This window comes from Glaciihabitans sp. INWT7 (genome assembly GCF_014217685.1).
Lineage (GTDB): Bacteria > Actinomycetota > Actinomycetes > Actinomycetales > Microbacteriaceae > Lacisediminihabitans.
On the sequence record NZ_CP043653.1, the window covers coordinates 732,205 to 1,641,905 of the forward strand.

Sequence of the window (909,701 nt, forward strand, 5' to 3'; positions counted from 1 at the left end):
CCTCCTCGGCGCTGGAGTAGACGCCGGCGAGCATGCCGATCGGGCGCTCGTGCTGCGCCTCGATGTGCAGCATGCCGCCGGGGTACACCGCGTGCACCTCGTCGATGCGATCGACGAGCGCGTCGCCGCTGACCTCCACGTGGAAGTAGCGGTCGGGGTAGACCTTCTGCAGAAACTCGATCGGGTGGTTGTAGGACATCATGCTGATCCTCATCGTGGCCTGCGCGCCTTCACGCACGTCCTCGACCCGGCCCGCGGCCGATTCGACCAGGGCCGTCGCCGCGGCGACCGTCGAGAGATCGAGGATCGCCCGCAGGCTCGCCCGGTCGGCGGGAATGGCCGGATCCGGCGGCAAGGCGTTGGCCAGGGTCGCCAGGTCCGCCGAGACCAGGCGGGGCGTGGGTTCGAGCGCGCCGATCTCCCGGATCACGGAGATCGCCTGCTCGAAGGTGTCGAAGCTCGCGAAGAATCCGCGCCAGTCCTGCAGCGGTTCGGTGACGACGGTGGCCCGGGCGATGATCCCGGCGGTGCCGTAGTTGTGCACGTAGGGCTGGGCGGCCTCACCGGCGACGTGCACGAGCGAGGCATCCTCCACCGCGTGCACCACGTCGAGGGCGGCGACGAAGCCCTGACTGTTGGAGCCGTGCTTGATCGATCCGGTGCCGCCGGAGCCCCCGGAGAGGAAGCCACCGAGCGAGGAATTGGCCGTGGACGGATACATCAGGATCTGCTGGCCGGCCTTGTTTGCCGCCTGTTCGAGCGCTGCCATCGATGCGCCGGCCTCCGCGGTGATGAACCCGTCGCCGACCTCGGTGATCGCCCGGGCGCGGGACATATCGAGCACGAGTCCGCCGGCCATCGGGATGGCCTGGCCGTAGTTGCCGGTGCCCTTGCCGCGCGGGGTGATCGGGATGCCGTGGCGCACGGCAGCCGCGACGGTCGCGGCGATCAGCTCCGCGCTGGCCGGGTAGGCCACGAGCTCCGCGAGCCCGAGAGGCAGCTGCTCCTTGATCACGGGGGAGAGGTGTGCGCCGTCGGTGGAGGCCCGCTGCCGTGCGGCCAGTTCGACGCTGACGCCGCGGTCGCCGAGCAGTTCGCGCAACTCGGCCTCGAGTGCGGCGATGGGGGAGTCGTTCATCAGTGGTCCTTCGGATCGAATGTCAGTGCAGGTTCACAGTCAGTGCATGACCATTCCGCCGGTGACGTTGATCGCCTGTCCGGTGAGATAGTCGGCGTCGGGGGACGCGAGGAACAGGGCGACGCCCGCGACATCCGCGGGCTCGCCGAGTCGGCCGAGCGGGGAGTATCCGCACCAGGTGGCGATGTCCTCGTCGGTGCGGGTGGCGGCACCCATGTCGGTGAGCACGTAGCCGGGGCAGAGGGAGTTGACCGTGATGCCGTGGGTTCCCCACTCCAGCGCGGCCACGCGGGTCAGCGCGACGACAGCGGCCTTCGAGGCGGCGTAGTGACCTTCGCCGGCTCCGCCGGTCTTCGCTGCCATGCTGGCGAGGTTGATGATCTTGCCCCCGCAACCGGCCGCGATCATCGCCCGGGTGGCCACCTGCATGGTGGTGAGCATGGCGCGGGCGTTGACCGAGAACATCTCGTTCCAGTCGGTCACGGTCACCTCGAGCAACGGGGAGAAGCGCAGGATGCCGGCGCTGTTGACGAGGATGTCGACGCCGCCGAGGTGGTCGATCGCGCGGGCGGTGGCGTCTGCCGTGTCCAGGGGGTCGACCAGATCGACCGGGATGAAGGTGCCGCCGACCTCGGAGGCCAGCCGGGTGCCCTCCTCGACCAACCGGTCGAGAACGACGATCCGCGCACCCTCCGAGGCGAAGCGGCGCGCGATCTCGCCGCCGATTCCCCGAGCGCCACCGGTGACGACGACACGCTTCGTGAGAAGTCGCTGTCCGGCGAGCCGCGCGGGGCGGGCCAGGGTCGTCGTCACCAGTGGATCACTCATGGGTGGTTCAGAATCCGATCGATGTGTCGAGGAATTCGTTGGTGAAGAGGTCGGCCGCCTTGAGGCCGGTCTTCGGCGCGGAACCCGAGGCGGTGAACAGCGGGGTGTCGATGTCGATGACCTTCTGCACGCGGGCCTCATCCATGTCGCCGACATAGGCGTTGGATCCGTTCGAGGCGATCTTGAGCTTCTTCATCTGGCTCACGCCGAAGTCCGCGACCTTCTCGGAGTAGACCCAGCCGTTGTTGAACGCCGTCACGAGGTCGGTGACCAGCTTGTTGGTGGCGGCAGGCTTGGAGATGTAGTCCACATCGGCCTGCTGCAGCACCGGCACGAGCTTCTTGAGGCACGGGCTGAGGGTGGAGAGCTCCGACGAACGAACCGACATCGCCTCGGGATAGATGGGGTATCCGGTGTCGTTGATCAACTGGAAGTTGACGGGCTTGCCCCAGGCCGAGACCTCGTTCTGGTAGATGTACGGCTCGGCGGTGGCGAAGCCCTGCTGGCCGTCCTTGCCCTTGGCGGTGACGAACTTCGCCGGGGTGCCGTCGTAGGCGCCATCGGTCTGGGCCTCGGGAAGGATGCCCGATCCCTGCAGGTAGCCCATGTACGCCGCGCCCTGGAAGTAACGCACGACTCCGCCGTCATCCTTCAGCGCGGTGGCGAGATCCTTGATGGTCTTGACCTTGGGGTAGGTCGCCGGGTCCCACATGATCATCTGCGGGGAGATGTCGTTCTCGGCGAAGACCGCGGTCGTCGGCAGGCTCGCGGACAGCTGCACGGCCTCGTCGGTGGAGACGTAGCCGAGGGTGATGTCCTTGTCCTTGTACATCTCCGAGCTCACCGTCGAGAATCCGATGGCCGGTCCGCCGGACCGGATCTCCACCTTCACGCCGGTGGACTTGCCACTGGCGTACAGGTCGCCGCTCACGGACTTCTTGTCGGCGTTGATCACCGGGTTCGGTCCGAGCAGCTGGTAGAGGTGACCGTGGTCGGCCTCCGGGTTCCAGTCGGTCTGGATGGTGACGGTGGCCGGGCAGACACCGGAGAGGTCGACGGCGCCTGCTGCGGCGGTCGGGGCTGTACTGCTGCTCGGCGACGCACTGGCACAGCCGGCCAGGGCGATTCCTGCAGCGAACACCATGCCGACGGCGATGGTGGAGCGGACTGCTGTTTTGTGCATTGGGACTCCTCGTGTGCTGTGTGATTCTGCGGGTGATTGCGAACGGTGGTGCGGGTGGAAATCTGTGGGCGGATCAGCCGAAGTCGTACCACTTGCCGATGGCCAGTCGGCTGAGCCATCCGAAGAGCAGGAAGACGGCGACGCCGAGCAGCGATGCGGTGAGGATGGCCGCGTAGGTGCCCGCGCCGTTCAGTCGGGAGGTCGAGACCTGGATCAATACGCCGAGCCCGGGCGTTCCCCGCTGGAAGAACTGGTCCCCGACGATCGCGCCGATGACCGAGAGCCCCGCGGCGTTGCGCAGCCCAACGAAGATCGACGGGAGGGCCGCCGGAAACTGCAGCTTGGTGAGGGTGGTCCACTTGCTCGCGCCCTGGAGCTTGAACAGTTCGCGCTGGGCGAGATCCGTCGACTGAAGTCCGAAGAGCGTGTTCGACACCATCGGGAAGATCGAGATCATCACTGTCACGATCACGCGGGAGAGGAATTCGTAGCCGAACAGTGCGCCGATCAGCGGCACCAGCGCGAGGATCGGGATGCACTGCAGGATCACCGCATAGGGGAACAGGGATCGCTCGACCCACTTGGCTTGCGCCATCAACGTCGCCCAGACGACACCGATCACGATCGCGATCACGAGCCCGGTGAGGGCGACCTGGGTGGAGTTGCCGAGGTCGGCCACGAGCTGCGGGGTGAACAGTGGGTCCGCGAACGCGGCCTTCACCACGAGGTGCGGGTAGGGCACGAGGAAGGCGAGCTGCTGGCTGGCGTAGTAGTTCGCCACGAGATACCAGAGCCCGACCAGCACCGCGAGAACGGCGAGCGGCGGCCACCATTGATTGGCGCGCCGGGCGTAGACCCGGTTGATGCGCGCCTGCCGGAGCGCACGAGGGGAGAGAGAATTTCCGGCGCCCGCGCCGGAAGCGATTCCCGAGCCTGCGACAGACATCAGTGGTGCCCCTCTCGCAGCGCGTGGGACACTTCGCCGACCAGCTCCGCGAACTCCGCGGTGAAGCGGATGTCCGGATCCCGCGGCATCGGGAACGGCACGTCGAAGGTGCCGACGATCGATCCGGGGCGGCCGGACATCACGATGACCTTGGTGGAGAGGTAGACGGCTTCTGAGACCGAGTGGGTGATGAAGAGGCCGGCGAACTGCTTCTCGACGAAGAGCTTGAGAAGCTCGTCGTTCAGTCGCTCGCGGGTGATCTCGTCGAGGGCGCCGAATGGCTCGTCGAAGAGGAACAGCTCCGGCTCGAGGGTGAGAGAGCGGGCGAGCGAGGTGCGCATCTTCATCCCGCCGGAGAGCTGCTTGGGCAGGTTCTTCTCGAAGCCAGAGAGGCCGACCAGTTCGATCGCCTCTTTCGCCTTCGCCTGACGTTCTTTCGGCTTCACGCCGTTGAGTTCGGCGAGAAGCTCGACGTTGTCCTGCACCGTGCGCCAGGGAAGCAGCGTCGCGTCCTGGAAGACATAGCCGATGCGCTTCGTGTCGACCTCTGCCGTGCCCTCAGAGGCGGTTTCGAGACCGGAGGCGATTCGCAGGAGGGTGGATTTTCCGCAGCCGGAGGGTCCGACGACGGTGACGAACTCCCCCCGGTTCACGGTGAGGTCGATGCCGCTGAGGGCGACGGTGCCGTTGGGGAACTGCATCGCGACATTGCGGAAGTCGAGCAGTGTGCCACTGGATGCAGCGCTGCGAGACGGTTTCATGAGTGCTGGGGCGGACATGCTCAGCATCACCTCGTTTCGGCTAGGGAGGGGGCGGGGGAATCTACGGCGACGCGAGGCGCGGCAACGTCGTAACTGACGGTGCTCTGCGCCACGAGACGGCCGGCGTGGATGACGAAGCGGTCCGCTGAGGCGTTGGCGATGACATCCGAGAGGTTGGTCCCGCGCACGGCGAGGAGCTCGGCCGCTGCGCCGACCTCGACCCCGGCGAGAGGAAGCGACATCACCGAGCGAGCCCCGGAGCTCACGGCCGCGTACGCCTCGTCGAGCGTGAGGTGCCCGGCGGAGACGAGCAGTGAGGCGGTCTCCAGCGCATCGCTGCGCCCCACCGGGTTGAACGGATCGCGCACGTTGTCGGCTCCGGCCGCGACGCGCACCCCGGCATCGAGCAGTGCCCGCAGCGCGGTGAGCCCGCGCGGGGTGCCGACCGGATGCTGCCAGCCCTGCAGGTAGAGGTTGGTGATGGGCAGCGAGATGATGCCGAGATCGCTCGCGAGCACCTCGGTGATGACGGCGGCGAGTTTTGTCGGTTCGAGAGTGCCCAGGCGCACGCAGTGGCCCGCGGATGCCGGCACCGTCCAGTCGCGAACGAGCCGCGCGTACTCTCCGAGGGTCGGTGCGCCGGTGAGGCTCTCGTCGGTGTGGATGTCGCTGCCGACACCGCGTCGCTCGGCGATGGCGATGAGGCGGCGGAGGTCGGCGAGCGGATCTTCGGCCAGGTGCGGGGCGCCGCCCACCAGGTCCACGCCGAGGTCGAGGGCTTCATCGACGAGTTCGCTTGGCACGAACGGCCCGGCGAGCGCGACGAGTTCGATGTCCATCAGGTCGCGGAGTTCCTCGCGCACGCGCACGAGCGCGCGCACTCCGCGCATCGGGTTGTCGCCCACGAGCATGTCAACATGCGTGCGCACCGCGGTGGTACCCTGTCGCAGAAGCAGCATCGCCGCCTGGCGAGCCCGCTCGGCGATGCTCTCGACCGTCATCACCGCGGTGTAGTCACGCCAGGATTCGATCGCGAGCTCCAGGTCACCCATCGGCGGATCGATGAGATCCCACGACAGGGCCTTGTCGAGGTGTGCGTGGGGTTCGGCGGGAGCCGTCAGCAGCAGGAAGCCGGTCAGGTCGAGTGTCGAGCCGTCATTCTGGATCTCGGTGCTGTCGGCGAGAGTCGCCGCGGGGAACACGCCGCTCACCGTGCCGCCCTCGAGCGTGACATCCACTCGCGAGCCATCGGGAAGAGTTGCATTCGTCAGCTGGCGGATGCTGCGGGGCAGGGATGACACGGTGCGGCACCTTCCTCGAACGACGGGGGTGGGCGACCATCGCACCGGTGAGTTGGTCGCTGAAAAATGTTGATATCGTCAACATCATCGAATCTAGGGATGCCCCGTTTCCGACATGTAACGGCATCGTTTCCATCTATTAAGCCTGAGTCCGTCGGGTTGCCCGGGCCGCTCCCGTCCTGCAAGATCGCTAGCGCTCTCACAGTGAGGAGGACCCCGTCACTACCGTCGATTCCGCGATTGACCTGCAAGCCGAACGAATCGGCATCCGCATCCGTCAACTGCGTCGAGCCAGAGGACTAACTTTAGTCCAGCTCGCGGTGAGCGCAGACCTGTCGCACCCCTTCCTGAGCCAGCTGGAGCGCGGCCGGGCGCGTCCGAGCATGACCTCGCTGGAGAAGATCGCCCGCGCCCTCGGCAGCAGCCAGCTCGAGCTCATGGCCGCGGCGGAGGATGACGCGGCCGACCAGTCGGACATCGTGGTGGTGCACGCCGACCAGGGCACGCGAGGCCCCTACGGCGACGGGGAGGGACGCCTGCTCGTGCACGGCCGGCGACGGTTCCACCCCATGGAGTTCCGCGGCTCCAACCAGGTGCCCGGCGAGTTCTACGAGCACGAGGGCGACGAATTCCTTCATGTGGTCTCCGGGGTCGTGATCGTGGATTTCGAGGGTCGCGAATCTTCGGTGCTGAGCGCCGGCGACTCCGTCTACTTCGCGGGCGGCATCCGTCATCGGTGGCATGCCGCCGAACCGGGCGGCTACCGGCTGTTCGTCGTGAAAGAGAAGCCGGAGTCGCGATGAGTTCGCACGAGACAGAGTTCGACGCCATCGTGGTCGCCCGCACGCAGGTCGCCGACTCGATCGACGTCTTCGAAATCGCGCGCTCCGATGCCTCATCGCTGCCGCACTGGCAACCGGGCGCGCACATCGACCTCGTGCTGCCCTCGGGCGACGAACGCCAGTACTCGCTGCTTCCTGCGCCGGTGCCGGATGCCCCGACGTGGCGCATCGCCGTATTGCGGGAGCCGACGGGCCGGGGCGGTTCGGTGTGGCTTCACGACGCGCTCGCGGTGGGTGACACGATCCGGGTTCGGGGTCCGCGCAATCACTTCGAATTCTCGCCGTTCCCCGGCTCTCCCGTGCTGCTGCTTGCGGCCGGGGTGGGCATCACGCCGATCGCGTCGATGGCACGCGCGGCTGCGGCCTCCGGCATCCGCTACGAGCTGCACTACTCGGGGCGATCCCGGTCTGCCCTCGCACTGCTCGACGAGATCGGGGAGGCGACGCTCCATCTCAGCGACGAGGGCACGCGCGTGGATCTCGCGGAGCTGCTCGGCTCGCTCGACCCGATGGCCACGATCTACGCGTGCGGGCCCACCCGGTTCATCGAGGCTGTCGAGGCCGCCGCGGGCGGGCATCCGCTGCACGTCGAGCGCTTCGAAGCCAAACCGCTGGCGGCTCCGGTGTTCGAGGGCGCCTTCGAGGTGGAGCTTGCCCTCAGCGGCGAGACCCTCACCGTGCCGCCGGACCGGAGCATCCTCGAGGTGGTGGAGGAGGCTGGCGTGTTCGTGCTGTCGAGCTGCCGCGAGGGCACCTGCGGCACCTGTGAGACGCCGGTTCTGGAGGGCGAGGTCGACCATCGCGACTCGATCCTCACGCCCCTCGAGCAGGAGCAGAATTCCGTGATGTACATCTGCGTCTCGCGGGCGGCCTGCCCGAGGCTGGTGCTGGAGCTCTAGCCTCCGCTGGTCGAGTAGGTCGCTTTCGCGAGAGTGGGCCTACGCGACCGGCACCCGCTCTGCCAGCGCCGCCACTAGTTCGCGTTCGTCGGCATCGACCAGTTGGTAGTCCCTAACGACCACCCGTCCGGCCACGACCACGTGTTTCGGGCGGCGCCCGGGATTCGCCCACAGCAGGCCGGCCACGGGATCCGCGACGCCGGAATCGGCGACCCCCGACACGTCCCAGACGCACAGATCCGCGGCGGATCCGGCACGGAGGGTGCCGAGCTCGGCACGGCCGAGCCCGGCGGCTGAGCCAGCCATCGCCATGGCCAGCACCTCTCGCGCCGCGATCGGCGGCCCGACGAGGGGCGCGACCTGCATGGCGAGCCGGGCATCCGCCAGCAGGTGTCCCGCATCGTTGCTCCCGCCGCCGCTGGTGCCGAGGCCCACGACGATGCCGGCGGACCTCAGCGCCGCGACCGGCGCGATCCCCCACCCCATCGGAAGGTCGCAGCCGGGCGCGTGGGTGGCCGTGATGCCGGATGCCGCGAGCCGCCGGATCTCCTCGCCGGTCACGTCGCAGAGGTGGGCGAGTGTCACGCCCGGCTCGAGCCAACCCCAGTCCTCGAGCAGGTCGATCGGTCTTCTGCCGTACTTCTCCAGGGCGATCGCGACATCCACCTGCTCGTTGGCTTGCGTGCGCCGCCGCAGCCCGTGCTTCGCGGCGACCTCGGCGAACAGCTCGAAGGTCTCCCGACTGTCGCTGTGCACTCCGGCCGGACCGACGGCGAGCTGCAGCATCCCTTCGCCGGTGCGGGGGAGCAGCGCCTGCACGATGGCCTCGGCCGAGCTCGCGGCCTCCTGCGGATCGTCCCGCGCGGATCCCCGCACGAAGACCAGCCGGCCGCCGAGGGCGCGTGCGGCGTCCGCTGTCGCGGTGGCGATGGCCACCGAATCTGCGCCGCTCGGCCAGGTGAGGTGATGATCCGCGACCGTCGTGACGCCGCAGAGCAATCCTTCGGCAACGCCCACGGACGCCGCGACCGCTGCGAGCTCGGCGTCGACGCCCGCTCGGCCGTAGGCCGCTGCCATGGTGGGCAGCCAGTCGCGCATCGCCACCCCACGCGTGCCGGGCAGGGTGCGGAAGGCGGACTGCAGCAGGTGGTGGTGCGCATTGACGAGTCCCGGCGTGACGACGCATCCGCTCGCATCGAGGGTCTGGGCGTTCTCGCCCGGCATCGGTTCATCGGTCGCGACCACGCCGTCTCGCAGCACCAGGTCGCCATGACGTTCGGTCGCTTCGTCGACGAGGATCCGGGTCGCGCCGGTGATTGTGAGCATGGTGATTTTCTAGCACCCGCGTGTGTCCGGCACGTGACATCCCGCCGGCACCGCCGTGCCCTGTGGCATAACTCCTGCAATCTGCCTCCCGGCGAGGAGGATTGGGTCGGAATCGGCCCTGTGCCGGTCAATTGCAGGAGTTATGCGGCGGAAGTGGGGCAGACCATACCGGCGGCGGACGCCCAGCCCGCCGTAACCGGCGCGTCACGCGGCTGTGTCATCCTGAAACCATGTTCGAGATCGCGGATCGCCTGCTCGCCGCCGTGGCCGCCGGGAGTCGGCTGGCCGTGGCGACGGCCGTCTCGATCGACGGCAGCGCGCCCCGCACCGTCGGCACCTCGATGGCGTTCGACGGCATGTCCGTCATCGGCAGCATCGCGGGTGGATGCGTCGAGGGCGCGGTCGTCGACACCTGCGAGCTCGTCCTCGCCGACGGCGTCACGCGCACCGTCGAGTATGGCGTGAGCGACGAGACCGCCTACTCGGTCGGGCTCACCTGCGGGGGCCGGCTGCGCATCCAGGTGCAGCTGCTCACCGACGATCTCGTGGAGGCGCTGCGAACCCGGCGAGAGATCGAGGTCTGCTCGGGATTCACCGAACGGCCACCGGTCGAACGCCACCTGATCGTGTTCGGTGCGATGGAGTTCTCCGCCGCCCTGTCGACGGCCGCGCAGGTGCTCGGCTACCGGGTGACGGTCTGCGACCCCCGACCTCTCTTCATGACGCCGGAGCGATTTCCGGGAGCCGACGTCATCGTCGCCTGGCCCACGGCCTGGTTCGAGACCGCGGAGGTCGATGCCCGAACCGTGATCTGCGTTCTCAGCCACGATGCCCGGTTCGATGCCGAGCTCGTCGCGCTCGCGCTCGCATCGCCCGCGGGATTCGTCGGGGCCATGGGCTCCCGCCGCACGCACGACCGCCGCGTCGCCTCGCTGCGCGAGCGCGGGGTCGCCGAGGAATCGATCGCGCGACTACGCTCGCCGATCGGTCTCGATCTCGGCGGCAGCACAGTGGAAGAGACCGCTGTGGCGATCCTCGCCGAGGTGATCGCGGCCCGGTCCGGGGCATCCGCGCTGCCGCTGTCTGCGACCTCGGGCACGATCCACCGCCTAAGTCTGCTGGTCGAGTAGGCCGCCCGCGGCCGTGTCGAGACTGTGCGGCGAGTCTCGCTACTCGACCGGCAGCGACCCCGCCAGCCGCCAGAGCCGTTCGCGCGACATCGGCAGTTCGTGCGGCCGCACGCCGAGGGCATCCCGGATCGCGTTGGCCAGCGCCGGCGCAACCGGGTTATATGGCGCTTCGCTCATCGATTTCGCTCCGAGCGGCCCGAGTGCATCGAAGGTCTCGGCGAAGAACACCTCGGTGTCGGGGATGTCCGCGAAGCGCGGCACGTGATAATTGCGGAACGCTGTGGTCGTGACTCGCCCGGCGCCATCGAGACGCATCTCTTCGTAGAGCGCTGTGCCGATGGCCTGGGCTGTTGCTCCCTCGATCTGACCGCGCAGCTGCTCGGGGTTGAGCACCGTGCCGGCGTCCGCCGCCTGCACGGACTGCAGGATGCGTACCTCACCGGTGGCCGGATTCACCGCGACACGGAAGCCGTGCACGTTGAACGCCACCGACCGAGGAGTGCCATCGTGACGCCCGGTGGCCGTGAGGGCACCCTCCGCGAGGAGCTCTGAGGCTGACACGACGTGCTCTTCGAAACGAACGCCGCCGTGCTCGACGACTCCCTCGGAGAGCGAGGTCATCGAATATGCCCGCTCGAGCATGAGCTGCTGAAGCGCCGATGCGGCGGCGAGCAGGGCCTTGCCGGCGACGACCACCCCGGCAGACCCGAAGGCCCCGGTGTCGTAGGCCACGACGTCCGTGTCCGACTGGCGGATGCGCACCCGATCGACGGTCGTGCCGAGGGCGGATGCCACCAGCTGCGCGTGCACGGTGGTGGTGCCGTTGCCGAACTCGACGGTCCCCACCCCGATCTCGATGTCGCCGGAGCGAAGCAGGGTGACCGTGGCATCCGCATAGTGTCCACGGGGAGGGAGGGACGCGATCATTGCGAGGGCCATCCCCGAGCCGATGGCCCAGCCGGGATCGGCATGGGGCGGTGGGACGGCGAGTGCCCCCTGCACCAGGTCGAGGCACTGGTCCAGCCCGTACGAGCCGTAGATGAGGTCGGTTTCGGCGTGCGGCTCGACGACAACCATGTCGTCTCCCGGCACGACGACATTGCGTCGACGAAGCTCGAACGGATCAATGCCGAGGGTGCGCGCGAGCTCGTCCATCGCCGATTCGATGGCGAAGATCACCTGGCCGAGGCCGTAGCCGCGGAAGGCTCCTGAGGGCAGGTTGTTCGTGTAGACCGACTCGGCGTCCACCCGCTTGTTCGCGCAGCGATACACACTGATCGACTCGTGGACGCTGTGGAACATCACGCCGATGCCGTGATTGCCGTAGGCGCCGGTGTCCATGAGTTCGTCGATCGCCATGGCGGTGAGGGTGCCGTCGGCGGTCGCCGCGAGCGTCACCGACACGCGCATCGGATGCCGCGGAGCAGCAAGCGTGAACTCGTCCTCCCGAGTGAACTCGTATTGCACCGGCCGCCCGGTGTGCAGCACTGCGAGGGTCACGAGATCCTCGGTGAAGAGCTCCTGCTTGCCGCCGAAGCCGCCGCCCACCCGGGCGGTGAACACACGCAGTCGGTCGGGCGACAGGTCGAAGATGTGGCAGAGCTCGTCCCGCACCAGGTAGGGGACCTGGGAGGAGGTGCGCAGCACCAGCCGCCCGTCGGAGTCGAGCCAGCCGCGCGTCGCGTGGGTCTCGAGGGCGGCGTGGTTCACCCGTTGCGTGCGCCAGGTGCCGGTGGCGACCGCATCCGCTGCGGCGATCGCCGCATCGACGTCGCCCATCTCCCCGTGCATCTGGGCGAGCACGTTCCGTTCGGGAGCCGACACGCGCTGCTCTGCCCCCTTCTCCGCGTGCAGCAGGGGGGCGCCGGGTTGGCGCGCGAGCTCCGGATCGAAGACGCCGGCAAGCACCTCGTACTCCACCTCGATGAGAGCGAGCGCGCGCTGGGCGATCGCGACCGTGTCTGCGACGACGGCGGCGACCCGCTGTCCGATGAACCGCAGCACCGGATCGAGCACCAGGGTGTCATCCGGATCGTCGGTGCGCATCTCGTGACGTCCGGTCGAGAACAGCGTCGTGGGGGAGTCGCGGTGGGTGAGGACGGCGTGCACGCCTTCGGCGGCGAGCGCGCGGGAGGTGTCGATGGAGAGGATGCGCGCATGGGCGTGCGGACTCTTCAGCACCGCGAGATGCAGCAGCCCGGTGGTGCGGAAGTCGAGGGTGAATTGCTCCTCACCGGTGGCGATGCGCATCCCGGCCGGAGCTCGCACCGACTGCCCGGCGGCCTGGCCAGGGGCAGGGGTCTGGGTATTCGAGGTGCCGCAGATGGCATCCCGGATCGACCGGTAGCCGGTGCAGCGGCAGATGTTGCCCTTGAGCAGGCGCGGAAGGTCGTCGAGGTCTTCCTCATCGAAGGTCGACGCCGTCACGATCATGCCGGCGGTGCAGAATCCGCACTGGAATCCCGCGGCATCGACGAAGGACTGTTGCAGGGGATGCGGATGCTCCGCGGTCCCGAGACCCGCAACCGTCGTGATCTCGGCCCCCTCGAGGCGGTGGGCCGGGTAGAGGCACGAGTGGATCGGGTCGCCGTCGAGAAGCACCGTGCAGGCACCGCAGTCGCCGCTGTCGCAGCCCTTCTTCACATCGAACTCATCCAGGTCGCGCAGCACAGTGCGCAACACCTGCCCGGCAGCCGGGGTCGCCTCGACCGGGGAGCCGTTCACCGAGAACTTCATGCCAACTCCTGCCGCAGCTGCTCCGCGAATCGCCCGCTCATGGCGCGCCTCCAGTCCGATGACCCGTGCGCGTCGTCATACCAGCAGTCGATCGCGCTCACGCCGTCGCGCAGCAGAGCCGCGGTCGGCGGCTGGGCGAACCTCAGCTGCACGGGATGCGAGGTGCCCCCGGTCACGGTGAACACCGTTTCCCCGGTCGCGGTGCGCCTCGCGATCACGAGCGTCCCGGTGCGGCCGAGGTCGTTGAGCGCGATACGACGGAATCCGGTGCGCGACTCGAGCGAGGTGAGGGGGATGACGACCTCGCGCAGCACCTCGCCGGGCATGAGCGCGGTCTTCATGACACCGGTGACGAGCTCGGCGACGGGCATCCGGCGCTCACCGCCCCCGGGCATCCAGATCACCGCCTCAGCGTCGAGGCTCGCGGCGAGAGAGATCATCGGGCCGGCGGGAAGGGCGAGGGCGATGTTGCCGCCGACCGTCGCGACATTCCAGATCTTGAACGAGGCGAGAAAGGAATTCGCGCACTGCCAGAACAGCGCGAGCGGATCGGAGTGCGACTCCAGCCCGCGACCGGCACGCACCGGGTCGGTGCGCAGGGCTGGCGGGGTCAGCCGGGAGAGCTCCGCGACCGTGCAGGTCGCCGCGATCACGAGGGCGGAGTCGGTGCGGGTCACCGGCGGCCAGCCGAGGCGGGTGATGTCGATGAGGCCGGTGAGACCGGTCTCCAGAACGGAGAAGAGCCAGGTTCCGCCGGCGAGGATCTTCTCGCTCGGCCCCACGGAGATATCCGACCGGGTCGCAGGCACCCGGATCTCCTGCACGTCGATGAGATCCATTGTCTACTCAGTAAACCGCACGAATGTGACAGGTATATGACAACGCCACGGCGGTAGACACCCCGGTACAATCGCTAGACATGAGCAACAAGACCGCTGTCCATTTCGGAGCCGGCAACATCGGCCGCGGTTTCGTCGCCCAGTTCCTCCACGCGAGCGGTTACGAAGTGATCTTCGCCGACGTCAACGACGACATCATCGCGGAGCTGCAGGCCGCAGACAGCTACCACGTGCACGAGGTAGGGGAGAACTCGAAGTCGAGCGTCGTCGACAACTTCCGAGCCATCAACAGTCGCACGCATGAGGCTGATGTCGTCGCCGCCATCGCTTCGGCCGACGTGGTGACCACGGCCGTCGGTGCACGAATCCTGCAGTTCATCGCCCCGGTGATCGCCAAGGGACTCGATTCACGCCACAGGGATGCGCCCAAACTCACGGTCATCGCCTGCGAGAACGCGCTGGGTGGCACCGACATCCTTGCCGAGCACGTGCGCAAGCACGCACCGGCCCACAACGCCGTCTTCGCCAACTGCGCGATCGACCGCATCGTGCCGGAGCAGGACGGCGGGCTGGATGTCACGATCGAATCGTTCTTCGAGTGGGTCGTCGACCGCACGCCGTTCCTCGGCCGCGACGGTACCGGCTCGACTCCCGAGATCTATGGCATCACCTGGGTGGACGACCTCGCGCCCTATATCGAACGCAAGCTGTTCACCGTGAACACCGCGCACGCCGCCGCCGCCTATCACGGCATCGATCGCGGCTGGGTGTCCATCCGCGAGGCGCTCGCCACTCCGGAGCTGCAGGCCGAGGTGCGGGCTGCGCTCGCCGAGACCAAGGCGCTCATGGTGGTCAAGCACGAATTCGACGCCGACGAGCAGCAGGCGTACATCGAGAAGACCCTCGTGCGGATCTCCAACCCGCACCTTCCCGACACCTGCGAGCGGGTCGGCCGAAACCCCATGCGCAAGCTGAGTCGCAATGAACGATTCATCGGGCCAGCGGCCGAGCTCGCCGAACGCGGGATGCCCGCCTGGGACCTGCTCAATGCCGTCGGCGCCGCTCTGCGCTTCGATGTGCCGGCAGACGAAGAGAGCGTGCAACTGCAAGAGCTGCTCTCCAGCGGCCTCCCGGCCGACGAACTCGCGGTGGCGATCACCGGCGTCGAGCCGGATCATCCCCTGTTCCCGCACCTCGTCGAGGTCATCCAGCTGCGACTGAATCGCTGAGCCCATGGCGACAGAACCGGATGACGCAGGCCTCAGTTGGGGCGATGAGACCGACCCGACCCATGTCGACGCTCCCGTCGTCGACGAACCCGGAGACGGCACCTCGCCCGGCGAACCGGGAACGAGTTCGGCTCTGCTCGTGACGCTTGGCGTGTTCGGCGGAATCTTCCTTCTTTTCACCGTGGGTTGGATCATCGGCGTGCAGCGCAGCACCGTGCCATCCACCGGCCTGTTCTTCGTCTTCATGTACCGGCTCGGCCAGGTGCTCGCCGTCCTGGCACCGGCGGCCTGGTTCGTCGGCGTGCTCGTGCTGGCCCGCGATCGCCGGTCCGGGGTGCGCATCCTCTTGCTCCTGCTCGGAGTGGTGCTGCTCGCGCCGTGGCCCTTCATTCTCGGACTGGGAGCCTGATGACCGACCCGACCCCCGTAGACCCCGTGTCGCCGGCCCCGGAACCGGATGCCGCCCCGCGTCCGGCCGCCACATCGGGCCGCGCGCGCATCGGGTGGCTCAGCCTCAGTATCGCGATCCTGTTCGGACTCTTCTACGTCTACGACCTCTTCGAGGCGATCTCGAACGTCGTGGGCGTGACGTCGCAGATCAACCTCTACAACGAGGCGCGTGCCGTCGTGAAGCTCGACCCGGTGCCGATCCCCTGGGGATGGCTTGTCATCGACGTGCTGCTGGCGCCGGTGGTGTTCGCCATCGCCTTCATCATCGGGCGACGCAAGTCCGTGTTGCTCAAGGTGCTGCTCTTCGTGATCGGGCTCACCCTCGTGGCCGCGACGACCCTGTCGGTGGAAGCCCTCGCCTGAGGTGGCCTCCCGCTAGCGGGGAACGGTCACGATCGAGACCAGGATTATCGCGATGAGGACCAGCTGGGCGATGTAGCGCGGCCAGAACGGAATGGCTGCCGCGCCGAACTTCTCCGGATGCTCCGAGGCGAGGTGATTCGCGGGGAACACCGCGACGAGAAACACCACGAGCATGATTCCGGCGAGAAATGTCGTCACCGGCACGAGCAACCCGATCCCTCCCGCGATCTCGCAGACGCCCGTGAACCGCACGAGGGTCTTCCCGCTGATCAGGCCGCCCCGGGTGAAGTACTCCGGAATCATCGCCGCCATGCCTCGGGCCGGTCCCGGGCGGAAGTGGTTGATGCCCATCCCCACGAAGACGATCGCCAGGAGGATGCGGAACACGAGCTGCACGGTCTCGAAGGCGGTCATCCGTCCATTGTCCCAGCCGTCGGCTTCGCATAACTCCTGCAGAATCCCGGCCAGAGCCCCTTCCGCCGGGATTCTGCCCCCACAGCCGGCGGGCTGCAGGAGTTATGCAGGCAGGCGACGGCGGTTCTGGTCGGTTCGCCGCGCGGCGTCACACGGCGGAGCGGGCCGCAGGCGGTGGGATAAAGTTCAAGGGCCGAAGCGTCCCTCGCGACGCGGCATCTCCCCTTTCCCAACCGAAGGATCCGATTCGTGGCAAAGCCGATCGTTGTGATCGCTGAAGAGCTCTCTCCCGCTACCGTCGAGGCCCTCGGCCCCGACTTCGACGTGCGTTCCGTCGATGGCACCGACCGGCCGGCTCTGCTCGCCGCTCTCGCCGAGGCCAGCGCCGTGCTCATCCGCTCCGCCACCCAGGTGGATGCCGAGGCGATCGCCGCCGCGAAGCAGCTGAAGGTCGTGGCCCGCGCGGGCGTCGGACTCGACAACGTCGACATCAAGGCGGCCACGGAGGCGGGTGTCATGGTCGTCAATGCGCCGACCTCGAACATCATCTCCGCCGCGGAGCTCACCGTCGGCCACATCCTGAGCCTCGCCAGGCACATCCCGGCCGCCCACGGTGCTCTCGCCGACGGCCAGTGGAAGCGCTCCAAGTACACCGGCGTCGAGCTGTTCGAGAAGACCATCGGCATCATCGGGCTCGGCCGCATCGGCGCCCTCATCACCGCGCGAATGCAGGCTTTCGGCACCAACATCGTGGCCTACGACCCCTACGTCACCGCCGCGCGGGCCCAGCAGCTCGGAGTCACCCTCCTCAGCCTCGACGAACTGCTCGCCCAGAGCGACTTCGTCACCATCCACATGCCCAAGACGCCGGAGACCACCGGCATGATCGGCGACGCCCAGTTCGCCCTCATGAAAGATACGGCGTTCATCGTCAACGTCGCCCGCGGCGGACTCATCGACGAGGATGCCCTCTATCGTGCCCTCACGACCGGCACGATCGCCGGGGCCGGCCTCGATGTCTTCGTGCACGAGCCGCCGGTGGGTTCTCCGCTGCTCGCGCTGCCGAACATCGTCGTCACCCCCCACCTCGGCGCCTCGACCGACGAGGCTCAGGAGAAGGCCGGGGTCTCGGTCGCGAAGTCGGTGCGGCTCGCCCTCTCGGGCGAACTCGTGCCCGACGCCGTCAACGTGGCCGGTGGCGTCATCGATCCGACGGTGCGCCCGGGTATCCCGCTCATGGAGAAGCTCGGGCAGGTCTTCGCGGGCCTCGCTTCGAGTCCGATCACTGCCGTCGATGTCGAGATCCGTGGCGAGATCGTCGAGTTCGACGTGAAGGTATTGAAGCTCGCCGCTCTCAAGGGCATCTTCACCAATGTGGTGAGCGAATCCGTGAGCTACGTCAACGCACCGCTGCTCGCCGAGCAGCGTGGCATCACCGTGCGCCTGACGACGGATGGCGTGAGCGACGAATACCGCAACCTGCTGACCATCCGTGGCACGCTCAGCGACGGCAGCCAGGTCTCCGTGTCGGGCACCCTCACCGGACCGAAGCAGACGCAGAAGATCGTCGAGATCAACGGCTACGACGTCGAGGTGCCGGTCGCCCAACATCTCATCGTGATGGTCTACACCGACCGCCCGGGAATCGTTGCCGTCTACGGCAAGGAATTTGGGGAGGCCGGCATCAACATCGCGGGCATGCAGATCAGCCGTCGCGAAGCGGGCGGCCAGGCGCTGAGCGTGCTCACCGTCGACTCCCCGGCTCCCGACGGCCTGCTCGAGACGGTGCGCGTCGCCATCCAGGCCGACCTGCTCTGCGAGATCGACATCACCGACTAGGTTCTCCGGCAGCGCGAGCGAGCGGATCCGCACAGGCCGCCCGCAGAACGCAGCCCATCCCGAACGCCGCCCACCCCGAACACCGCACCCGGAGTATGGTGCCAGCAACGAATCCGCCACCGGTTTCGATTTCGGCGAGGCTCGTTCGTCGTAGGGGAAAGGGTCGGCCGTCACGGAGGTCGGTCCGCCAACGCATAGGGAGCGATCATGTCCGATAAATACCTCATCCTCATCATCGAACCGACCTGGGACCCGAACAACGTTCCGGAGGGCGGCCTGGAAGAAGCCGGTCGCGCGCACGGGGCGTTCTCCGCCGCGGTCGCTGCAGCCGGAGCCAAGATCCTCGGTGGAGAGGCCCTCCAGGGGCCGACGTCGGCGGTCGGAATCGTGCCGGCAACAGACGGGAAGCCCGCGGTCTTCACGAACGGGCCCCTCGCCGAGACCACCGAGGTCGTCAGTGGCTACTACCTGATCGAGACCGAGACGCTCGATCAGGCCAAACAGCTCGCGGCACTCTGCCCGACCAGTGACAGGCTCGAGCTGCATCCCATCTGGGACATGGCCGGCATGTAACCCGAACGGCAGGCGGAGGTGCCGCACCAGAATGGACGCATGGATTCCGCGCTCGAGACGGCCTTCGCCGAAGAATGGCCCCGTGTCGTCGGGGCCATTCTTCGCGCGTCCGGGAGTGTGGATGTCGCGGAGGAGAGCGCGCAGGAGGCCTTCGCCCGCGCGGCCGATCGCATAGCGGCGGGGGAACGGACCCAGAACATCGGTGCGTGGGTGACCACCACGGCGCGGCACGTCGCGATCGACATCCTGCGTCGGGAGGCGGTCTTCCGCCAGAAACTGCCGCTGCTCGCCGAGCCGGAGACTTGGGAGGACGCGGTCGAGGAGCAAGACGACCGGCTCGGCCTCGTCTACGTTGCGTGCGATCCACTGCTGTCGCCCGAGCAGCAGATCGCCCTCGCCCTGCGGATCGTCTGCGGCGTGCCGACCGCCGACATCGCCGACTTCTTCGGCACCTCCCCCGCCACCATCGCGGCGCGGCTCACCCGCGCGAAGCAGGCGATCGCCCGCTCGGGTGAGAGATTCGCCTGGCCGAGCCCGGCAGACCGCAGCCAGCGCCTCGGAGTCGCACTCACCACGATCTACGGGGTCTGCACGCTCGGGCACACGGCCGTGGCCGGAAGCGGGCTGATGGATCCCCGGCTCTCCGCGCTCGCCCTGCTGCTGGCCCGCTCGATCGTCGCGGAGTACCCCGCAGACTCCGAATCCCTCGGCCTGCTCGCGTTGATCGAGCTCGGCGAGGCTCGCGGCGTCGCGCGCACCACCGCCGATGGGATGCCGCTCACCCTCGCGGAGGTCGACCGGTCCGCGTGGGGGCGGCAACGCATCCGGCGTGGGCTCGACCTCGCCGCCCAGGCGCTCCCGGGCGGGGGACGGTTTGCCCTGCAGGCGGGCATCGCCGGATTGCACAGCTCGGCCGAGACGTGGGAGCAGACGGACTGGGCCGCGATCTCGACCCTCTATTTCGGCTTGACTCGGGTCTGGCCGGCTCCGGTCGTCACCCTGGGATCCATCATTGCGCGCAGCCATCTGGGGGCATCCGAGCTCGACGCCGCCGTCGACGAGCTGAGGCAACTCCTCGGCCGGCAGAGCGAGGAGTTCGACCGGCGCATCTTCGCAGCCCTCGCGGATGTCGAAGAACGGCGGGGCGCGCGGCAGGCGGCCAGGGAGGCACTGCAGCGGGCATCCCGCGGCGAGAAGAACGAAGCGGTGTTGCGACACTACGGCCGGGTGGCCGAACGGCTCAGCGAGCGGCCGCTCAACTCGACGCGCTGAATCGGACGCTCGCGTCGAGCCCGCCTCCCGGTCGATCGTCCAGGTGCACCGTCGCTCCGCTCGCCGAGGCGAGTTGAGCCACAATCGCAAGACCCAGACCATTGCCCGCGCCGTCGGGTCGTCCCCGCCAGAACCGCTCGAAGGCCTGCGCGCGCTCTTCCGGCGGCATCCCCGGACCCTGGTCGAGCACGTGAAGCACCACCGAACCGTCACTCTCCTCTGTCTGCACCACGATCGTGGTGCCGGAGGGGCTGTGCGTCAGGGCGTTGTCGAGGTAGTTGTCGATGATCTGGTCGGCGGCCGTCGCAACCGCGGAGATCGTGGCCGACCGAGGCCCACGGAAGTCCAACGCGACTCCGGATTCCTGCGCGAGCGGCAGCCAGTGGTCCACCCTCGCCCGGGCGACCGCCGCGAGATCGACGGTCTCGAGGGGAGCGGAACTGGATTCCGTGCGACTCAGCAGCAGCAGCCCCTCGATGATCTCGCCGAGCCGTTCCGCTTCGGCTTCCGCCGTCAGCATCCGGTCGGCCGCACCGGCGGGATCGGTGTCGATCAGAACCCGCGCGGACTCGAGGCGCAGCCGGAGGGCCGTGAGCGGGGTGCGCAGCTGGTGGGATGCATTGGAGGCGAAGGTGCGCTGCTGTTCGAGTAACGCATCCAACCGCTCCGCCATCACATTGAAGGAGCGGGAGAGGGATCGGAGCTCGGGGGCGCCCGTGCGGTCATCCGCCCGCACGTGCAGCCGCCCTTCCGCCAGATGCCCGGTCGTCTCCTCGAGCTTCTCCAGGGTGCGAGTGATCGTGGTGGAGAGCACGAGCCCCACGATTCCGGCAAGGAGCACGGTCGTCAGCGCGACGAGCCACAGGGTGAGCAGCCGCTGGTTGAGGGTATCCGTCAGGACCTGGGCCGGATAGGTCAGGCGCACCGCACCGAAGATCCTCGCGCCGCTGAGCACTGGCACCGTCACGTAGAGAAGCTGTTCGTCGAGGGTGTCGGAGAACCGCTCGCCCGTCGCGATCTGACCGGTCAGCGCCGTGGCGATCTCGGGTCGCGACAGGTAGGAGGCGCCAACCGACGCGCTGTCGTCATCGCTGGTGACCAGGGCGGTGCCCGAAGAATCGACGATCACGACCCGGGAACCTCCCGCCGCTCGATACTGTCGTGCGAGCTCAGCGATGACGGCATGGTCGGTGTCGGTCGCGGACTCCAGGGACTCCTCGCTTCGCCCGGCGAGGATGAACGCGTCCCGCTCGAGGGAGGTGATGATGCGATCCCGCTCGACCACTCGTAGTTGTGCGCTCAGGGGGATGTCCTGAACGAGCACGACGATGAGCGCGACGATCATGAGGATCGCGGTGAAGCGCCACTTCACGCCGGCACGCCGCACCGAAAACCGACTCCTCGCACCGACTCGATCCAGCGCGGATCGCCCAGTTTCTTGCGGATGGACGCGATGTGCGTGTCGAGCGTCTTGGTGGTGCCGTACCAGTTGGTGTCCCAGACCGTGTGCAGAATCTCGGATCGCCGGAAGACCGCCCCCGGATCCTGGGACAGGTAGGCCAGAAGCTCGAATTCCTTCGGCGTGAGGTAGACCTCCTCGCTCCCGACCGTCACCTTCTGTGCGCGGAGGTCGACCGACAGTGGACCGAAGTTCTTCGTCTGGGATGTGGGCGCCGGGGCTGCGGTATCCGCTGCGCCCGTGCGCCGAAGCACCGCTCGCATCCGCGCGACGAGCTCGCGCATGCCGAAGGGCTTGACGACGAAGTCATCCGCTCCCATCTCGAGCACCACGACCCGATCGATCTCGTCGCTGCGCGCACTCACCACGATGATCGGGGTGAGGTGGTCGCGTCGGATGGCGCGGCACACGTCGGTTCCGTCCATGTCGGGCAGGCCGAGATCGAGCAGGATCAGATCGGGGACGAAGGCACCGAGCTCTGCGAGACAGTCCGCGCCGGTCGCGACGACGCGCGATTCGATGTTGGCGAGGCTGAGGCCGTCCACGATCCCGCCCGCGACGGCGGCATCGTCCTCGACCACCAGTACCCGCATGGCCCAATTCTGGACCCCACCGGGGGAACTGGCGTGGATGTCGTGTCGAGTAGTTCAATCTTTGACAGTTCTTGGATTTGCGCGGGTCGAACGTGTAGCGATCGATTCCTAGTCTGAAGACATGAAATCTCCCGCAATCACGATCCTCACGGTCATCGCGGTGCTCGGCACCGCGGGAGCCGCGATGGCGGTCAATTCCGGCACGCTCTCGCTCGTCTCCTCCTCGACCCCCACGGGTGCGACTTCTGTACTCATTCCCACGCCGACTCCCAGTGCCACGCCGGCCACGGCGCCGACCTCGACTCCGGCGACTGAAGTCGGAGATGCGCCCGCCGAGCCCGCCGAACCCGCTCATGCGGTGACGAAACCCGGGCCCGTGAGCCAGACGCCTCCCGCCGAGACCCACGAGTCGGAGACCCACGAGTCCGAGACCCGCCCGTCATCCTCGACGACCCCGACGCCCAGCCCCACCCGCACGCACGAACCCGAGGGCGATGACTCTCACGATGGCGGATCGGGACACCAGGATGACTAGTCCCATTCATCCCGCCCAGCGCGCACGTACCTTCACCGGGGCTGCCTCGATCGTCGCGCTCGTGGGCATCGTTGCCGGTCTCCAGCTCACCGCGAACGCGCAAGGCGCCGAGTCCACGGGCGCGACCCCCGCGTCCGGCACTACGCCGTCTGCGACCACGCCGGCACAGTCTCCCGCAACGGGTGGCACGACGAATCCGACCGCTCCGGTTCCCGCCGCGGCAGTGCCTGCCCCGGCGGCTCCGGCCGCGGCCGCACCGGCCGCCGCTCCCGCTGCGGCTCCTGCCGCCGCGAAGGCAGCTGCGGCTGCGCCCGCCCCGGCACCTGTCGCCGCCGCTCCTGCTCCCGCAGCGCCTGCTCCGGCTCCGGCTCCCGCACCTGCCCCGGCGCCCGCTCCCGCACCCGTGAACGGGTCCACCGGCGGTTCTGGGGGCTGATCGAGTGGGGGCTCGTTCGATCTCGGGGGATGCCGTTCGAGCAGTCTTCGACATGACCGGAACAGAACCGGTGACGAAGATGCGACGCGAGCCGCACATGGGAGGCCACAGCACGATCACCGTGGTGGGCGGAGCGTCGACCACGCTCGATTCCTGCTTCGCCCTCGCCCACCGGTGTGAGCAGCTCTGGAGCCGGTTCCTCCCGGCAAGCGACATCACCCGGCTCAATTGGGCCGAGGGCGCCCCGATTGACGTCGATCCGCTCACGGTGAGGCTCGCGACCGCGATGCTCGCGGGATTCGCGCGAACCGGTGGGGACTTCGACCCCACGCTCCTGCCAGAGCTGCTCGAAGCGGGCTACGTCAGCTCCCGCGTCGATCCCGAGCGATCCACCTCCCTGCCCGCCTCTGCCCGCGCGCCCGGCGAGATCGGCGGAATGGTGATCGAGGGCGACGCCATCTCTCTTCCGCGGGGCACCACACTCGACCCGGGCGGCATCGGCAAAGGACTCACCGCCGACCTGGTCTGCGAACTCGCGCTCGCCGACGGCGCCTGGGGTGTGATGGCCGAGATCGGCGGTGACGTCGTCGTCGCCGGAGATGCCCCGGGGGCGCAGGGGTGGCGCATCGGGCTCGAAGATCCTCACGTCGATGGCGAATACGCGGCGATCATCCGGCTCGGCGCCGGGGCGATCGCGACCTCGAGCCAGCTGAAACGTCGCTGGGGTTCCGGACACGGCGAACTGCACCATCTGATGGATGCCACCACCGGCACCAGTGCGGTGAGTGACGCGCACACCGTTTCGGTGATCGCCGCCTACGGCTGGTACGCGGAGACGCTGACCAAACCCGGCTTCCTCAGACCCACCCCGGAATACCTGTCGTGGCTCCCCTCCGTCGGGGCTGCCGGATGCGTCATCGATCGCGACGGAGCCCTTCACGCCTCACCGAACTGGCAGGACTACGCATGAACTCTCCCCACCTGTGGTGGTACATCACCCGGGCCAGTGCGATCGTCGCGTGGGCTCTCATGACGCTGTCTGTCGTGTGGGGCACCCTGCTCTCCACGCGGGTCCTGCGAAAGGTCGACAACCCCTCGTGGCTGCAAGACCTCCACCGCTATCTCGGAGGCACGGCGATCGTGATGGTGGTGATCCACATGGTCACGCTCATGCTCGACGGATGGCTGCACTTCTCCGTCGCCAATGTGCTCGTGCCGTTCTCCTCGGACTACCGTGCCCTGCCCGTCGCGATCGGCATCCTGGGGTTCTATCTGCTCGTGGCCGTGCAGGGCTCCTCGTTGCTCATGCGCTGGCTTCCGCGGCGGTTCTGGAAGGCCATTCACTATTCCAGCTACCTGATCGTCGTGTTGGTGTCGTTCCATGCCGGCCTCACGGGAACGGATGTCACGGCCCTCTGGTATCGCATCGTGGCGATCTCCATCATCGGTCTCTCGGTCGTTGCGGTGCTCGTTCGAGTGCTGGCCGGCACGAAGGCAACTACAAGCCGGGGTAGCGCGTCGGTGCGAAGTGTCCCAGACACCACGGTGTCGGACACGACCGTGCGTTCGGGTGACGGTCTCGCAACAGGGTCCGCCGCGCTACCCCTCGTTCTCGACCGCACGACCATGCGGGTGGCCGCGACATTCCGCGTCTCAGACGAAGTACTCGGTCTTCGGCTGGTGCCGACCACCACCGATCTGCTGCCGGTCTGGCACCCCGGGGCGCACATCACCCTCGCGCTCCCGAATGGTCTCGAGCGCCAGTACTCGCTGTGCGGGGATCCGGCAGACCGCTCGCATTTCGACATCGCGGTGCTCCAGACCCAACCTTCGCTCGGGGGCAGTAGCTGGATCCATGCCAATGCGCGTCCCGGCCTGGAGCTGGAGGTGACCGCACCGCTCAATCGTTTCGAGCTGGAGCCGGCATACTCCTACACCTTCATCGCCGGCGGAATCGGTATCACTCCCATCAAGGCCATGATCGAGTCCCTTCCCCAGCGGCGTGACTGGCACCTCGTCTACGTCGGTCGCAGCCGCAAGTCGATGGCCTTCGCTGATGAGCTGGTCGCCCGCTATCCCGGCCGTGTGCTGGTGCACGCCTCAGACGAGAACGTCGCGGCGCTCAACTTCGAGAAGTTCTTGCAGACTGTGCAGACGGATGTCTACTGTTGCGGCCCCGAGGCCCTCATGGTGCGGATCGCGGCGGCTGTGCCGCGCGAACGCCTGCACCTCGAGCGCTTCCAGCCCGTCGAGCGCGCGGCGATCGGTGGTCCCCAGCCGGTGATGGTGAGCTGCCGCAAGAGCAAGAAGAACTTCGACGTGCCCGCAGGCCAGAGCATCCTCGAGGCCCTCGAACAGAACGGACTTCCTGTTCTCGGTTCTTGCCGCAAAGGGGTGTGCGGCACCTGCGACGTGCGAGTGGTGAGCGGGCTTCCCGACCACCTCGATTCTGTCGTCGACGACGAGGAGAAGGATCGCGTCGGCATCATGTACCCGTGCGTCTCGCGGGCGACCACCCCGGATCTCGTTCTCGACCTCTAGCTCCGCGAACGATGACGCGCCCCCGTCCGAACCCGAATCGGAAGGGGGCGCGTCGGTTCGTGTGGGGGACTAGATGACGTCGCCCCGAGTCTCCTGGCTGGTGATCTTCTCGTTGCCCGTCGGGTCCACCGCGGTGCGAGTGGTCGACACCGTAGAACGCTTGCGCGAAACCATGATGATCGAGATCAGGAAGACGACGACGCCGGCTCCCATGAGGAGATATCCGATGAGGTGCAGATCGACCCCCGGAACGGTGAGGCTGATGGCGAATGCGACGATCGCGCCGACGACGAAGAGGAAAATGCCTGTACCGATGCCCATGATGAGTCCTTCCGGTGCTGCCCTGATTGGTGAAAGTGTGCCGAGAGGCGGCACACATCACCAGTGTCCACTTGCAATCGTAGCCGTCTGCCCCCTGAAAGGGGGGTAAGATTTGCGATAATCTCCTGCCGGTACGCTGGGAACGGGCCCGAATCAACCGGAACGCCTCGTTCACCAGCTCTCTTCCCCTGGAGTCATCCCATGCCCCGCAGCATCGCCCTCGCCCTCATCCCCGGTGACGGAATCGGTCCGGAGGTGGTCGGTGAAGCGGTGAAGGTCCTCGAGGCCGTGATCCCGGCGGACGTGGAGCTCACCACCACGCCGTTTCCATTCGGTGCCGCGCACTACCTCGCCACCGGTGAGATTCTGAGCGATGCCGGTCTCGATCAACTCAAGACTCACGACGCGATCCTGCTCGGTGCCGTTGGCGGGGATCCCCGGGACCCGCGTCTCGCCGGCGGCCTGATCGAGCGTGGGCTGCTGCTCCGTCTTCGTTTCGCCCTCGACCACTACGTGAACCTGCGACCGACCCGTCTCCTGCCGGGCATCGTCTCGCCGCTCGCCGATCCCGGCATCGTCGACTTCGTCGTGGTGCGGGAGGGCACCGAGGGGCCCTACGTGGGCAATGGGGGTGCGATCCGCGTCGGTACGCCGCACGAGGTGGCGAACGAGGTGTCGGTGAACACGGCCTTCGGCGTCGAGCGCCTGGCGCGCTATGCCTTTGCCGCGGCATCCGCTCGACCGCGCCAGAAGCTCACGCTCGTGCACAAGACCAACGTGCTCACCCACGCCGGCAGCCTGTGGCAGCGCACCGTCGACCGGGTCGCGCCCGAGTATCCGGGCGTTACCGTGGACTACCTGCACGTGGACGCCGCGACGATCTTCCTGGTGACAGACCCGGCTAGGTTTGACGTGATCGTCACAGACAACCTCTTCGGCGACATCCTCACCGACCTCGCGGCCGCGATCAGTGGCGGTATCGGACTTGCCGCTTCGGGCAACATCAACCCCGACGGCACGTACCCGTCGATGTTCGAGCCGGTGCACGGCTCGGCTCCCGATATCGCCGGGCAGCAGAAGGCCGATCCGACCGCGGCGATCCTGTCGGTCGCGCTCCTGCTCGATCACCTGGGACTGCCGGATGCCGCGGCGCAGGTCACCGCGGCGGTCACCGCCGATCTCGCCTCGCGCGGGGCGGCATCACGCAGCACCTCGCAGGTCGGCGACGCCATCCGCTCGCAACTGCCGCACACTTAAGACCTGCCAGAATTTTGGTTCGTCAGAAATAGGGACTCCATGAAAAACCTGCTCGCTCCGGCAACACTCAACTTCACCCGTCGGCTCAACCCCGAGGCGCTCGCCGAGCTCGAGCGCACCGAGATCCTCTCCGATCCGGGGTTCGGAAAGCACTTCACCGACCACATGGTGGACATCTGCTGGTCTGCGCGCGGGGGCTGGCACCGCCCGCGGGTGCAGCCCTATGGTCCGATCGAACTCGACCCCGCTGCGGCCGTGCTGCATTACGGGCAAGAGATCTTCGAGGGGCTGAAGGCCTACCGCCACGCCGACGGCTCGATCTGGAGTTTCCGGCCCGAGGCCAATGCGGCGCGCATGCAGCGCTCCGCTCGCCGCCTGGCCCTTCCCGAGCTGCCGACCGAGTACTTCCTCGACTCGCTGCGGGAACTCATCGCGGCCGACGGCGACTGGGTGCCGACGGCGCCGGACACGAGCCTCTACCTCCGGCCATTCATGTTCGCCAAAGAGGCATTCCTCGGCGTGCGCCCGGCAGAGAAGGTCAACTACTACGTGATCGCGAGCCCGGCCGGGGCCTACTTCAGTGGCGGTCTCGCTCCCGTGTCCATCTGGCTCTCGACCACCTATTCGCGCGCCGGTAAGGGTGGCACGGGTGCCGCGAAGACCGGCGGCAACTACGCCTCGTCGCTCATCGCCCAGGCAGAGGCCTACGAGCACGACTGCGCCCAGGTGCTCTTCCTCGACTCGGAGGAGGAGAAGTTCCTCGAAGAGCTCGGTGGAATGAACATCGTGCTCGTGAAGAAGGACGGCACGTTGCTCACCCCGGCGTCCGACAGCATCCTCGAGGGCATCACGCGCGACTCGATCCTGCAGCTGGCCGAGGACCGCGGCCACACCGTCGAGCGCCGGCGGGTGACCATCGACGAGTGGCGGGAGGGCGCGGCATCCGGCGACATCGTCGAGGCCTTCGCCTGCGGCACGGCGGCAGTCGTCGCGCCGATCGGCCTGCTCAAGTCCGAGGGATTCGAGATCAGGCACGAGAGCACGGAACTCGCGTTGTCGCTCCGCGAGGAACTCACCGGCATCCAGTACGGCACGGTCGAAGACCGGCACGGGTGGATGATGCGGCTCGACAGCGAGGATTCGGCGACGGCTTCGGATGCGGCTGCACAGTGAAAATCGCGCGCTTCTCGGTCGACGGCGGGGATCCCCGCTACGGCGTCCTCGACGGTGACGACTATGTCGTGCTCTCCGGTGATCCCATGTTCAGCGGATTCGGCACAACGGGGGAGCGCGTCGCCGCGTCCGACGTCAAGCTGTTGGCCCCGGTCATCCCTCGCTCGAAGGTCGTCTGCATCGGCCTCAACTACGCGGCCCACCGCGATGAGCTCAAGAATGACGCGGCCTCTCCCGAGGCGCCGCTCATCTTCCTCAAGCCGAACACCGCGGTAGTCGGACCGGGTGACACGATCCAGATGCCGCCCGTCGAGGGGCGCATCGTGCACGAGGGCGAACTCGTGATCGTGATCGGCAAGATCGCCAAGCGGGTGAAGGCCGCGGACTATGCGGACGTGATCTTCGGGTACACCATCGGCAACGACATCTCCGCCCGCGATCAGATGTTCGCCGACGGACAGTGGGCCCGCGCGAAGGGCTACGACACCTTCGCTCCGCTCGGTCCGGTGATCGAGACCGAGCTGGACTGGTCGAACCTCGAGATCCAGACCTACGTGGATGGCGAGCCTCGCCGGAACGGCAACACCAGGGACATGCTGCACAAGATCCCCGAGATCATCGAATACGTCTCGGATGTCTGGACTCTTCTTCCCGGCGACGTGATCATGACCGGCACACCGGCCGGCCTCGGCGGGTTCCTCGACGGCCAGACGATCGACATCACGATCGAGGGGATCGGCACGCTCAGCAATCCGGCGAAGAACCGAGTGTGAGTCGCACCGCGCTCGGTCCAGGATTCGACTCGGCACTGGTTGCGGCCCCGATGCCCCCTCAGCCCGCAGCTCCTCCCGGCTCGATCCGGCATCCGGATTCTGTGGAATTCGAGTCGCGAGAACCTGCGACCGGTGATGGAGCGGAGTGGCATTCAGTCCCGACTCGACGGGATGCTGGCGCGATTCAGGCGCGAAACTCGCCGGCTCACGCCGTGCGAGGCTCGCGTCGTGTTGCACTGGATCCGCCCCTGCCCCCGACCGGCGGCGCCAACACGCTCGGCCACCGCCGCGCCCGACCGGTGTCTTCCCCCGTGACCTGCGGGTCGGGTAGCTCGCTGCGCGACCGTATCGAGACCCGTATCGAGACCCGTATCGAGACCCGTCTCTCATGACCCGCCTCCGCTGGCTCCCCGGACTCGCCCTCGCGGCCGCAGGCGCGGCCGCCGGCTTCGGGCTGCACCTGCTGCTCCCCGGCCTGCCCTGGCTCACCGCCGCGCTCATCCTCGGTGTGATCGTCGGTTCGATCCCGCCATTCCGTCCCGGCTTGGACGGTGCGCTCGCCCCCGGACTTGCCGTCGCGAGCCGTCGGCTGCTGAGGCTCGGCATCGTGGTGCTCGGACTCAAGCTCAGCCTCGTCGACATCGCCCGCCTCGGCTGGGTCGCGATTCTCGCCATCGTGGCGCTCGTCGTCGTGAGCTTCGTCATCACCTGGCTGATCGGACGCGCGTTCCGGCTGGAGGGTGACCAGGCCGTGCTCATGGCGGCGGGATTCTCCATCTGCGGGGTGTCGGCGGTCGGCGCGATGGCTGCCGCTCGGCGGTCCCCGGAGAAGGACACCGGCACGCCGATCACTCTCGTCACCCTGTATGGCACGCTGGCGATCGTCGTGCTGCCGGCGCTGGCTGCCCTGTTCCAGCTCGACGCCCGCCAGTTCGGGCACTGGGTCGGAGCGAGCGTGCACGACGTCGGCCAGGTGGTCGCCACCGCCCAGACCGCGGGTGCCGCGGCCCTCGCCGTCGCGGTGGTCGTCAAGCTCACCCGGGTACTGATGCTCGCTCCCATGGTCGCGATCGCGTCGATCCAGACCCGGCGGCGGGACGCGGCGGCCGATGCCTCATCGCGCACCTCCACGAAGAGACCGCCGATCGTGCCGCTGTTCATCATCGGATTCCTCGTCGCCGTTCTGCTTCGGTCGTTCGTGCCGCTGCCGGATACCGTGCTGGCGATCGCGGACGTCGTGCAGTCCGCGCTCCTCGCTACCGCGCTCTTCGGCATCGGCGCCTCGCTGCGCGTCGAGCAGCTCGCGCGCTCTGGCCTGCGGGCGGTCGCGGCCGGCCTCGTGTCGTGGGTCGTCATCCTCGGCCTCGCCCTTGCCGCCGTGTTCCTCTCCTGAGCAGCGATTCGTGATTCGGTGCAGGGTTTCCGTTCATCAGGAATGGCCGGCGGGAGCGCTCCCGGCGGTCGGAAGAGCCGTCGGGCCATTTGCACTAGTGTGCGAGACAAGCTAGCGTGTGATGCATGACAGTGGATGTGGGTGCGCAGCTCCGCAAGGGAGTGGTCGAATACTGCATCCTGGGGCTGCTGGCCGCGGAGCCCACGTATGGCTGGCAGCTCTCTGAGGCCCTCGTCTCCCGAGGGCTGATCGCCAGCATCGGCACGCTCTACCCGATCCTCGGTCGGCTGCGCACCCAGGGTCTCGTCAGCGGATTCGATCGACAATCGGACGCCGGCCCCTCCCGTCGCTATTACCGCGTCACCGAAACCGGACATCTCCAGCTCGCTGCCTTCCGTGAGCAGTGGGGACCGTTCGCCCGCACCGTTCAGGAACTCGTCGGAGAGGACACCCCATGACAGAAGCCGAGACCCCCCAACTGGTGAGCGGCTACCTCGCCGACCTCGACCGCGAGCTGGCCGATGTGCCCGCGGAGGTGCGGCAGGGCATCGTGGCCGGTATCGCGGAGGAGCTGCAAGGCCTGGATGCCGCGTCCGCCGCCTCCCGCATCGATTCCCTCGGCGATCCCGCGTTCATCGCCGCAGAGGCCCGTGCGGGCGCCGAGGTGCCGACAGCGAACCTGCCAGCCGCGACTCAGACGGCCGCGAACCAGGCTGTCCCGACATCGGCGACCCCGCGCCTCGCCCCACCCCGGGCATCCGAAAAACGCTGGTATGTCGTCGTGACCACAGTGCTCCTCGAATTCGGCGGGCTGGTAGTGCCGCTTGCCGGTTGGGTGGCGGGCATCATGCTGCTGTGGGCATCGCCTCTGTGGACCCGTCGCGAGAAGCTCATCGCGACCACCGCTCCCGCGGCCGTCGGACTGGTGTTGTTCGGCCTCCTCGCGCTCGTCGGATCCGACTTCGCGGTGTGGCACGCCCTCACCCTGGTCGCGCTCGGCGGCACTATCATCGCCTCCATCGTGATCGGAATCGTTCTCAGTCGTCGGGCGTGGGACCGCGCGCGCTGACGCATCCGGCACCGATTCCGGCGTGTGACAACACTCGCTGGAGCAAAACCACTCCCCGGTAGGATTGACGCGCCATGTCACCCTCCTTCAACACAGCCACCGGAGCCGACGTCCGCGTCCGTTTCTGCCCTTCGCCCACCGGAACCCCGCACGTGGGGCTCATCCGCACGGCCCTCTTCAACTGGGCCTACGCCCGCCACACCGGCGGCAAGCTCGTGTTCCGCATCGAGGACACGGATGCCGCGCGCGATAGCGAGGAGAGCTACCTGCAGCTTCTGGATGCGCTCAGCTGGCTCAACATCGAGTGGGATGAGGGAGTGGGGGTCGGCGGCCCGAACGAGCCATACCGCCAGTCCCAGCGCGGCGAGATCTACGCGGACCTGATCGAGCGACTTCGCGCGAGCGGGCACCTCTATGAGAGCTTCGCCACGGCGGAGGAGATCGAGGCCCGCAACATCCAGAACGGGCGCGATCCTAAACAGGGCTACGACAACTTCGAACGCGATTTGAGCGAGGAAGCAAAGGCCGCTTATCGCGCCGAGGGTCGCTCGCCGGCCCTGCGCCTGCGGGTGCCGGATACCGAGCTCTCGTTCGACGATCTGGTCCGTGGCGAGATCACGTTCCCCGCCGGGTCGTTCGTCGACTTCGTGGTCGTTCGACCCAACGGTGCCCCGCTCTACACCTTCGTGAACCCGGTGGACGATGCGCTGATGGGCATCACCCACGTGCTGCGCGGTGAGGACCTGCTGTCGTCGACGCCGCGGCAGATCGCGCTCTATCACGCACTCATCGAGATCGGAGTGGCGAGCGCCATCCCGCGCTTCGGTCACATGCCCTACGTCATGGGGGAGGGCAACAAGAAGCTCTCCAAACGGGATCCGGAGTCGAACCTGTTCCACCACCGCGAACGTGGTTTCATCCCCGAGGGCCTGCTCAACTACCTCTCGCTCCTCGGCTGGTCGCTGAGCCACGACCGCGATGTCTTCAGCATGGACGAGATGGTCGCCGCCTTCGACATCACGGACGTGAATCCCAATCCGGCCCGCTTCGACCTGAAGAAGGCGGAGTCGATCAACGGCGACCACATTCGTCTGCTCGCTCCGGAGGTGTTCGTGGAGCGCCTTCTTCCCTACCTGAACGGGCTCGTCTCCGATCCGCCCACGGGCACTGAGCAGGCGATCTTGCGTGAGGCCGGCCCGCTCGTGCAGGAGCGCATGCAGCTGCTCGGCGAGGCACCGGCGCTGCTCGGATTCTTCTTCGCCGCGGATGATTCCATCGAGGTGGACGCGGACGCGACGCCCCCGGCGGGCTCGGCCGAGATCCTCGATGCCGCGGTCGGTGCGCTCGAACAGCTGAACGACTGGTCTCACGCTGAGATCGAGCGGGTGCTGCGTGCGGAGTTGATCGACGGCGGCGGTCTCAAGCCTCGGATCGCCTTCGGCCCCCTGCGCACTGCGCTCTCGGGCAAGCGGATCAGTCCTCCGCTCTTCGAGTCGATGCAGCTGCTCGGCAAGGAATCGACGCTCGCGCGACTTTCCCGCCTGGCTGCCTCGCTGGTCGAGTAGGCCGCTCGCGCGAGTCACGAGAAGCGTACGTCGCGTGCAGGATCTCGATGTGCTCACCGGCGCTCACTGCTCGACAGGCGCGTCTACTCGCGCGGACCCCGCAGGTGCTCCCGGGTGAGAGCGTCCATCTCTTCGTCGGTCAGCGCGTCCAGCGCCTTCGCCTCAGACCGGTCGACGCGCGACCAGCGCAGGAACATGAGGATCAGCACCGGCACATCCGCGACCTCCGCGATGAACCACAGCAGGTCGCCCGAGAGATGCTGGTCGTGATACGCCGAGGGGAACCAGGCGGGCAGTGATCCGGTCACCTGGCCGACACCGTCGAGCACCTGGTTGTTCAAGCGCAGCAGGATGCCCGGAATCGCGTCGACCACCAGCTCGACGAACACGAAAAGAAACTCCACGGTGATGAAAAAGCTCGTGCGCTGCGTGGTGTTCTCCACGATCGGCAGCACCATGAGGAGGCCCACCAGGGGCACCGCCACCGTGAGCGCAGCACCCGCGAACGCATTCTCGCGCAGGCCGCCCGCCAGTGGAGTGAGGAACACCGAGAAGGCCACCAGCGCGAACAGGGGAGCGAATACCGCATTGCCCGCCAGCCGTACCGGCCAGGAGCGCATCACGGCATCCATCCGTTCGAGTGAGCCGCCGGTGAGTACCAGCCTCGCCAGCGCGACGGGCGCGCCGAGGCTCAGCAGGCCGGGAACGGCGAAGAGCAGGAGCGCGATCCTGGTCGTGAAGGCCCAGCGGAGGTCCATGCTCCAGGCGCCGAGAAAGCCCAGATTCACGACGGCGAACGAGCCGAGCCCCAGTGCGATGAACCAGACGGTGCGGATGCGCGGCCACGGCACTGCCCGCCGACGCAGTGCCAGCACGCCCGCGGCGTAGAGGGCTGCGGCCAGCACGATGACCCCCACGGACACGGCGTCGAATCGCCACGTGGTGAGGAAGGTGAGGGGGGAAGGCGTGGCGGGCTCGATTCAGCGAAGCGGGGAGATCTGCGGGAGGTTCGAACGAATTCTGTCACGCCTCGCCGGGAGCTCGGCCCAGCATTTGGGCGACCCCCTGCCGGTAGGTTAGAGTGACTAGTCGGCTCGGGTTCGTCCGGAGTGCGGTGGGGTATGGTGTAATTGGCAACACGGAAGATTCTGATTCTTTTGTTCTTGGTTCGAGTCCAGGTACCCCAGCACTAAATTCGGCGAGAAACCGCGGCTAAACAGCCCATTCGCCCTGACCTCCGGTCACCCCAATCTGGTGTCGATAGCCAGATTCCTTACCAAAAACCCTCCCACAGGGCCTGTTCGAGGCCTTCTCTGCTGGCAGATGCGGGGAAGTACCGGACGCTCCTGGCAGGCGCGGGTCTGTCTCACGTACCTGACCTGTATGGATGATTCGCAGTCTCAGACGCCGGTGTTCCTCACGCAGAGCCAGGTTGCAGAGCTTCTGAGGTTGCCGGTCCGCACGGTGGAGAGCTGGCGGCTGACCAGGTCGGGTCCGTCCTGGGTGAAGCTTGGGCGGCATGTGCGGTACGAGCAGGGTGAACTGCTCGCCTGGGTGAAGGGGCGCCGTCATGGGTAGGCCCCGCATCCGCGCCGGCGAGTTCGGCGCGATTCAGATCACCCGCCTTGCCGCGGGCAGCTACCGTGCCCGAGCGCGGGCGCGGGACGACGCGGGAAAGCTGCATCAACTCGTGGTCGTAGCCGACACCGAGGATGCCGCGCGGCTCGCGCTCCAGCGCAAGGTAGAGGCGCTGAGTACGTCGACGTTCGCGGGGGTCACCGGGGCGAACACGATCGCCGAGGTCGGGGCGTCCTGGCTGGAGCAGGTGCGCGCCCGAGCGATCGCCGGGTCACTTACGTTCTCCACCTACGAGTCCTACGAGACCGTCGTGCGGTGCGTCCTGCTGCCGCAGTGCGGCGGGATCACCCTCGACGCGTTGACCGTGGGGAGATGCGACCGAATCATCCAGGCGATCATGCTGCAACGCAGCGTCTCCGCCGCCCGTCGAGCCCGCGTTGTGTTGGGACAGATCTGCGGATACGCGGTGCGTGACGATGCCATCCGCTACAACCCTGTCCGGGATGTGCAGCGGCTGCCCTTGGGCGAGAAGAAGACCTCAATCCTCATCCCGGCGCAGATCGTCGGCATTCGTGAACTGATGCAGCACTGGCGGGAGACACCCACGAACGGGCCACGCCCGGACTACCGGGCACTCATCGACGGCATGGACATCATGCTCGGAACCTCCGCCCGCGTGGGGGAGTGCATCGGGCTGCGCCGGTGCGATGTGGACATGACCACGGCCCCGCCGACACTCCTCATCAACGGCACCATCGTGCAGACGAAGGAACACGGGATCACCCGGAAGGACTCGCCCAAACGCACCCGTCAGCGCCGCCGGGTGTCACTTCCGGCGCTGGCTGCCGCCGCGGTGCGCCGTCGACTCGCACTGGCGGAATCAAGCAAGGACGCGCTGCTGTTCGCCACGAAGAATGGGAACCCGATCAGCGTCAGCAACTATGAACGGCTGCTTCGGTCCTTCATCGACGACAACTTCGAGGAACTGGAAAAGCTCGACGTGGAGGTGGGGCATTACAGCACTCACATCTATCGCCGCACCACCGCCACCCTTGTGGAGCGCGCGGTGGGGCTAACGCTCGCGTCCCGGCTGCTTGGGCACGCGAGCGAGCAAATCACCCGGACCAGCTACGTCGTCAGCGCCGAACAAGTCGACCCCATCACGGTCGGCGTTCTCGACGGGTTGTTAGGAAGCTGACTGGCCCTGTCGCGCTCGTTGCGGTCTTCGCGAACCTGGCTGGGTGCACTGGTTCGACCAGAACCACCTGCTCCTCGATCGGCGATCGGCAGTGATTCATGCGGTGCCCGGGGAGGAGTCGCCCACCTTTGTAACTCAAAGAACCGGTTTTACCGCCGCATCTTTAAAGAATGTCTCTTCCGCTGCTCTTCGAGCGGCGAAGTCGTCTTTCATAAACTGGGCGAAGTCTTCCTCGCGGTTAATGATCGCAAGCTCTTCCTGGATGGCGGCTGGCGTCTCTCCGGGCCAGGTTGTTTGGCGGGTAGGGCGGTCGCTGTCGAGTTTGGTGCCGGCGATTGCTGTCCAGTCTCGGAGTCGTTCGCGGGCGGCCGCGAAGTCGGCGTGCCATGCCACGGGGGCTGAGCCTTCCTGTTCCGGGTCGTATGCGCCGAGCCAGTGGAGGTGGAGCGCGGCGAGTTCCCAGACCAGTTCTGGGTGTCGGTGCCAGTACGGGGGGATGATGGTGACTGGGAGACCGTAGCTGCGACGCAGCCAATTCACCCAGCCGTCGAGGGCGAACCACTCTTGGACCGCTTCCTCCGCCGTGAGCACGTTCCAGTTGACCGGGTGCGGAGGTTCTGGTCTGAACAGTTCTTCCTCGGACGCGCCAGCGAATTCGTCATCCCCTGCTTCGGGCTCGTCCAATTCCGGCACATCGATAGGAAGTGTGGGGTGGTCATCCATGGTCATGCCCTCGATGCTTACGTCCGGGAAATGGGGTGCTGGTAGCGGGGGGAAGGGTGTCAAGGTTTGGCCTCGGCCGCCACCAGCAAGTCGGGCTCTTTCCTTACAGGGATAGAGCGTTTGATTGCGCGGGTGCGCTCCGGTGGGGGTGTTTCGTGCTGATGTCGGCGAGCTGTTCGCGCCGCTCCGAACTGCCACGGGCAGCAGCAGCCCGTGCCGACACAGGGGTTGGTGCGGTCGTGGCGGGGAGTTCTCCGGCAAGTCCGCTGGCCGCGATGCTCTCCGGGCCTGCGGCACTGCCGACGGGTGCTTTGCGGTTCACGTTGTAGCTCTGGCGTGCGGCATCGTGACCCATTTTCTTGGCCACGAACTCTTCTCCTGCCTGGACCTGCCCGTCGACCTCGTGGTCGTATTCGTGGACGTATCCTTCGGCGATGAACTTGTCGCCTTTCTGGAAGTGCTCGTAGGAGCGTTCGGCGGCTTTGCGATATTGGACGAGGTTGTGGAAGCTGGACTCGAGTTGAGTGAAGGACCCGTCGTCGTTGCGTTGAAAGTGTTCCTGCCCGACCTTGACGTATAAGCGGGCCTCTCCTTTGCTGGTCATGGTCAGTTCGGGGTCGGTGACGATAAAGCCGGAGAGGGACTGTTGGGTGCGGATAGTCATGGGACTGCTCCTTCAATATGTTTATGAAACGACGCGGCCTCATGGCTTGCCACAGGTAAGGAGCGATGGCCGCGCCACAAACGGGTTCCGGTCGCCCCCTCGCGTCCGATGGTGGGCTCGATGGCTTGCTGGTGTTCCGTTTGGCTCATAGCCCGAGCGGCCCGTTGTCCCGTCGTTTCGGTGGAATGTGGTGGGGGCGGGCTGGCGCGGTGAGTGTATTTCGGCCGGCGGTGACGCGGAGGGCGGACCGGATCGTTGTCGCGGCCTCCCGTGCGGTGAGTCCCGCCTTCTCGGCCGCCGCACCGAGGACCGCATGCAGCTGGTCAGGTTGAGTCCCGGTTTCAGCGGCGCGGCATGCCGCCCAGAACAGGGCTCTGTTCCGCTCACCCTCACCGCGGCCCGCAACCCAGGCAGCCAGTCCTTCAATGTTGACCGGTTGGAGACGGCGCGGACGAGGTGGTGCGGCGGGGAGCGGCTCGAGGAATGAGCGGAGCGCGCCAGCATTGATGGCTGCCCCTTGCTGGTTCGCTGTCGCGATCACCGTATACTCGTGCGCGTTTGATGCGGTCCCAGCAATTGAGGGTGGGGCGAGGATGTAGCCGCCGACGCCGCGAAAGTCGATGTGTGCGGAGGGTGCTTGCCAGGACTGCTGCGGGTGATCGACGTCGGTGGGGTAGTAGGCGTGGATGCCACCCGAGGGGGTGCGGATCAGCGCTTCCCAGCGGGCGGTGATCCTGGAGCGACGTGCTCGTTCGAACGCGGCGAACCCGGAGTGTTCCGGACGCCGGTCGATATCGACCACGTCGATCCCGGAGGAAGCTCCGGTGGGGATTCCGATGTTCGCCGTCGGCCACTTGTCCCACCAAGCGCGCACAGTTCGCAGGTTGGTTGTGGCGTCGTGAAAACCGTGGGCGGTGAGCGGCCGTTTCTCGCCAGGTACGCACGGAAACACGGGCACCCCTTCCGCGGCATAGCGGGCAGCCGACTGCGGCAACGGCAAGGCGGCGACCTCCGCAAGGATGGGGACAATTCCGTTCACAGCGCAGGCATCCCCGACGATGCGTTGCCCTGCCGGAGAGAGGTCACACGGTGGAAGGGCACCGGTGGGCGCACCGACTGCTGGGCTGAGGGTGCTCCTCGGACCAGTCCTGGCGGGTCGCCGTCTCCGATCTGCGCGGTGGTTAGGTTGTCCAGGATGCAGACGGCGGCCGCGCGGACGCGTTCCCCGGTTGCCTGTACCACCTCGGCTGGGGTTTTGCCTTCCACAGAACTGGCCCAGGAGCTGACGTAGGGGATGGTGTAGCTGCTGGTGTCGAGGTTGTGGGCGGCACCGATCATCATCGCCACCGATTCGGCCTCGACCTCACCGATGCCGCGGTGGGCTGTGGCGTCGAGGTTGTCGGGGCCGTGCAGCATCACATGGGCCAGTTCGTGGGCGAGGGTTTTTACTTGGGCGGCGTCGTCCATGTTGCCGCGCACTGACACGGTCTGGCTGGTGTAATCGGTGAGCCCGTTCGCCCCGCGGATGGCCCGTTCGTCCAAGACCTGTTGGATCCTGAAACCGTGATCGTGAAGTTGGGAAGCCAACCCCTCCCACAACCCGTCCGGCGCGGCCCCGCGCAACAGCACGGCCGACGGGCGTTCCGGGACGGGGTCGCCTGCGGTTTGGGATAAGTCCCACACGTAGGCCGGCTTCACGCCGATCATCCGGGAGCGGACAACCTCCCCAAGCCGCGGTTTCTCCGCTCGACTGAGTCGTCGCCACGATTCCGCAATCTGGGGTGTTGTGGTGGCGAACCGGGCCGTCACCGGGGCCTGAATCATGTACCCGGACTGTCCTTTGGCGACGGCCCGGCCGAGTTGCTGCCACTGTCTGAACCCGGCCACATACGAGGGCATCGGCTCGGGTACCCGCCCGGCCTCGTATGCGGCGGAATGCTGTACAAAGATCAGCAGGGTGTTACCGAAGGATCGGCCCCGGAACCGGGCAGCGAATTCCATCGCTCGACGCCAGTCATCGCTGGACACCAAACCATCGACCGCGGCAACTAACTGTTCGTGCAGCTGAGCAATTCGCTCGTCGCGAGAGGAACCTGACTGATCTGAATCCGACATCCCGCTTCCTCTCCGACTCCCCGTCACGGCAGTGCTCGACACAGGAGAGGTGCGCCACGGATCCCATGGCGGGAACCGAGGCTTCGGGTTGTCGGTCAGGGTGTTCGGAGTTGCTCTTCGAGGTTGGACCGTTCGGTCTGAAGTTGACGGGCATCCCGCCGGGCGGTCCAGGGGCGGAGGTCGGTGATGATGGGGCGTGCCGTCCGCAGCATGGTCACGCTGATTCCGAACGGCAAGGTTCGCAGCACGTTGGGTGGCATGACCGGGACACGGCGCAGGGAGCGCTGGGAGGAGTAGCCGCCGTACTGGTCGGTTGAGACGGAGCTGGTTTGTTCATCGCGGTCGCCGATGAGGGTGGAGAGGTCTTGGAGGTCGCGGCTGTTGGAGGCGCCGCCGAGAATGATTTTGACGATCGAGGCGTCCCAGATGGCGTTTGCGTTGTTGTCGCCCCATTTCTCCCGCGCCTGCGCCAACGACTGCAGGACGGGCATGGTGGTAATTCCGGTGCCGCCTCCTTCTGCCATCAATGTGGGCAGGGAGGGGAGGGGAGGGGTGCGAGGTTTCCGATCTCATCCAGTGCCATCAGGAGCGGTGGGTCGAGGCGGGCGCCGGGGGAGCGGGCGGCAAGCTTCCGCGCCGTTTCGACTAGGTCTTCGATGAACGCTGCGACGAGGCCAGCGGATGCGCCGGCTCCGGCCCCTGTGGCGAGCAGGTAGAGGGTGCCGCGGCGGGTGAGGAAGTCGGCTGGGTCGAATTCTTTACCGTCATCGGGGGTGACGGCGGCCAGGACGCGGGGGTCGGCGAGAGCCTGGAAGGCAAGTCCGACGCCTTGCCAGATCGAGTCTCGGGTTCTCGGGTCGGATTGGATCATCGAGTCCAGGGAGTCCGCCCACCCGTATGCCGCACCGGGGTCGGTTTGCAGGATCCGCACCGCGTCCCCCGCTGCTGCGGGGCTGAGCGCCCACTGGTAGACGGTGCGGGCGTCCCGACCGTCGAGGGCGGCCGCGTGCAGCAGCGATTGGATGGCTGCCCGGGTTTTGCCTTCCCAGAACGACCCATTCTCGACCTGGTTACCACCCAGCCCGGTGCCGGCGGCGAGTCCGGTCGCTCGGATCATCGCGGTCAACGGGTCCTGGCATCCCCGCACCGGGGACCACCGCAATCCGACCGGCAGTCCCGGGGCAAGTTGCTGCGGATCGAACACCGCAACCGGTCCGAGTCGTTGGCGGGCGGTGAGGGTGGCGGTGAGGTTGTCGGGTCTGGTGCTGGTGCTGATCACCGCGCCGGGCGCGTCGAGGATCGCGTTGATGACGATGTGCAACCCTTTTCCGCTGCGTGGCGGCCCGATCAGAAGGATGGAATCCTCAACGGTCGCCCACACCTGTTGACCGCGCGCGGTCCCCAGAAGGTAGCCGACATCCTTTGCGGTCGGCTGCGCCACCGACGGCCGAACTGTTGGTGCCAATTTGACGAGCTGCCCGGCCGAGGCGAGCCGGCGTATTTCCGCTGTGGTGGCCGTGCCTTCCAGCTTCCGTGGATCAGTCTTGCTGCGATTAGTGCGGACCTTCGCAACCACCCACACCGTCGGGACGATGACGACGGTGAAGATCACGGTGACGAGTGCCCAATACAGGACCCAGTTCAACCCGTGAACACCAAGAGGGATCCCGGGCTTGAGGGGATGGGCAAACACCCCTAGGCCGGAACCTGTCCCTCCGGTCGGGGCCGGCAGCCCGGTCAGCAATGCCGTGGCCGTGCCAGCACCCCGCAGGATGAGAGCGAATGCGACACCTCCGCCGAGGGCACCTAACCCGAGGTTCAACAGCTGGTCGTTGACGGGTCGACCCTGCTGTCCGCTCACCAGGTGCCCCCGCGGACCAGAGTGCCAGAGCTCGTCCCGAACAGGATCACATCGGTTGTCCCAGGGATCTGCTCGAGCATGACATTAAGGTGTCCGTCTGTTGCTGCTCGGCGCTCCCCGAGAATTACGGCGATGGCGACGTTCTCGCCCGGCAGGAATCCTTCACCAATCATTTCCTGCACATCGACGGCACGGTCGCCTTCGCGCACCTCAAGGCGAATCGGATCTCCGTGCTGTTCAGCGATGCAGCCGACCAACTCGCGGATCAGGTTCCGCCCGAGCGGACCAGCCAGGAACAAATCACCATCGAGGGTTGAGTGGACCGTGCCATCCTTCCTGATGGTGAGGACGATGTGGGGGACTGACTGGTGGGCCCAAAACTGTTGCACTGTGCTCCCGGGTTGCGAAAAGGCGGTCGTATGTTTCTCGAAGGAGCGCGGTGTTCCCCGAGACCGCTCGCGATCCGCCTCACTCCAGGCGCAGGAAGACCAAGTCGGTCGCGGGACCGAAGATGTGGGGACCCTCATATCGCCGGAAAGCCGCGACTGGGCTGAACGGCTCTCACCCCACGCTGCCCGGCACCGAACGTTCCGAACTTTCGCTTAGTTGTAGCGGGGCTGGCGTTGGCGTTTCGGACCGCCGAGCGCGGGATGGTTAGTGCCGCCAGCGCACGACGCCGTGCCTCCGCCTCCAGGCTCGCGTAGGGCTGTGTGCCTCGCTGGGTGCGCGCGACGGAGTCCAATCGGACCTCCTCCCGCAGTCGGGCACCCTCGTCCGTTGCAAGCATTTGGTTTGTCAGTGCAGCGATTCGGGTAGGTAGCCTCGCGTCCGCTCGGATTTGGGCTGCGAGTTCCGAAGCCCAGAAAGCGTCCGAGGTGAGGGACGCCGCCGCCCGCACCTCCGCCTGCTTTTGGAGAAGCGCTCTCACCTCGGCTGGGCTGTGTCGTCGGGAGAAGAAGGCGCTGGCTGCTGCCGCGTTCGCTTCACGCTCCTTGATGGTGGCACGATGCGGAGGACGCGGCGGGAGACCCAGCTGTCGTCGGCGGCGTTCACGTCGGCGGCGTTCGTTCTGCTCCTGGTTGAGCTTGTCGCGAACTTCCGGATCAGCGCGGCGAACCCTTTGTCCTGCGTTTCGAACGTCGCTGCGTGCCGCCTGGTATTCGCGTTCGCGTTCACGCTGCACAGGATCCTTCCGACGTCGCAGGTTCTGTTCGCGGGCCGCTCGCTTTCGCTCCTCGGAGTTGCGCTGGTAGTAATTGCGCTGCAGTTCCCGCAGTCGCTCCGGGTGCTGTTCACTCCATGCCTCCCGCTTAGCGCGCGCCCGCTCAGGATTGGCTGCGGCCCAATCCCTCGCACGCTGCCGATTCTTGGTTTGCCACGTTTCCTCCGCCTTGAGACGTTCCCGCCGGCGTTGCTCGTAGTCGCGCCTATCTTGACGGACCTTCTCCGGGTTAGCAGCCTGATATTCAGCACGCCGTTCCCTCTCCCTCTGCCGATAGTGCTTGATCAGCTCCGGGTTTGCCGCCCGCCAACGCTGTTGCCACCCCCGTGCCTTCGCGCGCGCCTGCGTGCGTTCCCGCTCGCCCGTCATGACCAGGCCACGGCAACCCGCCGAGTAGCAACGCCGCCGGACGACCGGGTGAGCCGCTCTGCGGTGGTGTTCGGCCAGATGCGCATGCCTCACAGGTGCGCGCGGACCACCGCGACTCGTTGGCTCAGCGGTACGGGACGGCCGGGGCGATCTATTTAGGCAATCAAGGACTTATGGAAGTCTCCACGCGTCGAAGTTCTCCGTTCGGTTTTAAGGGGTAATGTGCCATTTCCCTTGCCGCTACAGGTTCCTCAGCGTCCTGGCGTCCGATGACTAGCCGTCACTGTGGATGACGGTTAGTCGGTGGCATCGACGCATGATCGGCCGTGTGAACCGGAGACTCCATGAGGCTCGTTGCGCTGCGTAGCGGTGCTGCGGATGGGTCGGGTCGTCTTGTCCTGCCTGGGATGCCGGGTCATACGCCACATGTGCGCCGACGAGCCGGCGGTGGTCAGTAGACGGGAAGCTGGTCGATCAGCCGTTCGCTCATCGCGAGCATCGTCCGCGCCTGGGCCTGCGCACGGCGGGCGTCGTCATCGGTCGCCACCGGCTGGTCGAGCGAGGGATACTCGGTCGTGTTGCGCAGGCGCCGCATCGAGGCGAAAGGCCGGATGGTCTCGATCATGACGCCGGTGCCGAACTGTGCCAGCACGGCGTCGTAGACGGCGATATGGCCGCCGGACGACGTCGGGCGCAAGCCCTGCATCAGCAGCAGGGAAGCCAAGGCCTTCCGGGCCGCATCGTAGGCGAGCTGGAACGAGCCGATCGGGTCGCGCTCGACGTTCGCCTCGGACACGTCGAGATGCGCGCGCGACTGGTCGAGATACGAGTGCGCGAGCTCGGCGTTCGCCGGCACGCGTTGCAGCCGGTTGTCGGCGAGCAGTCCATCGATGAGAGCCCGGCCCTGCTCCCAGCGAAGGATCATGGCTTGTCCGCCTCGATTGGGATCGCGATCAGGGGCCGCTCATGCAGGTGCCGCAGGAACAGGTCTTCCCGTCTCTGCCACGCCCGGCGGGTGACGACGCGCGGATTCACCTCCCGGCCGAGCGCCTTCCGGGCGACCTCGGCGGCATCATCCAGCGCGGTGGCATCGACAGCGTCGCCGATAACGAGCACGTCGATATCCTCCGGATTCGGCCCCGACTCGCCGGACAGCCGCGCCGCCCAGGAGCCGTAGACGTAGGCCTCCTCCACTCCCGGCACCGCTGCCAGCAGGGGTCCGAGGACGGCGAGCGGACCGTAGGCGTAGCGGACGATCTCCGACACCGGCCGGTACAGCGGGTGTAGCTCGTTGACCCGTATGTAACGGTTGCGGCCCGAGGCGCGGGCGAGCAGAAATCCGGCATCGACCATCCGGCTCAGCTCCCGGGAGGCATTTGGCAGGGTCGTGTCGGCCCGGCGGGCCAGCTCAGTCGCCGTGCGCTCCTCGTCGGGGTGCAGGTAGAGTTCCGCTAGAAGCCGGCCCTGCGTGTCAGACCGCAGGAGCGGGGCGAGCACCGGCACCAAAGGTTTCACAAAACTTACGTTATCTTGCGCTTATTGCAACTGTCAAATTTTCCTGCGGTGAAGGTGAAACGCCCACGAACGCACATCGCAGGTCTTCAGCGACATCAAAGCGTTCGATGGCGAACTCTCGGACCAGCTCATCCAGGCCATCGAGTGCGCTCCACGAACCCGCCACCAAAGACCTCGACATCCGAGAGCGACATCCCCTGCGGCCAGTACCCGGACGTTCCGCGAACTTCGACATCCGCGTAGCCCGTACTGGCTCAGGACGTTCAAGTTCCCGCGAAAACCCTCAAAAATCCGGCGAACGGGACTGCCCCGAGTTCAGTTGACTCGGTGGGTTAGTGGTTTCACGCGGCGTTGAGGGCCATGTTTATTGTCTCAAACTCGATCGGGGTGAGTTTGCCGAGGCGGCGTTGCCGACGCTTGCGATGGTAGGTTCGCTCGATCCAGACCACGATCGCGAGGCGTAGCTCTTCCCTCGTGGCCCATCGTTGCCGGTCGAGGACGTTCTTTTGCAGGAGGGCGAAGAAGGACTCCATCGCGGCGTTGTCGCCGCATGCGCCGACGCGGCCCATCGACCCGGTGATGGCGTTGTTCTTCAACACCCGCACGAAGGCGTTGGAGCGGAATTGAGAGCCGCGGTCGGAGTGCAGAATCGTGCCGGCGATGTCGCGTTGCCCGATTGCGTTGCGGGCCGCAGCGACCGCCAGGGATGCTTTCATTCGGGAGTCGATGGAGTAGCCGACGATCTTGTTCGACCACACGTCCTTGATCGCGCAGAGGTAGATTTTGCCTTCGTCGGTGCGATGCTCGGTGATGTCCGTCAACCACAGCTGGTTAGGGCGTGTCGCGGTGAAGTTCCGCTGGACATGGTCGTCATGCACGGGCGGGCCGGCTTTGCCCCTCAGGCCGCGTTTCTTCGCGAACACGGACCAGAGCCGCTGCTGGGAGCAGAGCCGCCAAACCCGGTTCTCGCCCGCCTTCAGGCCAGCCTGGTTGAGTTCGTCGCTGATGAACCGGTAGCCGAACGCGGGGTCGTCCCGGTGGGCGTCCCACGCCGCGTTGGTCAGGTGAGCGTCGTCCCAATCACGTTGCGAGACGGGGTTTCGGAGCCACTGATAGAAGGCTTGTTTGGAGAAGCGCAATACCCGGCAGGTCACCGTGACGGGGACTCCGTCGACGGCCAGTTCGCGGACCAGCGGGTACATCATTTTGGGTTGACATCCCGGGAGAGGTAGGCGACGGCGCGGCGCATTACCTCGGCTTCCTGCTCCAGCAGCCGGATCCGTTTCCGCGCCTCCCGCAGCTCAGCCGACTCCTTCTCCGTCACGCCAGGCTTCACCCCCTCTTCGACGTCGGCTTTCTTCAGCCAGTACGCCAGACACGACTCCGAAATTCCGAAGTCCTTCGCGATCTGGTTCAGCGGGGCTTCGTGCTTGCGAGCGACCGCGACAACATCGCGGCGGAACTCGGGCGGGTAGGGCTTGGGCATGGTGACATCCTTCCAGCGGAGACGAATCTCCACAGGTCAAGAGTCAACCAAACCGGGGGCAGTCCCGATCGCCTGCCCGGTTCGCTGATAGCAGCGCCTTTTCAAGCCCGGGGCGGGAGGCAAGCTTGCCCGACGCGGAATCTACGAACACGACCTCACACCCTGCCGCCGAGAGCGCGTCACGCTGCCCGTCAACATGCTGATCCCGTGTCGATACCCGCCCATAACCCACCCGCATAACTGAACCGTATCAGAGACAGGGGAAAGCGTGACATAGGCGGATACACGACAACCGTTACACCGCTGCCCTCGCAGCGACGCGGCTGACGACGCGAAGGCGGGAGTGTCTCGCGAACGATCGTTACCGGCCACCTGCGCATCCGCATGTGGCAGACGGACGACGAGAGCGGCACGAACGTCCAGATTGAAGTGCTCCTCAGTCCGACCCCCCGCGCGAGTCATAGCCCAGCCGAAGGTCAGCGCTATTTCGCCAGCCGCGCCTCCCGGAAGAAAGCGGTGTAGCCCACCATCCCCATGAACCAGAGTGCGATCGCCACGGTCCAGGATGCGGCTGAGTTGGTGTCGAACATTACGAAGCCCCAAAATTGTCCGCCAAGATCCGGTCGCGGAAATACGACGACCGGCAGTAGCACGAAGACGATTGGCACGATGCCGGCGATCCGTCGATCGAGGATCATCGTTGACAGAAGACCTACGCCGATGAGGCCAATCTCTGCACGGACCGGGGCGAAGATGCCCAGTGACCCCGGGGCGCCTATCCGGAGTGACTCGAGCGCGCTGAGGCCGATCATGAGTGAGCTCAACGTCAATGCGGTGATGCATCGCAGTATCCAGATTCGGCGCGCAGATGTGGCCTCGATGCCTGCTCCGCTTGTGCCCAGGCCGTAAAGGCAGAAGGCCACGGGCAGGAACTGGAAGATGACCAGTAAAGGAATTTCCGAGACGTCGTTTCCGTGGGTGATCACGATCGCCGGAGTCGCAAATGCGCCAAGAAGTAAGTCGATGATCACGACGGCGAGGATTGTCCACCCGAAGGTGCGGCTCCGTAGATAGCTCAGCACTACTGGAAGTCTGTGTTGGAGAGAGTGCAGCTCGTATACTCGCGCGCGTGTTTTGCGAACCACTCACGGCCCTCGGCGGGCGACAAGTTGAAGAGGTAGTTGATGTTGTCCCTAGTTTGGGCGATGCCGATGGTTGTCCCTTGTTGGCTACGGACGTCCTGCAGCCAGAAGTTGACCGCGATATCGTTGCTGATCCCTTGCTGGGTGGAGTCGCTTTTGGTGGAACAGATGTCGATGTCGGTTAGCGCGCTTTGAATTGAATCTTCCGCTGGGTCTGTCGAGGACGGGTTGAGGTAGAGGCGGCCGAATCTCGGCGCGGCGTCACCATGGTTGTCGGGAACTTGTTCGAGGTGATCGAACGCCAGGGGGCTTTTGCTGGTGATCGCCGCCAGGCGGCTCCATCGTCTGAGCAGGTCTTGGCTGATGGGTTTGTACTGGGGAAGTATCTTGACGGTAAGGAGAGGCTTTCCACCGGTTATTGTGATTTCGCCGGCTTGGCTCATTGGCTCTTGCACGCTGTAGCGAGCTTGCTGTCCGGCCACGATGCCGAGTCCGAGCGCTAAGACGGCCACACTCAGCGCTGCTCCGCATGTGGCGAAAAGACGGTTATCGCGAGATGCGAGGGTGATTCCTGTGACAAGAAGAGCTGGCGCAGCAATCGCCACGAGAGCCTGACCGAGAAACATCGCGGTGTTCGGCAGGTTGTAGTCGATCGAGACGTAGCCGTCCAGAGGATTCAGGCCCGGTAGGAAGAATTGGTCTACGCGAACGGCGCTCAGCGCGTAGGCGACCACGCCGAGGGTTGCAGCGATCGGCACTGCCACCCAGTGACGGATCACGGCGGCAAGAACTGAGCCAAGGGCGGAAAAGCCCGCAACAACGGCTAATGCAACGAGCCAGAGGACGGGCGTCGGGGCTCCTGCGCCACCAGCCAAGACTGTGCGAATGGACTCCGCCACGAGCACAACCACGAAGATTGCGACCGCCCACAGTAGATCGGCGATCATCTGAGGTCGAAAGACATCAGACCAGTGTCTCGCGGCGGTCATGAGCAGTGGGGCACCGCGATGCCGGCGCTCCCGTAATCCGTCCCACGCTGAAGCGCCCGCGACAAAGGGGGCAAGGATACTCGCCGAGGCGAACAATGCTCCTGCTGCATCGGGCCAGTAGCCGAGTCGAGGAAAGGAACCATAAATCGCGACCAGCGATCCGAGGATCGCCAGGACCGGCGCGCCGATGACAAACAGAGAGCGGCGGAGGTGGAGCGAAATCACAGGTCGGCCCCCGACCCGTTTTTCAAGACCTCGGTGTAAGCGCGCTCCAAGGGGGTGTCTCCGACGCTTCCTTCGCGGGCCCGGAGCTCGAGGTCATCGACGGATCCATTGAAGGCCAGTCGGCCAAGGCTGAGCACGATGACGTGGTTTGAAGCTGCGCGGACATCTTCGATGAGATGAGTGCTGGTGATGACGCCACGAACTGTTCCCAGATCGCGAATGAGCTGGCGAAAGTTGATCCGCTGCTCGGGGTCTAGGCCGGCTGTTGGTTCATCGAGAAGTAGCAGCTCGGGGCTGTTGACGATCGCTTGTGCGATGCCAGCGCGGCGGCGCATTCCGCCAGATAGGCGACCCAGGCGAACGTCGCGTTGTTCTGTCAGGCCGACGGCGGCGATGGCTTCGTTGATCGCGTTAGCCGGATTTGAGACGCGTTTGAGCCAGGCGACGTACGACACGAACTCGTGAACGGTGAACGACGGTGTGAAGTCAAAATCCTGCGGGAGGTACCCGATGCGGCGTCGCACTTCCAGGAGGCTGGACGTGTCGTGGAGGTCGTGACCCAGCACCGACAGTTGGCCGGCGTAGCGACGTTGCAAGGTCACGAGCGACCTGAAGAGAGTGGACTTGCCGGACCCGTTGGGCCCGACAACGGAGGTCACTCCGTCGCCGAACCCAACGGAAAGGTTGTCGATGGCTGGGGTCTTCTTTCCCCGATAGGCCACCGATAACCCTGTCGCCGATACGTGTTGGATCAAGTGTGGCAGGAGCTCAGGTTGCCTGAGTTGCCGGTGGTCTTGTATTCCTGGCCGTAGAACTGCGCCTGGCCGAAGAACTTCTGCGACGCGTAACCCGGCTGCGTGTCGCATCCCGTCGCGGACGTTGACCAACTCGTGGCGGTCTTCGAAGCGGTCTGCGAACGCAGAACCGTCGGGTTCGTGACACCGAAGCTCTTGTGGACCTCGTACACGAACGCGAAGGTCTTCGCCGTAAGGCACGACCCCGAACCGGACCCGGTGATGTTCACGCCCGACAGGTGCGGGACACCCGGATATACATCGCAGCCATCGGGCTGGCCGGCGAACGCAGCGCTGGCGCCTCCGACGACGCCTCCAAGCGCAAGTGTGGCGGTGATTAGCACCGTCGCTAACTTCCTTTTCAACATCTGACACCCCTTGTCTTAGTGAGAGAAATTCTCTCACTCACATCATTGCGGGTATGACGAATCATCACAGTCCGCTCTTGTGGGGACCTATGAAAAACCTGGATCAGCGCGCCTCTGCCGAAAACGGTGTTAAAAGCCCTGTCGGTAGTAGAAGGTTTGGGCAAAGCTGATTTCGGGCGAATTATTGGACAGTAGTTTAAGCATCTTGTGAACAGCAATTCCGATAAACCTGTCGACCCGTCCTCAAACGATCGTTACTCGACACCACAAATCCTTAGCGTCGGATTTTCTCCGAATTCACGAGCTGCCCCACCATCAGCGGCGCCAAAGCCTCCCGGCCAGGCTTGGATCAAGCCCTCGAGCATCTCCGCGACGGCGACACACTCGTCGTCTGGAAACTCGACCGCCTGGGCCGTTCCGTGAAGAACCTGATCGCGTTCACCGACCAGCTCGAGCACGCCGGGATCGGGTTCCGATCGCTCACTGACCAGATCGACACCACGACCCCAGCCGGGCGGTTCTTCTTCCACGTCATGGCCTCCCTCGCGCAGATGGAACGAGAACTCACCATCGAACGCACCCGCGCGGGGCTGGAAGCCGCCCGGAAGAACGGACGCCCTCCCGGTCGCAAACGCCTCATGACCGACCGGAAGATTGCCGCCGCGAGGCAGCTGCTTGCCCGAGGCACTTCCGCCGCCGATGTGGCCCACAACGTCGGCGTTTCGATCCCGACTCTTTACCGGTGGATTCCCGCTACCGACCGCTAAATCGGAACACCGCCCCAACTGCGCTATTCAGGCCCACAGCATCGGCTTAGCGTGTTATTTATTCCGTTTCGTGAGCTGACCCCGGAACCAGCGTCCAACAAACCGAAACGGACCCTAGTTGAACACGCGGATAGGGTCATGCTTTACGCCTGATTGGGGTATACCCCAGATGGATGGTATGGCGTTACTTTATTCCGGCAGAGAACCAGAGGGGATCTGGACATGTCTTTGTCGCCTTCGCTGCCTTTGCTTGACTGTCCACTTGCCCGCCCAGCTGGGACCAAGCCCCCCACGCCTCCGCGGTACCGTAGTGATCCGAGTAGACCTGTTCGCTCGGCGGCGGCTTTAGTGCGTAATGCAGCCGGGTCAGGCACTTGTAGGCCTCCACCTCGAGGTGGTACATCTGAACGATCTGACCAGGCGACAACGGCGGGGTCTTTCCACTCATAAATGGATCGAACTTATCAACACACTGAGTGATGGCCGCCTGCGTTGCTGTGAGCTGATCAGCCGTAAAAGACGGATGCTTCAAACCCCCGTCTGGCAACGCGGTAAACCCGGGGTATCCCGCTTCGCTCAAACAATCGGCCGTCTTTTGCGCCGCATCATAAAGCGAGGTTTGGTCTAAGGCTCTATAAGCGGTAGCCCATTTGGAGTCGATGCCTGGGGCTTGTGAACAGCCGGCTGTGGTGAGTGCAACTCCCAACAGAGCGACCGATGCCAGAACCCTAATTTTTAACATTGACCTATTCAACTTAAATTAATTTGCTACTAAGAGTAGACAGCTCAGTCTACACTGACCCATACTAGGCATTTTATTGGAAGAAATGATGGGAAAAAAAGGGATGTTGAAAAGGAAGAATATAGCCCTCATCGCTGGGACCCTTGCGCTCGCGGCAGCAATCGGTGGGACAGCTCCAGCCTTCGCGGCGACTACGGGGAACTCATATGGGACTTGTGGAACAACGCGAATCTTAGTGACGCACGGGACCTTTGGAAGCGGTACTAATAACCTCTACGCGAGCCCGTATTCCGATCGATCCGCCGGAACAGGAGTGAGCTATGGGAGCGGAACGCACTATTTGGTGACCCCGTACCATGCAGGTTATTACTGGTTCAGTTACCCCACCTCCATTTCGAACACTGGACACACCTGCGAAACATAGGAACGTAAAAGGAATTGCGGGTGCTACGGCACCCGCAATTCTTTTAACGGGTCTCTCCGCGCCGCTATGAACGCCGGCGCCAGCGAGCCAATAATCCCGGTGGCTAAGGCCAGGATTCCTATTGCCGCAATAAAATCGAACGTCGGTAGTGGATCCTTGGTCGCAACCAGCGCGCTGATAGCAAAACTGCTGCCTACGATGATCCCCACCGAGCTAAGTAGCGCAGTCTGTATGAGCAAGAGCAAAACAATAAGACTCCGGGTGGCTCCGAGTGCCCTTCTTCTGCCAAAATCCTTCCGCCTTAACATGACGAACCCATATTGGACTATGGCGACGAGGAACCCAGTTATGACCAAGACGGCTGAAACGAGGTTTCGGCCGAACCCCCCAAGTTGTGATTGCACGATATTTCTCAGAGCGGCGAGGCCAGCGCTTGTTGAGATATGAATTTTTGCCGGTGCCGCTCCCTCGATCAGCGGGCGAATCGCTGACTCGACGGCGCCGACGCTGCCAGGCCGGGACGCCACCACTACTAGGACGCTAATTTCTTGTCCGCTCTCGACATTATTCAAATCACGCGGAACAAATGCGAGTGGTTCCAAAAATTTGAGAAACGACGGAACTGCAACGCTGTTGACCACGCTGAAGCTGCTTCCCGTTTCGGTTTCTACCCCACCCGTTTTTTCGGACATTCCGAGTTGCGTTAGTGCTTCTGAGGAGGCAAACGCACTTCCGGGTAGGGCCAGGGATCCTCGGGGTAGGAGACGTTGCCAGTCATCGCCCCACGCAAGTCGCGTCGGCACCTTAGTCCCCCCGCGGATCGAGACATTCGACGCGTCATTCGCAGGGCCAACTGCCCCGAACCAGTCGATTCCCTCCAGTCGAGCAATGTCGCCAAGTACTCGGGGACTAATTCCAGCCCCAGGGTCCGCTCGCACAAGGATCGTCTTTGTACCGGCCGAATCGAGCGTGCCAATCACCGCATTTTCGGCGCCGGCCGCCTTTCCGGCAGTGAGAAGAATAGTGCTACACATCGCGGCGATAATCACAATCGTCACGAAGGACATGGCTGCCTGGCTTCGAACAACCAGGAGCGCTTCGTAGACGATCGCGATACTTCGTCGATAAAGACTCATATTTCAATTCTCCGATCGCACTGTGCCACGAGGTTCGGATCATGAGTCGCGACGATAACCGTTGAACCCGAATTGGCCTGGCCTCGAAAGGCTTCCATCACGACGGCAGAAGAAACAGCGTCGAGATTCCCAGTGGGCTCATCGGCGAGGATGATTTTCGGATCGTTCAGGAGCGCCCTACATAGAGCGATCCGCTGCGCCTGGCCCCCGGACACCTGACCGGGTTTGTGGCTTGCGCGCAATGCGACTCCGAATTGTTCCATCAGTTCCAGCGCACGAACTTTTGAACGTGACAGGGACTCTTGTCGGTACATCGATGATTCGATCACGTTGTCCAGCACAGTACGCGTAGGGTCCAACGCTGCGTCCTGAAATACGAAGCCAAACAGAAATGCTCGCAACCGCGCACGCTCCGCATCTTTCAGCTCGCTGGCTGCTCGACCATCCACCAACACGACCCCCGACCGGGGTTTTATCATCAGTCCGAGAATGTACAAGAGCGTGGATTTTCCTCTGCCAGACGGACCAGTTATTGCGATAATTTCTCCTGCGAAAAAATCCCCATTCCAATCGCTCAGAACGCTCGACCCTTGCCCGTACCCAAATTCCAGCCCACGCACGCTAACCAATGACACTATTTTGTACGATCCGTTGTCGCTGGCACTCTCACTCTTAGACCTTCTGGTGGTCCTGAAATCGCAGACATGCCTCCCGCCGTGGCGAGAAGCTTTGCTGAGTGACGAACCCCATCGTCGCTAACAACAAAGACTTTGCCCGCCGCGTCGGACGTGAGGGCAGACGTTGGCACCACAAGTCCTTCGACGGTCTTTGTAGTGATTACTTTCGAAGGAAGTAGCGTCCGACCCACCGTGGGGACTTGATCGCATTGATCCAAGCAAATGCTGCTGTTCCCTTCGCCGCCTAGGATCAGAGTTACACCTCCGTCGGCGTCGACTGTTTGTTCTCCGACGATCGCTTTCCACGATGCGGCGCCACTCGAAATTTCCACTTGCGTTCCCTTCGGAATTAGCGAGGACTGTTCCGCGGAAACTGCCAACGAAAAGGCGGGCGTCGAGGAAAGCGCGGCAACTACTTGCTCACCCCCTGAAAGCTGAGCGCCACGAAACACTTTCGTTGGATCGAGCGTAATTCGTGCGGGTAGTGATGGAACGTATATAACGTCGCCCGGACGGACAATGCCATCCACTGCCACCCCAAGCGACTTCTGCCAGACTTTCACGGCCGACAAGGTCGTGCGATCGAAGATGCCCTTGGGGGAGCCCGCGTAAGTTCCCAGGGTGGCCAGAAAGCGTTGAAGCTGTGCGACGTCTTCTCCTCTTGCACCGAGCGTTAGTGGTTCGAACGCGGGTATCTCTCCTTGAGCTAGCACAGTAGGTCGGAGGTTGACGGTGTATAAAGTTGCGCCGGTCGAGAGGGTTTGTCCTGGCTCAGCGCTGACGGTTGTCACCGTTCCGCCGGCGAGATTCGTGCCGACGTTCGTAGAACTCCATTGGGCGGCAACGTTGAGCGCAATGCTGAATCCCACTTCGCCGCGAGTTACCCGTGCTAAAGCATATTTCTCCGTGGCAATCGGATTCTTTAACGGCGTTAAAACCCGAGCGCTTGCCCAACCAATCGATGCGCCGGCGCCCAGCAAGACAATAACTATTCCGGCCGCCATTAGGAATCGTTTTCGACGAGGCGGATCAAACTTCCCTGAACCCTCCGGCTGAAGGTCTGTCCGCTTCTGACTTGGCTTCATGCGTCAATCATCCCCGATTTGCGGTCGCGCGAGTTGAGCACTCGTGCAGTGGCAGCCCGGAGGTGGTCAGGCGCGATCGCTGCTTTTGTGGTCAAGCTCTCGGGCGTCCGGTTTTCGCAGCTCTGCCGGCATGGGCCCACCATGAGGCGCGGATGACCCGCCAGCACATCACCGGGTAGAGCTAAGAGGCAGAAGCTGAGCGCTCTCTGTCCGCTCCGCGGTGCTGTCTTTTGAGCAACTGTGTTGCTTTTCGTCTGGGGGATTATTCACTGCGGGATCCCGGCGTCAAGCCGTCGTCACAGTTTCGGCAACAAGTGACTCCTCCGCTGCGCTCCTCCGCAACTTCTTGCCTGCCAACCGTTCCTTGGGGCGTGACCCCGGTACCCCTTTCGTGAGGGCGGAAGAACCGCCGAAAGGCAAAAAAATTGGAGGAGAGAGAAATGACCGATTACATCAGTACCAAGGACACCGCCAAGTTGGTTCGCGGGGCATTGAAGAGCGCATTTCCTGGTGTGAAGTTCAGCGTGCGGATGAGCTCCGGCACCGCGTCCGCGTGGATGCGTGTCCAATGGGATGACGGCCCCACAACTCGCGAAGTTGACGCGATCACTACCCGTTTTGAGGGTCGGAAGTTCAACAGCATGACCGACGGTTACGACGACGCCGGAACCGTGCTCGTCGCCGGTCAGGGGGATCAGATGCCCCGCGAGATCCGGTACTCGTGCGACGGGATCAACACTCAACGCGACTACACCGCCGCCGGGTACGCAGCTGCACAAAAGATCATCAGCACCGACAGCGACCACAAAGACCTCGTGCTCTTCACCGCCGAGGGCGAGAAGGTCGCCGGGGCAGTGTTACCCGCCTCGATCTACGCAAACGGGCATTACCACGACTACATTTACAGCCCCGAAAGTATTGCTCAGGCGATCCTCCATCACGTGAATCTTTGCACCGTACGGGCGAGCAAGTGAGGGGCGTGACGATGACAACTGAACGTGACCGGGCCGCTGACCTCGCTACTGATCCGGCGACCGTTGCCCGCCACATCGAGACGTGCGCCCGGAGGATTCGTTTCCGTCTCCGGATCCTCAGCGGTCACGGCTTCACGGTTGGGCATGGTCGCAACCCGCTGGGGCCGGAATGGTACGCCGAACAACACGCCGCACTGGATGACTTCGCCGCGCAACGCACCTACTGGGAAAGCATCAGGGACCAGCAAGCCGCAGAGGCCCACCCGGCGCCAGAGGGGGAGTACATCGTGCCGGTGGATCCGATGGACGATTTACAGTGCGACAGCTGCCAGTAGTCAGGTGCACACAAATACCCCCTATTGTTTGCTAGGGGGGTATTGCATTGCACCGCTAGGGGGGAGTAGCATAGAGTTGTGACCAAGCCGCAGAAGTACCGCGATGTGACGAAGTTTCTCCGCTCGAAGGGCTGGGATTTCAAGCGACAGACGGGAAGCCATGAAGTGTGGGGGCCAGCAGACGGTAGCCAAAGCTTCTCGCTTGTTGAGCACCACGGCGAGGTTTCGACAGGTGTTGTCAGGCAGCTACAGCGGCTGTTCTCGGACACTCCGAGCAAATGGAATTGAGAGGATCACGGGCATGAGCGAATTCACCCCCCGCGCCCTAGAGGCGATCGCCTATCGCGACGGCGGCAAGTGGTGGACCATCGAAATTCCCGAACTCGACACCCCCGGCCCAGAAGGCAAAACCAACCGTGCGATCGGCGGCGCTGTTTCGTTGCGAGAACTCGAAACGGCAGCCCGCGACCTTGCCGCCGTATGGCTCGACGTGGACGTTAACGACGTAGCGGTAACCGTTCGAATTGTTATTCCGGCCGAGGTGCAAAAGCTTTGGGACGACGGCAGCGCCGCCGAGATAACGGCGCGCGAATCCGTGCAGCAAGCGGCACTCTTGCGCCGGGATGCCGTGCGCGCTCTGCGCAATGACGGGTACACCTTCGACGCCGCAGCGGCAGCGCTCGGGGTCTCCCGTCAGCGTGTGCAGCAACTAGCCAACATCGACCCCGCCGCCCTGGCCAAAGAACGCACCAACGTCTAACCCGTGCGCACCAGCGAGCAAGAACGCTTCTGGGCGCACGTCGTAAAAGGGCCCGCCCAAGAGGATTGTTGGATATGGACCGGCGCTATAGCTGATGACGGCTACGGCAGGTTTTGGATCAAAGACGGCGACGGTCAGAAGGTCGTTCGCCCGCAGCGGTTCGCGTACCAGCTCGCGACCGGCCTGCAGCTGCCCGAGTACGTTCTGCTGATGCACTCGTGCGACGTGCCGATATGCGTGCACGCCGTGTAAGATCCGGCAGAGACTTATTTGGTGGAGGGCACCCACCGCACCAATATGCTCGACCGGGCCCAAAAAAACCGCCACGCTAACCGATGGTCAACACTCGGTTCCAACGGCCTGGCACGGGCAGAACGAGCGCAACGCTCACGTGACTTACGAGATGTAATCCTGACCCATGGTTGGAGTCCCGAACGCATGAGCGCCGCCCTGGCTGGTGGAAACACACCCCCGGCTGTTCTAACCGACTCGAAACCTAACGGCTACAACTTGACCGCGACGTTTTCGCTGACCGCTGCTGTCACCGGAGCGGCGCGTTTTACGTCTCGTGTTGTGATGCCGAGACGATCCGCAACCTCTGTGCGCGGCGCACCGAGTTCGAGCATGGCTACGATCACGGCGTCAGCTTTTGCTCGTGCGTCCGCGCTGAGCTGTAGGCCGCGTTCGCGTGCGGCAGCTATCTCCTTTTCAACTGTGGCTTCTATGCCCTCGATTGAGTCGGAAGCAACAAAGTAATCAACGGCGAGCTGTTCGAGCTGATCCTGCTTCTCACGGTACTCCGCCGCTTTTTCACGTGCGCGCTGCCGTGCCGCGGTCTGCTTACCGGACTTGCGAAGTTCAGCCATACCCATGCCCCCTATTTGCGTGGTGACAAGTATGCACCGACACTCACCCGATGGAACACGCGAGGTTGGGAAGATCCACCGGCGAGTGGCGGGTCCGCCGGATCGAGACTGGCTCGGCTGTTGGTTCTCGACCGCCGTTCACTGCACTGCCCTCATTCTTCGGTCCGCTCCGTTCACCCCCCCGGTCTCACACCACAGCCGCGGTCACTTCCGTTCCTGGCCTCCCTCACTCCTCATTCTTCGTCACTCAATCTGTCACACCTCTGGCATTAGTGATGATCGAGGTAAGCTGACCGCGTGATGACCTTGCATATCCTCTCCGCGGGAGACGGGTATGCGTACTACACCAGCGAGACTGAGACAGGGGATGTGAAGCGCGAAGCCGGTCGCGAGCTGGGCGACTATTACACCGATGACGGCAACCCGCCCGGTGTGTGGGTTGGGTCCGGTATCAACGCTTTAGGCGTCTCGGGGATGGTCACTGAAACCCAGATGAAGGCACTGTTTGGTGAGGGCTTACACCCCAACGCGGAACAGATGATCGCCGCAGCTCAGGATGCCGGGATGAGCGCAGACCGGGCATTAGAGTCCGCAAAGCTCGGCCGCAGCTACTACGCATACAGCCAGGGCACGACCGTGTTGCGGGAGAAGATCGAGACCGGTTACGGGGATTTCACCCGGATAAACCACCGCGAACCTAACGCCGACGAGCGCCGCCTAATCCGGGTGCGTGAGGGCGCGCAGGCGTTCTGAACCGCTCTGAGTTTGATGGAGACTCGCGCTATTTGATTTCGACCTCCTGCTGGTGGTCGACTTGTTCAGCATAGAACGCTGTCTCGAATTCGGCGGGAGGGATGTCACCGAGGTAGCCGTGGAGGCGTTGCGTGTTGTGCCAGTGCACCCAGCCGAGGGTGGCGAGTTCGAGGTCTTCGACTGTTTTCCAGGGGCCTGGGCGTGCGGGCCCGCGGACGAGTTCGGTCTTGTAGTAACCGTTCACCGTCTCAGCCAGGGCATTGTCATACGAGTCCCCGACGGTCCCGATTGATGGTGTCGCGCCGATCTCGGCAAGGCGTTCCCCGTAGCGAATGGACGTAAATTGACTGCCTGCGTCGCTGTGGCAACGTAGGTCCTCATGGTGGGTGCCGCGGCCCCAGCGAGCCATCTCGATCGCGTCCAGGACCATCTCGGTGCGCATGTGACTGGCGCACCTCCAGCCGACGATCATCCGGGAGAAAACGTCGATGATGAAGCAGACATACGCGACTCCGGCCCAGGTCGGCACGAACGTCAAATCGGTGACCCAGAGCCTGTTCGGGCCGGGCGCGCTGAACTCACGGTGGACGAGATCCGGGTGACGGGACGCGGCAGGATCAGCCCTCGTTGTCTTGACCCGTTTTGACCGAGTTGCGCCCTCGATGCCAGCGGCGTGCATCAGCCGGCCCGTCTGATCGCGACCGATGTCGATACCGGCCCGACGTGCAGCCTTCCAGAGCTTGCGGACCCCATAGACGCGGTAATTGTTCTCCCAAATCGTCACCAACTCCGGAGTCACGACGGCGTCGCGGACAGCTCGCGCCGATGGGGCGCGATTCTTTGCGGCGTAATAGGTGCTCGGAGCCACCTGCAACAGTGCACAGATGGGCTCGACTCCGAGCGGGCGACCTTCGACGACATCGTCCTTGTTGGCGTCGATGAACGTGACTACCTCCGGTGCTGGCGGTCGAGCTCCGCCCCGAAGAAAGACGCGGCCCGCTTGAGTATCTCGTTGGCCCGCCGAAGTTCCCGATTCTCCTGCTCGAGCTCTCGAACCCGCCGCGCCTCGCCCGTCGTCACACCCGCTATGCGACCCTCATCGACGTCGGCCTGCTTGACCCACATCCGCACCGACTCGACCCCGTAACCGAGCTGCAACGCGACGCGTTGAACAGTCCCGTGCTCAGTCCCCAACTCTGCTCGCAACGTCCGCACCATCCTGACCGCTGAGGCCTTCTCCTCCGGCGAATACCGACGTGTCGTCGGCTTCCCCGCTGATCGTTCTTTCGACATGAACCCATCCTCGTTTCCAAGGTCAGGAGTCTCCAAGAAACCCAGAGCGGTTCAGTGTGATCGCGTGCACACGATCTGGCTTACACCGCCCGCTCGGGGATCCTGGACGCGGCCACAGCGGAATCTCCTGAACCCCTTGACGAGTCGTCTCGTCAAGCTCAGCGAGGCTCGCTTGGGGGTATTCGGGGCTAGACACGTAGCCCGGACGAGTACTGCATTTTTGAACGAGTAGCTCGCGCTTGCCTTAGAGCTTCGACGCTCGTCGAGACTGCACGAACAGTCCAGCGGCGGAGATGACAATGGTGAGTAGCCCGATCGAAATTAGCAACTTCGACTCGACAAGACCCTCCCTCGTCATAGTTCGCATGAGAGGAAGCGCCCCGTCCGCAACAATGTAGGTGAGATTTACGGCTATGGGATAGCCAAACGAAATCGAAAGTGCGCAAAGCGCGGCGCCAATCCATAGCAGCCACCGGTTTCGGCCCCTGACCCCGAGATAGATAGCGCTAAGTGAGCCCAGCATGAAAGGGCCGACAAAGGGGGCAGCGAGGGCGGCGGGGATGAAGAGCAGCAGCGAAGCGAAGGCGACCCTGCCGTAAAGGCCACGAGTGACTTGCTGCCACGGATCCTTGCGATAGATAAGCAGCATCACATAGCAGAGAACGCTTGCAAGGGCCGGGATGGCAAAGAATGCCACCGGATTGCGGTAGTGACCGACCGCGGCCATCGCGATTAGCGAGGCGCCAAGCCAATTCCCATAAGAGCATGTAACCGTGCGCCACGGTATGACGCGACGAGGCGGCCCCACTGCGGTCAAGTCCTTTTGCGTGGTGTATCTGAATCGGTGTGATCTTTCGGTTGGTTATGCGCTGAGGGCGTGGAGTTCTGGGGCCACCTCCTCGGGTTGGTTGGTGCCTACGGCCTGGGATTTGGTGAGTGCGTCGAGGCCGAGGTAGCGGCGGGACTCGGCCCATTCGTCGTGTTGTTCGGCTAGGACAGCGCCGACGAGGCGGATGATCGCGTCACGGTTGGGGAAGATCCCCACAACGTCGGTGCGGCGGCGGATCTCCCGGTTCAGGCGCTCGTTCGGGTTGTTCGACCAGATCTGTCGCCAGAGCTCCTTGGGGAACACAGTGAAGGCGAGGATGTCGGCGCGGGCGGCGTCGAGGTGGGCGAACGCTTTCGGCAGTTTGTGTTCCAACGCGTCGAGGATTCGGTCGAATTGGGCGTGGACCGAGCCAGCGTCGGGTTGGTCGTAAACGGAGTGCAGCAGTGTTTTCACCCATGGCCAAGAGCTCTTCGGGACGGTGCTCATCAGGTTTGCGGCGTAATGGGTTCGGCACCGTTGCCAGGACGCTCCGGGCAGTGTTGCCGCGGTCGCAGCGACAAGGCCGGCGTGGGCGTCGGAGGTAACCAGCTTCACCCCGGTGAGGCCTCTGGCGGTCAGATCGCGGAAGAACGCCAGCCACCCGGCCCCATCCTCCGTGGAGGCAACCTGCAGGCCCAGGATCTCGCGGTGCCCGTCGCCGTTGACGCCGGTGGCGGCCAGCACCGCAACGTTCACGACCCGGCCGCCTTCACGGACTTTCATCGTCAGAGCGTCGCAGGCAACGAACGTGTAAGGGCCAGCATTCAGAGGTCGACTGCGGAACTCGGCAACGTGTTCGTCGAGGTCGCGGGCCATCACCGAGACCTGAGATTTCGATAACGAGGTGATGCCGAGGGAGTCGACAAGTTTCTCCATCCGCCTCGTTGAAACACCGAGCAGGTAGCAGGTCGCCACCACTGTTGTCAGTGCCCGTTCTGCACGACGGCGCCGTTCGAGCAACCAGTCGGGGAAGTAGGTGCCCTGCCGCAGCTTCGGAATCTGAACATCGATCGTGCCGGCGCGGGTGTCGAAATCACGGTGTCGGTAGCCGTTTCGCCGGTTAGTGCGCTCCTCAGAGACAGTCCTGTAATCGGCCCCGCAGACCGCGTCCGCGTCAGCGGATAGCAGCGTGTTGATGAAGGTGGTGAGCATGTCCCGAAGTAAATCCGGGGATGCCTGTTCGAGGTGTTCGTGAAGAAAGCGGGCAGGGTCGATACTGGGTGCGACGGTCATCGTCGTAGTTCCTTTCGAGACGGATTTAGCGGTTCTCTCGAAGGATCACGCGGTGACCGTCGCCGTCTGTGACGACACGCTCACCGGGATCCGATACACCACGTTAAAGGACGCAACCCCCACTGCAATTTCTTGATTCGGGTCCTGTGGCACACTCACACCTAACGATTAGCGGGCTTGCGCTTTGCCGACCCTCCAAAAGGATGATTGACGGGTTTTAGGCGATTCCGTCGGCGCTTACCAAGGATTGATCGTCAAACGCCGATGACCTTATACCTTCACAGCCTAAGCCGCCAAGTCCCAGATTGTGGGGCGTTTACAGAACGTTCTGTGTATGCCAAGCTCTGGCTCAGATCTTCGTTATTCGAGATCTTTCAATGAGGAAGGGCTTTCGAAATCTCATGAAACTAAAATTGATCGCCACCATCTCCAACGATGCCTGGACGCCGATCGAGTACACGGACGCGATCTTCGACGACAGCACCAACACCTGGATCTCCAAGGCCGAGGTCGCCGAGATCCCGTCCACCGCGTTCACCTCGCGAGCAAAGAAAGACCACGTCGCCGGGCGCCTCGTGGTGCGGCGGATCCCGGAACTGAACAAGAAGGACCTCGCCCACCCGACCCTGTTCGACACACACCGGTTCCACGCCTTGTTCACCACCACCGACCTCGACACGGTGACCGCAGACCAGGTCCACCGCCGACACGCGATCATCGAGCAGGTCAACTCCGACCTCAAGGGTTCAGCGTTGGCGCACCTACCCTCCGGGAAATTCACCGCGAACGCCGCCTGGCTTGTCCTTGCCGTCATCGCGTTCAATCTCACCCGCTCAGCCGCAACCATCACCGGGCCTGCCCTGGCCAAAGCGACAACATCAACGATCCGCCGGAAACTTGTCACCGTCCCGGCGAGGATCACATCCTCCGGCCGCCGCATCCGACTGCACCTACCCAACGCATGGCCCTGGGAAGCCGCCTGGAGAGCGCTCTTCGCTCACGCCCTGCCACCACCGCGAAGCTGATCAACCCGCCCACCCAGCCACCCCGGCGCGAGCAGAAACCAGCAGTGGGTCTGTCTCGTTAACGGTGTTTCCGGCGGTTTTCATTTAGTAGGTTTCCGCGGCCGGCCAGCGGTCTTGGAAGGTGATGGCGAACGCGTTCAGCGCGGGCTTCCAGCGCATCGTCCATCGGGCTCGTCCCGCGCCTGTCGGGTCGAGTGATCTGGTGACAAGATACAGGCACTTCAGCGCGGCCTGCTCGGTGGGGAAATGACCGCGTGCTCGCACCGCCCGCCGGTATCGGGCGTTCAGGGATTCGATCGCGTTGGTGCTGCAGATCACGCGGCGAATTTCTTCGTCGTAGTCCAGGAACGGGATGAACTCCTCCCACGCGGACTCCCACAATCTGGTGATGGCACCGTATCGTTTGCCCCATTTCTGGGTCAGCTCCTCGAGCGCCGTCCGCGCGGCCGTCGGGTTCGGTGCCGTATAGATCGGCTTCACATCCCGTTTGAGGGCGTCCCAGTCTTTCTTCGACGCGAGTTTGAAGGTGTTGCGGATCAGATGGATGATGCAGGTCTGCACCGTCGTCAACGGCCACACATTTGAGACAACATCTGGCAGGCCTTTCAGCCCGTCGCAGACGAGGAAGAAGGTGTCCGTCACGCCCCGGTTCTTGATGTCCGTCAGGACACTCATCCAGAACTTCGCCCCCTCACCCCCGGTTCCAGCCCACAAGCCCAGAACCTCCTTCTCACCCTCCAGGCTCACCCCGATCGCCGCATAGATGGGCCTGTTGGCTACTTGCCCGTCACGAATCTTCACCACGATGGCATCGATGAAGATCGCCGCGTAGACGCCGTCCAGCGGACGGTGAGACCATTCGTTCATCTCCTCCGACACCTTGTCGGTGATCCTGGAGATCGTCTCCTTCGATACCTGGGCGTCATAGATCTGCGCGAAGTGCGCACTGATCTCCCCGGTCGTTAACCCGTGGGCATACAGCGAGAGGACCATCTCGTCGACCCCGGTCAGGCGCCGTTGGCGTTTCCGCACAATGACGGGCTCAAAAGTTCCGTCCCGATCCCTCGGCACATCGATTTGGACATGCCCGGTCGCCTCGGTCAACACCGTCTTGGGTCTTGTTCCGTTGCGAACGTTCGAGGACTCACGTTCGGGCTCTGCCCGGTTCTTGTCGTGACCGAGGTGTTCGGTCATTTCCTCATTCAACGCCGTTTCCAGCACGGTCTTGGTGAATTGCTTCAGCAACCCGTCGGGCCCGGTCAGGGACAAGCCCTGCTCCCTCGCCAGACGCACCAGCTCGACCGCCGCAGCCTCCTCAGCAGACGGCTCAGATTTCTTCGATTTCACATCATCAAGTGTCGTCATCATCACGGCACCTTCCCCGCTGAAACTTCGTTCAGCGCGTCAGGCCGGAAACACCGTTTAATACACAGTCCCCCAGCAGTGGAACACCACGGGGTCTTGGTAGTAACGGAACAGGATTGAACGCTAAGCCTGGAAGCCTGTCAGCTCGGCTCGTGTTCTGCGGCTCCGTGGTAGTCGGTCACGACCGCGTGGACGGTGCCGATCGACAGCTTTGTGGCGGTGGCGATGATGCGGATGGATTCGCCGTCGAGGTGGCGGGCGATGATGATTCGGCGTTTGTCGGCGTCGACGACGCGGGGGCGGCCGCCGGTGCGGCCACGGCTACGGGCTGCGTCCAGGCCGTTGCGGGTCTTGCGGGCGATGTCGCGTCGACGGTCTTCGGCGAGGGCGAGTGCCAGGTCGAGGATGAGGCTGCGTTCGGTGTGTTCTCCTGCCGCGATCCCGTCGAGAACCTTTACGGCGATGCCGCGGGAGAACAGATCGGTGAGGACGATGAGGCCTTCGAGGAGGTTGCGGCCGAGCCGGTCGACTTCCTGCACGGTGAGCATGTCTCCGGTTCGGAGGTAGTCGATCGCCGCGGTCAATGCCGGGCGGTCGGCCACGGCGAGCTTGCCGCTGAGCTTCTCTTCGAACACTCGCTCGCAGATGGGGTCGAGCGCGTCGTGTTGCCGCGCGGTCTCCTGTTTACTCGTGCTGATTCGGACCAATCCCACCAGTGTCATGCGACCGCCCATTCTGTTCAGCAAACATGTTCATCAATGCAGGTTCAGCCTAGCGGTTGATGAACGGGTTGTTGAACGCCGAGGTGGGCATTGAGGCTCACTCCGAGTCGCCGGGGTGGGTGTTCAGTAATGGAACGTTTTTTGAACGATGAGAAACGGGTCCCGTCGTCCTGCGAAATGTGGATTTGAACCGCGATGGAGACTACGGCGCTCGATGGCGGCGATCTTTGTGAATCCGGATAGTGGGTTCCGGGCACCTCAGTACCATGCGGTGGTTCCGCCGCGGTAGTCGTCCATAGCGTCGGGGTCTCGATCGCAACCCTCTACCAGTGGAGCCCTGGCCCCGACCGTCAGTAATTTCCGTTTGTCCCCCCGAATGTCCCACGTTTGTGCGACTGCGGTGCCCTCTCACTGGTGTTACTTTTCCGATACGCAGTCAAAATCGACTGTCATTCACTTTCCAAGGCAAGGAATGGGGTCGGATTTATGATCAAAAGCAATAGGCGGACTACGGGAATTGTGTTCGCCGCGCTGATCGCGCTGTTCTCGCTCGGGATGGCGGCCCCGGCTGCCATGGCAGTAGAACCAAGCCAGGACTCCGTCTACCGCCTCGACGTCAACGGCCAACACGCCACCCTTACCGAGGGCGCGACAGCTGTCTTCACGATGCAGCGCATTGGTGGGACTGCGAAGCCCGGAATGATATCCCCTAACGTGGTCTATCCCGGAGACGGTGCCGGGACGATCACCGTCACGGCCTCGGGCGGGGTTTACTACTGGAGTGTCGCGATGGCGATCCCGGCCACCTCCTTCTTGGGAGACTTCAGCATCACAGACACCACCAGCGGTTTCTCGGGTGGTCGGGTCCTTGCGACTTCGTTCTCAGGGTCCGCCCCAACGAGCAAGCTTCGCGGTCACAGGTACATTGGGTCCCTGGCGGGAAAGGCCTTCTTTTTGGGCGTGCCTGTCTCTACGACCGGCCCAAATAACACTGTCTACAAGTACATCTGAGACGGCGACTTGGGAGGAAAGGCTGGTTGGTTGTTACCCTCCAGTCCTTCCTGGTCGGTTTGAAACGAGAAAGAAGGACAGCCATGACGGTGGAGGCACAAAACCCAGCAGAGGAGTTGAGGCGCATCATCTCAGAGGGCCACATCTCCGAGGACGCGCTGCAGGCCATGACGGGTATCCGGCCAGAGAAGCTGCGGACCTACGTCGACGACGCAAAACCAGGGATGATGGCACTCAGCGCGAGCCCGCAGGCGCTCTCCAACGACGAGAGCGGAAGGCTGTCTATTCTTGTGGCGCACCTTACGGAGGGGATGCAGATTGGCGACGACGAACGGCTCATGGCGATCTTTGAATCGTTGACGATCGAGTGCCACCTCACGCTTCAAAACATCGCCCAGTTGACGGGACTTGATATCGAAGACCTTAAGGGCGCCCTGCACGACCCGCGGACCGTTCCGATCAAGAAGAAGTATGAACTCGCGATAAGGGGTTCGTACCTTATCAACGCCGTCAATCGAGCACGCGGTCAATAGACCCGGGATATATAGCTGGAGAAACGTTGCGAGAGGACCATTGCTCTTTGGAGGGCACCTCACTAAATCTCGGTTCTCTCAAACGCCCAATCCCTCGCTTACAGCGGATATTTCACAATCAATCCCGAATAGAACACCACCAAGCCCGCCGAACTTCACAGGTCAGTCTCCGATCACATCCGCGCATTGTTCGCGCAGCGGCCGTAGTCCGTTGGGGGTTCGTCTTGCGGGCATTGGACTCATATGGGACGCCGACACCGTCGGGCACGTTTAGTGCGCGGGTGCGAGGACGATCTTCTGGCCTAGGGCCGCAGCAAGTCGGTTGAGCGTGGCGGTTGTGGGATTCCCGATACCGCGTTCAATGCGGCTGATCTCAGCCTGCTGTATTCCGGTGACGCTGGAGAGTGCAGGCTGAGTGAGATGGCGTGCCTTGCGGGCCTCCGCAAGCATGGTGCCGAGCTCGGCGCGAGCGGTGAGTTCGGCATCGAACGACGCGGTGGCCGCTTCATAGACGCTGCGCGCATCGTCGGACCATTTGGCCTTCGCCTGGTCCGCAATCTCCTTGAAGCTTTTCGACATGATGTCCTCCCTCACTCGAGTATGTGCCAAGACACATAAGTTGTCAATACGTTCTAGTGTTGCCGCTTCCACTGTTTGTGGATCTTGCGCGCCTTTGCAATCTCCCGCTGTTGCCGTTTCTCGGAGGTATCGGTCTTCTTGTTGTAGCCGCTGTAGAGCAGCACGATTTTGCGTCCATGGAAAGTGCAAAAGACTCGTAGGAGCACCTGACGATCGGTGTCAGCGAGATCGGCCGGCAGTTCGGCCCCCGCTTCGGCGAGGATCGCACGCAAGGACCGACGCACGCGAAACTCGTAGAGTCCCTCTCCGAGAGGCTTGCCCCATTCGCCGGAGCAGATATCGATGCCATGGGCCTCAAGGACGTGCTCGATTGCAGCAGTGAGGACTGCCTGCTCGTACTCGGGAAGCGAGGAGAAGAATCGCTCAAATGTTGCCCCCTCGTATTCAATGGACCAAATGGTCAAGGTGCTCCTTCGCGTTGTGCCGCCCGACGAGCCTCGCGACCCGGGCGCTACCGGCTTGACGGATTCGCCAGCTCAACCTAAAATCAACTTTCGTCCCGTTGAGGGTTCCGCTTGCGGGCGGCCGTATCGATCCAAAAGTGGTCTCCAGCGCGTCCTCCTGAGCGCTCAAAATCCCGCCCGGTGATCGTCCCTTTTGCGGACGCCGTGGCCGGACCAAATCCCAAGTTGGGCTGCTTACCATCTGGTCGGCGCACGGGCCGTCGACAACCTTGATGGCGTCGCACCGCTTTCGTTATCTGTCGAAAAGGTTTTCAATTCTGATTGGTCAGGGACAAAGTGATGTAAGCAGCCGCGTCGAGCGAAGGCGTAGTGCCTGCTGAGTAACCGTTGTTGTGCACGTTGACCGCGTACTGGGCGAACCCACCACTCTGGCACCACTCGTCTATCGGAAGACAGTAAGACTTCACCGACGTTACTGATACCGGAGAGCCCGTGTCCCAGCTGATGTGAGTCCAGGATGCGAAAGCGTTTCCTCCACGATGAAAAGCGCCATTATTCGGACTATGGGTGTATACATTCCAAGGCTGGTTGGGCACATACGACGGATCAGCGAGCAACACGATTGACACAACACTCGATCTCCCGGCCGCTGAAATCCCGCCATTTGGAGTTGTTGTCGGGTCCAACGCATTCCCGATCACTTGAGCCCCTTGCGAATACCCAGCCAAAATAATGGGTGAATATGGGCAAATCGAAGCTATGTAGTTGACTTCGGCGACAAGAGCTGCGGTGCCCGCGGCGATGCTGGCGGGGTAAAAATCTGAAGGTTGAGTCGAGATCACTGTCGCGGGATAAACGATCCCCTCGAAAAATGTCGGAATGTTCGGATTGCTAGCTAAGTAGCTACCCACCGCCCCAATCCGCGTGCCCATTCCGCCCGACTGGTAGACGCGCCCGGAATGTTGCGTTAATTGAGGATTCGCCACGGGTTCGAGAGATCCCCGGACGCCGATGAAAACGGCGTTGTAGGCACCCCCACCGCACGGAACAGAAGCTGTCGTCGCGGAGGCGGGCCCGCCAATCATTATGCTCAGCAAGGTTCCGAAGACCACGAATGGAACAGCAAACCGAAGGGCTTTAGTTCGCGAAATCTGATTGACGTGATTTATCTTCATGTTCGTAAGTCCACTTTTCTTTGCAAACCCTGCGGAAATTCAGTGCACAGAAGCCCTCAACGCAATCTTTTCCACGAGACGCGTGCAGACCCCTTGTGTTCGAGCAGACGCTCTTGTTATGTCCTGAACGGACTCACATTGACACCTGCCGCGTTCAGCAGAGTGCTTAGATAAAAAGCCAAGATCACAGCGAAGATACCTACCGTCGGTACCCACCATGTTGGCTTTTGGTTTTCTCTCGATCGGCGACCTACCATCAATACGCCGACGAAAGTGACCAGTGCCACCACCGGCGTCACGAGATCCGAAAGCCCGGTGAGGTAGGCCTGGCATGGCATCGATGCCGTGCAAACCCCCACATTCAAATTGTTCAAGAGCGCAGCGGCAGTCAGGACAATCGACACGAGAATCATGAAGATAAATAAGACGACGAACGAGATACGATCGAGACCTGCACGGGAGCGTGACTTTTCCATCATCATTTCCCGTGCTGCTTCCGTTTAGTTACTGATAGTTGCGCCGCCCTAGCTTGGCCGAGTTTGCGCCGCCGGTGAGCGTTGGCCGGCGACCTGTTGGTTGGGTAAAAGAGACCGAACAGGTTGTGCCACTGGCCCTCGTGAGTCCGATTCTTGTTGATATGACGGATCTTACGACGGCAATGGGAACATAGAATAGTCCTCACTTCTGGGGACTGAAGAGCGAGACCTAATTGTCCGGCGAAAGATCTCAAATAGATCCCGCTGCGCAGGTTCATAACTTCTCGGGACTCGTTGTGGTCACCCGGTGAGAAGACCCCGGCGCCCAAGCGGGAGGGGAGCCGGGGTTGCCCTTGCACACATTTTGATCAGAAGGTGCTCGCTTGGCCATGAGCGCTTCATCGAAATCCGCGACCCCCGCAAAAGATACTGACAGTCGCCCGGATAGCCAGTGCGACCTGGTGCCCCTTGCTGTCGCGATCGCCGTTCCGCTTGCGGCCCGCCGATCCGGGCGAAAGGTGGACCAGAGCAGGCTCTGGCGATGGCGGGAAATGCCGCCCGGTGATGGTTCCCCTTACGGGCGGCCGATTCGTGAAAAAACTGGTCTAGAGCGGGCTCTCGCAATGACGGGAAATACCGCCCGCTGATCGTCCGGCTTGCGGGCATGTCCATCGGAATCGTGGGGTGATCTGTCGAGGACACGCATCGCACTGATTGCTGAGGGGGAGTGAGGGTGGTGATCCAGCGCCCGTTACGGGCGTGGCGCTGGATCACCCTGAGCGGGCACTTGGCCGTCCCCAGGTGGACACATGTGACGCGGTCCCTTTGCTCGGGGGAAGCTGCGGGTCGTCATTTCGGGTATCCCGCCGGATGGTTGGGTAGGTCATCGGCGTAGTTAGAAGGTTATCGGGTGTCCTCCTTTTGGAGGACCAAGTTGGGGACGCGTCTCTACCCCAATTCGGGGGCCTCACCCATCATCGACTAGATGCCGCACGCCGGTCCGCTTGTGGCACCCGGATCATTCCGAGCTCGACGATAAGTGGACACCACTGGTTCCCGGAACTACACCCCTGTTCGGGGACTAGCCCTGCGTGACGGTGAGCGTAGTTTGGAGCTATACCGATTCGAAGGCGTCTAGGGTAAGCAACTCGAATCGATAGGCCCTCACTAGCTTTCGGGTAGCTGGCGAGGGCTTTTTCGTTCCCGGGCCAACACGCCACCGGATATTTCGGGTGGCGCTAACCGACTACTCCCACAAGACGCACCACATCGGGTTCGGCTTCCGGAACGCTCTCCCGGTCAAGATCCAGCCCCGATCGCACTTCCGCGAGCACCTCAAGGGACGTCCGGTGATGGTTCGTGAAAGGCGTCGCTGGGAAGCCTTTCCGGGGCACATTCCCGGCACCTGTTGCCGAAAAGGCGCGAGTGTGTGAATGATGAACCATGAGATCCAGTCATCCGTTGCCCGGCAATCCCTGGCCACACGATATGACAATCACTATTGAAGATTCCCCGACGTTCCTCAGCGAGTTGTTGTTCGTGCGCAGCGCGTGGGGCCTTGAACCGGCTGGTGTTCCGAACCTTGATCGGGAACCGGATCCGGGAACCTCCGCCCGGCCACGCCGGCCTGCAGCCGACGAGTTGGAGCGGCTCTGGCTGAGTGATTGGAAGCGTGCCTGGACCCAATTTCAGGACGACCCCAAGGAAGGGCGAATTCCAGACGAAAACGAATTGCGCCGTATCGCCGAGTCCACGGATGAGGAGCTTCAAGCGTTTTACTCCGCGCGACCCTCAGCGATCTGGTGCACCGGCATGGACAGTGACGCAGCGAATATGTGGCGTACATCATTGGTCGACAACTACCGCACACCGTTGGCTGAGACTCCAGAGTGGCTGGCGCTGCCCGCCCTCATCCAAGCCTGGCACCACGGCATTGACACGATCATCCAGCTGCCCTACCGGGGGCACTACGCCCGGCAGCTCAGCCCTCGACACCTGCTGGTCTCGCGGGAGACAAGACACAACCGAGATCTTTATGCCGAAACGCTGGCCAACGTCTGAGCGAGCTCATCGTCCTCGAACCGGTCTCCTGGCGTCGCGCTCATCGTTCGTCTTACGGGCGAGGGTCCCCTGTTTCAGCCCGAAAGCGGGGTCGCCGTTGTCGGTCGTGGCGAGGATGCTGACGGTCATGAAGCTTTTCCGCTATCGTGCCCCGTCCATCCGTTCCTCGACGGTCTACACCGCGGCGAAACGGCGCGTGAAGCGCGGATTGGGTATCTCGCAGGTCCAAGCGTGGACGAAACCAACTCGGGTGAAGCAGCGCGCAAAGGCGAAGCTCGGCTTGTATTCGCCCACGGCGCGCGTCATCCGCCAGACCGCCAAAGGCAACTTCCCGAGTTTTCTTGGACTCTTCGGTCGCAAACGCTAATCCGTAGGCCTGCCTTGCCTCCCCCTTACGGTATTTGTTTCAGTGCTGCAGGCGGCGGGACTGGAGTCACTGCCAGCAGAGGGCTTGGTCTGGGAAGATGGTCGGCATGCCAGACATGCGTCGAAAGAGTCCTGAGCCATCGCCCGGACCGCCCCAGGTCCAAATGAAGCCTGGAATGGCAGACGAGCTGATGCGGGACCTTGCTCCACTGCTGGCAGAAGACGGCGTCGACATCAATGACCTCACCGATATCGATGCTTTGAACCAGGCGCTTCAGAGGGCGGTCGAACGGCGCAACATGGAATTGTTCACCCCGGTTGGCGCCCGGCGTGACCAGGCGATCGCGCTGCTGATGCTGGTCGTGGCCGCTATCGCAGACGATGACACCAAGCGCGCAGGAATTCTCCTCGACAAAGCGCAGCCAGAGTCACCGGACGATTCCGCCCCGGAAGTATCTAGCTGTATCGGGCTCGCGTTGGGCCTCCTCGACAGCTGGCTTACCGGCCAGGATTCGCAAGCGCCGGTGACGCTGGCTCGAGATACCCGCCTGCCCGCTGGGCATTGGTTCGGGCAGCGTGCTGCGGTCAACGTGCTCGCGCTCGCCCGCAAAGGTCGCGCATTCCAGTCTCTGGGGTCCCTGATCACCAGGCAGGGAAGCCCTCAGCTCCTCGCCGGCGCTTCCCTGACGTTGGCCGCCGCCGTGCTGGCCTGGTCTGGAACAGAGGGCACAGAAGTGGGCAAGCTTCTTCCCGCAGTCATCCGCTAGTTCGCTAAAGGTTCCGCTTACGAGCGGCCGATCCGGGTGAAAAGTGGCCTCAAGCACGTTCTCGCGAGGGCGAGAAATACCGTCCGGTGGTCGTCCGGCTTGCGGACTCGCCCAAGCTGAACTCGCCGATAGGGTCGAGAGCATGAACCGGCACCCATGGAACCGCCTGCTCGCCTGGGTGATCGACTGGCTCTGCATACTCGTCTGGGTAGCCGTTGTTGCTGCCGTCGGCATTCCACTCTATTTGGCTGGGATTACCGGTGGGCTAACGGCCGTCGCTCAGAACATCCTCGCGACGGTCATTCTTGTGGTTCCGGTGACCTTCATGCTCGCCGGGTTTGAATCGTCCGCGCGCGAAGCGTCGATCGGTAAACGCGTTCGCCACCTCCTCGTCGTGAATTCACGCACGGGACAGCGTGTCTCATTTCGACGGGCGCTCGCCCGCAACACGATGAAGGTAGCCGTGCCTTGGACGGTTGGGCATGCGGCCGTTTACAGTATCGTCGCGGCGAGTGCGGCGGATTCCATACCTCCATCGATCTGGGTGATCACGGTGTTCGCCTACGTACTGCCGCTCGTTTACATTGCATCGCTATTCTTCGGCACCGGTCGAACACCTTATGACCGAATTTCCGGCACCACCGCCACCCTGATAGTCCGGTAGTGGTTCCGCGTGCGGGCGTGTTCGATATGGTCGTCTCCGTGAACGAAGAACTGCGCGAGCAAACTCGATCGGCATACGATGCGGTGGCTTCTGACTACGCGACGATAATTCCCGACACAGGCTTCGAGGCGCCGCTTGACCTGGCGATGGTCAATGAGTTCGTAAGCGAGGTTGCCACGCGTCCTGCTTCGACGGTCTTGGACGCTGGATGCGGGGCTGGCCGGATGGTGACCTACCTCCAGTCGCAATCTCTCTCATTTGATGTAGTCGGCATTGATCTGTCGGCGGAGATGATCGCGCTCGCGCAGTCTGCGCACCCGACCGCCAAATTCCGACATGCAGATCTTTCGGACACTCAATTTCCGGACGGTGAGTTCGACGGCATCCTTGCTTGGTATTCGATCATCCACACCGAGCCGGATCAGCTCGCCGAGATCGTTGCTGAGTTCGCTCGAATTCTCCGATCTGAGGGGCTAGTCCTGCTTGGCTACCAAGTCGGTGCCGGCGAACGCCACTTGAACAGGCCGTACGGACACGACGTCAAGCTGCGGGCATTCCTGCACCGAACCGACGACGTCATCGCGACTCTCACCAACGGTGGTTTCGACCTCATCGCGAAGCTGGATCGTGCGCCGCGCACGTCGGAGCGACACGCTCAAGGTTTTGTCCTCGCGCGACGCCAGTAGCTGACGCAGTCACCGTTCCGCTTGCGAACACGAAAACGCTGTGCAGCCGTCGGGCAGTCCGGCGATCCGGCCACCGCTTTCACAACGGTTTACGACCAGAAGAGCTCTGCCCGATCCGCCGCAACCCCGACGGCTAAAGGCTCGCCGGAGAGCGTCTCCTCGCTTGATGGCTCGATCGTCCCCGTGATTGCTGGCGGTGTCGGCGGTATCGCGCTGCTCGTGATCATCGTGCTCGTGATCCTGCTAGTCCGATCGTCGAAGGCGCGGAAACGTGCACTCGCCGAGAAAGTGGGCGCAGACACGGAACGGGTGAAGTCGTGATCGAACCGCCCACACTTTCGGTCCAGAACCTGGCCGTCGACCTCGGGGGGCGTTCTGTGCTTCATGACGTGTCGTTTTCGATTGATGCGGGGGAACTCGTCGGACTCATCGGCCCCAACGGAGCGGGAAAAACGACACTATTGCGTTCACTCCTCGCTCTCGTGCGCAGGCGGGCGGGCGCAATTTCTGTGCTCGGGACACCTGCCAAGCGCGGCCGCAGTTCAGTGGGATACGTACCGCAGCGACACGAGTTCGCTTGGGACTTCCCGATCTCCGTCGAACGAGCTGTGCTCACGGGGCGGGTCAAGCGAATCGGCTGGACACGGCAGCCTGGCCTCGCAGATTGGCGCGCAGTCCGCGACGCCATCGATCGGGTGGGGATAACGGATTTACACACTCGCCCAGTGGAGGAACTTTCGGGAGGCCAGCGCCAGCGCGTGCTCGTGGCGCGAGCCCTCGCTCTCGAACCGACGGTACTGCTCCTCGACGAACCGTTCACCGGTCTCGACGTTCCCACCCAAGAATTATTGACCGATCTGTTTGTCGACCTCGCCCGTGAAGGCGAGGCACTCCTGATGACGACGCACGATCTCGGCTCGGCTGTTGCTACCTGTGATCGTCTGCTGCTGGTGAACCAGACAATCATCGCCGACGCCACGCCGGCCGAGCTCTCGTCCGCGGACGCCTGGAAGAGGACGTTCGGCGTCCGAGATTCAAGTCCTTTGCTGACTTCGGTCGGGGTGCGCTGATGCTGACCCCTCTTGATTTCATCGCGGATTTACTCAACCCCGACCTTCGGTTTCTGCCTAAGGCTCTGGTCATCGCCCTCATGTCGAGCATCGTCTGCGGGGTGATCGGCTGCCACGTGGTGCTGCGCGGGATGGCGTTCATCGGTGATGCCGTTGCGCACGCTGTTTTTCTCGGTCTCGCCGTTGCCTTCGTGTTTGGGGGCAGCCTCATCGTCGAAGGAACAGTCGCCGGAGTCATCACTGCCCTTCTTGTTGCTGTCTTTTCTCAGAATCGACGGTTGAAAGAGGACAGTATCATCGGAATCTTCTTCGCTGCAGCGTTCGCCCCTGGCATCGTGATTATCAGCCGTGCGCCGGGCTACGCCGGCTCACTGCAACAGTTCCTGTTCGGGTCGACCACCGGAATCCCCGACAGCGACCTTGTCGTGGTCGGCGTCAGCGGAACAGTATTGCTGCTCATCGCTTTGCTGTTGCACAAAGAATTCGTTGCCATTGCGGTCGACCGTGAGACGGTGCGCTCACTCGGGCTTCCCGTGTTCTGGCTCGACATCATCCTCTACGTCATGGTGACGCTGGCTGTCGTCATCTCGGTGCAGACGATCGGGAACATCCTCGTATTCGCGCTTCTCATCACTCCGGCCGCGACCGCGCAGTTACTTACCGACCGTCTCGCCATCATGATGCCGCTCGCCCCACCGTCGGTGCCACTTCGGCGCTGGTAGGTCTCTACCTCTCCTGAAGCATCGACCTTCCCGTTGGAGGAACAATCGTGCTCGTCGCAACAGCTGTATTCCTGATCACCTGGATCGCGGCACCACGGCATGGGCTGGCTGCGCGTGCCTTCGGACGAGTCCGCACCCAGCGTTCTTCGTTAATGAGAAGTGAACTCTAAGCGAGTCGTCGGCACTCGAAATCAACGCTGGCCACCCGCGGCTATAGGGCAGCGGGCCACCGAGTTGTAGCCATCGGTTTCCCTCATGCACGTCGGGAACCCGGCACGCTCGCAGATGAAATGCCGTACTCTATTGAGAACAGTTCTCACTGACGCGGCCGCGTCTGGAAAGTACGAAATGACTTCCTCTACACAAGTTCTTGATGCGCTCGTCATCGGCGCGGGGCCAGCTGGTATCGGCACCGCGCTGGCTCTGGCGGCAGTGAAAGGTCTCACCTTCGGCGTGCTCGAGCGGGGACAGGTCGGACAGACATTTCTGGACTGGCCCGAGAATCAGCGTTTCCTGACCCCGTCTTTCACCGGGAATGGCTTCGGTGCGACCGACCTGAACTCGGTGCACCCGGCGACGTCTCCGGCGTTCAGCCTGGGCACCGACTATCTCACCGGGGAGCAGTACGCCAGGTATCTGCGAAGTGTGGTGTCTCACTTTCAGGTCCCGGTTATGGATGATGCGGAAGTGACGGCAGTCACGACGCATGAAGCGGGATTCGAAGTCTTCTCGGATCGCGGTCCTGTCGTGTCCCGATCGCTGGTGTGGGCCGGCGGCGAGTTCCATCATCCGCTCGCTCCGCGCCTCGCGGGTAGCGGTTTCAGCGACCACTCCAGCACGAAAGCCAGTTGGGAGCGGCGCACCGGTGAGCTTGTTGTGATCGGTGGTTACGAATCCGGGATCGATATCGCCTGTCATCACGTATCCACTGGCGTCATCGTAACGGTGGTGGACGCCGAACATCCGTGGGGTGCAGGGTCCGGATCCGATCCGTCGTTCCGGCTTGCTCCGCGATCTCGAATCCGGCTGAACGCAGCCCTGGAGACCGGGCGGCTAACACTCATGGCGGCCCGAGCCGTCGGCATTCAGGCACTGGGGAACGGAGCGGTGATTCGCCTCAGTGATGGCAGCGCCCTCACCAGCAGATCCCGACCGATCGCGGCGGTCGGCTTCGGGCCTGGGCTCGGCCCGGTCGATCACCTCTTTACCGCCCGGCCGGACGGATGGCCGTTGCTCGACACCGACGACCAGTCCACCACTACCCCTGGCCTGTTTCTGTCCGGGCCTGCCATCCGGCACGGGGGTGTCAAATTTTGCTTCGTCTACAAATTCCGCCAACGTTTCGCCCACATTGCCCGAGTCATCGGCGACCGCGCAGGCAAGGACACAACTCAACTTGAGGCCTGGCGGGAGGCGGGGATGCTCACCGAAGACCTGTCCTGCTGCGGCGTGGAGTGCGCGTGCTGAGCGCGAAAAAGACGCGTCTCTTTGGGGGAAGCGCCTCACTAACGACGCTGCTGTTCCTCGGTGCCATCCTCGCTGGCAGCCTTGCCGGCTCGATCGTCCCCGGTTCACGGGAGGTCCTGGGCGGTGTCGTCGATCCGCTTATTCTCCTGCTTGTCGGTTCGCTGTTCTTCACCGTTCGACTCGACGGCCTGCCAGCGCTCCGCAGAGCACCGCGTACAGTACTTCTCGCGCTCTCCATGAACTTCCTGCTCATTCCCGTGATCGCGTTCACGTTGACCCTGCTGCTCCCGGGGGAGGCACTGAGAATCGGGGTGTTGATCTACTGCCTCTTCCCGTGCACCGACTGGTTTCTTGGGTTCACCCGCATGGCCGCGGGCGAAACTTCTATCGGCGCGGCGCTCATCCCCCTCCAGATGACCCTGCAACTGGCCCTCTACCCGGTCTGGCTCGCTGTGTTTACCGGGCACCAGGTCAGCTCCACGATCGGCGCTGTCGCTCCCGCCCTTCTCACCTGGTTCGCTGTGCCCGCGGGAGCCGCCATTGTCGCGCGGGTATTCTTACTCGGTGCGCCTCCTCGCGTGTCGAGACACCGCATCCTCGGGACGGTGGACCGCGCTATTCCGTTCGTCATCTCCGCCGTCATCCTGTGCTTGTTCGCTGCGAACGTGGAGACGATCCTGCACAATCTGGCCGGATTCGCGTGGGTGTTGTTGGTGGTATTTCTCTTCTTTGTCGCCACCTACGTGCTCGGTCAAACTGTCGGTCGCGTGTTCCGGTTACGGTACCCCGAGCATGTGCTCCTCACCATGACGACCTCCGCACGCAACGCCCCACTCATGCTCGCCGTCACAACCGTCGCCCTGCCAAACCAGCCGGTGGTGTACGCCGCGATCATCCTCAGAATGCTCATCGAGTTTCCCCACCTGACCGTAATCACCCATCTGCTGCGGCGGAGAGCTCCGGCACTGACAACCGAGGGAATGGTTGCCGTCGCGAGCTGACAAGTGCGAAGCCACACTGAGGTCGATGCCCGTGTCAGAGAATGTCGCCGCCGAGGGTTACGACCAGCGGAGAGAAACCCATTCTGTTCCAGAATGGGCGAGAGAGACTGTTGTCGTCGACGTAGTGCAACAGCACGTGTTCGATACCGCGTGCGGCGAAGGTTGTGAGTGCCCGCGCGGTGAGTGCCCGGCCGACACCGTGGCCTCGGGCTTCTGCGGTGACGCTCGTCAGGCCGATGTAGCCGTACAGGGCCGGGTAGTAGTTCCGGCCCGGGGATTCTGAGGGCAGCGTGACCGTGTGCAGCGCGATACTGCCCACCACCTGACCCGCCGCGTTCACCGCGACGAACGCGTTGTCGGTGCCGGCCGCCTGATCGTCAATCCATTCCCGCACCGCCCGCCGAGTCGGCCCCACAACCTGGTTAGCGCGCGTGCCGGTTCCCGTGTTGAGCGCATGGTAATCGTGCTCCTCGAACGCAAGACTCACCAGGGCGTCCTCATCGTCTCCCGTCACCGTGCGAATATCGATGTCGTCGCTGACAGCGAGCGGCGGAGTGGAGCGGCGGCCGGCGAGGATGGTGTCGGGCATCAACCCCAACTGCCGCCACAGGCCGCCGGCAACCCAATCGTGGGGCCGGGTCTGAACGAGCAGTCGATGGATGCCCAGTTCGCGAGCGTCTTTCGCGACCTGTTCAACCAGCTGCGGCAGAAATTTTTCTCCGTCGTACGCAGAGGACACACCCCAACACGACAGCGGAACGTAGGCATAGGCCGGGGGCATATAGGTATAGCCGGGATGGTTCTCGTCGGCGAGTTCAAGCTGTGCCGCGAGCACGGCAACAGCCGAACCGGAGTCGTCGAGGGCAACCCAGCCAGAGGAATGGGGTGTCTCGTCGAGATATCGTGCCAGGGCACTTTGTGCCGCGAGGTCCGGATCGAGCGTCGATGCGGACAGGAGTGGGGATGCCTCCTGCCCCGCGATGGAATCGGAAGTGAACCCTATGGCCGCAGCGGCCGCGTCAGCGATCCTCAGCACGGTCATGGATATTCCACTCGGCTTCGTGGCCGAAGGAGGGTCATCCCTGGCGGGCTTTGAATCGTGGGTTCAGTTTGTTGATCACGAAAGTTCTGCCGCGTCGACGCACGATCTGGGCGCCGGGCATTTTCTTCAAAGCTCTGAGGGAGTTGCGAACTTTCACGATCCGACCAATCTTATTGATAGTAGTTATCAACTAGAGTAGTCGTTCTGACAGAGGAAAGGATCACATGATCGACTCATTCCTGTCGGTGATCCTCATCAGCGGGCTTGCTGGGGCGGGGAAGACCACATTGGCCACTGTGCTCACCGGAATCAACCGTGTGCCTGATCTCGAGCTGGGCGGAGACGGTTGGCCAGAAAGTTCGGAGGCCGTAGCGCTTCATCTTGCCGACCGCTTGGGAGAGTTGGCCGACCGAGGTCAACGTGGCAGGGTCGTCGTCGAACTGAACCACCGTGCCGATACGCCGCATGTTGCTCTCATGCTGGAAGCGCTACTCCGCGACCGGGGACCTGCGTGTCGAAGGGTGGTGATCAACCAGCTGTTTACCGTCGCTCGTGTCGAGGACATCGGCCGGCACCTTTTTCGCGACACTCCGTCAGACGCAGATGATTTTGAGACCGCGGAGCGACTGGCCACGCAACTCGAGTTCGCTACCACTGTCGCACTTGTCGGCGTAGAGGCCGCGGCGATGCAGCGACGGAGCGATATCAAGGCGCTCATTGCCCGGTTGAACCCGAAGGCTGCGGTAGGTTTCCTGTCTGCCGCCGGAAAGCTCTCGCAGGTCCTCTCGTTTGCCGGCCTGCGAGGCTCAGATGTGGCGAGAGATGTGGGACGCAGCCAGGGGTGGATGCGAGAACTTGCCGGCCGCGGCACGACGCCGGAACGGGGATCCGCGATCACCTCAGTAGTCTTTCGGGATCCTCGCCCGTTTCATCCGGAACGCCTCGCGGCGGTGCTTGAGGCCTGCCTCGAGCCCGAGGACGTGGGGCTGATCATCCGTTCGCGCGGGTTGATGCAACTGGCGACCCGTGCCGACCGGGTCGGATCATGGTCGAGCGCTGGCACTGTCGTGACGATTGAACCGACCGGGATGGAAAGCTGGGATGCACAGTCGCCGGTCGGCCAGGAAATCGTGTTCACTGGACGGGCGCTTCGTCCGGAACTCATCGCCCGCGCTCTTCGCGCAGCCCTTCTGGGCGACGACGAACTCGTCTCGGGTCCAATGGAATGGGCAACATATTCAGACCCGTTCCCGGAGTGGGTTACCGAGCACGAGCACTGAGTGGGGTGATCGTCGAGACGCTCGACGATCACCCCACTCGCATGAGTTAGTGCTCGTCGTAGTGTTCCGCGTGGACGGCGTGCTTGTGGCCATCGTGGAGGTAGTCGATGTGGTCGTCGTGGGTGACTTGCTCGTGGCCGCAGTCCGCGCCGTGCGCGTGGTCGGCGGGGGAGTGCTCGGCAACACTCTCGTGCTCGTCATAGTGGTCACCATGCTGGGCGTGGTGGTGGGTTCCGTGCACATAGTCCGTATGGCCCTCGTGTTCCACGGCCTCGTGCCCGCAGTCAGTGCGGTGCTCGTGTTCGGTGACGGTGTGCTCGGCGTGGATATCGGTAGTTGTACTCATGATGCTGCTCCTTGCAGTGTTGTTGAGGGAGTTTCCTCGAGAACGTGCGCCACGGCATCGTCGATAACGTGGGCGATGTGATGATCAGCGAGTTGGTAGACGGCATCACGCCCCGCACGCGCGACAGTGGCGATACCGGCATGGCGCAATGTGCGCAGGTGTTGGGACACCAACGGTTGGGACATTCCGGTCGCGGACACGAGCGCCCCGACAGTTCGCGGTTCCGCCGACAGCAACTGTAAAAGCTGCAGCCGGGAGGCAGAGCCGAGAACTTTGAACAAAGCTGCTGCCGCTCCAAGCCCACCATCGTCGATCATTGATCCAGCCAAACACATACATAAAGATATTGCAATGTGTTTATACTACTGATAATGACTCCCAGGGAGAGGATCCACTCATGGACGCAGTGAACAAGCGTCGTACCCATCAGAAAGCTGCAACTCGCACCGCTCTGTCGGGGTCCACCGACTTCATCAGCGCCCAAGACCTGTACGCGCGGATGCGTGAGCAAGGCGGATCCATTGGGCTAGCCACTGTCTATCGCAACCTGAACGAACTGGTCGACGCGGGCGAAGCGGACACCCTTCAAGCCGGAACAGGGGGTCAGCTTTTCCGTTTCTGTGGCACTGACGGACACCATCACCATCTGTATTGCGTGGAGTGCGGACGCACCATAGAGGTTGACGCCCCCATCGAGGCGTGGGTGGCCAGCACAGCAGCCAAGCACGGGTTCACCGAAGTCCGACACGTCCTCGACATGTTCGGCGTGTGCCTCGAGTGCAAAGCTCGGTCCACAACGAGCACGATGGTATAAACGTTCCAAGATCCCCATCCCTAATGAGAATCATTATTTTTTAGCATAGGGTTGTAGCTGCTGACAGCCATACACGCCGCCATGCTGGAAAGACTTCTCATGATCGAATTGTGCCGCACGGCTCAGCTGCAAACTGCTCGAGCGTCCCGCCGCGATGGCGTTGCCCACCACCAAGTCCCACGAGATCACACGAACGGTCTTGGTGCCGTCACCCTCAGCGCGTGCGCCGGGACTGCTGTCGGTTTGATTGACTCCTCGACTGAGGTGGCGTTAGTGCTCGGGATGTGTGCACCCGAACGCCACACGATTGCCCGCATGCTTTCCAGCGGTGGGTCCGGTGCCGTAATCGGCGAGGACGTGCCCGCCGGTGAGGTTGCTGCCCGGCTGCAGACGCTGGTCAGGGATTTCAGAACCTCAAACCGAGTAGTCATCGAATGTCCTTCCGCCACCAGCAGCACCGACCTGATCGCCCGGTTCACTGGCGCCCGTGCCGCTACCGACCCACCGGTCACGTTCGGGCCAATAGTGACGGTGGTAGATGCCAGCCACCTCATGTTTGATCTGGATCGTCGAGACTATGTGGAAGGGGAGGACGGCCAGCCTTTCCCCGTCCCATGGGCGCAGGTGACCGTCACCCAGATTGAGAACGCCACCGTCCTCCCGATTGTCAACTGGCGCCACTTTCCACGCGCGCAGCTCACCGAGTTGCTGTCCCTGTTGTCTCACCTCAACCCGAGCGCTCGGCTGAAACTCGTAGGCAGCGGTTGGGCGCGGCAGGTGAACCTGGATTGGAACCAGCGCGCGACCGTTGGAGGAACCGCTGGCTGGATTCGGATTCTCCGCGATCAGCACGAACCACACGTCCGAGATCCGCGAGTCTCGTCATTCCGCTACGAGCAGCTGCGGCCGCTGCATCCGGGGCGCGTCGCGCAAACTCTTCTCACCCAGTTCGACCGGGAGGAAGTCGGACATATCGTGCGGTCCGTGGGACTGTGCCGGATCGCAAGCCGGCCCGCAATGGTGGGTAAGTGGGAACAGGCTGGCGCAATGATCACCTTCGCCCCGCTCGCGCCAGCGCGCTCCCCGGCAGGCCAAAGCCTCGGGCAAGAAATAGCCTTCATCGGCTTCGATCTGAACCCAGGCCTCATCAGATCTCGGCTGGATTCATGTGCGCTTACCGAGGACGAGTTCACCGCAGGGCCAGCCGCGTGGGTGCACTACCCCGACCCGATACCGCACTGGGATCCCCGGAACATGAACCGCTGAGATCGAGCAACCGTCCGATCACATTGAAGGCGCTGGGGCGGAGGCTTTGCTCAAGTCATTCGGACGCGGCGCAGTCCCGACACCTACCCCGGATTTCGACCTCGCGCGTCTCGTCGAGAAAATCGCCTCGGAGAGTGCGTTGATCAATTCGCGGCAGGGCGCGCACGTTGCCGCACTCAATACACACCGCGCAGGTGCTTCTGGTGTCGGAAGTTTCCAGCAAGTAGCTCGTCCCTGCCGAGAATGAAAACCCGCGCACGATCCCGCGCGCCTCCAAGTCATGCAGGATCCGGTAGACGGTCGCCAACCCCGGAAAGTCGCCCTGTGAGCGGAGAAGAGAATAAATAGTCTGTACTGTCGCCGGTTGACGAGCACGAAGCGCTTCCATCACTCGACCTTCGTGTCGACTGGGTCGGAGTCGCCGAGCGGAATCACCGTTCACCGAATCTGCCATATGCGCCCCTCAGCCCCGCGGGCCGAATCCCAGACGCCCCTGGTTTTGAGAGCGCGAACGAGCCAAATTGACTCGCATTGTCAATAATGATATTCATTAGCTCATAAGAATTCTTCCCCTTTCGTTTGGAGCTCTATGCGCACCCCCACCCGCTCACTTACCGTCGCGGTAGCTGCCGCCGCTCTGGCACTCACCCTCGTCGGCTGCAGCACTCCGTCAAAAAGCTCGCCCGCAGCATCGTCATCCGGGGTTATCGGAGTGGTCGCGGGTGAAAATTTTTGGGGCGACATTGTCAGCCAAGTCGGCGGATCTCACGTGAAAGTCACATCCATCGTCAGCGATCCCAACGCGGACCCGCATGAGTATGAGGCCAGCGCCTCTGATGCCGCTGCACTAGCCAACGCACAGTTCGTGCTCGAAAACGGTCTCGGCTACGACGATTTCATGGCGAAACTTTTGAAGGCGTCACCCAAATCCGACCGGGTTGTCACCTCGGTGGCAAAGATTTTAAAGATCAAGGGCGCTTCGCCGAACCCGCACCTGTGGTATGACATTCCTCGGTTGCCAGAGGTTTCGGCCGCGATCGCTGCCGAGCTGTCCAAACGTGATCCCGCCCACAAGGCTGAGTTTCAGGCCAACGCCCAAAAATTCGACGAGAGTTTGAAGCCGATCACAGATGTCATCGCCAAGATCAAGTCGAAGTATCCCGGCGCGCCCGTCGCCTATACCGAGCGGGTACCGGGGTATCTGCTGACTGCCGCAGGGTTGACCTTGGGGATGCCGGCGTCATTCACCACCGCTGTTGAGCAGGGCAATGACCCGAGCGCGGCCGACACGGCGTCGTTCCTCGAGTCGATCAAAAACAAAGACGTGAAGGTGCTTCTTTACAATGGGCAAGTCACCGACCAAGCCACCGACGACATCAAAAAGACGGCAACGGATGCTGGGGTTCCCGTCGTCGGGGTCACCGAAACGATTCCAACCACCGATAAGGACTTCCAAGCATGGCAACTGCGCCAGGCAACCGAGCTCCTGAAGGCACTCGGCAACTAAATATGGCAGACCAGGCGGTCATCGAGCTGGACTCCGCAGGACTCCGGTTCGGTGACCGCCAACTCTGGTCGGATCTAACCCTGTCTGTTGGCGGCGGTGAGTTCATCGCGATTCTTGGCCCCAACGGCTCCGGTAAGACCTCCCTCATCAAAGTCCTCCTCGGACTGCAGCCTCTCTCCGAGGGAACAGTCACCATTAGCGGAGCGCCGCCCCGCCGCGGGAGCGACCATGTCGGATACGTCCCGCAACAGCGCGGATTCGACAGCGATCTCGGCGCCCGAGGCATTGACCTCGTCGCACTCGGTCTCGACGGCCATAAATACGGGTTCGCGTGGCCCAACAAACAGAAGAAGAAACTCATTCGTGACGTCCTCAACCAAGTCGGTGCCGCACAGTATGCGCACACCCCCATCGGGCTTCTGTCCGGCGGTGAACAGCAACGGCTACGAATAGCCCAGGCCCTCCTAGGCCGCCCGGCTGTCCTCCTTTGCGACGAACCATTGCTTTCCCTCGACCTCGCGAACCAAAAATCGATCGTTGGCCTTATCGATCAACAACGCCACGAGACAGGTTCCACCGTCGTATTTGTGACCCACGAAATCAATCCAATACTGACTGTCGTCGATCGCATCCTCTACGTCGTCAACGGACGGTGGGCCATCGGCACACCGGACGAAGTAATGACCAGCCAACGGTTGAGCGATCTGTATCAAACACACGTGGAAGTCACCCGCGTCAGAGACCAACTTCTCGTCGTCGGCACCACCGGCCCCGGTTCCTCAATAGGCCTACCACCCGACGAGCATCACCAGTGATCATCGAATACCTGCAACTCCCGTTCGCGCAGCACGCTCTCATCGCCGCAACCCTGATCGCCATCATTTCCGGACTCATCGGACCCTTCGTCGCCTCAAGAGACATGGCCTTCGCCGTCCACGGCAGCGCTGAACTCAGCTTCACCGGAGCCGCTGCAGGCCTGCTCATCGCCGGAGATGCCGTGACCGGCGCCCTCGTCGGCTCCCTGTTCGTCGCCACCGCATTCGGGCTACTCGGCGACCGTCCACGAGAGCGAAACTCCGCCATCGGCGTCATATTGGCCGCCGGCCTCGGGCTCGGCGTACTCCTCCTGTCCTTTTATAAGGGCTTCGCCACCGAAGCGACCAACATCCTGTTTGGACAAATCTTCGGCGTCAGCACCCAAGACATCATCATCCTCGGCGCCATCGCAACAGCAATTCTCATCGTCATCGGATTCATCTACCGGCCCTTGCTCTTCTCTTCCCTCGACCCCGAGGTCGCCGTCGCTCGTGGTGTCAACACCCGTTTCGTCGGACTGATCTTTGTGTTCGTGCTCGCAGTAACGGTCACCGAGGCATCTCAAATCGTCGGTACCCTCCTCGTACTCAGCCTTGCGATAACCCCTGCGGCAGCGGCACGGAGGTTCTCTGCCAACCCACGAATAGTGACCGTGCTCTCAATCCTCTTCGCCCTCATCGCCGCGGACGGCGGCCTCCTCGCCAGCCTCCAATTCAGCACCATCAAAGCCAGCGTGTTCATCTCCGGAATCAGCTTCCTGATCTACCTAATCGCCAGACTCGTCCAAATTGTGCCCTCGCGTCGCTCACCGGCTGCCACCAAGTAACTTGCGGCGGCCAAAGGCTTGGGCGTTGTGACCGCTCTTTTGGTTCCACGAAAACGGCTGGGTCACTACAGCGGGGCATAGTAAGCCTCGGACCGAGCGGAACTGCTGTTCACGTTAGAGGGCCAAGCTCTGGCTTTGGCGATCGCTGCACCAGCAATTGGTAGGGAAGAGCGGGATCTATTCATCGTGACACTACTTTGTAATTCGATAAATTAGTCGAGCTAATGCGATTTGTTATCACTAAAGGTTGTGGGCACAAATCCTCTCAGCTGTCATGCAAAATGCTGGTACTTCCCTGGAGCGCGCGGTCCTTGAATCCTGTTCGGTTCTTCGTCGGACACAAAGACGAGTGGGTAAGCGCTCGGTCGGAATTTTTCGTACAGCCGCACTGGAGCGAGGATTTGGGAGGGTTGCCCACGTATGATCTCGCAGGTGGGTACCCGGGTGGCAGAGCGCAGAAAGGTCACCTCCCGACCCGGTTCGGTTGCTCTCGGCGGGGTGGTCGTCGGAGTCGCTGGGATCGTTGGACTTTTCGTCGTTCGCGCTCTGGTGCCGACCCTCGGTCCGTGGTCGTTGCCGAATCATCTGCAGGATCTCCTCACGCTGAGTATCAGCGTCATTGTCGAGTCTCTGCCATTCGTCGTCCTCGGTATCGTGTTGTCGATAGTCGTTCAGGTGTGGGTTCCCGACCGGTGGATCATGCGCGTGCTTCCGCGGAATGCGGTGCTGCGGCGGGCGATGATCTCGTTTCTCGGGATCTTCCTTCCGGTCTGCGAGTGCGGCAATGTGCCCCTTGCCCGTGGACTGATCGTGAAGGGCTTCACGGTTTCCGAGTCGATGACGTTTCTTCTCGCGGCGCCGATCGTCAATCCGATCACCATCCTGACCACCGGCCAGGCCTTTGGATTCGACAGTTGGGTGTTCTTCGCGCGTCTGGTGGGGGGTTTCCTGATCGCGAACGTCATCGGTTGGCTGTTTTCGAAGCATCCGGATCAGGACAGTCTGTTGACTGATCGCTTTGCCGCCGAGTGCCGGTTGCCTGATTCCCACGAACACGACCAGACCCGGTGGCAGAAGAGCGTGGAGCTCTTTACCCGCGAGAGTGGCGTGATCATGCCTGCCCTCTTCATCGGATCGTTGGTGGCCGGCTTTGTTCAGGTAGCGATTCCGCGCTCGGTGTTGCTGAATCTCGGGAGCAATCCGGTCTGGTCGATCCTCGCGATGATGGTGCTCGCGTTCGTCATCTCGGTCTGCTCCAATGTCGATGCCTTTTTCATTCTTCCCTTCGCCAGCACCTTTCTGCCGGGGTCGATCGCGGTGTTCCTGATCTTCGGCCCGATCATCGACATCAAGATGCTGACTCTGATGCGCACGACATTCAGGGCGAAGGTTCTTGTGCAACTCACGGTGATTGTCGGTCTGTTGAGTGCGCTGATCGGATTGGTGGTCAACTATGTGGCGTAGTTTCCGACGCTGGCAGGGCATCACCCTCATTGCCGCGGCTCTCGTTTCGACGATCTGGCTGGCGGTGACGAATCAGCTCATCCTGTATATCCACCCGCGGTATATCGTGTTCACCGTGATCATGGCAGCCCTCGGGCTGATCCTCGCGATCGCCAGTGCGGCGCACAAGTCCGACCATGACCACGACCCGGAACCGACACGCGTCGGTAAGGCGCTGTCCGCTGCCGCGACGGTGCTGACTCTCGTGCTCGCGGTCGGTCTGATCGTCGTCCCGCCGGCAACGCTCACGACGGCGACTGCCGATCAGCGGGTGATCAACAGCACCGGGGTGGGAGCGGGTACCAAGTCCGTCGCCGCCGTCTCCTCCGCCTCCCAGGGAGCGTTCGCGAAGTTCACCGTGCAGGATTGGGCCTCCCTGCTACGCCAGACAACCGATGCCAGCTTTTATCGGGATAAACCGGCCCACATCGTCGGCTTCATCACGAAAGACACAGACGACCCGCAGAATGTCTTCTACCTAACTCGCTTTGTGATCACCTGCTGCGCTGTCGACGCGCAACCGATCGGTGTGCCCGTGTTCATGCCCAATTGGCAGAACAGCTTTACCGCGGATGGATGGGTGCGCGCGACCGGCTCGTTCGAGACGAATCCGAGCAGCAACAGCAAACAGCCGATTGCGCTGGTACCGACGGACACGGTCAAGGTGAAGCAGCCAAGTGAGCCATACCTCTACTGATTTCCGCTCCGAACGTGGCGAAATGACAAGCAGCAGTCGCCCCTTCCGCCGTGCGATCGGCGTGACGGTGACGCTCCTTATCGTTCTCGTTGGGGTATTCGCCGGGCTGAACTATTTCCATGGCCCGAAACTTGCAAGCGGGAGTGTCGATCTGGAGCGGGTGGTGCTCCAGTCGGGTCAGCAACTCCGGCTGTTCGCCAACCAGAACATCAGTACCGTCAGAAAAAGACAGGTCACTGTCACGCCAGCGACTCCCTTCACCGTGAACAGCTCGGGCAAAGTCATCGCCGTGCAATTCACCCATCGATTGCTCTACGGCACGAAATACACCGTTCGGGCCCGTGCGGTGGGAAACGCAGTCCAGCCCGGCACGACTGAATTTCGCTACTCGTTCGTAACCGCACCGGCCCAGATCTACTACCTCGACCGGGCCGACCCCGCCAGCACCGGCCGACAGGTAGACAGGATCATAAAAACTGGGCTTCGCACCGAAAAACGCACGGTGGTGTATTCCGCGCCACACATCGACCAGTTCGTCGCGCTCCCCGGGGCGGTCGCGTTCACGACCCTCGGTGACGACGGAACAACCTCCTTATCGCTCGTCAGCGACAGGGACAGCAGCATCGTCGAACACTTTCTGCTGCCCGGCAGTGGCACCATCGATCAGCTGCAGGTCGCTCCAGAAGGCGGTGTTCTCGGATTTGTCTTCACCAGCAGCGGACCGGCAACCGATGCCCAATATCCCGGCATCCTCATGACGATCAACCTCACCGGCGCCCATACTGCTGTCCCCGCCCTCGACCTCGCCAAGAAGCCGCTCGCCGTCACCGGCTGGTCGTTCATCGCGGGAAGCGCCGATATCGTCGCCCAGAGCATGGACCAGACCGTCCTTCGAATCAACCCGCTCACTCCGGGTGCAGATATCCCCCTCGGCCAATATCAGGGCCTGGGTCGAAGCGCCCCGGACGGTAAATCGATCGTCGTCAGCGATGCGTTCGGCTCTCTCGCCTACTCCCTCGACACGGGCAAGGAAACCCGTCTCCCCTCCCCGCCCATCGCCGGAGCCAGAACCTTCGGCGGCACAACGGCCCTGGTCGGCCCCGGTACCACGCGAGTGCGGCAGGTAACGACCCTCGACCCGAGTGACCGGGGGCGATACACGAGTTCCATCGTTCTGGAGCAGGGAGACCACACCCGAGTCCTGTATCAACCGACCGGCAGAAACGCGAGCATCGAAGGCTTCAGCGTGTCGCCCAACGGACAGTACCTCGCCGTCAACGTCATCCCCGACTACGGCACCAGCATCTCCGACGGATACCTGAACGGTGCACAGTCAACCTCGATCACGACCATATTCATCGACATCGCTACCGGAAGCCTCGTCAGCGGAGTCGCAGGATTCGACGAAAGTTGGCGCTAACATTGCTAACTCTCGCAGCGGTGAACCATAAGCCCAGGACGACGGAACCTCGTCACTAGAAGCGGCTTACCGAGAGCTCGCGGGCGCTGGAATACCGCGGGCATGGTCTGTCGCCATCAAAAATCGTTGACCGCTTGGAAATCAACCCCTCAGCTAGAAAGGGGTCTCAAGTGGGACAGCGTTGGAATACTCGGCCACTCGGTGGATTCGCCACAGATCAGTCGCGCTGACCGTTCCCCTTACGGGCTATTTCGTCTCAGCGGTTGGTCGTGTTGCCTGGTTGTTTTGGTGTGCGCGAGGCGGTAGGAGTCGGTGCCTGTTTCGATGATGTTGCCGCCGAAGGTGAGCCGGTCAACGATCGCTGCACACAGCCGGGGGTCGGTGAATGTCTTCGTCCAGCCGCTGAACGACTCGTTCGAGGCGATCGCGACGCTGTTTTTCTCTTCCCTCTCGGTCAGCACTTGGAAGAGCAGTTCGGCACCGCGCCGGTCTAGTTCCATGTATCCCAGCTCGTCGATCATGAGGAGATCGACGCGGCCGTAGCGGGCGATGGTGCGGGCTAACACTTTCTCGTCGGCGGCCTCGACGAGTTCATTGACCAGGCGGGTTGCGAGGGTGTATTTGACTCGGTAGCCAGCCTCGGCCGCGGCTGTACCCAACCCGATGAGTAGGTGGGTTTTACCGGTGCCGGAGTCCCCGATTAGGCACAGTGGTTGGCCTTTGCGGACCCAGTCACCGGAGGCGAGGGTGTGGACGGTGGCGGGGTTGATGTTCGGGTTCGCGTCGAAATCGAAGTCGCCCAACCATTTGTCCCTCGGGAAGCCGGCTGCCTTGACTCGGCGGACCGAGGAACGGCGGTCACGGTCGTCGCACTCGGCCAGCAATAGCTCAGCGAGGAAACCCTGGTAGGTCAGTTGCTCCTTCTGCGCGGCACCGATAGCTTCCTCCACCACCGCCCGAATTGTCGGCAGCCGCAGGCGCCGACAGGCCTGATCGACGGCAGCATTCGCGGCTTGCTCGGTCATCCCGCGACGGCGGCGCAGCGTCGTCGTGATCGACGTGGTTGTGGGGCTCATGATCCGGTCTCTTCCCTCGCTGGTAATTCTTCGCCTCGTGCCAAGCCGGGTAGATGGAGTAGTTCGTCGTATCCAGCCATCGATGGGATTGGTCGTCGGTCCGGTGGTAGACCCGCGATCACCGCCGCCGGATCCGCCAGACGCCGTTGGGTGAGACTCACCACCCGAGGTTCTGCTCGTTGCTGCTCCACAGATAGGAATCGGACCCGATCACGACTGGAAGATGGCTTGTCGGGTGTTTCGGGGTGTTGTGAGGCGTGCAGGCGGGCTTCGACCGCGACGACATCCGCGGTCACCGCACCGACCGTCACCGCGGCCTGGAGACCCGCAATAACATCAGCGGCGTCCATGGAGCGGTGCAACAACAGGACATCGATCAGCTCCCGGGTGGCGACGGCATCTCCGTCGGTTTTGCGGGCGGCAGCCCAGAATGCTTCATGCGCCGCCGTGAACGATCCCGTGGCCCGCGCGTGTGCGAGAGCGGTCGAGCCAGGCAATGCTCCCGGCTTCAGCTTCAGCACATCGAGGTAGTGGTCCAGATCAACCGACTCCCCGCCGCGGGCGACCACCCGGGCATGCCGGGCGACAATCGTACGACCGTCGAAGACCACCAGCTCCGACGCCCGCAGAGATACTCGCACCTGTCGGCCGATCAGGCGTGCGGGCACGGAGTATTTCGCCATCCGCACGGTGATGAGGCTGGACCGGTCTACCCGTGGTGTCAACGACAGGCCCGGATCGAACCGCTCCAGAGGTAACGGTGCCAGCAGGGGTTGCTCGGTGGTGAAGTCTGCACCTACGGTGCGGATCCTGGTTGCGATGCGCCGGCGGTCGTCGGCTTGATCCCAAGCGCGAATGCGGTCGTTCAGTTCGGCCAGAGAATCGGTCACGGGCATCGGTGAGAGGTGGTTGCGGCGAAACCTGCCAACCTCACCCTCGACGCCACCCTTCTCATGCGCACCCTTGATACCCGGCTCGCAATAGAACGAGTCGAACCCATAGTGCGAGCGGAACAGCACCCAGCGGGGGTTCTCTACCCGGCTGCGACCGAAGAGCACCTTCGTGACGGCGGACGTCAGGTTGTCGTAACGGATATGCCTGGTCGGGATCCCACCGATCGTCTCGAACGCGTCAATATGGCCCTCCAAGAACGCCTCCTGCCCCTGCGTCGAATACACCCGGTGGATGGCCTTACCCGAGTGGGAGAGGCGGAAGACGAACAGGTGGCACTTCGTCTTCACCCCAGCCAGGATCACCCACACCTCACCGAAGTCGACCTCGGCCTCTGCTCCCGGCGCGTGCCCTTGCGGGACGAACGCGTTCACACGGCGGCCGGCCTCGACCTCAATCTCCACCCGACGCACCCGCACATAATCCCGAACCGTCGAATACGACAGGGCTGTTGCCCCGTGCTCCTCTGCCAGCCGGGCCAGGATCCGGGTCGCGGTATGACGTTGCTTCCGCGGAGCATCCAGATCCGCCGTCAACATGGCGTCGATCGCTGCGACGAACGGCTCAAGACGAGGCGAGGATCTCACATGAGCTTTCCGTGCCGGCGGCTGGGCCGATTCCAACGCAGCCCGCACCGTCCGCCGGTGCACATTATGTCGGCGCGCCAGCTCCCGCACCGACAGCCCCTCAATTCGGGCATCCCTGCGGATCTCCGCGAACACATCCACCTTTAACAACCTCATCCTGGCCTCCTCGCCAAAATCATTCAGACGAGACCACGATCAGGTGGGGCCAAATCAAACCGTCACAACCACCCCGGCGAGTCACAAGGTGGGGCCAGATCTAACCGTCACCCCGGGGCCACTTCAGGCTGTCACAGACATCGCTCATTCTCCCGACGCAGCGCCTCGGTCTCAGTCTCAGGTGGTGCGTCTTTCCGTGTGGTGGGTGGCCTACCGCGTCGCTTTGGACTCAGACCGTCGGGCCCTTCGCGCCGGTATTTGCTCGTCCAATTCGCCACCGTGCTCGGAGACGGGAGACCGAACTCCTCTGCAAGAGCACGCCCCGATTCCCCTTTTGTGTGGCGCAGCACGATCTGCAGCTTGGTGTCGAAGTCGTACTGCTTGCGTTCCCTGGTCACCAAAGCCCCTGATCCTCGTAGTTGCCATCGCTGGTACAACATTTGGACTGGAGCCCCGGCAAGGTCAAGAGCCAGGGCCACCGACTTCGCGGTGAAACCCTGCTCGAACATCTCCACAGCCGACACGGCGTCGGGGTGGCTCAACGTGCTTTTCAAATACATCTGACTACTCCTGAAAGAGGGACCCTGAATTAGGTGTCCAACTTTCGGGGACCAGTCCAGTAGCCCATTTATGTTCTCGTTGCTGCCACGCTGCCACGGCGAATGTGGGTCACAGAAATAGATCGGTAACCCGATCGCTTCGGTCACCCCAGCGTGTTGGTGCATCTCGACGCCCTGGTCCCAAGTCAGCGAACCACGCAGCTGCTCGGGCAGGTCACGGAAGAGCCCAATCAGGCCGTCGCGGACATGGTCAGCGCGGTGCTTCGCGTCGGGGATTCGCAGCAGCATCACTTTTCCGCTGCTTCGCTCGACCAGGGTTCCGATTGCTGATTTATTCGCTTTACCGATGATCAAATCCCCTTCCCATGCCCCGGGGATGGTCCGATCTTCCACGAATACCGGCCGTTCAGCGATCAGGGTCATGTTCTGGATCCGGCCGACTCGTCCGGTTGTCTTCCGTCGTCTTTTCCGGGTTGTTCTGCCCGTCCTGACCGCGCTCACGGCACTGCGAGTCAGAGCGGTCCGCGAGCTCGAATACAGCGCCCGGTAGATGGTCTCGTGCGAGACGCGCATCGAGAGCTCGTCGGGATAGTCAACGCGCAGCCGCCCAGAGATCTGCTCAGGCGATAGTTTGCCCTTCAACCCCGCGATCACTTGATCACGCAGCAGCCCTGGCGAGCTGAGTTTGCCAGGGCGTGGCCTCCGGGCAGCATCGAACGCGATTCGGTGAGCAGTAGTCGCCGGGACTGCCCCGAGTTCAGTTGACTCGGTGGGTTAGTGGTTTCACGCGGCGTTGAGGGCCATGTTTATTGTCTCAAACTCGATCGGGGTGAGTTTGCCGAGGCGGCGTTGCCGACGCTTGCGATGGTAGGTTCGCTCGATCCAGACCACGATCGCGAGGCGTAGCTCTTCCCTCGTGGCCCATCGTTGCCGGTCGAGGACGTTCTTTTGCAGGAGGGCGAAGAAGGACTCCATCGCGGCGTTGTCGCCGCATGCGCCGACGCGGCCCATCGACCCGGTGATGGCGTTGTTCTTCAACACCCGCACGAAGGCGTTGGAGCGGAATTGAGAGCCGCGGTCGGAGTGCAGAATCGTGCCGGCGATGTCGCGTTGCCCGATTGCGTTGCGGGCCGCAGCGACCGCCAGGGATGCTTTCATTCGGGAGTCGATGGAGTAGCCGACGATCTTGTTCGACCACACGTCCTTGATCGCGCAGAGGTAGATTTTGCCTTCGTCGGTGCGATGCTCGGTGATGTCCGTCAACCACAGCTGGTTAGGGCGTGTCGCGGTGAAGTTCCGCTGGACATGGTCGTCATGCACGGGCGGGCCGGCTTTGCCCCTCAGGCCGCGTTTCTTCGCGAACACGGACCAGAGCCGCTGCTGGGAGCAGAGCCGCCAAACCCGGTTCTCGCCCGCCTTCAGGCCAGCCTGGTTGAGTTCGTCGCTGATGAACCGGTAGCCGAACGCGGGGTCGTCCCGGTGGGCGTCCCACGCCGCGTTGGTCAGGTGAGCGTCGTCCCAATCACGTTGCGAGACGGGGTTTCGGAGCCACTGATAGAAGGCTTGTTTGGAGAAGCGCAATACCCGGCAGGTCACCGTGACGGGGACTCCGTCGACGGCCAGTTCGCGGACCAGCGGGTACATCATTTTGGGTTGACATCCCGGGAGAGGTAGGCGACGGCGCGGCGCATTACCTCGGCTTCCTGCTCCAGCAGCCGGATCCGTTTCCGCGCCTCCCGCAGCTCAGCCGACTCCTTCTCCGTCACGCCAGGCTTCACCCCCTCTTCGACGTCGGCTTTCTTCAGCCAGTACGCCAGACACGACTCCGAAATTCCGAAGTCCTTCGCGATCTGGTTCAGCGGGGCTTCGTGCTTGCGAGCGACCGCGACAACATCGCGGCGGAACTCGGGCGGGTAGGGCTTGGGCATGGTGACATCCTTCCAGCGGAGACGAATCTCCACAGGTCAAGAGTCAACCAAACCGGGGGCAGTCCCGCCCGGTACCTGTTTCGTGGCATCACATTCCGGCGAAGCTCTCGCGAGATCGTGGAATGCGAGCGGCCCAGCCGGCGACCGATCTCTCGAACGCTGAGGTGTTGTGCGTTCCAGAGCATGATCTCCTGTCGTTCTTCAAACGTCAGCGAACGGCCGATCAGGTTCCGTCCCCAACGCGGCCGAATCCCTCCATGTTCCTCGAGGTGCTCGAACACGGCGCTCTTCTTCCAGCCCAGCAGTGCCGCTATTTCTTCGCCCGTCCGGCCCGCTTGCCGCAAGTCCCAAAGTTCATTAACAACGTCGGGGAGCATCCGCTCGGTAAACCGTCCAGACATATCGATCAACACCATTCAAAAGGTAGGTGGTGCGATCACTGCTCGAATCCGCCCCCTTATTTATTCCGTTTCGTGAGCTGACCCCAGGACGTGCACAGCGCCGCCCCCAGAAACCGGATGCCACAAAGCGGGGCGGTTTGACCTACCAACGATCATCTTCTGCCTTGGTTGGTTAGCTCACTCGCAGCGACTGGAAAGATCCCTGCCCATTCCACATCAGCACGCCGTAATGGCCCGATCCGGACCGCTGCGCCGGGTCATTGTCGGTGTAGTCGATTTGCAGTGCACCGTTCACGTACACCTGGATCCGCCAGCCGGTCGTAACGACTTTGATGTCGTAGGCGCGGCCGGTGAGAACAGGGACGTTGGCCTTAGCGAGCGGGCTCACCGCGGCACTTGCCGCGCTGATGGGAAGGCGGTAAAGCCGCACGACGTTGCCGTTGGCATCGATACCGACCGCGTACCCGCTGGTACCGGCCACGTTCGAGCGGAAGACCAGCGACGGCCATGAGAAGGGCATCGAGGGTTCGACCCGTAGCAACCCCTCGTATGTAAAGTCGGTGCCGGTCTGGGAGGCGACATTGATGGCCGTATTGGTGTCGAACCGTCCCGTGAGGCCGTTCTGGGTGACAGTCCAAGCCGTGTTGGTTGGCGCTCCGGTGAAGGTTAGGTTGGTGTCCAGCGACGTTACGTACACCGGTACTGTGCTCGTCACGGTTGGCGTGCCCGCGGAGGCGACCGTGATGATGGCCCGGCCGGCGGACACCCCTGAGACGGTGGCGCCCGAGGTGCAGCTCGCTGTGACTGTCGCAATCGAGGCATCGCTCGAGGAGCAGGTGAGCGATTGCGACGCGGTGAACGGCTCAATGGCCCCCGTGAGCGTTGTTGTCGCCCCAGTGGCAACATTCACCTGATCAGCGCTCGTGTCGACGCGATCGGGCGTCGTGCCCGTCGTGACCTCATCTCGCCAGATCGAGTGGATGGGCGTGACGGCGATTGCGGTGGCGTTGACGCTTCCGCCTACCGCGTACAAGTCCATTCCATTGGAGGTCGACGTGGGTAACACGAGCGTTGAAAATACGGTCGAACCCTGCCCAGCGAAGACCTCCACCGATGATTCGTCCACGAGCACCGAGAACGTGACCGTGTTGCCGGAAGCTGGCGCCAGCGGCGCGTTCTCTCGATCGGCGAATCCGACGGTGAAGCCGGAGTATCCAGCCACGGTACGGTCGACGAATAGATTTCCCCCTGCGACGTCGTACCCGATGCGCGTGCGCTCCCCATTCCCCGTTCGAACGTCAAGCCCGAATTCAGTGGTGGCTGAGCCGGTAAGGTCAAAGGTTCCGTCGAAACGATAGGTCGTCCCCAGAACGCCCGAGAGCACATTGCCGGTGGTCGCTACTGTCGCGTTAGACCACGTTTGCGGCGACCCTTCGATGGTTGACAGCTGGCCGACGGGAGCCTGGGTTAGCCGCACGCCCACTCCGGGCACTGTCTTCAACGCAAGATCGCGCGGAAATGCCGCGGATGAAAGCCAGGGCGATGTCGGAATCGCACTCGAATAGTCAACATTCGCCATTCGGCCCATCAGCACGCGCTGACCGCCGGGCTCGGCGACGGTCTGGCCGGCATAAAAATCCTTGCCGAAATCAAGGCGAAGCGCCGCAGACGTGGTGGGGCTTGCAGCGGTGAAATTCGATCCGTCAAACGCGCCGATCCAATACTGCACCTCGGAGCGGTGGGTTGTCGCGTCGTCGCCGACGCCGTTGATTAGTACCCACTTCTGGTTCGTTGAGTTGCCGTCGACCGCCAGGGGAAAGAGATCGGGATTCTCCCAGACCGCGCCGGTGAGGCTCGTGCCATTGAATGCGCTTTTGTAGATCCAGGCGAGCAGGTTGGTTGACTGATAGATGGCGACCTTCGGGATGCCAGCGTCCACGATCGCGATAACCATATTCCAGACTCCGGCCTGGGAGTTCCAAAAGACTTTTGGATCCCTGAAGTCCGTCAGATGGTCATTCGGATCGCCAACTGCGAGACCCGTGAGGGAAGGGCCCTCCAGCCAGTGTCGTCCCGCATCAGTGCTATGGGAGATCGACACAGATTGTTTCTTTGTCACGACGTCGAAGTTTGTGTAATACGCGATGAGTCCGCTGTTCATTCCGCCGAAAAGCCCCGACGTGTTGTTCGGGTCGACGACGACGGATCCCGCCCACGATTGTGCGTGCCTGCCGTATCCGATCGCGATGCCGAGACTCTGCCAGTGCACCAAGTCGGTGCTAACCGCGTGTGCCCACTGCCCGTTCTGCTGGTGAAAGAGGTGATATTCGCCCCCGTAGTAAATGAGCTGCTCGTCGTCGGCTGTGCCCGTCGGCGCGGTGTAGTGATACTGCGGGCGCAGCTGTTCGGCATAGTAATCGCGCTCCGCCGTCGCCGTGACGTTTTGAAAGGTCGCTGCGCCGCTGTACACGGCGAGTCCGAAATAGCCGGAATTCGCCGCGGAGTCGGTCACGTCAATTGCCGGAGTGGCGTAGCCATCCACATAGACCTTTATGGAACTGCCTACTGCGACGACCTTCACTCGGCTGGTGCTCGCCATAACGCCGCTCATGGCTCCGGTCGCGATGGTGCCCGCCGATGCATTGCGCAGTGCGACGCGATGGAGATTGGGATCGAAGTCAACAAGGTATCCAGTGGTGGCTGCCGCGTTTGAGCGGAAAGTCAGCGACGCCACGCCGCCCGTCGCTGGAACGGTGACGTCAGCCTGGAAGACGAAGTCCGAACCTTGAGATCGGGCGACGTCTCCAACATGCAGGCCCGAGCCAGCGGCGCCTGTCAGGCCGTCCTGACCGCTCGTCCACGTGCCGCTCAGCGGCGCTAGTGACGCGAGACTGGTGCGAAACCCGACGTCGGTTTGCGCGTTTTGGAAAACGGTCTGGCCGCCCGCCGTGCGCAAGCCAAACTGACCTGATCCGGCCGACAAACTGTTGGATGAAACAACCGGCGGGTTGTCTTGAACGCCGAAGTAAGCGTCGACGTTTGTTCCCTTCACGGTCACGCGAAGTGCGTAGACGTGAAATAGCGCGACACCGCCGGGAGACGAGGTCGCGGTACCCGTCGCAAGAGTCGTGTTGGTCGAAAGGTTGACGAGTGCGACCGAGTTGTGGTCGACATCCACTTGAAAGGCGTAGCCGCTCGTTCCGGCAGTATTCATGCGGAACAGGAGCGAGGCTGTTGTTCCCGAGGTGATCGCTTCGAATGTCGCCGAATAGGTGAAATCAGCCGCTGCCTGCGAGGCGATGAAGGCGGCGCTCGGCGCGGCTCCCGGATTTCCGAGAATGCCTTCGGCGATGTGGCTCCAGCTTCCAGCCGTCGACGTCCATCCGGAGAGAGGTGTGCGGAATTCGTAGAGGTTCACGTTCTGAAAAAGCGAGGCGCCGTTGCGCACGCCAAGGGCGACGACGCCATGGGTATACGCCGCGTCGGTCGCCGTCACCGCCAACGAGCTCCCGAGGTAGACCTGGATCGCCGGCCCGTCTGTGACGACTTTGACCGCATAACCGGTCCCCAGGGCGATAGTCGTGGAGAAGGCGAATCCGATCGTCGCGCCGCTCTGGAGATCGATAAGTCGCGCCTGGTTTGCGCCATGATCGAGGACTACCGCGTATCCAGAGCTGCCGGTCTCGTCGGCGCGGAAGATCAACATGGCTTGGCCCGCCGAACCCGTCGATACCGTCATTGTGGCCTCAATTGTCAGGCTGGCTTCGACGTCGTCGGTCGATACGTAATATCCGCTGCCCGTGGCGCGGGACCCGCTCAGCCCACCGACGGCGCCGTCGTTCCACGTTCCTCCGACGGTCGTGAACCCGTGGATATTGCTTACGAACGTCATGGTTGCTGCAGCCGAGGCAGCCGATATTACTGAGAAAAGTGCGGCCACGGTGAGGAGTGCCAGGGCTCCGAGCAGGGGACGACGCTTCATCACATCGTCTGACTGAGAGTCCACGCGGCGACCGAGACCTGCGTATTGCTGTCTGCTGTTAAGGTGACGGCTGCAGCGCCTTCCGATGGATAGGCCCGCACCGTAAACGCGACGCGGTCGTTCGCGAACACCTCAACAATGGTCTTGTCAAGATAAACCCGGAGCTTCAGCTCCTCGAAATCGCCGGTCAGCGGGGCTGCGAACCGTGTTTCCTGCGACGAGGCGTCGGGCGACGCGGTGGCCCTGTCGACGATGATTTCGCGACGTTCGGGCGAGTATTCGATCGCGACCGAATGGGCACCGTCGGAATCGGCGAAAACATCGAGTCGAACGCCGACGCCGATGGGAGATCGGACGATCACCTCGCCGACGGGCAGCGCCTCCGCGATGACTTCAACAGTTCCCGCAGCCAGACGTCGCAGGCCGGAGGCAACTGTGTCGCCCCGCAACTGCTCGAGTTCGGAGATGGGGCGGATAAGTAAGCCCTGGTCGTCGACGTCCACGTGCCGTGGCACGCTGATCATTCCCGTCCAGCCCTCAGCTTGGGTGGTGGTGCTTCCATCTTCGCGTGACCAGCCCACTACGACTAGGCGGCCGTCGGTGTCTGTCATTGCCGCCGCAGAATAGAAGTCGGGGCCGTGGTCGAAGCGCGCCGGAGCTCCCGGTTCGAATCGCATCCCGGACATTTGACCCCGCAGTGCTGCGACATAGAGAAAGTGATCATCGTGCCAGACCGACGCCAGCAGAAGTCGCTCGTTGCCTAGAACGGGCAGTTGTGGGCACTCCCAGAGCCGACCGGTCCACAGGTCATCGCGCTCGTTAACGGAGCGCTGGTAGACGATACCCTCGTAGGTCCAATCGAGGAGGTCGTGAGAGCTGTAGCCGAGGATGGCGGCTGCCTCGTCGCCCACACTCGCGCCCATGATCATTCGCCAACTGTCGTCTTCGCGCCACACATAAGGGTCGCGGAAGCCGATTGCGTGAAGCTCTGGTGGGGGACCGGCGATGACTGGGTTTACCGGCTCGCGGGACCAGGTGTGCCATTCGGCCGAGCCGCGGGCCACGCTCACCTGTTGGGCATGACCATCGGCAGGGTCGCCTAGCGCGGAGTAGATCAGGGTGGGAACGTTGCCGTCGATGACGGCGCTGCCCGACCAGCAGCCAAAGCCATCCGAGCCGTGACCTTCGGGCACAAGCGCTGGCTCGACAAACTCCCAGTGCACGAGATCATTGCTGATTCCGTGGCTCCACTGGATGTCCGGCTTCCAGTCAACGCCATCCGGCACATGTTGTACGAAAAGGTGGAAGCGTCCTTCGTCATCTTGAATAAATCCGATTGGGTCGTTGATCCAGCCCAGTGCGGGACGGTAGTGGAAAGCCGGAAGAAGTGACATGCGGTCGCCATTCGATCAATTGAGTGGGTGTTGCTCAACTGAGCGTAGCGCTGCACCTAGACCGCGTCAACGGTGAGACTGAATACCGCGCGTCTCGCCGATAAGTTGTAGATTACGAGCCGATTGCATCCCGAAGGCATCACATTCTGAAGCCGGGCAGGGGCTCAGAGCGAGCTACTGGAGGAGGGCCTGTGCGGAAGCCTCATCGGTCACCAAGGTGTTGATCAGGCCACTGAGGACAGTGGCTTTGATCGCCGCGATCTTCTCGGGCCCGCTCGCGATCCCGACTGTAAGTGGTATTGCGCGCAGCTGCGCAGATGTGGTGGCGATCATTCGACGCGAGGCATTGCTCACTATTTCATTGCCGTGGAGGTCGAGGAGCACGCCGCAAACGTCAGCTTGCACTCCCAGCCGATGGCCTTCTTCTACGTCGGCTAGCGGCATCACGTCGACCAATCTAGACGACGGTGGTCGCCATGAGCCCACGGCGAGGATGGCCACATCGATCTCGTCGACCTTACGAAGAGTGCGCGCGATCGAAGCCTCAGACTTTAGACCGCGTGCGGTCGCCTCGTCAGGGACGAGAAGCGGGGCATGCAGGGGAAAAGACCGGCCGCCGGTCGCATTTTTGAAGCGCCGAAGCAACTCACTTGCGTGAAGGGAATTTTCGACCGTCGGGATTTCGCCGATCATCTGCACGACGTCACAGGTCGGCAATCCGCCGAGTGACTCGACGGCCGTTGCAACGCCGTCGAGCGTGCTTCCCCAGGCCACACCAAGCACCGATCCGCTTACGAGCACCTCGGAGACGTAACGAGCAGCCAGTTGCGAAACCCGTTGCTTCGTTCTTCGCGGATCTTCGGAGTCTGACACGGCCGGGGCAACCAGAACCTGGGACAGCTTGTAGCGTCGGCGGACTCGCTCGGAGAGGGCCTCGTCGGTCTCCGACGGGCTGTTGAAGGTGATCGACACAATCCCCGTGTCGATCGCTAAGTCGATCAACTTGGCCACCCGAAACCGGCTGATGCCCAGCTTCTCCGCGATTGCAAGATTTGTTTCGTGATCGACGAAATGCAACCAGGCAACGCGATGCGCGAGCAGCGAGTCGCTCGCTCGAACACTACCTGTGCTCTCCACGAATAGTTCCCTTCCGCGTCTACCGAACGTCATTCCGGATTCTAGTGGTAGGGCCGCAACCTCGCAGACTCTGACGGACGCTGCCACGGTCGTCTATTGCGGCGTCGAGCTCAGCGCGCGTCGGCATCGATTCTGCACCACCGACTCTCATGCAGGTTATCCCCGCGGCGACGTTTGCGCGCCCGAGTAGTCGTACCCATTCTTCAAGAGTTGTTGGCGTAGGGGAACACGCAATATCGCTGAGAATGGACGCCATAAAGCTGTCGCCGGCACCGGTCGAATCCATGGGGAGGATTGGGTTGACGTCAACGGTGGTCAGCTCGCCGTCATGCCAGAGGAGGGTCGGCGAGGCCGCTTGAGTTAGCACCACGGTAGCCCCGCCCAGCTGATGAAGGCGATCAGCCATCGCAGCGGGGCTGCAGAGCGGATCCAGAAACTCGGCGTCCTCAGCGCTCAACTTGATCAGGTCGGAGTGCCCCAAAATTTCGGTCAACGATGCGCGATAGGCGGAAACGTCATTGATCAGGAGAGGGCGAGGATTCGGATCGATGGTTCGATAGCTCTTCGCCATCGAGAACACCTCGCCAACTCGATCGCGAGCAGGCGCGTCGAGAACCGCGGTTGAGCCGGCATGAACGATTGTGTTTTCTCCGAGCAGCTCTTCCGGAAGAGTGGGAAGCTCCAACATAAGCCGGGGGTCACCAAAGAATTCATACCTGACGTGCGGCCCATCCTGAGAAGCGAAGGCAAGGCACGTAGTTGCAACGTCAACGCAGTAGGTCGTTCCGACGCCTTCAGCGGCCAGAAACTGACCTATTCGTTTTCCGAACGAATCAAGGCCGAGCGCGCTGATCAATTCGACAATCGCGCCCAGGCGACTGGAACCCACGGCCACGTTGAGTGGCGAACCCCCGAATCGGGGCCGATACACCGAGGATCCACGGTCATCCGTTCCCTCGATGAGGTCCATGAGGGCTTCGCCCATCACGAGGAGCACACCGGCCACTAAAGGCCCTCCGCCACAGCCGCGTTGTGCTCCTGATGCCTCATTTCGCGAGCCGAAGCCTGTCGGAAGACTCGACGGTTGAGCATCTGTTCGACGGCTGTTTTGATTGCTTGCTCGCCAAGGCCGTAATAGTCGAACAGGTAATCCCTGGTTCCCCCGTGAGTGAAGGTGTCTTGAATTCCGATTCGTCTGAAGTTGGTGCTGATCCCGTTCTCGGCGAGAAGCTCGGCCACGCTTGAACCGAGCCCGCCGCGCACTAAGTGGTTTTCCACCGTGATGACGTTTCGCGCGCTGCGCAACCGCTCGAGAACGAGCGGGTCCGTGAATGGCTTGAGAGTAGAGATGTGCAGATGCCCCGCTTCGAAACCGGCGTGCTCGAGCTCGGCAACAATCCTCATCGTCGTTTCCGTTTGCACTCCAGTAGAAAGAATCAAAACGTCGTCGCCGACGGCGAGCTCACGGGCCTTGTTGAATTGCATCGGTGAATCAAACAGCACCGGTACCTCACCACGCAGCATCCTGCAAAAGACTGGTCCCGGGATGTCGTCCATAACCTCGAGCACCGTACGCGCCTCTATCGCATCCCCCACCTCAAGCACCGTCATGTTTGGCAGCAACGACATCAGCGCAACGTCGTCAATGGACTGATGGGTAACGCCGCCAGGCGTGGTGAGGCCTGGCAGGAAGCCGATGATGCGGACTGGCAGCGCCGGGTAAGCAACCGAGAGTGCGATCTGTTCGTACGGGCGTCGGGTTCCGAACACGCTAAACGTCGGATAAAACGGGACGTAGCCCTCACGCGCCAATCCCGCGAGGGTGCCGACCAGGTTTTGTTCAGCCATTCCGAGAGAAAAATATCGATCGGGGAACCTTTCGCGGAAGCCATCGGCCTCGCTCGAAGCAGTGAGGTCGTTCGTTACGCAAACAACTTGCAGTCGCTCGGCGGCGTAACGAACAAAGGCCGTACCGTATGGCTTTGTGTCGAATGACGCGAGAGCCGGCGCGGCGCTAGTTTCGGATATGGTCATGGTCAGACTCCTTGCAATGCGGAGAGATCACGCCGAAGCGTCTCGACCTCACCTGAACGAAAGCGGATGTAGTGGAGTTGGTGGCGGTCCTTCAGCGAAGGAATACCGCGGTAGGGCTGGGTGCGGCAAACGACAAGACGCGGACGCCCATCACTAGGTTCATTGCCTGCAGCCCACAACTGCTCCGGATCGTGGCCATCCACTTCGATGACGTCCCAACCAAACGCCCTGACCTTTTCTGCGATCGGCTCGATCTGCATGACGTCTTTTACCCAGCCATCGACCTGTAGCCCATTCGCGTCGAGGTATACGGTGAGATTGCCAAGCTCGAAGTTCGACGCGACCTGGAGGGCTTCCCAGGTCTGGCCCTCTTCGAGTTCCCCATCGCTTATCAGCGTCCAGACTCGATGGGGCTCCGCGCGCCGCTTCAGGGCAAGAGCCTGGCCGATTGCTACGGAGAGAGTCTGAGCAAGCGAACCCGCCGTAGTGGCGAAGCCGGGTGAGTGCTCTGCGCCAATCATCTCCAGTGTTGAGCCGTCGGCATTGGCAAGGTTGAGGACGTCGTCTGACAACCGGCCCATCTCGACCAGAGTGGAATACAACCCGAGCGCATAGTGGGCGGGCGATAATAGGAAACGATCGCGATTTCCGCTATAGATCGAACCAATGAGTGCTGGTTCGCCAGGACGAGGGACACCCTCAAATTGCGCTGGCACCATCGGACCCGAGCTGGGCCCCAAATCCATCAGGCGAGAAAAGAGCGTCACGAGAATCTCGGCCGAGCTGCAAACCTGAACGAGGTATCCGCCGTTGTTCGCGATGCAAACCTCGGAGCCCCGTCGACGCACGTTCTGCGCTGTTACCAAAACCTCGTCGATCCAGGAGGTGTCTTCCATTTTATCCTCTTCCTCTTGCATCAATTGAGCGCACTAAACTCACATGAGAATAGAGTGCTCTGCACGAAGGTGTCAAACCGGGAAAGCGCATCGTGCCGGGACTACGACAAGGCGAACTGAGGCGAGAACGACATGGAACCTAACAATTGAGCTACTACCACTCATTTGTTGACAGCTTTATGCAAACCACGTACTGTAGTGACTCACTCGAGGCAGGGGTGCACTAGTCACGCGGGAAGATGGTCATTGGCGACCAGAAAGCGATCAATGATGACGCTCGGAGAATTTATTTCCGTCGCGATATCACAGCCGATCGAATCGCTAGGGATCGTTACAATCGCGTTATTAAGTCACGTCATCCGTGTCTGCCGAGGAGGAAACTCCCCAAGTCAGTTAACGCTGACCCCAGCATGAAAGGAACAGAATGCGACATCAAGCACCGAGGTACCGTCGTCTTGCAGTAATCGCCATCGCCGCCGCCGCCGCCGTAGCGATGAGCGGCTGCGCCGCTACATCCACGCCGAAATCATCGAGCACAATGTTGGCCGTTGCCCGCGAAGACACAGCCACGTTTACCAAAAACTTTAATCCATTCTCACCAAATGCGGTACCAATGACACAGCAGGCTATTTACGAACCAATGTTCGTATACAACCCCGGCAAAGGGAACACGGTTCCGTGGTTGGCAACGGGGTGGTCAATTGCTAAGGACGGTCTCAGCATGACCTTCATACTCCGTGACGGGGTCAAGTGGTCAGATGGAAAGCCATTCACTGCGGCGGATGTCGCCTATACCTTTAATCTTCAACAAAAACTTTTTAGCGGCTACAGCTATGTGTCGTCTGTGACGGCCGTTTCCAAGGAAACAGTAAAATTCACGCTCAACCGCCCATATTCGCCAGGCCTCTTCGAAATCGGTGCTCAGATCATCCTTCCGGAGCACATCTGGAAGAACATTTCGGATCCGACCAAGGACACGAATCCGAATCCCGTGGGGACTGGTCCATATACGCAGGTGAATAGCTTCCAGGCACAATCTTTCGATCTGATGCCGAACCGGCACTACTGGAATCCCAGCGGCCAAAAGATCGCTGGTGTGCGGGTGCTTGCATATGCGGGTAACGACGGCGCGAACCGGGCACTCGTCGGAGGCGACGTCATGTGGGGGGACCAATATTTCCCGGACATCCAGAAAGCTTTCGTTGCCAAGGATCCGGCCCACAACACCTACTGGTTCCCGCCAACAGGCGCCACGTGGTCCCTTGGCTTCAACACCACGAAGAAACCATTCGATAGTGCTGACGTACGAAAAGCGCTGAGCATGGCCATCGATCACCAACAAGTGGTCAAGATCGGCGAGTCCGGCTACACGCATGCCTCTGACTGCACCGGCCTGTCCGACGCTTATAATACCTGGCGAGACAAGCAGGTTGTCGCAAGCTGCAGCTGGACGACTCAGAATGTCAAGGCTGCCGGCGCTCTGCTCGATAAGGCGGGCTTCCCGCTCGGCGCGGACGGCAAGCGCACTTTCAAGAATGGCAGCCCCTTCACCTTTGACATCCTTGTGGGAGCGACATCAACCGACCTGGTTTCGGTCTCTCAGATCATCTCGAAGGGCCTCGCGGCAGTCGGCGTGACAGCCAACGTGAAGTCGGAAGACTGGGGACAGGTGGTGCAGAGCTACCAGTCAGGCGATTTCAGCGCCGGGCTCATGTGGTCCAACCTTGCCTCGACGCCGTATGCCTTCTACAGCGGCACAATGGGATGTTCCACGATAGCGAAAGGCACAGCGCCAGCAAGCGACAACTTCCCTCGGTTCTGTAACGCCGAGGTAGATCCATTGCTGGCAAAGTTCGCCGCAACGCAGGATCCGAAAGCGCAAACGACAGTTGTGAACACGCTTCAGTCGATCTTCGCGAAGGATGCCCCGGTGATCCCACTGTTTCCCTCGCCTGCGTGGGGTGCATACAATGACAAGCTCTTCACTGGATGGCCAACGAAGAATGACCCGTATGCAACGCTCAGTACGCGGTCGCCAACCACAGTCCTCGTCCTAACCTCTTTGAAGCCCCGGTAGCACCGCGTGCAGCAACGGGGCGGAAACTTCCGCGTTCCGCCCCGTTGGCTCGCAACGACCGTTCCAGGGCTTCTCCGTCACGGTGAGCTGTTTTTATTCAGGGAGTTGACTCATGCGTTTCGTACTACGACGATTCGGCTTTTACCTGATCGCGTTCTGGGCATCGCTCACGCTCAACTTTCTGCTGCCACGGCTCATGCCGGGCGATCCCGTCGGACGCATGTTTGCGCAATTGGCCGGGCAGCTCCGACCGGATCAACTGCAAGCACTTCGCAGGCTATTCGGGCTCGATAACCAACCAGTCCTTTTGCAGTACGTGCGCTACATTGGCGACGTCTTTACCGGTCAACTGGGCATCTCCATTTCGCGATTCCCCACCCCCGTCTCCGACGTGATCGGTTCTGAGATCGGTTGGACGATCCTTCTCGGTGCGACGGCTCTCGTCATTGCGGCTATTCTCGGCACAGTTCTCGGAGTCGTTGCGGCCTGGCGCCGAGGCGGCCTCGTCGACTCAGTTTTGCCGCCGACCCTCCTATTCATCGGCTCTTTTCCATACTTCTGGCTTGCGATGGGCGCGCTGTATCTATTTGGAAGTATCCTCAATTGGTTTCCGACGAGCCATTCATTTTCAGCCGGCTCAGTTCCGAGTCTCAGCGGCAGTTTTGTCTGGGATGTGCTCGCGCATCTCGTGCTCCCCGCGCTTACCATCGTCATCGTCTCGGTAGGCGGCTGGATGCTGGGCATGCGAAACACCATGATCGCAACCACGGCCGAGGACTACATCACAATGGCCGAAGCGAAGGGACTGCGCTCCGGCAGGATCATGTATCGCTATGCAGCAAGGAATGCACTGTTGCCGACGATCACCTCCTTCGGGATGTCATTCGGCTTCATCGTCGGCGGCGCGCTCCTCACCGAAGTGGTCTTCGCCTATCCGGGCGTGGGATTCCAACTGTTCTCGGCGGTTCAGTCTTTGGACTATCCGCTCATGCAAGGGATTTTCCTGACAATTACCGCGGCTGTGTTGATTGCCAATTTTCTGGTTGACGTCGTTTATGTCTTTCTCGACCCTCGCGTACGCGTCAATTGATTTGGAGTTTGTGTTGTCATCGATTCCTCTCCCTCTGGAGCCCACTAAAACCGCTCAGCCGGGTCAATCCGACACGCCAGTGGCGCGGATGACCGCCCGAGCCCGCGGCGGACTTTGGCACGGCCTCCTCCGCAGCAGGAAGGCGGTGGTCGGCTTGGTCATCCTCGCCGCCTTTTTGACTGTCGCCGCATTGACCCCGGTTATCTTTCCGGGCGATGCAAGCGCGTACTCCGCAGCAATATCGCAGCCGCCGTCACTTGCACATCTATTCGGTACGACCGCAAAAGGTCAGGATGTACTAGCTCTCACGATGTGGGGCTCAAGGACATCGTTGCTCGTCGGCCTGTCGGTTGGCGTCGCGGCCACGCTCCTCGGAGTTTTGGTCGGCTTGGTTTCGGCGCACTACGGTGGCGCGATCGACGAGATTCTCTCCGTGATCACCAACATCTTTCTGTTGATCCCGGGTCTTCCGCTTCTGGTTGTGCTCGCCGCTTTTTTGCCGCCGGGACTGACGACGATCGTGTTCGTACTTGCAATCACGGGCTGGGCAGGTTCCGCAAGAGTACTGAGAGCGCAAGCGCTCTCCCTCCAAGGCAAAGAATTTGTCGCTGCGGCAAAAGTCACGGGCGAGCGGGGCGCGTCAATCATATTTCGAGAGATTCTGCCGAACATGGCTTCCGTCGTAATGACGACTGTCGTTGGATGCGTCATATTCGGCATAGGCGCCCAAGCTGGTCTCGAGTTTCTCGGTCTCGGCGATGTCAACGTCGTGAGTTGGGGGAGCAACCTCTACTGGGCAAGCAACGACGGTTCGCTTCTGGTCGGGTCGTGGTGGACGTTCATTCCATCGGGTCTATCGATTGCCCTTGTCGCGTTCGCGCTCGCGCTAATCAACTACGGGGTCGACGAAGTCACCAACCCTCGATTGCGCTCCAATCGAAAGGTAAAAGCAAATGGTTAACGGTCGAGCAGCCGCTGCTGAAGCGGCCCGAAATTTCGGCGAGCCTTTGCTCTCGGTCCAGAATCTCACGGTGACGTATGAGAGGGTCGGCCAAACTGTCGTTGCGGTCGATGACGTCAGTTTTGACATCTGGCCGGGCGAAATCTTCGGATTGGCGGGCGAATCCGGCTGCGGCAAGTCGACCGTCGCGAGCGCGATCATGCGGCTCCTCAAATCATCGGGCCGAGTCAGTTCGGGCAGCATTTGGTTCAAAGGCGCGAACGTGTTGGCGATGAACCCGGAGGAGCTACGTCAATTCCGTTGGCAGGAAACAGCAATGGTCTTTCAGAGCGCCATGAATTCCCTCAATCCCGTCATGACGGTCGGTGCACAGATCGCAGACGTTCTATGGACTCACAAAGGCATTCGGCGTCAAGAGGCAGGAATAAGAGGACTTGAGCTTCTCGAACTGGTCGGAATCGATCCGTCCCGAATCGGCTCGTACCCGCACCAACTTTCCGGGGGCATGCGTCAGCGCGCGGTGATTGCGATCGCTCTCGCGCTGAACCCGGCCTTGCTGATCATGGACGAGCCTACGACGGCGCTCGACGTTGTTGTGCAACAGGAGATCCTTCAGAACATTCAGAATCTGAAACAAACGCTCAATTTCGCCGTGTTGTTCATAACCCACGATGTGTCGCTCATGCTGCAGCTGACCTCCCAAATGGCCGTCATGTACGCAGGGAAACTCGTGGAAGTGTCTGCCACTGGAAACATGCTCGACGGCGCGCTGCACCCGTACTCTCAGGCGCTGTTGGCAGCGTTTCCTCCATTGACCGGCCCGCGGTTACCACTGGTAGGCATCCCGGATGCGCCGCCCAATATGGCTCACCCGCCGAGCGGCTGCCGATTCCATCCGCGCTGCCCGTTTGCGTTCGACCGGTGCCGGGAAGAGGTACCAAAGCTCATTGAATCCGAGCACCAGCACGCCGCCGCCTGCCACCTTGTGGGAGACGTCGCCGGGAGCCCGGCATCTATTGGGGGTTCGCGATGAATCGAATTTCTGCCAATGCGACGAGCTCAGAAGCCATTCTCAGCGTTAGGAACGTTTCGAAATCCTTTCCCGTGGGTGGGTTCGGCTCTCGGCGACGGATCGACGCAGTGAAGGATGTCTCGTTCGATCTCAGGCGGGGCGAAATCGTCGGCCTGGTTGGAGAATCCGGTAGCGGCAAGAGCACTATCGCCAGAATCCTGGCGCGGCTGGAACAGCCAAGTGCGGGTGAGATCTTATTCGAAGGAGAGGATCTTCTCAAGTACGAACGTCGCGGTGCGTCTAGGTCGTATCGACGACGCGTTCAAATGGTGTTTCAAGATCCGTTCGCATCGCTTAACCCAGCGAAGCGCGTCGAGCAAATCCTGCAGCGACCGTTGGTCGTTCATCGCAAAGCGAGCGGTCGCACCGAGGTTCACGAGCGCATAATTCAGATAATGGACACGGTCGGGCTGAGCGAAAACATGCTCTGGAGTTTTCCGCACGAGCTCAGCGGTGGTCAGCGGCAGCGGGTGGCAATTGCAAGAGTGCTGGCCGTCGATCCGGAAATCATTCTGGCGGACGAGCCGACTTCAATGCTGGACGTTTCCGTGCGAATCGGGATCCTCAACCTGATCCGCCAAATCTGTACTGAACGCTCCATTTCGATGCTCTACATCACCCATGATCTCGCCTCGGCGCGATACATTGCGGACACTACCATCGTCATGTTGGACGGAAGGTTGATCGAGGGCGGCGAGAGTCTCGAACTAATGACCAACCCAATGCATCCGTACACTCGACGGCTGCTCGCCGCGGTGCCGGATCCTCGGAAGGATCTGTCTCTGGTGCCGAACTTTCATTCCGCGCCCGGATGGCGTGGGGCGCCCACACAGCTTCAATGGTTTTCCTCGGCCCACTGGGCGTCCATGCCTTCCTCGACATTGAGAACATCGCGGTAGTCCATCTCTAACCGATACTCGACGGTAGTGGTGCTCGGATGACCGCGAGCAATCGGTTTTAGACTAGGGCGTGTCTCCCATATGGGCGGGTGTTTTGACGGCATTGTGGTGGGTCCGCAGAACAACTTTGGTCGTCTGCTGGTCGAATATCCGCACCGGATTCAGTGGTGCCGACGAGCGCGGATTCAGTGCCGTGTTGCCTTCGTGGAGGAAGCGGCGCCGAATGTTGTAAAACGACGGCCGGCTGATATTCAAGCGTTGGCAGAATTCGGAGACGCTGGGGCCGTCGGCGGCAAGCGGGTCATATTCGATAATCTGGCGGCGGACTGAAGGAGAGAGGGATCTAGGCACTCCCAATTATCAAAACCGAGGGTTGTGCCAGAAATCCGCAGCCGCCGAATCTGTAATCAAGGTCGTGAGACACCCTGCAAACAAGGTGCTGAGACATGGCGTCAACAAGGTCATGAGAGGGGTTGTAAACACGGTACTGAGACAGCACATACCGCATCGCCAGAACAGCGCTACCCGATAGCGCTACGCGCCAGTCGACCCTCGTGCGCCATTTCTTCCGGTTCAGCAGCTCGATCTGCATCGATGACCAGATCGATTCCATCATCGAATTGTCGTAGCAATCGCCGATTGTTCCGAAGGACGGCATCAGCCCGGAGGCGCGGATCTTGCTCGTGAACGCCCAGGAGGTGAACTGGACTCCGTGGTCGGCATGAACGATCCCGCCAGCGGCAGGTTGGCGATTCTTGATCGCCATGTCGCGGGCATTGAGGACGAGATTCGAGTCCTGTGCGTTGTCGATCGACCAGCCCACGATTTTCCGGGAAAACGTATCCATCACGGCGCAACAGAAGACCTTTCCTTCCCTCGTGGGATGTTCCGTGATGTCAGTGACCCAGAGTTCGTTCGGGGAGAGCCGGTGGAACTTGCGATGAACGAGGTCATCGGCGGTCGCAACCCCGTGCAGCCGCTTCACCTTCGCCGGCCCCGGGAGCCCGGCGATCCGGGCCTGGCTCATCAGGGCAGCGACGAGCCGCTCGCTGAACTGGAGACGATGATCGAAGAGCTCGTTCTCCGGACCGCTCCACAGCTCATCGAGTCGTTCGGCATCGGATCTAACACCGCGGCGGAAATCCTTATCGTCGTCGGCGACAACCCCGAACGGATCCGATCTGAAGCGGCACTGGCGAAACTCGCGGGGATCAGCCCTATCCTCGCATCCTCCGGGATGACCTCCGGGCGGCACCGGATCAACCACGGCGGCCACCGGGAACTGAACGCCGCGATCTATCGCACTGGGCTGCTGCGGGGATCTCGGACAGTGGGCCCTCTTAAAATGAGGGTGTACTGAAAGTAGAGATCAGCATGACCGCAGCACGCCGAAAATTCACCCAGGAGTTCAAAGACGAGTTATGCCGCGAGGTGATCAACACATCCAAACCGATCAAGGACGTGGCTGAGGCCTACGGGGTCGGCCCCGAGACTCTGCGCAACTGGCTGATCAAGCACCGCGAAGCGAACGGCGGCACCGAGACGGAACTGACCGTCCCGGAACGCGCTCGTCTGAAGAAGCTTGAGCGGGAAGTTCAGGAGCTCAAGGCCGAGGCTCAATTCCTAAAAAAAGCGGCCGCTTACTTCGCGCGGGAGCAGCGGTAGTGAGCCGGTACGAGTTCATCGACTCCCAGAAAGCTGAGCCCACCAACCGCAATCCGGTGGCGAGTATGTGCCGCTGGTCGGACGTGTCAACGTCTGGTTTTTACCACTGGCGCACGCGCCCGCAATCGGTGACGTCCGCCCGCCGGCAGGTTCTCGTGGGGCGGATCAAGCACTATTTCGAGGATTCCGAAGGCACTTACGGGTATCGGCGAATCCACGCGGACCTCGCCCACGAGCAGACCAAGTGTTCCCCCGAGTTGGTGCGCCAGATCATGCTCCAGGAGGGCCTCGTGGCCTGCCAGCCACGCCCATTCCGGATCACAACAGAAGCCGACGCGGTGGCTGCGGCGAACATGCCCGACCTCGTGAAACGGGACTTCACCGCCGACCGTCCCGGGGTGAAATTCGTCGGCGACATCACCTACATCCACACATGGCAGGGATTCGTCTACTTGGCCACGGTTATCGACTGCTTCTCGCAAGAAAGTTGTCGGGTGGTCTATCGCCGATCACATGCGCACCGAACTGGTCGAGGATGCGTTGAAGAACGCCGCAGCAACGACCGTGGTCCACCTAGACGCGATCTTCCACTCCGATCGCGGAAGCGTTTACACCTCGGCCGATTTCCGGGCCTTGGTGAGCAGTCTGGGGATGCGATCGTCCATGGGTCGTACCGGCGTGTGTTGGGACAACAGTATGGCTGAATCGTTCTTCTCGATGCTCAAAAATGAACGCGTCTACCGGACCGTTTATGCGACCAAAGCGCAAGCTCGCAGCGACATCATCCGATACATCGAGGGGTTCTACAACAGTCGACGCCGGCACTCAGCGCTCGGTTACCGACGGCCCAACGAAGTCCACTATGGTTATCTGAACCGCTCTGGGTTTCTTGGAGACTCCTGACCTTGGAAACGAGGATGGGTTCATGTCGAAAGAACGATCAGCGGGGAAGCCGACGACACGTCGGTATTCGCCGGAGGAGAAGGCCTCAGCGGTCAGGATGGTGCGGACGTTGCGAGCAGAGTTGGGGACTGAGCACGGGACTGTTCAACGCGTCGCGTTGCAGCTCGGTTACGGGGTCGAGTCGGTGCGGATGTGGGTCAAGCAGGCCGACGTCGATGAGGGTCGCATAGCGGGTGTGACGACGGGCGAGGCGCGGCGGGTTCGAGAGCTCGAGCAGGAGAATCGGGAACTTCGGCGGGCCAACGAGATACTCAAGCGGGCCGCGTCTTTCTTCGGGGCGGAGCTCGACCGCCAGCACCGGAGGTAGTCACGTTCATCGACGCCAACAAGGACGATGTCGTCGAAGGTCGCCCGCTCGGAGTCGAGCCCATCTGTGCACTGTTGCAGGTGGCTCCGAGCACCTATTACGCCGCAAAGAATCGCGCCCCATCGGCGCGAGCTGTCCGCGACGCCGTCGTGACTCCGGAGTTGGTGACGATTTGGGAGAACAATTACCGCGTCTATGGGGTCCGCAAGCTCTGGAAGGCTGCACGTCGGGCCGGTATCGACATCGGTCGCGATCAGACGGGCCGGCTGATGCACGCCGCTGGCATCGAGGGCGCAACTCGGTCAAAACGGGTCAAGACAACGAGGGCTGATCCTGCCGCGTCCCGTCACCCGGATCTCGTCCACCGTGAGTTCAGCGCGCCCGGCCCGAACAGGCTCTGGGTCACCGATTTGACGTTCGTGCCGACCTGGGCCGGAGTCGCGTATGTCTGCTTCATCATCGACGTTTTCTCCCGGATGATCGTCGGCTGGAGGTGCGCCAGTCACATGCGCACCGAGATGGTCCTGGACGCGATCGAGATGGCTCGCTGGGGCCGCGGCACCCACCATGAGGACCTACGTTGCCACAGCGACGCAGGCAGTCAATTTACGTCCATTCGCTACGGGGAACGCCTTGCCGAGATCGGCGCGACACCATCAATCGGGACCGTCGGGGACTCGTATGACAATGCCCTGGCTGAGACGGTGAACGGTTACTACAAGACCGAACTCGTCCGCGGGCCCGCACGCCCAGGCCCCTGGAAAACAGTCGAAGACCTCGAACTCGCCACCCTCGGCTGGGTGCACTGGCACAACACGCAACGCCTCCACGGCTACCTCGGTGACATCCCTCCCGCCGAATTCGAGACAGCGTTCTATGCTGAACAAGTCGACCACCAGCAGGAGGTCGAAATCAAATAGCGCGAGTCTCCATCAAACTCAGAGCGGTTCAATCAGCAGCCAGCCCTGGCAGCGTAGAAGAATCCACTAATTCCGCTGTCCGAAATCCCCGCAGCAGCCCACACCGTGATCGTCCGGATGCGATTCCATCAACCCACAATCGACTACGTCACCCGGCGCACCGCCGAGGACCTCAGCAAACGCGACATCATCCGCTGCCTCAAGAGATACTGACGTCATCCGCGCGGTCTTCCACACCATCAACCCCGCCGAAAACGCGCTCCTGAAAACGAGTTGACAACTTGTGAGCATCAATGCGATGGCAGAGGCCGTCAACAATCTCTACATGACAGAGCTGATCCGTCAGCGCGGCCCCTGGCAGAAGGTCGAGCAAGTCGAACTCGCCACCCTCGAATACGTGTGGTGGTGGAACGACCAACGAATCCACGGAGAGCTTGACATGCAAAACCCGACCGAGATCGAGAGCGCGTACTACATTGACCAAGATTCAGCCCAACCGGCACCCGCCGGATAAGGCTCCCACTAAGAACGAAAGTCGGGTCTGTCAGATTTCTTGTGTAACTGGTCATCGGCTAGTTGAGTCCTAGGCGGTCGCCGTAGGTCATTGCGAGGGTGTTAAGAATAGCTTTCCACCCGTTGATCTCGCCTGTCGGATTGGCCCGGTTGTGGCGTCGTTCGATGATCGCGAGATACATCACTTTCAGTGCGGATTGTTCGTTGGGGAAGTGGCCGCGACGCCTGGTCGCGGCTCTGAATCTCGCGTTCAACGACTCGATCCCGTTTGTCGTATAGATGAGCTTCCTGATCTCTAACGGGTAGTCGAGAAACGGGGTGAACTCACCCCACGACCGCCGCCACATCGCGATCATCGCCGGGTAGATGGGTTCCCATTCCTTCGCAAACTCGTCGAAGCGTTGCTCTGCCGCCTTCACCGTCGGCGCCTGGTAGACCTGCTTCAACCTCTCCGCGATCGGTTTCCAATACTTCCTGGACGCGAACCGCAGGCTGTTGCGCACCAAATGCACGACACAAGTTTGAACGGTCGCCATCGGCCAGGTCGCGAGGATCGAGTCCGGCAGGCCCTTCAGCCCGTCACAACAGACGAACAGGACATCGGCGACGCCGCGGTTCTTCAGCTCGGTGAGCATGTTCATCCATTGCTTCGATCCCTCACCACCGGTCGGTCCAACCCACATGCCCAGAACGTCGCGATGGCCATCAAGATCGATTCCGAGCGCCACATACACGGGTCGGTTGCCGACCTGCCCATCCCGAACCTTCATCACGATCGCGTCGATGAGGATCACTGGATACACCGGATCCAGGGGCCTTGCCTGCCACACCTCCATGTCGGCCACGACCCGGTCGGTGACTTTCGACACCAGCTCCCGGGAGATATCTTGCCCATACACGTCGGAGAGGTGGGCCTGGATATCGCCGGTCGTGAGCCCTTTCGCATATAGCGAGACGACGGCCTCATCGAAGCCCGCGATGCGACGCTGATATTTCGGCACGATCGCCGGCTCGAAAGTTCCCTGCCGATCCCTCGGAATCTGGACCGTCACTTCACCGATCTCGGTCCGCAACGTTTTCGGCGTCGACCCGTTCCTCGAGTTCTGCCCGTTGCGGCCGTCGAAGTCGTGCTTGTCATAACCCAGATGGTCAGACATCTCGACCTCAAGAGCTGTCTGCAACACCTGCCGGGTCAACCCCGTCAGGAGCCCATTCGGCCCAGTCAACTCGATGCCCTGCCCCTTAGCCGACTCGACGAGCTCCGCCGCTAACGCGGCGAAATCGGTCTCCGCCGGCAACGGCCGGCCCGTCTCAGGATCAAAGCGAAGATGCTTCTGAATATCTCTGCTCATGCGTCATTGTTCCCATCCCACAGCTCCCAGCCGCGGATGTCACGCCGAACCAATTACACAAGATTTCTTACAGACCCCGAAAGTCAGGCCGATTCACTGCTGAAACCCAAGGTGATCATAGCTGACGGCGAATTTCGACAGAGGGAGGCGTCGGTTAACGAAGCCTTGCATGTAGATGGCCGCTATAGGTCGGGCGTGGCGGGGTAGCGGAATCGTGAATGCAGAAATAGGTGATCGCCCGCTTTTCGCAGGGTAAGTGGTATTGATGTGGGATGCCGTTCGGGAGTGAATGCTTGACCTTCGATGAGTCCAGGCCTGGCAGTGAGCTCTCCGCCGCCGATCACGACAGGGCTCAGTGTCAGGAATTCGTCGTCGACAAGGTCGGCGGCGATGAATCCGCCGTACACTCGCGGGCCTCCCTCAAGAAGCAGGTTGCCGATACCGTGCTCGCGCCGCAGGACCCGGACCAGCTTGGGGAGATCGACCGCTTCATCGCCAAGTGCGAGCACCGTGAACGGACCTGTCGCCGCAGTTTTTCGCGCCCGCTCGGCCCCCCGCGATGTGGTCGCTACGATGACCGCTAAGTCTGGTCGTTTCAGCGCCTCGCTTCTCGGATCGAGATCGCCCTCAAGTGAGAGGAAAATTTGGGTTGGGTGCCCTGTTCGGCCATCGTTGGCCCGCACCGCTTCGAAGAACGGGAGATCTTCGGGGTAAATGTACTCGGCTGTCCATCGGTGTTCGGGACTTGTGCGCAGGGTGTTATCGCCGACCAGTACCGCGTCGGCTCGTGAACGCAGTAGGGCCATGACCCATCTATCGTGCGCGTTGAAGCCGCTGACTTCGCCGCCTCCGGATTGTCCCGGCTCGTTGAACGAGATTCGGCCATCCCTCGACATGACGAAGTTTGAGAAGATGTATGGCCGTTCGCTGGGGTCGAGCGGCACCCAATCTCCGCCGTAGATGTCTCGTGCAGACTTCGGCAACGACGGCGTGCCGATTGGGTCACCGAACAAAACAGTGAACGGGTCGATCATTGGGGATCACCTTTCGTATGTGAATTTATGCGGCGCGGACAACACGCCCTGACAAGGTCACTTTTCACCCGGCCAGTCAGGGCCCGCGAGGGTAAACGTGTCAATGTCAAGCGCCGGCAGCCAGTGCGGCGCCACCGGCGGCCAAGATAAGCCCCAGTATCTGGTATCGGTTTAGTCGTTCTCTGAGAAGGAGAGCTGCACCGAGCGCTGCGATTCCCGGGGATGTTGCGCCGATAATTGCCACGGTTATCAGCGGGGTGGTGGCAAGGGCTGCGAGAAGAAGCAAATTTCCTGTCACGTCAAGTACCCCCGCAGACAGGGATGTCGCCGACACTTTCCAGGTTGGACGAGTAACTGGTCCGGTGATAAAGGGGAGCGAAACAGCCACAGCGAGTACTGCGGTGCGAGCTGCGACCAGCGACCACGGTCCGTTGTCATCGCGTTGCGCTATTGACATGAGGAAAGTAAATCCGGCGAAGCCGAGCCCGGCGATGATTGCCATCGATACGGCAGAGCGGAGTTCGCTGGTTGGGTCGGCGGTCTCAGCTTTACTGGCTTTCCGGGGTCGTTCAGCGAAAAGCACAATGGCGATGACGGACAACGCCATTCCTGCCCACACGACGAGTGGTGGGGGCCCGTCCGTCACTATTCCCGCCACGCCGAGAGCGACGGTTGAGGTGCACGCGATGACTGAGGCAACTACTCCGATGGGACCGCGGGCGAGCGCTCGATAGGCGACTGGAAGTGCGGCCCCGCCGACGATTCCCGCGACTGTTCCCCAGACAATGCCTGCGACGCTGACGTTCCCTGGTCGTACAAGTGCTGCCACGACGGCCACCAATAGAGCCGCGGGCGAGGCGAGCAGCAGTACCGTCGTGAAATTGCTCATTCTCGAAGCCATTCCCGCCGTCACTTCTCCGGCAGCTGCAGAAATTGCATACCCGGCCGAAAACCAAACACTCATACAGGACTCCGGTGCCGGAAGTGTGACCGAATGGAAGACGCCGCAGGGTTTCGAATACGATTTTCGGGCGGTGGAATTCGAGCCGTCGCGTCTGCGAAGATGACGTCTGCGAAGGTGACGTGTGCGACCAACAGTGTGCTCAATTGTTCACAACGACAAAATGCAGGACTGATACGCCGCCAAAGTGATTGTGGTAATCCAGCCACCGTCTTGTCTCGTCCAAACCACAACCGAATCATCCAGCAGGCTGCGGGTTGTGACAGTCGATACCGGATCACCGATGACGTTTTCCTGCAGTACGCAAAGCACTGTCCGATCGTTCTCGCTCAGGTTCACCAGGCAAAGTCCCGTCTGGGTGGCCCCGCGGCGGACGACGGAGTAGACGTGCTCGTCGTCGCAGGAAATAGCGCTGTAGTCCGAAATCCCCAGAACGAACTCAGGATGTTCCCTCCTTACCCGGTTGATAGCGCGTACCTGGCCTTCGATCGAGACTTCACCGCCGACGAAGGTCATATAGGGGCCGCCGCTGAGGGCGAAGACTGTCATCCATGCGGCGGTGGCTGCAGATCCGAATTGCTCACGCCGCCATTTGCGGCCCGGGAGGGGCCACCAGAACGTGTCGTGGCTGTCGATGTGGTGAGCTGTCATAGATCCAATAGGGAGACTTGCGTCTTTTTCTTCCCACCATTGACCAAGCTCGCGCGCGTTGCGCACCCATTGCGTATTCCCTGCCCCGTTCATCATTACAGCACCGATTAGCCAATGCTCGTCGTAGTTGTAGTTCAGGTCCATCGCCTGACGATGCAGGACGCCCGACGGCTCGGTGTAGAGCAGGGCCTCTGGTTTCAGAGCCTTCAGTTCGACGCGGAGTTGATCGAACAAGGGGAGGCAACCCATAGTGGAGACGGCGGCGTTCTCTCTTGTGCGGCCGGACCAATTGCTGAAGTAGTTGTACGTTGGTGCGTCGAATCGGAATCCATCGATGTCGAGCCGGGTGACAAGACTCAGCGCACTGTCGATGAAATAGCGTTGCCATCCGGGATGTGCGACGTCAAATGCTTTGGTGTAGATGCCGGTAACGTTGCCCTCCGAGTCGCGGCAGAACCATTCCGGATGCTGATCGATGAGCGGGTGATGTTCCGGGGAACCGCCGATCCAATATTGTTCGAAGTCGATGAGATGACGACTCCAGGCGATCAAATAGCTTTCGTCCTCGGACACGTCTAAGGAGAAGTTGTCCAACTGGTCCTCATCCAGACGATTCGCGTAGGGTCCGGACCGGATCGCGTCGATCGCCTGTCGTACTGACTCGCCATCGATAACCCCGTGCAAAAGAATGTCGACAATGACTTTCATGCCGCGCGAATGGGCATCAACTATCAGCGCACGGAGAACCTTCTCGTCCCCGTAGCTGGTGGTGATGTCGTCGAAATCGTGAACGTTGTAACTCGGGTAGGGCTGGCGCGGCATGATCTGCAGCGTGTTGTAGCCGAGGGATTGGATCCGGTCCAAATCTGCCAATAAGTCCTCTGCGGTGGGGTACGGGGAGTATTGGAAGCCTCCGTCGAAGACGGAGAATCCGATTTGCACTTCGTAGATATTTGCCTCCGCAGCCCACGCCGGAACGGCATTTGGTGAGGTAATCCCCATCCTGGCCAAAGCTGCTGGTACTGAAGAGAGGTATGTCTGGAATGAATTCGCGACTAAATCTAGGAACAGCGTTGAACAGGAAAGCGCTGCGCCCTCACCTGGTTGCCCTGCCACATCCGTCTGCCAGTGAACAGACGCCCCCACTTCAGTCGGCAATACGGAGATGTCGCCGATCTCCGTGACGGACAGAGGCCAGACTACGCAGGTGAAAGGAATATCAGTCCGGTCAAATGCCACCAGCCCAATCGAGCCTTTCAGGCCGGCGGCGGGGGAGATAGCAGCCGAATGGGTGAGATCTCTCAGAGGCAGGTTGGTGCGCAGCTGGTTGCCAGGGGAGTGAACGTGCCAGATATCCCGTTCGGTCAACACCGCTCCCAGATCGATGTGAACATTCCGGGCAACTGCGTCGTTGGTTTCGGCAAAAATCTGCAAACTGATTGCGATTCGAGGGGAGTGCTGGCGAAATTCGTATCGCCAGCATGCTGTCCAGGAGGAGGAATCGGAGGTACCCACCGGGACCTCGAACACTCGAGCGCTCAGTTCAACGCGCCCGCGAATCTGTTCCAGCGGTCCGGCCAATGACACGGCAGAGGTAGAGCGATACTCCAATCCTCCGGTCGAACCGCGGTGTTCCGTTCCTCCCGCGACGATTGTGATGGAACATTCGAACACGACCGCTAAATCTGGAGCGCTCACGTCCCATAGTCGGCGCGGGGCGCCAGAGACTGAATCGAGCTCCAAACACAGGCCCGAAAATTCCGAAGTGAGAATGACGGGGGTGGATATGTCTTTCACGGGGCAGACCTCTCGACAGCAGTTACGTCAGGCAGCGCCTCACACCCATTATCTTTACCGGACATACTGGTCTTACCGCAAGTCTTGACTTCCGAAAATCCTCCTCCTAATCTGGCCTTACCAGACAGTCCGCAGGCCACATATTCCGCATTCAAAGGAGAATCGCAATGCGCCACGTTTTTTTCCAACAGCATCCATTGGTCAAACGACAGCACGGGCGCCTGGGCGCAGTGGCGTCGATGGTCGTTGCTGCGAGCCTGGCTCTGACGGCCTGTGCACCGGGAGTTCAGGCCGGAACCACCTCAAACCAAGGAGCAATCAGTACGGCGGTGCCGGCTGATAAGAAAATTACCTTGACCTTGAGTCATTACGAGACAGGTGGCGGTGCGACAGCCATCGACCAACTGGTCAAGGGATATGAGAAGTTGCACCCGAATGTGACCGTCAAAATCGCGTACACCTCTTTCAACGACTACGGCAAGAGAATCAAACTCACCATGTCTTCCGCCTCAGCGCCAGACATCGCTGAAGTCGGCCAGGCGTACGTTATGACTGGACCGCTGGTGAAAGCTGGACTTCTTCGCCCCCTCGACGACTATGCCAAAGCATACGGTTGGGCGAGTCGTTTCAAAGCAGGACTCCTCGACGAAGCCAGATTTCAACCAGATGCCAAAAGCTTCGGCACCGGCAAACTTTACGGCATGGCGCTCGGCGGCAATATGGCGGGAATTTTCTACAATAAGAACGCCATAACGCGGCTCGGGATCACAGTTCCGTTCGCAAATGTCGCAGACTTTGAAAAAGCGTTGAGCACTGCGAAAGCCGCCGGAGATATCCCGATTGCACTGGGCAATTCCGACCAATGGCCGGCTAACCACATCCTGTCCACTCTTATTTCTCAGTACGAGCCGCAGCAGAAAATGTTGGGTTGGATTTATGGCAAAGCCGGCGCCACATTCGATTCTGCTGGCATTCAAAGAGCAACCGAAACTATGGCGTCCTGGTCCGCAAAGCAGTACATCGATCCTGCCGCTAACGGCATCAGCATGGACGACTCTCTGTCCCGATTCGCTAAAGGAACCGGAGTCTTCTCGATAAGCGGCAATTGGAACGTGACCCAGCTCTCTGATCAAATGGGCGACAACGTCGGCTTCACCGCCTTCCCGCCCGCCAAAACAGGTCAGCCGCTACGAGCGACCGGAGCCACCACGTCACCATACGGAATCAGCTCAAAATCCAAAAATCCTGATGTCGCAGCGAACTTTATTGACTACATGACAGCCCCGGCGGCGGCAAAAATACTCACTGCAGGTGGTTACGCCCCGCTCACTTCCAAAGGTCAGACCCCGGCCGATGCGAGCCCGCTGCAAAAAGAGTTCAACACCGTGTGGAGCAAGGTCCTGGCCGATGACGGACTCACTCTCTATCTGGACTGGGCCACCACCAACATGGGCGACACGCTTTTCCCGGCCATCCAAGAGCTGATGGCGGGAAAGATTACGTCGAAGAATCTCATCACTACCGTGCAAAGCGAATGGGTTCGAGCACACCAATGACCACGGCGGTTTTTTCCACCCAGGCTGAATCCCCACCAGCGTAAGGACACGCACAGTGCCAAGCACCCTTGCAGCCCGACGGCCCAGTAACCCTGCGGTTGCTGGTCTGTGGGCGAAGCAGAAGGCAAGCGCGAAGAAACGAAGTCAGCTGGGAGGCCCACCGAGCATTCCCTATCTCTTCGTAGGTCCTGCGATTTTGTTTACCGCGGTGTTTGTCATCGGTCCTTTGCTGCAAACCCTCTGGTTGTCGTTTTTCGAATGGGATGGGGTGTCGCTCGGAAAGTGGGTAGGGATCGCCAACTACGTCGCGGCCCTCCGCAATCCGCAACTCCTTCAAGCGTTCACCCACTCCCTGATCTTCGTGATCACGTTTTGCGCCCTCCCCGTATTTTTGGGGATGGTTCTGGCGGCGATGCTCAGCAGGCAAAAACTGAGAGGGCTTGCGGCATTCAGAACAATACTTTTCCTTCCGCAAGTAATTTCGATGGTGGTGGTCGGAGTCGCGTGGCGTTGGATGTACGCCGACAACGGCACCGTCAACCAGCTTCTACAGCTGGTCGGCATCCGCACCACAACCGCGTGGCTCGGAGACTTCACCTGGGCGCTGCCGTTCATCGCCATCATCGGAACCTGGGTGATGTCCGGACTGTGTATGGTGTTGTTCCTCGCAGGCATCGGAAAAATTGATGGTGAACTTTACGATGCCGCGAAAGTAGACGGCGCCGGACCCATCCGCGAGTTCCTCAGCGTCACATTCCCCGGGCTCCGACAAGAACTCTCTGTTGCCGTGACGATCACCATCATCGCCGCACTGCGCAGCTTTGACCTCGTCTACGTCACCACCGGGGGAGGGCCGGGGACCTCGACCATCGTGCCCGGCACAGAGATCTACCGCTTGGCATTTCGCGCCGGGGAGGTGGGGGCTGCGTCCACCATCGCAGTCCTGCTGACCTTGATCATCTTTGCCGTGGTGTTCGCCATAACTCGACTACTGCGCGAGGAACAATCATGAAAGCTTTGAGAAATATCGGATCCTACGGATTCCTCCTAGTGATGAGCGCGATCGTCATCATTCCCCTGCTCAGCATCCTGTCAGTCGCACTTCAACCCTCAGGAAGTTTCATCGCTGGCCTGACCTGGCCGACCAACCCCCAATGGTCAAACTTTTCGAACGCCTGGACAACCGGATCCTTCGCTACCCTCATGGGGTCATCCGCCATCGTCGCCCTGGGTGTGGTGCCGATTGCAGTAGGTATCTCTGTACTGGCCGGATACGCGTTCGGCATCATGAAATTTCGCGGCTCCAACATCATCTTCTACGCACTCCTCATCGGACTGGTGATGCCCTATGAAGCAACCATCGCACCTCTCTATTACAACCTTCGAGGAGTAGGACTCACCGACAACTACCTGGGCGTCATCCTCCCGGAAATTGCGCTGTTCATCTCCTTCGGAACCTTCTGGATGCGGGCCTTCTTCCTGTCCACCCCTCGCGCTCTCGTAGAAGCAGCGAAGCTAGACGGGGCAACGCCCTTAGGAATTTTGAGCCGCGTACTGCTTCCATTGGCAACACCTGCGATAACCACTCTTGCAGCGTTGTTCTTCATTTGGAGTTGGAATGAATTTCTGCTCGCGCTCGTCATTCTTCAGAGCCCGGAGCTTCAAACCGCGCCCGCAGGTCTCGGTCTATTTGTGGGGCAAAGGTCGACCGATATTCAAGGGCTGGCTGCCGGGGCTTTGATCATCACCATCCCCGTCATCGTCGTGTACATCGTCCTGCAACGGAAAATCATTTCCGGCATGCTCCAGGGAGCCGTGAAGGGGTAACGCGTCGCTGGACCGGAGGTCTAACATCGCGAGGCGCAAATCAAAGGAAACGACGTTTAATGTTGTCAGAGTGCGTACCTAAAGGCGTGTACACCGCGCAACAACTCGATCTTGTGCGGCGTCAAATCTCTTTCTGGGAAACAAACAGTGACACGGCGAGAGGGTCGGCTGACTGGCGGGCTGAGGGAGTCCTCACAGCGCCCAGAGGAGTTCGAGAGGAGTCCGGTGCGCTTGCGGCGGTCGTTGAGACGTGGCATCGATCTTTCCGGGACCTTCACATAGAAATACTCTCCCTCTTCGGCTCCGCCGACGGCGAATGGTTGGCAATTGAATGGACATGGCAAGTCACTAGAAAATCTGACGGGGCCACAGGGACTACTACCGATGCGATCATTGTGGAGCTACACGAAGGCAGAATCGCGAGTTGGCGCGAATATTTCGACACCTTCGGCTCGGTTGAATTCACCTGACGTGCTAGAAACTGTTCCGATTGGTTAACTGAGCGACCCTGTCGATGCCAGTTTTGCGCTTTATCCCATGAGGGGACTGCGGTACAAAGGTGGTGGGACTTGCCGCTGGGGGAGCGGTGTCTGCGACGGCGAACTGGGGCGGGGAGCGGGGTCTGCGATGGCGAAATGGGCCGGGGAGCAACGGAGCGAGAATGAGCTCCAATATCTCCGGATCGACCCGCAACACTAATCTGGTACTACCGGACAGTCCAGCATTCCTAATCCACACAGTTTCGGGAAGCCCCGGGGTGGCCGAGGATGAGAGCGGTCACCGTTGCAGTTGCGGTGCAACTCGTCGCTAGAAAGCCGGAACCGATAACAGGAGGTCATTGTGTTCATTAGCGAACTCGCAGTCCCGGCACGCAAAAACGATATCTCCAACGACCTGGAACACCGAATAATGCAAGCGGCGTGGAGTCCGGGCGACCAACTCCCTTCCGAGCGTCAGTTTTGCATCGCCTACGGTGTGAGCCGACCGGTGATTCGGGAAGTGCTCACCGGTCTGGTTGAACGCGGGTTCATCGATATCCACCCGGGTCGTGGATCATTCGTCCGAGCAGTCGCGGTCGACGACCTCTCGAGCGTGCTTACCCGAGCCGCGACCCGCGCAGGCATCACTGCCCGCGACCTGGTGATTGCCCGAGTTGCTTTGGAGTGCGCAGCTGTCGAATTGGCGGCCCGCCGCACGGAGCGGCCAACCTCCCTCGTCCGGGAGAAACTTGCCACCCATACGCGCGCCGTCAATGTGTCGGAGATGGCTCAGACCGATCTAGAATTCCACGAGAGTATCGTAGCGGCATCAGGCAATCCCGTCCTCATGCTGATGTTTGGTGCTATCCGATCGCAGGTGCATGCACTCATGTTGCGCTCACACAGCGATCCGACAGTGCACAGCTTGGGAGATCCGATCCACCAACACATCGTGGATGCCCTCGCTGACGGACGCGCCGACGAGGCGCGGAGCCTAATGAAGGAACATCTCGAACTCGCGCTCGAACTGTTCGGGCCGGACCTCGACCAACCCATCAGTGATGTCGTGGAAGCCAGGGGACTGAAATCCGCCGCCCCACTTTCGACGGCTGCGACCAAAAATGTCTCGGCATAAAACCATCGACCATTCGGTTGCCCTCCGGCGCCGCTCAGAATCTCGCCGAAGCTCATCCACGACGGAACGATCCCGACCAGCTCCCCAATGTCAGTTTCCGTGTTCGGGCCGGACGGATATCCCATCGCGATGCAGGAGCACCAAAGCGAAGCTAGCTGGTCTGGTCCGTAGATTCGCCGGTGGGGATCGGGTGATCCCCACCGGTGACGCCGCTGGCGCCTGGTCGGCATCGACGGCGTTCAGGCCAGCGTGCCGAGAGTTGATCCGGCATCGACAGTAAGGATGCTGCCGGTCATCGTCGCCGCCGCAGGGGACGCAAGGAACCCGACGGCGTCTGCGATCTGGTCGGCAGTCTGGGGCGCGCCGAGAGGAATAGAGCGTGACGCTCTGGCCGCATACTGCGGCTCGGTCTCGAATTGTGTCTTCGCGAGTCCGGCCATGACGATGCCGGGAGCAACCGAGTTAGAGCGGATGCCGTGCGGTGCCAGTTCCAGTGCCGCTTGTCGCATCAATTGGTCGATCCCGGCTTTGCTGGAACTGTACGCAGCGATTTCGGGCCACGGCCGCGACGCCACCCAGGAGCTGATGAAGATGAGGTGGCCACGACTCGCATCCTTCCGCATCCGGCGCGCTGCGATCTGAGCGGCCAGGAACGAGCCGGTCAGGTTGACGTCGAGCTGAAGTTGCCAGGCCGCATCGTCGATGTCGAGAAAAGGCTGCGCGCTCACCGTTCCAGCACACATCACAGCAAGATCAAGCCGGGGGAGCGTCGCTATCAGGGCAGTGAGAGCCTGGCGCGAGGTGGTGCTGGCCCGGCAGAAAGTGACCGGCGCATTGACGCTGAGAGCGCGAGCCCTGGCCGCACCCGCAGGTTCATCGATGGTGTCGACGATCGTTGTTGTGAAGCCATCAGCCGACAACCGCGCGACGATGGCCCCACCGATATCCCCTGCCCCGCCGGTGACGAGGGCGAACTTCGGTGCAAGATTAGCCATGAGTGTCTCCTTTTCGCCGAGTCCCTGAGAGTTGACGGGTGAGTAAGTCTCTGGCACGATAATACTGGTAATACCAATCAGACCGGATCTCCCGATCTAGATCGGTATTCATTGGTGAATGGTATGGGGAGACAATGACGACCGTTGTAAGCCAGCACCAGACCTACGTTGCCGAGCGAGCCTCGGTGCGGCTCGTTGCGGTGGAAACGGTTCGGATCGCACAGCAGTCGAACGTGCTGTTTGTGCTGGTGCACGCGGCCGATGGCAGCGTCGGTCTCGGCGAGACATTTTACGGGGCTTCAAGCGTGGAGAGCTATATCCATGAAACGGCTTCGCTGGCACTGCCCGGTGTCGGTGACCCATCGCCCGCTGCTGTCGCGCGCCGCCTGGCTAGCTATGTTGGATATTCGGGTTCCGGTGCCGAAGTCCGCGGAAATTCTGCGATCGATATTGCGCTCTGGGACCTGGCGGCCCGCCGTGCCGGGCTTCCCCTCCGCTCGATGCTTGGCGGACCGGTCGTCGACTCGATCGCGGTCTACAACACCTGCGCGGGTAACGATTACGTTCGGGCAGAATCTCGTCAGTCTTCCACCAATTGGGGGGTGAAGCCGGGTTCCGAGAATGAGCGATATGAAGATCTGGCCCGCTTCCTAACCGATCCTGGCGGACTGGCGCGGGACTTGCGGGACGAGGGCTACCAGGGCATGAAGGTCTGGCCATTCGATCTTGCCGCCGAGGATTCGAACGGCGACCACCGGGCCGACCTGCGTTTCGGGCTCAGCGTCCTCGATCGTATCCGCGATGCTGTTGGCTCTGACATGGACCTCTACGTCGAACTGCACTCGCTCTGGCAGCCCAGCGGCGCCGAACGCGTACTGAACGCGATTCGTCCCTACGACGTGACCTGGGCCGAAGACCCGGTGCGGCCCGATCAGTTCGGGGTGCTCGCACGGCTCCGCTCCGCCACCGGTGTGCCGATCGCGGTCGGTGAAAATCTCGGAGCAGGCTACAACTCTTACAAGCCCCTCCTGGATGCGAGCGCGGCCGATGTCGCGATCGTCGACATCGGGTGGAGCGGAGGAATTACCCAGGCGATGAAAACTGCTGCCCTCGCCGAGCAATACGGTGTTCCCATCGCACCCCACGACTGCACCGGTCCGGTGGCCTTGGCAGTCGCCACCCACGTCGTCACTGCGATCCCCAACGGATTCGTGCAAGAGGTGGCTCGCGCCTTTTATCACGGGTGGTACGGGGAAGTCAGCGACGGGATACCTGAGATCACCAAAGGCTTCATCACCCCGTCACCCGCCGCGGGCCATGGTGTCACCCTGCGGCCGGAGATTCTCGCGCACCCCGGCACCCGGCGGCGCCTCACCCGACTTGACCGCTGATGCTCGCGGGGAAGGGTACTCCGATCTTGCTTTCTTCGACGGAGCAGAAGCACTGCAGACAACATGACCTCGTTCCACGGTCGAACGTCTATCTGATCATTAGTCAGACGACCACGCCAGACATTCGAGCAACGGCTTCGCCATCATGCTTTGTTGGTGCCCCATGATTGAGCCCCTTCTCGTCGGCGAACCCTTGCTCGCCGAGATTGCCTCCACCGCCGTTCTTCCGGGGTCGCTCGCGGCGTGGCGGCTCGGCCAGGCTGGCTTCATCTTGAAATTTCCGACAGCGGTCATCGCCATCGACCCCTATTTAGGAAATCACTGCGAGGCGATTCTCGGCTTTCCTTTCGATCATCGCCGTCTCACGAGGAGTCCGCTCGATCCGGCCGAGCTCGACATTCTCGATCTGTTGATTTGTACACATAATCATCCGGATCATCTGGAAGCCCCCACCGTGCGCGCGCTCGGACGCGGAAATGCGAACGCTAGTGTGGTGGCGCCGCCTGCCTGCCGACAGGAACTCGAAGGACTCGGCTGGTCGCCGTCGCGCATCCAGTCGTCAGTTCCGGGCAAACCCATTGTGATCGGTGCTCTGACGGTGACCGGATTCGCTGTGCCGCACGAAGACTTCGAGGACGAAAACGGGAATCCTTATCAGGGTTTTTTGATCAGCGACGGCGAAGTGACTGTGGCGCATCTTGGAGACTTGCTAGACGACATCCGGGTGCGTGAGATCCTATCCGCCGAGCCGATTGATCTGCTGGCCGTGCCGATCAACGGGCGCGACAAGACGCGATCGGGTATGGGATTTGCGGGTAACCTCACCGCGGAGGAGGCCACTGAACTCGCTTGGCACGTCGGTGCAGTAACCACGATCCCGATGCACTACGACATGTTCGCGCAGAATGTGGATTTAGACGCCTTGGCGCGCTTTCGGGTCGCTGCCGTATCGGTCAATCTGACCTTTCAAGTCGCAGAAGTTGGGGAGAAGATTCTCATAACCAGAGCAGCCGGCCGAGCTGAGTGACCTTTTCCAGACAGAACTGTGTGACCGGTGTTGTCGCGTTGAGCCCAGAACACTGGACAGCATTATTAAGCGAGATTGACACGCTGATGGATTGCACTAGTGTTCCTCTCGAGTTCGATTCGGAGAGTGCGCCGCCCGCCCTCACCGATTACAAAGCTCGTCGACGTCGCATCGAAAGGCATCAGGCCGTCGCAGCGCGCTGGTCACAAGAAAGTCGAAGGGGAACATCGTGACTGAGGCTTCTCTTCGTCCTGACGAGGCGACCGCACGCATCCTGAGGCAGAAAGTAGTACCTGTAGTTCGGATGACAAGCGTCGATGCAGCTCAAGAAAACTGCTCGCAGCTCATCGCTGCTGGTCTATCGGTAATCGAGCTGACAACTACGACCCCCGGATGGCGAGAGCTGCTCGGCACTCTGGTGTCGGAGAACCCGACTGCTGTGATCGGTCTGGGTACCGTTACGAACGCCGAGAATGCGGACGCCGCGTGCGAGCTTGGCGCGTCATTTCTAGTGAGTCCGTACCCGGCCCCGGAAGCGCGACGAGTGGCGCGGGATGCCGGCAGGCTTTTCGTCGGCGGCGGTATCACACCGGCCGAAGTTGCAGCGTCAGCCGCCTACGGACTGTGCAAGCTGTTCCCAGCGCATTTGGGTGGAATCGCTTACCTCAAATCGCTGACCGCAATTATGCCCACCGCGATGATCATGCCGACTGGAGGCGTCCGAATCTCTGAAGTTGGCCGCTGGCTTGCCAGTGGGGCCGCCGCCGTGGGTTTGGGTAGCGATCTCTCATCCGCGCCGGACCTCGATGCTGCCATCGGCGAACTGGCTGTGCAGCTGAAGCTGTGCCCCTCATGATTCGTATCGCGGCTGTCGGTGAATGCATGGTTGAGTTCACGCAAAACCCCGACGCAACATTTCGGATGGGCTTTGCAGGGGACACGTACAACACCGCCGTCTATCTCCACCGGGCGGCCCACGGGGGTGCCGAGGTGCATTACGTGACGGCGACGGGGGATGATTGGCTCAGCGAGACGCAACTTACGGCGATGCGATCCGAGGGCCTGATCGTTGATGCGCTCCGCATCGCGAACGCGTCCCCCTCACTCTACTTGGTGAGTACTGACAAGGTAGGGGAGCGTACCTTCACCTATTATCGTGAAGCATCGCCAGTGCGGCGCCTATTTCTTGATGTGCCCCTGCCGTCCGCTGACTCTTTCTTTGCCTCCTTTGACATGGTCTACTTCTCGGCGATCACTCTGCAAATGCTGGCACCGCAGGCACGGGAATTTTTATGGGACGCGCTCGGCGCCGCGCGAGCTTCAGGCACGACCGTCGCTTTTGACAGCAACTATCGCGCGCGCGGGTGGGCGAACGTCACAGAGGCGGTCCAAGCGGTCGACCGATCGATCGCGGTCACAGACATCGCACTTCCCTCGCTATCGGACGAGCAGATGCTTCACTGCGGCTCCACGGGGCAGAGCGTGATCGACCGCTACCGTCAGGGCGGTGTTCGAGAGGTGGTCGTTAAAGACGGGGCGGGCGACTGTCTCGTTTATGCACACGGAAGCACTCACCATTTCCCTACAACGTTGCAAGCGCACCCCGTGGACACCACTGGAGCTGGCGACTCCTTCAACGCTGCCTACCTGCTCGGACGTATCCTTGGCCATTCCGTGGAAAAGTCTGTCGGCAAAGCTCACCGCCTTGCCGGAAGGGTGATCCAGCATCCAGGCGCGATCATATCGCGCAACAAGTCAGGCAAATGAGAACCGATCGTCGGGTCTGTAAGAAATCTTGTGTAATTGGTTCGGCGTGACATCCGCGGCTGGGAGCTGTGGGATGGGAACAATGACGCATGAGCAGAGATATTCAGAAGCATCTTCGCTTTGATCCTGAGACGGGCCGGCCGTTGCCGGCGGAGACCGATTTCGCCGCGTTAGCGGCGGAGCTCGTCGAGTCGGCTAAGGGGCAGGGCATCGAGTTGACTGGGCCGAATGGGCTCCTGACGGGGTTGACCCGGCAGGTGTTGCAGACAGCTCTTGAGGTCGAGATGTCTGACCATCTGGGTTATGACAAGCACGACTTCGACGGCCGCAACGGGCAGAACTCGAGGAACGGGTCGACGCCGAAAACGTTGCGGACCGAGATCGGTGAAGTGACGGTCCAGATTCCGAGGGATCGGCAGGGAACTTTCGAGCCGGCGATCGTGCCGAAATATCAGCGTCGCATCGCGGGCTTCGATGAGGCCGTCGTCTCGCTATATGCGAAAGGGCTCACGACCGGCGATATCCAGGCCCACCTCTCCGACGTGTATGGGCAAGATATCTCCCGGGAGCTGGTGTCGAAAGTCACCGACCGGGTCGTGGCCGACATGGAGGTGTGGCAGGCAAGGCCCCTGGATCCGGTGTATCCAGTGATCCTCATCGACGCGATCGTGATGAAGGTTCGGGATGGGCAGGTCGGCAACCGACCCGTGTATGTGGCGCTCGGAATCGATCTTGATGGCCATCGCGACGTGCTGGGCATGTGGGTTGGACCGACCGGTGGTGAGGGATCGAAGCAATGGATGAACATGCTCACCGAGCTGAAGAACCGCGGCGTCGCCGATGTCCTGTTCGTCTGTTGTGACGGGCTGAAGGGCCTGCCGGACTCGATCCTCGCGACCTGGCCGATGGCGACCGTTCAAACCTGTGTCGTGCATTTGGTGCGCAACAGCCTGCGGTTCGCGTCCAGGAAGTATTGGAAACCGATCGCGGAGAGGTTGAAGCAGGTCTACCAGGCGCCGACGGTGAAGGCGGCAGAGCAACGCTTCGACGAGTTTGCGAAGGAATGGGAACCCATCTACCCGGCGATGATCGCGATGTGGCGGCGGTCGTGGGGTGAGTTCACCCCGTTTCTCGACTACCCGTTAGAGATCAGGAAGCTCATCTATACGACAAACGGGATCGAGTCGTTGAACGCGAGATTCAGAGCCGCGACCAGGCGTCGCGGCCACTTCCCCAACGAACAATCCGCACTGAAAGTGATGTATCTCGCGATCATCGAACGACGCCACAACCGGGCCAATCCGACAGGCGAGATCAACGGGTGGAAAGCTATTCTTAACACCCTCGCAATGACCTACGGCGACCGCCTAGGACTCAACTAGCCGATGACCAGTTACACAAGAAATCTGACAGACCCCCGCTAGCGGTGCTGCTCCGCGAGGGATTCCGGTGGTTCATGGATCAGCTGAACGACGACGCGGCCGTGGTCGGTGAACGCCGTCTCAGCCCAGCGGCCGCGATCGTTCTCTCCCACCTCGATCCCGCCGGCAGCCGACCCGCCGATGTCGCTCGATCGATGGGAGTCAGCCGTCAACACGTGCACACCGTCGTTCGTGAGCTCACCGACGCGGGAGTGGTGAACACCGTGCCGGACCCAGTCTCACGCCGCGATCGATTGGTCGTGCTGACCGCCCATGGCAACGCGCGCCGTCTACGCGCGGTCGCCCGACTCGCGGCCCTCGAGGCCGAAGTCGGACAAACCATTGGCCTGCCCGACCTTGACCGTCTCCACTACATCCTGACCCGACTCTGGGGTCCCGGTCGGACCCCAGATCCCCTGCCACATGACGCGGGAGAGCGCGATAAGGGGTCGCGCCATGAGTAGCAGGGCTGATGCTTCGGTGCGGTTACTTACCCCAGCTCGCCCTCCCACTGGACGTCGCATATCGACTTCTCCACACACAATCCACCTGAACGGCAAGTCCGCCCAATAGCCCGAAACAAGATATGGAGCACATTGTGACAAGCAAGGATTTCAGCCTCGCGACGGAACTTTCACAGCTGAAAGCTGCTGCCGGCGACATCCAGACCGTCTCAGAGGTCGTCCTCTACGAGCGACAGGCGCGCGACCACGGCTGGTGGGATCAGATGAGCGCTAGTTATTGGCCCGACGGCAACGTCTCGCTCCAGTGGTATGACGGTGAGCCAGCCGGATTCATCACCGGTTCACAGCGCATGCACGACGCGGGGTCTCGTCCGCTCCACCACATGTACGCACCAGTGGCCCACGTCAATGGGACGCGTGCGCACGTCGAGGCCGGGGCTGAGACCTGGTCGCAAGGCGAAATTAACGGCATCAGCTGCAACTTCGACGCTCACGTTCGACTCAACTATCGGCTTGAGCGACGCGGAGAAGAATGGCGAATCTTGAAATTCAACGCGATCTATGAGTACTCGAGCGTCTCGCCCGTGGTCCCCGGTGTGTCAATATCGATCCCCGCCGAGGAGCTCGCCGGATTCCGCAGTTCCTATGCGATCTTCGCCTGGTACATGACCAACCAAGGCCTAGCCGCAGATCAGAATCAACTTGGTATCGATCGGCCGGAAGAACTCGATAAGTTCTACGCGGACCTCAAGGAGTGGCTGAACGCCTGAGGCCAACCGGAACATCATCGAGCGGACTCCGGGACCTCAAGAATTGGCGGGCCTCTCCACCCCTTCCACCGAGCACCCAACTTGGATACGACGACCAACTCATCGAAATCGAAGCTGTCACCGCGACGCGAGCGTCCCTCTGACGTTCCGCTTGCGGGCTCTCCTCGAGGTCCAGATGCGGCCCTCAATCCGTGTGCGGGAGCTCCGCGAAATAGTGCATGCTTACCTTCCCGCTCACGGTCGCAGTAGTGCCCCATAAAGTGGTGTAACTCCTGGTGGCCGGCTCGTCGCGAGACGTAAGCGCGGTCACCGTGTGAGACCTTCGAGAAGTCTCTTACCTCTACTCGAAAGGCATCATCACGATGACCGCTCCACATATTGTCGACCCTGCACGCCTTCTTGGCGAAGCCCTCACCGATGCGTCCCCCGATCTGATGCGCAGCCTGCTGCAAACCATGATCAATGCGCTGCTCTCGGCGGATGCCGACGCGGTGATTGGTGCCGAGTGGGGCAAGGCCAGCCCCGATCGCACCGCCCAACGGAACGGTTACCGGCATCGTGACCTCGATACCCGGGCCGGGACGATCGACGTCGCTATCCCGAAGCTACGCTCGGGAACGTATTTCCCGGAATGGCTCCTCGAGCGCCGCAAACGGGCCGAGACTGCGCTGATCACGGTCGTCGCGGACTGCTACCTCGCCGGCGTTTCGACCCGCCGCATGGACAAGCTCGTCAAGACGCTCGGGATCCACTCGTTATCGAAATCGCAGGTGTCTCGGATGGCCGCGGAGCTCGACGAGCACGTGAACGAGTTCCGTCACCGTCCGTTGGGGGATGCGGGCCCGTTCACGTTCGTCGCCGCCGACGCGTTGACCATGAAGGTCCGGGAGGGTGGCCGGGTCATCAACGCGGTCGTGCTCGTCGCGACCGGGGTCAACGCCGACGGGCGCCGCGAAGTCCTCGGCCTCAAAGTCGCCACCTCGGAGACCGGCCCGGCATGGAACACGTTCTTCGCCGATCTCGTTGCACGCGGCCTGACCGGAGTCCGACTCGTCACCTCCGACGCCCACCGCGGCCTGGTCGAAGCGATCGCTGCGAACCTGCCCGGAGCGAGCTGGCAACGCTGCCGCACCCACTACGCCGCGAACCTGATGAGTGTGACCCCGAAGAGTCTTTGGCCGGCCGTGAAAGCGATGCTCCACTCCGTTTACGACCAACCCGACGCTGACGCCGTTCACGCCCAATTCGACCGGCTCTTGGACTACGTCGACGGGAAACTCCCCGACGCCCACGAACACCTCGACAACGCCAGAGCGGACATCCTCGCGTTCACCACCTTCCCCGAAGGACTCTGGCAGCAGATCTGGTCGAACAACCCCAACGAGCGCCTCAACAGAGAAATCCGTCGCCGCACCGACAGCGTTGGGATCTTCCCCAACAGAGACGCGATCACCCGCCTCGTCGGCGCCGTCCTCGCCGAACAGACCGATGAATGGGCCGAAGGCCGCCGCTACCTCGGCCTCGACATCCTCGCCAAATCCCGCCTCACCCTCGTCCCCGACACCGGAAGCGAGGTGACCGAACCAGAACTGGCCCTCAGCGCATAATCCTTAGCTCGAAGGAAAACCGGCTACACCACTACCTGGGACTTGACCACGGTCGCCAACTGGCGAAGGCTGGGGACTGTGTATTAAACGGTGTTTCCGGCCTGACGCGCTGAACGAAGTTTCAGCGGGGAAGGTGCCGTGATGATGACGACACTTGATGATGTGAAATCGAAGAAATCTGAGCCGTCTGCTGAGGAGGCTGCGGCGGTCGAGCTGGTGCGTCTGGCGAGGGAGCAGGGCTTGTCCCTGACCGGGCCCGACGGGTTGCTGAAGCAATTCACCAAGACCGTGCTGGAAACGGCGTTGAATGAGGAAATGACCGAACACCTCGGTCACGACAAGAACCGGGCAGAGCCCGAACGTGAGTCCTCGAACGTTCGCAACGGAACAAGACCCAAGACGGTGTTGACCGAGGCGACCGGGCATGTCCAAATCGATGTGCCGAGGGATCGGGACGGAACTTTTGAGCCCGTCATTGTGCGGAAACGCCAACGGCGCCTGACCGGGGTCGACGAGATGGTCCTCTCGCTGTATGCCCACGGGTTAACGACCGGGGAGATCAGTGCGCACTTCGCGCAGATCTATGACGCCCAGGTATCGAAGGAGACGATCTCCAGGATCACCGACAAGGTGTCGGAGGAGATGAACGAATGGTCTCACCGTCCGCTGGACGGCGTCTACGCGGCGATCTTCATCGATGCCATCGTGGTGAAGATTCGTGACGGGCAAGTAGCCAACAGGCCCATCTATGCGGCGATCGGGGTGAGCCTGGAGGGTGAGAAGGAGGTTCTGGGCTTGTGGGCTGGAACCGGGGGTGAGGGGGCGAAGTTCTGGATGAGTGTCCTGACGGACATCAAGAACCGGGGCGTGACGGACACCTTCTTCCTCGTCTGCGACGGGCTGAAAGGCCTGCCAGATGTTGTCTCAAATGTGTGGCCGTTGACGACGGTGCAGACCTGCATCATCCATCTGATCCGCAACACCTTCAAACTCGCGTCGAAGAAAGACTGGGACGCCCTCAAACGGGATGTGAAGCCGATCTATACGGCACCGAACCCGACGGCCGCGCGGACGGCGCTCGAGGAGCTGACCCAGAAATGGGGCAAACGATACGGTGCCATCACCAGATTGTGGGAGTCCGCGTGGGAGGAGTTCATCCCGTTCCTGGACTACGACGAAGAAATTCGCCGCGTGATCTGCAGCACCAACGCGATCGAATCCCTGAACGCCCGATACCGGCGGGCGGTGCGAGCACGCGGTCATTTCCCCACCGAGCAGGCCGCGCTGAAGTGCCTGTATCTTGTCACCAGATCACTCGACCCGACAGGCGCGGGACGAGCCCGATGGACGATGCGCTGGAAGCCCGCGCTGAACGCGTTCGCCATCACCTTCCAAGACCGCTGGCCGGCCGCGGAAACCTACTAAATGAAAACCGCCGGAAACACCGTTAACGAGACAGACCCGAAGGCTGCAGTGCGAGGTCGTTCGCGGTCTTAAGCGCGGTCGTGGAGGGTTACCTGGTAGCCGTCGAGGTCGGCGAAAGTAAACGTGTGACCAAATGGGCCGTCGATCGGAGCCGAAACGATGGTGTGGCCGTCGGCGACGAGAGCGTCATGAATGGCCTGGACGTCGGTGGCGTGGAGCCAGATCGCCGCGCCGATGCCCGGCTGACCGACAGATGCCAGATCGGTGCCGGGAACGACGTCTCGCAGTGCGAACGCGATTGGCGTCGTCTCGAAGACGACGGCATGAGGAGGGCCCGCCTGCGAGCGGACGAGGCCGAGGTATTTCTCGTAGAACCCCTGCGACGCGTCGAGGTCGCGAGTCTGGAGGGAGATGAAGTCGGGGCCGGTGGCGGGCATGGTGATGCTCCTTCAAGATCTGCAAATTGCGCTGCGTGTCAGTTTTCTGACACGTGACAATCTATGTCAGAATTCTGACGTGAGTCAAGACGGAGCCGGTATCGACCTGGAAACATCACTGGGCTACCTACTCAAGGAGGCCTCCAGCGCTCTTCGCACTGCGATGGAGGCAGTGCTGCGGCCGCTCGGGATGACCGTGACACACTATTCCTGCCTCGAGTTGCTCGCACAACGCCCGGGCTTATCGAATTCCGACCTCGCGCGAGGAGCGTTCGTGACCCGGCAGTCGATGAGCGTGCTTCTGCAAGCCTTGGAACGAGACGGCTATGTGACCAGGCCGGCGGAGGCGCCAACTGGGAAAGTCCTTCCCACACGGCTCACGCCCCGCGGTCGACGGAGCCTGGCGAGGGCGACGGTTGCTGTCCGATCCGTCGAGGCCAGGATGCTGGGCGGCATGATGCAGGACGAGCAGTCGGATGCGTTCAGGGTCCTGCAGAGCATGATCCACTCCTTGCGCGGCAACAACGAGGGTGCGTAAATCGCTCAGGTTCGCAAACTGAGGTCGAGCTATTCGACGAGCGGTGAAGGTTCCGCTTCTGACACACCAGGAGCTTCGGGAAGCAACAGCAGGTTTTGCTCTCGAACTGCGTCGGTGAGGGTCCCGCTTAGGGTCAGGCTGCAGGGGGTTGCAGCGAGAGCGAACCCGGTGGATCGTTCAATCATGTTCATTGATGACAACAGTCCGAATGGGGAGCAGGAGCCTCGACGCTTTAGGCGGTACAAGTACGGTGTTGGTGGTTCCCGACTCGTTCTGCCGGTTGTTGCGTTCCTCGTGGGGCTCATCCTTGTCGTGAGAAACGTGGGAGCACTCACAGGCGGGGTGTCCCGCGAACCGATCATGTTTTTCATCGGGCTTGGGCTCGTCGCCGTCGGCATAGTGATGTTCCTCGTCGGGCTTTGGGAGGGAAAACGCGGGCTGTAGATTTGCCTCCTCACTTCGTCGGGAGCCGCGACCGCGTGTCGGCCGTTTGGGAATACTCGCGAAAGTTCCCCGTCCACTTGCCGTTCCCGCTACGGGCCTATTTGAGGGAATCATTTCAGGAGGTTCTGCTGAGCCAACCGTCAAGGACGAGCGTCAGCGCTGGGAATGCGAAGAGCGCAAATAGCAGGAGGCCAGCCAAGAGACGCGACCGCCCGACGATCAAAACTACGAAGTCGAGAATTACGGCGAGTATCCAAATGGTGCTCGATAGCGCAATAACGACTGAGACGTTGCCCAATCCTCCTGGCAAAGGTCCGCAGTAGACGTCGCAGTTGCTGTTGTCCGTCGTATCTCCTAGGGCCCAGATTAGGACCCAGGCGGCGACGATGGCGACTGCAGAGACAATGATTGCAACCTGTTCGCGAGAGCCGAGTTTTGAACGCATTTTCGACGGTTTTCGTATTGCCACTCTCGGAGAGTAAGCCCAGGAACGCCCTCTCGAAGGAGTTCGCGCGCAAAGACCTTCGCGGGTCTCGCTGGACGAGCGCTCCCACCATGACAACGTGTCGTTCATCGTTCGGCTTCCAGACTCGGTCGGACAATTTCTTTTTGAAGCCACCTCCGGGTCGCTGGAGGTTGATCATGCCTAAAGCGACTTACCCCTTACGCCTGGCCACCTGTGCGCTCATTCGGGCCGCGATGGCGCGGTTTTCAGAAGGTCGGTGATTAGCGAGGTCATGTCGATGGGCTGTGTAGGGGGTAGCTCGATTGCGCTGGGATCAATGATGGACATGGTTGACTCCTTTGACGTCGGTTCCGATGTTGGCGCTGTCAGGGGGTGCCGATTAGGGCTGCTTGCGCGTTCTGGAGTGCTTCCTCGTTGAATTTTTTAGACGGCTGGAGCGCCATCGTGTTGGTGAGCAGAGCTTGTTGGGCGAGCCTCGCGTTGACGGTGTTCGCTCGGCTGATGAAGTTGGTGGACTTCTTGCAGGAGATATCGGTCAGTGCCTGCTGTATTTCTGATTTGGATGCGGGTCCCGCTGCGCGGGTTGGGGCATCGTTGAGCGGGTCGAACATGCGGTACCCGTGGGCGGCCATGCAGTTCGACCAGTCGGATTTGGCCCGAGTGGTTTCGGGGTCGGTCCAGGCTTCGGCCCATGCGGTTACGTCGAGTTCGAAGCCGAGGCTGGCTTGGCCCTGCGGACGTCCCGTGATCTCACCCGTAATCGCCTTGCGGGCGTTTCCGAGACACCCACCAGCCGGGATCTGCTTTCCTCGCGCTGTGCCTGGCGATTGGGTGTCGCTGACTTGTGCCGGGTTCTGTCCGCGCCTCAGCCCCAAGTAGATGAGCCGGAATTCGTCCGTTGTCTCCTCGGGGGGATCCGGGACGAGTGGAATCGTCGCCGGCAAATATCCATACTGAGCGGCCACTATGGGGTCGGTGATTCCGTAGAGGCGGCTGTCTCCCTCAACAAAGCTCGCGGCAAGGTCGTTGTAATTTGCTGGCTTGACAGTGAAGTTGCCGAAGTGCTTCATGCAGTGCGTGCTGAGAACATCCACCGCACGCTGAACGGTGATGAGGACGGTGGGGTCCTGAGCGTAGGCGGCGAGTGGATCAGCGAGTTGGTGCGTCGCCAACAGCGACGCGTTGCTTTCTCGGAGTGGAGCATCGGGTTTCGGTGGGACCGGCGCGCATCCGGAAAGTGCAATCAGTAGACCGATTCCGGCCGCGATTACTGATTTGCGGCGCAGTGATATGAGCATGATCTAACCTCCGTGTGAGATGTGGTGGGACGATTTTGCTTCGGCGGTCTAGGGCGAGGGCGGCTGCTCTATTCGGTGCAGTCTCCGAAGGACGACTGCGATGAGTGCTGTGAATATCAATGGCAGGAGCACAGTGCCGATGATCAAGACAGCGGGAATCGAAATGATCACGGAGGCTTTCCAGAGCAGCGTTCCGAAGTTGGCGCTCAGACTTGAGGAACCTGCGAGGAGAAACCAATTCAATGACCATGCCGATATAGCGAGAAGTCCAACGCCAGCGGCTCGCGTTGCTGTGCGAAGTAGTAGGCCGAGCGCGACGAAGGCCAATACGGAACTGGCGAGGATCGGGAAGCTAGCTCCTGGTTGGGCATTGATCGAGAGGTTGGTTGCTGCTCGCTCCGCAGCGACCAGACCAATTGTTGTCACGAACGTCGCAGCCGCGTACAACACCCACGACAGGCGATGTGTCGACCGTCTTTCCTGTGGCGTCATCGTGGTCGAGCGGAACGCTCTGAACCGACGCATCTCCTGGTCGCGCCACAGCAGGTCTTGAAACGCTCCGCGGATCGCGCGGCTCCGAATTGATCTCGCCACCTCCACTTCCGATCCAGGGTCGGCCGTCATGGTGGCGGACTGCTCCCACAGATCAGAAACAATTTCGTCTCGCCTCACAGCGGAGATCTCCGGGGGAAGCCCTCCCGTGTAGACGTCAACCCACCGTGCGACGAAGCTCATAGCAGCATCAATTCGCCTGCGAGCACTCATGCGAGCGACGTCCTCGACTTCGGCGACAGAACCTCGACAGGCGCTCGTCTCTGCTCGAGGGCAAGGGCCCCGGCACCCGTCACCGTGTAGAGCCGACGCCGGGGCCGACCGGCGAGTTCAGCCTTTTCCGGCGCTTCCCACGAGGCCTCCAACAAGCCGGCTTCCGCCATTCGCGATAAGGCTTTGTATAGGGTGCCGTGCGAGGTCAGCCCCCGGCTGCCTCCCGCGTTCGAAAGCGCCTCCGCCAGAGCGAAACCGTAGAAGGAACCCTCAGCGGCTTGAACATCCAGACCGGCTGACAATATTTCGTATTCGAACGCAAGGATCGTCCCTGATTTTCTCCTAGCCATGGTAAAAGAATAGGAAGATAGCTTCCTTAAGTCAACCTATGTCTCGACGCTTATGCGAAGGGTGGGTGCCGATCGGTGGGCGGGGTGCCCTTGGTATTCATGAACGGATTCCAAGTCCCTGTGCATCGGCATGCCGGGTCATTTGATCGGGGGGTTTTCGCTTGCTTTCCAGGCTGCTTGAAGTGCGAGAATCGTACGGTCGAGGTCGAGGTGGCGTGCGCGAGCTGTTTCTACGAAGTCGATTGCTGAGTCAAGCACTTCTGGGAAGTTGTCTGCTTGCACGCTGACTTTGGTACCAGCGCGCCCCCCGGTGGTCACGAGTCCTTCGGATTCGAGCATCGCGTATGCACGTGCGACGGTTCCCGGGGCGACTCGAAGGTCGGTCGCGAGTTGGCGGACAGGTGGGAGTCGTACTTCGGACGGGAGCGTTCCGAGGAAGATCAAGGTCGCAAGTTGCGAGCGGATCTGCTCGAACGCGGGCATCGGGCTCGTGTCATCTAACGTGATCACGCGTCGACAACTTCCCGAACACGGTCAACTCGCAAGGCTTGATTCGAGGAGACGATCGCAGCGAGCAGGATCGCGAGAGCCGCGGCGACCAGCGTCACCCCGACTGCGGTTTGAACGATTCCTATGGTGAAGGTGGGTTGCGAATACTGTTCGGCGACGGTCTTGCAGATGAATGACCTCGCGTCGAACTGCTGACAGTTTCCTTGAATCGGGAACCGGGCTGCTCCAAGCGTGCTGACTCCAGCAGCCCACTGAAGAGAACCAGACGCCAGCGCGACCGCCGAAATTGCGACCAGCAGAACCGTCCGGGTCAGGACTGAACGGATGCGAATTGCCGCTTCCTGCAGAACAAGAGTTCCCGGATCCGGGGCGCGTGAAATACGGTGCAGGCATAGGCCAAGGAGGAGGGTTAGCCCGATCCCGGCAAGGGTGATCGGGCCCGCCATGTCCCATCCCGGATACGGGGCGCTGCTGTGTGCGGTAGGAAAGCTGACCAACAGTGCGGGGCCGCTGGAGTAGTCCCCGTCTTGGGCCGTCACACCAAACGAAACGACCAAGAGGGCAGTCAAAGCGAGTCCGACTACGAGCGCACCGACGAGACCGCGTTCCCCGTCGCCGCTGCGTCGAACGGAGAGAGCTGCGAGTCGAATCGGCGGCTGCTCATGCTTCGGAACTCCGGGAAATAATGAGATCAACAGCAGAACTGCGGCGGTTGCGACGCCGAAGGCGGATATTTGTCCGATCCCAAACCGTGAAGCTTGCCCGTATGACAGAAACGTTGACGACTCCGCGCCTGAGCCTCGCGTACCGGAGCTGACAGCACTGGCGACCAGGAACACCGATGCAATCCCAGCCGACGCGACCCAAATCATGACAAGTCGATGGCGCACCCGAGCGAGCGCGCGCTCCACCTTCAGCGTACTGTGTGGCGGGCTGGGTAGCTGCAGCACGGCGAACAAACCGTGCCGTCGTGCCAGCCAAACACCAACGATCAAGCTGGCAGAAAACAGCACCGTGATGAAAAGGGGCAAATACGGGACCATTACAACGCCACTCTCTTTGTATCGATGCACCAATACAACTGAAGCAAGATGATTGTGTCAATAGGGCGACACAAAAAGGGATTGAGCCAACTGGCTAGCGAACTGGACCCGTCCACGGCTGCCCGCTTAGCGTTCACCTTCCGGACAGGGATTAACGGGATTACATCCGACGCACCACGAAGCGGAGCGGATTCTGCACGAGCGTTTTGCCCGCGGTGAGATCGATGAAACCGAGTATCTTGCCCGCCGGTCCGCGCTTCGGCGACCGGAATGAAATCGGCGAGGGGGTCGTCCTCTTGGGTGTGGGTGGTCGGCGGAATCCTCGCCACGGTTATCTTCGCTGGCTTGTCGTTGGTGGCGGCAGGAGCGCTAGGAGGTGGGTCGACCCGTGGTGTAGCTGGAGCACCGTCCGGGTCTGGATCCTGCACCGTGCCGAAACTCTCTGGATCGGTAGTGAACATCTCACTGACGAACATGGGCGGGCCGATGATGGGCGGTGGCAGTGCACAAATGTCCGGGGACGCCATGCGTTTGCGGGCGGATCAAGGCACGGTGAAACAGGGGACTACGTCCTTTTTCGTGACAAACAACGGAAGCGTCACCCACGAACTGGTGGTCCTCCCCCTTCCCGAATCTCAAATTGTGGGAACACAGCCTATTGGAGGCGACGGAAAGATCGACGAAACGGGCAGCCTGGGCGAGGCATCCAACACTTGCGGACAAGGCTCGGGCGAAGGGATTCTTCCCGGAGCGTCAGGCTGGGTGACCGTCACGCTTCCATCTGGCCGATATGAGCTGATTTGCAATCTCCCCGGCCACTATGCAGCCGGGATGTACAGTCAACTCACCGTGCGCTGAGAGAAGTTCGAACTTGTCGCGCCGGGTGAGGCGCTTCGTCAAAAGTGCGCGACATCCCTGCCCGAATCCGGCTGAGCATGATACCCTGAGGGGGTATAAAGAAGTTTCTTGGAGTTGGTAATGCGTGGGGGACGAGCAGAACCAAAACGCAACCATCCCACCTCCGCTCCCGAGAAATTCCGACGCCGAATTTCAACGATCATCCAAAGGGAAAGAATCGACATGTGCACCCCCGCAACAGCAACGACTGAACTCGGGCTTACCGACAAGAACCAGGAGTGTGCCTGTGGCAGCGGAGATCATGCCAGCGCAAGCTCCGACGCTGTCGAGGCGGGCACGGCGGGCACAATCCGGGAGCATTACCTTGTCGAGGGCATGACCTGCGGCCACTGCGTCTCGAATGTCACTGAGGAGCTCTCCGCAGTCGACGGTGTCGAGAGCGTCAGCGTGGAGCTGGAACCCGGCGGGGTATCTCGCATCATGCTTGTCAGTTCCCAGCCCGTGCCAGCAGAGAAAGTTCGCACCGCGGTTAGCGAAGCTGGATATTCGCTGGTCAGCGTCTGATCACGGTAGTGAACGGTCCCGCTCATGGGATCGACGGGACGGCAGGTGACCCGAAAGCAGTTCGCATTGACGCCAGCCGGATCCTCTCCACAGTCTCGACGTGCTGGTGAACTCCGTGGAGGAATGAACAATTTGTAGAAGTTGCGGTAGGCGGAGAGAGTGCTTAGTGCCCTCGCCCCCTGTACCGGCTTTCAAGACCGTGAGCTATTGTTTTGCCTGGTTTGCGCGAGCTAGTGAATAACGTGGTGGGAGCGACAGTGATTGAGAGCATGAGTGCCGAACGGTACTTGTTGGCGGCCTCTCTTCGCCGGTTTCTGGTGGCCTCCCTCACAATCTCCTCGATATTGCTGGGACTGGTCGGCATGCACGCACTCTCCGTCGCAGCGGATACTCAGGGAGGCACAATGATGCACTCCCCGATGCTGACGTCACCGACCGTGCCTTCCGGGGTGTCGGAGCAGCGTGGTCTCCCACCAGCAACGATGTCAGGTCCGGCACCGAACGCCTTGGTCACTGCTACTTTTCCGCGCCCCGGCACCAGCATCGGCGAGACGCTCGCTCCGCAGGGAAGCGCTGACATGGGGGCGATGAATTGCCTCCTGCTTGGGATGGTGTGCGTGCTCAGCTCCCTCATCGCGTTTGTTGTCCTGGCGCGCGGAAAACGTCCGCTCCGGCTGATGTCAGACATCCGCCGGATAGCGCGCGTTATTCGTGTTTTCGCATCGCGACTTGCATTGCCTACTCCTCCCTCTCTCGACGCACTTTCCATTAGCAGGGTCTGATCAGACGCACGCGTTCTCTCCCTAATCGGGACATAAAAGAACTCGCTGCACCCGCAGCAATTGTGTTGTCAATTTGTCTATCCACTGATTGGAATTTCCTATGTTCAACTCTCGAAAATTTCTGGTTGTCGCCGCCATCGTCGGCAGCGCGATCACATTGAGCGCATGCTCCACCGCCTCAAATACGGGCTCGACCAGTGCCTCCCTGAGCGCTTCTGCGGCATTCAATAAGGCGGATGTCAGCTTCGCGACTGACATGGCGGCTCATCACCAGCAAGCGGTGGAAATGTCGCAGATGCTCCTCGAGAAGAGCAATGTCGACCCGCGTGTTGTGACCCTCGCCAAAGACATCAAAGCCGCGCAAGACCCTGAGATCAAGCAGATGAAGTCTTGGTTGTCGGACTGGGGTCAGAAGACAGACAGCATGGCAGGAATGGATATGAGCGGAACACTGATGTCAGATACCGATATGAACGATTTGAAGAACTCGGCCGGCCCCGCAGCCAGCAAGCTGTTTCTCACCCAGATGACCGTGCACCACACGAGCGCGCTGGTCATGGCGAAGACGGAAGTCGACTCGGGCAAAAACGCTGATGCTGTGACGCTGGCGAAGAATATCATCTCGACCCAGACCGCGGAGATCACCAAGATGAGCGACCTTCTCGCGTCGCTCGGATAGGACCTTGGACATGCTCGGGACAGGTTTCGCCGCGGCGAGATCTGTCCTGAGCGCGCAGGCACATGGGCGCATATCGTGAAATCACTCGTTCCTTGACGGCCGTGCGCGATCCGTCCGAAGGCACAGACTCTCTCTTGTGGGTACTGCCGCCGCAGCGCCTTGTGATCGCTATCGTAAAGTCCCAGTGGAGGAGGTACGGATGTCGCCCTATCTGAGCGTGCTCATCGTGCTGGGGGCCTGCGTGGCCGGAATCGGGGCGCTCTATCTGGCTGGGCGGGCGGTTGCGGTTTCTGCCGACACCATCGAGGTGTTGCCTTTCCATTCCGGATGGCAGCCTCAGGAACATGCCCTCTCGCGATTTCACGCCCGCTGGTATCCGCTCACCCTGCTCTTCCTTGCCTTCGATGTGGAGATGCTGTTCATGTATCCCTGGGCGCTCGTCGTCGCACGAAATGGCGCCGAAGCGATCATCGAGATGTTTGTGTTCCTGGGGGTCCTTGTGGCCGGCATTATCTGGGCGTGGCGCGAGGGAGCGCTCCGATGGGTGTGACAGCGGCGATCGCGCGGGCGGCCACTCGGCGGGTGCATGTGCTGATTGTCGAAGTGCCTGGACACAGCCTCCTGCGGATGCACGCGCAGGTCGCGATCAGCGAGATGGGATGGGTGGAGGCGATCGGGCCAGCGGACGCGGACGCGCTGTTGGTCTGTGGCTCGCCGACCGGCATTCTCCCCTCGATCATCGATGCCGTCTGGGCTCAAATCCCCTCGCCTCGCCACCGGGTGGTCCTCACCGACACGGTTTCTCTCACCGACGCACTCATCGATATTCCAGTGGCGCTTCGGGATGACAAACAGCAGCGCCGCGACGCCGGCACCCGGCGACTGACGCTCGACGACGCGCGTGGACCCGATCCGGCCGACTCCGCTGACGGCGAGTCGATGCCGAATGAGCATGGTGAAACCCGCGACGCGGACGGCGACATGGACACGGACATGGACATGGACATGGACATGTCGGGACCCGCCGGAATCGCGCTGGCCGGGGGAGACCAGGACCGCGATGGGCTGGAGATGGACGTGACGCACCTGTCCATCGGACCCATTCTCCCCGCGTGGCCCGCAGATCTCATCGTGCACGCCACACTTCATGGCGATGTCGTCGCCGACGCCCGCATCGAGCGGATCCCGCGATCAGCAGAACCGGAACAGCCCCCGGTGCTTGCAACATTGATCGATGATGCGGCGCGCCTACTCGAGGTGGCCGGATGGGAGCCGACCGCACTGTCGCTCGCGCGGATTCGCGGCGATCTCATCACCGGTCGAGACATCGACCGTCTGCGACCACAGCTTCGCCGAACCCTGGTCCGGGTGCGTCGGTCGCGCACTCTGCGGTGGTCTCTGGCGGGAATCGACGCGGTGCAGCGAGGCGCGCTCCGGATACGGTTGCTCGCCTGGTTAGACACCGCTCTGGAACTTCTCGAGAGTCCGCCGAAGGCGAAGAACATCCCAGAAATAATTTCTCAGCGGGTGATTTCGGAAAACGATCTCCGGGTAGCGATAGTCGGGCGGGAGCTGTCGGAAACGCGGCTGATTGTGGCCGGCCTGGGAACCCATCAGCCTCGGCAGAGCGCGGAGGTCACGCATGAGTGACACGTCCATCGCCGCCGTTCTCCTTCTCCCGCTCGGTGTTGTTGCGCTGGCCGGGGTCGCGGCATCCGCGAATGGAGCGTTGGATGCTCGGTCGAAGGGAGCGCCGATGCGATCGGGTTTTGCCGCTCCACTCTGGGACACCGCGCGTCTCTTGCGACAGCAACGCAGAACAATACCGGGAGCCGATTCTCTACTGTGGCGGATCGCCGGTGCCGGGCTGGGTATTGCCGCGGTTCTGAAAATGCTTGTCATCCCGTTCGGTGGCTTCACCTTTGCCGACCTGCCGGTGGGGTTGGTGTGGTTCAACGCGATGGACGTGTTGCTCTGGGCTTTGTGGTGGCTTCTCGGCTGGGGGGCGAACAGCACTTGGTCTCTCGTCGGCGGCTACCGGTTTCTCGCGCAGGCCCTCTCCTATGAGATTCCGCTCATGTTCGCGCTTACTGCGCCGGCCATCGGCGCCGGGAGCCTCCGACTGCTCGACGTGCAGGCCGCGCAGCATCACCTGTGGTTCATCGTCTGGATGCCGGTGGCGTTCGTGGTCTTCGCCGCATCCGTTGTCGCCTTCTCCTCCTGGGGACCGTTCCACACTGCGCTCGGCAAAGACATCAGCGGGGGTGTTCTGTCTGAGCTGAGCGGCATCGACCGATTACTGGTGTTGGGCGGCCGGTACGCCGTCCTGGTCGCGGGCGCCGCGTTCTCGGTGCCACTGTTCCTGGGTGGGGGCGCCGGTCCGTTGCTCCCAGCCAGCATCTGGGTCGTGGTGAAAACGTGTCTGGTCCTTGCGGCGCTCCTGGGACTCCGACGTCTGTTTCCGATGGTCAGGCCCGACCGGCTGGCCGAAATTGCCTGGGTGATCGTGGTTCCGGTGGTCTTGGTGCAACTGGCCGTCGTCGCCGTTGTGGTCGGCGTGAATGGCGGTGCACTGTGATCACGTGCATTCTGTTCGGGTTCTTCGCTGTTCTGGCGATCGCGGGTGGCATCGCCGTGTTCGTCGTGAACTCGATGGCGCGCGCCACCTACGCTCTCGCCGTCTCATTCGTCGCGGTCGGGGCGATGATCGTGATGCTTCACCTTGACTACATCGGGGTGATCACCATCCTGATGATGATCATGGAGATGGCCATAATGGTCGTGTTCATGGTGATGTTCATGGGTATGAATCCGGCGCTGATGCCGATGGATATGACCCACGACAAACGCCGTTCCGCTGTTCTGGCCGTAGTCGTATTCATTGCTCTGGCCGTGGCAATATTCGTCATCCCCTGGCCGGCTCGGACCGGCTCTCCGGCCGCCGATCTGACCCAATCGTTGGGGGACGCGATAATGGGGTCGAAAATGCTCGTCATGTTGACCATCAGCCCGGTTCTTTTCGCCACGATCGTCGCCGGCCTGGTGCTCGCAAACCCCAGAGGACGTTACGACCGGTACGGCGATGACCTCGACCGGGAAACCTCCGATGGCAATGCAGATCCTGAGGATCCGATTCGGGGAGGGATCGGCCGATGACTTTACAACTGGTTCTCCTAGTCGCCGCAGCCCTGTTCGCCATCGGGCTGTACGGAGCGCTATCCCAACAGGTCGTGGTGATGGTCATGATGGGCATCGAGCTGATGATCAACGGTGTGCTGCTCGCCGGGGGAGCTCTGTGGTGGTTCCTCGCACCGACTCCGGATGGGCAAACTGTTCTTCTGGTCGTATTGGCAGCCATGACGGTGGAGATGGCGATGGGATTCGCGGTCGCCACTGTCGTGCACCGATCCCGGAACTCCGACATGACCGACTCCGCGACGGACCTCGCCGGATGAGCGCCGTACTACTCGCAGTGATATTCCTTCCGGCAGCTGCCGGAGTGTCCCTGCTACTGTCCGGACCTCAGGCAAACCGGGCTGCCCCAGCGATATCGATCAGTGTCGCAACAGTGACTCTGATCGCGGCCGTCAGTGTCACGGTGACCCGGCCAGGGGTGTCGCTCGCGTTCATCTCACCGACCGGGGCGACAGTGGCGGTCGATTCTCTGACCGCCGTTCTTTTGCCCACTATCACCGCTGTCACTCTGTTGGTGCTCATTTTCGCCGTTGCGGAGAGGACGCAGCCGGCAGCACGGTTCCACGGGCTGATGCTTGTCTTCGCTGCAGCGGTCATTCTGACCGTGTCATCGAACTCACTGCCATCGCTGCTGGCGGGTTGGGAGATCATGGGGGCCACCTCCTATGCGCTGATCGGCTTCCACTGGAGGCAACCGGCGACAATGCCGGCCGGGTTTGTCGCCTTCACGGTCACCCGTACCGCGGACCTCGGCCTTTATGCGGCTGCCGGAGCGGCGATCGCCGGTGGTGTTGGGTGGAAACTGTCCGATTTGGCAACCGCCCCGAGCCCCTGGGTGAACGTCATCGCCGCTGGCGTGCTGATCGCGGGACTCGGGAAGGCGGCTCAACTGCCGTTCAGCTTCTGGCTGTCCCGAGCGATGGAAGGCCCCAGCCCCGTCAGCGCCCTTTTGCACTCCGCCGCTATGGTCGCGATGGGCGCCTATCTTCTGCTGCGGCTGGAGCCGCTCCTTCAGGTCACTGGTTGGGCCGGTCCGACCGCGGCCTGGGTAGGCGCGGCGACCACGATCGTGCTCGGGGTCATCGCCCTGGCCCAAAAGGACCTCAAACAACTTCTTGCCGCATCCACCGCTGCTCAACTCGGTTTCGTCATCCTCGCCGCAGGCATCGGAGCAACAGCGGGCGGCACCGCACAGCTGATCGGCCACGCTGCGACGAAGGCGCTGCTGTTCCTCGGTGCTGGAGCCTGGTTGACCGCCACCGGCACCAAACAACTCAAAGCCCTTCGCGGCGTCGCCCGCACCTGGCCACTACTCGGAGTGCTGTTTCTGTTCGGAGCAGTGTCCCTGGCCGGGTTGCCGCCCTTTGCTCTGTGGTGGACCAAGGACGCTGTCCTTGCGGGCGCGTTGGCCACTAGCCCCGCCCTCTATACCGCGGGACTGATCGGGGCGGCGCTGTCGGCCGCCTATTCGGCCAAAATGATCGCTACCGTCTGGGCAAAGCCCCACCCTCTCGAACGTAAGCGGATCGAGGATCACGTCTGGGATAGCGAGAAGCGGGGAACCCGCGCCGTCCCACCAACCGTGTTGGCACCGATGATCGTGCTCGCCGGTGGAGCTGCTCTGCTCGGAATTCTCGCTATCCCCGGGGTTTCCACGCCATTCCGGGCACTTCTGGGTGCATCCAGCCAACCGGAATCGACCGTACCCGAACTGGTCGCGTCCGCCGTTATTGCCGCCGCGACGGTTGCTCTGGTCTTCTGGCGGGGCATCCCGCGAATTCCCGGTGGTGTGACCTGGTTCGGCCTCGAACGGATGGCCGCGATCATTGTTGCCGAACCGACTCTCCGCCTCGCTGGAGCGTTATCCCGTTTCGATCGGAAGTTGGATGCGACAGTGGACGGGTCGTTTGCCACCCTCACCCACACGGCGATGGCGATTCAGAGACTCGACCGTGCCGTGGACCGCACAATCGATCGTGGCGCCGGAGGCGTCCGTGGCCTCGGAGCGCTGGTACGAGACCTGCAGACCGGAAAAATCTCTGACTACTACGCGTTCGCAGCGGTCGTCACTGTCGGTGCTGTTCTTCTGCTGATCGTTGTGAGGTAACCGCATGCTGAGTGTTGTCATCTTCCTTCCCGTCGTGGTCGCCATCCTCCTGGCGTCGATCCGCCGCCTCCCGACCGCCATTGCGCGGTGGGTGTGGGTCGCAACCGCCGCCGTCGATCTCCTGCTGACAATGATCATCGCGGTGGCACCCTCGCCCTCGTCTGTATTGCGGGGTGAACAGCGACTCTCCTGGATGCCAGGAATCGGCTCGAGTTACCACCTCGGAGTCGACGGACTATCGCTGCCACTGCTCGTGCTCACCGGAGTTATTTTTCTGGTCTGTGCCATCTGGTCACTTCGGGCGACCGACCGGCCGAGACCCCAGGCTGCACTGTTCCTGTTCCTTCAGAGCACCTGTCTTGGACTGTTCGCCTCCCAGGACCTGATCCTCTTCTTCGTATTCTTCGACCTGTCCATCGTGGGCATGTACTTTGTCATCGCCGGGTGGGGGCACGGTAACGCGCGCCGGTCCGCGCTCAAATTCTTCCTCTACACCTTCCTCGGATCCCTCGCCCTTCTGCTCGGATTCATCGGTCTCTACCTCGGCGCCTCTCCACACACCTTCGACATGGTGGAGCTGTCCCGGACGGGAGCGTTCACCGGCACACCCGTGATGGCAGGCTTCGTGTTGGCAGCGATCGTTGTGGGGCTCGCGATCAAAACGCCCACCTTCCCGTTCCACTCTTGGCTGCCACCGGCGCACACGGATGCTCCGACGATCGGATCAGTCGTTCTTGCCAGTGTCCTGTTGAAGATGGGCACCTACAGTTTCGTCCGTATTGCGATGCCGATGCTCCCCGACACCTGGCGTTCTTACGCCGGCGTGATCGTCGCGGTAGGGATCGTCTCCGTTCTCTACGGCGCGCTGGTCGCGTTGGCGCAGACCGACGTGAAACGGATGATTGCATTCACCTCGATTAACCACATGGGATACGTAATCCTCGCCATCGGTGCGGCTGGAATTGTCGGCCACAATAGCGAACAGGCACAACAACTGGCCATCACCGGAGCGGTCACCCAGATGGTGTCTCACGGGCTCATCACCGGTGCTCTGTTTCTCCTGGCCGGCGTCTTTTACGACCGCACCGGCAGCTACGACCTTCGCGACTACGGCGGGCTCGCCCGCCCGGCGCCCCGCTTCGCGGCGTTCTTCGCGATCGCCGCGTTCGCTTCATTAGGGCTTCCCGGGTTCAGCGGCTTCATCGCCGAGTTCCAGATCTTCACCGGCAGCATCGGCACCACCTGGTGGGCACTGATCGCCCTACCCGGGATCCTGATCACCGCGGTCCTGCTGCTCCGTGCCTTCCAACAGGTGTTCACCGGAGAAACGAAGAATCGCTCCGAAGGATTCCGGGACCTTCTCCCGCGTGAAACGGCATCGCTGGCCATTTTGATGGGCCTCTCGGTGATCATCGGCGTGCTACCGGGGCCGTTGCTGGCGCTCATCCACCCCGCCGTCGATACCGTCATCAAGGCGATGACCGGATGACATCGATGAACATGACCTATGCCTCCCTCATTCCCGAGGTCGTTCTCTTCGCGGCCGCGGTCATCACCCTCCTCGCCGGCAGCTATCTCCCCCGAAACCGGCAGATCTTCACCCGCTGGTTCGCCCTCGGAGCACTTCTGGTCAGCGCCGCCACAGCGCTGGTGGCGGCCTTCCAGCCCGCGACAGAAATCTTCACGGGAACCTACGCGATCGACAGCGCGACGGCGGTCATCCGTATCGCCGCGCCACTCGCGACAGGTGTGGTGATTCTGATCGGCCAGGATGAATTCATCGGCTCGGCTCGGGAAAGCGAGACCTATGCACTTCTCGTGCTTGCTACCCTCGGCACCGTCGTCGTCGCCGGTGCCAGCGATTTGCTGGTCGTCATGGGCGGATACCTTCTGGCCAGCATCCCCCTGTACGCGTTGATTGGCCTGTCCCGCACAAAGCGGGCAGCCGAGGCCACCCTGAAGACCTATCTTTTGGGCGCGATATTCGGAGTTTTGCTCCTCGCCGGCATCACCCTTCTCACGAGCCTCGGTGCGTCCAGCTCCTACGCGAGTCTCACGCGAGGGCTTGAGCACGCTCCGCCGGCTGCGGTCGCGGCGGGATTCGTCGCCGTCATCATCGGGCTTCTCTTCAAAGCAGGCGGCGTGCCCGGGCATTTCTGGATCCCCGACGCCGCGCAATCCTCGGGAACCGCGGTCGCGGCATTCCTCACCACAGTGCCCAAACTCGGCGCCGTGGTGGCCCTCTCTCGCCTGGTGATGGTCGCCCCGGATACCGTGCATCTCCCACTTCTCATCGGAGTGCTCGCTGCGCTCAGCATGACCGTAGGCAACCTCGCCGCGTTGGCACAGACGAACGTTCTCCGTCTCCTCGGTTGGTCCACGGTCAGCCAAGTCGGCTACCTCCTGATGCCCGTCGCCGTCATTACCCTGGCCACACGGGCATCCGCGGCCCTGCTGACCTATCTGGTGCTCTACGCGGTAACTAACCTCGCGGTGTTCGCTGTTGTCGCGTGTTTGCCGCGACGGCAGAGCCTCGCCGACTGGGCCGGGGTCGCGAAAACCCACCCCTGGCTCACCGGGGCTCTTATCGTCGGTTGTCTTAGCCTTCTCGGAACTCCCCCTACCGCGGTGTTCGCGGGAAAACTTGCCGTTTTCACCGCCACGTGGGATGGCGGAATGGCGTGGCTGGTTGTCATCGCCGCAGCGAACTCGGTGTTGAGTCTTGGGTATTACCTGCGATTTTTCATCAGCCCATTTAACGCACCGGCCGCCGCGACGGATGGATCGAGAACAAGTTCTTTTCCTCGGCGCGCATACGTGATACCCGTCGTTTTGGGAATCGCCACTCTGGCTGCCGGCCCTTTGGCCCTCGGCCTCGGGCTTCTGTGACGCTGATCCGTGCATTCACAGCCGCAACACGTTCTCACGATCGACCGACGACGATCACGCAGCCATTGTTACAGAGGGCGATCTGGCCAAGGCTCTGGTGTGTTTGTGACTTGGTCATCGCGCGGTGTGGATTTTGGAAGGAGCAAGCGCACCGAGAAAACCGTCCCAGTGAGGGTTCCCCTGCGGGCACCCCCGGAAACCGAAAACCGCCTCCAAATCCGGCGCGGGGAGCACCATGAATTGCGGCCCGCTGGTCGTCCGGCTTGCGGACGGCCCGTCACTGTCGACGGAATGCGCGGATCAGCGCAAAGATGACGAACACAGTTCCAGCTAGGCCAAGCAGGATAGCGAAGGGCTCAGGACCTTGCGCACAGATGCTCGCTGCGGGATCTAGTGAATCTTGGCACGAACCTGTCTGGAGCCCGACAAGGATGAGCGCACTGAGTAATGCGGCGACTGAGGCGGCGACGAGCCAGCCACCGTGAACTCGGGCTCCTGATCTCATGCAGCTACCTTCGCACAAACATTAGCCGAGACATGAGGAATTTCGATCTTCCAAGGGTGCTGTGCCATTCGGCTGAGTGGCCCTCGAAGAGTCCCGTTGCACCTTCCCCTTACGGGCGGCCAATACGGGCGAATAGTGGCCTAAAGGGGCACATTCGCGAGGGCACAAAATCGTGTGCGATGACCGTTCTCGTGTGAGGTGGCTCACACGCCAGGATGAGCGCTGCCGGCCTTTGCGTTCGGCCGTCTCGCCAGGGGTTCTACTTTCTCGGCAGCGACGGCCGGCGACGGCTATGCCCCTTCGGTGCATAGGCCTGAAGGAAAGATGCCTGGGGCAGCTGTGGGGTCAACCCGAATGAACCCACAGCTGCGTCCCGCGTATTTCAGCAACAAGCCACAAGAACATTCCCCCGAATGCCTTGACACCCTCAAGTGTGGTGCGAGGCTATAAATGCAGAAAGACCCCAAAACGGGGGCGTAGCAAAAGAAAGCGATCCACCGCAACTTTCGGGGGCGTCGCGCCGGATCGCTCTGAAGGGGCCTCAGGCCAACTCCAGTCAGACACGCGTTTTGAGACGACCGCAATGCCCGGGGGAAAGCCGCGTTCGTCACATTCGGGTATCCCACCGACAAGTCGGGAAACTTTATCGGCGTGGGTAACACGTTACCTGATGTCCCCCTTTAGGAGGACCGATTCAGAAATTCGATGCCGACCCCAATTCGGGGCACACAAATCACATCGCGACAGCGCTCAGATAGAAATGTAGAACATTTCGTTTGTGGACGAACGTTCCTCAATTAGGCGAGCATGCCAGCGAACGAACTCGACCAATCTCGACCTCATAAGCAGTGGTATTCAGCCCGAACTTCTCCGCAGGACGTTGCCAAAAAGAGATGCCGATTCTAATGAAATTTCCGCGATTCGGGTGCTGATAATCTCTAATATGTCAATCTAAAGCGGGCGAGCAGTACGCTCCGCGCAGGTCTGCGGTGATAGTTCGCCCGCTCCGTGGGCGGATTCAGGTCCATGGGCTGCGTGGTCCTCGCGGCGACGAGGCACTGAACAGAGAGATGTTCAAGACGGCCGCGGATGCCGTGATCCGCCTGAGTTGGGTGCCAGCCCGGGATGGGCAGCCGGGATGGCATGGGTGCTGGACGACCAGCCGCAATCACCTGAACGTAGTGGCAGAGTCAATCGCCATTCGGGACGGCGAGGTGACGGTAGAGATGCACTACAGCGACACCGAGCAGTGCGACTCTCGCCGTCGAAGGCCCGACTCGGGGTTATTTTCGGCGCGTGGTGCCAGGACTATCCGCCGCTTTACTCGCCAGGCGCTGAGATGGTCGAGAATGCGGCAGCCTGCATGGGTGCCGTGTTCAGCGACGCGATGGCCGCGGGCGTCGAGACCGTCACGCTCGTCGGGCACAGTCAAACGCTTCGGATCCTGATCGCGATCGCCATACTGGCGGGGGATGCGCCCGCGCACCGAAGGCTGTTCCTCGACAACGCCGCGGTCACGAGCGTTTTGTGGGAAGGCGAAACTCCTCGACTGTCGATGCTCAACGGCTCAGCTGCCAGCCGAGGCGACGTGCCGCCGGCCGGCCGGGCACTGTCGCGCTGAGGGCGGCCCGATTTTCGCCTCTGGCGCACTTTGATCACAGTCGGTACGAGGCGGTCAGAGATTCGATGGCGCGACCACCCGCTGAAGTGATCCGCCCAGTCCCCATCGGTTTGAGAGGCCGCCCAGATGAAATCAACCCGGGGACGTCTCACTAGCCCGTGCTCGAAAAACGTATTTTGCCCACCGATTGCCCGCACATGGGCGAGGACCAGTCGTTTTTGTTCGATCACATTGGCGCCAGATCCGTCGCGGGTTCAGGTTCGGTACTCACCGCAAGCTCCTGCTTCGAATCGTCACCGTTTACTCACCGGAATTAGCCGCGACTGACCGGCAAGGACCGGTTACAATCGGAAAAGCGAGCCATCCGGTTCCCTATAAAATCAAGGAAGATTCGTAGGCATCCGCTCTCATACCGGAATAACCCGAAGTTTCGTTGGGTGATCCAGAGGTCGCAGGTTCAAATCCTGTCCCCGCAACAGAGGGTCATTCCGGAAATTCAGGTCGTAATTTCCGGATATTGATCGAAGAAGGACCGGGACGACTGAGAAGTCGTCCCGGTCCTTTTTTTGCGCAGTCAACTTGAGTGATCTTGGCGCTCACTCGCTGCCTTCTCTGGTTAAACAGCAATTCGGCCTGCGTTTGGGCAGGCCGAATTTTGTGGGTTCTTCGTAGGAATTGCAATCTGGACTAGGCGGTTTGCCGGTCAAGTCCCAGGTAGTGGTGTAGCCGGTTTTCCTTCGAGCTAAGGATTATGCGCTGAGGGCCAGTTCTGGTTCGGTCACCTCGCTTCCGGTGTCGGGGACGAGGGTGAGGCGGGATTTGGCGAGGATGTCGAGGCCGAGGTAGCGGCGGCCTTCGGCCCATTCATCGGTCTGTTCGGCGAGGACGGCGCCGACGAGGCGGGTGATCGCGTCTCTGTTGGGGAAGATCCCAACGCTGTCGGTGCGGCGACGGATTTCTCTGTTGAGGCGCTCGTTGGGGTTGTTCGACCAGATCTGCTGCCAGAGTCCTTCGGGGAAGGTGGTGAACGCGAGGATGTCCGCTCTGGCGTTGTCGAGGTGTTCGTGGGCGTCGGGGAGTTTCCCGTCGACGTAGTCCAAGAGCCGGTCGAATTGGGCGTGAACGGCGTCAGCGTCGGGTTGGTCGTAAACGGAGTGGAGCATCGCTTTCACGGCCGGCCAAAGACTCTTCGGGGTCACACTCATCAGGTTCGCGGCGTAGTGGGTGCGGCAGCGTTGCCAGCTCGCTCCGGGCAGGTTCGCAGCGATCGCTTCGACCAGGCCGCGGTGGGCGTCGGAGGTGACGAGTCGGACTCCGGTCAGGCCGCGTGCAACGAGATCGGCGAAGAACGTGTTCCATGCCGGGCCGGTCTCCGAGGTGGCGACTTTGAGGCCGAGGACTTCGCGGCGCCCGTCGGCGTTGACCCCGGTCGCGACGAGCACGACCGCGTTGATGACCCGGCCACCCTCCCGGACCTTCATGGTCAACGCGTCGGCGGCGACGAACGTGAACGGGCCCGCATCCCCCAACGGACGGTGACGGAACTCGTTCACGTGCTCGTCGAGCTCCGCGGCCATCCGAGACACCTGCGATTTCGATAACGAGTGGATCCCGAGCGTCTTGACGAGCTTGTCCATGCGGCGGGTCGAAACGCCGGCGAGGTAGCAGTCCGCGACGACCGTGATCAGCGCAGTCTCGGCCCGTTTGCGGCGCTCGAGGAGCCATTCCGGGAAATACGTTCCCGAGCGTAGCTTCGGGATAGCGACGTCGATCGTCCCGGCCCGGGTATCGAGGTCACGATGCCGGTAACCGTTCCGTTGGGCGGTGCGATCGGGGCTGGCCTTGCCCCACTCGGCACCAATCACCGCGTCGGCATCCGCCGAGAGCAGCGCATTGATCATGGTTTGCAGCAGGCTGCGCATCAGATCGGGGGACGCATCGGTGAGGGCTTCGCCAAGAAGGCGTGCAGGGTCGACAATATGTGGAGCGGTCATCGTGATGATGCCTTTCGAGTAGAGGTAAGAGACTTCTCGAAGGTCTCACACGGTGACCGCGCTTACGTCTCGCGACGAGCCGGCCACCAGGAGTTACACCACTTTATGGGGCACTACTTCGTGGCTGTGGGTTGAACGAAAGGGGACGCGTTTCTGCCCGGGGTTCCGCCTGCAGGATTCGGATGAAAATCCCGCTGTGATCTATCGAATTGCCGAAGTCGCCGAAGAAGTCGGTGGAGTGGTTCGAGCGTCATCCTCTGGCTCTGTTCACCAAGCGGAACCTTTCGCGGGGACCGACCCATCGACCACCTCAGCGCCCCGAACCTTGTCGCAACCGCAAAGACGGTGTGGGAGACGGACTGGTAGGGAGCCCGACCCGGAGGATTTCGCGAGATCCACCAAGGTCATCTCCGAAAGTATCGGCTGGGGACAGCTTGTTGTCTGTCGGTACCCAGCCTGTGGCGACACGAACCCTGCGCGGGTTTTAGTTCAATAACTCCATTTCGAGTGAACTCGTGTCCAAGATTGCGAGGGAGTTCGCTTTGCCGTCCGCATCAAGGACAACGACGCGGGCTTCGAACTCCTGCTTCCCCGGGAATCGTCCCGTCACGTCGTGGAAGAGATGGTAGTGGCCGCCGACGGCCAGCCGAGGCGTCGTCGCAAGGAACGCTCGCAGGAACATGTCTTGACCTGCATCCGCGTACGCGAGGTCAGCCGGCGACCACATCGCCGCGTTGCTGCGCAACCGATCGTTGAGGCTCTGCGTTGGGGGACTGTCGTGGGCGAGGAGTATGTCGGCGTGCTCGGTACCGAGAGACTCGAGGTCCGATTCGGTGATCTGCTCCTGCTGCCACCAAGAAACGCCAATCTTTCGCCGGCTGCGATCGATGGAATTCGCACCACCCATGCTGGCGATGCTGGTTCCGGACGGTGTCGTCGCGCGCCATCCGCGGGGAAGCAATGCAACCCGTCCGCTGAGCCAGCGAAGCCCGTTCGCATCGGGTTCGATCGCGAGTAGCCGGTCGTAGTTTTCATGGTTCCCTCCGGTCACGAGCGCGACGGCTCCGACTTTTTCGAGAACGTCGTCGATCATTCGGAGGACGCGATCTTCTTTGGGTCCACCGCTCCAAACGAAGCCGAAGTCGCCAAGGAAGTGGACCTCAGTTATCCCACGCGCGCCAAGCACTTTGATGGCGTTGCGAGTCACGTTGAGGTTCCCGTGGACGTCACCGACTAGTCCGATTCGACCGGGGGAGAAATGAGCCAAGGAAGTCCCTTCGTCGTGCCTTGGACTCAGACGGCGTTGGCTGAGGCGATCTGACCGGCAGCTCTCAGCACCTCCGCGGTGCGACCCGCATGCAACGCCTCCGCGGGGGTGAGAGTGTCAAACCGTGCGGCTGGCCGGTTCAGCCACAGGGCGCTACCGAGGGCATCCCGGTTGTCGGGATCGATCAGTTTCAACACATCGGCAAGGTGGGGAGGCGCCTCGGCCTTTTCGTTGAACTGCCATGCCGGGTACACGACGGTCCCCGAGGCGGACTTGAGCACTAGTAGTCGCCTCTGCCGGGCTTGCTTGCTGATCGCTTGCCTGGTCACTCCCCTCCATGTGGCCAAATCAGCCGCCCGATAGAACGGCCCAACCAGTCCGTCGGCCTCGCACTTCGTCGAAAACATCGATGCGACCCGAACAGCAACCAGGTCAGCTAGTTTCGCGAGCCCATGGTTGACCGAGGTATCAACGGAGGGATAGACCGCCATCGCGTCGTCAAGGTGAACGGTGCGCGCAATCCGATCGGCGAGCAGCACGGCGAAGACTTCGTCATCCGTCTCGCGGCTATCGGCAGACCCAGCTCCACCTGCAATCTCTGGTTCCCGAAGGAGGCGCTCTGCACTCATTGAACCCTCCTCGCAACATCCGGATGTCGACACCATGATTATCGAACCTTGTCAACCTTGTCAACCCTGCCCGACGGCCGTCGCACTTGATGCAGCTGGCCCTCGGTGTCTTGACCCTCCATCGTTGGCCCGTGGATCTAGAAGCCGTGCCCGAAGATGACCTCAAGGCGATAAGCGTCACGTGCCCAGCCTGACCGGCGCCGAACTTGAGCTCGATCGTCTCCCCGTCACGCGGACACCGGTCCCAGAGAAGGTGTGGGTGTGGGTGCGGTACAGATACGGGGCGAGCTGCATCGAAGCGGACCTGGGTTACGCCGGACCACATGTAGTGCGGCTCGCCATCGGCCTCTCAATCCCTACGATTAGAACTGAACTCTATTAACTCGTGGAATCGACGGGCTGTGTCGTCGGGTTGGCGAATGTGGAGAGAAGTTCTCCGATACGATGCGCACGGTCCAGCGGATGCCGTAGCGGCATAGCCGTGTTGAGCCGGTAGATGTTGCGTCGGCCATCACGTTCCCGCTCGAGGTAGCCGGCCTCCTCCAACTCGGTCACGATGCGTTGCGCTGCCCGCTCGGTGATACCGACCTGTTCAGCCACGTCCCGCAGTCGGGCATTCGGATTGTCCGCTACGCACAGCAGCACGTGGGCGTGATTCGTCAGAAACGTCCAGTGCGCCATCCCTCTATTCTCCCCCAGCGATTCAGGTTCCCCGCATTCTCAATTCCCGATACCCAATACGTGCTATGTTTTTCGTGTTTTGATTAACATGTTTTGAAAGGCCGGTATGTTCACCAGTCGATCGGGCGGTTCGGCCGAGGTTGTCGCCCGCCTCGTGGCGACGATGATTGGTGTCGGATTCGTGGTCGCGGTCGCTGCAATTCCAGTTGTCTTCGCGTCGACCATTGTGTCGGTGGGGGTAGGTCAGACGACTCTTCAGCTGGATGGTCTCGCGGTGGTGCTGTCGGCCCTGGTGCTGGGGCTCACTACCTTGATCCAGGCTTTCGCGATCCGCTACCTTCGCGGCGACACTCGCCAGCTGTGGTTTGTGGCCTCTTCCACCCTCCTGACAGGATTCACCCTGCTGATGGTGTGCGCAGGCTCGGTGGCGGTGTTCGCGGTCGGGTGGATCGGCGCCGGGGGCGCTTTGCTGTTGCTCTTGGCGACGTATCGGCCGTTGGCTCAGGCTCAGCGAGGGGTGCGGTCCACCGCGCTGAGGTTCATCATCGCCGACAGCGCGTTTGTGCTGGCTGTGATCTTGCTGCTTGCGGCATCCGGAGGGGACGTGTCCTGGGCGCAGCTGGCCGCGGTGTTTGCGGCCCTGCCCCTACCGGGTGAGTTGATCGTGGCGGCATTGCTCGTGACGGGCGCGTTGGCGCGCTCCAGCCAGGTTCCGTTCCAGGGCTGGCTGCCTTTTACCTTGGCCGCACCCACACCCGTATCCGCGCTGATGCACGCCGGTGTCGTCAACGCGGGAGCGATCCTGCTGTTCCGATTCGCTCCCGTCATTGCGATGCACGCCTCAGTCATGACGGCGGTCTTTCTGGCGGGAGCCGCGACACTCACCTACGCCGCGGCAGTCCGGTTGGTGCGGGCGGATGTGAAGGGCCGACTGGTTTTTTCGACCATGGGGCAGATGGGATTCATGATCATGGCTTGCGGCCTCGGCTTGTTCGCCGCGGCGATCTTCCACCTGATCGCCCACTCCCTCTTCAAGTCCGCACTATTTTTGGGAGCCGGGATGGGCGTAAACGAGCACGCCATCGACCGGGACCTACCACCCGTCAAACCGCACACACGTGCATCTATCGGTGTATCGATCGTGGTGGGGGTCGTGGTGCCGACCGCAACGCTGCTGGCCGTAAACCTGATTCTCTTCCCCACCACCTCAGCGGCGACGCTCGGGTTGCTCGGATTCGTTTCCCTCACGGCCTCCGTCGCGCTGGCCTTCGCGCTAATCACGAACTTCACCGTGCGAACCTTCGCGGCCGGCATCGGCGCGACCGTGCTTCTCGCGGCCGGTTATGTGGTGTTCCTGCACAGGTTCACCGAAGCTCTTCAACCCGCGTTCCCGATCTCCGCTGCCCCTGCCTGGCTGCTGCTGCTGCCCGCGCTCGGCCTGCTGGGACTGCAATTGCTCGCCAGCACGCGGTGGCTCACCGGCGTCCGCGATCTGCTCTATGTCCGATCGTTGACCGCGACCGTGCCTCGTCCGCCGACTGCCCCAGGAGTTATGTTATGAGTTTGATTCTTCGCGCGCACATCGCCTCCGCCGCACACAACATCATGCCGGGGTGGCCGATCCAGTCGTTCATCGCGGTGAACCCCCTGGCGGGACACGAGCCCATCTCCTTCCACAGCGTCACTGAGCGAAACGTTGCACTCACCCGTGAACATCGCGCGTATCTGGCGGATCTGCGGGAGGGTCGCATCACCGAAGCTGACCTAGAGCAGGCGATCAGCGAACGAATACCGGAACTTGCTCGCGCCACGATCAGCGTGATCGGCCAGGAAGTGGCAGCCGTCCGGATCGCAGTGCTCGACATGACCTCCGTGCAGGGAAGCCCGACCAGGACGGCTGCGCCCGTACCGGCTTCCCGCTCGATGCTGTGGCTTGATGAGTATCTGGCCGCATGGCTCCCTTCATACGTGACCCTCGATCCGCTCTGGCCGATGCCGCACAAACAGAAGGGGCTGTTTGGAGCATGGCGATGGCTGGCAAACCAAGACACGTCCTTGCCACGGGCGGTACGGCGCGCCCTTCGCGATGTGTCGGTGTCGGCAGATGCCGCGCTGGCCTGGGCCCTGGAGCGACTGGCTGTTACGCCCGAACTGATCCGCAGCACTCTCGCCCAAGAACTCGAGCACCTGCCGGGCTGGGTCGGCTACATCAAGTGGCGTGCAGAGAAATACGGCGACATCGACTTGACCTCTTATCTGGCCATCCGTTTCGTGCTTCGCGCGCTGCTCACCATCCCCCTGACACCGTCGCCGATCCCTCCTCTGGCCGATGAGAGGGCGCTGCTGTGGCAGCGCGCCGAACACCTCACAGCTCGTCTTAGCGAACATCCCGCTCGTCAGGACGTCGCGGCCGTCGCCCGCGTGCTGGCCCACCACCGGCCAGACGAACACCGATTCACCTGGCAAAAGGCATACGAACTGAACTACCGCAGCTCCCTCCTCCCGTCACTGAGTTCCACAACACCGCCGATGAAAGCGCGGCCACAGCTTCAGGTGGTGATGTGCATCGACCCCCGTTCAGAGGGAATGCGACGCCACCTGGAAGCCTCGGAAGCGGTGGAGACGTTCGGTTTCGCCGGGTTCTTCGGAGTACCGGTTCGCTTCGCCCGCTATGGCGCCCGGGGAAGCATCGACTCTCTCCCGGCTCTGCTCACGCCACGCCACAGCCTCACAGAACGGCCCGCTCTACCCCTCCAGGCTGAGGAGCATCTCGCGCGCGGTCGCGCCCGAGATGCGGTGCGTCAGGCGGCCCATATTGCGGATACCAGCACCGGGACCCCGTTCGCGTTCGCGGAGACCACTGGCTGGTTCTACGGCGCCACCAGCTTCCTGCGCACCTTCACCCCCACGCTGTACCAGCGCTTGCGCCGCGCCCTCGCCCGCCCTGATCCGCTGCACGGTTCGGTGACGATGGGGGAGGCGTTCACGCTCGAAGAACGGGCTGGGATCGCCGAGACCGCGGTGAGGATGATGGGCCTTTCTGACTTCGCACCGCTGGTGGTACTGGCAGGGCACTTCTCAGAATCCGTCAACAACCTCTATCAGTCCGCTCTGGACTGTGGGGCGTGCGGAGGAAACCCCGGAACCGCAAACGCCCGTGCTGCGACGGCGATCTTCAACGACAGCGCGGTGCGGGCGATGCTTCTCCTCCGCGGGATCGACATCCCGGACGGGACGGTGTTTGTCGCAGCCGACCACAACACCACCCGCGACACCATCACCGTGCTCGACCGGCACCTCATCCCCGACAGCCATCGCAGCCTGATTTCCGACTTCGAGGGATTGCAGCGCGCTGCCGGGAAGAAACTGCTATACGAGCGCGCGGCAGATCTCCCGGGAGCGACAAAACGGCAGTCCGTGCCCCGCCTGAGGGCCAGGGCGGATGACTGGGCGGAGGTGTACCCCGAGCTCGGGCTCGCCGGAAACGCTGCTATGATCATCGGCCCTCGCACTCTCACCCGCGGTGTGGACCTCAGCCGACGCGTTTTCCTGCATTCCTACGACACCGCCCTCGACCGCGACGGGACTGCGCTGGAGACGATCATGACCGCCCCCCTCGTGGTCGCGCAGTGGATCAACCACCAGTACTACTTTTCCGCCCTCAACCCCGACACCCTCGGTGCTGGAACAAAAACGATCCACAACGCCGTCGGCACCATCGGAGTGCTCGCCGGCCACGGCGGAGACCTCCGCCGCGGACTGCCGTGGCAGTCCGTCGGTCTCGGCACGAAACTCTTCCATGAACCGATGCGATTGACGGTCATCATCCAAGCCCCCCTTGACCGGGTCGGCGACATCATCTCCCGCAACCAAGCACTCAGACACCTGCTCGACAACGACTGGATCACCCTCACCGCTCGCGCCCACACCCATGCCCCCTGGCACCGCTACACCTCCTATGGGTGGCAAACGACCACCGCACCGATGAAAGGACAATCAACATGAACAACATGACCCTGATGACCCGACTGGAAGTGGTCGTCCCCGCTCGGGACGCACCCGACATCCGCGAACTGATCACCACTTCCGGCGCCACCGGCTACACGTCCGTCTCGGGAGTGTCTGGCATCGGCCATCACGGCCAGCACTCCGGCGCGCTTCTGTTCAACGAATACGACACCCTCACCATGATCATCACCGTCCTGCCCCCCGACAAAGCCAGCGAGCTCATCGACGCCATCCGCGAACTTCTCAGCACCTCGAGCGGAGTGATGTTCGTCGCCGACACCTACGTCTCACGGCCTGAATATTTCCAATGACCCGACCCCCCGCTGCCTACCTGGGCACTCACATCACCTTCGCCACCATGCACGGCAAAGAACACCTTGCCCGCGAAGCATTCCGGCACATTCTCGGCGCAACCGTCACCGCCCCACCGGACCTCGACACGGACCAGTTCGGCACCTTCGCCGGCGACATCCCCCGCATCCTCACGCCGCGAGATGCTGCCCGGGCAAAAGCCCGCCTTGGCATGCAGATCGCCAACACGCCATACGGGCTGGCTTCCGAAGGAAGCTTCAGCGCACGCTTCGGCCCACAGGTCGAACAGATGGAGATCTTGCTGTTCATCGACGACGACCTCGGACTGGAACTCATCGAAGGCACCCTCACCACTTCGCCCCTCCCCGGGGGAAGCACCATCGCCACTCCGCTCCGAGCGAGCGAATTTGCCCGGGCCCTAGGCTTCCCTGCCCAAGGGGTCATCCTGCAAAGCACGCAAGACGGGCACATCACCGCCCATAAAAACATCACCCACCTTGACGAGCTCCAGCGAACCGCCGAGGCACTACTTGCGAACGGATCGACCGTGACCGTACTGCCCGACTACCGTGCCCACCGCTCGCCCTCCCGAGCCGACACCATCCGCACCCTCTGCAATCACATGGCCAAACGCCTCGCCACGGAATGCCCTCAGTGCCGCACCCCCGGGTTCGGAAAAGTCGACGTGGAACACGGGCTACCCTGCTCACACTGTGGGGAAGCCACCCAGGTCATCGCCGCCGACATTCACGGATGCGGCATATGCCCCCACCGGGCACGAATTGCTCGAACCGAAACAGGCGCCGACCCCACCTGGTGCGACTACTGCAACCCCTAACCCGGCCTCGCAGACAGTCGCCGTCAGGAGCTGGACTGGGTCTTCGGAAACTCGCCCGCAAGCCGGACGTTGATCGCGACAGATCCACCGAACGCTCACCAAAGTCGGGGCAGTGTCGCTGGCGCCGATCGATAGTCAGCGGCACGCATCTATCGCCGATCAGCGGCACGCAACTATCGCCGTGTCCGTAAGACCCGCCCGCAATTAAGTCGCAAAAGGGTAGGTCAACCGCGACACGCTAGTCATCTCTTTGCCCTTTCCCCAGGACCGCTGGCTGTTGGCGATTCGCACCCATAGAGTTCAGCTGGAACTTTTTCAAGCTAAGCCTGGAATCACCAATCCGTCCTTCGGAAAGTGGCCAATCATTCCCGGGCTATATGGATTTCCGGAACCACCCACGAGATCAGAAGGCCCGGAATCATCGAGATTCCGAGCCTTCTGCGTTGGCGGGCAGAGTTGGCGGGCAGATCGCGATAGCGGTCGCACGCACCCTGTGGAAACGTGGGAATGGTTCGCCTGTCCCGCCGAGCAATCAGGCACGGGCCGAGCTTCGGGCACGTCGCTCGCAGCTGCCCTTTCCCCGGCGGGCGATCACGATTGCGGCGGGGGAGGGCGACCTCAGTTGAGGCGATCACCGTTCACTGTCAGGTCGGCGGCCGAGTCGATCTGCATCGCTTCGACGGTGCTGCTTGCGACCAGCTCGTCGATGAGCGCGCGCGTGCCCGCGACGATGGTCGAGTCGAAGTCGACCTCGGTCGCGGATGCCCAGGCGAGGTCTTCCGGCCAGATGATTCTGGGGCCCTCCGCATCCCACGCGTGCCGCACCCACCGGGCTGATTCCGGCCAAGCGGCGGCGGCGAGCTCGCTGACGCCGGCATCGAACATCAGGTGCTTGCGCCACGGGGTCTCGAGAAGACTGCCCTCGTCGGAGCCACCCGGGCGTAACATGCCGCCCCAGCCCTCCCACACGGCGATGATTCCGGCGTGGGGTGTGGAGGTGTGCCGCTCGAGATGCCGGGCGAGCGAGGTGACGGATGCGGCATCCAGGTGCCCCTGTCGAGGTTCGTCGTACCGCCAGTCGTGTGCATCGAGGAAGTGACCGTTGCGATCCGGCTCGCCTGCTCGCAGTCGGTCGAACTGCGCCAAGGGATGCATCGTCGTGCCGAACGCCCTCGCTACGGTCGCCCAGCTCACCCGCTCCTGTTCGATCTCCCCCGCGTGAGTGTCACCCGGCACCCATCCGCGCCAGGTCTCCGGTGCCGCGAGCCTGTCTCGCTTGGCGGGGTGGAAGACGCGCGCGTAGGCATCGAACCCGCTCGGAATGACGAAGTGGATGCTGCCCCAGCTCTCGACGAGACGCTCGCGATACCAGCGACCGCGCTCCACCTCACCCGTCCACCGCATACCGCCACGCTACTGCGCAGGGACCCTTACGACAGCACGTCCCGCAGCAGTTCCTCGTTCACGGAGGTGCGTGCGCGGGAGACGAGGTAGCCGATGCCGAGGAGGGCGAAGGGCAGGATCACGAGCACCCAGCCGATCGCGCTGAGCCCCCAGGGGGTCACGGTGGGGTCGACTCCGTCGGCGACGGTTCCGGCGAGAAGGCCGAAGCGCGACATGAGCAGGTACTCGCCGAGCACGAGTCCGATGGTCGCCAGCACGGGCGCGATGATCGTCTGGAACACGTTCTCGTCGCCCTTGTTGCGGTGGAAGTAGACCATGATCGCGATGCAGACGAGGATCTCGATGAGCACGATCGCCACGACGGACAGGCCGCTGAACCAGTAGAAGAGATTGAGGACCGGGTCGAGCTGGAAGGCGGCGAAGATCACGATGACGATTCCGGTGATCACCGAGGTGACGAGGGATGCCGCCGCCGGCGCTCCGCGACCGTTGACGGTGCCGAGACGGGCCGGAAGCACCCCGCCGCGACCCATCGCGAAGAGGTATCGGCTTGCGGCGTTCTGGAAGGCGAGGAGGCCGGCGAACAGGCTCGAGAGCACCAGGATCGACATGACCGTCGCCATCCACGGCCCGACGTACTGGGTGGCCAGCGAGAACAGGACCTCGGCGGGGGCCGCGAGGGGGACCTTGGCTACCGTCGACAGCTCGACGGTCTTGTCGACGACGTGGGAGGCGCCCATTCCGGTGACCATAGCAAAGGCGGTGAGTGCGAAGAGTACGGTGATCACGACGACCGCGAGGTAGGTGGCGCGCGGCACGACCTTCTTCGGGTCGCGGGACTCCTCCCCGTAGATCGCGGTCGCTTCGAACCCGATGAACGAGGCGAACGCGAAGGCGAAGGCGATGCCGGCAGAACCCGCGAGTCCCCCCGCGACGATCGCCGCCGGGTTGAACGATGCCCAGAAGTTGATGCCTTCCGGTCCGCCGTTCGCAAGGATGACGATGGACGTGATCACCAGCGCCGTGAGTTCGAGGAGCATCAGGCCACCGAGCACCTTCGCTCCGACATCCACTCGGAGAAGCGAGAGCACGGTGACGAGCGCCCAGGCGATGAGCGACCAGGCCCACCACGGCAGGACGCCGACCTGACCGGCCATGACGGCGCCGAAGAATCCGAAGATCGCGAGCTGAATCGCGACGTAGGCGAGGATCGAGACGAAGGCGGAGGCGATGCCCGCATGGCGTCCGAGTCCACGCCCGATGTAGGCGAAGAACGCGCCGGCGTTGGTGACCCGCTGGCTCATCGCGGCGTATCCGACGCTGAAGAGCAACAGGGTGATACCGACGACGAGGTAGGCACCGGGTGCGGCGGCGCCGTTGCCGAGCACGATGGCCACGGGCACGGCTCCGGTCATGCCGACGAGGGGGGCGGCGGCCGCGACGACGAAGAAGACGATGCCGACGGTGCCGAGCCGCCCCTTTTTGAGAGAGGTGTTGGCGTCAGTTTCGGAAGCGGGGGTGTCTTGGGCGAGTGCCATTGCGATACTCCTCATTGAGTTCGGGCTGAAATTCCGGGCGGGTCCGCAAATCGTCCGTATCCGAACGAGTTAGCTAACAATGGCGAACCACAGCCCCGCCGTCAAGTGATTCGGAGAATTTCATTCGGATACGAACAAGCCGGGATCTGGGCTACACTCTGGCGCTATGACTGCTCTGAACGGATTCCTCGCCCCGCTGACCCCCTCCGGAGCGAGCGCGCTCGTGCCGAAGCCGCCGTGGTACTACTCGGGAACGCTGCTGACCGTCGAATATCTCACCGATCCCGCGAACGTGCGTGCCATCCTCCCGCCCGACATCGACCTCGCCCCCGACCGCCCGGGCGCCGTCGCCATCATCTGGGCCGACTGGCAGTCGTGCAGCGAGGGCGGCCTCGAACTCCTCGACCCCGTGCGCGCCCAGTACCTCGAGGCCTTCGTCGTCGTTCGCTGCTCTCATCGGGGGGTCACCTACAGCCGCTGCGTCGCCATCTGGGTCACGAAGGACTTCGCGATAGGACGCGGATGGTTCCAGGGCTACCCCAAGAAGCTCGGTTCCGTGCACGTGACGCGCCTGTTCTCCCACGGCAAGGCGACGCCGCGCCTCGAGGCGGGAGCGCAGATCGGCGCCTCCCTCTCCGCCTACGATCATCGGCTGGCATCCGCCGTCGTCACTCTGCGCGAACCCTCGGAGGACAACGGATTCGTCAACGGACACCGGATGCTGCACAACCGCTTCATGCCGTCGATCAGCCAGGGCCAGGGCCTCTCACTCGACCAGCTCGTGAGCATGGGCGGCACCGACGCCGACCTCGGGCCGGCCTGGCGCGGGGACGCCGAACTCTCGCTCGCGGACTCGCCCTGGGACGAACTGCACTCGATCCTGCCCGTCGACGAGATCCTCGGGGGGTACTACCGCGAACTCGGAGTCACCTTCGCCGGCGGAGACCTGGTGGAGGACCGCTCGCGCGCGGTGTGACGCGCGGACGAGCGAGCTGCCGCTAGTAGTCCTCGAGATACTCGTCGAGCTCCCACCGCGTCACGTCGCGCGTGCTGGGATCCTCGCAGGCCTGCTCGTACCGTTCGACCTCATCACGCTTCAGGATGCTGAACACGTCGACCACAGCGGAGCCGAGCGCCTTGCGAAGCACGGTGTCGGCGTCGAGGGCATCCAGCGCCGTCGCGAGGGTGGTCGGAAGTACGGCGGCCGACTCGTTCTCGTACGACCAGCCGTCCGCGGTCGGGGGCACCTCGAGCTCGCGGGTGAGCCCGTCGAGGCCGGCCGCCAGCACCGCGGCGATCATCAGGTAGGGGTTGGCGGCACCGTCGCCGATGCGCACCTCGAGCCGCGTGCCGGCTCCGCGCTCCGGCGGCACCCGCACCATCGAACTGCGATTGTCGTGGCCCCAGTTTGCCCGGTAGGGCGCGAGGGTGTCGGGCCCGAGCCGCTTGTAGGCGTTGACGGTCGGATTGGTGAACGCCGCGAGGGCGGGGGCGTGCGCGAGGATGCCGGCGATCAGCCGGTTCGACGTGGTCGTGAGTTGCCCGTCCGGCTCGCACATGAGGTTCTTGCCCGAGGCGTCGACGACCGAGAAGTGCAGGTGGAAGCCGCTTCCGCCCTCGTCGCTCCACGGCTTGCCGAGGAAGGTCGCGAGTTTGCCGGTGCGCGCCACGATGTCCTTGATCGCGGTCTTGAACAAGAACGTGCGGTCCGCGGCACGCAGGGCCTCGCCGTGCCAGAGGTTGATCTCGTACTGCGAGGGGCTGAACTCGTGATTTCCGGCGACGACGCCGATGTCCATGCGGTCGAGCATCCGCATCAGGTGGAGGAAGGTGCCGTCGGGGTCCACCCAGGCGCCGGTCGTGTAGACCCGCCCGGTGCGCGTGAGGGCACGCTGCCACTCTCCGGCCTCGCCGCGCTCGGCGATGTAGAACTCCAGTTCGGGGCCGACGACGGGGGTGAGCCCGAGCGCGGCGTACTGCGCGATCACGCCACGGAGCACGGACCGGGGGGCGAGCGCGCTCGCGGACCCGTCGGGCTCGAAGGCATCCGCGATGGCGAAGGCCACCCCGGGCTCCCAGGGCATCATCGTCACGGAGCTCGGGTCAATGCAACTCACGAGGTCCTGGAGGCCGTCAGACATGATGTCGTTGCCGTCGAGCACCCCGCCCCGGGTGGTGGTGACCCAGACGCCCTGGCAGAAGGTGGGGCCGTTGGTGGCCGTGCGCTCGAGCTGGCTGACCAGCAGGTCTTTGGAGCGGGTGATCCCCAGGATGTCGGCATAGATCAGGCGAAGAACGTCGATGCCTTTCGCCTCGAGATCCGTGCGAAGAGCGGCTGCGTCGATAGTCATTGATCCTCCACCAATAAATCGTTCGGCCCTGAACGATTAGTGCGATACTAGGGGTAAATCCGTCTCGACGCCGACATCCGTGACAATCGCGGGCTCCCAATCGACCACGAGTGGGGGAGAGGATGCCGATGCGCGCGCTATTCATCCAGCACGACCATGTGAGCCCCACCGGCCCGGTTTCGGCGCGTCTACGGGAACGCGGATTCGACGTCCACGAGGTACTGATCGTCGATGAACAGCATGCCGGCAGCCCGAATGTGCACTTCGAATTTCCGGATGCCTCCGCCTACGACCTGCTCGTGCCGATGGGTGCCCCGTGGGGCGCCTGGGACGACCGGGGCATCGGTCGCTGGCTCGTGCCGGAGATCAGCTGGCTGCGGAGCGCCCTCGACGCGGACACCCCCGTGCTCGGCATCTGCTTCGGCGGCCAGTTGATGTCGCGGGCTCTCGGCGGAGCGGTCGCCACCGCCAGGCGGCCCGAGATCGGCTGGACTGTGTTGCACAGCGACGATGACGAGCTCGTGGCATCCGGTCCCTGGTTCGAATTCCACTACGACCGCTGGACGGTGCCGGCCGGAGCCCGCGAGATCGCGCGAACGGCGTCGGCCAGCCAGGCCTTCACCTTCGGCAGGAGCCTCGCCGTGCAGTTCCATCCCGAGCTGACCGCAGCGAGCCTCGAGGGCTGGCTGAACGCGGGCGGCGCCGAGAAGGTGCTCGCCGATGGCCAGGATCCGGCTGCCATGCTCGCCCATACCCGCGCGGAGGAGCCGTCGGCCCTCGCCCGCACCGCGTCTCTCGTGGATGCCTACCTCGACCGGGTCGCCCGATTGGAGCCGAGCCGCTAGCGCAGGGTGCCCAGAATCTCGATAACTCGCGCGGCATCCGTCGCCGGGTTGACGAACGCCAGCCGAAGCACCGTCTCCCCGTCGAGGGTCGTCGGAACGCAGAGCATCGTGCCCTCGGCGGCCGTGGTCTGCGACCAGGCCTCGTAGTCGGCGGGTTGCCAGCCGGGACGGTCGAACACGACGACGGAGAGCTCCGGCTCCCGAACGAGCCGCAGATGGTCGGATGCCCGGATCGCCGCCGCGACAGCGCGGGAGGTCTCCAGAGACGCTTCGATCGCATCCCGGTACCGGTCGGTGCCGTGGGTGGCGAGGCTGAACCAGAGGGGCAGTCCGCGGGCTCGCCGACTGAGGTGGAGCGCGAGTTCGCTGGGGTTCCAGGACTCGCGGTCGACATGGTCGAGGTAGTTGGCGTGCTGCGAATGGGTCGCGCGCGCGAGAGCGGGATCCCGGTAGAGCAGTGCACAGCAGTCGTAGGGAGCGAAGAGCCACTTGTGCGGGTCGACGATGAAACTGTCGGCCTGCTCGATGCCGTCGAAGAGCGCGCGAACGCTCGGGGCGGCGAGTCCCGCCCCGCCGTAGGCGCCGTCGACGTGCAGCCAGACCCCGAATTCGTGGGCGACCGCAGCGACGTCGGCGAGGTCGTCCACGAGCCCCTCGTTCGTGGTGCCGGCGGAGGCGACCACGGCGAAGACGTCGGGGGAGCGCTCGAGCACGGTTCTGAGGGCCGCTCCGGTGAGGTGGCCGCGGGCATCCATCGGCACCTCGACGACCTCGACGTCGAGCGCTCTCGCGGCGGAGCGGATGGACGAGTGAGCGTTGGAGGTGCAGGCGAGCTGCCAGCCGCCGGCCGGCCGGCCCCCGCGGCGGGACTTCGCGGTCTCGCGCGCGGTCATCAGCGCGGAGAGATTGCCCGAGGTGCCGCCGGAGACGAAGCATCCGCCCGCGCCCTCCGGCCAGCCGAGCAGGCCGACGATCCAGGCGAGGGCCTCGTTCTCGGCATAGATCGCTCCCGCGCCGGCCTCCCACAACCCGCCGAAGATGTTCGCGGCACTCGTGACGAGGTCGAAGGCGATCGCGGCCCGGGTGGGCGCCGCGGCGATGTACGCGAGGTTGAGCGGATCGTCCTGGGCCCGGGTGGCGGGTTCGAGCACGCGGTCGAAGACCTCGAGCGCGGCATCCGCTCCGATGCCCGTTGCGGTGATCGTCGGTCCGGCCGCCGCCGCGAGCTCGGAGGCCGAACGGGCGGTGGACTGCGGATCGGTCTCCCGCACCAGCCGTCGCGCGGCCCAGTCGGTGGCGAGTTTCACCGTCGCCGTCTCGTCCCCCCACACGGCATGGGAATCGGCCGCGGGGTCGTGTTCGCTCACTTCGCGCTCGCCAGCTCGACTCTCACGGGAAACCGTTTGATGCCGTTGACGAAGTTGCTCCGCAGCTTCGAGACCTCGCCCATGCGCTGCATGCCGGTGATGCGCGGGAGCAGCTCCTCGTACATCACACGGATCTCGAGCCGCGCGAGCGCATTGCCGAGACACATGTGCGGACCGCCGCGACCGAACGACATGTGCTCGTTCGGGTTGCGGGTGACATCCATGCGGTACGGATCGTCGAAGACCAGCGGATCCCGGTTGCCGGCGGCGAACCAGGTGACGACCTTGTCGCCCTCGCTGATGGCCTGGCCGTTGATCTCGGTGTCGCGGGTCGCGGTGCGGCGGAAGTGGTAGACGGGGCTCGCCATTCGCAGGAACTCCTCGACGGCCCAGGGGATGAGTTCCGGCTTCTCCTGCAGGAGAGCCAGCTGGTCCGGATTCTGCATGAGGTAGTCCATCGAGTGGGTGATGGTGTGGCGGGTGGTCTCGTTGCCGGCGACGACGAGCAAAAGGAAGTAACTGTTGAAGTCGCGCTCGCTCAGCGGGATGCCGTCCATCGGGGTCTGGTTCACCAGTCGCGACACGAGGTCGGTGCCGTCGCCGCCGCGGCGCTGCCTGGCGAGCTCGTTGCCGTAGTCGAAGACCTCCTGGGCGGCGGGGGAGCGGAACGGCAGCAGCCGGTATTGCTCACTTTCTTCCGAATGCGCGAGCACGTCGGTGTGCTCCGGGTCGGTGTTGCCGACCATGCGGTTGCCCCAGTCGATGAGCTTGTAGATGTCGGCGTCTGGCACGTCGAGCATGCGGGCGAGCACTCGGATGGGGAAGTCGGCGGCGACCTCGGCCACGAAGTCGAACTCGGTCTTCGCGAACGCCGCGTCGAGGGTCGATGCCGTGAGGCCGCGAAGGAAGGTCTCGTAGCCGGCTACCGCCTTCGGGGTGAACTCGCCCTGCATGAGCCGGCGCAGCGAGCGGTGCCGAACGCCGTCAGTCTCGAGCATGGACTTGCGCGCCTCGATCTGCTCGTCATCGAGCTCCTCGAGGTTGACGGTGCCGCGTTCGCTCGAGAAGGTCTCGGTGTCGCGCAGCACGCCCACGATGTCGTGGTACTTCGTCAGCGACCAGAAGCCGTGGTTCGGGGAGTCCTCTTCGTCCCAGTGCACCGGCGAATTCGCCCGCAGTTCGTCGAAGACCCTCCAGGGGTCACCGGTCTCGAAGAGATCCAGATCGGCCAAGGTGACATTCGTCGTTGAAGTCAACTGAATCCTCGCTATCGGTTCGGGGGATGTTGTTCGGACACGAACAAGTTATACCCGACGATAGGGCATTCGGGCGTGGCGCGACAGGGAGGCGGATCGCGGCGGACGGTCAATTAGAGTGAGCGGAGTCAGCATCGTCTGCGAGAGGGAGTCCCGATGGCCGGAGCGCACACGCTCGCCGAGACCGAGCGCCAGGTCGACGCCCGCCTCGGTGACCTGCGACTCGACTACTCGGCGATGGCGGTCGCCTCCAACCTGTTTCGCGCCGCCAATGCGGTGCGCAATCACTTCGAGCGCACTGTGCTCTCCGAGAACAATCTCTCGTGGACCGCCTTCGTCGTGCTCTGGGTCACCTGGATCTGGGAGCCGATCGAGACCCGCCAGATCGCCCTCGAGGGAGGGTTCTCCAAGGCGACGCTCACCGGGGTGCTCTCGACACTCGAGGGGCGCGGATGGCTCGTGCGCGAGCGGAGCGCGAGCGATGGGCGCCTCGTGGTGGTGCAGCTCACCGCGGCCGGCCGCACCCTGATGAACACGCTCTTCCCGGCGTTCAACCTGCAGGAGCAGCACATCGCTGGCCCGATCGATCCCTCGCGCCGCGACGAGTTCGCCGAGATGCTCCGCCTCGTGACCGCTCACGTGGAGAAGCCGGAGTAAGAGCTGTGGGGGTGGTTGTAGACCCCTCGCGGATTCGCTATGGTCATTCATTAGCATCCGAATGACTTAACGAGGAGTCTTTCGACACGGGAGGCGGCTCGATGACCAGCACCGACAGCGCGACGTCCCACCACATCGAGGTCGCGGGCGTCGCCGTAGACACCCGGCACTACATCGGCGGAGTTCGCGTCGCATCCGCCGAGACCTTCACCAACACCTCTCCCATCGATGGATCGTTCCTCGGCGAGATCGCGCGGGGCACCGAGTCAGAGGTGAAGCAGGCAGTCCGGGCCGCTCGGGAGGCCTTCCCCGGCTGGGCGGCCACCGCACCCACCGCGCGCGCCGCCATCCTGCACCGCATCGCCGACCTCGTCGAGCAGAACGTCGATGCACTCGCCAATATGGAGACTCTCGACAACGGCGGACTGCTGCGCAGCAACCTGCGCGGAGTCATGCCGCGGGTGGCCCACAACTTCCGCTTCTTCGCCGACTGGCTGGTCGACAACCTGAAGCACGAGGACTTCGAGACGCGTGGTCACAGCAACCATGTGAGCTGGGACCCGTCCGGGGTCGCCGCGATCATCACGCCGTGGAACGCTCCGCTGATGCTCGCCACCTGGCGCATCGCCCCCGCGCTCGCCGCCGGAGACACCGTCGTTCTCAAGCCGGCAGAGTGGACGCCGCTCACGGCATCCTTCTTCGCCGACCTCACGAAGCAGGCCGGACTGCCCGACGGCGTCTTCAACGTCGTGCAGGGCTACGGGGCAGAGGCCGGGGCCGCGCTGGTCGCGGATCCCGCCCTCAGCCGCATCTCCTTCACCGGCTCGGTGCCCACGGCCAAGACGATCGCCCGGGCGGCCGCCGAGAACCTCACCCCGTGCAGCTTCGAGTTGGGCGGCAAGAGCCCGTGCATCGTGCTCGCCGACGCCGACATCGAGCTCGCGGCATCCCTCGCGGTGGAGCAGTATGACAACGCCGGCCAGGTCTGCCTTTCGGGCACGCGGCTGCTCGTGCAGGAGAGCATCGCCGCGGAGTTCACTTCGGCCTTCACGCGCAAGGTCGAGTCGCTCGTGCAGGGAGATCCGCGGGATCCCCTCAGCGACATCGGCCCGCAGGTGCATCGCACCCACTTCGAACGCATCACCGGCTTTGTGGAACGGGCGAAGGCGGATGGCGCGACCATCGTGTTCGGCGGCGAACAGAATTCCGGGCTCGGCGGTCTCTACTTCCGCCCGACCCTCGTGGACGAACCGACACCCGGCAGTGAGATCGTGACGCAGGAGGTCTTCGGACCGGTGCTCACCATGCAGACCTTCACCACCGACGAGCAGGTGGTCGAGCTGGCGAACGGCACCGAGTTCGGTCTCGCGGCAGTGGTCGTCTCCGGCGATCGCGATCATGCCGAGGCGATCACGACGCGACTCGTCGCGGGCACCATTTGGGTCAATTGCTTCTTCGTGCGTGACCTTCGGGCGCCTTTCGGTGGCTCGAAGAAGTCAGGGGTCGGTCGCGAGGGCGGCACCTGGTCATTCGATTTCTACGCGGACGTGAAGAACACGGTCGTCGCTCCCAACGGTTGGAAGGAATAGCTCATGGGTGAAGTAGTCGGGGTGGGCCTCATCGCCCATGTGCCCACGATCATGCTGCCGATTGAGACGCGCATGGAACTCAACGAGGGAAAGGACTCCACGCTCGTGTCGGGCCTGGAGAAGCTGAGAGCGGATGTCTTCGAGACTGAGGACTACGACACCGTCATCGTGCTCGACAGCCACTGGGCCTCCACTGTCGAGTTCATCGTCACCTCGCAGGAGCGCCGACAGGGGTTGTTCACCTCTGAGGAGCTGCCGCGCGGCATGCACGGAGTGCCTTTCGACTACCGGGGCGACCCGGAACTGGCGGAGCTCATCGGCGCCCAGGATGAGAAGAACGGCACCTGGATCACCCCGATCGACGACCCCGACCTGCCCGTGATGTACGCGACCATCAACCTCTGGAAGTACCTCGGCGAGGGACTTCCCGATAAGAAGTGGATCAGCGTGAGCCTCTGCCAGACGGCGACCGACGAGGACTTCCTGCGCGCGGGTCGCGCCATCGGCGAGGCGATCGCGAAGAGCGACCGTCGCGTGATCCTGCTCGCCTCCGGCGCGCTCTCCCACACCTTCTACAAGCTCCGCGAGCTGCGCAAGCACGAGATGGCCGATCCGAGCCACATCTTCTCCGAGGCCGCCCGCGTGGCCGACTACGAGCGGCTCGACTGGTTCACCGCCGGCGACCACGCGAAGGTGCTCGAGACGATGCCGGCGTTCCACAAGGTGCGCCCGGAGGGCATGTTCGGCCACTGGCTGCTCACCATCGGGGCGATCGGCGAAGAGGCCTGCACCGCCCCCGGGGTGCTCTACAGCGAATACGAGAACTCGATCGGCACCGGCCAGGTGCACGTCTGGTTCCCGCGTCCCGAGGGTGGATTCCCCGCGGCCAAGGACCTGGTGCTGTCGCGTGAGTGAATCGAGCACGGTCGAGACCCGTCGCATCCTGCTCGACGGATTCGCCACCGAGGTGGTGCGTCAGGGCGACACCCTCGTAGCCGCGGACGGGCGCGAGGTCGGCGTGGATGACGCGCAGCATCTGCCGCCGACGGTGCCGTCGAAGATCATCGCGGTTCACCTCAACTACGCGAGCCGCACCGACGAGTTCATGACCAAGCTTCCCGCAGCACCCACGTACTTCCACAAGCCGGTGACAGCACTCAACAGCCATGGCGGTTCGGTCGTGCGCCCGCAGGGCTGCAAGTGGCTCAACTTCGAGGGCGAGATCGTCATCGTGATCGGTCGCACCTGCCGCAATATCTCCCCGGACGAGGCCGGCGACTACATCGCCGGGTACACGATCGGCAACGACTTCGGGCTTCACGACTTCCGGGATACGGACGCCGGCTCGATGCTGCGGGTGAAGGGCAGCGACACCCTCGCCCCGGTGGGGCCAGGGCTCGTTCGGGACTGGGACTTCCGCGGCAAGCAGATCCGCACTCTCGTGAACGGGGTCGTCAAGCAAGACGACAACACCGCGAACATGGAGTGGGACATGAACTATCTCGTGGCCGACATCGCGCGCACCATCACCCTGAGCCCCGGCGACCTGCTCTTCTCCGGCACTCCCGCGTTCTCCCGCCCGGTCGAGCCAGGGGACGTCGTGGAGGTGGAGGTCGAGGGCCTCGGCACCCTGCGCAACCTGATCGTCACCGGACCCACCGCCATCCGCACGGATGTCGGGGCCCAGCCCACCGAGAGTGAAGAGGTGGTCTCCACCGCGCTCGGAGGCGACTGGGAGTTCCGGGGCATCCGCACCCCATCCAAAGACCTGTATCCGTCGACCGTAAAGGAACAATCGTGATCAAGATCGAAGTCGACATGGATCTCTGCCAGCACTACGGGCAGTGCGTCTTCGAAGCGCCGAATCTCTTCAAACTCAACGACGACGACAAGCTCGAATACCATGCCGAGGCAGATGACTCCGAGCTCGAGAACGTCGAGGCCGCGGTCGACGTCTGCCCGATGCAGGCCATCCGAATCGTCGAGTAACGCGATGCCCGACGCTCTGCCCGTCGTCATCGTCGGGGCGTCGATGGGGGGACTCCGCACCGCAGAGGCCCTGCGCCGCGCCGGCTATTCCGGCCCTGTCACGGTGATCGGCGAGGAGTTGCACGCTCCGTACAACCGGCCGCCGCTGTCGAAGGACGTGCTCTCCACCGGCGTCTCGCACGAAGCCGTCGCCTTCCCCGCACGCGCGGCGACGGCAGACGTGACGTGGATGCTCGGAGCTCGCGCGATCTCGGCCGACCTCGAGGCGCGAACGGTCACGACGGACGACGGCAGGGAGCATCCCTGGCGCGCCCTGGTGATCGCCACCGGACTGCGTGCCCGACGGCTGGACCTCCCCCTGATCGCCGGGCGGCACTGCGTTCGCACCCTCGACGATGCGATGGCGCTGCGAGACGAACTCGTGCCTGGCGCCCGGGTCGTGGTGGTGGGTGCCGGCTTCATCGGCTGTGAGGTCGCGGCGACGGCGCGCAAGCTGGGCTGCGAGGTGACGATCGTCGCGCCGGGGGCCGATCCGCTCATCCGTCCCCTCGGGGCGGAGCTCGGTGCGGAACTCCGCCGGCGTCACGAGGCTCACGGGGTGTCGTTCCAACTCGGTCGCACCGTGGCCGCGATGCTCGGCGAGTCCGCGTTCGAGGGCCTCCAGCTCGACGACGGCACGATCGTGCCGGGAGACGTGCTGGTCGAAGCGATCGGCTCCGAGTGCAATACGCACTGGCTCGACGCCACCGACCTCGACCTCACCGACGGCGTGCTCGCGGATGCCGCGCTCCGCGCCGTGTCGACGGACGGCACGGTGAGCCATGACGTCTTCGTCGTCGGCGACATCGCCCGCTTTCCCAACCTCCTGTTCGACGGCGTCGCCCGTCGCGTCGAGCACTGGAACATCCCCACCGATACCGGGAAGCGGGCCGGCGCGGTACTCGGTGCGGGGCTGGCAGCGGACGGGTCCTTCGACGAGGTCGTGGCCAAGGGGTTCACGCCGATGCCGGCGTTCTGGTCGAACCAGTTCGAGATGAGCCTGCAGGCCTACGGCCTGCCGGGACTCGGCGCTGGCGACATCCGCATCCTCGAGGGAGAGCTGTCGGGGGCGGTCGCCGTCGGCTACTACCGGGCGGAGCGACTCGTCGGAGTCGTCGGTCTCGGTCTCAAGGCCGAGCTGCTGCCCTACCGCCAGGAGATCGCGGCCCACGCGGCGAGCTGACGCCACGACTCACCCATCGCGTGCCTCGCTTGCCGGCGTCGAGGCACGGGCGAATAGGCTGGCGGCATGAGCGACAGAGTGGAACCCCTGGCGATCGCCGTCGCGCAATTCGCCCCCGGCGAGGACAAGGCAGCCAACCTGGAGCACCTGCGCGACCTCGCAACGACCGCGGCATCCCGCGGCGCGAAGCTTGTGGTGTTCCCGGAGTACTCCTCTTACTTCTCGCCCGCGCTCGGGGCGCACTCCGTGGCGGCGGCCGAGACCCTGGACGGCTCCTTCGTCGCCGGGCTCGAAGCCATCGCGAAGGTGCTCGACATCCACATCGTGGCCGGCATGCTCGAGCTGTGCGAAGAAGACGAGAATCGCTTCTTCAACACCCTGGTGGCCCTCGACCCGCACGGCACCCTCGTCGCCAAGTACCGCAAGCTCCACCTGTATGACGCCTTCGGCCAGAAGGAGAGCGACTGGGTCGTGCCCGGGCCGATCGAGGAGCCGGAGACCTTCGCGGCCGGCGACCTCCGGGTGGGGTTGCAGACCTGCTACGACATCCGCTTTCCCGAAGTGACCCGCCGGCTGGTCGATGCGGGAGCCGACCTCGTCGTGCTTCCGAGCGAGTGGGTGCGCGGACCCCTCAAGGAGCAGCACTGGCGCACGCTGGTCACCGCCCGCGCCATCGAGAACACGGTCTACTTCGCCGCGGCCGACCAGGCCCCGCCGATCGGAGCGGGCAACAGCATGATCGTGGATCCGATGGGCGTCGAGCTCGTGACCATAGGCGAGGAGACCGCCGTCGCCGTCGCCTGGATCTCCTCCGCACGCCTCGCGGAGGTGAGGGCCGTGAACCCCGCACTGGGGCTACGACGATTCGGGATTCATCCCGTCACGACGTCGCCGCCGCCCTTAGAGTAGACAGACCAGTAGCGTTCAGGGGGACCGTATGGTCGATCAGCCATATCTCGTGGTCGTCGTGGAAGACGATCCCGATGTCGCGTTCTACACGAAGACCGTGCTCGAAAAGCGCGGCTGCGTGGTCGAGGGCGTGGCCAACCCGCTGCTCGCGCGCGCCGCTGTCCGTCGTCTCGCGCCCGACGTCGTCATCACCGACATCGAGATGCCCGGGATGACCGGGCTCGAGTTGATCGAGGAGATCCGTGCCGAGCGCCCGGGCACCCCGATCGTCGTCATGACCGCGCACGTCTCCATCGACTACGCGGTCGCCGCGCTGCGCAGCCAGGCCGACGAGTTCCTCTCCAAGCCGGTCAGCTCCACCGATCTCTTCGCCGTGGTCACTCGGCTCGCCGGCGAGTTCCGCCGCATGAAGGCCGCCCGCCCGCCGGGGGAGGTCGTGCTGGCGATCGGAGCACATCCCGACGATGTGGAGATCGGTGTCGGCGGAATGCTGGCGGCCCATCGCGCCGCGGGCGACTCGGTCACGATCCTCACCCTGTCGCGCGGGGCACGCGGGGGCGAAGCGGATGACCGCCAGAACGAGTCCCTCGCCTCCGCCGAGCTGCTCGGCGCACGCCTGTTCCTCGAAGATCTCGAAGACACCCACATCAGCAATGCAGATCCGACGGTCGGCATCATCGAGAGGGTGGTCGCGGAGGTCAACCCCACGATCGTCTACACGCACAGCAACCACGACCGCCATCAGGATCACCGGGCCGTGCACGATGCGACGCTGGTCGCGACCCGCACCGTCCGCACCGTGGCGTGCTACCAGAGCCCCTCGGCGACAGTCGACTTCCGGCCGAACCGGTTCGTCTCCATCGACGGCTTCACCGCCACCAAGAACCAGGTGCTCGCCTCGTTCGCCTCGCAGGCGGACATCCGGTGGTATCTCGAGCCGGACTTCGTCGAGGCGACCGCGCGGTACTGGTCGCGCTACGGCGGTGGCAAGTCGAGTGAGCCGCTCGAGATCGTTCGCGAGTCCTCCGATCTCTCCGTCTCGCGCGGGGAGATCGCGGCGGCGGTGCAGGCCGAGAAGGCGCGACTGTCGCGCGACGAGGCTGCGCTCTGATGGAGCGCGTGCTCGTCACCGGGGCGGGCGGTCCGGCAGGTGTCGCGGTGATCCGCTCCCTTCTGAAGCGGGCGGATGTCGAGGTCTACGCCGCGGACATGGACGGCTGGGCCAGTGGCCTCTACCTCGTGCCACCGGAGCGCCGCAGGATCGTGCCACGCGGCGCGGATCCCGAGTTCGTGGCCGCTGTCATTTCCCTCTGCGCTGCCGATAGTCTCACCGTGCTGTTCTCTACCGTCGACGTCGAGCTTCCGCCGCTCGCCGCTCGCCGGTCCGAGCTCGGCGGGGCCGTGCTGGCGGCTGCCTCCGCGGCCACCCTCGACGTCACTTTGGACAAGTTCGCGCTCTCCGAGCGGGTCACCGGATTCGCCCGGGTGCCGACCACCCGCCTCGTCGGCCCGGAGAGTACCGCAGAGGACTGGACCTTTCCCATCATCGTCAAGCCGCGTCGCGGTGCCGGATCGCGCGGCGTGCGGCTCGTGCACGACCGCGCGGCGCTCGATGCCCTCGGCGACGACGAGACCCTCATCGCCCAGGAGCTTCTTCCGGGCGCGGAATTCTCCGTCGACGTATTCGCGGATGCGGCCGGGCACGTGATCGCCGCCGTGCCGCGCACCCGCACCAGGGTCGATTCCGGGGTGTCGATCGCCGGCCGCACCCTCCGTGACGCCGAGCTCGAGTCGACGGCCGCGGATGTCGCCCGGGCCATCGGCCTCACCGGGGTGGCTAACGTGCAACTGCGCTACGACGCCGCCGGTGTCGCCGCCCTGCTCGAGGTCAACCCGCGATTCCCCGGAGCCATGCCCCTCACCATCGCCGCCGGGGTCGACATGCCTTCGCTCGCGCTGGATCTCGCGCTCGGGCGGAAGCTGCCGTCGAAGGTGGAGTTCCGCGAACTCGCGAACGTGCGCTACCTCGAGGACATCTTCGTCGATCCTTCGGAGATCCTACACTCCGACAACGCCGCCCACGATGAGAGCGACGGATGATGTCGCCCCGTGACCCCGCGCTCGCCGGTGACTTCCATGTGCACTCCACCTACTCGGACGACGCGGTCAGCAGCCTGGGCGAGAACATCGCCGCGGCATCCGCCATCGGCCTGACCCAGCTCCGCCTCGTCGACCATGTGCGCTCGTCCACCACCTGGGTGCCGGAGTTCGTGCGCGCGGTCGCCGCCGAGCGTGTGCCGGAAGGACTCACCATCCGCACCGGTGTCGAGGCGAAGATCCTCGACAGTTCCGGCGCGCTGGACATCCCGGCGGATCTCCGCCTGGGCGCCGGCGGCATCGATGCGGTGCTCATCGCCGACCACCAGTTTCCCGGCACCGACGGGCCGTGGTCGCCCCGCACGACAGCGGCGAAGCTCGAGGCCGGTCTCGCCGTCGGCGATGCTCTCGACCTGCTCGTCACAGCGATCGTGGGTGCCATGCACTCGGTCGCCGCCGCCCAGCTGGCACACTGCTTCTCGATCCTGCCGAAGATCGGCTTGGCTGAGGACGACCTCACCGACGAGCACCTGGCCGTCTGGGCCGCCGAGGCGGCGCTCACCGCAACGGTCGTCGAGGTCAACGAGAAATGGGCCTGTCCCGGCCCGCGAGCCCTCGCGGCGGCCCGTGCCGCCGGCGTCGTCCTCGTGGCCTCGACCGACAGCCACGTCGCCACCGACGTCGGCCGCTACTCCACGGTGGCGCGCCTCCTGGCGGTCACTCCGTGAACGCGGGGGAGATCGCAACCCGCGCACTCGAGATCGTGCTGTTGCTCTTCGTCGCCACCGGGGCCTTCCCGGTGCTCACCGCGGCGTACTCCTTCCTCGCCATCCCCTTCCACTCGGTGCGCAACCATTACAGCAAGGCCGCGCCATACTTCCCGCGCGTGGCGATCGTCGTTCCGGCGTGGAACGAGGGCGCGGTGATCGGCACCTCCATCGACCGTCTCATCTCGCTCGACTACCCGCTCGACCGCCTGCGCGTCTACGTCGTCGACGACGCGAGCACGGACAACACCCCGGATGTCGTGCTCGCGAAGGCGGCCCAGTATCCCGGATCGGTGTTCCACCTCCGCCGCGAGAAGGGCGGCGAGGGCAAGGCCCACACGCTCAATCACGGCATCCGCGTGGTGCTCGAAGACGACTGGATGGAGGCGCTGCTCATCATGGACGCCGACGTCATCTATCTGCCGAACTCGCTGCGCCGTATGACCCGTCACCTCGCCGACCCCCAGGTCGGAGCCGTGTCGGCGTATATCCGCGAGGGCAGTGCGGACAAGAACTATCTCACCCGGTTCATCGGTCTCGAATACATCCTGTCGCAGCCCGCCGCCCGGCGCGCGCAGAACGTGCTGGGAGCGCAGGCCTGTCTCGCCGGTGGGGCGCAATTGCATACTCGCGAGAACCTCCTGGCGATCGGCGGGAGGATCGACACCTCCTCGCTGGCCGAAGACACCATCACCACCTTCGAGACGCAGCTCCGGGGGCGAACTGTGGTCTTCGAGACGCTCGCCGTCGTGCTCGCCGAGGAGCCAGGGTCGATCGACGCGCTCTGGAAGCAGAGGCTGCGTTGGGCCAGGGGCAATGTCACGGTCACCGCACGCTACAAAAAGGTGTGGTTCCGCCCGTCCAAGGTGCACAAGCTCGGCACCATCGCCTTCGGGCTCGTCTGGTTCAGCCTGTGGCTGCTGCCTCTCGCGATGATCCTCTCCTCGATCGGACTGCTCGGCCTCCTGCTGATGCAGAGCACCCTTGCCGAGGGCGTGTTCCGCGTGCTCTGGATCTCCGCCGCCTGCACCTACGTCTTCACCCTGGCGCTTGGAGTGCAACTCGACAGCAAGCTCAGCCGGCAGGCGTGGCGGGAAGTGCTGAGTTTTCCGGGCATCCTCTCCATGATCGTGATGCTCACCGCGTTCTTCCCGGGGCTGGTGGAGCGCCAGATCCCGGCACTGTACGGCTCGCGATTCACCGAGTCGGGCATCTTCGCGTTCACCGTCGCCATCTACATCTGGATCCCGTTCTCCATGGTCGGAGCCTGGGCTGCCCGACGGGTGGAGAAGACGCGGGTGGGTCCGTTCCTCGCACCCCTCCTGCTCTACCTGGTCGGCTACGGGTCGCTGCTCTGCGCGATCACCTTCGATTCCTACATCAAGGAACTCCGCCACGCAGAGGCGAAGTGGGACAAGACCGAGAAGACCGGGCGGGTACTGGCATGAAGCACAAGCAGGCAGCGGATGTCGCGTCAGCAGCGCCTCTCTCGGTCAGCGAAACCGAGACCGACGTCGAGGGGCTGGTTGCCCCGACCGACCCCCGCAATCCCGGGAACGAGTTCCTTCAGCGCGAGATCGACGAGAATCGTCGATCCGAATTCTGGCTCATCCCCAAAGCCGTCCTCGCCCTCGCAGTCGTCGCGGTGCTCGTCGTGATCCGAGAGGTGTTCTTCCGATGAGCGTGCCCGTGTATCTGCCCGAGAAGGTCTCGGTGTTGGTGGTCGACGACAGCGACGACCAGCGCGCCTTGCTCCGTCGCTACTTCGAACGCGCCGGCTGCGTGGTGACCACGGTCAAGAATGCGGAGGATGCGATAACGGCCTATACCCGGGCCACCCCGGACCTCGCCGTCATCGACCTCGTGCTGCCGGGCATGAGCGGATGGCAGCTCACCGAACGCCTGCGTGCGGATCTCCCCGACTGCGTCATCGCCGTCACGTCCGTGCTTGACGCGAGCGCGTATCCGCCGAGCGAGGCGACCCTTCCGAAGCCATTCACGGGGGCGCAGATCCGCACCGTGCTTCGTGATTTCGTGCCGAAATGGACCCAGATATGAGTGAGCCGGAGCCTCGCGCGAAATCGCGTGTGGTCATTGCCGATGATGATCCGGACATCCGGGCACTCGTCTCGATCGCCGTGACCCGGGCCGGGCTCGATCTGGTGGCGGTGACCGAAGACGGCGATGCCGCCTGGGAGGCCCTCACCGCATTGCGGCCGGATCTCGCGGTGCTCGACGTCTCGATGCCCGGGATGACCGGACTCGAGCTCTGCGCGCGCGTGCGTGCCGACGATTCCTTCGCTGACACCCGCATCGTGCTGTTATCGGCCGGGGTCGATGATAATGCGCGGGAGGCCGGGCGGGTAGCCGGTGCCACCGACTTCATCGCCAAGCCCTTCAGCCCGCGGGAGCTCGGTGCCCGCCTGGCGGAGCTGATGCGGGCCGACGTCGGAGATTCCGAACCCGCGGCGGGCACGGCGTGAGGCCATGACGAGTCTCTACGGCCTCATCAAGGCACGCATCGCGGTGGATACCCCGTCGCCAGCGCTCAAGCAGATGCCGACGACTGTCGCATTCCTCGTCGCCGTGCTGTTCTGCCTTCTCCTCCCGCAGGAACTGGTCAGCAAGCCACTCGCCATTCTGGGCAGCGTGTTGCTGATCGCGTTCGCCACCGGGCTCTCGTTGTACTTCGGATCTGTGAGGCGCGTCACTCGCTGGACGCTCGTCGTGCCGGGCATCTCCCTCATCGCCATCGGCGTGCTGCGGGAAGGCTCCAACGGCATCGGGTCGATCTTCTCGGCGCTCATCGTGCTGCCGGTGGTCTGGATCGCTGCCGAGGAGGGCCGTCGCTGGGTGGTCGTCGCGACCGCGGGCACCTTCTTCGCGCTGATGCTGCCGTATCTGATCGAGTGGAAACTGCCGCTCGACGCCAGCGAATCTATCCGGGGCATCTTCTCTCCCGCGGTCTTCGGTATCGCCGCGGCCATCATCAACGAGCTCTCCCGCCAGGGCCGCCAGCAGTTGGCCTCGATCAAGCGCCTCGCGCAGGAGGGAGAGGACATGCTGGTGCAGTCTCTCGCCGTGGCGACCCGGCTCAAAGAGAACGAGCTCCAGTTGCACGCTGCCGACCGGCTCACCCGCAGCGTTCTCGACTCGGTGACGGAGCAGTCCGTGATCGGCACGGATCTCACCGGCTTGATCGATGTCTGGAATCCGGGCGCTGCGGCGATGCTCGGTCTCTCGTCGGCCGACACTCAGGGCAAGCGGTTCGTGTTCGATTTCCATGTGGAATCGGAGCTGGAGGACCGCGCCCGCACTCTCAACTACCCGGCCGGGGCCACGGTGCTCAACCCCGGATTCTCGGCCCTCGTCGAATCTGCACGGCTCGGCCGCGCCGAGGTGCGGGAGTGGACGTATCTGCGGCAAGACGGGTCGACGGTATCCGTGTCCGTGGCGGTCACACCCCGGATCGATGACCACGGTGAGACCGTCGGCTACATCTTCGTGGCCACCGACGTGACCCAGGCCCTCGAGGTCGCCCGCCTGAAGGACGAATTCGTTGGGCTCATTTCGCACGAACTCCGCACCCCGCTCTCCTCGATCCTCGGATACCTCGAACTCATGCGGGACGACGACGAGTCGCCTTTGTCTGGCGAGCAGCTGCAATACCTCGGTGTCGCCGAACGAAATGCTCACCGCCTGCTGCGCCTGGTCGGGGACCTGCTCTTCACCGCGCAAGTCAGTTCGGGCAAGTTCCCGCTCGACATCAGCCAGGTTTCGCTCAACGAGGTCGTCACCGCCGCGGTGCTCTCGGCGCGACCCGTCGCGAATGCCGCGGGAGTCACGCTCGTGCTGGAGTGCCCGGACGATCCGATCACCGTTCGCGGCGACACCGTGCGGCTCGGCCAGGGCTGCGACAATCTCATCTCCAACGCCCTCAAGTTCACTCTGCAGGGCGGAGTAGTGACGGTGAGCCTGTCGTCCAGCTCCGACAACGCGATCATCACCGTGCGGGACACCGGCATCGGCATCCCGGCCGCCGAACTCGACCAGCTCTACGCGCGCTTCTTCCGCGCATCGACGGCGACCCGCAATGCCGTGCCGGGAGTCGGCCTCGGCCTCACGATCACCAAGGCGATCGTGACCGCTCACCTCGGGGAGCTCGACGTGCAGAGCGAAGAGGGTGTCGGCACCGCGTTCATCATGTCCCTGCCGCTCGCGAAGGTGCCCGTGGGGGCTCAGCGCGAGAGTTGAGCCAGCTGGGCGGATGCGCGCTCGAGCACTTCCACCTTCTTGCAGAACGCGAAGCGCACGAGCGACGCGTACTCGCTCTTGTGCTCCTCCGTCACGAAGGCGCTGATCGGCACCGCGACGACCCCGGCGAGCGCGGGCAGGCTGCGGCAGAGGTCTGCCGCATCCGTGAAACCGAGCGGCGCGGCATCCGCGACGACGAAGTACGAGCCCTGGGATTCGCTCACACTGAACCCCGCGCGGGTGAGGCCGGCAGAGAGCAGGTCGCGTTTGCTCTGGAGAACGCTCGCCGCCCCGCGGAAGAAGTCGTCGGGGAGGCCGAGTCCGACCGCGATCGCCGGTTGGAAGGGAGCCGCGTTCACATAGGTGAGGAACTGCTTGACCGCGAGCACGGCCTGCAGCAGCTCGTGCGGTCCGGTCATCCAGCCCACCTTCCACCCCGTGGTGCTGAAGGTCTTGCCGGCGCTCGAGATGGTAACCGTGCGATCCGCGGCCCCGGGGAGGGTGGCTATCGGGATGTGCGAGAGCCCGAAGGTGAGGTGTTCGTACACCTCGTCGGTCACGATGAGAGCATCGTGTCGATGGGCCAGTTCGACGATCAGTTCGAGGGTCGGGCGGTCCATCATCGCGCCGGTGGGGTTGTGCGGATTGTTGATGAGGATGATGCGGGTGCGATCCGTTATTGCTCGCCGCAGGTCGTCGGGGTCGGGTTGGAAATAGGGGGCTCGGAGGGCCACCGTGCGGTGCACGGCCCCGCTGAGCGCGATCATGGCGGCGTAGGAGTCGTAGAACGGCTCGAAGGTGACCACCTCGTCCCCGGGCTCGAGGAGGGCGAGGATGGAGGCCGCAAGCGCCTCGGTTGCGCCGGCCGTCACGATCACTTCGCGATCGGGGTCGACGGCGAGGCCATAAAACCGATGCTGATGGGCGGAGATCGCTTGCCGCAGCACCGGGAAACCGAGGCCGGGCGGATACTGGTTCCACCCGTCGCTGATGGCCTGGCGTGCCGCCTCCAGCACCTCTGCGGGGCCATCCTCGTCGGGGAACCCCTGGCCGAGGTTGATCGCGCCGGTGCTCGTGGCCAGGGCGGACATCTCGGCGAAGATCGTGGGCTTGAGTGCGCCGTCGGCACCGAGCAGCATGGCTCCTCGCGCCGCGCTCTGCCATGCTCCGCTGAGTTCCAAGAGTCGCTTTCGTGGTTGGGGGTGGGCTTCGATTCCACCGTAGCTCCTCCCCAGTGCGAGCTCAGCACGGGGTGTGCACCGCTTGTGGAAACTTCTGGCGGCGTACGGGCCCGGTGCCCTACCGTCAGTAGCTATGCGGATCATCCCTCGGATCTTCGTCGCGACTGTTGCCGTGACCCTGATGCTGAGCGGCTGCGTGCCGGCTACACCCTCCGCGTCGACGCCCCCGAAGCCGACCGCTACGCCGGTCTTCGCAAGCGAAGCGGAGGCGCTCGCGGCGGCGACGAAGGCGTATGCGGCGTATTCGGCGGCGTCGGACATGGTGACGTCTCAGGGCGGTGCCAATCCTGAACGAATTTCCCCATTTGTTTCGGTCAACCAGTTAAGTCGCGAACTCAAAGGATTTAAGTATTACGAGGAGAATGCGGTTTCGAGTGTCGGCAATACAAAATTTGACTCTGTTCGAATCGAGACCTATTCCGGGGCGGCACAGAAGGATTTTGAGCTGAGTGTTTTGCTTTGCTCAGACATCTCAGCGATCCGACTCGTAGATTCTTCCGGCACCAACATCACTCCAGCGAACGTTCCAAATCGGTCGCCCCTCGAAGTCGGATTCGAACTTGGAGCGCCGCCAAAGGCCAAATTAATCGTGAGTAGGAGTGATTCGTGGACAGGCACCGACTTCTGTTCTTAGCCATTGCAATCTCGATAGGTTTCGTCTTCGTTGGTCTGCCTACAAGTGCAGCCGCTAGCGGATGCACTCTCGCCGAAAAATTGAGCGGTCAGTGTCCAGATGTAAGCGGCACCGTCAACGGCGACGGCGTAGACATCCGCGGCACGATCGACCTACCCGGGTCCGCCGGCACGAAGGGCGCCGGCGGTCGGGGCGGAAGCACCGCGACGCCGCCGCCGCCCCCGCCGCCGTTGCGCGACGGCTACGGGGTCACCGTTCCTGTCACGCTGGCCGATCTCATCAACTTCAAGCCGGTCGCGGGAATCGACCACATGGAGCCGAACGGGTGGATGGTAGTCGGGCTCGACACCAATTTCTATGCGACTGTCGACTCCGCTGTGCAGACTGGCCTGCTGCTGAACCTGCCGGCGTCGGTCAGATTCACGGCCGAGCGGTACCGATGGTCCTACGGTGACGGCTCGGGCGCCACACGATCCACGAGAGGGTCCAGTTGGGCGGCATCCGGAGCAGGGGAGTTCGACCGCACTCCCACCAGTCACGTCTACCGCAACGCGGGCACGTACACTATCGACCTCGCCATCGAATTCAGCGCCGAATACCAGTACGTCGGAGGTCCGTGGATCCCCGTCACCGGAACGATTCCTGTCGGGGCGAACCGCCTGGTGGCCACGGCGGGTGATGCGGCCACAGTTCTGGTGGGCCACGATTGCGCCCAGCGACCGTCCGGACCTGGATGCTGAGGGCACCGATCCGGATGCGGTGAAGCTTCGGCCCGCTCCCAGCGCGTCCATATAGAGTGCTCAGGTTGGCGGTGGAGGCTTGCACCGCTTGGAAGGAGCAGCCCCCATGACCGACGCACCGCAGGATCCCCACTCCGGCACAGAAAACGGCACCCCAGATGCCACTTCGAATGCCGCCCAGAATTCCGAAACCCTCGATCAGACCGAGGCTCGACTGAATTCCGCCAGTGCTGCGCCCCAGGACGCTCCTCCGACGGCTCCCTATGCACCTCCGGCGTCCCCCACCCAGCCTCTCGATCGTGACTACGCCTGGACGCCCGCGGCTCCCGTCGACATCAAGCGCTCCAACAAAGTGGGCATTATCGCGGCCCTGGCTGTCGGGGCGCTCGTCGGAGGAGTCTCCGGCGCCGGCGTCGCAGCCTGGGCCGTCTCGGCGAACCAGGGCAACAACTCCTCGACCGCTGTGTCGAACAGCGCTCCCCAGAACATCACGGTCAACGACACCTCGAGCGTCAACAACATCACGGCCGTCGCCGCGAAGGCCGCCCCGAGCGTCGTGACCATCTCGGTGACGAGCAAGACCGCCTCCGGCACCGGATCGGGAGTCGTCCTCAGTAAGGACGGCTACGTGCTCACCAATACCCACGTCGTCACGCTCGACGGTGAGATCGCGAACCCGGCCGTGCAGGTCACCACCTCGGACGGTCACCTCTTCTCGGCCACGGTGGTCGGCACAGACCCGATCGCCGACCTCGCGGTCATCAAACTGAAGGATCCGACCGGACTCACGCCCGCCGAATTCGGCGACTCGAGCAAACTCAACGTCGGAGAGACCGCGATCGCCATCGGCGCTCCGCTCGGGCTCAACAACACCGTCACCGACGGTATCGTGAGTGCCCTCAACCGCAGCATCTCGATCGCCTCGTCGGCTGCCCCGAGCACGGGCGGCGATAGCAGCACCCCCAACTCGGGCAGCCCCTTCGACTTCTGGCAGTTCGACAACGGACAGGGCCAGGGTGGCTCGCAGAGCCAGTCCACGACGGCAGCGGCGACGATCTCCCTTCCGGTGATCCAGACGGATGCTGCGATCAACCCCGGCAACTCCGGTGGTGCGCTCCTCGACTCGAATGCCAAGGTCATCGGCATCAACGTCGCCATCGCCAGCGCCGGGCAGACCAGCGCGTCTTCGCAGTCTGGAAGCATCGGTGTCGGCTTCGCCATTCCCGCGAACCTCGCTCAGCGGGTCGCCAACGAGATCATCAAGGACGGAAAGGCCACCCACGGACTCCTCGGTGCCAGCGTCCAGGACGTCTCGGCCACGAGTACGAGCACCGTTGTCGGCGCGAACATCAAGGAGATCACGAGCGGCGGAGCGGCTGACAAGGCCGGACTCAAGTCGGGTGACATCGTCACGAGCTTCAACGGTGTGCCGATCACCAGCAGCACCGACCTCACCGCCCAGGTGCGATTCCTCGCGGCCGGCTCATCGACCTCGCTCAGCTACGTTCGCGGTGGCAACGCGAGCACCGTCGATGTCACTCTGGGAGCGCTCAAGCAGTAATGCCCTTCTGAGTCATCCGAGACGGATGTCCGCGGCCTGAACGCAGGCTGCGGGCATCCGTTTGGCGTCTGTGGGGTGGGAAGTGGTCGACTGATAGGCTCGATCGACTTGGCCGACCTGACATTGGAACCCATGCCCCACGAGGTACCCTCCCCGCTCGGAGTGTCCTACGTCATCCCGGTTCTCAATGAGGTCGCCTACATCGAGACCGCGATCCGCACTGTTCTCGAGCAGGACTATTCGGGCCCGACCGAGCTCATTCTGGCGCTCGGACCTTCTTCTGACGGCACCACAGAGCTCATCCAGCGGCTGGCGCGGGAGGATGACCGCATCCGCGTCGTCTTCAACCCTGCGACCGACATCCCGGTGGGGCTCAACCTCGCCATCCGCGCGAGCACCCACCCGGTGATCGTGCGAGTGGACGCCCACTCGGAGCTGGATCCCAGCTACACGCGCCGCGCCGTCGAGACGCTCGTCCGCACCGGCGCAGCGAACGTCGGCGGGGTGATGAAGGCTCGTGGCAAGACCCCATTCCAATCCGCAGTGGCGCGCGCATACAACAGTCGCTTCGGGCTCGGCGGCGGCAGCTATCACGGCGGGGCCGAGGAGGGGCCGGCCGAGTCGGCCTATCTCGGAGTGCTGCGCCGCGAGGTGCTCGACGAGGTGAAGCTGTTCGACGAGTCCGTTCGCCGCGGCGAGGACTGGGAACTCAACCTGCGCATCCGCAACGCCGGCCATTCGGTCTGGTTCGATCCCTCGCTCGAGGTCACCTACTGGCCGCGGGAGAATTGGCCGAAGCTCGTGCGCCAGTTTGCGGCGACCGGGATCTGGCGTGGGGAGCTGGTGCGCCGCTATCCGGCCCGCAATCCGTGGCGGTTCTTCGCGCCTCCCGCGTTGGTCGCGACCATCGCCCTGAGCATCGTCGTCCTCGCCCTTCAGCTGACCGGCGTGCTCCGCGGTTGGCCGAGCGCGGTGCTGTCCCTGATCTATCTCGGCCCGGCGGCCTATCTCGTGCTGCTCCTGCTGATCTGCTTCTCGCGTGCCGGGGGACCGGGATGGTCGGACCGCTGGAGGTTCTTCCTCGTGCTGCCCACGATGCACGTGAGCTGGGGCGTGGGATTCGTCGTCGGGCTCGTTCGCGGAGCGCGCGACACCGTCGACACCTCTCGCACGGGGATCTGACCGACCACCGACCGCGCCCAGGGCAGGCTAGCCGATGATCCCTTCGTCGAGTAGTCGGCGCACCACCCGGTCGGCCGCGTGTCCGTCGTCGCGCGGGTTGAACCGTTCGCGCCAGGCACTGTACTTCTCGGCGTATCGGCGCAGAACGGCGTCGCGGTCGCGCACCAGCGTCACCAACTCCTCGGCCGTGGAGACGACAGGCCCCGGCGCAACCGGGATCAGGTCGAAGTAGAACCCGCGGAGCTTTCGGGCGTAGTGCGCCAGATCCGGGGTGAAGAAGAAAACCGGTTTGCCGGTGACGGTGAAATCGAACATCACCGAGGAGTAGTCCGTGACCAGCGCGTCGGCCACGAGGAAGAGCTCTGAGACATCCGGGTAACCGGTCACATCGAGCACATTCGGCGCGTGAACGTCCTCGCCGGGCAACAGGGTGCGGGAGTGTCCGCGGATGAGCGTCACGTAGTCATCGCCGAGCATGTCGGCGAAATGGGCCACATCGAGATGATCGACGTGATCCGGCCGATCGTCACGCCAGGTCGGGGCATAGAGGATTACGGTGATGCCTGGGCGGATACCCAGGCGGGCCCGGATCCGGTCGGGATCTCCGGTGAGGAGCACGTCGTCGCGCGGGTAGCCCTCCTCCCACACTCGCCCGGTGAACGCATACGCGCGGCGGAATACACCGCGGCCGTAGGGGTTCTGAGCCAGCAGGATGTCCCAGCGGGCGCGTTCCCGCAGGGTCGCGATCGTCGGCCGCAGCCCGAGTCGCACGCGGCTGAGAGCGAGCTTCTTGAGCATGGTTCCGTGCCAGGTCTGCAGCACGGTCTGGTGCCGCCGGGAGCGATAGCGTTTGCGCAGCCAGTCGTTGACGACGAGCAGCCGGGCCGATCCGCGGATGCGCCACCACTCGGCACTTCCTTCGAGCAGCGCGACCGCGCCGTCCGGCACCGACACCGAGGCATCCGAGACGCTCCAGTAGCGCTCGACGTCCGGGCGGAGCTGCGCGAGTGCGCGGTCGATGGCGAGCGGGTTGCACGAGGCGTTCTGTCCGTAGAAGCTCTCGAAGAAGACCGCGTTCAACGGCTCGTATTCGGTGGCCCGGTAGTCCGACTCGAGCGACGCCTGTTGAAGCCGACCGCGTTCCCGGTCGGACAGCGGAGACGACAGGGTGATCGCCAGCGACTCGTCGGGCGCGGCGAACGATATCCGGGTGATGGCCGGCAGCAGCTGGGATGCGGGCAGTTCCGCGGGCAGGACCACGGGCATCCGCGTTCCGTCTTCGGCCGAGGCGATCACCGCGTAGCGACCGGAGCGGGCCGGCAGAAGCGGGCCGTTCCAGCTGGAGACGAGCAGCGGCACGCGCGCGGACCAGCGCGAGCCGAGGGAGATGAGTTGTGCCGGAAGCACCTGGCGGGAGGCCCGGAGCTGGAATCCGGACGGTGCGACTCCCGGCCCCTCGAACACGATCGCGGGAAGCTGCCCGGTGGTCACGACGACGGTGTCGATGACGAGCGCAGGCGCCAGGGAGGGCAGGGTCATGGGCGCGCCTTCAGGCGACGCACGAGCTCGGAGTACACCCTCTCAGTATTGCGCCCGTCGCGGAAGGCGAAGTGCCGTGACGCCAGCGCGGCCGAATGTGCTCGCACGATCTCCGCCCATTCCGGGTCGGAATCGAAGCGGGACAGCTGGTCGAGGATGCCGCTCCAGCTGCGCACCTCGCGCCCGCCACTGAACTCACGGTAGGGCTCGTAGAGGCCGCGCGACCCGGTATAGGCATCCTGATCCGGGGCGATGAAGAGGATCGGGCCGCCGGTGAGGGAATAGTCGAAGGCCACCGAGGAGTAATCCGTGATGAGGAGGTCGACCGCGTCGAGCACGGGGGTGAGATCGGGCTGCCGGGCGGACGCCAGCAGCTGGATGTTCGGCGAACCGGCGATCCCCGCCGCGTAGTCCCCGACACCGTTCGGATGGGGACGCACGAGCAGCGTCGCCCCGGCCGCGCGAAGCCAGGCATCGATCCGCGCCCACTCCTCCTCGGTCGGCACCGCCGGATCCGCCTCACCGTCGCGCCAGGTCGGCGCATAGAGCACCAGGCGGGATTGCCCCGGATCGGTGTCGAGGGCGGCGCTGAGGGCCTTCCGCGCGCGGCTCGATCGCTCGAGCGTCTCACCGCGGGAGAGCACGTCGTCCCGGGGATCGCCGGTGACGACGACCCGGTCTGCCGGCAGCGCGAACGCCGTGCGCAGGCGTTGGGCGGCAAGCTCCGACGCGGCGGGCATCAGGGCGATGCTGCGGTAGCCGCGGCGATAGAAACGACGCAGCAGCCCGCGCAGCTGGGTGGAGACCACCGGCACCGAGATGCGGGTGGTGGTGGCAGAGTCCAGCTGGATCAGCTTCAGCGGGATACCGTGCCAGAGCTGCACGACGACGGCACCGCTCTGCCCGAATCGATTCACGTCGCCGAATCCGTGGGTCACCACGACGACCCGCGCTCGCAGGGTGAGCAAGAACCCGCGCCGCGATCGCTTCAGCACCGCCGGGATGCCGAGTGAGCGCGCCGCGGCCAGCTCCCGTTCGTCGCGGGCGAGCCAGGTGAGCCGGAGCGCGTCATCGGCCTGCCGCGCATAGCGGAAGAGGGCGAGCGATCCCTCCCCGACTCCCGATCCACACCCGAACACCCAGAGGCCGTCGACCCGGGGCACGAACACGCTCGCGAGGGCACCGAGGGCGTAGAGCGGGAGGGCGGCGAGCTTCTTCGCATTCCCCGACGCAAAGCTGAACCCCGGCACGGGGGGAGCCTAGCAGCCGGTCCATTCTCGTGCCTGCGCCAGGTCACGCATCCCGCAATGGGAGCAACCTCCCACCGGGGGCTGGTTTAATCGAGTGGTGCCCCTCCTCAAGGACGTCAAGACGGCCGCGCGGATAGTGCGGAACCTCGTCAGCTCACGGCGCAGCCGAATCGAGCTGGCGCGACGGCAACCGAGCCTCCCGAAGCCGAAGCCTCACAGCATCCAGATCGCGGTGTATTTCGGGGACAGCGCTGTGAACCTCTATCAGATCCGACAGTGGTACGCCCCGTTGGCGGAGTTGGCGAAGACCATTCCGGTGGCGATCATCTCCCGGTCACCGGGTGCGGCGCTCACCATGTTCGATGAATCCCCGGTGCCGGTCGTCTGCCTGCGGTCGGTGGCCGAACTCGAGGCCTTCGTCGCCGAGCAGGACCTACGCCTCGTCTTCTATGTGAACCAGAACTCGAGGAACTTCCAGATGTTCCGCTATGGCCGCATGTTGCACGTCTTCATCAATCACGGTGAGAGCGACAAGATGTACATGACGACCAACCAGTTCAAGGCCTACGACTACAGTTTCGTTGCGGGCGAGGCGGCACGGGATCGGCTCCGGCACCGGCTCTGGGACTTCGATCTCGACCACCGCACCCTCATGATCGGGCGCCCCCAGGCCGATCACTTCGCCGGCTCCCTTCCCTACACGCCGGATGACCGCACCGTCGTGTTGTACGCCCCGACCTGGGAGGGCGATCGCGATTCGGCCGCCTACGGCTCGGTCGCCTCCCATGGCGAAGCCCTGGTCGGTGCCCTCCTCGCGACCGGAACCCATCGCGTGCTCTACCGCGCGCATCCTCGCAGCGGGGTGATCGATCCCGAGTTCAAGAGGGCGAATGAGGCGATCATCGCCTCGATCGCGGCGGCGAACGGCAGGGATTCCTCGGCGCAGCACGTCTTCGACGACGGGCCGGATCTCGGCTGGCAGCTCGCCGCGGCGGACGTCGCGATCACCGACATCTCCGCGATGGTCTACGATCGCCTCGCCACCGGCAAGCCGCTCATCGTCACCCGACCGGTATCGGCGCACGCCGAGATCGACGAATCGGGATATCTCGGAGCTGCCGAATGGCTGTCATCGTCTGAATCCAGCGACATCGTCTCCATCGTCGATCGCGTACAGCACGACGTCGAGGCGCGACACCGCCTCGAATTCTGGGTGGAGCGCCACTTCGGTGACACCACACCGGGGGAGGCGACGCGTCGCTTCCACGCCGCCATCGACCGGATGTTCGCGATCTGGGAGCGCGAAGCGTCCGTTCATGCCGACGACCTTCGCCCGCGCGAGTCCGATCCCTTCGCGAACGACTCCGACGACGCTGACTGATCACCCGAGGGCCCTTCCGGCCGTCACCAACTGCTCTCCGGGGCCTCCGGGAGGGCATCCTGCGACGGTGGAACGACCCTTCGGGCCGCACCGTTACGGCTTCGGCGGTCGCAGGGCTTTCGGCGGGCGCGGCGTCTTCGGCGTCTTGGAGTCCGCCGTGCCGCTTCCGAACCGTGGCAGGTTGATCCTGGCTCGTCGGGTGAGCACGACGGGACTGCGCACGATCGGCTCCAGCACCACGGGGAACTGCATCGGCGCCGGGCCGAAGGCATCGCGTGAGCTTGACACCACCTTGCGCCCCAGCATGTGGTTGCCTGTGCCTCCGATGACCGCACCGATGCCGAAGGGGATGGCGCGACCGACCACGCTCGCGCTCTGGGTGGCGACGAAGCGTTTGATGAAGGATTTCTTGATGCGATCGCCGATCTGCCCCATCGCCGCCTGCGGCACGCTCTTGGTGACGAGTTCGCCCCAGAAGCGTCCGCGTGTCGGGCCGACACCGGCGGCCTGCCCGGCGAGTTGCTTCACGAGATCGGAACCGGCAGTGCCGAGCATCATCGCCATGACGAGGGTGCGGGCGCGCTCGGGATCCTCCACCGCTATGCCGTGCACCTCGGTCACCGACTGGGCGAAGAGGGCGCTGGATTCGAGGAATCCGGCGGTCTCGACGCCGGAGAGTGCGAGTGAGATGCCGACGCCGACTCCGGGGATCACCGAACTCGCGCCGACGGCGGCTCCTCCGGCGGTGACCGCCGCGAGATAGCGGGACTCGAGGATCTTGATGACCTGGGCCGGCGAGGCATCCGGATTCCGACGACGGATGCTGCGGATGTGCAGCAACACCACGGGTCGTTGCACCGACAGCAGCCGCTCGACGCCCTTCTCCACCTGCGCGGAGTTCTTACGGGGTGGCTTGCCGGGCACGACACTCACGGCTTCACGCCGTACTCGGCGTTGTACCGGTCGAGCACCTCCGCGATGGGGGCGTCGAGAACGAGCGCCCCCTTGTCGAGGTAGAGGCCGCGGGTGCAGAAACGTCGAAGATCTTTTTCACTGTGGGACACGAAAAACAATGTACGCCCACCCGCCAAAAGCTCTTCGATTCGGCGATAGCACTTCTCGCGGAAGGCTTTGTCGCCCACTGCGAGCACCTCGTCGACGAGGATGATCGGCTCCTCGAGGCGAGAGATCACGGCGAACGCGATGCGCACCTTCATGCCGCTGGACAGGTGTTTGTAGGGGGTTTCGAGAAAGTCGCCGATCTCGGAGAAGGCGATGATCTCGTCGAACCGCTCGTCGATCTCCGACTTCTTCATGCCGTGCAGCCCCGCGGTGAGGTAGACGTTGTCGCGCACGGTGAGGTCGTCGACGAAGCCGCCGGTGATCTCGATCAGCGGAGCCACTCCGGCGCCGACCCGAACACTGCCCTCGTCGGCGAAGACCACCTCCGCGACCAGTTTGAGCAGCGTCGACTTGCCTTGGCCGTTGCGGCCAACGACCCCGATGGCTTCGCCCGGTGAGACGGTGAACGACACGTTGCGCAGCGGCCAGAACTCGTCGGGGCGGCTGCGACGTTTCGACCCGGCGAACAGGTCCTTGAAGCTGCGGCGAGAGCGGCGGTTGCGCTTGAAGCGGATGCCGGCATCCGTCACCTCGATGACCGGCGCGATTGTTGTCGGCACAGTCGTCATCAGATCTCCTTCAGCACGGTCTTGATGGTGCGCCGGAAGACGAGGAGGCCGATGGCGAGGATGACGAGAGTGATCGCGGCGCTCGTCGCCACATCGAGCCAGTTCAACTCCTGAGGAAAGAATGCCGATCGGTAGATCGAGAAGATTCCGGAGAGCGGGTTCAGCGCCATGTAGGGCTGAAGCCAGTGCGGCACGAGTTCGAGGCCGTAGACGATGGGGGAGGCGTAGAACAGGAATCGTAAGCCCAGCTTGACCGCACGCTCGAAATCACGGAAGAAGACGACGAGGGGCGCGACGATCAGCCCGACACCGAGGGCGAGCGCCGCTTCGAGGATCACCGCGATCGGTACGAGGAACACCTCCCAGTGCAACTTCGCCGGGTCGGGGGTGGCGAACGTGATGAAAGCGAAGATGGCGATGACAGGGATACTCACGAGAAACTCGATGCCCTTGGACAGCACGATCCTCGACACCCAGATGGTGCGCGGGATCTTGGTCGATCGAATCAACTTCGCCTCCTTCGTGAAGGCGCGCGTGGCATCCGAGATCACCCCGTTGAACCAGGTCCAGGGCAGAAGTGCGGTGAGAAGGAAGATGATGTAGGGCTCTTCGCCGACCTTGCCGCGGTGGAAGATCTGCGTGAAGACCACCCAGTAGATCGCGGCCATGACCAGCGGATCGAGGATCGACCAGAAGTAGCCGAGGAACGACGTGGAGTAGCGCACCTTGAGGTCACGCGTGGTCAGCAGCCACAGGGAGTGCCTGTAGCGCCCGAACTCCGAGCGCTCGGGGCGTGCTTCGAGAACTGCACTCACGCGTTACGGGTCCTTAGCGTCACGCACTCCGCTTGACGTGCGCGGAGGCGTGAACTCAGACGAAGAGGTTCGCCCGCTCGAGGTCTTCCGCGAAGTCAACCTCCACGGCGTAGAGGTCGGAGATGTCTACCGGCTCAAATCGTAGCTTGTCCTGCTCGATTGCCAGCTCAATACCGCGCTCGAAGTAGTCCTGGTCGTCGACGCGACCGAGCTGACGGATGAGTGCGGCCTTGTCGCCGCGAGCGACGTAGTTGATTCCCACGGCCTCGCCGAGTCCACCCTTGACCGTCTTCGACAGCTGGTTGATGTATCCCTCGGCGTCCACCGTGTACTTGACCTCTTCGTCGGAGACCTTCTCGGTGTTCACGGAGACGAAGGACTGGTCGGCGTCGACCATCTTCTTGGCGCGCACGAGGGCCTCGGGGTCGAAGACCACGTCGCCGTTCATCCAGAGCACGCCACCCTGGCCCGAGGCACGCAGTGCGCGCATCAGGCTCTTGGAGGTGTTGGTCTGGTCGTACTGCTCGTTGTAGACGAAGGATGCGGCGGGGAAGGCCTCGATGATGTGCTCGAGCTTGTAGCCGACGACGATGGTCACCTTGGCGCTGGTGCCGAAGGCCTGCTTGATGTTGTCGAACTGCTGCTGCATGATGGTGCGGCCGTCACTGAGTTCGGTGAGGGGCTTCGGCAGGGAGCGTCCAAGACGGCTGCCCATGCCGGCGGCCAGAATTACGATCTGCGTGCTCACGATTTGTCTCCTCAGTTGACTGTGGTCTTGACCGGGGCAGGTATCTGAATCCGATCGATTTTCAATCGTCGTTAGGTTGCGATTGCGAAGAGATTCACCGTTTATTCATCCCCAGACTGTTGCCTGGACACGTCGTTGTGCTTCTCTACCCTACCTTTTCGAGTCAATTTGGCACAGAGGTGGGCGAATGGCGTTCTCAATTCGTGATGAGATGCCCAGTTCTCGCACAGGCATCCCAGTCAGCGTTGGTACGGTTGACGGGTGGATCTAGAACCTGAGGAGAAGCCAGCAGGGGAGCCGGCGGCTCCGAGTTCTGGCGACGATTCCCAGACCCCCGCGAAGCCTGCTTCGACCGCGCCGCGGGCGCGCCGTACGGCTGCCCCACGAGCGAATTCCGGCGCTTCCGCCTCGTCAGCGAAGGCGTCCCCTCGCACTCCCTCACCACGCACACCTCGGCCGCGCACCCCCACGACTCCGTCCAAGAAGCCCGCCGCCTCCAAGCCCGCTGCCACCGGGTCTGCCTCCACTAAGACGGGCGCGGCGCGAGCGACGACTGCGCGGACTGCACGCCCGAAATCGCCCGTCCAGCCGACAACCGAAACAGTGACGTCGACCACCGAAGACCCCACGACCCTTCCGTCGGCCAGTTCCCCGCCAGACGCGCCGAAAACAGACGCGCCGGAAACAGACGCGCCGAAAACAGACGCTCCGGAGACCGAGGTCGCGCAAACAGACGCACAGGAAAGCCGCGAGGCGGTTCCCACCGGAAGTGGAACGGAGGCAGCGGGAACAGAAGCGCCTGCCGAAGCCGACGCCGCGGGGCCGCAAAACGCCGAGACGAAAGTCACCCCGGCGCGGGCGACGACTCCGCGGGCGACGCGACCCCGCTCCTCCATTCCCCGCTCGACCTCGGTGCGCACTCCCGCCCCACCGACCGCCGTCGCCCCGGCGACCGCGCCGCCACAGCCCACGGCGCCGCAGCCCGTGTCGCCCGAGCCGGTGGCGCCCGAGCCGGTGGCGCCCGAGCCGGTGGCGCCGAAACCGGCCGCCGCTCCGGTGGAGCCCCGGCCGGCTGGCCGCACCAAGCGGCTCGATGACACTGAAGAACAGGCGCCGGCCGAGGTGGTGCCGGAAGACGTGCTCACCCCGTCCGCCCCCAGCGCGGGTGCGGCCGTTGCGGTCGGGCAACCTGTACTTGTGGTCTCGGACCTGGTGAAGCGCTTCGCCGACACCGTCGCGGTGGATCACGTGAGCCTCTCGGTGCCCGCCGGCACCATGTTCGGAATCGTCGGTCCGAATGGGGCGGGCAAGACCACGACACTGTCGATGGTGACCGGTCTTCTGCGACCCGATGACGGATCCATCCTCGTGAACGGTGCGGATGTCTGGACGGATCCGGCGGCCGCAAAGCGCGCGATGGGAGTGCTTCCCGACCGTCTGCGTCTCTTCGACCGCCTCTCCGGGAGCCAGCTCCTGTATTACGCGGGGACGCTCCGCGGGCTCGACGCACGAACCGTGAAGCAGCGCTCCACCGACCTGGCGGTCGCGTTCGGCCTCGAGGATGCGCTTGGACGCCTCGTCTCCGACTACTCGGCCGGCATGACCAAGAAGATCGCACTCGCCTGCGCGATGATCCATTCGCCGAGGTTGCTAGTGCTCGACGAGCCCTTCGAGTCTGTCGATCCGGTTTCCGCGGCGAACATCACGACGATTCTGCAGCGTTACGTCGCAGCCGGGGGCACAGTGGTGCTCTCGAGCCACAGCATGGACCTGATCCAGCGCGTCTGCGACCTCGTGGCGATCGTCGTGAGCGGCAAGGTGCTCACCTCCGGCACGATGGAGGATGTGCGTGGCGCTGGCTCGCTGGAGGAGAGATTCCTCGAACTCGCCGGCGGGCGCAAGACAGCGGAGGGCATGGAGTGGTTGCACAGTTTCTCGGACTGAAGCTGCGGCTGCTCGCGAATACTCTTCGCCGTAGTCCGCTGCAGGTGCTCGGAATCTTCGTCGGCCTGCTCTACGCGATCGGAGCGACCGGGATCACGGTGGCCGGCCTCGCGTCCCTCCGCCGCGTGGAACCCGTGCTCGCGGGCGACATCACCGTGGCCGTCGGATCGGCGATCGTGCTGGGATTCCTGCTCGTGCCGCTCGCCCTGGGGGCGGATAACAGCCTCGACCCGAGAGCGTTCTCGCTGTTCGGCATACCCGCCAATCGTCTCGCCGCAGTCATCGCTCTCACGGGGCTCGTCGGACTCCCGTCGGTCGCGATCGCGTCCGTCGCCATCGCGCAGGTCGTCACCTGGGCGCGGAATCCGCTCTCCGTGATCATCGCGCTCTTCTCGGCGCTGCTGATTCTCGCCACCTGCCTGCTCGGCGCGCGGGTCTCCAGCTCGGTCGCCTCGATCCTGTTGACCACCCGCCGCGCTCGAGAACTGACGACGCTCGTCATGCTCGTGGCTCTCGTGCTTCTCGCCCCGGCGATCGCGCTGCTCGCCTCCGTCGACTGGGATCGCGGCGGGCTCAGCGCCCTGGAATCGGTGGCGGATGTCGCGGGCTGGACGCCGATCGGAGCGGCCTGGTCTGCGCCGGCGGAGGCGGCATCCGGAAATGCCGGAGCCGCCGTCTTGAAGCTGCTCATCGCCGCGGCCACCGTCGGGCTGCTCTGGATGGCGTGGCGAGCTCTGGTGGGATGGCTGCTCGTGGCCCCGCAGCGACGCGAGCGGGCCTCGAACTACGTGGGTCTCGGCTGGTTCGGTCGTGTGCCCGACTCTCCGGTCGGCGCGATCGCTGCCCGCAGCATCACCTACTGGATCCGCGATGCCCGCTACCACACGACCCTTCTCGCCGTGCCGGTCGCGCCGCTGCTGTTCGTGGTCGTGCTCGCGGTCGCCGGTGTGCCCGGCAGCGTGCTTGCCCTCATCCCGGTGCCGGTGATGTGCCTTTTCCTGGCCTGGTCGATGCACAACGACGTCGCCAGCGACAGTTCAGCCGTGTGGCTGCACCTCGCCTCGAACACCTCGGGATGGGCGGACCGGCTCGGGCGCATGGTGCCCGCGCTGGTGATCGGCATCCTGCTGATTGCGATCGGGTCTCCGATCGCCGCCGCGATCTCCGGCGACGACGGGGTGCTCCCGTCGCTGATCGGGGTCAGCTCCAGTCTTCTGCTTGCCGGTCTCGGTCTGTCGAGCGTGGTCTCTGCACGCTTCCCCTATCCCTCGGTGCGCCCGGGAGACAGCCCCTACGCGCAGCCCCAGGCCAGCGGCACCGGCGCGGGTCTCATCCAGTCGCTCAGCTTCTTCGCGGCGATCGCCCTGTCGGCGCCCGCTCTCTGGTTCGCCCTGCAGGGCCTGTGGCATCCCGGCGCGACCAGCTGGCCGATGTTCTCGCTGCTGGTCGGGCTGGGAATGGGGCTGGTACTGCTCGCCCTCGGGGTGCTCTGGGGCGGAAAGATCTTCAGTCGTCGGTCGCCGGAGCTGCTCGCATTCAGCCTGCGGCACTGAGCGTGCGCCACTTAGCCTGCGCCACTGCGCGTGCGCCACTGAGCCTTGGTCACGGACTCTTCACCGATTGCGCGCTGGCGCACGCGTAAAATGGGACCATGAGCGGCGACACACAGCAGGGCGGCGGCGGCACGGACACGCTCGACCGCGAACTGGAAGAACTCCTGAATCAGGAGCAGATCGAAGAGGGCGACCACGAGCGCTTCTCCCACTACGTGCAGAAGGAGAAGATCCTCGCATCGGCGCTGAGCGGCAAGCCCGTGATCGCGCTCTGCGGCAAGGTGTGGACACCGGGTCGCGATCCGGAGAAGTTCCCCGTGTGCCCGACCTGCAAAGAGATCTACGACGGACTGAAGAAGTAGCCTCCGCGCCGTCGGGGGCGCGCGCCGGGCGCGGAGAACAGGGTCAGGCGTACCGGGTCGGGATCACCGGGTCGCCGCGACCGAGGCGGAATGCCTCTTCAGGCAATTCTGCGATCGCTGCAGCGCGGTGCTCCCGGGCGAGCCGCGTTCCGGCCTCCCCGCGGTACTTCTCTACGGCGACCCCGTCGATGACCAACGGCACGAGCAGGGGCCGGTGAGCGGATGTCGCGGCCTCGGGCTGCCCGATGTGGATGACCTCGGCACTCGCCGTGCCCGCCGCGGTGAACTCGCGCACGGGAAACTTGCGACCGCCGATCGACACCTTCTCCGGGGATTTCTTCGCGACGGAGATCCAGTCGCCCGCGGCGTCCTTGCGCGCCACGAGCTTGTAGACGAGCCCTGCCGCGGGGGAGCCCGACCCGGTGACCACGGAGGTTCCGACGCCATAGGAGTCGACAGGGGCGGCCCTCAGGGCCGCGATCGTGAACTCGTCGAGATCGTTCGTCACGGTGATCTTCGTGTCGACCGCGCCGAGGGCGTCGAGTTGTCGGCGTACCGCCCCGACCTGTTCCGGCAGGTCGCCGCTGTCGATGCGCACCGCGCCGAGGCCGGTGCCAGCGACTCGCACGGCGAGATCGACCGCGGCGGTGACGTCGTAGGTGTCGACGAGGAGGGTGGTGCCGGGGCCGAGGGCAGCGACCTGGGCGCGGAAGGCATCCTCCTCGGTGTCGTGCAGGAGGGTGAAGGAGTGCGCCGAGGTGCCCATGGTCGGCACGCCCCAGCTGCGGCCGGCCTCGAGGTTGCTCGTCGCCGCGAATCCGGCGATGAACGCCGCGCGGGCCGCGGCGACGGCGCTGCGCTCGCCGGTGCGCCGCGATCCCATCTCCGCGAGGGGACGGCCGCTCGCGGCGGAGACCATGCGGGAGGCGGCCGTGGCCACCGCCGAGTCGTAGTTGAGCACGCTCAGGGCGAGGGTCTCGAGGATCACGGCCTCGGCGAAGGTGCCTTCGACGACCAGGATGGGGGAGCCGGGAAAGTAGACCTCGCCCTCCTGGTAGCCGGAGATGCTGCCGGTGAAGCGGTAATCGGCCAGCCAGTCGAGAGCGCGGTCGTAGACGACGTCGTTGTCGCGCAACCAGTCGAGTTCGCGGTCGGTGAAACGGAAGTCGTCGATGAGATCGAGCAGGCGCCCGGTTCCGGCGACGATTCCGTAGCGGCGCCCCCCGGAGAGTCGGCGAGCGAAGACCTCGAAGACACAGTCGCGATCATGAGTGCCGGCACGGATGGCGGCGTTCAGCATCGTGAGCTCGTAGCGGTCGGTCAACAGCGAAGATACGGCGTCGGTCACGGTAGCCAGCCTAGGCTGCAGGTCGCGCGTGTACGGTGACGGGAATGGAGCGCACCCGTTGGATCTTCGCCGGCCAACTGGGCGACGTCTTCGACGATGGCGGGCGGATGCTGCTGATCGAGGCCCGATCCGCGCTGCGCCGCGCGCCCATTCATCGGGCGAAGGCGCACCTCATCCTCTCGGCGATCCGTCACCGTGCCGCCGAGCTCGGGGACCGGGTGGAGTTCCACCAGGTCGATCGCTACCGGGATGTGGTGGAGGGGCGCGACGACCTCGAGGTGGTCGACCCGACCTCCTACGCTGCGAGGCGCCTCGTGCGATCGGTCGGTGCGATGGTGCTGCCGAGCCGTGGCTTCGTCACGAGCGAGGCGGAGTTCGCGGAGTGGGCGGATGCCCGAAAGGGCCGGCCGATCATGGAGGACTTCTACCGTTGGGTGCGCGGCCGCACGGGCATCCTGCAGGACGGGGACGCTCCGGCCGGCGGCCAGTGGAACTTCGACCACGAGAACCGTCAGCCCCCGCCCAAGCGGGCCGTCACCCTCGGCCTGCCCGAACCCTGGTGGCCGAAGGAGGACGAGATCGACCAAGAGGTGCGCCATGATCTCGATCGCTGGCAGGCCGCCGGAGACATCAGTCTCGTCGGAGACGACGGCGCGCGGAGATTCGCGGCGACACCGGGGGAGGCGCGGCTCGCCCTCGACGATTTCATCGAGAGTCGCCTCGGCGACTTCGGTCCGTTCGAGGACGCGACGCTCACCGGCGACTGGACGATGGCACACTCGCTGCTCAGCGCGCCGCTCAACCTCGGCCTGCTCGATCCGCGTGAGGTGATCGACCGGGTAGAGGCCGAGTATCGCGCCGGGCGGGCGCCGATCGGCAGTGTCGAGGGCATCGTCCGCCAGCTCTGCGGTTGGCGCGACTGGGTCTGGCACCTGTACTGGCGGCTCGGCGAGGACTACGTGAACAGCAATGCCCTCGGTGCGACAGAACCGATTCCCCGCGAGTTGCTGGAGCTCGAGGCATCCGCCATCGAAGCCAACTGTCTGAGCCAGACGATCGGCGGGGTGCGCGAACACGGCTGGGCGCATCACATCCAGAGGCTCATGATCATCGGCAACTGGGCACTGCAGCGCGGCTACGACCCGAAGCAGATGAACGAGTGGTTCATCGGGATGTTCGTGGACGGCACCCCCTGGGTGATGCCCGCGAACGTCGTCGGCATGAGCCTGTTCGCGGACGGGGGGATCGTCGGCACAAAGCCCTATGCCGCCGGTGGCGCCTATGTCAACAGGATGACGGACTACTGCGGCGGCTGCAGATTCGACCCGAAGGTGCGCCTCGGCCCGAACGCCTGCCCGGTCACCGCCGGATACTGGGCGTTCCTCGACCGGGTGGAGCCGCAGATCCGCGGCAACTTCCGCATGGCGCAGCCGCTGGCCGGCCTCCGCCGGCTGAGCGACCGTGAGCAGGTGGTCGACCAGGAACGGCATCGCACCGCGCTGTAGGGCATCCCGCGTAAACTCGGACCCTATGGATGACGCGCCGATCGGGATCTTCGACTCGGGGGTCGGCGGTCTCACGGTGGCCCGCGCGGTGCTCGACCAGCTGCCGAACGAATCCCTGGTCTACGTCGGTGATACCGCGCACTCGCCGTATGGTCCGAAGCCGATCGCCGACGTGCGGCGCTACACGCTCGAGGTGCTCGACGACCTGGTCACCCAGGGCGTGAAGATGCTCGTGATCGCGTGCAACACCGCCTCGGCCGCCATGCTCCGGGATGCGCGGGAACGATACACGCAGGCGCTCGGCATCCCCGTCGTCGAGGTCATCCAACCCGCAGTGCGTGCGGCGGTGCGGCAGACCCGCAACGGCCGGGTCGGAGTGATCGGCACCGTCGGCACCATCACCTCCCGGGCCTATGACGACGCTTTCGCCGCGGCGCCCCACCTCACCCTGTTCAGCGAGGCGTGCCCCCGATTCGTCGAATTCGTCGAGGCCGGGGTGACGAGCGGCCCGGAACTGTTCGAGGTCGCCGAGCACTACCTCGCCCCGCTCAAGCACGCCGGAGTCGATACCCTCGTGCTCGGCTGCACCCACTATCCGCTGATGTCCGCCGCGATCCAGTACGTGATGGGGGAAGACGTCACCCTCGTCTCCAGCGCGGAGGAGACGGCCTTCGACGTCTACCGCACCCTCGTGCGGCACGGAATCGAACGCGACGCGGGTGTCGCCCCCACCCACGTCTTCGAGGCGACCGGCGACTCTCCGCTGGAGTTCACCCGCCTGGTGCGTCGTTTTCTCGGGCCGGAGGTTTCCACGGTCGAACTCGTCGAGACCGGTGCCCTCACCCTCCCCACCCTCAACCAGAAAGGCGGAACCCCATGACCGCATCAGGACCCCGCATCGATGGCCGCGATCTCGACCAGCTGAGGCCGATCACCATCGAGCGTGGTTGGAGCGACCAGGCCGAGGGATCCGCCCTCATCTCCTTCGGGCGCACGAAGGTGCTCTGCACCGCTTCTTTCACCAACGGTGTTCCGCGCTGGATGACCGGAAAGGGCAAGGGCTGGGTCACCGCCGAGTACTCGATGCTTCCCCGCTCCACCAATGACCGGATGGATCGCGAATCGGTCAAGGGCAAGATCGGTGGCCGCACCCACGAGATCTCCCGCCTCATCGGCCGCTCGCTCCGTGCCGTCGTGGACATGAAGGCACTCGGCGAAAACACCATAGTCATCGACTGCGACGTGCTGCAGGCCGACGGCGGCACCCGTACCGCGGCGATCACGGGCGCCTATGTGGCGCTGGCCGACGCACTGGAGTGGGGCCGCACGAAGAAGTTCATCGGCCAGAAGGCCGTGCCGCTCATCGACAGCGTCGCTGCCGTGTCCGTCGGCATCATCGACGGGACTCCGATGCTCGATCTCGCCTACACCGAGGACGTGCGCGCCGAGACCGACATGAACGTCGTGGTCACCGGACGCGGCCTCTTCGTCGAAGTGCAGGGCACGGCGGAGGGAGCACCGTTCGACCGCACCGAGCTGAATGCCCTCCTCGACCTCGCCCTCGGCGGTGGAGCCGACCTGACCAAGCTTCAGGTGGAGAGCCTCGCTCGATGAACACAGCCCTCGTTCCCCTGGTGCTTGCCACCCACAACGCGCACAAGGTCATCGAACTCCGTCGGATTCTCGGGCGCACGCTCGACGGCATCGACCTCATGACCTACGACGGCCCCGAACCGGTGGAGGATGGCGACAGCTTCGAGGCGAACGCGCTGATCAAGGCGCGGGCGGCTTGCGCCCACACCGGTTTCGCCGCGATCGCGGATGACTCCGGAATCGCGGTGGCGGCTCTCGGGGGCGCCCCGGGCATCCATTCGGCTCGCTACGCCGGCACACGCAACGATGCGGATAACGTGCGTCTTCTCATCAGCAACCTCGAGGGGGTCGACGACCGCGGCGCCGAGTTCCTCTGCGCCGCTGCGCTCGTGTTGCCCGACGGCCGCGAGAGAGTCGAGCTCGGCCGCTGGCCCGGTACCGTGCTGCGCGAGCCGGTCGGCGGTGGTGGCTTCGGCTACGACCCCGTCTTCAAGCCGGCCGGCTACAACGTGTCCGCCGCCGAGCTGCACCCGGATGAGAAGAATGCGGTCAGCCATCGCGCCCGCGCTTTCGAATCCCTGATGCCGACGGTCCGTGAGTTGCTCCTGGGCCGGCCCACCTAGAATTAGGGGATGACCGCCACCGCCCGCAGCACCCGCTCGGCGGCCCGGGGGCTCTTTCTTCTCGGCCCTGCTTTTGTGGCGGCGATCGCCTACGTCGATCCCGGCAACGTCGCGGCGAACATCAGCGGGGGCTCGAAATACGGGTACCTGCTGGTCTGGGTGCTGGTGTCAGCGAGCCTCATGGCGGCGCTGATCCAGTACCACTCTGCGAAACTCGGCCTGGTGAGCGGTCGCTCCCTCCCGGAGCTCCTCGGCGACCGGATGGGACACCGCTCCCGTCGATTGTTCTGGGCGCAGGCGGAACTCGTTGCCGCAGCAACCGACCTCGCCGAAGTGATCGGGGGAGCGATCGCACTCAACCTGCTGTTCGGCCTTCCTCTGTTCGTCGGTGGCATCATCGTCGGCGCCGTGTCGCTCGGACTCCTCGCCGTGCAGTCGCGGTACGGGCAGCGGCCGTTCGAATCGGTGATCATCGGACTGCTCGCGATCATCGCAGTCGGATTCCTCGCGGGGCTGTTCATCACCCCGCCGGACGGCCTCGCCGTGCTCGGCGGTCTCGTGCCGCGATTCGAGGGCTCGGGATCAGTGCTGCTCGCGGCGAGCATGCTCGGCGCCACCGTCATGCCCCATGCCATCTACGTGCATTCCGCGCTGGCCAGGGATCGCCACGGGCATGTGACGGACCCGGAGGCGCGACGCCGCATCTTGCGGATCACCCGCTGGGACGTGTTCATCGCCCTCGGCATCGCCGGACTGGTCAACGTGGGGATGCTGCTGCTCGCCGCGGTGAACCTGCGCGGCATCGGCACGACCGACACGATCGCGGGAGCCCACGCGGCCATCGGAGCCGCTCTCGGACCGGGGATCGCCCTGGTGTTCGCCATCGGGCTTCTCGCTTCCGGCCTCGCCTCCACGTCGGTGGGCAGCTACGCGGGAGCCACGATCATGGCCGGGCTGCTCAAGCGCCGCATCCCGGTGTTCGTGCGCCGACTGATCACCCTGGTGCCGGCGGTCGCGCTCCTCGCCGCGGGGATCGACCCGACCTGGGCGCTTGTCGTGAGCCAGGTGTTCCTGAGCTTCGGCATCCCCTTCGCCCTCATCCCCCTGCTGAGACTGACCAACGATCACGCGGTGATGGGCGAGCAGGCCAACCGGCGACCGGCCCGATGGGCGATGTCGCTCATCGTGGTGTTGGTGATCGCGCTTAACCTGGCGCTCATCTGGCTCACGATCACGGGCTAGGCCCCGGGCGCGGTACCGTTGAACCCGCCATGACTGACGATTCCGCATCCACCGTCCAGATCGACGATTCCCCCGGGGATCGCATCACCGCCGCCGTCGCGCGCTTCGGCGAGCAGGTGGTGGTCGACCGTTCCGCCTCGCTGCTCATGGGGGGCAACGAGGGCGAGGAGTTCCTGCTCATCGTCGGTGGGCGTCACGCCCAGGGTGTGCTGGACGGAGCCCCGCCGCTCTACTGGCCGGAAGTCTGGGGTGCGCGCGCCCTCACCTTCGTGTGGGCAGACTCCGCAGCATCCGCCGTGCATCGCGGACTCGGCGACCAGGCCTGGCGGGTGCGGGAGATGTGTGCCCGCGTGGCCTTCATCCGTCGCCTCGACGAGCAGAAGGCCCTCACGGCGATGCTGTCCGACGAGGTGGCGCGAGTACGCGGTGCCGCGGCGCGGGCTCTCGGCGAAGTGGGGGATGCCAGCCACCTTCCGGCCCTGACGCTGCTGCTCAAGGACGACGAGAAGGAGGTGCGCCGCTCCGCCCACGATGCGATGGTGCGCCTCGAGAAGCGCACCACCGCACCGTAACGACTACCCCTAACGCTACTCGTACCGCAAGGACTCGATCGGGTCCTGGCGCGCCGCCTTCGCGGCGGGGAGAGTGCCGGCGACGAAAGCGATCGCCATCACGACGAGGATGATCGTGGCGATCGACGCCGGGCTGAACGCGATCAGCGTGAGACCGGGAAGGGCGGAGAAGACCGATCCCGAGAGCGCCGCGCTCACGCCGGAGCCGACGAGGATGGCGATGCCGGCCCCGATCGCACTGCCGAGGAAGCCGATGAAGACCGCTTCGAAGCTGAAGAGGCCGAACACCTTGCCGCCGCCCATGCCCATCGCCTTCATCAGTCCGATCTCCTTAGTGCGTTCCTGCACCGACATCAGCAGGGTGTTCACGATGCCGAAGCTCGCCGCGAGCAGCGCGATCACCGCGAAGGCGTTGAGCACGAGCACTATCGCGTCGATCACCGTCTTGAATGTGCCGATCTGGTCCGCGACAGTCTGGCCGTCGTAGCCGGCCTTCGTCAGTCGGTCTTTCAGCTGGGTCACCTCTGCCGGGGTCGCGGCGGAATCGAACCGCACGGATGCCTGCGAGTAGCGGTCCTTCGCCGATCCGGTGAGGCCGACGCTCTGGGTATCGAAGAGTTTCTGCGTGAGTGCGGAGTTGGTGGTCGCCGCGTCAGCGACCGCGCCGAGGCTGGCATCAGAGATGCCGACGATGGTCGCCTCGACGGTGGAGGACTTCTGCGCGGCATCCGTCACTCCGATCTTCACCGTCGTGCCGATCGCGGCGGAATTGCTCGACAGCCCCAGGGCTTTCACGTACGACTTCGCCACCACGATCTGGGACTCGCCCGAGGTGGAGCTGGGCTGCGCACCCGCGGCGAGCTGGAGCTTGATGCCGGGCACCGCGCCGCTGGCGTTGAGCGCGTACTTCGTGCCGGATCCGATCTGGATGTAGTTGGGGCTGATGGACAGCGTCGGCTGCACCGACTTCACGCCCTTCAGGGCGGTGATGGTGCTGATGTCGCTCGGCGTCAGCGCCTGCACTGTGCTGCCGGGACGACCGGCGCTGGAGGCGAGGAGGTCGGGGTTGTACTTCTTCGGCCCGGTGGTGGTCGCATCGGTGCCCACCTTGGTGACGGTGAGCACGTCCTGGGCGCCGATGGCCGCGACAGTGCTGTTGATGTAGTCGTTGATGCCCGTGCCGAGACCGTTCGTGATGGTGAGGGTGAAGGCGCCGATGAAGATGGCGATCACCGTGAGCGTGGTGCGGAGCTTGCTGCGGAAGCTGTTCTCGATCGCCGTGCCGATCACATCGATGGTCCTCATGCGGCCACCGCGCTCTCGGCGTCGACCACGAGACCGTCGCGGATGTAGATGCGACGATCACACCGGGCCGCGAGGTCCGCGTCGTGGGTCACCACGATGAGGGTGATGCCCTTGTCCCGGTTGAGTCCGAAAAGGATGTCTTCGACGACCGCGCCGGTGGCGCTGTCGAGGTTGCCGGTCGGTTCATCCGCAAAGATGATGCGCGGATCGTTGACGAGGGCCCGAGCGATCACCGCCCGCTGTTTCTGGCCGCCCGAGAGGTCGCTCGCTTTGTTGGTGGCCTTGTCTTCGAGCTCCAGCTGGGCCAGAGCGGCCCGTCCGCGGCGCTTGCGCTCGCGCGTGCCGATGCCGGCGATCTTCAGGGGGAGGATCACGTTCTCGAGAACCGAGGCGCCCCCGGTGAGGAAGAACTGCTGGAACACGAATCCGAATGTGCGATTGCGGGTGACGTTGAGGGTGCGGCCGGTGAGCAGGAGGGCATCCGATCCGGAGAGCTCGATGGATCCGCCGCTCGGGCGGTCGAGCAGGGCGAGGAGGTGCATCAGGGTGGACTTGCCCGATCCGCTCTTGCCGACGATGGCGACGGATTCTCCCTCGTAGATCTCGAGAGAGACGCCCTTCAGAGCATCGAAGCGACCGGGCCCCCGACCGTAGGACTTGGTGACATCGCGCGCAGCGAGAATCGGTACCGGCATGAGGGAAGGCTCCTTGGTAGGGGGTGTTCCACCAGCCTGCGCCCTCGAGGGCTGCCGTCTGGCATCCCCTGGTACGAATGCCCGCTACTCCCGGGGGCGTAGGACCTGCCGGTCAGTCCTTCTTCTGGTCGAAGTACTTCTGATCGATCGTCACTTCGGCATCGGTGGGTACGGGCACGGTGCCGCCGGAGAGCCGGGCGGCCCTTCGTGCCTTCAGCCTCGACTGGAACAGGTGGAAGAGGGTGGGGATGAGTGTGAGGAGCACGACGGCGAGCAGCACGAGATCCACGTACTTGATCACGAAATCGGCCACGGGCTTGATGTTTCCGAGCAGGAAGCCGAGCGTCGTCACTCCACCGCCCCAGATGAAGGCGCCGATGGCGTTGTACAGCGAATACTTGCGGTAGTCCATCTTTCCTACACCGGCCGCGATCGGTGCGAAGGTGCGCACGATCGGCACGAATCGGGCGAGGATGACGGCAGATCCGCCGAAGCGTTCGAAGAATGCGTTGGTGCGCTTCACGTTCGCGATGCTGAAGAGCCCGGTCTCCTTGCGCTCGAAGATGCGCGGTCCGGCCTTCTTGCCGATGTAGTAGCCGACCTCGCCGCCGATGAATGCCGCCAGCCCGATAGCCAGCGCCACCCACCAGATCTGGATCTGGATGGTGCCGGTGAAGGTGAGCAGTCCGGTGATGAGGAGGAGGGTGTCGCCGGGGAAGATGAAACCGATGAGCAGGCCGGTCTCGGCGAAGATGATCGCGCACACCAAGAGCAGCGCCCACGGTCCTGCCTGATGGATCAGCAGGGTGGGATCGAGCCACGGAACGAGTGCGTTGTGCAGCAAGGCGAGGTACTCCAGTCGTCTGTTGGTGTCAGGGTAGTCGATGGCCACGCCGTGGGGCTGGACGGCGACGACATCGCCTGGGGAACGCTGTGCGGAAGAAGGGACTTGAACCCTCACGCCTTGCGGCACAGGTACCTAAAACCTGCGTGTATACCAATTTCACCACTCCCGCGAGTGCGCCCCAAGTGTATCGGGCCGGGTCTGTGCGGGCCGATTACAGCCTGCGCTGAAAGTCGGTCGAAGAAATCAGTCGGCAGATGTATCTGTAAAGGCTTGCCCCGCTCCTGAGGGGTGATGAGAATTCAATCCATGACCGACAATGACTCCGTCCGCGGCCGACCCGAGGGCCACCGGACGGAGTCGCATGTCATCTGGGATGATTCCGCGGCGGCTTTCAGCCGTTGGCTCTCCGGCGATCCCGGAGCGATGGATGAGTTGGTCCACACCATGACACCCGTTCTCTGGCAGGTCGTCCGCGCCTATGGTCTTGCCCAGGACCAGGCCCAGGATGTCGTTCAGACCACATGGCTGACACTCGTTCAACGCTCCGGGTCGATCGCCGACCCCCACGCCATCGCCGCGTGGCTCCTGACTACCGCGCGCAGGGAGGCCTGGCGGGTCTCCAAACGCAGTGCCGCAAGCATCCCCGTCTCCGACGAGGTGCTCGAAGCGGTGACCGAAGACGAGGCGTCCGCAGAAGACGTGGCGATCGCCCGGGACGGCGAGCACAAGCTGTGGGCCTGCGTTCGCCAGCTGTCCGAGCGCTGTCAACGATTGCTGCGCATCGTGGCTTTCGAGCAGCGGCCCGACTACGCCGCGATCGCGAAGGACCTGGGGATGCCGGTGGGGAGCATCGGTCCGACGCGCGGACGCTGCCTGTCGAAGCTCCGGGATGCTCTCGAGCTGATGGAAGGTGCACGATGACGATGCGCGACGAATCACCGCTCTCGGACGAAGACCTGTTCTCCCGCCTTCGAACGCTGTGGCGCCAGCGCGATCCGATGCCCGCCGGGCTGGTGGACAACGTGCTCGTCGCGCTGGCCACTCGCGACCTGGGTGTGGAATACGCCATGCTCACGATGCTCGAATCGAGCGGGTCAGCGGTCGGGGTGCGCGGCGACTCGGATGTGCAGCTTCTCGAATTCGCCCACGGCACCCGGTCGATCATGTTGCGCGTCAGTGACCTGCGCGATGGCCGACGCCGCGTCGACGGCTGGATCGCGCCCGCCGCGACCTTGTCGGTGAGGCTCGAGCAGGATCATGATGACTTCAATACCACCGCGAGTGCCGAGGGGCGTTTCGATTTCCCCGACATCCCGGCGGGGCGGACGCGCATGTGGCTCCAGCCCGAACTCGGGCAGGATGCCGCGGCTGGGGCGCGACAGGGTTTGACCACGGACTACTTCACGCTCTGATGAGCATGCTGTGCGGAATCGACAAAGAGCAAATCGACCAAGGGCAAATCGACCAAGGGCAAGGAGATCGGGTTGAGTGACAAGGGCGGCAGCGAATCGAGCGGCGGCGTATCCGACGGCAGGTCTCGGCCCCGGCGCCGCTGGGACGAACGGTATCCGGCCCAGGTGGGCAGGATCCTCGATCCGGCGGCGGTCTTGGTAGACGGTATCCGCGCGTATCCCACCTCCTACATTCCCGATCGGATCCTCGTCTCCACTCTCGCCGACGTCGCAGCGAACGCCGAGCGCCTCGGTCGGGTCGCGGGCGAACTCGGTTGGGAGCTGACACGCGACGAGAAGTTCGTCACCTCCCTGCTGCCGGAGCCGGATGCCTCACGCCAGGAGCGCGTGCGCCGATACCCCTGGGCCACCGGGGTGCTCGGCGTCTCGCGATTCCTGATCACCGCGCGGGTAGGCGAAGCGGTGCCGGCACCGGATGCCTGGACGCTTCTGCAACGAGCGCGCGCGTTGCTCGGCCGGGATGCCCTTCAGGGGGTCGGTCTCGATCACCTGCTCACCGTCGACTCGATCGGCGTGAATCCGTTCCACTCGACCAATCCGTTCCATTCGACCAATCCGTTCCATTCGACCAACCCGTTCCACTCGACCAACCCGTTCCATTCGACGAATCCGGCCGGGTCGAGCGTGGACGTTGGAGCGATCGCCAGCTACGGCTCGCAGGGCAGCGGCGGTCTTCAGCCGGTGGCCTATGCGGGCGCGGCGCCGTATCGTCGCGATCGCGCGGCCGGTGATGGTCGACGCCCCGTTGTCGCGACCCTCGACACCGGGTGCGGGCCGCACTCGTGGCTCGACCCGATCGTCGACACGGCGGTTCGGTTGGACGGGGTCGCGATCGGTCAGGTCGGGGCGGCCACCGATCCGGAACTCGATGGCGACCTGGTCGGGCCGATGGATGGAGCGCTCGACGAGGTATCGGGTCACGGAACGTTCATCGCCGGACTCATCCACCAGGCGTGTCCGGAGGCGGACATCGTGGCCTGGCGGGTGGTGGACGCCAACGGCGTGATCGTCGAATCCGAGCTCGTCGCGGCACTCACCGCCATCGCGACGCTGATCGGCCGGGTGGCGCAGGGACGCACCGACGGTTGCGAGATCGACGTCTTCTCCCTGTCGATGGGGTATTACCACGAGACCCCGGAGGACGGGCTTTTCGACCCCACGATGTACGAGTTGCTCGCATCGATGGGGCGGTGGGGAACGGTGGTCGCGTGTTCTGCGGGAAACGACGCGACGGACCGTCCGATGTTCCCCGCGGCGTTTGCGCCCTGGCTGGGCGGGGGAGGGCCGGTGCATCTGGTCGAGGATGCCGTGCCGATCGTCGCCGCCCGGGCCCTCAACCCGAACGGTTCGACGGTCGCGCTGTTCAGCAACGACGGCCCGTGGATCTCCTGCAGTGCCCCCGGAGGTTCCGTCTTCTCGACGATGCCGGCATTCAACGGAGGCGATCAGCCCCTCGCCCGCGTCTCGAGCGACTTCGGCAGTGGCATCCGGGTGCGGGAGTCCGCCGATCCGGATGACTTCCGCGGCGGTTTCGCGATCTGGAGCGGCACCTCATTCGCCGCACCGCTGATCGCGGCGGCCGTCGCATCCGCGCTCGACGACGGGGCGCTGCCGCCGGCCGGATCGCTGTCCGCCGCCGAGCGGGTGAAGTTGGCCTCCGCCGCCGTGCAGAAGGTCACCGCCGCTGCGGGTTGAATAGCGGCCTCGCCGAGCTCAGCACTTCAGCCGAGCTCAGCACTTCAGCCGCGCGCCGAGCGCTGCCGCCGCGGCATAATGAGGCATGCTGTCGGCGGCAGTCCTGTACCAGCGCGGGGTCGCGCACTCGAACGCGGGGCGGCATGCCTCCGCGCGCACGGCCCTCGACGAGGCACTTCGGCGCTCGCCGAATGCCGAGCTCACCGCGCGGATCATCGGCACTGTCGCCTACCTCGAGTCGGAGACCGGTGACCCGGACCGGGGGATCGCCCTCTGCCGGTCGGCACTGGAGGCGCCCGGCCTCAGCGCCCACACCCGAGCGGTGCTCGGCAGCCAGATCGGCCTGATCGAGCTCCGACGCGGCAACGGCGACGCGGCCGTCGATTTCCTCACCGGAGCCATCTCGCTTCTGGACTCGGATCCCGCGCGGTTGGGGGTGGTGTTCCTCAATCGCGGCCTCACCTTTCTCGACCGCCGGGACGTCGTTGCTGCCGGGCGCGATTTCGACGCGGCGGCGGAGGCCTTCCAGCGAGCCGGTGATCCGGTGGAGCTCGCCAAGGCCCGAAACAACCAGGGCTACGCGGCAATGCTCGCCGGGGACCTGATCGAAGCGCTTCACCTGATGGACGAGTCCCGGCCGGTGCTCGCGGCTCTCTCCCCGGTTGCCCTCGCGACCTGTGATGCGGACCGCGCGGAGGTACTGCTGAGCGCGGGGATGACGTCGGAGGCGATCGACCTGTTGGCCTCGGTCGCCCGCACTTACGGCCTGCGCGGACTGCGTCAGGCGCAAGCCGAAGCGGAATTCGCCCGTGCCCGCGCGCTCGTCTTCGAGGATCCACGGGGCGCCGCCGCTCTCGCCCGCCGCGCCGCTCGGCGGTTTCGGGCTCGTGGCAGTGAGAGCTGGGCGCTGAGGGCCGAAGCATTCGCTTTCGGTGCCGTCGTGTCATCCCGTGCGGCCGGCTCGGCGAGCTCGGCGGGCCGGCTCCTGCAGCAGATCGAGCACGCCGCCCTCGCCTTGGACGACCGGCACTTCGAGGGCGATGCTGTGACGCTTCGGCTTCACGGGTCTCGCCTCCGGCTGCAATCGGGGGATGCCGCGGGGGCTCGGTCGGCACTCGACGGTGCCCCGCTCACCCGCGGGAGCACTATCGGCACTCGACTGCTTCATCGCCAGGTGGGTGCCGAGCTTGCCGTGCTCGAGGGGCGGCGTTCCCGCGCGCTGTCGCTGGCCCGCACCGGTCTCGATGAGCTCGCGGAGTGGCAGTCCAGCTTCGGGAGCCTCGACCTGCAGAGCGCGCTTGTCGCCCATGGCACGGGGTTGATCACCGTCGGCATCCGGCAGGCGGTCGCCACCGGGCGGGCGTCCGAGGTATTCGAATGGTCAGAGCGCACGCGCAATCTCACCGGACGGATCGTGCCTCTCCGGCCCCCCGCGAACGCCGCCAATGCCGCCGACCTCGCGGAGTTGCGCCAGTTGCGGGCCGCCGATCCGTCGCCCCTGTCGGCCGACGGACGCGCGGAGGCCGCGCTGAGGTCGGCGATCCGCGCGCGGCAATGGGAGGGGCGCGGCTCCGGCAGCCTCGAGCAGCTGGTCACGCTCGACCGCGTGCAGGCGGTGCTCGGCCCGGAAGACTCCGCGCTTCTCGCCGTGCTCTGGTCGGGCGAGCGGCTGACCGCACTCGCGGTGACCGGCGACACCTCGACCGTGGTGGACCTCGGGCCGCTCGATCCGATCCGCGCCGAGCTCGACGGGTTGCTCGCGGACCTCGACATGGCTGCCGCGACACTGTCGCCCGCGATGCAGCGGGTCGTGGACGCCGGTCTCGCTCACCGTCTCGGTCGACTGGACAGCCTGATCCTCGGGCCCGTTCGCGACCGCATCGGCACCGGTCGGCTGGTCGTGACGCCGCCCGGGGTACTCGCGGGATTGCCCTGGTCGATGCTGCCGGCGCTGCGCGGTCGGCCGCTGACCCTGCCGGTCTCCGCGACGAGGTGGCTGGCCCAGCGCGCACGCGAGCTCTCGCTCGGCACGGTGGGATTCGCCGCCGGGCCGGGAGTCGCGCGCGCCGAGGAGGAGGTGACTGATGCTGCCGCCGGCTGGGCGACCTCGACGGTGCTGATCGGGGCGGCCGCGACGAGCGAGGCGGTTTCCGACCTCGCCACGCGAGTGGATCTCCTGCACCTGTCGGCACACGGCCGGCACTCGGCCGACAACCCGCTCTTCTCCGGCGTGCTTCTCGCGGATGGCCCGTGGTTCGGCTACGACGTGGACCAGCTGCCCGCCGTGCCCACGGTGGTCGTGCTCTCCGCGTGCGAGGTCGGACGGTCCGCGGTGCGCTGGGGGCAGGAGGCCCTCGGTATGTCGCAGGCGTGGTTGCATGCGGGGGTGCGCTGCGTGATCGCCTCTCCCGCCAGCGTGGATGACTCCCTCGCCTGCGAGCTGCTCACCGAGGCCCATGGTCTTCTCGCCTCTGGCGCGGCGCCGGCCGATGCACTGGCGGCCGCCGGAGCGTCCTCCGCGCGTCGGCCGGCGTTCCAGTGTTATGGGGCCGGGTGGTGAGCGCGTTCGCTCGTAGGTCGCCACTCCGTAGCCGGGGGCTTCAGAGCCGGTCGTGCTCCGCGGCCTCGCCAGGGATGAGCGGGATGGCTGCTGCAGGCAACAGCGCGACGGCGGCGAAAGCCAGCGGGTAGCCGACAAGTCCGATCAGGGCCCCGACCGCGGGGCCGACGATGGAGGCCGCCAGGAATTGTCCGGTGTTCTGGGCGCCGAGGGCCCGCCCGGCCCAGGATGCACCGGCCATCTCGGCGACCGAGGTGAACGCGAGCCCGTTGTCGGCCACGGTCACTGTCATCGCGATCACCAGGACAATTGCGGCGGCGCTCCATCTCGGCGCCCCGAAAGCCGCGAGCAACAGCATCACCGCGGAGGCAGAGATCGCGACCCAGCGCAGCGGGCGCACCCGACTGCCTACCCGGTCGCTCAGGATGCCGACGCCGATGCGGCCGATCGCCCCGACGAACTGGGCTGCCCCCACGAGAAGTCCCGCGGCGAGGGCCGGCACCTGCAACTGGGTGACCAGCCAGACCAAGCCGAAGACCGACAGGGTGAACTGCGGGAAGACGAGCAGGAGCGAGACCGCGTGGATCCGCCAGAGGAACCCGCTCGAGCGATAGGGGTTGGGGGTCGCAACCCCGGGCTCCGTGACCGGCCGCGGGGGATCGCGGATACCGATCGCGCAGGCGACGGCGAAGACGCCGGTGAGAGCGAGAGGCACGATGAGGGCGGCGCCGATGCCGCCGGCGGAGGCCAGGGTCGGCACCGTCACGGCGGCGATGGTCACGCCGAGGGGCTGGCAGGTCTGGCGGATGCCCATCGCGAGCCCCCGGCGGTCCTTGGGAAACCAGCCGACGACGACGCGACCGCTCGCGGCATTGGTGCTGGCCGCGGCCATCCCTCCCAGCAGGAAGAAGATACCGAGGGCGACATAGCCGGTGGACAGCAGCGCACCGACGGTGGCGAGAGCCACCAGAGCGAGACCGCCCGCGATGACCCATCGCTCGCCGATGCGGTCGGCCAGTGCCCCCCAGGCGATGAGGGTGAGCACCATTCCGATCGTGGGGGTGGCGGCGAGCAGTCCGGCTTGAGCCAGGTTGAGCCCGCGTTCGGTGTGGAGCAGCGGGATGAGGAATGCCGGCACGCTCACGAACACGGTGCCGGAGGTCTGGGCGGCCACTCCGAGGCTGAGAACCGTCCACGCTCGGCGGGCATCGGGGAAGGGAGTGCTCATCGACAGTGCCTTCCTCATTCATTTCGAGTGTAGGGACAATCCGCAACCGCACAGTCGCCCGCCGTTCATCCGGTGGCCAACTGGAGTCCGCTTCGCCTTCCTAGTCTCGCAAGAACGTGAGATTCGAAGAGCGGAGAAAGTGATGAGCATCGTCGCAGTCATTCCCGCGAGGGGCGGCTCCAAGGGCATCCCCGGCAAGAATCTGCGCACCGTCGCCGGCATCCCGCTCGTGGTGCGCGCGATCGTGGCTGCGCGCTCATGCGGACTGATCGATCGCATCGTGGTCACGACCGACGATCCCGCGATCGCGGATGCCTCCCGCGCTGCCGGAGCGGAGGTCATCGACCGCCCGGCTCACCTCTCCGGAGATCGGGCCACCTCGGAGTCGGCCGTGCTTCACGCGCTGGAGCACATCGAGCCGACCGCCGAGATCGTCGTCTTCCTGCAGCCCACCTCGCCGTTCATCGACTCAGCGGCCCTCTGCGAGGCCATCGAACGGGTGCGGAGCGGCAAGGAAGACGTGGTCTTCTCCGGAGTAGAGACCTTCGCCTTCCTGTGGCAGGTCGACGGCGAGGGGCGCGCGACGGGTGTCAACCACGATCCCTCGGCGCGGCCCCGCCGCCAGGATCGTGACCCGCACTTCCAGGAGACCGGCGCCTTCTACGTCATGAGAGCGGCGGGGTTCAGCCGCGCCCGCTTCCGCTTCTTCGGCCGGGTCGGTGTCGCCATCGTGGATGAGCGCACCGGCATCGAGATCGACACCGTCAATGAGCTGATGCTCGCCAACGCGATCGCCCCGCTCGTCGACACCACTTCCACGCCGCATCCGTCCCACTCCCCACAATTGGAGCACTCATGACAGTCCACATCGGCACCTCAGAGGTCGGCACCGGTTCACCGGTCTACGTGATCGCGGAGATCGGCCTCAATCACAACGGCAGCGTCGATACGGCGATCCAGCTCATCGACGTGGCGGCGGATGCTGGCGCCCAGGCCGTGAAGTTCCAGAAGCGCACGCCGGAGATCTCCACGCCGGAACACATGAAGAACACCCCGCGGGACACCCCCTGGGGCATGATGACCTACCTGGAATACCGCTACCGTGTGGAGTTCAGCCGCGAACAGTACATCGAGATCGGCGACTACGCGACCCTCCGCGGACTCGACTGGTTCGCTTCGCCGTGGGATGAGCCCTCGGTCGACTTTCTCGAGGACCTCAACGTCGTCGCGCACAAGGTCGCCTCCGCGTCGGTCACCGACATCGGGATGCTCCAGGCGCTCGCCGCGACCGGCAAGCCCATCATCCTCTCCACCGGTATGTCAACGCTCGAGCAGATCGACCGCGCGGTCGAGGTGCTCGGCACCGGCAACCTGGTGATCCTTCACGCCACCTCGACCTATCCGCTTCCCGCAGAGGAGGCGAACCTGCGCACCATCACCACTCTGCAGAACCGCTACCCCGGAGTGCCGATCGGCTACTCCGGTCACGAGCGCGGCTTGCAGATCTCCATCGCCGCGGTCGCCCTCGGCGCCGTGGCGGTCGAGCGCCACATCACCCTTGACCGCACGATGTGGGGTTCCGACCACGCCGCGTCGCTCGAACCGCAGGGTTTCGAGCACCTCGTGCGCGACATCCGGGTGATCGGTGAGGCCATGGGTGATGGCGTGAAGCGCGTCTTCCCGGGGGAGCTCGCTCCGCTGGCAAAGCTCCGCCGCGTCACTGCCTGACCGCTGCGGACATGACGATCACCCAGGCTGAACCATCCGGAGCCGCCGAACAGGCAGCGGAGCCCGTGTCGACGGCGGGAGTCACCATCCTCGCGATCGCGGACTCCGACTCCTACGTCAAGTGGGGCGCCACCCTGCTCGGCCAGGTGCCGGACGACTGGCAGCGTTCGCTGATCGTACTCGCGAGCCCGGTAATGCCGAGTGGCGAACAGCTCGCCGCGGCGCTCAACGGCACCGCCGAGACGATCGGCGCGCCGCCCATCCTCGACCTGTCTGCCCTGGCCGTTCGCATCGCCACCCTCAAGCCGGATGTCGTGCTCCTGTCGGTGCGCGGACCTCTCGTCAAGGTGGTGGTGCGCGCGATCGTCGGTGCCTCGGAGGTGCGCCCCGTGATCGTGAGCGGACTGCCCGGCATCTCCATTCCCGCGACCAAGAGGGCGATCTCGCATCGAGCCCAGGTCGACTTCTTCGTGCTGCACTCCCGACGCGAGGTTCGCGAATTCGAAGCTCTCGCAGAGCGGATGGGCATCGACATGCCCTTCGGCCTCGCCACGCTTCCGTTCCTGCCGCGACAGGCGCAGCCGCAGAAGACTCAGGGACGCAACCAGAACGGCGAGGTCATCTTCGCGGCACAGGCGAAGGTGCCGGCCGAGAAGGCGGATCGGCTCGCCCTGCTCGGCTGGCTCGCCGAGTCGGCACGGCGGCATCCGTATCTCCGGGTCGTGGTGAAGGTGCGCGCGGCGCGCGGCGAGCAGCAGACACACGCGGAACGCTACGACTACGCCGATCTCATGGACGAGCTCCAGCCGCGGGCGCCGCACAATCTCGTAGTGGCCGGTGGCGCCATGTCCGACCACCTCGCCGGCGCGGCCGGTCTGATCACGGTGAGCTCGACGGCCGCGATCGAGGCGATCGCCCTCTCCATCCCGGTGATCATCGTCAAAGACTTCGGAGTGAGCGCCGAACTCATCAACACCGTCTTCGAAGGCAGTGGCCTCCTCGGCAACTGCGGCGACCTGGTGGAGGGACGCTTCCGGCACCCGGAGGCGGAGTGGCTCGACGACAACTATTTCCATGGCGCCGAGCAGAACGACTGGCTGCGTCGGGTCGATGAGCTCGTCGCCGTTCGCGCGACCGGGGACTTCCCGCTCAAGGCTCTGCGGCACGGCGCGTTCGGGGGAGTGGTTCGTCGGGCCTGGGACCGCAAGCGCGCCCTCGGTCGGTTCGACCGGTCGTGGAGCGGAATGGTCGCCCTCATGCTCGGCACTCCGGTGCGATACGCGCTCATGGTCGCGCGCGGCGTGCGCAGCCGTCGCGCTCGCACCCGGCTCGCGAACGTGGAGACCGTCGGGGAGCAATGACGGCGGTCAGCGTGCTCGCCACGCGGCCAAGCGCCGCGGTCTCGAGCGGCTTTCGCAGCGACATCCAAGGCCTTCGCGCCGTCGCGGTGATGCTCGTCGTGCTCGGCCACGCCGGCGTGCCGGGTCTCGGTGGCGGATACATCGGTGTGGACGTGTTCTTCGTGATCTCCGGTTATCTCATCACGTGTCACCTCCTCACCGAGCTCGAGAGGCACGGACGCATCCGTCTCGGCCGTTTCTATGTGCGCCGAGCGCGGCGCATCCTTCCCGCTGCGCTCGCCGTGCTCGTGCTCACCGTCGTCGCCTCGCTCGCTCTCGTGCCTCCGCTCCGACTGCCCGAGATACTGAAGGATGCCGCGGCGACCGCCCTGTGGGTGCCCAACGTGCGCTTCGCGATCGACAAGACCGACTACCTCTCCGGCAGCGCCCCGTCTCCACTCCAGCACTACTGGTCGCTCGGGGTCGAGGAGCAGTTCTACCTGTTCTGGCCGCTGCTGCTTCTGCTGATCTTCGTGCTGGCGAGACGATCGAAGCGGATGCTCGGGCTCGCTGTCGCGGTGCTCGCGGTGCTCTCTTTCGCGGCCTGTCTTCTCGTTTCCCCCGTCGCGCAGCCGGTGGCGTTCTTCTCACTTCCGACGCGGGCGTGGGAGCTCGCCGTGGGAGGAGTGGTCGTCTTCCTCGTGCCCCTAGCCCGCCGACTCGCCGGCGGGCACGCCGCACCGCTCGCTGGGGTAGTCGGTTGGATCGGCCTCGCCGCGACCATCGGCGGTGCGCTCCTCCTCGGCACCGAGCCGGGTACCGAGACCGCCTACCCGGGCGTCGCGACCCTCGTGCCCGTTCTCGGCACCGCCCTCGTCATTCTCGCGGGATCGGCGGGGGCAGCACCCGGTCGGTCAGTCGGGCGGCTGCTGGCCGTCCGTCCGCTGCAGTATCTCGGCCGCATCTCGTTCTCCCTCTACCTCGTCCACTGGCCTCTGCTCGTCGTCGCGCACGAGCGCCTCGGCCTTGCCACCCCCCTCCCGTCATGGCTCGGCGTCGCGCTCGCCCTCGTGGCGGTGCCCCTGGCCGCAGCGCTGTACGCGGGGGTGGAGTCGCCGCTGCGCCTCTCGTCCGGCAGCTCGGCCCGATCGACCCCGCTGCTGGCGGTGGCGATTCCCACTGTGATCGCGGTCGCTCTGCTCGCGACGGTTCTTGTGGTCGAGAGCAATCCGCTGCGTTCGAACCGCGCGGCCGGGCCGACGGCCATCACCGCTCCGCCGACCGCGACGGACTTCGTGCCGAGAGACCTCGCGCCGACTCTCGCCGGTGCAGCAGCCGATACCGGCGCGCTGTACAAACGCGGGTGCCAGCAGACTCTGGGGGAGTCGGAACCGCTGCGCTGCACCTTCGGCGATCGTGGCTCACCCGTCGTCATGGTGTTGTTCGGCGACTCGCACGCGGGCAGGTGGGCCTCAGCTCTCGACGAGGTGGCCCGGGCGAGAGGCATCCGTCTCGAGACCTACACGAAGTCGGGGTGCCGCTCCGAGGAGAGGGACAGCCTGTGGGACGACCCGGCGAACCGCTCGTGTACGCAGTGGCGCAAGAACGTGGTGGCCCGGCTCTCCTTAGAGAAACCGGATGTCATTGTGCTGACGAACCATCTGGGACCGACCTCGCCGAGCAACGACGGCGCCGTGCAAGCGGATTGGGAACGCGCCGCCACGAGCACGATGGAGCGGTTGCCGGCCGCCTCCCGCGTCATCACGATCGCCGACACTCCCCAGTTTCCGGCCTCACCCCCCGACTGTCTCTCCGCGCACCTCGCCGACACCTCGACGTGCAGCATCCCGCGCGAGACCGCCTTCAGCACGGCGATCAGCTCGGCGCAGAGCACTGTCGCGGCGCGCACCGGGAGCGGTTTCGTCGATCTCTCTGACTTCTTCTGTTCGCCGACGACCTGCGCGCCGATCATCGGCTCGACACTCGTCTATTCCGACGAGCATCACATGACGGCGACCTTCAGCCGCCTTCTCGCTCCGGCTCTCGATGCCGCCCTCGCCCCGTATTTGTCGGCGGGATGACCGGCGCGACATTCATACCGGCCGGACATTCATACCGGCACGATGTTCACTCCGGCACGACGCCTCGTGCACACCACGCCAGCGCCGAAACCTCGAATGGGGCCGTCGGCACCGACGCCGCACAGCGCATTCTGAGAGCTTCGCGGCGGCCATCCGTCAGCCCACTGACATAGGCTCCGGCGGGGCCGACGCCCAGGGTGTACGGATGCCACCACTCATCGAAGGACGCGAAGTGACGAGTCACGGAGAGGGCCGACGATTCGATGCTGTGCAAGCCGGCGACACTGAACAGCTCGGCGAGGTGCCCCTCCCGCGTGCCGGCGAGTTTTGCTTCGCCGGCGGCCGTCGGGTCGAGGTCGTGCACGGCTCTCCAGAAGGTCGCGAGCGGGCCACGATCGCCCGCGTGGTCCCAGACGCAGGCCGTGACCAGTCCGCCGGACCTCGTGACGCGAGCCATCTCGCGCAGCCCGGCCACGGGATCGGCCATGAAATGCACCACCAGTTGGGCGAGCGCCGCATCGAACTCCCCGTCTCCGAACGGCAGGTGCTCCGCTCCGGCGAGCCGGACATCGAGCCCCGGAACGCGCCGCGTCGTCGCCTCCACGAAGGAGGGCGACGGGTCGACCGCGGCGACGGCTCCCGTGCCGAGTCGCCGCGCCAGTTGTTCGGTGAGCGCGCCGGTGCCGCAGCCCACGTCGAGGGCGCGGTAGTGCGGCTGCAGCTGCGACCAGTCGGCGAAGAGTGGGGCGAGCGGCTCGGAATACTGGCCCATGAATCGGCCGTAGGCGGCCGCCGAGACATCGAAACTCATGGGGGGAACGCTACTCCCGCGGCCACCCCAGTGGGCAGCTTGCGGCACAGCCTAGGGGTTACCGATGTCTTCACTACGGCAGATTTCCGACTGTGTCTCCCTGCGTCCTACTCGCTTGCCCGCGGATGAACGAACCGTGCAGCATGGCCGGATGCCCAACCAGAACTCGCCCCGCCAGATCCGTTTCAACGCCTTCGACATGAACTGCGTCGCCCACCAGTCCTCGGGGATGTGGCGTCACCCCGACGATCAGGCGTGGCGCTACAAAGACCTCGACTACTGGACGGAACTCGCCAGACTCCTCGAGCGGGGCACCTTCGACGGCATCTTCATCGCCGATGTGCTCGGAACCTACGACGTGTACGGCGGGTCCAACGAGGCGGCGATCCGGCACGGCGCCCAGGTGCCGGTGAACGACCCGGTGCTGCTCGTCTCGGCGATGGCGCACGTGACCGAGAACCTCGGGTTCGGCATCACCGCGGGCACCTCCTACGAGCATCCCTATCCCTTCGCCCGCCGCATGTCGACCCTCGACCACCTCACCAAGGGTCGGGTCGGGTGGAACGTGGTGACCGGCTACCTGCCGAGCGCCGCGCGCAACATGGGCCACGACGACCAGCTCGAGCACGACGACCGCTATGACGTCGCCGACGAATACCTCGAGGTGCTCTACAAGCTCTGGGAGGGCTCCTGGGAGGATGACGCGGTGCAGCGCAATCGGGAGACCGGCGTGTTCACCGACCCGGCGAAGGTGCACGAGATCCGGCACAGTGGCAAGAACTTCACGGTCCCCGGCATCCACCTCTCCGAGCCGTCGACGCAGCGCACGCCGGTGATCTACCAGGCGGGGGCCTCGGGCCGGGGCATCCAGTTCGCCGCGGGCAATGCCGAAGCCATCTTCGTCGCCGCTCCCACCAAAGCCGTGCTGAAGACCTCTGTTGCCAAGATCCGCGACGCGCTCGAAGCCGCCGGCCGCGACCGCTACTCCGCGAAGATCTACACCCTGCTCACCATCATCACCGACTCGACCGAGCAGAAGGCGAAGGCGAAGCACGAGGACTTCTTGCAGTACGCGAGTGACGAGGGAGCCCTCGTGTTCATGTCCGGGTGGATGGGAATCGACCTGTCGCAATACGACCTCGACGAGCCCGTGGGCAATGTGAAGAGCAACGCCATCCAATCGGTGATCGCCAACTACGCGGAATCCGCCCAGAATGGCGAGGAGTTCACGGTCAGCGACATCGGCCGGCTCGGGGCCATCGGCGGGCTGGGGCCGTTCATCGTCGGCTCGGGCGAGCAGATCGCCGACCAGCTGCAGGAGTGGGTGGAGGAGACCGACGTCGACGGCTTCAACCTCGCCTACGCGATCACCCCCGGCACCTTCGAGGACATCGTGGAGCACGTCATCCCGGTGCTGCGCGACAGAGGGGCATACCCGGAGGCCTACACCCCGGGATCCCTGCGCCAGAAGTTGCACGGCCGGGGTGACCGGCTGCCCGTCGAGCACAAGGGAGCGTCGTTCCGAATCGGAGGCACCGGCTCGACGTCGCCTCGGTGAGAGCCCCGCTGGGCGCGCCGCGCTCACTCGCCTGTGGATAACCTCGGCGCGGATTCGCTCCACCGATCGATGATGTGGGGATGTCCACCGCCGTCGCCCTCATCACGGAACAGGTGCGAGAGCGCGTGCGGCGCGACGGGGTGGATCTCGGGGGTGACCGGCAGGGCGCGCTGGTCGACCGGTACGTGCAAGAAGAGATGCGGCGCTACTGCGAACGGGCGCTCGGCGGATCCCTGCCCATGTTGCACGATGAGCACCAGGCCGCGCGCGAGATCATGGCCTCGATCACCGGCTTCGGAGCGCTGCAGCCGTTCTTCGACGATCCGGAGATCGAGGAGATCTGGATCAACGGACCCTCGAAGGTCTTCGTCGCCCGCAACGGGGTGCCGGAGCTCACGAGCGTGCTGCTCTCGGACACCGAGGTGCGCGACCTCGTGGAGCGGATGCTGCAGTCGACCGGTCGTCGGGTCGATCTCTCCTCGCCCTTCGTCGATGCCTCGCTTCCCGACGGATCGCGGCTGCATGTCGTGATCCCAGACGTGACCCGGCGGCACTGGGCTGTCAACATCCGCAAGTTCACCCAGCGCATCCGGGATCTGCAGCGGCTCGTCGCCCTCGGTTCGCTCACCCATCAGGCGGCGGAGTTCCTGCGTTTGTGTGTGCTCTCGGGGCAGAACATCCTGGTCTCCGGCGCGACGCAGAGCGGCAAGACCACCCTGTTGAACGCGTTGCTCTCGGGCGTGCGCACCGGCGAGCGCATCGTCACCGTCGAGGAGACATTCGAACTCGACCTCTCGGCGCGGGATGTCGTCGGCCTGCAGTGTCGCCAACCGAGTCTCGAGGGCACCGGCGAGATCACCCTTCGCCGACTCATCAAGGAGGCATTGCGGATGCGCCCCGACCGGCTCGTCGTCGGAGAGGTGCGCGAAGCAGAGTCGCTCGACCTCCTGATCGCCCTCAACAGCGGGCTGCCGGGCATGTGCTCGATCCACGCCAACAGCGCACGGGATGCCCTCGCCAAGCTCTGCACCCTGCCGCTGCTGGCCGGGCGCAACATCGACTCCTCTTTCGTGGTGCCGACGGTCGCCGCATCCGTCGACATGGTCGTGCACTGCGAACTCGCGCGAAACGGCCAGCGACCTATCACCGAGATCCTCGCGCCGAGTGGCTTCGTCACCGGCGGCACGATCGTGGAGGCCAGCCTCATCTTCGCTCTTCAGCGCGGGGTGCTCACCGCCACCGGAAGCTATCCGAGCCGCAGCGGCAAATTCGATGCAGCAGGATTCGACCTCGCCTCGATTCTGGCGGGGGTGGCCGCATGACGCTCACCGTGGTGCTCGGCTTGGTGTTGGGATTGGGGGTCGTGCTCATCGTCTCTCCGTTCGCCTGGCCGGCGACAGGAGAGGCGCGTACGCGATCCCGGAGCGCAGGAGGATTCCTGCGCCAGAGGCTCTCCCAGGCCGGGCTGCCCTCGGTATCGCTGACTGCGGTCGGCGCGGTATGCGTTGTCGGCGGGGTTGCGATCGCGGCGCTCAGTTTCGCCCTCGTTCCGGTCGTGGTGATCTCGTTGATCGCGGGAGTCGGCGCCCTCGCCCTCCCGCTCGCGATGATCCAGTGGCGGGTCCGTTCGCGCCGACGGGCAGCCCGGGTGCTCTGGCCTGACATCGTCGACCATCTCGTCTCGGCGGTGCGCTCGGGACTCGCGCTGCCGGACAGCGTCATGACCCTCGCTCACACCGGGCCGGTGACGACCCGAGACGCGTTCTCGGAGTTCGCGCGGGACTATCGGGCCACCGGGAATTTCGGCCTGAGCATCGACGCGCTCAAGGACCGGCTCGCCGACCCGGTAGCTGACCGGATCCTCGAGACGCTGCGGATGTCGCGCGAGGTCGGGGGGAGCGAGCTGACGACCGTGCTGCGCAACCTGTCGTCCTACCTGCGACAAGAGGCAGCCCTCCGCTCCGAGGTGGAGGCACGCCAGTCGTGGGTGGTGAACGCCGCCCGGCTCGGTGTCGCTGCGCCGTGGGTCATCCTCGTGTTGCTCGCCACCCGGCCCGAGGCGGCCGCTGCCTACAACACCTTCGGGGGTGGGTTGCTGATCGTCGGTGGTCTCCTCGTGACGGTGATCGCCTACCGCCTGATGCTCGCCCTCGGCCGCTTCCCCCAGGAGCGCCGATGGTTCGCCTAGACGCCCTCTCCGGGTGGGCAGTGCTCTGCGGGCTCGGGCTCGGCCTGGGGCTCTGGTCGCTTGCCAGCCTCGTGCCCCGATTGAGCCGGCCGCGGCTCACCGCCAGGGTAGCGCCCTACGTTGTCGACGTTTCGGCGGGTGCCCGGGAGCTCCTCGGCCGCCACACCGTCGATCCCCTTCCGGCGATCGGAGCGCTGTTCGGCCCGGCCCTGGAACGGCTCCGAACCCTGCTCGGCTCCGCACTGGGCGGAGGCGCCACCATCGAGTTGCGCCTGCGGCAATCGTCGTCGCCCCTCACTGTCGAGGCCTTTCGATCCCGCCAGTTGGCGTGGGGCATCGGCGCCGCGCTTCTCGGACTGGCCGCGCCCCTGGCACTTGCTCGAGTGCGCCCGATCGCTCCCGCCCTGCTCGGCGCCATCGTGGTCGTCTCAGCGATATTCGGAATCGTGCTCTGCGACCGGATGCTGCACCGGGCCGCCCTGAAGCGCCTCGCGCGGATCACCGCCGAACTGCCGACGGTGTTGGAGTTCCTCACCCTCAGCCTCTCGGCAGGCGAGGGTATCCTCGATGCCCTCCGGCGCGTCGGCAGGGTGAGCCACGGCGAGCTGGCTGTCGAGTTCGCGGCCGTCGTCACTGTCGTCAACACCGGGGTGCCGCTCGCCGAATCACTCCACGCTCTCGCTTCCGGCATCCGCCTCCCCGCGCTCTCCCGATGCATCGACCAGGTGACCGGCGCGCTGGAGCGAGGCACTCCCCTCGCGGCGGTGCTGCGTGCCCAAGCCCAGGATGCACGCGACGACGCCAAGCGGGAGCTTCTCGAGGTCGCCGGCAAGAAAGAAGTGGCGATGCTGGTGCCGCTTGAACGAGAGTTAGGATACTGCTGTGAAAGACACCAGCAACCCCATCCGCGCCGGCATCTACGCGCGCATCTCGCAGGACACAGCCGGTGACGGCAAGGGAGTAGCCCGACAGCTCGACGAATGCATCGCGCTCGCGGAACGTAAGGGCTGGACGGTCGTCGAGCAGTACGTCGACAACGACGTCAGCGCCACTCGTTCTCGCCTCCGCCCCGAATACGAGCGGATGCTCGAGGCGGCCCGCTCTGGCCACATCGCTGCAGTCGTGGTTTGGAACATCGACAGGCTGACGCGCTCGCCGCGTGAACTCGAAGACGTCATCGACCTCGCCGACCGTAGCGGCTTCAAGGTCGCGAACCTCGGCGGCGACGTCGATCTCTCAACGCCGAGCGGCCGCATGAACGCACGCATCCTGGGCAACGTCGCCCGCGCCGAGACGGAGAGCATGTCCCGCCGGCTCCAGAGCAAGTTCAAGCAGCGCGCATCCGAAGGACACCCCCACGGCTACGCGCCCTACGGGTACCGACGGGTCAACGGTCGTGACGTGGCGGACCAGGCGCTCGCCGAGGTCATCCGGGACCTTGCCGCCAGGACTCTCGCCGGTCACTCGCTACGGTCAATCGCCACAGACCTTACCGCTCGTGGCGTACCGTCACCGGGTGACCACCTCGCCGTCCGCCGTCGTGTCAAGGACGGCGAGACAGAAGCAGCGGCGCTCGCCGCGGTCACGGCTAGCCCGTCCGCCTGGAACTCCACGATCCTCCGCCAGCTGCTCATCCGCCCGACGCTCGCCGGCCGTCGCCAGTACCAGGGCCGCGTCGTCGGCGAAGCGACCACTGAGGCGATCCTTGACGCCGAGACCCACGAGTTGCTCGTCGCGCACCTCACAGATCCCGCGCGGAAGTCGAACCACGTCGGCCCGAAGTACAAGCACCTCCTCTCCGGGCTCGCGATCTGCGGCCGCTGTGGAGCTTCGATGCGCCGCCAAGTTGGGCGGACCATCGATCAAGGCGCGAAGAAGCGACAGCCGCCCTCCTACTGCTGTTCGGGGTGCTTCCGCGTCCGCCGCCAGCAGGTCGCCGTCGACGAGTGGGTCATCGACAACCTCCTCGAGCGCCTCAGCCGCCCCGACGCCGCTGCCGCACTCGCCGCAGTATCAACCGACCCCGCGGCCGTCCGCGACGCCTACGACGACCGCGATCGCCTCACTGACAAGCTCGCGGCCGCCGCCGACCAGTGGGCCGACGATTCGATCACCGACGCCCAGTTCCAACGCCTCACAGCTCGCCTACGCGCCGATCTCGCTGCCGTTGAGCGTCGCCTCGCGACCCTTCATCCGAAGAGCCGCGTCGCCGAACTCACCACGGCCGACAGCCGGACGGTCTGGGAGTCCTGGCCGGTCGACGCGCAGCGCGACGTCATCGAAGCGCTGCTCACCGTCACTATCCACCCCGCCGGCTCCGGCCGCTCCTTCGATACCGAGACGGTAGAGATCCAATGGAATTCCTAACTTCGACCAGCCGCGCTCGCGGCACCGCCCTCGCCTACCGAAGCGAGAAGCGATGAGCACGTCCGCTGCAAACCTCCAGCCCGTGCTGACGCTTCGCTGCCAGGAGGGCAAGCTCATCGCCAGGGCCTACCGCGACGGCGATCGCATCTGGCTCGAAGCGGCGCACGTGCTCGTCGCGTCCGCTGAGCCGTATGGCCTCTACGACATCCGCGCTCTGCCCCGCGGCGAGCGGCCTACCGACACCGTCGCTCCTGTCGTCAACATCGGCCCCGACTCTCGAGTAGCCAACGCCAGCACGCAGCTCGCCTGCGGATGTCGCCAACCTGTCGATATCCACCCCAGCCACATCCGTGCACGGATAGCCGAGCTGGACGCCGACGACGAGATCCGTTCGCTCATACGCAGCACCCGAATCGACGCCGAATTCGCGGAGCGCCGCGAGATGCGCCTTAAGCACGTCGCCCGTTCGCGCTAACGTAACTACTGCCTGGCTTATCGGTAGCCAAAACCACAACTTCCGCATCGGGCCGCGGTCGACAACCTCGAAGAGGTGTCGTCTCCATGCCCATCCTTACACCCGCGTCGCGCAGCCTGAAAGCCCGCGTCGCCCGAGCCACCAATGACCGACGCGTAACCCCCACGGCGCTCGCTGAACTCCGCCGCGAATTTATCGCTTCCGCCCTCGCCGACTACATGGCAGCCAAGCTCGCGGACGCCCCGCAGCTCACGCGCGAGCAATCCGAATCCCTCCACGCCGTGATCCGCCGCCACGCCCGCAGGAGCGGCTCGTGAGCTCCGAGGAACGCGCCGAACGCATCCGCGCCCTGGTCGACGCTGCCCCACCCCTCACGGAGGCACAGGCGGCCGTCCTCCGTTCAGCGATGCGCCGCGCGCGAAGGAAGCCCCCCGAGCCAGAGACTCAGGGGGCGGCGCATCCTCGAAATGGAAACAGCCGCAACCTATCGCCCGCCACTGACAACCCGATCGGCGCTCGCCGGATGCGACCGATCGAGGCCAGCTGATGGGCCGGCGGCTCTCCAAGCAGGCGTGGGAGTCCGACGAATACTTCCAGGTCGGCGCGAACGCGCGCCTGCTGCTGCTCCGGATGGCGCACGTCGCCCTGGACGAGGACCAGAAGGGCAAGACCGGCCGGTGGTACTTCGAGTCCCGTCTGAAGTCCGCTCGCGCCCTGGGCAAGGTCGCCGACGCTCCAAGTGTCGACCCTGATGGCGATGAGCAGCGCAACAAGGCGATGCTTACCGTCCGCCGAGCCGTCGCCGAACTTGTCGCTGCTGGGGCGATCGAACGGCGCAGCGCGGTCGACAAGGAGCATCGGGTCCACACCGGGCGGCAAGAGGAGTACTTCGTCCTGGTCGGCCTCAGCCGGGCGGAGCGCAAGACCTATCTCGCCCGCTGGAGCCCTGTGGAGAATCGCACCGAGCTCTCCGAGCAACGGACAGGAAGTGCACCCCTCTCCGGACAGAAAGTGCACCCCTCTCGGCCGAGTGGGGTGCACTATTCGTCCGCGACTGGGGTGAAGTTTCTGTACCCCCAAGGAACAACTCCAGAGGAACAAGGCAGCGAGGAACAATTTGAGGAACCAGGCAGCTCGCATCCGCGTGGCGCTGTGGACGACGACCGGCTCCGCAATGCCTCGTAGGTGCTCCGAGCCAAACCAGCCCGACGAGTCGTTCGCGGATCCCGTCGACGCGTCGCATGCGGGATCTCCGCGACACCTCTGCCGGCCGCTCTCCTGGTTGACCTCGCTGTCAAAGGCGCGAGGCTCCCGCCATATGCCCGCGCAGGGAGCATCGACTGATGGACGGGACTAGGGGAGTCAAAATCCCAGCACCCGTCCCTCGCGGTGTCGGCGCGGTTAGCGCCGCGCGTGAAGTCTCAGAATGGGGACCCCCCTTGGGCGAGCCTCGAAATCCCGAAATATCAGTGAATAGGAAGGCTGAACAATGACCGAAACCAACCCGGGCGACGATTTTCGTGTTGCTGCAGAGCTCGCCGATGTTGCCTCGTGGGTGCGCGATGCCGAGGCGAACCCGTCGGCTGCCTTCGTTGCGATCCTGCCTCACTTGTCCAGCTACGAGAAGGATGACCTCATTGGCCAGCTCGTCGTGCTCTGCGGCTACGCCATGCTGAAACCCTCGACGATGACGACTGACGAATACCTCTCGCGCCTCATCGTGCTGTTGCGAAGTCAGGAATATCGGCGGGAGCCCTTAGAGTCTGACGAGTAGGGCCAGCGTGCTCTGCCTGGGAAGCCAAAGCGTGAGTGAGCGTGCGGCCGGCCCGAATTAGTGCCAAAGCGACCGGCCGCCAGCGCGCCGCCCGTCAGCCAGGTTCAACACCTCAGTCCGTCAACGGCCAGCGCCCATCGGCCCGCCAGTCGACCTCGAGGACCCTCACTCACCGAGCGTCCACCGGGCGTTCTCTCTCGAAGGATCGAATCAATGAATCCCGCAATCCGACTGCAGCAGATCAAAGACCTGCTCACGCCGATCGCTCGCAAGGCACTAGCCGAGAATCGCAGTTTCACCCCTGGCGAGGAGGCTCAGGTTCGCGCACTGCTCGACGAGGCGGCAACGCTCCGCGACCAGCTCGCCACTACGGCGAAGGCAATCGAGGTGTCTAACGAGATCAAGGCGTTCCTCGGCGGCGACGCCGGAGACGACCGTGACGGGAAGGCCAGTACCTATGACCGCTCCCACGGCGCCTGGACCGAGGCCTTCTCGCGCTCACTGCCCGGCCTGAACCTGGGCCACGGCAGCAAGGGTCTCGTGCTTCCGCCGACGGCGAGCTTCCTCGCTCCGGCACCTCAGCCCATCGCAGCGCAGAACGTGGCCCTGAGTCACCTTCTCGACGTGATCTCGGTGGCGAACAACCTTGCCGGCCCAAGCGTCAGCTACCTCCGCTCGGTCGATCGCGTGCGCGCGTCACGGCCGACCGCACCGGCAACGCTCAAGCCTTCCAAAACGGTCACGCTCGAGAAGGTCGACGCTCCCGCCCGCACGATCGCCGTGATCCTGGAAGATATCAAGAAGCAAGACCTCGACGACTACGCCGACCTGATCAAGTTCCTCGACTTCGAACTCCAGGGCGACGTGCTTGCGACATTGGACTGGGAGATGCTCCTGGGCGACGGCACGGGGGAGCACTTCGAGGGCATCTTCTACGCCGATGGGATCAACGTGCAAGAATTCACGACCACGGCCAGCCAATCACTGCGCCGCGCGATGGCCAGAGTTGAACAGGCCGGTTACCAGAACACCGCGATCGTGCTCTCGCCGCTGGACTTCGCTCTCCTCGAGCTCGAGCTCAACACCGGCGGCGACTACCGGGGCAACCGTGGGCCGGCAGAGCCGGCACCGCGGACCGTCTGGGGTGTTCCGGTTGTGAGCTCGCCGGCCGTCACCGAGGGACTCGCAGCCGTCGGCGACTTCGGCCAAATCGCACTGTGGTTTAGGCAGCAGGTCCAGGTCAACATCACGGAGACCAACTCGGACGACTTCACTAAGAACCTCTACACGGCACGCGCTGAAATGCGGGCCGCATTCGGCGTCCCGACGCCACAGGCACTTTCCCTAGTCGCTCTGAACGGCACGGCGGTATTCCCAGGCACCGGCGCGCCAGTAGGCGGCTAGCAACCAGGCTGCGGCTGCACAGCGGCCACTCGGGTCCAGCGGGCGATGTGCGTCAACCGCTGGGCTTTGCGCTGCCCGGGCTCGCCGATTGTACGGAGGGGCGCGCCTAGTCCCTGTTGGCCCCAGGCTTCGCCCGCCGAGCAGCTGCGTCCCGCACGGACTGCGGAATTAGCGCAGCAAGGCGACTCGTCCGAGCGGGTTTCGTGATCAACTCCTCGACCAGGTCATTGATCGCAACGAACAAGGCATCGATCATTTCAGTGTTCTCCTCGTCGAGGACCAAGACCACCGCCTCATCCGGGGCGTCCTCCACGTGGAGTGACTTATTGCCCACGTGACGTATCAGAGTTAGAAGTTCCCCGAGTCCTGCACTCACCTGGGGGACGACTCGATCGATTCGGTCGGCGAGAGTGGCACCTGCTGGCGCGGCGGTGTCGAAGTCACGCAAGAAGCGTTCAAGCGTCGCGCGAGCGAGAGCTGCACCGGCACGACGCGATACACCGGCGACCTGTCGAGCCTCTTCGTATAGCTCGCGTGCTTGGTCTGGCATGTCCTCGTTTGGTGCAACGACGGTCCCTCCAGAAGGGAACATCAGACGATTTGATCGCCACGTTGCGTTGTCTTTGCAGGCGGAACACTGGCTCATTTTCCAAACGCCGCTGTAGGCGATGGCAACGCTCGTGCTGAATGCCCCGTCTCGCGCTTGTGCCCATCCCCCTGGGGCCTCGTTTCGCCAATAGAGCGAGCGCCAGAGCTGGTTGGCGAAAACGCCACAATGCGGGCAATAGAAAGCAGCCCTGTCTTCGGCGGGAGTGCGTTCCAGATCTGAGGGTCCAGGTGTGGGTCTGTCAGATTTCTTGTGTAACTGGTCATCGGCTAGTTGAGTCCTAGGCGGTCGCCGTAGGTCATTGCGAGGGTGTTAAGAATAGCTTTCCACCCGTTGATCTCGCCTGTCGGATTGGCCCGGTTGTGGCGTCGTTCGATGATCGCGAGATACATCACTTTCAGTGCGGATTGTTCGTTGGGGAAGTGGCCGCGACGCCTGGTCGCGGCTCTGAATCTCGCGTTCAACGACTCGATCCCGTTTGTCGTATAGATGAGCTTCCTGATCTCTAACGGGTAGTCGAGAAACGGGGTGAACTCACCCCACGACCGCCGCCACATCGCGATCATCGCCGGGTAGATGGGTTCCCATTCCTTCGCAAACTCGTCGAAGCGTTGCTCTGCCGCCTTCACCGTCGGCGCCTGGTAGACCTGCTTCAACCTCTCCGCGATCGGTTTCCAATACTTCCTGGACGCGAACCGCAGGCTGTTGCGCACCAAATGCACGACACAGGTTTGAACGGTCGCCATCGGCCAGGTCGCGAGGATCGAGTCCGGCAGGCCCTTCAGCCCGTCACAACAGACGAACAGGACATCGGCGACGCCGCGGTTCTTCAGCTCGGTGAGCATGTTCATCCATTGCTTCGATCCCTCACCACCGGTCGGTCCAACCCACATGCCCAGCACGTCGCGGTGGCCATCGAGGTCGATTCCGAGCGCCACATACACGGGTCGGTTGCCGACCTGCCCATCCCGAACCTTCATCACGATCGCGTCGATGAGGATCACTGGATACACCGGATCCAGGGGCCTTGCCTGCCACACCTCCATGTCGGCCACGACCCGGTCGGTGACTTTCGACACCAGCTCCCGGGAGATATCTTGCCCATACACGTCGGAGAGGTGGGCCTGGATATCGCCGGTCGTGAGCCCTTTCGCATAAAGCGAGACGACGGCCTCATCGAAGCCCGCGATGCGACGCTGATATTTCGGCACGATCGCCGGCTCGAAAGTTCCCTGCCGATCCCTCGGAATCTGGACCGTCACTTCACCGATCTCGGTCCGCAACGTTTTCGGCGTCGACCCGTTCCTCGAGTTCTGCCCGTTGCGGCCGTCGAAGTCGTGCTTGTCATAACCCAGATGGTCAGACATCTCGACCTCAAGAGCTGTCTGCAACACCTGCCGGGTCAACCCCGTCAGGAGCCCATTCGGCCCAGTCAACTCGATGCCCTGCCCCTTAGCCGACTCGACGAGCTCCGCCGCTAACGCGGCGAAATCGGTCTCCGCCGGCAACGGCCGGCCCGTCTCAGGATCAAAGCGAAGATGCTTCTGAATATCTCTGCTCATGCGTCATTGTTCCCATCCCACAGCTCCCAGCCGCGGATGTCACGCCGAACCAATTACACAAGATTTCTTACAGACCCTGATGCGGGGCGCTGAGGCAATCTCCCGCTACTCGCCGATCGACGAGGCGGAGAAGTTCCGCATCGAGTACTGGGCCCTCGAAGAGGCCAAGTTGCAGCGGATGCCGAAGGCCAAGCCCCTCGCGACGCGCGTCGCGCTCGTCACCGGGGCGGCATCCGGAATCGGCAAGGCCATCGCCACCCGTCTCGCCGCGGAGGGAGCCTGTGTCGTGATCGCCGACCTCGACCTCGGGAAGGCCCAGGCCGCGGCATCCGAGATCGGCAACTCTGATGTCGCGATCGGCGTGCAGGCGAACGTCACGGATGAGCTGCAGGTGCAGGCAGCGGTGGATGCCGCGGTGCTGGCGTTCGGCGGACTCGACCTCGTGGTGAACAACGCGGGCCTCTCGCTCTCCAAGAGCCTGCTCGAGACCACCGTCGCCGACTGGGACCTGCAGCACAACGTGATGGCAAAGGGATCGTTTCTGGTCTCCCGCGCCGCCGCGAAGGTGCTCATCGACCAGAAGCTCGGTGGGGACATCATCTACATCTCCTCAAAGAACTCCGTATTCGCCGGCCCCAACAACATCGCCTACTCCGCGACCAAGGCAGACCAGGCACACCAGGTGCGGCTGCTGGCAGCCGAGCTTGGTGAATACGGCGTCAAGGTAAATGGCATCAACCCCGACGGGGTCGTGCGCGGGTCCGGAATTTTCGCCGGAGGCTGGGGTGCCAAACGCGCCGCCGTCTACGGCGTCGACGAGCAGGATCTGGGCAAGTACTACGCCCAGCGGACGCTTCTGAAGCGAGAGGTGCTACCCGAGAACGTGGCCAACGCCGTATTCGTGCTGTGCACGTCGGATCTCAGCCACACCACCGGACTGCACATCCCGGTCGATGCCGGCGTGGCGGCGGCGTTCCTGCGATGACTGAGGCAGTCGCGGCAGTCGACCTCGGCGCGACAAGTGGCAGGGTGATGCTCGGCTTCGTCGGGCACAACGAGTTGAGCGTTCGACCGGTCGCACGCTTCCCCAACCTGCCGGTTCGCACCCCGGACGGCCTGCACTGGAACATCCTCGAGCTGTTTCGCAACGTCACCGCCGGCCTCGCCGCCGCCGCCCGCGAAGAGCCCGGACTCGCCAGCGCCGGAGTTGACTCCTGGGCCGTCGACTACGGGCTCTTGCGCGGCGGACGGATGCTCGGCGCCCCGTTCCACTACCGGGACGACCGCACTGTCGCCGCCGTCGAAACCACCCACTCGGCCGTCTCGGCCGAGCAGCTGTACGCGGCAAACGGACTGCAGTACCTGCCGTTCAACACCCTGTACCAGCTCGAGGCCGAGCGTGACTCCGGCATGCTGGGGTTTGCGGACTCGCTGCTTCTCATCCCCGACCTGATCAACTTCTGGCTCACCGGCGAACACTTCGCTGAGCGCACCAACGCCTCGACGACGGGACTTCTCGACATCACCACCGGGGAGTGGAATGAGACGCTCATTTCCCGCCTCGGCCTGCCCGCAGGACTGCTCGCGCCGCTGGTCTCGCCGGGCTCGTCAATCGGCACGCTACTGCCGTCGATGGCCACCGAGTTCGGGATTCCTGGAAGCCTCAACATCGTCGCCGTCGGGTCGCACGACACCGCGTCGGCAGTGGTCGCGATCCCAGCCGCCACGCCGAACTTCGCCTACATCAGCTGTGGCACCTGGGGGCTCGTCGGCGTCGAGCTGGAGCATCCGGTTCTCAGCGAGTCATCACGGCTCGCGAACTTCACCAATGAGGGCGGCGTCGACGGCCGGGTGCGCTACCTGCACAACGTGATGGGGCTCTGGCTGCTCTCGGAGTCGGTTCGTTCCTGGGAGCGCGGCGGCGACACGATCGACCTCCCGGCGCTGCTTGCGCAGGCATCCGCGGTGACGAGCACCGTTCCCCTGTTCGATGCGAACGACCCGCGATTTCTCCCTCCCGGTGACATGCCAACCCGCATCGCGGAGTGGCTCTCAGAGCACGGTCGGGCGGCACCGCAGTCCCGGCCCGAGTTTGTGCGCAGCATTGTCCAGTCTTTGGCTGCTGCGTTCTCGGATGCGGTGCGCACGGCGTCCGAGCTGTCCGGAATTCGCGTAGACGTGATCCATATCGTCGGTGGCGGATCGCAGAACGAGCTGCTCTGTCAATTGACCGCCACCCTGAGCGGTATTCCCGTCCTCGCCGGCCCGGTCGAGGCGACCGCCATCGGCAACGTGCTCATACAGGCGCGAGCACAGGGGTTCGTCACGGGATCCCTCGAGGCGCTTCGGTCGCTCGTGGCGTCTGCCTTTTCGCCGCAGCGGTTCACCCCGGCTCGCTGAGCCCCGGGCAAAGTTAGGATCATCGGATGTTCGTGCCGTCAGTGTTGCACTCTAGTGAAGGTTGCCCATGAAATTCGCCCGCATCGGAGCGCTCGGCCAGGAGCGGCCGGTCGCGATCATCGACCAGGCCAGCTACGACATCAGCAGTATCACCGCCGATATCACCGGGCAGTTCCTGGAGGCGGACGGTGTCGACCGCGTGCGCGAGGCCCTCGCGGCGGGTATCCTCCCGGTAATCGAGACCGCCGGCGATCGGATCGGGTCGCCCATTGTTCGACCGAGTGCGGTCATCTGCATCGGCATGAATTACGCGGCCCATGCTGCCGAGAGTGGATCGCTGCCGCCCACCATCCCGATCATGTTCCTCAAGACGCCAAACACGGTAGTCGGGCCAAACGACGACGTCGTGATCCCGCGAAAGAGCGTGAAGACCGACTGGGAGGTCGAGCTCGGCGTCGTGATTTCGAAGCGCGCGTCCTACCTCGAGTCGCCCGCGGACAGCATCGATCACATCGCCGGGTTCGTCGTGGCGAACGACCTCTCCGAGCGCGAGTTCCAGCTCGAACTGTCGGGGGGCCAATGGTCGAAAGGCAAGTCGGCTCCGGGATTCAACCCGACCGGACCGTGGCTCGTGACGCCCGATGAGGTCGACTATCGCGCCCTCCGACTGCGAAGCTGGGTGAACGGCGAACCGCGCCAGGATTCGTCGACGGCCGACCTGATCTTCGACGTCGACCACATCATCTGGCACCTGAGTCAGTTCCTCACCCTCGAACCGGGAGACCTCGTGCTCACCGGGACCCCGGAGGGCGTCGCCCTCTCCGGCCGTTTTCCCTACCTGAAGGCCGGTGACGTCTGCGAGATCGAGATCGACGGCCTCGGCCGCCAGCGCCAATTGTTCGTCTGAACCTTCTCACCGCAGCACCGACACAGGAGTCACCATGAGCAAAGCCTCTCGTCCAGAATTCGGTGACCTCGTCGCCGTCGTCACCGGCGGCGCCTCCGGAATCGGAGCGGCCATAGCCCGACGACTGCACGATGGCGGTGCCCAGGTTGCTGTGCTCGACCTCCAGCCGGAGGCAGCGGATGCCGCCTACTTCGCCGTCTCCGCCAACGTGGCCGACGACGCCTCTGTGCGAGCGGCGATCGCCGCAGTCGCCGAGAAGTTCGGCCGCATCGACATCGTGATCAACAACGCCGGTATCGGCGCGCACGGCACGGTGGCCGACAACGACGATGACGAGTGGCTTCGAGTCTTTAACATCAACGTGGTGGGCATGGCTCGGGTCAGCCGCGCGGCACTCCCGTTTTTGCGCAAGTCGCCGTCAGCGGCCATCGTGAACACCGCCTCCATCGCCGCGACCGCCGGACTGCCGATGCGAGCGCTGTACAGCGCCTCGAAGGGCGCTGTACTCTCATTGACCCGCGCGATGGCCGCCGATCACCTTCGCGAGGGCGTCCGGGTCAATTGCGTCAATCCGGGAACCGCAGACACCCCCTGGGTCGGGCGCCTTCTCGACTCGGCGGCCGATCCGGCCGCGGAGCGAGCAGCCCTCGAAGCCCGTCAGCCGCACGGGCGCCTGGTCAGTGCGGATGAGGTGGCCGACGCGGTCGCCTACCTCGCGAGCCCTCGCTCGGGGTCGACGACCGGCACATCCCTCGCGGTCGACGGCGGCATGCAGAACCTGCGGTTACGACCGGAGTAGGCAAGCGGCCTGTCATCGACCCGCCTATGCTGGCGACGCGGACGAGCTGCCGGCATCGGAGCTTGAATACGGCTCCGGCCCGGACGCCCGCAGCTTCGAGCTGGCGGTGCGAAAGACCTCGTTCAGCTGGGTACTGAAGCCGGAAGACGTGTTTGACGGTCCGAGGCAATCCGGCCCAGTGGCGCACCGGCACGTGGATGGTGGCCACGGAAGGCAGAACCGTGGTCGGGGTTTTCCTGTTCAACCGGCTGTGGCAGTTCGGCACCGTATCTACCATTCCTGGTCAAGTCTTTTGTAGTGGTGTATCGATTTTTCTGTGATCCTTCGTGTTGTTATGCGCTGAGGGCGTGGAGGTCCGGGGTCACCTCCTCGGGTTGGTTGGTGCCGACGGTCTGGGATTTGGTGAGGGCGTCGAGGCCGAGGTAGCGGCGGGACTCGGCCCATTCGTCGTGTTGTTCGGCGAGGACAGCGCCGACGAGGCGGATGATCGCGTCCCGGTTGGGGAAGATCCCAACAACGTCGGTGCGGCGGCGGATCTCCCGGTTGAGTCTATCTGTTAACCGGCTCTCGAACGACACGTCCCTCTCGACATTCCCAATGACGAGGGTTCCGCGAGTGTTGGGGTGGAAGCTGGTGGAGACCGACGGACGAAGGAGTTCAGGCTATGACCGTTTCAGCGAGGAAGCTCGAGGACACGTTTCGCATCGTTGGCGATTGGGGCGACGCCGCGTCAGCGAATGCTTTTCTCGGTCACCTCGATTCTCGGGCGTTCAGCCCGAGCACGGTCCGCTCCTACGCGTTCGACATCGTCAACTTCGCCCGGTTCCTGTTGGCGAGAGGCAGCACCCTTGTCGAGGTCTCGCCGATGATAGTTTTCGAATGGATCGACTGGCAGGGCGTTCGTTCACACGGCACATCTGACCGGGCCGAGGAACCTCGGGGCGCAGTGCGCACTGCGGCAGCGGCAACAGCCAATCGCCGGGTCGCGGCGGCAGGGCGTTGTTCGAATACTTGGTCATGGCCGGCACCTGCCCCAGCAATCCCGTGCCGTCTCCGCGACGGCGCAGCATCCCGGGCGCCTCGACCCGGGGCCTGCTGGGGCATCTGGGCGCGGGACGCTCACGCGGCGGGGGCCGGTTGGTGCGTCAGCCCCAGATGCTGCCGGAATCGCTGCCCGTTAGCGACGTCGACCGTTTCCTGCGTTCGCTGGACACGCACCGCGACCGCGCGATCGTGTTGGTGATGCTGCTGGGCGGTTTGCGGGCCGCGGAAGTGCGTGGGCTGCAACTATCCGACGTCGATCTCGGGCGCCGCCGCCTGCGTGTCGTGGGTAAAGGATCGAAGGAGCGCCATGTCCCCGTCGATGGTGCTTTCTTCACCGAGGTTGCCGCCTACCTGCGTTACGAACGTCCCACCGGAGTGAAATCATCGGAGTGTTTCCTCGTGTTGAGGGGGCCAACCACGGGACAACCGTTGACCGAAGCGGGGCTGCGCGGGGTGTTCCGCCGCCACCGGGAGTCATCCGGGGCGATCCGGGTGCGTCCCCACCGTTTGCGGCACACCTATGGCACCGAGCTGGCCTCGGCCGGTATCGACCTGTTGGCACTGCGGGAGCTGATGGGCCACGTTTCCCCGGACACCACCGCCCGATACGTCCACCTGAGTATCGAACACCTTGCCGCCGAATACGGCGCCGCCCGCGCAACCCTCGCCGCCACCTCCCGATGACAATCATCATGCCCACCACATCCCTGCCGCCAGCGCTGACGCTGCGAGACGGCTACCTCGATAATTTGTCGGTTCTCGGGCTTACGCCCAGGGCCATGCGGGACCGCGCTCGGATCGTTGACGCCTTCCTTGGCAATCACCCAGACCTTGTCGAATGGATGAAGCTCCCAGCGTTGTCTCGCTGCGAGGAGCTTGCTCGCACCGGCGCCTGGCCCGTCATCGTCTACGCCGTCGCCCACACAGGCCTGCTACTGGACTTGGAACTGATTGGAGCGAAGAACCTCACAGGCATCGGCGCAGCGATCGAGACGCGCGACCCGGATGGATTCGCCCAGATGCGCGCCGCCGGCATCCAGCTCGGGTGGACATCGAAATGGGTGAAAACACTACTCGGCGAAGGCCTAGCCGTGCTCCTGGCCTGGACGGGTGGAACAACGGCGCAGCTCACCACCGACATCATCGACACGTTCGAAACGGGGCTCATCGCCACGACAACACTGAAGCCGTCGATGCTCCGCGCCTACCGCGCACGGCTGGCAGGGCTGAGAGCAATCCTCTTCGACACCAAAGTGATCGACACGCCACCTCGACGCCGGCCTACCGCGTCGAGTTACGAGGAACGTTTCGCGGCAGTGGAAATGGCGCCCTCGTTGCGCAAGATGTTCCTGCGTTACGTCACCGTCCGCTCCGCAGTGTCCCGCCCCAGCACGGTGGACTGCCTGATCAATGACCTGCTGCCGTTTGCGGAATACCTCACCGCCCACGCCCCGGAGATACGACATCTCCGCCACCTCCGACGCCACCACATCGAGGCCTATCTGATCTGGAACCGCCACCGGCCCTGGCGCGGCCGCCATGCTGGCGCTGGCGCTGGCCGCACCGTCTCGACCGCCGTCGCGCAGGCGGCGGTGTTGACGCTGCGGAACATGCTCGACGACATCACCGACTGGGGCTGGGAGGACGTCCCCACACGCCGGCTGGTATTCCGGGCGGACATTCCCAAGCTCGATCAGCCGCTGCCGCGTGCTCTCGCCCCCGACATCGACGCGGCGTTGATGGCAGCCGTTGACGCCCTCGACGATCCTTTCGCCCGCGTCGCGGTGACAGTACTGCGCCACACAGGGTTGCGCATCGGTGAGCTCCTCGACCTGGAACTGGGAAGCGTCTATGACTACGGCCCCGCCGGCTCCTGGCTGAAAGTCCCCCTCGGCAAACTCGCCACCGAGCGGATGGTGCCCCTGGACGCGACCGCGCTGGCCGCCCTCGACCAATGGACTGGGCAGCGCGGTCCCTCACGGGCACTGCCCCACCCCCGGACCGGCACGGTCACAGACTTCCTCTTCACCAACCACGGCCGACGACTGGGTCCAACCCGGATCCGCAACGCCCTGATCTCCGCTAGCACCGCTGCGGGACTGCGCGGCGCCGATGGGTCTGGCCTGATGGTGACCCCGCATCAACTCCGCCACACCTGGGCCACCGAGCTCGCCAACGCCGGGATGAGCCTGCAAGCGCTGATGGCGCTACTGGGCCACGCGACCGCCCAAATGACCGTCCGCTATGCCACCCTCGCTTCGCCGACGCTTCGAGTCGCCTATGACGACGCCGTCGGAAAAATGCGCCGACAACTCACCCTCACTCCGGTCGGCCGCCCGATCGTTCCCGACAAAGTGGCTTGGCTCAACAGCGAGATGATCAAAACCCGGGTCGCCCACGGATACTGCTCCCGGCACGAAAGCGCCGGCGCCTGTTCCTATGCGAACATCTGCGAGAACTGCGCCAACTTCACGACCGGCCCCGAATTCACCGACGTACTCACCGAGCAGCTCGACGACATCCACGCGCTCAAAGCCGATGCCGAACAACGCGGCTGGGACGGTGAAGCAGCCAGGCACACCACCACCGCGGCAGCCCTCACCAGCCACCTCCGCCAACTCCGACGGTGACACCGAAAACCACCATCCTCTTGACCTGACAACGAGAGCCGGTTAATCGGGACTGTGTATTAAACGGTGTTTCCGGCCTGACGCGCTGAACGAAGTTTCAGCGGGGAAGGTGCCGTGATGATGACGACACTTGATGATGTGAAATCGAAGAAATCTGAGCCGTCTGCTGAGGAGGCTGCGGCGGTCGAGCTGGTGCGTCTGGCGAGGGAGCAGGGCTTGTCCCTGACCGGGCCCGACGGGTTGCTGAAGCAATTCACCAAGACCGTGCTGGAAACGGCGTTGAATGAGGAAATGACCGAACACCTCGGTCACGACAAGAACCGGGCAGAGCCCGAACGTGAGTCCTCGAACGTTCGCAACGGAACAAGACCCAAGACGGTGTTGACCGAGGCGACCGGGCATGTCCAAATCGATGTGCCGAGGGATCGGGACGGAACTTTTGAGCCCGTCATTGTGCGGAAACGCCAACGGCGCCTGACCGGGGTCGACGAGATGGTCCTCTCGCTGTATGCCCACGGGTTAACGACCGGGGAGATCAGTGCGCACTTCGCGCAGATCTATGACGCCCAGGTATCGAAGGAGACGATCTCCAGGATCACCGACAAGGTGTCGGAGGAGATGAACGAATGGTCTCACCGTCCGCTGGACGGCGTCTACGCGGCGATCTTCATCGATGCCATCGTGGTGAAGATTCGTGACGGGCAAGTAGCCAACAGGCCCATCTATGCGGCGATCGGGGTGAGCCTGGAGGGTGAGAAGGAGGTTCTGGGCTTGTGGGCTGGAACCGGGGGTGAGGGGGCGAAGTTCTGGATGAGTGTCCTGACGGACATCAAGAACCGGGGCGTGACGGACACCTTCTTCCTCGTCTGCGACGGGCTGAAAGGCCTGCCAGATGTTGTCTCAAATGTGTGGCCGTTGACGACGGTGCAGACCTGCATCATCCATCTGATCCGCAACACCTTCAAACTCGCGTCGAAGAAAGACTGGGACGCCCTCAAACGGGATGTGAAGCCGATCTATACGGCACCGAACCCGACGGCCGCGCGGACGGCGCTCGAGGAGCTGACCCAGAAATGGGGCAAACGATACGGTGCCATCACCAGATTGTGGGAGTCCGCGTGGGAGGAGTTCATCCCGTTCCTGGACTACGACGAAGAAATTCGCCGCGTGATCTGCAGCACCAACGCGATCGAATCCCTGAACGCCCGATACCGGCGGGCGGTGCGAGCACGCGGTCATTTCCCCACCGAGCAGGCCGCGCTGAAGTGCCTGTATCTTGTCACCAGATCACTCGACCCGACAGGCGCGGGACGAGCCCGATGGACGATGCGCTGGAAGCCCGCGCTGAACGCGTTCGCCATCACCTTCCAAGACCGCTGGCCGGCCGCGGAAACCTACTAAATGAAAACCGCCGGAAACACCGTTAACGAGACAGACCCGGTTAATCTCGTTCGGGTTGTTGGACCAGATGGGTCTGTCAGATTTCTTGTGTAACTGGTCATCGGCTAGTTGAGTCCTAGGCGGTCGCCGTAGGTCATTGCGAGGGTGTTAAGAATAGCTTTCCACCCGTTGATCTCGCCTGTCGGATTGGCCCGGTTGTGGCGTCGTTCGATGATCGCGAGATACATCACTTTCAGTGCGGATTGTTCGTTGGGGAAGTGGCCGCGACGCCTGGTCGCGGCTCTGAATCTCGCGTTCAACGACTCGATCCCGTTTGTCGTATAGATGAGCTTCCTGATCTCTAACGGGTAGTCGAGAAACGGGGTGAACTCACCCCACGACCGCCGCCACATCGCGATCATCGCCGGGTAGATGGGTTCCCATTCCTTCGCAAACTCGTCGAAGCGTTGCTCTGCCGCCTTCACCGTCGGCGCCTGGTAGACCTGCTTCAACCTCTCCGCGATCGGTTTCCAATACTTCCTGGACGCGAACCGCAGGCTGTTGCGCACCAAATGCACGACACAGGTTTGAACGGTCGCCATCGGCCAGGTCGCGAGGATCGAGTCCGGCAGGCCCTTCAGCCCGTCACAACAGACGAACAGGACATCGGCGACGCCGCGGTTCTTCAGCTCGGTGAGCATGTTCATCCATTGCTTCGATCCCTCACCACCGGTCGGTCCAACCCACATGCCCAGCACGTCGCGGTGGCCATCGAGGTCGATTCCGAGCGCCACATACACGGGTCGGTTGCCGACCTGCCCATCCCGAACCTTCATCACGATCGCGTCGATGAGGATCACTGGATACACCGGATCCAGGGGCCTTGCCTGCCACACCTCCATGTCGGCCACGACCCGGTCGGTGACTTTCGACACCAGCTCCCGGGAGATATCTTGCCCATACACGTCGGAGAGGTGGGCCTGGATATCGCCGGTCGTGAGCCCTTTCGCATAAAGCGAGACGACGGCCTCATCGAAGCCCGCGATGCGACGCTGATATTTCGGCACGATCGCCGGCTCGAAAGTTCCCTGCCGATCCCTCGGAATCTGGACCGTCACTTCACCGATCTCGGTCCGCAACGTTTTCGGCGTCGACCCGTTCCTCGAGTTCTGCCCGTTGCGGCCGTCGAAGTCGTGCTTGTCATAACCCAGATGGTCAGACATCTCGACCTCAAGAGCTGTCTGCAACACCTGCCGGGTCAACCCCGTCAGGAGCCCATTCGGCCCAGTCAACTCGATGCCCTGCCCCTTAGCCGACTCGACGAGCTCCGCCGCTAACGCGGCGAAATCGGTCTCCGCCGGCAACGGCCGGCCCGTCTCAGGATCAAAGCGAAGATGCTTCTGAATATCTCTGCTCATGCGTCATTGTTCCCATCCCACAGCTCCCAGCCGCGGATGTCACGCCGAACCAATTACACAAGATTTCTTACAGACCCGACCAGATCTGTCGCCAAAGCTCTTTGGGGAACACGGTGAAGGCGAGGATGTCGGCTCGGGCGGCATCGAGGTGGGCGAACGCTTTCGGCAGTTTGTGCTCGAGGGCGTCGAGGACCCGGTCGAATTGGGCGTGCACCGACTCGGCATCGGGTTGGTCGTAAACACTGTGCAGGAGTGTTTTCACCCAGGGCCAGGAGCTCTTTGGGACGGTGCTCATCAGGTTCGCGGCGTAGTGGGTTCGGCAGCGTTGCCAGGCCGCCCCGGGCAGTGTCGCGGCGGTTGCTGCGACAAGGCCGGCGTGGGCGTCGGAGGTGACGAGTTTCACCCCGGCCAGGCCCCTGGCGGTGAGGTCGCGGAAGAACGCCAACCATCCGGCCCCGTCCTCGGTGGTGGCGACTTGCAGGCCGAGGATTTCGCGGTGCCCGTCGCCGTTGACGCCGGTGGCGACCAGCACGGCGACGTTGACCACCCGGCCGCCCTCACGGACTTTCATCGTGAGGGCGTCGCAGGCCACGAACGTGTAGGGGCCAGCATCCAACGGTCGGGAGCGGAACTCGGCAACGTGTTCGTCCAAATCGCGGGCCATCACCGAGACTTGCGATTTCGACAATGATGTGATGCCGAGGGAGTCGACAAGTTTCTCCATTCGCCTCGTCGAAACGCCGAGGAGGTAACAGGTCGCGACCACTGTCGTCAGGGCACGTTCGGCGCGGCGGCGTCGTTCCAGCAACCAGTCGGGGAAGTAGGTGCCCTGCCGCAGCTTCGGTATCTGAACATCGATCGTGCCGGAGCGGGTGTCGAAATCGCGGTGTGAGTCGCAGCGGTAAGTGGCGTGATTTCCGCACCGTTTAGTGGCCAATGAGCAGGGCTTCTCGGGCGGCGTCCACGACTTCGGGTGTGAGTGCATTGAGGTTGTTTAGCGCCTGGATTCGTTCGATTTGAGTGACCAGCCGGTCGACGAGGCGGAAGTTGCCGCCGGTGATCCGGACGACGGTAGCGATTGCTGTGGCGTGACCGATTCCGCCGTCAGTTGCCGTGTCGCTGGCGGGAAGCCGGCTGGTTAGGACGGCGGTGAGTTCGTCTGGGGTGAGGGGCCGGTATTCGTGGGCGAAGCCGATGCGGCTGTAGAGCTGTGGGTAGCGGGCGAGGCGTTTCTCGATGCCTGGCATGCCGATAAGGATGACGCCCATGTTATGGCGGTCGAAGTAGTCACGGACTTGCTCGAGGCCGGTTGTTTTGAGGCGGTCGGCTTCGTCGATGATGAGCAGTTCTGTGCGTCCGCTGGAGCGGGAGTCGGTGTGGACGTAGGGGTCGACGAGGCCGTGCTCGTGGTAGTCGATGGCGAACGAGATTCGTTGGCAAGCGGTGGGCAGGCCGCGGTCGATTTCCCGGATGGTTGCGGCAACGCTGGGTGTGAAGAAGGCGGTGTGGGCGTCGAGGACGCGCGCCGGGACGGGGCCAAGGTCATCGTCGAAGATGTGCTGCCATTGTTCCCAGTCGTCGGCGCCGGCGTAGTGCCGCGCAGAGAGGGTCTTCCCCACACCGGGTGGGCCCCAGCAGAGACCGATGTAGCGGTGAGCGCGGACGGTGTCCGCGAATTCCGTAAAGCGACGGTGTTCTCGCGTGGTCTGGAATGGGGGCAACCCGGTTTTCCGAACGGGGGTGGTGTTGACCTCACCAACTCTTTCGGTAAGGAACCGGCGGCCGTCGTCGTTGTTGCCGAGGATGCTGCGGCCGGACTCAGTCGGTGGCATAGAGACGCAATCCTGATCGCGGAGCCGGTGCGGGCGGCGGCACGGGCTCAGGTTCGGTGTCTTCGGCGGGTGCATAGCGGGTGTCGTCCGGAAGGGCATCGGCGAGGCTCCGCCGTTGTCGAAGCTGCTTTTTCAGGTCTCGGCGGCGCCGCGCACGAACTGCTTGCAGTTCCTGAAGGGAGACGGAGTCGGCCGCAAGTTCCGGGGCGATGGCGCGGCAGAGGAAGCTGTCATCGAAGTAGACCCGAATCTCGGCGATGTCGCGCGGGTTGAACCTCACCGTGACGTTCTCGCCCACGTAGGCAGCAAGGATCGGTGAGACATACCGGGTCGAGGCGAACTGGATGCCGTCGCGCTGCACCTTCCGTGTCGCCGTCGCAGTAAGAAGGAGAAGATCGAGGTCCTCCGGGTGGGCGGGGCTTCGTGGGATGAACCCGGACGCGGCCCACCGCTTCGAGGGCGCTTCGCCGGTTTGGGAGTGGGAACGTTGGTTGTAGTCGCTGACGATGAACTGTTCGAAGATCCCATCGAGTTGTCTCAGGGTCAGCGTCGGCGCACTGATGGGGTGCCCGCCCGTTCCGTGCGGAATATGGCCGGGGAGGTGCGGGAGCAGCTCGGTGGTGATGGTGCCGTAGAACCGTTCGATCTTGCCGCGGCCCTGCGGGACACCGATCCGGGAGTGGATAAGCCGGATGTGGGTATCGAGGCAGACGCGCTCCAGGCGGGCTGAGGTGAAATCCGATCCGTGGTCGCTGTAAAGCACATCGGGCAGGCCGCAGATGGGCCACGCCGGGTTTGTCTTCCGGTTGACAGCCTGATGCAGGGCAAGCGCAGTCTGCTCCGCTGTCGGGGCGCCGATGAAGACGGTGTAGCCGGCGACACCGCGGGAGTGGTCGTCCAGAACGATGGTCAACCAGGGCCTCACCGGACTGCCTGCCTTATCGAGGATGGCGATGTCGAGGAGGGTGTGGTCGACTTGCCATTGCTCGTTCGGGCGCCCCGCATTGCGGCGGAAGACTACCTCGAACCGGTCCCTGTATGCGGCGTCGCCGTGCTGGGCGAGGGTGCGAAGACCCGGGTCAAGAGCTGCGATCACTGCGCGGACGCTGCTGTAGCTCAGTCCAGGAAGGCTCCGGTCTTGGGCGATGTCGCTGACCCGGCGATGAATGAACGCCGCGGTAGGTTCCGGCCGGCGCAGCGCCAGAGCTTCGATCACCTCGACCAGCTCGGCCGCGATCCGCCTCGTACCACGGTCGACCCGGCGGGAACGCTCCAGCCCATGAGAGGTGGGATCGTTTCGGTCCTTGCTCGCCCACCGAGTGAGCGTGCGAACCGGCACCCCCGACACGGCGGCGATCCGGGTCCAGGGGGTTCCGTCATCGTGTTGGCGTAGGAGGGCAAGTTTCGTCTCGACCGTTCTCTGCACCACGGGAAATCATCGCCTATGCGGGGCTGACATCGTCGCCGAGGTGCCGGTAGATTGTGCCGCGCGAAACCCCGAATGTCTCTGCAATCTGCTGCACCGTGTACGTCTTCTCGTCATACATCGCTCGCGCCTGCCGGGCCTTCGTGACCGTCATCTTCGAGCGACCGCCGCCTTTCCGGCCGCGGGCCCTAGCCGCTGCTAATCCGTCTTTGGTGCGTTCGACGATGAGATCGTGCTCAAACTCCGCGATCGCGGCAAGCATGTGGAAGAACAACCGCCCGCCTGGAGTTGTCGTATCAATTCCTTGGGACAGGGCCTTCAGCCCGACACCTCGCTGCTCGAGCCCGTCGACTACCTCTTTCAGGTTGCGGACAGAACGCCCGAGCCGGTCAAGTTTTGTGACAACAAGAGTGTCGCCATCCCGGAGGTAGTCAAGCGCATCATCCAAGGCCGGTCGTTTCGCCAGAACCCCAGAGGCATGCTCGACGAACACCTTCTCGCATGCAGCGGCTTCGAGGGCATCCGTTTGCGCGTCGAGATTCTGCTCTCGAGTCGAGACGCGTGCGTAACCAACAGATGCCATAGCCAAACTGTACCTCTGAGGTACCTTCCAGTACATAGGTCTCGGACACGGACAATAGAACACAACACGACGATTCGGCGTCTCCGTAACCAAGGTGTCTCGTGGACGGTCGTTCCCGGACAACCTGCGTGAGTAAGAGAGCGTTGCGTCGAGCCCACGGCGGCAGACTTTCAACCCTGCGGGAACGACAGGCTTTCACGTTCACGCCCAAGCTTAAAAGGTGACAGTAGGCCCGCAATTGCAACGCGTTCCTGCCCATCCTCGTCGGACATATATTTGCCTTGTGCACATTGCTATGGGTGGGAAAAGCGATCGAGAACATTTCGACCCTCTGGCGCTTGGGCTCGCAGATATTTTCCAAAGATGGGACCCGATAGGTGTTTTCTGCGGCGAAACCCCAAGCGACGATCCGACCGAATATGACGACCTGGTCATACCGACACTGTGGATGCTCAAATCCGGCGTGGGTGTAGTTCGACTTACCCGAGAACTTCGGCAGGTGCTCATCACCGACTACGGATTATCAGATCCCCCATCGACGTTCGGGGTAGCCCGCGCATGTGTCGCCTGGTGGAAGGCATCAAAGAATGTTCAACGCTCGGAGAGTTCCTCGCCCGGACTGTGAAGGTTTAGGACGCGCGCTACTCAGTTCCGCGTATCAGGAGAACGGTGACTGGGTTGCTCGCGCTCCTCAGCTATCGGGGATGAGGGCGAAGTCGGCGTGCTGTTCGAAACCATCGGGGTACAGGTCTGCGTCCACCTCTACATGCTCAATTCGGAATTGGTGACGAAAGCGGCGAAATCCAGGCGCGAGCCGAAGATCCCGGATGGCCCGGCGGGCTGCACTCTCGGACGCGAAGAGCCCGATGTGTTTGACATCAACAAGAGGCCACGATCTGTGGTCGCCACGCGGCCGCAGATGGGAGACGGAGTACAAAATCACTCTTCTGTCCCTTCTGAATTGTGCGAAAAGAAGCCTCCGCCCCAAGAGGCGTAGTCAATTTCGATGCGATCAATGACAAGGCCGTCGACGTCGTCAACATTTCTCAACTCACCATTGAACCCGGGAAGCTTGGCTGACCGGGTCAAAGCCTCTTCAGCTCGGCTTTGTGATGAGTAGACACCAAGTAGGCGAGGGAACTCAACCTGCTCGTATCCGTTCACCGTTGCCGAGTAGTTGTGCCACAGAGCATAGGCATAAGCCGGGAGTTCATCTTGCGCCCCATGTTCGTCAGTCATTCAGAGCTGCTCCCACTTCACCGTTCTGCAGAGGACACCGTATTCACCCAGTACGCAGCACGTTCATCAGTACGCCCGCGACGTGCCCTCAAGATAGTCGCGAAGATCTGCAAGTGGGAGTGGCACGGACCCTTCGTCGGGCAAAAAGTTACGGACGAAAACGCCACCGTTTGGATCGTTGGCTGCTGCGTCAATTCCTATGCCCAGAGGACGGAAGTCGGAGACGATGTGCGGATCGCGTGCCCCGAGCTCCCGAGCGCGCCGAAGAGCATCGCCCTTGCCAGCAGCGACGAGCCACAACGTGGCGCGTCTCGGTTCGAACAAAGCAAACATGACAACGCGGCGGCCATCACGGAGTAAGTAGCTGTACTGCTCGAACGGCTTCTTCTTCGACGACACAAGCAGACCCTACCGTCGGCAAGAGAAGCTCGATACGTAAACGGCATTCGGATTGCTCGAATCCGCGACCGCCCACGCCATTTATCTCTGCCATAAGCCAGCCATTAACCGTCACCATTCACAGCTGAGCGGGGGTAATCCCGTCTTATAACGCGTCTCATAAGTAATCGCTAAGCTCGACGTAGTAGTAATCCCTTATGAGACACAGGAGTCGAGTGACGAAGCACATCGGTTACGCACGGGTTTCAACTCGCGCGCAAGACAGCGACCGCCAAATAGTTGATCTGAAGGACCCCATGCTCGGGAAAGTGCGCGCCGACGATCTCTACATCGATCACGGCGTCTCAGGTGCCAGGGAGACAAGGCCGGCTCTAGATCAAGCCCTTGCCGCGCTAGAGGCAGGTGACACTCTGGTCGTGGCCACGCTGGATCGCCTCGGAAGATCGACCGAGAACATGCTGAGGCTCGCGGCCGATCTGCGTAATCGCGGGGTGGCCCTGAAAGTCCTCAACCTTGGCGGCGAAGCAATTGATACAAGTACGCCGACCGGGAGCATGCTGTTCACCGTGATGGTCGCTCTTGCTCAAATGGAACTCGACATCAAGAAGGAGCGTGCACTGGACTCCGTGTCCAAGAGGCGGGCAGCGGGCAAGGATCTCGGTGGACGCAGGGCAAAGTTCAGTGAGGGCCTGATCCAAATGGCACGCCAACAGATCGACGCTGGAGGTTCGCCGTCGCAGGTTGCCCGGGATCTGGGGATGTCCCGAGCCACGCTCCACCGCCGGTTGCAACAGAATGCAGAGTCCGTCGATCTCCGGCTAGGCGAACCCCCGGCCGTGTTACCTAGGAAGAGGGAAGCGCGGAAGGGTGGGCTCAAATAGGGAATCTTTGCCCTCTAGGCAGAGAAAAGGCCCCTCACGTTTGTGCTCTCCCGTGAGGGGCCTTGCTCGTTAGAAATAGCTTGCTTGCTAGCTATTTCTTGCCGCCCTTGGGGGCGCCCGAGGGTCCCTCGCTTTTCGCCTTGGCCATGATGTCTCCTCTGTTTGCTTACCGATGCGACGAACTCTTTTCGTCTAGCTCAAGTTTATCAGGAAACATCCAGCGAACTATAAGAAACGGACTCGCGGGATAGAGCGTACTCAGAGCGTGCTCCAGTTCGGAAACAGGTCTCTCGCTTCCTTCGGGGTGACGTTGAACAACTGCGCCAGCCGCCACCAGTTCGGCTCCTCGGCACCGGAGTCGTGCTCCACTTCCTCGAGGAAAAGCTGGATCCCGCTGACTGACATCGATTTGAGGAACTCGGCTCTGCCATCACGGGCCGGCCCTCGACCGACCAAGTAGGCGAGCCGCGCCATGATCCGGTCTGTCTCGGTTGAGCAGTCGACGGGGTATTCAATCAGCGCGGCTATTGGAGCCAGCAGCTCATCGAGTGCTTGGTTGCTGAGCTTGTGGGGGAATTGGGTTTGGGGGCGCATCGTTTCCTCGCGATTGTGAGCTTGAAAGGATGCCGTCGACCCCGGCTTGGCCAGCTTATCTCGACGAAACACGAATCGACGAGGCCCGGAAATTGCCTTCTATCGTCAGTAATAAGAGAGCGCTAACTAGGGGGAATAACATGAACAAACTCGCATCTATCTACAGTTCAGCCGTAGGCATGCTCGCGTTGTGCGGCTTTATGGCGTTCGAATTCAGCCGGATGGTTCCGGACAATCTCGCTGCCATCACAGCGCACGGCGTGAGCTTCTGGCCCGTCGCGTGGCTCATACTGATCGGCTCCGGCGGCGCAACGATGCTGTGGTCCGCCATCATCGTTGGGGTGGAAGTTTTCACCGAACTCCGAACTTCGGAAGACCGATGAGCGGTTCGGCTAAAGATTTCAAACTCTCATACGAAGACATCTCCGCTGCCTCACCAGGTCTCCCTCCAGGCGTCCCAGTCACAGGTACCGCCGTCTGGTTCGTTCGGTATCTTGCTCGGCCCATTCTGAGGGATGTCACCTTCCGTGTGTTCGCCCGACCCAAGCTTCTGGTCAATGGCGTTTCCTGCCAGGGCATGGCAAGCGTTCACGCTCAAAAGGACGGGACAATTCGCGCGCCATTGTTCTTCACGGAAGAGCTTCTAGAGAACCTCTTGATTCACCTCAAACCGCAAATGGAGTGGACAGAAGATGAAAATCGGAGGGCTTGGGGAGCCAGCCACATCGTGCGCCACGAGTGTGCCCATGTCCTTCAGCACGGTGCGTTGGGACTGCCCCCGGTTTGGTTGACTCTTGACCTGTGGAGATTCGTCTCCGCTGGAAGGATGTCACCATGCCCAAGCCCTACCCGCCCGAGTTCCGCCGCGATGTTGTCGCGGTCGCTCGCAAGCACGAAGCCCCGCTGAACCAGATCGCGAAGGACTTCGGAATTTCGGAGTCGTGTCTGGCGTACTGGCTGAAGAAAGCCGACGTCGAAGAGGGGGTGAAGCCTGGCGTGACGGAGAAGGAGTCGGCTGAGCTGCGGGAGGCGCGGAAACGGATCCGGCTGCTGGAGCAGGAAGCCGAGGTAATGCGCCGCGCCGTCGCCTACCTCTCCCGGGATGTCAACCCAAAATGATGTACCCGCTGGTCCGCGAACTGGCCGTCGACGGAGTCCCCGTCACGGTGACCTGCCGGGTATTGCGCTTCTCCAAACAAGCCTTCTATCAGTGGCTCCGAAACCCCGTCTCGCAACGTGATTGGGACGACGCTCACCTGACCAACGCGGCGTGGGACGCCCACCGGGACGACCCCGCGTTCGGCTACCGGTTCATCAGCGACGAACTCAACCAGGCTGGCCTGAAGGCGGGCGAGAACCGGGTTTGGCGGCTCTGCTCCCAGCAGCGGCTCTGGTCCGTGTTCGCGAAGAAACGCGGCCTGAGGGGCAAAGCCGGCCCGCCCGTGCATGACGACCATGTCCAGCGGAACTTCACCGCGACACGCCCTAACCAGCTGTGGTTGACGGACATCACCGAGCATCGCACCGACGAAGGCAAAATCTACCTCTGCGCGATCAAGGACGTGTGGTCGAACAAGATCGTCGGCTACTCCATCGACTCCCGAATGAAAGCATCCCTGGCGGTCGCTGCGGCCCGCAACGCAATCGGGCAACGCGACATCGCCGGCACGATTCTGCACTCCGACCGCGGCTCTCAATTCCGCTCCAACGCCTTCGTGCGGGTGTTGAAGAACAACGCCATCACCGGGTCGATGGGCCGCGTCGGCGCATGCGGCGACAACGCCGCGATGGAGTCCTTCTTCGCCCTCCTGCAAAAGAACGTCCTCGACCGGCAACGATGGGCCACGAGGGAAGAGCTACGCCTCGCGATCGTGGTCTGGATCGAGCGAACCTACCATCGCAAGCGTCGGCAACGCCGCCTCGGCAAACTCACCCCGATCGAGTTTGAGACAATAAACATGGCCCTCAACGCCGCGTGAAACCACTAACCCACCGAGTCAACTGAACTCGGGGCAGTCCCGTTCGCTGACCTTTACAAGAAGTATTTTGCGCCGTACGGACTGCACGAGCAGGAACAGTTCGCAAATGCACTCTCGTGCGTTTTAGGAAGCCGCCCCCATTTCGGCACCTATCATCCGCCGACGTACAGGCAGGTGCTGGAACTCCAGTCTCATCTCGCCTATGTCAGTCACGATCGGCTCGCGAGGCCAAGACGGATCGTCGCTGAGCCAGAGGAGTCTCGGAGCATGCAGTTCTTCGCGCCGACGACCGTGTGCGCATACTGCGTCGACACGGAGGCAGACAGAGCGGCGTAGCTGCTCGGTCGGAGTTCAGCGTCGCCGATGATCACGAGGTAGTAAGTCGATGCTGGCCGCTAGCGGAGTTGCGCTGCTACTTGCCTTGTGTGCGATCGTGGCAGGCCTCATATCGAGGAAACTCCTCAAAGTGGCAGGCGCAGTATTCGACTTCCGTTGGTCCCTCGGTGGCGTGGTGGCCGGGTCCATCGGTGTCCTGCTCGCCGAGCCGGGCTTTGTCATCTCGATAGCCGCCTCGCTATTGACTTAGACCCTCGGTTCGGGATGGGGAATGACATACGCGATGTAGCGACTACTCGAGCTGACCACTTGCGAGAGCAGCGTGGCTCCTCATTTCAGCCCGCCTCGCCTTGCACGGAGCTGCCGTCGTGCCTCTTCGGCCGCCTTTCGCGCATTCACCCTTTCAAGCTGGTCTCGCTCGGCAACATGGAGGGCGGCAAGGGCTTCGTCGATCGAGGGCTCTTCACCGCCTGCGTACCATGGGACGACGCGAAGCTCTTGGAAGTTTCGGCCCCATAGTCTTCGCGTAGGCAGGATTGTGATTCGTCGAATCCGTGCTTTGAAGATGGATCGAAGTTCAGCAATGCGATCAGCGTGGTACTGGTCGCCAGTTTTTTCGGTGAGCCAGTCCCATCTGGTCAGCGAGTCATTGACGGCCGCGTCCCGCGCGGTTTCCTCGGATTGGCGAGCCTCAAGCTTGTCCAACTGGCCAATCCTTTGACGAACTTCACGAACCCGTTTTTCAAGCTCTGCACGGGACATCAGGTTGTCTCCGTACAGGTCGAGCCACTTGTTCTCCAGGGACACAAGCCTGTCCCGCGAATCCTGGTCGGGTAGCGAATTTAACTTGGGGGTTCCAATCTTGAAACCCGGCGACTCGGAAAAGACTCCGCGAAAAATCTCCACGACGTAATCCTCGATCTGGATCGCCGAGATACCCAAACCTGGACACACCAATGAGTTATTCGAGCACTTGTATGACGGCGTCTGCCCCACATATTTTGGCTTTGGCCCCGTATTTTCTTCTTGCACTGGACCGAGGGCCTTCGGTCGGCTGTAAGTGAGAACAGATCCGCACAACTGGCAATAGAGCAATCCAGACAGCATCGATTTTGGCGCTCGGCCTGGATTCTTCCTCTCAGGGTTCGAAAAGAGTGAAACCATCGATCTACTCTCTTCCGGTGAGAAAATCGGGTCCCACTTGGCTTCGAAAAGATGCCCTGGGCGATACTGAAAGTCGTCAAAACGGCTCTTTTTCTCTCTGCGGCGTTGATCCCACTCGTCCCGCTCTGACTGTGGCACGTAGACGCGATACCCTGCGATGGTTGGTGACATCAGTACGTTTCGAAGAGTGCTCGCGGTTAACGTTTCGCGAGGTTCACCGATGTCCCTCAACGCCCCCTTTGCCCACCTGGTTGTGTCCTTCAGGCCGTGGCCCGCGAGGATGCGTCGTCGTGCTTGTCGCAGAATGTCTGCTTCGCCGGAATGAACAACCAGGTTGTGTTTGTCAGTCGGATCGAGGCGGTAGCCGAACGGCACCCTGTTTCCGCTCCAGAGACCAGCGTGAGCCATTTCCCGCGCCTTTGAGACTTGGCGCTCTGCCTTGTGGCGAACCTCGTGCCCTGCCACGGCACCCATAATCTCGGCCATTAGGATCCCGGAGGGAGTGGAGAGGTCAATTTCTCCAGCCTTCACGGTGTAGATCTTGAGGTTCCGATCCTTCACCACTTTCATCAGGACGGCCAGATCTGCCAAACGCCGGTATAGGCGGTCGGGGTGCCAGGCAACAATTCCGTCGATCTCGCCCGATTGAGCGAGCTTCAGGAGTGATTCCCAACTATCCCGCCGTCTGCCGGTGGAGGCAGAAACATCGTTGTCTTCCATCACGTCGACAACCAGGAGAGCGTGCTTCTGGGCGTACTCCCTGCACTCCGTCTCTTGACGCTTCACACCCAGCCGGTCTCCTTCTAGGTCACCGCTCTCCTTGGGTGTCCGACTAATTCGGGTATAGATCGCCACTCTTTTCATTAATGCAGTTTAGTGACAATTCGCCTTCGCGATCTACCCGGGCATCTTCGTGCTGCAATTCGGGCTCTGACAGCGATCACCTCACGAAAGGACCATTCATCATGAACAGACTCCGCGAACGATTCCCGGCTGCGCTCGGGGATGAACGGGGGGATGTCCCGGGCTGGGTTCTCATCACGCTCATGACCGCCGGGCTCGTGATCATCATCTGGGGCCTCGCGGGCCCAGCGCTCAGTGCAGTGTTCCAGCAGGCCATCCAGCGCGTCACCGGCTTCTGACCTGCCGGATCTTAGCCGTGCACCGCCTGGGATCCCTCTCGCGCGACGAGGCCGGTTCGGCTGTCGCAGAATTCGTGTTGGTGGGTGCGCTGCTCACGGTACTGACCCTGTCGGTGATCCAGTTGGCTCTGGCGCTGCACATCCGAAACACGGTGCTCGACGCGGCAGCCGAGGGTGCCAGGTTCGCCGCCCTCGCCGACAGCTCGCTGGGGGAGGGCGCCGCACGATCCCGAGACCTGATCTCCTCGGCCATCGGGCCCGGCTATGCGACTGACGTCACGGCGAGCTACGGACGCTATCTCGGGCATTCGTCGGCGATCGTCACAGTGCGCACGCCCCTTCCGCTCATCGGCCTGTTCGGCATCGACGGCGGGCTGGAGGTGAGCGGTCATGCGGCTGTGGAGACGCTTCGCTGATCGTGTCGGTGCGGAGGACGGCACCGCCTCGCTCGAGTTCATCACGGCCGGCATGATCCTGTTGCTGCCGCTGGTCTACCTCGTGCTGACGATGTCTGCCCTGCAGGCCGCGTCCCTCGCCGTGGAGGGGGCCGCTCGCCAAGCGGTGCGGGTCTATGTGCAAGCGCCCGATACCCGCAGCGCCGAAGCCGAGGCCGATCGGGCGATCCGATTCGCGCTCGCCGACTACGGCATCGATTCTTCGAGCGCGAGCGTCTCGATCTCCTGCTCACCCCGGGCCCGCGACTGCCTTCAGCGCCAGGCCGCTGTCACGATCTCGGTCGAGGTCTCCGTCGGGCTTCCGTTCGTGCCGTCCGCCCTCTCGGTCGGCGGCCCCGCGGCAGTGCCAATCCGATCGACCGCGACCGAGCGGGTCTCCCGGTTCGGGGGTGCGCCGTGAGAGCGCCACTGGGGCGGGTGTTGAAGGGGGAGGAGGGATCGCTCTTGCCGCTCACCATCTTCTACGGCTTCCTCTCACTGCTGCTGATCCTGCTCGTGGTCGCCGCGACCTCCCTCTACCTGGAGCGCAAACGCCTGTTCACGGTGGCGGATGGTGCCGCGCTCGTCGGCGCGGAGGCCTTCGCCCTCGACGACGTGTCGGTCACCGCCGGCGCTCCACGCCCGAGCCTGAGTTCCGCGCAGGTACGGACTGCCGTTCAGGAATACCTCGACACCCTGCCCCACGACCGTCTCGAGTCGTTGCGCCTGGAATCAGCCGGTACTACGGACGGCCGAAGCGCCACTGTAGAGCTGTCCGCGTACTGGCGCCCTCCCGTGGTCTCTTTGCTTCTGCCCGAGGGCATCCGGCTCGATGTGACGGCCGTCGGCAGGTCGGTGTTCGGATGAGGGGACGTCAGTCCGAGCTGCTTCCCACGAACAACACAGCGGCGCCGAGCCCGATCATCATGACGCCGCCGGCAGCTCCCAGCCGGCCGATGCGTCTGGGCGACCGCGCAAACCACTGCCGCACCGAGCCCGCGACGAGTGCCCACACGCTGTCGCTGACCAGGGCGATGGCCACGAAGACCGCGCCGAGGGTCGCGAGCTGCAGCGGGATGCCTCCGCGCGAGTAGTCGACGAACTGGGGAAGCACGGCGACGAGGAAGACGATGGTCTTGGGATTGGAGACCCCCACCACGAAGCCCTCCGCGAGCATCCGTCGGGCGCTGCGCGGTCGGCGGGGCTCCGAGGTCTCGGCGTGCACATCGTTGCGGTGACGGATCGCCTGGATGCCGAGGAAGACGAGGTAGAGGGCGCCGGCGATCTTGATCGCGGTGAACAGCACGATCGACTGCTCGACGATCACGCCGACCCCGAGGGCGACGGCGGCGGCGATCACGAGTGCCCCCGCGGCGTTGCCGGCCACGCTGAGGAGTCCGCCGATCCTGCCGAGTGCTAGCGACCGGCCGATCACGAACAGCACGCTCGGACCGGGGATCAGCATCAGGCCGAGCGCGGCGAGAGCGAAGGCGAGAACGTTGCCAGCGGGGATCATGCTGAGAGCTTAGGGGCGACGCGCTCGACCGGGTTGCGGCTGGGGTACTGTCGGGATTTATGGAGGATGCCGGCGCTCGCGCAACGCGTGATCACGATGCGCCGCCGGAGGTCATCTGGGATGTGCTCGTGGTCGGAGCGGGCCCCGCGGGGTCCTCGGCGGCCCGGGTCGCGGCCGAGGGCGGGGCGTCCGTTCTGCTTGTCGATCGCGCGCGGTTTCCCCGCTACAAGACCTGCGGTGGGGGCCTCATCGGCATCTCCCTCGAGCACCTGCCGCCCTCGGTGCTGACGGTGGTCGAGCAGCGAGTGAGCGAGGTGCGGTTCTCCCTTCGTGGTGGGGCTCAGAAGTCCTATCGCCGTGGCCTGCCGTTTCTCTCCCTCGTGCAGCGCGAGAGTTTCGATGACGCGCTCGTGAAGGCAGCCGTCGCCGGGGGAGTCACGTTTCGCGACGGCGTGGTCGTCAAGTCGGTGGAGGAGACGGATGGGCTCGTCGCCGTGACGACGGACGGTGCCCCGATACGCGCCCGCGTCGTGGTGGGCGCCGATGGAACGAGCGGCCGGATCGGTCGCTACGTGGGGGTGCAGAATCTCGGCACCGACCTCGCACTCGAGGTTGAGCTCACCAAAACGGCACAGGCGCCGGATTACGAGGGGGTGATCGCCTTCGACTGGGGCATCGCTCCCGGCAGCTACGCGTGGGTGTTCCCCAAGGAGAAGGTGCTCACGGTCGGGGTGATCCAGGCCAGGGGCGAACCTCAGCAGACTCGTGACTACCTCGAATCGTGGCTGCGCACCGTGGGGCTCGACGGCCTCGAGACGGAGCGGTCGAGCGGTCACCTCACCCAGTGGAGAGCCCCGGATTCGCCGCTGCGGCGCGGCTCCGTGCTCGTGGCGGGGGATGCCGCCGGACTGCTCGATCCGTGGACCCGTGAAGGTCTGTCCTACGCGCTCCGCTCCGGATGCTGGGCAGGGGAGGCCGCCGCGGCCGCCGCCCACGGCAGTGATCAGGCTCTGCGCCAGTACACCGAGAGGGTCCGCGAGCGGCTCGATCCGGACATCCGGGCCGGAGAGCGCCTTCTGCGGTTCTTCGAGAGGCATCCCCGACTCGTGCACCTCGCACTCGCCCATACCGGCACCGGCATGAGACTCTTCCTCGCCGTCTGCGACGGCACGAAGACTCTCGGGGGCATCCTGTCCCGCCCTCTGCTGAGCCGCGCTCTCCGGGTGTTCGGCTCGTGACCTCGGCCGAAGCCGCCCAGCTGCTCGGCGTGAGCGCGGAGGCGCTGCCGCCGGAGATCGAGCGGGCATTCAAGCAACGGGCGCGGATGTCGCACCCCGACCGATTCACGGGTGCTTCTCCCTCCGAATCGCGCGCGGCCGCCGCCGAGTTCATCCGGGTCACGGAGGCGCGCAACCTGCTGCTGCGCTTGGCGGCGGAACGGGTGGGCGCCGGATCCGCGTCGGCTCCCCGCATCACCGAATCGCTCGTCTACACCTCGGTTCCCGCTCCGCGGTATGTGCCGCGTCGCAGCGGCGCGACGATCATCTGGACGTTCCTTTTGGTCGTGGCCAGCGTGTTCTGTTTCATCGGCGGCACCCTGCCGCTCTCGCCGTGGAACCTGCTCCTGCTCGTGCCCCTCGACTTCTGCGCCATCGCCTACGCCCGCACGAGCAGGCAGGCCGCACTCGTCGGCACCCTCGTCTTCGGTGCGATCAACGCCGCGGTCGCGGTCACGATCGCCTCGTTCGGGTCGCTCGTCGCGCTCGAGATCCTGCTCGCTCCGGTGATCGCGCTGGTAGTGATCGGCCGCAGTCGGCGCGGCAGGCTGCCCGACGGCGCCGCTCAGCGAGGGCGACGCGGGGCGTAGCGCGGCACGTAACGCAGCAGCACGCCCGCCCCGATGAGGCCGACGATCCCCAGGACACCGCTGGCGAAGGCGATCGAGACCGCGGCGGTGAGCGCCGAGAGCGCGAGGGGCGAGACCGCGCTTCCGGCATCTCCGGTGAATCGCCACGCTCCGAGGAACGGTGCCGGATTTTTCTGGTCGGCGAGGTCCGCCCCCAGGGTCATGAGGATGCCGCTTCCGAGCCCATTCGCGATCGACATGAAGAAGGCGGCGGCGATGAACCACGGCACGGCACTGGCGAGGTCATGTGTGACGGCGAGCGCGAGGTGCCCCACGCCGAGTCCGATCATCGAGGGAAGGGCGCTCCACAGTCGACCGAAGCGGTCCATGATCTGACCGCTCGCATAGAAGAGCCCGAAGTCGAGGGCCCCGGCCGCGCCGATGATCAGGGCCGTCTGGGCATCCGGGATCCCGATGCTCACCGCCCAGAGAGGCAGGATCACCTGGCGGCTCGCCCGCATCGCCCCGACAAGCGCCGCTCCGGTTCCGAGCCGCGACAGCACGGCGCGGGAAGCCCAGATCGTGCGGAACAGCCCCGTCGATTCCGCGGCGACGAACGCCGTCCCCGTCCGCTCGGATGTGGTCGTTCCTCGTTCGGTGATCGACTCGACCGGATCCCGCAGCAGTAGCAGTGAGGCTGCCGCCGCGACGCAACACACGATGTGCACCCAGAAGACGGACTGCGTCGAGCCGGAGAGATGGATCACCGCCGCCGCCACGAAGGGGCCGATGAAATAGCCGAGACGGAAGGTTCCGCCGAGAGTCGACAGCGCCCTGGCGCGAAAGGGGCGCGGCACGAAGCTGGTCATGAACGCGTGACGGGCCAGTGCGAAGACGGCGGTCGAGAGTCCGATGGCGAAGATGCCGAGCCCGAGGATCCACGGGTTGGGTGCCGCGAGGGCGGTCACCAGCCCGACGATCGAGAGAAGGGCCGCGTAGATCATGGCGGTGCGTTCGCCGATGCGGCTGACGATCCACCCGCTCGGGATGTCACCGAAGAGTTCGCCGAGCAGGATCATCGAGGCGATGACCCCGGCGACCGCGAGGGACGCCCCGAGGTTATCGGCCACCTGCGGGATGATCGGGATGATCGCACCCTCGCCCACCGAGAAGAGCAGCGTCGGCACGATGGCCGGCAACGCGATCGAGCGGAAACTGAAGTCCGGCTCGCTGGTGCTCATCGCCTCCGAGGCTACCCGCTCAGGGGGCGAAGGCTTGCACCCGGTAGTCTTGACGGCGATATGGACGAGCTCGATTTTTCTGAACAGATCGCCGCACTCCGCTCGACCTTCGCGGACATCCGCGCCGTCGTCGGCGTGGAGAAACTCCAGCGTGAGATCGCGGACCTGAGTGAGCAGGCCGGTGTGCCCGACCTCTGGGACGACACCGACAAGGCCCAGAAGATCACCTCCGACCTCTCTCACCGCCAGGCGGAGCTCGCTAAGATCGTGAGCATCCAGAGCCGGCTCGATGATCTCGAGATCATGGTCGAGCTCGCCAATGAGGAGGAGGATGCTTCGGCCGCAGCCGATGCGGGGGCCGAGCTGTCCAGCATCCAGAAGCTGCTCGGGGAGCTGGAGGTGCAGACCCTGCTCAACGGAGAGTTCGACTCGCGCGCCGCAGTGCTCACCATCCGTGCCGGTGCCGGGGGAGTGGATGCCTCGGACTTCGCCGAAATGCTGATGCGCATGTACCTCCGCTGGGCGGAGCAGCACAACTATCCGGCGAAGGTGCTCGACACGAGCTACGCCGAAGAGGCCGGAATCAAGTCCACGACGATCGAGGTCGACGCGCCCTACGCGTTCGGAACGATGAGCGTCGAGGCCGGCACGCATCGTCTCGTTCGCATGAGCCCGTTCAACTCCGCGGGCAAGCGTCAGACCAGTTTCGCTGCGGTCGAGGTGATCCCGCTGATCGAGACCACCGATGTGATCGAGGTGCCGGAGGGCGACATCCGCGTGGATGTCTTCCGCTCGAGCGGCCCCGGCGGCCAGTCGGTGAACACCACAGACTCTGCCGTGCGCATCACCCACATCCCCACCGGCACCGTGGTGTCGATGCAGAACGAGAAGAGCCAGATCCAGAACCGGGCCGCCGCCATGCGGGTGCTGCAATCGCGGCTGCTTCTTATCGAACGGGAGCGCGAGGCCGCCCAGAAGAAGGAACTTGCCGGAGTGATCACCGCAAGCTGGGGCGACCAGATGCGCAGTTACGTGCTGGCGCCGTACCAGATGGTGAAGGATCTGCGCACGGACTACGAAGTCAACAACCCGACCGCGGTCTTCGACGGGGACCTCGACGGCTTCATCAACGCCGGCATCAAGTGGCGCAAGCGCGACCAGAGCGAGTAGCTCGGCCCGGTCTCGCTGCACTCGCTGGCGCTCGCCGCTCGACCACCGACGCACGCGCCGGTCGAGCCGGTCGCTGAGCGACCTGCTCGACCAGCGCGGTGCATGGCCGACCGCCTCGAGACCTAGGCGGGAAGGGTCTCCGGGGCGTCCCCGAAGTCGTCGATCGGCAGTCGCACCCCGCCCTGCAAGGCAGACTGGTGCGCGACGATGCCGGGGAGGGTGAACCGAGCGGCGACCCAGGCGTTCACCGGGGGGAGCGTTCCATTGACGACCGCGGTGACGAAGTCGTCGGCGAGGAAGTGGTGGCTGCCCTCGTGCCCGTCCGGTGCGCCGAGGAAGCTCTCGGGCAGGCGCGAGGCGTCGTGCACCGGGGCGTGGCCGGAGATGAAGGAGGCGCGCAGCTCCGGCGCGACGTGAGCGAGCGCCGCATCATCCGCATCCATCGTCTCGGCGGTGGCGAGGAGCGCTGTCACGTCTTCGACGCCCTCCTTGTTCTGCCAGACCGATACCTCGGCGAGCTGTTCGAAGCTGCCCTCGGTGCCGAAGAAGCGGAAGCGGGACTCGCGGATGTGCGAGGGATACCCCACCCGCCGCATTTCGTTGATGCGCATCGATCCCCCGCCGGCCAACTCGAAGAGTGCGGTCGCGTTGGAGAAATCGTTGTCGAACATGCTGGTCTCCCGGTCGAAGACGCCGTCTCCGCGGTCATCCGTCACCCCGATGCAACTCACGCTGACGGCGTGGGTGGGGATCGCGCCCAGCACTCCGCCGATGGAATGGGTGGGGTAGAGCATGGGTGGGTAGCTCGCGGTGCGCTTCCACTCGGGTCCGCCGCTGTATTCGTAGGCCGCGTAGAACCCGAGATCCATGTCGTGCACGTAGTCGCCCTCGGCGTAGAAGACCCGACCGAAGGCCCCGTCGGCGAACTTCTCTCGGGCATACACGGTGGCCGGGTTGTAGTAGCTGGTCTCACCCATCATGTAGGTGAGGCCGGTTTCACGCACGGCGTCGATGATCGCGGAGATCTCCTCCTCGGTGATCGCCATGGGCACTGCCGAATAGACGTGCTTGCCCGCCCGCAGGGCTTCGAGCACGAGAGACCCGTGGGTCCACCGCTGGGTGAAGATGGCGATCGCGTCCACATCGGAGGCGAGCATGGCGGCGAAGTCGGTGACGGTGCCATCGAGCTCCTGGGCCTCGTTCAACTCCGTTGCACGCTCCGGAAGAAGGTCTGTCACCAGAACCCGGGAAACCTGGGGGTGGAGTTTGAACAGCTTCGAGAACTGGCCGGCGAACTGGCCGGCGCCGACGACACCGATGGAGATCGACATGGGCAACCTTTCTGGGGGAGAGCAGCATCATCGCTGCGCGGATCTGTACTTCTCAGCCAAATCTACTCGAGTAGGCCCCGTCGGTGCTTTCTGAGAGTCGCGACATCCGGCCTGTCGCTCTTCGCGATTCGGGAGTAGCTCCTTAGAGTCAAACGATCATGATTCGGTTTGATCAGGTAACCAAGCTCTACAAGGGAAACGCGCGCCCGGCGCTCAATGCGGTCACGCTTGAGATCCTTCGCGGCGAATTCGTCTTCCTCGTTGGAGCATCCGGCAGCGGCAAGTCCAGCTTCCTGCGCCTCGTGCTCAAGGAGGAGAACCCCTCCAAGGGGCAGATCCACGTGCTCGGGCAGAATCTCGGGCAGCTCACCAGCCGCAAGGTGCCCTATTTCCGGCGCAATCTCGGCGTGGTCTTCCAGGATTTCCGGCTGCTCCCGCAGAAGAACGTCTTCGACAACGTGGCCTTCTCACTCCAGGTGATCGGCAAGTCCCGGGGATTCATCCAGGAGGCGGTCCCGGATGTCTTGAAAATGGTCGGCCTCGCCGGCAAGACCAACCGTCTGCCGCACGAACTCTCCGGCGGTGAGCAGCAGCGAGTCGCGATCGCGCGCGCCATCGTGAACAAGCCCGCGATCCTGCTGGCGGACGAGCCGACCGGAAACCTCGACCCCTCGACCTCCGCCGGGATCATGACGCTGCTCGAGCGCATCAGCCAGAGCGGCACCACTGTGATCATGGCCACCCACGACGCGGGGATCGTCGATCAGATGCAGCGCCGCGTGATCGAACTTGTCAGCGGCCAGATCGTGCGTGACGAGCGCCAGGGTGGCTATCAGACCCAGGCCATTCCGCTGCAGGGCTTCGGTCCCGCATCCGTCTCCCGCTCCAATCTCGGCATCGCCGGGCAGGCAGAGGAGGTCTCGCGATGAGATTCGGTCTGATCATGTCCGAAGTCGGCAACGGGCTCCGACGCAACATCTCTATGGTCGTCTCTGTCGTTCTGGTCACCTTCATCTCACTCACCTTCGTGGGCGCCGCCATCCTGCTGCAGTTCCAGATCGGGCAGATGAAGGGCTACTGGAACGACCGTGCGCAAGTCTCGGTCTACATGTGCACCGACTCCTCCACCGCGGGTCAGTGCAACCTGGTCGAGGCGACGAAGAGCCAGAAGGCGGATGTCGAGGCCCAGCTCAAGTCGCCGGCCCTGGCCGGTCTGATCAAATCGGTCACCTTCGAGAACCACGACCAGGTCTACAAGAACTACAAGACCTACTTCAAAGACACCACCGGTGCGGACTTCATCACGCCGGCTTTTCTCTCTGAGACCTTCTCGATCAACCTCAAGGACCCGTCGAAAGCCGATGTGATCCGGGAGAGCGTCGCGAGTCTCGCCGGGGTCGAGCAGGTCGTCGACCAGCGGAAGTACCTCGATCCGATCTTCGCAGCGCTCAACGCCGCTAGTCTCACGGCGGTGAGCATCGCGGTGCTCATGCTCGTGGCCGCCGTGCTCCTCATCGCCACCACGATCCGGCTGTCGGCATTCTCGAGGCGACGGGAGCTGGGGATCATGCGCCTGGTGGGCGCGTCGAACCGGTTCATCCAGACCCCGTTCATCCTGGAAGGGGTGATCGCCGCGCTCATCGGATCGGTGCTCGCGAGCCTCGCGGTCGTCTCGATCGTGCGGTTCTTCGTGCAGGGGTACCTGGGCTCCCAGTCCCTCGACACCCCGTTCATCGGTCTGTCGGAGGCCTATATCGTCGTGCCGATCCTCCTCGTGGTCGGAGCGGTGCTCGCCGCGGCATCCGCGAGTTTCGCGATCAGCCGCTACCTGAAGGTCTAGACCCCGTTAGGGTGGAGGGCTGCGCGCGGATCGTCTGCGCGCAATCAATCCAGGAGTGAATCGTGCCGAAGGAACGTGGTCAGAAGGTTGTGGCCACCAATCGCAAAGCGCGCCACGACTACACGATCGAAGACACCTATGAGGCGGGACTGGTTCTCACCGGCACCGAGGTGAAGTCGTTGCGTGAGGGTCGGGCGTCCCTCGTCGACGGCTACGCCTTCGTCGAGTACGGCGAAGCCTGGCTGGATGCCGTGCACATTCCCGAATACAACCAGGGCACGTGGAACAACCATCCGCCCCGCCGCAAGCGCAAACTCCTGCTGCATAAGGCGCAGATCCTCAAGATCCACAACAAGACCAAAGAGGGCGGCTACACCCTCGTGCCGCTGAAGATCTACTTCAGCGACGGACGCGCAAAGGTCGAGATCGCCGTTGCCAAGGGCAAGCGCGAGTACGACAAGCGCCAGGCGCTGCGCGAGCGCCAGGACAACCGCGAAGCGGACCGGGCCATGTCTGCGCGCCGCAACCTCGGCGACTGAGGCCTGCGCACTCGCCTTATGCGGCAGGAGATCAACCGGAGTGCCTCAGCTGGCGATGAACCGCGCGTCGACCACCGCATCGATCTCGATGTCCTCCGGCGTGAGCGAGAGCTCCGGCGCGGACCCGGCGGCCATCATCCGCGACATCGGATGGGGCGCCCCACCCGCGGACGCGCCCACCTGGTCGCCGAGCATGCCCGGATCGGCGAGCGCGACCGCGCGCACGGAGCCGAGCCCGATGCTCTGGGCGTAGACGCTGGCCTTCGCCACGGCATCCTTCACCGCCCGGGACCGCACCTCGGCGATCACGGCCGTCTTGCGCCCCTCCGTCAGAGCCCAGGTGATCGTGCCGACGGTGAGGCCGTCGAGCACGGCCACCCTCTCGATCCACTCCGCCATCACGGCGAAATCACTGAACTTGGCGCTGAATCCAATGCGCGAGTGGAAGACCGGTGGAAGCTGCGCGCCATCCTGGCTCCAGGGTCGGGAACTCCAGACCTGGATGCTGTCGCTAGACCACCAGGTGATCGGACCGGTCGCGGGCGAATGCTGCTTCGCCAGCAGCGAACGTATGGTGGCCGACACGGTGACGGTCTTGGCGAACACCGGTTCGCGGACCGGCCCTTCGAAACCGACCGAGATCTGCACGGTGGCCCGTTCCGGCGGATAGAACGACGAGAATCTGCCCTGCACGGTGATGATGGTGTCGGTCATGATCGTCTCCATTCGTGTTCGGCCGTGCCCTCATCATTCCACGGGCGGTGGATTCTGCCGGGGCATCCGACGTATGCTTGAGGGCTGCCGACAGGCAGTGGGGTTCGCTTGCGGGCCGTGACAATTCAACAGCGCGCGATAGCTGCTCACTCTTCCTGCACGTCGGGAAGGTGCACCTGGGGATGATCGGTTTCGACATTGCCTGCGTGAGTGTGAGAAGCGGGTCGAGGATGCAGGGTTATCTCGTAAACGATCTCTGCAAACAATAAGTGCGAAATCTAACCGCGCTGACTTCGCTCTCGCTGCCTAAGCAAGAGCACTAATGAAGTCCGTCAGTCTGGGGATGCTCTCTAACCGGATCCTGGCGTAATTTAGGGAGATTGCTGCGGTGTTACGTCTCAGGGCGCCGCGGGACTTGAACTGGGACTGGGCTCGTCGGATTGGATGCCAGTGGCAAATTCCGGAGCCGAGTAGAACGCCTTCACTGGATACACCCGTAGAAGGCATATGACCACAGCAGTGGACGGGGGTTCAATTCCCCCCATCTCCACCCTTGCGGCTGTCGCGCGTTGTTGAATGGTCGAAACAGACCTGCCGAATGTGGCATCCGTGGCGCTGAAGGCGGGACATCGACGCATGGCCAGGAAGCGCGAGAAGCGCCCTGTTCCGGGCGCTCCCAAGCTGAGCCGTCCCTACGTGCGCCAGCCCGCGGGGGAGCCGATCTCCCTCGAGCGGGCCGTCGAGGAGGGGCTGCTGATCGCTCGGTCCGCGCTCACCATGGATGTGAAGAATCGCATCATCGTGAGTGCCCTTCGCGATGACCATCGCTTCGACGCGGCGGAGACTGCCTCGTGGGTCGCGCTGGAGTTGACCCACCTCTCGGCAGAGCAGGCCGGGTATGCCACGCGGATGACCGAGTTGGCCAACAGCCTGACCAGCGCCCGCGGCACGACCTCGAAAGAGCACGACTACGGCCCGCGGGACTTCCGCCAACTCACTCGCCGCGGCCTGGCCTACTCGTCCCTCTCCGACGAGCTCGCGCGGCTGGTGGACGACCGGGACTTCGTCGAGAGCGTCACGGAGGATGCCAGAAGCCAGGCCTGGTCGGAGCTCGGCACCGCGATCGAATCGCGGCTCGACCATGGACCGATGCAGAAACCGGATGCCGACTACGAACTCGAACGGGACACCCGTCTGCGAGCCTTCATCGCCATCGATCTCGCCCGCTTGCGTCGGAGCGTCGGCGATATCGATTCGCGCTGAACCGCCTCAGCCCAGCCGCAACCAGAGGAACCGGTGGGCACCGAGAGTGACCCCGCCCGAGAGCGTGACCACGTGTCCCGAGACGAGGTCCATCGCGCGCTCGGGCAGGCCGGACAGTGTCTCGGCCGAGACCTCTTCCGCGCCGTCGGAGAAGTTTGCGAGCACGAGCACCGTGGTATCCGCGCCCGGACGTTGGTATCCGAGCACGTGCGGGTTGTGGGTGCCGAAGGGCACCAGTCGCCCGCCGGCGAACTCGCTGGTGTAGCCGCGCACCTCGATCAGCTGGCGCAGCCCCTGGTAGATGCGACCGGCATCCGTCGTCGGGTCTGCGCGGGTCGCGTAGGCGGATGCCGGGTAGGGCGGACGACCCACCCAGCGACTGTCGTCGGCGTGCGCCGGCACCTCGAGGTACCCGTAGTCGTTGAGCTGACCCACCTCGTCTCCGAGATAGAGCAGCGGGATGCCGCCGGTGCTCAGGATGATCGAGTGGGCGAGCAGGATGCGATCGATCGCGCCGGCGTCGTGCGCTTCCACCCCGGCCAGGGATGCGGTCGTGCCGGAGATGCGGCAGTCGCCGGTGCGGGGATTGTCCTGGAACGGCACCCCGCGGGCGAAGCTTCCCTCGAAGCGGTTCACATAGAACGAGTTGAGGAAACGGCGATGGTCTGACCCGTCGATGCCGAGCTCCGCGGCATCCTCGTCGGCGAAGGTCCAGCCGATGTCGTCATGGCTTCTCACATAGTTGACCCAGGCCGTGCCCGGGTCGATCGCATGTCGACGTTCGAGGGCCTGCGAGAGCAAGCCGACCTCGCGGGTGGCGAGCGAGTTCCAGATGAGTGCCATCTGCAGCGGGTTGTAGCTCAGCTGGCATTCCTCGAGCGAGATGTATTCCGCGACCTGGTCGGGGTGCACGATGGCTTCCGACTTGAAGAGCACGGAGGGCGCGGCGATGCGGCACACGGCATTGAACGCCTGGATCAGCAGGTGCGCCTCCGGCAGGTTCTCGCTGGTCGTGCCGAGTTGCTTCCAGATGAAAGCGACGGCGTCCATGCGAAGAACATCTACCCCGAGGTTGGCGAGGTGCAGCATTTCCCCCGCCATCGCGCGGAAGACGGCGGGATTGCGGTAGTTGAGGTCCCACTGGAAGGAGTGGAACGTGGCCCAGACCCAGCGACCGTCGGGCAGTGGCACGAAGGAGCCGGAATGGTCGTCGGGGAAGATCTCCCGCACGGTGCGCTCGAACTCGTCGGGCATCGTGCGGTCAGGGTAGATCCAGTAGAACGCCTCGTGTTCCGGGTCGCCGGCGAGGGCTTTGCGGGCCCATTCGTGCTCGTCGGAGGTGTGGTTGAAGATGAAGTCGAGCACCAGCGAGATGCCGTTCGCCCGCAGTTCCGCGGCCAATTCGGCGAGTTGAGTCATGGTGCCAAGGCTCGGGCTCACGGCGCGATAGCTCGACACCGCATAGCCGCCGTCCGAGTTGTCCTCCGGGGCGAGGTACAGGGGCATGAGGTGCAGGTAGGTGAGCCCGAGCTCCCGGAAGTAGGGGATGCGCGAGCGCAGGCCGGCGAGATCGCCGGCGTAGAGGTCCACGTAACAGACACCACCGAGCATCCGGTTGGACTGGTACCAGTCCGGCAGGGTGGCTCGGCGGGAGTCGAGGGCTCGGAGGTCGGCGGGGCGACGCTGCCACGATTGGGCGCAGTCGATGGCGAGGAGGGCGAGTTGCTCGCTCGCCGCGGCCCCCTCGCCGTAGATGCGGCGGAAGAGCTCGCCGAGCCGGGGGGACTCGGCGTCGAATCGTTCTTCGAATGCCGCCCAGTCGGCGTCGGTCGTGGTGTCGCGGCGGCTGGCCGAGACTCGGGCGCGGAGAGGAAGCGGCGTCGCTTCCGTCCGCTCGTCAATAGGGGACACGGCTGCAAGTGTAGGTGCCGTGGTCAGCCCCGGCTCGCTGGTGCCGTCGCGATTCGGCGATGAAGAGACGTGGTCTCACCGACGTGGTCTAGTACGCGGCGCACGGTTCTTCCGTCTTCGGCGATAGCGGCCTGGCTGTCGTATGAGGGGATCGTGCGTCCGACACGGGAGCGCCCGTTCGTTTCGCCCCGTCCGTTGGCTCGACGAGAGGAGGATGCTCCGGCCCTCGTCAGTGCGAATTCGCACATCGCAAGTGCGGAAAGAGCCGTTGACCCGACATTTGCGTGCAGGAATACTCAGTAGGTCGGGCTTCGGTCGCGACATTCCTCCAGCGTCGCCAGGAAAGAGAATCGATGAACGACTCGGCAGCACTCCACACCGTTGCCCTCGACGGCGGTTCCCTCGCCGGGTTGCGCGCGCTCGTCACCGGGGGCGCGAGCGGCATCGGAGCGGCCTCGGCCCGCGCGCTCGCGGCGCGCGGCGCCCACGTCGTAGTCGCGGACGTCGATGCCACCGGCGCGGCAGCGCTCGCCGCCGAGATCGGCGGGTCCGTCTGGACGGTCGATCTCCTGGATGCGGGAGCCCTCACCGACGAGGCGCTCGCCACACCGTTGGCCGGCGTCGACATCCTGGTGAATAACGCCGGCATCCAGCGGGTCAGCCCGATCGAGGAGTTCGATCCGGCCGACTTCCATCGCATCCTCGCGCTCATGCTCGAAGCTCCGTTCCTGCTGATCCGTGCCGCGCTCCCGGGCATGTACGCGCGTGGCTTCGGTCGCATCATCAACGTGTCCTCGGTGCACGGCATCCGTGCCTCGGAATTCAAGAGTGCCTATGTCGCGGCCAAACACGGTCTCGAGGGTCTCTCGAAGGTCACCGCCCTCGAGGGCGGAGAGCGCGGGGTCACCAGCAATTGCGTCGCTCCGGGTTACGTGCGCACGCCGCTGGTGGAGAAACAGCTCGTGGAGCAGGCGGCCGCGCACGGCATCCCCGAATCGGAGGTACTGAGTCGCATCATGCTCACCGAGAGCGCGATCAAACGCCTGGTGGAGCCGGAGGAGGTGGCATCCCTCGTCGCCTGGCTCGCCTCGCGGCAGTCGGCGATGGTCACCGGCGCCAGCTACACGATGGACGGCGGATGGTCGGCCCGCTGAGCTGGCGGTATCAGCGACTCGCGAGACCGAGCAGCTCGGCCTCGGAGGCGACCGTGCGATCCCGCAGGGCATCGGCCACGGCCGCGACCGCGGGCTGCCGCAGCGATTCGCTGCGCAACACCATCCAGTAGGGCAGTTGCTCCGCGAACTGGTCCGGGAGCAGTCTCACCAGGTCGGGATGACGGTCGGCCATGAAGCACGGCAGGAACCCGATTCCCGAACCCGCACGCGTCGCCTCCACGTGCACGAAGACGTTCGTGGAGCTGATCGAATCGCGCATGGTCGGCACAAGGCGGCGCGGGGCATCGAGATCGTCCACCTGCAGCATCGAATCGACGAAATAGACCAGCGGATGGGTCATCAGCTCCGCCGCATCCGCGGGGGTGCCGAAGTGGTCGAGGTAGTCTCGCGAGGCGTACATGCCGAGCACGTACTCGCCGAGCTTCACCGCTTCGGCCCGGTGAACCTGCGGCGCGCCGACCACGACCTCGATGTCGAGTCCTGAGCGGTGCTGCATCGCCCGCCGCGTCACCGTGAGAATCTCCACGCTCAGGTGGGGGTGCTGCCGCTGAAGCGCGGTGATGGCCGGAGTGGCGATGTAGGCGCTGAACCCGTCGGTGGCCGACATCCGCACCACACCGCTGAGCTGGCGGGCGTCCTCACCGGTGGCGCCGAGCCCCGCGATCGCCGCCTCTACCTCCTCTGCGGCACGCACGGCTCGCCGACCAAGCTCCGTCAGTTCCCAGCCCCCGACGGTGCGGGAGAGCACCCGGCCCGAGAGTGTCGTCTCCAGCGCGGCGATGCGCCGCGAGACCGTGGTGTGGTTCAGGCCGAGGCTGTCGGCGGCGGAGGTGAATCGCCCCGTGCGCGAGACGGCGAGCAGCACGAGCAGGTCATCGGGATTTGCGGATGTCACGGCGGGCTCGAGCACATCTGCAAGTATGCACACAAAATGTGCGCAAGTGGTCATTGAGGCTCGGGTTGTCTGCAGCAATACTCAGTGAAGCCCCGACCGCTCGCGGTTCAGAACGCGCGGTCCCATCGACAGGTGTCAGAGACGACACTGGAGGAGAGCGACATGAGCGTCAGCAGAAGCGTCGGAACGGCCGAGAGCAGGGGAGTCGCCGGCGGGGACTCGGCGGGTGCGGTGACCAGCACCTCGGGACTTCGCAAGATCGTGGCCGCGTCCATGGCCGGGACGGTCGTGGAGTGGTACGAGTTCTTCCTCTATGCCACCGCCGCCAGTCTCGTCTTCGGCACCTTCTTCTTCCCGAACGCGGGCACCCAGCTCGACGGCATCATCGCGGCCTTCCTCACCTACGCTGTCGGTTTCGTCGCCCGCCCGATCGGCGGGATCGTCTTCGGTCAGATCGGCGACCGACTCGGCCGCAAGCACACTCTGCAGGTGACGATCGTCCTCGTGGGTGTCGCCACTTTCCTGATGGGCTGCCTGCCGGGCTACAACAGCATCGGCTACTGGGCTCCGGCTCTCCTCGTCGCGCTGCGGTTCATCCAGGGCTTCGCCGTCGGCGGAGAGTGGGGCGGTGCCGTGCTGCTGGTCGCCGAGCACAGCCCCGATAAGGCGCGCGGATTCTGGTCGAGCTGGCCGCAGGCCGCGGTGCCGGTCGGCAACCTGCTCGCGACGCTCGTGCTGCTCACGATGTCGTGGATCCTGCCAAACGACCAGTTCCTCAGCTGGGGCTGGAGGGTCGCTTTCTGGCTCTCGGCCGTGATCGTGGTGATCGGGTACTACATCCGCTCGCACGTCAATGAGGCGCCGATCTTCCTCGAGGCACGCGCCAAGGTGGAGGCTGAGAAGGCCGTCAGCTACGGCGTGACGGAGGTGCTCAAGAAGTACCCGCGTGGCGTGCTGCAGGCGATGGGGCTGCGATTTGCGGAGAACATCCTCTACTACATCATCGTGAGCTTCTCGATCGTCTACCTCGTGACGGTGCACCAGTACAACACCAGCCAGTTGCTGCTCGCCCTGTTGATCGCGCACGTCGTGCACTTCCTGGTGATCCCGCAGGTCGGTCGGCTCTCCGACCTTTTCGGGCGCAAGCCGATCTACCTCATCGGCGCCGTGCTCGGGGCCACCTGGGCGTTCTTCGCCTTCCCGATGTTCGACACCCTGAACCCCGTGGTCATCGTTGCCGCCATCACGATCGGACTGATTTTCCACGCGTTCATGTACGCCGGCCAGCCCGCGATCATGTCGGAGATGTTCCCCACCCGAATGCGCTACTCCGGGGTCTCCCTCGGCTACCAGGTCACCTCGATCCTGGCCGGGTCGCTTGCCCCCATCATCGCCTCGGCGCTGCTCCAGCAGTACAAGTCCTGGGTGCCGGTGGCCATCTACATCGTCATCGCCTGCGTGATCACCGCTGTGACCGTGCTCACGCTGAGGGAGACCCGGGGACTGTCGCTGCGCGATGTCGACTCGGCGGATGCCCGCAAGCACGGCCTCGTTCCGGCCGGGGGAAGCTGACACTCTCGCCTCCACCGCGAGTTGCACTCTTCGGCGACCAGGGCCTCGGTCTGACCCGCGGAAGGGTGCAACTCACGCGTTGTCCGGCCTACAGTGTCGGCATGGGTGAATCGCCAGAGCGCCGGTACCTCCTTCTCGAGCTCGATTCCTTCAGCCCACCTCCGCGGATCGCGGTCACTGCGCGGGTGATCGCAGAGGAGCGGTATCCGCAGATCGCGCAGCTCATGCTCGAGGCCTATGCCGGAAGCACCGCGACGAGGGCGGCGACCTCGCCGATGCACTCGACGAATTGGCCGCGGCAGACCGCGGGGACTACGGAGCTCCCCTCCGCCAGCAGTGGCTCGAGGTCGTCCGGCAGGACGGGTCGCCGTGCTCGGCGATCATCTGCACCCGTTTCGGCGGCCGTCCGTTCGTCGCCTTCGTCTTCACGAGTCACCGCGAGGCCGGCCGAGGGCTTGCGACCGCCCTGGTGGCGGAGGTCGCGAGCCGGCTGCGCGCGGAGGGTGAGTCATCCCTCAGCCTCATGGTGACGGTGGGGAATCCTGCAGAGCGTGTGTACGAGCGGCTCGGTTTCCGGGATGCGGAAGAACCGCAGGGCACCGTCTAGGCGAAGATGCGGAAGTCGAGCAGCTTGTAGACCGGCGTCAGCACGGCGAGCAGCGGGGCGAGAAGGCGAAGCAGGTAGGTGATCACGGTCACGTGCACGAAGTCGCCGAAGGCGAACAGCACGATGCCGATCAGGGCGAGGATCACGGCGGCCACGAGACCGTTGGTGGTCTTGAGGAAGGGGGCCGCAAAGCCGACCGAGACGGCGAGGATGCCGATGTCGACGAGGAAGGCACCGGTCTCGGCGTTGGGCGCGAGATGGGAGACCGACCACAGGGTGATTCCCATGGCCCAGCCGAGCACGAAGACCAGGCCGGCGATCGGCTTGGTGAGATCGCGAGATGCGGGCATGAGGAACGCTCCTTCTTCCGAGAGCCGAACGACCGGCTGACGCAAACGATCTTATCGCGCACCCGCCGGGGCTTTTGCGAGGTTGCTCGTCGCCCATGCGGCGAGTTCGTCGAGAGCGGGCAGGAGGGCGAGTCCCGAGGCCGAGAGACGGTAGGTGACAGACACGGGCGGTCCGGCATCCACTGTGCGCTCCACGATTCCTGCCGCGACCAATTCGGTGAGACGCTCCGAGAGCACCGAATCGCTGATGCCGACGACCGCCCTCTTGAGCTCGGCGAAACCGGCCGATCCGGTCTTGAGAGTGCCGAGGATCACCCCGTTCCACCGCTTGCCCAGAAAGTCGAATGCTCGCGCGAGTGCGGTATCGCACATTCGCGGGTCGGATTCGGCACTGATCTGGTCGGGCATGGAATGCAGTCTACCCTGCTACTGTTACACAAGCAGCTAGTTTTATACTAGTAACTTCATCTTTACGATCGGATTGACCATGACCCTTTCTTCCGCTCCCGCCCTCGACGCTCTGAGCGACGCGGGGCGCTCGCTGCTGTTCACGGAGGCGCGCACCGCCAACACCTTCGCAGACATCCCGGTGACGGATGCCGAGCTCACCCAGATCTGGGACCTCGCCAAGTGGGCACCCACCCAGGCGAACCTCCAGCCCCTGCGCGTCGTCTACGTGCAGAGCCCCGAGGCTCGTGCCCGGCTGGTCGAGCACATGTCCGACGGCAATAAGGCGAAGACGCTCGCCGCGCCGGCCGTGGCCGTTCTCGCCCTCGACTCCCGATTCCACGAGCACGTGTCGACGGTGATGCCGTTCATGCCGCAGCTCGAGGAGGTCTTCGAGGGTAACGAGGATGCCCGGATCAGCACCGCTCGCCTCAACTCCGCACTGCAGGCCGGCTACTTCGTGCTCGCCGTGCGCGCGCAGGGTCTCGCGGCCGGCCCGATGAGCGGATTCGACGCGGCAGCCTTCGACGCCGACTTCTTCCCGGACGGGCGGCTCAAGTCCTTCATGGTGGTCAACATCGGCCACCCGGGCGAAGGCGCATTCCGCAACCGTCTTCCGCGTCTCGATGCCGCGCAAGTGGTCGATTTCGCCTAGCCGGCCTCAGGCCAGGGCCGCGATCACGCGATCGTGAAGCAACCCGTTGGTGGCGAGGGCGGAGCCGTGCCACGGCCCGTCTTCGCCCTCGACTGAAGTGAAGGTGCCGCCGGCCTCCCGCACGATCGGCACGAGGGCGGCCATGTCGTAGACCTGCAGGTCGAACTCGCCGGAGACCTCGAGCAGGCCCTCCGCCACCATCATGTACGGCCACATATCGCCGTAGTCGCGGGTTCGCCACACTTGCCGCGTGAGTGCCAGGAGCTGGGGGAGCCTGCCGGCGTTCTCCCATCGGGTCAGGCCGCTGAGGCACATCGAGGCGTCGGCGAGCTCCGACACCTGGGACACATGGATGCGACGGGCTTGGTCGCTGTGGAGCGCACCGAGTTGTTCGTTGACGAAGGCGCCCTGGCCGGTCGCTCCCCACCAGCGTGTGCCGAGGGCCGGCGCGCTCACCACTCCCACGACGGGAACGCCGTCGATCGCCAGCGAGATGAGGGTGGCCCAGATCGGCACGCCTCGCACGTAGTTCTTCGTGCCGTCGATCGGATCGATGATCCACTGCCGCCGGGAGTCGCTGCCCGCTCCCGGTTCGACCCCGAATTCCTCGCCGCGCACGGAGTCTCCGGCCCGGCTGTCCGCGATCGCCGCGCGCAGGGCGGTCTCGACCGCGCGGTCGGCATCCGACACCGGGGTCATGTCCGGCTTGGTGGTGACCACGAGGTCGACGGAGCGGAAGCGGTCCATCGAGATGGCATCCGCCATGTCCGCGAGCTGACGGGCGAAGGAGAGGTCGGACTGCAGGCTGTATTCGGTCACGGCATCAAGGTTAGGTGAGCGAGGCGAGCAGGCGTTGGAATGAGTCGAGTCGCAACTTGCCCGAATCGCCCAGCTCACCGGCGGCGACCCGTTCGTTCATCGCGCAGTCCGGAGCATCGGGCAGGTGCGTGCAGCCGCGCGGGCAGTCTTCGGCGATCGCGGCGAGGTCGGTGAACGCCCGCAGGATGTTCTCGGTGTTCACATGTCCGAGACCGAAGGACCGCACGCCGGGAGTGTCCACCACCCAGCCGCTGCCCACCCGGTACGAGATGGTGGACGAGGAGGTGTGGCGCCCGCGTCCGGTGACGCTGTTGACCCGGCCGATCGCCCGGTTGGCGTCGGGGACAAGGGCGTTGACCAGAGTCGACTTTCCGACGCCGGAGTGCCCGACCGCCACGGTCGTATGCCCCTCGAGCAATGCGGCGATCTCGGCAGTCGGCATCGCCCCGACCCCGCTTCGAACGACAGTGATGTCGAGCCCGGCGAAGTTCGCCAGGAACTCGGTGGGGTCTGCGAGGTCGGTCTTGGTGATGCACAGGATCGGCGTGAGCCCGGCGTCGAAGGCCGCAACGAGGTAGCGGTCTACGAGCCGCGGACGCGGCTCCGGGTTGGCTGCCGCCACGACGATGAGCATCTGGTCGGCGTTCGCGACGATGATGCGCTCGACTTCATCCGAGTCGTCCGCACTGCGCCGGAGCACCGTTGTTCTCGGCTGGATGCGCACGATCCGAGTCAGGGTCCCCTCGTCTCCGGAGGTGTCACCCACCAGGTCGACATAGTCACCCGTGACGATCGGCTGTTTCCGAAGCTCACTAGCTCGGGAGGCGAGCGCGGCATGCTCCTCGGGGGTCCCCTCACCGACGATCACGGAGTATCGCCCGCGGTCGACGGTGAAGACCCGTCCCGTCACGGCATCCGTGTGCTCCGGTCGGATCTTGGTGCGAGCCCGGTTGCCCTTGGGGTTCGGGCGGTTGCGCGCCTCGTAGTCCGCGTACTTGTCGTCGTCGTCATCGTCGACATCGGTGAGCCAGCTCATGCTTCAGATCAGGTCGAGCGGATCGGCGGAGCGGGCGCGGAGGCCGAGCAGGGAGGCGGTCCAGAGCTCGGGGAACTGGGGGAGGGTCTTGGCCGTCGTGGCGATGTCGTTCACGGCCACCCCGTCGACCGCGAGTCCGATGATCGCGCCGGCCGTCGCCATGCGATGGTCTTCGTAGCTGTGCCAGAGTCCGCCGTGCAGCTGACGCGGGCGGATGACGAGACCGTCGTCGGTCTCGGTCACGTCGCCGCCGAGACCGTTGATCTCCGCGGCGAGAGCCGCGAGCCGGTCGGTCTCGTGCCCGCGCAGGTGGGCGATGCCGGTGAGCACGGTCTCCCCCTCCGCGAGGGCGGCGATGGCTGCGATGGTCGGGGCCAGCTCGCTCGCATTGTCGAGGCGGATGCCACGGAGCATGCCCGTGCCCGTGACGGTGAGGTCACCGAGCCCGTCGCCCGTCTCGGCGAACGAGACCTCGCCGCCCATCTCGGTGAGGATCGACGCCATCTCGGCGCCGACCTGCGTCGTGTGGGTTGGCCATCCCGTGACGGTGACCGACCCCCCGGCGACGAGCGCAGCACCCAGGAACGGGCCGGCATTGGAGAGATCGGGTTCGATGTCGATCTCGATGCCTGCGATCTCGCCGGGCGGAACGATCCAGACTCCGGGTTCGGGGTTCTGCACCGCAACGCCGCGGCGGGCGAGGGTTGCGATGGTCATGTCGATGTGCGCGAGGCTCGGAAGCCCGTCCCCGATGTGCCTGAGGGTGAGGCCCTCGGTGAAACGTGCCCCGGCCAGGAGCAGTCCGGAGACGAATTGGCTCGACGCGGAGGCATCGATCTCGATCTCCCCGCCGGCGACGGAACCGGTGGCGTAGAGACTGAACGGGAGCTTCCCGCGGCCGTCGTCGCTGACATCCACCCCCAGCGCCCGAAGCGAATCGATGGTCGTGCGCATCGGGCGTTTGCGGGCGGATTCATCACCGTCGAAGGCGACGGGTCCGAGCGCCAGAGCGGCGATCGGGGGCAGGAAACGCATCACCGTTCCGGCGAGCCCGCAGTCGATCGAGGTGCCGCCGGAGAGTTCCCCGGGGGTGATGAAGAGATCGGGACCGAAGGGGGAGTCTCCCGGCAGCTCGACGATGTCCGTGCCGAGGGCGCGAAGGGCCTGGATCATCAGCGCAGTGTCGCGCGAGTGGAGCGGTGCGCGCAGGGTGGAGGGACCGCTCGCGATCGCCGAGAGCACGAGTTCGCGATTGGTGAGGGACTTCGATCCGGGCAGCGCGAGGCGGGCGGCGAGGGGCCCGGTTGCGAGGGGCGCGGCCCACGGCCCGGGCTCGCCGCCCAGGATCAGCCCCTCGTCGCCGAAAGGGTTGAATTCGGGGCCGGAATACTTGAATACATGCATTGGTTACTAAGGGTATCGGCACCGCACCCAGAAGGGATGCTGCCGAGGAGAGGATGACCCGTGCCCGTTCTGCTCGAGCGCCCCGCCGTGATGGGGCCCGCAGCCCCACTCAGCGGCCAGGCCTCTCGCTGGCGCAGCGAAGTAAGCTTGGCGGCGATGAGCACTTCGAAGGATGACACCGCCACTCCCGCCGACCCGGAAGCCGCGGCATCCGAGGTCGCGACCGCAGAGCCGGAGACGCCAGTAGTGGACGTCCGCACGCTCTTCGAGGCCCAGGCGATCCCCTTCATGGATCAGCTGTACGCCGCCGGCCTCCGGATGACGCGCAACCCGTCCGATGCCGCCGACCTGGTGCAGGAGACCTTCGTCAAGGCGTTCGCCGCCTTCGCCCAGTTCCAGCAGGGAACGAATCTCAAGGCCTGGCTGTACCGCATCCTCACCAACACCTTCATCAACAACTACCGCAAGAAGCAGCGCGACCCCTACCAGGGAACCATCGACGAACTCGAGGACTGGCAGCTCGGCGGTGCCGAATCGGTGACCCAGGGTCGATCCACCCGCTCGGCCGAGGCAGAGGCGATCGATCATCTGCCCGACAGCGCGGTGAAGGATGCCCTTCAGGCCATCCCGGAGGATTTCCGGATGGCCGTCTACTTCGCCGACGTCGAGGGCTTCTCCTATCAGGAGATCGCCGACATCATGAAGACCCCCGTGGGTACCGTCATGAGCCGCCTGCATCGTGGCAGGCGGATGCTGCGGGACCTGCTCTCCGAGTACGCGATCGAACGAGGCATCAACACCTCGGGAACGCGTGCCCAACCTGCCACTGCTGGGAGTAAGAAGAAATGACCGACTGCGGATGCGACAAGGCGAAAGCCGAACTCGAAGAGTACCTGCACAATGAATTGGCCAAGGCGGATGCCGCGGACATCGCCGAGCACATCGCGAACTGCGATGACTGCACCGGTGAAGCGCACGTGGGAATCGTGCTGACGCAGGCCGTGCAGCGTGCGTGCCGCGAGACCGCACCGAGCGACCTGCGCGACCAGGTCCTGCTCACGCTGCGCACCCTGCAGTCGAACCACTGACGTCTCCTCGGCCCGCCGCCCTGGATCCAAGTGTCGATGGGAGACGTGACCCGGAGTCCGCTCTGCACCCTCACGATCGTCGTTTGCGCCCCGACTTCGTGGCCCCGGACACGTGCCCGCCACGTCGCACAGGCCAAGAGCCCGCCACCGGAAGGGGGCGGGCTCTTGGCGCAGAACTCCTATCGAACCGTCAGGGCGTGGTCCATCAGGTCGATGAGCTCCTGAGCGCTGCGCTTGGCTGATCCGGTGGCGGGGCTCGCGGATGCCGGACGAGAGGCGACCGAGATCGTGTGGCCCTCGTCGAGGCGCTTCGCCAGTTCGAGGCAGATGAACGGCCAGGCTCCCATGTTCTCCGGCTCTTCCTGCGCCCACATCAGCTCGGCGTTCGGGTACTGCTCGAGCACGGCCTTCAGCTGCTGCTGCGGCAACGGGTAGTACTGCTCGAGACGCACGAGCGCGACATCCGTCTGCTGGCGCTTCTCCACCTCGGCGAGCAGGTCGTAGTGGATCTTGCCGGCGTGCAGCACGACCCGCTTGACGGCGCCCTTGTCGGTGATCCTCGAATCGTCGATGACCGGCTCGAACTTGCCGTTCGTAAACTCGGCGATGTCGCTCGTCGCCCCCCGCAGTCGCAGCATCGCCTTCGGGGTGAAGACGATGAGCGGTCGACGCGGCCGGGCATAGGCCTGACGGCGCAGCAGGTGGAAATACGATGCCGGGGTCGACGGCCGCGCCACGGTCATGTTGTTCTCGGCGCAGAGCTGCAGGTAGCGCTCGATCCGGGCGGATGAATGGTCCGGACCCTGGCCCTCGTAGCCGTGGGGCAACAGCAGCACGACGCTGGAGCGCTGGCCCCACTTCTGCTCTGCGCTCGAGATGAACTCGTCGATGATGATCTGGGCACCATCGGCGAAGTCACCGAACTGAGCCTCCCAGAGCACGAGCGCGTCGGCTCGTTCGACCGAGTAGCCGTACTCGAAGCCCATCGCGGCGTATTCGCTCAGCAGCGTGTCGTAGATCCAGAACCGGGCCTGGTTGTCGCTGAGGTTGCCGAGCGGCAGCCATTCCTGGCCGTTGAGACGGTCGTGGAGCACCGCGTGGCGCTGCACGAAGGTGCCGCGTCGGGTGTCCTGGCCGGCCATCCGCACCGGGGTGCCTTCGAGCAGCAGCGAGCCGAGGGCCAGCAACTCGCCGAAGCCCCAGTCGATCGATCCGTTCCGGCTCATCTCGGTGCGCTTCTTGAGCAGCTGCTGGAGCTTCGGATGCACCGTGAACCCGGCAGGCGGGTTGTCGTGGGCATCTCCGATGGTGGTGATCACGGCTTCGCTCACCGCGGTGGAGGTGGGCTCGCCGGAACGGTCGTCCTGCTGGGATCCCGGTCGTTCGAGGTCGGAGACGGCGTTGCCGTCCGCGGTGATGATCGGCATCGACCCGGTCTGCGCCGCGTGGGTCTCGGCGAAGGCACGCTCGAGGCGGTCCTGGAAGTCGGCGTGGGCGGCGTCGTACTCCTCCTGCGTGATGTCGCCTCGACCGACGAGAGCCTCGACGTAGAGGGTGCGCACGCCGCGCTTGGCCTCGATGAGGTTGTACATCAGCGGCTGGGTCATCGACGGGTCGTCGCCCTCGTTGTGACCGCGGCGGCGGTAGCAGATGAGGTCGATGACCACGTCCCGATGGAACTTCTGGCGGTAGGCGAAGGCGAGCTCGGCCACCCGGATGACGGCCTCTGGGTCGTCGCCGTTCACATGGAAGATCGGGGCCTGGATGGTCTTCGCGACATCCGTTGAGTAGATCGACGTGCGACCCTCCCCGGGAGGAGTCGTGAAGCCCACCTGGTTGTTGATGTTGACGTGCACGGTTCCGCCGGTGCGGTAGGCGCGCAGCTGGGACATCTGCAGGATCTCGGAGACGATGCCCTGGCCGGCCATCGCGGCGTCGCCGTGCACCATCACCGGCAGCACGCTGAAGGTGCCGATCGGCTTGCGGTCCTGCTTGGCGCGCACGATGCCCTCGAGCACGCCGTCGACGGCCTCGAGGTGGGACGGGTTCGCGGCGAGGTAGACCGGGATCTGGTCGCCCTTCGCGCTCGTGAAGGTGCCCTCGGTGCCGAGGTGGTACTTGACGTCACCGGAGCCCTGCACGGTGCGGGGATCCTGGGTTCCCTCGAACTCGCGGAAGATCTGACCGTACGTCTTGCCCGCGATGTTGGTGAGGACGTTGAGACGCCCGCGGTGGGCCATGCCGATGGCGACCTCGTCGAGGTCGGCTTCGGCAGCGCCCTGGAGCAGAGCATCCAGGAGGGCGATGGTGGATTCGCCGCCCTCGAGGCTGAAGCGCTTCTGGCCGACGTACTTGGTCTGCAGGAAGGTCTCGAAGGCCTCGGCCTCGTTCAGCTTGCCGAGGATGCGAAGCTGTTCGTCCTTCGTGGGCTTCGTGTAGACCTTCTCCACGTGCTGCTGGATCCAGGCACGCTGCTCCGGGTCTTGGATGTGCATGTACTCGATGCCGATGGTGCGGCAGTAGGAGTCGCGGAGCACGCCGAGGATCTCGCGAAGCAGCGCGGCACGCTTGCCGCCGAATCCACCCGTGACGAACTCACGGTCGAGGTCCCAGAAGGTGAGCCCATGGCTCGAGATGTCGAGGTCGGGGTGGGTGCGCTGCTTGTATTCGAGCGGGTCGACATCGGCCATGAGATGCCCGCGCACGCGGAACGAATTGATGAGCTCCTGCACCCGGGCGGTCTTGCCCACCTGGTTGCCGAGGTCGACGTGGATGTCGCTCGCCCAGTGGATCGGGTCGTAGGGGATGCGCAGGTCGGAGAAGATGCCCTGGTAGAAGTCGCGCTGGCCGATGAGCAGCTCGTGCACCTTCTTGAGGAACTCGCCGGAGCCGGCTCCCTGGATGACGCGGTGATCGTAGGTCGACGTGAGCGTGATCGTCTTGCCGATGCCGAGATCGGCGAGAGTCGTGAGCGACATGCCCTGGAACTCGGCCGGGTACTCGAGGGCGCCCGCTCCGATGATGGCGCCGGCCCCCTTCATGAGACGCGGCACGGAATGCTCGGTGCCGATTCCGCCCGGGTTGGTGAGCGAGATAGTGTTGCCGGCGTAGTCCGCGGCGGTCAGCTTGTTGTTGCGGGCGCGGGTGACCACGTCCTCGTACGCTACGAGGAACTCCTGGAAGCCCATCGTCTCGGTGTTCTTGATGCCGGGTACGAGCAGTGCCCGGGTGCCGTCGGGCTTCGGCAGATCGATCGCGATCGCGAGGTTGATGTGCGCCGGTGCGACGACCGAGGGCTTGCCGTCGACCTCTTCGTAGTAGACGTTCTGGCTCGGAAACTCCTTGAGCGTCTGCACGAGAGCCCACGCGATGAGATGGGTGAACGACACCTTGCCGCCGCGGGCGCGCTTGAGGTGGTTGTTGATCACGATGCGGTTGTCGATCATCAGCTTGGCCGGGATAGTGCGCACGCTGGTCGCCGTCGGCACGGTGAGGCTGGCATCCATGTTCGCGGCGAGCGACTTCGACATGCCCTTGAGCGGGGAGACCACGTCCTGTGGCTCGGCGGTCGCGGCATCCGTCGTGGCGATCGGTGCGGTCTGGGGGGAGGTTTCGGGCGCCTGCGCCGGGATCGGCTGCGGCTTCGGCTGAATGGAGGTCGTACGGGCGATGGGCTGGCTGCCGGTGGTCGTGGGCGGCTCAACCGGGGCCGGGGCCGGGGCCGGGGCCGAAGGGGCGGCTTCTACGGGGGCCTGGGGCGCGACGGGCTCGGCGGGAGCCGCGGGCTGCGACGGAGCGCTCGGCTCGGCGGGGGCAGCGGGAGGGGTCGGCGCCGGGGGAGTGGAGGAGGCCTCCACAGTGGTCTGGTGGTAGCTCTCGAGGATCGGCCACCACGACTGGTCTACCGAGTTGCGATCGACGATGAAACGTTCGTACATCTCATCGACGAGCCACTCGTTCGCTCCGAATTCACCGGAGGATCCATCTTCTGATGCCACTCCGGTCACTTGGCTAGACACAGCCGATCGCCCACTCTCTTTGAATCGCTGTTCTCACTGATCTCATCGGTGTGCGGACCGGTGTTCCACGCTGGCCACAGACACTTCAAGCTTAATCGCATCGGAGCGGCCCTCCGTGCCTAGCGGCGAGGGATTACCTTTAAAACCATGGAGTTTTACGAGACGACCCCCCGGCACGACCTCACCTACTCCGACGTCTTCCTGGTGCCAAGCCATTCGGATGTCGGCAGCCGCCTTGCGGTGTCGCTCGCGCCGGAGGATGGCACCGGCGCGACGATTCCGATCGTCTCCGCGAACATGAACTCGGTGACCGGTCCGCGGCTCGCGGCGACTCTCGCGCGCCGCGGAGGGCTCGCCGTGCTACCCCAAGATCTCCACCTGCAAGATCTCGACGCGGCCATCCGCTGGGTGAAGGCACAGCCGGTGGCCTTCGACACCCCCCTCTTCCTCTCGGCGGACCAGACCGTGGCAGAAGCGCTCCGTCAGATCCCACCGATCGGCGGTCACGGAATCGTCGTCACTGACGAGCATGGCGCCTTCGTCGGCTGCATCCCGGCGCTCCGCCTCGGCACGGCGCTGCCCGATGCCCGTCTCGGCGACCTGTTGCACGGCGCGCTCGCGTCGATCGACGCTGATGACGTCACTGACGCACGGGCCGCCTTCGACCTGATGGTCGCCGCGGATCTCGAATTCGCTCCGGTGCTGCACCACGGTGCCGTCGTCGGCACGCTCAGTCGCACCAGCGCGTTGCGCTCCACGCTCTACCAGCCGGCACTCGACGCGAACGGCCGGCTCCGTGTCGCCGCGGCCGTCGGAATCAACGGGGATGTCGCGGGCAAGGCCGCCGCTCTCGCCTCAGCCGGCGTCGACGTGCTGGTGCTCGACACCGCCCATGGACACCAGGAGGGCATGTTGCGCGCGATCCGCGCCGTCAAGGCTCTCGGGCTCAGCGTGCCCATCGTCGCCGGCAACGTGGTGACGACAGCCGCGGTGAAGGATCTCGTGGCCGCGGGGGCTGACATCGTCAAGGTCGGTGTCGGACCCGGAGCCATGTGCACCACCCGCATGATGACGGCCGTCGGACGCCCCCAGTTCTCCGCCGTGCTCGAGACCGCCGAAGCCGCGCGCGAGCTCGGAGCGCAGGTCTGGGCGGATGGTGGCGTGCGGTATCCGCGGGACGTCGCCCTCGCGCTCGCCGCGGGGGCCTCATCCGTGATGATCGGATCCTGGTTCGCCGGAACCATCGAAGCACCCGGCACCCTCGAGACGGATGCGGCCGGTCGGCTCTACAAAGAGAGCTGGGGCATGGCGTCCACCAAGGCCGTGCACGATCGATTCGATCGCCTCGATCCCTACGAGCTCGCCCGGAAGACGCTCTTTGCGGAGGGGATCTCGTCGTCGAAGATCTACCTCGACCCCCTGCGTCCCTCTGTCGAAGACCTCCTCGACATGATCACCTCCGGGGTGCGTTCATCGCTCACCTACGCCGGCGCGGCGAACCTCGCCGAGTTCCACGAGCGGGCCCTGGTCGGCATCCAGTCCGCGGCGGGCTACGAAGAGGGCAAGGCGCTGCCCGTCAGCTGGTAGCACCGGCCATTTGGCAGGTGGCGTCCCGTACACTTGACCGAATAATGGACGACCCCCCTTCATGGCGCCCTGCCCCACTCACTGCTCGCGGTGATGCCCGTGTATGAGTTGATCATGCTCGGCGTCGGTCTCCTGCTCACCGTCGGCACCGGCTTCTTCGTCGCCTCGGAGTTCTCGCTCGTCAATCTCAACCGGTCCGATCTCGAATCCCGGATGGCGCGGGGAGAGAAGCGTCTCGGCCTCACCATCGGTGCCCTCAAGATCACCTCGACGCACCTTTCGAGCGCGCAACTGGGCATCACCCTCACGACGCTGCTCACCGGCTACACGATGGAACCGGCGATCGGAGGGCTCCTGTCGGAGCCCCTTTCCGGCCTCGGGTTGACCACCGCCGTGACGACGGTCATCTCCTCGGTGCTGGCGATCGTGCTGGCCACCCTGCTCTCGATGATCGTCGGTGAACTCGTGCCGAAGAACTTCGCCCTGGCCCTTCCGCTGCCGACGGCCAAACTGGTGATCCCTTTCCAAGTGGGATTCACCGCGGTATTCCGTCCCTTCGTGACGCTGCTCAACAACACCGCGAACGTCATTCTGCGGTCCGTGGGGATCGAGCCGAAAGAGGAGCTCTCCTCCGCCCGCACCGCCGAGGAATTGCGCTCTCTTGTGCGCCGCTCCGCCACCGAGGGGAGCCTCGACCGCGACACCGCGACGCTCCTCGCCCGCACCCTCGTGTTCAGCGAGCACATCGCCGCCGACGTGATGACTCCGCGCCCCCGGGTGTCCAGTGTCGACCGCACGGATTCGGCGCACACCGTGATCGCGCTCGCCCAGCGCACCGGATTCTCCCGGTTCCCGGTGATCGACGATTCGATCGATGATGTCGTTGGACTCGTGCATGTGAAGCAGGCTGTCGCCGTGCCGAGGGAGAAGCGGGCGGATGTGCCGGTCTCCGCCCTGCAGTCCGATGCGTTGCGCGTGCCGGAGACGATGAAGCTCGATGTGCTGCTCGGCGAGTTGCGCGGACGGGGCTACCAGATGGCCGTGGTGGTGGACGAGTACGGCGGCACCGCCGGGGTCGTGACGCTCGAGGACCTCGTGGAAGAGCTCGTCGGCGAGGTGGCGGACGAACACGACCGCACGCTCGCCGGCGTTGTTCGTTCGCGGGACTGGCTCACCTTCCCCGGAATGCTTCGGCCGGACGAACTTCTCGAGCGCGCCGATGTGGTGATCCCGGAAGAGGGGCCCTACGAGACGGTCGGCGGCTTCATGATGAGCGAGCTCGGCAGGCTGCCGCTCGTGGGCGACACCGTGGTGGTGGAGGGCGGCGTGTTCCGGGTCGAGCGTCTCGACGGCCGGCGCATCGACCGCGTGCGCTACACGCCCACCGCAGACCCCTCGGTGATCACGGACGGAGCATCCTCGTGAGCGACACCTGGGGCATCGCCTGGCTGGTGATCCTGCTTCTGATCAACGGCTTCTTCGTCGGTGCGGAGTTCGCCGTGATCTCGGCACGCCGATCCCAGATCGAGCCGCGGGCCGAAGCGGGGAGTCGTGCGGCGAAGTCGACGCTCTACGCGATGGAACACGCCACGATGATGCTCGCCACCAGCCAGCTCGGCATCACGGTGTGTTCGCTGCTCATCCTCAACGTCTCCGAGCCGGCCATCCATCACCTTCTGGAGTATCCGCTCGCCCTCACCCACCTGCCAGAGGACGTGGTCGGCACCATCGCCTTCGTGATCGCCTTGATCGTCGTCTCGTTCCTGCACGTCGTGATCGGCGAGATGGTGCCGAAGAACCTGTCGTTCTCGGTTCCGGATCGAGCGGCGCTCATCCTCGCGCCGCCGCTCGTCTTCATCTCGATGGTCTTCCGTCCGATCATCTACGCCCTCAACGCGACGGCGAACGCGGTGCTGCGCCTCTTCCGGGTGGAACCCAAGAATGAAGCGAACAGCGCATTCACCGTCGATGAAGTGGCCAACATCGTGGCGCAGTCCACGAAGGAGGGTGTGCTCACCGACTCCATCGGCGCCCTCAACGCGGCATTCGAGTTCAGCGCCAAGAAGGTGAAGGACATCGCCGTCGGGATGCCCCACCTGGTGAGTCTCTCCGAAGCCGCGACACCGGCCGACGTCGAGCGCGCGGTGGCCCAGAACGGATTCTCCCGCTACGTGCTGGTCAACGACGAGGGCGAGCCGACGGGTTACCTGCATCTCAAGGACGTGCTCGACCTGGATGAGGTCGGCGAATTCGACGAGCCGGTGCCGCCGAAGCGCATTCGCAAGCTCATCTCGATCTTCCGCGGCATGGACCTCGAAGACGCCCTCGCGGCGATGAGGCGCTCCGGGGTGCACCTCGCGAGAGTCTTCGACGACTCCGGGCAGACGAGGGGCGTGCTGTTCCTCGAGGACATCATTGAGGAGCTCGTCGGCGAAGTGCAGGATGCCACCCGCCGCAGGTGATCTCAGCGCTGCGTGACGACTCTCAGGCCGGCCACTTCGCCCGGAGATACTGGTCTGGCCAGTAGTCCAGTTCGACGCCGAGTTCGTGCGCGGCGCGAAGCGGGAAGTGCGGGTCGCGCATGATCGCGCGGGCCAGCATCACGGCATCGGCCTTGCCGGAGGCGACGATCTCCTCCGCCTGCTGCGCCTCGGTGATGAGTCCGACCGCGCTCACCTCGACCGACGAGGCATGTTTCACGAAGTCGGCGAAGGGCACCTGGTAGCCGGGTGCGAGCGGGATGGTGGTGCCGGAGACGAGACCCCCGGAGGAGATGTCGAAGAAGTCGGCGCCGGCATCCCGTGCCCAGTCGGCGACCGTCGCGGTCTGCTCCCGGTCCCAGCCGCCCTCCGCCCAGTCTGTAGCCGAGAAACGCACGAACAGCGGCACATCCTCGCCCGCTTCGGCTCGAACGGCGGCGATCACGCGGAGCAGAAGGCGGGCGCGGTTCTCGAGGCTTCCCCCGTATTCGTCGGTGCGGAGGTTGGACAGCGGCGACAGGAACTGGTGGAGGAGGTAACCGTGTGCCGCGTGGAGCTCGAGCACGTCGAATCCGGCGTCGAGGGACCGCCGGGTGGCCGCGGCGAAGTCGGCGACGACACCGTCGATGCCGGCCCGGTCGAGTTCGGCGGGAACGGCGTAGCCGGTGAAGGCGACGGCCGAGGGGGCAACCGCCGTCCAGCCTCCCTGCGACAGCGGCACGCTCCCGCGCTCCTCAGCCCAGGGACGCCAGGTGGAGGCCTTGCGCCCGGCGTGCGCGAGCTGGATGCCGGCGACGGCGCCGTGGGCGTGGAGGAAAGAGACGATCCGCTGCCACGCATCGCGCTGCTCATCGGTGTAGACGCCGGTGTCTTCGGGGGAGATGCGACCCTCCGCGCTCACGGCGGTCGCTTCGGTGATCACGAGTCCGGCGCCACCCTTGGCGAATCCACCGAGGTGCACGAGGTGCCAGTCTGTCGGCACCCCGTCGTGCTTCTCCACAGAGTATTCGCACATCGGCGCGACCCAGAGGCGATTTCGCATCGTGACGGAACGCACCGAATAGGGACTGAAGAGAGCGGAATTCGACATGGTCACCTGTCTGAAATGGTCTGGAGGAAGCGGCGCAGCTCGGCGGCTCCGACGACGTGGTGCCCGGTGATGCCGAGCGACACTGCGCCGTCGACGTTGACCTGCTTATTGTCAATGAAGACCATTTCCGCACAGGTTATTCCGAGCTCCCGGGCGACCTCGAGATAGATGTCGGCCTCCGGTTTGAGCTTGAGCATCTCTGCGCTCACGAACATCCGCTCGAAGAAGCGGGCGATCGGGGAGTAGCGGAAGGGACTCGCGAAGTCGAAACCGGCATTGGAGAGGAGCGCGACACGGGTGCCACCGGCGTGCAGCTCGGCGATGACGTCGAAGACGTCGAGGTCGAGACTGATCCAGCCCGTGAAATCGGCAGCCCACAACTCGTGGATGCGTGCCTCCGACCAGTCGGCGCCGGTATCGGCGGCCACCAGCATCCAGTAGTCGCGAATGCTGGTGGTGCCGCGGTCGAGGCCGTCGCGGTGGGCCTCGTATGCGACCCGGAAGCGCTGGGGATCGACTCCGGCGAGGGCTTCGAGAGCGGCACGGGAGGCCTCGCTCGGCGACCGGGAGATGACCTCCCCGTAGTCGAAGACGACGACTCGGTGGGGGATGCTCAGGGCTCGCGCGGTATCGGTCACGTCTTCCAAACTATCGTGAGACCCATGAACACTTTCCTGCCGTGGACAGCTCGCGACGCCGCCGGTCTCATCGCCGTGCCGGCACCGGATGACGACAAGTACTCCCGCGGAGTGCTCGGAGTGGTCACCGGATCGGCCGCCTACCCCGGGGCCGCCGTGCTCGGAGTGGATGCGGCTCTCCACACGGGCGTGGGAATGGTGCGCTATCTCGGAGACGAGAGGGCGACGACATTCGTGCTGCAACGCCGCCCGGAGGCGGTGGCCGCCGCCGGTCGTGTGCAGGCCTGGTTGATCGGATCCGGCATGGATGCCGCGCTGCGCGACACCGCAACGGCAGACCGGCTCGCCACGGCGCTCGAGTCCGGGCTCCCGGTCGTGGTCGATGCGGGCGCCCTCGACCTGCTCGATCGCGCGAGCGGGCCGGCGATCATCACCCCGCACTTCCGTGAGCTGTCCAAGGTGCTGGGAGAATCGGCGGAAGACATCGCCCGAGACCCCGCCGAGACCGCCGCCCGGTCGGCGAGGAAGCTGGGTGTGACGGTGCTGCTGAAGGGACACAGCACCTACGTCGCCGCACCGGATGGGACCTGCCTCGTCGCATCCTCCGCCCCGGCTTGGCTCGCGACCGCGGGAGCGGGGGATGCCTTGGGCGGCATCCTCGGCGCCCTCGTCGCCACCCATTCGAAGCAGATCGCCGCCGATCCTTCGCTGCTCGCCCGGATCGGCGCGACGGCGTCGGTGATCCACGGGCTCGCGGCCACCCGGGCGAGCGCCGGCGGACCGCTGACGATTCTCGATCTCATCGGCGCGGTGCCGGGAGTCATCGTCGAGCTGCTGGAGGACTAGCCGACGAGGCCGGTGAACCGGGAGAGGAAGTCGCGGGTACGCGTCTCACGGGGGGCCCCGAAGAGCTGGGCGGGTGGCCCCTGCTCGGCGATCACCCCCGAGTCGAGGAAGACGACGTGATTCGCGACATCGCGGGCGAAGGCCATCTCGTGCGTCGCCATCACGATCGTGGTGCCGCGGGCGGCAAGGGTGCGCACGAGTTCGAGCACCTCTCCGACGAGCTCCGGGTCGAGGGCACTGGTTATCTCGTCGAGCAGCAGGAGCTCCGGATCGGTGGCGATGGCGCGCACGATGGCGACGCGCTGCTGCTGGCCGCCCGACAGCCGGTCGGGGTAGGCTCCGGCGCGATCCGCCAGCCCCACCTGGTCGAGCAGCTGCCTGGCGGTCTGTTCGGCGGTCGCCCGCGCCACTCCGAGCATCCGGCGGCTCGCGAGGGTCACGTTGTCGAGCACAGTCAGGTGCGGAAACAGATTGAACTGCTGGAAGACCATGCCGATGCGCGCACGGATGACATCGGGGCGCGTCTGGGGGCGGCTGATGTCGGTGCCGCGGAGGAATACCTGGCCGTCATCCACCCGCTCGAGCAGGTTGATCGTGCGCAGCAGGGTGGACTTTCCCGACCCGCTCGCCCCGATCAGCGCCACGACCTGATGGCTCGCCACGGTGAGATCGACCCCGCGCAACACCTCGGTGTCTCCGAACGCCTTCCAGACGTTGTCGAGGCGCAGCACCTCTTCGCGCGGCGTCGCCGCGTCGTCGAACTGGCTCATACGATCGACCCCGCCTGCTCGCGAGCCCGCATTCGTGCCGTGTACCAGTCGGTGAGGCGGATCATGGGCAGCGCGAGCAGCACGAAAAGCAGCCCCGCCAGCACATAGGGGGTGAAGTTGAATGAGGAGGCAGTCTCGATCTGCGCAGCCCGCACGGCATCGATGGCCCCGAGCACCGAGATGAGCCCCACATCCTTCTGCATGGCGACGAAGTCGTTCATGAGCGCCGGTGTGACCTTGCGGATCGCCTGAGGCAGGATCACCAGTCTCATCGTCTTCCCGTGGCTCAGACCGAGGGACCGGGCGGCGAGACGCTGGGAGGGATGCACCGACTCGATGCCGGCGCGGAACACCTCCGAGACATAGGCGGAGTAGGTGAGGATGAGTGCGATGGTGCCCCAGAACTCCGCCGGGAACCGGGGGATATCGAGCCGCAGCCCCGGGATGCCGAATCCCACGAGATAGAGCACGATGATGAGCGGCAGCCCGCGGAACAGGTCGGTGTATCCGGCCACGAGGGCCCGAACGGGGAAGAAGATCGGCCCGCGAAGAGTGCGAAGGGTCGCAAGGATGATGCTGAGCACCAGAACCCCGAGCGCGGCGAAGAACAACACCCTGATGTTGAGCCAGAGGCCGGCGATCACCCGCGGCCAGGCCTTCGCGAGCACCGCCGGATCGAAGAAGGAGTGCTGCACGCGCTGCCAACCGGGGGTGTTGACGATCGCGAACCAGGCGATCGCGGCGAACACCAGAGTGCTGACCACGGCGATGAGCACCGAGCGTGAAGTCTGGCGTCGGCGGAAGCCTCGGCGGTCGAGTTCGACCGCGCTCGGTTCGTGCAGGGCAGTCGTCATCCTTGCAAACTACTTGAGTACGGGGGCATCCGCCGAACTCGCGAGCCAGGTGGTCGCCAGCTTGTCGAGAGTGCCGTCGGCGCGAAGCGCATCGACGGCAGCGGTCACCTTCGTCGTGAGGGGGCTGCCCTTTGCGAGGACGAGGCCGAACTGGTCTCCGGTGCCCGTCTGCTTGGGCAGCTGTCCGATGATCTTGCCGCCGTCGAGCTCCGCACCGGTGAGGTAGAAGGCGGTGGGCAGGTCGACGACGAGCGCGTCGATCGTGCCGCTCTGCAGGGCGAGCTTCGCATCGTCGTTGGAGTTGAAGGCCTGGGCTCCGGCGGTGGGCTTGATCTGCTTCTCGATGGCGTCGAAGCTCGTGGTGCCCGTCTGAGCGCCGACGAGGAGGTTCTTCAGATCCGAGATCGATGTGGCGTTCGCCGCCTTGGAACCCTTGATCGTGATCACGGTCTGCGTGGTCTCGTAGTACGACGAGGAGAAGTCGACGTCGGCCTTGCGTTCATCCGTGATGGAGAACTGCTGCAGGTTGAAGTCGAAGTCCTTGTCGCCCGGCGCGATCGCCTGGTCGAAGGTGGAGCGCACCCAGACGACATCCTTCTTGGCGAACCCGAGCTTGTCGGCGACCGCGTAGGCGACCGCGGACTCGAAGCCCTTGCCCGACTGCGGTTTGTCGTCGATGACCCAGGGGAAGTAGGCGGGCTGGCCCGTGCCGATGGTGAGCTTTCCGGAGGTGACGTAGCCGGACGATCCGCTCGAGGACGACGAAGAGGAGGGGGATGACGAGGCGCAGGCCGCGAGAGCGACGATGAGCACCGCGGCTCCAATGGCGGCGACGATTCGGGAGGCAGGGATTCGGGTCATCCCTCGATCATGGCTTACCGGTGGAGCGCAGGATGGCGCGGACTACGAATTGTTACCGGATACCCTTGCCAGCATGACCACATCGGCTCGGCTGCATTCGCTCGCGCGCAGCCTGGCCCTTGGCAGTCCGATCTTCCTCTGGGCGGCCTTCATCCTCGCGCACCTCTGGCTCGGAGCCCTCAACCTCTACGGTCCCGGTCAGCCCTTCGGCGACGTGACCAGCGTCTACAAGTTCTGGACCGATCAGGCCCTCGAATCGAACTACTGGGTGGGCATCGACGGATCGTGGGTGTACCCGATAGTCGCGCTCGTTCCGATGCTGCTCGCCCGCGTCTTCGGACCGGAGCTGTTCGCCAGCACCTGGCTCGGCCTGGTGCTGCTGCTCGACCTGCTGGCGTTCGGCGCCCTCACCGGTTGGGGACGCACCACCCGCAACAGCGCGGTGGCGTGGTGGTGGGTGGCGTTCCTGGTGCTCCTCGGACCCATCGCCCTCGGGCGCATCGACTCGATCACCGTTCCGCTGGCGATCGTCGGCGTGCTGCTGGTGGCGACTCGTCCGCGTGCCGCGTCCGTGATCCTCACGCTCGCCACCTGGATCAAGGTCTGGCCCGCGGCCCTGCTCGTGTCCATCCTGATCGCGGTTCGCGCGCGCCGGCAGGTGGTGGTCGGTGCGGTGGTCACGAGCCTCGTCGTCGTCGCGATCGCGCTCTCCTTCGGCGCCGGTGCGAATGTCTTCAGCTTCGTCACCCAGCAGTCGGTTCGCGGGCTGCAGGTGGAGGCGCCGATCAGAACCGTCTGGCTGTGGCAGGAGTTCGCCGGGGTGCCGAACACCTTCGTGTATTACGACCAGGGGCTGCTGACCTGGCAGGTCCGCGGACCCGGTGTCGAAGCGGCGAGCATGCTCATCAACCCGCTGATGGCCCTCGTCGTTGTCGCCATCACGATTCTCGCGTTCCTCGCGCTGCGCAGTCGGGTGGCCGTCGCGGATCTGCTTCCTTCGCTGTCGCTCGCCTACGTCGTGGCTCTCATCGCCTTCAACAAGGTCGGCTCGCCGCAGTACATCACCTGGCTCGCCGTGCCGGTGATCCTCGGCCTCTCGATCAACGCCGTGGGTCGCGGCCGCCTCTTCCGCACCCCGGCGATCCTGGTGCTCGTGCTCGCCGCCCTCACCCAGGTGATCTATCCCTACCTTTACGGCTATCTGCTCAGCCTCAACCCCCTCATGCTCATCGTGATCTCTGCCCGAAATCTGCTGTACTTCGTGCTGCTCGGCTGGGCTGTCGTCTCGCTCTGGCGCGCATCCCGCGCCGCCGAATTCTCCGTCGACCCCGATGATCGACCCGGTGACGATCGAACCAGCGTGGATCGGGCCGCGCCCTGGCTTCCCGCGGTCTGGCCGTTCGGTGTGGACCCCACGAGCACCCAGCAGCGTGACAAGCTGGACGAGGCCGGGCCGTCCCGTTAGGCGCTTTCGGCATCGATCAGAGGAGATCCCATGCTCGTCGCATTCTCAGTCGCCCCCAGCGGTGCTCCGGACTCGGATGATTCGGTGCACGACGCCGTCGCAGCCGCCGTGCGCGTCGTGCGCGAGTCCGGCCTCCCGAACCACACCGACTCGATGTTCACGACCATCGAGGGGGACTGGGACGAGGTCTTCGCCGTGGTGAAGCGCGCGACAGAAGCAGTCGGTACCTTCGGAACTCGCGTTTCGCTGGTGCTCAAGGCCGACATCCGTCCGGGGCACTCTGGTGAACTCACCGGCAAGGTCGAGCGCCTCGAGCGCGCACTCGACGCGCAGGGCTGACCGACCGCGCCCGTCATCGCCCTACAGTAGAACTCAGGGAGCGTCGCCGACGCGCCCGACGATGCTCGACGGTGAGTCTTCGCACTCCGTCGATCCCTGAACGGCCCGTCACCTTCGTGAAAACACTTTCTCCCGCCCGCACGCGCCTCGCCCTTCTCGCCCTCGCGCTCGGAGGATTCGGAATCGGATCCACCGAATTCGTCGTGCTCGGCCTCCTGCCCAACATCGCCCACGATCTGCTGCCGCAGCTGTACGCACGCTCGCCGGAGATCGCGAACGCCCAGGCCGGCTGGCTCGCTTCTGCCTACGCGCTCGGCGTCGTGGTCGGGGCGCCGACCATCGCCGCGTTCGCGGCGAGGTTTCCGCGCAAGAAGCTGCTGCTCGTGCTCGCCGCCGCATTCACCGTCGGCACCGTGCTCTCCGCGGTGCTGCCCACCTTCGGTCTCGTGCTCGCTGCCCGCTTTCTCGCGGGGCTGCCCCACGGCGCCTACTTCGGCATCGCGTCACTGGTCGCCGCCTCCCTGATGGGACCCGGCAAGCGGGGGGCCGGTGTCGCCTACGTGCTGTCGGGGCTCACGATCGCCAATGTGGTCGGAGTGCCGGCCATCACCTTCCTTGGCCAGCAGGCCGGCTGGCGGGTCGCGTATTTCGCGGTCGCCGTGATCTTCGGGCTGACCTTCGTCGCGCTCGCGCTGCTGCTCCCGACCCAGCCGGGGGATGCATCGGCGACGATGAAGCGGGAGCTGAAGGCCTTCGGGCGCTCGCAGGTCTGGCTGACGCTGCTCACCGGCGCCATCGGTTTCGGCGGGTTCTTCTGCGTGTACACGTTCATCTCGCCGATCTCGACGGAGGTCGCGGGACTCGGCCCGATCCTCGTGCCGATCGTGCTCGTGGTGGTGGGGCTCGGCATGACACTCGGCAACATCGTCGGTGGCTGGGCCGCCGACAAGAACGTCGTGCGCTCGATCTACTCGTTCTTCGGACTCTTCGTCGTGTCACTCGCCGGGCTCGCACTCACTGCCCACCTCATTCCCGGACTCTTCGTCTTCGTCTTCCTCGTCGGTGTCGCGGCCTCCGGCATCTCCCCGGCCATCCAGACGCGTCTCATGGATGTCGCGGGCGACAGCCAGACGCTCGCCGCGGCGGCGAACCACTCGGCCCTCAACATCGGCAACAGCCTCGGCGCCTACCTCGGCGGACTCACGGTCGCAGCGGGGTTCGGTTACATCTCCCCGGTGTGGGTCGGGTTGATGCTCTGCGCGCCGGGGCTGGCCCTCGTGACGTGGAGCGTGCTGTTGCAGCGCAGCCGCGGAGGGTCGCTCGCGAGCCGTCGCGAGCATCCCATCGTGCCGCTCGCGGCAGAGTAGAGCGCTCCGCGCAGCAGAGCGGTCCGCGCAGCAGAGCGGTCCGCGGAGCAGAGCGGTCCGCGGAGCAGAGCGTTCCGCGGAGCAGGCGATCCGCGCTAGAAGCTGTTCGGCGCGTCCGTCGAGATCAGGATGCCGTCCTGGATCGCGCGCTTGCGCAGCGCCACCTTCGTGCCGACATCGATTCCCGCGACGCGGTACTTCTCGCGGATGCGCTTGAGGTAGCTCTTGGCGGTCTCTTCCGAGATGCCGAGCTGGAAGGCGACGGCCTTCACCGGCTCGCCACCGCCATAGAGCGCCATCACCCGGCGCTCCTGCGCGCTCAACTTCGGCGCGCCGCCGACATCGCCGGCGTTGAGGGCGAGATCCAGTTCTGCGGAGACGAAGGAGTCGCCCTGGGCGGCGGCGCGGATGGCTTCGACGATCATCTCGGCGTCTTCGCTCTTCACGAGGTAGCCGAGGGCGCCGGCGGCAAGGGCTTCGCGCACGACGTTCGGCTCCGAGTAGGTGCTCATGAGCACCGTTTTCACGCCGGTCGTCTTGAGCGTCGAGATCTTCAGCGAGATCGGGATGTTGTCTTTGAGGTCGAGGTCGAGCAGCACCACGTCTACGGGGAACTCGCTGTGGGTCAGCAGGTCAGGCCAGGTGGACACCGCGGCGACCATGTTGATGTCGGATGCGGCGTTGCGGATCCATTCGGTGAGCGCACCGAGCAGCATCTTGTGGTCGTCGACCAGTGCGAGGCGGATTCGGTCGTCAGTGGGGGGGACGGAGCTGTCTGGCACGGGGGCCTTCCATTCTGTGGACGCGTCTCTATCGATGCTATTGGTCAGCGGGGTTGGTGACGATGCACTCGATCTCGACACGCAGGCTCGAATTCTGGGTGGAGTCGAGGAATCTGCCGACTTTGCCGATCGCATCCCAGGTCGCGGGATCCACTCGGCTGCGCGGCACGGCGGTGGTGGTGATGACGAGCGGCACCGTGATGGTCTTCGAACCCGGCTCCGGGATTGCCGTCACCGGTCCGATAGTGAGTTGCGCTGTCGGGCTCGACTTGCTCTGATCGCTCACCAACAGCCAGACGGCGGCGAGCAGGCCGTCACGTTGTTGAGGGGCGAGCAGACCGGCGAGACTTCCCCGATCGGCCAGCGTCACGGACTTTCCCAACTGCTCGGATTCCGTGATCGCATGGTAGAGCCAGGTCTCGCGACGCCCCTCGATCAGGTGCAGCCGGAGCTCGGTGGCGAGGGATGCCGCCGTCGACGCCGTCTTGGGGGAGAGAGGCAGCTTGGTGCGCCCCGTCGCGACGGACTCGAGGAGCTCCTCCGCGGCGAGATCGAGCCTCGCGAGCTCTTCAGATGCGAGCATGCCCACGGCGAAGCGCGGCGCGGAGACGGTGCTCTGTACGAGCACCCGGTCGAGTTCCAACTGCACGATACGGCGGAACCGCCGCACGATGTAGATTCCGAAAACCACCGGCATCACCGCTGTCGCGAGAAGCAGGATCTGGGCGGGAATGCTCTGCGGGGTCAGTTTCGTGGTCAGGAGTATGGCCACCAGCAGGGTCATTCCCAGAATGGCCGCGACGGCGAGCAACTCGCGGCTGCGACGGAGGGTGAGTGCCGCGAGCAGCCCGAAGCCCGCGGATGCGGAGGCGGTGGCGTAACGACCGACGTTATGAAGCGACCAGATGGCGATGAGGTCGAAGGCGACCACGCCGGCCAGGCCGATCAAGAAGGTACCGAATAACCAGTCGGGCATCTGTTCGCCCCGGGTGGCGATGGTGGTGGCGACGCCGACGAGCGCGAGCGCGTACACCACCCACGCCAGCGCCGCGGGCAGGATGTTGGGATACTCCCCGGCGTGGCTCACGAACATCCCGATGCCGTACACCGCTTGGAGAGCGGCGAGCACGCTCGCGCCGACGCCGAGGTAGCCGGTGCCGAGACTCGCTCCGCGCGCGCTGGCCTGGCGCATTGCCCGACCGGCGGTGGAACCGGCCGGCACACCGGCACGGTTGCGCTTGCCGAGGATGACCCCGAGGGTGTTCTCTTCCGGGCGGGCGTAATCGGTCACTTGGGCACCTCGAGCACGACAGTGGTACCGGCGCCCGGGGAGGAGAACAGGCGCGCGTTGCCGCCGACGTCCTTCAGCCGTGCGACCACGGAGTCTTTGAAGCCGAGTCGCGCCTCGTCGATATCCGAGATGTTGAACCCGACTCCGGCATCCGTGACCATCGCCCGCACCGTGGATTCGTCATCGGTGATCGTGACATGCGCATCGGTGACCCCGGCGTGCCGGCGCACGTTCTCCAGGCACTCGGCCAGGGCGAGGAGAAAGGCGTCGAGGACGTCGCTGGGAAGAAGCACCTGGCCGGTGCCGTGCCAGCTGACCTCGAGGCCCATGCGCCCGAATCGCTGCTTGACCGATTCGAGGGTGGTTCCGAGAGCGGTCTCCTCGACCGGTTCCAGGTTGTAGACGCCCGACGACTGGGGAACGGGAGTCGCCCCGAGCCTCAGCTGACGCAACAGCCGCGCGTCTTCGCCGGACTGCTGCTGGAGGGCGGATGCCGCCACCCCGACGCCGGAGTGGGCGAGGAGGGTGAGGGTGGCGAGCACGGTGTCGTGCAGCAGTCTGGCGCCTTGGCGTCGCTGCGCCTCGGTCTCGCTGGCCTGACGCTCGGCACGGTGGGCTCGCCCGATGCTGTAGATGCGACGCGCGGCCCGTGGAATGCTGGCCGAGAGCCAATATCCGAAGACGGCGGCGAGCACCCAGCCGATCATGATCTGTGCATCTTGCACAGAGACGGGTCCGGGGATGGCCAGTTCGGCGAGCACGAGGGTAGCGAGGAACGCGACGACCAACAGGATGATCCGTCCGACGCCAGCGGTGAGGACTACCGCGAACGAGGCGATCGCGCCGGCGGCCAGGGGCATGATCGCCGTGCCGAGCGAGCTGCTCGCCTGGTCTTCGCCGGGCAGTTGCACCACGAACAGGATGCCGAGCCCCGAGAGGATGCCGAGCACGATCCAGACGAGGGATTGGCTCACCCCGACGCGATACAGGCTGAATGCGAGCACGATGAACAGCGGAAGGGCGGAGAGCAGTGTCGCCAGTTGCAGCACTCCCGGCACCGAGAAACAGACAAGGGCCACCGCTGTCGAGCCGAGGCCGATGAAGCGGGCGGATCGCTGCAGAAGCCGATCGCGCTCCTTGGCGATGAGTTCCACAGAGCAATAGTCACACATCGACACCCGCAGTGGGAGCGCGACATCGCCTGCGCCACCACAGTCGAGCGCCATCTACTCCGGGGTGAGCCAGCCTTCGCGAATACCGTGGCGCCTCAGCAGGATCTTGGTCCCGAGGTCGATACCGATGTCCCGATACTTGCGCCGCGCACGTTTGATGTAGGACTTGACCGTCTCTTCGGTCGTTCCCATGTCTCCGGCGACCTCTCGGATGGAACGTCCGGAGGCGTAGAGCATGATCGCGCGAAGTTCCTGGCGCCCGAGCCCGGGGTCGAGTGTCTTGCCGTCGCCGGACAGCGCACCGGCGAGGGGACCGTTCTCGTAACGGTGGCCTGCGGCGGCGGAGTGGATCGCGCGCACCAGTTCATCTGCCGACTCGGTCTTCGGCACGAAGCCGAGGGCGCCGGCCCTGATCGCGCCGTGGACGGAGGAGGACTCCGCGTGGCGACTCATGACGATGGTGCTGGAGCCGGCGGCGTTGAGGGCGCGCACCTTGGCGCCGATCGAGACGTTGTCGTCGAGGTTGAGGTCGAGCACGACCACATCGACCGGGAACTCGGGGTGCGCCAACAGCCCCGCCCAGCTGGACTCACCGATCGCGACATGGATGCCGTGGCGGCGCGAATGCAGGTGCGCGACGAGTCCGTCAACCACGAGCTGGTGATCATCCACGATCGCAACTCGGATGAGGGCAGACTTCTCTCGCTTGTGAATCACTTCGACCGACTTTCCCCCGTGGCACGCGCCAGCTCGGGTGCTGGCACAGACCACTCTGTACACCCAGCATACTCAAACTGACAGTCGCTCGGGTGCCGGGGGATGCCCCCAGAACGCGGCGATATCACCGTCTCGGGGGCTAGGACTCCAGCAATCGAGTGAGCTCCGGGCCGACAAGTGCATCTTCGATGAGGAATCCGTCGTGACCGAACTTGGAGTGGATGACCACGGCCCGGCCGCCGTCGATGTTGCCAGAGACGCCGGCTGCAACGGTGACCTGGTCGGCGAGGGGGAACAGTCTGTCGCTGTCGATTCCGAGCACGACGTTCTTCGCGGTCACGCGGGAGAGGGCGGCCGCCACACCACCGCGGTCCCGACCGATGTCGTGCGAATTCATCGCCTGCACGAGCAGTACATAGCTGTTGGCATCGAATCGCCGGGTGAACTTGTTGCCGTGGAAGTCGAGGTAGCTCTCCACGGCGAACTTGCCCTCGGCGCCGAGGGGGCTCACGCTCGACTGCCAACTGCGTTCGAACCGGTCGTTGAGCTCGGTGGGCGAGCGGTAGTTGAGGAGCGCCATCCGTCGGGCGAGGGAGAGACCGCGGGAGGGGCCGTCGCCATCGGCATTCTCGTAGTAGTCGCCGTCGGCGAACTTCGCATCCATCGTGATGGCTTCGATCTGCACCGAGTTGAGCGCGATCTGGTCGGCGCTCGAGATGGTCGGCGCGGCGATGATCGCCACCCGATCGAGGCGATCGGGATGTCCGATGGCCCATTCGAGGGCCTGCATGCCTCCCATGGATCCTCCGATCACGGCCGCCCAGCGCTCGATACCGATCGCGTCGGAGAGCGCGACCTGTGCGGAGACCTGGTCGCGGATGGTGAGGTAGGGAAACCGGGCTCCCCACTCCCGCCCGTCCGGGGCGAGGGACGCGGGGCCGGTGCTGCCCTGGCAGCCCCCGAGCATGTTCGGGGCGACGACGAACCAGCGGTCGGTGTCGACGGCCTTTCCCGGACCGATGATGCCTGACCACCATCCGGCGGTGGGGTGTCCCGGGGCCGCGGATCCGACCACGTGGCTGTCGCCGGTGAGTGCGTGCAGCACCAGGACGGCGTTACTCCGTTCGGCGTCGAGCTCGCCCCAGGTCTCGTAGGCGATGCGGCCAGAGGGGATGCCGCCGCCGCGCTCGAACTGCTGGGCGCCGATGGAGACGAAGAGGCGGTCGCCGGGGTTGTCGCCGTCTCGCCACGCTCCGGTGGCCGGTGGCTTGCCGATCATGGCCCGCGTGTTCGCTTCGGTCACGAAGCTCGATGGGACCGTGTCCTCGGAAGTCTGCCAATCCATGTCTCAGCAAGTATCGCAAGTTCTGCCGGGGGAGCGGCCTTTGTTACGGTTCGACCGCGTAGGACAGCGGTCGGGCGGTGTGCGTCAGCACACCACCCGACCGCGGCAATCGTTACGCGCTCTGTGCCGCCTTCGTGACGGCGCGAGCCGCCGCGAGCCCTGCGGAGAGGTCGGCGATGATGTCGTCGATGTTCTCGAGACCGACCGAGAGCCGCACCAGACCGGGCGTGACGCCCGAGGTGAGCTGCTGCTCCGGAGTGAGCTGCGAGTGGGTGGTCGACGCCGGGTGGATGATCAGGCTGCGCACGTCTCCGATGTTGGCGAGGTGGCTGAACAGGCTCACACTGTCGACGAGGGCGGCTCCGGCATCCACTCCGCCCTTGAGCTCGAACGACAGCACGGCCCCGACGCCCTGGGGGGCGTACTCGTTTGCCTTGGCGTACCACGGGCTCGACGGGAGTCCCGAGTAGTTGACCGAGGCGACGTCGTCGTGGTTGTCGAGCCACTCGGCAACGGCCTGGGCATTCTGCACGTGACGCTCGATGCGCAGGCTCAGGGTCTCGATGCCCTGGATGAGCTGCCACGCGCTCGCCGGGGCGATGGCGGAGCCCAGGTCGCGCAGCAACTGCACGCGAGCCTTGATGATGTAGGCGATGCCATCTCCGAGCACGGTGGTGTAGCTCGCACCGTGGTACGACGGGTCCGGCTCGGTGAGGCCCGGGAACTTCTCCACGTTCTTCGACCACTCGAACTTTCCGCCATCGACGATGATCCCGCCGATTACAGTGCCGTGACCGCCGAGGAACTTGGTCGCGGAGTGCACGACGATGTCGGCTCCGTGCTCGAACGGGCGGATCAGGTACGGTGTCGCGATCGTGTTGTCGACGATGAGCGGAACGCCGTTCTCGTGGGCGACATCCGCGACCTTCTTGATGTCGAGGATGTTGATCTTCGGATTTCCGATGGTCTCGGCGAAGAACAACTTGGTGTTCGGGCGGACGGCGGCAGCCCATTCTGCGGCGTCGTCCTGGTCCTCGACGAAGGTCGTCTCGATGCCGAGCTTCTTCAGCGTGTACTTGAAGAGGTTGTACGTTCCGCCGTAGATGGAGGATGACGACACGATGTGGTCGCCCGCCTCGGCGATGTTGAGCACGGCGATGGTCTCCGCGGCCTGGCCGGAGGAGACGAGCAGGGCGGCGGTGCCCCCCTCGAGAGCGGCGACACGCTCTTCGACGACGTTCTGGGTCGGGTTCTGGATGCGTGTGTAGATGTTGCCGAACTCCGCCAGGGCGAACAGGTTCTTGGCGTGCTCGGCGCTGTTGAAGACATAGGAGGTGGTCTGGTAGATCGGAGTCGCGCGAGCGTTGGTCACGGGATCGGGCGCCGCACCCGTGTGGATCTGCTTGGTCTCGAACTTCCAGTCGGCCGCGTTGTCGCTCATGGGTCTCTCCTCAAAGTAGTGCGAGCAGGGTAATCGCTCGCAGAGGCGAGCATAGGCACCGCTCCGGCGGGGATCAATGGCGCATGACATCCGGCGTAATAGTGATCGAAAGCGAATTTGACACATGAGACTACTTTTGTGAGAGTACTCAGGTGTCTTCTATCCGCCTCTTCGTGCTCGGTTCGCTTGCCGACCGTGGAGCGATGCACGGTCACGCGCTGCGCGTGCTGGCCGAGCAGGAGCACATCGACGAGTGGACCGACTTCACGGTCGGTGCGGTCTACGGAGTGCTCAAGCGCCTCGCTACGGAGGGCCTCATCGAGGTGGTGCGCACCGAGCGTGAGGGCAACTATCCCGAACGCCAGGTCTACGACGTCACCTCCTCCGGCTCGCTCGCGCTCGACGATCTGCGGCGAGAGGGTCTCGAATTCTTCGAACTGCATCCGGATGCCTTCGATCTCGCGTTCTCGCGCCTCGATCCCGATCGACTCGACGAGCTCGAGGGCATCATCAGCACCCGCATCGCGGCACTCGAGCGCCTGCTCGAGGACACGGCCGCACACCATAAGCAGGTCGACCAGTACCTGTGGAAATCCGAGCAGTGGGCGATGAGCCACCAGCTCGCCAAACTCGAGGGCGAAATCGCCTGGCACCACAGTCTCCTCACGGCGCTGCCCGAGATCATCTCTGACGAACTGACCAAGAGGTCCGCGAAAGGACTCAAATCATGACCGAAACATCCGAGGCGACAGCCAACCGCCCACCGTCTTGGGTTGCGCCACCAGGAGTGACCGACAAGCGTGCCTGGGGATCCCTCGCGGTGCTGCTCATCGGGCTCTTCATGTCTCTCCTCGACACCACCATCGTGAACGTGGCTCTTCCCACCATCCGCGACAGCATCAACGCCAACGAGGCGACGCTGGCCTGGATCATCTCCGGCTATGCCCTCGCGTTCGGCCTTGTGCTGATCCCGGCTGGTCGCATCGGCGACCGATTCGGGCACAAGTGGGTGTTCTTCACGGGGCTCGCGCTGTTCACGGTTGCGAGTCTGTTCGCCGGGCTCGCTCAGAACTCCACCGAATTGATCGTCGCCCGGGTGCTGCAGGGGGCTGGCGGCGGCATCTTCTTCCCGCCGGTCACCGCGTTCATCCAGCTGCTCTTCCCGCCGATGAAGCGGGGCAAGGCCTTCGCCATCCTCGGCGCCGTGCTCGGCGTGTCCTCCGCGCTCGGGCCGGTGGTCGGCGGCCTCCTGATCCAGGCCCTCGGCACGGCCACCGGGTGGCGGTACATCTTCTTCGTGAACCTGCCGATCGGCGTGATCGCGCTGGTCGCCGCGGTAATCGTGCTTCCCAAGCTCGTCGCGGGGGAGAAGGCATCAATGGACATCATCGGCCTCCTGCTGCTTGCCGGCGGTCTCGTCGCGATCCTCGTTCCGCTGATCCAGGGGCAGGACGAGGGGTGGCCGCTCTGGACCTACCTCTCGCTGGCCGGAGGCGCGATTCTGATCGTGCTGTTCGCGCTGTGGGAGCTGAGGCTCGCCCGTCGCGGGTCTTCCCCCCTGGTTCCTCCGCATCTTTTTTCCCACCCGGCCTTCACCGGGGGCACCATCCTCGCGCTGGTGTATTTCGCGGCTTTCACGAGCATCTTCTTCACGATCTCGCTGCTCTGGCAGGCGGGCCTCGGGCACACCGCGCTCGAGTCCGGCCTCGTGTCCATCCCCTTCGCCGTCGCCAACATCGTCGGAGCGTCCCAGAGTGACCGTGTCGCTCAGAAGCTCGGGCGCAACGTGCTGGTGCTCGGTGCCGCCCTGGTGGCTGTCGGCCTCATCGCCCTGTGGATCATCTTCCTCACGGTGAAGCCAACGGACCTCACGAACTGGATTCTGCTCGGCCCGCTCGCCATCGCCGGATTCGGCAACGGGTTCTTCATCGCGCCGAACTCCCGGTTCATCGTGGCGACTGTCGACCGCACAGAGGCGGGAGCCGCGAGCGGGGTCATCGGCACGATGCAGCGCATCGGAAGCGCCATCGGCATCGCCGTCGTCTCGAGCGTCCTCTTCGGGGTGGCTAATCTCTCCGGGCTCAAGACGGAGGTCGCCGACAAGGTGGCCAAGGCGCTGCCCGATGCGATGAAGAGCGGGGACTACGCGACTCCCGCGGCCGCGGCGAAGGCACTCGGGTCCCGGATCTCCCAGTCGAGTCTCGCAACTCACTTCGGGGACGCGGCGACCGTATCGATGCTCGTGAGTGCGATCTTCGCGATCGTGGCCCTCGCGCTCGTCTTCACCCTGCCGAAGCGGGTCAACCTGCACTGAGCCCCGCCGCGACCGTCACCGGTCCCGGGTCGAGCCGGTCGGATCCTTTCGCGAGGGTCCGGCCGGCTTTCTCTCCTTTCCGGTATCGAGCTCGATGAACAACCAGCGCGGCTTCGGCTCGATGATCGGGCGGAAGATGCGACGGATGAGCGGGCTCGCGAGGGCGATCGAGATCGCGATGCCGGCGAGGATCACGGCGACGAGTAGCAGATCGGGGGTCGGATCGTTCTTGAGGATCCCCGTCTCGCGCAGGGGGTAGAGGATGAAACTGTGCAGCAGGTACACGTACATGGTGGCCTGGCCGAAGCCGGTGATCCAGGTCTCCGAGCGGGGCACCAGCACGAAGAAGGCGGCGCTCAGCAGCGTCGCGAGCAGCAGGAATGCGAGTCGCACCAGCCCGGCCCACCAGTCCGTCTGGCCCAGTCCGTCGTAGGAGTCGTCATAGAAGAGCCAGTGCACGTCGATCGACTTCCAGAAGTCGATGAAGAGCACCAGTGAGACCGCCCACGCGGCGAAGACCGCGATCGCGACCCCGCGGATGAGCCAGGTTTGCCGCTCGATGACATGCCACTTCTCTACGAGCTTCCACTGGCGCAACTGCCAGCCGAGCACGAAGAAGGGCAGGATGCCGATGGCTCGCGAGAGCGAGAAGGTGCTGTCGACATTGCTGAAGTACCCCACACCGATGGAAAAAAGCACGGACAAGAGCAGTGGCCAGCGCAGCAGCACGAGGTAGGGCAGCACGAGCCGGAACACCCCGAGGGCGAGCAGGAACCACAGAGTCCAGTGCGGCGTGGTGGGGTTGGCGCTCGTCGTGCCCTCCACCAGGTACTGCACGACGGTCCAGATCGTCTGCATGATCACATAGGGCAGCAGGATGTCGGTGATCACGCGTTTCATCTGCCGGGAGCTCGGCGGGGCGGCGTTCGAGAAGTAGCCGCTGATCAGGGCGAATGCGGGCATGTGGAAGGCATAGATGAACAGGTAGACCACGAGAGCGCGATCGTTGTCGGCGGTGAGCCGCTGCACCCCGTGCCCCACAACGACCAGGGCGACGCAGGCGAACCGCGCGTTGTCCCACAGCGGAACCCGCTGCTTTCGTGGGGCAGGGGCGGTGGCGGTGCTCGTCATGCGATCACCATAGCCGCGCTACGGTTGAAGGGGGCCAACGAGGGAGAGCAGTGACGTCACGACGCGTGGTGGTAACCGGTGCGAGTTCGGGAATCGGAGCGGCGACGGTGCGGCTGTTCCGCTCGCAGGGCTGGGATGTGGTGGGCGTGGCCCGCCGCACCGACCGGCTGGAGGCGCTCGCCGCGGAGACCGGTGCCGACATCTTCACCGCCGACGTCACCGACCAGGCGCAGGTCGACGCACTCCGGGACTACCTCGCCCACCTCGGTCCGGTGCACGCTCTCGTCAACAACGCGGGTGGCGCCTTCGGAATGGCCTCGGTCGAAGAGAGCGATGCCGAGGACTGGGTGCGCATGTTCGACGTGAACGTGGTCGCCGTCAAGCGGGTCACGAGTGCCCTCCTCCCGCTGTTGCGGGCCGCGGCCGCGCTGCCGGATGCCGCGGGCGTCGCCCATGCCGACATCCTCACCGTCACGTCGATCGCCGGCCACATCGCCTACGAGGGCGGTGGCGGATACAACGCCGCGAAATTCGCCGCACACGCCCTGGTCGGCGTGCTGCGGCTGGAGCTCGCCGGCGAGCCGATCCGGGTGCTCGAGGTGGCCCCCGGCATGGTGAAGACCGACGAGTTCTCTCTCGTGCGCTTCGCGGGAGATCAGGCACGGGCCGATGCCGTCTACGACAACGTGGCGAACCCCCTGCATGCCGAGGACATCGCCGAGGCGATCGTGCACGCGATCGAACTTCCCGGATTCGTGAACCTCGACCTCGTCACGATCAAACCGGTGGCACAGGCCGCCCCGCACAAGGTGATCAGGGGAGCTCTCGCACCGAAGCTGTAGCGCCAGAGGGCAGTTCATCGGCCACATCCGCGAAGGCGAGCTTCGGCACGAAGAAGAGCAGAACGGCGGCCACGAGGGCGCCGACGCCGCAGATGATCCACACGGTGAGGTAGCCGCTGAGGCTCGAGGCTGTGGTCGTCGCCGCGGTGAGCACGCCCATGGCGAGCACGATCCCGAAGATCGCCGAGGCGAACGACCCGCCGATCGTCTTGGTCGTGTTGGTGAGCGCTGCGGCGATTCCGGTCTGTCCGCGAGGTGCCGCCGCAGCGGCGGCCGCCGGCATCGCGCCGACCAGTGCTCCGGATCCGATGCCGGCGATGAACATGTTGAGGAACACCTCCCAGGTCTCCAGGTGGAACGGTACGAACAGCAGGTAGCCGGTGGCGACGAGGAAGGCGGCGATGATGAGGGCCACCCGCGGAGAGAGCCAGCGGGACACGAGCGGAAAGAGCAGCGCGCCCCCGATCATCGAGATGAGATACACCCCGATGAGAGTGGAGCGGTCTCCGGAGTCGAGACCGAGGCCGTAGCCGTTGGCCCTGTCCGTGCCCGCATAGGCGCTGAGCGGGGCCTGCGCCCCCAGCAGGCTGATGCCGATGAGGCCGGCGGTGAGCTGCACCGGCCACATGTTCGGCTGGCGAAGCACCCGAAGGTCGATCGCCGGGTCGTCCTGCTTCAGCTCGTAGAGCCCGAACGGCACGAACACCAGCAACCCGAGCACGATGAGGATGTACACCCACCACGCCTCGAGTCCGTTGAGCCGCAGGAAGGTCAGGCCGGAAGTGATCAGCAACAGCCCGATGGTGAGCAGGCTGAAACCGACCACATCGAGGCGTCGCCCCGGCAGCGGAGTCGACTCCGGCACGCCGAACAGCACCGCGAAGAAGACCAGCGTGACGGCGATCGCCGGGATGGCGAGCGTGAGCGGCACGTTCTCTCCGAACCATCCGAAGACCCGTCCGCCAAGCAACGCGCCGACGATCGCCCCGGCCTCGAGCGCTACTACGAGGAAACCCGCGGCGCGTCGCGTCTGGGATGCGCCCCTGCCGGTGCGCCGGCCACGGTCGAAGATGAGTGCCACCTCGAGCGGAAGCCAGACGACGTAGAAGCCCTGAAGGGCCCACGCGATGAGGAAGGTGGTGAAGTTGTCTGCTAAGACGAGAGCCCAGCTCGCCCCGGCCGTGAGCACCGTCGAGACCAGCAGGATGCGCTTGTGCCCGAACATGTCGCCGAGTTTTGCCAGGATCGGCACGACGAGCGCGGAGAGCAGCAGCTGTGCCGCCTCGAACCAGTTGAAGTCGGCATCCCGTATCTGGAGGTATTTCACCAGGTCGCTGATCAGGGGCACGTAATAGCCCTGCAGGATGCCGCTCACGATCTCGACCAGGAACAGGTAGCCGATCAGGCCGAAGGTGATCGCCCCGGCCTTCGTGCGCACGGTTGTCATGATCGGATGTTAGTGGGCGATCGGGGGAGGCAAGAAGCACAGCGCGCGTTCTCCTGAGTACCGGGCAGCCGCTAGCGTGAAGCCATGACAATCGATGAAGAGCACACCCCGGATCGCGAGATCCTGGGCTGGGACGAGTTCGGCGAGGCGAGTCGCGAGCTGGCGGCCCAGGTGCACGGGAGCGGATTCGTGCCCGACATGGTGGTGGCCATCGCCCGCGGGGGCCTGCTGCTCGCCGGATCGGTCGCCTACGCGCTCGATGTGAAGAGCTGCGGCGCCATCAACGTGGAGTTCTACACCGGGGTGGACCTTCGTCTGGCCGAGCCGGTGTTGCTGTCACCGATGCTCGACACGCCCTCCGTCTCCGGGCAGAAGGTGCTGCTGGTCGACGACGTCTCGGACTCCGGTCGCACCCTCGCGATGGTCCTCGAGCTGCTGGTCAAGGCGGGGGCGGATGTGCGCAGCCTCTGTCTGTACTCCAAGCCGCAGACCGTGCTCGAGCCCGACTTCGTCTGGCGGAGGACATCCAAGTGGATCGCCTTCCCCTGGTCGTCCCTCCCCCCGGTCACCGTGTGACCGAGGACACGGGCGCGGGATCGACCCCCTCGGTTCTGACCGGCTCCATCGACCCGGAATGGGCGAGTGCGCTCCGGCCGGTCTCCGGGGTGATCTCGAAACTCCAGGAGTTCCTCGACGGCGAGGTCGCATCCGGTCGCGGGTACCTTCCCGCCGAGGGGAACGTCTTCCGGGCATTCACGTCTCCGTTTTCGCGGGTGAAGGTGCTCATCGTCGGACAGGATCCGTATCCGGGACTCGGGCATCCGATCGGACTGTCCTTCGCCGTCGACCGGGCCGTGCGGCCGATTCCGCGGAGCCTCTGGAACATCTACAAGGAACTGCGGAGCGACGTCGGGGTCACGCCTCCTCCGCACGGAGACCTCAGCGCCTGGTCGGATCAGGGGGTCATGCTTCTCAACCGCGTGCTGACCGTCGAGCCGGGTAAATCCGGATCGCACCGTCGCAAAGGGTGGGAGACCGTGACGGCGACAGCCATCCATGCGCTTGCCGAGCGGGGCGGCCCACTTGTTGCGATCCTGTGGGGGAAGGATGCCATCGCCCTCGAGCCGATGCTCGGCTCGGTTCCCGTGATCAAGTCCGTGCATCCGAGCCCGCTCTCGGCCGGGGGAGGGTTCTTCGGATCGCACCCGTTCAGCCGGGCGAATGCCGCACTCCTTTCGCAGGGAGCCTCACCGATCGACTGGACGATCCCGGCGTAAGCTCGGTTCATGCTCGAGGAGGAATACCAGGCCACCCACCGTCCGCTGGAGGCGCAGCGCAACCTGCCACCGCTCGAGGTGCCCTTCGAGTATTCGATCCGGGATGCGCGACTCGAGGACATGCCGGACGTGCGGGAGATCTACAACCACTACGTGGCCAACTCCACTGTCACCTTCGATGAGACTCCGCTCACCCTTCGGGCTACCCGCTCCAAATTCCAGCACCTGCAGAAGCTCGGGATGCCCTACCTCGTTGCCGAGAGTCCGAGCCAGCAGATCCTCGGCTACGCCTACGTCTACCCGTGGAAAGAGAAGGCGGCGTACCGCTTCACCGTGGAGAACTCGATCTACCTGCGCGCGGCGTCGACCGGCAAGGGGCTCGGCAAGGTGCTGATGGGCGAGTTGATCACCCGTTCGAAACAGGCCGGGCTCAAAGAGATCATCGCCGTCATCGCCGATCGCGGTGCCGAGGCCTCCATCAAGATGCACCAGGACTTCGGCTTCAAAGAGATCGGTCGTATGGGCAAGGTCGGTTTCAAGTTCGAGCGCTGGCTCGGCACGGTGCTCATGCAGAAATCGCTCAAATAACAGCAGACTGCAGGATGTCGCGCAGCGCCGCTTCCACCTCCGTCACCGACTCCGGCTCGCCGCGCCAGAGCATCCGCAGGATCAGCCCGTCGATGGCGAGCGCGACCACCCGAGCTCGGCGTGGATCGGGAACGACGGGGTCGATCGCCTCCTCGAGCGAGCGGTACCAGACATCCGCCGCCTCTCTCAGACCGTCGCGGCGCATGGCGAGGAAGAGGAGTTCGTATTGCGCGATGGCGGAGGCCCGGGAGCCGTACACCCAGTCCCGCAGCACGGTTGCGGCATCGGAGAGGGAACCGGTGTCCAAGTCGGCGAACAGGGCGACCTGCTGCTCGGTGACCCGCAGAAGCGCACTCACCAGCAGATCGTCGATGCTGGCGAAATAGTAGGTGGCCGCGGCGAGGGGCACGCCGGCCTCGGCGGCGACGGCGCGGTGGGTGACCGCACCCGGTCCGCCGATTTCGAGCACTCGGATCACCGCATCCTGCAGGGCGATGCGCCGAGCCTCTCCCTTCGCAGTGGTGGTGACCACGTCAGTGCTTTCCACCGAGTTCGAGCATCGTGACGCCGCCGATCACGAGTACCATTCCGGCGATCTGCACGAGGGTGAGAGGCTCCTTGAAGAACAGCCAGCTGATCACGACAACCAGCACGACTCCCACGCCGGCCCAGATCGCGTAGGCGATGCCGAGAGGCACCCCCTTGGTGAGCGACTGGGAGAGCATGGCGAAGGCGGCGATGTAGCCGACAGTCACTATCGCGTAGGGCACTATCTTGTTCGCGCCGTCCCCGGTGGCGAATTTGAGGGCCGTGGTCGCGATCACTTCGGCCACGATCGCCCCGGCGAGGAAGAGATATCCCATGCTGCACTCCTAAGATTGGTACAAATGTACCAGATTTTAAGAGGCGAGGAGAGCCCGGTGCGGATGGGTCGGCGCTCGGGCGCTACAGTCGGGGGATGCCCGAAGCGCCTCGCAGCCGCCCCGAGAGCTATCTCGTGCTCCACACCCTGAGCGGTCACCTGCGCGCCCGGCCTGCCGCGGTCTTCGCGGCACTCGACGCCCGTTTCCGCCCGAGCGACTCCTCCGACAGCCTCTACCTCGCCGATCCCTCGGCGTTCCTCATCGTGTCCCAGGGTGGCTGGTGGTATCGCGGGGAGTATCGGGTGGTGCCCGACGAACGCGGATCCCACGTGGAGCACGTGATGTTGAATGTGGCGCAGACCGCTCGCTCGCTCGGGCGATTCACCGGGCGCCGGGTCGTGGCTGACGCCCCCGCCGCCTTCGAGACCCTCCTGCGCCAGCTGCGCCTCGAGCTCGAATAGCCGACGCTCGAGAAAACTCAGCCTTTGGCGCGCTGCCCCTTTGTGCAGGTCGCCTGCGCGGCAGTCTGCCCGGTCGCACTGCTCGGAAGGGCGACTCCCGGTGCGGTGGTCGCCGCTCCGCTCGCCGGAGTGGAGGCACCCGGATCCCGAGCCGTCGTCGCCGAAGGATCGTTCGTCGTGCCGTCTCCCGTCTTGCCGGTGAGCGACACCGGCTGGTCGTTCTTCAATGCGGTGAACAGCACCTCGGCGGCGCTGCGGATCGGCAGCACCCCGTTCTGGCCTGCCGCGGAACCATAACTGCCGGGATACTGCACGAAGACCACCTTGTCGAAGCTGATGTCTTTGACCGCGAGAGCCATGCTCACGAGAGTGGTGAGGTTGTTCAGAGAATCCGAGCGGGTGGTGTTGTCGATCACGGCCTTGGCGAGCGCGTAGTCCTTCACCGGGTTGCCCAGGGTCTCGGGTGTCTTTATCTTGCGCACGAGCGCGGAGAGGAAGAGCTGCTGGTTGCTGATTCGGGCGAGGTCGCTGCCGTCGCCGACGCCGTACCGCACCCGCAGGAACTGCACGGCATCCTGGCCGACGAGCGTGCGCTGGCCGGCATCGAGGTCGAAGTGGATCTGCTCGTCATGGATGGCCTTGGCGATGCAGACCGTGACACCGCCGACGGCATTGGAGAGACCGACCACTCCCTGGAACTCGGTGAGCGCGGCATAGGGGATCGTGAGGCCGGTGAGATTCTCGACGGTCTTCACGATGCAGGGCAACCCGCCGTAGGTGAGCGCGACGTTGATCTTATTGGTCTGCGACGGAAAGTTGCCGCCCTTGGGGTTCGGGCAGGACGCGATCGGCACGATCAGGTCGCGGGGGAAGCTCACGACCGTCGCGTTGCTGTGGTCGGCGGAGACGTGAAGGAGCATGGTCACGTCATTGAGGTGTTCGCCGCGCTTTCCATAGGTGCCGACATCCCCGCCGCCGCTGTCGCTCGCGGCGACCAGCACGTTGATGCCTCCCTCGAAACTCCCGATGTCCGGTGGGGGCCCGTCGGTCTGCCCGATGAGTTTCACTCCCGGTTGCACGCTCTTCGCGACGTCGTAGACCGCGAAGCCGGCGACCGCGCCGACGCTGACCAGCACCACCGCAAGCGCAGAAGCGAGGAAAGCGAGCACCGTGACCGCGGGCCGGGAGCGCGGCAGCCGACCGTGGCGGGCAACGGGAGGCATGCGGGTGCTTGGCATAGCACCAGACCCTAGCCGACGACCTAGGCTCGAAGGGTGTTCGAACTCCACCACCTCAGTGCCCAGGAACAATGGGACTGGTTGCAGCGCGGCGAGATCTCTCCCGTCGAACTCACCCGGCACTACCTCGACCGTATAGAACGGCTCGACGAGCATCTCGGCGCCTTCGTGACGGTGACCCCGGAGGCGGCCATCGAACGCGCCGCTTCCCTCGCCGCCCGGGTGCCCAAGACCGCACCGCTCTGGGGGCTGCCGCTCGGCGACAAGGACCTCGTCAACCGGGCCGGGGTGCGCACCGGGTATGGATCACGACTCATGCAGGACTTCGTGCCCGAGCGCTCCGATGCCATCGTGGAGGTACTGGATGCCGCGGGCGCGGTGAGCCTCGGCAAGACCAGCGCGCCGGAGTTCGGGCTCCCTTCCTACACCGAGAGCCTCGTCGCCCCGCCCGCGCGCACGCCGTGGAACACCGCCCTCGGGGCCGGAGGCTCCAGCGGGGGAGCGGCGGTGGCCGTCGCGGCCGGACTGCTGCCCTTCGCCCCCGGTTCCGACGGCGGCGGCTCGGTGCGCATTCCCGCGGCAGCATGCGGCCTGGTCGGCCTCAAACCCTCCCGCGGCCTCGTGCCAAGCGGCACGGGGCTGAGCTCCCTCGGCGGCCTCGTCGTACCGGGACCGCTCGCGCGAACGGTGGCGGATGCCGCGATGCTGCTCGATGCGCTCATCGAGGGCGGGGACTACCCCTTCACCGTGCGGGCGCCCCGCTGGGACGGCGGAGCCCTGCTCAACGCCGCAGTACGCGGCGAGGGTCGGTTCCAGCTCGGCGTGATGACGACCTCGCCCTGGGACGACGCCTACGACATCGAGATCGCGCCAGAAGCATCCGCTGCCCTCGCCCTCGCCGTGTCGGAGCTCGACGCCATCGGGCATGGTATCGAGGACTTCGCTCTCGAACCGGACGACTCTTACGCCCCGAACTTCTGCACCATCTGGCAGGCCGGCGCTGCGAGCATCCCCGCGGAGGGTGAGCAGCTCGAGCTTCTCGAGCCGCTCACGAAGTGGCTGGTGCTGCGGGGAAGGCAGGTGTCGGCCCGGGAGTTGTCGAGCGCCCTCGGTGCCCTCGTCGAGTTCGAGCGGTCGATCATCCGTCAGTTCCGCCGGTTCGACGCTGTAATCACCCCCAGCCTGGCGATGACGCCCCGCCCGGTCGGCTGGTACGACGCGGAGGATGCGGAGCGCAATTTCGCCCAGCAGGTGCAGTACACGCCCTTCACGTCGTTCGCGAACGTGACCGGCCTTCCGGCCATCACGTTGCCGGTCTCGCAGACCGCGGACGATGTGCCGATGGGAGTGCAGTTGGTCGGGCGTCCGGGAGGCGAGCACGTGTTGCTGGCGATCGGTGCGCAACTCGAGCGACGATTGCAGTGGCAGCGGCGGCATCCGCCACAGTGGTGAAGAACCAGCCAGTCACTGTCACAGGGGTTCACGCTGGGTATCCAGCGCTGCGACAGCGGTCACCCGGACTGCGCGTTTCTTGCCCGCGCGCCGCGTCATCCCTAACCTTGGCGCATCACGGAGAACCCAGCCGGCGCACCCTGAGGGCCCGATCCGGCATAGATCGCCAGAGAGCAGCTCGAGGCGGGGCATCCGGGAACAGGCAACGCTCATGAGAGCTCCTTCTTCACTGTTCACCATCGCTTCTGCGGCACTGGCGGTCACCGCCGTCGTGCTCGGAGTCGGTCTGGCCCAGTCCGCGCAGGCGGCGACAGTCGCGCTTCCGCCGGTCAACGGCCAGTTCGATTATCAGATCGGTGGCGCCTACACGCCCTCGGGATCGGTATCGATCGTCGATCGCGACCGCAGTGCGAGTCCGGTCGCCGGCAAATACAACATCTGTTACGTCAACGCCTACCAGACCCAGCCCGATGAAGCATCGTTCTGGACCTCGAACCACAGCAACCTGCTCGTGAAGCGTGCCAACGGCACCAACCTCACGGATCCGGACTGGCCCGGCGAGTTCATCCTCGACACCTCGACCGCAGCGAAGCGCTCGAGCATCGCAACGATCGTGAATGGCTGGATCGACGGCTGCAAGACGAAAGGTTTTCAGGCCATCGAGCCCGACAACCTCGACTCCTGGACCCGGTCCCTCAACAAACTGACCAAGGCGAACAACGTGGCCTATGCGACATTGCTCGCCACCCATGCCCATTCCATCGGACTCGCCATCGCCCAGAAGAACACGTCGGAACTCGGCTCTGCGGGAAAGACCTCTGTCGGTTTCGACTTCGCCATCGCCGAGGAATGCCAGGTCTACTCCGAGTGCGGCAGCTACACGGGGCCCTACGGGAACCACGTCATCGAGATCGAATACACGGACAATGCCCGTAGCGCCTATACAAAGGCCTGCGCGGCCCAGGGCAAGAGCATCTCGGTGATCCTGCGGGACCGTGACGTCGTGGCGAAGGGACAGTCGGCCTACCGCTACGAGTACTGCTAGCAAGGGAATCCCGTGGGTGCCCCGCGAGGGGCCCACGGGTACCCGGTGGACTCCCGGGATCAGGCGAAGAACTCGTAGACCGATTCTCAGGCCGGCAGCCCGACCATCTCGGCGCTCCGCTCCCACAACCGCCGACACAGCTCGGCATCCGAGGCGCTCTTCCGCTCGCGGCCATCCGGCTTCAGGCCGTCGAAGTAGGTGCCGCTCGGCGACGCGATGTCGCGCTCGGCAGCGAGATGGATGAGCGGGGCCGCACCCTGCTCCGGACTGATCCCGAGCGAGCCGCGACTGATGAACTGCCCGAACTTGAGGAGCGCGGAGTCCGCTCCGAACCCGGTGGCCACGAAGCCGGGGTGGAACGAGTACGCATCGACGCCTGAGCCGGCAGTCCTCTGCGCGAGTTCCCGGATGAACATGATCGTCTCGAGCTTGCTGGTGCCATAGGGCAGCCATCCGCCGGCATAGGCGCGACGTTTCCAGTCGAGGTCGTCGAGATCGAGCCGCGAGAACATGTTCGCCCCGCTCGCGGTGGAGATCACCCGGCCGGCACTCTCGGTGAGCCGATCGAGCAGCAGGTTCGTGAGCAGGAACGGTGCGAGATGGTTGTGCTGAAAGGTGCGCTCGTGACCGTCGGCGGAGAGCCCGCGAGTGCTCACCAGCCCGCCCGCGTTGTTCGCGAGCACGTCGATGCGCGGGTAGCTCGCCAGCAGCTCTTCGGCGAGGGAGCGCACCGCTGCCAGGCTGTCGAAGTCCGCGACGAATGGGAATCCGCCCACCCGGTCGGCGACGGCCCGGGTGCGCTCGGCATTGCGACCGACTACCGCGACCGTCGCGCCCCTTGTCGACAGTTCGACCGCCGCAGCACGGCCGAGTCCCGAACTCGCTCCCGTGATCACGATGACCCTGCCACTGAGTTCCGCGCTGGCTCCGCTCATCGGTAGCCCCCTTTCTCTAGTCCTGCTTCTACTTCGAACCTGTTGAGTTCGGCGATTGGTCCCGCGGCGACATAGAGCGGGATAAACGTGAGGCCGTAGCGCCTCCATTGCGCCCGATGCACAGCTTCGTGCTGCAAGACGGTCGGGGAATCGTTGTCATGGGTGAGGTAGACGGCACCGATCGTCGTCCCACCGCGACCGAAGGCCCAGCGGGGGCAGCCCCGGGCGACAATCACTCCGCCCGACCGAGCAAGGCGACCCCGGCTGAGGATGCCGCCCCAGATGAAGCCGCACAGGCTCGCGAACCAGTACCCCGGGCGGGCGACGGGCGGGCTCAGCATCACGAACCGGAGTCCGGGCAGCACCGTGCCGAGATTGACTAGCCGCACCATGGCGCGCTGTATCGCTCGGGTCGTGGTGGGCATGATTCGTTTCTACACCCCTCGAGTGCCCCGCTCGGCCACCGCTCGGGCGGCACCCCTACAGTGTTCCTATGACCGCGGTGTACCCATGACCGACCCAGTGCACCGAGTGGCGCTCGTTTCTATGCACACCTCGCCTGCGGCGCTCGCGGGAAGCGGGGACTCCGGCGGCATGAATGTGTCGTTGCTCGCGACGGCGACGGAGTTGGCGGCACGCGGTGTCGAGGTCGACCTCATCACCCGGGCCACCGGCGAGGCCGCCGTCACCACCCTCGCCGACGGCGTCGTGCTCCACGAGCTGGCGGCCGGGGGCCGGAGAGTGATCGCGAAGGATCGGCTGGGGGAGGTCGCCGACGAGTTCGGCGAAGCGGTGGCGCAGCTCACCGGCCGCGCCGCGCCGCGCTACGACGTTATCCACGCCCACTATTGGCTCAGCGGGCTCGCCACGCTGCCTGTCGCACTCGAACTCGGACTGCCCTTCGTGCAGAGCTTCCACACCCTCGGGGCGATGAAGAATGCGAATCTCGCGCCCGGGCAGGCTCCAGAACCCGAGAGGAGACTGCTCACCGAGATGTATCTCGCGAACCAGGCGAGTGCGATCGTCGCGGGCTCGTCCGCCGAGGTGTCGTCCCTCATCGACATGGTGCGGGCACCCGCCGATCGGGTCTGGGTGATCCCGCCCGGCGTGGACGTCGAACTCTTCTCTCCGACGCGAGCGGATGCGGCGCACTCGCGGGTGCGCCGCGAACTCGGGATCGCCGATGGCAGCCCGATCATCGCCGTCGTGGGACGGGTTCAGCCGCTCAAAGACCAGGAACTCGCGATCCGCGTGCTTGCCGAGTTGCATGCGCTGCGCGACTCCGACGCGGTGCTCGTGGTCGCGGGGGAGGCGACTCCCGGCGACGACGACTACGCGGCATCCCTCCGGTCGACAGCTGCCGAACTCGGCGTGCTCGCGGCGGTGCGATTCGCCGGGGCGCTGTCACGAGAGCGCCTGGCCGATCTCCTCGCCACCGCCACTGTGACTCTCGTACCTTCGCATTCGGAGACCTTCGGCCTTGTGGCACTCGAATCTGCAGCCAGCGGCACTCCGGCGATCGCGTTCCGCGGGGGCGGACTGATCGAGTCGGTCTCGGCCGGGGTGTCCGGGCTGCTTATCGACTCCCGGGACCCCGGCACCTGGGCGCAGGCGACAGCCGCCCTTCTCGACGACGGGACCGACCTTGAGCGACTGTCGGCATCCGCCCGGCATTACGCCGAGGGCTTCACCTGGGCCGCGACCGCCACCGCACTCATCGGGGTGTATGCGAGTCTGGGCCGAGTCGGCGGGTCCGCTCAGGGGCGGCCGTAGGTCTCCAGCAGCCGCAACCAGATCTCGTTCATGGTGGGGTACGCAGGAACCGCGTGCCACAGCCGATCGATCGGCACCTCACCGACGATGGCGATCGTCGCCGCGTGCAGCAGCTCCGAGACATCCTGTCCCACGAAGGTGACGCCGAGGATCACCCTACGCTTCTCGTCCACGACCATGCGGGCCTTGCCCTCGTAGCCGTCGGCTTGAACGGCGGAGCCGGCCACCGAACCGAGGTCGTAGTCGACCACGCGGATGTCGTACCCGGCCTTCTCCGCGGCGGCGGCAGTGAGTCCCACCGACGCCACCTCCGGATCGCTGAAAGTCACCTGCGGCACCATCTCGTGGTCCGCGGTGGCGGCGTGCTTCCCGAAGCGGTTGTCGTGCACTCCGGTGCCGAGGGCGCGGGCCGCGATGACATCGCCCGCGGCGCGTGCCTGGTACTTCCCCTGGTGGGTGAGCAGCGCGCGATGATTGACATCCCCGCAGGCGTAGAGCCAGTCGAAGCCCTTCACCCGCATGGTGTCGTCCACCTCGAGCCAGTCGCCGGGGGTCAGTCCGATGTTCTCGAACCCGAGGTCGCCGGTGCGGGGCACGCGTCCGATCGCGACGAGCACCTCGTCGGCGACGAGAGTCGAGCCGTCGTCGAGCGTGAGGGTGACACCGTCGTCATCGCGGTGGGCGGAGGTGGTCTCCACACCGGTCAGCACCGTCGCTCCGAATTTCTCCAATGATGCCGTCACCAGCTCGCCCGCGAAGGGTTCCTGGGTGCCGAGGAGGCCGGAGCGCGCGACGATCGTGACCTCGGTGCCGAAGCTCTGGTACGCCGTCGCCATCTCCACCCCGACGACTCCGCCGCCGATGATCGCCAGCCGCTTCGGAGCGACCTTCGCGCTCGTGGCATCCCGGCTCGTCCACGGGGAGACCTCCGCGAGGCCAGGGATCTCGGGCAGCAGAGGGTCGGATCCCACACTCACGGCCACAGCGTGCCGCGCGGTGTAGACGGTGCCGTCGACGGTGACCTGCTTCTCGCCGGTGATGCGCGCGTGACCGCGGACGAGCGAGATGCCTGCTCCCTCGACCCACTTCACCTGGCTCTCGTCGTCCCAATCGTGCGTGAAACTGTCCCGACGAGCGAAGGTGGCGGCGACATCCACCCCGCCATTAACCGCCTCGGCAGCGCCGCCGACGGCCTTCGCGGCGCGCAGCACGATACCGGCCCGCAAAAGCACCTTTGAGGGCATGCAGGCCCAGTAGGAGCACTCGCCGCCCACCAGTTCGCTCTCGACGAGCAGGGCGGTGAGGCCGTCCTGCACCGCGCGGTCGGCGATATTCTCGCCGACAGCACCGGCGCCGATCACGATCAGGTCGTAGGTGGTGTCGATCATGTGCGCTCCCAGCGATTCGGTGACAGGGTGGTTTCTACTCTCGCGATCCGAGCCACTCGACGATCTGCGAAGCGTGGTTCTGGGGATCGTCGACGGGAAAGAAGACCCTTTCGATGGTCGACCCGTTCGCGACGATCGTCAAGCGACGGTAGAAAGTTTCTGCGCCAGCCACGAAGGTCGGCAGGTCGAGGGCATCCGCCAGCAAGAGCCCGGGATCCGAGAGCAAGGCGAAGGGGAGGCTCAGACGCTCTACGGCTTCGGACTGGTAGTCGGAATCCTGGGTCGACACCCCGAACACCCGGGTGACTCCCGCCGCGCGAAGCTCGGCGAAATGGTCACGGAACGCGCAGGCCTCCGGCGTGCACCCGCGCGCACCCGGTATCACGTCCCACCCCTCCGGCGCTTCGGTGCCGGGACGTCCGGTACGCGGATAGACATAGAGCACGGTGCGACCGCTGAGGGCGGAGAGGTCGACATTCGACCCGAAGGTGGCCCGCAGGCTCACCGCAGGAAGCCGGGTGAGTTCCCTCACCGGCCGACGAACTCTGCGGTCGTGCGCGTGACGAACGCCGTCATGCCGATCGCGGCATCCTCGCTGTGTACGAGCCGCACGAGTTCGGGTTGGAGCGCGGCCGCGGCCGCGGCATCACCCTCGCGCAGAGCGAGTCGCGCGTTGGAGAGGGCGGCCTGCACCGCGAGTGGGGCCTGAGCCGCGATGCGGTGGGCGAGTTCGAGCCCTCGGTCGTACTGTGTGCCGTCCGGCACGACCTCCTGCACCAGGCCGATGCGATGTGCCTCCGCCGCGTCGAACTGGTCGCCGGTGAGGATCCAGCGCATCGCGTTTCCCCAGCCGACCGCGCGGGGAAAGCGGATGGTGGCGCCGCCGAAGGGCAGGATTCCGCGGGCGACCTCGATCTGCCCGAACCGGGTGGATGCCGCGGCGACCGCGATGTCGCTCGCGAGCATCAGCTCGATTCCGAGGGTGAGGCAGGTGCCTTGCACGGCGATGACCACGGGCTTGCCGAGCTGCCGGCCGGAGACCTGCCAGGGATCGATGCCGCCATCCGGAACGGTCTGCAGGCCCTCCGCTCCGATTCTCGGCGCGACATCGGCGAGATCCAGACCGCCGGTGAAATGCTCACCGTGGGCGAAGACGAATCCGGCCCGCAGCTCCGGATCGCGTTCGAGCTCACCGTAGGCGAGAGCGAGCTCCTGAAGCAGCGCGAAGTCCGCTGCGTTGCGTTTTTCCGGCCTGTTGAACCCGATCAGGAGCACATGCCCGTCTCGCTCCACCGTGATTCGAGGGGATTCGGGGGTGGTGTCGGTCATCGCTGGCCCTTCGGAACGCCGTCGGCCTCGATCGGCCGTTGCTCAATGCTAGGCGCTGTGCCGACAGGCACGAGCTCAGCTCGCGAGCGCCCCGATGATGCGCAGGATGCTGCCGAGATCGTCGGCCGCGTCATCCGCCGATGCCGGGGCGAACTCGGTGACCGCGGCTCCGGCCAGCGGTAGGGCCGCCTTGGCCGCGGCGATCACCGTGAGCAGAGTGGTGAGGGAGACGCCGAACGGCTCGGGGTAGCCGAGAGAGCCGAATTCGGCGGGGTCGAGCACGTCGAGATCCACGTGAAGGTAGACAGAGGTCGCGCCGCTCGCGACCAGGGCGGCGGTGATGGAGTCCGCGTCGAGGGCATCGGGGGCGATGACCGGGATGCCCGCGGACTCGATGTACGCGAGTTCGCCGTCATCCAGCGAGCGTGTGCCGGCGAGGATCACCCGCGCCGCCGAGATCGGCGAGTCGGGTATCAGCGCCACCGGACCATCGCCGAGGAGCGTGCGAAGCACCATGCCGTGGAAGGCTCGCGACGGAGACTCCTCCGGGGTGTTGAGGTCGGCGTGGGCGTCGATCCAGACCACCGCCATCCCCTCGTGCCGTGCTCCGGCATGGTGGATGGAGGCGAGGTCGACGCCACAGTCGCCGCCGATCGTGATCGCCAGGCCGGACACGGTGGCGAGCGCGGCCAACTGCGCATCTCTTATTTGGCGAAGCGAGCTCAGGCGCAATACCTCGCTGCCCTCGTCGGTGCCCGCCTCGGAGGGCACCTCGACGACGATGGTCGCCGACACCGGCAGGTCGCCGCTGATCGCGGAAGCCCCCTCCGCGAGCCTCATGGCACGGGACGAACCCGAGCCTTGCCATTGGGGGACAATGAGAAAAGTGGCGGCCACCTGTCAAGTATGGCCGCCACCGGGTGAAGAGGGAGCGATCAGATCGTGCGGGGTGCCTTCGCCAGGTTCGCCTCGAGCTCGGCGACGTTCTGCCGGCTGCCGTATGCCGGGCGGTCGCGCTCGACGCGCCAGCTCTCGGAGAGCGGCCCGATGTTCACGGTGTCGAAGCCGAATTCGTCGTAGAGCTTCGTCACGAAGTCCGAGGCGTCCGCGAAGTCGGAGGACGTCGCGAGAGCGCGCCGCTTCGGGTCGCCCTTCGGGAAGCCGTCCGCGGTGATGTCGGCGGCGGTGATGTGGTTGAAGCCCTTGGCGACCCGGGAGGTGGGAAGGTGCTCCTGCAGCATGCCGCTGACAGTCGTTTCGCCGGCGTCGAGGGCGTCGATGTGACCGTCGCGCTCGAAGTAGTAGTTGTTGGTGTCGATCACGATCTTGCCGGCGAGCGGCTCGACGGGCACGTCTGCGTAGGCCTTGAGCGGCACGGTGACGACAGCGACGTCCGCAGCCTCGGCGGCTTGGATGGCGGTGCCCGCCGTGGCCTTCGGCCCCAGCTCGGCCACGAGTTCCGTCAGGGTCTCAGGTCCCCGAGAATTGCTGATGACGACGTCATAGCCGTTCTCGACCGCCTTGCGGGCGACCTGGCTGCCGATGTTTCCTGCTCCGATGATTCCAATAGTTGTCATGCGTGAAGTAACCGGGGAGGGGCGGGAATTGTTCCCGGGAGTTCGCGCGGTGTCGAGGAGCTGGGACGGACGACGCGTATCGAGACCCGCTGGGGGTCTCGATACGCGTCGCGGGTGCTCGCCGCTCGACGGGCGGAGGCTACTGCTCGATCGCCGAGGGGGCCGGCGCACCGGCCTTGAGGGCGGCGAGCCGGGCGTCGAGCTCTATCGAGTCGTCCGAGGCATCCAATTGCTCGAACTGGGCATCGAGGCTCGAGGCCGCGAGCTCCTGGCGGCCGAGGACTGTCGCCTCCTGGCGACGGATCTTGTCCTCGAAGCGGCTGATCTCGCTCGTGGGGTCGGTGAGGTCGATGGACTTGACCGCATCCTGCACCTGAGTCTGCGCCTCAACGGTCTTCGACCGGGCGATCAGCTCGTCACGCTTCGACGACAGCTGGCTCAGCTTGGTGCGCATGGCATCGAGGCCGCGTTTGAGCTGGTCGACGACCGCGGTCTGGGAGGCGATGGTCGGCTCGGCGTCCTTCGCCTCCTTCTCCGAGGCCATCTGTCGACCGAGCGCCACCTTCGCCAGGTTGTCGAATTTGTCGGCGTCTGCAGGGTTGCCCGCCGCGCGCAGTTCGTCGCCCTTCTTACTGGCCGCCAGCGCCTTGCGACCCCAGTCCGCGGCGTTGTCGACGTCTTCGGTGTAGTCCTGTTCGAGCAGGCGGAGGTTGCCGATGGTCTGGGCCACCGCGCTCTCCGCCTCGGAGATGCTGCTCGTGTAGTCACGAACCATCTGATCGAGCATCATCTTCGGGTCTTCGGCCGAATCGAGCAGCGCGTTGATGTTGGCCTTGGCCATCTGAGCGATGCGTCCGAGAATTGACTGCTTTGCCATGGTGTTTCCCTTCGTTGTGTCACTGCGAATCTGGATAGCTGGATGAAACGAAAAGCCTGAATGAACTGCCTGGGCGAATTGCCGGTACGACATGCACTAGAACCGGCCGCCGCTCGAGCGGCCGCCACCGCCACCGCCACCACCGAAGGATCCCCCGGAGCTCCGTGAGCTGCCGCCGAACCCGCCGCCGCTGAACCCACCGCCGAACCCACCGCCGCCGCCGCCGAATCCTCCGCCGCCGAAGACGCCTCCGCTATTGCCGCGGCCGCCGCCTCCGCTGAGCATGCCGCCGATGAGACCGCCGAGGATCGCGCCGCCGAGCCCGCCACCGAAGCTTCCCCCCTGCCCGCCACCCTGGCCGCCGCCCGCGGAGTCGACGTCGTTATGGGCGAGGGAGAGTGCCTGCGCGGCCAACGACTGGGCCGCGGCCGCCTCCGCGAGTGCCTTCACCGGGTCAGAGGCCGCGAGGCCGACGGCGGTTTCGAGATGGCGGGTGGCTTCGGAGACCCGCGTTCGCGCAGCACTGCCGACCCCGCCACGGCGCGTCGTGATGAAGTCGTTGGCCGCCGAGATCTGGCTGGAGGCGGCGCTCATGGCGGTCGGAAGCTGTGCGGTCGCGGACTGCACCTTCTGCTGTTGATCCCTCACCGCGTCGAGCACCTGGTCGAGCGCCGCGTTGGCGGTGGTGAGCGAGGCGAGACTCGACAGTGGATCGGCGGGGCCGGTGCCGGTCGTCGCGGCGGCGAGCGCAGCTTCGGCGGCCGCTACCGGCTGACTGAGAGAGCCGGATGCCGTGGCCGGGAGGGCTCGCGCGGTAGCGAGGTCCTGCTGGGTGTCGGCCACCGCGGCGGCGAGCTTGCTTCGGGCATCCGCGAGGCTGGACGCGAGCGTGTCGATCGAGTCGAGCAGCTGCGTGGTCTGGCCGATACTGGCCTGGGCCGCCCGCACATTGATCGCCGCGACGCCGGAGTCTCCGCTGGCGATCGCGGTCTTCGCTGTCGTGCCGGCGCTGCCGATGAACTCGAGGAGTTTGGCAACCTGGTCGGGGTTGCCGGCGATGGAGGACAGCGCCGCAGGAGAGAACGTCGCCTGCAGGCTGGTGAGAGTCGCGCGCGCCGTCGCGAGTCGGGTCGAGACCGCCTCGGCATCCGTCACCACGCTCTCCAGCGCCTGCGGCGCGGTCTTCTCGAGTTTGCGCAGGCCATCGAAGGCGTCGGCCTGGGCATCGAGTTCGGCGTCGGCGGCTTCGCAGAGTTCGATGATGCGGGAGGTCATCTCGCGCTTCTGTTGCGGCGTCTCCGGCACGGAGTCGTCGAGCTTCTGACGCAGGGTGAAAGCCTCGGCCACCTGGGACTTCGCGGTCGCCAGAGAAGCACTGAATGGAGTCGTCGCTTCGGTGCCGAACTGGGCGACGGCGAAACCGAGCTCCTGTTCGCTCGTCTTCAGCGAATCGTCGAGCTGCACGAGAAGGCTTCCCGCCTTCTGGTCGAGCTGCTCCTGGCTCGGGCCGGCGGGAGCGGATGCCGCACCGCCGACGCGCCGCCGTCGCGACCGCACGAAGAACACGATGCCGAGCACGATGAGGGCCAGCAGGATGATCACGATCACCACGGGAAGCGCGGAACCACTTCCGGACGGAGCGGGGGTGCCCGGAGCAGTGGTATCCGACCCCCCGCCCGGTCCGCCGCTGGATTCTCCCGCATAGCCCCTCGCCGCGGCCACCGCCGCACCCACCCAGTCGCTCTTCTTCAGCGCCGGGATGATGTCGTTAGTCTCGACGGCGTCCGTCGTGGAGGAGTCAGGGGACGATGCTCCGTAGGAGATCGAATAGTTGCGATCCACCGTGGCAACCGCGAGCAGGATGTCGTTCGCGCCGAGTCCGTTCTTCTTCGCGACACTCGACGCCCAGGCTGTCTTGTCGGAGACGCCGGTGAAACTGTCGACATAGACCACGAAGAGCTGGAGCTTCGTCGAGGCGTAGAGTGCGTCGGTCGCCGCAGTGATCTCGGATCCGCGCGAACCCACCGCATTGACGGTGTCCACGACGTAAGCCCCACCGAGGTCGACCGGCGACTGGGCCTGGGCACTCAGCGGCGCTGCCAGCGCGGCCACCAGGGCGATCGCGAACGCGGCGACCAGCCGGTAGACCCGGGTCGTGACGGTGACGCGAATGGCAGACTCCTTCGACCGCGGGGGATGACGCTGGCGCTGTCGCCTGCGATTCTACTGAATCCCCCTCAGCGAATGAAGGGCGGTTATCGCAGGATCACCGAGGAGGTAGGCCCGGTCACCAGGTCGGTGCTGAGGAAGGAGCCGTCTGCGCTCTGGCGGCTGAGGTCGAGGGCTGCGGACACCTGGTAGTCACCGGCGGCGAGGTGCGGCAGGTCGTCGCGAAAGCTCGTGGCGCTGTCGTCTTCGGTCGCGCAGGTGACCGGCTCGAACGATGCCGGGTAGGTCAGGGATGCCCCGGGTGCGAGGTCGACGAGGGCGGCCATCGCGATCATGGCGCCGTTGCTGTGCCACAGCACGACTCCGTCGCGCGAGAGGGTGATGGCCGGGGTCGCGGCCGTCGTGCCGGTGATGTGCTGGGTGCCGGAGTTGGTGAGGGTCACGGTGCCGGAGACGCTCTGGGCGGAAGCATCCCCCAGTTCGAAACTGGTCGTGAGCACGAGGCCGTCCGCGTTCGGAGCGACGTCGGCGAGCGCGCCGCCGCAGAGGTTGATCCTGTCGGCGGGAGCGCGCTTGAGCCCGCCATCGGTGGCAGAGCTGCCGAGGGGAGAGTCCCCTTTCGACTCCGGTGCGCTGGCGCTGGTGGCCGACCCCGAGCTGAACGAGGGCACGAGACCGCGGATGCCGGTGAACCCGGCGACCCCGATGCCCGCCACCGCGAGGGTCGTGGCGCTGCCGACCGCGACCTGTTGTGCGACGCGGCGACGAGAGCTGCGGCGCAGCACGCGCGAGAGATCGACGGTGCCGAGGGAGGGGCCCGTCTCGGCGAACAGCTTCTTGAGGTCAGATTCGGTGGACATGGATCGCTCCCTGTGGGTGGGTGGATTGCGGAGTGGATGCGGCGGGCTCGGGTTCGTCGGAGAGCGCGACCGCCATCTTCGCGAGGCCGTCACTGAGGTAGCGCTTCACCGCGCCGGAAGAGATGCCGAGCCACTCGGCGATGTCGTCGACCTTGAGGTCTTCGTAGTACCGCAGCACGATGCAGGCCCGCTCCCGAGGGGTGAGGCGAGCGAGCTCCGCGGTGAGGTCGATACGGCTGTCGGTGGCGGGAGCGGTGGACTCCTGCGCCTCAGGAACGGCGGTGAGGTGCGCGATCCGGCGCCAGCGGGAGGTGCGGCGCCCCCCGTCGAGCCAGGTGTTGAGGATGGCGCGCCGCACATAGGCCTCGGCGCTCGAGACCGTGAAGCCGTTGCGCAGCCGGCCGAAGGTCTTGACCAGGGCATCCTGCACCAGGTCTGCGGCATCATCCGCACTGCCGCTGATCAGCCACGCATAGCGCGTGAGAGCGTCGCCCCGCTCGGATACGAGCGCCTGGACGACCGATTGCCAGCCGCCGTAGGCCGACTGATCTTGTGGTGTTGCCGCGGCCATCCGGTTCCCCTCGCGCGTTCTCTAGAAGAGTGTCTACCTTCTAAGACGCACGAGGGGCAGAAAACGTTGTGACCGTGTGACGATCAGTTCTCGATCGACAGCTTGAGGCGGCGGCGGATGTCGGTGAGCTGGCTCGTGAGGCTCTCCGGCAGTCGATCCCCGAAGGTCGAGAAGAACTGTTCCGTCGCATCGAGTTCGGCGAACCAGGCGTCCGGATCCACCTCGAAGAGCTTGGCGAGGTCGCTGCGGCTCACCTCGATGCCGTCGAGGTCGAGTCCGCCGTCGATCGGCTTCCACCCGAGCGGGGTGTCGATGGCCGGGACGCGTCCGTCGACCCGCTCCAGGATCCACTCGAGAACCCGGGAGTTCTCGGCGAAGCCGGGCCAGAGGAACGAGCCGTCGGCATCCTTGCGGAACCAGTTCACCTGGAAGATCTTGGGCGCTTTCGCTCCGAGAGTCTTTCCGATGTCGAGCCAGTGCGACCAGTGGTCCGCCATGTTGTAGCCGCAGAACGGCATCATCGCGAAGGGGTCGCGACGCAGCTCTCCGAGGGTACCCTCCGCCGCGGCGGTGCGCTCGGAGGATACGGTCGCCCCGACAAACACGCCGTGCTCCCAGCCACGCGCTTCGGTGACCAGCGGCACGTTCGTCGCGCGGCGTCCACCGAAGATGATGGCGTCGATGACGACACCCTCCGGGTCGTCCCAGTCGTCTGCGATCGCCGGGCACTGGGCCGCGGCCACCGTGAACCGGGAGTTGGGATGGGCGGCGGGCGTTGCGGATGCCGGGGTCCACGCCTTGCCCTGCCAGTCGACCAGGCTGTCCGGAGCCGTGTCGCTCAGCCCCTCCCACCAGACGTCGCCGTCTTCTCGAAGAGCCACGTTGGTGAAGATCGTGTTGCCCCAGAGCGTGTCGATGGCGGTCTCGTTCGTCGTACGCCCGGTGCCGGGAGCGACGCCGAAGAAGCCGGCCTCGGGATTGATCGCCCGCAGCCGGCCGTCGGCACCGGGGCGCAGCCACGCGATGTCGTCGCCGATCGTCTCGACCTTCCAGCCGGGGATCGACGGCTTGAGCATCGCGAGGTTCGTCTTGCCGCAGGCGGAGGGGAAGGCAGCGACGACGTGGAAGGCCTTGCCGCGCGGGTTGGTCACCTTGAGGATCAGCATGTGTTCGGCGAGCCAGCCCTCGTCCCGGGCGAGCACGGAGGCGATGCGGAGGGCGAAGGACTTCTTCGCGAGCAGGGCGTTTCCGCCGTAGGCCGACCCGAACGACCAGATCTCTCGGGTCTCCGGGAAGTGGGAGATGTACTTCGTCTCGTTGCAGGGCCACGGCACGTCCTTCGCGCCGTCGACGAGGGGTGCTCCGACGCTGTGCACTGCGGGCACCCACTCGGTCTCCGGGCCGATGAGGGCGAGAGCATCCGCTCCCATCCGCGTCATGATGCGGGTGCTGACGACGACGTAGGGGGAGTCGGTGAGCTGCACGCCCAGCTTGGCGAGCGGGCTTCCGAGGGGGCCCATCGAGAACGGCACGACGTACATCGTGCGGCCGCGCATGCTGCCGGAGAACAGTCCGGCGAGCGTCGCGCGCATCTCGGCCGGTTCGCGCCAGTTGTTGGTCGGTCCGGCCGCATCCTCGGATTCCGAGCAGATGAACGTGCGGGCCTCGACGCGAGCGACGTCGTTCGGGTCGCTGCGGGCGAGGAAGCTGTTGGGGCGGTGCTCGGCGTTGAGGCGCAGGAGGGTTCCGGAATCGACCATCAGATGGGTGAGGCGGTCGTTCTCGGCGAGTGATCCATCGCACCAGACGACGGCGTCCGGGGTGGTGATGGCGGCGATGGAGGCGACCCACGCGACGACGCGGGCATCGGCAGTCGGCGGCACTGCGCCCGCGGAATCCGGTGCGGCGGAGAGGGAGCTCGGTCGGGCTGAGGTGATGGTCATGTCTCGTCCGTTTCGTCTGGGGCGGGGCTGGGTGGCCGCAAATTCCGGCCCTGAATCAAGATTGCGCGGCTTTCTTCGTGATTTCCAACGAATCGGCTGGTAAGAATAGGCTTTCTTTCACTAGTGTCAAATGCATGACCGATCTTGCGACGCTGGGCCAGCGCATCCGACATTTCCGAAACGAGGCGGGCCTCACGCTCGACCAGCTCGGGGAGCGGGTCGGCATCGCGGGGAGTCAGCTCTCCCTCATGGAGAACGGGCGTCGCGAACCCCGGCTCTCCCTGCTGCAGGGGATCGCCGGCACCGTCGGCATCCCGGTGTCCCAGCTGCTCGATGACGCGCCCCCGACGCCGCGCGCCGCTCTCGAGATCGAACTGGACCGGATGCAGAAGGCCGCCGTGTACCAGGGGCTCGGACTCCCTGCCATCCGTCCCTCCCGCACGATGCCGGAGGAGACCCTCCAGTCGCTCGTCGGACTTCACCGCGAGCTCGCCCGTCGGGCACGCGAGGCGATCGCCACCCCGGAGGAGGCCCGCCGGGCGAACACCGAGCTTCGGCAGTCCATGCGCACCAGAGACAACTACATGCCGGAGATCGAAGAGCTCGCCGAGGAGGCCGTTCGCGGCGTCGGCTACGTCGGTGGCGCACTCACCCATCGCGCCGTCAACCTCATGGCGAAGAAGCTCGGCTTCGAGTTGATCTTCGTGAACGACCTTCCACACTCCACGCGTTCCGTCACCGACCTCGCCAACGGGCGGATCTATCTTCCGCCGGCGTCGATCCCCGGCGGGCACGGGCTGCGTTCGATGGCGCTGCAGGCGCTCGCGCACCGACTGCTCGGGCATCAGGAGCCGGAGAGCTACGCCGAATTCCTTCGCCAGCGGCTGGAGATCAACTATTTCGCCGCGGCCTGTCTCATGCCTCTCACCCAGTCGGTGGAGTTTCTCAACCGCGCGAAGGCCGAGCGCAACCTCGCGGTCGAAGACTTCCGGGATGCCTTCGGCGTCACCCACGAAGCGGCGGCGCTGCGCTTCACCAACCTGGCGACGACCCACCTCGGCATGCCGGTGCACTTCCTGAGGGTCGGCGAAGACGGCGCGCTCTACAAGGGCTACGAGAACGACGGCCTGCAATTGCCGACGGATGTCACGGGCTCGACCGAGGGCCAGCTGGTGTGCCGATACTGGAGCGCCCGCACCGCGTTCTGGCGCCCGAACCGCACCAACGAGTATTACCAGTACACCGACACCCCCACGGGCACCTACTGGTGTTCGACCCAGACCGGCACCGCGAGCAACGAGGAGTTCTCGATCACCTTCGGGGTGCCGTTCGCCGACGCGAAGTGGTTCCGCGGTCGCGACACGACGAATCGGGTGACGTCACGCTGCCCCGACGCGAACTGTTGCCGGCGCCCCGACACGGAGCTGTCGAAGCGGTGGGCGCACCAGGCGTGGCCGAGCGCGAAGCTGCACGCTCATATCCTGGCGCCGCTGCCCTCTGGCACGTTCCCCGGCGTCGACGACACCGAGCTCTACGCCTTTCTCGAGGCTCACTCGGGGGAGTGATCCGCGGCCCGGGCGGCGGCTGCTCCGGCCTCCCGCAGCCAGCGGGTGGGGTCGGCCATCGCTGCCGCGGCCGAGCCCGCGACATCCGCTAGCCCGGCTGCCCAGAGCGGGCTGCCGTCATAACCGACCGGCGCCATCGCGAGCTGCCCCGCGATCACCGCGACCGGCACTCCACGCTCGCCCGCCAGTCCGATCAGCGTGCCGACGAGCTTTCCCGTGCTGGATGTCGCGTCGAAGCGCCCCTCGCCGGTGATCAGCAGATCCGCTGCGGCAATAGCCGCCGGCACTCCCGTGAGCGCGCAGAGATACTCGGCACCGGGCTCGATGCGGGCACCCCAGGCCGCGACGAATCCGTAGGCGGCGCCGCCCGCGGCACCGGTTCCCGGTCGTGCGGGATCGGCAGTCGTGACTGTGCCGCCGGTGACGTGGCCGCTGCGGGGGTCTGCACCGAGGAGTTCGGCGAAGTGGGCGAGAGCCGCATCGAGCTGCACGACCTCGGAGGTAGATGCCCCCTTCTGCGGCCCGAAGACCGCGGCGGCGCCGGCAGGCCCGAGCAGGGGAGCGGAGACATCCGTCAACAGCGTGACGCCGCCCGGTGGCGGTGAGCTGAGCTGCGAGCGGTCTAGGGAGCCCAGCGAGGCGAGCGCGGCTCCACCCGCGGTGAGGGTGCCATCGGAGCGAAGGCCGAGGGCGGAGAGGGCACCCGCCGCGCCGTCCGTCGAGGCCGAGCCTCCCAGCCCGATGATGAGCCGCGACGCCCCGGAGTCCAGCGCGCGGCGGATCACCTGGCCGAGTCCCTCCGTCGACGCACCGAGCGGATCGAGACTTCGCATCAGGGGGATCCCCGACATCTGGGCCAGTTCGACCACGGCCGTGCCGTCCGGCAGCGAGAGCCAGGCTCCGGGGGTCTGCCTTCCGTCCGGACCGGTCACCGGACCGGCGTCGTGTCGCCGTGCCCCCGGCACCGAAGACTCGACAGCGTCGAGTGTGCCCTCGCCGCCGTCGGCCAGCGGGATCAGGGTGAGTGAGTCTCCGGGACGCACCGCCGCCCAACCGGCTGCGATCGCCTGGGCGACGTCGAGCGCACTGAGCGAGCCCTTGAACGAGTCGGGCGCGATCACGATCCTCATTCGGCAGCACCAGTCACGCTCCCGATGCTAGCGGGGCGCGTTTGTCAGGGTGTCGCCTCATCCAGCCGGGCGAAGGTGAGCGCGAGCGCGGTGTGCGCCGTCGAGGTGACCTCGACCGTCGCACCCGCGGCTTCGAGAGTGAGCAGAGCGGCGCCGACGATCGGCCGGTCGCGCACGAGGGCTATCCGTGCGAGCGGGCTTCGCAGGCTGAGCTTCTCCTCGATGGCGGCCAGAAACGGCCCGTGTCCCGCGGCCAGCACCCCGCCGCCGAGCACCACGGGAACGGGGAACGAATCCAACTCCAGTCGACGGATGGCCGCACCGGCGAGAGCCACGATCTCCTCGGCTTGGCGGTCGAGGATGAGCCTCGCCGCCGCATCACCGCCGTCCGCGGCATCGAAGACGAGTGGGGCGAGAAGTGCAAGGCTCGCCACGGACAGGCGTGCGAAATGGAGCCCTTCGATCACCGCCCGGATGTCGGGCAACCCGAAGAAGTCCGGGATGGACCGGCTGAACTCTGTGGCAGGCCCTCGGCCGTCGCCCGCCCGGGCCGCATGCCACAGGGCCTGCTCACCCAGTTGGAAACCTCCGCCCCAATCGCCGGAGATGGGGCCGAGAGCGGGGAATCGGGCCGTGGCCCCGTCTGCGCGCACGCCGACGCAGTTGATGCCGGTGCCGCAGATCACGGCGACCGCATCCGCTTGCTGAGTGCCGGTGCGCAGGAGGGCGAACATGTCGTTGTCCACGAGGGGATTGCCGATCGAGGCCCAGGGGAGGTGCGCGACCGCCTCACGGAAGATCTCGATCTCGATCTCCAGGTCGAGGCCGGAGACGAAGACCCCGGTGCCGACGAGGGGGAGCCCGGCACTCTCGAGCACCTCGGTGACGAGCGAGTCGACGACCGCGACGGCGGCGCCGAGCCCCTGCGTCTGCGGGTTGGAGGCCCCGCCACGGGCATGAGCCCGCACGGTGCCGTCGAGGTCTACCGCGACGGCATCCGTCTTGGACCCTCCGCCATCGATCGCGACGATGACGCCCGCATCCGCACTCATCGCGCCCACGCGAGATGTCGGCTGTTCTCGGCCAGCAGCAGGTCGGTGAGCTTCTCGGCGCGATCGAACTGGCGCACGAGCGGATGCGAGACCATCGCCCGCAGCACGCGCTCGCGGCCCCCGTGAAGCGCAGCATCGAGGGCGAGGCGCTCATAGCCTGCGACGTCGGCGATGAGGCCCGCCAGATCGTCCGGGAGCGGGGCGATCGGCAGGGCCGTGAGCCCCGCAGCTCCCACTGTCGCCGGCACCTCGATCACATGGTCGTCGGGCAGGAACGGCAGAGCGCCGTCGTTGCGGATGTTCACCACCTGCACGTCACGCCGGTCCGAGACCAGGGAGGCGATCAGATCCACCGCGGCCTCGGAGTAATAGGCGCCACCACGCTTCTCGAGGATTGCCGGCTTGGTGTCGACGTGCGGGTCGGCGTAGAGCTCCAGCAGTTGCGCCTCGACCTCCATCACCGCTTCCGCGCGGGTGGGGGAGCCGAGCTGCTCCCGGAGGACCTGGTCGTGACTGTAGAAATAGCGGAGGTAGTACGAGGGCACCGATCCGAGCAACGACAGCAGCTCCGGTGCCAGTTCCACCTCTTCTGCGAGGTCTCCCAGGCGCGAGGCGAGCAGCTCGGGCAGGGCATCCCGGCCCGCGACGGTGACGCCGCGCTCCCAGGTGAGGTGGTTGAGGCCGACATGGTCGAGCCGCACCTCGCGGAAGTCCACGTCGAGCATTGCCGCGAATCGGCGCTGGAAACCGATGGCGACGTTGCAGAGGCCGACGGCCCGATGGCCGGCGCCGACCAGGGCGCGCGTGACGATGCCGACCGGATTGGTGAAGTCGATGATCCAGGCATCCGGTTTCGCGTGGGCCCGCACCTTCTCGGCGATGTCCAGCACCACCGGCACCGTGCGGAGGGCCTTGGCGAAGCCTCCCGGTCCCGTCGTCTCCTGCCCGATCACGCCGGCCTCGTGCGGCCAGGTCTCGTCGCCATGTCGCGCGGCCTGTCCTCCGATGCGCAGCTGCAGCAGCACGACGTCGGCGTTCTCCACCCCGGCAACGACATCGGAGGTGGCGTGGATGACTCCCGGATGCCCCGCGCGGGCGAACATTCGCCGCGAGACCCCGGAGACGAGTTCGAGGCGGTGGGCATCCGGATCCACCAACCAGAGTTCCTCGATGGGCAACACCTCCCGCAGGCGCGCGAAGCCGTCGATGAGCTCGGGCGTGTAGGTGGAGCCTCCGCCGATGACAGTGAGTTTCATGCTGTGTGTCCTTAGCCTTTGACGCCGGTGAGCGTGATGCCCTCGACGAAGATTTTCTGTGCGAAGAAGAAGATGATGACCACGGGAACCATCACGAGGATCGTCATGGTCATCGTGATGCTCCAGTCGGTGCCGTGAACACTGCGGAAGCTCGCCAGCCCGTAGGCGACCGGCCAGGCGGCCGAGTTCTCGGAGGTGTAGAGCAGCGGTCCGTAGTAGTCGTTCCACGAGTTGAAGAACATGAACAGTCCGGCCGCGGCGATACCCGGGCGCGCCATGGGCACGATCACCCGTAACAACACGGCCCACTCGCTGCAGCCGTCGATCCGGGCTGCATCGGCGTATTCCTTGGGGATGGTGAGGAAGAACTGCCGCAGCAGGAAGATCGAGAACGCGTCCCCGAGCAGGTTCGGCAGGATCAGCGGCCACAGGGTGCCGGTGAGATGAAGTTGCGACCACATCACGTAGATCGGGATCGCGGTCACCTGAGGCGGCAGAAGCATCGCGACGATGATGCAGAGGAAGAGCGCCCCCGATCCACGGAACCGGATGCGCGCCAGCGCGTATGCCGCCGGCACCGAGGAGAGCAGCATGAATGCCGTCGCAAGCACGGCGTAGAGCGCCGAGTTGCCGAACCACTGCAGGAGGGGCACGGTCTGGAACACACGCAGGTAGTTCTCCCAATGCCAGGTCGTGGGGATCAGTGACGCGGTGAGAGCCTGCTTGTCCGACATGAGGGAGGTGAGGAAGACGAAAGCGACCGGTGCGATGAAGAGCACGCCGATGGCCACGAGGATGGCATGCTCGGCGATCCAGCCGAGCGCCCGGCGCCGGGGCCGGGGCCGGGCAGCGACGGTGACGGTCACGATGCCTCCTCCGGGGTGAAGGCGCGTACCCGGCGCAGCAGCACCAGGAGCACGACGCTCGCCACCACGAACAGCACGACCGCGAGTGCCGAGGCGTAGCCGAGCTGATAATTGCTGAATCCGCGCACGTAGAGCCATTCCGTGTAGGTGAGCAGGGAGTTGTCGGGGTACCCGAGGGTTGCGCCGCCGCCCTCCCCGACGGTCGCCCGCCCGGAGGCGACGCTCGAGGCGACCGCTGCCTCGGTGAAGTACTGCAGGGCGGCGATGACGCCCGTGACCACGGAGAACACCAGCACGGGCACGATCGCCGGCAGGGTGACGTACCAGCCCTTCTGCCAGCTCTTCGCGCCATCCAGCGAGGCTGCTTCGTACAGCTCTTGCGGCACGTCGAGCAGGGAGGCGAGGAAGATGATCATCACGTCGCCGAGCACCCAGACGCCAAGAAGCAGGAGCGAGGGCTTCGACCACGCCGGATCGTTGAACCACAGCGGCCCGTGGATGCCGACGGCCTTGAGGATCAGGTTGACCGGCCCCGTGCCCGGGTTGAACAAAAAGACGAAGGCCACGACAGCCGCAACCGGTGGCACGAGCGCAGGCAGGTAGAACAGGGTGCGCCAGAACCCGGAGGCCTTCTTCGCCCGCACCAGCAGCCAGGCGACTCCGAGGGCCGTGACGATGCGCACCGGCACCAGGATGCCGACGAACCAGAGCGTGTTGCCCGCCGCCTGCCAGACATTCGGATCCTGGGTGAACAGGTAGACGTAGTTGCGCAGGCCGATCCACTGGGGAGCAGAGACCAGGTCGAATCGGGTGAAGGAGTAGTACACGGAGGCGATGAGCGGGTAGACGAAGAAGATCAGCAACCCGAGGATGGCGGGCGCCAGCATCCCGAGCACCGCCCAGCGTCGGGGCCGACGGCGCACCGCGGGTCGCGCCGCTGTCGTGGTCGTCACGCTACGGTCCGGCGGTCAGGGCGATGGAGGCGTCGATGTCTTTGTCCACCTTGGCGAGGCCCGCGGCGAGGCCTGACCCCGATCCCGACTGGTACTTGTGCCAGTAGTCCTCGAACGACTGCTGGTAGCCCGCACCAACCGGGCTCGGGGGAGTGGTGCCGGAGTGTTCGTTGGCCGCGATGTCGAGGAAGGTCTTGAACTGGGGGGTGACCTCCAGGTCGGGGGAGGAGAGGGCCGCGGATGTGGTGGGCACATTCTTGAGTCCGTTGGAAAGCTTCACGATCGCCCCGGTGTCGGTGGTGAGGTATTTGAGCAGCGCCCAGGCTGCTTCGGGGTTCTTTGCCCCTTTGGAGATTCCGGCGATGTTGCCGGTGATGTAGCCGCCACCGTAGAGCGCGGTGTGGTCATCCGCGGTCGGCAGGGGAGCGGTTCCGTACTCCAGGTTGGGAGTCTGGTCGTCGATGAACGCGGTGCGGTACTCGCCATCGAGGTTCATGGCCACCTGCCCGGTTTGGAAGGCGTTGTCTGCCGAGAACTCCTGCCCGAGCCCCGAGGTGAAGGTGTTGAGCTTGTCGTAGCCGATCGCGTCGACGAAGCCCTTCTGCCATTTCATCAGCTCGGTCCAGGCGGGGTCTCCGCCGATGGCGGAGTTTCCGTTCTTCTTGAGCCAGGTCGCGCCGGCGAGCGGGCCGAAGTGCGAGGCGGCGTTCTCGTAGAAGCCCATCATCGGATTGAAACCGAGGGTCTTGATCGACCCGTCGGCGATGTAGGTGGTGAGGGCGATCGCCATCTTCTCGAGTTCGCCGAGGGTCTTCGGGGGCTCCGAATACCCGGCCGCGGCCAGGAGTTTCTTGTTGTAGTAGAGACCGTAGTCGTCGGCGAGCACCGGCATGCTGCAGCGGGTGCCCTTGTACTCCGTGTAGCTGCGCACGGTCCTGCTGAACTGCGTGAGATCGACCTTGTCGCGGGTGATGTACGGCCCGAGATCGCGGAACGCGCCACTGCTGCAGAAGTTGCCGACGATGTCGGTGGAGTACGAGAGTCCGACGTCGACCGAGTTGCCGGCGGCGATGGCCTTCTGCAGCTTCTCGTCATCCTGACCGCTGTGCACGTCGACCTTCACCCCCGGGTTCGCCTTCTCGAAATCGTCCACGACCGACTGCACGACCTTCGCCTCCCGATCCGAGAAGAAGTGCCAGAAACTCACCGTGCCGGTGAGTTTGGCCGGGGCCGTGGCATCGATCGCGGAGTTCGTGGCAGCGGGGGAGCATCCGGTCGCGACCAGCGCGACCGCTGCCGCCATCGCTAAGACGAAGCCGGTGCGACGGGTGGGGGAATGACGATTCATGGTTCGAGACCTTTCTGGTGGGGCGACGGGGTCAGGGCAGGGTGCCGAGTTCGGCGAACAGACGTTGGCGCACCAGCTGCACGAGCGTGTGGCGGGCACCTCGAAGCACCGGATCGCCCGATACCGCCGAGCCGCGAATCCGTGGGCGCCAGGGCTGGTCGCGTTCGATCTCGGCACGCACGAGGGTCGCGAGCTCGTCGCCACCGGCGATCCCGATCGGACCGCCGATCACGACTACCTCCGGATCGAGGATCGCGAGCACCGGCACGACACCCAGAGCGATGCGAGGGGCCATCTCGGCGAAGACGGCGCCTCGGTTCGGGTGGTCGGTGAGGGCGAGCGCGATGCTGCGGGCATCCGTTCCCTCGAGGCCGTGGCGCCTCGCGATGCCGATGATCGCCGGACCGCCGATGAGGTCCTGCAGGTCCGCAGCATCGGGGTCGATACCGGCGGCGACGCGGGGCACGGGGAGGTAGCCGATCTCGCCGGCACCCCCGGCGCTGCCGCGGTGCACCGTGCCGTCGAGGTCGACGGCGAGGCCGAGACCGTCGTCCATCCAGAGCAGTGCGAAGCTGGATGCGCCGGCGCCCGCGCCTTCCGATCGCTCGGCGATCGCGGCGAGGTTCACGTCGTTCTCGATGTGAACGGTGCGGGCGAGAAACGCCTCGAGCTGGCGACGGACCCCGGTGCGCGGCCAGCCCGGGAGCGTGTCGATGAACGAGAGCTCATCGGTGCGCGGATTCACCGAGCCCTGCACCCCCACGCAGACCAGGCGCACCGTCGAAGCGCTCGTCGCGCTGGCGAGGCTTGCGGCCTCGATGGCCCCGCGCAGGTCGGCGACCGCCGAACGGTCATCATCGCCCTGGAGCCGGGTCTCGACGACCGGATGTTCGGCGCCCTGGGCATCCACCACCGTCGACCGGATCACCGACTCGTTGATGTCGACGGCGACCCCGAGCACCCGGTCCGGCCGCACGCCATAGGTGACCGCGTTGGGACCACGGCCGCCCGAGACCTCGCCGACAACCTGGATGAGCCCCGCGGCCTCGAGCCGGGAGACGATCTGCGAGGCGGTGGGTTTCGACAGCCCGGAGAGCTGCCCGATGCCGTTACGGGTGAGCGAGCCGTGCTGGAGAAGCAGGGACAGCGCGGTGCGATCGTTGGTCTCGCGCAGCCAGGCCGGGGTGCCCGGCACGGTTGTCGACATCGGCGCTCCTGGTGTTCGGTGCGAATTCACGCATTCACGAGTGCGCCGAATGTATCAGTAAAGTTTCCTAACAGTAAAGAGCGACGACGGAATTACTTGACGGCTGTGTAGGAAGCTTTCCGCGCGTCGCAACGGCCCGAGCGACCTCGGCGTGAGCCGATTCGAGTCGAACCGGGGGCGTCGTCACGGATACCATCGAGGAATGGCTGACGGTGACGGTGGTACACGCGTCACCGGCACCCTCACCTCGTGGAATGACGATCGCGGATTCGGTTTTCTCACGACGGATGTCGGTGACCGGCGGGTGTTCGTGCACATCTCTGCATTCCCCCGGTCCGCGGCACGCCCGCTCCTCGGCGAGGCCCTCAGCTTCGAGATCGAGACCGCCGATGATGGCCGCTCGGTGGCACGCCGCGTCAACGGAGAGCGGATGGCGCAGTCTGCGAGCTCCCCACCGGAGCCTCCCGCGGCCCCCCGGCGCACGACGATCCAGCGGGTCCTCGCCGGCAGGAGACCAGCCTCCTTCGACTATCTGGCCATCATCGGATTCTTCCTCGTCTACGTCTTCGTGAGTGTGCAATGGCCCATGCCACCCTGGGTTCTCGGGGTATACCTGCTCACCAGCGTGCTCTCTTTCATCGTCTACGCGGTCGACAAGAGGGCCGCGACGAGCGGCGGCTGGCGCATCTCGGAGAGTTCGCTTCTCGCGCTCGGCATCATCGGAGGCTGGCCCGGCGCGATCGTGGGCCAGCAAGTTTTTCGGCACAAGACGCGCAAGCGTGGCTTTCGTTCGGCGTTCTGGGGCACCGTGGTTCTGAACGTGCTCGCCTTCGTGACCTTCAGCGTCGTGCTCTCGGAGCGGTTGCAAGGCACTTTCTAATACCGATCCCGCAGGTGCGGCAGGTAATATCTTCTCCACCACTGCGGTCTGACTCCACCTTTTTCTTTTTCCAGGACGGTTCACTCATGACAATCAACGACGAGAAGCAGGGCACCAGCGTGGGCGAGAAACTCCAGTCTGTCGTCGACCAGGCCGGTGAGCTGTATCAGGCCGGACCGAACACCCTCAATCGCAAGATCAACGAGGTGGACGCGGTGCTCGGCGCCGCAGTGGAGGCGATCCAGGAGCTCGACGAGCGAACTTCCTGACCTCTCACGATCGTGTCTCACCGGGCGGTGCAGGCGCCGTATTCGCTGATCGTCACGTTCCCTCTGCAGTGCTGGTAGGTCCATCGGCGCGGCCCGAACGAATCCCTCGTGGCGTCAACGAACTGGTCGATTCCGTCGATCTCCGGCCCGACGCGGAAATACGAGATGATGGCGTCTCCCTCCGTCGTCGGGGACGAGATAGACAGCTCGGCGCCGGACTTGCCGGCGGCCTCGTCCATGCACCGGATCGCGCCGGGCGGCACCGTGTCGCCCTGAGCGAGCACGATTTCCCCACACGAGACGAGCGGTGACCGGTCGGTGAATTCTGGCGGTGGGCCCGAGCGGATGCTGCATCCCGCCAGAATCAGGACCGCGCCGGCCAGCACGACGGCGGTGCACGGACTGTTGGCGGACATCGGCGAGACCCTTCGACGAGCGCAACGCTAGCGGCGCCCACGCCGACACACCACCCAACGTTTCGGGGTCGTCGATCGTCGGTGAGCGTGACGTGACTCTGCGGCGGCTCCGAAACCGCGACATCCAGACTCCTGGTGTACAAGATGAGGAGGACTATCGGAACGGAAAAACGTCATGCCCCTCGTTCGAATCGATCTCGTCGCCGGACGCGATCACAAACAGATCCACGCCATCGGCGATGCCATTCAGGCGACTCTCGTGCACGTGTACGGGCTGCCCGAACGCGACCGCTTCCAGATCGTCACCGAGCATGCGCCGGGCATGCTCGTGGCTCTGGATGTCGGGCTCGGTATCGAGCGTTCAGAGCTTCTCGTGATCATCCAGATCTTCACCCAGGCGGGACGAACGGATGAAGCGAAGCAGCGATTCTTCTCCGCACTCGCGCACAACCTGGAGGCTGCCGGTGTCGCCGGTTCGGATCTCGTCATCGGATTCGTGGAGAATTCGCCCGCGGACTGGTCGTTCGGCTTCGGTCGCGCCCAGTACCTGACCGGCGAGCTCGAGCGCCCGGGGAGCTGACTGCGAGCCCGATCGGCTGTCGAGCGTTGTCTCGGTCACGGCGATCCGATGTGGCTAGGCTCGGAACATGGCTGAATTCATCGAAGACTGTGACGTTTATGCTGCCTCGTCCTATGCGGTCGCCGTTTCCCACGGGCATCGCATGAAGCAGAAGGTCGACCTCAAGGCACGGGTCGACACCGAAACCGGCGAGGTCACGTTCTACGTGCCTCTGGACAAGATCGACACATTGCGCGACTGACAGTCGAGTTCGCTGTTCAGCGAAGCGGGCGACCCTCAGCGGTCAGTCGTCGGTCGTGGTGAGGTCATCGAGAGATGCCAATTCCACGATGCCTTCGGCTTTCGCTCTCATCCTCGGGTCCACTGATACGAGTGCATCCGCGTGGAGCTTCGCAACGGTGAGGTATTCGGCATCGAAGGTCGAGTCCCAGTCGTGTGCGAGGGCGATCCTTCACGAGGTTCGAGGGGGGACCCGGTCACCGAGGAGGCGCATCTTCAGCTCGGTCATCCGCTCCTGATGGAGTAGGGCGACATCCTCGGTCAGTTCACCGCTCCGCACCGCGGTCGGGAGGATGCCGAGGGCCTGAGACCGGATCAGGGTGGGGCGACGAGGCGGTGTTGCCGACCGACCGTGATGTTGCCCGCCACGAGGTGCACAAGGGTGGGGGCATCGATGGCATACCGAGACCTGCTGGCACCCGAGCCGGGTCTGTTCCTGCTGGGCAATGAGTCGGGAACGGCAGCCTCTTGGCCGGGAGCGTGCCGACCCGATCGGCAGTGCGAGCCCGACCGCCTGAGGTCGATTATTGACAACATGTTGTCAGAGTGGGGTGGTCCCGGCTTGGGATCGCCTCGACCGCCGGACGACGAATGGAGCGAGTTCGTCGTCGCAGTGTTCGCACATAATGGGCTGATCATGGGTGCGGCGGAGGGGATTGCCGGCGTGGTGCGGCAGAGCAGCGAGAAGTGGTGGGTGCTCGGAAGAGCGTTCGAGCCGCAGACAGTGGCGCGGACGCGCGCGCATGCGTCATCGGGGGAGGGCGTCGCTAGCGCGCACTGGTCGAGGAGCAGCGTCTGGCAGGGCCTGCTCAACGGCGGACTCGAGCGCCGCCCCTCGGTCGCGGAAGTGCCCGACCGCGGCTAGCAGGAGCCCCAACGTCGCCCAGCCCGCGAGCACGAGCCACGGGAAGGTCACGTCGGCGGCCGGGAAGTAGGAGAGTTCGCGGAGGAGCGTCGCTGCAGCCCCCGGCGGAAACCCCTGTCCGACGACGCCCCACGGCGCGACGAGGAACTCGAGAGGCTGAGCGGCCGAGGAGATCGGATTGGCCAGGAGCAGAAACAGCACCGGGCCGATCGCGACGCCCGACGGACCGACGAGGGCCGCGAACCCGACGATCACACCTCCGATGCCAAGGAGCGCGAGCGCCACCGCGCCGGCGTTGACGAGGAAGTCTCCCTGGAGTGCGCCGAACCAGCCCTGCAGTATCCCGGTGATGCCGAGTGCGCCGACGCCCGAATACACCAGAAGCGCCGTGACGCGCCGCCAGACTCCCACGATGAGCAGCGAGAGTGCGATGCCTCCGATCATCCCGCCGAGAACCAGGGGAAACGAGGATGTGGCTATGGCGGAACCGCGCGCATCGGTCGACAAGAGGGGAACGACATCCGTCACGGCCACGGTGACGGGGGCAGGAAGGTCAATGCCCTGGGCTGCCGCCGCCGCAGTGAGTTGAGCCTGAAGTGGGGGGGCCAGGCCCGTGAGCAGCTGAGAGACGATGGGGCTGGCTGCAGAGGCCGTGAGCACCTCGGGCTCCTGCCCGATCACGATGGCTCCGTAGGCCGTGCGGTTCTCGATCCGATCCACGGCGGCGGGGCGGCCGGATACAGCGGTGAACCTGAAAGTGCCGGGAGATTTCGTCTCGAATGCCTTCTCGAGCTGGCTCGTCTGCACCGCTGGACCGACGAGCGCGATCGGCAGCCCCTTCACCGAAGCGGTGACGTTGGGCCAGAGGAAGGCGATAAGGAGCACACTCAGCCCGGCGGCAAGCGCAACGCCGATTCCGAGAAGCCGTGACCACGGCGTGTGGAGCGGCCGTGGGGAAATCGATCTGACGGCGTTCATTGCCTTGCCTCTCTAAAACGAATGTTCGTTCTTTTATATTCGCGTCGGCGTGTTCGATTGTCAAGAACGAACATTCTTTTTTATGCTGAGGCATGCCTAAAGTGAGCGAGGAGTACCGCACCGCCAAGCGCGCGGAAATCGCCGGGGCCGCGCTTCGAGCATTCAGCCGCCGAGGATTTCATGCGACATCGATGGCGGACATCATCGCGGAGTCGGGGATGTCGGCCGGCGCGATCTATGGCATCTTCTCGAGCAAATCGGACATCGTGTTCGACGTGGCGAGCAGGGTCATCGGCGGGCGCGTGCACGACATCTCGAGGCTCGCCGACTCCACGCCGATGCCGCCGCCGAGCGAGCTGCTTGGCGTGCTGATGCGGGGCATGATCGGCGAGCTGGGCTCACCGGCGATTCTCGTGCAGCTCTGGGGGGAGGCGGTCACAGATCTGCAGTTGCGAGCGCTCGCATCCGGCGTGTTCGACCGGCTCGTCTCGGCGTACCGCGCGTATATCTCCCTCTGGCAGCAGCGGGAGCACGGGCTCGACCCGAAGGCGGCCGACACCGTCGCTCGGGAGCAGACTCCGTTATTCCTCGCCGCGAGCCAAGGGTTCATCCTGCAGGCGGCCATCTTCCACGATTTCGACCCGGAATTCTTCCTCGACCGAGTGGCGCGCCACCTTCCGCGCTGAGTCGCATCATCGCGGAATCGGACACCCGTCTTGTCGTCCCGGAGGCGACGCGAGATCCGCACGCTCGTCGAGCCGCCCCGATTCGCACGATCGCGCGGCGGAAGGGCGAGCTCGTGCCGGAAGATCAGGGGAAGATCTCGAGGATGTGGTCAGGGTGGCCTGCCATTTGGGTGCGACTAGGCAGAATACGCGCCGGCATCGATGTCTTGGATCAGCGACTGGCCGGTCGGTGTCCACCCCAGCAACCCGCGAGTCGCCGCACTCGTGGCGGTGAGGTCCATGCCGAAGAAGTTGCCGATGAATCCGAAGTGGCCCGCGACATCTGCGGCGGCGACCGAGGCTACCGGGAGGTTGAGCGCACGGCCGATGGCCTCCGCAATCCGGCGGGTCGGGACGGCCTCTTCGGCGACGGCGTGCAGCCGGGAACCGGCGGGGGCATTCTCCAGCCCGAGGCGGACCATCCGCGCGGCGTCGAGACGCGGCACGGCCGCCCAGCTGTTCGTTCCTTCACCCGGGTAGCCCGAGACGCCTTTTTCGCGCGCTGCGGCGACGATATAGGCGATGAAACCGTGATCACTCACTCCGTGAACGGTCGGTGCGAAACGCAGGGCGATGGACCGCACACCGTGTTCGACGAACTCGAACGCGAGGTTCTCAGCCCCGCCGCGCGGCGACTCCGGACCACTGTACGGCGACGGGTCTTGTTCCGTGGACGGTCTTCCCGGAGTGAGTCCGGCCACACCGGAGGCGAAGAGAAATGGCCGGTCGCTGCCTGCAAGCGCGTCGCCGATCGTCTGCACGGATGCCCTCTCGGCCGCGTTGGACGCCGCAGGATTGGACCAGTCGTGCTTGTTCGCGAGGTGGATCACGGCATCCGCATCCTCCGCACCGGCGCGGATGCTCTCGAGGTCATCGAGATCTCCCCGCCGAATCTGGGCGCCCTTCGTGGTCAGGGCAGAGGCCGAGGCGTCGGACCTGGCGAGGCCGGTGACCCCGTGCCCGTGTGAGAGAAGTTCATCGACGATGGCTGAGCCGATCCATCCGGATGCTCCGGTGACAAAAACATGCATGAGACACAACTCCATTTCGCGCGACTGATGTCAGCCGCAGACATCACCGTACACCTCATAACAGTCGCTGTCATCACTAGGATGGAGTCCATGGTGCGCTGGGAACCGGGTGCGAAGGTGCGGCTGCAGGCCGCGGCTCTCGACCTTTTCGCGGCCCACGGGTTCGAGCAGACGACCACCGCTCAGATCGCGCAGTCCGTCGGCCTGACGGAACGAACGTTCTTTCGCCACTTCAGCGACAAACGGGAGGTGCTCTTCTACGGCCAGGAGCTCTTTCTGCAGGCGTTCCTCGATGGCATCGATGCGGCGCCGTCCGACGCCCCAACCATGGCGGTCGTCGCATCGGCGCTCCACGCCGGAACATCCCTCTTTCCCGAAGAGCGCCGACCATACTCCCGACTCCGTCAGACGGTGATCGATGCGAACCCCGCACTCGAGGAACGCGAAACCCACAAGATGTCCGGCCTCGCCACCACGGTCGCCGAGGCCCTGCGTCAGCGGGGGATACCCGAACCCACCGCCACGCTCGCGGCGGAGTCCGGCGGGACCGTGTTCAGGATGGCGTTCGCTCAATGGATTCGCGACGGCGAGACTCGCGCGCTGGCCGACATCGCCACCGACCTTCTGGCGGAGCTGCACAACCTCACCGCCGAAGAGCTCGCACCCCCGGCGTGACGCACGATTCGTCTGGCGTGCGACGCGGCTTCATCGACGCCGCAGACTCCCGCACCGCACTCGTCTGAGTCTGAGTCTGAGTCTGACCAAGACGCGATGCCCTGTGCTCTTGCACGGGGGCTCTTGCATGGGGGCTCTTGCACTGGGTTCCCCGCGCGCCGGGAAGAGTGAAGAGATCGTCCAAGCACAGTCCCCTCTTGCCCGCAGAGAGCCGCGCGAAGAGTCGAAGATTTGCGAGAGCCACGACGTCACATTCGGGGGTGACAGCGACAATCACACGCAGACCGTGCTGGCGATCGAGCATCCACGACGCCGTGCTGGTGACGATGGCGTCTCTGTGCTGCGAGCGGGACGATTCCCGGGCCCGATTGCGGTTGTATCGCTTCAAGCAACTACTTGCAATATTGGCAAGTAGTTGCTTAGAGTGGAACAAAGAAGGGATCGTCATGGAAACCACTCCCACCATCACTGCCTCTGAGGCTCAGCTCCTCCTGGATCGGGCCGACCGGCTGAGCCGCTCGGCGCATAACGCCACTCGCTGGCCATACATCACTTTCATCCTCGCGCTCGGCGTGGCGACCTCGATGGGAACGTTCGCAATGGCGCTGGCGACGGGCACTGCATTCGGCCTCGCCTACTTCGGCACTCTCGTCGTGATGTTCGCGTTGATGATCTTCTTCATGGTGAGCATCCAGGGCCGGTCCGCCTTCGCGCGCAGCCGCCGTTGGGCCGGGTACATCGTGAGCTGGTTCGTCACCTACGCTGCCGCCCTCGCCGTGGTGATCTGGGCGCACGGATCCGTTCTCCTCGCCGGACTGGCCTCTGGCCTCATCCTTATCGTGGCTATGGTCTGCGCGGCGCGCGAGGCGCGCTCGTGACCGCTATCGAACAGCATCCACGACACCGACTCGACGACCACCTCCAGAACCCCGTTCGCTTCTCGATCGTGGCGGCCCTCGATCGTGCCGGCACGCTCGGATTCGGAGAAGTCCGCGATGCGGTCGAGATCACCGATTCTGCGCTGAGCAAGCAGGTCTCGTTGCTCGAAGCCGACGGATATCTCGCGGTCGGCAAGTCCTTCGCTGGAAAAATGCCCCGCACATCGCTCACGCTCACGCGCCAAGGGCGCCGGGCGTGGAGAGCCCATCTCGAAGCACTGCGCGAGATCGCGGGCGAGCCGACTATTTAGGACGGACCATGACGGGCGCGCAGCGGGATGGTCTTCGAAATCGCATACTTCTGGCGGAGGTCGGGGGAGAGGGAGCTCGCTCGGAGGCGTGATTCCACGTCCGGCGAACGACCCCACACCCATTCCGACCAGCGACGGTCGCGAGGATGTCGTCGTGAGCGTGACGGCGAGCCACCCCGGCTCACTCACAGTCGAACAGCGCCTGGCAGTTCGACAGTCCCGCCGAAAGTTCGTCATCGCGTCACGGCCGTCGATTGCGCTTCTCAGCGGGAGGCTGCCCTATGCGGACGGTGAATATGCGCTGAGGAACGCGTGCACTCCCGCGTGCGCTCGTTTCGAGACGCGCTCGCGAGTGGGATGGGAGCCTGAAAAGGTTCCCCGGTCAAGATCGGCGCCCATCACGAGATAGGCGAAGTGTTCGGCGGCGACGTGCTCGTCGGCCACGACGAGTGTTCCCGCCTTTGACATGCTGGCAAACAACGTGGCCAGCGCACCCAGTACTTTTTCGGGTGCGCGCGTGCGGTACTCGGCTGCCAGCTCGGGGAATCGGGCGGACTCCATGATCACGAGGCGGCGGAGGGGCACCGCCGGGCCGAGAAGAGTGGACTCCGCAAGACGAGCCGCAATCGCGGGCAACTCGCTCGCGGGATCGTCTAACTGTCGCAGATCGGTCTCGAGCGACGCAGTGAACGCGTCCGCGATCTCGATCGCACTGAGGATCGTCGCGCGAAAAAGCGAATCCTTGTCGCGGTAGAGGTTATAGATGGTGCGTTTGGCCACCCCCGCTACCTCAGCAATATGATCCACGGTCGCAGCTTGGTAGCCATCTGCAAGGAAGACCTGACGCGCTGCCTCAAGGACGTGGGCACGAGATCTGACGACCCGCGGGTCCTCCTTCTCAGGCATTGCGCTCCTTGGTCGATTGTCACGCTGCTCGCGGGGATGCTACGTTTTCGCCGAGTGCAGTATTGCACTCGAGAGAGCAGGAGATGAAATGGCAGGCAATCCCGACCTCGACGGCGGCGCGGCCGTCACCCGCAGCCTTCTCGGCTAGGGTGTGATCGCCGGTCCGTTCTATGTGATCTTCGGTCTGGTGCTTGCGTTCACCAGGCCCGGGTTCGATCTCAGGCGCCACTCGCTGTCGCTGCTGACGCTCGGTGACCTCGGATGGCTGCAGCGCACGAACCTGATCCTCACCGGCATCATGGCGGTCGTCGCGGCCTTCGGCATGCTTCGCGCCATTCGCAACGGACGGGGCTTGGCCATGGGTGTGCTGGTGATCGTCTACGGCGCGGGCTTGGTGTTGAGCGCCATTTTTGGCCCCGACCCCGTCGAAGGATTCCCCGTGGGATCCGCGGGCGGCACGTTTACACTCAGCGGCATCCTTCACCTCCTGTTCGGCGCCCTGGGGTTCCTTGCGATCGCGGTTGCAGCCTTCGCGTATTCGGCATGGAGCCGCAGTGTCGGGGCGCGAGGTCGGGCGACGGGGAGCATCGTGCTCGGCCTGCTCGTCATCCTCGGATTCGTCGGCGGAGCCGCCCTGTCATCCCAGCCGATCGGCGTGCTCCTGCTGTGGGTCGCCGTACTGGCGCAATTCTTGTGGTTGGGCATCGCATCCGCCCACATTTACGCCCGGTCGCCGCACCCACTTCGATCCCTGCGATAGCGACCGCGTGGAGTGAACGTCAGCAAGCGCTACGAGCGACGCCCACTCCCGGGGTGAGAGTCGCTTTCGGCGAGACGGAAGGCTGCCCGCCCGTCCCACCGTTGGCGCAGCGGGTCGCCATGCCGCGTGGGGACGATATCCACGCCGCTGGTCGCGGAGCGCCCCGACTCACGAGTTGCACCCTCTACACGGAGCGAAACGGGCAACTCGAGGTTGCAGTTCACGGGTCTCCTCTGACCGGGGCGTTATCGGTCGTGGCCGCGCTACCCCGTCAATCGTGATGTCTGACTTTTCGTCGAAGAAGCTGAAGCGCCCGCGAATGCGCTCGCCGGCGCGCCGATGCCTCCAGGCAAGCAAACGCGATCGGCGAAAACACGTCGACCGACGTTCCCCGGATGGCTCACTGCCTGACGAGTTCAGGACTCCGAGGGGACCATGGGAAGCTCGGCGCCGTAGTTCCACGAAAGGATTGCCGGCTGCTCGCGGTAGAAACTGAGCACGGACACTGATCCCGCGTCCAGGGTGATCTGAGCCCCGAAACGGGGGGCCATCCGCAGAAAAACGGCGGTCAGGATACGCAGAAAGTGACCGTGTGCGATCAGGGCGACATCTCCCTCCACCATTGCAGGCAGCACTCGCGTGAGCACGCGCGAGGCGCGCGCGGCGACCTCCTCCACCGTCTCGCCGGGCGTCTGGCCCCGAATCACGCCGTGCGTGAAAGCACTCCAGTTGTAACCGAGCTCGCTGCGGATGTCGCGCGAGGTGCGCCCTTCGTATCCGCCGTAGTCCCATTCGACGAGGAGCGGATCGACGTCGGCATGCAGGCCCGCCAGTTCGGCGGTCCGCTTCGCGCGCTGCAGAGGGGAGCTCAGAACCAGTGAGAAATCGTAGCCAGCGACCAACCGACCTGCGCCGCGGGCAAGCTCCTCACCTCGAGCAGTGAGCGGAACATCCGTGAGGCCGGTGTGGCGTCCTTCCTTGGACCATTCCGTCTCCCCATGGCGCAGCAAGACCAACTTCCCCGAAGGGTTGTCGGGAGCGGGGCGTTCGGGCAGCGGATCGTTTGTGAGCATCCTCTAACCGTAATCGCGTTGGCTCGCAGATGGCCGAGCCAACGGAACAGCGGTCGGGTCGCTGGGCAACCTTCGTCGACAATTCTCTATGCGGACTGCACGGCGATGTTGATGGCATCCACAACGGACCGGGGCTGATCCACGGTGAGAACCAGTCGTGTGTAGTGCTCGTCAAGCAACTCGATCACGACTGTTTCGTTGGGAGCACTGACGTTCCAGAACGACCTGTCGCCGTCCTTACTGAAACTTCCCGCCCATTTGCCCGGTACGGCCAGTCCTGGGGCGCGGAGCCCCTTCGGCTCGTGGTTTGCACCGGGGTCGAATGTCGCACCGCGCACATGGCTGAGGGGTATTTCCAACTTGCGCGTGAATGACCACAGCTTGTCGAGTCCCTGTGGTTCGACAACAAGCATCGTGTCGGTCAGGGTGATGATGTTCATGCGGGATCCTTTGTCGTGGATTCTTCGGTAAGTGTTTCGAGGGCGCGCTCGAGGAGTCGCTCCCCGAGAGACTGTGGGGTGTGTTCGGATGCTCTGCCCGACAAGATGTCGAACGCGATGGCTCGAATTTCGGGGTCCCGCCGCGCGAGCTCCATGAGGGCGACGAGGAGCAAGTCAGTTGCATCATTCGTGGGGATTGCTTGCCCGGCGCTTTGCCTCAGCGCCAAAACGAAGAGACCGCGTTTGCTCCCGAACGCTTTGTACAGACTCCCGCGATGCAGGCCCGTCGCCACGACGAGGTCGTCTATCGACGTTCCTTCGTAACCACCGCTGCGAAACACTTCCGCGCATTGAGCCACGATGTCAGCTTCGATGAATGTTCTGTTCCGGCCCATCCCCTCAGACTACGGATTGGGAAACGATCATTCAAGAACGATCGGTCAACAAAGTGCGGGATGCTTCCCTTAGCGGTGCTTGATTAATTTCAGCCCGTGAGCCTGACGGTGACCGCGGTAGATGTGCCGTCAACCCGCCCAACGTGTGGCGGGCCGAGTCTGCGTCGATTGATGACGGCTTGCGCGAGGCGGATGTTCCCGACGGATAGTGGCGGGAACTGCCCGGTTTGCACACCCGTACGATCGTGCTTATGGAGTGGGTTGCGGGATCGGTGCCGGTCTATGTGGACCGCTGGGCTGTTCAGCCGCACGGCGAAACGGTGACGACGCCTTCCAGCTGGCTGGTTCCGGGGCGCTGGCACGATCGAGACGTCATGCTCAAGGTCGCTCGGATCGCCGAGGAGGGCCGAGGTGGCACGGTGCTGGCATGGTGGTCAGGAGATGCCGCAGCCGAGGTGTACGAAGTCAGTGACCAGGCCGTGCTCATGGAACGGGCATCCGGGCGGCGGGACTTGACCACGATGTGCCAGACAGGTCTCGATGATGAGGCCACCAACATCCTCTGCGCAACCATCTCGTTTCTCCACGGCGCCTCTGCAATTTCGGCGGCGCCCGTGGGGGTCGTGCCATTGTCTCGATGGTTCCAGGACCTGGTCGGCGCCGACGCGGCACGGTTTCAAGCCGGCAGCATGGCGCGCGCGGCGGTCATGGCGCGAGAACTGCTGGAGGTCTCGCACGCAGAAGGCCAGGTGGTTCTCCATGGGGACCTCCATCACGGCAATGTCCTGGATTTCGACGGCCGCTGGTTGGCCATCGATCCTAAAGGCTTGTTTGGTTACCGCGCATTCGACTACGCCAATATCTTCTGCAACCCCACCGCGGACGTGGCGGTATCCAATTTTCACCGCCGCCTGGCGATCGTCAGCGAGCACTCGGGGCTCGACGCAGAGGTGCTGCGGTCGTGGGTCATGGCGTGGTGCGCGCTTTCGGTGACGTGGACCGACAGCAGCGGTGCACAACCATGGACCGCTCACGCCATCTTGAGCGAGTTCGGCTGATACTTCACGGCCGGGCGAAGGTGCCCTCGGGAACATCTCGCGGCCCGTGATTTTTCAGGGCACGTTCCCTGCGCGAGGAGAAGGTCCTGTGGTGACTCCGGAGTTGCCCGACCCGGCGATTACATCACGGTCTTTTTCCCGCAGGGGAAACATCGGGGCCTCATCCCGGTCTAGGGGCGGTGGACGCCCGTGCCCGCAAGCCGGACGGTGAGCGCGACTCCTTTCGTCTCGACAGGGGGTTCCGCTCCCGGCTTCCTGATTCGCGTCAGCTCGGTTCGCTCGTGACTCCGGCGGCTTCGGCCACCTGATGGTGCAGCTCTGCGTGGTCGGCGGCGGTGAGTGTCTCGTTGCCATCGAATGTGTATGGCTGGCCTTTGCCGGTTTCGATGAAGGTTTTGAGGCTCCCGTTCACGAACATGCCCCATGCGTTCGAGCAGATCTCGTAGCATTCGTCTTCGGGCTTGAGGCCGTCGTGGGTGAAGGTGACTCGGGTTCCCTCGTCGGTCTCGCTGATGTCGAATCGGACGGTTGTGCTGGTCCACTCACGCTTGTCGGTGACGAAGTCGAGGTAGCTGCCGGTGACAAACCACGCAATACGACTTCCGGGGGCGAGTTCGCTGACGCGAAAGCCGCTGTAGTGCAGCCCGGGGACGACGTAGACGAACTCGTCGCCCACTGTGGTGGTGGAGCCGGTGATCCGCCCCCACCACCCCGGAACGTCGTTGATCGCGTCGAACGCCTGTCGTGGTGTGGCGTCCACGGTGATCGTCGTGGTGAAGTTCGCGGTCATCTTTGTGCTCCCTTGCTTCCGTCTCAAAAGGAGAGACCTTCCCGGTTTGCGTGAAACACAATGTAGCTCGCGGCACTTGCATCATGCAAGTAGTAGATTCGCACCATGTTGGGTAATTCTTACGACAGCCAGGTGTGCTCGATCGCACGATCACTCGAACTCGTCGGCGAGCGGTGGAGCCTGCTCATCATCCGCGACGCCATGTTCGGTTCCGTAACGCGTTTCGGCGACTTTCAACACAATCTCGGGATCGCGACCAATGTGCTCACCTCCCGACTGGAATCGTTGGTGGCCTGCGGCATCCTGGCGCGCGAAGGTTCAGCCGACTACATCCTCACGACCAAGGGACGCGCGCTTGCCGTTGCGCTCATCGCCCTTACCGAGTGGGGCGACGCGTGGGCCTCTCCCATCGAACCGCCGATCCTGTACCGACACACTGCCTGTGCTGGCGGCGCGGTGCACGCGGTCGCCACGTGCGAGGCGTGCGGCAGAGTGCCCGCAGACGAGATCGGCATCCAACTTGGTCCCGGCATGCCCGCCGAGTACCCCGCAACGCGACGCGGAGGAACCCGCGCGAACTGATCGAACCCGCGGCCGGTCAGATGTGTCGCGAATCAACCCGCCCTCTCGCCACTGGACCGTAACTCGAACCCCTGAGGGAGCGGAATCGGGGCCTCGACGCTGCGCGCGGAGCTCCTTCAATCCTGGAGTTCGCCCAGGTGCACAGTCACTGTGTCCCCGGCGTGCTTGCCGATGGCGTCCTGCAAGGATTTCCTGATCGGAAGCATGTGTCCGCCCTTGTGAGGCAGCATCGACGTGGTGAAAGTATTGCCCTCGACCGTCGCGACGACCTTGATGGCCTTACCCGTCCCGAGAGTGGCCAGCGAGTCCGCCATGATTGCGCAGGTCCAGTTATTGGGCCCCATATTGCCCTGCAACACCGTGGTGAATGTGTGGTCAAGAGGCCGGACATCAGTCATGGGCTCACCCTAGGCGCGACGAGGAATACTGTCCATCGCTGTGGGCTCGACAGCTGGAGGCCAGTGCCTTGACCAGCAATGCCAGCGGTGACCAACCCGGGGGGCGGGACGGTTGGCCCGGTAGGAGGACGTGGCAAGGTTTAGCTCTTGGCGAGTCGTTGGGCGTCCTTGTCGGCGGTCGATATGCCCGCTCGTGGGCGGGTGGCGAAGGAGCCGGCGGCTATGAATGCCACCGCCAGTAACGCCACGACCAGCCAGAACGCGTTCAGGAGGCCGACTGCTTCTGACAAGCTGCCGATGATGGGTGGGCCGGCCAGGTTGGCGAGGTAGCCGATTGAGGCGACTGCGCTGACTCTGGCGGCCCCGTTCGGGCCGCTCTCGGCTGCCGCCGACATTCCGAGGGGAAACCCCATGGAGACGCCCACCGCCCACAGCACTACCCCGGTCAACACCAACCACACAGGGCCGCCGAGGATGAAGATCACCAGGCCCACAACCCCGATGGCGGTCGTCAGCCGGATGGTCGCCACCCGGCCGATTCGATCAACGACGGGACCGCCGGCAACCCGGGCGGCCGTTTCGGAGATCGCGAAGACGGTGAAGAACAATGCCGCGATCGTCTCGGTTTGCCCGTGACCGTCGCTGGCTGAGAGTGACAGCCAACTGTTCGCCGTGCCCTCGCCGAGTTCGGCGCCGAGCATGACGAGGCCGATCAAAAGAAGGCGCGGGTCAAGGAGTCTCCGCACCGATTGTCCCAGGCGCACCCACCATGAGGTGCCGGCCGAGGGGTCGAGCGGTGCCGCCTCTGCGGTAGGAACGTGTAGGTATCGGGTGGCGCCAAGACCCACGATGGCAATGAGGGCAGCCTCTGCGAGGAATTGCCACACGAAGTCGATACTGAGGGCTGCCGCGGCGGCGCCGATCCCGGATCCGACGACGGCTCCAGCGGACCAGGCGGCATGCAGGAGAGGCATCAAGGTTTTGTCGGCGGCCTTTTCCACCGCGGCACCTTGAACGTTGATCATGACGTCGAAGCTTCCGACGCCCAAGCCCACGACGATGAACCCGACGGCGGTGGCAGGCACCGACGCGGCGAATCCCGCGCCAGAACCCACGATGGCGATCCCGGTGGCGATAAGGATCGCGGCGCTTCCGATAGCTCTCTTCGGACCCAGACGCGCCAGAACGTGCGACGACAGTGCAACACCGGTGATCGAACCGATTGTGACTCCCGCCAAGGCGAGACCGACAAGACCGTCTCCGATGTTCAGGGAGTCTCGAATGCTCAGCAGACGGGGGCCCCAGGTCGCGAGCGCGATACCGCCGAGGGCGAAGAGCACCATGACCGCATTTCGCCACGAAGGAACGTCCGGCGATGAAACGGAAAGGGGATTGGTTTGATTACCGTGAACGTTCACGGTTAGGACGCTATCAGAGTGACAGAGGGGTCGTCCAGCCCAGCGGTGCGGGCATTTGAAGTCTGTTGCCTAGTCGCTCAGCCAGAGTGCCGCAGCGTGAGTGTGAGGGGCACGGCGCTGATGGTGGACGAAGTTCCTTGAGGAGAGTCGTCGTGTAGGGCACTAGCGAGAGCGGTCAAAGCAGACGAGGCGAGCCGCGATTTGTCGATAGCGAGGGTGCTCAGCTCCGGGGTTACTGCACGCCCCATGGCCAACCCGTCGATTCCGATGACGGCGATGTCGCTGGGCACGTTCTTGCCCGCTGCGGCGAGGGCTTTAAGGGCACCAAAGGCCATGATGTCGTTATAGACCAGGAGTGCGTCGACGCCGGGCCAGCCTGCCAGCACGTCGCGGGCTGCTCGAGCGCCGCCGTCCAGAGATTCCTCGCCCGCGAACTCTGGCCGGTCAAAGCCCGGAAGACCCATCGCCTCAACGTAATGGCGATAGAGGTTCAGCCTGTCGCGGGGACCTTCCGTGGAGTTGATGAATGCAATGTTCCTCCGCCCAGTTCCATGCAGGTGGTGGAGGGCCTCGGCCATCGCGGGGGCGAGGTCCAGCACGACGCGAGCGTCAAGGCGTGGATGTTCGGGTCCGTCCAGCATGACGATCGGAATTCGAAGCCCCGCGCCTTCTAAGACGTCTTCGGGAAGAAGGGACAGGGTGTCGCTGCGGCACCCGGTGAGTAAAACCGCGTCGACTCCGAGCACCATGGAGGCCACTTGTGCGCGGCCACGGATCGGGTCTGAGCCGACGTCGCAGAGCAGCAAGCTCCAGTCCCGTTCAGCGGCCTGGCGAGAAAGGATCGATGCTAGTTCCGCGAAGTAGGGGTTGCTGAGGTCATCGATGATCAGCCCCACTGTCGTCCGGCGTCCCTGGACCAGACTCTGCGCAGCCCGGTTGGGGCGGTAGTTCAAGGTTCGGGCGGCCGCGATGACGCGCTGTTTTGTGGACGGTTTCACGTCGGCGAGATCGTTCAGTGCACGAGTCACCGTCTGGCGAGAGACCCCCGCAAGCTCGGCCACGTCGATGATTGTGGCCCGAGGGGACGATGAAGGCATACGGCGAGGCTACTTCCCCTTTCGAGATCACCGCTCGCTCCACAGATTTTGGCCCGGCCCCACAGTTCTACAGACCACCGCGCCGGGTGGTCGCTGGTTTCCCAGAGCCATCGCTGAATGCAACCGACGCCGTCGCGCTGCGGTTCTGTCTGCACAGTGTTGTCCGTCCATGGACACCACGCTCATCGATAAGGGCGGTCCCCTGCGGTGAAGGTAGTGAATGCAGGCAAGATGCGCATCGGCACGCCGATGTCCGGGGCAGACGTCTGGCCAAAGCCGATCGCGATGCGTCGAAGGACGCCTCGCGTGTAAGAATCGCTTGCCCAGTCATTCCGAGAAGCGCGTCACGCGTCGAGCGGTAGTCGCCATCGCAGGCGGCTTTGCGTCGCGGTGATTTTTCGCTCCGCCGCGCGCGAGAGTCGTTCGGGAGTCGGTTCTACAGACTAGGCCGCATTCTTAGCGAGGATCGTCTCGAGCTGAGCCACAACGAGGTCGGGCCTGGTGAGGAACGGATGATGACCTGTGGGGATTTCGGCGAAACGTGTCGCCCGGGCGGCGTGGAAGCGTTGCAGCTCGAGTGATGTGCTGCGGTCGTCGCCGCAGATGAGGTAGGTAGAGTCGATATTCTTCCAGCCCGCTTGGGACGTGGGTGTTGCAAACGCTTCGACTCTCTGAGGGGTTACGCGGCGCCACGCTTCCTCCTGGGTCGAACGGTCCCCATCCTGCAAGAACCGCGCGCCGAAGGACACGGCATCGTATCCGGCGATACCGATCAGCCCGGCGCTGACCTCATCGACAGTGACCGGGTTTTGTTCTCCGCTCATGATCGCGCCCTGCGACTGTCCCACCTCCGGCAGATACGAGGAGATGTACAGCAGGTTCGAAACAGACGGGTGGCTCCCCGCCTCAGCGAGGACTGTTCCGCCGTAGGAGTGACAGACCACAATCGCAGCGCCGAGCCGATCGAGCTCGCGGCGAAGAGCCTCGGCGTCTGCGACGAGCCCCCCGGCAGCCTCATCCGGATCCCCTTCGCCACACGACGGCAAAGCGACCGCTCGACTCAAGACCCCCGTTCGTTTTTGCAGGAGGTCGGCCGTCACGCGCCACCACCATGCCCCCTCTCGCACCAAGGCACCGTGCACGAAGATGACATCCATTTTGTTTTCCTTTTTCGATGAGAGTCACATTCAACGGTACACGTAGCGATCGTTACGTGAAAAGATCGTCTCATGGGCCGACACCAGCAGCCGGAGATCGCCGACCGGCTCCTCGATCAATGCACCGACCACGCCCTCGCGCACGGCCTTCCCGACCGCCTTGCGCCGTTTGTCCACGCAACCGGAGCATCCTCGCGCATGCTGCTGTATCACTTCGGCTCGCGAGACGAATTGTTCCTCGCCGTCCTCCGCCACGCCCGGCAGCGGCAGCTCGCCAGCTTCGGGGACCTCTTGCGCGTCGTACCAGACGAGGATTACACGGCCACGCTCGGTAGGGCGTGGGGGAGCATGACCGGCCCGGATGGGCAGTCGTTCCTTCGTATGTTTGGGCAGCTGCGCGAGCAGTCCGAGCGCTCTCTCTGGCCGGGTTTTCGGCGACTAGCCACGACCGACTGGCTGGGTCCCGGTCAAGTCCCAGGTAGTGGTGTAGCCGGTTTTCCTTCGAGCTAAGGATTATGCGCTGAGGGCCAGTTCTGGTTCGGTCACCTCGCTTCCGGTGTCGGGGACGAGGGTGAGGCGGGATTTGGCGAGGATGTCGAGGCCGAGGTAGCGGCGGCCTTCGGCCCATTCATCGGTCTGTTCGGCGAGGACGGCGCCGACGAGGCGGGTGATCGCGTCTCTGTTGGGGAAGATCCCAACGCTGTCGGTGCGGCGACGGATTTCTCTGTTGAGGCGCTCGTTGGGGTTGTTCGACCAGATCTGCTGCCAGAGTCCTTCGGGGAAGGTGGTGAACGCGAGGATGTCCGCTCTGGCGTTGTCGAGGTGTTCGTGGGCGTCGGGGAGTTTCCCGTCGACGTAGTCCAAGAGCCGGTCGAATTGGGCGTGAACGGCGTCAGCGTCGGGTTGGTCGTAAACGGAGTGGAGCATCGCTTTCACGGCCGGCCAAAGACTCTTCGGGGTCACACTCATCAGGTTCGCGGCGTAGTGGGTGCGGCAGCGTTGCCAGCTCGCTCCGGGCAGGTTCGCAGCGATCGCTTCGACCAGGCCGCGGTGGGCGTCGGAGGTGACGAGTCGGACTCCGGTCAGGCCGCGTGCAACGAGATCGGCGAAGAACGTGTTCCATGCCGGGCCGGTCTCCGAGGTGGCGACTTTGAGGCCGAGGACTTCGCGGCGCCCGTCGGCGTTGACCCCGGTCGCGACGAGCACGACCGCGTTGATGACCCGGCCACCCTCCCGGACCTTCATGGTCAACGCGTCGGCGGCGACGAACGTGAACGGGCCCGCATCCCCCAACGGACGGTGACGGAACTCGTTCACGTGCTCGTCGAGCTCCGCGGCCATCCGAGACACCTGCGATTTCGATAACGAGTGGATCCCGAGCGTCTTGACGAGCTTGTCCATGCGGCGGGTCGAAACGCCGGCGAGGTAGCAGTCCGCGACGACCGTGATCAGCGCAGTCTCGGCCCGTTTGCGGCGCTCGAGGAGCCATTCCGGGAAATACGTTCCCGAGCGTAGCTTCGGGATAGCGACGTCGATCGTCCCGGCCCGGGTATCGAGGTCACGATGCCGGTAACCGTTCCGTTGGGCGGTGCGATCGGGGCTGGCCTTGCCCCACTCGGCACCAATCACCGCGTCGGCATCCGCCGAGAGCAGCGCATTGATCATGGTTTGCAGCAGGCTGCGCATCAGATCGGGGGACGCATCGGTGAGGGCTTCGCCAAGAAGGCGTGCAGGGTCGACAATATGTGGAGCGGTCATCGTGATGATGCCTTTCGAGTAGAGGTAAGAGACTTCTCGAAGGTCTCACACGGTGACCGCGCTTACGTCTCGCGACGAGCCGGCCACCAGGAGTTACACCACTTTATGGGGCACTACTTGGGTCCCCTCGAGGAAGGCCTGGCATCCATCGGCCGGGCGGGGTCATCGACGCTGGTCCTCGCGGTCATTCGGGGGCTGATGATGGATCTTGACGCCACCGCTGAGGTCGCCCGCGTGGACCAGGCCTTTCATGAAATGCTGCGCAGCCTCAACCCGGCGGCTCCTGCTCCACCTGGTCGCGGTGCGCTTCTCGAGTTCGATTCTTGACCGGCCGTTCTGGCTCCACAGCTATTGCGCTTGTGGAAGATCGTCAACGCGAATTGGCAGGCAACACCTGCGAATCGTGGCTCCAGATTGATCGCCGTGACCGAATGACCTGCCCGCAACAGATTCGCGATGAGGCGCCTCAATCGTGACGCGGTAGTCGCACCGGATGCGGCGGCAAAAGCGCCTTCGAAGAGGCTTGTCCGGTCTCGGTGTCAAAATCCGAACAGAGTTGGCAGCTGCCAATGTGCCCCCAGGCAGATTCGAACTGCCGCCCCTGCCTCCGGAGGGCAGTGCTCTATCCCCTGAGCTATGGGGGCTCAAGTGCAGGTCTACGTTACCAGCCCGCTGCCAGCCGCACGGTCGGGGCGAAACGTAGGCTGCAGCCATGACCGATGCTTCCTGGCGCGACCGGCTGCGCGCGCTGACCGTCTTCAGCGGACAATTGCCCACCTTCGACACGGATGCGGCCCCCGCCGACCCGTCTGAGCTGCTCACTCAGTGGCTGGGCTTCGCGCTCGACGCCGGGGTTTCGCAGCCCCACGCGATGACCATTGCGACCGTGAGCGCAGAGGGCGAACCATCCGCCCGCACACTCCTGCTCAAAGACGTGACGCCGGAGGGCCTCTGGTTCGCCACGCTTTCCTCGAGCCCCAAGGGTCAGGACCTCGAAGCGCACCCGCGGGCAGCACTTCTGCTGTATTGGCGAGAGCAGGGCCGGCAGATCCGAGTGGTGGGGGATGTGGAGCGCGGGTCGCGCGAATTGGCGCGAATCGACTTCCTGAAGCGCCACCCCAATGCGCGGGCGATTGCCGCGGGTGGGCAGCAGAGCCAGCCACTGCCGGCCACGGAAGCCGAGTACGAGGCCGCAGTGAGCGCGGCTCGAGAGCGGATCGACGCCGATCCGCACTATGTGCCCGAAGAATGGCAGGCCTACCTCGTGCGGCCGGTCGAGTTCGAGTTCTGGCAGGCCGCGCGCGAGCGCGACCAGCTGCGTTTGCGCTACCGCCGCGACGGCGAGGGCTGGATCCGGGACCTGCTCTGGCCCTGAACATCCCGGCGGAGCCTCGCGACATCCCGCGGTAACACTCCTCTGGCAGGATCGTCGCATGCTTCGTAACGTCGCCGCCCACCTCGAACTCGACATCGCCGGTCGCACCAGCATGGTGCTGAGTCTCGCCGTCGCCCAGGGGGCGGCCCTCGCCTCCGAGCGCCTCGACATCAGCCTCGATGGCGTGACCCTCACCCCGGGCGAGCTCGTCGATCGCCACGGCTCTCGCCTGCACCAGCTCATCAGCGACAAAGGTCGCATGACCATCGACTATGCGGCGGAGGTGACCGGACAGTCTCTGCCGGCATCGGCCGACGATCTCGACACCATCATCTACCTGCGGCCCAGCCGCTACTGCGAGTCCGACACGCTGCTGCCCACCGCATCCTCCGAATTCCGTGGACTCAGCGGGCTCGAACTGCTCACCGCCGTCAGCTCCTGGGTGCATGACCGCCTGTACTACGTCCCGGGATCGAGCCGAGTAACGGATGGCGCGGTGGGCACCCTTCTCGCCCGCCAGGGGGTCTGCCGGGACTACGCCCACCTCGTGATCGCACTGCTGCGGGCCATCGACGTGCCCGCCCGCATGGCGGCGGTCTACGCCCCTGGGCTCAGCCCGATGGACTTCCATGCGGTCGCGGAAGCCTTCATCGACGGCCAGTGGCACGTGGTGGATGCCACGGGGCTCGCGCCGCGCCAGAGCCTGTTGCGCATCTCCACCGGCCGGGATGCGGCGGACATCGCCTTCCTCACCAACCACTGGGCCAATCTCACCCTGCTCGATCTGCAGGTTCTGGCGATCGTGGACGAGCTGCCGAGCGATGACTTCCAGCAGCAGGTGCAGCTGCGCTGAGAACTATTTCAGCGCGCCGAGCGCGGCCGTCACGAGTGCGTTCGCGTCCGCGGCGGATCCGAAATAGACGGATGTCGCGACCAGCCAGTACGAGCCGGTGAAGACGTCGACCCGCCCGGCTCCGCCGCTCGTCGAGAAGTAGGCGGCATCCCCGAGCCCCGACGCCGCTGTGCCATTCGCTGCGGTCGCCTTCAGCGAGGCGACCTCGGGCGCGGCGGGCCGGGCCACCGCGATCGCGAAGGTGTCGCCGCTCGTCTGGTTGAGCCAGCTGCACGCCGTGCCCTTGTCCGCTATCGCGGTCGCGCCCGCAGTCCCGGCCTTCGGTGAGAAGGAGCGGTCCAGTCCGAAGTTGGGGTTGAAGTCGTAGACGGCCTGCGCGGAGACGAGGGTGTTGCACGCAATATTCGTCGGCGTGGCACTTGCGGTCGACGACGGAGACGACGTCGGTGACGGGACGACAGACGGTGAAGCGCTCGGCGCAGAGGACGTGCTCGGCGTCGCACCGGTCGAGGATTTCGGCTCAGGCACGCAACCGGCGAGGCCGAGGGTCACGGTCGCGGCGAGTGCGACCACGACGATGGTCGATCGCAGTCGAGTATCGACGATGCTGTTCATGGTGTGAGAAGCCCCCCGGTAAGCGTTCCTCTATCTTCACCCAGTCTCATTCATCGCACCGCGGGGCGCGCCAGCAAGGCGCCCGATGGCGCCCGATAGAATCGTTGCTCGTGACTCCCGCCGAACTCTCCGCCCAGCTGCTCGCCATCGTCACCGGTGCGCTCCAGCGACGGGGAGCTGATGCCTCGGGCCTGTCCCTCGACGACGTGAAGGTCGAACGCCCCAAGAACCGTGACCACGGCGACTGGGCGTCCAACATCGCCATGAAGCTCGCGAAGCAGGTCGGGACCAACCCTCGCGAGCTCGCCCTGGAACTCGCCGACGGCATCCGCTCGATCCCTGGCGTCTCGGCCGTGGATGTCGCGGGCCCCGGTTTCATCAACATCAGCCTCGACGCCGCTGCGGCCGGTGCTCTCGCGAAGGCGATCGTCGAGCAGGGATCCAGCTACGGCAACGGCACCCTCTATGAGGGCGTGATGATCAACCTGGAATTCGTGTCGGCGAACCCCACCGGACCGATCCACCTCGGCGGAGTCCGTTGGGCGGCGGTGGGCGACAGCCTCGCCCGCATCTTCCAGGCCGAGGGCGGGATCGTCACCCGCGAGTACTACTTCAACGACCACGGTGGCCAGATCGACAGGTTCGCGCGCAGCCTGGTGGCGAGCTACCTCGGCGAAGCAACGCCAGAAGACGGCTACGGCGGGCAGTACATCTCCGATATCGCGGCCCGGGTTGTCGAGATCGCTCAGGACGACCTGTCAACACTCCCTCGCGACGACCAGCAGGAGACCTTCCGCGCTATCGGCGTCGATCTCATGTTCGGCGACATCAAGGCGAGTCTCCACGACTTCGGCGTGGACTTCGACGTCTACTTCCACGAGAACGCCCTGCACGAGAACGGTGACGTCGAGAAGGCGATCGAGCGGCTGAACGACCTCGGGCACATCTACGAATCCGAGGGCGCCACGTGGCTGCGCACTACGGAGTTCGGCGACGACAAAGACCGGGTCGTCATCAAAAGCGATGGCGACGGTGCCTATATCTCGGGTGACCTCGCCTACTACCTCAACAAGCGCGAGCGGGGTTTCGAACGCAATCTGATCATGCTCGGCGCCGACCATCACGGCTATGTGCAGCGACTCATGGCCATGACGGCGGCGTTCGGCGACGTTCCGCGGGTGAATCTCGAGATCCTGATCGGCCAGATGGTCAATCTGCTCAAGGACGGCACTCCGCAGCGCATGAGCAAGCGCGCCGGAACCGTCGTCGTGCTCGAAGACCTCGTCGAGGCCGTGGGAGTGGATGCCGCGCGCTATGCGCTCGTGCGCTCCTCCAGCGACTCTCAGCTCGACATCGATCTCGACCTGCTTACCAAACGCACCAATGACAATCCGGTCTTCTACGTGCAGTACGCGCACGCCCGCACGCAGTCGGTCGCCCGAAACGCCGCTGACAGCGGGGTCGACCGCAGCGCATTCGATGCCTCACTGCTGACGCACGAGACGGAGAGCAGCCTGCTCGGTGTGCTCGCCGAATTCCCTCGTGTGGTCACCCAGGCCGCCGAATTGCGGGAGCCGCACCGGGTCGCCCGCTACGCGGAAGAGCTCGCCGGCGCGTATCACCGCTGGTACGACAACTGCCGTGTCACGCCCCTGGGTGACGAACCGGTCACCGACCAGCATCGCACTCGCCTGTGGCTCAACGACGCCACCGGCACCGTGCTGCGCAATGCTCTCGGGCTGCTTGGCGTGTCCGCGCCGGAGCGGATGTAGCCCATGGCGTCACAGGACGGCGAGCAATACGACTGGAACCTCGGCCGGTCGGGGCGTGAGTACCCGGACGACACTGCCGCGGACGAACCGGATCCCTTCCCCTTCGTCGAGACGGAGATCGTGCGCCGGCGCGGGCGCGGATGGATCGGACTCGGCGTCTTTCTCGTGATCCTCGTCGTGATCGTCGTCGCCCTGGACGCGGGGGCCCGATGGTACGCGGGCAACCTGATCGAGGCCAAGGCGCGAAGCTCTCTCTCCATCGCCGACTCGACACCGGTCACGGTCGACATCGCCGGAGCTTCGGTGCTCTACCAGGCGGCGATCGGCAAGTTCGAGCGGGTGGATGTCGCGATCGCCAAGCTCGGTGTCGGCGACGTCAGCGGCAGGGCAACCCTCACGGCCACGGGAGTGCCCCTCAGCCAGTCGAAGCCGCTCGAGAGCGCTCGGCTGGCTGTCGTCACCTCACCGGAGGAGCTGAAGAAGCTGCTCGCGGGATTCACGTCCCTGCCGGTCACCTCGGTCAAGATCGCATCCGGCGCCGTGCAGATCGGCACTTCCGTCACCGCGCTCGGCGTGACCGTGCCGGTCGCGATCGCGTTCACCCCCCGGGCCGTCGACGGCCAACTGGAGTTGACCCCGAAATCACTGGTGGTGAACGGTGCGACGGTGACGCCCGATGGACTGCGATCGACTTTCGGGCCGCTCGCCGACCCGGTGCTCGCGACCCAGAAGATCTGTGTCGCCCGGTACCTGCCCAAGCAGCTCTCCCTCGACTCCGTGACCGTGAAGGGCTCGTCCCTCGAACTGGCGGTCGCGGGTAAAAACGTCACCCTGGGCAGCGCCCTCCTCACGACCAAGGGGGTGTGCGCGTGAGCGCCAATCCGCTGGCGCCCGCGTGGCTCCGCCCGCCCACCGACGCGAATGCGCTGCCCGCGAGCGTCTGGTCGCAAAACGCCGGGCGCGCGGCATCCGGGGTGCTCCAAGTGGCAGGGGTCACGGCATCCGCTCTCGCCGCAGAGTTCGGCACCCCGCTCTATGTGGTGGACGAGGCCGACGTGCGCGCCCGCGCCACCGAAGCCCGGGAGTGCTTCGATCGCGAATTCGCTGCAGTCGGATCGGCCTCGAAGGTCTACTACGCCGGCAAGGCGTTCCTCTCCACCGAGATCGCCCGATGGGTGACCGAAGCGGGGCTGTACATCGACGTCTGCAGTGGGGGAGAGCTGGCGGTGGCCCTCGCTGCCGGAGTCGATCCCTCCCGGCTCGGCTTCCACGGCAATAACAAGTCCCTCGGCGAGATCGACCGCGCCGTGGGTGTCGGCGTCGGTGTGCTGGTGGTCGACAGCCTGATCGAGATCGAGCGGATCGCGGATGCCGCGGCTCGCCACTCTCGCGTTCAGAGCGTGCGTCTGCGTCTCAACAGCGGGGTGCACGCTCACACCCACGAGTACCTCGCCACGGCCCGTGAAGACCAGAAGTTCGGCATCACCCTCGCCGACGCCCCCGACGCGGTCGCTCGCATCCGTTCGCACGAAACCCTGCATTTCCTCGGGCTGCACTCGCATATCGGCTCGCAGATCTTCGAGTCCGACGGCTTCGTCGAGTCCGCGAAGCGACTCCTCGGCCTGCATGCCGAGCTGCTCTCCGGCGGGCCGATCCCCGAATTGAATCTCGGTGGGGGATTCGGTATCGCCTACACCTCGGTCGACACCGCCCTTGCGATGCCCGAGATCGCGGCCCGGTTTGCGGGCATCGTGGCGTCCGAATGCGCGCGGCTCGGCATCCCCGTGCCGATCGTCGCCGTCGAGCCGGGGCGCTCGATCGTCGGGCCGTCGACCTTCACGCTCTACGAGGTCGGAACCATCAAAGACGTCGAAGTGACCGTCAGCGATGCGGTGACTGCCATCCGCAAATACGTGAGCGTCGACGGTGGCATGAGCGACAACATCCGCACCGCCCTCTATGCCGCCGACTACTCGGCGCGGCTGGCGAATCGTGCCTCTGATGCTCGGCCGGCCCTCGTGCGCATCGCCGGCAAACACTGTGAGAGCGGCGACATCGTGGTGCTCGCCGACTACCTGCCGGCCGATATCACGCCCGGGGACCTGCTCGCCGTTCCTGCCACCGGTGCTTACCACTGGGCGATGGCCAGCAACTACAACTACCTCGCCCGCCCCGCCGTCGTCGCCGTGCGCGACGGAGCGGCTCGCGTGATCGTGCGCGGAGAGACCGAGGCCGACCTGCTGTCGCGTGACGCCGGGATACGCCCCAACCCGAACGGAGCACCATGATCGAGTACCGCAACCTGCGAGTGGCCCTCCTCGGCGCCGGATCGGTCGGCGCCCAGGTGGCGGCACTGCTGCTCGAGCACGGCCCGGAACTCGCCAATCGTGCGGGCGCCGGACTGGAACTGGTGGGTGTCGCGGTGCGTGACCTCGACGCGACCCGCACGGCGGAGATCCCCACAGAGCTGCTCACGACGGATGCCGAGTCGCTCATCCTCGGCGCGGACATCGTGATCGAGCTCATGGGAGGCCTCGAGCCGGCTCGCACGCTCATCCTTCAGGCCCTCAATTCCGGCGCCGATGTCATCACGGGCAATAAGGCGCTGCTCGCGACACACGGGCCGGAGCTCTTCGAGGCGGCGGAGCAGGTCGGCGCGCAGCTCTACTACGAGGCGGCCGTCGCCGGCGCGATACCGATCATCCGTCCGCTGCGCGACAGCCTCGCCGGAGATCGCATCAAGCGCATCCTCGGCATCGTGAACGGCACTACCAACTTCATCCTGGATCGCATGGACACCGCGGGGGAGTCCCTCGAAACGGCGCTCGCCACCGCGACCGACCTCGGCTATGCCGAGAAGTCTGATCCCTCCGCCGACATCGAGGGCTACGACGCCGCCCAGAAGACGGCGATCCTCGCCAGCCTCGCGTTCCACACCACGGTGCCCCTCGAGTCCGTTCACCGCGAGGGAATCACGTCCGTCACGCTCGAGCAGGTCGTGGCCGCGAAGAAGGCCGGGTATGTGGTCAAGCTGCTGGCGATCTGTGAGCGACTGACGGATGCCGACGGCGTGGAGGGCGTGTCTGCTCGCGTCTATCCGGCGCTGGTTCCGCGCGACCATCCGCTCGCCGCCGTCCATGGCGCCAAGAACGCGGTCTTCATCGAGGCAGAGGCCGCGGGCGATCTCATGTTCTACGGTGCCGGCGCCGGTGGCATCGAGACCGCTTCCGCCGTGCTCGGCGACCTCGTCTCTGCGGCTCGACGTCACGTGATCGGCGGCCCGGGGGTGGCGGAGTCGACGCACGCCAACCTGCCGATCCTGCCGATCTCCCGGGTGATCACCCGCTACCAGATCACCCTCAGCGTCGTGGATGCTCCGGGAGTGCTCGCCGCCGTCGCCGCACTCTTCAGCGAGCACGGAGTATCGGTCGAAACGCTCACCCAGTCCGTCTACGGTGGCGTAATCACCTCCACGCCCACCGCTACCCTTGTGATAGGCACCCACGAGGCCTCCGAAGCCGATCTCGCGGCGACCGTTCTCGAACTCGAATCGAGCGATGTCGTCGTGCGGGTCACGTCCGTACTGAGAGTAGAAGGATCATAATGGCCCACCAGTGGCGCGGAGTCCTCCGCGAGTACGCAGACCGACTGAACATCTCGGACGCCACTCCGATCATCACGCTCGGCGAGGGCGGCACTCCGCTGATCCCGGCTCCCGCGCTGTCGGCGCGCACCGGCGCCAACGTGTGGGTCAAGTACGAGGGAATGAACCCCACCGGGTCGTTCAAGGACCGCGGCATGACGATGGCCGTCTCGAAGGCCGTCGAGGCCGGCGCAAAGGCTGTCATCTGCGCCTCAACCGGCAACACCTCCGCCTCCGCGGCCGCCTATGCGACGCACGCGGGCATCAAGGCCGCCGTGCTCGTGCCGGAGGGCAAGATCGCGATGGGCAAGCTCGCCCAGGCGATCGCCCACAACGCCGAGCTGCTGCAGATCCGCGGAAACTTCGACGACTGCCTCGACATCGCGCGCGACCTCGCCGCGAACTACCCCGTGCACCTCGTCAATTCGGTGAACAACGACCGCATCGAGGGCCAGAAGACCGCTGCCTTCGAGGTGGTCGAGGTGCTCGGCGACGCGCCCGACATCCACATCGTTCCCGTCGGAAACGCCGGCAACTATACCGCGTACTCGCGGGGTTACGGCGAATCCCTGGCCCGGGGAGACTCGACGAAGCATCCGCGCATGTTCGGTTTCCAGGCCTCGGGCAGCGCTCCGATCGTGCTCGGCAAGATCGTCAAGAATCCCGACACCATCGCCAGCGCGATCCGCATCGGCAACCCGGCCTCGTGGGAGCTCGCGCTCACCGCTCGGGAACTGACCAACGGCTACTTCGGAGCGATCTCCGACACGCACATCCTCGAGGCCTACCGCATCCTCTCGGCCGAGGTCGGCATCTTCGTGGAGCCCGCCTCGGCGATCAGCGTCGCCGGCCTGCTGGAGCGTGCCGCGGCCGGAGAGATCCCCAAGGGATCCACTGTCGTGCTCACGGTCACCGGCCACGGCCTCAAAGACCCGCAGTGGGCTCTCAAGACCGCTGACGGGTCGGATGTCACCCCCACGGTCGTCGCGAACGACACCGACGAGGTCGCCGGCGTGCTCGGTCTCGCCAAAGTCAGCGTGTGAACACAGCCGATTCACCGTCGGCCTCGGTCGAGGGGTTCGCCGGAAGGTCGGTGACCGTGCGCGTTCCCGCGACCACGGCCAACCTCGGCCCGGGGTTCGATACCCTCGGCCTGGCGCTCTCGCTCTACGACGAGCTCACCGTCACGGTGCGGGATGCGCCGGGGGCGACGGTCGAGGTCATCGGGGTTGGATCAGGCGAGGTGCCCACCGACGAGTCCAACCTCGTCGTCACCGCCATCGCCTACACCTTTGCGGCCTACTCGCAACCGCTGCCGGGCCTCGACCTCGTGGCGCGCAACAACATCCCGCACGGCCGGGGTCTCGGGTCGTCTGGCGCCGCGATCGTCTCGGGCATCATGGCGGCGAAGGGCTTGCTCGACGGCATCGTCGACATCGACTCCGGGGCGCTGCTCGCCCTCGCGACCGCTCTCGAGGGGCATCCCGACAACGTCGCACCCGCGCTCTTCGGCGGGCTCACCATCGCGTGGACCACGGATGCCGGACCGCAGCACAAGAAGCTCATCGTGCACCGCGGAGTCTCCCCGCTCATCGCGGTGCCGGAGTCGACGATGTCGACCGAGCTCGCCCGCAGTCTTCGACCGGCCTCGGTGCCCCACGAAGACGCGATCTTCAACGTCTCGCGCTCGGCGCTGCTCATCGCCGCCCTGATCCAGAGTCCCGAATTGCTGCTCGCGGCCACGGAAGACAAACTGCACCAGAGCTATCGTGCTGCCGCGATGCCGGAGACCGAGTCGCTCATCCTCGAACTCCGCTCCCATGGGCTCCCGGCGGTGGTGTCCGGTGCCGGTCCGTCGATCCTCGTGCTGTGCAGCGACCCCGCCCAGCGGCTCGTCGCCGCCGAGCTCATCGCCGCACGATCCGGCTCGCCGTGGCAGTCGCTCCTGCTGGCCGTCGACTTCAAAGGTGCTACAGTGACAATGCATCCGGTAGAAAATTCGGCTTAACCGAAACCCCCGGACAGCACACTCACCAGCAATCGCTTCGTCATTTACCAGTGCTTTCCCGCGCAGTTGCGAATATTCGCACAGGCGCTACCCGAAGCGAAAGCGCCGAACGTCAAACCCTCCCGCAAGGCTCAGTCGCACCTATCAGGTGCGGACCTTGTTCGGGGAAAGGAACCCTCTTAGTGACTGACCTCACTGTCCGTGCCGCAGGTACAGACTCCATCGCCCTCGCCAAACTCCGCCTTCCTGAGCTCCAGGCTCTCGCGGCAGAGCTCGGCCTCAGTGGCTCGTCCAAACTTCGTAAAGGAGAACTCGTGGATGCCATCTCCGAGATCCAGAACAGCAACGCAAGCCCCGTCGCGTCCGGATCGGTCGCTGACGCACCGGTATCTGACGCACCGGTAGCCGACGCAGCGGTCACCGATGCGCCGGTCGTCGACGCACCGGTCGCCAAGAAGCGGGCCTCGCGCCGCGCCAGCACCTCGATCGTGGATGCTGCCGCCGCCGAAGCTCCCGTCATCGAATCGACACAGCGCGAACCGCGCCGGACGGCAGCAGCCCGATCCGCCGGGAAGGCGGAGCCGAAGTCGGTCACCCGCCACGTGAACGGCGCGGCGAGCGGTCTCGACCGCATCCCGGGCCAGGAAGCCGAGCGGGCCGCCGTCGCGGACTCGCAGCAGACGGGCGGACTCGACCGAATCCCCGGCCAGGAAGCCGAGCGCCTCGCTCTGGCCGACGCCGCACTCTCCGCCGGTCTCGACCGCATCCCCGGCCAGGAGGCCGAGCGGGCTGCCGTCGCGGACTCGCAGCAGGCCGATGGTCTCGACCGCATCCCGGGCCAGGAGGCCGAAGCCGAGGCGCAGGCCGATGACTCCCAGCCCTCACGCAACTCGCGCAACCGCAACCGAAACCGCGGCGGAGATCGCCAGCAGGGCGACGCCTCGGGCAACGGCCAGAGCAACCAAGCTGCCCAGAGCAACCAGAGCAACCAGAGCAACCAGAACGGCCAGGCTGCCCAGAACGGTGAGCAGTCCGATGGACAGCGCGCCAACGGTCGCAATGCGAACAACCGCAACCAGCAGAACAACCAGGGTGGTGGCCAGCAGAACGGCAACTCCCGCCAGCAGGGCAACGACCGCCAGCAGGGCAACGACCGCCAGCAGCAGAACAACAACGACCGCAACGGCAACAACGACCGCAACCAGCAGCAGCTGCTCGAGGACGACGACCGCGGCGGTCGCAACCGCTACCGTGACCGCAAGCGCCGTGGCGCCGGCGGTAATGACGACTTCGAGCCCGAGATCACCGAGGATGACGTGCTCATCCCGGTTGCCGGCATCCTCGACGTGCTCGACAACTACGCCTTCGTGCGCACGAGCGGCTACCTGCCGGGCAACAACGACGTCTACGTCTCGCTCGGCCAGGTGAAGAAATACAACCTGCGCAAGGGCGATGCGGTGGTCGGAGCCATCCGCCAGCCGCGCGAGAACGACAACTCCGGTCGCCAGAAGTACAACGCGATCGTGAAGATCGACTCGATCAACGGACTTCCCATCGAGCAGGCCGCGGACCGTGTCGAGTTCGGCAAGCTGACCCCGCTCTACCCCTCGGAGCGCCTGCGCCTCGAGACCGAGTCCGGCAAGCTCACCACCCGCATCATCGACCTCGTGTCGCCGATCGGCAAGGGTCAGCGCGGCCTCATCGTCTCGCCGCCCAAGGCCGGCAAGACGCTCGTGCTTCAGGCCATCGCCAACGCCATCGCCAAGAACAACCCTGAGGTACACCTCATGGTCGTGCTGGTCGACGAGCGTCCGGAGGAAGTCACCGACATGCAGCGCACGGTCAAGGGTGAGGTCATCGCCTCCACCTTCGACCGCCCCGCAGAGGACCACACCACCGTCGCCGAGCTCGCCATCGAGCGCGCAAAGCGTCTCGTGGAGCTCGGTCACGACGTCGTCGTGCTGCTCGACTCGATCACCCGCCTCGGCCGCGCCTACAACCTGGCTGCTCCGGCCTCCGGGCGCATCCTGTCCGGCGGTGTCGACTCCTCGGCTCTCTACCCGCCGAAGCGTTTCTTCGGCGCCGCACGCAACATCGAGGACGGTGGATCGCTCACGATCCTCGCCACTGCGCTCGTGGAGACCGGATCCAAGATGGACGAGGTCATCTTCGAGGAGTTCAAGGGCACCGGGAACATGGAACTTCGCCTGTCACGTCAGCTCGCTGACAAGCGCATCTTCCCGGCCGTCGACGTGAACGCCTCCGGCACCCGTCGCGAGGAGATGCTCATGGGCGTCGACGAGACGAAGATCAACTGGAAGCTCCGTCGGGCACTCGCCGGACTCGAGACCCAGCAGGCCCTCGAACTCGTGCTCACGCAGCTGAAGGACACCTCGTCGAACGTCGAGTTCCTCATGAAGATCCAGAAGTCGCTTCCGGGCGCATCCGGGTCGAAAGAGGACTAATCCCGATGGCAGACTCCGGTGTCTTCGAGTCGGTGAAGACCCTCCTGGTCGAGCATGCGGACCTTCAGGAACAGCTTGCCGACCCCGAACTCCACTCCAACCCGGCAAAGTCGAAGAAGGTCAATCGGCGCTATGCCGAGCTCAGCCGCATCGTCGACGCCTACAACCGGTGGATGGCGCTCACCGACGACTTCGAGGCTGCCACCGAGATGGCGGCAGACGACGAATCCTTCGCGGAGGAGCTTCCGAACATCAAGTCGGAGCTCGACGTGATGGAGGAGCGCCTTCGCCGGCTGCTGATCCCGCGGGACCCCAACGACGGTCGTGACGTGATCATGGAGATCAAGATGGGGGAGGGCGGGGCAGAGTCCGCGCTCTTCGCCGGCGATCTGCTGCGCATGTACCTGCACTATGCGGAGTCCAAGAAGTGGAAGACCGAGATCATCGAGCAGACCTCGAGCGACCTCGGCGGCATCAAAGACGTTCAGCTCGCCATCAAGGGCAACTCGACCGACCCTGCCGAGGGCGTCTGGGCGCACCTCAAGTACGAGGGCGGGGTGCACCGCGTGCAGCGCGTGCCCGCGACCGAGTCGCAGGGGCGCATCCACACCTCTGCAGCGGGCGTGCTCGTGTTCCCCGAGGTGGATGAGCCGGAAGAGGTCGAGATCAGCCAGAACGATCTCAAGATCGACGTCTATCGCTCTAGCGGCCCGGGCGGCCAGTCGGTGAACACCACAGACTCCGCTGTGCGCATCACCCACCTTCCCACCGGCATCGTCGTGGCCATGCAGAACGAGAAATCGCAGCTGCAGAACCGTGAGGCCGGCATGCGCGTGCTTCGGGCCCGCGTGCTCGCACGCCAGCAGGAGGAGATCGACGCCGCGGCATCCGTCGTGCGCAAGAGCCAGATCCGCACGATGGACCGGTCCGAGCGCATCCGCACGTACAATTTTCCCGAGAACCGGATCGCCGACCACCGCACGGGTTACAAGGCCTACAACCTCGACGCCGTGATGAATGGTGCGCTCGAGCCGGTCATCCAGAGCGATATCGAAGCGGATGAAGAGTCGCGTCTCGAAGCCCTGGCCGGAGATGCCGAGTAGTCTCTTCTCGCCCCGCGCCATGACCACTCCAGAAGTCTCCACAGTCTCGACGACGCTCCTAGGCGCCATCGAACTGCTCACCCGTGCGGGTGTTCCCTCGCCAGACGTCGACGCGGAGCTGCTTGTCGGTTTCGTGCTCGGGATGAGTCGGGGTGAGGTGCAGGCGAAGGCCATCACCGGCACCGTGATAGCGGTCGCGGATGCGGCGATGATCACCGCCCTGGTGGAACGTCGCGCGGCCCGGGAGCCGCTGCAGCACATCACCGGGAGGGCGCCGTTCCGGTCTCTCGAGCTCGCCGTCGGACCCGGAGTGTTCGTGCCGCGGCCCGAGACCGAGCAGGTGGCGCAGTTCGCGATCGACGCCCTGCGCTCGGCGGCGACCCCGGAGCCGATCGGCATCGACCTCGGCACCGGCAGCGGCGCGATCGCGCTCGCTCTGGCCACCGAGGTGCCCCATGCCCGGGTCTATGGCGTGGAGAATTCCCCCGAAGCGTTCATCTGGACCCGGCAGAACTTCCGCGAGAGCGGCGCGGAGAACGCTCGCGCTGTGTTCGTGGACCTCGCTGCGGCCCTTCCGGAACTCGACGGCACGGTCTCGGTGGTCATCTCGAATCCGCCCTACATTCCCCTCGGTGCCATCCCGCGCGACCCGGAGGTGCGGCTCTTCGACCCCGAACACGCGCTCTATGGAGGTGAGGACGGGCTGGATGTCGTGCGTCAGGTGTCACACACCGCCCGGCGCCTGCTGCACAAAGGCGGCACCCTCGTGCTGGAGCACGGAGAACTTCAGGCTGCCGCGATTGCGGGCATCCTCGCCTCCGACGGCTGGCGTGCGATCGCCTCCCACCCCGACTTCCTCGGGCGTGACCGCTCGACGACCGCCCTGCGCTGAGCAGCGACTCCGTCATACCCGGCCACTGCGGACACTCCGGGCCGGAATGCCAGTCCGCACTCGCCCGGTTTCGGGCGAGCGGCGCTCCCGAGCGGTAGACCTATTCTTCCGACTCCTCGAGGGCCGCAGTGCACTCCGCGATCGCCTCGGCGGCCCACGTGCGCTGGTCTTCCGTGCCCACGAGGTCGGCCCAGCGGGATGCCTCGGTGAAAGACTCGAGCGCGGCCGCGGGGTCGCCGGCCTCCAGCCAATACCAGCCGAGATTGCTGTGCAGCGACACGAGCCAGCGGCGGGTGCGCGGATCGGGTGACTCTTCGGCTACCGCCGCAGCCTGCGCTGTCCAGTCCTCTGTGCCGTCCGGGTCGACGATCGCGAGCATGTGCAGCGCATCCACCCGCAGGAAGACCAGGTCGGCGCGGTGGGCGATCGACGCGGCCTGGCGGAACAGCCCGGCCGCGGCATCCGGATGCCCGGAGCTGTTCATGAGGCGGCCGGACTCGAGGAGCACCCGCACTCCCACCACGGGAGCTGCGTCATCGAGCTCGATGAGCAGCGCCGCAGCTTCGTCGAAACGCCCCTCCAGGCCGATGGCCCGGGCAAGCTGGGTCGTCAGCTCGGCACGTTCGGTGTCGTCCCAGGGGCCGCCCTGCTCCAGTTCGACCCGGAAGCGCGACTCGGACTGCGCCGGATCGTCGAACAGCCACAGTTCGTCGAGCGTCTCCTGTTCGAGCATGGTCAGTCCTTCCGTGCCTCCGCGAATGCTTCGATCGCGGCGAGGAGCGCGGGAGCATCGGTGAAATGGTGGGCCGTGATCCCGACGCTCGCCGCTCCGTCGATATTCTCCCGCATGTCGTCAGCGAAGAAGGCGTCTCGGGCGTCGATCGAGTAGCGGGCGAGCACGCTCCGGAAGACCTCCGGTTCGGGCTTGCGCGCTCCGTAGTCCGAGGAGGTGAAGAGGTGGTCGCCGAACACCGAAACGAGCTCGGGGGCGAGATCCCGCAGGTATTTGCCGGTCAGGGGGCCGTTGTTCGTCAGCAGCGTGACTTGCCCCAGCTCCGCAGCCCTGCGCACGGCGGCGATCGAATCACGCCAGGGCTCCATCGCGGAACCCCGAATGCGCACCCAGTCGGCTTCGGTCACCTCGAACCCGATCGCGTCGTTGAACGCGGCAAGGTAGACCTCCGCTGAGGCGAAACCACCGGCCTCCGCCGCGATCTCGCCCTCTTCATGCCACCAGCGTTCCCGCAACTGCTCCAGGGACAGGCCGGTGAGTTCTGTCATGCCAGCCATCCGCCGTTGCCAGTCGTAGCCGTACAGCACCTCGTCCATGTCGAAGATGAAGAGCAGCATCAGGCGGTCCTGGTCGTGAAGCGGGTGATCGCGCCATACAGGGTCTTATCGAAATCGAAGAGATACAGGTCCATAGGGCTCCTACCGGTCACACGATTGTCTCAGGCCGCGCTGGGGGTGATGTCAACGCAGAAGCCATCGAACAGCTCGAAGTAGGATGTCTAGCGATATGACGACGATCTATGACTGCTCGGAGCAGGACGAACTTCTCACCGGAATGCGGCTCGCACGGGTCGCCATCGGCCGAGGGGAACTCGTGGTGTTCCCCACCGACACCGTCTACGGCCTTGCCGTCGACGCCTTCAACACCTACGGGGTGCAGCGGCTCCTCGATGCGAAGGGGCGCACGCGGCAGTCGCCTCCGCCGGTGCTCATCCCGGGCATCCCCACCCTGGACGCCCTCGCCGAGACGGTACCGCCGGAGGTGCGCGCGCTCGTGGCGGAGTTCTGGCCGGGCGGTCTCACGGTGATCCTCCCCGCAAACCCCTCCCTCGACTGGGACCTCGGCGAGACCGGGGGAACCGTCGCGCTCCGGATGCCGAACAACCGCCTCGTGCTCGAACTGCTGTCGGAGACCGGGCCGCTCGCGGTGTCCTCTGCGAACCTCACCGGCGAGATAGCGGCCCGCACCGCCCAGGATGCCGAACGGATGCTGGGCGACAGCGTCGAGGTCTACCTCGACGGCGGAGAGGTCGGCCTCGACTACGAAGCGGCCGGACTGGGATCGACGATCGTCGATGCGACCGGCCTGATCGACGGTGGCGTGCTCAAGATCGTGCGACACGGCGTGATCACCGAGGCCCGGATCGAAGCGGTTCTCGAGAAGTACAGCGCCGAGAATGCTCCCGCGGAGGAGACTCCCGAGCCCGAGGCGCCGAGCGAGCCAACCGAGAACGCACCGTGAGATTCATCATCTACGTCGCCGCCGGCGGTCTCTCCGCCGTGGTGACGTTCGTGCTCGCGACAGCGGTCGCGAGGCTGGGCATGAAATACCGGCTTTACCCCGCCATCCGCGACCGGGACGTGCACAAACGCCCCACCCCGCGGCTCGGGGGTATCGCGATGTTCATCGGCATCCTCACCGCCTTCGGGGTCGCCTCCCAGTTGCCCCAGTTCCACCTCATCTTCGCCAAACCGGGCCCCATCTTCGCGATCCTCGGATCGGCCCTCATCATCGTGCTCATCGGTGTCGCCGACGACATCTGGGATCTCGACTGGGTCACCAAACTGGCCGGGCAGATCATCGCAGCCGGCCTCCTCGCCTGGCAGGGCGTGCAGCTGACCACGCTCCCGATCGTCGGGGGAGTGGTAGTGCTCTCGTCCTACACCGGTCTGATCATCACGGTCTTCGCGATCGTGCTCGTGATGAACGCCATCAACTTCATCGACGGGCTGGACGGCCTGGTCGCCGGCGTCGCCATCATCGCCAACGGCGCATTCTTCATCTACAGCTACATCCTCGTGACCCGAAGCGCCGCCGCGGAATACTTCAATCTCGCGTTGCTCATCTCGGCTGTGCTGATCGGAGCCTGCGTGGGCTTCCTTCCGCTGAACTGGCACCCGGCCAAGCTCTTCATGGGGGATGCCGGGGCGCTCCTGGTCGGACTGCTGATGGCCACTTCCGCGATCTCCGTCACCGGTCAGGTGGATCTCGCCGCCCTGCAGTTCACCAAGCAGCTCGTGCCCGCGTTCATCCCGATCCTGCTTCCCCTCGCCATCCTGGTCATTCCGCTGCTCGACTTCGCACTCGCGATCTTCCGCCGCCTTCGGGCGGGCAAGTCTCCATTCAGCGCCGACCGAAAGCACCTCCATCACCGGTTGCTCGACATGGGTCACTCCGACATCCATGCGGTGCTGATCTTCTACTCCTGGACTGCGGTGGTGTCGATCGGGTGCCTGCGGTTCATGTTCTTCGATGCCATCTGGGGCGTGCTGTTCATCATCGTGGGGCTCGTCATCTGTACGGCCTTCACTCTGGCGCCCCTTACCCGTCGAAAGTCCGTCGAGGTCTCCGTTCAGCTCGCCACGGCGGACAACGACGCCGAGGCGGCCGCATCACGGTTCGACCCCCTCGATGAGGCGGCCTACGATGCGGCATCCACCGACACCCCCACGAAGGAAGCATCATGAGCGCCATCCCCATCCTCAAGCGGATCCTGGCCTACGGCGGAGTGCTGGCGCTCGCCATCGCAGTGGTCGGTTCAGTCGTCGGACTCATCTTCGCCGGGGGAATCGGCCTCGTCAGCGCGCTCATCGGCACCGTGATGGCCGTCGTCTTTCTCGGCATCACGACAGCGAGCATCGTGCTGGCCACGAAGGTCGCAAAGGGAGACCTTCTGAGCGTCGCCTTCTTCGGGATCGTCATGGGGGCGTGGCTTGTCAAGCTGATCGTCTTCATCGTGCTGATCGTTCTTCTGAAGGATCAGCCGTGGATCCAGACCCAGGTGCTGTTCCTCACCGTGGTGGTCGCCGTGATCGGAACCCTCGTGGTCGATGTGGTGGTGATCGCCCGATCGCGAATGCCCTATGCGAGCGACGTCAGCCTGCCCACGGATGCCGACGCGACCGCCGACCGACCGCAGTAGAGGTTCGGCCGGCCCCATTCTCTTGATAGAGTTATGACGAACGCCCCCCTTCTTCTCGCCGCGTGACTACACGCCCCGATTCTGGAGTTAGCGCTGCTACCCCACGCTCTTAATCTCATCCTCCCACTCGCCAGCGAAGGCGACGGCGGCGGTAGCTTCGTCGGGCCCAGTATCGGTGAGTTCTTCCCGCCGATCATCGCGTTCGCGGGAACGCCCTTCGAGCTCAACCGGGTCATGCTCGTGCGCATCATCACCACGGTCATCGTCATCGTGGTCTTCTCGCTGCTGACCCGTTCGCTCAAGGTCGTTCCGACCCGCTGGCAGAGCGTGCTCGAATTCGGCACGGACTTCGTGCGCGTCGGCATCGCCGAGGACCTGCTCGGCAAGAAGGACGGCCGGCGGTTCCTTCCGCTGCTCATGACCTTCTTCTTCATGATCCTGGCGATGAACTTCACCGGTGTCGTGCCCTTCGTCAACATCGCCGGCACCTCCGTGATCGGCGTGCCGCTGCTGCTCGCTGCCATCGCCTACTTCACCTGGATCATCGCCGGATTGAGGAAGCACCCCGGAAAGTTCCTGCGCAACGCGCTGTTCCCACCCGGCGTGCCGTGGCCGCTGTACATCATCGTGACTCCGATCGAGCTGATCTCGACCTTCATCGTTCGACCGGTCACCCACACCCTGCGACTCCTGATGAACATGATCGTCGGCCATCTGCTGCTCGTCCTGTTCTTCCTCGCCACCTCGTTCTTCTTCTTCGAGGCGAACGGTTTGTACAAGCTCTTCGGCATCGGGACTATCGCGTTCGGGCTGGCATTCACGGTGCTCGAACTCCTGGTCATCGTGCTGCAGGCCTACGTCTTCACCATCCTGACGGCCGTCTATCTCCAGCTCGCGCTGGCAGATGAGCACTGACCCAACCTGACTGACCAATAACGACCTAGCACGACGCGAGTCGGGCAACCGCCCCTCGCACCATCACGGAAGGAAACACACAACGTGGACACCACTACCGTCGCCGCACTCAGCGGAAACATCGCGACGATCGGCTATGGCCTCGCAGCAATCGGCCCGGCAATCGGAGTAGGAATCGTCGTCGGAAAGACGATCGAGTCCGTCGCGCGCCAGCCTGAGCTCCAGGGCCGCCTGACCGTGCTGATGTACATCGGTATCGCCTTCACCGAGGCGCTCGCCTTCATCGGTATCGCAACGTACTTCATCTTCACCACCGGACAGTAGTCATGAAACCCCTTCTTCTCGCGGCGGCTGCGGAGGCGGATCACAATCCGCTCATCCCGAGTCTTCCGGACATCATCTGGTCGGCACTCTGCTTCATCGTGCTGTTCATCTTCTTCTGGAAGAAGATCCTGCCGAACGTGCAGAAGACCCTCGATGCACGTGCCGAGCTCATCGAAGGCGGCATCAAGAAGGCCGAGAACGCCCAGGCCGAAGCGGCAGCAGCTCTCGAGAAGTACAACGAGCAGCTGGCCGAGGCCCGCGCCGAGGCCGCGAAGATCCGCGACCAGGCCCGTCAGGATGGCACCAAGATCCTGAACGAGCTCAAGGAGCAGGCATCCGCGGATGCCGCCCGCATCACGGTCAACGCGCAGGCGACGATCGAAGCGGAGCGCCAGTCTGCGCTCGTCTCCCTCCGCTCCGAGGTCGGATCGCTCGCGATCGACCTCGCCTCCGGCGTCATCGGGCAGAGCCTGTCGGATGACAAGAACGCGGCGAACCTGGTCGACCAGTTCCTCGCAGACCTCGAGAAGTCAGAAGCGGCAGCCAAGCCGGAGTCGGTGAACTGAGCATGGGATCAGCGACCAGGGAAGCTCTCGCCGCCTCACGGGCGGAACTTTCGTCCATGGGCTCGGCCGACCTGGCCACTGCCGATGAACTGTTCTCGGCCGGCCGGATCATCGGCGGCTCGGCGCAGCTCATCTCGATGCTCACGGACACCGCGACGGGTGCTGCCGACAAGCAGTCCATCCTCGCGGCAGTGTTCGGCACCAACCTCAGCCCGGCGACCCTTCGCCTGCTTGGAACGGCGGTGTCGCACCGCTGGTCCGACTCGGACGACCTGCTCGCGGGTATCGAGGAACTCGGGCTGCGCGCGGCGGCAGAGTCTGCGCCCACGACTGTCAACATCGATGCGGAGCTGTTCGCATTCGGCACGGCCGTCTCATCGAACTCCGAGCTCGAACTCGCGGTGAGCAGCAAGCTCGGCACGCCGGAGTCGAAGGTGGCACTGGTCGAGGCACTCCTCGCGAAGAAGGTCTCCGCTCAGACACTCGCTATCGTGCGCCACTTGATGCAGCAGCCCCGTGGCCGTCGTATCGGCGAGTTGCTGCGCACGGCGGCGTCCATCGTCGCTGACCAGTCCGGACTCGCGGTCGCAACCATCACCAGCGCCACACCGATTCGGGCGGTTCAGCTCGAGCGGCTTCAGAAGGGTCTCGCCGTCAAGTTCGGCCGAGCGCTCAAGTTCAACCTGGTCGTGGATCCAGCCCTCATCGGTGGGCTCCGCGTGCAGGTCGGCGACACGGTCATCGACGACAGCGTCGCATCGAAGATCAAGGACCTCCGGCTCCAGCTCGCCGGATAGCGAACCCTCTCCCTCACAGACCCCCCGAAGCCGTTGGGCTTCGCGAAGACAAGGAAACAACGGAAATGGCAGACCTCACGATCAGCCCGGATGAGATCCGCGACGCACTCAAGGACTTCGTCAAGGCCTACGACCCCGCGTCCGCCTCGACGACCGAGGTCGGTTACGTCATCGACGCAGCCGATGGCATCGCCCATGTGCAGGGTCTTCCCGGCGTGATGGCGAATGAGCTCATCAAGTTCGCCGATGGCACCCTCGGCCTCGCCCAGAACCTGGACGAGAACGAGATCGGTGTGATCGTGCTCGGCGAGTTCGGCGGCATCGTCGAGGGCCTCGAGGTCACCCGCACCGGAGAGGTGCTCTCCGTGCCCGTCGGAGATGCCTACCTCGGTCGCGTCGTCGACCCGCTCGGCGCCCCGATCGACGGTCTCGGCGAGATCAAGGGCGAGAGCCGTCGTGCCCTCGAACTCCAGGCTCCCGGCGTCATGCAGCGCAAGAGCGTCCACGAGCCGATGCAGACCGGCATCAAGGCCATCGACGCCATGATCCCGATCGGTCGCGGCCAGCGCCAGCTCATCATCGGCGACCGCCAGACCGGTAAGACGGCCATCGCGATCGACACGATCATCAACCAGAAGGCAAACTGGGAGTCGGGCGACACGACGAAGCAGGTGCGCTGCATCTACGTCGCCATCGGCCAGAAGGGCTCGACCATCGCTTCGGTGAAGGGCGCGCTCGAGGATGCCGGGGCCATGGAGTACACCACGATCGTGGCGTCCCCGGCCTCCGACCCCGCCGGCTTCAAGTACCTCGCTCCCTACACCGGCTCGGCCATCGGCCAGCACTGGATGTACGGCGGCAAGCACGTGCTGATCATCTTCGACGACCTGTCGAAGCAGGCCGAGGCCTACCGTGCCGTATCGCTGCTGCTGCGTCGTCCCCCGGGACGCGAGGCGTACCCCGGCGACGTGTTCTACCTGCACTCCCGTCTGCTCGAGCGTTGCGCCAAGCTCTCCGATGAGCTCGGCGCGGGATCCATGACCGGTCTTCCGATCATCGAGACCAAGGCCAACGACGTCTCGGCCTATATCCCGACGAACGTGATCTCGATCACCGACGGCCAGATCTTCCTGCAGTCCGACCTCTTCAACGCCAACCAGCGCCCCGCGGTCGACGTGGGAATCTCGGTCTCGCGAGTCGGTGGCGATGCCCAGGTCAAGTCGATCAAGAAGGTCTCAGGCACGCTGAAGCTCGAGCTCGCGCAGTACCGCTCGCTCGAGGCATTCGCGATGTTCGCGTCCGACCTCGACCCGACCAGCCGCCGCCAGCTCGCCCGTGGAGCGCGCCTCACCGAGCTTCTGCGCCAGCCGCAGTACTCGCCGTACCCCGTCGAGGAACAGGTCGTCTCGATCTGGGCCGGAACCAACGGCAAGCTCGACGAGGTGGCCGTCGAAGACGTGCTGCGCTTCGAACGCGAGCTGCTCGACTACCTGGGTCGCAACACCGAGGTGCTGTCGAAGCTGAAGGCCACGAACGTGCTGGATGACGACACGGTGAAGGCTCTCGACGAGGGCGTTGACAAGTTCAAGCTCGAGTTCCAGACCGGTGAGGGCAAGCCGCTCGCTTCGGTCGGAACCGAGGAGTTCGACGCAATCGAGCCGGAGAACATCGCCCAGGAGCAGATCGTCAAGCAGAAGCGCTAACGGGTTTGGACACGGGCTGGTCTCGATACTGGCGCTGAGCGCCCTGCTCGACCAGCAATTCATCAACTGAAGTACGACGAAAAGAAAGCACAAGGACATGGGAGCGCAACTTCGGGTCTACCGGCAGAAGATCAAGTCTGCCCAGACGACCAAGAAGATCACTCGGGCCATGGAGCTGATCTCTGCCTCACGCATCCAGAAGGCGCAGGCAAGGGTCGCGGCATCCGGACCATACTCGCGGGCAGTCACTCGCGCCGTGTCGGCTGTGGCCACCTTCTCCAACGTCGATCACATCCTCACCACCGAGCCGGAGAAGGTGGAGCGCGCCGCTGTCGTGCTCTTCACCTCCGACCGGGGCCTCGCGGGCGCGTTCAGCACGAACGTCGTGCGCGAATCGAGCGAGCTCGTCGCCCTGCTGCAGAGCCAGGGCAAAGAGGTGGTCTACTACCTCGTCGGTCGCAAGGCGGCGGCGTACTTTGCCTTCCGTAAGCGTGCCGCTGAGGAGATCTGGACGGGCGGCACCGAGAAGCCCGAATTCGAGACCGCGCAGAAGATCGGCGAGACTCTCGTAGCCAAGTTCATCCAGCCGGCGAGCGAGGGCGGGGTCGACGAGATCCACATCGTCTACAACCGCTTCGTCAGCGTCGTGACCCAGGTGCCGGAGGTGGTTCGTCTGCTGCCTCTGGAGGTCGTCGAGGGTGTCGAAGCCCCCGCCGACGACGATGTGCTTCCGCTGTACGAGTTCGAGCCGGAGGTCGGCGACGTTCTGGATGCACTACTGCCGGTCTACATCGAGAGCCGCATCTTCAACGCGATGCTGCAGTCCGCCGCATCCGAACACGCGGCCCGCCAGCGGGCGATGAAGTCGGCGAGCGACAATGCCGACAAGCTCATCACCACCTTCACCCGCCTGGCGAACAACGCGCGCCAGTCCGAGATCACCCAGCAGATTTCCGAGATCGTCGGCGGCGCCGATGCCCTCTCGCCCAAGAAGTAAGCGCTGAAGCGCTCAGAAGAAGCCCAGGAGAATCGAGAAGCACATGACTATCACAGCCCCTGCTGACCAGGCCACGGCTCAGCCCGCCGGAATCGGACGCATCGCCCGCGTCACCGGTCCCGTCGTCGACATCGAGTTTCCCCACGACGCCATCCCCGGCATCTACAACGCCCTGAAGACCACGGTCACCATCGGCGAGGACTCCAACGAGATCACCCTCGAGGTCGCACAGCACCTCGGAGACGACCTCGTGCGTGCGATCGCCCTGAAACCTACCGACGGCCTCGTTCGCGGCCAGGAGGTGCGCGACACCGGCGGACCGATCACGGTTCCCGTCGGAGACGCCACCAAGGGCAAGGTATTCAATGTCATCGGCGAGGTGCTCAACGGTGAGCCCGGCGAGACCTACGAGTGGGCCGACCGCTGGTCGATCCACCGCGAGCCCCCGCCCTTCGACCAGCTCGAGTCGAAGACCGAGCTGTTCGAGACCGGCATCAAGGTCATCGACCTGCTCACCCCCTATGTGCTCGGCGGAAAGATCGGCCTCTTCGGAGGTGCCGGGGTCGGCAAGACCGTGCTCATCCAAGAGATGATCCAGCGCGTCGCGCAGGACCACGGTGGAGTGTCGGTGTTCGCCGGAGTGGGCGAGCGCACCCGTGAGGGCAACGACCTCATCGCCGAGATGGAGGAGGCGGGCGTCTTCGACAAGACCGCCCTCGTCTTCGGCCAGATGGATGAGCCGCCGGGGACGCGTCTTCGCGTCGCCCTCTCAGCCCTCACCATGGCCGAGTACTTCCGCGACGTGCAGAACCAGGACGTTCTGCTCTTCATCGACAACATCTTCCGCTTCACGCAGGCCGGTTCCGAGGTCTCCACTCTCCTCGGCCGCATGCCGTCCGCGGTGGGATACCAGCCGAACCTCGCCGACGAGATGGGCATCCTGCAGGAGCGCATCACCTCGACCCGTGGACACTCGATCACCTCACTGCAGGCGATCTACGTGCCGGCCGACGACTACACCGACCCCGCTCCGGCGACCACCTTCGCGCACCTCGATGCGACGACCGAGCTCAGCCGCGAGATCGCGTCCCAGGGTCTCTACCCGGCCGTGGACCCGCTCACCTCGACCAGCCGCATCCTCGACCCCCGGTACCTGGGCGCGGATCACTACCGCGTGGCGACCAACGTCAAGGCGATCCTGCAGAAGAACAAGGAGCTCCAGGAGATCATCGCGATCCTGGGTGTCGACGAGCTCTCCGAGGAAGACAAGATCACCGTCTCCCGCGCCCGCCGTATCCAGCAGTTCCTCTCGCAGAACACATACATGGCGAAGAAGTTCACCGGTGTCGAGGGATCGACCGTGCCGCTCAAGGACACCATCGAGTCGTTCGACGCGATCGTGAAGGGTGACTTCGACCACGTGGCCACCCAGGCCTTCTTCAACGTCGGTGGTATCAACGACGTCGAAGAGCAGTGGGCGAAGATCCAGAAGGAGAACGGCTAACAATGGCCGAGCTTCACGTGAGTGTCGTGTCGGCCGACCACGAGGTCTGGACCGGCACGGCAACGATGGTGGTCGCACGAACCACCGAGGGCGAGATCGGTATTCTCCCCGGCCACGAGCCGCTGTTGGCCATTCTCAGCGCCGGTGAGGTGCGGATCACCACAGTCGCGGGTTCTGCCGCGGTTCGCGCGAACGCCGAGGATGGTTTCCTCTCGGTCGAGCACGACACCGTCACGATCGTCGCCCGCAACGCCGCGCTCGTTCAGGGCTGACTTCTGCCGATGCTGATCGCGATGGCTGGGCTTCCGGCAGCGGGCAAGAGCACCATCGCCGAGATTCTCGGCGGGCGGCTCTCCGCATCGGTGGTCTCGGTGGATCCGATCGAGTCGGCGATTCTCGAAGCGGGGATCGACAGTGACCAGCCGACGGGACTCGCTGCCTACCTTGTCGCGGAGACCATTGCCGCGCTCGTTCTGGAGTCCGGTCACAGTGTCATCGTCGATGCCGTCAACGGGGTCGATCCGGCTAGGGAGCAGTGGGTGCAGCTGGCCAAGTCGCGCGGCGAGACGCTGCGCTTCATCGAAGTCGTCTGTTCCGTCCCGGAACTGCACCGCGAACGTCTGGAAGCGCGCGGGCGCCGCTTCCCCCACGTGAACGAGCCGAGCTGGCACGCCGTCGAGCAGAGCCTCGACGAGTATCTGCCCTGGGCCGGTGCCAGCGCCGCGGTTCCGCGGATCACGCTGGATTCGGCGCAACCCCTCGGCGTGAATGTGGATTCTGCACTCGCGTTCATCACCGGCTAGTGCTGCTGCTGCTGCCCCCTTCCGAAACGAAACGCGACGGGGGTGACGACGACGCGCGACTGGACCTGTCGCGACTGAGTCATCCCTCCCTCACCGCACCCCGGCGGTCGGCCCTCGCCGCGACTCGGGCGCTGTCGAGCAATCGTGCCACCATGGCTGCCGCGTTGAAGCTGGGCGCCAGCCAGCAATTCGAAGTGACTCGCAATCGGCAGTTGCGATCATCGCCAACCACCCCCGCGCTCGAGCGCTACACCGGTGTGCTGTTCGACGCCCTCGACGCCCGCACGCTTTCGACCGCCGGGCGCGCCTTCGCCCGCGATCACGTGCTCATCCACTCCGCGCTGTTCGGCCTGATCGGCGCCGACGATCCGATCCCCGCCTACCGGCTGTCCCACGATTCGAAACTGCCGGAGCTTTCGCTGAAGAAGCTGTGGCGTGGGAGCATCTCTGCGGTGCTCGCCAGCACCGAAGGGGTGATCCTCGACCTGCGTTCGGAGAGCTATGTCGAACTCGGTCCGGCTCCGTCGAAGCCCACGAGCGCCGTCGTACGTGTCGTCTCCGACTCCGGCTCCGGGCCGCGACGGGCCCTCAACCACTTCAACAAGAAGGGCAAGGGTGAGTTCGTGCGCATCCTCTGCGAGGCGGCGATAGATCACCCGAGCATCGATTCACTGCTGGAATGGTCAGTCGCCGCCGGCATCCGCCTCGAGCGTGGTGCGGAGGGCGAACTCGACCTCGTCGTCTGACCACACCCGAACCGCCGGGCTCTGGCGGCGCTGGTTCGGCCGCGCTGGTCCGGCTGCGCTGGTCCGGCTGCGCTGGTAGAGCTGGGCTGATCTGGCGGCTGGTCCGGAGGGCGGATCTGGCCCGCACGGCATCGCGCGTCAGACCGCGCGCCAACATCCCTCGACGTGATCGTCGACCATGCCTGACGACTGCATCAGCGCGTACATGGTGGTCGGCCCGACGAATCGAAGCCCGATCGCCCGCAGCCCCTTGCTCATCGCGGTGGACTCCGCCGTGACCGCGGGGATGTCCCCGAAGCTGGCCGGGCGGGACCGCAAGCCAGGTGCTGGCGCAAAGCCCCACAACAGTCGGTCGAAGGCGCCGGGGTCATCCTGCGCGAGCTGGCGCACGACGACCGCGTTGGAGATCGTGGCCTCGATTTTCGCTCGATTGCGGATGATGCCGGGATCGAGCATGAGGCGCTCGACATCCTGCTCGGTGAACTCGGCCACCCCGTCGATGTCGAAATCGCGGAACGCGGCCCGGAAGGTCTGCCTCCGGCGCAGGATGGTGATCCAGGACAAACCGGCCTGGAACCCCTCGAGGCTCACTTTCTCGAAGAGGGGGCGGTCGCCCCGGAGCTCGACTCCCCATTCCTCGTCGTGATAGCGGCGATACTCTGCGTCGCTGGCACTCCACGCACAACGGCTCACCCCGTCTTCGCCGAGCAGCACGGCGCTCCTCGGCTCGCTCATGCCCGGTGGCCGATGCCCTCGTGGTCGAGCAACCAGATCTTGGTCGGGATGCCGTTGCCGCCGCTGTACCCGGTGATGCGACTGTTGGCGGCGAGCACCCGATGGCAGGGGACCAGGATGGGCACCGGATTGGCTCCGACGGCGCCACCCACGGCCCGGCCGGCGGTGGCGCGCCCGGTGGACAGCCCGAGGTCTCCATAGGAGATCACCTCGCCGAACTGCAGCTGGGCCAGCCGCGCCCATACCGATCGCTGGAACTCCGTGCCACTGAGGGCGATCGGCACGTCGAAGGAGGTGCGGGTTCCGGCGAAGTATTCGGAGAGCTGGGTGGCGGCACGGTCGAGCACCGCGTCGCTGTGTTCCTCCTGCCCGTCATGGGGCAGCACTCCGCCACGTTCGATGGTCAGTGAGACGACGGCGGCACCGTCGCCGACCAGCTCTATGCGGCCGATGGGACTGTCGAGCCGGCGCAGCGCGAGCGACGGAGTGACCGTGATGGCAGTGGGGGTCGTGGTGGGGGAGAGGGTGGTCATGGTTCGACTGTAGTTGCGGTATCCGTCGGTCCTCTCGCGGAAATCGGACATCGGTTCGCAATGGCGAAGCACCCGGGGTTGTGCAGGAAAGGACCGGCCTAGGCTGGTCGCATGGCTGCAATCGACTATCGCGCACTCGGCGACTCCGGGCTCATCGTCTCCACCATCGGCCTCGGCTGCAACAACTTCGGTCGGGCGAACACGGCAAGTGAATCCCAGGAGGGTACGGACGCCGTGATCAACGCGGCGATCGACGCCGGCGTCACGTTCTTCGACACCGCCGACATCTACGGGTCGGAGCGGGGGCTCAGCGAGACCCGCATGGGCCATTCCCTCAAGGCCCGTCGGCACGAGATCGTGCTCGCCACGAAATTCGGGATGGACATGGCCGGCACCAACGGGCCGGACTGGGGAGCGCGCGGGTCCCGCCGCTACGTGAGACTGGCGGTGGAAGCTTCCCTGCGCCGTCTCCAGACCGATTGGATCGACCTCTACCAGTTGCATGTGCCCGACCCGCAGACTCCCATCGAAGAGACTCTTTCGGTGCTCGACGACCTCATCACGGAGGGAAAGGTGCGCTACATCGGGCACTCGAACCTCACCGGCTGGCAGATCGCGGATGCCGAGTACCGCGCGATCCTCGGCGGCCATCCGAAGTTCATCTCGGCCCAGAATGAGTATTCGCTGCTCGTGAGAGACGTCGAAGACGAGGTGCTGCCCGCGGTGATCCATTACGGACTCGGCTTCCTGCCGTTCTTCCCGCTCTACAACGGACTGTTCACCGGCAAGTTCAGTCGGTCCGGCGGTCCGGCAGACAGTCGGATCGTGAACCTGCGGCCACACCTGCTCGAGAGCGCCCCCTGGAACACGATGGAGCGATACGAGGCATTCTGCAGCGAACGGGGCGTCACGATGCTGGCCGCCACCCTGGCCTGGCTGCTGGCCCAGCCCGGTCTCAGCAGTGTGATCGCGGGGGCGACGAAGCCAGAGCAGATCATCCAGAACGCGGAGGCGGCCACCGAGTGGACGCCGTCGACCGAGGAGATCGCGGAGATCTCGACCATGTTCACCGATCCGACCTAGACGGACGCGATCGTTCAGGGCAGGGTGAGCACGATCTTGCCGCGGAGATGGCGGGATTCGAGCTGTTCATAGGCTCCGCGCACCTCGTCGAGCGGGTAGGTCGCCGCGATCGGCAGCAGGATGGTGCCATCGGTCACGAGCCGAGCGAGTCGGCCGAGGTCTTCGGACTTCTTGCCGCCCCCACCGACGTTCGAGATTCCGTATTCGGCCGCGCCCTCGAAGTAGACGATCGAGTTGATGCGTTTCGGATCGACCCCGAGCTCGATCGCGGCTTCCACGGTTTCTCTGCCCGCGTTGTCGATCAGCGCGTCGATCCCTTGCGGTGCGGCGGCACGCAGGCGGTCGACCATCCCCGGCCCATAGGCCACCGGGATGATGCCGAGGCCGCGAAGATAGTCGTGATTGCCTTCGCTGGCCGTGCCGACGACGATCGCCCCCTCGGCAATCGCAAGCTGCGCGGCGAAGAGACCCACGCCGCCGGCCGCTGCGCTCACCAGGACGGTCTCTCCGCGACGGGGCGTGACCGCTCGAGTCGACCGCTCGGCAGTGTTGCCCACCAGGCCGAGGCCGCCGGCGGTCGCCCAGCCGAGGCCGCCGGGCTTCGGTGCGACATGACCGGCAGGCACCACCACGAAGTCTGCCTGCGCGGTGAAGTTGCTCCAGCCGAGCACCTCGTCGCCCACGACGGCGGTCGAGACGCCGTCGCCCAGTTCGTCGATCACTCCAGCGAACTCGGAGCCCTGGCCGCTCGGCAGCACGCGGTGGGGGAGCAGGGCGGGCGACCGACGCACCTTGGAGTCGAAGTTGTTGAGACCGGCCGAGCGCACCGCCACGCGCACCTCGCCGGGGCCCGCGTGCGGCTCGGCCACCTCGACGATGTCGAGCACTTCCGGCCCGCCGTAGCGGCTGTACTGCACGATTCGGGACATACCTCGATTCTATGATCCCGCTTGTGAGTGAGCACTCACTCCGATAATCTGGGCGCATGACGCTGCTCCGGAATTCCCGCGCGAGCCCGTTGTCGGTGGACGACCGCCGAGCGATGATCGTGGATGCCGTGATCCCGCTGCTACTCGAATACGGACGGGACGTCACGACGAAGCAGATCGCCGAGAGCGCGGGCATCGCCGAGGGCACCCTGTTCCGGGCGTTCGGCGACAAGGAGTCGATCATCGCGGCAGCCGTGGAGAAGTTCCTCGATCCGGAGCCCCTGCGCCTGATGCTGCGGGGGATCGATCCCGAGGATCCGATCGAGCGCCAGGTGCACGACCTGATTTTCCACCTGCGCACGCGCTTCGAGGGCATCTTCGGCATCATGGCCGCCGTGGGGATGCACGGTCGACCTCCCGGCTCCGATGGGCGCGCCGAACTCGCCGAGCTCGCCACCGCGGTGCTGTCCGAACACCCCGGCGTCCTGCGGATCGACCCGAGGCGCGCGGCATCCCTGATCCGCCTTCTCGCCTTCGCCTCATCCATCCCCCCGTTCAACGAATCCGCACCCTTCACCACCGATGAGCTCACCGACCTCGTGCTCCACGGCATCCTCCAGCCCGACCAAGGAAAAGACTGACCATGCTCCTCCGCCTCCTGCGCCGATACCTGCGCCCCCATCGCCGACTGCTCGTCGGGGTCATCTTCTTCCAACTACTCCAGTCGATCGCCTCGCTGTACCTGCCGACCCTCAACGCCGAGATCATCGACAGGGGCGTCGCTACCGGAGACACTGGCTACATCCTCAGCACCGGTGCCGTGATGCTCGGCATCACCGTGCTGCAGGTGGCCTGCGCGATCACGGCCGTCTACTTCGGCGCGCGCGTGGCCATGGGGGTCGGCCGCGACCTGAGGGCGGCGGTCTTCCACCAGGTCGGAGGCTTCTCCGAGCGTGAAGTGACGACTTTCGGTGCGGCCTCCCTGATCACCCGGTCCACCAACGACGTGCAGCAGGTGCAGATGCTGGTGCTGATGACGTGCACGATGCTCGTCTCCGCGCCCATCCTCGCCATCGGCGGCATCGTGCTCGCGCTGCAGCAGGACCTCCAGCTCTCCTGGCTCATGGCCGTGAGCATCCCGGTGCTCGTCATCGCGATCGGACTCGTGATCTCCCGGATGGTGCCTCAGTTCCGCCTGATGCAGAAGCGCATCGACACGATCAACCGGGTGCTTCGCGAGCAGCTGTCGGGCATCAGAGTGGTTCGCGCGTTCGTGCGGGAGGATGTCGAGACGGAGCGATTCCGTCGTGCCAACGACGATGTCACCGCCACGGCCTACCGGGTCGGGCGCCTCACCGCGCTGATGTTCCCGATCGTCATGCTGGTACTCAACGTGTCGAGCGTCGCCGTCATCTGGTTCGGGGCCTTCCGCATCGACGACGGATCGATGCAGATCGGCACTCTCACCGCCTTTCTGCAGTACCTCCTGCAGATCCTCATGGCGGTGATGATGGCCACCTTCATGGCCATCATGATCCCGCGGGCCTCGGTGAGCGCGGACCGCATCGGGGAGGTGCTCGCCACTGATTCGACGGTCGTTCCGCCGTCCGATCCGGTCACACAGCTGCGCGAACACGGCACCGTCGAGCTGCGGGATGTCGGCTTCGCCTACCCGGGCGCGGAGCAGCCGGTGCTCACCGACATCCGCTTCTCGGTGCCGGTCGGGCGCACGACCGCGATCATCGGAAGCACCGGGGCGGGCAAGACCACTCTCGTCAACCTGCTGCCGCGCCTCTTCGATGCGACCTCCGGCACCGTTCTGGTCGATGGAGTGGACGTCGCGCGGCTCGACCCCGACCTGCTCTGGAGCCGCATCGGGCTCGTGCCGCAGAAGCCGTACCTCTTCTCCGGCACCGTGGCGAGCAACCTGCGCTATGGCAAGCCGGACGCCACCGACGAAGAACTCTGGGCCGCACTGGCCATCGCGCAGGCCAGCGACTTCGTGCGAGAGATGCCCGAGGGCCTCGATTCGGTGATCGCGCAGGGCGGCACGAATGTCTCCGGCGGGCAGCGCCAACGGATCGCCATCGCACGGGCCCTGGTGAAGCGTCCGGAGATCTACATCTTCGACGACTCCTTCTCCGCCCTCGATCAGACAACGGATGCCCGGCTGCGTCAGGCACTCGAGCGCTCGCTCCCGGAGGCGACCATGGTGATCGTCGCCCAGCGCATCTCGACCATCATCGACGCCGACCAGATCGTCGTGCTCGAAGACGGGAGGGTCGTGGGGCTCGGAACCCATGAGGAGCTGCTCGAGTCCTCGCCGACCTACCTGGAGATCGTGCAATCGCAACTCACCGTGGAGGCGGCAGCATGAGCGACTCGAAAGTCACGCGCACCCCCAACCGACCCCCGATGGGGCGCGGCCCCGGCGGCGGCGGACCCTTCGGCGGAGCGGGTCTTCCGGTCGAGAAGTCGCTGAACTTCGGCCCCTCAGCCAAGCGGCTCGTCGGCAGACTTCGTCCGGAGTCGATGCGGATCGCGGTGGTGACCGTGCTCACGGTCGTCAGTGTGTTCCTCACTGTTCTCGGACCGCGACTGCTCGGCGAGGCGATCAACCTCGTATTCGACGGCTTCATCTCAGCGAAGCTCCCGGCCGGGTCGACAAAGGCCGAGATCATCGCCGGTCTTCGCGCCTCCGGCAACACCGCGCAAGCGGACCTGCTGAGCGGCATGGATCTCACCCCCGGCGTCGGAATCGACTTCAGCGCGATCAGCCGCATCCTGATGATGCTGCTCGCGTTCTACCTGCTGGCTGCGGTCTTCGGATACCTGCAGGGGCTCGTGCTCAACGGAGTGGTACAGCGCACGGTCTACCGCCTCCGCTCAGAGGTGGAGGAGAAGATCAACAGCCTGCCGCTCTCCTACTTCGACCGGATGCAGCGCGGGGAACTGCTCAGTCGGGTGACTAACGACATCGACAACATCTCGCAGAGCCTCCAGCAGACCCTGAGTCAGCTGCTCACCTCGCTGCTGACCGTGGTGGGTGTGCTGGTGATGATGTTCCTGCTCTCTCCCGTGCTCGCGCTGATCGCGCTCGTCACGATCCCCCTCACCCTTGTCATCACCAAGATGATCGCGGGCCGGTCGCAGAAGCTCTTCGTCGCCCAGTGGAAGCACACCGGGGAGCTCAACGGGCAGATCGAGGAGACCTTCACCGGGCATTCCCTCGTGAAGGTCTTCGGCCGGCAGCGTGAGGTGGAGCAGCGCTTCGATCTGAAGAACGAGGAGTTGTTCGCCGCCAGTTTCGGCGCCCAGTTCGTCAGCGGCATCATCATGCCCGCCATGATGTTCGTCGGCAACCTCGTCTATGTGGCGATCGCCGTGGTCGGCGGACTGTTCGTGGCCGCCGGCAGCATGGGTCTCGGCGACGTTACCGCGTTCATCCAATACTCCCGGCAGTTCACCCAGCCCCTCACTCAGCTCGGGAGCATGGCCAACCTGCTGCAGTCCGGCGTCGCCTCCGCCGAGCGGGTCTTCGAGTTGCTCGATGCCGAGCAGCAGTCAGCGGATCCCGCCATCGCGCAGACCCCCGGCGCGACCACTCCCGGCCGGCTCGCCTTCGAAGACGTGTCTTTCCGGTACAGCGCCGACAAGCCGCTCATCGAACACCTCTGTCTCACCGCCGAACCCGGTCAGACGATCGCGATCGTCGGCCCGACCGGTGCGGGCAAGACCACACTCGTCAACCTGATGATGCGCTTCTATGAGCTCGACGGCGGTCGCATCACCCTCGACGGGGTGGACACGGCCTCGATGACGCGCGACGATCTCCGGTCGCGCATGGGGATGGTGCTTCAGGACACCTGGCTGTTCGGCGGCACGATTCGCGACAACATCGCCTATGGCAAGCCGGGGGCGAGCGAGGAGGAGATCCTTGCGGCGGCACGATCCACCTATGTCGACCGTTTCGTGCACTCACTTCCCGACGGGTACGACACGGTGCTGGATGATGAGGCCTCGAATGTGAGCGCGGGAGAGAAGCAGTTGCTCACGATCGCCCGAGCATTCCTCGCCCGGCCGAGCGTGCTCATCCTCGATGAGGCCACGAGCTCGGTCGACACCCGAACCGAGCTGCTGGTGCAACAGGCGATGAGCGCCCTGCGCACCGATCGCACGAGCTTCGTCATCGCTCATCGGCTGTCCACCATCCGGGACGCAGACCTGATCCTGGTGATGGAGGCCGGAAGCATCGTGGAACAGGGCACGCATTCCGAGCTGCTCGCCAGCGAGGGAGCGTATTTCCGCCTCTACAACTCCCAGTTCGCCGAGCCGGCAGTCGAAGAGGTCTAGCCTCCGGAACCGGTCGCGGGAACGGGCGTCGAGAGGGTGGTGCCCGGACCCTGGTTGAGGGCGCTGTTCAGTCCCGCCGTCTGCTCGGAGAGTGCCTTCAGCTCGTCGCGGTCCGCGTTGTACTCCGCGGTCTTCGCCAGGACATCCGCGTACTTCGCGTCGAGGGCGACCTGACGTGCATCGAGGGCGGCTTCGGCGAGATCGATCTGTCGGTTGGAGGTGAAGTCGGTCCGGGCGTTGAAGCGACGGATGTCGGCGTTCAGCTGGGCATATCCGCTCGTGTACGCGGCATACTCCGCATCGATCGTCGAGCGGAGGGAATCGAGGGAGGACGACAGAGCGATCGATCGATTCTCGAGATCGGTGAAGACGGCATCGGTCTTGACCTGCAGGGCGACGATGGCCTGCCGGTCACCGAGCCACTTCGCGTAGTGCGCCTCGAGCTCGGGGGAGATCGAGGCGATCTCGGTGCCGATTATCGAGTGCAGTTCGTTGTCGCGTTCGCCCGGTTCGTTCTTCGCGTAGTACTCGAGTCTGGCCTGGAAGTCGGCATTCCCCGCGAGCTTCGCCGCCTCGTGTTCGAGCAAGGGCACGAGCTGCTGCTGCTGCGCGGTGTTGAGGCGATCCCAGACCGCATGGAGCATCTCGTGGGCGGCGACGACGTCGGTGAGCCCGAGTAGCCGGGGGTCGGTCACGGCGAAGAGGTGGATCGAACGGTTCCGAGGCAGGTAACAGCCCAGGATGCCGCTTCCCTCCTGGTTGCTCGCGCAACTGGAGGCGAAGGTCGTGGATGATTCGATCACCGGCTTGCTCGCGAGGAACTGGAACCGGCCCTCCTCGGTGAGGTGAGACGAATCGATGAGCGCACTGACTTCTGCCGAGGGTCGGAAGGTCCAGACCGTGTACTGGTCGAGAAGGCGCTGGAAACCGAGGAAGGCCAACACTCCGGCGGCCACGAGAATCAGGGCAAGCACGGTGGGGAGCACCCGCGCAAGACGCGAACGACGTCGAGGTGCCGAGGGCAGGGCGTAGGTGTCCTGGTCGAACAGCGTCATGATCCCCCGATCGCTCGCCCGGGGACGGCTCACCGCTCTGGTCGGCTCCGAGAATATTATCAGCGCTGTCGCCCACTGGTCAGTGCCCTGATCGAGGGGCGGCTCTAGGCCGTGCCCCGTTCAGTGGCCGGTGAGAGGAGCCATGAGGCGGGCGGCCAGCGATGCGCGGCCGGTCATCCGCTCTTCCGCATCGGCGATGTTCATCGCGGTCGTCCCGAGGTTCGCGCCGATGAAACGAAAGGGTTCCGGCTCCCACCGAGGGGAGTGGTGATTCACCCAGGGGAGTCGTGAGATCGGCGTATCGCAGTTCAGGATCAGGTCGGTGAGAGTGCGTCCGGCGAGATTGGTGGTGCTGAGCCCGTCACCGACGTAACCGCCCGCCATGGCGATGCCGGTCGCGGGGTCGAGACCCGCTCCGGCGTGCCAGTCGCGGGGCACGCCGAGCGGACCGCCCCAGCGGTGCGTTATCGCCGCCTGGCGGGCGACGGGGAAGATGTCGCCGAGCGTGCGCTCCAGATGGTCGAACACTCCCGGTACGCGGTCGTATTCCGAGCGGATGCTGCTGCCCCAGTGGTACCGTGCACCCCGGCCCCCGAAGGCGAAACGGTTGTCTGCCGTGCGCTGGCCGTAGACGAGAAGGTGCCGGAAGTCCGCGAAGGTCTGGCCGTGCTCGATGCCGATCTCGTCCCAGAGCTCATCGCTGAGCGGCTCGGTGGCGATCATGAGGGAATACAGCGGCAGCACCTGCCGATGGGTTTGCGCCAGGGATGCCGCATAGCCCTCGAGCGCGATGACGATGGTGGCGGCATCCACAGTCCCGTGGTCGGTGGTCACTCGCCCGGACCGCCAGGAGAGCACCTCGGTCCCTTCGTAGATCCGGACCCCGAGTCCCTCGACCACCTTCGCGAGCCCGCGAACCAGTTTCGCCGGCTGGAGTCTGGCACAGGCGGGGTCGAAGGTCGAGCCGAGCGCGCCTGTCGCCCCGCGCGGCGAGTGGGCGGCATCTCTCAACTGGAGGTCATCCACTCCCCACATCGCCGCCTCAGCGACCTCGTTCCGCGCTGCGACGAGCTGGGCGGCACCGCGCGCCAGGCTCACCGTGCCGCCCTTCACGAAGTCGCAGTCGATGCCCTCGGCAGAGGTCACCCGACCGACCTCGTCGACCGTGTCGATCATCGCCTTGCGCATCGCCAGGGCCGCGGCACGACCGTGGCGCCGGGCGAGCGACGCGGTCGAGGCGGGGAACAGTGCGGAGCACCATCCGCCATTGCGGCCGGACGCTCCGAAGCCCGCGATGTGTTTCTCGAGCACCGCGATAGTGAGGCTCGGCTCCGCAGAAGCGAGGTAGTAGGCGGTCCAGAGTCCGGTGAGCCCGCCTCCCACGATGGCAACATCGACGCCGAGATCCCCGGGCAGCGCGGGGCGGGGCCGGAGCTCATCCGTCCCCGCCTCGCCACTACCGGCCGACGACAGGGAGTCGAACCAGAAACTCAGCGCGCGAAAGTCAGCCATTGCTCATCACCAGGTCTTTCTCGGTGCCCCGATCGCGCCCCGGGCTCCTGTCGAATTCGGACATCACAGGGGGTCGCCCCGGGGTCTCCGAGCTGCGCGGAATCGGGTTACAGCCGGGTCCAGGCCTCGGTGAGCACGCTCCGAAGTGTCTGCTCGATCTCGTCGAACTCCGGCTGGCCGATGGTGAGCGGCGGAGCCAGCTGGATCACCGGGTCTCCGCGGTCGTCCGCCCGGCAGTAGAGACCGGCGTCGAAGAGCGCCTTGGAGAGGAAGCCGCGAAGCAGGCGTTCCGACTCGTCGTCGTTGAAGGTCTCCTTGGTGACCTTGTCTTTCACCAGTTCGATGCCGAAGAAGTATCCGGCACCGCGCACGTCGCCGACAATGGGCAGGTCGTTCAGCTTCTCGAGCGTCGCCCGGAATGCGGGGGAGTTGAGCCGCACATTCTCGTTCAGCTTCTCCTCTTCGAAGATGTCGAGGTTCGCCAGTGCGACGGCTGCAGAGACCGGATGACCGCCGAAGGTGTAGCCGTGATAGAACGACGTGTTGCCGTGCTTGAACGGCTCGTAGATACGGTCACTGATGATGGTCGCGCCGATCGGCGAGTACCCGCTGGTCATCCCCTTGGCGCAGGTGATCATGTCGGGCACATAGTCGTAGGCGTCGCACGCGAAGAACTCGCCGATGCGGCCGAACGCGCAGATGACCTCATCCGAGACCAGGAGCACGTCGTACTGGTCGCAGATCTCCCGCACGCGCTTGAAATAGCCGGGAGGCGGGGGGAAGCATCCGCCGGAGTTCTGTACCGGCTCGAGGAAGACGGCGGCCACGGTCTCCGGGCCTTCGAAGAGGATCATCTCCTCGATGCGGTTGGCGGCCCACAGGCCGAAGGTCTCGAGATCCTCCGTGGGGGCACCCATCTCGGCGGCACGGTAGAAGTTGGTGTTCGGCACGCGGAAACCACCGGGGGTCACCGGTTCGAACATCTCCTTCATCGCCGGGATGCCCGTGATCGCGAGGGCGCCCTGAGGAGTGCCGTGATAGGCGACGTTGCGCGAGATCACCTTGTGCTTGGTGGGGCGACCCTGAAGCTTCCAGTAGTACTTGGCGAGCTTGAAGGCCGTCTCGACGGCCTCGCCGCCACCGGTCGAGAAGAACACGCGGTTGAGGTCGCCCGGAGCGTAGCTCGCGAGGCGGTCGGCGAGCTCGATCGCGCTCGGATGCGCATAGGACCAGAGGGGGAAGAAGGCGAGTTCCTCTGCCTGCTTCGCTGCCACCTCGGCCAGGCGACGGCGTCCGTGACCGGCGTTGACCACGAACAGGCCGCTCAGGCCGTCGAAGTACTTCTTGCCGGTGGAGTCCCAGATGTGGTGACCCTCGCCCTTGACGATGATCGGAACGCCCGGTCCGTCCTCCATGACGGACTGGCGGGAGAAGTGCATCCAGAGATGATCCTTCGCCTTCTGCTGAAGTTCGGCCTCGCTGAACTTCGAGGAGCCAACGGTCGAAGGGACGCTGTGCGTGATGCTGTCGATTGTCATTTTTCTTATCTCGTTCCCCAGTTGTAGAACTGCTTCTGCAGTCTCAAGTACACGAAAGTCTCGGTGGACTGCACGCCGGGGATCCCGCGGATCTCCTTGTTGAGCAGTTCGATCAGGTCTTCGTCGTTCTCGCAGACGACCTCGGCCAAGAGGTCGAAGCTGCCGGCGGTGAGCACGACGTAGTCGACGGCCGTGATGCGGCCGAGGGTCTCGGCGACCGTGGTGGTGTCTCCGGTCACGCGGATGCCGATCATCGCCTGGCGATAGAAGCCGAGCTGCATCGGGTCGGTGACGGCCACGACCTGCATGACGCCGGAATCGGTGAGCTTCTGCACGCGCTGGCGCACGGCAGCCTCGCTGAGCCCGACCGCCTTGCCGATCTCGGCATAGCTGCGCCGACCGTCGGCCTGCAACTGCTCGATGATCGCCTTCGACACCTCGTCGAGGTGCATGGGCTTGGGTTTGGGGCTCATGCCCTGATTCTGTCAGTGCCATGGTCTTGTTACAAGTGAATCCGCATCCCTAAGGGTGTTTTGCTGCGGAATCGGTAGTCGACCACATGGTGCCCACTCCGGTCGCTCGCTATGTTGGGACTATGACGACCCCCCGGCTCCGCAACTTCATCGACGGCGACTACGTGGAGGCGACGGGCGAGACGGCATTCGACCTGATCGATCCGGCGACCGAGCAGGTGTACGGCACCTCTCCGATATCCAGCGCGACGGATGTCGACTCCGCCTACCGCGCGGCCGCGGCGGCGTTCGAGCAGTGGGGCGACACAACGCCGGGCGAACGACAGCTCGCCCTGTTCCGCATCGCCGACGCGATGGAGGCGAACGCGGAGAAGTTCGCCGACCTCGAGTCGAAAGACACGGGCAAGCCGCGCGCGACGCTCGTGACCGACGAGATCATGCTGTCGGTCGACCAGATCCGCTTCTTCGCCGGTGAAGCCCGACACCTGAGCGGTATGGCCTCCGGGGAATACCTCAAAGACCACACCTCGCAGATCCGCCGGGAGCCGATCGGCGTGATCGGCCAGGTCACCCCGTGGAACTACCCGCTCAACATGGCGGTGTGGAAGTTCGCTCCGGCGCTCGCCGCGGGCAACACCACGGTGCTGAAACCCTCGGACACGACCCCCTCGGCCACCCTCTTCCTCGCCGAGATCGCTGCGGAATTCCTGCCGCGAGGGGTGCTCAATGTCATCACCGGCGACCGGACCACCGGGGGAGCGATGATCGATCACAAGACCCCGCAGATGGTGTCGATCACCGGATCTGTGCGTGCCGGCATGGAGGTCGCGCGGGCCGCCGCCGTCGATCTCAAGCGCGTGCACCTCGAACTCGGAGGCAAAGCGCCGGTCATCGTGTTCGACGACGCCGACATCGAATCCGCGGTGGAGGGTATCGTCGGCGCCGGGTATTTCAACGCCGGCCAGGACTGCACGGCCGCGACCCGCGTGCTGGTGCAGGCGGGCATCCACGATGAATTCGTCGCCGCTCTTGCCGCCTATGCCCGTCAGAATGCGAAGACGGGGCTGCCCGACGATCCTGCGGCCTTCTTCGGGCCGGTGAACAACGCCAACCAACTCGCCCAGGTCGAGGGATTCATCGACCGCCTGCCCGACAATGCGACGATCGAGCTCGGTGGGCGTCGGCAGGGCACCACCGGATACTTCCACGAGGCAACCATCGTCTCGGGACTGAACCAGACGGACGACGCGGTGCAGAACGAGATCTTCGGGCCGGTCATCACCGTGCAGAAGTTCACCGACGAGGCCCAGGCCCTGGAGTGGGCGAACGGCGTGCAATACGGCCTCGCCTCGAGCGTGTGGACCCAGAATCACGGTCGGGCGATGCGCTGTGCGAAGCGCCTCGACTTCGGCTGCGTGTGGATCAACACCCACATCCCGATCGTCGCGGAGATGCCCCACGGCGGTTTCAAGCACTCGGGTTACGGCAAGGACCTCTCGAGCTACGGATTCGAGGACTACACCCGGATCAAGCACGTCATGAGCTACATCGGTCGCTGAGGTCACGGGCCGAAACTGGGCACACCTCCCACCCGCGGGACAGAATGGTCAGTATGCAGCCGGATGACGAAGATCACACTGTCGTCCGGGCGCGCCCGGAAATCCTCCCGGTCCGGGGGAGTGGGGGCCGCGGAGAGCCAGAGGACATCGAGGCGGATACGGTCATCCGCGGGCCGGAGACGGCACAGGCTGGCCTCGCGCCGGGGAGACCCGCGCCGGGAGCTCCGCCCGCGCTCGTCGAACCTGCGGCTCTCATCGAGCCTCATTCCGACCGAGATTCCGCCGCCGTCGGACTCCCTGCGCTCATCGAACCCCCGCGCGGTCATCCCGTCGTCGTCGAGCGCTCCGTGCGTCCCCGGGAGGGGCTCCCGACCGATCCGAACGGCCTCACCGTGCCCTGGTACCGCATCCGGGTCAACCGGCACGAACCGATCCCGCTCGACGCGCCCGCGTTGATCGGCAGGAATCCGGTCGCTCCGCGCATCGCCATCGGCGGAGTGCCGCGTCTGGTGCGGGTGCCGTCACCGGGTCGGGAGGTCTCGAGCACGCACCTGGAGTTGCGGCAGCAGGGGGCATCCGTCATTGTCACCGACCTGCGATCGACCAACGGAACAGTGGTGTCCATTCCCGGAACCTCGTCACAAAAACTGCGCCAGGGCGAGTCGCTCGTTGTCTCGGCGGGCACGGTAGTGGATATTGGAGACGGCAACCTCGTCGAGATCCTCCCCATCGAGCGCCTGGTCTGACGGATGGACCTCCCCCAATGACCCGCGAAAGGCTACAGTGACCGAGATCGGCACGAGCAGCGCGCGTTTCAGCGTGGACATCCCCGAGCATCCGGATGCCCGACTCGTTCTCGCGTGGGGAGCGGCCACGGACACCGGTCGCCGCCGCGCCCACAACGAAGACAGTTTCCTCGCTCGTGTGCCGATCTTCGCGGTCGCCGACGGCATGGGCGGTCACTCCGCCGGAGACATCGCCAGTGCCGCTGTCGTCTCGCGACTGTCGGAAGCGGTCACCGACCCCTTCACGGATGCCGACACGATCGAGCGGGGGCTGCGTGCCGCGACGGTCGACATCGGGCTGGCGGCCGATGAGAAAGAGCTGGGGGTCGGCACCACGGTCACCGGGGTCGCCCTCTCGTTGCAGGACGACGAGCCGTTCTGGACCGTCTTCAATGTGGGGGACTCGCGGGTCTACCTCTACGAACGGGATGCTCTCGTGCAGGTGACCGTCGATCACTCCGTCGTGCAGGAACTCGTCGACGCGGGTCTCATTCGGGCCGAAGACGCCGAAACCCACCCCGACAGCAACGTGATCACCCGGGCCGTCGGATTCAACGTGGAGGCCGTGCCGGACTACTGGGTCGTGCCCGTGCGCGAGGGACTCCGACTGCTGCTGTGCTCGGACGGGCTCACGAAGGAACTGGATTCCGAGGCGATCCGCCGTCACCTCGCGGCAGGCGGCTCCGCAGAAGCCACCGCGATCGCCCTCGTCGATTCCGCGGTGGAGTGCGGGGGTCGCGACAACATCACCACCATCGTGATCGACGTGCTCGAAAGCTCCGGTCTCGGCGAGTTCGAGAACACGATCCCGCGCACCTCGCCGACTCCAATTCAGTGACCACCCCCAAAGGGGGGACAAAAACAGGCTCTTGACCAGCAGATTTGTCCAACTGGCCCGAATCGAGGCGTGTCTACAATAGGACACCGGGACTCTCCCGGGCTCAGAGCACCGACCGGCCTTCAGCCAGCGTCGTCGAAGGAGGAGAGATGGCACGACGATTGCCCTCCCAGCCTCCCGTGCTGCCCGGATTCTCGACCATCCACGTGCTCGGCTCGGGTGGATTCGCCGATGTCTTCCTCTACGAACAGAACATGCCGCGCCGCCAGGTCGCCGTCAAGGTGATGCTGAGTGAGGTCGTCAACGACCAGGTGAGACAGATGTTCCAGGCCGAGGCGAATCTCATGGCCCAACTGAGTTCTCACCCCTCCATCCTCACGGTGTATCAGGCGAGCGTCTCCTCCGACGGCAGGCCATACCTCGTGATGGAGCTGTGCTCTTCTGCGCTGAGCGAGCGGTACCGGCGCGAGCGGATTCCGGTGCCGGAGGTGCTGCGCATCGCGGTGAAGATCGGCAGCGCGATCGAGACCGCGCACCGGGCGGGTGTGCTGCATCGCGACATCAAACCGTCCAACATCCTCCTCACCGCCTACGGGCATCCGGTGCTCTCGGACTTCGGCATCGCGTCGACCCTCAGCGAGGCGGACACCCACGAATCCGTCGGACTCTCGATCCCGTGGTCGGCGCCGGAGGTGCTGATGGATGAGACACCCGGAAGCATCGCGTCCGAGGTCTGGTCCTTCGCGGCCACCGTCTATTCGCTGCTCGCCGGGCGATCGCCGTTCGAGGTCCCCGGGGAATCCAACAAGTCCGCCGACCTGATCTCCCGCATCAACCGGGCTCGGCCCCAGCCGATCGGCCGTTCCGACGTGCCGCCGAGCCTCGAGAGGGTGCTCGCCCAGGCGATGGCCCGCAAGCCGGAGAACCGACCGGCGAGCGTGCTCGAGCTCGTGCGCGAACTGCAGGCGATCGAGACGGAACTGGGAGTTCCCCAGACTCCGATCGAGGTGGCCATGGACGACTGGGCGCTCGCGACCGTCTCCGACCTCGAGGATCGCACGCGCATCCGCGGGGTGGGGGGAGTCGTGCCGTCGGCACGGGGGCGTCGTCGACGCCGCTCGGCCAGCGCGACCTACGCTCCGGTCGGAACCATGATGCGCCAAACCGCCGGCGCGCAGAACAGTCGCCAGAAGGGCATGGCCCAGAGCAGCGGCACACGTCCGGTCGAACGCGCCAGGGGCATGCGCGTGCTCGCGTGGGGACTCATCGTCAGCGCCGTACTCGTGATCGCTCTGGGCGCGACCGCGACATTCGTGCTCATCCGCGCCAACTCGGACAGCATTCCGCAGGTGACCAACATCTCCGCCAAGGCGGGGACCGACTCGATCAAGTTCAGCTGGGCCGACCCGGGACTCAAGACCGACGACTCCTACCAGGTGACCACGAGCGATGGTCGATCGGCGCTGCAGACCTCTTCAGACTATTTTGCACAGGATGCCAAGGCCGGGGATCGGGTCTGCATCACGGTAGCGGTGAACCGCCAGGGGAAGACGGGGCCTCCGAGTGCGGAGAAGTGCGTCGACTTCGGGGGGTGACGACAGCGCAATGACACTCAAGGATTGGGTCGCGGGCCACCGTTCGCTCGTCGCCACCGCGACGAGCGGTACGGTGATCGCCGCGCTGGTCGCGACCGTGGCGATCGTCTCCTCCGGGTACTCGGCACAGCGCCTCGACCTCAACGACGGCTCCGTGTGGGTGGCCAACGGGAGTTCGCAGGTGATCGGACGCGCGAACACCCAGGTGCTCGCGCTCAACACCGTCGTTGCTTCGAGCGGGGCTGACATCCAGACGATCCAGCGCGGCTCGACCGTGCTGCTCTTCGACCGCACCGACAGCAAAGTGGATATCGTCGATCCCGCCACCTCGAAGGTGCAGGACAGCGTGCCGCTGCCGCCGCAGGATCCCCAGCTGTCGCTTGCGGGAGACAACATCGTGATCGCGGCCGGCGGCACGGGGCAGGTCTGGATCGTGCCGCTCGCCCAGCTCCCCACTTTCGACGCCCAGTCTCCGGCAACCCTCAGCCTCGGCGCGAACGCGGTGACGAGTGTGACGCCGGAGGGAATGCTGTTCGGCTACTCGGCCGATACGCGGCAGGTCTACCAACTGGACGCCGCTCACGCCGACACCGTCGCCGAGTCCACCCGAGCTCGTTTCGGGGGTGCGAGACGGGATGTCTCAGTCACCTCGGTCGGCGGACAGTGGGTGCTGTTCGACTCGGTGAGCCGCACCATCCTCACGGCAAACGGCACCATCGACCTCTCGAGGCAGATCTCCTCCGGAGCGAATGCCGTGCTCCAGCAGGCATCCACCGGGGGTGACACTGTGCTCATCGCCTCGTCGACGGGGCTTTTGAAGGTGCCGCTCGGCGGCGGGAGCCCGGTGACCCTGACCACGAGCGAGGGGGGGATCCCCGCGGCTCCCCGCGTGATGGGGGGCTGCACTTTCGCCGCCTGGTCGATCGGTTCGGCGTGGCGCCAGTGTGGAAGTTCATCCGCCGTCACCCTGACGCTCGACTCGATGCCGGCATCTGCCTCCGAGCTGGCCTTCGTCTCGAATGCTGACCGCCTGGTGCTGAGCGATCCGCGCGGTGGCGGCGTGTGGGCGGTGCAGCAGGCTGGAGAGCTCATCGACAACTGGGCGGACCTCATCACTGTGCGGAAGGACCAGCAACAGGTCGAGCAGAACAACGAGGACACCCCGCCCGATTTCGAGAAGACCCAGGTGCCGCCGGTCGCCGTCGACGACTCCTTCGGCGCCCGGCCAGGTCGCACGAGCGTGCTGCCGGTTCTTCTCAACGACTACGACGCCAACGGTGATGTGCTGGTGATATCGGACGTGACGGCGATCGATGAATCGATCGGTCACCTCGACCTCATCAACGACAGCCAGCAGGTGCAGATCACCCTCGCGCCATCGGCAAGCGGAACTGTTACCTTCGGCTACTCGATCAGCGACGGCCGAGGTGGAACCGCGAGCGCGACGGTGACCGTGGCCGTGCGTCTTCCGACGGAGAACTCGCCGCCGTTCCAGGTGAAGCAGACCAAGGCCCTCGTGGCGGCCGGTGGTCGCGTGACTCAGGACGTGCTCGGAGACTGGGTGGACCCCGACGGCGACGCGTTCTACCTCACCTCGGCCGCGACGGCAGCGCCGGACACGGTGACCTACAAGCCGGAGGGCACCGTCGTCTTCACCGACGGCGGTTCGGGCCCGGGCCTGAGGTCGGTTCCGCTCGTCGTCTCCGACGGCAAGTTGAGCGGCGCCGGCTCGCTGTCGGTCACGGTGAAGGCCATCGGGGCGGTGCCGATCATCGCGGATTCCTACGTCAAACTGGCCTACGCCGGCCAGGAGATCACCCTCTCGCCGCTCGATCATGTGCGCGGGGGGTCCGGAACGCTGCGGCTCGCGAGCGTGCCGGCGAAGAGCGGGGTGACCATCACCCCGAGTCTCGAGGCCGGCACCTTCCGCTTCGTGAGCGACCAGGTCGGCACGCACTACATCGACTACGTGGTCAACGATGGCGACCAGACCGCCAACGGCATCGTACGCATCGACGTCGCCGCGCCGCCGGACGCGAACACCAAGCCCATCACGATTCCGAAGAACATCTTCGTGCAGTCGTTGAGTACCCAGACCATCGATGTCGCCTCCAGTGACAAAGATCCCGCCGGAGGGGTGCTGCTGGTGACGGGTGTCTACAACCTCGCCCCGAACTCGGGGGTGACAGCGGAGGTGATCGAGCAGCGCTCCATCCGCGTGACGCTCACCGCGCCGCTCGAGTCCGGAACGGTCACCTTCAACTACCGCATCACCAACGGCCTCGCCGAGGCCGAGGGGGTGGTGAACGTCGTGGAGATTCCCCGCCCCACCCGCTCCCAGCCACCGATCGCCAACGACGACAGCGTCACGGTGCGGGTCGGCGACGCCATAGACATCCCGGTGCTCGACAATGACGTGCAACCGGATGGGGAACAACTCACGCTCAACCCGCTGCTGTCGACGACCCTCGGGGGCAACTCCGGGCTGCTGTTCGCCTCCGGCAACGTACTGCGCTACCTCGCCCCGCAGAAGACCGGAGATTTCACCGCGGTGTATGCGGTCTCCGATCTGAACGGGCAGAGCGCGCAGGCGCAGGTGAAGATCTCCGTTCGCGAGGCCGTCGAGGCGACCAACAATCCGCCGGTGCCGCAGACCGTGACCGCCCGGGTGATCGCGGGCGAGACAGTGCGCATCTCCATCCCGCTCACCGGCATCGACCCTGACGGGGATTCGGTGCAGCTGCTCGGCCAGGCCACGAACCCGACGAAGGGGTCGGTCACCGAAGTGGGAACCGACTACCTCGACTTCCTCGCCGGTGACTACTCCGCCGGCACCGACACCTTCACCTACACGGTCATCGACGCCCTCGGCGCCCGGGCCACGGGGCTCGTGCGTGTCGGAATCAGCCCGAAGGTCGCGGGCGCTCGCAATCCCGTCGCCGTGTCCGACGAGGTGCGCATCCGGCCCGGCGGCACCGTCTCGGTGCAGCCTCTTCTCAACGACTCTGACCCCGATGGCGGCACCCTCACCATCTCGAAGGTCGAGCCGAACTCGAAAGACATCATCGCCCGCATCGAGGGCGATATCGTGAAGGTGACGCCGCCCACCAAGCCGGGCACCTATGGTCTCGTCTACACGATTGAGAACTCCTTCGGCGGCACCAGTGCCGCCTTCATTACGGTTATCGTGAGCACGGACGCCCCGCGCTCCTTCCCCGAAGTCCACGACACCGTGCTCACGCTCTCCGACGTGCTCGGTCGAGACTCGCTCGACGTCGACGTGTTGAAGAACGTCTTCTTCGCCGATGGGAACGTCTCGACGCTCGGGGTCTCGGTGCTGCCCGGCTATTCGAGCGATGCGACGGTGACGTCGACGAAGCGCATCCAGGTGACGGTGAAGAACAAGAGCCAGATCATCCCCTTCTCCGTCGCGAACCCCGATGACGCGAGTGTGGTCTCCTATGCCTTCGTGTGGGTGCCCGGGCTGAATGACGCCCTGCCCCAGCTGAACCGCAAGGCGCCGCCGCTCACGATCCCGAGCGAGTCGACCCTCTCGATCGACCTCAACGACTATGTGCTCGCGGTCGGCGGCAAGCAGGTGCGCCTCACGGACTCGACCAGCGTGCAGGCCACCCACTCCGACGGGTCGAACCTGGTGGTGAACGATCACACCCTGCGATTCACCTCCGCCGATAAATACTTCGGGCCGGCATCCATCTCCTTCGAGGTGACCGACGGGAGCTCTGCCATGGATCCCACCGGCCGGAAGGCCACCCTGGTGTTGCCGATCAAGGTCACACCGCGGCAGAACCAGCCGCCCGCGTTCGTCGGTGGAGTCATCGACTTCGAGCCGGGCGCGTCGAAAGAACTCGACCTGCTCAAGCTCACCAACTACCCCTACCCGAACGACCTCGCTGAGCTCGCCTACTCCGTACTCACCCCGGCGCCCGAGGGCTTCACGTACCAGCTCACCGGTCAGAAGCTCGTTTTGCGCGCCAACGAGAGTGCGGTCAAGGGCGCATCGACGGCCATTCTGCTGGGTGTGAAGGACAACACGACCACGGGGCTGCAGGGTCAGATCGAGCTGAATGTCGTGGCATCCAGTCGCCCACTCGCCAGGCCGGCGCCGGACTCGGTGCTCGCGCCACGGGGACAGACCACCACGGTGGACGTGCTGGCGAATGACGAAGCCACCAACCCGTTCCCGGGCAAGCCGCTCAAGGTGCTCGCGATCCGCGGGCTCGACGGCGGATCGGTACCGACCGGACTCACCATCTCCCCGAGCGCAGACAACCGAAAGCTGACGATCACGGCGTCGTCCTCGGCGCAGCCGGTCGACACCAATCTGCAGTACGAAGTGGCCGACGCCACCGGGGACCCGGACCGCTACGTCTGGGGTTCGGTCACCGTCTCCGTCCAGGACAAGCCCGACCCGGTGACCGCGCTCAAGGTCACCTCGTTCGGGGATCGCGTCCTCACGGTGCGCTGGAGCCCCGGGGTATCCAACAACTCTCCCATCACCGGCTATGATGTGCTCGTGACCTCGGCGTCCGGAGCCGTGTCCACGACCTCGTGCGCCGTCGCGGTGTGTGACATCTCCACGCCGGGCAACGGGCCGGCGAACGGGGTGCGGGTGGCTGTCAAGGCCATCAATGCGATCGGATCCTCGGATGCGACGGACCTCGGCGCGACCGTCTGGTCGGACATCATCCCTCCCGCTCCGACCGGCCTTGCCGCGAACCCCCTCGATGGCGGTCTGCGCATCTCCTGGAACGCCGTGACGACGCCCTCCGGGGGAAGCGCGGTGAACAACTACCGCCTCGTGGTCGGCGGTGCCACGACGGATGTCGATCCCTCGGCCTGCAGCGGTGGATCCTGTTCCGCCGACGTGTCCGGGCTGACCAACGGCCAGAACGTCTCCGTGTCGCTGAGCGCGCGCAACTCGGCTCTGGCCGCGCTGGCGACCTGGAACTCCACGAGCACGAGCGGCACCCCCGCCGGCAAGCCTCTCTCCGTCTCCTCGCCGACGGCCACCGCGACCGACAGCTCGATCGCGCTCGACTGGGGCGGCGCGTTCACCGACAACGGGCGGGCGATCACCGCCTATCGCGCGATCGCCTACACCGGTGCTCGCCCCACCTGCGCCGCGCCAACCCCCTCTGGGTCGACCACGCAGTCGGCGGGCACCTCGACGGCCGCAACCTTCTCCGGGCTCTCGCGCGAGTCCAGCTACTCGCTGGTCGTGCTCGCCGACAACAGCATCGGCTGCACCTCGAGCCCGGCGGTCTCTGCGCACACGAGCCCGGGGGTCGTCACCGCGATCTCCACGAGCGGCCCCAACAAGAGCGGCGCGACCTACGATTACGCTCTCACCGGAGCCTCCATCGGTACGCCGCTCTCGAGTGACTACAGCTTCTATTACCGACTGCAGGGTGACTCGGTGCCCGCGACCGAGTACGGTCCCGTCAGCTTCGGAGCCCTGCTCACCGCCGAGGGCCAGCAGTACGGCCACGCGATCTCCGTCCAGCTCCGGGCGTGCCGCAACTTCCCGGATGCCGGCGCGGTCTGCCAGCAGAACTGGTCGGCGTCCTTCGCCGTCGGAACCCCCGTCGATCCGCGGATCGGCCCGGTCACCTTCACGCCGGTCGTGAACCCGAACGATCCGAGCGGCACTTTCACCTGGCCGAGCTGGACATCCGCGCCGTACGAGGGCATCCAGTATTCCTGTGGCAACGGGGTGGGGGACACGCTCTTTCCGGGAGACACGAGCCAGGGCGGTCAGTGCGTCGCGCTCGTGCCCCCTGGACAGGACCCCGTGCTCACGATCGTGGTGATCGCCAATGGCGGTAGCACCTACACGATCCAGTACGACAGGAACGGTAATGTCCGATAACGTGCGGAGACCCCCGCTGAACCGAGAGGCACCCGCATGACGATGACACCCGAGCAGGCGACCTGGTTCTCCGACATCTTCAATCGGCTCGTCGCCAATGTCGACCAGGTGCTCCTCGGCAAGACCTTCGTCATCAAGCTGTCATTCACTGCCCTGCTGAGCGAAGGACACCTGCTGCTCGAGGACTTTCCCGGAACGGGCAAGACCTCCCTGGCGCGCGCCATGGCGCAGAGTGTGAAGGGCTCGACCAGCCGGATCCAGTTCACCCCCGACCTACTCCCCGGCGACATCACCGGGGTGAGCATCTACGACCAGGGTGCCGGCGAATTCGAGTTCCATCGCGGACCGATCTTCGCGAACATCGTGCTCGCGGATGAGATCAACCGCGCGAGTCCGAAGACCCAGGCCGCACTGCTCGAAGTGATGGAGGAGGGCCGCGTCACGGTCGACGGTATCTCCCACGATGTGGGGGCTCCCTTCATGGTGATCGCCACCCAGAACCCCATCGAGCAGGCCGGCACCTATCGGCTGCCGGAGGCCCAGCTCGACCGGTTCATCATGAAGGCATCCATCGGCTACCCCGATCATGCCTCGACGGTGCGCATTCTCGAGGGCGCCGGGATCAAGGCTCACGAGACGATCCTGCCTCCCATCGCCACCGACGAGGTCATCGTGGAGATGGGAGCACTCGCTCGCACGGTGCACGTGGACGCGACGATCAACGACTATGTCTCGCGGCTCGTCGAGGCGACCCGTTCGGCTACCGAGGTGCGGCTCGGAGCGAGCGTTCGTGGAGCGCTCGCGCTCATCCGCACCTCCAAGACCCTCGCCGCGGCCAACGGGCGGCACTATGTGATCCCGGATGACGTGAAGGCGCTTGCCGAGCCCGTGCTCGCGCACCGGCTCGTGCTCGACCCCGAGGCGGAGTTCGACGGAGTGACCGCGTCGAGCATCGTCAGCCAGCTGTTGATCGAGACCCCGCCGCCGAGCGACAGGCAAGCGGTGTGAGCGATCGGGGGCAGGTTCGTCAGGCATCGAACAGTCGGCCGGTGCGGGGGCAGTCCGGCCACGTTTCGCGATCCTCCCTGTCGTCTTCGCACTTCGATTCCGCGCACGGCACCGCCACGGTCGGGCTCACCAACGCCCGCACTCGCATCGTCGGCAATCGCACCGGCTTCCTCGCCGACGCGATCATCACCCTCGTTCGCTTCTTCCGCGCCATCGGCGAGGTGCTCTCCGCCTGGTTCCGGCGCGTCTCGTCGGTTGTCACACCGCTCGGTTGGTCGATGCTCTTCGTGGTTCCTGCCGCCTTCGTCTTCGGCTACGGGCTTGGCTGGGTGGAACTGGTGGCTGTGGCGTTCGCCGGTACGGTGCTCATCCTCATCGCGGCCGCCTACCTGATCGGTCGCAACGCCTTCGCCATCGAGCTGACCGTCGCCCACAGTCGGGTGGTGGTGGGGGACCGGGCGACCGGCCTGATCACGGTGACGAATCCGACCAGGCGCCGTCTCATCGGGGTGAAGGTAGAGGTGCCCATCGGGCGCGGCCTCGCCGAGATCGCCATGCCCGGATTGTCCCGCGGCGCCGCATTCCGCCACGAATTCCTCGTTCCGACGACCCATCGCGGTGTCCTGGCCATCGGTCCCGTGCGCACGGTGCGCGCAGACCCGGTGGGGCTTGTGCGCCGTGAACTGGTCTGGACGGACGCCAAGGAGCTGTTCATCCACCCGCGCACCATCGGCATCCCCTCCACCAGCACCGGGTTCGTTCGCGACCTCGAGGGCAATCCCACCAGGGACCTGTCGAACAGCGACGTGTCCTTTCACGCACTGCGTGAATACGTGCCGGGAGACGAGCGACGCTACATCCACTGGAAGAGCACGGCGAAGACGGGCATCTACATGGTGCGCCAGTTCGAGGAGACCCGCCGAAGTCACCTGGTGATCGCCCTCAGTCTCGCGAGCGCGAACTACGCGACCGATGAGGAGTTCGAGATGGCGGTGAGCGTTGCGGGCTCCCTCGGCGCACGCGCGATCCGGGACGCCCGCAACGTCGCCGTCGTCGTCAGTGAGAAGACGCCGGAGTTCGCCAAGCGCAAGGTCCTCGCGGTGCGGCACCTCAACACACTCACCCGCACTCGGCTGCTCGACGACCTCGCGGTCGTCGAGCACGCGGAATCCGCGCTCGGCATCATGGATGTCGCCCGGGTCGCGGCGGACGAGATCACCGGGATCTCGGTCGCCTTCCTGGTCTGCGGATCGCTCGCCACTGCCACAGAGCTGCGCGCGGCATCCACCAAGTTCCCTCCCGGAGTGGAGGTGGTCGCTGTCGTGTGCGACCCGGAGACGATCCCCGGGCTCCGTCGGGTCGCCGGGCTGAGTGTGCTGACCATCGGCTACCTCGAAGACCTCCAGAAGTCCCTCGCCAGGGCGGCGGCCGCGTGAGTACCGGATCGGACAGCATCCGCCGCATCGACAGCAAGCGCCGGTCCCGGGTGGAGAAGCGCCGTCCGGGGCGCCGACGGTCATCCGGTCGCGTGCGCCTGCCGTTCGCCTTCACGGCGATCACGATCCTGATGCTGTGGACCACATCCCTCGTGGCCTCCGCGGCTCTCTGGCCGATCTACCAGTCCGTGCAACTGATCGCCGTTGTAGGTGCGACCATTCTCATCGGATCGGCCATCGCGGTCTCCGGCGCCCTGTACCGCTGGTCGACGCTCACCATCACCCTCGTCTCGATCGGCGTCTACCTGCTGGTCGGAGTGCCCCTCGCCATCCCCGACCGCGCGCTCTACGGCGTTCTGCCGAGCGCTCAGGGCGAGATCGAATTGCTGCAGGCCACCGCGCTGAGTTGGAAGCAGCTTCTCACCATCACACTCCCCGTGGGATCGTACGAGTCCCTTCTGGTCCCGGCGTTCATCCTCGTGCTCATCACCACCGTCGTCGGCCTCTCGGTGGGCCTCCGCGCGCGCTGGGGTGAACTCGGGGTGCTCGCGCCCATCGCGCTCTTCATCACCGCGATCGTCTTCGGCGCGGCCACCGCGACCTGGCCCCTCGAACTCTCGCTCGGACTGCTCGCGACCTCCTTGGCGTGGCTCGTCTGGCGGCGATGGTTCCGGCGCAGAGCCTCCATCCGACTGCTCGCGGCCCAGGCCCTCGACAGCGACGGTCGACCACTCGAGACGGCGAGCGACACCACCTTCGCCGGCTTCCGCACGATAATGAGCGCCGGGCTCATCGTGCTGCTCGCGGCCGGCGCCTCGATCGCCGCCACGCTCTCCCTTCCGCCAACGGTGCAGCGTCACGTGTTGCGCACCGCCATCGTGAAACCCTTCGATCCGCGGATCTACGCGAGCCCTTTGAGCGGCTTCCGGCACTACGAGCAGACCATCGCGGCGAACACCACGATGCTCACCGTCACCGGCTTGCCGATCGGCGGTCGAATCCGCATCGCCACGCTCGACACATACGACGGCATCGTCTACTCGGTGGGCAGCTCCGAGGTCTCGAGCGAGTCGGGTTCCTTCACGCGGGTGCCCTCCACCTTCGACCAGTCCGACACCGTCGGGGATCCGGTCTCCGTTCGTGTGATGGTCGGCGACTACTCCGGCATCTGGCTTCCCACCGTCGGCAAGTTCACGAGCGTGAACTTCGAGGGAGCGGATGCCCCGGAGCTGCGGAACTCGTTCTTCTACAACAACACCAGCGGTACCGCCGCGGTCGTGAGGCCCCTCGCCTCTGGCGACAGCTATTCGCTGACGGCCGTGCAGCCCCGCCAGCCCTCTGCCGAGCAACTCGGGACTCTTCGCCCGGGAAACGCCGCCGTACCACCGACCGCGCAGATCCCAGACCAGCTCTCGTCTACCCTCGACGACTGGACGCGCACCGAGACCGCTCCGGGAGCGCGGCTCGCGGCGATGATCACCGCGATGAAGCAGACCGGCTACATCAGCCACGGAGTGGACCCCGAGCAACCGGCCAGCCGCTCCGGCCACGCCGCGGACCGCATCACTCAGTTGCTCACCGACCAGCGCATGATCGGCGACCAGGAGCAGTACGCCGTCACCGCAGCGTTGATGGCCCGCCAGCTGGGCTTTCCGGCGCGGGTCGTCTTCGGCTTCGTGCCGGAGGTCAACACCCAGGGTCCGACGCAGGTTCTCGGCAAGAACATTTCCGCCTGGATCGAGGTCGACACGGCCCAGTACGGCTGGGTGACGGTGGATCCGACGCCGCCGGTGCGCGACATCCCTGCCGAACTGCCGAAGGATCCGACGACCATCGCCCGCCCGCAGTCGCCCGTGCAGCCTCCCATCGAGGATCCCACCCGTCCCACCGCGCAGCAGCCCCCGGAGGGCACCCAGGACTCGTCCGCGAAGGATAATCCGCTGCTCGCCGTGCTTCTCGTCGTGCTCCAGGTGCTCGCCTGGGTGGCGATCGGCGCGGCGATCATCCTCGCCCCGTTCATCGCGATCGTGGTCGCGAAGCTGAGGCGGCGGATGCTGCGACGGAAGGCGCCGACCGCCATCCAGCGGATCAGCGGCGGGTGGCAGGAGTTCGAGGATGCCGTGATCGATCGTGGTCTCGAACCGCCGGTCTCCCCGACTCGCACCGAAGTCGCATCGACGGTCGGGGGAGTGCAGTCCCTCGTGCTGGCTGCGGTCGCCGACCGCGCGGTGTTCTCACCGGACCAGCCGCGAGACGAGGAGGCCGATCAGGTCTGGCGCGCGGTCGAAGACCTGCGGGCATCCATGAATGACGGCCGCACGCGGTGGCAGCGCATCCGGGCCGCGATCTCCTTGCGATCGCTCGGTGGATATAGTGTCAAGAGACTGTTCAGGCGATAGTCGGATAGTCGGATGTTCGCGGTGGGATGGCAACAGTGGGGAAGGGTGCGGGAAAGATGACGTGTACCTTCTGCGGAACCCCGTTGCCTGCGGGCGCCCTCTTCTGTGGCGAGTGCGGTCGCGCGGTCGTCGGAGTGCCGCTCGTCTCCGCCACTCTCGCAGCGGCGCCTCCGCCTTCCGTCGAGCATCGACAGACCGTCGACTATCCGAACTCTCCCGTGATGCCGACCGTGCAGAACCCGGTTCCCCCGCTGGTCGTGCCGCGGTCGGATGGCGCGGCCACGGTGGTCTGCGAGCAGTGTGGTTCGCCGATGTCGGAAGACGACATCTTCTGCGGTGAGTGCGGCTTCGTCTCCCGGGCCGCCAGCGAGGATTTCGGGCGCTCCCGCGACACCGCCATCATCAATCTCGACCCCCCGAACACCGCGGTCTCACGCCCTCGGCCCGTGCCCGTCGTCGACCACCTACCCGAATTCGTGAGGCCCGCGGAGGCCGTGCCACCGGCGGTCTACTCCGATCCCGCCATTCCCGCGCCTGAGGCGACACCGGGACCGGACGCCCTCGTGACGCCCCCCGAGCCGGCTCGGGCTACACCGCCGACGCCGACGCCGCCGGGAGCCCCGCGTACTGACGTGCCGTTCGACGATTCGGCCGATCTCGAGGCCACCCGCATCTCGCGCCCGGGTCGGGCGGGAGAGCGTTTCGTGCTGCAGTTCAGCACGGGTGAGAGCTTCACGGTCTCCGGCAGCGGGCTCATCGGCCGCAACCCACGCTCGGAGCCCGGCGAGTATTTCGACCAGCTCGTGCGCGTGCTCGACCCGAGCAGATCGGTGTCGAAGGTGCACCTGGAATTCGGCCAGGATGCCGGACGATTCTGGATCATGGACCGCTACTCCGGAAACGGCACGATCGTGCGCGAACCCGAGTCGGAAGCGGTGCGGTGTCAGCCGGAGAAGCGCTTCCGGATCGCCCGCGGCACGCGGGTGGACATCGGCGAGCAGTTCTTCATCGTGAGCTGAGTTCTCTCCTCCTCGGTCGGCCACCCGGAGTGACCGCCGTCCCGAGATCGGCCGCTCCCGCTGAAGGGGAGGCGTGCGGGGTGCTGGGCTTGCCGGGTGACCGATCGCCCGACTCCGCCTTCGACCTCCGCCCGACCGGGCGAGGTGGCGCAACCGCTGCCCGCTCCCCGAGGCCCGGAACAGGCCAGGGCGCAGAGCTTTCCTCTCATTGCCGTTCTCGCGCCGGTCATCGGTTCCGTGCTCATCTGGGCGCTCACCCGCTCCCCGTTCGCCCTGGTGTTCGCTCTCCTCGGCCCGCTCGTGGCGGTCGCCAGTGTCGCAGACGCCCGGCTGCAGTCCCGGCGCGCGGCGCGGCGGGAGTCGGTGCGGTTCGCCGCGGAGGTCGCGGCCACGCGCACCGCGATCGACAGGCGGCATGCGCGGGAGCGGGACCGATTGCTGCGCGAGGCCCCCGGCGCGGTCGGGATTGCCGCTCGGGCATCACACGACCCCGAGCGGTGGCGCGACTCTCCGAGTGCCGGGGTGCCCGTGCGTCTCGGCCTCGGCAACGCGCCCAGTTCGGTGCGGCTCGGCGGGATGGCCGTGGCCGCGCTTCGGGCCGACGATCCAGTGGAGGCCGCGATCGGGCAACTGAACGATCTCGCCTCGACAGTAGAGGCCGCGCCGATCGTGGTCGACGCACGATTCGGAATCGGGGTGTGCGGGCCGGTCGCGCTGGCGCAGTCCGTCGCCCGCGGCATCCTGCTCCAACTGGGGGACCGTCTCGCGCCGGACGCTGGCCTGTTCTCGGCCGGCCCAGAAGCTCTCGACTGGCTGGAGTCGTTGCCGCACCGGTCGGCGATGACGCCGGGTCTGTCGGGCGCCGTCGTCCGCTGGAGTTGTGCTGGCGAGTCCGGCGTGCTGGCCGTCGCTCCCCGGGTGGAGCAGCTTCCCTCGGAGTGCAGAGTGGTAGTGAGGGTCGTCGCTGGTCGGCGAGCGCGGGTGGAGCGGGCTCCGGATGACGCGGGGCTCGACACGCCCGTCGATCTGATCGTCGAGCTCGTGTCGGCCGAGCAGGCCATCGAGCTCGGCGCTCTCCTCGCCGACGCGGCGCGGATCCTCTCCCGGAATGCTCCGCAGCCGGATGAGCCATCCGAGCAGGACTTCGACTCTCTCCCGCCTCCCGAGGGGGCGTTCGGCCAGCCCGGCACCCTCGCCTGCGTGTTCGCCCGGCGCGCCGACGGAGGGGGGATGACAGTCGACCTCGTGGCCGAGGGACCCCACGCGATCGTCGGGGGCACGACGGGAAGCGGAAAGAGTGAACTGCTCATCAGCTGGGTGCTGGCGATGGCACGCATTCACTCGCCCTCGGTCGTCACCTTCCTGCTGGTCGACTTCAAGGGTGGTGCGACATTCGCCGGTCTGAGCGAGCTCCCGCATGTGGTCGGCATCGTGACCGACCTCGACGAGAGAACGGCCCACCGCGCGATGCTGAGTCTGCGAGCGGAGATCAGGTTGCGCGAGCGCGTCATCGCCGACGCGGGAGCCCGGTCGGTGGACGACCCCGGCGTCGACGTGCCCCGGCTCGTGATCGTGGTCGACGAGTTCGCCGCGATGGCCACCGACTACCCCGAGTTGCACGACCTGTTCGCCGACCTGGCGGCGCGAGGACGCTCTCTCGGCCTGCATCTCGTCCTGTGCACCCAACGGCCCGCTGTCGCCATCCGGGATGCGGTGCTCGCCAACGCGACCCTGCGCCTCTCGCTGAGGGTGAACAATCGCGCCGACAGCCTCGCCGTGCTCGGCACGGGGCAGGCCGCGGAGCTCTCGGGCGAGCATCCCGGGCGTGCCTTCGTCTCGATCGCCAGCGGATCCGCGCACGGGGTGCGCGTCGCTCGCGCCACCGAGGCCGACATCGCAAGGGTGATCGGCCGGAGTCCTCGACACCCGACGCCGATCCGCCGGCCGTGGTGCGACGACCTCGCCACCTCCATTCCCCTCGCCTCGCTCGAGCGTCACGGCACGCCGATTCCCTTCGCGATGGTCGACCTGCCAGAGCAGCAGCGGCAGGAGACGGCCCGATACGATCCGTCCCGGCACGGCAGCCTGCTCGTGATCGGAGCGCAGGGCTCGGGCAAGAGCGAACTGTTCGCGACCCTTGCCGCTGCCCCCGGTGTTGAGCAACTGCCGTCGACCCCGGACGCGGCCTGGGATGCCGTCGAGGCGGCGATCGAGCGCGTTCGATCCGCACGGAGGGGGGCACGGCTGATGCTCGCGGACGACCTGGACGCGCTCGTCGGCAGATTCGGGGAGGAGTACCAGCCTGCCTTCGTCGACCGACTGGTCGAACTCGCGCGCGACGGATCTGCGGTGGGACTGCAACTCGGCCTGGCGGTGCGCCGCGTTCCTCCGGGCATACAGACTCTCGCGTCACTCTGCGACGAGCGCATCGTTCTGAGGCTCGCGTCTCGCCAAGACCACCTCATGGCCGGCGGCACCTCACCAGGGTACGTCGCGAATGCCCCGCCCGGAGCGGGCGAGTGGCGCGGATCCCGCATCCAGGTCGCCTGGTCGGTGCCGGCGGCAGGGGGTGACATCGCCGCGGGGTCGGGGGAGTACCCTCCGGTCGAGGACGGTTTCGACCTCGCGGGCTATCCCTTCGTCGCGATAGTGACGACTCGAGTCGCCGAGTTCTCACGTCGTCTCGGCGAGATCCGTCCGCCGCTCGGCGAGCTGGTGCACCTCTCCTCGGCGCCACGTCCCGGCGCACTCGAGGTGGTCGACCCGCGGGGGTCGACGATCCTCATCGCGGATCCGGACAGTTGGCAGGGCAACTGGGCGCTCCTCGGCGCCGCCCGTTCTCAGGGACTCGTGGTGGTCGACCGCTGCAGCGTTGCCGAATTCCGCGCGATCAGCGGTCGTCGGGCCCTTCCGCCACCGATCCGCCCTGGTGCAGACCAGTGCTGGGCCTTGCGGCCCGATGGATCGGTGCGGCGGATGCGGACACCATCCGCCTGACCCTCGGCTGGCGCACACGGGACCGGAGAATCAGGCCAGCACGCTCGCGAGAGTGCGGAAGCCGAGCCCATGCGCCGACGCGACAGGCTCGCTGATGATCTCCCCGGCGTGGGTGTTGAGCCCGAGGGCGAGGGACGGATCGGCCCGCAGCGCCTCGATCCAGCCGTTGTTCGCAATGGCGCGCACATAGGGCAGCGTCGCGTTGGTGAGCGCGTAGGTGGAGGTGTTCGGCACGGCGCCCGGCATGTTTGCGACGCAGTAGAAGAGCGAACCGTGCACCGTGAAGGTGGGATCGGCGTGGGTGGTCGCGTGTGAGTCGGCGAAGCATCCACCCTGGTCCACGGCGATGTCCACGAGCACGCTGCCCGGCTTCATCCGCGACACGAGCTCGTTGCTCACGAGCTTGGGAGCCTTTGCGCCCGGCACGAGCACCGATCCGATGACCATGTCCGCATCCACACAGGCCCGGTCGATCTCGAAGGAATTGGAGGCGATGGTCTTGACGCGTCCGGCGTAGAGAGCGTCGAGTTCGCGCAGTCGCTGCAGGTTCGTGTCGAGCACCGTGACCTCCGCACCGAGCCCCACCGCCACCGACAGCGCGTTGGTTCCGGCGACGCCGCCGCCGAGCACGACGATCCGGGCCGGATGGGTGCCGGGAACCCCGGGCACGAGCAGGCCGGGCCCACCATTGGGTTTGAGCATCGCGTTGGCGCCGACGATCGGGGCGAGTCGGCCGGCGACCTCGCTCATCGGGGCGAGCAGCGGGAGCGCTCGGGAGGGGAGCTGCACGGTCTCGTAGGCGATGCCGGTCACGCCGCGCGCCACCAGTTCGTCGGTGAGTCGGCGCTCGGCTGCGAGGTGGAGGTAGGTGAAGAGCAGCAGGTCGTCCCGGAAATAGCCGTATTCGCTCTCGACGGGCTCCTTCACCTTGAGCAGTAGGTCTGCCGCCGCCCAGGTCGAGGCCGCATCCGGGCTGATGGAAGCGCCGGCATCGATGTAGGCCTCATCCGGAATGGATGACCCGACGCCGGCTCCGCTCTGCACGAGCACCTCGTGGCCGTGCGCGACCAGGTCATGCACTCCCGCCGGGGTTATCGCCACCCGGAACTCGTTGTTCTTGACCTCGGACGGAACGGCGACTCTCATGACACTCCTGGGTGATTGTCGGTGCGATGGTGCCACGACGATGTGGCGACGGGGGACCGGATCATCGGTCCCGCACCCCTCAGCGTAGCGTCGGGAGACGCGTGATTCCGCAACGAAATTGTGCGTCGAGATACTGATTTCGTGAAGTTTGTGTTTCGGGATGGTGGTTTTGCTCTCTTATGCGTGCGCTCGGGCGGTCGGCTGTGCGAGTATCGACCAACGCGGCTCGACCACTGTGGTTCGCCTGGGGGTCCGCCGGTGTCCCGTTTGCATACGTCGTGAAGGAGTCGCATCTCAATGACCAGGTCACTACCAACGGATCCGATGGTCCATCGTCTGATCCGCGAGGCGCGCACCGCCTCCCTCTCCCGTCGCAACGTCCTCACCGGGGCAGGCATCGGCGCTGCGGCACTCTCCCTCGCCGCCTGTTCGACCGGAGGACCGGCCGCAAAGCCCACCGCGGCGGCAGACAAGTCGAGTAGTGACAAGAACATCAAGTGGGACAACTGGGCGGCATACATCGACGAGGATGCGGACGGCAAGACCCACCCGACGCTCGATGCCTTCGAGAAGCAGTCCGGCATCTCCGTGAAGTACGACGTCGCGGTCGACGACAACAACACCTATTACGGCAAGGTGAAAGACCAGCTCGCCCTCGGCCAGGACATCGGCGCCGACCTCGTCTGCCTCACCGACTGGATGGTTAGCCGCCTCATCAACTTCGGTTACGTGCAGAACTTCGATCTCTCGAAGATCCCGAATGCCAAGAACCTCACCCCCTCGCTCCAGGACGTGGATTTCGACCCCGGACGCAAGAAATCCCTTCCCTGGCAGGGCGGCTTCGCCGGCATCTGCTGGAACAAGGACAAGGTGCCCGGCGGCCTCAAGTCGGTCGACGACCTCTGGGACAAGTCGCTCAAGGGTCGAGTCGGAGTGCTCTCGGAGATGCGCGACACGATCGGCCTCATCATGATGCAGGCCGGGGTGGACATCTCATCCAAGTGGGCGGACTCGAAGTTCGACGACGCCATCGACGTGTTCCGCAAACAGGTCAACGACGGCCAGATCCGCAACATCAAGGGCAACGCCTACCTCGAAGACCTCAAGAGCGAGGACACGCTCGCCGCGATCTGCTGGTCGGGTGACATCACGGTGATCAATGCCGAGGCCGGGGACAAGTGGGAGTTCGCCATCCCCGAGGCGGGCGGAACGCTCTGGAACGACAACTTCGTGATCCCGATCGGGTCGCAGAAGAAGTCCGCTTCCGAAGAGCTCATCAACTACTACTACCAGCCGGAGGTCGCCGCAGAGGTCGCGGCCTGGGTCAACTACATCACCCCCGTCGTCGGCGCGAAGGAGGCGATGCAGGCCATCGACCCCACGCTCGCCGACAACCAGCTGATCTTCCCCGATGAGAAGACGCTGTCGAACACCAAGGTCTTCCGCACTCTCACCGGGGCAGAGGAAAGCAAATTCGGCGCCGCCTTCCAGGCCGTACTCCTGGGCTCCTGATGGCCACGGGTGCATTTGCGGAGTCCGGCGCCGACCTGGAGCTCGTCGGCATCCAAAAGCGATTCCCCGGCTTCACCGCCATCGAGGAGATGAATCTGGTCATCCCGGCCGGATCCTTCTTCGCGCTGCTCGGACCCTCCGGCTGTGGGAAGACCACGACTCTGCGTCTCGTCGCGGGCCTCGAGGAGGCCACTGCCGGTCGCATTCTCATCGGCGGCAAGGATGTCACCGACACCAAACCGTTCCAGCGCCCCGTGAACACGGTCTTCCAGAGCTATGCGCTCTTTCCGCACGTGTCGATCATCGACAATGTGGCCTTCGGGCTGCGTCGGCGCAAGATCGCGGATGCCTCCACCAAGGCGCACGAGGCGCTGAAGCTGGTCGAGCTCGACCATCTCGCGGCACGTCGCCCCGCGCAACTCTCCGGCGGTCAGCAGCAGCGAGTCGCCCTCGCCCGGGCGATCGTCAACCGCCCGGCCCTCCTTCTGCTCGATGAGCCGCTCGGGGCCCTCGACCTCAAACTGCGCCGCCAGATGCAACTCGAACTCAAGTCCATCCAGGAAGAGGTCGGCCTCACCTTCCTCCACGTCACCCACGACCAGGAGGAGGCCATGACCATGGCCGATACCGTCGCGGTGATGAACAAGGGTCGCATCGAGCAGCTCGGATCGCCGGAGGTGCTCTACGAGCTTCCGCGCACGGCCTTCGTGGCGAACTTCCTCGGCCAGTCGAACCTGTTCAGCGGCCCGGTCGCCGGCACGACGGCAGCCAGCATCTCCGTCGACATCGAAGGCTGCAAAGTCGTCGTGCCGAAGTCACGCGCTCAGCGTCACTCCGGGGTCGTGACCGTCGGCGTGCGCCCCGAGAAGCTCAGCCTGCACCTCAGCGAGCCGACGGAATCGGCCGGCACCAACATCCTCGGGCCGGGTCGCGTGATCGACGTCTCTTTCAGCGGTGTGAGCACGCAGTACATCATCGCCATCCCGGGTCTCGGATCGGTCGTGGTGTTCGTGCAGAACACCGGAGCCGGGCCGGTCGTCACCGAGGGTGCGGAGTCCTGGGTCTCGTGGAAGGTCGAGCACGGCTTCGGTCTCGAAGACGAAGCTCCGCCGACTCCGCGATTCGCGGCCGACACGGATACCGCATCGATCGCCGTGCAGAAGAAGCGGGCGCTCATGTCGGAGCTCGAGGAAGCCTGAGGCCATGGCATTCTCCGCATTCGCGACCGGCACCGCGCAGGAACAGGCTCCGCGCCGCAAGAGTCGCATCGCCCTGCTTCTGCTTCTGCCGGGCATCCTCTATCTGGTGCTGTTCTTCCTGGTGCCGCTGGTGTCGCTCGTCATCACCTCGTTGCAGGCTCCCTCCGCGCTGGGCGACATCGGGGCGTACCAGACCGCCTTCGACTGGCAGAACTACGTCACCTCCATCACGCAGTACGGCGCCCAGATCGTGCGATCGTTCTTCTACGCGGTGCTCGCCACCGTGTTCGCCCTGCTGTTCAGCTATCCGCTCGCCTACTTCATCGGGGTGAAGGCGCGCCGCTGGCCACTCCTTCAGAACCTGATGCTCGTGTTGGTCATCGCCCCGTTCTTCATCAGCTTCCTGTTGCGCACGCTGGCCTGGAAGTCTCTCCTCTCGGATGAGTCGGCGTTCGTCACCGGGCTCAAGGCGCTGTCTCTGCTGGCCCCGGATGCCCACGTGACCGGCACCCCGGTGGCTGTCGTCTTCGGGCTCACCTACAACTTCATCCCCTTCATGACGCTGCCGCTGTACGCGGCGCTCGAACGGCTCGACACCCGCTACCTCGAAGCGGGAAGCGATCTCTACGCGCATCCGTTCACCGTCTTCCGTACCGTGACCATTCCGCTGTCGATGCCCGGCATCGTCTCGGGGGTGCTGCTCACCTTCATCCCGGCGGCCGGCGACTATGTGAACGCCAGTCGGGAGTTCCTGGGCGGCACCGGCACCTCGATGATCGGAAACGTGATCGAAAGCAACTTCCTCGTCCTGCTCAACTACCCCGCCGCCGCCTCGTTGTCCATCATCCTCATGGTCGTGATCTTGGCGATCGTCACCGTGTATGTGCGCCGGAGTGGAACGGAGGACCTGCTGTGACCCTTCAGGAATCGCGGGCGATCGCGGCGGCAGTGGATGCCCCTCCGGCCCCGCGCGGCCCTCGCGTCCGCTTCAGCCTCGGCAGCTGGTTGCTTCCGGTCTACACGGCGCTCGCGCTCGTGTTCCTCCTGATCCCCATCGCCTATACTTTCATCTTCTCGTTCAACGACTCCATCAAGTCGAACATCTCCTGGCGGGGGTTCACCCTCGACAACTGGACCCATGTCTGTGACGCGCAGGATGTCTGTGCGGCCTTCGGCAACAGCATCCTGATCGGGGTCATCGCGACGGTGGTCGCGACGACCCTCGGTACGATGATCGCGATCGCGCTCGTGCGCTACCGCTTCCGATTCCGTTCGGCGATCAGCCTGCTGCTGTTCCTGCCGATGGCGACTCCCGAAGTGGTGCTCGGCGCCGGCCTCGCTGCGGAATTCCTCGGAGCCGGAGTGGAAAAAGGGCTGGTCACGATCATCATCGCCCACACCATGTTCTGCATCAGCTTCGTGGTGGTCACGGTGAAAGCGCGCGTGTCCAGTCTCGACCCCGCCCTCGAGGAGGCCGGTCGCGACCTCTACGGATCTCCGGCCCAGGTGTTCTGGCGCATCACGTTCCCGCTGCTGCTCCCGGGCATCGTCGCGGCGGCGCTGCTGTCCTTCGCCCTCAGCTTCGACGACTTCATCATCACCAACTTCAACTCCGGATCGGCGACGACCTTCCCCAAGTTCGTCTACATCGCGGCGGCCCGCGGCATTCCGGCGGAAGCGAACGTGATCGCCTCCGCGGTATTCCTCATCGCCATCGTCCTGGTGGTGTCGCAGCAGGTGAGTGCCGCGGCACGCCGGAAGCGACTGGCGAAGGTCGGTTGATGGCCTACGAGGATCGAGCTCGGCTGGCCGGGCTCTGGCAGGCCGAGATCGACCTGTTCCGTGCCCAGCGTCCGCGTTCGGCACAACTCTTCGCGGAGGCCACCCCCCACCTGCCCGACGGCGTGCCGATGCTCTGGATGGCGAAGTGGCCGGGGCCCTGGCCCGTCTACGTGCAGAGCGCATCGGGTTCTCACTTTCTCGACGTTGACGGCATCGACCACGTCGACCTGTGTCTCGGCGACACGGGCGCGATGTGCGGCCATGCGCCCGCGGCCGCCGTGGCGGCGATCTCCGCGCAACTCGCCAAGGGCTCGACCTTCATGCTCCCCACGGCTGATGCCGCTGCTGCCGCTGCACTTCTCGCCGAGCGTTTCGGGGTGCCGGCCTGGCAGTTCAGCCTCTCCGCGACCGATGCCAACCGCAGCCTGATCCGTTATGCCCGCCAGGTGACGGGCCGCCCGAAGATCGTGGTGCACGACTACTGCTACCACGGCACCGTCGACGAGGCCTATGCCACCCTCGACGAATCGGGGGCAGTGGTCGAGCGCCGGGGCACGATCGGGGCGCCGGTACCGCCGAGCCTTACCACGGCGGTCGTGCCCTTCAACGACATCCGGGCACTCGAGATGATGCTGGCGACGGGTGAGATCGCCGCCATGCTCATGGAGCCGGCCCTCACCAACATCGGAATCGTGCTGCCCGACCCGGGCTACCACGCGGCCGTTCGCGAACTCTGCACCCGCTTCGGAGTGATCCTGATCATCGACGAGACCCACACCCTGTCCGCCGGGCCCGGCGGGATGATCGCGCGAGACGGCCTCGACCCGGACGCAGTTGTCGTGGGAAAGAGCATCGGCGGAGGCATTCCCGCGGGAGCATATGGAATGACCGCGTCGTTCTCGGCCCTCGTGCGCGACTCGCTCGAACTGGAGGACATCGACGTCGGGGGAGTCGGCGGCACCCTCGCGGGTAATGCGCTGTCCCTCGCGGGCATCCGTGCCACCCTCTCGCAGGTGTTGACCGCCGAGGCCTTCCCGGCGATGATCGATCGCGCCACCGAATGGACGATCGGCGTGCAGTCGGCTCTCGACGAATTCCACGTGCCCTGGCAGGTCACCCAGCTCGGCGCGCGGGCGGAATACAGCTTTCGGCAGACAGCGCCCCACGATGGCGCAGAGGCGGCGGATGCCGATGACTTCGAACTGCAGCAGTACCTCCACCTGCACGCACTCAACCGCGGCATCCTCATCACGCCGTTCCACAACATGGCACTGATGGCCCCGAGTACTACGGCGGCCGACGTCGAGCGGCACACCGTTGCTTTCCGCGAGGCGGTAGTGAGCCTTTACGCCTGAGCGGGCGGAGCGCGCCTCTCGCTTGGCCCGTGCACTCTGCCTCCTCCCTCGATATCCCACCCCCGAGTTGCACTCTTCTGCGAGCTCGCGCGCACTCTCACCCGCAAAAGAGTGCACCTCGCTTGTGCTGGCGTCAGCGACAGGCAAGCAGCCGACGGATGCGCATCACGAGCTCGGCCGGATCCTTCAGGTCGCCGGCGTTCAACTCCATCACTCGCCAGCCGACGGCCTCCAGCTTCGATCGACGGGTCATGTCTGCCCGCCACTGCCCCTTGGTCGTGCGGTGGTAATCGCCCTGGTACTCGAGCACCAGGCGAAGGCCCTCGAAGATGAAATCGGTGCGGGCGACGAACTCTCCGAATCGGTCCGTCACCTCGCGATTAATCTCAGGCGTCGGGAATCCGGCGTCCTCGACGATCAGACGGAGCCGAGATTCCGGCGGAGATTCGGAGCGCTCGTTGAGGCGCAGTACCGCTCGGGACAGTGCGCGGAATCCACGCCGTCCGCGTCGCAGGCGAAGCGCCTTCTCGAGGGCGACCCTGGTGGTGAAAGGCCTTCGCCAGTGGATGAGGTAGTCGCCCGCGGCGACGAGATCCTCGAACGCGAGCTGGTCCGCGAGGTCGGTCCAGGTGCGCACCGTGGAGGTGACCCGGAGCCCCGACAACATGCTGACATCGGAGGGCACTACTGCCAGCCGGTGCCCCACCACCCCGCTCGCGGAGAGGGCCCGCGACGGCGACGGGACGCCCACGTGAAGCCGATCTGCGTGCTCGAGGGCCCAGGGGAGCGGGATGCCATGGATGAGTGCGGCGGTCGAGTGGCTGAAGAATGCGCGTCCGGGCATCCTCAACTGCAGGAGCGCGCACCTGTCGTGGAGGTCTGCCGGTGGGCTGGTCGCACGAACGCCCCACAGGCTGCGATCGAGGTCTCCCGCACGCAGGCGGCTTGGAGTGACTCCGAAGCCCCGCGCGGTGCCGACAGTGAATCCGTGCGCGGGAAGGCCTGGCGGGAGGGCAGCGGCTCGTGTCATCCGTCGAGGGTGCCAGTACGGGCTCCTCTTCGCGCGAATCGTCCACAGGAGCGCGAGTGAGCGCGATTCCGGGCGCGAGTTGCAGTCTTTTGCGACCTCTCGCTGAAGTGCACCCACAAAAGACTGCAACTCGGCGGGGGGGAGGTTGCGGGCGAGGGAGGTCGCGCGCCAAGCGACGGAGTGCGAAACGAATGGCCGCGCGAGCGGCGTGCTAGTCGATCACGCCGACCCCGAAGCGCAACCCCTGGCGCTAGAGACCCCGCACGAGCTCCGACACGCGGATGGCTCCCACCGGCAGTCCTCCGCCGAGCACCCTCTCGGTGGTCAGGGCGCCAACTCGGTCGGCGTCCTCGAGCGAAATGGCGCCGACCGAGGCCAGCATCCCGAGCCCGACGAGAGAGGTCGCGCGAGCGCTGCCATCCAGCATCTTGAGCGCCACGGCCGTGCCGTCGGGGGCACCCATCACGATGACACCCTCGGCACCGCCCTTGGTGAGCAGGCCGAGCTGTTCGATCACGACGGTGTTGGCGCGACCCGGCCCATCGATCGCCCAGGGCTCGGCCAGCACCGCGGCCGTGAGGAGCGCCGCGGAGGGATCGCGTGACGCCGCGACGCGCCCGACAGCGGTCGCGAGTCCGCGAAGCGTGGTCGCGAACACCGGTGCGCCACAGCCGTCGACGCCGATATGCCCCACCGGTTCACCGGTGAATTCCTCCACCGTGGCGCGGATCCGCTGCTGCAGCGGATGCTCCGGGTCGAGGTAGCTCGCGGTGTCCCAGCCGTTCTCCACACAGGCCAACAGAAAAGCAGCATGCTTGCCGGAACAGTTCATCGTGATGCGCGCGGGGGCGGATGCCGCCGACCGCGACGCGCTGTCGAGCGGCCAATCGACGGGACACTGCAGGGCCTCCACGTCGAGACCGGCCCGCTCGAGAATCGAACGGACCACCTCGACATGGGCTGCCGTGCCCGCATGACTGGCCGTCGAGAGCACGAGTTGCGCCCCGGCGAGGGACACCCCTGAGCGGAGCACGGCGATGGCCTGGAAGAACTTGAGCGACGAACGGCCGTATACGAGGGCATCCACGTCTCCGAGAGAGCGCAGCACAGAGCCATCCGGTGAGACGACGACCGCCGCGCCGAGGTGCCGCGATTCGTCGAGCCCTGATCGCGAGAGGATCGCCAGTTCGACGACGCCGGTGGGGTCGAGGGGGTGGCTCACAGGGCCGAGAGGGCGTCGTCGAGCACCTGGAGCGCCTCGTTCAGCAGCTCGGTCGAGATCGCGAGCGAGGGGAGGAAGCGGATGATGTTGCCGTAGGTCCCGGCACTCAACAGCAGCACGCCATTCTGGGCCGCGAACGCCGTGATCGCGGAGACCGCGGCCGCGTTCGGGGTGTGGGTGCCCGGCTCGACCAGTTCGATCGCGATCATCGCCCCGATGCCCCGCACGTCTCCGATCACCGGATGGCGCTTCTGCATCTCGAGCAGGGCCGGCCTGAGCACGCCCTCGATACGAGCTCCCTCGGCGAGGAGGTTCTTCGACTCGATCTCGTCGAAGACGGCGATGGCGGCCGCCGCTGCGACCGGGTTGCCGGCAAAGGTGCCGCCGAGGCCACCGGGATGTGAGGCATCCATGATGTCTGCCCGGCCGGTCACGCCGGCGATGGGAAGTCCGCCCGCGATGCCCTTGGCGCTCAATACCATGTCGGGCACCACGCCGAAGTGTTCGATGGCGAAGTACTTGCCCGTGCGAGCCATGCCGCTCTGGATCTCGTCGGCGACGAACACGACTCTGTTGGCGGTGCACCACTCGCGAAGGGCGGCGAAGTACCCCTCGGCCGCGACCACGAAACCGCCTTCGCCCTGGATCGGCTCGACCACGAGGCAGGCGAGATCGCTGGCACCGACGGACTTCTCGAGGTACGAGATGGTGCGGGCCGCGGCATCCGCCCCACTCAGTCCGTCGTGGAACGGGTAGGAATTCGGGGCGTGGTGAACATCGCTCGCGAAGGGCCCGAAGCCGAGTTTGTATGGCATCGCCTTGAAGGTCATCGCCATGGTGAGGTTGGTGCGGCCGTGATAGGCGTGGTCGAGCACGGCGACGCCCGTGCGGCCGGTGAACTTGCGCGCGATCTTCACGGCATTCTCGACGGCCTCCGCGCCGGAGTTGAGCAGCACCGTCTTCTTGGCGAAATCGCCGGGCGTGTGCTCGGCCAGCAGTTCCGCCACGCGCACATAACCCTCGTACGGGGTGACGGTGAACATCACGTGGGTGAAAGCGGCGAGCTGGGCGGATGCCGCGGCCACGACCGCCGCGTCGGTGTGGCCGATCGTCATCACTCCGATGCCGGCCCCGAGGTCGATGAACTGGTTGCCGTCGACGTCCACGACGATCGCACCGTGGGCGCGCTCGACGAAGACGGGGATGGCGGATGCGACGCCCACCGGGATCACCGCGAGGCGTCGCGCCTGCAGTGCCTGCGAACGCGGTCCCGGAATCGCGGTGACGATGCGCCGCTCCGGCACGATTTCGGCAGAATCGAGGGTGGGGGCGAGGGTGTCGGTCATGCGAAAATCCTACCGCCGGAGGGCGTAGCGTTCTGAGGGTGAACCACGAACACCACTTCGCCGTGTCCCTGCAATGGACCGGAAACCGCGGCACAGGAACAAGCGGGTACAAGGCCTACGGGCGCGATCACGTTGTGCGGGCCGAGGGCAAGCACGAGATCAGCGGGTCGTCGGATCGGGTCTTCCACGGCGACGCCGATCGCTGGAATCCCGAAGAGATGCTCATCGCCGCCCTCAGCCAGTGTCACCTGCTCAGCTACCTCCATGTCGCGGCGAGCAACGGCGTCGTCGTGACGGACTACACGGATGCCGCGACCGGCGTCATGGAGCAGACGGCGGACGGCGGCGGGCACTTCACTTCGGTGACTCTTCGCCCGGTCGTGACGATAGCGACCGACAATGTCGAGCTCGCGCTCTCCCTGCACCACGAGGCGAGCCTCAAGTGCTTCATCGCCAGTTCGATGAACTTTCCGGTGGAACACCAGCCGCGGGTGGTGTTCCGGGCCGAATAGGGCGACGGATCCGCGACATTCAGTGTTTGGTCAGCTTGATCACTGGGTGTGCCCCCACACTTGTCCGGTGAAGAAAACTCTCTCGGTGAAGAAATCCCTGTCGGTCTTGGCCATCGCCGCGCTCGCCTTCTCTCTGGCAGCCTGCAGCTCATCCACCTCGGCAGACGGTTGCACCCCGACGGCATCCGGCTCCAACTCGAGCAAGGTGAAGGTCACCGGCAAGTTCGGATCTGCGCCGACCGTCAAGTTCACCAAGGGGCTCAGCACCAAGAAGACCGAACGCTCTGTGGTGATCGACGGCAAGGGTGCCGTCGCCAAGGCGAACGGCACCGTCGAGGTCGACTACACCGCCTACGACGCCGCGTCGGGTAAGAAGATCGACGCCACAACTTACAAAAAGGGATCGACCACGTCGTTCCAGCTCAAGGACTCCAGCATCCTGCCCGGCATGATCAAGGGCCTGCAGTGTTCGCCCGCGGGCAGCCGCGTCGTCGCGGTCATCCCCCCGGCGGATGCCTTCAAGGCGGCCGGCTCGGAGGGGCTCGGCGTCAAGGGCACCGACTCGCTCGTCTTCGTCTTCGACGTCGTCAAGGTCGCCGCACCGGTGAAGGTGCTGCCGAAGGCGAACGGTGCGGTCCAGAAACCGGTCGCCGGCCTCCCGACCGTGAAGCTCGCCTCCAACGGCGAGCCGACCATCACCGTGCCGAAGGCTGACGCCCCGACCGACCTGAAGATCGCGGATCTCAAGAAGGGCACCGGCACGACGGTCAAGTCCGGGGACACGGTCACCGTCCACTACACCGGCGTCATCTGGGCGACGGGCAAGGTTTTCGATTCCAGCTGGACCCGCGGCACGCCCGCGAGTTTCGCCACCACAGGCGTCATCCCCGGCTTCGGCAAGGCTCTCGTCGGCCAGAAGGTCGGATCGCAGGTCATCGCGGTCATCCCCCCGGCTGACGGCTACGGCAGCGGTGGGCAGTCCGCGGCGGGTATCAGCGGCACGGACACCCTCGTGTTTGTCGTGGATATCCTCGCTACCGCCTAACCTCCGGCACCGCATCCGGAACGGCTAGCGTAGCCACATGCGTCGCGTCATCATCCTCGGTTCCACCGGCTCCATCGGAGTGCAGGCACTCGAGGTGATCGCGGCCAATCGCGACCGCTTCGAGATAGTCGGCCTCGCCGCGGGGTCCCGCCGTGACGCGGTGCATGCCCAGGCGACCACATTCGGCGTCGAACACGTCGCCCTCGGGGAGATCGAGGCCGAGCAGCTGGTGCGATCGGTCGAGGCGGATGTCGTGCTGAACGGCATCACCGGATCGGTGGGGCTCGGCCCAACCCTCGCCGCCCTCGAGGTGGGAGCGACCCTCGCGCTCGCCAACAAGGAGAGCCTGATCGTCGGTGGCGAGCTGGTGATGGGTGCCGCAGCCCCCGGTCAGCTGGTGCCGGTTGACTCCGAGCATTCGGCGATCGCGCAGGCGCTGAGGAGCGGAACGTCCGCCGAAGTGCGTCGTCTCGTGCTCACGGCATCCGGAGGGCCGTTCCGCGGACGCACCCGCGAGTCGTTGCGGGATGTCTCGCCGCGTGAGGCGCTCGCGCACCCCACCTGGGATATGGGGCTCGTCGTCACCACCAACTCGTCGACCCTGGTCAACAAGGGTCTGGAGATCATCGAGGCTCATTACCTGTTCGATGTGCCCTACGACCGCATCGACGTGACGGTGCATCCGCAGTCCATCGTCCACTCGATGGTGGAGTTCGTCGACGGATCGACCATCGCCCAGTGTTCGCCGCCGGACATGCGGCTGCCGATCTCCCTTGGCCTCGACTGGCCGAACCGGGTTGAGGGGGTGGGGGTGCCGCTCGACTGGACGTCCGCGAGCACGTGGACCTTCGAGCCTCTCGATACCGAGGCCTTCCCGGCCGTCGATCTGGCGAAGCGGGTGGGGCGAGAGGGTGGCACCTATCCCGCCGTCTTCAACGCTGCCAACGAACAGGCGGTCCTCGCCTTCCACGCCGGGCGGATCGGCTACCTCGACATCGTCGACACCGTCACGGCGGTCGTGGACGCGCACTCGTCATCCGGTGCCCTCACCCGCGAGTCCCTCGCCGACGCCGAACTCTGGGCCCGCGCGGATGCCGACCGGCGTATCGCTCTTCGCTAACGGTCCTTGCCGCTGTTGCCTTTACCGGGCTTCTCGGTCTTGCCGGGTTTCTGGTCGGTCTGGGCGGCGACCGCCGCCTCCAGGTCGGCGCGCACGAGAGCCAGGGATGCCGTGATGCTGTCGAAGCGCGAACCGGTCACTTCGCCCCTGGCGCGCGCATCCGCCAGCATCGCGGTCAGCTCGTCCAGTCGCGCGAGCGCGGCGGTCGGGTCGCCGGCGGCGGATGCCGAGGTCACGGCCAGCACGGCGGACTGCAAGCGGGACGCGACCGCAGACGCGTAGGCAGAGGCCGCAGGGGTCTGAACCGGTGCGCCGGTGCCGGCACAGCCGCTGAGCGTGATGGCGAGTACCAGAGCGCCGGTCGCCAGCGTCGTCGCACGCCTCACGGTGCCACGCTCTGCTGCAGTTGGCGCAGGTGCTCGCCCAGGGTGCCGGCCACAACCGGGTACGCGACACTCGATGCGCTCGGCTTCGGAGACGGTGAGGTGCCGGATGCCGCGGGGGCGGTCGAACCGGGGCGGAGCGACACGGCGAGCACTATCACCACGAGCACGACAGCCGCAGCGGCGCCGATGAGCGCGAAACGCCGGCCCGAGCCGGAGGAGGCCGCAACCGGGTTTCCGTCTGGCCCACCAAGCACGACGGTGGGCGCAGCCTCTTCCGACGCGCCGATTACCAGTGTCGGAGCGGGGTCCTCGGGGGCGGACATCCGCTTAGTCTGCTCCCAAAGCTCGGTCGAGGGTTCGGTCGAGGTCGTGGCCTGCAGCGGCACGGTCTGCTCGAGTCCGATCTCGCGCTCGGGCACCTCCATCGTGGACAGGCGCAGAAGAGTCGAAGCGACGCTCGCCGCATCCGGCCGGTCCGCCGGCGCACGCCGGGTCATCGCCGCGAGGAGATCGCGCCAGGAGTCGTCGAGCGTCGGGGGGATCTCGGGATCACGGGAAAGCCGCGCGACGACGGACTCGATCGCGCTGCCCGGAAAGGCCCGCCGCCCGGTCAGGCACTCGAGCAGCACCAAGCCGAGGGAGTACACGTCGCTGGCGGTCCCGACGGTTGCGCCCTCCGCCTGCTCCGGACTCAGATAGGTGGCGGTGCCGATCACGGTGCCGGTCGCCGTCATCCGTGCGTCGTCGAGCAGTCGGGCGATCCCGAAGTCGGCGAGCTTCGCGAGCGGTGCACCCGATGCGGCGGGGTCGCGGGGCAGGAGGATGTTGGCGGGCTTCACATCCCGGTGAACGACGCCCCGGCCGTGGATTTAGGAGAGGGCACCAGCGACATTGCCGCCGATGCGGGCTATCACTGTCGGGTCGGATGTGCCGTCGAGGAGCCGAGTGCGAAGGTCTACTCCGTCCACGAACTCGAGCACGAGGTAGGCGCGCCCGTGGTCACCCACTCCACCCTCTGCAACAGCATCGAAGAGCGTCACCAGTGCCGGGGCATTCAGAGAGGCGAGCAGTTGCACCTCATCGCGCTGCCGGCGCACGTCGTCGGCATCCGCCAGCTCGCTGCGGAAGACCTTGAGTGCGACGGTGCGACCGAGTGACTCGTCCCGGGCGCGATAGACGGTGGCCATCCCCCCGACACCGACCGTCGATTCGATGCGGAACCGATCCCCGACGAGGTCGCCCGGAGCGAGCCCGGAGGGGGAGCCGTTCGAATCGGTGCTCATCACCCCATTCTGCGTCATAGGGAATCCCCGGCAGCCCCACCGACGACCTCCAGCCTCGGGCGGATACGCTGTGCAGCGTGGAAACCGTCCTGCTATACATCCTCGGCATCGTCGTGGTCGTGATCGGCATCGCCCTGTCGATCGGTCTCCACGAGATCGGCCACCTCGTGCCGGCCAAGCTCTTCGGAGTGAAGGTCGCCCAGTACATGATCGGGTTCGGGCCGACGATCTTCTCCCGCAAGAAGGGGGAGACCGAATACGGGGTCAAGGCGATCCCGCTCGGCGGTTACATTTCCATGGCGGGGATGTATCCGCCGGCGAAGAAGGGCGGTCGTCCCCGCACCTCCGGCACCGACGCGTCGTTCCTCGAGGAGGAGTACGAGGCCTCCGGCCGCACCTCCAGCACCGGCTTCTTCCAGACTCTCGTGCAGGATGCCCGCACCGCGAGCGCCGACACCATCACCGTCGGCGACGAGGATCGCGTCTTCTACAAGCTCCCGATCTACAAGCGGGTGATCATCATGCTCGGCGGACCGTTCATGAACCTCGTGATCGCGGTAGTGCTGTTCGCCGTCGTGCTGAGTGGCTTCGGCACCCAGCAGCTCGCCGTGGGAAGCGTCTCCGCCTGTGTGCTTCCGGCGTCCAGCACCGCCGACAGCTGCTCCCCGAGCGATCCGGAGGCACCCGGATCGGCGGCCGGCCTCAAGCCGGGCGACCAGATCATCCGGATCGCCTCGATCGACTACCCGACCTGGGACCAGGTGACCGGAGTCATCCGCACCTCCGCGGGAAAAAACGTCGACATCACCGTGAATCGTGCCGGGCAGACCCGGGTTCTCACTGCCGTGCCGCTCCTCACCGTGCGGAACGTGCTGACCACCAGGGGCGCGGTCGTGAAGGATGCGAACGGCAAGGCCGTCACAGAGAAGGTCGGCTTTCTCGGCATCGGGCCGGATGTCGTGCTCGCCCGCCAGCCGCTCAGTCGCGTGCTGCCGACCCTCGGCACCAATATCGGCGCCGATGTACACCTGATCCTCAACCTCCCGCAGCGTCTGGTTGATGTGGCGAAGGCCGCCTTCGGCACAGAGGCCCGGGACCCAAACGGCCCGGTGAGCGTCGTCGGCGTCGGTCGGATCGCCGGTGAGGTCACCGCGACGCAGACCTCCCCGTTCGCCGAGCGCTTCTCGTTCCTGCTGGGCCTGATCGCCTCGCTCAACGTCGCGCTGCTGGTCTTCAACCTGGTTCCCCTGCTCCCGCTCGACGGCGGACACGTGGCGGGAGCACTGTGGGAGGGAATTCGCCGCGCCTTCGCGAAGCTCTTCAAGCGACCCGATCCGGGGCCTGTCGACATCGCCAAGATGGTGCCTGTCACCTTCGCCGTCGTGCTGGTGCTCGGCGCGATGAGCGTGTTGCTGATCTACGCCGACATCGTCAAACCGATCGCGCTGCAGTAGAGGCATTCAGAAGTCGCTCACGCGGCTCGCGTACAATTCTCGGCGTGCCAGCAATCAACTTGGGTATGCCCCTCGCCCCTCCCGTATTGGCCCCGCGTCGCAAGACCCGCCAGATCTCCGTCGGCAAGGTGAAAGTCGGCGGTGACGCGCAGGTGAGCGTGCAGTCGATGACCACCACGCAGACCACCAACATCAACGCCACTCTCCAGCAGATCGCCGAGCTCACCGCGACCGGATGCGACATCGTGCGAGTCGCGGTGCCCCACCAGGACGACGCGGATGTGCTGCACATCATCGCCAGCAAGAGCCAGATCCCGGTCATCGCCGACATCCACTTCCAGCCTCGCTACGTCTTCACCGCCATCGACGCCGGGGTCGGCGCCGTTCGGGTGAACCCCGGCAACATCCGCAAGTTCGACGACCAGGTCGGCAAGATCGCGGCGGCAGCCAAGGCGGCCGGGGTGAGCATCCGCATCGGGGTGAACGCGGGTTCGCTCGAGCCGAGCATCCTGCAGAAGTATGGCAAGGCCACCCCGGAGGCGCTCGTGGAGAGCGCGGTCTGGGAGGCGTCGCTGTTCGAGGAGCACGACTTCCACGACTTCAAGATCTCCGTCAAGCACAACGACCCCGTGGTCATGGTGAAGGCCTACCGACTGCTCGCCGAGCGCGGCGACTGGCCGCTCCACCTCGGTGTGACCGAGGCCGGCCCGGAATTCCAGGGCACGATCAAGTCGGCTACCGCCTTCGGCATCCTTCTCGGGGAGGGAATCGGCGACACCATCCGCGTCTCGCTTTCGGCTCCTCCGGTCACGGAGATCAAGGTCGGCCTGCAGATCCTGCAGTCGCTCAACCTGCGCGAGCGCAAGCTCGAGATCGTCTCCTGCCCGAGCTGTGGACGCGCCCAGGTGGATGTCTACCAGCTCGCCAATGACGTGACGGCCGGCCTCGAGAAGATGACGGTGCCCCTCCGCGTTGCGGTGATGGGCTGCGTCGTGAACGGACCAGGAGAGGCCCGCGAGGCCGACCTCGGCGTCGCGAGCGGCAACGGTCGCGGCCAGATCTTCGTCAAGGGCGAGGTCATCAAGACGGTGCCGGAGGCGGAGATCGTGCAGACGCTCATCGAGGAGGCCAATCGCCTCGCGGCCGAGATGCCTCCCGGGTCCGTCGGATCGCCCGAGGTAGTCACCGTCTGAGTTTCGCGCCGCTCAGGGGCATGGCCTCAGAGCGCGGTGGTGGACGTGGACCCCGTTCGGGTTGGGGTCCACCTCCAGAAGAGTCATCCGGAATGGACGCCCCCGCGGATTGGTCCGTGGTCGAAATATTTCGTCGCGGGCGCGGCGGCTAAAGTGTCCACGTGCCCACAAGACTCTCCCAACTCTTTGTCCGAACCCTCCGAGAAGACCCCTCCGACGCCGAGGTGACCAGCCACCGCCTGCTCGTGCGCGCCGGCTACATCCGCCGTCAGGGCCCGGGGATCTTCGCCTGGCTTCCCCTCGGACTCCGGGTCAAGCGCCGCATCGAAGCGATCATCCGCGAGGAGATGGACGGGATCGGCGCCCAGGAGGTGCACTTCCCCGGCTTGCTTCCCCGCGAGGCCTACGAGGTCACCGGGCGCTGGACGGAGTACGGCGACGGCATCTTCCGGCTGAAGGACCGCAAAGGTGCCGACTACCTGCTCGCCCCGACCCATGAAGAGGTCTTCACCCTTCTCGTGAAAGACCTGTACTCGTCGTACAAGGACCTTCCGCTGTCGATCTACCAGATCCAGGACAAGTACCGCGACGAGGCGCGGCCACGTGCCGGACTGCTGCGTGGCCGCGAGTTCACCATGAAAGACGCCTACTCCTTCGACTACAACGACGAGGGGCTCGACAAGTCCTACCAGGACCAGCGCGACGCCTATGAGCGCATCTTCGCGCGCCTCGGACTGGAGTACGTGATCGTGCAGGCGGACGCCGGAGCGATGGGGGGATCCCGCAGCGAGGAATTCCTCCACCCCACCCCGGTGGGTGAAGACACCTTCGTGCGCTCCGACGGTGGCTACGCCGCCAACGTCGAGGCATTCCACACCGATGCACCGGCGGCGCGGTCCTTTGACACGCTGACCCCGGCCGAAGTGCTCGACACCCCGGACACCCCCACGATCCAGACCCTGGTGGATGTCGCGAATGCGAAGCACCCGCGCCCGGATGGTCGCGCCTGGACAGCTGCCGACACCCTCAAGAACATCGTGCTGGCGCTCACCGCGCTCGACGGCACTCGCGAGCTCGTGGTCGTCGGCCTTCCCGGCGACCGGGAGGTCGACCTCAAGCGTGCCGAGGTGGCCTTCGCACCCGCAGCGGTCGAGGCCGCCAGCGAGGCCGACTTCGCGCGCCTGGACAAGCAGGAGGGTCGCGCAGGGCTCGTGAAGGGCTACATCGGCCCCTGGAGCGCCGCGGGGGCGGTACTGGGCGAGGAGTCGACCACGGGCATCCGCTTCGTCACGGATCCGCGCGTCTCCAGCGGGTCAGGCTGGATCACCGGGGCCAACGAGCACGGAAAGCACGTCTTCGGCCTCGTGGCCGGGCGGGACTTCGTCTCCGACGGCACCGTCGAGGTCGCGGAAGTGGTCGCGGGCGATCCGGCTCCGGATGGTTCGGGGCCGGTCGAACTGGCGCGCGGCATGGAGATCGGCCACGTCTTCCAGCTCGGGCGCAAGTATGCGGAGGCCCTCGGGCTGAAGGTGCTCGACCCGAACGGCAAGCTGGTGACGGTGACGATGGGCTCCTACGGCATCGGCGTCACCCGCATCCTCGCCGTCATCGCGGAGGCGAACAACGACGGTCGCGGGCTCATCTGGCCCCGCAACGTCGCGCCATTCGACCTGCACGTGGTCGCCGCGACCAAAGAGGTGGAGGTACTCGACGCCGCCGTCTCTCTCGCGGAGGACCTCGAGAAGCGCGGCTATGACGTGCTCGTCGACGAGCGCCCCAAGGTCTCGCCCGGGGTCAAGTTCGGCGATGCCGAGCTCATCGGGGTTCCGCTCATCGTCATAGTCGGAAAGGGTTTCGCCGAGGGGATGGTCGAGCTGTGGGACCGCCGCACTGGCGTGAAGACCCCGGTCGCGCTGGCCGACGTGGTCGAGGCGGTCGCCGCGCTCGACTGAGCACGGGGGCTCTGGGCATGGGGGGCACTGAGCAGCATGCCGCGGCAGCATCGCGGACGGGTGGACTCGGCAGCGGGAGGATGCCCGGGTGCCGGACCGCCCGCCGGCGCACCCTGCTAACTTAGAGAAAGACTTCGAGCGCGCGATCGCGGCGCACGAACGGACAATCGAAAATAGTGGAGGCCCTCAGTGGACATCGACCTGAGCGTGCTGCGTCTCTTGGAGCGCGAGCGCGAAATTCCCTTCGACGAACTCGTCGTGATCATCGAGCAGGCCATTCTCACGGCGTACCTCAAGCACATCGAGACGCCGGAGAACAAGGACGGCAACGCGCACGCGCGAGTGTCGCTCGACCGCAAGTCCGGGCACGTGAGCATCTTCGTGCCAGAGCTGAACGAAGAGGGCGAAGTGATCGGCGAGGCCGAGGATGTGCCGGAGGACTTCGGTCGCATCGGCGCCTTCGCGGCCAAGCAGGTCATCAACCAGCGCCTGCGGGACATCGGTGACGACAAGGTGCTCGGCGAGTTCAAGGGCCGTGAGGGCGACATCATCGCCGGAGTCATCCAGCAGGGTCCGAACCCGCGCATGATCCACGTGGACCTCGGCACGATCGAGGCCATCCTCCCTCCGGAGGAGCAGGTGCCCGGGGAGGTCTATGCGCACGGTTCTCGAATCCGCGTCTACGTCACGAGCGTGAGCCGTGGACTCAAGGGTCCGCAGATCACGGTCTCGCGCACGCATCCGTCGCTCGTTCGCAAGTTGTTCGCGCTGGAGGTGCCCGAGATCGCCAGCGGAGTCGTGGAGATCGTCTCCCTCGCCCGCGAAGCCGGCCACCGCACCAAGATCGCGGTGAAGGCCAACGAGCCCGGGGTCAACGCCAAGGGAGCGTGCATCGGCGAACTCGGGCAGCGTGTGCGCGCGGTCACGGCGGAACTCAACAACGAGAAGATCGACATCGTCGACTACAGCGAAGACCTGGCGACCTTCGTGGGAAACGCGCTGTCCCCGGCGAAGGTCACCTCCTCGTACGTGATCGATGCGTCGACGAAGGCCGTGCGGGCCCTCGTTCCGGACTACCAGCTCTCGCTCGCCATCGGCAAGGAGGGCCAGAACGCCCGACTCGCCGCAAAGCTCACCGGCGCCCGCATCGACATCCAGCCCGATTCGATCCTCGACCAGGACTGATCCCGTTCAGTGCGGTGGGGCGGATGCCTCGGCTCGCGGAATGGCGCGCCTCGGCACGCTGTTGCAGAAGGGGATAAGATGATCTCTGTTAGAACCTGTCTCGGCTGCCGCGAACGTGCTGACAGATCCCTCCTCGTGAGGGTAGTTGCACGCGATGGCGAAGCCGTTGTGGATGTATCCGCAACACTTCCCGGCCGAGGCGCCTGGGTGCATCCGACAACCCGCTGTGCTGAAACCGCGGTCGCTCGTAAGGCGATTGCGCGGGGACTTCGCGCGGAAGGTGCACTCGGCACAACGGGATTCCTGGCAGAAATTGCCGGTCTCACCATGAATGACACAGTCGGCGTTCCATCCGGAACGCCCTAACGAACAGGCTGATTGACCAATGGACAACTAATGAGCGGCTCGAAATGAGACCCGTCCACAATTAAGGCCTTCTCCTCATCGGGAGTCGGCCCGATAAGGAGAACACTGTGGCAAAACCACGCGTGCACGAGATCGCAGCAGAACTCGGCATTGACAGCAAGAAAGCCCTTGAGAAGCTCAAGGAAATGGGCGAGTTCGTCAAGGGACCGTCCTCCAGCATCGAACCTCCGGTAGCTCGCAAGCTGCGCGCCGCCCTCGAGGCCGATGGCATCAAGGCGCCCGAAAAGGCCGCGGCCCCGGCGGCCCCCGCCGCCCCCGCCCGCCCCACTCCCGCCCCCGTCGCCGAGGCTCCTGCGGCTCCGGCACCGAGTCCCGCCCCGGCGGCCCCCGCGGCCCCGGTAGCCGAGACCCCGGCTGCGACCCCGGCCACCCCGGCAGCTCCGGCCGCCGAGGGATCCAGCATCCCGCGCCCCGGAACGGCCAGGCCCGGAAACAACCCCTTCGCGAGCACCCAGGGGATGCAGCGTCCCGGCGCGCCCCGCCCGGGCAACAACCCCTATGCGTCCACGCAGGGCATGAACACCCGTCCGCCGGCCTCGGCGACCGGCATCCCTCGTCCGTCCGCTCCGCGCCCCGGCGCCCCGCGTCCCGGTGGACCGGGCCAGGCGGCTCAGCGTCCCGGTGGATTCGGACAGCGTCCGGCCGGTGCCGGTGGATTCCGTCCCGGTGGAGCCGGTGGGGCACGTCCCGCCGGTGCCGGTGGATTCCGTCCCGGTGGAGCTCCTGCCGGAGCTCCCGGCTCGAACTTCGGCCCGAACCGCCCCGCCGGCGGCGGCGGTCGCGGTCGCGGACCCGGCGGTGGCACCGCTGGTGCCTTCGGTCGCGGTGGCGGCAAGAGCAAGGCGCGCAAGTCGAAGCGCACGAAGAGGGCGGAATTCGAACTCCGCGAAGCTCCTTCGCTCGGTGGCGTCAGCGTTCCCCGTGGCGATGGAAAGACATCCATCCGTCTGCGCCGTGGCGCATCGATCACCGACTTCGCCGACAAGATCGACACGAGCCCCGGCAACCTGGTGACCGTGCTGTTCCACCTCGGCCAGATGGCGACCGCGACCGAATCCCTGGATGAGGCGACCTTCGACATCCTCGGTGAGGAGCTCGGCTTCAAGATCGAGATGGTCTCTCCGGAGGACGAGGATCGCGAGCTGCTCAGCGGCTTCGACATCGACCTCGACCAGGAGCTGGACGACGAGACCGACGACGACCTCGAGGCCCGCCCGCCCGTGGTCACCGTCATGGGTCACGTCGACCACGGAAAGACGCGCCTTCTCGACGCGATCCGCAATGCCAACGTCGTGGCCGGTGAGGCCGGGGGAATCACCCAGCACATCGGTGCCTACCAGGTCATGACGGAGCACGAGGGCATCGAACGCGCCATCACCTTCATCGACACCCCGGGCCACGAGGCGTTCACCGCGATGCGCGCCCGAGGCGCGCAGGTCACGGACATCGCGATCCTCGTGGTCGCGGCGGACGACGGCATCATGCCGCAGACCATCGAGGCCCTCAACCACGCGCAGGCCGCCAACGTGCCGATCGTGGTCGCGGTCAACAAGATCGACAAGGAGGGGGCCAACCCCGCCAAGGTGCGCCAGCAGCTCACCGAATTCGGTCTGGTCGCCGAGGAGTACGGCGGGGACACGATGTTCATCGACGTCTCCGCCCTCAACAAGATCGGCATCCCCGATCTTCTCGAGGCAGTTCTGCTCACCGCGGATGCCGGACTCGACATGCGCGCGAACCCCAACAAGGACGCGCGCGGTGTCGCCATCGAGGCCAAGCTCGACAAGGGACGAGGTGCGGTCGCGACCGTGCTCATCCAGTCGGGAACCCTCGAGGTCGGAGACGCGATCGTCGCCGGAACGGCCTACGGCCGCGTTCGCGCGATGTTCGACGAGAACGGCACGGCAGTCGAGTTCGCCACGCCCGCCCGCCCGGTCTCGGTGCTCGGACTCACTTCCGTTCCCCGCGCCGGTGACACCTTCCTCGTCACCGACGATGACCGCACGGCCCGCCAGATCGCCGAGAAGCGCGAAGCAGCGGAGCGCAACGCCCTGCTCGCCCGCAGCCGCAAGCGCATCAGCCTCGAGGACTTCACCAAGGCCCTCGAAGACGGCAAGGTCGAATCGCTCAACCTCATCATCAAGGGTGACGTCTCCGGTGCCGTCGAGGCGCTGGAAGAGTCGTTGCTCAAGATCGAGGTGGACGACAGCGTGCAGCTGCGCATCATCCACCGCGGTGTCGGTGCGATCACCGAGAGCGATGTCAACCTGGCGACGATCGACAACGCGATCATCATCGGATTCAACGTGCGCCCCGACACGAAGGCGCGCGAGCGCTCGGCCCGTGAAGGTGTCGAGGTGCGCTTCTACTCGGTCATCTACGCGGCCCTCGAGGACGTGGAGAACGCCCTCAAGGGAATGCTCAAGCCCGAGTTCGAAGAGGTGCAGTCCGGTGTCGCCGAGATCCGCGAGATCTTCCGCTCTTCCAAGTTCGGAAACGTCGCCGGTGTCATCGTGCGCAGTGGAACCATCACTCGAAACGCGAAGGCTCGCGTCATCCGCGATGGTGTCGTCGTCGGAGACAACCTCGCCATCGAGTCGCTGCGTCGATTCAAGGACGACGTCACCGAGGTGCGCACGGACTTCGAGGCCGGTATCGGTCTCGGTAAGTTCAACGACATCCAGATCGGCGACGAGATCGAGACGATCGAGCTCAAAGAGAAGATCCGGGTCTAACACCCGTCCGCAGCCGGCTACGGCCGGTGCCCGGACACAGGCGGAGCTCCGCAAGCTCCGCAAGCCTGTTTACCCGGGCACCGGCCTCCGCCGTCCGCTACCAGTTGTTTGAGAAGGAAAAGGGAAGAACAATGGCTGACCCGGCTCGCGCCGCCAAGATGGCGGACCGCATCAAGGTGATCATCGCGAAGACTCTCGAGCGAGGGCTCAAGGATCCGCGGTTGGGATTCGTGACGATCACCGATGTGAAGGTGACGGGCGACCTGCAGCACGCCTCGATCTTCTACACGGTCTACGGCACCGACGAGGAGCGTGCGGATTCCGCGATCGCCCTGAAGTCGGCAACGGGGATGCTGCGCAGCGAGGTCGGCAAGAACATCACCGCGAGGCTCACCCCTTCGCTCGAATTCATCGCCGACGCCGTGCCGGAGAACGCCAAGCACATCGAGGCGCTGCTCGCCGAAGCGGCCAGCCGCGACAGCGAGATCGGCGGGCTGCGCAGTACCGCGAAGTACGCCGGCGACGAGGATCCCTACGTCAAGCCCCGGGTTATCGCAGACGACGACGAAGACTGACCGTCTGGCCCGCGGGTCTCGATGCGCTCGCTGAAGCGGGCTGCTCGCGCTGCCGTCTGGTATTTCCTCCAGGGCCGTATCGAGACCGACTACTTCAACAGGCGTGACAGCACCCGGTCTGCCAGCGGCTTGCCGCCGGTCTGGCAGGTCGGGCAGTACTGGAACGTCGAGTCGGCGAAGATCACCTGACGCACGGTGTCGCCGCAGACCGGGCACGGCAGCCCGGTGCGCCCGTGCACCTGCAGTCCCGACTTCTTCTCCTTCTTCAGCTCGGAGGCGGAAAGCCCCTCCGCGCGGGCGATCGCGCCGCGCAACGTGGACTGCAGCGCCGCGAAGAGCCGCGCTGTCTCATCCTCGGACATCGAGGCAGGTTTGAACGGCGACATCTTCGCCGTGTGCAGGATCTCGTCGGAGTAGGCGTTGCCGATGCCCGCGATCAGGGACTGGCTGCGCAGCACACCCTTGATCTGCGCCCGGCCCGCGCCGGCGAGGATCTGCGCGAAGGCCTCGAGCGTGAAGGCGGGATCGAGCGGATCGGGTCCGAGTCGCGCGACGCCGGGCACCTCTGCCGGGTCGCGGACGATCCAGATCGCCAGGCTCTTCTTCGTGCCGAATTCGGTGATGTCGAGCCCGGACCCGTCATCGAGCACCAGTCTCGCGGCCACCGGCCCCTTGCCGAGGCGCGACGGAGGAGGTGGCGGATCCTCGCGCCAGCGGATCCAGCCGAGCAGGGCAAGATGCATGACGAGGTGGAGGTCACCCACTTCGAGGTCGAGGTACTTTCCGTGCCGTCCCACACCCCGTACGACCTCGCCAGAGAGGGCAGTCGCGGGCGGGTCGAAGGTCTTCATCGCCGCGAACGACAGGGCCTGGAACCGGTCGACGGTGCGCCCCTCCAACCGGGCGGCCAGGTCCGCGACCATCGCATGGATCTCGGGGAGCTCTGGCACGGCTCAAGTCAACTCCCCAAAGACGACCGCGTCTACTGGGGCAGTTCGTAGCCGTGCGCGGGTGACCCCACCACCAGCCCGTCGGCGAGCAGGCCGGCGAGCGCCCGGGAGCGCTGTGCATCATCCGCCCAGACCGTGTCGATCTCGGTGGCCCGCACCGGCACATCCGAGGCCCGCAACTCGGCGAGGATGAGACCACGCACCTGCCGATCTGAACCCTCGAACTTCTTCTGCACCTGCTTTCGCGGGCCTTCGTAGTCCGGGTAGCCTGCCGCTCGCCAGGCACACACCGCCGCAAGGGGGCACTCATCGCACCGGGGCGCGCGAGCGGTACAGACGATCGCGCCGAGTTCCATCGCCCCGGCATTGAAGGTTCGCGCACCCTCGTCGTCGGCCGGCAGCAGCGCCTCCATGGCGGCGAGATCCCGCTTCGTCGACGGAGGACCGGCATCGGCGTTGCCGTCGATCGCGCGGGCGATGACTCTTCGCACATTGGTATCGACAACGGGATGCCGGTCTCCGAAGGCGAAGACCGCCACCGCTCGCGCGGTGTAGTCGCCGATTCCGGGCAACGCGAGGAGCTCTGAGACATCACGCGGCACGATTCCGCCGTGGCGCTCGGTGATGGCCACCGCTGCCGCGTGGAGGTACAGCGCGCGACGGGGATAGCCCAGCCGGTTCCAAGCCCGCACCGCCTCGCCGGAGGGTACCGCGGAGAGCGACGCCGGGTCCGGCCAGCGTCGCAGCCACTCCTCCAATCGCGGGATCACCCGCACCACCGGCGTCTGCTGCAGCATGATCTCGCTCACCAGGGTGCCCCAGGCGCTGAAACCCGCGCGGCGCCAGGGAAGATCCCGCTGGTTGGCGACGAACCATTCGTTGACGGCCGGCGCGATGCTCACCCCTCCACTCTACGAAGCAAAGCTCGTGATGGGCGCCGCGGCGTAGGCTAGCGACCATGGCCAGATGGCAGCCCGAAAAAAAGGATGTGCTCGACGCACTCGCCGCCGAGATCGTCTCCCTCTACGCCGGTGGACGCGTCGTCGTCGCCGTAGACGGGATGGATGGCGCAGGCACAGGCCCGTTCGCCGACGACCTCGCCGTCGCGCTCACCGCAACGGGACGCTCGGTATTCCGGGCATCCATCGACGACTTCCACCGCTCCCAGGCCGAACGTCTGGCGCGCGGCGCCGATTCGCCCGAGGGCTACTACCGGGACTCCTTCGACTACTCGACCTTCCGGCGCGTGCTGCTCGAGCCGTTCCGAATGGGAGGCAGCACGGCTTTCGTGACGGCGGCCTTCGATCGGGCGCGGGACCTCGCCGTGCAGTCGAAGTGGCGCACCGGCCCGAAGGACGCCATCCTCGTAGTCGACGGCGTCTTCCTCAACCGACCGGAGCTCGCCGGGCTCTGGAACTACTCGATCTGGCTCGACGTTCCCCGCGAACTCGCGGAAGAGCGCATGCTTGGCCGCGACGGACCCACCGAGAACGTCGAACGGTATCGCGGGGGTCAGGAGCTCTATCTCTCCGAGACCAGCCCGCGGACGGCCGCGTCGAGCATCATCGACAACCGGGATCTCGAGCACCCGAGACGGGTCTTCGCCGACTCCTGTTAGGGCGTGGACGTCGCCTCGGACGATTGCGGCCAGCACCCGCTACCGGGCGAGGGGCACCGTCATCCTGTCGATGACAGTGGCCACCGGGAGGAATTCTCCGGCACGTTCGACTTCGTGAACCATGGCCACGAGCTCCGCGCTCACCGGCACCGCCACCCCCACGGCTTCCCCGCGAAGCACGACGGCTCCGTTGAGGTAGTCGATCTCGGTGGGCTGGCCGCGACGGATGCTCTGGAGCGTCGATCCCGGGTTCGGTCGCGATCCCATCCGCCGCTTCATCAGCAGGGGAAGCAGTTGCGCGATGACGGGTGGAACTCGGGCGAATGCCGTAAGTCGTGAGTGCGAGAGTCCCTGCAGTGAAGCGAATTCGATGCCGGCGGCCCGCGCCACCCGCACGGCCTCGCGCATCGTCTCGGTCATGATCGCGCGCAGGTCACGGTTGCCGATGACCTCCTGCACGCTCAGGCCCGTGGCGGCTGACAACCCGTTGACATGGTTGACGATGAGCTTCGTCCATTGGGCGCCTTCGAAATTGTCGGTGAGTTCCACCGGCATCACGGCACCGAGGATCTTCGAGGCGTAGAGCGCCGGCAGCACAGGGCCGCCGAGGAATGTCGGCCCTGTCGTGGTGATGGTGATCGTGCCCGGAGACAGATAGGACGCGGCGTAGAGCGCCAGCCCGCCGACGATATCGGATCGGGGAGCCGCTCGCTTCGCGGTCGTGATGGCCTCGAGGCCGTTCTGCACGACGACGACGGGGATGCCGATGAGCAGTTCGGCGTTCGCTCGGAGGGCGACGGCGGCATCCTGCGCCTTGGTGGTGAGGAAGGCGATGTCGGGGGAGATGGTGAGGGCCTCGACGGCGTCGACACGCACCGTGAAGTCGCCCCAACCTCCGGTGAGCCGCAGCCCCGTGTCCGCGAGCGCGGCGAGTTGCTCGCCGCGCGCGACGACCTGCACCTCGTGCCCTGCCCGCGCGAGAAGACCGGCGATGGTGCCGCCGATTGCGCCGGCCCCGATCACCGCTACCCTCATGCCCCGATCCTAGCGATCGGCGCGACGACGCTTCACCGGGGAGGAATCGAGTCCCGCCGGGACGGGAGGAAGAGGGCGACCACGGCCGACCCGAGCAGCACCGCCGCCCCGACGGTGACCGCCGGAATCGCGGCATCCACATAGCCGGTGGGGGTGAGCTGCCCACCAGCGCCGGTGAAGACCGCGGTGAGAACGGCGATCCCGAGGGCGACCCCGATCTCGCGGAGGGTCGAATTGGTGCCGCTCGCCTTGGCCCGGTCCGGCTCGGCGATCCCCGCGAGCACAGCGGTCGACGAGGGTGCGAAGACGAGCCCCATGCCGATGCCGGCGAAGACGAAGGCGCCGACCAGGTTGCTGTAGGAGGCGTCCACACTCATGGTGCGGGAGAGCCAGAACACACCGACCGCCTGGAAGAGGAGTCCGGCGACGATGAGCACCCGGGTGCCGACGCGTGAGGCCGCGAGCCCGGCGAGAGGGGCGACCACCATCGGGGCGAGCGTCCAGGGCATCGTCAACACTCCCGCTTCGAGGGGGGAGTGCCCCTGCACGATCTGGAGGAACTGGATCAGGATGAAGATCGAGCCGAACATGCCGAAGCTGAAGCTGAGCCCGACGAGATTGGCCACGCTGAAGCTTCGGTTGCGAAACAGCCTCAATGGGAGCAGGGGAGCGGATGCCCGCCCCTCCCACCACACGAAGGCGCCGACAAGCACAGCACCTCCCACCAGGGAGCCGAGCACTTCCGCACTGTCCCATCCGGCATCGTTGCCGCGGATGATGCCGTAGACCAGCCCGAGAACCCCCACACCCACGAGGGGCAGTCCGACGACATCGGCCCGAACCCGCGCGCCGAAACCGTTGGGGAGTGCGAGAAGCGCGAGGGGGATGCCGATGATCCCCACGGGTACATTGATCCAGAAGATCGCCTGCCAGTTCCAGCCCTCGACGACGGCACCGCCGATGAGCGGACCGAGCGCGACGCCGAGCCCGGAGATGCCTCCCCAGATGCCGATGGCGAGCGGACGCATTCGCTCGCTCACCGAGCCGACGAGCAGGGTGAGGGACAGGGGCATGAGCGCGGCGGCACCGACCCCCTGAATGGCGCGGGTGACGATGAGCATCCAGGGTTCGGTGCTGACCGCGGAGAGTGCGGAGGCGACGGTGAACAGCGCGATGCCCGCGACGAAGACGGAGCGCCGTCCGAGTCGATCTCCGAGCGCTGCGGCCATGAGCATGAAGGTGGCGAAGCTCAAGGTGTAGGCATTCACGAACCATTGAAGCTCGTCGATGCCCGCATCGAGTTCGGTGCGGATGACCGGCAGTGCGCTGGTCATCACGAGGTTGTCGAGGGTCGCCATGAACATCGGGAGCGATGCGGCGACGATGGCCAGCCAGATCGGGATGCGCTTCTGCGCCGTGCGGATGGGCGGCTCGGCGGCAACGGTGATGGTCATGGGTCCTCCGGATTAAGGCATCGGATGATTACTTAACAGGACCCTAGTTATCGGCTGATAACATGTCAAGAGTGAGCTTCCCCGAGACCGAGACTGATGTGCCCCTGACCAGGATGCGGGCGGGAGAGCGTCGAGAGCTCATCCTCGACGCGGCGATGCGGGTGTTCGGCGATCACGGCTATGTCGGCACCACGACCGCGGAGATCGCGCGGGCGGCCGCGGTAAGCCAGCCCTACGTGGTGAGGATGTTCGGCACAAAGGAGAAGCTCTTCGTCGAGGTGCTGCATCGCGCGCTCGACACGCTGCTCGCTGCTTTCCGGGCGGCGCTCGCCGAGGAATCCGAGGTGCCGGTGTCACGACGGATAGGCCTCGCCTACGTGGGACTCGCGGCGCATCGGGGTCTCCTGCTCTCGCTCATGCACGCTTTCGTGCTCGGCGGGGATGCCGGCGTCGGCCCGGTGGCCCGCGAGGGTTTTCTCCGCGTCTACAGTTTTCTGCGCGACGAAGCGGGCTTCACCGTCGACGAATCGCAGAACTTCCTCTCGGGTGGCATGCTGATCAATACCATGATCGGACTGCGGATGACTGACGAATTCGATCGAGACCCGAGCGCCCGAGAGCTCCTCACGGCGGCCTTCCCCGAGAAGCTCGACCTGATGCGAAGCCTCACGATCCCCGTTTCGGATCCTCCCTCCCCTTCCGCCAGGGACTCGCTCGCGTGACCGAGGCACTCGGCCGCAGCGGCATCCTGCTCATCGACAAGCCCGCGGGAATCACCAGTCATGACGTGGTGGCGCGCACCCGAAAGCGTGCGGGGACGCGCAAGGTGGGTCACGCCGGCACTCTCGACCCGATGGCCACCGGCCTCCTCGTGCTCGGCATCAACAACTCGACCCGACTGCTCACCTACCTGGTCGGGCTCGACAAGGAGTACTTCGCGACCATCCGTCTCGGGGCCGCGACCAACACCGACGATGCGGAGGGGGAAGAGACGGCGGTGGCTGAGCCCGAGGCGGTCGCGAGCCTCACCGAGGCGGCGATCTCCGCCGCGCTCCTGCCGCTGCGGGGGGCGATCAGCCAGGTGCCGAGCAGCGTGAGCGCCATCAGGGTCGACGGCAAACGGGCCTACAGTCTCGTGCGCGAGGGGGAGACCGTCGAGCTGGCGCCGCGCTCCGTGACCGTCTCCGCCCTCGAAGTGCTCGCCTCGCGTCGACACGAGGGCTTCTACGATCTCGATGTGAGAGTGCGCTGCAGCTCGGGCACCTACATCCGCGCGATAGCCCGAGACCTCGGTGCCGCGCTCGGCGTCGGTGGTCACCTGACCGCTCTCCGGCGAAGCATGATCGGCCCATTCAGCGTCTCGGATGCCGCGGAGCTCGAATCGCTCGATGTGGGCGCAGCACTGCTCTCGCCGGCCACCATCGCGGCCGGACTGTTCCCGGTCCTCGCGCTCGACTCCGACCAGGCGGTGGACCTCGGCCATGGAAAGCGACTCGTCGCCGATCGTCCGGAAGGTGCGCCGGGGCCCGTCGCGGCGATCGCGCCGGACGGGCGACTGGTCGGCCTGCTGGAGTTCGCCAATGGCGTCGGCAAGCCGATCGTGAACTTTCCGCCGGACATCCTCACCGCACCGGTCGTGACGTCGTGATCGAGTGGTTCACCTGGGTGCAGGTGTGGATCGCCATCGCCGCCGGCCTGTTCTGCCTCGCGCTCGGCCTTCTCGGCCGACAGCCCAATGACTACTCGCTCGGCGCGACAGCGCTCGTGGAGCTGCTCCTCGTCGCCCAGCTGGTGGTGGCGATCGTGGTCCCCTTCGTCGGCAATCCGCCGCGCGGCAGCCTGCCGGAGTTCTACATCTATCTGGTTTCGGCCCTCCTGCTGCCCCCTCTCGCCGCATTCTGGGCGCTGCTGGAGCGCAATCGCTGGGCGACCGTCGTGCTCGGCGTCGTCTGCCTCGCCGTCGCTGTGATGGTCTATCGCATGTATCAAATCTGGGTCTTCCAGGTGGCCTAATCTTGAAGTGATGTCTGCCAACTCCTCTCCCCGCCCGGCGCGGACCAGATCACTCGGAATCGGGCGGGTGCTCGTGGCCGTCTACGGAATCCTCGCTCTCGCCGCGACGGGTCGCTCGGTGTTCCAGATCATCGACCGCTTCGCCGAGGCACCGCTCGCGTTCTCGCTCTCGGCGCTCTCGGCGGTCGTGTACATCGTCGCGACGGTCGCGCTCGTCGCCCCGGGAGCCGCGTGGTACCGGGTCGCGCGCCTCACCATCGGGTTCGAGCTCGTCGGAGTGCTGGTGGTCGGCACCATCAGCCTCGTCGCTCCCGGGCTGCTCGGCCTGCACAGCATCAATCCCTTCGGTCGGGAGGCCACGGTCTGGTCGGCCTACGGACTCGGCTATCTGCTCATCCCGCTCGTACTCCCGGTGCTCGGCCTGCTCTATCTGCGCGCCCGGCGCCCCACCGCCGTCGAGGCGGATGTGCCGGCATGAAGTTCTTCGCATCCCTCGCCGAGGTTCCTGCCGACTTCGGGCCTTCCGCCGTCACCATCGGAAAGTTCGACGGGGTCCACTCCGGGCACCGGAGCGTGATCGCACGGCTGCGTCTCGAAGCCGCCGAGGCGGGACTCGTCTCGACGGTGCTCACCTTCGACCGGCATCCGCTCGCTCTGTTGAGCCCGGATGCCCGCCCCGAGAGTCTCACGAGCAACGAACAGAAGCGTGAGGTTCTGGAGACCACCGGCATCGACGCCGTCGTCATGATCGAATTCACCCACGACTTCAGCGTGCAGGAGCCCCAGGACTTCGTGACGGATGTGCTGGTCGGCACCCTTCACGCGAAGCTGGTGTTCATCGGTCCCGACTTCAAATTCGGACACCGTGGACTCGGCAGCATCGAATTGCTCGAGCGGCTCGGTCTCGAGTACGGATTCGAGGTGCGGATGATCGAGGCAGTGCGTCCCCTCGGTGACCGGGTGATCTCGTCCACCTGGATTCGCGACCTGCTCGCCGAAGGCCGGGTCGCCGAGGCGGCGTCCCTGCTCGAGCGGTTGCCGACCGTGCGCGGGATCGTGGTGCCGGGGGAGCGCCGAGGTCGCGAGCTCGGATACCCGACCGCCAATCTCGCCCGAGCCGTCGAGGGCTACGTGCCGGCAGACGGGGTGTATGCCGCCTACGCGACTGTCGACGGGCGCACCATGCCGGCCGCGGTTTCCATCGGCAACAATCCGACCTTCGTCGGGGTGCCCGACAAACAGATCGAGGCACACCTGCTCGACGAAGATCTCGATCTCTACGGCAAGACCGTGGAGATCGCCTTCGTCGAATACATCCGCGGCATGGAGAAGTTCGCCAGCGTGGAGGAGCTCGTCACCCAGATGACCCATGACGAGGCCCGGGTGCGCCAGTTGCTCGGGATGCCGGAGCGCACGACTCCGATCGGGCCGACAACCTAGGGATCCGACGCCGGCCGTGGGGAATCGGTCAGCCGACGACCTCGGGGCGGTGCACGAGCGCTGCGGCCCCGATGAGCGGACCGTCGCTCGACAGCCCGGAAGGCACGACCTTCACCTTCGTCACGAAGCCGAACTGCCAGCGGGTCGCGATGGCGGTGCGCATGTGGTCGAACAGCACCGGCGTCACCTGCGAGAAGCCTCCGCCGATCGCGACGATCTCGAGGTCGACGAGGGATGTCGCGGACGCGATGACCTGTCCGATGGCGCGGCCCGAGCGTTCGATGGCGGCGGCGGCGATCGGATCGCCGGCCCGGAAGCTCGCGCCGAGCTCCTCGCCCGTCGTGCCCGTCCAACCCTGGCGCCGCGCCCACGCGACGGTCTTCGGACCAGAGGCGATGGCTTCGACGCATCCGATCCCGCCGCAAAGGCAGGGGTCGTCGAAGCCGGCGACCTCGACGTGGCCGATGTGGCCCGCGTTGCCGGTCGGGCCGGAGACGGTGTTGCCGTGCAGGATGAGCCCGCCGCCGATGCCGGTCGAGACGATCATCCCCATCACGTTGTCGTAGCCGCGACCGGCGCCAACCCAGTGTTCCGCGAGCGCGATGCAGATGCCGTCCATGCGCAGAAGCACGGGCACATCGGGAAGGGCCGCCGCGACCTGGTCGCGAAGAGGATACTCGCGCCACACCCCGAGGTTGAGGGGGGAGACGCGTCCCTCGAGCTCGTTCACCGGCCCCGCGGATCCGATCCCCGCGCCAACGAGAGTCGCACCGACGGGAAGGGCCGCAGCCGCGAGACCGACGACCTCATCGACGGAGAGCGCGAGCCCCGCGGAATCCCGCTCCGCACCGGTCGGCGCCCGAAAGCGGCTGCCCGGGAGCACGACGCCATCGGGATCGACGAGGGCCGCTTCGACCTTGGTTCCCCCGACATCCACGGCGAGGGCGAAGATCGCGCTCACGCGGCTACCCGCGACGCGATGAAGAGCACGAGGTAGTAGAACGCGAACATCGCCACGATGCCGACCAGCGGCCAGTAGAACGCCCACCGCCCGCGCACCTCGAAGAAGATGAACAGGGCGGTGCCGGCGAACCAGGACCCCACGGCGAGGATCTTCGTGAAGATGCCGAACACCGGAAGCAGAAACTGGTCCGCATAGAAACTCGCCAGCGCGAGCATGAAGATGAGGCCGACGAGGCTGAATGCGATCGCGACGATGATGTCGAGGATCACGGCGGGTCGCGGCCGGGATCTGCCGCTCGCGGCCGCAGGGATATTCGGCGTCTTCGTCGTCATGGCACCAGCTTATGGGACGGCTCCCGGCGTAAAGTTGACGGCGTGCCCGCCGCCGAACTGATCTTTCAGCGCACGATCGACCTGCCGCCGGTCATCGTCTGGGACGCCCTTGTCGACCCGGATCTGCTTGCCGGTTGGCTGGGCGAGGTGCGGATGCTCCCCGCGGCTCACGCTGATGAGACGGACACCGAAGTGCTCGCCTTCGAGCTCCGCTGGCCGGGCTCCGGAGCGGGCCAGTCGACCACGGCCACCGTGTCCGAGATCGAGGCGCCCCGGAGATTGCGGGTCGATACCGACAATCGCGGGCGGATCGAGTTCATCCTCGGCAGTATTCCCGGCGGCTTCCGCGGCTCGAGCACCGAACTCGAACTCCGGGTCGACTCTGGCATCGAGCCCGCGTTCGCCACCGCGGTGCGCGGCGAATGGCAGACCAGTCTCGACCGACTCGAGAGGCTGCTTCACGGGCATCCGGTCGACTGGGCGAAGGTCGCCTCGCACTCTGACGGCACCACCGGAGTCGGAGGCACGACGGCCCGTTCGGTGAACTCCCCGGGCTGATGCGCTGCTCGGGTGAGCACTCGACGCAAGACCTCTGCTCACATGAGCAATTGCTGCGCAGATGTTGAAGGACGCTTTCCCAGGGCCTAACGTGGGAGTCAGAGACCGACGGGAGCGCGACATGACGACATCGACAGAGATGCTCTCCGTGCGCGCCGCCGAGCTCTACTACGAGGAGAGCAAGACCCAGGACGAGATCGGCTCCCTACTCGGACTCACTCGCTGGAAGGTCGGCAGACTGCTCACCCAGGCCAGAGAACTGGGAATCGTGCGAATCGAGATCGTTCATCCCCGGGCCCGCAAACTGTCGATGGAGCGCGAGCTGCGCGATCGTTTCTCTCTGGCGGATGCCGTGGTCGTTCCGTCGCCCGCCGACGGGTCGAGCGTGGCCGATCGCGTCGCAGAAGCGGCAGCGGACTACCTGCGGGCCCTCCGGCCGGTGCCGGGCACCCTCGGAGTGAGCTGGGGACGCACGCTCGACTCGATCGCCGAACATCTCCCCGAGGGATGGGCTCGCGGCGTCGACGTCGTGCAGATCAACGGGGGCGTCAGCCTCAACCGTCGTTCGGGCACCGCCGCGTCCACCGCGGTCTCGATCGCGCGCTCCGGGGGAGGGCACGCCACCCTGCTGCCGAGCCCGGCGATCCTCGAGCATCGCGATACCCGCCTCGCCATCGAAGCCGACCGCACGGTCGCGGCGGTGCTCGAGCGAGCCGCCGGGGCAGCGGCCTATCTCTACAGTGCCGGTGTCGCCGACGCGAGCTCGGTGCTCGTGGACAGCGGCTACCTCAGCCGGGAAGACATCGCGATGCTGGTGGCCCGCGGCGCCGTCGGTGACGTCGTCGGACGCTACATCGACGGCGATGGCAACATCGTCGACCACGAACTCGACGGGCGCACTGTGGGCGTCTCTCTCGAGCAGTTGAGGGCTGCGGCCGTCGCGATCGCCGTGATCTCGGGCGAGTCGAAGCACGCCATCGCCCGCGCTGTGGTCTCGAGTGCGCTGTGCTCCGTCCTCATCACCGACGAGGCAACGGCGCGAGCCGTGCTCGATCCGGAAGACTCCAGCACCACGATCAAGGAAAGAAGCTGAACCATGACGATCCACCAGGCGGCACCTCTCGTCGCCGTGCCTCTCGCGCCGGCCGAACGAGCGATCCAGCTCATCGGCGGCGACCTCACCGAGAAGAGCCTCCGGCTTCATCTCGAAGGGCTGACCGGGGTGGATGCCGTCGGCCTCGAAGCCCGCGCCGCCTCTCTCGGCACCCGGTCGATCAAGACCACCTCCAAGGCCTGGGCGCTCGACCGCATCATCGAGCTCATCGACCTCACGACGCTCGAAGGATCGGACACCCCGGGCAAGGTGCAGTCGCTCGTCGCCAAGGCGATGATCCCGGACCCCTCCGATCTGACGACGCCGCGCGTCGCTGCGGTCTGCGTCTACGGCGACATGGTGCCCTACGCGGTCGAGGCGCTCGGGGCCGCCGGGGGTGAGGCGGGCATCCACGTCGCCGCCGTCGCCACAGCCTTCCCGAGCGGGCGCGCCTCGCTCCCGGTGAAGATCGCCGACACGAAGGATGCCGTGCGCTTCGGCGCAGACGAGATCGACATGGTGATCGACCGAGGGGCCTTCCTCTCCGGCCGCTACGGCCTCGTCTTCGACCAGATCGTCGCGGTGAAGGAGGCCTGCCGCCGAGAGGACGGCTCCTTCGCGCACCTCAAGGTGATCCTCGAGACCGGCGAACTCACGACGTATGACAACGTGCGCCGGGTGTCCTGGCTCGCGATCCTCGCCGGAGGGGACTTCATCAAGACCTCCACCGGCAAGGTGGCTCCCGCCGCGACTCTTCCCGTCACGCTGCTGATGCTCCAGGTAGTGAACGACTGGTACCGACTCACCGGCGAGAGGATCGGCGTCAAGCCGGCCGGAGGCATCCGCACCTCGAAGGACGCGATCAAATACCTGGTGACCGTCGCCGAGACCGTCGGCGAGGAGTGGCTGCAGCCGCACCTCTTCCGGTTCGGGGCGTCGAGCCTGCTCAACGACGTGCTGCTCCAGCGCCAGAAACTCAACTCCGGCCACTACAGCGGCCCCGACTACGTAACGGTGGACTAGAACATGACCTTTCTCGACTACGCTCCGGCGCCCGAATCGACGGCGATCCTCAACCTCCGCGAGAGCTACGGCCTCTTTATCGACGGCGAATTCTCCGAGGGGCACGGGGAGTCGTTCCACACCATCTCCCCGGCGACCGAGCAGAAGATCGCCCGGATCGCGAGCGCGGATGTCTCGGATGTCGACCGCGCCGTCGCAGCAGCCCGACGCGCCTACAACCGCACCTGGTCGAAGCTCTCGGGTGCCGACCGCGGCAAATACCTGTTCCGGATCGCCCGTCTCGTGCAGGAGCGGGCGCGCGAACTCGCCGTCGCGGAGAGCCTCGACAACGGAAAGCCGATCAAGGAGTCTCGCGATGTGGACGTGCCGCTCGTCGCCGCGTGGTTCTTCTACTACGCGGGATGGGCCGACAAGCTCGACTACGCCGGTCTCGGGCCGAATCCCCGCTCGCTCGGCGTGGCCGCGCAGGTGATCCCGTGGAACTTCCCGCTCCTGATGCTGGCGTGGAAGATCGCCCCGGCCCTCGCCGCCGGCAACACCGTCGTGATCAAGCCCGCCGAGACCACGCCGCTCACCGCGCTCATCTTCGCGGAGATCCTGCAGCAGGCCGATCTGCCGGCCGGAGTCGTGAACATCATCACGGGAGCGGGGGACACCGGTTCCCTGCTGGTGAATCATCCGGACGTCAACAAAGTCGCCTTCACCGGATCCACCGCGGTCGGTCGCGCCATCGCCCGTTCCACGGCGGGGTCTGGCAAGAAGCTCACTCTGGAGCTCGGAGGCAAGGCGGCGAACATCGTGTTCGACGACGCGCCGATGGACCAGGCGATCGAAGGCATCGTCAACGGGATCTTCTTCAACCAGGGCCACGTCTGCTGCGCCGGGTCGCGCCTCCTCGTTCAGGAGAACGTGAAGGACGAGGTGGTCGATCGGCTCAAGGCGCGACTGTCGACACTGCGGCTCGGTGATCCGCTCGACAAGAACACCGACATCGGCGCGATCAATTCCCGCGCCCAGCTCGACCGCATCCGTGAACTCTCCGACATCGGGGAGCAGGAGGGCGCCGAGCGATGGACCGCGGATTGCGAGATCCCGAAGAACGGATTCTGGTTCGCGCCGACCATCTTCACCAACGTGTCCACGAGCCACCGCATCGCCCGGGAAGAGGTTTTCGGACCTGTGCTCAGCGTTCTGAGCTTCCGCACCCCGGCAGAGGCGATCTCGAAGGCGAACAACACACCCTATGGACCCTCTGCCGGCATCTGGAGCTCCAACGGCAGCCGCGTGCTCGGTGTCGCCGACAAGTTGCGGGCCGGAGTGGTCTGGGCCAACACCTTCAACCAGTTCGATCCGGCCAGCCCCTTCGGCGGGTACAAGGAGTCGGGCTACGGGCGCGAGGGTGGTCGCCACGGTCTCGCGGCGTACCTGGAGTCGACCGGCTGGGATTCCCCCGGTGGTCGGATAGCGAGCGCCCGTGATCGCGGCGAGACCTCGTCGAGCAAGAAAGCAGCAATCAAATGACCCGCCTCGCCGTACCCAAGACCTACAAGCTGTACATCGGTGGCAAGTTCCCCCGCAGCGAGTCCGGGCGGGTCTACGAGATCGCCACCACCAAGGGTGAGTTCCTCGCCAACGCGGCACGCGCATCCAGAAAAGATGCCAGGGACGCCGTGGTCGCGGCCCGCGCCGCGCACTCCGGCTGGGCTGGCGCGACCGGCTACAACCGGGGCCAGGTGCTCTATCGCATCGCCGAGTTGCTCGAGGGTCGTCGTGCCCAGTTCGTGGACGAGTTGCGCCAGAGCGAGGGTCTGTCCGAAGCGGTGGCCCAGAAGCAGGTGGATACCGCCATCGACGTGTGGGTCTGGTACGCCGGCTGGGCGGACAAGTACGTGCAGGTGGCCGGCAACGGCAACCCGGTGAGCGGACCGTATTTCAACATCTCCACCCCCGAGCCGACCGGGGTGGTGGCGATCATCGCCCCGCAGACGTCGAGCCTGCTCGGGCTCGTCAGCGTCATCGCGCCTGCCCTCGTGAGCGGCAACACGGTGGTGGTGGTCGCGAGCGAGAGAGCTCCTCTCTCGGCGATCAGCCTGAGTGAGGTGCTCGCGACGAGCGATGTTCCGGGAGGCGTGGTCAACGTGCTGACCGGATCGGCCGCCGAGATCGCCCCGTGGCTCGCGAGCCACGCCGACGTCAACGCGATCGACCTCGCCGGTGCGGGCGACCTCGCCGGCGAGCTCAGTTGGATCGACCTCCAGATCGCCGGCGCCGAGACGCTGAAGCGGGTGCTGCCTCCGGAGAGTGGCGTGCCCGCGCCATCCGTCGAGCGCATCACCTTTTTCACGGAGACGAAGACGGTCTGGCACACGAAAGGGATCATCTAGCCGCGGTCGTCACAGGCGACGCGCACTGTCTGCCCCCGGTTTGGGGGCGCTTCCGGCGCGGGAGCGCCCCTAGGCTGGGCTGATGGTGCATCGGGGGATAGCGGCTGTCCGGCGCGCGGGGGCGATCCTCGCCGTCGTCACTCTCGCGGGATTCGCACTCACCTTTGTTGGTGTGAGCAGCGCCTCCGCCGCCGAGGCCGACACGATCGCCTCCCTGGTGAACCAGGCCCGGGCGAGCGCAGGACTTCCCGGCCTCATCCACAATCCGGCGATGGATGCCGTGGCGCAGCAGTGGGCGAACCAGATGGGTGCCGCCAATTCGATGACCCACAATCCCGACTACAGCACCCAGATCCCCTCCGGCTGGAGTCGGGCCGGCGAGAATGTGGCGATGGGCCAGCCCACCCCCTCGGCCATGCACACGGCCTGGATGAACTCGCCGGGCCACCGGGCCAACATCCTCGGCGACTTCACCGACATCGGAATCGCGTTCGTGACCGTGAACGGCACCACCTGGGGTGTGGAGGACTTCGGCAAGTACGCCGGACACGCGGGTGCGCCCGCTCCCGCGGCGGCTCCCGCTCCCGCGGCGAAGGCGGCAGCAGCGCCGGCTCCCGCCGCTGCACCTGCTCCTGCGCCGGTGAAGGCTCCGGTTGCGGCGGCACCGGCTGCCACTGCGCCGATCGCTGCAAAGCCGAGCGCTCCAACACCGAGCACAGTCACGCCGGCCGCTGCCGCCCCCGCCACTTCGTCGACGCCGGCTCCCTCCGTCGCATCCACTCCGCAGCCCACCGGGAGCGCGACAGCGACCGCGGGGCGCGCGCAGGCTCCCTCGTTTGGCAGCCCCGAGTCATTCCTGCTCAGTGCGTCCGATTCCGCGGTTCAGAAGCCCTTCCCGATCGGCTATGTCATCGGCGGCATCCTCGTGATCCTCGGCATCGGCGGCGGCATCTACGGCCAGAGGATGCGAATCCGCGGCCGCAAACCACCGGACACCTAGCCCGCGCCGAGGGGCCCGTCAACCCGCCGGTGTTTTCTGCGCTTTTCCAGCCTCTCTCCCTAGGGTTGTGCCATGGCTGAAGCAGCGCAGACCGGCAAGAGAGTACTCGTCACCGGCGCAACCGGGTATATCGGGGGTCGCCTCGTGCCGCGTCTTCTCGAGGCGGGATATCGCGTGCGGGTGTTTGTGCGCAGTCCTCTGAAACTCACCGACGTGCCGTGGATCGACGATGTCGAGATCGCGACCGGTGATCTCGCCGACCCGCGCAGTGTGGCCAAGGCAGTCGAGGGCATCGACGTGCTGTACTACCTCGTGCATTCGATGGGGGCGAAGGGGGAGTTCGAGCAGACAGAACGCTCCGCCGCCACCACCGTCGCCACCGCGGCGAAGGCGGCCGGTGTCTCGCGCATCGTCTACCTCGGCGGATTGCATCCCGACGGCGAACTCTCCCCCCACCTGCGGTCACGCGCGGAGGTTGGCCGCATCCTGCTCGATTCCGGAGTGCCGACGGCGGCTCTCCAGGCCGGCGTCGTGATCGGCTCAGGCTCGACCTCGTTCGAGATGGTCCGCCATCTGACCGATGTGCTCCCGTACATGCCGGCGCCGAAATGGGTGCGCAACTTCATCCAGCCGATCGCGATCCGTGACGTGCTCTACTACCTCGTGGAGTGCGCCGAACTGCCGGACGACGTCAACCGCAGCTTCGACATCGGCGGGCCCAACGTGCTGCGGTACGGCCAGATGATGAACGGGTACGCGCTCGAGGCCGGACTGAAACAGCGCCCGATCGCGTCCCTTCCGGTGCTCACGCCGTGGCTGGCCTCTCAGTGGGTCAACCTGGTCACCCCGATCCCGCGAGCCCTCGCCGTGCCGATCATCGCCTCGCTGCAATACGACTGCGTGGTGCACGAACACGACATCGAGAACTTCATCCCCGACCCCGAGGGTGGTCTCACTCCGTATCGCCGATCAGTGCGGCTGGCGCTCGGCAAGATGAGGGACGGCGCGGTCGAGACGAGCTGGCAGGATTCCGCCGTGCGGGGTGCGCCGAGCGACCGCCTTCCGAGCGACCCGGAGTGGACCGGTCACACGGTCTACACCGACCTGCGCGAGCTCCATTCGACCGCGCCGGCCGATCAGGTCTGGCGCGTGATCGAGGGAATCGGTGGCGACAACGGCTGGTACTCCTTCCCGCTCGCCTGGGCCGTTCGCGGCTGGATGGACAAGGTGGTCGGAGGAGTCGGTCTGCGACGCGGTCGACGCAACGCCGCCCATCTCAACGCCGGCGACGCCCTCGACTTCTGGCGGGTCGAAGAACTCGACCGCGGCCGTTTCCTGAGGTTGCGTGCCGAGATGAAGGTGCCCGGCGGCGCCTGGCTCGAACTGAGTGTGACACCCAACGCGGCGAGCGGCGGATCGAACTATCGCCAGCGTGCGGTGTTCTTCCCCCAGGGCCTCGGGGGCCGCCTCTACTGGTTCAGCATCCTGCCGTTCCACGGCGTGATCTTCGCCGGAATGGCTAGCAAGATCACCCAGACCGCCGAGGCGCAAGTGCTCGCCGATGCCCGAGGCGGTCGGTGACCGGACACGCCGAACGCAGCGCTTCCCTAGCGTTTCCCAGCACCGGAAGGGATGATGGAAGCGTACGCGCTGCTGATCCGGCGCGACCTTGGGAGGTCACACAATGACTGCAGATACGGTAGTTTTTCTCGGCGACAGCCTCACACAGGGCGGCGATTGGGCCGGATGGTTTCCTGATCTGACGGCGGTGAATCTCGGGATCGGCGGCAATACGACCGATGATGTGCTCGGTCGGCTCGACTCCGTCGTGGAGCTCGACCCCGACGAGATCGTGCTCCTGATCGGCACCAACGACCTGGGGATGCGGCGCAACGTCGAGAGCCTCGTTCGCAACATCCAGTCCATTCTCGTGCAGCTTCGCCGTGAGCTTCCGGGGTCGAGGATGCTCGTGCAGTCGATCATGCCGCGGGGGCGGGAGTTCGCCGACCGCATCCGCGACGCGAACATCCACCTGCGCCAGTTCTCGGCGACCGTTCACGCGCAGTTCCTCGACCTCTGGCCGACGATGGCCCTGGAGGACGGCGAACTGAACCCGGCGTACTCGGACGACCGGCTGCACCTCAACGACGCGGGATACGAGGCCTGGCTGTCCGAGCTGCGACCCGCACTCGTGCGGCTGCGCGACCTTCCGCCGATGACCAGCCCGATTCGAGCCATCATGCTCGACGACTACGCGCGTCCCACACCACAGAGCTGAGCGAGAGCGATCCAGAGTCGACGCGGGAGTTGCCGCGCCTCTTCGTCAGAGCCGGCTGATCAGCCGCGTATAGAAGTCGACGCCGCGAAACAGCGTCGACACCTTCATCCGCTCGTCGATCGCATGCAGCGTGCCGCGCTCCTCCGTCGACATCTCGAAGGGGCTGAAACGGTAGACGAACTCGCTGATTCGCGCGAAGTAGCGGCTGTCGCTGGCGGCCATCATCACGTATGGGGTGACGATCGTGCCCGGATAGGTCTGTTCGATGGTCGATCGCACCAATTGCCAAGCGGGACCGCTGGTGGGTGACACCGGGGAGGGCTCGTTGGGGTGCAGCACGTCGAGGCGTACGAGCGGGTCGTCGATGGACCGCCGCACGTGCTCGACGGCATCCGCCACTGAGGAGTCGATGGCGACCCGGATGTTCACGGTAGCCACCGCCCGTTCGGCGAGTGCATTGGCGGCCTGGCTCGCCTGCAACATTGTCACCGCCTGAGTGGTGCGGATCATCGCGCTCGTCTCCGGCCCGAGGCGCCCGAACAGCACGAGAAGCAGCGGTCTGGTCAGCCAGAGATTCGTGAAGATCCAACGCAGGGGCGAGGAGGCGTGGGCGCCGAGCGTGCGGATCATCTCGAGGGTGGTCGGCGTGAATCCGGCGCGGAACGGCCGATTGTTGAGGCGCACGATGGCCGCGGCGAGACGTGCGGTCGCGGAAATCCGCGGCGGGGTGGAGGCATGGCCGCCGTGTTGTTCGACGGTGAGGGTGAGGCTGAGGATGCCCTTCTCGCTCACCCCGACCACCGCGATCGGACCGGACACGCCGGGGAAGATGTCTTCGACGACGGCACCGCCCTCGTCGATCACGAGCGAAGGACGGATGCCGCGGGACTCGAGGAGGTCGACGATCGCGCGGGCTCCGCTGCCCTCGGTCTCCTCGTCGTGGCCGAAGCTCAGGTAGATGTCGGCTTCCGGCTGGTGTCCGGCGGTGACCTGAGCCTCGACGCCCTCCAGGATGCAGGCGAGCGAGCCTTTGTCGTCGAGGGTGCCGCGCCCCCAGATCAGCTGATCGTCGCCCGATCCGACCAGTTCGGCGGCGAAGGGCGGATGGGACCAGCCCTCGTCCGTCGCCGAGACGACGTCGTAGTGCGCCATGAGCACCGTCGGTGAAGCATCGGTGCGCCCTTTCCAGCGGTACAGCATCGAGTGGCCGCCGACCAGTTCCCGGCTGAGCGCGGAATGGGTTGCCGGGTAGAGCTCGGGGAGAAGGGCGATGAGGGCGTCGAACGGTGCCCAATCGGTGTCTGCCGGGTCGAGCCTCGAGATCGTCGCGAGTCGCACGAGAGCCTGCAGGTTGGCGACGGGATCGGGCATGGGTCCATCCTGCAACACCGGGCAGGTTCGCGCAGGCCGCCTGCGAGAGAATGGACCAATGACCTCGTACCCGACACCCGAATTCCGGCGTCCGGCCCTGGCCCCGGGCATCCTCGGGGCCATCGTGTTGATCGCGGGGCTTGCGCTCCTGGACAACCCCGGAGGGTATCTGTTCATCAAATTCGGGGTCGCCATTCTCGCGCTGATCATGTGCGTGTTCGCCTGGCAATCCGGGCAGTGGTGGTGGATCATCGGGCTCGCCGCCATCGCCGTGGCCTGGAATCCGATCTGGCCATTCGCGCTCAGCGGGCAGATCTGGGTGGCGTCGCAGTTCGTCGCGGCGCTGCTCTTCGTCGCCACCGGTCTCCAGGTGAAGGTGGTCAATCCCGAGGATCGCAACCGGTCGAAGGCGGGAGCGCGACGCTGAGTCGTGCTCCTCTCGGCGTCGCCGTTTCATAGCCGGCCCATAGCTGCCTCGGGGCTGATTGGCGGGCGACACCGCGGCCTCGCATAGAGGGCGGCGTCACAGTGGAGCTCGGGGAGAGAAGAACCGTTCGCCCCCGGACCCGTCAGGAGAACGTCATGGTCGACACGACCCCCCAGAGCCAGAACCCCGAGGACCAGAACGCCGAGGACCAGAACGCCGAGCACCAGAACGCCGAGGACCAGAACGCGGAGCACCAGAACGCCGAGGACCAGAACGCGGAGCACCAGAACCCGCAGGTCGGCCCGTCGCAGACGGTTCCGCTGTCAGCCGCGCCCGCCGCAGCTGCGCCACTCGCGGTTGAGCCTGCGGCAGTCGTGGTTCCGTCGGCTGAGCCCGCTGCTGTCTCTGCACCGCCGGCACCTCGGTCGAGACGAGGGCTCGTTCTCGCCGGCACCATCGTGGCGGCGGTCATCGTGGTCGGAGGAATCTTCGGCGGCGGCGTACTCGTCGGCACCTCCGTCGGCGCGAACCACGGGATCACCGATGCGCGGCAGGGCTCCGCGGGCTTCGACAGCCGAAGCGATCGGCCGGATGGTGCGCCCGCCGGAGTCACGCCCGGAAACGTCGCGCCCGGAAACGGCACGCCCGGAAACGGCACGCCCGGAAACGGCACGCCTAGAAACGGCGCGCCCGGAAACGGCACGAAGGCGACACCGCCCTCGGGTACTCGCCCGGACGGCGGGCCTCGTGGAGGTTCCGACGCGACTCAGGGCTCGTCGAACGGCTAGCGCCCGCACAGCTGCTCACCGGCCCCGCCGGTCCTGCGGCAGGGCGGCGGGGGCCGTCTAGGTCCCCGAGCGCTCCACACGCGCTAAAATGGGCGAGGCTGGAAATCCGCGCCTCGCGACGGTGGCGGATCGGGCTCGAACGATTGGGCTCACAGTGACCGAGAAGACGACGAACCAGGGACTCCCGCACGCTCCCGCGCAGCTCGCCGCGCAGGCCAAGGCCCCGGCGCAGGCGTCCGGGCCTCAGGGCGAATCGACCCTGCCCCCGCTCACTCTCCGTTCCGACCTGGTGCTCGCCAAGGGCCGGCTCGCGCTTCTCAACACCGGCGCGACCCCGCAGGAGGCGATGGTCGAAGACCTGCTCTTCGTGCGCTCGGTGCTGGATGTGGCGGGAATCGACTTCCTGCTGGTGCGCGGCAACGACAGCCGTCCCGTTCTCGCGGTCGACTGGCGGGACCGGAAGGTGCTGTGCACCGCACTCGCCCGGGCCTGTGTCGATGAGCCCTTCTACTCCAAGCCGGCGGACGGATCCCGCGGCCAGACCGTCTTGCTCGCCGACGGCCGGCTCGCCACGGACTCGAAGACGCGGGCCGTCGTGCTGTTCCGTCCGCGGATCACCGCCGAGGGAGCCTTGCGCTACGGAGCGGGCACCGGGGTGCGCCTCGAGCTGTGGAAGTCCACCGCGGATGCCTACCTCGCGCCCGACGAGAACGCTCTGATGCGCGTGACGCTGCCCCGCGAGGAGGCGGTGCGGGGCACGGTCTCGCTCTATGGTCAGGACTGGCCGACCCTCGAGGGGATGTTCGCCACCCAGGCGCAGGACATCGACTTCGACATCGACCTGGTCTTCTCGTGGGTGGACGGTGCCGCGATCGAGTGGCAGCGTGCCCGTGCCCGCCGCATGAAGGCCTACGTGGTCGGTGAGGGTGACGACTCGCACGCCCGTTTCCGCCAGCTCGACGAACTGAAGTACGCGCTGCGCTCCGTCTACCTCTTCGCGCCGTGGGTGCGCAACATCTACATCGTCACGGATTCGCCGCGACCGGAGTGGCTCGCCGAGCATCCTCGGGTCACGATCGTGCCGAGTGAAGAATTCTTCGCCGACCCCTCTGTGCTCCCGACCCACAACTCCCAGGCCGTCGAGAGCCAGCTTCACAACATCCCGGGCCTCAGCGAGCACTTCCTCTATTCCAATGACGACATGTTCTTCGGCCGCGCGGTGTCGCCCGACATGTTCTTCTCACCGGGCGGCGTGACCAAGTTCATCGAGGCGACCACCCGCATCGGCATGGGGGAGTCCAATCTGGCGCGCAGTGGATTCGAGAACTCCGCGAGAGTCAACCGGCGTCTCATCCAGGACAGGTTCGGGCGCACGATCACCCGTCATCTCGAACACACCCCGACTCCGCTGCGAAAGTCGGTCATGCGCCAGCTGGAGGCCGAATTCCCCGAAGACTTCCGGCGCACCGCGGCGAGCACCTTCCGCTCGGCGACGGACATCTCGGTCACCAACTCGCTCTATCACTACTACGCGTGGGTGACCGGTCGGGCCGTCGCTCAGACGGATGCCACGGTGAGGTACGTCGATACGACCATGCGCGCCGGCCTCGCCGAGATGACGCTGCTGCTCAAGAAGCGCAACATCGACATGTTCTGCCTCAACGACGGTAGTTTTCCCGAGTTGACGGCCGAGGAACGCGCAGCGGCTGTCAGGTCGTTCCTCGACTCGTATTACCCGATCGCCGCACCATGGGAGCGGCCGGTCGTCGACGCGGACTGACCGCAGCCGGGGCGCACTCCCAGCGCGGTGTTCCGCTCGTCCGCATCAGACGACGGCGAACTCGCGCGTCGGTGGGTGAAGCTCTTCGTCGGTGATCGGCGCCTCCACCGGTGCCGGGCGGGTGCCGCTCGCGGGGAACTCGACTCCGTGGCGGGCGAGGATGAGGGCGGTCTCCGCCGCATCGACATAGGACACCGCGGCATCCTGGCCGAGTGGGACCACCGAGTGGAGCACGGTGTTCTCGTAGACGTGCACGAGATTGAATGCCTGCCCGCCATCGCGGCCGCGGGTGCCTCCGACCGGCACATTGAGATCCTGCGTGTAGCAGGTGGCAGAGGCGACCGAGACGGGTATCCCGGCGAAGGTCGAGTTGGTGGAGTAGTGGAGGTGGCCGGCGATGATGCTGCGCACGTCGGATCCCTGAAGCACCTCGGCCAGACCGGCCTGGTCGCGCAACTCGACAAGCACGGCGAGATCCAGCACACTCGGGATGGGCGGGTGGTGCATCGCGAGGATGGTGCCATGGGGCGCGGGGGAGGCGAGCTCCTCGGCGAGCCAGTCGAGCTGGGCGTCGGTGACCTCACCGTGGTGGTGGCCCGGAACCGTCGAGTCGAGGGCGATGATGCGCAGACCACCCACCCAGTGAACCCGGTCCACCGGAGCGGAGGAGGGATGCTGGCCGAGCAGCGTCTCGCGGAAGGCACCGCGGTCGTCGTGGTTGCCCATCACCCAGACCACCTGTGCGCCGTAGCGCAGGGCGGCCGGTTCGACGATCGCCTTCAGCTCTTCATAGGCCACCGGATCTCCGACATCCGCGAGGTCTCCGGTGATGATGATGGCCTCGGGGGTGGCCCCGGAGGCATCGAGTTCGCAGAAGAGCTGGCGGAGGTGGGTCTCGCTGTCGACCGAGCCTCCGTAGAGCCCCGCGCCGCCGGCAACGAAATGGGTGTCGCTCAGGTGGACGATGAAGTGGTCGGGCCGTGGATATTGGGCCGTGTAACCGGACATGCGCCAATCCCATCACCCCAAGCTGGCCGGGGGGTGAACAAACTGCGGCGATCCCTACCCCAAATCGGGGGAGAGTCGTGCACGGATGGGGCCGGCAACCGCCTAAACTGAGTGCAGCACCCGTTCATCCCGCGTGTGGCCTCGGCCCGGGGTACCTGAGACTTCTCGGCACCCGGTGGCCCGATTCACCACTGTCTGACTCTTCACCGGTCCGACTGAGTTGCCCCTTCGGGTGGCTCCACTCGGGATTGCTCGGTCACCATTGGCACGTCCGCGTGCGGCCACCCGGTCCCTGAATTCGAGGGACACCTCCCCAGAGGGAGATCGGTCGACGCGCAGACGGCGCTCAGAGACGCAGGAGAAGCATGGCTCGGTCCGGCCAGGGACAGTCCGCCCAGAACCAGAGCGCCCAGAATTCGGGTGGCTCGGGTAAGTCGACTCGCCGTTCCTCGGCGAAGAAGCCGACGCAGCAGAAGTCGCAGCAGCGCCGCTCGCGGGGGACCGATGACGCCGGCGTCATCCCTGTGCTTGCCCGCGCCGTGCGTGAGGTCGAGGGGGCCGCCGAGCGCGGCAAGGTCGGACCATCCAACCGCACCAAGTTCCAGGTGATCGCCTTGCTGATGCGCGAAGAGCGTGCGCGGGCGAAGGCAGACCGCGAGGTGACCGATGCCGAGCGCACCGAGGTGCTCAAGCGTCTCGACGGCGTCGCCACGATTCTCGCCAAGACCGCAGCGCGGGACACCTCGCTCATCCAGCTGCTCGCCGAAGAGACCGCCGTCACGGATGCCGCGCGCACGTTGCGTCGAGACATGCTGATCGCGGCGGGAACAGAGCTCTCGCCCGACGAGCTGATCATCGTGAAGGAGCCGGATCCCGTGGCGCCGGCCACCGAACGGCAGGTGGTGCCACAATCGGTGATCGCCCGTCAACTCTCCAACCCCTTCCTCGCTCCTGACTTCAGCCAGAGCGTGAAGGTCGCGCCGGTCACGCACCGACTGGCCAACTGGGAGCTGCTCGAGCCCCTCTTCCGCGCCTTCGAGTACGGCTCCGGTGGACAGGTCGCGAGCATGGACCTCCCCGACCCGACCGCCGCCGACCTGAGGGTTCCGACCGGTCTCGAGCTCTTCCATCACCAGGCCGAGTTCATCGCGAGCGCCCGCGAGGGGCACCGCAGCTATCTGCTCGCCGACGAGCCCGGGCTGGGCAAGACCGCGCAGGCGCTGCTCGCCGCGCAGGTCTCCGGTTCCTACCCGCTGCTCGTGGTCGTTCCCAACGTCGTGAAGATGAACTGGGCGCGGGAGGTCGAGCTCTGGACGCCGCAGCGCTCGGCAACGGTAATCCACGGTTCGGGTGAGAATCTCGACGCCTTCGCCGATGTGGTGATCGTGAACTACGACGTGCTCGACCGGCACATGGGCTGGCTTGGAACTCTCGGATTCAAGGGAATGGTGGTGGATGAGGCCCACTTCATCAAGAATCGCGAATCGCAGCGATCGAAGAATGTGCTTGCCCTCGCCAAGAGCGTGCGGTCGAGATCGCCGCGCGCGCTGATGATCGCCCTCACCGGCACCCCGCTCATCAACACGATCGAGGACTTCCGCGCGATCTGGCAGTTTCTCGGCTGGATCGATGGCGAGAAGCCGACGGCGCGGCTCATGCAGGAGCTCGAGGAGAACGGCCTCACCCCGGCAGACTTCGGCTTCTTCGCGGAGGCCCGCCAGACGGTGATCGACATGGGGATCGTGCGCCGCAAGAAGATCGATGTGGCCGCGGACCTTCCCTCCAAGCGCATCGCCGACCTTCCGGTGGAACTCGATGACGATCTCGGCCGGTCGATCCGCCAGGCCGAGCGCGAACTGGGACTTCGGTTGCTGTCGCGCTACCGCGCCCTGGTCAAGGCACGCATCGAGTCTGCCGACATCCCACATCCGGAGCTCGTGCGGATGGTCGCGAAAGCCGAGCTCGAGGAATCGAAGGCCGCGAAGACCGGCGAGAACGTGTTCACCATGGTGCGCAAGATCGGACAGGCGAAGGCCGTGCTCGCCGCGGACTACACCGCCCAGCTCGCACGCTCCGTCGGCAAGGTCGTGTTCTTCGCGAAGCACATCGACGTGATGGACATCGCCGAAGAGACCCTGGCCAAGCGCGGGCTCACCACGGTGTCGATCCGCGGAGACCAGAGCGCCGCTTTCCGCCAGAAGCAGGTCGATGCGTTCAACAACGATCCGGAGGTCTCCGTCGTCGTCGCCTCGCTCACCGCCGCCGGCGTCGGCCTCAACCTGCAGGCCGCATCGAACGTCGTACTCGCGGAACTGAGCTGGACGAGCGCCGAGCAGACCCAGGCGATCGACCGGGTGCATCGGATCGGCCAGGCCGAGCCGGTGACCGCCTGGCGGATCATCGCCTCTCAGACCATCGACGCCAAGATCGCCGAGCTGATCGACAGCAAGGCCGGCCTCGCCGCCCGCGCTCTCGACGGAGACGACTCCGACGTCGCGGGGGAGTCGAGCGTGCAGCTCGACGCCCTTGTGGCCCTGTTGGAAGACGCGATCACCGCGGCAGACCGCGCCTGAGAAAACTCCCGACCTCGCGCTACAGCTGAGCCGCGGCCGAGGGCTGCTTGCGAAGGCCCGCGTCCGAAGGCCCGCGTTTGGCCACGGGCGGTCCGTGCTCCGGCGTGCTCATCCCCGGGCCGCGACGCGACGCGATGAGACTGCGGCGTTAGGGCGTCGCCGAGCGTTCAATGAGGCGCGAGATCGCGAGGGTGGGGATGGCGAGCCAGCCGGGGCGGTTTCTGGCCTCGTAGACGGCCTCATAGAGCGCCTTGTCGATCTCGAAGGCGTCGAGCACGGCCCGGTGTTCGCGCAGGTCCCGACCGGACCGTTCGATGTAGCCGTCGACGAATGCCCGTCGGCAGGCGGAGGCCCAGGCTGCAGCGGATTCGCCCGGATGCGAGAGGGCGAACGATCCCGCGACGTAGTCGAATGACCGCAGCATGCCCGCGACATCCCTCAGCGGGATGTCCGGCAGCGAACGCTCGCTCATCGGGCGCATCGGTTCACCCTCGAAGTCCAGCACGACCCAGCCGCGGTCGGGTACCGCGAGCACCTGGCCGAGGTGGAAGTCGCCGTGGATGCGCTGAAGTGCCGGCCAGGGGCTGGCTGCGGCCTCGTGATAGACCTGCTCGAGGGCCGGGCGGTATTCCGAGAGACCGGGCACCTCCGCGGCGGCGAGCTCGAATCGATAACGCATGCTCGCGACCGTCGTGGCGATGTCCGAGGGTGTCGTGGCACGGGAGGGGAGTGCCGAGTGCAGGGTCTCGTGCATCTCCGCCGTCGTCACACCGAGGGCACGCGCACGCTCGGTGAAGTCTTCGCCGACCTCGGCCGCGCGCACAGCCACCCTCCAGGCGTCTTCGACCCCGGGCAGGAACTCCTGCGCGAATGCGAGGTGGCCGGTCGCGATGCCCTCCGCCATCCCACTGTCGGTCCAGAGGCCGGTGATGTGACCGATCGACCGTGGAGCGACGGCGCTTCCCGCGGCGCCGAGCGCCTCGGTGAGCGTCACATCCGGATTCTCGCCGTGATGAATGGCCCGGAAGAGTTTGCAGATGATCGGAGTGGATGCCGCGCCGTCGGGGCTCGCCACCTGGAAGATGATCGAGGTGTTCGACTGCTCACCGCCCAGCACGCGGGAGGAGACGAACTGCACCGAGGCGGAGTCGGGAGTGTGATGCCCCCGCGCGACGAGCGGACCGCCGCTGTTGGCGGCCGCCGGCCCGTCGGTCTCGTGCGCTTCACCGTCGTCGAGAATCAACCGCAGCAGCGCCTCGGCGAATGCCGGGTCGTGAGGACCGTCGTAGATGAAGCGGCGACCGTTCTCGACGTCGAAGGAGGCCACCAGCGCGTTCTCGGCGCCCTCGAGCGGTTCGCTGCGCTCCGTGAGCGGCACCTGGTAGAGGAGAGGATGCTCGGCATGATCGAGCACGAGGTAGACGCGGATCACCGCTTCGCCGGTCGGGTCGGCGAGCCCGAATCCGCCGATGACCTGAAGCTCAGGCGCGCGCGACTTGCCGGCGTACCAGCGCTGCCGCGTCATCCAGGATTCGAGATAGTCGGGAACGCCGGCCACGGGCACCTCCAGCGTTTGGTGGCGCTGAGCGCCGAGGAAAGGACTCTCCTTACCCTACGCAGAGCGGAGCGGATCGGGCACCCCTTGACACGCGGGGTACCAGGGTGCCCCCTGTTCGGGGGAACCCCGCTCTGGGGGCAGACACGCGTCTCATCAGCCAATATTGTTCTAACTAGCACCACCGGGGGACACCTGGGTGGCGGCGATTTCGCGAGAGTTGCAAGGCGGGATACGGGGGTATGCCCGATCTTCGGCTCTCGCAGATACGAAGTCGTCGCCCCCATGGACCCCGTCCGGGCACCAGGCTGACCACCCGCCGTTCACCCAACTCGCTGCCTCATAATGAGCACATGATCTCCGTATCCCTCGCTCATGATCTCCGCTCCGCCGGGGTGCGGTGGCGCCCCGTCTCCGGAGATTCCTTCGTGATCACCCGGGAGGGATTCGAGAGTGCTGTCTTCGTCGTGAGCGACATGACCATCGAATCGCACGAGTTCGAGACCGGCACGATCCTCGGCTTCAACGGCACCACCGAGTGGGCGCTCGACTCGGTCGCCATCGAGGATGCCCTCTGGCTTCCACGTGAAGACCAGTTGCGTGAGCTCCTCGGTGGCACCTTCGCCTCGCTCTCGCGCACCGCCACGGGATACACCGTCGCCCTGGTGGTCACCGGGGAACGCACCGAATGGGAAGCCGCCGAGCCGGCTGACGCTTACGCCGCCGCACTCCTTCGCCTGGTGCGCGCAACGGCCTGAGCCGGGAACGCCGGGCCGGAGTCGGCTGCCTGATCTGAGTACGGCGGGGCGAGTTGTGTGGCCTACTCGCGCACCGCGAGCAGGAAATCGTTCATCCCTGCCGTCAACTCCCGGTCGACGGCGAGGTCAAGCCTGTCGAGGCGATTCACGGGTGCGGCCAGCCGCACGCTCGAGGCCAGCCACACGGCATCGGCCGCTGTGAGGTCGGCGGCCGAGGGCTGGGCGATGCCTGTCTGCAGCCCCTGCTGCGCGGCGTAGCGGAAGATGTTCGACTGGGTCGTGCCGTCGAGGATGCCGAGTCTCGGCCCCGGGGTGAGGATGCGGTCGCCCTGCCGGTAGACCACGGTCGAGGTGGGCCCCTCGAGCACGTAGCCATCGCTCGAGACGAAGATGACGTCATCGGCGTCGCGTCGGGCGGCCTCCCGCATCACCGCGCGGTTCACGGCGTAACTGAGAGTCTTCGCCCCGGCGAGCAGCCACGGGGAGGTGGTCTCCACGTCGTGCCGGTACCCACGATCGAGCGTGACCACGGAGATACCGTCGCGCCGCGCCGCGCTATGGTCTGGTGAGGCGCTCGCGAACGCCCAACCGGTGGGGCGGTCGTCGCCCTCGACCCCGCGGCTCAGCACGATCTTCACGGATGCTTCGTCGACCGGGTCGATCGCGGCGATCGCGGTGGTGATCGCCGCCCGCCAGGCCGCGGCATCCGGAGTCGGCAGCTCGAGCAGTCGCGCCGACTCCCCGAACCGCCGGAGATGGTGCTCGAGCGCCTGCGGTGCCCCCTGGCCGACGCCGATAGTCTCGAAGATGCCATCGCCTCGGGTCGCGGCGAGATCGAGCGCACTGAGCACCGGATCGTGCGGATCGAACTGCGTCAGATCGGGTGCGCCGACCCGGTGGGGTTGGGCCGAAGCCGAAGGCCGGTTGAGCAGGAGCAGGGCGGAGGAGGGCACTGTGACATTCTGCCGTTCAGCGCTCGGGGAGGGTGATAGGCATGCTGGCGGTGTTGCCGTATTCGCGGCCGCGGCGGGGGATGAAGAAGGCGACGACCGCACCGACGAGGGCAACGCTGCTTCCGATCGTGAAGATGATGCGGAACGCCTCGCTCGTCGGGATGGCCGTACCGCCGGAGATGACGAGGTGCGCGGAGATGATGAGGCCGACCACGGTGGCGGCGATGGTCGATCCGAGGGTGCGCATCACGGAATTGAGTCCGTTGGCCGCCGCCGTCTCTGTCGGAGGAACGACCCGCATGATGAGCGTCGGCATCGCCGAATAGGCGAAGCCGACGCCGAAGCCGACGATGGTGGAAACGAGGATGACATGCCAGATCTCGCTGTGCAGCCAGATTGCGATCGCGAAGGCCACGGTGATGATCAGGCCCCCGAGGATGAGACTGGTGCGAGGGCCGCGGGCGGCGGACAGCCTCGCGGCCACGGGGGACATCGCGAACATCACCAGTCCGAGGGGCATCAGGCAGAGGCTCGAGACGATGAGCGACTGGCCGAGCCCGACCCCGGTGCTGGTCGGAGCTTCGAGCAGCACCGGCAGCGCCGCCGTGGTGATGAAGAAGGCGAAGCCGACCGAGATCGAGGCGAGGTTGGTGAGCAATACCGGCCGTCGGGCCGCCACGCGCAGGTCGACGAGCGCGTCGGTGGTGCGCAGTTCGACCACGCCCCACACCACCAGCACGACCGCGCCTCCGATCAGCAGGCCGAGCGTCGTCGCGCTGGTCCATCCCCATTCGCTGCCCTTGGAGATGGCGAGCAGGATGCCGACGAGACCGATTCCGAATCCGATCGCGCCGAGGAAGTCGAAGCGCCCGCCCGCCCGCAGCGTCGATACCGGAACGATGGACCCGACGAGCACGATCGCGACGATCGCGAGCGCGGTGGCCAGCCAGAACAGGTAGTGATAGTCGAAGTTCTGGGCGATCAGGGCGGCGACCGGGAGCCCGACGGCCCCGCCGACGCCGAGCGTCGCGCTGACCAGGGCGACGGCGCCGCCGAGGTTGCGGGGGTGGATGACGTCCCGCAGGATGCTGATCCCCAGGGCGATCACCCCCAGCCCGACGCCCTGGAACACCCTCCCGACGATCATGGGGATCAAGGTGTTGGACAGCGCGGAGATGATGGATCCGCCGGCCATGAGCATCAGGAGCACCATGACGACCCGGCGCTTGCCGTACATGTCGCCGAGGCGTCCGCTGATCGGCGTGGAGATCGCGGCGGCGAGGAGCGTGGAGGTCAGAACCCACGTCGCATCAGCTGTCGTCGTGTCGAGGAAGTCGGGCAGGCGCGGGATGATCGGCGTCACGAGAGTCTGCATGAATGCCGCGATGAGCCCCGTGAGAGCCAGGGTCGTGGTGATCGCCCGGTCGCTGGGCCGCCTGCTCAGGCGGGCACGCTCGGCGGTCGTGAGGGAACGGTCCGGGGAAGGGGGCATCGTTTCACCCTAATCCTCAATCTGTGGTGCTCCCACCTCGATGAGCGAGGGTGGACGAACCCCGGCGGGTCAGCGCGAGAGCGGGTCAGCGCGAGAGCGTGTAGATGCCCCAGTCCTCCACGTGCCAGTCGATCCACCCGTTGGTGCGCTGCAGCGAGACCGCGATGGTGAACGGATCGTTCTTCGCATTCGTCGCCGAGCAGGTGAAGGTCTGGCCGATGATCACCGGCAGGTTCTTCGCGCAGTCCACTGTGATGTCCGCGCCGATGATGGAGGCGTCGGAGGCGATGGATTGTTCGGCTTGGGTGGCGAAGACGTTGGGGAGGGCGGAGATGATGAGGCCGGGTACGACGAGGACGGATCCGATTTGGAGGATGCCGAGGGCGGCCCAGACGAGCACGGGGGCGAATCCGAGGGGGCCGACTTTGGAGAGGCTCATGGAGCGGGCGAGGAGGTAGACGGGGGCGGTGAGCAGTGCCCAGGCCCAGCTGGCGCGGTGTTCGTATCCGGCGCGTCCGAGGGCGGCGCGGTCGGTGATGGCGAGGATGACGACGGCGAGGTAGGAGATGCCCCAGATCGCGGGGGTGACCCACATGTTGAGGCTGGAGCCGAAGCCGAGGAGCAGCAGCAGGCTGAAGACGAGCAGGAGCAGGGGCACGAGGGCGATGATCCACACCGGCGCGGTGTAGATCGGCAACCGCGACGCAGAACCACGACGATCATCGCTGTAGCGAGCCTCGCGCCGGTAGGCCCCGTCGTCGAGTCTGATGCGGTCTTCCGCAGCGCTCTCGGCGGTCACCGGCGTTCCGAAGACCGAGCCCTCTGTCGTGCCGAACGCGGTGCGGGGCACGAACACCTCTCGGGCACCCGTGACGTCGTGAGCCCAATCGTCGACCGGTTCATCATCGGCCGGTTCATCATCTACCGGGTCGTGCAGCGGGGCCTTGGCGGTCGGGGCGGTCGCGGGCTCGGAGGTCGGTTCTGCGGAGGACGGCTCTGCGGCTGACGGGAGGGGGGACGCGTCCGCGAGGGAGTCCACGGTCACGGTGTTCTCCACGGTGCTGTTCTCCACCGTGCTGTTGTCCACGGTGCTCACCGCGGGGGGTTCCTCGACTGTCCTGGCGGAGACCGGGGCATCGATCTCCCGCAGGGTCACGCTGGCGGGCGCCCGGCGATCCGTGGCATCCCGCGATTCGCCTTCGTCTGTCTCGAGAGCGGACTGTTGCTCGTCGCGTTCCCGCTGTTCTCGTTGTTGCCGACGGGTGGGCAGCTCCTCGTCGGCGTAGGCCAGACGGGTGGGAACCTGCATCACCAGCGGTGGGCGGGCTTCGGTGGTGAGTTCGGTCCAGGCGTGATTGTTCCACCAGCGGAGCTGGGGCAGACCCATGGGGTCCGGGTACCAGCCGGCCGGCACAGTCACGTCGTCCTCGAACATCTGCCCTCTCGCAGTCGCCTTTATGGCCAGATTAGTGGGAATTCGGTCTTCGGGGCATCCCGCGGATTTTTCTCGATGAACGCGCGGTCGACAGAGTGCGCTCTATCCCCACGCTGAAGCTCAGGTGGTCGGCGCTCCATGCAGGTAGCCCCAGTCGCTGACGTGCCAGTCGATCCACCCGTTGGTGCGCTGCAGCACCACGGTGAGGTCGTAGTGATCCTTGCCGCTGGTCGCCGCGCAATCGAAGGTCTGACCCACGAGCACCGGAAGCGAGGGCGAGCATTTCACCGCGAGGTCGACGCCGATGATGGAGGCGTCGGAGGCGATGGATTGTTCGGCTTGGGTGGCGAAGACGTTGGGGAGGGCGGAGATGATGAGGCCGGGTACGACGAGGACGGATCCGATTTGGAGGATGCCGAGGGCGGCCCAGACGAGCACGGGGGCGAATCCGAGGGGGCCGACTTTGGAGAGGCTCATGGAGCGGGCGAGGAGGTAGACGGGGGCGGTGAGCAGTGCCCAGGCCCAGCTGGCGCGGTGTTCGTATCCGGCGCGTCCGAGGGCGGCGCGGTCGGTGATGGCGAGGATGACGACGGCGAGGTAGGAGATGCCCCAGATCGCGGGGGTGACCCACATGTTGAGGCTGGAGCCGAAGCCGAGGAGCAGCAGCAGGCTGAAGACGAGCAGGAGCAGGGGCACGAGGGCGATGATCCAGACCGGCGCGGTGTAGATCGGCAACCGCGACGCAGAACCACGACGACCGAAGGCATCGGAGTACGCCTCCCGGTCCCCGTCCGATCGCGAGTCTGGCGTCGCCCGCTCCCTCTGTGCGGCGGGATCGTCGCGCACGGGTTCCGCGGAACGAGGCTGGAACAACGCTTCGAAGGACTCGGAAACGCCGGCTGCGGAAGGCCGGGCAGTGAATGCGAGCGGGGAGCCATCGACCGAGTCGACGTTGCCCGAGTCGAAACTACCCGAGTCGTAGCTGACCGAGTCGTAGTCAATCGAGTCGTAGTCGATGGTGTCGACGTTCTCCAGCGGTGCGGTCTGACGCCCGGCAGCCGGTCGAGTGTGCGCAGAGGGAGTCGGATGAGAGGAGGAAGCGCGATCGCCCGGGTCGACAGCGTCGTCCTCGTCTTCGGTGTGATCGTCTTCCGTGTGATCGTCTTCGGTGTGAGCGTGCTCTGTGCGATCGGAGCCCGTCGGTCCGGAACCGGCGTCACCATCCGTCTCATCGTCATCATCGACATCGTCATCGAGCTCGGCGTCGGCGGATGCCGGGGGATCGATCTCCCGCAGGGTCACGTTGAGCGGGGAGTGGGCGGCCGCAGCATCCCTCGCATCGCCTTCGTCGGTGGCGAGGGTGGCGTATTCCTCATCGCGTTCGCGTTGCTCCCGCTGCTGGCGACGGGTAGGCAGCTCGTCATCCGCATAGGCGAGGCGGGTCGCCGTCTGCACCACCAGTGGCGGGCGGGCCTCTGTGGTGAGTTCGGTCCAGGCGTGATTGTTCCACCAGCGGAGCTGGGGCAGACCCATGGGGTCCGGGTACCAGCCGGCCGGCACTGTCACGTCGTCCTCGAACATCTGCCCTCCTGCAGTCGGCTCATTTACCTGGGATCAATGGATGCCCAGTGCGGGCTCTCCGGGGTAACGCTAAACATTCGGGTGTGCTAAACCTATCGCCCGGAACAGCATCTGACCGGGGGTTTCTGATCGTCTGCTGGCCCCAGTTGGGGGCGCAGTCGACGCCATCCTCCGGGTCGAGCCACCGATCCCGCCTGTCGCGAATCGCTAAGCTCTTCTCGGCGGTATTGCCACAAACGATCCGCCGGCGCGACATCTAGCACGGTGCTGGACCGCGGACCGCATCGGACAACGACGCGGTGAACAGCCACGAGGCAATGGAGCCACTGTGAATGCAGGGAATGTGTTGAGCGATCAGTTCGTCGAACAGGGCGCGGAGAAGACGAGGCGAGACGATTCCGTCGCCGATCTGCCAGCCATCCCGGGTATGGACGGGCCGCCCGGGTCACGTATCCGCACGCGGATCGAAAGCGATTCCCTCGGCAGCATGGAGATCCCGGCAGATGCCTATTGGGGCATCCACACCGCCCGGGCGCTCGAGAACTTCCCCATCACTCGTCGGCCCATCTCGGTCTACCGCGACCTGATCCGCGCCCTCGCCCGGGTGAAGCAGGCGGCGGCACGTGCCAACAAGGAACTGGGCGTGCTGGATGCCGAGAAGGCCGACCTGATCGAGCGCGTCTGCGAGGAGATCGTCGGCGGTGCGCTCCACGACGAGTTCGCCGTCGGGGTGATCCAGGGCGGTGCCGGCACCTCAACGAACATGAACACCAATGAGGTGATCGCCAACCGCGGCCTCGAGATCCTCGGCCATGAATTCGGCGACTACTCGCACTTCCACCCGATCGACGATGTGAACCGAAGCCAGTCGACGAACGACGTGTATCCGACCGCGATCAAACTCGCGATGGTCTTCGGGGTGCAGCGACTACTCGAAGAGCACCGCCTGCTCACTCAGTCCTTCGCCCGCAAGGGGGTCGAGTTCGCAGACGTGCTGAAGGTGGGACGCACCCAGATGCAGGACGCCGTGCCGATGACGCTCGGCCAGGAGTTCAGCGGCTTCGCCCACACCCTCGCGGAAGACTACGACCGTCTCGGCGAGATCATCCCGTGGCTCAATGAGATCAACATGGGTGCTACCGCCATCGGCACCGGCATCACCGCCGATCCGCGCTACGCGGAAGCGGTCTGCCGTCACCTGGTGGAGATCACCGGAATCCCGATGGAGACCGCGGCCGACCTGATCGAGGCCACCTCGGACGCCGGCATCTTCATGACGCTGAGCGGCACGCTCAAGCGCGCCGCCGTGAAGCTGTCGAAGATCTGCAACGACCTCCGGCTGCTCTCCAGTGGGCCGCAGGCCGGGCTCGGCGAGATCAACCTGCCGCCTCGGCAGGCAGGCTCGTCGATTATGCCCGGCAAGGTGAACCCGGTGATTCCGGAGGTGGTGAACCAGGTCGCCTTCAGCGTGATCGGAGCGGATGCCACAGTCACCGCTGCCGCGGAAGGCGGCCAGTTGCAGCTCAATGCCTTCGAACCGGTGATCGCCCACAGCATCCTGCAGTCCCTCGCCTGGATGACCAACGCCTGCTACACGCTGCGGGTGAACTGCGTCGATGGCATCAGCGCCAACATCTCTCGGCTTGCTGCGCAGGTGGAGTCCTCGGTGGGGGTGGTGACCGCGCTCACTCCCTACATCGGCTACGCGGCATCCGCCTCCCTCGCGCACACCGCGCTCACGACGAACGCGTCGATCGCCGACCTCGTGGTCTCGGCCGGCCTGATGTCCGCGGAGCAGGTGGCCCATGTGCTCTCGCCGGGGCGCCTCAGCGGCCTCGTGCCGATGACCGGCGTGATCAGCGTGGTGCCCCATGTGGAGACCGACACCGAGTAGCGCCCGCTGGTCGAGTAGCGCCCGCTGGGGCGCGTATCGAGACCCGCCTCCTCCCGACAGCCATCAGCGCCCCGCGGCCCCCCAGAGGTGCATTCCCGCGTAGCTGCGCCACGGCGCCCACCGCGCGCCGTGCGCGGCGAGCGTCCGCGCCGTGGCAGGCAGGCCGAGGCGCGCGGCACTCGCGAGCATCACGAGATCGCTCGACAGCAGCACATCCGGGTTGCCGAGCACGCGCATGGCGAGGTATCCGGCCGTCCACGGACCGATCCCCGGTAGCGCGGTGAGACGGGCGGTGAACTCGTCGGCCGGCATCCCGAGATCGAGCCGCAGCGAGCCCTCAGCGATGGCCCGCGCCGCGCAGAGGATGCTCGCGACCCTCGTCGCCGGGCCCCGCAGGAATTCGGCACCGTGTTCGGCGATCTCGAGGGCGGTCGGAAAAAGTTCGGGAGTCGCAGAGAGCTCCCGGGAGAGCCGTCCCAACACCGTGCGAGCGGAAGCGACGGAGATCTGCTGCCCGATCATGGTGCGGAACAGCGTCTCGTCGGTGTCGAGACTGCCGGGAAGTCGCAGCCCCGGACGTGCGCGCACCAGAGGCGCGAAAGCGGGGTCGGCGGAGAGCGCCTCGTCGATCGCGGCCGAATCGGCATCCAGGTCGAGCAGGCGTCGAACCCGGGAGACCAGGGTCGACAGATCGGCGATGTTCTCGATCCGCGCCGTGCACTGCACCGCGTCGGTGCCGTCGAGACGCAGCTCGAGGTGGGCGACGCCGCGCGGCAGTCGAACGGCGCGGGTGAAGGAGTGCGCATCCGCCGTCTCGATGCCGGAGATCGCGTGAGCGTCGAAGAAGGCCAGAAGTCCCGCACCGTCGAACGGAGCCCGGGCAGGCAGGCGCAGCGAGATCTGGGTTGCCGTCTCATCGGTGGCCCGTGCCCGAGCCGAGGCCCGGGGCGCACCGAGCCGCAGCGCGGTCGGCGTGAGCTCATAGACGGCCTGCACCGTCTCATTGAACTGGCGGATGCTCGAGAAGCCGGCCGCGAAAGCCACGTCGGCGATGGGCAGGTCGGAGCTCACGAGGAGGGTGCGGGCGGTCTGGGCGCGATGCGCCCGGGCGAGGGCGAGCGGCCCCGCACCGAGCTCGGTGACGAGCACACGACCGAGATGGCGAGGGGTGTAACCGAGCCGCCGAGCCAGTCCAGGAACGCCCTCCCGCTCGACCGCCCCATCGGCGATGAGCCGCATGGCGCGAGAGGCGACGTCATCCCGGATGTTCCACTCGGGGGAGCCGGGAACGGCGTCGGGGAGGCATCGTTTGCACGCCCGGAGACCCGCCTCGTGGGCCGCGGCGGCCGTGCGATAGAAGCTGACGTTGGATGGTTTGGGCATCGTCGCCGGGCAGCTGGGTCGGCAGTAGATTCCCGTGGAGTGCACCCCGGTGATGAACTGCCCGTCGAAGCGGACATCCCGAGACGACATGGCGCGATACCGTTCGGCGAACTGGGGATCGGAGCTGGTCACACGGGCGGGGGTCTCGATGATCACTCCACAACCCTCCCATCGGCCACCGACCTCGGCTAGCGGAAATCGGACATCGCCCGTAACGTCTACGCTGGCCAGATGAGCGGCATGGCTTCATGAACGAATCGACGATCGCCCGCAGTGACGTCACGATCCTCGGCAGCGCGAATCTCGACATCGTGTTCGGTGTCGATCGCATTCCCTCCCCGGGGGAGACCCTGCTGGCCGCATCGTCCGAGCGTTACCCGGGGGGCAAGGGACTCAATCAGGCGGTGGCCGCCGCACGGTCCGGGGCATCCACGAGCTTCATCGGAGCACTCGGCAGCGATGACGCGGGCGAGCTGCTCGCGGCCACGATGGCGGAGGCGGCGATCGACAGTGCCCGGGTGCGGCGGCAGAGCGCGCCGACCGGTCAGGCCTTCATCGTTGTGGATCAGTCCGGCGAGAACACGATCATCGTGGCCTCCGGCGCCAATGCGAGTGTCACCACGCTCGAGCCCCAGGACATCGAGTTGCTGTCGAGAACCGACGTGTTGCTCATGCAGCTGGAGCTCCCCTTCTCCGTCGTCACCGAGGCGGCGGCGACTGCCCGCGACCTCGGCTGCGTGGTGATGCTCAACGCCGCGCCCGCCCACGGCCTCTCCGAGGCGGTGTTCGGTTGCCTCGATGTGCTCATCGTCAACGAGTACGAGGCCCGTATCGTCGGGGGCTCGGATGATCTTGCTGAGGCGTCCCGTCGGCTTGCCGCCCGCGTGCCCCGGCTCATCGTCACCCTCGGTTCGGCAGGGTCGGCGCTCTACCAGCACGGTGCCGAGGTCGCTCGGATCGCCGCCCCCCGGGTCACCTCGGTGGACGCGACCGGCGCGGGCGATACCTTCTGCGGTGCATTCGCCGCTGCGATCGCGGAGGGGCAGCCCTTCGAGGCGGCAGCACGCTTCGCCACCGCGGCCGCCGCACTCTCGGTGCAGACTATTGGCGCAGTACCTTCCGTGCCGATGAGGGCGCAGGTCGACGATGCGTTGAATGCGAGTGCAACATGACCTTCCTCGACGAACTCCGCGCGGAGCTCGGTGACGCGGTGTCGACGGATGCCGCGGTGCTGGGTTCGCTCACCGCCGACAAGTCGGGCCACGACTCCCGAAGCACGCCGCTCGCCCTGGTCACGGCGCGCTCGATCGACGACGTGCAGTCAACGCTGCGTCTCGCCTCCCGATTCGGCGTCGCGGTCGTGCCGCGGGGAGCGGGCACCGGTCTGGCCGGCGGGGCGATCGCGAGCGCTGGCGAAGTCGTGCTCTCGACGCTCTCGATGAACCGCATCCTCGAGGTGTCGGTCGCCGACGAACTGGCCGTGGTGCAGCCCGGCATCCTCAACGGCGACCTGAACGCCGCGCTCGCGAGCCACGGGCTCTGGTTCACCCCCGATCCGGCGAGCCGCGCCATCTCCACGGTCGGCGGAAACATCGCAACAAACGCCGGCGGCCTGCTCTGCGCCAAGTACGGCGTGACGCGCGAATCCGTGCTCGCCCTCAAGGTGGTGCTCGCGGATGGGCGGCTTTTGAGCCTCGGACACCGCAGCGTCAAGGGGGTCACGGGCCTCGATCTCACCGCGCTGATGATCGGTTCGGAGGGAACCCTCGGCGTGATCGTCGAGGCGACCGTCCGGCTGCGGCCGCTGCCGACAGCACCGGTCGCGACGATCGGGGCGTGGTTCGGGGATGTCGTTACTGCCGCAGCAGCGTGCGCCGCGATCACCGCCTCCGGCATCCGCCCCGCCGCTCTCGAGTTGATGGATGCCGCCGCCCTCCGTGCCATCGACGCGCATCTCGGCGTGCACCTGTCAGAGCGGGGCAATACCTTCCTCATCCTGCAGACGGATGGCGCGGGCAGTGCCGCCGAGGCCGCGGACGCACTCGAGATCATCCGTCGCGGGGGAGGGGACGCCGAGCTCACGAGCGACCCGGCCGAGGGGGAGGAGCTCTTCGCGATCCGACGCGCCTTCCATCCCGCCCTCGAAGCCCAGGGCACCGTGCTGATCGAGGATGTCGCGGTGCCGCGTAGCGCGCTGCCCCAGATCTTCGCCGAGATCGCGGTCATCGGCGAACGGTTCGGAATCAGCATCCCGACCGTCGCCCATGCCGGCGATGGCAACCTGCATCCCAATTTCGTCTACGAACCCGCCGCCGACGGATCGGTGCCGGAGGTCATCTGGGCGGCCGCGGGAGAGCTCTTCGCCGCGGCGATCCGTCTTGGGGGCACCCTCACCGGCGAGCATGGGGTCGGGCTGCTCAAACGCGCCTGGTTGCGCGACGAGCTCGGAGACGACCAGTTCGAGCTGCAGCAGCAGGTGAAGGCCGTCTTCGATCCCCAGGGCCTGATGAACCCGGGCAAGGTCTACTGAACTCGGCTACTCGGCTGCTCGGGGCCGAGGTCTTCCGAGTCGGCGTGGGCCGACCCTCCCGGCGGTGTCGCCCGCTGTCTTCTAGGCTGTGCGCATGGATTTCCTTCCTCTCACCCGCGCCGACGACCTCGGTTGGCACGCCCTCCGCGACGAGATCGCACCGTGGATCGGGGAGCGTGCTGCCACGCTCTTCTCCTATGCCGTCTCGCACGAGTACGGCTCGGCCGTGACGACGCGCTATTTCCGCGACATCCTCACGGCCGCCGGGGATGACCCGGATCATCCTCAGGTCACGGAGACCGAGCAGCTGATCATCGACTGGGGGCGGCTCATCGTGCAGAGCCCGCGCGACATCCCTGATGCGTTCTATGCCCGGCTGGAAGCGGCATTCACCCCGCAGCGCCGCCTCGCCCTCCTCTCGTTCGCCGCCCGCGTCGTGGCGATCAACCTCGTCAACACCGTCGGGCGTGTTGCCGCCGATGACTGATCCCGTCTTCGAAGCGGCGCCGTCGATCGCGAGGAACGCCGACCCGGTCGTCGCGCAGGAAGGTGACCGCGCCGTCACCACGCCGGTGCGCCGGAAGGGGAGCATCATCGCGCTCGCGGCTCTGGGTTTCGCGGTGCTCACGCTCGTCATGCTGCTCGTGGCGTGGTACCTGCTTGCCGTGCTCGGCCCGACGGCCCTGCTCGTGGCCCTGGTGCTCGCGGCGATCCCGCTCGTCGGCGTGCTGTTCTTCATCCACTGGATCGACCGTTGGGAGCCGGAACCGCGGGGGGCGCTGCTGTTCGCGCTGCTGTGGGGCGCCGGCGCGTCAGTGCTGATCGCCCTCGTCTTCTCCGGCGTCACCCAGCACTACGAGTCACTCGCCGGCCTCACCGGATCCGGAGTCGCCACCTTCTTCGAGACGGTCGTGCAGGCTCCCGTCATCGAGGAATTCGCCAAGGGGCTCGGCATCCTGTTGATCCTGTGGGTGATGCGCCGCACCTTCGACGGGCCGGTGGACGGGGTCGTCTATGCGGCGACCATCGCCATCGGTTTCGCTTTCACCGAGAACCTGCAGTATTTCGGTCTGGCGATCAACCAGGACGGCGGACTGGGCACCGACGTCGCCCAGACCTTCCTGCTTCGCGCCATCCTCTCGCCGTTCGCTCACGTGATGTTCACCGCGTGCACGGGGGTGCTGCTCGGTCTGGCCGCCCGGCGCACCGGTCGTCTCGGGGCGATCGGTTACTTCCTGCTCGGACTCGTGCCTGCGGTGCTGCTCCATGCGTTTTGGAACAGCGCGAGCTATTGGGCCACCGACTGGTTCCGCTACTACTTCGTCGTGCAGGTGCCACTGTTCGTTCTGGCGATCGCCGGCATCACTCGACTGCGTCGTCACGAACAGCGGCTCACTCATGTGCGTCTCTCCGAGTACGCGGCAGTCGGTTGGTTCACCGAATCCGAAGTCAACCTGCTGACAACTGGGGCCGGGCGGCAGCGCGCGATCACCTGGGCGACTCGCCAGGGGCTCGGTCGCCCGTACCGCCGTTTCGTGCGGGACGCCACCCGGCTGGCCTTCGCGAGGGAGCGGCTGGTCAATGGTCGCGAGGGCATCGGAGCGAGCCTCGACGAGGCGGCGCTCCTCGAAGCGATCGGGCAAGACCGGCGCGCACTGGCCGCCCTTCCGCCGCTGCAGTAGCACCGCAACGGTAAGTTGCCCGCGCGCGAACGCGTAAACTTGACTGCCGCATTTCAGCGCGGCGTTCGAGGGGAATTGCCAGTGGTCGACCGTGAACTCCAGCATGAGCAGCAGTATGTAGCCAGCCTGTATGCGCGTCTCGACGCGCTCCAGCGGGAGGCGGAGCAGCAGCTCGACGCGGTGCGTCTTTTGGACGTCGGCGGCAATCACCAGGGGCGGTCCGAGCGAGACACTTTCGCGCGCATCTACGAAGACCGCATCCTGCAACTCCGTGAGGTAGACGAGCGTCTGGCCTTCGGTCGCCTCGAGTTCGAACCCGAGGCCGCCGGGGGAGCGGACGACGGCACCGATGGCTCGGTGTTCCGCTACATCGGCCGCATCGGTCTGCGCGACGAAGACCTCCAACCCCTCTTGCTCGACTGGCGGGTGCCGCAGGCGAGTGCGTTCTACCAGGCCACCGCCGCGACGCCGCTCGGTGCTAGAGCCCGCCGGCACCTCCTCTCCAAGGGGCGCAACATCATCCGGATCGAAGATGAGATCTTCGACTCCGAGCTGCTCGAGAGCGCGAACACCGAGCTGCAGGGCGAGGGGGCCCTCCTCGCCGCGCTCACCGCCCAGCGCACCGGGCGCATGTCTGACATCGTCGCCACGATCCAGGGCGAACAGGACCGCATCATCCGCTCCGAACTCAAGGGAGTGCTCGTGGTGCAGGGCGGTCCGGGCACCGGTAAGACGGCGGTCGCCCTTCACCGCGCCGCCTACCTGCTCTATTCGCATCGCGATCGGCTGCGCAATTCCGGAGTGCTCATCGTGGGCCCCTCCCGATCGTTTCTGCAGTACATCGAGGCGGTGCTTCCCTCGCTCGGCGAGACCGGCGTGGTGCTCGCGAGTGTCGGGCAGCTCTACCCCGATGTGGAGGCGACACGGGAGGACGCCCCCGCCACCGCCGCAATCAAGGGCCGGGCGGCAATGGCCGGGTTGATCGCGCGCGCGGTGCGCTCACGCCAGCGCGTGCCATCCGCCCCGCAGGATCTCGATGTGAACGGCGATCGGGTGACCCTGGATCCCCGTCTCATCGCCAGCGCGATCGGACGAGCCCGCGAGAGCAACAAGTCCCACAACGAGGCCCGGGTCGTCTTCGTGAAGAACGCGCTCGGTGCTCTCTCCCGCCAGTGGCTCACCCAGCTGCAGGACGCCGGCAACTCCATGGATGACACCGACCTGCCGATGCTGCGAGAAGACCTGAGATCGGCCGAAGACGTGCGTGTCGCACTGAACACCGCCTGGTTGCCCTTGACCCCGCAGAAATTCCTGCAGGACCTCTACGCCCGGCCGCAGTGGCTCGCCGAACTGACCCCGGGATGGAGCGACTCCGAGCGGGCGCTGCTCCACCGCGATCGGGATGCCGAGTTCACGATCGCGGATATTCCGCTGCTCGACGAGGCGGCGGAACACCTGGGCGAGTACAGCGTGGCCGACGCCGCCCAGAAGCGCGAGGCCAAACAGCAACGCAAGCGCGACATCGAGAACGCGGAACACGCGATCGAGAACATGCAGGTGGGAGGACTCGTCAACGCCAAGTCCCTCGCCGACAACTTCGCCGAGCTCGGGGATCGGGCGACCACGGCCGAGCGCGCCGCCGCGGACCGCAGCTGGACCTACGGTCATGTGGTGGTGGATGAAGCCCAGGAGTTGTCGCCGATGCAGTGGCGGTTGCTGCTGAGAAGGGGTCCCCAGCGCTCGTTCACCATCGTGGGCGACATCGCCCAGGCCGCATCGGCCGCCGCGGCATCCAACTGGAAGGATGCGCTCGAACCCCTGCTCGCGGACTCTCCGGAGTCCGACCGGTGGCGGCTCGAAGAACTGACGGTCAACTACCGAACGCCGAGCCAGATCGCCGCTGCCGCGGAATCGATGGCGATCGCCAACGGTCTGCACGTGACCGAGTCGCGCGCAGTGCGCTCGAGTGAATGGCCGATCACCGTCGTCGCCGACGCCGTGGAGGCGGTGCGCATCGATCGCGCCGCGGACGGGACCGGCGGCACCCTCGCCGTGATCGTGCTCGAGTCGGGCATCCGCGAGCTGACGGATCGCCTCACGGCCGAGTTCGGCGATGCGGTGGGGCTCGGTTCGATCGGATTGGTCCGCGATATCGCCGTGATCACCCCGCAGGAGGCGAAGGGGCTCGAATTCGACTCCGTGGTCGTCGTGGATCCCGCCGCGATCCTCGCGGCGTCAGAGCGCGGGGCAGGAGCGCTCTACGTGGCGATGACCCGAGCGACCCAGCGACTCACGCTGGTCGCCGAGGGGGAGCTGCCGGCCGGCATCGACCTGCCGTTCGAATAGCGCCGGACTCCGTCGGGGTCGAGGTGCGAGCGCATCGAGACCCTGCCCCCGAAGCGAGCACTCAGGCAGACGGCGCCAGCGCGTCGTACCGCAGGAAGCTCCGCTGGATCCGCGTGAGAAACACGATGAGCACGATGATCACGGCCCCGCCGAGGAGCGGTGGGAGCCAGACCGCTCCGATGGCGGCGATGATGCCGACGTAGATATCGCCGACGCGTGGCCCTCCCGTGACGACGACCGTGAAGACCCCCTGCAGTCGCCCCCGCATGTTGTCCGGCACGGCGACCTGCAGCATCGTCTGGCGGAAGATGCTGCTCACATTGTCGGCGGCGCCGGCCCCGGCGAGCATCACGCTCGCGATGGCGATGGCCGCCAGATTCGCCCGCGTCGGCGAGACCGGCCCGAAGCTGCCGAGGGACATGGCGAGCAGCACCGCTCCGAATCCCACGATGAAAGCGCCGTAGACGACGATCGAGGTGCGGATGGCGCGACCGTGCCAGCGCGCCCCGCCGATGCGCCCGGAGAGGAGGCTGCAGAGCAGGGCGCCGACCGCGCCAGCGGCCGTGAGCACACCCACCGTCACCGCTCCGCCGCCCAGCACGAGCGCGCCGACCGCCGGGAACAGCACGCGGGGTTGCCCGAAGGTCATCGCGATGATGTCGACGATGAACGTCATCCGGATGTTCGGGGCCGACCGCAGAAAGTCGATGCCGTATTTCAGGGATTCCAGTCCCGGGCGTTGCACCGCACCCTCCGGAGCGAGTTTCGGCAACGAGACGATACCGGCGAAAGCGCTGAGAAACAGCACGACATCGGTGGTGTAGGTCCATCCGAACCCGACAGTCGCCACGAGCACTCCCGCGAGAGCCGGACCGAGCGTCACCATCACTCCGATGCTCATCCCGGTGAGAGCGGATGCCGCGGGCATCAGCCGTGCGGGAAGGAGGCGGGGCAACACGGCAGAGCGCACGGTGTTCATCACGGTCGCGGCGACGGCGTTGAGGGTGGTGAGCAGGTAGAACGGCCAGACGATCTCCACGCCAGTCCAGGCGATAAGGGCCAGGGCGATGGTCGACCCCCACGCGACGATCGCGGCGAGCAGCAGGATGAGCCGACGATCGAAGGCGTCGGCGAGCATGCCGCCATAGAGTCCCGCGAAGATCATGGGAACAAGGGCGAACGCACCGACCAGCGAGACGGCGAAGGTGGACTGGGTCAGCTGGTAGATGTGCAGGCCGACGGCGACGATGGTCATCTGGCTGCCGATACCCGAGATCGCGTTGCCAGCCCAGAGCTTTCGGAAGGCTGCGCTCTCCCGCAGCGGGGATAGGTCGATGAGGTGCGAGCGTCTCGTGACGTGCTCGGTGGGGGCCTCGGGTTCAGTACTCACTCACACCATTCTCACCCGGCGGCGGTGGGATGCTTGACGGGTGACGCTTCCGACCGATTCCGTGCTCACCGACGAGCTCCTCGCCCGCATCCACGAGCGGGCACCCGGGTACGACCGGGACAATTCCTTCTTCACCGAGGACCTCACCGAACTCGCCGAGGCTGGCTATCTTCGGTCGCTGGTTCCCCGCGATCTCGGTGGTCGAGGCCTGAGCCTGCAGCAGGTGGCCCACGAGCAGGTCAGGCTGGCGAAGGCCGCTCCGGCCACGGCGCTCGCCGTGAACATGCACCTGGTCTGGACGGGTGTCGCGAAGACTCTTCACGATCGCGGGGATGACAGCCTGGACTTCGTGCTGCGGGATGCCGCGGCGGGCGAGATCTACGCCTTTGCGATCAGCGAAGCGGGCAACGATCTCGTCTTGTTCGACAGCACGACGGATGCCCGCCCGCTGCCCGACGGCGGCTACGCGTTCACCGGCACCAAGATCTTCACCAGCCTCTCACCGGCGTGGACCCGCCTCGGTCTCTTCGGACTCGACACGGTCTCGACGGATGCCCCGAAACTGGTGCACGCGGTGGTCACCCGGGAGGCCCCGGGCATCACCATCGCCCAGGACTGGAACACCCTGGGAATGCGCGCGAGCCAGAGCAACACCACCCACCTCGATTCGGTGGCCGCGACCTCCGACCGCGTCTTCCGACGTCTCGATCCGGGTCCGAGTCGGGACGCCCTGATCTTCGCGATCTTCGCCAACTTCGAGATCCTCATCTCCGCCGTCTACGTGGGAATCGGCGAGCGCGCTCTCGAGCTCGCGGTCGAATCCGCGCGAACCAGAGGGTCACGACGCACCGGGCTCGGTCGGCACCAGGATCCGAACGTGAGATGGAAGATCGCGGATGCCGCTCTCGCGCAAGACGCGCTGCTCCCGCAGCTCGACGCGCTGGCCTCCGACCTCGACGATGGCGTGGATCGCGGCGCGCGGTGGTTCCAAGACCTCGTCGGGCTCAAGTCCCGTACGACCCGGTCGGCCCGCTATGTGGTCGACCAAGCCGTCGCCGTCGCGGGCGGCGCCGCGTTCTCGGCGACCAGCGAACTCTCCCGGCTGTACCGGGACGTGCTCGCGGGAGGGTTCCACCCGAGCAACGAAGACTCGGTTCACTCCACGGTGGCGACCGCACTGCTCGGCCCGATCGACGACTGAGCGCAGCGACAATTACCGCCTGCACCGCGAACTGGCGTCGCCTACCCTGAGTTCATGACGTCTTCGCTCGCCCTGGACCCCTCCGTGATCGTCTGGTCTGTTCCCGAGTCGTCGCGTGCCGCCGAGCTCGCGACACGTCCGCTGCTGGTGCTGATGCACGGCCGCGGTTCGCACGAACAGGATCTCGTCGCTCTGGCGCCGCTGCTGCCGCCGCAATTCGTGATCGCGGCCCTCCGCGCGCCGCTCGAGCTCGCGCCGGGCTCCTATTCGTGGTTTTCCGTGGGGGAGCCCGGGCTGCCGAGCATCGCCGCCGCGGACTCGGCGGTCGCCGCGCTTCTGGCCTGGCTCGATTCGGTGCCGGTTGCGACATCCGTCTCGCTGCTGGGCTTCTCCCAGGGCGGGGCCATGGCAATCCACGCTCTGAGACACGACCCCCGACGATTCGCGGCAATCGTGAATCTCGCCGGATTCGCCATCGCGGGTGACGCGCCCGCCGATGGGGCACTCGAGACGCAACGGCCGCCGGTGTTCTGGGGAAGCGACCCGGCGGATCCCGTGATCCCTGCCGGTGCGATCGCCCGGACCGCGCAGTGGCTGCCATCCCATTCGACTCTGACCCGGCGGCACTATGACGGGATCGGACATTCGATCTCCCGCGAAGAACTGACCGATGTGAACGAGTTCCTGAGGGCTTCCACCGCCTGAGTTGCAGCTGCAGCGACGTCGTAGCTGCAGCGACTCGCGCATTCGGCTGCCCACAGACTCGTCGCCCGGTGCGGCACTTGGTGCGGCTCTTCCGGGCGACGGGTTGTTCTGATAACAGGATACTCCCGTCGGGGGCGTGAGCGCAATACCCCCGTTTGAAATCTGGGCTGTGCTCGCCCGGCTCCTCAGATCGACCGCGCAGGACGCGCCACTCGCAAAGCGCTGTCCAGCTCCGTGAGAAAACGGTCGGCGTCCGCGATGCTGAAGCACAGCGGAGGTCGCACTTTGAGCGTGTTGCGAGTCGCGCCGGATGCCCCGATCAACACACCGTGACGGCGGAGCTCGTTGACCACCACCAGGGTGCTGTTCTCATCGGGCGCCCCCTCGCGAACGAGATCGACGCCGAGGAAGAGGCCGGACCCCCGAACGGCTCCGATGGAGTCGTGGAAGCCGGCGAGCATCCCGAGGCCGGCGGTGAGGTAGTCGCCCACCACCCGCGCATTCTCGATGAGTCCGTCCTCGCGGAGGATGTCGAGCACCGCCCGGGCGGCGGCGATGGATACCGGTGTTCCGCCGAAGGTGGAGAAATACCGTCCGCGGGTGGCGAACTCGTCCACCAGCTCGCGCCGGGCGATGACGGCACCGATCGGCATGCCGTTTCCCATCGGCTTTCCCACGGTCACCAGATCGGGAACGACGGCACCGAGGGCCGAATCGTGACGGGCGAAACCCCACAGGTGGTGCCCGAGGCGACCGAATCCGGATTGCACCTCATCGGCGATGTAGAGCCCGTCCGCATCGTGCACGATGTCGCTGACCCGGCCGAGGAAGGGTGCACTGCCCGGTTGCACGCCGTCCGAGGCGAAGATCGAATCCGCGACCAGGGCGGCGAAGCCGTGCTCGGAAGCCGCGAGCTCTGCGGCCGCGGCGGTGACGGCATCGGCGAACGTCGATCCGTCGCCGGTGGGCGGGTCGACCAGGCGAACCCAGGAGGCGATGCTCTCCTCGCCCCCGAGCGACGGTGAGATCAGCGCCGTCTCGGAAGTGACTCCGTGGTAGGCGTTGCGGGTGACGATCACGCCCCGCTTACCGGTCACGGTCTTGGCGATCCGCAGTGCAAGGTCGTTCGCCTCCGATCCGGTGCAGGTGTAGAGCACGTTGGCGAGCGCCCGGGGAAAGGTGCCGAGCAGCTCTTCGGAATACTCGACGAGGTGGCGATCGAGGTAGCGGGTGTTCGTGTTGACGAGAGCGGCCTGGGCCGCGACGGCGTCGACCACGCGCGGATGTGAATGACCCACGGAAGGCACATTGTTGTACACGTCGAGATACTCGGTGCCCGCGGCATCCCAGAGTTTCGTTCCGAGGCCGCGCACGATCTCGACCGGGTCGTCGTAGAACAGCCGGTAGGCCGCCCCCAGGCTGCGGTTGCGCTGCTCCACCATCAGGCGAGTCGGTTCGCTGAGTTCATCGAGACGGTCATTGCTGAAGTAGGTGCTCGGACCAGGCATGGTCCGACCCTAGTGGCCGAGCGCGCCGTGGGGCGGGGGAGAGTCGCTCAGACGCAGGAATTGTCGCCAGGTCGCGTCGAGATTCCGTGCCGTGTAGGCCGCGTTCTCGGATCGGGTCGCCGACATCCACGACCCCAGCAGCAGTCGCTGGGCGAGACGACCGCGCACGAGCTGCGGCAGCAGCGCGACCTCGTGAGCGGGCAGTGCTATCAGGTCGCGATATCCCGCCGCGAGAGCGATGGCCGCGGTCCAGGGATCGCCATCTCGCGCCGAGGGGGGAATCGCATAGGACATCGCAATGGCCAGATCGGCAGAGCGGTGGGTGCGCACCACATCGCCGAAATCCAGGATGCCGGTGACGAAGCCGCCCGCGCCCGGGTCGACGATGAGGTTGCCCCCGTGGAAGTCGTTGTGCACCGCCTGGCGTGGCGTGAGCCGAAGGGTCGGAAGCGTGTTCGCCGCGAGGTCGGCGAGCAGGCGGCCAACCGCGGAGCGTTGGTCGTCGTGCGGCAGCATCGGCACCAGTTCCGCCAGCTGGTCGAGGTGGGCGAGATCCCAGGCCAGCCAGCGACTGGCCGCCGGATGGTCGAACTCGGCGAGCGCGAGGGCGACGCGAGCCAGCATCCGTCCCACTGCTGCCCACTGTGCCGTGGATGTCGCGGTGTCGCTCAGCAACCGACCGGGGAGATACCGGATCAACCGTGTCGCGCGACCATCGAGCGGAGTCGCGTCGAGCGGAGGCGCGTCGAACGGAGGCGCATCGAGCGGAGTCGCGTCGAGCGGGTCGTACCGGGCACCGGCGCGATGAAGCGCTGGAGGGGGAGCGTGGGGTCGCGCCTCCCGGCATGGGAGATGGCCGCGGACGGGAGGTCGAGCTCGGTCGGGTCGTCGCCGGGAGGCGCGATCTTCAGCACGAAACCGTTCGGGTCCTCTGCCACCCACAGTCGGAACGTCTCATCTCGCTCGGTCGCCAGACGGCGCACTCGGGTGGGTGTGATCCCGTACCGGCGCCGGGCGAGTTCGACGACCCGTTCCTCAGTGCTGCGTTCGAATGGGCGGGCCAGCCCGGCCGAGAGCCGCGCGACCAGCGGCGTCGTGCGATCGTGATCGGGCATGAGCAGAGTCTGCCCGACGGGGGCCCCGGTCGGGGATGAATCGCGGTGCTCCGTGTCCCGTTCGGGGATGACCCCTTCTGGGGAGTTCGGCTGGCCCGGCTCGTCGTTAGCCTCGACTCAGTGGCACCCCGCTCCGAGCACCCCGCGGGCTCGACGCGAGTGCCGCGCGCGATCCGCTCCCGGCGGTCGACCCGATATCTACAGTTGGAGCACGGCATCGTAATCACAGGGGACGAAGGGTCCATCCCGTCGCTGCGGCCCGCGCCGGGCGGCGAGTCGACGCCTGCCGGGCATCCGGTGGCGCCGTTGCAGCGGATGCCGCCACTGTCCGCCCTTCGGGAGTGCCTCTCCTTCCAGGCCGACGAACCCCCGCAGTCTTTTCACTCCCGCCTCTTCGGAGTGCACCCCATCGCTCGAGAGGCGCGACGCAGTTATAGTGGCGCGCTGGCCGAACTGGCCGTGACCGAGTCCCTCTCGGCCCTCGGGAGCGAGTGGACGGTGTTGCATTCCGTTCCGCTAGCCGGGGAGCGGCAGGACGATGACCGCTCGGCGGAGCACCGGGGGATCGACCACCTGGTCATCGGCCCGGCCGGGATCTTCACCCTTTCGGTCGAGAGTCACGCGGGACAGGCGCTTTGGGTCGGTGAGCGCACGTTCATCGCGGATGGCGAACGGCTCGATCACCTCGCCAGGGCCGATGAGACCGGGCGCGCGGTGACTCTATTGCTGGGAAGCGCGCTCGCCGCTGCCGGCATCGCGCTCGAGATCGTCGTGACCCCCTGTGTCGTGGTCGATGCGCCCGCGACGCTGGAGGTGCGCCAGCGGCCCGGCCGCATCCAGGTGGTGACCGCGCGTTCTTTCGCCGCGTGGCTCACGGGTCTGCCACGAATGCTCTCTCCCACAGTCGTCGAAGAGATAGTGGCGGTCGCGGTGGCGGCCTCCAGCTGGCCGAGTGGTTCGCTCGAGCGTCTCGACTCCGGGGCTGACACTCACGAGCGGAGAGCCGAGTTCGAGAGGCTTCGCCTTCGTGTCTCGTCGGCGCGCTTTCGACGGCTGCTCTGGACGGGTCTCGGCGTGGTCGTGAGCTATGGCGCGGTGATCCTCAACCTCGGCGGCCTGACGGCGCTCGAGTTGACGAGCGCGCTCGGGAGGTAGATCCACGCCGGTCCTGCCGCGCCATGTTGCTCAGCGATTCCGTGACATCCGCGTCTCCTGCAAGCGCGGAACCCGGAGCCGACTCAACGTCCCCTGAGCGCCCCCGCGGCCACGATCCGCTTCGGTAGCAGGCCCGAGAGCAGCACCACGAGCTTGTAGCGGATGGTCGGGATCGACACCGCCTTGCCGCGAGCGACATCCCGCAGCGCCAGTCGCACGAGCGTCGGAGCGTCGAGCCAGAGGAATGCCGGCACCCCGTCCTTCGCCACGTTCATGCGGTCGTGGAACTCGGTGTGCACGAACCCGGGGGCGACCGCGGTGACGTTCACCCCGCGGCGCCGGTAGGTGAGGTTGGCCCAGCGGCTGAAGCTCAGGATCCACGCCTTCGACGCGCCGTAGGTGCCGCGCGGCGTGTAGCCGGCCACGCTGGCGATGTTCACGATCGTGCCCGATCCCGATGCGAGCATCTGGCCCAGCGCGGCGTGGGACAGGCGCATCGGTGCGGTCACCAGCAGGTCGAGGAGTCGCTGTTCATCGTCCGCGGGGTTCTCGTCGAAGGGCTTCAGCAGACCGAAGCCCGCGTTATTGACCAGCATCGTGACGCGATCGGCGCCGGATGCCGTGAGGCGGGCTTCTACGCTGGCCAGTCCGACGCGATCCACCAGATCTGCCGGCAATACCTCGACGGATATCCCGTGGGCCGCGCGCAGTTCGACGGCACGCTCCTGCAGGCGGGCCGCGTCGCGGGCGACGAGCACGAGGTCATGCCCGCGGGCTGCGAGCTGCCGGGCGAACTCGGCGCCGATTCCGGCCGTCGCCCCGGTGATGAGTGCGCGAGCGGTGGGCGGGTGCGGTGTGGGCATCCATCAACGCTAGCTGCTGCGATGGCGTGCGGCCGGCGAGCAGAAGACTCTCGATCGGGGGTGGCAAGATCACAGCATGAATTCCGAAACCATCACCCTGCCCATCCCCGCCGCGACCGTCACGGCCCAGGCCGCCGCTGGCGAGCGGGGAGTCACCGCCACCGAGTTCTCCGCCTACGTCACGCATCCCGAGGGTGCTCCCAAGGGAGCCCTAGTGGTCATCCATGAGGTCTGGGGGCTCGTCGAGCACATCACCGGCATCGCGGACCGCTTCGCGGCCGAGGGCTATCTCGTGATCGCACCGGACCTCATGTCGTCGATCGGCATCGAAGCGCAGGTCGGCCTCGAGCTCAACGCGATCATGAAGAGCACCGACGATAAGGTGCGCTCCGAGGGCCAACCCCGACTGCGCGCTGCTTTCGCCGGTATGAACGCTCCGGAGTTCGGCGCCTGGGCGCTGGCCGCCCTCGGCGAGTCTGTGGATTATCTCGAGCAGCAGCCGGGCATCGAGGGCCGTATCGCGGTCACCGGGTTCTGCTTCGGCGGCAGCTATAGCTTCGCGCTCGCTGCAGCGGACAGTCGCATCCGCGCTGCGGTGCCGTTCTACGGCGCTCCGCCGCAGATCGAAACCGTCGCTCACATCGCAGGCCCGGTGCTCGCGTTCTACGGGCGCACCGACACGAACCTCATCGATTCGCTCCCCGAGGTCACGGCGGCGATGCAGGCAGCGGGCATCGATTTCACCTCACACGTCTACGAAGACGCCGGGCACGCGTTCTTCAACGACACGAACGCCTTCATGTATCGAGCGGATGCCGCGGCGGATTCCTGGCAGCGCACCCTCGCATTCCTGAACGGGGCACTGGCCGGCTGACCGCCTCGCGACCTAACCGCGCGTGCAGGTTCCAGAGGACACGGCGGCGCTCAGGCCCTGCGCCTGAGCGACCACCGGGGCCAACTTGTTCGTCGTCATCGCGAATCCGAGATGGCTGGTTGTCGCAGAGCGGGCGAAGATCACCCCGGTGACGCTTCCCGCGGCATCGAGCACCGGTCCTCCGGAATTGCCTTCCTGCACGTCGGCGGCGAGGTAGTAGACCTCGCGGGGGCTCGGGTTGGAGCCATAGATGTCGGGCGATTCGATGGTGGCGACGTTCTGCACCGCCGCCGGGCTGGAAAGGAAAGGTCCACCGAGCGGATAGCCGTCGAACACCGCGGTGGCGCCGGTCTTCAGGTCGGCACCGAGAGGCAGCGGAGGGGTCGGGAGACCGTTCACCGCGATGACCGCCAGGTCCTGCACCGGGTCGAAATAGACGACCCGGCCCGTGTAGGTTCCCCCGGCAGGGGTGAGAACCACCGGCTCGGTGACGCCCGCGACGACGTGGGCGTTGGTGACGACCCGCCCGGTGGAGGAGACGAATCCGCTTCCGGACTGGTTCTGCCCGCACTGATAGGCGTTGCCGGTGATTTTGACGACGGATCGCGCAGCAACTCGTTGCGCGGCGGTCTCCCCGGAGGCGGGCACCGCCAGCGGTGTTCCCGTTCCGAGCGCCTCGAACAGCCGGGGCAGCCCGTCGAGGGCGAAGACCGATCGTACCTTCGCCTCGAGAGCTTTCACCGGATCGGGGGTGACGCGGTCGATCGCGGATACGACGGTCGATGAGCCGATCGCCTGCGAGACGACAGGCACCCCGAGCGACCCGATCCCGAACGCGAGCATGGAGACGACGAGGGCCGCGCCGACGAGAGTGATCGCCGCACCGAAGACCCGGTCGATGGCCCGGAGCGGAGTCTTGTGGACCCGGCGGCGGATGCCGGCACCGAGCGCGGATCCGGCGGCCTGACCGAGCGCGATGAGCGCGACGACCGCGACAAGGACCGCCGGTAGTCGAAACTGCGGGGCGGTGACCCATCCGGTCACGAGGGGTATCGCAAAGAAGGAGGCGACGGCTCCGGCGATGATTCCGGCGAAGCTGCCGAGGCTCAGGATGAACCCGCGGCGGAATCCGAAGACCGCGTAGGCGATGAGAAGCAGCACCAGCAGCAGGTCGAGCACCACGGAGCCGGTCATGCCGCCGTCCCTTCACCTCCCGCGTCGTCTGCCCGGGCACCGCCCAGTGTGCCACGGCAGCCTGTACACCCTTCGCCGCCGCTGTCGAGTGCTGAGGGCGAACCCGTCGATTGTGACAGGGTGGGGGAATGGATGACTGTGATGCGATCGTCGTCGGAGCGGGACCCAACGGTCTCGCCGCTGCCGTTGTGCTGGCCCGCGCCGGACTCTCCGTTCGGGTCTACGAACGGGAGAGCACCATCGGCGGAGGAGCGCGCACCGAGGAGCTGACTCTTCCGGGGGTGCTTCACGACGTCTGCTCGGCGGTCCATCCGCAGGCGCTCTCGTCCGCATTCTTCCGCGCCTTCGAGCTCGACAAGCGGGTCGATTTCGTGATCCCCGAGATCTCCTACGCGAATCCCCTCGACAACGGCCGCTCCGGCATCGCCTGGCGCGATCTCGACCGCACCGCGGACGGCCTCGGCGTCGATGGTGCCGCCTGGAAGAGCCTGCTCCGACCGCTGGTGGAGCGGGCGGACGAGGTGGCCCAGTTCGCGGGCTCCCAGGTACTGCAGCTGCCTCGTCATCCACTCACTCTCGCGATACTCGGCCTGCGGATCCTCGAGCAGGGCACCCGCGGTTGGGATGTGCGGTTTCGCGAGGATCTCGCGCCGGCGATGCTCACGGGTGTGAACGCGCATGCGATCCGACCGGTCCCGAGCCTCGCGACGGCGGCCGCCGGCCTGGTACTCGCCACCGCCGGGCACGCGCGCGGCTGGCCGATCCCGATCGGGGGAAGCCAGTCGATCGTCAACGCCCTCGCGGCCGACCTGCTCGCTCACGGGGGAGAGATCGTCACGCACACCGAGGTGACCTCTCTCGCCGAGCTTCCGAAGGCGAAAGTAGTGTTGTTCGACCTCACCCCGCGGGCCCTGGCGCGCATCGCGGGCGACCGTCTTCCCGCGAGGTACCGTCGCGCGCTCGAGCGCTTCCGTTACGGCAACGCGGTCGCCAAGGTGGACTTCGCGCTCTCCGCGCCCGTGCCGTGGACGGATCCGCGGTTGGCCGAGGCGGCGACCCTCCATGTCGGTGGCACCCGCGAGGAGGTGGAGATCTCAGAGGCGGATGTCGCCGCCGGTCGTCATCCGGCAGACCCCTACGTGCTCGTGTCCCAGCCGACACCCTTCGATCCCTCGCGCGCGCCGAAGGGCACCCATGTGCTGTGGACCTACACGCACGTTCCCCGTGGGTCGACCGAGGACCGGTCCGAGGCGATCATGTCGAAGATCGAGCGCTATGCGCCGGGATTCCGCGACACGATCATCGCCTCGTCGAGCCGCACCGCCCTCGAGGTCGAGCGACACAACCCCAACTACATCGGCGGGGACATCGCCGGTGGAGACGTGACCATCGCGCAACTGCTCGCTCGTCCGGTGCTGTCGCCGACCCCCTGGCGCACTGCGGCGCGTGGCATCTACCTGTGCTCCTCGTCCACCCCTCCCGGCCCCGCCGTGCACGGCCTCGGTGGCTACTACGCCGCGATGACGGCACTCCGGGACGAGTTCGGCGTCACCCGCCGTCCGTACCTCGGACTGGCCTGAGCCGGCGGCCCGGATCGAAGAACGACCCGCGGCTGCACCCGGACCCCGATGCCCGATGTCTCAGATCAGGTCGCGCAACACCTGGTCAGGGCGCACGCCGCGGGTCCGTGCCCGCGCCGACAGTCGTTCGAATTCGGCGGCGCTGAGGGTCACGACCACGTCGACCGTCTCCGCCGGGACCGGCTCATCGAGGTCGAACAGCACCGCGGGAGGGGGCTCTTCCGGCGCCGCTGCCAGAAGCGTGTCTGACGGGCGCGCGACCGCACTCTCCCCCGCACGCACGAAGCCCGGCCCAGAAGGGATCGCTGCCCCGCGCTGGTAGGCCTCGGAGACGGCGCGGGCCCGCGAATCCGCTGCCTCATTGAGGGGATGGTTCGCGTGACCCTTCACCCACTCGAAGCGGTAGCGCCGACCAGGCAGCTCCGCGTCGATCTCCTGCAGAAGCTCGACGTTCATCACCGGTTTTCCGTCGGCCTTTCGCCAGCCCTTTCGCTTCCACCCGGGCATCCACTTGGTCACGCAGTTGATCACATACTGGCTGTCGCAGAGGATGAGCAGGTCGTCGTCCAGGTGCGAGGTCGCACGCAAGAACTGGAGCACCGCCGTCAGCTCAGCCTGGTTGTTGGTGGCATGTTTCCAACCACCGGCGGCCCAGCACGAGTCATCCACGTACCAGGCCCAGCCGGCCGGGCCGGGGTTGCCGAGGGCGGAGCCATCGGCGGCGGCACGGATCGTCATTCAGGCTCCCAGCGGTGTGGCTGTCTGGCGGTGAGGTGTCTCTGACGAGGCCCTCGAGGTCGCACACCAGTCTGCCCCACCCCCGGCGGCCGGGTTTCACCGAGGTTTCAGAAAGGTGAACATTGCCAGCCGAATTCGGCGTGTGGCTCCGGATGCACGAGGCATCGGCTACTCTCGAAGTGCACTACCCGATATACCGCGTACGACCTGTCTGTCCCTAGTCCGGATCCGTATCGCGTCCCGTGGCTCCACCGCTACCCCGGTGAAGTCAGTGTGCCGTCAACGACGCCGTTGCGTTTTTCGCCAGCGTCAGAGGCCCTCTTTTTCGCATTCCCGGCGACGATCGCGGCGTCGCGCGCGGACCTACCCGCAGCACCACATCCGTTCTTCAGCAGTTCATGAGTTCTCACCCGAAAGAGTGCACAATGACAACGCTCAATTCTCCTCGTCAGCGCCTGGTCGCGCCGCCGGACTACATCGAACCCGAACCGGTGGAGCGCGCCGTCGAGTCGACGAAGTCGCAGTCCCCGTCGCTCGTCATGCTCGTTCTGATCGCGACTGTCGGCATCCTCGCCTACGCCTGGTTCCTGCTCAATCCCGCGAGCCGCGGTGATTGGTTGCCCTACTCGATGGTGATCCTCGCCGAGTCGATCCTCATCGCCCAGGCGCTGCTCTCCATGTGGACGATCCTCTCGGGGTCGCAGGACCCCCGGGACTTCGCATTCCACAATGCCAGAGCGGTGCTCTTCCACGATGCCGAGCCGGTCGGCCGCGGCAGCATGCGGGTCTACGACCGCCGCCGCATGTACCTCGACGGCGAACGCGTCTCGGTCGACGTCTTCATCACCACCTACGGGGAGCCGCTCGAGGTCATCCGCGAGACCGTCACTGCCGCTCTCGCCATCCGTGGCTCCCACGTGACCTGGGTTCTCGACGACGGTCGGTCCGATGAGGTGCGGGATCTCGCCGAGTCACTCGGTGCGCGTTACGTACGGCGGCTCACCTCCGGCGGAGCCAAGGCCGGAAACATCAATCACGCCCTCGCCATCAGCTCCGGCCAGTTCTTCGCCATCTTCGATGCGGATTTCGTGGCCGACCCCGAATTCCTCGTGGAGACCGTGCCATTCTTCGCGAATGCGAATGTCGCCTTCGTGCAGACTCCGCAGACCTACGGCAACCTTCACAACGTGATCTCCCGCGGCGCCGGCTATATGCAGTCGGTGTTCTACCGGTTCATCCAGCCGGGCCGAAACCGCTTCAACGCGGCATTCTGCGTCGGCACCAACGTGATCTTCCGCCGCACGGCAATCGATGATGTCGGCGGCCTCTACACCGACTCGAAGTCCGAAGACGTCTGGACCTCCCTCATGCTGCACGAGCGGGGCTGGAACACGGTGTTCATCCCGATGACTCTCGCCGTCGGCCACGCCCCCGACACGGTCGAGGCCTACACGAAGCAGCAGTTGCGCTGGGCGACCGGCGGTTTCGAGATCCTGTTCCGCCACAACCCGCTCGCCCGCGGTCGCAAGCTCACCCTCGACCAGCGTCTGCAGTACCTCGTGACGGCATCCTTCTACCTCACCGGCATCTGCCCGCTGCTGCTCCTGCTGGTGCCGCCGCTCGAGATCTACTTCGACCTGAGGCCGATGAATCTCTCCACCACCGTGTTCACCTGGTTGCTCTACTACAGCGGCTTCTACGTGATGCAGATCGTGCTCGCGTTCTACACGATGGGATCCTTCCGCTGGGAGACCCTGATGCTCGCGACCGCATCGTTTCCGATCTATGTCGCCGCTCTGGTGAATGTGCTCGTCGGCAAGGAACAGAAGTGGAGCGCCACCGGCGACCGCACCACGGTCAGCTCGCCGTTCAACTTCATGATCCCCCAGGTGCTCTTCTTCACCTTCCTCGCCCTGACCTCCGTCGTCGCGATCTACCGCGACCTCGACAACGGCTTCCTCACCCTCGCCACGGCGTGGAACGTGACCAACACGGTGATCCTCGGCAGCTTCGTGATCGCCGCGATGGGAGAGAGCCGATCGGCGAAGGTGGCTGCGCGGGCCGCCCGCCGGGTCGAGCGTGCCGACTCGGCCATCCTCTCGCCGAAGGAGGTCTCCGCATGACCTGGGCCAGCCGTCTCAAACTCTTCACCGGAATCATCGGGGTGCTCATCATCGCCGCCGGTCTCACCCTGGTGTTCAACCAGCGGCAATCCCAGACCACCAGCACTTCCGCCTCCCTCGAAGCCGAGCGCTATCCCGTCGGCATCGACTACGGCGGCACCGTCATCTCGAGCCTCGTGAAAGACGGGGACCGGGTCACGAAGGGTGAAACGCTCTTCACCCTGCAGAGTCCCTCGCTGCAGGCCGACCTGGCAAAGGGGCTGCTCAAGCCCGAGACCATCACCTATACGGTGACCGATGACGGCATCATCACGCTCACGGCAGCCGTGGCGGGAACGGTGGCGGATGTGACGACCGAGGCCGGATCCTTCGTGCAGGCCGGCCAGGTGCTTGCGACGATCGACCGGGCGGGTTCGCTCTTCGTGACCGCCGAATTCCGGCTCACCGGTCGCGAGTACTCGCGGGTGGAAGACGGCGCCGCGGTCAAGATCCTGCTGCCCAATCAGACCGTCATCGAGGGCAAAGTCGAGTCCGTCGACGTCGAGACCGTTCAGGGTGACGCCCAGACCACCGTGAAGGTATCGAGCGATGGACTCGTGGATGGCGCCTACAACGGGCTCGTGAAACGGGGCACGCCGGTGTCGGCCTCGCTCGCCCTGCGTGACGACGGAATCCTCTCCGGGGTCAGCGACGGTTTCTTCGCCTTCATCCACAAGATCGGACTCTGACCGGTCCGGCCGGCAGGGACCGGGTATGAGAGCAAGGGGCTCGGGTGCCGTGGGGTTCGTCGCCGTGCTCGTCGCCGTGGCGGCGCTGGTGAGCGGATGCTTCCCGACGGGCCCGTCATCGACATCTTCGGCGGTCCCGCCGGGACCGAGCTCCACCGTGTTTCCCACCTCGGGCATCGCGCCCCTGGTCGCCGCGGTGCCCGAGCGCACGCTGAAGGCTCTGCCGCAGGCGCGCCTCGATGCGGGACTCCTGCCGCCGACCAACCGCTGGTTCAGCGGGCTGGTCTTCGGCACCCCTTCGATGCCCGTCTTCCCCCTTCCCTTGGGCTTCCAGCTCTCCACTGGCGGGTTCTCCTTCGGCCTGCCGACCGTTTCGACGCAGCCCGCCGTCATCACTGGAGGCTTCGCGCCGATCATCGGCGCCGACTTCGGCGCGGACTCCCAGGTCGTCACCGCCTATGACACCGCATCCGTCACCATCGAGCAGCGAGACGGAAGCACCCGTCTCGGGCACACCGTCATCGCGGAAGGCTCGCCCTTCGTCAGCTTCACCGCGGCGAAGACGATGACGGTCACACTCGGTCAGCCGTTCACGAAGCCCGCGGGAACCGGCGCCTGGACGACCGAGATCGGGGGAGTCACCTATGGTCTCGTCTCCGCGGGAGCCCTCGCCGAAGGCGGCGGATCGCTTCGGCTCACCCACGGTCAGTCCGCGACCTGGTTCGTCGTGGCGACGGGCGGATCGGTGGCGGACTTCGTCACCGCGGGCCGGCATCCGGTCACCGGCACGACGCTGACGTGGGCCTCGGGCGGCTCGAAGGCCAGCACGGCCATCTCCTATGCCACGGTCGGCGATGCCCCGACGATCGTCGCCGCGATGCCCCACCAGACCGCCGCCCTCGCCCCGGGCACCTCCTGCGCCGCCGGCACCTATCCGAGCATCTATGGAGAGCTCAGCGCCTGTGCCGTCACTACCCTCGGCTGGACGACTCCCGCCATCGATCCCCGTGGCTCGCTCGACCTCTCCAAGCTCGCTGCGTCGCAGAAGGCCAGGCTCGCCGCCCAGGTGACAGCGGATGTGGTCTCGACCCGAGACGAACCGGCCGATACCTACTACGGCGGCAAGTGGCTGTACCGCCTGGTCAATCTGCTCGAGATCGCCACACAGGTGGGCGCGGATGACGCGGCCGCCGCCATCACGACGAAGCTCGTCGCCGCCATCGACGACTGGACCGACCCGAAGGGCTGCAGCACCCGAGACTCCCGCTGCTTCGTCTACGACGCCACGGCGAAGGGGATCGTCGGGCTCCAGCCCTCGTTCGGCTCAGACGAGTTCAACGATCACCACTTCCACTACGGGTACTTCTTCTACGCGGCCGGAGTGCTCGCGGCCGACAACCCCGAACTCGCCGCCCGCTGGGCCCCCGTCATCAACCTCCTCGCCGCAGACCTCGCCACCACGGCGAAGAGCAGCTACTTCCCCGTGCAGCGGGTCTTCGACGCCTATGCGGGCCATTCCTGGGCGAGCGGAACCTCGATCTTCGGTGACGGCAACAACCAGGAGTCCAGCTCAGAGGCCGTGTCGGCCTGGAATGGTCTGGCGCTCTGGGCTGCAGCGAGCGCGCAGCCCGCTCTCGAGACCGAAGCCCGGTGGATGCTGTCGGCCGAGGCCGCCTCGTCCAAGGCCTACTGGACCGATTTCCCCCTCGATGCGAGCGTCTACCGGGGTTTCGACCACACCGTCACATCCCTCGTCTGGGGTGGCAAGCGTGACTACGCCACCTTCTTCAGTGCCGATCCGAGCGCGAAGCTGGGAATCGTGGTGTTGCCGATGAGTCCCGTGGCCGACTATCTGGGAGGTGACCCGGCGCGAATCGCCGCCAATCTCGCCGACTCCGTGCCCAACGGCTACGACGTGGTCTTCGGTGACTTCCTGCTGATGTACCGGGCACTCGAAGGGCCGGATGCCGCGGCATCCGCTCTCGAGGCGACGTCGGTGCTCAACGAGGACCGCATCGACGACGGCAACAGCCGCTCCTACCTGCTGGCCTGGATCATGGTGCACCTGTAGCGGTCGGTCGGGCCTGTTCCCGCCTCAGCGCGCGGGCGGCATCCGCCGCAGCGGCTTCGGCCGGCGTCGGTGCGGTGCCTCCCCGAGATCGCGGCTGCCACCACTGACCCGTGCCGTCGACGGGATAGTCGGCCTGCAGCGAATCCACCATCGACTGCATGGTCACCCGAAGGGCCTCCGTCACGGACTGGGGATCGTCGCCCGTCCCGACGGTGATCGGTGTACCGACGGCGTAGGAGATCTCGACCCCGAAACGTTGCCGGAATGGAACCGGGTGGTTTTTGGTCATGAGGCGCTGGCCGCCCCAGACGGCGACTGGGATCACCGGTACCCCGGCCTCGGCGGCGAGCCGGACGGCTCCGGTCTTGAGCTCGCGCACCTCGAATGACGCACTGACCCCCGCCTCGGGGAACACCCCGATGAGTTCGCCTGCCCGCAGTGCGGCGACGGCCTCGGCGTAAGCCTCGGCACCCCGTCCCATGTCCACCGGGATGTGGTGCATTCCCCGCAGCAGCCAGCCGACACCCGGCTTGTCGAACGCACGTTTGGTGGCGAGAAAGCGGATGCGCCTGCGATTGTGCATCCAGGTCGCCCACTCGATGAGCGCGAATTCGAGATAGCCGAAGTGGGTCATGGCCAGCACGGCACCGCCGCTGTCCGGAAGATTCTCGAGCCCGCTCCCACGGCGGCGAAGGCGCCAAAAACCGAAGAGACCGCGCCCGAGTGTGATCGCGGAGCGATAGATCGGCTCCGGACGAGCACGGCGGGCGGAAGGCATGCGGCAAGCGTAGGGCCGAATGCTGCGTATTCGCGGTGTCGAGGGTCGAACATGCGCCGCCGGGAATACGCCGCGAGCACTACCCCCGTTCAGGCGTGCCCTCTACTGGGGACTGTCGACCGTTCGAGCCCCACGGTTAGCGTGAGGTCATCCAAACCTGGGGGAAGCAGTGACTGATCTTGTAGCGCGCAGAGGGGCCGAATCGAGGCGGCACGGTCGCGCGCAAGATCTCACCACCGAGTCGGCGCAGCGCGCCGGGTTCAGCTTCCGTGGTCTGTTCGGTCGCGGGGGCGCACCGGGCACCACACGAGGTTGGCGTTCAGAGGCACCCACCGAGTTCGAACTCGGGCGTCAGCTGATGTCGCTCGACGAGCGGTTCACCGTGCTGCGGGCATTCGATGTCTTCGGCGAGCTCGATGCCGACTTCGTCGTCGTCGGGCCTGCCGGAATCTTCCTCATCACCACCCGCGCACGAAGTGGCGCGAAGGTCTGGGTCGACGAGGACGTGCTCTGGCTGAATGGGCGCCCGACCGACCAGGTACGCGATGCTCGCCGCGCTGCCGACCGGGCGTCCGCCCGGCTGAGCGCGATCATGGGCCAGTCCGTTCGAGCGACTCCGGTCATCGCGGTCATGGACCCTCTCTCACTGTCGTTCGGCGGCGACCCTGCGCGTCGCGTCGTCACCCTGCCCGCTGACCTGGTGGCGCAGTGGCTCTCCGAGTGTTCCCGAACGCTCTCGGATAGCGCTGTCGCCGCCCTTTCACTGGTCGCGGAAGAACGCGCCACGTGGGGCTCGCTGCCGAACGGCTCCGGCCTGCTGTCACGGGTGCGCTGAGCGCACCTCACCGCAGCGCTGGCACCCTTTCTGGGGCTGCCCGTTCTGGGGCTGCACAGCCTTTCGTGTCGCGTCTAGCCTGAAGAGCATCAGAGCTTGGGGGAGCCGATGGACATCAGGGATGCGGGCGGAACACAACGCACCGCGACGGCGCTGCACACCGACGAATCGGCGGCGTTCTCGCCCCCAATCGACGAGTCCCCGTTCTCCGGCCCCATCACCACCGGTCCGATTCACCCCGGATTCTCTCTCACGGGTGCCATCGACGGCGAACCCTTCGATGTCTCCGCTCACCTCGCTGCGCCGGCCGCGGAGTCGAGAGTGGACTTCGATCCGGTTCTCGGAGAGCCAGACACCACGGCTATTCCGACGACCGCGTCAGGTGCTTCTGCCGGGCCGTCCGCTGCGGCCTCAGCGGTCGCTTCGGAATCGGGCCCCTGGTCAATCGAGCCGAACCTGCGGGCACGCGGCCCGGCCTACGCGGTGCTCCAGGAATGCCTCGTACGGCAGGAGTCGGCGACAACGCGTGGACGACTCGCTCGAGTTCTGGGCAACAATCCACTGCATCCGGATGCCCGCAGCTGGTACAGCGGCGCACTCGGCGAGATCGTGGTCGCCCATGCTCTCGCCCAGCTGGGCGAGGCCTGGACGGTACTGCACTCTGTGCCCGTCGGCCCCGGCGCTCCCGACATCGATCACCTGGTCCTCGGACCTGCTGGCATCTTCACCGTCACCACCCACAACCACTCCGGCAAGAAGATCTGGATCGGCGGAAGCACGTTCCTCGTGAACGGCTACAAGCAGGAGCACATGCGCACCTCCGCCCACGAGGCCGAGAGGGCAGCCCGGCTGCTCAGCAGCGTGACCGGTCGCCCGGTCACCGTGACCCCGCTGATCGTGGTCGTGAATCCGGCATCCGTCACGACCGGGCGCAAGCGCCCGCGTGTCGCTGTCGTGTCGAGCAACACGCTGCTGCGCTGGCTGATGAGACGTCCCCGGGTGATGTCAGAACGCGCCGTCGCCCATTTCTCCATGTTCGCGGAGGAGCGCAGCACCTGGCAGCAGGAGCCGGTGGCAGTGCATGACACCTCCGATCAGCTCGCCCGCTTCGAACGACTGCGGCTCGAGGTGGATGCCGCCCGCCAGCGCTCCCGACTCTGGTTGCTCACGCTCGGGGTGGGGGCCATCCTCATCACCCCGGTCGCCATCGCCGAGATCGTGCGGCTGATTCTCTCGTTCATGGTCGTTCCCGCAGTCTGAGGTGAACCAACGCAGCTCGATCGGCGTACGGTTCATTCCATGACCGAACAGCAATCCTTCGAGATCGAGCGCCGTTTCGACGAATTCGAAGTGAGGCGCTATCCGGCGCACGTTCTCGTGCAGGTGACCGTGGATGGCGACTTCCTCCGTGCCGGCAATCTCGGGTTCCGCCCGCTCATCCGCTACATCAGCGGTCGGAATGCCCGGGCCCTTCGCATCCCGATGACGGCGCCCGTGACGCAGGAGCCGCTCGGCGACCACAGCCACACCGTGAGTTTCGTGCTGCCCGACGGCACCGATCCGTCGACGGTTCCCCTGCCGACGGATGCCGCCGTCGCGACTGTCGCGGTACCGGCCGGCCGCGTCGCCGCCCGCCGTTTCGGTGGGGGCTGGACGGATGCCCGCTTCGAACAGAACGGTGAGGCGTTGCTCGCCGCGGTGGAGATCGCCGGACTGGTTCCGGAGGGCAATCTCTACTTCGCGCGGTACGACCCCCCATGGAAGCCCGGATTCCTCAAACACAACGAAGCCCTGGTGCGGGTGCACGGGGAGGCGGCGCCTACGCGCTAGGTTCGGGAGTCATGGGTCACAACCGGCAGAGGAACATCGCGCTGCTGGTGGCGGGCACGTTCTTCATGGAGAACCTCGACGGCACGATCCTCACCACAGCGGCGCCGAGCATCGGTCGGTCGTTCGGTGTGCCCTCGGTGGCGATCGGCATCACGATCACCGCCTACCTGCTGACACTCGCCGTGCTCATCCCGCTGAGCGGATGGATCACCCGGCGCCTTGGTTCCCGTCGCGTCTTCCTGTCGGCGATCGCGATCTTCACTCTCGCTTCCGTGCTCTGCGCGCTCAGCACCAGCCTGCCCGAACTCACCGTCATGAGGGTGCTGCAGGGTATCGGGGGAGCGATGATGGTGCCGGTCGGCCGCCTCGCGGTGCTGCGGGTCACCGACCGGGCCGATCTCATCCGCGCGATCGCGCTGCTCACCTGGCCCGCGCTCGTCGCGCCCGTCGTCGCACCCCTCGCCGGCGGCATCATCACGACCTATGCCACCTGGCACTGGATCTTCCTGATCAACGTGCCGCTCGGCATCGTCGCCTTCGTCGCGGCGTTGCGGCTGATTCCGTCCGAGGAGCGAGAGACTCCTCCGCCGCTGGACTGGCTTGGCCTTGCGCTCACCTGCACCGGGCTCGGTTCGCTGGTCTACCTCGGATCCCTGCTGGCCGAGCGTGACCCCGGTGTGCTCCGGACGATCGGCTGGGGAGTGGCCGGGGCCGGCCTGATCGGCCTCGCCATCGCGCACCAGCTGCGCGCGCGGCATCCGCTTCTCGACCTGCGGGCGCTGCGCATCGAGACGTTCCGCCTCGCCCACGCGGGCGGATCGCTGTTCCGGCTGGCCGTGAACGCGGTGCCGTTCCTTCTGCCGCTACTCTTTCAAGACGTCTTCGGCTACACGCCGCTTCTCTCCGGGGCGTTGGTGCTCTTCGTGTTCGTGGGAAACATCGCGATCAAGCCGGCGACGACCGCTCTGCTCCGCCGCTTCGGATTCCGGGCGGTGATCATGGCGGCCAGTGCCTCGGCAGCCCTGACCATGCTCCTGATGTCGCTGCTGACGAGCGCGACGCCACTGTGGCTCGTGATCGTGCTCCTCACCGCCAGTGGAGTGGCCCGCTCCACCGGGTTCACCGCCTACAACACCATCGCTTTCGCCGATGTGGAGCGGGTCGAGATGACGGATGCGAACACCCTCGCTTCCACGCTGCAACAGGTCGCCGCCGGTTTCGGTGTCGCCGTCGGAGCGGTGGCACTGCGGCTGGGGGACGCCTTCGCGATCGGTTCCGGCAGTTTCGCCTTCGCCTTCGCGGTACTCGCGGTTCTCACCGCCCTCGCAACGGTGGAGGCACTTCTCCTCTCCCGGAGCGCGGGGGAGAACATCCGGCCCGCTCGGCGGTAGAGAGAGGGATCTGTCATGGCGTGACGGTCCAGTATGGTCACTGCATGAGCATCCATCATCAGCCTGGAGCCGATCTCTTGTGAGCTCCGTTGCCGAGCTCGCGGACGTGCCCCCTCTCAATAGATCGGCTGTGGGGAGCGTCGTCGTCGGCGTGGGGAGCTGGGCGGTGAACACGCTGATCGGGGGAGTGCTCCTGATCGAGTTTCTGACCGCCCCGGTTTCTGCCGGCTTGAGCGGTCTCGGACCAGTCATTGCGGTCGGGCTCGGATACCGTGTGGCCAGCCTGCTGCTCACTGTGGTGGCGCTCATCGTGGGGTTCGTGCTCGCGAGGCGTGGTCTGCGGCGCACCCGTTTCGCGCGAGAGCGGGGCAGAGTGCTAGCGATTGTCGGCCTGGTGGTCGCATGGATCAACGTGGCAGTATTCGTGTTCGGACTGCTCGATACCCTGGCGCTGCTGGCCGGGTCGGGTCACTAGTCCTCACGTCGAGTGCCGAAGGTGCGGTCGCCCGCACGACCGTTCTGCTAAACTCACAAGGTTGCCGTCCAACGGCCGCGGATAAAGAGAGCTCGCACACTCAGTGACGGGCACCGCGCAACGAGTGAGAGGGGCCATCTATGCCATTAGCACCAGATGCCAAGAAGACGATCATCGACGAGTACGCCACCCATCCTGGTGATACCGGTAGCCCCGAGGTGCAGGTCGCAATGCTGACCGCCCGCATCAAGGATCTCACCGAGCACCTGAAGGAGCACAAGCACGACCACCACTCGCGTCGTGGCCTGCTGCTGCTCGTCGGCCAGCGCCGTCGCCTGCTGGGTTACCTGCAGGACATCGACATCTCGCGCTACCGCACGCTGATCGAGCGTCTCGGACTGCGTCGCTAGTACCGTTTCTTGGTCGAAAGCCCGTCCTGTTCGCAGGGCGGGCTTTTCGCTGTCTGCGGGGGCGGCAAAGCCGCCCTCCGCTGTCAGTTGGCTGTGAAGCAGCTAGAAGGAATCATCCGATGCCTTTTTGCGTTCACTAGTTAAGTAACAGCACAGAAAGGTCGCCCATGGGAAGAGTGAACGAAGAAGTAGAAGCCGAGAACGGCATCGTTCTCAAGTACCAGCACCATGCAAACGGTCGGGGTTTCGTCTCCCCGAAAGCGCGAGTACAGCCGAGCACCTTTGTGGCCGCGACGGCCTACATCGAAGCGGATGCCCGCGTCGGCGACAGCGGCACGATCGGCTCGGGGAGCTGGATCGACCAGGGGGTAATTCTCGGTGAGCGCGTGTTCATCGGTCAAAACGTGCACATCGGCCGCGACAGTGTCGTCGGCAACGATGTGCGACTCGGCAGTCACTCGCGCATCGGCGCGAATGTGCGCATCGCCGGGGGAATGCGCATCGACGCGGACGCCCAGGTACCGGATTCCGCGGTGGTCGGTACCCCGCGCGAATCGGCGATGCCGGTGAAGCGCCCGGAGTCCCGGGTCAGCAGCTACGTGTCTGACCGCGCAGCCTAAGAACAAGCAAGAGACGGAAGAGGCGGGCCCCGCGGGGTCTGCCTCTTTTGTCGTGTCGGCGTCAGTCGGTCGTCGGCTGTTCGGTCTGCAGCAACTCGCGGCTCCGAAACGCATCCCACTTGCCCATCCGTTCCTCGCCCTTCGCGCCGAGTCGATGGAACACCGGGATGACGAGCAGCTCGACCAGCATGATCGCCGCACTCAGGGAGTAGAAGGGCGAGGGCGCGGAGACACTGATCGGGAGCACCACATCGGCGTCTGCCGCTGCGGGGGAGAGCTTGCCATCGGTGATGAGGATCACGCTGGCACCACATCGTTTCGCGTGGCGCGCGAGATCGACAGTGCTGCGTTGGTAGCGGTGGAAGTCGACGAGGAGATACACATCGCGTGCCGCCAGGTCCACAACGCGGATCATGTCCGCCCCGAAGGGATCTGAGACCAGCCGCACTCTCGGGCGGATCTGCTCGAGATTGATGGCGAGGTGCTGCGCGAGTGCCCCGCTGAACCGACCACCGGTCAGGAACAGCCGGCGGGACGAATCCGCCAGAAGATCGATAGCGCGGTCGATCTCGGTCGGGGGGATCGAAGCGAGGGATGCGACGGCGTCATCGGCGAGCTGGCGCGCACGTCGAACGAGCATCTCGGCGTTCGAGCCATCGTCGGCCTGCCACTGAACCCGGCCGAGCGGTCCTTGCGAACGGAGGCTCAGCTCGTCACGAAGCGCGGCCTGCAGGGCAGAGAAGCTCTCGAGCCCGATGGCGACGGTGAATCTCACCACACTCGGTGCGCTCACCCCGGCATCCTTTCCCAGAGAAGCCGCAGTGCGCAGACCTGCACTCGGATAGTCCGCGAGAAGGGCGCGCGCGACTCGTCTCTCCGAGGGGCTGAACGAATCCATCCGGTCGCCGATGAGTTCGGCAACCGTCGAAGCCGCCAGTGGCCCTCGGCCGGCGTTCACCGCACGCGCTCGGCTGCGGGTGCAAGGGTGCGCGTGACCAGATCGAACGAGCGGAGGTCGACCGAGGTGACGGACTCTGCCGGCAGGGGCGTCCAGCCGGCCCGGTCGATCCCCGTAGAAGAAAATGCCACGGCACCATTCTCGCGGCGGAGATAGCTGAGCGTGTAATAGCTGTCCACGTGATCGAGCGGAAGTTGGTCTGCGGTGAGTCCGCTCGCCTCGAACTCGGCGAGTGGAGGGGTCGCAAAAGAGCTGGCGTGCACGGCGACGAATTCGGAATCCGACATGATCAGCGCGTTGAGGCTGGCCTTCGGATAAGCCTCGCGCAACCAGCGGACGGTCTCGAAGACGGCGTCGGCGAGGCTCAGCCCCGTTGCGACGGCCTGACGGACGGCGGCGAGGTACAGTTCGCTGTCGGTCTCACCACGCACGCCCGCCAGGATCTGGGGAGTGAGGTGCTCTCGCAGCAGCTCGGTCGGCACTATCGATCCGTTGTGGGCCAGGCCGATACCATCCGTCACGAAGGGGTGGCTGTTCTCGAGACGCACCGCCATGCCGTCGGTCGCCATGCGCAGGTGGAGCACCCGCGTGCGGCTCTGCTCATCGGTCATCGACGCCGTCAGCGCGTCGTCGTCCTGCCCGGGGGTTGCTATCTTGAGTGACTCGATCCGGTTCTCCGCGTCGATCCACATCGTGCCCCAGCCGTCGGCGTGCAGCCGCGACATGTGCTGAAAAGTCGAGCATTGAAGCTCGCCGATGAGGTCCGCGAGAGTCGTCGGTTCCGGGGATGCGAATCCGATGAGTCGGCACATGGCACTTCCTTCTCCTCAGTCCTGTGGCGGTTTCGACCTCGAGTCGTTCGACCGCCACGTGACGTAATAAACGCAACATATCAGGTGCAGATTTCAGATTCGTAACACAGCTGACACATATTTCTGCCAGCATGTCCGTGTGATGACAGACTCGATTCTCCCCGTGTTCTCCGACAGCCGCATCGCCGAGGTCGCAGAGCGCCTCACGACCTCTCAGGTGGGGATGATCGCCGGCACCGTCGCGAACATGGCGGGTCTCTACCTCGCCAAGACGATCGAGGTCGAGCGCCTCGGGGCTTTCGCGTCAGCGGGGCTCGGTGCCTCCCCGACGTGGAACATCTTCTGCATCGACGGCGGGATCGCATTCACCCCCGATCTTGGCGTCGTCGGCGATATGAGACTGCGTCTCGACCTCGACGCGCTGAAGATCCTGGATGGCGGCTTCGCCTGGGCGCCAACGGAGATCTTCGATCAGCATGGCGCGCCCCTCCCCGTCGACCCCCGCGGACGACTGCGTCGAATCCAGAGAGAGCTCGAGGATGCGGGACTGGAGACCCTCGTGGGCCACGAACTCGAGTTCACCATCACCGCCGAAGACGGAACGCCGTTCGCCCGTCCCGGCTGGGCGCCCTACGGGCTCGGCCCTGTTCTCGATCACGAAGCCTTTCTCGTCGAACTCCTCTCCTCGTGCGCGGCGGCGGGGATCCCGCTCGAACAGCTGCACGCGGAATACGCTCCCGCCCAGTTCGAGTTCTCACTGCCGCCGGTCGCACCCCTCGCCGCCGCCGATGGCGTGGTGCTCGCGCGGTTGATCATCGGACGGCTGGCGCGAAAGCACGGCCTTCGGGCCTCCTTCTCCCCGTTTCCCTTCGCCGGTGGGGGAGGAAACGGCGCGCACATCCACTACTCCTTCTCGCGGGACGGGGCGTCGCTGTTCTCCGGCGGAAAGGGTCCGCATGGCATCACCGCGGAGGGCGGATCATCCATCGCCGGAATCCTCGCGGCCCTCCCCGGAATCCAGGGCGTGCTCGCGGGATCGATACTCTCCGGATCCCGGCTCCGGCCCGGATACTGGTCGGGCGCGTACGCCTGTTGGGGGCGGGAGAATCGCGAAGCGGCCGTGCGATTCCTCGAGGCCAACCGCGGGAACCCCAAGGGCGCCAATGTCGAGGTCAAGATCGTCGACCCGTCGTCCAATCCGTACCTGACGACCGCGGCAATCCTCGGAGCGGCCCTCGAGGGCATCCGATCGTCACTCACCCTCCCCGCAGAGGTGACTGCGAACCCGGCCGAGCAGACCGAAGTACAGCAGCAGGAGTCCGCGACGGTGCTGCTTCCATCCGAACTCGGACCGACTCTCGATGCTCTCGCCGGCTCTGAGCTCGCCGCACGCATACTCGGAGAAGAGATCGTCGACGCGGTGCTCGCCGTCCGTCGCTGGGAGCTCGATCACTACGGTTCCGCCGATGCCGAGCAGCTTCCGGAGAGGTTTCGGTTCGCATGGTCGATCTAGGAGGGAACAACGCCATGGCAGCGTCATTCGAATCGAGCGACCTGGCGCAATTCGTCGGTACGCTCGGGCTCGTCGATCATCATGTGCACGGTGCATTCCGGGAGGACGGCACGCGCGACCGTTTCGAGAACGCGCTCAACGAGGCGAGCACCGACCCTCTTCCTTCCTTCGTGAGCGGATTCGACTCGCAACTCGGATTTGCCGTTCGCCGGTGGTGCTCCCCGCTTCTCGATCTCGAACCCTCCGCTCCGGCAGAGGTGTATTGGGCCCGTCGAGAAGCGCTCGGAGAGGCGGAGGTCAATCGCCGCTTCCTCACGGCAGCCGGCGTGTCCGACTGGATGATCGACACCGGGTTCGCGTCCGGGAGCTACGGCCTCGATGAGATGGCGACGGTCACCGGAGCGCGCGTCCACGAGATCGTCAGGCTAGAGACCATCGCCGAGTCGATCATCGCGAGCGGCGCGGATGACTACGCCGAGCGGTTTCGAGCCGCAATCACCGCAGCGATCGGTGCCGGAGCGATCGGCACCAAGTCCGTCATCGCCTATCGGACGGGCTTCGATGTCGAGCTGTCGAGACCGAGCGATGCGTCCGTCGCCACCGCGGCATCCGCCTGGTCGAAAGAGCAGAAACCGGACGCCTCTCCCCGTCTCATCGACCCGGTGCTGCTGGTGTTCGGCCTGTATGCGGCGGTGGACGCCGGTCTCCCGATCCAGTTCCACGTCGGATTCGGCGATCGCGACCTCGATCTGCAACGCACGAGTCCGATGCTCCTGCTCCCGTTTCTTCGCACTGCCGAGGTCGCCGCGGTGCCGATCCTGCTGCTCCACTGCTATCCGTTCGAGCGCGAGGCCGGCTATCTCGCCCAGGCCTTCGGCAATGTCTATCTGGACGTCGGACTCTCGATCAACTACCTCGGTGCTCGAAGCACTGAGCTCGTGGCTCGCAGTTTCGAGCTCGCGCCATTCGCCAAGGTGTTGTACTCCTCCGACGCGTGGGGACCCAGTGAGCTCCACTTCCTCGGGGCGCAACTCTGGCGCAACGCGATCTCCCGAGTGTTCGGGGACTGGGTCGAACGTGGCGAGTGGTCACTGGCCGATGCGAAACGGGTCGCCGAACTCTCCGCACGCGGCAACGCCCTCCGCCTCTATGGAGTCCCCCAGACGTACTGACCGAAGACCTTTACCCGCTCACCATTGAAAGGACCGATCATGACCGACGCCCCGCCCGTGCAGCTTCCCGTGTCCGAAACGCCCGTCCCGAAGTTGCGCCGCAACCTCAGCATCTGGGAGGCGATCGGGGTGAGCGTTGCGCTCATGGCCCCCTCGATGGCGATCAACATCAACCCGCAGGGAACCATCGGCCTCGTCGGTCGCGCGGTGCCTCTCACTTTCGCCATCGCCACCGTCGCCGTGCTCCTGATCGCCTACACTTTCGTGCGTTTGAGCCAGCGCTTCCACCATTCCGGATCGGTATACGGCTTCGTCGGAGCCACACTCGGCGCTCGCGCGGGCGCATTCAGCGGCTGGGCGATGGCCGGCACCTACATCTTCTACGGCGCGGTCACGAGCATGGCGGCCGGCATCTTCCTCACGAGCGAGATTCGCGCACTCGGCATCTGGAAGCAGGCACCCGACTGGCTCGGATTCGTGATCGGTGCCGTCCTTCTCGGGCTGGTCTGGTTCCTCGCCTCTCGTCCGGCAAAGGGCGGAACGCGACTGTTGCTCATCGTCGAATCCGTGACGGTCGCGCTCATCCTCATCGTCACTGTCGTGATCATCGTGAAGCTCCTCGTCGGTGACGTACCGGCAGCCCAGACCTTCGACCTCAGCGTCTTCACGATTCAGCCGGGCAGCGATCCCTCGAGTGTCTTCCTCGGAGTGGTATTCGCGTTCCTGTCCTTCGCGGGGTTCGAAGCCGCTGCGACTCTCGGCGAAGAAGCGCGAAACCCGCGCAAGGACATCCCGCGGGCGATTCTCGGCACCGCGATCTTCGGCGGCGTCTACTTCATCGTGGTGACCGCGGTAGAGGTGATGGGCTTCGGCACCGACGAGAAGGGCATCAAGGCCTTTGCGGCCTCCGGATCCCTGCTCGGCGACCTCGGTGCGACCTACATCGCTCCCTGGATCGGCACGGTGATCACCCTCGGTGCCAGCATCAGCGCCGTCGCCTGCGCTCTCGCCTGCGTGGTCGGAGCCTCCCGTCTGATCTACGCACTGTCCCGGGACGGCCTCGGTCCGGTTCCCTTCAAGGCCGTCTCGGCGAAGCACGGAGTGCCCTCGCGAGCGGTGGGTGCCGTCATCGTCACGATCTATGTCTTCATCGCGGTCGCGTGGTTCGTGCTGCAGGTGAAGCCATTCGACCTCTTCGTCACCTCGGGAACGACCGGAACGCTCATCCTGCTCGTCGCCTATGTGCTCGCGACGATCGGAGCCGTGAAGCTCCTCTTCTTCAGCGGGGACAAGCGCGTGAAGACGTGGGAGATCGTGATCCCGGTGCTCGCTCTGATCGTGCTCGGCTACACGCTGTTCCGCAACATCTTCCCGTTCCCGGTGGGTGCCGCCTGGTGGGGCCCGGGGCTTTCGATCGCCTGGCTCGTGATCTTCCTCGTCATCGTCATCGCTCGACCCGCCGCCGCTCGCCGGGCGGGCGAGTTGCTCACGAAGGCCGAGGGCCTCTCGAAGGACCCCGTCTTCGAGGTCGAGACTCCCTAGCGTCACGCGCACTGGAAAATGAGGCCGACCCCGTGGGGTCGGCCTCATTCTCGTGATCAGCGCTGGATCAGCGGTTCTTCACCGATTCGCGTTCGGGGCCTTCGACGATCACGGTGATCGCCGCGGTCGTTGGCACCGTGTCCGTTCCATGACCGTCAGTGTCGGCCAGCATCGACTCCTGGTATGGACGCTCACCAGACAACACCGCACGCACCTGGGCGGTGTCGATCTGTCGCGTCCAGCGACCGATGAGGAGAGTGGCCACCGCGTTTCCGGTGAAGTTCGTCACCGCGCGGGCTTCGGACATGAAGCGGTCGATGCCCACGATCACTCCCACCCCGTTGACCAGGTCGGGACGGTAGGTCTGAAGCCCACCCGCCAGAGTCGCGAGGCCCGCGCCGGTGACGCCGGCGGCGCCCTTCGAAGCGATGATCATGAAGGCGAGAAGGCCGATCTGGGCGCCGATCTCCAGCGGCTTCCCCATCGCGTTGGCGATGAAGAGCGAAGCCATCGTGAGGTAGATCGCGGTGCCGTCGAGGTTGAATGAGTAGCCGGTGGGCACGGTGATTCCCACCACGGATTTGGAGACACCCAGGTGTTCCATCTTGGAGATGAGACGGGGGAGTGCCGCCTCCGACGACGAGGTGCCGACGATGAGCAGGTACTCGCGGCCGAGGTACTTCATCAGGCTGAAGATGTTCACCCCGGTGACCAGGCGAAGCATGGTGCCGAGGATCACGATGATGAAGACCGCACAGGTGATGTAGAAGCCGACGAGCAGGGTCGCGAGGCTGAGCAGTGCGCCCGCGCCGGTATTGCCGACCACGGCCGCGATCGCTCCGAATGCGCCGATCGGCGCGAGCCAGAGCACCATGCTCAGGATGCGGAACACCAGAGCCTGCAGCTTCTTCACCGCCTCCAGGATGCTCGTGCCCTTCTCCCCGAGGCCCTGTAGCGCAAAGCCAACGAGGAGTGCGACGAGAAGCACCTGGAGGATGCTTCCGGAGGTGAAGGACGAGAACAGGGTTGCCGGGATGATGCCGAGGATGAAGTCCGTGCCGCTGACCGGCTCGCCGACGGCCTGGTAGGTCGAGGTGGCGATGTTGAGCCCGGTGCCGGGGTGCAACAGGTTGCCGACCACCAGTCCGATCCCGAGCGCGAAGGTGGACATGATCAGGAAGTAGCCGATCGCGAGTCCGCCGATCTTGCCGACGGTGGCCGCCTTCGCGATCGAACCGACGCCGATCACGATCGTGCAGAATATCACCGGGGCGATCATCATCTTGATCAGGGCGACGAATCCCTTGCCAACCGGGTCGAGGGTCTTGGCGAATTCGGGGGCGGCGAGCCCGAGGATCGCACCCGCGGCGACCGCGACGATGACCGCGATGTAGAGGTAGTGGTTGCGATCGATGCGGCGAAGCATCCCGCGTTTTGTCGTGCCCGGCGTCACTGCCATGGGGTGTCCTTTGTCTCGGAACGTCTTTGTGCCCGGCCTACGGATGAGGCGTGCCAGCAGCCTGTTCGATTGAGCGCGGCGGCACTACTTGTGGTCATACTGATCACGAGGAGGGTGGGATTCATGGCGCGACGAGTAGAACGATGGAGCATCGCGAGCAGGGTCTTCGCCGTGCAGTTGGTCGCCGTCATCGTGCTGAGCGGATGCCTCACGCTCGCCCTCTGGCTGGTGTCCCGCCAGTCCGCCGACGACACCGCGGCGCGACTCAGTCTGGGCATCTCCACGACCCTCGCCCGCGATCCCTTCGTCATCGCCGAGGTGCAGGCTGCGGATCCCTCTGCCGAGTTGGAGCCCTACGCGCTCCGCATCGTGGGTTCGACCGGCGTCGACTTCGTGACGATCATGGACACCTCCGGTATCCGCTACACGCACCCCGACCGGTCGCAGATCGGCGGGCGTTTCCTCGGCACGATCGACAGAGCGCTCGAGGGCAAGAGCCTCACCGAGACCTACACCGGCACTCTCGGTCCATCGGTACGGGCCGTCGTCCCCGTCCTGCAGGGGGGAAAGGTGATCGCCATCGTCTCGGCCGGTGTCACCGTGCAGAGAGTGCTCGCCTCGCTCGCTCCACGCATTCCGTTCGTCATCGGGGCGGCGGTGCTGCTGGTCGCCCTCGGCACCGTCGGTGCATTCTTCGCCCGCCGATCGCTCAGCCGGGTGACCGGATCGATGCGACCGAGTGAGCTGTCCCGAATGGTGGGCTATTACGAATCAGTGCTGCACTCGGTGCGGGAGGGCCTGATCCTCACCGATGACCGGGGACGGGTGGTGCTGTACAACGACGAGGCCGCTGACCTCCTCGGCCTGCCGCCGAGCGTGAACGACCGACCTCCCTCGACGGTGTCGGAGCTCGGATTGCCGCCGACGATCGCGGCCCTTATCGAGGGCCGGACGAGAATCGTGGAGGAGTCGCACTTCGCCGGGGATCGGGTGCTCCTCATCAACCAGGAGCCGGCGAGTCCCACCGGCTCCCGTACCGGCGCTCCCCTCGGAAGCCTCACCACGCTCCATGACCTCACCGAAGTACAGCGGCTCGCGGGAGAGCTCGAATCGGTGCGCACCCTCAGTGAGGCGCTGCGCTCACAGACCCACGAATACGCCAATCGCCTGCATACCGTCGTGTCGCTCATCGAGCTCGGCCGCACCCGGGAGGCTGTCGAGTTGATCGCCCAGGAGACCGAGACCAGCCAGTCCCTTGCCGACGACCTGGTGGGCGCCTCCTCGGAGCCGGCGCTCGCCGCGCTGCTCCTCGGCAAGGTCGCCCAGGCCGCAGAACGGGGCGTTCAGCTGCGCCTGGCCGTGGAGGACGAGCTCGAGGCATCCGTCCTCACGACCTCCGAACTGGTATCAGTGATCGGCAACCTCGTGGACAACGCGGTGGATGCCGCGAGCGGCAGCGACGACACGACGGTCTGGGTGCGTCTCGCCACCGACCGCGACCGGGCCGTCGTCGAACTCGTCGTGACTGACAGCGGTGGCGGCATCGATGCCGAGTCTGTCGAGAAGATCTTCACGCGCGGATTCACCACCAAACCGGCTGACCGGTCCGGTCGGGGATTCGGTCTCGCAGTCGTGCGGGACATCCTCTCCCGCCGCGGCGGCCGCGTCTCGATGGAGTCCACCGGCGCGGAGGGCACCCGGTTCGTTGCCGAGTGGCCGACCGTCGGCGCGGTGGCCCGGTGATCCGCACACTGGTCGTGGAAGACGACCCGCTCACCGCCGAGGCGCACGCCGAGTATCTCGGTCGTCTCGAGGGCTTCGAGCTTGCGGGCATCGCGCGCACGGCGGCGGCGGCCCAGGCGGCGATCCGCACGCCAGAGGATCACGGCGGAATCGACCTCGTGCTCCTCGACATGAACCTGCCCGACGGCCACGGCCTCGAACTGGCCCGCCGCATCCGTTCGTCGGGGATCGCGGTCGACATCATCGCCATCACCGCCGTGCGGGAGACGGATGTGGTGCGCACGGCGATCAACGTCGGCATCGTGCAATACCTCATCAAACCGTTCTCCTTCGCGGTCTTCCGCGATCGCCTCGAGTCCTACCTCGACTTCCGGCGCCAGCTCGAGTTCTCGGGATCGTCGACCACGCAATCAGACATCGACGGGATGCTCGCTTCCCTGCGACCCTCGGCTCCCGCCGCGCTGCCGAAGGGCCTCGCGGCATCAACCCTCGCGGTCGTCATCCGCTATCTGAAGCAAGCCCCGGGTCCGGTATCGGCGGTGCAGGCCGCGGCCGCACTCGATCTCTCCCGGGTCACGGCCCGGCGCTATCTCGAGCACCTCTCCGACGATCAGCGGGCGATTCGCACATCGAGGTACGGCGCACCGGGTCGACCGGAGTTCGAGTACCGCTGGATGAGCTGATCCCGCGGCTCCGTCGAGTCGCATCCCAGCCGATGCTCGATAGCATTCACGCATGGCTTTCTGGAATCGTGCGCCCGTCGACCGGTCCTTCCCCAAGGATGATCGCGGCTCCGGCTCCTTCGACGACTACAAATACGACCTGCTTCCCAGCAACGCTCGCACGACCGTGCGCCTCGCAAACAGCGCTCCGTGCCAAGAGGAGCTGCAGCGCATCGTCGACAGCGGTGAGGCTGAGCTCGAGACCGCCATTTCCCGCCGCAGCATCGAGGAGGAGCGCACTGACGCTCCGATGGACATCCGGCTCTTCTCGGGCTCCCGGGTGACCGGTGTCGTCGGCACGATCCCCCGCGGGCTGGAACCTGTCATCGATGAGGCTCTCGGTCGCCTCGACCGCGCGGGCAAGAAGGCGCGCATCCCCGCATCCGTGCAGAGGACGAAGAGCGGATGGCGCGTCGATCTGCTCATCGGACAGACGCGCTGAGGCACAGACGCGCTGAGGCACAGACGCGCTGAGGCACAGACACGCTGAGGCACAGACACGCTGAGGCACCGACACGCTGGCTCCGCCGTGGCATAAAGAAGGCCGGATCGGGTCCCACCCCGTCCGGCCTTCTTGTATTTCCCCCCACTGAACGAACAGAAATAATCCCCCGATGACTTCTGCCCTCTTGCTACAGGAGATTCGTCGCTCTCACGGTTTCGGTTTGCTCCACTTCGAAAATTCTCGTGGGACCATGTTTCATGGCGATCTCTTCGAGACGCGGTCGAGCATCGGCGCTCACCGAGGGGCGCGGCAGCGGCCGCGTCATGCGCTGTGTCGCCGTGGTCGTGGTCGCCCTCGGCATCCTCTCCGGCTGTGCACCGTCCGCGGCCGTGGCCGAGCTCACGCCGGCAGAGCGATCCGTCATCCGCGAGAAACTGCTGGCGCAGAATTGGAAGGTCGTGACCGCGCGGTTCCCGTTCGCGGCTCGTCCAGAGGTGAACGTCGTCCATACGACGGATGACGGCAGTTGGCCGGGATCGATGGTGGGCTGCCTGCGCGCGGCCGGGTTCACCGTCTACGTGGACGGACGCTATTTCCAATTCGGCAGCACCGCAGGGCGGTCCACCGAGGACTTCGCCATCGGCACCTACCTCTGCAGTTCCCGCTATCCCCGGGTCGACGATGTCATGCGGTACCTCGACCGCGATCGGCTCGAAGCACTTTTCCGCTACCTCGTCGGAACGGTGCGACCCTGCCTGTTGCTCTCGGGCGTGCCGTCGGAGCCTCCTCCCTCCCTGTCGGCGTATCTGAGGGGAGTCGACGCGCGCACCAGCTGGAACCCCTATCGGCTTGCCTGGAGCAGCCCCGTTCCGGCCTCACGGCTTGCCTTCCTCGAGCAGCTCTGTCCCTCGCGGCCCGCCTGGTTGGATGTGGCCGAGTGATAAGTCGCGATTCGGGCACCCGACCAATCACCAGATTGCGCTGGCACACTCTGGCCATGGTCCGACTCCGCCCGGTTGCGCTGACTGCTGCGGTGCTCGTGGCCGCCGCCGCACTCAGCGGGTGCGCGCCGACGGTCGGTGATTCGGGTGCCGCTCCGCTGACGGATCGGCAGCGCGCCAGCATCCGCACCACGATCCTCGACGCGAAGTGGTCTCAGGTCGCCGCGGAGTACCCCGAAGCCATCCGCCCGAAAGTGACGATGGCGCCGACAGTTCCCGACCACGACTGGCCGGCAGCCATGGTCGCGTGCCTCAAATCCGAGGGGATCGTGGCCTACATCGCCAACGGTGCTCCCACCTACGGCAGCGCCGGCCAGACCCCACTCGAAGTGGCGGTGCGCTACTACGGGTGCGAAGGGGCGCATCCCTCCGAATCGCAGGTCGCGTCGTATTTCACCCCAGCGCAGTCTGCGGCCCTCTACAACTACTACCTGCAGGTGGTTCGCCCCTGTCTGCTCACGGCCGGGGCGCCGTCGCCGGCCTCGCCCGACAGATCTGCGGCGGAGGGCCTCGCCGGGCTGGCCGGCTGGAACCCCTACCAGGTCATCTGGACGAGCAGCATGTCCACCCCCACCCTGACCTACCTCCAGCGCCGGTGCCCGCCGACGCCGTCCTGGCTCAACCTGGCGCCGTGATGTCGCTCTGTCGTCGCACACTCGTCGTCATCACGGCCTCTCTCGCCGCGCTGATGCTCGCGGGATGCGCGGCGGCGGCGCCGTCCGATCCGCTCGGACCCCAGCGGAGGGAACAGATCCGCCAGGCCATCCTCGACGCTCATTGGTCTGATGTCGTCAGGGACTACCCCGACGCGCTTCGGCCGGTGGTGCCGATCATGCGCCCGGTTGCCGACAACGATCATGCGGCGGCATTCTTCGAGTGCATGCGAGCGAGTGGAGTGCCGGCATCACCCAGCGACAACGGTTTTCGCTACAACTCGAGTCTCGGCCAGTCTCTGCTCGAGTTCAATTCGGTGCGCTACGTCTGCGAGTCCAGTGCTCCGAGTGAGTCGGAGGTGGTGTCCTACCTGAGCGGAAGCTCACGCGCCGCCCTGTTCGACTACCAGCGCAAGATCGTGAGACCGTGCCTTCTCGCCGCCGGCGCCCGATCCTCGGCGCCGCCCGATGGCGGACCGGCCTACTACCTCTCCGCCGCCCTCGCCGCGTGGAGTCCGTTCGCTGAGATACTCGCGTCCAAACCTCGAGCCGACACCCTCGCCTACCTCGAGAAGCGGTGCCCGCCGCTCCCTGCCTGGCTCGACCTCACCGATACCGGCCCCGCCACACGCACGTCCGGCTGATCGTCACGGAACGCCCGGCACATCGCGGCCCCTCGCCTGTGCCGCGGATCGGGTCAGATCACGACGATCCTGGAGGCGCGCCCGTCGACGTTTCGCGTCGATCCGAGTGATCACTCCCAGCCCACGGTGCGAGAATTCCGATCATGCACAGGCTCGCGGCATCCGCTCGGATGCTCGCCGTCGCCGTGGCCGCGTGTGTCGCGCTGACGGTCTCCTCGTGTGCGTCGCCGCCGGAGGTCGTGCCCCTGACGGCCGCGCAGCGCATCGAGCGCCTCCAGCAGGGTTTCGACCGGTACTGGAAGACCATCGCGGACCGGTATCCCGATGCCGTTCGGCCCGAGGTCTCGATCCTGCAGATCCAGGAGGGGGGAAACCTCGCGGCGGTGCTGCGCGCCTGCCTCAGGCGACAGGGCGCGACCGGAGTCTCGGTCTCGGCGGATGGCACGATCGGGGTCGATCGCTCGGCCACGGTGTTGACGACCGCCCAGCTCGAGAACCAGGACATCGCGCTCTTCACCTGCACTGTCGAATACCCGAGGCGAGACCTCTACGACTCGTTCCTGAGCGATTCGCAGCTCGGCGCCCTGTGGGACTACTACGTGGGATTCCTGCAACCCTGCCTCAGCCTCTCCGGCCATGCCGTCTCGGACGCTCCCGCCCGCGCGCGATTCATCTCGACCTTCTACACGGCGAAACGCTGGAACCCCTACCTCGGCGTCTCCTTTGCCACCGCTCGGCCGGGTGATCGCGACATCCTGCAGCGCTGCCCCTCCAGCCCGGGCTGGATCAGGAACTGAGCATCCCAGCTCACTTGCTCGTGCGGCCGAACGCTCAGGATCGCCGGGCATGATGATCCGATGTTCCGACGTCACCCCATCCTCAGCCTCGCGACAGTCGGGTACCTCGCGGTCGTCGGATGGATCACGCTCGGCCCGCAGCCCATCAATTCGGGCAACGGCTACTGGCTGTGGAGGGCTCTGCGTTTCTTCTCCACCCATGAATCGACCCGCTGGCTCACCTACGACCGCGTCGAGTTCCTCGCGAATGTGGCGATGTTCGTGCCGATCGGCATCTTCTTCGTGCTGTTGTTCGGACGTCGGCTCTGGTTCATGAGCGTGATCAGCGGGGTCATGCTCACCCTCGCAATCGAGTTCGCGCAGCGGTTCATCCCCGGTCGGGTCAGCGACGTGCGCGATCTCGTGGCCAACAGCCTCGGCACGGTGGTCGGCGTGCTCGTCGCCCTGGTACTCACCCGGGCGAAAGCCCGGCGACTGCGCACCCAGCGTGCCTGACCGGCGCTAGCCTGTCGAGCCGTTCCGCACCAGGTCGAGCGCGTACTTCTCCCACCACACTCCGGCCTTTGGTCCGCCGTTGCAGGTGCCGTCGCTGTCGCCCGGATGCTTCACCCAGAGCAGCGCGTCGAGGCTCGTCGTGCCGGCGCTCACATGGGGATCCTGGCCGAGCGCCGCACCGGAGGGATTGCACCAGGTGCCCTTCCACCCGTTGCCGTTGCGGGAGACATCCACCACATAGTGTTTCTGGCCGACGATCGGGGAGAGCGAATCCGCGTAGGCGCGCTCCTGGTCGACCCGGTAGAAATTGGAGACGTTGGTGAAGAACCCCCGGGCATCGGCGACGCCCGCCGCCTCGAGGAGCCCGGCCATCGTCTCCGTCTTCACCCAGTGCGAATTGCCCGCATCGAGGTAGACGGTGAGCCCGGCATTCACCAGCTCGTGCACGGCACTGCGGATGACGGCGGGCCGGGAGGTGACTTCGGCGGCGCACTTCTTCTCGGTGAGCATGGCGAGGGAGTCGGGCTCGACGAGAATCACGGCATTCGAACCGCGTAGAGCGGTGGCGATGGCGCGATTCCAGGTGGCGTAGGCGCTGGGGGAGAGGCCTCCGGCCGAGAGTCCGCCACAGTCGCGATGCGGGATCGCATAGGTCACGAACACGAGGGTGCGCCCGGCGGCTTTCGCCGATGCCACATAGCCGGCGAGCAGTGGGCCCAGCTGAGCGGCGCTGTACTGGTCGCCGAGCCAGACCGCGGTCGGCTGCGAGCTGATCTTGGCGATGGCTGCCGCATCCGCGTTGCCGGAAGACTTCAGCCGGGCGGTCGCCGTGCTGGCGTGATTGTGTGGATCGACGAACAGTCCGCCCGCGAAGACCTCGGTGCTCGTGAGTGAACTCTCGGCGTCACGGATGCCCGGGGCAGCCTCGGTGATGGACGGGGAGGGAAGCGGGGGAGGGGCGGCCGTGCATCCGGCCGTCATCAAGAGCAGGAGCGCGGCGAGCGCCGGGCCCGCGAAACGGAGCCTGCTTCGCCGCGCAAGCGTCGGCCCCGTGCGTCGTGTGTCGCTGTCGTGCACGAGTGTGGCCCCCGCCCTGTCGTTGCACTAGTTTCCCATGTTTCCCCTGCCGCGGATCAGTGCCGGTGTCGCGCACCTCCGGGCATCCGCCGCGCCGGGAGTCCGCAGTGCCCTTGGTGCGAACAGGGGTGGCTGGTAAGGTATACGAGGTTGTCTGGATCGATCTGTCGCATGTGACAGTCGCCCGACGGCCACTGGAGCAGGCTGGCACGAAGCTGGTCAGTAGTGGTGAACTCCTGAGTCTCGACGGATTCAGTGCTTTTCTACTGTTGGCCAGAGCTGTGTGTCGCTGCGGAGTACCCGCAGTCGACACCACCGCCAAAGCGCCGCAACTATGTCGTGCGCCCCTTTCTGCTGAGACTCCTGCTCCCCGATGAGTCGCGACCCACACGGGGTTACGACATAAAACAAAGGAGACGCCCCCCTATGGAGGGTCCAGAAATCAAATTCGCCGAAACCGTTATCGATAACGGCAAGTTCGGCACGCGCACGGTCCGTTTCGAGACCGGTCGCCTCGCGCAGCAGGCACAGGGTGCCGTCGCCGCGTACCTCGATGAAGAAACCATGATCCTGTCCGCCACTTCGGCGGGCAAGCACCCTCGTGACGGCTTCGACTTCTTCCCCCTCACGGTGGACGTCGAAGAGCGTTCCTACGCCGCCGGCAAGATCCCCGGTTCGTTCTTCCGTCGTGAAGGACGTCCGTCGACAGAGGCCATCCTCGTCTGCCGCCTGATCGACCGTCCGCTGCGCCCGACCTTCGTCGAAGGCCTGCGCAACGAGGTACAGATCGTGATCACCGTCCTCGCCATCGCGCCGGACGAGTTCTACGACGCCCTGGCGATCAACGCGGCCTCCGCGTCGACCCAGATCTCCGGCCTGCCGTTCTACGGACCGGTCGCGGGCATCCGCCTCGCCCTCATCCCGGGCTCCAACGGCGCAGACCAGTGGGTCGCCTTCCCCAAGTATTCGCAGCTCGAAGAGGCCGTCTTCGACCTCACCGTCGCCGGCCGTCTCACCACGGACAACGACGGTAACGAAGACGTCGCGATCATGATGGTCGAAGCCGAAGCCACCGAAGGCAGCTGGGACCTCATCAAGGGTGGGGCCACCAAGCCCGACGAGACCGTCGTCGCCCAGGGCCTCGAGGCGTCGAAGCCCTTCCTCAAGCAGCTCATCAAGGCGCAGCTCGAGCTGGCCGCCCAGGCTGCGAAGCCGATCGCGGACTACCCGGTCTTCCCGCCCTACGAGCAGGCAACCTACGACGCCGTCGCCGGTTTCACCTACGACGAACTCAAGGGCATCTACCAGATCGCCGACAAGGTCGAGCGCCAGAACGCGGATGACGCCCTCAAGGACCGCGCAAAGGGTCACGTCGACGACCTCATCGAGAGCGGCAACCTTCCGGAGTCCGCTCGCGGCCAGGTCGGAGCCGCCTACAAGTCGGTCACCAAGAAGATCGTGCGCGGCCGCATCCTCACTGACGGTGTGCGCATCGACGGCCGTGGCCTCTCGGACATCCGTGCACTTGACGCCGAGGTGCAGGTCATCCCGCGCGTTCACGGTTCGGCGATCTTCCAGCGCGGCGAGACCCAGATCCTGGGCGTCACCACGCTGAACATGCTCAAGATGGAGCAGCAGATCGACTCCCTCGCCCCGGTGAAGAAGAAGCGCTACCTGCACCACTACAACTTCCCGCCTTACTCGACCGGTGAGACCGGCCGCGTCGGGTCGCCGAAGCGTCGCGAGATCGGGCACGGCTTCCTCGCCGAGCGCGCCCTCGTGCCGGTGCTGCCGCCCCGCGAGGAGTTCCCCTACGCCATTCGTCAGGTCTCCGAGGCGCTGTCGTCCAACGGCTCCACCTCAATGGGCTCGGTCTGCGCCTCGACCCTCTCGCTGCTGAACGCCGGAGTGCCGCTGCGCGCCCCGGTCGCCGGCATTGCGATGGGACTCGTCTCCGACGAGGTCGACGGCCAGACCCGCTACGCGGCTCTCACCGACATCCTCGGTGCGGAAGACGCGCTCGGCGACATGGACTTCAAGGTCGCCGGAACCAGCGAGTTCATCACCGCGATCCAGCTCGACACCAAGCTCGCCGGACTCCCGTCCTCCGTGCTCGATGGCGCACTGAAGCAGGCAAAGGAGGCTCGCACCGCGATCCTCTCCGTGCTGAACGCGGCGATCGACGCTCCCGACGAGATGGCCCCGACCGCGCCCCGCGTGATCTCGGTGCAGATCCCGATCGACAAGATCGGCGAGCTGATCGGCCCGAAGGGCAAGACGATCAACCAGATCCAGGACGACACCGGAGCCGACATCTCGATCGAGGATGACGGCACCGTCTACATCGGCGCCGTCGACGGCCCGTCGGCCGAAGCGGCTCGCGCGGCGGTCAACGCCATCGCGAACCCGCTGAACCCCGAGGTCGGCGAGCGGTTCCTCGGAACCGTCGTCAAGATCGCGACCTTCGGAGCCTTCGTCTCGCTCACCCCCGGCAAGGACGGACTGCTGCACATCAGCGAGGTCCGCAAGCTCGCCGGTGGAAAGCGCGTCGAGAACGTCGAAGACGTGCTCGCGGTCGGCCAGAAGATCCAGGTGGAGATCACCAAGATCGACGACCGCGGAAAGCTGTCGCTCGCTCCGGTCGAGGCTGACGAAGCCGAGGCCGCAGACACCCAGGGTAGTTCTGCCGGCGCCGAAAACGTCGACACCTCGTCCGAGGGTGGTTCGACCGAGGTCTAGTCCCTCGCTCGTCGAGTAGGCCGTCCGCGGCCGCATCGAGACCGAAGCCCGCCCCGACATCACTGTCGGGGCGGGCTTTTCTCGTCTGTGTTGCGTAGGCCGAGAGTGACTCCCGCCCCTTTACCGGCGACAGCTCATCTGCGAGCCCCAGAAGCTCGATCTCTTCGGCCAGCGAAGGTCCCCGACGCAGGGCCGTACAGGCAATTAGTCCGCCCTCATCTTCGACTCGGGACTAACGGCGGGCTCGAGCCGAGCCCACCCGCAACGAGTCCTGAGTCGATGGGGATGGCGGTCGCAAAGTGATGCCCGGCCCGGGGCAACGCCCGCGCGCCAGACCCGCACAACTCCTGCAGTATCGAACAGCGACTGCCGAGAGAGCTCCCCAACAGGGGACCCGGCCCGCAGTGCAGGAGTTGCGCAGGGGGATGACGGACTCCGAGACCGTCGAGCGGCGGGATCTCCGGCGTCAGTCGGCGGGAGTCTCCGCCGTGCCCATCAGCTGCGCCCGGCCGACGATGTGGCCGCGCAGCATGAACCCGAGCACCGCGGGCGTCGCGCCGGCGGGGATGTCGAGATGCTCGACATCCAGGGCGCTCACCGTGAAGAAATAGCGGTGCTCACCGTCCCCGGGCGGGGGAGCGGCGCCGGTGAACTCTTCGGCGCCGAGTTCATTGGCCATCACGATGGCCTCCGGCGGCAGGGAGCCGCCGGTGGCGAGTTCTATGGTCGAAGCCGGGATGTCGCGCACGGCCCAGTGCCAGAATCCACTTCCGGTGGGCGCGTCGGGGTCGTACACGGTCAGCGTGTAGCTCTTCGTGCTGTCGGGAGCGCCGCTCCAGCGGAGGGATGGCGCGCGGTTGCCGCTGTCGCCTCTCACCCACTCGGGCAATCTGTCGCCCTCTGCGAAATCGGAGCTCTCGAGCACGAAGCTCGGCACCTCGGGCAGTCGCCAGTTGGGGTCGTTGGTCATTGTGGTCGTCCTTTCCATTGGCGAAGGGCCGCCCGCCGATAGTGACGGCGGAGACGGCCCTTCTGTCGCCGGTTTAAGTCCTGGCGAGACTGTGTCGTCACCACCGTACGCTGTGGACGGAGGCTACTCAGGAGTGGTTGGCTCCTGCACGATTCGAATGTAGACATCGCACCTCGGTGTCACCAGTGGGCGACCCGAAAAAGAGATGTCCATCGAGTGAATTCACAGGCGGACGCCTCCGGTCTCGAGCAGGTAACAATTCAGTCGACGCGGGCCGGATTTAACACTGTCGACCTTGATTTGTCACCATCGACATCTATTGTCGAGAGCACGGGGGCGTCGTTCGAATCCGCGTTCGGTGCTCCGGCGTCGGATGTCGCGAACGTGAAGCGAGAGAGAGTTCAAGGGATGGTCATGGTGCAGCTATCGCCGCCCGACTCGGTCCCCGGTGTTCCCGCCTCACCCGCTGCTTCCGCATCGGCAAATCTCCCGACACTCGAGGTCTCGCTGCCGATCCGGCGGCCGCTCGGCCAGTCGGCGCTGAGAGTCTTCCCGCTCGCGATCGGCGGCAATGTCTTCGGGTGGACCGCGGACGGCGGTGCGACCAACGACATCCTCGATACCTATTTCGAACACGGCGGCAACTTCATCGACACCGCCGATTCCTACGCTGCCGGGCGCAGCGAGATCATGATCGGCAACTGGATGCGGGATCGTCGACTTCGTTCGGGCATCGTCGTCGCGACGAAGGTCGGGAAGAGCGCGGACAATCCGGGAGTGACCGCGAAGGCGATCAGTCGATCGGTCAATGCCTCACTCGAGCGCCTGCAGACCGACTACATCGATCTGCTGTACCTGCACGTCGACGACTCGGAGGTGCCTTTCGAAGAGACGCTCCTCGCGGTGGACGACCTCATCAGGGCGGGCAAGGTGCGCCACTTCGGCGCGTCCGACCACTCGAGCAACCGTCTGGTCGAAGCACGGGTGATCGCCGCGCAGCTCGGGGTCGCTCCGATGCTTGCGGTGCAGAACCACTACAACCTGATGCACCGCACCAGCTTCGAGGGCGACCTCGCGCGCGTCGCATCCCAGCAACGTCTCGCGGTGATGCCCCGGTTCGCTCTCGCGAGCGGATTCCTCACCGGCAAGTACCGCACGAAGGCGGATCTCGGCAAGAACAACCGGGGAACCGAACTGGCCAATCATCTTTCCAAGCGCGGTCAGCGGGTGCTCGCAGTGCTCGACCAGGTGGCCCGCGAGCAGTCGTCGAGCGTGGCGACCATCGCTCTCGCATGGTTGCTCTCGAAGCCCGGCATCGTCGCCCCGGTGGCGAGCGCGAGCCGACCGGAGCAGGTGCTCGAGCTCGTGGCCGCTGCGAAGGTGCAGCTCGGCCGTCACCAGGTCGCCGAACTCGACAGAGTCTCCGCCTGATCCCCTGCGCCTGATCCCCTGCGCCCGATCGCCTGTGCCCGATCCGACCGCACCTGTTCGGTCTCGGTCCGGTCGAGTGCCGGCGTGACCGGCCCTGACTAACTCGCGGGGCGTTCGAGAACGCGGTTGACGACCCGCACATAGGCGGTCGTCGCGGCGATGGGGTCTCCGGCGTAGCCACCGGTCATTACGCCATCGCGGGCCAGCACGAGTTCGTCTCCGCCGTCGCCCGGTAGCGGATGACCCAGCTGCTTGAGCAGGTCGCTGAGGGTCTCGGCGTACCACTCCCGGTGATCGGAGACGATCACGCGCACGGCGTGACGCGAGTCGGTGAACTCCGTCGCCGCGTTGATGAATGCGCAGCCGCGGAAACCGGGGGAGACGACTTCGGCGACGGTCAGGTCGATGAGGGCGCGAAGAGCCGACTGCGGATCGCCCTTCTCTCGAATGAGTTCCTCCACCTGCTCCTGTGCCAGGTTGTGGCGCTGAGAGATGTACTCCACGATCAGACGGTCCTTGGATCCGTAGTGCTTGTAGAAGGTGGCCTTCGTCACGCCGGATTCGCTGATCAGGCGGTCGATTCCCACACTGCGGATGCCATCGTCGTAGAAGAGCCGGTTGGCGGTCTCGAGGATGCGGCGTTTCGCCGGGGCGACCGTGACGTGGTGTGTGCCAGCGCCCCAGGGGGCACGCTGGCCGATCGGATGCGTATCAACAATCGGCACAGCGTGGCTCCCTTGGGCTAGTCGGCTAGGTGTCCTCGAAGCCGTTCGGCAGCTAACCGGACGTTGGGGGGATGTCCGGTGTTGTTGCCCCGCAAATTTCGGGTTTGCGGTTCTGTGGTAATTACGGTCACTCTGCTCGGGTGCAGAGTGTCGAGAAACCTTCGGGTGGTTTGCTCGACGTCAAAACAGTAACACGGAGTTGAGGACAGACAACTCTGTTTGTCCTCTTTATTCAGCTCGTTCTATCCCCCAATACGGGGGCCAGTCACTCAGCCTCGTCCGGGCGCGGTGACGTAAGCTCGGTTCAATGACCGGTGCTGTTCCGCTTCCCCTCGACCTCGCTGAACTCAGCATCGATTCCTCGGGAGACTCGCTCGTTCGGCGCAGCGTGCTTCCGAGCGGCGTGCGCATCCTCACCGAGCACGTTCCCGGCGCCCGCAGCGCTACAGTGGGTTACTGGGTCGCGGTGGGTTCCCGAGACGAGTTGCCACAGACCTTCGGCAGCACCCACTTTCTGGAGCATCTGCTCTTCAAGGGCACCGCGGCGCGGTCCGCTCTCGACATCGCGGTGAGCTTCGACGCGGTCGGTGGCGAACACAACGCCATGACCGCGAAGGAGTACACCTGCTACTACGCGAAAGTTCAGGACCGTGACCTGCCGATGGCCGTCGAGGTCTTGTCGGACATGGTCACCTCCTCCCTCATCGATGCGGAGGAGTTCGAAACCGAACGCGATGTCATCCTCGAAGAACTCGCCATGGCCGACGACGACCCCTCGGATGTCACGAGCGAGCGGTTCTTCGAGGCGGTGCTCGGCGACCATCCTCTCGGCCGTCCCATCGGCGGGAGCCCGGAGACGATCCGTGCGGCCACCAGGGACTCCGTGTGGAACCATTACCAGTCGAACTACCGTGCTCGCGATCTCGTGATCACGGTCGCGGGGGCAGTCGACCACGATGAGCTCGTCGCGGGCGTACAGCGCGCGCTGACTGCCGCCGGCTGGAAGCTGGACACCGAAGAGGCACCGGTCCCGCGCCGGGACGCCACTCTGGGTGTCATCCAGCGTGGAAGCCCCCTGGTGGTCGTGCAGCGACCGATCGAGCAGGCGAACATCCTCATGGGTGTCTCCGGCATCCCTGCCTCCGATGACCGCAGGTCCACCATGGCCGTCCTCAATTCGATCCTCGGTGGCGGCATGTCGTCACGCCTGTTCCAGGAGATCCGCGAGAAGCGCGGTCTGGCCTATTCCGTCTACTCCTTCTCTCCCAGCTATTCGGACGCCGGACTCTTCGGCCTCTACGCCGGCTGTTCTCCGGCAAAGGCCGGCCAGGTCGCGGAGCTGCTCCTCGGCGAGTTCCGACGCCTCGGCACCGGGGGAGTCACCGACGACGAGATGCGTCGCGCCGTCGGCCAGCTGAGCGGCGCTTCCGCTCTGGCGCTCGAAGATTCCGACACCCGGATGTCGCGACTCGGTCGCTCGGAGATCACCCTGGGCGAATACGCCGATCTCGACGAGTCACTGCGTCGACTCGCACTGGTCACGCCCGAGGGCGTGCGAGAGCTCGCGGCCGAGCTCGCGGCGCGGCCCTTGTCCGTCGCCGCCGTCGGTACCGTCGAGGCCTCGGTCTTCGATGGCATCGTCGACCAGCCCCACTCCGTCTGACCGCAGCTTCATCCCTATCGACCCGTAAGAGGAACAACGATGTCCCACTTCATCTACCTCGTTCGCCATGGCGAGCAGCAGGATGCCGAACACGGCATGCCCGACGGACCACTCTCCGGGCGCGGCATCCGCCAGGCCAAACTCCTCGCTGACCGGCTGAGCGGGGTGCCATTCACCGGCGCCTGGCATTCGCCCCTGCAGCGTGCGGAAGAGACCGCCACCATCATGACGGCCAGTATGCCGAGTCTCGACTCCAAACCCTCGGCCCTGCTCTTCGACTGCATCCCCTCCGGGCCGACTCCCGACATGCCCCACGCCTTCGACTCCTTCTTCGGCTCGGTGACCCGCGACCAGATCGATGCCGGCGAGGCGCAGATGGCGGATGCCGTCAGCGAATGGCTGACTCCGGCGAGGGAGGATCGGCACGACCTCCTCATCACCCACAACTTCGTCATCGCCTGGTTCGTGCGCGAGGTGTTCGACGCGCCGGCCTGGCGCTGGATGGGACTCAACCAGGCCAATTGCGGTCTCACCATCATCCGGGTGCGTTCCGCCAAGCCGCCCGTGCTGATCACGCATAACGACCTCGGTCACCTGCCGGCGGAGTTGCGCACCGGCCTGCCGGAGGGGCAGCCCTTCTAGAGCACCTTCCGGTACCAGTTCGTCGCGTTGGGATTCTCGTTGTAGGGCGGGATGTCGCTGTAGCCGCTCGACCGGTAGAGGCCTCCGGCCGCCTGGAGGCTCGCGTTGGTGTCGAGGACCAGCTCCGTGGCCCCGAAGGCGCGCGCCCTCGACTCGAGTTCGGCGAGGAGCGCGCGACCGAGGCCCTGACCCCGGGCATCGGGGCGCAGATAGAGGTGTTTCACCTCGTAGCGGAGTCCGTCGACTCCCGCAGACTCGAGCAACCTGATACCGCCGCATCCGAGCGCGGAATCGCTCTCGTCGAGCGCGATGAGGAACACACCCCGCGGTTCGATGAAGTCTTCGGGCACCGGGAACGTGGTGCGGTAGAGGCCCTGCGTCGCGGGGAATCCGGCGGCTCGTCCGGCGAAGTATTCGGTCAGCAGTTCGTGGGCCGCCGGCTCGTCGACCCGCGATTCTCTCCAGCGCAGCATCCGACCAGCTTATGGGGGAGGGCTTGGTAGATTTGGGCCATGACAACAACCGTCGCCATCGCCGGCGCGACCGGGCGCATGGGGCAGCTCATCACGCGCCTCATCGACGACTCCCCAGACTTCGAGCTCGTCGCCAGCCTCGATTCCCACTCCGCCCTCGATGACATGCTCGCGGCCGATCTGGTGGTGGATGTCACGGTGCCGGCCGTCAGCCAGGGCATCGTGGATTTCGCGGTCGGACACGGCAAGAGCGTGCTGGTCGGAACGAGCGGATGGTCGGCGACCCGCATCGTCTCGCTCGAGAATCGCCTCATCGCGGAGGGCACCGGCGCTGCGGTCATCATCATCCCCAACTTCTCCATCGGGTCGGTGCTCGCCACATCGTTCGCGGCGATGGCGGCCCGTTTCTACGACTCGATCGAGATCATCGAGTCGCACCACGCCACCAAGGTCGACTCCCCATCCGGCACCGCGGTGCGCACCGCCGAGCTGATCGGGAACGCCCGCGCCGCCCTCGGGCCGGTGATCGCCCCGCACGCCGACCAGCGCGCCCGGGGCCAGCAGGTCTCGAGTGTGCCGATCCATTCGCTACGGATGCAGGGCATCGTGGCCAAACAGGACGTGATCTTCGGCGGAACGGGCGAGACCCTCACCCTGAGCCACGAGACGCTCGACCCGAGCTCGTACGAGTCGGGCATCATGCTGGCCCTTCGCGCCCTCGGATCCGCCACCGGCGTCCTCGTCGGACTCGATCGCCTCATCCATCTCGGTCCCGCCGATCCGGAGCCGCCGGCGGGGATCCCGAGCGATCTCGAATGAAGGGTCGAATCGCGGCGATCGTGATGTCCGCCCTCCTGGTGCTCTATCTGGTCCTGGTGCTTCAACTCGCTCTCCGGCTGATCGCCGTCGACAACGGCATCTCGATGACCCTCGGGATCGCCCTGCTCGTGCTTCCGCTGATCGGTGCCTGGGCCCTCGTGGCCGAGATCCTCTTCGGCGTGCGCACCCAGCGTCTGGTGCGCGAACTGGATGCCGCGGGCGAGCTGCCCGTCGACTCCCTGCCCAAACGCACCAGCGGTCGTCCGGAGCGTGCCGCGGCAGACGCCGAGTTTCCCCGGTACAAGGCCGACGTCGAAGCCGATCCCGGCAGCTGGAAGGCCTGGTTCCGGCTCGGGCTGTCCTACGACGCGAGCGGGGACCGCAGCCGCGCCCGCCGTTCGCTCCGGCGCGCGATCGCCCTCGAACGTTCGACACGCTGAGCGCTCGACACCCAGAGCGCTCGACACCCTGAGCGCTCGCGTCTTCGTCGCTAGGGCAGGAAGGCGTCGATCGCCTGCTCGACAGTCTCGTCCCGGAACACGAAACCGTCGGCGAGCAGCTTCGACGGGAGAATCTGCTGGCTGCTCAGCAGCAGCGCGGGTCCGGCATCCTGCAGCGCGAGATCGATCACCCAGGACGGCGCGACAAAGGGATACCAGCGGTGCATCCGCTTCGCCACGTGGTGGGTGATGCGATCGGAGGTCGCCGGAGTGGGCCCGACGAGGTTCACCGGACCGCTGAGTTTCGATGTGAGCAGGTACCGGATGGCGGCGGCCTCGTCGTAGAGGCTGATCCAGGGCCAGATATCGCCGCCGGTACCGAGACGGGTACCGAGGCCGAGCCGCGTGAGAGCCATCACGGGCAGCAGCGATCCGCCGTTGCCGATCACCACTCCGGTGCGGAAGGTCACGAGGCGGGTCTTCGCCGGCCGCAGCTGCGCGGCTTGCTCCCATGCCTCGACGACGTCGCCGAGGAATCCCGGCCCGCGCTTGGACTCTTCGGTGAGGCGTTCGCCCGGGCGATCGCCGTAGATTCCGACTGCCGATCCGCTGAGGAAGACCTTCGGCGGGGTCGTCGCCCGCGCCATGGCCTCGGCCAGCGTGCGGGTGGCTTGAACTCGAGAATCCAGGATCTGCTTCTTGTAGCCGCGGGTCCACGGCAGCCGACCGATGGATGCCCCGGAGAGGTTGATCACCGCGTCGACCCCGTCCATCACGCTCGCGTCGAGCATGTGAGCACTGGGGGCCCAGTTGATCTCCTGGGGGGTCTTCGGCTGCCGGCGCACCAGCGAGAGCACCTCGTGCCCGTCTTCCTGCAACTGCCGGGTGAGTTCGGCGCCGATGAATCCGCTCGCACCCGAGATGAGGATGCGCAGGGGTTTACGCACCGGGGCCCGTGGCGCTCTCGCCTTGCGGGGAGAGGGCGCGGCGGCCGAGGGCAGGTCTGTTGTGGGCACTATGCGAGATTAGCTTCGAGAGTGATGGGGATGCCTGCCAACGCGCGCGAAACCGGGCAACTCTCCTTCGTCTCGGCCGCGATCCGCGCGAAATCCCGTTCGCTGATGCCCGCCACCTTCGCACTGACCAGCAGGTGACTGCCCGTTATACCGGCGCCGGGATCGAAAGTGACCGCCGCCGTCACCTGGAGACTCTGCGGCGGTGTGCCGAAACCAGCGAGCGCGCTGGCGAGGGCCATCGAGAAACAAGCAGAGTGGGCTGCGCCGAGCAGTTCCTCCGGATTGGTGTGGGCGGGCTCGCCGCTGGCCCGGGCGGCCCAGGTGACGGGGAACTCCGCCGCGGCAGAGGAGTCGAGCCTCGTGTGGCCCGATCCGCTCGTCAGATCACCGTTCCAGAGCGTCGTCGCCTCGCTGGTCACCGCCATGGCTTCAGACTACGCGCGAGCACCGGCCTTCCGCCCGGTCAGGCCTGCCCGAACGAGAAGCAGATAGAGCTGGCATCCGAAGCAGTAGTCGAATACCGAGTTGAGGAATGCCGCGATGAACGCCGCCGCCGCGAAGATCACGAGCCCGAAGGGCACACCCGCGAGGTGCAACACCACACCGATGAGCGTGACCACGAGGCCCACGCCCTGGGAGAAGGTCGGCGGCCTCGGATCCTCGAGGTGAGTCGGCGCCACGAGGCGGGGACGCACGAGCGTGCGGAAGAGCCAGCCATAGGGATGACGCGAGACCCCGGCGAGCGCACCCCACGCGAAGAGCGCGGTGATGATCGCGAACAGGATGAACGCGGGTTGGCCAGCCCGTTCGCCAATCGTCGGCGCGGAAACGGCAGTCGAGGCGAGGGCGAGTGCGATCACGACGAGAAGGAGCACGGCGGTGATTCCCGCGCTGAAGCGCGGTCCGCGGGGGTCGATGCCCGGGGTACCGGGCCTCGCGATCAGTGCCTGCTTCGAGGCGGGAAGTGGTTTCGTAACGCTCATGAGCGCCCTTTCGGTCGGGTTCTCGCCTAGGCGGTGTGGAGGATTCGGCCGAGCTCGGCACGCACGTCCGCGATGCGGGGTGCGCCACCGATCCGCGCTCGCACGGTGCCGCTCGCATCGAGAATGAGGGTGGTCGGGGACTGGAGCAGGGTGAACCGGTCCGCGAGATCGGGACGCGTGGTGACGTCGACATCCACGTGGGTGATGCCGGGCAGTTCGGCCGCCAGCCCACGGAGCAGCGAGTTGGTGGTGCGACACGGCGAGCAGAACTCGGTGGAGAACTGCAGGAGGGTGGCACCCGAGCCCGCCACGGCATCCGCCGAAAGCTCTGAGACGCGGATGCGCTCGTCGCTTCGAGAGACCGCGCGAATGCGTCCTGTGGTCGAGCGCCAGACGAGGCCGATCACGGTGGAGGCGGCGAGAAGAGCGACCAGCACTGCGGCGATTCCGAGGGGGTTCATGGTGCGATCCACGCTATCCGCGCCGCCATCGCGCTGGCGCTGTATGACGCGGGGTTACACGGTTCTGTTCTGCGTCTCGCGGTCGTGGGCGCTGCGGCGGCCCGTCGCGACGGATGCGGCTGCCAGACGCGACGCCGAGAGCGGATCTCCGTGCCTTCCCCCGGCGTGTCGCATCCCTCAAACGGCGAGTCGCACGTTTGGTCCGCTCTCAGCAGGGATGTCGACTCCTCCACAGCGCTCGACAGCCACATCATCTCCACCGGGAGGATCGGAATTCCCCACGTCGCCGGGACCGCGATCATCATCGGCTCATGTCATCGCTCGAATCTTCTCTCCGATCCCTCGGTGGCGTCGCCCACGTCCGGACCCTCGGCGAAATCGGAATACCGCATTCACAGGTCGAGCGCGCGGCTGCCATCGGGAGGGTCGTGCGAGTGCGGCCAGGCGTCTATGCCGCGCTCGACGCCCATGCAGAACTAGTCCGAGCGGCCCGGGTCGGTGGCCGGCTCGCGGGAGCCTCGGCGGCGCGGGCGATGAGACTGTGGGTTCCGCCGGACCGGGGGCTCGTTGTGGAAGTATCCCGAGGTGCAACTCACCTGCGGGATCCCGATGATCCCCATCGAGCGCTTGACCGAAATCGTGGGGACGTGCGGATCCTGTGGACCGGCGCGCCGCGGCCCTTGCGCCATTCAATCGGGGTCGCTTCGATCGCGGACATGATGAGGCAACTCGTCGACACCGAACCGGACGAATACATCGTCGCGATCCTGGATTCGCTTCTGCGCCGCACGGAGACCTCACGTTTCGACCTCGAGGCCGCCGCGATCGGGCTGTCCGCAAAAGGACGTTCGCTGCTTTCGCTCGTCGACGATCGCGCAGATTCGGGGTCGGAGAGCGTGGTCAGGGTGCTTCTGGCTCAAGCGGGGTGCGCGGCGACTCCCCAGGTGCGCATCCCCTTCACGGATCTCGACCGGATAGATCTCCTTGTCGGCGATCGACTGGTCATCGAGTGTGACAGCGAGCAGCACCACGGCGGTCGCGAGCAACGTCTTCGTGACCTTCGGCGGGATGCCGCTCTCGCCTGCCTCGGATTCATTGTGCTGAGATTCGACTGGCGGCAGATCTTCTTCGAGCCAGCCTCCGTGGTCTCTGCTGTTCTCAGATATGTCGAGCTCGGTCTGCATCGATTCTGAGTGGAATCGAACTGGCGGCGCGTCACTGTGTCCAAGGGCGGACTTCCCGGCGGCGCGCTGTGCCAGGCGGTCGACCTGCCGTTCCTCGCGGCGCAGGTCCGCCCTGGGCGACAGCAGTCCATCGCGATCTGCACCCGCGGGCGCGATACCCTGTAACTCGTGTCTACGTCCCACAATCCCTTCGGCCAGGTGCTCGTCGCGCTGGTGACCCCTTTCACCGCAGACGGGGAGGTCGACTGGGCGGGCGTGGAGAAGCACATCGACGATGTGATCAACGCCGGGGCCGACGGTATCGTCGTCACGGGTACCACGGGGGAGACATCCACTCTCACCGACCCGGAGAAGCTCAAGCTCGTCGAGGTGGGAAAGTCAGTCGCGGCCGGCCGGGCGAAGATCATCACCGGCGGCGGATCCAACGAGACCGCTCACGCGATCGAGCTGTACAAGCACAGCGAGAAGGCCGGCGCCGACGCCGTCATGATCGTCACCCCGTACTACAACAAGCCCACGCAGGCGGGGGTGCTCACCCACTTCCGCATGATCGCCGACGCCACCGATCTCCCGGTCATCCTCTACGACATCCCCGGGCGCACGGGCATTCCGATCCGCTACGAGACGATCCTGCGCGCGGCGAAGCATCCCAACATCAGGGCGATCAAGGATGCGAAGGGTGACTTCAGCGAGGTCAGTCGGGTGCTGAACCAGACAGACCTCCTCTACTTCTCCGGCGATGACGCCAACGTGCTTCCCCACCTGGCGGTCGGCGCTACCGGTCTCATCGGGGTCACGGCGAACATCGCGGCCGCACCCTACCGGGTGATCGTGGATGCGGTGAACGCGGGCGATCTCGCCACAGCCACCGCAGCGCACCAACAGCTCGAGCCGCTCGTGCGCGCCGTGATGACCCACGTGCCCGGCACTGTCGCCGCGAAATACATCCTGCACGGCCTCGGCCGCATCGACAGCCCGCGGGTGCGGTTGCCTCTCGTCGGCCCAGAGGACTTCGAGGCCGCCCAGATCGAAGACGAGATCGCTCTCGTCGGTGAGATCCCCGGCGTCGACCTCTCGAACTTCCGCCCGGACCGCAATGCGGCCGCGGGCGGCGCGTTGCCCAAAGTCGCCGGCACCACGCGATAACAGCCCGAAGAAGGGGGTTAAAGGCCCCGAAGATCACCGAACAATTTGGACCCCATGAACTCACCGGTATACGAACCACGTCCTCTCGCACCCGCAACGTTGCGCGTCATCCCCATCGGCGGTCTCGGGGAGATCGGCCGCAACATGACCTCTTACGAGATCGACGGCAAGATCCTCATCGTGGACTGCGGTGTGCTCTTCCCGGAGGAGAACCAGCCGGGTGTCGACCTGATCCTGCCCGACTTCAGCCCCATCAGGGACCGGCTCGACGACGTGCTCGGCGTCGTGCTGACGCACGGCCACGAGGACCACATCGGGGCGGTGCCCTACCTGCTCAAGCTCCGCCAGGACATCCCCCTCATCGGGTCGACGCTCACGCTCGCGCTGATCGAGGCGAAGCTCAAGGAACACCGCATCACCCCGTACACCCTCACCGTCGCGGAGGGGCAGTCCGAGAAGATCGGTCCGTTCGACCTCGAGTTCATCGCGGTGAACCACTCGATTCCGGATGCCCTCGCGGTGGCCATCAAGACCGCCGCCGGTGTCGTGCTCCACACCGGCGACTTCAAAATGGACCAGCTCCCCCTCGACGACCGCATCACCGACCTGCGCGCGTTCGCCCGCCTCGGCGAGATCGGCGTCGACCTGTTCCTCCCCGATTCCACTAACGCGGATGTCCCCGGCTTCACCGCCCCGGAGCGCGACATCGGGCCCGTGCTCGAGTCCGTCATCTTGAAGGCGCCGCGACGAGTGATCGTCGCGAGCTTCTCGAGCCATGTGCATCGCGTGCAGCAGGTGCTGGATGCCGCCCACGCGAACGGACGCCGCGTCGCATTCATGGGTCGATCGATGGTGCGGAACATGACCATCGCCGCCGACCTCGGGTACCTCAAGGTGCCGGCCGGCGTTCTCATCGACGCGAAGAAGGCCGCCGACCTCCCCGACAACAAGATCGTCTACATGTCGACCGGGTCTCAGGGCGAGCCGATGGCCGTTCTCGCTCGCATGGCCAACCTCGAGCACCAGATCGAGGTGGGCAAGGGCGACACGATCATCCTGGCCTCGAGCCTCATCCCCGGTAATGAGAACGCGGTCTACCGCGTGATCAACGGCCTCACCAAGCTCGGTGCCAATGTCGTGCACAAGGGCAACGCGAAGGTGCACGTCTCCGGGCACGCCTCGGCCGGCGAGCTGCTCTACGTCTACAACATCCTGAAACCCAAGAACGTGCTTCCGGTGCACGGCGAGTACCGCCACCTGGTCTCCAACCAGCAGCTGGCGATCGCGACGGGCATTCCCGAGGCCAACACGATCATCGGTGAAGATGGCATCGTCATCGACCTCAAGGACGGCGAAGCGACCGTCGTCGGCCAGCTCGATCTCGGCTTCGTCTACGTGGATGGTTCCTCCGTCGGCGAGATCACGGATGCCGACCTCAAGGATCGCCGCATCCTCGCCGAGGAGGGCTTCGTCTCGATCTTCGTCGCGATCGACGCGCAGACCGGACGGGTCATCGTCGGGCCGGAGATCCAGGCTCGCGGATTCGCTGAGGACGAAGCGGTATTCGACGCCGTCAAGCCGCTCATCGTCAAGGCGCTCTCGGATGCCGCGGCGAACGGCACGCGCGACACGCACGCCTTCAGCCAGGTGATCCGCCGCACGGTGGGCCGTTGGGTGAATTCGTCACACCGCCGTCGTCCGATGATCGTGCCCGTGGTGATCGAGGCCTAGTCCGCCGCTGGTCGAGTAGCGCCCTCCCGGGCACAGATCGAGACCCGCCGCTCGAGCATCCCGGGCTGCGAGACACCCCGGCATTAGCGTTGGCACATGGCTACGAGCACCAGGTCGACCCCCCGCGCGCGCGCAACGCCGCGCGCCGCGACCCGCCCAACGGGCAAGGGAACCACGCGCAAACTGCCCGTGATGAAGACGGCCCCGTCGGACCAGCCCGGGCTGCTCACCGTGGCGTGGCTCGCGCTCGCTCACGCCGTGGGGGGTGCCGCGCGCGTGCTCGGCCGCGAGACCCTCGCCAAAGACGAACGTCGCGACGGCGTCCCTTTCTTCATCTTCCTCCTCGCCGTGGTCGGCGCCGTTGTCGAGTGGTTCAACCCCGCTGACCCGATCGCCATCGCGCTCGACTCCTATACCTTCGGCGGGTTGTTCGGTCGGGTCGCCTTCGCGCTCCCGGTGATCATGCTGCTGTTCGCGGTCTGGCTGTTCCGGCATCCGTCATCGGTGCACGACAACGGCCGCATCGGCATCGGCCTCGCGCTCATGCTCACCTCGATCAGCGCGCTGTGCCACATCTTCGGTGGCGCACCGCAACCCTCCGGCGGTGTCGAGCCGCTCGCCCGTGCCGGCGGAGTCGTCGGTTGGATTCTCGCCGGTCCGCTGCTCGCCGTAGGAACGGCCTGGCTCGCGGTTCCCCTCGTCTCGCTGCTGCTGCTGCTCTCGCTCTTCATCATCACGAAGACTCCGCCGAATCGCACCGGTGCGCGCCTTCGGGAGCTCTACGCCTACCTGTTCGGGGCCCAGATTGCGGAGCCAGCCCCCACCAAGGTGCTCCAGAAAGGCCTGACGGCCGACACCGGGGACTTCGGATCGCTCGGCGACCTCGACCTCGACGGGGAGGACTCCGGATCCCTCCCATGGTGGCGTCGCAACAAAAAGCGCGAAGACGAGCCGGCCTTCGACAGCCCGGTCGTCTCGAAGGACGGCAGCGCCACGGACCAGGCCACCGAGGTGATCGACCGCACGCGTCGAGACGAGGAATTCGGCACCGAGTTGCTCGACGAGCTCGTCGAGGCCGAAGCGGCGGTCAAGCGTTTCACCGGCGAAGTCGCACCCGTCACCGGAATCCGTGACGACGGCCCGCTGGTCGCCGACCTGCTGCCCGGATTCGCGGCGACGGCCTCGGCGAAGGGTGACCTCGGCGAGTTCGCGGCGCCGAAACCGAGTGCTCCCACCGCGCCCTACCGCCTGCCCGCCGCATCCAGCCTCGTGCCGGGCACGCCGCCCAAGTCGCGCTCCGAGGCCAACGACGTGATCGTCGCCTCGATCACCGAAGTACTCAAGCAATTCCAGGTGGATGCCCGCGTCACCGGTTTCAGTCGCGGCCCGACGGTCACCCGGTACGAGATCGAACTCGGCCCCGGTGTCAAGGTGGAGCGCGTCACGGCGCTCACGAAGAACCTGTCCTATGCCGTCGCGAGCAACGAGGTTCGCATCCTGTCGCCGATCCCCGGCAAGAGTGCCATCGGCGTCGAGATCCCGAATGCCGATCGCGAGATCGTGTCTCTCGGAGACGTGTTGCGCTCCAAGGCGAGCACCTCGAGCGTGCATCCCATGACCATCGGTCTCGGCAAGGATGTCGAGGGCGGCTTCGTCGTCGCCAACCTGGCCAAGATGCCCCATCTGCTCGTTGCCGGTTCCACCGGCTCGGGAAAGTCGAGTTTCGTCAACTCGATGATCACCTCGCTCCTGATGCGCGCGACGCCCGCCCAGGTGCGCATGGTGCTCATCGACCCGAAGCGGGTGGAGCTCGCGCCCTACGCCGGCATCCCGCACCTCATCACGCCCATCATCACGAACCCCAAGAAGGCCGCGGAAGCGCTGGCCTGGGTCGTGAAGGAGATGGACATGCGCTACGACGACCTGGCGAGCTTCGGGTTCCGCCACATCGACGACTTCAACGCGGCGGTGATCGCCGACGAGATCGTGCTTCCGGCCGGCAGCGAGCGTTCGCTCAAGCCCTACCCCTACCTGCTCGTCGTCGTCGACGAGCTCGCCGACCTCATGATGGTCGCGCCGCGGGATGTCGAGGACTCGATCGTGCGCATCACCCAGCTCGCGCGGGCATCCGGTATCCATCTCGTGCTGGCGACGCAGCGACCCTCGGTCGACGTCGTCACGGGACTCATCAAGGCAAACGTGCCGTCCCGTCTGGCCTTCGCCGTGTCGAGCATGACCGACTCGCGCGTGATCCTCGACCAGCCAGGCGCCGACAAGCTCATCGGCCAGGGCGACGCACTGTTCCTGCCGATGGGGGCCTCGAAGGCCATCAGGGTGCAGGGCGCGTGGGTCACCGAGAGCGAGGTGAATGCCGTCGTCCAACACGTGACGCGTCAGGCCCGACCCGACTATCGCAATGACGTCGCGGTCTCCGCCGAGAAGAAGCAGATCGACGGGGATATCGGCGACGACCTCGAGGTGCTGCTCGCGGCTGCCGAGCTCGTCGTGAGCACCCAGTTCGGATCGACGTCGATGCTTCAGCGCAAGCTGCGGGTCGGATTCGCGAAGGCCGGTCGCCTCATGGACCTGCTCGAGTCGCGGCAGATCGTGGGGGCATCCGAGGGATCCAAAGCCCGCGATGTGCTCGTCGCCCCTGAGCAGTTGCCGGGAGTTCTCGCGAAGTTGCGCGGGGAAGACGGGCCGGCCGCCTCGGCGACCGACGACCGGTACTCGGCCGATCCGGTGGGTGACTCGACGAGCGGATACGATGAGTCCCACGTGAACGCGGACGAAGACGCCTGGAATCTGACCGGCAGGGAGTGAGAGTCATGGCATCGCCAGAATCTCGTGAACCGTCCGATCCGGTCGTTCCCGTCAAGCGTCCGAACCCGATGCGTGGCCGGGTCGCCCGCGCGGGGGACACCCCGGCGAGCACAGGCAACATCGCCAACATCGTCACCGTGGTGCGCATCTTCATGGCACCGGTATTCATCTGGCTGCTGCTGGCCGACGGCGGCGATCTCGGCTACCTGAGGTACATCGCCGCCGGCCTTTTCGTGCTCGCGATCGTCACGGACACTGTCGACGGGATCCTCGCCCGCCGTCAGAACCTGGTCACGGACTTCGGAAAGATCCTCGACCCGATTGCCGACAAGGTGCTAATCGGTGGGGCTCTTGTCGCGTTGTCGATCCTCGGCGAACTGTGGTGGTGGGTCACAGTGGTGATCCTGGTTCGCGAATTCGGCATCACGATCTTCCGGTTCGCGGTGATCCGCACCCGGGTCATTCCCGCCGTCGCCAGCGGCAAGCTCAAGACCGTGCTCCAAGCGGTGGGCATCTCGCTGTTGCTCTTCCCCTTCTGGACCGCCGTGGGCGACTGGGAGCACTGGGCGGGCTGGATCGTTATGGGAGCCGCCCTCGTGCTGACCGTGGTCTCCGGTGTCGATTTTGTCGTGAAGTATCGCCAGCAGAACCGCGTCGCAACGGCCTGAGCCATGACCAGGGAACGCACCGCGGATGTCGCGGCAGAGGTCGTCGCCATCCTGATCGAACGCGGCCTCACCATCGCCGTCGCAGAGTCGCTCACGGGAGGACTCCTCGTCTCGGCCCTCGTCGACGTGCCCGGGGCATCCGCTGCGGTGCTCGGTGGGGTCGTCGCCTACAACACCGCGATCAAGCACAGCGTGCTCGGGGTGGACGCCGGTCTTCTCGCGGAACACGGACCGGTGGATCCGGAGGTCGCCCGGCAGATGGCCGACCGGGTGAGAACCGTTCTCGCGGTGGGCGGTGCGAAGGCGGACATCGGATTGTCGACGACCGGAGTCGCCGGCCCCGGGCCCCAGGACGGTCATCCCGCGGGCACGGTCTATCTCGGATTCGCGATCGGCGAGGATGTGAGTTCGCTGAGACTCGAACTGGGGGGAGACCGTGGGGCTATCCGAGACCAGACTGTCTCCGAATCACTTGCACGGTTGAGAATCGCCCTCGAAACCCGGTGAACAGCTCCGGGAATCTTTCTCGTTTCGATCTCGTTACATCACAGTGATTCACAAGCGTCATACAGATGTAGCTGGTTACTGTTTTATCTACCGGTGGTTTAGTGTTACTGATCCGCTGGGCCGGAATTACTCAGCAGCATCCGTGGTTATCGTTCGTGTGGTCGTTTTTACGACGCAGTCGTAGTAGAGGAGGAGGGTCCAATGGTTCTAGTTCGTCAAGAAATCGGTGACGTGCTCCGGGACTTCCGCCTGCAGAAGGGTCGAACCCTTCGACAGGTCGCGAGCAAAGCAAGTGTTGCTCTCGGCTACCTCAGCGAGGTGGAGCGTGGCCAGAAAGAGGCCAGTTCCGAGATCCTCGCTTCGGTCGCGGATGCACTCGAGACACCGATCTCAGTGATCATGCGTGAGGTGGGCGACCGCCTTGCAGTAATCGAGGGGATCAACATCATTCCCGACACCGTCCCCGACGACCTCGTCGCGGATTTCGACGCGGGACTCGTCACGCGCTAAGACTTACCGAACCGACACGGTGTGGCCGGTTCGTGGAATGAATGCCCGGCTTTCGTGAGCCGGGCATTCGTCGTTAAGACCGTCTCCGTCGGGCGACTTCTGCGCTGTCGAGTACTCCCTGCATCCCGATCGACCGGTGCGCGCGTCGACCATGGTACGAGCCCGATACGCTTAACGGATGCGCCTCAGCCAGTTCTGGACCGCCGTTTCCGACGAGTTCGGTGCGGCCCTCGGCCGTGCCCTCGTGCATGATCTGGTGCTCGGTGAACTCGGAGATCTCACTGCGGAGCAGGCCCTCGCAAAGGGGCTCGACATCCGCGGTACCTGGCTCGCGCTCTGCCGCGCCACCGACGTTCCGGAGGGCCGACGCCACGGTGTCGGCAACCGGGAGCCGAAAGCGGGAGCCTGAGCCAAACGGTCAGGCCCGGCGGCGACCCAGCAGGGAGCGGATGCTTCCCACCACGGCCCAGACGACGAGTCCGATCGCGACCCCCAGGGCGGTGCCGCCGAGAGTGTCGGTGAACCAGTGCACGTTCAGGTACAGGCGGCTGTACCCCATGGCCACGACGTAGACCACCCCGAACACGGTGAACCAGCGATGGCGCACCAAGAGTGCGAGCACCACGATCAGCGATGCCGCTACCGCGGAATGGCCAGAGGGATAAGCCGAGAGGCTGACGGCGATTTCTCGATGGGGCGGGCGCGGCCTCTCGAATATCGCCTTGAGGGATTCGACGGCCCACTGGGTGATCGGGCGTAGTGGCAGCACCACAAGGGCGGCCAAGACCCCCCGGGTGACCAGCAGCGCGACCGCGGCTATCGCGGGAACGACGAACAGGGCGATGCTGCCGCCTCCGAGTTGGTTGAGAGCGAGGGAGGGAGCTTCGAGCCACGGTGCGCGGAAGCCCGCGATCGCCCGATAGAGCGCCTCGTCCACAGTGGTGGGGCGCCCCGAGAGAGCGGCGGAGGTGATTGCTCCCCCTGCCACGCAGAGGGCCAGAGCCACGGCGGCCACGAGCATCCCGATCCCGCGTTGCGCAGTGGTGCCCCACGCCCTGTCGATGCGGATCGCGCGGGAGGAGCTTCCTGGGGTGTGCGGCATGGTCCCATTGTCTCCGAAGCCGGCGTGAAAGAGGGAGAAGACCATCGCTCGGCTTCGAATCCACGCGACACGCCGGAGCGCAACATTCGAACATGTCTTCGGTGTGGCGTAGTCTCCTTCACAGCGGCCGAAATCCGCGAATTGTTCACCGTATGTCCCCGGCCAGGCAGCAATGTCCCCGGTCTCGCGTACCGTTCGATTCGTTGGACGAAGCCACCAACAACAGCCTTGTCGCAGGTCGTGAACACCTTGCAGGATCGGTGTTTTCGACGAAACGGCAGCCTATAGGCGCATCACCTCGACGCTAGAAGGAGCACCACAATGCCATCAGTTGCAGATCGCGAAAAGTCCCTGGAGACCGCCCTCGCCCAGATCGACCGCCAGTTCGGCAAGGGCTCCGTCATGCGCCTCGGCAGTGACGAGCGCGCTCCCGTCGCGGTGATCCCGACCGGTTCCATCGCGCTGGATGTTGCCCTCGGCATCGGCGGGCTTCCGCGCGGTCGCATCGTGGAGATCTACGGCCCGGAATCCTCGGGTAAGACCACGCTCACCCTCCACGCCATCGCCAATGCCCAGAAGGCCGGGGGAATCGCCGCCTTCATCGATGCGGAGCACGCCCTCGACCCCGAATACGCCAAGGCGCTCGGTGTCGACATCGATGCCCTTCTCGTCTCGCAGCCCGACACGGGGGAGCAGGCGCTCGAGATCGCAGACATGCTCATCCGGTCCGGCTCGATCGACCTCGTCGTGATCGACTCGGTGGCGGCGCTGGTGCCCCGCGCCGAGATCGAGGGCGAGATGGGCGATTCGCACGTCGGACTACAGGCGCGGCTCATGTCTCAGGCCCTCCGCAAGCTCACCGGCGGGCTCAGCCAGACCAACACCACCATGATCTTCATCAACCAGCTTCGCGAGAAGATCGGTGTGTTCTTCGGCTCGCCAGAGACCACCGCGGGAGGCAAGGCACTCAAGTTCTACGCCTCCGTGCGCCTCGACATCCGCCGCATCGAGACCCTCAAGGAGGGAACGGATGCCGTCGGTAACCGCACCAGGGTCAAGGTGGTGAAGAACAAGATGGCTCCGCCGTTCAAGCAGGCCGAGTTCGACATCCTCTACGGCACCGGCATCTCCCGTGAGGGAAGCCTCATCGACTTCGGTGTCGAGCACGAGATCGTGCGCAAGTCCGGCGCCTGGTATACCTACGACGGTGACCAGCTCGGCCAGGGCAAGGAGAACTCTCGCAAGTACCTGATCGAGCACGCGGCCACCGCGAACGAGATCGAGCAGAAGATCAAGGCGAAGCTCGGCATCATCGTCGACGCGAAGGCGGCCGCGGCAGCCGCATCGCAGGCGAAAGCGGACGCGAACGCAGAGCTGGCCGCTGCCAAGTCGGCCGGTACGCTGACCGCGGCCTCCACCCCGGCGAAGGGCTCGCGTGCCAGTGCGGCCGAAGCCAAGGCCGCAGCCAATGCGAGTTTCGCGGCGGCCGACAGCCGCACCGCGATCGGCGCGTAGATCGTGGTGTCCGGTGACGGCCCGAAGCTCGCCCGGGTGACCTACCTGCCCGGGGTCACTCCTGCCCCGGCGCAGGAGGGGCCGTCACCGCAGAGCGACCCGACCGAGAATGCCGCGGGCGCGGTTCTCCCCGATTTCGTCTCGTTCTTCGGGGAGAAGGTACCCGCGCAGTCAGAGGATTCGACCGTCTCCGAGGTGCACGCACCCACTGACGATCCGGAATCCGCGGCACGCAGCGGCACCCGCCGAGAGGTGCGTGCCGAGAATGTGAGCATGCACGCTCTCACCCGTCGCGGTATGTCGCGCTGGGAACTCGAGAAGACCCTCCTCTCCCGGGAATTTGACGAAGACGTCGTCGAGGCCGAGCTGGACCGTCTCGAGGGGGTCGGCCTCCTCGACGATGCGGCGCTTGCCGAGACCTTCGTCCGCACGCAACACGATCGCAAGGGATTGGGACGCGGAGCCATCACCGCGGAGCTCCGTCGCCGTCACGTGGACCAGGAGCACATCGATGCTGCCCTGGAACAGGTCGACGACGACGATGAGCAAGAACGCGCCACCCAGTTGGCGATCAAGCGTGCCGGCCAGTTGAGTTCCTACGATCTTGAGACCGCAAAGCGCCGACTGCACGGCTTCCTGTCCCGCAAGGGTTATTCGTCGGGCGTCGTGCGCGCGGCGATCGACGAGGCGCTGTCACCTCGCTCGAGCGGCGTGCGATTCCGGTAAGGGCTTCACCGATGGCGGGCAGGCCCGTTCGCCGAGCGGATGCGCGCGAGGCGACGGTTAAGATTGGGGAATCATGACCCTCACTGCTTCTCTCGGCGCCACCCCTGCCGCCACCGCTTCCCCACGCACCTACGAGGTGCGCACCTTCGGCTGCCAGATGAACGTGCACGACTCAGAACGACTGAGTGGCTCGCTGGAGGCGGCGGGTTACGTGCGCGCAGAGGGTGGAACCGCGGATGTCGTGGTGATCAATACCTGTGCGGTGCGGGAGAACGCCGACAACAAGCTCTACGGAAACCTCGGTTATCTCGCCTCGGTCAAGCAGAAGCACGAGGGGATGCAGATCGCCGTCGGTGGCTGCCTCGCCCAGAAGGACAAGAACGTCATCCTCGATAAGGCGCCCTGGGTCGATGTGGTGTTCGGCACCCACAATATGGGATCGCTCCCCACGCTGCTCGAGCGGGCACGCCACAACGGTGAGGCTCAGCTGGAGATCCTCGAATCCCTCGACGTCTTCCCCTCGACACTTCCGACCAAGCGCGAGTCCACCTATTCCGGCTGGGTATCCATCTCGGTCGGGTGCAACAACACGTGCACGTTCTGTATCGTCCCGGCCTTGCGCGGCAAGGAGAAGGACCGCCGGCCGGGCGACATCCTCTCCGAGATCCAGGCGATCGTGGATGACGGGGCCATCGAGGTCACCCTTCTCGGTCAGAACGTCAATTCCTATGGGGTCGAGTTCGGAGATCGGCAGGCCTTCGGCAAGCTGCTCCGTGCGGCCGGCGAGATCCGCGGGCTCGAGCGCATCCGTTTCACCAGTCCGCATCCGGCTGCCTTCACCGACGATGTGATCGACGCGATGGCGGAGACCGGCGCCGTCATGCCGCAGTTGCACATGCCGCTCCAGTCCGGGTCGGACCGGATCCTCAAGTCGATGCGCCGCAGCTACCGGTCCGACAAATTCCTGGGCATCCTCGACCGGGTGCGGGCCCGCATCCCGAACGCGGCGATCTCCACCGACATTATCGTCGGCTTCCCGGGAGAGACCGAGGAGGACTTCCAGGAGACCCTCCGTGTGGTCGAGCTCGCCCGGTTCGCTACCGCCTTCACGTTCCAGTATTCGATCCGTCCCGGCACTCCCGCGGCGACTATGGACGAACAGGTGCCGAAGGACGTGGTGCAGAAGCGCTACGAGCGGCTGGTCGCGCTGCAGGACCGCATCTCCTGGGAAGAGAACCAGAAGCTGATCGGCACCGAGGTTCAGGTGTTGGTCGGCGCCGAGGGGTCGAAGGATGCCGACACCCACCGGCTGTCCGGTCGCGCCGAAGACAGCCGGCTCGTGCACTTCGAGGTGCCGCCACACAGCGAGCTTCCGCGTCCGGGGGATGTCGTCACCGTGCGTATCTCCGAGGCGAAGCCGTTCTATCTGCTCGCCGACTCCGCCGACGGAGTCTCCTTGTCGATCCGGCGCACGACCGCCGGAGACGCCTGGGATCGGGCCGAGGCCGACTCGTGCGCGGTGCCCTCCGCCGAAGGTGCCGCAACCTCTCCGGCACGGGTCTCGCTCGGGTTGCCCACCCTCCGGATCGCCACCTCCCCGATCTACGACCTCAACGACGGGCAGCGCTAGCGGCGATGCTCATCGTCATCGTCGGTGCGACCGGCACCGGCAAGTCGGCCCTCTCGCTCGATCTCGCAGACGCGTTCCGTTCCGCGGGCCGGGCGGCCGAGATCGTCAATGCCGACGCCATGCAGCTCTATCGCGGCATGGATGTCGGCACGGCCAAGCTTCCGGTCGACCAGCGTCGCGGCATTCCGCACCATCTGCTCGATGTGCTCGACCCTGGCGAGGAAGCCAGCGTCTCGGCCTTTCAGGCGGATGCCCGCGCCGCGATCACGGGAATCCTCGATCGCGGGGCCGTTCCGATCCTGGTCGGCGGATCCGGACTCTACGTGTCGTCGGTCGTCTACGACTTCCAATTTCCTCCCACCGACCCGATCGTTCGCGAGCGGCTGGAGCAGGATCTCCTCGTGCGTGGTCCTGGCCTGCTCTACCGCGATCTCCGTGCTGTGGACGAGGAAGCCGCGACGGCGATCGGTCCGTCCAACGGTCGGCGCCTCGTGCGTGCACTCGAGGTCGTCGAGCTCACCGGGCGGCCATTCGGGTCTGGCCTGCCCGCCGAGTCCGACCACTGGATGCCGACAACCTTCCTCGGGCTCGCCACTCCGCGAGACATCCTGGTGCCCCGGCTGGACGAACGGGTGGCCGGAATGTGGAGAGACGGTCTCGTCGACGAGGCGCGAGCGCTCGAGGGCACCGGGCTCGGGGTGACGGCGTCTCGCGCCATCGGCTATGCGCAGGCGCTCGGGCAGATCAGAGGCGACCTCACCGAGGCAGAAGCCATCGAGCAGACCCGGGTGCTCACCCGCAAGTACGCCCGTCGCCAGGTGGGATGGTTTCGGCGGTATCCCCAGACGACCTGGCTGGATTCGGACGACCCTGACCGGGTGTCGTCCGCGCGCCGGATACTCTTGGATCATGCCTGACCTGCATTTCACCAAGGGCCACGGAACCGGCAACGACTTCGTCTTCTTCGCCGATCCCGACGGCCTCATCGATCTCACTCCCGCGCAGATCGCCGCGATCGCCGACCGCCACTTCGGTGTGGGAGGCGACGGCGTCATCCGGGCGGTGCGTTCCCAGAACCTGCCTGCGGGTGCTGCGGCCCTCGCCGAGGACGATGCGGCGGAGTGGTTCATGGACTATCACAACGCCGATGGATCGGTCTCGGAGATGTGTGGAAACGGCATCCGCGTCTTCGCCAAGTTCCTGATTCAGAACGGGCTGGCGACGCTCGGACAGGGGGAGACCCTCCCGATCGGCACCCGGAGCGGTGTGCGCGACCTCCAGCGCAACAGTTCCGGATTCCAGGTCGACCTGGGGCGCTGGTCGCTCGAGGGCGGCGAACCGCTTGTGCGGGCGAAGAACCTGTCTGTGGCGCGTCCCGGTCTCGGAATCAACATCGGCAACCCCCACGTCGTCGTCGCCCTGTCCAGTGACGAGGAGCTCGAGAGCGCCGACCTGACCTTCATCCCCGTGCTCGACCCAGAGGCGACCGAGGGCGCGAACATCGAGTTCGTCGTGCCGATGGACCCGCTGGTGAAAGACGGCGTCGGACGCATCCGCATGCGCGTGCATGAGCGCGGCAGCGGCGAGACGCTCTCCTGTGGCACCGGGGCGGCCGCGGCGGCCCTGGCCACTCGGCACTGGGCTGGGTCCGGCGCTCCGAACCAGTGGCGGGTCGAGGTGCCGGGCGGCACCCTCGGGGTGCGGATGTGGGCGGCAGAAGACGGCGAGCACGTCTCGCTGAGCGGACCGGCCGAGCTGGTCTTCGAGGGTGATCTCACCTACTGAACTGCGCCGACGTGCTGGTGGCTGGGCCCAACGCGCCGCGACCAGCGGCCCGGTTCGCCGACGGCGGCGGATCCAGCCGGGCGAGGGGTCCATCCACCCTTCACAAACGCCGTGGACTGCCGGCGCTCGAGATGACTCTCGAGAATCTGCCGCTCGGATCAGCCGTGCGGAGGATCCCGGTGGGTCACTTTCGGCGCACCCGCAGCACGCGATAGCCCTTGTTGGTGGCTGCGCGCGAGATGGCGAAGTCCGCGGGGAGCCAGCCCTCGAGCCAGCGATGCAGGGAATCGGATCCGAGGTTGCGTTGCACGACGAGCCAGGCATCAGAATCCGGGTCGAGCCGCGGCAGCCAGAACTCCAGCATCCCGTGGAGTTCGTTCTTTCCGACCCGAATCGGCGGATTCGAGCGGATGGACATGAAACTGAGGTCCGCGGGAACATCTTCAGGTGTAACGGCGTTGATGTTAGTGACGCCGATGGCCTCGGCATTGCGGCGCACGAGGTCGAGGGCGCGGGAGTTGACATCCACAGCCCACACGGTGGCGTGAGGGGATTGCAGGGCGAGAGTGAGGGCGATCGGTCCCCATCCGCAGCCGAGGTCGAGCAGATTTCCCCCCGGAGGCGCCGGGGGAGTGTTCGCGAGCAGCACCTGGGTTCCGGCGTCGATGCGTTCGGGACTGAAGATGCCGTTTGACGTGGTCAGCTCGAAAGTCTGACCGGCCAGCGGAACACGGATCTGGCGGAACTTGAGCTCACTCTCGGGCATTTCGGAGAAGTAATGCTCAGAGGCCATGCAGAGAAACCTATCGAAATACGAGGAGCTAGGGTTAACCAGATGATTGAACCTGAGACAGACGCACGCGAGGATGACGACGCCGTCAGCCGCGTGCTGGCGAAAGCCGCGAGCAAGTCGGCCGGGTACACGCTGTTCGGGTCGGGCAACGCCCAGGCCCTCCAGAGTCGCGGGGTCGAGTCGTACTCCGACGGCGACCAGTTCGACCGTGAAGACCGCCAGGCGCTACGCCGTGTCGCCGGTCTGTCCACCGAGCTCGAAGACGTCACTGAGGTCGAATACCGGCAGCTGCGGATCGAGCGTGTCGTGCTCATCGGCATCTACAGCCAGGGCAACACCGAAGAGGCCGAGAACTCGATGCGCGAGCTCTTCGCGCTTGCCGAGACTGCCGGCGCCACCGTACTCGACGGGCTGCTCCAGCGGCGGGCGACTCCCGATGCCAGCACCTTCTTCGGCAAGGGGAAGGCCATCGAACTGCGGGATGTGGTCGCCAGCGTCGGCGCCGACACCGTGATCGTCGACAGCGAGCTCGCCCCCAGCCAGCGCCGTGCGCTCGAGGACGTGGTGAAGGTGAAGGTTATCGACCGCACGGCGGTGATCCTCGACATCTTCAGCCAGCACGCCAAGAGCCGGGAAGGCAAGGCGCAGGTGGAACTCGCCCAGCTCGAGTACCTCCTTCCTCGGCTCCGCGGTTGGGGAGAGTCGATGTCCCGCCAGGCCGGTGGCCAGGTGGGCGCCGGCAACGGAATGGGAAGCCGTGGTCCCGGTGAGACGAAGATCGAACTCGACCGCCGCCGCATCCACACCCGCATGTCCCGACTGAAGAAGCAGATCCTCGCCTTCAAGCCCGCCCGAGAGGCGAAGCGCGCGAACCGCAATCGCAACTCCGTGCCATCCGTTGCGATCGCCGGCTATACGAACGCCGGAAAGTCCTCACTGCTCAATCGCATCACGCGTGCCGGCGCGCTCGTCGAGAACGCGCTGTTCGCCACTCTCGACACCGCTGTGCGCAAGAACGAGACCGAGGAGGGACAGGCTTACACCCTCACCGACACTGTCGGTTTCGTGCGCAACCTGCCCCATCAGCTGGTCGAGGCGTTCCGCTCCACGTTCGAGGAGATCGCCGATTCGGATGTGATCCTGCACGTCGTCGACGGATCGCACCCCGACCCCGGCAGCCAACTGGCGACCGTACGAGACGTGATCGGAGAGGTCGAGGCGCGACACATCCCCGAGATCGTGGTGTTCAACAAGAGCGACCTCATCGACGACAGCCAGCGGCTCGTGCTGCGCGGGCTCGAACCGAAGGCGATCTTCGCCTCCGCTCGCACCGGTGAGGGCATCGAGGAGATCCTCGCCGCGATCGCGCGCACCCTTCCCGCCCCGTCGATCGAACTCGACCTTCTCGTTCCCTATGACCGTGGGGATGTCATCTCCTCGCTTCACGACCACGCGCGGATCGTCTCGACCGAGTATGAAGAGGGCGGAACGCGGATCTCGGTGCTCGTCACCGAGGAGCACGCGGCAGCGCTGCGCCCGTTCGCGACGCCGGTGCCCGCCGCCGTCGTCTGATTGCGTAACACTTCTGCCGGTCACGAGCACCGCTTGCTAGTCTGACGGGACCGAGGTTCGCGAGGTCTGCGAGCCCAGGAGCGACAGCCGAGCCCGGCACCCGCCCACAGGAGCCGTTCGGCTCCGCATCCCACCAGAACGGCGATGCAGTGGGCCCAGTGGGCCACTCGACAGCCGGCGATATGCACCGAGGACCAGACCAGTGCCCGCTCCCGAAAGCTCCGGCGAGAACAGCCGGTCCGGCGTGCGCATCCCGTTCTCGTTCGAACTGTTCCCTCCCCGCAACGAGGCGGCGGCGCACACTCTCTGGGACACCATTCAGCAATTGGCTGCGGTGGGTCCCGACTTCATGTCGGTCACGTACGGGGCCAACGGGTCTTCCCGCGAGAGTTCGCTCGGGGTGCTGCGGTACATCCGCGAGCAGACCTCCGTGCATCCCCTCGCCCACCTCACCTGCGTCGGATCATCTCACTACGAGGCGAACCGGCTGGTTCGTGAGTTCCTCGACGCGGGCATCACGAGTTTTCTCGCCCTCCGCGGCGATCCCCCGCGCGGTGCGGTCGAGGGCGACCAGTTCCTCGGCGACCTCGGCAGTGCCTCCGAGCTCGTGCAGCTCATCCACCGGGTGCAGACCGAGCGCGCTCAGTATGCGACGCTCCCATCGCGCAGTGCCTCCGGCGGTGGCGTGATCCCGTCCAGCCGTCAGAAGGTGCGAGTGGCAGTGGCGGCCTTCCCCAATGGGCACCCGCGGTCGAAGCGGTCGAACCAGGACATCGATACCCTGCTCGCCAAGCAGGTCTCCGGCGCAACAGTCGCCATCACACAGCTGTTCTTCCACGCGGAGGACTACCTCGGATTCGTCGATGAGGCCCGAACTGCGGGCGTCACGATCCCGATCCTGCCGGGCTTGATGCCCGCCACGGCCCCCACCCGGCTCGAGCGAATCCTCGAACTCACCGGGGAGCGTCGCCCCGAAGAGCTGTCCAGGCGCCTGCACGCCACCGATTCCGCCGAGGAACAGGCCGAGATCGGGATCGAGCACGCCGTCTCGCTCTCGCTCGAGATCCTCGCGGGAGGGGCACCGGGCCTCCACCTCTACACTTTCAACCAGCACCGGGCCGTACTGTCCGTTCTCGACGGAGTCGGTCTCATCGCCGGGCTGACCCCACCAGAATCACCCAAACACAAGGAATCCGTATGACGACCCCCTCATTCCCCACCGGCAGCATCCTGGGCTACCCCCGGATCGGCCGTCGCCGCGAGCTCAAGAAGGCCGTCGAGTCATTCTGGGCCGGCCGAATCACCTCCGATGAGCTTGAAGCGACCGCCGCCGAGCTGCGAGCCGTCACCCGTGAACGCCTGGTCTCTCTCGGTCTCGGCAAGTCCGACTCCTCCATCCCCGAGGCCTTCTCCTTCTATGACCAGATGCTGGATGCCGCGGTCGCAGTCGGGGCCGTTCCCACCCGTTTCGCTTCGCTCGTCGCCGCCGACGGTACCGTCGACCTCGCCGGCTATTTCACCATCGCCCGCGGCGAAGGCAACAACACCCCCGCCGAGATGACCAAGTGGTTCGACTCCAACTACCACTACCTCGTGCCGGAGATCGGTCCGGAGACCGACTTCCACCTCGCCTCCGACCGACTGGTGCGTGAGGTCGCAGAGGCCACCACTAGCGGATTCCGCACCCGCCCGGTCATCGTCGGCCCGGTCACCTTCCTGCTGCTCAGCAAGGCGAGCGAGGATGCCCCGGAGGGCTACCAGCCCCTCGATCGCCTCGACGACCTTCTGCCGGTCTACGCCGAACTGCTCGCCGCGCTGACCGCCGTCGGTGCCGAGTGGGTGCAGCTGGACGAGCCGGCGCTCGTCAGCGAGAGCATCGAGGTGCCCCGCGCCGAGGTGTTGGCCGCCACCAAGCGGGCCTATGACGCCCTCGGTGCCCTGGGCCTGCGCCCGCAGATCTTTGTGGCCGCACCCTACGGCAGCCTCGATGACGCGCTCCCGGTGCTCGACTCGACCTCGATCGAGGCCATCGGGCTCGACCTCGTGAAGGGGGCAATTCCAGAGGGCTTCCACACGGAGAAGACGCTGGTCGGTGGCGTGATCGACGGTCACAACATCTGGCGCGGAGACCTCGCGGCCGCCTTCGGCACCCTCGAGTCGTTGAAGGCGCTGTCGCCCAACGTGGCCGTCACCTCATCCACGAGCCTCTTCCACACCCCGCACGATGTCGCGGACGAGCCATTTCTCGATGACCGCCTGAAGAGCTGGCTGGCCTTCGCCGACCAGAAGGTCGCGCAGATCGCGGTTCTCGCGGCGGGACTCGCGGGCGGCGCATCCGCTATCCAGGGCGACCTCGACGCTGCCTCGGCCGCACTCGCTGACCGCCGCATCGCTCCCGGAGTGCGCGACGGAGACGCGCGTGCGCGAGCCGCCGCTCTCACGGAAGCCGACTTCGGGCGCGGTGACTACTCCGAGCGGCTTGCCGCGCAGGACGCCGCCCTCAACCTTCCGTTCCTTCCCACGACGACGATCGGATCGTTCCCCCAGACCGGCAACATCCGCAAGGCCCGCGCGGCCAATGCCAAGGGCGAGATCAGCGAGAACGAGTACATCGACTTCCTGAAGGCGGAGATCAAGAGCGTCGTCGAACTGCAGGAAGAGATCGGCATCGACGTGATCGTGCATGGCGAGCCCGAGCGTAACGACATGGTGCAGTACTTCGCCGAGCACCTCGACGGCTTCGCGGTGACGCAGAACGGCTGGGTGCAGTCTTACGGCAGCCGTTGTACGCGTCCGTCGATCCTGTGGGGGGATGTCGCGCGCGAGGCGCCCATCACCGTGGAGTGGTCGTCGTACACGCAGAGTCTCACCGAGAAGTCGGTGAAGGGCATGCTCACCGGCCCGGTCACCATCCTGGCCTGGAGCTTCGTGCGCGACGACCAGCCGCTGGGGGAGACGGCCAACCAGGTCGCGCTCGCGCTCCGCGATGAGATCGAAGACCTCGAGGAGGCGGGGATCGGCATCATCCAGGTGGATGAGCCCGCGCTGCGCGAGCTGCTGCCCCTCAAGAAGGCCGACCAGGCCGCCTATCTCGACTGGTCCGTGCGATCCTTCCGCCTGGCGACGGCGGGGGTCGAGGCCAAGACCCAGATCCACACCCACCTCTGCTACTCGGAGTTCGGAGTGGTCATCGATGCCATCAACAACCTGGATGCCGATGTGACCTCCATCGAGGCCGCCCGGTCGAAGATGGAGGTCGTTCCCGACATCCAGCGCAGCGGTTTCGGGCGCGGCATCGGCCCGGGCGTCTACGACATCCATTCCCCGCGCGTGCCCTCGATCGAGGAGGTCACCGACCTCATCGAGATCGCCCTCGGCTCGATCCCCAACCGTCAGGTGTGGGTGAACCCCGACTGCGGCCTGAAGACTCGCGGCTACGACGAGACTGTCGCATCCCTCACGAACGTGGTCGCCGCAACGCGTGCCGTGCGCGAGCGGGTGAACGCGCAGTAGCGCTCACCTCTCCTGCCCGTCAGGGCGGGAGGACAACCCTTCGCGGAGGTCTGATGGCGTCGCGGCGGGAGTTACGACTCCCGCCGCGACGCCATTTCTCTCAGGAGCCCCCTCAAGGGACTGCCGCGAGCGCAGGGGGGCCATGCCCGCGAGCATCGGGCAATGGAGGTGCGAACCTGGCCCCATTTCTGCGTGCAGGCTCCTTGCCGACCACATCTGCCGCTACGTGCGCGCCTGCATCAGACCTAGCGCGGCATCGTTGCCCGTGACAGGTGCCCAGCACACCTCCCGGGCGCCGGACCAGAAAAAAGACGCTCAGATGGTGGAGGAACTTTCGCTGAGCAGACGGTGAGATGAGCGCGCTGGCCCGGCGCTGTCGTGATCTGTTGCAGGAGTGCAACGAAGTTGCCGTTTCGCCTTGTGGTGGCCCTCGGTGGGGTCTAGTTTGTAGCTGAGCCGTTCTCGCAGAGAGCGCTCGGGGCAGATTCGTCGCTTACCCGCATCCCGAATCTGTTTCCTCATCTGAAACGCCCCCGAAGGAAGATTCGTCTCACCGCGCGCGGAATCGTCGCTTACCCGCACCCCTTTTTTGCGCGCGCCATAGCAGCGTCGCTGGACGGTTCCGGCGCGCTTTGACGCGCCTTCCGGGCTCCAGGGGTTTCCACAACAGTCGAGCGCCCGGCCCCCGCCGGGAGCGCTCGCACAACGCCAGAAGAAAGTCCTCAATGCTCAAGAATGTGAAAGTAAAGGGTCTCGCCCTCGTCGCCACTGTTGCAGTGCTCGGCGGTACGGCCTGGATTGCGGCCGGCACGACGGGTGCCTATTTCAGCGACACCCACACCGGCGCGATCACCGGAACCGTCGGATCGATCAAGGTGACGCCGTATGGCGGCGCGGGCGCCAGCTCGATGGACCTGTCCTTCGACAAGCTCTTGCCGGGGGAGTCCCAGAAGGTCACCGTCAACTACCAGAACACCGGTGCCAACGCCGAGGATGTCTGGATCGTTTTCAACAACGCCACCGCGCTCAGCGCGCTCAACAACATGGGAACCTACGGTGAGGTGCACCTCTCGGCGAACGGGACCGCGCTGTTCGACTCCGCGAATCTCAACGATCGTTCCGGCACGTGCGGGGCGTTCTCACCGACCGGGTGCTGGCCGCTGGCGAAGAAGTACCTCGTCGCCTCGAACCTCACACCCGGCAGCGCGGGGAACGTGTCGTTCGCCTTCGCCCTCGCAAGCAAGACGGTGACGCCGCCAGTCGCCTTCAACCACTACCCCGCCTCGGCGCAGGGATATCTGGTCTCCGGCAACACCAACGACCAGAACTATGTGTCCTCAGCCGATGGCTACGGTGATGGTCTGCCCTACCAGATCGTGGCGACCCAGCACGGAGTGACTCCGTAACATCACGAGACAGGATGCCGCTCCGCGACTCGCGTGGGCGGCATCCTTCCCCATTCTCCCGCACGCCCAGCCCACCGACGGAGAGCCATCGAACATGAAGAGCCATCGAACATGAAGAGACTGAGACTCGCGCTCGCCTGCGTGATCCCTCTCTTGGTCGCGGTCGCCTTCGTGCTCGCAGCGACGGGAGCGCTGCCGTACAAGCTCTATGTGGTGCACACCGGGTCGATGTCACCGACGATCCCCTCGCGCAGCGCCGTGATCGTGCGGGAGCACCAGTACCGCGTGGGGCAGCCGATCGCCTTCCTCGCTGACGGGACGGTGATCACCCATCGCCTCATGTCCATCAACGCGGATGGCACGATCACCACCAAAGGCGATGCGAACGAGACGCCAGACCCGTGGCAGGTGCGGACGGGCGCGATCATCGGGGGCGTCGTGGCCTCGCCGCCCGAACTGGGCTATTGGCTCACGTACCTGAAGAATCCCCTGGGGCTCGCATCGATTCTGGCCAGCGCCGTGCTGCTGTGGCAGATCTGGTCCCTTACCGGCGCCGCCGCTCAGGACTCGCCGAGCGCGTCATCGAGCGCCGGAAGATCCCCAGCTCGTACCCGGCACCGGCACCGGCGCGTTCACCGACTGCCTTACACCGATCGAAGCACCGCGACGACCTTGCCGAGCAGCTCGGCGTAGTCACCGAGGATCGGCGCAAAGGCGCTGTTGCGCGGAAGCAGCCAGGTGTGGCCATCACGCTGCTGGAAGACCTTAACTGTGGCCTCTTCGTCGAGCATCGCCGCGACGATGTCTCCGTTCTCCGCAGACTTCTGTTGACGCACCACGATCCAGTCTCCGTCGCAAATCGCGGCGTCGATCATGGAATCCCCCACGACTTTCAGCATGAAGAGCTCGCCCTTGCCCACGAGCTGGCGGGGGAGAGGGAAGACCTCGTCCACCATCTCTTCTGCGGTGATCGGGATGCCGGCAGCGATGCGACCGACGAGGGGCACCATCGCCGCGTCACCGATCGGGGTCGGGTTGTCGGAGACGACAGCGCTCTCATCCTGCTGGATGTCGATGAGCACCTCGAGCGCGCGAGGCCGGTTGGGGTCGCGGCGCAGGTAGCCGCTGAGCTCGAGTTGGTTGAGCTGGTGGGTGACACTCGACAACGATGAGAGGCCGACCGCATCCCCGATCTCCCGCATGCTCGGCGGATAGCCTCTCGACGCGACAGCGCGCTGGATGAAGTCGAGGATCGCGAGCTGCTTGTCGCTCAGGCTCTTGCGTCGACGGGTCCCCGGCTTCTCCTGCACCGGTCCGGCTTCGCGCGGTCCGCGTCCGGCCCCGCCGTTGTCGCCTGAATCCAACTCACTCATGTCACTCCTGCTGTCTGGGCATTCGTCGGTCTGGGTACTGCTTTGTCTGGGTGGTTCTCTGCTGGGCCATTCGCCATAGCCGGGGCTGATGTAGCGCGATTCCGGCAATGTCAGTGGTCGCTGGTTGTCTCATCTCCAGACAATCGAAACTGTATCCGCGTTTCACCCTCGAAACAAACACCTGTTCGAGTGTGTCGCAACTCGATTTCGGGAAATGTCGAAGACAACGCTTGAATTTCGCACAAATCGAATGTATGTTCGGAACAAAGCTTCGTATCCGGCACTCCCGGCCGAGTGTCGGATACGAAAACCCTGTAGGCGCTTCATTCCCCTGAGCGCTCCGAGGTAGGCAGAGGAAGGCACGACGATGACCACAGCAATCCTGACCACAGCACTCCTGACCGCAGCACCGACCGCATCGAGACTGAGCAGGTCAGTTGCGCCCAGCAGCGCGGCCCGGATCAGCGCGGCCCGGCCGGCGACGAACGGCACGCCGCGGCAGCGCGCACCACGACTGCGCATCACGCGCCGTGGATACGCTCTGCTCACGATCCTGGTCGCCGCACCGCTAGTGATCGCCGCTTTCGGTCTCGCCCTCAACGGTGGCGGAGCGTCGGCGGGTGTGGATGCCTCCTCGGTCACTTTCGAGCATGTCATCGTGCAACCCGGCGAGAGTCTCTGGCAGTTGGCGGGAGAGATCGCTCCGTCGTCGGACCCGCGGGATGTCGTGTCAGACATCGTGCAGCTCAACCAGCTGGGCAGCGCGGAGGTGCAGCCGGGTCAGAGCCTCGCCGTTCCGGTCAAGTATTCGCACTGAGAATATTCACCCTGAGCATATTCACCCTGAGCATATTCACGCTGAGATTATTCAAACTGAGACTCTCGCCTTCGACACCGCTCGGGATGAGTCGCGCCACTCAGATTGAGCAGCCGGTGCACTGCGGATCATCGCCGCACATCCCAGCTCCGTTCCTCGCATCTTGCGCCCTCTAGCATTGACACGTGGTTTCTCTAGACGATCTGCCCATCCGCGACGACCTCCGTGGTCTCACCCCCTACGGGGCACCCCAGGAGCAGGTGCGAATCCGGCTCAATGTGAACGAGAACACCCATCCCATTCCCGAGGCGGTCGCCACGGACATCGTGACCGCGCTGGCCGCGGCCGTCCTCGGCGTGAACCGCTATCCCGATCGCGAGTTCACTCAACTGCGCGACAGCCTCGCCGGTTACCTCGGATCCGGCCTGACCCGGGACAATATCTGGGCGGCGAACGGCTCCAATGAGGTGCTGCAGCAGATCCTGCAGGCGTTCGGGGGCCCGGGGCGCAGTGTGCTGGGATTCCCTCCCACCTACTCCATGCATTCGATAATCGCGTCGGGCACGGGCACCAGATGGATTGCCGGGAAGCGGGACGAGGCATTCGAGATCTCGCCGCAGACGGCGGTCCAGTGGATCGAGAAGACGACACCGGACATCGTGTTCTTCTGCTCGCCGAACAACCCCACGGGCACACCGCTCTCCCTCGAGACGATCGTCGCCGCCTACGACGCCACCGAGGGGATCGTCGTCGTGGACGAGGCCTACGCCGAATTCGCGCCGACCGACCTGCCGACCGCCCTCAGCCTGCTCGAGGGTCGCGAACGGCTCATCGTCTCCCGCACGATGAGCAAGGCATTCGCGTTCGCGGGAGCCCGTCTCGGCTACCTCGCGGCCGATCCCGCAATCACCGACGCCCTTCGCCTCGTGCGCCTTCCCTACCACCTCTCGGCCCTCACCCAGGCTGCCGCGATCGCCGCCCTTGCTCACAGCGGCGAGATGCTCGCGATGGTGGATGACATCAAAGCGCAGCGGGATCGCCTGCTCGAGGAACTGCCCAGGCTCGGCTACCCGGTCTGGCGCAGCTGGGCCAACTTCGTGCTGTTCGGGGGAGTTGACGACCCGCACGCGGTGTTCAAGGCTCTGCTCGAACAGGACATCATCATCCGCGACATCGGGATCCCGAATCACCTGCGGGTGACGGCGGGAACGGCGGCGGAGACCACTGCGTTTCTCAACGCTCTCGCGGCGCTCGACTCGGCGGGTAACGGTTCGAACGCTCTCGGTAGGATTGGGGCATGAGCCCCCAGCGCGTCGCGCACCTCCAGCGTGAGACGAGCGAGTCGAGCATCGACCTGTCGCTCGACCTCGACGGCACCGGCGTATCCGACATCCAGACCTCGGTGCCCTTCTACGATCACCTGCTCACCGCGTTCTCCAAGCACTCGCTGATCGACCTGAAGGTGCGTGCGAGCGGTGACACCGAGATCGATGTGCACCACACCGTCGAAGACATCGGGATCGTGCTCGGCAAGGCGATCAAGGATGCGCTCGGCGACAAGTCGGGCATCGCCCGATACGGAGACGCGCTCGTGCCGCTCGACGAGGCTCTCGTGCAGGCCGTCGTGGATGTCTCGGGGCGCCCGTACCTCGTGCACACCGGTGAACCCGCCGGGTTCGAGTTCCACCTCATCGGCGGACACTTCACCGGTTCCATGGTTCGCCACGTCTTCGAGGCGATCGCCTTCAACGCCGGCCTCACCGTGCACATCACCGTGCTCGGCGGGCGGGATCCCCACCACATCGCAGAGGCGGAGTTCAAGGCCTTCGCCCGCGCGCTGCGCACAGCCGTGACTCCGGATGCGCGGGTCACCGGTATCCCGTCGACCAAGGGCGCGCTCTGACCATGAGTCGGCCCTCCGTCGTCGTGCTCGACTACGGCAGCGGCAACGTGCACTCCGCCGCGAAAGCTCTCGAGGCTGCGGGAGCCGACGTCGATCTCACGGCCGACCGGTCCCGTGTGCTCGCGGCCGACGGGCTCCTCGTGCCCGGGGTCGGCGCGTTCTCCGCGGTCATGGCTGCCCTCGACTCGGTGCACGGCGGAGACCTGGTGGACCTCCGGTTGGCCGGAGGCAAGCCCGTGCTCGGCATCTGTGTGGGAATGCAGGTGCTGTTCGGTCGGGGAGTGGAGCGCGGGGAGGAGACGGAGGGCCTCGATCAGTGGCCCGGGGTGATCACGGAACTCGACGCGCCGATACTCCCGCACATGGGGTGGAACACACTCGAAGCGGCGAGCGACTCGGTGCTCTTCGCGGGAATCGCCGATGAGCGCTTCTATTTCGTGCACTCCTACGCCGCGACCGAGTGGACTCTCGATGCGATGCCGCCCTTCTCAGAACCGAAGCTCACCTGGGCCGAGCACGGCACCCGTTTTCTCGCAGCGGTGGAGAACGGACCGCTCAGCGCCACCCAGTTCCACCCCGAGAAGTCGGGGGAGCCGGGCATCCGGTTGCTCTCGAATTGGCTGGAGACCCTGTAACGCTCCAAACCCTGTAACACCCCAAACCCCGTATCGCGCCAAACGCAGTAACGCCCCGAACCGTGTAAAGCCATTGTGACGCCAAGACGTTGCAGCCCCAGTCGTCCCGAAGAGAAAAGATCCGATGAGCGCCCTCGACTCCACTCCCAAACTCGTGCTTCTGCCCGCGATCGACGTCGCCGACGGCCAGGCGGTGCGCCTGACCCAGGGTGAGGCCGGCAGTGAGACGAGCTACGGCGATCCGGTGGATGCCGCGGCGGACTGGACCTCCCAGGGCGCAGAGTGGATCCACCTCGTGGACCTCGATGCCGCCTTCGGTCGGGGCAACAACCACGATGCGATCCGTTCGGTGATCAAGCGGGTCGGCGGGGACGCGCTCATCGAGCTGTCGGGCGGAATCCGCGATGACGCCAGCCTCGAAGCGGCCCTCGACACCGGGGCGAAGCGCATCAACCTCGGGACGGCAGCGCTGGAGAATCCGGACTGGGCGGCGACGGTGATCGCCAAGTTCGGCGAGCTGATCGCGGTCGGGCTCGACGTGCGCGGAACGACCCTCGCGGCGCGCGGCTGGACGAAGGACGGCGGGGATCTCTTCGAGGTGCTCGACCGACTCGAGGGGGCAGGCTGCGCGCGCTATGTCGTGACGGATGTGACCAAGGACGGCACCCTGCAGGGTCCGAACCTCGAACTGCTGCGCTCGGTCGCCGAGCGCACCGACCGGCCCGTCGTCGCATCCGGGGGCATCTCGAACCTCGATGACATCGCCGCGCTCCGCGCCCTCGTTCCGCTCGGAGTCGAGGGGGCGATCGTGGGCAAGGCGCTCTACGCCAAGGCCTTCACCCTCGCCGAAGCCCTCGCGGTCGCGTCCGACTGAGCATCCGGTGTCCGATTCCGCCGGCGTGCCCTGGGAGGGGCGCCGCTTCGAGCATGGCGCCTCCTCGGATGACGACGGCTCGGCGCCTGCAGAGCTCGCGCTGGCGCTCGCACAGTTCGCCGCCGGAGAGATTGGAGTAGCCGGGGTCGTCGACGCTATTCGCGGCTCGCGTCTGCTGATTCCTCTGGTGGCTCAGCTCGGCGAATCGGCGATCGGCGATCACGGTCACCCCGTCGACAAGAGTGCCGAGTTGTCGATCGTCACCGTCGCTGGCCCCGACGGGCGCAACGTGATGCCCGTCTTCAGCTCGGTGGAGGCGATGCGACACTGGAAGCCGTTGGCGCGCCCCGTGCCGGCCGATGCCGTGCGGGTGGCCCTCGCCGCCGCCAGTGAAGGCACAGAACTCGTGGTGCTCGACCCGACCTCGCCGACCGAGTTTGTGATCCGACGCCCGGCGCTCTGGGCGATCGCGCAGTGCCAGCCCTGGTCCCCGAGCCATCTCGATGCCGGAGTGCTCGACGAGTTCCGCCTCTCGATCGAGGGGGAACCCGCGGTGGCGTCACTGAGGGTCGAACCGGGGGACGCGGATGCCCGGCTCACCGGTCCCGAACTCGTGGTCTACCTCGCGCTGCAGCCCGGTCTCGATCGGGTCAAGCTGGATGCCGTGCTTGCACGGTTGCAGGCGCGCTGGAGTGCAAGCGAAGCCATCGCCGCCCGGGTCGACTCGCTCGCGGTGCGACTCGGCACGGCAGGGGCGTGAGAATGCCGGAACTGGGGCGAGCCCCGCACCGTTTTCGGTGCCGAGCCACTGATAAGCTGTAACCCCGTGGTGAACAAACAAAACGCGGACATAACCAAGCACATCTTCGTCACTGGTGGAGTCGTTTCGAGTCTCGGTAAGGGACTCACGGCTGCCAGTCTCGGAAACCTCCTCACGGCCCGCGGCCTCCGCGTCGTCATGCAGAAGCTCGACCCGTATCTCAACGTGGATCCGGGCACCATGAACCCCTTCCAGCACGGCGAGGTCTTCGTGACCGACGACGGGGCCGAGACCGACCTCGACATCGGGCACTACGAGCGCTTCCTCGACATCAACCTCAATCAGGCCGCGAATGTCACCACCGGCCAGATCTACTCCACGGTCATCGCGAAGGAACGCCGCGGCGAGTACCTCGGCGACACTGTGCAGGTGATCCCGCACATCACCGACGAGATCAAGCGGCGGATGCGTCTCCAGGCCGAGCTCGCGGAGGACGGAACACGGCCCGACGTCATCATCACCGAGGTCGGCGGCACCGTCGGCGACATCGAATCCCAGCCCTTCATCGAGGCGGCCCGCCAGGTGCGCCACGAACTGGGCCGCAGCAATGTGTTCTTCGTTCACGTCTCCCTCGTGCCATACCTCGGCGCCTCCGGAGAGCAGAAGACCAAGCCGACCCAGCATTCCGTCGCGGCCCTGCGCTCCATCGGAATCCAGCCGGATGCCCTTGTGCTGCGCTCCGACCGCCCGGTCTCCGAGTCGAACAAGCGCAAGATCGCGCTCATGTGCGACGTGGACGAGCAGGCCGTCGTCAACGCGATCGACGTGCCCTCCATCTACGACATCCCGACCATGCTCCACGACCAGGGACTCGACGCGTACATCATCGACCACTTCGGGCTCGAGGCGGCAGAGGTGGACTGGTCCGGCTGGAAGGACCTGCTGGCCGCCGTACACCAGCCGAAGCACGAGGTCACGATCGGATTGGTCGGAAAATACATCGACCTTCCCGACGCCTACCTCTCGGTGACCGAGGCTCTTCGGGCCGGCGGCTTCGCGCAGCAGACGAAGGTGCTCGTGCGCTGGATCCCCTCGGACGAGTGCGAGACGCCCGACGGCGCGGCGCGACTGCTGTCGGATGTCGACGGCATCTGCGTGCCGGGAGGCTTCGGAGTCCGCGGCATCGAAGGCAAGCTCGGCGCGCTCAAATTCGCGCGGGAGAACGGCATCCCGGTGCTGGGTCTCTGCCTCGGACTGCAGTGCATGGTGATCGAGTACGCGCGTAACGTCGTGGGACTCACCGGCGCATCCTCGTCGGAGTTCGACCCGGAGACCGAATTCCCGGTGATCGCGACCATGGCGGAGCAGGTGGAGATCATCGCCGGGGGAGACCTCGGCGGCACCATGCGACTCGGCCTCTATCCCGCCGACCTCACCGAGGGATCGATCGTCGCCGGGGTCTACGGATCGACTCGCGTCGAGGAGCGCCACCGCCACCGCTACGAGGTCAACAACGCCTATCGCGCGGAGATCGCCGCGGCGGGACTCGACTTCTCCGGCGTCTCGCCCGACGGCCATCTCGTGGAATTCGTGGAACTGCCGCGAGACGTGCACCCCTACTACGTCGGCACCCAGGCCCACCCGGAGCTGCGGTCGCGACCCGACCGCGCACATCCGCTCTTCCAGGGTCTCGTCGCCGCAGCGCTCGAGCGGCAGGAGGCCACGCGCCTGTTCACCGTGCAGGACGCGTGAACATGTCACAGCCGCTCTCCGACGAGGTCTTCCCCGTCAACGTGGTGTCGAGCGAGGTGGTCTACGCGGGCATCGTCTGGGACATCCGGCGGGACATGTTCGAATACGGGGACACGGTGCCGGCGGAGACCATCACCCGCGAATACGTGGACCACACCGGCGCGGTCGCGATCCTCGCCCTCGACGACCAGGATCGGGTGCTGCTGATCAAGCAGTATCGGCATCCCGTCGGTGCGCGTGAGTGGGAGATCCCCGCGGGGCTGCTCGACATCGATGGCGAATCTCCCGTGCTGGGTGCGCAACGCGAACTCGCCGAGGAGGCGGATGTCGTCGCGAGCGAGTGGAACCTGCTGAGCGATTTCTACTCCACGCCCGGCGGCAGCAATGAGGCGATCCGCATCTACCTCGCCCGCGGACTGAGCGACGCCCGCAGCGTGTTCGAGCGCACCGACGAGGAATCCGATATCGAGAAGCGGTGGGTGCCGCTCGATGAGGTCGTCGCCGCCGTGCTCGGCCGCACGGTCGGCAACTCGATCCTGTCCATCGCCGTGCTCACGGCCCAGGTGTCGCGGGCGGCAGGGTGGGCAAGCCTCGGGGCTGCCGACGCACCGTGGTCGCGCCATCCGAAGTCCCACAGCCGTGACTGACGACTCAACTTTCGAACGAGCTGTCGACAGATACCTACGACAGGTCTCGATCGAGCGCGGCCTTTCGCCGAACACCGTGGCCGCCTACCGCCGTGATCTATCGACGTACGGTCGTCAGCTTGCTGACACCGGCGTGACCACGCCGGAACAGATCACGGTTGCGCACGTCTCGGCGTTCGCGCTCCACCTGCGCACCCGCGACGAGAACCCGCTCACGGCATCCTCAATGGCACGGATGTTGTCCTCGGTGCGCAGCCTGCACCGCTTCCTGCTGGAGGAGGGCCTGGTAGCGGTGGATGTCGCCGCCGACGTCACCCCGCCGAAGCTCGCGAGCCGGCTCCCGAAGGCGATCACGATCGAGCAGATGACGGCCGTGCTCGATGCCGCATCGGGGGACGACCTCCAGTCCCTGCGGGACCGCGCCCTCTTAGAGCTGCTCTACGCCACGGGCGCTCGCATCTCCGAGGCCGTCGACCTGAACGTGGACGACGTGATCGGCACGGAAGGGCACAGTGTCGACGTCGTGCGCCTGTTCGGCAAGGGGGGCAAGCAGCGGATCGTGCCGCTGGGTTCCTACGCTCAGGCCGCCATCGATGCCTACTTGGTGCGAGGGCGGCCGCTGCTCTCCACCCGGGGCAAGTCGACCCCGGCCCTGTTTCTCGGCATCCGCGGTCAGCGGGTGTCGCGGCAGAACGCGTGGTTGATCATCCGCGCGCGGGCCGAACAGGCGAAGCTCGGTATCGAGATCTCGCCCCATACCTTCCGACACTCGTTTGCGACGCACCTGCTCGCCGGTGGTGCCGATGTGCGCGTCGTGCAGGAGTTGCTCGGGCATTCCTCTGTCGCGACCACGCAGATCTACACCCTGGTGACGGCGGACACCCTGCGCGACATGTACACGACGGCGCATCCGCGAGCGCGCTGAGCCCGGCGGTCGCGGCCTCAACCGTCACAACCTGCTGCTCCGGACGGTTCACCCCTTGCCGCCGACTGGGTGCCAGGCCGAAAACGCGCACGTCCCCGCCGAACCGTCACAATGTGCTGGCTCGTTGCTGCCCGGGAGCCGTTTCTGACGGTTCACCCTGCGCCGCGGAGTGGGTGCCGGGCCGAAAACGCGCACGTCCCCGCCCAACCGTCACGATGTGCTGTCTCGATGGTGCGCGAAAGCGGTTTCTGACGGTTCACCCCTTGCCGCCGGGTGGGTAACGGCGCACAACACCCGCCGGCCCGCGGGGTGGTGCGTGTGGGCAGAGTGCGTCGGGGCGCCGCTGCCCGCCCCAACCGTCACGAACGGCTGGCCCGGCGCTTCGATCGAGCAGTTTCTGACGGCTAGCGTCGTGCGCGGAGTGGCCGCCGGGCGGAGTGGCCGCCGGGCGGAGTGGCCGCCGGGCCGAGTGCGCCCATGCCAACCATCCGTCATAACCTGCTGGCGCGCTGCTCGGGCGGAGCCATTTCCGACAGTTCACCCGGTGCCGCCGAGTCAGTACCGGCGCCACAACACCCACGCCGCCGCTCACCCGTCACAAAACGCTGGCCCGGGCCCCAGCGGGCGCAGTTAGTGACGGATCGGTGGACGCCGTCGGCGAAGACGTCGCGTCTAGCCCTGTCAAACGGGGACGTCAACATCGAGGTGGCAAATGTCGCTCCCCAGCCCGCCCGTCACAGACTGCGCTTTCGGTTCCGTGGGGGAGTACTTTCTGACGGATCGGCGGATGACGCCCCATAAGCGCCGTCGACCGCCGGGCTTGTGCTGTCCCGCACCCACCGCCGACCCCACCACACCCCACCGCCCATGGCGAGTCTGACGGGGCGGCGCGCACGCCATCGATAGAATCGTCCTAATCGGCAGCGGCCGGTGATCAACGGTAAGGAATGTCGGGATGACAGCGAAGCGGGACAAATCGGCTGAGGAACTCCCCGGTTTCGATCGCGTCGCCACCGGCCCGACCGGTCGCCCGCTCAGCGTCTTCGCGGAGCCTCCGGTTCTGGCCTCCAACGGTCCCGCGCGTATCATCGCCCTCTGCAACCAGAAGGGTGGCGTCGGTAAGACCACGACCGCGATCAGCCTCGGCGCAGCGCTGGCAGGCTATGGCCGCCGGGTGCTCGCCATCGACTTCGATCCTCAAGGGGCCCTGTCTGCAGGCCTCGGTGTGGCCTCCCACGAGGGCTCGAACATCTACGACCTCATGCTCGGAACCGTGAAGGATGCCCACCAGGCCATCCGCACGACGTCCACCCCGGGCCTCGACGTGATCCCGGCCAACATCGATCTCTCCGCGGCCGAGGTGCACCTCGTGAACGAGGTGGCTCGCGAGCAGATCCTGGCACGGGTGCTCCGCCAGGTGAGCGGGGAGTACGACGTGATCCTCATCGACTGCCAGCCCTCGCTCGGGTTGCTCACTGTCAACGCCCTGACAGCCGCCCACGGTGTGCTCATCCCGCTCGAGTGCGAGTTCTTCGCCCTGCGCGGTGTAGCCCTGCTGGTCGAGACCATCGACAAGGTCAAGGACCGGCTCAATCCCGCACTGCAGCTCGACGGCATCCTCGCCACCATGTACGACTCCCGCACCCTGCACTCCCGTGAGGTGCTCGAGCGGGTGGTCGAGACATTCGGTGACCGCGTCTTCGAGACCGTGATCGGGCGCACCGTGAAGTTCCCGGATGCGAGCGTCTCCGGCACCCCGATCACACAGTTCGCTCCCGATCACGCGGCAGCCGGGGCCTACCGCCAGCTGGCCAGAGAGTTGATCGCCCGTGGCGCGGTCGCCTGACGCGACGGTCGAGCATCCGGAGGCCGCCGGCTTCTCGGTGAGCCTCAGCAACTTCAACGGCCCGTTCGATCTGCTGCTCTCGCTGATCGGCAAGCATGAGCTCGACATCACCGAGATCTCCCTCAGCATCGTCACCGGCGAGTTCATCGCCTACCTCAAGCAGCTCGACACGGCGACGGAACTCGACCAGGCGAGCGAGTTCCTCGTCGTCGCCGCGACACTGCTCGATCTCAAGGTTGCCGGGCTGCTCCCGCAGGGCGAGCTGGTGGATGCCGAGGACGTGGCGCTTCTCGAGGCTCGCGACCTCCTGTTCGCCCGCCTGTTGCAGTATCGGGCATTCAAGGAGGTGACGACCTGGTTCTCCGCCCAGCTCGATGCCGAGGCGACCCGGCATGTGCGCACGGTTCGACTGGAGGAGAAGTTCCGTAAGCAGACGCCGGAGCTCGTCTGGACTCTCAGCCTCGAGGACTTCGCCGCCATCGCCGCGCTGGCATTCGCGCCGCGCGAGCTGCCCACCGTCGGGCTCGACCACCTGCACGCGCCCCTCGTGAGCATCCGGGAGCAGGCTGCTCACGTCGTCGCCCTGCTGCGCCGCGGCGAGCCGATGACCTTTCGCCAGCTGATCGCCGGTGTCGAGCAGAAGGGCGTGATCGTGGCGCGCTTCCTCGCGATCCTCGAGCTCTACCGCGGCGCCTCACTCGCGTTCGAGCAGCTGGAACCGCTCGGCGAACTCACCGTACGCTGGACCGCCGAACACTGGTCGGAAGAGAACCTCGCGAGCCTGGGATCAGACTATGGAAATTGACCTGATGGATGAGACCCCCGAGGCGGCGACCCCTCCGGTGAACGTCGAGCGAAGCCTCGAGGCGATCCTCATGATCGCCGACGAACCGCAAACGCTCGTCTCCCTCGCTACCGCTCTCGGCGCGCCCGTCGCGGCCGTGAGGCAGTCGATCGAGCGACTCGTCGCCGACTTCGACGGCCACGGTGAGGCCGGCGGCATCCGTCGCGGGTTCGAACTTCGCGAGGTGGGGGGCGGATGGCGCATCTACGTGCGCGGCGAGTATGACGACGTCGTGCGCGACTTCGTGCTCACGCAGAACCCCACGCGACTGTCGCAGGCCGCGCTCGAGACGCTCGCCGTGATCGCCTACAAGCAGCCGATCAGCCGGGGCGCCATCGCGTCGATCCGGGCCGTGAATGTGGATTCCGTCGTGCGCACGCTGCTGGGTCGCGGCCTCATCACCGAGGCCTTCACCGACAGCGAGACCGGCGCAATCCACTACGCCACCACCGATCTCACCCTCGCCCAACTGGGCATCAACTCGATCGACGAGCTGCCGGCGATCTCGCCACTGCTCTCCGACGGATCGGACGGTTTCGCCGATGGTTTCTGACCTGCCCGCTGGCGCAGCCTCCGATGACGGTGTGCGCCTGCAGAAGCTCATGGCCGCGGCCGGCGTCGCCTCTCGCCGCGTCTCGGAGAACATGATCGAGGCCGGGCGCGTCGAGGTGAACGGCGAGGTGGTCACCGAACTCGGCCGCCGCGTGCTCGGCACGGATCTCGTCTCCGTCGACGGCGTCGCCATCCAACTCGACACCTCGCGCCGCTACCTCATGCTCAACAAGCCCGTCGGCATCGTCTCCTCGCTTCAGGATGACCGCGGCCGCCCCGACCTCCAGCGCTTCGTGTCGCGTTTCGACGAGCGGCTCTTCAACGTGGGAAGGCTCGACGCACAGACCTCCGGTCTGCTCATCCTCACCAACGACGGCGAGCTCGCCCACGTGCTCGCGCATCCGTCTTTCGGGGTGATGAAGACCTACATCGCCAAGGTCGAGGGCCGGGTGTCGCCGCAGACCGTCGCGAAGCTCACCAGCGGCATCGACCTCGAAGACGGGCCGATTGCCGCCGACAAGGCGCGCATCGTCGGCCAGGCCGGCGCGAGCGAGACCATCGTCGAGGTCACCCTGCACTCCGGGCGCAACCGCATCGTGCGGCGGATGCTCGAGGAGGTCGGCCACCCGGTCATCGACCTCGTGCGCCGCCAGTTCGGTCCGCTGCACCTCGGGTCGCTCGGGGCAGGGGACATCCGCGACCTCACCAAGGCCGAGCTCGGTGCGCTGCTCACGATCTCGCGCGACGCGAGCTCTGGAAGCTCCGGGGACGCTGACGCCGAGGAGACCGACTGATGGCGGTGCGGGCCGTTCGCGGAGCCATCCAGCTCGATCGGGACGATCGTGCCGAGGTATTGCACGCCACCGCCGAGCTGCTGTCGAAGACCCTGCACGCCAACGAGATCGACACCGACGCCCTGATATCGGTGATGTTCACCGCGACGCCCGACATCACGAGCGAGTTCCCCGCCCTCGCGGCGCGGGAGCTGGGGCTCGGCGACGTGCCCTTGATGTGCGCGGTGGAGATGGATGTCGTTGGCTCGATGCCGCGCGTCATCCGGCTGATGGCCCTGGTGGAGTCGGACACCCCGCGCAAATACATCGTGCACGCCTACCTGCGGGGAGCGGTCGCGCTGCGGCTCGACCTCGCCCAATAAAGCCCCGCCTCTAGAGCAACGGAAACCCAGACCATGAATGGAAGCCGCATGATCGGCCAGGTGCGCGTCGTCGGCACCGGACTCCTCGGCGCGAGCGTCGGCCTCGGGCTCCGCGCCCTCGGCGTCGACGTGATCGTGCACGACTCTTCGCCGGCGAACCTGAGCCTCGCCATCGACTACGGGGCAGGACGCGCCGCCCGCGACACCGACAATCCGCGGCTGGTGGTCGTGGCGGTGCCCCCGGATGTCACGGCACGGGTGATCGCGGATGAGCTCGCCGCCTTCCCCGATGCGCTGGTCACCGATGTCTCGAGCGTGAAGGTGGCGGTGCTGGCCGGGGTGAGGGACTCCGGAGCGGACGTGAACCGCTATGTCGGATCGCATCCCCTCGCCGGCCGCGAACGGGGCGGACCGATCTCGGCCCGCGGCGACCTGTTCCTCGGACGCCCCTGGGTGATCACCCCGCACGACGGGATGCCGGCGGCGCAGGTCGGCGTCATCGAAGACCTCGTGCTCGATCTCGGCGCGGTTCCCGTGATCATGACCGCCGAGCAGCACGACATCAGTGTCGCCCTCGTCTCCCACGTGCCCCAGGTGATCGCCTCCCTGCTGGCTCGGCGCCTCAGCGGGGGAACCGAATCCGCCCTCTCCCTCTCCGGGCAGGGGCTGCGTGACACCACCCGCATTGCCTCGAGCGATGCCGAGCTGTGGGTGCAGATCCTCGGAGCGAACGCCGCCGCGGTCACGGCGGTGCTGCGGGAGTACCGCGCCGACCTCGACCGGGCCATCGACACTCTCGACGCCCCGCAGCTGCCTGGCGCCCGTCGCGCCCTCGCCGAGCTTCTTGCCGGCGGCAACACCGGAGTGGCGCGCATCCCCGGAAAACACGGCCAGGATCGGCGCTTCAACCAGATCATCGTGATGGTCGATGACAAGCCGGGCGAGTTGGCGCGGCTGCTGACAGAGATCGGAGACATCGGAGTGAACATGGAAGACCTGAGGCTGGAGCACTCACCGGGGCAGCAGATCGGGCTCGCCGAGATCTCCGTCGTGCCCGAGGCCGAGTCGGGACTCGTCGCCGACCTCGAGGCGCGCGGATGGCGTATCGCCCAGGTGAACGCGTGAGCGCGGCAGCCGAGGCGCGCCAACCGCGTGTCGTCGTGGCCATCGATGGTCCGGCCGGAAGCGGCAAGTCGAGCGTGAGCCGGGCATCCGCCCGCGCCCTCGGGTTCGACTACCAGGACAGCGGCGCCGCCTACCGGGCGCTCGCGTGGTTCGCGCTCGAGAACGGCGTGAACACCGCGGATGCCGACGCCGTGATCGCGTCGCTGCCCGCGTTCGCCTACGAGATCGGCATCGATCCCGACGACTATTTCGTGCGAGTCGGGGGAGTGGATGTCACGGACGCCATCCGTGACCCCCGCATCTCGGCAGTGGTGAGCGAGGTCGCGCGGGTTCCGGTGGTGCGTGCCTACCTCGTCGACCTCTTCCGGGGGGTCATCGACCGCAGCGAACGCCCCGGTATCATCACCGAGGGACGCGACATCACGACGGTGGTCTGCCCGGACGCCGACACCCGGATACTGCTGACCGCCTCCGAAGAAGCTAGAATGGCGAGGCGTTCCGCTGAGTTACCGTCGGAGTCGGCTGCGGCCGTTGCCGAAAAGCTCAGTTCTCGAGATGCCCAGGACTCCCGGGTTGTCGACTTCATGAACGCCGCCGAGGGTGTGACCACCCTCGATTCAACAGATCTCGACTTCGACCAGACCGTGCAGGCGGTCGTAGCACTTGTCGGTCGAGTAGGCCGCTAGGCCGTGTCGAGACCACAGACCAGGAAATCCCCATGCCAGACAACAACGACCAAGAGCACGACGAATACGGCGATCTCGACCCGAAGCTGAGCGAGAAGCTCGCGGTGCTCGACGAGTCCGACGCACTCATGCGAGCCAATGCGCTTCGTGCGGGCCTCGAGGACTACGACCTCGACGAGGAAGACCGCGACATCCTCGACTCCGCGTCGGACGATCCGGATGCCATCACCTACCTCCCGGCGCTCCCCGTGCTCGCGATCGTCGGTCGCCCCAACGTGGGCAAGTCGGCGCTCGTCAACCGCATCCTCGGTCGTCGTGAAGCCGTCGTGCAGGACACCCCCGGTGTCACCCGTGACCGCGTCACCTACAAGGGCGAGTGGGCCGGACGCAAGTTCACCCTCGTCGACACCGGCGGCTGGGAGCCCGACGCCAAGGGCATCAACGCCTCCGTCGCCGCCCAGGCCGAGATCGCGATCGACCTCGCCGATGCCGTGCTCTTCGTCGTCGACGCGACCGTCGGGGCCACCAGCACCGACGAACACGTCGTGCGCATGCTCCGCTCCACCAGCAAGGCCGTGATCCTCGCCGCCAACAAGGTGGACGACGCGCGCCAGGAGCCGGAGGCCGCCGGTCTCTGGAGCCTCGGCCTCGGCGAACCGTGGCCGGTCTCTGCCCTCCACGGCCGCGGTGTCGCAGACCTCCTAGACCACGTGCTCACGATCCTCCCCGAGGTCTCGGCCGTCGCGAAGGAGGAGGTCGGCGGACCGCGCCGCGTCGCCATCCTCGGCCGCCCGAACGTCGGCAAGTCGAGCCTGCTCAACAAGGCGGTCGGCGAAGAGCGGGTAGTCGTCAACGAGCTCGCCGGAACCACGCGCGACCCGGTCGACGAGCAGGTCGAGCTCGGCGGAAAGGTGTGGCGCTTCGTCGACACCGCCGGCATCCGTCGTCGCATGAATCTCGCCCAGGGCGCCGACTTCTACGCCTCGCTGCGCACCAGCGCGGCGCTCGAGAAGGCCGAAGTCGCCGTTGTCGTGCTCGACGTGAGCGACGTGATCAGCGAGCAGGACGTGCGCATCATCGACCTCGTGCTCGAGTCCGGTCGCGCCCTCGTGCTCGCCTTCAATAAGTGGGACCTGATGGATGACGACCGCCGTCGCTACCTCGAGCGCGAGATCGAGCAGGACCTCGCGCACGTGGCCTGGGCCCCGCGCGTCAACATCTCCGCGAAGACCGGTCGTCACCTCGAGAAGCTGGTTCCCGCCCTCGAGCTTGCACTCGCCTCGTGGGACACCCGCATCCCCACCGGCAAGTTCAACGCTCTCGTCGCCGAGCTCGCGGCCGAGCATCCGCACCCCGTTCGCGGTGGAAAGCAGCCGCGAATCCTGTTCGGAACCCAGGCCGCGACGCGTCCGCCGACGTTCGTGCTGTTCACCACCGGATTCCTCGACCCGGGCTACCGTCGATTCATCACGCGCCGCCTTCGCGAGATCTTCGGCTTCGAGGGCAGCCCGATCAACGTGAACATGCGGGTGCGCGAGCGCCGCAAGCGCACGTAGCCACCGCCGCGGGTCGAGTAGGAGCGCCAGCGACGTTGGCACACACGACGCAGTCCGAACGATCCCGCTTATGGATCGGGCGGCGGCTTCGTGGGGAGCGAGACCCGCTGACGTTCCAACCCCACCCCGACTACCCCCGGGGAACCACCACTACCGGAACTCTCGCTGCCTTGAGCAACCGCGAGGAGACTCCGCCGAGCAGCACCCTGCGTGCCGGTCCATACCCCCGCGAGCCGCACACCAGCAGGTCGACTTGCTCTGGGCGGAGATCAGCGAGCGCGTCAACCACGGGCCCGTCCAACAGAAGCGGAGTCGCGTCGATCCGCCTGGCAGCGTCTTCGAGCGATCGAGTGAACTGGGCCCTCTGCTCTGAGGCGAAACTGGTCGGCTCACCGAGGCTCGGCTGCACCCGGGTATCGGGAAGCACGCTCACGAGTCGCAGTGTCGCTCCGACCTCGGTCGCGAGTTGGCGCGCGGTACTGAGCGCGGCTCGCCCGTCGGCCGTATCGATGAACGCGACAGCGACGTGCTTCGGGGATGACGCGGCGAATTCCTCATATGCCCACGGCACGATCACGACCGGTCCGGGCGCACCCTGCAGCACCCTCTCTGCGGTGCTCCCGGGAGCCGTGCGTCGGGTGCCGCGGGTCTTGTGCGACCCCAGCACCAGGAGCGCGCCGTATCCGGCCGATTCGAGGGCGTCGCTCAGCCCGTGGGACGCGGAGTCTGCGGCAATCGCTCGGTAACGGGCATCCGTTCCGGTGAGGATCGCGCGAGCGCCGCTCAGGAGGATCTCCGCCTGCTCGCGGTTGTAGGCGACCCACTCACTGTCGACCCGCCCCATGCCGATGGGAGCGGAACTCGGGTAAACGGTGATCACGGTGAGCGGACGCCCGCTCGCTCGGCTCCAGGCGGCGGCGAACGCAAGCACGTCAGCGCCGGCATCTCCCTTGTAGGCCGCGAGGATGGGCGCGGCACCCGGCTGTTCGGCCATCAGGCTGAGGGGTCCGACGGCAGCTGCGCCGCCTCTCCGGTGCGCACGCGGGAGTGCTTTCGCGAGTAGGAGAAATAGATGATGAGTCCGATGACGAGCCAGACGACGAAGCGCAGCCAGGTCTCCCACGGCAATTGGGCGATCAGATAGCCGCAGAGGAGAATGCCGATGATCGGGAACACGGGGGAGAACGGCACCCGGAACGGACGCTTCATCTCGGGCTTCGTGCGTCGGAGGATGATGACTCCCACGTTGACGAGCACGAAGGCGAAGAGCGTGCCGATGTTGACGAGCTTCACGATCTCATCGAGCGGTACGAGGGCGGCGAGGATAGCGATCAGCACGCCGAATCCGAGGGTGAGCCGCGCCGGAGTCCCAAAGCGCGGGTGCACCTTTGCGAGACGGCGGGGAAGCAGCCCGTCGCGGCACATGGCGAAGAAGATGCGGGTCTGGCCATACATGATCACCAGCACGACGCTCGTGATCGCGATGAGCGCTCCAGCGGCGAGCAGTCCTCCCGCCCAGGGGATGCCGGCTCCTTGGCGAAGGGCGGCGGCCAGTGGTGCATCGCTACCCGACAGTAGCTTGACCGGGGCGACCCCGACGGCCGCGATTGCGACGAGCACGTAGAGAATCGTCGAGATGACGAGGGATCCGATGATGGCGATCGGAAGGTCCCGTCCCGGATTCTTTGATTCCTCCGATGCCGTCGACACGGCATCGAACCCGATGTAGGCGAAGAAGATCACGCCGGAAGCTGAAGCGATTCCCCCGAACCCGTCCGGCGCGAAGGGGGAGAAGTGGTTGGAGTTGTAGGCGGTGAATGCCACGACGATGAAGAAGATCAAGATGATGATCTTTATCACCACCATGACGGCGTTGAATGTCGTGCTCTCGCGGGTGCCGAGAGTGAGCATGACGCTGATCACCAGCACGATGAATACCGCCGGAATGTTGAACACACCGCCCTCGGACGGTGAGGTCGAGATCGCCGCCGGCAGCTCGAATCCGAAGGCGGCTCGCAGGAATTCATTGACGTTTCCGCCCCAGCCGACCGCGACCGCAGCGACGGAAACTCCGTATTCGAGCACGAGGTCCCAACCGATGATGAACGCCACCAGCTCCCCGAGGGTGGCATAGGAGAAGGTGTAAGCGCTGCCGGAGACCGGAACGCTCGACGCGAGCTCGGCGTACGAGAGCGCGGAGAAACCGCAGGTGATCGCGGCGAGGATGAAGGAGATGAACAGGCTCGGACCGGCGAGCTTCGCTCCTTCCCCGATGACGACGAAGATGCCGGTGCCGATGATCGCGCCGACACCGAGGGCGGTCAGCGCGAACGGTCCGATCGTTTTCTTCAGCCCCTCCGCGCCCTCTGCCTCCTTCACGAGGTCGGCCACCGAGCGAGTGATGAAGAGGTCTTTCATTGCCATGGGATACCCCCGAACTCGGCCTCTTCCGAAGAGGCGATCGAAGCGACCAATGTGCCACAGAACCCGAATCAATGACACGGGTTGACGGGGGTAGACCGCGCGGTTACTTTGGATCGCAGTGGGCTCGCCGCCGCCGAGCGAGTGTCGCGTATCGAGGCCGGTGGTAGTGCAGACTTAACTAATGTCCGACCGCCCCCCGCCCCTGCCGCCGGGCTACATCCGCGACCCCGGCGACGCCTGGGTCTACGGCCCGGACGGCGCGAAGTTCTGGGGACGCTTCGGCGCTGCCGGCCTCCTGGTGTGGCATCCGTCCCTCGGAATCCTGCTGCAGCACCGCGTCGGCTGGAGCCACTTCGGCGGCACCTGGGGCCTCCCCGGCGGCGCCCGCAAGCAGGGCGAGAGTGCGGTCGACGGTGCGCTGCGCGAGGCCGCCGAGGAGGCGACCGTGCCGCCGGAGTTGCTGCGCATCATCCACACTTCGGTGCTCGACCTCGGCTACTGGTCGTACACGACCGTTGTGGCAGAGGCGCTCGAGGTCTTCGAGCCGGTGATCGCGGATGCCGAGAGCGCCGAGCTGCGCTGGGTGCCGCTCACCGAGGTCGACGACCTGCCCCTCCACCCGGGCTTCGGCGCCGCCTGGTCCGATCTCCGCCAGCTGCTGGTCGAGTAGGGAGCGCCAGCGGCGTCGCGAGACCCCGCTGAGTAAACTCCCCTCATGCCCACCCTCCTAGCAACCTGCGTTGTCGGCGACCTGCGTCCCGATAAGGGCACTGTCGGCATCACCGCCATCGACAAGCGCCCCACCGTCGGCCCGATCAAGCTGCGCCGTCTCGGTCTCCACGCCGACGTGCAGGCCGACCGCAAGCACCACGGTGGCGAGGATAAGGCCCTCTACGTGTACGCCCAAGAGGATGCCGACTTCTGGACCGCGGAGCTCGCCCGCGAGCTACCGGCGGGCTGGTTCGGCGAGAACCTGCGCGTCTCGGGCCTCGACGTCTCGAACGCCCGGGTCGGTGAACGCTGGAGAATCGGCGGCACCGTCGAGGTCGAGGTCACCATGCCGCGCTCTCCCTGCGCCACCTTCGCCAGTTGGGTCGGGGGAGCGGATGAGCGGGGCTGGGTCAAGCGCTTCGCCACAGAGGGACGTCTTGGGGCTTACCTGCGCGTCATCCGCACCGGCCAAATCGCGGCCGGCGACGAGATCGAGATCCTGTCTTCGCCGCGGGATGCCCCAACCGTCCTCGAGGTCTTCCGCGCCTGACTCGCTGCCCGTTCGAGCGGCCGCCTCGGTCGCGCTAGTATGGTCAGGTTGTCTTCGACAGGTTCGCCTTCGACAGGTTCGCCTTCGATCGACATCGGGCTGTAGCGCAGCTTGGTAGCGCACCTGACTGGGGGTCAGGGGGTCGCAGGTTCAAATCCTGTCAGCCCGACAAAAGGTCTGTTCTAAGAACTGTTCTAAGAACTGCCTGAAAGTGAAACGCTCCTGAGGATTCTCGGGAGCGTTTCGTCTTTTCTGGCTCTGTCGCCGGTGTGAATCTGACAGTGGGAGCACCGATTGGTGCGTTGGTGCGTTAACTGACGAACGCGCCCTGTTTTGGGCGCGTTGGATTCTTCGGTCTGCGGTGGTGGGTGCCCGATGGCGGCGTGAGAAAACGTGCGCTCCCTACGTTCGGAGCGGTGATTCCAGCTCGCCTCGTTCTTGGATATCGAGGATTGAATCGCGGGCGGTGGTCTTCGTATAGAGGTTGTCCCAGACTCGGTCTCGGCGTCTGACGATAGGGTCCGCGCGAACGCGTTCTGGCTCGGCGTCGGCTTCGACTTCATCGCGCAGGAACTTCGCGATGGTGCGCAGGTTGAAGTTGAGGATCATGACTGTCACCAGGATCTGCCGGCGGCGAATCCTCGTACGCGTCGGCGTCCGGAGGACTCGACCCCTTCTTTGCCTGCGTCCTTAAAGCCGCTGTGCAGAGACTCGATCGACTGGCGCGCGTGGTCGTGGAACTCGTCCCATTCCTCGCTCATGAAGGGGAAGGCTTGCTTCTGCCGCAGGGTGTCTTCCTTGGTGAATGACACGGAATGTTGCTTGCAGATGCGGTCGAGAAACTCGGGAATATCTGCTTGGTCGACGCCGGGGCGATCCACGTTGGCGGCCTTGTCAGTTGCCCGGTGTGCGCTGGAACCCGAGTCGTGCATTTTGAAGTGGCTGGCGGCCGTGGTGTGGACTTTGTTCGCCCCGTCGATAACAACGGAGGAGGAATAGCGGGTTTCGGACAAGCTGACGTAGGCGCCATTATCCGAGCCAAGACGGCTGCGCCCAAGGTCTCGGACGCGCCTTGCCTACGCCAGCTTCTCAGTTTCGACAAAAATAATCGTGGCCGTGCCCCGGTTCGCGACCGAATGCTCGATTCCAGCTGGGCGAGCATAACTCTGGCCAATGCGCAGATCTACATCAAGCTCGGAGCCATCGGCGTTTGTTGCGTGCATCGTGTCACTTACAAGTGGAACGACCACGTAGTCATAGTCGTGCACGTGCATCGGGATCTCGTCTCCTGGCGGGATGGTCCACTTGGTAACCCGAAAAACGCCGTTGTCGATTTGTGTTTCGCTGGAGGGCATAGTCCGAGAATATTTCTATTCTCTTGATTTCCGTCGCCGCAACTGAAGTGTTCCGAAGGTCCTGACTGGCTGGGTGAACTCCGAACAACTCTGACAACGATCGTTAGATCCTGTGCCACCGCGTTCATGTGGCGGCATCGATTCGTCCACAAGCCCGGAGTGCCGCATACTGCATTCCAGCCCCGACTTAGCCTTGACGTCGATTGACCAGCGCTGCTTCTAGGAACGGTGCTGTTCGGCTCGCTACGTTGACTGAGACTTCCTCCGGTGTACCCGTGGCCACCACCTGACCGCCGGCGTCTCCTGCTCCCGGTCCGAGGTCTATCACCCAATCGGCCTCGGCCACGACGCGCATGTCGTGCTCGACGACGATCACGGTGTTTCCCCCGTCGACAAGGCGTTGGAGGTGCCCGATGAGACGATCGGAATCGGCCGGGTGCAGACCCGAGGTCGGCTCGTCGAGGAGATAGAGGGTGTCGCCCAGTTGGGCGCGGCGTAGCTCTGCCGCCAGCTTGACGCGTTGCGCTTCTCCTCCCGACAACTCTGTGGCCGACTGGCCGAGCGAGATATATCCGAGACCGACGTCCAGGAGAGCGTCGAGGTGCTGGACGATGTCGCTGTCCTTATCGAAGAACTCCCGCGCCGTGCTGACACTCATCGCGAGTATTTCGGCCACGGTCTTGCCCTCTAGTCGGACCTCCAGCGTCTCCGCGTTGTATCGCGTCCCCCCGCACGCCGAGCACGGGGCATGCACCGTCGGCAGGAACAGAAGCTCGACCTCGATCATGCCTTCGCCTTTGCAGATCGGGCACCTACCGCTGGGGAGATTGAAAGAGAACCTGCTGGCTCCGTAGTGGCGTCGCCGCGCTTCTGGGGTCGCGGCAAGACGGCTGCGGATACGATCGAAGACGCCCGTATACGTCGCCACATTCGACCGTGGTGTTCGTCCGATGGGTTTCTGGGTCACGTGCACGATCCGACGAACGCGATCGGCCGGGCCTGAAGCGCGGCCGGCTGTCGTCACAGGCGAGGCCGAATCGAGCGGATCCTCCGAGGTGGTCTCCAGATCACCTTCGGCCTCACCCGTGACACTGGCGAGGTCCGCGCGGAGCAAGTCTGGAATGCCGTGATTGATAAGCGTCGACTTACCCGAACCGGACACCCCGGTGATGGCGGTGAAGGCTCCCAGAGGAAAGGCCACGGTGACATCCGACAGGTTGTTGCGCGTGACGTTATGGAGTGTGAGCCGGCCGTCGCCGACCCGGCGCTCACGGGGTTGATCGGGAGCGGAGTTCGAGCCGCCGAAGAGGTAGCGACGGGTCACGGACTCCTTCACGTCACGAAGGCCGTCGATCCTTCCCGAATAAACAACGGTCCCGCCGGAAGCGCCGGCGCCGGGACCGATGTCGACGATCCAGTCAGCCTCCCGGATGACGTCGAGAGAGTGTTCGACGTAGAAGACGGTGTTGCCAGAGTCCCTGAGATTTCTGAGAATGCGAAGCAAAGCTTCGGTGTCGGCAGGATGGAGCCCGGCGGAAGGCTCGTCCAGGACGAACACCACTCCGAAGAGGCGTGAGAGGACCTGAGTTGCCAACCGCATGCGCTGGAGCTCCCCGGACGACAGGGTGGAAGTCGTGCGGTCGAGCGTTAAGTAGCCCAGGCCGAGGTCGATGATCGGTGACAGCCGTCCCAGCAGCTCGGAGGCGAGCCGTTGTGCGGCGAGACGCTTCTCCGGAGGGAGACTCTCGTCCCCGGACTGCTCGGTCGACCTCCACTCAGGCAGGAGGACGTGTTCCATCAAGCGAGCCACGTCGTCCAGCGGCATCCTCGAGATCTCGGTGATGTCGGCGCCTTCGAACCTGACGGCGAGGGCATCCGGCTTGAGCCGCTTGCCGCCGCAGACGGGGCACGCGACGCTGATCATGAACTCAGCAGCTTTCTGACGCATTCGCGCACTCTTCGAGTTCGCAAATGTTTCCAGGACATAGCGTTTGACTCCGAGGAACTTGCTCATGTAACGCGGTTCCGCCCCGGATGCCACGGCCTTGCGCACCTCGCTGGGAGAGCGGTCCGTGAACACGGGCACCTGCGGTGACTCCTGCGTGTACAAGGCCCAGTTGCGCTGGTCGCTGGGAAGATCCCGCCAGGGCACGTCGATGTCGTATCCGAGAGATATCAGACTGTCCTGGAGTTGCTTGCCGTGCCAAGCGGTCGGCCAGGCCGCAATCGCCCGGTTGCGAATCGACACGGAGTCGTCGGGAACCATGAGTTGCTCGGGCACGTCGTAAATCCGACCGATGCCATGGCATTCGGGGCAAGCGCCCTGGACAGTGTTTGCGGAGAAGTCTTCGGCGAACAACATTGGGGCGTCGAGCGGATATGTCCCTACGCGGGAATACAGCATGCGGACGACGTTGGCCACCGTCGTCGCGCTCCCCACAGTCGAACGTGCAGAGCCGCCGGTTCGGCGCTGCGGAAGGGCGACCGCGGGTGGGAGGCCTTCGATCGAATCGATGTCGGGTGCACCCACCTGGTCGATGAGGCGCCTCGCGTAGGGAGCGACGGATTCGAAGAATCGGCGTTGAGCTTCGGCATAGATGGTGCCAAAGGCGAGCGAACTCTTGCCCGATCCTGAGACGCCGGTGAACGCTACGAGGGCGTTCCGCGGAATGTCGACGTCGACTGCGCGCAGGTTGTGTTCGCGGGCTCCGCGAACGCTCACCCGGTCGAGTCGTCCCTCGGCTGTATGGCCGTCAATTAGGTCCATCGCGCGCATCTCCTCGATGTCGTCAAATTCTGAAGGATGCTCGGCTAGTTCGCCAGTGCGCACACATATGCTGCGCAAACCGCAGCAACTTCATTTGGGAGCGTGCCGGGCGGAAAATACCTGACCCATGCCAGGGGAGCCATCGCCTGATGGAGTAGTGCTTCACGCCGCAATCACCGCCACCGATTCGACGACGGTGACGCACCCAGGTTCCGTAGCGGAAGACGTATCGACTATCTTATCGTTCGCGCTCGGACGCCTAGGGGGGATGTGCGCCACCACGAGGAGGTGTAGGAGGCTATGCCAGGTGGTCAAGATTGAGCGGCGACTCAGGTGTTGCTGACGGCCCTGCTGCTCGTCTCTCGCGCAACAGATCGAGGTAGGCGACCCTGGCGCCGTGCGCATCGCTGCGAGTCAGTTCCGCGTGTGGAAGCGTGGAAGTTAGACGTTTCGCCGTCCTGAGATCATTCGAATCAGGAACGCGATGACGACAAGAATCAACAGCACCACACCGACCCCGAGCAGGAAAGTGAGGGACTGCACAAAGCCTCCGGTGACCACGGGCACGACCGCAATTATGGCCACGACTATCAACAGGATGTTCTTCTGTTTTCTCCCTCGTCTACCTGAATAGGCCCTCGGTCTGCTGATCTTGGTCGGCTCACCATCCCCCTACGACGAGGCGCCGGGATAGGGCCGATGGGCCGTGCGTGCCTGAGTTCGCTTTGCGTGTTGGAGTGCACTCCAGCGGCGCTCCGTCTCGCGGCCCTCTGTCTCGCGGCCCTCTGTTTCGCGGCGGAGCGACGCGACAGGATGCTGCCCGCCCGCGCCCCGATCCTTAAAGTGACCGAGCCTTGGGGCAGTCGGTCTGGAGCGACGACGCATTCAGAGCGCGTACTCGTTGTCGTGAGCGCTCTCATCACAGCCCGCTCCGCAACCGAGTCAACGACACGAGGAGGGATGGGTACGCTGTCCACATCAGTCTCTCCGGAGGGATCTCATGGCGGTACGAATCGACCTCAACCTCTCGCTCGATGGCGTCGTCGCGCCGGCCGACCCCACGCCGGACAACCCCATGGGCGCAGACTGGGGACGGCTGGTGGAGGTCTACATGGGCACCAAGATTTTTCGCCAGCGCGTGCTTCACGACACGACCGGGGAGGGCACTACCGGCATCGACGACCGGTACGCCAGCGCCTACTTCGAGGCGGTGGGCGCCGAGATCATGGGAGCGGGGATGTTCGGGCTCCACGCGTTTCCGCACGACCCGGATTGGCGCGGATGGTGGGGTGAGGAACCGCCGTTCCGCGTTCCCGTGCTCGTGTTGACCCATCGGGAGCGACCGGCGATCGACTTCGCCAACGGCACGCGGTTCGAGTTCGTCGCGGCGACGCCCCAGGATGCGCTCGCTCGTGCAAGGGAACATGCTGGCGACGGCGACATCAGGGTCGGCGGGGGAGCGGGCGTCGCACGTGATTTTTTGCACGCCGGCCTCGTCGATCGCGTGCACGTCGCGATCAGTCCGATCATTCTCGGTCGTGGCGTGCGACTCTGGGACGATCTGCGACAGCTCGAGCGCGACTACACCGTCACCTCGGAGGTGGCCGAGAGCGGCGTCATCCACGTCACGTTCGCGCGCTGAGCGGGGTTCGACAGCGCGCGCCTAGCGGGGTTCGATTCCGCCCATCGAGCTTGCGCCCTTTCGCTTGTCGAGCCGACCGATGGTGGTCTCGAGCGAGTGCACCATCTTTCTGAGGGCACCATGGACGGCGAGGTCGACGGTCGCCGCGTTCTCCGTGACGGATTGCGGGTCCAGTCCCTCTGGACGTGATTCGACGAGGCAGCGGATGTCGTTGCCTGTGCTCCGCCCGGCGCTCTCATCGCTGACATAGACCTCCACCCGCGTCAAGTGCGGCGCGACGTGGTCGAGCATGCTGCGAACAGTTGCCTCCAGCGCGCTGGTGGCATCCTCAGTCAGAGTGATGTTGTGATCGGTGTTGATGATTACCTGCATGATCGCTTCCTGTTCCTCGAGGGCCGCCAGGGATTCGCCTCGCCAGCATCGCCCACGGGATGCCGCTGCCGAAGCCCAGAGCAATAGCGTCGACGCTACGGCGCGGCGAGCAGATCGTGAGGGACTTTGTACCCATGAGGCCGGGTACGCGAGAACTGCCGGGCCTCCTCGCGATCAACCCAGCTTCTCCACCGCCGAGGCCCACACCCAGGCCCGGTGTTGTTCGCCGGTGGACGTTCTCCAGCGCACGGCGCAGGCCCGTGGGGTCCAGGCGATGAGCTCCGCGTCGATGCGGATCGCGGCGTCGCGGTACCGCACCCACACCCTGACGCGCTCCGGCACCGGGGTGCGCGTCAGGGGAAATCGGTCGAGCTCGAGTTCGGGATCCGTGAGGCTGGATGGCGTGGAGTCGCGCATGATCATGTCGTTGACCCGGTCGTGCTGCTGCCGGTCGATCGCATCCGCATAGCGCTTGTTGGTGCCCACCGGCTCTCCTCTCGGAGCAGTCGGCCTCTGCAGGTTCAGAGTTTAGGAGCCCGTGCCGACACTTCGACTTGACCACTCATTGCTCCCGATGGCGACCGTAGCCGCGGTCAGGCCCCCGGTGCTCGATCGACGATGAATCCGCCCTCGACCGGTCTCACCTCGACGCCACCGCCCTGTTCGAGGATGGGATTGCGCCCGGCGATCTCCCGCGCGGCATCCAGATCTGACGCTTCGATCACGTAGAAGCCGGCCACGACTTCGGGTGCATCGATGAAGGGACCGTCGGATTCTCCGTCACGGCGAATCGAAGTCGCCGTGGCGGCCGGGCGAAGGGCGAACGCCGCGACCATCGCGCCCGATTCGATCAGCTCGTTCGCGTACGCGCCGTGCACATCGCCCTCGGTCGGGCCCGGTTGTTCGGTGTCGACAGTGGTCGGGGTGAAGATGAGGACCGCGTACTGGGGCATGAGAGTCTCCTGTCGACGCTGACTATGTTGCCACTCACCCCAGCGATGTGGGATGACCGGAATCGGTCGAGCGCCCTATAGAGCGTCGTGCACCGCCTGCACGAGCACCGCGCGCTTGTCGACGGTGAAGTCGTCGGCGTAGGTGCCATGAATTCCATCGACCACCGCGATCACCTCTTGCCCGAAGCGCGCGACGAGGTCGTGACCACTGCTCTCCGCGCTGTCACCGACGCCGGGAACCGGCATCCGTGAAGTGCCGCCGCCGCCGAAGTTCGTCCAGTACGAGTCGACTGCGGCCGGGCCCCCGGCCGGGTAGACGAACACCGACATCACGAGCATGGATGCGAGATCCTCGTCGGCACCCTCGTAGGCGCAGGCGGCGAGGGGGATGCCGTCCTTGACCGCGGTGCCGGATGAGGCCCGGGTGAAAGACCGCCCGGTCACACTGACCACGGTCTCCAGCGGCAGCGCCGCACAGACATCGATGTTCTCCACCTTGTCCGCCCGTTTGGCCCTGGGCTGTTCGGGAGCGCTCGGCGCGACGGATGGGGCGGATACCGGGTCAGGCGAGCTGCGGGGGCGCTACCGACTGCGGAGCACGAACTCAGGAGAATGGCCGCGGCAGCGGCGGTGACGACGAAGGCGGCGGATCGGGTGTTCACGGGGCAATCCCTTCACAATCGGGAGCGCCGAGGCGATGACTGTCTGGCGCAAACCTCAGCGAGGCTTCTCAAGACAGGAGCGCACGGTCGTGCCTGTGATACACCGGCGAGGGATCAGGGCTCTCCGCGGAGGGCTGCCACGGTCTTGGCGACACGACGCGCCCGCGTATCCTCAGCCTTGGCTTCTGCGATGGAGCGGGCATGTTCCTTGCGCTGGCTGTAGGGCAGCTTGTCCCAGGCTGCGGTGGCCTCCGGATCCGTCGCCAGGATCAGGGCGAGCACCTCCGGCACGTCGACCTCCCGCGGGGCCTCGTCGCGCTCGATCGTGACCTCGACTGTCTCGCCACCGCCGAACCCCGAAGCCGCCCGGTGTTCGGAATTCAGGCCCACCAGGTTGAGGCCGCGCATCACAGCAGTCGTGTTGCGATAGCTGTAGCCGCCGTTCAGGGTGACGACCACAGGCACGCGCTTTCCGCCGAGTTGCAGCATCACCTCATCCGGAATCACGATGCCGACATTATTACCGGTCTGCAGGAGCTCTGTCGTGAAACTGGGCATCGGGTCACCCTCTCGTCGGTGCGCGTCTGAACGGATTCTAGAGCGCGTCCAGCCGTTCGGCTACGTCTACCGGGAAGCCTCCCGTGGCTATCGGGCTCCACCGGGTCGGAGTGATGCGAATGAGGGACTTGTCCTGGATCGCCATCGCTTCCCGGTACTCGTCCCAGTTCGGATGCTGTCCCGCGATGCAGCGGAAGTAGTCCACGAGACCGTCGGATGCCTCGGGCATGTGCAAGACCTCTGCGTCGCCGTCCACCTGGATCCACGCGCCATCCCAGTCGTCCGAGAGCACGAGAACGGATGCCCGGCTGTCGCGTTCGGCATTGCGGGTCTTGGCCCGTGCCGGGTAGGTGGAGATGACGATCCGCCCCTCGGCATCCACCCCGCCCGCGACCGGCGAGATCTGCGGCCTGCCGTCGGAGCGGGTGGTGGCCAGCAGCATCCGGTGCCGCGGGCGCACGAACTCGAGCATCTCGGCGAGGTCGGCGGGGGTATTGGTCGCAATGCTTCTGGCGATGGGCATCAAGGCTACGCGTGCAAACGGTGAGCAGATGTATCTGACCGACCAAGGCGGACTCCTACAGAGCGACGCGACATCGTGTCGCGATGGAGAGTGGTGTTCGATGAGGTACGACGTTGCTGAAGGTGTGCGTGGTGAACTGCCGCTCACAATCGATGAAGAACTCAAGCTCGGCGACCAGGTCGGCGAGCCGAACTGGTTTGATCTGAATCGCTTGCGCGATCCGGCAGAGGACCGGATCGAAGCGGCCGGCTCCGTGGCGCTGGAGACGCGGCTGTTGACGGAGGTGCGAATCCACAGCGTTGAGGAATGGACACCGGAAAACGCGGAAGTGATCGTGGGAGGACCGCGCTCGCTGGGGCACCCCCGACCGTCGATGCTGCGACGATTCAATGGGTCTCCGGTCGAACCGGCGAACTTCACCCAGATCTACGACGGTGAGAGTCGCCAGGTGTACCGGTCGACCAGCGCGCCGCTCGTGCGTGTCGGTCAGCTGAACACCAGCCTCGGCGGGAGCGGATCGGCCGCCCTGATCGGCACGTCCACGATTCTGACCGCATCCCATGTGGTGAAGAAATCCTGGTCGCCCGGGGGACCGGTACTGGGGGCAGTCACCTTCACTCCGGGCATGTTCGACGGATCGTCGGTGCTCGGCGCCAGCTGGACGGCCAACGTGACCGGCATCGCGGCGTGGGAGCAGTTCGTGGGACAGGACGGCTATGACATGGCCGTCTGCCAACTCGATCAGCCCTTCGGCAAGTGGCTCGGCTATTTCGGCTATCGCGCCTATGACGACGACTGGGAGGATCTTCGGGTGTGGTCGCACGCGGGGTACCCCTATGACCTCAGCCCCTCTGGCAATCGTCCGTGCTACGAACTGGGAATCTCCGTGCATGACGACGACAGCGACAGTTACGACACCCTCGAGTTGGAAACGAGAGCCGATATCGCCAGCGGCCAGTCGGGCGGGCCGTTGTGGGCACGCTGGACGAACGGTGGTCGCCAGATCATCGGAACGTTGAGCGGTCGCGAAGACAACTTCGCCGAAGAGAAGAACAGCCTCTTCGCCGGCGGCAACGGTTTAGTGCGACTGTGCCAGTGGGGACGCGACAGCTGGGGCTGAGGGTGCGGGGTCGCGCCCGCCTCAGAACTCGAACACGAGACGGGCGGGCACCTTGCTCGACAGCACCTCCGCCATCGCCTCGTTCACCTGGTCGAGGCGGCGGCTCTCGGCGATGACCGTCGTGCGGCCGGCCGCGTGGAGGGCGAACACCTCGGCGAGATCCTGCCGCGTTCCCACGATCGAGCCGATGATCGAGATGCCCTTGAGTACCGTCTCGAAGATCGGGATGCTCATGGTGCCTTCGGCGGGCAGCGCGACGCAGATGAGCCGGCCGCCGCGGCGCAACGAGGCGAAGGCCTGCTCGAACACCCGCGGGGAGGCGGCCAGCACCAGCGCGACATCCACACCTCCGAGCGCTTGGATGGCTTCGACCGGGTCGACCTCTGCCGCGTTCACGACGAATTCGGCGCCGAGCGAGACGGCGAGATCGAGTTTCTCCTTCTCGATGTCGACGGCAACGACGCTTCCGCCCATGATCCGGGCGTACTGCACGGCAAGGTGACCGAGGCCACCGATGCCGAAGATGGCCACGCGCTCGGTCGGTACGATCGAAGCCACCTTGAGCGCCTTGTACGTGGTCACTCCAGCGCAGCTCAGGGGAGCCGCATCCATCGGAGTTATGCCCTCGGGCACCCGCGTCGCGAAGCGGGCGGAGACCACGGCGTACTCGGCGAACCCGCCGTCGATCGAATAGCCGCTGTCGAGTTGCTGCTCGCAGAGGGTCTCCCGGCCGCCGATGCAATAACGGCACTCACCGCAGGCGAATCCGAGCCACGCGATGGCGACTCGGTCGCCGAGCTGAGGGCTGGTGACACCATCGCCCAGCTTTTCAACGATTCCAACACCCTCGTGACCGGGCACGATGGGCAGTGTCGGCTTGACCGGCCAATCGCCGTGGGCGGCGTGGATATCGGTGTGGCAGAGACCGCACGCCTCGAGACGTACCAGTACCTGTCCGACACCCGGTTCGGGAATCTCACGATCTTCGATCGTGAGCGCTTCGCTGAATGTGGTGACGACGGCGGCCTTCATGGGGTGTCCTCTGATCGTTATGGGTGGGAGTAATCTCACCCTCCTCCACGGTCCGGTCCGGGATCGGGCCAAAGGTCCTGAGGATCCGCGCGGGGTGAGCGGCTCAGGAGTCGCCCGCGACTCCGATCCCCGACACCACCCGCTGCAACGCCATCCCGTACTGCTCCTCGCTGCCGTATTGGCTGAGGTATTCAGCAACCGATATCGTCAGAGGGAATCGGTCCGGCGGCAGGCGTGCGAGGTCGGCTGCGAGGGTGGCTTCGGGATCGATCTGCGCGCGCCTCGCGTCGCGGGCGGCGCTGAAGGCGAACCATCCGTAGTTCAGCGCGAGGATCGTGCTGAATCCGGCCACCGCCGCAGCCCCGTGCACATCGCCGCGGGCGAGGATGCCCAGGGCATGTTCCCCGAGGATCGAGCCGTTGATGCCGGGGTTGGAGTGGGTGAAGAGAGGCACGATCGCCCAGGGATGTTGCACAACCACCTGCCGGTGGTCGAAAGCGAATGCTGTCAGGTCGGCGAGCCAGTCGTCCGTCGCGGGCCTGAGCGTCACTCGCCCGAGTACGCGGTCCAGCATGGCGTCGATGAGTTCGTCCTTCGTTGCGAAGTAGCGATACAGCGCCATTGGGGATGCTTCCATCCGCAGGGCGACGGCACGCATTGTGAGAGCGTCGAAACCCCCTCGCGCCACCTCTTCGGCGGCGAGGAGTATCTCGTCAGCGCTGACCGAACTGCGCGAACGCCGGGGTCGAGCACTGGAACGGTTCTCTGGCATTGCTTGACAGCCTTTCGCGTACATTGTACGTTGTCGATCACGTACACCGTACACTAACCCAGAGGAGGAACACTGTGAGCTCGACACTCCCAGCCCGAGAAACTTCATCCAGCCTTCGGCGCGCCACCGGCACGCTATTCGCAGTCGGTGCGATCGCGTTCGGCATTTCTGCGTCTGTGCTGTCCGCGACCTTCGACTGGCCGGACGTTCTGCGAGAGAGCGCGGATGTCGTGTTGCCGGCATTCGCAGCCGGGGGAGACACGCTCATCTGGACCTGGTTTGCTACCGCCTGGACCTACGCGATTCTTGCAGTGCCGATCCTGCTGCTCCCAGTCGTTCTCGAGCGTGCGAATGCCCCCGTGCTTCGAGCCGCCACTTCCATCGGCGCGGCATCCGTGGCCTTCTCGCTCATCGGATTCCTGCGCTGGGTCTTTGTTGTGCCCGGCCTCGCCCAGAGTTGGATGTCCGGAGACGCGACGACAAGGTCCGCGGTCGAAGCCGCCTGGCTGGCCCAGCACCAGTTCGGGGGCGCGCTGCTCGGCGAGCACCTCGGCCAGCTCCTCGCGATCGTGTGGTCGCTGACCGTGAGCGTGATAGTCCTGCGAAGCCGGGTGCTTCCGCGCTGGCTGGGTGTGGCCGGAATCGCGGCAAGCGTGTTGTACCTCCTCAATCAGGGAGACGTGATGAGCACCGCCCTGCCCACGTTCCCGGTCCTGGATTTCGCGGGTCTGGTGGGAAGCACCGGTTGGGGACTGTGGGTGGCGGCGCTCGGTGTCACCCTCATCGCGCGCCCGGTCGCGGTTTCCCGGCGGCGCGGGACGCTGGTGGCGAGCAACGCGTGACGCGTATTCAGGAGCGGGTAGGCTCCCCACGCGGACGATTCCCGCCGAAAGAGGAACACATCCCCATGAGCCTGCGATTCGAGCAGCTGGACTTCCAGCCGACTCCGATGGGCGACCTCACGCTGCGCCGCCGAGTCGAGCCCACCCTCGGCGTCGATGTCTTCGAGGTGAAGCTGGGGGAGGAGTTCCTCATGTCCAGCCTGTTCACGGTGGCAGAGGAGGCGCTCGCGACGCTCGGTCTCGCGGCAGTGGGGGCGCCGAGTGATCTCGACGTGCTGGTCGGCGGCCTCGGCCTCGGGTACACCGCTGTCGCCGCCCTCACCGACAGCCGGGTGCATCGGGTGACCGTGATCGACACCCTGCCCGCCGTCATCGACTGGCATCGGCGGGGCCTGCTCCCCGTCTCCGTCACGCTGACGGATGATCCGCGCACCAGCCTCGTGCTCGACGACTTCTTCGCCCTGATGCGACGCGAGCCCGAAGCTGTGCGCTGGGACGCGATCCTCCTGGATGTCGACCACTCGCCGCGCCACCAGCTCGACCCGAGCCACGCCGACCTGTACACGGTCGACGGGATGCGCGCACTGGTGCGCCACCTGAAGCCCGACGGCATCTTCGCCCTCTGGTCTGACGACCCGCCCGACGAGGAGTTCCTGGCGCGGGCGTCGACCGTCTTCGGCGACGTCGTCGCCCACGTCGTCGACTTCGACAATCCGCTGACCTCCGGCGTCTCCTCCAACACCGTGTATGTCGCGACCCAACGCTGACCACCCGGTTCGAGCGTCACGATTTTGTAAGGTCGGCCGCGCCGGCACGGCGGTAGCATCACGGCATGACCAGTGAAAACGGCGTGGACTACAGCGACCTCACGGCCCTGTACGTCAACTGCACCCTGAAGAAGAGCCCCGAGCTCAGTCACACGCAGGGTCTGATGGACCGCAGCATCGCCCTCATGCGCGCACAGGGCGCCAAGGTCGACAGCATCCGCTTCATCGATCACGACATCGCCACCGGTATCTACCCCGACATGCGCGAGCACGGCTGGGCGAGCGATGCCTGGCTCGATGAAGTATGGCCGCTAGTCGATGCCGCGGACGTCCTCGTGATCGGAGGCCCGCTCTGGCTCGGTGACAACGCCTCCATCACCCGCAAGTTCATCGAACGGCTCTATGCCATGAGCGGAATGTTCAATGACCGCGGCCAGTACGTCTTCTACGGCAAGACCGCGGGAGCCCTGATCACGGGCAATGAAGACGGCGTGAAGCACGCGGCGATGTCCATCCTCTACAGCCTGCAGCACATCGGCTACGTGATCCCGCCCGCTGCGGATGCCGGCTGGATCGGGGAGGTCGGTCCCGGCCCCAGCTACCTGGACGAGGGATCCGGGGGACCGCAGAACGACTTCACCAACCGGAACACCACGTTCATGACCTGGAACCTGCTGCACCTCGCGCGGATACTCAAGGACGCCGGGGGGATCCCCGCGGTCGGCAACCTGCGCCAGGCGTGGAACGCGGGGGAGCGGTTCGGGTTCGATGCGAACCCGGAGTACCGCTAGTCGCCCGCGCGGAGTCGACACCGGCCGCGCTCGATTCAGGTACCGAGCAGGTATTTGGCACCGAGCAGGTATTTGGCATCGAGCAGGTGCGGCCAAGATCCCGAGTGATCGACCGCGTCCACGGGACTTTCGGCCCTGCCACCGGTCGATCGCTGGCGTTGACTGGAAGGAAGTCAACTACAGGAAGGTCAGCCATGAAAGCCCTCGTCTACAAAGGTCCCGGCCAGAAGAGTTGGGAGGATGTGCCCAATCCGGTGATCCTCGCTGCGACCGACGTGATCGTGAAAATGGTGGCGACCACGATCTGTGGCACGGACCTTCACATCCTCAAGGGCGATGTACCGGAGGTAGCCGTGGGTCGCATACTCGGTCACGAGGGCATCGGAGTGATCACCGAGGTGGGCGGCAGTGTGAGCCAGCTCGCCGTGGGAGACCGCGTTATTCTCGCTTGTGTCAGTTCCTGCGGCCAGTGTTCCAACTGCCGCAAGGGTCTCTACAGCCACTGTCTGAATCCGGAGGGCATCGCCGGCATCGGCTGGATCTTCGGCTACATGATCGATGGCACCCAGGCCGAGTACGTGCGCGTTCCGTTCGCCGAGAATTCGGTCTACAAGGTGCCGGAGGGGGTCACGGATGCCGAGGGAATCCTGCTCTCCGACATCCTGCCGACGGGGTTCGAGATCGGCGTGCAGTACGGCAAGGTCACCCCCGGAGACGTGGTGGCGGTGATCGGAGCGGGCCCGGTAGGGCTCTCCTCGGTGATGACCGCGCGCCTGTACGGTCCGTCGAAGATCATCGCCATCGACCTCGACAACGCGCGGCTCGCTCGCGCGAAGGATTTCGGCGCCACCGACACGGTCAACTCGGGCGACCCGGACTGGAAAGAGCAGGTTCTCGCTCTCACCGACGGACTCGGGGTGGATGTCGCGATCGAGGCGGTGGGAGTGCCGGAGACCTTCACCATGGCCACTGTCATCGTGCGACCCGGCGGCCATGTCGCCAACATCGGGGTGCACGGCAGGGCCGTCGAGCTCGCGCTCAACGAACTGTGGATCAAGAACATCGACATCTCGATGGGACTGGTCAACACCAACACCCTGGGGATGCTGCTGAAACTCGTCGCCGAACACAAGCTGCCGGCAGACAAGTTCGTCACCCATGAATTCGGCTTCGATCAGGTCATCGAGGCCTATGAGGTGTTCGGCCACGCGGCAGAGCACGACGCACTGAAGGTCTTGATCCACTGATGCGCCTGTAGCCGCAGACCCGCCCGTCACCGGGGCGACGGGCGGTTCTGCGCGGTGCCGTCGTGCACCGCCTCCACTTTAGTTGTCGCGTAAAGTAACGCCGTAGAATGGCGGAATGACCGACCCGCGCTGGCTGACGCCCCAAGAACTGCACGCCTGGATCAGGCTCGTCTCGGTGGTCGAACTGCTGCCCGGAGCCCTGGATGCGCCCTTGCAGCGCGACGCCGAACTGACTCATTTCGAGTATTTCACCCTCGCCCGGCTCTCCGAGGCATCCGATCGCAGCCTGCGGATGACAGCCCTCTCCGCCGCGACGAACTCGAGTCTCGCGCGACTCTCGCACGTGATCACCCGGCTGGAGAAGAGGGGCTTCGTCGAGCGAACGCCCTGTGCAGAAGATCGCAGAGCTACCAACGCCTTTCTCACGACGAGCGGCTGGCGGAAGGTGGTCGACACCGCGCCCGGTCATGTTGCAACGGTGCGCGACAGCGTGATCGATGTTCTGGATGCCGCGGACATCGCCGACCTCGACCGCATCATGGGTCGCATCCTCTCGAGGCTCGATCCAAGCGGGCGTCTGCGCGACTGGAGCGAGGAGTAGCAGCCGGAACGTCGGAGAGCGCTACCCACGGGAGCGGAACCGAGGCCGGTGGCGTACCTGATCCAACGGCACCGGCCTCGCCCGTTGAGGATCACGACCACCCGAAGATCGAGCTCCTCTGCCCTGGTCTGCCGAAGCCATTCACCTAGTGGTGTTCGAATCGGTGACCCGGGGCGCTCGCACGTGCGCAGAGTGCGAGAAACGTGCCGCCAGGGTCTGGGGGAGCTAGGGCCGATGATAGCCCCTTTCCCCGCAAACCAACAGGGCTGTCTGTCGGATCCTGTACCCCGATCGGTACGGGCATAGAGCCGCCTGTGACCTTGCGCACCGCCCCTTGTAATCAGAGGCAGCCCGGTCCACTGTGCTCGGTGACCGGCATTCGTTCGCCGGCGGAATTGAAGGAGATATCCATGGCAGACAGTTCTGAAGCGGGCCCGACAGTCTTCGTGCTGTTCGGCGCGACCGGCGACCTCGCGAAGCGCATGGTGCTTCCCGCTTTCTTCCGACTCGCCATGCACGATCTGCTGCCCGAGAAGTGGCTTCTGGTGGGAAATGGGCGCGGTGACGTGTCGCACGAGGACTTTCGGCAACACGTGAGCGAGGTGCTGACCGAATTCGGGCCGAAGCCCGCGGACGGGCCGTGGAAGGAGTTCAGCGCGAACCTGCGATTCGCCGGGGGCGGCTTCGAGAAGTCCGATCCCGGATCCCTGCTCGACGTGCTCGCCGAGGCGAAGGCAGAGCTGGGGGAGGACGCACAGTTCGTTCACTACCTGGCCATCCCACCCACGGCGTTCATCAAAGTCACCGAGGGACTCGGTGAGCACGACCTGGCCACGGGGTCCCGCGTCGTCTACGAGAAGCCTTTCGGCACCTCGCCCGAGAATTTCCGAGAGCTGGATGACGCGGTGCACCGGGTTCTCGAGGAGCACCAGGTCTTTCGCATCGACCATTTCCTCGGCAAGGAGGGCACACAGAACCTTCACGCCTTGCGTTTCGGTAACGGCCTCTTCGACAGCTCGTGGGACCGGGAGCACATCCGAGCCGTGCAGATCGATATTCCGGAGACTCTCGACATCGATGACCGCGCCGAATTCTACGACGAGACCGGCGCCTTCCTCGACATGATCGTGACCCACCTGTTCCAGGTGGCGGCCGAGATCGCGATGGAACCACCGCTGTCGATGAAGGCCGACGACCTTCAGGCGGCGCGCGAATCCGTGATCGCGGCATTCCGCCCCCTCTCCCGCGACGAGGTAGTCTTCGGGCAGTTCGAGGGCTACACCGACACCGAGGGCGTCGCGCCGGATTCGACCACGGACACCTACGTCGCCGCACGGCTCTGGATCGACACTGACCGGTGGCGAGATGTGCCATTCCTCCTTCGCACCGGCAAGCAACTGGCCGAGGGAGCCCAGCGGGTGAGCATCATCTTCCGCAAGCCGGGCGACGGTCCCCTGAGCCACGACACTCCCGTGGTGGGCAATGTGCTCACGGTGAATCTCGAGGGATCGGGCGCGATCGATCTGCGCGTGGTCGTCAAGGAACCCGGCCCCGAGTTCGAACTCGCCACGGGAACGACGGCCCTTCCCCTCGCAGAGGTCGCCGATGCCGATCCGCTTCCGCCCTACGTCAAGCTCATCAACGACGTGGTGCTCGGCGATCGTTCGCTGTACACCCGCCCGGATGGACTCGGGCATGCCTGGGACGTCGTCGCGCCGATCCTCGACGACCCGCCGACCGTGCTGCCGTACGCCAGAGGATCGTGGGGACCGGATGCCGCGAAGGCACTCGCCGACCCGGATGGGTGGCTGCTCGGTTCGTAGGGTTGCGCTACGCGCCTGAGCTGATGGTGCCTGCGAGGGCGAGGAGTTCGTCTTCGGTGACGACGATGCCCGCATCGGTCAGACGCAATCGCAGGTCGCCGACGATGTCATCCTGCCCACGACGGTCCACCGGCTTGAGCGCGACATCTGCTGCCACCTGGCTCGCAAGTCCCGCGATCTTCTGCTCGCGGGAGGCGTCTCCGCTGCCGTCCTGCACGGGTTCGCTCAGTTCACCGGCGTCAGTCATTCGTTCCACTTCCTGTTGGGTCGGTTCCAGAGTATCCGCCGTGGAGGCGGTCACACTGCAGCCGTCGCCGGCGCCCATCCGATCGCCGGCGCGATGTGCTTCGCAATAGTCTCCAAGAGCCGGGTGTTGTATTCCACGCCCAACTGGTTCGGCACGGTGAGGAGCAGGGTGTCCGCCTCCCGCACGGCGGCATCGTTCGCGAGCTCTTCGGCGATCTTCTGCGGCTCTCCCACGTAGCTCCGTCCGAAACGGGCCGCTCCACCGTCGAGCTGCCCGACCTGGTCGGTCGAATCCGATGACCGGCCGCCGAAATAGGCGCGGTCGCGATCCGTCACGATCGGAAGCACGCTTCGGCTCACGGACACCCGGGGGCTGCGGTCCCAGCCGGCTTCGGCCCAGGCCGCCCGATACAGGGCGATCTGCTCAGCCTGCAACTCGTCGAACGGCACGCCGGTGTCCTCGGTGAGGAGGGTGGAACTCATGAGGTTCATGCCCTGTTCGGCGGCCCACACCGCGGTCTTCCTGGTTCCCGAGCCCCACCAGATGCGTTCGCTGAGCCCGGGTGACTGCGGCTGGATCGCCAGTGCGCCGGAGTGGCCGCTCATCCGAGGATTGGCGCGAACGATCCCAGCGCCGTCGATGGCGGCGCGGAAAAGTTCGGTGTGCGCCCGCGCCAGGTCGGCATCCGACCTTCCCTCACCGGGGACGTAGCCGAAGGCCTCCGATCCGTTCAGCGCAGTTTCGGGCGAACCGCGGCTGATGCCGAGCTGCAGCCGCCGATTGCTGATCAGGTCGGTCACCGCCGCCTCTTCGGCCATGTAGAGCGGATTCTCGTAGCGCATGTCGATGACCCCGGTGCCGACCTCGATGTGGTCAGTTCGTGCGGCCATCGCGGCGAGGAGAGGAAACGGGGAAGCGAGCTGTGGGGCGAAATGGTGCACGCGGATGTACGCGCCATCCAGCCCGAGTTCCTCCGCGGCGACCGCCAGCTCCACGGTCTGCACGATGGCATCCTCCGCCGTCGGTGTGAGTGAACCTCTCACGTCCTGCCAGTGCCCGAAGGAGAGGAATCCGATTCGTTTCATGAGAGATGAAGCGTGTTTCGCGCCCCCGGTATTCCCGCGGGAACACGGCAGGGGTAGTGCTCAGCGCCCTCGGAGGTGGCGTCCAACCCGCGCATAGCTCGCACATAGCCCGGAGCACTGTGCTGGAGTTCAGCCCGACGCTCGAGTCGGTCGAAAGGACTCCCGCCACCATGAGCATGAACGAATCCGCATCGTCCCACCCCGAGACCACTCCGGCGCCGCCAGCCGACGCACAGTGGACTGCCGAGGCCGCTCCCGCCCACCGTCGGTGGCGACCGCGTTCGATGGTGATCGCGGCATCCGTCGGCGCACTGGTCATCGCGTGTGGCGCGACCGGCATCGCCGCAACCGCCCGGGTGATGTCGCTGCAGGCCGGCAGCTCCTCGTCGTCATCGACCGGCACGAACGCGACCCTCCTTCCCCAGCGCGGCGCATCGGGGTCGATGTCCCGCGCCTCCGAGACCGCGAGCGCGACGCCCGCGACTGCTCGCCAGTCGCTCGGCATCGTGATGATCGACACCGTTCTGGGGTACGAGGGCGCCGAGGCCGCGGGAACGGGCATCGTGCTCAGCGCCACTGGCGAAATCCTCACCAACAACCATGTGATCGACGGTGCCACCAGCATCTCCGTGACGGTCGCCAGCACGGGCAAGACCTACACGGCGGATGTGGTGGGCACCGATGCCACCAGCGACATCGCGCTGCTTCAGCTGCAGGGTGCATCCGGATTAGCCATCGCCCCGCTCGACACCGCCTCTACGGTTGCGGTCTCGGACGCCGTCACCGCCGTCGGCAACGCGGGCGGTACCGGTTCACTTACCGCCGCTGCGGGCACGGTGACCGCCGTCGACCAGACGATCACGGCGGCGGGGGAGTCGGGCAGCGACCCGGAGACCCTCGACGGGCTGATCGAGACCGACGCGGATGTCGTTTCGGGAGACTCCGGTGGGCCACTCTACGACTCCGACGGTGAGGTCATCGGCATCGATACCGCGGCCTCCAGCGGGTCGTCCGCGGTCACCGGCTACGCGATCCCGATCGGCACAGCGCTCCGCATCGCCACCCAGATCGAGTCCGGGGTCGAGACCGACCAGATCACCATCGGCCTTCCCGCGTTCCTCGGCGTCGGCATCGGCCAAGCGCCCTCTGCCGTCGCTGGAGCCGTGATTTCGGGTGTCGTCGTGGGCACGCCTGCGGATTCCGCAGGACTCGTCGCTGGCGACACCATCACGACGGTGAATGGCGGGGCGATCACCGCCGGCAGCCAGCTCAGTTCGGTTCTCGGGAGCTATGCGCCCGGAGACTCCGTCACGATCGGGTGGACGGATGTCTCGGGAGCCGCCCACTCCGCCACGGTGACGCTCGTCGAGGGCGCTGCCGACTGACCCCGGCGGGCCCGCCCCGTTAGCTCGTCGTTCCGGGCGGCTCGCCTAGAGCGGATCCGTGAGCGACAGCTCCCAGACGGCCAGCCCGTGCAGGTTTCGGCTCAGCGCGAGGCTGTGCCTGGCGTCGCGGGACCGGGCGTCCGACCACCAGACGACCGTGTCATCGGGGAGCGTCGCGGTCCATTCCGCCTGGGTCGAGTCCCACCGGGCCAGGTCGCCCGCGAGCGCGCGAGAGTCGTCGTCGCTGAGTTGCTTGCCGTCCGATCCGTTGCCCGGCCAGGAGTAGCCGTAGCCGGCGATGCCGAGATCGATTCGTGCGGTCGGCACGCCCGCGGCAATGAGCGCATCGAGGGCCGTAGTCGCCCACGGCAGGCCGCCGACCGGGCCGGGCTTCGAGAAGGACGGACCGTGTTGGTCGTAGGCCATGAGCACCACTCGCGCGAGCTGAGGGGTGAGTTGCGCGAAGTCGTACCCCGCATCCCGGTAGCGCGAGGGTGAGCTCTCGGCCATCACCGCCATCGATACCGACCGGGGTGCACCGAGGGAATCGTGAAGCTGCGTGGTGAAGGCGGCGAGTCCGGCGGCGTCATCGGCACCGAGAGACTCGAGGTCGAGCTGCACTCCGTCGAATCCGGCAGCAGTGACCTGGGCGACCAGCTGGGTGATGACCGCCGAGCGGTTCTCGGCGCTGGACAGGAGCGCGGAGGCGATCTTGGCGGAGAAGTCGGACGTTACCGTGTCGTAGTTGCTCAGAAGCAGGTCCGCGGTGAGACCGCGAGAGTGTGCCGCTGCCACCAGGCCGGCTGCATTGGCCGGGAGTTTGGATACCGCATTCCCGGCGGCGGAGACGGTGACGCCATCGATGCCGATAGTAGTGATGGCGTGGGTGTCCCGGTCGAGCGAGGCGGCGTTCGCGAGATCGGGCACGACATACAGTTCGGTGGGCATGGTCGGCAGCGTGGCTGAGGGCGACGGCGTCGAATCCGGCGGAGCGGCAATCGCCGCGCACCCGCCGAGAAGGAGCGAGGTGGCCAGCGCTAGTGAGAACACAATTCTGCTGCGCACACCCACCTCCTTATCGCTGCCTTCACTCGGTCGTTGCGGCCTCGATCCACAGTAGACGCGCTCCACAGGCCGAGCGAATCGGCCGCGCCGCGAACACCAGCCTCAGTCTTCCGTTGCTCGTCCGCGAAGCTTTTCGAGGTCTCGTCGTTCACGTTTGGTCGGGCGTCCCGCACCCCGGTCGCGCCGGACCGTGACCGCGACTTCTTCCTTCGGTGGGGGCGGAGGGGTGAGGTCGACAAGGCACTCCACGGCGACGGAGGCGCCGACGCGCTTCGAGACCAGTCTGGCGACCTGCACCGTGCGTTCGAGCTCGGTGTTGCGCAGCCGAACCTCGTCGCCGACTCGCACGGGCTGTGCGGCCTTCGCACGCTCGCCGTTCACCTGCACGTGACCGGCGCGGCAGGCCGCCGTAGCCGCCGACCGGGTCTTCGCCAGGCGAACGGCCCAGATCCAACTGTCGACGCGCGCGGTGGTCGGGGCATCCATTCTTCGACTCTACGACCTCGAAAAAACGCGATCAGGCAGTGGCGAGGGCGCCCTTCCAGGTGACGAGGCCGCGCACGGTCTCGCTCGGGTCATCCGCGAGGCGCTCCATCACATCGGCGGGCACGAAGAAGTTCACAGCGAGGAACCCCCTCACCCGCTCCGACGGGTCGTCGGCGAGGGAACGCAGCACATCGCAGGGAGCGGTCTCGTTGCGAGCGACACACGCCCGAACCCCTTCGTCCGCGTCTTGCGCCAGCGTGACGAAGAGGTCTTCCGGCGTGTGGTAACTGCTGGCGGCGCTCTCGCGGATCTTGGGGTTCGCGTCGGCGGCGAGTAGTCGCAGTCGACGGATCTTGCTCGCCGTCACCGGGGGAGCGGGATGCAGCGTCGCGGCCTCCTCGCTGGTGAGCAGCACCGGAGCGTGGTCACGCATGGCCTGTCGCTGGGCTGGGGTGTTGAAACGGATGCAAGACATGAGGGTCACGATACCGACAGCCCCCGTCGGACACGCCGAAACACCCCGATCCCGCACCCACTGCGCGGCAATTCTCAGGCGACCAGTCCGGTCCGAGGCCGCCGGGGCAACCAGGGGATGCTCGGCGACGTCGTCTGCTGGTACCGGGCGTATTCCGGGTACTTCGCCGCAGTGAAGCTCTCCGTGAAGCGAGTCGATCCGATGAACAGAAGGCTCAGGAGCGCGGCGCCGACCACAGTCCAGTGCCACAGCGTTCCCATCGCGACGGCTCCGAACAGGAACAGCAGCCACCACTGAGCCTGTTCGAAGAAGAAATTCGGATGCCGCGACAGCCGGAACAGCCCGGTCTGCAGAAAGCGGGGACGCGGTTCACGCCCGGCCGCGATCTCGGCTCTCTTCCAGCGGTGGAAGTCCCACTGCTGCTGGTCGGCGATCGTTTCACCGAGGAGACAGGCGAGGAAGAGCAGGCCAAGCAGGATGTCGAACCCGCCGAGCGGAACGTCCCGGTGATCGAGGGCGGCAAGGCCCGGGAGAGTGATGAGCACCAGCAGCACGTTCTGATAGATCACGATGAAGAAGAGGTTGAAGAAAGCGAACTGCCGGGGCGTCATGCGTGCCCGGAGCGCCGGCCAGCGGTAGTCCTCTCCTCCCGAGTACCCGCCCTTGCGCGCGAAGTTGAAGGTCAATCGCGCCCCCCAGAGGGTCACCAGCACGGCCATGACATCCAGCCGCGCATCCCGCAGCCCTGCGAATCCGGCGAAGATCCACAGATAGGCCACCGGTAGCAGCGACCACAGTCGATCGACCCAGGAGTTGTCACCGGTGATCAGGGAGGCGATCCAGGCGAAGGCGCAGGCGGCGAGACAGACCACGGCGAGCACAACCAGAGGTGCCATGCAGCGAATCATAACGCCGTCCGCCCCCCGATAGACTTTGGCCCGTGGAACCCCAGCAGAGCTACCAGGTGAGTTCCCGGATCCTCACGATTCCCAACATCCTCAGCTTCATCCGGTTGCTGATGGTCCCGGTGTTCCTCGTGCTCATCGTGCGGGGCGAAGACGGTTTCGCCCTTCTCGTGCTGGTCATTTCGAGCATCACCGATTTCCTCGACGGCGTCATCGCCCGAAAGCTCAACCAGGTGACCCGGCTCGGGCAGTTGCTCGATCCCGCAGCCGATCGCCTGTTCATCTTCACCGCGTTGATCGGACTCGCCGTTCGCGGAGTCATCCCCTGGTGGCTCGTGATCGTGATCGTGGGACGGGACGTGATGCTCGCCATTCTCGGGATCACCCTGGCGAATTTCGGCTACGGCCCGCTGCCGGTGCACCATCTGGGGAAGGTGGCGACGTTCTGCCTGTTCTACGCGCTCCCGATCCTCATGATCGGGCAGGCTTTCCCTGTGCTGGCGTGGATCACGGTGCCGTTCGGCTGGGCCTTCGCCCTCTGGGGAGCCTTCCTGTACTGGTGGGCCGGCATCATTTATCTGCGCGAAACCGTGCGCGTCACAAGAATCCCGCGACCCGGCGGAGTCATCGAATCGGATACGCTGGGTCGCTAGCAAGGGTCGTCACCCGACAGACGGCCCGGCGATGACAGTAACGATGCGCCGCTCGTGAGAGCTCGGCGAATATGGGAGGTGCGACATGGTCGATCCGGGCAACCAGGATGACGCAACAGGAGACCAGCCTCGCGACACCGACACCACGCTTCACCTCACCACCGACTTCGAGGCCCAACTGGCCGCTCTCGAGGGTGAAGTCTCGTCGGAGGAAAAGGCGGCGATCGCCGCTCTGCCCTCCGGATCTGCACTGCTGGTGGTGCGGCGCGGACCGAATACCGGCGCCAGGTTCCTTCTCGATGCCGACGTGACGACCGCGGGGCGGCATCCGGATGCCGACATTCTGCTCGACGACGTGACCGTCTCGCGTCGCCACACCGAGTTCCTCCGGCACGGCACGGCCTTCGAGATCAAAGACCTCGGGTCGCTTAACGGCACCTACTTCGACGGCGTGCGCATCGATACGGCTCTTCTTCGCGACGGGGCGGAGGTGCAGGTGGGCAAGTTCCGCCTCACCTTCTACGCCTCCCGATTGGATCTCGCGCACCAGGCGAGCAAGTAGTGCCCCGCGCGTCCGCCCAGGCCCGTGTGCCTGGTGCCGCTCCGCTGCTCAGCATCGGTCAGGTGCTTGCGCGGCTGACCGCCGAGTTTCCGGATCTGACGCCGTCGAAACTCCGTTTTCTCGAGGAACGCCAGCTGATCTCGCCCGCCCGCACGGAATCCGGCTACCGCAAGTTCTCGCCGAGCGACCTCGACCGGTTGCGCTTCGTGCTCACGATGCAGCGCGACCACTACCTCCCCCTCAAGGTCATCCGCGGTTACCTGGACGAGCTGGATGCCGGCCGCCCGCCCACGCTGCCGGGCGGCTCCACCTTCGCCTCCCCCTCCATCCTCTCGGCTGAGCGACGGATGTCGCGGGACGAGCTCATCCGTGAAGCCGGGGCAACACCGCAGCTGCTGAACGACGCCGTCTCATCGTCCCTAGTCGCTCCGGCGGATCATTATGGCGAGGAGGCCCTCGCCGTGCTGACCTCGCTCGTGGAGCTTCAGCGCTCCGGGATCGAACCGCGTCACCTCCGCGGGTTCCGTGCCGCCGCCGAGCGTGAGCTCGGGCTGATCGAGAGTGCCCTGATCCCGGTCGCGCGCCGAAAAGACGCGTCGAGCCGGGCCAAGGCGGGCGAACTCGCGCGCGAGATCGCCGGCCAGCTCGAGATCGTGCGATCGAGCCTGATTCGCTCAGCGCTTTCGCGCCTCGACCCCTAAGCTGAAAGTTCCCGATCTTCGACGTCGAGTGTGCAATCTGGCCGACACGCCGACACCCCGGATCGAGAAAGCGGCCCAACCGGGCGGTCCTCTCGGTAACGTGGGTCGAGACAGAAGTATCAACCACTCCTTGAGAGTTGAGGGTGGTCGACAACAGGTGGAAGGCAGTCAGATGAGCGAGCTCAGTACCCGAAACGAGGATTCTCGTTACGACCTTGGACTGCTCTTCACCGACGGCCTGCCTGATCTCGACGACACCGCCGGTTACCGCGGAGCGGTCGCCGCTCGTGCCGCCGGCATCAGCTACCGCCAGCTGGACTATTGGGCGCGCACGGAGCTCGTCGAGCCAACAGTGCGTGGTGCCGCTGGTTCCGGTTCGCAGCGACTCTATGGTTTTCGCGACATCCTGGTTCTCAAGCTCGTCAAGCGTCTTCTCGACACGGGAATCTCGCTTCAGCAGATCCGCACCGCCGTCAATCAGCTGCGTGAGGCCGGCGTCAGCGACCTCGCTCAGACCACGCTCATGAGCGATGGGGCGAGCGTCTACCTCTGCACCTCCAACGACGAGGTCATCGACCTCGTCAGCCGCGGACAGGGCGTGTTCGGCATCGCCGTCGGCAAGGTGCTTCGCGAAGTGGAGAACAGCCTCGTCGAGCTCGACTCCGAGCGCCCGGATGTCGCGGACGAGCTCGCCGCGCGCCGGGCGACGCGCGCCTCTTAGAGTCACGCTCGGTCCCGAGCACCCCGCCTGCGCGCCTGCGAGACGCTCCTGTCCCGCGCGAAATGCAGGAATAACTGCGACGCAAGCGACGGGTGAGCCTCACCCGCAACATCCGTCACAGTTATTCCTGCATTTCTTACAGGAATCGGGTCAGCGGCTCAGCGGCTCAGCGGGGAAGACAGGAAGTGGGGGAGCGGGCCTGCGGGGGAGCAAGGGTCGCAACAGGACGCGTTCGAACGCGCACGGCCCAGCGCATACTCCGGCTCAACCGTTCAAGTCAGACGCTGACCGCGTATTCGCCGATCTTCGCGGTGCGGAGCACCCGGTCGAGCAGCAGGTCGAAGTTGTGTGCCATCTCCTGGGCGCTCTCGCCCGGCCAGACGTGCAACGGCTTCGCCGCGCCCTGCGCCTGCTGAAGCGAGGTGCGCTCCGGCAGCTGCGGACTGAGCACCAGGGGTCCGAACATGTCGCGGAGTTCCTTGATGCGGAACTGGTGCTCCAGCGACTGCACGCGAGCGCGATTGACGATGATGCCGAGCGGCTGGAGGCGGGGTGAGAGTCCGCGACGGATCTCCTCGATGGCGCGCAGCGCACGGTCGGCCGCGGCGACGGAGAAGAGCCCCGGCTCCGTGACGACTGTCACGCGATCGGAGGCGGCCCAGGCGGTGCGAGTGAGCGCGTTGAGCGAGGGAGCGCAGTCGATGAGCACGAGGTCGTAGTCCGCTTCGACCGTCGAGAGGGCCTCTTCGAGCTTCCAGATGTCTTTGATGCTCGGGTGCGGTCCGTCGAAATTGATGGCGGCCGGGCTGCCGATCATCACGTCGATCTTGCCGGGGCGGCCCTTGGTCCAGCCGCTCGGAGCGATCGCGGCGCGCACGATCTTCTCCTTCGGCGACCCGAGTACGTCGGCGACGTTGAGGTGACCGGCGACGTTGATGTCCATCCCGGTCGAGACATCCGACTGGGGGTCGAGGTCCACGACGAGGGTTCGCAACCCTTTCGAGAAGGCTGCAGAAGCCAGCCCGAGCGTCACTGTTGTCTTTCCGACTCCACCCTTGAGAGAGCTGACGCTGAGTACATGCACGAGGGACCACGATACCTTCACTAGTCTTAAAGAACCTAAATCTTGGGCGCCCGCACAGTGCCTTGACGGGGAATCGACCGCATCGCTCGGCCCTAAACTGGCCGGAGATTCGAAAGGACCAGATGTTCACCAAGATCCTCGTGGCCAATCGTGGCGAAATTGCCATCCGTGCCTTTCGCGCCGCCTATGAGCTCGGCGCCCAGACCGTCGCCGTCTTCCCCTACGAAGACCGCAATTCGATGCATCGCCTCAAGGCGGACGAGGCCTACCAGATCGGCGAGCCGGGTCATCCGGTCCGTGCCTACCTGGATGTGTCGGAGATCATCCGGGTCGCCCTGGAGTGCGGCGCCGACGCCATCTACCCCGGCTACGGATTCCTCTCGGAGAACCCCGAGCTCGCCGAAGCAGCTGCCTCCGCCGGTATCACCTTCATCGGCCCGGGCCAGAGCGTGCTCGAGATGGCCGGAAACAAGGTGACCGCCAAGGAGCACGCCATCGCCGCGGGCGTGCCCGTGCTCGCCTCCACGCCGGCCTCCAAGAACGTCGACGAATTGCTGGCTGGTGCCGACGCGATCGGCTTCCCCATCTTCGCCAAGGCTGTCGCCGGCGGTGGCGGACGAGGGATGCGTCGGGTCGAGAAGAAGGAAGACCTGCGCGCCGCCCTGCTCGAGGCCATGCGAGAGGCCGACAGCGCCTTCGGCGACCCCACCATGTTCCTCGAACAGGCAGTTGTGCGACCGCGCCACATCGAGGTGCAGATCCTGGCCGACTCCACGGGGGAGACGGTGCACCTCTTCGAACGAGACTGCTCCGTGCAGCGTCGCCACCAGAAGGTGATCGAGATCGCACCGGCGCCGAACCTGGACGAAGAGACCCGGCAGGCCATGTACCGCGATGCGATCGCCTTCGCCAAGTCCATCGGCTACGTCAACGCGGGCACCGTCGAGTTCCTCCTCGACACCGCGGGGGAGCGCAAGGGCCAGCACGTCTTCATCGAGATGAACCCGCGCATCCAGGTGGAGCACACCGTGACGGAAGAGGTCACCGACGTCGACCTCGTGCAGTCCCAGATGCGCATCGCCTACGGTCAGACCCTCGCTGAGCTCGGCCTTCAGCAGAAGGACCTCCGCCTCCGCGGCGCCGCCCTGCAGTGCCGCATCACCACCGAGGACCCGGCCGCGGGATTCCGACCCGACACCGGCAAGATCACCACCTACCGGTCGCCGGGAGGTGGCGGCATCCGTCTCGACGGCGGCACGATCGATCCCGGCACCCAGATCAGCCCGCACTTCGACTCCATGCTCGTGAAGATGACCTGCCGGGGCCGGGACTTCGCGGCGGCGGTCGCGCGGGCGAAGCGGGGACTTGCTGAGTTCCGCATCCGAGGCGTCTCCACGAATATCCCCTTCCTCCAGGCCGTGCTCGACGACCCGTCTTTCCAGGCCGGCGATCTCAGCACCTCCTTCATCGAGGAGCGCCCGGAACTCTTCGACACCCACCAGTCGAAGGACCGCGGCACAAAGATCCTCAACTGGCTCGCGGATGTCACGGTCAATCGCCCGAACGGCGATGGTGCCGGAATCATCAACCCGGCCCTCAAACTGCCAGAGCTCGACATCAGCGAGCCCGCGCCCGCCGGATCACGCCAGCGGCTGCTCGAGCTCGGACCTGTCGGTTTCGCTTCGGCCCTGCGAGCCCAGACGGCTCTCGCGGTGACCGAGACCACCTTCCGTGACGCTCACCAGTCGCTGCTCGCGACGCGGGTTCGCACCAAGGATCTCGTTGCCGTCGCGCCCTACGTCGCACGCATGACCCCCGAGCTCCTGTCGGTGGAGGCATGGGGCGGGGCGACCTACGACGTGGCTCTCCGTTTCCTGGGTGAGAACCCCTGGGATCGTCTCGCCGCACTGCGCGATGCGCTGCCGAACGTCGCCATCCAGATGCTGCTGCGCGGGCGCAACACCGTGGGCTACACGCCGTACCCGACCGAGGTGACGGATGCCTTCGTGCGGGAAGCCGCCGCGACCGGTGTCGACATCTTCCGCATCTTCGACGCCCTCAACGACGTGTCCCAGATGCGTCCGGCCATCGACTCCGTGCTGGAGACGGGATCCGCCGTCGCCGAAGTCGCCCTCTGCTACACGGGCGACCTGCTCGACCCCACGGAAGACCTCTACACCCTCGACTACTACCTGAAGCTCGCCGAGCAGATCGTGGACGCGGGGGCGCACATCATCGCCATCAAGGACATGGCGGGACTCCTGCGCGCGAGCGCCGCGGAGAAGCTCGTGACGGCTCTGCGCGCGCGGTTCGACCTGCCGGTGCACGTGCACACGCACGACACGGCGGGCGGCCAGCTCGCGACCCTCCTCGCCGCCAGTCGTGCGGGAGCGGACGCGGTGGATGTCGCGAGTGCGCCGATGGCCGGCACGACCAGCCAGCCCTCCGCATCCGCCCTTGTCGCCGCCCTCGCCCACACGGAGCGGGACACCGGGATCTCGCTGCAGGCCGTCTCCGACCTCGAGCCCTATTGGGAGGCCGTGCGCCACGCGTACAAGCCCTTCGAATCCGGACTGCCGGGACCGACCGGCCGCGTGTACCATCACGAGATCCCGGGCGGCCAGCTGTCGAACCTTCGCCAGCAGGCGATCGCACTCGGCCTCTCCGACCACTTCGAGAAAATCGAAGACCTCTACGCCGCGGCAAACAAGATGCTCGGACGCCCGCCGAAGGTGACCCCCTCGTCGAAGGTCGTCGGCGACCTCGCTCTCGCCCTCGCGGCGGCAGACGCCGATCCGGCCGATTTCGAGCAGAACCCCGACCGCTACGACATCCCGGACTCGGTGGTCGGCTTCATGGCCGGGGAACTGGGTGACCTGCCGGGCGGATGGCCGGAGCCGTTCCGCTCCAAGGTGCTCGCGGGGCGCACGGTGAAGATCGGCATGGAGGACATCACCGAGGACGACCGAGCCGGCCTCGACGGCGACGCGGAGTCACGCCGGTCCACCCTCAACCGTCTGCTGTTCGCTGGCCCGACCAAGACCTTCGAAGCGATGCGGGAGCAGTACGGCGACCTCTCCGTGATCGACACCGTCGACTACCTCTACGGCCTGCGCCAGGGCCAGGAACACGTCATCGACATCGAGAAGGGCGTGAGCCTCTACATCGGGCTCGAGGCCATCGGTGAGGCCGACGACAAGGGCATGCGCACCGTCATGACCGTGATCAACGGCCAGATGCGGCCGGTGTTCGCCCGGGACCGTGGCATCACCGTCGACAGCAAGGCCGCAGAAAAGGCGGATTCGACGGTGCCGGGACAGGTCGGCGCCCCGTTCTCGGGTGTCGTCACCCTGCAGGTCACCGAGGGCGACACCGTGGCGGTCGGCCAGAACGTCGCCTCGATCGAAGCCATGAAGATGGAGGCGGCCATCACCGCCTCGGTCGCAGGCATCGTGAGGCGACTGGCCATCCCGCGCACGCAGCAGGTGGATGGCGGCGACTTGCTCGTGGTGATCGAACCAGCCTGATCCAATCAGCCAGATCACACGGGGCAAATCCCGCGTACAGTCGGCACCCACCGGCGTCATTCCGCCCTCGCGGTAGAGTAGGGGGTTGTTATTGCGCTAATTTCAGCACAACGAAGGGTTACCGGCATGCCGAGCAGAAGCAGGGAATCGGGGAGCCACGATCCGCCTGCCGACTCCGAGGCGGGCTACGGCTTCGCCGACGCAGCGGCGGACGACCTCGCAGCGAGCCTGCCGCAGAGCCTCTCCATCGAGGTGAGCCTTCCCACGACGGTGCATGCCGCCCCCGAAGACGAGCTCGCCGTCGCGATCGTCGAAGTGCCGGTGAATCCGGGTTCGGTCGAGGTGGCGCAGCCCAGCACCATGTCGATCGCGGTCGTGGCGCCGACCCCGATGCCCGAGCCCGTTCCCGCGCCCGTCGTGATCCCGGAGCTGCCGACGAACGATGATCGCGCCCTTGGACGTCGGGATGCGAGTCGCCGCGACGCGGTGACGACCAGTCCGGGCCGGCGGGATCGGACCCGCGGCGAAGTCTCCCACACGCCGGAGGCCGCGAACATGCTCACCGCGGACCGTCTGATCGATGCGCGCAAGAAGAAGCGGGTGAAGCCCGAGGGTGGCCTGAACGCGTTCCTGTACGCCGCGACCCTGCATCTCGTGAACCGGGGGGACTCCCCGAAGGTGCTCGCCCGCAAGGCGATAGAAGGCCGCGTCGACAAGAGATTCGAGGGTGGTGCACGCTTCATCCCGGTGCTCACCCGCAAGGGTGGCGTCGGCAAGACGACCATTACGGCGCTGCTCGGAATGGCGCTCAGCGACATCCGCGAAGACCGCATCATCGCGATCGACGCCAACCCGGACAGGGGCACACTGTCCGAGCGTGTCAACAAGCAGACACGTTCCACCGTTCGGGATGTCGTGACCCTCGCCCCGAGCATCAACAGCTTCAACGACTTCACCACGATGGTGTCGCGCGACGAGACCCGCCTCGACATCCTCGCCTCGGACACCGATCCGCTGCTCTCCGAGGCATTCGACGAGAACGACTACAACGTCGTGGCCGATCTCGCCGCACGCTTCTACTCGATAGTGCTCACCGACTGCGGCACCGGCATCGTGCACTCGGTGATGCGCGCGACCCTGCAGCGCGCCGACTCGGTGGTGATCGTCTCGGGAGGCAGCGTCGACGAGGCGCGACTCGCGTCCGAGACCCTCACCTGGCTCGAGGCCAACGGATACCAGGATCTCGTGAAGAATGCGGTGGTCGCCCTCAACACCGCGACCCAGGGTACCAACCTCGTAAAGCTCGAGGAGATCGAGGCCCACTTCAAGTCGCGCGTGCGCGAGATCGTGCGCATCCCCTACGACCCGCAGCTCGCCGCCGGGTCTGTGATCAACTATCGCGACCTCAAGCCGCTGACGAAGGCATCCGCCCGCGAGCTCGCTGCGCTCGTCGTCGACGGACTGCCGTCCCGCCAGGGCGCCTGAGCGACCGCGGTCCGGTGATCCGCCGGGCCTGCCATCACCCTCCACCCTCGAAAGCGAGCCACCGAGCATGACCGAGCGACAGATCCGCATCTTCGGCGATCCCGTGCTGAAGACCGTATCCGACCCGATCCGCCCGACCGACGACGTCACCGGTCTGGTCACCGACCTTCTCGACACCGTGAAGATCCCCGGTCGCGCGGGAGTCGCGGCGCCGCAGATCGGCGTGAACCAGCGGGCCTTCAGCTACAACGTCGATGGCCAGATCGGCTACATCATCAACCCCGTCCTCGTGGAACTCTCGGGGGAGCCGGAGCTCGTCGACGAAGGCTGCCTGTCGGTGCCCGGTTTCTATTTCGAGCGACTGCGCTACCCCTTCGCCCGGGTCACCGGAGTGGACCTCGATGGCAATCCGGTCGAACTGAGCGGCGAAGGCGTCATGGCCCAGGCGCTTCAGCACGAGACCGACCACCTCGATGGAAAGCTCTACATCGAAGGCCTCGAGAAGGGCCTGCGCCGCGAGGCGATGGAAGCCATCAGGAACAGCGACTGGTTCTAGCCCCGCGGGAGCCCGATCCGCCGCTCGAGGCGACGCGTACATTCCTGCTCGGCCGGCGCCAGGGGCGGCGTCAGACCGTCGCGATCCCCTCCGTGGTGGGGGCTCCCTGGTACATGCCCTCGATGTCCGGCGCGAAGTCCTTGAGGATCACGTTTCGCTTGATGCTGAGTTTGGGCGTGAGGTGTCCACTCGCCTCGGTGAGGGGCTTCGTGAGGATCACGAACTTTCGGATCGACTCCGCGCGCGACACCATCGCGTTCGCCGCATCCACGGCCCGCTGGATCTCCGCGACCACCTTCGGGAGCTTCGCCGCGTCTTCGATCGGCATGTTCGCGTCTTCCGCGTTGTTGTTGAGCCACACGGGCAGCATCTCCTCGTCGAGGGTGACAAGGGCGCCGATGAAGGGCTTCTGCTCGCCCACCACGATTACTTGATCGATGATCGGATTGGCGCGGATGGGATCCTCGAGCTGCGCGGGCGAGACGTTCTTGCCGCCCGCGGTCACGATGATCTCCTTCTTTCGGCCCGTGATCGAGAGGTAGCCGTCGTCGTCGAACTCGCCGATGTCGCCGGTCTTGAACCATTCGCCATCGAAGACCTTCGCGGTCTCATCGGGGTTCTGCCAGTAGCCGTCGAAGATGTTGATCCCCTTGGCCTGGATCTCGCCATCCTCGGCGATCCGCACCGAGACGCCGGGCAGGGGCGGGCCGACCTTGCCGATCTTGAAGTTGGATGGACGGTTCACCGAGATGGGTGCGGTCGTCTCGGTGAGTCCGTAGCCCTCGAGGATGGTGATTCCGAGGCTGCGGTAGAAGTGGCCGAGCCGGAGGCCGAGGGGAGCGGATCCGGAAACGGCGAACTTGACGTTGCCGCCCATGGCCGCGCGGATCTTGGAGAGCACGAGGCGGTCGAGCACCGCGAACTGCAGTCTGAGCGCGAGAGGCACACTTCCGGCATCCAGCGCCTTGGAGTGCTCGATGGCCACCGCGGCGGCCCGCCGGAAGATCTTGCCCTTGCCTCCGCTCTCCGCCTTCTGTTCGGACGAGTTGTAGACCTTCTCGAAGACCCGCGGCACCGCGAGGAGGAAGGTCGGCTTGAACGAGGCCATGGCCGGCAGCAACTGCTTCGTGTCGGACTGGTGGCCGACCTGCACCCCTCCGTGGATGCTGAGCACGGCGATGAACCGGGCGAAGATGTGGGCCGTGGTGATGAAGAGCAGTGTGCGGGACTGGGTGTTCACGACCTCAGGGATCGCCATCGCCGCATTGCGAGAGAGCTCCACGAAATTGGAATGGGTGAGGATGCAGCCCTTGGGCCGTCCTGTCGTGCCGGCCGTGTAGATGAGGGTGGCGAGGTCGGAACCCTTGGCGATCACCCGTCGCCGTTCGATCTCCTCATCCGTGACCTCGGTGCCGCTCGCGGCCAGTTTGTCGAGATCGCCGAGGTTGATCTTCCAGGCGTTGCGGATGAGTGGCAGATCCGCATAGACCTCGTCGAAGCGGGCGAAGTGGTCGGGCGTCTCGGTGATCATGGCGATCGCGCCAGAGTCGGCGAGATTCCACTGCACCTGACTGGGAGAAGAGGTCTCGTAGACCGGCACGAGCACGGCGCCGGCGAACCAGGTGGCGAAGTCGATGAGCGTCCACTCGTAGCGCGTCTTGCACATCAGCCCGATCTTGTCGCCGGGCTGGATGCCGGCCGCGACGAGGCCCTTGGCGAGTGCGACCACCTGGGCGAGGAACTCGGATGCCGAGACATCCGTCCATCCGCCGGTGGCGGTAGGAAGCGCGAAGAGCGCGCGATCCGGGGTGGCTTTCACTCGGTCGACCAGCAGATCCGTCGCGTTTGCGTCGGGATCAGCGGCGACGAGAGCGGGTACGTCGTATTCCTGCACGGCAACTCCTTCGGGGCCGGCACGGGTTCCGTGAGGAACCGTTTCGTGCGCAATCGGGGCGAGGGAGGCGAATAGCAGAAGCCCACCCCCGTTACCTAAACTCTAGGTGGTGCGTCCGCGAAGCCCCGTACCGCTTGTATCTCTCTCACAACAACTCCCGGAAAAAGGTCGCCGCACGTGCATGCAATCGGAATCGACATCGGCGGCACCAAGATCGCGGGAGCCCTCGTCTCCGAGCTGGGGGAGATCATCGTGGAGGATCGCGTGCCCACCCCGACCGCAGGGTCGGAGCAGATCGTGGATGCCGTCGTCGCGATGATCCAGCGCCTGAGCGACGGGCATGAGGTGAAGGCAGCAGGGGTCGCGGCCCCCGGTTTCATCGACGCTGCGCAGTCGATCGTCTACTACACACCGAACATCCCGTGGCGCAGCGAGCCGCTTCGCCAGCTTCTCAGCGACCGGCTCGATCTTCACATCACCATCGACAACGATGCCAACGCGGCGGGCTGGGCCGAGTTCCGCTTCGGAGCGGGTCGCCTGTACAGCGATATGACCATGCTGACGATCGGCACCGGTGTCGGCGGAGCGATCGTGAGCCAGGACCGGCTCTTTCGGGGAGGATTCGGCGCGGGCGCCGAGCTCGGCCATATGCGCGTCGTGCCGGACGGCCTGCCGTGCGGCTGCGGCGCGCGCGGATGCATCGAGCAGTACGGATCCGGACGCGCACTGCTGCGCATGGCGAATGAGATCGCGGATGTCGGTGGAATCGGTCTCGGGCTCGCCGCCGTGCGCGAGGAGCGCGGCAGCCTTGCCGGCCCGGATGTCGCGAAACTGATCGTCGACGGCGACCCCGGCGCGCTGAAAGCGCTGCGGGAGCTCGGCACCTGGCTCGGGCAGGCCTGCGCTTCGCTCAGTGCGGTGCTCGACCCCCAGGTCTTCGTCTTCGGCGGCGGCGTCGCGGTGGCGGGAGACCTTCTGCTCGATCCGATCCGCGAGGCGTACCTCACTCACCTGCCGGCGCGGGGATTCCACCCCGAACCGACTTTCGTCATCGCGGAACTGGTGAACGATGCCGGCGTCGTCGGTGCGGCCGACCTCGCGCGTCTGCACGCCGAGGACAGGTAGCGGCTCGCGAAGCCGTTAGAGTAGGGCAATCTCTGAAGGCGCAGGTTTCACATGTTTTATTGGTTCATGAAGAACCTGGTGGCGGGGCCGCTGCTGAAGACCGCCTTCCGCCCGTGGGTCACCGGGCATGAGAACATCCCGAAGACCGGCGGGGTGATCATGGCATCCAACCACCTGTCCTTCATCGACTCGGTGTTCCTGCCGCTGGTGATGGACCGCCGCATCAGCTTCCTGGCGAAGAGCGACTACTACACGGGTCGCGGCACCAAGTCCTGGCTGATCAAGAACTTCCTCAAGGCCACCGGGATGATCCCGATCGACCGCTCCGGTGGCAAGGCCTCCGAGGCGTCCCTGCAGACCGGCCTCGGCGTCCTCGCCCGCGGCGAGGTGCTCGGCATCTACCCCGAGGGCACCCGAAGCCCCGACGGCCGGCTCTATCGCGGTCGCACCGGCGTCGCACGCATGATCCTCGAGGGCGGCGTGCCCGTCGTGCCGGTGGCGATGATCGACACCGAGAAGGTCATGCCCATCGGCTCACGACTTCCCAAGGTGCGCCGCATCGGCATCGTCATCGGCAAACCCCTCGATTTCTCTCGTTTCGAGGGCATGGAGGGTGACCGCTTCATCCTGCGCTCCATCACCGACGAGATCATGTACGAGCTCGACCGCCTGAGCGGCCAGGAATACGTGGACGTGTACGCCTCCTCCGTCAAGGAGAAGCAGGCTTCTCTCAGCCGGTAGGCTGGGATGTCGGGCGGTTCGCCCGCTTGCACCCCGCTTGATCAGCCCCGAGGCATTGAGGAACCACCCCCTGTGTTTGCCAGCAATGATGACCCGGTCGTACTCGCAGATCCGTCAGTGATCGCGGGGCTCGACCATTGGCGCACACTGCCAATCAAGCAACAGCCCCAGTGGCCGGATGCCTCCGCCGTTCAGGCCGCGTCGGCCGAGATCGCGACGCTTCCGCCCCTCATCTTCGCCGGAGAGGTCGACGTGCTGCGCGAGCACCTCGCCGCGGCTGCGCGCGGCCAGGCCTTCCTGCTGCAGGGTGGCGACTGCGCCGAGACCTTCGCCGGAGCCACGGCCGACGCCATCCGCAACCGGGTCAAGACGGTGCTGCAGATGGCCGTCGTGCTCACCTACGGCGCCTCGACGCCGGTGATCAAGATGGGCCGGATGGCCGGCCAGTTCGCGAAGCCGCGATCGAGCGACACGGAGACCCGCGGCGACGTGACCCTTCCGGCGTACCGTGGCGACATCGTCAACGGTTTCGACTTCACGCCGGAATCGCGCGAGGCAGACCCCCGCCGACTCGTGCAGGGGTACCACACCTCGGCATCCACCATCAATCTCGTCCGCGCCTTCACCCAGGGTGGCTTCGCCGACCTGCGCGAGGTGCACCGCTGGAATCAGGGCTTCGCCCGCAACCCCGCGAACGTGCGCTACGAGCAGATGGCCCATGACATCGACAAGGCCATCAAGTTCATGGAGGCCGCGGGCGCCGACTTCGACGAGCTCAAGCGGGTGGACTTCTACACGAGCCACGAGAGCCTGCTCATGGACTATGAGCGTCCAATGACGCGCATCGACTCTCGCACTGGCGAACCGATCAACACCTCGGCGCACTTCCTGTGGATCGGTGAGCGCACCCGCGACATCGACGGCGCCCACGTCGACTACATGTCGAGGGTCCGCAACCCGATCGGCGTGAAGCTCGGCCCGACGACCAAGATCGACGACATGCTCCGGCTCATCGACAAGCTCGATCCCGAGCGCGAACCCGGTCGACTCACGTTCATCACCCGCATGGGCGCCGGCAAGGTGCGGGATGCCCTCCCACCCCTGCTCGAAGCGATCAAGCAGGTTGATGCCAACCCGCTCTGGGTGACGGATCCGATGCACGGAAACGGTCTCACCACTCCCAACGGCTACAAGACCCGTCGGTTCGACGACGTCGTGGATGAGGTCAAGGGCTTCTTCGAGGCACACCGTGCCGCGGGCACCTACCCGGGCGGAATCCACATCGAGCTCACCGGAGATGACGTCACGGAGTGCCTCGGCGGGTCGGAGCAGATCGACGAGGCCACTCTCGCGACGCGCTACGAGTCGCTCTGCGATCCGCGTCTCAATCACATGCAGTCGCTCGAGCTGGCGTTCCTCGTGGCCGAGGAGCTCGCGGCGCGCTAGCCCGTCTGCCCGATCTCGCGCGACTACCGGCCGGGCGGTACAGTCCGGCAGCGGACCCGTCGGCAGCACTGCCGACCATGGACCCGCAGTTCACCCGTGATGCTAGAAGCTGTTGAAGTTGACCTTCACCGTCGAACCCTTGTCGACCATTGTTCCTGCCGCCGGGTCCGTCTTACCGACTGTGACGACGAAGGCCACGGCATCTGCTGCCCGGTTGTAGCTCGGTTTGAAGCCTGCATCGAGCAGGGTCTGCTTGGCCTTTGCCCACGTCATGTTGATGACATCCGGAACGGCGATCTGCTCCTTGCCTTTGGAGATCGTCAGCGAGATCGGATCTCCGGGACGGATCACGGCGCCATTCGCCACGTCGATGCCGATGACACTGCCCGAGGGCACCGTGTCGCTATACTCCTGGCGACCGGGGGTCGCGGTGAGCTTCACCGCGGTGAGGATGTTCGTGGCATCTGCGACGCTCTTGCCCGCGACATCCGGAATCGCGCCCACTGAGACGACGAGTGAGATGGGCTGGTTCTGGCCGTAGGTCGTGACCGTCGTGAGGTCGAGCGCATCGGTGCCGAAGGCCGAGATCACGGTGTCTTTCGAGACCTTGGCGTCGAACTGCTTCGACGATGCCTTCGAGTCATAGCGGAAGCCGGCATCCTTGATGTTCTGGATAGCGGCGTTCTGCGCCTCTCCCACGAGCGTGGGAACGGCGATGTTCTTGGGGCCGCTGGAGACAAGGAGGGTCACCTGACTATCCTTTGGCACCCTGGTCCCGATGGCCGGTGTGGTCTGTGCCACGGCTCCCTTCGGCACCTTCAGCGAAGGCGTCTCGCCGGGGGTCGGGTTGACGGTGAGACCGAGACCCGTCAGGGTGGTGGTCGCCGCCGCCGGAGACTGCCCGGCGAGGTCCGGGATCGCGACCTGCGCGCCGGGGCCCGTGCCGAAGTACCAGCCGGTGCCGCCCGCGAGTGCGGCGAAGAGGATGACGAGAGCGAACAGCCAGAAGCCCTTGCGTCGTCGTCGATCGCTCTTGAGTGCGAGGGTGTTGGCGGTCTCCGTGAGGATCGGGCCGGTGCGGTGACGTGCCTTGGGGGAGAGGATCTGCGTGTCGCCGGTGCTCGACGGGGCGGCCACCGCGGAGGGCATGATCATCGTGCGCTGGATGGCGGTCGCCGCCGTCGGCTCCTCGAGTCTCAGCAGCGCTTCGGTCTCGTGGAGTTGGTCGAGCATGGCCTTCGCGTCCCGCGGGCGCTGTTCGGGATCCCGGGCTGTCGCCCAGAGCACGAGCTCGTCGAGTTCGGCTGGCACACGGGGGTTCTTGGTGCTCGGGGTCGGCACGGTGTCGTTGGCGTGCTGGTGGGCGATCTGGAACGCCTGCTCGCCACGGAATGGCTGCTCACCGGCAAGCATCTCGTAGAGCATGATGCCGACCGCATAGATGTCGCTGCGGGCGTCGGCCACCCCCCGCGTCACGAGCTCGGGGGAGAGGTAGGCGATCGTGCCGAGCAGTGCGTTGCCGGTGGCCGTGTTGGCGGACGCCGCCCTCGCGAGCCCGAAGTCCCCGATCTTGATGCGACCGTCATCCGCCAGCAGTACGTTTTCGGGCTTGAGGTCCCGATGGACGATGCCGTTCTTGTGGGCGGCGGCGAGGCCGGAGAGGATCGCCTCCATGATGTCCATCGCCTGCATCGTGGTGAGCACCTTGTGCTCCATGAGCAGGTCGCGCAGCGTGATGCCGGGAAGGTACTCCATCACCAGGTAGGCAGTCTCGCCGTCCTGGCCCTGGTCGTAGACGTTCACGACATTCGGATGCGCCAATCGCGCCGCCGAACGCGCCTCCTGGATGAATCGGGCCCTGTACTGCGAATCGTCGGCGAGGTGACCGTGCATGACCTTGATCGCGACGCGGCGTTCGAGGCGCAGGTCCGTGGCGAGATACACCGTGGCCATACCGCCTCGTGCAATGCGCGAACGCACCTGGTATCGGCCGTCGATGAGACGTCCGATCAGGGGGTCAGTGCTGCTGGTGGTCACCAAGCGAGTCTAGGGATCGAGTGACGGATCATCCGGCTAAAACACCGGGCGTTGGCCTCACCGATACCAGGTTTTGCCGCAATCGTTATGTTGGGCTGCTCACTTGATGGACGCGAGCCAGGAGCGGGCCGAAGTCTCCCATTTGGCATAGGCAGTCGGGAAGCCGGAGAGCTGCACGGCCTGCGCCGCATCCGTCACCGACTTGGACTGCCAACCGGGGATGTCGAGAAGTCCGCGAGTGTTCGCGGCATTGGGATTCTTGGGTCCGCCGAAGAACAGCCGCGCGGCGTAGGTGGGCTGCAAGATCTGGGAGGGAGTGCCCCATCCCGTGCTCGGACGCTGCTGGAAGAGTCCGATCGAGTCGCGGTCGCCGTAGTTCAGGTTGCGCAGTCCCGACTCCTGTGCCGCAGCGGCGAGCGCGACGACGAGTCCGTATTCCGGTACACCGAGCGAGCGACCGACAGAGACGATGGTGCGGGCATTCGATGCCATCTCGCTCGTCATCGGCACGACGGCGCCGGGAGTCGTGGGCACCGCCGCAACGGCCGTGGGGATCACCAGGGTGTGCCCGCCGTAGATGATGCTCGACCAGGTGAGCCCGTTGGCCGTGAGGATGGCCTGCGAGGTCACCCCGAACTTGGCGGCGATCTTCGCGATGGTATCCCCGCTCGCGATGGTGTACTTCGCGGGGGTCCCCGCTGCGGGTGCGGCAGAGGGAGCCTCGATGATGCGAACCTGGCTGGCCGGAGCCACGGATGCCACGCCGGTGGTTCCGGGAATGGCGATGGTCTGGCCGGGGTAGATGATGCTCGTCCAGGCCAGTCCGTTGGCGCTCAGGAGGGTCTGTGTCGCGAGGCCGAACTTCGCGGCGATGCCGCCGATCGAGTCGCCCTTCTGGATCGTGTAGCGGCTCGTGGGAGTCGCGGCGACGGGGGCGACCGCCGCGACGGCGCCGCTAGTGCTGAGCTTGAGGGTCTGGCCCGCGAAGATCACGGACTTCCAGCTGAGTCCGTTGAGCGCCAGAACGGAAGCGGTGGCGAGGCCGTAACGGCCGGCGATGCTCGAGACCGTGTCGCCGGCGACCACCCGGTAGGTGGCTGGCGCGGCGGCGACCGTCGTCGCGGCCTGGGACACGGGGGCGGCGACGGGGTTGGTCGCGGCGCGAGCCGCGGCGGTGAAGGCATCGCGGATGCTCTTGCCGAGTTCGGAGGGGGTGGATCTCGGCTTGTCGCGCCGCAGATCGGTGGACTGCACGGGACCGGTCACGTTGAGGGTCATCGCCATGGTGCCCGCGAGCACTATGGGGATGGTGTTGAAGAGGCCTCGGGCCAGCTTGCCCTGGTCGGCACGGTTCGACTGGCGCCGTGTGCTGCGGGCATCGCCCGTTTCGAATGTGTTCGTCATGCTCAAAACCTCTGTCTATCTCTCGCCCCCGAGATAAGCCCGGAACTCGCGCTCGGGCATCACGCCATCACAGAACGCTGACACACATCTATAACAGTGTCAATTAGCGGGACGCATGTTGTTTGAGTTAACATGATTGAAACAAAACTCTGAAGTTTGCAGGAGCGCCCGCTTCTGGCAGCATTGCGTTCGTGACTACTGCTTCGGATACCCGCTGGCTCACCCTCCCCGAACTCGTGGACATCCTCGGAATCGGTGTGAGTAAGGTGCGCCGGTTGATCGAGGACCACAGCCTCCTCGCGTCGAAGATCGACGGGGTGTGGAAGGTGCCGGAGTCGTTTATCCGAGACGCCGAGCCGCTTCCGGAGTTGCGTGGCACCCTGCTCGTACTGCATGACAGCGGGTACAGCGACGACGAGGCGATGCACTGGCTGCTCACCGAGGAGGAGAGCATCGGCATCCCGCCGATCGACGCGCTGCGAGCCGGCCGCAAGGCCGAGGTTCGCCGCGTCGCACAGGCTCTCGGGTTCTAGCCCCTCTCGTCGCCCTGGAGGCGACGGCTCACGCGACCCGCTTGATCACGGTGTCGGCGAGCTGAACGAGCTGTTGCTTCGACGACTGGCTGAGTGGCGCATCCGCGATCGCGGTGATGGCGAGCTTTACGTTGTGATCGATGATCTGTTCCACGTGTTCGACCGCTCCGCTGTCGCGGATGGATGCCTGCAACATCGTCACCTGCTGAGGAGAGAGTTCAGGGTCTCCCAGCAGCTCGTCGAGGAGGCTCGTCGAGTTCGAGGGGAGTTTGGTTCGCGCGAGCGCGATCAGCACCGTGCGCTTTCCCTCGCGGAGGTCGTCGCCCGAGGGCTTTCCGGTGGTCTCCGGATCGCCGAAGACACCGAGAAGGTCGTCGCGCAATTGATAGGCGATTCCCAGCGGAAGTCCGAATTCCCGAAGCGCCGTGACCTGTTCGACCGATCCGCCGGCCAGCGCCGCGCCGATCGCCAGCGGTGCCTCGATGCTGTATTTCGCGGATTTGTAGACGATGACGCGGTGCGCCCGCGACAGGAGCTCCGGCTCGGGATAGTTGCGCCAGCTCCGCTCCTCGAGGATGTCGAGATACTGGCCGACGGTCACCTCGGTGCGCATCCGGTTGAATTCCGCCCGCGCGGCCGCGCGGGACGCGGGGGAAGACAGCGCCTGCAGCCCGGAGTCGAAGAGTTCATCGCTCCAGCTCAGGAGCAGGTCACCGAGGAGCAGGGCGGCGGACTGGCCGAACCCTCGTGCGCTTCCGGTCCACCGACCGTCGTCGTGGAGACCCTCGAAGCGCTTGTGAGCACTGGGCATGCCGCGACGGGTGTCGGAGTTGTCCATGATGTCGTCGTGCACGAGCGCGGCGGCATGGAAGACCTCGAGACCACTGGCGGCGAGCACGATCGCCTCGAGGTCGCTCGGGGCGCTTCGGTCGGGCATCACGTCGAACGCCGTGCTGTGCCCGCTCACGGACTGCCAACCCCAGTAGCAGAACAGCGCGCGAAACCGCTTTCCGCCCCGCAGCAGGTCGCGGGAGAAGTCTATGAACGGAGCGAGGTCCGGCCCGATGGATGCGAGCAGCGGCTCGCGTTCATCCAGAAAGGCATCGATGTCGTTCTGGACAAGGTCAACTAACCGCTTACTCTCAGGCACGGTTATAGCCTAGCCACGTGGGGGAGCCTACAATTGGCATGTACCACCACCACGCCTCTGACCTGAAGGGAGTCACTATGCCGCTGTCAGAACATGAACAGCGTCTCCTGGACGAGATGGAACGCAGTCTCTATCACAACGACGCCGACTTCGTCGCGACCGTCGGATCGGGTCGAGGGCGCCCCACCTACCGCTCCATCGTCATCGGCATTCTCGTCGGTCTGGTCGGAGTCGCGGTCATCGTCGCGGGGGTGATGCTGCAACTCGCCATCCTCGGGGTCGCTGGCTTCGTCGTCATGTTCGTGGGGGTGCTCGTGGCGATCTCCTCCCCGCGGCGCCTGGTCGAAGAGCCTCCGCGCCCGACCGAAACCCGTTCGAAGGCGACCTTCATGGATCGCATGAACGAGCGGTGGGACAAGCGCCAGGACGGGCGCGAGCAGTAAGCAGACTTCACAAATTTGGGCCGATCGCGAGATCGGCCTTTTTTTGTGCCCATTTTCGCGCCGGATTCCCCCCCGGTAGCTCCATTTCCCTCCACCCGCAACTAGCCCTGTATTGCGGGCTCACCGACCCCAGAAAGGGGCAATTCGGCGCGCTTTTCATTGTTTTGTGGTGGAGAGTGGAGTAAAGTGGAGTACACCTGAATCCAGGCCGGAGAATGAGGGGGAGTGGCCGATGTTCCTTGGCACGCACACCCCCAAGCTCGACGACAAAGGCCGCATCATCCTTCCGGCCAAGTTCTGGTCGGAGCTCGAATCCGGCATCGTCATCACCCGTGGCCAGGAGCGCTGCCTCTACGTGTTCTCCACTCGCGAGTTCGAGGAGCTTCACGACCGCATCCGCCAGGCACCCGTCACCAGCAAGCAGGCCCGCGACTATCTGCGACTCTTTCTCTCCGGCGCGAACGCCGAGGTGCCGGATGCCCAGCACCGCGTCACGATTCCGGCGGCCCTTCGCGCCTACGCCGGCCTCGGCCGTGACCTCACCGTGATCGGGGCGGGCAACCGCGCCGAGATCTGGGACACCGCCGCGTGGGAGACCTACTACTCCGAGCAGGAGAGTGCCTTCGCCGACACGACGGAGGAGGTGATCCCGGGACTCTTCTAGCGCCCTTGTTCCTGACTCCCAGCCGTCGACTCGCCCTGACATCACTTCCCCGGTGACAGGTCGGACGGATGGGGATCAGGAACAAGGAACAGAAGACACCGGTCACTATGGCCGAAAACCAGATCCACACCCCCGTGATGCTCGAACGGAGCATCGAGCTGCTCAGCCCCGCCCTCTCGCGTCCGGGCGCCGTGCTCGTGGACGCCACGCTCGGCATGGCCGGCCACGCCGAGGCCTTCCTCCAGCGATTCCCCGAGCTCGTGATCGTGGGGCTCGACCGCGACACCGATGCCCTCGCCATCGCGGGAGAGCGACTCGCCCCCTTCGGGGATCGGGTGCATCTCGTGCACACCGTCTACGACCGCTTCGAGGAATCCCTCGAAGAACTGGGCATGTCAGAGGTCTCGGGCATTCTCTTCGACCTCGGAGTCTCGTCGCTCCAGCTCGACCGGGTGGAGCGCGGGTTCTCGTACTCCAAGGACGCCCCCCTCGACATGCGGATGGATGCCACATCGCCGCTGACCGCCGAACGCATCCTCGCGGACTACAGCGAGACCGAGTTGCGCCGCATCTTCTGGGAGTTCGGCGAGGAGCGTCTCGCCCAGCGCTATGCCAAGAAGATCGTGGAGACGCGCGAGACCCGTCCGCTCGTGCGCTCCGCCGAACTCGTCGAGCTGATCACTGCGGCGACCCCCGTGGCGATCCAGCGCAAGGGGCACCCGGCCAAGCGCGTATTCCAAGCGCTTCGCATCGAGGTGAACCAGGAACTCTCGGTGCTCGAGCGAGCCATCCCGGCCGCGCTCCGCTCGCTCGCCGTCGATGGCCGCATCGTCGTGCTCTCCTACCAGTCGCTCGAAGACCGCATCGTGAAGCGGGCCTTGGCCGCCGCATCCTCTTCCACCGCTCCGGCGGGACTCCCGATCGAACTGCCGGAACACCGGGCAGAGTTCACCCTTCTGGTGCGCGGTGCAGAACTCGCCACCGACGACGAGAAAGCCGCCAACCCGCGGTCCACCCCAGTGCGGCTTCGCGCCGCGTCACGCATCCGGAGGGCCGCATGAGTAACACTCTCGCCATCGATCTGCCAGATTTCCTTCCGGCCGAACGCGAGGTGCACCCCCGCCATATCGAGATCGTCTCGAGCCGCAGCCAGAAGCGGGCGCGCCCGAGAGTCGTCTACGCCCTCGTCGCCGTCGCCGGCTTGTTCGTGATCCTCATGGCGCAGCTTCTGCTCAGCATCTGGCTCTCGGATGGCGCGTACCAGATCTCCGGGCTGCAGCAGACCCAGCGCGACCTGTCTCGCGACCAGCAGGCTCTCGCCGAGTCGCTCAACGTGCTGCAGTCTCCGCAGAACCTCGCCGGTCAGGCGACGGCGCTCGGAATGGTGATGAACACGGGCAGCCAGGGCTTCCTCAGTCTCTCCGGAGGGGTTACGCGGGCCCCCACCCCGGCCGCGGCCGACACGACGGTTGCGGCGGATGCCGCGACCTACACGCCGAACGCACTGATCACCCCCGACATCTCGGCCCTCGGCGCCACCGCAGCCGCCGCGGCGGCCGCGTCTGCCACGGGCGCGCCTGCCGCACCGGCGGGTGCCGGGTCGGTAGCGTCCACTCCGGGGGTTCCCGCACAGACCGTGCTTCCGTCTCCGATCACTCACTGACCACCACCAGTCCGCATCCCGAGAGGAGGCGCCCGTGACTAATCCGCGTCGCAGCCGTCGTCGCCTGGCCCTCGCGATCGTCATGGTGTTCGCCGTCATCGGTGTCTTCGCCGTGCGTCTCGTGGACATCCAGCTCGTGCGGGCCGATCAGCTCACGACCGATGCGCTCAGTAAGAGAGCGGTGGAGACCCCTACCTACGCGGCACGCGGCGACATCGTCGACACCAACGGTGTGGTGCTCGCCGACAGCGTCAATCGGTACGACGTGACCGTGTCCCCGGCGAACTTCACGAAGATGAACGAGGCCGGGGGATTCACCGTCACGGCGAAGGACGGCACCAGGACCACCATCACGGTGATGCAGGCGGCTACCGAGCTCGCCGCCCTCACCACGCAGGATCCGGCGACCGTCTACCAGGCCTTCACCAAGGACCCGAAGTCGAACTACTCCGTCGTCACCAAGTCTGTCGATCTCGCGACACGGCGTGCCATCGAGAAGCTCAAGATCCCGGGCATCGTGTTCCAGCTGCATCCCAAGCGCACCTACCCGAACGGGGCGGTCGCCGGAAACCTCACCGGCTATATGAACACCGGAGGCCCCGGCGGCGGGCTCGAGGTCACGGGCGACAAGTGCCTCGCGAGCACCAACGGCACCACAACCTACGAGCAGGGCGCCGACGGCGTGCAGATCCCCGGCAGCTCGATCACCACCAAGCCATCCACTCCCGGGGGCACCCTCAAACTCTCCATCGACAGCGACCTGGACTGGTTCGCCACTCAGGCGATAGCAGAGCAGGCCACCGCGGTCGGCGCCCAGTCCGGTACGGCAATAGTGCTGCGCATCAAGGACTTCCACATCATGGCCGCCGCCGATTGGCCCGCCGTCGACCCGAACAACATCGACGGCTCGGCCGTGGAGAACTTCGGATCCCGTGCCTTCACCGCCCAGTACGAACCGGGCTCGGTCTTCAAGGCGATGTCTGCCGCTATCCTGCTCGAGACGGGCATCGGATCGCCGACCATGCAGGCCACCGTCCCCTCGAAGTGGACGACGCCCGAGGGCGGTTTCGTGCGCGATGCCACTCCTCACCCCACCGAGCAGCTCACGCTCACCGGAGTGTTGCAGAACTCGTCGAACGTCGGAATCTCCATGCTCGGATCGCAGGTGCCGGAGGATGTGCGCCTCGCCTACATGAAGAAGTTCGGGCTGGGCCAGGAGACCGCCGTTGGCTTCCTGGGAGAGGCTTCCGGCAGCCTCGGTGTCACGGGCAACGCCTCGAAGCCCTGGGACGACCAGAGCAAGTACAACGTGCTCTACGGCCAGGGTGTATCGGCGACCGCACTCCAGGTGGCCCAGATCTTCGGCACGCTCGCGAACGGTGGGGTGAGACTGCCGATGACCCTCGTCGAGAGCTGCACCAAGCCTGATGGAACAGTCACCGACGTGCCTTCCACCACGGGCACGCGGGTGGTGTCCGAGAACACGGCCAAGACCGTGGTCAACATGCTCGAGAGCGTGGTGCAGGGCGGCGAGCTTTCCAAGGCCGTGAAGATCCCGGGCTACCGCGTGGCGGGCAAGAGCGGCACCGCGGAGGTCGCGGGGCCGGGGGGCTACACCTCCGACCGCATCGTGTCGTTCGCCGGCATCGCCCCCGCTGAGGACCCTCAGTACGTGGTTGTCGTGACCTACACGAAGCCAGCTACCATGAAGAGTTCGGCCGCTGCGGCGCCGACATTCAAGAAGATCATGTCCCAGGTGCTCACAAAGTACCGGGTGCCCCCGTCGACAACGCCATCCACCTATCCGGCGACGACCTGGTAAGAAAGTAGACGCTGTGACTGCACGGATCCCCCCGGTTCTTCGACCGGAGCATCCGCTGGCCAGGCCTCTCGCCGGACTCGTTTCGGAATTCGGGCTCGACTCGGTGGGTTCCCTCGACGGCGTCGAGATCACCGGTGTCACTCTGCGTTCGACCGAGGTGGAGTCCGGTGACCTCTACGTCGGCATCCAGGGGCTCAACAGCCACGGCGCGTCCTACGCGGCGCAGGCCGCCGAGAGCGGAGCGGTCGCCGTGCTCACCGACCGCGCCGGAGCCGCCCTCGCCGCGGAAAGCGGCCTGCCGATCGTGATCGTCGAGTCGCCGCGCCTCGCGCTCGGCGAGGTGTCGGCGTGGGTGTATCGCACCAACGAGCATCCGCCGCTCATGCTCGGTATCACCGGCACCAACGGCAAGACCTCCACCGCCTACATCCTCGAGGCGATCCTCAAGCAGCTCGGGCTCGTGACGGGCCTCTCGTCCACCGCGGAGCGGCACATCGGCGACGTGAGCGTCGTGAGCCGACTCACCACCCCCGAGGCGAGCGAGATGCACGCTCTTCTCGCCCGTATGCGAGAGAGCGAGGTGCGCGCGGTCGCCGTCGAGGTGAGCGCGCAGGCCCTCACCAAGAACCGGGTGGACGGGCTCATGTTCGATGTGGTGGCCTTCACCAACCTCAGCCACGACCACCTCGACGACTACGCCGACATGGACGAGTACTTCGAAGCCAAGCTCGGCTTCTTCGACCCGGAGCGCGGAAAGCGCGGAGTCGTCTCTCTCGACACGGCCTGGGGACAGAAGGTCGTCGATCGGTCCCGCATCCCGGTCACCACCATCTCGGCGACCCCCGGCGTGGTGGGGGAGTGGAACGTCGAGATCCTCGACGAGCGCGCCTCCGGGGTGGAGTTCACCCTCACCGGGCCGGAGGGTCGTTCGATCACCACGCACGTGCCGCTCATCGGCTGGCACATGGCGGCCAACGCGGCGCTCGCGATCGTGATGCTCGTCGAGGCGGGTTTCGAACTGGAAGCCATCGGCCAGGCGATCGACGACGGCATCGACGCCTACCTGCCCGGGCGCACCGAGCGGGTCTCCGGAGACCGCGGACCGAGTGTCTACGTCGATTTCGGTCACAGTCCCGATGCCTTCCTCAACACCCTCGGCGCGGTGAGCAAATTCACCACCGGACGCGTGATCATGGTGTTCGGCGCCGATGGCGACCGCGATGCCACCAAACGCCACGAGATGGGCCGCGTCGCCTCCGAGGGTTCGGACATCCTGGTGATCACCGATCATCACCCGCGATTCGAAGACCCGGAATCCATTCGCGCGACTCTCATCGAGGGCGCGAATCTCGCCGAGCACCAGGCGGAGCTTCACGAGGTCAGTCCGCCCGAGAAGGCGATCCGGGTGGCTGTGGCGCTTGCCCAGGAGGGCGACTCCATCCTCTGGGCCGGCCCGGGGCATCAGGACTACCGCGACATCCGGGGCGAACGCACGCCGTACTCGGCCCGCGCGGAGGCCCGCGAGGCCCTGCGAGAGGCGGGTTGGGCCTAAGTGATCTCCCTCACGCTTGCCGAGCTCTCGGCGGCCGTCGGCGGCACCCTTCGTCTGGCGCCCGGAAGTCACGACTTCGACGACATCTCCGGATCGGTGCAGACCGACTCGAGGCTCGTCACCGCGGGATCGATCTTCATCGCTTTGCCCGGGGAGGTCTCCGACGGCCATCTGTTCGTGCAGGCTGCGATCGACAACGGAGCGGCGCTGGTCATCGTGGACCACGAGCTCCCGCTGCCGGTGTCCCAGGTCGTGGTGGATGACACGCTCACGGCCCTCGCCGACCTCGCCCGGTTCGTCGTGGCCCGCGTGCGCGCAGAGGGTGGCCTGAAGGTCATCGGTATCACCGGATCCAACGGCAAGACCACCACCAAGAACATGCTGCGCGCGGTGCTCGAGACGGCCGGGGCCACCATCGCCCCTCCCGGATCCTTCAACAACCAGGTCGGGGCGCCCCTCTCGATGCTCTCCATCGACTTCGGCACGCGATTCCTCGTTATCGAGATGGGGGCGTCCGCGGTCGGGGATATCGCCCGCACCGTCGGCATCGCGGTGCCGGACATCTCGGTGGTGCTCAAGGTGGGGCTCGCCCATGCCGGAGAATTCGGCGGGATCGAGCAGACCCAGCGGGCGAAGTCCGAGATCGTCACTGAGCTTCCGGCCAGCGCGGTCGCCATCCTCAACGTCGACGACGAACGCGTCGCCGCCATGGCCGCCCTCACCAAGGCCCGCCCGGTCTGGTTCGGACTGGATGCGACGGCCGATGTGCGTGGCGACGACCTTCGTGCCACCGCCTCCGGCACGGCATTCACGCTCATCGCCGGCGAGCTGCACCGGCCGGTGCAGCTGCGGATCCTGGGCGAGCACCACGTCATGAACGCCCTCGCCACACTCGCCGTTGCTCGGGAGCTCGGAGTGGACCTCGACAGCGCCATCACCGCGCTCGAGACTGTGCCGCGCGCCGAGCGCTGGCGCATGGAGGTGTTGACCCGATCCGACGGCATCGTCGTGATCAACGACGCCTACAACGCCAGCCCGGACTCGATGTCGGCAGCGCTCAAGACCCTCGCGCAGATCATCGAACCAGGTCAGCGCTCCATCGCGATTCTCGGCGAGATGACCGCTCTCGGCGAGTACTCCGACGAAGAGCACGACCGCATCGGGCGCCTCGTCGTCCGCCTCAACATCCAGAAGCTCATCGTGGTCGGCCACGGTGCCAGGCACATTCACAACGCCGCGGGCCTCGAGGGTTCGTGGGACGGGGAGTCCATGCTCGTCGCGAATGCCGACGAGGCCTATGAGCACCTGAGGGGCGACCTGCGCGCGGGCGATGTCGTGCTGGTGAAATCGTCGAAGTCCGCCAATCTCCGCTTCCTCGGTGACCGTCTCGGCGGGGTGCCCGCGTGATCGCGCTCCTCACCGCGGGCGGCGTCAGTATGGTGTTCACCCTGCTGCTGACCCCGGTGTTCGCGAAGGCGTTCCGGCGGCTGAAGCTCGGACAGTTCTACCGGGCGGACACTCCGACCGCGCACGTGATGAAGCGCGGAACGCCGTCGATGGGCGGAATCGTCTTCATCACCGCGTCGATAGTGGGCTATTTCGTCGGGCATCTCGTCGGCGGAGACTCGGTAGCCGGCACCGGCATCCTGGTGCTCGCGATGATGGCGGGCCTCGGCCTGATCGGCTTCCTCGACGACTACCTCAAGGTCAAGCGCCAGAACAGCGTGGGGCTCGCCGGCTGGTACAAGATCGTCGGTACGGTGATCGTGGCGATCGTGTTCGGCATCATCGCCATCGTCTACCGGGATGCGAACAACCGCACACCGGCCTCGACGGCGATCTCCTTCGTGCGCGACCTCAACTTCAACTTCGTCGTGGTGTTCGGAGCGACCTTCGGGATCATCCTCTTCATCGCCTGGATCGTGCTGATCACGACGGCGACCACCAATGCGGTGAATCTCGCCGACGGGCTCGATGGCCTCGCCGCCGGGTCGTCCATCTTCGCCATCGGCTCGTACATCATCATCGGCTTCTGGCAGTCGAACCAGTCCTGCTTCAGTTCGACGATCGCGGAGAGCGGCAACCTCTTCAAGTGCTACACCGTGTCTCGTCCGCTCGACATCGCGGTGGTCGCGGCCGCGATCGTCGGCTCGCTCATCGGATTCCTCTGGTGGAATACGGCTCCGGCGCAGATCCACATGGGCGACACCGGATCGTTCGGCCTCGGCGGGGCTCTCGCGGCCCTCGCGATCCTCTCCCGCACCGAGCTGCTTCTCGTGCTGATCGGCGGACTCTTCCTCGTGATCACCGGGCAGGTGATCGTGCAGCGCATCTACTTCAAGGCCACCCGCGGCAAACGGATCTGGCGCGCGAGTCCGCTGCATCACCACTTCGAGATGAAGGGCTGGGCGGAGGTCACGATCGTCGTGCGGTTCTGGATCATCTCCGGCCTCTTCGTGGCCGCCGGTGTCGGCACCTTCTACCTCGAATGGCTCTCGCGGGTTCCCTGATGTCACGAACTGCGGATGATGTGGCCGGTCTCACCGGATGGAACGCAGACTGGGCGGGGCTGCGGGTCGCCGTGCTCGGTCTGGGGATGACCGGATTCTCGGTCGCCGACACTCTTGCAGAGCTCGGGGCCGAGATTGTCGTGCTGGCCGATCGTGCCGATGGCGAGATCTCCGACCTGCTCGACGTGATCGGGGTGCGCCTCGCCGTGACCGACCTCGAAACGGAGCTCGAAACCTTCGCCCCGGAGCTCGTGGTGGTCTCGCCCGGCTTCGCCCCCTCGCATCCGCTCGTCGCGTGGTCGACCGCAGCTGGTGTGCCGGTGTGGGGGGATGTCGAGCTCGCCTGGCGACTGCGCGATCGTTCGGGTCGCGTGGCCGAATGGATCGCCATCACCGGCACCAACGGCAAGACGACGACGACGCAACTCACCAGAGCGATGCTCGTCGCGGGCGGCAAGCGGGCGATCGCCTGCGGCAACGTCGGCGTGCCCGTGCTCGACGCCGTGCGCGACCCGATCGGCTTCGATACCCTGGTCGTCGAACTCTCCAGCTTCCAGCTGCACTACCTGCAGTCCATGTCTCCGTGGTCTAGCGTGTGCCTCAACGTGGCGGACGACCACCTCGATTGGCACGGTTCGGCCGCGGCCTATCGCGCAGCCAAAGGCAGCGTCTACGAACGCACCAGGGTCGCCTGCGTCTACAACCTGGAAGACGACACCACACGAGAACTCGTCGAGGAGGCGGAGGTGGTGGACGGATGCCGCGCGATCGGCTTCGGTCGCGGCCTTCCCGGCCCGAGCGACGTCGGCCTCGTCGACGAGATCGTTGTGGACCGCGCCTTCCTGGCCGACCGCTGGCGCTCGGCCACCGAGATCACGACTGTGCACGAACTCGAGACCGTGGGTCTCGGCTCGCCCCACATGATCGCGAACGTGCTCGCCGCATCCGCCCTCGCCCGATCATTCGATGTATCGCCTGCCGACATCCGCACGGCGCTGCGAGCCTTCCGCATGGACCATCACCGCACCGAGACGATCCTCGACCGCGACGGCATCCGGTGGGTCAACGACTCAAAGGCGACGAACCCGCACGCGGCTCAGGCAGCGCTCGAATCCTTCGACTCCGTGGTCTGGGTGGTCGGCGGACTGCTCAAGGGAGTGGATGTCACCGAACTGGTGTCGGCGAACCGGGCCCGACTGCGCGCCGTCGTGCTGATCGGTGCCGATCGTTCCGCGCTTCGCGACGCGTTCCTGCGACACGCGCCATCGCTGCCCGTGTTCGAGGTCGACACCGCCGACACTAAAGAGGTGATGCCGACAGTCGTGAGACTGGCGGTCGCGGTCGCCCGGCCCGGGGACACAGTCCTTCTCGCTCCGGCGGCCGCATCCATGGACCAGTTCACCGACTACGCCGACCGGGGCAACCGGTTCGCAGACGCGGTGCGCGAGGCAGACACAGCACGAGATGCAGGCGGAGAGGGCACGAATGACCACGAGCCCCCCGCGACCCCGGGCGAAGACTAGGACAGCGGCGCGCCCCGAGCCCGGTGCCCGTCCGGCCGAACAGAACGAATCCCGCGGCCCCGCCGCCGTTGTCACCGTCAAGCGTCTCTTCGCCGCCGAGACCGGGAGTTACTTCCTCCTTCTCGGAACGACGCTCTTCCTCGTCGTCTTCGGACTGGTGATGGTGCTCTCCTCCTCTGCGGTCGAGTCGTTCAAAGCCAGTGGCGACTTCTTCAACGGCTTCATCCGCCAGGTGCTGTTCGCCGCCATCGGCGTGCCCCTGATGCTCATCGCGGCCCGCCTCCCCGCCTTCTTCTGGAAGAAATGGGCGGGCCGGTTCCTCGTGATCGCCATCGGGCTCCAGCTGCTGGTCTTCGTGCCGCACATCGGCGTCGAGATCAATGGAAACCGCAACTGGATCAACATCGCCGGCTTCACCGCCCAGCCATCGGAGCTCATCAAGGTCGCCCTCGTGCTCTGGCTCGGCAAGTCACTTGCGGGCATGCAGGATCGCCTGGACGACTGGCGGGAGCTCATCAAGCCACTCATCCCGGCGGGGCTCGCGATCGGGCTCGTCGTACTAGGTGGCGACGTCGGCACCGCGATCATCCTGCTCGCGATCGTCTTCGCCACGCTGTTCTTCGCCGGGGTCAGCATGCGGCTCTTCGCGATTCCCCTCGTGGGCATCGTTGTCGCCGGCGCCGCCATCGCGCTCGGTTCCGGCTCCCGGGCATCCCGGATCGCGGCCGTGGTGAACGGCTGCCAGACGGACACCGATCACAACGGACTCTGCTGGCAGACCGTGCACGGCTGGTGGGCGCTGGCCTCCGGTGGGATCTTCGGGGTGGGGCTCGGCAACTCGAAACTGAAATGGTCCTGGCTGCCCGAGGCTGACAACGACTTCATCTTCGCGATCATCGGCGAGGAGCTCGGCCTGATCGGCGCCATCCTCGTGCTGGTGCTGCTCCTCGTGCTCGCGGTCACCTTCGTGCGGATCATCCGGGCGCGCCCTGCTACTGACGCCTTCGCCCGCGTCGCCGTGAGCGCGGTGCTCATCTGGGTGATCGGCCAGGCCTTCGTGAACATCGCGGTTGTGCTGGGGCTGTTACCCGTGCTCGGAGTGCCGCTCCCGTTGATCTCCGCGGGAGGGTCCGCCCTCGTCACCACGCTCCTCGGCATCGGGATCGTGCTGTCCTTCGCCCGTCACGCCCCGGATGCCTCGACGACGACCGCGACCGGCGGTCGCCTGAGGTGACGCGGTATCTCCTCGCCGGTGGGGGAACCGCTGGACACGTGAACCCCCTGCTCGCCGTCGCCGACCGTCTCGTGCTGCGCGACCCGGAAGCGGTCATCCTCGTGCTCGGCACGGCGGAGGGTCTCGAAGCGCGCCTGGTGCCGGCGCGCGGCTATGAGCTCCTTGTCGTCGCCCGGCTGCCGTTCCCGCGCCGCACGAATGCCGATGCGCTGCGGTTTCCGGGCCGGTTCGGCCGGCTTGTCGCAGACATCCGCGCCCTGATCCGTGAGCATCGCATCGATGTCGTGGTGGGCTTCGGCGGCTATGTCTCCGCTCCCGCCTACCTCGCCGCCCGGCGAGAGAACGTCGCCATCGCCATTCACGAGGCGAATGCCCGGCCGGGAATGGCCAACCGGCTCGGGGCCAGACTCACCCGTTTCGTCGGCACCGCTTTCCGCTCAGCTCGTCTGCCGCACGGCCGTTTCGTCGGCATGCCCCTCCGCCGGGAGATCGAGTCGCTCGACCGGCCGGCGGAGCGACGGGAGGCCCTCGAATTCTTCGGACTCTCCTCCTCACGACCGACCCTGCTGGTGACCGGCGGGTCCCAGGGCGCCCAGCACATCAACGAGGTCGTGAACGAGTCGGCGGCGACCATCATCGGGGCCGGATGGCAGATTTTGCACGTCACGGGGGAGCGGTCGATCCTGGAGCCCACGGAGTTGGCTCACTACCTGATGGTGCCCTACTGCGACCGGATGGACCTCGCCCTTGCCGCAGCGGATCTCGCGGTCGCCCGGGCCGGAGCCGCGACGGTGAGCGAGTTCAGCGCCCTCGGGGTGCCGGCCGTGTATGTGCCCCTGGCGATAGGCAACGGCGAGCAGCGGCTCAATGCCCGCGACGTGGTGGATGCCGGAGGAGCCCTCATCGTAGACAACGCCGAGTTCACCCCGCGCTGGGTGCTCGATCACCTTGTGCCTCTGCTCGAGGACCGCGCCGCCATCGCCGCAATGGCCGCGCGCACCCTGCCGGTCGGCGTGCTCGACGGCGCCGACCGAATGGTCGACCTCGTCGGGGATGCCCGCGCCTCCACCGTAGATTTGACCCCGTGATCAAGTCAGACTTCTCCCAGTCCGTGCCCGACGATCTCGGCCGGGTGCACTTCGTGGGCATCGGCGGCGCCGGCATGAGCGGCATCGCCCGTCTCTTCCTCGAGGCCGGTGTGCCGGTCACCGGCTCTGACATCCGTGCGACGGAGACGGTGGAAGCGCTTCGAGCGAGCGGAGTCTCGATCGCCATCGGTCACTCCGCCGCCAACATCGACGGCGCGGACACCCTCATCGTCACCGGGGCGATCGCCGAAGACAATCCCGAATTCCTGGCCGCGCGCGAACGCGGCCTCCCGATAGTCCACCGAGCCCAGGCTCTGGCCTGGCTCACACGAAAGCACCGTGTGGTGGCGATCGCGGGAGCCCACGGTAAGACCACGTCGACGGCGATGATCGTGACGGCGATGCTCGCACTCGAAGCGGATCCGAGTTTCGTCAACGGGGGAGTGATCCGCTCACTCGGTGTCAGCGCCGCCACCGGCACCGGCGAGGTCTTCGTCGTGGAGGCGGACGAATCGGACGGGTCTTTTCTGCTCTACGACACCGCGATCTCGCTCATCACGAACGTCGACCCCGACCACCTCGACCACTACGGCTCGGAGGAGGCCTTCGAGGAGGCCTTCGTCACCTTCGCGCGCAAGGCCTCCGAACGGGTCGTCATCTCGAGTGACGATGCCCGCGCGGTCTCCGTGACCACGCGGCTCGCGGATCGCAGCGTGCTGACCTTCGGGCAGCATGCGGATGCGGACATCCGGCTGCACTCGATCGAGAGCACCGAGACAGTCGCCTTCACCCTGCACTTTGGGGGTGCCGACTACGCGACGCGACTCCGGGTCGCCGGACTGCATAACGCGATCAATGCCGCGGGAGCGTTCGGCGTGCTGGTCTCGCTCGGTGTCGAACCACAGGCCGCGCTCGACGCGATCGCTCTCTTCGAGGGGACGGAGCGACGGTTCGAGTTGCGCGGCACCGTGCGCGGGGTGAGCGTCTACGACGACTTCGCCCACCATCCGACGGAGATCAGGGCCGCCCTCTCCGGCGCGCGGGGAGTGGTCGGGGCCGGGCGCCTGATCCCGATCTTCCAACCCCACCTCTATTCGCGCACGAAACAGATGGCGGCCGAATTCGCCGAGACCTTCGAGTCGCTCGCCGACATCACGATCGTCGTGCCGATCTACGGCGCCCGCCAGGATCCCGAGCCGGGGGTCACCGGAGAGCTCATCACCCGGCTCTTCCGCGACCAGTCGCGCGTGCACTATTTCGACGAGTGGCAGGATGCCGCCGACTTCGCCGCCTCCATCGCGAGCGCGGGCGATTTCGTGATCCCCATGGGCGGCGGCGATGTCTACCGCATCATCCCGCAGCTTCTCGAGACCCTTGCGCTGCCGCCGGGTGAGCCCGAGGGCGAGTCCCGATGAAGAGGCCAGAGGGATTCGATCGCACGCCCGGTTCGACCACCGGAGCCACCCCGCCCCGGCTGCCCGGAACGAAGAAGCCCGCCGCGCCGTCGCCTCCGGCTCAGAGGGCTCCGGCACAAAAGATTCCGGCACAGAACGCTCCGGCACAGAAGGCTCCGGCACAGAACGCTCCAGCGCAGAAGGCTCCAGCACAGAAGTTTTCGGTTCAGAGGCCGATGGTGCCGTCTGCGCCCCCGATTCCGGGGTCCTCGGCCGATCCCGCGGCTGGGAGCGCACCGGGCCGCACGAAGCGGCCAGCGCGCATCAGACGCACGCGCTCCTCCGAACCGCAGCTCGATGCGGCGGCCCGCCACGACCTCAAACGTGCCGAGCGTGCGCGCCGCGCCTACGAGCGCGGGGAGGCGAGACGTTTCACCCGCCGGTCCCGGCGCAGGCGCATCACCTGGCTCGTGAGCGGCCTGTCCCTGCTCCTGGTCGCGGGGTTCGTCACCGGAGCGGTGTATTCCCCGCTGCTCTCGCTGAAGACGATCCGGGTCGAGGGCGCATCCCGGGTGAGTGCGGCCAGCGTCCGCGCCGCCGTCGATGGCCAGATCGGCCGGCCCCTCGCCCTCGTCGACTTCGGTTCGATCACCAGGTCTCTCGGCAAGTTCCCCCTGATCCGCAGCTTCGTCACGGAGACGGTGCCACCCGACACGCTGATCATCCGCATTGCCGAGCGGGCGCCGATCGCGACTCTCGCGACCTCGGATGGATTCTCCGTGGTCGATCCCGCCGGGATCGTCATCGACACCGCTGCAGAGCGGCAGCCCGGCTTGCCGCTCATCGAGCTCGGCTCCGCCACGGAGAAGAGTCCGGCCTTCACCGCGGCGGTCGGTGTGCTTCTCGCCCTTCCGTCCGAACTGTTGAAGAAGGTCGATACGGTCACCGCCCAGACCTCGGATGACGTGACCCTCACCCTCACCGGCGGTCAGTCCGTCGCGTGGGGGAGCGCGGAGCAGTCCGCGCTCAAGGCCAAGGTGCTCGCGGCCGTCATCACCGTGGGCGGCACGACCACGAAGTACGACGTGTCGGCTCCGACTCATCCGGTGCTCGGCGGCAACTGACGCCAATCTCGCCGCGACTTGGCGACACGCTGGACGTCTTCTCGGCAGCATCGCGCCCCGCCCCTTAACTTCGAAACAAGAAACCTATACTGAGCATAACTTTAAGGCTCAGGTAAAGGTTGAAAGTTCCTACCGGAGGCCGGACGTGACAACGAACCAGAACTACCTAGCCGTGATCAAGGTCGTCGGCATAGGCGGCGGCGGAGTCAATGCCGTCAACCGAATGATCGAACTCGGCCTTCGCGGCGTCGAATTCATCGCCATCAACACCGACGCCCAGGCGCTGCTGATGAGCGACGCGGACGTCAAGCTCGACGTCGGACGCGAGCTCACCCGCGGACTCGGCGCCGGCGCCGACCCCGAGGTCGGCCGCCGCGCAGCCGAGGATCACGCGGAAGAGATCGAAGAGGCACTGGCCGGCGCGGACATGGTCTTCGTGACAGCGGGAGAGGGTGGCGGAACCGGCACCGGCGGCGCGCCAGTCGTAGCGCGGATCGCGAAGTCCATCGGAGCGCTCACCATCGGTGTCGTCACGCGACCGTTCGGATTCGAGGGCAAGCGCCGAGCCGCACAGGCAGACGTGGGAGTCGCCGCCCTCAAGCAGGAGGTCGACACCCTCATCGTGGTGCCCAACGATCGCCTCCTCGAGATCAGCGACCGTGGTATCTCGTTCCTCGAAGCGTTCGCCACCGCCGACCAGGTGCTCCTCGCCGGTGTGCAGGGCATCACCGACCTCATCACGACCCCCGGACTCATCAACCTCGACTTCGCCGACGTCAAGTCGGTGATGCAGGGGGCCGGATCGGCGCTCATGGGAATCGGCTCGAGCCGCGGCGCGGATCGGGCCATCAAGGCCGCTGAGCTCGCCGTTGCGAGCCCGCTCCTCGAGGCGTCCATCGATGGAGCCCACGGGGTGCTCCTGTCGATCCAGGGCGGATCAAACCTCGGGATCTTCGAGATCAACGACGCGGCCCGGCTCGTGCAGGAGGCCGTGCACCCCGAGGCCAATATCATCTTCGGTGCGGTGATCGATGACACCCTCGGCGACGAGGTGCGGGTCACGGTCATCGCTGCCGGTTTCGACGGCGGAGAGCCTGTGCTGAAGAAGGAAGAACGTCGCGGCAGCACCGGCGACGTCACGGCCTCCGCGCCTGTCTTCGCTTCAGCGCCCGCCGCCACCGGTGCCATCGAGCCGGAGACGAGCAGCGTGCCCAACTGGGCCGCAGAGCCCGAAGTTCCTACCGCGCCGAAAGACCCGGTATTCGATGACGGCGATGACGACCTGGATGTCCCCGATTTCCTCAAGTAGTCCCACCCTCGCGGAGCGCCTCGAAGTAGTGCGCGCGGGCATCGCTGCGGCGGCCCTCGAGGCGGGACGCGGGGTGGACGAGATCACGACCATCGTCGTGACCAAGTTCCACCCTGCATCCCTGGTGCGGGAGTTGTACGCCCTCGGGGTGCGTGAGGTGGGGGAGAACCGCCACCAGGAGGCTCAGGCCAAGGCCGCGGAACTCGCCGATCTCGATCTGGGCTGGAACTTCATCGGCCAACTCCAGAGCAAGAAGGCGAAGCAGGTGCGCGCGTACGCGCATTCCGTTCATTCGCTCGACCGGACATCCGTCATCGAGGCGCTCGGCAGCGAGCACGGAGCGTCGGTCGAGTGCTTCGTGCAGCTCAATCTCACCGATGATCCCGGCCGAGGCGGCATTCGGGACGCCGAGCTCGAGCAGACGACGGAACTCGTGCTCGCGACTCCGGGCCTCGAACTGCTCGGCGTGATGGCCGTGGCTCCCGTGGGTGAAGATCCGAGGCCAGCATTCGTGCGGGTGCGCGAGGCCTCAGAGCGGATGCGGCGGCTCGCGCCCGACGCGCGCTTCATCTCCGCCGGAATGTCGGGCGACTATCGGGAGGCGATTCTCGAGGGCGCGACACACCTGCGGATTGGTTCCGCAATCACGGGAAACCGCCCGACCCCCGGTTAATCTGAATTCATCAGTTCCACCACAGGAGGCACGTAATGGCTAACCCACTTCGCAAGACCATGGTCTACCTTGGCCTCGCCGATGAGGAGTTCGACTACGAGGATGCCGCGCCCGTGGCTCCGGCACCTGTCGCCCGCGAGGTGCGGGAGTCTGCCCAGGCCGCGCAGTCCTCCGGTACCCGCGCCCCCGTCACGCCCCTTCGCCGCGCTCCATCACAGAAGAATGCCTCACACTCCGATATGAACGAGATCCTCACCGTCCACCCGCGCCAGTACAAAGACGCTCAGGCCATCGCCGAGGCGTTCCGCGACGGCATCCCGGTGATCATCAACCTCTCCCAGATGAGTGAGCCGGAAGCCCGTCGACTCGTCGACTTCGCGAGTGGACTGTCGCAGGGTCTCTACGGCAAGATCGAGCGCGTCACCAGCAAGGTCTTCCTACTGTCTCCGGCGCACGTCGCCGTCAGCGGTGACCAGGCCTCCGTTGAGTCCGACGTCGATGCGTCGTTCTTCGCCCAGTCCTGAGCGATCCTGCCAGTCCTCGTCCAATAAGACGCTCCCGGTAAGTGCTCCCGGCGCGCGCGCCCTAGTCTGACAACGTGACCTCAAACCCCTTCGCCATCCCAGCCAGCATCGCGTATTACCTGCTGCTGCTGTATTTCTTCGTGCTGTGGGGCAGATTCATCCTCGATCTCGTGCGCAACTTCTCGCGGGGATGGCGCCCGCACGGCTTCGGCCTCGTGGTCTCCGAGTTCGTCTTCGCCCTCACCGACCCGCCCATCTCCCTCGTGCGACGGGTCATCCCCACGATCCGTATCGGCGGATTCGCGCTCGACTTCGCCTGGAGCATCGTGATGATCGTCACGCTGATCCTGCTCTCCATCGCATCCGCCCTCAGCGTCTGATGCATCCGATGCCGGTTTCGCTCCGGCTGGTGGGGTACGGCGCGCCGTAGCCCGGGATGCACAGCACTCCCTGTGTACTCTGGGAGCGTGGTCGAACACCACGCGGCATCACGACCCGATGACGCCGTCAGTTTGCTAGCGTTAGCTGACTGTTATTAGCGCTGTACCAGATGAGTTTTTTGAGGTGGCACCCATGGCACTTACGCCTGAAGATGTAGTCAACAAGCGATTCCAGCCGACCAAATTCCGTGAAGGGTACGACCAGGACGAGGTCGATGACTTCCTGGACGAGGTCGTCGTGGAGCTTCGCCGTCTCAACCAGGAGAACGAGGAGCTACGCCAGCGCCTCGTGGCCGGCGAGTCCCGCATCAGCGAGCTCCAGCGCAGTGCCGCGCAGCCCGCCGCCCTCACCGAGGCCCCGCAGCCCCAGGCTCCGGCCGAGCAGGGCCAGCTCGCCCAGGCTCTGCCCCGCTTCGGCGAGACCCCCGTCGCCGCTCCCATCGAGCCCGCTCCCGCACCCGTGCCGGCTCCGATCGCCTATCCCTCGCCAGAACAGAACGCGATCGATTCTGGCAACACCAACAACCTCCTGCAGCTGGCGCGCAAGCTCCACGAGGAGCACGTGCGCGAGGGCATCGAGAAGCGCGACGCGCTCATCGCCGAGGGCCACGCCACCGCCGCTCGGGTCGTGAGCGAGGCCGAGGCAGCGCAGCGTTCACAGATCTCCCAGCTCGACAACGAGAAGGCTGCTCTCGAGCAGCAGAAGACCACGATCGAGCACCAGATCGAAGACCTGCGCACCTTCGAGCGGGAGTACCGACAGAAGCTCAAGGGCTACATCGAGGGCCAGTTGAAGGAGCTCGACGCCACCGAGCCCGCTCCGGCAGCCCCCGAAACCCCGGCTCCTGTCGCCTCCGCCCCTGTCGCCGCGGCCCCGTACGAGAGCGTGCCGGCAACCAGCGGATCCTATGACCTCGGCTCGTCCGACGGTGTGCAGTCGCCGCCCGCCAGCTTCCAGGGCTTTGGCGGCAACTGAACCGCAGGCGAAGGATCCCGCGTCCAAGGTCAGCGGCTCGGCGGTCAGCGTCAGGGCGCTCATCGCGCTGGCCCTCGTCGCGGTAGTCGTCTACAGTCTCGACCAACTCACCAAGTTTCTCATCGTCAGCAAGCTGGCTGAGGGGGAGCAGGTGAAGGCGATCGGGGAGCTCCTGCAGTTCCACTTCGTCAAGAATTCGGGTGCGGCCTTCTCGATCGCGAGCGGGTCCACCTGGATCTTCTCCATCGCGGCATCCGCCGTCACGATCTTCATCATCGGGTTCGCGCGCCGCATCCGTTCGGTCGGCTGGGCAGTGCTGTTCGGGATGCTCCTCGGCGGCACCACCGGAAACCTCACCGACCGCCTCTTCCGGGAGCCGGGTTTCGGAGTCGGACACGTCATCGACTTCATCCAGGTGCAAGGCTTTCCGGCGATCTTCAACATCGCGGATTCGTTCATCGTCGCGAGCATGGGGCTCTTCATCTTGCTGACGCTCCGGGGAATCGGGCTCGATGGTCGCAAGGCATCCGACCGTCATCCCGCAGTGGCGACCGAAGCCGGGGCTGACGTCTCTCACACCGATATCCACACCACCGACACCAAGTAGGCATCCCCATGGAATCGCGCAGCCTCCCTGTACCGGACGGGCTCGCCGGGGAACGTGTCGACGCCGCCCTCGCGAAGCTGATGGGCTTCTCGCGCAACTTCGCCGCGGAGATCGCCGAAGCCGGGGGAGTGGTCGCCGACGGGATCACGCTGGGCAAATCCGACCGGTTGCGGGCCGAGAGCTGGCTCGAGGTCACCTGGCAGCCGAAGGTCGCCCCGTCGATCGAACCCATCGTCGTTCCCGATCTCGGCATCGTGTACGACGATGACGACATCGTGGTGGTGGACAAGCCCGTCGGCGTCGCTGCGCACCCCTCGGCGGGATGGACCGGACCGACGGTGCTGGGGGCACTGGCGGGAGCGGGATTCCGCATCTCCACCTCTGGCGCTGCGGAGCGCGCGGGAATCGTCCATCGCCTCGATGCGGGCACGAGCGGTCTCATGGTCGTGGCGAAAAGCGAGCGCGCCTACACGGAACTCAAGCGGCAGTTCCACGATCGCGAGGTCGACAAGATCTATCACGCCGTCGTTCAGGGGCATCCGGATCCGCTCTCCGGAACTATCGATGCGCCGATCGGGCGGCACCAGTCATCGAGCTGGAAGTTCGCGGTCACCTCGGACGGCAAGAACTCCGTGACCCACTACGAGACTCTCGAGGCCTTTCCCAGCGCCTCGCTGCTCGAAGTGCACCTCGAGACAGGCCGCACGCACCAGATCCGGGTTCATATGGCAGCCCAAAGGCACCCCTGCGTTGGCGACGCGATGTACGGGGCCGACCCCACGATCTCCGCGCGACTCGGCCTCACCCGGCAGTGGCTGCACGCGAAACAGCTCGGTTTCACGCACCCCGGAACGCAGGAGAGGGTGCTCTTCACGAGCGAGTATCCGGCCGACCTGCAACACGCGCTCGACGTGCTCCGCGGCGACTGACCGAGGCTTAAGCTGGATGCCCACCCCCGGTCAGTAAGGCTCAGGAATTGCCCCACAGCAACGATTCATTCGTGCACCTGCACGTGCATAGCGAATATTCGATGCTCGATGGTGCCGCCCGCATCGGCCCGCTGATGAAGGCGGCTTCCGAGCAGGAGATGCCGGCCATCGCGATGACCGACCATGGCAACATGTTCGGCGCGTACGACTTCTGGAAGCAGGCGACGGCCAACGGGGTGAAGCCGATCATCGGCACCGAGGCTTACATCACGCCCGGCACCGCGCGCCAGGACCGCACCAGGGTGAAGTGGGGTGCGAACCACCAGAACCAGGATGACGTCGGCGGTTCGGGTTCGTACACGCACATGACACTGCTCTCGCAGAACAACGAGGGCATGCACAACCTGTTCCGGCTCTCCTCCCTCGCCTCGATCGAGGGCTATTACTTCAAACCGCGCATGGACCGGGAGCTGCTCAGCACCTACAGCAGTGGCATCATCGCGACCACGGGATGCGTGGGAGGCGAGGTGCAGACGAGGCTCCGTCTCGGCCAGTACGAGGAGGCCCGAAAGGCCGCCGCCGACTTCCGGGACATCTTCGGCGAGGGCAATTTCTTCGCCGAGGTGATGGACCACGGCATCGATATCGAACGCCGCACCATGGAAGACCTGCTGCGGCTCGCCAAAGACCTGAACCTCCCGCTGCTGGCGACGAACGATCTCCACTACACGCACGCCCACGACTCCACCGCCCACGCGGCGCTGCTCTGCGTGCAGTCCGCGTCGACGCTCGACGACCCCAACCGCTTCAAGTTCGATTCGAACGAGTTCTACCTCAAGTCGGCCGCCGAGATGCGGCACCTGTTCCGCGACCATCCCGAGGCCTGCGACAACACGCTCCTCATCGCAGAGCGGTGCGACGTGACCTTCGAACACCGCAACCTCATGCCGCGCTTCCCGGTGCCCGAGGGGGAGACCGAAGCCACCTGGTTCGAGAAGGAGGTGAACGCTGGCATGCTGCGGCGCTTCCACAATGCGCCGTCGGAGGCGCACCTCGCCCAGGCGAAGTACGAGGTAGACGTGATCAAGCAGATGGGATTCCCCGGCTACTTCCTCGTCGTGGCGGACTTCATCACCTGGGCGAAGGCGCAAGGCATCCGGGTCGGGCCGGGGCGCGGATCCGCTGCCGGCTCCATGGCCTCCTACGCGATGGGCATCACCGAACTCGACCCGCTGGCGCACGGCCTCATCTTCGAGCGGTTCCTCAATCCCGAGCGCGTGTCGATGCCCGATGTGGATGTCGACTTCGACGATCGGCGACGCGGCGAGGTCATCCGTTATGTCACCGAGAAGTACGGCGACGACCGGGTCGCGCAGATCGTCACCTACGGCACGATCAAGGCGAAGCAGGCCCTCAAGGACTCGGCCAGAGTGCTCGGGATGCCTTACGCGGTGGGCGAGAAGCTCACGAAGGCGATGCCCCCGGCCATCATGGGCAAGGACATCACCCTCAGCGAGGTGCTCGACAAGGCCGCCCCACGCTGGAAGGAGGCCGCAGACTTCCGTGCCGTGCTCGAGACCGACCGGGATGCCGCGACGGTCTTCGAGACCGCGCAGGGCATCGAGAACCTCAAGCGCCAGTGGGGAGTGCACGCCGCGGGAGTGATCCTCTCGGCAGAGCCGCTCATCGACGTGCTGCCGATCATGAAGCGTGAAGACGACGGCGCGATCATCACCCAGTTCGACCAGCCGCCGCTCGAGTCCCTCGGGCTCATCAAGATGGACTTCCTCGGGCTCCGCAACCTCACCGTCATCGAAGACGCGCTGCGGATGATCGAGAGGAACACCGGCTCCAAACTCGTGATCGAAGACCTCGACCTCGATGCCGACCAGAAGACGTACGACCTGCTGGCCCGCGGCGACACGCTCGGCGTGTTCCAGTTGGACGGCGGGCCGATGCGCTCGCTGCTCAAGCAGCTCAAACCGACGAACTTCGAAGACATCTCTGCGGTGATCGCCCTGTACCGGCCCGGCCCCATGGGAATGAACTCCCACACCAACTACGCGCTGCGCAAGAACGGCCTGCAGACGATCGACGCGATCCATCCCGAGCTCGCGGAGCCGCTGCGGGAGAGTCTCGGCATCACCTACGGTCTCATCGTCTACCAGGAGCAGGTGATGTCGGTCGCCCAGAAGGTGGCCGGGTTCACCCTGGGACAGGCCGACGTGCTCCGGCGGGCGATGGGCAAGAAGAAGAAGTCGGAGCTCGACAAGCAGTACGCCGACTTCGAGGCCGGTATGACCGGCAACGGCTACAGTGCCCAGGCGGTGAAGGTGCTCTGGGACACCCTGATGCCCTTCGCCGACTACGCCTTCAACAAGGCCCACAGCGCCGGCTACGGCGTGCTGAGCTACTGGACCGCCTACCTCAAGGCCAACCATCCCGCCGAATACATGGCGGCGCTCCTCACCAGCGTCGGAGACTCGAAAGACAAGCTCGGGATGTACCTGAGCGAGTGCCGCCGCATGGGCATCCGGGTGCTTGCCCCGGACGTGAACGAGTCGAGCGGAGACTTCACCGCGGTGCCCAATGAGGCGGGGGTGGGCGACATCCGCTTCGGTCTCGGCGCGATCCGCAATGTCGGAACCAACGTCGTCGAAGCGATCGCGAAGTCCAGGGAGGAGAAGGGCCGCTTCGAGTCCTTCCACGACTTCCTTCGCAAAGTGCCGATCCAGGTCGCCAACAAGCGCACGGTGGAATCGCTCATCAAGTCCGGCGCCTTCGATTCCACCCGGGCGACCCGACGGGCGCTCCTGGAGATCCACGAGGATGCCATCGACTCCGCCGTGAGCGACAAGCGGGCCGAGGCCAACGGACAGGTCGGGTTCGACTTCGACAGCCTCTGGGATGAACCGCAGGCCGTGAACCGGGTGCCCGATCGCCCCGAGTGGTCGAAGCGCGACAAGCTCGCGTTCGAGCGCGAGATGCTCGGGCTCTACGTGTCTGATCATCCGCTCGCCGGTCTCGAGCTCCAGCTGGCGAAGCTCGCCGGTTCGACGATCACCGACGTTCTCGCCGGAGAGGTCGCCGGAGACGGGGAACACGTGACAGTCGCCGGTCTGATCACCTCTGTGCAGCATCGCACGGCTCGAAATTCCGGCAACCAGTACGGGCTCATCACCGTCGAGGACTTCGCGGGGGAGATCACGGTGATGTTCCTGGGCAAGGCATATCAGGAGTTCTCACCCGCGCTCACCAACGATGCCATCGTCGTCGTTCGCGGACGGGTCAGCATGCGCGACGACGGAATGAACCTGCACGCGTCGAGCATGTTCACGCCCGACCTCGGCCAGAGCCTCGGTTCGGGACCGCTCACTATCTCGATGCCGGAATTCCGGGCGACGACGGATGTGGTGACGCAGTTGAACGACGTGCTCATCCGGCACTCCGGCGACACCGAGGTGCGGCTCAAGCTCGTCAAGGGCGAGACCGCGCGGGTGTTCGAGATCCCGTTCCCGGTCTCGGTCAATGCCGACCTCTACGGCGAGCTCAAGTCGCTCCTCGGTCCGAACTGCGTGGTCTGACCGCTCGGTCGACTAGGGCTGCAGCACGATCGGCGGGTAGCTGATGCGGGTGGAATACCAGTTCCAGCGACCGCCGGCCGTCTGCTCGATGTAGGCGTAGACGGGCTGGGTCGCTGGCAGGTTCGAGTAGACGATCGAGATCGACTGGGTTCCGTTCACCACCCGGGTGCCGAGGCCGGACACGCCGGGCAGGAACGACAGCCCCTGAACTGTGAAGGTGACGGGCCCCGAGGTCTCCACGGCGAAGGAGATCACATAGGTCGCTGGCGACGTCGCCCCGTAGGCGCCGGGCTCGAAGTGCACCTGGGCAGTGGGATTGCGGCTCGGGGTCAGGGCGCGCTCGAAGCCCGCGTAGGGGGTCGCCGCATCCGTCTGCACGATCGTGGGCATGATCAGCGTGGTGTTGGTGCGCCCGAGCCCGATGGTCTTGGTGGGGCTGAGGGTGTCGATGGTGCGGAACCAGAGGTGCCAGGGAATGTAGCGATTCGACGGCGTGTAGGGGAGGGCCACATCGCGCAGGTCGAGTGTGTCGGCGAACGAGTCGACATCGGCCGAGGTCCGGTCGAATCGGGTGTGATCGAGCTCGGTGCGGTCGAGTTCGGTGTGGTCGAGATCCGGGGTCTCGGCGCGGGAATCGATGGTGGTCATGGAATGCTCCTCAGTGACGGGACTGATTTATCCCGGTACCACCAAGGAGCACACTGCCCCGGATCAGATACACCCCGGGGGATACACCCCGGGGGAAAGGGCAACGCGCCGACTAGACGGTCTCGCCGGGCTTCAGGTAGGTGCGCTCGTGATAGAGCAGCGCGGCATCCGGTTCCCCCAGGGCGCCTTCTTCTACCTGCACCACGACCACGACGTTGTTGGCGACGGGGAAGCGCTCCACGATGCGCCCGACCATCCACGAGGTGACGCCCTCGAGGATAGGGAGGCCGTGCGGCCCCGGCGCCCAGTGATCGCCTTCGAAGCGCAGGTCGTGGTCCCCGGACATCCGCTCCGCCAGGTGGCGCGTCCGCGCCCCCATGGTCTGGATGGCCACCCAGTCCGTGCCGGCGACGGCGGGCCAGGCGCTGGCCACCTTCGCCATGTTGAAGGTCGCCAGCGGCGGCACGGCGGCGAGAGAGGCGAGGGATGTCGCGGTGAATCCGACGGGCTTGCCCTCCGGAGTGAGGGCGGTGATCACGACGACACCGGCCGCATGTCGGCGGAACGCGTGCTTGAACGCGGCGAGACCGTCCGGCTCTTCCGGTGTGACCACGGGCGCTTTCTCATCCATACGGCTATCAATTCTGTGTCGACTGGCGATATTCCCCCGGCGGTCGGGTGACTCCCACGAAGGTGCCAGAGAGGGTCCCCTAGGATTGGCTCGCCATGATCCAGACCATTGACCTTCGGGGACTTAAGCCTAGCCGCGCCGAATTGCTCGCCCTCGTTCCGAGGTCACTAACCGACGTAAACGCCGCGTCGGCGATCGCGCAAGAGCTCATCTCCGACGTGCGAGAGCGGGGCGAGGAGGCCATTCTCGACCAGGCCGAACGGTTCGACGGCGCGCGCCCGGCGCTCGTGCGTCAGGATGTCGCGCACATCTCGGCGGCCGTGCGAGCCCTCAGCGTTCCGGTGCGCGACGCGCTCGAAGAGGCGATCGTGCGCGTGCGTGCGGCCTCGGAGGCCCAGCTGCCCTCGCCGCGTGTGACCACTCTCGGGCCCGGCGCCGAGGTCATCCAGCGCTGGAGCCCGGTTGCCCGCGTCGGCCTGTACGTGCCCGGCGGCAAGGCCGTGTACCCCTCGAGCGTCGTCATGAACGTGGTGCCCGCGCAGGTCGCGGGGGTGTCTTCCGTGGCGCTCGCCTCGCCGGCGCAGCGACAGTTCGACGGAGACATCCACCCCACCATCCTCGGAGCGGCAGGGCTTCTCGGCATCGACGAGGTCTACGCCATGGGCGGTGCCGGTGCGATCGGCGCCTTCGCCTGGGGGGTTCCCGGTCTCAGCCTCGATCCCGTCCAGGTGATCACCGGCCCGGGCAATGTCTACGTGGCCGCGGCCAAGCGCATCGTGCGCGGCCAGGTCGGAATCGACTCCGAGGCCGGGCCGACAGAGATCCTGGTGATCGCGGATGCCACCGCCGATCCGTTCCTCGTCGCGACCGACCTGATCAGCCAGGCCGAGCACGACGAACTCGCCGCCGCGGTGCTGGTCACGGACTCGGTGGACCTCGCCGACCGCGTGCAGGAGCAGCTCCTCAGGCTCGCCCCCCTCACGCCGCACAGCTCTCGCGTCGACATCTCGCTTCGTGGCGTGCAGTCGGCGGTCGTGCTCGTCGACAACATGGTGGCCGCCGCGGCCTTCAGCAACGTCTATGGGCCGGAGCACCTCGAGATCCAGACGGCCGACCCCGGCCAGGTGCTCGATCTCATCGAGAGCGCCGGCGCGATCTTCCTCGGAGCGCACTCGCCCGTGAGCCTCGGCGACTACCTCGCCGGGTCGAACCACGTGCTCCCCACCGGAGGGCAGGCGAGATTCACGCCCGGTCTCGGTGCCTACACCTTCCTGCGCCCCCAGCAGGTGATCCGCTACGACCGCGACGCACTCAAAGCCGTGGGAGACAGGGTGGTCGCGCTGGCGACCGCCGAAGACCTGCCTGCGCACGCCGCCGCGATCACCGCGCGGTTCGCCGGACAGTAGCCAACGCCGCGAGCGAGCCTCGGCGCGGTATCCTGTCAGCACCATGTTCTGCCCCTTCTGCAGGTATCCCGATTCCCGTGTCATCGACTCGCGCACGAGCGACGACGGCATGTCGATCCGCCGTCGCCGCCAGTGTCCGGACTGCGGCCGACGCTTCTCCACCACCGAGACCGCGAGTCTCAACGTCGTGAAGCGCAGCGGCGTCGTGCAGCCCTTCAGCCGGGAGAAAATCGTCTCCGGCGTGCGCAAAGCCTGCCAGGGCCGACCGGTCACCGATACGGATCTGGCGATGCTCGCCCAGCGGGTCGAGGAGACGATTCGTGCCACCGGCGCGTCCCAGGTGGATGCGAACGACATCGGACTCGCGATCCTGCCTCCACTGCGAGAGCTCGACGAGGTCGCCTACCTGCGCTTCGCCAGCGTCTATCAGGGGTTCGACTCCCTCGAGGACTTCGAGGCGGCCATCACCCTCCTCCGGGTCGAACACGACGCCGCAGCCGAGGTCACCGAGAACTGATGGCGGCCGCCGGGCCGGTAGCCTGAACCTGGCATGTATCGACTACTCTTCAGGCTCGTCCTCACCCGGCTCGATCCGGAGACCGCGCACCACCTCGCGTTCGACGTGATCCGCTGGCTTCCTCGCATCGGACTCGGCGCTATCCTCCGACGACTCAGTCGTCCCGGCCCGTCCCTCGCGGTCGAGACCCTTGGCCTGAGATTCGGCTCACCTTTCGGCGTCGCCGCCGGTTTCGACAAGGACGGCCGAGCAATCCAGGGCCTCGGCCAGCTCGGATTCGGCCACGTTGAGGTTGGCACCATAACGGCGATCGCGCAGCCGGGAAACGAGCGTCCGCGCCTGTTCCGGCTGATTCGCGACAACGCGGTGATCAACCGCATGGGCTTCAACAATCGGGGAGCGGCGGATGCGGCACCTCGATTCGCGCGCGAGCTGGCCCGCGGCATCCGTCCGGTCATCGGCGCGAATATCGGAAAGAGCCGCGTCGTCGATGTGGATGACGCGATCGCCGACTATCTCGTCAGCGCACGCCTGCTGGCGCCGGTGAGCGACTACCTCGCGGTGAACGTGAGTTCCCCGAACACTCCGGGTTTGCGCGGACTGCAGGAGCTCGACAAGCTCACCCCCCTGCTCACCGCCGTGAACGCCGCCGCGGGAGACACCCCCGTGCTCGTGAAGATCGCGCCGGACCTCACCGACGACCAGGTGCGGCGAATCGCTGAACTCGCGGTGGAACTCGGCCTCGCCGGCATCATCGCCACAAACACGACCCTGTCCCGTGACGGGCTGGTGACAGATGCTGCGATCGTCGAGGCTGCAGGAGCGGGAGGGCTCTCCGGCGCTCCCCTCGCCGGCCGATCGATCGCGGTGCTCCGCATCATCCGCACCGCCGTGCCGGAGGACTTCTGCGTGATCTCCGTCGGGGGAGTGGACACCGCCGCGGACGTAGCAGAACGCCTCGCCGCCGGTGCGACCCTCGTGCAGGGCTACACCGCGTTCCTCTACCGTGGGCCACTCTGGGCGCGGTCGATCAACCGCGGGTTGGCGAAGCTCGGCCGCTGAGCCGAATGCCGCTGAGCCGCTGAGGCGAATGCCGCTGAGCCGAAACGAGCCGCTGAGGCGAACGCGGCTGAGGCCGCATTCCACCGGGCCGCGTTCCGCCGAACGCTGCCGGCGCGATATCCGCCGCGGCGGGGGATACGCCCTGTCGCGGCGGCATATTGGTACCGCGGAGGGAGTCATAACTCCCGCCGCGAGGTCTTAGTCCCGCCAAGAGCCGCGAGGGAGCTTATTCCCGCCACGAGCGTCGAGGGAGCCCAGTCCCGCCGCGAGCGTGGCGGGGGATACGCCCTCTCGCGGCGGCATAGTGGCACCGCGGAGGGGGTCGTAAACCCCGCCGCGAGGTCGTAGTCCCGCCGCGAGGTCGTAGTTCCGGTCCCGCTAAGAGCCGCGAGGGAGCCTGGTCCCGCCGCGAGCCGCGAGGGACGCCCGCCGCCCCGCGCAGACGGGGTGCGCGTCAGGCCGGGAAGTCTCCGCGCTTCACCTGAGGCTTCGGCAGGCGCATCGGACGAAGCTGCAGGGCCCGCATGGCGGTGTACCAGCGGTTGCCCTTCTGCACCTTCTCTTCGCCGTATTTCGCGGTCAGCTTGCGTTGGATCAGCACACCGGCGATGATGCAGTCGATAACGGCGATGAGGAAGAAGCCCCAGAGCGCGAAGATGGCGATCGACTGGACGACGGCGTTGTTGATGAAGGTGAGGATGATCACCAGGAACATCACCGGGATGATCAGTTCGCCGACGCTCCAGCGTGCATCGACGTAATCGCGGATGTAGCGACGCTGCACACCCTTGTCCTTCGTCGGCAGGTACTTCTCTTCGCCCTTCGCCATGCCGACGCGGGCTTTCTCGCGCGCTTCGTTCATCTTGGCGCGGGAGGCCTTGTTGCCGGCCTTGCGGTCGCTCGACACGAGCGGGCGCATGTTCGCGGCCTCGCGCTCCTTGCGCGTCGGCGTGGCATGACCCTTGCCGCTCGAAATGCTGTCTGTGTTGAGGTCGTAACCGGCCGCCGGGTCGGTCTTGCTCGAACTGTCTGGCTTGGCCACTGGAGATTCCTACCGATCGATGTCTGCTTAAGATTACCTTCATGTCTTCTCCAGCGGCCACACGTCCAGAACTCCTCCAGACTCTCCGCGACTCCGTCGCCGGCGGATTCCCCGTCGCCGTCGCCGATCTGTCGAAACTGGTGCGCATCCCCTCGGTCTCTTGGGCTGCCTTCGATCCGCAGCCGGTCAGCGATAGCGCGGATGCCGTTGCCGCCCTCGTCACCGGGCTCGGTGTCTTCGAGACGGTGCAGGTGGCTCGCGCCCCGATCGGAACGGGGGCGGATGCCCCGCTCGGCCAGCCCGCCGTTCTCGCGACTCGCGCCGCCCGCAACGGGCGGCCCACCATCCTGCTCTATGCGCACCACGACGTGCAGCCGCCCGGCAAGGACGAGGACTGGGACTCCCTCCCCTTCGAGCCAACAGTGCGGGGCGACCGCCTGTATGGTCGCGGCGCCGCAGACGACAAGGCCGGAGTCATGGCCCACATCGCCGCGATCCGTTCCTTCGTCGAGACCGTGGGACCGGACTTCGACCTGGGGCTCGCGCTCTTCATCGAGGGGGAGGAGGAGTTCGGTTCGCGATCGTTCACGAACTTCCTCAGCGCGCACCGGGCGGAACTGGCCGCGGGCGTCATCGTCGTCGCCGATTCCGACAACTGGGACGTCGACACCCCGGCCCTCACCGTCGGTCTCCGCGGTAATGTCACGTTCCGCCTCACGGTCTCGACGTTGGAGCACGCCTCACACTCCGGAATGTTCGGGGGAGCGGTTCCGGATGCCATGCTCGCGGCCATCCGCCTGCTGGCCACCCTGCACGCCGAAGACGGATCCGTCGCGGTCGAGGGCCTCAGCTCGCGGGAGGCCGCGACGCCCGATTACCCCGAGGAGCAGCTGCGCCACGAGGCGGCCCTGCTCGAAGGCGTGTCTCCGATCGGCTCCGGCACCATCCTCAGTCGCCTCTGGTCCAAACCGGCCATCACCATCACGGGAATCGATGCTCCGAGCGTCGGGAACGCCTCGAACACGCTTTCCCCCTCGGTCAGCGTCAAGATCAGCGCGCGGATCGCCCCCGGCCAGCAGGGCACCGAGGCCTTCGCGGCCCTCGAGAGCCACCTCCGCTCGAACGCGCCATTCGGTGCCCACATCGAGATCGACGACGTGGACACCGGAAACGGATTCCTGGTCGACACGAGCGGCTGGGCGGTGACCGAGGCGAAGACCTCGATGACGGATGCCTGGGGAGTCGACGCCGTCGAGACCGGTATCGGCGGGTCGATCCCCTTCATCGCCGACCTCGTCGAGATGTTCCCCGCGGCACAGATCCTCGTGACCGGGGTCGAGGATCCCGACTCGCGCGCGCACAGCCCCAATGAGTCTTTGCACCTCGGAGTGTTCCAGCGGGCGATCCTCACGGAGGCAGTTCTGCTTGCGCGACTCAACGAACGCCACTGAGACGCGCGCGGAAGCTCGCAGGAACAATATCCAGCATCCGATGCTTACACTTGATACCAGAAGTCGCCGACCCTAAGGAGTTGTCATGACCGACACCGCGCTGACCGACACCGCGCTGACTGAAACCAAGTCCGTCGAGACGACGTCCGAAGCCTCCGCTCACGGCGTCGGCCTCACCGACACCGCAGCCACGAAGGTGCGCAGCCTGTACGAGCAGGAGGGCCGAGACGACCTCCGCCTCCGTGTCGCCGTGCAGCCCGGCGGATGTTCCGGCCTCATCTACCAGCTCTACTTCGACGAGCGCCTGCTCGACGGCGACGCCACCGTCGACTTCGACGGTGTCGAGGTCGTCGTCGACAAGATGAGCGTGCCCTACCTCGATGGCGCCACCATCGACTTCGAAGACACCATCCAGAAGCAGGGCTTCACCATCGACAACCCCAACGCCTCGGGCAGTTGCGCGTGTGGAGACAGTTTCCACTGAGGCCAGACCCGTAGTGAGAGCACGCTAACAGCGGGCTCCCACGCGGCATCCAGAGAAGGGAATCGCCGACGGCGGTTCCCTTTTTTGCTGCTCGAATGCAGGGAAATTGCCGGTTCGGGGGCCCATTCCGTCCGAGAGCGCGCGTCCTGCGGAGTAGGCTAAGACCACCAAATATGCTGGGATTCGTCCCAGCAGTTGTCCTGTATGTCCGTGTCATCCGAGAGGTTCCAGGTGCGCTCCAACCGCCGTCTTCGATGGGCAGTAGCTCCAATCGCTGTCACGCTCGTCGTCATTCTGGCCGGCTGTAGCCAGCAGCAGCTTCGGGGCTTCCTCCCCGAAGGCTCCGCCGGCGCGACCAACCACACCTCGGGCATCACCGGCCTCTGGGTCACGTCCTGGATCGTGCTGCTCGCCGTCGGCATCATCACCTGGGGCCTCATCATCTGGGCCGCCATCGTCTACCGCCGCCGCAAGGGTCAGACCGGCCTTCCGGTGCAGTTGCGCTACAACCTGCCGATCGAGATCTTCTACACGATCGTGCCGCTCATCCTCGTGCTCGGTTTCTTCGCCTTCACGGCCAAGGAGCAGAACTCGATCGAGCACGTCGTGAAGAACCCCGACGTCAAGGTCGAGGTCTACGGCAAGCGCTGGGCGTGGGACTTCAACTACCCGGGTGTCGGTCCCGGTGGCAACGGCGTGAACTCCCCGGGCATCCAGGCCCAGGAGCTCGAGAACGCCGATGGCAGCATCGATCGTTCCAAGATCCCCACCCTCTACCTGCCGGTCAACAAGAGCGTCCAGATCAAGATCGAGAGCCGGGATGTCGCCCACTCCTTCTGGGTCATCGACTTCCTCTACAAGAAAGACAACATCCCCGGCAAGGACAACTACGAGTACGTCACCCCGACGAAGCTCGGTACCTTCGAGGGCAAGTGCGCGGAATTGTGTGGCGACTACCACTCGCTGATGCTGTTCCAGGTGAAGGTCGTGACGCAGTCGGAGTTCGACGACTACATCCAGAGCCTCGCCGACAAGGGCCAGACCGGAATCCTCGGCCCGGAGTACAACACGAACACGAACCAGCCTGACAACAAAGCACCGTCGGCCGAGAAGTAGGGCGATCACCATGAGCACAGCGACAGCACCCGCACCGACTCCAACGGTGGGCGGCACGAGCAACAGCCAGTTCACGACCTCGCGGGTGGGCCCCAAGGGCAACATCCTGGTCAGCTGGATCACCACCACCGACCACAAGAAGATCGGGTACCTCTACCTGATCACCTCTTTCCTGTACTTCCTGCTCGGTGGAGTGATGGCACTCGTCATCCGCGCCCAGCTGTTCGAACCCGGACTGCAGATCGTCGCGACGAAGGAGCAGTACAACCAGCTCTTCACGATGCACGGCACGATCATGCTGCTGATGTTCGCGACGCCGCTGTTCGCCGGCTTCGTCAACTTCCTGATGCCGATCCAGATCGGTGCTCCGGATGTCGCGTTCCCGCGTCTGAACGCCTACGCCTACTGGCTCTACAGCTTCGGTTCGCTCATCGCCGTCGCCGGATTCCTCACCCCCCAGGGTGCGGCGTCGTTCGGTTGGTTCGCCTACGTGCCACTGTCGACCACGACCTTCTCGCCATCGCTCGGAGGCAACCTCTGGGTCTTCGGACTGGCCCTGAGTGGGTTCGGGACCATCCTCGGAGCCGTGAACTTCATCACGACCATCGTGACGATGCGCGCGCCAGGCATGACGATGTTCCGCATGCCGATCTTCGTCTGGAACGCGCTCGTCACCTCGATCCTCGTGTTGATGGCCTTCCCGGTACTGGCCGCGGCCCTCTTCGCCCTCGGGTCCGACCGTGTCTTCGGATCGCACCTCTACAACGTCGAGGCGGGTGGTGCGATCCTCTGGCAGCACCTCTTCTGGTTCTTCGGGCATCCCGAGGTCTACATCATCGCGTTGCCGTTCTTCGGAATCATCTCCGAGGTGCTCCCGGTCTTCAGCCGCAAGCCGATCTTCGGCTACAAGACCCTCGTCTACGCCACCATCTCCATCGCGGCGCTGTCCGTCACGGTGTGGGCTCACCACATGTACGTCACTGGCTCGGTGCTCCTGCCGTTCTTCTCCCTCATGACGATGCTCATCGCGGTGCCCACCGGCGTGAAGATCTTCAACTGGGTCGGCACGATGTGGCGGGGATCCGTGACCTTCGAGACCCCGATGCTCTGGGCCATCGGATTCCTCATCACCTTCACCTTCGGTGGTCTTACCGGCGTGATCCTCGCCTCGCCGCCGCTCGACTTCCACGTCTCGGACACCTACTTCGTCGTCGCCCACTTCCACTACGTGGTCTTCGGCACAGTCGTCTTCGCCATGTTCAGCGGCTTCTACTTCTGGTGGCCGAAGTGGACCGGCAAGATGCTGAACGAACGCCTGGGCAAGATCCACTTCTGGTTGCTCTTCATCGGGTTCCACACCACGTTCCTCGTGCAGCACTGGCTCGGTGTGATGGGGATGCCGCGTCGCTACGCGACCTACCAGCCACAGGACGGGTTCACCTGGATGAACCAGCTCTCCACCGTGGGAGCCATGATCCTCGGCGTCTCGATGCTTCCGTTCATCTTCAACGTCTACATCACAGCGCGCACCGCGCCGCGCGTGACGGTGAACGACCCCTGGGGCTACGGACGCTCGCTCGAGTGGGCGACCTCGTGCCCGCCGCCGCGCCACAACTTCACGTCGATCCCGCGCATCCGTTCCGAGTCTCCCGCCTTCGACCTCAACCACCCCGAAGCGGGGATCCCGGTAGGGATCGGCGGGGCCGGCCCGTTCAAGGATGCGCCGGAAGCAGCGACCTACGATGTCGCCGACGGACAGGTGAAGTAGAACAATGAACGCCCAAGCGAAAATGCTCTGGATCCTGTGCGCGTTCTTCATCGCGGCAGACATCACCTATGTGACCTGGAGCATCATCCAGCACAACACCGGTTACGTCACCCAGCTCGGCGGAACCCAGGGCGGGGGAGAGGGCTCACCCGTCGAGTGGGTTGGCGCGGTGGCCATCGGGCTCGCTGCCATCCTCTCGGCATTCGTGGCCTTCTACCTCGGGCGCACTAATAAGTCCGTCGGCGGACTGCTTCCCGAGGACCGTCTGGACGCCAACATCGACGACGGAGACCCCGAGCAGGGATTCTTCAGCCCCTGGAGCTGGTGGCCCATCATGTTGGCCGCCGGTGGGGCGCTCCTGTTCATGGGAATCGCGATCGGAGTATGGATTGCCTTCATCGGTGCCGCGATCACCCTGATCAGTCTCGTAGGGTGGGTCTATGAGTACTACCGCGGAAACTTCGCCCGCTAGCCCGACCAACGTGCGACTGGCGTCCCCCGCCGATCGCGACGCCGTATTCGCTCTCGTCGAGCAGCTCGGTATCGGCGAGAAGCCGAACCGGGAATCGTTCGCCGAGGCATTCGCTCACGGCGTGGAGCCGAGCAGGGACCACCTGCTGCTCGTCGCCGAACTCGACGGTGTCGTCTCGGCATACGCCTATACGACGATCGAGCGGTTGCTCTACACGAACGGCGACTCCGCCCAGCTGCAGGAGCTCGCGGTGAACACCCCCGCGCGCGATCGTGGCCTCGGCAGCCTCCTGGTGGCCGCCATCGAGGACGAGTGCCGGTCCCGGGGCGTGCGCCAGCTCACGGTGGCCAGCAGTCACGCGGCTCGGTTCTATGAGCGGCTCGACTACCGCTCGACCTCCGACTTCCTGAAGAAGAGCTTCGTCAACGACTGAGCCGAGGCTCTCGTGTCACAGAAGTCGAGGGATCCGTCCGTCAGCTGAGGCGCGCGGCCTGTGGCCGTCGTCATCCCCTGTTCGAACTTCGGGTAATCCCGACGGCGGATGCGCCCCTGGTGCCTGTAAGACGGACTTACTCGCGGCCCGCCGGAACGCCTATCCTGCGATAGCCCGGATCCTGCGTGAGCCCGAGAATCGGCTCGCTCAGCCCCCGGGCCCGGACACGACTGAAGCCCCGGCCGATCATGCTGGCCGGGGCTTCAGTTCGTCACTCAGTTCGAGCTAGTGGTGGCCGGAGCGCTCCACCTCGGACTTCGTGGCCGGCGCGATCCGATCCTCGAAGAACCAGCGGGACAGGGCCGCGCGGGTGCGCTGGGCTCCGGAGATGCGACCGTTGGCATCCGGGCGGATCATCAACGGGGTGTACTCGTTGAAGCTCACCAGGCGCCAGCGCTCGTAGTCGTCGAGCTGCTCGTGCACCTCGATGTACTCACCACCCGGGAGTCGCACGATACGGCCGGATTCGAAGCCGTGCAGCGCGATCTCGCGATCCTTCTTCTGCAGGCCGAGGCAGACGCGCTTCGTGATGAAGAACGCGAGCACTGGGCCGAGGAAGAAGAGCACCTGGAGCACGTGGATGACGCCCTCGATGGTGATCTTGAAGTGGGTCGCCATCAGGTCTGAACTGGCTGCCGCCCAGAGCACCGCGTAGAAGGTGACTCCCGTCGCTCCGATCGCCGTGCGGGTGGGCGCGTTGCGCGGTCGCTCGGCGATGTGGTGCTCGCGCTTGTCGCCCGTGATCCAGGCCTCCACGAAGGGGTACGTCGCGACGATGCCGAGGAAGGCGATCAGGATCACGGTGATCACGATGATGTTGAAGGAGTAGGTGTGGTTGAACCACACGACCTCCCACCCCGGCGGGATCAGACGGAGCATGCCGTCGGCGAAGCCGATGTACCAGTCCGGCTGGGTGCCGGCGGACACGGGGGACGGGTCGTACGGACCGTAGGTCCAGATCGGGTTGATTGTGAAGAACGAGGCGATCAGAACGATCACTCCGAAGACCACGAAGAAGAATCCTCCGGCCTTGGCGGCGAAGATCGGCATGATCGGCACACCGACGACGTTGTCGTTGGTGCGTCCCGGTCCGGCGAACTGGGTGTGCTTGTTGACGATCATCAGCAGGAGATGGGCACCGAGAGCCGCCACCAGGATGGCCGGCAGCAACAGGATGTGGATCGAGTAGAACATCGCCACGAGCTTGGTGCCCGGGAACTCACCACCGAAGAGGAGGTAGGAGATCCAGGTTCCGACCACTGGGATGCCCTTGATGATCCCGTCGATGATGCGGAGTCCGTTACCGGAGAGCAGGTCGTCGGGCAGCGAGTATCCGGTGAATCCCTCGGCCATCGCCAGCACGAACAGCACGAAGCCGATGAACCAGTTGATCTCACGCGGCTTGCGGAACGCACCGGTGAAGAACACGCGGAGCATGTGCAGGCCGATGGATGCCACGAAGAGCAGCGCGGCCCAGTGATGGATCTGGCGGAACAGCAGCCCACCACGCACGTCGAACGAGATGTTGAGCGACGAGGAGTACGCGGCCGACATCTGGATGCCCTTGAGCGGCACGTAGGAGCCGTCGTAGGTCACCTCCGCCATGGACGGCTGGAAGAAGAACGTGAGGAACGTGCCCGAGAGCAGGATGACGACGAAGCTGTAGAGAGCGACCTCGCCGAGCATGAAGGACCAGTGGTCTGGGAAGATCTTGCGACCCAGCTCCTTGACCAGGCCCGAGATGCTCGTGCGCTCGTCGATGTAGTTGGCTGCAGCCCCTGTGAATCGTGCCCCACGACTCGGTGCTGCTGCCGTCGACGTCTCGGTGATGGTCGGGGCGGCAGCGGGCTTGGTTTCAGTGACGGTCATGCTCGCTCCCAGAAACTCGGTCCGACGGGCTCATGGAAGTCGCTTTGCGCGATGAGATATCCCTCGGAGTCGATCGCGATGGGCAACTGCGGCAGTGGGCGTGCAGCCGGACCGAAGATGACCTCGCATTCGTTGGTGACGTCGAAGGTCGAGGAGTGACACGGGCAGAGCAGATGGTGCGTCTGCTGCTCGTAAAGCGCTACCGGACATCCGACGTGGGTGCAGATCTTGGAATAGGCGACGATGCCGTCGTAATTCCAGGATTCGCGGCCTGCGGAGATGTTGAGATCCGCGGGCTTGAGGCGCATCAAGAGGACTGCAGCCTTCGCTTTTTGTTCGAGTCGATCTTCCTTGTCATTGAGCCCCTCGGGGATGACGTGGAAGACAGATCCGATCGTGACGTCCGCAGCCCTGATCGGGGTGCCGGACGGGTCGTGGGTGAGCCGAGTTCCCTTGGCCCACATGGTGTGCTCGAGCTGGGGAACCGGATCCGCGGCGGGAGCCAGGTCACGGAACAGCACGACTGCCGGCAGCGGGAACGCGACGAGGGCGCCGACGAGGCTGTTGCGGATGAGCGTGCGGCGCCCGAATCCGGACTCCTGGTTGCCCAGCTTGAAGATCTCCACGGCCTTCTCGCGGGTGGCCTCGGTTCCGCGGGTGAGATGACGCGACTCTGACATCTCGTCGCCACGCATGAGGTTCTTCGACCAGTAGATCGCGCCGATTCCGATGGCGAGCAAGCCGAGCGAGATGCCGAGACCCAGGAAGACGGTGTTGAGCCGCACCGAATTGGTGTCACCCGGCACGATCGGGAACGCCACGTAGGCCGCGACGGCGAAGACGCTGCCGACGATCGAGAGGAAGAAGAGCGTGTAGACGCGACGCTCGGCGACGCGATCCTTCTGAGGATCGAGGTCGGTGGCGCGAAGTCGGTGTGGGGGGAGTCCCGGGTTCTCAAAGGCATCGGAAGCGACGACTGCCGTGCCGGTCTTGGCCACGGGGGGTTCGCTTCGGACTACGGCCGACCCGGCAGCGGCGTTTGTGCCACCGTCGTCGTGCTGTGCCATTCTGGGTCCTTTCGGTGGTGCAGGAATTCTTGTGGTGCGGTGCTGTGGTGCGTGGGGCCGGACGGCGACCGGGCGACTAGTTCGCCTTGGCCGCGATCCAGATGGTCACGGCGACGATCGCGCCGAGGCCGAAGATCCAGATGAAGAGTCCTTCAGACACCGGTCCGAGGTTGCCGAGGTCGAATCCGCCCGGGGACGGGTTCTTGTCGAGGTACTTCAGGTAGGTGATGATGTCGGCCTTCTGCGTGGGCGTCAGGTTCGTGTCGTTGAACACCGGCATGCTCTGCGGCCCGGTGACCATCGCCTCGTAGATGTGCACGGGGAGCACCCCGGAAAGGGCCGGGGCGAACTTGCCCTCGGTGAGGGCTCCACCCGCTCCGGCCACGTTGTGGCACATGGCGCAGTTGATGCGGAAGAGCTCGGCTCCGGTCGACGCGTTGCCGTCGGCCTTGAGGTACTTCTCCGATGGGATGCCGGGGCCGGGAGAGAGGGACGCGACATAGTCGGCGAGTGAGGCGACCTGGGTGTCGGTGAACTGCACCGGCTTCTTCTCCGCCTGTGGGCCCTGGTTGGCCAGCGGCATGCGACCGGTGCCCACCTGGAAGCTGACGGATGCCGCTCCGACGCCGTAGAGGCTCGGTCCGACGCCGTCCACGCCCTCGGCGTTCAGGCCGTGGCACGTGGCGCAGTTCGACGAGAAGAGTTTCTTCCCCTCATCCGCCGACGCCTGGGTGTGAACCGACGAGGTCTCTGCCGACGCCGTGCTGCTGAACAGCGCGTAAGCGCCGCCGGTCGAGACGAGCCCGATGGTGATCAGAGCGATCGTGGCAAGTGGATGACGCCGACCACGACGGCCCATGGTGCCGGCTCCGGTGGTCTTGCTGTTCTTCGCCATGCTGTGGTGTATCCCTGGTTCCTCTGGATGGATTCGAACTATTTCAGAACGTAGATGACCAGGAACAACCCGATCCACACCACGTCGACGAAGTGCCAGTAGTAGGAGACCACGATTGTCGAGGTCGCCTCCTTGTGGCCGAAGTTTTTCACGCTGTACGCACGACCGATGATGAGCAGCATTGCTATCAGGCCGCCCGTGACGTGAAGGGCGTGGAATCCGGTGGTGATATAGAAGGCGGAACCGTAGGAGTTCGAGGCGAGGGAGACATTCTCGCTCACGAGGTTCGCGTACTCGAAGACCTGGCCGGTGACGAAGACCGCTCCGAGCGCATAGCTGGCGAAGAACCACTCCACCATGCCCCATTTGAGCGGGCTGGCACCGGTGCGTCGTTTCTGCAAGCGCTCGGCGGCGAACACCCCGAACTGGGCGGTGAACGAGGAGGCCACGAGGATGACCGTGTTGGTGAGAGCGTAGGGAACGTTGAGTTTCGGAGTCTCCGCTGCCCAGAGTTCGGGGGAGGTGGACCGAAGGGTGAAGTAGATGGCGAAGAGGCCGGCGAAGAACATGACCTCGCTGCCCAGCCACACGATGGTGCCGACGGCGACGACGCTCGGTCGATTGACAACGGGAGCGCTGAGGCCGGGGGAGATCGAGGTGCTGGTCACTTACCCATTATGGCTGATCACGGCGAGTTCATTTCTCATTCGCAGCGGTAGTTCGGTCAAATTATCAGGCTCACCAAGGCTCATCGCTAAGATCGCAGTCATGCCTTCCGACCTCTCCTGGCCCAGCATTCTCAGCGCGCTCTTGGATGGTGAAGACCTCGCTATCAGCGAAGCATCATGGGCCATGCAGCAGGTCATGAACGGAGACGCGACTCCCGCCCAGCTTGCGGGCTTCCTGGTGGCCCTGCGGGCCAAGGGGGAGACCGTCGACGAGGTGGTCGGATTCCGCGATGCGATTCTCGAGAACGCGCTCCCGCTGGTGGTCGACCCGATGGCGCTCGACATCGTCGGCACCGGTGGGGACCGATTCGGCACGGTCAATGTGTCGACCATGGCCTCGGTGGTCGCCGCGGCATCCGGTGTTCCGGTGGTGAAGCACGGCAATCGCGCCGCAAGCTCGGCATCAGGATCATCGGATGTGCTTGCCGCCCTCGGGATCAACCTGGAGCTCGACCCGGAGGGAGTCGCGCGCGTGTTCGGTGAGACGGGCATCACCTTCGCGTTCGCTGCGCTGTTCCACCCCGGATTCCGCCACGCGGGTGCCACCCGGCGGGAGCTGGGGATCCCGACGGCGTTCAACTTCCTCGGTCCGCTCGTGAACCCCGCCCGCTGTGAAGCGAATGCGGTGGGTGTCGCGAACCTCGACAAAGTCCCCCTGGTCGTCGGCGTGTTCCGCACCCGCGGCGCGACGGCGCTGGTGTTCCGCGGCGACGACGGACTCGACGAGCTCACCACGACCGGGCACAGCCACATCTGGGAGGTGTCGCGCGGTTCGGTCACCGAGCACGACCTCGATCCCCTCGAACTCGGGATTGCCCGAGCACAGATCTCGGATCTGCTCGGTGCGGATGGCGCCCACAACGCGCAAGTCGCGCGTGCGACGCTGGCCGGTCAGCTCGGACCGGTGCGGGACATCGTGCTTCTGAACGCGGCCGCCGGCCTCGTGGCCTTCGACCTCGCGCGGGATCCCGCGCAGCTTCAGCTCGGCATCCTCGATCGCTTCCGGGCGAAGATCGAGGTCGCGGCGAACGCGATCGACTCCGGTGCGGCCTCTCAAAAGCTGGATGACTGGGTCGCCGCCACCAACGCCTGAGAGCTGATCGGCCCGCGCGAGTCGCACAACGGAACGAGCCCGCCGAGCCCCGCTGCCGCTGCTGCGACGCGAGGATCTCGACGGGCTCGTTCTAGCTCCGTGCGTTATTTGACGTCGTCGTCGACCCAGTCGAAGGTTTTGGTGACGGCTTTTTTCCAGAGGCGGATTTGGCGGTCGCGTTCGTCGGTGTCCATGTTGGGGGTCCAGCGGGAGTCTTCCTGCCAGTTGGCCCGCAACTCGTCGAGGTCGGACCAGAACCCGGTCGCAAGGCCCGCCGCGTACGCGGCTCCGAGGGCGGTGGTTTCCGCCACGACGGGACGCACGACCGGGACTCCGAGGATGTCGGCCTGGAACTGCATGAGCGTGTTGTTCGCGATCATGCCGCCGTCGACTTTCAGCTCCGTCAGGTCCACGCCCGAGTCGGCGTTGACGGCGTCCAATACTTCGCGGGTTTGGAACGCGGTGGCCTCCAACGCGGCGCGGGCGATGTGTCCCTTGTTCACATACCGGGTCATGCCCACCAACGCGCCACGCGCATCGGAACGCCAGTACGGGGCGAACAGGCCCGAGAACGCGGGCACGAAATACACCCCACCGTTATCGTCGACAGTTTTGGCCAGGTCCTCGATCTCGGGGGCCGTTTTGATCAGGCCGAGGTTGTCGCGCAGCCACTGCACCAACGACCCGGTGACGGCGATCGAACCCTCCAACGCGTAGTGCGGTTTCGCATCCCCCAACTTGTATCCGAGGGTGGTCAGCAGTCCGTTCTTGGAATGGACGATCTCCTCCCCGGTGTTGAAGATGAGGAAGTTGCCGGTGCCGTAGGTGTTCTTCGACTCCCCGGCATCGAACGCGGCCTGCCCGAAGGTGGCCGCCTGCTGGTCGCCCAGAATCCCCGCCACCGGAACCTCCCGCAACAGGGACGATTCCGACACCATCCCGTACACCTCGGAAGAGGACCGGATCTCCGGCAGCATCGACACCGGAACCCCGAAGTCGGCCAGGATCGACTCATCCCAGGCCAGGGTCTCCAAATCCATGAACAGGGTCCGCGACGCGTTGGTCACATCGGTGGCATGAACACCACCCTCGATTCCGCCGGTCAAATTCCACAACACCCACGAATCGGTGGTACCGAACAGCAGGTCCCCGGCGTCCGCCTTCTCCCGTGCCCCCTCGACGTTCTCCAAAATCCACACGATCTTCGTGCCAGAGAAATACGTCGCGAGCGGCAGGCCGACCTTCTGCTTGTACCGATCGACATCCCCATCCGCCAACCGATCCACGATCGACTGAGTGCGGGTGTCCTGCCACACGATCGCGTTGTACACCGGAACCCCGGTGGTCTTATCCCACACCACCGCAGTCTCCCGCTGGTTCGTGATCCCCACAGCGGTGATGTTATGCCGGGTGATATTCGCCTTCGACAGAGCCTGCCCGATCACCTCACGCGTGTTATCCCAGATCTCTTTCGGATCATGCTCCACCCACCCCGCCCGCGGAAAAATCTGCTCATGCTCCAACTGACCCGACGAAACAATCGAGCCCGAATGGTCAAAAATAATGGCACGAGTACTCGTCGTACCCTGGTCGATCGACAAAATGTAATCAGTCATGAGTTACCTCCATGTAACGGGTTGAAATACGGTGTTGCGGCAGTGCTGTTCGGGCAGGCTCGAACCGATCCGAGCCTGCCCGGTGCGAAACGATCGGGCTCTCACCCTGCGTTTCTCGAGGCGATCCGGCCCTGAGCGACGTGCTATTTGCTCGCGAGCAGCGGAAGAAGGGGATGCGCGAGCAGACCCGCGAGGGCGCCACCGACGAGCGGGCCGACGATCGGCACCCAGGCGTAAGACCAGTCGCTGCCTCCCTTGCCCTTGATCGGCAGGATGGCGTGTGCGATACGTGGTCCGAGGTCTCGGGCGGGGTTGATCGCATATCCGGTCGGGCCACCGAGGGAGGCACCGATGCCGACGACGAGCAGGGCGACGGGAACCGCGCCGAGGGCCGCGAGCCCGGCCGGAGTGTTGGTGCCGGCATCGCCGCCACGGCCGAAGGCGATAACGACGAGGACGAGCACGAAGGTGCCGATGACCTCGGTCACCACGTTCCAGGCGTAGCTGCGGATAGCAGGGCCGGTGGAGAACACGCCGAGCTTGTTGGCCGGGTCGGGTTCGTCATCGAAGTGCTGCTTGTAGGCGAGCCAGACGCCGACCGCACCGAGGAATGCACCGATCAGCTGGCCGGCCAGATAAACCAGCACCGTGCCGATCGGCCACTTGGCCGGATCGTTGACCGCGAGGCCGATGGTGACAGCGGGGTTGAGGTGGGCTCCGGAGTAGTAGGACGCGCTTACACCGGCGAAGACCGCGAGGCCCCAGCCGAAGGTGACCATGAGAAAGCCGCCGTTGAAGCCCTTGGTTTTCGCCAGGGCGACGTTGGCGACGACACCCCCACCGAGCAAGAGCAGGAGAAATGTTCCGACTATCTCCGAGAGGAATTTGAGACCGAGACTGTCCACGTTGACCTTCCTATCTGACGAACGGGCCACCAGCGGGGCGTCGATGGCCGGATGCGCTCTCCACACACCATATCCGGTCTTTCGCTCGGCATAACGGCCTCGTTACACTTGTTTTCGAGGTTTCTTCCGGAGGGAATGATTGGTTTCAATCCTCCGCTTGTGGCGCCCGAAATCTGGGTGCAGTGCCCTCGGGAAGGGGATCGCGGAATGCCTGATCCGGTATCCCCGAGGCCGGTATCCGCAGATCCGAAATCCCCAGATCCGAATTCCCCAGCGGATCGGCTCCAGATCGAATCGGTGCTGGCCGCGGAGCGCGCCGAACTCGAACGCGGCATCGACAGCACCCGTTCGGAGCTCGACGGTGTTCGCGTCGCCCGCGCCGATGCCTCCGCCGACGATGAACACGATCCCGAGGGATCCACCCTTTCTTCGGACTGGTCTCGCATCGAAGGGATCGGCAGCGGCCTTCGCGCCCGCCTCGAAGAGAATGACGCTGCGCACGCCCGGCTTGCCGCCGGCACCTACGGTGCGTGCGTGCGATGCGGCCGCCCGATCGGCGACGCCCGTCTCGAAGCGCGGCCGAGCGCGGCCCTCTGCATCGAGTGCGCCCGAGAGATGCAGCGCTAGAAGGCCGGCTGTGACGGAGGAGTGCGGATGCCGCCGCGCCACACCGCCGCCGTGAGCGGTACCCCGGGCCGATAGGCGAGGTGTACGACGGAGGGTGCATCGAGCACCTGGAGGTCGGCCCGACCGCCGACACGCAGGGCGCCGACAGCCTCCGTTCCCGTGTCCCGTCCGAGAGCGCGTGCACCTCCGCGGGTCGCCGCCCAGACGGCCTCATCGACACTGAGCCCCATCTGGAGCACTGCGACAGCCACACAGAACGGCATCGATGTGGTGTATGAGCTGCCCGGATTGCAGTTGCTCGCGAGGGCGATCCCGACTCCGGCGTCGAGGAGTGCCCTGCCGGGTGCGAGCGGCTCCCGGGTCGACAGATCGCAGGCCGGCAGGAGGGTCGCGACGGTCCCGGATGACGCGAGGGCATCGATGTCGCCCGTATCCAGATGGTTGCAGTGGTCGACGCTCGCACATCCCAGTTCGACCGCGAGTTCGACACCTCCGCTGAAGCCGAGCTGGTTGCCATGGAGGCGAAGCCCGAGGCCTGCCGCTTTGCCGGCGAGCAGCACTTCGCGCGACTCCTCGACATCGAACGCGCCGACCTCGCAGAAGGCGTCGATCCACTGCACGTGAGGCGCCACGGCCATGAGCATCGGGCCGGTCACCAGGTCGAGGTAGTCGCGGCGATCGATGCCCGGAGGGACGACGTGAGCGCCGAGAAAACTGACCGTGTCGGCAACGGAGGCCGCGACCCGCGCAGAGCGCAGCTCGCTCTCCACGTCGAGTCCGTAGCCGGTCTTCGTCTCGAGGAAGGTGGTGCCCTGATGCTCGGCCTCGTGCCGCAGTGTCGTCGCCGACTCACGCAGCCCGGCCTCGGGTGCTGCGCGCGTCGCAGCCACGGTGGTCGCGATCCCGCCCGCCTCGTAGCGCCGCCCGGCCATGCGCGCCTCGAACTCTGCGTCGCGACTGCCGGCGAAGACCAGGTGGCTGTGCGAGTCGACCCAGCCGGGGAGCACGGCCCGGCCGCCGACGGAGGTGCGGGTGTCGGCGGCGGGCGCGTCGCCGGCCGATCCGATCCACACGACCCGTGTGCCCTCGATCACCAGCGCGGCATCGTGCAGCCTGGCGCTCTCGTCGCCCTGCGTGGTGAGTTCGCCGATGTCGGTGATGAGTTCGGACATCAGGCAGCCGCCACCGCGTCGAGTGCCTCAGCGAGCAGCACCTCCGGGCGGGCGGCCCCGGCGGTGAGTCGACCGCTCTCGGCGACGATCCGGCCGCCGACGATCACTTTTCGCACATCACTCGCGGTCGCCGTGAACAACAGCTGGTCGAGGGCGGACCCGAGGGTGCGCAGCGAGGCCCGGTCGAGCTCGACGAGGTCACACGGATCCCCGGGGGCCAGCACAGTACTGCTGATGCCCAGGCTGGCGTAACCGGCGCCCGTGCCCGCGTCCAGAAGGTCGGCAGGCGAGAACCGACCGCGACGACCCGAGGAGAGCCGTTCTCCGGCTTCGAGGCCGCGCAGTTCCAGCAGGGGATCGATGACCGCGTTCTGGTCGGAACCGATCGCGATCCGGGCTCCGGCCGCTGCCAGCCCGAGGGCATCACCGATGCCATCTCCGAGGTCGGCTTCGGTCGTCGGGCACATCACGACAGTGCAGCCTGAGGCGCCGACGAGAGTGCGGTCGGCTGCCGTGAGGTGGGTGGCGTGCACGAGGCTGAGACGGGGGCCGAGCATCCCGAGACTCGCAAGCACGCCGACCGGAGTGTGCCCGTAGGCGGCGATGCAGTCGGCGTTCTCCTGCGGCTGTTCGGAGACGTGGATGTGCAGGGGTGTCCCGGTGCCCAGCCCGTCTCGGAGCTCCGCCATCGCCGCCGGGGAGACGGCTCGCACCGAGTGGATGGCGGCACCGAGGGTCACCCGGTCGCCCTCGATCACGTCTCGGAGGGAATGCCAGCGCGCGAGCCAACCAGCGGCCGATCCGTCACCGAAACGACGCTGCTGGGGGGAGAGGGGTGCCCCGATGGCGCCGTCGAGATAGCAGGTGTCGAGCAACACGAGGCGGATGCCGACTGCGCGCGCGGCTTCCCCGGTAGCGATCTCCATCGCGTGAGCTGCCGGGTAGGCCGCGCCGTCCACCCGGTGATGCAGGTAGTGGAACTCGCCGACGGCGGTGTAGCCGCTCACCAGCATCTCGGCGAAGACCGCGCGGGCGACGAGGAACATCAGTGGGGGATCGAGCAGCGCGGCGACCCCGTACATCGCTTCGCGCCACTTCCAGAAGTCGCCGCCGTCGGCATGCGTCGTGCCTCGCAGGAGCCGGTGGAATGCGTGCGAGTGAGCGGTGGCGAACCCCGGAACCACGGTCGCGAGGCGCACATCCCCGGGGCCAGCCTCGACCCCGGTGACGATCTTCACGATGGTTCCGGACTGATCCGTCTCGATTCGCACACGCTCGGTGACGGATCCGGCTCGCACGAGCACCGCGCAGTGGAAAGTGGTCACTCAGTATTCCCATAGCGGCACGCGGAGTCCACGCTCGCGGGCGACCTCGGCTGCTCGGTCGTAGCCGGCATCGACATGCCGCATCACCCCGGTGCCCGGATCGTTCACCAGTACCCGCTCGATCTTCTCGCGGGCGAGGTCGGTGCCGTCGGCCACCACTACCTGCCCGGCATGGATGCTCCGACCGATCCCGACACCGCCTCCGTGGTGGATCGACACCCAGGTGGCCCCCGAAGCGGTGTTGAGCAGTGCATTCAGCAGCGGCCAGTCGGCGATGGCATCCGAGCCATCCGCCATACCCTCAGTCTCCCGATAAGGGGACGCGACGGAGCCGGAGTCGAGGTGGTCGCGACCGATCACGAGGGGGGCGCTGAGTTCTCCCGTCGCCACCATCTCGTTGAACTTGAGGCCGGCAAGGTGGCGTTCCTGATAGCCGAGCCAGCAGATGCGCGCGGGCAGTCCCTCGAAGTGCACCTTCTTGCCTGCTTCGGTGATCCACCGGTGGAGCTTCTTGTCGTTCGGAAACAGCTCGAGCATGGCGCGATCCGTGGCCGCGATGTCTGCGGGGTCGCCGGAGAGGGCCACCCACCGGAACGGCCCTTTCCCCTCGGCGAAGAGGGGGCGGATGTAGGCCGGTACGAACCCGGGAAAGTCGAAAGCGCGGTCGTAGCCGCCGAGCTTCGCTTCGGCGCGCAGGGAATTCCCGTAGTCGAAGACCTCGGCGCCGGCATCCTGGAATCCCACCATGGCGGCGACCTGCGTGGCCATGCTCGCGCGCGACAGCTCGGTGAAACCCTGCGGATCGTCGGCGGAGCGCTGCTTCCAGTCCTCGACGGCGATGCCCTCCGGGAGGTAGGCGAGGGGATCGTGAGCGGAGGTCTGGTCCGTGACGATGTCGATGGGAGCGTGCCGAGCGAGGAGCTCGGCGAAGACCGTCGCGGCGTTTCCGACCAGGCCGACCGACAGGGGGATACGCAGCTCCTTCGCGGCGATCACCCGGCGCAGCGCGTCGTCGAGGTCGCGGGCGAGCTCGTCGAGGTAGCCCTTCGCCATCCGGCGTTCGAGCCGGGACCGGTCGACATCCACGATGAGGACGACGCCGTGGTTCATCGTGACGGCGAGCGGCTGCGCCCCTCCCATGCCGCCCGCGCCACCCGTGAGGGTGATCGTGCCGGCGAGAGTGCCGTCGAACCGCTTGTCCGCGACCGCCGCGAAGGTCTCGTAAGTGCCCTGCAGGATGCCCTGCGTGCCGATATAGATCCATGAGCCCGCGGTCATCTGCCCGTACATCGTCAGCCCCAGTTGCTCGAGGCGACGGAACTCCGGCCAGGTCGCCCAGTCGCCGACGAGGTTGGAGTTGGCGATCAGCACGCGAGGTGCCCACTCGTGGGTGCGGAACACACCCACCGGCTTTCCGGACTGCACGAGGAGCGTCTCGTCGCTCTCGAGGGTCTCGAGGGTGCGCACGATGGCGTCGTAGCACTCCCAGTTGCGCGCAGCCTTGCCCGTGCCGCCGTAGACCACCAGATCGTCGGGATGCTCTGCGACATCGGGGTCGAGGTTGTTCATCAGCATGCGCAACGGTCCCTCGGTCTGCCAGCTCTTGGCCGTGAGGATCGAGCCCCGGGCGGCGCGTACCGGCCGCGGGCCGGAGACCGGGGGAGTGCGGGGGGTGCTGAGGCTCATGCGATTTCTCCGATGACGGTGCGGACGGCGGCGAGGAGGCGTCCCGAGGCGACTGCCTCGACGACCGACTCGATTTCGGGGGAGAGGTAGCGGTCTGGTCCCGGCCCGGCGACATCCCGCCGCACCTCGGCGACAGCGGCACCGGTGGCGCGGCCGGGAAGAAGGGGAGAGCGCAGATCGAGGGCCCGGGAGGCGGTGAGGATCTCGATGGCCAGCACCCTGGTGAGTCCGTCGACGGCCCTCCGCAGCTTGCGGGCCGCCGCCCAGCCCATGGACACGTGGTCTTCCTGCATCGCCGAGGAAGGGATCGAGTCGACGGACGCCGGTGCGGCGAGCCGCTTGAGTTCGGAGACGATGCCGGCCGAGGTGTACTGGGCGATCATCAGCCCGGAATCGACGCCGACCTCGTGGGCGAGGAAGGCGGGGAGGCCCTGACTGCGGGAGGGGTCGAGCATGCGGTCCGTTCGGCGCTCGGACATGCTCGCGACATCCGCGATCACGATGGCGAGGAAGTCCAGCACATAGGCGACCGGCGCGCGGTGGAAGTTGCCATTGGATTCGACCCGGCCGTCGTGGGTGACGACGGGGTTGTCCACCGCCGAGGCGAGTTCGCGAGCGGCGATAGTCGCCGCATACTCGGCCGTGTCGCGGGCCGCCCCGTGCACCTGGGGTGCGCAACGCAGAGAGTATGCGTCCTGCACACGAGTGCACTCCGGCCCTGTGTGGCTCTGCACGATCGGCGAGCCGGCGAGTAGCTGGCGGAGGTTCGCGGCCGATACCTGCTGGCCGGATTGGGGGCGAAGGGCGGCGAGGTCCGCCGCGAAGACCGCGTCGGTGCCCAGCAACGCTTCGACGGACATCGCCGCGGACAGATCGGCGGTGGAGAGCAGCCTCCGGAGGTCGTCGAGAGCGAGCACGAGCTGGCCGAGCATCCCGTCGGTGCCATTGATGAGGGCGAGGCCCTCCTTTTCTGCGAGAACGACGGGGGTGAGCCCCGCCGCGACCAGCGCATCCGCGGCAGGCATCAGGATGCCGTCACGGTCGCGCACCGTGCCCTCGCCCATGAGGGCAAGGGCGCAATGGGCGAGCGGTGCCAGGTCGCCGGAGCAACCGAGCGATCCGTATTCGCGCACGACCGGGGTGATGCCGGCATTGAGCATCCCCGCGTAGGCCAGGACTGTTTCGAGGCGGATGCCGGTGCGGCCGGTCAGCAGAGTCGAGAGCCGGAGCGCCATCAGCGCGCGCACCGTCTCGCGTTCGACCTCGGCACCGGACCCCGCGGCGTGCGAACGCACGAGGCTGCGCTGCAGCTGGCGACGGCGGTCTTCGGCGATGAAGGTGGTGGCGAGAGCGCCGAAGCCGGTGGAGATGCCGTAGTGCGGTTCGCTGTCGCTCGCGAGCAGCTCGATGGTCTCCCGGCTCGCGACTACCGCGCCGCGCGCCGGGGTGTCGATCTCGATCGGGGCGTCGTGTCTCGCAACCGCGACGACCTGCTCCGGGGTGAGCGCGCCCACGCCGATGACGACCGGGGGGATGGTCATGGAAAGCTGCATGGACCCCATCAGACTCCTTAGCCCGGGCCCGCGCCACAGTCAGACGAACACCGCTGTCTCAGATACGAGACATGATGTGCGTCCCAGTGCCGGCCTCACCCATCAATCCCGCCCCGGTGCCGAATGCGAGTTGAGGCGGGGTCCTCAGCGGACACCGCCGACTCGCGGTCTCTCAGGCACGATCGACACCCCCAATATTGGGGATCGGGCACCCCTCAGGTAGGGCTTTGCCACGCCGTCGCGCCCGATCATCATGATCTCGTCCCGACTTCGGAGGTCATCATGGTGTCGACGAGAACAACCTCACGGTTTCTGCTGCCGGCGCGGCCGCTGTGGAAGCGGATCGTGGTCATCGTCACGGCTGTCGCCCTGCCCATCGCCTTCCTCGTGGCACCCGCTCCCCAGCCGGCCCAGGCCGCGACGACGAACACCCTGACCCTCAATGTGATCAGCGCCCGCACGGAACCACGCGCGTTCGCGGGCACCGGAGTCACCAAGGGCGCCCACGTCTTGAGCTTCACCTACATGATCAACGAGGACAACAGCGGCTCGACCGCCCAGCGGAGCCCTGCGCTCGGCTCCGGTTGCAACACTCTCGACAGCGGGTATCCGGGTTCGTGCGACTGGACGTCGATCAGTGAGACGCCGCACACGACGAGCCCGATCGTGCGCCAGGGCGACCAGGCGGACTTCGCCCCCGGCATCGACCTGCCGAACGGGCGATACCTGATCTCGGTGCTCTCCGACGGGTACAAGATCGACGGCGCGCACTTCACCGTGCCGTTCCCGACATCGGGCCCTGTCACCGTCGAACTGCAGCCGACCCCTCTGCCGGATTCGACCCTCCGCGCGCAGATCTTCCAGGACAGCGCGACCACCAACGGCACGATCGACCAGGGGGAGCCCGGCCTTGCTGGCTTCACCGGCCACATCGCCGACACTCTGGGCGAAGTGCAGACCGACGTCTACGGAAACCCCCTGTGCACCGTGTACCAGTGAGAAGACCCGATCACGCATGTCATCCCCATGGCCAGTCTTGACCCGGACATGCTGCCGGTGCCGATCCCCGGCTCGGGCGGCCACTGCGTGAGCGATGCCGACGGCATCCTGACCATGCCTCACCTGGGAAGCAACCGGTACGCGCTCACCGCCTCCGCTCCCTCCAGCCAGACCTGGATCCAGACCACGACCCTCGAGGGAAACCACGACTTCGACGCCTGGGTCATGGAGGGCAGCACCGGTTACGACACCGAGGCCCTGGTCGCCGGTGAACCAGTGCCCGGACCGATCTTCGGATTCGTGAAGCCCACCAACACCCTCACGACCGGCTCCGGTCACATCACGGGCACGGTGGTCAACGTCAAGCAGTACAGCCCGCCGAAGGGCGGCGATTTCAACTACTGGCTCGGCCTGACCGGTAGCAAGATGGGCAAGCCGATCGTCAATCCGTGGCTCTCCCTCAGTGACCTGCAGGCGGGGGACCAGGCCGTCTGGGTGGGTCACGGAGCCGCGAACGGCACCTTCGACATCTCGGGCGTGCCCGACGGCAACTACAGCCTGAGCTGGTGGGACGAGCCGCAGAACCACTTCCTCGACACGGTCAATGTCACCGTGAAGAACGGGGAGACGGTGAAGATGGGCAACCTGCCCGATAGCGGATGGTGGACCGAGTACGACGGCTACGTCTTCAACGACACCAACCGCAACGGCGTGAGGGACCCGGGCGAGAGCGTCATGCCCAACTTCACCCTGACCATGCGCAAGCAGGACAACTCGCTGATGGACCGGGGCACGAACCTCGTCACCACCGACAGCACGGGCTACTACCACTTCGAGAGCGCCTATCCGCTCAGCGAGTGGACCGTCATGGAGAACTTCAACAACTCCTTCTACACCACGGGCGTCACCTACCAATCCGACAACCAGCCGACACCGACCACGGTGAAGGGCGCCGGCGTCGACGTGAGCGTGCTCAGCATCATCGGCCTCAGCGGCACGATGGACTGGGGGGTTCATTCCTACGATGCGACCGGGGCCAACGGCATCGACCCCCGCAACGGCGGCATCGTCGGTTCGGTCAGTTACGACACGACCCGCAACGAGCTCGACCCGCAATACGCGGCCTCCGAGGACTGGCAGCCGGGCGTCTCCGATGTGCCGGTCGAGCTGTGGTCCACGGTCGACTGCGGCACGACGACCGCACCGTGTGGCGGAACGAACGACGCGTTCGAGCTCGCTCCCGACGGGTCGCTGGCCACGGGCAAGCTGTTGAACACCTACCTCTCGGAGCACTGGAGCCGTCCGACCGGGTGCGTGGCACGGGACGTCGATGGCAAGCCTCTCGTCCACGCGGCAGCCAACCCCACCTCCTTCGACGAGAACGTGCTCGCGCCCGATCAGGAGACCTCGGGGGAGTGCATCTCCAGCTTCATCCAGGGAGTGCAATTCGGACCATACCCGACCGATCAGGGCACTTCGGCTGCCAACTTCGGCGCGGCCGTCGACGGCAACTACGGCTTCACCGACGCCTGCACTGGCACGGTGATCGCGACAGATCCGTCCAATCCGGAATGCGACGGGGGAACCTTCGAGCCGCTCGGAAGCGGCGACTATCTGGTCAAGATCGCGATTCCGCAGGATGCCACCGGCGACCCGCTGTATAAAGCACGACGAGGTCGGGATTCAACTCCCGGCACAGCCCGATGCCACGACGGCCGCTGTCGGTCGAACCGACCGTGACCAGGTCCGGTTCTCGATCGAGAGCGTCCGTCAGAAGCTCGGTGAACGCCGTATGGTCGTCGACAATAAGGATCCGGATCATGGCACTCCGCGGGCAAGGAGTCATTGGGTCGGGGATGACCTGTCGTGCTGTGCTGCACATCCCCTATCAGGGTTGGGATGCTTGGCTTCATTACCCATCTGCTCCGCCCGAGTGTTGACCATCGCGGCACCCCCAGTTCGGGTGTCAAAGTGAACATCAGTGAGTCACTATTGCCTGCCCGTCTTCAGCGAGCATTTCGCTCGTTCACGCGACCGGAACTCCGGCATGCGGACCTCTCGGCCGTGATGTTGCTCGAGAGTAGGCTGATCGGCGTCTCAGATACGGGACTGTCGACCGGATGAGGTGGAGCGGCATGGATGACCACCCGACCGGCTCCGCACCGGCCGCGCACCACACCCTGCGCATCCTCGCTCTGCTGTCGGCGCAGCGCGGGCCCGTCGCCGCGTCGACCATCTCCCATGCCCTCGGGCTTCCGCGCTCGACGGTCTACCGGCTGCTCGGAGTGCTCGAAAACCATGGTTTCGTGATTCATTTTCCGGAGGAGCGGCGCTACGGGATCGGCATCGCCGCCTTCGAACTGAGTTCGGGATTCATGCGCCAGGAACCGCTCACCCGGCTGGGTCGGCCGATTCTCTCCGCTCTCGTCGACCGACTGGGGGAGAGCGCGCACCTCGCGGTGCTCCATGGCCGCGACGTCGTCTATCTCATCGAGGAGCGCGCGCCCGGGCGCCCCCACCTGGTGACGGATGTCGGAGTGCGGCTGCCCAGCCACGTCACCGCGAGCGGTCGGGCGCTGCTCGCCACCCTTCCGAAGTCGCAACTGCGCGCTCTCTTCCCCTCCAGCGAGAGTTTCGTGCACCACTCCGACGCGGGACCATCCACCTATTCTCAGCTCTCCCGACTGCTCGACGGCGTGCGCGAACGCGGATACGCGGCGGAGGATGGAGACGTGACAGAGGGAATCGCCTCCGTCGCGGTGGCCGTGCGAGATCATGCCGGGTGGCCGGCCGCGGGCATTGCCGTGTCGTTCCCGCGACCTGCCATCCCGCCCGAGCGCTGGCCGGAGCTCGCCGATCAGATCGGCGCGGTTGCGGCCGAACTCTCGCGCCGGATCAGCGGTCAGGCTTCGCCCAGGTAGACCCACCGGTGGTCCGCGCGCACGAAGCGGCTGTTCTCGGACTGCACTCCGGCCGTGCCATCCGCTGCCCGCCAATAGGCGCGGAAGTCCACAGTTCCGGTGGTGTCGAGGAGCCCGCCCGCCGTTCGCGCGACGATATCGAGGCGGTACCAGCGCAACCCGGCCTCGAGCTCGAAAGCCTCGGGCCGCGTATCCGGATGCCAGCTGGCCAGGAGGTAGTCGGGGTCGCCGACCGCGAACGCCGAGTAGCGAGAGCGCATGAGTCGCTCGGCCGACGGCGGCCAGGCGTCACCCCGGTGGAAGGGAGCACAGCATTCGCCATAGCTGTCGCCGCTGAGGCAGGGGCAGCGCGCATCCTCCGCCATCCGTCGCGGTGCGTCTGTCACAGTGCTGGCCTTCCGGTAGCGATGTTGATGAGTGCGATGGCCGCCAACAGGGCGACGACCGTCACAGCGATTCCGGCGAGGGGGATCCACCAACTGAGCCGCGATTTCGCGCGATTCCTGACAATCAGGGCGATCGTCGCGATCAGCACCACGAAGGAGACCAGCGGAACCACGAACGATGCGACGGTGCCGAGGGTGTAGTCGCAGGCGAGCGAGGGATCGCCGCACGCATCGAACGCGAAGGGGAGGAAGACGTTGAGGAAGATCAGGCAGGCGCTGCTTGCGACCTGCAGCGCGGTGAGTATCACCGACACGATCAGGTCGATCCTTCGGGCCTCGGGGCTGTCGAGTCGACGATCGCGCAGTCGACTCTCCCGACCGGGATCGATGGGATTGCCCAACGGATCGTCCAGGGAGTCGGACGTCGCATTCAGCCGCCGCAACTCATCCATGAGGCGAACATAGCTCACCAGTTGGGGCGGGTGCGGGATCCCGTCCCGCGTTGCGTCGCGCCGGAATCGGCCACGCCCCGCGCTTCGAACGTAGGCTCGAACCATGAAACTCGGCATCCACTTCTCCAACTTCACAGTTCCCGGACAGCCGGAATCGATCGCCTCAGTATTGGCCGCGACCGCCCGGGTCGCGGACCAGGGAGGGGTCTCCGCATTCACGCTCATGGACCACTGGTTCCAGATGGAGCAGATGGGCGGACCCGCAGAACCGATGCTCGAGGGCTACACCGGTCTGGGCTTCCTCGCCGGGATCACCGAGAGGATGTCGCTCGGCCTCTTGGTCACGGGAGTCACCTATCGGCACCCCGGGCTTCTCGCCAAGACCATCGCCACCCTCGATGTGTTGTCGAAGGGGCGGGCCGTGCTCGGCATCGGCGCGGCCTGGTACGAGCGCGAGCACCTCGGTCTCGGTGTGCCGTTCCCGTCGCTCCGCGAACGATTCGAGCAGCTCGAGGAGACTATTCAGATCTGCCGACAGATGTGGAGCGATGAAAACGGGCGTTTCGACGGACGCCACTTCCAGCTGGCCGAGACCATCTGCATCCCACGCCCGCTTCAGGCACCCCGACCGCCGATCATGATCGGCGGCAGCGGCGAGCAGAAGACGCTCCGGCTGGTCGCGCGCTACGCCGACTCGTGCAACCTCTTCGCGGTGAGCCACGAGGTCGTGAAGCACAAGATCGCGGTGCTCGCCGGGCACTGCGAGACCGAACAGCGCGACCTCGCCAGCATCGAGAAGACGATCATCGGAGGTGCCGATCCGCTCGAGGACGTGGATGGATTCCTCGCCAGCATGGCGCAGTACGCCGCCATCGGCGTTGACCAGATCACGATGAGCCCGCACGGCAGCGATCCGGTCGCCTGGACTGAGCGCATGGTGGAGAGAGTTCTTCCCCGCCTCTCCGACGTGTGAGTCGAAAACCCCGGCACGATCTTGCAGCGAACTGTCGGTATCGCGGAGTAGTTTCGACACCATGTCACGCACCTGGTTGAAGTGGATGCCCGCCGTCGCGGTGCCGGTATTGATCGCATCGGCCGCCGTCGCCGTGCCACTCTCGGCGAATGCCGCCGTGAACCTCCCGACGAAGACCCCCGCCCAGGTGCTCGCCCTCGCCGCCGGCGAGAAAGTCACGGCTCTGTCCGGCACGATCTCGCAGACCTCGAGTCTCGGTCTGCCGCAGTTGCCCACCACCGGGGCGGATGCCTCGGCGGGTTCTGCCCTCGAGTTGCTCACCGGATCGCACACGGCTCGAGTCTTCGTCGACGGCTCGACGAAGCAGCGGGTTCAGGTGCTCGACAGCATGGCCGAGCGGGATCTGGTGCGCAGCGGCTCCGACGTGTGGCTGTACGACTCGAAGAAGAAGACCGCAGTGCACTCGACCCTGACGACTCGGGCGGCCACGTCGGCAACCCGGGACTACGTCGCCACCCCCGACCAGCTCGCCGCCAAGCTCCTCTCCTCCGTGGACTCGAGCACCGCGGTGTCGCTGGGCTCCGATCTTCGCGTCGCCGGCCGCACCGCCTACGACCTCGTGCTGACCCCGAAGGCCGCGGACACCCTGGTCGGCTCGGTCTCGATCGCGGTCGACTCCGAGACGGGACTCCCGCTCTCGGTCGATGTCTTTGCGCGTTCGCAGAAGACTCCGGCTTTCAGCGTCGGCTTCTCGAAGCTCGATCTCAGCGCCCCTGCTGCAAGCCTCTTCGCGTTCACCCCGCCCGCCGGTGCGAAGGTCACGGAGAAAGCGCCGAAGGCCGAAACCGCACGTCCCACCGCTCCGGCCAATGACGCCGCCAAGCCGACGGTCACCGGCAGCGGATGGGATTCCATCGTGGCGCTGCCGGCCGGCACCGGCACGGCGACCGCCACATCCTCCCCGCTCTTCGGCAAGCTGACCACCGCCCTGGCGGGTGGACACCTGTTCCACACCAGTCTTGTCAACGTGTTGATGACGGATGACGGACGCGTGTTCGCCGGTTCGGTGCCCGTGGCGAAGCTCCAGGCTGCCGCCGCCGCGAAGTGAACCCCGTCGCGACCGGGTTCGCGATCCGCACAGAGGCTCTGACCAAACGATTCGGTTCGCAGCTCGCCGTCGACGGGGTGAACCTGAGCGTGCCCGTCGGGTCGGTTTTTGGCTTCCTCGGACCCAACGGCTCGGGCAAGACCACCACCATCCGCCTCCTTCTCGGCCTCGCCTCGGCGACCAGCGGCGAGATCGAGGTACTCGGCAGGCGGATGCCGGATGATCTCCGCACGGTGCTCCCCGAGGTCGGTGCTCTCGTCGAGGGGCCCGGCTTCTACCCCTACCTGTCGGGTGCGGCCAACCTGCACCGCCTCGACAGTGCCGACGGCCACGCGGCATCCGCCACCCGGCGCACCCGGGTGCAGACCGCGCTCGAACGGGTGGGGCTCTCCCACGCGGCGGGAAAGAAAGTGAAGGCCTACTCCCTCGGAATGAAACAGCGGCTCGGCATCGCCAACGCCCTGTTGACGCCACGGCGGCTGCTCGTGCTCGACGAGCCGACGAATGGTCTCGATCCGCAGGGCACTCGGGAGGTGCGCAGCCTCATCCGGTCCCTCGCGGCGGAGGGCACCACCGTGTTCGTCTCCAGCCACCTCCTGGCGGAGATCGAGCAGGTGTGCACCGATGCCGCTGTGATGAGCGTCGGTCGGCTCGTCGCACAGGGAACGATCTCCGAATTGCGTGGGGTCGGTGGCGCGCGGGTACGGCTGGAGACTCCGGATCCGGCTGGCGCCGCGGCCGTCCTCTCGCGCTTCGGGATGACCGTGGCTCATTCGAGTGGGGATTCCGGGGAGCTCGTCGCCGCGTTCGGCGATCGAGAAACCGCTCCGGATGTCGTGGTCGCCGCACTCGTCGAGGCCGGGGTGCGGGTGCGGTCGTTCACCATCGATCGCCCGAGCCTCGAGCAGCGTTTCGTCGATCTCACGGGGGAGGGGTTCGATGTCGCAGGCTGATCGAACCGCTCTTCGCTTGCGACCGGCCATGGGGCTGCCGCTGCTGGCCTCCGAGATCTCGGTGCTCTTCCGGCGCCGTCGCACGTGGGCGATGCTCGCCTCCCTCGCCCTGATACCCGTCTTGATCGCCGTGGCGGTGAAGCTCTCCACCGGCTCGTCTTCCGGCCGCGGCCCGGCGTTCCTCGACCAGGTGAGCCAGAACGGCCTCTTCGTCAGCTTCGTCGGCTTACTCGTCTCAGTGCCGCTCTTCCTGCCGCTCACGGTCGGGGTGGTGGCCGGTGACACGATGGCGGGGGAGGCCAGCGCAGGAACCCTGCGCTACCTGCTGATCGCCCCGGCGGGTCGCGTGCGGCTTCTCCTGGTGAAATACCTCGCCACCGCGGTCTTCTGCCTGGCGGCCACCCTCGCCGTCGCCATCGCCGGAGCCGTGATCGGCGCCGCTCTGTTCCCGATCGGCCCCGTGACCCTGCTCTCGGGCGACAGCATCGAGGTCGGCGACTCGATCGTGCGGTCGTTGCTGATCGCCGCATACATCACGCTCTCTCTGCTCGGGCTTTCCGCGATCGGCCTCTTCATCTCCACGATGACGGACGTGCCGGTGGGCGCCATGGCCACCACGATCGTGCTCTCCGTCGTATCGCAAGTGCTCGACTCTCTTCCGCAGCTCGACTGGCTGCACCCGTGGCTGTTCAGCCACTACTGGCTGGGCTTCGCCGACCTCTTGCGCCAGCCGATCTCGTGGGATTCTTTCGGCGACAACGCGATTCTCCAGGCCGGGTACATCCTCGTCTTCGGCGCTCTCGCCTTCGGCCGATTCACCACGAAGGACATCCTCTCGTAGCGTGGATGCCCGTGCTCGGGCGGCATCGGCCCGCAGTGTCGGACGGATCGGGCATCCTGTTGCCATGGCGGAACCGGTCGAACTGTGGTGGGCGAGGCGGCAGTGGTCGAAGTCGCTGGAGGTGCCGTATCCGGTCGGGTGCTATCGCAGCGACTGGGAGCGTTACCCGGTCTTGGTGCGCCAGTACCACCCCGACCTGAATTCGGGAATCACCCTGACCCAGGTGCCTCCGGCAGCCGAGGTGTATCTCGTCTGGCAGTGCGATGCCGGCCATCGTTTCGTGGCGACCCCCGACGAGCAACGGCAGCGACCGGGCCAGTCGAGGCGGCGTTCGACCTGGTGCCCCGAGTGCGCTGCGGGAGCGACGAAACGCCGGGCTCCGTCACCCTCGCGCAGTCTGGCACCGGTGCGCCCCCGGTCTCCTGCTGCCAGCGCCCGGGTCGCACGCGCGACTCCCGGTGCCGGGGAGGTGGGGCAGGCTTTCGTCAGCTCGCTCGCACCCAAGCCGGCGTCGGCCGCCGAGGGCGAGCTGCGCCACCGCCTGGCCGAGCGCCTCGACCTTCATTTCGGGCTGAACGCGGTGCGAGTCGCCCGGCCGTTCTTCACGCGTCACGAGGTGTGGCCAGACATCGTGCTTGCCGAACTGCGGGTGGCCATCGAATACGACACGACGGGCAGAGATGGCCTCGAGCATGTCGGTCGACGCGAAGAGTCCGATAGGCGCAAGGATCGTCTGTTGCGCGCAGCGGGCTGGGAGGTGGTGCGCATCCGCTGCGGAAAGCTGCGGCCCATCGGGCCTTTCGATATCAGTGCCCCCGGGATCTCGGCGAAGACCATCGACAGACTCGTCGAGAAACTGGGGCAGATCCGCGGGGCCCTGATCGTGGAGTGTTACCGCCGCACCGACGGAGGCGGCTAGGGCAGGAGCCCGGCCCGGCGGGCGGCGACGACGGCCTCGTAGCGACTTCCGGCTTCGAGCTTGCGCATCGCCGAGGAGAGGTAGCTCTTCACGGTGCTCTCCGTGAGGCCGAGTTGGCGGGCGACCGTGCCGTTCTGCTTGCCCAGCGCGACCTGGCAGAGCACATCCAACTCACGAGGCGACAACGCGGGAGCGCTCGGCTCGCGCGGCGTCTCCCTGAAGCCAAGACCGCGGGATGCCCGATCGAGTCGGCCGGCGAGAACGGGGTCGTCGATCTCGCGGCCGATCTCCCGGAGTTCAGCGAACAGTGCGCGATGTTCCTGGCGTTCAGCCCCATCGACGCTCCGCTGGCCGGGGAGACCGCTCTCGCTCTCCAGTGCCGCGAGCCGCCGCTCGACCTCGTCGTGCACCGAGTACTCCCAGGCCAGGTCGCGCGCGGCGCGAAGTGCCCCCTGCAGCACGGTGTCACCGAACTGGGTCGGCTGCCGGTGGCCTCCGTAGATCACGGCCCTCACGGAGCCCTCGACCACGATCGGCACCGCTAGGAGCGAGACGATCCCTTCCGCGGACACCTCGCGGTCGTAGCGGTGCGTGATGCTCGTCGCCTGCCGGTAGTGGGTGGCGGTGACGGGCCGGCGTTCGGCGAGCGCGCGACCGCCGAGGCCCTGCGTCGGTTCGATGACCAGCCCGTGGATGCTCTGCCCGAGAGTCCCGACGAAGGAGGTGAGGGGGGCACCGTCCCGGGTCGCGAGCCCCCCGAAGGTGATCGGCAGGTCGATGCTGGAGGAGAGGGCGCGAAGACTCCGCTGAAGCAGGTCGAGGTCGTAAGACGACTCGGATCCCGGAGATGCAGCGGTCACTTCCCTACCTCCTTTAGGCGGTAGTCGGGCCCTTCGATGTTCCCTTAGCCTGCATCGTAACAGGCCGGAGTCACCGACTCCCGAATCGATCACGATGACCATTTCAAGGGAGAAATGCCATGCCGATGACCTCATCCCCGCTCGATTCTGCGAACGATTCGCCGCTCACCCCGCTGCGCTTCCTCAAGCGCTCCGCCGAGGTGTTCCCCGACAAGACCGCCATCGTCTATGGCACACGGGTCTACACGTACGCGGAGTTCGCTGCTGCCGCCGAAGCTCTCGCGCGCGCCATCCGCTCCCGCATCATCCCAGGAGATCGCGTGGTGTTCCTGTCGCCGAACACGCCCGAGATGCTCATCGCGCAGTTCGCGGTGCCGCTGGCCGGCGGCATCCTCATCGCCCTCAATCCCCGTCTCGCGCCCTCCGAGGTGCGATATGTGATCGAGCATTCCGAGGCGAGCCTCCTCTTCTACGACGCCGAGTTCGCCTCGGCCGTCGGAGACTCCCGCGACCAGTGTTCCACCCTGCGGGCCATCGTGGAGATCCCCGACGCGGAATTCGGATGCGCGCAGAGCGGCCTCAGCATCGGCCAGGAGTCCTACCGTGCCTTCGGTTCCGCAACGGCGGCCAACAAGACTCCCCTGCGCTGGGAGATCGACGACGAGCGCGCCGTGATCTCGATCAACTACACCTCCGGCACCACCGGCAAGCCGAAGGGGGTCATGTACAGCCACCGCGGCGCATACCTCAACGCGATGGGCGAGGTTTTCCACAACAAACTCGATAACCAATCGGTATACCTCTGGACCCTGCCCCTGTTCCACTGCAACGGATGGTGCACACCGTGGGCGGTCACGGCGGCAAGCGGCACGCATGTCTGCCTTCGCGCAGTGCGACCCGCATCCATCTGGTCGGCCATCGACGAGCTCGGGGTCACGAATCTGTGCGGGGCGCCGACGGTCTGCAATGTGATCGCCAATGCCGAGGAAGCCCACCCGCTCCAGCATCCGCTGCGCATCACGACGGCCGGTGCGCCGCCGTCACCCACCATCATCGAACGTCTCGAGAGGCTCGGTGCGCGGGTGACCCACGTCTACGGGCTCACCGAAGCGTATGGGCCGTTCACCATCTGCGAATACCAGGAGTCGTGGGACTCGCTGCCGCCCTCCGCAAGGGCAACACAGATCGCCCGCCAGGGTGTGTCGATGGTGCAGGCGGAGACCCCGCGTGTGGTCGACGCGGAGATGGCGGACGTGGCCAGGGACGGCAGCACCATCGGGGAGATCGTGTTGCGCGGCAACAACGTGATGGTCGGCTACTACAGGGACGAGGCCGCCACCGCCGCTGCCTTCGCCGGCGGATGGTTTCACACCGGTGACCTGGGAGTGATGCATCCCGACGGCTATATCGAGGTCAAGGACCGCGCAAAGGACATCATCATCTCCGGTGGAGAGAATATCTCCTCCATCGAGATCGAGAATTCGATAGCCTCGCACCCCAGCGTCGCGGATGTCGCCGTGGTGGGGTTCGCCCACGAGACCTGGGGTGAACGCCCGGAGGCCTACGTGCTCCTGCACGAGGGGCATGTCGCAACCGCGGAAGAGATCTCCGCCCACGCGCGATTGACCCTGGCGAGATTCAAAGTGCCGGACTCCGTCGTCTTCGTCGTCGAGCTGCCCCGCACGGCGACCGGCAAGGTGGTCAAAGCATCGTTGCGCGCGCAATCGGTGCGATCAGAGCGTGCTCCCGCCCGATAACCCCCAATCCCCGGGAGGGCATCCGCCGCTCCGGCCAGCACCATGTCCGCTACACGAAGGAGTGTCACTTGACCACCATCATCGATCACCAGCAGTCCACCCCACGGGAGTTCGACCGCAACGCGATCACTCCGGTCGCCGCAGGGGCGCGCGTCATCGCGGACCCGGCCGGCCTCGGCCTCGGCGCATTCGCCCTCACCACCTTCGTGCTGAGCCTGGCGAATTCCGGAATCATCGGGGGAGCCGGCGCTGCCGTGCTCGGCATCGCTCTCTTTTACGGCGGACTCGCGCAGGTCGCGGCCGGTATGTGGGAGTTCGTCAAGGGCAACACCTTCGGTGCGACGGCCTTCACCTCCTATGGCGCGTTCTGGCTCGCATTCTGGTGGCTGCTCACCAACCCCGAGGTCGAAAAGGCGGCCGGCGCAGCCGGAGTCGGCGCGTTCCTGCTTGCCTGGACGATCTTCTCCGCCCTCATGACGGTCGCTTCGCAGAAGACGAACGCGGTGCTCTTCGCCACCTTTGTCGCTGTGACCGTCACTTTCGTCGCCTTGACGGTCGGTGCGTTCACCGGTATTGCGGGCATCACGCAACTGGGTGGATGGATCGGCATCATCGCCGCGGGACTCGCCTGGCATGGATCCTTCGCGGTGGTCACGAATGCCACCTGGAAGCGTGTCGTCCTGCCGGTGTGGCCCGCCGCATAATCCCCGTATGGATGTCGGCTGATCGGCCTAGCGTGTTCTCGAGGGCGGTCTTCTCTGCCCGGAGAGCAGACAGCCATGACGACACTTCCAAATCGGCCCCGCACAGCGCTGGTGGTGATCGACGTTCAGAATGATGTCGTTGCCGAAGCTCACGAGCGTGACGCCGTCATCAGCAACATCAACACCCTCGTCGGCAAAGCTCGCGACGAGGGTGTTGCCGTCGTGTGGGTGCAGCACTCCGACGAGGGCCTCGAGCACGGCAGCGCCGGCTGGCAGTACGTTCCGGAGCTCGTGCGGCGCGACTCGGAGCCCGTCGTACAAAAGAATTACGGTGATTCCTTCGAGGGCACCGAGCTCGAGCAGGTGCTGGCTGAGGTCGGGGCCGGACGGCTGGTGGTGGCGGGGGCAGAGACGGATGCGTGCATCCGATCCACGATCCACGGCGCGTTCACCCGCGGCTACGACGTCACCCTCGTGAGTGATGCTCACACTACGAACGATCAGAGCGAATGGGGCGCGCCGCCGCCCGGGCAGGTCATCGCACATACGAATCTGTATTGGAGTTTCCAGGGCGCTCCCGGACGTACTGCCGCCGTCACCCCTACCAGCGAGGTGCGCTTCGACGCCTGATCACGGGGGAGCGGGCGTCTGGTGGTGCAGGGTCACCGGTGATAGTGTCGCGGCCATTGGCGGCAGGTGCTCTGCGGAGTATTGGTAGGGGCGCGATCGGTGCCAGTCATCCGAGTGCAGGGAGTTTCGCCGTGGCCGTGACGGGAATCGGGGGCCTGTTCCTCCGCAGCAAGGATCCGGAGGCGCGTGCCGCCTGGTACCGCGAGCACCTCGGGATCGGGGCGGGGGAGCACGGCTCCTGGGCGCAGGATGCCGGCGTGACCGTCTTCGCCCCTTTCGCTTCGGACACCGACTATTTCGCGACCGACCAGTCGTTCATGCTCAATCTCCGTGTCACCGAACTGGATGCGCTGGTTGCTGCGCTGGAAGCATCCGATATCGCGGTCGAGCGGCGAGCCGAGTGGGACAGTCCCGACTACGGGCGATTCGCCCGCATCCACGATCCCGAGGGCCTTCCCATCGAGCTCTGGGAAGCCACTGACTAAGGCGGGCGAGCGCGGTTTGGTCGCCCGGTCGGGCGTTGCGGGGCCGTGCCCGCAGGCCTCCCGAATCGACGGAGGATCGGGCCGCATTACGCCTAGCCGCGCGCGACACATCGCGCTACGCTGCTGCCAGCAATTGTTCGCATTCGCTCCACTAAGGAAGAAGGCGCGACCATGTCGGCTGCCAGCGAAGAATCTCCCACCCCTGTGATCCGCGATGATGCGGGCGGTCCGGCAGCCTCGCTGGGACTATCGAGTCACAGTGCCTTGGATACCGTGCATCGAGAGCTCGAGCGGCATTCGCTCGACGGAACGGGAGCCGCCGATACGTTGCTGACTTACCGGGACGCGCTCCTCGATCGATACATCATCGACCGGCCGATCTTCACGCTGGCCTGGCCGTCGAGTCTCTATGTCCCCGCGGAAGCGGACCCGACGAAGTACTGGATCACCGCTCCGCCCGCCGATCACCGCTATCGCTACCACTGGACCGATCCGCAGCCGACCGCCAGCAGTGCCTCGGAGAAGACCGGGCACCTGTTCAGCTGGACCAATGTGTCCGGGTTGAACCCGAGCTACACCGGTACTGCCGGTGTCGGCGTGCGGATCGTCCCGACACACTCGCTCTCGACGGTGCGGGTCAGTGCCGACGTCGATCTGGTGGCCGAGAGCCGCTGGTGGTACCTCGTCGGTTCGTCCGCCGGTTTTTCGAACTTCTCCTATCGCGGCACCGTCTACATCGCGGGCTGGGAAATCAGCCCGGTGACCGGGCAGTGGGAGTTGCTGAGACCGTTCGGCTCGAGGGTGATGTTCCAATACCGCGAGAGCGGGCAGGGGGGAACCGCGATACGAAGTGACCACCACGCTTTCGACGATCTCTCCGTGCGACTGCAGCTCCAGGGTGGGCATACCTACGGCATCGGTGTGTCGTTCGAGGTGGAGGTCGGGTTCGACTGCCACGACCGCTCCGGTAAGCCCTATCAGAAGCAGCCCGGTGACGACATCAAACTCTGGGCATCGATGACCGGCGAGGTCTCGAGCATCAGCGTGTCGACCGACACGGTGTGGATTCCCTGACGGCATCCTCAAGAGCGGCAGTCACCGGGGCCCTGGCTCTCCCCGAGACCGGCTAACGCTCCACGTAAGCCGCGAGGTGCTTGCCGGTGAGGGTGGAGCGCTCGGCGACGAGTGCGGCGGGGGTGCCCTCGAACACGATCAGCCCACCATCGTGGCCGGCTCCCGGGCCGAGATCGATGATCCAGTCGGCATGTGCCATGACCGCCTGGTGGTGCTCGACGACGATGACCGATTTGCCCGAATCCACCAGTCGGTCCAGAAGGGCGAGCAGCTGCTCGACATCGGCGAGGTGGAGACCGGTGGTCGGCTCGTCGAGCACGTAGACGTCACCCTTCTCCGCCATGTGGATGGCGAGTTTGAGTCGTTGCCGCTCGCCACCGGAGAGCGTGCTGAGCGGCTGGCCGAGGCTGAGGTACCCCAGGCCCACGTCGACGAGCCGATGCAGGATGGCGTGCGCCGCCGGTGTGCGGGCCTCACCGCGTGAAAAGAACTCTTCGGCCTCGGTCAAGGACATCGCGAGCACCTCGCTGATGTCGCGCCCGCCGAGGTGATACTCCAGCACCAAAGCCTGGAATCGTTTGCCCTCGCACACCTCGCAGGGGGAGGCGACGCTCGCCATCATCCCGAGATCGGTGAAGATCACGCCGGCCCCGTTGCAATTCGGGCACGCGCCCTCCGAATTGGCGCTGAACAGCGCGGGTTTGACCCCGTTTGCCTTCGCGAACGCGCTGCGGATCGGGTCGAGCAGCCCGGTGTAGGTCGCCGGATTGCTGCGACGCGATCCCTTGATCGCTCCCTGGTCTATGGACACCACGCCATCCCGCAGGGGAAGGGACCCGTGAACGAGTGAGCTCTTGCCCGACCCGGCCACTCCGGTGATGACCACGAGCACGCCGAGCGGGATGTCGACGTCGAGATTCTGCAGATTGTGTGCCGTCGCGCCCCGAACCTGCAGCGAGCCGGACGGTGACCTCACCTCCGGTTTGAGGGAGCGCTGGTCGTCCAGGTGCCGGCCGGTCAGCGTGTCGCTCGATCTGAGCGCCTCGACGGAGCCTTCGAAGCAGATGACTCCTCCTGCGGTTCCCGCACCGGGTCCGAGATCGACGACATGGTCCGCGATCGCGATCGTCTCCGGTTTATGCTCGACGACCAACACAGTGTTGCCCTTGTCTCGCAGCTGAAGCAGCAGGGCGTTCATGTGCTCGATGTCGTGCGGGTGCAGGCCGATCGTCGGTTCATCGAAGACATAGGTGACGTCGGTGAGCGAGGAGCCGAGGTGCCGGATCATCTTCGTGCGCTGGGCCTCGCCGCCGGAGAGCGAACCCGCCGGCCGATCGAGAGAGAGGTATCCGAGCCCGATCTCCACGAAGGAGTCGAGAGTCTGGCTGAGCGCGGCGAGCAGGGGAGCGACGGTCGGATCCCGGATGGTCCGCACCCAGTCGGCGAGATCGCTGATCTGCATGGCGCAGGCCTCGGCGATGCTCAGTCCGGCGACCCGTGAGGAACGGGCGCCCTCGTTGAGTCGGGTGCCAGCGCAGTCGGGACAGGTCGCGAAGGTGACGGCCCGATCCACGAAGGCGCGGATGTGCGGCTGCATGGCCTCGCGGTCCTTCGAGAGGAAGGACTTCTGCACCTTGGGGATGAGCCCCTCGTAGGTCATGTTGATGTCGCCGACCTTCACCTTGGTCGGTTCGTGGTACAGGAAGTCGTCGAGCTCGCGCTTCGAATAGTCACGGATCGGCTTGTTGGCATCGAGGAACCCGGAGCCGGTGAAGATGCGCACGCCCCAACCGTCTGCGGTGTAGCCGGGAATGGTCATAGCGCCCTCGGCGAGGGACTTGGAATCGTCATAGAGCTGCGTCAGATCGATGTCGCTGACCCGGCCCATACCCTCACACCGCGGGCACATGCCGCCCGTGACGGTGAAACTGCGCCTCTCCTTCACCGTACGGCCTGCCTTGTCCATGGTCACCGCGCCCGATCCGCTCACCGAGGGCACGTTGAACGCAAAGGCCTGCGGGGAGCCGAGATGCGGCATCCCGAGACGGCTGAATACGACCCGCAGCATCGCGTTGGCGTCGGTCGCGGTGCCGACCGTGGAGCGTGAGTTCGCCCCCATCCGTTCTTGGTCGACGATGATCGCGGTGGTCAGGCCCTCGAGCCGGTCGACGTCGGGCCGTGCAAGGGTCGGCATGAAGCCCTGGAGGAACGCGCTGTAGGTCTCGTTGATCATGCGCTGCGAGTCCGCGGCGATCGTGCCGAAGACCAGGGAGCTCTTGCCGGAGCCCGACACCCCGGTGAACACGGTCAGTCGCCGTTTCGGGATGTCGACGCTGACATTCTTGAGGTTGTTCACGCGCGCCCCGTGAACTCGAATCAGGTCGTGGCCGTCGGCGGCGTGTCGTGCCGGGGGGCTATCCGCAGTCTCGTTCATCTCGCGGCAAGCCTACGGGCGCTGGGCGGCCGCTGGGTCGTCGATCGCTGGGTTGTCGATCGCAGGGCGCGGTCGAACTGGGGCAGCGAATCGGGCGACCGGTTGCGGCAACGAGAGGGTCGCCAGATGATAGAACGGTGCCGCCACCGCTGACCGCCTCTGTGCGCGAGTTTCTCCTCGACACCGATGTCGCCTTGCGCTGGCAGGTCGAGCGCGACCTGCTGGAGTCGCCTCGCGAGGTCTGGGAATCGACGCGAGGTCGCGTTGCGACCGAGGGCTTCGGAGCGCAGCTGCTCGCCCTCCAGGATCCAGACGGACAGTGGGCCGGGGGAGCGTTCTTCCCCAGCGATTTCGATTTCGACTCTCCGGAGGCGGCGGAGGGCGCGGGGCAGCCGTGGACGGCGACGAGCTGGTCGCTCAGTTCCCTTCGGGAATGGGGACTGGATGCGGCGGTCCTTTCTGGCACCGCCGCCGCGCTCGCGGCACACAGCCGGTGGGAGTACAACGACCGACCGTACTGGGAGGGAGAGGTGGATTGTTGCATCAACGCCTCGACCCTCGCGAACGGAGCCTGGCTCGGTGCCGATGTCTCCGTCCTCGCGGGGTGGTTTCCGCAGCACCAGCTTGAGGATGGGGGATGGAACTGCGAATGGGTAAATGGATCGACCCGCTCGTCGTTCGACTCCACGCTGAACAGCCTGAAGGGCATCCTCTCCTACGAGTTGCAGACCGGGAGGAATGCCGAACTGAGCGCAGCCAGGCGCAGGGGAGAGGACTACCTCCTGCGGCGCAGGCTGTTGTACTCGCTCTCCCGCGGAGAGATCCTCGGTGCTCGGATGACGCGGGTCGCCTATCCGTTTCGCTCCTTCTACAGCGCCCTGAATGCGGTGGACTACTTTCGTTCGGCTTCGCTGTTCGACGGCACCGCGCCAGACCCCCGCATCGCCGAAGCCATCGAATCGGTACGGAACGCCCGCCAGTCGGATGGCAGGTGGCTGCAGCAGCGCCGGCACCCGGGGAGGGTGTGGTTCGAGATCGACGTCGACGTCGACGAGCCGTCGCCCTGGCTCACGTTCTTCGCGACTCGGGTGCTGTCCTGGTGGGATGAGGCGTCGGGTCTCGAGCGACAGGCCTGATCGCGAAACCGGACCGGGACGGCGCTCGGTGAGTCCGTCGATGGGGGATCATGGTGCCCTTTCGGCCCGAGGCTGTGCCCGCCCGTCAGGACCGCAGGATCTTCGCCAGCGCTCTCCCGTGGGCCAACTCGTCGACCAGTTTGTCGAGGTAGCGCACCTTCTGCATCACGGGGTCTTCGACCTCTTCGACTCGAACACCGCAGACGACCCCGGTGATGAGTGGCGCATTCATATTGAGGTGGGCTGCGGCGAAGAAGTCTTCATACGACGTGCCGGCGACGATGTGCTTGTCCACCTCGTCGTCGTCGAAACCAGTCAACCACGTGATGACTTCGTTGAGTTCGGCCGTCGTGCGGCCCTTTCTCTCGACCTTCTTCACATAGAGCGGATACACGGTGGCGAAGGGCATGGCGTAGACGCGTCGGAGAGTCGCTTCGCCCGTTTTCATGCGGGCAATTCTAGTGACGCCTCCACCGGGGCGGAGCCTGTTGTTCGATCCCGTTTTCGACTCGCCGTGGCCGAGGCGAAGGCGGCATCGAGGCGTTCGAGCGCGCCGGGGCCGACCACGGGTCCCGGTGGGGTACCGAGGTGACGGGTGCGCAATTCGTCCATCAGCTCGTCGACGAAGGCCGGACCGCCCTCTCGCATGACCTGCTGCCGAATCCGCAGCTCTTCGCTTCCCGGCTGCCAATCCAGACCCCAGTTGCCCAGGGCATAGATCACGGGCAGTGTCTGGATGCCGGCTTCCGTGAGGCTGTAGCGTGCGCGCTGGCCCCGTGCGGCCGTGCCGCGCGTGAGGATGCCCGCCTCCACGAGCCGCACGAGTCGGTCGGCGAGGATGTTCGACGCGATGCCTTCGATCGATCCGGTGAGCAGTGCCCGGAAGTGGCGGCGGTCTCCGAAGATCACGTCGCGCAGCACCAGGAGCGACCAACGATCGCCGAGCACCTCTACCGCGGCGTTGATCGGGCATCCGGATCGCGGTTCCACCATTCCTCCTCGTGACAGATTGCTTGACAGTCTCGTCGTTCTCAATATAGTGGTTGCAGAACGCAACCACTATTTTGAGGAGAAGCTGGTGGGCCGCTTCGTGTATTGGATGAACGTGTCCCTCGATCTGCGGATCGAGCAGGTTCCGGGCGACGATGGCGCGGGGGAGTGGCTGCGAATCGGCGAAGAATTGCACCGCGAGTTCAACGCGCGGGCGCGGGAGCTCGCCGTGATGGTGCAGGGTCGGGTCATATTCGAGACCATGGAGGAGTACTGGCCGCGCGCGCGCACAGACGAATCGCTGCCGGACTTCCTGCGGGAATACGGCGAGATCTGGACGGATACGCCCAAGGTACTCGTGTCCCGAACCCGCAGCCGCGCGGACTTCAACACCCGGGTGATCGGGGGAGATCACGCGATCGAGCAGCTCGCCGAACTCCGGGCGGAGACCGAGGGAGCCATCGGTGTGGGGGGTGCCGATCTCGCCACGCAGGTGCTGCGGGCGGGGCTGCTCGACGAGTTGCTGCTCTTCACCCATCCTGCGATCCTCGGCTTCGGCAGACCGTTGTTCGACGACTACGACCGCCCGATCGAGCTCGATCTGCTCGAGCAGCGGTCATTCGAACAGGGGGTCACGATGCACCACTACGCGATCCGGCACGAGAGTTAGAACGCCGTGCTGACCCGGATTGCGAAGGCCGTCTTCGTGCACGAGAGCAGCTTCTGCCAGAGCAACACGGTCGTCGTGCAGGGTGATGCCGGGGTGCTGGTCATCGACGCAGGGGTATTCGAGAGTGAGTTGCTCTGCCTCGCCAAGGACCTGTCTGAGTTGGGCCACATTGTCGTGGCGGGTTTCTCGACGCATCCGCATTGGGATCACCTGCTCTGGCATTCCGCGCTCGGCACGGCAACCCGTTACGGTACCGCCGGGTGTGCAGCCACCGCCGAGGATCGACTGTCGGGCGGGGTGCAGGCAGCGGCGAAGGCCGCGGGCATCCCCGAGCACGTGCCGCTGGAACTCCTCGGCCACATCACCGGACTGCCGGCGGGCGCTGTGCAGATTCCCTGGGATGGTCCCCGGGTGCGGATCATCGAACATCGAGCCCATGCCCCCGGGCATGCCGCGCTCGTGATCGACGAAGCCCGAGTGCTGGTCGCCGGTGACATGCTCTCCGATGTGCTGATTCCCATGCTCGACCTGAACGGCCCCGACGACCCGATCGGGGATTACCTGACGGCGCTGGAAGTGATCGAAGCCGAAGCCCGTGACGCGGTCGTCGTCGTTCCGGGCCACGGCTCGGTCGGCGGGGTCGGTCAGATGCGCGCACGGATCGATCGGGACCGGGACTACGTTCACGCCCTGCGCGAGGACCAGGAGCCGCTCGACCCGCGGGTCGGTCCGTCGGCTCAGCCCGGCTGGGAATGGGTGAGCGACGTCCACAGCGGGCAACTTCGCCGGCTCGCCCAGCATGGCCCCGCACAGCATGGTCCCGCACAGCACGATCCCGCACAGCACGATCCCGCCTAGCGCGGCTGCGCTGGCGCGGTAGAGGCGGCGACCGGGCGCCGTCGCGCGTCCGCTTCGGCGGCCGACGCGGCCCCGGCGCTGACGAGAAACTATTGCGCCCGTCGGCAGCTCGTTGTAATCTACAACCAAATGGTTGTACAACAGGAACTCAGCGACGACGCAGTGAACCGCATCTTCCGGGCACTCGCCGATGCGACGCGGCGCGATATTGTACGCCGCACCCTGATCGAGGAGGTCTCGGTCTCTCAGCTTGCTGACGCGTACGCCATGTCGTTCGCGGCCGTGCAGAAGCACGTCGCCGTACTGGAGGAGGCGGAGCTCGTGACCAAAAAGCGACGCGGTCGGGAGCGGATGGTGCGCGGCGACCTCGCGCGGATCCGTCAGGCACAGCGCCTCCTCGACCAGTTCGAGCAACTCTGGCGCTCGCGGATCGACCAGCTCGATGCCCTGCTCGATGAAGACACTCACTAGAAAGGCGAATCATGCCCGTCACCTCCGTCGAGAAGGATCTCGACCAGCTCACCATCACCGTCATCGCTGACTTCGCGGCACCGGTCACCCGCCTCTGGGACGCGTACATGGATCCTCGCCAGCTCGAGCGATTCTGGGGTCCGCCCAGCTATCCCGCGACCTTCTTCCGTCACGACGTGGCAGTCGGCGGTCGAAGTGTCTATCGCATGACCGGTCCCGCGGGTGACGAGCACTGGGGCTGCTGGGAGTGGACGCACGTGGATGCCCCCCGGGCGTTCGAGGTCATCGACTGGTTCGCGGACGAATCTGGCGCTCCGAACACGGGCCTTCCGTCCGTGCGCGCGAACTTCGCGTTCGAGCAGACGGCAACCGGATCGCGGCTCACTACCGTCTCCCGCCTCGACTCCCTCGTCCAGCTCGAGCAGCTCGTCTCGATGGGGGTGCTCGAAGGCACCCGCGAGGCGATGTCCCAGATCGACGCCGTGCTCGCCGACCTCGCGGAGTTCGCCGCCAGCCGTGCAGCGGAGGCACAGATCCTCAGCGACACCCAGGTGCGGGTTGCCCGCGTCGTCCGGGGCACCGTCGAGCAGGTCTGGCGGGCCCACAACGATGCCGAACTCATGAAGCGGTGGCTGCTCGGCCCCGACGGATGGACGATGCCGGTGTGCGAGATCGCGGCGGACGTCGGCGACAGCTACCGGTACGTGTGGGAGCCCGACGGTGGTGGCGAGGGTTTCGGCTTCACCGGGGAGCTTCTCGAGAGCGAGCCGCCACACCGCGCGGTCACCAGCGAGGCGATGATCGGAATGGACTTCCCGCCCACCCGCAACGAGCTCACCCTCACCCCCGTGCAGGGCGGAACACTGCTCTCGCTCGTCATCACCTACGCGAACGCCGAGATGCGGGATGCGGTGCTCGCCACCGGAATGACCGACGGCATGGAGACCAGTTACGCGCGGCTCGAGGGCCTGTTCGAGGCCAACGTCAGCGTCTAGAGGCCCTCTTTCGACGTGGCGCCGTTGTCCGGGCCGCGGGCTCGACGGCGGACGACGAGAACGAGAGCGAGGGCGGCAGCCAGTACCGTACCTGCCGCCCCGAAGAGCACCGTGCGCCAGATCAATTCCTGCTCGGATTGGATTCTCTCCGATGGGATCTGCCCGGCGGGGATCCGGTCTGCGGAGATCTCCTCTGCCGGGACCTCCGCTGCCGGGACGTCCGCTGCTGGGACGTCCACCGCGGGGGGCCCCTGCCGTGTTGTGTCCTCCGCGGCGACGGCGATCGATTCGACATCGCTCACCGTGAACCGAAAACTGTCCCCGACGGGGTCACCGTCGGGGGAGACCACTCGCCAACGGATCTCGTACTCGGCCGCCGGCATCCCCGCTTCAACCGACACGGTCACCGTGTCTCTGGCGGGAACCACGGTGGCGCCGGCCGCCCAATCGTGACCGCTGCCGTCCACGATCGTGATCTCCGCACCCTCGGTCAGGATGTCTTCCGAGAACTGGATGACGACGTCGGTCGGGGCAGCGGCCACGCGTTCACCACGTGCTGGAGCGCTCGCGACGACCTGCAGATCACCGTGAGCAGAAACCGGGCCGGGAGCCAGGGCGATGAGCATCGCGGCGAGGAGCGCGGCAGCGGCCGCACGAACGGGAGGAAACGACGAGACCATGGGGGACACCTTTCACCAGCAGTTCGCACCGCAACGGGCTAGACGTTTTCGCGACAGAGCTTTCAGATCGACGCAGCCCCGGATTGCTCGGGGGAGAGAGGATGTGCTCCAGCGGTGCGGGTGCCCACGGCCGGAAGCGGGGGAGATCATCGTGTCGAGGGCGGCCGCGGATGCCACGCTCGCGCTCCAGGGGACGCGAACGCCGCGAGGCTTCATTTCGCCACTATGGCGTGAACGTGCCAGGGGGTCAAGAGGCGCAAGGTCGCTGCCGTTGAGCGGCTCCACTCGGAGGACTTCAGCCGGGTTTCGTCGCAGATTGTGAAACGCGATCTCCCGTCCTGGGTCAGGCTCGTGCGCACTGGATCGAACTGCCGTCTAGCCGGCGATGATTCCGCGGATGTCATCTGCAACAAGCCGCAGATCCCCTCCGAGCTGATGTCCACCCGATGTCGATCGAGTGATGGCCCGGGGGATCGCCGCGGCAGAGAGATCGCGGTGTGCGATCGGCGGGAAATGCGCGGGCCATGAACGATACTTGACATAATGTGCATTATCAGCGATTGTGTAGTGCAAACCCCCCGGGGCTTCCTGCCAGGACCACGCCGCCGGATCAGCGATACTTGAACCATGTCATCGTTCTTCTCGCTGGTGCTCTATGTCGGTATCGCCATCCTGACCGTGATGGCCGCCCTTGTGGCGGTCACGGCGATCATCGGCATCGTCGTGGCGTTCTCACCGACACTGATCCCGGGATTCCTGCAGTCCTAGCCGGCGGTTCCGTTACTTGACATAACGGAAAAGTACGCCGTTACTGACCGCCGAGGTCGAGCAGCCGCTCGATCGCCTCCACCACGAGACGGTGATCCGCCAACTGTGCGAGCCCCGACACTGTCACTGTGCCGATGAGCCCGGAGTCGCGGATGTTGATGGGAAACGAGCCCCCGTGTGCCGCATAGAGGAAGGTGTCGTTCCATTCCCGCGCTTCGAACGGCGTGCCGGTCGCGCGGTGTCGGAGCCCCACGAGGAACGAGCTGTTTCCGAATCGGCGCACCGTGCGCACCTTGCGCTCGACCCACTGGTCGTTGTCGGCGGCGGTGCCGGCCAGCGCGGCATGGAAGAGCTGCTGGTCGCCACGTCGGATGTCGATGGTGATCGGATGATCGCGCTCCGTGCCGAGTTCGACCAGGATGCATCCCAGCTCCCAGGTATCCGCGTTGCTGAAACGGGTGAAGACCAGTCGCTCTTCCTGTGCTTCGATCTCGGCGATGAGCCCGGCGGTGTCTTCGGTCATGGAGAGCCTTTCAGTGGGGCGGCAGCTGGCTGCGGATGAGGTCGAGAAGTTCTGGCGGGCGAAACGGCTCTGTCGTCTCGGCGAGTTCGGCCAGTGTCCACCAGCGCGTCTCGAGCACGTCGAGCTGCTCCTCCGCCGTCCAATTCTCTCGCGACGGCTCGAATGCCGTGGTGCGCAGCACGTAATACTCGGCGTGGCCCGTGTCGTGGTCTCCCCCGACGTAATCCGGCACGAAGTCCTGCGCCCACACCGGCGCTCCGAGGTCGGGGATGTCGAGCCCCGTCTCTTCGAACAGCTCTCGGCGTGCCCCTTCGGCATGGCTCTCCCCCGGCTCCACTCCCCCGCCGGGCGTGATCCAACGGGTCTGCTCGGCCGGCACCGACCCCACGGTCAGGTAGAGCAGAATGCGATCGCGCTCATCGAAGACCAGGATACGAGAAGTGAGTCGATGTCGATTATGCACTCAGGTCCCCGGGTTCGCGACGGACGGCAGGTGGCGTGCCCACCATTCGAGCACCGCCTCGAAGCGCTGGAGCCGATGCCGCGGGCTCCCGCTCCGGCTCAGCTCGTGGTTCTCGCCCGGGAAGATCAGGAGCTCGGTATCGACCCCGTTGCGTTTGAGGGCCGCGTAATAGCGTTCCCCCTGGCCGAGGGGACAGCGCAGATCGTCTTCGGAGTGGATCACCAGGGTCGGAGTGGTCACCTGGCCGACGAGCGCCTGAGGGCTCTGGTCGCGCATCAGCTGCGGATCCGATCCCGTGTATTCGTCGCTGAAGAAAGAGCCGATATCGGAGGTGCCGACGAAGGCCTCCGGGTCGAGGTAGCCCCGCTCCACGATCGCTCCGGCGAAACGGTGGTCGTTGGCGATCGTCCACGCCGTGAGGTAGCCCCCGTAGGAGCCGCCCATCACCCCGACCCGAGCACCGTCGAGCATCGGGTGACGCGCGAGGGCGCCCTCCAGAAAGTCGATCACGTCGGTGAAATCCATCGTGCCCATGCGCTGGCGGATGGCTCGCCCGTGGGCCTCGCCGTAGCCGGCCGAACCTCGAGGATTGCACATGACGACGGCGTAACCCGCCTCGACATAGACCTGCGCCTCGTCGAAGAACGAGACTCCCCACTGCGTGAAGGGACCGCCGTGGATCACCAGCAGCACGGGATGCGGCTCCTCCTGGTCGATCGGCGTCAGCACCCAGCCGTGAACCTCGCTTCCGTCCCGCGCCGTGACCGAGAGTTCCTCCAGGGGGGTCACCCCGGCGTTGCGGAGCGGCGCGGAGAAGTCGCTGAGCGCACGCAGTCCGCCCGGAGTGACGAGACCGAGCTCACCCATCGATGCGGGCGCCGTATAGCTGACCACGATCACGTCATCCACGGCGTCGGTGCCGTGCACCTCGAGGTCCCCGCTGACGATCGGTGACACCGTGCCGTCGGAGCTGATGCGAAGCAGGTGTACCCTGCCGCGGTCGAGGGCGTGCACGAGCGCTCCCTCCCCTGTGATCAGGAGCTCGCCGTCGAGGTCGGTGGTGGCGGGATCGGTGAGCAGCCGTGCCGACTCCCCCGGAGCATCCCGCACCCACAACTGCTCGCCGCGGCCCACGAAGTCGACGCCGTTCTCGCCCAGGTCGCCCCCGGTGAACCACAGTTCGCCGCCGAGACCGTATTCGACGCTCGAGATGCCGTAGCGGCGGCCATCGGTGGCCCGGGTGGCTGCAGGAACTTCATCCGCCGAGCCCGTGAGGTCGATCTCGTAGATGTCGTTGGCGAGGTCGAGGTCGCGCTCGGGATGACGAGCGGACACGACGGCGATCCTCGATCCGTCCGGCGAGAACGAGAGAGCTCCGTGGTCGAAGTCACCGTCGGTCAGGCGTCTCGGCGTGGGGATGCCAGCGGAGGGCTCGGGCTTCGGGTTCTGCGCCGACGGGGCGGTCGGGTAGCTCGGTTCGCCGTCAACGCGGGGCACCTCGACGAGGAACACGTGCCGACGCCGATCAGTCGTGTAGCCGAATCCATTCGAGCGGTACTTGAGGGTGGTGATGCGGCGTGGGGGTTCGGCGTTCGAGCCGAGGTTTGCGACCGTGCCGTACCGACCATCTTCGGCGACAGCGGCGGTGAACGCGATGGCGCGGGAGTCCGGCGACCAGCGCCAGGTGCCGACACCGAGCTTCTGGTCGGTCAGCTGGAGGGGTTCGCCGCCCTCAGCCGCCATGATGTGCAGCTGACCGGGCCCCTCCCCCGGCGATCGCACGAACGCGAGCAGGCTCCCATCCGGCGAGAAGAGCGGGCTCGAATCACTGATACCGCGCGTGATGCGACGAGCGTCGGAGCCGTCGAGCCTCACGCTCCACAACTGGCCGACGGCGCGATCCGCATCGAGATCCGGCCGCGAGACGGCGGTGACGGCACGCGTGCCATCCGGATGGATCGTGGGGCGGGAGACACTGGACAACAGGGGAAGATCTGAAGGCTTCATCACCTCCCATGCTAGCCACCGTTGCTTTCACGGCCCCGGCTGAGATTCAGGCGGTGCCGAAGTCGCTCACGTCGCCGACGAGCCTGGTGTGGTCGGCGGGGATCGGCTCGACCGCGGCGGCGGCGATCTCCGCGGCGAACTCGCTCACGTTGTACAGTCGGCCGGCGGAGTCCTTTCGCGAACTGATCGCGCCCGGATTCGCCCGCTCGAGAAGCGTCGCCGTGATGGTGCCCTCGATCATGTCGCCGGACACGACGACGAACCCGATGCCCGCCGCATCCAGGATCGGGATCATCTCAAGGAGCGCATCCTCACCCGCGCGCTTGCTGAGCGCCACCGGGAGGTATTCCGGCATCGTGGCTGTCGAGTGGATGAAATGTGCCTGATGACTCGTCACGAAGACGACGCGGGAGCCCGGGGCCAGCAGCGGGATGGCCGCGTTCAGCAGGTACACCTGGGCGTCGCGATTGAGCTGAAGGGCGTAGTCCTCCGCCATGCCGGACTCCATGCCCCCGGAGGCATTCATCACGAGGATGTCGAGTCCGCCCAGCTCGCTCTCGATTGTGTCGAACATGGCGGCGACCGAGGCGGGATCGGTGAGATCCGCGCCGATGGCGACCGCGGATCCGCCGGCTGCGACGATCTTGTCGACGAGCTTGTTCGCGCGCGCCTCCTTGTTGCGGTAGTTGATCACGACGCTCGCGCCGGCTTCGGCGAAGAAGCTCACCGTGTCCGCGCCGATGCCGCGGGAGGAGCCGGTGACGAGGGCACGGAGCCCGTCGAGCGAACCGGGGGCGAGGGGGTTTGTCATGAGGGGACTCCTGGGTTCCGAGGTCGGTCGCGGCGCGGAGCCACGGGTCACGACAATAGCAAGATCAGGCGGTTTCCCGGGTGCTGGTGCTAGTTTCGAAGCACACTAGTCGCAAGGGGTGCAACGGGATGATCGTCGATTTTGTCACGATGTACGCCTGGATCTTCTGGGTCGGCCTGCTGCTGCTCTTTGTCATCGTCGAGGTGCTCACCGTCGATTTCACCTTTCTCATGCTCGCCGGCGGGTGCGTTGGCGGTCTGGTGGCCGATCTTCTCGGTGCGCCATTCTGGGCGCAGATCCTCATCGCCGGGATCCTGGCGCTCCTTCTGCTGTTCGTCGCCCGGCCCGCGCTGAAACGAACGCTCGGCCGCACCTCCGACCAGACTCCGACGAACGTGGCTGCGCTGCTCGGTACCGGCGGCATGGTCACCACTCCGTTCGTGGACGGACAGGGCCACGTGAAGCTCGCGAACGGCGAGACCTGGACGGCCCGGCTCTCGCAGGCCACCACCGATCGACCGGTTGATGCCGGTGAACGCATCGTCGTGACGGCGATCGAAGGGGCGACCGCGATAGTGGTCCCCGCAGAAGGGACAGCACTGTGACCTCCGACCTGTTCGGCCAGATCATCCTCGTGATTGTGATCATCATCGTCGCGATCTTCGTCTTGACCATCCTCTTCCGGGCGGTGAAGATCATCCCCCAGGCCCGCGCCGGGGTCGTCGAGCGCCTCGGCAAGTACCACAAGACGCTGATGCCCGGGCTCAACATCCTCGTGCCGTTCATCGACCGGGTGCGGCCGCTCATCGATATGCGCGAGCAGGTCGTCTCGTTCCCGCCGCAGCCCGTCATCACCGAGGACAACCTGGTGGTGTCGATCGACACCGTCGTCTACTTCCAGGTGACGGATGCGCGTGCCGCGACCTATGAGATCGCCAACTACCTCGGGGCCGTCGAGCAGCTGACCACCACCACCCTTCGTAACGTCGTCGGTAGCCTCAATCTTGAGGAAGCTCTCACCAGTCGCGACAACATCAACGGGCAGCTGCGCATCGTGCTCGACGAGGCCACCGGCAAGTGGGGGGTGCGCGTCGGCCGCGTCGAGCTCAAGGCGATCGACCCGCCGCTCTCCATCCAGGACTCGATGGAGAAGCAGATGCGTGCCGAGCGAGACCGCCGGGCGCAGATCCTGACCGCAGAGGGCACGAAGCAGGCAGCCATCCTGCAGGCCGAGGGATCCCGACAGGCCGCGATCCTCGAAGCGGAGGGCTGGGCGAAGGCCCAGGTGCTGCGAGCCGAGGGTGAAGGGCAGGCCATCACCACGGTGTTCGGCGCCATTCACGCCGGTGATCCGGACTCCAAGCTGCTGGCCTACCAGTACCTGCAGATGCTTCCAAAGATCGCCGAGGGCGACTCCAACAAGCTCTGGATCATCCCCTCGGAGCTCACCGAGGCGATCAAGAGCATCACGGCCGGCTTCGGTTCGAGTCTTGCGGGCATGGCACCGGGCCAGCCGGCACCGGTACCTCCGGCAGCGCCGGTGGCCTCGGCGGTGCCGAGCACTCCGCCCGTTTCCCCTACAGCGCCTGCCGCCCCGGCATCGCCGGCGCCCTGAGTCACCCGGCCTCGAGCAGACACCGCGAGGTGCACTCTTTTGCGGGTGATGCACACCGCGAGGTCCCGAAAGACTGCAACTTGTGGAGGCGGAGACGCGCAACCGGTCGTGAGATGAGGGCGTCGTGGCCGATCTGAGGGCGATCGAGCCCGGCGAGGGTTTCTTCGCCGGGCCACTCCCCCGCATCCTCGCCCATCGCGGCCTTGCGACGGATGCCCCGGAAAATACCCTGCTCGCCTTCCTCTCCGCGCTCTCCAGCGGTGTCACCCACCTCGAGACCGACGTTCACTCGTCGGCGGACGGCATCGCGGTGATCAGCCACGACGCGGATCTCGCTCGCACGGCGGGAATCACGGGGCGCGTCGACGAACTCGACTTCGCCGAGCTGCAGAAGGTGGACCTGGGGCGTGGCCAGACCTACCCGAGCCTGGAAGAGACGCTTCTGGCCTTTCCCGAGGCGCGATTCAACATCGACCTCAAGTCCGATGCGGTCGTCGGCCCGGCGGTGGCAGCGATTCTTTCGGCCGCCGCCACGGACCGGGTGCTCGTGACGTCATTCGACAATGCGCGGCGGTTGCGCGCGGTTCGGGCATTGCCAGGGGTCGCGACCTCGGCATCGGCGGCGCCCTTCGCCGGTGCACTGTTCGCGGTCAAGCTCGGCCTCGTGCCGCTGGCCCGCCGGCTGCTTCGCGACGTGCAGGCCGTGCAGGTGCCCGAGCGTCTCCGTGGCGTCCAGGTGATCACCGCCCGCACCGTACGCCTCCTGAAGCGCGCGGGCGTCGAGGTGCAGGTGTGGACGGTGAACGAGCCAGCGGACATGCGTCGACTGCTCGATCTCGGCGTGGACGGCCTGATCACCGACCGGGCGGATCTCGCGCTTCTCCTTCGAAACGAACGCTCCGGTCCCGCCTGAAGACACGACCGGCCGGCAGGGAGTACGCTGTGAGTTTGCTGGAATCGCCGCGTAACGGAAAGGTTACGCCCAGCTTGTGGGTTTATAACTGGTGATTGCATCGCGAGAGAGGACCACACAATGGCGGATCGCAGTTTGCGCGGAATGAGACTCGGATCCCAGAGTCTCCAGAGTGAAGAAGGCGTGACCTTCTCCCCGCGGAAGAAGAGTACGTACCAAGCCGCCGACGGCTCCACCTTCGAGGTGACCTTCTCGTCTGACGCGGAGATCCCCACGGTGTGGGAGTCCCCGAAGAGCGGCCAGGAAGGTCGACTTCTCGGCGAGGACGGCGTTCAGGTGGAACCCGAACCGTCCGACGCCAAGATCCCCCGCACCCACTGGGACATGCTTCTCGAGCGCCGCACGCGTGCGGAACTCGAAGAACTGCTCCAGGAGCGTCTCGACTTCCTTCGGGCTCGTAAGGGGCAGCACAAGATCGGCGCCTAGCGTTCGATCCGAGAGACCTAGCCGGTCGCCGTTCACGCGGTGGTCGGCTATTTTTCTGCCTGCCGCTGCTCAGGCTGTGGCGAACCGGGCCCGAAGACGCCCCAGAGCGTGACCCGCAGCAGTGCTTCGACGACGATACCGAAGTGCATCTTGGATCGGCCGGCCGCCCGTTCGATGAAGACGATGGGATGCTCGACCACGCGCCGCCCCTCCCGCTCCAGTCGCCAGGCCAGCTCCACCTGGAAGCAATACCCCTGCGACGACACCGAAGACAGCTCGAGGGACCGAAGGGCATCGGCGCGATAGACGCGGAAGCCCGCGGTGATGTCGTGGACGCCCGAGCGGAGCACCGCGCGCGAGTACGCGTTGCCCGCGCGCGAGATGACCTGGCGGATCCAGGGCCAGTTGCGCACAGAACCCCCGTGCACCCAGCGGGACCCGATCACCAGATCCGCGCCTCCGGCCGCCAGGTCGATCATGGCCGGAAGCGCGGAGGGATCGTGGGATCCGTCCGCATCCATCTCCACGACGAACCGGTAGCCGTGCTCGAGGGCACGCGCGAAGCCGGCGAGGTAGGCCTGGCCGAGGCCCTGCTTCGCAGCGCGATGCAGCACAGAGATCCCGGGGTCGACGGCCGCGAGTCGGTCGGCCAGCCGTCCCGTGCCATCCGGACTCGAGTCGTCCACGACCAGCACGTCGGCCTGGGGCACCGCCTGGCGGATGCGCCCGAGCACGGTCTCCAGGCTCTCGATCTCGTTGTAGGTCGGCAGGATGATCAGAGTCTCAGCCACGCCGCCCCCTTGGGCTCTGAGCACGTGGTCGCCGGGGTGCGAGTAGCAGTCCGACTAGGAGGCTGGCGAGTCCGAACCCGGCGACGATCCACTCGATCTGGCGCCCGGCGAACATGGCCGGGGTGACCGTCGTGCTGAGCGGTACGGTCTGCACCAGGGCCCCGCGCGTGAAGGTCGGTAGGGTCGCGATCTCGCGACCATCGGGCGCGAACATCGCGCTCACTCCCACCGTGGAGTCGTTGACGACGCTGCGTCCGGTCTCGATGGCACGCAACCGGGCGATCGCCACCTGTTGCACGCTCTCGTCCGAGTGTCCGAAGTCGGCGTTGTTGGTCGGGGCGATGATGAACTCCGCTCCCCCGTCCACCATCCGATGGATGAGGCCGTCGTCCACGATGTCGAAACAGATGGCCAGCCCCGCCATCGCCCCGTTGATGTCGAAGACATTCGACCTGGTGCCGAAGGTGTAATCCCGCGGCACAAGGTCGAAGAGGCTCGGGGCTAGCGGGTACCAGAACGAGCGGTTCGGCAGGTATTCGGCGAAGGGCACGGGATGGATCTTGTCGTACTGGGCGACCGAACCCTTGCCGTTCTCCCAGAGCAGCAGACTGTTGAAGGTCTGACCCTTCGAGTTCTCCGTGACGGTGCCGGTCACGAGCGGAGCGTTCATCTCTTTCGAGACGAAGTCGAGGGTCTGCGCCGCCTGCTCGTTCCTGAGGGGGTCGATGTCTGAGGCGTTCTCCGGCCAGACGATCACATCCACCTTCTTGCCGAGGATGGGCACTGTGGCCTGCAGGTGATCGTCCAGGCTGTCACCCGGTTGGATCTGCGCAAAGAGGCCGGAGTTGGAGTTGCCCTGGACTGCGGCGACGCGGATGCTGCCCGAAGAGAGCACGGGCCACGCCGGGAACAGTGCAGCGACGAGGAAGGCGGTGGCCGCGATCATCCCCCTGGTGCTCCAGCGCACCTGACCTGTCCGCACGGCCTGGAGCAGCACCGCGGAGAGGAAGGCGATGACGAAGCTCACGCCCGAGATCCCGAGCCACGCCACGAGCGGGGCGAAAGTGCTGTCGGACTGGGAGAACGCGAGCCGGCCCCAGGAGAAGCCGCCGTAGGGCCAGACGCTGGTGATCGCCTCCCTCAGCACCCAGAGGCCGGCCAGTACCGCGGGGAGGCCGATCAGCCGCGCGCCGGGCCCGGACCACACCCGGGGCACGTATCGCCAGGCCAGGGCCATGAGCACGCACCCGAGGGCGAAGAAGACCGCCTCGAGTCCGGCGAGGGCGAGCCACGGCACCGGTCCCAGATAGACGGTGAGCCAGATGATGTGATTGCCGAAGAATGCGAACCCGCCCACGAACCCCACCAACAGCGCCGAGCGCACCCGGCGACCGACGAGCGACCAGAACATCAGGGCTGTGCCGATGAAGATGAGCGGCCACCAGCCGAGCGCGGGGAAGGCCGCCGCGTTGATGAAGCCGGACAGCGCCGCGACCAGGAGCGCGGCGGTGAGGGGAAGGGGGCGCGAGAGCCATCCGGGAACAGTCCCGCGGCGGGGTGGGAGGCTCGAACGCACCCGTCAAGCCTAAGTGGCTGTTGCTGTGCCCGCGGCCAGCAGCGCTGCCGGCAGAGGCTCAGGCGACCGAGGAGTAGGCCACGATCCCGCGCCGGATCGATTCGAGGGCCTGGCGTGCCGTGCGTCCGACAGCCCCGTCGGCCACCACAGAGAGCTGGTCGAGGAGGTCGATCGTCTGCTTTGTCATGCGCACGAAGTCGCCGGCCGCGAGCTCCGACTCGAGGAGGACGGAATCGAGGGAGACTCCCTGCGCCCAGCGGTTCATCGCGAGCGACAGGCCGGTGGACAGGGGGTTGCTGCCGGGGAGCTTGTGGTCACGCTCGATGTCGTCGAGTTTCGACCACAGGTCTGTGGTCTTCTCGAAGGCGGGGCGGAATGCGCCCCTGGGAAGGTAGCGATCGGAGGTCTGGCCCTCGTCGCGCCTGGGTTCGTAGACCAGCGCGGCGGCCATGGCGGCGAGCCCCGCCGGATCCAGATCGTTCCAGACGCCACGGCGCAGGCACTCCGCCACCAAGAGGTCGCGCTCTCCGTAGATTCTGCGCAGGGTGCGCCCATGAACCGATGCGGTCACCTCGCCGTTCTCGGCGCGCAGCAGGTACCCGAGCTCCAGGAGCACATCGGTCACCCGGTCGAAGATGCGTGCGACGGCACCCGTGCGGGTGCGGATCTGGCGGCTCAGTTCGTCCGTCTGCTTCTTCAGCTTCCACCAGCGCTCGGCCCAGCGGGCGTGCACCTCCCGGTCGTTGCAGGTGTGGCAGGGGTGCTGCTTGAGCCGTTTGCGCAGGGCGGCGAGCTGGTTCTGCCGCTTGTCGCGCTCGCCGCGACTCTGCAGGTCGGCGCGGATCGAGCCCTTGCGTTCGAGATCGGTGAGCTCGCGACGAATGCCCGAATACTCCCGGAAGTCTCCGAGGTGGCACTTCATGGCCTCCTCGTACCCGCGCAGCGATTCTTCCTGCGATCGCACCTTTCTGGCCAGGTCCACCACGGCGCGGTCTGCCTGGAACTGCGCGAAGGACGACTCGAGGATGTCTCTCGCGCGTTCGCGGCTGAACTGCTCGATGAGGTTCACTGCCATGTTGTAGGTGGGCGAGAAGCTGGAATTCAGCGGGTAGGTGCGGCGCGAGGCGAGCGAAGCGACGGCCTGCGGATCGAGGCCCTCCTGCCACTGGATCACCGAATGTCCCTCGACGTCGATGCCGCGCCGACCGGCGCGCCCGGTGAGCTGTGTGTACTCGCCCGGGGTGATCGGCACGCGGGCCTCGCCGTTGAATTTCTCGAGCTTCTCAAGCACGACAGTTCGAGCGGGCATGTTGATGCCGAGGGCAAGGGTCTCTGTGGCGAAGACGGCCTTTACGAGCTTCTTCTGGAACAGCTCCTCGACGACCTCTTTGAACGCGGGCAGCATACCGGCGTGGTGGGCGGCGACTCCGCGCTGAAGACCATCGAGCCACTCGTAGTAGCCCAGCACGGCGAGGTCCTCATCGAGAATGGTGCGGCAGCGCTCCTCGACGATGTCCGCGATCTCCTCCCGTTCGAGCTGGGTGGTGAGCCGCACTCCCGCCCGCAGCACTTGCTTGACCGCCTGGTCGCATCCGACCCGGCTGAAGATGAAGAAGATGGCCGGAAGGAGGTTGCGTTCCCCGAGCATCTTCACGACGCCGGCGCGATCCATCTTCAGTTCGTCGGGACGCCCTCCGCGGGAGTGCCGCCGTCCGACATCCTGCATCTGGCGCGAACTGATGGTGCGCCCCCCGTAACGGGCCATCTGCACGAGCTCGGGATTCACCCGGTGCGTCGGAGTTCCGGGCGGATCCCCCGGGCCGGCCTTGGTCGTCGCAAACAGGTCGATGAGCTTCGTGCGCATGATCACGTGCTGGTCGAGAGGCACCGGCCGCTCCTCGGAGACGATCACGGCAGTCTCGCCGCGCACCGCCTGAAGCCAGTCCCCGAACTCCTCGGCATTCGACACCGTGGCGCTGAGGGAGACCAGGCGCACGGTCTGCGGGAGGTGGATGATGACCTCCTCCCAGACGGCGCCGCGGAACCGGTCGGCGAGGTAGTGCACCTCGTCCATCACCACGAAAGCCAGGTCCCTGAGCAGATCGGAGTCCGCATAGAGCATGTTGCGCAGCACCTCGGTGGTCATCACCACGATGCGAGCGCCGGAATTGATGTTCGTGTCTCCGGTGAGGAGACCCACCTGGTCGGCCCCGTATTCGGCGACGAACTCCTGGAACTTCTGATTCGAGAGTGCCTTCATCGGCGCCGTGTAGAACACCTTCGCCCGAGGCTCCTGCATCGCAAGGAACACCGCGAATTCGGCCACGATGGTCTTGCCGGCCCCGGTGGGAGCGGCGACGAGCACGCTGTCCCCGCGTTCCAGCGCCACGCAGGAGGCGAGCTGGAATGGGTCGAGATCGAAAGACTGGTTGCCGCGGAACGTCTCGACCCGCGGGTTGCCGCGACGTTCGCGAGACGCGGCGAAGCGTTCCGCCGGGCTCAGTTCGGTCATGCGGCGGCCGTGCCGCCGAGGTCTCCGGCCAGGCTGTCCGCGCGTTTGGCGATGACCCGGTCGCGCCACCACGCGATCGTCCCGGCGATCAGGTACAGCACGATCATCGGCACGGACAGCAGGAACATGGATGCCACGTCCGCCGACGGGGTCGCGAGAGCGCAGAAGACGAAGATGGCGAGAATCGCCCAGCGCCAGCTGCGGAAGATGCTCACGCCGGAGATGATGCCGAGGAAGTTGAGCAGCACCAGGAACACCGGAAGCACGAACGCGATCCCCACCGCGAGGATGAGTTTGGTCACGAAACCGAGGTAGTCCTTCGCTTCGGTGATGGCCGCATCCTGGCTGGGGACGAAGGAATTGAGTACGTCCACGATGTGGGGGAAGACCCACCAGCCGGCGGCGCAGCCGGCGAAGAACAGGGGAACCGCGGAGAAGAAGAAGCCGAAGGTGTAGCGCTTCTCTTTCGTGGTGAGGCCGGGCACGATGAAGGCGAACACCTGGTACAGCCACACGGGGCTCGAGGCGATGACTCCGACCGTGATAGCGATCTGGATGTGCACATCGAAGGCCGCACCGATGGTCGAGTAGTTCAGCGTCGTGTTGCCGTGGGTCTTGGCGATCAGCTCGATGGGAGAGCGGATGGCTTTGAGCACCCAGTCGGCGACAGCGAACCCGCCGATCGAGAACACGACGATCGCGATCGCCGAGATGAAGAGTCGCTTGCGGAGCTCGACGAGGTGCTGGCCGAGAGACATCCGGCCTTCACTGCCTGCGCCCCGCTTCTTGCGGGAAGGCATGGTGGCGGTAATGAGCTCTCGCTAGGGCTTGGCGGAGGGGTTGGTCGAGTCGGTTTGCGCGCGGACCTCGCTCGAGGTCTCGTTGAGGTGCGCAGAGTCGGCCGGCGGTGCGGGCTTCTCCTCGGACTTGACCTCGTTTTTGAAGATCTTCATCGACTGTCCGACGCTCTTGGCGAGGCCCGGGAGCTTGGTCGCACCGAACAGAAGCACCACGATGACCAGTAGTACCAGGGCGTGCCAACCGGTGAATCCACTTAACATGTGCGCGATCCTTAAGAGTCGAGAAAATCGAGTTGAGTAAGTTTACCGCCTATCCGAACTCTACGGCTGTCATTCGGCTTGGAACCACCGACGGGAATTCGCATCGATACGGGTGAGGGCGCGACCGCGGTCGAGGCGGCCGGAGCGTCGGGCCTCTTTTCTGGCCAGCGATGCGTCACGTACCTTCCGCCGTTGCTCCTGCACGTCGGAGTATTTCTGCAGGAGGGCGAACTGCTCCTGCTTCGTATCGAACTCCGTGATCGCGGCATCCAGCAGCTCGAGTTTTGCGCCGAGCGCTCCGAGTTCGTCGAAGACCGCGACGGCCTTGCGGAAGAGGCGCCAGCCGGAGAAGACGAGCATCGCGAGGAGGGCGAGCACGAGACAGGCCCAGATGACGATCCACGACCACCAGGGCATCAGTCGGCTCCCGCGATCTGCTCGTCGTAGCGCGCTGCCCCGGCCGCGGCCCAGTCGGCGACGGCCCGCCGGGCATCCGCCGGCTCGACCACGGTGACCATGCCCGGGAGTCCCCCGACCAGTCTTTTGAGCCCGTGATAGTGCGACACCCGGAGGGCCGTGCGGTCGCGGCCGTCGACGAGGGTGCTTCCGGTGCCGTCGGTGAGGTAGTCGGCGAGCAGGGGCGCCGCCGAGGGGGCGACGTCGATGGTCACCACGAGGTCGTCCGCCGAGCCCTCGAAAAGCGTGTCGGGCAGGTGCACGTCGGAGGCGTGGGTGGTGATCGGCTCGGAGGTCACCGTGGGGTTTCCGATGCGGTCGATCCGGAAAGTGCGCACCGCTTCGCGCAGATGGCACCATCCCCGCAGGTACCAGTCAGCGTCCATCGATTCGATGCGGAGCGGGTCTACCCGCCGACGCTCGTGCTCACCGCGCGAGTTGATGTAGTCGAACTCCACCTGCACGCCGGAGGCCACCGAGTCGCGAATGAGGGCGAGTGTGTCGTCGGACTCCGATCCCTCGACTGCGAACTGGCTCGGAAGGGCGGATGCCCCGCGCGCGAGCTTGGCCATGAGCGTGGCGATCGCGCTGCGATCGGCATTCTCCGGCAGCGCCGACAGGTACTGCAGCCCGGCGATGAGCGCTGCGGCCTCCCGGCCGGAAAAGCGGGGTGCGTCGTCGATGGCCACGAGGTTCGTGAGCACGATCTGGTCGTTCTCCTCGAAGTCGTCCCAGGCGAGGTCGAACAGGTCTCCGTGCTGGTACTGCCCGGTCTCGCCGGGGATGCCCGAGACGGCGATGAGTTCGACCGCCTCCCGCACCTGCTGTGGCTTCACGCCGAAATGATCAGCGGCATCCTGCACGCTGATGCGCTCATGCTCCATGAGGAACGGCACGAGGGAGAGCAGGAAGGCGAGCTTGTCCTGTGCCTGCAGCGGGGCGGTTCGATCAGCCACTGATCTTCCCTTCTGAGCCGCCCTCACGGGACGAGTGCTCCTCGACGGTCTGCAGGAGGCGGCTGCGAACCGCCTCGCGGAGCTCGGGTGGGGAGAGCACGAGAGCTTCCGGGCCGTACCCGGCCAGTTCGTCGGCGAAGATATTGGCGTCGGAGTAGTGCAGTCGCAAGACGCCGGAGGGCAGCCGAACGGTGCCGCGGCGTTTGAGCAGACGTGTGGCGGCATCCGAATCGGCGAGCACCTCGACATCGGCCGTGTGGGACTGCCACACCTCTTCGAGCTCGTCGAGGGCCCGAGCGGTCTGGTCGCCACTGGGGGCGGGGAAGAACGCCCCGGTGGTGGTGACCTGGCTCACGATCCGCCGCAGCAGGAAGGTCTTGGTGATCTCCGTGCCCGGCTCGAGCGCATGAAGATGCCACCGACCCTGGTGCTGCACGAGGGCGAGCGGGGCGAGCTCCCGCACTCGGGCCTCCGCTTCGCCGGGCTTCAGGTATGCGAAGCGCACTATCGCGTTGCGCTCGAGAGCGGCGCGGAGCGGCTCGAACGCGGCATCCCGCACACGGAGGCGCGGTGCATAGCCCAGAACGGGCTCATCGGACACGAGTCCGAGGCCCTTGAGCTTGATCACGGCTCGCCGCGACTCTCCGGAGAGGGATCCCTCGCGCCACACCATTGCGGCGAGATTGAGCAGTGTCGTCTCCTCCGCCGAGAAGGTGATGTCGCTCGGCAGCTCATAGCTGCCCCGCGGGATGCGATAACGCAGGTTCTGGTTGTTGCCCGCCTGGCCGGGAGAATCCACGGTCTCGAGAGGAACCCCGAGGTCGCGGATGTCGTCTTTGTCGCGTTCGAACTGGCGCTCGAGGTTCGCGTTGTCGCCACCGGCGCGATACCGCTGCCGGTAGCCCTGCACGGTCGACAGCACCTCGTTCTTGGTGAGACCGGTCTCGGTGGCGAGGAGCGCGAGCACAAGACTGAACAGCCGCTCCTCGACGGGGATTCTGGAGACGCTTGCAGCTGGCACGGGGACCCTGGTTTCGAATGAATTCGGAAGACACTCGGCCTGTGTCCGGATGAGACCGGCGCACCGGTCGGGAGGTAACTTACCCGGCGATGCCGAGGATGTCCACGACGTAGACGGATGCGTCGTCCGCGGGAGCTTTGCCGGAGCCGTCCGATACTGCCGCGGCCTTCGGTGGAAGCACGGCGAGCACCTGCGAACCGACACGCTTACCGATCAGGGCATTGCTCAGACCTGAGGAGACCGCTGCCGAACCGACCTGGATCACCGACGCCTGGTGCGCCGTCCAGGTGGAATCGAAAACCGTCTTGGTGGCCCAGCCGATGCCCGTGTACTGCACGACGATGAACTGGTCTTTCTTCACCTTCGCGCCAGAGCCCGCCTTCAGCACGTTCACCGTCGCGGACTTCGGTGCCGAGCGGTCGGGAACGCTGATGCCCGGGGTGCCGTCCGCGGTGAGCACCACCGCCGGCATCCCGTTGGTGGGGATCTGGTCGGAGCCGTTCGCCTTCGGCAGGAAAGCGCCCTTCACGTCGACGACGTAAATGAAGGAGTCGTCCTTGCCGATGCCGTTCGCGGCATCCGCGACGCCGTTGTGGCTGTCTTTTGGCGAGCCGATGATGGCGAGCCGGGATCCCACCTGAGCGCATTCCAGGCCCTCGCTGACCGCCGGGAAGGTGGACTTCCCCGCGGTGATCAGGCTGCCGCCGGTGCTGTTGTAGCTGGTCTTCTGCAGTTCCGTGCCATCCGCGGCGTTGACGATCGTCACATCGAGGATCACCGGTTGGCCGGCGACGATCGGGGCGCCCTTGCCGGCGATGAGCGTGGATGCCTGGGTGGTCTTCGTGTACAGCGGTGTGGGGAACCTCACCTTCGGAGCGGTGCCGAACTTGCCCGGTGCCGTGATGACGGAGGATGCCGCACCCGCGGTCACGACCGGATCGCACCCCGCGATGCTGGAGCCGGTGCCGCTTGCGCACGCCGTCAGCGAGCCGAGCAGGGCGATGGCAGCAATCAGCGCTGTGGTCTTACGCACGAATCCTCGTTTCGATCACGATCGTGGAACCTGACAATTCTAGAGTGACTCTGCGGGCGACTCGTCCGCGGGCGGGGTGCTCGCGGGCGGGGTGCTCGCGGTATCGGCCGCGGCAATCGCGTGACCGGCGGTGGTCTGGGCCGCTCGAGCAGTCTTGCGCAGGCGCTTATCGGTGACCGATCGCTCCCCCAGAGCCCCGGGGGTCCACGCTTCGACATCCTCATCGGTGTAGTCCGACTTGGAGAGCCGACGCTTGAGCTGCGGAAGCACGGTGTCGGGCGCGAGCCGGCGGGCGGTGAGCAGGAAGCCGGTGTGGGCCACCATGCGGTGGTCGGGGCGCACGGCGAGGCCTTCCACGTGCCATCCGCGCACCATCGTCTCGGACGAGTCGGGATCGGTGAAGAGTCCCGTTCCGCGCACGGCCTCGGCGACCCGGGAGAGCTGGGTGACGGTGGCGATGTAGCAGAGGAGCACGCCGCCGGGTGCGAGGGCGTCAGCGACGACCCCGAGGCACTCCCAGGGCGCGAGCATGTCGAGCACCACCCGGTCGACCGAGCCGTTCTCCACCGCGGTGGGCAACGATTCGACGAGGTCGCCGACCGTCACCGTCCAGTTCTGCGGCTCCGCCCCGAGGAAGGAGACCACGTTGCCGCGGGCGACGTCCGCGAACTCCTCGCGGCGCTCGAATGAGGTGAGGGAGCCGGTCGGTCCGATGCCGCGAAGCAGCCAGAGGCTCAAGGCGCCAGATCCGACGCCGGCCTCGACGACCTTCGCGCCGGGAAAGATGTCGCCGAGGCTCAGGATCTGCGCGGCATCCTTCGGGTAGATGATCGCGGCGCCGCGCGGCATCGACATGACGAAGTCGTTGAGCAAGGGCCGGAGGGCGAGGTACTCGTCGCCGTTGGTCGCGGTGACGACCGAGGCATCCGCCAGGCCGATCAGGGCATCGTGGTCGACCATGCCGCGGTGGGTGTGGAAGACCTTGCCGGCCTCGAGGGTGATGGTGTTGAGGCGGCCCTTCGGCCCGGTGAGCTGTACTCGGTCTCCCGCGCGGAAGGGACCGCTCTGGCGGCGAACGGCGGTCATGCGGCATCCGTTCTTGTCGAGTGGAGAAGTTCCGAGAGGTCGGTGACGCCCCGGCCGGTCAGGGTGGGCCAGATCGTGTAGCCGCGGCCGTGCTCGAGCGGGGAATGCAACGGCACGCCGATCGCCACGGCCCCGGCGGCGACCGCGGAGGCCAATCCGGTGGTCGAGTCCTCGATGGCGATGCACCTGACCGTATCGACTCCGAGAAGCTCGGCACCGCGCAGGTACGGCTCGGGATGCGGCTTGCTGTGGGTGACCGAATCCCCGGACACGATGTGGTCGAAGGCCGTGAACGGCAGGAACGACGAGACGTGCTCGGCCATGCGCCGGATGGACATCGTCACGAGCGCGGTAGGGATCCGGGCTTCCCGGAGCTCGGCGAGAAGCTCGAGTGCCCCCGGCCGCCAAGGAACCTCCGACTCGATCTGCTCCATCACCCGGTCGGTGAGGCGATCGACGATCTGGTCTTCGGTGAGCTCGACGCCGCGGTGTTGCAACACGGCCGCAGTGTGCCAGAGGCCGGAGCCGACGAGCGTGAGACCGTCTTCCTTGGTCCAGGTGCCGCCGAAAGATGCGACGAGCTCCGCCTCGGCGGCGAGCCAGTATGGCTCGGTGTCTACGAGGGTGCCATCCATGTCCCAGAGGACGGCGGCGGGGAGGAGATCGGTCACGGGACTCAAGTTTAGAGGGAAGGGGGTTCTATCCTTGACGGAGGGAAGTCACGTAGGCCACAGCCGGCCGTCCGCCGAAACATGACTCCAGAAGGTAGCGAGTGCCAAACGTGGGAATGTTGAGTGGGCGACTGCTGGTCGTCGCCTTCGAGGGCTGGAACGATGCGGGGGAAGCCGCGAGCGGCGCGGTCTCGATGCTCAAGGACCTTCTCGACCTGTATCCGATCGCCGAGATCGACGCAGAACGCTACTTCGACTACCAGTTCAATCGCCCGACGGTCGCTCAGGATGACGACGGCAATCGCCTTCTCGTCTGGCCCTCCGTGGTCACCTACGGTCCAACGGGGGTTCTCGCGCAGCGCTCGCCGCAGTCGCAGGAGACCTGCGGGGCGATCGGCGAGAACGCGTCGAACATCTACCTGCTCCTCGGCACCGAGCCCTCGCGCAACTGGAAGAGCTTCACCGCGGAGATCATGGCGACCATCGCGGAGAACCAGATCACCGGTGTCGTCTTTCTCGGAGCGATGCTCGCCGACGTGCCGCACACCCGACCGATCTCGGTCTTCGTGAGCAGTGAGAACGCGCAACTGCGCACAGAGCTCGCCGTGGAGAAGAGTTCGTACGAGGGCCCGGTGGGTATTCTCTCGGTGCTCGGTGAGGCCGCCGAGAAGGTGGGAATCCCCACGGTGTCGATCTGGGCATCCGTGCCGCACTACGTGCACAATGCGCCCTCGCCCAAAGCGACTCTCGCGATCATCGACAAGCTCGAGGAGATGATCGACGTGGTGATTCCCCGTGGTGAGCTAGTGGACGAATCCGCGGCCTGGGAGAGCGGGATCGACGTGCTCGCGAGCGAGGACGACGAGATGGCGACCTACATCGCTCAGCTCGAACAGGCAAGGGACACAGTCGACTCCCCCGAAGCCAGCGGAGAGGCGATCGCGCAGGAGTTCGAGAAGTACCTGCGGCGGCGCGACGGCAAGGCGGATGGGCGCGGTCCCGGCGGTGCGGCGGGACCTCCGCTTCCGCCAGAAGACCGCGGTCCGCGCGAGTAGGTCCCACGCCGTGTGGCGGGAGTTCTGTCGTCAGCGGGTAGCCGCGGCTGGGGCCAGGCGGATGCCGAGCAGCGCGTCGATCGCGCTGACCGCCGTCGTCGAGGCCGCAGCCCCTCCGCAGATGCGGGCATCGATCGCCGCGATCGCCCCGGCGGTATCGAGATCGTCGGCGAGTCGCGCGCGAAGCTCCGCGAGGAACTCGTCATCGGGGCCCTCGGTCGGTGACGCGGCCCAGGCTGTCCACGACGCGAGCCGGTCGTCGGCGATGCGCAGATGGGCATCCGTCCACTCCCAGTCGCTGCGATAGCGCTCGGAGAGGAGCGCGAGCCGGATCGACCGCGGGTCGGCGCCTCCGGCGACGAGACGGGAGACGAGCACGAGGTTGCCGAGGGACTTGCTCATCTTCTCGCCCTGGTAGCCGACCATCCCGGCGTGGGCGTAGATGCCGGCGAGCGGATGTCCGGTGAGCGCGGCGGCATGACCCGCGCTGAATTCGTGATGGGGGAAGACGAGGTCCCGGCCTCCCCCGTTGACGGTGAGGGGGGTGGGAAGGTGCTCGAGCGCGATCACCGAACACTCGATGTGCCAGCCGGGGCGCCCGCGCCCGAGGGACGAGTCCCAGGCCGGTTCGCCAGACCGTTCCGACCGCCAGAGCAGCGGATCGAGCGGGTCGCGTTTACCGGGACGCAGCGGATCTCCCCCGCGCTCCGCACTGAGCTCGAGCATCGTCGGCCGGTCGAGTGTGCTCTCCTGACCGAGGTGCCAGGCCGGCGCGGCGAAACTGCTGTCGAAGTAGAGGTCGTCGGCGGCATCTGGGCTCGGCACGCTGTAGGCGGAGCCGTTCTGCACGAGGATCTTCACGGCATCCGCCACATCCGCGATCACCTCGGTGACCGCGACGTACTCGTCGGGCGGGATGATGCCGAGCTTTTCCATGTCGCCGCGGAACAGGTCGATCTGCGAGGCCGCGAGGTCGCGCCAGTCCACGCCGTCTCGTGCCGCCCGCTCGAGCAGAGGATCATCGATGTCCGTGCTGTTCTGTACGTAGCGCACCTCGAAACCGGCATCCATCCACACCCGGATGAGCGTGTCGAAGGCGAGGTAGGTGGCGGCGTGGCCCAGGTGGGTGGCATCGTACGGCGTGATTCCGCAGACATAGATGCTCGCGAGTGTGGGCGACGAGGGGTGCGGACGCGCCTCGACGAGCGCCTGCGACGCCGCGTCGAAGATGCGGGGCACGAGCCCCGCTCCGGGCAGGGCGGGCACGGTCGGGCGGGTCCAGGATTGCACCATTCCAGCCTAAGCGAGCCGGTCAACGGCATTTACCGGGGACGTCTAGCTGAACCCTCCGGACGTCGTCCACTCCTCGTAGTCCAGCAGGTCTTCCGCGGTGAATGCTCGAGCGCGCGACGTGGGGATCGCACCGCCGCGCGACCCCGTGTTTCCGCCGGAGTCCCCTGACGCGTGCGCGATCACCGGCTCGGCCGCGGTGACGTCAGCGACGGCCGCCGGAGTGGATCCGGCGCTCTCCTCGAAATGCCCAAGCACGCTCTACCTCCGATGGCGAGCCGAGCCTGCGCGATTGCGCAGCAAGACCCACCGATATCAGGTCACCAGGCTGGGGTCTGGGGTCCGGAGCGACGATTGCCACGGTAGACCGGTCTCTTGCAGATTGCTAGGCCTGCCCAGGATCAGAGTGAGAGCGTCTTGCCGACCACGCCGGCGGCGACGTCACGCAGGCTGAGATTGTTGTCGCGAGCGTACTGGCGAAGGGTCGCGAAAGCCGTGTCCATGTCGACGCCGTGCAACTGCGCGATCACCCCTTTTGCCTGCTCGATCACGACGCGGCTGTTCAAGGCAGACTGCAGCTGGCGCTGAGTGAGCTCGCTTTCGCGGGCGGCTCGTTCTTGCAGGATTCCGATCGTCGCGACATCCGCCAGCCCCTGGGCTACGGAGGCATCATGGGCGGTCAGCGAGCCGGAGCGGTCCAGGAAGAGGTTGAGAGTTCCGAGCATTTCTCCACGAAGGCGAAGGGGCACCGCGTGCACGGCACGAAAGCCTTGGGCGACCGCCTCGTGGTAGAACTCCGGCCAGGCGCCCTTCACCGACTCGATGTCCGGGAGTGCGTAGACGAGTCCGGTGGAAAAGCATTCGACGCACGGCCCGTTTCCGGCGCTGAGTTGCATCAGCTCGACGAGACGGCTTTTCTCGCTGGTTGAAGCGACGAGCGAGAGTTGCCCGGTGGCATCCGCAAGCATGATGCCGGCCGCTGAGGCCGAGAACAGGGTGGCGCAGGCATCCACGAGGGTATGAAGCAGGTCGACGACGTCGTAGCCGGCGACTAGCGTGTCGGCCAGAGTGACGAAAGTGTCGACGAGTCGGCCTTCTCGGGTGTCGGCCATCATGCGATCACTGTACTCCGCCGGAGTGGCCCAGGATCCGAATCACACCGGCTTCAGAACGCCGGTGGAGAGAAGCACCACTAGCGTGCCGCCGAGCAGTAGGCGGTAGATCACGAAGGGTAGGAACGAGCGCTTCGAGATGTAGCTCATGAAGAACGCGATCACGACCAGACCGACCACGAAGGCGACAACGGTCGCAGCGGCAGTCTCCCCCGCCGTGAACACCTCGGAGCCCGGCGACTTGATCGTCTTGTAGAGCTCGAACAGGCCGCTTCCGAAGACGGCGGGGATGGCGAGAAGGAACGAATACCGGGCGGCAGCCGCACGCTCGTACCCGAGGAACAGGCCGGCGGTGATCGTGCCGCCCGAGCGGGAGACTCCGGGGATGAGCGCGAGCGACTGAGCTCCCCCGTAGATCACCGCGTGCGGCACCGTGAGATTCCGCAACCGTCGCTTCTTGGCCCCGACATAGTCCGCGATGCCCAGCAGGATGCCGAACACGATCAGGGTGACGGCGATGATCCACAGTGAGCGGAGAGTGGTCTCGATGGTCTTCTGGAAGATCAGGCCGAGCACCACGATCGGCACCGACCCGAGGATGATGAACCAGCCCATCTTGGCGTCCGGGTCATTGCGTGGGATGCGACCGAACAGTGCGAGGAACCAGCGAGAGATGATGCGCCAGAGATCCGCCGCGAAATAGACGACGACCGCGAGCTCTGTACCGAGTTGGATGATCGCGGTGAAGGCCGCTCCCGGGTCGGTTCCCGTGCCGAGAAGCAGGCCGACCAGCCGCAGGTGGGCGTTCGAGGAGATCGGCAGGAACTCGGTGAGGCCCTGGACGATGCCGAGGATGATGGCGTTGAGCATGCCCACGGGCGGGTCCAATCAGTAGTCGAGCAGCAGGTCCCCGAGGACGCGCCTGCCAAACACTAACGCGTCGAGCGGCACACGCTCGTCAACGCCGTGGAACATGGCCGGAAAGTCGAGCTCGGGCGGGAGCTTGAGCGGCGCGAAGCCGTAGCCTTTGATGCCGAGCAGAGAGAGGGCCTTGTTGTCTGTGCCACCGGAGAGCATGTACGGCAGCACGGGAGCGCCGGGATCGTGGGTGCCGAGAGCCGATGTCATCGCTTCGACGAGCGGGCCGGAGAAGGCGGTCTCGAGGCCGATGTCACGGTGCAGCACCACGATCTCGATGTCGGGGCCGACCAGCTCGGCGAGCTCGGCGAGCACGTCGTCCTCCTCGCCCGGAAGTGTGCGGATGTCGATGAGCGCCTCGGCGGTGTCCGGGATCACGTTGTGCTTGTAGCCGGCAGTGAGGGCGGTGGGGTTGGTCGTGGTGCGAAGCGAGGCCTGGATGAATCGGCTCGTCGTGCCGGTGGCCAGGGCGATCTCATCCGGCCCCACCTTCTGCGGGTCGACCTCGAGGATGCGGGCGAGCTCGGCGAGCAGCTCGGTGGTCGTCTCGGTGAGCCGCACCGGCCAGTCGCGGCGACCGACAGCGGCGACGGCCTCGGCGAGCTTCGTGACGGCGTTGTCGCGCATCACATGAGATCCGTGCGCGGCGGTGCCGCGCGCGATGAGTTTGACCCAGACCAGGGCCTTCTCCCCGGTCTGCAACAGGTAGGCGCGGGTGCCGTTGAGGGTCACTGAGTAGCCGCCGACCTCGCTGATCGCCTCGGTGGCCCCCGCGAAGAGTTCCGGATGGTTCTTCACCAGGTAGCCAGAACCGAGCACTCCCCCGGCCTCCTCGTCGGCGAAGAAGGCGATCACGAGGTCGCGGGAGGGCTGCTTGCCGGCGCCGAGGATGTCCTGGAGGGCGGTGAGCATCATCGCGTCCATGTTCTTCATGTCGACGGCGCCGCGGCCCCAGAGCATGCCGTCTTTGATGACGCCACCGAACGGATCAACCGACCAGTTGTCTGGCTGGGCGGGCACGACATCCGTGTGGCCGTGAACCACCAGGGCCGGTTTCGAGCTGTCTGATCCTTCGACGCGAGCGACCACGCTCACCCGCCCGGGCTCGGACTCGAACATCTCGGGGCTGAGTCCGAGACCCGACAGGTAGGCGGAAACGTACTCCGCGGCATCCGTTTCGCCGTTGGATCTGCCGCCGCCGTAGTTGGTCGTATCGAAGCGGATCAGGTCGCGGGCGATGCGGGCGGTTGCGTCGAGCTGGTCGTCGGAAGTCTCAGTCAGCATGCCTCAACGGTATCGTCTCGCGACCCCACGCCGGTGTTCGAACCGTGCCCCGCGCACATGCTAGTGTCGTACCTCGGTGCTTCTGAAAAGAGGAATCGAAAGCGCGCGGATGGCGGAAATGGTAGACGCGCCAGCTTGAGGTGCTGGTGCCCGTTAGGGCGTGGGGGTTCAAGTCCCCCTTCGCGCACAGTGGGGAAGTTCGGGCAATTGCCCGGTACTTGTTCGGAAAATGGGTCGCGACAACTGGTCAACGGTTGTCCGGCCCATTTTTCATGCCCGGATGAGGTCTTTTGGTTGATCAGGCGCCTCGACTGATGGCCCATTAACGAAGAAACGGCATGCCTGAAGGATTTCAGGCATGCCGGATTGTTAGGGTCTTGCAGGTGTAGGGAATCGGTTGGTTAGCGGGTGCTAGCCGGGTGGGCCTGAAGCATCGTTGGCTTCGGTGGCCGGTGTCGTCGATTGCCAGTAGCTTTCCGGCAGGCGGTTGATTTTCGGGCTGAGGGTTTTGAGTTTGAGTTGCCCTTTGTAGAAGCTCACGATTTTGCGCATGTTCTCGACGACGGTCGCGAGGGCGATGACGAGGTAGCTGAAGGTGTTTCCGCGGATGGCGCGCTTTTCGGCGTCGGCGATGTCCTCGTACTGGCTTCGCTTCAGGTTCCGGTTGACGGATTCGACCCCGTTGCGCATGCCGTTCGCGGCGCGCCATTCGTCGCTGCCCCAGGGGTAATACTGCTCGTGCTTGAGGCCTCCGGCGTTGGGTTTGTCACCCTCTTTGCCTTCGGGGCGCTTCATCGACACGGTGCTGCCTTGATGGGTGCCGGGTTTCGCGTTCCACTTGGCGTAGTCGGGAGATTCGGTGGGAATCAGGTATCTGCGGGTCCAGTCAGAGTCCATGTGTCCCTTGGGCTTGAGTTGGGACTTCGCTCGCTGGGCACTCTGCTGACGGTAACGGTCCTCCGCCAGATCACGTTGCTTTCTGGCGATGTCGAGAGCTTTCTTCTTTTCGGCGGCCGTGGAGGTGATGTCCTTTTTTACGCGCTTCTTGATCGCGTCGTAGGTGTTGCGTTCGGCGAGGATGACTTTGTCAGCGTCGCGGAGAACCTTCGGCAGGGTGTCGAGGTACCAGGCGCCGGAGATCTGGACGAAGCCGCGAGGGTCGAATGCTTGTTCGCCGAGATCGTTTTCTCGGTAGTTGAAGACATGTTTGAACCCGCGCAGGCGGAGTGGGACGGCGTATTCGTTGTAGAGCCCGTTGGAGTAGGCGCGGTCGACGATGAAGAGGTTGGCTTTGTGGCCCCGCTGAAGCAGCGAGTCGGCGATTCGGACGCCTTCGCCGATGATCGCTCCGGGGATGTGGAAGGAGATGCCGACGGTGAGGAGAGGGAACCGTTCTTTCCCTTCCCGGTAGTTCGCGGTCATGCGGGCAATTTCGATCTCAATCCCCCAGTTCCGCTTCCCCTCGGGGGTTCCCTTGTATTTGTTGCTCGGGTCGGCTTTGTTGAATATCGCGGCGTCAAGGTGGGTGACAGCGCCATGGCTGCCCTCTCGTTGGTACCAGCCGCCATCGGGGTTCGCTGTTCGACGATCGCCTTTGAGGTTCTTCGCTGAACGGTTCCCTGTCTTTCCATACAGGCCGACGAATGTCGCGTCTAGGCAGACGTTGCCGTCTGAGCGGTCTCGGAGTTCCTGAGGCAGACACAGTCGGGAGCCCTCGATAAGGGAGGCCCCGAGTGTGAACATTCGCTCGCGTCGCATCGCGCAGTCGGCTGCGTCGCGGGCGTTGACCATCTCGACGAACTCGGCTTCGGTCAGAACCTTGTCTCGCCGTCCGGGAAACTCGTCGACCAACGCGATCAGACGTTTGATGGCTTCCCAGATCCGGTCGTAAATGCGATCGTCGTGCCCGTCGTGGGTCAGACCGAGAAGGGTGCGTTGCGTCGTGCTGAGATGCCGGAAGGTCGCTCCCATCTCGGTGATCAGGGTTACGCGTCTGAGCCTGAGCTGGAGAAATATCAGGGTCAGAGCGGCGGCTGGGCTGAGGATTGCGTGCCGTCCGGCTCTCGACTTCATGTCTTCCGCGCGCCACTGGACGAGAAGCTTCCGAGCTCCTGACTTCTTCAGAACCTTGTCTACTTCAACAACGCAGACGCTGATGGGGTCTTGGTCCTCGGCGTTGAGGTAGTCCTGCATTCCCTGCCCGAAGGTCTCCAACATCCAACGTTCGGCTTCGGCATACTTGCTGAGGTCTGTGGGGCGGCTCACAGGGTGCCTCGCAGCTGTGCGTCGCGCTGGTCGGCGGTCGGTCGTGGCACGAACTGGGCAAGTCGCGAGATTGATTCCAGGGACTGCAGACCGGCGGCTTCCATCAGGGTGAGGACGTCAACCCGGTTGACCATCTGGGTCACCAGCCAGGTGGGACTGCCCCGAGTTCAGTTGACTCGGTGGGTTAGTGGTTTCACGCGGCGTTGAGTGCCATGTTTATTGTCTCAAACTCGATCGGGGTGAGTTTGCCGAGGCGGCGTTGCCGACGCTTGCGATGGTAGGTTCGCTCGATCCAGACCACGATCGCGAGGCGTAGCTCTTCCCTCGTGGCCCATCGTTGCCGGTCGAGGACGTTCTTTTGCAGGAGCGCGAAGAAGGACTCCATCGCGGCGTTGTCGCCGCACGCGCCGACGCGGCCCATCGACCCGGTGATGGCGTTGTTCTTCAACACCCGCACGAAGGCGTTGGAGCGGAATTGAGAGCCGCGGTCGGAGTGCAGAATCGTGCCGGCGATGTCGCGTTGCCCGATCGCGTTGCGGGCCGCAGCGACCGCCAGGGATGCTTTCATTCGGGAGTCGATCGAGTAGCCGACGATCTTGTTCGACCACACGTCCTTGATCGCGCAGAGGTAGATTTTGCCCTCATCGGTGCGATGCTCGGTGATGTCCGTCAACCACAGCTGGTTCGGGCGTGTCGCGGTGAAGTTCCGCTGGACATGGTCGTCGTGGACGGGCGGGCCGGCTTTGCCCCTCAGGCCGCGTTTCTTCGCGAACACGGACCAGAGCCGCTGCTGGGAGCAGAGCCGCCAAACCCGGTTCTCGCCCGCCTTCAGGCCAGCCTGGTTGAGTTCGTCGCTGATGAACCGGTAGCCGAACGCGGGGTCGTCCCGGTGGGCGTCCCACGCCGCGTTGGTCAGGTGAGCGTCGTCCCAATCACGTTGCGAGACGGGGTTTCGGAGCCACTGATAGAAGGCTTGTTTGGAGAAGCGCAATACCCGGCAGGTCACCGTGACGGGGACTCCGTCGACGGCCAGTTCGCGGACCAGCGGGTACATCATTTTGGGTTGACATCCCGGGAGAGGTAGGCGACGGCGCGGCGCATTACCTCGGCTTCCTGCTCCAGCAGCCGGATCCGTTTCCGCGCCTCCCGCAGCTCAGCAGATTCTTTCTCGGTTACGCCAGGCTTGACGCCGTCTTCGACATCGGCTTTCTTCAGCCAGTACGCCAGACACGACTCCGAAATTCCGAAGTCCTTCGCGATCTGGCCCAACGGGGCTTCGTGCTTGCGAGCGACCGCGACAACGTCACGGCGGAACTCGGGCGGGTAGGGCTTGGGCATGCTGACATCCTTCCAGCGAAGACGAATCTCCACAGGTCAAGAGTCAACCAAACCGGGGGCAGTCCCAACTGAAGTCCATGAACACCCCGGCCGAGCCCATCGACGAGGCGGTGATCCTCCCCGAACTGACTGCCGCCTAAACTGAAATAACTGACCCGCACGGTGTTCGAGAAACTCCACCACTCCACGGGACGTGACCTTCGGGGACAGCATTCCGCATTGAGTCCGACTGATTGTGCGGATCGCGTCGGACTCCTGCACTCCCCCGGAATTGCTGGGAAGTATGGTGCTTCGTGGAATTTCGGGAGTTATCCCGTGGAATGGCTTTCGGAGCTATCAAAAGTGGCCAATGATGGCGGGGCAAAATCAATTGTCCGAATCACCCACAACAGGATGAATGAAGGCATGCTCGAGAGAGATGTCCGGTCGTCACCGGAGGTAAAGAAGAGCCCGGCCCCTGGTCGGGCTCTTCTTTTGTTCGGCTCGGTGGATGCTGCACACGTTGTCGAGCTATTCTCTGGCGAATCCGGGCTGTGAGCCGACGCAAAGCGCTTCGAGGCATCCGTTAGCCAGCCATTTTTGACGGCTCCCGACACAGTCGTGGGCGGCCCGGCGCGGTGAGCTGGCGTAGAACGCTTGGTCAGGGACTGTCGCCGGCGGTTTGTGACGGGTGGTGCGGTCAGGGCTTGCCAGGCAGCAGCCCGAGCGCTGCCACCGCAGAACGCTCCTCGAGCAACTCCGCCACTGAGGCATCGATTCGCGACCGGGAGAACGAATCGATCGTGAGGTCGGGAACAATCTGCCAGTCCTCGCCCGACGAGGTGACGGGGAAGGAGCTGACCAGCCCTGCCGGCACGTCGTACGAGCCGTCGGAGACTATGCCGGCCGAGGTCCACTCGCCCGCCGCCGTGCCGTGGATCCAGTCGCGCATGTGGTCGATCGCGGCATTTGCTGCGGATGCGGCGGACGAGGAACCGCGAGCCTCGATGATCGCCGCTCCGCGCTGGGCGACAGTGGGGATGAAATCGTTCTCGACCCATCCCTGTTCCACCGTGACGGGATCACCGGAGCGAAGCGCGTGGCTGAGATCCGGATACTGCGTGGCCGAATGATTGCCCCAGATCGTCAGGCGGGAGAGCGAGGAAACGGGCGCATCGAGGTGACGCGCGAGCTGTGACAGGGCCCGATTGTGGTCGAGGCGGGTCATCGCGGTGAATCTCGAGGACGGCACATCCGGGGCGTGCGCGGCCGCGATCAACGCATTGGTGTTGGCCGGGTTGCCGACGACCAGAACGCGGATGTCGTCTGCCGCGGCATCGTTGATCGCCCGACCCTGCGGCCCGAAAATACCGCCGTTGGCCGCCAGGAGATCACCGCGTTCCATTCCCGCCGTGCGCGGGCGGGAGCCGACCAGCAGCGCGACGCTGCTTCCCTCGAAGGCGTGAGTCGCATCATCCGAAATATCGATCGAGGTGAGCTGCGGGAAGGCGCAATCGTCCAGCTCCATCGCGATCCCCTCCGCGGCTCGCATCGCCTGCGGTACTTCGAGCAGTCGCAGCTCGACCGGTTCCCCCGGGCCGAGCATCGCGCCGGACGCGATGCGAAAGAGGAGGGCGTACCCGATCTGTCCGGCAGCGCCGGTCACTGTGATTTTCACAGTTCGACAGTACGCCGCGCGACACCAAAGAAATGTGCCCAGTCGAAGGATCCGCCGCACTCCCCCAGGGAAAGCGACCCACCCGGGTGGGCCAGAGGATAGTTGCACCGTGCCAAAGTTGGAGAACACGGGCACAACACGGGCATTCGAGATCTCGGTCGATACCGTGACGTTGTCCACGGCGTGAGGTGGGCCGGGGACTGACGCCAGTTCTGCCGGTGCGATCGCGGGTTGTTACGCCGCGAGACTCCGTGTGACGTCACGCTCGACGGATGCCGCGCGGCCGACCCTACGGTATGGCCATGACACTTCTCGACTCAGCCACAGCACCCACCTCCAGCGCGGCGGACCGCGCCGAACGACTCGCCGCCGCCGGGGCCTCCTGGGGCTCGCGGATCGCCACCGACCCTGCTCAGGCTCACCTCACCTACCGCGTGAAGGGCCGGGGTGAAGGTTCGGTCGCCACCGCCATCACCGCGGGCAAGCACCGCTTCTTCGTGGACGAACCTGCCGCCCTCGCCGGGGACGACGTCGCCGCCAGTCCGGTGGAGGCCGCGCTCGGCGCCCTCATCTCCTGCCAGGTCGTGGTCTACCGCCTCTATGCGCAGGCGCTCGGCATCCGGGTCGACGACATCTCGGTCGTTGCCGAAGGCGACCTCGATGCCAGCAAGCTGTTCGGTATCAACGAGGGCGTGCGCGCCGGTTTCAGCCACATCCGTCTCGACATCACCCTCACCGGTCCGGAGTCCGACGAGCGGTACCAGGAACTGCGCGAGGTCGTCGACAAGCACTGCCCCGTGCTCGACCTCTTCGCCAACCCCACCCCGGTGAGCGTCGCGGTGACCAAGGGCTGAGTAGCGAGAGGCCCCCGCACAGTCGTGTGCGGACACCGAATGACGGCCCGCCGGCGACATCGCCGGCGGGCCGTCATTCGATCAGAAGGCAGGGTGGCTCAGATCAGAACGCAGCGTCGATGTCGACGATGTCGATGACCTTCTTGTTGATGAATTCCTGGATGCCGAGGTTCGTCAACTCGTGGCCGTAACCGGAGTGCTTCACCCCGCCGAAAGGGATATCGGCCTTGACCATTGTCGGGTGGTTCACGTAGACCATCCCGGTCTCGATCTTGCGGGCCACCTTCTCCCCGTTGACCGTGTCCCTGGTGAATACGGATCCGCCGAGGCCGAACGGCGAGTCGTTTGCGACGGCGATCGCCTCGGCCTCGTCCTGCACGCGGATGATGATAGAGACCGGGCCGAAGAACTCCTCGTAGTAGGAGGGGTTCGCGCTGGTCATCCCGGTGAGGATCGTCGGCTGGTAGAACGCGCCAGTCGCGGGCACCTTCTCGCCGAGAGTCTCCGCCCTGGCGCCTCCGGTTATGGCCTTCTCCACCTGCACTGCCAGCTTGTCGGCGGCTCCCTGAGACGAAAGCGGGGCGAGAGTCGTTGCCGGATCCATCGGATCCCCCATCTTCAGCGCGGTGACCCCGGCGCGGTACTTCTCCAGGAACTCGTCGAAGACCTCGTCGACCACGATCAAGCGCTTCGCGGACACGCAGACCTGCCCGGCATTCCAGTGGCGCCCGAAGACGGCCCACTGCACCGTCTTGTCGATATCGGCGTCGCCGAGCACCACGAAGGCATCCGAGCCACCGAGCTCGAGGGTGCTCTTCTTCACGGCTTTGGCAGCATAGGCGGCGATGATCGCGCCCGCCTCTTCGCTGCCCGTGAGGGCCACCCCACGCACGCGGGGGTCGTCGATGACGTGCTCGGTGAGGTTGTGCGGCAGATAGAGGTTCTTGAACGCCCCGGCAGGCAGCCCCGCGCGCTCGAAGAGATCGTCGAACATCGCGGCAGCCTGTGGCACGTTGCTGGCGTGCTTGAGCAGGATCGTGTTGCCGGCGAGCAACTGCGGGCCGGCCACGCGCACGACCTGGTAGTACGGGAAATTCCAGGGCTCGACGCTGAGAAGCACACCGAGCGGCTGGCTCACGATCTCGACCTCACCCTCCGCGGCAAAAGCCACCGGCACAGTGATTGTCTCGAGTAGCGACTCGCCATGTTCGGCGTAGTACTGCAGGATGTCCGCCGACAGGTCGACCTCTGCCTCCGCCTCTCCGATCACTTTGCCCATCTCGAGGGTGACCAGCTCCGCATAGCGACGTCTCTCGGCACGTAACAGCTCGGCCGCCTTGGCGAGAACGGCGGTCCTGGTCGAGAAGGGGGTCTCCCTCCAGGCGAGGAATGCACTGTGTGCGGCAGCAATCGCTGCGTCGACCTCGGCGATCGTCGCATCGGGGAAGGTCGCGACCGTTTCATTGGTGTACGGATTGATCGTCTGGTACGTCATGTCGAAAGACCATTTTCTGCGGCGGCGCCGCGTCGTCTTCGAGCCTCACATCGCTGCCGCCCGCGCCTAGGGATTTTGGACCCCTAGTACCTCGCTTGGGCGCAGATCATCGGCATGCTGTCAGGTGAACGAGATCACCAGCGAGCCTGATGCTCGACCGGCCCGGAGGTCGTCCACTGCGACATCGACCTGGTCGAACGGATAGACGGTGACTTCTGGCGCGAGCGCGAGATGGTGGGCGATCCGCAGGAAGGCCTCCCCATCCGCCCGGGTGTTTGCCGTCACGGTCCGCAGGTCGCGCTCGTAGAAAAGGTCCCTCTCATAGTTCATTGCGGGAATGTCAGAGAGGTGGATGCCGGCGATGACGACGGTGCCGCCGCGCTTGGTGGCTGCGAGGGCCTGGGGAACGATCTCTCCGACGGGCGCGAAGAGGATCGAGGCATCCAACGGCTCGTCGGGGATCGCATCCTCCGCTCCGACGAAGTCGACGCCGAGCGATCGGGCGAGTTCCTGGTTTTTCGCACCCCGGGTGATCGCAGAGATGCGCGCGCCCGCGGCCTTCGCGATCTGCGCCGTGAGGTGGGCGCTCGATCCGAATCCGTAGAGACCCAGATTGCCGCCCGGTGGCAGTTGCGCGCGTTGAAGGGCCCGGTAGCCGATGATCCCGGCACAGAGCAGAGGTGCGGTGGTGATGGGGTCGGTACCCGCGGGGAGCAGGTATGCGAAGGCTGCGGGAATCGTGAGGTACTCCGCGAAGCCGCCGTCGAAGTCCCAGCCGGTGTAAGCGGAGTAAGGGCAGAGGTTCTCCCGACCGGATCTGCACCACTCGCAGGCACCGCAAGCGCTGCGAAGCCACGCCCCACCGACAAGATCGCCGGGGGTGAGGGTGTGTACACCCGAACCGACCGCGGTCACCTGTCCCACCACCTGGTGTCCAGGGATGACCCGCTCGCGGTGCACCGGCAGCTCGCCATCGATCACATGCAGGTCCGTGCGGCAGACGCCACACGCGAACACCTTCACGAGCACCTCCGCTACTTCGGGATCCGGCCTTCCCACCCGCCCCAATTCGATCGAGTGGTCTCCCCGATTGGAACGCCACGCTTTCATGTCGGTCATCGACTCTCCTTTTCGACCCATTAGAGGGTGAGATTGTGCCCGATGCTCGGGACCTAGGTCCCTCGACGTGGGTGGTGCCCGGCTGTTGGACTGTAAGCCGTTCTCCGCTGAGACAACGGGCTGTGCATCGCTCGGGTCGCCGGTGAAGCGCATCGCCACCCAACAAGGGATCCCATGGAAACATCGATCACCGCCACCCCACCCACCGCTCCCGGTGGCACGGCGGAACCCACTTCGAACACCGCGGTCCACTCGGGCAGCGACACCCCGGCCCTGACCATCGGGGTGCTGAAGGAATCCTCTGCGGGTGAGCGCAGAGTCGCCCTCGATCCCTCCGCCGTGAAACGACTCACCGCCGACGGTCGAGTCGTCTGGGTAGAGTCGGGTGCCGGGGCGAGTGCAAGATTTTCGGATTCTGCCTACACCGATGCCGGCGCGAGCGTGGTTTCGCGTCAGCAGATCATTGCGAAGTGCACGGTCATCCCCGTCCTCCGATTTCCCGACGACGCACTCGCCGCGGCGTTGCGATCCGGGCAGACGCTGGTCGGACTCATCGATCCGCTCAATCACCTCCCCGGCATCGCGGACCTCGCGCACCGGGGCGTCACCGCTGTCGCCCTCGAACTGCTTCCGCGTACTCTCAGCCGTGCCCAGTCGATGGATGCACTCAGTTCGCAGTCGAGTGCGGCCGGTTACCGCGCCGGGATCGTCGCGGCGGCGGCCTACGGTCGCTACCTGCCGATGATGATCACGGCATCCGGCACCGCGACCCCGGCGAAGGCCATGGTCATCGGTACCGGGGTCGCCGGACTGCAGGCCATCGCGACGCTGAAACGCCTCGGAGCGGTGGTGACCGGCTACGACGTGCGGGCGGCGTCGCGCGGTGAGGTCGAATCGCTCGGCGCCAAGTTCCTCACCTCGTCCGTCGCCCAGGGTGCCGGAAAGGGCGGCTATGCCCGTGCGATGACCGATGCGGAGCAGACTGCGCAGCAGGCAGAGCTCGCCAAGGCGCTCCTCGACTTCGACATCATCATCACGACGGCGAAGGTGCCTGGGCGCACTCCCCCGGAGTTGGTCTCAGAAGCCACCACGAAGAACCTGCGTTCCGGCACGGTGTGCGTCGACCTCGGAGCGAGCGACAAGGGCGGAAATGTCGCCGGTTCGATCGACGGCAAGACGACGGTCACGGCCGGAGGCGTCACGATCATCGGAGCGGGCGAACTCGCCTCCGACCTGCCGGCCTCCGCCTCCCAGATGTACGGGCGAAACGTCATCGCCGTCATCGCCTCCCTCGCGCCGGCGAACCTTGTCGTGATCGACACGACGGACGAGGTGCACAGGAACATCGTCGTGAGTCATGACGGCACAGTCACCAATGCGGCTGTCCGCACGGCTCTGAAGCTCGACGCCCTCCCGGCCGACCCTGAACCATCGAAAGCGAAGGCATCATGATCGACACCCTGTTCGGCAACCTTGCCATCTTCATCCTGAGCCTCCTGGTGGGGGTAGAGGTGATCAGCAAGATCCCGTCCACCCTGCACACCCCGATGATGTCGGCCGCCAACGCCATCCACGGCGTGGTCATCGCGGGCGCGATCGTGATCGCGTCCGTGGCGAACAGCCCGGCCGCCTACGTGCTGACGTTCATCGCCGCGGTGCTCGCGGCCGCGAACGTGTTCGGCGGCTATGTCGTGACCGATCGGATGCTGCAGATGTTCACCCGCCCGCATCCCGCCCCCGCTCCCGCCACCGACGCGAAGGTCGCATCATGAGCATGTTCGAATTCCTCGTCGGAATCTTCTACCTCGGCGCGGCGACACTCTTCGTCGTCGGGCTGCACAAGATGCGCGCTCCCTCCACGGCCCGGCAGGGCAACCTGATCTCGGCCGGGGGCATGGCCATCGCCGTGCTGACCACCATCGTGTTCGCCCTCGTCGACTTCGGCGGCAACTGGATCGGCTGGGGTGCGCTCGTGGTCGGTGCCGCGGTCGGCGCCAGCTACGGGGTCATCCGGGCGCGAACGGTGAAGATGACCGCCATCCCGCAACTGGTGAGCGTCTTCAACGCCGTCGGCGGAGGGGCCGCAGCGGCCGTGGCATTCGCGGACTTCGTCGCCAACCTCAGCCGGGCATCCCTCGACCTCACGATCTCGATTCCGGTCGTGCTCGATGTGCTCATCGGCTCGATCACCTTCTCCGGCTCGCTCATCGCGGCGGGCAAGCTCCAGGGCATCATCTCCGGCAAGCCGCTCACCTTCCCGGGTGCACGAGTGCTCAACGTGATAGTCGCCCTGATCGCGGTCGGCTCGGGAGTGCTGCTGCTCATCGTGCCGCCGAACCTTCTCATCCTGCTGGTGATCATGATCGCCTCCCTCGTCTTCGGCGTGCTGATGGTGCTCCCGATCGGCGGAGCGGATGCCCCGGTCATCGTCTCCCTCCTGAACGCGTTCACCGGGCTGGCCGTCGCCATGGCCGGTTTCGCCATCGACAACCAGGCGCTCATCATCGCCGGTGCCCTCGTCGGCGCAGCCGGCACCATCCTCACCCTGCAGATGGCGAAGGCGATGAACCGATCGGTCGGGGCGATCATCCTCGGTGGATTCGGCACTGGCGACACGGCGACCGCCGGCGGATCCGAAGCGGTCGATCTCACGAACGTGCGAGAGCTCACCGCCGATGATGTGGCCATCCAGCTCGCCTACGCCCAACACGTGATCATCGCGCCCGGGTATGGGCTCGCTGCCGCGCAGGCGCAGCATGAGGTCGCAGAGCTCGCCAAGTTGCTCACCGATCACGGGATCGACGTCAAGTACGCGATCCACCCCGTCGCCGGGCGCATGCCGGGTCACATGAACGTTCTGCTCGCCGAGGCGAATGTGCCCTATGAGCAGATGCTGCAGCTCGACGAGGCAAACGCCGCCTTCGATAACTGCGACGTCGCTCTCGTCGTGGGTGCCAACGACGTCTGCAACCCCGACGCGAGAAAGCCGGGCAACGCCGTGTCCGGCATGCCGATCCTCGATGTCGACCACGCGAAGTCGGTGGTGGTACTCAAGCGATCGATGCGTCCGGGCTATGCGGGCATCACCAATCCGCTGTTCACCGATCCGAAGACCGGCATGTTCTTCGCCGACGCGAAGAAAGGCCTCGCCGACATCACGACGGCGGTCAAGGAGTACGTCACCGCCTGATCTCCCCTTCCGTTCACGACGACACCACCCCAAGAGAGAGCTGATTTTCATGAAAGCCGCACGTTTCCACGGACAGACAGACATCCGCATCGACGACATTCCGGAACCAGAGCTGAGAGCGGGAGCGGTCGCCATCGACGTCGCCTGGTGCGGCATCTGCGGCACCGACCTTCACGAGTACCTCGAGGGGCCCCTCTTCATTCCGGCCTCCGGTCACCCCCATCCGCTGACGCACGAGCAGGAGCCCGTGACGATGGGCCACGAGTTCTCCGGAACGATCTCCGCCCTCGGAGACGGGGTCACGGACCTCAGCGTGGGCGAGAACGTCGTCGTCGAACCGTATTTCGTCTGCGGTGAGTGTGCTCCGTGCAGAGCGGGCAACTACAACCTCTGCACGAAGATGGGCTTCATCGGTCTCGCCGGAGGCGGAGGCGGACTCAGCGAGAAGGTCGTCGTGGATCGCCGGTGGGTGCATCCGATCGGCGACATCCCCCTCGACCAGGCCGCCCTGATCGAGCCGCTGTCGGTGGGGCATCATGCCTTCATGCGCAGCGGCGCGAAGGCCGGCGACGTCGCCTTCGTCGGGGGTGCCGGACCGATCGGGCTCCTCCTTGCCGCCGTGCTGAAGGCCGAGGGGATTACGGTGATCATGTCCGAGCCCAGTGCCGCGCGCAAGGCGAAGGCCGTGTCAACCGGTGTCGCGCATCACGTGATCGACCCGACGACGGAGGATGTGGTCGCCCGGGTGATGGAGCTGACCGACGGCGTCGGAGCGGATGTCGCGTTCGAGTGCACCAGCGTCAACGCGGTGCTCGACCAGCTCTTCGACCTGGTGAAGCCCGCCGGGGTGATCGTCAACGTCTCCATCTGGAGCAAACCGGCCACCATCGACATGCAGAAGCTCGTGCTCAAGGAGATCGACCTGCGCGGCACCATCGCCTACGTGAACGATCACCCCGCGACCATCGCCCTCGTGCAGGCGGGCAAGGTGGATCTCGCGCCGTTCATCACCGGCCGCATCACTCTCGACCGGCTCATCGACGAAGGATTCGACACCCTCATCAACCACAAGGAGACCGCGGTAAAGATCATCGTCAGCCCCGAGGTATCCGATGTCCCATGACACGACGGAAGACGGCTGGTCACCACAGGGCACGGTCGAGGAACTGTCCGATGCGGCGAGTTGGGATCTGCTGCGGGGCCGCAACTTCGGGCACCTGGGACTGAGCGAGGGCGACCGTCCGGACATCTATCCGGTCAACTACCTCTGCGACGGGGAGACGATCCTCTTCCGCACCGCCGAGGGGTCGAAACTCCGCGAACTCACGCACAATCGGCACGTCGTCTTCGAGGTGGATGCCGAGACAGATGGCGGTGTCTGGAGTGTCGTGCTGAAGGGCCACGCGGTCCATCTGGATCTCGATCCCACCCTGACCGACCAGGAACTCGATTCTCTGCCGCCGTGGGTGCCGATTCAGACCTTCGTCTACGTTCGGATCACCCCTGATTCACTGCGCGGGCGACTGTTCGAGCATCGCCTGCCGATCGGACGGTTCTAGACCAGCGAGGTGGTGAGAGCCCAGGCACGCCCTGCTCGGGGATCCTGTGCGACTGGACGGATTCGAGCCTGTCGTTCGGGTCCCGCCTCACTCTCCACATCATCGAGCGAAGAAGAGAACTTCGCTCAGAGCGGTGTCGCTGTAGCGGATTGTTCCCGTCGGGGGCCGCACAACCTCAATGGTCATCGCTACTGTGGATGTGGGTCCCGTTGTTATCCGCAGTTTCTGGTAGGCATCGAAGTCGGATTCTGGTTTGTCCTTGAGAGTCGATTCAACAGCCGGGCCGCGAGTGTGAACCGACCACACGCGAGCCCTCGCGTTCTCAGTAAAGGTCTTCGCTGATTTCGCATAACCGTTCACCACACAGATCATCTGCAGGTCGGCCTCTGTGGCGAAAGTAAAAGTAATTGTGGTTCCCTCACCATACTTCTGTTGGCCGTCCTCCACCCAGGCGGTGCTGGGATCCCGGTCGATCGCGAGCGCAGGAAGGTGTACCTCGCCGTTGTTTGGTTCGGTGAGGTAGTTGTCGGCGGCGGCCGAGATCGACCGGACAAGGTGCAGCGAAGCGGGGTCATCGCAGGAGGGAGCGGAAGTCGTCGTCGCGCCCTGCCGGGTGACCAAGATCACAACCACGGGGGCGACTACCGCGACGAAAAAGACGGAGACCACCCCAGACGCTCGCTTTATCAGCTTGCGCTTTTTCTTTGCCGCAGCGTCTGCAGTGCTCACACGTGCCTCGGGTTCGATGCTCATTGGCGACTGCGACGGTAAGTCACCATAGGTGAGCTCATTATGCCGCAGCTGAAGTTCTATCGAAACGGAAGATCAGCGCGCGATTCTTCATTCCGACTGTCTATCTCCGCAGCCCAGCGATCGACCCGGAAGAGGATGCGACTCCCCACCGGTGGAACCCACAACGACTCCCGCCTCGAGGCGGTATCGGGCGTCGCGGGGTCAGCCCGACCCGGGACGATGTCTAGGCTTGAGCCCATGGCCACAGTCATCCTCGTGCGGCACGGTCGCACCACCGCGAATGTCGCCGGCGTGCTCGCGGGCCGAGCCGCCGGGGTGCGGCTTGACGAACTCGGGATTGAACAGGCGGCGCGGGTCGGTACGCGGATCGCGGCAGTTCCCCTCGTCGGAGTCGTCTCGAGCCCCCTCGAGCGCTGCCGACAGACAGCGCAGGCGATCCTCGCCCACCAGGCCGACCTCGCGGGGATCGTGCTGGACAAGGGGATCACCGAGTGCGACTACGGCGAATGGCAGGGGAAAGCCCTCAAAGACCTCGCCTCTGAGCCGCTCTGGTCCGTGGTGCAGTCCCATCCTTCCGCCGCGATATTCCCCGGCGGCGAGTCGATGGCGACGATGCAGGCCCGGTCCGTCGCCGCGATTCGGCATCACGACGCGGCGTTCGAATCGCAGCACGGGCCTGGCGCCGTCTGGGTGGCGGTGAGTCACGGCGACATCATCAAATCGATCCTGGCGGACGCCCTCGGGATGCACCTCGACCTGTTCCAGCGGATCAGCGTCGGCCCGGCATCCGTTTCGATCGTGCGGTACGGGACGCGCCGACCGGAGGTCATCGGCACGAACACCGATTCCGGCGACCTCTCCTGGCTGCGTGCCGCCGCCCCGGTCGGGGACGCACCGGTCGGTGGCGGCGCAGGCAATGCTGAGGAAGCACCCGCATCCCCCTCGTAGGATGGGGGCATGCCAACCATCGTTCACGGTTTCGACTGGCCCGATCGGGTCGTCGTGGGCACCGTCGGTGAACCCGGTGCGCGCACCTTCTACCTTCAGGCCCGCGCCGGACGGCGTGTGGTCAGCGTCGGCATCGAGAAGGAGCAGTCCGCACTCCTCGCCGAGAAGATCGAAGAGATCCTCGACGAGCTGATGAACGCCGAGGGCAACCCGGTGAGCGTGCCCGCTGAGACCCCGATCGAGCTCGTCGACAATGATCCGCTCGAACAGCCCGTGGATGCCGAATTCCGCACCGGGGTGATGAGCCTGGGTTGGGACCCTTCGACGGCCCAGATCGTGATCGAGGCCTACCCTCTCGTCGTGACCGAGGACGACGATTCGAGCCCCTTCGACCCGGACCCCGTAGAGGTCGAGCCCGCCGAGATGCTGATGGTGCGGATCCCGGTCGGCACCGCCAGGGCCTTTGCGAAGCGCACCCTCGAGGTGGTCGGCGCCGGTCGCCCGATCTGTCCCGTCTGCGGCTCACCGATCGACCCGGAAGGGCACGTCCACACGCTTCCCGGCGACCTCTGACGATGCCCGCTGCCGACCTCCAGAATGGTGAGCTCGAACTCACGGGTCGCATCAGGACGGCATCGAACGCGACCTTCCTCGCGCAGCTGGACGGCATCCCCGTGGTCTACAAGCCCATCGGTGGTGAGCGCCCGCTGTGGGACTTCCCTGACGGGGATCTCGCGAGCCGAGAGGTGGCGGCCTACCTGGTCTCCGAGTCCTTCGGTTGGAATGTCGTGCCGCGCACCTGGCTGCGTGACGGTCCGCTCGGCACCGGGATGGTGCAGCTCTGGCAGGACGTCGATCCCAGGCAGGAGGCCGTGGACCTGATGGCCACTGAATCCGTGCCCGACCACGGCTGGCGTCGGGTCTTCGACGGCACGGATCACGCGGATCGCCCGGTGACGCTCGTGCACGAGGACTCCCCGGCGCTGCGTCGGATGGCCGTCTTCGACATCGTCGTGAACAACGCCGATCGAAAGGGCGCTCACGTGCTCGCGATGGCGGACGGACATCGCCACGGAGTGGATCACGGGCTCACTTTCCATGAGCAGCACAAGCTGCGGACGGTGCTGTGGGGATGGCTCGGCGAAGAGCTTGTTCCCGAGGAGCTCGCCGGCATCGATCGCGTGCGATCGGCTCTCGCCGGGGATCTCGGGGCGGCCCTTGCCCCGTTGATCACCGCGGAGGAACTGGCTGCCTTCGCCGAAAGGTGCACCCGGCTTCTCGCGAAGGGGCGCTTTCCGGCGCCGCACGGCGAGATGCCAGCGATGCCCTGGCCGCTTTTCTAGCCGGCGCGTGCGGGTCAGCCCCAGCGGCCCCATCCGCGACCGAACATCCCGTCGAAGTCTTCGCCTGCTCCACCCGATCCGCCGGACCGTCGTGAGCTGAGATAGGAGCTCACGACCGCGGCACCGAGATCGTCGAGTTCGGGAGCCACCACCGTGCCGCCGACGCGCTTTGCCATCGAATCGATGAACCGGGCGAGACCGGGGTCTTCGCCGAGCCGGAAGAAGGTGGTCTGCGCCCCGAGTCTCATCGAATTGTCGAGTTCCCGCACCGCCACAGCGACCGTCACCGGGTGCGGCGGGTAGCTGAAGAAGACGTCTCCGCTCGCCTCGAGGTGAGAGGTCGGCTCCCCGTCGGTGACGACGAGCAAGACCGGTTGGGCATTCGGATGTTTACGGAAGTGCCGGTTCGCCAGCAGGAGGGCATGATGGAGGTTGGTGCCCTTGTCGTACTGTGCGTCGAGGCCGGTGAGCTGCTCGATGTCCATCACCTCGGCATGGCGGCCGAAGGCGATGAGCTGCAGGTCGTCGCCGCGGAATCGGCTGGTGATGAGCGAATGAAGCGCGAGCGCGGTGCGCTTCATCGGCACCCATCGCCCGTCCATGGCCATCGAGAAGGACGTGTCGACGAGCAGCGCGACGCAGGCCTGGGTGCGAGCCTCCGTCTCCTGCACTTCGACGTCCCCGATCTCGATGCGGATGCCGGCTGTGGTGTCGCCACCCTCGCCCGCGGTGCGGGTCAGCGCGTTGGTGATCGTGCGGGTCACATCCCATGCCTCGGTATCGCCGAAGGCCCATTCACGGGTCGCGCCAGAGCGCTCCCCCGCGGCCCCGGCCTGGCGGAGGTCGCGGTTGCCCTGACGGCCGGACATCCGGGAGGCAACATCCCGCAGCAGTGCCTTGCCGAGCTGGCGCATCGCCTTGGGCGTGAGCTTGAGCTGGCCGTCGGAGCCCCGCTTGAGAGTTCCGGAGTCGCGGAGCGCCTTCTCGAGTTGCTGAAGGGTGCGCGCATCGACGGCGGCCTCGTCCCCGAGCTGGCGTGACAGGGCATCCAGGTCGAGATCGTCCATGCGTGAGCCCTCGTAGGACTGGGACAGCTGGTCGGAGAGGGCATCGAGTTCAGCGATGTCCTGGAATACCCCCGTGCCGTCACCGAGGCCGAGACCCTGCTCCCCATCCATCTGTTCAGATCCGCCCCAGTTCTCACCGGGACGCAACGCGCGCAGTGTGCCGTCGAGTTGCGAGAGCGATTGCATCAGTTCAGGGGAACCGAAGGCCTGCTGGGCGAGGGCATCGAGCTCGTCCCGCTGCTCCTGGCTCATCGAATTTCGCATGCGCTGCGCCGCGGCGGCGCGCCGGGCGAGCGAGTCGAGAAGTTCATCGATGGTGGTGGGGTTGTCGGGAAAGTAGTCGCCGTGCTTGCGCATGAATTCATCGAACTGCTCGGGGGTGTCTTCGCCTCGAGTGTGGGCATCGAGCAGCGCGTTGAGGTCGGTCATCATCTCTGTGATAGCGGCGCGGTCCTCGTCGGTGGCATTCTCGAGGGCATCCTTCATGCCTGCGAAACGCTGGTCGAGCATCTCGCGACCCAGCAAGTCTTTGATCTTCTCGAAATCGGCGCGGGCCTCACTGCTCTTCCAGTCGTAGGCGCCAAGCTCGCTCACCGCTGCGGCCGGGGAGGCGGGCAATGCGTCGAGCTGCATCTCGGCCAGCATCCGATCGCCGTCATCCATCTCGGTGTCGCGGGCGAGCTGTTTGCGTTCGGCCAGCACCGCCTTCTCGAGAAGCTCCTTCACCTGCTGCAGCGTGCCGTCGAGGTTGTGCTTGCGGGTGAGATCGCGACGCCGCTCGGCTACCCGGCGCGCGAGGTCGTCAAGACCGGCCCGGTCGCTGCCGCCACGGCGCAGGAACTCCCGCATCGCCCGTTCGGGCGATGAGCCTGCCATCACGTCCTCCCCGATGGCATCGAGAGCCTCGGTCAGGTCGACGGGCGCGGCGAGCGGATCCGGCCCGCCCTCGTACCTGCCGTACCGGGCACGGAGCAGTCGACGATTGGCCCTAACCACGGTGGTCGCTGACGATGCTCGGGCTAACCATAGATGACCTCGCCGCCACCGCTCTCCTTGCTGATGCGGCGCATCAGGTAGAGGCCCTCGAGGGCGAGTTCGATCGCACCGGCACGCTGGCCGTCGTTGGTCGCGCCGAGACGATCGCAGATCTCGTCGTAGAGTTCCGATTCGCCCAGGGCGGGGAGCCCGGAGAGGAAGTCGCGGGCGGTGACCTGCTCCCCCGTGGTGACCATGGCTCCGCTTTCGATGGCTTCGACGAGCACGGCGAAGTCGAGACCCCGAAAATGTGTGCGCACCGTCTCCGCGGTCGCGGTGCGGAGCAGGTGGTCGAGCACCTCGTCTTCGCGCCCCTCCTCCCCCGATTCGAACTCGATCTTGCCGCCGAGCACGTCGACGGCGGTCTCCAGGTCCACCGGGCGGGCCACGGCATCCGCCTCGCCCTGGCGGGTGGCGCGATGGATCGCCGCCGCGGCGATCGTCTCGGCGCCCGCGATGGCGAATCGAGCACTCACGCCGCTGCGCTGATCGACTGCGCTCGACTCGCGAAGCGCGCGGGTGAAGCGTGCGAGGATCTCGACCAGGTAGTCGGGCACGTCGGCGACCAGGTCGGACTCCTGACGGATGATCGCGATCTCATCGGCCATCTCCGTCGGGTAATGCGTGCGGATCTCCGCGCCGAAACGGTCTTTCAGCGGGGTGATGATGCGACCGCGGTTCGTGTAGTCCTCCGGGTTCGCGCTCGCCACGACCAGAACGTCGAGCGGGAGCCGCAGCACATAGCCTCGGATTTGGATGTCCCGCTCCTCCATCACGTTGAGCATCGCCACCTGGATGCGCTCGGCGATGTCGGGCAGTTCGTTGATGGCCACGATGCCCCGGTGGCTGCGCGGGATGAGGCCGAAGTGGATGGTCTCCGGGTCACCGAGGCTGCGTCCCTCGGCTACCTTCATGGGGTCGACGTCTCCGATGAGGTCGGCGACAGAGGTGTCTGGGGTGGCGAGCTTCTCGGCGTAACGCTCATCCCGCCCGCGCCAGGTCACCGGCAGCGCGTCGCCGAGTTCGGACGCACGCCGGCGGCTCTCCGTCGTGATGGGCTCGAAGGGATGCTCACCCAGCTCGGAGCCCTCGATCACCGGTGTCCACTCGTCCAGGAGCCCGACCATCGTGCGCAGCAGGCGGGTCTTGCCCTGCCCGCGCTCGCCGAGGAGCACGATGTCGTGCCCGGCGATGAGGGCCCGCTCGAGCTGCGGGATCACCGTCGACTCGAAGCCGTGCAGCCCAGGCCAGGGGTCTCGTCCCTCGCGGAGCGCCGCCAGCAGGTTCTCGCGTATCTCCACGCGAAGGGTCTTCTGCACGTGGCCGGAGGACCGGAGCTCGCCGACAGTGGTCTGGGTTGGACGTATCACACTGAGAATTTTACGCCCGCCCCCGACCGCACTTGCTGAGCCTTGCTAGGGAAGCACGTGACCGGCAGCCGTGAAGAGTCGGTACCACTCGGGGCGCGTGAGAGGCAGGTCGGAGCCGAGAGCCGAGTCGCGCATCCGCTGGATGTTCGTCGTTCCCAACACCACCTGCATGTTGGCCGGATGACGCGTGATCCAGGCCACCGCGATGGCGGCAGCCGGCACGTCGTAGGAGCTCGCGAGGTCGTCGATCGCGTCATTCAGCTCGGGATAGTTCTCCCGATCGCCCAGGAACACCCCGTCGAAGAATCCCTTCTGGAACGGCGACCAGGCCTGGAGGGTGATGCCCTTGAGGCGGCAGTAGTCGAGGATGCCGTTGTCGCGATCGATCGACTGGTCGAGGCCGGCCATGTTGGCGGAGACTCCCGCAGCGATCAACGGGGCGTGGGTGATGCTGAGCTGCACCTGGTTCACCACGAGAGGCTGATTCAGCGACGCGGCGAGCAGTTCGATCTGCCCGGGAGTGTGATTCGACACCCCGAACTGGCGCACCTTTCCTGCGCTGTGCAGCGCGTCGAAGGCGGCAGCGACCTCGTCCGGCTCGACCAGGGCATCCGGACGGTGCAACAGCAGCAGGTCGAGATAGTCGGTCTTCAGGGCGGCGAGGGACTCGTCGACGGACCGGAGGATGTGCTCTTTCGAGTAGTCCCAGAAGCCCGAGCGGATGCCGACCTTGGATTGGATCGTGACGGCGGCCCGATCGGTCGGCGACAGCGTGACCGAGTCGCCGAAGCGTCGTTCGCATCCATGGGTGCTGTTGCCGTAGACGTCGGCGTGGTCGAAGAAGGTGACGCCGCTGTCGATGGCAGCACCCACCAGGGCGCGGATCTCCTCGTCGGCGAGCGCTTCGATGCGCATCAGCCCGAGAATGATGTTGGGGACTTCGACGGATGAATTCAGCAGGGTCTGTTTTTTCATCCCCCAAGTCTGCGCCATCGTCGGCGGCCCGCTCCGCACGGCCGAACGACCCCGGCAGACGCCACGGTCACTCCTCTGGCGCGGGATGGGATCCCAGGTGCAGGATCGCCGCCTGGGTGCGTCGCTGCAGGCCGAGCTTCGCCAGAAGGCCGGAAACGTAATTCTTGACGGTCTTCTCCGCGAGCGAGAGCTCGAGGCCGATCTGACGATTCGTGAGTCCCCCGGCGATCAGCGAGAGGATCTGCGTCTCCCGGGCGGTGAGCGACCCGAGGCGCGGATCGGTGTCGGTGCGGGTGTGGATGCGCTCGATCACTTTGCGAGTGAGCATCGGATCGAGCAGGGAGCGTCCGGCCGCGACCTTGCGCAGCGAGTCGACGAGGCCGCTGCCGCGGACGTCCTTGAGCACGTAGCCGGATGCCCCAGCGATGACGGCCGCGGACAGCGCCTCATCGTCGTCGTAAGCGGTGAGGATGAGGCATTTGACCTGCGGATTCTGCGAGCGCACATCGCGACAGACGTCGATGCCGCTGCCGTCGGGCAGGCGAACATCGAGCAGCGCGACGTCGGGCAGTGTCGCGGCGATACGGGATCGGGCCTGCGCCGCTGTGCCAGCCTCGCCGACCACCTCGATGTCGTGCTCCGCCCCGAGCAGCTCGGCGATGCCTCGCCGCACGATCTCGTGGTCGTCCACCAAAAATACCCTGATCATGCCGCATCCGTTCCGTCGTCTGAGGTCTCGATCGGCACGCTCCAGTCGATCGAGGTGCCGTCCGGCCCGGTGTTCACGACGAAGGATCCGCCTCGCGCGATCGCCCGCTCTTCGAGGTTGGCCAGGCCACTGCGCCGCGAGGTGTCGAGGATACCTCCCCCGTTGTCGGAGATCACCAGTCGGACGGTTCCCTCCACGATGTCGAGGGTCACCCCGGTCTGGCCGGCGTTGGCGTGCTTGGCCGCGTTGGTCAGGGCCTCGCGGGCCACCGCGACCACGTCGTCCGCGAGTGCACCGGTGACCACGAGGTCCACCGGACCGGTGAACGAGACCGTCGGGCTCTTCTTCAGGCCGGAGGCGAGGTCGTTGGCCAGATCGAGGATGCGATGGCGCACAGAGTCACGCCTGTCCTGGCGCGGGGACAGCGCGAAGATCACCGTGCGGATCTGGGTGACGGCGGCGTCGAGGTTGGTGACCGACTGCAGGATGCGCTCCCGTTCGATGGGCGATTCGATCGATCCGGCGACGCTCTGCAACTCGAGCCCGGTGCCGAACAGCTGCTGGATCACATGGTCGTGGAGGTCGCGGGCGATGCGTCCGCGATCCTCGAGCAGCAGCATCCGCTCTTCGGATGCCCGGGCGCGCGCCAGCTGAACCGCGAGGCTCGCCTGACCGGCGAAGTCCGCTGCCATCTCGAGGTCGGCGGGGGTGAAGCGCAATCCCCCGGCCACACGGGCGACCAGGAGCACGCCCTCGGCTCGTCCGGCGGAGATCAAGGGAACCGCCATCATCGGGCCGAGCGCATTATCGATGGCGAAGACCTGGGCATCCGCACCACCATCGCCCACCAGTCGGGGCTGCTTGCCCTCGAGCACGCTCGCCGCGAGGGAGCCTGCGGCGGGAAAGCTGCGCCCGGTGAGCTCGGTCTCCCCCTGCCCGCGAGCGATCTCGACGACGAGGGTTCCCTCGGTCGAACCCGGCAGGATCATGCAGACGAGATCGCTCTCCGCGAGCACCAGCACCCGGCTCACGATCGTGGACAGGGAATCGGACTGATTGATGGAGAGCATCGCCGCGGTGATCTCGGCGGAGGCCGCCGACCACGCCTGCCGGCGGCGGGTCTCTGCGAAGAGCCGGGCGTTGTCGATGGCGAAACCGGCGGAAGCGGCGAGGGACTCGACGAGCTGCTCGTCTTCGCGACTGAACGCACCGGAGGACTGGTTGCTGAGGTACAGGTTGCCGTAGACCTCATCGCGCACCCGGATCGGTACCCCGAGGAAGCTCTCCATGGCCGGGTGGCCAGCGGGGAATCCGCTGGACCGGGAGTCTTCGTGCAGATGCTCGAGCCGGATCGGTCGGGGATCATCGATGAGCGCGCCGAGCAGGCCGTGTCCTTCGGGAAGGTGCCCGATGATCCGGGCCTGCTCGGGAGGGATGCCCACGTGGATGAACTGCTCGAGCCCGCCGCCCGGAGCGATCACCCCGAGGGCGCCGTACTCGGAACCAACAAGTTCGACCGCAGCCTCGATGATCCGCTCGAGCACCACCGGCAATTCGAGGTGTTCCACTACGGCGAGGTTCGCCCGGAGCAGCGCACGGAGGCGCCCCTGGGTCGCGAGCACGTCCTGCGCGCGATCCACCAGGTCGCTGAGGGCTCGATCGAGTTCGGCCCGCGGCTCGTCGGGAAAGGTGAGCCGCTCATCGTGCGATGCCACGTGACTCCTCCGCCGGCGGTGTTCCGGCTGCCCGATGGGGAAGCCGAGATTCCTCGCGTGCCGACACATCGAGCGTAGTGCGTCGTGGACCGAGCCGATCTGAGGGCGACGGGACTTTAGGCCCGGTCGAAGCCTGAGCATCCGTACAGGCTGGGAGCAATAGAAGAAGCGGGGCGGTGTGATGAACGGATTGATCCTTGTCGGCGCGGACGGGACCTCGGCGGGTCGTGCGGCGATCAGCTGGGCGGTGCGGCGTGCGGCATCCGTCGGATCCCGGGTGATGCTCGTCCACGTCGTCGATGACGAATGGGGCATGATCGGCGAGCAGTCGATCTCCGAACTCCATCCCTCGGCCTTCGAACTCGTGGAGAAGGATGCGGTCTTCGCCCGCTCCATCAATTCTTCCGTCACCGTCACGACACGGGTGCTGCTCGGCGACCCGATGGTCGAACTCGGAGTCGCCTCTCGGGAGGTCGACCTCGTGGTGATCGGCACCCACAAGACAGGGTTCCTGCACGGCCGGGCCTTCGGATCACGCAGCCTTCAGCTCGCCGCGACGGCCTGGTGCCCGGTTGCGGTGATTCCCGAGGGCTCGTCGATCGAACGCCACGGAATCGTCGCGGGCCTCGACGATTCGGATGCGGGTCGAGCCGCCGTGCGCTTTGCGGCGATCGAAGCTCACCGGGCACACGAGGAACTCGTGCTGCTGCGCGCGTGGAGCGCGGGAAGCGGCACATCCGGCACGGATGCCGACCGCACCGACACCCGCGTTCGGGACGCCGTGGAGACCCTTTGCTCCGAATCCGTCGCCCTCGCCCGCAGCGCCGGAGACGATTTGCTCGTGCGCACCCGCACGCTGCGGCGACCCCCGGCGGAGGCCCTCGTCGATGCCGGGATATCGGCCGAGCTGCTGGTGATCGGCAGCTCCCGGCGCCACGGGTCGCAGATGTCCGCCCTCGGCCCGGTGAGCCACGACGTGCTGCTCAACATCGCCGGCCCCACCCTCGTAGTCCACGGCGACACCGTCGCCGACGCCACAGTCACAGCCCTCGACCAACCGATCCGGAGAAATCAGTGAACGACATCCTCAGTCCCCTCGTACTGTCGCAGTGGCAGTTCGGGCTCACCACCATCTATCACTTCCTCTTCATCCCGATCACCATCGGTATGGCAACCACCACGGCGGTCTTCCAGACGGCGTGGTACCGCACGGCGAAGGTCAAGTACCTCCATCTCACGCAGTTCTTCGGCAAGATCTTCCTGATCAACTTCGCCATGGGGGTGGTGACCGGCATCGTGCAGGAGTTCCAGTTCGGCATGAACTGGTCCACGTACTCGCGATTCGTCGGAGACGTGTTCGGCGCTCCGCTCGCCATGGAGGGGCTCCTCGCCTTCTTCCTCGAGGCCACCTTCATCGGACTGTGGATCTTCGGCTGGGACAAGCTGCCGAAGGGCATCCACCTCGCCACGATCTGGCTCACCGCGGCTGGCACGATCCTCTCGGCCTACTTCATCCTCGCGGCGAACGCCTTCATGCAGCATCCGGTGGGCTTCCGCATCAACGAGGCTCGCGGCCGGGCTGAACTGACGGACATCTGGGCGGTACTCACCAACAAGGTGTCGCTCGCCTCGTTCCCCCACACGATCGCCGCCTCGTTCATGGTCTCGTCAGCGCTCGTGATCTGCATCGCCGCCTGGCACCTCGCCCGCAAGCAGAATCTCGACACGATGCGACCGGCCATGGTCTTCGCCCTCTGGACCATGATCGGCGCCGGCATCCTCACCGTGCTCACCGGCGACCAGCTCGGGCTCGTGATGGTGCAGACGCAACCCATGAAGATGGCTGCCGCCGAAGCCGCCTACAACACCGTGAGCGGAGCGGATGCCTCGTTTTCGATCTTCACCCTCGGCACGCCGGACGGGGTGAGCGAGCTGTTCTCGATCCGCATCCCCTACCTCTTGTCGTTCCTGTCGACGCACACCCTCACCGGCACCGTCGAAGGCATCAACGACCTGCAGGCGCAGTACCGCACGCTCTACGGCCCCGGCAACTATGCCCCGGTCATCTGGGTCACCTACTGGGCGTTCCGTTGGATGATCGGACTCGGCATGCTCTCGGTGCTGTTCTCCGCGGTCGGGCTCTGGCTCATGCGTAAGGGACGCCTGCCGCAGAACAAGTGGGTGTGGCGCATCGCCGTCTGGGCGTTCCCCCTCCCGCTCGCGGCCATGATCGTCGGTTGGATCTTCACCGAGATGGGCCGCCAACCCTGGATCGTCTTCAGCCTGCTGAAGACCAAGGACGGCGTCTCGCCCAACCTCACCGGTCTCGACGTGCTGATCTCGATCATCTCGTTCACCCTCATTTACGGCATCCTCGCGGTGGTCGAATTCCGACTGCTCAAGCGCGCCGCCCAGAAGGGACCGGAGGGAGCGCCGGTCACCGACGCCTCCGAGGCCCCGACCGCCACCGTGACTGTGTACTAGGAGCAATGATGGATCTCAATATTCTGTGGTTCTGGATCGTCGGATTCTTCTTCATCGGCTACTTCGTGCTCGAGGGCTTCGACTTCGGGGTGGGGATGGCACTGCCGTTCCTCGGCCGGGACGAGATCGATCGCCGTGTGATGATCAACACGATCGGTCCGGTCTGGGACATGAACGAGACCTGGCTGATCGTGGCCGGCGCCTCCCTCTTCGCGGCATTTCCGGAGTGGTACGCCACCCTGTTCAGCGGGTTCTATCTCGCGCTCCTGCTCATCCTGCTCGCGCTGATCGTGCGCGGTGTCTCCTTCGAATACCGCCACCACCGGCCAGAGTCGCGCTGGAAGAAGTGGTTCGACGGAATGATCGTGGTCGGATCAGCCGTGCCGGCCCTGCTGTGGGGTGTCGCCTTCGCGAACATCGTGCAGGGCGTCGCGCTCGATTCCGGGCACAACTACACGGGCACCCTGTTCGACCTGCTGAACCCGTATGCGCTGCTCGGCGGTCTCACCACGCTCCTGCTCTTCTTCACCCACGGCGTGGTGTTCGTGTCGCTGAAGACCGACGGCGACCTGCGGCTGCGTGCCCAGAGGCTCGCGGTGCGGTCCGGGGCGATCACTGTCGTCGTCGCCGCGGTGTTCCTGCTCTGGACCAACCTCGCCCACGGGCAGGTCGCCTCCTGGCTGCTAGCGTTGCTCGCCGCTGTGCTGTTGATCGGCTCGTTCTTCGCCAATCTGCGTGGCCGCGAACGGTACGCTTTCGGACTCATGGCCGGCACCATCGCCATCGCGGTCGCGAGTCTCTTCGCTGCTCTCTTCCCGAACGTGATGCCCGCGAGCAACGATGTGGCCAACAGCCTCACCATCGCTAATGCCTCGAGCACGCCGTACACGCTCTCGGTGATGAGCTGGGTCGCCATCGCGGTGTTGCCCTTCGTGCTGGCCTACCAGGCCTACACGTATTGGGTCTTCCGCAAGCGCATCACCCGTGACTCCATCCCGGTCGAGGCAGAGCCTCTGGACTCGACCTCGGCATCCGTGCTCGGCGGCTGAACCGATGCGTCCGCTCGATCCCCGGCTGCTGCGCTATGCGGCTGCGGCCCGCACCTTTCTCGGTGTCGGAGTCGCACTGGGGATCGTGCGCACCGCGGCGACCCTGGCGTTCTGCTGGCTGCTGGCGCAGGCGATCGTCGGGGCGATCGCGGGGCGGTCTCTCGGGGAGTTGCTGCCCGGCATCCTCTCTCTCGCAGTCGTCGGCGTCCTTCGGGCCGGCACGATGTGGGCGATGGATGCGGCGGCGGCTCGCGGTGCCGCCACGGTGAAGAGCCAGTTGCGTCGTCGCCTCGTGGCGGGGATCACCCGGCTCGGTCCCGGCTGGCTCGGCACCCGCAACCGGGTCGATGTCGTGACCACCGCAGGACCGGCCCTCGATGCCCTTGACGGCTATTTCTCGCTCTTCCTCCCGCAGATCGTGCTCACCGCGATCGCGACACCGCTCGTGATCGTGGCGATCTTCCTGCAGGACGTGCTGAGCGGCATCCTCGTGGTCGTCGCTCTGCCGCTGATCCCGGTTTTCATGGTCCTGATCGGCCTCGCCACCCAGGCGGTGCAACGCCGCCAGTGGCTCGTGCTCGCTCGGCTGTCGAGCCGGTTCCTCGATGTGGTCGGAGGGCTCGCCACCCTCAAGATCTTCGGGCGCCAACATCGGCAGGCCGCCCGGATCGCCACCCTGACCGAGGACTATCGGGTCGAGACGATGAAGGTGCTGCGGCTGTCATTCCTCAGCGGATTCGCGCTCGAGCTGATCGGCAGCCTCTCCGTCGCCCTCGTCGCGGTGTCGGTGGGGTTGCGGCTCGTCGACGGCAGTCTTGCCCTGTCGGTCGGTCTCTTCGTGTTGCTGCTGGCGCCGGAGGCCTTCCTCCCCCTGCGCCAGGTCGGCGCGAACTATCACGCCGCAGCGGACGGGGTCGCCGCCGCGGAGGACGTCTTCGACATCCTCGATGCCGCGGCGGCGATGACCGCCGAGGCTCCCGCCATCCACAGCGGTACTGTTTCGCTCGTGAGACGCGACCTGCGTTTCGCGGAAGTGAGCGTGCGCTATGAGGGCCGGACCGCCATCGATCGGTTCTCCGCAGTGATCCGCCCCGGCCGGATGACGGTGCTCGCCGGGCCGAGCGGCTCTGGCAAGTCCACCTTGCTTGCGGCCCTCCTGGGCTTCGTGCCCTTCGACGGCGAGATCGAGATCGGTGATGCGACTCTCGCAACCGATCGGCGGTCGCTCACCGCCTGGGCCGGCCAGGGTGCGCCTCTCCTCGAGGGGACGATCAGCAGCAATGTGTCCCTCGGAGATTCGGCGCCGGATCTGCGGCTCGTGCGCCGCGCCCTGACGCTCGCCGCCCTTTCCGAGCTCGATCCCGGCACGGTGGTGACCGTCACCGGCGGCGGACTCTCCGGTGGGCAGGGCGAACGGGTCGTCGCCGCGCGGGCGATGTATCGGGCGCTGGCCCGCCACTGCCCCGTTGTGGCATTCGACGAGCCCAGCGCCGCCCTCGATCCGCGGGCCGAAGCCGCGCTGCTCGAGGGCCTTCGGCAGCTTGCCGATGAGGGGTACACCGTTCTCGTGGTGAGTCATCGCCCCGCTGTGATCGCCGCGGCGGATGATCTGATCGAACTGGGGGTCGTGCATGTCTGAGCTGCGCGCCCGCGCCGATTCTCCGACGGCGGCCGTTCTCCGTCTCGCGCAGCCCCCGCTTCGCCGCTTCGCCCCGGGCGTCTTCTTCGGCCTCGTCTCGGCGCTCAGCTCGGTGGGGCTGCTCGCGACCTCGGCCTGGCTGATCACGAGGGCCGCCGAACAGCCCCCCATCCTCTTCCTCGGCGCAGCGATCGTCGGCGTTCGTGCTTTCGCACTGTCGCGCGCAGCCTTCCGCTACGTGGAGCGCCTCACCAGCCACGATGCGGCGTTCCGGCAGCTCTCCGCCCTGAGGATCGGCATCTACCGGCGGCTGGTGCCGCTCGCCCCTGACGGGCTGAGGGGTGATGCGGGAGGTCCCGGTCGGGGCGACCTTGTCACCCGGCTGGTGAGTGACGTCGACGAGTTGCAGAATCTGCCCCTGCGAGTCGTGCAGCCCCTCGTGGTTACCTTACTGACCGCGGTGCTGAGCGTGATCGGCGTGAGCATCGTGCTCCCGACCGCCGGCGTCACCCTCGCCGTCACCCTCGTGCTCGCCTTCGCCACGGCGGCACTCGTCCAATCGGCTATCGCCGGTCGGGCGGAACGCTCGATCGCGCCGCTTCGTGGTGAGCTCTCCGACCGGCTTCTCGACTACGTCTCGAACCTCGACGTGCTGGTCGCCTACGACGCGGTGTCGGAGCGGATCACGCGGGTCGAGGCCGCCGACACCGGCCTGCGCATCGCGACCCTCGCGCGGGCCGGAGGCGCCGGTGCGACATCCGCCATTCTCTCCGCGCTGGCGACATTGGCCTCCGTCGCGGCGCTGCTCGTGGGCATTCCGGCGCTCGGACACGGACTCCAAGGTCCCGCTCTCACGGTGATCGCCCTGGTACCGCTCGCCGTCTTCGAGGTGGTCGCGAGCGCGCCGCTGGCTCTCGGTGCCTTCCGGCAGGTGCGCGCGAGTGCCGCGAGAGTGGCGGATGCGACGCCCAGCGCCCTCCCCGTCGAGATCCCCGACGAGTTGACCGGGCCGGGCGCCGACCGCCTGCCGTCGTCGTCGACGATGGAACTCTTCGGACTCGGCGCCCGCTGGCCGGGCGAGGCAACGGCGGCGTTCGATGGCGTGGACCTCCGGGTGGATCGCGGGGATCGCATCGTGATCGAGGGCGCGTCGGGCTCCGGCAAGACGATGCTTGCGCACGTGCTCGTTCGATTCCTCGGCTACAGCGGCAGCTACCGCATCGGTGGGGTCGAAGCGCGGGAGCTCTCCGCCGATGTCGTTCGCGGCATCGTGGGACTCTGCGAACAATCGCCATACCTCTTCGACGAGGACATCCGGCAGAACCTCCTCTTCGCTCACGACACGGCGACCGACGACGAACTCCTCGCCGTGATCGCCCGGGTGGGCGTTGCCGAGTGGACGCGAGAGCGCGGCGGCCTCTCTGCCCGGGTCGGCGACGATGGAGTGCTGGTATCGGGAGGCCAGGCCCAGCGCCTCGCTCTCGCCCGCGCGCTGCTCGCGGACTTCCCGGTGATCGTGTTCGACGAGCCGACCGCCAACGTGGATCCCGGGCGCGCGTCCGAGCTGATGCGCGACATCCTCTCCGCCGCCTCCGACCCGCACGGGGAGGACTCACGCGCGGTCATCCTGATCTCCCACACACCGGTGCCCGATGACCTCGTCACGCGGCGGGTGCGGCTCGGCGCACCGGCGCTGCCGTGAGTGACACGCGCCGTCGTATTCGGGCGCAGGGGTCAGTTCTTTTCACGGAGTGACGCCGGCAGTTAGTGACGGTTGAGCCGGGGAGGTCGCTCGGCGTAGTTCGTGGTGCGCACGCCGGGAGCGCCTGGGCCGCCCAGCCGTCATTAAGTGCTCCCTCGTGAGGCGGAGCCTGCACATAGTGACGGTTCGGCGGCCCGGGTAGCGCGACGGGGGGCCTCGCGACGGGAGCGCCCGGGCCGACCGTTGGGAGCCCTCGCCGTGCGACTCGAGCGCGCGGGCCGCCCAGCCGTCACCAAGAGCTCCCCCGGGGCGCAAAGATGGCCGTTTGTGACGGCTGGGCGGCCGAAGACCCCGACGGGAGCCCCAACCGCTCGACGGGAGGGTCTGGGCCGCCCATCCGGAACCACCACCTCGTGACTAGAGCGCCTCGGCCGCTCATCCGTCACGAAGTGCTCCTCAACGGCGCAAAGACAGCGGTTTGTGACGGCTGAGCGGCCCGGGGACCCCGACGTGAGCCCCAACCACGCGACACCCCGCCGCCCGACGGGAACGCGTGGGCCGTCCAGCCGTCACCAATTGCTCCCCGGGAGCGCAAAGACAGCGGTTTGTGACGGCTGAGTGGACCGAGGATCCCGACGGGATCCCCGGGAGCGACCCAAGCACCAGACGGGAACACCTGAGGGGACCCCGCCGGCACCCCTGCCGCGAGAAACCCCCTACCGAGCAGCCCCGCGATCGAAGCCCGACCACGGCGCCCTCTTTACCAGTTCGAGGCTGCCGAGGTAGACCGCCGCGAGGGCGAAGAGCAGCGCGACCATCCCGAACGGCGGGGCGGTGAAGCCGATCGCGGCCGCCAACGGGAGGAACGGGATGACGAGGGTGAGCAGCGCGATCGCGAGCACCGCCGCGCCGAAGAGGGTATCCGGCCGGCTGCGGAAGAAGGCCCGCCGGGTTCGCAGGGTGACGAGCACGATCATCTGGGTGAGCGCGGACTCGATGAACCAACCGCTCTGGAACAGCGACTCGGAGGCGTGGAAGACCGTGATCAGCAGCGCGAATGTGGCCAGGTCGAACAGGGTACTGAGCGCGCCGAAGACGATCATGAAGCGGCGCACGGATCGAAGGTTCCAGCTCCCCGGTCGCTCGAGCCGCTCCGGATCCACCCGGTCGCGGGAGAGCAACATGCTCGGCAGATCGGCGAGGAAGTTGAGCAACAGGATCTGCCCCGGCAGCATCGGCAGGAAGGGAAGCACGGCGGATGCGATCACCATGCTGAGCACGTTGCCGAAGTTCGAGCTCGAGGCGAAGCGCACGTATTTGAGCGTGTTCGCGAAGGTGCGACGCCCGAGTCGCACTCCGTCGGCGACGACGGCGAGGCTCTTCTCGGTGAGCACGATCGCGGCGGCCTCACGCGCGACATCGGTGGCTTCGTCGACGGAGATGCCGACATCCGCGGCGTGAAGCGCCGAGCTGTCGTTGATGCCGTCCCCGAGGAATCCGACCGTGCGCCGGCCGGCCTTCAGCGCCGCGACGATCTCCTCCTTGTGCCGGGGTTCGACTTCCGCGAAGACGTCGCACTCGGTGACAGCCCTTCGCAGGCGAGCGGGACTCATGCGGTCGATCTCCGCCCCGGTGACGACGAGCTCGGAGCGCAGCCCGATCCGAGACGCCACCGACCGGGAGACGAAACGGTTGTCGCCGCTCACCATGACCACCCGTACCCCGAGCCCCGAGAGATCCGCTATCTCGAGGTTCACGTCGTCTTTCACGTCGTCGCGGAACGTGAGGATGCCCGCGAAGTCGAGCGCAGCCTCCGAGGCGACGCCGATCCGCTCCCCCGCGTCGAGTGGGCGTGTCGCGATGCCGATTGCACGGAATCCGTCGGCCCCCAGGGCGCGATAGCGGTCGCGGACGAGCTCGAAGGCGGTGGGCGAGCGGTCACCCCGAATGCTGGTGCAGGCCGCCAACACCGACTCGAGCGAGCCCTTCGTCACCAGAGTGGGCGTCCCGTCGATCTGCACGCCGATCGAGAGCCGCTTGCGCGCGAAATCGTAGGGCACCTCGCCGAGCGACTCCCCCGGCGCGGGCTGGTGCACCCGCAGGATGGCGTCATCGAGGGGGTTGCGGTAGCCCTTCTGCAGCAGGGAGTTGAGTGCCCCGAGTTCGAGGAGCCGGGCATCCGCCGTGCCATCCGGGGCGAGAGCCTGCGAGAACTCCACGGTCCCGCCCGTGAGGGTGCCCGTCTTGTCGGTGCAGAGAACGGTGAGCGAGCCGAGATCCTCGATCACGTCGAGCCGTTTGACGATGACGTGGTGTCTGGAGAGGGCGCGTGCCCCGGCCGAGAGGCTGACCGACACTATGGCGGGCAGCATCTGGGGCGTCACCCCCACGGCGAGGGCGAGTGAGAACAGCAGCGCATCCAGGATCGGTCGGCCGAGCACCAGATTGATCACGAAGACGGCGATCGTGAGCGCGATGGTCACCTGGAGCAGCAGGATGCCGAACCGGCTGAGGCCGTGCTCGAACGCCGTGGGGGCCGGGTGCTTCATCAGTCGGGCGGCGACCGCCCCGAATTCGGTGTCGCGACCGGTGTAGACCACGAGGGCGACACCCGTGCCGCTCACCACGTGAGTGCCGCGGAACAGGCAGTTGGTGCGGGCGGCGAGGGGCGTGTCCGCGGTGAGCGGTGTGTCGGCGGACTTGTCCACCGGAACGGACTCACCGGTGAGCGCGGATTCATCCACGACGAGGCTCTGCGCGGAGACGAGCCGGCAGTCGCCGGGCACGATGTCGCCGGCCGAGAGCTGAAGTTCGTCCCCCGTCCGCACGTCCGCGAGCACCAGGGTGAGCATCTCACCGCCGCGGTCGACATCCACCGTGGTTGAGACGCTGGCGAGGAGCATCCGCACGTCCCGAGAGGCGCGGAATTCTTGGGCGAAGCCGAGCCCGGCGCTCGCGAGCACGATGACGCCGATGATGATGCCGTCCGTGGCATCCCCCACCGCAGTGGCGACCGCGGCCGCCATCACGAGGATGAGCGTGACCGGGGAGAGGAATTGCCTCAGCGCGAGTGCCGGCCAGGACAGGCTTCGCGGCGGAGGAGGCTCTGTGCGGGGAGCGGCCGCGATGGCTCGCACGCGGTCGATCGGTGCGCTCCACAGCTCGGCGTGAGCTGACACCCCGGCCGCTCCGGTCATCCCACTCCGCGTGCGCTCAGTGGACGACAAGGACGGCGCAGTGCGCCTTCTCCGCGCAGGCCGAACTCACCGAACCGAGGAGAAGTCCCACCACTCCCCCATGCCCGCGGCTGCCGACCACCAGCATGTCAGCGCCCTGACTCGCGTCGATGAGGCGCTGAGCCGGGCTTCCTTCCGCGGAGCTTGTGGTCACCCACTCGGGCAGGGCGTCTCCGAATTGGCTGCGGCACGCCTCCCCCAAGATCTCGGTGGCGTCTTTCTCTGGCGACCAGTCGGTCACCCCGATGTCGTTGTATTCGGTGAAGAACCTCCAGGTGGTCACGACCTGGAGTCCCGTGTTCAACGCCTCCGCGAGGTCTGCGGCCTTTGCCAGGGCGCGGATGGATGCTTCGGAGCCGTCGACCCCCACGACGATGCGTCCCGTGCGTGCGGCCAGGTGCACGGCCGAGGCGGAGTGCGCCGCCCGGCTGTCGGACTCGTAGCGCGCCCCATCCGGGTCGGCCACGAAATGGGAAGGCTGGGTCGGTGCGGTGCCGCTCATCGGTTGCATGTCACCATTTCACGCCCGCGGGCGACGCGAGCCTAGGGACCTAAGACCCGATTCCGCTGAGGCCCGATTCGGCTGAGGCCCGCTCTCGCCGAGAAGCGCTTCAGCGGGGCGCGCGGCTCACCGACGGGGCACGACGCCCCCCGAGCGGGCGTTCGTCGAGAGGCAGCACCTCCGGCGCACCGAACACTCCCGTGAACGACGCGGCGGTCAGCGCTCCGGCCGCGAGGATCGCGGCGAGCACGACGATCTGAAACTGCGCGGCCTGAATCGGGGATGCCCCCGCGAATACGGCGCCGACGAATGCGCCGGGCAGGGTGACGATGCCGGTGGTGCGCGTCTGGTCGGTGGAGGGGATGAGCGCGGTCGAGGCCGCGGAGCGCACGGCCCGAAGCGCCGATCGCCGCGGTGTCGCACCGATCGAGAGCCAGGCTTCCATCTCGTCGCGCTGGGAGAGGTAGAGCCCGCCGAGCGAGCGCCCCATCAGCGTGCAGACCGTCATCGTGTTCCCGATCACGATTCCGCCGAGGGCGAGCAGGTAACGCGGGCTGAAGTCGACGGCTCCGGTCGCGAACACCACCACGAGGGGCACCGCGGATGCCGCGATCACGGTGCCGGCGATGGGCAGCAGGAACCGGGCATCCACCTTCAGCCTTCGGTACACCACCCAGGTGGCCGCGATCACCATCACGGCGAGGAATGCCGCAACCAACCACCGGCTGCTGATCACTCCACCGAGGATCACGCTGAGGATGCCGAGTTGCACGACCGCGCGCAGCACCGCCCAGGGCTGCAGCCACGGGTGCTCGAGCCGCAGTGCCAGAACCACCGCGAGCGAGATGACGGCGAGCACCGCGACGGCGACGATCGTGACGAAGGGGGTCACCGCGGCTCCGATCCGGTCGTCCCAGGGGTGAGTGGGCTCGTCGATTACACCACAGCCGCCCTCCCGGCCGTTTACGCGGATGCCGTACAGTTCGCGCGTGACATCTCCCGTGAACTCCCCCGCGCTGTCCCGCCGCCTGGGGCTCGCCGACGCGGTCTACATCGGGCTGGGATCGATGATCGGGGCGGGGATCTTCGCCGCCTTCACCCCGGCTGCGAAGGCCGCGGGGGCCGGATTGCTCGTGGGCCTGGTCATCGCCGCGGTCGTGGCGTTCTGCAACGCGACCTCCTCAGCACAGCTCGCCGCGACCTATCCCACCTCTGGCGGCACCTACGTCTACGGCCGGGAACAGCTCGGGCCCTGGTGGGGCTTCGTCGCGGGCTGGAGCTTCGTGATCGGCAAGACCGCCAGTTGTGCGGCCATGGCTCTTACCTTCGCCGCCTACGCGGTTCCCTCGGCCTGGGGCAAACCGGTCGCCATCGCCGCGGTGGTCGCACTTGTGGCCGTCAACTACCGGGGTGTCACGCGCACGGCGACGCTCATCCGCATCCTCGTGGTGATCGTGCTCGCGGTGCTCGTCATCGTCGTCGCCGCGGGAGCGGTCGCTCCCCGCGCAGCCTTCGACCCGATGGCGGATCTCTCCGCGCACGGCTGGTACGGCGTGTTGCAGTCCGCCGGGTTGCTCTTCTTCGCCTTCGCCGGCTATGCGCGCATCGCGACGATGGGGGAAGAGGTGCGCGATCCGGCCCGCACGATCCCGCGAGCGATCGTGATCGCGCTCTCCATCACGGTGGTGGTGTACGCGACGGTGGCTGTCGTGCTGCTGGGAACCCTCGGCAGCGCGGCGCTCTCCGATGCCGCAGCGCCCCTCGGAGCCGTCGTGCGGGCGAGCGGATGGGGCTGGGCCGGTCCTGTCGTCGTGGCCGGGGCGGCCGCGGCATCCCTCGGCGCCCTGCTCGGGCTCATCGCCGGCATCGGCCGCACGGCCCTCGCGATGGCCCGTGAGGGCGATCTGCCCCGCGGCCTGGCGGCGGTGCATCCGCGATTCGGGGTGCCGCATCGGGCTGAGGTCGCGCTGGCGATCGTGGTGTGCCTGATCATCCTCGTCGTGGATGTGCGCGGCGCCATCGCATTCTCCTCCTTCGGGGTGCTGCTGTACTACCTGGTCGCCAACGTGGCGGCCTTCACCCAGGGGAGGCAGCAACGACGCTATCCCCGCGCCGTGCAGGTTCTGGGCGCGGTGGGATGCGCCGTGCTGGTGCTGACGCTTCCCCTCCTCGGCACGCTCGTCGGTGTCGCAGTTCTCGGGGTGGGTGTGCTCTACCGGGCCGCGCGTCTCCGGATGGATGCCCGGCGCGAGCGCGCGGGGTAGGCGAGCCTGTCCTACGTGGAAATCCGTCGCGAAAACGGGTTCCATTAGCCTATGAGCTCCGAGACCGCACCCGACCAACAGATCGACGAACCGCACATGGGCGGCGTCGCGCAGAGACTGAACTGGCTGCGCGCCGGAGTGCTCGGCGCCAACGACGGGATCGTGTCGGTCGCGGCCATCGGCGTCGGTGTCGCCGGAGCCACCACCGCGACCGCGCCGATCCTCACCGCCGGCCTCGCCGCTCTCGTCGGTGGCGCCATCTCGATGGCCCTCGGCGAATACGTGTCGGTGAGTGGGCAGCGCGACAGCGAGCACGCGCTCATCGAGAAGGAGCGTCGGGAGCTCCTGGAGACCCCCGACGAGGAGCTCGCCGAGCTCGCCGGCCTGTACCAGGCCAAGGGGCTCAGCCGGGAGACCGCGCTCACGGTCGCCACCGAGCTGACCGCCCACGATGCGCTCGCCGCACACCTCTCGATCGAGCTGAACATCGACCAGAACGACGTGGTCAGTCCCTGGCACGCCACCTTCGCTTCGGCGGCGGCATTCCTCATCGGCGGCATCATCCCGCTGCTGGCGATCCTGCTCCCGCCCCAGCAGTTGCGGGTGCCCGTCACGTTCACCGTCGTGTTGATCGCCCTTGCTGCAACCGGGCTGGTCAGCGCCAACCTCGGCGGGGCCGGTCGGGTGCGCGCGGCGGCTCGTGTGGTCATCGGTGGCGCTCTCGCCCTCATCGCGACCTTCACGATCGGTGCGCTGCTCGGTACCACCGGCGTTGTCTAACCCCGCGCTACCCGGCCTCACCGGCACGGGCCCGACCCGCATCCTCGTCGTGGAGGATGACGAGGCCATGGGCGCTCTCATCGTGAGGGGTCTCACCGGCGAGGGCTACGACATCACCCTCGTGACCAACGGCATGGAGGCGCTCATCGCCGCCGCCGGATCGGAATTCGCCGCGGCAGCGATCGACGTGATGATGCCGGAGATGACCGGATTCGAGGTGTGCCGGCATCTCCGCCAGCACGGAAGCACGCTTCCGGTGTTGCTCATCACGGCTCGGGACGCGGTCGAAGACCGGGTATTCGGCCTCGACTCCGGCGCGGACGACTACCTCACCAAACCCTTCGCCTTCGCGGAGTTCAGCGCCCGCATCCGGGCTCTCGTGCGACGGGATGCCGCGACCCCCAAGCCGGTGCTGCGTCTTGGCGCACTCTCACTCGACACCGCGAGCGTTCGGGCCACTGTCGAGAACAAGCCTTTGCCGCTCAGTACCAAGGAGTTCTCGCTGCTGCGCTACCTCGTCTCGAGGCAGGGCGAGGTGGTCTCCCGAAACGACATCCTGCAGGAGGTCTGGGGCACCACCCGTCACATCGATCCCACGATCGTCGATCAGTACGTGCGGTACCTGCGTCGCAAACTTGATCCGGTGAACGCCGACATCACCATCACGACGGTGCGCGGTTCCGGGTATTCACTCACGGCCAGGGCGACCTGATCGTGTTCCAGCGCCTCACCATCCGTGCCAGGATCACCATCGGCAGCGTGGTCGTCGCTGCCGTGATCTTCACCATCGCGATGGTGGCCGCCCAATCACAGGTCGTCTCCATCCTCTCCGCCTCCGACGCCTCGCTCGCCCGCGTCGATCTCGACTCCTACGCACAGGAGATCGTGGCGAACCCCACGGGACTGGTGGATGACTCCGGCAAGGGCCTGCTCGTATTCGTGCGCGACCCGAGCGGAGTCGTGAAGCTCGACACTCTCCCCCACGAGATCCACCAGGCCGTGGAGCATAGGCCGGGCAGCGACGAGACCTTCACCTCCGGCGAGGACGGCACGTCATTCGTCGTCGTGGGCAGGATCGTCTCGACCAAGACCGGCGAATGGTCGCTGTGGGCGGCGCGCAGCACGGCCGCGAGCCTTCTCGCCATGCAGAGTCTCGATGTCGCCTTCGTCATCGGAGGGATCGTGCTGCTCGTCGCCTTCGGTTTCGCCTCGTGGCTGCTCGCGTCCGCGGCGCTCGGCCCGGTGCGACGGATGCGCAAGAGGGCGGAGTCCCTCGGGATGGACTCTGCCGCCGTGCTGCCCGTTGGTGAGGCGAACGACGAACTCTCCGAGCTCGCGACGACCCTCAATGCCTTCCTCGGCAGGGTGCGCGCCTCGAGTGCGCGCGAGAAACAGGTGGTGTCGGATGCGGCCCACGAGTTGCGCACACCGCTTTCGGCGCTCAAGACCCAGCTCGAGCTCGCCCACGACGACTTCGACGATGCCCCCGCGCTCGCTGCCCAGGTCGTTGCGGCCGAGAAGTCGGTGGCCCGGCTCTCCTCTCTCGCGAGCAACCTGCTCGAGCTCTCCCGGCTCGACGCGCAACCCCTGCCGCTGCGGGCGAGTTCCGCCGACCAACTCGTCTCCGAACTCATGGGCAGCATCGATCGCGCCCGCCTGATCGGGCTCGCGAGCGATGCGGAGGTCGGGTTCACGGTCGCCGACCTCGACAGCGAGGCGCGCTACGCGATCAGCGCGGAGAATTTCGCCCGCCTCATCGACAACCTGCTGGCCAACAGCCTCGCGGCGATTCCGCCGGGCGGATCGGTGGATGCCGACCTCACCGGGGAGTCCGGCACTCTCGTGCTCCGCATCTCCGATTCCGGCCCGGGTATGGCCGAGGAGTTTCTGCCGCACGCGTTCGACCGGTTCTCGCGGCCGGATGATTCCCGCTCGGCGAACACCGGGGGAAGTGGCCTCGGGCTCGCCCTGGTTCACGCGATTGTGACGGCGGCACACGGCTCGATCCAGCTCAGGAACACCGGTGGCGGGCTCACGGCAACGGTATCGATCCCCAAGATGTGAGAACTCACGCGGGAGTGCTCTCCCGTTCACGGCAAGCGCATAGCAAACCACCAGAAGCTGTAGTCATGTCAGCAAACACCACCACCCGGCGCCCCGTTCCTTCGGGGTCGTCGCGGGTGGCGGCGCCCGATCGGCGCAAGCAATACCGACGTCGCGCGCGCATCGCCGATGCGCTCGTCACCGCCCTCTGGGCATCAGGCGCCGCTGCCGCCGCCCTCTTCCTCGCCACCGGCGGTGCCGCCAAATTCGGCACCGCCGCGGATGCCGTCACGAGCCTCGGAATCGTCACGGGCCTCATCGGCACCGACTTCGTGCTCGTGATGATCGTGCTTGCGGCTCGCATCCCGGTCATCGACCGCACCGTCGGTCACGACCGGGCGATCGCCGTGCACCGTTCGCTCGGAAAGCCCGCTCTCTATCTTCTGCTCGCCCACGGCCTGCTCCTGCTGGTGGGCTACGGCATGAGTTCCGGTTTCAACCCGATCGCCGAGATCGGTCCGATGCTCGCCATCCCTGACATGCCGCTCGCTTTCGTCGGTCTCGGCCTGCTCATCGTCGTCGTCATCACCTCGCTGGTGGCCGTGCGACGCAAATTCAGCTACGAGGGCTGGCACATCGTTCACCTGCTGAGTTACGTCGCGGTGCTCGTCGCCGTGCCGCATCAGTTGAGCGTCGGGGGCATCCTCGCTGCGGGCAGCGTCGAGCGGGTCTACTGGATCGCCCTCTACGTTCTCGCCTTCGGTTCGATCGCCACCTACCGCTTCGCCGAGCCGGTGATCTCCACGTTCCGTCATCGCCTGCGGGTCTCCCGGGTGGAGACCGTGGCCCCGGGAGTGGTGTCGATCCACTTCTCCGGTCGCAATCTCCGATCGCTGGAGTCGGCCGGCGGCCAGTTCTTCGTCTGGCGATTCTGGACCGGACGCACCTGGTGGCATTCGCATCCGATCTCCCTCTCCTCCGTTCCGACCGACGCGAGCGCTCGCATTACCGTGCGCGACCTGGGCACGGGCAGCAGCGCCATCAGTTCGGTGCGACCGGGAACCCGTGTCTCGTTCGAAGGTCCCTACGGCATGTTCACGGATGCCGGACGCACCGCCCCCAAGCTGGCCATCGTCGTCGCGGGGATCGGCATCACTCCGGTGCGGGCATTCCTGGAAGATTCGAGGGTGCGACCGGGCGAGACGACGATTTTGCTTCGGGCGTCGACCCAGGACGAGACCTATCTCTGGAACGAGATCTCCGAGCTCGCCGCCAAGAAGGGTGCGCGCCTCTACACGATGGTGGGAAAACGAGCACGATCGGGACCGGGATGGATGCCTCAGCCCGATGCCTCCCGCGGCGTCACGCTGAAGAGCGTCTTTCCCGACCTAGCCGACTCCGACCTCTATATCTGCGGCCCGACCGCGTGGCTCGACCTGGTCGAGAACGACGCGCGACGTGCCGGAATCCCCGAGCATCAGCTCCACACAGAAAGGTTCGACTGGTGAGAACACGCGCAACACTCAGCGGCATCTTCGCCTCCGTCGCGATCCTCGTCGTCGGCTGGCAAGCCGGCTCTGCCGCGGTGACCGCCGCGAACGGCGGCCCCACCGCCAGCACCACCACGAGCACGGGAACGAGCACGGGAACGAGCACCACGACCGCCCCGGCTCCGTCGGCCTCGGCTGCGCCGACCACGACCGCCCCCGCTGCCGCGCCAGCGACCACAGCGAAGAGCGGGACCTTCACCGGATCCGATGTCGGCACGCGCTTCGGCAACGTGCAGGTGAAGGTGGTGGTGGCCGACGGAAAGATCACCGACGTCACGCCGCTGCACCTCACCGACAACGGCGGGCGCTCCGTGCAGATCAGCAACTATGCGGCTCCGATCCTCCGCTCCGAGGTGCTCAGCTCCCAGTCCTCGCAGGTCTCCACGGTCGGTGGCGCCACCTATACCAGCGAGGCGTACCTCACGTCTCTGCAGTCCGCGCTCGACCAGGCGGGGATCTGAGCTCGTGGGTTCACACGTCTTCGAGACGATGGGCACCGTCGTGTCCCTCGCCATCGCAGACGCCCCGGATGTCGACGAAGCCGTGGCGGCGGTCGAGCGCCATTTCGGCGCCTTCGACGGTCGCTTCAGCCTCTATTCTGCGCAATCAGAACTCTCCCGTGTCGCGAGCGGGCAGCTGGCGCTCACCGCATCGAGCGACGAGCTGAGGTCGACCTATGCCTCCGCCCTTCGTTGGCGGGACGACACCGGCGGCGCCTTCACCCCCCATCGCCCGGACGGCGTCATCGACCTCAACGGCACGGTGAAGGCACTGGCGATGCAGGCGGCCGCGGACGAACTGCTGGATCGCGGTTTCTCGGACTGGTGCCTGAATGCGGGCGGAGATGTGCTCTGCGCGGGCAACCAGCCGGACGGAAAGCCCTGGCGGGTCGGGGTGGTCGATCCGGCTGACCGCAGCGCGCTCCTCTTCAGCATCCCGATGGACGGCACGCGCCACGCCGTCGCGACCTCCGGGAGCGCGGAGCGCGGCGATCACATCTGGACGGCCACCGCGATCGACCGCAGCTACCTCCAGGCGACGGTGGTGGCCGACGATATCGAGACGGCGGACGTGCTCGCGACCGCGATCATCGCGGGCGGTCCGGACGCGCTCGCCTCCTATGTGCAGCGCTGGTCGATCGATGTGCTCACCGTCGCCCGGGACGGATCGCTCTCCGCGACACCGGGTCTCACGGCTGCCCTCGACCGGGCGTAACCGGGCGTTTCGACAGACTCAGGTGTCTCACTGATTGAGCAGCTAGACAACTAAGTGAGAACAGCTAGTATATCCAGTGCGCCTTGGGCGGCGCCGCTGGAGGCCGTCGGGATGGCCTCCAGCATCCCCCCCCGTTCAGCTGGGCTCGCTGCTGGGAGCCTCTGCCTACAGGCCGTACTCGAGTGCGAATGCAGCGTCTCGTTCGGAGAGGTCATGTTCCGTGGCGGAGACTCCGCGCGGGGCATTGGGAGAGTCTTGCTCGCTGAGCAGGGCATCCCACTCGCTCCACTCGATCCCGCTGGTCTGCGTCTCGGCGAGCCCGCTCACCCGGTGCTCACGAATCAGGGCTCGCGCCATGCCCTGAGCGCGGGTGGCGGCACGGAGGTCCCCCTCGGCGGCCGCGATGATCGAGCCCTTCATCAGGATGTGCCAGGAGTGGGCGAACTCCTCCGGCTCTGGCAGTCCCATTTCCTCGGCGAGGCCTGTCACGATCTGACGACTCTGCCCGAGGTATTCGATGCAGGCCTTGCCCAGCGGATGCTTCACACCCATCTCGAGCATGACGCTGATGAACGAGCAGGCCTCGAAGTCCTCGCGGTGGAACCATTCGTCGAACACGTCGAAGATGGCGAGCATACGTTCCTCGGCCGTGTTTCCACGGGCGTGCGCACCGGCCTCGACGGTACCGACGGTCCAGTCACGCGCATGTCGAGCGAGGAACTCTGCGGCGGCCTCATCCCGGGAGCCGTATACCGAGGCGAGCTCGTCAGAGCCGACTCCCGCCGCGCTCTGGATGTCATGAAGACTGACGTTCCGCACTCCCCGATGGATGAACAGGGGGTAGGCCGCATCGCTGAGGCGTTGTCGCAGCGACGTGCTCAGGGCCACCCCTCTCGCGTCCATGGCGAGTCCAGCGGGGCGCCTCAGGGTCGCGGCGGTAGTGTCCTCTGACGAAAGCATCGGGGTCCTTTCGATCGCCGCGCCTCGGCGGGGCGTGGCATATTACAAAGTAGAAGTCATTCAGATTATGAAATAATAGACCTTGACAAATGTACACATCGAGTGAAGTCCGGGAGCTTCCGGGCCAGACGACTCGACAGACAGGGGTTCTCATGTACAAGCAGTTCGGGTCTGCCCATACGCTCGACGGCTTTCCGGCCGCCGCGCTCGTCTTTCTCCGGGCGCTCGACAGCAACCGCCATCGCATCTCTCGTGAGGCGGGCGTCACCGGCAGCGAGCTTCGTGCCCTGTCCCGGGTGGCCGAGGCCGGGAGCATGACTCCGAAAGAGCTGGCAGAGTCGATGGAGATGACCACCGGCGCCGTCACGGCGATCTCGACCCGGCTCGTCGAGGCTCAGCTGATGCGCCGGGTCGATCATCCGAGCGATCGTCGCAGCCTGTTCCTCGAGCTGACCCCCGCCGCGGATGAACTCATGAAACTGCACTACCGCGAGTTCGAGAGCTCCATCGGAATCGCCACCGAAGGTCTCAATGAAGAAGACCTCCGTGCGTGTTCGGCCCTGCTCCTGTCGGTTTCGGAGCAACTCGCCTCGATCGAAACTGCGGCACCGTAGCGGCGGACCCCGCGCGGCCGCCCGTTGCCTCGATGCAGTCGGGGGTCTTTAGTCCCGGAATCGAGCCGCCGCCCTCGGCATCCTGAGTACACGCACCCGTCGCCAAGGCGGATGCCCGCTGCGGGAAGGTCGTGCGGTGATGCCCGAGAGAATCACCCTTGCCATCGATGGCGGGATCGCGAGCGCGGTCGCCCTCGAGTGGGCGCTCGCCCGCGCTTCGACCACGGCGGTGGACGTGCGGCTCACCACGATCGATGAGTCCGGCGTCTCTGTCATGGATTCACTCAAACAACTCCAGGCGGCGCAGGCCCTCGGGAGGGCCGCCGCGCGGTTCGCGGCGGTGGCTCCGCTAGCGCAGGTCGAGATGGTGATGCTCCGGGGCGATGCGGTCGACCGGCTGGCTCGCGAATCGATGAGCGCCGATCTGATCGTCATCGGATCCCACCCCGTCGGAATGCTCGCCGGACTGTTCAGCGCCACCCTTCCGCTGGCCATCGCTGCGCGGAGCGCGTGCCCCGTCGTCGTCGTGCCGGTCGGCTGGCGCTCCTCGACCGGTCCGGTGGTGGTCGGAGTCGACGAACCGACTTCGGAGCGAGCTCAGGAGTTCGCCGCCACCGAGGCCGAACGTCTCGGACGGGAACTCGTGATGGTACGGGCGTGGGAGCTGCCGCCCGCGGTGACCCCTCATCTACTGGGGGTGGGCACCGTCGACGAGGCCATCCACGACGCCAATGCCGAGCTGCTCTCCTCCGCCGCATCCTCCGTGGCGAGCCGTCACGGGGCTCTCCCGCTGCGGGAGAAGCTCAGCTACGCGACACCGTCCATCGCGCTGGCGGGCGGCGCCCAGAAGATGGAACTCGTCGTGGTGGGCACTCATCATCGACGCGGACTGGCAGAGTGGGTGCATGGCTCGGTCGGTCACGAACTGGTGATGCACCTGCCGTGTCCGATCGCGATAGTGCCCCCAGCTTCGCTCCCGGCCGTCGCCTGAATCCACTTCGACATCGCCTCCGAAAGGTCACCATGGACACCCTGTTCGCTGTTCTCCACGTCGTCTCCGCCGTCTTCATCATCGGCCCGATGGCGATCCTGCCCATGACTGCCATGCGTGCCGCCCGCGCGGGCAACGGCCCACAGGTGCAGTCGTTGGCGCGTGCCACATCCACCTTCACGCTGCTGTCGCTCGTCGTCTTCGTGCTCGGTTTCGCCGTACTGGGGATGAGCGATCCGAAGGATCACTTCAGCTTCTCGTCGGGCTGGATCATCGGGTCGATCGTGCTGTACGTGCTCGCTCTCGGGATCAACCTGTTCGTCACCGTCCCGGCGATGAAGCGAGTCGCCGCGGGCGCCTCCGTCTCGAGCGGCTCGGATGGCGCGGTCGCGGAGGGTCGTCCCGACGGCTACGGTGCGATCGCCGGCGGATCCGGCCTCGCCAGCCTGCTGCTGGTCGCCGTGGTGGTGTTGATGGTCTGGAAGCCTTAGAAGGGCCTCCCCGGGGCCTACAGACAACCTCGGAGTGCTGCGGAACCCGCGGACTCAGGCCGCGCGAAGGCCCCGGCGCAGGATGTGGCGCACGGCGGACCGCCAGGTCTCGAACCGCTCGCGCTCCCCGCTCTCGTCATCGACGACCGCAAACCCCGCGTCCTCGGTGACGAATTCCCCCACGAGCGATCCGGAGGATTCGAGAAGGGTCCAGCTCCCGCCATCCTGCACCGCGATCGAGTGGCGCAGATTGCCACTCCAGAAGGTGACAGGGGGCTCCCCCGGGCCGGGAAGTTCGTCGATCTCGCTCAACTGGGCCTGGTGTGAATAGCGCATGGATGTCCTCCGCCGGTGCGACAAGTGGTGTGCGCGATTCATGCGCTGGTCACCAGCCAACTCCCTGCGCGTGCCGCCGTCAAAGGGCTTGCGTACACCGCCCGGACGTGCAGGGGTGTCACCCGCCCGGCGAGGGTGTAACGCTACAGAGTGGCTACCGCGTCCTCGCGGTACGACGCGCTCACCATGATCGGCATGTGGTCGGATGCCCCGCGCTGGAGGGTCTCGACATTGTCGATGCCCAGGCCGACGGAGGTCGCGAAGTCGAAGTGGCCGCGGAAGAACTTGTATCGCGTGTAGGTGCGGCGATCGCTGAGCGAGAGGTCGTAGCCCGATTCGTTCACCTTCTGGGTGAGTGAATTCGTGAACAGTGGATAGTTGTAGTCACCCACCATGAGGGTGGGAAGTCCGTGTCCGAGGGTGAGCAGCAGTTCGTGGGCCGCGCGGATCTGCTCGCGTCGCAGCGAGTTGCGCGCGGTGAGCGGAGCGGCGTGGAAAGAGGCCACCACGAGCTGACGATCGGTCTCGTGGTCGACCAGCCGTGTGCCGATCAGGCGTTCGTGCGCGGGCTTCAGAACCATGTCGTGCAGGGACTTCTTGAGGGAGAAGGCCTGGGTCTCGAGCGCGCTGAAGCGGTCGGTACGGAAATAGACGGCGAGGCCGAGCCTGTTGCGCTTCGTGGAATCGGCCAGATGCAAGTGCCCGACATCCGCCGGGAGGTCTGTGGTGTCGCATTCCTGCAGGCACAGAACATCCGGGTCGAACTTCTGCACGAGTTCCACGAGCTCTCCGCTCGCATGATTCTTGCGCAGGTTGTAACTGATGACTCTGATCACTGGGATCCCGCTCGACTCGCCCATCGGGCACACCGATCGGAGGCCACCCGCAAGATCCTACGGTGGCCCGTGGCATCCGCACGACATTCATCACCTGTGAGAAGGCTGGATCGCACCCCCGACGTGCGCCGGGAATTCCGTGATGGGGGCTAGCAATCGTCGACGCCCTGTCTATCGTTGGAGTGCGACAGCGTCGACGCGGTCGTAGAAGGAGTATGCCTATGAGCGGCCCACCGACCGAGCATGCCAAAGCGGATGCGGTCTACGGCGACGGCGAGATGCCCGCCGACGCAGACCTCGTGGCTCCCGGCTCAGAACAGGGAGACAGTGCTCACGGCAATGATGACGACACCACCCCATCCCACACGACAGCGGAGGAAGAATGACTGACAACGCAGGCGACGCTCGCGGCGAACGCGAACCAGACGGCAAGTTCACCGACGAAGAGTTCAAGGACGGATCGCACACCTCGGATCGCTCGGAGGTATCCGAAGAAGAGGGCGAGTACACCGATTCGGAACTCTCTGAGACCGACAAGGACCGCACCGAACGTCACGACTGACTCGGCGACAGCAGAGTCGAACAGAGGTGCCCCGGCCAACCGCCGGGGCACCTCTTTTGTTGGGTCAACCAACAGGGTCGCGGACTGCTGTCGGCTACCCCGCCTCCTCCACCAGAGTGATGAACGCGCTCAGCTGGGCCAGCGCGGTGATGCTCGTGGGCAGCGATTCGGTGATCCCGGGCGAGTAGACGAGCCAGGCGGCCCACTGTGCGCGTGAGATCGCGACATTCAGCCTGTTCGCCAGAAGTAGGAACTCGAGTCCGCGCGGCACATCCGCCGCCGACGACGCCGCGAGCGAGACGATCGCGACGGCCGCCTCCCTGCCCTGGAACCGGTCGACGGTACCCACTGCCACCGCCTCGAAACCGGCCTCGTCGAGGGTCTCGCGCAGCAGCTGGACGTGAGCGTTGTACGGCGCAACCACGATGACATCCTCGGGCCCGAGTTCTGTCGTGGTGCCGGCCGAGGTCCAGGCGCGGCCGACCACGTCCCGCACGATCGCCAGCACGGCGGCGGCCTCCTCCGGGGATGATGTCGAATTGTCGTGCGCGATGACCGGCACCGGATGCAGCCCGGGCGCGACCCCGGCGAGACTTCGATCCGAGGGATGAGAGTGCAGACGGCCCTCATAGGACAGCCTCGAGACGGGGGCGCAGACAGCCGGATGCATGCGGTGACTCACGTCGAGAAAGTAGCCGAACTCGGGCGGCAGCACGTCGTGACCGTCGCTCAGCCATCCCAGCGCCGAGACATCCACCGGCTCCGGATGCGTGCCCTGGCTCACCTGGGGCAGCTGCTGCGGGTCGCCGAGCAACAGCAGGCGCGTGGCGCTGACGGAGGCGGCGATCGTGGCGGCGAGGGAGAACTGCCCGGCCTCGTCGATCACCAACAGGTCGAGGGATTCGCGCGGAATACGCCCCTCGTTGCTGAACAGCCAGGCGGTGCCGCCGAGGACGAAGCCGGCTTGCGCGGTGAAGTCGCCGAGCGATCGGTCGGTCAGGGGTGTCCAGGCTGTCCGCTCGGACTCCCCGCCCGGGCGCGGCTTCTTGCCGACGAGAGCGGGCTCGAGTCCCGCGGCGACCACCGCGCTGAGCATGTTCTCGACAGTGGCATGGGACTGTGCCACCACGCCGATGCGCCAGCCGTGGTTCTTCACCAGGTCGGCGACGACCCGCGCCCCATTCCAGGTCTTCCCCGTGCCGGGTGGTCCCTGCACCGCGAGATACGAGTGATCGAGGGCGAGAAGGGAATCCCGCATTCTTTCGGCAATCGTGCCTCGCGTGGCGGTGACGGCGTCGCCCGCGCCGCGTGGTGCGCTACGGCGGAGGATGTCCAGAGCGGCGTTCGGGATCATCTGCGGATAGGCGTCGAGCACGGAACGACCCCATTCGGAGATCGCCGTGACCTGGGTGCCCGGATTCGGCGGCGACCCGGGGGCGAGCGCGAGCGGCACCTCGTCATAGGGCGGAGCGCCGGATGCCAGCCTCTCGGTCAGCAGCAGAGAGCCGTCATCGGCTGTGATGACGGCCGAGCGGGAGTGGGCGACCCGGGCGGCGGGATCGCGACCCGCCGCGATCGGCGGGAATGGCGGGTCGTAGACCACCCACGGGGCATCCGCACCGCCGAAGGAGCTTCCGGGGGCTGCAGTGCCGGTGAGCCGCAGCACGCGGGATTGGTTTCGGGCGCGCCCCTCGATCCCCCAGCGACGCACGACCTCCGCACCCTCCACGACGAAGACATCGCGCGAGTCTGCCCACTCCTCGAGCGGTGCGACGAGCCGGGCGAAGTGATCCCACCAGAAGCTCTTGCCTTCGCGCCGGTGGTAGTCGATGGCCGCCGAGGCGAGCGCGAGCGCCGTCTGGTCGGCCGTGCGCTCCCCCGAGGGGAACTCCGCGACGATGGCGGCGAGCTCGACGTAGACCGGATCCGGCTCGGGAAGGGGCACGTCGAGGACGAGCTCGTCCCGCGTCGCCGGGGAAACCGCGTTCTCGGCAGCCCGCTCGAGCAGCCAGTCGCGCAGGGCGAGCGTCGAGACGCAGTCGTATTCGTTGTAGCTCGCGATCTCCGCGAGAACGCGCGCTGCCTCGCCCGCATCGCCGGCTTCGAGGAGGTCGCGGGAGCGCACGTACTCGCTGATCGAATCGGCAGCGTTGTCGACACCGGTGCGGCCTCGCGAACCCATATAGAGCGGTTCCAGCTTCTTGAGCGAATAGCTGCGGCTCCCCACCCGCAGCGACTGCTTCACTATCGGATAGAGGTCGACGAGCACGCCGTTTCGCAGAAGGTCGTCGACTGCCTCCTCGCCCACTCCATGCCGTGCCGCGATCCCCAGCAGGTGGGTGCGCTCGTACGACGCGTAGTGATAGATATGCATCGCCGGATGCGCGCGCCGACGCTCCCCGACGTAGTCCAGGAATTCGAGCAGAGCCTGCTTCTCCCCCGCGAGATCATGAGCCCAGAACGACCGGAACGTCTCATCGGCTTCGACCAGCCCGAAGAGGTAGTCGAGCCCCCATTCGGTGCCCTCCTGGTGCAGTGGGTCACCCTCGAAGTCGAAGAAGATGTCTCCCGGGTCTGACACGGGGATGGCGGCGAGGGCGGCGGGATCGACGACCCGCCAGGCCAGCCCCGGCGAGAGTTGCACGATAGCCTGCTCGCGGAGGGCGGTGAGCGTGGTATCGGAGATCCCGGCCACCGGCCCGGTCGCCTCGGCGAGCAGCTCGATGGTGTCGATGCCCGATTCGATCAAGCGGGCACGCTGGGTGACGCGAAGGCCGGCGACGAGCAGGAGGTCCCGGTGCAGTTGTACCTGTTCTTCGCAGACCGCGCAGCCACCGCAGGCGACGTATCGGGGGTCGCCCCACTCCGTCGCCGAGCCATCGGACACCCGCTCGTCGATCGCCTGTTCGAGTCGAGCGCGTCGATGGCGGTACACCGGGAGGATGTCGGCGAGGCGGTGTTCGCTCACGCTGTCGTCGCCGAGGATCAGCGAGACCCTGTCGGCGGTCGGGATGCCGAGCCGCTGCAGTTGCTCACCGTAGGCCGCGAGTTGTAAGAGCGCGGTGATCTTCGCATGCCGGGCAAGCTTCGTGTCGTACACCTCGTACGCGCCGGAGGCATTGCGGATGATGAAGTCCGCATAGCCGAGGAACCGGCCGTCGAAGAATGCGGCCTGGTATACCGCCGGCGCCCCCGCCTCGAATGCCGCGGTGGTGAGCTCGACAACCTCGGCCGGATCGGTCGGGCTCTCGGGCCGGGGGATCTCCACCACCGGCGTCTCCGTTCGCAGGCGTTCGAGAAAACGCTCCTCGTGCCGGTCGCCGAGGCGCGCGGCCCGCTCGAGCATGTCGTCGGTGGTCGCGGGGGGTGCCGCGATGCGCCCGAGGCGAGCATCGAGCTTGCGCATCACCGCCCATTCGCAGCCGGCTGCCGCGCTGAGGTCGGAGGCGGAATAGACGACGGTGCCGTCATCGAGCAGGAACATTCCGCATCCTCCGGATCAGCCTGAGGTCACCCTGGGGCGACCGGGTCGGAACTTCACCAGTGTGCCTCACACCGGTGACAGCAGTGTGTTCACGATGGCGGTCTCACGATCGAGCAACCAGAGTCGCCGACGCTCGATGACGTCGCCGACGCCCTCCTGCCACAGGCGGGCCCAGCCTCCCCCGGACTCCGCACGAAGCCTCATCCGGCGCCAGCTCAGGGCGGCGCGATCGGCCGCGAAGCGTGCACAGCTTCGGCGCTCGGCGACGGTCCAGTCCGACGCATCCGCGAATATCTTCAGGCGCGCAAGCTGGTCGAGACCCCTGGATGAGGCGGGGAGGTCGACCGGGTCGCGCAGCGGCACCCAGTGCATCGCCGCGTTCACCGAATCGGTGAACCGAGTGCTCGGTCCGGCGAGGTCGAAGTCGACGAGACCGATGGCGCGGCCATCGCGAACGACGACATTCTGCGGGGTCACGTCCAGGTGGGTCACGAGCTCGAATGGATCCTGGGCGATCTCTCGAGCGGGAAACGGCTCCGCGACGGGTTCGAATCCGGCGGAGGCGCGGTGCAACGCGGTGACGAGCACGGCGACCGATTCGAGCAGGGCGTCCGTGAGCACCCAGGGCTCGAGCACGGCCTCGGCCACATCCCCGGGGATGAAGGTCAGCGTGTCCCGCCCTTCGGCATCGAGCCCGAGAAACCGGGGACTCGCGGGGGAACCGTCGATGGTGAACCCCACAGAGGCGAGGTGATCGAGGTAGCTCGCAACGGCCCAGGACTGTCTTTGGTGAGGCCGGCGCACGGTCTCGCCGATGCGGATGACGCCGACAGTGACATCGCCCGCGGGCAGCTCGACGACCGCGCCGCGGCCATCGTCGAGGTACCTTCTCGCCCTCACCCCGCCGTCTGGAACCATCACGATGCAACATACCAGTGGCCCGCCGACACGGCTCAGAACCCCGCGTACTGGGGTACATCGGAGCCTAGATCGCCGGCCACCCTCGCTTGTAAAATCAGAGTCTGCCCAGTCCAGGCGGGTCTACCCGGGGGAATAATCGTGTCACTCACTCTGCAATCGGATACCGAGGCGCAGCCCGCTGCGCCGTCTCGAAGAAGCGCGCTTCACGGAGTGGGACCGGTGCCCGCCGAGCCAGGGGAAGGCACGGTCGCTGCGGCGACATCCGCGATCGCCGCCGGATGGTACGCCGATCCCATGGGCGCGCCCCTGTCCCGCTGGTGGGACGGAACCGCGTGGACCGCGGAATTGAGCGCCGAAGCTCCCGCAGAACCCGGTACCGAAGTGAGAGCCACCGTCGAGTCGCCGGCTGCGGAAGTGAACAGCGTGCCCGCAGCCGCGGATCCCGTGGCGGCACTCCCGCCCGTGGCTCCGGCGACACCTTCCGCTCTGCCCGCGGACGCCCCTGCAGTACCCCTCAGTCGCCGGCAGCTGCGTGAGCTCGTCGGACCGCTCACCACGGGCCCCGTTCCGACCGACACCACGCAGGCCGGCCCGGTTGCCGTCGAGGTAACGGATGTCGCCGTCGCCGGCCTTCTCGTCGCTCCGGAAGCCGCGCCCCTGACCTCCGCGGCCTTCGCTGCGGGTGCCGCCACCGAATCGGCCGCGCCATCGCCCTTCGAGGCGCTGTTCTCTTCCTCCCCCGCCGAGCGGGAGTCAGCGGAATCGGCCGCATTCGACGCGACCGCCTTCCTCGGGACTGCTCCCGTCTCCGATTCGTCGGTCGCGCGCCCCTGGATCGGAGCCGCCGCGCCGCTGGTGCCCGCGGCATCCGTCCCCGAGGCCGTGACGGTGCAGCCGAGTCCGACGATTCGCGCAGAGGCGCCCGCCGCGGTCGTGGCCGAATCGGCCACCCCGTCGTTCTCCGCCGGGCCTCTGGGATTCATCCTCCCGCCGGATCCTTTCGCCACTCCCGCAGCATCGGGTGGGGCGGACCCGCTCGTCACGGCTCCCACGTTCGCACCGCCCGTGGCGCCCGCAATCGTCCCGACAGTCGCCAAGCCGACGCGGTCGAACACAGCAGCCATCTGGCTCTTCGTGCTGCTGCCCATCCTTCACGTCGCTCTTGTCTGGTTCGTGCTCGTGTGGCTGGATCTCGGGGGCGACCCCCTGGTGCGCTATTCCGTGCTCGGTGCACCGCTGTTCCTCTACCTCGTCTTCGCGTTCGCCGACCGTCGCGTGCTCCGCTCGCGCGGCTTCGAGCGTCCGGCTTCTGTCGTCCTCGCCCTCATCCCTCCCGTCTACCTCCTGGTGCGGGCCATCCGTGTGGGGGCCGCGGGAGTCGTGCCCCTTCTCCTGTGGCTGCTTCTGCAGACCGCGGCGTACTCCTTCGTGCTCCTGCAGTTCCCGGCGGTATTCGCCCTTGCTCCACTCACGCCCGCCGCCGATTCCGCGCCGGTGGCCGTCGTCAGCGGTCCGATCACCGATGCCCAGCGCGCCGCAGAGCTGACCCCGAAGGGAATGGCGGCAGAGCTCACCCGGCAGACCCTGGCGAAGAACCTCACGTTCTCGTCGATCAGCTGCCCCGCGATTGCGGTCAACCTCGATGGAACCGCGGTCACCTGTATCGGCACCCTCGATTCGGTGAAGATGAATCTCAATGTGGTCATCGACTCGACCCTGCCCAACTCCGCCTTCGCCCTCGTGAGCGAAGCACCGGCCAGCTGAGCGTGCCCGAAAGACGTGCGGGGTGGTGAACCGTCGTGGATGATGGCGGGCTCGTCGTCGCTCCGCCGGGGTGGTTCGCCGATCCGGTCGGTCTGAGCGACCTGCGCTGGTGGAGCGGTGCCGAGTGGACGGCCCACGTGGCGCCGAGCCCCACGATGCATCCCGCGGATATTCCGCGCCCCGGCACCGTGCTCGGCAGTGTCGCCCTGGCGCACGGCTCGACGCCGGTGCCTCCTCCCGGGTCGTTCGTTGCCGCCCAGCCCGTGACGCCGGCCTATTCACTCTTCGCGGAGACCCCCGCCGAATCGCAGGATCGGCGCTCCGCCGTCGCTCCGTCCACTCCTGCGGCCACCTTCGGGGCAACCCGTTGGAACACCGTCGGAGCCTGGGCGCTCGGCGCCACTCCGCTGATCGGTGTGGTCAGCGGCATCGGGATGCTGTTTGTGAGCAAGCTCCTGCCGCAGGCTTGGTGGTGGTCGCTCCCGATCGCCCTGTTGCCCCTTCTGTGGACGATCGTCGCGGCCACCAGGGACCGCATCGCTCTCGGTACCTTCGGCTACGATCGCCTTCCCAGTCGGTGGTGGTTGCTCGTCGGCCCGCTCGCATACCTCATCGCTCGCACGGTCTTCGTGCGCCGGCAGTCCGGCCGCGGATCCGCCCCGCTCTGGTGGTATCTCGCCGTCTCGCTGATCGTCACCGCGCTGGTCATCGCCGCGGGGTTCCTGGTCTTCGCGCGGATTTCTGCCGCCCTCCACACCGGCTGAGATTGTCACGCCGGTCGCAGCGTGAGCGGAGCCAGGATCAGACGAAGCGGATGCCGGCCTGCAGCCGCGTGCGCACGTCGAAGAGCTCGTTGCCCCCGATCAGTCGCGCTCCCGGTACTCCGTCGCGCAGAAGCGCCGGAAGCATCGACTGGCGCGCGATCACCGTCGTGGCGCCGCGGATGGTGCCGAGCACCGTGAAGGACTCGTCGAGGGCATCGTCGGGAAGCACGATGAGCAGGGCGGTGAACTTCACTCGAGTCGCGCGGGACACGATCTTGGCGCGCACGCCGAGGTCGTGCATCGGTCGTGCCTCCCCGAGCGGTTTGCCCAGGAGCTCGCCCCGCCGACTCTTCACCGGCTCGCCGTAGTCTTCCGACAGTATTGCGAACAGTCCGGTCGGGCCGAGCACGACATGGTCGATCTTCTCTTCCGGCGGCCCGGTGCTGACGTCATGCCACACGGTGAAGCCGATGCCGAGCGCTGCAAGGGTGCGGGCCGTGGCTTCCTCCGCGAGGGCATCCGCGAGCAGATGGCGCAGATCCATCGGTGCCGATCTCACCAGGGCGGGGTCGTAAGGGTCGTCCAACGGCTCTCCACGACCCACCCATTCGCGCATCAGCACCAGGTAGCGCTCCCGCCTCCATCCACCCGGATGTCCGTAGGAGCGCGCCCGCGGGCGCGTGTCTGCCTGTTTCGGCTTCGCCCGCGGAGCCCAGGTGAACGGAGTCTCGTCGTCTCTCGTCGAGGGACGTCCGCGATCATAGGCCGCCCGGTCATCCGGGTCGCCGACACGCTCCCAGGCGACCTGCACGGCGGTGAAGCGGGCGGCGTCTCCCCCGGTGTCGGGGTGGGTCTCCCGCATCAGCCGTCGGTAGGCGCGGCGCAGGTCGTCCTGGCTCGCTGTCGAGCTCACGCCGAGCACCTCGTAGGGGGTGGCGGAGATCGGGCTGTCGGGCATGACGCGCTTTCGATGGGGATGTTCGTGTCGGGCGGCGGAGCCTCTCTAAAGAGCGAACCACCTCACGACGATAGCGAAAGCTGGCTGGGATCCGCGTGAAGAGAGCCTCTGCGGCCGCTGGGCGCGCCCCCGGGCGGCGCCCGCGAAAAAAATACCTCAACCCATTCCCAGCTTCCTGCGCGGGGAATACCCGGCTGCGAACGGTAGGTTGCTCAGTTATGACCCTCAGCGACAGCGCCATCGGAACCATCCCGCTCACCACGATCGATGGGAGCACCACGACCCTGTCCGATCTCGGAGACAAGGTCTATCTGGTGGTGAACGTCGCCTCGCGATGCGGTCTCGCCCCCCAGTACGAGAAGCTCGAGGATCTGCAGAAGACCTACGGCGAACGGGGATTCAGCGTGCTCGGCTTTCCGAGCAACCAGTTCTTGCAGGAGCTCAGCAGCGAGGATGCGATCAAGGAATACTGCTCTACTACATGGGGCGTGACCTTTCCGATGTTCGAGAAGATCCGTGTGAACGGCAAAAATGCACACCCGCTTTATGCCGAGCTGACGAAGAGCTCCGACTCGGCGGGTAAGGCGGGCAAGGTGAAGTGGAACTTCGAGAAGTTCGTGATCACCCGAGACGGTGAAGTGCACCGCTTCCGCCCGACGACAGAACCGGACGCCCCGGAGATCGTGAACCTCATCGAGGCATCCCTCGCCACCGCCTAGGCTTTGCGAGCTCGTCGCACAGTCATAGGCGCCCTATCGAGGACCCCGACCGTCGGCGGTGGGATGCTCGCGAGCGATCTTCCGCGTTTGCGGCAGTTCCGCAGCATCTCGCGTGCCCGGCGCCTCTCGCGTGCCGGCGCCTTTCTCGACCTCCCCGGATGCATCCCAGCGGAAGTCGTCTGCGGCGAACCAGCGCACCCCACGGCTGTGACTGACGAGGGTTGCGCGCACGGGTAGTCCCGCTCCCGCGAAGCCCTCGCCTAGAGCCCGCGCCCACGCCTTGTCAGCGGAGCTGAACTGAGGCCCAGCATACCGTTCGAGCACGAGGATCACCGATCGGGCGTCGAGATGTTCGACCCCCTGGGCGATGGTGTCTGCCAGCCGGGCTGTCGCGTCGTCCGGGAGCACTGGCGGGTCGGCGACCGGGATGATCAGGGGCAACTGCACATCCTCGCCGTCGAGGAACAGGAACCAGATCTGCCGTCGGCAGGCGCGCCCGACGAGATCGGACACCCGGGCATGAATGAGCTCATCGCTCGTGAGGGGCTGAGTGACGGTGTCTTCGTAGTGGGGTTTCATCGCCTCAGGATGATGCCGTGCCGGCTCCGACGGCACCCGGCCCGGGGTGTCCGGGGAGAGCTGAGGGGACTCTCCGATGGTGGAGGAGGAGTGCGGCCTCTCCTCCCCACGGTTCATTGAGCCCGGACTCCGCAGAGGTATCGGGGGTCGAGCGCCGCGCTGTCATCCGGGCCTGTCAAGCTGGGTCGATGACCGACAGTCGTGCTTCCGCCCTCGCCATCCTCCGTACCCTCGTGGGTCGCGACGATGCCGCGTTCCATGAGGGCCAGTTCGAGGCGATAGAGACTCTTGTCGACCATCGTCGCCGAGCCCTCGTGGTGCAGCGCACAGGTTGGGGCAAATCCGCGGTGTATTTCGTCGCGACCCTGCTCCTTCGGCAGCGGGGAGCCGGTCCGACCATCCTGGTCTCCCCCCTCCTTGCCCTGATGCGCGACCAGGTCGCTGCGGCCGCCCGCGCGGGGGTGCGAGCTGTCGCCATCAATTCCGCGAACGCGCACGAGTGGGCGGAGGTGCTCGCGGGCCTGCGGTCCGACGAGGTGGATGTGTTGCTCGTCTCTCCCGAGCGGCTCAACAATCCATCCTTCCGCGACGAGCAACTCCCCACGCTGATCGCCCGTGCCGGGCTGCTCGTGGTCGACGAGGCACACTGCATCTCGGACTGGGGGCACGACTTCCGACCCGACTACCGCCGGTTGCGCGAGCTCATCGCCCAGCTCCCCGCAGGAATCCCCGTACTGGCGACCACAGCCACGGCCAACAGCCGGGTGGTGGCGGATGTCGCGGAGCAACTCGGCGGCACAGACGGGCCGGGCGGCTCGGAGGTATTCACCATCCGGGGTCCGCTCGCCCGGGCCTCCCTTCGTCTCGGAGTGTTGAGACTGCCGGACTCGAAAGCGCGGCTGGCCTGGGTGCTGAGCCATCTCTCGCAGCTTCCGGGAAGCGGCATCATCTACGCCCTCACCGTCTCGGCTGCGGAGGACACGGCTCACCTGCTGCGTGAGGCCGGGCACGAAGTGCATGCCTACACCGGTCGCACCGACACCGCCGAGAGGGAGCAGCTCGAGCAGCGCCTCAAGTCGAACGAGGTCAAGGCGCTCGTCGCCACCAGTGCGCTCGGAATGGGCTTCGACAAACCCGACCTCGGGTTCGTCCTTCACCTCGGCGCGCCTTCCTCTCCGGTCGCCTACTACCAGCAGGTCGGTCGGGCGGGTCGTGCGACCGAGAATGCCGACGTTCTGCTGCTGCCCGGCACGGAAGATGAGGCGATCTGGAACTATTTCGCCACCTCGTCCATGCCCGTCGAGCCGAAAGCTCTCGCGGTCATCGACGCGCTCGGCAGCACGCCGCTGTCGACCGCGGCGATCGAGGCACGGGTGGATCTTCGGCGGACTCCCCTCGAGCTGCTGCTCAAGGTGCTCGATGTCGACGGTGCGGTACGCCGGGTGTCCGGGGGCTGGGTGGCAACCGGCGACCAGTGGACCTACGATTCCGAGCGCTACGAACGCATCTCCGCTGCACGAGCGGCGGAACAACAGTCGATGCTGGACTACGAGACGACCTCCGGATGCCGCATGGAATTCCTGCAGCGCGCCCTCGATGACGACACCGCGGTCCGCTGTGGGCGCTGTGACCGGTGCGCCGGCGTCTGGTACCCCACCGGAATCGAGTCGGATGCCGTCGCGGCCGCCTCCGCTGCGCTCGACCGGGTGGGCGTCGCGCTCGAACCACGAGCCCAGTGGCCGGGCGGAATGGACCGGCTGGGCATCACGGTTCGAGGCAACATCGCGGTGTCGGAGCGCATCGAACAGGGGCGGGCGCTGGCCCGACTCACCGACCTCGGCTGGGGCGGTGTGCTCAGGGAGGTGTTCGCCCCGGCGACTCCCGACGCCCGAGCGAGCCCGGCGCTGGTCGCGGCATGCGTGCGAGTGCTCGCCGACTGGGGCTGGCAGGAACGCCCGGTTGCCGTCGTCAGCATTCCCTCCCGCGAGCGTCCGTTGCTCATCGCTTCCGTCGCGGAGGCTCTTGCCGCAGCGGGAAAGCTGCCCTACCTCGGTGCGCTCGAACTGATCGGCGGGGGCCCCTCAGGGGGCGCGGGAGGCAACAGCGCCTACCGACTCGCCGGGGTCTGGGAGCGGTTCTCTCCGGCGGGACTCGACCTCCCGTCGGGACCGGTGCTCCTGGTCGACGACCTGGCGGACAGCCGGTGGACGGTCACGGTGGCCGGTCGCGAACTGCGGAGAGCCGGCGCCACGGCCGTGCTGCCCTTCGTGCTCGCCCTGCGCGGGTGAGCACCGGCGGCTCACAACTCGGCTTCGGCATCCGGGAGCAGCGCTCGGGGGTGTAGCGCCACGACTGCGCCAACGTCGGGATTAGGGTTGCGATCATGATCATCGTGACCACAAACGACATCGCCGGCTACCGCATCGACGCCATCTACGGCGAGGTGATGGGACTCACCGTGCGGTCCCGCGACATCGGCGCGAGCTTCACGGCGAGCCTGCGTTCGATCGCGGGCGGCGAACTTCCCGAGATGACGCGCATGCTGTACGAAAGCCGCCAGGAGGTCATGCGACGGATGATCGCCGAGGCGGAGGCGAAGGGTGCCAACGCGATCGTGGCGATGCGGTTCGACACCTCCGATCTCGGCACCAACTGGACAGAGGTCTGCGCCTACGGCAGTGCAGTGATCGTGTCTCCGATCGCCGCGGGCGAACCCGGATCGACCCTGCAGTCCGCTCCGCTCGCCAGCTGAGGCCGGCGGGAGCGCGGCTCAGGGCCGCGAAACTAGGGACTTTCGTACTACTGCGCGTCATCTCGGTCGAGTACGGTGCCACACAGGCTGCAGCACCCGCAGCCCGATTGAAGTGGAGCCCAGATGACCGACACGATCAGCACCGTCGATACGGCGAACATCCCCGCGGCGAACACGCCCGGTGAGACCGAGCACGGCGCCGGGGGCACCTCCTTCTGGCCGTCCAAGAGCATCACCCCGCTCGACCCCCACACCCTCGCCCAGATCGACGGCTGGTGGCGGGCCGCGAACTACCTGTCGATCGGCCAGATCTACCTGCTCGACAATCCCCTACTCCGCACCCCCCTGGCGCGGGAGAACATCAAACCCCGCCTTCTCGGTCACTGGGGCACTACCCCCGGCCTCAACTTCCTCTACGCGCACCTCAACCGGATCATCCGGGAACGCGAACAGAAGACCCTCTACATCACCGGGCCCGGGCACGGCGGTCCGGGCATGGTGGCCAACAGCTATCTGGACGGCACGTATTCGGAGCTGTACTCGTCTATCCGCGAGGATGAGGAGGGCATCCGTCGGCTGTTCCGACAGTTCTCCTTCCCCGGTGGCATCCCGTCTCACGCGGCCCCGAACGTGCCCGGATCGATCAACGAGGGCGGAGAGCTCGGCTATTCGCTCTCGCACGCCTATGGGGCAGCCTTCGACAATCCCGACCTGCTCGTGGCATGTGTGATCGGCGACGGCGAGGCAGAGACGGGTCCGCTCGCGACCGCCTGGCACTCCAACAAGTTCATCGACCCGCTTCAGGATGGCGTGGTGCTGCCGATCCTGCATCTCAACGGCTACAAGATCGCGAACCCCACCATCCTCGCGCGCATCCCGGAGGAGCAACTGCTCGAGCTCATGCGCGGCTACGGCCACAAGCCGTACATCGTCTCGGGCGGATTCGACGGAGAAGACCCCTTGCGCGTGCACGAGCGGATGGCGGAGACCCTCGACGAGGTGCTCAATGAGATCGCTCGCATCAAGAAGGCGGCAGCAGAGGGAGAGCTCGAGGGCACCGCAGTCTGGCCGATGATCATCCTGCGCACGCCGAAGGGCTGGACCTGCCCGGCGGAGATCGACGGAAAGCCGGTGGAGAACACCTGGCGAGCCCACCAGGTACCCCTCGCGAACGCGCGCGACACCGAGGCGCACACGCGCATCCTGGAAAACTGGATGCTGAAGTACAAGCCGGCGGAGCTCTTCGACGAATCCGGCCGACTGGTCGACTGGATCGCGGAACTCGCGCCAGAGGGCGACCTGCGCATGTCGGCGACCCCCTTCGCGAACGGCGGTCGACTGCGTCGCGACCTCGAGCTCCCGGACTTCCGGGGGTCGGCGATCGAGGTCGGAGAGCCGGGAAGCGTCGCCATCGAAGCGACAAAGGTGCTCGGTGGATGGCTCGCCGGTGTGATCCGCGCGAACCCCGACAACTTCCGCATATTCGGACCGGACGAGACCGCGTCCAACCGACTGCAGGACGTCTACGAAGCCACCGACAAGCAGTGGGACTCGGCCATCTGGCCGGTCGATGAGCACCTCGCCCGCGCCGGGCGAGTGATGGAGATGCTGAGTGAACACCAGTGCGAGGGATGGCTCGAGGGCTATCTGCTCACGGGGCGTCACGGCATGTTCAACTGCTACGAGGCATTCATCCACATCATCGATTCGATGTTCAGCCAGCACGCCAAGTGGCTGCAGGAGTCGAAGAAGCTCGAGTGGCGTCGCCCGATCTCCTCGCTCAACTACCTGTTGTCGAGCCACGTGTGGCGGCAGGACCACAACGGGTTCAGTCACCAGGACCCGGGGTTCATCGACCATGTGGTGAACAAGAAGGCGAGCATCGTGCGGGTCTACTTCCCGGTCGATGCGAACACCCTGCTGTCCACCTACGACCACTGCCTCCGCTCCGTCGACTACGTGAACGTGGTCGTGGCCGGCAAGCAGCCGAGCCCCCAGTGGTTGAGCATGCCCGACGCGATCGCGCACTGCACCCGTGGGGTCGGCATCTGGGGCTGGGCGGGCACCGAGGTCGAGGGCGAAGAGCCCGATGTGGTGCTCGCGTGCGCGGGGGATGTGCCGACCCTCGAGACCATGGCGGCGGCATCCATCCTGCGTGAGCGGCTGCCGGAGCTCAAGGTGCGGGTCGTCAACGTGATCGACCTCATGCGCCTGCAGGACGAGTCGGAGCATCCGCACGGCCTTGCCAGCACCGAGTTCGACGCGATTTTCACGACTGACAAGCCCGTGGTGTTCGCCTACCACGGCTATCCCACGCTGATCCATCGACTCACCTATCGTCGCAGCGGGCACTCCAACATCCACGTTCGCGGCTTCAACGAAGAGGGAGGGACGACGACGCCGTTCGACATGGCGATGCTGAACAGTCTCGACCGCTATCACCTCGTGATGGACGTGATCGATCGCGTTCCCGGTCTCGCCGCCCGTTCGGCGGGACTGCGGCAGGACATGCAGGACTCCCGCCAGCGCGCCCGGGCCTACACCCGCGAGCAGGGTGAGGACATCCCGGAAGTCGCCGACTGGACCTGGAACGGATCCGGGGTCGGCGCGATCTCCGCCGCCGAAACGGGCGGGGACAACACCTGAGACTGAGCCGAAAGGTCACGATTCGGGCACGCACCGAAACAGGGTAGACCGACGCGTACAGTGCGACCGAGAATGGTCAGGTGTGGTGAATGGGGGCTCGGTCGTGATTCGTAAGTTGCGGGAGCCTGCACCATTGCAGACCGCCATGAGCCAGTCTTCGGTGTCTGACTACGGAAAACGGGGCACGGTATTCGGTTCTCTGGTTGGTCTGGTGTTCTTCAGCCTGCTCGCCGGTGTGCTGGTGGCATCCCTCGCTCTGCCGTCGATTCTGGTTGCCAGCCGGAGCGCCAGCGCCTCGATCGGGTTCTTCGACAATCTGCCGGGGTACCTCACCATCGATGCGCAGACTCAGCGCAACCAGATCTTCGCCCAGCGAGACGGCGCGCCCGTAGCCATAGCCACGATCTACGACCAGGACCGCCAGAGTGTGGCCTGGGATGCTGTCTCCCCGTTCATCACCCAAGCGACAGTCGCCGGCGAAGACCGCCGGTTCTGGGAGCACGGCGGGGTCGACGTCAAGGCGATCGTGCGGGCGGCGGCGGGCAACCTCGCGCATAAGTCGATCACCAGTGGCAGTTCGACCATCGCGATGCAACTCGTGAAGAACATCCTGATCCAGCGGGCGCTGCGGGTAGACGATCCGGCGAAGAAGAAGGCGGCCTACGCGGCCGCGATCGACGACACTCTCAATCGCAAACTGCGCGAGATGAAGTTCGCCATCGGCCTGGAGAAGCGGTACTCCAAGAAAGAGATCCTGCTCGGTTATCTGAATATCGCCGGCTTCGGGGGCAACACCTACGGCATCGAATCGGCGGCTCAGAAGTACTTCAGTGTGAGCGCGAAGGACGTCACACTGCCCCAGGCCGCCAGTCTGATCGCCATGGTGCAGCAGCCCAATGCGCGCAATCTCAGCGATCCCTCGCTCTATGCCGCCAACAAAGAGCGGCGCGACCTGATCCTGTTCGACATGCACGACCTCGGCTATATCGATGACACCGCCTACCAAGCGGCCTTGGCGACTCCGATCAAACCCAAGCTGCGCACCCCCAACAACGGATGCCTGTATGCGGCCGACGCGAAGTCCGCGTGCGACTTCGCCCTGCGGCTGGTGCCCACTCTCACCGCCCTCGGCGCCACCGCGGACGCTCGGGCCGCCGCATGGGCCGCCGGCGGTTACAACATCTACACGAGCATCGATCTCAATCAGCAGGATGTGGCCCAGAGCAATCTGATCGCGAGCGCTCCCCCGCAGGAGTCGCGCTTCGCACTGGGGGCGGCGGCAGTGGCGATGCAACCGGGCACGGGTCGCATCCTGGTGATGGCGCAGAACAAGGGCTTCGACAACTCCAAGGACGGCGGGGGGCCCACGACGACCGCCGTCGACTACATGACCGACAAGCAGTACGGGGGCTCGATCGGCTTCCAGACCGGATCCACCTACAAGATCTTCACCCTCACCGAATGGCTGAAGAAGGGGCACACGCTCAGCGAGGTCGTCAACGGCACCTCCCGCGCCTTCGACCTGAGCACCTTCAACTCGCGATGCATCAACTCGGACGGCCAGGCACCCTTCGTTTTCCACAACGACTCTCCCGGAGAGGGCGGCATGATGACCGTTGCGGCCGCCACCAAGAACTCGGTCAACCTCGCGTTCCTCTCCATGGCGCAGAAGCTCGACGTCTGCGACATCCGGGACACCGCGAAGGCCTACGGTGTCCACCGCGCCGACGGGGCGGAACTCGGTGCGCAACCCGCGGCGATCATCGGCACCAACGAGATCGCCCCGGTGACCATGGCAGCCGCGATCGCGACAGTCGGGGCGAACGGACTGTACTGCGCGCCGACGATCATCGACAAAGTGGTCGGGCCGGACGGCAAGGATGCCCCGGGGCAGCCTCGCTCCTGCACCCAGGCGATCGCACCCAACGTCGCCGCGACCGTGGCCTACGCCCTGAGCGCCGTCATGACGGCCGGCACCGGCACGGCCGGGCGCCCACGCGACGGTGTTCCCATCGTCGGCAAGACCGGGACGACAGACGATGCGGCACAGAACTGGCTGATCGCCACCACCACGAAGATGTCTCTCGCGGTGTGGGTGGGCAACACGGATGGCGGGCACCGCTCCCTGCGCAAGATCACGCTCGCCGGCACCAACGGCTACAACACCAAGTTCAACATCTTCCGCAACACCATGACCTCGCTGAACGCGAATCCGGACTATCGCGGTGGCTCGTTCCCCGCTCCCGATCCGGCCCTGGTGAGCGGCCGCGGCACCGCGGTGTCAAAAGCCGGAGCCAGATAGGACGCGATCCGAGCAGTAGACAGATCGGGTGTTGACCGAACTCGGTTGCGGGGCTAGCGTTCGAAATCAGAACGTTCTCAAAGGAGAGATCCCCCATGTTCCGACGTCGTCTTGTCGCGCCAGCGCTCATTGCAAGCCTCGCCCTCGTGACGCTGACGGTGGGCTCGGCTTCCGCCTCCACCGCGAGCGCTCCTGCGGCTGAGGCGACCGGTTCGCCGGGTGGCCCGAGTCATCAGGGCCAGTCCCGCAAAGACTGTGTCGGCACCTCGCGCACGACCGACTCGAAGATCTGGTTCACCGTGGCCGGAGGTATCCTCTCCGATGTCTACGCCCCCACCCTCGATGCGACAAATGTCGAGACGATGCAGTACCTCGTCACCGACGGCTCCTCCTTCACCGACTTGCAGAGCCGGGACACCACCTACACCGTGTCGTCCGATCCCACGGGCACGGTCTGCACGATAACGTCGACCGCGAAGAGCGGTGCCTACCGCTTGGTGAACACCTACCTCACCGATCCCGCCCGTGACAGCGTGGTGGTGCGCACCACGTTCCAGCCGCTGACGAAGGCGGCCCGCAGCTACTCTCTCTTTGTGCGGCTCGACGCGAACGCCGGCGGGAACGGCGGCGGAGGCACCGCCAACGGGGGCGCCGACAGCGCCGTCATCGACACCAGCAGCGGGGGGTCCGTACCGGTCTCGTTCGACACGAAGACGACGAGCCAGGCCGACCGCACCGCCTATGCGGTGCCCTCCTATCTCGCGCTCACCGCCGATCGCTCCTTCAGCAGCGCCAGCAGTGGATTCGTCGGAACGGCGAGCGACGGACTCGTCCAGCTCGATTCATCCCACACTCTCGGCCCGGTCACGACGACGGCGACCGACGGCAATGTTGAGCAGACCGTCGGCGTGCAGCGCGACCGCGACGGAAGAGCCGTGCTCGCGCTCGGATTCGGCACCTCGCAGGCTTCGGCCGTGGCGACGGCGCGGGCGACCGTGAGCTCCTCTCAGGCGCGCCTCACGGCGAATTACCTCGCCGGCTGGGCTCGCTACGACGCCGGTCTCAAGTTTCCCGTGCTCACCACTCCCGGGCTCACCGGCTCGCAGCGGCTGGCGGCGATCAAGAACTACTACCAGTCGGCCAATGTGGTGAAGGCCTCAGAAGACAAGACCTACCCGGGCGCGATCGTCGCCGGATTGGATGCTCCCTGGGGCCAGTCCATCGTGGCGAACGACCCGAACAACCTCTTCGTCGGCGGCTACAAGGAGGTCTTCGCCCGCGACCTCTACGAGGCCTGGACGGCGCTTTACACCGACGGCGACGTCTCCACGGCCCAGGCGACGGTGCGGTACCTCCTGCTGAAGAGCCAGCAGGCAAACGGCTCGCAGCCGCGCAACTCCCTGCTCGACGGCACGAAGGCGGCCGACGCCTTCAACGACCAGCTGGATGAGACGGCCTACCCGATCCTGATGGCGCTGCAGTCCGGACTCGCCGGAGACAAGGCCCTCTGGCCGCACGTGCGCTCGGCGGCGAATTTCCTCGTGAGCCACGGGCCCAGCTTCGGGGTCGAGCGCTGGGAGGAGCAGACCGGCTACTCCCCGTCCACCATCGCCGCCGAGATCGCCGGGCTCATCGCCGCCGCGACCATCGCCGACCAGCACAATGATCCCGCGAGTGCGCGGGTCTGGAGGGCGACAGCCGACCAGTACCAGCGCACGATCAAGACCTGGGGCGTGACGACGAACGGACCGCTATCGAGCTCCCCGTACTTCATCCGGCTCTCCAAGACCGGCGACCCGAATGCCGCGATCAGCTACAACGTGGGCAATGGCGGACCGACGCTCGACCAGCGTGCTGTTGTCGACGCGGGCTTCCTCGAATATGTGCGCCTCGGCATCCTGCCGGCGACCGACCCGGTGATCCTCAATTCGCTCGCGGTGACGGATGGCACGATCCAGCGGCCCACCGACAGCGGCGCCGGATGGTTGCGCTACAACGGTGACGGCTACGGGGACTGCTTCGTGGGCGCCGGGACGAACTGCACTGTCACCGGAGCCCCGTGGACGAACAACTTCTCCGGAACCGGTCACCCGTGGCCTGTACTGGGGGCGGAACGCGCGCAGCAGTATCTCGCCCAGGGACAGAAGTCCGACGCGTCGTCGGTGCTGGTCTCGATCAATCGCATGAACTCCGGCCCGGGACTCGTGCCGGAGCAGGTGTGGGACCGGGCGGATGTTCCCGCCTCGCCGTTCGGCACCGATCCGACGACGGCATCCATCGGCTTCGTCAATGGCAGGGCCGACGGCTCGGCCTCCCCGTTGACCTGGGGATCGGCGTCGCAGGTCCGCCTCACGGCTGACCTCGCCCTGGGGCGCAGCCTCGAGCAGCCTGCAGTGGTAAGGGACCGCTACGTTGCGCGCACGCAGGGCTCGACCCCGCTCGCCGTTACAGCTCCGGCCGACGGATCCGCGACCGGCGCCACGACCACGGTGAGCGGCACCGCCGCGGCGGGCTCGGCGATCGACATCGCCGACGTGGCGACGGATGCGAACAGTGTCACGACCCTGACACACACGACCGCAGGTGCGGATGGGTCGTTCAGTGTCGACGTCACCTCAGCCGCCGGCACCAACGTCTTCGTGATCACGAGCACGGCGACGAACGGTGGTACCGCGCAGGTGGTGCGATCGGTGGTGAACGATGTCGTGAACGGCACCCTCGTCTACAGCACCGACGACCCCACCGGTGACGACAACGGGCCGGGCAACTACGCCTACCCCAAGGCCGGTGATTTCCACGCGGGAGCCTTCGACCTCGATCGCTTCCAGGTGTACGACACCGGCTCAACCGTCACCTTCCGGGTGCAGACCGCAGACCTCACCCCCACCTTCGGATCGACCAACGGCGCCCAGCTGGTGGATGTCTACGTCTCTACGCCCGGCGCCGCAGCCACCTCCACGACATCCTCCTACCCGGGGATGAACTACTCGACCCTCACCCCCTGGAACCGGTTGATCGAGGTGCAGGGCTTCGGCAACAACAGGTTCGTGGATGCCGCGGGCACCTCACTCGGTGCGGTGAGTGTCGGGGCCAACGCGGTGAGCCGGTACATCACCTTCAGCGTCGACAAGGCGGCACTGGGAGGAACACCCGCCTCGGGATGGGGCTTCACCGTGGCCCTCACGGGCCAGGATGGCACGCACGGCGTGGATCAGACCCGCGCCTTCAGCGCGACGGCCGGTGATTACAGCTTCGGGGTGTGCGCCGTGGCATCGCCGAGCGCCCTGTGTTCGGCCGATCCGAACACCGTGCCGAAGGTGATGGACACGATCGTGCCGGCGGGAGTGTCCCAGGCGACCGAGCTCGACTACACGACGGGGCCGGTGAAGCTGGCGGCGGTGGTGCTTCCGTAGCGGGGCGGGCCGCGCGACGTTTGCACTGGCGGACAGGGAACTGACCCGACGATGGCAGACTGGACCGCATCGATTCCCTGTTCGCTCTGCTCGCGCGCACGACCCCTGTGCCCATCCCCGTGCCGGTTCTGCTGGCTATCGTGGCGGTCGCCGCCACCCTCAGCCTCCCGCGGGCAAGCTGGCAGTATTTCGGACTCTTCGCGACACTGGTGCACAAACTCGGGCATGCGGTCGCCGCGATCCTCACCGGGCGGGTCGTCCACGGCATCCGCATCCGCCGCAATCACTCCGGTGATGCACTGAGCAGCGGACGCGGCATACTCGGCACCGTCGTGAGCGGAGTCTTCGGCTATCCGGCGCCCGCGATCGTCGGCGCAGCCCAACTCTGGAGTGTCTTCAGCGGCTACACCGCGATCGCCCTCTTCGTGGGCGGGATCCTTCTGGTGCTCACCATGCTGGTGATCCGGAACGCCTTCGGTGCCGTCGTCGTACTCGCCTCCGCGGCGATCAGCGCTCTTCTCTGGTTCTTCGCCCCACCGACGGTTCAGGGCTATGCCCTTCTGATAATCGGAATCGCGCTGTTGGTAGGCGCTGTGCGAGCCCTGGGCACGGTGCTCGCCGTGCATCTGCGCCATCGCGACCAGCTCTCCACCTCGGACGCCTATCTGCTCTATCGCCGCACTGGCATCCCGTCGCCGTTCTGGCTGCTCATCTTCGCCCTGCTGATCGGCGGATGCGTCGTGGCGGCGCTGGCCGCCTACCTGGCGTCGTCACCACCGGCGTGACCGCTGGAGCCAAGAGGCCGCGAATGGGCGGCCTGTTAGGGTTGCGGCGTGAGCGTACGAGTCGAAAAAATCGATCTGCCGGGAATCGGCACCCGTCACGATGTGATCACCAAGAAGGGTCGTCGCATCGGTGTCGTTTCCCATCGATCGGGTGAACGCGAGCTCGCACTGTTCGGGGTGGATGACCCGGACGAAGCCGTCGATTCCATCGCGCTGACCGACGATGAGGCCGCCGCCCTCGCCGATGTGCTCGGAGCCTCCCTGATGCTGGGGCAGCTCGCAGGCATCCGCGAACAGGCCGCGGGCCTCTTCACCGAGCAGCTTCTTATTTCCGCGGGATCGCCCTACGCCGGTGAGGTGCTCGGCGCAACGAAGGCACGCACCCGCACGCACACTTCGATCGTCGCGATAGTGCGGGGAGCTGATGTCATCCCCTCCCCCACCCCGGACACTCCCCTCTCCGCCGGCGACACCATCGTCGCGGTCGGCACCCGTCCGGGGCTCGATGCCCTCGCCCGTGTTCTCACCGACGGCTGATATCCCCTCCGCCGATGCATGACGCCGCCCTCCTGCTCATCGAAGTCGGGGCCGTGCTGCTCGGTCTCAGCCTCCTGTCACGACTGGCCGACCGCATCGGCATCTCCGCCATCCCCTTCTATCTGTTGGCGGGCCTCGCATTCGGAGTGGGCGGGTTCGTGCCCCTCGACGCCGGCAACGAGTTCTTCAGCTTCGGGAGCGAGCTGGGCGTGATTCTGCTTCTGGTTATGCTCGGATTGGAATATTCCCCGACCGAGCTGATCACCAGCCTCAAACGGTCACGCCGGGCGGGCATCCTGGATGCCCTGCTCAATGCGCTGCCCGGTGCGGCTCGTGCACTGATCCTCGGGTGGGGGCCGGTCGCAGCCGTCGCGCTGGCGGGGATCACCTGGGTGTCGTCCTCCGGCGTGATCGCCAAGGTGCTGCGGGATCTGCGGCGGCTCGGAAACCGGGAGACGCCGACGATCCTGTCGATCCTCGTGATCGAGGACCTCGCGATGGCGTTCTACCTCCCCGTGCTCTCGGCCCTGGTGATCGGCGCCGGTGTGCTCGCGGGAGCGACCGCCCTCGTCGTGGCCGTGCTGGTGGTGACGGTGATTCTCTTCCTCGCCCTGAGACACGGGCGGGTGATCTCCCGGCTGTTCGCCGCCGACCACGCGGAATCCCTCCTCCTCGGCGTGCTCGGACTCACCATGCTCGTCGCCGGCATCGCCCAGGAGGTCAACGTGTCCGCCGCGGTGGGCGCCTTCCTGGTGGGGATCGCCCTGTCGGGGCGGGTGGCGCACAATGCCCAGCACCTGCTGTCTCCCCTCCGCGATCTCTTCGCGGCGGTGTTCTTCGTCTTCTTCGGCCTGTCCACCGAGCCGACCAGCATCCCGCCGGTGCTGCTGCCGGCGGCGATCCTCGCGGTGATCACCATGGCGACGAAGACCTTCACCGGGTACCGGGCGGCCGCGGCGGCGGGCATCGGCGTGCCTGGCCGGTGGCGCACCGGTTTCGCCCTCACGCCTCGCGGTGAGTTCTCGATAGTTATCGCCGGCCTCGCCGCCGGTTCCGGCATCGAGCCACGACTGGCCCCCCTCGCCACGGCGTACGTGCTGCTGACCGTCATCGCCGGTCCGCTCCTGGCCCGGATGACGGATGCCGCGTGGTTCCGCCGCCGGGTCGGTGCCCGGCAGATGCGCGTGCGCGCGGCCGCGGTCGCGTCGGAGCCGGGCTGATCCCGACGGATCAGCCTTCCACGGGCGCGAACCGACGCACGCTTCGACCATCCACCTCGACGTCGCCGAGGAACATCTCGCGAGGCCGCACCCAGAGCCCGAACTGCCCGTAGAGCGCGCGGTAGACGACGAGGGACTCCTCGGTCTCCGAGTGCGTTGCCTCCCCGATAACCTCGTACAGGTTGCCCTTGTAGTGGCGGTAGGTTCCTGTCGGGATGTCGGGCAGCGATTCGTCCATTCGAGAAGGCTATCCTCAGGGCGATCAGGGCGGCGCGTCGACCGTAGGCTTGACCCGTGACGGACATCCCCCTCCTCGGCCCCGTCATCGCGCCAGAACTTCAGGTGATGACTTTCAACATCCGTCGGAGGATGCCGCGCTTGCTGCCCGGCAACCCGGACCGCTGGGTCAAGCGTCGCCCGCTAGTCGCTCGACTTCTCGAGTCGGAGGCGCCCACGATCATCGGCGTTCAGGAGGCTCTGCCCGATCAGGCCGGGTTTCTTCGGCACGCCCTTGGGCGCAGCTATCGCCCCATCGGGTTTGGACGAAACGCCGACAAACGGGGAGAGGGGTGCCCCCTTTTCTACGATGCACACCGGCTCCAGCTGCTGCAGTGGGAGCAGACCGCGCTCTCCGATACCCCGGCGGCCCCCGGCTCCACCACCTGGGGCAACAAAGTGCCTCGGGTGCTCGTGGATGCGATCTTTCGCGATCGGGAGACCGACCTCGAGTTGCGGGTGATGAACACGCACTTCGATCACCGGTCCCGAAATGCGCGCATCCATTCCGCCTCCCTGGTGCGGGCCCTCGTCGCCGACGATTCTCTCCCCACCGTGCTCACGGGCGACTTCAACACCAGCGTCGGCTCGCTGCCTTTCGAGGAGATCACGCACGGGGGAACACTCGTCGACACGTGGGCTGTCGCGGTCGAACGGGTGACGGATGCCTGGGGCACCTTCCCCGACTACAAGCCACCAAGACTCGATCACAAGCGGATCGACTGGATCCTCGCGACAGCTGGTATCCGGGTGGCGAAGACAGGCGTCAACGTCACCAGGTTCGACGGCAGCTGGCCCTCGGACCACGCACCGGTGCAGGCGATCATCTCCCTTCCCGGGTAGCTGCCGCACGGCCCCGCGGGGGCGCGGGCGCCGGTTGGAGATTGCGCAGGAGACGCTCCCGTCTCCCTAGACCATTGACTCCGAGGACGCTCGACGGGGCTGTTCGAATGAGCCCTCAGCGCTAGCCGACCATCTCCGCGCTGCGCTCCCTGATCGCTGAGAGGAACACACCGTTCTGATGGGCGGGATACTCACGGGTGAAGCGGTGAGCCAGCGCCAACGCTCAGGAGAGCGCGTATGGCGCTGGGGCGAGAGGGGCTCGCGACGTTGGGGCGTTGATCACCCCCTCATGGGTGCTTCCGCGAGATATGACCAATCGTTAGTTTTGGAGAATGGATTCGAACTACTTTCCGGTCATCGCGGGTGCGGGGATGCTCGCCTTGGTTCTTTGGCTCGTCCTGGTGATCGTGGGCTTCGTGGTGTCCGCCTTCCTCACGAGCCTCTTTGTGCGGCTCGTCATCCGTTTCATGCGAAAGTCGCTGGACCGGGAGTACCGCTATCTCCGGGGCGACTACACCGCCTACGGCTCGAACCGTCCGCCGAATGCGGTCCCTCGGGAATGGTGATGGGTCGACCCGTAACAGCGGGTCCCGACAGGTTCCCGGCTTGCTCGGAGGAGCCGTAAGCCTCAGGCGACCATCGCGGCGCTGCGCTCCCAGAGTGCGCCCGCGAGCTTCGCGTCATCCGCTTGCCGGTTGGTGCGTCCGGGCTTGCGCTTGATGTAGTACTCGCCCGGTGCCCAGTCGGTGCCGGGGGCGGTCGTTGCGAGCCAGACCAGGGTGTCGGCACCCTTCTCGTTCGAGATCAGGGTGTGGCGCAGGATGCTGCGATAGATCACGCGTAGCGGGCTGGTCGATTCGCTGGCGAAGTTCGAGGCGACGACTCCGGGATGGAATGCCGCCGTACTGATGCCGTCCGCACCGAAGCGTCGGTCGAGTTCCTTGGTGAACAGGATGTTGTCGAGCTTGGCATTGCTGTAGGCCCTGCCCGGGCTGAACTGGGCAGCCAGGTCCAGGTCGTCGACGTCGATGTTGCCGCTCAAGTTCGCGACGCTCGAGGTGTTGATGACGCGCGCCCGGCTCTCGACGAGGCGGTCCATCAGCAGGGTGGTGAGCAGGAAGGGCGCGAGATGATTCACCTGCAGGGTGAGTTCGTGGCCGTCTTCGGTGATGGTGCGGTCGCCGAAGATCCCGCCCGCGTTATTGGCGAGCAGGTCGATGCGGGGATACCGCTCACGAAGCTCGGCAGCGCGGCGCCGCACCTCGCTGAGCTTCGAGAAGTCTGCGACGAAGTACTCGGCGCCGAGGGAAGCCGCCACATTTTTCGTTTTTTCGGCAGAACGGCCGACGATGACGACAGTGTGGCCGCTGGCGGAGAGGGCTCGGGCGGCTGCGGCTCCGATTCCATCGCTGGCACCGGTGATGATCATGGTTTCGGGCATTGTCGATTATCACTTGCCGCGGCTGGGTATTCGCACCGGTCACACCACTGTGGTACGCCCGTTCGACGTCAGACCGGCGCTGGCGCACCCAGCGCCTGAAGCGCCCGCGCCCAGTAGTTGACCTGGGCTGCGGTAGTGGCGAGGACGACGATCTCCCGCTCGGTGAAAGAAGCCCGCAACAGTTCGCCGAATCCGTGCGGGAAGGCGAGGGGCGTCGCAGAGGCCAGCCGGGCGTAGTCGACGGCGAGTCGCTCGGCAGCGGTGAGGGAGGGCACTTCGTCGAGAGGGTGGCGTCCCTGCACGGCCGCGAGTTCGTCCTCCGAGATCAGTTTCTCCCAGCCATTGGAGTTCATACCCATACAGAATGGACACTCGACGGTGAACGAGACCGCGAGGCGCACCAGCTTGAGCATTCGCTCGGTGACCCGCCCGTCATGGTGGGCCACGAGGGATTCGAGAATGCCGGAGCCGATCGCCGCCCGGGGATACCAGCTGAGAAGCCGCGGCCCGAGGAGGCGCTGTCCCGCGGAGCGTTCGGCCATCCACAGGCCGACCCTCAGGGGGAACGGAATTCGCCGCGGCGGCGTGATGAAGGCGCTCACAGTGCCACCCGACCGGTGCGCGCTATTCCTGCGGATCGGTGATGTCACCCGTCGCCACCGCCGGGCGCACGGTGTGGGTCGTGCCGAGCTGGTCGGCCAGCGCTTGGCCCTCTTCGATCGCCTCTTCCTTGCTGCTGTAGCTCTCGCTGCGCTCCGGCTCGCCGATCACCCGGTTCACCCACTGGCCGTCTTTGTCGATGGTTTCCACGTCGCCGTTAGTCATGTCTCTAGAGTGCGCCCCACGGAAGGATCGTGCCAGTTGTTTTCAGAATGCGCGGGTCTCGATCGGTGCCGTGAGCGGCACTACGCGACCGGTACGGCCAGCATCGCCTCGGCGGTGAGCGTCACCGAGCGGAGCCGGTCATCGACATCTCGCGACTGGTGTGCGGTGATCAGTTCGTCCGCCTGCACGGAGGCCGCGAACTCCCCGAGGAAGTTGCGTACCTCCGAGGGGGTGCCGACAGCCGAGTACCGCATCATGTTGGCGATGTTCCGCCCCTCCGGTGTGGTGAGGAAGGCATCGATCTGGTCGTCGGTGTAGTCGATAGCGGAAGGCCCGCGGGCGATGAGGCTGCGCACGCGCGAGCGTCGGGTCGTCTCGAACTGGAGTCGCGCATCCGCTTCGTCTTCCGAGGCGATCACATTGACTGCGGCGATCGCATAGGGCTCCTGCAATTGACGCGAGGGGCGGAACTCGCTGCGATAGAGCGCCATCGCCTCGTGGAGGGCATCGGGGGCGAAGTGCGAGGCGAACGCGTACGGCAGGCCGAGCGCGGCCGCGAGTTGGGCGCCGAAGAGGGAAGACCCGAGGATGTAGAGAGGCACATCGGTGCCCCCGCCGGGAACGGCCTGCACGCCGGGCACGATCGATTCGCCGCGCAGGAAGGCCTGCAGTTCGAGCACGTCTTCGGGAAACTGGTCGGATGACCGAGGGTCGCGCCGCATCGCCCGCGCGGTGTTCTGGTCGCTGCCGGGGGCGCGTCCGAGACCGAGATCGATGCGTCCGGGGTGGAGTTCTGCGAGCGTTCCGAACTGCTCCGCAATCGTCAGCGGAGAGTGGTTCGGCAGCATCACGCCCCCGGAGCCGAGTCGGATGGTCGAGGTGTGGTCTGCCACATGGCCGATGAGCACACTGGTGGCGGATGACGCGATCGTGGGCATGTTGTGGTGCTCGGCGTACCAGACCCGCGTATATCCGTTTGCTTCCGCGGTCTGCGCGAGGAGAACACTGCTCGCGAAACTCTCGCGAACACTCTGCCCGGGGGCGATCGGAGCGAGATCGAGGATGGAGATGGGGATGGTCATAGAGTCCGCAACGCATCTCCGAGCCGATTCGTTCCCGCTCGCGGACGATTCTTCTCCGAAGGCGACGTTCCGACCGCGAGTCGCGGGCGCTATTCGACCACCGGGAGAGAATCCCGCGCCAGCTTCGTCGCACCGGCCACGGCCGCGGGCATGATCACGACGGCAGCGAAGGGCACCAGGAAGAGCAGGTAGGTGAGCACGCCGAACCCCAGGGTTCGCGACCGGCGGGCGGCGAGCATCCGTCGCCGGTCCGCCAGGTCGATTCCACGGGAGTCGAAGGCGAACCCGCAGAGCTCCACCGCGAGGAACCAGCCGCCGACCAACGCACCGAGCACGGGCACCACGGTTTGCCCGACGATCGGGATGAACCCGCCGGCGAAGAGCAGGAGGCCGAGGAGGGCAGTCGTGGCGAAGAGTCGGATGCCACCGAGCACCGAACGCCACCAGGGGAGGCCAGTGTCGCCGGGATCGGATCCGAAGGACTTCTCCGTGGCGCGCCAGATCCGCTCGTAGAATGGGTCGCCGACGGCCAGTGTCACCGCTGCGAATGTGAAAACCGCAAGCAGCACGACTCCGCCGATCAGCGCGACCGATCCGAGCACGCGGATGTCTGTGCGCCAGGGCTCCGTCCACCCCTGCGCGAACGGCGTCGCCCAGCCGGCGATCGCATCGAGATTCAGCGCGACGAGCACGATTCCCGCAGCGTAGAGTGCACCGACGAGGACGGCCGGGATCGCACCGAGGAGCATCAGCCGCGGTGAGGTGATCCAGAGGCGAAGGCCGCGACCGAGGTATCCCATTCCCGAGAAGAACGACCTCACCGGCGAACCCGCGGGAGGCGCGGCCGCACCAGCGCGTGGCTGGAGGAGATCAGCTGTTCGACCAGGTCATCCCCCACCGAACCATCGAGGCGGACGGTGATCCAGTGCTTCTTGTTGAGGTGGTAGCCGGGGATGATCGCGGCGAACTCCTCCCGCAGCGCGATGCTCTCCTCTGGATCGCACTTGAGGGTCACATCGAACGAATCGGAGCCGAGCGCCGACAGGGCGAAGACCTTGCCGTTTCCGCTGGTCTTGAAGACCGAGGTCTCTTCGCCGAAGGGGAAGGTCTCGGTGGACTGGGGCAACGCGAGGCAGAATTCGCGCAGGGAATCCGGGGTCATGGCTTCGACCCTACCCATCGATGTGCACTCCCAGGGACCCGCGCTTAGGCTGAATCGATGTCGTCTAACGCTGCCCCGTTTCGTGGTCGGGTGAGCCTCGAGGTGCTGCGGGCAGAAGCCCGACAGGAACTCGAGACCGTGATTCACGAGCGTCTGCTTGCGGGCGAGGATCCCTGGGCGTTCATGGAAGAGCTCCCCACCGAAGACGAACTCGTGGTCTACCTCCTCCGTGCCGATGCGATCGCCTCGAATGATGGCCAACGCCCCTCCCCGACACGCGAATACCGGGTGTTGAGGCAGATCGCTCTCGAATACCCACCCCTGACTACCCTCGTGTGGCGCATGCTCGGGCAGCACGGTGCGATGGTGCCGACCGAGGGCATCCGCGAACCATAGGCTGGAGAACATCATGCGACTGCTGCTCATCCGACACGGACAGACCCCCGCCAATGTGCTCGGCCAGCTCGACACGGCGCACCCCGGTCCCGGCCTCACCGCCCTCGGTGAGCGTCAGGCGATCGCTGTCGCCGAGTCTCTCAGCACCCAGCTCATCGACGGAGTCTTCGCCACGACGCTGGTGCGCACCCAGCTCACTGCGCGTCCCTTCGCCGAGGCGACCGTGATCGACGGACTGCACGAGATCGAGGCGGGTGATCTCGAGGGGCGTTCGGACAAGGCATCCGCCCGCACCTATCTCGAGACCGCGTTCGCCTGGGGATCCGGCGAGCTGGATGTCACGATGCCGGGCGCAACGGATGGCCATGCGTTCTTCGAGCGCTTCGACCGGGGCATCGCCGCCGTGTCGCACCTGGACTCCGCCGCGGTGTTCAGCCACGGCGCGGCTATCCGGGTGTGGACCGCCGGCCGCGCGACGAACGTGCCCCCGATCTTCGCCGGCAGTCATGAGCTCGACAACACCGGAGTGGTCGAGCTGGCCGGATCTCCCGAGGCGGGCTGGACACTGGTGTCGTGGGCCGGCGCGCCGATCGGGGGGCCGGACCTCGTTGATGAAGCTGCGGGCGACCCGACCGGGGAGGCGGTCGGCCGCTCCGCGCGGCTCACACCTCGGGAAGCGTGAAACTCTCCACGGTGCGGGCGGCGAGCAGGGGAACGATCCGGCCGAGTACGAGTCGCTCGAAGTGGGGCGATGCGCGGTGGGTCTCGAAAGCCGCGGCGCTCTCATAGCGTTCAAGCAACACCAGCTGCTGCGCATCACCGGTCTTCAGATAGGCATCGAACGAGATGCAGCCCTCCTCTTCGCGACTCGCGGCTTCGAGTTCGGAGACCAGCTCGAGCACTGTCCGTTCGTTTCCGGCGGAGATCGTGTAACGGGCGATGGTGAGGAACATGCCCCGATTCTATTTCGCGGTGCGATCGCGCCGTCGGGTGAGTCGCACCCTCGTGAGACCATGGACGAATGCCCGACGCCGCACCGATGGTCGACATCACCGACATCCAGCGACTCGTCGGCCCCGCCGCGTTCCAGCGGGGACTCGCGTATTCGCGGGGAGGGTTCGTCTCCAGTGTCAGCTGGAACCCGGACACCCGGGTGGTGGGCGGAACCGTGAGCGGATCGGCGCCGCAGCCCTATCGTTGCAGCGCGATCGTGTCGGCGGCCACCGGCAAGCCGACGGGTGGCCTCTGCTCCTGCCCGGTCGGATTCGATTGCAAGCATGTCGCCGCAGTGCTGTTGCAGAGCAACACGACCACGCTCAAGCAGCTCCCCGGACTCGCCGTGAAGACGGCTGCTGTGCCAGCCGCTGTGTCGGCCGCTGGGTCGACAGAGACCTCGCGCGAGACCCCGCCCGACTGGAAGAGCGCCGTGATCGCGATGACCGATCGCAGCGGGTCATCCGGGGGGCGGAGCGCCCGCATCGGACTGCTTCTCGAGTTGAGGGAGTTGATTCCGCGCTCGCGCAGCCAGTGGAACGGCCCCAGCGCGAAGACCGCCACCGCATCGAGCACCGGCACGCGTCGGCTGGGGGTGCGGCCGGTGCTCCTCAGCGACACGGGCAACTGGACCCGCGGCAACGTCACCTGGAATTCCCTCGGTTACCAAGCCAATCGACTCGCTCTCGCCACCGAACAGCAGCGCTGGTTCGCCCAGTTCGCAGCCCTTCACCGCTCGACCCGCGAGGTCTACACGGGGCAGGAGCCTGACTGGCTCTACCTCGATGACTTCCACAGTCCGCTGCTCTGGCAATTGCTTGCGGATGCCGAAGCTCGCGACATCGCGCTGGTCACGGGAAAGAAGGAGACGAGCGTCACCGTCGGCCAGGGCGCCACGGTGAGTATCGACGCCCGGCTCGACGGCGATCTGCGCCTCTCACCGGTCCTGAGTGTGGATGGTGAGCCTCATCCGGCCGCCGCCGCGGGCGCGATCGGCGACCACGGGATCTACGTGTGGGAGATCTCGCCGCGGCCGAGGTTCATCCTGGCCGCGACATCCGCCCCGCTCGTCGACGAGCAGCGCGCACTGCTCGGGGCAGTCGACACGGTCATCGTGCCGGCCTCCGACGTCGACGAATTCTTGCGCGACTACTACCCGAGACTGAGCCGCACGATCAGCGTTGCCAGTGCTGACGCCTCGGTGACACTGCCGAAGCTGAGCCCACCGGTGCTCGTGCTCACGATCACCTACCAGGCGAAACAGACCGTGAAGATCGGGTGGGATTGGGACTATTCCGGCATTCGAAAGTCGCTCCGCGGAGCCGATGACCGGGACTTCGCCACCGAGCATCTGGTGCTCGAGCGAACCCAGCGCGTGTTCGGCACCCTCTCGGATGACACCCTGCGAGGTCTCGACGCGGCCGAATTCGTCGACCGGGTGCTGCCGACGCTCGGCGCGCTGGAGGGAGTGAGGATCGACTCCGCGGGATCGCGCCCCGACTATCGGGAGCTCACCGGCATCCCGAAGCTGACGTTCACGACTGTCGCCACCGACACCAGCGACTGGTTCGACCTCGGCGTGTACATCCACATCGACGGGCGGGACGTGCCGTTCACCAAGGTCTTCACTGCCCTGTCGAAAGGCAGCTCGAAGGTGTTGCTTGTCGACAATTCGTACCTCTCGCTCGAACAGCCGGTGTTCGAAGAGCTGAAGAGGCTCATCGACGAGGCCTCGGCTCTGGCCGAGTGGGAGACCGGCGTGCGCATCAGCCGGTACCAGGCCAGCCTGTGGTCGGAGTTCGAGGATCTCGCCGACGAGACCGTCGAAGCGCAGGCCTGGCGGGAGTCTGCGCGGGGTCTCCTGGCGATCGATTCGGTCGAGTCCACTCCCCTGCCCGCGAGCGTCGACGCCAGCCTGCGCCCCTACCAGAAGGAGGGTTTCGACTGGCTCGCCTTTCTCTGGGGGCAGCGGCTCGGTGGCATCCTCGCCGACGATATGGGGCTCGGAAAGACCCTTCAGGCGCTCTCTCTCATCGCCCACGCCCGAGCCGAATCACCGGGCGATCCGTTCCTGGTAGTCGCCCCCACCTCTGTCGTCTCGAACTGGCTGGCGGAGGCGGCCCGGTTCGTTCCCTCGCTGGCCGTGCGCGGTGTCTCGACCACGCGGCAGTCGCTGGCGAAGCTGGCGGACGGCGCCGACATCATCGTCACGTCCTACGCGCTGTTCCGCCTGGGGGTCGACCATTACCGGGCACTCGGATGGTCGGGCCTGGTGCTCGATGAAGCCCAGTTCGTGAAGAACCCGGCATCGAAGGCGCACGAGGCCGCCGTCTCCCTGCCGGTGCCGTTCAAACTCGCTATCACCGGCACACCCATGGAGAACAGCCTCACCGACCTCTGGTCGCTGTTCCACATCGTCGCCCCCGGGCTGTTCCCCTCCGGTCGCAAGTTCGCTGAAGAGTACGTGCGGCCGATCGCCTCCGGTGACTCCGCCGAACACTCCGCCCGGCGGATCGCCCAGCTGCGCCGTCGCATCCGCCCGCTGATGATGCGCCGCACCAAGGAGCTCGTCGCCGCCGAACTGCCCGCGAAACAGGAGCAGGTGCTCCAGGTCGAGTTGGCGCCCCGGCACCGCAAGCTCTACGACACCGTGCTCCAGAAAGAGCGCCAGAAGCTGCTCGGTCTGATCGAGGATCTCGATCGCAATCGCTTCATCGTGTTCCGCTCCCTCACGCTGCTGCGGATGCTGAGCCTCGACGCGTCGCTCGTCGACGAGGCGCACGCCGACATCCCCTCCTCGAAGCTCGACGCGCTGTTCGAACAGCTGGACGACGTGGTGGCCGAGGGACACCGCGCCCTCATCTTCAGTCAGTTCACCTCGTTCCTGCGCAAGGCCGCGAACCGGTTGGATGCCGCGGGCATCGCCTACGAATACCTTGACGGGTCGACCCTGCACCGAGCCGAGGTGATCTCGCGTTTCAAGTCGGGCGATGCACCGGTGTTCCTCATCAGCCTCAAGGCCGGCGGGTTCGGGCTCAATCTCACCGAGGCCGACTACGTGTTCCTCCTCGACCCGTGGTGGAATCCCGCGACGGAGACTCAGGCCGTCGACCGCACCCACCGCATCGGCCAGACCCGACCGGTGAACGTCTATCGGCTGGTCGCCACCGGCACGATCGAGGAGAAGGTCATGGCGCTGCGGGACCGCAAGGCGCGCCTCTTCGACGCGGTGATGGATGACGATGCGGTCTTCAGTACGGCGCTGACGGCCGACGACATCCGCGGGCTGCTCGAATAGAGGGGTCTCAGGCCGGCGCCAGGAATGCCGTCATCGCCGATGCGAGCGCGGCGGGATCCTCCACCCCGCACAGCTCGCGGGCTGAGTGCATGGAGAGGAGCGCGATGCCGACGTCGAAGGTGCGGATGCCGAGCCTCGTCGCGGTGATCGGACCGATCGTCGATCCGCAGGGCACTGAATTGTTCGACACGAACTCCTGATAGTCGACCCCGGCCTGGCGGCAGCTGCGCGCCCACTCCGCTGCACCCAGCGCGTCGGTGGCGTAGCGTTTGTTCGCGTTGATCTTGAGCAGTGGTCCGCTGTTCACGAGAGGCCGGTTCACCGGGTCATGACGTTCCGGATAGTTCGGGTGCACCGCATGGCCGGCATCCGCTGACAGGCACCACGACTGCGCAAACGCGCGAGCACGATCCGCGACTGTGGCGGTGCCGATCCTGGCCAGCACGCTCTCGAGGAACGGCCCAGCGGCGCCCGATCTCGTCTCGCTCCCCACTTCCTCGTGGTCGAACGCCGCGAAGACCGCGATGGACGGTGTCGTTGCGGCTGGAGCAGGCTCCCCCGCGACAGCCAGTAGTGCAGCAAGCCCGGCGTGAACGGAGGAGAGGTTGTCCAGTCGGCCCGAAGCGAACAGGGTGCCGTCCAGCCCGAAGACCCGGGGTGCCGCGGTGTCGGCGGTCACGATGTCGTAGCCGACGACGTGTCTGCCGGCACGGCCGGCGAGGCCGGCGAGGTGGGCGACGACATCCGTGTCGGCCAGTGCCCCCACTCCGATCACGGGGTTGAGGTGTTGCTGCGGATTGAGGGTGAGTCCTTCGCTGTTCACCCCGCGATCGAGGTGAACCGCCAGTTGCGGGAATCGAAGAAAAGGCCCGGTGCGCACCAGCGCCGAAGTGCCGTCGTCGAACACGAGTCGTCCGGCGAATTCCAGCTCCCGATCGAGCCAGGAGTTGTAGAGCGGGCCGCCGTAGACCTCGACCCCCGCCTGCAGCCAGCCGTGCGCGGCCGTGGTGGGCTTGGGCTTGAGGGCGAACCCCGGAGAGTCGGTATGGGCACCGACGATGCGGAACGGAGTGGTCGGCTCGGCGCCGTCCGGAGTGATCCAGGCCACGATGGCACCGCCCCGCACCACGAAATATCGGCCGGCAGCAACCGGCCAGTCCTCGGATTCCTCCAGGGCCGTGAAACCGGCGGAGGACAACCGGCGGGCGGCTTCTGCGACGGCGTGGAATGAGGAGGGGGATGCCTGGACGAAGGCGGCGAGGTCGGCGAGATGGGCGAGGGCTGAATCGGCGGAGGAACGATCCGCCGGAGTGGGGGCAGCGGGCGAGTCGGTCATCTGCTCATTCAAGCACGCGCGCCCGGTCGCAACCCCGCACGTCGAAGCGCTCGTCCCGCTACCCTCGAACAGTGACCTACGAATACGCCGAAGCCCCGATCGATGCCCTGTCCGCCGAACGTCTCGCCGCCCAGGGCCTGGACTTCGCGCTCGTCGACACCGCCGACCGGGAGGCACTCACCTCCTGGATCCAGGCGGAGAATCGCGGTTTTCACGGTACGCGCATGTCGAAAGAGAAGCTCGATCTTCAGCTGCCCCACATCGCCCACCGTCGCACCACCGGGGTCTGGGATCCCGACACTGCGGATGCCGCCTCGCCGGTAGCCACCGTGAGCACCTGGGTGATGGACCTCACCGTGCCGGGCGAGAGGAGCATCCCTGCTTGGGCCGTGAGTGCCGTCACCGTCTCGCCCACCCATCGTCGTCGGGGAATCGCCCGCGCCATGCTCGAGGCCGAACTGCGCACGGCGGTCTCCCTCGATGTGCCCGTGGCGATCCTCACCGTGACCGAGGCCACGATCTACGGCCGCTACGGTTTCGGACCCTCGGTCATGAGCGCCGACTGGACCATCGACACGACGCGCGCGCGGTGGATCGGGCCGGAGACATCAGGCTCCCTCGGCTTCGTCGAGCCGGAGACGCTGTTGCGCGAGGGCTACGAACTGGTGCAACGGGTGCGGCTGCGCACCCCGGGCCAGGTCGAGTTCGCCGACATCCTGTGGGAACGGCTTCTCGGCATGGACGGTGATCCCGAATCGGCGAAGGGCCTCCGCGTCGTGCGGTTCGACGATGACGAGGGTGAGCTGCAGGGTTTCGCCGCGTACCGGGTGGTCGAGGTGGGCGACGACTTCACCAAGCACCGGCTCGACCTCGCCTTCCTCGTGTCTGCCACCGAGGAGGCCTACGCCGGGCTCTGGCGGTTCCTGCTCGAGATGGATCTCGTCTCTACGATCTCCGCGCCGCTGCGCACCTTCGACGAACCGCTCCTCTGGCAGCTCTCCGATCCGCGCGCCGTGGTGCGCAATGGGGTGCGCGAACACCTCTGGACGCGCATCCTGGATGTGCCGGTCGCCCTCTCGGCCCGGAGCTACAGCGCCGCCGGTGTCTTCGTGCTCGATGTCAGCGACGACCTCGGTTTCGCCGACGGACTGTTCCTTCTCACCGTCGCAGCTGACGGGAGCGCGACCGTCGAGCACCTCGACGCCGAAGCTCCGGATGACGCCGCCGCCCTCGCTCTCACTGTCGACGACCTCGGGGCCCTGTACCTCGGCGGCGTTTCGGCGACCACCCTGGCCCGGGCCGGGCGGATCACCGAGCTGCGACCGGGTTCGGCCGCATCCCTCGATGCCACATTCCGCTCGCCGGTGACCCCGTGGCTCAGCATCTGGTTCTGAGCACAACGAAGTCCTCGACAGGCTATGCCGGCGCCCGTCCCGGCACGGGAGCCAGCTCGGCGAGGTCCACAGAGGGCAGCACGATCCAGCCCTCCCGACCGGCGCGCTCGAGGGACTCGGCGGGCGGGCGGTGCCAGAGCCCGAGGGCGTGGGCGCGCGCCGCGAGAGCCGCGATGACCGCGTCGAAGACATCATCGGAGGCGATCATGGAAGCGGCCACCGGCGCGAGGTCGAGCCACGGCGCACGTTCGCCGATCGCATCGAACAACACGGCGCGCGTGGCTGCATCCGTCTTGTAGCCGACCGTCGAGAAGCCCCAGAGTCGTAGCGTGGCCGAAGGGTAGACCTCCGCAGCGACACCTCCCGCCGCTCGATCGATGGGGCCGAGCGCCCCGGCCAGCGCGTCGAGCAGCGCGGCACAGTGCATGGCGGTGAGTCCGAGACGGTCGGTGGCGACGCTCAGCGGCCAGCGCCCGGTGCGCGCGCGAGCGGCGCGATCGGTCTCACGGTAGGCGAGGCGTCGTCGCCACTCCATGCCCGATTCACCTCTCTCTGCGGCTAGGCGCTGAAGGGGCTCGCCCGCGGAGTGCCGGGCGATGAACGAGACGAAGTCGTCGGGCCAGCCGAAGGCGCAATCGATGCCGAGGGAGGCCACGGTCGGTGCGATCTCCGCGATCCGGGCGTCACCGACTCCGAGTTCGAGTTCGACGACGCGGGCCGGGGCCTCTGACCAGTCGATGACAGCCAGCGCGGTTCCCCGCGGTTCGGCTGCAAGGTCCACGCCGGCGGTCAGCACAGTGCCTCGTTCGGTCCCCGCTTGTGCCGGATGGGGCTCAGGCCTCTGGCTTCTGGAACCAGGGCGGGTAGACGGAGACCTTCGGGCTGTACTCGGACGATTTGAGGATCGCGCGAACCTCTTCCCGCGCTCGATCGTTGGCGACCCCGACCAGCGTCACCAGTTCGAAAGGCAAGCTGTCCTTGACCAGGAGCTCGGCCTCCACGATCGTCTCGGCGTTGTCGTCGGCACGGAGGCGACGCAGCATCCGTTCGCTCGATTCGGTGGAGGCAGCGAAGCGAGTGAGCACATGAGCGGCGTCGCCGTCGGTCACGACGATCGCACCGTCGTCGGTGTGCTCCGTCGCATGCTTCACGGTGCTCACCAGCAGCACGAAGTCTGCGGCGACCGCTCCCCGAGCATCCGGCGAGAGGCGCGGATCGACGGAGTCCGAGCGGATGTCCTCCCACATCGTGGAGTTCGGCACGAGGAAGAATGGCACGAATTCGGCCACATTCGGGCTGCCGAGGCCGGATACCGCTGTCGCACGTCGCGATTCCCGGGTTTCGGCGGATGAGAGGTTCACCTCCGGGCGTGCGGTGAAGGCCTCATTGCCGTCGGCGAGGATCGCCCCCGAGGAGAGGATGCCGGCGAGATTCCGAATATGGGTGAGGTGATAGATGCGCTGGTCACTGACACTCTCGACAGTCTTCGATGCCGCCGACGCTGCTCGACGCGTCACCGCCGCCTTGGCCCGCGCGTTGCGCTGGCCTGCCGCCGTGACCACTTCGAGCACGGGAACGGCCTTGGGGAAGCACTGGTCGCACAGGCCCGCTTCGAGTCCGTGAATACATTCGGCCACAGCAGAACCTCTCATTTGCGCGAAGTCCGTGGTTGGCGCACTCCAGAGTCAACGTTACGCAGGTTTGGTGCCGGTGGTGCACCACGGGCAGCAAGTCGGGCCTTCTACCGTGTTTCGCCGCGTTACGCAGCGGGATGACATCCCGGCGCCCCGAATCTAGTCTCGGGGAGAACACGCGTTCATTTCGGTTCCCCCGGGCAGGAGGCCAGCATGTCGAATACCACACCACCGGTGACCGCCACCATGCGGTGCGCTCACTCCCCTGGCGCAGCTTGCACATCTGCGGCAGCGGGCCATGCGGTTTCCGCGATCCGTGACCGGGTCACCGCCGCAACACCGAGCAAGTGGCGCGACGGACTCGTCGTGCACGTGTCAGCCACCGACGCGGCCGGCGGAAGCTGGCTCGCCGTGGCCCTGTTCGAGCAGCCCGAGTTCGCGTGGGTCTGGAATCATGGCGACCTGAGCACCGTCGTCTCGGTCGGTGAGCCGGTCGCGCTCCACGAACTGTACGACACGCTCGCCATCGGCACGGCACGGGTGAGCGTGCTGCGCGCACTCCGCTGACGGCCGGCTCTGCTGTGCCGGCCGGTGTTCAGGGTGCGAGCATCGAGTCCATCATCTTCTGGCACGCCATCGCGCACTGACGGCAGACCTCGGCGCACATCGCACAGTCGGCGCTCATCCCGGCCATCGCCTCGCACTCGTCGGCGCAGCTCATGCAGGCCACCACCATCGCCTGAAGCATCGCCATCACCGCCGGCCCGTTCATGCCGTTGGGGCGCAGCATCATGCGCATCATGGTGTTCGCCATGTCCGCGGAGTTCTGGCACATCGCCGCACACATCGCCATCTCCGGCGACATGGCCATCGAGCCGGCGCACATCGTGCAGGCCTGCTCGCAGGCCGAGCAGGCTTCGATGCATTCCTGCATCGCCTCCATGTCCATTCCCTTCATGGCGTCGGAGTGCATTTCCATCATCTGCATCGCGGTGTTCGACATCGACTTCAGTCCAGCCTGGGCTGACTCGCGTCGGAGGGTCCGGCGGTGCCGAGTATCGGCCCGATCGCCTCCAACCTACGCCTCAGGTTGTCGCGCTGTCTGTCCCTCCCCGGCCGTCGATTGACCGGAGCGGACGCCAGGAGTGCACCCCAGACAAGTCGGCTTCGGGCGTCGTAGGCTCGAGGTATGCCCACTCGTGCCGAATTCACACCCCCCGCCGGTTCCGTCCTGATGTTCTCCACCACCTGGTGCGGCTACTGCCGCAACCTCAAAGGCCAGCTCGAACGGGCCGGTGTTCCCTACACCGAGGTGAACATCGAAGAGGTCGACGGAACGGCTGAGCTCGTCGCCGAAGTGAACGGTGGCAACCAGACGGTGCCGACCCTCATCTTCCCCGACGGATCGACAGCAACGAATCCCTCGCTCGCGACAGTGCAGGCTCGCCTGATGGATGCGGCCTCCGCGGGTCGATGAGCTTTCTCTCCGACGAGTCCCGGCGTGCCCTCGATTCGCTGGAGACAGCGGCGGAGCCCCTCGATCGTCTTCGCGCGGTGCGGCAGGCGGCTCTCGCGCTCGAGCGGGATCCCGCGCAGCTGCAGGCGGTGCGGGACTCTCTCGACTCCGGCGAGACCTGGGACCGGGTGGCGGATGCCGCGGGCCTCGGAGTCGCGGCCGCCAAGTGGCGCTGGCAGGGCACCGACGAGCAGATCGCCGAGCGACTGGCCGCCGGGCGCAAGCGCTCCGCACGCCCGAGCAGCGTGCCGACGGGACTTGTCGGCGAGTCCGTGGCCGACGCCGCTCGCCTCCTCGGTGTGACGGCGCAGGCGGTATACCTGCGCATCAGCCGCGGAACCCTCACCGCGACCACCGTGACCCTCGACGACGGACGGTCCTATAAGCGGGTGCTGCTGTGATGGCACGGGCCCGGACCATCCTCCTCACTGGCTTCGACCCTTTCGACGGCTCAGCGTCGAACAGCGCCGGTGATGCCGTCGCACTCGTCGCGTCGCGATGGAGCTCGCCGATCCGGTTGGTCACCGCGGTGCTGCCGGTGGCCTTCGCCGCCGCGCCGCGGCAGCTCGACCGTCTCATCGCCGATCACCGCCCAGAGCTCGTGATTGCCACCGGCCTCGCCAATGGGCGTGCCGCCATCACCCCGGAGCGACTCGCGATCAACCTGGCGGACGCCCGGATTCCCGACAACGCCGGTGCTCAGCCGCTCGACGAACCAATAGACGACGGCGGGCCCACGGCATACTTCAGCGGACTGCCGGTGAAGGCGATAGTCGCGCGACTTTCCGCCGAGGGGATTCCCGCGGCCCTCTCGCAGACCGCAGGAACTTTCGTCTGCAACGCCGTCATGTACAGCCTGATGCGCACGGTCGCGGGCACCGACATCCGTGCCGGTTTCATCCACGTGCCGTGCTCGCCAGAACTCGCGGTGGGAACATCGCAGCCGAGTGCGACGATCGAGACCATCGCGCGGGCGCTGGAACTCGCGATAGAGGTCTGCTTGCAACCGGAGTCCCTCGAACGGATCAGGGGAGGCGCGGAGAGCTGATCCGGAATGCCGGGTGGTCGGAGGCCGACACGGTACGCAGGTCGGCGCCGAACTCGAAGGTGGCCTTCACGAAACGACCGGCGAGGGCATCGTGCACCCAGAACCGTGCGTCGTCCCACATCCGCCCGGTCGAGATGTCGGCGACCGGAAACCACTCCGGCACCAGTTCGTCGGACTCCCGGGCATCGCCACGCCACTCCCTGCACACGAACACCCACGACTGTTGACTCCAGGCCGGCTTGAACGGGAAGGGGTAGGTCAGTTCGCCGACGAGTTCGACTTGGCCGAGTTCGATCGACGTCTCCTCGGCGACCTCTCGCCTGATCGCCCGCTCGGGAGTCTCCCCCGGTTCGATCTTTCCGCCGGGCCCGACGAGATTGCCCATACCCAGCCCGAATTTCTTGCGGCCGAGCAGCACCTCCTCGCCCTGTGCTCCCTGTCGAAGCAGATAGCAGACGCAGACCTCCGGCAGTGGCATCCGGCAAGCATAAGCGCCGCGGAAAAGCTGATCACCGGCACCGTCGCGCGCAGGTGCGGCCAAGACCACGGGAGGGACAGGTTCGAACGCGGAGTAGGCGACCTCAGCAGCGAGCCATTATGGTGAATCCGTGACGAAGATGTCTGTTGTCGATTCCCCGGTGCGCGCCGAAGCTCCTGGCCTGCGTCGAATATTCGGCTTCCTGCGCCTCGCCGTCGGCTTGCTCGTGCTCGCCGCCCTCGTCACCCAGGTCACCGCGGACCTGCTCCACGACTCGTTCAAGCCCGGCGAGTACTTCAGCTACTTCACCATCGAGTCCAGCATGATGAACGTCGTGGTGCTGCTGGTCGGGGGCAGCCTCGCTCTTCGTCTTCCCCGGGACACCGAGCTGTTCACCAGCGTGCGAGTCGCCATCCTCTCTTACGCGGTGATCACCGGACTGGTCTACAACGTGCTGCTGCGCAACATCCCGGGCGATGGCAGCTACGAACCGCCCCGCTGGTGCAACGAGGTGATGCACGTCTGGGTGCCCATCTTCATCCTGCTCGACTGGCTGCTGGCCCCGGGGCGCGCACGAGTGCCGTGGAAGCGACTCTGGCTCGTCATCTCCTACCCCCTCGCGTGGCTCGCCTTCACCATGATCCGAGGCGCGATCACCGGCTGGTATCCCTACCCGTTCCTCGAGCCGGCCGGACCCGGCGGCATCCCGAGCCTCCTCGTCTACGTCGTCGGGATCGCCGCATTCATTGTGGCGGTGGCGTCGGCCGCCATCGGTTTTGCGCGCCTCACGGCACGGGCCGACCGCGCCGCGCCCTGAGACGCTCGTCGGTCGCCTCCGGGTCTTCCGAGTACAGTGGCGCTGAGATGTCGTTCAGCCGCCGCAGTTTCCTCCTCGGTGCAGGGTCAGGTCTTTCCCTGCTCGTGGTCACGGCGTGCGTCGAGGAATCCCCTCGTCCGACGACCTCCGCGACGCCGTCCCCCACTCCGTCCTCTGCGGTGCCCCGGCCCTCCGGCATCGAACGCAGCGCGTGGTCGACGGATCCCTTCGCCCGCGGCTCCCAGAGTTTCTTCCCTCCCGGCGCGACCCCGCAGCATCGGGATGATCTGTCCCAGACGGTCGGCGGGCGCGTCTTCTTCGCCGGGGAGGCCACCTCTGCCGATCGTGCCGGAACGGTGCTCGGGGCACAGCAGTCCGGAGCGAGAGTCGCCTCCGAGGTGCTGGGGATCGTGTCATCCGGCGAGAAGGTCGCGGTCATCGGTGCCGGCGCCGCCGGAGCCGAGGCCGCTCGTGCGCTCGTGCGACGAGGGGTCGATGTCATCGTGCTCGAAGCGCGGGATCGCGTCGGCGGGCGCATCGATACCCGCACTCCGAAGTCCTGGCCGCTCAGCGTCGAGCTCGGCGCCTGGCGGCTCGGCGAAGTGGTCGACCAGTCGCTGCTCACACGCCTCGCCGCTCTTGGCATCGAGTCGAGCGCGCTCACCGGTCTTCGTGCCCAGGGAAACGAGGCACACACTGCCGACAACACCGTCGGGGGCCCGGCGCTCGGCACGGCACAGACCTGGGCCGAAGCCCAGCTCCTCGACCCGAGTCTCACCGCGGCACTCGATGGATCCGGTGCCGCGGCGACGGCGGCCGGAACCACGGTGGAGGGGCTCGCCGGAAGCGATCTGCTCGACACCACACTGGCGACGCTCGCCGGGGTGACGGGAGCGAGCGCCTCGGAGCTGTCCACCTGGTACGGCCTCGCAGATCTCCCCACTCGCGACCGCATCGTCACCGGCGGGTACTCGGGGGTGATCACCGATGCGCTCGACGGCGTTCGGGTGTCGCTGTCCACGGCCGTGCTCGGTGTCTCCTACAGCGATTCGTCGGTGAGTCTCAAACTCGGCACCGGCGAGTCCCTCACGGTTGACCGCGTCGTCGTCACGGTGCCGCTCGGAGTGCTCAAGAAGAATGCGGTGGTCTTCGACCCCCTGCTGCCATTCCCGCATCGATCAGCCATCGCCGCCCTCGGGATGGGCTCGGTGGAGACTGTCTGGTTGCGCTTCGACAAGCCCTTCTGGTCGACGGATGCGGCGGTCTGGACTCTTGTCGGCACCGAGAGCGACATCACGGACTGGGTCAACCTTCAGGCGATCACCGGCGAGCCCGTCTTGGTGGGGATCGTGGGAGGCAAGGCGGCTCGTCGAGTGGTGAAGCTCAGCGACGACGACCTTCTCGAATCCGTTCTGGCGTCTCTCGCTCCGTTCGCTGAGGCCTGAGCGCCTCACGTGCCTCCCAGCGAGCCGTCCAGCGCTCACCGAGCGGCATGGTGCGACTCACCGCGACGAGCGCGGTCGAGATGCCGCCGAACAGCAGCACCGCGATCGAGCCGAAGAAGAAGAATTGTGCGGTGTTGGCCAGCTGGGCCGGGTCGAGGAAGAAGTAGGGGTACCAGCCCACAATGGGTCCCCGTGCGAGAGTGACCAGGCCCCAGCCCAACATGAACACGAGCACGATGGCGATACTGCGCCACGGGGCGACGCCTCGCCCGGGGCCGATGATCCAGTCGAGAACGGCCACGGCCGGCAGCACGAAATGCAACACCACGTCGGACCAGGGCACGTCGATCCGAAAACCGCGCTCCCCCGACTGCTCGATGATCAGGGCGAAGATGATGCCGCACGAGACCGTGCAGCTGAGCACTGTCGCCCGCGCCAGGTCGAGCCATGGCGCATCATCCTGCCCCCGCAGCGCGACGGCCGCGGCGATGACCGTCACGACGAGGAACAGCATGCTGCTCTGGATGGTGAGGTAGGCGAAGAAGTTGGCTGGCGTGAATGTCGCCGACCCGAGTCCCCAGAGGAAGCGGGAGACCAGTGCCACAAGGCAGACCACCGCCATTAGCAGCCGGAGGGCGCCGAAGGTCGCCCGTAGCTTCACCGTGCTGTCCACCTCCGCCGCGGTCCCGGGGAATCCCGGACTCGACCGCACCCAGCAGTCTACGAAGTCTCAGCGCGTCGTCCCCTCCGGCCCGCCCGCCGAGGTCCACTCCGACCTCGGATGGTCAGCCGAATTGTCGAGTTCAGTCCGCGACCGCCGAGTGCTGCCGTCGTGCACGGATGCTCGCGGCCACTGTCGTCGCCGCGATCGTGAGGAGGGCACCGAGCAGCAGTGCGGCATCCTCTCCCGGTTGCAGAAGCCGCAGTTGCGTGCCGAGTGCCGCAGCGGCGATCGGGACCCCGAGTTGCCCCGCAGCCATCACGCCGAGCAGCACGGGTTGGGAGATCACCCGGGCGGCGAGATGGCTGAGGATCGCCGCCGCTCCGAGGCACACCCCCAGCAGGATCATGCCGGGATGGCGGCCGAGATCGGAGAGGCTTATCGATGCGCCGAGCCAGACGAAGAACAGGGGTCCGAAGAATCCCTCGGTGATGCCGAAGAGCTGACGGGCGAGCCGTTGCGGCTCTCCGATCGCCGCGACCACGAGTCCGAGCAGAAATCCCGCGAGGAGCACCGAGACCTGGGCGAACTGGGCGAGCGCGGCGAGACCGAAGAGCAGAAGCAGGTTGATGCGCAGCTCGAGCGCGAACTTGCGACGCTCCGAGAGTCGATGCACCCGCTTGCGCAGGCCGTTGCGGTCCAGTGAGCGCAACACGAAGAAGAGGATCGCCGCCGCGCCGACGACAGCGATCGCACCGATTCCGGTCGTGAGCGCCCGTGCGGGGTCGATCGCCAGGGGAAGGGCGACGATGCAGACGGCATCCGCGATCGCTACCTGTGCGACCAGCTGGGTCGTGTCCCCGAGCTTCAGCGAGCCGACGATCGGCAACACCAGCGCGGCGGATGACGAGGCGATCACCACCCCGTAGAGGGCGGCGTGCCCCGTTCCGAAGAGGGCGGCGAGCCCGATCCCGGCGAGAGCCGCCACCATCCCGACCAGCGCGGCTCCGAGCGCTCCCCGGCCGAATGCCCGCCGAATCGTTGCCTCGCGAAGGGGCACATGTGATCCGACGACGAACATGACCAGGGCGAAACCGACGTTGGCGAGCAGTGTGAACGTCGGCTCCGTCGAGTCGAGCAGACGAAAACCGGATGCCCCGACCAGCAGCCCCCCGAGCAGTTCACCCACCACGCCCGGCAGGTGCCACGACTCCCGCCCCGCGAGCAGCGGGCCGAGAAGCCCCACGAGCACGATGAGGGCGAGCAGGGTGAAGCTCATGGCGTCAGGCTAGCCTGCCGCAGGCGAAGAGCGGCGGCGGCGCGGATCAGGTGCCGGAATGTGCCTCACGCAACCACTCGAGCAGCTCATTGTCCGGCGCGGAGTCGTCATCGATGCGCACACGATGCGTGACCATCGCGTTCCACGATCCGGCCGCCTCGAATCGTTCTGTCGGTGCCACGCCCTTTCTCTTGATCCCGATGTCGAGACGCGCGGCGGTGGGGTGAAGGATCGCGAACTTTCGGCCCTCGGAGACCAGGCTGAGATAGGTGTTGGTCGGCGCGAGGCCGAGATCCCGCCCGGACTCCCGCAGGGTCTCGATGAGCGTGTCGGCGAAGAGGCGCCAGTGGGTCTTGGCGCCCGAGAAGATCGCGTCGATCTTGTCGTCGGTGCTCCCCGAAGCTCGTCCGCTCGGGGTCAGGATCGAGATGAGCGCCATGGCGTGACCCGGTCCGAGGCCGAAGTCCGCCTTCAACCAGCTCTTGATCTGGCCCGCAGTGACCCCGGGCTCGAGCAAGCCCCTGTCGCGCGCGAGTGCTCGGAAGTCCTCGGGGTCGAGACCCGTCTTCGCCTTGATGGTGTCCAGATATGCCTGGAAGGTCACGGCGTCACTCCCCGGGGTCCGTCGGGCGCGACCCGACGACCGCGCGGCGGGTGATCGTGCGTTCGCGCATGGCCAGGAACAGGGGGAAGACGAACGCGAACGCGGTGATGCCGGCGAGGACGACATAGATCCAGCCGCCTCGGAGTCCGAGGCGCCGCGATTCCACGATGATGAGGATGCTGCCGGCGACCGCGGCGATGAGCAGGTCGACGGTGAGCGAAGACACCGCCGGTCCGCTATTGACCCAGTCCCCCGCGAAATCGCGCAGTTGCACGATTGCGGAGATGTTGAAACTCCAGGTGCCGATCAGGCCGATGACCGCGAGAACGAGATAGATCACGGCGAGAGGCGTCCAGTGCTGGGTGATGCCGCTGCGGGGTGATGCGGTGCCGGCGGGAGGTGTCATGCACCCATGATGGCCGCTGGAGGTGCCATCCGCACCCCGGCGTTGCTCATTGCCCGCGCTTAGAATTTGCAGACTGTGACTTCTGCGACCCCCTTCACCCCCGCTGCGCCCGAAACCACCCGCCCCACACTCCAGGGCACGTTCGGGATGGTGGCCTCCACCCACTGGACCGCGACAGCCTCCGCACAGGCGGTGCTGGAACGCGGGGGCAACGCCTTCGATGCCGCCGTTGCGGGGGCATTCGTGCTCCACGTCGTCGAACCGCACCTGAACGGGCCCGGCGGTGATCTCGTGGGGATCTTCGCCACCGCCCTCAGGCCGTCCGAACCGGTGGTGCTGATGGGGCAAGGGCCGGCGCCGCGCAACGCGACGATCGAGCACTACCGCGCTCAGGGATTCGATCTGGTTCCCGGGGCCGGGGCACTCGCCGCCGCCGTGCCGGGCGCCGTCGACGCCTGGCTGATGCTCCTGAGGGATCATGGCACGTGGGAGCTTGGCGAGGTGCTCGCCTTCGCGCGCGACTATGCCCGAAGCGGGCATCCGCTTCTCGCAAAGGTGAGGTCGACCATCGATGCGGTCTCCGAACTCTTCGAGCACCATTGGCCGAGCTCGGCAGCGCTCTGGATGCCCGATGGCGTTCTGCCCGGTGCGGACGAACTCTTCACCAATCCCGCCTATGCCGACACCCTCGATCGTCTGGTGGCTGCCGGCAGCGAGGCAGACTCCCGCGAGGCACGCATCGATGCCGCCCGTCAGGCCTGGAGCAGCGGGTTCGTCGCCGAGGCAGCCGCACGATTCGCGCGCGAACCGCACCGGCATTCCTCCGGCACCGATCACGCGGGTGTCATCGACGAACAGGATTTCGCAGACTTCCGGGCGAGCTACGAACCGGCGACCACCCTCGAGTTCCGTGGTGTCACAGTGGCGAAGTCGGGAGCCTGGGGACAGGGTCCGGCACTGCTCCAGTCCCTTGCCATACTGGACGGGTTCGACACCACCCACCTCGACCCGTCGACAGCGGTGGGCGCCCACACCATCATCGAGGCGCAGAAGCTCAGCCTCGCCGACCGCGAGGCCTATTACGGCGACGTGGAGGTGCCTCTCACGCACCTGCTGTCGGCGGAGTATGCGGCACAGCGGAGGGCACTGATCACCCGGAGCGCGTCTCGCGAATTCCGCCCCGGGGCGGTGCCCGGCGTGACGGCATACCGGCCTCCCCTCCAGAGCGCCGTCGACCTCGTCGAAAGCACGGGGTTCGCCGGCAGCGGTGAACCGACGGTCTCCCCCGCCGGGGTCACCGCGGGCGACACGTGTCACATCGACGTCGTCGACCGCTGGGGCAACATGATCTCGGTCACTCCCTCGGGAGGCTGGCTCCAGTCATCCCCCACCATTCCCGAGCTCGGTTTCTGCCTCGGCAGCCGCCTGCAGATGATGTGGCTCGACCCGAACGCGCCCTCCGCGCTCGTCCCCGGTCGTCGCCCCCGCACCACGCTCACCCCCACGATGCTGTTTCGCGACGGCCATCCGATCGCCGCCCTTGGTACACCGGGAGGGGACCAACAGGACCAATGGCAGCTGCTCTACCTCCTGCGCACCCTCGTGGGCGGCTACTCGGCTCAAGAGGCGATCGATGCGCCGGCGTTCCACACCACTTCCTTCCCCGAATCCTTCTGGCCGCGCACCTGGGAGCCGGCGGGCGCGGTCGTCGAGGGGCGCCTGGGGGCGGCCGTCATCGACGAGCTCCGCACGCGTGGGCATATCGTCACCGTCTCGGGCGACTGGAGTCTCGGCAGGATCTCGTCAGTGGGCAGAGATCCGGCCAGCGGGCTGCTGACTGCCGCAGCCAACCCCCGCGGGGCGCAGGGCTACGCAGCAGGCCGGTGATCGCCGCCGCGCTCGACGGTGATACCGCGATGGGTGGTCTCGTCCCACTCGTAGACCGTCACGCCGCCGATGAGCACACGCTCGGCCCGGGAATTGATGTCGAGAGGATCGCCGGACCACAGCACCACGTCCCCGTCCAGCCCCGGTGACAGCGATCCGACCCGCGAATCGAGACCGAGGATCGACGCCGGATTCACCGTGAGCGCCTGCAGCGCGACCTCCCGGGGCAGCCCCTCCTTCACCGCGAGCGAAGCCTGGTGGACGAGGAAGTTGATGGGCACGACCGGGTGATCCGTGGTGATCGCCACTGTCACCCCGGCCGCCGCGATCGTTGCGAGGTTGGCGATCGCGCGATCCTTCAACTCCACCTTCGATCGGGAGGTGAACATCGGGCCGAAGATCACCGGGATACCGCGTTCGGCGAGGATATCGGCGATCTTGTGGGCCTCGGTCCCATGATTGACCACGAGCCGGTACCCGAACTCGTCTGCGAGGCGGATGGCGGTGGCGATGTCATCGTGACGGTGCGTGTGCTGGTCCCAGGCGAGCTCTCCGTCGAGCACCCGGGCGAGCGTGTCGAGCCAGAGGTCCTTCTTGAACGGCTCACCGTTGCTGGCGGCGTTGGCGCGCTGGGCCGCATAGAACCTGGCGTCCTCGAAGGCCTGGCGGATCACCAGGGCGACGCCCATCCGGGTGGCCGGCGTCTTGTCCTTCTGGCCGTATACCCGCTTCGGGTTCTCGCCCAGGGCCGACTTCACGCTCACGGAATCACTGATGACCTGCTCGTCGATCGTGCGACCTCCCCAAGTCTTGATCGCGACGGTCTGGCCGCCGATCGGGTTGCCGCTGCCGGGCTTGACGACGACGCTGGTGATGCCGCCGCTGAGGGCATCCCGGAATCCCTCGTCCTCGATGTCGATGGCATCGATCGCCCGCGCCGCAGCCATGTTGGGATTGGTCATCTCGTTGGTGTCGTTGCCGGCGGGGCCATTCGCCTCCTCGTGGATCCCGACATGCCCGTGCGATTCGATGAAGCCGGGCAGCACCCAGTTGCCCTTCGCGGGGATGATCACCGCATCTTTGGGAATGCGCACGTGCGCACCGACCCCGGTGATCACGCCGTCCTCGATGAGTACCGTGCCGTTCTCGATCGGGTCGGCTGAGACGGGTACGACATAGCCGCCGGTGATGGCGACGACGGAGGTGTGGCGAGAGGGAGTCATACCTCCACGCTAACCCGCAAGTGCCTGTTCGATGGTGCGGGCGGGATTCCCGGTGACGCGCTCGACGTGGTCCGTGACGCGCTCGGTCTCCCCCTCGGCGATGGCCGTGTAGGTGCTGATCCAGGCATCGAGCTGCCACTGCTCCGCGCCGTAGTGCGAGCGGGATTCGTAGGCCTCCGTCACCGTTTCTGCGGCGTAACTGAGGTCTCGTCCGATGGAGGTGCCCGCGCGGGTGGCGACCTCGGCGAGAGTAAGTGCCTCTGGTCCGGTCAAGTGGTAGGTGACTCCGGAATGATCGCCGGGGACGCGAAGGATTGTGGCGGCGACGTCGGCGACATCTGCCCGTGCCACCGCGGACACTCGACCCTCTCCTGCCGGGCCGCGGATGACTCCGGAATCATCCGCGAAGAAGGGCAGCAGGTCGGAATAGAAGTTGTCCCGCAGCAGCGTGAAGTCCATTCCGCTGCCGCGGATCGCCGCTTCGGCGTCGGCGTGATCGCGCCCGAGGGTGAAGACGGCCTGGGGGTCGGCACCGAAGAACGAGGTGTAGACGATGTGCTGCACTCCGGCGGCGGCCGCGGCCTCGATGAAGGTGCGGTGCTGCACGCGCCGGAACTTGGACTCGGCGGCTGAGACCATGAACAGCACGTCGACCCCCTCGAGGGCGCGCACCGCGTTCGCGGCGTCCCCGTAGTCGGTCACCACCACTCGCGATCCGGCGATCGACGGGGCCTTGGCGGCATCCCGCACCACGAGGGTTGGGGAGAGGTCGGCGAGCTGTCGGGCCACGAGGCCGCCGACATGCCCGGTGGAACCGGTGATCGCGATGACTGTCATGTGACCACGGTAGCCAGCGAATGTGGGAGTAGCCTCCCCGTTTTGCGCCGGAGCGAGGGATGACTCAGCGGCTGCTGACGCTTGCGAATTTGCGGATCGCGAGCGGAACGAACACGACCAGTAGCACGATGATGCCGATCAAGACCGTTATTTCGGGATTCTGCTGCGCCCAGTTGTCGGCGACCGGAGAACCGGGCGGGGTGTTGCCGAAGAGGTTGCGCACCGCAGAGACGAGCGCCGAAACCGGGTTGAACTCCGCGAACACCCGCAAGGGCGCCGGCAGGGTGTCGCTCGGAACGAAAGCGTTCGAGATGAAGGTGAGCGGGAACAGAATGAGGAACGACACGTTGTTGATCACCTCCGGACTGCGCACGCTCATGCCGATGAAGGCCATCACCCAGGAGAACGCATAGGCGAACAGCAGGAGGAGCGCGACGGCGCCGAGTGCCTCGAGAAAGCTCGAGCGGATGCGCCAACCTACGATGAATCCTGTGGTCATCATCACGACGAGCGACACGGCGTTGATGAACAGGTCGCCGTTCGTGCGCCCGATCAGCACGGCGGAGGGGCTCATCGGCAAGGTGCGGAACCGGTCGATGATGCCGTCTTTCAGATCCTGGGCCATCGCGGACCCCGAGTAGGTGGACCCGAACACGATGGTCTGGGCGAAGATGCCCGCCATGATGAATTCCTTGTAGCTGCTGCCGGGGATGTTGATCACGCCCGCGTAGACGTAGGTGAAGAGCAACACGAACATGATCGGCTGGAGCGTCGTAAACACGAGGATGTCGGGCACGCGCTTGATCTTGATCAGGTTGCGACGGGTCGTGATCCAGCCGTCGGAGAACCAGTGGGAGACGGTGGAGCCCGTCCCGGTGCCCGTCTGCAGCGGCGCGCTGTGTTCGGCGGTGGTCATGATCGGGTGCTCTCACTCTCTGCAGCACTGTTGGCTTCAGCACTGTTGGCTTCAGCACTGTTGGTCTCAGCACTGTTCTTCTCCGCGCGTTTCCGCTCGGCGCGCTTCTTCCTGCTCGGAGCGACATCCGCCGCCTCCACAGTGGCGGAGTGGCCGGTGAGTCGAAGGAAGACGTCGTCGAGGGTCGGCCGTCGCATGCCGGCATCGAACAGGCGGATGTCACGACTTCCGAGCTCAGCGAGGATCGCCTGGAGCGCGACCGGTGCGTCCGACGCGTTGACCGTGAGTTCGCGGCCCTCCGCTGCCGTCGCCGGCTCGGAATCGCCGAAGCGGCGAAGCACCTCGACGGTCGCCGCGCTGTCGGCCGGATCGACGAGAGTGATCTCGACCCGTTGACCGCCGATGGACGCCTTCAACTCGTCTGAGGTGCCCTCAGCGATGACCTTGCCGTCGTCGATGACCGAAATGCTGTCTGCCAGCTGGTCGGCCTCTTCCAGGTACTGGGTCGTGAGGAGCACCGTCGTGCCCTGCCCGACCAGGCTGTTGATGATGTCCCACATACCCAGGCGACTTCGTGGATCGAGTCCTGTCGTCGGTTCGTCGAGGAACAACACCTTCGGTCGGGTGACCAGCGCTCCGGCGAGGTCGATCCGTCGACGCATGCCTCCCGAGAAGCCCTTCACCGGTCGATTCTTCGCCTCGTCGAGATCGAACAGGGTGATGAGCTCCTGGGCACGGACCCGTGACTGGGTGGCTCCGAGGTGATAGAGCCGGCCGACCATATCGAGATTCTCGAACCCCGTGAGGTTCTCATCGACGGCGGCGTACTGGCCGGAGACACCGATGATCGGACGGATGCGCTCTGGCTGGGTGAGCACGTCGATGCCGTCGATATGGGCGCTGCCCGCCGTGGGGCGGGTCAGCGTGGTGAGCACCTTCACCGTGGTGGTCTTGCCCGCGCCGTTCGGCCCGAGAAGGGCGGTGACGGTGCCCTGAGGCACCGCGAGATCCAGGCCGTCGAGCGCGTGCACGGGACCGGCCCCCTTGGGGGTGTAGGTCTTGGTCAGGCCCGTCGCTTCGATGAACGCCATGGCCCGAGGGTAGCGAAGGCCGGTGACACCGGGCAATGATCCGCGCCCTGAGGCTGCACCAAGCTCAGTGGGGCGAGCGTTTCTTCTTCGTCACGTCGACCTGCAGTTGCTGCTGCACCTTCAGCGCGAGATCGCGGAGCAGGGCGGCATCCGCACGGGAGAATTTGCGCGGCTTCGAGTCGATGAGGCACAGCGCACCGACCCGCTGGCCACCCGCCTCGAGCGCCACCCCCGCGTAGAAGCGGATGCCCGCTTCTCCCGTGACGAAGGGATGCCTCTTGAAGTTCGGGTCGACCGCCGTGTCCTCGATCGTGAACTGGTCTGTGCGGGTGATCGTGGTGTTGCAGAACGCGAGCTCCCGCGGCACATCGGCCCGCTCCACGCCCACGGCCGACTTCATCCACTGGCGATCGTGGTCGATGAGGGTGATGGCGACGATGTCGGTGCCGAACGCGGCCTTGGCCTGCGCGACTATCGAATCGAAGCCTTCCTCCGTCTCGGTGTCGAGGATGCCGAGTGCGTCGAGCGCGGCCTGCCGCGCCGCCTCGTTACGCCGGATGAATCGGGTGGCGCTCACGGTCGGCACGAAGCTCGAGACGATCGGCGGAGCGATCATGGCCGCCCATTGCCCGTAGGTCTCGCTCGTCGGATATGCCGCTGAATCCGCGAGAGCGGCGATCCCGTCATGCTCGGGGAGATCCGGTGTGAAGGGGATGAACGTGACTCGGGGATGCCGGGCCACGACCCGCTGTGATGCCACGTTCAGCAGAGCCACCCTGCGCACGGCCGCCCGCAGCACGAACTCGGGCAGTCGAGTGATCAGACCCGCATTCGGCACGGCGACGACGAATACGAGCAGGCTCGCTGCAGCGTTCGTCTCGAGGTAGCGGAACAGCCTTTCGAGCCTCCGGGACCAGACGACAACGGACGAGAGCCGCAGTGCTTCGTTGACGCCGATGGTCATCACTATCGCGTCCTGTGCGCCGAGATCGCGGCCGGTGAGCTCACGGAGACAGGTCGCGGCGGTGAGATCCGCATCGGCGATGATCTCGATCACCGTGCCGTGGTCGGTGCTGTCGGAGATCGTCCGCGCGAGATGTCCCGCGATCGACCGATCGTAGGAGGAGACCCCGTAGCCGACAGAGAGGGCATTGCCGATGAGGATCAGGCGATCGGGATCGACACCGAGTGTCTGAACCTGCGGTTGATCGAGCGGTCTCGGGAGGTCATTCCACCGTTCGCGCCTGGAGAACAGCCAGCCCAGAATGACGGGTCGCAAGAAGAAATCAGAAATGTTCCACGCCATGGTGGCCCCCAGAACTGCACAGATCCCACTGTATGAAGCTGCCGGACGAGCGGGTCTCCGCTCACGAGTGCTTCTCGTGCAGCCTACGCCGCTCGGCGTCAGGCGCCGGAGGCGACCCGGGGCGGTGTCAGGGCGGCCAGCAGTGCGACGCCGTCGGGCACACCGAGACCCGTGCACGCATCCCACCCCGGACCGGCAGCGAAAGCGCCGTTGTTCCCCGCGGTGATGTCGCGGAATCCGTTTCGCTGCGTCGCGCCGGAGGCGAAACCGTAGAGTCGCGGATGCAGCAGTCCGAACGGCGATCCGGCGGCCTGTGCGAGGCGGGCGACCAGCGCCGCCCACAGCGGGGCTACCGCACTAGTGCCGCCGTAGACCTTCTTCTCGCCATCCACCAGCACCTCGTAGCCGGTGGTGGGGTCGGCGACTGCCGCGACATCCGGCACGCCCCGGCCGGCGGTGCCGCGGGACGATGCCGGCACGCCCGCACCTTTCTGCCAGCTCGGGAGCGCAAACACGTCACTCACCCCTCCCCCGGTCGCTCCGGCGCCCACGCCGTTATTCCAGACGGTCTCAGAGGTCACCCGCCCGGACGAGGCCCGTAGGCTCGTGCCGCCACAGGCGAGCACGTGGGGACTGGATGCCGGGAAGTCGGCGTGGTTTCTGCCGTCGGCCGCCCCGTCAGAGCTGCCGTTGTCGCCCGCCGCCGCGGTCACGGTGATACCGAGGGCGGCCGCGTCGACGAAGGCCTGATCGAGGGCATGCCGCGCCTGGGCCGTCCAGGCGTCCTCGTTCTGGCCCCAGCTGATGCTGATCGCGGTGGGTGTGATTGCGGCGTGAGTCGCCTCGCTCACGGCGTCGACGAAACCGGCGTCGGTGTTGGGGGCGAAGTAGACGACGATGTCGGCGCCGGAACTCAACGCTCCAGCCACCTCGATGTCGAGAAGCACCTCACCATCCGCTCCGGACGCGTCGGCCCCCGCCACGTTACGCGCCCCGTCGACGCCGACCGCGGTCACTCTCGGCCCGGTGATACCGAGGCTGCCGAAGTAGGCATCGAGTTCGGACTGAGCGAAGCCGCCGCCCAATTCGATGATGGCGATCGTCTGGCCGGTGCCGTCGAACTGCGGCGGGAAGTTGTAGATCTCGGCGAGATCGAGGGGCGTGTAGCTCACCGCCACCGCACGGGCCTCTGCGACTCGGAACTCGGTGCGCGCCTGGGGGCGGTCGTCAAGTCCGAGCACGGCGGTGATGATTCCATCGAGCGCCGCCGGCACCATCAGCATCCCGCTGCGGTTGCGGTGCTGCACCTCGGTGCCATCGCTCGCCCGGCTGGTGACCGCCTCGAGTTGGGTGCCGAATACGTGGCCGAGGGTGTTCGCGGAGCCGGAGATCCGAATCCGGCGCGAGGCGGGGTCTGTCGAAACGACGTGGATCCCGAGGCCCTCCAGGGTCGTCGTGACGGTCTCGATGTCCGCCGCATCCGCACCCATGCTTGCTTCGAATTCGTTGCGACTGAGCCGAACGGATGGGTCGAAGCTCGCCCCGGCCCGCCGCCGAAGCACCACCGTCGCCTCGATATCCGCACCCGCTGCCGAGGGCACGGCAGCGGGCGCGATGACTTCAGCGGAGTGGCGGTTGCTTCCCGGGAGCGGAACCAGGCGCAGGTCGGGGGGAGTCTCTTCGTATTCGGACATGGTTACGGTCTACCGGTACGTCTACCGAGAATCAAGATGCGGCAGCACGCTCGCAGTCGCGGCTCAGTTGCTCACGTCACCGCGCCAGGCACCCTGCTCGCTGCCCTGCTCCTCGATGAACTTCTTGAAGTTCTTCAGGTCGCCCTTGACGCTCGCATCGTCGATGCCCAGCGCGGCGCCGGCCTTCTCGACCAGCCCCTCCGGCTCCCAGTCCAGCTGCACGGTCACGCGACTCGTGCTGTCGCTGAGCTTGTGGAAGGTGACAACACCGGCCTGCGTGACGTCTCCCCCGGTGCTCTTCCAGGCCACCCTCTCGTCGGGGTGCTGCTCCGTGATCTCGGCGTCGAACTCGCGCTCCACGCCTCCGACCTTGACGACCCAGTGGTTGTGGGTGTCGTCGATCTGGGCGATGGACTCCACGAAGCTGAGGAAGTGCGGGAAGGATTCGAACTGCGTCCACTGGTTGTACGCGGTGGTGACGGGAACATCCACGTCGATGGTTTGGATGACCTGGGACATTGTTTTCTCCTTGTGTTCGGTCAGGCTGGTGATCGGTGAGGCTGGTGATCGGTGACGCATCGAACGGTACGGACTCCCGCCGGGCCAGGGCTCAGCCCCCAGCAGAGTTCCAGCCTTGGGGCGCGAGGGTTGACCCGGTGTGCGAGGGAGGGTACCGCCGCACAAAAGGTGCGAGCATTGCAGCATTCGCTCGTGAGGCGGATCGAAGGAGACGGAACCGGTGAAGATCCTGGTGGTGGAGGACGATCCGCAGATGGGCGCGCTCATCGAGCGCGGACTCGCCGCGGAGGGCTACGACATCCGGGTGGTCGACAACGGGGTCGATGCCCTGATCGCGGTCTCCACAGAGGAGTTCGCGCTCGCAGCGATCGACGTGATGCTCCCGCAGATGTCCGGGTTCGAGATCTGCCGGCGCATCCGCCAGTCGGGGAGTTCGATGCCGTTGCTCCTCCTCACCGCGCGCAATGCCGTGGAGGATCGCGTGTTCGGCCTCGACGCGGGAGCAGACGACTACCTGACCAAGCCCTTCGCCTTCGCCGAGCTGAGCGCGCGGGTGAGGGCGCTGCTGCGCCGGGATGCGAACGCCGACAAGCTCGTACTCACCGTCGGTGGTCTCCGCATCGATTCGCTCGCCGTCTCGGTGAGTGTTGCCGGGCACCCGCTCTCGATGAGTCCGAAGGAATTCGCGCTTCTTCGACTGCTCGCCGGAGACGCCGGCACTGTGGTGAGTCGCACTCGGATCCTCGAGGAGGTGTGGGGGTCGACCCAGAACATCGATCCCAACATCGTCGACCAGTACGTGAGCTACCTGCGCCGCAAGCTCGAACCCGTCGCCTCCGAGGTGCGGATCGTCACCAAGCGCGGCTCCGGCTACCTGCTCGAGACGCTGTGACACGGGGGCGCCGGTGAGAATGCTCCGCCACGTCACGATCAGGTGGCGCATCACCATCGGCACACTCGTCATCGCGATCGTGCTCGCCACCGCCGCTGTCGTCGTCTTCCGTGCGCAGGTGGAACACATCCTCAGCACCACGACGACGACGCTGTTGCGCCACGACGCCGCGCCCTACGTCACCGACATCACGGATACCGGGACACCGAGCATCGAACGGGCGGGAACCGGGCAGCTGGTGGCGGTGGTCGATCCGGCCGGCACAGTGGTGGAATCGAGCCTTCCACGGGCCCTCGAGGGCCGGATCGCGGAGATCGTGAAGCTGCCGGGCGATACGAACACCGTCGTCAACGCGGACGACTCCTATCGCGTCTACAACGCGTCGGTGATAACGAACGAGGGCGCCTGGACGATCATCACCGCCCGTAATGAAGACTCGTCGATCCTCTCCCTCGACCGCATCACCCAGGCGCTCATGATCGGTGCCCTCGTCATCGTGATCGGGTTCGGCGTGGCCTCCTGGCTTCTCACCGGTGCGGCACTGCGGCCGGTCGACCGCATGCGCAAACAAGCGGAGGCGCTCGTCGCCCAAGGATCGACGGAGCCTCTGCCGATCGGCTCCGCAACGGACGAGCTCTCCGAGCTCGCGACGACGCTCAACCTGTTCATCAGCGATGTCCGGCAGTCCGTCGACCGGGAACGCCAACTGGTGTCTGATGCGAGCCACGAGTTGCGTACCCCGCTCGCCATCCTCATGGCACAACTCGAACTCGCGCATCTCTCGCACGGAGACGCCGACGCCCTCGAGGCCCAGATCGTGAGCGCCCAGCACTCCGTCGCTCGCCTGTCCGGGCTCGCAACGGGTCTTCTCGAACTGTCGCAGCTCGAGGCAAGGGCCCCGGACATCCGGAGCAGCTGGGCGCAGCTGGCGGATGAGCTCGCCGCGTCCGTCGACCGTGCCCGCATGGTCGCGGTGGCCAGCACGGTGACCATCGACTTCGACGTCGCCGGCGAGCCGACGGACTCCAGCTATCTCATCGCCGTGGAGAACTTCGGACGCATCGTCAACAACCTCACCAGCAATGCGATCGCCGCTCAGCCGCACGGGGGTTCGGTGCGGATCGCGCTCCGCCACTCCGACACCGAGCTCTTGCTCACCGTCGTCGATTCCGGACCGGGGATGCCGGAGAGCTTCCTCCCGGTGGCTTTCGACCGGTTCAGCAGACCGGATGCCGCCCGCGCGGCCCAGAACGGCGGAAGCGGTCTCGGGCTGGCCATCGTTCAGGCCATCGTGCAGGCCGCAAACGGCTCTGTCACCCTGTCGAACGCCGCCGGATTCACCGTGACAGTCTCCCTCCCTGCACTGGCTGCGAATGGGGCGCGCTAGTCCAACCTGTATGGATTCTCACGCCGACGGGAACGGATCCGCACAGAACACCAAGTCCCGCTGTCGAGGATGAAGTCATACCGGTAGTCGCCGGTGCACATCATCCGAGGGGGACGGCGCGTGAGCACCACCGAAATCGGCACCGGCGCAGCAGACACCGGTGCGATCGAGATCGATGCGGATGACCGCGCCGGGGTAGTTCGCCGTTCCGGGCGACCGCACGGCACGCGATTCGGCGGTCTCCAGCCGTCTCGGTGGTTCGACGCGGACGCGGGCATCGGCCCCGTCGCTGCCCTTCTCGGCGTTGCCGGTTGGCTGCTCACCTTCATCGGGTCCTGGATCCCGGCGTTCTGGGGAGACGAAGCGGCGAGCGTCATGTCGGCGGAGCGACCGCTGGCCACGATCTGGCGGGAATTGGGACGGGTCGATGCCGTACACGGCGCGTACTACGTGTTCCTGCACTTCTGGATCGAGGCCTTCGGCGCATCCGAGCTCTCGGTGCGGCTGCCGAGCACCATCGCCGCCGGTGTCGCGGTCGCGGGCACCGTGGTGCTCGCCCACCGACTGTTCGCCCGTTCCGCATCCCCCCGGGCGATCGCCGTCACCGCGGGCCTCGTCATGATCCTGCTCCCCCGGGTGAGCTACATGGCCGCGGAGGGGCGTTCCTACGCGATCGGGACGGCGGTCGCCACCTGGCTCACGGTGCTCTTCGTCACTCTGCTGCAACGCCGAGTCACCCGTCGGGCTCCGTGGATCGGCTTCGCGCTCCTCTTCGCCGCCTCGATCTACGTCTTCCTCTACCTCATGCTGCTCGCCGTGGTCTTCGCGGTGGCGCTCCTCGCCGCCCGCCCCGGCCGCGCCATCCTTCGACGCTGGTTCTCGGCGGTCACGGTGGGCGTGCTTCTGGCGGCGCCCGTCATCGTCTACGCCCTCGGCGAGCACGGCCAGATCTCCTTCCTCGCGCACCGCAACTACGTCACCTTCACCCGCATGTTCGTGATCCAGTGGTTCGGCAACCCGTGGCTGGCACTCGCCTGTTGGGCTCTGATCGTCGTCGCCGTCGTCGCGCTCATCCGCTCGCGAGACCGGGCGGTCGCCCTCCTGCTCGGCTGGGTGGTGCTGCCGATGGGGCTCCTCATCTTCGGCAACGCGTTCATCGCTCCGATGTACACGATCCGGTACCTGTCGTTCTGCACGCCGGCGGTCGCTATCCTCGTGGCTTTTGGAGTGTGTGCGCTCTTCAGCCGTGGAGCCGCCGCCGGCTGGATCCGCGCCGCGGCGGTACTCGCCCTTGTGGCCCTCGCCCTTCCGACGGATGTCTTCCAGCGCACCGAATTCGCCAAGGACGGCGGAAGCGACCTCCGCCAGGCCGCCCAGGTGATCGGAACCAACGCGAAAGCGGGCGACGCCGTCGTCTTCGACGAGACGGCGAAACCCTCCCGCAAGCCGCGACTGGCCCTCCGTCTCTACCCGCAGTACTTCAGCGGACTCTCCGATGTCACGCTGCGCACCCCGTACACGCAACGCTCGGGCATCTGGGACTCGGTCTGGCCGATCGCGGCTGTCGCCCCGTCCCTCCAGACGACATCCACAGTCTGGGACCTCGAGCTCGTCACCCCGGGATCGACCGCGATCCCGGCCAACATCGTCGCTCTCGAACGACTGGGTTACTCGATCTCGCGCCAGATACCCGTCCATCGAACCGTCGTCTACGAACTCACCCGGGAGACATCATGAACCAGACCGACAACCGCACCCTCGTGGTCGTGCCGACCTACAACGAGCGGGAGAACATCGCCGAGATCATCGCGCGCGTGCTTCGGAGTGCTCCCGGTGTCGACGTGCTCGTCGTCGACGACAACTCCCCCGACGGGACCGGCGCGATGGCATCGGCGCTCGCCTCCGGCCATGACCGGATCAACGTCTTGCATCGGGCCGGCAAAGAAGGGCTCGGCGCAGCGTACCGTGCCGGGTTCGCCTGGGGTCTCGAGCGTGGCTATGAGCGCCTGGTCGAGATGGATGCCGACGGCTCCCACCAACCGGAGCAGCTCGAACGTCTCCTCTCCGCGCTCGACGAGGCTGACGTCGTGCTCGGATCCCGCTGGGTTCGCGGCGGCTCCGTCGTCAACTGGCCGCTCAAGCGCATGGTGCTCTCCCAGGGAGGCAGCCTGTACGCACGGATCGCCCTCGGCCTCCCGGTGCGGGACATCACCGGCGGCTTCCGCGCCTTCACCGCGGACGCGCTGCGCGAGATCGGCTACCAGGATGTGCTGAGCCAGGGCTACTGCTTCCAGATCGACATGCTCTGGAAGGCCTACAGTGCGGGCTTGCGCATCTCCGAGGTGCCCATCACCTTCGTTGAGCGGATCCACGGCGAGTCGAAGATGAGTTCCGGCATCGTCAAGGAAGCCATCCTGAGGGTCACTCTCTGGGGACTCCAGGGCCTCCCCGCGCGGCTGAGAGGCGATCACCGGGCGGCCGTGGCCGCGGCATCCGCTCTGCGACTCGCTCGCGAGCGGGCCGATTCGCGGGCCGCAGACGTGCGGGTGCTTCGCACGAGTTTCGGGGAGCGCAATCGTGTCGCGTGACTCCCGCAGGGCGCTCGTACGGCAGCTGCTGAGCTTCGGGCTCGTCGGGGGCGTTGGCCTTGTCGTCGACATCGTGGTGTTCAACGCGCTGCGTACGACGGTGTTCGAGCCACACCTCGTCCACGGTGGCCCGATCATCGCCAAGGTGATCTCCACGTCGATCGCGATCGTGGTCAACTGGATCGGCAACCGGTACTGGACCTTCCGCACCGAGCGTCGAACGACGAGTCGCGCGGCCGTGTTGCGTGAGGGGGTCGAGTTCGCCGTGGTCAGCCTGATCGGGGCGGCAATCGCCCTCGGCTGTCTCTGGATCTCGCACTATGCGCTGGGTTTCACCTCCGTTCTCGACGACAACCTCGCGACCAACGTGGTCGGGCTGGCGCTCGGTACTGCCTTCCGTTTCGCCCTGTACCGGTTCTGGGTGTTCTCCGGACGCCGTCGCGGCGCTTCGGTTGCGGTCGCTCCCCTGGAGTCGCGCAGTGAGGTACTCGCGCCGTAGCGTTCCGAGGTCGCGGCGGGTATATGACCTCGCGGCGGGAGTCGTATTTCCCTCCGCGATGCGTTTCGGCCGCTGTGAATCGGCGGATCCCCCGCCGCACTCCAGGCTCGCAGTCCGTTCCCGCGACACGCCGGACGGATGTCGGTGGCAATTGACATATTCGAATGTATGTTCGAATATGAGGGAATGGCCTCCGCAGCAGCAGTTCTCGACGACTCGCCCACGCGAGCAACCGTCGAAGAGCTTCAGGCGCGCATCCGCTCGATGCAGGCGACCACTCTCGATACTCGCACGATCCCCACCCACCCGGCGATCGCCGGGCTGTTGCCCGGTGGCGGGCTCAAAGAGGGTGCGACCTATTCGGTGGACAATTCCGCGACGCTGCTCATGGCGCTGCTCGCCGGTCCCTCTGCGGCGGGTTCGTGGTGCGGCGTCATCGGCGTGCCCGAGTTCGGGGTGGAGGCCGCCCAGCATTTCGGCATCGATCTTGAGCGGCTCGTGCTCGTGCCGCATCCCGGCGAGCAGTGGCTCGGCGTCACCGCGGCGATCGCCGATGTGCTCGGGGTGGTCGTCACCCGGCCGCCCAAGCGAGCGAGCGACTCGAGCGTCGCGCGCCTGAGCGCCCGGCTGCGGCAGCGCGGGGCGACCCTCATCGTGCTGGGGCCATGGCCGCAGAGCGAGGCGATGCTGAGCCTCTCCGACAGCCGTTGGAGCGGCATCGGCCAGGGCAACGGCCATCTCAGCGCCCGGCAGGCCACGGTCACGGTCTCCAGTCGCGCGGGCCGGCCGCGCAGTGCGCGCCTGTGGCTGCCCGATCTCAACGAGCAGTTCACCGAGGTCGACAGGTTCACCCAGCCAGAGGCGACCAGCCGGCACCAGACATACCCGCACGAGGCGCATCGGTACGAAGCACATCTGCACGAGGCGCATCTGCACGAGGCGACGGCCTGATGCGTCGCACCACCACGCTCTCCCCGCCCGCTGCTCCCCTGCGCACCATCGTGCTGTGGTGCCCCGACTGGCCCATCACCGCTGCGCTGCGCCTTCTGGGCACAGGCACCGGCGGCAACCCGACCGCACCGGATGCCCCGCTCGCCCTCATCGACGCCGGCCAGGTCTTCGCCTGCTCGGCATCGGCGCGCGGCGAGGGGGTGCGGCGCGGACTCCGGCTGCGCGAAGCCCAAGCCCGCTGTCCGGAACTCCGGGTGCTCGACTACGATCCCGCGCTCGACATCCGCGCCTTCGAGCCGGTGCTCGAGGCGATCGAGGAGACGATGCCCGGAGCCCAGGTGCTGCGCCCGGGCACCTGTGCGGTGCGGGCCCGCGGACCCGCCCGCTATTACGGCGGCGAGGAGGAGGCGGCGCTGTGGCTGCTCGATGCGCTCGATGCGCTCGGCATCCACGGTTCCCGGGTCGGTATCGCCGATGGACCCTTCACCGCGGAGCATGCGGCCCGCAGCCCTCAGCGGCAACGCATCCGCATCGTGCCGGAGGGGGGATCCGCCGAGTTCCTCTCCGGCATGCCGGTCGGGTTGCTCGGCGAAGAGGCCCTCGCCACCCTCCTGCGACGGCTGGGCATCCGCACTCTTGGCGAGTTCGCCCTGCTCGAACCACGGGATGTCGAGCAGCGTTTCGGAGACACCGGCACCCGGGTGCATGCGCTCGCTCGTGGTCTCGACAGTCGTCCCGTCGTGCCCCGGATCGTGCCGGAGGAGCTCGACAGCGCGGTGGGGTTCGAACCGCCACTCGACCGCATCGACCAGGTGACCTTCGGCTTCCGCGCATCCGCAGATCGCTTCATCGAGCAGTTGGTGCAGGCGCGGCTGGTCTGCACTTCGATCCGCATCGAGGTGGACTCGGAGTCGGGAGAGTCGTCGGAGCGCACCTGGCTGCATCCGCGTTCTTTCACGGCGGCGGATGTCGTCGACCGAGTGCGCTGGCAGCTGCAGGGCAGCGGCACCATCGCCGGAAACCCATTCGGCAGTGGTCTCAGCTCCGGGATCATCCGGGTGCGGGTCGTGCCAGAGAGTGTCGACGCCATCGGCAACCTCGAGCAGGGGCTGTGGGGCACCGGGCATGACGAACGGATCCACCACGGGCTCTCGCGGGTGCAGAGCATGCTCGGACATGGCGCCGTGCTCACCGCTGCGATCGGAGGCGGGCGCACCCTGCTCGACCGCCAGAGTCTGGTGGCGTGGGGGGACCGCATCGAGACGGCGAAGCCCGACGGTCTTCCCTGGCCGGGACAATTGCCCACCCCGACGCCCGGCACGGTGTTCGAGGCGCCCCAGCCGGCGATAGTGATCGACTCCGCGGGCAGTGCCGTCGACCTGGATGAGCGCGGAGTGCTCTCGGGTGTTCCCGCCAGGTTCTCCACCGATGGCCGCACCCTGCGTGCCGTTGCGGCCTGGGCCGGTCCCTGGATCATCGACGAGCGCTGGTGGGATGCCGACACCTTCCGCCGGGCGAGCCGGTTCCAGGTGGTGGACGATGCCGGGGTGGCCTGGCTGCTCGTGCTCGACAATCGCGTGTGGTGGGCCGAAGCGAGGTACGACTGATGGGGTGGAACAACCCGCCGATCCCCTGGTCCGAGTTCGAGAAGGCGCTATCCGACGTTCGGCGACCCCGGGAGGTGCCGGTGGGGGCGGATGGCGGCGACAGCCCCGGTTGGTCGCACAAGCGCGGCGCCTATGAGGCGCCGCCCGAGACCGTGCAGCCACCGGCGGGTGACCTGGTGCCGTACGCCGAATTGCACGCCCACTCGAGTTTCAGCTTCCTCGACGGGGCATCCTCTCCCGAGCAGTTGCTCGAGGAGTCCTCCCGGCTCGGGCTGCACGCCCTGGCGATGACGGATCACGATGGCTTCTACGGGGTGGTTCGCCTGGCTGAGGCGGCGGAGCAGCATCCGCAGATCGACACGGTCTTCGGTGCCGAACTCTCTCTCGGCCTCAGCCGGCCCCAGAACGGCGCCGCCGATCCGGAGGGCAGCCACCTGCTCGTGCTCGCCCGCCGCGAGGAGGGCTACCACCGGCTGGCCGGCGCGCTCACCGCGGCCCAACTCGCCGGGCTGGAGAAGGGGCGCCCGGTCTACGACCTCGACGAGCTCGCCACCCGGGCGGAGGGGCACTGGGCGATCCTCACCGGGTGCCGCAAGGGTGCCGTGCGGCAGGCTCTCGAGGAATCCCCCGCTGCCGCCACCCGGCAGATCGACCGGCTCGTCGACCTGTTCGGCCACGCCAACGTGATCGTCGAGCTCTTCGATCACGGCACCCCGCTCGCCAGCGACCACAACGATGCGCTCTTCGAGATCGCGGGGAGGCGCGGTCTCCAGGTGGTCGCCACCGGCAACGTGCACTACGCCAGGCCTGAGCAGTACCGGCTGGCATCGGCCCTTGCGGCAGTTCGTGCCCGTCGCAGCCTCGACGACATGGACGGCTGGCTGCCGGCATCCGGAGCGGCCCATCTGCGCTCCGGCGCCGAGATGGCTGCGCGATTCGCCCGCTATCCCGGGGCCGTCGAGCACACCGTCGTGCTCGCCGACGAGCTCTCATTCCAGTTGCGGCGGGCACGGCCCAAGCTGCCGAAACAGCAGGTTCCCGAGGGCCACACCCCGATGAGCTATCTCCGCCAGTTGGTCTGGGATGCCGTGCCGGTGCGCTACCCGCAGCTCGCCCCCTCGGAGCGCGACCGCATCGCCCACGAACTCGACGTGATCGAGGCGAAGGATTTCCCCGGCTACTTCCTCATCGTCTGGGACATCGTGAAGTTCGCGCGGGATCGCGGCATCCTCTGCCAGGGCCGCGGATCGGCCGCGAACTCCGCGGTCTGCTACCTGCTCAACATCACCGCCGTCGACCCGATCGGCTACAAGCTGCCCTTCGAGCGCTTCCTCTCGAGCATGCGGGAGGAGGAGCCCGACATCGATGTCGACTTCGACTCCAACCGGCGTGAGGAGGCGATCCAGTACGTCTACGAGAAATACGGTCGGCAGAACGCGGCACAGGTGGCCAACGTGATCCAGTACCGGCCCAAATTCGCGGTGCGGGATATGGCGAAGGCGCTCGGCGCGAGCCCGGGGCAGCAGGATGCGTGGTCGAAGCAGGTCGAGCGCCACGGCGCGCTGCTCTCGAGCGTCGACCACGACATCCCGGATGCGGTGACCAGCCTCGCCCTCGAGGCGTTGAAGCTCCCGAGACACCTCGGCATCCACTCCGGCGGCATGGTGCTCACCGATCGTCCCGTCGGCGAGGTATGCCCGATCGAGCACGGTCGCATGGACGGCCGGACGGTATTGCAGTGGGACAAGGACGACTGCGCCTGGATGGGGCTGGTCAAGTTCGATCTGCTCGGACTCGGCATGCTCAACGCCATCCAGCACACGTTCGATCTCGTGCGGGAGCACCTGGGCGAAGAGTGGGAGCTCGCCACGCTCCCCAAAGAGGAGCAGGGCGTCTACGACCAGCTCTGCCGCGCTGACTCGATCGGAGTGTTCCAGGTGGAGAGTCGGGCCCAGATGGGCCTGCTCCCCCGCTTGCAGCCGCGTAAGTTCTACGACCTCGTGGTGCAGATCGCGATGGTGCGGCCGGGTCCCATCCAGGGCGGGGCCGTGCATCCCTTCGTGCGGCGCAAGCTCGGCGAGGAGGCGATCACCTACCAGCATCCGAAGCTGAAGGAGCCGCTGGAGCGCACTCTCGGCATACCGGTGTTCCAGGAACAGCTGATGCAGATGGCCATGGCCGTGGGAGGCTGCAGCGCGGATGACGCTGACCTGCTGCGCCGCGCGATGGGATCCAAGCGCGGGCAGGAGAAGATCGCCTCGCTGAAAGTCACTCTCTACAAGGGCATGGCGAGCAACGGCATCGTGGGAGAGGTCGCCGACGACATCTACGCCAGGATCGAGGCCTTCGCCAACTTCGGTTTCGCCGAGAGCCACAGCCTCAGCTTCGGGTTGCTCGTCTACGCGAGCTCCTGGCTGAGACTGCACTATCCCGGGGCATTTCTGGCGTCGCTGTTGCGCGCCCAGCCCATGGGCTTCTATTCGCCGCTCTCCCTGGTGGCGGATGCCCGCAGGCACGGTGTCGAGGTGCGGCGTCCCGACATCCTGCGGTCGGGGTGGCAGCCGGGGCTCGAGGGGCTCGATACGGGCGCGGGGCGCCCTACTCGACCAACCGCCGCCGGCCGAGCAGCGAGCGCCAGCGAGCGTATCGAGACCACCTCACCACCGGCCGCGCCCACCGGCAGCGATTCCTGCCTCGACCCCGACCAGCCCCCGGTCGGCAGCTACGACCGCCACGCCCACTTCGACACCGACGACCACCGTCGTGACGGAGCCCTCGCGGTGCGACTCGGCCTCGCGGAGGTCACCGGTATCGGGGAGACCCTCGCGAAGAAGATCGTCACGGATCGAGAGGAGGGCGGAGACTTCACCGACCTCTCGAACCTCGTGCGCCGCGTGGGGCTCACCACCCCCCAGCTCGAGGCCCTTGCCGCGGCCGGCGCCTTCGAATCCCTCGGTCTCAGCATGCGGGAAGCGCTCTGGGCCGCGGGCGATGCCGCGCGGGATCGGGAGGAGTTTCTCGCCGGCAGCATGGTCTCCGTTCAACCGCCGCTGTTCTCCATGCCCAGCACCTCTGAGGTGCTCGCGTCCGACCTCTGGGCCACCGGCATCTCCCCCGACGATCATCCGCTCCGCTACCTGCGTGACTCGCTCCGGCAGCGCGGGGCTCTCCGCTCCGATGACCTGAAGACGGCGGAATCCGGCCGTCGCATCGAGGTGGGCGGCGTCGTGACCCACCGGCAACGACCCGCCACCGCGAGCGGCATCACCTTCATGAATCTCGAGGATGAGAGTGGGCTCGTCAACGTGATCTGCAGCGTCGGGGTGTGGAACCGCTACCGCCGTGTCGCCCGGGACTCCCCCGCGCTCATCGTGCGCGGCATTCTCGAGCGCTCGCCAGAGGGCGTCACGAACCTGCTTGCCGACCGTCTCGAAGCGTTGCCGATGTCGACCCGCACGGCCTCCCGCGACTTCCGCTGAACCTCGAGCGACCGAGAAACTCCGCGCCGCCGAAGACCTGCGCCGACGCCCTAGCGAGCACCCCGATTTCTCCCAAGCGAGAGGGCGGATGACTCGAACCAGACGCCTGCGGCAGGACCACCGTTGCACGACCCATCGCTCACGCCCGGGTTCTTCACCCAGAGCAGGGCATCGAGCGCCGTGGTTCCGGCGCTCACATGCGGGTTCTGGCCGAGGGCAGCGCCGGGCGGATTGCACCAGGCGCCCTGCCAACCGGCACCATTGCGCGAGACATCGATCACGAAATGAGTACCGCCGAGCAGCGCGCTCACCGAATCCGCGTAGCTTCGTTCGACGTCGACCCGTGAGAAATTGGCCACATTGGTGAAGAACCCGCGGGCGTACCGCACTCCCGCCGTCGACAGGCGCGATGCCATGACGGCGGGGGCAACCCAGTGGCTGTTCCCCCCATCGAGGTAGACGGGCACCCCGGCGTCGAAATAAATCTGTGCGACCTGGGCCAGCAGCTGAAGCCGTGCCCCGGCGACGGCGGCACAGCGCGGGTCGGCAAGCATCGCGATCGAATCGGGTTCCATCAACACGACCGCCGGATGCCCGCGGAGGATCGCGGCTATCGTCTGGTTCCACTGCACATAGGCGGCGTCGCCGAACCCACCCGCGGAATACCCACCGCAGTCGCGATCCGGAATGGCGTAGGTGACGAAGACCGGGGTGCTGCCGACGGCCGCCGATGCTGCGAGCATCCCGCGCAGTTTGGAACTGAGAAGGCTGGGGCTCCACCAGTCACCGAGCCAGGTCGCACTCGGCTGGGACGAGATCTGGCGCACGAGTGCGGCATCGGCGGTGCGACCGGATGCGGTGAGCTGAGCGGTCGCGGCTGACGCGAGAGTCTGCGGATTGGTCCAGAGTCCGCCGGGGAAGATCTCGGTGTTGGACGCCGAGCCCGGCCAGGTAGGGGGCGTCGTGGCTGCCGTAGCGGCCGGGCCGAGCCCGAGGAACCCGCTGACTGCGGTGCACGCCGCGACGATGAGCAGGACACTGCGAGGAGACCGCCCTCGACCGAACCTCGTAATGACCCTCGACATGCCGTGCCCCCGCACTCACGCCCGGCTTCGGACCCGATTCCCAAGCACGCTGGCGGCTCCATTCTGCGCGACTGTACCGCGGCAGGATCGCCCCAGTTCGGGGACGCGATCCTTCCCGGCGGATGGGCTGGGAGACTCGGCAGCCGGGCATGAGACGTCGGGAGAGCAGGGTTAACATGACCTGATGAACACTGCACAGAATCCCCTTTCCTCCGGGTTCGGAGCCAGAACGACAGCGGCGGAAGCCGTGGCCGGTATCGATCTGACGGGAAAGCTGGCCATCGTCACGGGCGGGTACTCCGGGCTCGGCATCGAGACGGTCGCCGCCCTCGTCGGGGCCGGAGCCACCGTGATCGTGCCGGCTCGCCGCCCGGAGGTGGCGCGCGACGCACTCGACGCACGCGGCCTTGCTGCGGTGGAAGTCGCTGCGCTGGATCTCGCCGACCTCGACAGCGTGCGGTCTTTCGCCGAAGACTTCCTCGCAACCGATCGCAGTATCGACATCCTGATCGACAACGCGGCGATCATGGCCTCCCCTGAGTTGCGGGTCGGCCCCGGTTGGGAGTCGCAGTTCGCCACGAACCACCTCGGACACTACGTGCTCGCGAACCTGCTCTGGTCCGCGCTGAAGCGGGACGGCGGCGCACGGGTGATCGCGCTCTCCTCCACCGGGCACAAGCTCTCAGCAATCCGTTTCGACGACCCACAGTTCGAGACCGGCTACGACAAGTGGCTCGCCTACGGGCAGGCGAAGACGGCGGACAGTCTCTTCGCCATACGACTCGATGCGCTCGGCGCCCCGTTCGGCGTGCGGGCCTTCGCGGTGCATCCCGGCGGCATCATGACGGAGCTGCAACGCCACCTCCCTCGCGAGGAGATGATCGCCTCCGGATGGATGACAGAGGACGGTACGGTGAACGATCGGTTCAAGACTCCCGAGCAGGGAGCAGCCACCTCGGTCTGGGCCGCGACATCGCCGCAGCTGGAGGGCAAGGGCGGGGTGTACCTGGAGGACTGCGACATCGCCGAGCCGACCGCTGCTGGCACCCCAGAGGCCCGGGTTCGCGGGGTCGATGCTCACGCGATCGATCCGGCGGACGCCGCGCGGCCGTGGGCCCTCTCCGCCGAGCTCACCGGCGTCGACGCGTTCGCCGGCTAGCGACAGAGCTCAGCTGCGCAGGCCTCGTCGCAACAGATCGATGCGGGCCTGCAGCTGCGAGACGCTCGCCTGCGGCACCGCCGGCCCACCGGCCATCCGGCGCAACTCGGCGTGGATGATGCCATGCGGCTCCCCGGTTCCCTTCGCCCGCATCCCGACGAGGCTGTTGAGCAGCGCCCGCTGCTCCTTCAGGTTGCGGTAGAGAGGCACGATCTCGGCATCCGCCCCGGCCTCGTCCGTCTGGCGCTGGCGGTCGCCGATCCGCCGGGCCTGACGCTGCTGACGGTGACGAAGGAGTTCCTTCACCTGATCGGGCTCCAGAAGCCCGGGAATGCCGATGAAATCGAGCTCCTCGAGGCTGTCCGGCACGGCGCCGGCGCCGAATTCGTCTCCGTCGAACAGCACCCGGTCGAAGGCGGCCTCGGAGCCGAGGGCCTTGAAGTCGAACAGCAGCGCGTCCCCGGAGGCCGATTCGACCCGGTTCGCCTCATCGGCAGCGTCATCGTCGAGCAGGATCTCCTCCAGGCCCTCGCCCGCATCCCGGTCGAGGGCGTGGTCACGCTGCAGCTCCATCGCGGAGGCGAGCCCGAGCAGTGATGGCACGCTCGGCAGGAAGATCGACGCTGTCTCACCTCTGCGCCGGGTTCGCACGAAACGACCGATTGCCTGGGCGAAGAAGAGCGGCGTCGAGGCGGAGGTCGCGTAGACGCCGACACCGAGGCGAGGGATGTCGACCCCTTCCGACACCATGCGCACCGCCACCATCCAGCGCGAGTCGGATGCCGCGAACTGGGCGATCCGGTCGCTCGCCGCCTTCTCGTCGGAGAGCACGATCGTCGGCGCCTCCCCGGTCACCTTCTCGAGGATGTCGGCATAGGCCCGTGCGGCGTAATGGTCAGTGGCGATGACGAGGCCGCCGGCATCCGGAATGCCGTGACGCACTTCGGTGAGGCGGCGGTTCGCCGCCTTCAGCACTGCGGGCACCCACTCGCCCTCCGGATCGAGCGCTGTTCGCCAGGCCTGGGCGGTGATGTCCTTGGTGTCGCCCTCCCCGAGTCGGGCCTCCATCTCGTCCCCGGTGCGGGTGCGCCAGCGCATCCGGCCCGCGTAAGCGAGGAAGATCACCGGGCGCACGACGCCGTCGGCCAACGCCCGTCCGTAGCCGTAGGCGTAGTCGGCCTGAGACGTGCGGATGCCATGCTCGTCCGGGTAGTAGGTCACGAACGGGATCGGCGAGGTGTCCGACCGGAAGGGCGTGCCGGTGAGGGAGAGGCGTCGAGTCGCCGGCTCGAACGCCTCCCGGATGGCGTCTCCCCAGCTGAGCGCATCCCCGCCGTGGTGCACCTCGTCGAGGATCACCAGCGTGCGTCCACCCTCGGTCATCGACCGATGGAGAGCCGCACGGGTCGCCACCTGGGCGTAGGTGACCGCCACCCCATGGAAGTGTTTTCCGGCCCATCCCTGGGCATTCTTGAAGCCCGGATCGAGGCGCACTCCCACGCGGTGCGCCGCATCCGCCCACTGGCGCTTCAGGTGTTCCGTCGGGGCCACGACGGTCACGCGATCGATCTTGCGCTGCGCGAGCAGCTCGGTGACGAGCCGGAGCGCGAAGGTGGTCTTACCGGCGCCAGGGGTCGCGGCGACGAGAAAGTCCTTCGGCTCGCGCAGGAAGTACTCGGCGATCGCCTCCTGCTGCCAGGCGCGGAGCTTGTCCGCGGTGCCGCGCGCGGCCCGTTCGGGGAATGACGGGGAGAGGTGCTCCGCTGCCGAGGTGCCCACCTGGGGTCCGAAGGGCTGCGGGTTGGTCATCAGTCGAGCTTAACCGCGACGGGCGACCTCGCTGTGCCCGCGCGCCACGAAAAGGTCCCCCCGCCAGAAGGCGAGGGGACCGGTGTTTCTCAGCGCAGGATTACGCGCGGCTCCGCGACCCGCGGGTGACGAGGCCGTAGATGAGCAGTACGACGATCGAACCGAGGATCGCGATGACCCAGGTACGGATGTCGAAGAATCCACCCATTGCGACGCCGAAGATGGCGCTGGCGAGGAAGCCGCCGAGCAGTGCGCCCACGACGCCGAGGACCAGGGTGATGATCCAGCCGCCACCCTGCCTACCCGGGAGGATTGCCTTGGCGATGGCCCCGGCGATGAGTCCCAGAATGATCCAACCGATGATTCCCATGGTTTTCTCTCCAAAAAGTCGTGATGTGGTCATTCGGATCTCGAATGCCGTTGGATACTCTGCCATTCCCCCTTTTGGGGGACAAGGGCCTTGACTCTCAGCACATTCCCTGTATTGGTGCGGTTTGGCGTGCCGGGCGCACCTGATGCAGGGTAGAACCATGACTCAGCAGCATCCCTGGTCCCGCTACGTCGCGCTCGGCGATTCCTTCACCGAAGGCTCAGGGGATCCGGAACCGCGCAGTCCCGGGGGTAACCGCGGGTGGGCCGACCGGGTGGCCGAAGTGCTCAGCGAGCAGACCGAGGACTTCGCGTATGCCAATCTGGCGATTCGCGGTCGGCTCCTGCGCCAGATCCTCGACGAGCAGGTGGACGTCGCGCTCGCACTCCGCCCCGACCTCATCTCCATCTCAGCCGGGGGCAACGACATCATCCGCCCCAACACCGACCCCGATCGGCTCGCGACCATCCTCGAGGCCGGGGTCGCTCGACTCCGGGCGGATGGCGCGACTGTTGTGCTCTTCGACGGCCCGGACATCGGCATGACCCCGGTGCTCAATCGCTCCCGGGGAAAGGTCGCTATCTACAACGAGAACCTGCGAGCGATCGCGCTTCGGCACGACCTCGTCGTCGCAGACATGTGGGCGCTGAGAGAATTGAAGGATCCGCGCATGTGGGCGCCGGATCGGCTGCATTTCTCCCCCGTGGGACATACCGCCATTGCGCGGATGGTGCTGGAGGCACTCAATGTTCAGAACGACCTCCAGCCCTACCACCCCGAGCCCTTGGTGCGGGCTCCGTGGCGCCAAGCCCGCGTCGAGGACATGGGCTGGGCGCGGGAGTACCTCGTGCCGTGGGTGTTGCGGCGCATCCGCCACCAGTCATCGGGAGACGGCATCACACCAAAGCGACCGGATGCCGGTCCCTACCGCAGCAGAACGACGACCGACTAGCGTCCGAACTGGGTGGCCGCCGGGCAGTCGAACGGGTCGCCGCCGGCCGAGAGGCCCACGCGGTTGAGGTAGGCGATGACGATGCCGTAAGACTCGGTCAGGCTGGTCTCGGTGTAGAGGATGTTGTGCGAGTCGCAGTATTCCTTCGCGATCTCCCGGGCCTTGGCGAGATGCGGTCGCGGCATATTCGGAAACAGGTGGTGCTCGATCTGGTAGTTGAGGCCGCCCATGAAGGTGGTGGTTCCGAGCCCCGTGATGTTGCGCGAGGTGAGCACCTGGCGGCGAAGGAAGTCGACCTTGCTGTCGTGGGGCAGGATCGGCATTCCCTTGTGGTTGGGGGCGAAGGACGCTCCCATGTAGAGGCCGAAGACCCCGACCTGCACGCCGATGAAGGCGAAGGCCATTCCGAGCGGAAGGAAGGCGAAGATCACGGCGAGATAGAGGGCGATTCGCGGAACGAGCATGCTGATCTCGGTCCACCGACGGTCGACCTTCTCGCGCCCGAACACGGTCTTGAATCCGAGGATATGCAGGTTGATCCCCTCAAGCAGCAGTGCGGGGAAGAAGAGGTAGCCCTGGCGGCGGGTGGCCCAGGCATAGAGACCCTTGGCACGCGCGGCATCCTCGGGGATGAAGGAGACGAAATCCCGCTCGATGTCGGTGTCCTTGCCGATCACGTTCGGGTTCGCGTGGTGGCGGCTGTGCTTGGTCATCCACCAGGAGTAGCTGATGCCGACGAAGAGGTTGGCCAGCGCGCGGCCGGCGATGTCGTTGGCCTTGCCGGATTCGAAGACCTGGCGGTGTGCGGCCTCGTGGGCGAGGAAGGCGTACTGGGTGAGGATGATGCCGAGCGCTCCGGCGATGAGCAGTTGGTACCAGCTGTCGCCCAGCAGGATGAACCCGGTGATCGCTCCACCGAGTGCGACGGTGATGAGGGAGAACATCATCACGTAGAAACCCGTGCGGCGGCGAAGGAGGCCGGCATCGCGAACGGTGCGAAGGAGCGAGGAGTACTCGGTGGTCGGATTGGAGCGGGAGCCGCCGGGCTTCGTCTTCGTGAAAGACACCACCGGTGCCACGGATGCATCGCTCACGATACCTCGATTCGAAATGACTTCCCAGTCGGGGTAGAACGAGCGGGTGCTCCAAAGGATGGTTTTACCCTAAGGGCAAAGCCTGTGAGAGGCGTGCATTTATGCCCGAATGAGCATACACGGCGCGTCTCGAGGATCCCTCCGATCGGTTACGGCAGAAGCAGTGTCGGGTTGCCCAGCCGCCACAACGGCCCTGGATCCACGAGGCGGCGGTCGAGCGTGAGCGGAACCCGCACGGACTGGCGGCCCGCCGTGAAGGTCACCGTGCCCGCCGATCCAGCGCGTTGCCCCACTGTCGCCGGGAACGCGGCTATCACTGCAGTCACCGGGGTGTTGCTCCAGACGAGTACCGAGGCGGTCTTCGTCGAGACCGCCCGCACCTTCTGCGACCAGGCCGTCGTGAAGTTCGCAAAGGGCTGCCCCTTCTTGGCGAGGGTGATCACGTGGAATCCGGCCTTCACCCCGGCGAGGAGAGTGGTGACCGTGGCGTCCACCGTCTTGTGATCGGTCGCCCCCACGACTGCACCCACCACCGTGACGCTGTGGCCGGCATACTCATACCGGGCGGCGAAGAGGAGATTGGACGATCCGTTGAGCGTGCCCGTCTTGATGCCGTCGACCCCGAGTCGGCCGAGCAGCGTGTTCGTGTTGGCGAAGGTCCCCACTCCGGCCTGGGTCATCGAGGGGGTCGAGACGATCTGGGAGATCACCGGATTGGCGAGGGCGAGCTTGCCGATCTCGACCAGGTCGGCGGCAGTGCTCACGTTGCCCGGGTTGATGCCCGTCGGCTCGACGATCGTCGTGTGGTCGAGACCGTGCGAGCCGAGCCAGGCCGTCACCGCTATCTGGAACGCGCCCCGCGAGCCGAAGGCCCAGCCGGTGAGGGCATCCGCATAGTTGTTCGCCGAGGCGACGAGCGTGACCCGCATCAGATCGAGCTGGCTGATCGTGGAACCGGCCGCCAGCGGTTTGGTCTCGCCGTTGAGTGCCACGTATTTGGCGCGGAGAGCGGCGTCCGCCGCCGTGAAGGTGATGGTGGGGCCCGAATCCCCGGGTGACAGCGGCTTCGCCTCGAGCACCACGAGGCTGGTGACGATCTTGCTGATGCTGGCGATCGGCAGCGGCGACGTGCTGCCGGCGGAGGCGGATGCCTCCGGGTAGCCGATCACCCCGACAGCACTGGCTCCATAACTGGGCAGCTCAGGAGACGCGGCGATGCGATCGGGAGCGCTGTATGGGAGCACCCGGGGGGCGGTGGATCCGAGCGGAGCAAGCAGAGTCAGCGGCAGATAGATGCCAAGGGCGATGACGAGCGCTGATGTAGAGAAGAGCACGGCTCGGCGACGCAGGATCACCCGGCGGCTGGGACGGCGACGAACCGGTGGCGCGGGGGGCTCATTCACCGACATACAGCCATGCTACTTTTCGCCGCACGCATAGTCCCGATCACCGCACCCGAAGCGCCCACAGCGCGACCGCACTCGCTGACGCGACGTTCAGCGAATCGACTCCGTGGAGCATCGGGATGGTGACGACGGTATCGGCGTGAGAGACGGCATCCCTGCTCAGTCCGTCCCCTTCCGTGCCGAGGAGCAGCGCGAGCTTCTCTGGAGGGTTCTCGGCGAGCACATCGAGACCGACCGCGGTGTCGGAGAGGGCGAGGGCCGCCAGGTGGAATCCCGCTTCTTTGAGCACCTCTGCCGCTTCCGGCCACTCGGGAAGCCGTGTCCAGGGCACCTGCAAGACGGTCCCCATGCTCACCCGAACGCTGCGGCGATACAGTGGATCGGCGCAGCGCGGCGTCACCAGTACGGCATCCGCTCCGAGGCCCGCTGCCGCCCGGAAGATCGCTCCGACGTTCGTGTGATCAACGACATCCTCGATCACGACGACTCGCCGGGCACCGTCGATCACCTCGAGCACCGGCCTCAGGGGCGGGCGATGCATTGCGGCGAGGGCACCACGATGCAGGTTGAACCCGGTGAGCTTCTCGAGCAACCCGGGAGCGCCGACGAAGATCGGCACGTCGAAGGGGGCGAGCAGTGCCTCCATCTCTGGCAGCCACTGCTCCTGCACGAGAATGGATCTCGGCCGATGGCCCGCCGCTATCGCCCGCGTGATCACCTTCGATGATTCGGCGATGTAGAGCCCGCCCGCCGGTTCGCTCAGGCGCCGAAGCGCCACATCGGTCAGTCCCGAATAGTCGGAGAGGCCGGGGTGCTCGAGGTCGTCGATGCGAACGATGTGCATGGAACTCCTGCCGCCGTATCCGGCGTCGTGATGGGGATGGGGGAAGAGGGGCGGCAAACACTGCCAGCAATCGGAAACATATCCGAAAACTCGATTGTTTACTCTGAAGTAGGAGCGTGTGCGCCACCCGGGTGAAACACGGCGAAACGAAACGAAAGAGGTGCTGCTGATGACCGGTGCCGCCCTTCGCGATTGGCCGTTGGCCACCTCCGCCGAGCTGGACACCGCCGCCGATGCCCTGCGCGGACGAACGATCGCCGTGCTCACCGGCGCAGGAATGAGCACCGATTCCGGGATTCCGGACTACCGCGGTGACGGCGCTCCCCCGCGCAACCCGATGACCTTCCAGCAGTTCCTGAAGGATGCGGAATATCGCAAACGGTATTGGGCGGGAAGCCACCTCGGGTGGAAGCGATTCGATGGTGCGCTGCCGAACGACGGTCACCGCACTCTGGCCGAGCTGGAGACCGCCGGAATCGTCAATGGCATCATCACCCAGAACGTCGACGGGCTGCACTTGAGAGCCGGGTCGCAGCGGGTCGTCGACCTTCACGGCACCATGGATCGCGTGCGGTGCCTCACCTGCGGCCAGACCTTCGCCCGGTCGGATGTCTCGGAGCGCATCACCCGCGCGAACGAGTGGCTCGATGCACCAGACTCCTTCGAACTCGGTCCCGACGGTGACGTGGAGTTCACCCAGATCGCGGACTTCGTCACCCCGGACTGCACGGTCTGCGGCGGAGTCCTCAAGCCGGACATCGTCTTCTTCGGTGAGTTCATCCCCACCGAGAAGTTCTCGGAGGCGAGCGCGCTCCTGCAGTCGGCCGGCGCGCTTCTGATCGCCGGATCATCCCTCGTCGTCAATTCGGGCATCCGGTTGCTCGACCAGGCATCCAAGCGCCGGCTTCCCGTGGTCATCGTGAACCGCGGGGTCACCAAGGGCGATCCGCGCGCGACCGTTAAGATTGACGCGGGCACCTCGGAGACCCTCGCCGAACTCGCGCTCCGCCTCACCGCCTGACCGCCGTCGGTCGGGCAGACGGGCCGGGCACCCGGGCCCACCGACCGCCGAAGGACCTGCGCGCATGACACTGATCTACCTCGTGCGGCACGGCGAAACCGATTGGAACCGCGCTCGTCGCATCCAGGGCAGCACCGACATCCCCCTCAATGACACGGGGCGTGCGCAGGCGGCGCGATCCGGGCACCTGCTCGCCCGGCGGACCTGGGACGGGATCGCCTCCAGTCCACTCTCCCGTGCCTTCGAAACCGGAGCGATCATCGCGAGGGAGGTGGGCATCGCGGCGGAGGAGATCGAGGTGCTCGAAGACCTGGTCGAACGCCGCTACGGCGAAGCAGAGGGGCTCGACGACCGAGAGCTCGTGCAGCTGTTCCCCGGAGACTCCCCCGTTCCCGGGCGGGAGCGTCGGGAGGATGTCGCCGCCCGCGTCATCCCCGCGCTCGTCGCCCTCGCCGAACGGCACGAGCGTGATCGTCCCGAGGGGTCGCCGGATGCCCGGCTCATCGTCACGACCCACGGTGGGGTCATCCGCACCGTGCTGAACCATGTCTCACCGCAGGCGAAGTACCACCGTGGCATCCCGATCACCAATGGATCGGTGCACAGCTTCCGTCATGTGAACGGCACGATCGAACTCGTGCTGTTCAACGATCCGATCGACGTCGAGTCGATCGCCGACGATTGCGTGGACTTCGACGAACAGAATGCCGTGGAGTATCGGGAACTGGGCTCGGAGCCGCGCGTTCAGTGATCGGCCGCGGTGCGGGCCGGGACCATCTCGCTGAGCAGCGCGAGTAGACGTCTCGCCGATTCGTCCCAGCTGAAATCCGCCACCCGCGCCCGGGATGCCTCGCTGCGGCGTCGCCACTCCCCCGGCTCCTCGAGCGAGCGCACCGCGGCGGCGAAGGCTGCCGGGTCGGAGTGCTCGAAGTAGACCGCGGCCTCGCCACCCACCTCGTGGAACAACGGAATATCGCTGAGTACGAGCGGCACGCCAGCGGCCTCGCCCTCGATCAGGGGGATCCCGAACCCCTCGTCCCAGCAGGCCGTGACCATCGCCGCGGCATCCACGAGCGCATCGAGGTATTCCTCATCGGTCACTCCGTCGTCGAAGCGGATCGAGCCCTCTGGCGCGAGGGAAGCGATGCGCTCCCGATCCTCGGGGCTGATCCTCGACAGCAGACGAAGGGTGTAGCCCGGAAGATGATGCATGCCGCGGGCGAGGGTCTCCACGTTCTTGTTCGGCTGGAAGGTGCCCATGTAGACGAGCGTCTTCGAGCGGGGTTCCGCCAGTTGAGGCACGCCGGAATCGTCGACCCCCGGCCTGATCACGGTGAGGGGACGTTTCGTGAGGCGGGCCTCGATCATCTCGCGCTCGCAGTTGTAGGAACCGGTGACCACCGCATCCGCACGGCTGAGTACCGCACGCTGCGGCCAATACGTCAGATAGAAGGCCCGCCAGATGGCGCGCACGTACCAGCTGTATCCGGCGGGAATCTGGGTGATTCGATAGAAGACCATGTCATGCACGGTGAGGACGAGCTTGTAACGCCGTCCGGTCGCACCCATCGTCTGCATCGGACTGAAGACGACATCCGGCTTCCATCTATTGAGGGAGAGCATGCCGATGAATGGCTCGAGTGCGCTGGTTCCCGGCCGACCCTTCACCCACGGCAGATCCGGGAGCAGTGCGAGCTGGCGTTCGTCGCTGATCAGCATGGTGACCGGGTGCAGCCGGGAGAAGGCTTCGACCAGGCCCGCTGTGTACCGGCTGATGCCATCGTGGCGCACGAACCGGGTGTAGCGGCAGTCGAAGATCACCTTCACGGTGCGCTGGGTTCCGCGCCGGACTCGATGTTGCTCTGCACGGTAGTCGCCTCGGGCGGAAGGTCGCCGAACAGGCCCTGTTCGACGAGGAAGCTGTGGATGGCGGCGGCGGCGAGCCCGGGCACCTCGTAGTGGATGAGGTGACCGACACCCATGAGCAGCTCGAGGCGGGCATCCGTCATGCTCTCCACGAGGTCGCGGTGCGCCTGCACGGGAGTGATGTCGTCCAGTTCGGCGGCCACAAGAAGCGTCGGCACCGTGATGCCGTCAGAATAGGTGCTGACGTCAGAGGCCACCGAGGCCTCGAATGCTTCGACGACCGAGTCACGACTGGCGAAATTGTTGAAGTAGGTGTGGTGCTGGTAGTGGATCCAGCGGCGCAGCTCTCGATCTTTCGTCTTGGCGAGCACCGAGCTCATGAACTGGACGACGATCCATCGCTTGAGCAGGAACTCACCGACGCGGTCGGGCAGCAGGCCGGCGAGGCGGTAGAAGGCGACAGTGAGTTTCGTCGCCGTCTTGCTCGGGCCCTCGAGCCCGGAGGTGGAGATCGGATTCACGAGGATGAGGGCGGGCGTCTTCAGACCGTCCGCCACCGCCTTCGACGAGATGATCGTGCCGAACGAGTGCCCGAGGGTCACGGCGGTGCCGGTCAAGCCGAGGGCGTCCACGAAGGCGGTGAGCCACTTGGCGAAGCCGTCGATCGAATGAGGCACCTCGGTGAGGGGGGTGGACTCGCCGAAACCGGGCATGTCCGGGCCGATCCAGCGGATGCTGGGCAACTGGGCGATCACCGGCTCGAGCCCGTGATGCTCGCCGCGGTAGCCGTGTGCGATGACGATCGTGAGGGCTGCATCGACCGGTCCGTATACCCAATAGCGGGTCGTGCTGCCGAGGATCACTATCTCATGGCGCTCGATCGGCATCCGGGCGAGCAATTCGGCGTAAGGGGAGTGAACAGACATTGTCTCGATTCTACGGATACGAAGTTACGCGGGCGTTTCACACACGCGCCTAGACTTGACGGGCTCGATAAAACTCCACGTCGATTCCGATGCCTACCCTGCTCTCGAGAGGAGCACTGTGAGCTTTACCGCCCCCATCCAACTGCCCGGACTGACCCTCGATCCGCAGTGGTATCGGCGTTCCGTCTTCTACGAGGTGATGGTCCGATCCTTCGTCGACAGCAACGGGGACGGCTCGGGAGACCTTCAGGGCCTGCTCTCCAAGCTCGACTACCTGCAATGGCTCGGTATCGACGCCCTCTGGCTGCCGCCCTTCTACCAGTCGCCGTTGCGCGACGGTGGTTACGACGTCTCCGACTTCCGCGCCATCCTTCCCGAGTTCGGCACCCTCGATGAGTTCAAGGACCTGGTCACCAAGTCCCACGAGCGCAACATGCGCATCATCATCGACTATCCGCTGAACCACACCTCAGACCAGCACGAGTGGTTCCAGCAGTCCCGGTCCGACCCGGAGGGGCCCTACGGGGACTACTACGTCTGGAGCGACACAGACGAGCGGTATCCGAACATCCGGGTGATCTTCGTCGACACAGAAGAGTCCAACTGGACCTTCGACCCGGTTCGACGCCAGTTCTTCTTCCACCGGTTCTTCTCTCACCAGCCTGACCTCAACTTCGAGAACCCCGCAGTTCAGGATGCCGTCATGGACGTCATGCGATTCTGGCTCGACCTCGGAGTCGACGGCATCCGCCTCGACGCGATTCCCTACCTGTTCGAATCCGAGGAGGGCAACGGAGAGGGAGAGGCGCCGACGCACGACTACATCAAACGGGTGCGGGCGATGTTCGACGAGGAATTCCCCGGCCGCATCATGGTGGCGGAGGCGAACCAGTGGCCGCGAGAGGTCGCCGCTTTCTTCGGAACCGAGGAAGAGCCGGAGTGTCACATGGCCTTCGACTTCCCGGTCATGCCGCGCATCTTCTACTCGCTCCGCTCGCAGAACGCGGCGGAGCTCACCCGGATCCTCGCCGAGACCACGGACATCCCCGAGGGCGCGGGATGGGGTGTCTTCCTCCGAAACCACGACGAACTCACCCTGGAGATGGTGTCGGAGGAGTACCGCCAAGCCATGTACGGCTGGTACGCCTACGACCCGCGGATGCGATCGAACATCGGCATCCGCCGGCGCCTTGCTCCCCTGCTCGACAATTCCCGCGCCGAGCTCGAACTGGCCCATGCGCTGCTCTTCAGCCTCGCCGGTAGCCCTTTCCTGTACTACGGCGACGAGATCGGCATGGGTGACAACATCTGGCTGCCGGACCGGGATGCCTCGCGCACGCCCATGCAGTGGACTCCCGACCGCAACGCCGGCTTCTCCTCCGCAGACCCGGGCAAGCTCTACCTCCCGGTCGTGCAGTCGCTGGTCTACAACTACAACCTCACGAACGTCGAGTCGCAGCTAGCGCAATCCCGGTCACTACTGCACTGGGTGCGCAACGTGATCCACGTGCGCAAGGCCCACCCGACCTTCGGACTCGGGAGCCTCACGGTGCTCGAAACCAACCACGAGTCGGTGCTGGCCTTCGTGCGCTCCTACCCGGGATCGGGCACCCAGTTCGGCGACTCCGCAGAGGACGTGTTGTGCGTCTTCAGCTTCGCCCACAACCCGATCGCGGTCACCATCAAAGCGGAACAGTTCGCCGGATCTGCCCTGTACGACCTGTTCGGCGGCGGGGAATTCCCCGCCTTCACCGAAAACGGCGACATCACGCTCACGCTCGGAACCCAGAGTTTCTACTGGCTTCACGTCGGGTCGCCGAGCCCCGCCGGTGGTCGGCCCTGAGTGCGACTGGTGGATGCCGCACATGACACTGCAGCGGGTGACCCCGGCAATCGCACCGAGGCATGGTTCGACCGCCTCGGCGTGTTCGACCTCGAGACCACGGGGATAGACACCGAAACCAGTCGTATCGTCTCCGCCTATGTCGGAGTGGTGGATGCCCAGGGAATGCCCAAGGGCGTGTCCTGGCTCGCCGATCCCGGCGTCGAGATCCCCGCGCAGGCTGCGGCGGTTCACGGCATCACCACAGAGCGGGCGCGAGCCGAGGGTCGGGATGCCGCTGAGGTCGTCGCAGAGATCGTGGCGGTGCTGCGCGCGCTCCTGGCCCAGGGGGTGCCGATAGTGATCTACAACGCCGCCTACGATCTGACGCTGCTCAACCGGGAATGCCTCCGCTACGGCATCGAACCGCTCGACGATCCGCTGCCCATCATCGATCCCCTCGTGATCGACCGCGCGATGGACCGCTACCGCAAGGGCAAACGAACCCTCGAGGTGGCGGCGGAGTACTACGGCGTCGAGCTCATGGACGCCCACGATGCGCAAGCGGATGCCGTTGCGGCCGGACGGGTCGCCCAGGCCATCGCCCGCAAGTATTCGGACACGCTGGGGCAGGATGCGACGCTCGTGCATACCAACCAGGTGACCTGGGCGGCCGACAGCGCCACGAGTTTCCAGGACTACATGCGCCGCACCAAAGACCCGGCCTTCGTCGCGGACGGGGCCTGGCCGCAGCGCTGAGGCCACGCTGCTGAAGCCGCAGTGCTGAAGCCGCAGTACTGAAGCCGCAGTGGGGCCAAGCACGACAGAGGGCGACCGGCCGAAGCCGATCGCCCTCTGTGATGAGTGTTGGTGCTCGCTACGCGCCGAAGCCCTTGTAACGCGAGTTGAACTTCTCGACGCGCCCTGCGCTGTCCAGGATGCGCTGCTTGCCCGTGTAGAACGGGTGCGAGGCCGAGGAGATCTCCACGTCGATGACGGGGTAGGTCACGCCGTCGAGGTCGATCGTCTTGTCGCTCTTGACGGTCGAGCGGGTGAGGAAGGTCTCGCCGCTCGCGAGATCGCGGAAGACAACCGCGCTGTAGTCGGGGTGGATGTCAGTCTTCATCGTAGATTCCTAGGTGTTGGGAAGGGTGAGGGAAAAAGTCGGCACGAGGGCCAAGGGATTACATTACCAGAAGTGGTGCGGGCTAGGCGGACTGCGCGGCGCGGGCCGTGAATCGACCGTCGCGCTCTTCTACCTCGAGCGCGAGTCCGAAAGCCTCGGTCAACTTCTCCGAGGTGATCACCTCGCCGATCGGGCCGGCCGAAGTGATGCGACCGTGGGACAGCAACAGAGCGTGACCGAAGCCAAGAGGGATCTCTTCCACGTGATGAGTGACCATCACGATCGCCGGAGCCTGCTCGGCTCGCGCATAGCCGCCGAGCAACTCGAGAAGCTCCTCCCGGGCGCCGAGGTCGAGGCTCGCGGCCGGTTCGTCGAGCAGCAGGAGTTCCGGATCGGTCATCACCGCACGGGCGATCTGCACCCGCTTCTGCTCCCCATCGCTCAGCTGCCCGAACCGACGATCCTCGAGGTGGTCGAGCTTCCATTCGGCGAGCACCCGCTGGGCACGGCGGGTGTCGATGTCTTCGTAGTCCTCGTTCCAGCGACCCGCGACGGCATAGGCGGCGGTGAGCACCACATCCAGCACCCGCTCCGTGGCGGGGATGCGCCGAGCCATCGCCGTGGAGGCGAAGCCGATGCGCGGCCTCAGGTCGAACACGTCGGTGCGACCGAGCGTGGTATCCAGGATCTTCACGACTCCGGAGCTGGGATGGATCATCGCCGACGCAAGCTGCAGCAGAGTGGTCTTGCCCGCGCCGTTGGGTCCGAGGATGACCCAGCGCTGGTCGTCCTCCACTGTCCAATTGACGGAATCGAGGATGTGGTTGCCTTCTCGGACGACGGAGACGTCGGAAAGCTGGAGAACGCTGGCCATGCCTCAACCCTACCTTCGCCGCCGCAGCATTCTCGGCAGCGCCACAGCGCGGGCGGCCGTGCTGCGCGGCGTCGAGTATCAGAGCAGTGAGCGGTAGATCTCCTGGGTCCGCTGGGAAATGCGGTCCCAGCCGAAGTCCCGCTCGGCCCGGAGCCGGCCGGCCTCGCCCATCTGCCGGGCGGATTCGGGATCGGTCACGACTTCGGTCAGCGCCCGCGCGAGATCGGCGACGAACTGCTCAGGATCGAGCGGCGTTCCCGTGCCATCCTCCGCCTGGGCTATCGGCACCAGACGACCGGTGACCCCGTCGTCGATGACCTCGGGGATGCCCCCGGTGGCCGTGCCGACGACGGCGGCGCCGCAGGCCATGGCTTCGAGATTGACGATGCCGAGTGGCTCGTAGATGGAGGGGCAGACGAACGTCGTCGCGGCGGTGAGCACTGCCGAGAGGTCGTGCCGGCTCAGCATCTCCTCGATCCAGACGACCCCGGTGCGGGTCTGCTGCAGTTCGGCGACTCCGGCTCGAACCTCGGCCATGATCTCCGCGGTATCGGGGGCGCCGGCGCACAGCACGAGCTGCACGTCCGAAGGAAGCAAAGCTGCCGCCCGAAGGAGGTATGGCAGACCCTTCTGGCGGGTGATGCGACCGACGAACACCACGGAGGGACGGTCGGGATCTATTCCGAGCGAACGAACCAGCTCCTCGTCCCGCACCGGATGCCACGACTCGAGGTCGATGCCGTTGTGCACCACGGAGACCTTCGCCTCGTCGAGCATGGGATAGGACCGCAGGATGTCTCGGCGCATCCCGTGGCTCACCGCGATGACGGCATCCGCGGAGGTGAACGCGTCGCGCTCGATCCAACTCGAGACGCGATACCCGCCGCCGAGCTGCTCGGCCTTCCAAGGGCGAAGCGGCTCGAGGCTGTGGGCGGTGACCACGTGGGGGATTCCGTGGAGCAATTGCGCGATATGACCGGCACCGTTGGCGTACCAGGTGTGCGAGTGCACGAGGTCTGCCCCGGCGACGTCCTGGGCGATCTCGAGATCGACCCCCAGGGTGGCGAGCGTCGGGTTCGCATGGGCAAGCCCCGGGGGCACGTCGTAGGAGTAGACGTCTGGCTCTTCCCTCGGCTTGCCGAACGCGCGCACCACGACATCGATGTCGAGACGAAGCGCTTTCACGAGCTCGGTGACGTGCACGCCGGCACCGCCGTAGATCTCTGGCGGGTATTCCCTGGTAATCAGATCGACTCTCACAGGGGAAACGCTAGCGCGGTTCGCGCACCGACGCACCGCGATCGGTCCTCTACTGTTGTCACATGGCATCGAAGAAGATCTTTGGCATTGTTCTCGCCGGCGGAGAGGGCAAGCGCCTCATGCCGCTCACCGCCGACCGCGCAAAGCCGGCAGTCCCGTTCGGCGGCAATTACCGGTTGATCGACTTCGCCCTGTCGAATCTCATCAATTCCGGTCTTCGGCAGATCGTCGTTCTCACCCAGTACAAGTCGCACAGTCTCGACCGTCATGTGTCGCAGACCTGGCGCCTCGACGGGATCACCGCCTCGTATGTGGCATCCGTTCCCGCGCAGCAGCGACTGGGCAAGAGATGGTTCGCGGGATCCGCCGACGCCATCCTGCAGAGCCTCAACCTGCTGCGCGACGAGAAGCCAGACATCGTGGTCGTCGTCGGCGCAGACCACGTCTATCGCATGGACTTCAGCCAGATGATCGAGGCGCACATCGCCTCGGGCGCCGGGGTCACCGTCGCGGCCATCCGCCAGCCGATCTCCCTCGCTGACCAGTTCGGTGTGATCGAGCTCGACCCGGAGGATCCGACCCGCATCGCGCAGTTCCTCGAGAAGCCGAAGAACGCGGTCGGGCTCGCGGACTCCCCCAACGAGGTGCTCGCCTCGATGGGCAACTACATCTTCGACGCCGACATCCTCATCGACGCGGTGCTGCGCGATGGTGAGCTCACCACCTCCAATCACGACATGGGCGGCGACATCGTGCCCGACTTCGTCTCGCGGGGCGATGCGGCCGTCTACGACCTGAATCGGAATGAAGTGCCTGGCGCGACCGACCGTGACCGCTACTACTGGCGTGACGTCGGAACGATCGAGTCTTTCTTCGACGCACACCAGGACCTGATCTCTGCGCTGCCGATCTTCAACCTCTACAACAGCGAATGGCCGATCTTCAGCCAGCAACTCAATTCGCCGCCGGCCAAGTTCGTGCGCGACTCCAAGGGCAACCTCGGAACCACCATCGATTCGATAGTCTCTCTCGGCTCACTGCTCTCCGGGGCGCACATCGAGCGCAGCGTGCTCGGTCCCTGGGCGATCATCGAGTCCGGCGCGCAGGTGATCGATTCGATCGTCTTCGACAGGGTGCGGATCGGCCCGGATGCCGTGGTGCGCCGCGCTATCCTCGACAAGGAAGTCGTCGTTCACGCCGGTGCGACCGTCGGGGTGGATGCCGAGGCTGACCGGGCCCGCGGATTCACCGTTACCGATTCCGGAATCACCGTCGTCGGCAAGGGCGTCACCGTCAACTGACCGGCACGGGCTCGACGGTTCCCTTCCCCCAAACGAACGGTAGATCCCGATGCCCCGCTTTCTCGTCGTTCTCGATGTCGATTCCACCCTCATCGAAAACGAGGTGATCGAGCTCCTGGCCGACGCAGCGGGATCCGGCAGGGCTGTCGCGGAGATCACGGCGCGCGCGATGAACGGCGAAGTCGACTTCGAAGAGAGCCTCCGCGCCAGGGTCGCAACTCTCGCCGGCCTGTCGGAGTCGGTTTTCGGCGAGGTCGGCCGACTCGTGCGCATCACACCGGGAGTACCGGAGATGATCGCCGGTGTGCGCGATGCGGGCGGTCGTGTCGCGGTGGTCTCGGGGGGATTCCACGAGATCATCGATCCGATCGCGGCCCAGCTCGGTCTGGACTACTGGAGGGCGAACCGTCTCGAGGTCGTCGACGGAGTCCTCACCGGCGAATTGGTCGGAGCCGTCATCGATGGCACGGCGAAAGCAGACACCCTCATCGAGTGGGCGGCGGACTTCGGAGTGCCGGTAGCCCACACGGTCGCCGTCGGCGACGGCGCCAACGACCTGCAGATGATGGCGATCACGGGGCTCGCGGTCGGCTTCGACGCAAAGGCACCGGTTCGGGATGAGGCCGACGTGCTGATGGATGTGCGGGATCTCAGCCAGCTGCTTCCGCTCCTCGGATTGCGGGGCTGAACTCCCCGCTGAGCGGGGATTCGAAGCGGTCAGTGCCCCATGCCGAGGCCACCGTCGACGGGGATGACGGCGCCGGAGATGTAGCCGGCATCCTCTCCCGAGATCCAGGCCACCACTCTCGCGACCTCCGCTGCGCTGGCGAACCGGCCAGCCGGGATCGACTTCTTGTATGAGTCCTGTTGCGCTTCCGGCAGCTCCGCCGTCATGTCGGTCTCGATGAAACCGGGGGCGATCACGTTGGCGGTGATCCCCCGGGCGCCCAGCTCGCGGGTGACGGACCGCGCCAAGCCGATCAGACCGCTCTTGGATGCCGAGTAGTTGACCTGCCCGGCAGAACCGAGGAGCCCGACGACGCTCGAGACGAGGACGATGCGCCCGTAGCGGGCCTTGAGCATGCCCTTCGAGGCCCGCTTGACGACGCGGAAGGCACCGGAGAGGTTCGTATCGATCACCGACGTGAAATCGTCCTCCGTCATGCGAAGCAGCAGGGTGTCTCTGGTGATCCCGGCATTGGCGACGAGGATCTCCACCGCGCCGAGGGCCGATTCGATCTCGCTGAACGCCTCATCGACAGAGGCGGAGTCCGTGACATCCGCGCGCACCGTGAGTGCGCCGGCGGGGCCCTCACCGGATCGGGCGGTGACCGCGACACGATGTCCGAGGGATACGAACTCGGCGGCGATGGCGAAGCCGATGCCCCGGTTCCCACCGGTCACGAGCACGGTACGGGGGACGAATTCGGAGCTGGTCATCGCTCTCTCACTCTCGCTGTTTCTACCTGGTGTGACGCCAGCCTCAACGCCCCCTGAGCGTATGCCGGGCGCAGGCAAACTCCCGCAATCTTAGCCGTAGGCTTGTCTCACACCATGGCAAAACAGCAGCAGCAGTCGATCACTTCACTCCCCCGGTCTCCTCAGGACGATCGGCGCAGCCGCATGATCCAGTACACGGTCGCGATGAGCATCCGCACCGTGTGCATCCTGCTCTGCCTCGTCGTGCCGGGCTGGTGGCGGCTCCTTCCGGCTATCGGCGCCATCGTCTTGCCCTACATCGCGGTGGTGCTCGCCAACGCGAGCATCTCGAAGCCTGCCGCCGAGGTACTGCGACCGGGCGGGCTGGTGCGACGCGCACCCGACGTTCCCGGGCCAGATCCCCGGTGAGCGCTGCGCCGATGATCGGTTTCGGGGGAGGATTCGACGGAGAGCTCGAAGGGCAGACCTGCTCGCGAGCCAATTGTTCGAACCCGGCCGGGTGGAACGTCAACTGGCGCAATCCGAGGATCCATGGGCCGGAGCGGGTCAAGATCTGGCTGGCCTGCGCTGAGCACCTTGACTTTCTTCACGACTATCTCGACGCCCGCGACTTCCCGGTCGTCGTCACCCCGCTCTCCGAGCCGCTCGAGCGGCTCCCCGAAATCGTCCACGGCGTGGCAAGCCCTTCGGCGACCGAGACCGAGACCGTCCTGCCATGAACCGCTGGAGATTCGCGATCAGCCGGCGATGGTTCGGCTATCTCGCTCTCGCTGTGGTCTTCGCCGCGGTCTGCGTCGGGCTCTCACAATGGCAGGTCGCCCGGCTCAACGAGACGCGCAGCGCCAATGAACTGGTCGATCGCAACTACCACAGCACTCCGGTGCCCCTCGAAGCTGTCCTTCCCACTCGCGGCTCCTATTCGCCGAAGCAGCAGTGGAAGCAGGTGACGATCACCGGAAGCTATCTCGCGGACTCCCAGGTGCTCGTGCGCAATCGTCCGCTGAACGGCCAGCCCGGATTCGAGGTGCTCGATCCCCTGCTGCTCGCGGACGGCACCGTCTTCGTGGTGGACCGCGGCTACGTGCCGATCGGCAACATGCAGGACCGGCCCGACAGCATCCCCTCCCCGAGAAGCGGCACCGTCACCGTGATCGTGAGGCTGCAGGCGGGAGAGCCGACCCTGAGTGGCCGTTCGGACACGCGCGGCGAGCTGGCGACGATCCACCTGCCTGACGTGCAGAAGCTCGTGGGCAAGCCCACCTACACGGGTGCCTACGGGCTGATGGTGTCGGAGAGTCCCGCAGCGGCGACCCGGCCGACCGCGATGCCGCGCCCCGAGCTCGACGAGGGTCTGCACATCTCCTACGCCATCCAGTGGATCATCTTCGGTGTCATGGCGTTCTTCGGTCTCTGGTACGCGATCCGCCAGGAATACCGCATGAGGAACGCCGACGATCCGGAGGAGCAGGAGCGCGCAGAGGTGCGCGAGCGCAAGAAGCTCACCAAGCCGCGCAGCGACAGCGAGGTCGAGGACGAGATCCTCGAGACGACCGGGTCTCGATACGGTCGCTGAGCGACCCACTCGACCAGAGAGTCAGGCCAGTGCCACCAGGTCGGCGTAGTCGCGGTTCCAGAGATCCTCGGTACCGTCGGGCAGGATGAGCACGCGTTCTGGATTGAGGGCCTCGACGGCTCCCTCATCATGGCTCACGAGCACCACGGCGCCAGAGTAGTTCGCCAAGGCATCGAGGATCTCGAGCCGGCTTGCCGGGTCGAGGTTGTTCGTCGGCTCATCGAGAAGCAGCACGTTGGCTCCGGAGACCACGATCATCGCGAGGGCGAGACGGGTCTTCTCGCCACCGGACAGCACGCCGGCGAGCTTGGTGGCGTCATCCCCCGAGAAGAGGAAGGAGCCGAGAACGCGGCGGGCCTCGGTCTCGGTGATGTTCGGCGAGGAGGACACCATGTTCTGCAACACCGTGCGCTTCACGTCGATGGTCTCGTGCTCCTGGGCGTAATACCCGATCCGCAGACCGTGACCGGGCTCGAGCTGACCGGTGTCGGGCTGGTCCACACTCGCGAGGATACGCAAAAGAGTGGTCTTCCCGGCACCGTTGAAGCCCAGGATCACTACCTTCGAGCCCCGGTCGATGGCCAGGTCGACCGCGGTGAAGATCTCGAGTGAGCCGTAGCTCTTGGAGAGATTGGATGCCATGAGCGGCGTGCGTCCACAGGGCGCGGGATCGGGGAAACGCAGTTTGGCGACCCGGTCGACGGCGCGAACCTCGTCGAGGCCCGACAGCATCTTCTCCGCGCGGCGCACCATCTGGTGGGCGGCGGCGGCCTTCGAGGCCTTCGCTCCGAACTTGGCCGCCTGCATCTGCAGAACCCCGGCCTTCTTCTCCACGTTGACGCGTTCCTTCTTGCGACGTTCCTCGTCGGCGGCACGCTGGCGCTGGTAGTTCTTCCAGTTCATGTTGTAGATGTCGATGACCTGGCGGTTCGCGTCGAGGTAGAACACGCGGTTGACCGTGTCTTCCACAAGCTCGACATCGTGGCTGATCACGATCAGTCCGCCCTGGAAGTTCTTGAGGAACTCGCGAAGCCACGTGACCGAGTCGGCGTCGAGGTGGTTCGTCGGCTCGTCGAGAAGCATGGTGTCTGCCCCGGAGAACAGAATGCGGGCGAGTTCGATGCGGCGACGCTGCCCACCGGAGAGCGTCGACAGCGGCTGATCGAGGATGCGGTCGGGCAGGCTGAGGTTGCTCGCGATGGAGGCGGCCTCCGCTTCGGCCGCGTATCCGCCGAGCGCCATGAAACGGTCCTGGAGCTCGCCGTACTGCTTCATCGCCTTCGCGGCGACTTTCTCGTCTGAATCGCCCATGTCGAGCGCGGTCTTCTCCATGCCGATCACCAGCTGGCCGAGGCCGCGGGCGTCGAGGATGCGCGTGCGGGCGAGATCCTCCGGGTTGCCGGATCGCGGATCCTGCGGAAGGTAGCCGATCTCGCCGGTCGAATCGATGGTGCCTCCGGTGGCGAGTTCCTCGCCGGCGAGCACCTTCGTCAGCGTCGTCTTGCCCGCTCCGTTTCGGCCGACCAGGCCGATCTTGTCTCCGCGTTCGACTCTGAAGGTGACGTCCTCCATGAGCATGCGTGCGCCAACACGCAGTTCGAGGTCGTGCACGCTGAGCACAGGCAAAGTCCAATTGTTTGAGTCATCTCGCGACGACGTGAGGGAGGGGGTGGCCTCTAGTATAAATCGTGGGCCTGTCGGTCTATTCCCCCTGCATTCAAGGAGAACATATGAGCACCCTCACGTTGGCGCCCGGACGGCCCACTCTCGCGGACCGCATCTTCACCCACAGCCTCGCAACGGATGTCGTTCTCGTCGCCGCCGGAGCTGCCCTCACCGCGGTCGCCGCCCAGCTGACAGTGCCGCTCTGGCCGGTTCCGATCACCGGGCAGACTCTTGCCGTGCTCATCGTCGGAAGCACCCTCGGTGCTGTGCGCGGATCACTGTCCATGGCCCTCTACGCCGTTCTCGGAATCGTCGGGCTGCCCGTGTTCAGCGACGCGAGCCACGGATTCGGTGTCATCGCAGGGCCGACCGGCGGCTACATCGTCGGGTTCATCTTCGCGGCGGCTCTCACCGGGTGGCTCGCCCAGCGCTCGTGGGACCACAAGATCCTCGGGGCGATCGCCTCGTTCTCCGCGGGCACCGTCGTCACCTTCGCCTTCGGGCTGCCCTGGCTGTCGGCATCCCTCGGGCTGAACCTCGAGCAGACGCTTGCGGCGGGTCTGTACCCGTTCATCGTCGGCGGGATCATCAAGGCGTTGCTTGCGGCCGGCTTCATCCGTCTCGCCTGGTTCGGCATCAACCGCAAGGACGACCGGCGCTCGCTGCCCTCCCAGTAGGCGCACCATTCAGTAGGCGCCGCGCGAGAGGGTGATCTTGCGCGGCACACCCGGTCGGCGCGACCGGGTGTGCCGGCTAGCGTCGATCGGGATCCGCGCTGCGCTGCCGAGGCAGCGCCCTACATCGAGAAGCCGAGCGCCCTCATCATGTCGCGGCCATCGTCCGTGATCTTCTCCGGACCCCACGGCGGCATCCAGATCCAGTTGATGCGGAACTGCTCGACCACACCGTCCAGGGACTGGGCGGTCTGCTCCTCGATCACGTCGGTGAGAGGACAGCCGGCCGAGGTGAGGGTCATGCTGATGATCAGTGCGTCGTTCTCGTCGTCCCAGGTGAGATCGTAGATGAGTCCGAGATCGACGATGTTGACCCCGAGTTCGGGGTCCATGACATCCTTGAGCGCCTCTTCCACCTGGTCGAAGAGAGCGGGAGCGAGTGCGACAGCCATGGCTCTAGCCTAGGCTCGCGGGGGCGAGGAAGCGATCGTAGCCCTCATTTTCGAGGCGATCGGCCAGCTCGGCGCCGCCCTCTTCCGCGACCCGACCGTCGACGAAGACGTGCACGAAGTCCGGTGTGATGTAGCGCAGGATGCGCGTGTAGTGGGTGATCAGAAGGAGGCCGAGACCGGTGTTCTCCTTTGCCCGGTTCACGCCCTCCGACACGATCTTGAGCGCGTCGACGTCGAGGCCGGAGTCGGTCTCATCCAGGATGGCGAACTTCGGCTTGAGCAACTCGAGCTGAAGGATCTCGTGGCGCTTCTTCTCGCCGCCGGAGAAACCCTCGTTGACGTTGCGGTCCTTGAACGAGGCATCCATCCGCAGGTCCTTCATGGCCTGGGTGACCTCTTTGGTCCAGGTGCGGATCGAGGGCTGCACGCCGTCGATCGCGGTCTTGGCCGTGCGCAGGAAATTCGTCACTGCGACGCCGGGGATCTCCACCGGGTACTGCATCGCGAGGAAGAGACCGGCGCGGGCGCGGGCATCCACGGGCATGGCGAGGAGATCTTGGCCGTCGAGAGTGACGGACCCGCTCTCGACGTGATACTTCGGGTGACCGGCGATCGTGTAAGCGAGCGTCGACTTGCCCGAGCCGTTGGGGCCCATGATGGCGTGGATCTCGCCCTCATTGACGATGAGGTCGACGCCCTTCAGGATCTGCTTGGTGCCCTGTTCGGTTTCGACGCTCACGTGGAGGTCTGTGACTTCGAGTACTGACATGGTGTGAATTCCTTGGGAGTTAGGAGGCGACCACGGGGGTCGGATCGATGAAGACGTCGCCGTCCACGATGGAGACCGCGAAGACGGGTACCGCTTCGTAGGCCGGGAGAGTGATCGGCTTGCCGGTGATCAGCGAGAACTTGGAACCGTGCGCCCAGCACTCGAGGGTGTCGTCCTCGACGAAACCCTCGGCGAGGGAGATGTCGCCGTGGGTACAGGTGTCACCGATGGCGTGCACCGCGCCGGCGGAGTCGCGAACGACGGCGATGGGGGTGCCGTCGATGACGACACGCACCGCGGAGCCGAGTTCGATGTCGCTTTCGGCACAGATCTTGATGGTCACTACAGGCTCTTCCATTCGGGGTCAGGCTTCGTTTACGGTGAGTTCGGCTTCGATAGCGGTCTGGAGTCGTTCTTCGAGTCCCGGCGAACCGATCTTCTGCACGATCTCCGAGAGAAAGCCGCGCACGACGAGTCGCCGCGCTTCGTCTTCGCGGATTCCGCGTGCCTGGAGGTAGAAGAGCTGCTCATCGTCGAATCGTCCGGAGGCGCTCGCATGGCCAGCGCCCGCGATGTCGCCGGTCTCGATCTCGAGGTTCGGGATGCTGTCTGCCCGCGCACCATCCGTCAGCAGCAGGTTGCGGTTCTGCTCGTAGCTGTCGGTTCCGGCGGCCGTCGGGCGGATGAGCACGTCGCCGATCCATACCGTGTGGGCGCCCGCACCCTGCAGCGCGCCCTTGTAGCTGACTCGTGACTTGGTGTTTGGCGCATCGTGGTTGACGAAGACCTGCTGCTCGAGGTGCTGGCCGGTGTCGGCGAAGTAGACCCCGTAGAGCTCGACATCCCCGCCCTCGCTCGAGAGATGGGTCGACGGATTGATCCGCACCACTGATCCACCGAGCGAGACGACGACGTGCTTGAGCCTGGCGTCGCGACCGATCTCCGAGAAGTGGCTCGCCAGGTGGATCGCGGTGGGATCCCACTGCTGCACGGTGACGACCGTCAACTGGGCGCCCTCGTCGAGGACGATCTCGACATTCTCGCTGAGGAGTGCGTCACCGCTGTTCTGCAACACGACTGTGCCGACACTGTGGCGTGTGGCGTGGATCACGGTATGGGCGGCCCGGGCGGTGGCGCCGAGGGCGGTCCGGGTCACGGTCACTTCAGAGGAGTGCTCCCCCGTGATGGTGACGACCAGTGCCTTCTCGAATGCGCTCCAGGCGTTGGCGGATGCCCGTTCCTCCGGCTTTCCGGCGCGGCCGAGGCGGGAATCGTCGCGCGAGACCCATTCGATCAGTGCTGCATCGCCGGAGACGGTGACGCCCGTGAGGGGCTCGATGTCTCCCTCGAGGGTCCCATCGATCAGGGGCTGCACCCGGGCGATCGGAGTGTGCTTCCACTCGGCCTCCTGGCCGGTGACTGTCTCGAAGTCGGTGACGTCGAAGGATGCGAAGCGCGCGGAACGCACCTGAACGGGCACGAGCCCCCAGCCGCCGTCGCTGTGTTGCTTGGAGCCGAGCCGGGAGTGATCGGGCGCTGACGCAGGACCCGTGGTGACCGTTTCGGGCACGGTTTGAGTAGGAACAGACACCTAGCCGACGCTGCCTTCCATGCCCATTTCGATGAGCTTGTTGAGTTCGAGGGCGTACTCCATGGGGAGTTCGCGTGCGATCGGTTCGATGAATCCACGAACGATCATCGCCATGGCCTCGTCTTCCGGCATCCCGCGCGACTGGAGGTAGAAGAGCTGCTCTGCGCTCACTCGCGAGACCGTCGCCTCATGTCCCATCTGCACGTCGTCCTCGCGGACATCCGTGGTGGGGTAGGTGTCGGAACGCGAGATGGCGTCGACGAGCAGAGCGTCACATCGCACCGTATTGGCGGAGTGGTGGGCGCCCTCGGCGATGCGCACCTCTCCGCGATAGCCGGTGCGGCCACCGCCCCGGGCGATCGACTTGGAGACGATGGACGATTGGGTGTACGGAGCCATGTGGATCATCTTGGCGCCGGCATCCTGATGCTGTCCCGGTCCCGCAAAGGCGACGGAGAGCGTCTCGCCCTTCGCGTGCTCCCCGACGAGATAGATCGACGGGTACTTCATGGTGACCTTCGAACCGATGTTGCCGTCGATCCACTCCATGGTCGCGCCCTCGTGGGCGATCGCCCGCTTGGTGACGAGGTTGTAGACGTTGTTCGACCAGTTCTGGATCGTCGTGTAGCGAACGCGGGCGTTCTTCTTCACGATGATCTCGACGACGGCGGAGTGCAGGGAGTCCGACTTGTAGATCGGAGCGGTGCAGCCCTCGATGTAGTGCACGTAGGAACCCTCGTCGGCGATGATGAGCGTGCGCTCGAACTGGCCCATGTTCTCCGTGTTGATGCGGAAGTAGGCCTGGAGCGGGATCTGCACGTGCACGCCCTTCGGCACGTAGACGAACGAGCCGCCAGACCACACCGAGGTGTTCAGCGCCGCGAACTTGTTGTCGCCGGCGGGGATGACGGTGCCGAAGTACTCCTTGAAGAGTTCCGGGTACTCCTTGAGCGCGGTGTCGGTGTCCATGAAGATGACGCCCTGCTCTTCGAGGTCCTTGTTGATCGTGTGGTAGACCACCTCGGACTCGTACTGGGCGGCGACACCGGAGACGAGGCGCTGTCGCTCGGCCTCTGGAATTCCGAGCTTCTCGTAGGTGCTCTTGATGTCATCGGGCAGATCGTCCCAGGTCTGGGCCTGCTTCTCGGTGGAGCGGACGAAGTACTTGATGTTGTCGAAGTCGATGCCGGAGAGGTCAGCACCCCAGGCGGGCATGGGCTTCTTATAGAAGAGAGCCAGCGCCTTCAGGCGGTTCTTCAGCATCCATTCCGGTTCGCTCTTGAGGCCCGAGATGTCGGCCACCACTTCGGGAGAGATGCCACGCTTGGCGGATGCTCCGGCAACGTCGGAGTCGGACCAGCCGAACTCGTAGATACCGAGGCTCTCCAGTTCGGGACGGTCGATCAGGATGTCCGACATAGTTTCCCACTTCCTTTGACAAAACCTCTGGTGCAAGAACCCTTGCTACTGCACCTGCCCCTAAGACAACCGGAGGAGGAGCGAAGGCATTCCCCCGCACATCCACCGGCGGCGGATCCCGCCGGCACGCGATCTGCCGGGCGGAGACGCCTCGCGTATCGACGCCGACACGGTGGCCCAAGTGCTTACTGCGCTGTCGATTCTACAGGCAGCGGGTTGCGAATCACCGGAGAGTCGCGGCCATCGGCGTCGCGAGCACGTGCGGCCGTACCGTGCGGAACAAAGAAGGGTTCACATCCAGCAGCACCCGCAACGCCCCCACCCACACCAGCGCGGAACCGAGGACGTGGATGGCGACGAGCGCGGCGGGGACTCCGATATTCGCCTGCACCAGTCCGAGTGCGGCCTGCGCCACCGTCACCACGATGAACGCGATCACCCGACCCCGTGCCAGGGAGGTGCCCGACCGGGCCCGCAGTGAGACGTAGAGCGCGAGAGCGAGAGCGATGACCGCTGTTCCGAGCACCCCGTGCACGATGGCGACCTGCTGCCAGACGAAGCCCATGCGCGGCACAGCCGCGGAATCGCCCGAGTGTTGTCCGGAGCCGGTCACGAGGGTACCGACCACGATGAGCACGAAGGTGACCGCGACGAGCAGCACACTGAGAATGGCGGATGCGCGCGCCGTCGTTGCGGTGGAAACGTCGCTGGGGGCGATCGCCTGCCTGGCGCGATGCCAGGTGAGTGCTGTCGTCGTGAGGAGGGCGATCGCCAGGACGAAGTGCATCGCCACGACGTAGGGGTTGAGTCCGGTGAGCACCGAGATGCCGCCGGCGATCGAATTGGCGATGACGAGCCAGAATTGCGACCAGGCAAGGCGGGTGAGCGTGCGGTTGCGCTGTTTCTGCAGTCGTGCGGCCACGATGGCCCACCCGACCGCGATGATCAGGATTCCGGTGAGCGCCCGATTCGCGAACTCGATGAAGCCGTGGATGCCGAGTTCAGGCGTGGTCGTGAAAGAACCGGATTCACAGGCGGGCCAGGTCGGGCAGCCGAGACCGGATCCGGTGACGCGCACGACTCCCCCGGTGAGCACGATGAATATGCTCACCACGAGCGCGGCCGTCGTGCCCCAACGCAGTGCGCGGGGACCGAGGCTGTAGCGGCTGGCCAGCCAGGTGAATGGGGTGACGATGGGTCTGTCCTCCGGAGGATGGCGGGTCAGCGCACGAGAGCGAGCAGAGGGTCGATCCCGACAGCGAGGAAGAGCAGCGTGAGATAGCTGATCGAGCTGTGGAAGACCCGCATCGGCTTCACGGTGTCGTGGCGGATCGCCATGGCGTACAGGCGATGTGACTCGAACACGAACCATCCGCCTGCCAGGACGGCGACGACGGAATACAGGATCCCCATCTGGGCGACCGGGATGAGCAGGAGCGAGCAGGCCACCGTCGCCCAGGCGTAGAGCACAACCTGCAGGCCCACGACCGTGCGGCCGCGCACGACGGCGAGCATCGGCACGTTCACCGAGGCGTAATCGGCCCGATACCGCATCGACAGTGGCCAGTAGTGGGGAGGCGTCCAGAGGAAGACGATTCCAAAGAGGATCACCGGAGTCCAGCTGAGCGAACCGGTGACGGCGGCCCAGCCGATGAGCACGGGCATGCAGCCCGCGGCACCGCCCCAGACGATGTTCTGCGGGGTGCGGCGTTTGAGCACGAGGGTGTAGACGAGCACGTAGAACAGGATGGCGACGAGCGACAGCGCCGCGGCGAGCCAGTTGACGAGCAGCCCGAGCACCGCGATCGACGCAGCCCCGATGACCCACGCAAAGACGAAGGCCTCGCGGTCGGTAAGCTCCCCGGTGACCAGGGGACGCTTGCTCGTGCGCTTCATCACGCGATCCATGTCGCGGTCGATGTAGCAGTTGAATGCGCCGGCGGATCCGGCGCTCAGGGCACCACCGACCAGCGTCCAGAGCACGAGCCAGAGGTTGGGGATGCCGCCCTGCGCCAGGATCATGACCGGCGCGGTAGTCACAAGGAGTAGCTCGATCACACGCGGCTTGGTGAGGGCGAAATACGCCTTCGACTTGCGGGCAAGACCGATGTGCTCGGCCGGTTCCCGAGTCTCTACCGCTACGTCCATTGCTCCTCTAACACCCGATCATCTTCGCTGATCAGTGTAAGCGTCCCGGCTGGGAGCTCCTGTCAACCCCCCAGCCCCGCTGGGACGCATTCGAACGCTCGCTCACGGCTTTCTCTATACTTAATAATGCCCGCACGCCGTGCCAACAGCCCCCGCCGACCTCATTCGTCGCTTCGGTCTGCCCACAGCCCTGCCGATGTCGTCAGGCGAGCATGTGTAATTACCTCAGGCGGTGTGACCCACCCGGGACAGACATCGTACGCAACAGAAGGGTCGAATTCTCGTGGCAGCTCTCCAATGGGATCCCATTGACAACACCGCCGTAGACACCGCTCGAATTCTCGCGGCGGATGCCGTCGAGAAAGTCGGGAACGGGCACCCCGGCACCGCGATGAGCCTCGCCCCCGCCGCGTACCTCCTGTTCCAAAAGGTCATGCGCCGCGACCCGAGCGACAGCACCTGGATCGGGCGCGACCGTTTCATTCTCTCGGTCGGTCACTCCTCGCTCACCCAGTACGTGCAGTTCTATTTCGGCGGCTACGGCCTCGAACTCGACGACCTGAAGGCGCTCCGCACCTGGGGTTCCAAGACGCCCGGCCACCCGGAGTACGGCCACACCGACGGCGTGGAGATCACTACCGGCCCGCTCGGCCAGGGCCTCTCCTCTGCCGTCGGGTTCGCTTACGCCTCCCGCTTCGAGCGCGGCCTGTTCGACCCGGACGCCGCGGAGGGCACCAGCCCATTCGACCACTACATCTACGCCATCGCCGGTGACGGGGACATGCAGGAGGGCGTCACGAGCGAGGCATCCTCCCTCGCCGGACACCAGGAGCTCGGCAACCTGATCGCGATCTACGACAGCAACCAGATCTCGATCGAGGACGACACCAATATCGCCTTCACCGAGGACGTCAAGGCCCGCTATGAGGCGTACCACTGGCACGTCCAGATCGTCGACTGGAAGAAGAAGACGGGCCAGTACATCGAAGATGTGCAGGCGCTGAACGACGCCATCGAGGCCGCCAAGGGCGAGACCTCCAAGCCCTCCCTCATCATCCTGAAGACGATCATCGGCTGGCCGAGCCCGAAGAAGCAGAACTCGGGCAAGATCCACGGATCGGCGCTCGGTGCCGAGGAGCTCGCCGCGGTCAAAGAGGTGCTCGGCTTCGACCCCGAGAAGACCTTCGAGGTCGCCCCCGAAGTCCTGGCCCACACCCGCAAGGCCGTCGACCGCGGCAAGGCCGCTCATGCCGAGTGGGACGCCCGGTTCGACGCCTGGGCCGTGGCAAACCCCGACCGCAAGGTGCTTCTCGACCGCATCCTCTCCGGTGACCTGCCCGAGGGCGTCGAAGAGGCTCTGCCCGTGTTCGAGGCGGGCAAGGAGGTCTCGACTCGTGCGGCCTCAGGCAAGGTGCTTAATGCACTAGGCCCGGTGATCCCGGAACTCTGGGGCGGCTCCGCCGACCTCGCAGAGTCGAACAACACCACGATCGAGGGCGCACAGTCGTTCGTGCCCGCCGAGCACTCGACCCACGAGTGGACCGGCAACAAGTACGGCCGCGTCCTGCACTTCGGCATCCGCGAGCACGCCATGGGGGCCATCCTCAACGGCATCGTCCTGCACGGGAACACCCGCCCCTTCGGCGGCACCTTCCTGATCTTCAGCGACTACATGCGTCCGGCCGTGCGCCTCGCCGCACTGATGAAGGCCCCGACGATCTACGTCTGGACCCACGACTCTGTCGCCCTGGGTGAAGATGGACCCACCCATCAGCCCATCGAGCAGCTTGCGGCCCTCCGCGCCATCCCGGATCTCGACATCGTGCGACCCGGAGACGCCAATGAGACCGCGTGGGCATGGAAGACGATCCTCGAACGCCGCAAGGGACCCGCGGGAATCGCGCTCACCCGGCAGAACATCCCCGTCTTCGAACGGGGAGACGACGTCGCCGAAGGCGAGACCTTCGCTGCGGCGAAGCATGTGGCGAAGGGGGCATACGTGCTCGCGGAGGCTCCGAACGGCACTCCCGACGTGATCTTCATCGCGACCGGCTCAGAGGTGCAGATCGCCATCGACGCCCGCGAACAGTTGAAGGCCGAGGGCATCAATGCCCGGGTGGTGTCGGCTCCGTGCCTCGAGTGGTTCGAGGAACAGTCCGACGAATACCGCGAGTCCGTGCTCCCGAAGAGCGTGAAGGCGCGGGTTTCGATCGAGGCGGGACGTGACCTCACCTGGCGTTCGTACGTCGGCGACGCCGGCCGCAGTGTCTCGATCGAGCACTTCGGGGCATCCGCCGACTACAAGACGCTGTTCCGCGAGTTCGGGATGACCACCGAACACGCCATCTCCGCCGCCAAGGACTCGATCGCCGCCGTCTAAGCGTCGAAAGAAAAGGAAAACGATCATGACTGAGAACACCCCCACCGCCGCCCTTTCCGCCCTCGGTACGAGCATCTGGCTCGATGACCTCTCCCGCGAGAGGATCAACTCCGGTGGCCTGCAGAAGCTGATCGCCGAGCGCAACGTCGTCGGCGTGACCACGAACCCGACGATCTTCGCCAGTGCTCTCGCCAAGGGCGAGGCCTACGACGCACAGGTCGCCGAACTGGCGGCCGCCGGCAAGACCGTTACCGAAGCGGTCTTCGAGATCACTACCGACGACGTGGCGAGTGCGAGCGACATCTTCCGCTCGGTCTACGACTCGACCGAGGGCCGCGACGGACGCGTCTCCATCGAGGTGGAGCCAGGCTTCGCCCACGATGCGGCTGCGACTTCCGATCAGGCCAAGCAGTTGTGGGCCAAGGTCGCCCGACCGAACGCGATGATCAAGATCCCCGCGACGATCGAGGGCCTCGAGGCGATCACCGAGACCATCGGATCGGGAATCAGCGTGAACGTCACGCTGATCTTCAGCCTCGAGCGCCACCGAGAGGTCATCAACGCCTACCTGACGGGCCTCGAGAACGCCAAGGCGGCGGGCCACGACCTGTCGACGATCCACTCGGTCGCGTCGTTCTTCGTCTCCCGCGTCGACACCGAGATCAACAACAGACTCGACGCCATCGGCACTCCGGACGCCATCGCGCTGAAGAGCAAGGCAGGCATCGCAAACGCCCGCCTCGCGTACCAGGTCTTCGAGCAGGCCTTCGACAGCGAGCGGGCCAAGGGCCTCATCGCTGCGGGCGCGAACGTGCAGCGGCCGCTCTGGGCCTCCACCGGTGTGAAGGACCCGACGCTTCCCGACACCCTCTATGTCACCGAGCTGGCCGTCGCGAACGTCGTGAACACCATGCCCGAGAAGACCCTCGAGGCCACCTTCGACCACGGAGTGATCGACGGAGACCAGGTCACCGACAACTACGACGACGCGAATGCCGTGCTCGACTCGCTCGACGCCTTGGGCATCTCCTACGAAGAGGTGACTGCCCTGCTCGAGAAGGAAGGCGTGGAGAAATTCATCGTCTCCTGGAACGAGCTCCTCGACACGGTGACCGCGGCTCTCGAGTCGGCGAATGCCGAGGTGGCGAAGTGAGCTTCGACATCGCGGTGAGCGGTGCCGCAGCAGAAGCCGTCGACCGCATCGTTCCACAACTCGTCAGTGACCTCGTCGCGTCCCGCATCGCCGACCAGGACCCCACGCTGTGGGGGACGGATGCCGAGGCGGAAGCCGGCAAGCGGCTCGGTTGGACCGAGGCTGTCGTCATCTCCGAGCCGTTGATCGACGACATCATCGCGCTCCGTGACAAGCTCCACGCCTCGGGCGTCAACCACATCGTGCTCGGCGGGATGGGCGGATCCTCGCTCGCGCCCGAGGTCATCACCCGGACCGCCGGGGTCGAACTCACCATCCTCGACTCCACGGACCCCGGACAGATCCTGGCAGCGCTTTCCGATCGCCTCGATACGACCGCGGTCGTCATCTCGTCGAAGTCCGGCTCGACGCTCGAGACGGCCAGCCAGCGCAAGTCCTACGAAGAGGCCTTCCACGGCATCGGCATCGACCCGGCCGAGAGGATCGTCGTCGTCACCGACCCGGGTTCACCGCTGGATGCCTCCGCCCGCGCGGCCGGATACCGCGTGTTCAACGCCGACCCGAACGTCGGGGGCCGCTACTCGGCGCTCACCGCCTTCGGTCTCGTGCCGTCCGGCCTCGCCGGAGTGGACATCCGTGCGCTCCTGGCCGAAGCATCCGCCGTCACCGGCCAACTGATGGTCGACCAGGTCGACAACCCGGGTCTTATCCTCGGCGCCGCCATCGCAGGGACCGTGCCGCTCAAGGACAAGGTCGGGATCGTCGCAGACGGCACCTACATCGTCGGGTTCGGCGACTGGGTCGAGCAGTTGATTGCGGAATCCACCGGCAAGAGCGGCAAGGGCCTGCTCCCCGTCGTGCTCGACCTGCACTCCCCCGAGCTCACCGAGAACCTCGCCGACGTGCAGATCGTGCGCCTGGTCGAGAGCGCCAGAGCCACCAAAGAGGTGCGCGACGGCGAGATTGAGATCAGTGGAACCCTCGGCGCGCAGATGCTCGTCTGGGAATATGCGGTCGCCGTGGCCGGCCGACTCCTCGGCATCGATCCCTTCGACCAGCCGGACGTCGAATCAGCCAAGATCGCGACCCGCGCCCTTCTGGACTCGCGCCCCGAACCCATCGCGCCCGCGTTCACCGCAGACGGCATCGAGGTGCGGGGATCGACCGAGCTCCTCGGCGGCGCGGATTCCGTGTCCGCCGCGATCGACGCGCTCCTCGCGCAGATCGGTGCCGATGGGTACCTTGCGGTTCAGGCCTACGTCGACCGCCACGCGAACCACGGGCTCGCGAAGCTGCGCGACTTGCTCGCCGAGAAGACCGGTCGCCCGGTGACCTTCGGTTGGGGTCCGCGATTCCTGCACTCGACCGGCCAGTACCACAAGGGTGGACCGGCGACCGGAGTCTTCCTGCAGATCACCGCGACGGCTCCGGCCGACCTGGAGATCCCGGACAGCCCGTTCTCCTACGGCTATCTCATCCAGGCGCAGGCGGCCGGTGATGCCAGCGTGCTCGCCGACCACGGTCGACCGGTACTCACCCTGACCCTCACAGACCCGGCACAGGATCTCGCGACGCTCTTCAGCGCCATCGCCTGAGTCCCCGCCGAATCTCGATACGAACTCGCTAGGAGTCGAATGTCCCCGGTGGAAATCACGCCGGAGTTCAACCCGCTGAGGTTGCCCTCCGACCGCCGTCTCAACAGGATCGCCGGGCCGAGCGCCCTGATCATCTTCGGAGTGACGGGTGACCTCGCCCGCAAGAAGCTGATGCCGGCGGTCTATGACCTCGCAAACCGCGGCCTGCTCCCGCCGGGATTCGCGCTGGTCGGGTTCGCGCGAAGGGACTGGGTCGATCAGGACTTCGCCCAAGTCGTGCACGACGCGGTCGAGCAGTATGCCCGCACCCCTTTCGACGAGGACGTGTGGAAGCAGCTGGCCGAGGGCATCCGTTTCGTCCAGGGCGAATTCGATGACGACAAGGCCTTCGCCGAGCTCAAGAACACTCTCGAAGAGCTCGACGAGACCCGCGGCACGATGGGCAACCACGCCTTCTACCTCTCGATTCCGCCCAAGTCGTTCCCGCAGGTAACCGAGCAGCTTCGGCGCTCCGGACTGGCCGACGAGGTGGATGGCGCGTGGCGTCGAGTCGTGATCGAGAAGCCCTTCGGCAGCGACCTCAAGACCGCCCGCGAACTCAACGACGTAGTCGAATCGGTGTTCCCCGCGGACTCCGTGTTCCGCATCGACCACTACCTCGGCAAGGAGACGGTCCAGAACATTCTGGCCCTCCGTTTCGCCAACCAGCTCTACGAGCCCATCTGGAATGCCAACTACGTCGACCACGTGCAAATCACCATGGCCGAGGACATCGGCGTCGGCGGCCGGGCGGGATATTACGACGGTATCGGCGCCGCGCGCGACGTCATCCAGAACCACCTCCTCCAGCTCCTGGCCCTCACGGCGATGGAAGAGCCCGTCTCTTTCGCGGCGAAGGACCTCCGTGCCGAGAAGGAGAAGGTGCTCTCGGCCATCCGACTGCCGAAGGACCTCTCGAACTCGACAGCTCGCGGCCAGTACGCCAGCGGCTGGCAGGGCGGCGAGAAAGTGGTCGGATTCCTTGAGGAAGACGGCATGAATCCGCAGTCCCTCACCGAGACCTTCGCGGCCATCCGCCTCGACATCGGCACGCGCCGCTGGGCGGGAGTGCCCTTCTATCTTCGCGCGGGAAAGCGCCTCGGGCGTCGGGTCACCGAGATCGCGGTGGTGTTCAAGCGGGCGCCGCAGTATCTGTTCGCCGAGAGCCAGACCTCTGCACTCGGCCAGAACGCCCTCGTCATCCGTGTGCAGCCGGACGAAGGGGTGACGATCCGGTTCGGATCGAAGGTGCCCGGGGCCGGAATGCAGGTGCGCGACGTGACCATGGACTTCGGCTACGGCCACGCCTTCACCGAGGCGAGCCCGGAGGCCTACGAGCGCCTCATCCTCGACGTCTTGCTCGGCGACCCACCGCTGTTCCCCCGCCACCAGGAGGTGGAACTCAGTTGGATGATCCTCGACCCGATCGAGGAGTTCTGGGCCACCCAGGGTCAGCCGGAGCAGTACCGCCCCGGCACCTGGGGTCCGAAGTCCGCCGACGACCTTCTCGCCCGCGACGGCCGCGTCTGGCGACGCCCGTGATCATCACAGTCTGGAGTCGTTCATGATCGTCGACCTTCCCAACACCACCACGAGCCAGATCTCGAAGACTCTCGTCAAGATCCGAGAGGAAGGCGGCGCCGTCGCGCTCGGGCGCGTTCTCACCCTGGTGATCTCCACGAATCTCGGACACGAGGAGGAGGCGATCGAGGCCGCGAATGACGCGTCCCGCGAGCATCCGATGCGCGTGATCGTCATCTCTACCGGTCCCGACGGAGCCGCGGTAGCGGACACGGCACGGCTCGACGCCCAGATCCGTGTCGGCGGAGACGCTGGCGCCAGCGAAGTGGTCGTGCTCAAGGCCTACGGCGACACCGCCTCGGACGAGGAGGGGCTCGTCACGGGACTCCTGCTTCCCGACGCACCCGTCGTCGCCTGGTGGCCGGGAGAGGCCCCGGAGATCGTCTCCAAATCCCCCCTGGGGCGCATCGCCCAGCGTCGGATCACGGATGCCGCGGCACAGAGCGATCCGCGAGGATTTCTGAACCACCTCTCGCGCACCTACAGCCCGGGCGACACCGACTTCTCCTGGACGCGCCTCACACTCTGGCGCGCACAGCTCGCCGCCGTGCTCGACCAGCCGCCCTATGAACCCATCACCGGTGTCGAGGTGCACGGCGCCCCGGACTCCCCATCGACCGGGTTGCTTGCGGCCTGGTTGCAGATGCAGCTCGAGGTTCCGGCACGTCACGAGCTCGTGACGCCCTCTCACGGTTCGAGCGGAATCCAGGGGGTGCGGCTCCACCGGGCCTCCGGAGTGATCGAGCTCGAACGCACGCACACGAATATCGTCACGCTCGTTCAGCCCAACCAGCCCGTGCATGACATCTCTCTCATCCGTCGCAGTCTGCGTGACTGCCTGGCCGAGGAGCTGCGTCGCCTCGACCCCGACGACCTGTTCGGGGCGGTGATCCAGCACGGTCTGGCGGAGCTGGATGCGCCGACAGTCACCGGATCCATCACGGTGCCCGAAGCATGAGCAACGCCCGACGCGTGCTCGTGCACGCGGACAAGAAGGCTCTCGCCGGCTCGGTCGCGGCTCGCTTCATCACCAAGGTGGTCGATCTGCTCGACCAGCAGCCGCGCGTGAACATCGCGCTCACGGGCGGTACCGTCGGCAGCGCGGTTCTCCAGGCGATCAGCGAATCTCCCGCACGGGACAGCATCGACTGGTCACGGGTGGTGCTCTGGTGGAGCGACGAGCGCTGGCTGCCGAAGGGCGACGCCGAACGCAACGACACCCAGGCGCGAGCGGCTCTCCTCGACCACGTCGCGCTCCGCCCGGAGAACATCCACTGGTGTGCCGCGTCGGATTCGGGCCTCAGCCTCGATGATGCCGCGACCGCCTACGCCGAGGAGCTCGCGGATGCCGCGGAAGAGGGCCGTGACACGCCTCGATTCGACATCCTGTTCCTCGGGGTCGGGCCGGACGGGCACGTGGCGTCGCTGTTCCCGGATGCCCCGGGCATCCGTGTCACCGAAGGTTCGGTCATCGCTGTGCGCAACTCCCCCAAGCCGCCACCCGAGCGCCTCAGCCTCACACTGCCGGTGATCAACAGTGCGGACCGTATCTGGCTTGCGCTGTCCGGCCCGGACAAGGCCTCCGCCCTTGGACTCGCCCTCGCCGGAGCGAGCACCTGGGAGGTGCCGGTCGCCGGTGTCGAAGGACGCTTGCGCACGGTCTTCTTCGTCGACCAAGAGGCGGCAGCCGAGGTTCCGGAAGACCTCATCGCTGCGGAGTACTGACGGCGGCGTTGGCCTAGCGCTCGCTTCGCAGGCTGTCTCGCTGAGGTCGTCCCGGATGGGGTATTCCGCCAACGCCGGATCGGGCGCCATCCGTCACTGACTGTCCTCGGGGAAGGGCGCCGCGGCGATTCGTGACGGCTCGGCCACACTCGGTCGCTGGGCGGGGTCACCGCGCGGGCCGACGGCTCGACCACGCTCGGCCGCCAGCGGGTCACCGTGCGGGCGTCATCCGCTAGAAACTGTTCTCCGGTGGGCCCTTCGCCGCATTCGGTGACGGGTGGGTCACTCGCGGTCACTGGCGAGGGTCACCGCGGCGGAGTCATCCGTCACAAACTGTTCGCCGGTGGGCTCCACGCCGCATTCGGTGACGGGTCGGTCGGGCCCGGTCTCCGGTAGGCGCATCATGCGGGAGTCATCCGTCACAGACTACCCTCTGGGTTGCCCTTCGCGACGATTGGCGACGGGTCTGTCGCGGGGTCAGCGCTCACCCTACGCGGGCGACAACCGTGAAAGGGTCCGTCGCGGAGCCCGTTCCCCGCCACGCCTGTCGGATGGGCCGAGGTTCGCTCCCGTATCCCAGGCCCGCCCGTGCAGAGTGATTCGTTACTGGCTGGATCGCGGCAGGTCCCCTCGCGCGGTGCCCGAGATTCCCAGCTGCAGCGACGCCCTCAAACCCATCCGTCGGCAAAGGTCTTTAGAGCATGGTTTTCCCGCGCAAAGTGACGGACGAGCCGAGCGGTCAGCTGCGGCGAGATAAGCGAAGACGCGCAATTCGTCGGGAAAAGTCCTCTGAGTAGGGCTATCCCGCGTAAATTGACGGACGAGCCTCGCGGTGCGCTGCGGCTGGGTGCGCGAGAACCCCTGATCCGTCGCAACCTGCACCGAAGCCGGCTTTTCGCGTCCATTTTTGACGGGCGGTGAGCGGTGAGGGGATGCGGCCGGGTGCTCTCGCCACCCCGGCGGCATCCGTGGCTCACAGGTTTCGTACGCAACCGGCGGGCGGGAGTCGACACAAAGCGGCGACCGTTAGACAGCAACGGGATCTCGTCGATCCCCACCACCTGCGGGACCCCGCGCGAATGCTACTGGGGCGTGAGGCGACCGCGACGCGCGCGGAGCTGCTCGAGCGCCTCGTCGAGGAGCGTTGCCGCTTCCTCTTCGGTGCGGCGCTCTTTCACGTAGGCGAGATGAGTCTTGTAGGGCTCGACCTTGACCACCGACGGAGGATTCTCCTTGTCACGACCCGCGGGAAGGCCGCAGTTCGGGCAATCGAGAGTGTTGGGGATCTCCTCTGGCTCGATCGTCGCCAAGAAGTGGGGGCTCAACTCGTGTCCATTTGCACACCAGTAGAAGACCTGGAGACGCTCCGCGTGGAATCCACGGTCCTGCTCGCCCATCGGACCTGCTCCCACGCGGGAACCACGAATAGCGCTGCCACCTGAAGCCATGGGTACGTCTCCTAGCCAGTTACGTCGAACTTGGTGATCAGACCGAGCACGATGATCGATGCGACCCAGATCAGCGCGAGAATCAGCGTGATGCGGTTGAGGTTTCGTTCCGCGACTCCGGATGCTCCGAGGTTGCTGGTCACTCCGCCACCGAACATGTCGGACAACCCGCCGCCGCGACCGCGGTGCAGCAGGATGAGGAGGGTCAGCAGGAGGCTCGTGATGCCGAGCACCACCTGCAGGATGACCTGAAGAATTTCCACGAACAGCCTTTCTGGGGCGCGCCGATGAGGTCTATCGGGCGCGGTTTAGTATAACTTGCCGAAACGGTCGGCGACGAAACCGCCGAGCCGAGCCGAGCTCAGGTGCCGACGTGCTTCTGGAACTGCGCGATGCTCGAGAACTCGGCAAGATCGAGGCTCGCTCCCCCGACCAGCGCGCCATCCACATTCGGCTCTCGCATAAAACCCGCGATGTTCGAGGCCTTGACGGACCCGCCATAGAGGATGCGAGTGGCGGATGCCGCCTCCTCGCCGATCAGCTCGGTCAGAGTCGCCCGCAGCTGGGCCGCTACCTGCTCCGCCTGCGCGGGAGTCGCCGCTTGACCCGAGCCGATCGCCCAGACCGGCTCGTACGCCACGACGATGTTCGCTCCGGTCTTCACCGACGCAAGAGCCGCGCGCAGCTGGGCGACAGGAACCGCGCTCGGCCCGTGCTTCTCGAGGTCTTCTGCGGTCTCGCCGACACACAGCACGGGAACGAGCCCGTGAGCGATCGCCGCAGCGACCTTCGCCGCGAGTTCTTCATCTGTCTCGTGATGCAGCGTGCGTCGCTCGGAATGCCCGACGATGACGTACTCGCAATCCAGCGCCTTCAGGAAGGCGCCCGAGATCTCGCCGGTGTAGGCGCCGGAGTCGTGGGCCGATACATCCTGCCCACCGAACTTGAGGGATAGCTTGTCAGCCGAGATGAGGGTCTGCACCGAGCGGAGGTCGGTGAACGGCGGGAATATGGCAACCTCGACGGTGCCGTAGTCGAGCTTCGCGTCCTTGAGGCTCCAGGCGAGCTTCTGCACAAACGCGATGGACTGCAGGTGGTCGAGATTCATCTTCCAGTTGCCGGCGATGAAGGGGGTACGAGTGGTCATGCTGCTGTCCATCCCAAAACTTCGAGGCCCGGAAGGCTCTTGCCCTCCAGGAATTCCAGGCTCGCGCCTCCGCCGGTGGAGATGTGCCCGAACTGGTCATCCGTGAACCCGAGAGCCCGCACCGCTGCGGCGGAGTCTCCCCCGCCCACGACTGACAGGCCGTCCACCTCGGTGAGCGCCTGTGCGACGGTCTTGGTACCCGCGGCGAACGGGGCGAGTTCGAACACGCCCATCGGACCGTTCCAGAAGACCGTCTTCGACTCGCGGATGACTTCCGCGAAGCGAGCAGCGGTCTCCGGACCGATGTCCAGCCCGAGGCCGGACTCTGCCCACGGGGAGCCTTCGATGTCGTCGGCCGGTCGCACCTGGTGTTCCGCGTCGGCGCCGAACTTCGATGCCACCACGACATCCGTCGGGAGCACGATCTCGACACCGAGTTCCTGGGCCTTCGCGAGGTAGCCCTGCACGACCTCGAGCTGATCGATCTCGAGTAGGCTCGCGCCGACCTTGTGCCCTTGGGCGGCGAGGAAAGTGAAGAGCATGCCTCCGCCGATGAGGAGGGAGTCGACCCTCGGCAGCAGATGTGCGATCACACCGAGCTTGTCCGAGACCTTTGAGCCGCCGAGCACCACCGCGTAGGGCTTACTCGGGTTCTCGGTGAGGCGATCGAGCACGTCGAGCTCGGTCGCGATCAGGGTGCCCGCCGCGCTAGGAAGGAGCTCGGCGAGTTCGTAGACGCTCGCCTGCTTGCGGTGCACGACCCCGAAACCGTCCGAGACGAAGGCGTCGCCGAAGGCAGCGAGCCTGCTCGCGAACTCTCGACGCTCATCCGCGCTCTTGGCCGTCTCCCCCGCGTTGAAACGCAGGTTCTCGAGCAGCGCCACATCGCCGTCGGCCAGGCCGGCAACGGCCTCCGTTGCGGAACTGCCCACGGTGTCCGAGGCGAAGGTCACGGGCTTGCCGAGAAGCTCACTGAGCCGCTGGGCCACGGGAGCGAGGCTGTACTTCTCATCCGGGGCACCCTCGGGGCGGCCCAGATGGGACACCACGACCACACGTGCACCGGCGTGGATGAGCAGGTTCAGTGTGGGCAGCGAGGCGCGGATACGGCCATCGTCCGTGATCTGGGTGCCCTTGAGGGGCACGTTCAGATCACAACGGACGATGACCGTCCTGCCCGCAAGCGAACCGAGTGAATCGATCGTGCGGAGGGTCATCCGTCAGCCTTACAGGCGCTCTGCGACGTACTCGGTGAAGTCGACGAGGCGGTTGGAGTAGCCCCACTCGTTGTCGTACCAGCCGGCGATCTTGACCTGGTTGCCGATCACCTTGGTGAGTCCGGCATCGAAGATGCACGAGTGCGGGTCGCCCTGGATGTCACTCGACACGATCGGGTCCTCGGTGTAGCTGAGGAATCCCTTGAGCGCGCCGCTCTCGGCGGCTGCCTTGTACGCCGCGTTGACCTCGGCGACGGTGACGTTGCGTCCCGCTTCGACGGTGAGGTCCGTGATGGAACCGGTCGGCACTGGCACGCGGAGGGCATAGCCGTCCAGCTTGCCGATGAGTTCCGGCACGACCAGACCGAGGGCCTTGGCGGCACCGGTCGAGGTCGGGATGATGTTGAGGGCGGCGGCACGGGCACGGCGAAGGTCACTGTGCGGACCATCCTGCAGGTTCTGGTCAGCGGTGTAGGCGTGAACAGTGGTCATGAGACCTCGCTCGATGCCGAAGGCTTCCATGAAGACCTTGGCCAGGGGCGCGAGGCAGTTCGTGGTGCAGGATGCGTTCGAGAGGATGTGCTGGGTCGCGGCATCGTAGAGGTGCTCGTTGACACCCATGACGAAGGTGCCGTCGTCGTCGGTTGCGGGTGCGGAGATGATGACCTTCTTCGCGCCGGCCTCGATGTGCTTGGCGGCGTCCTTCGCGTTCGTGAAGCGACCGGTCGACTCGATGACGATGTCGACTCCGAGGTCTCCCCAGCCGAGGTTCGCGGGGTCACGCTCGGCGAGAACCTTGATGCGCTTGCCTCCGACGACGATGAACTCGCCGTCGACCGAGACATCCTCCGACAGGCGGCCGGCGACGGAGTCGTACTTGAGAAGGTGCGCGAGCGACTTAGGGTCGGTGAGGTCGTTGACGGCGACGACCTCGAGGTCTGCGCCCTGAGCGAGAGCCGCGCGGAGGTAGTTGCGACCAATGCGGCCGAAGCCGTTGATACCGATCTTGACAGTCAAGAGAACTCCTGTTGCTGAGGCGCGGTGACCGCGACTTTGTTGGGGGTGTTGTGCACTACGGGTGGGATCAGGGGTGCGGCCGGGATGACCGGCCACACCGCCCTGATTGCTGGACGAGCCAGATTTGCTATGACAGTACCAGCAGGCCGTTCGTCTTTTCGCGAGCAACATCGAAACGCTGCTGCACGTTCGCCCAGTTGGCGATGTTCCAGAACGCCTTGACGTAGTCGGCCCGCACGTTCTTGTAGTCGAGGTAGTAGGCGTGCTCCCAGACGTCCAACATGAGAACCGGCACGGTTCCCGCGGCGAAGTTCGACTGCTGGTCGAAGAACTGGCTGATGAGCAGCTTCTCTCCGATCGAGTCCCAGACGAGGGCCGCCCAGCCGGAGCCCTGCACGCCGAGCGCTGCGGCGGTGAAGTGTGCGGTGAACTTGTCGAACGATCCGAAGTTGTCGTCGATCGCCGACGCGAGCTCTCCGACCGGCTTGTCGCCGCCGTCCGGGGAGAGGTTGGTCCAGAAAATGGAGTGGTTCACATGCCCGCCGAGGTTGAACGCGAGGTCCTTCTCGAGCTTGTTGACGTTGGCGAGGTCACCAGAGTCGCGAGCAGCCGCGAGAGCTGCGACGGCAGCATTCGCCCCGGTCACGTAGGCCTGGTGATGCTTGGAGTGGTGCAGCTCCATGATGGCGCCGCTGATGCTCGGAGCGAGTGCTCCGTAGTCGTATCCCAGTTCGGGCAGAGTGTAATCGGCCATAGTGTGATCTCCTTTTCTTAGTCCCGTCGGCGCTTCAGATTCGCGGCGATCCGGGTCTGTTTTCAGTCTACCCGGCTGGGCGAGGGCACCCATCGGATGCTTGCCTCCCGGTCAGGTCGCGTTCAGAACCTGTTCAGGACACGACCGCGCCGACCGCTCACGCGTCTTCGTAATCGGGGGGCAAGTTCGCGTCGGTGCCGGGGATCCCCAGGTCGACGGCACGCTTGTCGGCCATGGCCAGGAGCCGCCGGATGCGACCGGCGACGGCGTCCTTCGTCATCGGCGGATCAGCGTGGTGTCCGAGTTCGTCGAGGCTGGAATCACGGAAGCGCAACCGCAGGTCGCCTGCATACCGCAGATGCTCCGGCACGTTGCCGTCGAGGATCTCCAGGGCGCGCTCCACGCGGGCGCAGGCCGCAACCGCCGCCTGAGCGGATCGCCGCAGGTTCGCATCGTCGAAGTTGACGAGCCGGTTGGCGGTGGCACGCACCTCGCGGCGCTGTCGCAGCTCTTCCCAGTTGAGCACGGTCGAATGCGCGCCCATGTGCACCAGCATCGCGCTGATGGCTTCGCCGTCGCGGATCACCACCCGATGGACCCCGCGCACCTCGCGTGCCTTCGCGGCGATCTTCAGTCGCCCCGCGGCTCCGACGAGAGCCATTGCGGACTCGTTCCCCGGGCAGGTGATCTCGAGGGCGGCCGAGCGACCCGGATCGGTGAGTGACCCGTGCGCGAGGAACGCGCCACGCCAGACGGCCGCGAGTTCCTCACGACTGCCCGTGGTGAGCTTGTTGGGCAGTCCGCGGATCGGCCTGCGACGGGCATCCAACAGTCCGGTCTGGCGCGCGAGCGTCTCTCCCCCGTCGAGCACTCGCACGAGGTAGTGGCTCGTGCGGCGCAGTCCGGAGGCCGAGATCACGGAGATCTCGCTCTTCACGCCGTAGAGCTCGGCGAGGTCCTTGCGCACACGCCGGGCGAGCTGGGCTGTATCGAGTTCCGACTCGACCGCGATGCGTCCCGAGATCAGGTGCAGCCCTCCGGAGAACCGCAGGATGGTCGCCAGTTCCGCGGCACGAACCGTGGTCTTGCTGACCTCGATGCGGGCGAGTTCGTCTTTAACGTCGGCGGTGAGAGCCAATCCGATTTCCTTTGCTTTCCGTTATTCGAGGATGGCGTGTTCGGTTCCCGCGGGATTCAGCCGGGACGGAGCCATCGAAGTCGTGATGCGAGCTTGAGCCCGAGGGCTACTCGCGTCCGAGGTCGCGATGCTTGATGCTGACGGCCACTCCCGGTTGTTCACGCAGCAGCGCGGCCAGGCGCTGAACGACGGCCACCGACCGGTGCTTTCCCCCCGTGCATCCAATGGCGATCGTAGCGTGTCTCTTGTTCTCGCGCTGGTAGCCGGCGAGCACCGGGGCGAGTGCGAGCACGTACTGATCGATGAATTGCTGCGCGCCCTCCCGCGAGAGCACATAGTCGCTCACCTGTGTGTCGAGCCCGCTGAGAGTACGAAGGGCCGGAACCCAGAACGGGTTCGGGAGGAACCGCATGTCGGCCACGAGATCGGCGTCTGTCGGCAACCCGTACTTGTAACCGAAGCTCAGCACTGTCAGCTGGAGTCCGGGAGTGTCGGCGCTCGAGAAAGTGTCCGAGATCTTGGTCGCGAGCTGGTGGATGTTGAGATCGGAGGTGTCGACGATGATGTCGCTCGACTCGCGGAGCCCGAGCATCCGTTGGCGCTCGGCGCCGATTCCGTCGAGCAAGGTGCCATCGCCCTGCAGCGGATGCGGGCGCCGCACCTGCTCGAAGCGGCGCACGAGCGCGGCATCCGTCGCTTCGAGGAACAGGACTCGAACGGGAGTCGCTTCGCGAAGTGCTTCTACGGTCTCTTCGAGGTCTGCGAAGAGCTTGCCTCCTCGCACGTCGACGATTGCAGCGACCTTGGGGAGATTGTTTCCCGCCTTGCCCGCGAGTTCCACGAGCGGACGCAACATCTGCGGCGGCAGATTGTCCACCACGTACCAGCCGAGGTCCTCGAGCGCGTTCCCCACAGTGGAGCGGCCCGCACCGGACATGCCGGTGACGATGAGCACCTCCTGGTGCTGTTCGGCTTGGCGGTAGCTGTCCCCGGTCATCGCGTGGTCACGCATTCACTCCTGTGCGGTTGCCTGAGCGTCAAGCCTACCGACCAACTCACTCCCGGAGTTTTTCGAAGATCGTCTGGGCGATCACATTGCCGACTCCCTTGACCTCGGAGATCGCTTCCGGCTGGGCGGCGCGGAGCTGGGTCACGGAGCCGAAGTGGCGGAGCAGTTCCTTGACCCGGGCCGGACCGAGCCCGGGAATCTCAGACAGCACCGAGCCGACATCTCGCTTGCGCCGCTGGCGTTGATACGTGATCGCGAAGCGGTGAGCCTCGTCGCGGATGCGCTGGATCAGGAAGAGAGCGTCACTGTTGCGCGGAAGGATCACCGGGTAGTCGTTGCCCGGCAGCCAGATCTCCTCGAGTCGTTTGGCGATGCCGCACAGCGCGATCCCGGTGATGCCCGCGTCCTCAAGGGCACGGGCGGCGGCGGCGACCTGTGGTTGCCCGCCATCGACGATGAGCAGGTTGGGACGGTAGGCGAAACGCGGACGCGCCGGATTGGGGCCCGCCTCTGTACTCTCGGCGATCCCTGTTCCTTCGGCAGTCCCTGTTCCTTCGGCGATCCCTGTTCCTTCGGCGGTCCCTGTGCCCACGGCCTGACTCAGGGCCTCGGCCACGGCGGCCGCCGGATCGTCATCGAGGTGCGCGAGCCGACGGGACAGGGTCTGGTAGATCGATTCCGTGTCGTCGGTGGACTCCGGGATGCTGAAGCGGCGGTACTGGTCTTTGCGCGGCAGCCCGTCTTCGAAGACGACCATGGAGGCGACGATGTTGGTGCCGCTCAAGTGGGAGACGTCGTAGCATTCCATGCGAAGCGGCGCATCATCCATCCCCAGCGCCTGCTGGATATCGGCCAGAGCCTGCGACCGGGCCACGAAGTCGCCGCTTCGACGCGTCTTGTAGAGGATCAGGGCATTGCGGGCGTTGGTCGCGACGGTGAGGGCGAGTGCGGCGAGCTCGCCGCGCTGGGCGACACGGATGACCACTTTGCCGCTGCCCACACCGCGCTCCGACCGCAGTTCGGTGAGCCAGGTCTCGAGCTCCGCAGCATCATCAGGTAATTCCGGCACGACGACGAGCCGTGGCGGATCGAGTTCGTCGTAGGCGTTGTGCACGACGGTCTCGACGAGTTCGTCCAGCTCCAGATCCAGTTCCTTGTCGACGACCCAACTGCGCACACCACGGATGCGGCCACCACGCACCGTGAACTGCTGCACCGCCGCCGCGAGCTCGTCGTGCGCGATCCCGAAGATGTCGGCATCCACATCCTCCGAGAGCACGACGGTGTTCTTCGAGAGGGCGGTTTCCAGTGCTCCGAGCTGGTCGCGGAACTTGGCTGCCGACTCGTAGTCCTGCACCGCCGCGGCGGCCTTCATCTTGCGGGAGACCTCTCCGACGAACTTGGAGTCGTTGCCGGCCACGAAGGAGGCGAAATCCAGGGCGATGGACTTGTGCTCCTCTTTCGACACGCGGCCGACACAGGGTGCCGCGCACTTGCCGATGTCCCCGAGCAGGCAGGGCCGTCCGGTCTGCTCCGCGCGCTTGTAGGTGGATTCCGAACAGCTGCGCATGGGGAACGCCTTGAGCATGAGGTCGACGGTCTCGCGGATCGCCCACACCTTCGTGTACGGCCCGAAGTACCGGGCACCCTTGAGGTTGCGGTTGCGGGTGACCAGCACCCTCGGCACGTTCTCCCCGAGGGTGATCGCCAAGTACGGATAGGACTTGTCGTCGCGAAACTGCACATTGAACGGCGGATCGAATTCCTTGATCCAGGTGAACTCGAGTTGCAACGCCTCGAACTCGGTGCCGACCACTGTCCACTCGACGGATGCAGCGCTCAACACCATTCGCCGGGTGCGCTCGTGCAGGCTCGCCAAGGGAGCGAAATAGTTGCTCAGTCGCGCACGGAGATTCTTCGCCTTGCCGACATAGAGCACCCTCTGGGCGGCGTCACGAAAGCGATAGACCCCCGGCTGCTGGGGGATCTCGCCCGCTTTCGGGCGCCATACGACGGTGTCTGACACGGCGGGCTGCTACGTCGTTGCGAGGGCTTTTGCGCGGGACGGGGACTTCTTGCGGCGCACCGGCTCCGGCGCCGCCGGAAGGATCTCCCTGAGGAAGGTCCCGGTGAAGCTCGCCTCGACCGTTGCGAGATGCTCCGGTGTGCCGACCGCCAGGATCTGCCCTCCCCCGGCTCCACCCTCGGGACCGAGGTCGATGAGCCAGTCGGCGGACTTGATGACGTCGAGGTTGTGCTCGATCACGATCACCGTGTTGCCCTTGTCGACGAGACCGTTGAGCACGAGAAGCAGCTTGCGAACGTCTTCGAAGTGCAGACCCGTCGTCGGCTCGTCGAGCACATAGATGCTGCGTCCCATCGACCGCTTCTGCAGCTCGGTGGCGAGCTTCACGCGTTGCGCCTCACCTCCGGAGAGGGTCGTGGCGCTCTGCCCGAGTCGCACATAGCCGAGTCCGACATCGACGAGCGTCTTGAGGAAGCGGCTGATCGACGAGATGGCCTCGAAGAAGTCCGCGGCCTCGCTGATCGGCATGTCGAGCACCTCGGCGATGCTCTTGCCCTTGTAGTGCACCGCGAGGGTCTCGCGGTTGTAGCGCGCGCCGTTGCAGACCTCGCAGACCACGTAGACATCGGGAAGGAAGTTCATCTCGATCTTGATAGTGCCGTCGCCCGAGCAATTCTCGCAGCGGCCGCCCTTGACGTTGAAGCTGAACCTCCCGGGAAGGTAGCCGCGGGCCTTGGCGTCCTGAGTCTCGCTGAACAGGGTGCGGATTTTGTCGAAGACGCCGGTGTAGGTGGCCGGATTCGACCGCGGGGTGCGCCCGATCGGGGCCTGGTCGACGTGCACGACCTTGTCGAGGTTGTCGAGGCCGGTAACCCGGGTGTGCTTTCCGGGGATCTGTCGCGCTCCGTTGAGCTCGTTCGCGAGCACCTTGTAGAGGATGTCGTTGATGAGGCTGGATTTGCCCGATCCACTGACCCCCGTCACTGCGGTGAAGGTGCCGAGCGGAAATTCAGCGGTGACATTCCGCAGGTTGTTGGCGCGCGCGCCCTCCACCGTGAGCATGCGCTTCTTGTCGATCGGACGCCGCGACGTGGGAGTCGCTATTGACCGCCGACCGGAGAGGTAGTCGCCGGTCATCGATCCCGTGTTGGCGAGGAGTGCCTCGTAAGATCCGGAGTGCACGACCTCTCCCCCGTGCTCGCCCGCGCCGGGCCCGATGTCGACGATCCAGTCCGCGGTGCGGATGGTGTCCTCGTCGTGTTCGACCACGATGAGGGTGTTGCCGAGGTTCTTGAGCTTCACGAGGGTCTCGATCAGCCGGCGATTGTCGCGTTGATGGAGGCCGATGCTCGGCTCGTCGAGCACATAGAGCACTCCGGTGAGACCCGATCCGATCTGGGTCGCGAGCCGGATGCGCTGGGCCTCGCCACCGGAGAGGGACCCGGCCGAACGGGCGAGATTGAGGTAGCTCAGCCCCACCTCGATGAGGAATTCGAGCCGAAGCCGGATCTCGCGCAGCACCTGGGCCGCGATCTTGGCATCCCGGGCCGAGAGTTCGAGGCGCTGCATGAAGTCGAACGCGTCGAGGAGACTGAGCTCCGCGACATCCGCGATGTTGTAGTCGTGCACGGTCACCGCGAGAACCTCGGGCTTCAGGCGTTTGCCGTCGCAGACCGGGCAGTTGATCTCCCGCAGGTACGCGGAGTAGCGCTGGCGGGCCGAGTCGGTCTCCGCCTCGAGGAACTTTCGCTCGATGTAGGGCATGACGCCCTCGAAGCCGGTCGAATACTTCATCTCTCGACCGAAGCGGTTCTTCCACTTGACGGTGACCTGGAAGTCGTTGCCCTTGAGGATGGCGCTCTGGATGTCGGCGTCGAGATCGCGCCACGGAGTCTTGAGCGAGAAGTCGAGATCGGCGGCGAGGCCTTCGAGCAGGCGCTGGAAGTAGTTGAAGAGGCCCTTGCCAGACTGGGTCCACGGCAGGATCACGCCGTCGGCGAGACTCAAAGCGGGGTCGCCGAGGAGCAGTTCGGAGTCGACCGACATCTTGGTGCCGAGCCCGGAGCATTCCGGGCAGGCACCGAAAGGCGCATTGAACGAGAACGTTCGCGGCTCGATCTCGGTGAGCTGAACCGGGTGACCGTTGGGGCACGACAGTTTCTCGCTGAAGTTGCGCCAGGCGTCTGGGCCGGTCGCGTCGACGTAGTTCACACTGACCAGTCCGTCGGTGAGCCGCAGGGCGGTCTCCAGCGAGTCCGTGAGCCGGGTGAGGATGTCGTCGGCGGCGACGAGGCGGTCCACGACCACGGAGATGTCGTGCTTGTACTGCTTCTTCAGGATCGGGGGTTCGCTCAGCTGCACCTGCTCGCCATCCACGATCGCTCGGGAGTAGCCACTCGCGGCGAGCTCCTTGAAGAGGTCGACGAACTCGCCCTTCTTCTGGGAGATGACCGGACTCACGATCTGGTACCGCACCCCGGTTTCGAGAGTCATGAGCTGGTCGGCGATCTGCTGCACCGTCTGGCGCTCGATCTTCTCGCCGCAGACGGCGCAGTGAGGCACACCGATCCGGGCCCAGAGAAGACGCATGTAGTCGTAGATCTCGGTGATCGTTCCGACGGTGGACCGGGGGTTGCGGTTCGTCGACTTCTGGTCGATCGAGACTGCGGGACTCAGCCCATCGATGAAATCGACATCGGGGCGGTCGACCTGACCGAGGAATTGACGGGCGTATGCCGACAGCGACTCGACATAGCGGCGCTGCCCCTCGGCGAAGATCGTGTCGAAGGCCAGGGAAGACTTGCCTGAACCGGATAGCCCGGTGAATACGACAAGAGAATCACGCGGAATCTCGAGGTCGACACCCTTGAGATTGTGCACTCGTGCACCGTGGACAGAGAGCTTCGAACCGGACTCGACGCGGGAAATAGACACTCTATAGATTCTATGCAGGCCACCGACATTGAACCTCGGGGTTCGCTCAGTGCGTAGAGGCGAGTAGCGCCGGATCGGAGTGCCCGGGAATCGCCGGCCGGTTTCGCACGATCACCTTCGCCGGTCGCCGTCCGTTGAATGTCGTCGCCGTCACCGCCGTGTACGCCCCCATCGCCGGGCTCAGCAACAGATCGCCCTCCTGCAGCCGGGGCAACGGATAGTGACGCGCCACCACATCGACGCTGTCGCAGGTGGGCCCGCCGAGAGTGGTCGAGCGCAGCTCGACCGGGGTGCCCGCCAACTCCGAGCGGGCGACGATCACCGGATGCACGCCTTCGGCCATCACGTTGGAGTAGCTGCCGTAGACACCGTCGTCGATGAAACACCAGGTCTCGGACCCGCGCTCCCGCACCCCCGTCACCCGGCTCACCACCGTGGCGGCCTCCGCAACCAGGACGCGTCCGGGTTCGGCCAGGATGCGCAAACGGGACGATCGGGGCTCGAGCAGGGGACGGATGGCGGCCGCGATCTGCTCGATGCCCACGACATCCGTACGGTACCCGACGGGGAATCCCCCGCCGATGTCGAGGGTCGTGAATCCAATGTTCCACTGGCGTTCGAGGCGGTCCATCAGCTCGAGGGTGTCGGCCGTCGCTCTGGCGAAGGCGGCGACGCTGTCGAGCTGGCTTCCGACGTGGAAGCTGAATCCCGCGATACGGCTCCCCTGGGCGATGGCCAGGGAGAGCAGCACCTCGGCCTCTACCGCGGACACCCCGAACTTGCTCGACAGGTCGCTCTTGGCTTCCGGGTTCTCGTACGACAGCCGGATGAGCAGGTTCACGTTTGCGGGCACGTGGCGGAATTTAGCGAGCTCTCCCGCGCTGTCGATCACGAAGGTGCGGATGCCGAGGACATAGGCGCGGGTGATCTCCGTCGCGGACTTGACGGGCTGGGTATGGATGATGCGGTCCGGACCCACTCGATGGCCGGCCACCAGGTCGATCTCCCCATCGCTCGCGACGTCGAATGACCCACCGAGGGACGCAATGGTCTCGATGACGTCCGGATGGGACAGGGCCTTCACCGCGTAGTGCCAGTGGACGAAGGGAAGTGCGGTGCGGAGACGGTCGTACTGAGAAGCCACGGCGCCGAGATCGAGCAGCATCAGTGGGCTGCCGTGCGTCGTGACCAGCGAGTCGAGATCGATTCCCTCGAGCGAGCGGCGGATCGTGTCGATGCGCCGGGCTCGTACCTGCGGGGTGAGGACCGTATCGTCGACCGGCGGCATGGCGCCCTGGTTCCTGGCGTCATCCCAGCGTCGGCCGAGCACATAGCCGAACCCCGCGATGCCGTAGAAGACGAGGTCGGCGCCGATCTTCCCGGCGATCCATCCCGCCGCGGGAAGTCCGATGAGAAGCGGAGCGAGCCAGAGCAGAAGAGGGCGCACGGCGAGCGTGTCGATCAGTTCGGCCGGACCGAACTCGATCGCGGAGAGCCAGGCGGTGCGGGCGATCGCCGATCTCCGTCGCGTGCCGGGATCCCCGCGAGAAATTCGCCACTGTTCGGCGAAATTGCGAGCGCCGGCCACCCCGTAGAAGCCCAGGTTCTCCCCGATCGTGCCCGCGATCGCCGCTACGAACAGTGACCCGCTCAGTCGATAGGAGATCGCGGCGGCGGCGAGGGCGGTCGCCGTGCCCGCGATCTCACTCGGAAGATACCGTCGGATCCAGAATCCCACGCCTCGTGCATTGCCAGCCGACACGACATCCACTCTCCCGAGGCCACGGGGGCAGCCTCACTACCGACTAAGAGGCCGGCAGGCGCGCGCTGATACAGCCTGCGCGTCGCGAATTCAGGAGATGTGTCCGGCGGCTTCCATCTGCCGAAGTTCCTTCTTCAGGTCGGACACCTCGTCGCGCAGCCGGCCGGCGAGTTCGAACTTGAGTTCGCCGGCGGCCTGGAGCATCTGGTCGTTGAGGTCCCGGATGATCGACTCGAGATCGTTCGCCCCGCTGGCGGCGAGACCACCGTGACGCTTGAGGTTCGGAGTGGGAGACCGCTTGCGCCCGTCTCGGCTGGAGAGAAGCTCCGCCGTGTCCGCGCCCTCCCTGTTGAGCGACTCGGTGATGTCGGCGATCTTCTTGCGCAGCGGTTGAGGGTCGACGCCCCGCTCGAGGTTGTAGGCCACCTGGAGTTCGCGCCGCCGGGTCGTCTCGGAGATCGCGAGTTTCATCGAGTCGGTCATCACGTCCGCGTACATGTGCACGGCGCCGGAGACATTTCGTGCGGCGCGACCGATGGTCTGGATGAGCGAGGTGGACGAGCGGAGGAAGCCCTCCTTGTCGGCATCCAGGATCGCCACAAGCGAGACCTCCGGAAGGTCGAGGCCCTCTCTCAGCAGGTTGATGCCCACCAGTACGTCATAGACGCCCTGACGGAGTTCGGTCAGCAGCTCCACCCGGCGGAGGGTGTCGACATCGGAATGGAGATAGCGAACACGAACGCCCGCCTCGCCGAGGAACTCGGTGAGCTCCTCTGCCATCTTCTTGGTGAGAGTCGTCACCAGCACTCGTTCATTGGCTGCCGTGCGTTTGCGGATCTCCTCGAGCAGGTCGTCGATCTGGCCCTTCGAGGGCTTCACCACGATCTCCGGGTCGATGAGACCGGTCGGGCGGATGATCTGCTCGACCACGCTGTCGGTGATGCCCATCTCGTATTTGCCCGGGGTCGCGGACAGGTAGACCTTCTGGCCGACCCGGTCGAGGAACTCGTTGAATTTGAGCGGACGGTTATCGAGCGCGCTCGGCAGCCGGAAACCGTGATCGACGAGGGTGCGCTTACGCGAGGCATCCCCCTCGTACATCGCACCGATCTGAGGAACCGTGACGTGCGATTCGTCGATCACCACGAGGAAATCGTCGGGGAAGTAGTCGATCAGGCAGTGCGGTGCTTCACCCGGCTGGCGCTGGTCGATGTGGCGCGAGTAGTTCTCGATCCCGCTGCAGAACCCGATCTGCTCCATCATCTCGATATCGAAGGTCGTGCGCATACGCAGGCGCTGCGCCTCGAGAAGCTTGCCCTCCCGTTCGAGCTGCTTCAAACGATCCTCGAGCTCGACTTTGATGGTCTTGATCGCGGCATGCATGCGTTCCTGCCCGGCGACGTAATGGGAACCGGGGAAGACGGACACCGCATCGAGCTTCTGCACCACGTCTCCCGTGAGCGGATGCAGGCTGTACAGGCCTTCGATCTCATCTCCGAACATCTCGATCCGGATCGCCAGTTCCTCGTACATAGGGATGATCTCGATGGTGTCGCCGCGAACACGGAAGTTGCCGCGCGAGAAGTCGACGTCGTTGCGCTGGTACTGCATCGACACGAACTTGCGGATGAGCGTCTCACGGTTGATCGACATGCCCACCTGGAGCGCCATCATGGCCTCCAGGTACTCCTCGGACGAACCGAGACCGTAGATGCAGGAGACCGTGGAGACGACGATCACATCTCGACGACTGAGGAGAGCGTTGGTTGTCGAATGACGCAGACGCTCCACCTCGGCATTCACCGAGGAGTCTTTCTCGATGAAGGTATCGGTCTGAGGCACGTAGGCCTCTGGCTGGTAGTAGTCGTAATACGAGACGAAGTATTCGACGGCGTTGTTCGGCATCAGCTCGCGGAACTCGTTGGCGAGCTGGGCCGCGAGGGTCTTGTTGTGCGCAAGCACGAGGGTGGGACGCTGGACGGCCTCGATGAGCCAGGCCGTCGTCGCGGACTTGCCGGTTCCGGTGGCGCCGAGCAACACGATATCCGTCTCGCCCGCGTTGATGCGCGAAGTCAGCTCGGCAATCGCGGCGGGCTGGTCTCCGCTCGGCGTGTATTCGCTGATGACCTCAAACGGGCGCACTGAGCGTGTCGGTTCCATGATCCCAGCTTAGGCACGGCTACCGACACCGTCGCAGGATATCGCCCGCGGCAGAACTCGCCACGGGCAAGAGATTGCCCGCCGCCGATTGTGCTCGTGCCCACTCAGGAGTTGCATAGAGAAAATCCGAAGATTTCCCCTGCGGTCGAGAAGCCGCAGCACAGTCCGAACTCCCGTGAGAAATCGCCCGACGGCAGAAGGAAACGCCATGACCGTCACGCAGTCCCGCCCGACTCCGGCGAAAGCGAGTCCGATCTTCGGTCGCATGCGCGGCCGGGTGGTGATCCTCCTGTGCATCATGTACGCGATCTCGTACATCGATCGCACCAACATCTCGACCGCCGGCCCGACGATCATCAAGGCCCTCGATCTCACGACCGCCGAATTCGGCATCGCCGTCGCGGCGTTCTCCCTGCCCTATGCACTCTTCCAGATCATCGGCGGCAACCTCGGCGAACGGATCGGGCCGCGCAAGGCACTCTTCTGGATCGGGATCCTCTGGGGCGTCGCGACGATCGCCACCGGCTTCTCCGTTGGACTGGCCTCGCTGGTCGGCGCCCGCCTGCTGCTCGGGCTCACGGAATCCGCGGCCTTCCCCACGGCCACCTCTGCAATGGCGAAATGGGTGCCGATCGATCGCAACGGCTTCGTGCAGGGAATCGTGCACTCCGCATCCCGCCTGGGAAACGCCGCGGCACCGCTGATCGTCGGCGGGCTGATCATCTGGGGCGATTCTCTCGGCGGCCCGATCGCCGGTTGGCAGGTGTCGTTCATCATCGTCGGCGTGCTCAGCGCGCTGTGGGCCGTGCTCTGGGCGACGCTCTACCGCGACCGCCCCGAAGACTACCCGCGCATCACCGAACAGGAACTCAGCGAGATCCCCCGGGCGCTCGAGCGGGCCGCGCGCCCTCCCGTGCCGTGGAAGCGCCTGATCCGCACCATCCTGCCCGTGACCTTCGTGGACTTCGGCTACGGCTGGACGCTCTGGGTCTTCCTCACCTGGATTCCGTCGTTCCTCGCTGACAGCTATGGCCTCGCCCTCGCCGACTACGCCGTGTTCACCGCCATCGTGCTGCTCGCCGGGGTCGTCGGAGACACCGTCGGCGGCATCTTCAGCGATCGGATCCTCCGGCGCACCGGGAGCCTCCGCAATGCTCGCCGATCCATCCTCCTGATCGGCCTGCTCGGATCGCTCGTCTGTCTCACGCCGTTGTTGTTCGGCCACAACCTCGCACTCTCGATCGTCTCGCTCTCGTTGTCGTTCTTCTTCCTCGAGCTCTGCAACGCAACGCTCTGGGCGATCCCGATGGATGTCGCGCCGGAGTGGTCGGGCACCGCGAGCGGGATGATGAACACCGGATTCGGTCTCGCGGGAATCTTCTCGCCGATCCTCTTCGGCTACCTGGTGGGCGTCGCGGGCTGGCAGTGGCCGTTCGCCGCCTCGATCGCCCTCCTCGCGGCAGCGGCGGTCGTGGCTGCCGTCATGAAGCCGCAACGGGTGTTGCCCAACAGCGTCAGCGAGTGGGAACAGACTTCTTCGAGCTGAATCTGCGGCCGGTGAGGCCCAGGCTGAACCAGGAGCGCCGGGCGAGTTCGGTGATGCCGAGTGACAGCAGCACCACGAGAACATAGGTCACCAGAGTCAGCCAAGGCTTCGGCACCGTGCGTTCGAGCCAATCGTCTCCGACCCAGAGCAGCAGCCAGATGAACAGCGGATGCGACAGGAAGATGCCGAAAGAACGGTCCGATCCCGCATCCAGGCCCTTCGCCACCAGGCTCCGCGGGTCACGCCGATCGGCCCACCAGGTGCCGACGGCCAGGAAACCGAGCGCAACGGCGATCGACCAGAGCATTTCGATCGGCTGCAACGGGGTCCCGGCCCGATACGGGCTTCGGCCTGTCAGCATGTTGACGACGTAGACGCCGAGCGTGCAGAGCGCCGCCGCGAGCACGATGAAGCCGATCGCCCGTCGGTGGGCCCTGACCCAGGCGAGGAAGGCCGCGGAGTGGTCCGCGGCGACCGCCCCGGCGATGATGAAGAACTGGTAGCTGAAGAAGAGCTGCTTGTTGAAATCGTTGATTCCGGAGGTGACGTCGGGGAAGTACATGTACAGCGCGGTGAGCGCCAGCTGCACGGCGAGGCTGATGCCGAGAAGCAGGGCGTGCCGCACCCTCGTGCGACGGACCAACCAGAGGATGACAGGCACCAGCAGGTACACCTGCATGGTGACGAGGAGGAAGTAGAGGTGATACCACGCGGTGCCGGTGAGGATATAGCCGCCGAGCCGGACGAGCATCTCCCCGAACGTGCCATGCGGTGAGCGCAGATTGCTCGCCGCGAAATAGATGATCGACCAGACCACGTAGGGCACGCCGACGAGCAGGAAACGCCTCGGAAGAAACGACTTCATGGGCTGTGGGCGATTCAGATAGCTGTAGACCAGCACGAAGGCGGTCAGCGCGAAGAACACCTCCCGGGTGAAATGCACCAGGGAGAAAAACCCGTAGAGCACCAGGTCGTCGTCCGCGACGGTGTGACTGGTGGTGTGGACGGCGATGACGCAGGCGAAGGTGAGAATGCGCACGACATCCACCTCATAGAGATGAGGCGCCTTCGTCCGTTTGGGCGGCGAGGGCGTTGCCGCCGCTGTCGACTCGGTCATTCGGTTGCTCCTTCGCGGGCGGCGTCGAATTCGCGAACCCGACGCCGCTGCACCTTGCCGGTCGCGGCGCGTGGCACATCATCGACGACCTTGATCTCCACGGGCCTCTTGAAGCGCGGCAGCCTCGTCTCGCAGAGCGCCGCCAGCTCGGTGGCGAGAGACGGGTCGGACGCCGCGGCCGACGCCGCGATCACGTAGGCGACGGGCACCTGACCGAGGATGGCATCCGGCCGGCCGATGACCACGGCCTCTCGGATTCGCAGGTCTTCGAGCAGCACGTCCTCGACTTCGGCCGGGTAGAACTTCTCCCCTCCGCGATTGATCACGTCGTCTGAGCGCCCCGAGAGGTACACCCAGCCGTCCGAATCTACGCGACCGAGATCCCCGGTGCTGAGCCATCCGTCTGCGTCGAACCGGTCAGAGGCGCGACCGCCGAAATAGGAACGCACGATTCCGGTGCCGCGCACCCAGAGCGAGCCGACCTCTCCGTCTGCGACTTCGCGCCCGCGCTCGTCTCGCACCGAGACCTCACCCCCCACCGGCGGTCCTACCGAGCCGTCGCGCAACGGTTCTCCGAGGGGCGTCGCGGCGATCTGGCTCGCGCCTTCCGTCATGCCCCAACTGACCACGAGAGGAGTTCCGGCGAAGGCATCACGGACTGCGTCCGGGAGGGGCGCAGAGGCCGAGCGGATGAATCGGACCCCCTCTGGCACGCGAAGCTCTTCATCGCGGGCGAGCACGGCGAGAATCGCCGGGACCGCGTTGATCCAGGTGACCCTGCGGTCGACCATCAGCTCCCAGAACCCGGTGCGGCGGAAGCGGCGGTCGAGCACGAGCGCCGCGCCGGCGACGAGAGTGGAGAGCAGCCCGACCACCTCGGCGTTGACGTGGAAGAGAGGAAGCGGGTTGTAACCGCGGTCCGCGGCGCTGAGTCGATTGTGGCGGGCTATCGCGTGCGCCACGACGAGCAACTGGCGCTCGGAAAGCTCCACCCCCTTCGGCGCACCGGTGGAGCCCGAGGTGAAGAGCAGCACCCCTCCCGGGGAATCCGCTCGATCGGGGAAGGATCGAGACTCCTCGCCAGGTGACTCTTCCGCCCTGTCGGGAATCCCGGTCTGGTGCGCCACCCTCAGCGTCGCGGCGGTGCCCAAGGCAGCGGGCTGCTCGCGGTCGGTGACCTGAGCGCCGACTGCCGCGACCGTATCGACGACAGCGGCGATGCGCTCGACGTCCGTCACCGCAGCACCGGGGTCGATCGGAACGGCGACCCGCCCCGAACTCACGACGGCGAGGAATACGACAGCGAAGGAGAGCGGGTCGGCCAGGTCGACGAACACGACAGCACCGGGCGCGACGGACCGCGCGTCCAATTCATCGCGCCACGCTGTAGTGGCGGCAGAGAGCTCACCGTAAGAGATCACACGGTCCGACCGCGCGTCCTCGAGATACGGGTCCCGCTCGGTGGTCCTACCGCGGTTCTCGATGAGTTCACGAAGCGAGAGGAAGGTCAGGGGGGCAGCAGGCGATTCCTCGGTCACGCGTCAAGGCTAATCGCTCGAGGCTATGCCGCGCCTGTGGCCTCGGGGGCCTTGACACCGCAACCGGCATCACTTGGTCTGGTCGAGCATCCACTTCCAGGTCGGCAGGTAGAGAGGCAGGCCAGCCGGCGTTCTCGGGGTGCTGTCGCTGACGGTGCGGCCGTGTGATTCGGCCGCGGTACCCACGTCGAGGGTGCTCACGAGCTGGTGCGATCCGCTCGGCACGGGCACCTCCGCGGGCAGTTCCGCTCGCTGCATCTTCAGCTCGGACCAGGACCCGACGATCTTGCTGAAGTACATGTCGTGCTGGTTCACGAAGCCATACATCCGGCTGGCGGGGGTGACCCCGGGTTCGCGCATCCACGCCGCCGGGACTCCCTCGTTGGTCTCGACCGGTGAAGAGAACATCAGCACTCCGTGAACGAGATGGAGGTGAGCGATATAGGCGGATTCACCGCCGCCCTGTGAGTGTCCGGCGAGCACGATCCGCGACCAGTCCACCTCCCCGTGATCGATGTACCGCCCCCACTGACCGGCCGGATCGACGCTCGCGAGGTGTGCGAGGGCCATGGTGAGTCGGTTGAGGATCGAATTCGCCGGGTCGACGCTGCTCACCGCGCTCGGAGCGCTTCCGTCGAAGCGGTTGCGCTGCACCGCGGTGTAGCACTCGGGATCACCGCCGCAGGTGTGCACGACGGATTTGCCGCGGTTCCAATAGTCGAGGCCGAGGACGTCGTATCCGGATGCCACGGCGGTGCGCAGGAACGTGCGGTAATCCCAGGGTCGAGCGCCCGTGGCGGGAAGGAACAGCATCAGTGGGCCGGGAGAGGCGGCGTGCTGGGCATAGTTGCGTTGGTTGGGAAAGAGGGTCTGGCCCTTCGGGAGACCCAGGCGGAACGAGATCAGCGGTGCCGATTGCCCATCCGGTTTAGGCAGGGGGCGAGATGACGCCCCGACGGCTCCGAAACTCAGCGAGGAACCGAGAATCACGAGTACGGCGAAAGCGAGCGCCGCCGCGCCCCATCTCCCCCGGTGTGTTCTCACCGGTCAAATGTAACCGTTCGAACCTCGATCGCCGGCCGCGCGCGTCTGAGAGTTCGTTCAGGCCGTGTCGGAGCCGTCACCGTCTGCGGGGAAGGCTGCTCCAGAGGGCCTCTGCCTGAGCGATCGTCTCGTCGACAGTGCCGTTGCTGTCGATCACCACGTCGGCGATCGCGAGACGTTCCGCGTCGGTGGCCTGGGAGTTGAGCCGATGCTGCGCCTCTTCCCGGCTGTGACCGCGCAACTTCACGAGCCGTTCCAGCCGTGTCTCCGCGCTCGCGTTCACCACGACAATGAGATCGAAGTCGTGATACCCCGGATCATGTGACGCCTCCACGAGAAGCGGGACGTCGTAGACCACCACCGCATCCGGATCGCCACGCTCTGCGGCAGCGAACAGTTGCCCGCTGAGTTCTCGGATGGCCGGGTGGGTGATGCCGTTGAGCGCGAGCCGGGCATCCGGATCCTGGAAGATCAGCGCCCCGAGCGCAGCGCGATCGAGGGAGCCGTCGGCGGAGATGACACCGGGGCCGAAGCGCTCCGCGATCGCCGCGAGGCCGGGGGTTCCGGCAGCGACCACATCCCGAGCGAGCTGGTCGGCATCCACCACTGTCGCCCCGAGTTGCTCGAGGCGCTTCGCGACCACGGTCTTGCCCGAAGCGATGCCTCCGGTGAGGCCGATGAGATACACGTGCGCCAGTTTAGCCGCCGCCGGGTACGTCCTCTCCGTGCCCGCAACTCCGGCCGGCGAATGCGGCCCGATCGGCTCGGGGCGCGGGCCCGGAACGTCCGCGACGGCCCGCATTCCTCAGGCGGCCGGGCCCTCAGGCGGCAAGGCCCTCGTGCCGCGTGTTCCTCATGCGACCCGGTTAACGACGGAACGGCCGAGCCCGGGGGCCCGACCGTTCCGAAAGAAACTGCTTAGGAGTTGGAGCTCAGCTTCTCGCGAAGAGCAGCGAGGGCCTCGTCGTCCGCCAGCGTTCCGGCGGAGTCGGCGTCGTTCGAGAACGAGGAGCCTCCGGCGACCGGTGCGTCGCTGATCTCGTCGGCGGTCGCAACCTGCTTCTTGTGGGCTTCCCAGCGAGCCTGGGCTGCAGCGTAGTCCTGCTCCCACTTCTCGCGCTGGGACTCGAAGCCCTCTTTCCACTCGTTGGTCTCCGGGTCGAAGCCGTCCGGGTACTTGTAGTTGCCCGCCTCGTCGTACTCGGTGAGCATTCCGTAGAGCGCCGGGTCGAACTCGGTGCCCTCGGGGTCGACGCCCTCGTTCGCCTGCTTCAGCGAGAGGGAGATGCGGCGACGCTCGAGGTCGATGTCGATGACCTTGACGAAGACCTCATCGCCGACCGAGACGACCTGCTCGGCGAGCTCGACATGCTTGCCCGAGAGCTCCGAGATGTGCACGAGGCCCTCGATGCCCTCTGCAACGCGAACGAACGCGCCGAAGGGGACGAGCTTCGTGACCTTTCCGGGAGCAACCTGGCCGATGGCGTGGGTGCGGGCGAATACCTGCCAGGGGTCCTCTTGAGTGGCCTTAAGAGACAGGGAGACGCGCTCGCGCTCGAGGTCGACCTCGAGGATCTCGACGGTGACCTCCTGGCCGACCTCGACGACCTCAGAGGCGTGCTCGATGTGCTTCCAGCTGAGCTCGGAGACGTGGACGAGACCGTCGACGCCACCGAGGTCGACGAACGCACCGAAGTTGACGATCGACGAAACGACACCCTTGCGAACCTGGCCCTTGGCGAGGTTGTTGAGGAAGGTCGTGCGGCTTTCGGACTGGGTCTGCTCGAGGAGCGCGCGGCGAGAGAGCACAACGTTGTTGCGGTTCTTGTCGAGCTCGAGGATCTTGGCCTCGATCTCCTGGCCGAGGTACGGCGTGAGATCGCGCACACGGCGCAGCTCGATGAGCGACGCCGGGAGGAATCCGCGGAGTCCGATGTCGACGATGAGACCGCCCTTGACGACCTCGATCACCGAACCCGTGACGACGCCGTCCGCATCCTTGATCTTCTCGACATCGCCCCACGCACGCTCGTACTGAGCGCGCTTCTTGGAGAGGATGAGGCGGCCTTCTTTGTCTTCCTTCTGGAGGACGAGGGCTTCGACCACATCGCCGACCTGGACGACCTCGGTGGGGTCCACATCGTGCTTGATGGAGAGTTCGCGGGAGGGGATTACACCCTCGGTCTTGTAACCGACGTCGAGGAGGACCTCGTCACGATCGATCTTGACGACGGTGCCCTCGATGAGGTCTCCGTCGTTGAAGAACTTGAGAGTCTTTTCGACCGCGGCGAGAAAGTCTTCAGCAGATCCGATGTCGTTGATTGCGACCTGCTTGGGCGCCTTGTCGGTCGTTACGATTGTCATGTAGTAGTTGCTCCAGGATGGACATTTATTTGGGCCGGCCGCAGGGACGTGCGCTCTAGAAAAGTGTTTCGTGTATTTTCCGCGACTGGCAGGCGGATGGATTGCCACAGAATTGCGACGTTTCAGTCTATAGCGCCCCATTGCCCCGCGCCACCCGGCCTAATCCGCGTGTTCCGCGCGCCGGTTTTCGCTCGGTGGCGTTCCCCGACCAGCACTTATCGACGGATCCGCGAGCTCATTCCATGCGACGGCTCACCTGCGCGCGGCGACTATGGCGCGCAGGGCGGCCCGCAGCTCGGGGTATTCGAAGGCGTAGCCCGCCTCCGTGAGACGCTCGGGCAGCACCCAGCGACTCTTGAGCACCAGCTCGGTCTCGGTCCGGATCACGGCCGAGCCGATTTCGAGCATCCAGCGCGCCGCCGGAAGCCCGAAGGGCACGCCTACGACATCGCGCACGGTCTGCATCACCGTGCGGTTGTCGCTCGGGTCGGGCGAGCTCAGGTTGACCGGTCCGTCGATGTCGGGATGCTCGCGCAGAAACCGGATGATGCCGAGCACGTCAGCCAGATGAATCCAGCTGAACTTCTGGTGGCCGTCGCTCCTCCGGTTCTCGTGGAACGTCCCTGCCGCACGACGGGCGGCAGTCCCGAACCAGGGGCCATCGAGCTGTGGCCCCCCGAGTCCCATCCGCGCCAGCGCAATCAGCGGCACCAGAGCGCTTCCGTCGCCGAGCACGATCGCCATCCGGAGCGCGACCCGTCGCGTTCCCGACAACTCACCGTCGAAGAACTCGCGCTCCCAGGCCCGCGCGACATCCACCGAGAAGCCGTCGCCGAGCTCGCCGGTCGACTCGGTCATCGGTCGGTCTTCTGCATGCCGGTAGATGGTGGCCGTCGATGAATTGATCCAGAGGGTCGGTGGGTTCCCGCACGCGCGGATCGCCTGGGCGAGCTCCCGCGTCGTCTCCACCCGGGACCGCAGGATCTCGGCACGGTTGGCCGGCGTGTAGCGGCAGTTCACGCTTTTCCCGGCGAGGTTGATCAGCAGGTCGGCGCCGTCGATCAGGTCGATGATGGCGGCGGTGTCACCCCACCGGGCATCCGCGCCGTCACGTCCGATCCCCCGCACCGAGGCGCCGGCGGCGCGGAATGACTCGGCGAGATACCGTCCGATGAAACCGGATGCCCCGGCGATCACGATGCGGTCGGCGGCAGTCTCAGTCATGGGCGTACTCGATCCTGTGTGGGTTTGAGAAGGAAGTTCGTCGAACCTCCCAGTGAGGGCGTGCTGCCGCTCGCGCCGTCCCCGAAGAACGGCTCGAGCGGCGACAACACCGCCATGAGGATACGCCGGGAAGCCGGTCGACTCCCGACCATCACGGCGGAGAGGACCCCTACGCGAGCAGAGCCGCCTTCAGGGTGTCGAGGCCGACACCGCCGATGTCGAGGGCTTTCTTGTGGAACGCCTTGATGTCGAAGGCCGCTCCCTCACGACGGGAATACTCGTCGCGGAGCTGCTCCCAGATCCGCTGCCCGATCTTGTAGGACGGGGCCTGTCCGGGCCAGCCGAGATAGCGGTTGACTTCGAAGCGCACGAACTCCGGGCTCATGTTGACGTTCTCGCCGAGGAATCCGAAGGCGTAATCGCCGGTCCAGGGGCCCGAGCCGTCGGGAAGCGTCTTCTCCAGGTGCACACCGATGTCGAGTACCACGCGAGCAGCGCGCATCCGCTGTCCATCGAGCATTCCGAGCCGGTCGGCGGGGTCGTCGAGGTATCCGAGTTGTTCCATCAGGCGTTCCGCGTAGAGCGCCCAGCCCTCGGCGTGCCCCGACGTCCCGGCGTTGCGACGCCAGGTGTTGAGCAGTGCCTTGTTGTAGACGGCCTGGCCGATCTGCAGGTGATGGCCGGGGACTCCCTCGTGGTACACGGTCGTGAGCTCGCGCCAGGTGTCGAACTCCGTGACACCCTCGGGAACGCTCCACCACATCCGGCCCGCCCGGGAGAAATCGTCGGTCGGGGGCGTGTAGTAGATACCGCCCTCCTGGGTCGGGGCGATCATGCACTCGAGTCGACGCACTTCGGCCGGGATGTCGAAGTGCACTCGCGAGAGCTCCTCCACTGCGCGGTCACTCGTCTCCTGCATCCACTTCTGCAGGGCATCCGTGCCGTGCAGCTTGCGACTCGAATCCTGGTCGAGGAAGGCTATCGCCTCCAACACCGTCGCGCCGGGCTTGATCTCCCGAGCGATCGACTCCTGCTCTGCCGTCATCCGGGCGAGCTCCTCGATCCCCCATTCATAGGTCTCGTCGAGGTCGACGACGGCGCCGAGGAAGTCGCGTGAGGCGAGCGTATAGATGTCACGACCCACGGCATCGCGTTCCGGAGCGTGTGGGGCGAGCTCGTTCTCGAGGAAGTCGGAGAGGGTCGCGTAGGCGCCGGCGGAGTCGCGCGCCGCGGCCGCGAGATCGCCGCGCAAGGAGGCGGGGAGGTCGCTCTCTCCCGCTCGCGCACCCTCGGCGAGCCGATAGAAGAAACCAGTATCGGCCACCTGTTTGGCCGCCTGGGCAAGCACCTCCCGCACCTGGCGGATGGCCGGCACATTGCCAGCGGCGATACCGGTTCGCAGCGTGCGGATGTAGCCGTCCATGGCCGCAGGGAGGTTGCGCATCCGCGTGGCGACGTGTGACCAGTCCTCCTCCGAATCGGTCGGCATCAGGTCGAAGATGTCACGGAGGCTCTGCGGTGCAGACGCAATCACGTTGAGATCACGCTGCTCGAATCCGGCCTCGTGCTTGTCGATCTGCAGCTGGAGTTCCCGACTGAGGTCCATCTTGGTGACCTCGTCGACGGCATCCACAGGAGTGGCGGCCTGGATGCTCGCGAGGGTCTTCCTGACCTCCGAGATCACCCGCTCGGCACCCTCCGGCGAGTAGTCGGCATACTCGCCCTCGTGTCCTTCTCGGCCGAGGTATACGCGATACTCCGGGAAGAGATCGAGCTCGGTATCGACCCAGGTCTCGGCTATCGCATCGATGGGGGTGGTGGCACGGGCCTCGTGGGCCTGGTCTGCATCAGTCATTCCCCGAGCCTAGAACAGTCGGTCGCTCCGGTTCAGAGCGACGTCACTCTTTGTCGAGATCGGTGTTCAGAAGCTCGGCGAGGGAATCGAGGGCGGTCTCGGCGTCGTCGCCGTCGGCCTTGAGGGTGACCACCTCTCCGTGTCCGATCCCGAGCGAGAGCACACCGAGGATGCTGGCCGCATTCACCGTCTTGCCGGCGGCACTGGTGAGAGTCACCGGCACGCCGACTTTGGCGGCGGCCTGGCTGAACAGTGATGCTGGGCGGGCGTGGAGTCCGACGCTCGAGGCGACGGTGACGGTACGTTCAGACATTTCTGGCTCCTAGGTGTTCGGTGCTGTGATGGGTCGGAAGTGGAAGATTCAGGGTTCGATCGTGACTTTGATCCCGTCGCCGCGAGCGACGATTTCGATGGCCTCGAGCACGTCGTCGAGGGGCAGGCGATGAGTGATGAGATCGGTCACCGGCACGGCTCCGGAGGCGATCAATTGCAGGGCCTCCTTGTTGTGGGCTGGACTCGACCCGTTCACGCCCACGATGGTGAGTTCACGGTAGTGCACGAGGTTCGAATCGACGGTGATCGTCGGATGGTCCTTCGGGAGTCCACCGAACAGGCTCAGGCGACCGCGTCGTGCGAGCATCAACAGCCCCTGCTCCTGGGCGGCGCCGGACGCGGCGGCGGTGATCACGACGTCCGCTCCCCGACCGTTTGTCGCCTCGAGGACGGCCGCCACGGGGTCCGTCGATTCCGAGGCGATCGCGAGGTCTGGTTTCACCAGATCGGCGGCCTTCTTCAACCGGTCGGCGTTGAGATCGACCAGGATCACCTGAGCAGCACCCCGCGCCCGCGCCAGTCGCACGTGCAGGCAACCGATCGGACCGGATCCGATGACGACGACCACGTCGCCTTCTCCGACCCGCGCGAGTTCCTGGCCGTTGAGCACGCAGGCGAGCGGTTCGGCGAGACTGGCCTCGGCGAAGCCGAGTCCCTCGGGAATGCGATTGAGGCCGTCCACCTGCAACACCTCGCGCGGCACGATCATGAACTCGGCGAATCCGCCGGGGAACTGGTATCCCATGGACAGCTGGTGCGGGCAGACGGTCTGGCGACCGGCGAGGCAGTCGGGGCAGGTGCCGTCCGGGATCGCCGCGATGACCTGCACGCGGTCTCCCACAGCCCAGCCTTCGACACCGTCCCCGACGTCCACGATCTCCCCGGCGATCTCGTGCCCCATCACCTGTGGCGGGGTCATGTTGGGATGACCGGAACGGGATATCTTGACGTCAGTGCCGCAGGTGGAGCAGTTGCGCACCCGGATCTTGACTTCCCCCGCAGAGACCTGCGGTTCGGCCAGGTCTTCGAGCCGGATGTCGCCGGGTGCGTAGAACCTCGCTACCTTCACGCGTCCTACTCGTCTTCCGGATCGGGCTTCAGAAGCTCGTAGACCTCGGAACTCGTGGTGGCTGCCCGGAGCGCTGCGGCCTTGTCCGGGTCGAGAAGCACGGTGGCGAGCTGGGACAGCAGGGCGATGTGCCCGTTGCCACGGGCAGCGATGCCCACGCAGACGCGCACATCGTTGCCGTCCCAGTCCACACCATCCGGAAAGCGGAGAACGACGAGTGCATCGTTCTTCACCGAGTCCTTGCCGGCGAGGGTGCCGTGAGGAATCGCGACACCCTCCCCGACGAAGGTGGAAACCGACCGCTCGCGTTCGAGCATCGCCTCGATGTAGGAGGCATCGATCGCGCCGGCCTCCAGCAGGGCTGCGCCGGTCTGCCTGATCGCGTCTTCCTGGTTCTGCGCCGACTCGTCGAGTCGAATGGACGACTCGGCCAGCAGCGTGGACAGGGCGGGAGCGGTTTCGTCTGTCATCTTCTACGCCTCGAAGGTCTCGCCGTTTTGAATGGCCTTGACGATCTTGGCGACGGCAGGGTCACCCAGGAACAACTGGAACGGCACGACCGGAACATCCGGCACCGTGTGCCGTGCCCGGTCGGCCAGTCCCGTGTGGGTGAACACCAGATCGGCGTCGCTCGGGATGGACGCGACGGGGGAATGCTCCACCGTCACCCCGTTCTTCGCGAGTTGCTTCTTCAGCGTCGAGGCCAGCATGACGCTGCTGCCCATTCCCGCGTCGCACGCAACGATGAGCTTCTTGATGCTCGATCCGTCGATGGTTGCCATGTGAGATTCTCCTTGAGTCTTGTACTGCGGGTCAGGCGACGGGGGCGGTCGCCGGCTTGTTCTTGTTGCGCGCGCTCTGCTCCTTGGCGGCCTCGAGGTCGAGTCCGCTGTTCTGGTTACGACCGAAGCCGAGCAACGCAGCTCCCACAATGAACGCTACGCCCGCAGACACGAGGATTCCGAGAAGGATGGTCGGAAGATCACCCGGGTAGGCCACGAGGATGTAGGCGAAGATGCTTCCCGGCGACGCCGGAGCGAGCAGACCGTCGTTGAACAGGCTGAACATGAGCACACCGGAGGCTCCACCCGCGATCGCGGCGATGAGCAGGATCGGCTTCATGAGCACATACGGGAAGTAGATCTCGTGGATGCCACCGAGGAACTGCACGACGATCGCCGCGGGCACGGTCGCACGAATGGCGATCGGTCCGAAGAGCATCATCGCGACCAGGATTCCGAGGCCGGGGCCGGGGTTCGACTCGAGCATGAACAGGATGGACTTGCCATCCGGTCCGGCCGCCTGCTTCGCCGCGAGCGGTACGAGCACGCCATTACCGATCGCGTTGTTGAGGAACAGGATCTTCGCCGGTTCGATGATGATCGAGGCGAGGGGAAGCAGCTTCGCGTTGATGAGGGCGTCCACGAAGTTCGCGAATACCGTGGTCAGCCAGAACACGGCCGGGCCGAGGGCGAACACACCGACGAGCGCCGAGAAGCCTCCGACGATTCCAGAGGTGAAGTTGTCCACCAGCATCTCGAAACCGCCGCGGAGCTTTCCATCGATCATGCTGTCGATCCACTTGAGCAGCAGGGCCGCGAGCGGGCCGATGATGAGGGCTCCGAGGAACTGCGGACCGAGGTCGGAGATGGACTTCGGCGGGGTGCCACCCGACGCAGCGAGACCGAGCGCGAGCGGCGACACGATGACGCCGATCGTCGCGATCGCACCGACGACGGCACCACGCTGACCGTGAACAGTTCGACCACCGGTGTACCCGATGAGGATCGGAAGCAGGAACACGATGATCGGGCCGACGATGGTCGACGCCTGGGTCGCGAACGGCACGACGCCGTCCTTCGCGACCGCACCGGTCGCGCGGGCGATCTCGTTGACCCAGCCATTGGGGATGAAGAGGGCGGTGACGAGGCCCCAGGCGATGAACGCACCGAGGTTCGGCATGATCATTCCAGCGAGGAATGCACCACCCCGCTGGATGCGTGCGCGGGCGCCGGTGCCGGCGGCCACGGGAGTGTAATCGGACATTTCTAGTGGTACTCCTTTGTACGGATCAGGACTGTACGGATGGGTGGGGGTTCGGCGGGTAATCAGGTGGCCACGAGTGGCCGATCCAAGTCCGGCTGCCAGACCAGATGGACGTTCGAGTAGGCGATATCGCCCGGACCGGGAACGGAGGTACCCGGAAGACCGACTGCTGCCGCGCCCCAGGCGAGGGCCTCGACCAGGGCCGATTCCTCATCCGATTCGTCGGCGCAGAATTTCGAGAGGAAGCCGGCGAGGAAGCAGTCGCCGGCCCCGACGGTGCTGCGGTGATCGAGCACCGTCGATTCACCCACTGTCGCGCCGTGCTCGCCGACGAGCACGGCGCCGTCGGCACCGAGGCTCACCAGAACGCGCTCGACACCGCGGGAGCGCAGCTCTTCCGCGGCGACGATGACGTCGGAAATGGAGCCGAGCTCCCGTCCGACCGCCTCCGCGAGTTCGGCACGGTTGGGCTTGATCACCCGTGGCCGGGCCGCGATCGAGGCGGTGAGGGCATCCCCGCTGGTATCGACGGCTAGGGATGCTCCGAGGTCTGTAACCGAGGTCATCAGAGCCACGAGCTGGTCGGATGAGCATCCCGGCGGGATGCTCCCGGAGAACACCACCCAGTCGCGGGCCGAGACCAGCCCGGCGAGAACGGTCGCGAGCACGGAGAAATCGGCGGCGGAGAGCGGGGTGCCCGGCTCATTCAACTTGGTGACCGTGCCATCAGGCTCGGAGACGGTGAGGTTGGATCGGGTGCGACCGTTCACCGGTACGAGTCGGGTTGCCACTCCGGCCGCATCCAACAGCGCGCTCAACTCGGCGCCCTCCGGGCCACCGACAGGCAGAACGGCGATGCTGTCGATGCCGTTGCGCGAGAGTGCCCGCGTAAGGTTGACGCCCTTTCCGCCAGGTTCCAGAGTCGGGGCGGAGGTGCGGAGAACGGCACCGCGCTCGAGATGATCGACTCCGACGGTGCGGTCGAGGCTCGGATTCAGCGTCACGGAGACGATCACACGATCACCACCGTCGGGCCGGCGCTCTCGATGTCTTCGGCGAACTCCACGTCGAGGCCGACATCCGTGATGATCGTGTCGACCACGCTGAGCGGCGCGACACGCGCGAAGTCCTCGCGGCCGAATTTGGTGTGATCGGCCAGCACGACGACGCGTCGGGATGCCTCGATCAGGGCGCGCTTGATGGTCGCCTCGGCGATATCGGGGGTGGTGAGCCCGCGTTCCACGCTGATCCCGTTGGTGCCCATGAAGGCGACATCCGCGAAGACATCGACGATCTGCGCCTTGGTCCACTCCCCCACCGCGGCCAGCGTTCGCGGTCGGACGACTCCGCCGAGAAGGTGGAGGTTGATGTTGGAACGTCCCGTGAGGATCGCCGCGACCGGGATGGAGTGGGTGACGACGGTGAGCTCCCTGTCGGTCGGGAGCAGTTGCGCCAGTCGCACCGTCGTCGTTCCGGCGTCGAGGATGATCGAACCACCGTCGGGGAGCTCTTCGAGCGCCGCGCGGGCGATGCGTTCTTTCTGCCCGGTGGAGTGAGCCTCGCGGTCCGCGACATCCGGCTCGTTGCCGAAGCGTTCGACCGGGATTGCTCCCCCGTGTACCCGACGCAGAACCCCGCGACGTTCCAGCGCCGTGAGATCTCGGCGCACGGTCTCC

Annotated in this window: 867 protein-coding genes, 5 tRNA genes, 1 other RNA gene and 9 pseudogenes (2 of these 882 only partly in view); 503 read left to right on the forward strand and 379 right to left on the reverse strand. The window is 65.7% G+C overall.

Annotated elements, in window-relative coordinates:
• The 6 genes from F1C58_RS03600 to F1C58_RS03625 all read right to left on the reverse strand — a co-directional run.
• Window positions 1-1,138: the 5' portion of an FAD-binding oxidoreductase gene (locus tag F1C58_RS03600; protein WP_185202669.1), read on the reverse strand. It extends 182 nt beyond the left edge of the window; the window shows 1,138 of its 1,320 coding nt (coding positions 1-1,138); it begins with the start codon at window positions 1,136-1,138; its stop codon lies off the left edge, out of view.
• A 39-nt stretch (window positions 1,139-1,177) separates the two neighbouring features.
• Window positions 1,178-1,966 (reverse strand): SDR family NAD(P)-dependent oxidoreductase, encoded by a 789-nt coding sequence (locus F1C58_RS03605; protein WP_185202671.1) that lies wholly within the window; start codon window positions 1,964-1,966, stop codon window positions 1,178-1,180.
• A gap of 7 nt (window positions 1,967-1,973) precedes the next feature.
• Entirely contained in the window at window positions 1,974-3,149 is a 1,176-nt protein-coding gene (locus F1C58_RS03610) for an ABC transporter substrate-binding protein (protein WP_185202673.1), read from the reverse strand.
• Window positions 3,150-3,222: 73 nt separating this feature from the next.
• Window positions 3,223-4,095 (reverse strand): ABC transporter permease, encoded by an 873-nt coding sequence (locus tag F1C58_RS03615; protein ID WP_185202674.1) that lies wholly within the window; start codon window positions 4,093-4,095, stop codon window positions 3,223-3,225.
• Window positions 4,095-4,874 (reverse strand): ABC transporter ATP-binding protein, encoded by a 780-nt coding sequence (locus tag F1C58_RS03620; RefSeq protein WP_255461244.1) that lies wholly within the window; start codon window positions 4,872-4,874, stop codon window positions 4,095-4,097. Before F1C58_RS03620 ends, F1C58_RS03615 begins: the two co-directional genes overlap by 1 nt.
• 8 nt (window positions 4,875-4,882) lie before the next feature.
• On the reverse strand, window positions 4,883-6,157 hold the full coding sequence (locus F1C58_RS03625) for an amidohydrolase family protein (protein ID WP_185202676.1): 1,275 nt from the start codon (window positions 6,155-6,157) through the stop codon (window positions 4,883-4,885).
• A 320-nt stretch (window positions 6,158-6,477) separates the two neighbouring features.
• On the opposite strand from F1C58_RS03625, the gene F1C58_RS03630 reads away from it, so the two are divergent.
• The gene (locus F1C58_RS03630) at window positions 6,478-6,960 is read left to right on the forward strand and encodes a helix-turn-helix domain-containing protein (RefSeq protein ID WP_370543683.1); all 483 of its coding nucleotides are present in this window, start codon (window positions 6,478-6,480) and stop codon (window positions 6,958-6,960) included.
• A complete protein-coding gene (locus F1C58_RS03635) occupies window positions 6,957-7,898 on the forward strand; it encodes a PDR/VanB family oxidoreductase (protein ID WP_185202678.1) in 942 nt (313 codons plus the stop codon). Before F1C58_RS03630 ends, F1C58_RS03635 begins: the two co-directional genes overlap by 4 nt.
• 39 nt (window positions 7,899-7,937) lie before the next feature.
• On the opposite strand, the gene F1C58_RS03640 is transcribed toward F1C58_RS03635, so the two are convergent.
• On the reverse strand, window positions 7,938-9,224 hold the full coding sequence (locus F1C58_RS03640) for an amidohydrolase family protein (RefSeq protein WP_185202680.1): 1,287 nt from the start codon (window positions 9,222-9,224) through the stop codon (window positions 7,938-7,940).
• A 230-nt stretch (window positions 9,225-9,454) separates the two neighbouring features.
• On the opposite strand from F1C58_RS03640, the gene F1C58_RS03645 reads away from it, so the two are divergent.
• Window positions 9,455-10,354 carry an XdhC family protein gene (locus tag F1C58_RS03645; RefSeq protein WP_185202681.1) on the forward strand — a complete coding sequence of 300 codons (900 nt, stop codon included), beginning with the start codon at window positions 9,455-9,457 and terminating at the stop codon, window positions 10,352-10,354.
• A gap of 39 nt (window positions 10,355-10,393) precedes the next feature.
• Here the strand turns inward: F1C58_RS03645 and F1C58_RS03650 are convergent, their stop codons facing one another.
• Window positions 10,394-13,090, reverse strand: coding sequence for a molybdopterin cofactor-binding domain-containing protein (locus F1C58_RS03650; protein ID WP_185202683.1), 2,697 nt, complete (start codon window positions 13,088-13,090; stop codon window positions 10,394-10,396).
• Window positions 13,087-13,929, reverse strand: a complete 843-nt coding sequence (locus F1C58_RS03655) for a xanthine dehydrogenase family protein subunit M (RefSeq protein WP_185202684.1) — start codon at window positions 13,927-13,929, stop codon at window positions 13,087-13,089. Before F1C58_RS03655 ends, F1C58_RS03650 begins: the two co-directional genes overlap by 4 nt.
• An 80-nt stretch (window positions 13,930-14,009) precedes the next feature.
• On the opposite strand from F1C58_RS03655, the gene F1C58_RS03660 reads away from it, so the two are divergent.
• Genes F1C58_RS03660 through F1C58_RS03670 form a run of 3 tightly spaced genes read left to right on the forward strand, consistent with a single transcriptional unit; the run spans window position 14,010 to window position 15,971 of the window.
• Complete coding sequence (locus tag F1C58_RS03660) at window positions 14,010-15,158, forward strand: mannitol-1-phosphate 5-dehydrogenase (RefSeq protein ID WP_185202686.1); 1,149 nt, start codon at window positions 14,010-14,012, stop codon at window positions 15,156-15,158.
• Window positions 15,159-15,162: 4 nt separating this feature from the next.
• A complete protein-coding gene (locus tag F1C58_RS03665) occupies window positions 15,163-15,567 on the forward strand; it encodes a hypothetical protein (protein WP_185202688.1) in 405 nt (134 codons plus the stop codon).
• On the forward strand, window positions 15,567-15,971 hold the full coding sequence (locus F1C58_RS03670) for a hypothetical protein (RefSeq protein WP_185202690.1): 405 nt from the start codon (window positions 15,567-15,569) through the stop codon (window positions 15,969-15,971). The genes F1C58_RS03665 and F1C58_RS03670 overlap by 1 nt, the downstream gene beginning before the upstream one ends.
• Before the next feature lie 12 nt (window positions 15,972-15,983).
• Here the strand turns inward: F1C58_RS03670 and F1C58_RS03675 are convergent, their stop codons facing one another.
• Window positions 15,984-16,385 carry a DoxX family membrane protein gene (locus F1C58_RS03675; RefSeq protein ID WP_185202692.1) on the reverse strand — a complete coding sequence of 134 codons (402 nt, stop codon included), beginning with the start codon at window positions 16,383-16,385 and terminating at the stop codon, window positions 15,984-15,986.
• A gap of 249 nt (window positions 16,386-16,634) precedes the next feature.
• On the opposite strand from F1C58_RS03675, the gene serA reads away from it, so the two are divergent.
• The 3 genes from serA (at window position 16,635) to F1C58_RS03690 (ending at window position 20,069) form a co-directional block, all read left to right on the forward strand.
• Entirely contained in the window at window positions 16,635-18,224 is a 1,590-nt protein-coding gene (gene serA, locus F1C58_RS03680) for a phosphoglycerate dehydrogenase (RefSeq protein ID WP_185202694.1), read from the forward strand.
• A 207-nt stretch (window positions 18,225-18,431) separates the two neighbouring features.
• A complete protein-coding gene (locus F1C58_RS03685) occupies window positions 18,432-18,797 on the forward strand; it encodes a YciI family protein (protein WP_185202696.1) in 366 nt (121 codons plus the stop codon).
• Between the two features lie 39 nt (window positions 18,798-18,836).
• Window positions 18,837-20,069 (forward strand): RNA polymerase sigma factor, encoded by a 1,233-nt coding sequence (locus tag F1C58_RS03690; RefSeq protein WP_185202698.1) that lies wholly within the window; start codon window positions 18,837-18,839, stop codon window positions 20,067-20,069.
• On the opposite strand, the gene F1C58_RS03695 is transcribed toward F1C58_RS03690, so the two are convergent.
• Together F1C58_RS03695 and F1C58_RS03700 are read right to left on the reverse strand one after the other, a co-directional pair.
• On the reverse strand, window positions 20,053-21,456 hold the full coding sequence (locus F1C58_RS03695) for an ATP-binding protein (RefSeq protein WP_255461245.1): 1,404 nt from the start codon (window positions 21,454-21,456) through the stop codon (window positions 20,053-20,055). The two genes, F1C58_RS03690 and F1C58_RS03695, sit on opposite strands and share 17 nt — an antisense overlap.
• Entirely contained in the window at window positions 21,438-22,121 is a 684-nt protein-coding gene (locus F1C58_RS03700; RefSeq protein ID WP_185202700.1) for a response regulator transcription factor, read from the reverse strand. Before F1C58_RS03700 ends, F1C58_RS03695 begins: the two co-directional genes overlap by 19 nt.
• A 121-nt stretch (window positions 22,122-22,242) precedes the next feature.
• On the opposite strand from F1C58_RS03700, the gene F1C58_RS03705 reads away from it, so the two are divergent.
• Genes F1C58_RS03705 through F1C58_RS03720 form a run of 4 tightly spaced genes read left to right on the forward strand, consistent with a single transcriptional unit; the run spans window position 22,243 to window position 25,633 of the window.
• Window positions 22,243-22,656 carry a hypothetical protein gene (locus tag F1C58_RS03705; protein WP_185202702.1) on the forward strand — a complete coding sequence of 138 codons (414 nt, stop codon included), beginning with the start codon at window positions 22,243-22,245 and terminating at the stop codon, window positions 22,654-22,656.
• The gene (locus tag F1C58_RS03710) at window positions 22,649-23,092 is read left to right on the forward strand and encodes a hypothetical protein (protein WP_185202703.1); all 444 of its coding nucleotides are present in this window, start codon (window positions 22,649-22,651) and stop codon (window positions 23,090-23,092) included. The genes F1C58_RS03705 and F1C58_RS03710 overlap by 8 nt, the downstream gene beginning before the upstream one ends.
• 52 nt (window positions 23,093-23,144) lie before the next feature.
• Window positions 23,145-24,062, forward strand: coding sequence for an FAD:protein FMN transferase (locus F1C58_RS03715; protein WP_185202705.1), 918 nt, complete (start codon window positions 23,145-23,147; stop codon window positions 24,060-24,062).
• Window positions 24,059-25,633 (forward strand): 2Fe-2S iron-sulfur cluster-binding protein, encoded by a 1,575-nt coding sequence (locus tag F1C58_RS03720; RefSeq protein ID WP_185202707.1) that lies wholly within the window; start codon window positions 24,059-24,061, stop codon window positions 25,631-25,633. Before F1C58_RS03715 ends, F1C58_RS03720 begins: the two co-directional genes overlap by 4 nt.
• Window positions 25,634-25,702: 69 nt before the next feature.
• Here the strand turns inward: F1C58_RS03720 and F1C58_RS03725 are convergent, their stop codons facing one another.
• Window positions 25,703-25,954, reverse strand: a complete 252-nt coding sequence (locus F1C58_RS03725) for a DUF6458 family protein (RefSeq protein WP_185202709.1) — start codon at window positions 25,952-25,954, stop codon at window positions 25,703-25,705.
• Window positions 25,955-26,155: 201 nt separating this feature from the next.
• On the opposite strand from F1C58_RS03725, the gene F1C58_RS03730 reads away from it, so the two are divergent.
• The 7 genes from F1C58_RS03730 to gltX all read left to right on the forward strand — a co-directional run bounded on the left by F1C58_RS03730 (window position 26,156) and on the right by gltX (window position 33,184).
• The gene (locus F1C58_RS03730) at window positions 26,156-27,211 is read left to right on the forward strand and encodes a 3-isopropylmalate dehydrogenase (RefSeq protein WP_185202710.1); all 1,056 of its coding nucleotides are present in this window, start codon (window positions 26,156-26,158) and stop codon (window positions 27,209-27,211) included.
• Between the two features lie 39 nt (window positions 27,212-27,250).
• Complete coding sequence (locus F1C58_RS03735) at window positions 27,251-28,384, forward strand: branched-chain amino acid aminotransferase (RefSeq protein ID WP_185202712.1); 1,134 nt, start codon at window positions 27,251-27,253, stop codon at window positions 28,382-28,384.
• Complete coding sequence (locus F1C58_RS03740) at window positions 28,381-29,157, forward strand: fumarylacetoacetate hydrolase family protein (RefSeq protein ID WP_185202714.1); 777 nt, start codon at window positions 28,381-28,383, stop codon at window positions 29,155-29,157. The genes F1C58_RS03735 and F1C58_RS03740 overlap by 4 nt, the downstream gene beginning before the upstream one ends.
• 388 nt (window positions 29,158-29,545) lie before the next feature.
• On the forward strand, window positions 29,546-30,550 hold the full coding sequence (locus F1C58_RS03745) for a YeiH family protein (RefSeq protein ID WP_185202716.1): 1,005 nt from the start codon (window positions 29,546-29,548) through the stop codon (window positions 30,548-30,550).
• A gap of 125 nt (window positions 30,551-30,675) precedes the next feature.
• A complete protein-coding gene (locus tag F1C58_RS03750) occupies window positions 30,676-31,008 on the forward strand; it encodes a PadR family transcriptional regulator (RefSeq protein ID WP_185202718.1) in 333 nt (110 codons plus the stop codon).
• Window positions 31,005-31,619, forward strand: coding sequence for a hypothetical protein (locus tag F1C58_RS03755; RefSeq protein WP_185202719.1), 615 nt, complete (start codon window positions 31,005-31,007; stop codon window positions 31,617-31,619). Before F1C58_RS03750 ends, F1C58_RS03755 begins: the two co-directional genes overlap by 4 nt.
• A gap of 74 nt (window positions 31,620-31,693) precedes the next feature.
• Window positions 31,694-33,184, forward strand: coding sequence for a glutamate--tRNA ligase (gene gltX / locus F1C58_RS03760; RefSeq protein ID WP_185202721.1), 1,491 nt, complete (start codon window positions 31,694-31,696; stop codon window positions 33,182-33,184).
• A gap of 83 nt (window positions 33,185-33,267) precedes the next feature.
• On the opposite strand, the gene F1C58_RS03765 is transcribed toward gltX, so the two are convergent.
• Entirely contained in the window at window positions 33,268-34,107 is an 840-nt protein-coding gene (locus tag F1C58_RS03765) for a cytochrome c oxidase assembly protein (protein WP_255461248.1), read from the reverse strand.
• 192 nt (window positions 34,108-34,299) lie between these two features.
• On the opposite strand from F1C58_RS03765, the gene F1C58_RS03770 reads away from it, so the two are divergent.
• The 3 genes from F1C58_RS03770 (at window position 34,300) to F1C58_RS03780 (ending at window position 35,960) form a co-directional block, all read left to right on the forward strand.
• Window positions 34,300-34,371 (forward strand) — tRNA-Gln (locus tag F1C58_RS03770).
• Window positions 34,372-34,567: 196 nt separating this feature from the next.
• Window positions 34,568-34,762, forward strand: coding sequence for an AlpA family transcriptional regulator (locus F1C58_RS03775; protein ID WP_185202723.1), 195 nt, complete (start codon window positions 34,568-34,570; stop codon window positions 34,760-34,762).
• The gene (locus F1C58_RS03780) at window positions 34,755-35,960 is read left to right on the forward strand and encodes a tyrosine-type recombinase/integrase (protein WP_185202725.1); all 1,206 of its coding nucleotides are present in this window, start codon (window positions 34,755-34,757) and stop codon (window positions 35,958-35,960) included. The genes F1C58_RS03775 and F1C58_RS03780 overlap by 8 nt, the downstream gene beginning before the upstream one ends.
• A gap of 135 nt (window positions 35,961-36,095) precedes the next feature.
• Here F1C58_RS03780 and F1C58_RS03785 read toward each other — a convergent pair whose 3' ends face one another.
• The 15 genes and pseudogenes from F1C58_RS03785 to F1C58_RS03855 all read right to left on the reverse strand — a co-directional run bounded on the left by F1C58_RS03785 (window position 36,096) and on the right by F1C58_RS03855 (window position 49,433).
• Window positions 36,096-36,683, reverse strand: coding sequence for a hypothetical protein (locus F1C58_RS03785; RefSeq protein WP_185203977.1), 588 nt, complete (start codon window positions 36,681-36,683; stop codon window positions 36,096-36,098).
• A 103-nt stretch (window positions 36,684-36,786) separates the two neighbouring features.
• On the reverse strand, window positions 36,787-37,347 hold the full coding sequence (locus tag F1C58_RS03790; RefSeq protein ID WP_185202727.1) for a single-stranded DNA-binding protein: 561 nt from the start codon (window positions 37,345-37,347) through the stop codon (window positions 36,787-36,789).
• 145 nt (window positions 37,348-37,492) lie between these two features.
• The gene (locus tag F1C58_RS03795; protein ID WP_185202729.1) at window positions 37,493-38,386 is read right to left on the reverse strand and encodes a bifunctional DNA primase/polymerase; all 894 of its coding nucleotides are present in this window, start codon (window positions 38,384-38,386) and stop codon (window positions 37,493-37,495) included.
• Complete coding sequence (locus F1C58_RS16880; protein WP_219732027.1) at window positions 38,383-39,462, reverse strand: ArdC family protein; 1,080 nt, start codon at window positions 39,460-39,462, stop codon at window positions 38,383-38,385. The genes F1C58_RS03795 and F1C58_RS16880 overlap by 4 nt, the downstream gene beginning before the upstream one ends.
• A 95-nt stretch (window positions 39,463-39,557) precedes the next feature.
• Window positions 39,558-41,323 (reverse strand): annotated as a pseudogene (locus F1C58_RS03805) (type IV secretory system conjugative DNA transfer family protein).
• Complete coding sequence (locus tag F1C58_RS03810; protein WP_185202731.1) at window positions 41,320-41,712, reverse strand: hypothetical protein; 393 nt, start codon at window positions 41,710-41,712, stop codon at window positions 41,320-41,322. Before F1C58_RS03810 ends, F1C58_RS03805 begins: the two are co-directional and overlap by 4 nt.
• A gap of 535 nt (window positions 41,713-42,247) precedes the next feature.
• Window positions 42,248-42,499, reverse strand: coding sequence for a hypothetical protein (locus F1C58_RS03815; RefSeq protein WP_185202733.1), 252 nt, complete (start codon window positions 42,497-42,499; stop codon window positions 42,248-42,250).
• Between the two features lie 866 nt (window positions 42,500-43,365).
• Window positions 43,366-43,839, reverse strand: coding sequence for a HEPN domain-containing protein (locus F1C58_RS03820; protein ID WP_185202735.1), 474 nt, complete (start codon window positions 43,837-43,839; stop codon window positions 43,366-43,368).
• Window positions 43,836-44,429 (reverse strand): winged helix-turn-helix domain-containing protein, encoded by a 594-nt coding sequence (locus F1C58_RS03825; RefSeq protein ID WP_185202737.1) that lies wholly within the window; start codon window positions 44,427-44,429, stop codon window positions 43,836-43,838. The genes F1C58_RS03820 and F1C58_RS03825 overlap by 4 nt, the downstream gene beginning before the upstream one ends.
• Window positions 44,430-44,770: 341 nt before the next feature.
• Window positions 44,771-45,915, reverse strand: a protein-coding gene (locus tag F1C58_RS03830; protein WP_185200817.1) for an IS3 family transposase whose coding sequence is annotated in 2 segments (ribosomal slippage) — window positions 44,771-45,636 and window positions 45,636-45,915 — 1,146 coding nt in all. Because the reading frame shifts where the segments join, the coding sequence is not laid out codon by codon here.
• Between the two features lie 43 nt (window positions 45,916-45,958).
• Entirely contained in the window at window positions 45,959-46,153 is a 195-nt protein-coding gene (locus tag F1C58_RS03835) for a recombinase family protein (protein ID WP_185202739.1), read from the reverse strand.
• Window positions 46,154-46,397: 244 nt separating this feature from the next.
• The gene (locus F1C58_RS03840) at window positions 46,398-46,997 is read right to left on the reverse strand and encodes a hypothetical protein (RefSeq protein WP_185202741.1); all 600 of its coding nucleotides are present in this window, start codon (window positions 46,995-46,997) and stop codon (window positions 46,398-46,400) included.
• Window positions 46,997-48,271: a hypothetical protein gene (locus F1C58_RS03845; RefSeq protein ID WP_185202743.1), complete on the reverse strand. Its 1,275-nt coding sequence runs from the start codon at window positions 48,269-48,271 to the stop codon at window positions 46,997-46,999. Before F1C58_RS03845 ends, F1C58_RS03840 begins: the two co-directional genes overlap by 1 nt.
• Complete coding sequence (locus tag F1C58_RS03850) at window positions 48,268-48,873, reverse strand: ATP-binding cassette domain-containing protein (RefSeq protein WP_370543684.1); 606 nt, start codon at window positions 48,871-48,873, stop codon at window positions 48,268-48,270. The genes F1C58_RS03845 and F1C58_RS03850 overlap by 4 nt, the downstream gene beginning before the upstream one ends.
• Window positions 48,874-49,022: 149 nt before the next feature.
• A complete protein-coding gene (locus tag F1C58_RS03855) occupies window positions 49,023-49,433 on the reverse strand; it encodes a hypothetical protein (RefSeq protein ID WP_185204220.1) in 411 nt (136 codons plus the stop codon).
• Window positions 49,434-49,747: 314 nt separating this feature from the next.
• Here F1C58_RS03855 and F1C58_RS03860 point away from each other — a divergent pair.
• Window positions 49,748-50,200, forward strand: a pseudogene (locus F1C58_RS03860) (recombinase family protein); the annotation flags it as partial.
• A gap of 1,189 nt (window positions 50,201-51,389) precedes the next feature.
• On the opposite strand, the gene F1C58_RS03865 reads toward F1C58_RS03860, so the two are convergent.
• The 3 genes from F1C58_RS03865 to F1C58_RS03875 are packed head-to-tail and all read right to left on the reverse strand — an operon-like array spanning window position 51,390 to window position 54,264.
• Window positions 51,390-52,502: an ABC transporter permease gene (locus tag F1C58_RS03865; protein WP_185202746.1), complete on the reverse strand. Its 1,113-nt coding sequence runs from the start codon at window positions 52,500-52,502 to the stop codon at window positions 51,390-51,392.
• Window positions 52,499-53,137 (reverse strand): ABC transporter ATP-binding protein, encoded by a 639-nt coding sequence (locus F1C58_RS03870; protein WP_370543685.1) that lies wholly within the window; start codon window positions 53,135-53,137, stop codon window positions 52,499-52,501. Before F1C58_RS03870 ends, F1C58_RS03865 begins: the two co-directional genes overlap by 4 nt.
• On the reverse strand, window positions 53,137-54,264 hold the full coding sequence (locus F1C58_RS03875) for a peptidoglycan-binding protein (RefSeq protein WP_185202748.1): 1,128 nt from the start codon (window positions 54,262-54,264) through the stop codon (window positions 53,137-53,139). Before F1C58_RS03875 ends, F1C58_RS03870 begins: the two co-directional genes overlap by 1 nt.
• A 440-nt stretch (window positions 54,265-54,704) precedes the next feature.
• Here F1C58_RS03875 and F1C58_RS03880 point away from each other — a divergent pair, with 440 nt between their 5' ends.
• From F1C58_RS03880 to F1C58_RS03900, 5 genes are all read left to right on the forward strand, one after another.
• A complete protein-coding gene (locus F1C58_RS03880; protein WP_185202749.1) occupies window positions 54,705-55,238 on the forward strand; it encodes an LPD29 domain-containing protein in 534 nt (177 codons plus the stop codon).
• Between the two features lie 11 nt (window positions 55,239-55,249).
• Window positions 55,250-55,573 carry a hypothetical protein gene (locus F1C58_RS03885; protein WP_185204221.1) on the forward strand — a complete coding sequence of 108 codons (324 nt, stop codon included), beginning with the start codon at window positions 55,250-55,252 and terminating at the stop codon, window positions 55,571-55,573.
• A gap of 78 nt (window positions 55,574-55,651) precedes the next feature.
• Window positions 55,652-55,861, forward strand: a complete 210-nt coding sequence (locus tag F1C58_RS03890; protein ID WP_185202751.1) for a type II toxin-antitoxin system HicA family toxin — start codon at window positions 55,652-55,654, stop codon at window positions 55,859-55,861.
• Between the two features lie 13 nt (window positions 55,862-55,874).
• Window positions 55,875-56,333, forward strand: coding sequence for a hypothetical protein (locus F1C58_RS03895; RefSeq protein WP_185202753.1), 459 nt, complete (start codon window positions 55,875-55,877; stop codon window positions 56,331-56,333).
• 3 nt (window positions 56,334-56,336) lie between these two features.
• Window positions 56,337-56,585: a hypothetical protein gene (locus F1C58_RS03900; protein WP_185202755.1), complete on the forward strand. Its 249-nt coding sequence runs from the start codon at window positions 56,337-56,339 to the stop codon at window positions 56,583-56,585.
• A 251-nt stretch (window positions 56,586-56,836) separates the two neighbouring features.
• Here the strand turns inward: F1C58_RS03900 and F1C58_RS03905 are convergent, their stop codons facing one another.
• Window positions 56,837-57,199: a hypothetical protein gene (locus tag F1C58_RS03905; RefSeq protein ID WP_185202757.1), complete on the reverse strand. Its 363-nt coding sequence runs from the start codon at window positions 57,197-57,199 to the stop codon at window positions 56,837-56,839.
• 300 nt (window positions 57,200-57,499) lie between these two features.
• Between F1C58_RS03905 and F1C58_RS03910 the strand changes: the two genes are divergently transcribed.
• Complete coding sequence (locus F1C58_RS03910) at window positions 57,500-57,952, forward strand: relaxase domain-containing protein (protein WP_185203981.1); 453 nt, start codon at window positions 57,500-57,502, stop codon at window positions 57,950-57,952.
• 28 nt (window positions 57,953-57,980) lie between these two features.
• On the opposite strand, the gene F1C58_RS03915 is transcribed toward F1C58_RS03910, so the two are convergent.
• The 3 genes from F1C58_RS03915 to F1C58_RS03925 all read right to left on the reverse strand — a co-directional run bounded on the left by F1C58_RS03915 (window position 57,981) and on the right by F1C58_RS03925 (window position 61,346).
• Window positions 57,981-59,245, reverse strand: a protein-coding gene (locus F1C58_RS03915; protein ID WP_255461251.1) for an IS3 family transposase whose coding sequence is annotated in 2 segments (ribosomal slippage) — window positions 57,981-58,942 and window positions 58,942-59,245 — 1,266 coding nt in all. Because the reading frame shifts where the segments join, the coding sequence is not laid out codon by codon here.
• A 244-nt stretch (window positions 59,246-59,489) separates the two neighbouring features.
• A complete protein-coding gene (locus tag F1C58_RS03920) occupies window positions 59,490-59,972 on the reverse strand; it encodes a hypothetical protein (protein WP_185202759.1) in 483 nt (160 codons plus the stop codon).
• A gap of 135 nt (window positions 59,973-60,107) precedes the next feature.
• Window positions 60,108-61,346 (reverse strand): IS256 family transposase, encoded by a 1,239-nt coding sequence (locus F1C58_RS03925; RefSeq protein ID WP_185202761.1) that lies wholly within the window; start codon window positions 61,344-61,346, stop codon window positions 60,108-60,110.
• Window positions 61,347-61,762: 416 nt separating this feature from the next.
• Between F1C58_RS03925 and F1C58_RS03930 the strand changes: the two are divergent.
• Window positions 61,763-62,371, forward strand: a pseudogene (locus tag F1C58_RS03930) (transposase); the annotation flags it as partial.
• An 84-nt stretch (window positions 62,372-62,455) separates the two neighbouring features.
• Here the strand turns inward: F1C58_RS03930 and F1C58_RS03935 are convergent.
• Both F1C58_RS03935 and F1C58_RS03940 read right to left on the reverse strand, forming a co-directional pair.
• A complete protein-coding gene (locus F1C58_RS03935) occupies window positions 62,456-63,739 on the reverse strand; it encodes an IS256 family transposase (RefSeq protein ID WP_185201281.1) in 1,284 nt (427 codons plus the stop codon).
• A gap of 137 nt (window positions 63,740-63,876) precedes the next feature.
• Window positions 63,877-64,458 (reverse strand): recombinase family protein, encoded by a 582-nt coding sequence (locus F1C58_RS03940; RefSeq protein ID WP_185202763.1) that lies wholly within the window; start codon window positions 64,456-64,458, stop codon window positions 63,877-63,879.
• Between the two features lie 486 nt (window positions 64,459-64,944).
• Between F1C58_RS03940 and F1C58_RS03945 the strand changes: the two genes are divergently transcribed.
• Together F1C58_RS03945 and F1C58_RS03950 are read left to right on the forward strand one after the other, a co-directional pair.
• Window positions 64,945-65,469: a hypothetical protein gene (locus F1C58_RS03945; RefSeq protein ID WP_185202765.1), complete on the forward strand. Its 525-nt coding sequence runs from the start codon at window positions 64,945-64,947 to the stop codon at window positions 65,467-65,469.
• Window positions 65,470-65,552: 83 nt separating this feature from the next.
• Window positions 65,553-66,002, forward strand: coding sequence for an HTH domain-containing protein (locus F1C58_RS03950; protein WP_185202767.1), 450 nt, complete (start codon window positions 65,553-65,555; stop codon window positions 66,000-66,002).
• 270 nt (window positions 66,003-66,272) lie between these two features.
• On the opposite strand, the gene F1C58_RS03955 is transcribed toward F1C58_RS03950, so the two are convergent.
• From F1C58_RS03955 to F1C58_RS03970, 4 genes are all read right to left on the reverse strand, one after another.
• Window positions 66,273-66,581: a helix-turn-helix domain-containing protein gene (locus F1C58_RS03955; RefSeq protein ID WP_134510778.1), complete on the reverse strand. Its 309-nt coding sequence runs from the start codon at window positions 66,579-66,581 to the stop codon at window positions 66,273-66,275.
• A 53-nt stretch (window positions 66,582-66,634) separates the two neighbouring features.
• A complete protein-coding gene (locus F1C58_RS03960) occupies window positions 66,635-67,045 on the reverse strand; it encodes a hypothetical protein (RefSeq protein ID WP_185202769.1) in 411 nt (136 codons plus the stop codon).
• Between the two features lie 311 nt (window positions 67,046-67,356).
• Window positions 67,357-68,220 carry a cutinase family protein gene (locus F1C58_RS03965; RefSeq protein ID WP_185202771.1) on the reverse strand — a complete coding sequence of 288 codons (864 nt, stop codon included), beginning with the start codon at window positions 68,218-68,220 and terminating at the stop codon, window positions 67,357-67,359.
• A 116-nt stretch (window positions 68,221-68,336) separates the two neighbouring features.
• Window positions 68,337-68,702 carry a hypothetical protein gene (locus F1C58_RS03970; protein WP_185202773.1) on the reverse strand — a complete coding sequence of 122 codons (366 nt, stop codon included), beginning with the start codon at window positions 68,700-68,702 and terminating at the stop codon, window positions 68,337-68,339.
• A 1,482-nt stretch (window positions 68,703-70,184) separates the two neighbouring features.
• On the opposite strand from F1C58_RS03970, the gene F1C58_RS03975 reads away from it, so the two are divergent.
• Entirely contained in the window at window positions 70,185-70,757 is a 573-nt protein-coding gene (locus F1C58_RS03975; protein ID WP_185202775.1) for a hypothetical protein, read from the forward strand.
• Between the two features lie 6 nt (window positions 70,758-70,763).
• Here F1C58_RS03975 and F1C58_RS16920 read toward each other — a convergent pair whose 3' ends face one another.
• Window positions 70,764-70,886, reverse strand: a complete 123-nt coding sequence (locus F1C58_RS16920) for a hypothetical protein (RefSeq protein WP_255461252.1) — start codon at window positions 70,884-70,886, stop codon at window positions 70,764-70,766.
• Here F1C58_RS16920 and F1C58_RS03980 point away from each other — a divergent pair.
• From F1C58_RS03980 to F1C58_RS04020, 9 genes are all read left to right on the forward strand, one after another.
• Window positions 70,885-71,124, forward strand: a complete 240-nt coding sequence (locus F1C58_RS03980; protein ID WP_185202777.1) for a hypothetical protein — start codon at window positions 70,885-70,887, stop codon at window positions 71,122-71,124. The two genes, F1C58_RS16920 and F1C58_RS03980, sit on opposite strands and share 2 nt — an antisense overlap.
• Before the next feature lie 175 nt (window positions 71,125-71,299).
• A complete protein-coding gene (locus F1C58_RS03985; RefSeq protein ID WP_185202779.1) occupies window positions 71,300-71,890 on the forward strand; it encodes a hypothetical protein in 591 nt (196 codons plus the stop codon).
• Window positions 71,891-72,032: 142 nt separating this feature from the next.
• Entirely contained in the window at window positions 72,033-72,554 is a 522-nt protein-coding gene (locus F1C58_RS03990) for an RDD family protein (RefSeq protein ID WP_185202781.1), read from the forward strand.
• A gap of 38 nt (window positions 72,555-72,592) precedes the next feature.
• Entirely contained in the window at window positions 72,593-73,240 is a 648-nt protein-coding gene (locus F1C58_RS03995) for a class I SAM-dependent methyltransferase (protein ID WP_185202783.1), read from the forward strand.
• A gap of 21 nt (window positions 73,241-73,261) precedes the next feature.
• Complete coding sequence (locus F1C58_RS04000; protein WP_185202785.1) at window positions 73,262-73,561, forward strand: hypothetical protein; 300 nt, start codon at window positions 73,262-73,264, stop codon at window positions 73,559-73,561.
• 68 nt (window positions 73,562-73,629) lie between these two features.
• Window positions 73,630-74,310 (forward strand): anchored repeat-type ABC transporter ATP-binding subunit, encoded by a 681-nt coding sequence (locus tag F1C58_RS04005; RefSeq protein WP_255461351.1) that lies wholly within the window; start codon window positions 73,630-73,632, stop codon window positions 74,308-74,310.
• Window positions 74,310-75,032 carry an anchored repeat-type ABC transporter permease subunit gene (locus tag F1C58_RS04010; RefSeq protein ID WP_370543686.1) on the forward strand — a complete coding sequence of 241 codons (723 nt, stop codon included), beginning with the start codon at window positions 74,310-74,312 and terminating at the stop codon, window positions 75,030-75,032. Before F1C58_RS04005 ends, F1C58_RS04010 begins: the two co-directional genes overlap by 1 nt.
• Window positions 75,033-75,380: 348 nt before the next feature.
• Window positions 75,381-76,499, forward strand: a complete 1,119-nt coding sequence (locus F1C58_RS04015) for an NAD(P)/FAD-dependent oxidoreductase (RefSeq protein WP_185202789.1) — start codon at window positions 75,381-75,383, stop codon at window positions 76,497-76,499.
• On the forward strand, window positions 76,493-77,500 hold the full coding sequence (locus F1C58_RS04020) for an arsenic resistance protein (protein ID WP_219732028.1): 1,008 nt from the start codon (window positions 76,493-76,495) through the stop codon (window positions 77,498-77,500). The genes F1C58_RS04015 and F1C58_RS04020 overlap by 7 nt, the downstream gene beginning before the upstream one ends.
• A 34-nt stretch (window positions 77,501-77,534) precedes the next feature.
• Here the strand turns inward: F1C58_RS04020 and F1C58_RS04025 are convergent, their stop codons facing one another.
• A complete protein-coding gene (locus F1C58_RS04025; protein ID WP_185202791.1) occupies window positions 77,535-78,542 on the reverse strand; it encodes a GNAT family N-acetyltransferase in 1,008 nt (335 codons plus the stop codon).
• A gap of 34 nt (window positions 78,543-78,576) precedes the next feature.
• On the reverse strand, window positions 78,577-78,699 hold the full coding sequence (ykgO, locus tag F1C58_RS04030) for a type B 50S ribosomal protein L36 (RefSeq protein ID WP_185202793.1): 123 nt from the start codon (window positions 78,697-78,699) through the stop codon (window positions 78,577-78,579).
• Window positions 78,700-78,766: 67 nt separating this feature from the next.
• On the opposite strand from ykgO, the gene F1C58_RS04035 reads away from it, so the two are divergent.
• The gene (locus tag F1C58_RS04035) at window positions 78,767-79,822 is read left to right on the forward strand and encodes a GTP-binding protein (RefSeq protein WP_185202795.1); all 1,056 of its coding nucleotides are present in this window, start codon (window positions 78,767-78,769) and stop codon (window positions 79,820-79,822) included.
• 46 nt (window positions 79,823-79,868) lie between these two features.
• Here F1C58_RS04035 and F1C58_RS04040 read toward each other — a convergent pair whose 3' ends face one another.
• The gene (locus F1C58_RS04040) at window positions 79,869-80,168 is read right to left on the reverse strand and encodes a hypothetical protein (RefSeq protein WP_185202796.1); all 300 of its coding nucleotides are present in this window, start codon (window positions 80,166-80,168) and stop codon (window positions 79,869-79,871) included.
• Window positions 80,165-80,485 (reverse strand): helix-turn-helix transcriptional regulator, encoded by a 321-nt coding sequence (locus F1C58_RS04045; RefSeq protein WP_185202798.1) that lies wholly within the window; start codon window positions 80,483-80,485, stop codon window positions 80,165-80,167. Before F1C58_RS04045 ends, F1C58_RS04040 begins: the two co-directional genes overlap by 4 nt.
• A gap of 80 nt (window positions 80,486-80,565) precedes the next feature.
• Between F1C58_RS04045 and F1C58_RS04050 the strand changes: the two genes are divergently transcribed.
• Both F1C58_RS04050 and F1C58_RS04055 read left to right on the forward strand, forming a co-directional pair.
• A complete protein-coding gene (locus tag F1C58_RS04050) occupies window positions 80,566-80,982 on the forward strand; it encodes a Fur family transcriptional regulator (protein WP_185202800.1) in 417 nt (138 codons plus the stop codon).
• 81 nt (window positions 80,983-81,063) lie between these two features.
• Entirely contained in the window at window positions 81,064-82,248 is a 1,185-nt protein-coding gene (locus F1C58_RS04055) for a GTP-binding protein (protein ID WP_185202801.1), read from the forward strand.
• Window positions 82,249-82,303: 55 nt separating this feature from the next.
• Here F1C58_RS04055 and F1C58_RS17055 read toward each other — a convergent pair whose 3' ends face one another.
• Window positions 82,304-82,702 carry a Fur family transcriptional regulator gene (locus tag F1C58_RS17055; RefSeq protein ID WP_370543687.1) on the reverse strand — a complete coding sequence of 133 codons (399 nt, stop codon included), beginning with the start codon at window positions 82,700-82,702 and terminating at the stop codon, window positions 82,304-82,306.
• A gap of 135 nt (window positions 82,703-82,837) precedes the next feature.
• Here F1C58_RS17055 and F1C58_RS04065 point away from each other — a divergent pair, with 135 nt between their 5' ends.
• The 6 genes from F1C58_RS04065 to F1C58_RS04090 all read left to right on the forward strand — a co-directional run bounded on the left by F1C58_RS04065 (window position 82,838) and on the right by F1C58_RS04090 (window position 89,017).
• Window positions 82,838-83,755, forward strand: coding sequence for a metal ABC transporter solute-binding protein, Zn/Mn family (locus tag F1C58_RS04065; RefSeq protein ID WP_185202806.1), 918 nt, complete (start codon window positions 82,838-82,840; stop codon window positions 83,753-83,755).
• Window positions 83,756-83,757: 2 nt separating this feature from the next.
• Window positions 83,758-84,570 carry a metal ABC transporter ATP-binding protein gene (locus F1C58_RS04070; protein ID WP_185202808.1) on the forward strand — a complete coding sequence of 271 codons (813 nt, stop codon included), beginning with the start codon at window positions 83,758-83,760 and terminating at the stop codon, window positions 84,568-84,570.
• Window positions 84,567-85,397: a metal ABC transporter permease gene (locus F1C58_RS04075; protein ID WP_185202810.1), complete on the forward strand. Its 831-nt coding sequence runs from the start codon at window positions 84,567-84,569 to the stop codon at window positions 85,395-85,397. The genes F1C58_RS04070 and F1C58_RS04075 overlap by 4 nt, the downstream gene beginning before the upstream one ends.
• A gap of 549 nt (window positions 85,398-85,946) precedes the next feature.
• Window positions 85,947-86,861, forward strand: coding sequence for a permease (locus F1C58_RS04080; protein WP_255461352.1), 915 nt, complete (start codon window positions 85,947-85,949; stop codon window positions 86,859-86,861).
• Entirely contained in the window at window positions 86,851-87,597 is a 747-nt protein-coding gene (locus tag F1C58_RS04085) for a TIGR03943 family protein (RefSeq protein ID WP_185202814.1), read from the forward strand. Before F1C58_RS04080 ends, F1C58_RS04085 begins: the two co-directional genes overlap by 11 nt.
• A gap of 22 nt (window positions 87,598-87,619) precedes the next feature.
• Window positions 87,620-89,017, forward strand: coding sequence for a hypothetical protein (locus tag F1C58_RS04090; RefSeq protein WP_185202816.1), 1,398 nt, complete (start codon window positions 87,620-87,622; stop codon window positions 89,015-89,017).
• 239 nt (window positions 89,018-89,256) lie between these two features.
• Here F1C58_RS04090 and istB read toward each other — a convergent pair whose 3' ends face one another.
• From istB to F1C58_RS04145, 11 genes are all read right to left on the reverse strand, one after another.
• On the reverse strand, window positions 89,257-90,093 hold the full coding sequence (istB, locus tag F1C58_RS04095) for an IS21-like element helper ATPase IstB (RefSeq protein ID WP_185202818.1): 837 nt from the start codon (window positions 90,091-90,093) through the stop codon (window positions 89,257-89,259).
• Window positions 90,090-91,787: an IS21 family transposase gene (gene istA, locus F1C58_RS04100; protein WP_185202820.1), complete on the reverse strand. Its 1,698-nt coding sequence runs from the start codon at window positions 91,785-91,787 to the stop codon at window positions 90,090-90,092. Before istA ends, istB begins: the two co-directional genes overlap by 4 nt.
• 131 nt (window positions 91,788-91,918) lie before the next feature.
• The gene (locus tag F1C58_RS17060) at window positions 91,919-93,070 is read right to left on the reverse strand and encodes an IS30 family transposase (protein ID WP_370543698.1); all 1,152 of its coding nucleotides are present in this window, start codon (window positions 93,068-93,070) and stop codon (window positions 91,919-91,921) included.
• A gap of 60 nt (window positions 93,071-93,130) precedes the next feature.
• Window positions 93,131-94,275 (reverse strand): IS3 family transposase gene (locus F1C58_RS04110; RefSeq protein ID WP_185200817.1). Its coding sequence is split into 2 segments (ribosomal slippage): window positions 93,131-93,996 and window positions 93,996-94,275, totalling 1,146 coding nucleotides; the frame shifts between segments, so codons are not numbered across the junction.
• On the reverse strand, window positions 94,203-94,691 hold the full coding sequence (locus F1C58_RS04115; protein ID WP_185202824.1) for a helix-turn-helix domain-containing protein: 489 nt from the start codon (window positions 94,689-94,691) through the stop codon (window positions 94,203-94,205). The genes F1C58_RS04110 and F1C58_RS04115 overlap by 73 nt, the downstream gene beginning before the upstream one ends.
• 157 nt (window positions 94,692-94,848) lie before the next feature.
• Window positions 94,849-98,658, reverse strand: coding sequence for a glycoside hydrolase family 32 protein (locus tag F1C58_RS04120; RefSeq protein ID WP_185202826.1), 3,810 nt, complete (start codon window positions 98,656-98,658; stop codon window positions 94,849-94,851).
• The gene (locus tag F1C58_RS04125; RefSeq protein ID WP_185202828.1) at window positions 98,658-100,052 is read right to left on the reverse strand and encodes a glycoside hydrolase family 32 protein; all 1,395 of its coding nucleotides are present in this window, start codon (window positions 100,050-100,052) and stop codon (window positions 98,658-98,660) included. Before F1C58_RS04125 ends, F1C58_RS04120 begins: the two co-directional genes overlap by 1 nt.
• 174 nt (window positions 100,053-100,226) lie before the next feature.
• A complete protein-coding gene (locus tag F1C58_RS04130; protein ID WP_185202830.1) occupies window positions 100,227-101,189 on the reverse strand; it encodes a sugar-binding transcriptional regulator in 963 nt (320 codons plus the stop codon).
• Window positions 101,190-101,208: 19 nt separating this feature from the next.
• Window positions 101,209-102,195 carry a carbohydrate kinase family protein gene (locus tag F1C58_RS04135; RefSeq protein WP_185202831.1) on the reverse strand — a complete coding sequence of 329 codons (987 nt, stop codon included), beginning with the start codon at window positions 102,193-102,195 and terminating at the stop codon, window positions 101,209-101,211.
• Window positions 102,195-103,223: a transketolase family protein gene (locus F1C58_RS04140; protein WP_185202833.1), complete on the reverse strand. Its 1,029-nt coding sequence runs from the start codon at window positions 103,221-103,223 to the stop codon at window positions 102,195-102,197. The genes F1C58_RS04135 and F1C58_RS04140 overlap by 1 nt, the downstream gene beginning before the upstream one ends.
• A gap of 2 nt (window positions 103,224-103,225) precedes the next feature.
• Window positions 103,226-104,119 carry a transketolase gene (locus F1C58_RS04145; protein WP_185202835.1) on the reverse strand — a complete coding sequence of 298 codons (894 nt, stop codon included), beginning with the start codon at window positions 104,117-104,119 and terminating at the stop codon, window positions 103,226-103,228.
• A 424-nt stretch (window positions 104,120-104,543) separates the two neighbouring features.
• Here F1C58_RS04145 and F1C58_RS04150 point away from each other — a divergent pair, with 424 nt between their 5' ends.
• The 5 genes from F1C58_RS04150 to F1C58_RS04170 all read left to right on the forward strand — a co-directional run bounded on the left by F1C58_RS04150 (window position 104,544) and on the right by F1C58_RS04170 (window position 110,218).
• Window positions 104,544-106,196: an ABC transporter substrate-binding protein gene (locus tag F1C58_RS04150; protein WP_185202837.1), complete on the forward strand. Its 1,653-nt coding sequence runs from the start codon at window positions 104,544-104,546 to the stop codon at window positions 106,194-106,196.
• 112 nt (window positions 106,197-106,308) lie between these two features.
• A complete protein-coding gene (locus F1C58_RS04155; protein ID WP_185202839.1) occupies window positions 106,309-107,286 on the forward strand; it encodes an ABC transporter permease in 978 nt (325 codons plus the stop codon).
• Between the two features lie 88 nt (window positions 107,287-107,374).
• Window positions 107,375-108,247 carry an ABC transporter permease gene (locus F1C58_RS04160; protein ID WP_185203983.1) on the forward strand — a complete coding sequence of 291 codons (873 nt, stop codon included), beginning with the start codon at window positions 107,375-107,377 and terminating at the stop codon, window positions 108,245-108,247.
• Window positions 108,240-109,280 carry an ABC transporter ATP-binding protein gene (locus F1C58_RS04165; RefSeq protein ID WP_185202841.1) on the forward strand — a complete coding sequence of 347 codons (1,041 nt, stop codon included), beginning with the start codon at window positions 108,240-108,242 and terminating at the stop codon, window positions 109,278-109,280. Before F1C58_RS04160 ends, F1C58_RS04165 begins: the two co-directional genes overlap by 8 nt.
• A gap of 107 nt (window positions 109,281-109,387) precedes the next feature.
• Complete coding sequence (locus tag F1C58_RS04170) at window positions 109,388-110,218, forward strand: ABC transporter ATP-binding protein (RefSeq protein WP_255461253.1); 831 nt, start codon at window positions 109,388-109,390, stop codon at window positions 110,216-110,218.
• A 63-nt stretch (window positions 110,219-110,281) separates the two neighbouring features.
• Here F1C58_RS04170 and F1C58_RS04175 read toward each other — a convergent pair whose 3' ends face one another.
• On the reverse strand, window positions 110,282-110,569 hold the full coding sequence (locus F1C58_RS04175; protein ID WP_185202844.1) for a helix-turn-helix domain-containing protein: 288 nt from the start codon (window positions 110,567-110,569) through the stop codon (window positions 110,282-110,284).
• Window positions 110,570-110,762: 193 nt separating this feature from the next.
• Window positions 110,763-111,269, reverse strand: a pseudogene (locus F1C58_RS17065) (transposase); the annotation flags it as partial.
• 12 nt (window positions 111,270-111,281) lie between these two features.
• Here F1C58_RS17065 and F1C58_RS17070 point away from each other — a divergent pair.
• The 4 genes and pseudogenes from F1C58_RS17070 (at window position 111,282) to F1C58_RS04200 (ending at window position 114,587) form a co-directional block, all read left to right on the forward strand.
• Window positions 111,282-111,578, forward strand: coding sequence for a transposase (locus tag F1C58_RS17070; protein ID WP_185203984.1), 297 nt, complete (start codon window positions 111,282-111,284; stop codon window positions 111,576-111,578).
• Between the two features lie 14 nt (window positions 111,579-111,592).
• A pseudogene (locus F1C58_RS04190) lies at window positions 111,593-112,786 on the forward strand (IS3 family transposase).
• A gap of 22 nt (window positions 112,787-112,808) precedes the next feature.
• Window positions 112,809-114,073, forward strand: a protein-coding gene (locus F1C58_RS04195) for an IS3 family transposase (protein WP_255461251.1) whose coding sequence is annotated in 2 segments (ribosomal slippage) — window positions 112,809-113,112 and window positions 113,112-114,073 — 1,266 coding nt in all. Because the reading frame shifts where the segments join, the coding sequence is not laid out codon by codon here.
• Window positions 114,074-114,371: 298 nt separating this feature from the next.
• The gene (locus tag F1C58_RS04200; RefSeq protein ID WP_185202846.1) at window positions 114,372-114,587 is read left to right on the forward strand and encodes an IS3 family transposase; all 216 of its coding nucleotides are present in this window, start codon (window positions 114,372-114,374) and stop codon (window positions 114,585-114,587) included.
• A 58-nt stretch (window positions 114,588-114,645) separates the two neighbouring features.
• Here F1C58_RS04200 and F1C58_RS04205 read toward each other — a convergent pair whose 3' ends face one another.
• The 3 genes from F1C58_RS04205 to F1C58_RS04215 form a co-directional block, all read right to left on the reverse strand.
• Complete coding sequence (locus F1C58_RS04205) at window positions 114,646-115,938, reverse strand: IS256 family transposase (RefSeq protein WP_185201280.1); 1,293 nt, start codon at window positions 115,936-115,938, stop codon at window positions 114,646-114,648.
• A gap of 182 nt (window positions 115,939-116,120) precedes the next feature.
• Window positions 116,121-116,972 carry a dihydrofolate reductase family protein gene (locus F1C58_RS04210; RefSeq protein WP_185202848.1) on the reverse strand — a complete coding sequence of 284 codons (852 nt, stop codon included), beginning with the start codon at window positions 116,970-116,972 and terminating at the stop codon, window positions 116,121-116,123.
• A gap of 106 nt (window positions 116,973-117,078) precedes the next feature.
• Entirely contained in the window at window positions 117,079-117,861 is a 783-nt protein-coding gene (locus F1C58_RS04215; protein WP_185202850.1) for an EamA family transporter, read from the reverse strand.
• On the opposite strand from F1C58_RS04215, the gene F1C58_RS04220 reads away from it, so the two are divergent.
• Window positions 117,848-118,039: a hypothetical protein gene (locus F1C58_RS04220; RefSeq protein WP_219732030.1), complete on the forward strand. Its 192-nt coding sequence runs from the start codon at window positions 117,848-117,850 to the stop codon at window positions 118,037-118,039. The two genes, F1C58_RS04215 and F1C58_RS04220, sit on opposite strands and share 14 nt — an antisense overlap.
• A 44-nt stretch (window positions 118,040-118,083) precedes the next feature.
• Here F1C58_RS04220 and F1C58_RS04225 read toward each other — a convergent pair whose 3' ends face one another.
• On the reverse strand, window positions 118,084-120,282 hold the full coding sequence (locus F1C58_RS04225) for an alpha-amylase family glycosyl hydrolase (protein ID WP_185202854.1): 2,199 nt from the start codon (window positions 120,280-120,282) through the stop codon (window positions 118,084-118,086).
• 266 nt (window positions 120,283-120,548) lie between these two features.
• Here F1C58_RS04225 and F1C58_RS04230 point away from each other — a divergent pair, with 266 nt between their 5' ends.
• The 5 genes from F1C58_RS04230 to F1C58_RS04250 all read left to right on the forward strand — a co-directional run bounded on the left by F1C58_RS04230 (window position 120,549) and on the right by F1C58_RS04250 (window position 125,378).
• A complete protein-coding gene (locus F1C58_RS04230) occupies window positions 120,549-121,937 on the forward strand; it encodes an ABC transporter substrate-binding protein (protein WP_185202856.1) in 1,389 nt (462 codons plus the stop codon).
• 55 nt (window positions 121,938-121,992) lie between these two features.
• Window positions 121,993-122,949, forward strand: a complete 957-nt coding sequence (locus F1C58_RS04235; protein WP_255461254.1) for a carbohydrate ABC transporter permease — start codon at window positions 121,993-121,995, stop codon at window positions 122,947-122,949.
• A gap of 41 nt (window positions 122,950-122,990) precedes the next feature.
• Entirely contained in the window at window positions 122,991-123,764 is a 774-nt protein-coding gene (locus F1C58_RS04240; protein ID WP_219732031.1) for a carbohydrate ABC transporter permease, read from the forward strand.
• 59 nt (window positions 123,765-123,823) lie between these two features.
• On the forward strand, window positions 123,824-124,234 hold the full coding sequence (locus F1C58_RS17075) for a nuclear transport factor 2 family protein (RefSeq protein WP_370543688.1): 411 nt from the start codon (window positions 123,824-123,826) through the stop codon (window positions 124,232-124,234).
• Between the two features lie 370 nt (window positions 124,235-124,604).
• The gene (locus F1C58_RS04250) at window positions 124,605-125,378 is read left to right on the forward strand and encodes a FadR/GntR family transcriptional regulator (protein WP_185202862.1); all 774 of its coding nucleotides are present in this window, start codon (window positions 124,605-124,607) and stop codon (window positions 125,376-125,378) included.
• A 239-nt stretch (window positions 125,379-125,617) separates the two neighbouring features.
• On the opposite strand, the gene F1C58_RS04255 is transcribed toward F1C58_RS04250, so the two are convergent.
• Window positions 125,618-126,373, reverse strand: a complete 756-nt coding sequence (locus tag F1C58_RS04255; RefSeq protein ID WP_219732032.1) for an SDR family NAD(P)-dependent oxidoreductase — start codon at window positions 126,371-126,373, stop codon at window positions 125,618-125,620.
• 134 nt (window positions 126,374-126,507) lie between these two features.
• On the opposite strand from F1C58_RS04255, the gene F1C58_RS04260 reads away from it, so the two are divergent.
• From F1C58_RS04260 to F1C58_RS04280, 5 genes are all read left to right on the forward strand, one after another.
• Complete coding sequence (locus tag F1C58_RS04260; RefSeq protein WP_185202866.1) at window positions 126,508-127,764, forward strand: mandelate racemase/muconate lactonizing enzyme family protein; 1,257 nt, start codon at window positions 126,508-126,510, stop codon at window positions 127,762-127,764.
• Window positions 127,765-127,927: 163 nt separating this feature from the next.
• The gene (locus tag F1C58_RS04265) at window positions 127,928-128,791 is read left to right on the forward strand and encodes an MBL fold metallo-hydrolase (protein WP_185202868.1); all 864 of its coding nucleotides are present in this window, start codon (window positions 127,928-127,930) and stop codon (window positions 128,789-128,791) included.
• 229 nt (window positions 128,792-129,020) lie between these two features.
• Window positions 129,021-129,647 carry a bifunctional 4-hydroxy-2-oxoglutarate aldolase/2-dehydro-3-deoxy-phosphogluconate aldolase gene (locus tag F1C58_RS04270; RefSeq protein ID WP_219732033.1) on the forward strand — a complete coding sequence of 209 codons (627 nt, stop codon included), beginning with the start codon at window positions 129,021-129,023 and terminating at the stop codon, window positions 129,645-129,647.
• Between the two features lie 26 nt (window positions 129,648-129,673).
• Complete coding sequence (locus tag F1C58_RS04275) at window positions 129,674-130,558, forward strand: sugar kinase (protein WP_185202871.1); 885 nt, start codon at window positions 129,674-129,676, stop codon at window positions 130,556-130,558.
• Window positions 130,559-130,647: 89 nt separating this feature from the next.
• Window positions 130,648-131,940: an IS256 family transposase gene (locus F1C58_RS04280; RefSeq protein WP_185201280.1), complete on the forward strand. Its 1,293-nt coding sequence runs from the start codon at window positions 130,648-130,650 to the stop codon at window positions 131,938-131,940.
• 38 nt (window positions 131,941-131,978) lie between these two features.
• Here the strand turns inward: F1C58_RS04280 and F1C58_RS16945 are convergent, their stop codons facing one another.
• The gene (locus tag F1C58_RS16945; RefSeq protein ID WP_255461256.1) at window positions 131,979-132,155 is read right to left on the reverse strand and encodes a hypothetical protein; all 177 of its coding nucleotides are present in this window, start codon (window positions 132,153-132,155) and stop codon (window positions 131,979-131,981) included.
• On the opposite strand from F1C58_RS16945, the gene F1C58_RS17080 reads away from it, so the two are divergent.
• The 4 genes from F1C58_RS17080 to F1C58_RS04300 all read left to right on the forward strand — a co-directional run bounded on the left by F1C58_RS17080 (window position 132,078) and on the right by F1C58_RS04300 (window position 136,245).
• Window positions 132,078-132,443, forward strand: a complete 366-nt coding sequence (locus F1C58_RS17080) for a MarR family winged helix-turn-helix transcriptional regulator (RefSeq protein ID WP_370543699.1) — start codon at window positions 132,078-132,080, stop codon at window positions 132,441-132,443. The two genes, F1C58_RS16945 and F1C58_RS17080, sit on opposite strands and share 78 nt — an antisense overlap.
• A gap of 134 nt (window positions 132,444-132,577) precedes the next feature.
• On the forward strand, window positions 132,578-133,213 hold the full coding sequence (locus tag F1C58_RS04290; protein WP_185202875.1) for a nuclear transport factor 2 family protein: 636 nt from the start codon (window positions 132,578-132,580) through the stop codon (window positions 133,211-133,213).
• A 362-nt stretch (window positions 133,214-133,575) separates the two neighbouring features.
• Window positions 133,576-134,820, forward strand: coding sequence for an IS256 family transposase (locus F1C58_RS04295; protein ID WP_185202876.1), 1,245 nt, complete (start codon window positions 133,576-133,578; stop codon window positions 134,818-134,820).
• Between the two features lie 141 nt (window positions 134,821-134,961).
• Window positions 134,962-136,245 carry an IS256 family transposase gene (locus F1C58_RS04300; RefSeq protein WP_185201281.1) on the forward strand — a complete coding sequence of 428 codons (1,284 nt, stop codon included), beginning with the start codon at window positions 134,962-134,964 and terminating at the stop codon, window positions 136,243-136,245.
• 68 nt (window positions 136,246-136,313) lie between these two features.
• On the opposite strand, the gene F1C58_RS04305 is transcribed toward F1C58_RS04300, so the two are convergent.
• The gene (locus F1C58_RS04305) at window positions 136,314-136,682 is read right to left on the reverse strand and encodes a VOC family protein (protein WP_185202878.1); all 369 of its coding nucleotides are present in this window, start codon (window positions 136,680-136,682) and stop codon (window positions 136,314-136,316) included.
• A 79-nt stretch (window positions 136,683-136,761) separates the two neighbouring features.
• On the opposite strand from F1C58_RS04305, the gene F1C58_RS04310 reads away from it, so the two are divergent.
• Window positions 136,762-137,220 (forward strand): MarR family winged helix-turn-helix transcriptional regulator, encoded by a 459-nt coding sequence (locus F1C58_RS04310; protein WP_185202880.1) that lies wholly within the window; start codon window positions 136,762-136,764, stop codon window positions 137,218-137,220.
• Window positions 137,221-137,403: 183 nt separating this feature from the next.
• Entirely contained in the window at window positions 137,404-137,664 is a 261-nt protein-coding gene (locus F1C58_RS04315; protein WP_185202882.1) for a hypothetical protein, read from the forward strand.
• 831 nt (window positions 137,665-138,495) lie between these two features.
• On the opposite strand, the gene F1C58_RS04320 is transcribed toward F1C58_RS04315, so the two are convergent.
• From F1C58_RS04320 to F1C58_RS04340, 5 genes are all read right to left on the reverse strand, one after another.
• Window positions 138,496-139,428, reverse strand: a complete 933-nt coding sequence (locus tag F1C58_RS04320; RefSeq protein WP_185202884.1) for a hypothetical protein — start codon at window positions 139,426-139,428, stop codon at window positions 138,496-138,498.
• 48 nt (window positions 139,429-139,476) lie between these two features.
• Window positions 139,477-140,163 carry a hypothetical protein gene (locus F1C58_RS04325; protein ID WP_185202886.1) on the reverse strand — a complete coding sequence of 229 codons (687 nt, stop codon included), beginning with the start codon at window positions 140,161-140,163 and terminating at the stop codon, window positions 139,477-139,479.
• Window positions 140,164-140,189: 26 nt separating this feature from the next.
• A complete protein-coding gene (locus F1C58_RS04330) occupies window positions 140,190-140,543 on the reverse strand; it encodes a PadR family transcriptional regulator (RefSeq protein WP_185202888.1) in 354 nt (117 codons plus the stop codon).
• A 138-nt stretch (window positions 140,544-140,681) separates the two neighbouring features.
• The gene (locus F1C58_RS04335) at window positions 140,682-141,026 is read right to left on the reverse strand and encodes a GntR family transcriptional regulator (protein ID WP_185202890.1); all 345 of its coding nucleotides are present in this window, start codon (window positions 141,024-141,026) and stop codon (window positions 140,682-140,684) included.
• A 23-nt stretch (window positions 141,027-141,049) separates the two neighbouring features.
• Window positions 141,050-142,096 carry a hypothetical protein gene (locus tag F1C58_RS04340; RefSeq protein WP_185202892.1) on the reverse strand — a complete coding sequence of 349 codons (1,047 nt, stop codon included), beginning with the start codon at window positions 142,094-142,096 and terminating at the stop codon, window positions 141,050-141,052.
• 193 nt (window positions 142,097-142,289) lie between these two features.
• Here F1C58_RS04340 and F1C58_RS04345 point away from each other — a divergent pair, with 193 nt between their 5' ends.
• From F1C58_RS04345 to F1C58_RS17085, 13 genes are all read left to right on the forward strand, one after another.
• Window positions 142,290-142,370: a hypothetical protein gene (locus F1C58_RS04345; protein ID WP_370543700.1), complete on the forward strand. Its 81-nt coding sequence runs from the start codon at window positions 142,290-142,292 to the stop codon at window positions 142,368-142,370.
• Between the two features lie 179 nt (window positions 142,371-142,549).
• Window positions 142,550-142,954: a sulfocyanin-like copper-binding protein gene (locus tag F1C58_RS04350; RefSeq protein ID WP_255461258.1), complete on the forward strand. Its 405-nt coding sequence runs from the start codon at window positions 142,550-142,552 to the stop codon at window positions 142,952-142,954.
• Window positions 142,955-143,176: 222 nt separating this feature from the next.
• Entirely contained in the window at window positions 143,177-143,518 is a 342-nt protein-coding gene (locus F1C58_RS04355; protein WP_185202896.1) for a heavy-metal-associated domain-containing protein, read from the forward strand.
• 882 nt (window positions 143,519-144,400) lie between these two features.
• Entirely contained in the window at window positions 144,401-144,979 is a 579-nt protein-coding gene (locus F1C58_RS04360; protein ID WP_185202898.1) for a DUF305 domain-containing protein, read from the forward strand.
• 199 nt (window positions 144,980-145,178) lie between these two features.
• Window positions 145,179-145,529, forward strand: a complete 351-nt coding sequence (locus tag F1C58_RS04365; protein WP_185202900.1) for an NADH-quinone oxidoreductase subunit A — start codon at window positions 145,179-145,181, stop codon at window positions 145,527-145,529.
• The gene (locus tag F1C58_RS04370) at window positions 145,520-146,629 is read left to right on the forward strand and encodes a hypothetical protein (protein ID WP_185202902.1); all 1,110 of its coding nucleotides are present in this window, start codon (window positions 145,520-145,522) and stop codon (window positions 146,627-146,629) included. The genes F1C58_RS04365 and F1C58_RS04370 overlap by 10 nt, the downstream gene beginning before the upstream one ends.
• The gene (locus F1C58_RS04375; RefSeq protein ID WP_185202904.1) at window positions 146,622-147,557 is read left to right on the forward strand and encodes a complex I subunit 1 family protein; all 936 of its coding nucleotides are present in this window, start codon (window positions 146,622-146,624) and stop codon (window positions 147,555-147,557) included. The genes F1C58_RS04370 and F1C58_RS04375 overlap by 8 nt, the downstream gene beginning before the upstream one ends.
• Window positions 147,558-147,613: 56 nt before the next feature.
• The gene (locus F1C58_RS04380) at window positions 147,614-148,135 is read left to right on the forward strand and encodes an NADH-quinone oxidoreductase subunit J (RefSeq protein WP_255461259.1); all 522 of its coding nucleotides are present in this window, start codon (window positions 147,614-147,616) and stop codon (window positions 148,133-148,135) included.
• Complete coding sequence (locus tag F1C58_RS04385; RefSeq protein WP_185202908.1) at window positions 148,132-148,434, forward strand: NADH-quinone oxidoreductase subunit K; 303 nt, start codon at window positions 148,132-148,134, stop codon at window positions 148,432-148,434. Before F1C58_RS04380 ends, F1C58_RS04385 begins: the two co-directional genes overlap by 4 nt.
• Window positions 148,435-148,547: 113 nt before the next feature.
• Window positions 148,548-150,281, forward strand: a complete 1,734-nt coding sequence (locus F1C58_RS04390; RefSeq protein ID WP_255461260.1) for an NADH-quinone oxidoreductase subunit L — start codon at window positions 148,548-148,550, stop codon at window positions 150,279-150,281.
• 4 nt (window positions 150,282-150,285) lie between these two features.
• Window positions 150,286-151,770 (forward strand): NuoM family protein, encoded by a 1,485-nt coding sequence (locus F1C58_RS04395; RefSeq protein WP_185202912.1) that lies wholly within the window; start codon window positions 150,286-150,288, stop codon window positions 151,768-151,770.
• The gene (locus F1C58_RS04400) at window positions 151,767-153,170 is read left to right on the forward strand and encodes an NADH-quinone oxidoreductase subunit N (RefSeq protein ID WP_185202914.1); all 1,404 of its coding nucleotides are present in this window, start codon (window positions 151,767-151,769) and stop codon (window positions 153,168-153,170) included. Before F1C58_RS04395 ends, F1C58_RS04400 begins: the two co-directional genes overlap by 4 nt.
• Before the next feature lie 1,844 nt (window positions 153,171-155,014).
• Window positions 155,015-155,296 carry a histidine phosphatase family protein gene (locus tag F1C58_RS17085; protein ID WP_370543689.1) on the forward strand — a complete coding sequence of 94 codons (282 nt, stop codon included), beginning with the start codon at window positions 155,015-155,017 and terminating at the stop codon, window positions 155,294-155,296.
• Window positions 155,297-156,045: 749 nt separating this feature from the next.
• On the opposite strand, the gene F1C58_RS04410 is transcribed toward F1C58_RS17085, so the two are convergent.
• The 4 genes from F1C58_RS04410 to F1C58_RS04425 form a co-directional block, all read right to left on the reverse strand.
• Window positions 156,046-157,290: an IS256 family transposase gene (locus tag F1C58_RS04410; RefSeq protein ID WP_185202876.1), complete on the reverse strand. Its 1,245-nt coding sequence runs from the start codon at window positions 157,288-157,290 to the stop codon at window positions 156,046-156,048.
• A 484-nt stretch (window positions 157,291-157,774) separates the two neighbouring features.
• A complete protein-coding gene (locus F1C58_RS04415) occupies window positions 157,775-158,497 on the reverse strand; it encodes a metallophosphoesterase (protein WP_185202917.1) in 723 nt (240 codons plus the stop codon).
• Window positions 158,498-158,583: 86 nt separating this feature from the next.
• The gene (locus F1C58_RS04420; RefSeq protein ID WP_185202919.1) at window positions 158,584-159,186 is read right to left on the reverse strand and encodes a hypothetical protein; all 603 of its coding nucleotides are present in this window, start codon (window positions 159,184-159,186) and stop codon (window positions 158,584-158,586) included.
• A gap of 378 nt (window positions 159,187-159,564) precedes the next feature.
• Entirely contained in the window at window positions 159,565-159,867 is a 303-nt protein-coding gene (locus F1C58_RS04425; protein ID WP_185202921.1) for a winged helix-turn-helix domain-containing protein, read from the reverse strand.
• Window positions 159,868-159,973: 106 nt separating this feature from the next.
• Here F1C58_RS04425 and F1C58_RS04430 point away from each other — a divergent pair, with 106 nt between their 5' ends.
• Genes F1C58_RS04430 through F1C58_RS04445 form a run of 4 tightly spaced genes read left to right on the forward strand, consistent with a single transcriptional unit; the run spans window position 159,974 to window position 165,025 of the window.
• The gene (locus F1C58_RS04430) at window positions 159,974-161,428 is read left to right on the forward strand and encodes a proton-conducting transporter membrane subunit (protein WP_185202923.1); all 1,455 of its coding nucleotides are present in this window, start codon (window positions 159,974-159,976) and stop codon (window positions 161,426-161,428) included.
• Window positions 161,338-163,872, forward strand: a complete 2,535-nt coding sequence (locus F1C58_RS04435) for a DUF2309 domain-containing protein (protein WP_185202925.1) — start codon at window positions 161,338-161,340, stop codon at window positions 163,870-163,872. Before F1C58_RS04430 ends, F1C58_RS04435 begins: the two co-directional genes overlap by 91 nt.
• Window positions 163,869-164,186: a DUF190 domain-containing protein gene (locus tag F1C58_RS04440; protein ID WP_185202927.1), complete on the forward strand. Its 318-nt coding sequence runs from the start codon at window positions 163,869-163,871 to the stop codon at window positions 164,184-164,186. Before F1C58_RS04435 ends, F1C58_RS04440 begins: the two co-directional genes overlap by 4 nt.
• The gene (locus F1C58_RS04445; protein WP_185202929.1) at window positions 164,183-165,025 is read left to right on the forward strand and encodes a DUF6671 family protein; all 843 of its coding nucleotides are present in this window, start codon (window positions 164,183-164,185) and stop codon (window positions 165,023-165,025) included. Before F1C58_RS04440 ends, F1C58_RS04445 begins: the two co-directional genes overlap by 4 nt.
• A gap of 618 nt (window positions 165,026-165,643) precedes the next feature.
• Here the strand turns inward: F1C58_RS04445 and F1C58_RS04450 are convergent.
• Together F1C58_RS04450 and F1C58_RS04455 are read right to left on the reverse strand one after the other, a co-directional pair.
• Window positions 165,644-166,429 carry a hypothetical protein gene (locus tag F1C58_RS04450; protein ID WP_185202931.1) on the reverse strand — a complete coding sequence of 262 codons (786 nt, stop codon included), beginning with the start codon at window positions 166,427-166,429 and terminating at the stop codon, window positions 165,644-165,646.
• A gap of 26 nt (window positions 166,430-166,455) precedes the next feature.
• On the reverse strand, window positions 166,456-167,967 hold the full coding sequence (locus F1C58_RS04455; protein ID WP_185202933.1) for an APC family permease: 1,512 nt from the start codon (window positions 167,965-167,967) through the stop codon (window positions 166,456-166,458).
• 166 nt (window positions 167,968-168,133) lie between these two features.
• On the opposite strand from F1C58_RS04455, the gene F1C58_RS04460 reads away from it, so the two are divergent.
• On the forward strand, window positions 168,134-168,943 hold the full coding sequence (locus tag F1C58_RS04460; protein WP_185202935.1) for an acetoacetate decarboxylase family protein: 810 nt from the start codon (window positions 168,134-168,136) through the stop codon (window positions 168,941-168,943).
• A 22-nt stretch (window positions 168,944-168,965) separates the two neighbouring features.
• Here the strand turns inward: F1C58_RS04460 and F1C58_RS04465 are convergent, their stop codons facing one another.
• Window positions 168,966-170,318 carry a glutamine synthetase family protein gene (locus tag F1C58_RS04465; protein WP_185202937.1) on the reverse strand — a complete coding sequence of 451 codons (1,353 nt, stop codon included), beginning with the start codon at window positions 170,316-170,318 and terminating at the stop codon, window positions 168,966-168,968.
• Between the two features lie 128 nt (window positions 170,319-170,446).
• On the opposite strand from F1C58_RS04465, the gene F1C58_RS04470 reads away from it, so the two are divergent.
• Window positions 170,447-171,163, forward strand: coding sequence for a type 1 glutamine amidotransferase (locus F1C58_RS04470; protein WP_185202939.1), 717 nt, complete (start codon window positions 170,447-170,449; stop codon window positions 171,161-171,163).
• On the opposite strand, the gene F1C58_RS04475 is transcribed toward F1C58_RS04470, so the two are convergent.
• Together F1C58_RS04475 and F1C58_RS04480 are read right to left on the reverse strand one after the other, a co-directional pair.
• Entirely contained in the window at window positions 171,160-172,530 is a 1,371-nt protein-coding gene (locus F1C58_RS04475; protein WP_255461263.1) for an aminotransferase class V-fold PLP-dependent enzyme, read from the reverse strand. The genes F1C58_RS04470 and F1C58_RS04475 overlap by 4 nt on opposite strands.
• Window positions 172,527-173,786, reverse strand: a complete 1,260-nt coding sequence (locus tag F1C58_RS04480; protein WP_185202941.1) for a cytochrome P450 — start codon at window positions 173,784-173,786, stop codon at window positions 172,527-172,529. The genes F1C58_RS04475 and F1C58_RS04480 overlap by 4 nt, the downstream gene beginning before the upstream one ends.
• Window positions 173,787-173,942: 156 nt before the next feature.
• Between F1C58_RS04480 and F1C58_RS04485 the strand changes: the two genes are divergently transcribed.
• From F1C58_RS04485 to F1C58_RS04555, 15 genes are all read left to right on the forward strand, one after another.
• A complete protein-coding gene (locus F1C58_RS04485; protein ID WP_185202943.1) occupies window positions 173,943-174,443 on the forward strand; it encodes a MarR family winged helix-turn-helix transcriptional regulator in 501 nt (166 codons plus the stop codon).
• A 101-nt stretch (window positions 174,444-174,544) separates the two neighbouring features.
• Window positions 174,545-176,032: an aldehyde dehydrogenase gene (locus F1C58_RS04490; RefSeq protein ID WP_185202945.1), complete on the forward strand. Its 1,488-nt coding sequence runs from the start codon at window positions 174,545-174,547 to the stop codon at window positions 176,030-176,032.
• Between the two features lie 3 nt (window positions 176,033-176,035).
• On the forward strand, window positions 176,036-176,947 hold the full coding sequence (locus tag F1C58_RS04495) for a catechol 1,2-dioxygenase (RefSeq protein WP_185202947.1): 912 nt from the start codon (window positions 176,036-176,038) through the stop codon (window positions 176,945-176,947).
• Window positions 176,940-177,833 carry a fumarylacetoacetate hydrolase family protein gene (locus F1C58_RS04500; RefSeq protein WP_185202949.1) on the forward strand — a complete coding sequence of 298 codons (894 nt, stop codon included), beginning with the start codon at window positions 176,940-176,942 and terminating at the stop codon, window positions 177,831-177,833. Before F1C58_RS04495 ends, F1C58_RS04500 begins: the two co-directional genes overlap by 8 nt.
• Entirely contained in the window at window positions 177,830-178,021 is a 192-nt protein-coding gene (locus F1C58_RS04505) for a ferredoxin (protein ID WP_219732034.1), read from the forward strand. The genes F1C58_RS04500 and F1C58_RS04505 overlap by 4 nt, the downstream gene beginning before the upstream one ends.
• A gap of 4 nt (window positions 178,022-178,025) precedes the next feature.
• Window positions 178,026-179,243, forward strand: a complete 1,218-nt coding sequence (locus tag F1C58_RS04510) for an NAD(P)/FAD-dependent oxidoreductase (RefSeq protein WP_185202951.1) — start codon at window positions 178,026-178,028, stop codon at window positions 179,241-179,243.
• 66 nt (window positions 179,244-179,309) lie between these two features.
• Window positions 179,310-180,152, forward strand: coding sequence for a carbon-nitrogen hydrolase family protein (locus F1C58_RS04515; RefSeq protein ID WP_185202953.1), 843 nt, complete (start codon window positions 179,310-179,312; stop codon window positions 180,150-180,152).
• Between the two features lie 28 nt (window positions 180,153-180,180).
• A complete protein-coding gene (locus F1C58_RS04520) occupies window positions 180,181-181,263 on the forward strand; it encodes a response regulator (RefSeq protein ID WP_185202955.1) in 1,083 nt (360 codons plus the stop codon).
• Window positions 181,263-182,252, forward strand: a complete 990-nt coding sequence (locus F1C58_RS04525) for an ATP-grasp domain-containing protein (protein ID WP_185202957.1) — start codon at window positions 181,263-181,265, stop codon at window positions 182,250-182,252. Before F1C58_RS04520 ends, F1C58_RS04525 begins: the two co-directional genes overlap by 1 nt.
• The gene (locus F1C58_RS04530) at window positions 182,252-182,977 is read left to right on the forward strand and encodes a PHP domain-containing protein (protein WP_185203990.1); all 726 of its coding nucleotides are present in this window, start codon (window positions 182,252-182,254) and stop codon (window positions 182,975-182,977) included. Before F1C58_RS04525 ends, F1C58_RS04530 begins: the two co-directional genes overlap by 1 nt.
• On the forward strand, window positions 182,974-184,464 hold the full coding sequence (locus F1C58_RS04535) for a glycosyltransferase (RefSeq protein WP_255461264.1): 1,491 nt from the start codon (window positions 182,974-182,976) through the stop codon (window positions 184,462-184,464). Before F1C58_RS04530 ends, F1C58_RS04535 begins: the two co-directional genes overlap by 4 nt.
• Entirely contained in the window at window positions 184,461-184,697 is a 237-nt protein-coding gene (locus tag F1C58_RS04540) for a hypothetical protein (RefSeq protein WP_185202959.1), read from the forward strand. Before F1C58_RS04535 ends, F1C58_RS04540 begins: the two co-directional genes overlap by 4 nt.
• Window positions 184,694-185,074 (forward strand): response regulator, encoded by a 381-nt coding sequence (locus F1C58_RS04545; protein ID WP_185202961.1) that lies wholly within the window; start codon window positions 184,694-184,696, stop codon window positions 185,072-185,074. The genes F1C58_RS04540 and F1C58_RS04545 overlap by 4 nt, the downstream gene beginning before the upstream one ends.
• The gene (locus tag F1C58_RS04550; protein WP_185202963.1) at window positions 185,071-185,499 is read left to right on the forward strand and encodes a response regulator transcription factor; all 429 of its coding nucleotides are present in this window, start codon (window positions 185,071-185,073) and stop codon (window positions 185,497-185,499) included. Before F1C58_RS04545 ends, F1C58_RS04550 begins: the two co-directional genes overlap by 4 nt.
• A gap of 4 nt (window positions 185,500-185,503) precedes the next feature.
• Entirely contained in the window at window positions 185,504-187,270 is a 1,767-nt protein-coding gene (locus tag F1C58_RS04555; RefSeq protein ID WP_185202964.1) for a cell wall metabolism sensor histidine kinase WalK, read from the forward strand.
• Here F1C58_RS04555 and F1C58_RS04560 read toward each other — a convergent pair.
• The gene (locus tag F1C58_RS04560; RefSeq protein WP_370543701.1) at window positions 187,255-188,409 is read right to left on the reverse strand and encodes an aminotransferase class I/II-fold pyridoxal phosphate-dependent enzyme; all 1,155 of its coding nucleotides are present in this window, start codon (window positions 188,407-188,409) and stop codon (window positions 187,255-187,257) included. The genes F1C58_RS04555 and F1C58_RS04560 overlap by 16 nt on opposite strands.
• 175 nt (window positions 188,410-188,584) lie before the next feature.
• Between F1C58_RS04560 and F1C58_RS04565 the strand changes: the two genes are divergently transcribed.
• The 4 genes from F1C58_RS04565 to F1C58_RS04580 all read left to right on the forward strand — a co-directional run bounded on the left by F1C58_RS04565 (window position 188,585) and on the right by F1C58_RS04580 (window position 192,628).
• On the forward strand, window positions 188,585-189,145 hold the full coding sequence (locus tag F1C58_RS04565; RefSeq protein ID WP_185202968.1) for a hypothetical protein: 561 nt from the start codon (window positions 188,585-188,587) through the stop codon (window positions 189,143-189,145).
• Window positions 189,146-189,225: 80 nt separating this feature from the next.
• On the forward strand, window positions 189,226-189,885 hold the full coding sequence (locus tag F1C58_RS04570; protein WP_185202970.1) for a hypothetical protein: 660 nt from the start codon (window positions 189,226-189,228) through the stop codon (window positions 189,883-189,885).
• A gap of 106 nt (window positions 189,886-189,991) precedes the next feature.
• On the forward strand, window positions 189,992-191,446 hold the full coding sequence (locus tag F1C58_RS04575; RefSeq protein WP_185202972.1) for a S1C family serine protease: 1,455 nt from the start codon (window positions 189,992-189,994) through the stop codon (window positions 191,444-191,446).
• Window positions 191,447-191,578: 132 nt separating this feature from the next.
• Window positions 191,579-192,628 (forward strand): glycosyltransferase family 2 protein, encoded by a 1,050-nt coding sequence (locus F1C58_RS04580; protein WP_185202974.1) that lies wholly within the window; start codon window positions 191,579-191,581, stop codon window positions 192,626-192,628.
• 27 nt (window positions 192,629-192,655) lie between these two features.
• Here F1C58_RS04580 and F1C58_RS04585 read toward each other — a convergent pair whose 3' ends face one another.
• Together F1C58_RS04585 and F1C58_RS04590 are read right to left on the reverse strand one after the other, a co-directional pair.
• Window positions 192,656-194,167 (reverse strand): CDP-glycerol glycerophosphotransferase family protein, encoded by a 1,512-nt coding sequence (locus F1C58_RS04585; RefSeq protein WP_185202976.1) that lies wholly within the window; start codon window positions 194,165-194,167, stop codon window positions 192,656-192,658.
• On the reverse strand, window positions 194,164-195,417 hold the full coding sequence (locus F1C58_RS04590) for a CDP-glycerol glycerophosphotransferase family protein (protein WP_185202978.1): 1,254 nt from the start codon (window positions 195,415-195,417) through the stop codon (window positions 194,164-194,166). Before F1C58_RS04590 ends, F1C58_RS04585 begins: the two co-directional genes overlap by 4 nt.
• 97 nt (window positions 195,418-195,514) lie before the next feature.
• On the opposite strand from F1C58_RS04590, the gene F1C58_RS04595 reads away from it, so the two are divergent.
• Window positions 195,515-196,798: a CDP-glycerol glycerophosphotransferase family protein gene (locus tag F1C58_RS04595; protein ID WP_185202980.1), complete on the forward strand. Its 1,284-nt coding sequence runs from the start codon at window positions 195,515-195,517 to the stop codon at window positions 196,796-196,798.
• A gap of 93 nt (window positions 196,799-196,891) precedes the next feature.
• Here F1C58_RS04595 and F1C58_RS04600 read toward each other — a convergent pair whose 3' ends face one another.
• Genes F1C58_RS04600 through F1C58_RS04615 form a run of 4 tightly spaced genes read right to left on the reverse strand, consistent with a single transcriptional unit; the run spans window position 196,892 to window position 200,052 of the window.
• Window positions 196,892-197,731, reverse strand: coding sequence for a hypothetical protein (locus F1C58_RS04600; RefSeq protein WP_185202981.1), 840 nt, complete (start codon window positions 197,729-197,731; stop codon window positions 196,892-196,894).
• A complete protein-coding gene (locus F1C58_RS04605) occupies window positions 197,728-198,489 on the reverse strand; it encodes an ABC transporter ATP-binding protein (protein WP_185202983.1) in 762 nt (253 codons plus the stop codon). The genes F1C58_RS04600 and F1C58_RS04605 overlap by 4 nt, the downstream gene beginning before the upstream one ends.
• On the reverse strand, window positions 198,489-199,304 hold the full coding sequence (locus tag F1C58_RS04610; protein ID WP_185202985.1) for an ABC transporter permease: 816 nt from the start codon (window positions 199,302-199,304) through the stop codon (window positions 198,489-198,491). Before F1C58_RS04610 ends, F1C58_RS04605 begins: the two co-directional genes overlap by 1 nt.
• A 55-nt stretch (window positions 199,305-199,359) precedes the next feature.
• Window positions 199,360-200,052, reverse strand: coding sequence for an NTP transferase domain-containing protein (locus F1C58_RS04615; RefSeq protein WP_185202987.1), 693 nt, complete (start codon window positions 200,050-200,052; stop codon window positions 199,360-199,362).
• A gap of 603 nt (window positions 200,053-200,655) precedes the next feature.
• Here F1C58_RS04615 and F1C58_RS04620 point away from each other — a divergent pair.
• From F1C58_RS04620 to F1C58_RS04630, 3 genes are all read left to right on the forward strand, one after another.
• Entirely contained in the window at window positions 200,656-201,996 is a 1,341-nt protein-coding gene (locus F1C58_RS04620) for an ABC transporter ATP-binding protein (RefSeq protein WP_255461265.1), read from the forward strand.
• Window positions 201,972-203,549 carry an ABC transporter permease gene (locus F1C58_RS04625; RefSeq protein WP_185202989.1) on the forward strand — a complete coding sequence of 526 codons (1,578 nt, stop codon included), beginning with the start codon at window positions 201,972-201,974 and terminating at the stop codon, window positions 203,547-203,549. The genes F1C58_RS04620 and F1C58_RS04625 overlap by 25 nt, the downstream gene beginning before the upstream one ends.
• Window positions 203,550-203,647: 98 nt before the next feature.
• A complete protein-coding gene (locus F1C58_RS04630; RefSeq protein WP_185202991.1) occupies window positions 203,648-203,911 on the forward strand; it encodes a DUF3039 domain-containing protein in 264 nt (87 codons plus the stop codon).
• A 43-nt stretch (window positions 203,912-203,954) separates the two neighbouring features.
• Here the strand turns inward: F1C58_RS04630 and F1C58_RS04635 are convergent, their stop codons facing one another.
• The gene (locus tag F1C58_RS04635) at window positions 203,955-205,211 is read right to left on the reverse strand and encodes a nicotinate phosphoribosyltransferase (protein WP_370543702.1); all 1,257 of its coding nucleotides are present in this window, start codon (window positions 205,209-205,211) and stop codon (window positions 203,955-203,957) included.
• A 92-nt stretch (window positions 205,212-205,303) separates the two neighbouring features.
• On the opposite strand from F1C58_RS04635, the gene F1C58_RS04640 reads away from it, so the two are divergent.
• The 6 genes from F1C58_RS04640 to F1C58_RS04665 are packed head-to-tail and all read left to right on the forward strand — an operon-like array spanning window position 205,304 to window position 210,794.
• The gene (locus F1C58_RS04640) at window positions 205,304-206,764 is read left to right on the forward strand and encodes a cryptochrome/photolyase family protein (RefSeq protein WP_185202994.1); all 1,461 of its coding nucleotides are present in this window, start codon (window positions 205,304-205,306) and stop codon (window positions 206,762-206,764) included.
• Between the two features lie 25 nt (window positions 206,765-206,789).
• The gene (murI, locus tag F1C58_RS04645; RefSeq protein ID WP_185202996.1) at window positions 206,790-207,644 is read left to right on the forward strand and encodes a glutamate racemase; all 855 of its coding nucleotides are present in this window, start codon (window positions 206,790-206,792) and stop codon (window positions 207,642-207,644) included.
• On the forward strand, window positions 207,641-208,378 hold the full coding sequence (gene rph, locus F1C58_RS04650; RefSeq protein ID WP_185202998.1) for a ribonuclease PH: 738 nt from the start codon (window positions 207,641-207,643) through the stop codon (window positions 208,376-208,378). The genes murI and rph overlap by 4 nt, the downstream gene beginning before the upstream one ends.
• Complete coding sequence (rdgB, locus tag F1C58_RS04655) at window positions 208,375-208,980, forward strand: RdgB/HAM1 family non-canonical purine NTP pyrophosphatase (RefSeq protein WP_185203000.1); 606 nt, start codon at window positions 208,375-208,377, stop codon at window positions 208,978-208,980. The genes rph and rdgB overlap by 4 nt, the downstream gene beginning before the upstream one ends.
• Before the next feature lie 9 nt (window positions 208,981-208,989).
• Window positions 208,990-210,222: an Nramp family divalent metal transporter gene (locus F1C58_RS04660; RefSeq protein WP_185203002.1), complete on the forward strand. Its 1,233-nt coding sequence runs from the start codon at window positions 208,990-208,992 to the stop codon at window positions 210,220-210,222.
• Window positions 210,223-210,251: 29 nt separating this feature from the next.
• The gene (locus tag F1C58_RS04665) at window positions 210,252-210,794 is read left to right on the forward strand and encodes a HEAT repeat domain-containing protein (protein ID WP_185203004.1); all 543 of its coding nucleotides are present in this window, start codon (window positions 210,252-210,254) and stop codon (window positions 210,792-210,794) included.
• A 15-nt stretch (window positions 210,795-210,809) separates the two neighbouring features.
• Here the strand turns inward: F1C58_RS04665 and F1C58_RS04670 are convergent, their stop codons facing one another.
• The 4 genes from F1C58_RS04670 to F1C58_RS04685 all read right to left on the reverse strand — a co-directional run bounded on the left by F1C58_RS04670 (window position 210,810) and on the right by F1C58_RS04685 (window position 213,810).
• Entirely contained in the window at window positions 210,810-212,099 is a 1,290-nt protein-coding gene (locus F1C58_RS04670; protein WP_185203006.1) for an ABC transporter permease, read from the reverse strand.
• Window positions 212,096-212,794, reverse strand: coding sequence for an ABC transporter ATP-binding protein (locus F1C58_RS04675; protein WP_185203008.1), 699 nt, complete (start codon window positions 212,792-212,794; stop codon window positions 212,096-212,098). The genes F1C58_RS04670 and F1C58_RS04675 overlap by 4 nt, the downstream gene beginning before the upstream one ends.
• 112 nt (window positions 212,795-212,906) lie before the next feature.
• Window positions 212,907-213,635 (reverse strand): DedA family protein, encoded by a 729-nt coding sequence (locus F1C58_RS04680; protein ID WP_185203993.1) that lies wholly within the window; start codon window positions 213,633-213,635, stop codon window positions 212,907-212,909.
• Window positions 213,636-213,728: 93 nt separating this feature from the next.
• Window positions 213,729-213,810: transfer RNA gene (locus tag F1C58_RS04685), tRNA-Leu, on the reverse strand.
• A gap of 137 nt (window positions 213,811-213,947) precedes the next feature.
• Between F1C58_RS04685 and F1C58_RS04690 the strand changes: the two genes are divergently transcribed.
• The 4 genes from F1C58_RS04690 (at window position 213,948) to F1C58_RS04705 (ending at window position 219,368) form a co-directional block, all read left to right on the forward strand.
• Window positions 213,948-214,562, forward strand: coding sequence for an RNA polymerase sigma factor (locus tag F1C58_RS04690; RefSeq protein ID WP_185203010.1), 615 nt, complete (start codon window positions 213,948-213,950; stop codon window positions 214,560-214,562).
• Window positions 214,559-215,053, forward strand: a complete 495-nt coding sequence (locus F1C58_RS04695; protein WP_185203011.1) for a hypothetical protein — start codon at window positions 214,559-214,561, stop codon at window positions 215,051-215,053. The genes F1C58_RS04690 and F1C58_RS04695 overlap by 4 nt, the downstream gene beginning before the upstream one ends.
• A 72-nt stretch (window positions 215,054-215,125) precedes the next feature.
• Complete coding sequence (locus F1C58_RS04700) at window positions 215,126-216,808, forward strand: S8/S53 family peptidase (RefSeq protein WP_185203013.1); 1,683 nt, start codon at window positions 215,126-215,128, stop codon at window positions 216,806-216,808.
• A gap of 85 nt (window positions 216,809-216,893) precedes the next feature.
• Complete coding sequence (locus F1C58_RS04705) at window positions 216,894-219,368, forward strand: CHAT domain-containing protein (protein WP_185203014.1); 2,475 nt, start codon at window positions 216,894-216,896, stop codon at window positions 219,366-219,368.
• A gap of 40 nt (window positions 219,369-219,408) precedes the next feature.
• Here the strand turns inward: F1C58_RS04705 and F1C58_RS04710 are convergent, their stop codons facing one another.
• Window positions 219,409-220,596: an MFS transporter gene (locus F1C58_RS04710; RefSeq protein WP_185203015.1), complete on the reverse strand. Its 1,188-nt coding sequence runs from the start codon at window positions 220,594-220,596 to the stop codon at window positions 219,409-219,411.
• 142 nt (window positions 220,597-220,738) lie between these two features.
• Between F1C58_RS04710 and F1C58_RS04715 the strand changes: the two genes are divergently transcribed.
• From F1C58_RS04715 to F1C58_RS04730, 4 genes are read left to right on the forward strand one after another with little or no spacing between them, the layout of a single operon-like run.
• Window positions 220,739-221,455: a cytidylyltransferase domain-containing protein gene (locus tag F1C58_RS04715; RefSeq protein WP_255461266.1), complete on the forward strand. Its 717-nt coding sequence runs from the start codon at window positions 220,739-220,741 to the stop codon at window positions 221,453-221,455.
• The gene (locus F1C58_RS04720; RefSeq protein ID WP_185203017.1) at window positions 221,452-222,324 is read left to right on the forward strand and encodes an N-acetylneuraminate synthase family protein; all 873 of its coding nucleotides are present in this window, start codon (window positions 221,452-221,454) and stop codon (window positions 222,322-222,324) included. The genes F1C58_RS04715 and F1C58_RS04720 overlap by 4 nt, the downstream gene beginning before the upstream one ends.
• An 11-nt stretch (window positions 222,325-222,335) precedes the next feature.
• Entirely contained in the window at window positions 222,336-223,685 is a 1,350-nt protein-coding gene (locus F1C58_RS04725) for a DUF6716 putative glycosyltransferase (protein WP_185203018.1), read from the forward strand.
• Window positions 223,682-225,745, forward strand: a complete 2,064-nt coding sequence (locus F1C58_RS04730; RefSeq protein ID WP_185203019.1) for an acyltransferase family protein — start codon at window positions 223,682-223,684, stop codon at window positions 225,743-225,745. Before F1C58_RS04725 ends, F1C58_RS04730 begins: the two co-directional genes overlap by 4 nt.
• A gap of 46 nt (window positions 225,746-225,791) precedes the next feature.
• On the opposite strand, the gene F1C58_RS04735 is transcribed toward F1C58_RS04730, so the two are convergent.
• Window positions 225,792-226,556: a class I SAM-dependent methyltransferase gene (locus tag F1C58_RS04735; RefSeq protein WP_185203020.1), complete on the reverse strand. Its 765-nt coding sequence runs from the start codon at window positions 226,554-226,556 to the stop codon at window positions 225,792-225,794.
• A gap of 151 nt (window positions 226,557-226,707) precedes the next feature.
• Here F1C58_RS04735 and F1C58_RS04740 point away from each other — a divergent pair, with 151 nt between their 5' ends.
• From F1C58_RS04740 to F1C58_RS04785, 10 genes are all read left to right on the forward strand, one after another.
• Entirely contained in the window at window positions 226,708-228,114 is a 1,407-nt protein-coding gene (locus F1C58_RS04740) for an LLM class flavin-dependent oxidoreductase (protein ID WP_185203021.1), read from the forward strand.
• Between the two features lie 80 nt (window positions 228,115-228,194).
• Window positions 228,195-229,436, forward strand: a complete 1,242-nt coding sequence (locus F1C58_RS04745) for a CpaF family protein (protein WP_185203023.1) — start codon at window positions 228,195-228,197, stop codon at window positions 229,434-229,436.
• On the forward strand, window positions 229,433-230,302 hold the full coding sequence (locus tag F1C58_RS04750; RefSeq protein ID WP_185203025.1) for a type II secretion system F family protein: 870 nt from the start codon (window positions 229,433-229,435) through the stop codon (window positions 230,300-230,302). Before F1C58_RS04745 ends, F1C58_RS04750 begins: the two co-directional genes overlap by 4 nt.
• Window positions 230,290-231,252: a type II secretion system F family protein gene (locus tag F1C58_RS04755; protein WP_185203026.1), complete on the forward strand. Its 963-nt coding sequence runs from the start codon at window positions 230,290-230,292 to the stop codon at window positions 231,250-231,252. The genes F1C58_RS04750 and F1C58_RS04755 overlap by 13 nt, the downstream gene beginning before the upstream one ends.
• Window positions 231,185-232,669 (forward strand): recombinase family protein, encoded by a 1,485-nt coding sequence (locus tag F1C58_RS04760; protein WP_185203028.1) that lies wholly within the window; start codon window positions 231,185-231,187, stop codon window positions 232,667-232,669. Before F1C58_RS04755 ends, F1C58_RS04760 begins: the two co-directional genes overlap by 68 nt.
• A gap of 52 nt (window positions 232,670-232,721) precedes the next feature.
• A complete protein-coding gene (locus F1C58_RS04765; RefSeq protein ID WP_185203030.1) occupies window positions 232,722-233,144 on the forward strand; it encodes a hypothetical protein in 423 nt (140 codons plus the stop codon).
• A gap of 86 nt (window positions 233,145-233,230) precedes the next feature.
• Window positions 233,231-233,461, forward strand: a complete 231-nt coding sequence (locus tag F1C58_RS04770; protein WP_185203032.1) for a hypothetical protein — start codon at window positions 233,231-233,233, stop codon at window positions 233,459-233,461.
• Window positions 233,462-233,690: 229 nt separating this feature from the next.
• Window positions 233,691-234,329 (forward strand): hypothetical protein, encoded by a 639-nt coding sequence (locus F1C58_RS04775; protein ID WP_185203034.1) that lies wholly within the window; start codon window positions 233,691-233,693, stop codon window positions 234,327-234,329.
• A 304-nt stretch (window positions 234,330-234,633) separates the two neighbouring features.
• Window positions 234,634-234,918: a hypothetical protein gene (locus F1C58_RS04780; RefSeq protein WP_185203035.1), complete on the forward strand. Its 285-nt coding sequence runs from the start codon at window positions 234,634-234,636 to the stop codon at window positions 234,916-234,918.
• Between the two features lie 213 nt (window positions 234,919-235,131).
• Window positions 235,132-236,322, forward strand: a complete 1,191-nt coding sequence (locus tag F1C58_RS04785) for a phage major capsid protein (protein WP_185203037.1) — start codon at window positions 235,132-235,134, stop codon at window positions 236,320-236,322.
• A 106-nt stretch (window positions 236,323-236,428) separates the two neighbouring features.
• Here the strand turns inward: F1C58_RS04785 and F1C58_RS04790 are convergent, their stop codons facing one another.
• Together F1C58_RS04790 and F1C58_RS04795 are read right to left on the reverse strand one after the other, a co-directional pair.
• Window positions 236,429-236,872, reverse strand: a complete 444-nt coding sequence (locus F1C58_RS04790; RefSeq protein WP_185203039.1) for a DUF4145 domain-containing protein — start codon at window positions 236,870-236,872, stop codon at window positions 236,429-236,431.
• Window positions 236,873-237,198: 326 nt separating this feature from the next.
• A complete protein-coding gene (locus F1C58_RS04795) occupies window positions 237,199-238,491 on the reverse strand; it encodes an IS256 family transposase (RefSeq protein WP_185201280.1) in 1,293 nt (430 codons plus the stop codon).
• A gap of 76 nt (window positions 238,492-238,567) precedes the next feature.
• On the opposite strand from F1C58_RS04795, the pseudogene F1C58_RS04800 reads away from it, so the two are divergent.
• The 4 genes and pseudogenes from F1C58_RS04800 to F1C58_RS04815 form a co-directional block, all read left to right on the forward strand.
• Window positions 238,568-239,476, forward strand: a pseudogene (locus F1C58_RS04800) (SDR family oxidoreductase); the annotation flags it as partial.
• Window positions 239,473-240,891, forward strand: a complete 1,419-nt coding sequence (locus F1C58_RS04805; protein ID WP_185203041.1) for a rhamnulokinase family protein — start codon at window positions 239,473-239,475, stop codon at window positions 240,889-240,891. The pseudogene F1C58_RS04800 and the gene F1C58_RS04805, both read left to right, overlap by 4 nt.
• A gap of 67 nt (window positions 240,892-240,958) precedes the next feature.
• The gene (locus F1C58_RS04810) at window positions 240,959-241,798 is read left to right on the forward strand and encodes a fumarylacetoacetate hydrolase family protein (RefSeq protein ID WP_185203043.1); all 840 of its coding nucleotides are present in this window, start codon (window positions 240,959-240,961) and stop codon (window positions 241,796-241,798) included.
• 34 nt (window positions 241,799-241,832) lie between these two features.
• Entirely contained in the window at window positions 241,833-242,597 is a 765-nt protein-coding gene (locus F1C58_RS04815) for an SDR family NAD(P)-dependent oxidoreductase (protein WP_185203045.1), read from the forward strand.
• 332 nt (window positions 242,598-242,929) lie between these two features.
• Here F1C58_RS04815 and F1C58_RS04820 read toward each other — a convergent pair.
• Window positions 242,930-243,151: pseudogene (locus tag F1C58_RS04820) on the reverse strand (transposase); the annotation flags it as partial.
• Window positions 243,152-243,614: 463 nt separating this feature from the next.
• Here F1C58_RS04820 and F1C58_RS04825 point away from each other — a divergent pair.
• The 3 genes from F1C58_RS04825 (at window position 243,615) to F1C58_RS04835 (ending at window position 247,672) form a co-directional block, all read left to right on the forward strand.
• Window positions 243,615-244,325: a site-specific integrase gene (locus tag F1C58_RS04825; RefSeq protein WP_219732035.1), complete on the forward strand. Its 711-nt coding sequence runs from the start codon at window positions 243,615-243,617 to the stop codon at window positions 244,323-244,325.
• A gap of 158 nt (window positions 244,326-244,483) precedes the next feature.
• Entirely contained in the window at window positions 244,484-246,271 is a 1,788-nt protein-coding gene (locus F1C58_RS04830; protein WP_219732036.1) for a tyrosine-type recombinase/integrase, read from the forward strand.
• 117 nt (window positions 246,272-246,388) lie between these two features.
• Window positions 246,389-247,672, forward strand: a complete 1,284-nt coding sequence (locus F1C58_RS04835) for an IS256 family transposase (protein WP_185201281.1) — start codon at window positions 246,389-246,391, stop codon at window positions 247,670-247,672.
• 104 nt (window positions 247,673-247,776) lie between these two features.
• Here the strand turns inward: F1C58_RS04835 and F1C58_RS04840 are convergent, their stop codons facing one another.
• From F1C58_RS04840 to F1C58_RS04870, 7 genes and pseudogenes are all read right to left on the reverse strand, one after another.
• Window positions 247,777-249,069 (reverse strand): IS256 family transposase, encoded by a 1,293-nt coding sequence (locus F1C58_RS04840; protein ID WP_185201280.1) that lies wholly within the window; start codon window positions 249,067-249,069, stop codon window positions 247,777-247,779.
• Window positions 249,070-249,136: 67 nt separating this feature from the next.
• Window positions 249,137-250,003, reverse strand: a pseudogene (locus F1C58_RS04845) (IS256 family transposase); the annotation flags it as partial.
• Window positions 249,996-251,000 (reverse strand): AAA family ATPase, encoded by a 1,005-nt coding sequence (locus F1C58_RS04850; RefSeq protein WP_370543690.1) that lies wholly within the window; start codon window positions 250,998-251,000, stop codon window positions 249,996-249,998. The gene F1C58_RS04850 and the pseudogene F1C58_RS04845, both read right to left, overlap by 8 nt.
• Window positions 250,888-252,330: a Mu transposase C-terminal domain-containing protein gene (locus F1C58_RS04855; protein WP_185203050.1), complete on the reverse strand. Its 1,443-nt coding sequence runs from the start codon at window positions 252,328-252,330 to the stop codon at window positions 250,888-250,890. The genes F1C58_RS04850 and F1C58_RS04855 overlap by 113 nt, the downstream gene beginning before the upstream one ends.
• 13 nt (window positions 252,331-252,343) lie before the next feature.
• Window positions 252,344-252,910, reverse strand: a complete 567-nt coding sequence (locus tag F1C58_RS04860) for a recombinase family protein (protein WP_185203052.1) — start codon at window positions 252,908-252,910, stop codon at window positions 252,344-252,346.
• Window positions 252,911-253,849: 939 nt separating this feature from the next.
• Entirely contained in the window at window positions 253,850-254,149 is a 300-nt protein-coding gene (locus F1C58_RS04865) for a hypothetical protein (protein WP_185203054.1), read from the reverse strand.
• A 66-nt stretch (window positions 254,150-254,215) separates the two neighbouring features.
• A complete protein-coding gene (locus F1C58_RS04870) occupies window positions 254,216-254,548 on the reverse strand; it encodes a hypothetical protein (RefSeq protein WP_185203056.1) in 333 nt (110 codons plus the stop codon).
• 215 nt (window positions 254,549-254,763) lie between these two features.
• On the opposite strand from F1C58_RS04870, the gene F1C58_RS04875 reads away from it, so the two are divergent.
• Window positions 254,764-255,429: a recombinase family protein gene (locus tag F1C58_RS04875; protein WP_185203058.1), complete on the forward strand. Its 666-nt coding sequence runs from the start codon at window positions 254,764-254,766 to the stop codon at window positions 255,427-255,429.
• A gap of 258 nt (window positions 255,430-255,687) precedes the next feature.
• On the opposite strand, the gene F1C58_RS04880 is transcribed toward F1C58_RS04875, so the two are convergent.
• A complete protein-coding gene (locus F1C58_RS04880; RefSeq protein ID WP_219732037.1) occupies window positions 255,688-256,023 on the reverse strand; it encodes a hypothetical protein in 336 nt (111 codons plus the stop codon).
• A gap of 140 nt (window positions 256,024-256,163) precedes the next feature.
• Here F1C58_RS04880 and F1C58_RS04885 point away from each other — a divergent pair, with 140 nt between their 5' ends.
• The gene (locus F1C58_RS04885; RefSeq protein ID WP_185203062.1) at window positions 256,164-256,406 is read left to right on the forward strand and encodes a hypothetical protein; all 243 of its coding nucleotides are present in this window, start codon (window positions 256,164-256,166) and stop codon (window positions 256,404-256,406) included.
• A 451-nt stretch (window positions 256,407-256,857) separates the two neighbouring features.
• Window positions 256,858-258,002, forward strand: a protein-coding gene (locus tag F1C58_RS04890; RefSeq protein ID WP_185200817.1) for an IS3 family transposase whose coding sequence is annotated in 2 segments (ribosomal slippage) — window positions 256,858-257,137 and window positions 257,137-258,002 — 1,146 coding nt in all. Because the reading frame shifts where the segments join, the coding sequence is not laid out codon by codon here.
• A gap of 666 nt (window positions 258,003-258,668) precedes the next feature.
• On the opposite strand, the gene F1C58_RS04895 is transcribed toward F1C58_RS04890, so the two are convergent.
• Window positions 258,669-260,366 carry a recombinase family protein gene (locus F1C58_RS04895; protein ID WP_185203063.1) on the reverse strand — a complete coding sequence of 566 codons (1,698 nt, stop codon included), beginning with the start codon at window positions 260,364-260,366 and terminating at the stop codon, window positions 258,669-258,671.
• Between the two features lie 101 nt (window positions 260,367-260,467).
• Here F1C58_RS04895 and F1C58_RS04900 point away from each other — a divergent pair, with 101 nt between their 5' ends.
• Genes F1C58_RS04900 through F1C58_RS04915 form a run of 4 tightly spaced genes read left to right on the forward strand, consistent with a single transcriptional unit; the run spans window position 260,468 to window position 261,945 of the window.
• Complete coding sequence (locus F1C58_RS04900) at window positions 260,468-260,644, forward strand: hypothetical protein (RefSeq protein ID WP_185203065.1); 177 nt, start codon at window positions 260,468-260,470, stop codon at window positions 260,642-260,644.
• A gap of 17 nt (window positions 260,645-260,661) precedes the next feature.
• Complete coding sequence (locus F1C58_RS04905) at window positions 260,662-261,060, forward strand: TadE/TadG family type IV pilus assembly protein (RefSeq protein ID WP_255461269.1); 399 nt, start codon at window positions 260,662-260,664, stop codon at window positions 261,058-261,060.
• Complete coding sequence (locus tag F1C58_RS04910) at window positions 261,035-261,499, forward strand: hypothetical protein (RefSeq protein ID WP_185203067.1); 465 nt, start codon at window positions 261,035-261,037, stop codon at window positions 261,497-261,499. Before F1C58_RS04905 ends, F1C58_RS04910 begins: the two co-directional genes overlap by 26 nt.
• Window positions 261,496-261,945: a pilus assembly protein TadG-related protein gene (locus F1C58_RS04915; RefSeq protein ID WP_185203069.1), complete on the forward strand. Its 450-nt coding sequence runs from the start codon at window positions 261,496-261,498 to the stop codon at window positions 261,943-261,945. Before F1C58_RS04910 ends, F1C58_RS04915 begins: the two co-directional genes overlap by 4 nt.
• A 7-nt stretch (window positions 261,946-261,952) precedes the next feature.
• Here F1C58_RS04915 and F1C58_RS04920 read toward each other — a convergent pair whose 3' ends face one another.
• Entirely contained in the window at window positions 261,953-262,594 is a 642-nt protein-coding gene (locus F1C58_RS04920) for a LysE family translocator (RefSeq protein ID WP_185203071.1), read from the reverse strand.
• Between the two features lie 59 nt (window positions 262,595-262,653).
• Between F1C58_RS04920 and F1C58_RS04925 the strand changes: the two genes are divergently transcribed.
• Together F1C58_RS04925 and F1C58_RS04930 are read left to right on the forward strand one after the other, a co-directional pair.
• Window positions 262,654-263,832, forward strand: coding sequence for a geranylgeranyl reductase family protein (locus tag F1C58_RS04925; protein ID WP_185203072.1), 1,179 nt, complete (start codon window positions 262,654-262,656; stop codon window positions 263,830-263,832).
• Entirely contained in the window at window positions 263,829-264,461 is a 633-nt protein-coding gene (locus F1C58_RS04930) for a J domain-containing protein (protein ID WP_185203074.1), read from the forward strand. The genes F1C58_RS04925 and F1C58_RS04930 overlap by 4 nt, the downstream gene beginning before the upstream one ends.
• Here the strand turns inward: F1C58_RS04930 and F1C58_RS04935 are convergent.
• Window positions 264,437-265,681 (reverse strand): MFS transporter, encoded by a 1,245-nt coding sequence (locus F1C58_RS04935; RefSeq protein WP_185203076.1) that lies wholly within the window; start codon window positions 265,679-265,681, stop codon window positions 264,437-264,439. The genes F1C58_RS04930 and F1C58_RS04935 overlap by 25 nt on opposite strands.
• A gap of 60 nt (window positions 265,682-265,741) precedes the next feature.
• Between F1C58_RS04935 and prfB the strand changes: the two genes are divergently transcribed.
• Window positions 265,742-266,851 (forward strand): peptide chain release factor 2, encoded by a 1,110-nt coding sequence (gene prfB, locus F1C58_RS04940; RefSeq protein WP_185203078.1) that lies wholly within the window; start codon window positions 265,742-265,744, stop codon window positions 266,849-266,851.
• Between the two features lie 122 nt (window positions 266,852-266,973).
• Here prfB and F1C58_RS04945 read toward each other — a convergent pair whose 3' ends face one another.
• Window positions 266,974-268,182: a Gfo/Idh/MocA family protein gene (locus F1C58_RS04945; protein WP_185203080.1), complete on the reverse strand. Its 1,209-nt coding sequence runs from the start codon at window positions 268,180-268,182 to the stop codon at window positions 266,974-266,976.
• Window positions 268,183-268,340: 158 nt separating this feature from the next.
• Between F1C58_RS04945 and ftsE the strand changes: the two genes are divergently transcribed.
• The 3 genes from ftsE (at window position 268,341) to smpB (ending at window position 270,561) form a co-directional block, all read left to right on the forward strand.
• Entirely contained in the window at window positions 268,341-269,111 is a 771-nt protein-coding gene (ftsE, locus tag F1C58_RS04950) for a cell division ATP-binding protein FtsE (RefSeq protein WP_185203081.1), read from the forward strand.
• Complete coding sequence (gene ftsX, locus F1C58_RS04955) at window positions 269,108-270,022, forward strand: permease-like cell division protein FtsX (protein ID WP_185203083.1); 915 nt, start codon at window positions 269,108-269,110, stop codon at window positions 270,020-270,022. The genes ftsE and ftsX overlap by 4 nt, the downstream gene beginning before the upstream one ends.
• A gap of 62 nt (window positions 270,023-270,084) precedes the next feature.
• Entirely contained in the window at window positions 270,085-270,561 is a 477-nt protein-coding gene (gene smpB, locus F1C58_RS04960) for an SsrA-binding protein SmpB (protein WP_185203085.1), read from the forward strand.
• Window positions 270,562-270,606: 45 nt separating this feature from the next.
• Here smpB and F1C58_RS04965 read toward each other — a convergent pair whose 3' ends face one another.
• Window positions 270,607-271,275 (reverse strand): SIMPL domain-containing protein, encoded by a 669-nt coding sequence (locus F1C58_RS04965; RefSeq protein ID WP_185203087.1) that lies wholly within the window; start codon window positions 271,273-271,275, stop codon window positions 270,607-270,609.
• A gap of 178 nt (window positions 271,276-271,453) precedes the next feature.
• On the opposite strand from F1C58_RS04965, the gene ssrA reads away from it, so the two are divergent.
• Both ssrA and F1C58_RS04975 read left to right on the forward strand, forming a co-directional pair.
• Window positions 271,454-271,828, forward strand: a transfer-messenger RNA (tmRNA) gene (gene ssrA, locus F1C58_RS04970).
• Between the two features lie 23 nt (window positions 271,829-271,851).
• Window positions 271,852-272,538, forward strand: coding sequence for a hypothetical protein (locus F1C58_RS04975; protein ID WP_185203089.1), 687 nt, complete (start codon window positions 271,852-271,854; stop codon window positions 272,536-272,538).
• 6 nt (window positions 272,539-272,544) lie between these two features.
• Here F1C58_RS04975 and F1C58_RS04980 read toward each other — a convergent pair whose 3' ends face one another.
• Window positions 272,545-274,449 carry an amylosucrase gene (locus F1C58_RS04980; RefSeq protein WP_255461270.1) on the reverse strand — a complete coding sequence of 635 codons (1,905 nt, stop codon included), beginning with the start codon at window positions 274,447-274,449 and terminating at the stop codon, window positions 272,545-272,547.
• Between the two features lie 353 nt (window positions 274,450-274,802).
• Here F1C58_RS04980 and F1C58_RS04985 point away from each other — a divergent pair, with 353 nt between their 5' ends.
• On the forward strand, window positions 274,803-275,603 hold the full coding sequence (locus F1C58_RS04985) for a 3-hydroxybutyrate dehydrogenase (protein ID WP_185203091.1): 801 nt from the start codon (window positions 274,803-274,805) through the stop codon (window positions 275,601-275,603).
• A 10-nt stretch (window positions 275,604-275,613) separates the two neighbouring features.
• On the opposite strand, the gene F1C58_RS04990 is transcribed toward F1C58_RS04985, so the two are convergent.
• Window positions 275,614-276,573: a LysR family transcriptional regulator gene (locus F1C58_RS04990; protein ID WP_185203093.1), complete on the reverse strand. Its 960-nt coding sequence runs from the start codon at window positions 276,571-276,573 to the stop codon at window positions 275,614-275,616.
• Window positions 276,574-276,681: 108 nt separating this feature from the next.
• Between F1C58_RS04990 and F1C58_RS04995 the strand changes: the two genes are divergently transcribed.
• Together F1C58_RS04995 and F1C58_RS05000 are read left to right on the forward strand one after the other, a co-directional pair.
• Entirely contained in the window at window positions 276,682-278,091 is a 1,410-nt protein-coding gene (locus F1C58_RS04995; protein WP_185203095.1) for an MFS transporter, read from the forward strand.
• A 289-nt stretch (window positions 278,092-278,380) separates the two neighbouring features.
• Entirely contained in the window at window positions 278,381-278,698 is a 318-nt protein-coding gene (locus F1C58_RS05000) for a GNAT family N-acetyltransferase (RefSeq protein WP_185203097.1), read from the forward strand.
• On the opposite strand, the gene F1C58_RS05005 is transcribed toward F1C58_RS05000, so the two are convergent.
• Window positions 278,695-279,048 (reverse strand): hypothetical protein, encoded by a 354-nt coding sequence (locus F1C58_RS05005; RefSeq protein WP_185203098.1) that lies wholly within the window; start codon window positions 279,046-279,048, stop codon window positions 278,695-278,697. The genes F1C58_RS05000 and F1C58_RS05005 overlap by 4 nt on opposite strands.
• Window positions 279,049-279,099: 51 nt before the next feature.
• The gene (locus F1C58_RS05010; protein WP_185203100.1) at window positions 279,100-279,456 is read right to left on the reverse strand and encodes a helix-turn-helix domain-containing protein; all 357 of its coding nucleotides are present in this window, start codon (window positions 279,454-279,456) and stop codon (window positions 279,100-279,102) included.
• 79 nt (window positions 279,457-279,535) lie between these two features.
• Here F1C58_RS05010 and F1C58_RS05015 point away from each other — a divergent pair, with 79 nt between their 5' ends.
• Window positions 279,536-280,150, forward strand: coding sequence for a malonic semialdehyde reductase (locus tag F1C58_RS05015; protein ID WP_185203103.1), 615 nt, complete (start codon window positions 279,536-279,538; stop codon window positions 280,148-280,150).
• A 6-nt stretch (window positions 280,151-280,156) separates the two neighbouring features.
• Here F1C58_RS05015 and F1C58_RS05020 read toward each other — a convergent pair whose 3' ends face one another.
• The 3 genes from F1C58_RS05020 to aroA form a co-directional block, all read right to left on the reverse strand.
• Window positions 280,157-280,915 (reverse strand): inositol monophosphatase, encoded by a 759-nt coding sequence (locus F1C58_RS05020; RefSeq protein ID WP_370543703.1) that lies wholly within the window; start codon window positions 280,913-280,915, stop codon window positions 280,157-280,159.
• A gap of 64 nt (window positions 280,916-280,979) precedes the next feature.
• Complete coding sequence (rsgA, locus tag F1C58_RS05025) at window positions 280,980-282,005, reverse strand: ribosome small subunit-dependent GTPase A (protein ID WP_185203106.1); 1,026 nt, start codon at window positions 282,003-282,005, stop codon at window positions 280,980-280,982.
• A 3-nt stretch (window positions 282,006-282,008) separates the two neighbouring features.
• Window positions 282,009-283,409 (reverse strand): 3-phosphoshikimate 1-carboxyvinyltransferase, encoded by a 1,401-nt coding sequence (gene aroA / locus F1C58_RS05030; protein WP_185203108.1) that lies wholly within the window; start codon window positions 283,407-283,409, stop codon window positions 282,009-282,011.
• A gap of 156 nt (window positions 283,410-283,565) precedes the next feature.
• On the opposite strand from aroA, the gene F1C58_RS05035 reads away from it, so the two are divergent.
• Window positions 283,566-284,258 (forward strand): sigma-70 family RNA polymerase sigma factor, encoded by a 693-nt coding sequence (locus F1C58_RS05035; RefSeq protein WP_185203110.1) that lies wholly within the window; start codon window positions 283,566-283,568, stop codon window positions 284,256-284,258.
• The gene (locus tag F1C58_RS05040) at window positions 284,255-284,497 is read left to right on the forward strand and encodes an anti-sigma factor (RefSeq protein ID WP_185203112.1); all 243 of its coding nucleotides are present in this window, start codon (window positions 284,255-284,257) and stop codon (window positions 284,495-284,497) included. Before F1C58_RS05035 ends, F1C58_RS05040 begins: the two co-directional genes overlap by 4 nt.
• 179 nt (window positions 284,498-284,676) lie before the next feature.
• On the opposite strand, the gene F1C58_RS05045 is transcribed toward F1C58_RS05040, so the two are convergent.
• Window positions 284,677-288,516, reverse strand: coding sequence for a multifunctional oxoglutarate decarboxylase/oxoglutarate dehydrogenase thiamine pyrophosphate-binding subunit/dihydrolipoyllysine-residue succinyltransferase subunit (locus F1C58_RS05045; protein ID WP_185203114.1), 3,840 nt, complete (start codon window positions 288,514-288,516; stop codon window positions 284,677-284,679).
• Between the two features lie 147 nt (window positions 288,517-288,663).
• Here F1C58_RS05045 and F1C58_RS05050 point away from each other — a divergent pair, with 147 nt between their 5' ends.
• The 3 genes from F1C58_RS05050 (at window position 288,664) to F1C58_RS05060 (ending at window position 292,565) form a co-directional block, all read left to right on the forward strand.
• Window positions 288,664-290,103: a GuaB1 family IMP dehydrogenase-related protein gene (locus F1C58_RS05050; RefSeq protein ID WP_185203116.1), complete on the forward strand. Its 1,440-nt coding sequence runs from the start codon at window positions 288,664-288,666 to the stop codon at window positions 290,101-290,103.
• Window positions 290,104-290,217: 114 nt separating this feature from the next.
• The gene (locus tag F1C58_RS05055) at window positions 290,218-291,528 is read left to right on the forward strand and encodes a hemolysin family protein (protein WP_185203997.1); all 1,311 of its coding nucleotides are present in this window, start codon (window positions 290,218-290,220) and stop codon (window positions 291,526-291,528) included.
• Window positions 291,525-292,565 carry a hemolysin family protein gene (locus tag F1C58_RS05060; RefSeq protein ID WP_185203118.1) on the forward strand — a complete coding sequence of 347 codons (1,041 nt, stop codon included), beginning with the start codon at window positions 291,525-291,527 and terminating at the stop codon, window positions 292,563-292,565. The genes F1C58_RS05055 and F1C58_RS05060 overlap by 4 nt, the downstream gene beginning before the upstream one ends.
• Before the next feature lie 22 nt (window positions 292,566-292,587).
• Here F1C58_RS05060 and F1C58_RS05065 read toward each other — a convergent pair whose 3' ends face one another.
• The gene (locus tag F1C58_RS05065) at window positions 292,588-293,673 is read right to left on the reverse strand and encodes an NADH:flavin oxidoreductase/NADH oxidase (RefSeq protein WP_185203119.1); all 1,086 of its coding nucleotides are present in this window, start codon (window positions 293,671-293,673) and stop codon (window positions 292,588-292,590) included.
• 2 nt (window positions 293,674-293,675) lie between these two features.
• Window positions 293,676-294,311 carry an HAD family phosphatase gene (locus tag F1C58_RS05070; RefSeq protein ID WP_185203121.1) on the reverse strand — a complete coding sequence of 212 codons (636 nt, stop codon included), beginning with the start codon at window positions 294,309-294,311 and terminating at the stop codon, window positions 293,676-293,678.
• A 24-nt stretch (window positions 294,312-294,335) separates the two neighbouring features.
• Here F1C58_RS05070 and F1C58_RS05075 point away from each other — a divergent pair, with 24 nt between their 5' ends.
• Window positions 294,336-295,157 (forward strand): ADP/ATP-dependent (S)-NAD(P)H-hydrate dehydratase, encoded by an 822-nt coding sequence (locus tag F1C58_RS05075; RefSeq protein ID WP_185203123.1) that lies wholly within the window; start codon window positions 294,336-294,338, stop codon window positions 295,155-295,157.
• Here F1C58_RS05075 and F1C58_RS05080 read toward each other — a convergent pair.
• From F1C58_RS05080 to F1C58_RS05090, 3 genes are read right to left on the reverse strand one after another with little or no spacing between them, the layout of a single operon-like run.
• Window positions 295,154-295,927 (reverse strand): amino acid ABC transporter ATP-binding protein, encoded by a 774-nt coding sequence (locus tag F1C58_RS05080; protein WP_185203125.1) that lies wholly within the window; start codon window positions 295,925-295,927, stop codon window positions 295,154-295,156. The two genes, F1C58_RS05075 and F1C58_RS05080, sit on opposite strands and share 4 nt — an antisense overlap.
• Window positions 295,924-296,781 (reverse strand): amino acid ABC transporter permease, encoded by an 858-nt coding sequence (locus F1C58_RS05085; protein WP_185203127.1) that lies wholly within the window; start codon window positions 296,779-296,781, stop codon window positions 295,924-295,926. The genes F1C58_RS05080 and F1C58_RS05085 overlap by 4 nt, the downstream gene beginning before the upstream one ends.
• A gap of 9 nt (window positions 296,782-296,790) precedes the next feature.
• Window positions 296,791-297,642, reverse strand: coding sequence for an ABC transporter substrate-binding protein (locus F1C58_RS05090; RefSeq protein WP_185203129.1), 852 nt, complete (start codon window positions 297,640-297,642; stop codon window positions 296,791-296,793).
• Window positions 297,643-297,715: 73 nt separating this feature from the next.
• Here F1C58_RS05090 and F1C58_RS05095 point away from each other — a divergent pair, with 73 nt between their 5' ends.
• The 3 genes from F1C58_RS05095 (at window position 297,716) to F1C58_RS05105 (ending at window position 300,813) form a co-directional block, all read left to right on the forward strand.
• The gene (locus F1C58_RS05095) at window positions 297,716-299,107 is read left to right on the forward strand and encodes a DUF2029 domain-containing protein (protein WP_185203131.1); all 1,392 of its coding nucleotides are present in this window, start codon (window positions 297,716-297,718) and stop codon (window positions 299,105-299,107) included.
• Between the two features lie 30 nt (window positions 299,108-299,137).
• Entirely contained in the window at window positions 299,138-299,446 is a 309-nt protein-coding gene (locus F1C58_RS05100; RefSeq protein ID WP_185203132.1) for a thiamine-binding protein, read from the forward strand.
• A gap of 71 nt (window positions 299,447-299,517) precedes the next feature.
• The gene (locus F1C58_RS05105) at window positions 299,518-300,813 is read left to right on the forward strand and encodes an MFS transporter (RefSeq protein ID WP_370543691.1); all 1,296 of its coding nucleotides are present in this window, start codon (window positions 299,518-299,520) and stop codon (window positions 300,811-300,813) included.
• A gap of 95 nt (window positions 300,814-300,908) precedes the next feature.
• On the opposite strand, the gene F1C58_RS05110 is transcribed toward F1C58_RS05105, so the two are convergent.
• From F1C58_RS05110 to F1C58_RS05135, 6 genes are all read right to left on the reverse strand, one after another.
• Window positions 300,909-301,529 (reverse strand): LuxR C-terminal-related transcriptional regulator, encoded by a 621-nt coding sequence (locus tag F1C58_RS05110; protein ID WP_370543704.1) that lies wholly within the window; start codon window positions 301,527-301,529, stop codon window positions 300,909-300,911.
• Window positions 301,530-301,632: 103 nt separating this feature from the next.
• Window positions 301,633-302,886: a hypothetical protein gene (locus F1C58_RS05115; RefSeq protein WP_185203136.1), complete on the reverse strand. Its 1,254-nt coding sequence runs from the start codon at window positions 302,884-302,886 to the stop codon at window positions 301,633-301,635.
• On the reverse strand, window positions 302,883-304,040 hold the full coding sequence (locus tag F1C58_RS05120; protein WP_185203138.1) for a sensor histidine kinase: 1,158 nt from the start codon (window positions 304,038-304,040) through the stop codon (window positions 302,883-302,885). Before F1C58_RS05120 ends, F1C58_RS05115 begins: the two co-directional genes overlap by 4 nt.
• Before the next feature lie 72 nt (window positions 304,041-304,112).
• A complete protein-coding gene (locus F1C58_RS05125; RefSeq protein WP_255461276.1) occupies window positions 304,113-304,730 on the reverse strand; it encodes a response regulator transcription factor in 618 nt (205 codons plus the stop codon).
• Between the two features lie 184 nt (window positions 304,731-304,914).
• Window positions 304,915-306,120, reverse strand: a complete 1,206-nt coding sequence (locus F1C58_RS05130) for a homoserine O-acetyltransferase (protein ID WP_185203142.1) — start codon at window positions 306,118-306,120, stop codon at window positions 304,915-304,917.
• A 112-nt stretch (window positions 306,121-306,232) separates the two neighbouring features.
• Window positions 306,233-307,561, reverse strand: coding sequence for a bifunctional o-acetylhomoserine/o-acetylserine sulfhydrylase (locus F1C58_RS05135; RefSeq protein ID WP_185203143.1), 1,329 nt, complete (start codon window positions 307,559-307,561; stop codon window positions 306,233-306,235).
• Window positions 307,562-307,713: 152 nt separating this feature from the next.
• On the opposite strand from F1C58_RS05135, the gene F1C58_RS05140 reads away from it, so the two are divergent.
• Window positions 307,714-308,292, forward strand: coding sequence for a PadR family transcriptional regulator (locus tag F1C58_RS05140; RefSeq protein WP_185203145.1), 579 nt, complete (start codon window positions 307,714-307,716; stop codon window positions 308,290-308,292).
• Window positions 308,289-309,875, forward strand: a complete 1,587-nt coding sequence (locus F1C58_RS05145; protein WP_185203147.1) for an MFS transporter — start codon at window positions 308,289-308,291, stop codon at window positions 309,873-309,875. Before F1C58_RS05140 ends, F1C58_RS05145 begins: the two co-directional genes overlap by 4 nt.
• A 15-nt stretch (window positions 309,876-309,890) precedes the next feature.
• Here F1C58_RS05145 and F1C58_RS05150 read toward each other — a convergent pair whose 3' ends face one another.
• Window positions 309,891-311,006, reverse strand: coding sequence for an acyltransferase family protein (locus F1C58_RS05150; protein WP_185203149.1), 1,116 nt, complete (start codon window positions 311,004-311,006; stop codon window positions 309,891-309,893).
• A gap of 50 nt (window positions 311,007-311,056) precedes the next feature.
• Between F1C58_RS05150 and F1C58_RS05155 the strand changes: the two genes are divergently transcribed.
• On the forward strand, window positions 311,057-311,848 hold the full coding sequence (locus F1C58_RS05155) for an SDR family NAD(P)-dependent oxidoreductase (protein ID WP_255461277.1): 792 nt from the start codon (window positions 311,057-311,059) through the stop codon (window positions 311,846-311,848).
• On the opposite strand, the gene F1C58_RS05160 is transcribed toward F1C58_RS05155, so the two are convergent.
• Complete coding sequence (locus F1C58_RS05160; RefSeq protein ID WP_185203151.1) at window positions 311,820-313,295, reverse strand: MFS transporter; 1,476 nt, start codon at window positions 313,293-313,295, stop codon at window positions 311,820-311,822. The genes F1C58_RS05155 and F1C58_RS05160 overlap by 29 nt on opposite strands.
• Window positions 313,296-313,379: 84 nt before the next feature.
• Here F1C58_RS05160 and F1C58_RS05165 point away from each other — a divergent pair, with 84 nt between their 5' ends.
• Genes F1C58_RS05165 through F1C58_RS05175 form a run of 3 tightly spaced genes read left to right on the forward strand, consistent with a single transcriptional unit; the run spans window position 313,380 to window position 315,160 of the window.
• Window positions 313,380-313,871, forward strand: a complete 492-nt coding sequence (locus tag F1C58_RS05165; RefSeq protein WP_185203153.1) for a phosphoribosyltransferase — start codon at window positions 313,380-313,382, stop codon at window positions 313,869-313,871.
• Window positions 313,868-314,572, forward strand: a complete 705-nt coding sequence (locus tag F1C58_RS05170; RefSeq protein ID WP_255461358.1) for a uracil-DNA glycosylase — start codon at window positions 313,868-313,870, stop codon at window positions 314,570-314,572. Before F1C58_RS05165 ends, F1C58_RS05170 begins: the two co-directional genes overlap by 4 nt.
• Before the next feature lie 9 nt (window positions 314,573-314,581).
• Complete coding sequence (locus F1C58_RS05175; RefSeq protein ID WP_185203155.1) at window positions 314,582-315,160, forward strand: GNAT family N-acetyltransferase; 579 nt, start codon at window positions 314,582-314,584, stop codon at window positions 315,158-315,160.
• Here F1C58_RS05175 and F1C58_RS05180 read toward each other — a convergent pair.
• Together F1C58_RS05180 and F1C58_RS05185 are read right to left on the reverse strand one after the other, a co-directional pair.
• Window positions 315,153-315,707 carry a TetR/AcrR family transcriptional regulator gene (locus tag F1C58_RS05180; protein WP_185203157.1) on the reverse strand — a complete coding sequence of 185 codons (555 nt, stop codon included), beginning with the start codon at window positions 315,705-315,707 and terminating at the stop codon, window positions 315,153-315,155. The two genes, F1C58_RS05175 and F1C58_RS05180, sit on opposite strands and share 8 nt — an antisense overlap.
• Window positions 315,694-316,023 (reverse strand): multidrug efflux SMR transporter, encoded by a 330-nt coding sequence (locus F1C58_RS05185; RefSeq protein WP_185203159.1) that lies wholly within the window; start codon window positions 316,021-316,023, stop codon window positions 315,694-315,696. Before F1C58_RS05185 ends, F1C58_RS05180 begins: the two co-directional genes overlap by 14 nt.
• A gap of 95 nt (window positions 316,024-316,118) precedes the next feature.
• Between F1C58_RS05185 and F1C58_RS05190 the strand changes: the two genes are divergently transcribed.
• Entirely contained in the window at window positions 316,119-316,484 is a 366-nt protein-coding gene (locus F1C58_RS05190; RefSeq protein WP_185203161.1) for a hypothetical protein, read from the forward strand.
• Window positions 316,485-316,501: 17 nt separating this feature from the next.
• Here F1C58_RS05190 and F1C58_RS05195 read toward each other — a convergent pair whose 3' ends face one another.
• Window positions 316,502-317,722: an LCP family protein gene (locus F1C58_RS05195; protein ID WP_185203163.1), complete on the reverse strand. Its 1,221-nt coding sequence runs from the start codon at window positions 317,720-317,722 to the stop codon at window positions 316,502-316,504.
• 36 nt (window positions 317,723-317,758) lie between these two features.
• Between F1C58_RS05195 and F1C58_RS05200 the strand changes: the two genes are divergently transcribed.
• Together F1C58_RS05200 and F1C58_RS05205 are read left to right on the forward strand one after the other, a co-directional pair.
• Window positions 317,759-319,174 (forward strand): amidase, encoded by a 1,416-nt coding sequence (locus tag F1C58_RS05200; RefSeq protein WP_185203165.1) that lies wholly within the window; start codon window positions 317,759-317,761, stop codon window positions 319,172-319,174.
• Between the two features lie 211 nt (window positions 319,175-319,385).
• Window positions 319,386-320,219, forward strand: coding sequence for an endo alpha-1,4 polygalactosaminidase (locus tag F1C58_RS05205; protein WP_185203167.1), 834 nt, complete (start codon window positions 319,386-319,388; stop codon window positions 320,217-320,219).
• 86 nt (window positions 320,220-320,305) lie between these two features.
• Here F1C58_RS05205 and F1C58_RS05210 read toward each other — a convergent pair whose 3' ends face one another.
• Complete coding sequence (locus F1C58_RS05210; protein ID WP_185203168.1) at window positions 320,306-321,154, reverse strand: SDR family NAD(P)-dependent oxidoreductase; 849 nt, start codon at window positions 321,152-321,154, stop codon at window positions 320,306-320,308.
• Complete coding sequence (locus F1C58_RS05215) at window positions 321,151-321,579, reverse strand: hypothetical protein (protein WP_255461278.1); 429 nt, start codon at window positions 321,577-321,579, stop codon at window positions 321,151-321,153. Before F1C58_RS05215 ends, F1C58_RS05210 begins: the two co-directional genes overlap by 4 nt.
• Before the next feature lie 121 nt (window positions 321,580-321,700).
• Here F1C58_RS05215 and F1C58_RS05220 point away from each other — a divergent pair, with 121 nt between their 5' ends.
• Complete coding sequence (locus F1C58_RS05220; protein WP_219732038.1) at window positions 321,701-322,927, forward strand: glycosyltransferase; 1,227 nt, start codon at window positions 321,701-321,703, stop codon at window positions 322,925-322,927.
• Here F1C58_RS05220 and F1C58_RS05225 read toward each other — a convergent pair.
• From F1C58_RS05225 to F1C58_RS05270, 10 genes are all read right to left on the reverse strand, one after another.
• Window positions 322,912-324,315, reverse strand: coding sequence for an NAD(P)/FAD-dependent oxidoreductase (locus tag F1C58_RS05225; RefSeq protein WP_185203172.1), 1,404 nt, complete (start codon window positions 324,313-324,315; stop codon window positions 322,912-322,914). The two genes, F1C58_RS05220 and F1C58_RS05225, sit on opposite strands and share 16 nt — an antisense overlap.
• A gap of 34 nt (window positions 324,316-324,349) precedes the next feature.
• On the reverse strand, window positions 324,350-324,847 hold the full coding sequence (locus F1C58_RS05230; RefSeq protein ID WP_185203174.1) for a peroxiredoxin: 498 nt from the start codon (window positions 324,845-324,847) through the stop codon (window positions 324,350-324,352).
• On the reverse strand, window positions 324,844-325,644 hold the full coding sequence (locus tag F1C58_RS05235) for a crotonase/enoyl-CoA hydratase family protein (protein WP_185203176.1): 801 nt from the start codon (window positions 325,642-325,644) through the stop codon (window positions 324,844-324,846). The genes F1C58_RS05230 and F1C58_RS05235 overlap by 4 nt, the downstream gene beginning before the upstream one ends.
• A gap of 75 nt (window positions 325,645-325,719) precedes the next feature.
• Entirely contained in the window at window positions 325,720-326,541 is an 822-nt protein-coding gene (locus F1C58_RS05240; RefSeq protein ID WP_255461279.1) for an arginase family protein, read from the reverse strand.
• Window positions 326,542-326,579: 38 nt separating this feature from the next.
• A complete protein-coding gene (locus F1C58_RS05245) occupies window positions 326,580-327,221 on the reverse strand; it encodes an NADPH-dependent F420 reductase (RefSeq protein ID WP_185203178.1) in 642 nt (213 codons plus the stop codon).
• Window positions 327,222-327,360: 139 nt separating this feature from the next.
• Complete coding sequence (locus F1C58_RS05250; RefSeq protein ID WP_185203180.1) at window positions 327,361-328,098, reverse strand: PspA/IM30 family protein; 738 nt, start codon at window positions 328,096-328,098, stop codon at window positions 327,361-327,363.
• A 96-nt stretch (window positions 328,099-328,194) separates the two neighbouring features.
• A complete protein-coding gene (locus tag F1C58_RS05255) occupies window positions 328,195-330,210 on the reverse strand; it encodes a YgcG family protein (protein ID WP_185203182.1) in 2,016 nt (671 codons plus the stop codon).
• Window positions 330,211-330,353: 143 nt separating this feature from the next.
• On the reverse strand, window positions 330,354-331,127 hold the full coding sequence (locus F1C58_RS05260; protein WP_185203184.1) for a hypothetical protein: 774 nt from the start codon (window positions 331,125-331,127) through the stop codon (window positions 330,354-330,356).
• Complete coding sequence (locus F1C58_RS05265) at window positions 331,111-331,698, reverse strand: SigE family RNA polymerase sigma factor (protein ID WP_185203186.1); 588 nt, start codon at window positions 331,696-331,698, stop codon at window positions 331,111-331,113. Before F1C58_RS05265 ends, F1C58_RS05260 begins: the two co-directional genes overlap by 17 nt.
• An 83-nt stretch (window positions 331,699-331,781) precedes the next feature.
• Window positions 331,782-333,641 (reverse strand): phosphoenolpyruvate carboxykinase (GTP), encoded by a 1,860-nt coding sequence (locus F1C58_RS05270; RefSeq protein ID WP_185203188.1) that lies wholly within the window; start codon window positions 333,639-333,641, stop codon window positions 331,782-331,784.
• A 134-nt stretch (window positions 333,642-333,775) separates the two neighbouring features.
• Here F1C58_RS05270 and F1C58_RS05275 point away from each other — a divergent pair, with 134 nt between their 5' ends.
• Window positions 333,776-335,206, forward strand: coding sequence for an XRE family transcriptional regulator (locus F1C58_RS05275; RefSeq protein ID WP_185203190.1), 1,431 nt, complete (start codon window positions 333,776-333,778; stop codon window positions 335,204-335,206).
• On the opposite strand, the gene F1C58_RS05280 is transcribed toward F1C58_RS05275, so the two are convergent.
• Genes F1C58_RS05280 through F1C58_RS05310 form a run of 7 tightly spaced genes read right to left on the reverse strand, consistent with a single transcriptional unit; the run spans window position 335,191 to window position 343,018 of the window.
• Window positions 335,191-336,336: a glycerate kinase gene (locus F1C58_RS05280; protein ID WP_185203192.1), complete on the reverse strand. Its 1,146-nt coding sequence runs from the start codon at window positions 336,334-336,336 to the stop codon at window positions 335,191-335,193. The two genes, F1C58_RS05275 and F1C58_RS05280, sit on opposite strands and share 16 nt — an antisense overlap.
• Window positions 336,337-336,380: 44 nt before the next feature.
• Window positions 336,381-337,388: an N-acetylglucosamine kinase gene (locus F1C58_RS05285; RefSeq protein ID WP_185203194.1), complete on the reverse strand. Its 1,008-nt coding sequence runs from the start codon at window positions 337,386-337,388 to the stop codon at window positions 336,381-336,383.
• A complete protein-coding gene (locus F1C58_RS05290) occupies window positions 337,385-338,644 on the reverse strand; it encodes a 6-phospho-beta-glucosidase (RefSeq protein WP_185203196.1) in 1,260 nt (419 codons plus the stop codon). The genes F1C58_RS05285 and F1C58_RS05290 overlap by 4 nt, the downstream gene beginning before the upstream one ends.
• An 11-nt stretch (window positions 338,645-338,655) precedes the next feature.
• On the reverse strand, window positions 338,656-339,510 hold the full coding sequence (locus F1C58_RS05295) for a carbohydrate ABC transporter permease (RefSeq protein WP_255461280.1): 855 nt from the start codon (window positions 339,508-339,510) through the stop codon (window positions 338,656-338,658).
• Complete coding sequence (locus F1C58_RS05300) at window positions 339,507-340,463, reverse strand: carbohydrate ABC transporter permease (RefSeq protein ID WP_255461281.1); 957 nt, start codon at window positions 340,461-340,463, stop codon at window positions 339,507-339,509. The genes F1C58_RS05295 and F1C58_RS05300 overlap by 4 nt, the downstream gene beginning before the upstream one ends.
• Before the next feature lies 1 nt (window position 340,464).
• Window positions 340,465-341,811, reverse strand: a complete 1,347-nt coding sequence (locus tag F1C58_RS05305; RefSeq protein WP_185203199.1) for an ABC transporter substrate-binding protein — start codon at window positions 341,809-341,811, stop codon at window positions 340,465-340,467.
• Between the two features lie 31 nt (window positions 341,812-341,842).
• Complete coding sequence (locus tag F1C58_RS05310; RefSeq protein WP_185203201.1) at window positions 341,843-343,018, reverse strand: ROK family transcriptional regulator; 1,176 nt, start codon at window positions 343,016-343,018, stop codon at window positions 341,843-341,845.
• A 202-nt stretch (window positions 343,019-343,220) separates the two neighbouring features.
• Here F1C58_RS05310 and F1C58_RS05315 point away from each other — a divergent pair, with 202 nt between their 5' ends.
• The gene (locus tag F1C58_RS05315; RefSeq protein WP_185203202.1) at window positions 343,221-343,898 is read left to right on the forward strand and encodes a cold shock and DUF1294 domain-containing protein; all 678 of its coding nucleotides are present in this window, start codon (window positions 343,221-343,223) and stop codon (window positions 343,896-343,898) included.
• 86 nt (window positions 343,899-343,984) lie between these two features.
• Entirely contained in the window at window positions 343,985-344,167 is a 183-nt protein-coding gene (locus F1C58_RS05320) for a hypothetical protein (protein ID WP_185203204.1), read from the forward strand.
• Window positions 344,168-344,184: 17 nt separating this feature from the next.
• Here the strand turns inward: F1C58_RS05320 and F1C58_RS05325 are convergent, their stop codons facing one another.
• On the reverse strand, window positions 344,185-344,583 hold the full coding sequence (locus F1C58_RS05325; RefSeq protein ID WP_185203206.1) for a hypothetical protein: 399 nt from the start codon (window positions 344,581-344,583) through the stop codon (window positions 344,185-344,187).
• Window positions 344,584-344,758: 175 nt separating this feature from the next.
• On the opposite strand from F1C58_RS05325, the gene F1C58_RS05330 reads away from it, so the two are divergent.
• On the forward strand, window positions 344,759-345,163 hold the full coding sequence (locus tag F1C58_RS05330) for a tautomerase family protein (protein ID WP_185203208.1): 405 nt from the start codon (window positions 344,759-344,761) through the stop codon (window positions 345,161-345,163).
• 67 nt (window positions 345,164-345,230) lie between these two features.
• Window positions 345,231-345,404, forward strand: coding sequence for a hypothetical protein (locus tag F1C58_RS05335; RefSeq protein ID WP_185203210.1), 174 nt, complete (start codon window positions 345,231-345,233; stop codon window positions 345,402-345,404).
• Window positions 345,405-346,190: 786 nt separating this feature from the next.
• Here F1C58_RS05335 and F1C58_RS05340 read toward each other — a convergent pair.
• Complete coding sequence (locus F1C58_RS05340) at window positions 346,191-347,285, reverse strand: hypothetical protein (protein WP_185203212.1); 1,095 nt, start codon at window positions 347,283-347,285, stop codon at window positions 346,191-346,193.
• Window positions 347,286-347,377: 92 nt separating this feature from the next.
• Here F1C58_RS05340 and F1C58_RS05345 point away from each other — a divergent pair, with 92 nt between their 5' ends.
• Window positions 347,378-347,971: a TetR/AcrR family transcriptional regulator gene (locus F1C58_RS05345; RefSeq protein ID WP_185203214.1), complete on the forward strand. Its 594-nt coding sequence runs from the start codon at window positions 347,378-347,380 to the stop codon at window positions 347,969-347,971.
• A 176-nt stretch (window positions 347,972-348,147) separates the two neighbouring features.
• On the opposite strand, the gene F1C58_RS05350 is transcribed toward F1C58_RS05345, so the two are convergent.
• The gene (locus F1C58_RS05350) at window positions 348,148-349,041 is read right to left on the reverse strand and encodes an SDR family oxidoreductase (protein WP_185203216.1); all 894 of its coding nucleotides are present in this window, start codon (window positions 349,039-349,041) and stop codon (window positions 348,148-348,150) included.
• 90 nt (window positions 349,042-349,131) lie between these two features.
• Here F1C58_RS05350 and F1C58_RS05355 point away from each other — a divergent pair, with 90 nt between their 5' ends.
• From F1C58_RS05355 to F1C58_RS05365, 3 genes are all read left to right on the forward strand, one after another.
• A complete protein-coding gene (locus F1C58_RS05355) occupies window positions 349,132-349,716 on the forward strand; it encodes a TetR/AcrR family transcriptional regulator (RefSeq protein WP_185203218.1) in 585 nt (194 codons plus the stop codon).
• Between the two features lie 446 nt (window positions 349,717-350,162).
• Window positions 350,163-350,594, forward strand: a complete 432-nt coding sequence (locus tag F1C58_RS05360) for a chemotaxis protein CheY (protein WP_185203220.1) — start codon at window positions 350,163-350,165, stop codon at window positions 350,592-350,594.
• Entirely contained in the window at window positions 350,591-350,905 is a 315-nt protein-coding gene (locus tag F1C58_RS05365) for a transcriptional regulator (protein WP_185203222.1), read from the forward strand. The genes F1C58_RS05360 and F1C58_RS05365 overlap by 4 nt, the downstream gene beginning before the upstream one ends.
• A 279-nt stretch (window positions 350,906-351,184) precedes the next feature.
• On the opposite strand, the gene F1C58_RS05370 is transcribed toward F1C58_RS05365, so the two are convergent.
• Window positions 351,185-351,811 (reverse strand): TetR/AcrR family transcriptional regulator, encoded by a 627-nt coding sequence (locus F1C58_RS05370; RefSeq protein WP_185203224.1) that lies wholly within the window; start codon window positions 351,809-351,811, stop codon window positions 351,185-351,187.
• A gap of 151 nt (window positions 351,812-351,962) precedes the next feature.
• Between F1C58_RS05370 and F1C58_RS05375 the strand changes: the two genes are divergently transcribed.
• Complete coding sequence (locus F1C58_RS05375) at window positions 351,963-352,571, forward strand: DUF998 domain-containing protein (protein WP_219732040.1); 609 nt, start codon at window positions 351,963-351,965, stop codon at window positions 352,569-352,571.
• A gap of 416 nt (window positions 352,572-352,987) precedes the next feature.
• On the opposite strand, the gene F1C58_RS05380 is transcribed toward F1C58_RS05375, so the two are convergent.
• From F1C58_RS05380 to F1C58_RS05390, 3 genes are all read right to left on the reverse strand, one after another.
• Window positions 352,988-353,644: a histidine phosphatase family protein gene (locus tag F1C58_RS05380; RefSeq protein ID WP_185203226.1), complete on the reverse strand. Its 657-nt coding sequence runs from the start codon at window positions 353,642-353,644 to the stop codon at window positions 352,988-352,990.
• Window positions 353,645-353,730: 86 nt separating this feature from the next.
• Window positions 353,731-354,084 (reverse strand): hypothetical protein, encoded by a 354-nt coding sequence (locus tag F1C58_RS05385; protein WP_185203228.1) that lies wholly within the window; start codon window positions 354,082-354,084, stop codon window positions 353,731-353,733.
• Window positions 354,081-354,479, reverse strand: a complete 399-nt coding sequence (locus tag F1C58_RS05390) for a TetR/AcrR family transcriptional regulator (RefSeq protein WP_185203229.1) — start codon at window positions 354,477-354,479, stop codon at window positions 354,081-354,083. Before F1C58_RS05390 ends, F1C58_RS05385 begins: the two co-directional genes overlap by 4 nt.
• 251 nt (window positions 354,480-354,730) lie before the next feature.
• Here F1C58_RS05390 and F1C58_RS05395 point away from each other — a divergent pair, with 251 nt between their 5' ends.
• Window positions 354,731-355,537, forward strand: coding sequence for an aminoglycoside phosphotransferase family protein (locus tag F1C58_RS05395; protein ID WP_185203231.1), 807 nt, complete (start codon window positions 354,731-354,733; stop codon window positions 355,535-355,537).
• A 265-nt stretch (window positions 355,538-355,802) separates the two neighbouring features.
• On the opposite strand, the gene F1C58_RS05400 is transcribed toward F1C58_RS05395, so the two are convergent.
• The gene (locus F1C58_RS05400) at window positions 355,803-356,327 is read right to left on the reverse strand and encodes an SRPBCC domain-containing protein (RefSeq protein WP_185203233.1); all 525 of its coding nucleotides are present in this window, start codon (window positions 356,325-356,327) and stop codon (window positions 355,803-355,805) included.
• A 105-nt stretch (window positions 356,328-356,432) separates the two neighbouring features.
• Between F1C58_RS05400 and F1C58_RS05405 the strand changes: the two genes are divergently transcribed.
• Window positions 356,433-356,909 (forward strand): helix-turn-helix domain-containing protein, encoded by a 477-nt coding sequence (locus F1C58_RS05405; protein ID WP_185203235.1) that lies wholly within the window; start codon window positions 356,433-356,435, stop codon window positions 356,907-356,909.
• A gap of 116 nt (window positions 356,910-357,025) precedes the next feature.
• Here F1C58_RS05405 and F1C58_RS05410 read toward each other — a convergent pair whose 3' ends face one another.
• The 7 genes from F1C58_RS05410 to F1C58_RS05440 form a co-directional block, all read right to left on the reverse strand.
• Window positions 357,026-357,307 carry a DUF1905 domain-containing protein gene (locus tag F1C58_RS05410; protein WP_185203237.1) on the reverse strand — a complete coding sequence of 94 codons (282 nt, stop codon included), beginning with the start codon at window positions 357,305-357,307 and terminating at the stop codon, window positions 357,026-357,028.
• 140 nt (window positions 357,308-357,447) lie between these two features.
• Entirely contained in the window at window positions 357,448-358,650 is a 1,203-nt protein-coding gene (locus tag F1C58_RS05415) for an MFS transporter (protein WP_185203239.1), read from the reverse strand.
• Between the two features lie 152 nt (window positions 358,651-358,802).
• Complete coding sequence (locus F1C58_RS05420; protein ID WP_185203240.1) at window positions 358,803-359,786, reverse strand: LacI family DNA-binding transcriptional regulator; 984 nt, start codon at window positions 359,784-359,786, stop codon at window positions 358,803-358,805.
• 479 nt (window positions 359,787-360,265) lie between these two features.
• Window positions 360,266-360,979 carry an alpha/beta hydrolase gene (locus F1C58_RS05425; protein ID WP_185203242.1) on the reverse strand — a complete coding sequence of 238 codons (714 nt, stop codon included), beginning with the start codon at window positions 360,977-360,979 and terminating at the stop codon, window positions 360,266-360,268.
• Window positions 360,980-361,009: 30 nt separating this feature from the next.
• A complete protein-coding gene (locus F1C58_RS05430; RefSeq protein WP_185203244.1) occupies window positions 361,010-361,156 on the reverse strand; it encodes a hypothetical protein in 147 nt (48 codons plus the stop codon).
• Window positions 361,157-361,492: 336 nt separating this feature from the next.
• Complete coding sequence (locus tag F1C58_RS05435) at window positions 361,493-362,737, reverse strand: IS256 family transposase (RefSeq protein WP_185202876.1); 1,245 nt, start codon at window positions 362,735-362,737, stop codon at window positions 361,493-361,495.
• Between the two features lie 572 nt (window positions 362,738-363,309).
• Window positions 363,310-363,381: transfer RNA gene (locus tag F1C58_RS05440), tRNA-Arg, on the reverse strand.
• Between the two features lie 68 nt (window positions 363,382-363,449).
• Between F1C58_RS05440 and F1C58_RS05445 the strand changes: the two genes are divergently transcribed.
• Both F1C58_RS05445 and F1C58_RS05450 read left to right on the forward strand, forming a co-directional pair.
• A complete protein-coding gene (locus F1C58_RS05445; RefSeq protein ID WP_185203246.1) occupies window positions 363,450-364,112 on the forward strand; it encodes a pyridoxal 5'-phosphate synthase in 663 nt (220 codons plus the stop codon).
• Between the two features lie 58 nt (window positions 364,113-364,170).
• Window positions 364,171-364,965, forward strand: a complete 795-nt coding sequence (locus F1C58_RS05450; protein ID WP_185203247.1) for a transglutaminase family protein — start codon at window positions 364,171-364,173, stop codon at window positions 364,963-364,965.
• 3 nt (window positions 364,966-364,968) lie between these two features.
• Here the strand turns inward: F1C58_RS05450 and F1C58_RS05455 are convergent, their stop codons facing one another.
• Entirely contained in the window at window positions 364,969-365,580 is a 612-nt protein-coding gene (locus tag F1C58_RS05455; RefSeq protein WP_185203249.1) for an arginyl-tRNA synthetase, read from the reverse strand.
• 110 nt (window positions 365,581-365,690) lie between these two features.
• On the opposite strand from F1C58_RS05455, the gene argS reads away from it, so the two are divergent.
• The 9 genes from argS (at window position 365,691) to prmC (ending at window position 377,463) form a co-directional block, all read left to right on the forward strand.
• Window positions 365,691-367,352 (forward strand): arginine--tRNA ligase, encoded by a 1,662-nt coding sequence (argS, locus tag F1C58_RS05460; protein WP_185203250.1) that lies wholly within the window; start codon window positions 365,691-365,693, stop codon window positions 367,350-367,352.
• 3 nt (window positions 367,353-367,355) lie between these two features.
• Entirely contained in the window at window positions 367,356-368,225 is an 870-nt protein-coding gene (locus F1C58_RS05465) for a DUF2993 domain-containing protein (RefSeq protein ID WP_185203252.1), read from the forward strand.
• Window positions 368,222-369,640 carry a diaminopimelate decarboxylase gene (gene lysA / locus F1C58_RS05470; RefSeq protein WP_185203254.1) on the forward strand — a complete coding sequence of 473 codons (1,419 nt, stop codon included), beginning with the start codon at window positions 368,222-368,224 and terminating at the stop codon, window positions 369,638-369,640. Before F1C58_RS05465 ends, lysA begins: the two co-directional genes overlap by 4 nt.
• Window positions 369,637-370,956: a homoserine dehydrogenase gene (locus F1C58_RS05475; protein WP_185203256.1), complete on the forward strand. Its 1,320-nt coding sequence runs from the start codon at window positions 369,637-369,639 to the stop codon at window positions 370,954-370,956. Before lysA ends, F1C58_RS05475 begins: the two co-directional genes overlap by 4 nt.
• A complete protein-coding gene (thrC, locus tag F1C58_RS05480; protein ID WP_185203258.1) occupies window positions 370,956-372,038 on the forward strand; it encodes a threonine synthase in 1,083 nt (360 codons plus the stop codon). Before F1C58_RS05475 ends, thrC begins: the two co-directional genes overlap by 1 nt.
• Complete coding sequence (gene thrB, locus F1C58_RS05485; RefSeq protein WP_185203260.1) at window positions 372,035-373,003, forward strand: homoserine kinase; 969 nt, start codon at window positions 372,035-372,037, stop codon at window positions 373,001-373,003. Before thrC ends, thrB begins: the two co-directional genes overlap by 4 nt.
• A 182-nt stretch (window positions 373,004-373,185) precedes the next feature.
• Window positions 373,186-375,468, forward strand: a complete 2,283-nt coding sequence (rho, locus tag F1C58_RS05490) for a transcription termination factor Rho (protein ID WP_185203262.1) — start codon at window positions 373,186-373,188, stop codon at window positions 375,466-375,468.
• A gap of 5 nt (window positions 375,469-375,473) precedes the next feature.
• A complete protein-coding gene (gene prfA / locus F1C58_RS05495; RefSeq protein WP_185203264.1) occupies window positions 375,474-376,571 on the forward strand; it encodes a peptide chain release factor 1 in 1,098 nt (365 codons plus the stop codon).
• A gap of 19 nt (window positions 376,572-376,590) precedes the next feature.
• The gene (prmC, locus tag F1C58_RS05500) at window positions 376,591-377,463 is read left to right on the forward strand and encodes a peptide chain release factor N(5)-glutamine methyltransferase (protein WP_185203266.1); all 873 of its coding nucleotides are present in this window, start codon (window positions 376,591-376,593) and stop codon (window positions 377,461-377,463) included.
• Between the two features lie 100 nt (window positions 377,464-377,563).
• Here the strand turns inward: prmC and F1C58_RS05505 are convergent, their stop codons facing one another.
• The gene (locus F1C58_RS05505) at window positions 377,564-378,196 is read right to left on the reverse strand and encodes a hypothetical protein (protein WP_185203268.1); all 633 of its coding nucleotides are present in this window, start codon (window positions 378,194-378,196) and stop codon (window positions 377,564-377,566) included.
• Between the two features lie 2 nt (window positions 378,197-378,198).
• On the reverse strand, window positions 378,199-378,813 hold the full coding sequence (locus F1C58_RS05510; RefSeq protein ID WP_255461282.1) for an HAD-IA family hydrolase: 615 nt from the start codon (window positions 378,811-378,813) through the stop codon (window positions 378,199-378,201).
• A 169-nt stretch (window positions 378,814-378,982) separates the two neighbouring features.
• Between F1C58_RS05510 and F1C58_RS05515 the strand changes: the two genes are divergently transcribed.
• The 13 genes from F1C58_RS05515 (at window position 378,983) to F1C58_RS05575 (ending at window position 389,753) form a co-directional block, all read left to right on the forward strand.
• Complete coding sequence (locus tag F1C58_RS05515; RefSeq protein ID WP_185203270.1) at window positions 378,983-379,717, forward strand: L-threonylcarbamoyladenylate synthase; 735 nt, start codon at window positions 378,983-378,985, stop codon at window positions 379,715-379,717.
• Complete coding sequence (locus F1C58_RS05520; protein ID WP_255461283.1) at window positions 379,714-380,943, forward strand: MraY family glycosyltransferase; 1,230 nt, start codon at window positions 379,714-379,716, stop codon at window positions 380,941-380,943. Before F1C58_RS05515 ends, F1C58_RS05520 begins: the two co-directional genes overlap by 4 nt.
• Window positions 380,940-381,398, forward strand: coding sequence for a hypothetical protein (locus F1C58_RS05525; RefSeq protein WP_185203272.1), 459 nt, complete (start codon window positions 380,940-380,942; stop codon window positions 381,396-381,398). The genes F1C58_RS05520 and F1C58_RS05525 overlap by 4 nt, the downstream gene beginning before the upstream one ends.
• A gap of 81 nt (window positions 381,399-381,479) precedes the next feature.
• Entirely contained in the window at window positions 381,480-382,313 is an 834-nt protein-coding gene (atpB, locus tag F1C58_RS05530) for a F0F1 ATP synthase subunit A (RefSeq protein ID WP_185204005.1), read from the forward strand.
• An 84-nt stretch (window positions 382,314-382,397) separates the two neighbouring features.
• Entirely contained in the window at window positions 382,398-382,637 is a 240-nt protein-coding gene (gene atpE / locus F1C58_RS05535; RefSeq protein WP_147784898.1) for an ATP synthase F0 subunit C, read from the forward strand.
• 2 nt (window positions 382,638-382,639) lie between these two features.
• Window positions 382,640-383,203, forward strand: a complete 564-nt coding sequence (locus F1C58_RS05540) for a F0F1 ATP synthase subunit B (RefSeq protein ID WP_185203274.1) — start codon at window positions 382,640-382,642, stop codon at window positions 383,201-383,203.
• 2 nt (window positions 383,204-383,205) lie between these two features.
• The gene (locus F1C58_RS05545; protein ID WP_185203276.1) at window positions 383,206-384,000 is read left to right on the forward strand and encodes a F0F1 ATP synthase subunit delta; all 795 of its coding nucleotides are present in this window, start codon (window positions 383,206-383,208) and stop codon (window positions 383,998-384,000) included.
• Window positions 384,001-384,065: 65 nt separating this feature from the next.
• The gene (gene atpA / locus F1C58_RS05550; protein ID WP_185203278.1) at window positions 384,066-385,703 is read left to right on the forward strand and encodes a F0F1 ATP synthase subunit alpha; all 1,638 of its coding nucleotides are present in this window, start codon (window positions 384,066-384,068) and stop codon (window positions 385,701-385,703) included.
• A gap of 97 nt (window positions 385,704-385,800) precedes the next feature.
• Window positions 385,801-386,700 (forward strand): F0F1 ATP synthase subunit gamma, encoded by a 900-nt coding sequence (locus tag F1C58_RS05555; protein ID WP_185203280.1) that lies wholly within the window; start codon window positions 385,801-385,803, stop codon window positions 386,698-386,700.
• Window positions 386,701-386,743: 43 nt separating this feature from the next.
• Complete coding sequence (gene atpD, locus F1C58_RS05560; protein WP_185203281.1) at window positions 386,744-388,204, forward strand: F0F1 ATP synthase subunit beta; 1,461 nt, start codon at window positions 386,744-386,746, stop codon at window positions 388,202-388,204.
• 2 nt (window positions 388,205-388,206) lie between these two features.
• The gene (locus tag F1C58_RS05565; protein WP_185203283.1) at window positions 388,207-388,476 is read left to right on the forward strand and encodes a F0F1 ATP synthase subunit epsilon; all 270 of its coding nucleotides are present in this window, start codon (window positions 388,207-388,209) and stop codon (window positions 388,474-388,476) included.
• 21 nt (window positions 388,477-388,497) lie between these two features.
• Window positions 388,498-389,007 carry an AAA family ATPase gene (locus F1C58_RS05570; RefSeq protein WP_255461284.1) on the forward strand — a complete coding sequence of 170 codons (510 nt, stop codon included), beginning with the start codon at window positions 388,498-388,500 and terminating at the stop codon, window positions 389,005-389,007.
• A complete protein-coding gene (locus F1C58_RS05575) occupies window positions 389,007-389,753 on the forward strand; it encodes a YaaA family protein (protein ID WP_185203287.1) in 747 nt (248 codons plus the stop codon). Before F1C58_RS05570 ends, F1C58_RS05575 begins: the two co-directional genes overlap by 1 nt.
• 138 nt (window positions 389,754-389,891) lie before the next feature.
• On the opposite strand, the gene F1C58_RS05580 is transcribed toward F1C58_RS05575, so the two are convergent.
• A complete protein-coding gene (locus F1C58_RS05580) occupies window positions 389,892-390,488 on the reverse strand; it encodes a DNA-3-methyladenine glycosylase I (protein ID WP_185203289.1) in 597 nt (198 codons plus the stop codon).
• The gene (locus tag F1C58_RS05585) at window positions 390,485-391,021 is read right to left on the reverse strand and encodes a methylated-DNA--[protein]-cysteine S-methyltransferase (protein ID WP_185203290.1); all 537 of its coding nucleotides are present in this window, start codon (window positions 391,019-391,021) and stop codon (window positions 390,485-390,487) included. The genes F1C58_RS05580 and F1C58_RS05585 overlap by 4 nt, the downstream gene beginning before the upstream one ends.
• Window positions 391,022-391,132: 111 nt before the next feature.
• Here F1C58_RS05585 and F1C58_RS05590 point away from each other — a divergent pair, with 111 nt between their 5' ends.
• Complete coding sequence (locus F1C58_RS05590) at window positions 391,133-392,104, forward strand: aldo/keto reductase (RefSeq protein WP_185203292.1); 972 nt, start codon at window positions 391,133-391,135, stop codon at window positions 392,102-392,104.
• Window positions 392,105-392,118: 14 nt separating this feature from the next.
• On the opposite strand, the gene F1C58_RS05595 is transcribed toward F1C58_RS05590, so the two are convergent.
• Window positions 392,119-393,033 (reverse strand): NADP-dependent oxidoreductase, encoded by a 915-nt coding sequence (locus F1C58_RS05595; protein WP_185203294.1) that lies wholly within the window; start codon window positions 393,031-393,033, stop codon window positions 392,119-392,121.
• A gap of 56 nt (window positions 393,034-393,089) precedes the next feature.
• On the opposite strand from F1C58_RS05595, the gene F1C58_RS05600 reads away from it, so the two are divergent.
• From F1C58_RS05600 to F1C58_RS05610, 3 genes are read left to right on the forward strand one after another with little or no spacing between them, the layout of a single operon-like run.
• A complete protein-coding gene (locus F1C58_RS05600) occupies window positions 393,090-393,674 on the forward strand; it encodes a TetR/AcrR family transcriptional regulator (RefSeq protein WP_219732041.1) in 585 nt (194 codons plus the stop codon).
• Between the two features lie 2 nt (window positions 393,675-393,676).
• Window positions 393,677-395,410, forward strand: a complete 1,734-nt coding sequence (locus F1C58_RS05605) for an ABC transporter ATP-binding protein (RefSeq protein ID WP_185203296.1) — start codon at window positions 393,677-393,679, stop codon at window positions 395,408-395,410.
• Entirely contained in the window at window positions 395,407-397,386 is a 1,980-nt protein-coding gene (locus F1C58_RS05610) for an ABC transporter ATP-binding protein (RefSeq protein ID WP_185203298.1), read from the forward strand. Before F1C58_RS05605 ends, F1C58_RS05610 begins: the two co-directional genes overlap by 4 nt.
• Here the strand turns inward: F1C58_RS05610 and F1C58_RS05615 are convergent.
• The 4 genes from F1C58_RS05615 to F1C58_RS05630 form a co-directional block, all read right to left on the reverse strand.
• Entirely contained in the window at window positions 397,383-398,441 is a 1,059-nt protein-coding gene (locus tag F1C58_RS05615; RefSeq protein WP_185203300.1) for a hypothetical protein, read from the reverse strand. The two genes, F1C58_RS05610 and F1C58_RS05615, sit on opposite strands and share 4 nt — an antisense overlap.
• Before the next feature lie 120 nt (window positions 398,442-398,561).
• Window positions 398,562-399,953 carry an FAD-binding oxidoreductase gene (locus F1C58_RS05620; protein WP_185203302.1) on the reverse strand — a complete coding sequence of 464 codons (1,392 nt, stop codon included), beginning with the start codon at window positions 399,951-399,953 and terminating at the stop codon, window positions 398,562-398,564.
• Window positions 399,954-400,060: 107 nt separating this feature from the next.
• Window positions 400,061-401,491, reverse strand: coding sequence for an aspartate aminotransferase family protein (locus F1C58_RS05625; RefSeq protein ID WP_185203304.1), 1,431 nt, complete (start codon window positions 401,489-401,491; stop codon window positions 400,061-400,063).
• Window positions 401,492-401,496: 5 nt separating this feature from the next.
• On the reverse strand, window positions 401,497-401,964 hold the full coding sequence (locus F1C58_RS05630) for an Lrp/AsnC family transcriptional regulator (RefSeq protein ID WP_185203306.1): 468 nt from the start codon (window positions 401,962-401,964) through the stop codon (window positions 401,497-401,499).
• 122 nt (window positions 401,965-402,086) lie between these two features.
• On the opposite strand from F1C58_RS05630, the gene F1C58_RS05635 reads away from it, so the two are divergent.
• The 10 genes from F1C58_RS05635 to F1C58_RS05680 all read left to right on the forward strand — a co-directional run bounded on the left by F1C58_RS05635 (window position 402,087) and on the right by F1C58_RS05680 (window position 421,493).
• On the forward strand, window positions 402,087-403,523 hold the full coding sequence (locus F1C58_RS05635) for a gamma-aminobutyraldehyde dehydrogenase (RefSeq protein ID WP_185203308.1): 1,437 nt from the start codon (window positions 402,087-402,089) through the stop codon (window positions 403,521-403,523).
• Window positions 403,524-403,576: 53 nt separating this feature from the next.
• Window positions 403,577-404,269 (forward strand): FHA domain-containing protein, encoded by a 693-nt coding sequence (locus F1C58_RS05640; protein ID WP_255461285.1) that lies wholly within the window; start codon window positions 403,577-403,579, stop codon window positions 404,267-404,269.
• A 37-nt stretch (window positions 404,270-404,306) separates the two neighbouring features.
• The gene (locus F1C58_RS05645; RefSeq protein ID WP_185203312.1) at window positions 404,307-405,146 is read left to right on the forward strand and encodes a PP2C family serine/threonine-protein phosphatase; all 840 of its coding nucleotides are present in this window, start codon (window positions 404,307-404,309) and stop codon (window positions 405,144-405,146) included.
• Between the two features lie 149 nt (window positions 405,147-405,295).
• A complete protein-coding gene (locus F1C58_RS05650) occupies window positions 405,296-406,741 on the forward strand; it encodes a serine/threonine-protein kinase (RefSeq protein WP_185203314.1) in 1,446 nt (481 codons plus the stop codon).
• Between the two features lie 10 nt (window positions 406,742-406,751).
• Complete coding sequence (locus F1C58_RS05655) at window positions 406,752-412,634, forward strand: Ig-like domain-containing protein (RefSeq protein ID WP_185203316.1); 5,883 nt, start codon at window positions 406,752-406,754, stop codon at window positions 412,632-412,634.
• Between the two features lie 36 nt (window positions 412,635-412,670).
• On the forward strand, window positions 412,671-413,642 hold the full coding sequence (locus tag F1C58_RS05660) for a MoxR family ATPase (protein ID WP_185203318.1): 972 nt from the start codon (window positions 412,671-412,673) through the stop codon (window positions 413,640-413,642).
• A 41-nt stretch (window positions 413,643-413,683) separates the two neighbouring features.
• The gene (locus F1C58_RS05665; RefSeq protein WP_255461286.1) at window positions 413,684-415,078 is read left to right on the forward strand and encodes a DUF58 domain-containing protein; all 1,395 of its coding nucleotides are present in this window, start codon (window positions 413,684-413,686) and stop codon (window positions 415,076-415,078) included.
• Entirely contained in the window at window positions 415,075-417,477 is a 2,403-nt protein-coding gene (locus F1C58_RS05670; protein WP_219732042.1) for a transglutaminase family protein, read from the forward strand. The genes F1C58_RS05665 and F1C58_RS05670 overlap by 4 nt, the downstream gene beginning before the upstream one ends.
• Window positions 417,478-417,533: 56 nt before the next feature.
• Window positions 417,534-418,496, forward strand: coding sequence for a zinc ribbon domain-containing protein (locus F1C58_RS05675; protein WP_185203320.1), 963 nt, complete (start codon window positions 417,534-417,536; stop codon window positions 418,494-418,496).
• A 96-nt stretch (window positions 418,497-418,592) separates the two neighbouring features.
• Window positions 418,593-421,493 (forward strand): FtsK/SpoIIIE domain-containing protein, encoded by a 2,901-nt coding sequence (locus F1C58_RS05680; RefSeq protein WP_185203322.1) that lies wholly within the window; start codon window positions 418,593-418,595, stop codon window positions 421,491-421,493.
• Window positions 421,494-421,523: 30 nt separating this feature from the next.
• On the opposite strand, the gene ald is transcribed toward F1C58_RS05680, so the two are convergent.
• Window positions 421,524-422,639, reverse strand: a complete 1,116-nt coding sequence (gene ald, locus F1C58_RS05685; RefSeq protein WP_185203323.1) for an alanine dehydrogenase — start codon at window positions 422,637-422,639, stop codon at window positions 421,524-421,526.
• Between the two features lie 297 nt (window positions 422,640-422,936).
• Between ald and F1C58_RS05690 the strand changes: the two genes are divergently transcribed.
• The 5 genes from F1C58_RS05690 to F1C58_RS05710 are packed head-to-tail and all read left to right on the forward strand — an operon-like array spanning window position 422,937 to window position 428,487.
• Window positions 422,937-424,151: a PotD/PotF family extracellular solute-binding protein gene (locus tag F1C58_RS05690; RefSeq protein ID WP_185203325.1), complete on the forward strand. Its 1,215-nt coding sequence runs from the start codon at window positions 422,937-422,939 to the stop codon at window positions 424,149-424,151.
• On the forward strand, window positions 424,151-425,350 hold the full coding sequence (locus tag F1C58_RS05695; protein WP_185203327.1) for an ABC transporter ATP-binding protein: 1,200 nt from the start codon (window positions 424,151-424,153) through the stop codon (window positions 425,348-425,350). Before F1C58_RS05690 ends, F1C58_RS05695 begins: the two co-directional genes overlap by 1 nt.
• A 4-nt stretch (window positions 425,351-425,354) precedes the next feature.
• Window positions 425,355-426,266 carry an ABC transporter permease gene (locus tag F1C58_RS05700; RefSeq protein ID WP_185203329.1) on the forward strand — a complete coding sequence of 304 codons (912 nt, stop codon included), beginning with the start codon at window positions 425,355-425,357 and terminating at the stop codon, window positions 426,264-426,266.
• A gap of 32 nt (window positions 426,267-426,298) precedes the next feature.
• Window positions 426,299-427,132, forward strand: coding sequence for an ABC transporter permease (locus F1C58_RS05705; protein ID WP_255461361.1), 834 nt, complete (start codon window positions 426,299-426,301; stop codon window positions 427,130-427,132).
• Window positions 427,132-428,487, forward strand: coding sequence for a transaminase (locus F1C58_RS05710; RefSeq protein WP_185203331.1), 1,356 nt, complete (start codon window positions 427,132-427,134; stop codon window positions 428,485-428,487). The genes F1C58_RS05705 and F1C58_RS05710 overlap by 1 nt, the downstream gene beginning before the upstream one ends.
• A gap of 133 nt (window positions 428,488-428,620) precedes the next feature.
• Here the strand turns inward: F1C58_RS05710 and F1C58_RS05715 are convergent, their stop codons facing one another.
• The 3 genes from F1C58_RS05715 to gabT all read right to left on the reverse strand — a co-directional run bounded on the left by F1C58_RS05715 (window position 428,621) and on the right by gabT (window position 432,085).
• Window positions 428,621-429,517, reverse strand: a complete 897-nt coding sequence (locus F1C58_RS05715) for an endonuclease domain-containing protein (protein WP_185203332.1) — start codon at window positions 429,515-429,517, stop codon at window positions 428,621-428,623.
• A 250-nt stretch (window positions 429,518-429,767) separates the two neighbouring features.
• On the reverse strand, window positions 429,768-430,739 hold the full coding sequence (locus F1C58_RS05720; protein WP_185203334.1) for an asparaginase: 972 nt from the start codon (window positions 430,737-430,739) through the stop codon (window positions 429,768-429,770).
• Window positions 430,736-432,085 (reverse strand): 4-aminobutyrate--2-oxoglutarate transaminase, encoded by a 1,350-nt coding sequence (gabT, locus tag F1C58_RS05725; protein ID WP_185203336.1) that lies wholly within the window; start codon window positions 432,083-432,085, stop codon window positions 430,736-430,738. Before gabT ends, F1C58_RS05720 begins: the two co-directional genes overlap by 4 nt.
• Window positions 432,086-432,123: 38 nt before the next feature.
• Here gabT and F1C58_RS05730 point away from each other — a divergent pair, with 38 nt between their 5' ends.
• The 3 genes from F1C58_RS05730 to F1C58_RS05740 all read left to right on the forward strand — a co-directional run bounded on the left by F1C58_RS05730 (window position 432,124) and on the right by F1C58_RS05740 (window position 434,762).
• On the forward strand, window positions 432,124-432,597 hold the full coding sequence (locus F1C58_RS05730; RefSeq protein WP_185203338.1) for an OsmC family protein: 474 nt from the start codon (window positions 432,124-432,126) through the stop codon (window positions 432,595-432,597).
• A gap of 67 nt (window positions 432,598-432,664) precedes the next feature.
• A complete protein-coding gene (locus tag F1C58_RS05735; RefSeq protein WP_255461287.1) occupies window positions 432,665-433,642 on the forward strand; it encodes an FKBP-type peptidyl-prolyl cis-trans isomerase in 978 nt (325 codons plus the stop codon).
• Window positions 433,643-433,679: 37 nt separating this feature from the next.
• Complete coding sequence (locus tag F1C58_RS05740) at window positions 433,680-434,762, forward strand: 1-deoxy-D-xylulose-5-phosphate reductoisomerase (RefSeq protein WP_185203340.1); 1,083 nt, start codon at window positions 433,680-433,682, stop codon at window positions 434,760-434,762.
• Here F1C58_RS05740 and F1C58_RS05745 read toward each other — a convergent pair.
• Window positions 434,759-435,148, reverse strand: coding sequence for a hypothetical protein (locus tag F1C58_RS05745; RefSeq protein ID WP_185203342.1), 390 nt, complete (start codon window positions 435,146-435,148; stop codon window positions 434,759-434,761). The genes F1C58_RS05740 and F1C58_RS05745 overlap by 4 nt on opposite strands.
• A pseudogene (locus F1C58_RS05750) lies at window positions 435,145-436,449 on the reverse strand (serine/threonine-protein kinase). The gene F1C58_RS05745 and the pseudogene F1C58_RS05750 overlap by 4 nt, the downstream one beginning before the upstream one ends.
• A 59-nt stretch (window positions 436,450-436,508) precedes the next feature.
• Between F1C58_RS05750 and F1C58_RS05755 the strand changes: the two are divergent.
• From F1C58_RS05755 to rbfA, 7 genes are all read left to right on the forward strand, one after another.
• Complete coding sequence (locus F1C58_RS05755) at window positions 436,509-437,885, forward strand: RIP metalloprotease (RefSeq protein WP_185203344.1); 1,377 nt, start codon at window positions 436,509-436,511, stop codon at window positions 437,883-437,885.
• Between the two features lie 44 nt (window positions 437,886-437,929).
• A complete protein-coding gene (ispG, locus tag F1C58_RS05760; protein ID WP_185203346.1) occupies window positions 437,930-439,078 on the forward strand; it encodes a flavodoxin-dependent (E)-4-hydroxy-3-methylbut-2-enyl-diphosphate synthase in 1,149 nt (382 codons plus the stop codon).
• A 161-nt stretch (window positions 439,079-439,239) separates the two neighbouring features.
• Window positions 439,240-441,030, forward strand: a complete 1,791-nt coding sequence (locus tag F1C58_RS05765) for a proline--tRNA ligase (RefSeq protein WP_185203348.1) — start codon at window positions 439,240-439,242, stop codon at window positions 441,028-441,030.
• A gap of 189 nt (window positions 441,031-441,219) precedes the next feature.
• Complete coding sequence (gene nusA, locus F1C58_RS05770; RefSeq protein WP_185203349.1) at window positions 441,220-442,215, forward strand: transcription termination factor NusA; 996 nt, start codon at window positions 441,220-441,222, stop codon at window positions 442,213-442,215.
• Window positions 442,216-442,293: 78 nt separating this feature from the next.
• On the forward strand, window positions 442,294-442,581 hold the full coding sequence (locus F1C58_RS05775; RefSeq protein WP_185203351.1) for a YlxR family protein: 288 nt from the start codon (window positions 442,294-442,296) through the stop codon (window positions 442,579-442,581).
• Window positions 442,582-442,688: 107 nt separating this feature from the next.
• On the forward strand, window positions 442,689-445,376 hold the full coding sequence (gene infB / locus F1C58_RS05780; protein WP_185203353.1) for a translation initiation factor IF-2: 2,688 nt from the start codon (window positions 442,689-442,691) through the stop codon (window positions 445,374-445,376).
• A 131-nt stretch (window positions 445,377-445,507) separates the two neighbouring features.
• Complete coding sequence (rbfA, locus tag F1C58_RS05785) at window positions 445,508-445,951, forward strand: 30S ribosome-binding factor RbfA (protein WP_185203355.1); 444 nt, start codon at window positions 445,508-445,510, stop codon at window positions 445,949-445,951.
• Between the two features lie 89 nt (window positions 445,952-446,040).
• Here rbfA and F1C58_RS05790 read toward each other — a convergent pair whose 3' ends face one another.
• Both F1C58_RS05790 and F1C58_RS05795 read right to left on the reverse strand, forming a co-directional pair.
• A complete protein-coding gene (locus F1C58_RS05790) occupies window positions 446,041-446,901 on the reverse strand; it encodes an Fpg/Nei family DNA glycosylase (RefSeq protein ID WP_185203357.1) in 861 nt (286 codons plus the stop codon).
• 32 nt (window positions 446,902-446,933) lie between these two features.
• Window positions 446,934-447,803, reverse strand: a complete 870-nt coding sequence (locus F1C58_RS05795) for an A/G-specific adenine glycosylase (RefSeq protein WP_255461288.1) — start codon at window positions 447,801-447,803, stop codon at window positions 446,934-446,936.
• Window positions 447,804-447,859: 56 nt separating this feature from the next.
• Here F1C58_RS05795 and F1C58_RS05800 point away from each other — a divergent pair, with 56 nt between their 5' ends.
• Window positions 447,860-448,519: a uridine kinase gene (locus F1C58_RS05800; RefSeq protein ID WP_185203359.1), complete on the forward strand. Its 660-nt coding sequence runs from the start codon at window positions 447,860-447,862 to the stop codon at window positions 448,517-448,519.
• Window positions 448,520-448,558: 39 nt separating this feature from the next.
• On the opposite strand, the gene F1C58_RS05805 is transcribed toward F1C58_RS05800, so the two are convergent.
• Both F1C58_RS05805 and F1C58_RS05810 read right to left on the reverse strand, forming a co-directional pair.
• The gene (locus tag F1C58_RS05805) at window positions 448,559-449,554 is read right to left on the reverse strand and encodes a ketopantoate reductase family protein (RefSeq protein ID WP_185203361.1); all 996 of its coding nucleotides are present in this window, start codon (window positions 449,552-449,554) and stop codon (window positions 448,559-448,561) included.
• A gap of 32 nt (window positions 449,555-449,586) precedes the next feature.
• A complete protein-coding gene (locus F1C58_RS05810) occupies window positions 449,587-451,008 on the reverse strand; it encodes an MFS transporter (RefSeq protein WP_185203362.1) in 1,422 nt (473 codons plus the stop codon).
• A gap of 71 nt (window positions 451,009-451,079) precedes the next feature.
• On the opposite strand from F1C58_RS05810, the gene F1C58_RS05815 reads away from it, so the two are divergent.
• From F1C58_RS05815 to F1C58_RS05835, 5 genes are read left to right on the forward strand one after another with little or no spacing between them, the layout of a single operon-like run.
• Window positions 451,080-451,730: a TetR/AcrR family transcriptional regulator gene (locus F1C58_RS05815; protein ID WP_219732043.1), complete on the forward strand. Its 651-nt coding sequence runs from the start codon at window positions 451,080-451,082 to the stop codon at window positions 451,728-451,730.
• Window positions 451,727-452,656: a tRNA pseudouridine(55) synthase TruB gene (truB, locus tag F1C58_RS05820; protein WP_185203365.1), complete on the forward strand. Its 930-nt coding sequence runs from the start codon at window positions 451,727-451,729 to the stop codon at window positions 452,654-452,656. Before F1C58_RS05815 ends, truB begins: the two co-directional genes overlap by 4 nt.
• Complete coding sequence (locus F1C58_RS05825) at window positions 452,653-453,021, forward strand: hypothetical protein (protein ID WP_185203367.1); 369 nt, start codon at window positions 452,653-452,655, stop codon at window positions 453,019-453,021. Before truB ends, F1C58_RS05825 begins: the two co-directional genes overlap by 4 nt.
• Before the next feature lie 10 nt (window positions 453,022-453,031).
• Window positions 453,032-453,499: a hypothetical protein gene (locus F1C58_RS05830; protein WP_185203369.1), complete on the forward strand. Its 468-nt coding sequence runs from the start codon at window positions 453,032-453,034 to the stop codon at window positions 453,497-453,499.
• Window positions 453,496-454,461: a bifunctional riboflavin kinase/FAD synthetase gene (locus F1C58_RS05835; protein ID WP_185203371.1), complete on the forward strand. Its 966-nt coding sequence runs from the start codon at window positions 453,496-453,498 to the stop codon at window positions 454,459-454,461. Before F1C58_RS05830 ends, F1C58_RS05835 begins: the two co-directional genes overlap by 4 nt.
• A gap of 28 nt (window positions 454,462-454,489) precedes the next feature.
• Here F1C58_RS05835 and F1C58_RS05840 read toward each other — a convergent pair whose 3' ends face one another.
• Together F1C58_RS05840 and F1C58_RS05845 are read right to left on the reverse strand one after the other, a co-directional pair.
• Complete coding sequence (locus F1C58_RS05840) at window positions 454,490-455,422, reverse strand: ROK family protein (protein ID WP_185203373.1); 933 nt, start codon at window positions 455,420-455,422, stop codon at window positions 454,490-454,492.
• Window positions 455,419-455,757, reverse strand: coding sequence for a hypothetical protein (locus tag F1C58_RS05845; RefSeq protein ID WP_185203375.1), 339 nt, complete (start codon window positions 455,755-455,757; stop codon window positions 455,419-455,421). The genes F1C58_RS05840 and F1C58_RS05845 overlap by 4 nt, the downstream gene beginning before the upstream one ends.
• 42 nt (window positions 455,758-455,799) lie before the next feature.
• Between F1C58_RS05845 and F1C58_RS05850 the strand changes: the two genes are divergently transcribed.
• From F1C58_RS05850 to F1C58_RS05885, 8 genes are all read left to right on the forward strand, one after another.
• On the forward strand, window positions 455,800-456,315 hold the full coding sequence (locus F1C58_RS05850) for an SRPBCC family protein (protein ID WP_185203377.1): 516 nt from the start codon (window positions 455,800-455,802) through the stop codon (window positions 456,313-456,315).
• 121 nt (window positions 456,316-456,436) lie between these two features.
• Entirely contained in the window at window positions 456,437-457,408 is a 972-nt protein-coding gene (locus tag F1C58_RS05855; protein WP_185203379.1) for a sugar-binding transcriptional regulator, read from the forward strand.
• Between the two features lie 3 nt (window positions 457,409-457,411).
• Complete coding sequence (gene deoC, locus F1C58_RS05860; RefSeq protein ID WP_185203381.1) at window positions 457,412-458,431, forward strand: deoxyribose-phosphate aldolase; 1,020 nt, start codon at window positions 457,412-457,414, stop codon at window positions 458,429-458,431.
• A gap of 3 nt (window positions 458,432-458,434) precedes the next feature.
• A complete protein-coding gene (locus F1C58_RS05865; RefSeq protein ID WP_185203383.1) occupies window positions 458,435-459,952 on the forward strand; it encodes an aldehyde dehydrogenase family protein in 1,518 nt (505 codons plus the stop codon).
• Window positions 459,949-460,815 carry an aldehyde dehydrogenase family protein gene (locus F1C58_RS05870; protein ID WP_185203385.1) on the forward strand — a complete coding sequence of 289 codons (867 nt, stop codon included), beginning with the start codon at window positions 459,949-459,951 and terminating at the stop codon, window positions 460,813-460,815. The genes F1C58_RS05865 and F1C58_RS05870 overlap by 4 nt, the downstream gene beginning before the upstream one ends.
• A gap of 82 nt (window positions 460,816-460,897) precedes the next feature.
• On the forward strand, window positions 460,898-461,815 hold the full coding sequence (locus tag F1C58_RS05875) for a CAP domain-containing protein (protein ID WP_185203387.1): 918 nt from the start codon (window positions 460,898-460,900) through the stop codon (window positions 461,813-461,815).
• Between the two features lie 72 nt (window positions 461,816-461,887).
• Window positions 461,888-463,396 (forward strand): SDR family oxidoreductase, encoded by a 1,509-nt coding sequence (locus tag F1C58_RS05880; RefSeq protein ID WP_185203389.1) that lies wholly within the window; start codon window positions 461,888-461,890, stop codon window positions 463,394-463,396.
• A 103-nt stretch (window positions 463,397-463,499) separates the two neighbouring features.
• Entirely contained in the window at window positions 463,500-464,093 is a 594-nt protein-coding gene (locus F1C58_RS05885) for a GDSL-type esterase/lipase family protein (RefSeq protein ID WP_185203391.1), read from the forward strand.
• A gap of 45 nt (window positions 464,094-464,138) precedes the next feature.
• Here F1C58_RS05885 and F1C58_RS05890 read toward each other — a convergent pair whose 3' ends face one another.
• Window positions 464,139-465,464, reverse strand: a complete 1,326-nt coding sequence (locus tag F1C58_RS05890) for a M20/M25/M40 family metallo-hydrolase (RefSeq protein WP_185203393.1) — start codon at window positions 465,462-465,464, stop codon at window positions 464,139-464,141.
• Window positions 465,465-465,522: 58 nt separating this feature from the next.
• Here F1C58_RS05890 and F1C58_RS05895 point away from each other — a divergent pair, with 58 nt between their 5' ends.
• From F1C58_RS05895 to F1C58_RS05905, 3 genes are all read left to right on the forward strand, one after another.
• Entirely contained in the window at window positions 465,523-465,891 is a 369-nt protein-coding gene (locus F1C58_RS05895; protein ID WP_185203395.1) for a DUF6804 family protein, read from the forward strand.
• Window positions 465,892-466,046: 155 nt separating this feature from the next.
• On the forward strand, window positions 466,047-466,679 hold the full coding sequence (locus F1C58_RS16885) for a hypothetical protein (RefSeq protein ID WP_219732044.1): 633 nt from the start codon (window positions 466,047-466,049) through the stop codon (window positions 466,677-466,679).
• A gap of 88 nt (window positions 466,680-466,767) precedes the next feature.
• Window positions 466,768-468,459 (forward strand): stealth family protein, encoded by a 1,692-nt coding sequence (locus F1C58_RS05905; protein ID WP_185203397.1) that lies wholly within the window; start codon window positions 466,768-466,770, stop codon window positions 468,457-468,459.
• Window positions 468,460-468,504: 45 nt separating this feature from the next.
• Here F1C58_RS05905 and F1C58_RS05910 read toward each other — a convergent pair whose 3' ends face one another.
• A complete protein-coding gene (locus F1C58_RS05910) occupies window positions 468,505-469,467 on the reverse strand; it encodes a phosphodiesterase (RefSeq protein ID WP_185203398.1) in 963 nt (320 codons plus the stop codon).
• Window positions 469,468-469,832: 365 nt separating this feature from the next.
• Here F1C58_RS05910 and F1C58_RS05915 point away from each other — a divergent pair, with 365 nt between their 5' ends.
• The gene (locus tag F1C58_RS05915; protein WP_185203400.1) at window positions 469,833-472,040 is read left to right on the forward strand and encodes a DEAD/DEAH box helicase; all 2,208 of its coding nucleotides are present in this window, start codon (window positions 469,833-469,835) and stop codon (window positions 472,038-472,040) included.
• Between the two features lie 148 nt (window positions 472,041-472,188).
• On the opposite strand, the gene F1C58_RS05920 is transcribed toward F1C58_RS05915, so the two are convergent.
• Window positions 472,189-473,598, reverse strand: coding sequence for a phosphotransferase (locus F1C58_RS05920; protein WP_185203402.1), 1,410 nt, complete (start codon window positions 473,596-473,598; stop codon window positions 472,189-472,191).
• A gap of 350 nt (window positions 473,599-473,948) precedes the next feature.
• Here F1C58_RS05920 and F1C58_RS05925 point away from each other — a divergent pair, with 350 nt between their 5' ends.
• Window positions 473,949-474,353 carry a hypothetical protein gene (locus F1C58_RS05925; protein WP_185203403.1) on the forward strand — a complete coding sequence of 135 codons (405 nt, stop codon included), beginning with the start codon at window positions 473,949-473,951 and terminating at the stop codon, window positions 474,351-474,353.
• A 62-nt stretch (window positions 474,354-474,415) separates the two neighbouring features.
• Here F1C58_RS05925 and F1C58_RS05930 read toward each other — a convergent pair whose 3' ends face one another.
• The 4 genes from F1C58_RS05930 to F1C58_RS05945 form a co-directional block, all read right to left on the reverse strand.
• Window positions 474,416-475,306: an aminodeoxychorismate lyase gene (locus tag F1C58_RS05930; protein ID WP_185203405.1), complete on the reverse strand. Its 891-nt coding sequence runs from the start codon at window positions 475,304-475,306 to the stop codon at window positions 474,416-474,418.
• Window positions 475,307-475,322: 16 nt separating this feature from the next.
• Window positions 475,323-476,798, reverse strand: coding sequence for an MFS transporter (locus F1C58_RS05935; protein WP_185203406.1), 1,476 nt, complete (start codon window positions 476,796-476,798; stop codon window positions 475,323-475,325).
• Between the two features lie 85 nt (window positions 476,799-476,883).
• Window positions 476,884-478,233, reverse strand: coding sequence for a DUF2510 domain-containing protein (locus tag F1C58_RS05940; RefSeq protein ID WP_185203407.1), 1,350 nt, complete (start codon window positions 478,231-478,233; stop codon window positions 476,884-476,886).
• A 120-nt stretch (window positions 478,234-478,353) separates the two neighbouring features.
• Window positions 478,354-479,814, reverse strand: coding sequence for a DUF2510 domain-containing protein (locus F1C58_RS05945; protein ID WP_185203408.1), 1,461 nt, complete (start codon window positions 479,812-479,814; stop codon window positions 478,354-478,356).
• Window positions 479,815-480,241: 427 nt separating this feature from the next.
• Between F1C58_RS05945 and F1C58_RS05950 the strand changes: the two genes are divergently transcribed.
• Complete coding sequence (locus F1C58_RS05950; RefSeq protein ID WP_185204012.1) at window positions 480,242-481,708, forward strand: aspartate ammonia-lyase; 1,467 nt, start codon at window positions 480,242-480,244, stop codon at window positions 481,706-481,708.
• A gap of 63 nt (window positions 481,709-481,771) precedes the next feature.
• On the opposite strand, the gene F1C58_RS05955 is transcribed toward F1C58_RS05950, so the two are convergent.
• A complete protein-coding gene (locus tag F1C58_RS05955; RefSeq protein WP_255461289.1) occupies window positions 481,772-483,247 on the reverse strand; it encodes a DNA-3-methyladenine glycosylase 2 family protein in 1,476 nt (491 codons plus the stop codon).
• 92 nt (window positions 483,248-483,339) lie between these two features.
• Between F1C58_RS05955 and F1C58_RS05960 the strand changes: the two genes are divergently transcribed.
• The 5 genes from F1C58_RS05960 (at window position 483,340) to F1C58_RS05980 (ending at window position 489,649) form a co-directional block, all read left to right on the forward strand.
• The gene (locus F1C58_RS05960) at window positions 483,340-484,263 is read left to right on the forward strand and encodes a ribokinase (protein ID WP_185203409.1); all 924 of its coding nucleotides are present in this window, start codon (window positions 483,340-483,342) and stop codon (window positions 484,261-484,263) included.
• On the forward strand, window positions 484,260-485,621 hold the full coding sequence (locus F1C58_RS05965) for an FAD-binding oxidoreductase (protein WP_185203410.1): 1,362 nt from the start codon (window positions 484,260-484,262) through the stop codon (window positions 485,619-485,621). The genes F1C58_RS05960 and F1C58_RS05965 overlap by 4 nt, the downstream gene beginning before the upstream one ends.
• A gap of 94 nt (window positions 485,622-485,715) precedes the next feature.
• On the forward strand, window positions 485,716-486,108 hold the full coding sequence (locus F1C58_RS05970; protein WP_185203411.1) for a hypothetical protein: 393 nt from the start codon (window positions 485,716-485,718) through the stop codon (window positions 486,106-486,108).
• Window positions 486,101-487,303 (forward strand): PrsW family intramembrane metalloprotease, encoded by a 1,203-nt coding sequence (locus tag F1C58_RS05975; protein ID WP_185203412.1) that lies wholly within the window; start codon window positions 486,101-486,103, stop codon window positions 487,301-487,303. The genes F1C58_RS05970 and F1C58_RS05975 overlap by 8 nt, the downstream gene beginning before the upstream one ends.
• A gap of 81 nt (window positions 487,304-487,384) precedes the next feature.
• A complete protein-coding gene (locus F1C58_RS05980) occupies window positions 487,385-489,649 on the forward strand; it encodes a UvrD-helicase domain-containing protein (RefSeq protein ID WP_185203413.1) in 2,265 nt (754 codons plus the stop codon).
• Between the two features lie 61 nt (window positions 489,650-489,710).
• On the opposite strand, the gene F1C58_RS05985 is transcribed toward F1C58_RS05980, so the two are convergent.
• Window positions 489,711-491,039, reverse strand: a complete 1,329-nt coding sequence (locus tag F1C58_RS05985; RefSeq protein WP_185203416.1) for an MFS transporter — start codon at window positions 491,037-491,039, stop codon at window positions 489,711-489,713.
• 40 nt (window positions 491,040-491,079) lie between these two features.
• Between F1C58_RS05985 and F1C58_RS05990 the strand changes: the two genes are divergently transcribed.
• Both F1C58_RS05990 and F1C58_RS05995 read left to right on the forward strand, forming a co-directional pair.
• Window positions 491,080-492,240, forward strand: a complete 1,161-nt coding sequence (locus tag F1C58_RS05990) for an acyl-CoA dehydrogenase family protein (RefSeq protein WP_185203418.1) — start codon at window positions 491,080-491,082, stop codon at window positions 492,238-492,240.
• 54 nt (window positions 492,241-492,294) lie between these two features.
• The gene (locus tag F1C58_RS05995; protein ID WP_185203420.1) at window positions 492,295-492,945 is read left to right on the forward strand and encodes an alpha/beta hydrolase; all 651 of its coding nucleotides are present in this window, start codon (window positions 492,295-492,297) and stop codon (window positions 492,943-492,945) included.
• Window positions 492,946-493,130: 185 nt separating this feature from the next.
• On the opposite strand, the gene F1C58_RS06000 is transcribed toward F1C58_RS05995, so the two are convergent.
• Both F1C58_RS06000 and F1C58_RS06005 read right to left on the reverse strand, forming a co-directional pair.
• On the reverse strand, window positions 493,131-494,453 hold the full coding sequence (locus tag F1C58_RS06000; RefSeq protein ID WP_185203422.1) for an aspartate aminotransferase family protein: 1,323 nt from the start codon (window positions 494,451-494,453) through the stop codon (window positions 493,131-493,133).
• Window positions 494,454-494,462: 9 nt separating this feature from the next.
• Window positions 494,463-495,395, reverse strand: coding sequence for a phosphotransferase (locus F1C58_RS06005; protein WP_185203423.1), 933 nt, complete (start codon window positions 495,393-495,395; stop codon window positions 494,463-494,465).
• A 293-nt stretch (window positions 495,396-495,688) separates the two neighbouring features.
• Between F1C58_RS06005 and F1C58_RS06010 the strand changes: the two genes are divergently transcribed.
• On the forward strand, window positions 495,689-496,723 hold the full coding sequence (locus tag F1C58_RS06010; RefSeq protein ID WP_185203425.1) for a nuclease-related domain-containing protein: 1,035 nt from the start codon (window positions 495,689-495,691) through the stop codon (window positions 496,721-496,723).
• Window positions 496,724-496,806: 83 nt separating this feature from the next.
• Here F1C58_RS06010 and F1C58_RS06015 read toward each other — a convergent pair whose 3' ends face one another.
• Entirely contained in the window at window positions 496,807-497,586 is a 780-nt protein-coding gene (locus F1C58_RS06015) for an SDR family oxidoreductase (RefSeq protein WP_185203427.1), read from the reverse strand.
• Window positions 497,587-497,662: 76 nt separating this feature from the next.
• Between F1C58_RS06015 and F1C58_RS06020 the strand changes: the two genes are divergently transcribed.
• The gene (locus F1C58_RS06020) at window positions 497,663-498,460 is read left to right on the forward strand and encodes a dienelactone hydrolase family protein (RefSeq protein WP_185203429.1); all 798 of its coding nucleotides are present in this window, start codon (window positions 497,663-497,665) and stop codon (window positions 498,458-498,460) included.
• A gap of 12 nt (window positions 498,461-498,472) precedes the next feature.
• Here the strand turns inward: F1C58_RS06020 and F1C58_RS06025 are convergent, their stop codons facing one another.
• A complete protein-coding gene (locus tag F1C58_RS06025) occupies window positions 498,473-499,654 on the reverse strand; it encodes a MarP family serine protease (protein WP_185203431.1) in 1,182 nt (393 codons plus the stop codon).
• A gap of 128 nt (window positions 499,655-499,782) precedes the next feature.
• Between F1C58_RS06025 and F1C58_RS06030 the strand changes: the two genes are divergently transcribed.
• The gene (locus F1C58_RS06030) at window positions 499,783-501,234 is read left to right on the forward strand and encodes an NAD(P)/FAD-dependent oxidoreductase (RefSeq protein WP_185203433.1); all 1,452 of its coding nucleotides are present in this window, start codon (window positions 499,783-499,785) and stop codon (window positions 501,232-501,234) included.
• Window positions 501,235-501,294: 60 nt separating this feature from the next.
• Here the strand turns inward: F1C58_RS06030 and F1C58_RS06035 are convergent, their stop codons facing one another.
• Window positions 501,295-501,972, reverse strand: a complete 678-nt coding sequence (locus F1C58_RS06035) for an RNase H family protein (RefSeq protein ID WP_185203435.1) — start codon at window positions 501,970-501,972, stop codon at window positions 501,295-501,297.
• A 425-nt stretch (window positions 501,973-502,397) separates the two neighbouring features.
• On the opposite strand from F1C58_RS06035, the gene F1C58_RS06040 reads away from it, so the two are divergent.
• From F1C58_RS06040 to F1C58_RS06050, 3 genes are read left to right on the forward strand one after another with little or no spacing between them, the layout of a single operon-like run.
• On the forward strand, window positions 502,398-504,095 hold the full coding sequence (locus F1C58_RS06040; RefSeq protein WP_185203437.1) for a glycosyltransferase: 1,698 nt from the start codon (window positions 502,398-502,400) through the stop codon (window positions 504,093-504,095).
• Window positions 504,092-504,823: an HlyD family secretion protein gene (locus tag F1C58_RS06045; RefSeq protein WP_185203439.1), complete on the forward strand. Its 732-nt coding sequence runs from the start codon at window positions 504,092-504,094 to the stop codon at window positions 504,821-504,823. The genes F1C58_RS06040 and F1C58_RS06045 overlap by 4 nt, the downstream gene beginning before the upstream one ends.
• A 25-nt stretch (window positions 504,824-504,848) precedes the next feature.
• Window positions 504,849-506,894 carry a glycosyl hydrolase gene (locus F1C58_RS06050; protein ID WP_185203441.1) on the forward strand — a complete coding sequence of 682 codons (2,046 nt, stop codon included), beginning with the start codon at window positions 504,849-504,851 and terminating at the stop codon, window positions 506,892-506,894.
• Here F1C58_RS06050 and F1C58_RS06055 read toward each other — a convergent pair.
• Window positions 506,878-507,672 carry a 1-acyl-sn-glycerol-3-phosphate acyltransferase gene (locus F1C58_RS06055; RefSeq protein WP_185203443.1) on the reverse strand — a complete coding sequence of 265 codons (795 nt, stop codon included), beginning with the start codon at window positions 507,670-507,672 and terminating at the stop codon, window positions 506,878-506,880. The genes F1C58_RS06050 and F1C58_RS06055 overlap by 17 nt on opposite strands.
• A 169-nt stretch (window positions 507,673-507,841) precedes the next feature.
• Between F1C58_RS06055 and F1C58_RS06060 the strand changes: the two genes are divergently transcribed.
• From F1C58_RS06060 to F1C58_RS06090, 7 genes are all read left to right on the forward strand, one after another.
• A complete protein-coding gene (locus F1C58_RS06060) occupies window positions 507,842-508,507 on the forward strand; it encodes an NERD domain-containing protein (RefSeq protein WP_185203445.1) in 666 nt (221 codons plus the stop codon).
• 108 nt (window positions 508,508-508,615) lie between these two features.
• Complete coding sequence (locus F1C58_RS06065; RefSeq protein WP_185203447.1) at window positions 508,616-509,767, forward strand: nuclease-related domain-containing protein; 1,152 nt, start codon at window positions 508,616-508,618, stop codon at window positions 509,765-509,767.
• A gap of 39 nt (window positions 509,768-509,806) precedes the next feature.
• Window positions 509,807-510,337 (forward strand): heme-binding protein, encoded by a 531-nt coding sequence (locus F1C58_RS06070; RefSeq protein ID WP_185203449.1) that lies wholly within the window; start codon window positions 509,807-509,809, stop codon window positions 510,335-510,337.
• An 11-nt stretch (window positions 510,338-510,348) separates the two neighbouring features.
• Window positions 510,349-511,728 carry an MFS transporter gene (locus F1C58_RS06075; protein ID WP_185203451.1) on the forward strand — a complete coding sequence of 460 codons (1,380 nt, stop codon included), beginning with the start codon at window positions 510,349-510,351 and terminating at the stop codon, window positions 511,726-511,728.
• A 79-nt stretch (window positions 511,729-511,807) separates the two neighbouring features.
• Complete coding sequence (locus F1C58_RS06080; RefSeq protein WP_185203453.1) at window positions 511,808-512,203, forward strand: hypothetical protein; 396 nt, start codon at window positions 511,808-511,810, stop codon at window positions 512,201-512,203.
• A gap of 140 nt (window positions 512,204-512,343) precedes the next feature.
• Window positions 512,344-512,613 carry a 30S ribosomal protein S15 gene (gene rpsO / locus F1C58_RS06085; protein WP_147783080.1) on the forward strand — a complete coding sequence of 90 codons (270 nt, stop codon included), beginning with the start codon at window positions 512,344-512,346 and terminating at the stop codon, window positions 512,611-512,613.
• 167 nt (window positions 512,614-512,780) lie between these two features.
• A complete protein-coding gene (locus F1C58_RS06090) occupies window positions 512,781-513,233 on the forward strand; it encodes a hypothetical protein (protein WP_185203455.1) in 453 nt (150 codons plus the stop codon).
• 61 nt (window positions 513,234-513,294) lie between these two features.
• Here F1C58_RS06090 and F1C58_RS06095 read toward each other — a convergent pair whose 3' ends face one another.
• Both F1C58_RS06095 and F1C58_RS06100 read right to left on the reverse strand, forming a co-directional pair.
• Window positions 513,295-514,131, reverse strand: a complete 837-nt coding sequence (locus F1C58_RS06095; RefSeq protein ID WP_185203457.1) for a MurR/RpiR family transcriptional regulator — start codon at window positions 514,129-514,131, stop codon at window positions 513,295-513,297.
• 56 nt (window positions 514,132-514,187) lie between these two features.
• The gene (locus F1C58_RS06100) at window positions 514,188-515,003 is read right to left on the reverse strand and encodes a class II glutamine amidotransferase (RefSeq protein ID WP_185203458.1); all 816 of its coding nucleotides are present in this window, start codon (window positions 515,001-515,003) and stop codon (window positions 514,188-514,190) included.
• A gap of 142 nt (window positions 515,004-515,145) precedes the next feature.
• On the opposite strand from F1C58_RS06100, the gene F1C58_RS06105 reads away from it, so the two are divergent.
• From F1C58_RS06105 to F1C58_RS06115, 3 genes are read left to right on the forward strand one after another with little or no spacing between them, the layout of a single operon-like run.
• Window positions 515,146-516,516: a glutamine synthetase family protein gene (locus F1C58_RS06105; RefSeq protein ID WP_185203460.1), complete on the forward strand. Its 1,371-nt coding sequence runs from the start codon at window positions 515,146-515,148 to the stop codon at window positions 516,514-516,516.
• 14 nt (window positions 516,517-516,530) lie between these two features.
• Complete coding sequence (locus F1C58_RS06110; protein WP_185203462.1) at window positions 516,531-517,688, forward strand: amidohydrolase family protein; 1,158 nt, start codon at window positions 516,531-516,533, stop codon at window positions 517,686-517,688.
• A 39-nt stretch (window positions 517,689-517,727) separates the two neighbouring features.
• Window positions 517,728-519,230: an APC family permease gene (locus F1C58_RS06115; RefSeq protein WP_185203464.1), complete on the forward strand. Its 1,503-nt coding sequence runs from the start codon at window positions 517,728-517,730 to the stop codon at window positions 519,228-519,230.
• A gap of 67 nt (window positions 519,231-519,297) precedes the next feature.
• On the opposite strand, the gene F1C58_RS06120 is transcribed toward F1C58_RS06115, so the two are convergent.
• Window positions 519,298-520,689: a cation:dicarboxylate symporter family transporter gene (locus F1C58_RS06120; RefSeq protein ID WP_185203466.1), complete on the reverse strand. Its 1,392-nt coding sequence runs from the start codon at window positions 520,687-520,689 to the stop codon at window positions 519,298-519,300.
• Window positions 520,690-520,812: 123 nt separating this feature from the next.
• Between F1C58_RS06120 and F1C58_RS06125 the strand changes: the two genes are divergently transcribed.
• The 8 genes from F1C58_RS06125 (at window position 520,813) to F1C58_RS06160 (ending at window position 527,189) form a co-directional block, all read left to right on the forward strand.
• Window positions 520,813-522,432, forward strand: coding sequence for a sensor histidine kinase (locus F1C58_RS06125; RefSeq protein ID WP_185203467.1), 1,620 nt, complete (start codon window positions 520,813-520,815; stop codon window positions 522,430-522,432).
• Window positions 522,429-523,115, forward strand: a complete 687-nt coding sequence (locus F1C58_RS06130) for a response regulator (RefSeq protein ID WP_185203469.1) — start codon at window positions 522,429-522,431, stop codon at window positions 523,113-523,115. The genes F1C58_RS06125 and F1C58_RS06130 overlap by 4 nt, the downstream gene beginning before the upstream one ends.
• A gap of 52 nt (window positions 523,116-523,167) precedes the next feature.
• Window positions 523,168-523,596, forward strand: a complete 429-nt coding sequence (locus F1C58_RS06135; protein WP_185203472.1) for a hypothetical protein — start codon at window positions 523,168-523,170, stop codon at window positions 523,594-523,596.
• A 260-nt stretch (window positions 523,597-523,856) separates the two neighbouring features.
• On the forward strand, window positions 523,857-524,540 hold the full coding sequence (locus F1C58_RS06140; RefSeq protein WP_185203474.1) for a hypothetical protein: 684 nt from the start codon (window positions 523,857-523,859) through the stop codon (window positions 524,538-524,540).
• Between the two features lie 56 nt (window positions 524,541-524,596).
• Entirely contained in the window at window positions 524,597-525,235 is a 639-nt protein-coding gene (locus F1C58_RS06145) for a hypothetical protein (RefSeq protein ID WP_185203475.1), read from the forward strand.
• Window positions 525,232-525,897, forward strand: coding sequence for a hypothetical protein (locus F1C58_RS06150; RefSeq protein ID WP_185203477.1), 666 nt, complete (start codon window positions 525,232-525,234; stop codon window positions 525,895-525,897). Before F1C58_RS06145 ends, F1C58_RS06150 begins: the two co-directional genes overlap by 4 nt.
• Window positions 525,898-526,040: 143 nt before the next feature.
• Entirely contained in the window at window positions 526,041-526,694 is a 654-nt protein-coding gene (locus F1C58_RS06155) for a hypothetical protein (RefSeq protein WP_185203479.1), read from the forward strand.
• A 60-nt stretch (window positions 526,695-526,754) separates the two neighbouring features.
• Window positions 526,755-527,189, forward strand: coding sequence for a VanZ family protein (locus F1C58_RS06160; protein WP_185203481.1), 435 nt, complete (start codon window positions 526,755-526,757; stop codon window positions 527,187-527,189).
• 6 nt (window positions 527,190-527,195) lie between these two features.
• On the opposite strand, the gene F1C58_RS06165 is transcribed toward F1C58_RS06160, so the two are convergent.
• Window positions 527,196-528,266 carry a glycoside hydrolase family 6 protein gene (locus F1C58_RS06165; RefSeq protein ID WP_185203483.1) on the reverse strand — a complete coding sequence of 357 codons (1,071 nt, stop codon included), beginning with the start codon at window positions 528,264-528,266 and terminating at the stop codon, window positions 527,196-527,198.
• A 426-nt stretch (window positions 528,267-528,692) separates the two neighbouring features.
• On the opposite strand from F1C58_RS06165, the gene F1C58_RS06170 reads away from it, so the two are divergent.
• Window positions 528,693-531,005 carry a polyribonucleotide nucleotidyltransferase gene (locus F1C58_RS06170; RefSeq protein WP_185203485.1) on the forward strand — a complete coding sequence of 771 codons (2,313 nt, stop codon included), beginning with the start codon at window positions 528,693-528,695 and terminating at the stop codon, window positions 531,003-531,005.
• Window positions 531,006-531,471: 466 nt separating this feature from the next.
• Here F1C58_RS06170 and F1C58_RS06175 read toward each other — a convergent pair whose 3' ends face one another.
• Window positions 531,472-531,975, reverse strand: a complete 504-nt coding sequence (locus tag F1C58_RS06175; RefSeq protein ID WP_185203487.1) for a YbhB/YbcL family Raf kinase inhibitor-like protein — start codon at window positions 531,973-531,975, stop codon at window positions 531,472-531,474.
• Between the two features lie 414 nt (window positions 531,976-532,389).
• Between F1C58_RS06175 and F1C58_RS06180 the strand changes: the two genes are divergently transcribed.
• Window positions 532,390-533,406, forward strand: coding sequence for an aldo/keto reductase (locus F1C58_RS06180; protein ID WP_185203489.1), 1,017 nt, complete (start codon window positions 532,390-532,392; stop codon window positions 533,404-533,406).
• A 98-nt stretch (window positions 533,407-533,504) separates the two neighbouring features.
• Here F1C58_RS06180 and F1C58_RS06185 read toward each other — a convergent pair whose 3' ends face one another.
• Complete coding sequence (locus F1C58_RS06185) at window positions 533,505-534,131, reverse strand: TetR/AcrR family transcriptional regulator (RefSeq protein ID WP_255461298.1); 627 nt, start codon at window positions 534,129-534,131, stop codon at window positions 533,505-533,507.
• 307 nt (window positions 534,132-534,438) lie between these two features.
• Here F1C58_RS06185 and F1C58_RS06190 point away from each other — a divergent pair, with 307 nt between their 5' ends.
• On the forward strand, window positions 534,439-535,794 hold the full coding sequence (locus F1C58_RS06190) for a pitrilysin family protein (RefSeq protein WP_185203491.1): 1,356 nt from the start codon (window positions 534,439-534,441) through the stop codon (window positions 535,792-535,794).
• 39 nt (window positions 535,795-535,833) lie between these two features.
• Window positions 535,834-536,436 (forward strand): histidine phosphatase family protein, encoded by a 603-nt coding sequence (locus F1C58_RS06195; RefSeq protein WP_185203492.1) that lies wholly within the window; start codon window positions 535,834-535,836, stop codon window positions 536,434-536,436.
• Here F1C58_RS06195 and F1C58_RS06200 read toward each other — a convergent pair.
• Window positions 536,433-536,909 (reverse strand): GNAT family N-acetyltransferase, encoded by a 477-nt coding sequence (locus tag F1C58_RS06200; RefSeq protein ID WP_185203493.1) that lies wholly within the window; start codon window positions 536,907-536,909, stop codon window positions 536,433-536,435. The two genes, F1C58_RS06195 and F1C58_RS06200, sit on opposite strands and share 4 nt — an antisense overlap.
• 39 nt (window positions 536,910-536,948) lie before the next feature.
• On the opposite strand from F1C58_RS06200, the gene dapB reads away from it, so the two are divergent.
• Both dapB and F1C58_RS06210 read left to right on the forward strand, forming a co-directional pair.
• Window positions 536,949-537,728: a 4-hydroxy-tetrahydrodipicolinate reductase gene (dapB, locus tag F1C58_RS06205; RefSeq protein WP_185203494.1), complete on the forward strand. Its 780-nt coding sequence runs from the start codon at window positions 536,949-536,951 to the stop codon at window positions 537,726-537,728.
• Entirely contained in the window at window positions 537,725-538,168 is a 444-nt protein-coding gene (locus F1C58_RS06210) for a hypothetical protein (RefSeq protein WP_185203495.1), read from the forward strand. The genes dapB and F1C58_RS06210 overlap by 4 nt, the downstream gene beginning before the upstream one ends.
• Window positions 538,169-538,218: 50 nt before the next feature.
• Here F1C58_RS06210 and F1C58_RS06215 read toward each other — a convergent pair whose 3' ends face one another.
• Genes F1C58_RS06215 through F1C58_RS06230 form a run of 4 tightly spaced genes read right to left on the reverse strand, consistent with a single transcriptional unit; the run spans window position 538,219 to window position 540,628 of the window.
• Complete coding sequence (locus F1C58_RS06215; protein WP_370543692.1) at window positions 538,219-539,184, reverse strand: TIGR01777 family oxidoreductase; 966 nt, start codon at window positions 539,182-539,184, stop codon at window positions 538,219-538,221.
• Window positions 539,184-539,609, reverse strand: coding sequence for an OsmC family peroxiredoxin (locus F1C58_RS06220; protein ID WP_185203496.1), 426 nt, complete (start codon window positions 539,607-539,609; stop codon window positions 539,184-539,186). Before F1C58_RS06220 ends, F1C58_RS06215 begins: the two co-directional genes overlap by 1 nt.
• 9 nt (window positions 539,610-539,618) lie before the next feature.
• Entirely contained in the window at window positions 539,619-540,167 is a 549-nt protein-coding gene (locus F1C58_RS06225) for a DUF4395 domain-containing protein (RefSeq protein ID WP_185203497.1), read from the reverse strand.
• 26 nt (window positions 540,168-540,193) lie between these two features.
• Window positions 540,194-540,628 (reverse strand): thioredoxin family protein, encoded by a 435-nt coding sequence (locus tag F1C58_RS06230; protein WP_185203498.1) that lies wholly within the window; start codon window positions 540,626-540,628, stop codon window positions 540,194-540,196.
• Between the two features lie 716 nt (window positions 540,629-541,344).
• Between F1C58_RS06230 and F1C58_RS06235 the strand changes: the two genes are divergently transcribed.
• The 8 genes from F1C58_RS06235 to F1C58_RS06270 all read left to right on the forward strand — a co-directional run bounded on the left by F1C58_RS06235 (window position 541,345) and on the right by F1C58_RS06270 (window position 549,606).
• A complete protein-coding gene (locus F1C58_RS06235; RefSeq protein ID WP_185203500.1) occupies window positions 541,345-541,821 on the forward strand; it encodes an endonuclease domain-containing protein in 477 nt (158 codons plus the stop codon).
• A 159-nt stretch (window positions 541,822-541,980) separates the two neighbouring features.
• Window positions 541,981-542,958, forward strand: coding sequence for a 4-hydroxy-tetrahydrodipicolinate synthase (gene dapA, locus F1C58_RS06240; protein WP_185203502.1), 978 nt, complete (start codon window positions 541,981-541,983; stop codon window positions 542,956-542,958).
• 54 nt (window positions 542,959-543,012) lie between these two features.
• On the forward strand, window positions 543,013-544,689 hold the full coding sequence (locus F1C58_RS06245) for a ribonuclease J (protein WP_185203504.1): 1,677 nt from the start codon (window positions 543,013-543,015) through the stop codon (window positions 544,687-544,689).
• Between the two features lie 96 nt (window positions 544,690-544,785).
• A complete protein-coding gene (locus F1C58_RS06250; protein WP_185203506.1) occupies window positions 544,786-547,512 on the forward strand; it encodes a DNA translocase FtsK in 2,727 nt (908 codons plus the stop codon).
• A gap of 68 nt (window positions 547,513-547,580) precedes the next feature.
• Window positions 547,581-548,180 carry a CDP-diacylglycerol--glycerol-3-phosphate 3-phosphatidyltransferase gene (gene pgsA / locus F1C58_RS06255; RefSeq protein ID WP_185204016.1) on the forward strand — a complete coding sequence of 200 codons (600 nt, stop codon included), beginning with the start codon at window positions 547,581-547,583 and terminating at the stop codon, window positions 548,178-548,180.
• 3 nt (window positions 548,181-548,183) lie between these two features.
• The gene (locus F1C58_RS06260) at window positions 548,184-548,687 is read left to right on the forward strand and encodes a CinA family protein (RefSeq protein ID WP_185203508.1); all 504 of its coding nucleotides are present in this window, start codon (window positions 548,184-548,186) and stop codon (window positions 548,685-548,687) included.
• Window positions 548,688-548,888: 201 nt separating this feature from the next.
• On the forward strand, window positions 548,889-549,197 hold the full coding sequence (locus F1C58_RS06265; protein WP_185203510.1) for a helix-turn-helix domain-containing protein: 309 nt from the start codon (window positions 548,889-548,891) through the stop codon (window positions 549,195-549,197).
• Between the two features lie 178 nt (window positions 549,198-549,375).
• A complete protein-coding gene (locus tag F1C58_RS06270) occupies window positions 549,376-549,606 on the forward strand; it encodes a DUF3046 domain-containing protein (RefSeq protein ID WP_185203512.1) in 231 nt (76 codons plus the stop codon).
• 9 nt (window positions 549,607-549,615) lie between these two features.
• On the opposite strand, the gene F1C58_RS06275 is transcribed toward F1C58_RS06270, so the two are convergent.
• The gene (locus F1C58_RS06275) at window positions 549,616-550,299 is read right to left on the reverse strand and encodes a phosphatase PAP2 family protein (RefSeq protein ID WP_185203514.1); all 684 of its coding nucleotides are present in this window, start codon (window positions 550,297-550,299) and stop codon (window positions 549,616-549,618) included.
• Between the two features lie 321 nt (window positions 550,300-550,620).
• Between F1C58_RS06275 and recA the strand changes: the two genes are divergently transcribed.
• From recA to dapF, 5 genes are all read left to right on the forward strand, one after another.
• A complete protein-coding gene (recA, locus tag F1C58_RS06280; protein WP_185203516.1) occupies window positions 550,621-551,814 on the forward strand; it encodes a recombinase RecA in 1,194 nt (397 codons plus the stop codon).
• Window positions 551,815-551,817: 3 nt separating this feature from the next.
• On the forward strand, window positions 551,818-552,540 hold the full coding sequence (locus tag F1C58_RS16955; protein WP_255461299.1) for a regulatory protein RecX: 723 nt from the start codon (window positions 551,818-551,820) through the stop codon (window positions 552,538-552,540).
• Window positions 552,541-552,613: 73 nt separating this feature from the next.
• A complete protein-coding gene (gene miaB / locus F1C58_RS06290) occupies window positions 552,614-554,170 on the forward strand; it encodes a tRNA (N6-isopentenyl adenosine(37)-C2)-methylthiotransferase MiaB (RefSeq protein ID WP_185203518.1) in 1,557 nt (518 codons plus the stop codon).
• Window positions 554,171-554,175: 5 nt separating this feature from the next.
• Complete coding sequence (gene miaA, locus F1C58_RS06295; RefSeq protein ID WP_185203520.1) at window positions 554,176-555,087, forward strand: tRNA (adenosine(37)-N6)-dimethylallyltransferase MiaA; 912 nt, start codon at window positions 554,176-554,178, stop codon at window positions 555,085-555,087.
• Window positions 555,080-555,955 carry a diaminopimelate epimerase gene (gene dapF, locus F1C58_RS06300; protein WP_185203522.1) on the forward strand — a complete coding sequence of 292 codons (876 nt, stop codon included), beginning with the start codon at window positions 555,080-555,082 and terminating at the stop codon, window positions 555,953-555,955. The genes miaA and dapF overlap by 8 nt, the downstream gene beginning before the upstream one ends.
• A gap of 184 nt (window positions 555,956-556,139) precedes the next feature.
• Here dapF and F1C58_RS06305 read toward each other — a convergent pair whose 3' ends face one another.
• The gene (locus tag F1C58_RS06305; RefSeq protein WP_185203524.1) at window positions 556,140-556,748 is read right to left on the reverse strand and encodes a class I SAM-dependent methyltransferase; all 609 of its coding nucleotides are present in this window, start codon (window positions 556,746-556,748) and stop codon (window positions 556,140-556,142) included.
• Between the two features lie 42 nt (window positions 556,749-556,790).
• Here F1C58_RS06305 and hflX point away from each other — a divergent pair, with 42 nt between their 5' ends.
• The 5 genes from hflX to F1C58_RS06330 all read left to right on the forward strand — a co-directional run bounded on the left by hflX (window position 556,791) and on the right by F1C58_RS06330 (window position 563,932).
• Window positions 556,791-558,320: a GTPase HflX gene (gene hflX, locus F1C58_RS06310; RefSeq protein WP_185203525.1), complete on the forward strand. Its 1,530-nt coding sequence runs from the start codon at window positions 556,791-556,793 to the stop codon at window positions 558,318-558,320.
• Between the two features lie 202 nt (window positions 558,321-558,522).
• The gene (locus tag F1C58_RS06315) at window positions 558,523-559,521 is read left to right on the forward strand and encodes a methylenetetrahydrofolate reductase (protein WP_255461300.1); all 999 of its coding nucleotides are present in this window, start codon (window positions 558,523-558,525) and stop codon (window positions 559,519-559,521) included.
• Window positions 559,518-561,833, forward strand: coding sequence for a 5-methyltetrahydropteroyltriglutamate--homocysteine S-methyltransferase (gene metE / locus F1C58_RS06320; protein WP_185203527.1), 2,316 nt, complete (start codon window positions 559,518-559,520; stop codon window positions 561,831-561,833). Before F1C58_RS06315 ends, metE begins: the two co-directional genes overlap by 4 nt.
• 725 nt (window positions 561,834-562,558) lie before the next feature.
• The gene (locus tag F1C58_RS06325) at window positions 562,559-563,239 is read left to right on the forward strand and encodes a hypothetical protein (RefSeq protein WP_185203529.1); all 681 of its coding nucleotides are present in this window, start codon (window positions 562,559-562,561) and stop codon (window positions 563,237-563,239) included.
• A 111-nt stretch (window positions 563,240-563,350) separates the two neighbouring features.
• Window positions 563,351-563,932, forward strand: a complete 582-nt coding sequence (locus F1C58_RS06330; protein ID WP_185203531.1) for a signal peptidase I — start codon at window positions 563,351-563,353, stop codon at window positions 563,930-563,932.
• On the opposite strand, the gene lexA is transcribed toward F1C58_RS06330, so the two are convergent.
• A complete protein-coding gene (gene lexA / locus F1C58_RS06335; protein WP_255461363.1) occupies window positions 563,884-564,549 on the reverse strand; it encodes a transcriptional repressor LexA in 666 nt (221 codons plus the stop codon). The genes F1C58_RS06330 and lexA overlap by 49 nt on opposite strands.
• Window positions 564,550-564,979: 430 nt before the next feature.
• Here lexA and F1C58_RS06340 point away from each other — a divergent pair, with 430 nt between their 5' ends.
• The 17 genes from F1C58_RS06340 (at window position 564,980) to der (ending at window position 580,690) form a co-directional block, all read left to right on the forward strand.
• Window positions 564,980-565,429 carry a LysM peptidoglycan-binding domain-containing protein gene (locus tag F1C58_RS06340; protein WP_185203535.1) on the forward strand — a complete coding sequence of 150 codons (450 nt, stop codon included), beginning with the start codon at window positions 564,980-564,982 and terminating at the stop codon, window positions 565,427-565,429.
• A gap of 185 nt (window positions 565,430-565,614) precedes the next feature.
• Window positions 565,615-566,730: a histidinol-phosphate transaminase gene (locus tag F1C58_RS06345; protein WP_185203537.1), complete on the forward strand. Its 1,116-nt coding sequence runs from the start codon at window positions 565,615-565,617 to the stop codon at window positions 566,728-566,730.
• Window positions 566,727-567,332 (forward strand): imidazoleglycerol-phosphate dehydratase HisB, encoded by a 606-nt coding sequence (hisB, locus tag F1C58_RS06350; RefSeq protein ID WP_185203539.1) that lies wholly within the window; start codon window positions 566,727-566,729, stop codon window positions 567,330-567,332. Before F1C58_RS06345 ends, hisB begins: the two co-directional genes overlap by 4 nt.
• A gap of 2 nt (window positions 567,333-567,334) precedes the next feature.
• Window positions 567,335-567,967: an imidazole glycerol phosphate synthase subunit HisH gene (hisH, locus tag F1C58_RS06355; RefSeq protein WP_185203541.1), complete on the forward strand. Its 633-nt coding sequence runs from the start codon at window positions 567,335-567,337 to the stop codon at window positions 567,965-567,967.
• Window positions 567,968-568,091: 124 nt separating this feature from the next.
• Window positions 568,092-568,841: a bifunctional 1-(5-phosphoribosyl)-5-((5-phosphoribosylamino)methylideneamino)imidazole-4-carboxamide isomerase/phosphoribosylanthranilate isomerase PriA gene (gene priA, locus F1C58_RS06360; protein ID WP_185203543.1), complete on the forward strand. Its 750-nt coding sequence runs from the start codon at window positions 568,092-568,094 to the stop codon at window positions 568,839-568,841.
• 7 nt (window positions 568,842-568,848) lie between these two features.
• Window positions 568,849-569,601 carry an SseB family protein gene (locus tag F1C58_RS06365; protein ID WP_255461301.1) on the forward strand — a complete coding sequence of 251 codons (753 nt, stop codon included), beginning with the start codon at window positions 568,849-568,851 and terminating at the stop codon, window positions 569,599-569,601.
• Window positions 569,602-569,649: 48 nt separating this feature from the next.
• Window positions 569,650-571,353, forward strand: a complete 1,704-nt coding sequence (locus F1C58_RS06370; protein WP_304599277.1) for a CTP synthase — start codon at window positions 569,650-569,652, stop codon at window positions 571,351-571,353.
• 2 nt (window positions 571,354-571,355) lie between these two features.
• Complete coding sequence (locus F1C58_RS06375) at window positions 571,356-572,000, forward strand: NUDIX hydrolase (protein WP_185204020.1); 645 nt, start codon at window positions 571,356-571,358, stop codon at window positions 571,998-572,000.
• Window positions 571,993-572,925 carry a site-specific tyrosine recombinase XerD gene (gene xerD, locus F1C58_RS06380; protein ID WP_255461302.1) on the forward strand — a complete coding sequence of 311 codons (933 nt, stop codon included), beginning with the start codon at window positions 571,993-571,995 and terminating at the stop codon, window positions 572,923-572,925. Before F1C58_RS06375 ends, xerD begins: the two co-directional genes overlap by 8 nt.
• A gap of 955 nt (window positions 572,926-573,880) precedes the next feature.
• Window positions 573,881-574,771 (forward strand): ParA family protein, encoded by an 891-nt coding sequence (locus F1C58_RS06385; RefSeq protein WP_185203546.1) that lies wholly within the window; start codon window positions 573,881-573,883, stop codon window positions 574,769-574,771.
• Window positions 574,755-575,576, forward strand: coding sequence for a ScpA family protein (locus F1C58_RS06390; RefSeq protein WP_255461303.1), 822 nt, complete (start codon window positions 574,755-574,757; stop codon window positions 575,574-575,576). The genes F1C58_RS06385 and F1C58_RS06390 overlap by 17 nt, the downstream gene beginning before the upstream one ends.
• Window positions 575,566-576,168, forward strand: a complete 603-nt coding sequence (locus F1C58_RS06395) for an SMC-Scp complex subunit ScpB (RefSeq protein WP_185203548.1) — start codon at window positions 575,566-575,568, stop codon at window positions 576,166-576,168. The genes F1C58_RS06390 and F1C58_RS06395 overlap by 11 nt, the downstream gene beginning before the upstream one ends.
• Window positions 576,158-576,961 (forward strand): pseudouridine synthase, encoded by an 804-nt coding sequence (locus F1C58_RS06400; protein ID WP_185203550.1) that lies wholly within the window; start codon window positions 576,158-576,160, stop codon window positions 576,959-576,961. Before F1C58_RS06395 ends, F1C58_RS06400 begins: the two co-directional genes overlap by 11 nt.
• A complete protein-coding gene (aroH, locus tag F1C58_RS06405) occupies window positions 576,961-577,323 on the forward strand; it encodes a chorismate mutase (protein ID WP_185203552.1) in 363 nt (120 codons plus the stop codon). The genes F1C58_RS06400 and aroH overlap by 1 nt, the downstream gene beginning before the upstream one ends.
• 33 nt (window positions 577,324-577,356) lie before the next feature.
• On the forward strand, window positions 577,357-578,448 hold the full coding sequence (locus F1C58_RS06410) for a prephenate dehydrogenase (RefSeq protein WP_185203553.1): 1,092 nt from the start codon (window positions 577,357-577,359) through the stop codon (window positions 578,446-578,448).
• The gene (gene cmk / locus F1C58_RS06415; RefSeq protein WP_255461304.1) at window positions 578,445-579,134 is read left to right on the forward strand and encodes a (d)CMP kinase; all 690 of its coding nucleotides are present in this window, start codon (window positions 578,445-578,447) and stop codon (window positions 579,132-579,134) included. The genes F1C58_RS06410 and cmk overlap by 4 nt, the downstream gene beginning before the upstream one ends.
• 32 nt (window positions 579,135-579,166) lie before the next feature.
• Window positions 579,167-580,690, forward strand: coding sequence for a ribosome biogenesis GTPase Der (gene der, locus F1C58_RS06420; RefSeq protein WP_185203557.1), 1,524 nt, complete (start codon window positions 579,167-579,169; stop codon window positions 580,688-580,690).
• A gap of 130 nt (window positions 580,691-580,820) precedes the next feature.
• Here the strand turns inward: der and F1C58_RS06425 are convergent, their stop codons facing one another.
• Window positions 580,821-581,684 (reverse strand): universal stress protein, encoded by an 864-nt coding sequence (locus F1C58_RS06425; RefSeq protein WP_185203559.1) that lies wholly within the window; start codon window positions 581,682-581,684, stop codon window positions 580,821-580,823.
• A complete protein-coding gene (locus tag F1C58_RS06430) occupies window positions 581,684-583,114 on the reverse strand; it encodes an amino acid permease (protein ID WP_255461305.1) in 1,431 nt (476 codons plus the stop codon). Before F1C58_RS06430 ends, F1C58_RS06425 begins: the two co-directional genes overlap by 1 nt.
• Window positions 583,115-583,295: 181 nt before the next feature.
• Between F1C58_RS06430 and F1C58_RS06435 the strand changes: the two genes are divergently transcribed.
• From F1C58_RS06435 to F1C58_RS06445, 3 genes are all read left to right on the forward strand, one after another.
• The gene (locus F1C58_RS06435) at window positions 583,296-583,784 is read left to right on the forward strand and encodes an NUDIX hydrolase (protein WP_185203561.1); all 489 of its coding nucleotides are present in this window, start codon (window positions 583,296-583,298) and stop codon (window positions 583,782-583,784) included.
• A 45-nt stretch (window positions 583,785-583,829) separates the two neighbouring features.
• Window positions 583,830-584,375 carry an MOSC domain-containing protein gene (locus F1C58_RS06440; RefSeq protein WP_185203563.1) on the forward strand — a complete coding sequence of 182 codons (546 nt, stop codon included), beginning with the start codon at window positions 583,830-583,832 and terminating at the stop codon, window positions 584,373-584,375.
• A gap of 95 nt (window positions 584,376-584,470) precedes the next feature.
• Window positions 584,471-584,544 (forward strand) — tRNA-Pro (locus F1C58_RS06445).
• A gap of 233 nt (window positions 584,545-584,777) precedes the next feature.
• Here the strand turns inward: F1C58_RS06445 and F1C58_RS06450 are convergent.
• The 5 genes from F1C58_RS06450 to F1C58_RS16960 form a co-directional block, all read right to left on the reverse strand.
• Complete coding sequence (locus F1C58_RS06450) at window positions 584,778-584,984, reverse strand: hypothetical protein (RefSeq protein WP_185203565.1); 207 nt, start codon at window positions 584,982-584,984, stop codon at window positions 584,778-584,780.
• Between the two features lie 5 nt (window positions 584,985-584,989).
• Window positions 584,990-585,388 carry a hypothetical protein gene (locus F1C58_RS06455; RefSeq protein WP_185203567.1) on the reverse strand — a complete coding sequence of 133 codons (399 nt, stop codon included), beginning with the start codon at window positions 585,386-585,388 and terminating at the stop codon, window positions 584,990-584,992.
• 63 nt (window positions 585,389-585,451) lie between these two features.
• The gene (locus tag F1C58_RS06460; protein ID WP_185203569.1) at window positions 585,452-585,730 is read right to left on the reverse strand and encodes a cupin domain-containing protein; all 279 of its coding nucleotides are present in this window, start codon (window positions 585,728-585,730) and stop codon (window positions 585,452-585,454) included.
• A gap of 187 nt (window positions 585,731-585,917) precedes the next feature.
• Window positions 585,918-588,506, reverse strand: coding sequence for an excinuclease ABC subunit A (locus tag F1C58_RS06465; protein WP_370543705.1), 2,589 nt, complete (start codon window positions 588,504-588,506; stop codon window positions 585,918-585,920).
• 432 nt (window positions 588,507-588,938) lie between these two features.
• The gene (locus tag F1C58_RS16960; protein WP_255461306.1) at window positions 588,939-589,064 is read right to left on the reverse strand and encodes a hypothetical protein; all 126 of its coding nucleotides are present in this window, start codon (window positions 589,062-589,064) and stop codon (window positions 588,939-588,941) included.
• 433 nt (window positions 589,065-589,497) lie between these two features.
• Here F1C58_RS16960 and F1C58_RS06475 point away from each other — a divergent pair, with 433 nt between their 5' ends.
• Entirely contained in the window at window positions 589,498-590,139 is a 642-nt protein-coding gene (locus F1C58_RS06475; protein ID WP_185203570.1) for a dihydrofolate reductase family protein, read from the forward strand.
• 21 nt (window positions 590,140-590,160) lie between these two features.
• Here the strand turns inward: F1C58_RS06475 and F1C58_RS06480 are convergent, their stop codons facing one another.
• From F1C58_RS06480 to F1C58_RS06505, 6 genes are all read right to left on the reverse strand, one after another.
• On the reverse strand, window positions 590,161-590,511 hold the full coding sequence (locus F1C58_RS06480; protein ID WP_185203572.1) for a hypothetical protein: 351 nt from the start codon (window positions 590,509-590,511) through the stop codon (window positions 590,161-590,163).
• A 174-nt stretch (window positions 590,512-590,685) separates the two neighbouring features.
• Complete coding sequence (locus F1C58_RS06485; protein WP_185203574.1) at window positions 590,686-590,997, reverse strand: hypothetical protein; 312 nt, start codon at window positions 590,995-590,997, stop codon at window positions 590,686-590,688.
• A gap of 107 nt (window positions 590,998-591,104) precedes the next feature.
• Window positions 591,105-591,464 carry a YciI family protein gene (locus tag F1C58_RS06490; protein WP_185203576.1) on the reverse strand — a complete coding sequence of 120 codons (360 nt, stop codon included), beginning with the start codon at window positions 591,462-591,464 and terminating at the stop codon, window positions 591,105-591,107.
• 75 nt (window positions 591,465-591,539) lie between these two features.
• Entirely contained in the window at window positions 591,540-591,959 is a 420-nt protein-coding gene (locus F1C58_RS06495) for a hypothetical protein (protein ID WP_185203577.1), read from the reverse strand.
• 281 nt (window positions 591,960-592,240) lie between these two features.
• Entirely contained in the window at window positions 592,241-592,684 is a 444-nt protein-coding gene (locus tag F1C58_RS06500) for a YdeI/OmpD-associated family protein (protein ID WP_185203579.1), read from the reverse strand.
• A 37-nt stretch (window positions 592,685-592,721) separates the two neighbouring features.
• Window positions 592,722-593,201 carry a PPOX class F420-dependent oxidoreductase gene (locus F1C58_RS06505; protein ID WP_185204026.1) on the reverse strand — a complete coding sequence of 160 codons (480 nt, stop codon included), beginning with the start codon at window positions 593,199-593,201 and terminating at the stop codon, window positions 592,722-592,724.
• Window positions 593,202-593,307: 106 nt separating this feature from the next.
• Here F1C58_RS06505 and F1C58_RS06510 point away from each other — a divergent pair, with 106 nt between their 5' ends.
• Entirely contained in the window at window positions 593,308-594,327 is a 1,020-nt protein-coding gene (locus F1C58_RS06510; RefSeq protein WP_185203581.1) for a serine protease, read from the forward strand.
• A 21-nt stretch (window positions 594,328-594,348) separates the two neighbouring features.
• Here the strand turns inward: F1C58_RS06510 and adhP are convergent, their stop codons facing one another.
• Both adhP and F1C58_RS06520 read right to left on the reverse strand, forming a co-directional pair.
• Window positions 594,349-595,359, reverse strand: a complete 1,011-nt coding sequence (gene adhP / locus F1C58_RS06515; protein WP_185203583.1) for an alcohol dehydrogenase AdhP — start codon at window positions 595,357-595,359, stop codon at window positions 594,349-594,351.
• A 103-nt stretch (window positions 595,360-595,462) separates the two neighbouring features.
• Window positions 595,463-596,131: a TetR/AcrR family transcriptional regulator gene (locus F1C58_RS06520; protein WP_185203585.1), complete on the reverse strand. Its 669-nt coding sequence runs from the start codon at window positions 596,129-596,131 to the stop codon at window positions 595,463-595,465.
• Window positions 596,132-596,205: 74 nt separating this feature from the next.
• Between F1C58_RS06520 and F1C58_RS06525 the strand changes: the two genes are divergently transcribed.
• The 6 genes from F1C58_RS06525 to F1C58_RS06550 all read left to right on the forward strand — a co-directional run bounded on the left by F1C58_RS06525 (window position 596,206) and on the right by F1C58_RS06550 (window position 602,202).
• Entirely contained in the window at window positions 596,206-596,973 is a 768-nt protein-coding gene (locus F1C58_RS06525; protein ID WP_185203587.1) for a DUF4386 domain-containing protein, read from the forward strand.
• 65 nt (window positions 596,974-597,038) lie between these two features.
• Window positions 597,039-597,740: a spermidine synthase gene (locus F1C58_RS06530; RefSeq protein WP_185203589.1), complete on the forward strand. Its 702-nt coding sequence runs from the start codon at window positions 597,039-597,041 to the stop codon at window positions 597,738-597,740.
• Between the two features lie 65 nt (window positions 597,741-597,805).
• The gene (locus tag F1C58_RS06535; RefSeq protein ID WP_185203591.1) at window positions 597,806-598,531 is read left to right on the forward strand and encodes a flavodoxin family protein; all 726 of its coding nucleotides are present in this window, start codon (window positions 597,806-597,808) and stop codon (window positions 598,529-598,531) included.
• Window positions 598,532-598,725: 194 nt separating this feature from the next.
• A complete protein-coding gene (locus tag F1C58_RS06540) occupies window positions 598,726-599,778 on the forward strand; it encodes a zinc-dependent alcohol dehydrogenase family protein (protein WP_185203593.1) in 1,053 nt (350 codons plus the stop codon).
• Window positions 599,779-599,893: 115 nt separating this feature from the next.
• A complete protein-coding gene (locus tag F1C58_RS06545) occupies window positions 599,894-600,379 on the forward strand; it encodes a MarR family winged helix-turn-helix transcriptional regulator (protein WP_185203595.1) in 486 nt (161 codons plus the stop codon).
• A gap of 410 nt (window positions 600,380-600,789) precedes the next feature.
• Complete coding sequence (locus F1C58_RS06550) at window positions 600,790-602,202, forward strand: glucose-6-phosphate dehydrogenase (NADP(+)) (RefSeq protein WP_185203597.1); 1,413 nt, start codon at window positions 600,790-600,792, stop codon at window positions 602,200-602,202.
• Between the two features lie 7 nt (window positions 602,203-602,209).
• On the opposite strand, the gene F1C58_RS06555 is transcribed toward F1C58_RS06550, so the two are convergent.
• A complete protein-coding gene (locus F1C58_RS06555; RefSeq protein WP_185203599.1) occupies window positions 602,210-602,449 on the reverse strand; it encodes a hypothetical protein in 240 nt (79 codons plus the stop codon).
• Window positions 602,450-602,499: 50 nt separating this feature from the next.
• Window positions 602,500-603,534: an LLM class flavin-dependent oxidoreductase gene (locus F1C58_RS06560; protein WP_185203600.1), complete on the reverse strand. Its 1,035-nt coding sequence runs from the start codon at window positions 603,532-603,534 to the stop codon at window positions 602,500-602,502.
• 170 nt (window positions 603,535-603,704) lie between these two features.
• Here F1C58_RS06560 and F1C58_RS06565 point away from each other — a divergent pair, with 170 nt between their 5' ends.
• Complete coding sequence (locus tag F1C58_RS06565) at window positions 603,705-604,919, forward strand: S1C family serine protease (protein ID WP_255461307.1); 1,215 nt, start codon at window positions 603,705-603,707, stop codon at window positions 604,917-604,919.
• Window positions 604,920-604,964: 45 nt separating this feature from the next.
• Here the strand turns inward: F1C58_RS06565 and F1C58_RS06570 are convergent, their stop codons facing one another.
• The 4 genes from F1C58_RS06570 to F1C58_RS06585 all read right to left on the reverse strand — a co-directional run bounded on the left by F1C58_RS06570 (window position 604,965) and on the right by F1C58_RS06585 (window position 607,841).
• Window positions 604,965-605,984, reverse strand: a complete 1,020-nt coding sequence (locus F1C58_RS06570; RefSeq protein ID WP_185203602.1) for a glycosyl hydrolase family 18 protein — start codon at window positions 605,982-605,984, stop codon at window positions 604,965-604,967.
• Between the two features lie 102 nt (window positions 605,985-606,086).
• Entirely contained in the window at window positions 606,087-606,470 is a 384-nt protein-coding gene (locus F1C58_RS06575; protein WP_185203604.1) for an RNA-binding S4 domain-containing protein, read from the reverse strand.
• Between the two features lie 31 nt (window positions 606,471-606,501).
• The gene (locus tag F1C58_RS06580) at window positions 606,502-606,903 is read right to left on the reverse strand and encodes a hypothetical protein (RefSeq protein ID WP_255461308.1); all 402 of its coding nucleotides are present in this window, start codon (window positions 606,901-606,903) and stop codon (window positions 606,502-606,504) included.
• A 116-nt stretch (window positions 606,904-607,019) separates the two neighbouring features.
• Complete coding sequence (locus F1C58_RS06585; RefSeq protein ID WP_185203607.1) at window positions 607,020-607,841, reverse strand: DUF1295 domain-containing protein; 822 nt, start codon at window positions 607,839-607,841, stop codon at window positions 607,020-607,022.
• A 44-nt stretch (window positions 607,842-607,885) separates the two neighbouring features.
• Here F1C58_RS06585 and F1C58_RS06590 point away from each other — a divergent pair, with 44 nt between their 5' ends.
• From F1C58_RS06590 to F1C58_RS06605, 4 genes are all read left to right on the forward strand, one after another.
• Entirely contained in the window at window positions 607,886-608,503 is a 618-nt protein-coding gene (locus tag F1C58_RS06590; protein ID WP_255461309.1) for a CDP-alcohol phosphatidyltransferase family protein, read from the forward strand.
• A gap of 85 nt (window positions 608,504-608,588) precedes the next feature.
• Window positions 608,589-609,065, forward strand: a complete 477-nt coding sequence (locus tag F1C58_RS06595) for an FHA domain-containing protein (protein ID WP_185203609.1) — start codon at window positions 608,589-608,591, stop codon at window positions 609,063-609,065.
• A complete protein-coding gene (locus tag F1C58_RS06600; protein WP_185203611.1) occupies window positions 609,065-609,766 on the forward strand; it encodes a MerR family transcriptional regulator in 702 nt (233 codons plus the stop codon). Before F1C58_RS06595 ends, F1C58_RS06600 begins: the two co-directional genes overlap by 1 nt.
• Window positions 609,767-609,938: 172 nt before the next feature.
• Window positions 609,939-610,487 carry a MerR family transcriptional regulator gene (locus F1C58_RS06605; protein ID WP_185203613.1) on the forward strand — a complete coding sequence of 183 codons (549 nt, stop codon included), beginning with the start codon at window positions 609,939-609,941 and terminating at the stop codon, window positions 610,485-610,487.
• 277 nt (window positions 610,488-610,764) lie between these two features.
• Here the strand turns inward: F1C58_RS06605 and F1C58_RS06610 are convergent, their stop codons facing one another.
• The gene (locus tag F1C58_RS06610; RefSeq protein ID WP_185203614.1) at window positions 610,765-611,571 is read right to left on the reverse strand and encodes a ParA family protein; all 807 of its coding nucleotides are present in this window, start codon (window positions 611,569-611,571) and stop codon (window positions 610,765-610,767) included.
• Window positions 611,572-611,693: 122 nt separating this feature from the next.
• Between F1C58_RS06610 and F1C58_RS06615 the strand changes: the two genes are divergently transcribed.
• The 3 genes from F1C58_RS06615 (at window position 611,694) to F1C58_RS06625 (ending at window position 617,139) form a co-directional block, all read left to right on the forward strand.
• Window positions 611,694-615,098: a pyruvate carboxylase gene (locus F1C58_RS06615; RefSeq protein ID WP_185203616.1), complete on the forward strand. Its 3,405-nt coding sequence runs from the start codon at window positions 611,694-611,696 to the stop codon at window positions 615,096-615,098.
• A 126-nt stretch (window positions 615,099-615,224) separates the two neighbouring features.
• Window positions 615,225-616,583: a MinD/ParA family protein gene (locus F1C58_RS06620; protein ID WP_185203618.1), complete on the forward strand. Its 1,359-nt coding sequence runs from the start codon at window positions 615,225-615,227 to the stop codon at window positions 616,581-616,583.
• Between the two features lie 67 nt (window positions 616,584-616,650).
• Window positions 616,651-617,139: a peptide deformylase gene (locus tag F1C58_RS06625; RefSeq protein WP_185203620.1), complete on the forward strand. Its 489-nt coding sequence runs from the start codon at window positions 616,651-616,653 to the stop codon at window positions 617,137-617,139.
• Window positions 617,140-617,209: 70 nt separating this feature from the next.
• Here the strand turns inward: F1C58_RS06625 and F1C58_RS06630 are convergent, their stop codons facing one another.
• Window positions 617,210-619,033 carry a long-chain fatty acid--CoA ligase gene (locus F1C58_RS06630; RefSeq protein WP_185203622.1) on the reverse strand — a complete coding sequence of 608 codons (1,824 nt, stop codon included), beginning with the start codon at window positions 619,031-619,033 and terminating at the stop codon, window positions 617,210-617,212.
• 177 nt (window positions 619,034-619,210) lie between these two features.
• Between F1C58_RS06630 and F1C58_RS06635 the strand changes: the two genes are divergently transcribed.
• From F1C58_RS06635 to F1C58_RS06645, 3 genes are all read left to right on the forward strand, one after another.
• Window positions 619,211-620,158 carry an ROK family glucokinase gene (locus F1C58_RS06635; RefSeq protein ID WP_185203624.1) on the forward strand — a complete coding sequence of 316 codons (948 nt, stop codon included), beginning with the start codon at window positions 619,211-619,213 and terminating at the stop codon, window positions 620,156-620,158.
• A gap of 51 nt (window positions 620,159-620,209) precedes the next feature.
• A complete protein-coding gene (locus tag F1C58_RS06640; protein WP_185203625.1) occupies window positions 620,210-620,899 on the forward strand; it encodes a 1-acyl-sn-glycerol-3-phosphate acyltransferase in 690 nt (229 codons plus the stop codon).
• Window positions 620,900-621,016: 117 nt separating this feature from the next.
• The gene (locus F1C58_RS06645; protein ID WP_255461364.1) at window positions 621,017-622,345 is read left to right on the forward strand and encodes a class II 3-deoxy-7-phosphoheptulonate synthase; all 1,329 of its coding nucleotides are present in this window, start codon (window positions 621,017-621,019) and stop codon (window positions 622,343-622,345) included.
• Between the two features lie 102 nt (window positions 622,346-622,447).
• On the opposite strand, the gene pknB is transcribed toward F1C58_RS06645, so the two are convergent.
• Together pknB and F1C58_RS06655 are read right to left on the reverse strand one after the other, a co-directional pair.
• Window positions 622,448-624,382, reverse strand: a complete 1,935-nt coding sequence (gene pknB / locus F1C58_RS06650; protein ID WP_185203629.1) for a Stk1 family PASTA domain-containing Ser/Thr kinase — start codon at window positions 624,380-624,382, stop codon at window positions 622,448-622,450.
• Window positions 624,383-624,481: 99 nt separating this feature from the next.
• Complete coding sequence (locus tag F1C58_RS06655) at window positions 624,482-625,786, reverse strand: LysM peptidoglycan-binding domain-containing protein (protein WP_255461310.1); 1,305 nt, start codon at window positions 625,784-625,786, stop codon at window positions 624,482-624,484.
• Between the two features lie 191 nt (window positions 625,787-625,977).
• Between F1C58_RS06655 and F1C58_RS06660 the strand changes: the two genes are divergently transcribed.
• Window positions 625,978-626,319: an Rv2175c family DNA-binding protein gene (locus F1C58_RS06660; RefSeq protein ID WP_185203631.1), complete on the forward strand. Its 342-nt coding sequence runs from the start codon at window positions 625,978-625,980 to the stop codon at window positions 626,317-626,319.
• 28 nt (window positions 626,320-626,347) lie between these two features.
• Here the strand turns inward: F1C58_RS06660 and F1C58_RS06665 are convergent, their stop codons facing one another.
• On the reverse strand, window positions 626,348-627,469 hold the full coding sequence (locus F1C58_RS06665; protein WP_185203632.1) for a polyprenyl synthetase family protein: 1,122 nt from the start codon (window positions 627,467-627,469) through the stop codon (window positions 626,348-626,350).
• 77 nt (window positions 627,470-627,546) lie between these two features.
• Between F1C58_RS06665 and F1C58_RS06670 the strand changes: the two genes are divergently transcribed.
• The 21 genes from F1C58_RS06670 to dnaE all read left to right on the forward strand — a co-directional run bounded on the left by F1C58_RS06670 (window position 627,547) and on the right by dnaE (window position 651,528).
• Window positions 627,547-627,912 carry a DUF3040 domain-containing protein gene (locus tag F1C58_RS06670; protein WP_185203634.1) on the forward strand — a complete coding sequence of 122 codons (366 nt, stop codon included), beginning with the start codon at window positions 627,547-627,549 and terminating at the stop codon, window positions 627,910-627,912.
• 232 nt (window positions 627,913-628,144) lie between these two features.
• On the forward strand, window positions 628,145-628,576 hold the full coding sequence (mraZ, locus tag F1C58_RS06675) for a division/cell wall cluster transcriptional repressor MraZ (protein WP_185203636.1): 432 nt from the start codon (window positions 628,145-628,147) through the stop codon (window positions 628,574-628,576).
• Between the two features lie 107 nt (window positions 628,577-628,683).
• Window positions 628,684-629,637, forward strand: a complete 954-nt coding sequence (rsmH, locus tag F1C58_RS06680) for a 16S rRNA (cytosine(1402)-N(4))-methyltransferase RsmH (protein ID WP_185203638.1) — start codon at window positions 628,684-628,686, stop codon at window positions 629,635-629,637.
• Window positions 629,634-630,239: a hypothetical protein gene (locus tag F1C58_RS06685; RefSeq protein WP_185203640.1), complete on the forward strand. Its 606-nt coding sequence runs from the start codon at window positions 629,634-629,636 to the stop codon at window positions 630,237-630,239. The genes rsmH and F1C58_RS06685 overlap by 4 nt, the downstream gene beginning before the upstream one ends.
• A gap of 34 nt (window positions 630,240-630,273) precedes the next feature.
• The gene (locus F1C58_RS06690) at window positions 630,274-632,061 is read left to right on the forward strand and encodes a penicillin-binding protein 2 (RefSeq protein ID WP_185203641.1); all 1,788 of its coding nucleotides are present in this window, start codon (window positions 630,274-630,276) and stop codon (window positions 632,059-632,061) included.
• 13 nt (window positions 632,062-632,074) lie between these two features.
• Window positions 632,075-633,613, forward strand: a complete 1,539-nt coding sequence (locus tag F1C58_RS06695) for a Mur ligase family protein (RefSeq protein ID WP_185203643.1) — start codon at window positions 632,075-632,077, stop codon at window positions 633,611-633,613.
• Window positions 633,614-635,020: a UDP-N-acetylmuramoyl-tripeptide--D-alanyl-D-alanine ligase gene (gene murF, locus F1C58_RS06700; RefSeq protein ID WP_185203645.1), complete on the forward strand. Its 1,407-nt coding sequence runs from the start codon at window positions 633,614-633,616 to the stop codon at window positions 635,018-635,020.
• On the forward strand, window positions 635,017-636,123 hold the full coding sequence (gene mraY, locus F1C58_RS06705; protein ID WP_185203646.1) for a phospho-N-acetylmuramoyl-pentapeptide-transferase: 1,107 nt from the start codon (window positions 635,017-635,019) through the stop codon (window positions 636,121-636,123). Before murF ends, mraY begins: the two co-directional genes overlap by 4 nt.
• On the forward strand, window positions 636,123-637,646 hold the full coding sequence (murD, locus tag F1C58_RS06710) for a UDP-N-acetylmuramoyl-L-alanine--D-glutamate ligase (RefSeq protein WP_185203648.1): 1,524 nt from the start codon (window positions 636,123-636,125) through the stop codon (window positions 637,644-637,646). Before mraY ends, murD begins: the two co-directional genes overlap by 1 nt.
• Window positions 637,609-638,880 carry a putative lipid II flippase FtsW gene (gene ftsW, locus F1C58_RS06715; RefSeq protein ID WP_255461312.1) on the forward strand — a complete coding sequence of 424 codons (1,272 nt, stop codon included), beginning with the start codon at window positions 637,609-637,611 and terminating at the stop codon, window positions 638,878-638,880. Before murD ends, ftsW begins: the two co-directional genes overlap by 38 nt.
• A complete protein-coding gene (locus tag F1C58_RS06720; protein ID WP_185203650.1) occupies window positions 638,877-639,968 on the forward strand; it encodes a glycosyltransferase in 1,092 nt (363 codons plus the stop codon). The genes ftsW and F1C58_RS06720 overlap by 4 nt, the downstream gene beginning before the upstream one ends.
• A complete protein-coding gene (gene murC, locus F1C58_RS06725) occupies window positions 639,965-641,383 on the forward strand; it encodes a UDP-N-acetylmuramate--L-alanine ligase (RefSeq protein ID WP_185203651.1) in 1,419 nt (472 codons plus the stop codon). The genes F1C58_RS06720 and murC overlap by 4 nt, the downstream gene beginning before the upstream one ends.
• Window positions 641,384-641,601: 218 nt before the next feature.
• Window positions 641,602-642,486, forward strand: coding sequence for an FtsQ-type POTRA domain-containing protein (locus tag F1C58_RS06730; RefSeq protein ID WP_219732046.1), 885 nt, complete (start codon window positions 641,602-641,604; stop codon window positions 642,484-642,486).
• Between the two features lie 145 nt (window positions 642,487-642,631).
• Entirely contained in the window at window positions 642,632-643,795 is a 1,164-nt protein-coding gene (gene ftsZ / locus F1C58_RS06735; protein WP_185203653.1) for a cell division protein FtsZ, read from the forward strand.
• Window positions 643,773-644,468 carry a YggS family pyridoxal phosphate-dependent enzyme gene (locus F1C58_RS06740; RefSeq protein WP_255461315.1) on the forward strand — a complete coding sequence of 232 codons (696 nt, stop codon included), beginning with the start codon at window positions 643,773-643,775 and terminating at the stop codon, window positions 644,466-644,468. The genes ftsZ and F1C58_RS06740 overlap by 23 nt, the downstream gene beginning before the upstream one ends.
• A gap of 35 nt (window positions 644,469-644,503) precedes the next feature.
• The gene (locus tag F1C58_RS06745; protein WP_185203655.1) at window positions 644,504-644,992 is read left to right on the forward strand and encodes a cell division protein SepF; all 489 of its coding nucleotides are present in this window, start codon (window positions 644,504-644,506) and stop codon (window positions 644,990-644,992) included.
• Window positions 644,993-645,066: 74 nt separating this feature from the next.
• Window positions 645,067-645,372: a YggT family protein gene (locus F1C58_RS06750; RefSeq protein WP_185203656.1), complete on the forward strand. Its 306-nt coding sequence runs from the start codon at window positions 645,067-645,069 to the stop codon at window positions 645,370-645,372.
• Between the two features lie 193 nt (window positions 645,373-645,565).
• Window positions 645,566-646,408 carry a DivIVA domain-containing protein gene (locus F1C58_RS06755; RefSeq protein ID WP_185203657.1) on the forward strand — a complete coding sequence of 281 codons (843 nt, stop codon included), beginning with the start codon at window positions 645,566-645,568 and terminating at the stop codon, window positions 646,406-646,408.
• Window positions 646,395-647,015, forward strand: coding sequence for a signal peptidase II (gene lspA / locus F1C58_RS06760; RefSeq protein WP_255461317.1), 621 nt, complete (start codon window positions 646,395-646,397; stop codon window positions 647,013-647,015). Before F1C58_RS06755 ends, lspA begins: the two co-directional genes overlap by 14 nt.
• Window positions 647,016-647,023: 8 nt before the next feature.
• Window positions 647,024-647,944: an RluA family pseudouridine synthase gene (locus tag F1C58_RS06765; RefSeq protein WP_185203659.1), complete on the forward strand. Its 921-nt coding sequence runs from the start codon at window positions 647,024-647,026 to the stop codon at window positions 647,942-647,944.
• 101 nt (window positions 647,945-648,045) lie between these two features.
• Window positions 648,046-651,528 carry a DNA polymerase III subunit alpha gene (gene dnaE / locus F1C58_RS06770; protein ID WP_370543706.1) on the forward strand — a complete coding sequence of 1,161 codons (3,483 nt, stop codon included), beginning with the start codon at window positions 648,046-648,048 and terminating at the stop codon, window positions 651,526-651,528.
• Window positions 651,529-651,540: 12 nt separating this feature from the next.
• Here the strand turns inward: dnaE and F1C58_RS06775 are convergent, their stop codons facing one another.
• Together F1C58_RS06775 and F1C58_RS06780 are read right to left on the reverse strand one after the other, a co-directional pair.
• Window positions 651,541-652,176 (reverse strand): hypothetical protein, encoded by a 636-nt coding sequence (locus tag F1C58_RS06775; RefSeq protein WP_185203661.1) that lies wholly within the window; start codon window positions 652,174-652,176, stop codon window positions 651,541-651,543.
• 112 nt (window positions 652,177-652,288) lie between these two features.
• The gene (locus F1C58_RS06780; protein ID WP_185203662.1) at window positions 652,289-652,807 is read right to left on the reverse strand and encodes a flavin reductase family protein; all 519 of its coding nucleotides are present in this window, start codon (window positions 652,805-652,807) and stop codon (window positions 652,289-652,291) included.
• A 95-nt stretch (window positions 652,808-652,902) separates the two neighbouring features.
• Between F1C58_RS06780 and hisD the strand changes: the two genes are divergently transcribed.
• The 3 genes from hisD to F1C58_RS06795 are packed head-to-tail and all read left to right on the forward strand — an operon-like array spanning window position 652,903 to window position 655,792.
• Window positions 652,903-654,213, forward strand: coding sequence for a histidinol dehydrogenase (hisD, locus tag F1C58_RS06785; RefSeq protein WP_185203663.1), 1,311 nt, complete (start codon window positions 652,903-652,905; stop codon window positions 654,211-654,213).
• A gap of 43 nt (window positions 654,214-654,256) precedes the next feature.
• Entirely contained in the window at window positions 654,257-654,730 is a 474-nt protein-coding gene (gene nrdR / locus F1C58_RS06790; protein WP_185203664.1) for a transcriptional regulator NrdR, read from the forward strand.
• Window positions 654,731-654,763: 33 nt separating this feature from the next.
• The gene (locus tag F1C58_RS06795; protein WP_185203665.1) at window positions 654,764-655,792 is read left to right on the forward strand and encodes a quinone-dependent dihydroorotate dehydrogenase; all 1,029 of its coding nucleotides are present in this window, start codon (window positions 654,764-654,766) and stop codon (window positions 655,790-655,792) included.
• A gap of 454 nt (window positions 655,793-656,246) precedes the next feature.
• Here the strand turns inward: F1C58_RS06795 and F1C58_RS06800 are convergent, their stop codons facing one another.
• Complete coding sequence (locus F1C58_RS06800) at window positions 656,247-656,834, reverse strand: DUF3043 domain-containing protein (protein ID WP_185203666.1); 588 nt, start codon at window positions 656,832-656,834, stop codon at window positions 656,247-656,249.
• Between the two features lie 41 nt (window positions 656,835-656,875).
• Between F1C58_RS06800 and F1C58_RS06805 the strand changes: the two genes are divergently transcribed.
• From F1C58_RS06805 to F1C58_RS06830, 6 genes are all read left to right on the forward strand, one after another.
• Window positions 656,876-658,285: a dipeptidase gene (locus tag F1C58_RS06805; protein ID WP_185203667.1), complete on the forward strand. Its 1,410-nt coding sequence runs from the start codon at window positions 656,876-656,878 to the stop codon at window positions 658,283-658,285.
• A gap of 100 nt (window positions 658,286-658,385) precedes the next feature.
• The gene (gene erpA, locus F1C58_RS06810) at window positions 658,386-658,769 is read left to right on the forward strand and encodes an iron-sulfur cluster insertion protein ErpA (RefSeq protein WP_185204030.1); all 384 of its coding nucleotides are present in this window, start codon (window positions 658,386-658,388) and stop codon (window positions 658,767-658,769) included.
• Window positions 658,770-658,973: 204 nt separating this feature from the next.
• Window positions 658,974-659,885 (forward strand): cytochrome c oxidase subunit II, encoded by a 912-nt coding sequence (coxB, locus tag F1C58_RS06815; RefSeq protein ID WP_185203668.1) that lies wholly within the window; start codon window positions 658,974-658,976, stop codon window positions 659,883-659,885.
• A 10-nt stretch (window positions 659,886-659,895) separates the two neighbouring features.
• A complete protein-coding gene (gene ctaD, locus F1C58_RS06820; RefSeq protein ID WP_185203669.1) occupies window positions 659,896-661,653 on the forward strand; it encodes a cytochrome c oxidase subunit I in 1,758 nt (585 codons plus the stop codon).
• Window positions 661,654-661,657: 4 nt separating this feature from the next.
• Window positions 661,658-662,125, forward strand: a complete 468-nt coding sequence (locus F1C58_RS06825; protein WP_185203670.1) for a cytochrome c oxidase subunit 4 — start codon at window positions 661,658-661,660, stop codon at window positions 662,123-662,125.
• Window positions 662,094-662,558 (forward strand): GNAT family N-acetyltransferase, encoded by a 465-nt coding sequence (locus F1C58_RS06830; protein ID WP_185203671.1) that lies wholly within the window; start codon window positions 662,094-662,096, stop codon window positions 662,556-662,558. The genes F1C58_RS06825 and F1C58_RS06830 overlap by 32 nt, the downstream gene beginning before the upstream one ends.
• Window positions 662,559-662,843: 285 nt before the next feature.
• Here the strand turns inward: F1C58_RS06830 and F1C58_RS06835 are convergent, their stop codons facing one another.
• The 4 genes from F1C58_RS06835 to F1C58_RS06850 form a co-directional block, all read right to left on the reverse strand.
• The gene (locus F1C58_RS06835; protein WP_185203672.1) at window positions 662,844-664,487 is read right to left on the reverse strand and encodes a cytochrome bc complex cytochrome b subunit; all 1,644 of its coding nucleotides are present in this window, start codon (window positions 664,485-664,487) and stop codon (window positions 662,844-662,846) included.
• A complete protein-coding gene (locus F1C58_RS06840; RefSeq protein WP_185203673.1) occupies window positions 664,484-665,554 on the reverse strand; it encodes a ubiquinol-cytochrome c reductase iron-sulfur subunit in 1,071 nt (356 codons plus the stop codon). The genes F1C58_RS06835 and F1C58_RS06840 overlap by 4 nt, the downstream gene beginning before the upstream one ends.
• Before the next feature lie 76 nt (window positions 665,555-665,630).
• Window positions 665,631-666,449, reverse strand: a complete 819-nt coding sequence (locus F1C58_RS06845) for a cytochrome c (RefSeq protein ID WP_255461319.1) — start codon at window positions 666,447-666,449, stop codon at window positions 665,631-665,633.
• A 38-nt stretch (window positions 666,450-666,487) separates the two neighbouring features.
• The gene (locus F1C58_RS06850; protein WP_255461320.1) at window positions 666,488-667,117 is read right to left on the reverse strand and encodes a heme-copper oxidase subunit III; all 630 of its coding nucleotides are present in this window, start codon (window positions 667,115-667,117) and stop codon (window positions 666,488-666,490) included.
• 100 nt (window positions 667,118-667,217) lie between these two features.
• Between F1C58_RS06850 and trpD the strand changes: the two genes are divergently transcribed.
• A complete protein-coding gene (gene trpD / locus F1C58_RS06855; protein ID WP_185203674.1) occupies window positions 667,218-668,270 on the forward strand; it encodes an anthranilate phosphoribosyltransferase in 1,053 nt (350 codons plus the stop codon).
• A gap of 104 nt (window positions 668,271-668,374) precedes the next feature.
• Here the strand turns inward: trpD and glpK are convergent, their stop codons facing one another.
• Together glpK and F1C58_RS06865 are read right to left on the reverse strand one after the other, a co-directional pair.
• Window positions 668,375-669,886, reverse strand: coding sequence for a glycerol kinase GlpK (gene glpK / locus F1C58_RS06860; RefSeq protein WP_185203675.1), 1,512 nt, complete (start codon window positions 669,884-669,886; stop codon window positions 668,375-668,377).
• Between the two features lie 143 nt (window positions 669,887-670,029).
• Window positions 670,030-670,791 (reverse strand): MIP/aquaporin family protein, encoded by a 762-nt coding sequence (locus F1C58_RS06865; protein ID WP_185203676.1) that lies wholly within the window; start codon window positions 670,789-670,791, stop codon window positions 670,030-670,032.
• A gap of 207 nt (window positions 670,792-670,998) precedes the next feature.
• On the opposite strand from F1C58_RS06865, the gene F1C58_RS06870 reads away from it, so the two are divergent.
• A complete protein-coding gene (locus F1C58_RS06870; protein WP_185203677.1) occupies window positions 670,999-671,418 on the forward strand; it encodes a TraR/DksA C4-type zinc finger protein in 420 nt (139 codons plus the stop codon).
• Here F1C58_RS06870 and hutI read toward each other — a convergent pair.
• The 4 genes from hutI to hutH are packed head-to-tail and all read right to left on the reverse strand — an operon-like array spanning window position 671,415 to window position 677,142.
• A complete protein-coding gene (gene hutI, locus F1C58_RS06875; protein WP_185203678.1) occupies window positions 671,415-672,590 on the reverse strand; it encodes an imidazolonepropionase in 1,176 nt (391 codons plus the stop codon). The genes F1C58_RS06870 and hutI overlap by 4 nt on opposite strands.
• Complete coding sequence (locus F1C58_RS06880; protein WP_255461322.1) at window positions 672,590-673,915, reverse strand: formimidoylglutamate deiminase; 1,326 nt, start codon at window positions 673,913-673,915, stop codon at window positions 672,590-672,592. Before F1C58_RS06880 ends, hutI begins: the two co-directional genes overlap by 1 nt.
• Window positions 673,916-675,601 (reverse strand): urocanate hydratase, encoded by a 1,686-nt coding sequence (gene hutU, locus F1C58_RS06885; protein WP_185203679.1) that lies wholly within the window; start codon window positions 675,599-675,601, stop codon window positions 673,916-673,918.
• Window positions 675,598-677,142: a histidine ammonia-lyase gene (hutH, locus tag F1C58_RS06890; protein ID WP_185203680.1), complete on the reverse strand. Its 1,545-nt coding sequence runs from the start codon at window positions 677,140-677,142 to the stop codon at window positions 675,598-675,600. The genes hutU and hutH overlap by 4 nt, the downstream gene beginning before the upstream one ends.
• A 294-nt stretch (window positions 677,143-677,436) precedes the next feature.
• Here hutH and F1C58_RS06895 point away from each other — a divergent pair, with 294 nt between their 5' ends.
• The 3 genes from F1C58_RS06895 to F1C58_RS06905 all read left to right on the forward strand — a co-directional run bounded on the left by F1C58_RS06895 (window position 677,437) and on the right by F1C58_RS06905 (window position 681,074).
• On the forward strand, window positions 677,437-678,153 hold the full coding sequence (locus tag F1C58_RS06895; RefSeq protein WP_185203681.1) for a hypothetical protein: 717 nt from the start codon (window positions 677,437-677,439) through the stop codon (window positions 678,151-678,153).
• 27 nt (window positions 678,154-678,180) lie between these two features.
• A complete protein-coding gene (locus F1C58_RS06900; protein WP_185203682.1) occupies window positions 678,181-679,893 on the forward strand; it encodes an SdrD B-like domain-containing protein in 1,713 nt (570 codons plus the stop codon).
• A 395-nt stretch (window positions 679,894-680,288) separates the two neighbouring features.
• Window positions 680,289-681,074, forward strand: a complete 786-nt coding sequence (locus F1C58_RS06905; protein WP_255461323.1) for an IclR family transcriptional regulator — start codon at window positions 680,289-680,291, stop codon at window positions 681,072-681,074.
• On the opposite strand, the gene F1C58_RS06910 is transcribed toward F1C58_RS06905, so the two are convergent.
• Together F1C58_RS06910 and F1C58_RS06915 are read right to left on the reverse strand one after the other, a co-directional pair.
• Window positions 681,056-681,460 carry a YchJ family protein gene (locus F1C58_RS06910; RefSeq protein WP_370543693.1) on the reverse strand — a complete coding sequence of 135 codons (405 nt, stop codon included), beginning with the start codon at window positions 681,458-681,460 and terminating at the stop codon, window positions 681,056-681,058. The two genes, F1C58_RS06905 and F1C58_RS06910, sit on opposite strands and share 19 nt — an antisense overlap.
• Entirely contained in the window at window positions 681,457-681,912 is a 456-nt protein-coding gene (locus F1C58_RS06915; RefSeq protein ID WP_185203684.1) for a hypothetical protein, read from the reverse strand. Before F1C58_RS06915 ends, F1C58_RS06910 begins: the two co-directional genes overlap by 4 nt.
• A 103-nt stretch (window positions 681,913-682,015) precedes the next feature.
• Between F1C58_RS06915 and F1C58_RS06920 the strand changes: the two genes are divergently transcribed.
• The 5 genes from F1C58_RS06920 to F1C58_RS06940 all read left to right on the forward strand — a co-directional run bounded on the left by F1C58_RS06920 (window position 682,016) and on the right by F1C58_RS06940 (window position 686,706).
• A complete protein-coding gene (locus tag F1C58_RS06920; RefSeq protein WP_185203685.1) occupies window positions 682,016-682,885 on the forward strand; it encodes an LLM class F420-dependent oxidoreductase in 870 nt (289 codons plus the stop codon).
• A gap of 61 nt (window positions 682,886-682,946) precedes the next feature.
• Window positions 682,947-683,993: a sigma-E factor regulatory protein RseB domain-containing protein gene (locus F1C58_RS06925; RefSeq protein ID WP_185203686.1), complete on the forward strand. Its 1,047-nt coding sequence runs from the start codon at window positions 682,947-682,949 to the stop codon at window positions 683,991-683,993.
• On the forward strand, window positions 683,990-684,946 hold the full coding sequence (locus F1C58_RS06930) for an ATP-binding cassette domain-containing protein (RefSeq protein WP_185203687.1): 957 nt from the start codon (window positions 683,990-683,992) through the stop codon (window positions 684,944-684,946). Before F1C58_RS06925 ends, F1C58_RS06930 begins: the two co-directional genes overlap by 4 nt.
• Window positions 684,933-685,787 carry an ABC transporter permease gene (locus tag F1C58_RS06935; RefSeq protein WP_185203688.1) on the forward strand — a complete coding sequence of 285 codons (855 nt, stop codon included), beginning with the start codon at window positions 684,933-684,935 and terminating at the stop codon, window positions 685,785-685,787. The genes F1C58_RS06930 and F1C58_RS06935 overlap by 14 nt, the downstream gene beginning before the upstream one ends.
• Before the next feature lie 64 nt (window positions 685,788-685,851).
• Entirely contained in the window at window positions 685,852-686,706 is an 855-nt protein-coding gene (locus F1C58_RS06940; protein WP_185203689.1) for a zinc-ribbon domain-containing protein, read from the forward strand.
• Here the strand turns inward: F1C58_RS06940 and F1C58_RS06945 are convergent.
• Window positions 686,703-687,566 (reverse strand): LuxR C-terminal-related transcriptional regulator, encoded by an 864-nt coding sequence (locus F1C58_RS06945; RefSeq protein ID WP_185203690.1) that lies wholly within the window; start codon window positions 687,564-687,566, stop codon window positions 686,703-686,705. The genes F1C58_RS06940 and F1C58_RS06945 overlap by 4 nt on opposite strands.
• Window positions 687,567-687,691: 125 nt before the next feature.
• Here F1C58_RS06945 and F1C58_RS06950 point away from each other — a divergent pair, with 125 nt between their 5' ends.
• The 5 genes from F1C58_RS06950 (at window position 687,692) to F1C58_RS06970 (ending at window position 692,216) form a co-directional block, all read left to right on the forward strand.
• Complete coding sequence (locus F1C58_RS06950) at window positions 687,692-689,323, forward strand: AMP-binding protein (protein ID WP_185204035.1); 1,632 nt, start codon at window positions 687,692-687,694, stop codon at window positions 689,321-689,323.
• 68 nt (window positions 689,324-689,391) lie between these two features.
• Entirely contained in the window at window positions 689,392-690,027 is a 636-nt protein-coding gene (locus F1C58_RS06955; protein WP_255461324.1) for an acetate uptake transporter, read from the forward strand.
• Between the two features lie 75 nt (window positions 690,028-690,102).
• Complete coding sequence (locus tag F1C58_RS06960; RefSeq protein WP_185203691.1) at window positions 690,103-690,657, forward strand: cysteine hydrolase family protein; 555 nt, start codon at window positions 690,103-690,105, stop codon at window positions 690,655-690,657.
• 131 nt (window positions 690,658-690,788) lie between these two features.
• Window positions 690,789-691,142, forward strand: coding sequence for a VOC family protein (locus F1C58_RS06965; RefSeq protein ID WP_185203692.1), 354 nt, complete (start codon window positions 690,789-690,791; stop codon window positions 691,140-691,142).
• Between the two features lie 171 nt (window positions 691,143-691,313).
• Window positions 691,314-692,216: a hypothetical protein gene (locus F1C58_RS06970; RefSeq protein WP_185203693.1), complete on the forward strand. Its 903-nt coding sequence runs from the start codon at window positions 691,314-691,316 to the stop codon at window positions 692,214-692,216.
• Between the two features lie 52 nt (window positions 692,217-692,268).
• Here F1C58_RS06970 and F1C58_RS06975 read toward each other — a convergent pair whose 3' ends face one another.
• Complete coding sequence (locus tag F1C58_RS06975) at window positions 692,269-694,650, reverse strand: excinuclease ABC subunit UvrA (protein ID WP_185203694.1); 2,382 nt, start codon at window positions 694,648-694,650, stop codon at window positions 692,269-692,271.
• Between the two features lie 137 nt (window positions 694,651-694,787).
• On the opposite strand from F1C58_RS06975, the gene F1C58_RS06980 reads away from it, so the two are divergent.
• A complete protein-coding gene (locus F1C58_RS06980) occupies window positions 694,788-695,786 on the forward strand; it encodes a squalene cyclase (protein WP_255461325.1) in 999 nt (332 codons plus the stop codon).
• 85 nt (window positions 695,787-695,871) lie between these two features.
• Here F1C58_RS06980 and F1C58_RS06985 read toward each other — a convergent pair whose 3' ends face one another.
• Complete coding sequence (locus F1C58_RS06985) at window positions 695,872-696,234, reverse strand: DUF2200 domain-containing protein (protein ID WP_185203695.1); 363 nt, start codon at window positions 696,232-696,234, stop codon at window positions 695,872-695,874.
• Window positions 696,231-696,779 carry a helix-turn-helix domain-containing protein gene (locus F1C58_RS06990; protein ID WP_185203696.1) on the reverse strand — a complete coding sequence of 183 codons (549 nt, stop codon included), beginning with the start codon at window positions 696,777-696,779 and terminating at the stop codon, window positions 696,231-696,233. Before F1C58_RS06990 ends, F1C58_RS06985 begins: the two co-directional genes overlap by 4 nt.
• A gap of 85 nt (window positions 696,780-696,864) precedes the next feature.
• On the opposite strand from F1C58_RS06990, the gene F1C58_RS06995 reads away from it, so the two are divergent.
• The 4 genes from F1C58_RS06995 (at window position 696,865) to F1C58_RS07010 (ending at window position 699,770) form a co-directional block, all read left to right on the forward strand.
• Complete coding sequence (locus F1C58_RS06995; RefSeq protein ID WP_255461326.1) at window positions 696,865-697,446, forward strand: dihydrofolate reductase family protein; 582 nt, start codon at window positions 696,865-696,867, stop codon at window positions 697,444-697,446.
• 6 nt (window positions 697,447-697,452) lie between these two features.
• On the forward strand, window positions 697,453-698,304 hold the full coding sequence (locus F1C58_RS07000) for an MBL fold metallo-hydrolase (RefSeq protein WP_185203697.1): 852 nt from the start codon (window positions 697,453-697,455) through the stop codon (window positions 698,302-698,304).
• A gap of 129 nt (window positions 698,305-698,433) precedes the next feature.
• A complete protein-coding gene (locus F1C58_RS07005) occupies window positions 698,434-698,775 on the forward strand; it encodes a helix-turn-helix transcriptional regulator (protein WP_185203698.1) in 342 nt (113 codons plus the stop codon).
• Between the two features lie 11 nt (window positions 698,776-698,786).
• Window positions 698,787-699,770 (forward strand): SRPBCC family protein, encoded by a 984-nt coding sequence (locus F1C58_RS07010; RefSeq protein ID WP_185203699.1) that lies wholly within the window; start codon window positions 698,787-698,789, stop codon window positions 699,768-699,770.
• Here F1C58_RS07010 and F1C58_RS07015 read toward each other — a convergent pair.
• On the reverse strand, window positions 699,767-700,450 hold the full coding sequence (locus tag F1C58_RS07015; RefSeq protein WP_185203700.1) for a copper resistance CopC family protein: 684 nt from the start codon (window positions 700,448-700,450) through the stop codon (window positions 699,767-699,769). The genes F1C58_RS07010 and F1C58_RS07015 overlap by 4 nt on opposite strands.
• Before the next feature lie 627 nt (window positions 700,451-701,077).
• Here F1C58_RS07015 and F1C58_RS07020 point away from each other — a divergent pair.
• Complete coding sequence (locus F1C58_RS07020; RefSeq protein ID WP_185203701.1) at window positions 701,078-701,218, forward strand: hypothetical protein; 141 nt, start codon at window positions 701,078-701,080, stop codon at window positions 701,216-701,218.
• Between the two features lie 40 nt (window positions 701,219-701,258).
• On the opposite strand, the gene F1C58_RS07025 is transcribed toward F1C58_RS07020, so the two are convergent.
• Genes F1C58_RS07025 through F1C58_RS07040 form a run of 4 tightly spaced genes read right to left on the reverse strand, consistent with a single transcriptional unit; the run spans window position 701,259 to window position 705,022 of the window.
• A complete protein-coding gene (locus F1C58_RS07025; protein ID WP_185203702.1) occupies window positions 701,259-701,741 on the reverse strand; it encodes a heme-degrading domain-containing protein in 483 nt (160 codons plus the stop codon).
• Window positions 701,742-701,751: 10 nt separating this feature from the next.
• On the reverse strand, window positions 701,752-702,204 hold the full coding sequence (locus F1C58_RS07030) for an NUDIX hydrolase (RefSeq protein WP_185203703.1): 453 nt from the start codon (window positions 702,202-702,204) through the stop codon (window positions 701,752-701,754).
• The gene (locus F1C58_RS07035) at window positions 702,205-704,211 is read right to left on the reverse strand and encodes a S9 family peptidase (protein WP_185203704.1); all 2,007 of its coding nucleotides are present in this window, start codon (window positions 704,209-704,211) and stop codon (window positions 702,205-702,207) included.
• Window positions 704,212-704,257: 46 nt separating this feature from the next.
• The gene (locus F1C58_RS07040) at window positions 704,258-705,022 is read right to left on the reverse strand and encodes an SDR family oxidoreductase (protein ID WP_185203705.1); all 765 of its coding nucleotides are present in this window, start codon (window positions 705,020-705,022) and stop codon (window positions 704,258-704,260) included.
• Window positions 705,023-705,150: 128 nt separating this feature from the next.
• On the opposite strand from F1C58_RS07040, the gene F1C58_RS07045 reads away from it, so the two are divergent.
• The 4 genes from F1C58_RS07045 to F1C58_RS07060 all read left to right on the forward strand — a co-directional run bounded on the left by F1C58_RS07045 (window position 705,151) and on the right by F1C58_RS07060 (window position 708,036).
• Window positions 705,151-705,627, forward strand: a complete 477-nt coding sequence (locus F1C58_RS07045; protein ID WP_185203706.1) for an NfeD family protein — start codon at window positions 705,151-705,153, stop codon at window positions 705,625-705,627.
• Window positions 705,624-706,637 carry an SPFH domain-containing protein gene (locus F1C58_RS07050; protein WP_185203707.1) on the forward strand — a complete coding sequence of 338 codons (1,014 nt, stop codon included), beginning with the start codon at window positions 705,624-705,626 and terminating at the stop codon, window positions 706,635-706,637. The genes F1C58_RS07045 and F1C58_RS07050 overlap by 4 nt, the downstream gene beginning before the upstream one ends.
• 124 nt (window positions 706,638-706,761) lie before the next feature.
• Window positions 706,762-707,550, forward strand: a complete 789-nt coding sequence (locus F1C58_RS07055; RefSeq protein ID WP_255461327.1) for a glycerophosphodiester phosphodiesterase family protein — start codon at window positions 706,762-706,764, stop codon at window positions 707,548-707,550.
• A gap of 120 nt (window positions 707,551-707,670) precedes the next feature.
• Window positions 707,671-708,036, forward strand: a complete 366-nt coding sequence (locus F1C58_RS07060; RefSeq protein WP_185203708.1) for an RNA polymerase-binding protein RbpA — start codon at window positions 707,671-707,673, stop codon at window positions 708,034-708,036.
• Between the two features lie 47 nt (window positions 708,037-708,083).
• Here the strand turns inward: F1C58_RS07060 and F1C58_RS07065 are convergent, their stop codons facing one another.
• From F1C58_RS07065 to F1C58_RS07115, 11 genes are all read right to left on the reverse strand, one after another.
• Window positions 708,084-708,827 carry a polyprenol monophosphomannose synthase gene (locus F1C58_RS07065; RefSeq protein WP_185203709.1) on the reverse strand — a complete coding sequence of 248 codons (744 nt, stop codon included), beginning with the start codon at window positions 708,825-708,827 and terminating at the stop codon, window positions 708,084-708,086.
• A complete protein-coding gene (lnt, locus tag F1C58_RS07070) occupies window positions 708,820-710,403 on the reverse strand; it encodes an apolipoprotein N-acyltransferase (protein ID WP_185203710.1) in 1,584 nt (527 codons plus the stop codon). Before lnt ends, F1C58_RS07065 begins: the two co-directional genes overlap by 8 nt.
• Before the next feature lie 58 nt (window positions 710,404-710,461).
• Window positions 710,462-712,915 (reverse strand): RNA helicase, encoded by a 2,454-nt coding sequence (locus F1C58_RS07075; protein ID WP_185203711.1) that lies wholly within the window; start codon window positions 712,913-712,915, stop codon window positions 710,462-710,464.
• The gene (gene tatC, locus F1C58_RS07080; RefSeq protein ID WP_185203712.1) at window positions 712,912-713,673 is read right to left on the reverse strand and encodes a twin-arginine translocase subunit TatC; all 762 of its coding nucleotides are present in this window, start codon (window positions 713,671-713,673) and stop codon (window positions 712,912-712,914) included. Before tatC ends, F1C58_RS07075 begins: the two co-directional genes overlap by 4 nt.
• Before the next feature lie 63 nt (window positions 713,674-713,736).
• Window positions 713,737-713,976: a twin-arginine translocase TatA/TatE family subunit gene (gene tatA / locus F1C58_RS07085; RefSeq protein ID WP_185203713.1), complete on the reverse strand. Its 240-nt coding sequence runs from the start codon at window positions 713,974-713,976 to the stop codon at window positions 713,737-713,739.
• Window positions 713,977-714,045: 69 nt separating this feature from the next.
• On the reverse strand, window positions 714,046-714,393 hold the full coding sequence (locus F1C58_RS07090) for a hypothetical protein (RefSeq protein ID WP_185203714.1): 348 nt from the start codon (window positions 714,391-714,393) through the stop codon (window positions 714,046-714,048).
• Complete coding sequence (locus F1C58_RS07095) at window positions 714,393-715,388, reverse strand: YafY family protein (RefSeq protein ID WP_185203715.1); 996 nt, start codon at window positions 715,386-715,388, stop codon at window positions 714,393-714,395. The genes F1C58_RS07090 and F1C58_RS07095 overlap by 1 nt, the downstream gene beginning before the upstream one ends.
• On the reverse strand, window positions 715,381-716,409 hold the full coding sequence (locus tag F1C58_RS07100) for a YafY family protein (RefSeq protein WP_255461328.1): 1,029 nt from the start codon (window positions 716,407-716,409) through the stop codon (window positions 715,381-715,383). The genes F1C58_RS07095 and F1C58_RS07100 overlap by 8 nt, the downstream gene beginning before the upstream one ends.
• A 79-nt stretch (window positions 716,410-716,488) precedes the next feature.
• On the reverse strand, window positions 716,489-717,442 hold the full coding sequence (locus F1C58_RS07105; protein ID WP_185203716.1) for an FKBP-type peptidyl-prolyl cis-trans isomerase: 954 nt from the start codon (window positions 717,440-717,442) through the stop codon (window positions 716,489-716,491).
• Between the two features lie 39 nt (window positions 717,443-717,481).
• Window positions 717,482-718,528 (reverse strand): tRNA (adenine-N1)-methyltransferase, encoded by a 1,047-nt coding sequence (locus F1C58_RS07110; RefSeq protein WP_185203717.1) that lies wholly within the window; start codon window positions 718,526-718,528, stop codon window positions 717,482-717,484.
• Window positions 718,525-719,163 carry an HAD family phosphatase gene (locus tag F1C58_RS07115; protein ID WP_185204041.1) on the reverse strand — a complete coding sequence of 213 codons (639 nt, stop codon included), beginning with the start codon at window positions 719,161-719,163 and terminating at the stop codon, window positions 718,525-718,527. The genes F1C58_RS07110 and F1C58_RS07115 overlap by 4 nt, the downstream gene beginning before the upstream one ends.
• 152 nt (window positions 719,164-719,315) lie before the next feature.
• Here F1C58_RS07115 and F1C58_RS07120 point away from each other — a divergent pair, with 152 nt between their 5' ends.
• A complete protein-coding gene (locus tag F1C58_RS07120) occupies window positions 719,316-720,254 on the forward strand; it encodes a proteasome assembly chaperone family protein (RefSeq protein WP_185204042.1) in 939 nt (312 codons plus the stop codon).
• A gap of 30 nt (window positions 720,255-720,284) precedes the next feature.
• On the opposite strand, the gene mshC is transcribed toward F1C58_RS07120, so the two are convergent.
• The 5 genes from mshC to F1C58_RS07145 all read right to left on the reverse strand — a co-directional run bounded on the left by mshC (window position 720,285) and on the right by F1C58_RS07145 (window position 724,858).
• Window positions 720,285-721,544 (reverse strand): cysteine--1-D-myo-inosityl 2-amino-2-deoxy-alpha-D-glucopyranoside ligase, encoded by a 1,260-nt coding sequence (gene mshC, locus F1C58_RS07125; RefSeq protein ID WP_185204043.1) that lies wholly within the window; start codon window positions 721,542-721,544, stop codon window positions 720,285-720,287.
• A 45-nt stretch (window positions 721,545-721,589) separates the two neighbouring features.
• On the reverse strand, window positions 721,590-721,802 hold the full coding sequence (locus tag F1C58_RS07130) for a hypothetical protein (RefSeq protein ID WP_185203718.1): 213 nt from the start codon (window positions 721,800-721,802) through the stop codon (window positions 721,590-721,592).
• Window positions 721,803-721,945: 143 nt separating this feature from the next.
• A complete protein-coding gene (locus F1C58_RS07135; protein ID WP_185203719.1) occupies window positions 721,946-722,659 on the reverse strand; it encodes a GAF and ANTAR domain-containing protein in 714 nt (237 codons plus the stop codon).
• A gap of 39 nt (window positions 722,660-722,698) precedes the next feature.
• Window positions 722,699-723,526 (reverse strand): undecaprenyl-diphosphate phosphatase, encoded by an 828-nt coding sequence (locus tag F1C58_RS07140; protein WP_370543707.1) that lies wholly within the window; start codon window positions 723,524-723,526, stop codon window positions 722,699-722,701.
• 18 nt (window positions 723,527-723,544) lie between these two features.
• Window positions 723,545-724,858 carry a M20/M25/M40 family metallo-hydrolase gene (locus F1C58_RS07145; RefSeq protein WP_185203721.1) on the reverse strand — a complete coding sequence of 438 codons (1,314 nt, stop codon included), beginning with the start codon at window positions 724,856-724,858 and terminating at the stop codon, window positions 723,545-723,547.
• 103 nt (window positions 724,859-724,961) lie between these two features.
• On the opposite strand from F1C58_RS07145, the gene F1C58_RS07150 reads away from it, so the two are divergent.
• Window positions 724,962-725,045: transfer RNA gene (locus F1C58_RS07150), tRNA-Leu, on the forward strand.
• A gap of 224 nt (window positions 725,046-725,269) precedes the next feature.
• Here F1C58_RS07150 and F1C58_RS07155 read toward each other — a convergent pair.
• The 3 genes from F1C58_RS07155 to F1C58_RS07165 form a co-directional block, all read right to left on the reverse strand.
• Window positions 725,270-727,075, reverse strand: coding sequence for a hypothetical protein (locus F1C58_RS07155; protein ID WP_185203722.1), 1,806 nt, complete (start codon window positions 727,073-727,075; stop codon window positions 725,270-725,272).
• 241 nt (window positions 727,076-727,316) lie between these two features.
• Window positions 727,317-728,461 (reverse strand): IS3 family transposase gene (locus F1C58_RS07160; protein WP_185203723.1). Its coding sequence is split into 2 segments (ribosomal slippage): window positions 727,317-728,182 and window positions 728,182-728,461, totalling 1,146 coding nucleotides; the frame shifts between segments, so codons are not numbered across the junction.
• A 679-nt stretch (window positions 728,462-729,140) separates the two neighbouring features.
• Window positions 729,141-730,118 (reverse strand): malate dehydrogenase, encoded by a 978-nt coding sequence (locus F1C58_RS07165; protein ID WP_185203724.1) that lies wholly within the window; start codon window positions 730,116-730,118, stop codon window positions 729,141-729,143.
• 302 nt (window positions 730,119-730,420) lie between these two features.
• Between F1C58_RS07165 and F1C58_RS07170 the strand changes: the two genes are divergently transcribed.
• Window positions 730,421-730,972, forward strand: coding sequence for an OsmC family protein (locus F1C58_RS07170; protein ID WP_185203725.1), 552 nt, complete (start codon window positions 730,421-730,423; stop codon window positions 730,970-730,972).
• A gap of 103 nt (window positions 730,973-731,075) precedes the next feature.
• On the opposite strand, the gene F1C58_RS07175 is transcribed toward F1C58_RS07170, so the two are convergent.
• Complete coding sequence (locus F1C58_RS07175) at window positions 731,076-732,467, reverse strand: NAD-dependent succinate-semialdehyde dehydrogenase (RefSeq protein WP_185203726.1); 1,392 nt, start codon at window positions 732,465-732,467, stop codon at window positions 731,076-731,078.
• A gap of 120 nt (window positions 732,468-732,587) precedes the next feature.
• Entirely contained in the window at window positions 732,588-733,586 is a 999-nt protein-coding gene (locus F1C58_RS07180) for a zinc-dependent alcohol dehydrogenase family protein (protein WP_255461330.1), read from the reverse strand.
• A gap of 174 nt (window positions 733,587-733,760) precedes the next feature.
• On the opposite strand from F1C58_RS07180, the gene F1C58_RS07185 reads away from it, so the two are divergent.
• From F1C58_RS07185 to F1C58_RS07205, 5 genes are read left to right on the forward strand one after another with little or no spacing between them, the layout of a single operon-like run.
• Window positions 733,761-735,038 (forward strand): NAD(P) transhydrogenase subunit alpha, encoded by a 1,278-nt coding sequence (locus F1C58_RS07185; protein WP_185203727.1) that lies wholly within the window; start codon window positions 733,761-733,763, stop codon window positions 735,036-735,038.
• Complete coding sequence (locus F1C58_RS07190; protein WP_185203728.1) at window positions 735,035-735,358, forward strand: NAD(P) transhydrogenase subunit alpha; 324 nt, start codon at window positions 735,035-735,037, stop codon at window positions 735,356-735,358. The genes F1C58_RS07185 and F1C58_RS07190 overlap by 4 nt, the downstream gene beginning before the upstream one ends.
• The gene (locus F1C58_RS07195) at window positions 735,355-736,776 is read left to right on the forward strand and encodes an NAD(P)(+) transhydrogenase (Re/Si-specific) subunit beta (protein WP_185203729.1); all 1,422 of its coding nucleotides are present in this window, start codon (window positions 735,355-735,357) and stop codon (window positions 736,774-736,776) included. The genes F1C58_RS07190 and F1C58_RS07195 overlap by 4 nt, the downstream gene beginning before the upstream one ends.
• A gap of 49 nt (window positions 736,777-736,825) precedes the next feature.
• Window positions 736,826-737,899, forward strand: coding sequence for a 2,3-butanediol dehydrogenase (locus tag F1C58_RS07200; RefSeq protein ID WP_185203730.1), 1,074 nt, complete (start codon window positions 736,826-736,828; stop codon window positions 737,897-737,899).
• Window positions 737,889-738,335, forward strand: coding sequence for a pyridoxamine 5'-phosphate oxidase family protein (locus F1C58_RS07205; RefSeq protein WP_185203731.1), 447 nt, complete (start codon window positions 737,889-737,891; stop codon window positions 738,333-738,335). The genes F1C58_RS07200 and F1C58_RS07205 overlap by 11 nt, the downstream gene beginning before the upstream one ends.
• Window positions 738,336-738,434: 99 nt before the next feature.
• Here F1C58_RS07205 and F1C58_RS07210 read toward each other — a convergent pair whose 3' ends face one another.
• Complete coding sequence (locus F1C58_RS07210; protein WP_185203732.1) at window positions 738,435-739,088, reverse strand: hypothetical protein; 654 nt, start codon at window positions 739,086-739,088, stop codon at window positions 738,435-738,437.
• 237 nt (window positions 739,089-739,325) lie between these two features.
• Here F1C58_RS07210 and F1C58_RS07215 point away from each other — a divergent pair, with 237 nt between their 5' ends.
• From F1C58_RS07215 to F1C58_RS07225, 3 genes are read left to right on the forward strand one after another with little or no spacing between them, the layout of a single operon-like run.
• The gene (locus F1C58_RS07215; protein WP_185203733.1) at window positions 739,326-740,036 is read left to right on the forward strand and encodes a histidine phosphatase family protein; all 711 of its coding nucleotides are present in this window, start codon (window positions 739,326-739,328) and stop codon (window positions 740,034-740,036) included.
• Window positions 740,037-740,045: 9 nt separating this feature from the next.
• Complete coding sequence (locus F1C58_RS07220; RefSeq protein ID WP_185203734.1) at window positions 740,046-740,609, forward strand: DUF3090 domain-containing protein; 564 nt, start codon at window positions 740,046-740,048, stop codon at window positions 740,607-740,609.
• A gap of 2 nt (window positions 740,610-740,611) precedes the next feature.
• Window positions 740,612-741,379: an SCO1664 family protein gene (locus tag F1C58_RS07225; RefSeq protein ID WP_185203735.1), complete on the forward strand. Its 768-nt coding sequence runs from the start codon at window positions 740,612-740,614 to the stop codon at window positions 741,377-741,379.
• A 14-nt stretch (window positions 741,380-741,393) separates the two neighbouring features.
• Here the strand turns inward: F1C58_RS07225 and F1C58_RS07230 are convergent, their stop codons facing one another.
• The 5 genes from F1C58_RS07230 to F1C58_RS07250 form a co-directional block, all read right to left on the reverse strand.
• On the reverse strand, window positions 741,394-743,442 hold the full coding sequence (locus tag F1C58_RS07230) for a VWA domain-containing protein (RefSeq protein WP_185203736.1): 2,049 nt from the start codon (window positions 743,440-743,442) through the stop codon (window positions 741,394-741,396).
• A gap of 23 nt (window positions 743,443-743,465) precedes the next feature.
• Window positions 743,466-744,851 carry an AAA family ATPase gene (locus F1C58_RS07235; protein ID WP_185203737.1) on the reverse strand — a complete coding sequence of 462 codons (1,386 nt, stop codon included), beginning with the start codon at window positions 744,849-744,851 and terminating at the stop codon, window positions 743,466-743,468.
• Window positions 744,852-744,896: 45 nt separating this feature from the next.
• On the reverse strand, window positions 744,897-745,826 hold the full coding sequence (locus tag F1C58_RS07240; RefSeq protein WP_185203738.1) for an aldo/keto reductase family oxidoreductase: 930 nt from the start codon (window positions 745,824-745,826) through the stop codon (window positions 744,897-744,899).
• A 67-nt stretch (window positions 745,827-745,893) separates the two neighbouring features.
• Complete coding sequence (locus F1C58_RS07245) at window positions 745,894-746,535, reverse strand: response regulator transcription factor (RefSeq protein ID WP_185203739.1); 642 nt, start codon at window positions 746,533-746,535, stop codon at window positions 745,894-745,896.
• Entirely contained in the window at window positions 746,532-748,250 is a 1,719-nt protein-coding gene (locus F1C58_RS07250; RefSeq protein WP_255461331.1) for a GAF domain-containing protein, read from the reverse strand. Before F1C58_RS07250 ends, F1C58_RS07245 begins: the two co-directional genes overlap by 4 nt.
• Window positions 748,251-748,431: 181 nt before the next feature.
• Between F1C58_RS07250 and F1C58_RS07255 the strand changes: the two genes are divergently transcribed.
• From F1C58_RS07255 to cydC, 5 genes are read left to right on the forward strand one after another with little or no spacing between them, the layout of a single operon-like run.
• Window positions 748,432-749,328, forward strand: coding sequence for a universal stress protein (locus F1C58_RS07255; protein ID WP_185203741.1), 897 nt, complete (start codon window positions 748,432-748,434; stop codon window positions 749,326-749,328).
• On the forward strand, window positions 749,325-750,734 hold the full coding sequence (locus F1C58_RS07260) for a cytochrome ubiquinol oxidase subunit I (protein WP_185203742.1): 1,410 nt from the start codon (window positions 749,325-749,327) through the stop codon (window positions 750,732-750,734). Before F1C58_RS07255 ends, F1C58_RS07260 begins: the two co-directional genes overlap by 4 nt.
• An 8-nt stretch (window positions 750,735-750,742) precedes the next feature.
• Window positions 750,743-751,783: a cytochrome d ubiquinol oxidase subunit II gene (gene cydB, locus F1C58_RS07265; protein WP_185203743.1), complete on the forward strand. Its 1,041-nt coding sequence runs from the start codon at window positions 750,743-750,745 to the stop codon at window positions 751,781-751,783.
• 4 nt (window positions 751,784-751,787) lie between these two features.
• Entirely contained in the window at window positions 751,788-753,422 is a 1,635-nt protein-coding gene (gene cydD, locus F1C58_RS07270; RefSeq protein ID WP_185203744.1) for a thiol reductant ABC exporter subunit CydD, read from the forward strand.
• On the forward strand, window positions 753,415-755,124 hold the full coding sequence (cydC, locus tag F1C58_RS07275) for a thiol reductant ABC exporter subunit CydC (protein WP_185203745.1): 1,710 nt from the start codon (window positions 753,415-753,417) through the stop codon (window positions 755,122-755,124). Before cydD ends, cydC begins: the two co-directional genes overlap by 8 nt.
• 716 nt (window positions 755,125-755,840) lie before the next feature.
• Here cydC and mgtA read toward each other — a convergent pair.
• From mgtA to F1C58_RS07290, 3 genes are all read right to left on the reverse strand, one after another.
• Entirely contained in the window at window positions 755,841-758,321 is a 2,481-nt protein-coding gene (gene mgtA, locus F1C58_RS07280) for a magnesium-translocating P-type ATPase (RefSeq protein WP_185203746.1), read from the reverse strand.
• Window positions 758,322-758,337: 16 nt separating this feature from the next.
• Complete coding sequence (locus F1C58_RS07285; protein ID WP_185203747.1) at window positions 758,338-758,862, reverse strand: universal stress protein; 525 nt, start codon at window positions 758,860-758,862, stop codon at window positions 758,338-758,340.
• 109 nt (window positions 758,863-758,971) lie between these two features.
• Window positions 758,972-759,754 (reverse strand): ABC transporter permease, encoded by a 783-nt coding sequence (locus F1C58_RS07290; RefSeq protein WP_255461332.1) that lies wholly within the window; start codon window positions 759,752-759,754, stop codon window positions 758,972-758,974.
• Between the two features lie 79 nt (window positions 759,755-759,833).
• On the opposite strand from F1C58_RS07290, the gene F1C58_RS07295 reads away from it, so the two are divergent.
• The 7 genes from F1C58_RS07295 (at window position 759,834) to F1C58_RS07325 (ending at window position 766,714) form a co-directional block, all read left to right on the forward strand.
• Entirely contained in the window at window positions 759,834-761,126 is a 1,293-nt protein-coding gene (locus F1C58_RS07295; RefSeq protein ID WP_185203748.1) for an APC family permease, read from the forward strand.
• Between the two features lie 51 nt (window positions 761,127-761,177).
• Window positions 761,178-761,906 carry a VIT family protein gene (locus F1C58_RS07300; RefSeq protein WP_185203749.1) on the forward strand — a complete coding sequence of 243 codons (729 nt, stop codon included), beginning with the start codon at window positions 761,178-761,180 and terminating at the stop codon, window positions 761,904-761,906.
• Window positions 761,899-762,618, forward strand: a complete 720-nt coding sequence (locus tag F1C58_RS07305) for a response regulator transcription factor (protein ID WP_255461333.1) — start codon at window positions 761,899-761,901, stop codon at window positions 762,616-762,618. The genes F1C58_RS07300 and F1C58_RS07305 overlap by 8 nt, the downstream gene beginning before the upstream one ends.
• 2 nt (window positions 762,619-762,620) lie before the next feature.
• Window positions 762,621-763,970, forward strand: coding sequence for a cell wall metabolism sensor histidine kinase WalK (locus F1C58_RS07310; protein ID WP_185203750.1), 1,350 nt, complete (start codon window positions 762,621-762,623; stop codon window positions 763,968-763,970).
• A gap of 65 nt (window positions 763,971-764,035) precedes the next feature.
• Entirely contained in the window at window positions 764,036-765,457 is a 1,422-nt protein-coding gene (locus F1C58_RS07315; protein WP_185203751.1) for a ferric reductase-like transmembrane domain-containing protein, read from the forward strand.
• A complete protein-coding gene (locus F1C58_RS07320; protein ID WP_185203752.1) occupies window positions 765,454-765,960 on the forward strand; it encodes an FMN-binding protein in 507 nt (168 codons plus the stop codon). The genes F1C58_RS07315 and F1C58_RS07320 overlap by 4 nt, the downstream gene beginning before the upstream one ends.
• Window positions 765,961-765,964: 4 nt before the next feature.
• The gene (locus tag F1C58_RS07325; protein ID WP_255461334.1) at window positions 765,965-766,714 is read left to right on the forward strand and encodes an FAD:protein FMN transferase; all 750 of its coding nucleotides are present in this window, start codon (window positions 765,965-765,967) and stop codon (window positions 766,712-766,714) included.
• A gap of 165 nt (window positions 766,715-766,879) precedes the next feature.
• Here F1C58_RS07325 and F1C58_RS07330 read toward each other — a convergent pair whose 3' ends face one another.
• Entirely contained in the window at window positions 766,880-767,674 is a 795-nt protein-coding gene (locus tag F1C58_RS07330; protein ID WP_185203753.1) for a TetR/AcrR family transcriptional regulator, read from the reverse strand.
• A 152-nt stretch (window positions 767,675-767,826) separates the two neighbouring features.
• Here F1C58_RS07330 and F1C58_RS07335 point away from each other — a divergent pair, with 152 nt between their 5' ends.
• From F1C58_RS07335 to F1C58_RS07345, 3 genes are all read left to right on the forward strand, one after another.
• Window positions 767,827-768,288, forward strand: coding sequence for a MarR family transcriptional regulator (locus tag F1C58_RS07335; RefSeq protein WP_185203754.1), 462 nt, complete (start codon window positions 767,827-767,829; stop codon window positions 768,286-768,288).
• 139 nt (window positions 768,289-768,427) lie between these two features.
• Window positions 768,428-769,279: a universal stress protein gene (locus tag F1C58_RS07340; RefSeq protein WP_185203755.1), complete on the forward strand. Its 852-nt coding sequence runs from the start codon at window positions 768,428-768,430 to the stop codon at window positions 769,277-769,279.
• A gap of 32 nt (window positions 769,280-769,311) precedes the next feature.
• The gene (locus tag F1C58_RS07345) at window positions 769,312-769,770 is read left to right on the forward strand and encodes a DUF2269 family protein (RefSeq protein ID WP_185203756.1); all 459 of its coding nucleotides are present in this window, start codon (window positions 769,312-769,314) and stop codon (window positions 769,768-769,770) included.
• Window positions 769,771-769,824: 54 nt separating this feature from the next.
• On the opposite strand, the gene F1C58_RS07350 is transcribed toward F1C58_RS07345, so the two are convergent.
• A complete protein-coding gene (locus tag F1C58_RS07350; RefSeq protein WP_185203757.1) occupies window positions 769,825-770,106 on the reverse strand; it encodes a hypothetical protein in 282 nt (93 codons plus the stop codon).
• 143 nt (window positions 770,107-770,249) lie between these two features.
• Window positions 770,250-770,939: an endonuclease/exonuclease/phosphatase family protein gene (locus F1C58_RS07355; protein ID WP_185204048.1), complete on the reverse strand. Its 690-nt coding sequence runs from the start codon at window positions 770,937-770,939 to the stop codon at window positions 770,250-770,252.
• Window positions 770,940-771,163: 224 nt separating this feature from the next.
• On the opposite strand from F1C58_RS07355, the gene F1C58_RS07360 reads away from it, so the two are divergent.
• Window positions 771,164-771,328 carry a hypothetical protein gene (locus tag F1C58_RS07360; protein ID WP_185203758.1) on the forward strand — a complete coding sequence of 55 codons (165 nt, stop codon included), beginning with the start codon at window positions 771,164-771,166 and terminating at the stop codon, window positions 771,326-771,328.
• Window positions 771,325-771,504 (forward strand): hypothetical protein, encoded by a 180-nt coding sequence (locus F1C58_RS07365; protein ID WP_185203759.1) that lies wholly within the window; start codon window positions 771,325-771,327, stop codon window positions 771,502-771,504. Before F1C58_RS07360 ends, F1C58_RS07365 begins: the two co-directional genes overlap by 4 nt.
• Window positions 771,505-771,598: 94 nt before the next feature.
• Here F1C58_RS07365 and F1C58_RS07370 read toward each other — a convergent pair whose 3' ends face one another.
• Together F1C58_RS07370 and F1C58_RS07375 are read right to left on the reverse strand one after the other, a co-directional pair.
• Window positions 771,599-774,988, reverse strand: a complete 3,390-nt coding sequence (locus tag F1C58_RS07370) for a bifunctional RecB family nuclease/DEAD/DEAH box helicase (RefSeq protein ID WP_185203760.1) — start codon at window positions 774,986-774,988, stop codon at window positions 771,599-771,601.
• A 66-nt stretch (window positions 774,989-775,054) separates the two neighbouring features.
• Window positions 775,055-775,906, reverse strand: a complete 852-nt coding sequence (locus F1C58_RS07375) for a phosphotransferase (RefSeq protein ID WP_185204049.1) — start codon at window positions 775,904-775,906, stop codon at window positions 775,055-775,057.
• A gap of 141 nt (window positions 775,907-776,047) precedes the next feature.
• On the opposite strand from F1C58_RS07375, the gene F1C58_RS07380 reads away from it, so the two are divergent.
• A complete protein-coding gene (locus tag F1C58_RS07380; RefSeq protein ID WP_185203761.1) occupies window positions 776,048-777,673 on the forward strand; it encodes a DUF2510 domain-containing protein in 1,626 nt (541 codons plus the stop codon).
• Between the two features lie 35 nt (window positions 777,674-777,708).
• The gene (locus F1C58_RS07385; RefSeq protein WP_185203762.1) at window positions 777,709-778,437 is read left to right on the forward strand and encodes a DUF2510 domain-containing protein; all 729 of its coding nucleotides are present in this window, start codon (window positions 777,709-777,711) and stop codon (window positions 778,435-778,437) included.
• A gap of 37 nt (window positions 778,438-778,474) precedes the next feature.
• Here F1C58_RS07385 and F1C58_RS07390 read toward each other — a convergent pair whose 3' ends face one another.
• On the reverse strand, window positions 778,475-779,395 hold the full coding sequence (locus tag F1C58_RS07390; protein WP_185203763.1) for a DnaJ domain-containing protein: 921 nt from the start codon (window positions 779,393-779,395) through the stop codon (window positions 778,475-778,477).
• A gap of 218 nt (window positions 779,396-779,613) precedes the next feature.
• Here F1C58_RS07390 and F1C58_RS07395 point away from each other — a divergent pair, with 218 nt between their 5' ends.
• Window positions 779,614-780,114 carry a glutathione peroxidase gene (locus F1C58_RS07395; RefSeq protein ID WP_185203764.1) on the forward strand — a complete coding sequence of 167 codons (501 nt, stop codon included), beginning with the start codon at window positions 779,614-779,616 and terminating at the stop codon, window positions 780,112-780,114.
• Window positions 780,115-780,147: 33 nt separating this feature from the next.
• On the opposite strand, the gene F1C58_RS07400 is transcribed toward F1C58_RS07395, so the two are convergent.
• A complete protein-coding gene (locus tag F1C58_RS07400) occupies window positions 780,148-780,693 on the reverse strand; it encodes a hypothetical protein (RefSeq protein ID WP_185203765.1) in 546 nt (181 codons plus the stop codon).
• A 188-nt stretch (window positions 780,694-780,881) separates the two neighbouring features.
• Here F1C58_RS07400 and F1C58_RS07405 point away from each other — a divergent pair, with 188 nt between their 5' ends.
• The 8 genes from F1C58_RS07405 to F1C58_RS07440 all read left to right on the forward strand — a co-directional run bounded on the left by F1C58_RS07405 (window position 780,882) and on the right by F1C58_RS07440 (window position 794,348).
• Window positions 780,882-782,981 (forward strand): ATP-dependent DNA helicase RecQ, encoded by a 2,100-nt coding sequence (locus F1C58_RS07405; RefSeq protein ID WP_185203766.1) that lies wholly within the window; start codon window positions 780,882-780,884, stop codon window positions 782,979-782,981.
• A 95-nt stretch (window positions 782,982-783,076) separates the two neighbouring features.
• Window positions 783,077-783,445, forward strand: a complete 369-nt coding sequence (locus F1C58_RS07410; RefSeq protein ID WP_185203767.1) for a YbjQ family protein — start codon at window positions 783,077-783,079, stop codon at window positions 783,443-783,445.
• 123 nt (window positions 783,446-783,568) lie between these two features.
• Window positions 783,569-786,091, forward strand: a complete 2,523-nt coding sequence (locus F1C58_RS07415) for a phosphoketolase (protein WP_185203768.1) — start codon at window positions 783,569-783,571, stop codon at window positions 786,089-786,091.
• A gap of 145 nt (window positions 786,092-786,236) precedes the next feature.
• Window positions 786,237-788,393 carry a transglycosylase domain-containing protein gene (locus F1C58_RS07420; protein ID WP_185203769.1) on the forward strand — a complete coding sequence of 719 codons (2,157 nt, stop codon included), beginning with the start codon at window positions 786,237-786,239 and terminating at the stop codon, window positions 788,391-788,393.
• A gap of 95 nt (window positions 788,394-788,488) precedes the next feature.
• Entirely contained in the window at window positions 788,489-791,806 is a 3,318-nt protein-coding gene (locus F1C58_RS07425) for a glucodextranase DOMON-like domain-containing protein (protein WP_185203770.1), read from the forward strand.
• Between the two features lie 107 nt (window positions 791,807-791,913).
• Entirely contained in the window at window positions 791,914-792,591 is a 678-nt protein-coding gene (locus F1C58_RS07430) for a M50 family metallopeptidase (RefSeq protein WP_255461337.1), read from the forward strand.
• A 48-nt stretch (window positions 792,592-792,639) separates the two neighbouring features.
• Entirely contained in the window at window positions 792,640-793,128 is a 489-nt protein-coding gene (locus F1C58_RS07435; RefSeq protein ID WP_185203771.1) for a cation:proton antiporter regulatory subunit, read from the forward strand.
• A 14-nt stretch (window positions 793,129-793,142) separates the two neighbouring features.
• Window positions 793,143-794,348 (forward strand): cation:proton antiporter, encoded by a 1,206-nt coding sequence (locus tag F1C58_RS07440; protein ID WP_185203772.1) that lies wholly within the window; start codon window positions 793,143-793,145, stop codon window positions 794,346-794,348.
• A 10-nt stretch (window positions 794,349-794,358) separates the two neighbouring features.
• Here F1C58_RS07440 and F1C58_RS07445 read toward each other — a convergent pair whose 3' ends face one another.
• Window positions 794,359-794,586 carry a DUF1653 domain-containing protein gene (locus F1C58_RS07445; RefSeq protein WP_185203773.1) on the reverse strand — a complete coding sequence of 76 codons (228 nt, stop codon included), beginning with the start codon at window positions 794,584-794,586 and terminating at the stop codon, window positions 794,359-794,361.
• Between the two features lie 56 nt (window positions 794,587-794,642).
• On the opposite strand from F1C58_RS07445, the gene F1C58_RS07450 reads away from it, so the two are divergent.
• Together F1C58_RS07450 and F1C58_RS07455 are read left to right on the forward strand one after the other, a co-directional pair.
• On the forward strand, window positions 794,643-795,467 hold the full coding sequence (locus F1C58_RS07450; protein WP_255461339.1) for an endonuclease/exonuclease/phosphatase family protein: 825 nt from the start codon (window positions 794,643-794,645) through the stop codon (window positions 795,465-795,467).
• Between the two features lie 332 nt (window positions 795,468-795,799).
• A complete protein-coding gene (locus F1C58_RS07455) occupies window positions 795,800-796,033 on the forward strand; it encodes a hypothetical protein (protein WP_185203774.1) in 234 nt (77 codons plus the stop codon).
• Between the two features lie 62 nt (window positions 796,034-796,095).
• Here F1C58_RS07455 and F1C58_RS07460 read toward each other — a convergent pair whose 3' ends face one another.
• From F1C58_RS07460 to F1C58_RS07485, 6 genes are all read right to left on the reverse strand, one after another.
• The gene (locus tag F1C58_RS07460; protein ID WP_185203775.1) at window positions 796,096-796,908 is read right to left on the reverse strand and encodes an SDR family NAD(P)-dependent oxidoreductase; all 813 of its coding nucleotides are present in this window, start codon (window positions 796,906-796,908) and stop codon (window positions 796,096-796,098) included.
• Between the two features lie 68 nt (window positions 796,909-796,976).
• Window positions 796,977-797,510: a carboxymuconolactone decarboxylase family protein gene (locus tag F1C58_RS07465; protein ID WP_219732048.1), complete on the reverse strand. Its 534-nt coding sequence runs from the start codon at window positions 797,508-797,510 to the stop codon at window positions 796,977-796,979.
• 22 nt (window positions 797,511-797,532) lie between these two features.
• A complete protein-coding gene (locus F1C58_RS07470) occupies window positions 797,533-797,733 on the reverse strand; it encodes a DUF2188 domain-containing protein (RefSeq protein WP_185203776.1) in 201 nt (66 codons plus the stop codon).
• Window positions 797,734-797,813: 80 nt separating this feature from the next.
• Entirely contained in the window at window positions 797,814-798,815 is a 1,002-nt protein-coding gene (locus tag F1C58_RS07475; RefSeq protein ID WP_185203777.1) for an LLM class flavin-dependent oxidoreductase, read from the reverse strand.
• A gap of 89 nt (window positions 798,816-798,904) precedes the next feature.
• Entirely contained in the window at window positions 798,905-799,636 is a 732-nt protein-coding gene (locus tag F1C58_RS07480; RefSeq protein ID WP_219732049.1) for an EI24 domain-containing protein, read from the reverse strand.
• Window positions 799,633-799,977 (reverse strand): MmcQ/YjbR family DNA-binding protein, encoded by a 345-nt coding sequence (locus F1C58_RS07485; protein WP_185203778.1) that lies wholly within the window; start codon window positions 799,975-799,977, stop codon window positions 799,633-799,635. Before F1C58_RS07485 ends, F1C58_RS07480 begins: the two co-directional genes overlap by 4 nt.
• Window positions 799,978-800,034: 57 nt before the next feature.
• Here F1C58_RS07485 and F1C58_RS07490 point away from each other — a divergent pair, with 57 nt between their 5' ends.
• On the forward strand, window positions 800,035-800,373 hold the full coding sequence (locus F1C58_RS07490; protein ID WP_185203779.1) for a tryptophan synthase subunit alpha: 339 nt from the start codon (window positions 800,035-800,037) through the stop codon (window positions 800,371-800,373).
• 13 nt (window positions 800,374-800,386) lie between these two features.
• Window positions 800,387-801,055 carry a histidine phosphatase family protein gene (locus F1C58_RS07495; RefSeq protein ID WP_185203780.1) on the forward strand — a complete coding sequence of 223 codons (669 nt, stop codon included), beginning with the start codon at window positions 800,387-800,389 and terminating at the stop codon, window positions 801,053-801,055.
• Here F1C58_RS07495 and F1C58_RS07500 read toward each other — a convergent pair.
• Window positions 801,036-801,326 (reverse strand): putative quinol monooxygenase, encoded by a 291-nt coding sequence (locus tag F1C58_RS07500; RefSeq protein WP_185203781.1) that lies wholly within the window; start codon window positions 801,324-801,326, stop codon window positions 801,036-801,038. The genes F1C58_RS07495 and F1C58_RS07500 overlap by 20 nt on opposite strands.
• 68 nt (window positions 801,327-801,394) lie before the next feature.
• On the opposite strand from F1C58_RS07500, the gene F1C58_RS07505 reads away from it, so the two are divergent.
• On the forward strand, window positions 801,395-804,664 hold the full coding sequence (locus F1C58_RS07505) for a DEAD/DEAH box helicase (RefSeq protein ID WP_255461341.1): 3,270 nt from the start codon (window positions 801,395-801,397) through the stop codon (window positions 804,662-804,664).
• Window positions 804,665-804,671: 7 nt separating this feature from the next.
• On the opposite strand, the gene F1C58_RS07510 is transcribed toward F1C58_RS07505, so the two are convergent.
• Entirely contained in the window at window positions 804,672-806,000 is a 1,329-nt protein-coding gene (locus F1C58_RS07510) for a M18 family aminopeptidase (RefSeq protein ID WP_185203782.1), read from the reverse strand.
• A gap of 71 nt (window positions 806,001-806,071) precedes the next feature.
• Here F1C58_RS07510 and F1C58_RS07515 point away from each other — a divergent pair, with 71 nt between their 5' ends.
• On the forward strand, window positions 806,072-807,394 hold the full coding sequence (locus F1C58_RS07515; protein ID WP_185203783.1) for a GNAT family N-acetyltransferase: 1,323 nt from the start codon (window positions 806,072-806,074) through the stop codon (window positions 807,392-807,394).
• A 22-nt stretch (window positions 807,395-807,416) separates the two neighbouring features.
• Here the strand turns inward: F1C58_RS07515 and F1C58_RS07520 are convergent, their stop codons facing one another.
• On the reverse strand, window positions 807,417-808,190 hold the full coding sequence (locus F1C58_RS07520; protein ID WP_185203784.1) for a DUF429 domain-containing protein: 774 nt from the start codon (window positions 808,188-808,190) through the stop codon (window positions 807,417-807,419).
• Window positions 808,191-808,227: 37 nt separating this feature from the next.
• Entirely contained in the window at window positions 808,228-809,031 is an 804-nt protein-coding gene (locus tag F1C58_RS07525; RefSeq protein ID WP_185203785.1) for a DUF4433 domain-containing protein, read from the reverse strand.
• A 210-nt stretch (window positions 809,032-809,241) separates the two neighbouring features.
• Here F1C58_RS07525 and F1C58_RS07530 point away from each other — a divergent pair, with 210 nt between their 5' ends.
• Entirely contained in the window at window positions 809,242-809,595 is a 354-nt protein-coding gene (locus F1C58_RS07530) for a hypothetical protein (protein ID WP_185203786.1), read from the forward strand.
• A 28-nt stretch (window positions 809,596-809,623) separates the two neighbouring features.
• Here F1C58_RS07530 and F1C58_RS07535 read toward each other — a convergent pair whose 3' ends face one another.
• The gene (locus F1C58_RS07535; RefSeq protein WP_185203787.1) at window positions 809,624-810,031 is read right to left on the reverse strand and encodes a hypothetical protein; all 408 of its coding nucleotides are present in this window, start codon (window positions 810,029-810,031) and stop codon (window positions 809,624-809,626) included.
• 186 nt (window positions 810,032-810,217) lie between these two features.
• On the opposite strand from F1C58_RS07535, the gene F1C58_RS07540 reads away from it, so the two are divergent.
• From F1C58_RS07540 to pcp, 3 genes are read left to right on the forward strand one after another with little or no spacing between them, the layout of a single operon-like run.
• Window positions 810,218-810,505 carry a mycoredoxin gene (locus F1C58_RS07540; protein ID WP_185203788.1) on the forward strand — a complete coding sequence of 96 codons (288 nt, stop codon included), beginning with the start codon at window positions 810,218-810,220 and terminating at the stop codon, window positions 810,503-810,505.
• Window positions 810,502-810,945 carry a hypothetical protein gene (locus tag F1C58_RS07545; RefSeq protein WP_185203789.1) on the forward strand — a complete coding sequence of 148 codons (444 nt, stop codon included), beginning with the start codon at window positions 810,502-810,504 and terminating at the stop codon, window positions 810,943-810,945. The genes F1C58_RS07540 and F1C58_RS07545 overlap by 4 nt, the downstream gene beginning before the upstream one ends.
• Window positions 810,945-811,592, forward strand: coding sequence for a pyroglutamyl-peptidase I (gene pcp, locus F1C58_RS07550; protein ID WP_185203790.1), 648 nt, complete (start codon window positions 810,945-810,947; stop codon window positions 811,590-811,592). Before F1C58_RS07545 ends, pcp begins: the two co-directional genes overlap by 1 nt.
• Here pcp and F1C58_RS07555 read toward each other — a convergent pair.
• Window positions 811,570-812,070: an 8-oxo-dGTP diphosphatase gene (locus tag F1C58_RS07555; RefSeq protein WP_185203791.1), complete on the reverse strand. Its 501-nt coding sequence runs from the start codon at window positions 812,068-812,070 to the stop codon at window positions 811,570-811,572. The genes pcp and F1C58_RS07555 overlap by 23 nt on opposite strands.
• A 139-nt stretch (window positions 812,071-812,209) precedes the next feature.
• On the opposite strand from F1C58_RS07555, the gene F1C58_RS07560 reads away from it, so the two are divergent.
• Both F1C58_RS07560 and F1C58_RS07565 read left to right on the forward strand, forming a co-directional pair.
• Complete coding sequence (locus F1C58_RS07560) at window positions 812,210-812,887, forward strand: Pr6Pr family membrane protein (RefSeq protein ID WP_255461365.1); 678 nt, start codon at window positions 812,210-812,212, stop codon at window positions 812,885-812,887.
• Between the two features lie 47 nt (window positions 812,888-812,934).
• On the forward strand, window positions 812,935-814,332 hold the full coding sequence (locus F1C58_RS07565) for an NAD(P)/FAD-dependent oxidoreductase (protein WP_185203793.1): 1,398 nt from the start codon (window positions 812,935-812,937) through the stop codon (window positions 814,330-814,332).
• Here the strand turns inward: F1C58_RS07565 and F1C58_RS07570 are convergent.
• From F1C58_RS07570 to F1C58_RS07585, 4 genes are all read right to left on the reverse strand, one after another.
• Window positions 814,271-815,044 carry a Pr6Pr family membrane protein gene (locus F1C58_RS07570; protein ID WP_255461342.1) on the reverse strand — a complete coding sequence of 258 codons (774 nt, stop codon included), beginning with the start codon at window positions 815,042-815,044 and terminating at the stop codon, window positions 814,271-814,273. The genes F1C58_RS07565 and F1C58_RS07570 overlap by 62 nt on opposite strands.
• A 91-nt stretch (window positions 815,045-815,135) precedes the next feature.
• Window positions 815,136-816,272, reverse strand: a complete 1,137-nt coding sequence (locus tag F1C58_RS07575; protein WP_185203794.1) for a cation:proton antiporter — start codon at window positions 816,270-816,272, stop codon at window positions 815,136-815,138.
• Between the two features lie 46 nt (window positions 816,273-816,318).
• Window positions 816,319-816,876 carry a DUF4287 domain-containing protein gene (locus tag F1C58_RS07580; RefSeq protein ID WP_185203795.1) on the reverse strand — a complete coding sequence of 186 codons (558 nt, stop codon included), beginning with the start codon at window positions 816,874-816,876 and terminating at the stop codon, window positions 816,319-816,321.
• Window positions 816,877-816,880: 4 nt separating this feature from the next.
• On the reverse strand, window positions 816,881-817,282 hold the full coding sequence (locus F1C58_RS07585) for a DUF2834 domain-containing protein (protein WP_185203796.1): 402 nt from the start codon (window positions 817,280-817,282) through the stop codon (window positions 816,881-816,883).
• A 147-nt stretch (window positions 817,283-817,429) separates the two neighbouring features.
• Between F1C58_RS07585 and F1C58_RS07590 the strand changes: the two genes are divergently transcribed.
• The gene (locus F1C58_RS07590) at window positions 817,430-819,169 is read left to right on the forward strand and encodes a gamma-glutamyltransferase family protein (protein WP_185204056.1); all 1,740 of its coding nucleotides are present in this window, start codon (window positions 817,430-817,432) and stop codon (window positions 819,167-819,169) included.
• Here F1C58_RS07590 and F1C58_RS07595 read toward each other — a convergent pair.
• The 7 genes from F1C58_RS07595 to F1C58_RS07625 form a co-directional block, all read right to left on the reverse strand.
• Window positions 819,151-820,392, reverse strand: coding sequence for an amidohydrolase (locus F1C58_RS07595; RefSeq protein WP_185203797.1), 1,242 nt, complete (start codon window positions 820,390-820,392; stop codon window positions 819,151-819,153). The two genes, F1C58_RS07590 and F1C58_RS07595, sit on opposite strands and share 19 nt — an antisense overlap.
• A gap of 9 nt (window positions 820,393-820,401) precedes the next feature.
• The gene (locus F1C58_RS07600; RefSeq protein ID WP_185203798.1) at window positions 820,402-821,229 is read right to left on the reverse strand and encodes an SDR family oxidoreductase; all 828 of its coding nucleotides are present in this window, start codon (window positions 821,227-821,229) and stop codon (window positions 820,402-820,404) included.
• Window positions 821,230-821,293: 64 nt separating this feature from the next.
• A complete protein-coding gene (locus F1C58_RS07605; protein ID WP_185203799.1) occupies window positions 821,294-822,145 on the reverse strand; it encodes an ABC transporter permease in 852 nt (283 codons plus the stop codon).
• A complete protein-coding gene (locus F1C58_RS07610; RefSeq protein WP_185203800.1) occupies window positions 822,142-823,236 on the reverse strand; it encodes an ATP-binding cassette domain-containing protein in 1,095 nt (364 codons plus the stop codon). The genes F1C58_RS07605 and F1C58_RS07610 overlap by 4 nt, the downstream gene beginning before the upstream one ends.
• A gap of 64 nt (window positions 823,237-823,300) precedes the next feature.
• Window positions 823,301-824,542: a GAF domain-containing protein gene (locus tag F1C58_RS07615; RefSeq protein WP_185203801.1), complete on the reverse strand. Its 1,242-nt coding sequence runs from the start codon at window positions 824,540-824,542 to the stop codon at window positions 823,301-823,303.
• A gap of 98 nt (window positions 824,543-824,640) precedes the next feature.
• Entirely contained in the window at window positions 824,641-826,236 is a 1,596-nt protein-coding gene (locus F1C58_RS07620; protein WP_185203802.1) for a protease pro-enzyme activation domain-containing protein, read from the reverse strand.
• A gap of 63 nt (window positions 826,237-826,299) precedes the next feature.
• On the reverse strand, window positions 826,300-826,755 hold the full coding sequence (locus F1C58_RS07625; RefSeq protein WP_185203803.1) for an SRPBCC family protein: 456 nt from the start codon (window positions 826,753-826,755) through the stop codon (window positions 826,300-826,302).
• Between the two features lie 220 nt (window positions 826,756-826,975).
• Between F1C58_RS07625 and F1C58_RS07630 the strand changes: the two genes are divergently transcribed.
• The 8 genes from F1C58_RS07630 to F1C58_RS07665 all read left to right on the forward strand — a co-directional run bounded on the left by F1C58_RS07630 (window position 826,976) and on the right by F1C58_RS07665 (window position 838,158).
• The gene (locus F1C58_RS07630) at window positions 826,976-827,647 is read left to right on the forward strand and encodes a response regulator transcription factor (RefSeq protein WP_185203804.1); all 672 of its coding nucleotides are present in this window, start codon (window positions 826,976-826,978) and stop codon (window positions 827,645-827,647) included.
• Window positions 827,648-827,666: 19 nt separating this feature from the next.
• The gene (locus F1C58_RS07635) at window positions 827,667-829,034 is read left to right on the forward strand and encodes a cell wall metabolism sensor histidine kinase WalK (protein WP_255461366.1); all 1,368 of its coding nucleotides are present in this window, start codon (window positions 827,667-827,669) and stop codon (window positions 829,032-829,034) included.
• A 120-nt stretch (window positions 829,035-829,154) separates the two neighbouring features.
• Window positions 829,155-830,771: a glycosyltransferase family 39 protein gene (locus F1C58_RS07640; protein WP_185203806.1), complete on the forward strand. Its 1,617-nt coding sequence runs from the start codon at window positions 829,155-829,157 to the stop codon at window positions 830,769-830,771.
• On the forward strand, window positions 830,768-831,622 hold the full coding sequence (locus tag F1C58_RS07645) for a polyprenol monophosphomannose synthase (protein WP_185203807.1): 855 nt from the start codon (window positions 830,768-830,770) through the stop codon (window positions 831,620-831,622). Before F1C58_RS07640 ends, F1C58_RS07645 begins: the two co-directional genes overlap by 4 nt.
• Window positions 831,612-832,121 (forward strand): GtrA family protein, encoded by a 510-nt coding sequence (locus F1C58_RS07650; protein ID WP_185203808.1) that lies wholly within the window; start codon window positions 831,612-831,614, stop codon window positions 832,119-832,121. Before F1C58_RS07645 ends, F1C58_RS07650 begins: the two co-directional genes overlap by 11 nt.
• A 186-nt stretch (window positions 832,122-832,307) precedes the next feature.
• Window positions 832,308-833,072, forward strand: coding sequence for a hypothetical protein (locus tag F1C58_RS07655; protein WP_185203809.1), 765 nt, complete (start codon window positions 832,308-832,310; stop codon window positions 833,070-833,072).
• Entirely contained in the window at window positions 833,072-834,679 is a 1,608-nt protein-coding gene (locus tag F1C58_RS07660; protein ID WP_185203810.1) for a DNA polymerase Y family protein, read from the forward strand. The genes F1C58_RS07655 and F1C58_RS07660 overlap by 1 nt, the downstream gene beginning before the upstream one ends.
• Complete coding sequence (locus F1C58_RS07665; RefSeq protein ID WP_185203811.1) at window positions 834,679-838,158, forward strand: error-prone DNA polymerase; 3,480 nt, start codon at window positions 834,679-834,681, stop codon at window positions 838,156-838,158. Before F1C58_RS07660 ends, F1C58_RS07665 begins: the two co-directional genes overlap by 1 nt.
• Before the next feature lie 50 nt (window positions 838,159-838,208).
• Here the strand turns inward: F1C58_RS07665 and F1C58_RS07670 are convergent, their stop codons facing one another.
• Window positions 838,209-839,243 (reverse strand): glycoside hydrolase family 6 protein, encoded by a 1,035-nt coding sequence (locus F1C58_RS07670; RefSeq protein ID WP_185203812.1) that lies wholly within the window; start codon window positions 839,241-839,243, stop codon window positions 838,209-838,211.
• A 184-nt stretch (window positions 839,244-839,427) separates the two neighbouring features.
• On the opposite strand from F1C58_RS07670, the gene F1C58_RS07675 reads away from it, so the two are divergent.
• Entirely contained in the window at window positions 839,428-840,402 is a 975-nt protein-coding gene (locus tag F1C58_RS07675; RefSeq protein WP_185203813.1) for an SDR family NAD(P)-dependent oxidoreductase, read from the forward strand.
• 9 nt (window positions 840,403-840,411) lie between these two features.
• Here F1C58_RS07675 and F1C58_RS07680 read toward each other — a convergent pair whose 3' ends face one another.
• Both F1C58_RS07680 and F1C58_RS07685 read right to left on the reverse strand, forming a co-directional pair.
• A complete protein-coding gene (locus tag F1C58_RS07680; protein WP_185203814.1) occupies window positions 840,412-842,211 on the reverse strand; it encodes a DEAD/DEAH box helicase in 1,800 nt (599 codons plus the stop codon).
• A gap of 100 nt (window positions 842,212-842,311) precedes the next feature.
• Window positions 842,312-842,581: a GlsB/YeaQ/YmgE family stress response membrane protein gene (locus F1C58_RS07685; protein ID WP_185203815.1), complete on the reverse strand. Its 270-nt coding sequence runs from the start codon at window positions 842,579-842,581 to the stop codon at window positions 842,312-842,314.
• Between the two features lie 160 nt (window positions 842,582-842,741).
• On the opposite strand from F1C58_RS07685, the gene F1C58_RS07690 reads away from it, so the two are divergent.
• The gene (locus tag F1C58_RS07690) at window positions 842,742-843,533 is read left to right on the forward strand and encodes an SGNH/GDSL hydrolase family protein (protein WP_185203816.1); all 792 of its coding nucleotides are present in this window, start codon (window positions 842,742-842,744) and stop codon (window positions 843,531-843,533) included.
• Here F1C58_RS07690 and F1C58_RS07695 read toward each other — a convergent pair.
• From F1C58_RS07695 to F1C58_RS07705, 3 genes are all read right to left on the reverse strand, one after another.
• Window positions 843,530-844,627 (reverse strand): acyl-CoA desaturase, encoded by a 1,098-nt coding sequence (locus F1C58_RS07695; RefSeq protein ID WP_185203817.1) that lies wholly within the window; start codon window positions 844,625-844,627, stop codon window positions 843,530-843,532. The genes F1C58_RS07690 and F1C58_RS07695 overlap by 4 nt on opposite strands.
• Before the next feature lie 149 nt (window positions 844,628-844,776).
• Complete coding sequence (locus F1C58_RS07700; protein ID WP_185203818.1) at window positions 844,777-846,036, reverse strand: D-alanyl-D-alanine carboxypeptidase family protein; 1,260 nt, start codon at window positions 846,034-846,036, stop codon at window positions 844,777-844,779.
• A gap of 37 nt (window positions 846,037-846,073) precedes the next feature.
• Window positions 846,074-846,877: an RNA methyltransferase gene (locus tag F1C58_RS07705; RefSeq protein WP_185203819.1), complete on the reverse strand. Its 804-nt coding sequence runs from the start codon at window positions 846,875-846,877 to the stop codon at window positions 846,074-846,076.
• Window positions 846,878-847,046: 169 nt separating this feature from the next.
• Between F1C58_RS07705 and F1C58_RS07710 the strand changes: the two genes are divergently transcribed.
• The gene (locus F1C58_RS07710) at window positions 847,047-847,898 is read left to right on the forward strand and encodes a Sir2 family NAD-dependent protein deacetylase (RefSeq protein ID WP_185203820.1); all 852 of its coding nucleotides are present in this window, start codon (window positions 847,047-847,049) and stop codon (window positions 847,896-847,898) included.
• Between the two features lie 64 nt (window positions 847,899-847,962).
• Window positions 847,963-848,649 (forward strand): histidine phosphatase family protein, encoded by a 687-nt coding sequence (locus tag F1C58_RS07715; protein ID WP_185203821.1) that lies wholly within the window; start codon window positions 847,963-847,965, stop codon window positions 848,647-848,649.
• Here F1C58_RS07715 and F1C58_RS07720 read toward each other — a convergent pair.
• Both F1C58_RS07720 and F1C58_RS07725 read right to left on the reverse strand, forming a co-directional pair.
• The gene (locus tag F1C58_RS07720) at window positions 848,643-849,725 is read right to left on the reverse strand and encodes a glycosyltransferase family 1 protein (RefSeq protein ID WP_185203822.1); all 1,083 of its coding nucleotides are present in this window, start codon (window positions 849,723-849,725) and stop codon (window positions 848,643-848,645) included. The genes F1C58_RS07715 and F1C58_RS07720 overlap by 7 nt on opposite strands.
• Complete coding sequence (locus tag F1C58_RS07725) at window positions 849,722-850,690, reverse strand: alpha/beta fold hydrolase (RefSeq protein ID WP_185203823.1); 969 nt, start codon at window positions 850,688-850,690, stop codon at window positions 849,722-849,724. Before F1C58_RS07725 ends, F1C58_RS07720 begins: the two co-directional genes overlap by 4 nt.
• 118 nt (window positions 850,691-850,808) lie before the next feature.
• Between F1C58_RS07725 and treS the strand changes: the two genes are divergently transcribed.
• Together treS and F1C58_RS07735 are read left to right on the forward strand one after the other, a co-directional pair.
• Window positions 850,809-852,533, forward strand: coding sequence for a maltose alpha-D-glucosyltransferase (gene treS, locus F1C58_RS07730; RefSeq protein ID WP_185203824.1), 1,725 nt, complete (start codon window positions 850,809-850,811; stop codon window positions 852,531-852,533).
• 9 nt (window positions 852,534-852,542) lie between these two features.
• The gene (locus F1C58_RS07735) at window positions 852,543-853,271 is read left to right on the forward strand and encodes a 3'-5' exonuclease (RefSeq protein WP_185203825.1); all 729 of its coding nucleotides are present in this window, start codon (window positions 852,543-852,545) and stop codon (window positions 853,269-853,271) included.
• Window positions 853,272-853,389: 118 nt separating this feature from the next.
• On the opposite strand, the gene F1C58_RS07740 is transcribed toward F1C58_RS07735, so the two are convergent.
• The 3 genes from F1C58_RS07740 to glgA all read right to left on the reverse strand — a co-directional run bounded on the left by F1C58_RS07740 (window position 853,390) and on the right by glgA (window position 855,772).
• Window positions 853,390-853,638 carry a type B 50S ribosomal protein L31 gene (locus F1C58_RS07740; protein ID WP_185203826.1) on the reverse strand — a complete coding sequence of 83 codons (249 nt, stop codon included), beginning with the start codon at window positions 853,636-853,638 and terminating at the stop codon, window positions 853,390-853,392.
• Between the two features lie 82 nt (window positions 853,639-853,720).
• Window positions 853,721-854,512 carry an ABC transporter ATP-binding protein gene (locus F1C58_RS07745; RefSeq protein ID WP_185203827.1) on the reverse strand — a complete coding sequence of 264 codons (792 nt, stop codon included), beginning with the start codon at window positions 854,510-854,512 and terminating at the stop codon, window positions 853,721-853,723.
• Window positions 854,513-854,590: 78 nt separating this feature from the next.
• Window positions 854,591-855,772, reverse strand: a complete 1,182-nt coding sequence (gene glgA, locus F1C58_RS07750; protein ID WP_185203828.1) for a glycogen synthase — start codon at window positions 855,770-855,772, stop codon at window positions 854,591-854,593.
• A 62-nt stretch (window positions 855,773-855,834) separates the two neighbouring features.
• Between glgA and F1C58_RS07755 the strand changes: the two genes are divergently transcribed.
• Window positions 855,835-857,073 carry a glucose-1-phosphate adenylyltransferase gene (locus F1C58_RS07755; RefSeq protein ID WP_185203829.1) on the forward strand — a complete coding sequence of 413 codons (1,239 nt, stop codon included), beginning with the start codon at window positions 855,835-855,837 and terminating at the stop codon, window positions 857,071-857,073.
• A gap of 49 nt (window positions 857,074-857,122) precedes the next feature.
• The gene (serB, locus tag F1C58_RS07760) at window positions 857,123-857,761 is read left to right on the forward strand and encodes a phosphoserine phosphatase SerB (RefSeq protein ID WP_185203830.1); all 639 of its coding nucleotides are present in this window, start codon (window positions 857,123-857,125) and stop codon (window positions 857,759-857,761) included.
• Window positions 857,762-857,790: 29 nt separating this feature from the next.
• On the opposite strand, the gene fabG is transcribed toward serB, so the two are convergent.
• Entirely contained in the window at window positions 857,791-858,513 is a 723-nt protein-coding gene (gene fabG, locus F1C58_RS07765) for a 3-oxoacyl-ACP reductase FabG (protein ID WP_185203831.1), read from the reverse strand.
• A 114-nt stretch (window positions 858,514-858,627) separates the two neighbouring features.
• On the opposite strand from fabG, the gene F1C58_RS07770 reads away from it, so the two are divergent.
• The 3 genes from F1C58_RS07770 to F1C58_RS07780 are packed head-to-tail and all read left to right on the forward strand — an operon-like array spanning window position 858,628 to window position 860,086.
• Window positions 858,628-858,921 carry a DUF3099 domain-containing protein gene (locus tag F1C58_RS07770; RefSeq protein ID WP_185203832.1) on the forward strand — a complete coding sequence of 98 codons (294 nt, stop codon included), beginning with the start codon at window positions 858,628-858,630 and terminating at the stop codon, window positions 858,919-858,921.
• Window positions 858,918-859,232: a hypothetical protein gene (locus F1C58_RS07775; RefSeq protein ID WP_370543694.1), complete on the forward strand. Its 315-nt coding sequence runs from the start codon at window positions 858,918-858,920 to the stop codon at window positions 859,230-859,232. The genes F1C58_RS07770 and F1C58_RS07775 overlap by 4 nt, the downstream gene beginning before the upstream one ends.
• Window positions 859,229-860,086, forward strand: coding sequence for an SURF1 family protein (locus F1C58_RS07780; protein WP_185203833.1), 858 nt, complete (start codon window positions 859,229-859,231; stop codon window positions 860,084-860,086). Before F1C58_RS07775 ends, F1C58_RS07780 begins: the two co-directional genes overlap by 4 nt.
• A 21-nt stretch (window positions 860,087-860,107) precedes the next feature.
• Here F1C58_RS07780 and F1C58_RS07785 read toward each other — a convergent pair whose 3' ends face one another.
• Window positions 860,108-861,706 (reverse strand): ABC-F family ATP-binding cassette domain-containing protein, encoded by a 1,599-nt coding sequence (locus tag F1C58_RS07785; protein WP_185204058.1) that lies wholly within the window; start codon window positions 861,704-861,706, stop codon window positions 860,108-860,110.
• Between the two features lie 110 nt (window positions 861,707-861,816).
• On the opposite strand from F1C58_RS07785, the gene F1C58_RS07790 reads away from it, so the two are divergent.
• Window positions 861,817-862,428, forward strand: coding sequence for a biotin transporter BioY (locus tag F1C58_RS07790; RefSeq protein ID WP_185203834.1), 612 nt, complete (start codon window positions 861,817-861,819; stop codon window positions 862,426-862,428).
• Between the two features lie 119 nt (window positions 862,429-862,547).
• On the opposite strand, the gene F1C58_RS07795 is transcribed toward F1C58_RS07790, so the two are convergent.
• The 7 genes from F1C58_RS07795 to F1C58_RS07825 form a co-directional block, all read right to left on the reverse strand.
• Window positions 862,548-862,877 (reverse strand): metal-sulfur cluster assembly factor, encoded by a 330-nt coding sequence (locus F1C58_RS07795; protein ID WP_185203835.1) that lies wholly within the window; start codon window positions 862,875-862,877, stop codon window positions 862,548-862,550.
• Window positions 862,878-862,881: 4 nt separating this feature from the next.
• Window positions 862,882-863,646 carry a Fe-S cluster assembly ATPase SufC gene (gene sufC, locus F1C58_RS07800; RefSeq protein WP_185203836.1) on the reverse strand — a complete coding sequence of 255 codons (765 nt, stop codon included), beginning with the start codon at window positions 863,644-863,646 and terminating at the stop codon, window positions 862,882-862,884.
• Window positions 863,647-863,665: 19 nt separating this feature from the next.
• The gene (locus F1C58_RS07805; protein WP_370543708.1) at window positions 863,666-863,983 is read right to left on the reverse strand and encodes a non-heme iron oxygenase ferredoxin subunit; all 318 of its coding nucleotides are present in this window, start codon (window positions 863,981-863,983) and stop codon (window positions 863,666-863,668) included.
• Window positions 863,984-864,010: 27 nt separating this feature from the next.
• Entirely contained in the window at window positions 864,011-865,216 is a 1,206-nt protein-coding gene (sufD, locus tag F1C58_RS07810) for a Fe-S cluster assembly protein SufD (protein WP_255461344.1), read from the reverse strand.
• Window positions 865,217-865,237: 21 nt separating this feature from the next.
• On the reverse strand, window positions 865,238-866,656 hold the full coding sequence (gene sufB, locus F1C58_RS07815) for a Fe-S cluster assembly protein SufB (RefSeq protein ID WP_185203839.1): 1,419 nt from the start codon (window positions 866,654-866,656) through the stop codon (window positions 865,238-865,240).
• A gap of 223 nt (window positions 866,657-866,879) precedes the next feature.
• Window positions 866,880-867,770, reverse strand: a complete 891-nt coding sequence (locus F1C58_RS07820) for a heme A synthase (protein WP_185203840.1) — start codon at window positions 867,768-867,770, stop codon at window positions 866,880-866,882.
• A gap of 107 nt (window positions 867,771-867,877) precedes the next feature.
• Complete coding sequence (locus F1C58_RS07825) at window positions 867,878-868,804, reverse strand: heme o synthase (RefSeq protein WP_185203841.1); 927 nt, start codon at window positions 868,802-868,804, stop codon at window positions 867,878-867,880.
• A 283-nt stretch (window positions 868,805-869,087) separates the two neighbouring features.
• Between F1C58_RS07825 and tkt the strand changes: the two genes are divergently transcribed.
• Genes tkt through pgl form a run of 6 tightly spaced genes read left to right on the forward strand, consistent with a single transcriptional unit; the run spans window position 869,088 to window position 877,277 of the window.
• Window positions 869,088-871,184, forward strand: coding sequence for a transketolase (tkt, locus tag F1C58_RS07830; protein ID WP_185203842.1), 2,097 nt, complete (start codon window positions 869,088-869,090; stop codon window positions 871,182-871,184).
• A 25-nt stretch (window positions 871,185-871,209) separates the two neighbouring features.
• A complete protein-coding gene (gene tal, locus F1C58_RS07835; protein WP_185203843.1) occupies window positions 871,210-872,337 on the forward strand; it encodes a transaldolase in 1,128 nt (375 codons plus the stop codon).
• Window positions 872,334-873,932 (forward strand): glucose-6-phosphate isomerase, encoded by a 1,599-nt coding sequence (locus tag F1C58_RS07840; protein WP_185203844.1) that lies wholly within the window; start codon window positions 872,334-872,336, stop codon window positions 873,930-873,932. The genes tal and F1C58_RS07840 overlap by 4 nt, the downstream gene beginning before the upstream one ends.
• A 39-nt stretch (window positions 873,933-873,971) precedes the next feature.
• Entirely contained in the window at window positions 873,972-875,513 is a 1,542-nt protein-coding gene (zwf, locus tag F1C58_RS07845; protein ID WP_185203845.1) for a glucose-6-phosphate dehydrogenase, read from the forward strand.
• Window positions 875,514-875,535: 22 nt separating this feature from the next.
• On the forward strand, window positions 875,536-876,510 hold the full coding sequence (locus F1C58_RS07850; protein ID WP_185203846.1) for a glucose-6-phosphate dehydrogenase assembly protein OpcA: 975 nt from the start codon (window positions 875,536-875,538) through the stop codon (window positions 876,508-876,510).
• Window positions 876,507-877,277, forward strand: coding sequence for a 6-phosphogluconolactonase (gene pgl, locus F1C58_RS07855; protein WP_185203847.1), 771 nt, complete (start codon window positions 876,507-876,509; stop codon window positions 877,275-877,277). The genes F1C58_RS07850 and pgl overlap by 4 nt, the downstream gene beginning before the upstream one ends.
• Window positions 877,278-877,559: 282 nt before the next feature.
• On the opposite strand, the gene F1C58_RS07860 is transcribed toward pgl, so the two are convergent.
• The 13 genes from F1C58_RS07860 to uvrB all read right to left on the reverse strand — a co-directional run bounded on the left by F1C58_RS07860 (window position 877,560) and on the right by uvrB (window position 893,889).
• A complete protein-coding gene (locus F1C58_RS07860) occupies window positions 877,560-877,700 on the reverse strand; it encodes a hypothetical protein (RefSeq protein ID WP_185203848.1) in 141 nt (46 codons plus the stop codon).
• A gap of 659 nt (window positions 877,701-878,359) precedes the next feature.
• Window positions 878,360-878,725, reverse strand: a complete 366-nt coding sequence (locus F1C58_RS07865) for an RNA polymerase-binding protein RbpA (protein ID WP_185203849.1) — start codon at window positions 878,723-878,725, stop codon at window positions 878,360-878,362.
• Between the two features lie 11 nt (window positions 878,726-878,736).
• Window positions 878,737-878,988, reverse strand: a complete 252-nt coding sequence (gene secG, locus F1C58_RS07870) for a preprotein translocase subunit SecG (protein WP_185203850.1) — start codon at window positions 878,986-878,988, stop codon at window positions 878,737-878,739.
• Between the two features lie 98 nt (window positions 878,989-879,086).
• Entirely contained in the window at window positions 879,087-879,872 is a 786-nt protein-coding gene (tpiA, locus tag F1C58_RS07875; protein WP_195808715.1) for a triose-phosphate isomerase, read from the reverse strand.
• On the reverse strand, window positions 879,869-881,089 hold the full coding sequence (gene pgk / locus F1C58_RS07880) for a phosphoglycerate kinase (RefSeq protein ID WP_185203852.1): 1,221 nt from the start codon (window positions 881,087-881,089) through the stop codon (window positions 879,869-879,871). Before pgk ends, tpiA begins: the two co-directional genes overlap by 4 nt.
• Before the next feature lie 9 nt (window positions 881,090-881,098).
• Window positions 881,099-882,106 (reverse strand): type I glyceraldehyde-3-phosphate dehydrogenase, encoded by a 1,008-nt coding sequence (gap, locus tag F1C58_RS07885; protein ID WP_185203853.1) that lies wholly within the window; start codon window positions 882,104-882,106, stop codon window positions 881,099-881,101.
• Window positions 882,107-882,233: 127 nt separating this feature from the next.
• Window positions 882,234-882,860 (reverse strand): superoxide dismutase, encoded by a 627-nt coding sequence (locus F1C58_RS07890; protein WP_185203854.1) that lies wholly within the window; start codon window positions 882,858-882,860, stop codon window positions 882,234-882,236.
• Between the two features lie 157 nt (window positions 882,861-883,017).
• On the reverse strand, window positions 883,018-883,998 hold the full coding sequence (gene whiA, locus F1C58_RS07895) for a DNA-binding protein WhiA (protein ID WP_185203855.1): 981 nt from the start codon (window positions 883,996-883,998) through the stop codon (window positions 883,018-883,020).
• 106 nt (window positions 883,999-884,104) lie between these two features.
• The gene (gene rapZ, locus F1C58_RS07900; protein ID WP_255461347.1) at window positions 884,105-885,010 is read right to left on the reverse strand and encodes an RNase adapter RapZ; all 906 of its coding nucleotides are present in this window, start codon (window positions 885,008-885,010) and stop codon (window positions 884,105-884,107) included.
• A 43-nt stretch (window positions 885,011-885,053) separates the two neighbouring features.
• Window positions 885,054-887,033: an excinuclease ABC subunit UvrC gene (gene uvrC, locus F1C58_RS07905; protein ID WP_185203856.1), complete on the reverse strand. Its 1,980-nt coding sequence runs from the start codon at window positions 887,031-887,033 to the stop codon at window positions 885,054-885,056.
• Between the two features lie 9 nt (window positions 887,034-887,042).
• Window positions 887,043-889,967, reverse strand: a complete 2,925-nt coding sequence (gene uvrA, locus F1C58_RS07910) for an excinuclease ABC subunit UvrA (protein WP_185203857.1) — start codon at window positions 889,965-889,967, stop codon at window positions 887,043-887,045.
• Between the two features lie 46 nt (window positions 889,968-890,013).
• On the reverse strand, window positions 890,014-891,729 hold the full coding sequence (locus F1C58_RS07915) for a type III PLP-dependent enzyme (protein WP_185203858.1): 1,716 nt from the start codon (window positions 891,727-891,729) through the stop codon (window positions 890,014-890,016).
• Between the two features lie 90 nt (window positions 891,730-891,819).
• Window positions 891,820-893,889, reverse strand: a complete 2,070-nt coding sequence (gene uvrB, locus F1C58_RS07920) for an excinuclease ABC subunit UvrB (RefSeq protein WP_185203859.1) — start codon at window positions 893,887-893,889, stop codon at window positions 891,820-891,822.
• Window positions 893,890-894,097: 208 nt separating this feature from the next.
• Between uvrB and F1C58_RS07925 the strand changes: the two genes are divergently transcribed.
• On the forward strand, window positions 894,098-895,435 hold the full coding sequence (locus F1C58_RS07925) for an MFS transporter (RefSeq protein WP_185203860.1): 1,338 nt from the start codon (window positions 894,098-894,100) through the stop codon (window positions 895,433-895,435).
• Here F1C58_RS07925 and F1C58_RS07930 read toward each other — a convergent pair.
• The 14 genes from F1C58_RS07930 to F1C58_RS07995 form a co-directional block, all read right to left on the reverse strand.
• A complete protein-coding gene (locus F1C58_RS07930) occupies window positions 895,404-896,552 on the reverse strand; it encodes an acyltransferase (RefSeq protein ID WP_185203861.1) in 1,149 nt (382 codons plus the stop codon). The two genes, F1C58_RS07925 and F1C58_RS07930, sit on opposite strands and share 32 nt — an antisense overlap.
• The gene (locus F1C58_RS07935; RefSeq protein ID WP_185203862.1) at window positions 896,549-898,090 is read right to left on the reverse strand and encodes an AMP-binding protein; all 1,542 of its coding nucleotides are present in this window, start codon (window positions 898,088-898,090) and stop codon (window positions 896,549-896,551) included. The genes F1C58_RS07930 and F1C58_RS07935 overlap by 4 nt, the downstream gene beginning before the upstream one ends.
• Window positions 898,091-898,159: 69 nt before the next feature.
• Window positions 898,160-899,134 (reverse strand): hypothetical protein, encoded by a 975-nt coding sequence (locus F1C58_RS07940; RefSeq protein WP_185203863.1) that lies wholly within the window; start codon window positions 899,132-899,134, stop codon window positions 898,160-898,162.
• A 76-nt stretch (window positions 899,135-899,210) separates the two neighbouring features.
• The gene (gene coaE, locus F1C58_RS07945) at window positions 899,211-899,822 is read right to left on the reverse strand and encodes a dephospho-CoA kinase (RefSeq protein WP_185203864.1); all 612 of its coding nucleotides are present in this window, start codon (window positions 899,820-899,822) and stop codon (window positions 899,211-899,213) included.
• 230 nt (window positions 899,823-900,052) lie between these two features.
• On the reverse strand, window positions 900,053-901,498 hold the full coding sequence (rpsA, locus tag F1C58_RS07950; protein WP_185203865.1) for a 30S ribosomal protein S1: 1,446 nt from the start codon (window positions 901,496-901,498) through the stop codon (window positions 900,053-900,055).
• 252 nt (window positions 901,499-901,750) lie between these two features.
• On the reverse strand, window positions 901,751-902,722 hold the full coding sequence (locus F1C58_RS07955) for an epimerase (protein WP_185203866.1): 972 nt from the start codon (window positions 902,720-902,722) through the stop codon (window positions 901,751-901,753).
• Between the two features lie 169 nt (window positions 902,723-902,891).
• Window positions 902,892-904,577 (reverse strand): DUF885 domain-containing protein, encoded by a 1,686-nt coding sequence (locus F1C58_RS07960; protein WP_185203867.1) that lies wholly within the window; start codon window positions 904,575-904,577, stop codon window positions 902,892-902,894.
• Window positions 904,578-904,620: 43 nt separating this feature from the next.
• Window positions 904,621-904,890, reverse strand: a complete 270-nt coding sequence (locus tag F1C58_RS07965) for an HPr family phosphocarrier protein (RefSeq protein ID WP_185203868.1) — start codon at window positions 904,888-904,890, stop codon at window positions 904,621-904,623.
• A 48-nt stretch (window positions 904,891-904,938) separates the two neighbouring features.
• Window positions 904,939-905,979: a zinc-dependent dehydrogenase gene (locus F1C58_RS07970; RefSeq protein ID WP_185203869.1), complete on the reverse strand. Its 1,041-nt coding sequence runs from the start codon at window positions 905,977-905,979 to the stop codon at window positions 904,939-904,941.
• A gap of 5 nt (window positions 905,980-905,984) precedes the next feature.
• Window positions 905,985-906,449, reverse strand: coding sequence for a PTS sugar transporter subunit IIA (locus F1C58_RS07975; RefSeq protein ID WP_185203870.1), 465 nt, complete (start codon window positions 906,447-906,449; stop codon window positions 905,985-905,987).
• A gap of 3 nt (window positions 906,450-906,452) precedes the next feature.
• Entirely contained in the window at window positions 906,453-906,761 is a 309-nt protein-coding gene (locus F1C58_RS07980) for a PTS lactose transporter subunit IIB (protein WP_185203871.1), read from the reverse strand.
• Between the two features lie 31 nt (window positions 906,762-906,792).
• Entirely contained in the window at window positions 906,793-908,025 is a 1,233-nt protein-coding gene (locus F1C58_RS07985) for a PTS transporter subunit EIIC (RefSeq protein ID WP_185203872.1), read from the reverse strand.
• Window positions 908,026-908,087: 62 nt separating this feature from the next.
• On the reverse strand, window positions 908,088-909,029 hold the full coding sequence (locus F1C58_RS07990) for a 1-phosphofructokinase family hexose kinase (protein WP_219732050.1): 942 nt from the start codon (window positions 909,027-909,029) through the stop codon (window positions 908,088-908,090).
• An 8-nt stretch (window positions 909,030-909,037) separates the two neighbouring features.
• Window positions 909,038-909,701, reverse strand: the 3' portion of a protein-coding gene (locus tag F1C58_RS07995; protein WP_185203874.1) for a DeoR/GlpR family DNA-binding transcription regulator. 98 nt of this gene lie beyond the right edge of the window; 664 of the gene's 762 nt are visible here — the last part of the coding sequence; the start codon falls outside the window, past its right edge — the gene reads right to left on this strand; it ends in the stop codon at window positions 909,038-909,040.

What these genes read in the sequence shown, in the direction of transcription:
- F1C58_RS03605 (WP_185202671.1), bottom strand. Translation starts at nt 1,966, where the DNA reads ATGAGTGATCCACTGGTGACGACGACCCTGGCCCGCCCCGCGCGGCTC.
- F1C58_RS03610 (WP_185202673.1), bottom strand. Translation starts at nt 3,149, where the DNA reads ATGCACAAAACAGCAGTCCGCTCCACCATCGCCGTCGGCATGGTGTTC.
- F1C58_RS03615 (WP_185202674.1), bottom strand. Translation starts at nt 4,095, where the DNA reads ATGTCTGTCGCAGGCTCGGGAATCGCTTCCGGCGCGGGCGCCGGAAAT.
- F1C58_RS03620 (WP_255461244.1), bottom strand. Translation starts at nt 4,874, where the DNA reads ATGTCCGCCCCAGCACTCATGAAACCGTCTCGCAGCGCTGCATCCAGT.
- F1C58_RS03635 (WP_185202678.1), top strand. Translation starts at nt 6,957, where the DNA reads ATGAGTTCGCACGAGACAGAGTTCGACGCCATCGTGGTCGCCCGCACG.
- F1C58_RS03640 (WP_185202680.1), bottom strand. Translation starts at nt 9,224, where the DNA reads ATGCTCACAATCACCGGCGCGACCCGGATCCTCGTCGACGAAGCGACC.
- F1C58_RS03645 (WP_185202681.1), top strand. Translation starts at nt 9,455, where the DNA reads ATGTTCGAGATCGCGGATCGCCTGCTCGCCGCCGTGGCCGCCGGGAGT.
- F1C58_RS03650 (WP_185202683.1), bottom strand. Translation starts at nt 13,090, where the DNA reads ATGAAGTTCTCGGTGAACGGCTCCCCGGTCGAGGCGACCCCGGCTGCC.
- F1C58_RS03655 (WP_185202684.1), bottom strand. Translation starts at nt 13,929, where the DNA reads ATGGATCTCATCGACGTGCAGGAGATCCGGGTGCCTGCGACCCGGTCG.
- F1C58_RS03660 (WP_185202686.1), top strand. Translation starts at nt 14,010, where the DNA reads ATGAGCAACAAGACCGCTGTCCATTTCGGAGCCGGCAACATCGGCCGC.
- F1C58_RS03665 (WP_185202688.1), top strand. Translation starts at nt 15,163, where the DNA reads ATGGCGACAGAACCGGATGACGCAGGCCTCAGTTGGGGCGATGAGACC.
- F1C58_RS03670 (WP_185202690.1), top strand. Translation starts at nt 15,567, where the DNA reads ATGACCGACCCGACCCCCGTAGACCCCGTGTCGCCGGCCCCGGAACCG.
- F1C58_RS03675 (WP_185202692.1), bottom strand. Translation starts at nt 16,385, where the DNA reads ATGACCGCCTTCGAGACCGTGCAGCTCGTGTTCCGCATCCTCCTGGCG.
- F1C58_RS03685 (WP_185202696.1), top strand. Translation starts at nt 18,432, where the DNA reads ATGTCCGATAAATACCTCATCCTCATCATCGAACCGACCTGGGACCCG.
- F1C58_RS03690 (WP_185202698.1), top strand. Translation starts at nt 18,837, where the DNA reads ATGGATTCCGCGCTCGAGACGGCCTTCGCCGAAGAATGGCCCCGTGTC.
- F1C58_RS03700 (WP_185202700.1), bottom strand. Translation starts at nt 22,121, where the DNA reads ATGCGGGTACTGGTGGTCGAGGACGATGCCGCCGTCGCGGGCGGGATC.
- F1C58_RS03705 (WP_185202702.1), top strand. Translation starts at nt 22,243, where the DNA reads ATGAAATCTCCCGCAATCACGATCCTCACGGTCATCGCGGTGCTCGGC.
- F1C58_RS03710 (WP_185202703.1), top strand. Translation starts at nt 22,649, where the DNA reads ATGACTAGTCCCATTCATCCCGCCCAGCGCGCACGTACCTTCACCGGG.
- F1C58_RS03715 (WP_185202705.1), top strand. Translation starts at nt 23,145, where the DNA reads ATGACCGGAACAGAACCGGTGACGAAGATGCGACGCGAGCCGCACATG.
- F1C58_RS03720 (WP_185202707.1), top strand. Translation starts at nt 24,059, where the DNA reads ATGAACTCTCCCCACCTGTGGTGGTACATCACCCGGGCCAGTGCGATC.
- F1C58_RS03725 (WP_185202709.1), bottom strand. Translation starts at nt 25,954, where the DNA reads ATGGGCATCGGTACAGGCATTTTCCTCTTCGTCGTCGGCGCGATCGTC.
- F1C58_RS03730 (WP_185202710.1), top strand. Translation starts at nt 26,156, where the DNA reads ATGCCCCGCAGCATCGCCCTCGCCCTCATCCCCGGTGACGGAATCGGT.
- F1C58_RS03735 (WP_185202712.1), top strand. Translation starts at nt 27,251, where the DNA reads ATGAAAAACCTGCTCGCTCCGGCAACACTCAACTTCACCCGTCGGCTC.
- F1C58_RS03745 (WP_185202716.1), top strand. Translation starts at nt 29,546, where the DNA reads ATGACCCGCCTCCGCTGGCTCCCCGGACTCGCCCTCGCGGCCGCAGGC.
- F1C58_RS03750 (WP_185202718.1), top strand. Translation starts at nt 30,676, where the DNA reads ATGACAGTGGATGTGGGTGCGCAGCTCCGCAAGGGAGTGGTCGAATAC.
- F1C58_RS03755 (WP_185202719.1), top strand. Translation starts at nt 31,005, where the DNA reads ATGACAGAAGCCGAGACCCCCCAACTGGTGAGCGGCTACCTCGCCGAC.
- gltX (WP_185202721.1), top strand. Translation starts at nt 31,694, where the DNA reads ATGTCACCCTCCTTCAACACAGCCACCGGAGCCGACGTCCGCGTCCGT.
- F1C58_RS03775 (WP_185202723.1), top strand. Translation starts at nt 34,568, where the DNA reads ATGGATGATTCGCAGTCTCAGACGCCGGTGTTCCTCACGCAGAGCCAG.
- F1C58_RS03780 (WP_185202725.1), top strand. Translation starts at nt 34,755, where the DNA reads ATGGGTAGGCCCCGCATCCGCGCCGGCGAGTTCGGCGCGATTCAGATC.
- F1C58_RS03785 (WP_185203977.1), bottom strand. Translation starts at nt 36,683, where the DNA reads ATGGATGACCACCCCACACTTCCTATCGATGTGCCGGAATTGGACGAG.
- F1C58_RS03790 (WP_185202727.1), bottom strand. Translation starts at nt 37,347, where the DNA reads ATGACTATCCGCACCCAACAGTCCCTCTCCGGCTTTATCGTCACCGAC.
- F1C58_RS16880 (WP_219732027.1), bottom strand. Translation starts at nt 39,462, where the DNA reads ATGTCGGATTCAGATCAGTCAGGTTCCTCTCGCGACGAGCGAATTGCT.
- F1C58_RS03820 (WP_185202735.1), bottom strand. Translation starts at nt 43,839, where the DNA reads ATGATCCTTCGCTGGGAGCAGGGCCGGGCTCTCATCGATGGACTGCTC.
- F1C58_RS03835 (WP_185202739.1), bottom strand. Translation starts at nt 46,153, where the DNA reads ATGCGGGTGGGTTATGGGCGGGTATCGACACGGGATCAGCATGTTGAC.
- F1C58_RS03855 (WP_185204220.1), bottom strand. Translation starts at nt 49,433, where the DNA reads ATGTTGAAAAGGAAGTTAGCGACGGTGCTAATCACCGCCACACTTGCG.
- F1C58_RS03865 (WP_185202746.1), bottom strand. Translation starts at nt 52,502, where the DNA reads ATGAGTCTTTATCGACGAAGTATCGCGATCGTCTACGAAGCGCTCCTG.
- F1C58_RS03875 (WP_185202748.1), bottom strand. Translation starts at nt 54,264, where the DNA reads ATGAAGCCAAGTCAGAAGCGGACAGACCTTCAGCCGGAGGGTTCAGGG.
- F1C58_RS03880 (WP_185202749.1), top strand. Translation starts at nt 54,705, where the DNA reads ATGACCGATTACATCAGTACCAAGGACACCGCCAAGTTGGTTCGCGGG.
- F1C58_RS03885 (WP_185204221.1), top strand. Translation starts at nt 55,250, where the DNA reads ATGACAACTGAACGTGACCGGGCCGCTGACCTCGCTACTGATCCGGCG.
- F1C58_RS03895 (WP_185202753.1), top strand. Translation starts at nt 55,875, where the DNA reads ATGAGCGAATTCACCCCCCGCGCCCTAGAGGCGATCGCCTATCGCGAC.
- F1C58_RS03905 (WP_185202757.1), bottom strand. Translation starts at nt 57,199, where the DNA reads ATGGCTGAACTTCGCAAGTCCGGTAAGCAGACCGCGGCACGGCAGCGC.
- F1C58_RS03910 (WP_185203981.1), top strand. Translation starts at nt 57,500, where the DNA reads ATGACCTTGCATATCCTCTCCGCGGGAGACGGGTATGCGTACTACACC.
- F1C58_RS03920 (WP_185202759.1), bottom strand. Translation starts at nt 59,972, where the DNA reads ATGGCCGCGGTCGGTCACTACCGCAATCCGGTGGCATTCTTTGCCATC.
- F1C58_RS03925 (WP_185202761.1), bottom strand. Translation starts at nt 61,346, where the DNA reads ATGACCGTCGCACCCAGTATCGACCCTGCCCGCTTTCTTCACGAACAC.
- F1C58_RS03935 (WP_185201281.1), bottom strand. Translation starts at nt 63,739, where the DNA reads ATGATGACGACACTTGATGATGTGAAATCGAAGAAATCTGAGCCGTCT.
- F1C58_RS03940 (WP_185202763.1), bottom strand. Translation starts at nt 64,458, where the DNA reads ATGACACTGGTGGGATTGGTCCGAATCAGCACGAGTAAACAGGAGACC.
- F1C58_RS03945 (WP_185202765.1), top strand. Translation starts at nt 64,945, where the DNA reads ATGATCAAAAGCAATAGGCGGACTACGGGAATTGTGTTCGCCGCGCTG.
- F1C58_RS03950 (WP_185202767.1), top strand. Translation starts at nt 65,553, where the DNA reads ATGACGGTGGAGGCACAAAACCCAGCAGAGGAGTTGAGGCGCATCATC.
- F1C58_RS03955 (WP_134510778.1), bottom strand. Translation starts at nt 66,581, where the DNA reads ATGTCGAAAAGCTTCAAGGAGATTGCGGACCAGGCGAAGGCCAAATGG.
- F1C58_RS03965 (WP_185202771.1), bottom strand. Translation starts at nt 68,220, where the DNA reads ATGAAGATAAATCACGTCAATCAGATTTCGCGAACTAAAGCCCTTCGG.
- F1C58_RS03970 (WP_185202773.1), bottom strand. Translation starts at nt 68,702, where the DNA reads ATGATGATGGAAAAGTCACGCTCCCGTGCAGGTCTCGATCGTATCTCG.
- F1C58_RS03975 (WP_185202775.1), top strand. Translation starts at nt 70,185, where the DNA reads ATGACAATCACTATTGAAGATTCCCCGACGTTCCTCAGCGAGTTGTTG.
- F1C58_RS03980 (WP_185202777.1), top strand. Translation starts at nt 70,885, where the DNA reads ATGAAGCTTTTCCGCTATCGTGCCCCGTCCATCCGTTCCTCGACGGTC.
- F1C58_RS16920 (WP_255461252.1), bottom strand. Translation starts at nt 70,886, where the DNA reads ATGACCGTCAGCATCCTCGCCACGACCGACAACGGCGACCCCGCTTTC.
- F1C58_RS03985 (WP_185202779.1), top strand. Translation starts at nt 71,300, where the DNA reads ATGGCAGACGAGCTGATGCGGGACCTTGCTCCACTGCTGGCAGAAGAC.
- F1C58_RS03990 (WP_185202781.1), top strand. Translation starts at nt 72,033, where the DNA reads ATGAACCGGCACCCATGGAACCGCCTGCTCGCCTGGGTGATCGACTGG.
- F1C58_RS04010 (WP_370543686.1), top strand. Translation starts at nt 74,310, where the DNA reads ATGCTGACCCCTCTTGATTTCATCGCGGATTTACTCAACCCCGACCTT.
- F1C58_RS04015 (WP_185202789.1), top strand. Translation starts at nt 75,381, where the DNA reads ATGACTTCCTCTACACAAGTTCTTGATGCGCTCGTCATCGGCGCGGGG.
- F1C58_RS04025 (WP_185202791.1), bottom strand. Translation starts at nt 78,542, where the DNA reads ATGACCGTGCTGAGGATCGCTGACGCGGCCGCTGCGGCCATAGGGTTC.
- F1C58_RS04035 (WP_185202795.1), top strand. Translation starts at nt 78,767, where the DNA reads ATGATCGACTCATTCCTGTCGGTGATCCTCATCAGCGGGCTTGCTGGG.
- F1C58_RS04040 (WP_185202796.1), bottom strand. Translation starts at nt 80,168, where the DNA reads ATGAGTACAACTACCGATATCCACGCCGAGCACACCGTCACCGAACAC.
- F1C58_RS04045 (WP_185202798.1), bottom strand. Translation starts at nt 80,485, where the DNA reads ATGATCGACGATGGTGGGCTTGGAGCGGCAGCAGCTTTGTTCAAAGTT.
- F1C58_RS04050 (WP_185202800.1), top strand. Translation starts at nt 80,566, where the DNA reads ATGGACGCAGTGAACAAGCGTCGTACCCATCAGAAAGCTGCAACTCGC.
- F1C58_RS04055 (WP_185202801.1), top strand. Translation starts at nt 81,064, where the DNA reads ATGCTGGAAAGACTTCTCATGATCGAATTGTGCCGCACGGCTCAGCTG.
- F1C58_RS17055 (WP_370543687.1), bottom strand. Translation starts at nt 82,702, where the DNA reads ATGGCAGATTCGGTGAACGGTGATTCCGCTCGGCGACTCCGACCCAGT.
- F1C58_RS04065 (WP_185202806.1), top strand. Translation starts at nt 82,838, where the DNA reads ATGCGCACCCCCACCCGCTCACTTACCGTCGCGGTAGCTGCCGCCGCT.
- F1C58_RS04070 (WP_185202808.1), top strand. Translation starts at nt 83,758, where the DNA reads ATGGCAGACCAGGCGGTCATCGAGCTGGACTCCGCAGGACTCCGGTTC.
- F1C58_RS04085 (WP_185202814.1), top strand. Translation starts at nt 86,851, where the DNA reads ATGTGGCGTAGTTTCCGACGCTGGCAGGGCATCACCCTCATTGCCGCG.
- F1C58_RS04090 (WP_185202816.1), top strand. Translation starts at nt 87,620, where the DNA reads ATGACAAGCAGCAGTCGCCCCTTCCGCCGTGCGATCGGCGTGACGGTG.
- istB (WP_185202818.1), bottom strand. Translation starts at nt 90,093, where the DNA reads ATGAGCCCCACAACCACGTCGATCACGACGACGCTGCGCCGCCGTCGC.
- istA (WP_185202820.1), bottom strand. Translation starts at nt 91,787, where the DNA reads ATGAGGTTGTTAAAGGTGGATGTGTTCGCGGAGATCCGCAGGGATGCC.
- F1C58_RS04115 (WP_185202824.1), bottom strand. Translation starts at nt 94,691, where the DNA reads ATGGTGTTGATCGATATGTCTGGACGGTTTACCGAGCGGATGCTCCCC.
- F1C58_RS04120 (WP_185202826.1), bottom strand. Translation starts at nt 98,658, where the DNA reads ATGAAGCGTCGTCCCCTGCTCGGAGCCCTGGCACTCCTCACCGTGGCC.
- F1C58_RS04125 (WP_185202828.1), bottom strand. Translation starts at nt 100,052, where the DNA reads ATGTCACTTCTTCCGGCTTTCCACTACCGTCCCGCACTGGGCTGGATC.
- F1C58_RS04140 (WP_185202833.1), bottom strand. Translation starts at nt 103,223, where the DNA reads ATGACCATATCCGAAACTAGCGCCGCGCCGGCTCTCGCGTCATTCGAC.
- F1C58_RS04145 (WP_185202835.1), bottom strand. Translation starts at nt 104,119, where the DNA reads ATGGAAGACACCTCCTGGATCGACGAGGTTTTGGTAACAGCGCAGAAC.
- F1C58_RS04150 (WP_185202837.1), top strand. Translation starts at nt 104,544, where the DNA reads ATGCGACATCAAGCACCGAGGTACCGTCGTCTTGCAGTAATCGCCATC.
- F1C58_RS04155 (WP_185202839.1), top strand. Translation starts at nt 106,309, where the DNA reads ATGCGTTTCGTACTACGACGATTCGGCTTTTACCTGATCGCGTTCTGG.
- F1C58_RS04160 (WP_185203983.1), top strand. Translation starts at nt 107,375, where the DNA reads ATGACCGCCCGAGCCCGCGGCGGACTTTGGCACGGCCTCCTCCGCAGC.
- F1C58_RS04165 (WP_185202841.1), top strand. Translation starts at nt 108,240, where the DNA reads ATGGTTAACGGTCGAGCAGCCGCTGCTGAAGCGGCCCGAAATTTCGGC.
- F1C58_RS17070 (WP_185203984.1), top strand. Translation starts at nt 111,282, where the DNA reads ATGATCGAAGAGCTCGTTCTCCGGACCGCTCCACAGCTCATCGAGTCG.
- F1C58_RS04200 (WP_185202846.1), top strand. Translation starts at nt 114,372, where the DNA reads ATGGCAGAGGCCGTCAACAATCTCTACATGACAGAGCTGATCCGTCAG.
- F1C58_RS04205 (WP_185201280.1), bottom strand. Translation starts at nt 115,938, where the DNA reads ATGAGCAGAGATATTCAGAAGCATCTTCGCTTTGATCCTGAGACGGGC.
- F1C58_RS04210 (WP_185202848.1), bottom strand. Translation starts at nt 116,972, where the DNA reads ATGATCGACCCGTTCACTGTTTTGTTCGGTGACCCAATCGGCACGCCG.
- F1C58_RS04215 (WP_185202850.1), bottom strand. Translation starts at nt 117,861, where the DNA reads ATGAGCAATTTCACGACGGTACTGCTGCTCGCCTCGCCCGCGGCTCTA.
- F1C58_RS04230 (WP_185202856.1), top strand. Translation starts at nt 120,549, where the DNA reads ATGCGCCACGTTTTTTTCCAACAGCATCCATTGGTCAAACGACAGCAC.
- F1C58_RS04240 (WP_219732031.1), top strand. Translation starts at nt 122,991, where the DNA reads ATGAGCGCGATCGTCATCATTCCCCTGCTCAGCATCCTGTCAGTCGCA.
- F1C58_RS17075 (WP_370543688.1), top strand. Translation starts at nt 123,824, where the DNA reads ATGTTGTCAGAGTGCGTACCTAAAGGCGTGTACACCGCGCAACAACTC.
- F1C58_RS04255 (WP_219732032.1), bottom strand. Translation starts at nt 126,373, where the DNA reads ATGGCTAATCTTGCACCGAAGTTCGCCCTCGTCACCGGCGGGGCAGGG.
- F1C58_RS04260 (WP_185202866.1), top strand. Translation starts at nt 126,508, where the DNA reads ATGACGACCGTTGTAAGCCAGCACCAGACCTACGTTGCCGAGCGAGCC.
- F1C58_RS04265 (WP_185202868.1), top strand. Translation starts at nt 127,928, where the DNA reads ATGATTGAGCCCCTTCTCGTCGGCGAACCCTTGCTCGCCGAGATTGCC.
- F1C58_RS04275 (WP_185202871.1), top strand. Translation starts at nt 129,674, where the DNA reads ATGGTTGAGTTCACGCAAAACCCCGACGCAACATTTCGGATGGGCTTT.
- F1C58_RS04280 (WP_185201280.1), top strand. Translation starts at nt 130,648, where the DNA reads ATGAGCAGAGATATTCAGAAGCATCTTCGCTTTGATCCTGAGACGGGC.
- F1C58_RS04295 (WP_185202876.1), top strand. Translation starts at nt 133,576, where the DNA reads ATGACCGCTCCACATATTGTCGACCCTGCACGCCTTCTTGGCGAAGCC.
- F1C58_RS04300 (WP_185201281.1), top strand. Translation starts at nt 134,962, where the DNA reads ATGATGACGACACTTGATGATGTGAAATCGAAGAAATCTGAGCCGTCT.
- F1C58_RS04305 (WP_185202878.1), bottom strand. Translation starts at nt 136,682, where the DNA reads ATGCCCGCCACCGGCCCCGACTTCATCTCCCTCCAGACTCGCGACCTC.
- F1C58_RS04315 (WP_185202882.1), top strand. Translation starts at nt 137,404, where the DNA reads ATGTTCATTGATGACAACAGTCCGAATGGGGAGCAGGAGCCTCGACGC.
- F1C58_RS04320 (WP_185202884.1), bottom strand. Translation starts at nt 139,428, where the DNA reads ATGCTCATATCACTGCGCCGCAAATCAGTAATCGCGGCCGGAATCGGT.
- F1C58_RS04325 (WP_185202886.1), bottom strand. Translation starts at nt 140,163, where the DNA reads ATGAGCTTCGTCGCACGGTGGGTTGACGTCTACACGGGAGGGCTTCCC.
- F1C58_RS04330 (WP_185202888.1), bottom strand. Translation starts at nt 140,543, where the DNA reads ATGGCTAGGAGAAAATCAGGGACGATCCTTGCGTTCGAATACGAAATA.
- F1C58_RS04335 (WP_185202890.1), bottom strand. Translation starts at nt 141,026, where the DNA reads ATGCCCGCGTTCGAGCAGATCCGCTCGCAACTTGCGACCTTGATCTTC.
- F1C58_RS04340 (WP_185202892.1), bottom strand. Translation starts at nt 142,096, where the DNA reads ATGGTCCCGTATTTGCCCCTTTTCATCACGGTGCTGTTTTCTGCCAGC.
- F1C58_RS04355 (WP_185202896.1), top strand. Translation starts at nt 143,177, where the DNA reads ATGTGCACCCCCGCAACAGCAACGACTGAACTCGGGCTTACCGACAAG.
- F1C58_RS04360 (WP_185202898.1), top strand. Translation starts at nt 144,401, where the DNA reads ATGTTCAACTCTCGAAAATTTCTGGTTGTCGCCGCCATCGTCGGCAGC.
- F1C58_RS04365 (WP_185202900.1), top strand. Translation starts at nt 145,179, where the DNA reads ATGTCGCCCTATCTGAGCGTGCTCATCGTGCTGGGGGCCTGCGTGGCC.
- F1C58_RS04370 (WP_185202902.1), top strand. Translation starts at nt 145,520, where the DNA reads ATGGGTGTGACAGCGGCGATCGCGCGGGCGGCCACTCGGCGGGTGCAT.
- F1C58_RS04375 (WP_185202904.1), top strand. Translation starts at nt 146,622, where the DNA reads ATGAGTGACACGTCCATCGCCGCCGTTCTCCTTCTCCCGCTCGGTGTT.
- F1C58_RS04385 (WP_185202908.1), top strand. Translation starts at nt 148,132, where the DNA reads ATGACTTTACAACTGGTTCTCCTAGTCGCCGCAGCCCTGTTCGCCATC.
- F1C58_RS04395 (WP_185202912.1), top strand. Translation starts at nt 150,286, where the DNA reads ATGCTGAGTGTTGTCATCTTCCTTCCCGTCGTGGTCGCCATCCTCCTG.
- F1C58_RS04400 (WP_185202914.1), top strand. Translation starts at nt 151,767, where the DNA reads ATGACATCGATGAACATGACCTATGCCTCCCTCATTCCCGAGGTCGTT.
- F1C58_RS17085 (WP_370543689.1), top strand. Translation starts at nt 155,015, where the DNA reads ATGGTCGAGAATGCGGCAGCCTGCATGGGTGCCGTGTTCAGCGACGCG.
- F1C58_RS04410 (WP_185202876.1), bottom strand. Translation starts at nt 157,290, where the DNA reads ATGACCGCTCCACATATTGTCGACCCTGCACGCCTTCTTGGCGAAGCC.
- F1C58_RS04420 (WP_185202919.1), bottom strand. Translation starts at nt 159,186, where the DNA reads ATGAGTGCAGAGCGCCTCCTTCGGGAACCAGAGATTGCAGGTGGAGCT.
- F1C58_RS04425 (WP_185202921.1), bottom strand. Translation starts at nt 159,867, where the DNA reads ATGGCGCACTGGACGTTTCTGACGAATCACGCCCACGTGCTGCTGTGC.
- F1C58_RS04430 (WP_185202923.1), top strand. Translation starts at nt 159,974, where the DNA reads ATGTTCACCAGTCGATCGGGCGGTTCGGCCGAGGTTGTCGCCCGCCTC.
- F1C58_RS04440 (WP_185202927.1), top strand. Translation starts at nt 163,869, where the DNA reads ATGAACAACATGACCCTGATGACCCGACTGGAAGTGGTCGTCCCCGCT.
- F1C58_RS04445 (WP_185202929.1), top strand. Translation starts at nt 164,183, where the DNA reads ATGACCCGACCCCCCGCTGCCTACCTGGGCACTCACATCACCTTCGCC.
- F1C58_RS04450 (WP_185202931.1), bottom strand. Translation starts at nt 166,429, where the DNA reads ATGCGGTGGACGGGTGAGGTGGAGCGCGGTCGCTGGTATCGCGAGCGT.
- F1C58_RS04455 (WP_185202933.1), bottom strand. Translation starts at nt 167,967, where the DNA reads ATGGCACTCGCCCAAGACACCCCCGCTTCCGAAACTGACGCCAACACC.
- F1C58_RS04460 (WP_185202935.1), top strand. Translation starts at nt 168,134, where the DNA reads ATGACTGCTCTGAACGGATTCCTCGCCCCGCTGACCCCCTCCGGAGCG.
- F1C58_RS04465 (WP_185202937.1), bottom strand. Translation starts at nt 170,318, where the DNA reads ATGACTATCGACGCAGCCGCTCTTCGCACGGATCTCGAGGCGAAAGGC.
- F1C58_RS04470 (WP_185202939.1), top strand. Translation starts at nt 170,447, where the DNA reads ATGCGCGCGCTATTCATCCAGCACGACCATGTGAGCCCCACCGGCCCG.
- F1C58_RS04485 (WP_185202943.1), top strand. Translation starts at nt 173,943, where the DNA reads ATGGCCGGAGCGCACACGCTCGCCGAGACCGAGCGCCAGGTCGACGCC.
- F1C58_RS04490 (WP_185202945.1), top strand. Translation starts at nt 174,545, where the DNA reads ATGACCAGCACCGACAGCGCGACGTCCCACCACATCGAGGTCGCGGGC.
- F1C58_RS04495 (WP_185202947.1), top strand. Translation starts at nt 176,036, where the DNA reads ATGGGTGAAGTAGTCGGGGTGGGCCTCATCGCCCATGTGCCCACGATC.
- F1C58_RS04510 (WP_185202951.1), top strand. Translation starts at nt 178,026, where the DNA reads ATGCCCGACGCTCTGCCCGTCGTCATCGTCGGGGCGTCGATGGGGGGA.
- F1C58_RS04515 (WP_185202953.1), top strand. Translation starts at nt 179,310, where the DNA reads ATGAGCGACAGAGTGGAACCCCTGGCGATCGCCGTCGCGCAATTCGCC.
- F1C58_RS04520 (WP_185202955.1), top strand. Translation starts at nt 180,181, where the DNA reads ATGGTCGATCAGCCATATCTCGTGGTCGTCGTGGAAGACGATCCCGAT.
- F1C58_RS04525 (WP_185202957.1), top strand. Translation starts at nt 181,263, where the DNA reads ATGGAGCGCGTGCTCGTCACCGGGGCGGGCGGTCCGGCAGGTGTCGCG.
- F1C58_RS04530 (WP_185203990.1), top strand. Translation starts at nt 182,252, where the DNA reads ATGTCGCCCCGTGACCCCGCGCTCGCCGGTGACTTCCATGTGCACTCC.
- F1C58_RS04540 (WP_185202959.1), top strand. Translation starts at nt 184,461, where the DNA reads ATGAAGCACAAGCAGGCAGCGGATGTCGCGTCAGCAGCGCCTCTCTCG.
- F1C58_RS04545 (WP_185202961.1), top strand. Translation starts at nt 184,694, where the DNA reads ATGAGCGTGCCCGTGTATCTGCCCGAGAAGGTCTCGGTGTTGGTGGTC.
- F1C58_RS04550 (WP_185202963.1), top strand. Translation starts at nt 185,071, where the DNA reads ATGAGTGAGCCGGAGCCTCGCGCGAAATCGCGTGTGGTCATTGCCGAT.
- F1C58_RS04555 (WP_185202964.1), top strand. Translation starts at nt 185,504, where the DNA reads ATGACGAGTCTCTACGGCCTCATCAAGGCACGCATCGCGGTGGATACC.
- F1C58_RS04560 (WP_370543701.1), bottom strand. Translation starts at nt 188,409, where the DNA reads ATGCTGCTCGGTGCCGACGGCGCACTCAAGCCCACGATCTTCGCCGAG.
- F1C58_RS04565 (WP_185202968.1), top strand. Translation starts at nt 188,585, where the DNA reads ATGCGGATCATCCCTCGGATCTTCGTCGCGACTGTTGCCGTGACCCTG.
- F1C58_RS04575 (WP_185202972.1), top strand. Translation starts at nt 189,992, where the DNA reads ATGACCGACGCACCGCAGGATCCCCACTCCGGCACAGAAAACGGCACC.
- F1C58_RS04580 (WP_185202974.1), top strand. Translation starts at nt 191,579, where the DNA reads ATGCCCCACGAGGTACCCTCCCCGCTCGGAGTGTCCTACGTCATCCCG.
- F1C58_RS04585 (WP_185202976.1), bottom strand. Translation starts at nt 194,167, where the DNA reads ATGACCCTGCCCTCCCTGGCGCCTGCGCTCGTCATCGACACCGTCGTC.
- F1C58_RS04605 (WP_185202983.1), bottom strand. Translation starts at nt 198,489, where the DNA reads ATGACGACTGTGCCGACAACAATCGCGCCGGTCATCGAGGTGACGGAT.
- F1C58_RS04630 (WP_185202991.1), top strand. Translation starts at nt 203,648, where the DNA reads ATGAGCGGCGACACACAGCAGGGCGGCGGCGGCACGGACACGCTCGAC.
- F1C58_RS04635 (WP_370543702.1), bottom strand. Translation starts at nt 205,211, where the DNA reads ATGCTGAACGCCGCCATCCGTGCCGGCACTCATGATCGCGACTGTGTC.
- F1C58_RS04640 (WP_185202994.1), top strand. Translation starts at nt 205,304, where the DNA reads ATGGAGCGCACCCGTTGGATCTTCGCCGGCCAACTGGGCGACGTCTTC.
- murI (WP_185202996.1), top strand. Translation starts at nt 206,790, where the DNA reads ATGGATGACGCGCCGATCGGGATCTTCGACTCGGGGGTCGGCGGTCTC.
- rph (WP_185202998.1), top strand. Translation starts at nt 207,641, where the DNA reads ATGACCGCATCAGGACCCCGCATCGATGGCCGCGATCTCGACCAGCTG.
- rdgB (WP_185203000.1), top strand. Translation starts at nt 208,375, where the DNA reads ATGAACACAGCCCTCGTTCCCCTGGTGCTTGCCACCCACAACGCGCAC.
- F1C58_RS04660 (WP_185203002.1), top strand. Translation starts at nt 208,990, where the DNA reads ATGACCGCCACCGCCCGCAGCACCCGCTCGGCGGCCCGGGGGCTCTTT.
- F1C58_RS04665 (WP_185203004.1), top strand. Translation starts at nt 210,252, where the DNA reads ATGACTGACGATTCCGCATCCACCGTCCAGATCGACGATTCCCCCGGG.
- F1C58_RS04670 (WP_185203006.1), bottom strand. Translation starts at nt 212,099, where the DNA reads ATGAGGACCATCGATGTGATCGGCACGGCGATCGAGAACAGCTTCCGC.
- F1C58_RS04675 (WP_185203008.1), bottom strand. Translation starts at nt 212,794, where the DNA reads ATGCCGGTACCGATTCTCGCTGCGCGCGATGTCACCAAGTCCTACGGT.
- F1C58_RS04690 (WP_185203010.1), top strand. Translation starts at nt 213,948, where the DNA reads ATGACCGACAATGACTCCGTCCGCGGCCGACCCGAGGGCCACCGGACG.
- F1C58_RS04695 (WP_185203011.1), top strand. Translation starts at nt 214,559, where the DNA reads ATGACGATGCGCGACGAATCACCGCTCTCGGACGAAGACCTGTTCTCC.
- F1C58_RS04705 (WP_185203014.1), top strand. Translation starts at nt 216,894, where the DNA reads ATGCTGTCGGCGGCAGTCCTGTACCAGCGCGGGGTCGCGCACTCGAAC.
- F1C58_RS04710 (WP_185203015.1), bottom strand. Translation starts at nt 220,596, where the DNA reads ATGAGCACTCCCTTCCCCGATGCCCGCCGAGCGTGGACGGTTCTCAGC.
- F1C58_RS04715 (WP_255461266.1), top strand. Translation starts at nt 220,739, where the DNA reads ATGAGCATCGTCGCAGTCATTCCCGCGAGGGGCGGCTCCAAGGGCATC.
- F1C58_RS04720 (WP_185203017.1), top strand. Translation starts at nt 221,452, where the DNA reads ATGACAGTCCACATCGGCACCTCAGAGGTCGGCACCGGTTCACCGGTC.
- F1C58_RS04725 (WP_185203018.1), top strand. Translation starts at nt 222,336, where the DNA reads ATGACGATCACCCAGGCTGAACCATCCGGAGCCGCCGAACAGGCAGCG.
- F1C58_RS04730 (WP_185203019.1), top strand. Translation starts at nt 223,682, where the DNA reads ATGACGGCGGTCAGCGTGCTCGCCACGCGGCCAAGCGCCGCGGTCTCG.
- F1C58_RS04735 (WP_185203020.1), bottom strand. Translation starts at nt 226,556, where the DNA reads ATGAGTTTCGATGTCTCGGCGGCCGCCTACGGCCGATTCATGGGCCAG.
- F1C58_RS04740 (WP_185203021.1), top strand. Translation starts at nt 226,708, where the DNA reads ATGCCCAACCAGAACTCGCCCCGCCAGATCCGTTTCAACGCCTTCGAC.
- F1C58_RS04745 (WP_185203023.1), top strand. Translation starts at nt 228,195, where the DNA reads ATGTCCACCGCCGTCGCCCTCATCACGGAACAGGTGCGAGAGCGCGTG.
- F1C58_RS04750 (WP_185203025.1), top strand. Translation starts at nt 229,433, where the DNA reads ATGACGCTCACCGTGGTGCTCGGCTTGGTGTTGGGATTGGGGGTCGTG.
- F1C58_RS04755 (WP_185203026.1), top strand. Translation starts at nt 230,290, where the DNA reads ATGGTTCGCCTAGACGCCCTCTCCGGGTGGGCAGTGCTCTGCGGGCTC.
- F1C58_RS04765 (WP_185203030.1), top strand. Translation starts at nt 232,722, where the DNA reads ATGAGCACGTCCGCTGCAAACCTCCAGCCCGTGCTGACGCTTCGCTGC.
- F1C58_RS04770 (WP_185203032.1), top strand. Translation starts at nt 233,231, where the DNA reads ATGCCCATCCTTACACCCGCGTCGCGCAGCCTGAAAGCCCGCGTCGCC.
- F1C58_RS04775 (WP_185203034.1), top strand. Translation starts at nt 233,691, where the DNA reads ATGGGCCGGCGGCTCTCCAAGCAGGCGTGGGAGTCCGACGAATACTTC.
- F1C58_RS04780 (WP_185203035.1), top strand. Translation starts at nt 234,634, where the DNA reads ATGACCGAAACCAACCCGGGCGACGATTTTCGTGTTGCTGCAGAGCTC.
- F1C58_RS04785 (WP_185203037.1), top strand. Translation starts at nt 235,132, where the DNA reads ATGAATCCCGCAATCCGACTGCAGCAGATCAAAGACCTGCTCACGCCG.
- F1C58_RS04790 (WP_185203039.1), bottom strand. Translation starts at nt 236,872, where the DNA reads ATGCCAGACCAAGCACGCGAGCTATACGAAGAGGCTCGACAGGTCGCC.
- F1C58_RS04795 (WP_185201280.1), bottom strand. Translation starts at nt 238,491, where the DNA reads ATGAGCAGAGATATTCAGAAGCATCTTCGCTTTGATCCTGAGACGGGC.
- F1C58_RS04805 (WP_185203041.1), top strand. Translation starts at nt 239,473, where the DNA reads ATGACTGAGGCAGTCGCGGCAGTCGACCTCGGCGCGACAAGTGGCAGG.
- F1C58_RS04810 (WP_185203043.1), top strand. Translation starts at nt 240,959, where the DNA reads ATGAAATTCGCCCGCATCGGAGCGCTCGGCCAGGAGCGGCCGGTCGCG.
- F1C58_RS04815 (WP_185203045.1), top strand. Translation starts at nt 241,833, where the DNA reads ATGAGCAAAGCCTCTCGTCCAGAATTCGGTGACCTCGTCGCCGTCGTC.
- F1C58_RS04825 (WP_219732035.1), top strand. Translation starts at nt 243,615, where the DNA reads ATGGCCGGCACCTGCCCCAGCAATCCCGTGCCGTCTCCGCGACGGCGC.
- F1C58_RS04830 (WP_219732036.1), top strand. Translation starts at nt 244,484, where the DNA reads ATGAAGCTCCCAGCGTTGTCTCGCTGCGAGGAGCTTGCTCGCACCGGC.
- F1C58_RS04835 (WP_185201281.1), top strand. Translation starts at nt 246,389, where the DNA reads ATGATGACGACACTTGATGATGTGAAATCGAAGAAATCTGAGCCGTCT.
- F1C58_RS04840 (WP_185201280.1), bottom strand. Translation starts at nt 249,069, where the DNA reads ATGAGCAGAGATATTCAGAAGCATCTTCGCTTTGATCCTGAGACGGGC.
- F1C58_RS04850 (WP_370543690.1), bottom strand. Translation starts at nt 251,000, where the DNA reads ATGCCCTTCCGGACGACACCCGCTATGCACCCGCCGAAGACACCGAAC.
- F1C58_RS04860 (WP_185203052.1), bottom strand. Translation starts at nt 252,910, where the DNA reads ATGGCATCTGTTGGTTACGCACGCGTCTCGACTCGAGAGCAGAATCTC.
- F1C58_RS04865 (WP_185203054.1), bottom strand. Translation starts at nt 254,149, where the DNA reads ATGACTGACGAACATGGGGCGCAAGATGAACTCCCGGCTTATGCCTAT.
- F1C58_RS04880 (WP_219732037.1), bottom strand. Translation starts at nt 256,023, where the DNA reads ATGCGCCCCCAAACCCAATTCCCCCACAAGCTCAGCAACCAAGCACTC.
- F1C58_RS04885 (WP_185203062.1), top strand. Translation starts at nt 256,164, where the DNA reads ATGAACAAACTCGCATCTATCTACAGTTCAGCCGTAGGCATGCTCGCG.
- F1C58_RS04895 (WP_185203063.1), bottom strand. Translation starts at nt 260,366, where the DNA reads ATGAAAAGAGTGGCGATCTATACCCGAATTAGTCGGACACCCAAGGAG.
- F1C58_RS04900 (WP_185203065.1), top strand. Translation starts at nt 260,468, where the DNA reads ATGAACAGACTCCGCGAACGATTCCCGGCTGCGCTCGGGGATGAACGG.
- F1C58_RS04910 (WP_185203067.1), top strand. Translation starts at nt 261,035, where the DNA reads ATGCGGCTGTGGAGACGCTTCGCTGATCGTGTCGGTGCGGAGGACGGC.
- F1C58_RS04920 (WP_185203071.1), bottom strand. Translation starts at nt 262,594, where the DNA reads ATGATCCCCGCTGGCAACGTTCTCGCCTTCGCTCTCGCCGCGCTCGGC.
- F1C58_RS04925 (WP_185203072.1), top strand. Translation starts at nt 262,654, where the DNA reads ATGGAGGATGCCGGCGCTCGCGCAACGCGTGATCACGATGCGCCGCCG.
- F1C58_RS04935 (WP_185203076.1), bottom strand. Translation starts at nt 265,681, where the DNA reads ATGAGCACCAGCGAGCCGGACTTCAGTTTCCGCTCGATCGCGTTGCCG.
- prfB (WP_185203078.1), top strand. Translation starts at nt 265,742, where the DNA reads ATGGACGAGCTCGATTTTTCTGAACAGATCGCCGCACTCCGCTCGACC.
- F1C58_RS04945 (WP_185203080.1), bottom strand. Translation starts at nt 268,182, where the DNA reads ATGTCGATCTCCATCGGTGTCGTCGGCGCCGGCCAGTTCGCCGGCCAG.
- ftsE (WP_185203081.1), top strand. Translation starts at nt 268,341, where the DNA reads ATGATTCGGTTTGATCAGGTAACCAAGCTCTACAAGGGAAACGCGCGC.
- ftsX (WP_185203083.1), top strand. Translation starts at nt 269,108, where the DNA reads ATGAGATTCGGTCTGATCATGTCCGAAGTCGGCAACGGGCTCCGACGC.
- F1C58_RS04965 (WP_185203087.1), bottom strand. Translation starts at nt 271,275, where the DNA reads ATGACCGACACCATCATCACCGTGCAGGGCAGATTCTCGTCGTTCTAT.
- F1C58_RS04975 (WP_185203089.1), top strand. Translation starts at nt 271,852, where the DNA reads ATGGTCGAAACAGACCTGCCGAATGTGGCATCCGTGGCGCTGAAGGCG.
- F1C58_RS04985 (WP_185203091.1), top strand. Translation starts at nt 274,803, where the DNA reads ATGAACGACTCGGCAGCACTCCACACCGTTGCCCTCGACGGCGGTTCC.
- F1C58_RS04990 (WP_185203093.1), bottom strand. Translation starts at nt 276,573, where the DNA reads ATGACCACTTGCGCACATTTTGTGTGCATACTTGCAGATGTGCTCGAG.
- F1C58_RS04995 (WP_185203095.1), top strand. Translation starts at nt 276,682, where the DNA reads ATGAGCGTCAGCAGAAGCGTCGGAACGGCCGAGAGCAGGGGAGTCGCC.
- F1C58_RS05005 (WP_185203098.1), bottom strand. Translation starts at nt 279,048, where the DNA reads ATGCCCGCATCTCGCGATCTCACCAAGCCGATCGCCGGCCTGGTCTTC.
- F1C58_RS05010 (WP_185203100.1), bottom strand. Translation starts at nt 279,456, where the DNA reads ATGCCCGACCAGATCAGTGCCGAATCCGACCCGCGAATGTGCGATACC.
- F1C58_RS05015 (WP_185203103.1), top strand. Translation starts at nt 279,536, where the DNA reads ATGACCCTTTCTTCCGCTCCCGCCCTCGACGCTCTGAGCGACGCGGGG.
- F1C58_RS05020 (WP_370543703.1), bottom strand. Translation starts at nt 280,915, where the DNA reads ATGGCGGATGCCATCTCGATGGACCGCTTCCGCTCCGTCGACCTCGTG.
- rsgA (WP_185203106.1), bottom strand. Translation starts at nt 282,005, where the DNA reads ATGAGCTGGCTCACCGATGTCGACGATGACGACGACGACAAGTACGCG.
- aroA (WP_185203108.1), bottom strand. Translation starts at nt 283,409, where the DNA reads ATGCATGTATTCAAGTATTCCGGCCCCGAATTCAACCCTTTCGGCGAC.
- F1C58_RS05035 (WP_185203110.1), top strand. Translation starts at nt 283,566, where the DNA reads ATGAGCACTTCGAAGGATGACACCGCCACTCCCGCCGACCCGGAAGCC.
- F1C58_RS05040 (WP_185203112.1), top strand. Translation starts at nt 284,255, where the DNA reads ATGACCGACTGCGGATGCGACAAGGCGAAAGCCGAACTCGAAGAGTAC.
- F1C58_RS05050 (WP_185203116.1), top strand. Translation starts at nt 288,664, where the DNA reads ATGGAGTTTTACGAGACGACCCCCCGGCACGACCTCACCTACTCCGAC.
- F1C58_RS05055 (WP_185203997.1), top strand. Translation starts at nt 290,218, where the DNA reads ATGCTCGGCGTCGGTCTCCTGCTCACCGTCGGCACCGGCTTCTTCGTC.
- F1C58_RS05065 (WP_185203119.1), bottom strand. Translation starts at nt 293,673, where the DNA reads ATGTCGAATTCCGCTCTCTTCAGTCCCTATTCGGTGCGTTCCGTCACG.
- F1C58_RS05075 (WP_185203123.1), top strand. Translation starts at nt 294,336, where the DNA reads ATGAACACTTTCCTGCCGTGGACAGCTCGCGACGCCGCCGGTCTCATC.
- F1C58_RS05080 (WP_185203125.1), bottom strand. Translation starts at nt 295,927, where the DNA reads ATGAGCCAGTTCGACGACGCGGCGACGCCGCGCGAAGAGGTGCTGCGC.
- F1C58_RS05085 (WP_185203127.1), bottom strand. Translation starts at nt 296,781, where the DNA reads ATGACGACTGCCCTGCACGAACCGAGCGCGGTCGAACTCGACCGCCGA.
- F1C58_RS05090 (WP_185203129.1), bottom strand. Translation starts at nt 297,642, where the DNA reads ATGACCCGAATCCCTGCCTCCCGAATCGTCGCCGCCATTGGAGCCGCG.
- F1C58_RS05095 (WP_185203131.1), top strand. Translation starts at nt 297,716, where the DNA reads ATGACCACATCGGCTCGGCTGCATTCGCTCGCGCGCAGCCTGGCCCTT.
- F1C58_RS05100 (WP_185203132.1), top strand. Translation starts at nt 299,138, where the DNA reads ATGCTCGTCGCATTCTCAGTCGCCCCCAGCGGTGCTCCGGACTCGGAT.
- F1C58_RS05110 (WP_370543704.1), bottom strand. Translation starts at nt 301,529, where the DNA reads ATGCTGCTCGGTGCGCTCACCGAATGGATCCGCAACGCCGCATCCGAC.
- F1C58_RS05130 (WP_185203142.1), bottom strand. Translation starts at nt 306,120, where the DNA reads ATGGATTGGCAGACTTCCGAGGACACGGTCCCATCGAGCTTCGTGACC.
- F1C58_RS05135 (WP_185203143.1), bottom strand. Translation starts at nt 307,561, where the DNA reads ATGAGCGACAACGCGGCCGACTGGAAGTTCGAGACCAAGCAGATCCAC.
- F1C58_RS05145 (WP_185203147.1), top strand. Translation starts at nt 308,289, where the DNA reads ATGACCGAAACATCCGAGGCGACAGCCAACCGCCCACCGTCTTGGGTT.
- F1C58_RS05150 (WP_185203149.1), bottom strand. Translation starts at nt 311,006, where the DNA reads ATGACGAGCACCGCCACCGCCCCTGCCCCACGAAAGCAGCGGGTTCCG.
- F1C58_RS05160 (WP_185203151.1), bottom strand. Translation starts at nt 313,295, where the DNA reads ATGACAACCGTGCGCACGAAGGCCGGGGCGATCACCTTCGGCCTGATC.
- F1C58_RS05165 (WP_185203153.1), top strand. Translation starts at nt 313,380, where the DNA reads ATGACAATCGATGAAGAGCACACCCCGGATCGCGAGATCCTGGGCTGG.
- F1C58_RS05175 (WP_185203155.1), top strand. Translation starts at nt 314,582, where the DNA reads ATGCTCGAGGAGGAATACCAGGCCACCCACCGTCCGCTGGAGGCGCAG.
- F1C58_RS05185 (WP_185203159.1), bottom strand. Translation starts at nt 316,023, where the DNA reads ATGGGATATCTCTTCCTCGCCGGGGCGATCGTGGCCGAAGTGATCGCG.
- F1C58_RS05190 (WP_185203161.1), top strand. Translation starts at nt 316,119, where the DNA reads ATGCCCGAAGCGCCTCGCAGCCGCCCCGAGAGCTATCTCGTGCTCCAC.
- F1C58_RS05195 (WP_185203163.1), bottom strand. Translation starts at nt 317,722, where the DNA reads ATGCCAAGCACCCGCATGCCTCCCGTTGCCCGCCACGGTCGGCTGCCG.
- F1C58_RS05205 (WP_185203167.1), top strand. Translation starts at nt 319,386, where the DNA reads ATGAGAGCTCCTTCTTCACTGTTCACCATCGCTTCTGCGGCACTGGCG.
- F1C58_RS05210 (WP_185203168.1), bottom strand. Translation starts at nt 321,154, where the DNA reads ATGAGCGGAGCCAGCGCGGAACTCAGTGGCAGGGTCATCGTGATCACG.
- F1C58_RS05215 (WP_255461278.1), bottom strand. Translation starts at nt 321,579, where the DNA reads ATGCCCACCACGACCCGAGCGATACAGCGCGCCATGGTGCGGCTAGTC.
- F1C58_RS05220 (WP_219732038.1), top strand. Translation starts at nt 321,701, where the DNA reads ATGCACACCTCGCCTGCGGCGCTCGCGGGAAGCGGGGACTCCGGCGGC.
- F1C58_RS05225 (WP_185203172.1), bottom strand. Translation starts at nt 324,315, where the DNA reads ATGATCGACACCACCTACGACCTGATCGTGATCGGCGCCGGTGCTGTC.
- F1C58_RS05235 (WP_185203176.1), bottom strand. Translation starts at nt 325,644, where the DNA reads ATGACCGACACCACCCCCGAATCCCCTCGAATCACGGTGGAGCGAGAC.
- F1C58_RS05245 (WP_185203178.1), bottom strand. Translation starts at nt 327,221, where the DNA reads ATGACAACTATTGGAATCATCGGAGCAGGAAACATCGGCAGCCAGGTC.
- F1C58_RS05250 (WP_185203180.1), bottom strand. Translation starts at nt 328,098, where the DNA reads ATGGCAAAGCAGTCAATTCTCGGACGCATCGCTCAGATGGCCAAGGCC.
- F1C58_RS05260 (WP_185203184.1), bottom strand. Translation starts at nt 331,127, where the DNA reads ATGTCCACCGAATCTGACCTCAAGAAGCTGTTCGCCGAGACGGGCCCC.
- F1C58_RS05265 (WP_185203186.1), bottom strand. Translation starts at nt 331,698, where the DNA reads ATGGCCGCGGCAACACCACAAGATCAGTCGGCCTACGGCGGCTGGCAA.
- F1C58_RS05270 (WP_185203188.1), bottom strand. Translation starts at nt 333,641, where the DNA reads ATGACCATCACCTCAGCCCGACCGAGCTCCCTCTCCGCCGCACCGGAT.
- F1C58_RS05275 (WP_185203190.1), top strand. Translation starts at nt 333,776, where the DNA reads ATGACCGATCTTGCGACGCTGGGCCAGCGCATCCGACATTTCCGAAAC.
- F1C58_RS05280 (WP_185203192.1), bottom strand. Translation starts at nt 336,336, where the DNA reads ATGAGGATCGTGATCGCGCCCGACTCGTTCAAGGGCTCGCTCAGTGCG.
- F1C58_RS05285 (WP_185203194.1), bottom strand. Translation starts at nt 337,388, where the DNA reads ATGAGTGCGGATGCGGGCGTCATCGTCGCGATCGATGGCGGAGGGTCC.
- F1C58_RS05290 (WP_185203196.1), bottom strand. Translation starts at nt 338,644, where the DNA reads ATGAAACTCACTGTCATCGGCGGAGGCTCCACCTACACGCCCGAGCTC.
- F1C58_RS05305 (WP_185203199.1), bottom strand. Translation starts at nt 341,811, where the DNA reads ATGAATCGTCATTCCCCCACCCGTCGCACCGGCTTCGTCTTAGCGATG.
- F1C58_RS05310 (WP_185203201.1), bottom strand. Translation starts at nt 343,018, where the DNA reads ATGTCGACAACCGTGCCGGGCACCCCGGCCTGGCTGCGCGAGACCAAC.
- F1C58_RS05315 (WP_185203202.1), top strand. Translation starts at nt 343,221, where the DNA reads ATGGCTGACGGTGACGGTGGTACACGCGTCACCGGCACCCTCACCTCG.
- F1C58_RS05320 (WP_185203204.1), top strand. Translation starts at nt 343,985, where the DNA reads ATGACAATCAACGACGAGAAGCAGGGCACCAGCGTGGGCGAGAAACTC.
- F1C58_RS05325 (WP_185203206.1), bottom strand. Translation starts at nt 344,583, where the DNA reads ATGTCCGCCAACAGTCCGTGCACCGCCGTCGTGCTGGCCGGCGCGGTC.
- F1C58_RS05330 (WP_185203208.1), top strand. Translation starts at nt 344,759, where the DNA reads ATGCCCCTCGTTCGAATCGATCTCGTCGCCGGACGCGATCACAAACAG.
- F1C58_RS05335 (WP_185203210.1), top strand. Translation starts at nt 345,231, where the DNA reads ATGGCTGAATTCATCGAAGACTGTGACGTTTATGCTGCCTCGTCCTAT.
- F1C58_RS05340 (WP_185203212.1), bottom strand. Translation starts at nt 347,285, where the DNA reads ATGAACGCCGTCAGATCGATTTCCCCACGGCCGCTCCACACGCCGTGG.
- F1C58_RS05345 (WP_185203214.1), top strand. Translation starts at nt 347,378, where the DNA reads ATGCCTAAAGTGAGCGAGGAGTACCGCACCGCCAAGCGCGCGGAAATC.
- F1C58_RS05350 (WP_185203216.1), bottom strand. Translation starts at nt 349,041, where the DNA reads ATGCATGTTTTTGTCACCGGAGCATCCGGATGGATCGGCTCAGCCATC.
- F1C58_RS05355 (WP_185203218.1), top strand. Translation starts at nt 349,132, where the DNA reads ATGGTGCGCTGGGAACCGGGTGCGAAGGTGCGGCTGCAGGCCGCGGCT.
- F1C58_RS05360 (WP_185203220.1), top strand. Translation starts at nt 350,163, where the DNA reads ATGGAAACCACTCCCACCATCACTGCCTCTGAGGCTCAGCTCCTCCTG.
- F1C58_RS05370 (WP_185203224.1), bottom strand. Translation starts at nt 351,811, where the DNA reads ATGCCTGAGAAGGAGGACCCGCGGGTCGTCAGATCTCGTGCCCACGTC.
- F1C58_RS05380 (WP_185203226.1), bottom strand. Translation starts at nt 353,644, where the DNA reads ATGCTCACAAACGATCCGCTGCCCGAACGCCCCGCTCCCGACAACCCT.
- F1C58_RS05385 (WP_185203228.1), bottom strand. Translation starts at nt 354,084, where the DNA reads ATGAACATCATCACCCTGACCGACACGATGCTTGTTGTCGAACCACAG.
- F1C58_RS05390 (WP_185203229.1), bottom strand. Translation starts at nt 354,479, where the DNA reads ATGGGCCGGAACAGAACATTCATCGAAGCTGACATCGTGGCTCAATGC.
- F1C58_RS05395 (WP_185203231.1), top strand. Translation starts at nt 354,731, where the DNA reads ATGGAGTGGGTTGCGGGATCGGTGCCGGTCTATGTGGACCGCTGGGCT.
- F1C58_RS05400 (WP_185203233.1), bottom strand. Translation starts at nt 356,327, where the DNA reads ATGACCGCGAACTTCACCACGACGATCACCGTGGACGCCACACCACGA.
- F1C58_RS05405 (WP_185203235.1), top strand. Translation starts at nt 356,433, where the DNA reads ATGTTGGGTAATTCTTACGACAGCCAGGTGTGCTCGATCGCACGATCA.
- F1C58_RS05410 (WP_185203237.1), bottom strand. Translation starts at nt 357,307, where the DNA reads ATGACTGATGTCCGGCCTCTTGACCACACATTCACCACGGTGTTGCAG.
- F1C58_RS05415 (WP_185203239.1), bottom strand. Translation starts at nt 358,650, where the DNA reads ATGGTGCTCTTCGCCCTCGGCGGTATCGCGCTCGCGACCTGGGGCCCC.
- F1C58_RS05425 (WP_185203242.1), bottom strand. Translation starts at nt 360,979, where the DNA reads ATGGATGTCATCTTCGTGCACGGTGCCTTGGTGCGAGAGGGGGCATGG.
- F1C58_RS05435 (WP_185202876.1), bottom strand. Translation starts at nt 362,737, where the DNA reads ATGACCGCTCCACATATTGTCGACCCTGCACGCCTTCTTGGCGAAGCC.
- F1C58_RS05445 (WP_185203246.1), top strand. Translation starts at nt 363,450, where the DNA reads ATGACCGATGCTTCCTGGCGCGACCGGCTGCGCGCGCTGACCGTCTTC.
- F1C58_RS05450 (WP_185203247.1), top strand. Translation starts at nt 364,171, where the DNA reads ATGCTTCGTAACGTCGCCGCCCACCTCGAACTCGACATCGCCGGTCGC.
- F1C58_RS05455 (WP_185203249.1), bottom strand. Translation starts at nt 365,580, where the DNA reads ATGAACAGCATCGTCGATACTCGACTGCGATCGACCATCGTCGTGGTC.
- F1C58_RS05465 (WP_185203252.1), top strand. Translation starts at nt 367,356, where the DNA reads ATGGCGTCACAGGACGGCGAGCAATACGACTGGAACCTCGGCCGGTCG.
- F1C58_RS05475 (WP_185203256.1), top strand. Translation starts at nt 369,637, where the DNA reads ATGATCGAGTACCGCAACCTGCGAGTGGCCCTCCTCGGCGCCGGATCG.
- thrC (WP_185203258.1), top strand. Translation starts at nt 370,956, where the DNA reads ATGGCCCACCAGTGGCGCGGAGTCCTCCGCGAGTACGCAGACCGACTG.
- prfA (WP_185203264.1), top strand. Translation starts at nt 375,474, where the DNA reads ATGGCAGACTCCGGTGTCTTCGAGTCGGTGAAGACCCTCCTGGTCGAG.
- prmC (WP_185203266.1), top strand. Translation starts at nt 376,591, where the DNA reads ATGACCACTCCAGAAGTCTCCACAGTCTCGACGACGCTCCTAGGCGCC.
- F1C58_RS05505 (WP_185203268.1), bottom strand. Translation starts at nt 378,196, where the DNA reads ATGCTCGAACAGGAGACGCTCGACGAACTGTGGCTGTTCGACGATCCG.
- F1C58_RS05510 (WP_255461282.1), bottom strand. Translation starts at nt 378,813, where the DNA reads ATGCTGCTCTTCATCTTCGACATGGACGAGGTGCTGTACGGCTACGAC.
- F1C58_RS05515 (WP_185203270.1), top strand. Translation starts at nt 378,983, where the DNA reads ATGACGACGATCTATGACTGCTCGGAGCAGGACGAACTTCTCACCGGA.
- F1C58_RS05525 (WP_185203272.1), top strand. Translation starts at nt 380,940, where the DNA reads ATGAGCGCCATCCCCATCCTCAAGCGGATCCTGGCCTACGGCGGAGTG.
- F1C58_RS05540 (WP_185203274.1), top strand. Translation starts at nt 382,640, where the DNA reads ATGAAACCCCTTCTTCTCGCGGCGGCTGCGGAGGCGGATCACAATCCG.
- F1C58_RS05545 (WP_185203276.1), top strand. Translation starts at nt 383,206, where the DNA reads ATGGGATCAGCGACCAGGGAAGCTCTCGCCGCCTCACGGGCGGAACTT.
- atpA (WP_185203278.1), top strand. Translation starts at nt 384,066, where the DNA reads ATGGCAGACCTCACGATCAGCCCGGATGAGATCCGCGACGCACTCAAG.
- F1C58_RS05555 (WP_185203280.1), top strand. Translation starts at nt 385,801, where the DNA reads ATGGGAGCGCAACTTCGGGTCTACCGGCAGAAGATCAAGTCTGCCCAG.
- atpD (WP_185203281.1), top strand. Translation starts at nt 386,744, where the DNA reads ATGACTATCACAGCCCCTGCTGACCAGGCCACGGCTCAGCCCGCCGGA.
- F1C58_RS05565 (WP_185203283.1), top strand. Translation starts at nt 388,207, where the DNA reads ATGGCCGAGCTTCACGTGAGTGTCGTGTCGGCCGACCACGAGGTCTGG.
- F1C58_RS05570 (WP_255461284.1), top strand. Translation starts at nt 388,498, where the DNA reads ATGGCTGGGCTTCCGGCAGCGGGCAAGAGCACCATCGCCGAGATTCTC.
- F1C58_RS05580 (WP_185203289.1), bottom strand. Translation starts at nt 390,488, where the DNA reads ATGAGCGAGCCGAGGAGCGCCGTGCTGCTCGGCGAAGACGGGGTGAGC.
- F1C58_RS05585 (WP_185203290.1), bottom strand. Translation starts at nt 391,021, where the DNA reads ATGACCACCCTCTCCCCCACCACGACCCCCACTGCCATCACGGTCACT.
- F1C58_RS05590 (WP_185203292.1), top strand. Translation starts at nt 391,133, where the DNA reads ATGGCTGCAATCGACTATCGCGCACTCGGCGACTCCGGGCTCATCGTC.
- F1C58_RS05595 (WP_185203294.1), bottom strand. Translation starts at nt 393,033, where the DNA reads ATGTCCCGAATCGTGCAGTACAGCCGCTACGGCGGGCCGGAAGTGCTC.
- F1C58_RS05600 (WP_219732041.1), top strand. Translation starts at nt 393,090, where the DNA reads ATGACGCTGCTCCGGAATTCCCGCGCGAGCCCGTTGTCGGTGGACGAC.
- F1C58_RS05605 (WP_185203296.1), top strand. Translation starts at nt 393,677, where the DNA reads ATGCTCCTCCGCCTCCTGCGCCGATACCTGCGCCCCCATCGCCGACTG.
- F1C58_RS05610 (WP_185203298.1), top strand. Translation starts at nt 395,407, where the DNA reads ATGAGCGACTCGAAAGTCACGCGCACCCCCAACCGACCCCCGATGGGG.
- F1C58_RS05615 (WP_185203300.1), bottom strand. Translation starts at nt 398,441, where the DNA reads ATGACGCTGTTCGACCAGGACACCTACGCCCTGCCCTCGGCACCTCGA.
- F1C58_RS05620 (WP_185203302.1), bottom strand. Translation starts at nt 399,953, where the DNA reads ATGGCTGACTTTCGCGCGCTGAGTTTCTGGTTCGACTCCCTGTCGTCG.
- F1C58_RS05625 (WP_185203304.1), bottom strand. Translation starts at nt 401,491, where the DNA reads ATGACAATCGACAGCATCACGCACAGCGTCCCTTCGACCGTTGGCTCC.
- F1C58_RS05630 (WP_185203306.1), bottom strand. Translation starts at nt 401,964, where the DNA reads ATGAGCCCCAAACCCAAGCCCATGCACCTCGACGAGGTGTCGAAGGCG.
- F1C58_RS05635 (WP_185203308.1), top strand. Translation starts at nt 402,087, where the DNA reads ATGACGACCCCCCGGCTCCGCAACTTCATCGACGGCGACTACGTGGAG.
- F1C58_RS05640 (WP_255461285.1), top strand. Translation starts at nt 403,577, where the DNA reads ATGCAGCCGGATGACGAAGATCACACTGTCGTCCGGGCGCGCCCGGAA.
- F1C58_RS05650 (WP_185203314.1), top strand. Translation starts at nt 405,296, where the DNA reads ATGGCACGACGATTGCCCTCCCAGCCTCCCGTGCTGCCCGGATTCTCG.
- F1C58_RS05655 (WP_185203316.1), top strand. Translation starts at nt 406,752, where the DNA reads ATGACACTCAAGGATTGGGTCGCGGGCCACCGTTCGCTCGTCGCCACC.
- F1C58_RS05660 (WP_185203318.1), top strand. Translation starts at nt 412,671, where the DNA reads ATGACGATGACACCCGAGCAGGCGACCTGGTTCTCCGACATCTTCAAT.
- F1C58_RS05675 (WP_185203320.1), top strand. Translation starts at nt 417,534, where the DNA reads ATGACGTGTACCTTCTGCGGAACCCCGTTGCCTGCGGGCGCCCTCTTC.
- ald (WP_185203323.1), bottom strand. Translation starts at nt 422,639, where the DNA reads ATGAGAGTCGCCGTTCCGTCCGAGGTCAAGAACAACGAGTTCCGGGTG.
- F1C58_RS05690 (WP_185203325.1), top strand. Translation starts at nt 422,937, where the DNA reads ATGACCAGGTCACTACCAACGGATCCGATGGTCCATCGTCTGATCCGC.
- F1C58_RS05695 (WP_185203327.1), top strand. Translation starts at nt 424,151, where the DNA reads ATGGCCACGGGTGCATTTGCGGAGTCCGGCGCCGACCTGGAGCTCGTC.
- F1C58_RS05700 (WP_185203329.1), top strand. Translation starts at nt 425,355, where the DNA reads ATGGCATTCTCCGCATTCGCGACCGGCACCGCGCAGGAACAGGCTCCG.
- F1C58_RS05710 (WP_185203331.1), top strand. Translation starts at nt 427,132, where the DNA reads ATGGCCTACGAGGATCGAGCTCGGCTGGCCGGGCTCTGGCAGGCCGAG.
- F1C58_RS05715 (WP_185203332.1), bottom strand. Translation starts at nt 429,517, where the DNA reads ATGACACGAGCCGCTGCCCTCCCGCCAGGCCTTCCCGCGCACGGATTC.
- gabT (WP_185203336.1), bottom strand. Translation starts at nt 432,085, where the DNA reads ATGACCGACACCCTCGCCCCCACCCTCGATTCTGCCGAAATCGTGCCG.
- F1C58_RS05740 (WP_185203340.1), top strand. Translation starts at nt 433,680, where the DNA reads ATGCGTCGCGTCATCATCCTCGGTTCCACCGGCTCCATCGGAGTGCAG.
- F1C58_RS05775 (WP_185203351.1), top strand. Translation starts at nt 442,294, where the DNA reads ATGATCTCTGTTAGAACCTGTCTCGGCTGCCGCGAACGTGCTGACAGA.
- rbfA (WP_185203355.1), top strand. Translation starts at nt 445,508, where the DNA reads ATGGCTGACCCGGCTCGCGCCGCCAAGATGGCGGACCGCATCAAGGTG.
- F1C58_RS05800 (WP_185203359.1), top strand. Translation starts at nt 447,860, where the DNA reads ATGGCCAGATGGCAGCCCGAAAAAAAGGATGTGCTCGACGCACTCGCC.
- F1C58_RS05805 (WP_185203361.1), bottom strand. Translation starts at nt 449,554, where the DNA reads ATGAGGGTAGCGGTGATCGGGGCCGGCGCAATCGGCGGCACCATCGCC.
- F1C58_RS05810 (WP_185203362.1), bottom strand. Translation starts at nt 451,008, where the DNA reads ATGACCATCACCGTTGCCGCCGAGCCGCCCATCCGCACGGCGCAGAAG.
- F1C58_RS05830 (WP_185203369.1), top strand. Translation starts at nt 453,032, where the DNA reads ATGTCTGCCAACTCCTCTCCCCGCCCGGCGCGGACCAGATCACTCGGA.
- F1C58_RS05835 (WP_185203371.1), top strand. Translation starts at nt 453,496, where the DNA reads ATGAAGTTCTTCGCATCCCTCGCCGAGGTTCCTGCCGACTTCGGGCCT.
- F1C58_RS05845 (WP_185203375.1), bottom strand. Translation starts at nt 455,757, where the DNA reads ATGACGACGAAGACGCCGAATATCCCTGCGGCCGCGAGCGGCAGATCC.
- F1C58_RS05855 (WP_185203379.1), top strand. Translation starts at nt 456,437, where the DNA reads ATGACGACATCGACAGAGATGCTCTCCGTGCGCGCCGCCGAGCTCTAC.
- deoC (WP_185203381.1), top strand. Translation starts at nt 457,412, where the DNA reads ATGACGATCCACCAGGCGGCACCTCTCGTCGCCGTGCCTCTCGCGCCG.
- F1C58_RS05865 (WP_185203383.1), top strand. Translation starts at nt 458,435, where the DNA reads ATGACCTTTCTCGACTACGCTCCGGCGCCCGAATCGACGGCGATCCTC.
- F1C58_RS05870 (WP_185203385.1), top strand. Translation starts at nt 459,949, where the DNA reads ATGACCCGCCTCGCCGTACCCAAGACCTACAAGCTGTACATCGGTGGC.
- F1C58_RS05875 (WP_185203387.1), top strand. Translation starts at nt 460,898, where the DNA reads ATGGTGCATCGGGGGATAGCGGCTGTCCGGCGCGCGGGGGCGATCCTC.
- F1C58_RS05880 (WP_185203389.1), top strand. Translation starts at nt 461,888, where the DNA reads ATGGCTGAAGCAGCGCAGACCGGCAAGAGAGTACTCGTCACCGGCGCA.
- F1C58_RS05885 (WP_185203391.1), top strand. Translation starts at nt 463,500, where the DNA reads ATGACTGCAGATACGGTAGTTTTTCTCGGCGACAGCCTCACACAGGGC.
- F1C58_RS05890 (WP_185203393.1), bottom strand. Translation starts at nt 465,464, where the DNA reads ATGCCCGATCCCGTCGCCAACCTGCAGGCTCTCGTGCGACTCGCGACG.
- F1C58_RS05895 (WP_185203395.1), top strand. Translation starts at nt 465,523, where the DNA reads ATGACCTCGTACCCGACACCCGAATTCCGGCGTCCGGCCCTGGCCCCG.
- F1C58_RS16885 (WP_219732044.1), top strand. Translation starts at nt 466,047, where the DNA reads ATGGTCGACACGACCCCCCAGAGCCAGAACCCCGAGGACCAGAACGCC.
- F1C58_RS05905 (WP_185203397.1), top strand. Translation starts at nt 466,768, where the DNA reads ATGGGCGAGGCTGGAAATCCGCGCCTCGCGACGGTGGCGGATCGGGCT.
- F1C58_RS05910 (WP_185203398.1), bottom strand. Translation starts at nt 469,467, where the DNA reads ATGTCCGGTTACACGGCCCAATATCCACGGCCCGACCACTTCATCGTC.
- F1C58_RS05915 (WP_185203400.1), top strand. Translation starts at nt 469,833, where the DNA reads ATGGCTCGGTCCGGCCAGGGACAGTCCGCCCAGAACCAGAGCGCCCAG.
- F1C58_RS05925 (WP_185203403.1), top strand. Translation starts at nt 473,949, where the DNA reads ATGATCTCCGTATCCCTCGCTCATGATCTCCGCTCCGCCGGGGTGCGG.
- F1C58_RS05935 (WP_185203406.1), bottom strand. Translation starts at nt 476,798, where the DNA reads ATGCCCCCTTCCCCGGACCGTTCCCTCACGACCGCCGAGCGTGCCCGC.
- F1C58_RS05940 (WP_185203407.1), bottom strand. Translation starts at nt 478,233, where the DNA reads ATGTTCGAGGACGACGTGACTGTGCCGGCCGGCTGGTACCCGGACCCC.
- F1C58_RS05945 (WP_185203408.1), bottom strand. Translation starts at nt 479,814, where the DNA reads ATGTTCGAGGACGACGTGACAGTGCCGGCCGGCTGGTACCCGGACCCC.
- F1C58_RS05950 (WP_185204012.1), top strand. Translation starts at nt 480,242, where the DNA reads ATGGACGGGCCGCCCGGGTCACGTATCCGCACGCGGATCGAAAGCGAT.
- F1C58_RS05960 (WP_185203409.1), top strand. Translation starts at nt 483,340, where the DNA reads ATGAACGAATCGACGATCGCCCGCAGTGACGTCACGATCCTCGGCAGC.
- F1C58_RS05965 (WP_185203410.1), top strand. Translation starts at nt 484,260, where the DNA reads ATGACCTTCCTCGACGAACTCCGCGCGGAGCTCGGTGACGCGGTGTCG.
- F1C58_RS05970 (WP_185203411.1), top strand. Translation starts at nt 485,716, where the DNA reads ATGGATTTCCTTCCTCTCACCCGCGCCGACGACCTCGGTTGGCACGCC.
- F1C58_RS05975 (WP_185203412.1), top strand. Translation starts at nt 486,101, where the DNA reads ATGACTGATCCCGTCTTCGAAGCGGCGCCGTCGATCGCGAGGAACGCC.
- F1C58_RS05995 (WP_185203420.1), top strand. Translation starts at nt 492,295, where the DNA reads ATGACGTCTTCGCTCGCCCTGGACCCCTCCGTGATCGTCTGGTCTGTT.
- F1C58_RS06000 (WP_185203422.1), bottom strand. Translation starts at nt 494,453, where the DNA reads ATGCCTGGTCCGAGCACCTACTTCAGCAATGACCGTCTCGATGAACTC.
- F1C58_RS06015 (WP_185203427.1), bottom strand. Translation starts at nt 497,586, where the DNA reads ATGCCCACACCGCACCCGCCCACCGCTCGCGCACTCATCACCGGGGCG.
- F1C58_RS06020 (WP_185203429.1), top strand. Translation starts at nt 497,663, where the DNA reads ATGAATTCCGAAACCATCACCCTGCCCATCCCCGCCGCGACCGTCACG.
- F1C58_RS06025 (WP_185203431.1), bottom strand. Translation starts at nt 499,654, where the DNA reads ATGACCGGCTCCGTGGTGCTCGACCTGCTGCTGGTGCTGCTTCTCATC.
- F1C58_RS06030 (WP_185203433.1), top strand. Translation starts at nt 499,783, where the DNA reads ATGGATGACTGTGATGCGATCGTCGTCGGAGCGGGACCCAACGGTCTC.
- F1C58_RS06035 (WP_185203435.1), bottom strand. Translation starts at nt 501,972, where the DNA reads ATGACGATCCGTGCCGCCGCCGATGGCTCCGCCCTCGGCAACCCCGGC.
- F1C58_RS06040 (WP_185203437.1), top strand. Translation starts at nt 502,398, where the DNA reads ATGACAACGCTCAATTCTCCTCGTCAGCGCCTGGTCGCGCCGCCGGAC.
- F1C58_RS06045 (WP_185203439.1), top strand. Translation starts at nt 504,092, where the DNA reads ATGACCTGGGCCAGCCGTCTCAAACTCTTCACCGGAATCATCGGGGTG.
- F1C58_RS06050 (WP_185203441.1), top strand. Translation starts at nt 504,849, where the DNA reads ATGAGAGCAAGGGGCTCGGGTGCCGTGGGGTTCGTCGCCGTGCTCGTC.
- F1C58_RS06055 (WP_185203443.1), bottom strand. Translation starts at nt 507,672, where the DNA reads ATGCCTTCCGCCCGCCGTGCTCGTCCGGAGCCGATCTATCGCTCCGCG.
- F1C58_RS06065 (WP_185203447.1), top strand. Translation starts at nt 508,616, where the DNA reads ATGGACATCAGGGATGCGGGCGGAACACAACGCACCGCGACGGCGCTG.
- F1C58_RS06070 (WP_185203449.1), top strand. Translation starts at nt 509,807, where the DNA reads ATGACCGAACAGCAATCCTTCGAGATCGAGCGCCGTTTCGACGAATTC.
- F1C58_RS06075 (WP_185203451.1), top strand. Translation starts at nt 510,349, where the DNA reads ATGGGTCACAACCGGCAGAGGAACATCGCGCTGCTGGTGGCGGGCACG.
- rpsO (WP_147783080.1), top strand. Translation starts at nt 512,344, where the DNA reads ATGCCATTAGCACCAGATGCCAAGAAGACGATCATCGACGAGTACGCC.
- F1C58_RS06090 (WP_185203455.1), top strand. Translation starts at nt 512,781, where the DNA reads ATGGGAAGAGTGAACGAAGAAGTAGAAGCCGAGAACGGCATCGTTCTC.
- F1C58_RS06095 (WP_185203457.1), bottom strand. Translation starts at nt 514,131, where the DNA reads ATGGATTCGTTCAGCCCCTCGGAGAGACGAGTCGCGCGCGCCCTTCTC.
- F1C58_RS06100 (WP_185203458.1), bottom strand. Translation starts at nt 515,003, where the DNA reads ATGTGCCGACTCATCGGATTCGCATCCCCGGAACCGACGACTCTCGCG.
- F1C58_RS06105 (WP_185203460.1), top strand. Translation starts at nt 515,146, where the DNA reads ATGACAGACTCGATTCTCCCCGTGTTCTCCGACAGCCGCATCGCCGAG.
- F1C58_RS06110 (WP_185203462.1), top strand. Translation starts at nt 516,531, where the DNA reads ATGGCAGCGTCATTCGAATCGAGCGACCTGGCGCAATTCGTCGGTACG.
- F1C58_RS06115 (WP_185203464.1), top strand. Translation starts at nt 517,728, where the DNA reads ATGACCGACGCCCCGCCCGTGCAGCTTCCCGTGTCCGAAACGCCCGTC.
- F1C58_RS06120 (WP_185203466.1), bottom strand. Translation starts at nt 520,689, where the DNA reads ATGGCAGTGACGCCGGGCACGACAAAACGCGGGATGCTTCGCCGCATC.
- F1C58_RS06125 (WP_185203467.1), top strand. Translation starts at nt 520,813, where the DNA reads ATGGCGCGACGAGTAGAACGATGGAGCATCGCGAGCAGGGTCTTCGCC.
- F1C58_RS06135 (WP_185203472.1), top strand. Translation starts at nt 523,168, where the DNA reads ATGGCTTTCTGGAATCGTGCGCCCGTCGACCGGTCCTTCCCCAAGGAT.
- F1C58_RS06140 (WP_185203474.1), top strand. Translation starts at nt 523,857, where the DNA reads ATGGCGATCTCTTCGAGACGCGGTCGAGCATCGGCGCTCACCGAGGGG.
- F1C58_RS06145 (WP_185203475.1), top strand. Translation starts at nt 524,597, where the DNA reads ATGGTCCGACTCCGCCCGGTTGCGCTGACTGCTGCGGTGCTCGTGGCC.
- F1C58_RS06155 (WP_185203479.1), top strand. Translation starts at nt 526,041, where the DNA reads ATGCACAGGCTCGCGGCATCCGCTCGGATGCTCGCCGTCGCCGTGGCC.
- F1C58_RS06160 (WP_185203481.1), top strand. Translation starts at nt 526,755, where the DNA reads ATGTTCCGACGTCACCCCATCCTCAGCCTCGCGACAGTCGGGTACCTC.
- F1C58_RS06170 (WP_185203485.1), top strand. Translation starts at nt 528,693, where the DNA reads ATGGAGGGTCCAGAAATCAAATTCGCCGAAACCGTTATCGATAACGGC.
- F1C58_RS06175 (WP_185203487.1), bottom strand. Translation starts at nt 531,975, where the DNA reads ATGACCAACGACCCCAACTGGCGACTGCCCGAGGTGCCGAGCTTCGTG.
- F1C58_RS06180 (WP_185203489.1), top strand. Translation starts at nt 532,390, where the DNA reads ATGGTGCAGCTATCGCCGCCCGACTCGGTCCCCGGTGTTCCCGCCTCA.
- F1C58_RS06190 (WP_185203491.1), top strand. Translation starts at nt 534,439, where the DNA reads ATGACCGGTGCTGTTCCGCTTCCCCTCGACCTCGCTGAACTCAGCATC.
- F1C58_RS06195 (WP_185203492.1), top strand. Translation starts at nt 535,834, where the DNA reads ATGTCCCACTTCATCTACCTCGTTCGCCATGGCGAGCAGCAGGATGCC.
- F1C58_RS06200 (WP_185203493.1), bottom strand. Translation starts at nt 536,909, where the DNA reads ATGCTGCGCTGGAGAGAATCGCGGGTCGACGAGCCGGCGGCCCACGAA.
- dapB (WP_185203494.1), top strand. Translation starts at nt 536,949, where the DNA reads ATGACAACAACCGTCGCCATCGCCGGCGCGACCGGGCGCATGGGGCAG.
- F1C58_RS06210 (WP_185203495.1), top strand. Translation starts at nt 537,725, where the DNA reads ATGAAGGGTCGAATCGCGGCGATCGTGATGTCCGCCCTCCTGGTGCTC.
- F1C58_RS06220 (WP_185203496.1), bottom strand. Translation starts at nt 539,609, where the DNA reads ATGGCGGTGACCAGCGAGGCGACGACGCTCTGGAACGGTGATCTGACG.
- F1C58_RS06225 (WP_185203497.1), bottom strand. Translation starts at nt 540,167, where the DNA reads ATGAGCGTTACGAAACCACTTCCCGCCTCGAAGCAGGCACTGATCGCG.
- F1C58_RS06230 (WP_185203498.1), bottom strand. Translation starts at nt 540,628, where the DNA reads ATGAACCCCCTCGGAATCGCCGCAGTGCTGGTCGCTCTTCTCGCCGCC.
- F1C58_RS06235 (WP_185203500.1), top strand. Translation starts at nt 541,345, where the DNA reads ATGATGAGGCAACTCGTCGACACCGAACCGGACGAATACATCGTCGCG.
- F1C58_RS06245 (WP_185203504.1), top strand. Translation starts at nt 543,013, where the DNA reads ATGAACTCACCGGTATACGAACCACGTCCTCTCGCACCCGCAACGTTG.
- F1C58_RS06250 (WP_185203506.1), top strand. Translation starts at nt 544,786, where the DNA reads ATGGCTACGAGCACCAGGTCGACCCCCCGCGCGCGCGCAACGCCGCGC.
- pgsA (WP_185204016.1), top strand. Translation starts at nt 547,581, where the DNA reads ATGCGTGGCCGGGTCGCCCGCGCGGGGGACACCCCGGCGAGCACAGGC.
- F1C58_RS06260 (WP_185203508.1), top strand. Translation starts at nt 548,184, where the DNA reads ATGACCAGGGAACGCACCGCGGATGTCGCGGCAGAGGTCGTCGCCATC.
- F1C58_RS06265 (WP_185203510.1), top strand. Translation starts at nt 548,889, where the DNA reads ATGGTTCTAGTTCGTCAAGAAATCGGTGACGTGCTCCGGGACTTCCGC.
- F1C58_RS06270 (WP_185203512.1), top strand. Translation starts at nt 549,376, where the DNA reads ATGCGCCTCAGCCAGTTCTGGACCGCCGTTTCCGACGAGTTCGGTGCG.
- F1C58_RS06275 (WP_185203514.1), bottom strand. Translation starts at nt 550,299, where the DNA reads ATGCCGCACACCCCAGGAAGCTCCTCCCGCGCGATCCGCATCGACAGG.
- recA (WP_185203516.1), top strand. Translation starts at nt 550,621, where the DNA reads ATGCCATCAGTTGCAGATCGCGAAAAGTCCCTGGAGACCGCCCTCGCC.
- miaB (WP_185203518.1), top strand. Translation starts at nt 552,614, where the DNA reads ATGACCCTCACTGCTTCTCTCGGCGCCACCCCTGCCGCCACCGCTTCC.
- miaA (WP_185203520.1), top strand. Translation starts at nt 554,176, where the DNA reads ATGCTCATCGTCATCGTCGGTGCGACCGGCACCGGCAAGTCGGCCCTC.
- dapF (WP_185203522.1), top strand. Translation starts at nt 555,080, where the DNA reads ATGCCTGACCTGCATTTCACCAAGGGCCACGGAACCGGCAACGACTTC.
- F1C58_RS06305 (WP_185203524.1), bottom strand. Translation starts at nt 556,748, where the DNA reads ATGGCCTCTGAGCATTACTTCTCCGAAATGCCCGAGAGTGAGCTCAAG.
- hflX (WP_185203525.1), top strand. Translation starts at nt 556,791, where the DNA reads ATGATTGAACCTGAGACAGACGCACGCGAGGATGACGACGCCGTCAGC.
- metE (WP_185203527.1), top strand. Translation starts at nt 559,518, where the DNA reads ATGACGACCCCCTCATTCCCCACCGGCAGCATCCTGGGCTACCCCCGG.
- F1C58_RS06325 (WP_185203529.1), top strand. Translation starts at nt 562,559, where the DNA reads ATGCTCAAGAATGTGAAAGTAAAGGGTCTCGCCCTCGTCGCCACTGTT.
- F1C58_RS06330 (WP_185203531.1), top strand. Translation starts at nt 563,351, where the DNA reads ATGAAGAGACTGAGACTCGCGCTCGCCTGCGTGATCCCTCTCTTGGTC.
- F1C58_RS06340 (WP_185203535.1), top strand. Translation starts at nt 564,980, where the DNA reads ATGACCACAGCAATCCTGACCACAGCACTCCTGACCGCAGCACCGACC.
- hisB (WP_185203539.1), top strand. Translation starts at nt 566,727, where the DNA reads ATGAGCCCCCAGCGCGTCGCGCACCTCCAGCGTGAGACGAGCGAGTCG.
- hisH (WP_185203541.1), top strand. Translation starts at nt 567,335, where the DNA reads ATGAGTCGGCCCTCCGTCGTCGTGCTCGACTACGGCAGCGGCAACGTG.
- priA (WP_185203543.1), top strand. Translation starts at nt 568,092, where the DNA reads ATGAGCGCCCTCGACTCCACTCCCAAACTCGTGCTTCTGCCCGCGATC.
- F1C58_RS06375 (WP_185204020.1), top strand. Translation starts at nt 571,356, where the DNA reads ATGTCACAGCCGCTCTCCGACGAGGTCTTCCCCGTCAACGTGGTGTCG.
- F1C58_RS06385 (WP_185203546.1), top strand. Translation starts at nt 573,881, where the DNA reads ATGACAGCGAAGCGGGACAAATCGGCTGAGGAACTCCCCGGTTTCGAT.
- F1C58_RS06395 (WP_185203548.1), top strand. Translation starts at nt 575,566, where the DNA reads ATGGAAATTGACCTGATGGATGAGACCCCCGAGGCGGCGACCCCTCCG.
- F1C58_RS06400 (WP_185203550.1), top strand. Translation starts at nt 576,158, where the DNA reads ATGGTTTCTGACCTGCCCGCTGGCGCAGCCTCCGATGACGGTGTGCGC.
- aroH (WP_185203552.1), top strand. Translation starts at nt 576,961, where the DNA reads ATGGCGGTGCGGGCCGTTCGCGGAGCCATCCAGCTCGATCGGGACGAT.
- F1C58_RS06410 (WP_185203553.1), top strand. Translation starts at nt 577,357, where the DNA reads ATGAATGGAAGCCGCATGATCGGCCAGGTGCGCGTCGTCGGCACCGGA.
- der (WP_185203557.1), top strand. Translation starts at nt 579,167, where the DNA reads ATGCCAGACAACAACGACCAAGAGCACGACGAATACGGCGATCTCGAC.
- F1C58_RS06425 (WP_185203559.1), bottom strand. Translation starts at nt 581,684, where the DNA reads ATGGCCGAACAGCCGGGTGCCGCGCCCATCCTCGCGGCCTACAAGGGA.
- F1C58_RS06430 (WP_255461305.1), bottom strand. Translation starts at nt 583,114, where the DNA reads ATGGCAATGAAAGACCTCTTCATCACTCGCTCGGTGGCCGACCTCGTG.
- F1C58_RS06435 (WP_185203561.1), top strand. Translation starts at nt 583,296, where the DNA reads ATGTCCGACCGCCCCCCGCCCCTGCCGCCGGGCTACATCCGCGACCCC.
- F1C58_RS06440 (WP_185203563.1), top strand. Translation starts at nt 583,830, where the DNA reads ATGCCCACCCTCCTAGCAACCTGCGTTGTCGGCGACCTGCGTCCCGAT.
- F1C58_RS06450 (WP_185203565.1), bottom strand. Translation starts at nt 584,984, where the DNA reads ATGATCCTCAACTTCAACCTGCGCACCATCGCGAAGTTCCTGCGCGAT.
- F1C58_RS06460 (WP_185203569.1), bottom strand. Translation starts at nt 585,730, where the DNA reads ATGCCCTCCAGCGAAACACAAATCGACAACGGCGTTTTTCGGGTTACC.
- F1C58_RS06465 (WP_370543705.1), bottom strand. Translation starts at nt 588,506, where the DNA reads ATGCGCGCGATGGACCTAATTGACGGCCATACAGCCGAGGGACGACTC.
- F1C58_RS06475 (WP_185203570.1), top strand. Translation starts at nt 589,498, where the DNA reads ATGGCGGTACGAATCGACCTCAACCTCTCGCTCGATGGCGTCGTCGCG.
- F1C58_RS06480 (WP_185203572.1), bottom strand. Translation starts at nt 590,511, where the DNA reads ATGCAGGTAATCATCAACACCGATCACAACATCACTCTGACTGAGGAT.
- F1C58_RS06490 (WP_185203576.1), bottom strand. Translation starts at nt 591,464, where the DNA reads ATGCCCCAGTACGCGGTCCTCATCTTCACCCCGACCACTGTCGACACC.
- F1C58_RS06500 (WP_185203579.1), bottom strand. Translation starts at nt 592,684, where the DNA reads ATGCCCAGTTTCACGACAGAGCTCCTGCAGACCGGTAATAATGTCGGC.
- F1C58_RS06510 (WP_185203581.1), top strand. Translation starts at nt 593,308, where the DNA reads ATGAGGTACGACGTTGCTGAAGGTGTGCGTGGTGAACTGCCGCTCACA.
- adhP (WP_185203583.1), bottom strand. Translation starts at nt 595,359, where the DNA reads ATGAAGGCCGCCGTCGTCACCACATTCAGCGAAGCGCTCACGATCGAA.
- F1C58_RS06520 (WP_185203585.1), bottom strand. Translation starts at nt 596,131, where the DNA reads ATGCCAGAGAACCGTTCCAGTGCTCGACCCCGGCGTTCGCGCAGTTCG.
- F1C58_RS06530 (WP_185203589.1), top strand. Translation starts at nt 597,039, where the DNA reads ATGAGCCTGCGATTCGAGCAGCTGGACTTCCAGCCGACTCCGATGGGC.
- F1C58_RS06535 (WP_185203591.1), top strand. Translation starts at nt 597,806, where the DNA reads ATGACCAGTGAAAACGGCGTGGACTACAGCGACCTCACGGCCCTGTAC.
- F1C58_RS06540 (WP_185203593.1), top strand. Translation starts at nt 598,726, where the DNA reads ATGAAAGCCCTCGTCTACAAAGGTCCCGGCCAGAAGAGTTGGGAGGAT.
- F1C58_RS06545 (WP_185203595.1), top strand. Translation starts at nt 599,894, where the DNA reads ATGACCGACCCGCGCTGGCTGACGCCCCAAGAACTGCACGCCTGGATC.
- F1C58_RS06550 (WP_185203597.1), top strand. Translation starts at nt 600,790, where the DNA reads ATGGCAGACAGTTCTGAAGCGGGCCCGACAGTCTTCGTGCTGTTCGGC.
- F1C58_RS06555 (WP_185203599.1), bottom strand. Translation starts at nt 602,449, where the DNA reads ATGACTGACGCCGGTGAACTGAGCGAACCCGTGCAGGACGGCAGCGGA.
- F1C58_RS06560 (WP_185203600.1), bottom strand. Translation starts at nt 603,534, where the DNA reads ATGAAACGAATCGGATTCCTCTCCTTCGGGCACTGGCAGGACGTGAGA.
- F1C58_RS06565 (WP_255461307.1), top strand. Translation starts at nt 603,705, where the DNA reads ATGAGCATGAACGAATCCGCATCGTCCCACCCCGAGACCACTCCGGCG.
- F1C58_RS06575 (WP_185203604.1), bottom strand. Translation starts at nt 606,470, where the DNA reads ATGGATGCCCCGACCACCGCGCGCGTCGACAGTTGGATCTGGGCCGTT.
- F1C58_RS06580 (WP_255461308.1), bottom strand. Translation starts at nt 606,903, where the DNA reads ATGCGTGACCACGCTCCGGTGCTGCTCACCAGCGAGGAGGCCGCGACG.
- F1C58_RS06585 (WP_185203607.1), bottom strand. Translation starts at nt 607,841, where the DNA reads ATGGCACCTCTGGTTGTGCTCGCCGTGGTCTGTCTCGCCGCCTGCGCC.
- F1C58_RS06595 (WP_185203609.1), top strand. Translation starts at nt 608,589, where the DNA reads ATGGTCGATCCGGGCAACCAGGATGACGCAACAGGAGACCAGCCTCGC.
- F1C58_RS06605 (WP_185203613.1), top strand. Translation starts at nt 609,939, where the DNA reads ATGAGCGAGCTCAGTACCCGAAACGAGGATTCTCGTTACGACCTTGGA.
- F1C58_RS06615 (WP_185203616.1), top strand. Translation starts at nt 611,694, where the DNA reads ATGTTCACCAAGATCCTCGTGGCCAATCGTGGCGAAATTGCCATCCGT.
- F1C58_RS06620 (WP_185203618.1), top strand. Translation starts at nt 615,225, where the DNA reads ATGCCGAGCAGAAGCAGGGAATCGGGGAGCCACGATCCGCCTGCCGAC.
- F1C58_RS06625 (WP_185203620.1), top strand. Translation starts at nt 616,651, where the DNA reads ATGACCGAGCGACAGATCCGCATCTTCGGCGATCCCGTGCTGAAGACC.
- F1C58_RS06640 (WP_185203625.1), top strand. Translation starts at nt 620,210, where the DNA reads ATGTTTTATTGGTTCATGAAGAACCTGGTGGCGGGGCCGCTGCTGAAG.
- F1C58_RS06655 (WP_255461310.1), bottom strand. Translation starts at nt 625,786, where the DNA reads ATGACGAACACATTCGAAACGGGCGATGCCCGCAGCACACGGCGCCAG.
- F1C58_RS06670 (WP_185203634.1), top strand. Translation starts at nt 627,547, where the DNA reads ATGCCGCTGTCAGAACATGAACAGCGTCTCCTGGACGAGATGGAACGC.
- mraZ (WP_185203636.1), top strand. Translation starts at nt 628,145, where the DNA reads ATGTTCCTTGGCACGCACACCCCCAAGCTCGACGACAAAGGCCGCATC.
- rsmH (WP_185203638.1), top strand. Translation starts at nt 628,684, where the DNA reads ATGGCCGAAAACCAGATCCACACCCCCGTGATGCTCGAACGGAGCATC.
- F1C58_RS06685 (WP_185203640.1), top strand. Translation starts at nt 629,634, where the DNA reads ATGAGTAACACTCTCGCCATCGATCTGCCAGATTTCCTTCCGGCCGAA.
- murD (WP_185203648.1), top strand. Translation starts at nt 636,123, where the DNA reads ATGTCACGAACTGCGGATGATGTGGCCGGTCTCACCGGATGGAACGCA.
- ftsW (WP_255461312.1), top strand. Translation starts at nt 637,609, where the DNA reads ATGACCACGAGCCCCCCGCGACCCCGGGCGAAGACTAGGACAGCGGCG.
- F1C58_RS06740 (WP_255461315.1), top strand. Translation starts at nt 643,773, where the DNA reads ATGTCCCCGATTTCCTCAAGTAGTCCCACCCTCGCGGAGCGCCTCGAA.
- F1C58_RS06745 (WP_185203655.1), top strand. Translation starts at nt 644,504, where the DNA reads ATGGCTAACCCACTTCGCAAGACCATGGTCTACCTTGGCCTCGCCGAT.
- F1C58_RS06755 (WP_185203657.1), top strand. Translation starts at nt 645,566, where the DNA reads ATGGCACTTACGCCTGAAGATGTAGTCAACAAGCGATTCCAGCCGACC.
- F1C58_RS06765 (WP_185203659.1), top strand. Translation starts at nt 647,024, where the DNA reads ATGGAATCGCGCAGCCTCCCTGTACCGGACGGGCTCGCCGGGGAACGT.
- dnaE (WP_370543706.1), top strand. Translation starts at nt 648,046, where the DNA reads ATGCTCGATGGTGCCGCCCGCATCGGCCCGCTGATGAAGGCGGCTTCC.
- F1C58_RS06775 (WP_185203661.1), bottom strand. Translation starts at nt 652,176, where the DNA reads ATGACCACCATCGATTCCCGCGCCGAGACCCCGGATCTCGACCACACC.
- F1C58_RS06780 (WP_185203662.1), bottom strand. Translation starts at nt 652,807, where the DNA reads ATGGATGAGAAAGCGCCCGTGGTCACACCGGAAGAGCCGGACGGTCTC.
- hisD (WP_185203663.1), top strand. Translation starts at nt 652,903, where the DNA reads ATGATCCAGACCATTGACCTTCGGGGACTTAAGCCTAGCCGCGCCGAA.
- nrdR (WP_185203664.1), top strand. Translation starts at nt 654,257, where the DNA reads ATGTTCTGCCCCTTCTGCAGGTATCCCGATTCCCGTGTCATCGACTCG.
- F1C58_RS06795 (WP_185203665.1), top strand. Translation starts at nt 654,764, where the DNA reads ATGTATCGACTACTCTTCAGGCTCGTCCTCACCCGGCTCGATCCGGAG.
- F1C58_RS06805 (WP_185203667.1), top strand. Translation starts at nt 656,876, where the DNA reads ATGTCTTCTCCAGCGGCCACACGTCCAGAACTCCTCCAGACTCTCCGC.
- coxB (WP_185203668.1), top strand. Translation starts at nt 658,974, where the DNA reads ATGTCCGTGTCATCCGAGAGGTTCCAGGTGCGCTCCAACCGCCGTCTT.
- ctaD (WP_185203669.1), top strand. Translation starts at nt 659,896, where the DNA reads ATGAGCACAGCGACAGCACCCGCACCGACTCCAACGGTGGGCGGCACG.
- F1C58_RS06825 (WP_185203670.1), top strand. Translation starts at nt 661,658, where the DNA reads ATGAACGCCCAAGCGAAAATGCTCTGGATCCTGTGCGCGTTCTTCATC.
- F1C58_RS06830 (WP_185203671.1), top strand. Translation starts at nt 662,094, where the DNA reads ATGAGTACTACCGCGGAAACTTCGCCCGCTAGCCCGACCAACGTGCGA.
- F1C58_RS06835 (WP_185203672.1), bottom strand. Translation starts at nt 664,487, where the DNA reads ATGACCGTCACTGAAACCAAGCCCGCTGCCGCCCCGACCATCACCGAG.
- F1C58_RS06840 (WP_185203673.1), bottom strand. Translation starts at nt 665,554, where the DNA reads ATGGCACAGCACGACGACGGTGGCACAAACGCCGCTGCCGGGTCGGCC.
- F1C58_RS06845 (WP_255461319.1), bottom strand. Translation starts at nt 666,449, where the DNA reads ATGGCGAAGAACAGCAAGACCACCGGAGCCGGCACCATGGGCCGTCGT.
- trpD (WP_185203674.1), top strand. Translation starts at nt 667,218, where the DNA reads ATGCCTTCCGACCTCTCCTGGCCCAGCATTCTCAGCGCGCTCTTGGAT.
- glpK (WP_185203675.1), bottom strand. Translation starts at nt 669,886, where the DNA reads ATGACTGATTACATTTTGTCGATCGACCAGGGTACGACGAGTACTCGT.
- F1C58_RS06870 (WP_185203677.1), top strand. Translation starts at nt 670,999, where the DNA reads ATGCCTGATCCGGTATCCCCGAGGCCGGTATCCGCAGATCCGAAATCC.
- hutI (WP_185203678.1), bottom strand. Translation starts at nt 672,590, where the DNA reads ATGTCCGAACTCATCACCGACATCGGCGAACTCACCACGCAGGGCGAC.
- hutU (WP_185203679.1), bottom strand. Translation starts at nt 675,601, where the DNA reads ATGAGCCTCAGCACCCCCCGCACTCCCCCGGTCTCCGGCCCGCGGCCG.
- hutH (WP_185203680.1), bottom strand. Translation starts at nt 677,142, where the DNA reads ATGACCATCCCCCCGGTCGTCATCGGCGTGGGCGCGCTCACCCCGGAG.
- F1C58_RS06895 (WP_185203681.1), top strand. Translation starts at nt 677,437, where the DNA reads ATGGTGTCGACGAGAACAACCTCACGGTTTCTGCTGCCGGCGCGGCCG.
- F1C58_RS06900 (WP_185203682.1), top strand. Translation starts at nt 678,181, where the DNA reads ATGGCCAGTCTTGACCCGGACATGCTGCCGGTGCCGATCCCCGGCTCG.
- F1C58_RS06905 (WP_255461323.1), top strand. Translation starts at nt 680,289, where the DNA reads ATGGATGACCACCCGACCGGCTCCGCACCGGCCGCGCACCACACCCTG.
- F1C58_RS06915 (WP_185203684.1), bottom strand. Translation starts at nt 681,912, where the DNA reads ATGGATGAGTTGCGGCGGCTGAATGCGACGTCCGACTCCCTGGACGAT.
- F1C58_RS06920 (WP_185203685.1), top strand. Translation starts at nt 682,016, where the DNA reads ATGAAACTCGGCATCCACTTCTCCAACTTCACAGTTCCCGGACAGCCG.
- F1C58_RS06925 (WP_185203686.1), top strand. Translation starts at nt 682,947, where the DNA reads ATGTCACGCACCTGGTTGAAGTGGATGCCCGCCGTCGCGGTGCCGGTA.
- F1C58_RS06935 (WP_185203688.1), top strand. Translation starts at nt 684,933, where the DNA reads ATGTCGCAGGCTGATCGAACCGCTCTTCGCTTGCGACCGGCCATGGGG.
- F1C58_RS06940 (WP_185203689.1), top strand. Translation starts at nt 685,852, where the DNA reads ATGGCGGAACCGGTCGAACTGTGGTGGGCGAGGCGGCAGTGGTCGAAG.
- F1C58_RS06950 (WP_185204035.1), top strand. Translation starts at nt 687,692, where the DNA reads ATGACCTCATCCCCGCTCGATTCTGCGAACGATTCGCCGCTCACCCCG.
- F1C58_RS06960 (WP_185203691.1), top strand. Translation starts at nt 690,103, where the DNA reads ATGACGACACTTCCAAATCGGCCCCGCACAGCGCTGGTGGTGATCGAC.
- F1C58_RS06970 (WP_185203693.1), top strand. Translation starts at nt 691,314, where the DNA reads ATGTCGGCTGCCAGCGAAGAATCTCCCACCCCTGTGATCCGCGATGAT.
- F1C58_RS06975 (WP_185203694.1), bottom strand. Translation starts at nt 694,650, where the DNA reads ATGAACGAGACTGCGGATAGCCCCCCGGCACGACACGCCGCCGACGGC.
- F1C58_RS06985 (WP_185203695.1), bottom strand. Translation starts at nt 696,234, where the DNA reads ATGAAAACGGGCGAAGCGACTCTCCGACGCGTCTACGCCATGCCCTTC.
- F1C58_RS06990 (WP_185203696.1), bottom strand. Translation starts at nt 696,779, where the DNA reads ATGGTGGAACCGCGATCCGGATGCCCGATCAACGCCGCGGTAGAGGTG.
- F1C58_RS07005 (WP_185203698.1), top strand. Translation starts at nt 698,434, where the DNA reads ATGGTTGTACAACAGGAACTCAGCGACGACGCAGTGAACCGCATCTTC.
- F1C58_RS07010 (WP_185203699.1), top strand. Translation starts at nt 698,787, where the DNA reads ATGCCCGTCACCTCCGTCGAGAAGGATCTCGACCAGCTCACCATCACC.
- F1C58_RS07015 (WP_185203700.1), bottom strand. Translation starts at nt 700,450, where the DNA reads ATGGTCTCGTCGTTTCCTCCCGTTCGTGCGGCCGCTGCCGCGCTCCTC.
- F1C58_RS07020 (WP_185203701.1), top strand. Translation starts at nt 701,078, where the DNA reads ATGTCATCGTTCTTCTCGCTGGTGCTCTATGTCGGTATCGCCATCCTG.
- F1C58_RS07025 (WP_185203702.1), bottom strand. Translation starts at nt 701,741, where the DNA reads ATGACCGAAGACACCGCCGGGCTCATCGCCGAGATCGAAGCACAGGAA.
- F1C58_RS07035 (WP_185203704.1), bottom strand. Translation starts at nt 704,211, where the DNA reads ATGAAGCCTTCAGATCTTCCCCTGTTGTCCAGTGTCTCCCGCCCCACG.
- F1C58_RS07040 (WP_185203705.1), bottom strand. Translation starts at nt 705,022, where the DNA reads ATGACAAACCCCCTCGCCCCCGGTTCGCTCGACGGGCTCCGTGCCCTC.
- F1C58_RS07045 (WP_185203706.1), top strand. Translation starts at nt 705,151, where the DNA reads ATGATCGTCGATTTTGTCACGATGTACGCCTGGATCTTCTGGGTCGGC.
- F1C58_RS07060 (WP_185203708.1), top strand. Translation starts at nt 707,671, where the DNA reads ATGGCGGATCGCAGTTTGCGCGGAATGAGACTCGGATCCCAGAGTCTC.
- F1C58_RS07075 (WP_185203711.1), bottom strand. Translation starts at nt 712,915, where the DNA reads ATGACCGAACTGAGCCCGGCGGAACGCTTCGCCGCGTCTCGCGAACGT.
- tatC (WP_185203712.1), bottom strand. Translation starts at nt 713,673, where the DNA reads ATGTCTCTCGGCCAGCACCTCGTCGAGCTCCGCAAGCGACTCTTCATC.
- tatA (WP_185203713.1), bottom strand. Translation starts at nt 713,976, where the DNA reads ATGTTAAGTGGATTCACCGGTTGGCACGCCCTGGTACTACTGGTCATC.
- F1C58_RS07090 (WP_185203714.1), bottom strand. Translation starts at nt 714,393, where the DNA reads ATGCCCTGGTGGTCGTGGATCGTCATCTGGGCCTGTCTCGTGCTCGCC.
- F1C58_RS07110 (WP_185203717.1), bottom strand. Translation starts at nt 718,528, where the DNA reads ATGACCGCCGTTCGCCGCCAGAGCGGTCCCTTCCGCGCGGGAGACCGA.
- F1C58_RS07115 (WP_185204041.1), bottom strand. Translation starts at nt 719,163, where the DNA reads ATGGATGGCACCCTCGTAGACACCGAGCCATACTGGCTCGCCGCCGAG.
- F1C58_RS07120 (WP_185204042.1), top strand. Translation starts at nt 719,316, where the DNA reads ATGTTGAGTGGGCGACTGCTGGTCGTCGCCTTCGAGGGCTGGAACGAT.
- F1C58_RS07135 (WP_185203719.1), bottom strand. Translation starts at nt 722,659, where the DNA reads ATGATGGCCGACACCCGAGAAGGCCGACTCGTCGACACTTTCGTCACT.
- F1C58_RS07140 (WP_370543707.1), bottom strand. Translation starts at nt 723,526, where the DNA reads ATGCTCAACGCCATCATCCTCGGCATCGTCCAGGGCCTCACCGAGTTC.
- F1C58_RS07145 (WP_185203721.1), bottom strand. Translation starts at nt 724,858, where the DNA reads ATGCTGACTGAGACTTCCGACGACCAGCTCGACGCAACCGCCCGCATC.
- F1C58_RS07155 (WP_185203722.1), bottom strand. Translation starts at nt 727,075, where the DNA reads ATGTTGGAGACCTTCGGGCAGGGAATGCAGGACTACCTCAACGCCGAG.
- F1C58_RS07170 (WP_185203725.1), top strand. Translation starts at nt 730,421, where the DNA reads ATGACACTTCTCGACTCAGCCACAGCACCCACCTCCAGCGCGGCGGAC.
- F1C58_RS07175 (WP_185203726.1), bottom strand. Translation starts at nt 732,467, where the DNA reads ATGACGTACCAGACGATCAATCCGTACACCAATGAAACGGTCGCGACC.
- F1C58_RS07180 (WP_255461330.1), bottom strand. Translation starts at nt 733,586, where the DNA reads ATGACCGACATGAAAGCGTGGCGTTCCAATCGGGGAGACCACTCGATC.
- F1C58_RS07185 (WP_185203727.1), top strand. Translation starts at nt 733,761, where the DNA reads ATGGAAACATCGATCACCGCCACCCCACCCACCGCTCCCGGTGGCACG.
- F1C58_RS07190 (WP_185203728.1), top strand. Translation starts at nt 735,035, where the DNA reads ATGATCGACACCCTGTTCGGCAACCTTGCCATCTTCATCCTGAGCCTC.
- F1C58_RS07195 (WP_185203729.1), top strand. Translation starts at nt 735,355, where the DNA reads ATGAGCATGTTCGAATTCCTCGTCGGAATCTTCTACCTCGGCGCGGCG.
- F1C58_RS07200 (WP_185203730.1), top strand. Translation starts at nt 736,826, where the DNA reads ATGAAAGCCGCACGTTTCCACGGACAGACAGACATCCGCATCGACGAC.
- F1C58_RS07205 (WP_185203731.1), top strand. Translation starts at nt 737,889, where the DNA reads ATGTCCCATGACACGACGGAAGACGGCTGGTCACCACAGGGCACGGTC.
- F1C58_RS07210 (WP_185203732.1), bottom strand. Translation starts at nt 739,088, where the DNA reads ATGAGCATCGAACCCGAGGCACGTGTGAGCACTGCAGACGCTGCGGCA.
- F1C58_RS07215 (WP_185203733.1), top strand. Translation starts at nt 739,326, where the DNA reads ATGGCCACAGTCATCCTCGTGCGGCACGGTCGCACCACCGCGAATGTC.
- F1C58_RS07220 (WP_185203734.1), top strand. Translation starts at nt 740,046, where the DNA reads ATGCCAACCATCGTTCACGGTTTCGACTGGCCCGATCGGGTCGTCGTG.
- F1C58_RS07225 (WP_185203735.1), top strand. Translation starts at nt 740,612, where the DNA reads ATGCCCGCTGCCGACCTCCAGAATGGTGAGCTCGAACTCACGGGTCGC.
- F1C58_RS07240 (WP_185203738.1), bottom strand. Translation starts at nt 745,826, where the DNA reads ATGAAAAAACAGACCCTGCTGAATTCATCCGTCGAAGTCCCCAACATC.
- F1C58_RS07245 (WP_185203739.1), bottom strand. Translation starts at nt 746,535, where the DNA reads ATGATCAGGGTATTTTTGGTGGACGACCACGAGATCGTGCGGCGAGGC.
- F1C58_RS07255 (WP_185203741.1), top strand. Translation starts at nt 748,432, where the DNA reads ATGAACGGATTGATCCTTGTCGGCGCGGACGGGACCTCGGCGGGTCGT.
- cydB (WP_185203743.1), top strand. Translation starts at nt 750,743, where the DNA reads ATGGATCTCAATATTCTGTGGTTCTGGATCGTCGGATTCTTCTTCATC.
- cydD (WP_185203744.1), top strand. Translation starts at nt 751,788, where the DNA reads ATGCGTCCGCTCGATCCCCGGCTGCTGCGCTATGCGGCTGCGGCCCGC.
- cydC (WP_185203745.1), top strand. Translation starts at nt 753,415, where the DNA reads ATGTCTGAGCTGCGCGCCCGCGCCGATTCTCCGACGGCGGCCGTTCTC.
- mgtA (WP_185203746.1), bottom strand. Translation starts at nt 758,321, where the DNA reads ATGACCGGAGCGGCCGGGGTGTCAGCTCACGCCGAGCTGTGGAGCGCA.
- F1C58_RS07285 (WP_185203747.1), bottom strand. Translation starts at nt 758,862, where the DNA reads ATGAGCGGCACCGCACCGACCCAGCCTTCCCATTTCGTGGCCGACCCG.
- F1C58_RS07295 (WP_185203748.1), top strand. Translation starts at nt 759,834, where the DNA reads ATGCCGTACAGTTCGCGCGTGACATCTCCCGTGAACTCCCCCGCGCTG.
- F1C58_RS07300 (WP_185203749.1), top strand. Translation starts at nt 761,178, where the DNA reads ATGAGCTCCGAGACCGCACCCGACCAACAGATCGACGAACCGCACATG.
- F1C58_RS07315 (WP_185203751.1), top strand. Translation starts at nt 764,036, where the DNA reads ATGTCAGCAAACACCACCACCCGGCGCCCCGTTCCTTCGGGGTCGTCG.
- F1C58_RS07330 (WP_185203753.1), bottom strand. Translation starts at nt 767,674, where the DNA reads ATGCTTTCGTCAGAGGACACTACCGCCGCGACCCTGAGGCGCCCCGCT.
- F1C58_RS07335 (WP_185203754.1), top strand. Translation starts at nt 767,827, where the DNA reads ATGTACAAGCAGTTCGGGTCTGCCCATACGCTCGACGGCTTTCCGGCC.
- F1C58_RS07340 (WP_185203755.1), top strand. Translation starts at nt 768,428, where the DNA reads ATGCCCGAGAGAATCACCCTTGCCATCGATGGCGGGATCGCGAGCGCG.
- F1C58_RS07345 (WP_185203756.1), top strand. Translation starts at nt 769,312, where the DNA reads ATGGACACCCTGTTCGCTGTTCTCCACGTCGTCTCCGCCGTCTTCATC.
- F1C58_RS07350 (WP_185203757.1), bottom strand. Translation starts at nt 770,106, where the DNA reads ATGCGCTATTCACACCAGGCCCAGTTGAGCGAGATCGACGAACTTCCC.
- F1C58_RS07360 (WP_185203758.1), top strand. Translation starts at nt 771,164, where the DNA reads ATGAGCGGCCCACCGACCGAGCATGCCAAAGCGGATGCGGTCTACGGC.
- F1C58_RS07365 (WP_185203759.1), top strand. Translation starts at nt 771,325, where the DNA reads ATGACTGACAACGCAGGCGACGCTCGCGGCGAACGCGAACCAGACGGC.
- F1C58_RS07370 (WP_185203760.1), bottom strand. Translation starts at nt 774,988, where the DNA reads ATGTTCCTGCTCGATGACGGCACCGTCGTCTATTCCGCCTCCGACCTC.
- F1C58_RS07375 (WP_185204049.1), bottom strand. Translation starts at nt 775,906, where the DNA reads ATGGTTCCAGACGGCGGGGTGAGGGCGAGAAGGTACCTCGACGATGGC.
- F1C58_RS07390 (WP_185203763.1), bottom strand. Translation starts at nt 779,395, where the DNA reads ATGCCCGACAGCCCGATCTCCGCCACCCCCTACGAGGTGCTCGGCGTG.
- F1C58_RS07395 (WP_185203764.1), top strand. Translation starts at nt 779,614, where the DNA reads ATGACCCTCAGCGACAGCGCCATCGGAACCATCCCGCTCACCACGATC.
- F1C58_RS07400 (WP_185203765.1), bottom strand. Translation starts at nt 780,693, where the DNA reads ATGAAACCCCACTACGAAGACACCGTCACTCAGCCCCTCACGAGCGAT.
- F1C58_RS07405 (WP_185203766.1), top strand. Translation starts at nt 780,882, where the DNA reads ATGACCGACAGTCGTGCTTCCGCCCTCGCCATCCTCCGTACCCTCGTG.
- F1C58_RS07410 (WP_185203767.1), top strand. Translation starts at nt 783,077, where the DNA reads ATGATCATCGTGACCACAAACGACATCGCCGGCTACCGCATCGACGCC.
- F1C58_RS07415 (WP_185203768.1), top strand. Translation starts at nt 783,569, where the DNA reads ATGACCGACACGATCAGCACCGTCGATACGGCGAACATCCCCGCGGCG.
- F1C58_RS07420 (WP_185203769.1), top strand. Translation starts at nt 786,237, where the DNA reads ATGAGCCAGTCTTCGGTGTCTGACTACGGAAAACGGGGCACGGTATTC.
- F1C58_RS07425 (WP_185203770.1), top strand. Translation starts at nt 788,489, where the DNA reads ATGTTCCGACGTCGTCTTGTCGCGCCAGCGCTCATTGCAAGCCTCGCC.
- F1C58_RS07440 (WP_185203772.1), top strand. Translation starts at nt 793,143, where the DNA reads ATGCATGACGCCGCCCTCCTGCTCATCGAAGTCGGGGCCGTGCTGCTC.
- F1C58_RS07445 (WP_185203773.1), bottom strand. Translation starts at nt 794,586, where the DNA reads ATGGACGAATCGCTGCCCGACATCCCGACAGGAACCTACCGCCACTAC.
- F1C58_RS07455 (WP_185203774.1), top strand. Translation starts at nt 795,800, where the DNA reads ATGGATTCGAACTACTTTCCGGTCATCGCGGGTGCGGGGATGCTCGCC.
- F1C58_RS07460 (WP_185203775.1), bottom strand. Translation starts at nt 796,908, where the DNA reads ATGCCCGAAACCATGATCATCACCGGTGCCAGCGATGGAATCGGAGCC.
- F1C58_RS07470 (WP_185203776.1), bottom strand. Translation starts at nt 797,733, where the DNA reads ATGACTAACGGCGACGTGGAAACCATCGACAAAGACGGCCAGTGGGTG.
- F1C58_RS07475 (WP_185203777.1), bottom strand. Translation starts at nt 798,815, where the DNA reads ATGACCATCCCCATCTCCATCCTCGATCTCGCTCCGATCGCCCCCGGG.
- F1C58_RS07485 (WP_185203778.1), bottom strand. Translation starts at nt 799,977, where the DNA reads ATGACCCCGGATTCCCTGCGCGAATTCTGCCTCGCGTTGCCCCAGTCC.
- F1C58_RS07490 (WP_185203779.1), top strand. Translation starts at nt 800,035, where the DNA reads ATGTCGTCTAACGCTGCCCCGTTTCGTGGTCGGGTGAGCCTCGAGGTG.
- F1C58_RS07495 (WP_185203780.1), top strand. Translation starts at nt 800,387, where the DNA reads ATGCGACTGCTGCTCATCCGACACGGACAGACCCCCGCCAATGTGCTC.
- F1C58_RS07500 (WP_185203781.1), bottom strand. Translation starts at nt 801,326, where the DNA reads ATGTTCCTCACCATCGCCCGTTACACGATCTCCGCCGGAAACGAACGG.
- F1C58_RS07505 (WP_255461341.1), top strand. Translation starts at nt 801,395, where the DNA reads ATGCCCGACGCCGCACCGATGGTCGACATCACCGACATCCAGCGACTC.
- F1C58_RS07510 (WP_185203782.1), bottom strand. Translation starts at nt 806,000, where the DNA reads ATGACCGACTCGCCCGCTGCCCCCACTCCGGCGGATCGTTCCTCCGCC.
- F1C58_RS07530 (WP_185203786.1), top strand. Translation starts at nt 809,242, where the DNA reads ATGTCGAATACCACACCACCGGTGACCGCCACCATGCGGTGCGCTCAC.
- F1C58_RS07535 (WP_185203787.1), bottom strand. Translation starts at nt 810,031, where the DNA reads ATGTCGAACACCGCGATGCAGATGATGGAAATGCACTCCGACGCCATG.
- F1C58_RS07540 (WP_185203788.1), top strand. Translation starts at nt 810,218, where the DNA reads ATGCCCACTCGTGCCGAATTCACACCCCCCGCCGGTTCCGTCCTGATG.
- F1C58_RS07545 (WP_185203789.1), top strand. Translation starts at nt 810,502, where the DNA reads ATGAGCTTTCTCTCCGACGAGTCCCGGCGTGCCCTCGATTCGCTGGAG.
- pcp (WP_185203790.1), top strand. Translation starts at nt 810,945, where the DNA reads ATGGCACGGGCCCGGACCATCCTCCTCACTGGCTTCGACCCTTTCGAC.
- F1C58_RS07555 (WP_185203791.1), bottom strand. Translation starts at nt 812,070, where the DNA reads ATGCCACTGCCGGAGGTCTGCGTCTGCTATCTGCTTCGACAGGGAGCA.
- F1C58_RS07560 (WP_255461365.1), top strand. Translation starts at nt 812,210, where the DNA reads ATGTCTGTTGTCGATTCCCCGGTGCGCGCCGAAGCTCCTGGCCTGCGT.
- F1C58_RS07565 (WP_185203793.1), top strand. Translation starts at nt 812,935, where the DNA reads ATGTCGTTCAGCCGCCGCAGTTTCCTCCTCGGTGCAGGGTCAGGTCTT.
- F1C58_RS07575 (WP_185203794.1), bottom strand. Translation starts at nt 816,272, where the DNA reads ATGAGCTTCACCCTGCTCGCCCTCATCGTGCTCGTGGGGCTTCTCGGC.
- F1C58_RS07585 (WP_185203796.1), bottom strand. Translation starts at nt 817,282, where the DNA reads ATGACACCTCCCGCCGGCACCGCATCACCCCGCAGCGGCATCACCCAG.
- F1C58_RS07590 (WP_185204056.1), top strand. Translation starts at nt 817,430, where the DNA reads ATGGTGGCCTCCACCCACTGGACCGCGACAGCCTCCGCACAGGCGGTG.
- F1C58_RS07595 (WP_185203797.1), bottom strand. Translation starts at nt 820,392, where the DNA reads ATGACTCCCTCTCGCCACACCTCCGTCGTCGCCATCACCGGCGGCTAT.
- F1C58_RS07600 (WP_185203798.1), bottom strand. Translation starts at nt 821,229, where the DNA reads ATGACAGTCATCGCGATCACCGGTTCCACCGGGCATGTCGGCGGCCTC.
- F1C58_RS07605 (WP_185203799.1), bottom strand. Translation starts at nt 822,145, where the DNA reads ATGACCACCGCCGAACACAGCGCGCCGCTGCAGACGGGCACCGGGACG.
- F1C58_RS07610 (WP_185203800.1), bottom strand. Translation starts at nt 823,236, where the DNA reads ATGGCGTTCATCGAAGCGACGGGCCTGACCAAGACCTACACCCCCAAG.
- F1C58_RS07615 (WP_185203801.1), bottom strand. Translation starts at nt 824,542, where the DNA reads ATGGCGTGGAACATTTCTGATTTCTTCTTGCGACCCGTCATTCTGGGC.
- F1C58_RS07620 (WP_185203802.1), bottom strand. Translation starts at nt 826,236, where the DNA reads ATGTCCGAATACGAAGAGACTCCCCCCGACCTGCGCCTGGTTCCGCTC.
- F1C58_RS07625 (WP_185203803.1), bottom strand. Translation starts at nt 826,755, where the DNA reads ATGTCCCAGGTCATCCAAACCATCGACGTGGATGTTCCCGTCACCACC.
- F1C58_RS07635 (WP_255461366.1), top strand. Translation starts at nt 827,667, where the DNA reads ATGCTCCGCCACGTCACGATCAGGTGGCGCATCACCATCGGCACACTC.
- F1C58_RS07645 (WP_185203807.1), top strand. Translation starts at nt 830,768, where the DNA reads ATGAACCAGACCGACAACCGCACCCTCGTGGTCGTGCCGACCTACAAC.
- F1C58_RS07655 (WP_185203809.1), top strand. Translation starts at nt 832,308, where the DNA reads ATGGCCTCCGCAGCAGCAGTTCTCGACGACTCGCCCACGCGAGCAACC.
- F1C58_RS07660 (WP_185203810.1), top strand. Translation starts at nt 833,072, where the DNA reads ATGCGTCGCACCACCACGCTCTCCCCGCCCGCTGCTCCCCTGCGCACC.
- F1C58_RS07665 (WP_185203811.1), top strand. Translation starts at nt 834,679, where the DNA reads ATGGGGTGGAACAACCCGCCGATCCCCTGGTCCGAGTTCGAGAAGGCG.
- F1C58_RS07670 (WP_185203812.1), bottom strand. Translation starts at nt 839,243, where the DNA reads ATGTCGAGGGTCATTACGAGGTTCGGTCGAGGGCGGTCTCCTCGCAGT.
- F1C58_RS07675 (WP_185203813.1), top strand. Translation starts at nt 839,428, where the DNA reads ATGAACACTGCACAGAATCCCCTTTCCTCCGGGTTCGGAGCCAGAACG.
- F1C58_RS07680 (WP_185203814.1), bottom strand. Translation starts at nt 842,211, where the DNA reads ATGACCAACCCGCAGCCCTTCGGACCCCAGGTGGGCACCTCGGCAGCG.
- F1C58_RS07685 (WP_185203815.1), bottom strand. Translation starts at nt 842,581, where the DNA reads ATGGGAATCATCGGTTGGATCATTCTGGGACTCATCGCCGGGGCCATC.
- F1C58_RS07690 (WP_185203816.1), top strand. Translation starts at nt 842,742, where the DNA reads ATGACTCAGCAGCATCCCTGGTCCCGCTACGTCGCGCTCGGCGATTCC.
- F1C58_RS07700 (WP_185203818.1), bottom strand. Translation starts at nt 846,036, where the DNA reads ATGTCGGTGAATGAGCCCCCCGCGCCACCGGTTCGTCGCCGTCCCAGC.
- F1C58_RS07705 (WP_185203819.1), bottom strand. Translation starts at nt 846,877, where the DNA reads ATGCACATCGTTCGCATCGACGACCTCGAGCACCCCGGCCTCTCCGAC.
- F1C58_RS07710 (WP_185203820.1), top strand. Translation starts at nt 847,047, where the DNA reads ATGACCGGTGCCGCCCTTCGCGATTGGCCGTTGGCCACCTCCGCCGAG.
- F1C58_RS07715 (WP_185203821.1), top strand. Translation starts at nt 847,963, where the DNA reads ATGACACTGATCTACCTCGTGCGGCACGGCGAAACCGATTGGAACCGC.
- F1C58_RS07725 (WP_185203823.1), bottom strand. Translation starts at nt 850,690, where the DNA reads ATGTCTGTTCACTCCCCTTACGCCGAATTGCTCGCCCGGATGCCGATC.
- F1C58_RS07740 (WP_185203826.1), bottom strand. Translation starts at nt 853,638, where the DNA reads ATGAAGACTGACATCCACCCCGACTACAGCGCGGTTGTCTTCCGCGAT.
- F1C58_RS07745 (WP_185203827.1), bottom strand. Translation starts at nt 854,512, where the DNA reads ATGGCCAGCGTTCTCCAGCTTTCCGACGTCTCCGTCGTCCGAGAAGGC.
- F1C58_RS07755 (WP_185203829.1), top strand. Translation starts at nt 855,835, where the DNA reads ATGGCATCGAAGAAGATCTTTGGCATTGTTCTCGCCGGCGGAGAGGGC.
- serB (WP_185203830.1), top strand. Translation starts at nt 857,123, where the DNA reads ATGCCCCGCTTTCTCGTCGTTCTCGATGTCGATTCCACCCTCATCGAA.
- fabG (WP_185203831.1), bottom strand. Translation starts at nt 858,513, where the DNA reads ATGACCAGCTCCGAATTCGTCCCCCGTACCGTGCTCGTGACCGGTGGG.
- F1C58_RS07770 (WP_185203832.1), top strand. Translation starts at nt 858,628, where the DNA reads ATGGCAAAACAGCAGCAGCAGTCGATCACTTCACTCCCCCGGTCTCCT.
- F1C58_RS07780 (WP_185203833.1), top strand. Translation starts at nt 859,229, where the DNA reads ATGAACCGCTGGAGATTCGCGATCAGCCGGCGATGGTTCGGCTATCTC.
- F1C58_RS07790 (WP_185203834.1), top strand. Translation starts at nt 861,817, where the DNA reads ATGAGCACCCTCACGTTGGCGCCCGGACGGCCCACTCTCGCGGACCGC.
- F1C58_RS07795 (WP_185203835.1), bottom strand. Translation starts at nt 862,877, where the DNA reads ATGGCTGTCGCACTCGCTCCCGCTCTCTTCGACCAGGTGGAAGAGGCG.
- sufC (WP_185203836.1), bottom strand. Translation starts at nt 863,646, where the DNA reads ATGTCAGTACTCGAAGTCACAGACCTCCACGTGAGCGTCGAAACCGAA.
- sufB (WP_185203839.1), bottom strand. Translation starts at nt 866,656, where the DNA reads ATGTCGGACATCCTGATCGACCGTCCCGAACTGGAGAGCCTCGGTATC.
- F1C58_RS07825 (WP_185203841.1), bottom strand. Translation starts at nt 868,804, where the DNA reads ATGGACGTAGCGGTAGAGACTCGGGAACCGGCCGAGCACATCGGTCTT.
- tal (WP_185203843.1), top strand. Translation starts at nt 871,210, where the DNA reads ATGACTGAGAACACCCCCACCGCCGCCCTTTCCGCCCTCGGTACGAGC.
- zwf (WP_185203845.1), top strand. Translation starts at nt 873,972, where the DNA reads ATGTCCCCGGTGGAAATCACGCCGGAGTTCAACCCGCTGAGGTTGCCC.
- F1C58_RS07850 (WP_185203846.1), top strand. Translation starts at nt 875,536, where the DNA reads ATGATCGTCGACCTTCCCAACACCACCACGAGCCAGATCTCGAAGACT.
- pgl (WP_185203847.1), top strand. Translation starts at nt 876,507, where the DNA reads ATGAGCAACGCCCGACGCGTGCTCGTGCACGCGGACAAGAAGGCTCTC.
- F1C58_RS07865 (WP_185203849.1), bottom strand. Translation starts at nt 878,725, where the DNA reads ATGGCTTCAGGTGGCAGCGCTATTCGTGGTTCCCGCGTGGGAGCAGGT.
- tpiA (WP_195808715.1), bottom strand. Translation starts at nt 879,872, where the DNA reads ATGACCACTCGTACCCCCTTCATCGCCGGCAACTGGAAGATGAATCTC.
- pgk (WP_185203852.1), bottom strand. Translation starts at nt 881,089, where the DNA reads ATGACCCTCCGCACGATCGATTCACTCGGTTCGCTTGCGGGCAGGACG.
- F1C58_RS07890 (WP_185203854.1), bottom strand. Translation starts at nt 882,860, where the DNA reads ATGGCCGATTACACTCTGCCCGAACTGGGATACGACTACGGAGCACTC.
- rapZ (WP_255461347.1), bottom strand. Translation starts at nt 885,010, where the DNA reads ATGCGTGACCACGCGATGACCGGGGACAGCTACCGCCAAGCCGAACAG.
- uvrB (WP_185203859.1), bottom strand. Translation starts at nt 893,889, where the DNA reads ATGGAACCGACACGCTCAGTGCGCCCGTTTGAGGTCATCAGCGAATAC.
- F1C58_RS07925 (WP_185203860.1), top strand. Translation starts at nt 894,098, where the DNA reads ATGACCGTCACGCAGTCCCGCCCGACTCCGGCGAAAGCGAGTCCGATC.
- F1C58_RS07930 (WP_185203861.1), bottom strand. Translation starts at nt 896,552, where the DNA reads ATGACCGAGTCGACAGCGGCGGCAACGCCCTCGCCGCCCAAACGGACG.
- rpsA (WP_185203865.1), bottom strand. Translation starts at nt 901,498, where the DNA reads ATGACAATCGTAACGACCGACAAGGCGCCCAAGCAGGTCGCAATCAAC.
- F1C58_RS07955 (WP_185203866.1), bottom strand. Translation starts at nt 902,722, where the DNA reads ATGACTGAGACTGCCGCCGACCGCATCGTGATCGCCGGGGCATCCGGT.
- F1C58_RS07960 (WP_185203867.1), bottom strand. Translation starts at nt 904,577, where the DNA reads ATGACTGATGCAGACCAGGCCCACGAGGCCCGTGCCACCACCCCCATC.
- F1C58_RS07965 (WP_185203868.1), bottom strand. Translation starts at nt 904,890, where the DNA reads ATGTCTGAACGTACCGTCACCGTCGCCTCGAGCGTCGGACTCCACGCC.
- F1C58_RS07975 (WP_185203870.1), bottom strand. Translation starts at nt 906,449, where the DNA reads ATGACAGACGAAACCGCTCCCGCCCTGTCCACGCTGCTGGCCGAGTCG.
- F1C58_RS07980 (WP_185203871.1), bottom strand. Translation starts at nt 906,761, where the DNA reads ATGGCAACCATCGACGGATCGAGCATCAAGAAGCTCATCGTTGCGTGC.
- F1C58_RS07985 (WP_185203872.1), bottom strand. Translation starts at nt 908,025, where the DNA reads ATGTCCGATTACACTCCCGTGGCCGCCGGCACCGGCGCCCGCGCACGC.